Here is an 887,389-nt window from a genome sequence, read left to right on the forward strand (position 1 = left end):
TGCGCCGCAGCTCCTCGTCGTCGAGGATGGCGTCCGTCGTGGAGTCGACGACGCGCCGGTCGACGCCGATCTCGCGGGCGATGCCCGTGTTGGGGATCTCGATGCCGCCGGAGACCACCCGCCCCTCGTCGTTCACGGAGAAGCCGCGCTCGAGCAGCAGTCGGATGACCGCCTGCTGGCTCGGGGAGCCCTCGAACTTCTCCATGATCTCGTCGAACATACCTGTCCGGACCGACGACAGGCGACGCGAAAGAACTGTCGACTCGGCCTACAGCTCGCCCTTCGTGCTCGGCGTGTCGCTCCGGCGCTCGTCCACCCGCGTCGCGTCGTCCAGCGAGCGCGCCAGCGCCTTGAACAGCGCCTCGACCTCGTGGTGGGCGTTGTCGCCGTCGACCTCGCAGTGCAGCGTCAGGTCGGCGTTCATCGCCAGCGACATCGCGAAGTGCTCGGCCATGTGGCTGGTGAACTCGCCGACGCGCTCCTGCGAGAACTCGCCGTCGAACGCGAAGTAGGGGCGGCCCGAGACGTCGACGACGACGCCCGCGACCGCCTCGTCGAGCGGGACTTTCCGGTCTGCGTAGCGGACGATGCCGCGCTTGTCGCCCAGCGCCTCCGCGAACGCCTCGCCGAGGACGATGGCGACGTCCTCGACGGTGTGGTGGTCGTCGATCTCCGTGTCGCCGTCGCAGTGGACGGTCAGGTCGAACAGCCCGTGCTTGGCGAACGACGCGAGCATGTGGTCGAAGAAGCCGACGCCGGTGTCGACCTCGCTGTCGCCGTCGCCGTCGACGACGAGGGTCAGGTCGATCTCCGTCTCGGCAGTCTCCCGCGAGACGGCCGCGCTTCGGTCGCTCATACCGCAACCCAACCGTCGGGTGGCCAAAGCAGTTGCGCTCGCCGCAGGCCGACCTCCGCCCGTCGCTCGACGACGCCCGCGACGGTTGGTTGTGCGTACCACCCCGGATGGCCCGCCCTGCTGACGCTTCGAACGCCCGTGGACCCGGGGAACCGAGGAGGGATTCACGACCTCGAGTTACGACCTCAGGAGCGGTTGTAAAACGTCAAAACGCCTCTCGACGCTTCGAAAAACGTCGCCAGTCGCGATGAAACGGGTCGAAATAGCCGAAAGGCTCGGCCCGTTATATGGTGGTCCCGGTTGTAGGAGTGGATGCGAACCAGGTGTCCCCGATATGGCCCCCGCAACTCCAAACCAACTCCCTTCGATTCCGAGCCCCGTCAGCGAGCGACTGAGCGTGAGCGCGTTCGTTGCGCAGCTCCGGATGGCGTGCTTCTGGCTCGCCGTCGTGCTGCCCTTCGCGCACCTCTCGCTGCTCGTGTCGGGTATCAGTTCGCCCGCGGAGACGCAGGCGTTCCTCGTACTGCTCGGGCTGAACCTCGGGACGCTCGTCGTCGGTCACGGTCACCGCAGCGACCGGAGCGACGACTGACCGCGCATCCGTCCCGGGGCCGCCCTGAACCAACCGCCCTCCTCCCACACCAACACCACACCACGTTTCCACCGCCCGACAGCGGTGGTTCCCCGACTCCTGCGGTTCGACTACGACGACTCGACCGCGGCCATCGCCTCGCGCAACGTGAACCGGCCCTCGTACAGCGCGCTGCCGACGACGACGGCCGCCGCACCAGCGTCACGTAGCGCGCGCACGTCGCCGAGCGTGGCGACGCCGCCGCTGGCGACGACCGGGATGTCGACCGCGTCGACCAGCCGACGGACGGGTTCGGTCTGGACGCCGTCGAGTCGCCCCTCGACGTCGACGTCGGTGAACAGGATGCCGGCCGCGCCCAGCTCCTCGTACCGGCCGACGGCCTCGGCGGGGTCGAGCCCGGTGCCCTCGGTCCAGCCGGAGACGACGACCTCCCCGCCCTTCGCGTCGAGGCTCACGAGCACGCCGTCGGGGTACTGCTCGCTGATCTCGGCGACGATGTCGGGGTTCTCGACGGCCGCCGTGCCGAGGATGACCCGGTCGACGCCGCGCTCGAGCAGGGCGACTGCGTCCGCGGCGGTGCGGATGCCGCCGCCGAGCTGGACGGTCACGTCGACCGCGTCGAGGATGGCGTCGATGGCCGGCGCGTTCGCGCGCTCGCCCTCGAACGCGCCGTCGAGGTCGACCAGGTGGAGGGTGGCCGCCCCCTGGTCGACCCACCGCTCGGCCGCCTCGACGGGGTCACCGTAGGTCTTCTCGGTGCCGCGCTCGCCCTGGACCAGCTGGACCACCTCGCCGTCCTGTACGTCGACTGCGGGGACGACCTCGAACTCCGGGAACATACCTCGGACTGGGCGACCCCGGGAGGTAAGTACCGCGGTTGGCGCTCCGTCACAGCGGTTCGGGCGTCGGTCCCGAAGGAATCCGTTAAGTGGCATCGAGCCTCACAACCCTCTGTGGTCGAAACACTCCTCCTCGTTGGTCTCGTCGTCGCGGCGTTCGTCGGGTTCAACATCGGTGGCTCCTCGACCGGCGTCGCCTTCGGCCCGGCGGTCGGTAGCGGCGTCGTCTCGAAGGCCGGTGCCGCCGGCCTGATGACGGCGTTCGCCCTGCTCGGCGGGCTCACGGTCGGGCGGAACGTCGTCGACACGATGGGCGGTCGCATCGTCCCGTCGTCGGCGTTCACGCTGGAGGCGAGCATCGCCGTCCTCTTCTTCATCGGCTTCGCCCTGTTCCTCTCGAACCTCGTCGGCGTGCCGGCGTCGACGTCGATGACCGGGGTGGGAGCCATCGCCGGCCTCGGGCTGGCACAGGGCAACCTCGACTGGGACGTGATGGTGACCATCGTGGGCTACTGGGTGGTCGCCCCGGTCGCCGCGTTCTGGGTCAGCGCGGTCGTCGGTCGCTACCTCTACCCCAGTCTCGTCAAACGGTTCGCCGTCGGCCAGACCGAGGGGGCGCTCGTCGGACTCGACCGCTCGGGGTCGATCCCCCGGCCGGTCATGGGGCCCGGCACGACCCGCCGGGAGCTCGTCGGGACCCTCCTCGTCATCGTCATCGGCTGTTACATGGCGTTCTCCGCGGGCGCGTCGAACGTCGCCAACGCCATCGCGCCGCTGGTCGGGAGCGGCTACCTCGGCATGACGCCCGGTATCCTGCTCGCGGGGGCCGCCATCGGCGTCGGCGCGTTCACCATCGCCCGTCGCACCCTCGACACGATGGGCAGCGACCTCACCGACCTCCCGCTGCTGGCGGCGCTGATCGTCGAGGTCGTGAGCGCGAGCATCATCACGGCCCTGTCGGTCATCGGCATCCCCGCGAGCTTCGTCGTCGTCGCGACGATGAGCATCGTCGGTCTCGGCTGGGGCAGGGCGACACGGACCGTCCGTCTCGCGGACACCGTCGAGGGGAAGCGGCCCAAGCGGCCCCAGCGACCCAGCGTCGGCGCGCTCGCCGCCGAGGCGGAGGACGAGACCGTCCCGACGGTCTCCAACCCGCACCCGAAGGGCGTCGAGGAGGGCAAGACCGCCGACATCCCGGCGATCGGCGACGAGGATCCGGACGACCTGCCGGCCACGAGCGACCTGTTCGAGCCCCGCGAGACCGCCCGCGTCATCGCCATGCAGAACCTCGTCCCGGTGCTGGCGACCGTCGCCGCGTTCCTGCTGTTCCGGTTCGTCCCGTCGCTCTGAGCCACGGGACGCTGTCGGTGTCCGCCACGCCGTACCCGGTGTGTTCCATCGTCGACCCACCGACGCCGGACTGTCAGGATTATTCTACACCGTCGGAGAAACCCAGAACAGCAAGTTCTTAGGGTAGGGGGAACCAACCCTCGGGTGATGCCCACGGTAGAATACCTCAACTACGAAGTGCTGGACGACAACGGCTGGGACATGGACGACGACGACCTCTTCGAGAAGGCGGCCGACGCCGGCCTCGGCGACGAGGACTACGGCTCCCTCGAGGTCAACCAGGGCGAGTACATCCTCGAGGCCGCAGAGGCCCAGGGCTACGACTGGCCCTTCTCCTGCCGCGCTGGCGCGTGTGCGAACTGCGCCGCCATCGTCATGGAGGGCGACATCGAGATGGACATGCAGCAGATCCTCTCCGACGAGGAGGTCGAGGAGAAGAACGTCCGCCTGACATGCATCGGTTCCCCGACCGCCGACGAGGTCAAGATCGTCTACAACGCGAAGCACCTCGACTACCTCCAGAACCGCGTCATCTGAGGTCGAAACCGACGTTCGACCGTCGATTCGTTCTCGAGCGTCGTCCCGGCCGCTTCTCTCTCCTCGACTGCTCGAACCCCGGCCCGTCACGGGACGGACCGCGTTAGACCGTTCGAACCCCCGAGCGGTAGCTATACGGTCCGTGCCGCTCGACCACAGCGCAATGAGTGCCGAACCGGAGCCGCTCCGGGTGACGCTGTCGGTCTGGCACCCGGACTGCTGGACCATCGAGACGACGGAACGGACCGACGTCGGCGTCCTCGGGCGCGTCGTCGCGACGACGACCGGTGACCGGACCACGTCGCTCGTCACGCTCTACGCCGACCGCCGGCGCGAGCTCGACGACGGCGAGGAGACGATACGGTCGTTCCCCCAGGTCGACAGCGTGCTGCCGGTCCCCGCCACGACGCTCGGGTCGGCGGCACGGACCGCGGAGCCGGGGAACGCGACCCGCGACCTGCTCATCGACCACGACGCGAGCGCCCAGATCAGCGGTGCGTTCCTCTCCCGGGAGTTCGTCACCGCGCGCCCGGTCGACACGCACGACGGTCGGGAGCGCTGGACGCTCCTGACGACGCGGGACCGCGAGGCGGTCCACGACGCGCTGGCGCGCATCGCCGACGAACAGGACGCCGACATCAGCGTCGAGGGGCTCACGCGCACGAGCGACGCGGCGGGCGAGGCACCGTTCTCGCTCACGTCGCTCTCGGCCCGCCAGCGGGAGGTGTTCGAGCTCGCCCGCGCCAGGGGCTACTACGAGTGGCCGAAGGCGGTCACCGGCACGGAACTCGCCGAGGAGCTCGGGATCGCGACCGCGACGCTCCACGAGCACCTCCACAAGGCCGAGGCGAAGCTACTGGGACGCTGAGTCGCCGTCGCCGTGGCCGACTGTCAGAAGCTCGCGCGCCGCCCGTTCGAGCACCGCCAGTCCCGTCTCGGCCTCCTCGAGGTCGATGTACTCGTCGACGCTGTGGGCCTGGTCCAGGCTCCCGGGACCCCAGGTGATGGCCGGCACGTCGAACCGTTCGACGAACTCGCGGACGTCCGTCGAGGCGCGGATACCCCACGGCTCAGTCGGAGCGTCGGCGAGCGCGGCGGTGTGGTCGCGCACTACCTCCGCCAGCTCGTGGTCGACGGGAATCTCGGCGGAGGCGTACGTCTCGTGGCGTTCCCACGTCGCCTCGATGCCGTGGTCGCGTTCGAGTTCGGCGACCAGCGCGTCGACCTCTCCATCGACGTCCTCGATTTGCTCGTCGGGGAGGATGCGGCGGTCGAGCGTCACGAACGCGCGCTCGGGCAGCACCGCCTTGTTCGAGTCTGCCCCCGAGACGACCTGTGTGACGGTGCCGTACGCCCGGCCACAGAGGGGGTCGGTCCGTCCGCGGAGTTCGGCGTCGTAGTCGGCCAGCGCGGCGAGCACCGTCGGAACGTGTTCGTTCGGGTTCACCCCGTTGTCGGGACGGCTCGCGTGCGTGGGCTCGCCCGGCCAGGAGAGTTCGTACCAGGCCATCCCCTTCTCGCTCGTCGCGACGCGCAGTTCGGTCGGTTCGAGGACGATGCCGTAGTCGCCGGTGAAGCCGGCTTCGAGGAGGGCACGAGTGCCGGGCTCGGCGGTCTCCTCGCCCATCGCGGCGTGGACGACGACCGCGCCGTCGAGTGTCCCGTCCACGATGTCGGGTCGCAGCCGGAGCGCGGTGAGCATCGCGACGGCGACGCCCGTCTTCATGTCGACGCTGCCGCGACCGTAGAGCCGGCCGTCCTCGACGGTGCCCTCGTAGGGTGGGTGCGTCCACTCGTCGTGGTCGCCGGCGGGGACGACGTCGAGGTGGCCGTTCAGCACGAGGGTGGGGCCGCTGCCGTCGTCACTGTCGTCACTGCCGCCGCCACCGACGCGAGCACCGACCTGTGGACGCTCCGGGTCCGGTTCGTCGAGGAGCGTCGCGTCGATATCGTGGTGGGCGAACCAGTCGTGGACGTACTCGGCGCAGGCCCGTTCGTTCCCCGGCGGGTTCTCGGACTCGATGCCGACCAGCACGGCCGCGAGCTCGGCGAGCTCGGTCGGGTACTGGTCTGAGCCGTCCTCGAAGGGACTCATGCGCCCCGCCCCGTGAGCGAGGACTCGTCTCCGTCACCGTCGTCGCTCGCGCCGTAGAGCGCGGCCACGTCGTCCAGCGACGGCGCGACCTCGGTCACGTCGCCGATGGCCTGCTTCGCGCCCTGGGTGTCCTTCAGCCCGAAGCCGGTGACGACCGCGACGACCGACTCGTCGGGTTCGATGATGCCCTGTTCGCGCGCCTTCCGGATGCCGGCGACGGGGGCCGCGCCCGACGGCTCGGCGTAGATGCCCTCGGTCCGGCCGAGCAGCGTCTCGGCGTCGAGGATGGCATCGTCGGTGACGGTGACGGCGGTGCCGCCGCTCTCCTCGAGCGCGCGGCAGGCCTTCACCGTGTTCCGGGGCCGTCCCACGGCGACCGCGTCGGCGAGCGTCTCCGCGACCATCTCGTGGTCCTCCGCGCCGTGGAACGCGTCGTGGATCGCGCTCGCGCCCTCGGGCTGCACCCCGAGCATCTTCGGCGTGTCGTCCACGTAGCCCAGCTCGGCGAACTCGCGGAGGCCCTTCCAGCAGCCCGCGATGGTGCAGCCGTCTCCCATCGAGAACACGACCCAGTCCGGGATCTCGTCGCGGGTCTGCTCGGCGAGCTCGTGGCCGACGGTGCGCTTGCCCTCGATCTGGAACGGGTTGATGGCGGCGTTCCGGTTGTACCAGCCGTAGGCGTCGGTCACCTCCAGGCTCAGGTCGTACGCCTCGTCGTAGCTGCCGTCGACGGCGAGCACGTCCGCGCCGTACACCCGGGGCTGGACGAGTTTGCCCTCCGGAGCAGCGGCCGGCACGAAGATGCGGCAGTCCAGGCCGGCACGCGCCGCGTAGCCCGCGAGCGAGGCCGCCGCGTTGCCCGTCGACGCGCAGGTGACGACGTCCTGTCCCGCGAACCGTGCCTTCGTCGCGGCGATGCTCGTCGCGCGGTCCTTGAAGCAGCCGGTCGGGTTCAGCCCGTCGTTCTTCACCCGGAGGTCGACGCCGAGTTCGTCGCCGAGGCGCGGGGCGTCGAGCAGGTCGGTGCCGCCCTCGTCGAGCGTTACCGCCTCGGCGTCCGTGTCGACCGGCAGGAACGCGCGGTACTTCCACTGGTTCGGGATGTGTCCGTCGAGGTCGGCGTCGAACCGCTCCTCGATGACGTCGTAGTCGTAGACGACCTCAAGGATGCCCGCCACTCCCTCGTGGTTCGGGCAGGTGTAGACGACCTGTTCGGGGTCGTACGTCGCGCCGCAGAGCGTGCATTCGAGCGTCTCGACGTGGTCGAGGGTCATGCTTCGACGGTGGACGTGCTGGGTCAAGGTGGTGCCCCCGGCTATTGTCGGGGGTGGGCGCAAATCGGCCTCGAAAGTTCACCATATCTGTAAACCTCCGGCGACGACGAGAGCAACTCAGCCGGGTGGCGCGCGGCTGGCGAGACCGCGGCCGAAGGGAGCGTGTCGAGCCATCCGCGCGAGGGACGAGAAGCGCAGGGAGCTTGCGACCGAGCATCGCAGGAGGCTGGGGAGGTGTGAGGTGCGGTGCGGTTGCGGGCGGGGATGAAAGGGGCGAGTCGCTGGAGGAAGGCGGCCGACGCAAGGACCGCAGGAACGAGGACCGCAGCGAGGCCCCCGACACCAGCGACTCGGGGCTTTCTGGCCGTTCGTAGCCCCTCTATCGTCTACCAAGACGCGTTGGTTACCCCGCGCCGCTTTCCTCACCGGAACCTCTAATTGCCTCGGCGCGGGGTAGCAATCTGTGGTAGACGTTGGCCCCATCTCCGGGACGCTGCCCGACCTGTTGCGACTGGCGACGGTGCCCGTCTTCGGCGTCCTCGCGTATCGGGACATCCGGACGCGACGTATCGACAGCATCACCTGGGTCCCGTTGACCCTGCTCGGCGTGCTCCTGCTCGGCGTCGAGTGGCAGCGCGCGGCCGCCGCCGGGGGCACGGACCTCCGCGTGTTCGTCCTCACCACCGCCATCAGCGTGGGCTTCGTCGTGTCGCTGGCGTACGTGTTCCACTTCCTCGGGGCGTTCGGCGGGGCGGACGCCCGGGCGCTGATGACCATCGCGGTGCTGTACCCGAGCTATCCGGGCTACGTGGGCGGCGAGGTGCTGTCGGTCGCGGGCGTGACCATCCCCGTCGGCGACCCCGCGCCGGTCGCGGTGCTCTCCTTCACCATCCTGACCAACGCGGTCGCCTGGGGCATCGCGTACCCGCTGTTGCTGGCGGCGCGCAACGGGGCGATGGGCCACGTCTCGAAGCGGATGTTCGTCGGGGTTCCGGTGCGCTGGGATGCGGTGCCGGAGACCCACGGCAAGCTCCTCGACTCGGGGAGCAGGGGCATCGGCGAGCGGCTCCGGGCGCTCGTCTATCCGCGCGGGACGGGACTCGACCTCGACGCGGTCAGGATGTACCTGCGCTGGCGGGGGGCGACGCTCGCCGAACTCCGGGACGACCCCGATCGGTTCCGGGACCCCGACTCGCTCCCGGACGAACCGAACGACCCGACCGACGGCGCGGTCGACCTCGACGTGGCGACCGACGGCGGGGAGCCGGTGGACGACGTGGACGGTGTCGAGGAGGCGGTCGCCGCCGAGCCTGCAGCCGCCGATACCGACCACGACGAGTCCGACATCGACCCCTGGGGTGCGGCGGCGTTCCTCGACGACATCGAGGGTGACGCCTACGGCACGTCGCCGGCACGCCTCCGGGAGGGGCTGGACCGGCTGACGACCGAAGAATGGCTGTGGGTCACGCCGGGCATCCCGTTCCTCGTGCCGGTGTTCCTCGGACTGGTCGCCGCGTTCGTCTACGGCGACCTGCTCGTCGGGCTGCTCCGGGTGCTCGGGCTGGTCTAGGCGATGAACTCGTCGTAGAGCGGGTAGCAGACGTTCCAGAGGACGGTGACGGCGACGCCGACGGCGATGACGGCGAGCCACAGCGGTCGCGTCCCGTCGGTGTAGCCGAGCGCGAGCAGCGCCATCGTCCCGAAGAAGAGGCCGACGCAGGCGACGAGGCTGCCGAGCGAGAGCGAGACGAGGACGGGGGCCGCCCTGAACTGGTCGGCGAGACTGGCCATGTGCGGTGGTCCGTCGCCGCCGATATAACCGTGTCGCCGGTGACTGGGCCGCCGACACCGCCCGCTAAATCGCCCGCGGGCCACAACGTTCATCACTAACCTTTCAATCGGCCGAAACTACCTTTAGTCGACGAGTCATTCCACCAACAACGACAGGGGGTGGGGCCTCTGTGACCGACCATGACCGACCGAGACACCATCGGGGACACCGGGAACGTCCTCGTGACCACCGCGGCGACGGACCACGGCCACTGCAGCGACCTGCTGGAGACGGGCGACCCGAACACACGAGCCGAACTGACCGTCTCGCTGCCGGAGGCACAGTCCGAACAGACCGGATTCGGGAGCGCCTCGAGCACGCAGCCGGCGCGCAAGGGGCTCATCTCGGTCGGCGACGTGCTCCGGTCGGCGGCGGAAGGTGGGCCGGACTTCGGTGCACCGGTCGTGATGGACGCCGTAGAGGAACCCACCGACCTCCAGGGCATCGGCACCGCCATCAGCCGCTACTGCCAGCGCTGGGACGAAGAGGACTACGACATCGTCGTCTGCTTCGACTCGCTGACCGAGCTGCTCGACCACGCCAGCCCGGAGGTCGTCTTCCAGTTCTGCCACGTCCTCACGAGCCGCCTCTCCTCCGTCGACGCGCTCGCACACTTCCACCTCGACCCCGAGGCGCACAGCGACGAGACGGTCGCCACCTTCCAGTCCATCTTCGACGAGACCGTCGGCGAGACGACCGAGGCCGACGCCATCGAGGCGTTCGCGGAGGCGACCGACGACGACATCGCGGCGCTCACCGAGAGCTGGAGCGCCGAGGCGAACTACTCCATCGTCGGCGACGACGACTACGCCCGCCCCGACGAGGTCAGCGAGGCCTCCGACGACGACATCGCCGACTCCCTGCCGGTTGAGTAACCCGAAGTGATTTACGTGGTGGTCCGATAACATGTTCACGATTCCGGGGGTTTGGGGTGGATTCGCATGAGTGAACACGGCACGGACGGCAACCCGAGAACAGTCCTCCTCCTCGACGAGATGGCCGAGGACGAGGTCGGCGAGCACTGCGACGGCCTGATGGGGGGACCGCCCGCGGACCGGCGCGCCGAACTCGTCGTCTCGTTCCCGGAGGACGTCACCGACAGGCTCGACTTCGGCTCGCTCTCCGGCGGGCGACAGCCGACGAAACGGGGTATCGTCACCGTCGGCGAGACGATGCAGGCCGCCGGTGCCGGACGACCGGACTTCAGCGAGCCCATCGTCGAACAGACCGTCGCGGACCCGACCGACCTCCAGCGACTCGGCGAGGTAATCAGCCAGTTCTGTGGCGTCTGGGACGACGCCGGCTACGACATCGTCGTCTGCTTCGACTCGCTGACCGAGCTGCTCGACGCGAACGACCCCGAGGTCGTCTTCCAGTTCTGTCACGTGCTCTCGGGCCGGCTCGAATCGGTCGGCGCGGTCGCGCACTTCCACCTCGACCCGAACGCACACAGCCAGCAGCTCCAGCTCACCTTCGAGCAGATACTCGACGAGACGCTCGTCGAGGAGATCGATGTCGAACACCTCGTCCCCGGCGGGAGCAGCCGGGCCAGCGACGCCGACGTCGCCCGCGAGACCGAGACCGTCGACCTCGACGACCCGAACGAGGTCGCGGCCGCGAACGAGTCGCCGTCCGAGTCGTCCGTGCCCGCCGGCCGCTCCGGCGAAGCGTCCGACGACGATATCGCCGACGCACTGCCGGACTGAGACGGCACCTCCACCGCCGGGGTGCTGTCCGCAGTCCGTAGCCTTTTCTTCCGGGCTGCCGTCTTGCGACGCTGTGGCCGCGCTCACACCCGAGATACTGCTGGTCTTCGCGCTCGTCACCGTCGTGCTCGTCCTGTTCGCGACGGAGCCGGTGCCCGTCGACATCACCGCACTCGGCCTGATGGTCGCGCTCATGGTCGGCGGACCGCTCTCCCAGCAGCTCGCGGCGGCCGGGCTCATCGGCGGACCGGTGGAACTCCTGCCGGACTATCCGTCCGACGGGCTCGCGGGCTTCGCGTCGACGGCGACCATCACCGTGCTGGCGATGTTCATCCTCTCCGACGGCGTCCAGCGCACGGGCATCGTCCAGATACTCGGCCGGAAGCTCGCCGCGCTCACCGGCGACTCGGAGACGCGGCAGCTCGGGGCGACGATGGGGGTCGTCGCCCCGCTCTCGGGCTTCATCAACAACACCGCGGCCGTCGCCATCCTGCTGCCGATGGTCACCGACATCGCCCACGAGGGCAACACCTCGCCATCGAAGCTGCTCATCCCGCTGTCGTACGCCTCGATGTTCGGCGGGACGCTCACGCTCATCGGCACGTCGACGAACATCCTCGCGAGCGAGGTCGCCGCCGACATCGCCAGCGACGTGGCCGACCCCAGCCCGGCCGTCGTCGAGTTGCAGGACGGCTTCTCGATGTTCGAGTTCACCGCGCTCGGTGCCATCGTCACGGTCGTCGGCTTCGCGTACTTCCTGGTCGTCGGGCGTTACCTGCTGCCGTCCCGCATCGAACCCGAGGACGACCTCGCCGCCGAGTTCCGTCTTTCGGAGTACCTCACCGAGGTCGTCGTCCGCGAGGACTCGCCGCTCGTCGGCCAGACCGTCCGCGACGCCCTCGTCGAGACCGAGTTCGACGTCGACCTCGTCCAGCTGCACCGCGGCGACCGGGTGTTCCTCGAACCGCTCGGCCCCAAGACGATCCAGGCCGGCGACCTGTTCACCGTCCGCACCGACCGCGAGACGCTCGTCTCCCTGCTCGACGCGGAGGGGCTGGAGGTCGTCCCCGGGATGCAGGTGTCCGACGAGGAACTCGAACGGGCCGAGGCCGTCGAGAACCTCGTCGAGGTCGTCGTCGCCCCCGGCTCGCACGTCGTCGGCGAGTCGCTCTCCTCCGTGAACTTCCGGCAGCGCTACGACGCGACCGTGCTCGCGCTCCGACGCGGCGGCGAACTCATCAGAAAACGCATGGACGACATCCGTCTCCGCGTCGGGGACACCCTGCTCGTCCAGGCGACCGCCGACAGCATCCAGCGCCTCGATACCAACCGCGACTTCATCGTCGCCCAGGAGATCGAGCGCCACGACTACCGCGAGGAGCGGATCCCCGTCGCCATCGGCATCATCCTCGCCGTCGTCGGCCTCGCCGCCGTCGACCTCCTCCCCATCGTCGTCTCCGCACTCGGCGGGGCCGTCGCCATGGTCCTCACGGGCTGTCTCAAACCCGGCGAGGTGTACGACGCCGTCCAGTGGGACGTCATCATCCTCCTCGCGGGCGTCATCCCCCTCGGCACCGCGATGCAGCACACCGGCGCGGCGCTCTACCTCGCCGACCTGCTCGTCCAGACCGAAACGTACCTGCCGGTCGTCGCCGTCCTCGGGCTGTTCTACGTGCTGACGGCGGCACTGACGAACGTCGTCTCCAACAACGCCAGCGTCGTGCTCATGATCCCCGTCGCGTTCGACACCGCCGCACGGCTCGGCGCATCGCCGTACGCGTTCGTCCTCGCGGTCACCTTCGCCGCCTCGACCGCGTTCATGACCCCCGTCGGCTACCAGACCAACCTGTTCGTCTACGGCCCCGGCGGCTACAAGTTCACGGACTACGCCGTGGTGGGGACGCCGCTCCAGCTCATCTTCGCCGTGGTGACGACGCTCGGTATCGCGATGCTGTGGCCACTGTGAATCGGGCGGGGTGGAACGAAACGTTTTACCCGTAATGGGACTGATTTATATGCGCGGGCCGGTGGGGTAGCTTGGTAACCTTCAGCGTTTGGGACGCTGTACCCCCGGTTCAAATCCGGGCCGGCCCATATCCTTCGCGTTCGAAAGCCAGAGCCTCTTCTGAGTTCGTGACTCCCTTCCCCGGACCCAGTCTCACCGCTGTCGCCCACGCCGTGAGGACTCTCGGCGGGGATGTCGGCATCTAAACCGCATCGGGAACCAGAGAAGGTGATGGAGCCACATCGGAAGGGTGACCTGACGGAAGCGGTCGTTCTGGCAGCGCTGCAACGACGAGGAATCGCGGTCTGCCGGCCGTTCGGTGACAACGAGCGATACGACCTCGTCGCGGAACGCCGGGACGGTTCGCTCGTCACGGTTCAGGTCAAGACGGGATGGGTCGCGGACGGTCGTATCCAGTTCAGCACCCAGTCCACCCACACGAACTCGAAGGGAAACGTTCGGAAGCGCTACGATGGCGACGTCGACGTGTTCGTCGTCTACTGCTACGAGACGGAGACGATGTACCTCGTCGGCGAGCAGGAGTTCGACAGGAGCATCTCACTGCGAGTCGAGGAACCCGAAATCCGCCACACGAACATCAACTGGGCCGACGAGTTCGAATTCGATGAGCGCTGGCCACTCGATACTGACACCGACGAACACTCGCTCGGGACGACCGACCCAACTACGGTCGCGTGTGTCGATGCACTCGAAGCAGTCGGCCTGCCGGTGTGGCGGCCGGTTCGGGGCCAGAGCGAGCGAAACGTCGTCGCCGAGATAGAGGGGAGGCTGTACCGTGTCCGGGTCGAAACCGGGTTTCTCCGGAACGGACGGATAAAGGTCAATCCAGACGAGACGGAGACCGACTGCTATCTCGTCTACTGTGACGACCTCGACACCGTCTATGCAGTCGATGCAAACGGGGTCGCAGACTCGTTCTCTCTCAGAGTGAGCGACCCGGAACGAGTACGGCCGAACACGAAATTCGCAACCGACTACGAGATAGAGCGCAACTGGCCACCGGTCTGATTCGCACACCCCACCGACTCGCCCTCGGTACAGAGCCACTCCACCAGCGCCGCGACCACCCGTTCGTGCGCGGTCGCCGTCGAGATGGTCGCCTCGTCGTCGCCGTCCTGTGCTCCGTAGTCCCCGAACTGGGCGTGGTTCATGCCCTCGACCGAGACGAACGTCGCGTCCGCGGGGAGGAACCGGCGGTTGGACTCGAAGCGGTCGCGGTTCAGCACGCCGTCGCGGGTGCCGGTGATGGCGACGGTCGCCAGTCCCGACCCGCTGACGTCCACGTCGCAGTACGACGCCGCCAGCACCAGCCCGTCGACCCGTCCGGCGTTTCCGTTCGCGTACCGGCAGGCCATCGCGCCGCCCAGCGAGTGGCCGCCGACGTACCACGAGTCGATACCGTCCTCGTTCGAGATGACGGGACTGGCGGCGTCGTTGTCCAGTACGGCGAGGTTGAGCGGGACGCCGGGGACGACGACGGTGACGCCGCGTTCGGCCAGTGGCGCGAGCGTGTGGACGTACGCGCCGGGCTCGACGCGGCCGCCGGGGTAGAACACGAGACCGACGCGCCCGGCGACCGCCGGCTGGTCGTCGGGGCGGACGACGTAGCCGCCGTAGCCCGACTCGACGGTCACGTCGTACTCGGATTCCACGGCAGCGGGTGACTCGTTCGGCCCGTAGGCGAGGTAGTCGAAGTACACCCACGCGCCCACGCCGACCAGGAGGACCACGAGGACGACCAGCCCGACGGCGTAGGGGGTGAGTCGGCGGGCCCAGTCCCGGTATCGTTCGTCGTCGGCCGGCGTGAGCCAGCGCAGGCGGTCGCGCATACCGACACCTCCGGCGGGGGGCGAGTAACACTTTCGCCTCGCTTTGCCAAGCTACTTACCCGATGGTGGCCTTAGTCCGTGCCGATGGACGCAGGGGACAACGCCGAGCTCGTCGACGCCTTTCTGGAGTTCTACAGGAACTACTACCGCGACGAGATCGGGAGGCTCGCACAGGAGTACCCCAGCGAACGCAAGTCGCTGTACGTCGACTGGGACGACCTGTTCACGTTCGACCGCGACCTGGCCGACGACTACCGCAACCAGCCCGAACAGCTCCAGGAGTACGCCGAGGAGGCGCTCCGCCTGTACGACCTGCCCGTCGACGTCAGCCTCGGGCAGGCCCACGTCCGCATCGAGCCGCTCCCCGATGCGACCGAGATCCGGGCGATCCGCTCCCGACACGTCAACACGCTCGTCACCGTGCGGGGCATCGTCCGCAAGGCGACCGACGTCAAGTCGAAGATGCAGGTCGCCGCCTTCGAGTGCCAGCGCTGTGGCACGCTCACGCGCATCCCGCAGTCGACCGGCACCTTCCAGGAGCCCCACGAGTGCCAGGGCTGTGAGCGACAGGGTCCCTTCGTGCTGAACCACGACCAGAGCGAGTTCGTCGACGCCCAGAAGATCCGCGTGCAGGAGTCGCCCGAGGGGCTTCGCGGCGGCGAGACGCCACAGGCCATCGACATCCACATCGAGGACGACATCACCGGCGAGGTGACCCCGGGCGACCACGTCGCCGCCACCGGCATCCTCCGGCTCGAACAGCAGGGCAACCAGCAGGAGAAGTCGCCGCTGTTCGACCACTACCTCGAGGGCGTCTCGGTGCGCATCGACCAGGAGCAGTTCGAGGACATGGAGATCTCCGAGGCCGACAAGGAGGAGATCGTCGCGCTCTCGAACGAGCCCGACATCTACGAGCAGATGGTCGGCTCCATCGCGCCCTCCATCTTCGGCTACGACCAGGAGAAGCTCGCGATGATCCTCCAGCTGTTCTCCGGCGTCACGAAGTTCCTCCCCGACGAGTCACGGATCCGTGGCGACCTGCACATGCTGCTGATCGGGGACCCGGGTACGGGTAAGTGCGTAAGAGGAGACACCAGAGTCACGCTGGGCGACGGCACGGAAGTGGAGATTCGCGAACTCGTCGAGTCGAATCTTGGCGACCCGAAAGAGATCGACGACGGCTGGTGGGACGAGGTCAGTATCGGGGTTCCCTCCCTGCAACCCGACGGGAAGATAGGGACGGAGCAGGCGACGAAGGTTTGGAAGCGCGAAGCCCCCGAGACGATGTACCGGATTCGGACGGATACCGGGAAGGAAATCGAGGTGACACCGTCGCACCCGCTGTTCGTTCCCGCTGGCGCAGGGTTCCGTGCGGTCGAGTCACGGGAGCTGAGCGAGGGTGATTTCGTCGGGGCTCCGTCCAGTCTCGACCACGACTACGACGACACGCTCGCTGTCGACCACCGCCGAGCAATCTCACACAACGCGATTCCGCTCGACCTTCCCGAGGAGTGGACGCCGTCGCTGGCCCGATTGGTCGGTTACATCGTCGCCGAGGGATACGTCGAGCAGCGTTCGGACAACACCGGGTTCGTCAGCATCACGAACGACGACCGCGAGATTCTAGAAGATAGCATCGACGCGCTGGAGGCACTCGGGCTGAACTGGACCGAGCGGGGAGCACACGAGGGGAAATCTGCACGCGAAATCATGTGCTCCGCCGGTGAGTTCGTTAGCTTCCTCGAATCCCTTGAACCGGCGATGCTCGGACGGTCGGCCGAGCAGCGCGTCCCTGAACCGATATTCCGTAGCTCGCCGGAGATTCAGCGTGCGTTCCTGAAGGCGTACATCGACGGGGAATGCCACATCTCCACATCGCAGCGCGAAATCTCGGTTGCCTCGATGAGCCGCGAGTTGCTCGACGGTGTTCGAAGTCTGCTGCTCTCGTTCGGTATCACGGCACAACTCCGGGAGAAGGCTGGCGGGAGCTACAGACTCAGAATCAGCGGTGATGCCTTCGCGAGCTACGTCGAGCGGATTGGATTCGTGACCGGGCGGAAAGCAGCGTCGGCAGCAAAACACGAGGGAGTGAACTCCAACACCAACACGGATGTTGTCCCTGCTGTCGGCGACTCGCTGCGTCGGATTCGTGAGTCTCTCGGGCTGACGCAGTCCGACTGTGGTCTTCCCCGGTCGACGTACCAACACTACGAACGAGGTGACCGTAACCCGAGTCGGGAGAGCCTCGATGCGGTCGTGCGGACGTTCGAGGACAGTCTGCCGGCCAACGAGTACCACGATGCGTCCGAAGTCGTCGCCGACGGTGGGTCGATAGCACACGAAGTCGCTGCACTCCGGCGTCTCTGCGATAGTGACCTACAGTGGGAACGCATCGAATCCATCGAGCCCGTCACGCCCGACTACGACTGGGTGTACGACCTCGAAGTCGCGGGAACCCACAACTACCTCTCGAACAATCTGGTCTCGCACAACTCCCAGATGCTCAGCTACATCCGTCACATAGCACCACGCTCCGTCTACACCTCCGGGAAGGGCAGCTCCAGCGCAGGGCTCACGGCAGCCGCGGTCCGCGACGACTTCGGCGACGGCCAGCAGTGGACGCTCGAGGCCGGCGCGCTCGTGCTGGCGGACCAGGGCATCGCGGCCGTCGACGAGCTCGACAAGATGGCCGCGGACGACCGCTCTGCGATGCACCAGGCGCTCGAACAGCAGGAGATTTCGGTGTCGAAGGCGGGCATCAACGCGACGCTGAAGTCGCGCTGTTCGCTGCTGGGCGCGGCGAACCCGAAGTACGGTCGGTTCGACCAGTACGAGCCGATCAGCGAGCAGATCGACCTGGAGCCGGCGCTCATCTCGCGGTTCGACCTCATCTTCACGGTGACGGACCAGCCGGACGAGGAGCACGACCGCGACCTCGCCCAGCACATCCTGACGACGAACTACGCGGGGGAGCTGAACACGCAGAAGACAGAGCTGACGAACGTCGGCGTCGACCAGGCAGAGATCGACGAGATGACGGAGACGGTGGACCCGGTCATCGACCCGGAGCTGATGCGGAAGTACATCGCGTACTCGAAGCAGAACTGCTATCCCCGGATGACCGAGGACGCGCGGGACGCCATCGAGCAGTTCTACGTGGACCTGCGCTCGAAGGGGATGGAGGAGGACGCGCCGGTGCCGGTGACGGCACGCCAGCTGGAGGCGCTGGTGCGGCTGGCGGAGGCGTCCGCGCGGGTGCGGCTCTCCGACACGGTCGAGGAGTCCGACGCGGACCGCGCCATCACCATCGTGCGTGACTGCCTGAAGGACATCGGCGTGGACCCGGAGACGGGCGAGTTCGACGCCGACGTGGTCGAGACGGGGACGTCGAAGACCCAGCGCGACCGCATCAAGAACCTGAAACAGCTCATCGGCGACATCGAGGAGGACTACGACGAGGGTGCGCCGGTCGACGTGGTGCTCGACCGGGCCGACGAGATCGGGATGGACCCCTCGAAGGCCGAGCACGAGATCGAGAAGCTCAAACAGAAGGGCGAGGTGTACGAGCCCCGCACCGACCACCTGCGGACGACCTGATGGACCGAATCTCAGCACTCAGAAACGTCGAGGACGCCCTGGCGTCGTTCGAGGACGGCGACTGCGACCTGGCGGAGCTCGAACGGCGCGTCCAGGCGGTCCTGCGGACGTACGTCAGCGAGTTCGACGTGGGGGAGTCGCTCGCGGTGTACCGGGTCGCGCCGGCGGGCGGCGGCGGCGGCGACGAAATCTCGGCCGACGGCACCAGCGGACTCGTTCTCGTCGCGTCGGGGCCGACCGAGGCCCGGGCGCAGGCCCGCGAGCTCGCTGCCGACCTCCCGGAGTCGCTGTCGGTCGAGCGCGTCTCGGACTGACCGGTGACTTTTTTACACACAGATTCGAACGAAACCGCGTGTTCCTCGTCATCACGTACTCGACGGCGGCGCGGGAGACGCTCCGGAACGTCTGTCGGACGCACGAGGACGTGGTCGTGCGGCGGTTCGGGCGGGCGGCGCTGTTCGACCGGACCGAGTTCGGCGCGTTCTGTGCGCTGCGACTCCGGGCGAAACACGGCGGCGACGTGCAGGTCGAGCGGACCCGCCCCCTGAACGAGTTCGAGCCGGCGTTCGAGCGGGTGCGGGCGGCGGTCGAGGCGTACGAGGCGCGGGACTCGCCGTACACGCCGTACGAGCGGTTCGCGACCGGGACCGACCATCCATCGCCGGGCGAGATGCGGGCGCGGGAGCTGTGAAGGTCGTCTACGGCGCGTGGTCGGCGACGGGGGCGGCGGTCGACCTCCGGAAGCGTGGCCTCACCGCCGAGACGGTGCTGCGTGCGGTCCGGTGCGACGGCGCTGTCGGGACCGGGAGCAGCACGCAGGACGGAGGGCCGACGCTCCGGGTCGACTGTCCGGCACCGGGGCCGGTCCACGAGGCTATCGGCGTCGTCGGGACGGACCGTTCGGTCCCCACGCGACGGGTGCTGGCCGCCGTGGCGCGCCAGCGAGGACTCACATCGCCGCAGGCGGACCGCATCGAGCAGCTGGAGCGGGAGCTGTCGGCAGCCGGGACGGCCGACGGGGACGCGACCGCACGCCGACGGGCACGCAGGCGTCTGTCGGAGGCGGGAGCCAGAGAGACCGAACTGAGAGAGCGCGTCGCGGCGCTCCGGGGGGCGCTGCGCGAGCGCCGGCGGCTCGACGAGCCGACCGAGGAGCTGGCTGCCGAGCTGCGCGAGGCGGCACGCGAGCTGACCGACGTGGAGACCGACCGCATGGCGGCGGAGGAGGCGCTGGCGACGGCACGCCGTGGAGCCAGGGACGCCCGAGACGCGCGGGAGCGACGGCTCGCCGTCGAGGACGACCTGGCGAACGCCCGGCGGGCGGCGCGTGCGTGGCTCGTGGAGCGGGTCGCGGACGAGTTCGCGGACGCACTGGCGGCGATGCCGGGGACGGCGGGGCCGGGCGAGACGGCGGGGACGTACGAGGGTGACGACGTGACGGCGGCACTGGCGGTCGTCAGGGTCGCCGACGTGACCGCGCCGGTCGTCCTGTCGTGCGACCGGTTCGCGTCGGCGGGCTCCGCTGCGACGGCGCTCGACGCCCCCGTTCTCACGGTTTAAGCCCGAACACGCGGCCAGAGGGGGTATGGTCGAACTCGACGTGGAGACGGAACGACGCGACTGCGTGACGTTCGTCGCGGCGACGGTCCAGAACGCGAGCGACGTGGCGCGACGCGTGACGCTCCGGACGGACTGTCGACCGCTGTGGCCGCCGCGGCGACAGGGCGTGCCGGCGGCGGGCTGGGACGAGGGCGGGGTCACCCTGACGGTGCCAGCGGGTCGGACGACGGGGGTCGGCTTCGCGACGCCCGTTGCACCCGACGAGCCGGTGCTGGCGGTCCAGGAGACGGTGCCGGTGGCCGGTGAGGAGGCGCACACGGAGCCGACGCCCGAGCACGTCGTCCGTGCGCTCGGCGACCCGACGCCGCCGGCCGATGCGGTGCCGGTCGCGGCCGAGAACGAGACGGCGACGGCCGAGGGGGGGCGGCGATGAGGGTCGCGGTGACGGGCGGGAAGGGCGGGGTCGGCAAGTCGACCGTCGCGTACAACCTCGGCGCGGTGGCCGACGCGGTCGTCGTCGACGGCGACCTCGGGATGGCGGACCTCCCCGGCGGCACGGGTCCGGACCTCCACGACGTGCTCGCGGGGCGGGCGAACGCCGTCGAGGCCGTCCGGGAGGGCGGTCCGGTCGATCTGCTCCCGTGTGGGCGGTCGCTCGCCGGTGCGCGGGCGGCCGACGTGCGGGGGCTCGTCGACGCGGTGCGGGCGGTCGAGCGCGCCTACGGCGACGTGGTCGTGGACTGCCCGGCCGGTCTCGCTGCCGATGCGGGGATGCCGCTGCTCGCCGCCGACCGGACGGTGCTGGTCGCGCTGCCGGACGCGTTCGCGTTGCCGGACGCGCTGCGGACGCGGGCGCTGGCCAGGGAGCTCGACGCGGGGCTGGCACAGGTCGTGCTGAACCGGACTGGGACGAACCCGCCCCGGGCGGCCGTCGAGCGGGCGCTCGGTGCGCCGGTGACGACGGTTCCGGAATCGGCGGCGCTCGCCCGGGCCACCGCGGCGGGCCAGCCGGTGACGGCGACGATGCCCGATTCGGCCGCTGCCGAGTCGTTCCACGCGCTCGCGGCCGCCATCACGCCGCCCCGTCGCGGAGCGCGTAGAACCCGGCGCGGACGGTGACCGAGGACACGTCGGCGACGTCGGCAGCATCGGCCTGCGTGAGGTCGCGGTCGTGTTCCCGTGCGGCGAGGTAGAGACACGCCGCGGCGAAGCCGCCCGGATTGCGCCCCGACGCGGTGCCGTCCTCGACCGCCTCGCCGGCCAGCTCGCGGGCACGGGACTCGACCGCCGTCGGGAGCCCGAGCTCGGTCGCGTAGCGCGCGAGGTACTCGCGGGGGTCGATCGGCCCGGTCGGCAGGCCGAGTTCGCGGTTGAGCGCGTCGTAGGCGGCCTTCAACTCGTTCGTGGTCGCGCGGGCGGGTTCGACGACCTCCTCGATGGTTCGCGAGATGTTCTGCACCCGGCAGACGGCGTACACCGTCGCGGCGGCGAACCCCTCCAGCGACCGGCCCTGGAGGAGGTCCTCGTTCTGGGCTGACTCGAACAGTGCACACGCCTGCTCGCGGACGTGCGCCGGGAGCGACAGCGCGCCGACGACCCGGCGGACCTCGGTGAAGGCGTACACCTTGTTGCGCTCGCGCTTTGAGCCGGTGCGGGCGCGGTTGTGCTGCCGGCGCATCCGGGCGACCGAGCGGCGCTTTCGCCCCGTGAGCCGTGTCGTCTCGCCGCGCCCGTAGCCGATCTCGGTCGAGAGCCCGCGGTCGTGCCGGGAGCGCGTGAGCGGCGCGCCGGTCCGCTTGCCCGAGGCCTCGCCGTCGGTGCTCGAACGCCACTCCGGCCCGCGGTCGATGCGGTCGGCACCGACGACCAGGCCGCACTCGTTACAGACCGTCTCGTCGCGCTCGCGCTGGAGGTGACCGCTGCATTCGGGACAGCTCGTCTGAGCCTTGCTCATACCTGAAGGTTCGTCCCGACAGGTTATTTAAACGGGTGTGGTCGGTGGATGGAACCGGACGAGACGGGGGCTCGAACCCACCGGTGACCGGTAGGTACCGGCACGCACCGGCGGTTCCCGACGGCGGTCGACCCGCACCCTTTTATTCAGGCACGCACGAACCGATAGCTATGGGGCTGGCGGACATCGCCGATGGACTGTGCGTGACGACCGAGCAGCGCGACCGCGGCGTCGCCGTCGCCGACGACACCGGGAGCGATCTGCCCGGGCGGCTGGCCGAATACGCCGACGACCTGCCGTGCTCGGTCGAGGCTGCCGCGGCCGTCGTCGACGCCTACGTCGGCGGCAGCGCGGTCGACACGGCCGGCCACGAGGCGGGTGTCGCGCCGACGACGGCCGCGAAGGTGCTCCACCTGCTCGGGCTCGAGGGCGTCTCGCCCGTCTCGCCGCAGGGTCGCGCGCTGGTGCGCGACTGGCTTTCGGGCGAGCTCTCGCGCACCGACGCCCGGGCGCTCAGCGGCGCGAGCGAGCGCGAGTTCGCACTGGCGGCGTTCGTCGAGAGCCACGAGCCGCTCCCGGGTGCAGAGGACGTGGTCGCGGACGTTTTTTCGCGGTCGGACGACGCGTCGGTCGCGAAACGGGACGTGCTCGCGGAGACGATGAGCGGCGCGGACGACTTCCTCTGAGTCAGGTCGTCACCGGTGTCTCGACGCGCTCGTCCTCGAACACCCGGTACATCACCGCCTGCGAGCTGTAGTTGAGCGCGGTGAACAGCCCGCCGACGACGGAGTAGCCGAGCAGGAACTCGGGGCTCGGGATGGTCGCCGAGACGGTCGAGGAGCCGACGGCGGTGTACCGGAGCACCATCGCGGACTGTGAGACCAGCTCCCGGCTCTCGGCCGAGGAGCCGAACACGCTCCCGGTCTCGACGGTGCCGGGGAACGGGATGCCGAAGGCGTACGCGATGAGGAGCGCGCCGACCGCCGAGAGGAGGCCGGTGACGATCTGCACACCGAGCACCGTCACGACGTTGCCCCCGGCCCGCTCCCAGCTCTGGCGCACCGCGTCGGTGGCGGTCTCACCGTCGATGAACGCGGCGGGGAGCGCGAGGTGGAGGCGCAGCGCGACGTACAGCACCGGGAGGATGACGCCGACGATGCCGACGAGGACTGCGAGCACCAGCAACGGCGGGAAGACGAAGCCGACGAGCGCGACGACTCCGACGACCATGAAGCCGGCGAGGACGACCGAGACGGCGATGATGGCGATGATGACGGTCGCGCCGATGGCCGAGAGGGTGCGCCGGAGGTAGCTCCGGTCCGTCACGGGCGTGTCGACGAGTGCCTGGTGGGTCAACACCACCGCGAGCCCGCCGACGACAGGGGTGGTGACGTTCGAGACGTAGGGGACGAACCCCAGCGCCACCACTGCGACGCCGGCGAGGAGGATGCGGGGGTCGGCCGAGAGGGCGTCGGCCGCACGGGAGAGCACGCCGACGGTCCCGACGTCGGACGTGCGGGCGGATTCTACTGCCATACGGGAACAGATATGTAACTTCCCGTAAAATTTTTTCGTCTCTCAGAAGCGTGATGAGAGGCGCGTGCGCAGCCCGCCCTTCGGGAACGTCACGTCGAGTTGCGTATCGAACACCGCCTCCGCCGTGGTCGCGAGCTGGCGGGCGAACGGACCGGTCGCGCCGTCGACACAGACCGGCGCGCCCGCGACCTCGCGCACCTCGCTCTCGGGGACGGCCACGTCGGCGGACTCGACGGGGGTCGATCCGGGGTCGGTCGGCCCGGCTGTGCGGTTGACGACGACCCGATGCGGTTCGACACCGACGTCGGCCAGCCGGTCCCGGACGCGGGCGAGTGTGTCCACGCCCCGCTTCGACGACGGGACGACGCACGCGACGTTGTCGGTCGCGTTGACCGCCGCGATGGAGGGGTTGTCCGCCACCGGCGGTGTGTCCACGAGCACGTGGTCGTAGGCGACCGTCGCGTCGCGGATCTCCTGGCCGAACCGCTCGGCCGCCTCCCCGGACTTCGCGCGGGCGATGCGCTCGAACGGCGCGTAGGTCGGGCAGACGCTCACGTCGCCCGGCGTGTCCACGCGCAGGTCGACCATCGCCCCCTCCGGCGTCACGTCCTCGTCGGTGAGCAGTCGCGTCAGATCCGCGTCGATGCGCCCGTGGACGTACTGACTCAGCCCCTGTGTGGCGAACGCGGCGTCGAACACCGCCACGTCGCGCCCGTCGCGCGCCAGCGTCGTCGCCAGCTCGACCGTCAGTCGCGTCGCGCCCGCGCCGCCGGCGACGCCCACCACGGCTGCCGACCGGTCCTGTTCGAACATACAAATTACTCGGCCGTTACCTCTTAAAAAATGTCCGGGTCGCTCCGGTCAGTCGAGTACCGTCCCGATGTCCTCGGCGATGTCGTCGAGTTCGTCGTCGCTCACGTCCGTCGGCCCGTCGAACAGCGCGTGGATGGGGCCGTAGCCGTCGCCCTCGTACCGCGGCACGACGTGGTAGTGGACGTGGGGCACCTCCTGACCCGCCGCCTCGCCGTTGTTGCACGCCACCGTCGTCGCGTCCGCGTCCATCGCCGCCTCGACCGCCGGCGCGACCTCGTGGACCGCCGCCGCCAGCGCCGCGCTCTCCTCGTCGGGCAGGTCGCCCAGCGTCTCGTGGTGTGCCTTCGGGATGACCAGCGTGTGCCCCGGCGCGAGCGGGTTCACGTCGAGGAACGCGAACGCGTGCTCGTCCTCGTAGACGGTGCGGCTCGGGATGTCGCCCGCAACGATCTGACAGAAGATGCAGTCCTCCATACCTGTGGAGTCCGCTGGATTCGTGAAGAACTTTTCCCGGGAGTCAGCTCTGTGCGGGGTGGGGGGGACTGAAAGGGGCTTTCTGGCTGTTGTGAGTCGCCGAAAGTCCCACGGCAACCGAGTCACCATCAGGGTCTCCGAACCAATCCCGAACGACCCACAGGAAAAGACCCATATCCGCGACGGCCGAGGCTCCGACAATGACAGACGCGCTGTCCGAACTCGACTTCGGCGACGACGGCCTGGTCCCGGTCGTCGCGCAGGACGTCGATTCCGAGGAGGTGTTGATGCTCGCGTACGCGAACGACGAGGCGGTCGAGCGGACCGTCGAGACGGGGCGAGCGCACTACTACTCGCGGTCGCGCGACGAGCTGTGGGAGAAGGGCGCGACGAGCGGGCACACGCAGGCCGTCGAGTCGGTCCGGATGGACTGCGACGGCGACGCGCTCCTGTATCGTGTCCGGCAGACGGGCGGCGCGTGCCACACGGGGTATCGGTCGTGCTTCTACCGGACCGTCGAGGGGGAGACGGTCGGCGAGCAGGTGTTCGACCCCGACGACGTGTATGAGTGAGGCAGTCGAGCGCCTGCAGCGGGCGCGCGAGGCGGTCGAGTCGGCGGAGGCGGCGGTCGAGCGCCACGGTCGGGACGAGCTGGAGACGGTCGAATCGGCGTACGATTCGGCGACGAAGCTGCTCGATCGGTACGAGGACACCGCGACGGGGACGGGCGACTTCCAGTCGTTCGTGCGGTTCCAGGACGAGTTCGCGACGACGGTCGAGGAGCTGGACGACGACCTGCCACGCCGGGCGGCGTTCGAGGAGGCACTCGACGCGGTGGATCAGCGCCGGCTCTCCGAGTCGGACTTCGCGGCGGCTCGGGAGGCGCTCGAGCCGGCGCGGGAGCTGGTCGAGATCCGCCAGCAGGAGCGTGATGCCCGCACGGAGCTGCGGGAGGCCGAGCGTGGGGCCAAGCGCCGGCTACAGGAACTGGCCGATGCCATCGCGGAGCACGAACGACTGCTCGAACTCGGCGAGGCGGACCTCGACGCGCCGGTCGAGCGGTTGCGCGGGCCCGTCGAGGAGTACGACGAGGCGGTCGTCGCGGCCTTCACCGACTACCGGACCGACGTGTCCGCGCGCGAGCTGCTGGAGTTCGCGGCGAGTGCGGCGCACTACCCGCTCGTGGGCGTGCAGGAGCCGCCGGCGGACCTCGTGGAGTACGTCGAGTCCCACGAGGCCGGCACCGAGACGGTGCCGCGGCTGCTCGAGCTGGCGGACTACTCGCCGTCGAAGCTGGACCACTACGTCGACGACTCGACCGCGCTGAAGCGGGCGGTCGCGACCCGGCAGACGTACCTCGACCGGCTCGACGGCTCGGCGCTCCAGCTCGACTGGCCGCCCGGCCCCGCCGCCGAACTGCGCCGGCGCTGCGAGGAGCGGATCACGCTGGTCTCCCGGGTCGCCGACGAGGACGTCGTCGCGACGCTGCGGACGGTACGCGAGCTGACCTGGGACGACGAGTACGACCGACTGCGGACGGCGGCGGTCGCGCTCGACGAGCTCGACGCCGAGGGACGCGAGCGACTGGCCTCGGGCTCGGTCGCGGACGAGCTGGCGGCGCTGCGCGGCGAGCGGGAGACGCTGCAGGACGCGCTCGACGACCGGTAGTGCCGGGGCACGACCCCGTCTCCGGCCCGTCCATTCCTGGGCCTTGACTGGTAATAATCGTCTCATATCGGTCCCGCGTAGCCCCGACTATGCGACGCAGAACAGCACTCGAAATCGTCGGTGCGGCCGGTGCGCTCGGGCTCGGCGCGGGAACCGTCACGGGAGACCGACGGAACCGGAACACGGACGAGCAACGACTCGTCATCGAGAACCGCACCGACGAGGTGTGTCGGACCGAGGTTCGGGTCGACGGCGACGTGAGCCTCGACGACGGCCGGAGCTACGCCGGACGGGACTCGGCCGTCGACGGGCGCATCGTCAGCATCACGGACCCACACGGGAGCGACAAGTTCCGCATCGACGGGGAGATCCGACGCATCCGGTGGGACTGCGACGAGCCACCGCGCATCACGATCGACGGCCGGCGTATCGACCCGCGGGACTACGACGGGGACGACGACGACGATGACGACGATGACGACGACCGCGACGACCACCGCCCCAGCCGACTCGTCATGACCTCTCGCGACGACGACGCCCGCTTCCGGGTGCGGTTCACCGGCCGGAGCATCGGCCGGCGTGGCGCGCGGACGGAGACGTACGGGCCGGGCGAGACCATCAGAACGAGGGTGCTGGACCGGACCGAGTTCCGCTACGCGGGGCGACTCGCGCTGCTGGAGCTCCAGGGTGCGGTCGACGTGGACGTCCGACAGCGAACCGGCGACGAGGACGACTGGTGGGAGGACTGGTGGGACTGAGGGGACTCAGGCGGTCTCCTTCGCCGTGACGAGGGCCTCGGACATCCCGTCGGCGAGGTCGCTCGCACGGGCGGCGTCGCGCGCCTCGGCGTAGACGCGCACGAGCGGTTCCGTGCCCGAGGGACGTGCGAGCACCCACGCGTCGCCGTAGTCGAGTCTGAAGCCGTCCTTCGTGTCGAGCTCCGCGTCGGCGGCCTCGGCACGCTCCTCGGCGGCGGCGAGCATCGCGGTGCGTTCTGTCTCGCGGTCGTACTCGACGTTCCGGCGGACGTTGTGGTAGCCGCCGTAGGGGTCGACGACCTCGCTGACGGTCGCGTCGGCGAGCAGTTCGAGGAAGCGTGCGGCGGTGTAGGCACCGTCGCGGGCGATGTGGTAGTCCGGGAAGAAGATGCCCCCGTTGCCCTCGCCCGCCAGCGGGACGTGCTCGCCCTCGGCGAGCAGCTCGCGGACGCGGGTGATGATGTTCGTCGAGCCGATGGGTGTGAGTTCGAGGCGCGCGCCGGTCTCCTCGACCACGTCGACGAGCCGCTGGGAGACGTTCACGGCGGAGACGGTCACGTCCGAGGGGTCGAGTTCCGCGGCGGCGAGCGCGGCGAGCGTGGCGTCGCCCTCGACGTACTCGCCGTGCTCGTCGTAGAAGATGGCGCGGTCGGCGTCGCCGTCGTGTGCGATGCCCACGTCGGCGTCGGTCGCGCGGACGAGGTCGCCGAGGTCGCCGAGGTTCTCCGGGACGGGCTCGGGGTCGCGGCCCGGGAAGTGGCCGTCGGGCTGTGCGTTGACCGTGACGACGCGACAGCCGAGCCGGCGGAAGAACTCGGGCGAGGTGAGCGCGCCCGCGCCGTGGCCGGGGTCGAGCGCGACCGTCAGGTCGGCGTCGGCGATGGTCTCGCGGTCCACCGCGGCGAGCACGCGGTCGACGTAGCGGTCGGCGGCGTCCTCGACGCGGGTGCTCCGGCCCACCTCGTCCCAGGTCGCGTGCTCGAACGTCTCGCCGAGGAAGATGTCCTCGACGCGTTCGAGGTCGGGGACGGCGAGCTCGACGCCGTCGTCGCCGACGAGCTTGACGCCGTTGTACTCCGCCGGGTTGTGGCTGGCCGTTATCATCATCGCCGGGACGCCCTCGCGCTCGGCGTAGGCCTGCGCGCCCGGCGTCGGCACGCGGCCGAGCCGGTCCACGTCGACCCCGACGCTGGTGAGCCCGGCCGCGGCCGCGTCGGCGAGCATCTCGCCGGTCACCCGTGTGTCCCGCGCGATGGCGACCCGGTCGGCACCCCACGCCGTCCCGGCCGCCTTGGCCACGCGGAGGACGAACGTCGGCGTCAGCGCCTCGTTGGCGACGCCGCGTGTCCCGCTGGATCCGAATACCTTCATTCAGGTGCGTCTGAGTGCGGTGGCGTCAAATGGATTCCGAAGCACGACCGGACGAACCGGAACTTTATTTCATATCGAGAACAATAGTTCCGATGAGATGACAGTGCTCTCCACTGCGGACGAAGGCAAGTACCTCATGGACATCGAGGGCGAACAGATCGGCATCGTCACCGAGGTCGACCCGAAGGAACAGGTCGCCTACGTCGAGCCCGAGCCGGGTATCTCGGAGGCGCTCATCCAGGGGTTCGGCTTCGGCGACGCGGACGAGGACGATATCGAGGTCCACGCGGACGCCGTCGAGACCGTCACCGACACCGAACTGCGCGTCGCGACCGACCTCTGACGGTCGACCACCGCCTCCGTTCGCGACGCGCCGACCGCATCGTTTTCGACCCCGGCCCACCCACCTTCAGCTATGAGCGCCGAGAAGGACATCAGCCTCGACGAGAAGCGGGTCTACGACGGCGACGAGCGCAAGGCGACGCTGTACGTGGCCGCCGGTGTCGGCTGCGTCGCGGTCGACGTGGTGGACGAGCGCGTCGGCGGCTTCGAGCTCGCGGCGCGCGGGACGGCACGGGACGTGGCGGCCGGTGACGACGTGGTGGCGGTAGCGACGGACGAGGGCGTGCTGGTCGGCAGGGTCGGCGCGGGCGGGGAGGACACCCACGTCGACGCCTTTGAGGGGACGGGCCACGGCGCGGCGGTCGCCGTCTCGGTGGTCGACGGACCCGAGATTCTCGCGGCGAGCCCCGGCGGCGACCTCTCGCGGCTCGCTGTCGACGGGGACGGCGACTGGACCGACTGCGGCTCCGTCGAGGGCGAGGTCCGCGCGCTCTCGGGCGACCTCTGTGCCGCCGCCGACGGCGTCTACCGGCTCGACGGCGAGCCCACCCACGTCGGCCTCGACGACGCCCGGGACGTGAGCGCGACCGGCACCCCGCGAGCCGCCACCGCCGACGGGCTCTACCGCCTCGGCAACGGCTGGCTGGACGAGCTGGCCGGCGACGCGACGGTGGTGGCCAGCGACGGCGGCGACACCGGTACCGAGGACGCCGACGAGCCCGAACGTGCCCACGCCGTCGTCGACGACGAACTGGCCGCACTCTCGGCCGGCGAGTGGGTCGCCTACCCCGATCAGCCCGAGGGAGGGGTCGTCGGAGTCGCCTACGACCGGACGACGTACCTCGTGACCGAGGAAGGACGGGTGTTCGCGGCGGCCGGCGATGGCTGGCGCTCGCAGTCCCTCGGCGTGCCGGACGTGGCAGGTGTCGCGGCTGTCGGGCCGAACTGACGCCATCGGGCGGGAAACATCCCGGAACCGGGACGCGACCCACTCGGCATAACGAAAGTGGAATTAGGCAGGCCGGCGAGCACTCCCACATGATACTCCCAGGCTCGGCCTCCCAGTCGCTGGCGGCCGAACTCGCGGCCGAACTCGGCGAGCCCATCGCGCCCGTCGAGTACGAGCGGTTCCCCGACGGGGAGCTGCTCGTCCGCATCGGCGACGTGTCGCCCGAGCGTGCAATCGTGGTCGCCTCGACGGCCACGAGCGACGCGTTCGTCGAACTGCTCCAGCTCCAGGACGCCGCCCGCGAAGCCGGCGCGAGCGAGGTCGTCACCGTGCTGCCGTACATGGGCTACGCGCGCCAGGACGAGGCGTTCACCCCCGGCGAACCGGTCTCCTCGCGGGCCGTCGCACGGGCCATCTCGTCCGGCGCGGACCGGGTGCTGACGGTCAACCCGCACGAGGAGGGGGTCTGTGCGTTCTTCGACCCGCCCGCGGTCGCGCTCGACGCCGCGCCGCGGCTGGCCGAACCGCTGCCCGACGACCTGACGGAGCCGCTGTTCCTCGCGCCGGACGAGGGGGCCTGCGACCTCGCCGGGTCGGTCCGGGACGCCTACGGCCGCGGCGAGACGGACTACTTCGAGAAGGTCCGCCGGTCGGGCACCGATGTCGAGGTCACGCCCAGCGACGCCGGCGTGGCCGGCCGTGACGTGGTCGTCGTCGACGACATCGTCGCCACCGGGTCGACGATGAGCGAGTCCATCGGCGTGCTGAACGAGCGCGATGCGGCCCGGGTGTACGTCACGACGGTCCACCCGCTGCTCGCGCGGAACGCCCCGACGAAGCTCGCCCGCGCCGGCGTCGCGGCCGTCTACGGCACCGACACGCTCGAACGCCCGGTCAGCGCGGTCTCCGTGGCACCGGTTGTCGCGACCGAACTATCGGAATAAAAACACGGATTCTTTATAACTCGTCTCGTTCGTAGGGTACGTAACCTCCCTACGCGGGGCGGTGGTGTGGCCATGCACGGGATACTACACAAATCACTGAAGGGGTACGTCGGGGAGCACGTGCCGGGAACGACCTGGGACGAGGTACTGGAGGCGGCGGGCATCGAGCCGAAGCTCTACCTCCCGGTGTCGCGGTACCCGGACGAGGAGTTCACCGACGCGATCACGGTCGTCGCCGAGCAGACGGGCACCTCGGAGGCGGTCGTCCAGCGCAACGTGGGCGTCTACCTCGCGCCGGAGCTGCTCAACACGTTCAAGGCACACGTCAAGCGTGGCTGGGGCACGGCGGAGGTCATCGCCAACCTCGAGGCCATCTACCGGCAGATCGAGACCGGCGACGACGAGGCCGCACTCCCGTCCGTCTCGACCGACCGCATCAGCGAGGACACGTACATCGTCCAGTACCAGTCCGAGCGGCGGCTCTGTGACCTCGCGAAGGGCATCATCGAGGGTATCGCCGACGACTTCGACGACGAGGTCACCATCTCCGAGGACGCCTGCATGCACGACGGCGACGGGCACTGCGAGCTGACCGTCGAGTTCGCGTAGGCGACCGGGACCGACGTTCCGCTCACTGTCGCCGGTGCAGTCCGATTCCCGCCAGGAGACCGACCAGCGCCGCCACCGCTCCGGTGACACCGAAGCCCGGCATCGGCAACTCGCCGCTCCCTCCACCGCCGTCACCGGTCGCGCCGTCCTCCGCGTCGCCGTCACCGGCCGTCCCGGCCGTCGTCGCCGGCTCGACGGCGGTGACTGTCACCTGCTCGCCGCCGATGCGGACGACGTGCTCGCCGGCCTCGCTGATGGTCACCCTCCCGGTGTACGTGAGCCGGCTCCGGGGCGGGAGCCGGACGGTGTCGGTGTGGCTCTCCTCGCCGTCGAGCGACAGCGAGACGTCGCCCGCGGCCGGCCAGGCCGCCTCGTTGTCGACGGTCGCCCGGACGGTGAACGCCTCGCCGACGGTCACCGACTCGGGAGCCTCGATGCTCGTCACCCGCGGCGTCGCCGGCTCGCGCACGGTCACGGTCAGCTCGCGGTTGGCGACGCGCACGTCGTAGGTGCCCGCCTCGTCGAACGTCCGTTCGAACGCGAGCGTCTCGGTCTCGCCGGGGCCGAGCTCGCCTGACTCCGTCGCCTCGACAGAGCCGTCGACGACGAGCTGCGTCTCGTAGGTCCCGTCGCCGTCGCCGACGTTCTCCACGGTGGCACCGATCTCGAGCGTCTCCCCGACCGCCAGCGTCGGCGACATGTTGACCGTCGTGTTCCGGTACGGACCCGCGACCGTCGGCGAGCCGTCGGCCAGCATGTACGCGAACGAGGCGGGCACCGGCCCGAACAGCTCCGCGTGGGTCTCGCGCGACCATGGCTCGGGTGCCTCGGACCCGGTCGTGTACCGGTCGGCGTACGAGCGCACGTCCGACCCCGACACCGCCTCGACCGCGGCCAGGATGTCGCTGTTGTCGACGTTGCTCTCCTGGTCATTCAGCCGGCGCAGCACCCGCTGGAACGTCGCTTCGCCGTCGGTCGCCGTCCGGAGTTCGCGGTCGATGCCCCCGGTGACGAGCGCGCCCTTGAGGTAGTTCGCGCTGTTGCTCCAGGTCGCCGGCTCGGCGAGTACCGCCGTCGACTGCGGATCCGCCGTCCCGCGTTCGAGCTTCTCGCGGAACGCGTCGAAGCCGATGTGGCCCTGCTCGTAGGCCAGCAGCGCCGCGTAGTAGTCCGCCGACGCCTCGGTCAGCCAGCGGCCCGACCGGTCCGTGCGGAACTCCTGTCTCGTGTGGACGTACTCGTGCAGCCAGACGTTGTTCGCCCGGTCGAGCCGTGCGTCCGCGACGACCCACGCGTCCGTGTCGCCGTACTGGAGCCCGGCCGAGGACCAGTCGACGGTCCGCGGTGCGGCGATGACGAGCGCCGTCTCGTCGCGCTGGCCCACCCGGAGCCGTTCGCTCGCGTTCGCGAGGCTGGCCAGCACGGCCTCGGGCGATTCGCGCATCTCCGCCGCGTCGGGCACGGCGAGCGTGATCTCCTGGCCGTCGGCGGTCTCGCTGTAGGTCGTCATCGGGCCGAGGTAGGCCATGTAGCCGCCGGTCGTCCCCTCACCGGCGACCGTCACTTCCCGTTCGAATCGGAGGGAACCTTCCCAGTACCCACTGGCATCCACACCCATGCTGGGTGCTCGCACGAGTGCCCAGTCGCCCGTATCGGCGAAGGCGTACTCCGCCACCTGCGCGTCGGCGCTCGTGGCACCCAGTCCCTCGGCGAGTGCCGCCCGCCCGCCCATGTCGCTCGTCTCGTTCGCGTCGTAGGTGAACGTCACCGAGCCGCCGGACCCGTCGCCCGTCCAGACGTACCGGCCGCCGTCGCGCTCGAAGTTCTCGGTCGACTGCACGTCGGCGTTGGACTGCAACTGCACGCCGAGCTCGGTCACCTCCTCGGGGATGTCGAAGCTGACCACCGTCCGTATCTCGCCGGGCCGGTCCGGCGTCAGGTGGAGCGTGAGCGTCCGCGATATCGTCGGGCCGGCCGTCTCCGCCGCCGCGTGGACGGTTTCGTTCGACGCGATCGCGTCCGATGCCGACCTGGAGGGGTCGAGCGTCGCCGCGTCGGACGTCTCCGACACCGGCGTCGCGGCGGGCGCGGCGACGAGCGAGACGAGCAGGACGGTGAGCAGCGCGACCCGACGGTCCATCGTGTCCAACTGACGGTCGGCGAGAGGATGTGTCTTGTGCCCGGGTGTCAGTCGTCCGCGGTCGCCTCGGCGACGGGTTCGACGGCGAGCGTCATCGTGACGCCCTCGACCGCCCACTCCTTGCGGTGGCCGTCGTCGACGCTTCCGAACTCGGCACGGGTCTCCTCGGCGATGAGGCCCTCGTGGCGGCGCACGAGGTCGGCGACGCGCTCGTCTTCGACGTCGACCTCGAGGCGGATCTCGGCGTCGATGTCGAGTTCGAGGTCCTTGCGCATCTCCTGGACGCGGCGGACGACCTCGCGGGCGTAGCCCTCGCTCTCGATGTCCTCGGTGAGCGTCGCGTCGACGTAGACGACGCCGCGCTCGTCGCCGGCCACGTCGAACCGGCTGCCGGTGACGCCCTCGGGCGTCTCGCTGACGAACTCGACCATCGACTCCTCCAGGTCGGGTTCGCCGACGGCTTCCCGGAGCGCGTCGAGGTCAGGCGCGTCGATGCGGGCCTCGTTGAGCGCGTTCATGACCTCGGGTGCGCGGTCGCCGAAGGCCGGGCCGAGCTCGCCCATGTCGGCGCGGGCGGCGTAGGCGAGTTCGGCCCACTCCGTCTCGGGCGCGACGAGCTCGATCTCGCGCGAGTTCAGTCGGTCGGCGAGCAGGTCCCGGTGACGCTCGACGGCCTCGTAGGCGCGCTCGTCGTCGGGGACGACCACGACGCGCTGGACGGGCCAGCGGAGCTTCCGGTCGGCCTGCTGGCGGGCGTTCGAGCCGGCCTCCTCGACCGCGCGGAGCAGCTCCACGTCGGTCTCGAGCTGCTCGTCGGCCCAGAACTCGTCGGGCTCGGGCCAGTCGCACATGTGGACGGTGTCGTGGCCGTCGTCGCCGGTCAGCGCGTTGTAGATGCGGTCGCTGACGAACGGCGCGTACGGCGCGAGCAGCTTCACGACGTCGTTGAGGACGGCGTAGAAGGTGGCGTACGCGGCCGTCTTCGACGCGCTGTCCTCCTCGTCCCACATCCGCTCGCGGACGACCTGGATGTAGAACCGGGAGACGTCCTCGACGACGAACGAGAGCAGCGCGTCGAGCGCGCGGTCGGGGCGGCGGTGCTCCAGCCACTGCTCGCTCATCTCCGCCTTGACGGACTGGAGCCGGGCGAGCACCCACTCGTCGACGAGCTCGGTGTCGGCGTCGGTGACGTCGACGTCGTCGGGGGAGAACCCGTCCATGCGCATGTACGGGAGCGGGAACCGGAACACGTTCCAGAGGATGTTCAGGTCCCGGGTCATGTTCTCCATCTCGTCCCACGAGAAGCGCATGTCCTCCTCCTGGGGGTTGCGCGAGAGGAGGAACAGGCGCATCGGGTCGACGCCGTACTCGTCGATGACCTCCTTCGGGTCGACGAGGATGCCCTTGGACTTGGACATCGTGCGGCCGTCGGGCATGAGCGCCCAGCCGTGCATCAGCACCTCCTCGTAGGGGATCTCGCCGAGGGCGGCGCTGCCCATGCCGAGCTGGGACCAGAACCAGCCGCGGGTCTGGTCGTGTGCCTCCATGATGAGGTCGGCGGGCCACAGCTCCTCGAAGTCGTCCGTCTCGCTCGGGTAGTCGAGGGTGCCCCACGACGCGACCGAGGAGTCGAGCCACACGTCGAACACGTCGGGGACGCGGGTGGCCTCGGCACCGCAGCCGCCGCAGTCCATCGTGAGGTCGTCGACCGTCGGCTTGTGCAGGTCGACCTCGTTCGGGTCGACGTCCTGATGGACGCGGTCGGCGAGCTCCTCGCGCGTGCCGACGACGTTCAGGTGGTCGCACCCGTCGTCGTCGCAGGTCCAGATGGGGATGGGGATACCCCAGTAGCGCTGTCGGGAGACGTTCCAGTCCGGCGAGCCCTCGACGAAGTCGCGGAACCGGTTGTCCCGGGCGTCGGGCGGGTGCCACTCGCTGTCCTCGATGTTCTCGAGGAGTTCGTCCTTGATGTCCGAGACGGTGATGAACCACTGGTCGGTGACGAGGCGGACGATGTCGGTGTCACAGCGCCAGCACTTCCCCTCGCCCTCGACCAGGTAGTCCGGGTCGTGGGCGAGCAGGAGCCCCTTCTCGTCGAGGTCCGCGATGACGTTCTCGTTGGCGTCGCGGACGAACTGCCCGGCGTACGTCCCGCCAAGCTCGGTGTAGCGGCCGTCGCTGCCGACCGGGCAGAATATCTCCAGGCCGAGCTCGCTGCCGCGCTCGAAGTCCTCCTCACCGTGGCCGGGCGCGGAGTGCACCATCCCGGACTTGTCGTCGGCGTCGGCGTACTCGGCGGTGTACACCTGCCCCGTGCCCTCGCCCTGTGGGTGCTCGGGCACCTCCTCGGGCAGCGGGTACTCGTACTCCATGCCGACGAGGTCGTCGCTGTCGAGCTCGTCGAGGACCTCGTAGTCGTCGTAGCGCCCGGCCTTCAGGACGGTCTCGACCTGACTGGCGGAGACGTACAGCACGTCCGTCTCGCCGTCGCGTTCCGCGCGGACCTTCGCGTACTCGGCACCGTCCTCGACGGCGACGAACGTGTTCGCGGGGATGGTCCACGGGGTCGTCGTCCAGATGACGAGGCTGCCCTCCTCACCGACCAGTGGGAACTGCACGTAGATGGCGGGCTTGGTCACGTCGTGGCGCTCGACCTCGTTGTTCGCGATGGCGGTCTCGCAGCGCGGGCACTGGTTGATGGAGCGCTGTCCCTGCTCGACGAGGCCGCGGTCGTGGGCCTGGTCGAAGCCCCACCAGGCGGCCTCCATGTACTCCGGGGTGACCGTCCTGTACGGGTTCTCCCAGTCCATCCAGACGCCGAAGGACTGGAAGTCGGACTGCAGGCCCTCGAGCTGCTCGTTCGCGAACTCCTTGCACGCCTCGATGAAGGCGTCCTCGCCGTACTCCTCGATGTCCTTCTTGTTCTCGAAGCCGAGTTGCTCCTCGACCTTCGTCTCGATGGGCAGCCCGTGCATGTCGTAGCCGGGCCGGTCGGTCACGTCGTAGCCCTGCATCCGGTAGAAGCGGATGAAGGCGTCCTTGAGGGACTTGTTCCACGTCGTCCCCATGTGCGCCGCACCGGAGGTGTACGGCGGGCCGTCCACGAAGAAGAATCGCTCACCGTCGGCCCGGTGCTCCTTCGTCTGCTCGTAGGCGTCGACGTCGTCCCAGTACGAGAACATCCCGTCCTCGACCGCGTCCGGGTCGTACTGGTCCGACACCTCCCCGAATCGTTCCATGTCGGAGGTGTCTCGCTCCGACATTAAAGGACAATCGGTCCTGCAGACGACGGCGCGTCGTCCGATGTCGGCGTCGACGGGAGCGACCGCTCCGCCAGTCCCTCAGCCGTCGTCGGTGAGTCGGTAGGACCGGCCGCCGTCGATGACGACCATCTCCCGCTCGGCCTCCCGGAAGATGCTCTCGGGATACTCGTGTGTCCGTTCCCCCTGGTCGGTGGAGAAGATGCTCTCCTGACCCCCTTCCCGCATGGTCGGAACTTTGCGGTACGTTGACATCAGTCTGGTGGCCGCCCGCCAGTGGTTTGCTTTCGTCGTCAGGGTCGAGACGGCCGCCCCAGGAGGCCGATCACTCGGCGACGACGCGACGCACGCGCGGCAGGAGCTGCTCGTAGCCGACGAGGTAGACCGCCGCGTAGAGGATGGCGGCACCCATGAACGCGTACCAGAGCGTCATCACGGAGAGGCCCTCCGTGAGGAAGGTGTGCCAGCTCTCCAGTTCGGCACCGACACCGAGCACGGTCAGCAGGCCTGCGACGACCGAGTAGCCGGCGATGGGAAGCAGTTCCGGCAGCAGTTCCAGCAGTGTCCACGACATGGCTGTTCGGAGCCCCCTGACGTTCATCTATCTTTCGGGGCCGCTACGTGGCGCGCGAAAAAGCTTTGAGGACCCTCCGAGGACACGAGTTCATGCGACAGCGAAACTCGCTGGACTACGCTCGCCTGACGAAAGTCGGCTTCCTGCTCGGCCTCGGTCTGTTCGTCGCCGGTGCCGGCGGCGAGTTCGTCGGCCACGCCATCTGGGGGACCCTGCCCGCGTGGGAGGAGACCCTGCTGACCGACTCCGTCGGCCTCGGCATCGTCGTCGGCTTCGTCTCCGTGTTCGGCTTCGGCATCGCGATGCCGCTGCTGGAGTGACCCGGTTCCCCCAGCCCGACGACCGGCTCGTCGTCGAGCCCGGCTGCGAACGCTGCCCCGCACTCGTCGACTGCCGGGAGCGCATCGCGTGGGGCAACGGCCCGACGGACGCCGACGTGGTCGTCGTCGGTGAGGCCCCCGCGAGCGGCGAGCCCGACGCCGACAGCTGGCGGGGCGGCAACTGGACCGGGATGGCCTACACCTCCCGGCACTCCGGTCGCCGGGTGCGGGGGCTGCTCGCAGACGCGGGGTTCCCCGGCGCCTTCTACACGAACGCGGTGAACTGCTTCCCCTGCGACGGCGACGGGAGCAACCGCGAGCCCACCGCGGAGGAGCTGGCGAACTGCCGGGACCATCTCGGAACCGAGCTCGAAGCCGTCGACCCGTCGGTTGTCGTCCCGACCGGCAAGCACGCCACCGAGACGGTGTTCGCGTTCGACGACCGGGCCCTCGACGGCTTCCTCGACGCGGTGCTCTCGCCCGTCGAATCCGGGGTGCTCGGCTGTGCCGTCCTGCCGATTCTGCATCCGTCGTACCAGGACGTGTGGGTGTCCCGGCTGGGCTACGAGCCCGACGAGTACGTCGCCGCGGTCGGGGACGAACTCGCGTCGCTCGTCGGGTGAGGTCGTCGCAGTGAGGACCGCCGAACGGAACTGATTCAGCCGGCGGTAGCGCCGTTGAACGGCCCGCCCACGGTGGGAGATACCGGATTCCACTTTCACTTTCACCGAGCCTCGCTCACCTCTTTTACGCGTCCGTTCGTGATTGCTACTGGCGTCGGACGCGTCCCCGACGCCCCGACGCACGCTGCACTGCGTCGGAGACCGACGACAGCGGCGGAGGTGATCGCACTCAGCACACAGCTCCGCGTGGCACTCGCGACCGGTGGCGTCACCCTGGTGAGCCAGGGGATGGCGTCCGGCTGGCTCCTGCTGGTCGTCGCGGTGTTCGCGCCAAGAACAGACGACTCCGAGGCACAGTCCGACTGAGAGACGCCGTCTCGACCGGCGACGACAACTGACGCGCTTTTGTACGTCGACTCCCGAGTTCGGGACAATGACGAGTTCGCCGACGGTACTGGCCGTCTCCGGCAGTCTCCGCGACACGAGCTACACGCACAGCGCGCTGGCGCACGTCCTGCGGGCGGCCGAGGCCGAGGGTGCCGACACCGACGTGCTGGACCTCCGGACCGCCGACGTTCCGATGTTCGACCCCGACGAGGACGACCAGGGCGTCGAGCGCTACACGCGACAGGTCCGGGTGGCCGACGCGGTCGTGCTCGGGACGCCGGTGTACCACGGTTCGTACTCGGGCGTGCTGAAGAACTTCCACGACTACTGCGGCTTCGACGACTACGAGGACACGCCGGTCGCGCTGGTCGCGACGGCGGGCGGGGGCTCCTACGGCAGCACGCTCGAGCACCTGCGGAGCACGGTCCGCGGGGTGCACGGCCACGTCATCCCCGGGCAGGTCGGTATCCGGAACGCGTCCTCGAAGTTCGCGCCGGACCCCGACGAGGCGGACGGGCGGGCGGTCACCGACGCCGACATCGCGGACCGGCTGGAGACGCTCGGCGAGGATATCGTCGCGGCAGCACGGCGCTTCGAGTAGTCAGTCGTCGACGAGCCGCTCTTTCCGGTGCCGCGAGAGCTGTTTGATCTCGTACTCGCGGGACATCGCGGTGCCGCGGTCGTCGTAGGACTCGACGTGGACGAGTTCGACCGGTGTGCGGCCGCGGGTGTACTTCGCGCCCTCGCCGGCGTCGTGCTCGGCGACGCGGCGCTCGACGTCGGTGGTGTAGCCGGTGTACAGCGTGTCGTCGGCACAGCGGAGGACGTAGACGTGGTGGCTACTCACGGCTGGTCGGTTCGAGGTGGGAGTACTGAAAGGCTTCGCGTACCGGGCGACCGTGTCCTTTCAGGGCTGCTGTGCGCGTCGCTTCGCCTCTTCGGCGATTCCCGCGTTCGCCGAGCAGTTGACGCACGCGAGTATCTCTCCGTGTTCGTCGGCGAACACGCGGGCGAACTGTTCCGAAACATGGGAACCGCAGTTGTCACACGATGGCATGGTGGGGTTCCGTCGGACGGGCGTCCGGTACCCGTCGCTACGATTCGGACCACCAAATACCTGTTCCAGATTCTCACCCAAATTCGTACAGGGACAAACTAAATTGCTGAATAGCAAGCTCTGGTTTGCAACCACCACTGGTGATTGTGGTGAACAGAATAAAACTTGCCCGAGATGGAAACTGTGGGCGCGATTCGCCCGACACCGATGCGGGACGTGTACCGACGGTATCTGGTCGGGAAAACGCAAGCAAGCGTCGACCTCTCTCCGGTGTCCGGTGGTTTCGACGACGGTCACATCCGGCAACGGACGTGTCCGTTTCGGTTCGTGTTACGCCTACACGACCGTCTCAGGGCCTATGGCCGGACTATTTGGCAAGTATTATAAAGGGTGCGCGGGAATCACCGCTCGTATGGCAGACCTCATCGTCAAGGCAGCCGTCAAGGAAGCGCTTCAGGACAAGAACGTCGCATCGGACTTCTACGACGCACTCGACGAGGAAGTCGAGGAGCTCCTCGAGGACGCCGCCCGACGCGCGGAGGCGAACGACCGGAAGACGGTCCAGCCGCGCGACCTGTAAGCGCGTCTCCTCACTTCTAATCGTTTCTCCACCCGGTAGCGACGGCCGTGTCGCCCGGGCGGGACTCACCCGTGCCCAGCGACAGCGATGGCGCTCGGTCCGCAGTCCACCGTGCCCGGCGACGGCCCGTCAGCGACCCAGCACGTCGACGCCGTCCCCGTGGCCGACGTGGACCTCGTCGGCGAGGTCGACGAACAACCCCTGCTCGAGGACGCCCGGGAGCGCGGACAGCTCGGTCGCGAGCGTCGCCGGGTCGTCGATGGGGCCGAAGTCACAGTCGAACACGAGGTTCCCGTTCTCGGTGACGACGGGACCGTCCTTGCGCCTCGCCATCCGGAGGTCCGGCTCGCCGCCGAGGTCGCGGACCGCGGCGGCGACGGTCGGCCGGGCGTTGGGCAACAGCTCGACCGGAACCGGGTAGTCGAGCGGGTCGACCAGCTTCGAGGGGTCGGCGACGACGACGAACCGGTCGGCTGCCGCGTCGACGATCTTCTCGCGGGCGTGGGCCGCCCCGCCGCCCTTCACGAGGTCGAAGCCACCACCCGGCCGCTCGGCGACCTGGTCCGCCCCGTCGATGGCGACGTCGACGCCGTCGACCGCGTCGAGGCTCGTCAGCGGGATGTCGGCGTCGAGCGCGAGCTGCCGGGACTGGAACGAGGTGGGGATGCCCCGCACGTCCAGCCCCGCGTCGACCGCGTGGCCCAGCCCACGGATGGCGTGGGCCGTCGTGGAGCCGGTGCCCAGGCCCACGACCTCGCCGTCCTCGACGAGACCCGCGGCGTGCTCGCCGGCGCGTCGCTTCGCCTCCGAACTACCCTCGGTGTTCTTCATGCGTACACGTGCGCCGGGCTGGCCCTAATGCGTTCCCGTGCGTGGCGTTCCGCCGGGAACGTCGGCGACAGACCCTGTCCTCACAGGGTGCTCGGACGGACACCAGACCAGTCCGGAACGATGCGCTATCGGGGCGCTACACGGTCGCACTCGTTGGGACGCACCTTTTTGCCCGCGACGACCCTGCAGATGTGTATGAGTTCGACAGGGGAGAGTGCGGCCGTCTCGCTCTCGGCGGTCAGGAAGACGTACATGGTCGGGGAGCCGGTGCACGCGCTGGACGGCGTCGACCTGGAGATCCCCCGGGGCTCCTACGTCGCCGTCATGGGGCCGAGCGGCTCCGGCAAGTCGACGCTGATGAACGTCGTCGGCTGTCTCGACACGCCGACGGAGGGGACGGTGTACCTCGACGGGCAGGAGGTCACCGCGATGTCGGACCGCGAGCGCACCCGCATCCGCGGCGAGGAGGTGGGCTTCGTGTTCCAGACGTTCAACCTCATGCCGCGGCTCACCGCCGTCGAGAACGTCGCGCTCCCGCTCGTGTTCCGCGGTGTGCCGGCGGACGAGCGCCGCGAACGGGCGACCGAGCTGCTGGAGCGCGTCGGGCTCGGTGACCGGCTCGACCACGTCCCGAACATGCTCTCGGGCGGCCAGCGCCAGCGCGTCGCCATCGCCCGCGCCCTCGTCAACGACCCGGCGCTCATCCTCGCCGACGAACCGACGGGCAACCTCGACACGGAGACGGGCGAGAACATCATGGCACTGTTCGAGGAGCTGCACGCCGAGGGCAACACCGTCGTGATGGTCACCCACGAGCGGCCCATCGCCGAGCACGCCGAGCGCGTCGTCCACCTGCTCGACGGCCACATCGAACGCATCGAGGAGCTGGGCTCGGTGGGGAAGGCGGGGGTGGAGCCGTGAAACCGCTGACGAACCTCCGGATGTCGTGGCGGGCCATCCGGAGCCACAAGCTCCGGTCGACGCTGACGACGCTCGGCGTGGTCATCGGCGTCGCCGCCGTCATCACGTTCGTCACGCTCGGGGCGAGCCTGCAGGCGGGCATCATCGGCGACATCAGCCCGGACGACCGACAGAACATCTACGGCTGGGCCGCCCCCGAGGAGTCCGGGAACCAGGGCCCGCTCGCCGGCGCACAACCCGTGTTCACGCAGGCGGACGTGGAGAACCTCTCCGAACAGCCCGGCGTGCGGACCGCCTACGGCTACACGCCGATCCCGTCACAGAGCGTCGACTTCGGGGGTGAGCGCATCCCCAGACAGGATGCGGTGGTCGCAACCGGGGTGGAGTACGTCGACGCCGACGAGATAGCGACGGGGCAACAGTTCCGCATGGGCGAACGCGAGGCCGTCCTCAACCCCGCGATGGCGAACGCCTTCGAGCGGAACGTCACCGTCGGCGACACCATCACCGTCACCACCTTCGGCGGCCGGCAGGTGAACGCGACCGTCGTCGGCATCACCGCGGACTCGGAGGCCCGCTCGCCGTTCGAGGGCTTCGGCCCCGGGCCCCGGGTGTACCTGCCGCTCGACCCGTACTACACCGAGTTCGTCTCCGGCGCACAGGAGACGCCCCGGTTCGCTGCCATCGTCGTCGAGGCCGACAGCCTCGACGCGGTCGACCGCGCGAAGGAGTCCACCCGGACCTACCTCGAGACCGAGTCCGACGCCGAGGCACAGGCGGGCGACGAGCTCACCTACCAGCTCCAGACCAGCGTCGAACTCCTGGGACAGCTGCAGGCCGTCCTCGACCAGCTGCAGGCCTTCGTCGTCGGCATCGCCGCGCTCAGCCTCGTCGTCGGGAGCATCGGCATCGCCAACATCATGCTGGTCTCCGTCACCGAGCGCACCCGCGAGATCGGCATCATGAAGGCCGTCGGCGCGCAGAAACGCGACATCCTGACGCTGTTCGTCACGGAGGCGGTCATCGTCGGCATCATCGGCTCGGTCCTGGGGACCCTGCTCGGCCTCGCGGCGGGCTGGGCCGGTGCCCAGTACATCGACATCCCGCTCACGTACCCCATCGAGTGGTTCGGTATCGCCGTCGCCGTCGGCATCCTCGTCGGGGTCGGCGCGGGCCTCTACCCGGCCTGGCGCGGGGCCAGAACCGACCCCATCGACGCGCTCCGGTACGAGTGACCCCGCACGCGCGCCGGTCCGGTCGCCGACCCGCGACCCGGGGTGAGCCGCGATGACGGCCACCCACGCCCAGCCGACGCCGCAGTCCGTCCCGCGACGCCGCGCGATGTTCGCCGTCGTCCTCGTCGTCTTCCTCGACCTGGTCGGCTTCGGCATCGTCATCCCCATCCTGCCGTTCTACGTCCGGAGCTTCGCCGTCTCGGACGTCTACATCGGCCTGCTCGCCGCCTCGTACTCGGTCATGCAGTTCGTGTTCGCGCCCCTGCTCGGTCGCCTCTCCGACTCCCGAGGCCGTCGTCCCGTCCTCGTGCTCTCGCTGCTCGGGAGCGTCGTCGCCTGGACGGTCTTCGGGCTCGCCGGCGCGCTCTGGGTGCTGTTCGTCGCCCGGATGCTCGCCGGCGCGATGGGCGGCAACATCGCCACCGCGCAGGCGTACGTCGCCGACATCACGCCGCCGGCGGAGCGGGCCGCCGCACTCGGCATCCTCGGCGCGTCGTTCGCGCTCGGGTTCATCTTCGGCCCCGCCATCGGCGGCGTGCTCGCCAGCGACGCCGTCGTCTCGGCCGCCCGCGACGTGCTCCCCGGATTCGTGCCAGCGACGCGCTTCTCCCTGCCGAGCTTCGCCGCCGCCGGCATGTCCGTGCTCGCCATCGTCGTCGCCCTCCTGTTCCTCCCCGAGCCCGAGCGCCGTCGGTCGGCCAGCGAGCGCGAGACGCTCCTCGGGAGCTTCCGGACCGCACTCGCCGACGCGAACCTCCGCGGACTCGTCGCCGCCTTCTTCCTCGTCTCGCTCGCGTTCTCCGGCGTGCAGGTCGCGTTCATCCCGTGGCTCGCCGACACCTTCGGCTACGGCGAGCCCGAGGCCGCGCTCTTCCTGACCTACATCGGCGTCCTCGGCGTCGTCGTCCAGGGCGGGCTGGTCGGCCGGGTGTCCCGGCGCATCGGCGACCCTCGGATGGCCATCGTCGGTGCGACCGCGCTGACGGTCGCGCTCGCCGTCATCCCGTTCGCCCCGACGCTCGGCCGGGTGCTGCCTCCCGTGGCGTCGCTCCCGCCCTCGGCGTTCGCACTCGTGCTGTTACTGCCGTTGCTCTCGTTCGGGAACGGGCTGTTGAACGCCGCGCTGGGTGCGCTGGTGTCCACGTCGGCGAGCGCGGACCGGCAGGGGAGCGCGTTCGGCGTCACGCAGGGTGCCGGGAGCCTCGGGCGGACCGTCGGCCCGCCAGCGATGGCCGGGCTGTACGCCTTCGCGGCGCACTGGACGCCGTTCGTGGTGGGTGGGCTACTGGTGGTTCCGGTGGTCGCGATTCTGGTTTCGCGTTTGAGATGAGTCTCCCCTATCCGTCCGGGTTCGTGGGTCACTGTCGGTCGTGCAGTCCCGCCGGAGCGAGAGCAAGCTCTCAGTGCCACCGGAATCGCTCCGGGATTCCGAGACAGCCGCGCGCCGGGCGGTGGGTCGTGGAATCCAGCATCGCGGTGCGGTCGGCGGGGTTTTATCGCGCCGGCCGTGGATTGGTCGCGTATGGACGCGATTTCGTTCGGCACCGACGGCTGGCGTGCGACACTCGACGAGTTCACCGCTCCCCGGGTCCGGATGGTCGGGCAGGGGGTCGCCACCTACCTGCGCGACGAGGGCCACGAGGGCGGGACCGTCGCCGTCGGCTACGACGCCCGGGAGTCCTCGCCGGGGTTCGCCGAGGAGCTGGCGCGCGTGCTCTGTGCCAACGGCTTCGACGTGGTGATGCCCGAGGGTCGCGACCGCCCGACGCCGCTGACCGCGTGGCAGTCACAGGAGCGCGACCTCGCCGGCGCGCTGATGATCACCGCGAGCCACAACCCGCCGGAGTACAACGGCGTGAAGTTCATCATGGGCGACGGCTCGCCGGCGCTGCCGGGGGCCACCGACGCCATCGCCGAGCGGCTGGCGGAGCCCGACCCGCTGCCCGAGTCCCAGCACGGCACCATCTCCGAGGTCGACGAGGTGACCCCCCACGCCGAGCACGCGATGGAGCTGGTCGGGCGGGACCTCGACGGCCTGCACGTGGTGTACGACGCGATGCACGGCTCGGGCCGTGACACGACCGACGCACTGCTGGCGTCGGCGGGCGCGACGGTCGACCGCATCCGCTGCGAGCGCGACCCGGAGTTCGGCGGCTCCTCGCCGGAACCCAGCGAGGAGAACCTCCAGGAACTCATCGAGACGGTTCGCGAGCGCGACGCCGACCTCGGTATCGCCAACGACGGGGACGCCGACCGCATCGCAATCGTGACGCCCGGGCGCGGTTTCCTCGACGAGAACCTGTTCTTCGCGGCGACGTACGACTACCTGCTCGAGTCGGATTCGGGGCCGGTCGTCCGCACCGTCTCGACGACGTTCCTGCTCGACCGCATCGCCGAGGCCCACGGCGAGGAGGTCATCGAGACCCCCGTCGGCTTCAAGTGGGTCGCGCAGGCGATGGGCGAGCACGACGCGCTGATGGTCGGCGAGGAGTCCGGCGGCTTCGCGGTGCGGGGCCACATCCGCGAGAAGGACGGCGTGCTGATGGCGCTGCTCGCCGCCGCCGTCGAGGCCGAGCGGTCCTACGACGAGCGCGTCGACGCCCTCCTCGACGAGTTCGGCGAGATCCACCAGCACAAGCTCAGCGTCGACTGCCCCGATTCCGAGAAGGCCCGCGTCGTCGACGACCTCGGCGAGGACATCCCCGAGGAGGTCGCCGGCGTCGCCGTCGCCGACGTGGTGACGAAGGACGGCTTCAAGCTGCTCCTCGAGGACGGCTCCTGGCTGCTCGTCCGCCCGAGCGGCACCGAGCCGAAGATGCGCGTCTACGGCGAGGCCGGGAGCACGGAGCGCGTCGAGGCTATCCTCGCCGACGGAAGGGAACTCGTCGAGGCGCACGTCTGAGCCGGCGACAGGAAATCTAAGCATCTCGATAGGATTTTACGACGCGAGCAGGAACCGTCCGGTATGGACGAGAACACCCTGAACGCCGTCCTGCTCTCCATCGGTGCCGTCGCCGTCGTCTACTCGTTCCTCACCGCATCGATCCTGCTCGGCATCCTCATCGTCCTGTTCCTGCTCGCGGTGTCGCTCTTCTACCGGCTCGTCACCGCCGTCGAGCGCATCGCGGACAGCACCGAACGGCTGGCTGCGACGACGACCGGCGGCGGCCGAACCGGCTCGCGTCGTAGAAGCAGCGACGGCCGCGCGACCGATGCCGACCGAGACACCGAGGAGCGTCCGTCCGTCGAGGAACGCAGCACCGACGAGCTGTTCGAGTAGGCTCCGTCATCGCACCCCGAACAACCGGTCGCCACGCTCCCTGATCTCGAACCCCAGCGACTCGTAGAACGGTCGCACGTCGGCGTCGAATACGGCCGTCAGGTGCCCGTCGGGGCCGCATCGGTCCAGCGCGGCCACGACCAGTGCGCCTCCGATCCCCTGCCCGCGTCGGTTCGGGCGGACCGCGACGGCGTCGACGTGTGGGCCGTCGGTTCCCGCCTCGCCGTCCGGTACGAGCACCAGCGCGCCCAGCACCCGCCCCTCGGTGACCGCGACCAGCACGTCCCCCCGGTCGAGTGCTGGCCCGAGTTCGTCGGTCCGGAGCATCGCGGCGTCGAGCACCGCCGCAACCGCGCCGCGCTCGTCGGGTCGGCCCTCGCGGACGTGGACGTCCGTGGGTGGCCCGTCAGGCATCCTCGGTCGCGGTCGGTTCGGCCTCCCGCAGTCGGTCGAGTTCGTCCAGAAGGTCGTCTATCTCGGGCCGGTCGAACGTCGACTCGCCGGCGTAGGACCACACCACGGTCGGCTCGTCACCGCGGGCGTCGACGATGACCGCCTCCGGCATCCGGCCGAGGAAGTCGCTGAACCGCCCGAGGATACCGAACTTCACGGGCTGGTCGTAGGCGTCGCTGGCGATCGCCTCGGGGTCCGCCAGCAAGGGATACGGCAGGTCGTAGCTGTCCTGCCACTCCGCGGCGCGCTCGCGGTCCTCCGGCAGCACCGAGGCGACGATGGCGTCGCGTTCGGTGAACTCGTCGTAGCGCTCCGTGACGTCCTGCACCTGCTTGCGGCAGTTCGTGCAGTAGAAGTCGCGCTGGAACAGCAGCACGACGAACTCGTGGTCGGCCGCGAGGGCCCGCAGCGAACACGGGTCCGGCCCGGGGCCGACGTTCGCCAGCTCGAAGTCGGGTGCGAGTTCGGTCATCCGCCCTTGATGAGCCGCAGGACGGTTACCTCGCTCGATTCGACCGGCTGGTCCTCGGGCACGGGGCGACCGTCGACGAGCACGCTCACCTCGTGGGGGCTCAGGTCGACCGCCGCCAGGAGGTCCGCGTACGTCGGCTCCGGGAGGTCGACCTCGTGGGTGGTCTCGCCCTTCACGTCGACCGTCACCTGCATAGGTCGAGGTTGGCGGTCCGTCCGCGTAAGGGTGTCGTCGTACGACCAGCGAGGATGGGACCCCGCGCCCTCGTCTCGGGGGCTTTATGCACGGACGACTCCTCCAACCGGATATGAGCGAGGCCGACGCGACCGGCGACGAATCAGGGGGTCGCAAGCAGGTCTGGATCGAGAAGTACCGCCCCGACGGGCTCGACGAGGTGGTGGGCCACGAGGACATCATCGGGCGCATCCGGAGCTACGTCGAGCAAGATGACATTCCCCACCTCATGTTCGCAGGGCCGGCAGGCGTCGGGAAGTGTGTGACGGGCGAGACGCCCGTTCTCACGACCCGAGGAGTGGAGCGTATCGAGGATGTCGTCGGTGATGTGGACGGGTTCGGCGAGCCCGACGATGGTCTGGAGGTTCTCACGTTCGGAGACGACGGCACGTTCGAGTACGTCGCACCGTCGAAGGTGTTCGGCAAGGAGGCGGACGAGCTCGTCACCGTGAGTACTCGCGACGGGAACGAGTTCAGCGTAACACCCGAGCACCGGCTCCTGACGCTCTCGACCGACGGACTGGCGTGGCGGCAGGCCGAAAACCTGCGGGGCGGCGACAGAGTCGTCCGGCCACGTGAAACACCGATTATCGACGGTGAGCCGACGCTCGACTGGGCGAGCGCAGTCGATTCTGACCGAATCTACGCCTACATTTCATCTGACCTCGCCGACGAGCACGGCCTGACCGGGGCGGAGGAGTACGTCGGCGCGAAGCGGCAGGTGTTCCGGGCGTACGCGAACGGTGAGTCGCGAGAGGCAGTGGCCGAGACGACGAACCTCGACCCGGATACCGTCGTGAAGTACTGGCAGGAAGCGGCCGAATCGCTCGACGAAGGGGCGCCAACGCGCGTCTCACTCGCGACCCTATTCGAGCGCGGTGTGGCGGCGGCCGAGGTACGACAGGCGGTCGACAGAATCGAGTACGTCAACGCGAACAACTACCGGTCGGACCCGATCTCGGTCCCAGACGAGGTGACGCCGGACGTCGCGAAACTCGTCGGACTTACTGTTGCAGAAGCGCGAATCGACAACGGCCGGATCCGATTCTACAACACCGACGAGGATCTGCTCGACGAGTTCGAGCGTATCCTCGTCGAGACGTTTGACCTCGAACCGACGCGTGGCGAACAGGGCGGAACGCCGTTCGTCCGTGTCATCTCCGAGACGCTCACGCACTTCCTCCGGTCTTGCTTCGACGTGTTCGAGAGCGCTGCCGGCGGCGGTGGTATCGGTTCGGCCATCGTCACCGCCCCGGAGGACGCGAGGACGACGTTCCTTCGAGCGATGTTCGACGCTGAGGGGTACGTCGCGAAGAACGGTGCAATCGAACTCACACAGAAGAACGCCGACCACATCACGCTCGTCTCGTACCTCCTTGCGGGCATTGGAATCCCGAGCAGGCGAAAGACGGAGCGCAAGGCCGCCACGAACGGTTCCGGCGAGGAGTCGACGTACCACACGCTCTCCGTCTCCGGGGCTCCTGCTCTCCGTCGGTTCGAGGAGAAGGTCGGGTTCTCGCTCGGGTACAAGGCCGAACGGCTGGCCGAACACGCAACGAAGGAGTCGAACCCGAACTACGATACGATGCCGACCCAGGCCGCGGTCGATACGGTCTGTGAGCAATTGCACATCGACAGGAACTCCGCAGTCCCCGAGAGCCTGAACCCCGAATCGCCCGGACGAGAGAACTACGAAGCCGCGATGGAGCAGGTGCTGTCGACGGCGACGGCCCGGCTCGATGCCGCACAGGCCGCGACCGAACGCGTCGCGGCACTTCGTCGGGACATTCAGGAGGTCACGAAGACACCTGCGACGTGGGTCGGCTCGCGAGAGCAACTCGAACCGCTTCCGACGCGAAAAACGGTCTCGGCCGAGACGGATGTCCGAACCGATAGGCTCCTCGAATACGCCGACGGACGTCGGGCACCGACCGCGAGACGGACCGAGGAGATACTCGTTCATCTCGGTGACACCGACTCCGTCCCGCCAGTCGGGCGCGTCCAGACGGAACTGGTCGAACTCGTCGACGAGCTCGGGGTCTCGTTCGAACGACTCGCAGCAGAGACGGGACTCCGGGGCAACGACGTTTCGAACCTGTTGCGGAACGACGACCACGACCTCGGTTCGCTCCCGCGCTTCGAAGCCGTCGCCGACGCGGTCGAGAGCGTCGCCAACGAGATGTGCTCGATGGAGGTTGTCGAGGCACTCACGACGCTCGACACTCTCGTCGGAGGCGACCTCTACTACGACGAGGTGGAGTCCGTCGAGCGAGTCGAAGCGGACCAGCGTGTGTACGACCTCACCGTTCCGGAGAGCCACAACTACGTCGCCGGGGAGGTCCCGACGGTGATGCACAACACCGCCACCGCCGTCTCCATCGCCAAGGAGGTCTATGGCGACGACGACTGGCGCGAGAACTTCCTCGAACTCAACGCCTCGGACCAGCGCGGCATCGACGTGGTCAGGGACCGCATCAAGAACTTCGCGCGCTCCTCCTTCGGCGGCTACGACTACCGCATCATCTTCCTCGACGAGGCCGACGCGCTCACCTCGGACGCGCAGTCGGCGCTGCGCCGGACGATGGAGCAGTTCTCGAACAACACGCGCTTCATCCTCTCGTGTAACTACTCGAGCAAGATCATCGACCCCATCCAGTCCCGCTGTGCGGTGTTCCGGTTCTCGCCGCTGTCGGACGAGGCGGTCGCGAAGCAGGTGCGGTACATCGCCGGCGAGGAGGGCATCGAGTACACCGAGGACGGGGTCGACGCGCTCGTGTACGCGGCCGACGGCGACATGCGCAAGGCCATCAACGCGCTGCAGGCGGCGTCGGTGATGGGCGACGCGGTCGACGAGGAGACGGTGTACGCTATCACGTCGACCGCCCGGCCGGAGGAGGTCGAGGCGATGGTGAGCGACGCGCTCTCCGGTGACTTCGTGGCGGCGCGGGCGAAGCTCGACGAGCTCATCACCGAGCGCGGGCTGGCCGGCGGCGACATCATCGACCAGATCCACCGGTCGGCGTGGGAGTTCGAGCTGGAGGAGCAGGCTGCGGTCCACCTGCTCGACCGGCTCGGCGAGGCCGACTACCGAATCACGACCGGCGCGAACGAGCGGGTGCAGCTGGAGGCGCTGCTCGCCTCGCTCGCGCTGGAGTAGTCGCCTGCCGGAGCCGGAACTCGATAATTCGAGGCTCGAGGGCGCAAATATCAACTTCTCGGACGGTGTGCGGGCCGAGACATTTATACCGACCAACAGCATCGTCCGTACACGAACCACGGAGTACCATGACAGAACGTCGGACCGACGTCCTCGTCGTCGAGGACAACAGAGAGTTGGCGAGCCTCTACTCGTCCTGGCTGGGTGCCGAGTGGTCGGTCACGACCGTCGCAGACGGCGACGAGGCCGTCGAGGCGGTGACACCGGAGACGGAGATTATCGTGCTCGACCGTCGGTTGCCAGGTCGCTCCGGCGACGAGGTGCTCGAACGTGTTCGCGAGGACGGCAACGACTGTCAGGTCGTCATCGTCACCGCCGTCGAGCCCGACTTCGACATCATCGAGATGGGCTTCGACGACTACCTCGTCAAGCCCGTCGACCGCGAGACGCTGAACCGCTGTCTCGAGCGGCTCCGGTGCCGGAGCGAGTACGACGCTGAGCTCCGCGAGTACTACGCGCAGGTCTCGAAGAAGGCCGTGCTGGAGGCCAGAAAGCCCGAGCACGCGCTCCGTGACTCCGAGGAGTACCTCGAACTCGAGGAGCGCGTCGAGACACAGGCCGACCGTGCGGACAGCCTCCTCGACGAGCTCATCGAGAGCGGCGGCGACACCCAGCTGTTCCACGGGCTGCTCGGCGGACACGCCGACACCGCGAACTGAGCCCGGCCGCCCCTATCGTGTTCCGTTCTGTCCGACGACGAACTCGAAGCGGAGCCCGTCGTCGTCGACGACGTCGACCGACCAGCCGTGGGCTTCGGCGATCTCGCGCACGATGGTCAGTCCGAAGCCGGTGCCGACCTCGCTCGTCGTGAAGCCGGATTCGAGGATCCTGTCGGGGTCGTCGCCGTCGTAGCCGATGCCGTCGTCGGCGACGTAGAACCCCTGGTGGTCCGGGAGCGAGCCGACGCTGACGTGCAGTGGCTCGCCGTCCGGCCGGCGGCCCGAGGGGCCCTCGGTGTCCGCCGGGTCGTCCTCCTCGTCGGTGCCGTGGGTGACGGCGTTCCGGAACAGGTTCTCGAGCAGCTCCACGAGTCGGTCGCGGTCGGCCGCGACGGTGACGGCGTCGGCGACCGACAGCGTGGCGTCGCCGGTCCGGACGCTGGCCCATGCCTGCGTCGTGACGGAGTCGAGGTCGACCGGCTCGGCCTCCCCGACCACGTCGCCCTGTCTGGCCAGCGTGAGCAGGTCGTCGACGAGCGTGTTCATCCGGCCGTGTGCGCGGCGGATCTCGTCGAAGTGCTCGGGCTCGCCGGTCTCCTCGGCGAGGTCGACGTAGCCCTGCGCGATGGAGAGCGGGTTGCGGAGGTCGTGGCTGACGATGCTCGCGAAGGCGTCGAGGCGCTCGTTCTGCCGTTCGAGCTCGCGCTGGCGCTGTTTCTCCTCGGTGATGTCGGTGTAGATGGCGAAGCCCTGGAGGCTGCGCTCGCCGCGTTCGAACGGGACGACGTGCAGCAGGAAGTCGCGGACGTCGTCCTCGGTCTTGCGCCGGGAGACGACCTGGAGGCTCTCGCCGGCGAGGAGCTTCTCGTTCAGCGACGCGGCCTCGTCCTCGAACCCGTCGGGGACGATGTACTCGTCGATGTCCTCGCCGACGACCTCCGCGCTCGCCCAGCCGAAGGTCGACTCGAACGCGGGGTTGACCTCCTGGACCTGGAGCTCGCCGTCGACGAGCGCGAACCGGACCGCCGGGTCGGGGACGTTCTCGAACAGCGCGGAGAGGCGGTCGTGCTCCCGTCGGAGGCGCGTCTCGGCACGGAGCCGTTCGACGGTCTCGGCGACGTGGGTCATCAGCAGTTCGACCAGCTCCCGGTCGCGGTCGTCGAACGCGTGGGGGTCGGGGGAGCCGGCCTGCAGGACCCCGAAGTCGCCGACCGGAACCGAGAGGATGGAGCGGTACTCGGGGTCGTCCCCGTCGAGGGCGAGGTCGTCGCGGTCGAGGTCGAGTACGTCGTCGACGACGATGGACGTGCCGGTCTGGTAGGTCTCGCCCGCGATGCCCTCGTCGACCGCGATCTGGCCCGCGCCCGCGTAGCCCTTCTCCTCCATGTCGCCGGACACCGCGACCGGCACGAAGTAGCCGTTCTCGGCGACGTCGATGCCGACGAGGTCGAGTTCGAGGATCCCCTCGGCGGCGCGGACGGCGGCCTCGTACACCGCTGTCTCGCTCTCACAGCCGACGAGCTCCGTCGCGACGCGATGGAGGCGGGTCACCGTGGTGGCGCGCTCCCTGAGTGCGGTCGGGTAGTCGTCGCCGGCGACCTGCCAGGCGACCTCGTCCGCGAGCCGGTCCGCCGCTCCGTCCGTGCCGTCGTCGCGGACGAAGCCGTCGAAGGCCGCGAGACGTCTGACGGCGGCCGGGTCGGCGTCGGCGAACACGACCACCGGGGCGTCGACGGTGGCGGCCGCAGTCAGGAGATCTGCGTCGGTCGTCGGGTCCGTGGCGACGACGAGACAGGCGGGGTCGTCGCCGAGCTCGTCGCGGGCGGACCGGGCCACGGCCGTCCACTCGTCTTCGAGGGCGGCCGTGACCGTCGCGGCGCGCTCCTCGCCGGGCGCGAGTACCGCGACCTGCACGGAGACCTGGTTGAGCTCCGTTTCGGCGTTGCTCACTGTCAGACCGATACCGCCGCGTGGGGTTTAACTCTGCGGCCGGTGCGTTCGGGGCCGGCGGTCAGTTCAGCGCCCAGATGGCGTAGTTCAGCACGGTGGCGAAGCTCACCCACGCCAGATAGGGGACGAGCAGTGCGGCGGCGGGTCGGTCGACGCGGTCGAACGCCGCGATGGTGCCGGCGACGAGCACCCAGAGGACGGCGATGATGCCGAGCGCGAGGCCCGGACGCTGGAGCGTGAAGAACGTCGGCGTCCACGCCACGTTGAACAGCATCTGGAGGGCGAACGCGCCGAGGGCGACCCGGACCGCGCGGTGCCCGGTCCCCGCGCGCCAGACCCGGTAGAGCGCGACGCCCATGAGGGAGAAGAGGATGGTCCAGGCGACGCCGAACGCCCAGCCCGGCGGGTAGAACCACGGCTTCTCGAGCGACTGGAACCACGCGCTGTCCGGGCCGCCGAGGATCGCCGGGGTCGCGCCGACGACGTTCACCAGCACGACGAAGCCGAGGACGCGGAGCAGCTCGCCGCCGTCCGGGAGTCGCGAGGTGACGGTCGAACCGTCGTTCGTGGAAGGCATACCGGTAGATTGGGCGTCTCGCAACTTAACGAGGGTCGGTACCATGTCGTGCCCTGGCGACGGCGTCTCGTGCTCCACGGCGGACCGCACCCCAGCCCCGCCAGCGTCGCGAAATTTGCAGGAAGGGCGGTTGCGGAACTGTTTTACCGACCGAAGGGCCACTGTGGGACAACTATGAGCGAACTCGAGGAGGAGTACCGTCTCGACTATTTCGAGACGGAGGGGTTCGTGCGCCGGGAGTGTCCCAGCTGTGGCGCTCACTTCTGGACGCGCGACCACGACCGGGAGCTGTGCGGTGAGCCACCCTGCGAGGACTACAGCTTCATCGACAACCCCGGCTTCGACGAGGAGTACACGCTCGAGGAGATGCGGGAGGCGTTCCTCTCGTTCTTCGAGGACCACGACCACGAGCGCATCGAGCCCTACCCGGTGGCGGCGAACCGCTGGCGGGACGACGTGCTGCTGACCCAGGCATCTATCTACGACTTCCAGCCGCTCGTCACCTCCGGGCAGACCCCGCCGCCGGCGAACCCGCTGACCATCAGCCAGCCCTGCATCCGGATGCAGGACATCGACAACGTGGGCAAGACGGGCCGGCACACGATGGCGTTCGAGATGATGGCCCACCACGCGTTCAACACGCAGGAGGAGGTCCCCGAAGACGAGTACGCCTACCACGGCGAGGTGTACTGGAAGGACGAGACGGTGCAGTACTGCGACGAGCTGTTCGAGTCGCTCGGCGCGAACCTGGAGGAGATCGTCTACATCGAGGACCCGTGGGTCGGCGGCGGCAACGCCGGGCCCGCCATCGAGGTCATCTACCGCGGTGCCGAGCTGGCCACCCTCGTCTTCATGTGCATGGAGCAGGACCCCGAGGGCGAGTACGAGATGAAGGACGGCAACCGCTACTCCTTCATGGACACGTACATCGTCGACACCGGCTACGGGCTGGAGCGGTGGACCTGGATGTCCCAGGGGACGCCGACGGTGTACGAGGCCGTCTACCCCGACATGATCGCGTTCCTCAAGGAGAACGCCGGCATCGACCTCGCCGAGGACGAGGCCGAACTCGTCAACCGCGCCGCGAAGCTCGCCGGCCGGATGGACATCGACGAGGCCGAGGACATGGAGACGGCCCGTGGCGACATCGCGGAGCGTCTCGACGTCGACGTCGACCGGCTGGAGGCGCTGATGGAGCCGCTGGAGGACATCTACGCCATCGCCGACCACTGCCGCACGCTCGCGTACATGTTCGGCGACGGCATCGTCCCGTCGAACGTCTCGACGGGCTACCTCGCCCGGATGGTCCTGCGCCGCACCAAGCGCCTCTGTGACAACGTCGGCGTCGACGCGCCGCTCGACGAGCTCGTCGACATGCAGGCCGACCGCCTGGGCTACGAGAACCGCGACACGGTCCGCGACATCGTCCGCACCGAGGTCGAGAAGTACCGCGAGACGCTCGACCGCGGCAGCCGCCGGGTCGAACAGCTCGCAGAGGAGTACGCCCGCAAGTCCGAACCCATCCCGACGAGCGAGCTCATCGAGCTGTACGACAGCCACGGCATCCAGCCGGACATGGTCGAGGCCATCGCCGACGAGGCCGGTGCGCGGGTCAACGTGCCCGACGACTTCTACTCGCTCGTCGCCGAGCGCCACGACAGCGCCGCCGCCTTCGAGGAGGAGGACGAGGGCGAGGCCGAACGGCTCGACGACCTGCCCGAGACGGAACGGCTCTACTACGAGGACCAGCAGCGCACCGAGTTCGAGGCGGTCGTCCTCGACGTGTTCGAGCGCGAGGACGGCTACGACGTGGTGCTCGACCAGACGATGTTCTACCCGGAGGGCGGTGGCCAGCCCGCCGACACCGGCAGCCTCTCGACCGACGACGTGACCGTCGAGGTGACCGACGTACAACGGCGCGACGGCGTCGTCCTCCACCGCACCGACGAGAGCCCCGGCAAGGGCGAGTTCGTCCGCGGCCAGATCGACACGTACCGGCGCAAGCAGCTGATGCGCAACCACACCGCCACGCACGTCGTCATCCACGCCGCCCGGCAGGTGCTCGGCGAGCACATCCGCCAGGCCGGCGCACAGAAGGGCGTCGACGCCTCGCGCATCGACGTCCACCACTACGAGCGCATCACCCGCGAGGAGGAGAAGGAGATCGAGCGCTACGCCAACGAGCTGGTGATGGAGAACACGCCGGTGAAACAGGAGTGGCCCCACCGGAACGAGGCCGAGGAGAAACACGGCTTCGACCTCTACCAGGGCGGCATCCCGCCGGGCACGAACATCCGGCTCATCCACGTCGCCGAGGACGTGCAGGCCTGCGGTGGCACCCACGTCGCCCGCACCGGCGACATCGGTGCCATCAAGATCCGCACGACCGAGCGCGTCCAGGACGGCGTCGAGCGCATCAGCTTCGCCGCGGGCGACGCCGCCATCCAGGCGACCCAGCGCACCGAGGACGCGCTGTACGAGGCCGCCGACGTCCTCGACGTGACCCCCGAGGAGGTGCCCGAGACGGCCGAGCGGTTCTTCGAGGAGTGGAAGGCCCGGGGCAAGACCATCGAGGACCTCACGGAGCAGCTCGCCGAGGTCAGAGCGTCGGGCGCGGACGGCGCGGAGGAGGTCGACGTCGGCGGGACGCCCGCGGTCGTCCAGCGCGTCGACGCCGACATGGACGAGCTGCGTGCGACGGCCAACGCGCTCGTCGAGGAGGGCAAGATTGCGGTGCTTGGCTCCGGGCTCGACGGCGCGCAGTTCGTCGTCGCCGTGCCCGACGGCAGCGAGGTCAACGCCGGCGCGGTCGTGAGCCAGCTCGCGTCGAAGGTCGGCGGCGGCGGCGGCGGCCCACCGGACTTCGCACAGGGCGGCGGTCCCGACACCGACGAACTGGACGACGCGCTCGACGACGCGCCCGACGTGCTCCGGGCCGTCCTCGACCACTGACCGACGGAACGTTTTTCCTGCCGACACGTCTCGGTCGAACTATGTGTCGACAGCGGTGCGACCGTCAGCGGGAGGTGGCCCCGTGAGCCGCGACGACGAGTCCAGGGCGACGTGGGACGCCACCGCCGGCCCGCCGCCACGGGACGACGGGGTCGCTCCCGAGCGCCGTCGGGAGACGGGGGCTGACGGGTCGGACCGCTGGGTCGACCGGCTCGGCGACCCGCGGTACGAGCGGCGGGCCGCCGAACCCCGGGACGAGGCGGGGATGGACCCGGGCATCTTCGACGCCGGCGTGGTGACGTTCAGCCTCCGGTACCCGTTCTCCGAGGGTGGGTCGGCCGCGCTGCTCACCGGGGTCCTCGGCATCCTCTCCTTCCTCGTCGTGCCGGGCGTGGTGGCGGCGGGCTACGTCACCCGTCTCGCCGGCGCGGCCGCGCGAGCCGAGGAGCCGCCCGGGTACGACGACATCTGGGGCATCGCGAAGTGCGGCCTCGCCGTCACCGTGCTCTGGTGGGGTGCCGTCGGTGGACTGGGAACGCTGGTGTACCTGAGTGCGGGCGAGAGCGTGCTGCTGGCCAGCGTACTCGCCCTCGGCGGCTCGTACCTGCTGCCCGGGCTGTTCACGACGTACGCGGCGACCGAGGACCTCCGGGCGGCCGCCGTCCGCACGCCCGAGTTCGCGTTCACCCGGAAGTACGCGCTCCACTTCTTCGCCGACAGCGTGCTCCTGGTCGGACTCCTGGTGGTGGGCGTGTTCGTCCTGTTCCTGTTCACCTTCGCGACCCTGCTCGTGCCGCTCGCGGCGATGGTCCCGGCCGCGTACTGGGGCTACCTCTACGGCGAGGCCATCGAGGAGGGGCTGGTCGAACCGCTGCCGCCAGCCGACGCGTAGCGCCCGCTCGCCTGCCGGAAGGTTTTTTCCGCCCACCTGCGAACGTGTCAAATAGATGGCGGGCTACAGCGTCCGGCAGGTGACGGTGCCGTGACCCGTGACGGGGACGACCCGGCGGACGAACGCGCACCCGACCGCGAGCGAGGTGACGACGGCGACGACGAGCCCGAGTACCCGAACTACACGTGGGAGGGCGACGAGGCCGAGTGGCGCGCCGACAGCGAGCCGACCGACCGGCAGGAGCGCCCCGACGACCACCGGAGCCCCGGGGACGAGCGAGCGGTGGACGGCGACCGCCGAGATGCGCGACAGCCCGGGGAGGCCGACGACCGACGGCGTGCCGCACGCCCGCCACGCGAGGACCGTCACCGGTCGGACGACCGACGCCACGATGCGCGACGCCACGATGCGCGACGCGCCCCGGAACCGGCGGGCGGCGACCCCACCGAGACCCGCGACGGCGTCGGCTGGAACTTCGACACCCCACACCAGCACCACGGCGCACGCCGGGACGACTACGACCGCCGCAGTCGGACGGCCCACGGCAGGACGGCCCACGGCCGGTCTCGCCGCCGCGACGGCACCGACGACGTGAAGCCCATCGACTGGCGGCGAAAGGGCGCGTTCGACTTCGCGTTCTCCTACCCCATCCAGCGCGGCTGGGGGCCGCTGCTGAAGGCCGGTGCGGTCGTGTTGTTCAGCCCGCTGCTCGTCTTCCTCCCGCTCGTGTTCCTGTTCGGCTACGTGTTCCGGCTCACCCGCTACGCCGCACAGGGCCGCCCCCAGCCCGCGTTCGAGGACTTCGGCGACATGCTCACCGACGGCGTGGGCTACGTCCTCGTGTTCACGCTCGCGTGTGTCGTCTGGCTGGGTGCCGTCGTCGGTGGCGCGATGCTCCACGACGCCGTCGCCTGGATCTTCGGGCTCGTCGGCTTCTACCTGTTCCCGGCCGCCCTGACCGTCTACCCGGTCACCGGGAGCGTCACGAAGACGTTCTCGTCCAGTCTCACCTTCGACCTCGCGTTCAGCAGGCACTACGTCAAGTACTCCCTGCTCTACGTCGTGCTGTTCGTCGTCCTCCGCATCATCGCCTCGTTCAGCATCCTCCTGCTCGTCGTCGGCGTCGCCTGGGGCTCGGCCTTCATGTACCTCGCGAGCGGCGCGTACTGGGGCATCGTCTACCACAAGGCCGCGAGTGCTGGCGTCCTGCCGACGGCGGAGTCGGTCGACCAGCGAGACGGCTACTGAGCGGTTGGACTCCGAACACACCCCGAGAGACGATACCCGCACCAGCCACACGGCCAAGACACCCCGCGCCGGCAGGCGCGTGGGTGTCGAGGGGGAGGGCTGGCGCGGTGCGGTCGCGGTAGGGTTGGAACGAAAGGAGCGACGAGCACGTCGGGACTTCCTGGCTGCTGTCGTCGTCACGAGTCCTGCCGGGTCCAGCCACTGGTCGACTGACGCCTCGGCCGGGGTCCACACAGAAGCAGCTACCGACGGTCGGTTCCACGCCACCAAAAGGATATGATAGTGGCGTATCCCAGTCCCCACTCGGTCCCGGCCGAGCAGGGCATCGATCAGGAGGCAACGACTGATCCGATCTGGGGGGTCGTAACCCCGTGTACGATTCCGATACGCACCACCGTAAACGTATTGGCTAAACGAAGGCTTCCCGGTCGCCGGAGGGGCGGGTTCCCGAGGCGGGCAGGTCGAGCGCTTCGAGGGCCGCGTCGCGGACTGGCTCGACGTACTCCTCGGGGGTGTAGACGCCGAGCCGCCACTGGACGGTGTTGGCGGCCTGGAGGCCCTGGACCAGCGGCGAGGCGTCCTGCAGTCGGCGGACCTCGCCGTTGACGACGACGCGGGTGGAGGACTCTGGCATGGCGGGGCGGCCCGGCACGTCCACCAGGACGGCGCGCTCGGGGACGCCGGCCGCCTCGGCGATGGCCCGCTCGGTCTCCCGCTCGTCCTCGTGGCTCGAATCGACGATGCGGTCCGGCACGTCGTCGAGTTCGGCCCAGACGGCGCGCTTGTAGAGGTCGCGCTCGGCCAGGCGGGCGGCGGCCTCGGCGGTTGGCTCGTGGTCGCGCAGCGCGGCGACCAGCTCGTCGTCGGTCATCCGGGCGAAGCGCTCGGCGTCGAGGCCGGTGCCGTCGAGCAGGCGCTCGCAGGCGCTCTCGAGCATCTCGCCGGCGATGCGGGGGACGTGGTGGCGGTAGACGGTCGCGTTCATCAGCGCCCGGGCGACGAGCATCGACTCGGCGGTCGCGAGGTTCCCCTCGGCGAGCGCGAGGTCGCCGTCGATGAAGGTGAGCGAACGGAGGAGGCGCGCCTGGTCGATGGTGCCGTAGGGCACGCCGGAGTGGTGGGCGTCGCGGACGAGGTAGTCCATGCGGTCGACGTCGAGCTCGCCGGAGACCAGCTGGCCGAGTTCGCCCTGCCCGTCGATGAGGTCGGCGACGACCGTCGTCGAGAGACCGTGCGACTCGAGCACGTCGGCGAGCTCGCTGCCGGCGAGCAGCTCGTGCACCTCGTCGTGGTGGCGGCCGAGGCGGCGCTCGATGATGCCCTCGGTCTGGTGACCGTACGGGCCGTGGCCCACGTCGTGGAGGACGGCGGCGGCCTGGACCGCCTCGGCTCGCCCGCCGTCGACGTCGAGGTGGCGGCAGGCGCGCCGGGCGAGGTGGTAGACGCCCAGCGAGTGCTCGAACCGGGTGTGGTTCGCGGAGGGGTAGACGAGCCGCACCGTGGAGAGCTGCTTGATGTGGCGGAGTCGCTGCATCGCCGCCGTGTCGAGCAGGTCGGCGACGACGCCCGACACCTCGATGTAGTCGTGGACGCTGTCCTTGATCGCGTGCATTGTCGATACCTCGCAGTGGCGTGGCAAAAGAAGCCCGGAACGGTCAGGCGGGGGGTATCGCCAGGGGGCCCGCGGGTGGGTCAGCCCGAGGGCGTCGTGGTCGGAGCAGCCGTCGTTCCGTTGGTCGTGGTGTCGCCCCCGTCCTCGCCCTCCGTCGTCGTGTGGTAGGGCTCCGTGGTCGGGACGTCGTGGTTGAGGGCGTCGACGGTCGAGAGGTACGTCGTCCCCTCGTAGCGAAGGACGTAGGACAGCTCCCCGACCGACCTGTCGACGTGGTCGTTGGAATGGATGCGTTCGATCAGCGCCGCGAAGGCGTCAGATGCCTCCCCCTCCTCGACATACCTCTCCTCGTCGATGGCCGTCGCGACCATCTCGCGCTGCTCCTCTGAGAGGTCGGTCCGGTCGAGCGTGAAGACGTGCTCGTCGACGACGCGGTCGGCGTACGTCTCGATATCGGGTGCGACCGGTTCGAGTTCGTAGCGGAAGCGGCCGTTATCGTCGACGTACCGTCCGTTGTACTCGACCCGGAACGTCCGGCCCTCGTACCTGACGGCGTCGTACTCCTGCTCCGGGACGAAGACCGACTCGGCGTCGTCCGGGTAGACGAGGCGTGGGTACGAACTCTCGGCGCTCCCGGCCCTGGACAGGTGCTCGGGGTGGGCGTCGTCGAACATCTCCCGGTCGGCCGGCGGGAGGTCGCCGTACGAGACGACCCTCGCGTCCTCGTCGAGCTCGACGGTCGTGTTGTCCCCACGACCGATGTATGTCACCTCGAACGTCTGCAGCGTTCGGGACTCGACGGCGACGCGGACGGTCCGGACAGCGAAGACCTGGCCGTCGTACCGTACGGCCTCCCCGTCGTCGAGCAGGGGTCTGGACTCGTCCGTAGCGGTCTCCACGTACGAACCGTTCTCGTGGGCGAGTCGGACGGCGGACGATTCCTGACTGTCGAGGTCGTCGGCGGTGGTCACGAGCAGTTCGCCGAGGTCGGCCTCGCGGAGGGGCGTCAGCTGGAGTTCGACCCGTGGCGGACCGTGACAACCTGCGAGGGCGACGGGGAGGGCGGCACCGGCCGCGGCGAGGAACTGACGACGTCGCATCACGTCGTATCGTCGTCACCATCCGTGAATACTTTCCGGTGGCGACCGCTCCGCACAGCTATGCCGACGACGACGCGCGACGGGACGACGCTGCAGTACCGGACCGACGGCGAGGGGGAGACGGTGGCGTTCGTCCCCGACATCGGCGTCGGGCCGTGGTTCTGGGGCTGGCAGCACGCCGGTCTCGCCGGGCCGTTCGAGACGCTGACGTGGGCGATGCGCGGGACCGACGGTTCGGACCCGCCGGCCGGTCCACTCTCGGTGGCGACACTGGCGAACGACCTCGACGCCGTGCTCGCCGACCACGGGGCCGACTCGGTCCACCTCGTCGGCAGCGGCCTCGGGGCGATGGTCGCGCTGCAGTACGCCCGCAACTCGGGCCGGGTGCGGAAGCTCGCCCTGCTCGCCGGCGCGGCCACCGGCGACGCCTACGACCCGGGCCCGCTGTTCGCCGACCCGGACGACCCCGCCGCCTGCCGGGAGACGCTCTCGACGGCGCTCTCGGCCGAGTTCCGGGCCGCACAGCCCGACGTGCTCGACGGTATCGCGGAGTGGCGCACGGGCGAGGACGCGGACCGGGAGCCGTGGGAGCACCAGCGCGCCGCACTCGACGGCTTCGACGCCGGGCCGCTGTACGAGATAGACCACCCCACGCTAGTCGTCGTACCCGGCGTGGACGAACTGCTCGCCCCCGGGGCGGGCCGACGACTCGCCGAGGAGCTCCCGCGCGGGGAGGCGGTCGCGTACCCCGACGCCGGCCACTTCGTCGGCATCGAGCGGTCGCGGCCGGTCAACGACGCGCTGCTCGGGTTCTTCGAGCGGGTGGACTGACGGGCGACTGGTCGGGACAAGCGGCCGCGAACGGTGGATGGCGGGAGGAGGAGGGCGGGGTGTGGCAGGGTCGGCGGGGGATCGGCACGGGGGGTGCCCGGACAGCGGTGGAATCCCCGGGGCACGGTGGCTGGCCCGGGAGCGGCGTGTCGTGACAGGTATGGGTGGGGTGCGTTGGGGGTGCGGTTGGTGGACTGTCGTGCGGTGTGGTGGGTGCGGTCTGCGAGCGGTGCGGTCGTGGAGTTCGACGCGTCGCGGGCGACGGCACGGTCCGTCCGTCGTCCCTTGGGGGGTGTTCCGACGCGTCAACCGCAACTGTTGTTTCGGTGTGGCCGCCAGTAGAGGTTCGTCCTACAGAGTTAGGCATCGCGGTGCATCGCCGTCGTCGGCAGGATTCGCCGGGGCACAACGTCCTTTAGGGGTGGTGCCCTGCGTTTCGAGCATGACCCGACTCCGCATCGCGCTGTTGAACGCCGCCCACGACGGGGCGGACACCCGCCGGAACTTCCGGCGAGAGCTGGACACCGACGTGGCCGAGTTCTCCGTCACCGACGGCGAGCTACCCGAGACCTTCGAGTACGACGCCGTGGTCGTCACGGGCTCGCGCTCGTCGGTCTACTGGGACGAACCGTGGATCCGGGCCGCACGCGAGTACGCCCGCGAGGCCGCCGGTCGCGGCCTGCCCTGTCTGGGGGTCTGCTGGGGCCACCAGCTGCTCGCCGAGGCACTCGGCGGCGAGGTCGACGACATGGGCGAGTACGAGATCGGCTACCGCGAGGTCGAGCGCAGCGGCGAGGACCCGCTGCTCGACGGGCTCCCGGACCGCTTCACCGTGTTCACCACGCACTCCGACGCGGTCGTCGACCTTCCCGAGGGGGCTCGGGAGATCGCCACGAACGAGTACGGCACCCACGGCTTCCGGAAGGGCAACGTCTTCGGCGTGCAGTTCCACCCCGAGTACGACCCCGAGACCGCCCGCACCGTCACCGAGGGCAAGGACGAGCTGAGCGACGAGCGCAAGGACCGCGTCGTCGCCGGTATCACCGACGAGAACTACGCGAAGGCGTGCGAGGCGAAGACGCTGTTCGACAACTTCCTGCAGTACGCCACCGCGGTTCGCGAGGAGCGGCCCGCCACGGCGAGCGACTGAGCTCGGCTGGCGCTCGTTCGCCCGCCTGCCGGCAGATATCCGGGAAACGAATATAACCATCGGAGCCGTTCCTGCAAGCAAGTATGAACGTCATCTCCCGCGTCCGAGAGCCGGAGTACACCGGCGAGAACCGGTGCTGGCCCTGTACGACCGTGAACGTCCTCATCGCACTCGTGCTGGCGGGCGTCGTCGACGTCGCCCTCCTGACCGTCGCGAACGCGAGCACCAGCGTCGCCGGCGGGGCCGCCCTCGCCGTCCTCGTCGTCTCCGCGGCGAGCATCTGGCTCCGGGGCTACCTGGTGCCGGGTACGCCGACGCTCACGAAGCGGTACATGCCCGAGTCCGTCCTCAGACTGTTCGGCAAGGAGCCCGAACATCCGATGCCGACGGCCGGCGACACCCGCGAGGTCGACCCCGAGACGTACCTCTCCGACGCCGGTGCCATCGAGCCCTGCGACGACATCGACGACGTCTGCCTCACCGAAGCCTTCGCCGAGCGCTGGGACGACGCACTCGCCGCCATCGAGGAGCCCGGCCCCGAGGACGTCCGGGCCGTCTTCGGCCTCGGCGACGGCGACTACGACCTCGACTTCCGCGCGGAGGCCGTCATCCTCGAACGCGACGGCCAGCGCGCCGGCGAGTGGCCCTCCCGGACCGCGCTCCGGGTCGACATCGCCGGCGGCCACGCCCTCGCAGACTCCGACCGCGACGCCTGGGCCGACCTCGACCCCATCGCCCGGGGCCGCGTGCTCAACGGCCTCCGGGTGTTCCTCGAGGACTGCCCCGACGGCGGCCCCGTCGAGATGAAGGAGGAGACCGTCGAGTCGTGCTGTAACGCCTACGAGGTCGTGGCGTTGACGTGTGCCGACAGCGGCGAGCGCGTGCTCGAACAGCGCGTGACGTGACTGCGAGTTTTTGGTTGTAAGATAGTTGGTTCTGCTGTGGCTTCGGAAGCTCAGTCAGTCGTGACCGGAACAGTCAGACAGGTCTCAGACAACATTTAGGAGTATTTTTCAGCACGTGGCCCCGACCAACTGTATGCTCGACTTCGTCGGCCTCGAATCCGACCTCGACGACGAGGAGCGGCTCATCCGCGACACCGCCCGCGAGTTCGTCGAGGAGCGCGTCAGACCCGACATCGGCGACCACTACGAGGCGGGGACGTTCCCCACCGAGCTCATCACGGAGATGGGCGAGATGGGGTTCTACGCCCCGAACCTGGACGGCTACGACCTGCCGAACGTCTCCGAGACGGCGTACGGCCTCCTCATGCAGGAGCTGGAGGCGTGTGACTCCGGCCTGCGCTCGATGGCCAGCGTGCAGGGCGCGCTCGTCATGTACCCCATCCACGCCTTCGGCAGCGACGAACAGAAGGACGAGTGGCTCCCGCCCATGGGTCGCGGCGAGAAGATCGGCTGCTTCGGCCTCACCGAGCCCGAACACGGCTCGAACCCCTCGGGGATGGAGACCCGCGCCGAGGAAGCCGAGGGCGGCTACGTCCTCAACGGCTCGAAGACCTGGATCACGAACGCGCCCATCGCCGACGTGGCGGTCGTGTGGGCGCGGGACAGGTCCAGCGACGGCAACCCGGTGCGCGGCTTCCTCGTGGAGACCGACCGCGACGGCTTCTCGGTCAACAAGATCACGGAGAAGCTCTCGCTCCGGGCCTCCATCACCGGCGAGTTCGGCCTGAACGACGTGTTCGTGCCCGAGGAGAACGTCCTCCCCGGCGTCGAGGGCATGAAGGGCCCGCTCTCGTGTCTCACGCAGGCCCGCTACGGCATCGCCTGGGGCGCAGTCGGCGCGGCACGCGACTGCTTCGAGGTCGCCCGCGAGTACGCCACCGACCGCGAGCAGTTCGACAAGCCCATCGCGAGCTTCCAGCTCCAGCAGGGGAAGCTCGCCGAGATGGCGACCCAGATCACGACGAGCCAGCTGCTCGCACACCGCCTCGCCGAGCTCAAAGAGCGCGGCGACCTCCGCCCGCAGCACGTCTCGATGGCCAAGCGCAACAACGTCCGGATGGCCCGCGACCAGGCCCGCGTCGCCCGCGAGATGCTCGGCGGCAACGGCATCACGTCGGACTACTCACCGATGCGCCACATGGCCAACATGGAGACGGTGTACACCTACGAGGGAACCCACGACATCCACACGCTCATCCTCGGGCAGGATTTGACGGGTATCGCCGCCTTCGAGTAGGGAGGTTCTGAGTGGAGCGAAGAACCTTCGAATCGCGAACGGCGAGCGCCAGCGAGGAACCGCCGAAGTACGAGCGGGGTGCGCTAGCGACCCGCGAGCAACTGACGGCCCTCGGCACCAAACCTACCTGTCCGGCCCGCGAAGCACGACCATGGCCTCGACACTCGGCTGGTCGCTGCTGAGCTCCGGGATCGTGACCCTCGTGCTCGCCGCGCTTCCCGGCGACGACGTGCTCTGGGGTGTCCTGCTCGTGGTCCTCGGACTCGTCGTGATGGGTCGGCGGCTGTGAGGGCGGGACCGAAACGCTGAATTCGGCGCGCCGACGAGTCGGTATCGTTCTCAGCAGGCAACAGCCGTGGCTGGGCCACGCTGTCGCCGGCCGCCGCACGTCACGCGGCGGAGCAACGATGACAGGCGAAATCCGAGACGACGGAGCCGAATCGACAGCAACGGGACCGACGAACGACATCGACGCGGTGCTGTTCGACCTCGACGACACGCTGACGACGTACGAGCAGGACGGGGGCGAGATTCTGCCCGAGGCGTTCGACCGGGCGGGCGTCGAGCCGTTCTGCACCTACGCCGACCTCGAGGCGGTCGCGAGCGAGCAGGCGTTCCCACCGGACCGGACCCACACCGACTTCTGGACTTCCGCGTTCGAGCGCGCCGCGGACCGGAACGGCGGCGACCCCCGCGACGCCCGGGCGCTGTACGAGGCGTTCGGCGCGGTGCTCGCCCGCGACCGGGTCGAGTTCCGCCCCGGTGCGGAGACGGCACTTCGGGTGGCTCGGGCGGACTACCGCATCGGGCTCGTCACGAACGGCGAACGGGAGCTGCAGACGGCCAAGCTCGAAAACCTGGGCATCGCGGACGCCTTCGAGAGCGAAGTCTACGTCGACGAGGTGAGCGAACCGAAGCCCGCCACCGAACCGTTCGAGACGGCCCTCACGGCCCTCGGCGTCGACCCGGACCGGGCGCTCCACGTCGGGGACTCCTTCCACCACGACGTTCGCGGGGCGGCGCGGGCGGGGCTCCAGGTCGCGTGGTGCCCGACCGACGGGACGACGCCGAGTGAGGTCCGGGAGACGGCTCCGGACGGCGGCCGCGTCGAGCCGGACCGGGTGCTGGAGAGCCTGCACGGACTCGCCGACCTGCTCGGCTGAGCCGGACAAAGCACTTACCGACGGACCCGAAACCGGCGGGCGATGCCCTCCCGCAGAGCCCTCCTCCGGACCGGTGCGCTCGGACTGACGGCCGCCCTCGGCGGCTGTCTGTTCGGCGGTGACGCCGACGACGGCGACGACGAGACACCGACCCAAACCCCGACAACCGCCCCGACGACACAGCTCACCGCAGAGCCAGATCCGGTGCAGCGACTCCAGCGCGTCGACCCTCCGGCGGTGCCCGACGATGCGACCGCTGTCCTCGCCAACGAACGCGTGCGGACCCTCGTCAGCGACGCCGCCGCAACCGACGGACGCGTCGACTACCTGCCCGAGGACGGCCCAGTCGAGGAGGACGACCGGCTGGTGTTCGACGCGTTCGACCGCATCCGGTTTCGGGGTGAGACGTACAACCCCACGTCGAGCTACGCCGGGTTCGCACAGGAGGCGACGTACGTGGTCGAGGCGACCGAGACGACGGAGCGCGAGGCGAGCGGCGAGGTCCTCGACTCCGCGAACCTGACCGACGCCGAGCGCGAGATCGCGGACCGGCTGCTGGCAGCGGGGAGCTACACCGCCGGCGGGCACGAGGAGGTCCCCGACGCGTTCCACACGTTCGAGACCGCCGACTACCTCCGGACCGACGACACGGTGTACCGGCTCCAGGGCCTCGTCGGCGACAACATCGGTCACCACATGCTCACGCTCCGAGACGCCGACGCGGGGCCGGACGTGACGGTCGTGACCGTCGCGGACCGCGTGGTTCCGTCCGACCTCCGCGAGCAGGTGCAGGCCGCCGTCTCGACGGGGAACGCCGAGCCGTCCGACGACGAGCTGGAGGGCTTCCGCGCGGTGCTCGGCGACGCCCGGTTCGTCTGCACGGCCCACGCCGTCGTCGAGCTCGTCTCTGGTGCGCCGCGGGACTCACGGCGACATGATAACCGGGGGTCTACCGGCAACTGGTTGCAGTAGCGAAACTGGTCTTCCTACGTCCGTACGTGACTCTCGATGCGTCGACTTTCCCGCTTCCATCTCACCCGCTCCGAGCCGGTGGCTCGCAGCGCCGGAGCCTCCCCAGGTGGTCCCGGTTGTCCGCCAGCGACCGGTACATCGGTTCGCGGATTGCCTCCCGGACGGTTCCGGGGAGGAGCTGGAACGCGGCCATCGGGAGGCGCTCCCAGGAGTCCATCCGGGCGACGACCTCCTCGGCGGCCGCGCCACAGGAGTACGTCTCGTCGCCGACGAACAGGTGCGCACAGGACTCGTAGTCGGCTGGGAGCCGCGCCAGCTGCTCGTCGGTGAGCTCGGAGAACCCGACGAGGGCGAACGGGCCGCGGGCCGCGGCGTACCGGGCGCTCCACGTGCAGAAGCCGCAGTCGTCGTCGTAGACGATGGTCGGCCAGGCGTTCATGCGTGGACGTTGGTGCCGCGCCGACATGAAGGGGGGTCCTCAGGTGAACCGGCCGGTTTCCGCCCCGCAGTCGTCGCAGGTGGTGACGAGCGCGTCGCGGGCGTCCGTGAGCGAGATGGTCTGCTCGGTGCGCTCGCCGCAGTCGTCGCAGTGGCGGACCATGGTGTAGTCGCCGGAGACGCGTGGCGTGCCCATCGCGAGCACGACGGCACGCTCGTCGCCCTCGTTGGTGCCGAGCTGCCACTCGCCGGGAGCGAAGCGGACGACCTCGTTCGATTCGACGGGGACGTCGCCGTCCTCGGTCTCGAACGTGACGCTGCCGGACTGGACGTAGAACACCTCCTCCTGTTCGTCGTGGCTGTGGTAGCCGAAGCCGAGGCTGTCACCGGGGGCGAGCTCGTAGTAGTTCAGCGCGAGGTCGGTCGCCCCGAGCGCGTCGGCCAGGGGCCGTTTCACGTCGGCGGGGCCCATGCGCGAGTCCGCGTCCGCGATGGTCACCTTCTCCATGACCGAGGCGACGGGGGCCGACGGCAAATAGCTGCAGGCTGCGGGAGCTTTAGGTGCTGGCAGTTCGACGGGACGGCCATGAGTGGCCCGTTCGACGTGCGCGTCCGTGTCGCCGAGGTGGTCGACGCCGAGCCGTTCCCCGAGGCGCGAAAGCCCGAGCTCGTGAAGCTCACGCTCGACGTGGGCGACGAGGAGCTGCAGTCGGCCGCCCAGCTCGGCTACCATCACGACGTCGACGACCTTCCCGGCCGGCAGGTGCTCTGTGCGACGAACCTCGGCACGGTGAACATCGCGGGCTACGTCTCCGAGGCGCTGACGGTCGGCGTCCCGGGCGACGACGGCAACCCCGTACTGGTCACGCCCGACGAGGACGTACCGCTTGGCGGGGATCTGTACTGATCTCGACGCCGAGTCGGGTGGCTTTTCCCGTTCGCCCACCGACCGACAGCCATGGCCATCGACCCGAACTTCGACGAGAACCGCGACGTCGTCGACGAGCACGAGGGGCACGCCGTCTGGGGCCCCGTCGACGAGCCGGAGACGCTGGGCATCCACGGCACGCACGTCGCCGTCGACTTCGACATCTGTCTCGCCGACGGCGCGTGTCTGGAGGACTGTCCGGTCGACGTGTTCGAGTGGGTGGATACGCCCGGGCACCCGGAGTCGGAGATCAAGGCCGACCCCGCCAGCGAGGCCCAGTGCATCGACTGCATGCTCTGTGTCGACGTCTGCCCGGTCGACGCGATCGACGTGGACGCGAGCCGGTCGGCCTGACGGCTCGACGCGGCTGAGGGCGGACCGAGAAACAGCTACGTTCGGTCGACGTCGACTTCCTCTTTGAGCTGCTGGAGTTCGTCCGCCTCCGCGAGGTCGTCGAGACGGTCGCGGAAGTGCTCCTCGCACAGCCCGACCTTGATGCCCTTGGATTCGACCGCGAACGCGGCATCCAGGTCGCAGTAGTGGCACTTCATGATGCCTCCTTGGTGGCGCACCCGTTTGAACGCTACGCTCGCGGGCGATACCGGTACGGAACCACACACGGCCGCCCCACGGTCGAGTCAGGCGATACGGGCGGCGATGCGCTCGTACTCCGCCTCGGACAGCCCGGTGATCCCGAGGTCGTCGTCGTGGGCGTCGCTCCCGCCGGTGACGAGCAGGTCGTACTCGTCGACCGCACGCTCGACGAGCGCCGTGTCGACGGCGTGGCCGTAGTCGTAGTACCGCTCGACGGCGGGGAGGTCGGCGCACAGTTCGAGCGCGGCCCCGGGATCTGGGTAGCGGAACGGGTGTGCGAGCGAGACGAGCCCGCAGGCCTCGGTCAGCACCGCGTGACCCTCCTCGAAGGAGGGCACGTCCCGCGGGACGTAGCAGGGACCGTCGTCGCCGATGAGGTGCTCGAACACCTCGCCGTACTCGTACTCCGTGTCGGGGTGGTCGGCGACGGCACGGGCGATGTGCGGGCGGCCGAGCCCGGGGCGGCTCTCCAGCCCGAGGTCGACGTCCAGGCGGTCCTCCACGTTTGCGATGATGGCTGCACCGCGCTGCTCGCGGTCGGTCTGGAGGTGGTCGACGAGCGCGGCCAGGTCGCTGCCCCCGTCCTCGACGCCGTAGCCGAGCAGGTCGACGCGCTGGTCGCCGGCCTCGACGCGGAGCTCGATGCCGTGGACGACCGTGACGCCGTCGCGCTGGACCACCGGCGCGTCGAGGTCCGGGTGGGTCCGGTCGTGGTCCGTGACCGCGACGACGTTGACCCCGGCGCGCTTCGCCGCCGCCGGCACCTCGTCGATGGTCATCGTCCCGTCGGAGTTCGTCGTGTGGACGTGGAGGTCCGCGTACACCATACCCGGCGTTCGACCGCCCGGGGGAAACCCGTTCCGACACGTCGGCTCCCGAACCTTAAGGTGTCCTAGGGACCTGGGTCGGTCGAAGGTCGTTTATGGACAATGTTTATAATTATCTTTCACGGAGGACGTGGTATGTTCCGCAACGGAACGGACGAGCGAATCGAGAACCAGACCTACCCACTGACAGCCGACGAACTCGCCGCGGAGCTCGGCGACGCGGAGCTCGACCTGACCCACGGGTCACAGACTGTCGCGGAGGTTCTCGAGCAGATTCGCTGCGACGAGACGTTCCAGGCCCCGGAGGACGTCCGGTTCACCCTCGTCGGTGGCGTCTCGGAGGACGCCGTCGGCCGGAAGGGCTACTCGGACCGCGACCCGACGCCGCCGGGCAGCCCGGAGGCCCCCGAGACGGTCTCGTTCTGAGTCACGGCAGCTTCCCTGTATCACCGTTCTCACACCAGGTAGCCGTCGCTACAGCAGTGTCATCGCGCTGTCGAGGTACAGCGGTAGGTCGCCCTTCGTGTAGCCCTCCGCGGAGCCGTCCGGCCGGACCCGGTAGACGACGGCGGGCTTGTGGCGGACGTCGGGCTGTTCGCCCTTCACGGTGGCCCACTGCTCGTCGGTGAACCCCGAGCAGTCGACGAACAGGACGACGCCACCGCCGTGGTTCGCGAGCTGGCCGGTCGTCTTCACCTCCGCCGTATCGCGGACCGCCACGACCGGGCTGTTCGTACTCCGGCGGTTCGGCGGCCGGGGTCGCGTGACCTCGACCAGGTAGCTCGTGCCGTCGGGCTCGGTCGCCCGGTAGTCGAGGAAGTGCCCCGTCGTCACCTCGATCTCGGGCGTGATGTCGTAGCCGGCGTCGGTCAGCAGCTTGGCGGCGACGAACTCCGAGATGGCCGCGCACATCCGCCAGTAGTCCAGCGTCTCGCTCGTGCCGAGCTTGCCCGCCATCTCCTCGCGGTAGTCGTCGAGGTAGCCCGGTCTGAGCACGGATTCGAGGTACGACAGGGCCTCGTCGGGGTCGGAATCGGGGAAGCCACACGCCCGCTCGTGGAGGAACTCCCTGGTCGTCTCGCGGCCGTCCTTCGACATCAGCACGGTGAGGAAGTACCAGCGGACGTGCGGGTAGTCGTCGAGCCACGGTGCCTCGACCGCGAGGTCCGCGATCAGCTCGCGCTGGGCCCACCGGGTGACGGGGTAGGGAACGTCGTCCCACTCGTACTTGTCCGTCCGCCAGAGCGTACTCGGGGTCTCGGTGTTGCCGAGCCAGTACGCCACGTCGCCGTCGTAGCAGAACAGCGCCATGTCGCCGTTGTCCATCTCGAAGCGCCACGCCTGCCAGCCGTTCGGCGGTTTGTAGTGCGGCGATACGAGCTCTGCACCGAGGTTCGCGTCGAGGTCCGCCAGCAGGTCCCGGCGAACGCGGTCGTCGTCCCAGCGTTCGTGCGAGCGCCGGAAGCGGAGGGGTCGTGCCACACTGGAGGTTGGTCGGCTTGATTTAAACGGGTTCGGGTAGCGTCGGTCGGGGTCCTGGCCCGTCCACGGTCAGCTGCCCCGGCTCGACACCCCCCCCGTTTCGACTCGACCCCGCTCTCCGCGACCGTTTTCGGCGATAGTTTGATATAGTGTAGCAACCAATCATGGTTCGTATTGCCATGTCAATGGGTGCCTACGACGATGACGAGCACGAGCGGCGCGAGCAGCAGGCGAGTCGGGTCGACACCGACTTCGACGACGAGCGGACGGTGTACCACGGGAAGGTCGAGTACGATTCGGGCGACTCGACCGAGGACCTGCTCGAACAGTTCGAGCAGATAAAGTCCGATTAGGAGTCGTTCTGCCGACGGACGCTCAGCCCCACCGAGAGCGACGTGGCCAGCGTCACGGCGCAGACGTGGGCGACGATGACGGCCGACAGCACCGGCCGGCCGAGCACGAACGGCACGAGCAGCAGCTGTGCGACGGCGAACCAGAGGTTCAGCAGGTCGGTCCGGGCGAACGCCCACGAGGTCTCGTGGTCGAACTCGTAGACGTACGCCCGCCAGATGGCGACGACGCCGGCCCACCAGCCGGTGCCGATGCGGTAGGCCACGTCCCAGAGGATAAGCAGCATCAGGTACACGGCGAGCACCGGCGGCTCCTCGCCGAACAGGCTGGTTATCAGGGGGTCAGACGAGCGCGCCGGGTCGACGACGAACAGGTGCGTGACGACCGCGATGAACGCGAGGACACCGAGGACGACCTCGACGCTCGACCCGAACAGGAGCCGCTGGTAGTCGTCGGGCGTCGGGAGCCGCCGGATGGAGTCGCCGAGGCGGAGCATCAGCGCGCTCCCGACCGCGGCGACGGCGACCGCCGCGGTCCCCGCCGGCACCGCCGACCAGAGGCCGTAGTACCACGCCAGCACGAGCAAGGCCGCCTCGAAGCCGAGCAGCTGGATGGTGACCGCCGCGCGCTCCGATAGCTCGATGCCGGGGAGCGCGCCGACGATGCTCTCGTACACCCAGGTCTCGCCGAACTGCTCCTCGGACTCGCGGGCTGGCCGCCCTGGCGTGTCGCCCGCGTCGTCGCTCGCCGCCGTGGACGTGCCCGACGCGGGGTCGCTCATGCTGGCTCCTCCACGGTGACGGGCGTCGGTGCTGCCGGGTCCGCGGCGAGCGCCTCGCGGACGGCCGTCTCGAACGGCGTCAGCTCGACGTCGACGTGGTCGGTGATGCTGTCGTCGGTGACGACCACCGGGTTCCGGAGGCCGGCGATGAGCGGCCGCGCGACGCCCTTGGGTACGTCGGTCACGAGGCCGACCCAGTACGCCGACAGCTCCGGCGAGAGGACCGGGACCGGGACCACACGGAGCCGCTGGCCGGTGACCCGCGCCGTCGTCTCCAGCATCCCGCGGTAGGTGAGTACGTCCGGACCGCCGATCTCGAACGTCCGGCCCGCCGTCTCCGGGGCGTCCAGCACGCCGACGAGGTACGCGACCACGTCGTCGATGGCGATGGGCTGGCACGGCGTCGACACCCACTTCGGCGTCACCATCACCGGCAGGCGCTTGACGAGCTGGTGGACCATCCGGAAGCTGGCGCTGCCCGCGCCGACGATGATTGCGGCCCGGAGCGTCGTCAGCTCGAACGCGCCCTCCTCGAGGAGGCGTTCGACCTCGCGGCGCGAGCGCAGGTGCTCCGAGAGCCGGTCGCGCTCCTCGCCGAGGCCGCCGAGGTAGACGACGCGGGAGACGCCGACCGCGTCCGCCGCGTCGACGAAGTTCCGTGCGGCGCGACGGTCGCGGTCCTCGAAGTCCTCGCCGGACTGCATGGAGTGGACGAGGTAGTACGCCGCGTCGACGCCATCGAACGCGGGTGGGAGCGTCTCGGGGTCGAGCAGGTCGCCGGTGACGACGGTCACGTCGTCGGGAGCGTCGTACCGGGCGGGGTCGCGGACGAGCGCGACCACGTCGTGGCCCGCGTCGCACAGTGCGGGGACGAGGTTGCCCCCGACGAACCCGGTCGCACCGGTGACGAGCACGCGCATACACTCACGAAGGGGTGGCTGCTGCTTAAAGCGTCACCCCGACTCGTTGCTCTCACTCCACCGCGTCCCAGCCGGGCGTCCCCGGCGCGCCGGCCTCGTCCTCGACGCGCCCGGCGACCTCGGCGTCGGGTGCCGTCTCGCCCTCGCCGGACGCGCAGGCGGTCCAGGCCTCGTGCGCGCTCGTGACCCAGGAGTCGGCGGACAGCACGGCGTCGCGGTACTGCTCGTGGTGGCGCTCGCTGTGTTCGGTCGTCCCCGGGGCCGACGCGGCCGCCCAGCCGACGAACCCGGCGCGGTCCGCGCGGGTGAGCGTCCCCGCGGCGGCCCGGCTCACGACACCGGTCAGGTCGTCCGGTTCCGGGTGGAGGAACACCTTCTCGCCGAGCGCCTGCGGGCCGAGCAGCAGGCCCCCGACGGACTCGGGTGGCTCGTCGTCGAGCAGCCGGTCGCCACCGAACCCGGCCTCGACGCGTTCGCACTCCGTCTCGCGCTCCAGGAGGAGGTTGTGCCCCGGATAGTCGGCACACTCCGACGGGTAGAGCTCGTCGTCGTGGATGCGACACTGGAGCGTCGTCGGGTCGAGGAACACGCAGCTCCGGAGCCACCGCTCGTCGTCGGTCCCGACGGGTGCGACCGGCTTCGGGGTCTTCCGCAGGCCGACGAAGAACGCCGGCTGTCCACCGAGGGCGGCGAGCCGGTGGCCGTCGACGACGACCGCGTCGTCCACCGACGGCGGCACCGTCCAGAGCCGGGGGACGAGTGCGTCGCCGTAGCCGGCGTCGCAGAAGCGCCGCAGCTCCGTCCGGGTCAGCGGCACGAGGTTGTAGACGTCGTCGAGCGGCTCGTGCGGGCCGCGGCGCTCGTGGTCGCTCGAGTGGTCCGTGAGGGGTCGCCAGTCCACACAGCAGCCGGCACAGCCCTCGCAGTCGACCTCCATACGTCGTGGTTCGTGCGCCAGCGGCAAATCGGTGCCTCCGACGCCGACTGGTCCCTATCTCTCTCTATTCTGCACCCAAACCTATTCCACACATGAGTGTGAAGGCCGTTCACATGGTGATTGGCAGGAGCGGTGGTGTCAGCACGGTGGCGAACCGCGAGGTGGTCGCGAGCTTCGCCCTGCTGGCGTCGCTGGTCGCACTCGGTCGGCTCACGACGCTCGGGCCGCTCGGGACACCGGGCACACTGCTGGTCGAGGGCTACGAACTGGTGGAGGCGTTCCTGACGGACGTCGTGGCGGTCTCCGCACCGACCGTCGTGCTGTTCCTCGCGTACCTCTACGTCCTCGCCGTCGGCGTCGCCTGGTTCGTCCGCAACACGGGAAAGAGCTAACGCCGTCCAGCCCCGAGGCTGGAGCGTGAGCACGGACCCCTGCGACGGCTGCGGTAGCCCGGTGAAGATACGCGGCGGCATCGGCGACTTCTGGTCGTTCGGCCGCGGCGGAAGCGACAACGAGGGGATGCTGTTGACGTTCGACAGCGACGGCTCCGAGCACCTGCTCTGCTACGACTGCATCGAGAAACTCCCGGACGAGCCGACCGCGGCCGACGTCGAGTCCCTGTAGTCAGCTCTCGTCGCGCGGCTCGACCGGCCTGCCATCCTCGGTCGGCGGCGCGACGTGGTCGACGAACGCCTCGACGGACGGCTCGTTCACCCGCATCCGGACGTGGATGTCGCCCAGCTCGTCGGGGTTGCCCACCGAGAAGTTCACGACACCCTGGAACGCCGCCTGCTTCTTCAGGTCGAACTCCACGACGTTCCCGTCGCGGTGCTCGAAGAACTGGCCGCGGGCCGTATCGAGGATGGCCCGCTCGTGCAGCAGCTCCGAGAAGTGGTCGACCTGGTGGGTCGTCGCGAGCAGCTCGCCGGGCTGTTCCTCGACCGTGGCCTCGGGGAAGATGTTCCGGATGGCGTCCGCGACCCGGTCCGTGACCTCCGTGTCCGTCACCGGCGCGGTGATCTGCACGTCGACGCTGTAGATCATCGCTGCACCCCCGAGACGGCCTCGGGACCTTCGGCGAGCAGCGCCTCGACCTGCTCGCGGAACGCCGCCAGCGTGTCCGTGTTGTCGATGACGAGGTCGGCCCGGTCCATCGCGTCGTCCATCCCGAAGCCGCGCTCGCGTTCGTCGCGCTCGCGCAGGCTCTCGCCGTCCTCGTCCGTTCTATCGCGGCCGCGCTCGGCCAGCCGGTCCTTGCGGATCTCGAACGGAGCCTCGATGCTCACGAGCACGAAGTCGTCACCGAACGCGGCCTCGAACGTGTCGAGTTCGACGCCCGAACGCAGGCCGTCGACGAGCACGGTGTCGTGGTCCGCGAGGTGGTCGCGGATCATGGGCAGCGACCGCTGGGCGATGGCGTCGGGGCCGTTCTCCTCGCGCAGCGCCTGTGCGATGCGGCCGTGGTGTTCGGCCGGGTCGAGCCCGCGGTCGCGACACTCCTGTCGGATGACGTCGCCCATCGTCACGACGGGGATGTCGTGCTCGCGGGCGACGTTCGCCGCCTCGCCCTTGCCGCTCCCGGGCAGGCCGACTGTTCCGATGACGGTCATCGCTCGGGAATTGTCGTGACGGCGGCTTAACCCCACCGCTCTCCCGCCGACGGCACCGTGCCCCGCTGCCAACGCTTTTCGCCGGTGAGCACGTCATGGTCACGTATGGCCCGTTCCCTCCTCGTCCGTGCGGTGTGGTTCCTCCTCGTCGGCTGGTGGCTCACGTTCGTCGCCATCAACGTCGCGTGGCTCCTGAACGTCACCATCCTCGGCATCCCGCTCGGGGTCGCCATCATCAACCGCGTGCCGACGCTGCTGACGCTGAAGGAGCGCCGCCAGCCGATCGACCCCGACGCAGGTCGGAGCCAGCACTCGCTGCTCGTCCGGGCGGTGTACTTCCTCCTCGTCGGCTGGTGGCTCAGCCTGCTCTGGGCGAACGTCGCCTGGGTCTTCGCGGCCTCCATCGTCGGCCTCCCCGTCGCCATCGTGATGTTCAACTACCTGCCGTACCTGACCTCCCTCTACCGGTTCGACGGCTGAGCGACGACCACGCCATCGGTCTCGAAAGCATCGGCGGGCACGCCGAGCTGGTCCGTCCAGTACGTTTCGAGCGCCCGCTCCGTCGCCGGCTGCATGGTCGTCCCGACGCATGCACCCGTGGAAACACCTGGACCGGCGTGCGAGCACGTCGCACCAGCCGCGTCGGTCGAATCCCGACCGTTTTTCTACGATGGCGACATAGCCGGAATCGAGGGCACGTAGCTCAGCCTGGATAGAGCGTCGGACTTCTAATCCGATGGTCGTGGGTTCAAATCCCATCGTGCTCGTCTGTCGTCACGAACTCGTGAGTGACGACGACGAGCAGCCGTGGGATTTGAAGCAGGGAGCGGAACGGAGTGGAGCGACCGAGGTTCAAATCCCATCGTGCTCGTTCGCTGCGCTCACTCGCACGATGTAGTCCCCCTCGCTCGCGACGCTCGCTCGCGGGACTCCCATCGTGCTCGTTCGCTGCGCTCACTCGCCCGATGTAGTCCCCCTCGCTCGCGACGCTCGCTCGCGGGACTCCCATCGTGCTCGTTCGTCCGTGACTCTACTGCATCGTCTCTGGATACCTGATAGATAATGGTGTGTCCCTCGTCGAGGGGTGGACGCTAGAACACTAGCCTGCGTACTGATACCTGACAACGCAGTACAGAGACGTGCGTCGTCGGAACGGGGGGTAGTCCCGGCGGGCCGGCAGGCTCTCCGGCCAGCACCGTCGGTCCCCACCGGGGGGACGGGACCGGCGTGTGGGACGGGCCGCCGTGGAGTACGAACCGACGATGCAGGGAGGGGGGTCCAGTACCGCAACGACGCGGTCGACCCGTGCGGCGGACGGACCCGACGGCCTCACCCGGCGGTCGCGGTCGTCCGTTTGCTCCTGACGTACCTGATGTAGCCGTACATCACACAGCACATCGACGCGAGCAGGAGGACGACGTGGACGACGGGGTGGACGTCGAGCGGTGGGAGGAGTCCGAAGGCACGCTCGAACGTGAGCATCGTGAGGACGAACAGGGCGCTGCCTGACTGGAGGACGACGAGCGCCCGTCGACGCTCTGCGGACACGCCACGGCGACGGCGGACCCACTCGGAACGGGCGACGACGAGGGCGAACACGACGGCGAGCGCGGCAACGAGTAGCCACGTGGCGGGCGTGGTCATCAGGGGACAGTAGGCCTCCCCGCCGCAAAAGTATTCGGTCGCTGACTATCGCGGTGACCGATATGCAGGTTTTAGTCGGAACCGGCCCACCCGGTGGTATGGAGTACTTCGAAGATATCGAGGTCGGCGACACCCGGGAGTACGGCAGCTACACCGTCGAGGCGGCGGAGATCATGGAGTTCGCCGGGCAGTACGACCCGCAACCGTTCCACACCGACGAGGAGGCCGCCGCGGAGAGCTTCTTCGGCGGGCTGGTCGCGAGCGGTTGGCACACCAGCGCCATCACGATGCGCCTGCTCGTCACGGGCATCTTCCCCGACACCTCGGCGATGGGCGCGGTCGGGGTCGACGAGTTGCGCTGGCCGAACCCGGTGCGGCCGGGCGACGAGCTCCACGTCGAGACGGAGGTGCTGCAGACGGAGGCGGACTACCGGCCCGGTGTCGGCCTCGTCCGGAGCCGCGTGGAGACGTTCGATGCCGACGGCGAACTGAAACAGCACTTCGTGAGTCGGGCGCTGTACGGGCAGCGCTGACGCCCGGCCGAGAGATATGTGAGGGAGGCGACTGTTCTGTCCGTCCAGTCCGTCGCTTCGCGACCCGATACATCTAGTGTCCGGCAGGTGGCCGACCCGCCGGTACCGTCCGGTCGATCGGCGGGTTTCGGGAGTTGAACTTTCTACGACCGTGGAAACGGGTCGTGGCCGGTCAGAGCCGAGGACGGTATCCTCTTCATACCGGGGACCATCGGGGGTGGCTGCCGGACATAACTATCGGCTATATTTATATCTGCCAGTTGAGAACAACCCGGTTGGGGAGCGCACTTCCCCACACTGGAGGAGAGACACATGACAGACGTAACGACAATCGCGACGGGAATCGACGCCGCCATCGGCTGTGACTACCGACGGACCGAACGCGCACTGTACTTCGTCGAGTACGGCGGCAGCATCGCACGCTACGACCTCGTCAGGGACGCGGTCGGCACGGTCTCCACCGGGACGGACACCATCATGGGGACCTACCAGTACGACCTCGACACCGGCCAGCAGGGGGCGGCCGGCGACGACGACGTGTGGTGGGAGATCATCACAGACGGCGAGCGCAAACTCGTCTCGCTGGAGGACGCCGCCATCGCGTACCTCGGGGACGTCGACTACGACGGCATCTCGTCGGCCGAGGTGCAGGACCTCGACTACGACCGGACGCGGGACCTGAGCGGCAGCGACGACGACAACGAGCTGTTCGAGGGCGCGGTGTTCGCGGTCCGGACCAACGACGGCAACTACGCGAAGGTCGAGGTGCTCGACCACGGCGACGACCTGCAGGTCCGGTACCACACGTACGAGCTGCAGGACGCGTATCAGGAGCTCGGGACGGGCTACAACCGCCCGGAGGATATCGTACTCGGCAGCGACGGCGGTCACGCGTACGTCACCGAGCGTGGCGGCGACGTCCTCCGTGTCGATCTGGACGACGCCGACCGGAGCCAGGCGACCGTACTCGCGAGCGGGCTCACGAGCCCCCACCAGCTCGCGCTCGACGACGACCACAACCAGGCCTACGTCGTGGAGTTCGACGATGCTGGCCGGCTGCTCCGGATCGACCTCACCTCCGGTGCCGTCGACGAACGCTACAGCGGACTCCACGGTGCCGTCGGGCTCCTCGTCGATGCGGAGCGACAGTTCGCCTACGTCACCGAACAGCGCGGCGGCGGCGCGAACGGCGTCCTCACCCGCATCGACCTCGCGACCGGCGCGAACGAGGAGCTGGTCGAGGATCTGACCGCCCCGTTCATGCTCTCGTGGGGGAGCCCGACCGAGGACCGCGTCGTGTTCACCGAGCGCGACCCCGAGAACGCCGTCTCGGTGGTCGACCTCACGACGCTCGACGTGGACACGCTCGTCGACGACGTGCCGTTCCGGCCGTCGAGCGTCGCGCTCGTCAGCGAGGACGACCTCCTCGTCTGCAGCGACGAGGTGCTCGCGGCCGTCGACCTCGCTGCCGACCTCTACCCGGCTGACGCGCCGCTGTTCATGGGCATCGGCCACGTTCCCGTCACCGATATCTCGCCGGACGGCTACGCCACCACCCAGGGCCCGGGCTACCCGCTCCAGACGGATAACGCACCGTTCGGCGGCCGGCTCCCGATCATGCTCAACCACGAGCGGGCCTACCACGACGAGGGGGCGCGCTACTACCGCCTCCTCGTCGACGGGGACGAGCCACGTCAGAGCTGGCGGCAGCTCAAGTGGACGACCAGCACGAACCGCTTCGAGCCGGCGGCCGTCTCCGCGTCCAGCGGCGGCTACTACCCGGTGCACGAGCCCGGCGAGATATGGTACAACAGCCGGCTGGGCTACAAGCTCGGGACCGGCTGGCTCACCAACGGCGAACACACCATCACGGTGAAGTTCTACAGCGACCGGGACCGCAGCACCCTCGTCGACCAGGAGCACGTCGATGTGCGCATCGACAACCAGCACCCCCGCGCCGAGATCGGGACCATCTACCACGAGCTCCCGTCCGGCGCTCCCACCCCGGAGGAGGAGATCGGGGCCTGCGGCATCGTCGACGGCGGAACCGACGAGTTCCAGGTGGCGGTCACCGCCCACGACCCGGAAGGCCACCTTCGGAGCTGGTCCCTGCGGACGCTCTGGGGCGACAACGAGAGCGCCCACGTCGCGAGCGACAGCTACGACAACCACGACTCCTCGATCAGCTGGGCCGGCATCCAGGACAGCCGCGAACCGCCGGGCTGGTGGTCGGTGTACGCCCTCGAGTCCGAGTCGGCGCGCCAGTGCGCCCACACGTTCTACCTCGACGTCTGGGGACGGACGGTGAACGGCTACCATCACGTCCACCACTCGCGCTACCACAAGTCCATCACGATGCTGCTGCCCGACCCGAGTCCCTGATGCGGATCGCCGCCTGCCCGCTTCCGAGCCCCGCCCTTCGGTCGTGACGACTCCGGTCGAAATGCGCGAACAGGCGGGGTGCGGCAATCGCTGTCGGGCTACCTATCCGACACGGGTCACGTTAGCACAACGCCCATCAGAACCATACCTCTTGGCGGCCTGTCACGCCCATGGTCGATGCCGCACCGCTGCTTCCGGGGCTGATGCTGCTGTCCGCGGCGGCGAGTGCGACCATCGCTGCGTACCTGCTGGTCTGGCTCCGTCAGGACAGGCCGGCACCTGGGATCCGATCGTTCCTCCTGGTCGCGACCGCCGCTGGCGTCTGGTGTCTCGGTGTGGCCCTGGTGCTCTGGGAACCGACGCTCGCGGGGATGGCGGCGTTCTCGGCGATCTCCTGGCTCGGGATGACCGCCCTCGCAGTCGCATGGCCGGCGTTCGTACTGGAGTACACCCGGTCGGTCGATGTGTTCCGTCCCCGGATACTGGGTGCGCTCTCGGTCGTCCCCGGAGCGACGTTGGTCGGTCTCTTCGTCTGGCCCGACCTGCTGGTAGCCGGGGTACACGTCGATAGCGTCGGCAGCCTCTCGACGCTCGACGGGACGCCCGGCCCCCTGCTCGTCGTGTTCGTCCTCTACACCTACGTCGTGAACACGGGGGCCCTGGTACTGCTGGCCCAGCACTACCGCGAAGCCGGCGACCAGGTCCGCCCGCAGACGGGGGCGTTGCTCGTCGCCGGCGCGCTCCCCTTCACGGCCAGCATCGCCAGCCTGCTCGGAGTGACCCCGTTCCAGCCGGTCGATCTGACCCCGTTCGTGTTCGCCGTCACGAACGTCCTCGTCCTCCTCGCACTGTTCCGGTACGAGCTGTTCCGTCTCGTTCCGGTCGCCCGGACGACCCTGGTGGAGGAGCTGACCGACGGCGTGCTCGTGGTGGCACCCGGCGGCGGCATCATCGACGCCAATCTGGCAGCCGAGACGCTCCTCGGGATCGACGGACTGGCCGGGAGCCACATCGACGATGTCCCGTACGACCTCGGCCTCGACGACGTGGACGCCACCGACCGACCGACGTTCACCACCGACGGCGGGAGCCGTCACGTCGAGGTCGATGTCTCGACCATCCGGACGCCGAACGAGGGTGCCAGCGGCTCTCTCGTCGTCCTCCACGACGTGACCGAGCAGCGCGAGCGCGAGGCACTCCTCGAGGAGACGAACGAGCGCCTCGAGGAGTTTGCGAGCGTCGTCAGCCACGACCTCCGCAACCCGCTGGCCATCTCGCAGGGCTACGTCGAACTCCTCCAGGACCGCCACGACGACCCCGAACTGGAGGAGATAGCCGACGCGAACGACCGGATGCAGGAGATCATCGACGACACGCTGTCGCTCGCTCGCATGGAGACCAACTCCCTCGACGAGGAGTGGGTGCCGCTGCGGGAGGCGGCCACCGATGCCTGGCACGTCGTCGATACCGGTGGGGCCAGGCTCGCGATCGAAGCTGACGGCTCGGTGTACGCGGACCCCGGTCGGCTCCAAACCCTGTTCGAGAACTGTTTCCGGAACAGCGTGGAACACGGGGCAACGAGCGGTCGGACGACGTCCGACGACCCGCACGAGCACGGTGCTCCGGGCGACACCACCGAGCTCTCCGTCAGCGTCGGCACGCTCGCCGACGGGTTCTACGTCGCCGACGACGGGGTCGGCATCCCCGAGTCAATCCGCGACGACATCTTCGAGACGGGTGTCTCCGCCGACGAGGACGGCACCGGCTTCGGGCTCGCTATCGTCGAGCGCGTCGCCAGCGATCACGGGTGGACCGTCGAACTCGGCGACGCGTCCGAGGGTGCCCGGTTCGATGTACGGGGCGTCGACGTGCGTGAACGGGAGAACTGAGGTGTCTCCTCGCGCCGACCCGTCTGTTTCTCGCGGACAGCCGGTCGCGGTCAGAACCCGTCCTCGAACCTGAACGTCCCGTCGCGCTGGACGACCTCGCCGTCGACCTCGATGACGCTGTCCTCGCTCATGTCGACGATCATGTCGACGTGGACGGCGGACTCGTTCTGCTCGTTGCCCTCGCCGACGTTCGCCTCGTAGGCGCGGCCGACCGCCATGTGGACGGTGTCGCCCATCTTCTCGTCGAACAGCATGTTGTAGGTGAACCGGTCGATGTCGCGGTTCATGCCGATACCGAGCTCGCCGAGTCTGCGCGCACCCTCGTCGGCGTTCAGCACCTCCGTCAGGATCTCCTCGTTCTTCTCGGCGCTGTGCTCGACGACCTCGCCGTCCGCGAAGGTGAGGTGGACGCCCGTGACCTCGCGACCCTGGTGGTAGAGCGGCTTGTCGAACAGCACCTCGCCCTCGACGCTGTCGGGGACGGGCGCGGTGAACACCTCGCCGCCGGGCAGGTTGTGCTTGCCCGTGTCGTTGATGGTCGTGTTGCCCGCGATGGACATCGTCACGTCCGTCGTGTCGCCGCTCACGATGCGGACCTCGTCGGCCGGGTCGAGGATCTCGACCATCTGTGCCTGGAACTCGCCCTGCTCGTCCCAGTCCTTGTTGACGGCGTCCCAGACGAAGTTCTCGTAGCCCTCGGTGCTCATCTCCGCGAGCTGGGCGTTCGCGCCCGCCGGATACTGCGTCAGTACCCACCGCTTCGAGAGCCGCTCGTCGAGCAGCGGCTTGCGCGCCGTCTCGTACTCGCGGGTCGTCGTCGGCTCCACGTCGGCGGTCTCGGTCACGTTCGCGTCGCCGCGGATGGCGATGTAGACGTCCATCTCCTCGAACAGCGCCATCTCGTGGCTCGGCAGCTCGAACCCGCCGTCGTGGTTGCGCAGGTAGGCACGTCGGAAGCGTGTCCCCGTTCGCTGGCTGATCGCCAGCGGGTTCGCGCCGACGTCAGCACACGTCTCGAACAGCGCCGCGACGAGGTCCTCGGCGACGGGATGGGCGTCGATGACCACGTTGTCGCCGGCCTGGAGGGCGGCGGAGTGCTCGGCGACGATGCGTGCGTGCTCGCGAACTCGTGGGTCCATACCGGTAGTCGCGCCGGTGCTCGGTTATCGGTTTCGGTGCGAAACCCGACGGAGGGAGAATCAGAGCTCGGGCTTCCAGTCGTCGATGCGCTCGGCGTACGGGACGAACTTCTCGTGGGAGTCGTGCTTGAACACGCCCAGGATGGTCCCGTCGAGCTTCTGGACGTACGTGTAGAACTCGCCCGCGTCCTCGGCGTCGTGGACCATGCCGGGGGCGTGGCGCAGCTCGTACTGCGCGGCGACGAACACCGCCGTCTCCGTCTCCGGGTCGCGGTACTCCACGACGAGGAACACGTTCCCGTCGACCTCGCGACGGAACACCTCGTACTCGGGGAACTCCTTGTCGCCGAACACCTCGGTGAACTCCTCGCCGTGGTTCTTGGGGACCACGAACACCAGCCCGAAGCGGTCGTCGTCGCCCGCCTCGCGGTGCTGGGTCCCGGTGCTGCCGGCCATCATCGTGACCGTCTCCCAGCCCTCGTCCTCGCGCTCGTCCGCCAGCGCCTCCATGTCCTCGAGTGCGCCCTGCCAGGCTGACTTGAGGACCTCGGCGTTGTTCGTGATTCGGTCGACGTACTCGTCGTCGTGTTCACTGTCGGGGACGTCCGGCATATCTGCACCCACGAAACGAAGCCGGATAAGCGTGTCTGACCGGCTCAGACAGCCGGGAACCGTCAGACCGTCCCGGGAGAGGTGATGCCGAAGACGAACTCCATCGCGATGGAGGTCGCGAGCATCAGGACGGCCGCCAGGAACTGCTTGGTGTGCGTCGAGAACCGGTCGTTCTCGTTCACGTCGACCCACCGCATCGGTGGGAGCCAGGCCGCGAGGCGCTCGAGCCGGGTCGACGACCGCGCGCCCACCGAGCCCGACGCCTTCTTCTGCCTGTCGTCGCCGCTGGTGACGAACTCCCCCTTCGACTCCATCTTCGACGGCGAGTCCGGGCGCAACTGGAACGACGCGTACGCGAGCAGCGCGAACCCGACCCAGAACAGCACGTACTTCGTCCGGAACAGCGTCCCCTCCCCCGAGAGCTCGAAGAACGCCGACGCACCCGCGACTGCGGCGGCCAGCAGGACCGCGTACGCCAGGGCGTCCAGCGTCTTCCGACCGAGTCGGATCGCTCCGACCACCTCCGGGGGTCGGTCGCTCATCGCTTCTGTTTGAGCTTCTCGAACTCCGGCGCGGGGTCCTCGTACCGGTCGACGTGTCGGTGACAGAAGCTCGTCCGACCGTCGTCGCTGACCGTGTAGTGCTTCGGCCGGTCGGTGTCGCAGATGCTGCCGAACTGGTCGAACAGGTACTTCCGGGCCTTGTTGTCGTGGCCCTTCTCCACGAAGCTCGCCGCCTCGCGGACGTGCTCTGCGACCTCCGAGGGGACGTCCACGTCGCCGAACAGCTCGTCCGTAATCTCCGTCACGTCGGAGAAGCGCGTCGACCGACCGAGCAGCTCCCGGGCGTGGTCAGTGAGCGACCGGTCCGCACGGGTCCGCTCGCGGATGACCTCCCGGAAGACCTCGACGCGCTGCCAGATGTCGTCGTCGATGTGCTGGTACTCGTCGGGACGGATCTTCACCGGACAGCGCGTGCTGAACGGACAGCCGATGGGCGGGTCGCGCGGGCTCGGCGGCGTCCCGCGCAGGGTGATCCGGTCCTTCGACGCGGACGGGTCCGGCTCCGGGATCGCCGACAGCAGCGAGTGTGTGTACGGATTCCCGGGGTTCTCGAACAGCCCGTCCGTCGGGCCGATCTCCATCAGGTTGCCGAGGTACATCACCGCGACCCGGTCACAGATGTGCCGGACGACGCTCAGGTCGTGCGCGATGAACAGGTACGTGAGCCCGAACTCCTCCTGGAGGTCCTCCAGCAGGTTCAGGATCTTCGCCTGCACGGAGACGTCGAGCGCCGACACCGGCTCGTCGAGCACCAGGAAGTCCGGTTCGAGCGCGAGCGAGCGGGCGATACCCACGCGCTGGCGCTGCCCGCCGGAGAACTGGTGCGGGTAGCGGTAGTAGTGCTCCGGGCGGAGCCCGACGGTCTCCAGCAGTTCGCGGACGCGCTCGCGGCGCTCCCGGGGTGTCCCCCAGTTGTGGACGTCGAGCGGCTCGCGGACGATCTCGCCGACCGTCATCCGGTCGTTGAGGCTCGACTCGGGGTCCTGGAAGACGATACCGAGCTGGCGGCCGCGCAGCCGCTTCAGCGCGCGCGGCGGTGCAGTGGTCACGTCGATGTAGCCGCGGTCGACGTCGTAGACGCCGTTCTCGATGCGGCCCTCCTCGACGAAGACGAAGTCCTTCTCGCCGAACAGGCCGAGCTTCGGGCCGAAGCCCTGGTCGATGACGTCCGAGACGTCCAGACCGGTCTGCTGGACGAACTCCGCGGCGTCGATTTCGTCCGCGCTGACGTCCTCCCAGCCGCGGTCGGGCGCGACCGCCTTCGGCTCGACGCCGTCGGCGAACAGCTTCGTCACCAGCTCCGTCGGTTCGTTGTCGGCGTACACCTCGCGGAGGTCGACCGTTCGACGCCCGTAGGTGTTGGCCATCTCCTCGACGACGTCGGGCTTCTGGAATCGGCTCGTCCCGGCGGTCGCGTCCTCGAGCTGGACGAGCGTGCGCCCGAGCGTCGACTTGCCACAGCCGGACTCGCCGACGAGACCGAGCGTCTCGCCCTTCTTGATGTCGAAGCTCACGCCGTCGACCGCCTTCACCGGCTCGTCGGCGATGAGCCCGCCACCGGGGTAGTACGTCTTCAGGTTCCGCACCTGGATCATCGGCTCTGCCTGGACCGTCGACTGCGACTCGGACATCGCTTGCTTGCTCATTCAGCACCACCTCCTTTTCCGCCTTTGGCTCTGTGGATCTCCAGTGCCTCGGCCTGCGGGACGTCCTCGGGGTAGAGCAGACACGACGCCGTGTGGGTGGTGTCGCTCTGCCCGACGGAGACGGATTCGGGGTGTATCGCCTGGCACTCGTCGAACGCCTCGGGACAGCGCGGCGCGAAGCGGCAGTACGTCGCCTCCTCGTTCGGCGTCGGCACGTCACCCTCGATGGTGACCAGCCGTTCCCCCTCCTGTCGCCCGGGGATCGAGGAGAGCAGCCCCTGCGTGTAGGGGTGCTTCGGTCGGTCGAACAGCGACTCCGCGTCGGCGGTCTCGACGATCTCACCGGCGTACATCACGTTCACGCGGTCGGAGATGTCGGCGATGACACCCATGTCGTGCGTGATGAACATGATGGAGAGGCCGCGCTCCTCCTGGATCTCCTCCAGCAGCTCCAGGATCTGCGCCTGGATGGTCACGTCGAGCGCCGTCGTCGGCTCGTCGCAGATGAGCAGCTCGGGTTCGCAGGCGAGCGCCATCGCGATGACCGCACGCTGGCGCATCCCACCCGAGAACTGGTGGGGGTACTCGCGGACCCGACGCCGGGCGTCGGGGATACCGACCGCTTCGAGCAGGTTGACGGCCTCGCGGGTCGCCTCCTGGCCCTGCAGTCCGCGGTGGAGGCTCAGCGCCTCCTCGATCTGGTTCCCGACGGTGTACACCGGGTTCAGCGACGACAGCGGGTCCTGGAACACCATCGCGATGTTCCCGCCGCGGAGCCGTCGGAGCTCGCGCTCGCCCGCACGCGTGATGTCGACGTAGCCCCGGTCGACGCGGACGCCGTCGCCCGAGGTCCGTCCCTCCTCCACGAAGATGAAGTCGTCCGCGTCGACGAGGTTGAGCTCGTCGGCGTAGCCGGCGGCGATGACGTCGTCCCAGCCGACCGCGTCGTCGGCGACCATCTGGCGTGCGTTCACCTGCTCCGGCGGCAGGTCGGCGTACTTCTCGTGGTCGGTGAGCTCGTGGGGCTGTGCGCCGTGCTGGTCCATCGCGTCCTGGACCACGTTGGCGAGGTCGGACTGCTCCTCGAGCGTCCCGATGTCGACCGTCTTCCGCGTGTACGTGTTCGCGAAGCGCTCGACGGTCTCCGGGTCGCGGAACTGGATGGAGCTCCCGCGGAGCGTCCGCCCGGGGCTCTCGACGAGGCCCATGATCGAGCGGGCCGTCACCGACTTGCCCGAGCCGGACTCGCCGACGATACCGACGGTCTCGCCGTGGTCGATGTCGAAGCTGACGCCGTCGACCGCGCGGATGACCTCCTTGTCCGTGAAGAAGGAGGTCTGGAGGTTCTTGATGCGGAGGATGGGCTCCTCCTTGTGGGTCTGCATCGACATCACCCACCACCCCCTGCGGCGGCGGTCTCACCAGCACCACTGCCCTCGGACTGCGGGTCGATGGCGTCACGGATACCGTCGCCCAGCGCGTTGAAGCCGGTGACGACGAAGACGACCATCAGGCCCGGGATGGTGGCGATGTGCCACGAGACGGTGGTGACGTAGGGCCGACCGATGTTGACCGCACGGCCCCACTCGGGCGTCGGTGCCTGCACCCCGAGGCCGAGGAACGACAGTGCCGCGACGCTGATGATGATCCCCCCGATGGTGAGCGACCCGTAGATGAGCAGGTAGCCCGCCACGTAGGGGAGCATGTGCTTTCGCATCGTGGCCGACGGTCGCTGACCGTAGGACTTGGCTGCGTCGATCCACTCCTCCTCGGACACCTGGAACGCGGGCCCACGGATGGCACGCCACAGTCCCGGCCAGCCGGTGGCCGCGAAGATGAGTGCCAACAGGAACCCACCGCTGTAGATGTTCGAGATGGGGTGGTTCGCGAACACGACCGAGAGCAGGATGTAGATCAACAGCCCCGGTAGTGCCTGTATCGAGTCACTGGTGACGACGACGATGAGGTCGGCGAGCCCCTTGTAGTACGCCGTCACCATCGCGAGCGCGGTCGCGATGAAGCCGCCCAGGGCGATGGACAGCAAGCCGATGAACAGCGAGACGCGCGCGCCGTCGGCCATGAACGTGAACAAGTCCTTGCCGTTGGCGCGTTCAGAGAGTGTCCCGATGGGGTGGAACCGACCGTAGTCGTCGTAGCTCATCACACCGTAGTTCGAGTCGGGCGTCCCCTGGGAGGCGGACTGGAGGTTCGCCGTCCCGTGGGTCGACGTCTGCACCTGACCGTTCTCGACGTACTGGAACTCGTGTCCGTACGGGTTGTAGATGTTCTGTGCGGTGGTCGTCGGTCCCAGCGCGGGGGCGAACATCGCCATCACGAGGAACAGGAACACGACCACGAAGCCGAACTGGCCCCAGCGGTGGGTGCGCAGCCGGTCGATCATGTCGTCACGCGGCGTCCAGTCGGCGAAGCGGTAGTGGCGACGGAACGTCTTGTAGCCCTTCCAGGCCCAGACGAGCCAGACGAAGGCGTACAGGTAGATCGCGAACACACGGACCGCCCAGGCGTAGGCGGGTGCGAGCCCGAGGAACGTGCCGTGGAAGTCGCCGATGGCGATGCGGGTGCCGAAGATCTCGCTCCCGGGCGGGTACTCGCCCTCGGCACCGGCGGGCGGGTTGAAGCCCTGGTTCGGGATCAGGTCCCGGGAGAGCAGCGTCGGGACGTTGGCGACGATCCAGTCCGCCGCCTTGGCCGTCGTCTGTGCGAAGCCGTGGATCAGCTGTGCGAGCGTCGGTTCGCCGATGAGCGGGAGTGCGGGCAGGAACGCGAGCGGCTCGTACAGCAGGACGAGCCACAGCACCGCGAGGAACGCCCCGATGATGAACCGTTCGAGGAAGTCCGCCGAGATCGGCAGGTCCTCCAGTCCGAACGTCTCGACGACACTGAACGGGATGAACGCCGCCTTGACGAAGACGGAGAACAACGCGAGCACGATGAGCGCGCCCAGTGCGGACATCACGGTCCCGCCGGCGAACCCGAGGGTGTCGTACATCGTGTCGACGTACCAGCCGCCGACGTCCTTGCTGCCGCCGACGAGCGGGTTGATCTGTTCACCGAACAGGATCAGCGCGTCGACGAAGGCGCTGAACTCCACGGCGAGAAGCAGCAGTGCTCCGCCGAGCCAGACGAGCGCCGGTGTCGGGTTCGCCGCGATTCGACCGAAGACCGATTTGTTCTGAGTTACCTCGCTCATGTTATTCGTACCCCACTCGTGGGTCGATGATCGTGTAGAGGAAGTCCTGGAAGATGTTCATGAAGACGATGATGAGGATGAAGATGTACATCAGGGAGCCGACCAGCGGCATGTCGCCCTGGATGGCCGCCTGGAAGAACAGGTAGCCGATCCCGTTGATGGCGAAGATCTGCTCCAGGATGACCGAGCCACCGATGAGCAGGAACGCCTCGTTCAGGATGATCGGCACCAGCGGGATGAGCGCGTTCCGGAACACGTGCTTCCAGACGATCTTCTGTCGGGAGAGCCCCTTCGCGCGGGCGGTCTCGACGTACTTCGAGTTGATCGTCTCGAGCACCGCGGTCCGGCCCAGGCGCATCTCGTTACCCATGGACGCGGAGCCGAGGACGATGGCCGGCGGGAGGACCATCTTCACCGCACGCACGAACACCTCCCAGTCGAAGCTGAACAGGGAGATCGTGGTCCCGCCGATGGTGAACAGCTCGGTGCCGTTCGAGTTGTAGAAGTTCAGCGGCGGTGGCGTCCCGATGTTGTTGGTGACGAGCCAGGCGTCCCACTGGAACTGGACGACGCCGAACGTCAGTATCTCCGAGTAGTGGACTGACTGACTCAGCACCGAGTAGAGGATGACGCCGAGCCAGAAGTTCGGCATGGCACGCCAGATGATGCCGCCGAACGAGGCGAAGTAGTCACCCATCGTGTTCGGGTTGAGCCCGGCGTAGAAGCCGAGCGGGATGCCGATGAACAGCGGAATGAGTACCGACCAGAAGCCCAGCCAGAGCGTGCGCGGGGCGTGGTCGACGATGAGCGTCATCGCCTTGGTGTTCTCCTGGATGACGTAGGAGTTGCCCAGGTCGAACGTGAGCAGCCCGACCATGAACTCGATGTACTGTTCCCACAGCGGCCGGTTCAGTCCGAGTTGTTGTTCCACCCGGGCGTACTGCGACGGTGGAGTGTTCGGACCGAGGATGGCCGCAACCGGGTCGAGTGGACCCAGTCGAAGGATCATGAACGTGATTGTCACGCCGAACAGCACCACAGGGACTGCCAGGAGGAGTCTGCGGGCGAAGTACCCCCAGCGACTCATGGCACGGCCCTCCGGTGAGCCACTTCCATCACCATTGTTCTACTGGGAGTATATTTCGCACCCATGGTTATGTCTTGCGTTCCTCAGCGGCCGTATTTCGGGACGTACCCGGGGCTACGCGCCCGAAAAATGAAAAAGCCGAAACGGGACCGAAACCCGAGTTAGCTGCGGTCGTTCAGGTAGACGTTGTTGAGCTTCTGGCGGCTGCCGCCACCGGCACCGACGCGCGGCATGTCGACCCAGTCGTACGCGAAGCGCTCGTTGGCCAGGTGGTAGGTGGGCAGCAGGATCATGTCGTCCCACAGCGCCTCCTCCATCTCGACGTAGGCCTCGTTACGGATCTGCTGGGCCTCCTCGGTCGGGGCCGGGTTGTTGCTGATGCGGTCCCAGGCGTCGGATGCGCGCTGCGGCGCGTCCGTGTCGGAGTCGTCCCAGTCGAGGTAGAAGCCCTGTGCACCGCCCTCCTGGTCGGTGTTCGTGAGCTCCGGAACGACCTGCCCGAGGAAGTTGTCCGGGGCGGGCCAGTCCATGATCCACCCGAGCGAGTAGGCGGCGAGGTTCCCGTTGCGGCCGCGGTTGAGCAGCGTCGAGAACGGTGCCTCCTCGAGCTGGAGGTTGACGTGGGCGTTCGCGAGCTTGTCGCGGAGGATGGTGCCCAGTCCCTGCCAGGTGTCGGACTCGTAGGTGGTCAGCGTGACCTCGTACTGGTTGTTCGGTCCGTAGCCAGCGTCCTCCATGACCTGGCGTGCGGACTCGATGTCGGTCGTGTTGTAGCCGTAGGGGTAGTTCTCCTCGGCGTGTGCGTCGTACTCCGGACCCTGACCGGGGTAGATGCCCGGCGGGGTGAGGTGGTACGCGGCCTTGCCGCGGCCCTTGAAGACCTCCTCGACACCCTCCTGCTGGTCGTTGACGTACGCCATCGCCTTCCGGGCGGCGGGCTCGATGTTCTTGGCGTTCAGGCCGATGTAGTACGTGTTGATGGTCGCGTACTTGAGGTACTGTGCGGTCTCACCGTTCCGCATCGGACCGTAGGTACCGATCTCGCGACCTTTGGAGTCCTCCTGCTCGACGGAGACCAGGCTCGGGTCGTACTGCGACGTCGGCATGGAGACCAGGTCGGAGTTCTTGTTCTGGCCGTAGTTGTACGCAGCGTCGGTGTCCGTGATGACCTGCCAGTGGACGCCGGCGACGTGCGGGACCGGGCCGTGGTAGTCCTCGTTGCGGACGATGTCACACGAGGTGTTGGTCTCCCAGCTCTCGAACACGAACGGCCCTGCGCCGATCGGGTTGTTGCGTGCGAAGTCCTCGTACTCCATCTCGCCGTCGTAGTCCCCGTGGTCGCCGACGATGCCTTCCGGCACGGCGGAGAACGAGGTGTAGGCGAGCATCTCCAGCGTCGAGGCGAACGGCGACTGGAGGCTGAGCTCGAAGGTCTTGTCGTCGACGGCGGTCGCGCCGAGCGAACCCCACACGTAGTTGCCCTCGTCGTCGGCCTCCTGCTCGATGCCCATCGCGTAGTTGGTCGTGAAGTACTGACGACGGCTGTTCGAGGAGCCCGCGAGGCGCTCGAACGAGTAGACGAAGTCCTGTGCGGTGACCTCGTCACCGTTGTGGAACTGGACGTCCTCCTTGATCTCGAACGTGTACGTCGTGAAGTCGTCGGAGATCTCGTAGTCGGCGGCGATGAGTGGTTCGACCTCGATCTCGCCGTTCGGGTAGTTCATCAGCGCGTCGAAGACGTTCTGAATGACCGTCCCGGACGCGGTGTCCGTCGCGGCCACCGGGTCCAGGGTGCTCATCGTCGAATTGATGAGCTGGAACGTCTTGTCGAGGAGTTCGCGGTCCTCACCCGTGTCTCGGGTGGTCTCGTCGGCCGCGGTCTCCTGTGCTTCGGTCTCGGTGTCCTCGGGTTCGGTCTCGGTGTCGTCTCCTTCACCGCCACCGCCGAGACATCCCGCGACTGCGACTGCAGAAGCTGTGCCACCGGTCGCCTTCAGGAAGCGACGGCGGTCAATGCTGGTATTGTCTGTCATCCCAGGCAGCCATTTTGAGACGATATGGTTAAAATTACCGTTATGGTCTGTGGCTGTTTTACATACCCTAACATTTAAATTGGGGCTCCCCCGTCACCCGGTTTTCTCCCTCATTCATGCCAACGAGTAACACGGTAATGTTGCTGGTAGGGAAGCATTGAAGCACGATCCGCACCGGCTTGATATATAATGCAACCCTTTCCCGACCAGCTCGGTGGTGTTCCGTCGCACGCGAGGCGCGTGCGTGAAACAGTAAACTGAATTGTCGATTCGACGCGTTTATCAGTGCCCATGAGAGACTGACTCATATGGCAGCATCCGAGCCAGGTTCGTCGGAGTTCCCTGACGAGCACGACGTCGTAGCGTCTGTCGATGGTGAAGGCTCCGCACAGGAGTACGTCATCGCAGACATCACAGCGGATGGAGCCTGGCTCTCCATGCAGGCGGAGGACGCACCGGACCTCCCGGCCTGGCGATAACGCCCGCCGGCTTCTCCCGCGACGCAGCACCGACCAGCCGCGGCTCCGGTCGCGGCCGATGACACTACCTTTTTGCCGTCGACCCCCCTTCACGGGGATATGCACTACCGGGAGGTCGCCACCGAGCGGGAGTTCTGCTGTCGGCTGGAGACCGGCGGCGACTGGCGCGCACAGCTCGAGGAGCTGGCCGCCGACGAGGAGATCGAGGCCGCCTGGTTCACCGGACTCGGCGCGGTCCAGGACGCCGAGGTGTGGTTCTACGACCAGGAGACCTGCGAGTACGACGCCGTCACCTTCGACGAGCCGCTGGAGGTCGCCGCCTGCGTCGGTAACGTCGCCGACCTCGACGGTGAGCCGTTCGCGCACACCCACGCCGTGCTCTCGCGGCCGAGCGGCGGCGCGCTCGCCGGGCACCTGGACGCCGCGACGGTCTGGGCCGGCGAGCTGTACGTCCGAGTGTTCGAGGAACCGCTCGTCCGCGAGCACGACGAGACCACCGACCTGGACCTCTGGCTATAATGCGGGAGGCAGACGAGCGCTACTTCGAACGGATCGAATCGCGCCTCGGCGAGGCGTTCGACCTCGCAGAGCGCGCGAAGGCGACCGGCGGCGACCCCGAACCGGAGGTCGAGATCCCGACCGCCCGGGACATGGCCGACCGCGTCGAGAACATCCTCGGCATCGACGGCGTCGCCGAACGGGTCCGCGAACTCGAGGGCGAGATGAGCCGCGAGGAGGCCGCCCTCGAACTCGTCGAGGACTTCGTCGAGGGCAGTGTCGGCGACTACGAGTCCCGCGAGGGGAAGGTCGAGGGTGCGGTCCGGACCGCCGTCGCCCTGCTCACCGAGGGCGTCGTCGCGGCCCCCATCGAGGGTATCGACCGCGTCGAACTGCTGGAGAACGACGACGGCACCGAGTTCATCAACGTCTACTACGCCGGCCCCATCCGCTCCGCCGGCGGGACGGCACAGGCGCTCTCCGTGCTCGTCGCGGACTACGCCCGCGCACTGCTGGACATCGACCAGTTCAAAGCTCGCGGTGACGAGGTCGAACGATACGCCGAGGAGATCGCGCTGTACGACAAGGAGACCGGCCTCCAGTACTCGCCGAAGGACGAGGAGACGAAGTTCATCGCCGAGCACATGCCCATCATGCTCGACGGCGAGGCGACCGGCGACGAGGAGGTGTCGGGCTTCCGCGACCTCGAACGCGTCGACACCAACTCCGCCCGCGGCGGGATGTGCCTCGTCCTCGCGGAGGGGATCGCGCTGAAGGCCCCGAAGATCCAGCGCTACACGAAGAACCTGGACGAGGTGGACTGGCCGTGGCTCCAGGACCTCATCGACGGCACGTACTACGACAAAGGTGGGGGCGACGACGACGGCGAGAGCGACGCGGACGACGACGGCGAAGAGACCGCGTCCGAGGACAGCGACGACGGCGAGAGCGACGCGGACGACGGCCCGACCGGCCCGCCACGCGTCGAGAAGAGCCAGAAGTTCCTGCGGGACCTCATCGCCGGCCGCCCCGTCTTCAGCCACCCCTGCGAGTCCGGCGGCTTCCGGCTGCGCTACGGCCGGGCGCGCAACCACGGCTTCGCGACGGCGGGCGTCCACCCCGCCACGATGCACCTCGTCGACGACTTCCTCGCGACCGGGACCCAGATAAAGACCGAACGTCCCGGCAAGGCCGCCGGCGTCGTCCCCGTCGACTCCATCGAGGGACCGACGGTCCGACTCGCCAACGGCGACGTGCGCCGCGTCGACGACCCCGAGGAGGCACTCGAGATACGCAACGGCGTCGAGCGCATCCTCGACCTCGGCGAGTACCTCGTCAACTACGGCGAGTTCGTCGAGAACAACCACCCGCTCGCGCCCGCCTCCTACACCGTCGAGTGGTGGCGCGGCGAGCTGGACGAGGCGGGCGCGGACGTCCAGGCACTCAGGGACTCCCCGCACGTCGACCTCGAGGACCCCAGCGCCGAGGAGGCGCTGGAGTGGGTCGCGGAGTACGACGCGCCGCTGCACCCCGCGTACACCTACGTCTGGCACGACGTCTCCGTCGCCGCCTTCGACGAACTCGCCGAGGCCGTCGCCGACGGCTACGTCGAGGACGGCGTCCTGCACGTCCCGCGCCGGGGCGAGGTCCGCGAGACCGTCGAGACGCTGCTGAAACCGCACTACCAGACCGACGACGAACTGCTGATACGGGACTACGCCCCCTTCCTCAGGTGCCTCGGCGTCGACGCGGACCTCGAACGCACCTGGACGCTCGACGACCTCTCCGAGCGCGCGCTGACCTGGGGCACCAGCGACGACACGGTCGACGCCGGGCAGGTCGCCGACCCTGCCGACCCCGACGACGACCACCCGCCCGGCACCAACGCCATCGAGGCCGTCAACGAGGTCGCGCCGTTCACCGTCCGCGAGCGTGCCCCGACCCGCATCGGGAACCGGATGGGCCGGCCCGAGAAGTCGGAGTCACGCGACCTCTCACCTGCGGTCCACACCCTGTTCCCCGTCGGCGAGGCCGGCGGCAGCCAGCGCTCCGTCGCCGAAGGGGCGAAACACGCCCCCGACATGCGCTCGACCCCCGGCCGCATCGAGGCCCAGGTCGGCACCCGCGAGTGCACCGGTTGCGGCGAGAAAACGTTCGAGACGCGCTGTCCCGACTGCGGCGAGCGCACCGAACCGTACTACTTCTGCCCCGACTGCGAGCAGGCGCTCGAACCCGACGACGCGGGCCGGGTGTACTGCGACCACTGCGAGGTCGACGGGACCAGCGTCGAGTTCCACGAGATCGACCTCAAGGAGCAGTACTGGAGCGCCATGGACGAGGTCGGCGAGCGCGAGAACGCCTTCGAGATCCTGAAAGGCGTCAAGGGGCTCTCCTCGACGAACAAGACGCCCGAACCCATGGCCAAGGGCGTCCTCCGCGCGAAACACGGCGTCACCGCGTTCAAGGACGGCACCGTCCGCTACGACATGACCGACCTCCCCGTGACCGCCGTCCGCGCAACCGAGCTCGACGTCACCGCCGACCAGCTCCGCGCGCTCGGCTACGAGACCGACGTCCACGGCGACGAACTCCGCCACGACGACCAGCTCGTCGAGCTCAAGGTGCAGGACATCGTCCTCTCCGACGGCGCGGCCGAGCACATGCTCAAGACCGCCGACTTCGTCGACGACCTCCTCGAATCCTACTACGGCCTCGAACCGTTCTACGAGATGGACGAGCGCGAGGAGCTCGTCGGCGAGCTCGTCTTCGGGATGGCACCCCACACCTCCGCCGCGACCGTGGGGCGGGTCGTGGGCTTTACGAGTGCTGCGGTCGGGTACGCGCATCCGTACTTCCACGCGGCGAAGCGCCGGAACTGCTTCCACCCCGAGACGAAGATCTGGTTCGAGGACGAGGACGGCGAGACCCACTACGACGAGATTCGCTCGTTCGTGGAGGAGCGGTTGGACCCGGACTCAGCTGAGGAGGACGATTTCGGGACGCTCGTGCAGGCACTCGATGGGGAAGTATCGGTTCCGTCGCTCGCTGACGACGGCACGCTCGTTCGAAAGCCCGTAGAGGCGGTGTCGAAACACCGCTCGACGGATCATCTCATCGATATCGAGACCGACGACGGACGGTCGATCACGGTCACACCCGAGCACTCCATGGTCGTCTGGGACGACGGGCCACGGCACGTCGATGCACGTGAACTGGCGGTCGGTGATGAGATTCCGGTCGCTACGGTCGGGGCGAGCGTCACCGGCTCCGTCGACTCGGCTCTGACCGCAGACGGCGGTTCTCCGGAGGTTCACGTAGTAGAACGGGTTCAGATTCGGCAGTCGGACGTCGAACACACGTACTCCCTCACGGTCGCAGACACGCACCGGCTCGTGGCGAACGGGATGCATGTGAAGCAGTGTGACGGCGACGAGGACTGCGTCATGCTCCTGCTCGACGGCCTGTTGAACTTCTCGCGAGCCTACCTGCCGGACGCTCGGGGCGGCCGGATGGACGCGCCGCTCGTCATGTCCAGCCGCATCGACCCCTCGGAGATCGACGACGAGGCGCACAACATGGACATCATGTGGGAGTACCCGACCGAGTTCTACGAGGCGACCCGGGAGATGGCCGACCCCGAGGAAGTGGAGGACATCATGACGATAGCCGAGGAGACCCTCGGCACGGAGCGGGAGTACACCGACTTCGCCCACACGCACGACACGACGGACATCCACATGGGGCCGGCGCTGTCGGCGTACAAGACGCTGGGGTCGATGCAGGACAAGATGGACGCCCAGCTGCACCTCTCGCGGAAGCTCCGGGCGGTCGACGAGACGGACGTGGCCGAGCGCATCATCGAGTACCACTTCCTGCCGGACCTCATCGGGAACCTGCGGGCGTTCAGCCGGCAGGAGACGCGCTGTCTGGACTGCGGCGAGAAGTACCGTCGGATGCCGCTGACCGGCGACTGCCGGGAGTGCGGCGGGCGGGTGAACCTCACGGTCCACCAGGGCTCGGTGAACAAGTACATGGGGACGGCGCTGATGGTGGCCGAGGAGTTCGGCTGCCGTGACTACACCGTCCAGCGCCTGGAGAAGCTGGAGAAGGCGCTCTCGTCGGTGTTCGAGGACGACACGAACCGCCAGACGGGCATCGCGGACTTCATGTAAATTGCCTCGGGGTCAAGCCCCGAGTCTTTCGCGTGAACTCCCGTTCTACCCACCAACAGTGGGAGGCGAATATTCGCCGTTCACGTTCAACGTCCCGCGATTCAAGCACACATCTACGGGTGCGCCTCCGTCGTTTGCGTTTTGCCGACGACGGAGATACTGCAAACCGATATTCTTGGAAGCATTGTAGTCCGCGTGATTCTCGTACCCACACTTCTGACAACAGAACGCTTCACCAGACCGATTGTCGCCGTGGGTAAACCCACACGTCGAACACCGCTTTGACGTGTTTCGAGGGTCAACCTGTACGACTTCTACGCCGTACTCCGCTGCTTTGTACTTGACGTACTCGTAGAGCTGTCGGAACGCCCAGATGTGTTGCCACGTCGCCTTCGAGATGTTTTCGCGAATATGGGTCAAGTCCTCGAACACGATGTGTAAGCAGTCGTGTTCGACAGCCTCCTCAATGAGTTCGTTCGCAACAGAGTGCAGGTATATCTCGAATCGCCCTGTCTCTTTGCGACCGACACACTCGATGTTCTCGTGAGCGTGACGCGAGCCGCACTGTTGGAGCGACCCACGGCGTTTCTCGTATTCTCTGCGCCAGTGGTTGAACTCATCAGCCGACCAGAAGCGCCCTGTGGAGGCGACGGCGAGGTTGTTGACGCCCAAATCCACACCAAGGACTGTTCTGTGCTCGGACTCGGATTCAGACGATTCGTTGTCTGCTTCGACCTTCCGCATCGACGCATGCAAGTACCAGTCACCGTCGCGGTGCTGTAAGTGCGCCATCCGAAACTCGAAGTCCTCGTCAGATATGTACTTCGTCGGTGGTTTCTCCGAGTCTTCGGGAAGGATGTAGTCGCACTCGATTCGTCCATCAACGGTGGAGAGGGAAACGTGGTCGCGGTGGAACGTCGCACTTCGCTTGTCGTACACCGTACTATCCGCTGAGAAGTAGGGTCGCGACGTGTTCTCTCCACGTTTGAGGCGTTCGACGCCGCTTTTGACGGCTTCGACAGCCCGCCTGATGCCTTTCTGGACGAGGTTGGCGGTGAGGTCGGTTTCGTCGCGGAGTTGGTCGTAGAGTGCTTGTTCGGCTTTGGCTTTGGAGATGACGTGGTATCCGTCGTCGCCATGCCAGCACCACTCTGATGCAGTGTTGGCGCAGTGTTTGAATTGCTCGACAGTCTCTCGGAGGAGTGGGTTGGCTCCTTCAGGGGTGTCGAGTTTGATCACGGCGGTTCGACGGAATTCCACTGTGTTTCACATATTAGCTTATAGTTACTTAAAGTCAGGGAGGTGGGCTGCCTTTGTAGCGTGGTTTGTGTAATGTTTGTAGACTTCCTTCCCGAGGTCAAGCCCTGGGGCATCCGGCTTGACTTTTCTGTGAGTGGGGCTGCGGTACTGTGACATGGTTCTGTGGAACACACCCTGTGTGAGTACCCAACGAAGAAACAGGGCCTTTAAGCGGCTTTTGCACGTATCCGGCGGGTATGAAAGTTGCCGACGCGATGACGCCGCGCTCAGAGTTGGTCACCGTCGAGCTGCCGGGCACCCGCGACGACGTGCTCGAGTACCTCCAGGAGTACGGCTTCTCTTCGGTTCCAGTCGTGAAAGAGACGGACGGCGTCGAGGCGTACCGCGGGCTGGTCTCGCGGGACCTGCTCATCGAGCGCCCCGACGAGGACCAGCTGGCGCTGCTGATGGACGAGGACGTGCCGACGACGACCCAGGAGACGGACCTCACCGAGGTCGCGCGCCTGATGGTCGAGGCGGGCGCGCGCCGGGTCCCGGTGGTCGACGGCGAGCTCGAGGGCATCGTCACCATCACCGACGTGATCCGCGCCATCGCCCGCGAGAAGGTCGAGACTGACGCGGTCGCCGGCGACGTGGCGACCCGCGACGTGAACACCACCTACAGCGGCACGCCGCTGCCGGTCGTCGAGCGCGAGCTCTACTACGCGAACGTTCCCTACGCGGTGGTGCTCGACGACGACACCGACCCAGCGGGCATGATCACCGAGGTCGACATCGTCGCGGTCGCCCGCATCGTCGAGGGCGAGGAGGACACCGGCGACTCCATCGCGAACCAGGACGACGAGTGGGCATGGGAGGGCATCAAGGCCGTCGGCGGCCGCTACCTGCCGACCCGGAACGTCGAGGTCCCCGCGACGGCGGTCTCCGAGTTCATGACGGAGGACCTCGTTACGGTCTCCGCGAAGAAGACGGTCGTCGAGGCCGCCCAGCTGATGATCCGGCACGACATCGAGCAGGTCCCGATGTTCTCCGGCGAGCCGCTCGTCGGCATCGTCCGGGACATCGACCTGCTGGAGGCGCTGTATGACTGAGACGGCGGACGTCGTCGAGCTCGCGAAGCGACGGGGTTACTTCTTCCAGGCCAGCGGCGCGTACGGCGGCGTCTCCGGCTTCTACACGTTCGGCCCGCAGGGCGCGGCGCTCAAGCGCAACATCGAGGACGCCTGGCGCGACCGCTTCACCATCCAGGAGGGCAACCTGGAGGTCGACGCGCCGACGGTCGCCCCCGAGCCGGTGTTCGAGGCGTCGGGCCACCTCGACGGCTTCGACGACATGCTCGTCGAGTGTCCGGAGTGCGGCGAGAGCCACCGCGCGGACCACATCATCGAGGACAACACGGACATCGAGGAGGCCGAGAGCTACCCGATCCCCGAGGTCGAGGAGCTCATCGCGGAGTACGAGCTGGTCTGCCCGTCCTGTGGTGCCGGCCTCGCGGGCCAGACGGTGACGGCGTTCAACCTGATGTTCGAGACGAACATCGGCCCCGGCTCCTCCCAGCCGGGCTACCTGCGGCCGGAGACGGCACAGGGCATCTTCGTGGAGTTCCCGCAGCTGAAGGAGTACGCCCGGAACCAGCTCCCCTTCGGCGTCACCCAGATCGGCCGCGCGTACCGCAACGAGATCTCGCCCCGGCGGTCGCTGCTCCGGGTCCGGGAGTTCACGCAGGCCGAGCTCGAGCTGTTCGTCGACCCCGAGGAGGACGAGCCGGACCTCGACGCGGTGCGCGACGTGACCGCGCCGCTGTACTCGGCGGCGATGCAGGAGGACCCCGACGCCGCGGCGGCCGAGTGGACCATCGGCGAGGCGGTCGACGAGGGCGTCATCGGCGACGAGTGGGTCGCGTACTACCTCGGCGTCGCGAAGGAGTGGTACGACCGCGTCGGCGTCGACATGGAGCGGTTCCGGTTCCGCCAGCACCTCTCCGGCGAGCTGGCGCACTACGCGGCGGACTGCTGGGACGCCGAGGCGGAGGTCGACGGCGACTGGATCGAGCTCGCGGGCTTCGCCTACCGCGGCGACTACGACCTCTCGAAGCACGCCGAGCACTCCGACGACGACTTCACGCTGTTCAAGCAGTACGACGAGCCCAGGACGGTCGAGCGTGCGACGGTCGACCCGGACATGAGCTACCTCGGTCCCGAGTTCGGCGGCGCAGCCGCCGGCATCGCCGAGGCGCTCCAGACGCTCGCCGAGCGCGACCGGACGGCGTTCGACGGTGACAGTGTGTCGGTCGAGGTCGACGGCGATGCCTACGACATCCCGTCCGAGCACGTGAACTTCAGCGTCGACGAGGTGACCGAGTCCGGCGAGCACATCACGCCCCACGTCGTCGAGCCGTCGTTCGGCGTCGACCGCGCGCTCTACACGGTCGTCCACCACGCCTTCAGCGAGGACGAGGTCGAGGGCGAGCACCGCAACTACCTCGCGCTCGAGCCCGAGGTCGCCCCGACGTTCGTCGGCGTCTTCCCGCTCACCGACCAGGACGGCCTCCCGGAGCGCGCACGCGAGGTGGCACAGGAGCTGCGCGACGCGGGCCTGTCGGTCACCTACGACGACTCCGGCTCCATCGGTCGGCGCTACCGCCGGCAGGACGAGGTCGGCACGCCGTTCTGTGTCACGCTCGACGGCGACCCGCAGGGTACCGCGACGGTCCGCGAGCGCGACTCGACCGACCAGATTCGGGTCGACCTCGCACACCTCGTCGACACCCTGACCGCCCTCCGAACCGGCGAGGCGACCTTCGACGACTACTGAGATGGACGACGAGGTCGCCAGACGGCTGGTCCACGCGAGCGGGGCGATACTGCCGACCACGTGGGTCGTCGGCCAGCTGGACGCCGTCCCGGAGCTCCCCTGGCAGGTGGTCCGGTACGTGCTCGTTCTGGCGACCATCCTCGCACTGGGGCTGGAGGTCATCCGGCTGTTCGTCGGCCTCGACTGGGCCATCTTCGAGAAGCTCACCCGCGAGTACGAGCAGGAGAACCTCGCGGGCTACGCGCTCTACATCATCGGCGGGACGTTCGCGGGCCTCCTGTTCGTCCCCGAGGTCGCCGTCCCAGCGATGTACATGCTGACCATCGGCGACCCCATCAGTGGCCTGCTCGGGTCGGGCGAGCTGCGGACGGTCAAGCGCCCGCGCGTGCTCGGGACGATGTTCGTCGTCTCGCTCGCGTTCGCCCTGCCGTTCCTGCCGGTCGTCGCGGCCGTCGGCGCGGCGGTCGCGTCCACGCTGGCCGACGGCGTCAAGCCGGTGGTCGCGACGTACGTCATCGACGACAACCTCACCATCCCCATCCTCGCGTCGATGGCCGCGGCCGCGGTGCTCGTCGCCACCGGCGAGCCGGTCGAGGCGGTCGTCACCGCGATGGCCTGACCGGACCGGCGACTGGACCTCGGAACGCCCCGTCCCATCGCCTCGACGACCCTACACACGTAGGCCCAACCTACAGCAACGAGGCAGGGGCACGTTCCGGTGGATCATGACGACACTCGAGCTCATCATCGCGGCCGCGGTCGTCCTGCTCGTGCTCGCCGTCGTCGTCGCCGTCGTCGGCGACGAGGAGCTGCTGATCGAGCTCGTCGGCGAGCTCATCGACTGACGGGCCGACGATCCGTCCCACCCCGTCGTTTCACTTCCACCCCGGTCGGCGAACCCTTAACCGGGACGACGCCCAATCCCGCGGTAGATGGCGACGACGGACAGCGACGGGGAGTCCATCGAGCACCCCCTGCTCACCCCTGGATTCCTCGAACGACGGCTCTACCAGCTCAGACTGGCCGGTACCGCGACCGAGGACCACACCCTCGTCTGTCTGCCGACCGGTCTCGGGAAGACGACGGTCAGCCTGCTGGTGACCGCCCGGCGGCTCGACGAGGTCGGCGGGAAGTCGCTGCTGCTCGCGCCGACGAAGCCGCTCGTCCAGCAGCACGCCGAGTTCTACCGCGAGGCCCTGACGATCCCCGACGACGAGATAGTGGTGTTCACGGGCGACGTGAGCCCGGACGACCGCGCGGCGCTCTGGGAGGACGCCACCATCGTCATCGCGACGCCGCAGGTCGTCGAGAACGACCTCGTCGGCGGGCGGGTCTCGCTGCGCGACGTGACTCACATCACGTTCGACGAGTGCCACCGCGCGACCGGGGACTACGCCTACAACTTCATCGCCGAGCGCTACCACGGCGACGCGGCCGACCCGCTCGTCACCGGGATGAGCGCCTCGCCCGGCGGCGACGCCGAGGAGATAGCGGAGGTCTGTGAGAACCTCGGCATCCGCGCGGTCGAGGTGATGACCGAGGAGGACGCCGACGTCGACGAGTACACCCACGACACCGAGGTCGAGTGGGAGAAGATACAGCTCCCCGAGGAGGTCATCGAGATACGCGACGCGCTCAACGATGTCATCTCGGACCGGCTGGGCAAGCTCAAGGAGCTCGGGGTCACCCGGAAGACCTCGCCGGACCTCTCCGAGCGCGAGATACACGAGATACAGGCCCAGCTCCGACAGATGATGGACAACGACCAGTCCGCGGGCTACGAGGGGATGAGCTTCCTCGCGGAGATACGCAAGCTCCGGACCGCCGTCACCTACGTCGAGACGCAGTCGGTCGAGGCGACCTGCCGCTACTTCGAGCGCCAGCAGAACGCCGCCCGGTCGTCGGGCGCGTCCAAGGCCAGCCAGCGCATGGTGTCGGAGCCGAAGGTCGAGGAGGCCATCCGTCGCGCCCACTCGTTCGACGACATCCACCCGAAGTACCGGAAGGCGCGCATCCTGCTCGCGGAGACGCTCGGCATCAAGGACGGCGAGCGCGTCATCGTCTTCACCGAGTCCCGCGACACCGCCGAGGCGCTCACCGACTTCCTCTCGAACCACTTCGAGACGCGCCGGTTCGTCGGGCAGGGCGACAAGGAGGGCTCCGACGGGATGACCCAGAAGGAACAGCAGGCGGTCCTCTCGGCGTTCAAAGCGGGCGAGTTCGAGGTGCTCGTCTCCACCAGCGTCGCCGAGGAGGGCCTCGACGTACCCGAGGTCGACCTCGTGCTGTTCTACGAGCCGGTGCCGACGGCCATCCGGTCCATCCAGCGCAAGGGCCGAACCGGCCGACAGACCGAGGGCCGCGTCGTCGTCCTGATGGCCGAGGACACCCGCGACGAGGCGTACTTCTGGATCTCTCGCAGGAAGGAGAAGCAGATGGAGTCCGAGCTGCGCGAGCTGAAGGGCGTCGCCGACGAGGTCGCCGCGGACCTCGACGACGGCCAGACCAGCCTCGGCGAGTTCGACGACGGCGAGGCGGAGTCGGAGATGCAGCCCGGGCTGCAGGAGTTCGGGGGCGAGGACGACGGGTCCGACCCCGACGAGGCGGAGACAGACGACGATTCAACCGACGAAGGAGAGGAGGAGTCCACGACCGAAACCGCCGAGACGGCCGTCAGCGACGGCGTCGTCGCCACACCCGATTCCGACCCCGACGAGGACCTCGCCGAGATCGTCGTCGACCAGCGCGAGATGGACTCGGCGATTCCGCGGGAGCTCTCGACGCGCGACGACGTCACCACCCGGCTGGAGACGCTCGAAGTGGGCGACTACGTGCTCTCGGACCGCGTCGCAGTCGAGCGCAAGTCGGTCTCGGACTTCCTCGACACGCTCACCGGCAGCGACCGTTCGCTGTTCGAACAGCTACGGGACCTCTCGGGGCACTACGCCCGGCCCGTGCTCATCATCGAAGGGACGGACAGCCTCGTGGGCACGCGGGACATCCACCCGAACGCGGTCCGGGGCGCGCTGGCGTCGCTCGCGGTCGACTTCGGCGTGAGCGTCCTCCGCACCGAGAGCGAGGCCGACACCCGTGACCTCCTCGCGGTCATCGCGGGCCGTGAGCAGACGACGAACGACCGCGAGGTGTCCGTCCACGGCGAGAAGGCCAAGAAGACGCTCACCGAGCAGCAGGAGTACGTCGTCGGGGCCATCGCGGACATCGGCCCGGTGACGGCGCGGTCGCTGCTCGCGCACTTCGGCACCGTCGAGGACGCGCTGTCGGCCACGGAGGAGGACCTGCTCGAGGTCGACGGCGTCGGGTCGGTCACCGCAGAACGGATCCGCGAGGTCGTCGGGAGCCAGTACGAGCCCGGGCGGTAGGCGGAAGAGACGGTGTTCTTCGCGGGTTTCAGCGGCCCTGTAGCGCCGCCAGTGTCTCCGTCGCCTCGCGGACGGTCCGCAGGTACTCACGTGCGCGTTCCGGGTCGTCGGTGTTCGCGGCGGCCTCGCTGAACCGTCGGATGGTCGCCTCGATGGCCGCGGCCGCGTCGTCGAACTCGGCGGCGTCCGCCGGCGTCACCGGTGTTCGGTCGTCGGCGCGCCGCGTTCGTCCGACGTGCTCGCGGGCCGGGGCTCGCGTTCGCTCCGGCGTCTCGGCCGCCCCCGCCGGCGTGGTACCACGGGTGCGTGCCGGCTGTTCCGGGGTCGGCTCGGCCTCCGACGCCCCGTCTCGTCCGGGTGCCGGCTCCGTCTCGGGTTCGTCGGTGGACTGTTGCTGCTGTGCCTGCTGCTCTGCGGCCGGCTGGCCCCCACCCTGACAGGACGGACAGAACTCCTGGCCGTTCTGACGGAAGATCGGGTCGCCACAGCGGTCGCAGTGCCTGTTCGTCATCGTCGCGCCCTTCAGCAGGAGCTCGCTCATCCGACGTGTCTGCTCGCGCTCTTGCTCCTCGGTGGCGAACTGCTCGCGCAGCTTCTCTCGTTCGGCCTCCTTGTCGAACTCCTCGCTCATGGGTGGTGGAACGTGTGCGAGGTCGAAAAGGGTACTGCCATCGACTCGTCTGCCCGTCGCCCCGGCCGCGACCGACGGTGCCCTCCCACCGCGTAACGCTCGCAGACCGACGCCGGCCTTCTTTCGCCCCCGGCGACCTGCACGTTTATTCCGTTCCGGGCGAAAGCAGACGCAACGATGTCATCGGAACGTCATGCGTCGGGGCTCGTCGTGCTGGTGGCCCTGGCGACGGTCTGCGGGCTGCTCGCACCGGGCGTCGTCGCGGCCGAGCAGTCCGAGGCAACGATCACGGTCGGCGACGCGAGCGCCGCACCGGGTGAGACGGTGACCGTGGCGGTCGCCGTCGAGGGGGAGAACATCGCGGGCTACCAGGCGAACCTCACGTGGGACCCCACGGTCCTGCAGTTCGAGTCCGTCGAGGGGGCCGACTTCTCCGCACCGGTGCAGAACGCGAACGAGGGCTGGGTGTTCATGACCCAGTCGCAGTCGAGCGGGACGCAGTCGCCGACGGTCGCACGCGTCACGTTCACGGTCGTCGGGGACGGGGGCGACGAGACCGACCTCGCGTTCGTCGAGGCGGACACCTCCACGAACGACGAGTCGAGCCAGCTGGTGACCGCCGTCGAGGGCGGCACCGTCACCGTCGCCGGCGGCAGCGCGCAGGCCGACGCCGACGGTGGCGACGACGACGCCGCGGGGGACGACGGCGGGACGGCGGCCGGGACGAGCAGCGGTGGCGACGACGCCGCCAGCGACGGCAGCACCAGCACGGCCGAGTCGAGGGACGGCGGCGACAGCGGGCTCTCGCCGACGCTCGTCGCGGGCGGCATCGGCGGTGCGGTCGTCGTGCTCGGTGCGGGCTACGTGCTCGGCCAGCGCAGCGGTGGCGGGTGACCGGTGCGGCGGGACGGTCGCCAGCAATGCCGACTTCGACACGTTTAACCGAGAATCGAGAGCAGTTTCGAGTGTTATGGCGAAAGTTAGCGTAGTCGGCGCGGCCGGCACCGTCGGTGCCGCCGCAGGCTACAACCTCGCGCTTCGTGACGTGGTCGACGAGCTCGTCTTCGTGGACATCCCGGACCAGGAGGACGTGACGGTCGGACAGGCCGCGGACACCAACCACGGTATCGCATACGACTCGAACACGTCGGTCCGCCAGGGCACGTACGCCGACACGGCCGGCTCGGACGTCGTCGTCATCACGGCGGGCATCCCGCGCCAGCCCGGCCAGACCCGCATCGACCTCGCGGGCGACAACGCGCCCATCATGGAGGACATCGGTTCCTCGCTGGCCGAGCACAACGACGACTTCATCACCGTGACGACGTCGAACCCGGTCGACCTGCTCAACCGTCACCTGTACGAGGTCGGCGACCGCGACCGGAACCAGGTCATCGGCTTCGGTGGCCGACTCGACTCCGCGCGCTTCCGCTACGTGCTCTCCGAGCGCTTCGATACGCAGGTCCAGAACGTCGAGGCGACCATCCTGGGCGAGCACGGCGACGCGCAGGTCCCCGTGTTCTCGAAGGTCCGCGTCGACGGTGCGGACCCCGAGTTCAGCGACGACGAGAAGGAGGAGATCCTCGGCGACCTGAAGGAGTCCGCGATGAACGTCATCGAGCGCAAGGGCGCGACCGAGTGGGGCCCGGCGACGGGCGTCGCCCACATGGTCGAGGCCATCCTGCACGACACCGGCGAGGTGCTGCCGGCGTCGGTCAAGCTCCAGGGCGAGTTCGGCCACGACGACGTGGGTCTCGGCGTCCCCGTCAAGCTCGGCAGTGACGGCGTCGAGGAGATCGTCGAGTGGGACCTCTCCGAGTTCGAGCGCGACCAGCTCGGTGAGGCCGCCGACAAGCTCTCCGAACAGTACGAGAAGATCGCGTAACTCGGTTCCTACGTCGGTTCGTCGCCGTCACGCTGCGACGGCGGTCCGGCGACCTCGACGCGTGCGGAACGTGCCTGTGCCTCCGATACCCGAACGTCGAGCAGTTCCGCCCACTCGCGGAGACGAGCGGTGTAGTCGTCGGTCGACATGGTTATGAGATGCATCGACACGAAATCTCATAACTGTTGTCCCGGGACTGTCCGGCCGGCCGCGGGCCGTGCTCAGGGTCGGTCGAAGAACTCGCCGACCAGCTTGCGCTCGGCCGCCCGGAGGTGCTGGTGGTACGTCGAGCGGGCGATACCCATCGACTCGGCGAGGTCGTCCCCGCTCGTCGGACGGGGCCACTCGAAGAAGTCCCCGAAGTAGGCCCGCTGGAGCGCGGTGAGCTGGCGGTCGGTCAGCTCCTCCTCCAGCGCGGCGATGAACTCCTGTTTCGTCGTCGCGGCCCGCTGGCGCTCGCGGTACGCCCCGAGACTGACGCCGTCGAACGCCTGCTCGACGTTGTCGACGACTGTCCGGGCGTTGGCCTCCCGGGGGAGTTCCACCTCGACGGTCGTCGTCTCCGGCGACGCCTCGATGTCGGTCACGTCGCCACCGTACTCCGCGAGCGTCGACAGCAGCCCGGAGCTGCCGATACTGAACTCGACGAGCGAGACGCCCTCGTTCCGGGTGATGACCTTCGCCGCGGCCACGTCGTCGTGTCCCTCGGCGATCTCGACGACATCGTCGGGGTCCTCGGACTCGACGGTGAAGAACATCCCGAGCGTGTCGTCGTCGCGGTACACCGAGCCCGCGTACGACAGCGTCGCGTCCGCACGCTGGGCAACGTCGACGAAGAACACCGACGGGTCGTCGACGTGGAACGAGAGCTCCACGATGTCGTCGGCCGTCAGCGTGCGGCGCGTCTCCGCCGCCGACACCGCCGTCGCGACCATCCGGCCGAGCGCGGCGAGGATGGCGGCCTCGCGCTCGTCCAGCGCCGCCGCGTCGGAGGTGTACACCGTCAGCACGCCGTAGCGGGCGTCCCGGTACACCAGCGGGATGACCGCCAGGCTCTCGAACGGCTCGTCCGTCCGTGCCTCGTGCCAGTCCACCGTCGGCAGCTCGTCGACGGAGGCGACCTGCACCTCGCCGGTCTCGATGGCGCGGGCGACTGGACCGTCGCTCCGACTGAGTTCCAGCGGTTCGCCCTCCTCGCTCCCGCCGACGATGACGGTCGGGCGGATGCTGTCGTCGGCCAGGTCCGGCTCGCCGACCCACGCGCAGGTGTACGGGTCGGTGTCCGCGAGCAGCTCGGTGACGTTCCGCTCGATGCTCGCCCGGGTCGTCGACTCGACCAGCGCCCGCGTCGTCTCCTGGACGACGCCGTTCACCCGGTCGAGCAGGTGCTCGAGCCCCGCACGCTCGGTGTCGAGCATCGCGGCGCGGTGCTCGGCCGTGCGCTCGGCCTCCACGCGGTCGGTCACGTCGGTCTGGAACCCCACGAAGTGTGTCACCTCGCCCGCCTCGTCCCCGACCGGCGCGATGTCCACCCGGTTCCAGAACCGCTCGCCCTCGTCCGTGTAGTTCACCAGCTCGACCGACTCGGGCTCCTCGTTCTCGATCGCCTCGCGCATCGCCCGGACGGCCTCGGGGTCGGAGTCCTCGCCCTGGAGGAACCGGCAGTTCCGGCCGATGGCTTCCCCGCGCTCGTAGCCCGTGAGCCGGACGAACGACTCGTTGACGTAGATGAGCGGCGTGTCCGGTGCGGTCGCGTCCGCGATGGTGATGCCGACCGGGGCCTCGTCGAGTGCCCGCTCCTTCAGCCGGTCGGTACCCGTCCCCGCGTCGATGCACGCGCTGACGCGCTCGCGCAGTCGGTCCTCCCAGTTCCCGGTCCCTCGTCGTACGTAGCCGTCGACCCCCGCCGCGACTGCCTGCTCGGCCACCCGCTCGCTGCCGACCGCCGTACACAGCACGACCGGCACCCGGCCGTGGACCGCCCGGATGGTCTCCAGCAGCTCCAGCCCGGTCGCCTCGCCGAGGTCGTGCTCGCTCACGACACAGTCCGGCACCGCGCGCCCGATGGCCGAGAGTGCCTCGCCGTCGCTCTCGGCGACCTCGACCTGCACGTCGTCCCCAAGCGCCGTCAGTACAGCCGCCGTCTCCGCGGCCCGGTCCTCGTCGCCGTCGACGACGAGGATCCGGGGCATCGCACTCATGTATACCCGTATCGGGCTCCCACCCTAAAGTACTTGTCAGTCTTTCGCACGCTACGGGATCAGCTGTTCGCCGTCGTCGTCGTACACGACGATGGCGTCGACCGGACACGACCGCGCCGCGAACTTCGCGTCCAGCTCCTCGCCCTCGGGTACCTCGACGGCGAACACGTCCTCGGCGATCTCCTCGCCCCCGACGAGGTCCGCCTTCCCGTCGTCCGTGTCCTTCTCGAAGCCCTCGCCCCACTCCGCCACGCACTGGAACATCCCGATGCAGGTGTCCCGGTCGAACTCGACTCGCATGGTCCGGGTTTCGTCCGAGCCGGGTATATGGTTGACGGGGCTGGGTTCCGGTCCGAGGACGGGCCGGCTCACTTCTCGACGACGAGCAGCGAGACGCGCTCGCGGACCAGCTCGGAGAGCGAGGCGTCGGTCGCGGCGCGCTCTGCGTCCGAGATTCCGAAGAACTCGCAGACGCGGGCCTCGTCGGTGGCTGATTCGAGCACCTCGTCGTCGGTCCAGCCGGCGGCGAGCGCGTCCGCGGCGGCGGCCTCGCGGTCGTCGCTCGCGAACGGGTCGTCGGGGAACGCGCCCACGACGACGGCGACGACCGGCACGTCGTCGCCCTCGCTGACCCCGAGTTCGAGTGCGCGGGAGATCTGCCGGCGGCCGGCGGCGTACAGCAGTACCTCGACGCCGGGGTCGCGGGCGATGGCGTCGTCGCGCCGCCAGGCCCGCGCCGCGCGGTCGACCGCGGCCCGGAGGTGGGCCTCGTCGACGACGTACCGCGGATCGAACGCCTGGACGACGCAGTCGTGCTCGGCGGCGACCGAATCGAGGACCGCGAGGAACTCGTCCACGTCGGCGACCGTCGTCCGGCCCTGGACCACCCGCATCAGAAGTCACCCAGGCTGGTCTGGCTCTGCGGTTCGTCGTCCGCCTCGTCCTCGTCGCCGTCGTCGCCGTCCGCGACCAGCTCGCTCGCCGGGTCGACACCCTCGACGGAGGGGACCTCCCGGCCGGCGTTCCCCATGATGGTCTCGGCGGTCTTCGGCCGGTCGCCCAGCGCGGCGAGCACGACCGACTTCTCGACGGTGCGCAGGTCCTCCCGGTCCTCGATGCCCGCGTCGTAGAGCCGGCGGGCGCGTTTCCGGCCGACCTCGCGCACCGAGACGAGCTCGAGCAGCTCCTCGCGGACGCCGTCCTGCACGCGTTTCTTCGCCTCGCGCACCCCGACCGTCACCGGGCCGGGGAGGTCGAGCTCGCCCGCGATGCGCTCGGTCGCGCCGAGCAGCCACTCCGCCGTCTCGACCTTCCCGCGGAGGTCGCCCGGCCCCACGTCGTAGCGTTCGGTGATGCGGTCCTCGTCCACCTCGTCGGCCCAGTCCTCCAGCATCCGGGCGGTCTTGAGCGCGGAGAGCCAGTCCTCGAAGCGGTCCTCCTCGTACTCCGTCGGCGCGGGCCCGAGCAGCTCTTCCTCGCGCTCGTAGAACACCTCCGTGTACTCCTCGCGGTCGCCCGACTTCAGGTAGAGCTCGTACATGTCCGGCGTGCGCGAGAGCAGCTGGTAGAGCCCGAGCGGCGTGGGCTTCTCGACGCCGTCGCCGGTGTCGGGTTCGTCGACGGTGGACTCCTCTTTCTCCCCGTCGTCGGCCCGGCTGAACGTCTGGAAGCCCGCCGTCGTCTCCTCGGCTTCGAACTCGGTCGTCGGCTCGGTCGTGCCCGCGATGGACTCCAGTCCGTCGATGATGGTCGCCGCGCTCATCGGGTCGAGGTAGAGCATCGAGACGGTGTAGCCGACGTTCGTCGCCGCGAGTTCGTCGCCGTCGCGCTCGACGAAGCCGTTCTGGACGAGGTAGTCGACGACGCTGTCGGCGACGCGCTCCAGCCGTCCTTCTTCGGTGGACTGGCTGGCGTAGAGCGTCCGTTCGAGGAACGAAAGCAGTCCCTTGCGGGTGCGGGCGAAGCCGGACGCGATGGTCGCGAGCACGTGGGTCCGCATCGCCGGCTCGACCGCGAGCTTCGACCGGACGTCCTCGGGCTCGGCGTCGATGTACCGCTCCTCCAGCTCCTCGATGTCCTCGTGGCTGTTCGCGAGGAGCACCGCCTCGCCGTAGGGGTCCCGGCCGGGCCGGCCCGCCCGCCCCATCATCTGGTGGACCTCGAGCACCGACAGGGGCTGCATCCCGGTGCCGTCGTAGCGACGCCAGTCCCGCACGACGACGCGCCGGCTCGGCGTGTTCACGCCCGCCGCGAGCGTCGGCGTGGCCGAGACGACCTTCAGCTTGCGCTCGCGGAACGCGTCCTCGACGAGCGACCGGTGTTCCCGTGCGAGCCCGGCGTGGTGGAACGCCGCGCCCTTCGCCACGGTGTCGGCGAGGTCGTCGCTCGTCTCCGCGTCGCTCACGTCCCGGATCTCCTCGGCGAGCTCGGCGAGCGCCTCCTTCGTCTCGCTGTCGAGGAACGGCTCGACCACGTCGCCCAGCCGGCGGGCAGACGCCTCCGCGTTCCGGCGGGAGTTGACGAACACCAGCGAGGAACCGCCCTCCGAGAGCGTATCGCGTACGAGGCCGGCTGTCTGCTTCTCGCCGTTCCGGACCGGCACCTCCCGTTTCGTGTCGTCCTCGAAGTGCAGCGCCTGCCCGTAGTGGACGCCCTTCCGGAGCTCGATGGGTCGCCAGTCGGAGTCGACGAGTTCCGCGTCGAGCCACTCGGCGATGTCCTCGGCGTTGCCGACCGTCGCCGAGAGCGCGACGACCTGCAGCCCGGGGTTGGTCTGCCGGAGCTTCGCGAGGGTGACCTCCAGCGTCGGCCCCCGGTTCCGGTCGTCGATGAGGTGCACCTCGTCGGCGACGACGCAGGTCAAATCCTCCAGCCACGGCGCGCCGTTGCGCACCAGCGAGTCGACCTTCTCGCTGGTCGCGACGACGATGTCCTTCTCGGCGAGCCAGCCGCCGTCGGACTCGTAGTTGCCCGTCGTGACGCCGACGCTCACGCCGAACGCCTCGAACGCCTCGAACTCGGCCTTCTTCTCGGAGGCCAGCGCCCGCAGCGGAACGATGTAGAGCGCCTTCCCGCCGCGCTGGACCGCCGACAGCATCGCCAGCTGGGCGACGAGCGTCTTCCCCGACGCGGTGGGGACGGAGGCGACGAGGCTCTGCCCGTCGGTGACGCCGGCCTCGACCGCCTCGGCCTGTGGCGGGTACAGCTCGTCGATGCCCTGCTCGTGGAGCTGGTCGACGAAGGCCGACGGGACTCCCGGCACGTCCGCTGTCTTCATCTACCCCCCATTGGCTCCTGTCGTGGTTTAAACTGTCGTGTCGTGATGGCTCGCTCGTCACCTGTCGGGTGTGTGGTTGCGTGACATACCGTCCCCAGTTCTTTATACCACACCGTCCACGGTCCACTCGAACCGTTCCATGACTCGCCGGCATCTCGGCCGTCCGGTGTTCGACCCCCGCTCGCCGCCTGCTTCCATCGCGGCCCGATAGCCGCAGCACTCGGGTTCGCCTCGCTACATTCCGTAGCCGCAGTGTCCCACTCGAACACAGACACAGATGCCGACATCAACCGAGTCCCCGGCGTCGAGCCGGGGCTCACGCGACGCCGAATCGTCGACGACCCACGGACCGCCCACCGACGACCAGCCCACGGACCGCGGATCGCCCACCGGCGAAGAACCGTCCGCCGACCGACAGCCGTCGCTCTGGCGCAACCGCGACTTCCGGCGCTTCTTCGCGGGGCAGTTCGTCACCAACGCCGGCGACAGCCTCTACACCGTCGCCGTCCTCTGGCTCGTCTTCGAGCTGAGCGGCTCGACGGTGCTGACCGGTATCGCGAACTCGATGCTGCTGCTCCCGTGGCTCCTGCAGATCCTCGCCGGCCCCATCGTCGACCGCCTCCCGCTCAAGCCCGTCCTCGTGGGCTCGCAGGTCGTCCAGGGAGTCGTCGTCCTCGCGCTGCCGCTCGCGGCCGCGACGGGGAACCTCAGTGTCGGGGTCATCCTCGCGGTCGTCCCGCTGCTGGTGCTGTCGACGCTGGTGATGGCACCGATGCAGACGACGCTGCTGCCCCGCATCGTCCCCGAGAACCGGCTCTCGAACGCCAACTCCGCGCTCGCGACCGTCACGCTCGGGCTGGACATGGTGTTCGACGCGCTCGGCGGCGCGTTCATCGCCGTCTTCGGCGCGACGACGCTGTTCCTGTTCGACTCGGTGACCTTCGCGCTCGCCGCGCTGCTGTTCGCCGGCATCGCCATCGGTGGCGACGACGGCGACGACGGCGAGGACGAGCAGCCGAGCGAGGAAGCGGACGAGGACGACACCGACGAGTCAGTCCTCGACGCGTACTTCGACGACCTCCGGGCGGGCATCGACACCCTCCGTGGGACCGTCTTCGTCGAGCTGATACTGATGACGGCGGTCGCGAACTTCGCCATCGGCGTGACGCTCGCCATCCTGCCGTCGTTCGGCGCGGGCCTCGGCGGCCCCGCCGTCTACGGCCTGCTGCTCGGCGCGCTCGGCATCGGCCGGCTCGTCGGCTCGGTCGTCGCGCCCCGGCTCGAAGGGGTCCGGTACGGCCGCCTGCTGCTCGTCGGCCACTCGCTGGGCGCGTGCTGCTGGGTGGCCGCGGTCTACGCGCCGACGCCCGCGCTCACCGTCGTCCTGTTCGGCCTCTCGTGGGTGCCCGCCGGCGCGAGCGGCGTGCTCACGGCGACGCTGAACCAGACGGTGTTCCCGAAGGACCTGCTCGGCCGCGTCTCCTCGGTGAAGGGGACCGCATCCGGGGCGACGCTCCCGCTCGGCTCGCTCGTCGGCGGTGTCGTCGCCGCGGTGCTGGGAACGACGACGACCATGGGCCTCGCCGCCGTCGGCTTCGGGTTCACCGGGCTGTACACGCTCTTGCGTCCGCGGGTTCGACGGCTGCCCTCGGTCGCCGACGCCGACCCCGCCGCGTTCGACGTGGCAGTGGCAGGTGACGGCGACGGGGAGTAGTCCCGTCCGAACCACCCCACGAGTTTTCCTCGCTCGCACCCGAACCTCCACCCATGCCGACGCTCGACGACCCGGTGGAGGTCGGGTCGCTGACCCTCCCGAACCGGCTCTACCGGGCCCCGCTGCTGGAGTGTGCGGGGAACGGCGACGGCGCGGTCGACACGCTCATCCAGGATTTAGAGCCGGGAGCGGCGACGGGCGCGGGACTGCTCTGTCAGGGCGCGACCATCGTCCGCGGTGAGGGTGGCTGTGCCGCGCCGGGGATGACGAGGGTGCACGACCCCGAGTTCGTCGCCGAACTCGAACGGCTCACCGACCGGATTCACGAGCACGGGAGCCACGTCTTCTGCCAGCTGGAACACGGTGGCCTGCGGAGCATGGAGACGTGGCACGCCGAGTATCGCGCCGAGCATCCCCACCTCGAACAGCTCGCGGTCTCGCGGCCGCCGTGGCAGCTCCGGCTGCTCGACCGGCTGGGATTCCTCGAGTTCTCGCCGCGCGTGCTCTCCACCCAGGAAGTGCGGGAGCTGGCCCGGGATTTCGCGAGGGCGGGAGCGCGGGCCATCGACGCGGGCTACGACGGCGTCCACGTCGCGGGAGCGAACATGGGCATCGTCCAGCAGTTCCTCAGCCCGTTCTACAACCGGCGCGACGACGAGTTCGCCGACGGCGTGCGCTTCCTCGAACTGCTGCACGACGAGTTCCGCGACCGGGCGGGGGACGCGCCGCTGGTGACGAAGATTCCAGTTGAGACGCCGTCACCCCAGGTCGTCCGTCGGCGCATCGACGCGGACGACGCGGTCGTCATCGCGGAGCGGCTGGCCGAGACCGGCTACGACGCGCTCGCGCCGGTCGAGACCTCGGTGGTGTGGGACATGAGCATCGTCCGGGGGGAGTACCCCGCCCGGGCGTGGGGCGAGTCGTCGCTCCAGCCGGCGTACAACGCGGCGTTCGGCGGCCGGCTCCGCACCGAGGCGGTGAAGCTCGGCAACAGGGTCGAGTCGCTGTTCTACGGCTTCGAGCCCGCGTGGAACGCCGACGTGGCCCGGCGCATCCGCGACGCCGTCGACGTGCCCATCATGCTGGAGGGGGGCATCAGGGAGCGCGGCCGCATCGACCGCCTGCTCGGGGAGTCGTGCGACCTCGTCGGGATGGCCCGGCCGTTCTACGCCGAACCGAAGCTCCCGGCGCGGCTGCTCGGCGAAGTACCGGAGTCGACGAGCGCGCTCTGTGCGAACTGCAACAACTGCACGGTGCCGCAGGTGACCGCGGAACCGGGCCGGTGTCGCACGCCGAGTGTCGTCCGCGAGCGCGCCCGACGCGAGCGCGCCGGCGAGTACGAGACCGGTCGCTGAGGCGTGCAGCCCCGGAATATTCCGGGTGTGGCCGCACGTTCGGCTACAAACCTTATGATTGTGCAGTCCGCAACACCGTGTACATCACTCACATGGGGTCGACGGTCGACCACGGGTGACACACACGGGGGTCCGACAAGCAATGGCACAGTGTAACGTCTGCATGGAGGACATCGACGAGGAGGAAGAGACACACATCGAGGTCGTCAAACCGATGGAGTACAAGGGCTCGACCCAGCAGATACGCCACTACTACTGCAGCATCTCCTGCCTGCTCGACCAGGCTCAGGAGTAGCGCGGCCCCGGCTCAGGGACCGGTGACGAGTCCATCGGCGAGTCTCCCGAGCGGTGCCTCGACGGTGTACGACGGCGTCGAGAGCGTCAGTACCGACTCTTCGGTGATGTCCGCGAAGCGCACGTGGACGGTGTAGGAACCGTCGGCCGCGATGGGGGCGGCCTCGTCCTGATCGGACGCGAGGTCGCGGACCCAGGCCATCTCGTCGGCGTCGTCCGGGTCGGTCTCGCCGCTGATCTCGTAGAAGGCGGTGCTCGACTGCCCGGTGACCGGGTAGCCGCGGTCGACCCACTCGAAGTAGCCCTCGTCGATGACGTGGACGTCGGAGTAGCCGTTCTTCTGGAGGTGGGCGGCACGGAGCGACGAGAGGTGGTGCGGACAGCCGCAGTAGCAGACGATGCGGGTGTCGGTGTCCCAGTCCATCACCGGGTCCCCCGGCCCGCCCGGGTTGGCGGCCGGGCTGCTCACCGCGCCGACGATGTGTGACTGGTCGTACTGGCCGGGGCCGCGTGCGTCGACGAATCTGGCGGACTCCGCCTGGTGCCAGTCGTAGGTCTTGTCGACGGCCTGGAGGCTGATGGTCTCGCCCTCGACCACGGTGACGTTCGCGTCGCTTCCCCCTGCGAGACAGCCCGCGAGTCCGGCCGCACCCAGGGCGGCCGAACTCGCGAGGAACGTGCGGCGGCGCATGTCGGGCGCTAGGTACTCGACGTGGATAGCGATGTTGGTCGACTGCAGCCCCCTCTGTTTCCACTGGAGAAGGAGGTGCTGGAGTGCGGAAACGGTCCAGTCGAAGCATCTGAAGAGTCCGTCGTGGTCGGTCTCCGATGGCCGCGTGGGGTTCGGACATCGACGGCGGCCTCGGCAGGCCATGCTGCTCGTGAGCAGTCCGCACGACAGCTTGATACGGCGGCCGCGGGAATCGGTGTGGCGTGTCCACGACCGACGCGACCGGCGGTGGAGAGACGCCCGACGACACGGCCGGTCCGGGGGACGGCCCGGCCGTCGCCAGCGAGCGCGCCCGCTGGGGGCTGCTCCTCGGCGCGAGCATCATGTCCGTCTCGCTCGGGGCGTACGAGCTCGCGCCGGCGAGCGTGACGACGCTCATCCGGCAGTCGCTCGACATCGGTCCCTCGGCGGCCGGGCTCGTCGTCAGCGTGATGTTCGGCACCGCCGTCGTCGCGAGCCTCCCGGTCGGGGTCGTCCTCGACCGGACGAACTCCCGGCACGCCTGTGCCGTCGCCGTCGGCTTCCTGCTCACCGCCGGCGTCTGGGGCTGGTACGCCGCGAGCGTCGGGTCCTACGCGATGGTGCTCGCCTCGCGCGTCCTCGGCGGGCTCGCCTACGTCGTCGTCTGGAACGCCGGCATCGACGTGGTCGGGCGCTCGTTCCCGACCGAGCGGCAGGCGACCGCCGTCGCCACGTTCACCGCCAGCGGTCCGGTCGGCTTCGCCGTCGGCCAGGCCGCCGCCCCACTGGTCGCCGAGACGTTCGGCTGGCCCGCCGTCTTCCCCGCGTTCACCGCGCTCTCGGTCGTCGGCCTCGCGCTGTTCTGGCCGACCAGCCGGGGGAGCGGCCGCGCGAGCGATACGCCGACGCCCACGTTCGCGGACCTCTCGCGGGTCGTCACCGACCGGCGCGTCTGGCTCGTCGGCATCCTCGGCTTCCTCGGCTACTCGCTGTACCTGTTCGTCAACAGCTGGGCCCCCTCCTACCTGACCGACGAGCTCCGGCTCTCGCTCGTCGTCAGCGGCGCGCTCTCGGCGCTGTTCCCGGCGGTCGGGGTGCTCTCGCGCATCAGCGGTGGCGTGCTCTCGGACCGGCTGTTCGGGGGGCGTCGTCGCCCCGTCGTGCTGGCCTCGTTCGTGGTCGCGACGCCGGTCGTCGCCGCGTTCACCTTCCTGCCGTCCGTGGCCCTCGTCGTCGCGGCGTTGCTGGTCGCCGGCTTCGCCATCCAGCTCTGTCTCGGCCTCGTGTTCGCCTACGTCCGCGAGCTCGTCGAGCCCGCGGTCGCCGCCACGGCCGTCGCGTTCCTGACGAGCGTCGGCCTCGCGGGGGCGTTCGCCGCCCCCATCGTCGGCGGCGCGCTCATCGACGCGACGAGCTACGACGTCGCGTTCCTCGTCGCGGGGCTGCTCGGCCTCGTCGGCGTCGCGGTGGCGTGGCGCGCCCCGGAGCCGTGACCGACGGAGGTACCGCCACCCCGACCGACGCACGTACCGCCAAGCTATTTCCCGGCGCGCGGTGACCACGCGCCCATGCAACAGCTCTACATCGCCGGCGGCGCGGCCGCCGTCGTGCTCCTCGTCGCCGTCGCGGCCGTGCTCCGGCGACGCGGCAGCAGCGACGCCCGGGCCTCGAAGCGCGCCCACGAACAGGCACAGGAGCGCGAGCCACCGGTCGACGTCGGCGACACCGTCGAGTTCGGCATCACCGAGTTCACCGACCACCACTCCGGCGAGCGCGTCGCCGTCGGCAAGGTCGAGGGCTTCGTCGTCTTCGCCGAGGACGTGCCGTCGGGGTCCGAAGTCGGGGACGTGGTCCGCGTGAAGATCACGTCGTTCAACCGCGGCGGCACCTCGGCGGACGGAACGGTCGTCGGGTAGCGCGACGGACGAAACCGATTTCCTGTCGTCTTGTGAACATCAGGGTATGTCCACGAACCGCGCCGAGGGCGTCCTCCTCGGGTTGGCCTGTGGCGACGCGCTCGGTCGACCCGTCGAGTTCCGGAGCGCCGGCCAGATCGCCAGCGCACACGGCACACTCACCGAGATGGTCGGCCACGGCACGTGGAACCAGCCGGCCGGCACCATCACGGACGACACCGACCAGGCGCGCTGCATCGCCCGGAGCCTCGTCGAGTGTGGGCGGTTCGACCCCGCCGACGTGGCCGACCGGTTCGTCGCGTGGTACGAGTCAGGACCGTTCGACATCGGTGGCATGACCCGGCGGTCCATCGAGCGGCTCCAGGGGGGCGAGCCCTGGGACGAGGCGGGGCAGACCGTCTGGGAGGACAGCCACGAGGGCGCGAACGCCGGCAACGGGAGCGTGATGCGCTGTCCGCCGCTCGCCGTCGCGTTCGCCGACGACCCGGAGACGCTCGACCGGACGAGCCGCGACTCCTCGCGCATCACCCACGCCGACCCACGCTGCACCGCCGGTTGTGTCGTCCTGAACCGCACGATAGCGGGCCTCCTGCGGGACGACGAGGAGTCCCTCGCGGCCGCACTCGACGCGACCGAGATCCCCGAGGAACTCGCCGCCGCGCTCCACCCGGTCGCCCGCGGTGACACCGTCGACGACCTCTCGACCTCGGGCTACGTCGTCCACTCGCTCCAGACCGCACTCCACGACGGCCTCCGGGGCGAGAGCGCGGAGGACGCCATCGTCACCGCGGTCAACCGCGGCGGCGACACGGACACGGTCGGTGCCATCGCGGGGGCCGTGGCGGGGGCCCGGTTCGGGGCGGACGCGCTGCCGTCGCGCTGGCTCGCCGAGATCGACGAGGAACCGGAGCTCCGGCGGCTCGCGGGCGCGCTCGACGGCTGGGACGGCGCGGACTGAGGGCCCCCTACCGCCGGCCACCGGCCAGCTTCGAGGCGGCGGCCGACCCGCGGAGCCGGAGCATCGACAGCGTGCCGACGAGGGGCCCGAGCGCGAGCGGTGCGAACGCCCATCGCCAGCCGACCACGCCGACGAGTACGGGTACCAGCTGGATGGAGACGGTGGTCAGCAGGAAGCCGATGGCGGTCTGGAGCGTCAGCGCCGTCCCGACGTAGGACTCCTCGGCGAGCTCCGAGACGGCCGCCGAGAACTGCGCCGAGTCGGCGACGATGGCGACGCCCCAGACGAGTACGAACGGGACCAGCAGGACGAGCGACGAGCCGAACACCAGGCCAGCACCGAGGCAGGCGACCCCGCTGACGACCATGCTCGCGCTGGTGACCGAGGTGCGACCCAGCCTGTCGGCGGCCGACCCGGCGAGGACGGCACCCAGCCCGCCGACGCCGATGGTCCCGAACGCGAGCAGCGAGGCTCGCGACGAGGTAGGCCGGGATCCACGTCCAGACGGCGTACAGCTCCCACATGTGGCCGAAGTAGCCGCCGTTGGCCAGCATCGTCTCGCGGTCCCGGAGGATGCGGCCGATGGCCCCCGGGTCGAAGGGGGCCGCCGGGGCCTGGTACGGCCCCGGTTCGACCAGCAGCACGAGGAGGCCACCGACCGTCGCGAGCGCGGCTGCACCGTAGAGGACGACCCGTGGCTCCCCGACGCCGCCGAGGGAACGGAGGAGGTGGGGAAGTGCCGAGCCGACGGTCAGTGCTCCCACCATGGTACCGATGGCGAACCCACGACCCTCCCTGAACCAGCCGGCGAGCAGCTTCATCCCCGGCGGGTAGACGCCGGCGAGTGCGACACCGGTCAGAAATCGCAGGACGATGGCCGGTACCGCGCTGGTGACGACGCCCGCGATGAGGGCCGTACAGGCCGCGCCGCCGACGGCCGAGCCGGCGATGAGGTACCGCGGCCGGACGACGTCGGAGAGCGTGAGGATGGCGGACAGCAGCGCGCCGACGACGAACCCCAGCTTGGACCGCGATGGTGAGCCACGCCGTCTCGGTCGCCGTGAGCCCCCACTCGGCGGCCAGTTCGGGGGCGGCGGCGCTCGCACTGAACCACAGCGACATGACCAGGAGCTCTCCCGCTGCCACCACCAGCAGGACGCGGCGTCTGCGAGACAGCATTCAGTTCGGTACGTTGGACCCGCCGGACTAAAGCCTCCACTCACCCGGGGGTGAGTGCCCCACCGCTCGTCGCCCCCGTGACGGGGCGGTCGCGACCTGTGGCGATGTGTCACCGGGATGCCAGTCGGCAAGAAGCGTTAAGCACACACATATCAGTCTACGGTCATGGCTTTCTCGCGACGGGAGCTGCTCCGGGCCGGCGTCCCCCTCACGATGGTCGGTCTCGCGGGCTGTAGCTCGAACGGCAACGGCGGGTCGGGCGGCGGGTCGACGACGGCACCGCCGACGCAGGCATCGACCACGCGACGACAGACGACGCAGTCGACGACACAGCAGTCGACCACGCAACAGCAACAGCAGACGGACACCTCGGACTCGGCCTGCGAGTCGCCGGTCGAGGTGTCGGGCACCATCACCGAGGACACGACCTGGGACTGCGACCGGTACCACATGACCGGCGACGTGACCGTCGCGAACGGCGCGACGCTGACGGTCGACAGTACGGTCGTCGATACGGCGGCGGACACGCTGCTGTCGGTCGGTGACGGGGCGACGCTCGTCAGTACCGGCACGGCGGAGTTACCCACCGTGTTCCGCAGCGAGACCCACCAGCCGGGGAGCTGGAAGGGCATCGAGGTGACCGCCGGCAGCGTCGAGGCGTCGTTCGACAACACCATCATCCGCTTCGGGGGTGCCGGTGGCTGGGCGAACGTCTACCTCCAGAACGGCGCGACGGCGGCGTTCCACAGGTGCATGTTCGACCGCTCGTCGACGTACGGCGTCCACGCCGAGGCGAACACCGGCTTCACGTCGTTCTCGGACTGCTCGTTCCTCGACAACCAGTCGGGCTCGATGCGGATCCCGGCAACGGCCATCCCCGACCTCGAACTCTCCACGACGTACACCAATAACAACCTCCCGGGCAAGGTCGTCGTCGACAACGAGACCGTCACGCAGGACGCGACCTGGCCGGCCATCGACAGGCCGTACGTCTTCCCGGACGGGGCGACCATCGCGGCCGGGGTGGCGGTCGAGGCGGGCACGCTCTGCTGGTTCGGGCAGGGGTCGTTGCTGTCGGTCGAACGGGGCGGTGTTCTCGACGCTCGCGGGGAGGCAGCGTCGCCGGTCAGGTTCGTCGGCGAGCAGACGGGGACCCCCGGGTTCTGGCGGGGCATCGAGATCGTCTCGAACGACCGGAACAGCCTCTCCAACACCCTGGTCGCCGGCGGCGGTGCCGACGGCTGGGCGAACGTCTACGTCCAGAACGGGGGGCGGGTGTCCATCGACAACACCAGCCTCGTCGGCTCGGCCACCTACGGACTCCACGCGGAGGCGAACACGACCCTGTCCACGTTCGAGGGGGTCGGTTTCACGCGCAACCAGCAGGGCTCGATGCGGATTCCGCTGCCCAGCCTCGGTCGGGTCGGCCCGGACACGGTCTTCGTCGACGGGGGCGGGGAGAACCACATCGAGGTCACCGACGAGACAGTCACCCAGCCCGCCAGATGGAACCTGCCCGACGTACCGGTTCACTTCCCGGGGAACGGCCGCATCCGGGCCGACGTCACCGTCGACCCCGGCGCGACGTTCACGTTCGCGCAGGGCTCGCTGCTCTCCGTCGAGCAGGGCGGGAGCCTCCACGCGGTCGGTGGTTCGGCGGCGGACGAGACGATCACCTTCCGCGGTGACGCCGACGTCCCCGGCTTCTGGCGGGGCATCGAGTTCGTCTCGCTCTCCCCCGACAACGTGCTCGATAGCTGTGAGATTGCCAACGGCGGGAACGGCGGCTGGGCGAACGTCTACGTCCAGAGCTCCGGGATGGCGACGGTGCAGAACTCCACGCTCCGGGACAGCTCGACGGCGGGCATCATCGCGGAGGACGGCGCCAGCCTGACCGAGTCCGGCAACACGTTCTCCGGGAACGCCGACGGCCCCATCGCCTGAGACAGTCGATCCCCGCCGCGTCGGGCTACCGACGGCCCCGTCACTCGTCCCTGAGTGCGGCCGCGACGGCCTCGAGCTCCGCCTTCCGGAACGCACCCGTCGTCTGCTCGGGGTCGTCCTCGCCCAGCTCGCCGATCTTCCAGAGGATGCCGGCCCGCATCTGTGCCTTCGACGGGAGCGAGCCCGCCCCGATGTCGTAGCCCACGGCCTCGCAGATGGCGGCGAGCGCCTCCTTGGTGAACGCCGTCGATTCGACCCGCTCGTACCGTCCGACCGCCTCCCTGATCTCGTTCCGGAGGTCGTCGACAGTCTTCGCCATACGTCCCCCGCGTGGCGGAACGTGCTGTAGATTCCGGTCGGCAGGGATCGGTCGTGGGTGTCGGGGGAGACTACCACCGTGTCCGCTTCGCGAGCGCGAACGGGTACACCGTGTCGCTGTCGGCGTCCCTGAGCGTCATCCCCGCCTCGGTGAGCGTCCAGCGCGTGTCGACCAGCTCGTCGACCAGCAGGACGGGGCCGTCCGGGAGCTCGTCGCACACCTCGAAGGCGCCCTCGACGTCCCAGCGCTTCTGGTACGAGTTCTTCAGCTCCGCGGGGGGTGCGGTTTCCGCGACCTTCCGGAGGGCGGGCACGTACGGCACGCCCAGCCGCGCCGCGATGCGGGCGGCGAGGTCCTCGACCCGGCCCTCGCCCGAGCGCGACGGCACCGCGGTCACCCAGGCGGGCTCGGGGTCGGGTACCCACTCGTCCCGGACGTGGGAGGCGGCCGCGTTCACCACGTCGTCGCCGTAGTTCCCCTCGCGTTCGTACTGCTCGCGGACCCGCTCGCCGAGGCCCGGGTCGCCGTAGCTGCAGAGGGCGCGGCCGTCGTCGGGTTTGCGCGCCTCCTCGATCTTCGTCCGCCCCCCCTCGCGCCGGGGCATGTAGTAGCGCGGGGAGAGCTCGCTCCACGACTCGGCCTCGTAGTGCTCGACCGCGGCCTCGACGAGCGCCTCGTCCTGTACCGCTCGGGGGAAGAAGTCGCCGGCGCAGTTGGCGCACTGCCCGCAGGGCTCCGCGAGCGAGCCGTCGAGCACGTCGTCGACGAACCGGGTCAGGCAGTCGTCCGTCGCGACGAAATCCTGTATCTGTCGGAGCTCGCGGTAGCGCTGGGCCGTGATGGACTCGATGCGCTCGTGGTCGTACGACCAGCGCTTGGTCGTGCGCTCGAAGCCGTCGTCCACCCGGAGCACCGCGTTCTCGACCCGCAGGATGTTCAGGCACTTCGAGGCGACCTTCCACGAGACGTTCGCCCGCTGGAGTATCTCGTACTTGTACAGCGGCGCGTCCGCGTCCTCGATGGTCTCGAGCACGAGGTCGAACTCGGCGGGCGTGGGGAACGCGGACTCGATGAAGTACTCGGCGATGTCGTCGTCCTCCTCGCCCGAGAGCAGGACGGCGAACGCCTCGTCGAGCCCGCGGCCCGCGCGGCCGATCTCCTGGTAGTACCGGATGAGGTTCGGCGGGCGCTGGTAGTGGACGACCCAGCCGAGGTCGGGCTTGTTGAACCCCATGCCGAGCGCGTTCGTCGCGACCAGCGCGTCGACCTCGTTGGCCAGGAGTTCGTCCTCGAGCTCGCTCCGCCGGTCGCCGTCCATCCCGCCGTGGTACGGCTCCACGTCGAACCCCTGTCTGTTCAGCCACGCCGCCACCAGCTCCACCTCGTCGGTCGTCAGGCAGTAGACGATGCCCGACGACGGGAGCCCGTCGATGTTCTCCGCCAGCCACGCGAGCCGCTCCGCTCTGGACCCGATCTCGACGGTCTGGATGCGCAGCGACTCGCGCACGAGGTCGCCCCGGACCACTTCCAGGTCCGGCACCTGTCTGGTCACGTCGTCGACGACCCGGTCGTTCGCCGTCGCGGTCGTCGCCGCGACGGGGATGTGCTCGGGTAGCTCCTGCAGGATGCGCCTGATGCGCCGGTAGTCCGGCCGGAAGTCGTGGCCCCAGTCCGAGATGCAGTGGGCCTCGTCGACGACGAGCAGCCCGAACTCCTCGCGCATCTCGGCGAGCACCGCCGCCTGGAACTCCTGGTTCGCGAGGCGTTCCGGCGAGATGAGCAGGATGTCGCAGTCGCCGTCGACGACGCGTCGCTTCGCCTCGTCCCACTCGTCGGTGTTGTTCGAGTGGATGGTGTACGCGTCGAGGTCGAGCTGTGCGCTCGCGTCCTGGATCTGGTTGCGCATCAGGGCCAGCAGCGGGCTGACGATGAGCGTCGGCCCCGCGCCGCGCTCCCTGCGCAGCTTCGTGGCGATGAAGTACACCGTGCTCTTGCCCCAGCCGGTCCGCTGGACGAGCAGGAGGCGCTGCTGGTCGTTGACCAGCCCGTCGATGGCCTCCCACTGCTGCGGGCGGAACTGCGCGTCGGGACCGATGCTCCGTTCGAGCAGCTGCTGGGCCTCCGCCCTGGAGACCTGTTCGGAGGGGGTGTTCACATCTGCTCTCTGCTCGGCTTCGGTGATAACCCTTCGGTGGGGCAGCCGGTTCGGGCCGTCGTCGGGCCCTCGGCCGTCCGCCGTCGCCTGGACTCAGTCGTCCGCGGCCTGCGGCTCGGGCGTCGGGGTCCGCGCTGCGGCCGCCGGCTCCGACATCGGCGTCCACTCCAGCTCGCCGTCGTACTCGAACGCGCGGTGCTCCTGCGTGGGGTCGACGACCGTCAGCGAGAGCCAGCCGTTGTCGAGCAGGCCCGCCACGGTCGGGTTGTCGGCGAGCACGTCCGTGACGCGCTCGACGGGCGCGTGCACGACCGTCGAGAGCCGGAGCGGCTGGTGGTACGGCTCGTCGTCCGCGGCGTACAGCGACTGCAGCGGGAGGCCGGCCATGAGGTCGCCGCCGTTGCCCTGGTAGACGCCGACGTTCCCGACCGGGTTCTGGGTCACCTTCGAGCCGCTGCCGTAGGCCGCGTTGTCGACCGTCGAGAAGTAGTACTGCGTGTTGATCCACTGCGTGACGACCAGCGGTCCGGCCACGATGGCCGCGAGGGCGTCGCCGTCGGGGTCGGTCGACCAGTCGTAGGAGTGGAGGAACGAGCGGCCGTCGAGGTCGAGGTCGTCGGTGAGCTCGCGCGGGCCGACGACGAAGCCGGCGTTGCCGGCCAGCCCCCACTCGGGGCGGGTCTCCGCCCAGTCGGCGGCGCGGCGCTGGGTCTCGCGGACGCCAGACTCGCCCGCCACGCCCATGTCCTCTGCGCGCTCGGCTGCGGCGTCCGCCCGGGCGGTCCCGAGGTCCGCGCGGAGCTGCTCGAGGTCGGCCGCGTGGCTCTCGGGAACGTGGCCGTCGTACAGCTCGACCTCGTCGGTCGTGGTGGTGTGCTCGCCCGCGACGAAGACGGTGTCCGCCGGAACCTCGATGCCGCGCTCGCGGAGGTCGGCCCTGACGTCCTCGTCGTTGCAGATGGCGGCGAGGACGCGGGCGTTCGGGCCGCCGGCGTTGCCGGCGCAGGCCCCGCAGTCGAGGCTCGAGTCGAACGGGTTGTTCGCCGTCTCGCTGGCGTGGCCGGTGAAGACGACGAGCCGGGCGAAGCGCTCCCAGCCCAGCAGCTCGAACGCGGTCGCGGCGTACTCGACCTTCTCCGCGTGGGTGAGGCCCTCCCGCAGCGGGTTGACCGAGTCCGGGTTGTAGTCGACCGACGGCTCGCAGAACTCGTGCTCGTCGGGCACCCGCCGGTCGACCGCGTCGAGCAGGTCGTGGACGCGTCCCGGCAGGAGCGTCCGGGCGGCCAGTGCGGCACCGTAGCCCGCGCCGGCGCTCTCGACGAAGCTGAACGCGGTCGCGGCGTTGGACCGCATGCGCTCGACCGCGCGCCGTCCGGCCGTCACGGCGGCGTGCCAGCGGTCGTGGGCGGCCTGCTCGCCGTCCCCGCCGCCCGTGGGGTGGGCCGCGATGCGGTGCTGTGCGTCGAGGATCGGCGGGCAGGCGTCGACGGTCGCGTCGGCGTCGTAGCCGGCGTACCGCATCGGCACGCCGAAGAAGCCGGCGTAGCCGTGGGTCTCGTAGTCGCCGGCGGCCTCGACGTGGCGGCGGAGCACCTCGGAGCGGGTGTCGATGCAGAACACCAGCTGGGCGTCGGGGCGTCCCGCGTCGTCGCGCTCGGCGGCCGCCCCGCTCGCGTCGGCGACCGCGTCGACCAGCTCGCCGCGGTAGCTCGCCTCCCACGCGCGCAGCCAGACCTCGGGGAGGGGGACGTCGGCACCGGGCGTCTCGGTCCCACCGTCCGGGCCGTCGGGCGTCTCGTCGGGGCCGACGGGCGCGTCGAACAGGTCGGCGAGCGTCAGCCGGACCGCCAGGTAGCCCGCGAGCGTGATGGGGTACTCGGTCTGCCAGTCGTCGCCGGCGTCGGCGCGCTGCTTGAGGAACCCCGTCCAGCCCGGGAGCGCGGTCAGCTGGAACTCGAGGACGTCGCGCCACTCGCCGACGGGGTAGTCGGTCAGGACCTCCCGGACGGCGTCGACCGGTTCGTCCGGCTGGTCGGCGAAGGCCTCCCCGCCGGGGATGTCGTCGTCGTGGGGGGCCAGTCGCCGGACCGCCGCGTAGAACCCCCGCTCGCGGTTCGGCATCCGCCACTTCGCCCGGCCCTGGTCGAGGAAGGCCGCCAGCCACTTCGTCAGGACCGCGTCGACCCGGTCGGTGGCGGTCTCCACGTCCGACCCCGGCGTCCCGACGGACCCGGCGGCGGCCAGCCGGTCGAGCGACGCCGCGGGGTCGTCGTCGTAGCCGTGGGCGGCCAGTTCGCTCCGCAGCACGTCGGGGTCGATGTCGCCGCGCTCCCACGCCGCCCGGAACACGTCGGCGCTCGGGTAGCCGGTGCCGCCGAGGGTCTGCTCGGCGTCGGCGACGGCCTCGTGGAACGGCTGGTCCTCGAAGCCGGCGAGCGGGTTGGCGGTCACGAACGAGTGCAGCGGCCAGACGGAGCCGACCGCGTCGGCGGCCGCGTCGATGCGCTCCTCGATAGCGGGTTCAGTACTCATTGTAGTCCTCCGTGTCGGTCAGCAGGGTCTCGCGGGCGGGCTGGCCCGCATTCAACAGCCGCACGTAGAGGCGTTCGCTACGGCGGTAGACGCCGGTCTCGACGGCGAGGTACGTCAGGAAGAACGCCGCCGCGACGAGGGCGTGGACCGGCGTCAGGGCCGCGGGTTCGCCGACCGCCGGGAGGCCGTGGAGCAGCCCCTCGACGACGCCGTACACCGCCGCGTAGACGGCGATGGCCGGCAGCGCGACCAGCGGGACGGCTCCGTAGCGGACCGCCGCGGTGACTCCCGACTGCCGGACGACCTCGCGGGCGGCGTGGACGACCGTCAGGACGACGAGCCCGGCGAGCAGGAGCCCGCTGTCGAGCGCGGTTCCCTTGCCGGTGAGGGCGGCGAAGAGCCCACCGCCGGCGAGGGCGGTGAGGGCGATCACCGCGACGCCGACGGCCCCGGTCGAGCCGTCGTCGCTCGTCCCGTTCGGGGCCGTGTGCTCGACGCGGCTCCCCGACGCGAGGAACTGGTAGGCCTTGTAGAAGCCGTGCAGTATCAGGTGGGTGATGGCGGCCCCGAAGAAGCCCAGGCCGGCCTGCAGCAGCATGAACCCCATCTGCCCGACGGTCGAGCAGCCGAGCGTGCCCTTGACGTCCGTCTGGACGGTCTTCAGGAGCTTCCCGCCCAGCGCGCTGGCCGCCCCGACGAGCACGACCCCGAGCATGACCGCGGGTTCGACGGTGACGACCGGCGCGAACCGCACCAGCAGGATGCCGCCCGCGTTGACGAAGCCGGCGTGCATCAGCGCCGAGGCCGGGGTGGGGGCCGTCATCGACGAGAGCAGCCACGTGTGGAACGGGACGAGCGCGGACTGGACCATCGCCGCCACCACGAGCCCCCCGGCGGCGAGCAGGACCGGCGTCGATGAGGTGGCCCCGGCCAGCCCCGAGACGGTGGTCGCGCCCGTCTCCCACCACAGCGTCGCGAGTGCGACGCCCAGCAACGCGCTGCTCGCGAGGAAGTACCGCTGTGCGAGTGCCCCCGCAGCCCGGGCCTGTGCCCACCCCTCGACGTGCCCGATCAGGTCGGCCATCACGAGCCCCATCGCGAGCCACGCGAGCCAGAACAGCACGAGGCTGTCGGCGGCGACCAGCACCAGGACGACCAGCGTGAACGCGAACACGCGGCCGAAGAAGCGGTCGATGGTCCGGCTCCCGGCCATGTAGCGCCGGGCGTAGCTGTGGACGATGCCGCCGAAGAAGGTGACCGCCGTCCAGAGCACGACGGTCAGTCCGTCGACGGCCACGAGACCGGGCAGTTCCCAGCCCTCGCCGCGCCACCACCGGGCGGCGAGTGCGACGAGGCTCGCACCCCACAGGAGCCACACGGCTCGGGTCAGCGTCGCCGGCAGCCGTGCGCGTTCGCGGTCCGGAGTCGGAAGCTGTCCCACCGTCGTCGGCTGTTCGTCTCCTGTCATCGGTTGCTCCGTCGGTGACCGACGCCGCCTGCGACGGGGATGGCCGTCGCCGTCGTCGCCGGTCGTTCCTACCCAGTGTACGAACGAATTGGTTATTAAAGATTTCTAATCGACCAAATTGTTCAACAATATTTGCCAAGACGAACGTAACGGTCGTTCACGCTGGTTCGCTGTTCGCCGTCGACGGGCTGTCTCCCGCTGGATATCGGCGCTGGGTGAGAACGTCACGCACTGTCGCCACCGGCGAACAGATGCGTCGAACATACTCGCCTGATTCCCGAACTGTTCGTCCACGGACGATGGCAAACCATATCGGTACCCGCCACCCGGGTTCGCGTATGGAGGCACTGACCGGGACCATCCTGGCGGGCGAGTCGTTCGAGCCGATACGGGGACGCGTCGTCGTCGAGGAGGGTCGCATCGCCGCCGTCGAGGAGGAGCCGGTCGAGAGCGAGGACATCGTGCTGCCGGCGTTCGTCAACGCCCACACGCACCTGGGCGACTCCGTGGCGAAGGACGCCGCCGTCGGCCTCTCGCTCGAGGAGGCGGTCGTCCCGCCGGACAGCCTGAAGCACCGCCGGCTCGCGGCCGCCAGCCACGAGGAGCTCGTGACCGCGATGCGTCGGACGCTCCGACACGTGGGACGGACGGGGACGCTCTCCTGTCTGGACTTCCGCGAGTTCGGGGTCGAGGGGGCCCGCGCGCTCCGCGAGGCGGCCGCACCGCTCGACGTCGAGCCGTTCATCTTCGGGAGCGACGACCCGGCGGTGCTCGAGGTCGCCGACGGCTACGGTGCGAGCGGCGCGAACGACGACGACTTCACCGCCGAGCGCGCCGCCGCCGGAGCGCGCGGCGTCCCCTTCGCCATCCACGCCGGCGAGCCCGACGCGACCGACATCCACCCCGCGCTCGACCTCGACCCGGACCTGCTGATCCACATGGTCCACGCCGAGGCGGAGCACCTCGAGCGCGTCGCCGACCAGTCGGTTCCGGTCGTGGCCTGCCCGCGGACGAACGCCGTACTCGACGTCGGCACGCCGCCGATACGGGCGCTGCTCGACCACACGACCGTCGCGCTCGGTACGGACAACGTCATGCTGAACCCGCCGTCGATGTTCCGCGAGATGGCGTACACGGAGCGCCACTTCGACGTGACCGTCCGGGAGGTGCTGCGGATGGCGACGACCGCCGGCGCTGAGATCGCCGGCCTGGACTGCGGTGTCATCGAGCCCGGCAGGCGGGCGGCGCTCACCGTGCTCGACGGCGACTCGGACAACCTGGCCGGTTCGGCCGACCCGGTGGCGGCGGTCGTGCGCCGGGCGACCGAGCGCGACGTGGACCGCGTGGTGCGCTAGTCGTCCGTCCCGGCCTGCTCGGGGTCGAACTTGCCGAACGGCTTCGTCTCGTGGCTGCGGACGAGCACCTCGTCGGCGACCGTCACACCCAGGTCGAGCAGCGCCTGTGCGACCGGCGTGATGTCGTCGTCGGACTCGCCGACCGCGGTCACGAGGAGGTTCTGCTCGCCGGTGACGAGCTCCTGGACGGAGACGACGCCCTCTATCTGCATGATCTCGGGGATGAGCTCGCCACGTTCGGGGATCGACGCGGTACAGAAGAGCAGCATCCGGAGCGGGTAGCCCGACCGCTGGTAGTCAACGTCGGCGCTGTAGCCCTTGACGATGCCCTCGGACTCGAGCCGCTGGATTCGCTTGCGGACGGTGCTGTCGGAGGTGCCGGTTCGCTCCGCGATGTCGCCCGACGACATGTTCCGGGCGTCCTCCTGGAGCGCGTACAGGATGGCGCTGTCCACGTCGTCGATGTCCTCGTCGCTCATACCCCGTACATCGGCCACATGGCTACTTTACCTTTGTACGTTGTCCGGCCCCGAACGGTCGGGTGTGCGGCCGCGAGGAGCGGCCACGGCCGGGTGGTCAGTAGCCGCTGAGGTTGAACTCCGCCAGCTGGGTGAACGTCGTGATGCCCGAGCTGTGGGGGACCTCGTCGGTCCGGCCCTCCATCAGGAGCCAGAAGAGGACCGACTCGCCCTGGATGGGTTCGTCGTCGACGTACTGTGCGGGGTGGTAGAAGCCGAGTTCGGCCTGGGCGTTGAGCACGCGCAGGGCCTCGCCGATCTCGTCCTCGTGCGGGCGGACGACGACGGCCTCCTGCGTGTCGTCGAGCGGCACGTCGATGGTCTCCGAGCCGTCCGGGTTGGTGAAGCGGACGACGCTCTCCTCGTCGCCGACGAGGTAGAACTCGGAGTCGGGCGTCGTCCAGTCGTCGCCGTCGAACACCTGCGTCGTGACGCCGTCGGTCGTCCCGGGCGTCGGGACGGTGAGCCAGTTCTCCAGGTAGTACTGGGCGGGGCCGGACTGCTCCCGGTCGCGGTAGGAGTAGAACTCGGTGACGTAGCCCGGCCCCTGGCGCATCCACACCGGCATGAACACGCCGTCCTCGTAGAACTGGTAGTTGATGTAGTAGTTGTACGGCGCGAAGCGGTGCCCGGAGTGGAAGTCCCGCGCGTTCTCCACCGCCCCGGTGTGGTAGTGCGTGCGGATGTTGAACCCGCTCGGTCGGCCGTCCTCGGCGGGGTACTCCGTCGAGCCGAGGATGCCCGGGCCGCCGAGGCTGAGGCTGTGGATGTCCCAGAACAGCAGTTCGCCGCTGAACACCGGCTCGTCGGTCGGGAACATGAACTCACGCGTGTTCCGCCCGTTCCGCTCGGGGAGGTCGTAGCCGGTGGACGTGCTGAACGGCGCGGTGAGCGAGAACACCGGCGAGCCGTTGTAGCTCGCGCTCACCTCGGCACCGACGGTCCGCGGGCCGGACCACTCGACGGTCCAGCCGTCCTGCTCGATGGTGCTCGGCGGCTCCTCGATGCGGTGGTAGCCGTTCGGAGCCGTGATCTGCGGGCGTTGCATCATCGGCGGGACCGGCACCTCGCCGAGCACGGACTCCCCCGGCGGGTTCGTGTTCGCCGCCATCTCCATCACCGGGTGCTCGGTGAAGTCCTCGACGACGTGGAGGTCGAGCAGCTCGAGCTCCTCGCCGGCGACGTAGATGAAGCCGCTGACGACGAACAGCTCGTCGCCGTCGTACACGTAGTAGATGACGTTCGAGACCTCGCCGTGGGGGTAGTCCTCGTAGGCGGTGATGATCTCCGCCGCCTTCACCATCGGGTACCACTCGTTCCCCTCGAGATGCTGCCAGACCTCGTCCATGTCGAGGACGAAGTCGTGGCGCGCCCGCTGGGTCTCGTTCCAGCCCCCGCGTGGCCACGTCACGTCGGTGGGGTCGGTGATGTGGAGCCCGAGCAGCTCGTCGGTCCGCCGGTCGACGAGGCCGTACGCCACCTGCCGGTCGGTCGCGGTCACCTCGAACTCCCCCGACTCGCGGCCGCCCTCGACGGTCATGCCGGTCGTGCCCTGGACGCTGACGGCGTCGAGCCGGTTCGTCAGCGGGTCGTACGCCTCGAACGAGGCGACCCAGTCGCTGGCGAGGTCGTTGACCGCCGGGTCCGCGACCAGCGCCTCGACCGCCTGGCGCTTCCGGTAGGTCCACAGCTCCCGGAAGCCGAACTCGCTGACGTCCCGCGGCCCGATGCGACGCGCCGAGGTGATCCGCTCGCCCGGCTCCGGCGGGTCCTCGGGTTCCTGGGTCTCCGTCTCGGTCTGGTCGGTGGTGGTCGATGGGGGGCTCGTCGTCTGCGTGTTCCCCGGCGTGTCCGTGCCGTCGCCCCCGTTCGCGTTACACCCCGCGAGCGAGGCGGCCGCCGCGGCGCTCATCGCCGCGACGAACCGCCGTCTGCTCGTCGCCCTGATCCGGCCGCGGTGGCCATTGCGTGTCATTGTCTACCGTACTAAAGAGTGGGAGCGGCATCATAAAACTGAGGAAACGTTGTGCCACTGAAAGGAGACGGCCGTCCCGTGCCGGCCGCGACGACGGTCCCGACCGTCGTCCGCCGACCACGCGACCACCGCCGTTCGTCGACCCCCGGACGTGCCCCGTCATGACTTACCAAACGTATATTACCGTGCTCCCACTCGGCAACAACCATGAGCCGACCTCGCACACGCCGCACGGTCGTCCGGGCGGTCTGTGGCAGCCTCGCCGTCGGTGTCGCCGGCTGTCTCGGCGGCGATTCGACCGACGGCGGTACGGACGAACCCGCGACGACCACCGACGCCCCGGCGACGACGACGCAGGCGACGACCGCCGACCAGGGGACCGAGACCGCCGACCAGCCGACGGTCGAGTCGTTCCTCGCGGACACGAGCAACTTCGACGGCGTCGTCGACCGGACCGGGACCGACGCGGTCGAGGTCGAGGTCGGCGTCGAGGCCAACGGCGCGTTCTTCGGCTTCGGCCCGGCGGCCGTCCGCGTCGACCAGGGGACGACGGTCACCTGGACGTGGACCGGCCAGGGCAGCACCCACAACGTCGTCGCCAGACACGGTGCCGAGTTCGCGAGCGAACAGACCAGCGAGGCCGGCTTCACCTTCGAGCACGTCTTCGACCAGCCGGGGACCGTGCTGTACGTCTGCGAACCGCACGAGGGCGTCGGCATGAAGGGTGCGGTCGTCGTCGAGTGACCCGGCCGCCGCGCGGCACTCCCGATACTAGGTGTATTATCGGCTGACGGGGTGGTAATAGACAGCACTTTTGGGTGTCTGCCGCCGTCTCCTCCATCGTACCGATGATGGAGACGCGGCACCACTCGCTGCAGCAACGCGGACGGAACCGCCCATGACGGAGCTCTCGACCGACGCGTTCCCGCCCTCCGAGGAGGTGGCCGACGTCCTCGCACGACCACCCGTGCGGACCGAGACGGTGCTGGTCCCCGTCGGTCCGGCCGACGGCCACCGAGCCGAGGCGCTCGCGGAGACGGCCGCCGAGGCCGCCGGACTGCTGCAGACGACGGTCCGGATCCTGCACGTGTTCACGGAGTCGCGGTTCGAGCGGGTCCGCGAGACGCTCTCGTCGGAGACGGACACGCCGCTCTCGCCCGACGAGGCGGCCACCCACGTCGAGCCGGTGCGGGCGGTCGCGAGGGCGCTCTGCACGCCGCTACGGCAGTACGGCACGACGATGGACGTCACCGGCCGCGTCGGCGACGACGTGAGTCGGGAGATCGTCGCCGCTGCCGAGGCGCTCGACGCGAAGCGGGTCTTCGTCGGTGGCCGCAAGCGGAGCCCCGTCGGGAAGGTCCGGAACGGGAGCACCGCACAGCAGGTGCTGCTCGACGCGCCCTGTCCGGTGACGTTCGTCCGCGATTTCGAGTCGTCGACCCAGGGCTGATGCCGGTCCTCCGGTCCGCGAGTCACCCTCCCGCTGCGACCGACGGGTGAACTCGTGGCGCTCCTGCCCGACGAGCGTCGCGCTGGGCTACTGTCTCCCGCGCGCCGCGTTGCGTCTGTCTCGTCGTCGCGGCCGACCCGACGACACCGCCGGATAGTCGGAGAACCCCGGACGGGCCGTCAGTCCTCGAACTCCTCGTCGTACTGTTCGTAGGTGACGGTCAGTCGCCCCGGGCTGCGACGCTTCGCCGCCTCTCGAAGGGTCCGGAACGCCTGCAGGCGTTCGTCGGCGTCGTCGCCCCCGTCTCGACTGTTCCGCGTTTCCTCTCGGACCGCGTCGTACACCTGTTCGAGGATGCGTAGCGCGGCGTACGAATCGGTTCTCGAGTCGATGTCGAACGACGCCTCGTACGTTGCCATACCCGTGGTTGGGGTCCCACGCCCTTGCCACCTCCGCCGTCCAGGGCGCGGGTTCGGAGCGACGACCCACGCGATCTCGTCCCGGGTCCAGTTCCGCTCCGTGGCGGGCGGCTAAGTACCCCCGCGACGTACGGCTGCTGACGACGAACCCCACGAGCCCATACACGTCTCCATCTTCGGACGCACCATCGAGATCGACGAGTCGGCTATCGCCGAACCGCCCGACACCGTCCGCGAGTACGCACGGGGCGAGCGCGAGACGTTCGACCTGGCGGTCACCACCCCGAGGGCCTGACCGCCGACGTGATGGCCGACATCCCCTTCGGCGAGACACGCACGTATGGGGAGCTCGCGGCCGCAGCCGCGCTCGTCGCCGCTGGCGTCCTCGTCACCGGCGGCCGGCACGCCTACGGACTGGCCCGATGCGTCGTGCACTGCAGGTGGATCACGTTCCTGTATGCGGAAGTCGCTCGGACGGGAGTGGGACGGACCGGGGCGACGACGCCGGGACCCGTCCGACGTGGTCAGCGGACGATGGTGACCGGGACGGGGACCCGCTCGGAGACACGTTCCGCGATGCTGCCGAGGAAGAACCGCTCGAAGCGGTCGTGGCTGTGGCTCCCCAGGACGACGTGGTCGACGTCGTGGTCCGCGACGTAGTCGAGGATCTCGTCGACCGGCCGACCGTGTTCGATCGCCGTCGTCAGCTCCACGTCGTACGTCTCGGCGAGCGTCTCGGCCTCCTCCAGGAGCGCCGCTCCCTCCGACTCGCGCTGCTCGTAGATCTCGCCGAGCTTCACGCCGACGTACTTCTCGGGCTGGTGGGTGACGGTCGTGTCGACGACGAACAGCGCCGTGATATCGGCCTCCGGGAACCGCTCGCAGGCGAACTCCACCGCCTGCTGTGCGAGCGCCGAGCCGTCGAACGGGACCAGAACGCTGGTCATGCAGCCCCATTCGGTCCCTAGTGTGTTAAACTATCACATACGTTCGCCGTCGCCGTGGGAATTTAAGTCCGAATTTGTCGTATGGTAACGTATGTCAGGGTTCGGTGCGCTCTCGCTCGTCCCGCCGCTGCTCGCGATCGTGCTGGCGATCGTCACCCGAAAGGCGGTCCTGTCCCTGTTCGTGGGCATCTGGGCGGGCGGCGTCATCTTGACGGGCGGGATCGGGTTGGGACAGACCTTCGACTGGATTGCGGCGGCGATCGGCGACAGCGTCTTCCACGCACAGATCATCATCTTCACGCTGCTGTTGGGGTCGGCGGTCGCGATGATCTGGCGGCTCGGCGGCTCCCACGCCGTCCGCGACTGGGCGATCGAACGTATCGACACCAAACGCAAGGCCGGCGTGGCGGCGTGGATACTCGGCCTGGTGCTGTTCTTCGACGACTACGCCAACACGGCCGTCGTCGGGAGCACCATGAAGGATGTCTCCGACCACCTGGAGGTCTCCCGGGAGAAGCTCTCCTACCTGGTCGACTCGACGGCCGCACCGGTGGCGACGCTGGCCATCTCCTCGTGGGTCGCCTTCCAGCTGTCGATGATCGAGGCGGGCTACGAGGCGACCGACCTGGCCGAGAGCGATATCCCCGGCTCCTTCTCGGTGTTCCTGGAGTCGATCCCCTACAACATGTACTCCATCCTGGCCATCGTGATGGTCGGCATCGTCGTCCTCTCACAGCGCGACTACGGCGAGATGCTCACCGCCGAACACCGCGCCGCCGAGACGGGACGGGTCACCCGCGAGGACGCCCGGCCGATGCAGGACGTCGAGTCCGAACTCGGCGAGCCGAACGTCGACGACCCGCGCCTGACGTCGTTCTTCCTGCCCATCGTCGTGCTGATCGCGGTCACCATCGGCTCGGCGCTGTGGACCGGCTACACGCCCGGTGCAACGCTGTACGACATGGTCACCGAGGCCGACTACGCCGTGGCGCTGATCTTCGGCTCCTTCGCGATGGTCGTCTCGACGTACGCACTGGGCTACGCCTACGGCCTGCTGTCGCTGGGCGAGAGCGTCGACACGACCATCGACGGCTTCGGCATCATGCTGACCGCGGTGACCATCCTCGTGCTCGCGTGGGGTATCGGCAACGTCGTCGCCCCCGTCGAGGACGGCGGCCTCGGCACGGGCGCGTACGTCGGCGACTTCGTCGAGCAGTTCGTCTCGCCGGAGCTCCTGCCCGTCATCGTGCTGTTCACCGCCGCCTTCATCGCCTTCTCGACGGGGAGCTCCTGGGGCACGATGGGCATCGTGACGCCCATCGCCGTCCCCGTCGCCTGGAGCCTGACCAGCAGTCACACCATGGTCGCTGTCATGGTCGGCATGGTGTTCTCCGGTGCCATCTTCGGCGACCACTCCTCGCCGATCTCCGACACCACGGTGCTGTCCTCGACGTTCACCGGCGCGGACCTCGTCGACCACGTCCGCACGCAGTTCTACTACGCGGCCACCGTCGTCCTCGTCGTCGCCGTCCTGATGCTGGTGTGGGGCTACACCCGGATCACGCCGTTCGTCCTGCTCCCCATCGGCATCCTCGCGCTCGTCGGCCTCGTCTACGGGCTCTCCGAACTCGACGCCGGCCGCCGGGGCATCGACCCCAAATCCGCCGGCCGGCCGTCGCGCGCCCCGGCCGACGACGACTGAGGCCGACCGGGCGACCGCCCCGCCGTCCCGCGTCCCGCGCCGATACGAGGTGTCTTTTCGGATTCGAGCGTGGTCTCGGGATCCCTTTTTGCCGTGCCCACCGTCCCGTCCGCCGTACGATGACGCGAGATCGCGACGACCGACGGCATCGACGACGGACGGCTCTCGCATGACCGAGCTCACGACGGACGGGTTCCCACCCTCCGCGGAGCTGGCCGACGTCCTCGAACGTCCGCCGGTCCGGGCAGAGATGGTGTTGCTTCCCGTCGGCCCAACCGACGAGCATCGCGTCGAGGCGCTCGCAGCCACGGCAGCCGAGGCCGCTGGGATGCTGCAGACGACGTGCGCGTCCTGCACGTGTTCACGCAGGCGCGCCTCGAACGGGTCCGCGACGAGTTGGCGGGCGACGCCGACACGGCGCTCTCGCCCGACGAGGCGGCGACGCACGTCGAACCGGTTCGAGCGGTCGCGAGCGAACTCTGCACCCCGCTCCGGCAGTGCGGGACGACGATGGACGTCACGGGGTGCGTCGGCGAGGACGTGAGCCGGGAGTTCGGCGCGAAGCCCGTCTTCGTCGGCGGTCGCCGGCGGAGCCCGGTCGGGAAGGGCAGGAAAGGCAGCACCGCACAGCGTGTGCTGCTCGACGCACCCTGTCCGGTGACGTTCGTCCGGGACCCGGCGTAGCTCGTCGGCTGCCGACCAGTTCCGGTCCGGGGCGCACCCTGATGTCCCCGCGTGGCGTACCACCGACGACCGACTCCACCTCCCATGCACGTCCCCATCTTCGGCACCACCATCGAGATCGACGAGAGCCACATCGCCGAACCGCCCGCGGTCGTTCGCGAGCAGGTCCGCGAGTACGCACGGGGCGAGCGCGAGACGTTCGACCTGACGGTCACCACACCCGAGGGCCTGACCGGCGACGTGATGGCCGCCATGGCAGACATCCCCTACGGCGAGACACGCACGTACGGGGAGCTCGCGGCCGACCTCGACACCGCTCCCGTCGCCGTCGGCCAGGCGTGCGGGCGGAACCCCGTCCCGGTACTCGTCCCCTGCCACCGCGTCGTCGGCAGCGACGGCGGGCTTAGGGGCTACTCCGGCGGCGACGGCGTCGCCACCAAGCGGCGGCTCCTCGAGTTCGAGCAGGGGACGACGCAGACGCGGCTCTCGGGGGAGTCGTAGGCACGCTCCGGGACGTCTCCACCCGTTCGACGCCCGATTCTCCGCCGTAGAACGCTCTCCGGTCCGTTCCGTAGCGACCAGCACGCGACCCCAACCATTATATTAGTAGACTCTAATATTAGCATGTGCTAAAATGAGTGAACGGTCGACCACCACCCCACCGACGGACGCACAGACCGAGCAGGGGACCGGCTGCTGTTCGGGGGCCCACTCGCACTCCCTGCCGGAATCGGCGGTCGCCACCGACGTCGAGCTCCTCGCGACGCTCGGGAACGACACCCGCTACGAGGCGCTCCGGGTCATCGCCGAGGCAGACGACGACGTCTGCGTCTGCGAGATCGAGCCCGCACTCGGCGTGAGCCAGGGCGCGGTCAGCCAGGCGCTCTCCCGGCTGTTCAGCGCCGGCCTCGTCGAGCGACGGAAGGAGGGTCGCTGGCGGTACTACTCGCCGACGCCCCGGGCGGAACGACTGCTCGCCGCACTCGACGAGACGAGAGGCGACGACCGTGACTGACAGACAGTCCACCACCGACACGGCTGCCGGCCTCGACGCGGCGACCCAGCGGGCCGCCGTACGTGAACGCTACGGACGCATCGCCGAGGAGTCCGGCTCGTGTTGCGACGACAGCGCCTCCTGCTGCGCCGAGACGGCTGACGGCGACGGCCGGAACGAGGTTTCGAAGCAGCACGGCTACTCGGCCGCCGACCTCGCCGCCGTCGACGGCGACGCGAACCTGAACCTCGGCTGTGGCAACCCGACCGCCATCGCCAGCCTCGACGCGGGCGACACCGTCCTCGACCTCGGCTCCGGCGGCGGCTTCGACTGCTTCCTGGCCGCCCGCGAGGTCGGCCCCGACGGCCACGTCGTCGGCGTCGACATGACGCCCGAGATGGTCGAGACGGCCCGCGACAACGTCGCGGCGAACGACACCACGAACGTCGAGTTCCGCCTCGGCGAGATCGAACACCTCCCGGTCGCCGACGCGTCCGTCGACGTCGTCATCTCGAACTGCGTCGTCAACCTCTCGCCCGACAAGCCGCAGGTCCTCCGTGAGGCCTACCGCGTCCTCCGCCCCGGCGGTCGCGTCGCCATCTCCGACGTCGTCCTGACCGCCGACCTCCCGGGCGACCTGCGGGTCGACCCGGAATCGGTCGCGGGCTGTGTCGGCGGCGCGGCGTCGATCCCCGAACTCGAGTCGATGCTGACCGAGGCCGGCTTCGTCGACGTCGCCATCGAGCCGAAGGACGACAGCGACGAGTTCATCCGCGAGTGGGACGACGCGCTCGACCTGAGCGAGTACATCGTCGCCGCGGCCATCGAGGCCGAGCGGCCGGACCCGGAGGTGTCCTCGTAGCACGTGGCCGCCGCCCGCCCCCAGCGACGCAGGCGGAACGACAGTCCCGGCTTCCAGCCACCCTCGCCCACGAACCCATCCCGATGTCACGACCACCATTCGACCCCCGACTCCGCCAGTTCGCCGACCAGCCCACGTGGCGACGCATCGCCGCGAGCTACCTGCTGCTCGCCGCGATACCGTTCGCGCTGTGGGCCGTGAGCAACCCGCTCGTGGCCACGACGGCGCTCGTCGGCGTCGCCACACTCGTCACCGGCGGCCGGCACGCGTACCGATTCGCACGGTGCCTCCGGCACTGCAAGCGCATCACGGTCGACCTGTTCGGTAGCGCCCAGGTCACCGTCACCCGCCCCTCCGCGGATGACGTCTGCTGTTGAGCACCGCGACGCCATGACCGACATCACCCTGCGGCGAGCGGACGAGTCCGACTACGGCCGCATCGAGTCCCTGCTGGCGGCGAACGACCTCCCACACCAGGACGTGCGGGACGGCGTGGGCGAGTTCTTCATCGCCGAGACGGACGACGAGTGTGTCGGTATCGGGGGCCTCGAGACCGACGGCTCGGACGGCCTGCTCCGCTCGCTCGTCGTCGCCGAACAGTCCCGGGGAGAGGGCTACGGCACGGCGCTCTGTGACGCCCTCGAGACGTCCGCCCGGGAGAACGGCGTCGAGACCCTGTACCTGCTGACGACGACCGCCGCGCCGTTCTTCCGCCGGCGTGGGTACGAACGCGTCGAGCGCGAGAACGTCCCGGACCGGGTTCGGGACACGACCGAGTTCGCCGACCTCTGTCCGGCGTCGGCGACCTGTATGAGGAAGGGACTCGCCGAAGTGAGCGAGGAGGAGGCCGAACGAGCAGCGGACCGGTGAACCAGCCGGCTCGGTGCATCGTACCGTTCCGACGCGAGATGTGGACAGATACTCTTCCGGCGTTCACGTCGGTTTTCAGTCCTCTCGTGGCTGTCCCATACAAGTCAGCTAGCGGATAATGTTATGTGGTAGCAGTGGACAATACTCGGCAGCGATATGAGCGACGGTGAGCCCGCAGTGACCACGGGGGAACCGAACGGGGGGACGACACCTCCACGGAGGCCGGTCAGCAGCGCCTGCGACGGCGGACGTTGCTCCGGCTGGGGGCAGTTTCGGGTGCGATGACCGGACTGGCCGGCTGTCTGGGGGGCGACGAGGACACGGACGCGGTCTCGGACGCGCCGGCGACGGACGGGCAACCGACGGCGACGGCGACGGCGACCGCCACGTCCATCTCCACTGCGCGCACCCCGGACTGTGACTCCGGCGAGTCACTGAGTCAGTCGGACATCAACGGCGGTGTGACGGAACCCGTCGCCTGACCGCCTCGTCGACGTCCCGCACGGGCACGCCTGATGCGGCTCACTCGAGTATCCGAGTACCCTCTCGAGCGTACCCGTACTGGACAGGTGCCACCACGCTCCCGCCGACAGCGAGCAGTTCAGGCTGGCCGGGGGGTAGCGCCCCGTCGTGAATCCGGCTTCGAGACGGAAAGCGACCTGCCCGAGCGGGAATCTCTGAACAGCGACGAGGAACGCATCGGTCAGTCGGCGTCCGTCCCCGCGGCACCTGCTCGGTCGGGGCTGTCCTGCGGGAGCACGTTCAACGTATCGACGATGGTGTTCGCGGCGACGAGCCCGACGAGCTGGACGACGTCGGCGTCGTCTCTCCCCGCCCGGGAGACAATCTACAGAGGAAACAAGGCGAGTGCCTCGGGGCTTGACCCCCGGGGTGGTTCACCGTGTGACCCTTCGCGACCCCGCCACCTTGCTCAAGGATCTTTGAGTTGCCGAACCGACAAAATGTAATATTAACGACAAACTATTTCAGCGAGGTTGCCCCAGGTCCGGGCATGGGAACCGTCGACGAACGACCCCCACATTCGGAGCCGGAGAGTGGGGCTGCATAGGATGCCTGGGCCGACGCAACACACCGGTCTCAGGTCGTGGATCGAGCGGCATCAGCTGGCGGTGTTCATCGGCTTCGCGTACGCGTTCACGTGGGTGATCCAGGGCGTGGTCGCGTACCAGGGGCTGGAAGCCTCGTGGACACAGTCGATCCTCATCGGCTTCGGCGGGTTCGGCCCACCCGTCGGCGCGGCAGTCGTCATCTGGGCGAGCGGTGGGAGCCTCCGGAAGTGGGTCTCCCAGATGTTCAAGTGGCGGATCGGGGCGAGATGGTGGCTTCTCGCGTTCGGGCTCCCCTTCGTCGTCCTCGCACTGGGGAGCGGCCTGTTCGTCCTCCTGGGCGGCCCGGTCGATCTCAGCTCCGTCGAGTCCCCGCTGATCTACCTGTTCGTGTTGGCCTGGGGGACCGTCTGGGGCGGCGGCCAGGAGGACCTCGGCTGGCGAGGCTTCATGCTCCCGGTGCTGCAGGAGAAGTACAGTGCGCTCGTCTCCAGCCTCCTCGTCGGGGTCACGTGGGCGGGCTGGCATCTGCCGCTGTTCCTGAATGCGACGACCACACACGGGGGATGGCCCCTCTCACAGCAACTGCTGTGGCTCGTGTCGATCCTCGCCGGGTCCGTCCTCTGGACGTGGATGTACAACAGTACGGGCGGGAGCGTGCTGGCGGTCGCGGTGTTCCACGCGGGCATCAACGGGATGGGGCTGTACCACCCTGCTGATACGGAAGCGATGGCACCGGACGGCGTGCCGGACCAGGCGCTGAATCTCCTGGCGGAGGCCACGGGTGCAGTCCCGATGGTCGCGATCGCCCTGCTGCTGGTCGCCGTGTACGGGGCCGACCGTCTCTCCGACCGGGCGGTCCCCGGCCGTGAGGCCGCCGGACTCGAGCCAGGCGAGCGAGGACTGTGAGCCGCTCGTGGCTCCCGGGTCGTGCTCTCGCGTTATTTTTGCGGTCCTCCAGGAGGGAACAGCTTCAGCAGCGATGCGACTGGCCACGTCTCTCCGTGACCGCAGCTGGCCGACCGTCTTCGGCTAGCTGCCGATCGTCGCCCTGATGCTGCCGCCACCACCCCTCGTCGGCAGTCGTGAGCCGACGACTCGTCGGAAACGGTGGTGAGTGACCCGGTCCGTCGAGACGCTCCATCGAGAACCGATGCTCAGAGCACCGAGTGGTACGCGTCCAGGATTCCCTCGCGCATCCGTTCGAGCGAGAACTCGTCGGCGTAGGCGCGCCCGTCGGATCGCTCGCCGCGGCGAAGCACCGCCGTCAGCGCCTCGGCAAGACCGGCATCCGTGTCGGCGACGAACGAGTTCGAGACCGGCCCGAGGCGGTCCGCAACGTCCCCGACGTCCGTGGAGACGACCGGCACGTTACACGCCATCGCCTCCTTCACCGAGTTCGGCGACCCCTCGCGTTTCGACGTGAGGACGAGCGCGTCGGCAGCGTTGTAGTAGAACGGCATCCGGTCGTGATCGACGTCGGTGACCGTCCGCAGGCTCACTGCCTCTCCGAGGCGTTCCTCGACGGCCTCGACGACGCGAGCAGCCCGCGGGTAGTCCTTCACGGCCCGCTGTTCGGAGTACGGAAAGAGGGCCTGATGGCCGTCGGTCGGCCAGCCGACCGCCTCGCGTGCTCGCCGCCGTTCGAGCGGGCGGAACCGATCGGTGTCCACGCCGTGTGGCAGGACGCGGGAGTCACAGTCGAGGTCGGCGGCCATCCCGTCGGACATGACGATGACCTCGTCGGCTCGCCGCGCGAAGAGCCTCGTGATCCGCCCGTACGGCCCCATCATGTCGGTCCCCCACAGCGAAACCACGACCGGGAGGTTGGGCTGTGCGAGGGCCGCAGGAGCCGTCATCCCGCTGTTCGCATGGACGAGGTCGTACTCGTCGAAGGAGCGTCGGACCGTTCGCGGGACGTATCGAAGGTACTCGAACACCGACCGCTGACTGTCCGGGCCGGGGTGGGCCGACACCGGCAGGGTCGTCTCCGCGATCCCGGTTTCGGAAAGCGTCCGTCTCTGTTGTTGGAAGAACGCCTCGTCTTCGGTCGTCACGAGGTTCAGTACGCGCAGTCCCTCACCTCGTCCCCGACCGCCAGACCGGTTGTCTGGCGACTCCTGCACCTGAGAGTGGTGGTCGATCCGATTCTGTCCGGTAGCCATGCGGGGGTACGGTAACTCCCGGGTGAATCACCCATTGTTACCACGTCTTTACCCATCGATAACCGGTCGATAGAGACTTGCTACGGTGATGGGGCCCGTTCGGGTCTGCCCCCCGAGTGGCGCGTCGACCACCGCCGTGCGCGGACGATTCGGAACCGGGACGGGGAACCGTCGGTGTGCCCGAGGGTGCTCTCGATGCCAGGGTCTCTCAGGAAGCACGACGAGGCTATGGCGTGGGTGTAACGACGGCGCCCCATTCCAGGACCCCAATTGCTCGATACCGGCTCGAGCGCGCGACTCGAACTCGCGCCCCAGGTCGATCCACCACTGTTCGAGGCTGGAGCGTTCCTCCGATGGTCTGACGACGTCCCCCCCCATGCCGGGCAGAAGGATCATACGACACCCGCGTGACCACCCCGTATGCAGGGAGCACGCCTCCGCAGCATCGTCCCCATGTTCGGCGGGGCGACCCGGTACGTCGAGACGCTCGACGCCATCCTGGCGTTCGTCGACGCCCATAACCCGTCGACCGACGAGCTCGTCGGCTGGCACCGCGGCCAGTTCGCGAACGTGTCGAGCGCCGACTCCATCATGCGCCGTGTCCGGTACCTCCGGAAGGTCGGCTTCCTCGCCGAGACGGACGACGGCTGGACCCTCGGGCCGAACGGTGAGCAGTACACCGACGGCCACGACACGGCGACGCTGCTTCGCATCATGTGCGACCGCAACGTCGGCCTCCGCAGCCTGCTCTACGCCCTCGCCGTCGGCCCAATGACCGTCGAAGAAATCGGTAGCCAGCAGCTCGACACCCACCCCGAACTCGGCTGGGACCCCGAGGAGACGGACATGCCGAAACAGCGCGCGAACTGGCTCCGCAGCATGGGTTTGGTGGAGAAACGTGGCGACGAGTACGCCCTGACCGACGAGGGACGCGCGTTCGTCGAGGGTGCCGTCGAAGACTGGGCAGGCAGCGACTGGGCGGTCGAGGGTGAAGCGAGTGATTCGATGACCGCTGGAACGTACGAGACCACCGTCCAGGCCCGGTCGGTCGACCCCGAGTTCCGCGCGACCGCGCTGTCCCGGTACGAACGGACGTGTCCCGTCTCCGGTGTGGACCACGCCCAACTACTCGACGTGGCGCACGTGCTCCCCTGGAGTGACTACCCCGAGCACCGGGCGGACCCCTCGAACGTCCTCGTCCTCGACAAGACCCACCACGCCGCCTTCGACCGGAACCTGTTCACGCTCGACGAGGAGCTCCGACTCGTCGTCCAGCCTGACTTCGAGACCGGCAGTGAGGTGCTGGAGCGGACGATCCTGAATCGAGACGGGGAGCGCGTCGAGGTACCCGACGGTGCCGTGGATTCGGCGTATCTGCGGGCGCACAACGACGAACTGGCATGGGTGTGACCGAGGCCGAAGCTCCAGATCGTCACGGCAGGGCTCTTTTTGAACTGCTCGCTCGGTCTAGGGAGCACGTTCAGTGCCCCTCCGAGCGCCCGAACGTATTTATTGGCTGATAGAATACTGTGCCACCATGAACCACGCGTTCCGGGTCGGACAACAATACCGCGACACCGGGAGTTTCCGAAACTCGGACGACCAGTTCCTCCGGTGGATTCGTGGCCCGCTCGACACTGGTATCAAGAACACCGGTGGAATTCGCGACCTCAGTGCAGACCGATCTGCTGTGCCTGCCGCGCTCGTGCTCGTCTCGAACGACAGCGGCATCTCTCAGCACGACGACCCGTGGGAGGACACGCTCGCCGTCAACGCGGGGTACATCAGCTACTGGGGCGACGCGAAAGCCGACAACCCGTACGACGAATCCCCGAAGAACCGGAAGATTAAGACCGCGTTCGAACGGGCCGCGGCTGGTCGCCGCGAGGAGGTCCCACCAGTCCTCGTGTTTCGCAAACCGAAATCCGGAGTCGTCGAGTTCTGCGGCCTCTGCGTCCCGGACCACTTCGAGGTTCGGTCCTATCCGGATGCGTCCGAGACGCAGATTCCGAACTATCTCTTCCACTTCTCGATCCTCAACACGCAGTCCATCCCGGTGCCGTGGCTCCATGATCGTGCCCGAATGAACGACAACGAGCGCGCACCGGACGTGTGGAACCGTTGGGTCGAAACGGGAGATATCGCCCAGTGGCCGACCGGCGAGACGCTCGACCAGAGCGGCCGAATCCGTCGCTACGAGACCGCAGAAACTGTCGTCAGCGACGCCTTCAGAACGGACACATTCGACCGCTACGACCACGCCTGTACGATGACCGGCATTCGAGAGGACGACCTGCTGGACCTCGCCCACATTCTTCCGCGAAGTCAACATCCCGAACTCGCCGAGCACCCGGAGAACGTCCTCGTGCTGAACTCCCTCCACCACCGCGCGTTCGATGCCGCCCTGTTCACCATCGACAGCGACTACCGCATCCGGACAGGCCCCTCGTTCGACCCGGCGCACCCCTTCCTCCGCGAAACGATTCTCGACCGTGACGGTGAACAGCTCTCGTTCCCGCCAGACACACAGGTACGACCAGCGTTTCTCGAAGAACTCAACACTGGCCTCTCCTGGCTGTAGTCTGGTGTCGCGTTCGATCGATGGTCACTCCGTGCTCCGCTCGCCACGACTGGTGTCAGTGCAGCCGCTGCATCATGTCTGGGTGTAATCGTAACAGGTTATGGAGTATATGTGTCAAAACCCCTCCCTCCAAGCGGGAATTGACAGAATCTGATACAAACTCTGGAAAATACCAAAACAACGGCTAAGGGCTTGAAACGGTTGGAAGTAGTCCCACCAGGATTCGAACCTGGGTCTCGGCCCCCAGAAGGCAGAAGGATTGGCCACTACCCCATGGGACTGACATGTTCCCCGTCCGTCGCTTCGGTCGGGAATACACTACTACGTAGCGCACTCGAATATTTGAGTGTTGCGAAAGTGCGTGCCCGCGTGAGTGGGTGACGTAGGCGGGGTTAGTCGTCGGCGGTTGCGTCGTATCCCTCGGGTACAGCCTCCAGCGGGTCGACGAAGTGCTCTTTGCGGTGGCAGTTGGCACAGAGGACGTCGCATTTCGCAATCTCTGCTTGGAGTTCGTCCATGCCGTAGCCGTTGGTCACCATCTGGCTGACGTTCATCTCTTTGTCGACGCCGTCGCGGTGATGATAGTCCAGACAGGCGGTCTCGGTCTCACCACACCGACGACACCCGGCATCGGCTTTGAGTTCGTTGACCCAGCTTCGGAGCCGGGCTCTCCGGGTGAGCGTCCGGTTGCGGTTGTGGACGGAGTTGCGGTAGTGCCAGCGTTGGTCGACCGACAGTGACGCCCAGGCGTCGTCGACGTCGGCAGGTAGATCATCCGGCTTGGGTCCGACACGAGTTCCCGAAGAGGGGTTGGTTTCGAGTCCTGCGGCTTCTTTGGCGTCGTTCCACCCGCCCATGGTGCGGATGATGGTCGCGGAGGCGGGTCGGAGGCCGAGATCTTCGTAGGCGGCTTTGGTCGGGGATTCATCGAGGCGTTGCGCAGCCGTTTGGAGGGCTTCGATGCATGCTGATTCGGTCGTCATCACCCGTTCGTGACCGGACAAACTGGCTGGCGTATGTCTGTGTAAAGCCGCTGTCCGCTGTCTCTAACGGGACACATACACACTTCGCCCGACCGCACCGGAGCGTGACTGGACGCTCGTCGAACTGGAGTTCACACAGATCACGTATCGACAGGAGACCGTAATATCGTGCACCTTGCAGTGCCGAAGCGTCCTAAAGAACCCGCGTTATGTGCCGACTCTCAGTACTGATGTTCGAACTCGAGCGCCGAGGAGGCGAAGGAGTACACGCTGACACCGTTCTCGTCACAGAACGAGGAGAGCTCGTTCGGTTGGTGGTAGAAGTCGGCGTCGACCACGTCTTCGAGCTGATGGTGGAACGCGACGCTGATGTCCTGTTTGTTGTCTTCGTTCGTTTCGACGACGACCGCCAGGTCGGGGTCGTCGTAATCCGGTTTGATGACGTAATCGCCGGGAGTGAACGGTTGTTCGGCGTGTTCGAGGTTCGTGTGCTTGTAGGTGTAGAGCCTGATGTTCTGGTCGTCGCAGTAGGAGGCGAGTTTCGCAGGTGGGATCGTCCGCCAGTCACCGGGGCCGTCGTCGAGCATCTCGGGGAATGCAACGTTGACGGCTTCGCCGTCCATCGTCTGTCCGAACGCGGTCGTGTTCTTCTCCGGGGGGAGGACTTCGACGACGACCGCGACGGATGCGTCGTCGTCGCCGGCTTTGGTGACTCTGTCGCCGGGCGAGAACGGGTTCTCTGGCTTCTGGTTCAGGTGGGCGGTGTTCGGCCCGAGATCGTGCAGCTCGTTCATGGGTCTCGCGGAGAGGTGTGCGAGCTTCTCGGGCTCCTCGCCTGAGTATTCGTCTTGGGTCGCGACCTTCGATTTCAGGGTCTCGGTTCGCTCCCACCCGAGGAGGATGAGCCCGTCCTCGTTGTCTCGGTGCCAGACCATGACGACGATGTCGTCGTCCGGGTCGTTCTCGAGCATGTTCGCCGGTCGGAACGCGGAGACGTCCCGCGAGGTCTTCACGTCGATCTCGTAGCCGAACACCTCGAAGTCGTAGCCCGAGAAGCTCTCGGGGTTGCAGCGACGGAGGGCTTCCTCGTTCTTCCACTCCCACATCTCGACCGGGAGGTACTCGCGGCAGAACTGCTCGAACGCCAGCTCTCCGAGGTTGCCGATGCGCTTGACGTCGACGTCCTCAGAACCCTGGATGACCGCCTGGTGGTGTGCGCGCTCCCGGTCTATCTGATCCGATGTGTAGAGATACACAGCATGTGTTCCGGCGAAGGGTGGTGATATATCTCTACTGCTGCCATATTCATGGCTACTGTCGTTTGGTGAGCTTCGATACACCACTATTCGGCCGCCTCATCGGTTAATGACGGATGAACTAATATGGACGTCCGAACTGGAAGCGGCGCTAGGGCTCCACGTAGTGCTCTTTGCGATGGCAGTTGGCACAGAGCACTTCACACCGTTCGATCTCCTCCAGAATTGACTCTCGACTGTAGCCGTACACGACCATCTTCGCGATGCCCATCTCTTTCTCGCCGGTGTGGTGGAAGTCGAGGCAGGCCGGGTCGCCTTCGCCACAGCGTAGACACGCACACTCCGTTTGCTTGTACTCGTGGAGCCAGGACCGCAGTTCTGCGCGGCGTCTGTCTTTCTTCTCGATCTCCTGCTGGCGGTTCTTGTGGTACCATCGCTGGTAGCCCGACAGCTCCTCCCACGTCACGTCCTCGGGGAGTTCGACGTCGTCTGGTTTGGGTGCGACGTCGGTGCCGCCGAACTGTCCCGGGTAGTACGTCTCCAGCCCGGCCGCCTCTTTCGCGTCGTTCCACCCGCCCATCGTGCGAATGATGGTGGCCGAGGCGGGACGCAGGCCGAGTTCCTCGTACGCCGCTTTGGTCGGAGATTCACCAAGCTCGACAGCAGCGTCACGCAGTGCGTCGATGCACTCTTTTTCGGTCGTCATCAGTCGGTCGTGCAGACGAATAAACGGGCTGCTGGTGCGCTCGGGAATCGAGCGGGCAGGACGTGTGTGATGCGACCGTACTAGAACTATTGAGATCCTCTCAGACCGAGACGCTCACCGCTGAAACGACGGTTCGGTGTAGATGCGTATCGGTCATAGAGGGCTCATCAGAGAAACGCGTTGCCGCGCTCGTAGAACAGGCGTCGCTCCTCTGGGCCCGGAAGCCCGTGGTAGTCTGCCGGGGTCGTCTCGTTGAGCCGCTCGGCTGGCAATTCTGGATAGGCGGCAAGCAACTCGACAACGAGCGAGGCGCCCACCTTGGCGAGTTTGCGGTATACCGTATCGACGGTGTCGGCGTTGTCGAGGGGGAACGCCCGTTGGGCGAGAATCGGGCCTGCGTCGAAGCGCTCGGTCATCCGATGTGCTGTGACACCCGTTCGGTCGTCGCCGTAGAACAGCGGCCAGAAGGCGGTCGCCCGGCCGCGGTACTTCGGCAGTAGTGACCCGTGAAGGTTCACCGCGTCGTTGGCGCTCTCCAGGACCGGCCCGGGAAGTCGCTGGCCCGCCACGATCGAGAGCAGAAGGTCCGGTGCGAGGTCTTCCATACGCTCGACGAACGTCGGGTCACTCACGTCGGGGATGCGCTCGACGGGGACGCCATGGGCTCTCGCGACCGCCGGAACCGAGTGATACCGGCCGGTGACGCGCCGGGCGACCTGCCCGGGCAACGCGTCAAGCCCTCGACTCCGTCCGTAGCGGAGCGCCATCCGGATACCCGCGCGGGCACCGTACATGCCTGCCTGCGAGCGTAGTTGCTCAGCCGGGGGTGCGTCGAAGGGGACGATGAACACCTGGTTGATAGTGTCTGCGTGACCCTCGAAGATCGGCTGGAGGTATCGGGGGAGATAGAGCGGTTCCGCACTCGTACACAGGACGACGCGCACAACCGAGGGGGAGAACCTGAGGCGCATATATCTTCTGCCGGCTCTGTTGAAATCCTCAGACCTTGATAGGAATGTCGTGCTGAATACAGGGAGCATAGTCAGCACGCACCCCGAGTGATCGGAGAACAGGAGTGATAGCTCAGTGCAGACTATCTACCGAGCAAGTGCCTTGGACTTCTCTGGCGGTCAATTGGGGGGAAAGGACTACGCAATACAGGGGATGACTGTGGTATCGTCGTGTCACTCCTTGCTGTGTTCCTCTGACCAGTAATATATCAGGGGTGTTCCCACGATTGTCGGCCATAACCACGCCAGAATACCCAACACGGGAGTGAGATTGACTGCGGACACAGCACTGATCGTCGCAATAAACGCAGCAATCATCCGTTGAAGATGACTAACTAGCCACTCACCGGACGTCTCTCCCTTGAAGGCTCGAATATCAATCGTTCCGAATGTTACTCCAATTCCGCCGAAGACGAGCATCACGAGCCCGAATGAGTTACCGGTGACGACCCAAACAATCCCCCAGACTCCCAATCCGAGACACGCCAAAACCACGCTCCCGGTTGCGATCCAATCCAGACGCTGAGGGGTGGCAGCCGGTCGCTTCCGGGAAAGCACGCGATATCCGGAGAACGCAAGATACCCACTGAAGACGGCGACCAACGTGAGAATGATCCGAAATGAGGTCGGATTGAGAGCGAGGAGCACGAACACCGTCCCAACGACGACGCCCATTGAGACGAGGAAGAGTTTGCCAGCTTGTCGGTGTCGGTGTCCACCTTTCTTCGTCACGAGCGCACCTGTCCCGGCGAGCACGGCCACCATGCCTGCAGCGATATGCACCCACAGTGACCACGCCTCGATGGTTGGCATATCCCCTCTTGATATGTAGCCATAATAAACATTCCCTGTTCTCGGAAGGTCTTACGTTCCAACTCTCAATTTCCCCGTGCAAAATTCGCACTCCTACGGAACAGGAGTTCCAGCTCGTCGTCTATGAATAGAACCTGTTCATAGTACTGAAGGCAGCCTCTGTATTCAGCACGGCCTCAGCAAACTATCCGCGACTGGGGAATTCAACAGAGCCCTTCTGCCCGGTCGACACAAAGCCTATTCCATCCTCTGTTGATGCGCAACCATGTCCCCACCCTCCAAGGGCAACGCCCTCCGCGCGGTGTTCGGAGACGTCTGTCGGGCTACCGGTGTCCTCCTCGCCGGTGGCCTCGCCATCGCTGTGCTATCGCTATGGCACCGGGCCATCTCGTCGATCCAGGCAGCTAGACAGAGACCCGGAGTTGAAGAGCACGACAACCCCACACTCGTCGAGTACGAATTGGACTGGTACCGATACATCAAGGCCTTCGACGCCCACCATGGCCCCGGCGGGGGACCCGATCGAGCTATCGCTTCAGGGGCGTTCGTCCGCGGGCTACGCGTGTGGCTGGAAACGCGTTGTCTCCGGGGCTACACGCTCGAAAACGAGGTGTACGTGTGCCCGGGGGCGCCGCGGGTGCTGCGCGTCCACCAGGCAGGTCACGCGCCCGCGTTCGGGAAGGAGTGTGAGACGCTGGTCCAGCCACGCCGCGAGAACGGCGGTCTCGACGACGAACCGCTCTCCACTCTCGACGTGATGCTTCCAGGCGACTTCCCACACACATTGCTCCGTCTGCGCGACTCACGCGGACTCACGGACCGATACGAGACGTGGCTACGAGACGGCAAGATCGGGCGAGTTCGAGCCTGAGGGCAATTGCGGTCGTCACCTCTCTACCGAACTGGCTCTCGAAATTTTGCGCGGCGATTCTGATTAGCTGGAGCGCGGACTAATCGGAGAAGTGGGTTCGTCTTTCTGCCCGCCGACTACAATGAGCAGAACCGCGATACCAACGATGAAGTACACTACTAAATCGTTCTGAATGCCCTGTTGAGTGATGGTCTGGATACCAAATACAGTAGCCATCACTCCGAATCCAGTAGCTGTCCAGCGAGCCTTGTATGCAAGTCCGACAACGGTTCCCCACGTAAGGAACGTCGTCGTAGTCGCGCCAACGACTGTTGAACCCGGGACACCAGCTACCGCTGACGGGGAGAAGATTTGAAGAATAGCAAGAACCCCGATAGCAGGGAACCCGACGGCAGCGAGTGGACGATACAGCGCAGATGTCATTAACGAATCATTGAACTCCACCCGATGTTAAGATTGTGTGGCGGTGACTCCATTGTTGAAATCACGCTCAATGAGTCGTCTATGCCGAACGGTTCGGGTAGTCTCGTTCCGGAGTGGTGAAGAAAGCGACAGCTAGGACCACGACAACGGAGAGGATGTATATCCAGAGCACGGCCTGCCAGAAGCCCAGTAGGAGCAACCCACCTGCCCCGACACTTGCGAGGCGCCCTCGCTGGTAGATCACTCCGCCTGCGCCCGTCACAGCCAGCCCACCGAGAACCGCGAACAGCGCCGCCCGCGTCCACGTATATCCCGGCTGAACCAGATAATAGCCCAATACGACGAGGAACGCGACGACAACCACGGCAGTCAGTCCCTGCACGAGAGAACGTCGCGTGGCGGTCATCATACCAGAGATACGATGTCTCGTTCAGTAGGTGTTTCCCCTGTACTCACCGAGCTACCAACCACGACGAAGCGGGTCCTCACCAGCTAATACGGAGTGAAGAGCCCCTCAGAAAGTATGTGGAAAGACAAGCAGCTACTGGGCGATTCTGTCTCGAAGCCAGTACTCGCCACCTGCGAGGAGGGCGTACGCAGCGAGGTAGAACGGTGCGAAGAAGAACACGAAGTTGAACGCGGGTGAATCACCGGTCCCGCTCCCGAATGGCGGGAATGCGACGAGAACGTGCCAGAACACCAGAATGCACCCAAACAGCGAGATCGGTCCACGGAGGCCGTATCGTGCCCAGAGCAGGACGGGGACGCCAATAGTTCCGAGCGCTAGCAGCGAGTACCATCCTACGACCTCCCAAAGTGGGCCGTGAATAGAAATTGAGGTAGACGAGTGAGCGCTGTAGCCGAGTATAACTCCAGTGTAGACGAGGCTGGCTCCGACACTGATGAGGAATCCGTCGGCCCTCTTTCTAGGGGACAGGGACCACCGCTGGCGGGTCAGTATATATGAATCAACATTGGTAGATCTGATAAATTTACTCCTCGAGGTGTCGGTTGCTGGCCTGCACGCGTGTCCATCAGCGGGTGTTTGTACTCCGCTTGAATCTCCAGAATCGGTTTTAGTCGCGTGGTTTCGGTGGTTCAGACAGTCCTGTTCTATTCCATCTCGACCCGATTTCGACGACGACGAAACACGCCGGAGAGTCGGTATTCGCCACGAATACAGATACCACCCCCGACGACCACCCGCTGTGCGGGCTGCCACACCGCGTTGAATTCATACTCGGCCCGACCACCTCTCACTGATCGAGACATACCGAGAGACGCGCTCGAGGAACCTCTACCGATACAGGATCGGGGAGAGCATCCGGTAGTCGCTGTACGTGGCCCGGGTGGACACCGATTAGGACTGGTTTCGGGGGGAGTCGGCCATGCAGAGCGACACACCAGATCGACTCGACTCGGACCGCCCGAATTCGCGCACTTCGACGCTGAAAAGTCTCGAACGCTATCTCCGCCCTTCGATGGCGTACAATCCGATTATGGATCCACTGCCCGCGGCCGAACCCAGTACCAGCCCCGCTGGACGTCGGGGTCTCGACCAGTCCGCGCGAGTATTGGCCGGGTTTCGTGATGGATCTGCAACTGGGTTTCCACACTCGGTGAGACCCAATCTGACCGTACGAGCGCGCTCCTCGACATCGCTAGCGCGCGCTGTGCCGTTTCACTGGGAGTGGTGATCTACTTGGATTTCTTCGAGGGTGTCGAGTCCATGTGATTCCGAGTGCCGGTGGCACCGGGAACGTGGTTGAACGCTTATCACTGCGGGGCGTGTTGTCTCGGTAGATGTCGGTGATTCCAACGGAGTGGGGTGAGCCGGATTCTCGGCTAGGCCTCTACTACGAACTCCTCTGGATAGGGCTGGCGGTTGTCGTATTCGGCGCGCTCGCGTACTGGGAGCCGTTCTCGATCACCGTCTCGATCACGCCACAACGACTTGCCGGCGCGACAATCCTCGGTGTGGTCCTCGGCATTGCTGTTACGTACGGCACGTTCGTGAGTGACCGGTTCCAAGGACTCTGGGCAGATTTCCGCATCCGGTTCGCCGGCCTCTTCGTACTCATCATGGGCGTCCAACTCGGACTTGCTGTCGCGCCCACGTGGACGGTGCTCACGATGCTAGCGACATTTCTCACACTCGTTCCACTTCGCATCGCCATCTACCTTCGGACACGGTAAGTACTACAGCACACCGACCGCTGCTCGTACTATCGACTATCGATACTGTTGATATAGCCCGAGGAATCGAAGACGCGTATCTCGACCGAGACTAGATTCGGAGCAGAATCCTCTGATCGGTCAGTACGAGACTCGGAATGGGTCACTCCTGGGTAAAGGAACACCTTCTGACGTACCCGTCGTTGTCACAGGCTTCTCGAAGCAAGATGGAAAGGCGCTTCCCGTCGAGGAAACCCGAGGTGGCATTGTAGTTTTCGTATTCGGCGTCCGCAACCACGCACTTAGCTCCTCTTTCTGCCGCGAACGCACCGACTGATTCCTCGATCTCTTCCTCTCCGTCCCTACGGACACGAACAGAGTAATCACCGGCAGTTTCCCCCCACGTGCACTCAGCGACGGCACCATTCAATGCCACGCCGGGGTCAAAGTATTCTGCTGCATCGACTTCGTGCGATGATTCGTGAACGACTTTTCCATCTCTCTCAACAATAAGCGTGAAGGTATGGCCGGATTCTGGATCGGCATTGTGGACGCCGAACCAGCCGAGCTGGACCATCTGGCGGTTGGAACCGCGTATCGATGCGAGACAACCCGCGCTACCTACGGTCACTCCAACAGCGGCCGAGAGGAGGGCACGACGGCGCATGACGACCACTGTTCATCGAGCGACCAAAGTCATTTTGTTCAAGTACCGTCTCTGAACGGCTCGTTCTGCGGCTAAGCAACCCGTCCGGCGCAGTTGGGCATACCGGTCGGCGAATACTCCTTCTGGATCGGGAACACTGTTTGTGTGACCGTTGCCAGTAATACCGAGTATCATTGTGCTGACTACACGGCCTACATCTCTCGTCGCAGTTTCCAGGTTCGGTACCCTGATCTGCAAGCTCAACAGGGGGCTATCTCGTCCCCGGAGAGACGTGTGGTCCCGTTCTCGGTCACTCGGTAGCGAGCTGTCGAGGACGAGTCCGCCTCTGAGGTATCCGTGGAGTACGAATACGGGTGCTGGACGGTCACGATGATCCGCTCGGCGCTTCGGTTCACCACGGTCGCGACTGTTGATGACGTGGTCGGATAGGTCCCCCAGGTTTCGAGGCAACTCGCGTTCCGGAGGTGCATGGAGAGGTAGGTCTCCTCGGCCTGAAGCGCGATTTCTCCGGCTTCGCTCTCGGATAGCTCCGACAGATCGGACACCGGTTGCGGTGTGGGCGGGAGTGGAGCTGTTGTCGTTGGTTCGGCAGTCGTCGCCTGTCCAGGGAGGTTCAGACACCCTGTGAGGAGCAGGGCACTCACCACGACCGCGAGGACCGGGGGCGTTCCAGGGCGCATGGTAATATGTCTCTGACAGGTGAAGAAGTGCTTTTCTTCGTTTCAGGGTGCTCGTCGACGCAGGCTCGTAGCGAACTCGTCGAGGAAGTCTGAAGGGGGTGGAACGGTGGCTACGTGGCATGGTGGATCGGCACCCTTCTCGTTGGTGCCCATCTCGGTAGGCGAGCCGGGTCGGATAGCAGCGGGTGAAGGCACCCACTTTTCGACGCTGCCGGCGGGAAGGAATCGTCGAAGCCGTTCACTCTATGACGCGGAACCAGAATCTACACGGCGCTCTCGCTCCACGCGTCGGTATGGCAAAGACCGTCGACGACCTCAGGAACGAGATCAGGGTATCCACGGGGCGATTCGAGCGGGAGCTCTCGGCGACGTTCACGAAAGAGGACCTCGCCGCCATCTGTGAAGCCGTCGACTACGAGATCGATACCGGTTCGCTGCCCCCGAAACACCAGATGCGAGCCGGCATCCTCGAGGTGATCGGTGACGGTGGCAACGATGAGACGGACGGCATCGACCGACCGTTCCGGAAGGGCGAACTCGAAGCAATCTCCACCGCCCTCGAGTTTTCATAATCGGGTTCAGTCGGGGGGTTTCGGTGGTCCAGACAGTCCCACTCCGGCTCACCACAGAACCGCCTCGAACACGTGAGAAACACACCGAAGGGCACGCCGCCGCCACGAAGACGGACACCACCCCCTGGTGAACACCCGCTGTGCGGGCTGTCACGCCCCGTCGAGTTCATGACCGTCACGGCCGCCACTCACTGGTCGAAGCACGTCGAGAGGCGCGCTCGATGGATCTCCTCCGGTTCAGAACCGGGCAAACCGTCCGGTGTTGACATCCTCCCTGCCCTGAAGTCGAGGACCCCCGACCGCCGTTGGGATATCGTGGTTTACGACGTGGCCTGTTCTCGAGGTGCGAATGCACCGGTTTCCTTCTCAAACAAGAACGTCGATGGCTGTGCCAACCAGCCGTTCTCCTGTCTCCCCATCAGAGGCGAGACTCGGAGGTACTCCCTGTCGGATATTCTCAGCACCGTTCACGTCTGCAGTCGCTACCCTCCCGCAGTCATCGCAGACGTACAGTCCACGTTCGACACGGTTCGAGTCGCGCTCTCTTCCACAACACGAACACGACTTCGACGTATCCCGTTCGGACACCTGCGCGACCGTGATACCGTCCATTTCGGCCGTGTCGGTGAGCAGGTCGGTGAAGCGGTCGAACACCCACGAGGCAGATCACGGTTCCCGTGCGTTCCCCGGTTCTTCGACTCGCCGTTCTCCTCGCCCTCGCGGATACCGGAGAGGTCGCCCACCACAATCGTTCCAGCTCCCTCTTCTACACACCGCTGAACCCGCTCGTCAGCTCGAAGCGCTGAAGTCATGGACCAACCGTTCGCCGGTGGCCGCGGTGAGGGTCCGGGCCTCGACGAAGATCGACCCGAGGATGCCCGTGAACCGGTCGTCGTCCGGGTCGCGCAGCCTGTCCATCGCGTCCGCCGAGGCGACCGGCCAGCGGTGGGTGCCGGCGGCGACGACCACGTCGGTCCCGTCGTCGTGCTCGCGCTCGACGCGGGCCACGTGGACGCCCACGCCCCACGGGCCGTCCTCGCCGCTGACCACCCCCAGGAAACTCCTCAGGTCGGCCTCCCGGTCGAGGACGGTCGTGCCGTCGGGCGAGTCTGCGTCGAACGCTGTCCCGTCCGGGACGTCCGAGACCGGGATCGGGCCAGCGAGCCACTCGATCTCCGAAGCGGTGGGTGCGTCGGACCACATGGTGGGTGCGTCGGACCACATCACGCTCCCGTGTTCGCCGGTGAGCAGTTCCGCGACGCCCATGGTGGCCACCGGGTTGGCGGACTGGCCCCCCACCTCGGCCACCGGCGTCGACAACACCCCGACCCCGTACGTCGCACCGTTCGAGGGAGCCGGATTGCTCACCTCGAGGAGCTCCTCTGGAGTGAACGGGTTGTTCCCGGTCGCCCTGAACACGCTACCGGGGCCCGCCACCAGGAATGGGTTGTTGCCCGTGAACGAGTCCCCCTCCTCGATCCGCTCCCCCGGCAGCTCCTCGGCGGGGATGCCGAAGACCTCCTCCGGCGTGTTGTCGCCCAGCGCGAGCACCACCGGGCTGTCCGGGGAGAGTTCCTCCGCGATACGGTCCTCGGTGGGGGGAAGCCACCGCCCCGCGTTCCCGGTAGCCCAGTCACCGTCCATGCTCCACGTGCCCCCCGGGAAGAAGTCACCTGCGTCGACGACGAACCCGCTGGGAAGGACCATCTCCTGCGTCAACTCCGGAGCGGATTCGGGAGGATACATCAGGAGCAGGATATCGTCGAACGGTGTCGCCAGTTCGCCCTCGTCGTCCCCGCGCACCCCTGCTGGGACGACCATGCTGACCCCGTCGCTGCTGACCGTCGGCTCGCCCTCGACGAACGTGAGCGTCAGCTCGTCGATACCGAGGCGACTGGCGGTGGTGACGCCGGCGCTGTCGCTGATTCGACCGCCGTTCACGTGCTCGATGAACCGACCTAGCGGTGTCCCCAGCGGACCGGTCCCGTCGAGAACCCCGTCCTCCCAGGCGGCGGCCCGACCGTACGCCGCCGTGTGGCTGGTGATGGTGGCTTCGACCGTATCAGCGGTCCCCTCGATATCGACCTCCTCGAGTTCGCGGGTCGTGGTCTCGGAGTCGCGGGCAGTCTCCGCCAGCACCAACTCCTCGCGGGCCTCCTCCGTCAGCCCGACTGTCCCGGCCTCGAACTCGCGGGACACCACCTCCGTGCAGCCGGCTGCGGCGCCGGCGGTCACCCCGGCCAGCGCCGCGAGCAGCTGCCGTCTGTTGATCGTTCCCCAGTGACCTTCCGAAGGGCGTCCTCTGTCGTACGACATGACCTCTTGGAGGGATGTTCCCCGTAAAAACCGGAGCGCTAGATACTGAGCGTCGACCCGCCGGCGGTCCGTTCGGGATCGGGGGACCGTCGTGGGGACCATCGACTCCCCTGACGGCCCATCGAGGCAGCGAGGTCGATGCCTCCCCCTGGTGGCCACCCTTCCGGTCCACTCCTGGTCGAAGAGCCGGTTCGACGAACGGACCTCCCTCCATGTTGCTGATTCCTTCGCCGACGACGAACTGCCGGCTGCGGATGTCTACGTCCTCGTCCACATCCTCAACGATCGGGGACTCGACGACAAGCGGGCGGTTCTCGCGAAGGTGTCGGAGGCCGTCGATCCCGGCTGAGCCGTCGTCGTCTTCGGGACCATGATCGACGAGGACCGACGGTATCGCCGACAGGGGCTACTCGTCGGTGACGTCTCGCATGGCCCCGACCAGTTTCTCGACGGTCCCATCGTCGACGACGGGAGTGAGCTTCGTCTCCCACTGTCTGGACTCGCCATCGACGGGGATGTCTTCGAGGTACTGGATCGTCTCCCGGCGCCGGACGCACTCACGGTACCGTTCCTCGATGGCCGCGCCGGTCTCGTCGCCGACGATCTCTCTGGGACGTTTACCGACGATCTCCTCGTTCGAGAGGCCGGTCACCGTCTCGTAGACCTGGTTGACGCGCTCGACGACGAAGTCATCGCCAGCGCGTACGTCGATGAGGAACAGCGCGTCCTGGGTGTTCTCGAAGACGGTCTCGGCGAGTTCCAGCCGTTGCGCACGGTCGGAGAGGACTTTGGCGACGGCCATCACGCCGGTGACCGTGCCGTCGGCGTCCAGCAGCGGGGCCGTCGAGAGCCGGAGGCGAACCCGGTCGCCGTCGCTGGTCGTCCGTTCGACGTCGAACGCGTCGAGTTGCTCGCCCGCCAGCACCCGCTGGAGCCGAGCGACGACCTCAGATTGTCGGGAGCCGCGGTGGAGTCCGACCTCCACGAGTGACTCGCCGACCACGTCCTCGGCGGGGTAGCCGAACACCGCCTCCGCCGCCTCGTTCCACAACTGGACGACCCCCGCTGCATCCACGGTGAGGATCGGCTCGGGGGAGGCCTCGACGACTGCCTCCAGACGGCTGGTCGTCTCCTGTAGCTCCCGTTCACGCTCGATGCGGTCGGTGACGTCCTGCTGGAAGCCGACCCAGTTGACGATCTCGCCGTGCTCGTCCTCGACGGGGGCGACCGTCACCTGGTTCCAGAACATCGTGCCGTCGGCCCGGTAGTTCCGCAGCACCTCCGAGACCGGCTCGCCACCGTCGATCGCCGACCGTATCCGCTCGACCGCGTCGGGGTTGGTCTCCTCGCCCTGCATGAACCGGCAGTTCCGGCCCAGGATCGCCGACTCGTCGTAGCCGGTGAGCTCACAGAACTGCTCGTTGACGTACACCATCGGGTTGTCCTCCTGTCCCGGGTCCGAGATGGCGACCCCGATCGGGGCGTCGTCGATCGCCCGCGTTCGAGTCCGGAGGGAACGCTCGCGCTCCTTGCGCTCGGTGATGTCGGTGACGATGCCGAGGAACCGCCGGTGGCCGGCGTCGTCGCCCTCGAACAGTTCGCCGCGGGCGTCCACCCAGAGCTGCTCGCCGTCGTCGCGCAGGACCCGGTACTCCGTCTGGAACTGCTCGCCGGTCTCGATCGCCCGTTCGATGGCCGCCTCCACCGCCGGGAGGTCCTCGGGGTGGACCCGGTCGGCGAACGCCTCGAACGTCCCCTCGAACGTGCCGGGGGTGACCCCGAACAGGCGCTCCATCGATTCGGTCCAGGTCACCTCGTCGGTCTCCAGGTCCCACTCCCAGATGCCCGTGTCAGTCCCTTCGAGCGCGAGGGTGAGTCGCTGGTTCATCCGTTCACGCTCGCGTTCGCGCTCGATGCGGTCGGTGACGTCCCGGCCGACGATCAGATGCTGGCCGGGCAGGACGTCCGCCGTCGCGGAGTACTCGGCGACGAGTTCGGGCCCGTCCGGGCGGTGGACCGGGAGCCGACCTTCCTGCTGACCCTCGGCCTGCAGGGCCGTCCAGAGGGCGTCGACGTCGGATGTCTGGGCCACGAACTCGTCGATGGACCGACCGAGGAGCGCCGATTTCGAGAGGTCGAGCAGGTCGGCGGCGTGGTCGTTGGCGTCGATCACCCGGCGGTCGTCGTCGAGGATGAGCATCGCGTCGAACGACTCCTCGAAGACGGCCTCGAAGCGGTCGAGGCCCCGCTGGAGGGCGGCGACCTCGCCGGTGGCCCGGCTCGTCTCGCTCGTGACGCGGGGGACCGAGATGGTGACGGTGGTACCCTCGTCGGTGACGGTGGCGCTGATGGTGCCGTCGTGGGTGGTGACGACCCAGTACGCCATCCACAGGCCCAGACCGCTGCCGTGGACAAGCGGCGTCTCGACGCCCTCCGAGAGGACGGCCTGCTCCTGTTCGGGGAGGCCGGGGCCGTCGTCGCTCACCTGCAGGGTCACGCCGCCGTCGGTTGCCTCGGCGTGGATGGCGACGCGGGCGTCGGGACCGCTGTGGTCGGCGGCGTTCTCGACGAGTTCGGTGACGGCGAGTTCGAAACTCGGTTTCAGGTCCGCCGAGAGCCCCTCGGGGACGTCCGTGGTGATGGTGGCGTCGGGGTAATCGAGGCCGACCGCGGTCCGGATGCGGTCGAGGATCGGTTCGAGGGCGACGAGTTCGCGGTCGTAGTCGGTGAAGACGACGGTCTCGAGCTTGCGGGCCTTGTCGCTGAGGTCGATGATGCGGTCGATGCTGTCGAACAGGTCGGTCGAGGGGTAGCTATCGTCGTCGAGCTGGTCGGCGAGCTCGCCGATGCGGCCACGGACGACGGTCATCTCGTTGCGGAGGTTGTGTCGCAGCACCCGGCTGAGGATGGTGATGGAGTTCGAGCGCCGGGTGGTCTCGACCTCGTGGCGCTGGCGTTGGAGCTCGTGTTCCAGCAGCCGGGCGACCAGCTCGGCGAACAGGGTCTCCTCGTCGGTGAAGGGAGCGTCGCGCGGTGACTCGGAGACGAAACAGACCGTACCGTACGGCTCGCCATCGACCTGGATGGGGGTGCCGTGATAGCAGTGCAGACCGTGCTCCTCGAAAGCGGGGCCGGCGGTCCACCCCTGGGAGGGCACGTCGTGCAGGGCGACGGAGTCCCCACCGTCGAGGACGTGCCGGCAGTAGGTGGTGTTGTAGTCCAGCACCAGCCCGGTCGGGAACTCGCCGTCGGACGGGTCGGTGCTGGCGATGGCCTCCCAGTACTCCGCCTCGGGATGGATGCGCGTGAGGTGGGCGTTGTCCACCCGGAGATAGCGCTTCCCGAGGTCGAGTGCCCCCCGAGCTTTGGCTTCGAAGTCGGCCTCGGTCTGCATGATCTCGTAGAGGTCCCGGCGGGCCTGGTCGGCCGTGAGCCCCGGTCCAGTCATCGAACGATTCCCCCCACGAGCAAGAGACATGTGAGTCCCAACCACATGGTTACCAGTTGAGACACTGGCCAATTATCCGTTGTGGCTACCGCAATCGAATCGCCGTTCCGATGGTGGTTCGACGGGCTTCTCTCGGGAGGATTCGGGCGGGGCATTCGCCGAGTCCGAGGCTGAGAAAGCTCGTCCACGGGGCTCTCTCGGGCAGTTCGCCGGGAGGACGGGGCGATTGTAGTCCCCACGATCCCGACGCTCGGGAACCCCGTCCCTCGAGGGGTGGAGGATGGCAACGAGAACGCGGCGGCAGAAGCGGGCCGTACCGGACTCGGATAGCGACGCCCCTACGTCTGTTCTTCGGGCCGTGCGAAGCCCATACCGCCGGCGATGATGGCAGTCCCAGCGAGTATCGTCGCTCCGAGGACGACGAAGCCGTCGGCTGGGTCCAACCTGGCGATCGACGCGGCGATGTCCACGACGAACACCGTGACGAACAGACTCAGGATAGCGAACGCGAGCATGACGATCCCGGCGAGTAGCGCACTGGCCAGGGAGCCGAACGCATCGAGGATTCTCATACGAACCGAACTGGTTTGCTGGTCATGAGTATGTGGCCATCGCGTGCTAGCTGTGGGGTGGTCGTGCAGTCCCAGCGCGCGGGTCAGTCGCTGGCGCGTCGTCACGACCTGGGCACCCTGTCACCGACCGCCGGTGTGTCACCAGTTAGCTACCTACCGTTCGAACTCGTATCGACCGGACTGGAGGTACCCGAACCACCATGACACAAGCACACAGGCTGGACTGTGAGGCGGCGGCGGCCGACTGCCGGTTCATCGTCCAGTCGGAGGACGAATCCGAGGCGGTCGAACTGGCGAAGAACCACATGCACGACGTCCACGGGAAGGACTACACGGAGGACGAACTCCGGAGCGAGCACCTGCAGACCGTCTCGTGACAGCCATGGCAACAGAGCCCCAGGCGGAGGCGGACTCGATCGACGAACGGAAACTGAACGAACTCGTGGAGACGTCGCTCATCGACCTCGGTGCGACGGTCCACGCCGCCCTGGCCATCATCGGCGACGAGCTCGGGCTCTACGCGGCGATGGACGAGGCCGGGCCACTCACCGCCGCCGAGTTGGCCGCGGAGACGGACACCGCGGAACGCTACGTCCTCGAGTGGCTCCGCGCGCAGGCCGCCGGCGGGTACGTGACCTACGACCCCGGGACGGAGCGCTACGGGCTCTCGCCCGAGCAGGCGTACGTCCTGGCCGACGAGGAGAGCCCGGTGTTCATGCCGGGCGCGTTCCAGCTGGTCGCGTCGGTGGCGAAGATCGAGCCCGACCTCCGCGAGGCGTTCCGCACGGGGGAGGGCATCGGCTGGCACGAGCACGACGAGGACGTGTTCCACGGCACCGAGCGCTTCTTCGGCCCGTCCTACGGGGCGAACCTGCTCGACTGGATCGAGGCGCTCGACGGGGTGGACGAGGCGCTGACTGCGGGCGGACGCATCGTCGACGTGGGATGTGGCCACGGCGCACCGACGATCCGCATGGCCGAGGCGTACCCCGACTCGACGGTCGTCGGCATCGACTACCACGCATCGTCAGTCGCCGTGGCCCGCGAACGGGCGGAGACTGCGGGCGTCGCCGACCGGGTCGACTTCGAGGTCGCGACGGCCAGGGAGTACGGCGGCACCGACTACGACCTCGTGACGATGTTCAACTGCTTCCACGACATGGGCGACCCCGTCGGTGTGGCGGCGCACGTCCGGGAGACCCTCGCCGACGACGGCTCGTGGATGATCGTCGAACCCTACGCGGAGGACCGCGTCGCGGACAACCTCACTCCGTTCGGCCGCCTCGCGTACTCGATCTCGACGGTGGCCTGCACGCCGAACTCGCTCAGCCAGGAGGTCGGCTACGGGCTCGGTGCCCAGGCGGGCGAGGAACGGACCCGCGAGGTCGTCACCGAGGGCGGGTTCGACGAGTTCCGGCGGGTGGCCGAGACCCCGACGACGCTGGTCTTCGAGGCGACGCCCTGAGAAGCGTCCGGCGGAGAACAGTGCTGTTCGCGGGGGTCGAGAACCGGCCGGTGACGGTCTAGTCCGTCGTCCCGTCCGCGTCCTCGTCCTGCTCGCGCTCGCCTTCCGCGTCCACGCTTCGGATCCGGACCGTCGAGATGCGTGCGCCGTCGACACCGGTCACCTCGAGGACGTACTCGCCGGCGTCGACGGTGTCGCCGACCTCGGGGATGCGGTCGAGGCGCTCCAGCACGAAGCCACCGAGCGTCTCGAACCCGTCGCTCTCGAACTCGGTGCCGAGTTCCTCGTTGACGTCGGAGAGGGAGACCGAGCCGTCGGCGTCGTAGGTGCCGTCGTCGTGCGGGCGGACGGAGTGCTCGCGGATCTCGGCGTCGAACTCGTCGCGCAGGTCGCCGACGATGGCCTCGACGACGTCCTCGACGGTCGCGATGCCCTCGAGGACGCCCCACTCGTCGATGACGGCGGCCATCTGGCGGTGCTCCTCGCGGAACTGCAGGAGGAGGTCGCTGACGGACGTCGTCTCGGGGACGACGACGACGTCGCGGGCGAGGTCGCCGGCCGTCGCCGACGCGAGGTCGGACTCGGTGGCGCGGAGGAGGTCCTTCACGTCGACGTAGCCGACCACCTGGTCCGGGTCGTCCGCGTCGACGACGGGGTAGCGTGTGTGCTCGGCGTCGAGGACGGTCGCGCGGAGGTCGGACAACGACATGTCGGCCGGGATGCTCACCACGTCGGGTCGTGGCACCATCACCTCGCGAACTGTGGTGTCGTCGAGGTCGAAGACGCGCTCGATCATGTCGACCTCGGCCGTCTCGACGTGGCCCGCCTCCCGCGAGCGCATCAGCACGCGACGGATCTCGCGCTCCTCGAGCGTCTCGTCGGTCTCCGAGGCCGGCGGCACCCCGAGGAGGCTCGTGAAGTAGTTGGCGGCACCGTTGAACACGACGATGCCGGGCTTGAACAGGTAGTACGAGAACTTCATCGGCGGCGCGAGCAGCAGGGAGACGCGCTCGGCGTCGGCGATGGCGATGGTCTTCGGGGCGAGCTCGCCGAAGACGACGTGGAGGAACGTGATGATGCTGAACCCGATCGCGAACGCCACCAGGTGGATGATTCCCGAGGGGAGCACCGGTGCCAGCACCGGTTCGATGAGCGCGGCGACGGCGGGCTCGCCGATCCAGCCGAGGCCGAGCGAGGCGAGCGTGATACCGAGTTGCGTCGCGGCGAGGTAGTCGTCGAGGTTCGCCATCACGTCCTGGAGAGCCGCGGAGCCGGCCAGGCCCTCCTCGGCGAGCTGCTCGACCGAGGTGGAGCGGACCCTGACGAAGGCGAACTCCGAGGCGACGTAGAACCCGTTCAGGACGACGAGGAACAGTGCGGCGAGGACACGCGCCGTGGAGAAGATGGGGTCTACCATCGCTCCCCTCGGCTGCGGTGTCCGTTCGAGTGTCGTGTGTCCATGGATGGAACTCGAGGGTGGCGCTATTAAAACGGGGGCACTGACGGCCACGCCGCGGCCACCGCTCGACGGGCGGGGCGTCCCCGGTCAGCGCCCCCCGGCGAACGCGACCGACGCCGCGACCGGGTCGAGCTCGACGTGCCCGCCGATGGGGACCGGGAGCTGGGGGTCGGTGTGGCCGAAGTCGAGGTCGAACAGGATGGGCACGTCGGGCTGGTACGTCCGGCAGGTCTCCGTGATGGCCGCGCGCTGTGTCTCGCGGTACTCCCGCCGCGCCGCGTCGCTCCGGGCCTCCCGGTGTCTGGTCTTCGGGCGGCCGACCACCACCCCGGCGGCCCGCTCCAGGAACCCACGTTCGCCGAGACAGCGCAGCACGGACTGCACGGTGTAGGGGTCGGGCAGGAGCTCGGAGGTCTCCAGCGCGAGGACGAACCCCTCGGTGGGCTCGGGGACGAACCGGTCGACGGCCAGGAAGTGCTCCAGCACGACCACGCAGCCACCCCAGAGCGGACCCGAGACCGGCTCGTCGGACGGGAACGCCCACGTCCAGCCGGGGTTCGGCTCCCACTCCCGGGGCGCGTCGGTGTCGAAGTCGAAGTAGTCGTCCGTCCACTCGTCGGCTGGTTCGACCGCGCCGAGCGTCTCGTCGAACAGCGCGCGACGGAGGTACCGGTCGGTGTATCCGGGAAGTTCCGTATCCAGCGCGAGGCCGGGGACGAACTGGCAGCCGTAGTACGAGACGACGCCGGCGGCCGAGAGCGCGAGGTGGAGGATGGTGTTGTCGCTGATGCCGAAGAACCGGGTCGGGTTCGCCCGCAGGCGGTCGGGGTCGAGGTGGCGGAGCAGCCGCAGCTGGTCCTCGCCGCCGGTCACCGCGAAGCCGGCACTCGCGTCGGACTCGAACGCCTCGTGGACCTCGGCGGCGCGCTCCGCGGGCGACAGCTGCGCGTCGGCGAGGACGCTCGGGTACAGGCGCGGCGACATGTCGAACGTGCGGAGGCGCTCGACGCCACGGTCGACGACCGAGGCGGGCAGTCGTCGCGACGGGGCCAGCACCGCGACCTCGTCGCCGGGCTCGACGGCGGGTGGGACGATACCGTGCATTCGGGTCGTGAGAGACGCCGGGGTCGTATCAAACTAACTCGGGCTCGACACGGCGTGACAGCGGTGCGGGGATCGGATGCCGTGACGGTGCAGAGGCTGCAGAACTGCAGCGGTGCCGATGGCCGTGTCGACTCAGGCGGTCAGCTCGACGTCGTCCTCGAGCTCGATCTCGTGCTCCTCGTCGACGTCCTCTCGGCCGCGGCCACGGACGCGCCGGGCGACCGCGCCGACGGCGACGACGGCACCGACGACCGCACCGAGGACGGCCACGCGGCGGACGCGGCCGGCGATGGTGCGTCGGGCGCTCTCGTCGGACTCCATCGTCATCGAGCCGTGGTCCATCTCGTCGTCGCCATCGGCGGGGGTTTCGCCGCCGATGTGGGCGTCTTCGACACGCAGCTCTACGAGGGTGATTTTTTCGAATACCATACCTATACGGACGCTGATATCCGTCTTAACCGTTGTGTGAGCCGTGCTACGCCGGGTGTCCACTCGCGAAAATCACAGCTCACTCGGCTGTAGTCGCTCGACGAGACCGTCGAAATCGTCGTCGAACGAGAGGACGTGGTCGATATTACGACGCTCCACTACCGCAACCGTGTTGGCGTCCGTGAAACTCAGCGACTGGTCTTCGTACCGGTCGAACAGTTCGACCGTGGCCTCGAACTCAGCTTCGGTGACGTGGAGTAGCTCGACCAGTTTCGGGAACTCACCGGTGCCACGGATACGCTCGCCCAGCGTCCGCGCTGCGCTGTGGTTTCCGGACCGTTGTCTCGTTAGCGTAACCGACTCGTCGTAGACGTAGTCGCTGGTGAAGATGCGACCGAACTCGCCGGACGCGAGCCGCCGCATTGCGTCGACAGCGGGTTCGTGGCGGTTCGCGTCGCTGTCGTGCTGGGCGTAAAAGACGCCCGTGTCGACGAAGACGCTCATCCGTACAGGATTTCGTCGATATCGTTCTCGTCTGTCTCCTTCCCCGAGGATATCGTTCCCGAGAGCCACCGTTCGGTTTCAGCTTCCGAGAGTCCGTCCCAATCGTCCCGGAAGGAGTCGACGAGTTCGTCGCGGGACTCGAATCCGTGCTCGGTGATGCGGCGCAACAGTTCCTGCTGTGTCACCCGTTCGCCAGTCTCCAGTCGGATCTCCGCCTGGAGACGTTCCAGCAGGTCTTTCGTCCGGTCATCGACCTTGACGGATGTCGCCATACTACGGAGTAGCGACCGCTAACTGATACCGTTTTCTACTGTCTCCACTCGTCCTCCAGCAGCCCGTAGTACCGGGTGCCGACGTACTCGCCGTCGTAATACTGGTTCTCGCGGAGGGTGCCCTCGAGGGTGAACCCGAGCTTCTCCCAGATGCCCGCGGAGGCGTCGTTGGGCTCGATGACGCGGGCCTGGAGCCGGTGGAGGTTGCGCTCGGAGAACGCGTAGTCGACGAGGAGTTCGCTCGCCTCGGTGGCGTAGCCGTTGCCCCAGTGCTCGGGCGCGATGCTGATGGCGATCTCGCCCCAGCGGGTGCGCTGCTGGATCTTGAACAGTGCGATGTCACCGACGGGTTCGGGGCCGTCGTCGCCCTCGACGCAGATGAGCAGGTTCACGCCGTCGTCGTCGGAGACGACGTTCTCGAAGAACTGGCGGGTCTGCTCGCTGTTGGAGGGGTCGGCGCTGGTGAGCGGCCGTCGGACGCGGGGGTCGTTGATGTTCCGGTTGAGCAGGTCGAGGTCCTCCTCCTCGATGGTCCGGAGGGTGACGCGCTCGCCGGAGAGGAAGGCGGCTCCTGGCATGGCCGAACGTCGTGTGCCCCACGGAAAAGCCGTTTCGACGGTGTGTGGGTGGGTCTCAGCCGTCGCCGTCGAGCCACTCGTCTTCGAGCAGGCCGTAGTAGTGCATGTCGACGTACTCGCCGCCGTCGAACTCCTGCTCGCGGAGGGTGCCCTCGTGGGTGAACCCGAGCTTCTCCCAGACCCGGGCGGAGGACTCGTTCGTCGCCAGCGGGCGGGCCAGGAGGCGGTGAAGGTTGCGCTCCGTGAACGAGTAGTCGATGACGAGCTCGGCCGCGGCCGTCGCGTAGCCTTCGCCCCACTGCTCCGGGACGACCCAGACGCCGAGGTCGCCCCAGCGCGTGCGTTCGTCCTCGACCGAGACGGAGACGAAGCCGACGGGCTCGTCGTCGTCGCAGATCAGCAGGTGGACCGAGTCGTCGTCGCAGATGACGTTCTCGAAGTACTCGGTCATCTCCGCCTCGTTGGCGGGGTAGGGCCAGGCGAACGGGCGGCGGACCCGCTCGCGGTTCCGGTGCTCGGTGATGAACGCGCAGTCGTCGCGCTCGACGGTCCGGAGGGTGACGCGGTCGTCGGCGAGGAAGGCGGCTCCTGGCATGGGGTGACGTGCTGCCGGCTGTGAAAAAGTGGTTGCGGGGGTGTGAGGCGGTGTGACGGGGACGGGCTGCTGGAACGGGCTCAGTCGTCGCCGTCGAACCACTCGTCGGCGAGGAGTCCGTAGTCGTGGACGTCGACGTACTCGCCGCGGACGAACTTCGCGTCGCGGGAGACGCCCTCCTCGCGGAAGCCGAGCGACTCGAGCAGGCCACGCGAGGCCTCGTTCGTCGACAGTGCGCGGGCCTCCATCCGGTGGAGGCGGCGGCTGCCGAACGCGTAGTCGAGCACGAGCGAGACGGCCTCCGTCGAGTAGCCCTCGCCGTGGGCCGCCGGGGAGAGCCAGTACGCGACCTCGCCGTTGCCGGCGCGCTCGTTCACGTGGAAGAACATCACGAAGCCGATGGGCTCGACGCCGTCCTCGACGAATCGCTCGTCGTAGCCGGTGTCGTCGCCCTCGACGCAGACGAGGAACTGCGCGCCGTCGCCGTCACTGCCGATGTGCTCGCGCTGCTCGTCGAGGTTCGTCGGACCGACGAGCGTCATCGGGTTGCGGATGCGCGGGTCGTTCGAGTGTGTGGCGAGGAACTCCGCATCCTCGTCCTCGGTGGTTCGGAGGGTGACGCGTTCGCCAGTCTCGAAGATGGGACCGGGCATGCGTGGTGGCTCTCGTGGCCGTCACTAAGCCGTTCCGGGAGGCTGTGTCCCTATCGCACGCTCAGAACAGGCCGAACAGGTTCAGCTCGACAGCCAGTATCGCCGCGGCCGCGAGCCACGACTCGAACACCAGCGTGCCCAGCGCGGACAGCGCCGCGAACTCGCGGACGTCCATCTCCGAGACCCCGGCGGGTACCGTCAGCATCCCCCGCGTGAACAGCAACGCGTTGCTCACCGGGACCGCCGGCCGGCCGTAGCGGTGGAACCAGCCGTCGAACCGGTCGAGGCGGTCCTCGCTCACGCGGAACCACGGCTTCTCGAGCAGCCACTCCCGGCCGCCGCGCTGGGCGAGCAGGAAGAGGAGGGTCTGTCCGACGGTCGCCCCCGCGACCGCGATGGCGAGGACGAGTACGACCATCCCCAGGTCCGCGCCGCCGCTCGCGAGCACGCCGATGCTCACCGGCACCAGCGCCTCGCTCGGCGCGAAGTAGAGCAGCATCGCCCCCTCCAGCACGAAGATGGCGAAGAGCGCGGCCAGCCCGTAGCGGTCGATGAGCGACCGGGCCAGCGCCTCGTCGCCCCAGACGAACAGCGCGATGCCCGCGATTCCGGCCAGGAAGAACGTGCCCGCGACGACCAGCAGGCCGTAGTCCTCCGCGAAGGTGCGGAGCCTGCTTCTCTCGTCCGCGTCGGTGGTGTTCTCCGACTCGTAGCCACCGTCCGCGCGCTCGTCTCCCATTGCTTCTCGTGTGGTCGGCGGGCGGGTAAATCGTTTCCGCACCGGCACGGCGACGGGTGGACCGGTCGACGAGGTGACCAGCGCTACGGACGGTGGATTCATGCCGCCGGTGGCGGTACTGTCGGGGGACGATGGAACCGAGACGGTGCTACGTAGTCGGCCTCGGACTGTGTCTGGTCGGCGGGCTCGCGACCGTCGCGAGTCTCGTGCTCGCCGGGGCGTTCGGGGTCGGCGTCCTCGCGTTCGCGGCGACGGGCACCTTCGTCCTCGCGCTCTCGAACGTCCCCGACCGGGAGCCGTTCGACATCGAGCCGACGCTGGCCCACCGCGTCGCGACCTGGGGTGGGGCCGTCTTCGCGCTCGCGCTCGGGGTCCTCATGCTCGGTGTCGGGGTCGTCTCGCTCGTCACGTTCGGGTGACCGCCGGCCCCCACGGCGGTGTGGCTCAGGCTCCGGGGCCGACGGCTGGCGGACGGTGCGGTTTTTACGCTCGCCGACAGAGGCCCGGGTATGGACCTCACGAACCGACCGCGGCGGCTGCGCGGCGACGGCGTGCGCGGGCTGGTCAGCGAGACGAGCATCGCCCCGGCGGACCTCCTCGCGCCGGTGTTCGTCGACGCGACGACCGACGAGCGGGTACCCATCGGGTCGATGCCGGGCCACGAGCGCGTGCCGGTCGACGAGGCGGTCGCCCGCGTCGAGGAGGTACTGGAGACGGGCGTGGAGGCGGTGATGCTGTTCGGCATCCCGACCGAGAAGGACGCCGATGGGTCGCGCGCCTGGGCGGACGACGGCGTCGTCCAGGAGGCGACCCGGCGCATCAAATCGGAGACGGACGCCTACGTCGTCACGGACGTCTGCATGTGCGAGTACACCGCGCACGGCCACTGTGGGCTGCTCGCGGAGGACGCACGCGAGGGCGACGGCCTGACCGTGGACAACGACGCGACGCTGCCCGCACTGGAGCGCATCGCCGTCTCGCACGCCCGCGCGGGAGCGGACATGGTCGCGCCCTCGGGTATGATGGACGGGATGGTCGGGGCCATCCGCGAGTCGCTGGACGAGGACGGCCACAGCGAGGTGCCCATCATGAGCTACGCGGCGAAGTACGAGTCGGCGTTCTACGGCCCGTTTCGCGATGCTGCGGACGGGGCACCGTCGTTCGGCGACCGCAGACACTACCAGATGGACCCCGCGAACCGTCGCGAGGCGGTGCGCGAGGTCCAGCTGGACGTCGAGCAGGGCGCGGACGTGCTGATGGTCAAGCCCGCGCTGCCGTACCTCGATATCGTCGCGGACGTGCGTCGTGAGTTCGACCACCCGGTCGCCGCCTACAACGTCTCCGGCGAGTACGCGATGTTGCACGCGGCCGCGGAGAAGGGCTGGCTCGACCTCGAGGCGGTCGCCCACGAGTCGCTGCTCTCGATCAAGCGCGCCGGTGCGGACCTGATCCTCACCTACTTCGCGGAGGACGTGGCGCGCTCGCTCCCGTAGGCGCGGCGTCCGTCCTGACCGTCGGAAATCCGTCAGCGGTCGCTCCAGTGATAGTTCGTGCCGTCCACGACTGTCCGGTTCTGGCCCACGAACGCCCACGGAACCGCGCGATAAACAACCTTGTATGGATTATATTTGCTATTAAGATGGACGAACGCACATTAGGGCGAGATATTATGGACGGACGTCAACGCTAACCATTATATTGTTCTCTCTCATGAGCTGTGACCGTACTACATGAGCACGAGTATGGCAGTATTGGTGGAAAACGTGGACGAACGTGCAGAAAGTGGCAACATTTGCGCGAGTTCGGTGGTGGGAGGATGCTAGAGTTCTTCCCCCTGCAGTCGGAGGCACAGGCCATCGCGGACAGCATCAACTACGTGTGGGTGCTGGTCGTCTGCTTCCTCATCTTCTTCATGCAGCCCGGGTTCGCGCTGCTGGAGGCCGGGCAGGTCCGGGCGAAGAACGTCGGCAACGTGCTGACGAAGAACATGACCGACTGGGCGCTCGGCGTCCTGACGTACTTCGTCGTCGGGGCCGGCCTGGCGAGCATCGTCGGGATGCTCACGTCGGGGTCGGCCTTCGACCTGATGGCCGCGTTCTCCTACATCGGCGCACCCGGCGCGACCGGCTGGATCAACTGGGTGTTCGGGGCCGTCTTCGCGATGACGGCGGCGACCATCGTCTCCGGCGCGGTCGCCGAGCGTATGAACTTCGGGGCGTACGTCGGCTTCGTGGTCGTGCTGACGGCGCTCATCTACCCCACCGTCCAGGGGCTCACCTGGGCCGGCGGCCTGCTCTCGGGCCCGACGCCCGGGGGAACCGGCGGCTTCATCGGTGAGGCCCTCGGCGTCGGCTACCTCGACTTCGCGGGCGCGACCGTCGTCCACATGGTCGGCGGCCTCGCCGGCCTCGTGGCGGCCAAGATGGTCGGCCCGCGCACGGGCCGCTTCGACGAGAACGGCGACAGCCAGCCCATCCCGGGGCACTCGATGCTGCTGGCGGTCCTGGGGACGCTCATCCTGGCGTTCGGCTGGTACGGCTTCAACGTCGGCACGCAGGCGACCGTCCTCGCCGTGGCCGAGGACGGCTCGCTGACGTTCATGGGCGCGGTGCTCGGTCGCGTCGTCCTCGTGACGACGCTCGGCATGGGTGCCGGCGCGGTCGCCGCGATGGCCGTCTCGACGTACTGGCAGGGCAAGCCCGACCCGCTCTGGATGGCGAACGGTCTGCTGGCCGGTCTCGTGGCGGTCACGGGCGCGGTCCCGCACGTCACCTGGTGGGGCGGCCTCCTCATCGGTGCCATCGGCGGCGCGCTGGTGCTGCCCGCCTACCGCTTTACCGTCGACACGCTGCAGATCGACGACGTCTGTGGCGTCTTCGCGGTCCACGGTGCGGCCGGCGCGGTCGGCACCATCCTCATCCCGGTGTTCGCCGCGTCCGAGGGTGGCACCGCAATCCTGGGCGACAGCTGGGCGTTCCTCGGCGTCGACCAGCTCGCCATGCAGGTGGTCGGTGTCCTCGTCATCGGCACCTGGACGGTGCTCGCGACCGGGGCGACCGGCAAGCTGCTCGACGCGACGGTCGGCCTCCGCGTCTCCGAGGCGGAGGAGGAGGCCGGCCTCGACGCGGGCGAGCACGGCATCTCGACGTACCCCGAGTTCGTCGGCGACAGCAGCCCCGAGGCGTCCCGTCGCACGATGAGCGCGGACGGCGGCAGCGTCCAGACCGACGGCGGCGTCGACGATGCGACCGCCCCGGCCGACGGGGGTGAGAGCGATGACTGACAGCGACATCGAGATGGTCGTGGCCATCATCCGGCCCGACCGTCTCACCGACGTGAAGCGCGCGCTGGCGACGGTCGGCGCACCCTCGCTGACCGTGACCGACGTGTCGGGACGCGGCTCACAGCCCGCGAAGAAGAGCCAGTGGCGCGGCGAGGAGTACGTCGTCGACCTCCACCAGAAGGTGAAGGTGGAGTGCGTCGTCGCCGACATCCCCGCCGAGGACGTCGTCGAGGCCATCGCGGACGCCGCCCACACCGGCGAGAAGGGCGACGGCAAGATCTTCGTCCTGCCGGTGTCCGAGGCGTACCAGGTCCGCACCGGCAAGACCGGCGTCGACGCCGTCTGAACTCGGTTCGATTTTTTGCGTTTCTTTCGGCAGGGAACAGGTGTTGAGGCTCTGCCTCGTATGTCAATGAGGCAGGGTCAAACCTCTCGAAAGCCCCCCGTCGTCTCGGCTCCCGGGACCACAACTGCGTCCCCGGAAATCTCCGATTTCCGGTGGGCTCACGAAACGCACGCGTTTCGTGACCGATGCTCGCTGGCGCTGTCGCCCGAAAATCGGAGATCTTCGGGATGTGGCCAGAAATCGCAGATTTCTGGCTGCCTGCCGGACCTAGTCCGGCACTGACGAGAGAGCTTGCTCTCTCGAACCACGCTTCTCGTCCCTCGCACGAGCGCGGCGAGCGACCTCGCTTCGCTCGGCACGCTCGCCAGCCGCGTGCCACCTGATTAGTTCGATAGAACCACCGCTAGGGTTTACATTATTTGTAAACTTCAGAACCAGGCCAGCCGTTCCACGAATCCACTAACTCGCAACGGCCGCCCGCAGCGCCTCCCGCTTCACGAGCACGAAGCCGACGCAGATGACGAGGAAGCCGGCGACGGTGTTGGTGGAGACGACCTCGCCGAGCCAGTACCAGCCGACGAGCGTCGCGAACACGGGGGCGACGTAGCTGACGAGGTTGATCTCGACGGGGCCGAGCCGGTCGAGCAGCCCGAAGTACAGGAGGTAGCCGACGGCACCGGCGGCGAGGACGAGGTAGCCGAAGGCGAGGGCGACGCGTGGCGAGAGGGCGACCGTCTGTGGCTCCCCGGCGACGAGACTCCCGAGGTGGAGTAGCGGTCCCCCGACGAGCATCATCCAGCCCTGCCGGGCGGCGACGCCGAGGGCGGGCGTCTCCCGGCGGAGACCGACGGCGGCGAGCGCGAACGCCGCCGCGCTCGCGAAGAGGAGGGCGATGCCGAGCGGGTCGGGTGCGTCGACCGCCATCGGGCCGGGGACGGCGAGGATGGCGGTGCCGACGAGACCGAGACAGACGCCGGCGACACGGGACGGCGTGGGGCGGGCGCTGTCGAGGAACGCGGCGGCGAAGCCGACGCTCCAGATGGGTACCGTCGCGAGCACGACCGACCCGATGGCACCCGTGACCCGCGCCTGCCCGACGAAGAGCAGGCCGTTGTGGACGGCGACGATGCCGACGCCGCCGACGAGCACGGCCCGGAGGTCGGCCCGCTCCGGGACGATGGGCTGTCCACGGACGAGCGCGTACACCAGCACGACGACGCCGATGGCGTCGAACCGGAGCGCGGCCATGAGCAGCGGATCGACGCCGGCCTTCGCGGCGCGGATCGCCGGGTACGACGCACCCCAGAGGGCGGCGAGTGCGACGAACCCGACCAGGTTCTCGTGACGTCTCACAGTTCGGCCGAGGAGAGGCCCGACAATAGCACTTGTGTGGTGGCAACGCTCAACACGATCCACCGACTCCGTCCCCGAACACCCGACTCGAGGCGGCAGTCAGACAATCCTTTTACGCCCCCCTCCGAACGCCCGGATATGAACGAGGAGAACTCGCGGAACCTGTACGACCGGGCGCTCTCCGTCATGCCCGGTGGGGTGAACTCGTCGGTGCGGGCGGCCATCGAGCCGTACCCCTTCTTCGTCGAGCGCGGCGACGGCGGCCACGTCATCGACGCCGACGGCAACCGGTACATCGACTGGGTGATGGGGCTCGGCCCGCTCCTGCTCGGGCACGACCTCCCCCAGCCCGTCGAGTCGGCGGTCCAGAAGCACGCGAGCAACGGGCCGATGTTCGGCGCGCCGACGCCCATCGAGGTCGAACACGCCGAGTTCGTCACCCGGCACGTCCCGAGCGTGGAGATGATACGGTTCGTGAACTCCGGCACGGAGGCGACCGTCTCGGCGGTCCGGCTCGCCCGCGCCTACACCGGCCGCGACACGGTCGTCGTCATGCAGGGCAGCTATCACGGCGCGAACGACTCCACGCTCGTCGAGGGCGAGGGCGAACACGTCAGCCCGTCCAGTCCGGGCATCCCGGACGACTTCGCCGAGCACACGGTCGCGGTGCCGTTCAACGACCACGAGGCCGCGGCGAACGTCTTCGAGGAGCACGGCGACGACATCGCCTGCGTCCTCGTCGAACCGGTGCTCGCCAACTACGGCATCGTCACGCCGGCCGACGAGTACCACGAGACGCTCGCCGACCTCTGTGAGGACCACGGCTCGCTGCTGGTGTTCGACGAGGTCATCACCGGCTTCCGCGTGGGCGGTCTCCAGTGCGCCCAGGGGAAGTTCGACATCGACCCCGACCTCACCACCTTCGGGAAGATCATCGGCGGTGGCTTCCCCGTCGGTGCCATCGGCGGCAAGGCGAAGATCATGCGGAACTTCACGCCCTCGGGCGACGTGTTCCAGGCCGGCACGTTCTCCGGCCACCCCGTCACGATGGCCGCCGGGCTGGAGACCCTCACGTTCGCCGCCGAGAACGACGTGTACGACCACGTGAACTCCCTCGGCGAGAAACTCCGGCGCGGCCTCACCGATATCTGCGCCGACCAGGCCCCCGAGTACACCGTCGCCGGCCTCGACTCCATGTTCAAGGTCCTCTTCACCCGCGAGGGCCCGGACGACCTCGACGGCCAGTGCGAGGCCGGCTGTCGCCAGCGACCGTCCTGCCCGCGCTACGACTACTGCCCGAAGAACGGCGGCGACGTCGCGTCGGGCGAGACCGACCGCTGGCGGCGCGTCTTCTGGCCGCAGATGAAAGAGCAGGGTATCTTCCTCAGCCAGAACCAGTTCGAGTCCCAGTTCGTCTCCTACGGCCACACCGAGGAGGACGTCGAGGAGACGCTGGAAGCGTACAAACACGCACTCTAGGCGGTTCGCTCCCACTCCTCTGCGCTCGGCGCGGCCTCTTTCTCGCTCCGGCACCAACCACCGACGATGCCCGACGACCCGGTCCTCTCCGACGCGGACCGCAGCAAGCTCGACACCGGCCCCGACGACGACTTCTACGACCAGCCGCGGTTCGTCCAGCACGTCGACGAAGGGTTTCGCGACCGGCTCACCGACCTCTACCGCGAACACCTCGCCGACGGCGACCGCGTGCTCGACGCGATGTCGAGCTGGGTGTCGCATCTCCCCGACGACCGTGAGTTCGCCCGCGTCATCGGCCACGGGCTGAACGCGGCCGAACTCGGCGATAACCCACGGCTCGACGAGTACGTCGTCCAGAACCTCAACGAAGATCAGCAGCTCCCGTTCGACGATGCGAGCTTCGACGCGGTGCTGTGTGCCGTCTCGGTGCAGTACCTCCAGTATCCGACCGCGGTCTTCCGCGAGTTCCACCGCGTCCTCGCTCTGGATGGCGTCCTGGTCGTCTCCTTCTCGAACCGGACGTTCCACACGAAGGCCGTTCGTGCGTGGCGCGAGCGGTCGATGGACGAGCGCGCTGCCCTCGTGCGAAAATACTGCGAGGTTGCCGGCTTCGGCAGGGTCGAGACGGTTCGGGAACCCCGACGCTCCGTCCTGCCCGGCCTCGGCGGCGACCCGTTCTACGCGGTCGTGGCCCACCGGACATAATTCTATATCGCAGTATAGGATTTATAGCCGTTCTGCCCCGCGCCTGCCTCGATGGCACCAAGAAAGCCGACATCGTTCGAAAACAGTAGATTCGACGGTCGAATCGGCCGTTCCCACCGCGACGCACTCGCCGACTGCAAACTGGTGGGCTTTTCACCGTCGGTCACCGACTCCCTCGCATGAGAACACGTGGGACCATCCGGCTGGCGACGCGAGGCTCCGACCTCGCCATCCGGCAGGCGACGACGGTACGCGACGCGCTGGCGGAGCGGCGATACGAGGTGGAGCTCGTGGAGGTCGAGACCGAGGGCGACAAGGTGCGCGACGAGCTGATCGCGGACCTCGGCAAGACCGGCGCTTTCGTGCGATCACTCGACGAGAAAGTGCTCGACGGCGACGTCGACGCCGCCGTCCACTCGATGAAGGACATGCCGACGGAGATGCCCGACGACCTCGTCGTCGCGGGCATCCCCGAGCGCGCCCCGGCCGGCGACGTGCTCGTGACGCCCGACGGCAGCACGCTCGATGAGCTCGAATCGGGTGCCGTCGTCGGGACCGCCTCGATGCGTCGGCAGGCACAGCTCCGGAACGAGCGCGACGACCTGACCGTCGAGCCCATCCGCGGGAACGTCGACACGCGGGTCGAGAAGGTGCTCGCGCCATCGCTCCAGGCCGAACACGAGCGCCGGACGGAGGCCGAGAAGGAGAGGAAGGGCAACGTCGGCGACGACGACTTCGAACCCGAGTTCGACCGGACCGTCGAGGAGTGGTTCGACGACAGAAGCGAGATCGAACGCCGCGCGCTCGGCCGCGAGGTCGAGACGGCCTACGACGCCATCGTCCTCGCCGAGGCCGGGCTCCAGCGCTCCGGGCTGGCCCACCACGTCGAGTACCAGCGGCTCTCGAACGAGACGTTCGTCCCGGCCGCCGGCCAGGGTGCACTCGCCGTCACGGCACGCGACGACGAGACCGCCGAGGAGCTCCACGAGGTGCTCGACTTCCCGCGAACGCGCGTCGAGACCACCGTCGAGCGGACCGTCCTCGCCGGGCTGAACGGCGGCTGCATCGCGCCCATCGGCGTCCACGCCGTCCTCCAGGGCGAGTACGTCCACACGAGCGCGCAGGTGCTCCACCCCGACGGCGACGACGTCGTCCAGCAGCGCCGGGACATCCCCGTCGAGACGCACGTCGCGGCGGCGAAGGAGTTCGCCCAGAACCTGCAGGATGCCGGCGCGGACGAACACGTCGCGGCCGCTCGCGAGCGATGACCGGCTTCGTCTACCTCGTCGGGAGCGGCCCCGGCGACCCCGACCTCATGACGGTGAAGGCCCGCCGACTGCTCGATGAGGCCGACGTGGTGCTCCACGACAAGCTCCCCGGCCCCGAGATCCTCGGCACCATCGACGAGGAGCGCCGCGAGGACGTCGGCAAGCGAGCGGGCGGCGAGTGGACCCCACAGGAGTACACCAACAGACGGTTGGTCGAACTCGCCGAGGCTGGCAAGACCGTCGTCCGGCTCAAGGGGGGCGACCCGTTCGTCTTCGGTCGCGGCGGCGAGGAGGCCGAACACCTCGCCGCACACGGCATCCCGTTCGAGTACGTCCCCGGCGTCACCTCCGCCATCGCCGGGCCGGGCGTCGCCGGCATCCCCGTCACGCACCGCGACCACGCCTCCTCCGTCTCCTTCGTCACGGGTCACGAGGACCCCACGAAGGCGGAGTCGGCGGTCGACTGGGACGCGCTCGCGGCCACGGACGGCACGCTCGTCGTCCTGATGGGCGTCGGGAAGCTCCCCGACTACACCGCTGCGCTCCGGGAGGCGGGCATGGACCCGGAGACGCCCGTCGCACTGGTCGAGCGCGCCACCTGGCCCGACATGCAGGTCGCGACGGGGACGCTCGACAGCATCGTCGACGTGCGCGACGAGGCGGGAATCGAACCGCCCGCGATCACCGTCGTCGGCGACGTCGCCGGGACGAGAGACCGCGTCGTCGAGTTCCTCAGGACCCGAACATGACCACGAGAGACACCACCGTTGCCGTGTTCCGTCCGGACGATGAGCGGCTGCGCGACGCCGTCGAACTGATCGAGTCCCTCGGCGCGACGCCGGTTCCGGACCCGATGCTCGAAGTGCGGGAGACGGGCGCGTCGCCCCGAACCGACGCCGACTACACCATCCTGACGAGCAAGACCGGGGCCGAACTCGCCCGCGAGACCGGCTGGGAGCCCGGTACGACGACGGTCTGTGCCATCGGTTCGGCGACGGCCGACGCGCTGCGCGGCGAGGGCTACGAGGTCGACGTGGTCCCCGAGGAGTTCACCTCGTCCGGACTGGTCGAGACGCTCGCCGACCGCGTCGACGGTGCGCGCGTCGAGGTCGCCCGGAGCGACCACGGCAGCGAGGTGCTGCTGGACGGACTGGAGGCGGCCGGCGCGTACGTCCACGAGACGGTGCTGTACCAGCTCGTCCGTCCCGAGGGCGCGGGCGAGTCGGCCGAACTGGCGGCCGCGGGCGAGCTCGACGCCGCGTGTTTCACCTCGTCGCTGACCGTCGAGAACTTCCTCGCGGCCGCCGAGGCCCGTGGCGTCCGCGCCGAGGCTGTCGACGGTCTGGCCGACGCGGTCGTCGGCGTCATCGGCGAGCCGACCCGCGAGACAGCCGAGGACGAGGGTGTCGCGGTCGACGTGGTTCCCGAAAACGCGGAGTTCGACGAGCTTGCCTGTGGGGTCGTCGAGCGGGCCGCGCCGACGTACCACGACTGATCGGAACTGTTGTTTTCGGACGGTGTCGGCTTTCTCCGAGCCGTTGGCTCGTCGTGGGTGGCGAGCGAGGCGACCCATAAATAAACCTCATTCTACGATACGAAATGCGGGCCGGGACGTAAACGGTGGGCGTCGCCGGGGCCGTCGGTTCGGCGTGCGCGGTCGTCCCGCGGCCGACCCGACGGTTTAAACCGGACGACGACCCATCCTCCGACGAATGTCCCCCAGCGCTCCCGTCCCGGAACTCGCCGACCGCGCCGCCGCGTGCGCCGAGCGCCTGCGCTCGGCCGAGGCGGTGCTGCTCGCCTCGCACATCGACGCCGACGGGCTCACCAGCGCGGGCGTCGCCTCGACCGCGCTCGAACGCGCCGACATCCCCCACGAGGTCGTCTTCGAGAAGCAGCTCGACGCCGAGCGCATCGCGGCCATCGCCGAGACCGACTACGACACCGTGCTGTTCACCGACTTCGGCAGCGGCCAGATCGACGATATCGTCCCCCACGAGGAGCGCGGGGCGTTCACGCCGGTCATCGCGGACCACCACCAGCCCGGCGACGCCGACACCGAGTTCCACCTGAACCCCCTGCTGGAGGGCATCGACGGTGGCTCAGAGCTCTCCGGCGCGGGCGCGGCGTACGTGCTGGCGCGGGCGCTCGAGGGTGACGGCGACAACCGCGACCTCGCACGGCTGGCCATCGTCGGCGCGGTCGGCGACATGCAGGACAAGGACGGCGAGCTCCACGGCGCGAACGCGGCCATCGTCGACGACGGCGTCGCGGCAGGCGTCGTCGAGCACGGCACCGACCTCGCGGTGTACGGCAAGCAGACGCGGCCGCTCCCGAAGCTGCTGGAGTACGCGAGCGACGTGCGGATCCCGGGCGTGACCAACGACCACAACGGTGCGGTCGCGTTCCTCGACGAGCTCGACGTCGACTGCCGGGCCGACGGCGAGTGGCGGCGCTGGGTCGACCTCACCGCCGACGAGCGCCAGACCGTCGCGAGCGCGCTGGTGAAACGTGCGGTGTCCTCCGGCGTACCGGCCGACCGGATCGACGACCTCGTCGGGACGACGTACACGTTGACGGCCGAGCCCGAGGGAACCGAGCTCCGGGACGCCAGCGAGTTCTCCACGCTGCTGAACGCCACCGCGCGGTACGAGCGCGCCGACGTCGGGCTGGCGGTCTGTCTCGGTGACCGTGAGGAGGCGCTGACGGCGGCCCGGACGCTCCTGCGCAACCACCGGCGGAACCTCTCGGAGGGACTGGAGTTCGTGAAGAACGAGGGCACGACGACCGAGGAGCACGTCCAGTGGTTCCACGCCGACGACCGCATCCGCGAGACCATCGTCGGCATCGTCGCCGGGATGGCCCTCGGCGCGGGCGGCATCGACCGCCGCAAGCCCATCCTCGCGTTCGCGAACGAGAGCGACACCGAGGTCAAGGTCTCCGCACGGGGCAGCGGCGCGCTCGTGCGCAAGGGTCTGGACCTCTCGGTCGTGATGCGAGAGGCATCGCAGGCGGTCGGTGGCGACGGCGGTGGCCACGTCGTCGCGGCGGGCGCGACGATTCCCCGTGGCGAGGTCGAGGCGTTCGTCGCGGAGGCGGACCGACTCGTGGGAGAACAGCTCGCCTGAACCGCGAGGCGACGACGCGCCGCGTCACTCGAAGAAGCGCGCCGGCACGTGCTGTGCGACCGGCTCGGGTAGTGCCCGGGCGAGTGTGCTCCACACCACCGCGAGCCGCTTCCGGAGCGCGACGTACACCGCGCCGACCGTCAGCAGCGCGAGTGCGAACGCGGGGACAGGTTCGGGGAGCGTCATCGTCGGGACCGCCAGCACGACGGCCGTCCCGAGGTCGCGGGGCGAACCGTCGTAGGGAACGAGGCGCTTCGGGGCGAGCCAGCGGCCGTGGTAGTGGCTGTAGACGGCGCGCTCGGACCGCCCCTCCCACGGACGGAGCTCGAGGCCGCCGCCGTAGATGTCCATTACCGGATGCAGCGCCACGGCGACGAGGAACGTCGCAAGCGCGACGGTCGTGCTCGACGGTACCGCGGCGGCGAGCGCGACGGCGAGCCCTGCCGGGACCCAGCCGTACACCGGGTAGTGCAGGCTCTTCCGGTGGCCGGCGTAGATGTCGAGGTCGGGGAACAGGCTCCCGGCGAGTCCGGCGGCTGCGACTGTCACCGGATCCCCACCGACTCCGACCGCGAGCGCGGCGAGGACGAGCCCCGCCAGCGCGTGGGTCATGGCCATCATCACGCCCCCGTACGAGATGGGGCCTTACTAATCTGTCCCCTGTGCGAGGTCAGTGGGTGGGTTTTTCACGCTGCCACGGTTACCGACCGGTATGGACCGCCTTCGGCTGCTGAATCGTGCCCTCCAGGTCGGTCTCCTCGGTATCTTCGCCTTCGGCGTTCTCGCGCGCAACGTCAGCGTCGTGGTGAACGCGCTGGCCGGCTTCGGCGTGACGCTGGTCCCCGCGATGCTCGCGCGCGACCGGGACCTCCTGCTCGACCCGCGGTTCACGCTCGTCGTCAGTGTCGCTGTCTTCCTGCACTCAATCGGGATGGTCGGGCTGTACGACCGCATCTGGTGGTGGGACCACCTGACCCACACGTTCTCCGCGACCATCGTCGCGGTCGTCGCCTACACCGTCGTCTGGGCCGTCGACGTCCACCGCGATGACATCCACCTCCCGCCACCGTTCACCGGCCTGTTCGTCCTCACCTTCGTACTCGCGATGGGTGTGCTCTGGGAGGTCGCGGAGTTCCTCGCGCGCGAGGCCGCCATCCTGCTCGGCCAGGAGCCGGTCCTCGTCCTCTACGGTCTCGGCGACACCATGTTCGACCTGCTGTTCAACCTCCTCGGCGCAGTGACGGTGACGGTGTTCGCGACGACCCGGTTGCGTCGCTGGGGCGAACAGCTCGCCGGCTGGCTCGACCGCCGGCTGGAGGCAAGCTAGAAACCCCTCGGGTGCGACACACCGACCGTGACACACACGCGCTTCCTCGCCGAGGACACCGACCCCCGGCAGGTCGCTGTCGGCCTGGCCATCCTCGTGCTCTTGCTCGTCGTCGGTGGACTGCTCACGAGCCAGCTCCTCTGGCTGTTCGAGGAGCCCGCCGCCCTCCGCGAGGCCGTCACCGCCTTCGGGCCGTTCGCGCCGCTGGCGTTCGTCCTCATGCAGGCGGCGCAGGTCGTCGTCGCACCCATCCCGAGCCACGTGCTCTCGTTCGCCGCCGGCTACCTGTTCGGCCCGTTCTGGGGGTTGGTCTACAGCATGACCGGCGCAGTCGCCGGCACGTTCGTCGCGCTCGTCCTCGCACGGCGGTACGGGCGGCCCGTCGTCGAGCGGTTCGTCGCACCCGAGGCACTCGACCGGTTCGACGTCTACCTCGGCGAGTACGGGTTGGCGGGCGTGTTCGTGGTGTTCCTGTTACCCGGCTTCCCAGACGACGTGGTCTGTCTCGTCGCCGGTGTCTCCGACCTCGACATCAGGAAGGTACTGATCGTGGCCACGGTCGGCCGGCTTCCGGGCTACCTCGTGCTCGTGCTCTCCGGTGCAGGGGTCGCCGAGGGACAGCTCTACGAGTCGGTGTCGCTACTGCTCGCGGCCGCAGCCATCGGCGGGCTCCTGTTCTGGCGGCGGGCACGACTGCTGGCGTGGCTCCGGCGGCAGCCGTCCGGCGACAACGGTCGCCATCAGCCCGGTTCCTGAGCCCGGTTCGGCCGCATTCGGTCGGCCTTCCGCACGAACGGCCCCGTTCTCGCAGTCGGTGGGTCGCCGACCACGGACAGTTCTATATCGCTGTATGCGATTTATGATGCGTGGTGCTGCGGGCGTTCTCGCCACTGGAAGAACGCCTGAAGCGACCGAAAATAGCTGGTACAGTGCCCAAATTCGATGTACGCCGGTGTATCACACCCGACCCGGCCGGTCGAGTCGGCGCGTCGTCACCGACGCGTCGGCCAGCCGTTCGAGCACCGAGAGCTCCCGTGAGAGGCCCTCGTCGCCGATCTCGGCCATCTCGTCCTCGAAGTACTCGGCGAACGACGCGAAGCGGTCGGCGTACTCGGGCGAGACGGTCAGCTCGGTCGACTGGCGCTCCCAGCGACCGAGGTCGTCGTAGTCGACGGGGTCGATACCGTCCCCGGGTGGTTCGCCGTCGTCCTCGCGCATGGCGACCGCCCAGTTCCGACAGAGGTCGGCGTAGCGGGTCAGCAGGACGGCCTTGCGGACGCCCGTGTTCGCGAACTGCTCCGGGCCGCCGTCGGGGAAGTCGACGGCCGCGGTCGTCTCGCTCGTCTCGCCCGACCGGTTCTCCCAGCTCGCACGGAGCTGGAACGAGCCGTCATCGCCCGTTTTGCGGAGCTTCGCAAGTACGACGCCGCCCTTGGTCTCCCCGCCCTCGCGGTCCGAGGCGAACAGCGTGTTGACGTGCATGACCTCGCCGGTGGCCTCATCGGCCGCGGAGGAGCCGTACACCGTCTCTATCTCGTATCCCTCGGCGTCGAGTTCCAGCGAGAGGTCGAAGACGAGCGGGGTGACCATGTACTGGAACCCGTCGGTGAGACGCTCCTCGAACTCGCTCGCCGAGTGGACCGAGTAGTGGTTCGCGCCGCGGACGCTCGTGATGGCGTCGATTATCTCGGTGTTGAAGTCGACGCCGACGCCGACGAACGTCGCGTGGACGTCGCGCTCGGCCTCGTCGGCGAGTCGGCCGCGGAGACCGCCCTCGCTGGTGTCGCCGAGGTTCGGCATCGCATCCGTGAGCACGACCATGCGGTTCTCGTAGACGGCCGGGTCGGCGTCCGCGACCGCGTCGAACTGGCTGCTCGCCTCGTCCAGCCCGGCCGAGAGGTCCGTGCCCCCGCCGGCCTCGATGTCCGCCTCGATGTGGCCGCGGATCGCCTCCATATCGGTCGTCTCGACGGGGTTCAGCGGTTTCGCCACCGTCGCCTGGTCGTTGTAGAGGACGACCCCGAAGCGGTCGCCGGGGCGGAGCTGCTCGGTCAGCGAGGCGAGTGCGTCCCGTGCGACCTCGATCTTCGGGCGTGCGTCGTCAGTCTCCGCGCGGTCGTCCTGGTCGTAGTGGTACTCGTCGAACGGCGAACCCATCGAGCCGGAGACGTCGAGGACGACGACGAAGTTGAGCCGTTTCCGCTCGAAGTCGTCGGCGTCGAGCCCGGAGTTCAGGCCGACGGAGAGGTACCGTTCCGTCTCGCCCGACAGCGGGTCGGCCGAGACGGCGGGCGCGTAGCGGGGACAGAACAGCGAGTCGCACTCTCCCGCGCTTCCCGTGTCGAAGTAGTAGTCGTAGAACAGCCCCTCGTAGGGCATGTCGCTCGGCAACGGGAGGAAGCCCTCCTCGACGTTCTGCCGGAAGTTGTTGACGTCCTTCGCGCCGCCAGCGGCGAGGCCGATGGAGCCGGCGTTGGCCGAGTCGGCCTGTACGGTGTAGCTGACGTTCGTGCTTCCGCCGGAACCGCCCGAGCTGCTACCACTGTCGCCCTGGCCGATGTCGGCCGGGTCGAACTGCCAGTCGTCGACGAGGCCACCCGGCGGGGCCGTCGTCGGTAGGTTGGTCGGCGGTTCGGTCTCCGGGTTGCCCGGGTTCGAGCCGGTGCTACAGCCGGCCAGCGAGGCGGCCGTCGCCGTCGCCAGCGCGAGGAACGAGCGTCTACGTCGCGGGGACATGGTCGTCCCTTTCTTCGCGACACCTATAACGTGAGTCCAAGCTGAAACCTCGATTTCAGCCAGCTCGCTGCCTGAGGCGGGGTCTCTGTATCCGTCGGCTGCTCACCGGCCCACGGGCAGTGAATCGAATACCACTATACAAAATCGCGTCGGGCGTCTCAGGTGCCGCCGGCCGCGAGCGACGACGTGTTCGGTGGCCCCGGGTGGCGAATCGGGAACCGCCACGGCTGTGGGTATGATTTTTGTCGCTCCGGCAGGACAGTCGTCGCACGTACGAAGGCTCCCGGGTGAGAGGGACGCCTCGTCCAGACCCATGGAAGACGAGAGGCGAACGTCGGGTGAGATAGACCCGTTCGAGCTGCTCGGGAACGAACAGCGCGCCGCGATCGTCGAGACGCTCGGTGACGCCCGCGTCGAGGCAGGGGTCCGACCGACGGTTTCGTTCTCGGAGCTGCGCGCGCGGACCGACCTCGACATCCCGAGTAGCCAGTTCAACTATCATCTGCAGCGCCTGCTCGGGACGTTCGTCGAGAAGACCCCGGACGGCTACCGGATGCGCGTGGAGGGCCGTCTCGTCTATCAGGCGCTCCGGGCCGGCACGTTCGACAGGGCCGGGCCGACGTCGACCCACGACCTCCACGTCGACTGCTACTACTGTGATGGGACGCTCAAGGCGACGTTCGAGGACGCGGTCGCCACGGTCGCGTGCGGGGACTGCGAGCACCTGTACGAGATACTGGGAGTGCCGCCAGCGGTGTTGGCCGCCGACACTGACGACGCAGTCGAGCGGTTCGTCGGCCACTGCCTGCAGAAACGATTCGCGTTCGCGAACGGCGACTGCCCGACCTGCAGTGCAGCGGTCGGGACCGAGCTCCACCGGGCACCCGGGCTGCCGTTCGACGACGACGAGACGGCGGTCGTGAGGATCTACCGCCTCTGCGAGAACTGTGGCGACCAGTTCTACCTCTCGCTCGGGGAGGCGCTGCTCTACGACCCGGCGGTCGTCTCGTTCTGTCTCGAGCGAGGACTCGACGTCGTCACGGCCCCGTCGTGGGAGATACCCTTCGCCGCGACCGACCGCTCGGTCGCACTGCCGTCCGAGGAGCCCCTCCGCCTCTCGCTGACGGTCGAGCTGGCCGGCGACGAACTCGAGCTGGTCGTCGACGAGTCGCTCTCGGTCGTCGAGCGGAACCGGCGCTGACGGTGGCGTCCCGGGCACGGCCGACAACCGGACCTCGGAAACGCCTCACTTTTGACCGCCCTGTCCCTTCGTCCACACATGACCGAGTTCGACCCCGAGCGCTTCGAGGACGAGAAGTACGTCGACTACTTCCCGCAGCTCCAGCGAGCCTACAAGAACGCGTTCGAGACGATGAACGAGGAGTTCGACTCGACGCTCGTCCACGGCATCGACCAGCAGGTGCTCAACGAGTCCGAGCCGTTCTACGACGAGGACGACGGGTTCACGGTCGAGCTGCCCGACGACCCCCACGACCGGCTCACCGGGGTCGTCGTCGACGAGGAGAAGTTCGACGCGGTGATGGGCCGCTACCGAGCGGAGATCCGGAGCGAGCTCCGGCGCGTCTTCGGACTGTAGTCGGTCAGGGCTCGTCGAGGTACGTCATCGCCTCCTCGTCGGAGACCTGCGCGAACGACTCGTAGAACTGGCCGACGGCGTGGAACTGCGGCGGCGTCAGCAGGCAGACCACCTCGTCGGCCTCCGCCCGGAGCCGTTCGACGGTGTCCGGTGGGCCGACCGGCACGGCGAGGACCACGCGCTCGGCTCCGGCCTCGCGAGCGCCGCGGATGCAGGCGATGGTCGTCGCTCCGGTCGCGACGCCGTCGTCGACGACGATGGCCGTCAACCCGTCGAGGTCGAGCGGAGGTCGCCCCTCGCGGTACGTCTCGGCCTTCTCCGCGGCGACGGCGTGCTGGCGGCCGGTCTCCTCGTCGAGGTACTCCTCACTGACACCGAGGTCGTCGACGAGGTCCTCGTTCACCCACACCGCACCGTCGCTCGCGACCGCGCCGACCGCGAGCTCCGGGTTCCAGGGCGCGCCGAGCTTCTTCGCGGCGACGACGTCGAGCGGGACGTCGAGCCTGTCGGCGACCGCCCGCCCGACGGGCAGGCCGCCGCGCGGGACGGCGAGGACGATGTCGCCCGAGACGTGCTGTTCGACGAGCAGCTCCCCGAGCCGCCGACCGGCCTCCGTTCGGTCCGCGAACATGCCACACACTACGGGGTGCTGTCCCTTCCGTATTTATCGACCTGTCAGCGGACTATCCGGGAGTCGGAGCTCGCGCCCGGTCTCCTGTTCGGCGACCTCCTCGACGCCCTCCGAGATGGCCTCCGTCGCACCGTCGTCTCGGACCCACTCTCTCGTATCCAGAATCACTTGCCCGGGGCGTGGCGGTGCGGGGGACCGGTCGAAACACCGGGCACGCCGTACGAACGCGTGGTGCGCAAGGTTTAGGGACACTCGTCCCGAACCTCGGCACATGAGCACCGAGACACAGGGCGGCGACGACCTGGAGGAGCGCGTCACGAACTTCCTCCGTCGCAACTTCCCGCAGATCCAGATGCACGGCGGCAGCGCGGCCATCCAGGACCTCGACCGGGAGACCGGCGAGGTCACCATCCTGCTCGGCGGTGCCTGCTCCGGCTGCGGTATCTCCCCGATGACCATCCAGGCCATCAAGAGCCGCATGGTCAAGGAGATCCCCGAGATCGAGCAGGTCCACGCCGACACCGGTATGGACGGCGGCGGCCACGGCGGCGGTGGCGACATGTCCCCCTCGTTCCCCGGCGAGACCGTCGACGACGACGGCGAGGAGGACGAGGGTCCGCAGGCCCCGTTCTGAGCCCGTCGAACCAGCGCCTCGGTCGGATATCTCGTGACGGAAAACAACAGTTCTTAATCCTTCGTCCCCTGCGAGCCGAGTATGGACCTCACAGACGGGCGGAACGTCCTCTTCGTCGTGATGGACACGGTCCGGAAGGACCACCTGTCCGTCTACGGGTACGACCGCCCGACGACGCCCGGGCTGGAGGCGTTCGCGTCGGAGGCGGCCGTCTACGAGGGAGCCGTCGCCCAGGCACCGTGGACGTTGCCGGTCCACGCATCGCTGTTCACGGGGCTGTACCCCAGCCAGCACGGGGCCAGCCAGGAGAACCCGTATCTGGAGCGGGCGACGACGCTCGCGGAGACGCTCTCCGACACCCACCGTACGGCGTGTTACTCCTCGAACGCGTGGATAACGCCGTACACCCACCTCACGGACGGCTTCGACGACCAGGACAACTTCTTCGAGGTGATGCCCGGCGAGTTCCTCTCCGGGCCCATCGCCCGTGCGTGGAAGGCGATGAACGACAGCCCGACGCTCCGTCGGGTCGCCGACTGGATGGTCTCGGTCGGCAACAGGATCCACGAGTACACCGCCTCGGGCGAGGGTGCGGACTCGAAGACGCCGCAGGTCGTCGACCGGAGCCAGGAGTTCATCGCCGACGCCGAAGCCGACGGCGAGAACTGGTTCCAGTTCGTCAACCTGATGGACGCCCACCTGCCGTACCACCCGCCCGACGAGTACCGCGACGAGTTCGCCCCCGGCGTCGACTCGACGGCCGTGTGCCAGAACTCGAAGGAGTACAACTCCGGCGCACGCGACATCGACGACGACGAGTGGGACGACATCCGGGGCCTGTACGACGCGGAGATCCGCCACATCGACAGCGAGCTCACCCGGCTGTTCGACTGGCTGAAGGCCGAGGGCCACTGGGAGGACACGCTCGTCGTCGTCTGTGCGGACCACGGCGAGCTGTTCGGCGAGCACGGCCTCTACGGCCACGAGTTCTGCATCTACGACCCGCTCGTGAACGTCCCCTGCATGGTCAAACACCCCGACCTCGAGCCGGGTCGGTACGGCGAGCAGTTCGAGCTGCTCGACCTCTACCACACCGTGCTCGACCACGCGGGCGTCGACCCCAGCGACGGGGACGGCGTCGGCCTCGACCCCACCCGGTCCCTCCTCGATGAGTCCCACGGCGACCGCGAGCAGGGCGAGTACGCCTTCGTCGAGTACTCCCGCCCCGTCGTCGAGCTGAAACAGCTGGAGGGGAAGGCCGCCGACGCCGGCATCACGCTCGAGGCGGACTCGCGGTTCTACTCCCGGATGCGTGCCGCCCGTCGCGAGGACGGGAAGTACATCCGCAACGAGCGCATCCCCGACGAGTTCTACCGGGTCGACGAGGACCCCGACGAGACCGACGACCGCCGCGGCGAGGGCGACCCCGTCGAGGACGAGGTCGAGGCCGCCCTGGCCGACTTCGAGGACCGCGTCGCCGCCGACTGGGACGGCGACTGGTCGACCGACGGGGACGACGGCGAACTCGACGAGATGAGCGACACCGCGAAGGAACGACTGCAGGACCTCGGGTACATGGAGTAGCGTGAGTGGAGCATCCGGCGGGGCGTTCGGCGGCCTGTTCGACAGCCGGACGCTCGCGAAGATGGGCGTTGGTTTCGCCATCTCGCTGCTGCTCGTCTACCTCCTCGGTACCGCGGTCGGCTGGGAGCGCACGCTCGACCAGCTCGCAGCGGCCGACCCACTGTGGATTGCAGCCGGCTGTCTGTCGACGTTCCTGTGTCTGGCGTCGTGGGGCCGCGCGTGGCAGATCGTCCTCGCCGTCGGCGGCGTCGAGGTGCCGTATCGAAAGCTCGTCGTCACCTACTTCGCCGCGACGTTCGCGAACTACGTCACCCCGTTCGGGCAGGCCGGTGGCGAGCCGTTCATCGCCTACGTGCTCGCCCGCGACACCGAGGCCGACTACGAGCAGAGCCTCGCGAGCGTCGTCACCGCGGACCTGCTCAACCTGCTCCCGTTCTTCAACTTCGCCGCGGTCGGCACTGCTTACCTCGTCGTCCAGACCTCGCTCGGCGACACGGAGACCGTCGGCAACCTCGTGCTCGTGCTGGGACTGCTCGCGGTGAGTATCCCCCTCCTCGTCTGGTTCGGCTGGCGGCACCGCTGGGCGGTCGAAGAGGTCGTGGTCTGGCTCGTCCGTCCCGTCGCCCGCTTCACCGGCCGGGTGAGTGTCGACGGCACCAGAGGGCGCATCGAGCGGTTCTACGCCTCCCTCGAGGACATCGCGAGCGAGCCCCGGGAACTCGCCCGGGCGCTCGGGTACTCCTACGTCGGCTGGCTGTTCTTCACGTTGCCGCTGGTCGCCGCGCTCCGGGCGGTCGACGCGACGATGCGGACGCTGCTCGTCTTCTTCATCGTCCCCGCGAGCACCATCGCCGGGCTGGTGCCGACGCCGGGCGGGCTGGGTGCCGTGGAGGGCGCGCTCACCGGCCTGCTCGTCGAGATCGGGGAACTCCCAGCCGATACGGCCTTCGCGGTGACGACGCTCTACCGCGTCGAGAGCTTCGTGTTCGCGCTGGTGGTGGGCGGGATCGCGGCGCTGTGGGTGACGGCGCGGGTGTGATCGCTGTCGGTGCCGTCGAACCGGGCACCGCTGCCGACTGCGCGGCGTCGAAGCCGGTCCGTCGGTTCAGTTCCCTCGTTTCCGTCGAATCGATTCCCCGATACAGGCGACCCCGGCCAACGCACTCGCTATCGCCCCGACCCCGAACGGCGACTTCGGCTCGACGTGCGTCCGTCGCTCGAACCCGTGCCACTCGTTCTGATATCTGATCGCGATGTCTCCTCGTCCGGGACCGGGCAGTGCGCCCTCTTCCTCGAAGACGAACCGTTCGCCCTCCATCGCTCGCTGCACGACCCGTTTGTCCTCGGCCGTGAGGTCCTCGTAGTCGAACCGCCAGCGCACCTCCTCGGCTCCGTCGACCGTCCCGGTGTAGCTGAACTCGTACCGTACCGCACCGATGCCGAGCGCGGTCGTGACGACCAGGAGTAGCACCACCCCCACGAAGAAGAGCACGAAGACGGGTGAGGGGACCAGTCCAGAGTCGCGCAGCTCCATACCCCCTGATTAACAGTTTCGTTAGATAATATCTTCGACAACCCGGTTCACCGCAGCCCCCGCGCCGCCTCCCACGCCCTGAGCAGCCGCGTCGCCGTCTCGCACACGGGCACGTCGACGTCGGCGTCCCGGATCTCCCCGGCACGGTCGACGACGTGGCCGGTGATGGCGTCGACCTCGGTGCGCCGGCCGGCCTCGATATCCTGCAGCATCGAGGAGGTGTTCGCGGCGGTGGCCTCGGCAACCTCCTCGACCGCGGCGACGGCCTCACGGTTCGACAGGCGCACGTCGTGGCCGCGGGCGACGCGGGCGGTCTCGCGGGCGGCATCGCGGGCGAGCCCGTTGGCGGTGCCGTCGAGCAGCACGCCGTTCTCGCTCCGGGTGAGCGCGGTGACGGTGTTGATTCCGGCGTTGACTGCGAGCTTCTCCCAGAGGCGGCGTGGCATGTCTTCGGCGACCTCGGCGACGAGCCCGCCGCCGACGAGCGCGCGTTCGAGCAGGTTGTCCGCGGGACCGCCCCCGCCCTCGTGGAAGCCGACGACGACCCCGCCGACGCCGGTGCACTCGACGCGGCCGGGCTCGTGGAGGATGGCCCCGTAGGTGACCGTGCCGGCGTACACCGGGCAGTCGACGTGTCCGGCGAGGATGGCCTCGTTGCCCATCCCGTTCTGGAGCGAGCAGACCGCGTCGAAGCTCCCGGTGGCGAGGTCGCGGGCGGCGGTCTCGGTGTCGAACGCCTTCACCGTCACGAGCGCCAGGTCGGCGTCGAGGCCGGTCCCGTCGGTCGTCGCCTCCGGGTGTACCAGCTCGTCCCCGTCGGGTGTCTCGACGCGAAGGCCGTCGGCCCGGACGGTGGCGACGTGGGGGTCTCGGCCCACGAGGGTCACGTCGTGGCCGTCGACCTGGAGGAGCCCGCCGAGGAGGCTGCCGAGGCTGCCCGCGCCGTAGACGACGATTCGCATGGCTCACCGTGCGTGGCCAGCGGGGAAAAAGCGTGCCGGTCAGTCCTCGGTCCAGTAGTAGATGTCCTCCTTCTCTGTGCCACAGCTCGGGCACTCGTCGGGGATGTCGGCGTCGAGCTTGCCCATCTCGCCGCACCCCCAGCAACGCCACATCAGCTCGCCCTCGCCGAACTCGTGGCCGGCGCGGTGGTGCTCGATGCTCAGTCCCTCGATGCCCTCCTCCGCGGTCACGTGGAAGCCGTGCTCGTCGAAGCCGCGGACGTGTCCGACCTTCGTGCCGTCCTCCGTGAAGATGCCCGTGCCGAAGCTGATGCGTGGCTTCTCGTCTTGCTGGCTCATGTACGAAGAGACGACGCCCAGAATCTTAAGTTGTATGTCAACACTTCACATGGTCGGGTGGGCGGACCCGGACCGCTCGCACGTCGGGACCGCGAGCTATTTCCACCCGTCCACACAACCCAAACACGATGATCGACCTACGCAGCGACACGGTCACGAAGCCGGACGAGGCGATGCGGGAGGCGGCCGCCACGGCACCGGTCGGCGACGACGTGTACGAGGAGGACCCGACGGTGAACGAACTGGAGGCCGAAGCGGCGGACCTCGTGGGCATGGCGGACGCGCTGTTCGTGCCGACGGGGACGATGGGCAACCAGGTGGCGGTGCGGACGCACACCGAGCGCGGCCAGGAGGTGCTGTCCGAGCGCGAGAGCCACGTCGTGAAGTGGGAGCTCGGCGGGATGGCACAGCTCGCCTCGCTGCAGGTGCGGACGTTCGACGGGGGCGAGCGCGGGGTTCCCACACCCGAGCAGGTGCGCGAGGGCTACGTCGCGGAGGACCTGCACCGGCCCGGAACGGGGCTGCTGACGCTGGAGAACTCGCACAACTCGAAGGGCGGGGTGGCCATCACGCCCGAGGAGATCGCGGCGGCCGCGGCGGCGGCGCACGACCTCGACGTGCCGGTGCACCTGGACGGCGCGCGGCTGTTCAACGCGGCGGTGTCGCTGGACGTGCCGGCGACCGACATCACCGAGCACGTGGACTCGGTGATGTTCTGTCTCTCGAAGGGGCTGGGCGCGCCGGTCGGCTCCATCCTCGCGGGTTCGGCGGAGTTCATCGAGCGTGCGCGCCGCAACCGGAAGCTGTTCGGCGGCGGGATGCGCCAGGCGGGCGTCATCGCGGGGCCGGGGCTGCAGGCGCTCGGGAACGTCGAGCGGCTGGCCGAGGACCACGCGAACGCACGGGCGCTCGCGGTGGGGTTGGACGCGGTCGAGGGCCTGTCGGCGGCCGAGCCGGACACGAACATCGTGCTCGTGGACACGTCGGCGTCGGGGCTGACCGCGGACGAGTTCCTCGACCGGTGTGCGGCCGAGGACGTGCTGGGTTCGGCGTTCGGCGAGTACGTCGTCCGGTTCTGTACGCACTGGGACGTCGACGAAACCGACATCGAGACGGCCGTGGAGCGGATCGAGGGCGTGCTCTAGTTCTTCCCGGAGCCCTTCTCCATGCCCTCCCTGAAGCCAAGCATGGTGCGTCGGAGCAGCAGGTAGAAGAAGAAGATGAGCGCGAGCAGCACGACGACGACGAACAGCGTGAACGGGTCGTCGAAGAAGCCGTCGACCTGTGCCGGGACGGGTGTCTGCATGGTTTGCCGTTTCGCGGCTCGAGACAAATGCGTTTCGACGTTTGGGACGCTCGCTGACGGGGGTCGCGACGGGCTAGCGTGACGTTACCATTATCACCGGAAATCACTGGTAGAACTGGTACGTTACCTACTGTCAATGGCGGCGCTCTCTTGCGGTTCTGGAAACACAAAGAGTTGTCGAAGATATACAAACGTTCATGTTTGGCGATGCCCATCCCTACGGTATGGCGGACCTGTTGCCCTCCTCTCCGGATACGTCGGCCGCCGACGACGCGGAGCCCCGCGTCATCGGCCTCGACAGCGACGACGCCGACGACCTCATCGGGGCACTCTCCTCGTCGACGGCGCGTGAGGTGCTGACCGCACTCCACGACGAACCGGCGACACCCTCTCAGCTCGCCGACGCCGTCGACACCTCCCTCCAGAACACGCAGTACCACCTGGAGAAGCTCGAGGACGCGGAGATCATCGAGGTGGTGGATACGGCGTACTCCGCGAAGGGCCGGGAGATGAAGGTGTACGCGCCGGCCGACCAGCCGCTCGTCGTCTTCGCCGGCGGCTCGGAGCAGTCGACGGGGCTGAAGGCGGCCATCTCCCGACTGCTCGGTGCGTTCGGCCTGCTCGGGGCGGGGTCGTTGCTCGTCCAGCAGACGTTCGGTGGCGGACTCGGCTCGTTCTTCGACTTCGGCGCGAGCCCCCCCAGTGGGGAGCCGCTCCCCCCGCCGGCGACCGAGACGGTCGCGAGCAACCCGAACGACACGGCGACGACCACGGCCGTCGAGACGACGACGGAGGCCACACGCGTCGCCGCAGACACGGCGGGTGCGTCGGTCTCGCCCGGGCTGGCGTTCCTGCTCGGCGGGACGGTCATCCTCGCCGCCGGCTTCGCCTACTGGTACACGGCGAACCGGTAGGTGAAACGTCGGTTTGAGCTACCAGTAGTCCTTTTGATACGTAGTCCGTCGGTAGATGTGGACCCCGGGGCTTCGGCCCTCCAACTGTCATGACACACGGCCCTGGGGCACGTCGGCCCACGACCGACGCAGCGGCACCCGTCCCCGCTTCTACCTGCATCCCCCGGACCGCCTCAGTCCTGACCGTCGCGACCGCCCGCGGACACCGAGAACCCCGCGACGAGCGTGCCGTCGGGCTGGACGATGCGCCCCGAGAGCCCGTCGTCGGTCGGTTCGAGCTCGGCGTGGCCTGGGCGGTTCCCGCGTGGCTGGGCGTGACTGCCGGGGTTCAGCAGGGTCACGTCGCCGGTCTCGACGACGGTCGGGCGGTGCGTGTGCCCGGAGACGACCAGGTCCGCGCCCTTCCCGCGACCGAACATCCGCAGGCCGGTCGCGCCGCCGTCGCGTCGGTGTGTCACCGCGATGCGGACGCCCTCGTAGTCGACGACGCGCGCCGTGGGGAGCCGTTCGGTGACCGCGGGCGTGTCGGCGTTGCCGTGGACGGCCCGGAGCTCCGGGGCGACCTCGTAGAACGCGTCGAGCGCGTCGGGGGAGACGAAGTCGCCCGCGTGGACCACGAGGTCGGCGGTCGCGACGGCCTCGCGGGTCCGGCCGGTCAGGGCGTGCCCGGTGTGGGAGTGTGTGTCGGAGCAGACGACGAGCATGGCGACCCGTAGGCACGCGGGGGTGACGTGCGTTTCGCTCGACAGAAACCACTTTGGTGCCGCCGATGCAACGGTGACGCATGCCACAGGAGCCCGAGCGTCACGGGGACGAGGAGACGCCCGGTGAGGCCCCGCCCCGCGCGGTCGTCCTCGCGACGTTCGACTCGCTCGCCCCGCGGACGGCCGAGGACATCGCCGGGGAGCTGGACGTGGCCCGGGACCACGCGGCCGCCACGCTGTCCGAACTCGTCGACGCTGGCGAGCTCGAAGCGGCCGAACTGGCCGACGGCGACGACGAGCTCACGGCGTACTACCTCTCCCCGGACGTGCATCCGGGCGGCGGCATCGACCCCGAGACGGCCCGCCGCGCGGCCGTCCAGCGCACCATCGCCGAGCTCGACGTGCCGGGCGTGAGCGAGATGATGCAGGACTGGCGACGCGACGCGCTCGAGCGCGCCTGGGAGTTCCTCGCCGAGGCGGGAACGGTCAGCGACCGGGATTTCAAACGGGAGGTGTACCCCGGACACAAGGCCGGCTACGACACGGCCGAGGCGTGGTGGGCGTTCCTCCGCCCGCGACTCGCCCGCCTGCCCGGCGTCGAGGGGCCCTCCGACGACGGCTCCACCTGGACGTACGACGGTCCGTGAGTCGTCCGGACACCGGGTGCTGTGTGCGAAACGGCTCCGGAACGGTTTTTTCCCTCCATGTCAGTCGAGTAGTCAATGGCCTCGAGCAAGTCGGTCGTCATCGCCGCACTCATCGCCAACGGGGCGATCGCGATCATGAAGTTCGTCGGGTACCTCCTGACCGGGAGCCCGGCGATGCTCTCCGAGACGTACCACTCCATCTCCGACACGGGCAACCAGGTGTTCCTGCTGGTCGGCATCCGCTACTCCGGCAAGGAGGCGAGCCGCAGCCACCCGTTCGGCTACGGGAAGGCGCAGTTCTTCTACTCCTTCCTCGTCAGCGTGCTGCTCTTTGCCATCGCGGGCTGGGAGTCCGCGAAGCACGGCTACAACGCCATCGTGCACCCACACGAGCCGACGGTGAGGGACCCGACGGTCTTCGGGGTCACGTTCCCCGCCGAGTGGGTCAACTACAGCGTCCTCATGGGAGCCATCGTCTTCGAGGCCTGGGCGCTCTGGAAGGCGAACAAGGCGCTGAAGCTGCAGATGGAGAAGCACGGCTGGTCGACCTACCGCGAGGCCTTCCGGAAGACCAGCGACGTGACCACCCTCACCGCGTTCACCGAGGACACCATCGCGATGGCCGGCGCGGGTATCGCGCTGTTCGGGGTCTACCTCACGAACGTGACGGGGAACCAGCTCTACGACGCCGTCTCCGCGCTCATCATCGGGCTGTTGCTCATGTTCTTCGCGGTCGCACTCGCCTGGGAGAACAAGCGCCTGCTGCTCGGCGAGTCGCTCGCGAAGGACGAGGAGTCGGAGCTCCGGAAGGCCGTCCGCGCGGGCGAGGGCGTCGTCTCCGTCAACGACTTCCGGACGGTGTACTTCGGCCCCGGTCGCCTCATCGTCACCGCGGACGTCTCGTTCGAGGACGAACTCGACACCGCCGAGATCGACGCCACGATCAGCGCCATCGAGGCGGAGCTCAAGGAACTCGACGACTCGGTGAAGACGGTGTACATCGAGCCCGAGACCAGGAACGGCGACGCCTCGGCGGCCTGACTCAGCTCGCTTCCATCTCGAGCAGCTGGCTGATCTCCTCCGGTTCGAGCACGTCCGTGAGCCCCTCCCCGTCCTCCAGGCGGGCCAGTTCCTCGTCGTCCAGCATGTCGTGCAGCGCCTTCTGTGCGAGCCGTTCACGGAGCGATTCGTCCAGGTCGTCGAGGTCGTAGCCTGGGACTGGCATATGGTACCGTATGTCTTGGCCGGGCTTAGGCTTGTGGGAACCGGTGTCAAGCGTGTTCGGCTGTCGGAGCCGGCCGTGACTCCACCGTGAGTCTCCGGCGGTCCTGTCGAGACCGTTTCGAGAGAGCCCACGAACAGCCAGCGAGCCCGGGACCCTCGACGACCCCGGCCCGAAGCTCGCACTGCCTGTCACCTTCCACGGGATGCCCGAACGGGGCCGGTGCCGGACCTGCAGGCACGAACCATTTTATCCGAAGCCGGCCAAGGGCGGGTGTGGCCGACACCGACGCGTACATGCGGTTCTTCCCGTACGACTCGCCCTACGACAACCAGGGCGACGCGATGCAGCGCATCCACACGTCGCTCGGACGCGGGCAGGACGTGCTGTTCGAGGGTGCCTGCGGGACGGGAAAGACGCTCTCGGCGCTGGTTCCGGCGCTTCAGTACGCACGCGACGCGGACAAGACGGTCGTCATCACGACCGACGTCCATCAGCAGATGCGCCAGTTCGTCGAGGAGGCCCGGGCCATCACCCGGAAGGAGCCGATCCGCGCGGTCGTCTTCCGCGGGAAGGCCTCGATGTGCCACATCGACGTGGGCTACGAGGAGTGCCAGGTGCTGCGGGACAACACCCGGGAGCTCGTCGACGCACGACGCGAGGCCGCGGAACTGCGCGAACGCGAGCGCGAACTGCTCGCACAGGCCCAGACGGGCGAGGAAGCCGCGATGGAGGCGCGGCAGGCGGTCGTCGACGAACTTGAGGGCGTGGAGGAGCGCGCGACCGCCATCTCCGACGAGAAGAACGTCTGCGACAACTACCGGAACAACCTCACCGGCGACGTGGAGGGCTTCCGTTCGTGGCTGTTCGACGACGTGCGAACGCCGGACGACGTCTACGACTACGCGGGCGAGCGGACGATGTGCGGCTACGAGCTGCTGAAGGAGTCGATGGACGGCGTCGACCTCGTCGTCTGCAACTACCACCACCTGCTCGACCCGAACATCCGCGAGCAGTTCTTCCGCTGGCTCGGGCGGGAGCCGGCGGACGTCATCACCGTCTTCGACGAGGCGCACAACGTCGAGGGCGCGGCCCGGGACCACGCGACGCGCACGCTGACCGAGCAGACGCTCGACGCCGCGCTCGACGAACTCGAGGAGAGCGACGACGCCCGCGCCGAGCGTGCCGAGAACGTCCTCCGGGCGTTCCGCAACGCGCTCGTCGAGACGTACGAGGACTCCTTCGGTTTCGGCGAGCGCGAGCGCGTCGGCGACGACTGGGTGGACGTGGCCGTCGCCAACGAGGACAAACGGGACGACCTCACGCTCCGGTTCCTCCAGCTCTACAGCGGCCCGGGCTACAAGACGGACCTCGAGGCCGCGGTCACGCTCGGCTCGGACCTCGACGACGCCTACGAGGAGGCGTACAAGAACGGCGAGGCGACGACCAGACAGGAGTGCCAGACCCTGCAGGCCGCGGGCTTCGTCGGCGCGTGGATGCGGGAGGGCACCGACGAGGGGCTGTACCCGGTCGCCTCGGTCAGGCGGGACGGGGGCACCGACGAGGTGTACGGGCGAGCGGAGCTGTACACCTGCATCCCGCAGGACGTGACCCGCGAGCTGTTCGAGGAGGTCCACGCCACGGTGCTGATGAGCGCGACCCTGCGACCCTTCAACGTCACCGCCGACGTGCTCGGGCTCACGGAGCCGGTGACGATGGCGTACGGGCTCCAGTTCCCACCGGAGCACCGGCGCACCTACGCCGTCTCCACCCCTGCGCTGTTCGCCAGCGCCCGGAACGACGCGGAGGTGCAGGAGACCGTCGGCTCGACGCTCGCCGACGCCGTCAAATTCACCCCCGGGAACACGCTCGTGTTCACGCCGAACTACGCCGAGGCAGAACGGTACGCGAGCCGCCTGCGCGGCGAGACCGATGCCACGGTGTACCTCGACGAGCCCGGGGTCCGCGCGGAGGACCTCCGCCAGCGGTTCACCGACGACGACGACGGCGTCCTCCTCACCTCGCTCTGGGGAACCCTCGCGGAGGGTGTCAGCTTCGACGGCGACGACGCCCGGAGCGTCGTCGTGCTCGGCGTCCCCTACCCCCACCTCGACGACCGCGCCGAGGCGGTGCAGGAGGCCTACGGCGAGGCGTTCGGCCGGAAAGGCGAGACGGATGCCGGCTGGCGCTACGCCGTCGAGATCCCGACCGTCCGGAAGACCAGACAGGCCATCGGCCGGGTCATCCGGTCGCCCGAGGACTTCGGCGTCCGTATCCTCCTCGACGAGCGCTACACCGCGAAGAGCAAGGGCGAGATGGGCAAGTACAGCGTCCGCGACACGTTCCCGGTGGAGGAGCGCGACGAGATGCTGGACCTCAGTCCGGAGAAGCTGAAGTTCGCGATGCTGAACTTCTACCAGGACATGGACGGGTACGACGGGGAGCCGCCGCGACCGTGATAAAATCGGTCACCTGACAAAGATGATTTGTCATCACCGGAACTGTTACTCTGGTATGTGCCCTCCGACCCGGCGGAAGTTACTCACATCGACCATCGGGCTGACCGTCGCAACGACAGGTTGTCTATCCACCAGTGATGCCCAGAACGGTCCAGAGTCGACAACGAGACAGCAGACAACTACCCAGAGCGTAACCGTCGCCGAAACACCGACGACCGCAGAGACTGTCACGGCCACTCCGGTAACCGATGGGAGTGCTGGCATGGCCGTCTCCTGTCGGGATGGATACCAGTCCATCGAGCCGTATTGGGTGGTAGAACGCTACGGACGCCTCGCCGGGTATCGGCTTGAAATCGAGGATCAGTCGATCTCGGTGGGAGAGACACTCGTCGCGACGCTGGAGAACGTTTCCGGCGAGACCAACACATCCGGGAACAAGGGCAAGTTCGACATCCAGTACCGGGACACGGACCGGTGGCGGACCATCTTCGGCCGGGAGGACGTGTTCGCGGGCTGGTCGGACGAGGGCGTGATGCACGACCCCGGGGACGGGTTCCGGTGGGAGCTGACGTTCACGCAAGACGGTGCGTCGGATGCGGTTCGCCACTCGCCGACCTACCACGTCTGTGCGCCGCTCAGTAGTGGGGAGTATCGATTCGTGTACTGGGGCGTCACGTCCGAGAAGGAAGTCGAGAACGACTACGAAACGGACTACGGGGTCGCTGCCCGGTTCTCCGTTCGCTCGTAACTCCCGCAGAACGAATCGACGACGCCGGCAACGAAACACACGTCGTTACTTCCGGTACTCCGCGCCGAAGAACGCCCGCTCGTCGACCGTCCATGTCACCGACATCGACAGTCGGCGACGTGGAGCGCGGCCGCTCGCGAGTGTGAGGGTTGTAGAACGAAATTATCGACCGGTCGCGGGATGCGACGGACGAAACTCGTAGTTAGTTACGGACGACGTTCGTCGCGCGGGGGCCCTTGGGGGCGTCCTCGATGTCGAACTCGATCTCCTGTCCCTCTTCGAGGTCCGGACCGCCAACGTCCTCCATGTGGAAGAAAACGTCCTCGTCCGCGTCCTCAGTCTCGATGAAACCGTAGCCGCCTGTGTCGTTGAAGAAGTCAACGTTACCGTTTGCCATTACAACAATATATTCAGGCGGCTGAGGGATAAGGGTTCCGAGGGTCGCGGTACCACGACGGGGGATGCGGGTTCACACGGACCGGGAACGTCTCAGGCGGGCAACGAGATCCGCCCGGCGACCTCCCGGTACTTCGAGTCGAAGAACTCCAGTTCGGTGACGGTCCACGAGACGGGCTCGACGTCGTACTCGGCGGCACGCTCGGCGCTCGCCATATCGCCGTCGCGGGCGAGCGTCACGTGGGGCGTGTAGTCCTCGCCCTCCAGTCCGTCGATGGCCCCGAACTCCTCGACCAGCGATTCGTGTAGCTCCAGCAGGCCGGGGCTCTCGACGGCGAGGTAGACGACGGGCGCGGTGCCGACGGTCGGCTGGGCGAAGTAGTCGACGCCCGTAACCTGGACCTCGAAGGTGGGCTGGCCGCGGAGGGCGCGGCGGACCTCGTGGGTGCGGGCGTCGAAGTGGTCCGGGTCGCCGATGCGCTTGGCGAGCAGGGTGTGGTCGTCGCGGACGCGGTCGAAGCCGAACAGCGCCGGCTGGAGCTCGTCGGCGAGCCGCGAGACCGAGCCGGGGACCGGGACGTTCAGGCTGAACACGGTCGTACTCCGCGGTCGCGGGAAAAGAGCGTGACGGTCAGATGCGGTCGACCAGCCAGAGGACGATGATGACGACGATGGCCAGCCCGAGCACGGGCTTGAACGGGCCGAGCAGCCAGCCGAGGATGCCGAGCAGTTCGCCGACGACCTCCAGTGCGATCCAGACCACGACGAGGGCGAGGATGACCAGCAGCAACGATTCGGCCTCGATGTCGGCTCTGTCGTCGATTTTATCGAGCATGGACACCAGTTACCTGGGAGGCTGTAAAAAACCAGGGCCAATCCGTGTGGAGTGTTCGCACGAACCGCGAAACCGCCTGACGTGCAAGCGTTGCCTGCCCGCAAGGTTTTAATAGCGACCTCGTTGTAACTGTGTGTACGATGAGGCAGCACCGCGACCTACGCGCTCGCACTCCTTCCGCGAGCGGTGTTGCCGTCCGACGACCGCGACCACGACCGGCCCGTTAGGGCCACACTCATTCATCCCCAGCGCTGGGCACAGTTTGCAACTAACTCCGGCGGACGTCAGTCCGCCAGTCTTCACGACACTCAATGACACACACGACATCTGACGGCGACACGGACACACACGAAACGGGCGGCAAAGTAGCACTCGCGTTCTCGGGCGGGCTGGACACCACGGTCTGTGTCCCACTGCTCGAGGAGGAGTACGGCTACGACGAGGTCATCGGCGTCACGGTCGACGTCGGCCAGCCGGCGGCCGAGTTCGACGAGGCCGAGGAGACGGCCGAGGCGCTCGGACTCGAGCACTACGTCGTCGACGCGAAGGACGAGTTCGCCGCGCTCTGTCTCGACTCGGTGACCGCGAACGCGACGTACCAGGGCTACCCGCTCGGGACCGCGATGGCCCGCCCGGTCATCGCGAAAGCCATCCTCGAGGTCGCCATCGAGCAGGGCTGTACCGGCATCGCCCACGGCTGCACGGGCAAGGGCAACGACCAGCTCCGCTTCGAGGCGGTCTGGCGCGACTCCGACCTCGAGGTCATCGCGCCGGTGCGCGAACTCGGGCTCACCCGCGAGTGGGAACAGGAGTACGCCGCCGAGAAGGAGCTGCCCGTCGAGGGCGGTAACGAGGGCGACTGGTCCATCGACACGAACCTCTGGAGCCGCTCGGTCGAGGGCAAGGACCTCGAGGACCCGAGCTACCAGCCGCCGGAGGACATCTACGAGTGGACGACCGCGCCGGGTGCCGAGACGACGACCATCACCATCGAGTTCGAGGAGGGCTACCCCGTCTCCGTGACCACCGCGGACGGCGAAGGTGGCGAGTTCGAACCGGTCGAGCTCATCGAGTTCCTCAACGAGTACGCCGGCGCGTACGGCGTCGGTCGCACGGACATGATGGAGGACCGCATGCTCGGCCTGAAGGTGCGCGAGAACTACGAGCACCCGGCCGCGACGGTCCTCATCACCGCCCACGAGGCGCTCGAACAGCTCGTGTTCACGAAGGACGAGCGCGACTTCAAGCCGCAGGTCGAGAACCAGTGGGCACAGAAGGCCTACGAGGGCCTCATCGACGCGCCCATCATGAAGTCGCTGAACGCCTACGTCGCGGCGAGCCAGGAGACGGTGACCGGGACGGTGACGGTCAAGCTCCAGGGCGGGACGGTCCGCCCGGTCGGCCGCGAGAGCGAGCACGCGGTCTACTCCGAGTCGGCGGCGTCGTTCGACACGGAGACCGTCGACGGCATCGCACAGGAGGACGCGACGGGCGTCGCCAAGTACCACGGCTTCCAGGCTCGCCTCGCCAACGCTGGAAACACAGCACAGGAAGAGGAGACAGATGTCGAACTCACCGCGGACGACTGAGATGGCCGGCTTCGGCGGCGACGACGGGGAGTTCGGCCTCGGCGGGAGCGACGCCGACGACCTCCCCGACGCTGACGCCGACGGCTTCGGCGGGAGCGACGGGACCGCGGTCCGCGGCGACCGCTTCAGCGGCGGCCCGGCCCGTGGGTTCCTCTCGTCGCTCGCCGACGACGAGCGCATCTTCGCGGCCGACGTGGCCGTCGACCGCGCACACGTCGTCATGCTGGCCGAACAGGGCATCATCGACGACGACACCGCATCGAAGATACTCACGGCGCTGAACGTCGTCGAGGTCGAGGGCCACGCCGCGCTGCCGGAGGGCGAGGACGTCCACGAGGCCATCGAGACGGCGGTCGTCGAGCAGGTCGGGCCCGACGGCGGGAAGATGCACACCGCCCGCTCGCGCAACGACGAGGTGGCGACCTGTATCCGCTACCGGCTGCGCGGGGACCTGCTCGCGGCGGCCGCGACGGTCTGTGACCTCCGCGCCGTGCTGGTCGAGGCCGCCGACGAACACGCGGAGACGACGATGCCCGGCTTCACGCACCTGCAGCACGCCCAGCCGACGACGGTCGGGCACTACCTGCTGTCGTACGAGTCGGCGCTCGCGCGCGACACCGAGCGTCTCCTCGATGCCTTCGAGCGCGTGAACCGCTCGCCGCTCGGCGCGGCCGCGTTCGCGGGGACGCCGTTCGACGTGGACCGCGAGCGCACCGCCGAGCTGCTCGGCTTCGACGAGACCATCACGAACGCGACCGACGCGGTCGCCGCCCGCGACTTCCTCGTGGAGTCGGCGGCCGCGCTGGCCGCGCTCGCGACGACCCTGTCGGGGCTCGCGGAGGACGTGATCATCTTCGCGAACCAGGGCTATCTGGAGCTCTCGGACGACTACTCGTCGACCTCCTCGATCATGCCCCAGAAGAAGAACCCGGACACGTTCGAGCTCGTCCGCTCTGTCGCGGGCGACGCCTCGGGCAGTCTGACGGGGCTGCTGACGACGCTGAAGGGGCTCCCCCGCGCGTACAACCGCGACCTGCAGAACGCGACGCCGCACGTCTGGGCGACGGTCGACGCCGTCACCGAGGCGACCGAGGTCGCGGCGGGCGGCGTCGCCACCGCGACGTGGAACGAGGAGACGCTGGCCGCCGAGGCCGGCTCGAACTTCTCGACGGCGACGGGCGTCGCCGACCTGCTCGCGATGGCGGGCCTGCCGTTCCGCACGGCCCACGAGGTCGTCGCGACGGCCGGCCAGCTCGCGAGCGCGGCCGGCACGGAGCCCGACTACGCCATCATCGACGAGGCCACCCAGCAGACCATCGACGAGTCCATCGCGGCGTACGTCGAGCGCGAGGCGGTCGAGACGGCGCTCGACCCGGCCGCGAGCGTGACGATGCGCGACTCGCCCGGCGGCCCCGCGCCCGACGCCGTCGCCGATGCACTGAACGAGGCCGAGCGCTGCCTCACCAGCGACCAGGCGGTCGTCGAGGGTATCAGCGAGGGGCTGGACGACGCCCACGACGAACTCACCGCGGAGGTGACCGACTATGTCTGAGCACGACGTGGCGGTGGCCCCACGCCCACCACTGCCACCAGTCCCCCGACGGGGACGAAATATTTAGAATCCGAAATCAGAATCCGGATTCACTCGATTTGGACGCACAGAAACCAGTTAGAGGCCTCACTACTTGTATAATTTATTTGGTAGGTTCGCAATCTTTAAGTGATGTCGGCGTCGATGGACAGGTGATGACAGAATGCGTCGAATGCGGGGCAGAACTGTCCCTGCACACGGACCTCGAAGCCGGAGAGATCGTCGACTGTACCACCTGCGGCGCGGAGCTCGAAGTGATCGAGGACGACCCCGTCACACTGGACGTGGCACCCGAGCTGGCCGAGGACTGGGGTGAGTAGGATGACGGGGCTGGCACAGGCACTCCCGACGCGAGACCGCGAGGCGGGGTGGGCGGCGTGAAGGTCGGACTGCTCTACTCGCGCATCCGCCGGGACGAGAAGCTCCTGCTCGCGGAACTGCGCGAACGCGACCACGAGGTCGTCAAGATCGACGTGCGGAAACAGCAGTTCGACCTCCACGACGCGCCCGAGTCGTTCGACGGGCTCGACGTGGTGCTCGACCGCTGCATGGCGACCTCGCGGAGCCTCTACGCGACGCAGTTCTGCGAGGCCTACGGCATCCCGGTCGTCAACGCGGCCGAGACCGCCGAGGTCTGCGCGGACAAGGCGAAGACGAGCCTCGCGCTCGCGAACGCGGGCGTCCCCACGCCCGAGACGAAGGTCGCGTTCACCACGGACGCCGCGCTCTCCGCCATCGAGTCGTTCGGCTACCCCTGCGTCCTCAAGCCGGTCGTCGGCTCGTGGGGTCGGCTGCTGGCGAAGGTCGAGTCGCGCTCGGCCGCCGAGGCCATCCTCGAGCACAAGGCGACGCTCGGCCACTACGAGCACTCGGTGTTCTACGTCCAGGAGTTCGTCGGCAAGCCGGACCGCGACCTGCGCGTGCTCGCCACCGACGGCGAGCCCGTCGCGGCGATGGCGCGCTCGTCGGACCACTGGCTCACGAACGCCGCCAAGGGCGCGGAGACGGCGGAGTTCGACCTCGACGACGAGGTCCGCGAGCTCGTCCAGCGCGCCAGCGACGCGGTCGGCGGCGGCCTGCTCGGCGTCGACCTCATGGAGACCGACGAGGGCGGCTACACCGTCCACGAGGTCAACCACACGGTCGAGTTCAAGTCGCTCAACGACGCGACCGCCGTCGACGTGCCGGCGAAGGTCGTCGACTGGCTCGAGTCGGTCGTCGAGCCCGGACTGGAGGCCGCGGAGGTGACGGCGTAGTGGGGACCACCGCTGCGACCGACGCCGACACGGACGCGGAGACGAAGACCGCCGGCGTCGTCGGCGGCTCCGGCTTCGCCGGCGGGGAGCTCCTGCGCCTGCTCGACGGCCACCCGAACTTCGAGCTCGTGCAGGCGACGAGCCGCGAGTATGCCGGCAAGTCCATCGGCGGCGTCCACCCGAACCTCCGGGGGCGCGAACTCCGCTTCTCGGAGCCCTCGGACCTCGAATCGGTCGACGTGCTGTTCACGGCGACGCCCCACGGCGTCACGATGGAGTACGTCGACGACTACCTCGACGCCGCGGACCTGCTCGTCGACCTCTCGGCGGACTTCCGCCTCGCCACCGAGGGACAGTACGACGAGTGGTACGACGGCCACACATCCCCCGAGTACCTTGACGTGGCCGAGTACGCGCTGCCCGAACTGAACCGCGAGAACCTGCAGGATGCGGACATCATCGCCTCCGGCGGCTGCAACGCGACGGCGACGCTGCTCGGGCTGAAACCGCTCGCCGACGCGGGCGTTCTGGACGACGCACACGTCGTCGTGGACGTGAAGGTCGGCAGCAGCGAGGGCGGCGCGGGCGGCGGCGCGGCCTCCAGCCACGCCGAGCGCTCGGGCGTCGTCCGCCCGTACGCGCCGACGGGACACCGTCACGAGGCCGAGATCGAGGAGTGGCTCGGGCTCTCCGTCTCGTTCACCTGCCACGCCGTCGACATGGTGCGTGGCGCGAGCGCGACCTGCCACGTGTTCCCCGACGGCCCCGTCTCGAAGAAGGACCTCTGGACGGCCTACCGCGGCGCGTACGAGGCGGAGCCGTTCGTCCGCCTCGTCGCCGGCGGCTCGGGTTCGTACCGCTACCCCGAACCGAAGGCCGTCGCCGGCACGAACTACGCCGACGTGGGGTTCGAACTCGACCCCGGGAACAAGCGGGTCGTGGTGTTCTCGGCCATCGACAACGTGATGAAGGGCTCGGCCGGGCAGGCGGTCCACGCCGCCAACGTCGCGCTCGGCTTCGACGAGACGGCGGGACTCGAGTTCGCGGGGCTGCACCCCGTGGGGAGTCCGTAGATGGCGGTTGTCGTCAAGGTCGGCGGCGCACGCGCGGTCGACCCCCAGGGTGCACTGGCCGACGTGGCCGACCTCGTCGAGTCGGGCGAGCAGGTCGTCGTCGTCCACGGCGGCTCCACCGCGGTCGACGAGACGCTCGAATCGCTCGGCATGGAGCCCGAGTACGTCGAGACGCCCGGCGGCGTCGTCGGGCGGTTCACCGACGAAGAGACCATCGAGGTGTTCCAGATGGTCATGCCCGGGAAGCTCAACACCGGGCTCGTCGAGTCGCTCCAGAGCGAGGGCGTGAACGCGGTCGGGCTCTCCGGTGTCGACGGCGGCCTGCTCGAAGGGCCGCGCAAGTCCGCCGTCCGCGTCCTCGAAGACGGGAAGAAGAAGATCCGCCGCGGCGACCACTCCGGCACCATCGAGTCGGTGAACGTCGACCTCCTCGACACCCTGCTTTCCGGGGGGTACACGCCCGTCGTGACCGTCCCGATGCTCGGCGCGGAGGGCGACGGCACCTACACCGCGGTCAACGCCGACGCCGACCGCGCCGCCGCCGCCGTCGCTGGCGCACTCGGCGCGGACCTCGTCGTCCTCACCGACGTCTCCGGCGTCTACGCGGACCCCGAGGACGAGTCGACGCGCATCGACAGCGTCGAGACGGCAGCCGACTGGGACGCGCTCGAAACCGCGGCGGAGGGATTCATGACCCGGAAGGTGCTCGCGGCCGAGGAGGCGCTCTCCGGCGGCGCGTCGTCGGTCGTCGTCGCCACCGCGAACGCCGACGCACCCATCCAGTCCGCGCTTTCGGGCGACGGGACGACGCTGCTGCCGAGCGCGCTGGATGACGAGAAGAAGGAGGTGAGCCGGTAGATGCCCGCCGACTTCGTCTTCTCGCGCAAGCCCATCACCATCGAGCGCGGCGAGGACGTGTACCTCTACGACGACTCGGGGACCGAGTACCTGGACATGGGCGCGAGCTACGCCTGCGTCCCCGCCGGCCACGGTCACCCGGACATCGTCGAGGCCGCACAGTCACAGCTCGCCGACCTGACGTTCGTGCAGGGTTCGTACCCGACGAGCGCCCGCGACGAGCTGTACGAGAAGCTGTCGTCGGTCGCGCCGCCGGGGCTGGACAACGTCTGGCTCTGCAACTCCGGCACCGAGGCCAACGAGGCGGCGCTGAAGTTCGCCCGGAGCGCGACGGAGGGTACAAAATTCGTCGCGACGAAGCGCGGCTTCCACGGCCGGACGATGGGCGCGCTGTCGACGACGTGGAAGCCGAAGTACCGGAAACCGTTCGAGCCGCTACTGGACGACGTCGAGTTCGTGGACTACGGCGACGGCGAGGCCATCGCCGAGGCGGTCGACGACGACACCGCGGCGGTCATCCTCGAACCCGTCCAGGGCGAGGGCGGCGTCAACCCGAGCACGACGGCGTTCCTGCAGGCCGCCCGCGAGGCGACCGATGACCACGGCGCGGCGCTCGTCTTCGACGAGGTCCAGACCGGCCTCGGCAGGACGGGGACGTTCTGGGCCTGCGAGGCCGCCGGCGTCACGCCCGACGTGGTGACGACGGCGAAGGGGCTCGCCAACGGCCTGCCGATGGGCGCGACGCTCTGTGCCGACTGGGTCGCCGAGGAATCGGGCCCGCACGGCTCGACGTTCTCGGGTGGCCCCGCCGTCTCCGCGGCGGCGGCGGCGACGCTCGACACCATCGTCGACGACGACCTGCCCGGCAACGCCGCGGCGGTGGGCGACTCCCTCGTCGACCAGCTCTCGGACCTGCCGGTGCGTGACGTGCGCGGCGAGGGGCTGCTCGTCGGTATCGAGGTCGGACGCGGCGCGAACCGCGTCCTGCGCGACCTCGCCATCGAGCACGGGATCCTCGCGCTCCCGGCGGGCCGGACCGTCGTGCGTCTGCTCCCGCCGCTGACGATGACCCGGGAGCACGCCGACCAGGTCGTCGCGGCGCTCGAGGCCACGCTGGAGGTGACGGAGGCGTGAGCGACGCGGCCGTGGCCGACGGCGGGACGGTCTCCGACGCCGCCGCGCGGGACCTGCTCGAATCCATGGTCGCCATCCCCTCGCCGTCGGGCGAGGAGCACGCGGCCGCCGAGCACCTGCGCGACTTCCTGCTGGACCACGGCCGCAGGGCGTGGCTGGACGACGTGGGCAACGTCCGGGCACCCGGCGACGATTCGGTGCTGCTGACCTCGCACGTCGACACCGTTCCGGGAGACGTGCCCGTCGGTATCGAGACCCCCAGCGCCGGCGACACCGAGGACCCTATCCCGTGGGGAGGCGGCGACGAGGCACCCCAGAATGCCGCCGTCCTCCGGGGTCGGGGCAGCGTCGACGCGACCGGCCCGCTCTGTGCGATGGCCGTCGCGGCGGTGCGGACCGGCGTCTCCTTCGCCGGCGTCGTCGGCGAGGAGACCGACTCCCGCGGCGCGCGCCACCTGGTCGCCGACCGCGAGGCACCCGACGCGGTCGTCAACGGTGAGCCCTCGGGCTGGGACGCCGTGACGCTCGGCTACCGCGGCTTCCTCGCCGGGACCTACCGCGCCGAGACCGAGGCGGGCCACAGCTCGCGCCCGGAAGCGAACGCCATCCAGCACGCGATGTCGTGGTGGAACCGGGTCGAACGCGCGTTCGAGTCAGGCGACGACGCCGTCTTCGAGTCGGTGACGGCCAAGCCGGTCGACGTCTCCGGCGGCGTCGCCGACGACGGGCTGTCCGTCGCAGCGGAGATGTCGGTGCAGTTCCGCATCCCGCCGGGCAGCAGCGCGGCCGGGATACGCGAGACGGTCGAGGCAGAACTCGCCGACGGCGCGGGTACAATCGAGTGGCGCGACGCCATCCCGCCCGTGCTCGACAGCCCGCGCAGCGAGGTCGGGCGCGCGTTCCGCGTCGGCATCCGAGAGCGAGGGGGCTCCCCTCGCCTCCTCAAGAAGACCGGAACGGCCGACGTGAACCTGTTCGCCGGCGCGTGGGACTGCCCGATGGCCACCTACGGCCCGGGTGACTCCGCACTCGACCACGCCCCGGACGAACGCCTCGCACTGCCCGAGTACGACCGCGCCATCGCGGTCCTCGAGACCGTCTGCGACGACCTGCAATGAGCACACACACCGACGTGACATCCACGAACCCAGCACAGCCACCGAAGCACTTCCTCACCGTCGACGACCTGTCGGCGGCCGAGCTCCAGTCCGTCCTCGATCTCGCGGCCGAGTACAAGGCCGCCGTCGAGAACGGCGAGTCACACGGCGACCTCGGGGGCAAGACGCTCGCGATGCTGTTCGAGAAGCCCTCGACGCGCACCCGCGTCTCCTTCGAGACGGGGATGACCCAGCTCGGCGGCCACGCCGTCTTCCTCGGTCCGGAGGACACACAGCTCGACCGGGGCGAGCCGGTGAAGGACACCGCCCGCGCGCTCTCTGGCTACGTCGACGCCATCATGGCCCGCGTGTTCGACCACGACGACCTGACCGAGCTCGCGGCGTACGCCGAGGTGCCCGTCGTCAACGGCCTGACCGACGACGCGCACCCGTGCCAGACGCTCGCCGACCTGCTGACCATCCAGGAGCTGTTCGGCGGCTTCGAGGACGTGACGGCTGCCTGGGTCGGCGACGGCAACAACGTCGCCAGCTCGTTCGCCGTCGGCTGTGCGATGGTCGGCATCGACCTCACCGTCGCCTGTCCCGACGGCCACGGGCTGGACGACGAGGTGCTCGACGCGGCGGCCGAGGCGGGGTCGGCACCGACGGTGACGACCGACCCGGAGGCCGCGGTCGCCGACGCCGACGTGGTCTACACCGACGTCTGGGTGAGCATGGGCGAGGACGACGCGAAGGTCGACGACTTCGACGGCTTCACCCTCGATTCGGCGCTGCTCGCGGGCACCGACGCGAAGGTGATGCACTGTCTCCCGGCGGTCCGCGGCCAGGAGATAACCGACGACACCATCGAGAGCGAGCGCTCGGTCGTCTGGCAGCAGGCGGAGAACCGGATGCACGCCCAGAAGGCGCTGCTCGCGACGCTCGTCGGGTAGCTACGGCGCGTCGACCGCACCCTCGCCGGCGAGGCGGGCGAACGCCGCCAGGAACAGCCCGAGCAGCAGGCCGTAGACGACGTGGCCCACCAGCGGCATCCTCGCGAGGTTCGGGAGCGGGAGGTCGGCCCCGAAACCGACGCCGTTGAGCCACAGCGGCCAGAGGAAGACGATGTTCACCGCCCAGAGCGCCACCGCGTAGGCGAGGGCGAGGCCGACACCGCCGTGGTACTTCCAGACGTGCTGTCGGAGCGGTGGCCGGTCGACGAGGAGGCCGAACAGTGCGCCGAAGACGACGCTGTGGAGGATGTGTGCGACCCACCCGACGGTCAGGCTCGGATCGCCGAGCGTGTACATCGCTCCGATGGCGGTCATGCGCTGCAGCCGGAACTGGATGAGCAGTCCGAAGGCGACGCCGGCGAGCAGTCCGGCGGCTCCCGCCCGGAGGAGGAGGCTGTCGGTCCTGTCGACATCGTCGCTCACGTCGGTCGTAGTCGACATGGCTCACAGTTCACTTCGGCAACAAAAGTTCTCGCCCGGTCGTGTGCCGGGGACGCACCGCCGTCAGTCCGCGAACGTGACGAACGGGTACACCAGTCCGAGCACGCCGCCGTAGACGAGGTGCCCGACGAGGCTCTGGACGTTCACGTTCGGGAGCGCCGGTGCCCCGGCGAAGCCGACGGCCCCGAGCCACACCGGCATCACCAGCACCGCCAGCACGGCCCACAGGACGACACCGTAGGCGAGCCCGACACCGACGCTCGGCACGAGCGAGTCGAGCTCGACCTGCTGTGCCACGGCGGCGAAGCCGACGCCGAGGATGGCCGCGTGGACCATGTGGATCACCCAGCCGGCCGCACCGCCGGAGAGACCGTACATCGCGGGGATGGCGTTCTCGATGACGGGCGTCATCTGCATCGTGAGCATGACGCCCATGGCCGCACCGCCGACGAGCCCGCCGACGACGCCGCCCTGCCACGGTTCCATTCGTGTGTTCCGTCCGACTATCGTCTCGGTGGTTGTCTCGGATGCCATACCGGAGAGGATGCCGTTTGGTAGCATAGCCGTATCTCGGACTGGCGCGACGACCGCATTCGGCCACAATGTTGAAGTAGGGGAAAAGAGCGAAGGGGCCGAAGCGAGCAGATGTAGACGATGACAGAGCCGCTCCGCGTCCGGGCCGGTGAGCTCGAAGCCGACGAGATACTCACCGCCCTCCGCGAGGGACGCCGCGTCCGCATCGTCACCGAACTGCTCGGGTCGGACCACGAGGTGACTCTCAGACACGACGGGACCATCTTCTACTGCGACACCCCGACGACGCTGCACAAACACGAGACGGAGGACGAGATGCGCCAGTGCATCGAGAACCAGGGGTACGCGCCGACGCGGGAGGAGTAGCCGCGTCGGGGATGCCGCGGTGGGTAGCCTTTAGGTCACACCCGCCGTGCGTTCGCCCATGAGCGACGCCTCCCCCGACGACCTCGGCGACCTGCTCGAACAGCCCGAGCCGGGGTTCCGGCAGGTGATGAGCTGTGTCTTCGGTATCCACGAACACGAGACGCGGACGTACCTGACGCTGCTCGACCAGCCCGGCAGCACCGTCGAGGAGCTCGCGAACCAGCTCGAGCGCGACCGCAGCAACGTCAACCGGTCGCTCTCGACGCTGCTCGAACGCGGGCTCGTCGAGCGGGAGCGTCGACTGCTCGACTCCGGCGGCTACGTCTACCAGTACACCGGTGTCGAACTACCCGAGGCCAAGGGGATGCTCCACACCGCGCTCGACGAGTGGACCGAGCACGTCCACGGCGTCATCGAGACGTTCGACGGCGAGGCCTGAGGCCGCGACGTCGGCATCACTTCGCACGAACCTGCGTCTTTTTCCCCGCGCAGCGCCACCCCCCGACAATGAGTTCGCTCTCGCTCTCGGCCGAGACGCCCGCGGCTCCGACGGCCGCCGTCGACGGCGTCTGGCTCGAATGCATCGACTGTGGTGACGCCTACGCGCCGTTCGAGTCCGTCCGGTACACCTGCGACTGCGGGTCGCTGCTGGAGGTCCGGTACGACGACCTGCCCACCTGGGACGAGTTCTCCGGCCGCGGCGTCTGGCGCTACTCGGCCGCGCTCCCCTTCGAGGAGGGCGTCTCCCTCCCCGAGGGCGACACCCAGTTCCACCGCGTCCCCCGGCTGGAGGACGAGGTCGGCGTCGAGAGCCTCCGGGTGAAGCACGAGGGGATGAACCCGACCGGCTCGTTCAAGGACCGCGGGATGACCGTCGGCGTGCGGACCGCCGAGGAGCTGGGGGTCGGTCGCCTCGCCTGCGCCTCGACGGGCAACACCTCCGCCGCGCTCGCGGCCTACGGCGCACGCGCCGGGCTGGAGACGCTCGTCCTGCTGCCCGCGGGCAAGGTCGCCGCCGGGAAGGTCGCACAGGCCAGCCTCCACGGCGCGCGCATCCTCGAGGTGGACGGCAACTTCGACACCTGCCTCGACATCGTGCAGGACCTCGCGGAGCGGGGCGAGGCGTACCTGCTCAACTCGCTGAACCCCTTCAGACTCGAGGGACAGAAGACCATCGGGCTGGAGATCCTCGAGGCCCACCGCGAGGACTACGGCGAGTACCCCGACCGCATCGTCCTGCCCGTCGGCAACGCCGGCAACACCGCGGCGCTGTACAAGTGCTTCCGCGAGCTCGTGCAGGCCGGCGCGATGGCCCGCGACGAGGTGCCGAAGCTGACCGGCGTGCAGGCCGCCGGCGCGGCCCCGATGGTCGAGGCCATCGAGGAGGGGAACGACGAGACGCGCCGCTGGGACGAGGTCGAGACCGTCGCGACCGCCATCCGGATCGGCAACCCGGTCAACGCGCCGAAGGCCCTGCCCGGCATCCGCGAGACCGGCGGGACCGCCGTCGCCGTCGAGGACGACGCCATCACGCAGGCCCAGCGCGACCTCGCGGGCGAGGGCGTCGGCGTCGAACCCGCCTCCGCCGCGAGCCTCGCCGGGCTCCGCAAGCTCCGCGAGCGCGGCGACGTGAGCGACGACGAGCGCGTCGTCTGCCTCACCACCGGTCACCTGCTGAAGGACCCCGATGCGGCCGCCGCGGCCGGTGCCGCCCCCGAGCCAGTTCCGGGCGACACGGCGGGCGTGCTCGAACACCTCGGGCGCTGAACGCGACCACTTCCACCGGCCAGTCAGACGGCCGTCGTTCGGGAGTCTGCCGCCGATTTTTGTAGTGTGTCGCCGTAGCATACGGTCCGTGTCCCGAAACGCCCAACCCGACCTGACGACGACCCAGCTGGGGGAGGAACCGAGCGACGCAAGCGACGGCACCCGGACAGACCCCGCCGCGTTGCGTGCGAGCGTGGCGCTGCTCGAACGGGACCTCGCGGCTCGCGAGGCACAGGTGAGCGCGATGCGGGAGCAGTACGAGACCGCGCTCGCGGCCCACGACGCCGACGAGGACCGCGAGCTCCGGACCGACGGCGGGTGGACGCTCGTCGGCCGGCTCAGGCACGTCCTGTCGCTGTAGCCTTCGAGCCGCAACGAACGGTGTCCCGTCCGGGGCCGTGGTTCCCGTCCCTCTCACTCCCGCCGCCACGTACCGAGTGCGACGAACGCGAGCAGCGCGGCCGCCAGCCCGAGGGCGGGCAGGGCCGGGAGCCCGCTCCCACCGTCTGCGGGTGCCTCGTCGGTCGGTGCGGTCGTGTCCGCGACGGTCGTCGGTGGCGTCGTCTGCACGGCGGTGGTCGGCGGCTGCGTGGTCGACTCCTGCTCGACGACCAGCGCCCCGACGGGCTCGCCGTCGACGACGACCTCGTGGGTGCCGGCCTCCGACGGGGCGAGTTCGACCGTCAGCGTCGTCGCGGAGCGTGCGTCCACGTCGACCGTCCGGGTCGCGACGCGGTCGCCGTCGACCGTGATCGGCACGGTGACCGTCCCGGCGGCGTTCCCGATGTTCTCCACCGCGACCGAGAGCGTCACCGGTTCGCCGACGGTCGTCGTCCCGGTGTCGAGTTCGGCGCTCGACACCTCGAACACCGGTTCGGCGACGCCGATGGCGAACCGCGAGAGGCCGGGCGAGTCGGCCTCGAACCGGTAGTGGCTCTCCGTCTCGCCGACGACCGTCGTCGGGAGCTGGTTCCAGCGGGTCGTCTCGTCGCGGTAGAGCGCCAGCGAGTTGCTGTCGACGCCGCGGTCGTCGAGGTACCGCTTCGACACCTCGAAGGTGAAGCCGACGTCGTCGACGTCGTCGTCACTGATGGTGTGCTCGACGGTGACGTAGCCGACCGGCCGTGCGCCCGTCGACTCGACGAACCGGCGGTCGCCGTCGGCCAGGCGCTCCGGCTCGTGGACCGACCCCCTGTCGTCGATGGACGGGGCGGCCGCGGGTGGCAGCTCCACGGTGGTGACGTTCAGGGTGAAGTCGCCGTCGCGGGTGACGTTCATCCCGAGACCCGTCACGGAGACGTTGGGCTGCTCGGCACCGATTTCGGACTGCCCGTCGTCGTCGCCGTCGTCGACGAGTTCGATGCCGACGGTCTCGTTCGCCCTGGCGTTCCGGACGGTCACGTTCAGGCGGTCGTTCCCCCCGGTCGTGGTCGGCTCGTCGGTCTCGCCCCCGCCGTCGACGGTGACGATGGTGTCGCCGTCGTCGGCGGTGTCGTCCGTGTTGTCGTCCCCCTCGTCGACCGTCGCCCTGCCACCGCCACTCCTGCTCGCACGCTCGACGGTGACGTTCACGGTGGCGGTGTCCGTCGCACCGCCGCCGTCGGTGACGGTGAGCGTCGCGGTGTATGTCCCGGGCGCGCCGTAGGTGTGCTGGACCGTCTCGCCGGTCGCGTTCGTGCCGTCGCCGAACGCCCACTCGTGGCTGGCGACGTGGACGTTGTCGGTCGAGCCGGAGCCGTCGAAGCTCACGGCGGTCCCCTCCTCGACGGTCACGTTGGAGCCGGCCACCGCGGTCGGCGCGGTCGTGTCGACCGTAATGGCGGCGTCGGCCGCGGAGTAGTGGATGCCGAAGTCGACGCGGACGCCACCGCCCTGAACGGCGGTGACCGTCGTGTTCCGGCTGACTCCGTTGAGCTCACCGGCGAGCTCGGTCGCGTTGACGCCCCAGTCGTCGAGGAGCGCCTGCGGGAGGTACGCCTCGAAGAAGCCGGTGTTGTTCGTCCCGTCCTCGGCGAAGTGCGGTCCCTTCACGTGGAGCCCGATCCGGTCGTTCGGCCCGGAGTCGTCGTACCGCGGACTGCCGAACTCCTGGGCGTCGGTGGTCATGATCGAGCCGTTGAGCCGCTCGCGGTGGGTCGTGGACATCGTCGAGAGGTCGTCGACCGCGAACGTCCAGGCGGCGTCCTGTGACTCGTTGGCCCGGATGGTCCCCGGCCAGCTGCTCGGGCTGGAGCCGTCGGCCTCGAAGTAGGAGTCGACCGCGGCGGGGCTGCCCTCGATGACGACGGTCCACGTACCGTTGCCGTTGTTCGTCCGGGTCCACGTCGCGTCGTGCGCGCTCCCGATGAGCACCCGCGGCGTGGTGTTCTGGACCGTGACCGTCGCCCGGATGACGGTCGTCTCGTCCGCTCCGAGGCCGGCGAGCTCGTAGTCCGGCCCGGTGTCGAAGTCGCCGAAGTCGGCGGTGGCGTTCTTCGCCTGCACCTGCAGCAGCCCGCCGGCGAACCACGAGTCGAGCGTGACGTTCGCCATGTCGGGCTCGGTACCAGCGACGTGCTCGACTGACGAGGAGACGACGGCGGTGCCGACTGGCACGCTCGCGGACTGGCCCCTCGCGCCGTCGTTGCCGGCGGCGTCGGTCGCGCTGTAGACGGTCGCCCCGTAGTTGCCGTCGCTTCCGCCCTCGTACGTCGCGGTGTAGGTGTACGGCCCGCTGCCGCTCTCGGTGAAGTTGGCCAGGGAGAGGCTGGCGAACTCCGCGCCGTCGATGCCGACCAGCATCGTCCCGAGCTGCTCGTTCGACTGGAACGACACCGTCACGTTCTGGGCGTCGGGATTCGTCACGGTGATGTTCGAGATGGTGGGTGCGACGGTGTCGACGGTGACGCTGGCGGACTCGCCGCCCGCGCCGTCGAGGCCGACGGAGTCGTTCGCGTGGTCGAGCGTCACCGTGTAGCTCCCGTCGCTGCCGCCGGCGTAGGTGGTGGTGTACTCGTAGGTACCGTCGCCGTTGTCGGTCTCGGTGAAGTCGCCCGTCGAGAGCGAGGCGGATTCGGTGCCGGAGACCGTCCCGTCGACCGTCACGAGCTGCTCGCTCGCGTCGAAGCTGACCTGCACGTCCGACCCGGACGGGTTCGACACCAGGTAGTCCGAGATGGTCGGCGCGGTCGTGTCCACGTCGACGCTGGCGGACTCGCCGCCCGCGCCGTCGTTGCCGCTGGTGTCCTCGGCGGTGTCGAGTCCGACGGTGTACTCGCCGTCGCTGCTGCCCGCGTACGTCGCGGTGTAGGTGTAGCTGCCGCCGTTGTCCGTCTCGGTGAAGTCGCCGAGGGTGAGCGTGGCGGACTCCGCGCCGGAGACGGTGGCTTCGACGGTCCCGAGCTGTTCGCTTGCGTTGAACGAGACGGTCACGTCCTGTCCGGCGGGGTTCGAGACCGTGTACCCGGAGACCGTCGGCGCGGTCGTGTCGACGGTGACGCTGTCCGATTCGCCGTCGCCGCCGTCCTTCGCGTCCGAGTCCTCGGCGGTGTCGACGGTCGCGGTGTACGTGCCGTCGCTGCCGCCCGCGTACGTCGCGGTGTACGTGTAGCTCCCCACACTCCCGGTCTCAGTGAAGTCGCTCCCGGTCAGCGTCGCACTCCCCGCGCCCGAGATGGACACCGAGATGTTCACCAGCTGGCTGTCCGAGTCGAACGCGACCTGTACGTCCTGTCCCGACGGGTTCGTGACGGCCACGTTCGTGATGGCCGGTGCGGGCTGTTCGAGCGCGTAGAAGTGGCTTCCGGAGCCGTAGTAGAGGAAGCCGTTCCAGGCGAGCACCGTCGGGTAGGTGTACCCCGTCGGCGAGTCGTACTGCCAGAGCTCGGTGCCGTCGGTCGCGTCGAACGCGTGAACGGTCTGGTTGCCGAAGTCCGAGATGTACAGGACGTCACCCGCGACGACCGGCGCGCCACGGAAGTCGGAGCCGGTGACGTTCCAGATCCGCTGTCCGGTCGTCGCGTCCAGCGCGACGAGGTCGCCGCCGCGGCTGCCCGCGTAGACGACGCCGTCGGCGTACACCTGACCGGCATCCACGTCGCCGCTCACGTTGTAGTGCCAGCGTTCGGTTCCGTCGGTGGCGTTCAGCGCGTGGACGGCACCGACGCCCGACGTCTCACCCATCGTACTGTCGCTCCCGATGTACACCGTGTCCTGGGCGACCGTCGGGTCGGACTGGCTCTCGTCGCGGAGGGTGTACCGCCAGCGTACCTGCCCGGTCTCCGCGTCCAGCGCGGTGACGTTGGCGTCGTAGGCACCGACGTAGACGACGCCGTCGACGACCGCGGGGTTCGACTCGACGAGGACGGGCTGGTACATGGTGTAGTACCACAGCTCCTCGCCGGTCGTCGCGTTCACCGCCGTCACGTTGCCGTCGTTGCTCCCGAAGTAGACGACACCATCGACGACCGCCGGCGCGGACCGGACGTTCGTCTGCGTCGAGTAGTTCCACAGCTCATCGCCGGTGTCGGCGTCGATGGCGTGGAGCTTGTAGTCGTTGCTGCCGAGGTAGAGAACGCCATTCGCGTAGGCGGGCGTCGTCCACGTCGAGCCCGAGCCACCTCCGGGCGTGGCGTTCCAGTGCTCCTCGCCGGTCTCGGGGTCGAGTGCGTACAGCTTCCCGCCGTCGTGGAACGCCGTGTAGAGCGTCCCGTCCACGATGGTCGGCTGCATCACATGGGGCGTGCCGTCCGAGACGCTCCACGCTTCCACGGGTTCGCTGGTCGGGCCGTACTGGTCCGGGTAGTGCCCGAGGTTCTCCGGGCCGCCGTGGTACGTCGGGTTCGCCGCCCGCACCGTCACCGTCTCGGTCGCGCTCGCGCCCCCGCCCGCGACGGTGACCGTCCGGTCGCCGGTCTCCCAGAGCGTCTCGGTGACGGTCACCGTCCGGGTGACGCCGGCACCGATGGTACCGTTCGTCCACTGCTCGACCGTGCCGTCGACGGAGACGGAGACGTTGTAGACGCCCACACTGTCGCCGGTGTTGCTGACGACGACGCTCGCGTTCACCGCGCTACCCGCGTCGAGTGTCGTCGGTGTGACGGACGCACTGCCGTAGGAGACCGACGGCGGTGTCGCGGCTGTCCCCGTACCGGCTCCTGCGCCGACGGAGCCGAGGACGAGGAGGCAGAGGAACAGCGTCGAGAGCCGTCTGCGGGCCCCGGTCGGCACGTCACGGCCTCCGTGTGGTCGCCGGAGTGGTGTTACGGGTCGGGTCGTCGTCGTCGCCGTCGGACGGCAGCGTCGCCACTACCGGGATGTCTGAGAGAGCCATGTCTGCTCGCCTTATAGCAACCCTGACAGTCCATGGTGGGTTAACCGTAACGGCCGCCTGTGTGGTCGGACCCCTGACGGATCAGTCGTCGTCGAGGACGATCTGGCGCACCTCGATGATGCGCCCGTCGGCGAGCAGCTTCTCCATGGCTTCCTCGGGCACCTCGCCGTCGACGTTGTAGACGGTCAGCGCCTCGCCGCCGATGGTCTCGCGGGCGTTGAACATCCCGGCGATGTTCACGCCGTAGTCGCCCATGACGCTCCCGATGAGGCCGATGACGCCGGGCTCGTCGGCGTTGCGTGCCACGACCATGCGCCCGTGCGGGATGGCGTCGACGCGGTAGCCGTCGACGCGGACGATGCGCGGGTCGTCGCCCGCGAACAGGGTGCCACAGACCGAGACCTCGCGGTCGCCGTCGGCGACCTTCACGGTGACGAGGCTCTGGAAGTCCTCGGCCGAACGGGTCTTCGACTCGGTGACGTCGACGCCGCGCTCCTCGGCGATCCGGGGGGCGTTGACGGCGTTGACCTGCCACTCCAGCGGTTCGAAGACGCCCTTGAGCGCGCTGGCGGTGACGAAGTCGACGTCCTCCTCGGCGATCTCGCCCTGGTAGACGACCTCGACGTTCGAGATGCGGTCGTCGAGCAGCTGTGCGGCGACCTTGCCGGCGGTCTCGGCGAGTTCGACGTAGGGCTGGACGCGCGGGAACGCCGTCTCGTCGATGGAGGGCGCGTTCAGCGCGTTCATCACGGGTTCGCCGGCGAACGCGGCGACGACCTGCTCGGCCGTCGAGGTCGCGACGTTCTCCTGTGCGGCCTCCGTGCTCGCCCCGAGGTGGGGCGTGACGACCACGTCCTCGACGGCGAGCAGCGGGTTGTCCTGGCTCACGGGCTCCTCGGCGAACACGTCGACGGCCGCGCCGGCGAGCACGCCGTCCTCGACCGCCTCGGCCAGCGCCGTCTCGTCGACGACGCCGCCGCGGGCGCAGTTGACGACGTAGCCGCCCTCGAGTTGGGCGAGCTCGCGCTCGCCGATCATGCCCGCCGTCTCGTCGGTCAGCGGGACGTGGACCGTGAGGAAGTCGGCGCGGTCGAGACAGCCGTCGAGGTCGACGAGCTCGGCCCCGAGCTGGTCGGCGCGCTCCTCGGAGATGTACGGGTCGAACGCGACGATGTCCATGCCGAGCGAGGCGCACTTCTTGGCGACCTCCTGGCCGACGCGGCCGAGGCCGACGACGCCGAGTGTCTTGCCGTTGACCTCGGTGCCGAGGTAGTCGCCCTTCGCCCAGTCGCCGCCCTTCAGCCGGATGTGCGCCTGCGGGATGGAGCGCGCCGTGGCGAACGCCATCGCGACCGTGTGCTCGGCGGCCGCGCGGACGTTGCCCTCGGGTGCGTTCGCGACGATGACGCCGTGGTCGGTCGCGGCGTCGATGTCGATGTTGTCGACGCCGATGCCGGCCCGCCCGACGATGACGAGCTCGGGGGCCGCCTCGAAGACGGCCTCGGTGACCTCCGTTCCGGAGCGGACGACGAGTGCGTTCGCATCACTCACTGCCTCCAGCAGGTCGTCGCCGGAGACCTCGTACGCCGTCTCGACCTCGTGCCCCGCGTCGCGGAGCACGTCCAGACCCGCGTCCGCGATGGGGTCCGTTACGAGAACCTTCATGGCGGACGGAACCACTTCGGCGGGGTTAACGTTTCCCCTAGCGGCCCGCGTTGCGTGGCTGTGCGGGATGTTCGCGCGGGGCACGGGCGTCCTAGCCGACCGGCGGTCGGGTAAGCCGATGCTACCTGTGGTGGTTGGCCGTCCATGGTCGGGACGACGAGAAGCGTCGGCCTACCCGAGCCGCAGCAACTGCGCGTGCAGCGTGTCCTCGATGGCCAGCACGTTCGCCTCCTCGACGATGCCGGCGTCGATGGCCACCGTCACGGCGCGCTCGCCGACGATGTTGGCGACGCTGGCCCGGCGCAGGCTGTCGACGACGGCGTCCTCGTCGACCTCGTCGCCCGCGTAGAACTCCTCGGTCACCGTCAGCGAGAGGTCGCCGTCCTCGAACGTCTCGCCGAGCACGTCCGGGTCGCAGACGGAGACGAGCAGTCCCTCCTCGGTTCGTCGCTCGTTGAGTATCATCCGTCGACGAGTTCCTGCTCCTGCTGCCGCCGGATGGCCTCGGCCTCCTCGGCGACCTCCTCGGCCTCCTGGTGTCTGTCCAGCTCCTCCAGCGCGCGCGCCTTCTCCTCGAGTACGTCGGCGTTACGCATGCCGAGGCGGATGGCGTTGTCGAGCGCGTTCAGCGCGTCCTCGGCGAGCCCGCGCTCGAGCAGGAAGAACCCGCGGTTGTACCACGCCTGGGCGAACCGCGAGTCGAGCTCGACGGCCCGCTCGGCGTGTTCGAGCGCCATCGAGACGTCGCCGGACTCCCAGAGCGCGTAGGCGAGGTTCGTCTCGGCGGAGGCGGCGTGCTCGGAGTCGTCGTCGATGTGCAGCGCCTCGCGGTACGCGCCGATGGCGGCGTCCCACTCCTCCATCTCGGCGTGGGCGACGCCCTTGTTCACCCAGCCCTCCTGTGCGACGAGCTCGTCGTCGGCGAAACGGGCGGCACGCTCGAACGCGTCGGCGGCCTGCTCGTGGCGGTTGATGCCCATGTAGTTCAGGCCGATGTCGATGAGCGCGTCGGCGTCGACGTTGCCGCTGTCGAGGTTCTCCCGGTCGAGCATGTCGGTGACGACGCGGGAGTCGACGGGGTCGACCTTGCTCGGGTCGACGCCCAGCTCTGGGGGGTCGAGGTCGAAGCCCTCGTACGGGTCGGAGAAGCCCTGACCCTCGGAGAACTCGTGCTTTCGCTCCTCGTCGGTCATACACCGCGGTTGGCGGTCCGGACGGGTAAGGGTTGCGACGTGCAGACCGGGGCTGAACCCGCCTTCTGCTTGCGATTGAACGGAAGATAGTTTCAAGTCGCAGTCGGGCATCTGGTGGGCCATGCGACTGTTCGTCAGTGTCGACCTCCCCCCGGACCTCGCCGACGACGTGGCGTCGGTGCAGGAGCGGTTCGCCGACACCAGCGGACTGGACCGGACGGACCCTGGCAGCGTCCACGTCACGCTCAAGTTCCTCGGGGAGGTGAGCGAGGCACGCCTCGGCCGGGTCGAGGACGCCGTCGCCGCGGGGGTCGACCGGGCAGCAGTCGGGCCGTTCGAGGCGACGTTCGGCGGGCTCGGCGTCTTCCCCTCGCTCGACTACATCAACGTCGTCTGGCTCGGGCTCCGCGACGGCGCGGCGGAACTCACCACGCTCCACGAGGGCATCGAGGCCGAGACGACGGCCATCGGCTTCTCGCCGGAGGACCACGCGTTCACGCCGCACGTCACCCTCGGGCGGATGCGCCACGCGGGCGGCAAGGAGCGGGTGCAGGAGCTGGTCCGCGAGACCGACCCGTCGGCCGGCTCGATGCGCGTCGACGAGGTCCACCTGACCGAGAGCACGCTGACCGACGACGGGCCGGAGTACGGGACGGTCGCGCGGTTCCCGCTCTAGCCCGTCCGCCCCGCCGCTCCGGCGGACGCCCCGACCGGTTCGGCCCCGCGTGGCGGCTCGAAAAGAACAACACTATAAACGCGGACGGGGTATCTGCGGGCACTATGGGTAAGAAGTCGAAGGCGAAGAAAAAGCGCCTCGCCAAGCTCGAGCGACAGAACAGCCGGGTGCCCGCGTGGGTCATGCTGAAGACCGACATGGAGACCCAGCGCAACTACAAGCGCCGGAACTGGCGGCGTAACGACACCGACGAATAATGAGCGCGAACGACTTCGAGGAGCGCGTCATGACCGTGCCGCTCCGCGACGTGAACGCGGAGGCGAAGCACAAGCGCGCCGACAAGGCGATGTCCCTCATCCGGGACCACCTCGCACAGCACTTCAGCGTCGACGGCGACGCCGTGCGCCTCGACCCCTCCATCAACGAGGCGGTCTGGTCGCGCGGTCGGAAGAAGCCCCCGAGCAAGCTCCGCGTTCGCGCCGCCCGCTTCGACGAGGACGGCGAGTCGATCGTGGAAGCCGAACACGCGGAGTAACGAAGCCGTGCTACGGACCGCGTTCGCCGGGTCTCCCTACGTCGGCGTGTTCGCGCGGGCCACCGACACCTGTCTGCTGTGTCGTCCCGACCTCGACGAGTCCCAACAGTCGGAGCTCGCCGACGAGCTCGAGGTGCCGGCCATCCCCACGAACGTCGCCGGCTCCTCGACCGTCGGTGCGCTCGCGGCCGGTAACTCCAACGGTCTGGTCGTGACGAGTCGCATCCGCGACAACGAGCGCGAGCGGATCGCGGACGCCATCGACGGCACGCTCGGCGAGCTCCCCGGTCGGCACAACGCCGCCGGCAACATCATCCTCGCCAACGACACCGGCGCGTACGTCCACCCGGACCTCTCGGACGAGGCCGTCGCCGTCGTCGAGGACACCCTCGAGGTGCCCGTCGAGCGCGGCGACCTCGCGGGCGTCCGCACCGTCGGCACCGCCGCCGTCGCGACGAACAGGGGCGTGCTCTGTCACCCCAAGTCGACCGACGCGGAGCTCGACGCGCTCGAGGAGCTGCTCGGCGTCCCGGCCGACGTCGGCACCGTCAACTACGGCGCGCCGCTCGTCGGCTCCGGCCTCGTCGTCAACGACTACGGCTACGTCGCCGGCGAGGACACCACCGGCCCCGAGCTCGGGCGCATCGAGGACGCGCTCGGCCTCGTGGACTGACTCTCCGCGCTTCTGCCGTCGATCTTCGACTTGGTCGTGTTCGGTGAGTCCGGACGAAGGCCGAGCGGCGGCTGCGATGTTCGAAACCGGTGGTCCAGCACGGTGGCGTCGAACACCGCGTTCCGGCGACCGCGCCGGCGTTGCGTCTCCGGACACTGCCGGACGGTTCGGCCGCTATCGCAGTGGGCCGACACGAGCGCTCTTACGCTTCGGGTCCCAACGCGCAGGTATGCGGCGTCTCCCGTTCGAACCGTCGCCCCGGGTGGTCGACGCGGGCATCCTCGCGTCGGTGCTCGTGGCGGGCGCGACGGGGCTGTTGAGCCTGACCGCGCGACCCGACGACGGCTGGGTGTTCGTCGTCCACGGCGTCGTCGGGGTGACGCTGGTCGTCCTGCTGGGGTTCAAGTTCCGGCGTGTCTGGCGGCGCGTCGTGGGCAGGTGGAGCCGGACCGTCGCGGTGAGCGTGTTGCTCTCGGTGCTCGCCGTGGCCGCGCTCGTGACGGGTGTGGCGTGGACGCTGGGCGCGGACTCGCCGGTCCCTGGGGTGACGCTGCTCGTTCTCCACGGCTACCTCGGGGCGCTCGTCCTGCCCGTCCTCCTCGTCCACCTCGCGGCCCGGTTCCGGCTGCCCGACCGCGAGACCGTGACCGAGCGACGGCAGGCGCTGCGGGTCGGCGGGCTGCTCGTCGGCGGCGCGGCGGCCTGGCGGCTGAAGCAGTCCGTGGCTGGTGACCTCGTCCCGGGCCGTCGGTTCACGGGCTCGCGCGAGGAAGGCAGCGACGAGGGCAACGCGTTCCCGGTCACCTCGTGGGTCGCGGACGACCCGGAGCCGGTGGACGCGGGTTCGTGGAGACTCGACGTACGCGGTGCGGTGGCGGAGGAGTTGTCGCTCCCCGAGGCCGCCCTGCTCGAACCCGAACGCGACGGCGACGCCCCGGCCGCCAGCGCCGACGAGCGCGCACTGCTCGACTGCACGAGCGGCTGGTACTCAGCGCACGACTGGCGCGGGGTCCGCGTTGGCGACCTGCTCGACGCCGCCGGGGCCGATCCCGACGCGGGCTACGTCAGGCTCCGGTCGGTGACGGGCTACCGGTGGAGCCTCCCCGTCGCGGAGGCCCGCGACGCGCTGCTCGCGACGCACGTCGACGGCGAGCGGCTGAGCCACGGCCACGGCTTCCCGTGCAGACTCGTCGCGCCGGGCCGTCGCGGCTTCCAGTGGGTGAAGTGGGTCGAGACCGTCGAGGTGCGCCACGACCCCGACCCGGCGCAGTGGGTGGCGACGCTCGTCTCGGGCTTCGACGGCGACGGCAGCGGTGGTTGACGAACTTCCAGTTCTAGAGAAACCGCGACAGGTACAAGCCCGCTCGCCCGAACACGTTCGCATGAGCGAGACGGCCACCCACGCGACACTGGCCGACACCGACCTCGTCCGCCTGTTCGACCAGGAGCGCCTGCACGACCGCCTCGCGGCGGGGGCGCTCCCCGACTGGGCGCGCGAGCACTACGAGACCTTCCGCGCCGACATGCTCGGCGAGCGCGACGGCACGCCCTTCCCCTGCTTCTTCGGCGTCGACTCCGAGAAGGAGGGCTGGGCGCTGTACACGTTCGTCCCGGGCTTCGACGACGAGTCGCTGGCGCGGTTCGCCGACGTGACCCGGGCGTACCTCCGGACGCAGGAGCACCACTCGCCGCGCACGTCCCTCGTCGCGTTCTTCCGGAACGAGGACGGTGAGCAGCCGGAGCAGCACTGGCACGACCGCTACTGGGAGGTGCTCCAGTTCCTCCACGACCACGACCCCGAGCCGTGGCCCGAGGAGTTCCCGACCGACCCCGACCACCACCAGTTCGAGTTCTGCTACGCCGGCGAGCCGATCTTCCCGACGGCCCGCACGCCCGCCCACGACCGGCGGCACAGCCGGCACAACCCCCACGGCCTGGAGGTAACGGTCCAGCCCCGGAGCGTCTTCGCCGGCGTCACGGGCGACACCGTGGCCGGCCAGCGCGCCCGCGAGGTCATCCACGACCGGCTGGAGGGCTACGACGACGTCTGCCCGCACGCCCACCTCGGCGACTGGGAGGACGACGAGAGCCACGAGTGGAAGCAGTACGTGCTCCCGAACGACGAGCGCGACCTCGAGGACTGCCCGCTGGAGGTCCGGGCGTGAGCGACGTACTCCTCGTCGTCGACGCCCAGCGGGCGTTCGAGGACCCCGCACGCGGCGACCGGAACAACCCCGACGCCGGGGACAACATCGCCGCCCTCCTCGCCGCCTGGCGCGAGCGCGGCTGGCCGGTCGCCCACGCGAGACACGACTCGACGGAGCCCGATTCCACGTTGCGGCCCGAACAGCCCGGCAACGCCTACATCGAAGGGCTGGAACCCCGCGACGGCGAGCCGGTGTTCGCCAAGTCGGTCAACGGTGCGTTCCTCGACACCGACCTCGAACCCTGGCTGCGCGAGACCTCCCACGACCGAATCGTCCTCTGCGGGTTCACCACCGACCACTGCGTCTCGACGACCACGCGGATGGCCGAGAACCGCGGCTTCTCGCCCGTCGTCGTGTCGGACGCGACGGCGACGTACGCCCGGGACGTGCCCGGTGGTGGAACGATCTCGGCGGAAGCCAACCACCGGGCCGCGCTGGCGCAGCTGTCGGGCGAGTTCGCCGAGGTCGTGGAGGCCGCGTCGTTGGTCGATTGAACGAACCACCTGGCGCGCGGCTGGCGAGCGTGCCGAACGGAGCGAGGTCCCCGCGAACGCAGTGAGCGGAGGGCAGCGAGACGGCGGAGGAGTCTCGCGAGTCCCCCGAGTCGAGACGCTCGGGGCTTTCTGACGGGGTAGCACCGGTGAAATCCTTCGTCAGGGGAGCTCTCTGACTGTTCGTTGAGCTGTACAGGACCGACACCGAACGGCAAAAAATCGATTGGCTGTTTACAGCCAATCTACGTTCCCTGGACACGGTTGGGAGTGTGGGGGGTGGGAGATCGGTGAGTAATCTGCTCACCGCTGGTTGTGGGGGTCATATCTCCCGTCTCGAAGATGGGTGGGAAAACGTATCAACCCCTACACTCACCCGTTTAATTGTTCGTTATGAGGCCAGTGACAGAGCACCCAGTCAACCGGAGTCCGTAGACGCGGAGAATCGGGACGGACACAGGGTTACTTATCGGAAACACTCCCGACGAACCAGCATCAGCATCTACGACTCGTTTCGCACGCTTTTTCCCGCTCCGGACCGACTCACAGTACAACGAATGATCTCGAAGGGCTGTGAACAGTGCGCCGAGGGGGGCAAGATGGTCATGTTCGTCTACGGCTACTGCGACCAGCGCGACTGTTTCTACTGCCCGCTCGGCGAGAACCGGAAGAACGTCACGGACGTCTACGCCAACGAGCGCCTCGTCGAGTCCGACGAGGACGTCATCATCGAGGCGAAGCGGATGGACGCACTCGGCACCTCCATCACGGGCGGCGAGCCCCAGGAGGCGATGGACCGGACGTGTCACTACCTCTCGCTGCTGAAAGACGAGTTCGGCGAGGACCACCACACGCACCTCTACACCGGCATCCCGGGCGGCCGGGAGAACATGCGCCGCCTCTCGGAGGCGGGCCTCGACGAGATCCGCTTCCACCCGCCCCTCGAACTCTGGGGCGACATGCACGGCACGGAGTGGGAGGAGATCCTCTACATCGCCCGCGAGGAGGGGCTGACCCCGGCGTTCGAGATCCCGGGTATCCGCCCCGAGGAGGAGTTCCTGGAGTTCCTCGACGAGGGCGCGGCGGAGTTCTGCAACGTCAACGAGTTCGAGATGAGCGACGGGAACTACCGCCGGATGCAGGAGGAGGGCTTCGAGCTGAAGGAGGACCACATGAGCGCGGTCGACGGTTCCCGGGAAGCCATCCTCGACGTGATGGGCGACCACGACCGGGTGTACTTCTGCACCTCGGTGTTCAAGGACGCCGCCCAGCACCGTCGCCGCCTCAAACGGATGGCCCGGAACGTCCGCCGCGAGTTCGACGACGTGACCGACGACGGGACCCTGGTGTACGGAAAGACCTACGCCGACCCCGCGGAGTTCGAGGCGCTCGGCGTCCCCGAGGAGTTCTACACCGTCAAGTCGAACCACGTCGAGATAGCCTGGTGGCTGCTCGAGGAGATGATACAGGACGGCGACGTGGACGACGGCGAGATCGTCGAGCAGTACCCGACGTACGACGGGCAGGTCGTCGAGCGGACGCCGCTGGCCTGAACGGGAGCGGAGCGACCCCGACCAGGAGGGCAACTTCTTCGCACAGCCGCCGACAGGCAGCAGACATATACACAATCGTGCAGAAACCTCGTACGATGAACAGGTCCCTCCTCTACCACGGTTCGCTCGTCGTCTGCGGGTTCGTCCTCGCCGCCGTGAGCGTGCCCTCGCTCGTCGCCGGCAAGTTCAGCGTCAGCGGCGTACTGATGGCGGTCGGTGGCGTCGGGATGGTCGTCGCGTCGACGTACGAGCAGCTGACGAACGACGACCCGGCCGTCCCCGAGACGCCGGGGCTGGTGGTCGTCACCGGCTTCGCCGCCGTCGCGCTGCTCGCGTGGGGTATCAGCCTGCTGTAGCACGCCCGTCACCAGCGCGACGGTCGCGAGAGGAACCGCGCCCCCACAGCGCCGCCGAAGCCGACCGTGAGCGCGGTCGCCAGCGTGACCGACGGCGACCGACCGAGCGCGACGCTCGCACCGACGAGCGCGGCGGCGACGAGTGCGCTCGCGCCGAACACGAGCGTCGCGGAGAGCAGCGGCGCGCCGGCGCGGTCGTGGACGGCGACGCCGCCGAGGAAGGCGGCGAGGGCGACGGGTGCGGCGAGGTACGGCTGTCCCGCGAGCAGTCCGGCGGTCAGCACGCCGACCCCGACGACCGTCCCGGCCGCGAGCGTCGCCCGAGCCGGGGGGAGCGAGTCGCCGTACGTGAGCGCGTACACCGCCGGCGGGAGGGCGACCGTGGTGGCGACGAGCAGGCCGAACAGCGCCCGACCGCCGAGCGCACCGGCCAGCACGGGGACGAGTGCGAGCAGCCCCGCGACCGCGGCGACCGGTCCCGGCGGGAACGTACCCGCGGGGTCGTCGTCGAAGTACACCGCCCAGGCGGCGAAGGGGTAGCAGAGGGCGGCGGCGACGAGCACGACCGGGAGGATGGCGGCGGGCTCGCTGAGCAGCCGGTCACCCTCGACGAGGACGACGAACGCGAGCCAGCCGGCGGCGAACAGCACGCCGACGACGATGGCCATCTCGGGGACGCGCCGTGACATACCTCCGGCTCGGGGTGGGACGGGGGAAACGGTTGCGCTCGCGGACGCCTCTCGCCGCGACTACTCGACCACGGCGAGCAGGCCGAGCGCGACGCTCACGAACGCCGCGAGCAGTGCGAGCGCCCCCGCGACGGGTCGCTGGACGCCCAGTGCGGCGACAGTCGTCGTCTCGGCGGGCGAGGCTGCTGCCGGGTCCACGGCGTCGATGTCGGCCTCCATCGCGTCGGCGTCGAGCGACGTCGGCGGGTCGTCCGGGATCGTGTCCAGCCCGGGAGCGCCCCCGGGGACAGCCGGAGCAGCGTCCGTCCGGACGTAGCGGTCGAGCCAGCCCTCCATCTCGCCCCCGGCGACGGCCTCGACCACCGCCACGAAGTCGGCGTAGCTGACGGTGCCGTCGTGGGCGTTCAGCAGCCGCCAGACGTCGACGATGCTGCGCTCGCCGCCGGTCGCCAGCCGTATCTCGGCGTCGAGCGCGGCGACGACCCGCTCGCCCTTGTCGTAGGGCACGTTCGGCGAGGACCACGTCGAGCGGTCGGCGAGGGTCGCGTCGACGTGTGCGTCGGTGGTGACGCGCTCGCGGAACCGGTCCTCGGCTAGCCGACCGGCGCGCAGTTCGACGACGGCGGCCTGGTACTCGGCCATGCCCTCCAGCAGCCAGTGCATCGACGGGCCGTCGCTGCCGTCGGCGAGCGTGAACGACTGCCGGACGTGGGCGAGCTCGTGGGCGAACACCGCGGTCGAGCCGTGCGCCCAGAGCTCGCGGTCGGGACCACGACGGACCGTCGCCAGCCCGCCCGAGCGGATGGCCGCGGGCGGCAGGACCACCGTCGTGGTGTCGCCGCGGTCGCCGACCGGGAAGGAGGCGTCGGCGCTGGCGAGCAGGTCGAACACCTCGTCGGTCGGTCGTGCGCCGTCGGCGCGGTCCGACCTGACGACCCGGTAGGTGTGCCCGCCACGGGTCTCCTCGGTGACGGTGACCGGGCCGACCACGGCAACGTCGTCGCCGGCCCAGCCCTCGACCCCGTCGGCGAGCGCGAGGGTGCGGCTGCTCCCCGGCTGTTCGCCGTAGTACCACCAGTCGATGGTCGCGAGGTCGACGGCGTCCTCGTAGAGGAACGACCACTCCTGCGTCGAGATGGACTCCAGCCCGCCGTTGGCGAAGCGCGTGGCGTCGACGACGTAGGTTATCGAGGCGTCGCCGTGCTGGTCCCACCGGTAGTCGTAGCCGTCGCCGGCGGCGTCGAACCCTTCGGTGGACTCGACGCTCGCGCCGTCCGGGACGGCGATTGCGGCCCGCGAGACCGACTCCGAGAGCCGGAACTGGGCACGCACGCGAACACGTCCGTCGGCCGCGTCGACCGGTGCCAGCTCGTACTGGACCGACAACCCGGTGTCGGACGTTCCCCCAACCCCCGACCGTTGCTGGGTCGGCGATACGTCGTCAAGCCGCGGCGTGGCCGCGGCCCCGCCGAACGCCGTGGCCCCCACCAGCGGCGTCGCGACGAGCAACAGGACGAGCACCGCCGCCAGTGACCGTGTTGGGCGGGTGGTTGTCATCTGGTGTCCGTACTCAGTCTGTATCCGGTCCGAAGCGGTCACCACTGTTAACGATTCGGGCCGTACAGGCCCTCTCACGCTCGTTTTATTGCAAACCGGTTGCGGCGATATCAAGCGCCGGTCTGTGGGGTGTCGCCCCCCGACCAGTCCACCGGTTGCGAGTCCGGTGTGGGTGGTGCTGCCTGGGCCGCCGTCACGGCCAGCCACAGGCGGCTCCTGCCGGCCCGTCCCCCGATGCGCAAGCGTTTAGACGCCCGCCCCGCTACACGAGTCCATGCCGGACTGTCCACTCGCAGACGACTGCCCCAGTTTTCAGGAGCGAATCTCGGGGATGGGTTGCAACCACTACGGTGATCGTGGCGGCATGGAGTGGTGCGGTCACTACGACCAGCCCATCTCCGACCTCAAGACCCAGCCCGTCAAGCGTGGCGAGGAGATCGTCGTCGACGTCACCGACATCCACGAGTCCGGTGCCGGTGTCGGCCGCACCGAGGACGGCTTCATCGTCATGGTCGACGGCGTCCTCCCCGAGGCCCGTGCGAAGGTCAAGATCACGAAGGTCCACAACAACCACGCCCGCGCCGACGAGGTCGAACGCCTCCCCATGGAGGGCGAGGACGACGACGGTGAGGAGAGCGAGGCCGACGACGGTGCGGGCGAGGACGAGGAGGAGAGCGACCGGCCAGCCAAGCGCGAACGCCTCGGAAGCCGCGATAACTTCTGGGGCAACTGACGGCCGAACGAACCCGCGTCGGGGCATCTGGACAGTCCACCGACCGGCCTATCCTGTATTTGAGTTCACAACCTGCGTGGCAGAGCCGTTCCTGTTGTACAGAGATGCAGCGTCGCAGAGGCGACCTCGAAGGGTCCAGCTCCTCGTCTTGGGAGTGGCTCACCTGACTCGAACAGCCAGAGATCCCCGGCGGGCCACGCTCCCGGGAGCCGTACGAGACTCCTCCGTCGTCTCGCTGCTTCCCGCTCGGTCGCACGCTCCCTCGCACGAGTGCGGCTCGCGGGCTTCGCCACGCTCGCCAGCGTGAGAGCGAGCTCTCACTGGCCATCGGAATCGCGGAGCGATTCCGAGACAGCTGCGCGCCACCCGGCCAGTCGAAGTACCGACGCGGACGGAACCCCGGTTACCGCCGTCCCCAACGCTTAGTCCTCGGGCCACGTCGTCACGTCCATGGACCTGCATCTCGACGGCGATACGGCACTGGTCACGGCGAGTTCGGCCGGGCTCGGCCTCGCCAGCGCGAAGGCACTCGCCCGCGAGGGCGCGAACGTCACCATCTGCGGCCGGGACGCCGACCGGCTCGCCGAGGCCGAGGCGGCGTTCGAGGGCCTCGACGGCGACGTGCTCGCACGACAGGCGGACATCACCGACCCCGACGACATCACGGACCTCGTCGACACCACGGTCGAGGCCTTCGGCGGACTGGACCACGTCGTCACCTCCGCCGGTGGTCCACGTTCGGGCCCGTTCCTCGACATGACGGAGCGGGACTTCTACGAGGCGTACGACCTGCTCGTGATGAGCGCCGTCTGGACGCTCCAGGAGGCGTCCCCCCACCTCGCCGACGGCGGCGGAACCTGGACGGCCGTCACCTCGACCAGCGTGCAGGAGGCCATCGACGGGCTGGTGCTCTCGAACGGCGTGCGCCGGGCCGTCGTCGGCGTCGCGAAGACCGTCGCCCGGGAGTGGGCTCCGGACGTGCGGGCGAACGTCGTCCTGCCCGCCGCCCACGAGACGAGCCGCATCGAGGAGCTGGTCGAACAGGGCCTGGAGCGCGGGGAGTACAGCACCTACGAGGAGGGCCTCGAGGACTGGGCCGACGGCATCCCGATGGGCCGCATCGGCGACCCCGACGAGTTCGGGGACGTCGTCGCGTTCCTCGCGTCGGACCGGGCGAGCTTCGTCACCGGCGCGTCGGTGCCGGTGGACGGCGGGCGGCTGCGGAGCTGAGTCAGAACAGGTTCTCCTCCCGCAGTGCGCTCACGACCTCCCGAACCCGCTGGGCCTCGTCTTTCGGCACGACCAGCACCCGGTCGTCGAAGGCGGCGACGACGAGGTCGTCCACGCCGACGAGCGAGACGTGCTTTTCGTCGCTGGCGACGACGTTGCCCGATGCATCGACGGTGAGCCCGTCGCCGAGTACGGCGTTCCCGTCCCGGTCCTCGACGCCGAGACCCGCGTCGGTCAGCCGCTCCAGCGCGTCCCACGCGCCGAGGTCGTCCCAGTCGAAGGCGGCGGGGACGACGTACGCGTCGTCGGTGCGTTCGAGCACGGCGTAGTCGACGCTGAGTGCTTCCGCACGGGCGAAGCCCTCGGCGGGGTCGTCCGCCGTGGCGACCGGTTCGAGCGGCGTCCCGCGGCACTCCCGGAGGAAGGCGTCGGGTGTCCACGCGAAGATGCCGGCGTTCCAGAGACAGCCAGCGTCGACCAGCTCGTGAGCCGTCACCTCGTCGGGTTTCTCGCGGAATGACGCGACGGGTGCGACGCCGTCGGCGGGATCGCCGCCGCCGTCCTCGAAGCTCCCGGCGGGCTCGATGTAGCCGTAGCCGGTCGCCGCCCTGGTCGGCTCGACGCCCATCGTCACCAGCCCGCCCGTCTCGACGGCGACCTCGCAGGCGTGCCCGGCGACGGTCGCGAAGTCGCCGTCGACGTGGTGGTCGCTGGGCACGCAGACGAGGACGGCGTCGTCGACCTGCTCGCGGATTCTGCGGGCGGCGTAGGCGAGTGCCGGTCCCGTATCCTTCCCCGTGGGTTCGACCAGCACGCCGGCACGGGGCGCGTGCTCCCGCACTGCCTCGGCGTAGCGGTCGCCGGTGAGCACGTACGTCTCGTCGGCGAAGGCGACGCGGTCGACGGTGCGGGCGAGCAGCGAACCCTCGCCGCCGAAGTCGAGGAACTGCTTCGGGCGGTCGGCCCTGCTGGCGGGATAGAGCCGGGTGCCGGTGCCGCCGGCGAGCACCAGCGCGACGGTCGTCACCACGTCTCGATGACCCCCTCGCGGATGTCCTCCAGACAGCCCTGACAGTCGCGGTTCTCGGCCTCGAAACAGGGTGGGACGCCGTCCTCGGAGAGCATGACGGCGCGCCGGTCGGCGTGACGGCGGCAGACGATCTTCGCGCGGCCGTGCTCGTCGGCCGGCAGCCGGTTCACGGTGCGCCCGGTGGTGAACTGCTCGCGGGACTGCTCGTACTGCCGGCCGGCCGAGCGGATGGCGCGGCGGATGTAGCCGCCGATGCCGCGCTCGGGGTCGTCGCTCACCGGGACCACCGCCCGGCGGCGGGCGTTCGGGCACGGAGTCGGCGCAGGCCCGTTGACATGGACGACCGTAGCGGGGCGGGCCACAAAGTCGCGTCGGTCGTCCACCTCCGCTCACCTCCAACCGACGGATACTGCCGTTCTGGGGCCGGAAGACCTCGTTTCGCGTCCAGACGCCGATTTCACTTTCACCGCGCTTGGCACAGTTTAAATACCATCGCGCCCCAACGTCGATACGTCTCCCACTGAACACACGCGGAGACAGAGCCAACCATGACCGATGTGCGACAGCACGCCGAAGACCTACACGAACAGTTCTCCGGACACGCGGACGTGTCCGTCGACGAGATCGAGGAACGACTGGAACGACTGGTCGACGAGTTCAAGGTACCGATGGACGAGGCAACGCGCAGCGTCCGGAGCCACTACGTCGACGAGACCGGTGTCGACCGCGACGAGCTCGCGGGCGGCTCCAGCCAGGAAGTCGAACTGGGCGACATCGACCAGGACGAGCAGTGGGTCGACCTGACGGTGAAGGTCACCCAGCTCTGGGAGCCGCGCTCCGATTCCATCGCCCAGGTCGGGCTGGTCGGCGACGAGTCCGGCACCAAGAAGTTCGTCTCGTTCACCACCTCCGAGCTCCCCGAACTCGAGGAGGGGAAGGTGTACCGCCTCTCGAACGTCGTCACCGACGAGTACGAGGGCCAGTACTCCGTGAAGCTCAACCGGACCACGACCATCGAGGAGCTCGACGAGGAGATCGAGGTCGGCGACGACGACGTCACCATCGAGGGCGCGCTCGTCGACATCCAGTCCGGCTCGGGCCTCATCAAGCGCTGTCCGGAGGAGGACTGCACGCGCGTCCTGCAGAACGGGCGCTGTGCGGAACACGGCGAGGTCGAGGGCACCTTCGACCTGCGCATCAAGGCGGTCGTCGACGACGGCGTCGACGCCCACGAGGTCATCTTCAACGAGGCCGCGACGGAGGACGTCGCGGACATCTCGCTGGAGGAGGCCAAGGACATGGCCATGGACGCACTCGACACGACCGTCGTCGCCGACGAGATCCGCGACGAGGTCATGGGAGTGTACTACCGCGTGACGGGCCCGACGTTCGGCCGCTACGTGCTGGCCGACGACGTCGAGGAACTGACCGAGCGTCCGGACACCGAGGCGACGCTCATCCGAGCGAGGTCGATGTGACATGAGCCAGGCACCCACCCGCGAGGTCGCAAAGCGCGTCTTCGCACGCGAGTTCAACGACGCGACGTACACGTTCAAGGAGTCCGACGAGGAGCGCGCCCCGAACTTCGCGCTCCTGCCGACGGGCGACCGCGCGAACCGCGTGTTCGTCGTCGGCACGCTCACCGAGACCGAGGACATCGGCGAGGACTCCGAGTACTGGCGCGGCCGCGTGGTCGACCCCACGGGGACGTTCTTCATCTACGCCGGGCAGTACCAGCCCGAGGCGGCGGCGTTCCTCCGCGACACGGAGCCGCCGGCGTACGTCTCGGTCGTCGGCAAGCCCCGGACGTTCGAGACCGACGACGGCAGCATCAACGTCTCGCTGCGGCCCGAGTCCATCACCGCCGTCGACGAGGCGACCCGTGACCGCTGGGTCGTCGAGACGGCGGAGCGGACCCTCGACCGCATCGAGGCGTTCGACGACGACACCAACGAGTACGCCGCGATGGCGACCGAGCGCTACGACGCGAGCCTGCTCGACAGCTACCGCGAGGAGGTCCTGACCGCGCTGGAGAGCCTCGACGGCGTCGACGTCGACGCGGAGCCGGAAGCGACGGCCTGAAGGGCCACTCGGCGATATTTTTCGTCTCGGAAGCGCCCGCGAGCCGCGAGCTACCGCTCCGTCCCGCGTTCTGTCTCGCGGAGCAGTTCGAGTCGCCGTTCGTACTCCTCGTCGGAGACCCCGCCCTCGGCGTACCGCTGTCTGAGGAGTTCGATGGCGGTCGGGTCGCCGTTCGCCCCCGTGGGCCGGTCGACCGTGAACGTCACGCTCGACACGTCGTCCTCGAACACGCGGGGACCTCCAGCGGCCGTGGTGTCGGGACCGAGGAGCCCCTCGAGCTCTTCCGGTCTGACCGCCGGTTCGGCCGCGTCGAGACGCTCGATGCCGGCGGCGAGTTCGTCCCGGTCGATTTCGCCGCGTGCGTAGCGGATCGCCAGCTGCTCGACCCGTGGATGCGCGTCGAACTCGCCGTCGAGCTCGAAGAGCCGTTCCAGCCGGTGTTCGTACTCCTCGAGGTCTATCCCCCCGTCCGTGTACCGGGCTTCGAGGACGTCCAGGGGGTCCGCCGCCGCGTGCTCGTCGTCGCCCGCCTGCGCCGACGAGCCGCGGGCCGACAGCCAGACGGCGAGACCGACGACCCCGACGACGAGGAACGGCACGAGGAACGGGAGGTACCAGAGCAGGGTCCCGAGGGAACCGCCGCCGAACCCGAACACGAAAAAGAGCGGGAGCAGGGTGGTGGCGAGCACGACGAGGACGCTCAGGAGGATGGCACCGACCAGCACTGGTGTCGTACGGGTCCCCGACGGTCCGACGCGTGGCCCATCGGTACCATTCATACCCAACACTCGCTGAAACGAACAATGAAGATTGTGGTTGGGCCGACGCAGCCGGCCGGATTCGGAGCGGACGGTGTCGGTCCGACGAACCGACCGGGCGTTGCTGCCCCGTCCGGCGGCCAACGGCACCACCGCACCGAGCGTCTGACGAACGTTCAAGTGCCTGTGTGACAGTTACGGGTAGCATGGGCAACAAGAACAAGACGGTCTCGTTCCGCGTCAACGAGGACGCGTTCGAGACGCTGCAGGAGATCGCCGAGGAGCGCGACCTCTCGCTGTCTGCGGTGTTCCGCGACTACGTCGACATGCTCGTCGCCCACGACGGGCAGGTCGCGGTGATGCCCGAGCACGAGGCACCGGCGGAGACGCCGGTGGACGAGGCGTGGCCGCCGAAGGTAGAGGTGCCGAAGAGCTTCGTCCGCGAGCACGAACGCCTCGAACTCGAGACCGACCACCTGCGCGAGCAGCTCGACGAGTACAAGCAGTACGTCACCTACCTCCGCGAGCGCGTCGACGACGAGGACGAGGAGGACGTCATCCATCTCGAGGACCTCGACGCGGGCGAGGACGGGGACGACGAACCGTACCAGCTGGGCTAGCCCGAGAGCGTCTCCTTCTCGCGTTTCGCTGCCTTCCGGGCATCCTCGTTGCCCTCGACCCGCGCCAGCTCTTCCATCGCCTCCAGCGTTCGGACCGAGTTGTCGAGGAACGAGAGCACGTCGCCCTCGTAGGCGTACACCATGTAGTCGTCGCCCATCACGTCGACGATGGCCGACGGGCGAAGGCCCTGGGCGCGGAGTTCGAGGAGGTAGCGCACGAACTTCTCCTCGGGGTGGCCACAGTACGGGCTGTTGTCACAGCCACAGTCCATGAAGTCCTTCGAGAAGTCGAGGATGCGCTCGCGCGTCGTCTCGTCGAGCTTCTCCAGCGCCTCACCACCGTTGAACAGCATGTCCAGTGTCGCCCCCTTGAACACGCCCTTGGGGATGTTCGTGTCGAGCTGGGAGCTCAACTGCCGGTGGTTCTTGACGTAGATCTTGTCCGTGATGGCCACGCTTGCCCCACGATAGCGTCGTGACGGGCAAAAACGTCGCGGTTCCGACCGTGACACCGCATGACGGAGCCCCCACCGAGTCGTAACGTATTTGAGTTCGACCCGGGTACGTTCTGGTGCGTGTCCGGGTTAGGGTAGTGGACTATCCTTCAGCCTTGTGGAGGCTGAGACGCGGGTTCGATTCTCGCACCCGGACCTTCTTCTGCGAACAACGTGACCAGACGACGGTCCGTCGAAGCGAATCGAAGCAGGGAGGACACGCGCAGCGGAGCGAGCAAGTCCGACCGAGGTTCGATTCTCGCACCCAGTCCTTTTCTCTCACCGGTGAGCGTGTGCGCTGGCAGACGTCCAGTGGAACCCATCGCGCCGCTCGACCGCTACGACGACGTCGCCGCCGCTAGCACGGTTCTCGCGGCGGTGTTGTCCGTCTCGACGGCGGTGCGTACCGGCCGTACGTACTCCTCCGTCTCGGTCTCGCCCTCGTCACGGTTGTCGTCGCCATATCCCGGCCCTCGCCAACGGACCGGGGTGCCGGGCTGGAGGACCACCGCCATAACCGACGCCAGAAGAAGCTGAAGATGGAGAGCGGTGGCTACGGCGGGTCGTCAGTCGTCGTCCTCCTCCGGGGTCGCGGTCGGGTCGTCGTCCCCGGCTCGCGTCGGGTCGGGTGCCTCCGCTCCGGCGTCGGCTTCGGTGCTTCCGTCGTCCGGTTCCTCGCTCCAGATTCCGCCCTCGGGCAGCACCGTTCCCTCTGAATCCGGGAACTCGAAGGTGCTCTCGTCGTCGCCCCCTCGTGTCCCCCCGGGAACCGCGAGCACGTCGTCGTGCGCGCCGGGTTCCGTTGGTGGTTCGTACACGTAGCAGAGCTCGCCGTCCGGGACGTAGAACCGGCCGTCGTCGTTCGACTCGATGACGCGGGAGTCGGTGTCGATGGCGACGTCCACGAGCCCCGTGAGCGAGTCCATCTCGACGGCCGTCCGTGACCGTATCGACTCGGGGACCGTTCCCGTGGAGATCCACTCCGCGAACTCCTCGCGCTCGGTCTCGAACTGCGAGCGGGCCAGCTCGGTATCGGTGGGAGCGATGCGCACGTCGCGGTATCGGGCCGCGACGCCCACGATCACGAGACCGAACGTGAGCAGCCAGAGGATGACCGAGCCAACGAGGGACACCGCGACGACAGGCCCGTTCGGCGGTTCGGTGACGGTCCGTCGTTCGGTGGCGGTCACCGGGGGCGCGTCGAGGCCCGACGGCTCGACACGGACGGCGGTGTCGTCACCGGTGAAGCGGATGCGGAGCCCGTCGGACTGATCGACGGCCCGCCCGGACACCTGTCCCCGTCTGTGGACCGTGGCCCGGAGGAACACCTGTGTCTCGCCGGCGCTGCTGTCGAGCGCGCGCTGGATGGCGTCCACGCGGTCGAACAGCGCGGTGGCATCGACGGCGTACGGAACGTGAAGCTGCTCGCCGCCCTCGAGCGTCTCGCTGGTGGTGTTCCGCGCGAACGTCCGCTCCCAGTAGACGGTCGTCTCGGTGTCCTGTTCGCTGGTGCTGTCCGACCCACCGCCACTGGCGACCGCTCGGATGACCACCGCCGTCTCGACGGTCGTGTTCAGCGTCGCGTCGCCCTGATGTCCGACGGTGACGTTGCCCGAGATGACCGGCGAGACGTTCGCGAAGTAGACCGGCCGGTTCTCGAGTCGCTCGCGGTCGTAGACGGGTGTCTCGGTGACGACGTCCGCACCGTGGCTGACCGACGCGGTCGGTTCGTACAGCGTCCGCTGTTCCGAGACCGTTCTCGACTGCGCCTGTACCGCGTCGGCGACGACGACACCGGCGACTGCGCTCGCGACGAGACAGACGACCAGCAGCGCCCGGTAGTTGTCTGCAATCAGTGCTCGGACACGCGTCCCTCCTCGAGTCACTCGGCGTCACCCCCCAGTTAGCGTGCCTCTCTGCTAACAATAAGCGTATACGTTGGTATGTCACGCACCCACCGGAGCCATTAGATATCGCCGAAAGACTCGGTGACTGGTTATCTCGGTCTACGTCTCCCGGACGGGCGCACGTCGACTCGGCTCGACCGAGCCGGTCTCCTGGACCACGTCGAAGGCGGTCATGAGGTCCGAGCGCGAGATGAGGCCGACGAGGTCGCCACCACGGACGACGAGCAGACGCCCGACGCTCTCGGACTGCATCGTCTGGAGCGCCTCCATCGCGTCGGCGTGTGGATCGATGGTGTGGAGCTCCCGCGTCATAATCTCCGTGACGGTGTAGGCGTCGCGCTCGACGGGTTTGATGTCACGTGCGTCCTCCAGCGTGACGAGCCCGACGAGGTTCCCACCGTCGTCCATCACCGGGTAGCCGGTGTGGCGCTCGGAGAACATCCGCGACATCAGCTCGGAGACGCTGGTGTCGGGCGTGACGGTGTGCAGCTCCGGTCCGGGCGTCATCACGTCACGGACCGTCACGCCCTCGAAGGCGGCCTTCATGACGACCTGCTGGGCCTCGGAGGACGCGCCGATGTAGATGAAGAAGGCGATACCGATGAGCAGCCACTGAAGGTTGAGCAGGCCGAACAGGCCCAGCAGGAGCGCGAACACCTTGCCGACCTCGGCGGCCATCTGCGTCGCCTTCGCGTACGGTCGGGTGCGAGCGAGCAGCGCGCGCAGGACCCGACCGCCGTCCATCGGGAAGCCCGGGAGCATGTTGAACAGCGCGAGCGCGACGTTCATCACGGCGAGGTAGCCGAGTACGAACCGCGCCGACGGGAGACCCTCGGGGACGGCGAGGAACGCGGCGTAGGAGACGGCCCCGACGGCGATGGAGACGACCGGGCCGGCGATGGCGATCTGGAGCTCTTGCTTCCAGTCCTCGGGCATCTCCGAGAGGGAGGCGATGCCGCCGAAGATCCAGAGCGTGATGGAGTCGATGGGGAACCCGTACCGCATCGCGACGACCGAGTGCCCGAGCTCGTGCAGTACGACGCCGACGAACAGGCCGATGGCGACCGAGAACCCGAGCACCCAGGGCATCCAGCCGGCCAGCAGCGGATCGACCGGCAGGTTGGCTCCCATCGTCTCGTTGAGGAGGTCCGTCACGGGTCCGACCTGCTGCTGGATGAGGAACGCAAAGAGCGGCAGCACCAGCAGGAACGTCAGGTCCAGCTTGATGGGGATGCCGAACACCGACCCGATCCTGAAGCTTCGCATGGTAGCGAGTAGCCGCCGGCCACTCTTAAATTGGGGGACGATGTCCGTCGGTCGGCGGGTCGAAACCCGTTAAGTGCCCCACGCACCTACCATCGTGCATGTCCGACCCGAAGCCGGTCATCCGCCGCAGCGACGACGTATCCTACGAGCCGGTCGACGCCGCCGACGGGCTGTCGAAGGGCGTGCTCATCGACGCCGACGACGGCGCACCGAACTTCGCCATCCGGCGGTTCACACTCGACGCCGGAGCCGAGGTGCCCAAGCACACGAACGCCGTCGAGCACGAGCAGTACGTGCTGGAAGGTGAGTACGTCGTCGGCATCGGCGACGAGGAGCACGTCGTCTCCGCCGGCGACTCCCTGCTGATTCCTGCGGGCGTCGTCCACTGGTACCGCAACGAGGGCGACACACAGGGCGCGTTCCTCTGTGCGGTGCCCAACGGCGACGACGAGATCCAGCTGCAGGAGTGACCGACCCCGCCGAGGTGCCCGAAGAAGTTCCGAACCCCTGAAATACCTCCCTCGCATACCGACTCGCGTGTCACGACAGGTCCAGCGCGTCGACACCCTGTTCCTCCACGAGGCCGGCAGGAGCTACCTCGCGGTCGTCGAGCGCGACGGCGAGCGCGTCTTCCGTGGGAAGCTCGAGCTCAAGGAGACGAACGCCGGCCCCCGGCCCGGGAAGTTCCGGCTCGTCCGCGATTCCAGCGAGGAGCCACGCAGCCCCGAGGAGTTCGTCGAGATCGCACGCCGCGCCGAGCGCATCCGCATCTCCGAGCAGACCACCCAGCGTGCACGGGAGGAGCTCCAGGCGATGCTCGACGGCTACCAGCTCGACGCGAAGGTCGTCCGGACCTGTCGCTACTGCGCCTCCGCCGGTCGGTACTCCCCGGTCACGACCGACACCGCGGTCAAGTCCGGCGACGACTGGATCTGCACCGACTGCGCCCGCCGCGAGCTCGAACAGGAGCTCGCGTTCCACGGCGAGTTCACGAGCGCCGCGAAGGAGCGCCTCGAGGAGCTGCTGCTCGACGTGCAGGACATCGAACGCATCAAGAACCTGCTCAAGGGCCAGCTCGACCCCGACCTGACGAAGTTCGACGAGATATCCGCGACGACGGACGACATCGACCTCGTCCCCGTCGACGACCTCGACCTGCACCCGGAGCTGCAGGGGCTGCTCGAACAGCGGTTCGACACCCTGCTGCCCGTCCAGAGCCTCGCCGTCGAGAACGGCCTGTTCGGCGAGCGAAGCGGCGACGCCCCCCGGGGGATGGGCGACGACCAGCTCGTCGTCAGCGCGACGGCGACCGGGAAGACGCTCATCGGCGAGCTCGCCGGGCTCCAGAACGTCCTCGACGGGAAGGGGAAGATGCTCTTCCTCGTCCCGCTGGTCGCCCTCGCGAACCAGAAGCACGAGGACTTCGCGGACGAGTACGGCGACCTCGTCGACGTCACCATCCGGGTCGGGGCGAGCCGCGTCAACGACTCCGGCTCCCGGTTCGACCCCGGCGCGGACGTCATCGTCGGCACCTACGAGGGCATCGACCACGCGCTGCGGACCGGCAAGGACCTCGGCGACATCGGGACCGTCGTCATCGACGAGGTCCACACGCTCAAGGAGGAGGGCCGGGGGCACCGCCTCGACGGGCTCATCTCCCGGCTGAAGCACTACAGCCAGCAGCGCCAGAAACAACGGTCGAGCTACGACGGCGCGCAGTGGGTCTACCTCTCCGCGACCGTCGGCAACCCCGCCGAACTGGGTCGTGCGCTCGAGGCGAAGCTCATCGAGTTCGAGGAGCGCCCGGTGCCCATCGAGCGCCACGTCACCTTCGCCGACGGGCGCGAGAAGCCCAGGATCATCAACCGGCTCGTCAAGCGCGAGTTCGACCGCGAGTCCTCCAAGGGCTACCGCGGGCAGACCATCGTCTTCACCAACTCGCGGCGGCGCTGTCACGAGATCTCCCGCAAGCTGGAGTACAGCGCCGCCCCCTACCACGCCGGGCTGGACTACGGCCGCCGGAAGAAGGTCGAACGGATGTTCGGCGACCAGGAGATCTCGGCGGTCGTCACCACGGCCGCGCTGGCGGCGGGCGTCGACTTCCCCGCCTCGCAGGTCATCTTCGACTCGCTCGCCATGGGAATCGAGTGGCTCTCCGTCCAGGAGTTCAGCCAGATGCTCGGGCGGGCGGGTCGCCCGGACTACCACGACCGCGGGAAGGTGTACATGCTCGTCGAGCCCGAGTGCACCTACCACAACTCCATGGAGATGTCCGAGGACGAGGTCGCGTTCAAGCTGCTGAAGGGCGAGATGGAGCCGGTCATCACCCGGTACGACGAGGACGCCGCCGTCGAGGAGACCCTGGCGAACGTCGCCGTCGCGGGTAAGTCCGCGAAGGCGCTCAACGACCGGATGCTCGGCGACATCCCCACGAAACACGCCGTCGGCAAGCTGCTCGAGTACGGCTTCATCGACGGCTTCGAGCCGACGCCGCTCGGGCGGGTGGTGTGCCAGCACTTCCTGACCCCGGGTGACGCGTTCGCGATCATCGACGGCATCCGGAAGGAGAAGCACCCGTATCAGGTGGTTGCTGACCTGGAGCTGCGCGAGACCGAGTTGTGAAGCTGTGTTTCTGATTTCTGGTGGAACTCCTGGCCTGGCGCCGCGGGTTCGGGGTGAGGTGTGGCGACATCGCTTCCGCAGCCGGGTGGCGCGCGGCTGGTGAACGTGCCGAGCCCCGCGAGGCCGTGAGCCATCCGCGCGAGGGATGAGAAGCGCAGCGGAGCGAGCATCGCAATCGGCTGGGGAGGCGTGAGGTGCGGTCGCGGCGGGTGTCCCCGTGAGCGAGCCTGCGAGCGAACGGGGGCTCGTCGGACCGCAGGTCCGACGGTGGGACTGAAAGGGGCGAGTCGCTGGAGGAAGGCGGCCGACGCAAGGACCGCAGGAACGAGGACCGGTCACGAGACGCTCGCGTCTCGTGAGCACACCAGAAATCTTCGATTTCTGGGGACGCAGCGAGGCCCCCGACTCCAGCGACTCGGAGCTTTCTGGCTGTTCGCGGTTCCAACGAGTCCTGCGACGCACCTGTTCCTCCAGACCATTCGCAGACGTAACCCCCATGCCGTCGCGCCACCTAATCCAATCAGAACCGATGGACGCGCAGACGGTCCGGGAGCACGCGAGCGACCTGCCCACTGAGCCGGGGGTCTACCAGTTCCTCGAGGGCGACACGGTGCTGTACGTCGGGAAGGCCGTGGACCTGCGCTCTCGCGTCCGGTCGTACGCGGACCCGCGCTCGGCGCGCATCGCGGGGATGGTCGAGCGCGCGGACGACCTCGACGTGGCCGTCACCGACACGGAGACGCAGGCGCTGCTGCTGGAGGCGAACCTCATCAAGCGCCATCAGCCGCGGTACAACGTGCGGCTGAAGGACGACAAGTCGTATCCCCTGGTGCAGCTGACCGACCACGAGTTCCCCCGCATCGAGGTGACGCGGGACCCGAACGAGGGCGCGACCGTCTTCGGCCCGTACACGAGCATGGGCACCGTCGAGACGGTCGTGAAGGCGCTGCGGGAGACGTTCGGCGTGCGGGGCTGTTCGGACCACAAGTTCGCGGGACGGGCGCGCCCCTGTCTGGACTACGAGATGGGGCTCTGCACCGCGCCCTGCACCGACGAGATAGCGAGAGAGGACTATATCGCCGACGTCGACTCGGTGACGCAGTTCTTCGCCGGCGAGACGGGCGTGCTGGCCGACCCGCTGTCCCGGGAGATGGAGCAGGCGGCGGCGAGCCAGTCGTTCGAGCGCGCGGCGAACCTGCGCGACCGGCTGGAGGTCGTCGAGTCGTTCCACGGGGGCGGCGGCGAGGCCGTCAGCGGCCGGGAAGAGTACGAGCGCTCGGTCGACGTGCTCGGGGTGGCGCTCCGGGGCGACGACGCGACCGTGGCGCGGCTCCACGCGGAGGGCGGCCAGCTCGTCGAGCGGGACCGGCACGCCGTCGCCGCGCCGGCGGGAACCGACCAGGAGGCGAGCGACGCCGTCCCGGCCGTGCTTGCGGCGTTCCTCGTGCAGTACTACGCGGAGCGGTCGCTGCCCGACGCCATCCTGCTCCCCGAGCACCACGGCGACGAGGAGGTGGCGGCGTGGCTCGACGCCGCGGACGTGGCGGTCCGGGTGCCGGGCGCGGGTCGGGAGGCGAAGCTGGTCGAGCTGGCGCTGAAGAACGCCCGCCGGAACGTCGGCCGCCGGGACGAGTCCGCCGCGCTCGCGGACGAACTCTGCCTCTCGCGGGTCTCTAGAATCGAGGGCTTCGACGTGAGCCACGCGCAGGGGAGAGCGGTCGTCGGCTCGAACGTCTGCTTCGTCGACGGCTCCGCCGAGAAGTCGGACTACCGGCGGAAGAAGCTCGACGAGACGAACGACGACTACGCGAACATGGCCGCCCTCGTGCGCTGGCGGGCCGAGCGCGCGCTCGAGGGCCGCGACGACCGGCCCGACCCGGACCTCCTCCTGATAGACGGCGGCGAGGGCCAGCTCTCGGCGGCAATGGATGCGCTCGAAGCGACGGGCTGGGACGTGCCCGCGGTCGCGCTCGCGAAGGCCGAGGAGCTGGTCATCACGCCCGACCGCACCCACGACTGGGACGACGACGCGCCGCAGCTCCACCTGCTCCAGCGCGTCCGCGACGAGGCCCACCGCTTCGCCGTGCAGTACCACCAGTCGGTTCGGGACGACGTGTCGACGGTGCTCGACGACGTGTCCGGCATCGGCCCGGCGACACGCCGGCGGCTGCTCGGACGGTTCGGCAGCGTCGAGAACGTGCGTGCGGCCAGCGTCGACGAGCTACTGGCCGTCGAGGGCGTCGGCGAGAAGACCGCGGAACGGCTGCGTCGGCGGCTCTAGTAGGCGTCGCCGGCCCGTGGGTCGCTGGTGCCTGGCGCAGCGCTCCCCGTCGTCGCGATGTCGCGGGCGACGGTGCCGAGGTAGTGGAAGATACCGGCCTGCAGGATGAACGCGAGCGGGAAGCCGACGAGCAGGAGCATCAGCGGGAGGATGACGAGGAACGCGAGGAAGTTCACGATGGCCGCGACGACCAGCGCGACGAAGTAGTCGACCGTGAACGCGATCTCGCGGATGGAGTCGAAGTCGAACGCAGCACTGAACTCCTCCTCGGTCGCGAGGCCGACGAGCGCGGCCGGCATCACGTAGTACGCGAGCAGCAACAGCAGGAGGGCGATGCCGCCGAGGACGAGCATGACGATGAGGCCGATGCCGCCACCCGCGGCCGCCCCACCCTCGCCGGCGGCGCTGCCGGCTGCCGCGCCGAAGGAGAACACGAAGAAGCCGAGGAAGAACAGCCCGAACAGGAGCATCATCGGTATCAGCGTGTACACGAGCGTGACGCCGAACATCAGTGCGCCGTCTTTCAGCAGGCTCTCCCAGTCCTCGAACTCGGGTGGGTTCGGGTCGTTCCGAGCGCCGGCACGCATCGACTGGAGGCTGTACCCGTTCACGATGAGCTGTGGAAGCAGCGGGATGATGGCCGAGGCGAGCAGCAGGCCACCACCGATGATGGCCCGCAGTAGCCCGTCCTCACCCTTCGTCGGGAACTTCAGTGAATCGACTACCATGGGTCGACGTCCAGCGGCCGGCTAAAAAATGTTCGGACATCGAAACGACGAAGCGAAATCACGGGGCAGGCTCAACCGAGCTCCGACCGGCGGAACGAGAGGTAGCCGACGGCGAGCGAGACGGCCGACCACGCGAGCATCACCAGGACGGCGAACCACGTCTGGTCGTGGAGCCTGTCGCTCTCGGGCTGGAAGTTCAGCTGGAACGCCTGGTACTGGTCGAACACCCCCGCGTACACCGGTTCGGTCGACTGGAGGTACGCCGTCGCGGGCGACATGATGGCGACGTAGCTCCGGGTGTTCTCGGAGATGGTCACCCCGAGCAGGCTCCCGACCGTGTCGAGGATGGTCCCGAGGTTGATGACCGGGAAGAAGCCGAACCAGAACACCACGAACACGAAGTACGCGCCGAGCGCGCCGAACATCGCACGCGACCGCGAGGAGGCGGCGGCGGAGATGGCGACGAAGATACTGACGAACGACACTGTGTAGACGAGCGAGACGCCGGTAAAGATGGCGAAGCGCTCGACGCTCGGGGCCTGCACGTACGTCGCGAACGCGACGACGAGTCCCACGAGCATTCCGAGGACGACGGCGGCGGCCGCGACGCTCAGCCGGGAGAGGAACTTCCCGAAGAAGTACTCGGCGCGGCTGTTCGGCAGCCCCATGACGTACTTGATGGTCCCATCCATCCGGTCGCCCGCGATGGAGAGGTACGCAAGCGGCGCGAGAAAGAGCGGGAAGACGAACGAGACGAACGCCGAGACGTCGAACAGCGTCCGGTAGGGCTCGTCGTAGATGCCGTACTCCGAGGCGAAGATCATCGCGACGAGCAGCGTGAACACGCCGATGACCGCCAGCACGATGGAGGAGCGCCTGGCGTTCGTGAAGTCGTCGCGGGCGATGGTGGCGAGGCGCATCAGTCCTCGCCTCCGGTGACGGCGGTGGCGTCTTCGGCGGTGGTCGCCTCGGCGGCCGTCGCATCCCGCCCGTGTTCACCGTTCGTGTACTGCTCGAACAGCGATTCGAGCGACGTGGTGTCGATACCGATGTCCGAGACGGTCGCGGCGTCGTCGATGCGTCGGAGCGCCGGCATCTTCGCCGCCGGCTCGGCGCAGGTCACGCGGACCACGTCGTCCTCCGCGGTCACGTCACGGACGCCCTCGACGGCCCGGACGGGGCCGAGGTCCGGCACCGCGTCGACCGTCGCCTCGACGACACCGCCGACGCCGAGCTGCTCGCGCAGGTTCCCCAGCGTGTCGAGCGCGACGAGCTCGCCCTTCGCCATGATGCCGACGCGGTCGCAGACCTTCTCGACCTGGTCGAGGATGTGGCTGGAGAAGAACACCGTCGCGCCGCGGTCGGTCTCCTCGCGGACGATGTCCCGGAGGAGCTTGATGCCCTTCGGGTCCAGTCCGGAGGAGGGTTCGTCGAGGACGAGCAGGTCCGGGTCGCCGACGAGCGCGATGGCCAGCCCGAGGCGCTGTTGCATCCCCTTCGAGTAGCCACCGGCGGCCCGCCGTGCGTCGCCGGCGTCGAGGCCGACCCGGTCGAGCAACTCGTCGGGGTCGTCGGCCGAACCCTTCGTCTCGATGGCCGAGACGAGGTGCTCGCGCCCGGTCAGGTTCTCGTAGAGGCCGTACCCCTCCGGGAGCAGGCCGATGCGCTCGCGGACGGACCGCGAGTGCGTCGTCACGTCCGCACCGAGCACCTCGGCTCCGCCGCTGGAGGGCTCGATGAAGCCGAGGAGCACGTTGATGGTCGTCGACTTCCCGGCCCCGTTCGGGCCGAGGAAGCCGAACACCTCCCCCTCCTCGACGGTCAGGTCGAGACCGTCGACCGCGACGACGTCACCGAACCGTCTGGTGAGGTCGTCTGTTCGTATCGCTGCCATGTACCTCGACGTACTCCCGTCCGTTCCTTATAAATGCCCGACGAGTTTCACGGCGAGCAACTGCCGCTCAGAACTCGGGGTCGGCCTCGGGCTCGATGGTGCCGTCGTCGGGGTCGTCGAGCGCCTCGAACTCCTGGCGCAGGTCGCGGATTCGGTCGCGGATGTCCGCGGCGAGCTCGAACTCGAGGTTGTTCGCGGCCTCCTGCATGCGGTCCTCGAGCCGCTGGATTCTGGCGGCGGCGGCCTCTGCGTCCTCCGGTGCGCCCTCGCTCGCCAGTCCGCCGGTGTCGGTCTCCGCGCCGGGGAGGCTCGTCTCGCCGACGTCCTTCTCGATGGTCGTCGGCGTGAAGCCGTGCTCCGCGTTGTACTGCTGCTGGATGCGCCGGCGGCGCTGGGTCTCCTCGATGGCGGCGTTCATCGCGTCGCTGCGGTCGTCGGCGTACAGCACCACCTCGCCGTTGACGTTCCGGGCCGCACGGCCCATCGTCTGCACGAGCATCGTCTCCGACCGCAGGAAGCCCTCCTGGTCGGCGTCGAGGATGGCGACGAGGCTCACCTCGGGGATGTCCAGCCCCTCCCGGAGCAGGTTGATGCCGACGAGCACGTCGATGTCGCCGAGTCGGAGCGCCCGGACCAGCTCGTGACGCTCCAGCGTGTCCGTCTCGTCGTGCATGTACGCCACGTCGACGCCCGACTCCTCGAGGAACTCCGTGAGGTCCTCGGCCATGCGCTTCGTGAGGGTGGTCACGAGCACGCGCTCGTCCTGCTCGACGCGCTCGTCGATGCGGTCCATCAGGTCGTCGACCTGCCCCGTCGCCGGCGCGACCTCGACGGCCGGGTCGACGAGGTGGGTCGGGCGGACGATCTGCTCCGCGACGTTGTCGCTGTGCTCGCGCTCGTAGTCGCCGGGCGTCGCCGAGACGTACAGCCGCTTGTCGGTCTTCTCCATGAACTCCTCGAACGTGAGCGGGCGGTTGTCGTACGCCGTCGGCAGCCGGAAGCCGTTCTCGACCAGCGAGTCCTTCCGGGACTTGTCGCCGGCGAACTGCCCCTTGACCTGCGGGAGGGTCTGGTGGGACTCGTCGATGACACAGAGGAAGTCGTCGGGGAAGTAGTCGAGCAGGGTGTACGGTGCCTCCCCGGACTCGCGGTCGGAGAGGTAGAGCGAGTAGTTCTCGATGCCCGAGCAGTAGCCCGTCTCCTGCATCATCTCCAGGTCGAACGTCGTGCGCTCCTCGATGCGCTGGGCCGCGACGGCGTCGCCCTTGCGCTCGAAGTAGCGCACCCGGTCGGCCATGTCCTCCTCGATCTGCTCCATCGCCCGTTCGAGGCGCTCCTCCGGGATGGAGTAGTGCTCCGCCGGGTGGACGAGCACGGCGGGCTCCTCGCTCACGACCTCGCCCTGCATCGGGTCCATCTTCACCATGCGGTCTATCTCGTCGCCCCACAGTTCGACGCGGACGGCGTACCGGCCGTACATCGGGTAGATCTCGACGGTGTCGCCGCGCACCCGGAACGTGCCCTGCGTGAAGTCCACGTCGTTGCGCTCGTAGTTCAGGTCGACCAGTCGGGCGAGCAGTTCGTCGCGACCCACCTGCTCGCCCACCTCCAGCCGCAGCGACATGTCCACGTAGTTCGCCGGGTCGCCGAGCCCGTAGATTGCCGACACGCTGGCGACGACGATGACGTCGTCCCGCGTCAGCAGCGAGCGCGTGGCCGAGTGCCGGAGCCGGTCGATCTCGTCGTTGATGGAGGCGTCCTTGTCGATGAAGGTGTCCGTCTGCTCGACGTACGCCTCCGGCTGGTAGTAGTCGTAGTAGCTGACGAAGTACTCGACCGCGTTGTCCGGGTACAGCTCGCGGAACTCCTCGTAGAGCTGTGCCGCCAGCGTCTTGTTGTGGGCGATGACCAGCGTCGGCTCCTGGAGCTCCTCGACGGTCCACGACACCGTGTTGGTCTTGCCCGACCCCGTCACCCCGAGCAGCGTCTGCTCGGTCGCACCGGACTCGAAGCCCGCGACCAGCGACTCGATGGCCTCGGGCTGGTCGCCTGCCGGCTCGAACGGTGCGTCCACCCGGAACGGTTTCTGGGCGTCCGGTCTGTCCGGAGAGAGAGGGCCGGAGTTGGCGTCGCTCATCTTGCCCGTCGTATGCGAGCCAGGGCAAAGAGTCGTGCGTTCGCGGGTGACGGTGGTCACAGCCGCCACCCCGCCCACCCGCTCCGCCCCACCGGAACACCGAGGGCGGTTGACACGCTCCAACACACATCCGATACGGTTTTCCCGACCCCACAGCAACCACCTTGCAAATGCTCGACCGCCGATACCTCCGGGAGAACCCCGAGGAAGTCCGCGAGAGCCTCGACGACCGGGGCTACGACGTGGACCTCGACGAGATCCTGGAACTGGACGCGGAGTGGCGCGAACTGAAAGCCGAAGGCGACGACCTCCGCCACGAGCGCAACGAGGTCAGCAGCAAGATCGGCCAGCTCAAGCAGGAGGGCGACGAGGAGGCGGCCCAGGAGGCCATCGAGCGGTCCAGCGAGCTGAAGGAGAGACTCCAGCGGGTCGAGGAACGCACCGACGAGCTGGAGGACGAACTCGACGAGGCGATGCTCGAACTGCCGCAGGTCCCCGACGACAGCGTCCCCGTCGGCGACGACGAGGCCGACAACGTCGAGGTCGAGCGCTGGGGGTTCGACGACCTGCGCGACCTGCCGGACGAGGTCACGCCGCACTACGACCTCGGCGAGGACCTCGACATCATCGACGAGGCCCGCGGCGCGAAGACGACGGGTGCCGGCTTCTACTTCCTCAAGGGCGACGGCGCGCGCCTCGAGCACGCACTCATCCAGTTCATGCTGGACGTCCACCGCGAGCAGGAGTACGTCGACGTGTTCCCGCCGGTCCCCGTGAAGTCGACCTCGATGCGCGGCACCGGCCAGCTCCCGAAGTTCAACGAGGACGCCTACCGCATCGGCGGCGACGAGTTCGACGCGTACGACGACGACGACCTCTGGCTCTGCCCCACCGCGGAGGTGCCGGTCACGAACATGTACCGCGACGACATCCTCCTCCGCGAGGACCTGCCCCTCAAGCATCAGGCGTACACGCCGAACTTCCGGCGCGAGGCGGGCGAGCACGGCACCGAGACCCGGGGCATCGTCCGCGTCCACCAGTTCAACAAGGTCGAACTCGTCAACTTCGTCGAGCCCGAGGAGAGCTACGACCGCCTCGACGCGCTCGTCGAGGAGGCCGCCGAGGTGCTCGAACGCCTCGGACTCCCGTATCGGGTGCTCGACCTCTGCACGGGCGACCTCACGTTCGCCTCCGCGAAGACGTACGACCTCGAGGTCTGGGCCCCCGGCACCGACAGCGAAGACGCCCCCGAGGGCATGGGCGGCCGCTGGCTGGAGGTCTCCAGCGCCTCGAACTTCGAGGCGTTCCAGGCGCGCCGGGCGGGCATCCGCTACCGTCCCGAACATCACGAGAGCGCGGAGTACCTGCACACGCTCAACGCCTCCGGCACCGCCGTCGGCCGCGTGATGGTCGCCATCCTCGAGTACTACCAGAACGAGGACGGCACCGTCGACGTGCCCGAACCCCTCCAGCCGTACATGGGCGGCACCGAGGTCATCGAGGGCCACGAGAAGGTCGGCGAGAGCGCGCTCGGCACCGACGAGTAACGCCCGACCCCGCCGCCGCGAAACGCTTTTTCGACGCGACGACGTTGCTATCGTATGTTCCCGCCCGCGTTCTTCGGCAGCGTCGGTGCTCCCGAGATCGTCATCATCCTGTTCGTCTTCTCCCTCCCGGTCGCGCTGGTGCTCCTCGCCGGCGTCATCCACGCCGCGCGTTCACAGCAGTCCAGCACGGACCGCGCACTCGAGGAGCTGCGCATCGCCTACGCCCGCGGCGAGATGGACGACGACGAGTTCGAACGCCGGAAACGGACGCTCGAGGGCGAGGACTGAGCCACCCTCACCGGGTGTACGTCTCGACGCGCTCGATCAGTCCGTCGGCGAGCGCGAACGCGTCGACGAACCGGAGCAGCACCTCGCCGTCCTCGCACACCCGACCACGGACGAGAACCGTGGGTCCGTCGCCGTCCTCGCCGTCGCCACCAGCACCGTCCAGCCGGAACCGACCCTCGAGCTCGTGGCTCGTCTCCGGGGACGGCCGGCCGTCGCGCATGAACCGGACGAACGACTCGCGGTCCTCGAACGTGCGGTCCGGTCGGTGCTGGACGAACGACGGCGAGAGGACCGCACGGAGCGTCTCGTAGTCGTGCTCGTCGAGCGCGCGGTAGTACGTCGCGACCGGGTCGTCGGTGGCCATACGACGGCTTCGGTCGCCGGCACCAGAAACCCGGCGGTCGGCGGCTGGTCGCCAACAGCCGACGCCGACGGCTACTCCTCCGGGAACAGCGACGACGGCGTCGGGAGCGCGTCGCCGGTGCTCGCTGCCTCGTGTGGCCCCTCCGCGTCGGCGCGGTACTCGTCGCCCAGCGGTTCGTCGTCGGCGGCGTAGTGCTCTGCCGACCGGGCGTACCAGCGGGCCGCCTGCCGGTAGTCGTCGGCACGGTCGCCGGCCTCCTGACACGCCACCTCGACGCGCTCGGACTCGGCGAACCGTTCGGCCGAGCGGAGGCTCTCGCTCGCCGCGTCGAAGTACGCAACCGCCTCGTCGAAGTGCTCGACCGCGCCACGCCACGCGCCGACCTCGTACTCGCTCCAGGCGGTCTCGAAGCGGTCCCGACCGGCTCCGAGGTGTTCGTACCCGCGGGCGTACCGCTGGACGGCGGTCCGGTCGTCGCGCACGTCGTCGATGGCCGCGCGGACCTCGCCCACGTCCGGGAGGACGGTCTGATCGTCGGCCGACCAGGCGTACCGTACCCGCTGGCGTTCGTCGACGACGAACACCGACCGTTTCGGGACGTTCCGGTGGCCGCGCCAGTCCGGCATGCAGACGCCGTACTCCGCAGCGACCTCGCCCATGCTGTCGGCCAGCAGCGGGTAGGTGATGTCGTACTCCTCGGCGAAGCGCCGGTGGCTGTACATCGAGTCGCCCGAGATACCGAACAGTGTCACGTCGGCATCCAGATTCAGCAGGTCCATATCCTGGAGCGTACAGAGCTCCTCGGTGCAGGTCGGGCTGAAGTCGGCCGGATAGAACGCGATGACGACGAGGTCCTCGCGGAGCGCCTCGACCAGCGAGTACTCGTCGAACTCGCCGTTCTCGACGCCGGGGAGGGAGAAGTTCGGGGCTTCGGAGCCGACGGAAAGCATGCACCAGTGTATCGACCCCGGCGACTTAACCGTGGTTGCTCACCAGACGGGGACCACGTCCCGACACCGCCGCCAGCCAACGGTTTTCACGCTTGCACGCCAAGATGACCCATGGCAACTACCGACGAGGAGTTCGTGCGGGTCAGTACGCTCGCCCAGCTCCGCGACGAAGGGCGCGCACTCGTCACCGAAGGTGGGCACGCCATCGCCCTGTTCCACCACGAGGACGAGGTCCGGGCGGTGGACAACCGGTGCCCGCACATGGGTTTTCCACTCGTCGAGGGCACCGTCGACGAGGGCGTCCTCACCTGTCACTGGCACCACGCACGGTTCGAACTCGGTTGCGGCGACACGTTCGACCCCTGGGCCGACGACGTGGCGACGTACCCCGTCGAGGTACGTGACGGCGACGTGTTCGTCCGCCCACGGCCACGACGGGACGCCCCGCCGGCCGAACACTGGTCGAACCGCCTCCAGACCGGACTCGAGGAGAACCTGCGGCTCGTCGTCGCCAAGGCGGTCGTCGGGCTGGACGACGCCGGCGTGGACCGGACCGACGTGCTCGACCGCGGCGTCAGGTTCGGCACGAAGTACCGCGAGGACGGCTGGTCCTCCGGGCTGACCATCCTCGCAGCGATGGCGAACGTCGCACCGGAGCTCGATACCGACGACCGGAAGCGGGCGATGTACACCGGGCTCAGACACGTCGCCTCGGACTGTGCGGGCGAGCCGCCACGGTTCGCACAGCCGCCGTTCGAGCGCGAGGACGTCGACCCCGACCGGCTCGCGTCGTGGTTCCGCGAGAACGTCGAGGTCCGCGACGGGGACGGCGCGGAGCGCGTGCTCCGGACCGCCGTCGCCGCCTGCGACCGCGAGGGCGTGGAACGGATGCTCTACGCGGCCGCCACCGACCACCGGTACCTCGACACCGGGCACACGTTCGACTTCGTCAACAAGGCCATCGAGACGCTCGACCACGTCGGCTGGGACCACGCCGACGACACGCTCGCCAGTCTGGTTCCTTCGCTGACCGACGCCGAACGGAGCGAGGAGCTCTCCTCGTGGCGACAGCCGGTCGACCTCGCCGGACTGGTCGAGGATGTCACCGCGGAGCTGGACGACCTCGCGGCTCGCGGTGCGGACGACTCGTGGACCGAACCCGACGAGTTCCGGGCGCTGCTACTCTCGGACGACCCGCACGCCATCGTCGACGGGCTCCGCGACGCCATCGCCGACGGGGCGACGCCGGAGCAACTCGCGAGTACGGTCGCAGCGGCCGCCGCGACCCGTGTCGCGCAGTTCGGCACGAGCAACGAGTTCTCGGACTGGAACACGGTCCATCACACGTTCACCTACGCGAACGCGGTCCACCAGGCGACCCGACGGGTCGACGCGCCCGTACTCTACCGGGGGGTGCTCGACGGCGCGGTGAACGTCTACCTCGACCGGTTCCTCAACACGCCGCCCGCGCCGATACCAGAGCCGGCCGAGACGGATCGTAACCCGGAAGCCATCCTCGACGACCTCGACGGGACGTTCGACGCCGAAGGTCGGGTCAACGAGGCCGGCCGGCTCGTCGGCGAGTTCCTCGACGCGGGTGGCGACCCCGCCGACCTGCGGCGGCGACTCGGCCACGCACTGCTTCGGGAGGACGCGGGGTTCCACACGCTGCAGGCGCTCGAAGCCGGCTTCCGGCAGTTCGACTGCGCGAGCGACGAGCGCGACCAGCGGGTGGCCATGGTCGCCGTCGCGCGCTACCTCGCGGCGCACTTCCCGACGCGCCGGGAGGCCGAGCAGACGTTCACCATCGCGTCGCGGCTACTTCGTGGTGAGGCGGTTCACGAGGAGAGCGAGGCCGACGACTGAGCGAAGCGAAGGAGTCGGCCTCGTCCTCGCGAGCGGGGAGCGAAGCGACCCGCGAGCCGCCGAGCGAAGGGGTCGGCCTCGTCCTCGTGAGCGGAGGAGTCGGCCTCGTCGTCGCGACCGCTCTCGGAGCCTTTTACCCGATCCGGAACTACCTCTCGACCATGGTACGGTTTCGACTCGACGGCGTCCACGGCGGCTGGGAGGCCGCGGTCACCGGTCCCTCCGACCACGTGGAGTTCGCCGTCGAGACCGACGACGACACTGTGTACCAGGGATACGGCTCGATCCACTCCCTGCTCCGGCTCTACGACCTCGCGCGATTCGAACGAGCGGTCCACCCGTTGTTCCTCGGGTACGACGTGGCCGAGCGCGGCGGGACGGTCCTCGTCGACCTGCAGATGGGCCACGTCGAGACGAGCTACGACGAGCTACGGGACGCCATGGAGCCGTTCCTCGCCGAGCTGTTCGAGTCGATGGACGGGCAGACGGTCGGCGACCGCGCCGACCACATCGCCACGATGCAGGACCGAGAGCTGACGCTGGTCGACGTCGACGACCTGTACGACCGGCTGGTGTAGCGTGGCGCTTTTGCCCGCTGCCGGGCAACCACTGGTGTGAAGCTCCACGTCCGGTACGAGGGCGACGACGACCCCGACAAGTGCACCGCCCGGAAGCTCGCGAAGTTCGACCTCGCCGAGCTGCACCGCTCGAACCGGGCGACGCCGTACGGCCTGGTTCTGGACCCGCACGCGGAGCAGGCGCTCTCGCCGGCCGACGACCCCGACGCGCTCGTCGCGCTCGACTGCTCGTGGGAGAGCGCGGACGTGGACGCGTTCGACCTCCGCGGCGAGCACCGGGCGCTCCCGTTCCTCGTCGCCGCCAACCCGGTGAACTTCGGGAAGCCGTTCGCGCTCACGACCGTCGAGGCGCTGGCCGCGGCGCTCTGTATCCTCGGCGAGCGCGACCACGCCGAGCGGATCCTCGCGAAGTTCACGTGGGGCGAGACGTTCCTCGAACTCAACGACGAGCCGCTGCGGCGCTACGCGGACTGTGCCGACTCCACCGAGGTCGTCGCGGTCCAGGACGACTACCTCGCCGACGAGTCGGTGTAGCGAACAGACGGCGCGCTCACGGGTCGCGAGCTCCCCGTTCGCACTCGCGGAGCTGGCGAGACTCCTCCGTCGTCTTGCTGCGTTCCGCTCTCTCCGTTCGCGGAACCCTCGCTGGCGCTCGGCCCGCGCACTCCGCGCGAGGGTGTGCCGTGCTCCCGCCTCGGCCCCCGCGCGACCGTACTCAGGTCACGGTGGCTCTGGCTCCGGCTTCGTATTTGAAGGGTGCCCCGGCGATGGTCGCCGAGCGCCTCGGGGCTTTCTGGCCGTTGTCGACAGCAGAGACTCCAACGACAGACCGGAGTTTCCGGCTGTTCGAATCGGTCCCCTCTCCAAGTTCGAAACAGACTACAGCCCGCGGACGCACTCGGAAACGCTTTTACCCGCAGCACGGTGTAGGGAGGAGTATGGCACGATTCGAGGCTGCGGAGAAGCGGTCGCTCGAGAAGATGATCTGCATGCGCTGCAACGCGCGGAACCCGAAGCGGGCGGAGAAGTGCCGCAAGTGCGGCTACAAGAAGCTCCGTCCGAAGGCGAAGGAAGCGCGCGCGGCGTAGTCGCAGTCGTCTTTCTCGTCTCACCCGTACGGTGAGTAGCGACGCTGGCGCGTACGCTATCGGGGCCAGCTACTCGTCGGGGTACTTCGGCTCGCGTTTCTCTGCGCGGACGAGTGCGGTCTCGACCACGTCGCGGACGTCACCGTGGAAGGTGGAGCCGTGACCGGCGTACATGTACTCGACGGTGTCGGGCATCCTGTCGAGCAGGGTGCTGATGCTCTCGATGAGGCGTTCGCGGGACTGCCCGGCCATATCGGTGCGGCCGAAGCTGCCGTAGTCGAACGCGCCGTCGTCGTGGACGACGACGTCGCCGCTGAACAGGGTGGTGTCGCTGACCAGCGAGACGTGGTCCGCGGCGTGGCCGGGGGTGTAGACGACCTCGAAGCGCTCGTCGCCGATGACGACGTCGTCGCCGTCGGTGAGGGCGTGGGTGCGACGGGGGTGGTCGCCGTAGGCGTAGCAGTCGGGGTCGTCGAACGCCTCGAGCACCGCGTCGAGCTGGGCGACGTGGTCGCCGTGCTGGTGGGTGAGCACGACCGCGTCGAGGTGGTCGGTGTGCTCGCGGACGACGTCGACGACGCCGTCCATCGCCCCCGCGTCGACGAGTACCGTCCGGTCACCGACGGTGAGGTAGGCGTTGCAGGTGAACGTCTCCGCGTCGGCAGTGACGTTGTGGACTTCCATACACCGGCGTACGGCTGGTGGACTTAAGTGCTGACTGGAGCCTGCAACGAACTCAAGACACACTCCGATGGCCATTTCCGAACGTAATAAAAGCGGCGCGGCCGCCGTGGTTTTTTTGAGTCCGCCACGATTATTGTACAGTGTATGGGTTTCGGGAGCTACGACGAATCGGAACAGGACAATCAGAGCATCGACACAGAGCTCGACGAAGAGTCGGTCGATTCGCGCGAGACCGACCACCAGGGCCGAATCGAGTTCGAGAACGGGGCGAGCAACGACGAACTCATCGACCGACTGAAGGACATCAAAGACGACGGCTGACGCGATGAAAGCCGGCGTGCGGGCGGTCGGCATCGCCGAGTCCACGCAGGGGAACGTGAGCACGCTCGCCGGCGTCGTCGTCAGAGCGGATCGCACCGTCGATGGACTCTCTTTTGCGACGTGCACGGTCGGCGGGAGCGACGCGACCGACGCTGTCGTCGAGACGTACGAACGCCTCGGCCGCGAGGACGTCCGATACGTCGTCCTCGCCGGTCTCGCGCTGGCGTGGTACAACGTCGTCGACCTCCACGCCGTCCGCGAGGCGGTCGCCCGACCCGTGCTCTCGGTCACGTTCGAGGCGAGTCCGGGGCTCGAACCCGCCATCGAGGAGGCGTTCGACGGTCGGGCGCGTGAACGACGGCTCGAGGTGTACCGCCGCCAGCCGTCGCGAACGCCCGTCGCGGTCAACGACGAGACGGTGTACGTCCGTGCCGTCGGCGTCGACGACAGCGAGGCACGCGACGTTGTCCGCGCGTTCACCCCCGAAGGCGGCCGGCCGGAGCCGCTCCGTGTCGCCCGGTTCGCGGCGCGGGCCGGCGACGCGCTCCGCCGGGAGTGACGTGGAGCCGCCGGTGCCAGAGCGTAGCGGTTAGGTGGCCCGCCCACGCGTGGAGGCGTATGGAGACCATGGACGGGCTGGAGGTCCACGACTGCGAGCGCTGCCCGGCGCTCTGTGACTCCCGCAGCCGGATCGTCAACGGCGTCGGTCCCGCCGACGCCGACGTGCTGTTCGTCGGCGAGGCACCCGGCGCGAACGAGGACGAGCAGGGCGAGCCGTTCGTCGGCCGCTCCGGCGACGTGCTCACCGACACGCTCCGCGAGGTCGGCCTCGACCGCGAGACGGTCCGCATCACCAACTGCGTGCGCTGTCGTCCACCGGACAACCGCGACCCGCACGCCGACGAGCTCGAGAACTGCCGCCCCTACCTCGAGAGCGAGATCGACCTGGTCGACCCCGAGGTGCTCGTCACGCTCGGGAAGGTGCCCGCCGAACACCTGCTCGGGCGCTCCGTGGCGGTGACGAAGGAGGCCGGGGACCTCTCCGACGTTCGTATCGAGGGGGAGCCACGACGGCTGCTCGTCTGTGTCCACCCCGCCGCGACGCTGTACGACCCGAGCCAGAAGGAGACGTTCCTCTCGGCGCTCGAAACTGCCGCGGAACTGGTCGGCGGCCGCGAGAACGGGAGCGACGGGCAGTCCCGTCTCGGCGAGTTCTGAGCTACTTCCCGAGCGACTCCGTCATCCGCTGGGGGAACTCCTTCAGCAGCGTGAGGAAGCTCTTCGTCTCGGTGTCGCTTCGGAGGTGTGCGCGGGTCCGCTGGGAGACCATCTCGACGGAGATGACCAGGATGAGGATGACGAGGATGGTCGCCATCATGTTCGTGTAGTGGAACAGCTTGCGCTGGGTCTGGAGGACGTACCCGATACCGCCGCCACCGATGAGGCCCATCGTGACGGCGATGCGCGTGTTGATCTCGAAGATGTAGAGCGTCCACGCGATAAAGGGCGTGAACACCTGCGAGAGCATCCCGAAGACGACCGTCTGTGGTTTGTCCGCGCCGGTCGACCGGATCCCCTCGATGGGGCCCTCCTCGATCTCCTCCAGTTCGTCGGTGAACAGGCGACCGAGGTTCCCCATCGTGTCAGTCCCGATGGCCAGCGTCGCGGTGAACGGCGAGACACCGCCGAGCGGGATGTAGATGAGCGCCCACACCAGCGCCGGGATGGCGCGGATGGTGGACATGATGCCACGGAAGATGAAGTTGAGCGGGAACGGGAGCACCCGCTCCGAGCCCAGGATGCCCATGATGAGCGCGCCGGGGAAGCCGAGGACGGTCCCCGCAAAGCCCATCGCCAGGGTGACGATAGCCTGCTCCAGGAGACTCGCCTCCTGGATGAAGTCGAAGTACGCCCCGACGTCGATGAACGGGATGCCGACGACTGGCGCGAGCGGGAAGAACTGGCCGAGGGCCTCGAAGAACTCGCCACGGTATCGGTACAGCTCACCGATGGTGAAGCCGACCTCGCCGAGTGCGAGATAGAAGAGGAACCCGAAGACGACCGCGCCGACGAGCATCAGCAGCCGTCGGATGGTCTTGGCGCGCTTCAGCTCGATGAGCCGCTGTTCGACTGCTGTGTCGCCGGTGACGCCGAATCCGAAGCGGGCGAGGGTACCGCGCTCGGAGCCGTCGTCGGTACTCATACTGCGGCCTCCTCGCTCTCCGCACCGGAGTTCCGTGCGGCGTTGGTCTCCTGGCCGTAGATGCGGTCGACGGCCTCGATGGTGAGGTCGTCGAGCCCACCGTCGAACACCTTGTTCCCGTCTTTGAGGCCGATGAACCGGCTCCCGAACTCGCGAGCGATGTTCACCTGGTGGAGGCTGGCGACCGTCGTGATGTCGCGTTCCTCGGCGGCCGTCCGGAGGTAGCTCATCACGGTCTCCGCGCTCGCGGGGTCGAGGCTCGCGACCGGCTCGTCGGCGAGCAGCGTGGTCGGGTCCTGGACGAGCGCACGCGCGATGCCGACGCGCTGTTGCTGGCCCCCGCTCATGCTCCCCGCCCGTTGGTCGGCCTCCGCGAGGAGCCCGACGGTGTCGAGCGCTTCGAGTGCCTCAAGCTTGTCGTCGTGCGAGTACATGCTCAGCATGCTCTTGAGGAACTGTGTCCGGTTGAGCGCCCCCGTCAGGGCGTTCGTGTAGGCGGAGGCCTCGGTGAGGACGTTGTGCTGCTGGAACACCATGGCGATGTCGTCACGGGGACCGACGACCTCGTTCCCGTCGATGCTGACGGTTCCCTCGGTCGGCGTCGTGAGACCGTTGAGACACCTGAGAAGCGTCGACTTCCCTGCTCCCGACGTGCCGAGGAGAATCGCGAACTCACCGGACTCGATGGTGAACGAGATATCTGATAGCGCTTGCACGTCCCCGTATGATTTGCTTAGATTTTCGACTTGTATGCGGCCCATTGTTGGTTCTGTGTCCGTGGCGAAATATGAAAGGTGTGAATTGTTCGAAGCGGGCGGTACGTGACTGCTACCGGTTACTGACCCAGTTCGACGCCGAGTGCGTCGATGACGTTCTGGACGGGCTGGTAGTCTTCGACCGAACCCTCCGCGAGGCCGGTGAACCAGAGTTCCGCCTCCGCGTCCTCGTCGATCAGGTCGGACTCCTCGGCCGCCAGCAGGGCGTCGACACAGCGGCTCTTGACGTCGTCGTCGAGGCCCGAACGGATGAGGATGGGTGCACGGGGGATCGGGTCGGAGCAGCTGAGCAGCCGCAGCTCCTGCTCGTCGGTCGCGCTCCCGGCGTTGTCCCACTCCGCGGAGACCTCCTCGAACTGGGAGGGGAACTGGTCCTTGGGGACGTGGGCCGCGGTGGAGAACGCTCCGGTCCCGGCGGCGGCGACCTCGGACCGGTTGATGAGCGTCTCGCGAGCGGTGGAGTGGTCGGACCACTGGCCGGTGAAGTCCTCGGGCTCACCCTCGGGCGCACCGCCGGTGTCGAGACCGGCATCGTTCAGCATGTACAGCGGGAACAGCGAGCCGCTGGTCGACAGCGAGTCGGCGAAGGCGATCGTCTCGCCCTCGAGGTCGGTGAGCTCCTCGATGTCGCTATCCGGCAGGGTCGTGATGAGCGAGAAGTACCGGGATGCACCGTAAGCGATGCGGATACCGGCGACCTCGGCGATGTCCTGCTCGCCGGCCTGGAGCGCGATGGCCGGTGCCGCGTCCGCGATGTCCGACTGGTCGCTGTCGAGTGCCTGTAGGACCGCCGCGTAGTCCGCGGCGACGGTGGACTCGATGGTCACGTCGGCCTCGGACTCGAGGTAGTCGAACATCGGCTGATACTGCGTCTGAATGTCCACGTCGGACTCCGCCGGAGTCAGCGTGAACGTGATCGTATTAGAACTGCCACCACCGAAGCTCCCGATGCATCCCGAGAGCCCGGCGATTCCGGCTGTTCCCACTGCACCAGTTGCTTTGAGGAAGCTGCGTCGACTTTCCATTGCGAATCAATTCAAAGTTCTTGATATCGCTATTAAAAGTTCCTAATCTATCTACGTAGAACTACGTAGACCACAGGATCAACGGGTCTACACGCGCTGTTACGGGTTGGATGCCCGCAGTCAGTCGATTCCTGTTATTGGATGAGCGACACAAACTCGATAGACGGGAGCGGCCTGTTTCGAGCAGCCGGCTGTTCGGAAGCAACTCCTCGTGTCTATGTAGACCGACGTTCCTAATCACCGTCACCCCGCGCCGGAAAATCAGCATCGGGCCGGACAGAATCGAACGGCGGTGTGGCGAGCGTGACCGCAACGGAAACGCACTTGCGCGCCGGGGCAGTACCCGTTCACATGAGCACGCAGTCGCACTCACGCGAGCAGGAGACGCTCGCCGACGTCGTCGTCGTCGATTACGGGCTTGGGAACCTCCGGAGCGTCTCGCGCGGGATCGAACGCGCCGGCGCGTCGGTCAGTATCGACAGCGACCCCGAAGCGTTCGCCGAGGCGGACGGCGTCGTCCTCCCGGGCGTCGGCGCGTTCGGCGAGGGGATGGAGAACGCCGAGTCGGTGCGGGACGCGCTCGTCGAGGTGGCCGAGTCCGACACGCCGCTCTTTGGCATCTGTCTCGGAATGCAGATGCTCCTGACGGAGAGCGAGGAGGCGGAGCGCGAGGGCCAGGGCGACGTGAAGGGCCTGGACCTGATCCCGGGCCGCAACGTCCGGTTCGAGGCGGGCCAGACGGTCCCCCACATGGGCTGGAACGACCTCTCGGTGCAGCGCGAGCACCCCCTCGTCGAGGGCATCGACGGCCGCTACGCGTACTTCGTCCACTCCTACTACGCCGTCCCCGACGACGAGGGCGCGGTCGTCGCGACGACGGACTACGGCGTCGAGTTCCCCGCCATCGTCGCCAACGACGACGGCACCGTCTTCGGCACGCAGTTCCACCCCGAGAAGTCCGGCGAGACCGGGCTGACGATACTGCGGAACTTCGTCGAGCTCTGTGCGGAGTAACCGGCACTGGACGTGGGTCGACTGACCTGCCAGCCACTGGCATTCCACATGTAGCTACGCCGAAATGGCTCGCGCCGTGAATGACGACTGATGTCCTCCGGTTTCGGCGTATGTACTCCCGTCACCCCACGTCTGTCGGCCGTAGCGGTCCCGAACGGGCGCTTCTCGGAGTCGACGTTTCCGGATTACGGGTACCCATCGACCAAAAGAATAATCACATGGAAACGTTCATCTCTGGACAATGTCTCTCGAAGATGAACGACGGCGGTCGATACTGTTGGCCGGTGCAACGGCGCTGACCGGCGGGCTCGCCGGGTGTACGGGGCTCCTCGAAGAAGCAGCCCCCGAGGACGGGACCGAGAACGGGACTGCGACGTCGACACCGACGGCTGCTCCGACGACGACTGCGGAACCCATCGACCTCCCCGTCGAGGGCGAGGCGACGCGCATCGAGTACGGTGCGACCGTCTCGGGTGAGCTCACGGCCGACACACCCTCGGACCCCCAGTTCGAGGGCCACTACGAGCCCTACACGTTCGTGGGCTCGGCCGGCGACATCGTGCACATCTCGATGAACTCCCCGGGCGGCGACACCTACCTCTACCTGCTCGACGAGCAGGGGAACGTCCTCGAGGAGAACGACGACGATGCAACCAGCCTCAACTCCGCTATCACCGGGTTCGAGCTCCCGTCCGACGGCGGCTACGTCATCCTCGCGGCGAGCTTCAGCGACACCATCGACTTCGCGTACGAACTCTCGCTCACACAGGTGCGGAGCGACCTGCGCTCCATCGCCGTCGGGGAGACCCGGACGGGGGTCATCGACAGCAGCGACCCACAGAGCAGTCAGTTCAACGGCTACTACGAACCGGTCACGCTCGAGGTCGGGAGCGAGATGTCGGTGAACGTCTCGATGTCCTCCGTGGACGGCGATACCTACCTCTACATCCTCGACCCGGACGACAACGTCATCGGGGAGAACGACGACTTCAGCGGCCTCGACTCGTTACTCCTCAACTTCACCCTCCCCGAGGCAGGGGAGTACACCATCGTCGCGGCGAGCTTCGAGCCTGAAGGGACGTTCACCTACGAGCTCTCCGTCACCGACGCGACCGCGACGCAGTCCATCTCCGTCGGCGAGACCATCGAGGGCGAGCTCAGCAGCGACGACGGCCAGCTCCCGGCGCTCAACGGCTACCACGACTTCATCGACCTCGACGTCGACAGCGACGTCACGGTCGACATCGAGATGAGCTCCTCGGGTGGCGACACCCTCCTCGCGGTCCTCGATGCGAGCGGAACCGTCGTCGCGGCCAGCAACAGCCGCAACGCCGGTATCCCGCAGCTCTCGGTCCCTGCGAACAGCGACTACACCATCGTCGCAACCAGCTTCGATCCGACCGCGACGTTCGCGTACGAGCTGTCGGTCACCGAGAGTGAGTCGCTGCCGGACCTGCGTTCCATCTCCGTCGGGGAGACGCGCACCGGCGGTATCGACACGAGCGACCCCCGCGAGAGTCGGTTCAACGGCTACTACGAGCCCGTCACGCTCGACGCACCCACCGGCACCACGGTGGACATCTCGATGAGCTCCGCGAACGGCGACACCTACCTCTACGTCCTCGACCCGAGCGGAACTGTCGTCGCTCAGAACGACGACCACGACGGTCTCGACTCCCGTGTCTCACGGCTCACGCTCTCCGAGAGCGGCGACTACACCATCATCGCCACCAGTTTCTCCGAGGAGGGGACTTTCGAGTACGAGCTCTCCGTCACGGAGGGGTCGGACCTGACGCCCACGCAGTCGATCGCGCCCGGCGAGACGCTGACCAGCGAACTGGACCCGAACGATCCTCAGAGCGACCGGTTCAACGGCTACTACGAGCCCATCGCGCTCGACGCGCCGACCGGCAGCACGGTGAACATCTCGATGAGCTCCGACGACGACACCTACCTCTACCTGCTCGGCCCCGACGGGCAGGTCGTCGCCCAGAACGACGACTACAACGGCCTCGACTCGCGGATATCGTCGTTCACGCTCTCGGAGACCGGCGAGTACACCATCATCGCCACCAGCTTCGACTCGGGTGCGACGTTCGAGTACGAGCTCTCCGTCGCCGAACTGGACGGCGACCTCCGGTCCATCTCCGTCGGCGAGACCCGTACCGGTGTCCTCGATACGAGCGACCCTCGTGAATCCCGGTTCAACGGCTACTACGAGCCCGTCACGCTCACCATCGACAGCGCGACGACCGTCGACATCGAGATGACCTCGGCCGACGACACGTACCTCTACCTGCTCGGCCCGAACGACCAGATCATCGCGGAGAACGACGACTACAGCGGTCTCGACTCCGCCATCGTCGACATCCCGCTCGACCCCGGCGAGTACACCATCATCGCGACGAGCTTCTCGGCCAGCGCGACGTTCGAGTACCAGCTCTCGGTCAGGCAGGCCTAGAGGAACTCCCTGACCTCGGAGTACCACATGTCGTGGTGGTCGACCGCGCCGACCCGCTCGGCGATGGGCACCGCCAGGGCGTGCCAGCACAGCTCGGTCGGGTCGGTCGGGTCCAGGTTGTACTCGGCGTCCTTGCACGTGCAGCCGCCGTCCTCGACGATGTACTCGTCCTCGTAGCCGACGACGACCGTGAAGTCCCGGTAGCGCTTCACACGCCCCTCCGAGACGGCCTCGATGGCGTGCTTGCCGCGGTCGCCGTGGACGTTCATTATCTGCTCGACCGCCTCTGGCGTCAGCTCGCCCGCCTCGTCGAGCATCCCCTTCCACGCCGCCACGGCACGCTCGCGCTCCTCGTCGGTCACGCGACCCACCCGGCGGCGATGCCCTCAATCACTGTCGCGTCGTTCGGTCGGGGGTGTGAAAACAGTTCGGACGCCCCGGCGACCGTCGTCCCACCACATCGCATCCCTTTTCGCCCACCGCCACCCACGGACCCGCATGGACGTCACGGAGGGCAACGTCACGGTCTCGGTGCCCGAGCAGGACGGCGAGGGCACCCACGAGTCGGTCTTCTTCAACCCGGTCCAGGAGTTCAACCGCGACCTGACCGTCGCGGTCCTCCGGGCGTACCGCGAGCGCGAGGACCGCGCCGACACCTACCTCGACGCGATGACGGCCTCCGGAGTCAGGGGGGCTCGCGCCGCCGCCGAGGGCTGGGAGGTGACCTGCTGTGACATCGACGAGGAGGCGGTCGAACTCGCCCGGGAGAACCTCGCCCGGAACGACCTCGACGGCGCGGTCGTCCACCGGAACGTCAACGCGCTCATGCACGACGACTACTTCGACGTTGTCGACCTGGACCCGTTCGGCACGCCGATGCCCTTCGCCGACGCCGCCTTCGCCAACACGCGGGACCTGCTCTGTGTCACCGCCACCGACACCGCGCCGCTCTGTGGCGCGCACTTCGACTCCGGCGTGCGCTCGTACGCCGCCGTCCCGCGCAACACCGACTACCACGCCGAGATGGGCGTGCGAATCCTGCTCGGCGCGCTCGCCCGGGCCGGCGCGCGCTGGGACACCGGCATCACGCCGTTGCTCACCCACGCGACCAGCCACTACGTCCGCACCTACCTCGACCTCTCCGGGCGGGCCACCGACGCCAACGCCAGCATGGACGAGCTGGGCTTCCTCCACCACTGCGAGGACTGCCTCCGGCGCGAGGCCGAGCAGGGCCTCATCCCGCACCCGCCCGAGACGTGCCCGCGCTGCGACGGCAACCGGGTGCTCACCGCCGGGCCGCTCTGGCTCGGCTCCTACCGCGACCCCGAGTTCGTCGCCGACGTGCGCGACCGGGTCACCGACGACATGGGCACCGCCGACCGCGCACGCGACCTCTGTGACACGCTCGAAGCGGAGCTCGACGAGCCCAGCCACTACGACCAGCACCGCCTCTGCAAGCTCTGGGGCCGCGGCGCGAGCGGGATGGACGAGTTCCTCGACGCGCTCCGGAACGCCGGGTTCTCGGCCTCGCGGGCGCACTACGGCGGCACGACGTTCAAGAGCGACGCGACGATTCCGGAGATGCGCGCGGCGACAGCGGATATCTGACCCCGGGTTCTCGTCGGGACGGATGCGTGTCGGCCGTGGACGACCCCGGCGTCTCCAGTGGCCCGCATCCGCACCGTCTTCGACGACGGGCTTTTTGGGCGAGTCGTCGTAGTCGGAGGTGTGTCACTCCCGTCAGCGGTCAAGCGCGTCGTCTCGCTCGTCGTGGCGGTCGTCGCCATCGCGCGCGACGAACAGCTGACGTTCCTCGCGGCGGCCATCGCCTACTACGCGTTCGTCTCGCTGTTCCCGCTCGCGCTGCTGGTCGTCGCGGTGGCGACCGCGGTCGGCGGCGAGCAGCTGGCGAACGACGTGGTCGCGATGGGCGGGGAGACCCTCACGCCGGCGAGCCAGGAGGTGCTGCGGAACGCGCTCGTCGGCGGCCAGGGCCGTGGCGGCGCGACCATCGTCGGGCTCGTGGTGCTGGTCTGGAGCTCGCTGAAGGTGTTCCGTGCCATCGACCGGTCGTTCTCGGCGGTGTACGGCCACGGGCTGGAGCAACCACTCGGCGACCAGCTCGTCGACGCGGGCATCGGCCTCGCGGCGGTCGGCCTCGCCGGCGGGGTCGCGGCCGTGGTCACCATCGCGGTGAACCTGCTGAACCTGCCGTACGGGGGCGTCGTCGGCGGGGTGGTCACCGTGGTCGCGCTCGGGCTGGTGTTCTTCCCGCTGTACTACATCTTCCCGCACGCCGACGTGACCGTTCGCGAGGCCCTGCCCGGCTCGGCGTTCGCGGCGCTGAGCTGGACCGTCCTGAGCGTCGTCTTCTCCGTCTACGCGACGGAGTACGCGACGGGCTACGCGGTGTACGGCGTCGTCGGCGGTATCCTGCTGCTGGTGACGTGGCTCTACCTCGGCGCGCTCGTCCTGCTCGTCGGGGCGGCGCTGAACGCCGTGCTGGCCGGTCGCAACCTCGCGACGGAGGAGCTGGACGCGACTCTCGACCGGCACCTTCAAAGCGCGGGCCTGCGACAAGACGAAGCGACAAGGAACAGCGACGATGCCTGAGGACGAGACGGACGACCCCACCGAGCAGGGCACCGACGCGACCGAAGACGACGCACCAGCGAGCGAGGAGGACGCGGGCGAGGAACCGCCCGCGGACGACGGACCGGACGATGGCGATACCTCCGGCGACGCTGGCGGCACGGGTGGCGACGAACCCGGCGATGGGGGTCCAGACGGCGACGGCGGCACCGGCAGCGGCGGCTCCGAGGACGACGACCGGACCGACCGCGAACGCGAGATCGACCGGCTGTACGAGCGGCTGGCCGACCTCGAGGACGAGGTCGAGGGCAGCCGCGCCAGCAAGGACTCCGTCGCCGACCTCCGCGAGGAGCTCGCCGAGTTCGAGGACGACGTGCAGTCCCGCACCGTCAACCGCGACGAGATGCGGGGCGAGCTCAAGCGCTACGTCCGTCGGAAGCTCCGGCGCGGCCACGCCCGCGGCTGGGGTCCGTACGTCGTGCTGCTCTACGGCACCGTGATGACGCTCGGGCTGCTGTACACGCCCCGACTCCAGGGCGACGGCTGGGTCGTCCTCGCCATGATCATCATCTGGCTGTCGACGCTCGGGCTGTACGTCCTGTTCGTGCTGTTCGGACTGACGTTCTCCGTGCTCGGTATCCCGGGCCGGCTCCGGGACCGCGTGCAGGAGTGGCGGTCGAGCTAGACCGGGTCTGAACGGGGTATCGACGCGGCGAAAATACGATTCGGGTTCTAGAACTTCTCGAGGTACCGGTCGAGCTCCCACTCGGAGACGTCGACGAGGTAGTCCTTGAACTCGGCACGCTTGGCCTCGGTGAACTTCTCGTAGACGTGGTCGCCGAGCGCGTCGGCGACGACCTCGTCCTCCTCGAGGGCGTCGACGGCCTCGCCGAGGTTCGTCGGGAGCGTCTCGATACCGTACTCCTCGCGCTTCTGTTCGTCGAACTCGTAGATGTTCTCGCGGACCGGGTCGGGGCACTCGAGGCCCTGCTCGATGCCGTCGAGGCCGGCGTGGATGAGCGCGGCGAACGCGAGGTACGGGTTGCACGACGGGTCGGGGAAGCGCGCCTCGATGCGGCTCGCCGCCGGGACGCGGGCGGCGGGCTTGCGGATGAGCGCGGAGCGGTTGCGGTCGGACCACGCGACGTACACCGGGGCCTCGTAGCCGGGGACGAGGCGCTTGTAGGAGTTCACGGTCGGGTTCGTGACGGCGGTGATGGCCGGCGCGTGTTCGAGGACGCCGGCGGTGAACTGCTTGGCCGTCTCGCTCAGGTTGAACTCGTCGTCGTCGTCGTGGAACGCGTTCTCGCCGTCCTCGAACAGCGAGATGTGGGTGTGCATGCCGGAGCCGTTGATGCGCGGGATGGGCTTGGGCATGAACGTCGCGTGCAGCTCGTGCTCGGCCGCGATGGCGCGGACGACGGACCGGAACGTCGCGACGTTGTCGGCCGTCGAGAGGGCGTCGTCGTACGTGAAGTTGATCTCGTGCTGGCCCTCGGCGACCTCGTGGTGCGAGGCTTCGATGTCGAAGCCCATCGACTCGAGGCCGTAGATGATGTCACGACGGACGTCGCTGGCGAGGTCCTTCGGCGCGAGGTCGAAGTAGCCGCCGGCGTCGTTGGTCTTGGTGGTCGCGCGGCCGTCCTCGTCCTCCTCGAACAGGAAGAACTCGGGTTCGGGCGCGGCGTTGATGTCGTACCCGAGCTCCTCGGCACGCTCGATGGCACGCTTCAGGACGCCACGCGGGTCGCCGGAGAACGGCTCGCCGGTCGAGGTGTCCATCACGTCACAGATGAGGCGTGCCGCCGCACTGTCCTCGGTCTGCCGCCACGGGAGGATGGCGAAGGTGCTCGGGTCGGGCTCGAGCCGCATGTCCGACTCCTGGATGCGGACGAAGCCGTCGATGGACGACCCGTCGAAGTAGATACCCTCCTCGAACGCCTTCTCGGCCTGGCTCGCCGGCACGGAGACGTTCTTGACGGTGCCGAGGATGTCGGTGAACTGGAGCCGCAGGAAGTCCACGTTCTGTTCCTCGATCTGTTCGAGCACCGCCTCCTCGTCCGCGCTGAAGTTTCCGCTTGTCATCTTTCTGGTCGCCTAATCCAACTATTGCCAGTACTAAAACCCTACTGTTACGCGCAAATCTCTACCTCTCCAGACGAAACTGGATGTTCGTAAACTTCTAATGGCTGGGGACGTACCGTGGATACAATGACGTACGAAAATCTCGACGCGAAGTTGGTGAATGCACTTCTGAACAACGGCGACGCGAGCCTGCGGAGCCTCGCCGAGCAGCTCGACGTCTCCGTGACGACGGTCTCGAACCACGTCTCCGCCCTCGAAGAGGATGGCGTCATCCGGGGTTACACCCCGAAGGTCGACTACGACCTGCTCGGCTACGACGTGACCGCCGTCCTCCAGCTCAAGGTCGAGGGGAACGCACTGCCCGACATCACCGAGCGGCTCCGCGCGGAGAAGCAGATGGTCTCGGTCTACGAGGTCACCGGCGACTACGACGTCATCGCCATCGGGAAGTTCACCGACACGGACGGGATGAACGACCAGATCAAGCGCCTGCTCACCGACCCCGACATCAAGGAGTCGAACACCAGCGTCGTGCTGAACTCCGTCTGCGAGAACGAGCAGTTCGCGCTCGAAGTGGACGACTGAACGGAACTCCTTCTCCGGCGGTCACACGCTCGGGAGTGGCGACGCTCGCGGTTCGCGGCGTCCGAAAAAACGGATCGGTTTCGCGTCGATGCGGCGTGGTGGGACGTGTGGCCTGGTGGCCGATGGAAGTCGGTCGTGGCCGAACTTACATCGCGCCGCCCATGCCGCCCATACCGCCCATGCCACCCATGCCGCCGGGTGCGCCGCCCTCGTCGCCGCCCTTGTCGGTGCTCAGGTCGCCGGCGGCGATGATGTCGTCGATCTTGAGGACGAGGTTCGCGGCCTCCGTGGCGGAGGACAGGGCCTGCTCCTTGGAGTGCGCGGGCTCGACGATGCCGGCCTCGAAGGTGTCCTCGACGTCGCCGCTGAAGACGTTCAGCCCGGCGCGCTTCTCGCCGCTCTCGTGGGCTGCGCGCAGGTCGACGAGCGTGTCGATGGAGTCCAGCCCGGCGTTCTCGGCGAGCACGCGCGGGACGAGCTCCAGGGAGTCCGCGAACGCCTCGACGGCGAGCTGCTCGCGGCCCTCGACGCTGTCGGCGAAGTTGCGGAGGCGGTCCGCGACCTCGACCTCGATCGCGCCGCCGCCGGCGACGACGCGGCCGTCGGAGACGGTCTGTGCGACGACGTCGAGCGCGTCGGTGACGCCGCGCTCCAGCTCGTCGACGACGTGGTCGGTGGAGCCACGCAGGAGGAGCGTCACGCCGTGGGCGTTCTCCGCGCCCTTCACGTAGAACAGCTCGTCCTCCTCGTCGCGGCTGACGGTGCCGAAGCCGAGGTCCTCGGGACCGAAGTCGTCGAGGTCCGAGACGATGTTCGCGCCGAGGATCTCACGCAGGAAGCGCACGTCGGCCTTCTTGACGCGGCGCACGGCGAGGATGCCCTCCTTCGCGAGGTAGTGCTGGGCGAGGTCGTCGATGCCCTTCTGGCAGAAGACGACGTCCGCGCCGGAGTCGACGATCTGCTGGACCTTCTGCTTGAGCTGCTTCTCCTCCTGGTCGAGGAACTGCTGGAGCTGGCTCGGGTCCGTGACGTTGACCTCGGTGTCGACGTCGGTCTCCTCGATCTCGACGGCCTCGTTGAGGAGGAGGATGTTGGCGTCAGTCGCCTCGGTGGGCATGTTGTCGTGGACGGGGTCCTTGTCGATGACCGCGCCCTTCAGGAGCTCTGAGTTGGAGGCCGACTGACCCGTCTGGGTCTCGATGTTGAGGTACTCCATGTCGACCTGCTCCTCGACGGTGACCGACTGGATGGCCTCGACGATGATCTCGGCGAGGTGCTCCTTGTCGAGCTCGGCACCCTTGCCGGTCATCGAGGTCTCGGCGACCTTCCGGAGGAGGTCCTCGTCGTCGGCGTCGACGTCCTCGGAGATGTCGTCGATCTCCTCGCGGGCCTGCTGGCTGGCGAGGTGGAAGCCCTTGATGATGGCGGTCGGGTGGATGTCCTGCTCGAGGAGGTCCTCGGCGTTCTTCAGGAGCTCGCCCGCGACCGCGACGGCCGTCGTGGTGCCGTCGCCGGCCTCGTCCTCCTGCGTCTCGGCGACCTCGATGATCATCTCGGCCGTCGGGTTGTCGATGTCCATCTCCTTGAGGATGGTGACGCCGTCGTTCGTGATGGTGACGTCGCCCATCGAGTCGACGAGCATCTTGTCCATCCCTTTCGGGCCGAGTGTGGAGCGTACGGCCTCGGCGACCGCGCGCGCGGCCTGGATGTTGTAGTCCTGCGCGTCGCGGTCCTTGACGCGCTGGGAGTCCTCGCTCATCACGATCATCGGCTGTCCCTGCTGCATTCGCTGGCTCATGGTCACCCGAAGCTATGAATGTGATTCTATATAAAAGTTGGTGTTCGGGTTCGATGGGGAGCCCGTCGTCGGACAGCCAGTGAACGGAGAAAACGCAACACGGTGGCCGATTCGCCGACCGACTTTGACAACAACTAACACGAACCAGACGGATGAGCGGTGCTCCACGCCCGGGCTTTTATATACTTTCGATGGTCCGGGAGGCTACCTCGCCGCGTCGACCGGCTCGACCACGACCGGGCTGTCGTTCGACGGGTCGTTCACCGCCGTCGACACCGGGTACGCCCGCATCGCGTCGGCGGGGTAGGGGTCGAGTAGCGTCTCGGCCTCGTCGGCGTCGCCGTGGAGCCACGTCTCGTACTCGTCGGGCGCGAGCAGCACCGCCATCCGGTGATGGAGCTCCGAGACGAGTCCGTTCGGCTCCGTCGTCAGTACGGTGAAGGAGACGTGGCGTTTCCTCTCGGGCTCGGCCGACCCGCCCCCGAAGGCGTCGAGCCCCGGCTGGCGCTCGACGCCCTCCCAGACCGCGAACAGCCCCGCCATCGCGAACGGGGCGTCGTCCCGCATCGCCACCCGGTAGGGCTGCTTGCGGTCGCCGCCCGTCTCGACCCACTCGTAGAAGCCGTCGGCGGGGACGAGACAGCGGCCGGCCGCGAGCTCGTCACCCCCGCTTTCTGTCCCGGATTCGAACGCCGCCCGGAACGTCGGCTTCTCGCGTACCGTCTCCGACCGCGCGTTGATGGGCTTGCTCGCGTCGGCCGGGTCGTCGGCCCACGACGGGACGAGCCCCCAGTTCGCGTACGAGAGCTCGTCGTCGCCGTCGCTCCGAATCACTGGCAGGTCCTGCGACGGCGCGGCGTTGTACCGCGGCTCGAACCGCTCGGGCACCCGGACGCCGAACGCCGAGGCCAGCTCGTCGGGTTCGACGAACAGACTGTACCGTCCACACATGGCCGCACGTACGTGCGGGAACTACTTACGACCGTGCATCGCGGTCGTCGTCATCGTCGTCGTCGTCCGCCCGACGGTCGCGCCGCCGTCGGCTCCGGTCACGCCCCCCTCGACGTCGTTCGCTGTCACGGCGGTAGCGACGCTCGTCCGAACCACGACGCTCACGACGCTCGTCCGAACCACGACGCTCGCCGCGGCTGCGTCCGGTGTCGCGGTCCTCCCGGTCGCTCCGCCCGCGGCGCTCTCGACGGTTCTCGCGGTCGCGCCGGCGTCGATTCCGGCCCTCGCTTCGGTCGCGCCCGCCCCGCCGGTCAGCCCGCTCGCGGCGCTGGTCCGGCTCACGTCGGCTCGTCGGTGCCTCGTCAGGCTTCGCTGCCGCGGACTCGATGTCGGGGTCGTAGCTCCCGTCGCTGCCGCCGGAGCCGCTCCCGCGCCGGTCGGCCACCGCCGCCGCCGTCTTCGATTTCACCGTCCCGCCCGCGTCGACGCTCTTCTTCGCGGTCCCCTTCGCGGCGAGCCACGTCGTGTGCAGCGACTCGAACGTGTAGAAGCCCGCGAGGATGCAGCCGACGAACAGGAACAGCACGGCGTCGACCTGGCCGCCGAGCATCGGCACCGTCACGTTGTACTCGACGCCGATCAGGCTCAGCGCGAGCGTCGCCGCCCCGCCGACGCCGAACCCCGCGTACCGGCTCACCTTCTCGGCGGCGGTCAGCAGCGTCCACACCAGCCCCGCCAGTGCCGCGATAGAGGCCACCGCATCGAACAGCTGTGCGGCGTACTCCTCACCGACGAGCAACCCGATGGTCCGGCGAGCCAGCCGCCGTCCGACCACCTTCGCGGTGACGACGAGCAGGCTCCCGGTGCCGAACACGAACAGCCCGGTGACCAGCGTGTTGCCCTCGGCCAGTCCGAGGACGGTGTCCGCCACCGCCAGGACGAACCCCAGCGCGAGGCAGTACGCGGTCCCGGCGACTGCGTACCGTTTCCGCTCCGCCGTCGCGAGCAGCATCGGCACGATGGCCGCCGTCATCCCGAACAGGAGCGGGATCGCTGGGGCAGTCGGTAGCAACGCGAGCGTGACCAGTGTCACGACGACCCCTATCGCCGTCGCGTGTCGGAAGTCGAGGTCCTCCTTCATGTCCCTCGCCAACACGCCTCTGTGCGATAAAATTACTGCCCACTGTCAGGAACGGCTCGGGGGATCGGGAGCCGCTGGAGTCGCTATGGAACCGGGAGTCACTTGCGTGGCCTCGCCCTGCTCGCGGGTTACTACGTTCCCCGCTCGCTGTTCCGAGGCCGACTCCTCCACTTCGTTCAGTCGTCGGCCTCGCCCTGCTCCACGGCTCCCTGACGGTCGCCGTTCCGCTACGAGGCTTCGCTCCCTGCGGTCACTCAGCCTCGCCCGTCTCTATCGGCGCGCCGACCAGGTTGCCCCACTCGGTCCAGGAGCCATCGTAGTTGATGGCGTCCTCGTAGCCGAGCAGTTCGTGGAGCGCGAACCAGGCGACCGACGAGCGCTCGCCGATGCGGCAGTACGCGACGGTCGTCGAGTCGCCGTCGATGCCCTTGTCGGCGTAGAGCTCGCGGATCTCCTCGGCGGTCTTGAACGTGCCGTCGTCGTTCGTCACGGCCGCCCACGAGATGTTCTGTGCGCCGGGGATGTGGCCGCCGCGCTGGGCGGTCTCCTGCAGTCCCGGGGGTGCGAGAATCTCGCCGGTGAACTCCTCGGGCGAGCGCACGTCGACGAGCGGGACGCCGCGCTCGATGGCGTTCTCGACGTCCTCGCGGTACGCGCGGATGCTCTCGCGCGGGCCGCTGGCGGTGTACTCGACGGCGTCGAACTCCGGCACGTCCGTCGTGAGCGGGTAGTCGTGTTCGAGCCAGTAGTCGCGGCCGCCGTCCATGAGCTTCACGTCGTCGTGGCCGTAGTACTTGAACTGCCAGTACGTGTACGCCGCGAACCAGTTCGAGTTGTCGCCGTAGAGGACGACCGTGGAGTCCTCGGTGATGCCGTGGCTGCCGAGGAGGTCCTCGAAGTCGTCCTTCGTGAGGATGTCACGGGTGGTCTGGTCCTGGAGCTGTGTCTCCCAGTTGAAGCCGATGGCCCCGGGCGCGTGGCCCTCGTCGTAGGCCTCGGTGTCCACGTCGACCTCGACGAGTCGGTGTGCGGGGTCGTCGCTCTGGAACTTCTCGAGGTTGCTCTCCACCCAGTCGGCGGAGACGAGTACGTCTTTGGCGTATTCCGTCATACACACCCTACTTATCTCCACAGGGGTATATTCCTGTGGCACCCCGGCATGACCCGCCGGTCATCGGCCGAACCGGAGAGAATCGCCGCGAGTTCGGGCTCGCGGTCGTGGGAGCGCGACCCACGCCCCGTCCCGTTGGCACAGCGACCCCCGACCTGTCCACGACTGGATACGTGTTCGCGACCCAACAAACGGTAACATCTGCCGGGCTCTACGAGACGGGGCGTTCCGCCGGCATCGTGGGTGCTTAACCGGGCCGAGCCGTAGCGCCACCCATGACAGACGTGCCACGGGTGGTCCCCCGGGAGTGGCTCGCCGACGAACTGGAGGCGGTGCGGGTCGTCGACGTACGCGACGCCTGGGAGTACGAGGGCATCGGCCACATACCCGGCGCGGTCTCGGTGCCGTTCGACTCGTACCGCGACGAGGAGAGCGACGCCCCCGGCACCCTGCCCGACGCCGACGCCTGGAACGCGCTGCTCTCGGCGGCCGGCATCGCGAACGACGACACGCTCGTCGTCTACGACGACACCCACGGCGTGTTCGCCGCGCGGTTCGTCGTCACCGCGCTCGCGTACGGCCACGACGACGTCCACCTGCTCGACGGCGACTTCTCGGCGTGGCGGCTCGACTATGCGACCGAGAGCGGCAGTCCCGAGGTCGCGCCGACGGAGTACGAGGGCCGGTTCGACGAGGGCTGGCCGCTGGTCGACGCCGAGGACGTGCTCGCCGCGCTCGACACCGACGCCGTCCTCGTCGACACCCGCGAGGACTGGGAGTACGCGGAGGGCCACATCCCCGGCGCGCAGCTGCTCGACTGGCGCGAGTTCGTCGACGAGGCGAGCCGCGGCCTCAAGCCCGAAGCCGAACTCAGGGAACTGCTCGAAGTACGCGGCATCACGCCCGACAGGCGGGTGATCCTCTACTGCAACACCGCCCGGCGCATCAGCCACACCTACGTCGTCCTCGACCACCTCGGCTACGACGATGTCTCGTTCTTCGAGGGGAGCCTCACCGAGTGGGAGACCGTCGACGGCCCGCTGGAGACGGCCTAGGCGTCGTCCGCAGTCGGGTCGTCGCCCGGAGTTCCCTCGCGGGCGTCGTCCACATCCGCCCCGCCGTCGGTGTTCGCACCGTCGGTGCCCGGCGGCGGCTCCTCGGCGCTGTCGGTCCAGTCGCCGTCGACGCCCTCGTCCGACGTCGCCTCGTCTGCCAGCGTCTGCTCGTCCTGCACGGGGACCTCTGCTACCTCTTTGGAGAGCTGCGTGACGCTCTCCGTGAACAGTGCGACTGCCAGCGGCCCCATGATGACCCCGACCGGGCCGACTGTGAGCAGGCCACCGATGAAGCCGACGAAGTAGAGACTGCCCGGCATGTCGGCGGTCATCGCCGCCAGCCGCGGCCGGATGATGGCGTCGGGCAGGTACGCGATGACGACGCCCCCGGCGATGACCATGAGGATCGCCGCGTTCACGTCGCCGACGCTCAGATGGTAGAGCGCGACCGCTCCGATGAGCAGGCTCGGCCCGATGACCGGGAGGAACTGGAGGATGCCCGCGATGACCGCCATCGTGACGGGGTAGTCGTAGCCCAGCGCCCAGAACGTCGGCAGCGCCATCGCGAACGTTCCGACGGCCGTGGCGATCTGGAGCAGGTAGATGGCCTGCAGCGTGTCCTTCGTACGTTCGTGGAGCGCGAGTGCGGCGTCCCGGTACCCGACGGGGACCACACCGAGGGCGGTCTTATACGCGCGGTCCTGCCCGACGAGGAAGCCGAAGAGCACCATCACGAACACGAGTATCTTCAGACTGAGGTCCGGCGCGGCGCGTGCCGCGTCCTCCAGTAGCACCGTCAAGAAGTCCAGGGCCATCGATTGGGCCTCCTCCAACGAGAGCTCGTACGCGGTCCCCAGGACGACCAGTGAGAACGACTCCGGCAGCGTCTCGACGAGACTGAACAGCTGCTCCCGGCGGAGGTACACGACCACGAACAGCGGCGAGAACACCACTACCCCGCCGACGAAGGTGGTGATGGTCGTGGCGACCGCCGCCCAGTACTTGGGGATGCCGCGGGCTTCGATCCGCTTCTGGAGGGGGAGCACGACGCTCGCGACCGTCAGCGCGAAGAACACCGTCCCGAACACCTCGGAGATGACCCACCAGGTGAGTAGGCCCACGACGACGACGACCAGCGCGAGTCCGAGTCGACGGTCTAACTCCATCTGTTGACTACGTCACCGCGAGGATAGAAAAATACACCGCCGTATCGAGACCGCTCGCAGTCTGCCGGAAATCACCGAGGACGACGACGTGACGGTCCGCCCCACAACATCACGCCCCTTTTGTACCACCGAGTGCAATCACCCACTAATGAGACGCAGAGCGTTCCTGAGTGGTGCAGGGTCGGTCGGCGCACTCTCGCTCGCCGGCTGCCTGACCCAGGTCGGTGGTGGGGGCGAGCCGAGCGGCACGCTGACGGTCGCGACGTACGAGTCCTTCGTCGACTCGCCGTCGTCCAGCCCCGGTGCGTGGATCAAGGACAACTTCGAGGCCGAGTACGACGACGTGACCGTCGAGTACGTCACGCCCGAGAACGGCGTCACGAACTACGTGCAGCGGAGACAGCAGGGCGCGTCGGTCGACGCCGACGTCTACGTCGGGCTGAACGTGGACGACCTCGTGACCATCGACGCCACGCTCGGCGACGACACGCGGCTGTTCCGCGAGATCGACCGCGACTTCGTGCCGAACGCCGAGCACCTCCGCCCCGAGCTGGAGTTCGGCGACCCCCGGAGCCGCGTCCTCCCGTACGACACCGGCTACATCAGCCTCGTGTACGACGAGGGCGAGGTCGACGAGCCGACGACGTTCGCGGACCTGACGGACCCGGCCTACGAGGACGCCCTGCTGGCCCAGAACGCCCAGAGCGCCGACTCCGGGCAGGCGTTCCTGCTCTGGACCATCAACGAGTTCGGCACGGACGGCTACCTCGACTACTGGCGCGACCTCCAGGCCAACGGCGTGCGCATCCTCGGCAGCTGGTGGGAGGCCTACAGCGCGTACCTCGAGTCCCAGCGCCCGATGGTCGTCTCCTACTCGACCGACCAGGTGTTCGCCAACGTCGACGACCTCCCGATGAGCCGCCACCAGATCGGCTTCCTCGAGGACCAGGGCTACGCAAACCCCGAGGGGATGGCGGTGGTCGAGGGCACCGACAACGTCGACCTCGCCACGGACTTCTTCGACTTCATGCTCCGCGGCGAGACGCAGGCCGAGATCGCGGTCCGGAACGTCCAGTTCCCCGCCGTCACCGACGACCAGGTCGACCTCGAGGACTCGTTCGCACAGTACGCCTTCCGCCCGCCCGAGCCCGTCTCCTTCGGCTACGAGGAGCTCGAGGGGAACCTCTCGGGGTGGGTCGAGGAGTGGGCCCGCACCATCGCGAGCAACTGATGCGATGAGCCGGGGCGAGCGGGGCGACGGCACCGGAGGCGGGCCGTCGGCCGACGACGGGAAGCGCGCGGTGTCGACCGACCGCGCGCTCCGTGGGCTGGCCGTCGCCGCGACGGTCGTCACCGCGTTCGTCCTGCTGCTCGTCCTGTACTTCCCGGTCGGGCTGGTGTTCGCCGAGGCGTTCGGCGGGGCCCGCCCGTTCGACTCGTTCGTGACCACCCTCACGGACCCGTTCTACACCGGCGTGCTCGCCGAGGTGTTCGCCCGGCCGCTCGCCGTCGGCTACCACGTCGACAACGTGCTCTCGTGGTTCGGCGGGGTCTCCGTCGGGCTCGACGGAATCGACACCCCGCCGCTCCGGAAGGGGCTGTTCGGCTTCACCGCGTACCAGGCCGCGCTGTCGACGGTCGCAAGCGTCGCCATCGGCCTGCCCGGCGCGTACGTCCTCGCGAACTTCGAGTTCCGGGGGCGGCGCACGCTCCGCTCGCTGACCATCGTCCCGTTCGTCCTCCCGGGCATCATGGTCGCGAGCGGCTTCTACGCCGCGTTCGGGCCGACCGGGCTGTTGAACGACACGCTCGCGCTCGTCGGCGTCGGGCCACAGCAGCTCATCGAGACGAACCCGCTGTTCGTCGTGATCCTCGCCCACGCGTTCTACAACGCGCCGCTGGTCACCCGGGTCGCGACGGCGGCGTGGGAGTCCGTCGACTACCGGGCCGTCGAGACCGCCCGGAGCCTCGGCGCGAGCCGCCGGCGTGCGTTCCGCGACGTGGTGCTCCCGCAGCTACGGCCCGCTATCGCGACCGGGGCGCTGTTGACGTTCCTCTTCACGTTCCTCACGTTCCCCATCGTCCTCGCCATCGGCGGCCTCGAGCTGGCGACGGTCGAGGTCTGGGTCTACCACCGGCTCACCGAGACCCTCGCGTTCGAGGAGGCCGCGACGCTCGCGGTGCTGGAGACGGTCATCTCGCTCGGGGTGACCTACGCCTACCTGCGCTACGAGTCCGCCCAGCGCGCCGCGAGCCCCGGCGACGGGCCGCCGCGCGAGCCGCTGTTCGGCCGCGCGAGCGACGTCGCCGGCTCTCCCGCGGTCGGCTCCCGCCTGGCCGGCCTCCTCGACGGCCGGCGGCTCGCTATCGCGGGCTACGCCGTCGTCGTCTTCGTCCTGTTCGTCGGCCCGCTCGCGGCCATGGTGCTGGAGGGATTCACCGACGGGAGCGGGTTCACGCTCCGGCACTACGAGTTCCTCCTCCAGCGGCAGGCCACGGGCGCGAGCTTCCAGACGAAGCCGCTACCGGCCATCCGGAACTCGCTGCTGTTCGCCGTCGCGACGGTCGCCGTCGCGGTCCCGATGGGGCTCGTCGTCTCCGTGGCGAGCACCGGCGAGGGCCGCTGGCGGTCGCTGCTCGAGACGGCGACCATGCTCCCGTTCGCCGTCTCCGGCATCGTCTTCGGCATCGGCCTGCTCCGTGGACTCGTCTTCGGCGTCTCGCTGGCCGGTGGCTGGCGGTTCGTCATCACGGGTGGGGTCGCCATCGTCGCCGCCCACGCCGTCGCCGCCTACCCGTTCGTCGTCCGCAACGTCGCGCCACAGCTCGCGGGCATCGACCACCGGCTCGTCGAGTCCGCCCGGAGCCTCGGCGCGAGCCGGGTGCGGGCGTTCCTCGACGTCGAACTCCGGCTGGCTGCGACCGGCCTCGTCGCCGGGGCGGCGTTCGCCTTCGCCATCAGCATCGGCGAGTTCGATTCGACGGTGATTTTGGCCAGCGACGCGGGGAGCTACACGATGCCCGTCGCCGTCGAGCGCTACCTCGGTCGCCGGTTCGGCCCCGCGATGGCGATGGGGACCGTGCTGCTCGTCGTCACCGCCGCCAGCTTCGTCGTGGTCGACCGCCTCGGCGGGAGGGTCGAGCGTGGCTGAGCTCTCGCTCGACGGCGTCTCCGTCAGCTACGCGGGGACCGTTGCGCTCTCGGACGTGAGCCTCGACGTGGGCGACGGCGAGTTCTTCACGCTCGTCGGCCCCTCCGGCTGCGGGAAGACGACGACCCTCCGTACTATCGCCGGGTTCGAGCGCCCCGACGCCGGGGAGGTGCGCTTCGGCGGCCGCGAGATGACCGGCGTCCCGCCCGAGGAGCGCGACGTGGGCGTCGTGTTCCAGAACTACGCGCTGTTCCCGCACATGACCGTCGCCGAGAACGTCGGCTACGGCCTGCGATTCCACGACGTCGGCGACCCCGACGAGCGCGTCGCCGAGCTGCTCGACCTCGTCGACCTGGAGGGCTTCGGGGACCGCGACCCGACCGAACTGTCGGGCGGCCAGCAACAACGTGTCTCGCTGGCCCGCGCGCTCGCCCCCGAACCCGACGTGCTCCTGCTCGACGAGCCGATGAGCGCGCTCGACGCGAGGCTCCGCGAGGAGCTCCGCCGCGAGGTGAAGCGCATCCAGACCGAACTCGGCATCACGACCGTCTACGTCACCCACGACCAGGAGGAGGCGCTGGCGGTCTCGGACCGTGTCGCCGTCATGCACGACGGCCGCGTCGAGCAGGTCGGCACGCCACGCGAGGTGTACCACGAGCCCGGGAGCCGGTTCGTCGCCTCGTTCGTCGGCGAGAACAACCTGTTCGACGGGGAGCGCGTCGACGGCGGCGTGCGGGTCGACGGCACCTCGTTCACCGTCGACGGCCTCGACGCAGCCGGCCGGAACACCGCCGGCCGCGCGACCCTCTGCGTGCGCCCGGAGCACCTCCGGCTGGACGCCACCGAGAACCGCTTTTCGGTCACCGTCGAGCAGTCGGAGTTCCTCGGCGAGGCGACCCGCGTCCACTGCGACTGGGACGGGCGCGAAGTCGTCTGGCGCACCGACGGCACGGTGCCCGAGCGTGGTGAGCGCGTCGAACTGGGCTTCGCTGCCGAGCACGGTCGTCTGCTGTAGAAGACGGTCGGGCCACAGGGGGAGACGGCCGGCGCGCACGCGAGATGGCGGGCTCTACAGTGCTGTGTCCGGTCCGTACCGTCGGGTCCGATCCGGGAGGTCCGACGGGCCCGTCAGCCCAGTCGCGCCACGAGGTCGGCCCCCTCGACGTACGGGATGCCCTCGCGGTCGGCGTACGCGCGTGCGTCGGCGGGCGTGAGCGCGCCGCCGGTCTCGTCGTCGAGCATCTCGCAGACGACGACGGCAGGGGCGACCTCGCTCTCCTCGGCGAGCGCGACGCCGAGTTCGGTGTGGCCGAGGCGGTGGTCGAGCAGGCCGGGGGCGGCCCGGAGCAGGTGGACGTGGCCGGGTGCGCGGAACTCGTCGACGAACGGGAAGCCGTCGGGGTCGGCGGCGGCCTCGGCGAGCTTCGTGATGGTGAGCGCGCGGTCGTCGTCGGGGATGCCGGTGAAGGTGTCGCGGTGGTTCACCGTCAGCGAGAACGACGAGCGCTCGTCGTAGCCGAGCTCGTGGTCGGCGGCGAGCGGGTGGTCCAGTTCCTCCTGCATGAACGGCAGGTCGAAGGCGTCGGCCACCTGGTCGGGCAGGGCGACACAGACGAGGCCGCCGGCGTCGTTGCGCATCCGCCGGACGGCGTCGGGCGTGACGCCGTGGGCCGGGTAGACGATGTCCGTCTCGCCCTCGCGGTCGGCGGCGTCGTGGATGCAGACCGGTTCGCCGGCGCGGAAGGCGGCGATGGCACGGTCGACGGCGTCGTCGGCGTCGACCGGGACGTCCGCGTCGACCTCTCCGTCGTGGTGCTGTGACCGGTTCATCTCACTGCTCCCGGACATTGACGGTCACCTCGGCGTCGTCTCCCAGATCGAGCGCGTCGCGGAGCTTCTCGGGCGCGATGACCTCCAGCTGGTCCTCGTCGTGGTGGGTGCGCTCGGGGGCGATGGTGTGTGCGTTCTCGTAGGTCGTCCCGTCGGCGGTCTCGACGGTGGCGGGGTAGCAGACGGCGGGTCCGTAGGTGCGGTCGTCGTCCTCCCAGCCGTCGATGTGGACCGGCTCGATGGCGGACATGGCGGTGCGCCGGCGGACGCTCTCGTCGTCGAGTTCGACGTTGAGCGTGCCGAGGAACGGCTCGTAGCCCAGCTTGTCCTCGAACTGCCGCATGTAGCCCGGTAGGGAGATGTAGTGGCGACCTTCGCCCATCCCGCTGGTGACGACCCCCGAGAGTTCGACGCTCGTCTCGCCCTCGAAGACGCGACGGTAGTCCTCGTACTCGGCGCGCAGGGCGCGTTCGCCCTCGTCGGTGAGCTGGACCCACTGGCCGTCGCTGACGGTCTCGCGGGTGATGTAGCCGGCGTCCTCGAGTCGCTGGAGGCGTCGGGAGGCGGTCTGGGTGGAGGCGTCGAGCCGCCCGGCGAGCCCCGAGCAGGACACCTTCAGCTCGCCGTCGATGGCTCCGTCGAGCGCGAGGAGCTTCGCGACGGCGAGTTCGTCGTGGCCGACCGCGTACGACGCTGTCTCTGACATGACTCTGGATTGGGACCCGTTCCGGATAAGCGTACCGAATCCGGTATGCATAACGTATCTGTTGAGCACCGTCACGCTGTCGTGACGACATCGGAGAAACGAGACTCGTGTGGAAAGTTGTCGTCGCACGACTAAAGCGCGTCGGTCGCGGCGGGCGGTGGTCGCCGAGCGCTCGCCGCGGGTCCGGACTGCGTCGTCTGCGAGCACCGCGCCGACGTCGACGGACTCGCGGTCCCGCGTGCAGTGCGGCGGTCGAACTCGGGCTGCACCCCGCGTAGGCCAGAAACGTTATCCCCGGTGATGGGAAACCGACTGTCGAACTATCGTGTCGGAGACAGCGACGTTGCTCCACGTCCGTCGTCCCGGTCGCCCGTCGCCGAGTCTCCCCCCGGGTTGGGCCATCGACACCGTGTCCTCCGCGGCCGACGCGAACGACCGACTCGACCCGGACGTCGACTGCGTGCTCGTCGAACACGACCTCGACGACGGGGCCGACGGGCTCGCGGTCCTCGACGCCATCGACGCCCGCTGTCCCGTCATCTATCGGACAATCGAGCCCGACGGCGAGGTCGCCTCGGCCGCCTCGGCACGGGGCGCGGTCCACTACCTCCACGGCGGCGACGACGTGGCCGAACGCATCCGGACCGTCGTCGGCGACGTGGCCACCCCCCACCGGCGCGGGCCCGATGCGGGGGCGGCCAGCGCCGCCGAATCGCCGGTGCTCGAACGCATCGACGAGGCGTACGTCTCCTTCGACGCCGACTGGCGGTTCACCGACATCAACGAGCGCGGTGCGGCGATGCTCGACACCGTCCCCGAGGCGCTCGTCGGCGAGGTCGTCTGGGACGTGTTCCCCGACGCGACCGACCTCGCCTACTACGAACAGTACGTGCACGCGGTGGAGACGGGCGAACCGGTCTCGTTCGAGGAGTACTACGAGCCGCTCGACCTCTGGACGTCCAACCGGGCGTATCCGACCGCGGACGGGCTCGTGGTGTTCTTCCAGGACATCACCGAACGGAAGCGCTACCAGGAGATGCTCCCCGGGCTGTTACAGACGACCCACGAGATGATGCAGGCCGAGGGACCCGAGGAGATCGCCGGCCAGCTGGTGGCCGCGACCGAGGAGCTGCTCTCGCTCGACCTCTCCATCGTCCGCTTCCACGAGCCCGCCACGGACCAGCTCGTCCCCGTCGAAGGGACGACCGCGCTCTCCGAGACCCTCGGTGACAGGCCGAGCTACGCCGTCGGCGAGGGTGGCCCCGGGGCGGTGTTCGAGTCCGGCGAGCCGACCTACTGCGACCCGGTCGACATCGAGGGCGTCTCGGCGGTGCTGTACCTGCCACTCGGCGACCACGGGACCCTCTCTGCCGGCGTCGCTCCCGGCGACGAGTTCGGGGCCGTCGAGCGCCAGACCGCCGAACTCCTGGCGGCGAACGCGACGACCGCGCTCGACCGGACCGAGCGGCGCGAGCGGCTCGAGCTGTTCGAGCGCGTCATCGAATCGATCGAGGACATGCTGTACGTGCTCGGTGCCGACGAACGGTTCGTCTACGTCAGCGAGCCGTTCGCGGAGTTCACGGGCTACGACCGCGACGAGCTCGTCGGCGGCACCCCCGCGATGGTCGTCGACCGGAAGACGCTCGAACGCGGGCGGGAGGTCGTCGCGGAGCTCCGACACTGCGACGAACGCTCGCGCACCATCCAGACGGAGCTCGAGACCCGCGACGGCGAGCGCCGACCCGTCGAGGTCGACGTCGCCCTGCTCCCGAACGGGGACGACGCCGAGCCCGGCACCGTCGCGGTCGTCCGCGACGTGAGCGCACTCCAGGAGACGCGACAGCGCCTCGCCATCGAGAACGAACGGTTCCGGTACCTGTTCGACCACATCCCCGATGCACTCGTCGAGTTCACCTTCGAGGGGACAGAGCCCGTCGTCGAGAGCGTCAACCCCGCCTTCGAGCGGACGTTCGGCATCAGCGCCGGCCACGCCGTCGGCGAGTCGGTCAACGATCTCATCGTACCGGAGGAGTCCCACGACCAGGCGAAACAGCTCGACGAGGCCGTCGACGAGGGGTCGGTCCAGACGGAGGAGGTCGAGCGGCTGACGAGCACGGGCCTCGGCCACTTCCTCTTCCGTGGCGTCAGCTTCGGGACGGGGACGAGCCGTCGCGGCTTCTGCATCTACACCGACATCAGCGACCAGAAGGAACGCGAGAGCCGACTCGAGGTGCTGCACACCGTCCTCCGACACAACCTCCGAACCGAGATGAACCTCATCGAGGGGTACGCAGAGCAACTGCAGCGACGGTACGACGACGACCCGGTCCTGCTCGACGCCATCCGCCGGGAGGCCAACCAGGTGGCGGACCTCAGCGACACCGCCCGGCGGGTCGAGCGCGCGCTCGACCGGGACGACGACCGTCTCGTCGCGACGGACGTGACGCGGTACGTCGAGGAGGCCGCGGAGACGGCGCGGAAACGGTTCCCCCACGCCGACCTCACGGTGTCGACGCCCGAGTCGGCGACGGCCGTCGCGGACCGCCGGCTCGTGTTCGCGCTGTCGAACGCCATCGAGAACGCGGTCGACCACAACGACGCCGAACAGCCGTCGGTCGACGTGACCGTAGAGACGACCGACGGAGGCGTCGAGATACGGGTCGCCGACGACGGGCCGGGCATCCCGAAGCAGGAGCGCGACCTCGTCACCGGCGAGCGCGACATCACCCAGCTCCAGCACGGCAGCGGGCTGGGGCTGTGGGCCATCAACTGGATCGTCGAGAGCTTCGGCGGGAGTATCTCGTTCGAGGTCCAGGAGGAGGGAAGCGTCGTCGTGCTGCGGTTCCGGGCTCAGTAGTCGACGAGCGGGTCCTCGGCCCAGAACTCGCTGTCCTTGTTCAGCTTCGGCACCCACGTGTCCGCGTCGCGAGCCAGCAGCGCGACCCGCGAGTTCGGCACGTCCTTGAGCTCGTCGTGCTCGGGCATGTGCTCGGCGACGTCCCCGGCGAACGCGAGCACGTCCTCGTGGTCGGGCATCGCCGACCGGTCGAGTCTCCCCCGCGAGTGCCCGACGTGCATGTACGCCTTCAGCTCCACGAAGTCCGGCTTCGCGCGCCGGTAGAACGCGGCGTACCAGTCCGGGTCGCGCATGTTCTCGCCATCCACCAGCGTCGTCCGCAGCACGGTGCGGGTCTCCTCCTTCTCGGCGAGCACGTCCATCGTGTCGACGAGGCGCTCCCACGCATCGTCCTCGACGGCCTTGACCACGCTGTCGAACGTGTGGCGCTCCGGCGCGTCGACCGAGACGTAGAGCTGCGTGGGGTCACAGCGCGCCAGCAGCTCCGGGTTCGTCCCGTTCGAGACCAGGAACGTCGTGATGTCGCGTGCGTGGAACTCGTCGATGAGCTCCGGCAGGTAGGGGTACAGCGTCGGCTCGCCGTCGAGACTGATGGCGACGTGGCGCGGCTCCATCGCCTGCTCGAACACCTCCCGGGGCACCTCGTCGTTCCCGCCGTAGCCCGCCAGCAGCTCGCGCTGGAGTTCGAGGGTGGCGTCGGCCACGGCGGCCGGGTCGTCCCACTCCACGTCGCCCAGTTCGTACGCGTGGCCTGCGTGGTCCCGCCAGCAGAACACGCAGCGCTCGTTGCACTTCACCACCGGCGTCATCTGCATACAGCGGTGCGACTCGATGCCGTAGAACGCGTACTTGTAGCACTTCCCGTCCCCCGTCAGCGCGTTCTTCGTCCAGCCGCAGGTCTGGGCCGCGGTGTGGTTGACGCTGTGGTAGTTCGGGTCGTCGACCTGCATGGGGCCGTCGGACTCGCTCATTGCACGAGTGGACGGGTCCCAGTCCTAAAGAATCCGTTCCTCCCGTTCGCGGTCGGTCGTCGCTTCGATCCTGCGCGCTGCTCGCCCGGAGTGAGTCGAACCTCCCCCGTAATCACCGGTTACCTATGTCGGTCTTCGTCGAACGACCCCCCATGACCCTCTACGCGCTGGAGGACGTCGACGACGCGTACCGGGCGACGCGGAACCTCCTCACGCCCATCGACCGCACCATCTGGGTGAAGCTGGCGGTCGTCGTGTTCTTCCTGGGGCTGCCTGGGGTGAGCGGCAACTCCGGCCAGTTCGGCTTCGGCGGCGACTCCGGCGGCGGGACGATGCAGCCCGGGCAGCCGTTCCAGGACCCCGGGGGCGGCTTCTGGCTGGTCGTCGGGGGCGTCGTGCTGGTGGTGCTCCTCGTCGTACTCGCGTTCGCCTTCGTCGGCGCGGTGATGGAGTTCGTCTTCGTCGAGTCGCTCCGGCGGGAGACGGTCGAGATTCGTGAGTACTGGACCGAGCACTGGCGGCGGGGGCTCCGGCTGTTCGGCTTCCGGCTGGTCCTCGGGCTGATCGTCGTCGGGAGCGTCGCCGTGCTCGCGCTGCCGTTCGTCCTCGCTGCACTCGGTCCCGGGCAGGGCGTCGGGGGGGTCGCGGTCGGCGCGTTCCTCCTGTTGCTCCCGCTGTTCATCGTACTCGCCATCGTCGTCGGCGTGGTCGACGGGTTCACCACCGTGTTCGTCGTGCCCATCATGCTGCGTGAGGAGCGCAACGTGCTCTCGGCGTGGAGACGGCTCTGGGGCTCCATCCGGCAGCACTGGACGCAGTACCTCGCCTACGCCGTCGCGGGGCTGGTGCTGTCGTTCGTCGGGGGGATGGCCGTCGCCATCGCCACCGGGGTCGTCGCGCTCGTCCTGCTGATCCCGTTCGGCCTGCTCGCCGTGCTCGGCGTCGGGCTGTTCGTGGTGTTCGAACCGGCCGGCATCGCCGTCGTCGTCGTGACCGCCGTCCTGTTCGGGCTCGCCGTCCTCGCGGCCGCCGCGCTCGTCCAGGTTCCGGTGCAGACCTATCTCAGGTACTACGCGCTGCTCGTCCTCGGCGACATCGAGCCCGGCTTGGACGTGGTACCGGACCAGCGCGCCGCGGTCCGGGAGACTGACGGCGACGACGACGACGACGAGACGGGTGGTTCCGGTGGTGACGAGGACGACGATGGCGGTGACGACGGTGACGCTCGCGGTGGCAGCGACTCCGGCCCCCCCGATGACGACACCACTGTCGGGGCCGACGAGGACGAGCACGCACGGTGGCGGGGCGACGATGACCGGGCCGCCGACGGCGGGGAGGACGACCACGCCCGCTGGCGCGGCGACGAGGAGCACGTCGGTCGCCGCTCGTCCGACGACGGCACGTCCGACCGACCGGACAGGGGGTAGCTTCTTGCGCTATCGTGGTGTACGTTAGCGTATGCTGCTCCGAACGTTCCTGGCGCTCGTCGGGCTGGCAGAACTGCTCGCACCACGTCGGTTCGTCGACTTCTGGATGCGACTCGCGACCAAGTCCGACGACGTCGAGCCCCGGCGGTGGGTGTACACGGTCGCCCGGCTCGAGGGACTGGTCATCCTGCTCTGGCTGCTGACCCGTGGCGACGACGAACCGGGCGAGGCCGTCGCCGTCACGGCCGAGACCTGATATCGCATTCAGAAACCCCTTTACAGTCGCCAGCGGTACGTGGCGGTATGTTCATCGCCGTCCGCGAGGAGGTCGCGGCCGCCATCGAGGACGCCCTCGACGCGCTCGACCTCCCGACAGACGACCTCGGCATCGAAGAGCCGCCGGAAGACGTCGACGCCGTGCTGGCGTCGAGCGTCGCCTTCCGGCTGGCCGGCGAGGTCGGCGCACCGCCGCCGAAGGTGGCCGCCGACATCGCCGACGAGATCGACCCCGACGCGTTCGAATACGTCGGCGACGTCACCACGCAGGGCCCCTACGTCAACTTCCTCCCGAGCGAGGCGTACTTCGAGGCGACGCTGTCGGCCGCACAGGACGCGGAGTACGGCCACCTTCCCGACCGCGACGAGAGCGTCGTCGTCGAGCACACCTCCGCGAACCCGACCGGCCCCGTCCACGTCGGCCGCGCCCGCAACCCCATCGTCGGCGACGCCGTCGCGAACGTGCTGGAGTTCGCCGGCTACGACGTCGAGCGGCACTACTACGTCAACGACGCCGGCCGACAGATGGCCGTCTTCACCTGGGCCTACGAGCACTTCGACGAGGACGACCTCGACTCCGACCCGGCGCGCGACCGCATCGAGTACGACCTCGTGCGCTACTACCGCAAGGGCAACGCCTTCCTCGAGGACGGTCCCGCCGACCGGGTCGAGGAGGCCGAGGCCGAGATACAGTCCATCATGCAGGGGCTGGAGGAGCACGACGAGGAGACCTACGAACGCGTCAGCGAGGTCGTCGACCAGGTGCTCTCGGGGATGCAGACGTGCCTCGCGCGCCTCCCCGCCGAGTTCGACCGCTTCGTCAAGGAGACGCAGTTCATGTTCGACGGCTCGACCGACGACCTGGTCGCACGACTGCAGGAACTCGACGAGGCGGTCTACGAGGAGGACGCCTGGCAGCTCGACCTCTCGGAGCACGGCATCGACAAGAAGCTGGTGTTCCTGCGCTCGGACGGCACCAGCCTCTACACCACGCGCGACCTCGCCCACCACGAGTGGAAGTTCGAGAACTACGACCGTGCGGTGACCGTCCTCGGCGAGGACCACAAGCTCCAGGCCGACCAGCTCCGCCAGGCGCTCTCCCTGCTCGGCGACGACGTCGACCAGCTGGAGAACGTCATCTTCTCGTGGGTCAACCTCCCCGGCGGGCTCGGGATGTCCACCCGGGAGGGCACCGGCGTCGACCTCGACGACCTGCTCGACGAGGCCATCGACCGCGCCCGCGACGAGGTCGAGACGCGCATGGAGGAGCGCATCCGCGACGACGACCTCACCGAGGACGACGTCGAGCGCATCGCCCACCAGGTCGGCATCGGCGCGGTCCGCTACGACATCGTCTCCAAGCAGCCGACGAAGGCGATCACGTTCGAGTGGGACCAGGCGCTCGACTTCGAGGCCCAGTCCGCGCCGTACGTCCAGTACGTCCACGCGCGCTGCTGTGGCATCCTCGACGAGGTCGACTCGGTGCCCGAGTCGGTCGACGCCGGCGTCCTCGAACGCGAGGAGTCCCGCGACCTGCTCCGGGTCATCGCGCGGTTCCCCGGCGTCATCGACGAGGCCGCGGACGACCTCGAGCCCCACACCGTCGCGACCTACACCCGGGAGTTCGCGGAGACGTTCAACGCGTTCTACCGCGAGTGCCAGGTGCTCGGCGCGGAGGACGAGGCCGTGCGGGACGCGCGCATCGCGCTCGTGGCCGCGGCTCGGCACACGGTCGCCAACGCGCTGTCGACGCTGGGCGTGGCCGCACCCCGCTCGATGTGAGCTAGAAGGGCGGTGCGGTCCAGGCCATCAGGCTTCCGCCGGCGAACATGACGGCCGCGACGCCCGCGCCGAGTGCCAGTGCGACGAACAGCAGTACCCAGGAGAGTGGAACCGAGTTATCGTCGTTTGCCATGCTCGATACTGCGACGTGGCGACCCATAACGGTTTCCAGTCTCGGCCGTCGGCCTACGAATCGGACTCGGCGTCGGGGATGTCGATGTGGGGCTGTCCGCTGTCGGTCTCGGAGTCGGCGTCGATCTCGGAGATGGCCGCGGAGACGTCGTCCTCGCTCGCGGCGCTGGCCCCGTCGGTGCCCTCGTCGTCACCCTCGTCCCCACGGTTCGGCTGTGCCTGTGAGCGAGACTGTGTCGGCTCCCCGAACGTCGGTCTGTCCTCGGGGTCGGCCTCGCCGACGAGCCGCGCCGCGAGGTAGCGGTACGCTCTGGACGCGGGGCTCTTGGGCTCGTGGACGACCAGCGGCGTCCCCGCGTAGACGCTCTCGCGCACCGTGGGGTCCTCCGGGATGGTCACGAGGAGGGGAACGTCGAGCTTCTCCGCGATGCCCTCGTGGTCGATATCGCCCGACGGCCGCGTGCGTGTGAGGACGACTCCGGCGATGGTCCCGCCGGCCCGGTCGGCCAGGTCACGGGTCTTCTGTGCGTCCTGCACCGACGCCGGCTCGGGCGTCGAGACGAGCACGACGGCGTCGGCCAGCCCGAGTGGGAGGACCGTCTCGTGGCTGACGCCGGCACCGACGTCCAGGAGGACGTAGTCGAACTGCTCGCGGAGCTCCGCCACGACCTCGCGGAGGTTCTCCGTCTTGACGGACGCGTAGCTGTCGAGCTCGATGCCGCTCGGGACCGCCCAGATCCCGTCCGCGAGCTCGTACGTCGCGTCCGTCACGTCGGCCTCCCCGGCGAGGACCTGATGGAGCGTCGTATCCTCCGGCGAGAGACTCACGAATCCGGCCAGGTTCGCCATGCCCAGGTCGACGTCGACGATCACGACGCGGTTGCCCGCCCCCGCGAGGGCGGTGCCCAGGTTCACCGTCGTCGTGGTCTTGCCGACGCCGCCTTTCCCGCTGGCGATGGCGTACACCGTCTCCTGCGTGTTCATGTACCTGGACAGAGTCACGGACGACTAATAAAACCTGAAGCCACGGCTCCGGAGTGGCGAGCAGGCGGCACGCACCACGCGCCCCGGGGGGTGCCGCACACCCGCCTCGCCCGCCGGGGCGGCCGTCGTCAGGTCACGCCGGTCCTGGCCGCCCGCTGGGCTATAAACCACGGGACGAGGTCCCCCCGAGAATCACCCGCATGCGAGGGTCTGCCGGGCAAGGAACAGTTACTTACCGCCAGCGGGGCCTAGAACCTCCAATGAGTCAGCAGGAGGGCGAGGAGTCCGACCGCAAGAAGTACGAGTTCCGGAAGGTGATCGAGGAACTCGACGACTACGAGGGGTCGGGCACGCAGCTCGTCACCATCTACGTCCCCGAGGACCGGCAGATCAGCGACGTGGTCGCCCACGTCACACAGGAGCACAGCGAGGCGTCGAACATCAAGTCGAAGCAGACCCGGACGAACGTCCAGGACGCCCTCACCAGCATCAAGGACCGGCTGCGCTACTACAAGAACCCACCCGAGAACGGCATGGTGCTGTTCTCGGGCGCGGTCGACTCCGGCGGCGGCCAGACCGACATGGTCACCAAGGTGCTGGAGGGGCCGCCCCAGCCCGTCGAGTCGTTCCGCTACCACTGCGACTCGGCGTTCCTCACCGAGCCGCTGGAGCACATGCTCGCGGACAAGGGCCTCTACGGCCTCGTCGTGCTCGACCGGCGCGAGGCCAACGTCGGCTGGCTCCGGGGCAAGCGCGTCGAGCCCGTCAAGTCCGCCTCCTCGCTGGTCCCGGGCAAGCAGCGCAAGGGTGGCCAGTCAGCACAGCGGTTCGCCCGGCTGCGCCTCGAGGCCATCGACAACTTCTACCAGGAGGTCGCCGAGATGGCCAACGACCTGTTCGTCCCCGAGCGCCACGACCTCCAGGGCGTGCTCGTCGGTGGCCCCTCCCCGACGAAGGACGAGTTCCTCGACGGCGACTACCTCCACCACGAGCTCCAGGACAAGGTGCTCGGCAAGTTCGACGTGGCCTACACCGACGAGTCCGGCCTCTACGACCTCGTCGACGCCGCCGAGGACGTGCTCGCCGACGCCGAGATCATGGAGGACAAGGAGCTCATGCAGGACTTCTTCAAGCAGCTCCACGACGGCAACAAGGCCACCTACGGCTTCGAGCCGACCCGCGAGAACCTCGTCATGGGCTCGGTCGAGACGCTGCTCATCTCCGAGGACCTCCGCAAGGACGTCGTCACCTACGACTGCGGCGGGACCGACGAGTACGAGCTCATCGACTCCCGGAAGAACACGCCCACCCACACCTGCGACGACGGCACCGAGGTCGAGGCGGAGGGGCGCGAGGACGCCATCGAGTTCCTCATCAACATCGCCGAACAGCGCGGCACCGAGACGAAGTTCATCTCTACCGACTTCGAGAAGGGCGACCAGCTCTACAACGCCTTCGGCGGCATCGCCGGTCTGCTGCGGTACTCTACGGGAGTCTAAATCTCTGCAGAAGACATTTACGGGGAGTGGCCATCGTCGGTGACATGAACCGACGCTCGGTGGTTGCTGCTGGTTTTTCTTCACTGTCAGCTGTTGGACTATCCGGGTGTTTGTGGAACACCGGAGGCACTTCGAAGATTCGGCTCGAATCCGAGCGGATGACCCAGTCTGACGTCTGCTCGTGGCCGTTGAAAGCGGTCGAGAACGTCGATAGGAGGCATATCGACCCTGTTGAAGAAGCAATCGAGACTGGGAACGCGACCGGCGACTACGCCTTCGAAGAGGCACTGTTCGTCAGCAGCGAGACGAACTACTTCTACATCGACATTACGATTACCGGTGACGACGAAGCGGAGTACAGTGTCGAACACGCTTTCGACACGCAGGAGCGGTTCTGCGAATTCACCCTCGACCGGCTCGTCCACTCCGTGGACCCGGTATCGGTCGATATCGAGGTTCTTGAGACGCTACGGACGACGATTCGAGACGGCACGTTCGAGTCCGAGCCACCGAGCGACGCTGCCGAGGCGACCGTCGAATACCTCCGCAACACCGTCGGGACGCTGTTTGAGGACGAGTTCTTCGTCGAACTCGACGACCAGTACTACCACATCCACTACCACTGGGAATCGGGCGAGTGACTACCCATCAACGGTAAGTCGGTCCACACCAACGAGTTTGACGAATGGTCGACGACCTGGCACGGACGCTGCACCGGCGGAGCGACCTGCTCGCGTTGCTGGTCACGGAACCGCTGGACAAACGCGCTCTCGAGGAGCGCGTCGAGTCCTCGCGCTCCACCATCGACCGGGGCATCCGCGACCTCGAAGCGGCCGGGCTGGTCGAGCGGACGAACGGCGGCTACGCGGCGACCGTCTCGGGGCGACTCGCCGCCGAATCGCGCGCGGCCCACGTCGCCGAACTCGACGGCCTGGACCGCGCCGGTCCGCTGATCGACCTGCTGGACGACGACGGCGAACTCGGCCGGGAGATGCTGGCCGGCGTCGAGGTCGAGCGGGCCGAACCGCCGTCGCCGGCCGCGCCGCTTGACCGGCTGAAGGAGACCATCCGCCGGTCCGACCGCTACCTGGGGATGTCGGCGATGGACACCGGCACCGGGTTCGGCCAGTTCTTCCACGACCAGGTGGTCGAGGAGGGACTCGACCTCTCGTTCGTGTTCACCCACGAGATGGCCGACCACCTGGAGTCGAACCTCGGCGAAAAACTCCCCCCGATGCGGGAGGAGCGCTTCGAGATGCGTGCTGTCGACGACCTCCCCTTCGGTCTCGGCGTGGGCTTCGCCGACGACTGGGCCGTGGCGGCCGTCCTCGTCTACGGCCCCTCGTCCCGACTCGCCGGCATCCTGTTCAACGAGAACCTGGTCGCCGTCGAGTGGGCGACCGGGGTGTTCGACAGGTACAGCGCGCGTGCCGAGACTGTTCCCCCGTAGTCCGTCGACGACCTGCCCTGTCTGCCGCCGCATCGCACGGCGCTGGTTGCTATGACGAGTGCCGAAGTAGCGTTACCTCCCGACCGGACCACTCACCGGCCGAGTTCTGGTACAAAAAGGTTCGTCAACCCATGAGCTGCTCTAGTTGACTGCGGCGGCGGCCGATGGCGACGGAGGGTTTCAGGCTCGCGTCGGCTTCCAGCTCTTCGAGGACGAGCATCGGATCGACGCCGTGATCCTCGACGCGTTCGAGCAGGAGCTCGATCTTCGAACGGTTCAGCGCGAGCGAGGAGAGCAGCCCGACGACCAGTGCCATCTCGACGGCGGCCTCGCCGTCCACGTCGAACGCCTCGCTGACCTCGGTGAGGTCCGCGTCGTCGTCGGCCGACTCCACGGCGTAGACGCGTAGACAGGACGTACAGATGGCCGCCGCGGAGCCGTTGCCGGGTGCGAACTCCGAGACGTCGTCGGGGACGGTGAACTTCACCGTCTCAGAGCGACAGTTCGAACATTGCATACGCCCCACAAGGCAGGGCCACCTCTAAAATCTAGGCCGGAATCAGTCCGCGCTGACGGCCTCTCGCTCGCGCTCCGCCTCGGCCTCGAGCTCGGCCTCCTCGGCCTCCTTCTTGTCCTTGATCTTCTTCATCCGGAAGATCTCCTCGCGCTCTTGCTCCTCGAGCTTCTGCTCGATGAACTCCTGGTTCCCCTTGAGCTCGGGCAGGAGCTTGAACTCCAGTGCGTTGACGCGGCGCTTCGTCGTCTCGATCTCGGTGAGCATCTTCTTCATCGCCGTCTCGACCTCCGCGGCGAGGATGATGCTCTCCAGCAGTTCCTCGTAGGCCTCGGCGGCCTCGTCGATGCGGGCCGAGGTGCCCAGCACGCCGTAGCCGCGCTCGCCGAGGGACTTCTTCACCTTCGAGGACTCGATCTGCGGGACGACCACGCCCATGATGTTGTTCGACTCGGTGGTGATCTCGGGGTGTTCCTTCAGTGCCGCTGCAGCCCCACGGACCGCGACGTCGCCCTCCATGGCACGGGCCATGTTGATCTTCTTCTGGGCGGTGTCGTAGTCCGACTCCAGGTTCGAACGGACGTCCTGTGCCTCGTCGAGGATGTCCATGAACTCCATGATGAGGCCGTCGCGCTTCTGCTCCAGCGTGTCGTGGCCCCGCTCGGACAACTCGATGCGGTCCTCTATCGCCATCAAGTTCTTGCGAGTGGGCTTGACGTCCTTGGCCATTAGGGGAGGCTTGCGCGGCCAGCCTGTTAACCCTTTACGATTGTCCCCGCGTACGAACGCGAGAGAGCGGTCCTATCCGAGGAACAGGTCGGCCAGGTCGCCGTCGGAGGTCCCCTTGTACAGCTCGGCGTAGCCGCAGTTCACGCAGGAGATGACCTTGAACCGGCGGTTCTGGATGTCGAACATCTTCGAGAGGCCGGAGCCGGTGGTCGATATCTCGTCGATCTCCGTCTCGCGGTGGCCGCACTTCGGACAGCCGTCGTCGTAGCCGTCGGTGGGTGGAGGGCTCATACGGGGTCGTACGGCACCGTCCCCTGAATATTTTGTCACCGCGTGGAGAACTGGCGAGCGGGTGACCATGTCCGGACTGTTCGTCCTCCTGATACTCGTGTTCGTCGTCGTCGGCCCGCTGGTGCTCTTCGCGCTCATCCAGTCCGAGACGAGCGGCACCGAGGTACTGGACCGTGGCGACGCGGAACGGCAGGTCAGAAACGACACGGACGACGGCGACCGCCGGGAGTGACCGGTCGCGCCGCTGGTCGGCCGTCGAAACGGAGAGAGTAGAATCCCGAGTTCAGGCCTCGACGGCCTCGGCCTCGGTGTCTTCCTGGTAGTACTTCTCGATGAGCTCCTCGTCGACACGGTTGAGCTCCGTCTTCGGGAGCGTCGAGAGGAGGTCCCAGCCGATGTTCAGCGTCTCGTCGATGTCGCGGTTCGTATCGAAGCCCTGGTCGATGAAGTCGGACTCGAACTGGTCCGCGAAGTCGAGGTACTTGTTGTCGCGCTCGGACAGTGCCTCGCGACCGACGATGTTCACGAGGTCGCGCAGGTCCTGGCCCTCCGCGTACGCGGCGTAGAGCTGGTCGGAGACGCCACCGTGGTCCGCACGGGTGAGCCCCTCGCCGATACCGTCGTCCATCAGCCGGGAGAGGCTGGGCAGGACGTTGATCGGCGGCTTCAGGCCCTGGCTCTCCAGGTCGCGGTCCATCATGATCTGGCCCTCGGTGATGTAGCCGGTCAGGTCCGGGATCGGGTGCGTGTCGTCGTCACCCGGCATCGTGAGGATGGGGATCTGCGTGATGGAGCCCTCGACGCCCTTCAGGCGGCCGGCGCGCTCGTACAGCTGGGCGAGGTCGGTGTACATGTAGCCGGGGTAGCCACGGCGACCCGGCACCTCCTCGCGTGCGGCACCGATCTCGCGCAGCGCCTCACAGTAGTTGGTCATGTCCGTCAGGATGACGAGCACGTGGTACCCCTTGTCGAAGGCGAGGTACTCCGCGGTCGTCAGGGCGAGACGCGGCGTGACCGTCCGCTCGACTGCGGGGTCGTCCGCGAGGTTCATGAAGACGACCGAACGCTCGAGTGCACCGGTGCGCTCGAAGTCGGCCATGAACTCGTTCGCCTCCTCGGCGGTGATACCCATCGCGCCGAAGACGACTGCGAACTCGGAGCCGCCCTCGTCCTCCTCGCCCTCGTCCTCCTCCGGCACGGTCGCCTGCCGGGCGATCTGGAGTGCGAGGTCGTTGTGCGGCAGGCCGGACGCCGAGAAGATCGGCAGCTTCTGGCCGCGCACCAGCGTGTTCATACCGTCGATCCCCGAGATACCCGTCTGGATGAACTCCTCGGGGTACTCCCGTGCGTACGGGTTGATAGCTGCACCGACGATGTCCCGACGCTCGTCGGGGACGATGTCCGGGCCGCCGTCGATGGGGTTGCCGGAGCCGTCGAGCACCCGCCCGAGGAGGTCCTCGGTGACGGGCATCTTCATCGTCTCGCCCAGGAAGCGGACGGACGAGTTCGTGTCGATACCCTCGGTCCCCTCGAACACCTGGATGGCCACGAGGCCGCTGCTGGATTCGAGGATCTGACCGCGCTTGATGTCGCCGTTCGGGGTCTCGATCTCGACGATCTCGTCGTAGCCGATATCCTCGTCGACCTCGGCGAACACCAGCGGACCGCTGATCTCCGTGATTGTCTGATACTCCTTCATTGTTAGTACAGCTCCCGGAGCTGTTCGGTGATGTCGGCCTCGAGTTCGTCGATGAACTCCTCGGCCTCGTCGTCTTCGGTCGTCGCGATGCGGTTCAGCTTCGGTGCCGCGTCGATGTTCTGGATCTCCTCGACGGGGACGCCGGCGTCGAGCGCCTCGAACGCCTCGTCGTTGAAGTGCTTGATCGCCGTGAGGATGCCGTAGGTCTTCTCCGGCGGGCAGTACTGGTCGACCTCGATGAACGCGTTCTGCTGGAGCCACGCCTCGCGCAGGTAGCGCGCGACCTCGAGCGTGAGCTGCTGGTCCGGCGGCAGCGCGTCCTTGCCGACGAGCTGGACGATCTCCTGGAGCTCGCCCTCCTCGTCGAGCGTGTCGACCGCCCACTGGCGCACCTCGGGGTAGTCCTCGGCGACGTTGTCGCGGTACCAGGGGTCGAGCTGGTCCTGGTACAGCGAGTACGACTCGTTCCAGTTGATCGCGGGGAAGTGACGCCGTTCCGCGAGGTCGGCGTCCAGCGCCCAGAACGTCTTCACGATGCGCAGCGTGTTCTGGGTGACCGGCTCGGAGAAGTCACCGCCCGGCGGCGAGACAGCCCCGATGACCGAGATCGATCCTTCCGTACCGTTGATGTTCTCGAAGTAGCCGGCCCGCTCGTAGAACTGCGAGAGGCGCGCGGCGAGGTACGCGGGGTAGCCCTCCTCGCCGGGCATCTCCTCCAGCCGGGAGGAGATCTCGCGCATGGCCTCCGCCCACCGGGAGGTGGAGTCAGCCATCAGTGCGACGTCGTAGCCCATGTCGCGGTAGAACTCGGCGATGGTGATGCCCGTGTACACACAGGACTCACGTGCCGCCACCGGCATGTTGGACGTGTTCGCGATGAGGCAGGTCCGGGCCATCAGCGCGTTCCCCGTCTGGGGGTCCGGAAGCTCGGGGAAGTCGTCGATGACCTCCGTCATCTCGTTGCCGCGCTCGCCACAGCCGATGTAGACGACGATGTCCGCGTCCGAGAACTTCGCGAGGCTCTGCTGGGTGACCGTCTTCCCGGAGCCGAACGGCCCGGGAATCGCGGCCGTCCCACCCTTCGCGAGCGGGAACAGGCCGTCGAGGATGCGCTGACCCGAGATCAGCGGCGTCGTCGGCGTCTGCTTGTCCTCGCTCGGGCGCGGGGACCGGACGGGCCACTCCTGGCGCATCTGGATCTCCTCGCCGTTGTCCAGCTCGGCGACCGTCTCCTCGACGGTGAAGTTGCCGGCCTCGATCGCGGTGACCTCGCCACCTTCGTAGCCCGGCGGCACCATGACCTTGTGGTCGATGGTGACGGTCTCCTCGACGATGCCGACCACGTCGCCGGGTGCGACCTCGTCGCCCTCCTCGACGGTGGGCTCGAACTCCCAGGTCTTCTCCAGGTCGATGCCCGGCGCGTCGACACCGCGGTCGAGGAACGCCGAGTCCATCTTCTCCTGCAGGACGTCGAGCGGGCGCTGGACGCCGTCGTAGATGGTGTCCAGCATGCCCGGCCCGAGGTCCACGGAGAGCGGCTCGCCCGTGTTCTCGACGGGTTCGCCCGGCGCGACCGCCGAGGTCTCCTCGTACACCTGAATCGTGGACAGGTTCCCTTCGATCTCGATGACCTCGCCCATCAGGCCCTCGTCACCGACGTAGACGACGTCGTTCATCTTGGCCCCGAGGTCCGTGGCGGTCACGACCGGACCGCTCACGCTCTCGATGACACCGTCCTCGCGAACGGCCTCCGAATCTGTTGCTTGGCTCATGTGTTAGTCTTCCTCCATCAGGTCGATACCGATGGCTCGCTTGATCTGTTCGCGCAGTCCGCTGCTGCCGGCCTCACCGCCGACGGTCACGAACGTCGGCTCGACGCTCGTGTCGACGATGCTACGGGGTTCGCGCGAGAGGTAGTCGAGGTCCTCCGCGTGCATCACGACGATGCCGACCTCCTGGTCCCGTGCGACCGACCGGACGGCGTCGTCCAGCTCGTTCGACTTCTCCTCCGGCGTGACGTTCTCGAACTTCCGAACGCCGGCCAGCCGGAAGCCGGTGGTGAACTCCGGACTGCCGATGACGGCTATCTCCTGGCTCATATCGTGACCAGCTCCGCTTCGATCTCCTCCTCGCTCAGTCCCGCTTCCTTGCCGCGTGCGATGGCGCGGATGTTGTCGGTCTCCCGCTCCTTCGTGATGATGTACGCGAGGACCGGGGTGATCGATATCGGGAACGAGTTCGAGAATTGGTCCGCGTACTCGGTCAGTGCCGCGTCGAGCGCGTTCTCGAACCCGATGAGGCTCTCGGCCCCCTCGAGCTCGTTGAGCGCAGCCGACAGGTCGTCGCCGTACGTGCTGTCGCGGATGCGTGCGACCAGCTCGTCGGTGTTGGTGACCAGCTGGGTCAGCTCGTCGGCGTCGAACAGCCGACCGCCCTCGATGAAGTACTCCGCGGGGTCGATGTCGGCCCCGCTGCGCGAGAGCCGGAGCGCGTTCCGGACGTTCCGGAAGTCGATCTCCGCCTGGAGGAACTCCAGGTAGAGTGCGGCCGGGCTGTCGACGTCGTTCACCGTCCCGACCTCGTCGAGCAGGTGCTCGTAGAACGCACGGTCGACGGCGTTCTCGAGCGGGACGAGGATGTCCAGCTCCAGATACTGGTCCAGCGCCTCGTCGAGCCCGGGGCCGAAGATGGTCCCCGAGCACGCTTCGACGATGGCCTCGATGTCCTGCACCTCGAGGAGCTGGCCGAGGAACTCGTCGTCGAACTCCCCGGCCTGGATGAGGTCGGCCTCGATCTCCTCGCGTTTCGAGCCGGCGTACACGCCCCGAAGGATCGTCTTCAGGTTCCACGCGTCGAACTTGCGCAGGTACGCCGCGAGCTGGTCGTACAGCTGGCCGCCCGACCAGTCGAGGATGTCCTCGAAGTGCTTCGCGAGGTTGCGGTTCAGGGCGTACTCGATGAGGTCGACGCCACTGTAGCGGGCTCCGAGTGCGTTCATCTCGGTCTCGTACTCGGACTCCTCCATGTAGCGGGCGATCTCACCGGTCCCCATGCGGACGAGCTTGCGGTAGTCCTCGTCGTCGTAGAGCTTCGCACGACGCGCTCTGACCCGGGCGTTGACGTACTCCGGATTGGAACCGCTGTCGCTCTTGTTCATTGCTCGTCGAACAGTCGGGTGCTGATTTCCTTGAGTTCGTCCTCCCAGACGTCCTCGACAACCGAGTCGAACGTGTTGTTGACCCGGAGGCGGCTCTTCTCGCTCTCGACGACCACGCCGCCGAGGCAGTCGTACTCGCCGGCCCACTCGTAGCCGTCGTAGTCGGCGAGGATCTCCTCGACGAGCTCCTGGTCGTCGGCGCGACCGTGGACGAGGACGCTGGCCGCGTCGTCGAACTCGTCGGCCGCGTCGTCGAGCAGCGCGCGGGTCAGCTCCTCGCGGTCCTCGCCGTCGAGGTCGACGATGGCCTCCTCGACGGCGTCGCGGACCGACTCGAGCACGTCCCGGCGCGCCTCGAGACGCATCTGCTTGGCCTCGAGTTTCGCGCTGGACAGCTCGCGTTCGCGTTCCTGTGCCACGTTCCGTTCCGCCCGGCGCTTTGCCTCCTCCAGGGTCTCCTCGGCGTCCGCCTCCGCCGCCTCGACGAGCGACTCGGCCTCCGCCTCGCCCTCTTCGCGGATTTCCTCCGCACGCGCGCGGGCTTCCTCTCGTATGTCCTCAACGACTGTTTCCAAGGTCATTGTAAGAAGGGGGAACGGTTTAGACGAAGAGCGCGACGAGCGCGAAGATCGCCAGGGTCTCCGGCAGGACCGTCAGGAAGACGGCGATACCTGTGCTGATGGAGTCCTCGGCGAGTGCGCCGACGGCGGCTGCGCCGATACCACGCTCGGCGTAGCCCGCGCCGATGGCTGCGAGCCCGATACCGAGTGCTGCACCGGAGCCCTCCGGAATGGCCGGTGCGTTGCCCTGCATGTACGTGGACGCGAAGTCGGTTACGCTGTTCAGTGCTGTCGTGCCGATGTCAAGAGCTTCGAACATATGTGTGTACCTCTAACCGGACATGCGGTATTCCCCGTAGTGGCTTCATAAAACTTCCCAAAATAACCGGCTGTCAAGCCGTCTAAACGCTATATGGCGGGTTGAAGGGGGTTTATACTTTCGATTATATTGCGGCAATCCACGCCGAACGACAGGAAGAATCGTGAAGGAATGCCGAGGTCAGTCCTCAGTCGTGAACTCCCGTTCGTAGCCGAAGGGGTCGAACGCGCGCCCCTCGCCGTCGTAGAACTTGTCGAAGAACTCGACGTACTCGAGACGGACCCCCTGCAGGCCGGCGCTGGTGATGCCGAGCAGGAGCACGGCGATGTGGCCGACGACGAACACGAGGATGCCGACGAGCGCCATCGCGATACCACCGTGGAGCAGGCCGCCGAACATGATCTCGGTGACCTCGTAGTGGTGGTACTCGATGCCGGTCCCGCTCGGCATGCCGCCGGTCCCGAAGTGCCAGCCGCCCTTCGCATCGACCCACGCCCCGAAGAAGAGCAGGTTGACGACGAACGCCATCCCCGCCTTCGCCAGCAGCACGGCCGCGAGCCGGAAGTACGAGAGCACGTTGACGAGGACGTTCACGCTCTCGAGCGGGCCGACCACGAGGCCGGGTGCGCCCATGTGCTGGAACTCGCCGTAGGTCATCACGACGAGACCGAGGGCGAACATCCCGAGGCCGGCGAACGCAGCGACCTCCGGCATGCCGGTGTAGCCGAGATCGTAGGCCGCGTTCGGGCCGCCGAGCGTGGTGAACATGAAGTCGGGCTTGATCCCGCGACCCGCCGTGCTGAGGATGGCGAGCCAGAGCCCGAGCATCATCACGAGCCACGAGAGGTCGTCGTAGAGGACCTCCTCGATGCCGTGGCTGATGTGGTTGACGACGCCGAAGAAGTACCCCAGCGTCATGTGGGCGAGCCCGGCCAGCACGCTGACGAACAGCCACGTCTGGGCGTACTGGGCATACGCGGGCTGGAGCCCCTTGTGCATCGGCGGGTTGCCGTTGAACAGCACGTCGCCGAGGACGTGCAGTCCGAATAACTCACCGTACAGGACACCGAACAGCATCGTGAAGCCACCGGCCCACATGCCGATACCGCCGAGGGCGCGGATGGCGTCGCTGTCGAACCGGCTGTACATGTAGAAGCCGGCAACGGTGTAGAGGATACCGTAGCCGAGGTCACCGATCATGAACCCGAAGAACGCCGGGAACGTGAGCATGATGAAGAACGTCGGGTCGAGCTCGTCGTAGCTCGGCAGTCCGACCATCTTCGTCAGGAGCTCGAACGGCTCGGCGGGCTCCGAGTTGTCCATCATCGTCGGCGGCGCGTCGTTCATCGTGACGACGCCACCGTCGGTCGCGGCCGCCTTCCCGGAGCCCTCGCCCTCGGGGGAGACGTGCTCGGTGTCGGTCGCGTGGCCCTCGCGGTACTTCGCGCGCTCGATCTCGTCGACGTCGACGCGGTTCCCGACCGCGTCGGAGAGCTCGGCCTTCAGGTGGTCGACCTGGTCGGTCGGGATCCAGCCCTCGGCGACGAACGCGCTCTCGGTCGTCGCGAACTGGAGCGGTGCCTCGGACTTCTGGACGTCGATGGTCAGTCGCTCCTCGGCGGCCAGCAGGAAGCCGGCGGCGTCGAGACGCAGGTCGCCGATCTCGTCCTCGATGGTCGAGAGCTTCGACTCGAGCTGCTGCCTGCGGTGCCGGAGCTCGTCGATGTACTCCGCGGCGTCGCCCTCGGCGTCCGGGACGTCCGTCCGCGTGAAGCTCGCCTGCACGAGCAGGTCGTCGAGGATGCTCTCGCGTGCGTTGGACTCGGGGTAGGCGAAGACGGCGACGAGTTCGTCACCGGTCTCGATGTCGAACGAGCGGATCGCCTTCGAGTCGTCGAGAACGCGCTGCACGGCGGCCTGATCGCCCTGGCCGACGGCGACGTGCAGGGTGTCGTAGCCCGAGAGCAGGTCGAGCGGGACGCCGAGCGTGGTGAACGGCTCGACCTCGTCGATCTCCTCTTCGACCTCGCGGAGCTCCGATTCGATCTCGTTGCGGCGGTCGTCGAGCTCGTTGGCCTCGGTGCGGATCTCCTCGAGCTCCTCGTCGAGCGCCTCGTCGGTGACGATGCGGCTCGGGCCGGCGTCGTCCCCGTCGACGTCGAGGATGCTCTCGAGCGAGCGGACCGTCACGAGCTTCTCGGACGCGTCGTCGGCGTCCGAACGGGGCGTCCCGTTGTCGAACCCCTCCCAGGAGCCGTCGTAGTCGCTCAGGTGGACCCGGTTGAGGTCGTGTACCGTCTCGATGACCGGGTCCATGACCGCCTTGGACCCCGTCACCGAGACCTTGCTCATCTGCTCAGGTCTGAGCATGTACCTCCTCCTGGAAGGTCTCGAGGACGTACGCGACGACGTCGTCGACGCGACCGTCGGCACGGTCGCGAAGCTCCTCGCGCTCGGCTTCACCCTCCTCGAGGATCTGCTCGCGTTCCGCCTCGATCTCCTCTCTGGCCGATTCGAGCCGCTGCTCTTCGAGCTCGCGTGCCTCCTCTTCCGCCTCCTGACGGATCTCGTCGGCGCGCTGTCGAGCCTCGGCGATACGTTCGTCGCGGTCGGCCTCCGCCTCGGCGACGATCTCGTCGGCCGCTGTCTCGGCCTCCTTTATCTGTTCGAGAACCTCTGGCCTCGGCATAGATTGAACAGTCGAGAGTTTACACAGCGCCTATAAGGTAGTTGCGAAAGGTGTCGGCCCCCTCGACGGCCGATTCGCGTCGTCACGACAGAACTTTGTGCCGACGTTCCCAACCCCCGACCAATGGGTATCCTCGAAAACAAGGCGCGGGCGCGCCTGTTCTACAAGTATCTCTCGAAGGTGTACGACACCATCAACCCGTTCATCTGGAACGAGGAGATGCGCACCGAGGCCATCGGGATGCTGGACATCCAGCCGGGCGACCGTATCCTCGACGTCGGCTGTGGCACCGGCTTCGCGACGGAGGGGCTGCTCGCCCACGAGAACGTCGAGGAGGTCTGGGCGCTCGACCAGTCGCCACACCAGCTCGGGAAGGCGTACGCGAAGTTCGGCCGCACCGGCCCCGTCCACTTCCACATGGGGGACGCCGAACGGCTCCCGTTCGCGACCGACAGCTTCGACATCATCTGGTCCTCGGGCTCCATCGAGTACTGGCCGAACCCGGTCCGCGCACTCCGGGAGTTCCGACGCGTCGTCAAGCCCGGCGGGCAGATCCTCGTCGTCGGGCCCAACTACCCGAAGACGACGGTCATGCAGAAGATCGCCGACGCCATCATGCTGTTCTACGACGAGGAGGAGGCGGACGAGATGTTCCACGCGGCCGGGCTCGAGGACATCAGGCATCGACTGATGGGGCCGAGCTACGACCCGGACGTCGCGATCACGACGATTGCACGCGTGCCGGGTGACCCGGAGACCGACGGCACCAGCCCTGCCGAGGAGACCGAACCCGACATGGCGGGTGACCGGGACGGCGGCAGCGAGAGCGTCGAACCCGACGACGAAGTCACGCCCGACATGGCGGGTGACCGGGACAGCGGCAGCGAGAGCATCGAACCCGACGAGGCCGCCGACTGACCGGACCTGTCCTCCCGCAGGGCCGCCGACCGCTGTCCGGTCCGACCCGCCGCGACCGACCGAACGCTCGCGACGATGTTTCCTTCGACGACGAGCGTGACGACGACGACGGCCCCGTGAGAGACGACCGGACCGTTCGTCCCCGCGATCGCGAAGCTCGCCGACTCGCCCGCCGTCCAGCGCTGGTCGGCCGCCACGTTGAACGGCCCGGTCGGCCCGGAGACGAACCCGCGCGCGGAGAAGAACGGCACGGGTGGCTGCCGGCGCAGTTCCTCGCCGTCGACCGTGACGACGAGCTCCAGCTCGTCCACGTCGATGGCCTCGCCGCCGCGGTGCGTGATGGTGACCCGGCCCGTCGACGCGTCCGCCGTCGCGTCGAACGTCGCCTGCGGTGGTGCCGTCTGCTCGGTCGCGAGGTCGAGCGCGCCGACGGCGACGACGCTCGACGTGACCACTGTGAGCGCGAGGAGGAGTGCGATCCCGACGACCGGACTGACGGCACGAGCGGCGAGCACGCCCGGTCTGGGTGCGGCATCCGACAAGAAGGTCAGGCCGAGACGCTGGCGTTGGTCGTCGTCTCGGGGGGGTCGATGGGAACGGTGACCGTCCCGTCGGGAGTCCGGACCGTGATGGTGTACGCCGCGGACGGCTGGAGTATCCAGAGGCTGCCGCCGGACCTGGTCTGCCCGACACGTTTGCCGTCGACCACGACCTCCGCGGAGACGGTGTTGCCGGTGAGGGCGTTCGTCGCGACGACCCTCGCGGGGCCGCCGTTCGGCGTCAGCTGGACCGACACCGTGGTCCCGTTCTCCGTCTCGGTGAGGCGGCTGCTGCGCGGGAGGTCACTCAGCCGGAGCGACTGGTACTCCCGGTAGACGCCCTCGGTGCGGCCGTCGTTGTAGAGCCGGATGTCTCCCTGGTCGTGTGAGTTGACGTAGACGTTCGTGCCGTCGGTCGTCTCGTCGAGGTCGGCGTCGTAGGTCGTGACGTACGGGTACCGGTCGTTGAGCATGTCGAGGAACGCGTTCAGGCTGAACGTGTTCGGCCCCTCGTCGTAGTTGTCGAACCGGATCGCTTCGCGATAGTGGTCGCGGCTGAAGCGCGACTCCGACAGCGCCTGTAGCACGACTCCCTGCGTCGACCCACGGACGTGGACCCGGAACGACGTGTCCGCCTGTCCGGTGAACGCGTCACGGATCTGCGCCCGGATCGGTGTCTGGAGTTCGCCCGCCCGACGCCGGAGGTCGTCCGCGTTGAAGTCGGCTCCGTCTTCCTCGAGCCGTGTCGCTGCTGCCTGGATGGTCGCGGCGCGCGAGTGGACCACGGCGAGGCGGTGCAGCAGTTCGCGCTCCCCGATCTCGCCGTTCCCGTACGCCAGGAGGACCTCCCACTCCCGGTCTCGCAGTTCGTCGATGGCCCGATTGAGCCGTTCGACCTCCGCGTCCGCGATGGCCCGCCGCTGTGCCGCGGAGCCGACATGTTCGACGCGGACCGAGAGGTACTCGAAGCGGAGGCCCTGGTCGAGCTCCTGTCCGGTCACCGCGGCGGTGCTCGCGAGGTCAAGTCCGGGGGAGGAGTACGTCGCGCGGTCGACCGTCGGGAGGTCGAGCCGTCGTGTGGTGTTGTTCGCCTGTATCGTGACGACGGTCCCGGGCGACTCGGCGGTCGCCGCGGGCGCGTCGTCGGCGTCGTCGGGTGGGAGTGGGGGTGCGCCGCCGCCCACGCCGGCCACCGATGCGACCGGTGCGATGGCGAGGAGGGTGAGGAGGAGGGCGAGCGTGAGACGCGTCATCGCCGGCACGTACACAGTCGGGATACAAAAAGTGGTCGACCTGGATGCTTAGGGACACTCGGCCGACAACGAGACGGGAGAACCCATGAGACGTTTCATAACGCCGTCTGACGTTTTATCAGGATGGAAAGCGTTTTTTCCTATGAGCCTCCACGTGCAGTCGTATGCGGTCACTCTCCGCGTTCGCTGTCGCCCTCCTCGCCCTCTCGCTCGTCGTCGCCCCCGCCGTCGGCGCGTCGAGCACCGGTTCCGCGCCGACCGAACTGTCAACGTACCAGGACTCGGATCGGACACCGTTCGCCGAGGCGAGTCCGCACGTCGTCTACGAGGTGAACGTGACGGCCTCGGGCGACGCCCGCTGGTCCGTGACCTACCGCTACATCCTGAACTCCTCGAACGAGACGGAGGCGTTCCAGCGGTTCGGTGACGACGTGGCGGCCGGGACGGGCGACGTCCAGCTCTCGCGTGCGACGTTCCAGCGGTTCGCGGACCAGGCCCAGTCGTGGACGGACCGCGAGATGACCATCGAGGCCGCCGGCTGGGAGGACGTCAGCATCGAGGAGCGGGAGATGCCCGAAGCGAGGACGACGACGCGGACGACGCGGTCGACGAACGAGACCGGGAACGAGACGACGACCTACGTCGGCGAGCTGACGTACTCCTTCGTCTGGACGAACTTCGCGGCGGTGCAGGGGAACACTGTCAGCGTCGGTGACGCCTTCGGGACGGAGAACGAGACGTGGTTCAACCAGCTGTACGACGACCAGCGCCTCGTCCTGAACAGCCCGACGAACTACGGCATCCGCAACTCGCCCGACGACAAGGGCCCGGACAACGGGACGCTCGTGTGGGACGGCCCGGTGACGTTCGAGCCGGGCTACCTGGAGGCGACGTACTTCGAGCTCGCGCCCCCGAACACGAGCACGCCGACGGACCCCGGCCCGAACCCCAACGAGGAGGGGCTGTCCCCGTTCGTGCTCGTCGGGCTCGTCGGCGTGCTCGTCGCCGGCGCGGCCGGCGGCGCGTACATGTTCGCGAAGCGCCAGTCCGACCGGCCCGACGACGGCGACTCCGTGGCGACGCCCAACGGCGGTCACGGCCCGACCAGCGACGGGGGTGCGACCGGCGCGATGGCCGCGTCGGAGGACGAACCCACCGACGGAGCGGACGACGCCGACGAAGCGGCTGCCGCGGCAGCTGGGACCGACGAGCCCGACGAGATCGACGAGGAGCTGCTCTCCGACGAGGAGCGCGTGCTCCGCCTGCTCGACGACAACGGCGGCCGGATGAAGCAGGCGAACATCGTCAAGGAGACGGGCTGGTCGAACGCGAAGGTGTCACAGCTGCTGTCGGGGATGGCCGACGACGAGGAGATACGGAAGCTCCGCATCGGCCGCGAGAACCTCATCACGCTCCCCGGGGAGAGCCTCGGCGAGTTCGACGACGAGGTCTGAGCGCACGCGGCCGGAAACGGTTCTCCGCGGACGGGCGGTTTCGTAACCATTTACGTAGGGGGCAGCGTTAGCTCCTGACGATGAAAGTTCTCGTTACCGTCAAGGAGGTGGCCGCCGTCGAGGACGAGTTCCAGATCGCGGGCACGTCCATCGACGAGACGTACCTCGAATACGACCTCAACGAGTGGGACGACTACGCCGTCGAGGAGGCCGTCCAGCTCCAGGAGGCCGGCATCGCGGACGAAGTCGTCGCCGTGACCATCGGTCCGGAGCGGGCCGAGGAGACCATCCGGATGGCGCTCGCGAAGGGGGCGGACCGCGCGGTCCGCGTCTGGGACGACGCGCTGGAGGGTGCGGACCTGCTCGACGTCGGTGCGAAGACCGCCATCCTCGAGAAGGTCGTCGAGGAGGAGGACCCCGACCTCGTCCTCTCCGGTGTCCAGGCCGACGACGACGGCTTCGGCGCGACCGGCGTCTCGCTGGCCGACGCGCTCGGCTTCGAGTGGGCCGCGGTCGTGAACCACCTCGACCAGGACTCCGTCGAGTCCGGCACCGCGTCGGTCCGCCGCGAGCTGGAGGGTGGCGTCGAGGAGCTCACCGACGTCGAGCTTCCGGCGGTCCTGACCATCCAGACGGGTATCAACGAGCCGCGCTACGCCAGCCTCCGGGGTATCCGGCAGGCACAGCGCAAGGAGATCGCGCCGAAGACGCTCGGCGACCTCGGCCTCGACGCCGCGGCCGTCGAGAACGAACTCACACTCACCGACATGTACGAACCCGAGACGGAGAGCGACGCGACCTACTTCGAGGGCGGTCCCGAAGAGGAGGCGGCACAGCTCGCTGACCTGCTCCGCGAGAAGGGGGTGGGTGCACAATGATTTCCGTTGCACGCTTCGCGCGCAACGACGTCATCGCTCTCACCGGAGGTGAGAGCCGATGACCGACGTCCTGGCCATCGCCGACCACCGGCGCGGCGAGCTCCGCGACATCTCGTTCGAACTCGTCACGGCGGGCCGCGAGCTGGCCGCCGAGACCGGTGGCGACCTCCACGTCGCCGTCATCTCCGGCGACACGGAGCGCTTCGGCGAGCAGCTCCAGCTCGACGGCGTCGACACGGTCCACACCGTCGAGGACGGCGAGGAGTTCAACCACGACGTGTACGCACAGGTCGTCACGCAGCTGTTCGACGCCGTGGAACCGCAGTTCCTGCTCATGCCCAACTCGGTCAACGGTCTGGACTACGCGCCGGCCGTCGCGAACCGGCTCGGCCTCGCGTACGTCAGCGACGTCGTCGACATCGGGGTCGACGGGTCGACGCTGACGGCGACCCGCGAGATGTACGGCGGCAAGGTCGAGACGACGACCGCGGTCGAGGCCGACCAGGTCGCCGTCTCCATCCGCGGTGCCGAGTGGCCCGTGACCGACGACACCGGCGACGCCGACATCGAGGCGTTCGAGGCCGATGTCGACGAGTCCGCCGTGCGCTCGACGGTCACCGGCTTCGAGGAGGTCGGCGGCGGCGACGTCGACATCAGCGAGGCGGACGTGCTCGTCTCCATCGGCCGCGGCATCGAGGAGGAGGAGAACCTCGACCTCGTGCGTGACCTCGCGGACGCGCTCGACGCGACGCTGTCGTCCTCGCGTCCCATCGTCGACGCCGGCTGGCTGCCGAAGAACCGCCAGGTCGGACAGAGCGGGAAGGTCGTCACGCCCGACGTCTACATCGCCATCGGCATCTCCGGGGCGGTCCAGCACGTCGCCGGCATGAAGGGCAGCGACACCATCGTCGCCATCAACACGGACCCGAACGCGCCCATCTACGACATCGCGGACTACGGCATCGTCGACGACCTGTTCGACGTCGTCCCCGCGCTCATCGAGGAGTTCGAGTGACCACCGGACCGGGCGCTTCGAGCGCCTGAGGGCTGGAACCCGCCGCTTCGCGGCAATGATTGCTGGTTGGCGTGTTCCGTCACCTACTTTTCGCGGCGTTCCCAACGCTCTCGCGATGGAGTTCCTGAAGCGTCGGCGCGAGCTGGTCGACGACCGGCTCGTCGAGGTGTTGGACGCCGTCGAGCCGTCGGAGCTCGCCGACGAGCTGCGACACGTCTCGCTCTCGGGGGGCAAACGGGTGCGGCCGACGGTGACGGTGCTGGCCTGCGAGACCGCGGGCGGCTGTCCGGAGGACGCCGTGGACTTCGGGGTCGGTATCGAGCTGGTCCACAACGCGTCGCTCGTCGTCGACGACATCATCGACCGTTCCGAGGTCCGTCGCGGCACGTCGGCGGCGTGGGCCGAGTACGGCTACGGCCCGGCGATCATCGCCTCGGACGGCCTGCTCGGCGAGGCGTTCGCGCTGTTCTCGTCGGACCCGCAGGCGATGCAGATCGTCTCCGAGGCGATGGTCGAACTCGGCGAGGGCGAGGCGACCGAGCTCGCCGCCCAGCCGACGAACGAGCGGGAGTACATGGAGCTGGCGCGCCGGAAGACGGGCGCGCTGTTCCGTGCCGCCGCGGAACTCGGTGCGGTCGCGGCCGACGCCGACGCGTACACGGTCGAGGCGCTCGGCGAGTACGCCGAACGGGTCGGCGTCGCGTTCCAGATCCGCGACGACGTGCTCGACGCGACGGCCGACGCCGACGACCTCGGCAAGCCCACCGGACAGGACGCCGAGATGGACCGCCCCTCGGTGGTGCAGGTGACGGACCTCACGCCCGAGGCGGCGAACGAGCGCGCGAAGGCCGAGGCGAACGCGGCGCTCGACGCGCTGTCGACGGTCGAATCGGGCAACACCGACGCCAGGGAGTACCTGGAGGACCTCGCGCGGTTCGTCGTCGTCCGCGAGCGGTAGGGGGGCGGTCGTCGCGCGCGACTGCAGGAGATTTACAACGGCCTCGGGTGAACCGCGGGACGATGCCAGGCTCTCCGCAGCCCGTGCTCGGGTCCGACCTCGCGACGCTCGCGGCCGCGGTCGGTGTGGCCGCGGTCGCCGTCGCGGTCGTCGCCGTGCTCGGCAGTCGCGAGTCGCGGCCGCCCGTTGTCGCAGCAGTCGTCGGCGTCGCGTACAGCCTCCTCGCGCTCGGGGTGTACTTCGCCGCGCGGACAGGAGCACAGACGTTCCTCGACATGTCCCCGCCCGAGACGGCGGTGGCGTTCGCAGCCCTCGGCGTCGTTGTCGTCCTCCTGCAGGCCGCGGTCCCAGCGTACGGGTTCATCGAACAGGGGTCGCCGGCGTGGCTCCTCGGGATGTTCGCCTCGACGACGTTCCTGTTCGCTCTCCTGCTCCGGGTCGGCGGCGAGAGCGACGTGCTCGTGCTCTACCCGTTCTTCGGTTCGATGGCGCTCGTCGCGACCGTCGTCCCGGTCGCCGTCGAGCAGATGCTCGGCGCGCTGGGCGTGGTCGAGGAGTCGTCGTAGTCAGCCGGCCTCGACGCGCTCCGAGAAGTGCGTCTCCGCGATGGCGAAGGCGAGCGTGCTCGCCAGCCCAAGCAGCGTCCCGCCGGTGAGCACCGCTGCCATTCCCGTCAGCACCATGAACTGGAGGAAGTAGGCGGCGACGGCGTGCAGGACAGCGCCCATGGCGACGACGTAGAACGGCGCGTTCAGGTAGCGCCACTCCAGCGTGCCGGCGATGTACTCGTCGGTGATCTGTCCGAGGCTGGTCGTGACGCCTGCCGCGGCGAACCAGCGCACGGCCCCGAACGTGAGCGCCGCGAGCACCTCCGTCGCGGTGAGGTCGGTCGCGCTCGTGGCCTGGACCGCCTCCAGCTGTTCGACGCCTGAGACGCCGCCGACGACGAGCAGCGCCGCGGCGACGACGTAGGAGATGAGCGTCATGCGGCCCGCGTACAGCCCGCGCCGGGCACGGTCGACGGCCCCGTCGAGGCGCTCGCCGAGGCCGAGCCCCCGCGAGATGAGGTAGAGGCCGAGCAGCGCCGAGGAGAGCCCCAGCATCGAGCCCGGCAGGTTCAGCAGGTCGCCCAGCAGCGCGAGCGGGTAGATGAGCACGAGGATGCCGAGGGGGACGAGGATGGTACCCCGGGTCTCGGGGTCGTTCAGCACCTGCTTGATGGTGTAGTACATCGACTCCAGGTCCTGGGCCTGCCGGACGACCACCCGGCGCACGCCGTCGACCTTCACCCGGGAGCGGATGACCGGGATGACGGACTCGTCCTGCGCGCCGTCGGTGACGATGAGCGCGGTGACCTCCTCGCTGGTCGACAGCCCGGCGAGCACCTCGTCGACCTCCTCGCCGACCTGTCTGTTCGCGCTCACGTCGCCGCGCTCGTTGCCCGCGACGGCGGCGACCTCGACGGACTCGGCGGCCAGCTCGTCGACGAGGTGGACCCCCTGGAACAGGACGTTGACGTCGCTGTCCTCGGGGTCCGCGGTGGCGAGCTTCACCGCCGCCTCTTCGACGGCGTCACGGCCGACGACCGGCGTGCGGACGTCGGTCTTGCGGCCCACGTCGTCGTCGAGGTCGACGCACAGCACGAGCAGCATTCACCTCTCCGTTGGCCGGTACCGGTCAAGTGCTTTTGGTTCCGTGTCAGTCTGTCGAGGTTCACGAGGAGGCCGTCTTTTGGCTGTGTATTGAAATAGGGTCCCGCCGTAGCCGTAACGGACAATGGAAGCGACGGTCGGGTCGGCCCTCGACACGATTCCGGCGGGAACGAACGTGCTGGTCGCGGGGCCGCCGTTGACGGGCAAGCGGGAACTGCTGTACGAACTGCTGGGCGGCGATACGACCGACGGGACGGTGTTCGTCTCGACGCGCAAGCGGGCGTCGATCGTCGAGCGGGAGTACCGACAGCGGGCACCGGAGCCGGCACTGCGGGTCGTCGACTGCGTGAGCGGGCAGTTCGGACGCCCCCAGCAGACGGGCCATCACCGGTTCGTCTCGAGCCCCGGTGACCTCACCGGTATCGGCATCCGCGCCTCCGAGTTCATGCGTCAGCTGCAGGAGACCTGCGACACGGTCGGGCTGGGGATGCACACGCTGTCGACGTCGTTGATGTACGTGGACCTCCGGCAGGTCTACCAGTTCCTGCACGTGCTGACGGGGCGGGTCCAGCACGCGGGGTTCCGGGGTGGGTTCGTCCTCGAGGACGTGGGCGACCTGCGGTCGAACTCGGTGCTCGGGCAGCCGTTCGACGGGCTGGTCGAGGTGCGCGAGGGCGAGACCGGCCGCGAGGTGCGGGTCCGCGGGCTGGACATCGGCCCGCGGGCGTGGACGTCGCTGTAGCCGGGACTACAGCTCGTCGTTCTCCAGGCTCTCGAGCGTCTGCTCGACGGTCTCGCTGTCGGCCCGGTCGGCGACGACGACCACACCGGACCAGTCCTCGTCGGGGAAGAAGGCGACGACGACGGCGTCGTAGAAGCGCAGCGTCGCGTCGAGTTCGCCGAAGTCGAACAGTGAACCGTCGCTCGGCGGGTCGCCCAGGCCCTTCATCATGAGCGTCTGTATCCGTCGCTCGAACTCCTCGTCGGTGAACCGTGCGCGCACGTCGTCGCGGACCTGCAGCAGGTCGTACGACTCGCCCTCGTAGCGGAAGGCGACGCGCACGTCGTCGCCGTGGAGGTCCACCGTCGAGAGGTGCTCGCGCAACACGGGGTCAGCAACGCCGTCGAAGTCGTCGTCGGTCATGGCCGACAGTTCGGCGGGTCGACACATAAAGGGTGTGCGCAACGGAGTCGGCCGCGCGTGTCGGCGGTCGTCAGCTGGGCCAGCCATGCGGGAACCTGAACCCCTTTAGGGGGGGATGGCGAACGGGGAGGCAATGACGCTGGTCGCGTTCGACTTCGACGGGACGCTCTCGGACTCGGAGATGACGGTGCTGCTCGGCCGCCGCTACGGCGTGGCCGACCGGATGGAGGAGATCACCGAGCGGGCGATGAACGACGAGATCGGCTACGCCGAGAGCCTGCGCCAGCGCGCGGCGCTGCTCGAGGGGCTGCCGAACGAGGACGCACAGGCCGCCTTCGACGAGGTCCGCCTGCGTCCCGGCGCGGCCGACCTCGTCCGCGCGCTGAACGAGGCCGGCGTGACGACGGCCATCTTCACGGGCGGGTTCCAGCGTGGCGTCGAGGCCGCACTCGAACGCGAGGGCGTCACCGTCGACGCCATCGTCTCGAACCGGCTCCCGGTCGCCGACGGCGAGCTGACCGGCGATGTGGAGGGTCCGCTCATCGAGGGGACGAAGGACGACGCACTGGAGTCCCACGCCGCCGAACTGGACATCGACATGGCTGACACGGTCGCGGTCGGCGACGGTGCGAACGACCTGCCGATGCTCGAAGTGGCCGGGCTGGCCGTCGGCTTCGACCCGAAGCCGGCCGTCGCGCCCGCCTGCGACGAGACGGTGACGACGATGGCCGAGCTGCAGGACCTGCTGGAAGCGCGCGGCGTGCTCTGAGCCTGCGAACAGAGCGGCGCGAACCGCGAACTGCGACTGCAGACCGCGAAAACGAGTGCTCCTCAGTTCGTCGCCTGCGCGATGGCCTGGTCGAGGTCCGCGACGATGTCGCCGACGTCCTCGACGCCGACCGACAGCCGGACCATGTCGGGCGTGACGCCCGCGGCGAGCTGTTCCTCCTCGGTGAGCTGCTGGTGCGTCGTACTCGCGGGGTGGATGACGAGCGTCTTCGCGTCGCCGACGTTCGCGAGCAGGCTCGCCAGCTCGGTCGACTCGACGGTCGTCCGGGCGGCGTCGTAGCCCTGCGCCAGCCCGAACGTTATCATGCCGCCGTAGCCGCCGTCCAGATACTCGCTGGCGGCGTCGTGCGTCTCGTGGTCATCGAGCCCGGGGTAGTTCACCCACGACACCTCGGGGTGGTCGGCGAGGTGCTCGGCGACGACCTGTGCGTTCTCGCAGTGGCGGTCCATCCGCATCGGGAGCGACTCGAGCCCCTGGATCGTCTGCCAGGCGTCGAACGGCGACTGCTGGTTGCCGAGGTCGCGCAGCCCGCGGGCGATGGCGGCGTAGGTGAACGCGGCCTCGCCGAACCGCTCGGAGAAGTTGACGCCGTGGTACGCCGGGTTCTCCTGTGCAATCTCGGGATAGTCGTCGGCGTACTCGTCCCACGGGAACGAGCCACCGTCGACGAGGACGCCGCCGACCGTGGTGCCCGAGCCGTGGAGCCACTTCGTCGTCGACTCCCAGACGAGGTCCGCGCCGTGGTCGAGGGGCCGGCAGAGGTACGGCGTCGCGAACGTGTTGTCCACGAACAGCGGGACGCCGTGGTCGTGTGCGATGTCGGCGATGCGCTCGATGTCCGGCGTCACGAGCGCGGGGTTCCCGATGGTCTCGAAGTGGACGTACGCGGTGTCGTCGTCGATGGCCTCCGCGTAGGCGTCGTAGTCCAGCGTGTCCACGAATCGGGCCTCCACACCGTTGCGCGGCGCGGTGTGTGTGAAGTACGTGTACGTCCCGCCGTAGAGCGAGGAGGCGGTGACGATGTTGTCGCCCGCGTCCGCCAGCAGGAACGTCGCGAGGTTGAGCGCGCCCATCCCGGACGCCGTCGCGACCGCGCCGACGCCGCCCTCCAGCGCCGCCATGCGCTCCTGCAGGGTGGAGACGGTCGGGTTCATCAGCCGCGAGTAGATGTGCCCCGGCTTCTCCAGGGCGAACTGGGCGGCGGCGTCCTCGGCGTCGTCGAACACGTAGGACGTCGTCTGGTAGATCGGCGGTGCCCGCGCGCCGGTCGTCGGGTCGGGTTCCTGTCCGGCGTGCAGCGAGTCCGTGGCGAACTGTCGCTCGTCGGAGTCCTCGTCTGTCATGGGCGCTCGTACGGGCGGCGGGGGTAGTAACGCGGTGGTAGCGGCCGGATTTGACGCTATGAGTGACGCCAGCGGGCGGGTACGAGCGTGTTGGGTGGTACCGCTGGTCTTGATACTCCTGCTGGCCGAAGGTGGCCCATGGCATCCGACCTTCCGGACGCTGTCACGGCACGGCGCGTCGAGACCGAGCGACTGGCGACGAACGTACTCGTCTCGGGCGACCCGGACGGCACGCCCGTCTGCCTGGTGCACGGGAACGTCTCCTCGGCCCGATTCTGGGCGGAGCTGATGGCCGACCTGCCCGACGACTACCGGGTCGTCGCGCCCGACCTCCGCGGGTTCGGCGGCTCGGAGACGAAGCCCGTGGACGCGACCCGCGGGGTCCGCGACTTCACGGAGGACCTGACCGCGCTGTTCGACGAACTGGGCCTCGAGCGGCTGGCGCTCGTCGGCTGGTCCATCGGGGGCGGCGTCGCGATGCAGTACGCCATCGACCACCCCGAGCGGCTCAGCGACGTTGTCCTCGTCAGCACGATGTCGCCGTACGGCTTCGGTGGGACGACCCGCGACGGGACACCCTGCCGGCCGGACCACGCCGGCACCGGTGGGGGCCTCGCGAACGACGAGTTCGTCGAGCGCCTCGCCGCGGGCGACACGAGCGCCGAGGACGACGCGTCGCCGCGTACGGTGATGCACGCCTTCTACGTCGGCCCGGCCCACGAGTTCGACCCCGAGACCGCCGACGCCTACGTCGAGGCGATGTGCGATACGGCCGTCGGCGACGGGAACTACCCCGGCGACGCGGTCGCGTCGGAGCACTGGCCGGGGGTCGCACCGGGCGAGCACGGCGTGCTCAACGCGGTGTCGCCGAAGTACTACGATACGTCGGGACTGGTCGACATCGACCCGAAGCCACCGGTGCTGTGGGTGCGTGGCGACGCCGACATGATCGTCTCCGACACCTCCTTCTTCGACGCCGGCTACCTCGGGCAGGCCGGGGAGCTGCCCGACTGGCCCGGCGAGGACGTCTTCCCGCCGCAGCCGATGAACGAGCAGACCCGGGACGTGCTCGAGGCGTACGCCACCGAGGGCGGCAGCTACACCGAGGAGGTGTTCGCCGACGTCGGGCACTCCCCGCACATCGAACGCCCGGGACGGTTCCGCGAGCTGTTGACCGGCTTCCTCGCGGACTGACGCCGCGACGGCCGGTCAGTCCCCGAACAGGCTCGTGTGGACGGGGGCGAACTCGTCGCCGTCGTCGGTGGACTCGGCGGTGTCGGTGACGGCCTGCCCGGCGACGCCGTCGGCGATGAAGTCCGACAGCGGCGGGCCGACGCGCTCGGGTTCGACGAGGAAGGCGTCGTGGCCGTGGTCGGAGTCGACGACGTGGTGGGCGACGGGCACGTCGGCCTCGCGGGCGGCCTCGGCGAGCCCCTCCGACTGGGCGACGGTGAAGTGCCAGTCGCCGGTGAACGAGAGGCAGAGGAGTTCGCCGTCGAACGCGCCGAGGGCGGCGGCGTCGGACTCGTAGCCGGCGGCGGCGTCGTACTCGTCCATCGCCCGGATGAGGTAGAGGTACGCGTTGGCGTCGAACCGCTCGACGAAGCGCTCGGCGTTGTAGTCGAGGTAGGACTCAACGTCCCGGTACGGGAAGAACGAGGCGGCGGGGTCGGGGACCTCGCGGGAGTGCCCCCGGCCGGCCGAGCGGCGGCCGAACTTGCCGTCCATGGAGGCCTTCGAGAGGTACATGATGTGGCCGATGCGGCGGGCCTGTGCGAGCCCGTCGTCGGGGTCGGGACGGTCGTCGCCGTAGTAGTCGCCGCCGTTCCAGTCCGGGTCGGTGGTGATGGCGCGGCGCGCGACCGTATCGAGCCCGAGGCACTGTGCGTCGAGGCGCGGTGCGGCGGCGACGACGGCGACGTGGTCCACGTCGTCGGGGTACCGCACCGCCCAGTCGAGCGCGTTCATCCCGCCGACGCTGCCGCCGACGACCGCCCGGAGTCGACCGACGCCGAGGTGGTCGAGCAGCCGGCGCTGGGCGCGGGTCCAGTCCGCGACGGTGACCGGCGGGAAGTCGGTGCCCCACGGCTCGCCGTCCGGACCCTCGGTCGGCGGGCCGGAGGAGCCGTAGCAGGAGCCGGGGACGTTCGCGCAGACGACGAACTGCTCGGTGGTGTCGATGGCCTTGCCGGGGCCGACCACGTCGCCCCACCAGGCACGGGCCTGGCCGGCGGTGTCGGTGCCGTCGCCCGCGTCGTCGCCGTCCACGCCCCGGTCCGGTCGCCGGGCGACGTGCTGGCTGCCGGTGAGCGCGTGGCAGACGAGCACCGCGTTGCCGGCGTGCCGGTCGCCGTCGGCGGGTTCGTACTCGCCGTAGGTCTCGTAGGCGATCTGCAGGTTCTCGATGGACTCGCCGCACTCGAACGTGAACTCGCCGAGGTCGGCGACGCCGCGCTCGTTCATCGGGAGCCCTCCGGGCCGGTGTCGCCCCCGACTGGCCCGTCGTCGTCACCCGTCGCCGCCGCGATGGCCTGCGCCACGTCGGCCAGCAGGTCCGTCGGGTCCTCGATGCCGACGGAGAACCGGAGCAGGTCGGGCGTGACGCCGGCGTCGCGCTGCTCGGCCTCGGTCAGCTGTGCGTGGGTGGTGCTCGCCGGGTGGATGACGAGCGACTTCGCGTCGCCGACGTTGGCGAGGAACGAGACCAGTTCGACGTTCTCGCAGAAGCGCTTCCCGCCGGCGTAGCCGTTCTCCAGGCCGAACGTGAGCATCCCGCCGTAGTCGGCGAGGTACTCGCTGGCGTTCCCGTGGGTCGGGTGTGAGTCGAGGCCGGGGTGTGAGACCCACGCCACGTCGTCGTGGTCGTCGAGGTACTCCGCGAGGACGAGCGCGTTCTCGCAGTGGCGGTCCATCCGCAGCGGGAGCGTCTCGATGCCCTGCAGGGTCTGCCAGGCGTCGAACGGCGACTGCTGGCTGCCGAGCGCGCGCAGCGACCGGTACTGCACGGCCTTCGCCAGCGGCGCGTCGAACCGTTCGGAGAAGTCGACGCCGTCGTAGCCCGGGCTCTCGCCGGCGAGCTCGTCGTAGCCACCGGCCGCCCAGTCGAAGTCGCCGCCGTCGACGACGACGCCACCGACGGTCGTGCCCGAGCCGTGGAGCCACTTCGTCGTCGACTCCCAGACGACGTCGGCCCCGTGTTCCAGCGGGCGACAGAGGTGCGGCGTCGCGAACGTGTTGTCGACGACGAGCGGGACGTCGTGGGCGTGGGCGAGCTCGGCGACGCGTTCGAAGTCCGGCGTCACCAGCGACGGGTTGCCGACCGTCTCGACGTGGACGAAGGCGGTGTCCTCGTCGATGGCCTCGGCGTAGGCGTCGTAGGAAAGGGTCTCGACGAACGTCGCCTCGATGCCGCGTCGGGGTGCGATGTTCGAGAGGTACGAGGTCGTCCCGCCGTAGGTGTCCGTCGAGCAGACGACGGTGTCGCCGGCCTCGGCGAGCACGAGCGTCAGCGCGTCGAGTGCGGCCATCCCGCTGGCGGTGGCGGTCGCGCCGGGCGCGTCGTGGAGCGCGGCGAGCCGTTCCTCGAGGCGGTCGACCGTCGGGTTGGAGATGCGCGAGTAGACGTGGTCGTCGCGGTCGAGCGCGTAGCGGGCGGCGGCGTCGTCTGCGTCCGGGAACGTGTACGAGGTGGTCTGGTAGATGGGGGGCGCGCGGGCCCCTGTCGCCGGGTCCGGCTCCCCGCCCGCGTGGAGCGTGCGGGTGTCGAAGCTGGCGTCGTCGTTCATGTACGTGGTGCATATTACTACAAACGTGTATAACTCTCAGTTACGGCAATATTGGGTGGAACCGCCGGTGTGTCGACGTATCGCACGCGGATGCGGACCCGAAGCCGGGGCTGGCCGTCGGGACGTACTCGGCCGAAGAGTGGCACGGGAAAGATAGAGAGAGTCGAATGGTGGTGGATTCAGCAGGCAGCCCCGGGTCGGTCGGGAGTCCGACCCGGATGGGTGCAGGGGCCGAGCCGGTCCGGTCCAACGAACATGCAGATAGGCGCGGATGTCTCGGCCCGCTCTGTAGCTTCGCCGGCGGAGTAAAAAGAGGGGGTCGCCGATTCCGAGCGACTGGGAATCGGCGGGGGTCCTTCTACCGAAGCCCCCGTGACCACCGGTCTCAGTACAGGTTGACGTTGACGTTCTTGACCTGCGTGTACTCCTTGATGGCCTCCTCGCCCTGCTCGCGACCGTAGCCCGACTCCTTGTAGCCGCCGAAGGGCGTCTGCGGGAACGTGACCGGGTACTCGTTGATGGAGACCATGCCGTACTCCAGGCGCTCGGCGACGCGATGTGCGCGCTTGATGTCGTTCGTCCAGATGCCGGACATCAGACCGTACGGCGAGTCGTTGGCGACCTCGATGGCCTCCGCCTCGTCGCTCACCTCGATGACCGACAGCACCGGCCCGAAGATCTCCTCGCGGGCGACGGTCATGTCGTTGGTCACGTCGGTCAGGACGGTCGGCTCGACGAAGTGGCCGACGTCCTTGTCGTCGGGGACGCCACCGCCGGCGGCGACGGTCGCACCCTCCTCGACGCCCTGCTCGATGTACGAGAGGACCTCGTCCTGCTGGCTGGCCGATACCTGCGGGCCCATCCGGCCGTCGTCGTCGATGCCGGAGCCGAGCGGCATCGCCTCGGCCATCTCGCAGACCATCTCGACGAGCTCGTCGTGGACGTCCTCGTGGACGACCAGGCGCGAGCCCGCCCAGCACATCTGCCCGCAGTTCATGAAGATGCCGTTGCGGACACCCTTCGACGTGGCGTCGAGGTCCGCGTCGGGGAAGACGACGTGCGGGCCCTTGCCGCCGAGCTCGAGCGTGACGCCGGTGACGTGCTCGCTCGCGGTCTCCATGACGTGCTTGCCGATCTCGGTCGAGCCGGTGAACGCGACGTGCTCGACGCCCTCGTGGCTGGCCAGCGCGTCACCCGCCGTGCTCCCGCGGCCGGGCAGCACGTTGAAGACGCCGTCGGGCAGGCCGGCCTCCTCGGCGGCCTTCGCGTAGTACAGCGCCGACAGCGGCGTCTCGCTGGAGGGCTTCAGGATGGCCGTGTTGCCGGCGGCCAGTGCGGGCGCGAGCGAGCGACCGGCGAGCTGGAACGGGTAGTTCCACGGGCTGATGTGGGCGGTGACGCCCAGCGGCTCGCGACGGGTGTAGTTCAGGCGCGGGCCGTCGACCGGGATGGTGTCGCCCTGGATCTTGTCCGTCCAGCCGGCGTAGTACCGGAACGTGTCGACGACCATGCCGACGTCGATGGACGCCTCGAACGGCGTCTTGCCGTTGTCGTGGGACTCGACGAGGCCGATCTCCTCGTCCATCGCCTCGATGGCGTCGGCCATCGCGTGCAGGTGCTGACCGCGCTCGCCCGGCCCCATGCGGCTCCACTCGCTGTCGTGTGCCGACGCGGCCTCGGCCGCCTCGACCGCGCGGTCCACGTCCTCGGGGCCCGCCGCCGATACCTCGGCGTACAGCTCCTCGGTCGCCGGATCGTAGGTTTCGAGCGTCTCGCCGGACGCTGCATCTGTCCATTCGCCGTCGATGTACAGCTGTGTCGGGCCGTCGTATGCCATAGACGGTGGTTCGGTTTGCGGCGGATTAGTAGTACCGGAGCGTGGCAAGGCGCGCCGGGTCTCCCCGGTCTCCGGAGTCGACCGGAACGGGGCCGCCCACGAGACAGGCTTTTCACCCGGCGGCACGCGCCACCACGTATGACAGCAGGCGACGTGAACGAAGTCACGACGGGCGAGTGCTCGGACCTGTACTACGTCGACACCGGCATGTACGGCACGGCGGAGTACGGCGCGGTGTACGTCCTCGACGCCGCGGAGGTCGCGCTCGTGGACACCGGCATCGGGACGCATCACGACCGCGTCCTCGACGCGCTGGACGAGCTCGACATCGCGCCCGAGGCGGTCGACCACCTCGTGGTGACGCACGTCCACCTCGACCACGCGGGCGGGGCGGGCTTCCTCGCCGACGCGTGCGAGAACGCGACGGTCTGGGTCCACGAGCGCGGCGCGCGCCACCTCGCGGACCCGTCGCGGCTCTGGGAGGGGACGAAGGCCGCGGTCGGCGACCAGATAGACTGGTACACCGAACCGCAGCCGGTGCCCGAGGAGCGCATCGAGACCCTGGCCGACGGCGACACCATCGACCTCGGCGACCGCGAACTGCACGCAGCGCACGCGCCGGGGCACGCACCGCACCAGCACGTGTTCCACGACCCGGCGAACGACGCCGTGTTCACGGCCGACGCGGCGGGCATCTACGTCCCGAGCCTGGACCTGGTACGGGAGACGAGCCCGCCGCCGCAGTTCGACCTCGAACAGGCGCTCGCCGACGTGGAGACCATCCGGTCGTTCGAGCCGTCGACGCTCCTGTACCCGCACTTCGGGCCCGCGGCGACCGACGACCGGCTCACCGAGTACGAGGCCAGACTGGAGTCGTGGGTCGCGGAGGTGGCGGCAAAGCGCGACGAACTCGGCGACGACGAGGCCGTCGTCGAGCACTTCGCGGAGACGACCGAGATGGCCGAGGTCTGGGGCGAGCGCAAGGCCAGCGGCGAGACGGCGATGAACGTCCGGGGCGTGCTCCGGTACCTCGACAGCCGGGACGACTGAGCCGGTCGCGCAGTCGGGGAGAAACTGACCGAAAGTTCAGGTGTTTTTATCCCCCCTGCAGTACAGGGGTGTGGTATGAACTGGCAGGAGGCGGAGCGAGAGTACACCGACGAGGTGACAGGTGAGACGAACCTCGCCCGGATGTTCGAGGACAGCGCCGAGCGACACGCCGACCGTCCGGCACAGATGTTCAAGGGTGGGGTCTACGACCGTTCGCTGACCGAGTCGGTGGTCCCGGCGGCCCCGGACGGCGAGTACCGCGCCATCAGCTACGACGACATGCGGACCGTCGTCCGCCACCTGGCCGCCGGCTTCCGCGACCTCGGCGTCGGCGCGGGCGACCGCGTGGGTATCTTCTCGAACACGCGGATGGAGTGGGCACAGTGCGACTTCGGCCTGCTCTCGGCCGGCGCGGTCGTGACGACCGTGTACTCGGGCTCGTCGGCCCGGCAGGTGCGCTACCTGCTCGACGACCCGAACGCGACGGCCGTCGTCGTCGAGAACGAGGACGCACTCTCCCGCGTGCTGGAGGTGGAGGACGACCTCGACCTCGAGTTCATCGTCTCCATCGACCGGCTCGACGGCCACGACGACCGCGACGACATCCACACGCTCGCCGAGGTCCACGACCGGGGCGCGGAGCTCTTCGACCGCGACGAGTACGAGTCCTGGGTCGACTCGCGCGAGTGGGACGACCTCGCGAGCCTCATCTACACCTCGGGCACGACCGGCCAGCCGAAGGGCGTCCAGCTCACCCACGGCAACTTCCGGTCGAACGTCAACCAGATCCGCAAGCGCTACGGCCCGCGTCCCGACAAGGGCGACCTCCCGGTCATCGACGCGGACACCCGGACCGTCTCGTTCCTGCCGCTGGCGCACGTCTTCGAGCGGACGGCCGGCCACTTCGAGATGTTCGCCGCGGGGGCCTGCGTCGGCTACGCCGAGAGCCCCGACACCCTGCGTGACGACTTCAACGCGGTGAAGCCGAACGCCGCGACGAGCGTCCCGCGGGTGTACGAGAAGATCTACGACGCCATCCGCGAGCAGGCCGAGACCTCGAACCTGCGCTCGCGCATCTTCGAGTGGGCGACCGACGTGGGCGTCGAGTACTACGAGGCCGAGAACCCGGGCGTCGCGCTCCGGGCGAAGGCCAGACTCGCCGACAAGCTGGTGTTCCAGAAGGTGCGCGAGGCGCTCGGCGGCAACGTCGACTTCCTCATCAGCGGCGGCGGCTCGCTCTCGCCGGAGCTCTGTGCGCTGTACCACGCGATGGGCCTGCCCATCATGGAGGGCTACGGGCTCACCGAGACCGCACCCGTCGTGTCGGTGAACCCGCCGGAGGAGCCGAAGATCGGCACCATCGGGCCGCCGGTCGTCGACGAGGAGATCCACATCGACGAGGACGTGGTCGAGCAGGCGACGTTCGCCGACGACCCCGGACAGGTCGGCGAACTGCTCGTCCACGGGCCGAACGTCACCGAGGGCTACTGGGAGAAGCCCGGCGAGACGACCGAGGCGTTCACCGAGCTGGACGGCGAGCGCTGGTTCCGCACCGGCGACATCGTCCACCTGCGGCCCGACGGCTACATCGAGTTCCGCGAGCGCTCGAAGCAGATCCTCGTGCTCTCGACCGGGAAGAACGTCGCGCCCGCCCCCATCGAGGACGCCTTCGCCGCCTCGCCGGTCGTCGAGCAGTGCATGGTCGTCGGCGACGGCGAGAAGTTCGTCGGCGCGCTCATGGTACCGAACCTCGAACGGCTCCGCGACGAGGCGGCGGAGGACGGCACCGAACTGCCCGACGACGACGAGGCGGCCGTCGAACACGAGTACGTCCGCGAGCGGGTCCAGGCGGAGGTCGACCGCATCAACCCGCAGTTCGAGACCTACGAGCAGATCAAGCGGTTCCGGCTGGTCACCGAGGAGTTCACGGAGGAGAACGACCTGCTGACGCCGACGATGAAGAAGAAGCGCCGGAACATCATCGACGTGCACGACGGGCTCATCGACGATATCTACGCGGAGTAGCACCGGACGGCTCGACGCCCCTCACACCGGCAGAACGGGGCGAAGGCCGCGCTTGAACTGCGGGAAACGGGCAAAACTGCCATAACTTTTTATCATGGTCCGGTCCTGATAACGCCCAGTCATGGATTGGCGGGAGGCAGAACAACAGTTCTCGGACGACGTGACGGGCATGAACACCCTGGCACGGATGTTCAACGACAGCGCGGACCGACACCCGGACCGGCCGGCACAGAAGTACAAAGGCGATGTGTACGACCGGAGTCTGGCCACGGTGGGGGCGGTGGACGAGGCACCGGCTGACGGCTACGCGACGCTCAGCTACGCCGAGATGCAGGACATCGTCCAGAGCCTCGCGGCGGGGTTCCGGGCGCTCGGCGTCGGGGCTGGCGACAGGGTGGGGCTGTTCTCCGACACGCGGATGGAGTGGGCCCAGTGCGACTTCGGCCTGCTCTCCGCGGGCGCGGTCGTGACGACGGTGTACGAGTCGTCCTCGCCGGCACAGGTGCGCTACCTGCTCGACGACCCCGGCGCGACGGGTGTCGTCGTCGAGAACCAGGAGCTGCTCGACCGCGTACTCGAGGTCTCGGACTCCCTGTCCATCCGTTTCATCGTCTGCATGGACGACCTCCCGGCTGAGTACGGCGACGAGGACGGCGTCTACACGCTCGGCGAGGTGTACGAGCAGGGGCGGAAGCGCTTCGACGGCGACACCTTCGAGACGTGGCTCGACGAGACCGACGTCGAGGACCTCGCGAGCCTCGTCTACACGTCCGGAACGACCGGCCAGCCGAAGGGGGTGCGCCTGACCCACCGCAACTTCCGGTCGAACGTCAACCAGATGTACCGCCGGTACGGCCCGCGCCCGGAGAAGTCCAGTTCGTTCCCGACCATCGACGAGAACACCCGGACGGTGTCGTACCTGCCGCTGGCGCACGTCTTCGAGCGCGCCGCCGGGCACTTCCTCATCTTCGCGGCCGGCGGCTGCGTCGGCTACGCCGAGAGCGTCGACACGCTGAAGGAGGACTTCCAGACCGTCGAACCGAACACCGCGACGAGCGTCCCGCGGGTGTACGAGAAGATCTACGACGCCATCCGCGAGCAGGCCGCAGAGAGCGGCTTCAAGGAGCGGGTCTTCAACTGGGCGACCGGCGTCAGCCGCGAGTACTACCGCTCCGACCGGCCCGGGGCGCTGCTGAGGGCTCGCTACTGGCTCGCGGACAAGCTCGTCTTCAGCGACGTGCGCGAGGCGCTCGGCGGCAACGTCGACTACCTCATCAGCGGCGGTGGCACGCTCTCGGACGAGCTCTGTACCCTCTACCACGGGATGGGGCTGCCCATCTACGAGGGCTACGGGCTCACCGAGGCGTCGCCAGTCGTGACGAGCAACCCGCCCGAGGAGGTCAAGATCGGCACCATCGGCCCGGCGTACCACGACATCGACGTCCGCATCGACACCTCGGTCGTCCCCGAGGGCGAGGCGACGGACACGATGGGCAAGCTCGGCGAGCTGCTCATCCGCGGGCCGAACGTGACCGACGGCTACTGGAACAAGCCCGAGGAGACCGAGGCCGCGTTCACCGAGGACGGCTTCTTCAAGACCGGCGACATCGTCCACGAGCGACCGGACGACTACCTCGTGTTCCGCGAGCGCTCGAAACAGATCCTGGTGCTGTCGACGGGGAAGAACGTCGCGCCCGCCCCCATCGAGGACGCGTTCGTCTCCAGCCGTCTCGTCGAGCAGGTGATGGTGATGGGCGACGGGGAGAAGTTCGTCTCCGCGCTCGTCGTCCCGAACTTCGAGGCGCTGCGCGAGCGGGCCGCGGAGGAGGGCGTCGACGTGCCCGACGACGACTACGCGCTCTGTGACGACGACTGGGCGTACGAGACCATCGAGGCGGAGGTCGAGGCGGTGAACGAGCGCTTCGAGAAGCACGAACAGATCAAGGAGTTCCGGCTGGCCGAGGAGGAGTTCACCGAGGACAACGACATGATGACGCCGACGATGAAGAAGAAGCGCCGGAACATCAAGGACCGCTACGACCGTCTGGTCGAGGAGATCTACGGCGAGGACGACCGCGCGGAACCGGCGGAAGCCGAGGACTGAGCTGCCGGACCGCCGTCGTCGAGACGCCGCGCTCGCCTCCTGCGACGGCCCCCGATGCGATGTCGTCGGGCCACCCACGGACCGCGCACCCTTTTATTCCGGTCCGCCCCGAAGCTCGGGCCGTCATGTCCGCGACGGCACTCTACACGCTGAACACCGCGCACTGGACGTTCGACTTCTCGGCGGCCGTGCAGATGCAGAACCCCGGCGAACCGTACCGCGGTACCTGTCCGGCCTACCTGATCGAGCATCCCGAGGGCACGGTGCTCGTCGACACCGGCGTCAGCCCGGAGCTGGTGGCGGACCCGGCGTCGTACGGCCCCACCGGGGCGGCACACATGGCCCCGCTGCTGGAGACGCTGGAGCAGGCCGAGGACCAGCACCTCGAACGACTGCTCGACGCGGTCGGCTACGAGCCGGCCGACGTCGACGTGGTCGTCATGAGCCACCTGCACACCGACCACGCGGGCAACCTCGATCTGTTCCCCGACGCCGAGTTCGTCGTCCAGAAGGCGGAGCTGCGCTACGCGTTCTACCCCGACGGCGTCCAGCGCCTGTTCTACGTCACCGGCGACTTCCACCACCTGCGACGGATGGACTACGACGTGACCGCGGTCCGCGGCGAGTACGACGTGTTCGGCGACGGGAGCGTCGTCGCGTTCCCGACGCCGGGGCACTCGCCGGGCCACCAGTCCGTGCAGGTCGAACTGCCCGACGCGGGGACGGTCATCCTCGCCATCGACGCCGCCAACCATCGCGAGGGCTACGAGGGCGAGCTCGCGGCGTCGTTCGCACACTCGCTGGAGGACTCCGTGGAGTCCATCCAGGCCGTCAAGCGTCGGGCCGAGCTGGCCGACGCGGACGTGTACGTCCACCACGACCCCGACGACATCGGCTCGCTGCCCGAGCCGCCGGCGGCGCTGAAGTAGTTGGTTCGCCAACAACGTTATCTCACAGACCCCCGAAGCGTCTGACGCACGTCCGACGCGACGGGGGAGACTCGTCGTCGGGTGCGTGATACGCGATGAACTCGGCAGTCATCTCGACGTTGCCCGACGACCACCACCAGCGCGTGCTCGACATCTGGGACGACCTGGAGGCCGAGTTCGGCATCGACCCGGCGTCCGAACTCCCGCCGCCGCACGTCTCCTACCACGTCGCGGAGACCTACGACGCCTCGACCGTCGAGTCGCGGCTCCACTCGGTCCGGCCGGAGGTCGAGCCGTTCACCGTCCGCACCGGCGGGCTGGGCGTGTTCACCGCCGCGCCGGTGGTGTACCTGCCCGTCGCACGGTCACCGGAGCTGGCCGAACTCCACGACAGCCTCTGGTCGCGACTCACCGACTTCGCCGACCGCGCCGACGACTACTACCACCCGGAGCGGTGGTTCCCGCACGTCACGCTGGCGTACCACAGCCTCGACGACGAGCTTGCGGGCGACGTGGTGACCTTTCTGTCCGACTACGAGTTCGACTGGGAGATGGAGATCCGGGACCTCGCGCACCTGGAGTCCAACGGCACCGAGACGCGCATCTGCTCGCGCGTGGAGCTGTGACCGAGTTCCGCTGACGACGAACCCTACTCCGCCGGCGACTCCGCCGCCGCCTCCCCGACCTCCGTCGTCACCGCGAGGAACGCATCCTCCAGACTGGTCGCTTCGCCCGTCTCCGCCCGGCGTTTCAACTCCTCGGGCGCGCCCTGAGCCACCAGCCGGCCGTCGTGGAGCACGCCGATACGGTCCGCGAGCTCGTCGACGACGGGCAGGATGTGCGTCGAGAGGAACACCGTCATCTCCCGGTCCGCGAGGTCCGCGATGGTGTCGCGCATCGTCCGCGCCGCCCGCGGGTCCAGCCCCGAGGTGGGCTCGTCGAGGAACGCGACCTCGGGCTCGTGCAGCACCGCCTGGATGACGCCCGTCTTCTGTCGCATCCCCTTCGAGTAGGCGTCGATGCGCTTGTCCGCGTCGTCGAGCAGGTCGAAGCGTTCGAGCAGGGACTCGATGCGCTCGGCCGCCTCGTCGTCCGGGATGTCACGCAGGCCCGCGACGTACTCCAGCTGCTCGCGCCCCGTCAGCTCCTCGTACAGCGGTGGCTCCTCCGGCAGGTAGCCGATGTGGGGGGTCACCGACTCGCGGTCGGTGATGGGCTGGCCGGCGACGTGCGCGGTGCCCGCACTCGGGCGCGTCAGCGTCGTCAGCATCCGCATCGTCGTCGTCTTCCCCGCGCCGTTCGGCCCGAGGAAGCCGAACACCTCGCCGCTCTCGATGCGCAGGTCGAGGTCGCCGACTGCCGTCTCCCCGTCGTACTCCTTCGTCAAGCCGTCCGTGACGATGGCCGCGTCGGTCATTGTCGGAGTCGTTCGTGGGCTGGCGGTATGAAGGCACCGTGGCTGTTTCCGGGTGTGAAAAGTCGGCTAGTGATGTTCGAGGAGCGTGCTTCGGGCGGTTGTCTGGGTAGGGGGAACAGCTGGGTCCCTCGGTCAGTCGTGGGACTCGCCAGAACCGTCAACAGCCAGAAAGCCCCGGCAGGCTACGCTTCCGGGACTCGCTGCGGTCCTCGTTCCTGCGGTCCTTGCGTCGTCCAGGTTCGCGTAGCCTGCCGCCCCTTTCAGCCCCACCCGACCCCGACTGCACCGCACCTCACGCCTCCCCAGCCTCCTGCGGTGCTCGCTGCGCTGCGCTCCTCGTCCCTCGCACGAGTGGGGCTCGACACGCTCGCTTCGCTCGCGGTCTCGCCAGCCGCGCGCCACCCGGCTGGTCGGGAAGCATCGCCACTGGCGGAGCGACGAAAACGAAAAACTCCAGAAATTCGATTACTCCCCGTTGACTTCGAACTCGATGGCTGCGCCCTGGCACGACCACCTTTTGTCTCCCTCGCTTCGCTCGGTCGCAAAAGCTGGGCCAAAAAGTGGGAGTGAAGGCGTCTACTCTCCGTTGACTTCGAACTCGATGGCTGCGCCCTGACCGAAGCCGACGCAGAGCGTCGCCAGGCCGAGGCCGCCTCCGCGCTTGCGGAGCTCGTGGATGAGCGTCACTGGCAGCCGGGCACCGGAGGCACCGAGCGGGTGGCCGATGGCGATTGCGCCGCCGTTGACGTTGAAGATGTCCTCGTCGATGCCGAGCTCCTCGCGGGCGTACACCGTCTGGGAGGCGAACGCCTCGTTGAGCTCGACGAGGTCGTACTCCTCGATGTCGCGGCCGTTACGTTCGAGCAGGCCGCGCGTGGCCGGGACCGGACCGATGCCCATGACGGTGGGGTCGACGCCGGCGACGTTGTTCATGCCGACCTCGGCGAGGATCTCGAGGTCGTGCTCCTCGGCGAACTCCTTCGAGGTGACGAGCGTGGCCGCTGCACCGTCGGAGATCTGGCTGGAGTTGCCGGCCGTGATGTCCTTCATGAACGCGGGCGGGAGGCTCTGGAGCGTCTCGAAGTCGGTGTCGGGCCGGATGCCCTCGTCCTCGGTGATGGTGCGGACCTCGGTCTCGACGGGCTCGCCCTCGTCGTCCTCCTCGACGGTGACCTCGGCCTCGATGGGGATGATCTCGTCCTCGAAGCGGCCCTCCTCGGTGGCGGCGGCGGCGCGCTGGTGGCTCTGGACGGCGTAGCGGTCCTGGGCCTCGCGCGAGATGTCGAACTCGTCGGCGACCTTCTCGGCGGTCATGCCCATCTGGAGCTCGACCATGTTGTACAGCTCCTGGAACGCCGGGTGGAAGTTCCGGCTCTCCATCCCGCCGCCCATCGGCACGCGGGTCATGTGCTCGAAGCCGCCCGCGATGATGCAGTCGCGGTTGCCCGCCGCGATGGCATCAGAGGCGGAGATGACCGCCTGCATCGAGGAGGCACACCAGCGGTTGATGGTCGTCGCGGGCACACTCTCGCCGAGTTCGGACATCAGGGCGATGATGCGGGCGACGTTGTTGTCCTGCTCGCCGCGCTGCTGGGCGCAGCCCCACATCAGGTCGTCGACGTCCGCGCCGGAGAGGTCGTTCTCGGCGAGGATCTCGTCGATGAGGGGGACGGAGAGGTCCTCGCCGCGGGTGTTCTCGTAGACGCCACCCTGGCGACCCTGGGGTGTCCGGTACGCTGCCGCGATGACGGGCGTGTGTCCTGGCATACCTGTAGCGTGGGCAGGCACCACCTTAAATCACGGCTGAACGGGCAGTAATCGTGCCGGGAGTTTATTCGACCCGTCAACGAGCGGCCGGAATCGTTCCAGCCACCCGACACCGAGTCGGAATCCGACGGTCCTCCCGGTGAACGGAACCCAAAAAGGGTTTAGGCACGCTCTCGCTGGAAGCGAGTAATGACCGACGACCCCACGCCGCCCTCCAGCCGTCCGGCGGACGCGGTCCGCACCGACGGCGGGTCGTCGTCCCCCTCGACGGACGACCGGGACGAGGCCGACGGCCGCGACGGGCCAGCGGAACACGACGAGGTCGACGAGCCCACAGGAGAGGACGAGACACCGGGTGAGAGCGCCGACGAGCGGACGGACGACGACGAGTGGGACGAGTGGACCGCCGGGACGGTGAGCGAGGACACGCCCACCGACGAGCCCGACGACGAGCAGCCGACGGGCGACGACGCAGCGACCGACGACCCCGAACCGGACGAGCTCGCGGGCAACGACGACTACCCGTGGTCGTCGAGCAACCGCACGCTCGGCGCGCTCGTGCTCGTCGCCGTGGCCGGCCTCGCCGCGCGGCTGGTGTGGCTCGGCGAGCGGCTCGTCCACCAGGACGAGGGTCGGGTCGCCTACTGGGTGGTCCGCTATCTCGAGACCGGCGCGTACGAGTACCGCCCCATCGTCCACGGCCCGTTCCTCTTCCACGTCGACAGGTACGTCTTCCAGCTGCTCGGGCCGTCGGACTTCAGCGCGCGGCTTCCGGTCGCCATCCTCGGTGCCATCCTGCCGCTCGCGGCGTGGCTCTACCGGAAGCACCTGCGGGACACCGAGGTCGTCGCACTCGGGCTGTTCCTCGCGTTCAACCCGGTCCTGCTGTACTACTCGCGGTTCATGCGCTCGGACATCCCGCTGGTCGTGTTCGTCGCGTTCACCGTCGGGTTCTTCCTGCGGTACTACGACGAGCGCCAGCGTCGGTACCTCGCCGCCGGGGTGGCGACGCTCGCGCTCGCGATGACGACGAAGGAGAACGCGCTGCTCTACCCGGTCTGCTGGCTCGGGGCGGCCGCGCTCCTGCTCGACCACCGGCTGTTTCGTGCGCCGGTGACCGACGACCTGACGGTCTGGGGCGTCCTCGTCGACTACCTCGACTGGGTGCTGCCGTTCGACCTTCGCGGGTCGTGGAACACGCTCACGGCGGGGAACGTGAACGGGCTCGTCGACCGCCACATCGACTGGTGGCGGACGGGCTGGACCGCCGTCGCGGTCGCGGTCGGCCTCGTCGTCGAGTTCTTCGCCATCATCGTGCTGTTCTACGCGCCCCGCGGCGGCGGCTACACGAAGCAACACGCCGCAGGTTGGCCCGGTCCGGAACAGGCCGGCCAGAACATCGGGCTGTGGAACTCGCTCGGCCAGCTCGCCGGCGGCGACCCCGACATGTTCGTCGCGGTCGTCCGGGAGGCCATCGTCGGCTCGTGGGAGGAGTTCACCGGCCAGTGGGCGAGCGACCACGGCAACTCCTACCTCTCGTTCTTCGAGCACTACGTGAACGTGCTCGAAGCGGCGGCGCTCGTGCTCTGTGCGTTCGCCGTCATCGGGTTCGTCGTCGACCGCTACAGCAGCGACGGCCCCCGCGACCTCGTCGCACTCGCGTCGTACTGGGGCTTCGTCAGCGTGCTCGGCTACCCCATCGCGACGGACATCCGCGCGGGCTGGGCGACGACCCACGCCATCATCGCGCTCGCCATCCCGGCGGCGGTCGGCCTCGCCATCGTCTTCCGCTGGGGCATCGAGTCGTTCACCGACGACGACCCCGTCGGCGTCGCGCTGACGGTCGTCGTCCTCCTGCTCGTCTCCGGGCAGGTCGCCACGACGGCGGTCGGGCTGGTGTACGTGAACGACCAGGACCCCGACAACATGCTCGTGCAGTACGCCCAGTCCTCCAGCACGGACCTGAAGGACAGCCTGCAGGAGGTCGAGCGCATCGGCCGCGAGCAGGGTGGCCCCGACGACGTGGACGTGCTGTTCTACGGCAACGAGTACTACACGTCGAACCTGAGCGACGACTTCCAGCCACCGGCCTCCAGTGGCTACTACGAACGCCGGACGCTGATGTGGTACATGGAGATGTACCAGTACCGCGCGAACCAGACCGACGGGGAGAGTTTCGTCTACGACACGGCCATCACGCTCCGGCAGGTCAACCGGACGAACGCACCGGTCGTCGTCGCCATCGGGAACGGCTCCAACGGCGATGACGCGGAGGACATCCACCGGTGGCTCATCGAGGAGGGGTACGAGCCACGCGAGTTCCAGCGCTTCGCGACGGTCAACCGGACGGACGAGGGGCTCGGACCGGGGACGCCGTTCATGATCTACGTCAACGAGTCGGCGCTGTCCGAACCGGCAGACGTGCCGGCACCCGAGCAGTCGAACGCGGTGGGACCCGTCTCGACGGCACCCACCGACCGGCTGCAGACGGCGGCCCGGACCGTCGCCGTGGACGACTGGCTCCGACGCGCGGCGCGACCGGCCCGAGCGCGCGGGTCGCCTGTTCTCGGCGCGTAATCGGTGCTCCGACGGCCTTAAGCGGCCGTGGCGTCAACCTCTGGAAGAATGAGTAACGCGGCGCTATCGGTCGTCGAGTTCCTGTTGACCGCCGACGTCTACACCGAGAACCGCGAGCTGGACGAGAACGACCTCCCGCCGCGGTTCCGACGCGTGTTCTACGCCGACGGCGAGGTCGAGCGACCGCTCACGGTGACGAACAAGACGGCCCGGGCGGCGACGAGTATCGACCACCCCTGGGACGCGGTCTCCGAACTCCTCTTCACCGACCGCGACGAGTTCTCCGGGAAACTGACGCTCACCCAGCCCGAGATGGCCGAGAACTGGTTCCTCGAACGGGTGGACGCCGGGGTGATACGCCGGAACCCCACCCTCGCCTGGGAGTTCGCCGACGAGTTCGACGGGGTCACCTACGAGGAGGCCCGGGAGGCCAACCGCCCCATCCAGGCCGACCGCGTCTGGATCGACTCGCTGCTCGACGAGATGTTCGAGGACGAGGAGGACGAGGAGATGCTCGACCTCGTCGACATCCGCGCGCCCGAGGAGATCGACCAGACGCTCGACGACATCGTGCTCACCGAGGAGCAGGAGGGCGAGATTCAGAAGGTCGTCAAGGCCATCGAGCACCGCGAGTACCTCGCCGAGATCGGCCTGCGCGAGATCGGCAAGCTGCTGTTCGTCGGCCCGCCGGGCACCGGGAAGACCTCCGCCGCGAAGGGGCTGGCGTACAAGCTCGACCTGCCGTTCGTCGAGGTGAAGCTCTCGATGATCACGAGCCAGTACCTCGGCGAGACGGCCAAGAACGTCGAGAAGACGTTCGAGGTGGCAAAGCGGCTCTCGCCGTGTATCCTGTTCATGGACGAGTTCGACTTCGTCGCCAAGACCCGCGGTGGCGACGAACACAACGCCATCAAGCGCGCCGTCAACACCCTGCTGAAGAGCATCGACGACATCTCGCTCATCCAGGACGACGTGCTGCTCATCGGTGCGACGAACCACCCCGACCAGCTCGACGCCGCGGCCTGGCGGCGCTTCGACGAGATCGTCAACTTCCCCAAACCCGACCACGGGATGCGTTCGGACATCCTCCGCATCATCACCCGCGCGATGGACATCGAGGAGTTCGACCCCGACGCCATCGCCGACATCACCGAGGGCCTCACCGGGAGCGACCTCCGGCTGGTCATGCGCGAGGCCGTCCTCGACGCGCTCACCGAGGAGCGCACGACGCTGACCCAGCAGGACCTCGAGGCCGCCGTCGCCGACTTCGAGGAGCGGGACAATCTCAAGAACATGGACATGATCGAGGGCGACCACGACGCCCTGGTCGCGGGCGGCGACATCGCGGGCGACGGGTCGGGGCACGACAGCGACGAACACGATCACGATCACGGTCACGACGACTGAGACGACGACCCCCAACCCGCGCCTTTTTCGCCCCCCAACCCAAAGCCGGAGACGATGCTGGTCACGCTGCTCGGAACGGGCGACACGACGGGGACGCCGACGCCCGGCTGTGACTGCGACACCTGCCAGGCGGCCGTCGAACGCGGCGTCGAGCGCACCCGGTTCTCGGTCCACGTCCACAACGAGCGCACCGGGGAGTCCCTGCTCGTCGACTGCAGCCCCGACTTCCGCTACCAGTTCCTCAAGAACGACGCACCCCTGCCGGACGCCGCCGTCGTCACCCACATCCACTTCGACCACCTCGACGGCCTCGGCAACGCCTACCGGCTGCTCGACGGCCTGCAGGTGCACGCGGCGAACGAGACCGACCCGGAGACGGGCGAGAGCGTCGCCGACACCGTCGACCGGAAGTACGACTACCTCGACGCGGTGACGGTGAACCACCAGACGCCGTTCGAACCCTTCAGCACCTGCGGCTTCGAGGTGACGCTCGTCCCCGTGGCCCACCCGCCGCTGGTCTGCTACGGGCTGGCCATCGAGGACCCCGAGACGGGCGCGAAGCTCTCCATCTCGGGTGACACGAGCTACGCGCTGGGAGAGGACTCACGGGACGTGCTTCGGGATGCCGACCTGCTGCTCGCCGACGGTATCGTGCCGGCCAGCCTCTGCAGGCACCACCCCCTCGGTGGCGACCACGCCGACGCGGACGGGGTCTTCCGCACGTTCGGCACGAAGCACATGACCTACGAGGGGGCGCTCGCGCTGGGTGAGGACGTCGACGCCGACGTGACGCGGGTCGTCCACGCGGCGCACTTCTACCCGGTCGAGGCGGCGTTCGACGACGCCATCGCGGTCGACGGCGAGACGTACGAGCTGTAGAAGGAGACGACCGGGTGTGGGATGACGGACGCCGGTCATGGGATGGAGGCTGCTTGCGCCGCCCGTTCAGAGTGTCTCGCCGACGAGGTGGACGAGCGCGAACGGACTCGCGACGACGCCGACCAGCAGCGCGGCGTAGACCGCGAGGCCGACGGCGAGCGCAAGCCCGGGGACGAGCGTCAGCGCGACGGTCGCCAGCGCGAGGACGGCGACGACGGCGAGCAGGACGCGGCCGAGTCCCTGCGGGACGGTGGTGGTCTTGGGTCGGTTCTTCCGCCCGAGCGTGGTGTTGGTGGTGGTGGTGGTGCTCATCTGTTCTCATCTGTTCGTAGCACTGCCGACCCAATAAGTATAATCTGAAAAACATTTCTGTAACCTGCTGTACTGAAATTCCCTTCACCAACCGCTCCCGGGGTGGGGCGAGGGACGAGAAGACCGGACAGCGACCGCAGTCAGTCGTCGGCGGGAACCGGTGCCGTGCGCTCGACCTCGGACACCGCGAGGTCGTCGTCGATGGTGACCGTGAGGGACTCCCCGTCGAGCTCGATGGTCACGGTGACCGAGAAGGGGTCCGTCGAGTGAACGGTCGTCCCGTGGTCGGAGACGCACCACGGGAGCTCCCAGTACGGCGTCCCGTTGAGGTCGACGTCGTGCTCGCGGTGGAAGTGGACCACGTCGGACTGGTCGAGCAGCACGAGGCCGATGGCCGAGCAGAGCGAGTGCCCGCACTGCTGGCAGACGTGCTCGACCCGGACGTCCGAGCCGATGCAGCAGTCGCCCTCGCGCTCGACGTGGCTCGCCATCCTGCCGCTGCACTCGGGGCAGACGCCGTCGGCGGCGAGACAGTGGAGGTGACGGACGCGCTGGTCGAACGCCTGCATGACCTCGTCCCGGTCACGGTCGGTCAGCCCGCCCGGCGGGAACGGGTACTCGCCGTGGGGGTGGCCGCAGTCAGCGCACTCGATGGTGATGTTCTCGTCCTCGTAGGCGGCGACGAGCGAGCCACCGCAGGCGACGCAGTCGGCGTCGAGGCCGTGGGGCCCCCAGCGCGGGTTCTGGTTGAACTCGCCGGCGATGACCGCCCGGACGACCTTCTTGCCGGCGTAGCGCAGGTCGTAGCCGTCGTCGGTGTTCACGACGAACTGGTCGGTGAGCTGCTGGAGGTGATAGTTGAACTGGGCGCTGTCGCGCATCTCGACGGTCTCGCGGAGGTCCGAGAACCGGACCGGTCGCTCGTCGGCCCGCCAGAGCGCCTCGAGGATGGACAGCCGCGTCTCGTTGCCCACCACCGAGAACGCCTCCGCGGGCGCGACGCACGCCTCGCACTCGTTGATGTCCGGTTTGCTGTCCGGTCTGCTCATAGACGGTAGTTCACGAGCATCCAAGTAAAGCGTTCCCTGTAGTCCGTTTTGGTACAGAAAATGACATTATCCGGACCGAGGGTTCACAAAGGATGACGGGACCAGCCCCGGCGTGCTCTGACGAGTCGCCGCGGGCCGACCAGCGGTCGTACGGCACACCGGTCCGCGCCCACCCACTGTGCCGTCTGTTCGCCCCACGGTAGCGGTGGCCTCCCTCAGCCGAACCGGTCCAGCCCCGCCTGCCTGCTCGCCAGTCCGTCCGGGTCCGCCACCCAGCCGGTCCGCCCGTCCCGCTCGCCCGCCGCGTCGACCGAGGGCGGCTCACCAGCCTCGAACCCCGGACAGTCCGGGCCGCACTCGTTGCCGGGATCGACGACGCGGCCCTTCCACTCGCAGTGCGGGACGCCGCCACCGCCAGCGACGGCTTCGTCCCGGACCCACGCACAGCCCGGGAACTCGGCCACCCGCCAGCCCTTGCCGTAGGCACGCTCGGCCAGCCGGCGGCGTGCCCGGACCTTGGCCTCGGCGGTCGCGACCCGCACCTCCGTCCAGCCCGCGTGCTCCTCGACGATCTCGGTGCCGTGCTCGTCGACCGGGAGTGGCGACGCTTCCCGGACGACGGTGCGGTCCAGCGTCTCGGGGTCGAACCGCCAGACGCCGACCGCCTCGGGGATGCGGTTCAGGTGCGCCCGGGTGACGTGACTCGCCGTCGCGAGCACCACCTCGTCGACGAGCGCCAGCCGGACGTCCTTCAGGAGCTGCGTCTCCAGGTCGCCGGGTGCGCCGAGGTCGGGCTTGTTCTCGACGGCGACGAGCCGGTCGAACCAGCCGTCCGGGTACCGACACGCCCGGCGGACGTGCTCGGCACCGGCGGTCGGGTCGCGCTCGAAGAAGCCCACGTCGACGGCCCGTTCGACGATGCCGCGGGCACGTTCGCCTGGGAGGTCGAACGCGCCGCGCCAGTCCCGCGAGCGACCGCGGCCCACGCCGCTCTCGATGGCCCGGTGGGGGATGCTCCGCTCGGTGATGGCGGCGCGGTCGTCGAACGTCGGGCCTGGTTCGACCACGACCACGTCGAGCACCCGCCGGGCGCTGTGGACGCCGCCGCCGAGCTGTCGCGCGAGCACCCCGTCGACGTCGCGCTCCAGGCTGGCACAGAGCCGCTGTTCGAACGCGAATTCGCGCACAGGTGGCGTTGGCCTCGCGGGGCTAAAAGTCCGTCTCCGAGCGACGTCGACTCGCCACGGACCGGCGTCGTTGGGGTAGCTATTTCTGGGCGACGGGAGAACGACGGGCAATGGCCGTCCCAGAACCGACGACGGCGATGCTCGTGGTGTTCGCCATCACGGGTGTGGCGTTGCTCGCGTTCGTGACGGAAGTGGTCTCGCCGGACGTGACCGCCCTCGCGGTCCTCGTCTCGCTGGTCGTCCTCGAACCGTGGACCACGGTCGACCCCGCGACGGCCCTCTCGGGCTTCGCCAGCGCCGCGACGATCACCATCATGGCGATGTACATGCTGAGCGAGGGGGTCCAGCGGACCGGTGCGGTCCAGCGCCTCGGCGCGTTCCTCGGCCGCGTCACGGGTGGCGACGAGCGCCGCGTCCTCGCCGCGACGGTCGGCACGACCGGACCGCTCGCCGGCATCGTCAACAACACCCCCGTCGTCGCCGTCTTCATCCCGATGATCGGCGACCTCGCCGAGGAGAGCCACCTCTCGCCCTCGAAGTTCCTCATCCCGCTGTCGTACGCCGCGATGCTCGGGGGGACGTTGACGCTCATCGGGACGGCGACGAACATCATCGCCTCCGACCTCGTCGCGACGGACCTGGTGCCCGACCACGGCCCCATCGGGATGTTCGAACTCACGCCGCTCGGTATCGTGATCCTGCTCGTCGGGAGCCTGTACCTGCTGACGGTCGCACCGCGGCTCCTGCCCGAGCGTGTGCCGCCGACGCTCGACGTGACGGACACGTACGAGGTCAGCGACTACCTCGCACAGGTCCAGGTCCGCGAATCGTCGGGACTGGTCGGCCAGCGTGTCGAGGACGCGTTCACCTCGATGGAGCTCGACGTGGACGTGCTCCAGCTCGTCCGCGACGACGAGGTGTTCATCGCGCCGGGGAGCGACCGCGACGTCATGGCGGGCGACGTGCTCACCGTCCGGGCGAACCTGCAGGACGTGAACCGGTTCGCGGAGGCGTACGACCTCCGGCAACTCCCCCGCGAGGAGGTCACCGGCGACAGCCTCAGCGCGCCGTGGATACGCGGCGAACTCATCGAACTCGCCATCCCGCCGGAGTCCGAGTTCGTGGGCGACACTCTCGCGGAGCTGCGGTTCCGGGAACGGTACGGCGGGACGGTCATGGCGATCCGGCGCGGGAGCCAGGTCACCCACGAACGACTCGACGCGTTCGAGCTCTCGGGCGGTGACTCGCTGCTCGTCTACGCGACGTCGACGGCGGCGGAGCTCCTCGCGGACGAGGACGAGGTGCTGGTGACGCGGGGTCCGCGTGACGGGACGGAGAAGCCCCCGCTCTCGCCGAAGACGCCCGTCGCCATCGGCATCCTCCTCACCGTCATCGGGCTCGCGGCGTTCACGCACTTCCCCATCGTCGTCACCGCACTCGGCGGCGTCGTCGCGATGGTCCTCACGGGCTGTCTCGACATCGACGACGCCTACGACGCGGTGTCGTGGAACGTCATCTTCCTGCTGGCGGGTATCCTCCCGCTGTCGGCGGCGCTGCAGGCCTCCGGCGGCGCGGGCTACCTCGCCGACCTGTTGGTGCTGGCGGCCGAGGGAGCCGACCCGCTGCTCGTCGTCGGCGCGTTCTACGTGCTGACGGGGCTGCTCGCGAACGTCATCACGCCGGTCGCGAGCGTCGCCCTGCTGGTACCGGTGGCGGCTCGCTCCGCGAGCGAGCTGGCCGCGGACCCGTTCTCGTTCGTGCTCGCGGTCACCTTCGCCGGCTCGACGGCGTTCATGACCCCCATCGGCTACCAGACGAACCTGATGGTGTACGGTCCCGGCGGCTACCGGTTCACGGACTACCTGCGCGTCGGCGCGCCGCTCCAGCTGCTGCTCGCGGTCGTGACGACGCTGGGTATCGGTGTGCTGTGGCCACCGGGGTGACGCGTCAGTCCCCGTACCCGTCGATTCCGCGCCGCGCTCGTCCCGGAGCGTGGCGTCTGAGAACGGTGGGTTTATCAGTCGCTCGGGGGTAGTCGTAGCCAAGATTACTCTCGATATGGCAGGAAACCATCAACAACCGGAGGTGAACATCGGACTCGTCGGCCACGTCGACCACGGGAAGACGACACTCGTACAGGCGCTCAGTGGCGAGTGGACCGACCAGCACTCCGAGGAGATGAAGCGTGGCATCTCCATCCGCCTCGGCTACGCCGACGCCACGTTCCGCCGCTGCCCCGAGTGCGAGGGTGCCGACGCGTACACCGTCGCCGACCACTGCGAGGAACACGACGTCGACACCGAGGTCGTCCGCACGGTCTCGTTCGTCGACGCACCCGGTCACGAGACGCTGATGGCGACGATGCTCTCCGGCGCGGCCATCATGGACGGCGCGGTCCTCGTCGTGAGCGCGACCGAGGACGTGCCCCAGGCCCAGACCGAGGAGCACCTGATGGCGCTGGACATCATCGGCATCGAGAACATCGTCATCGCCCAGAACAAGGTCGACCTCGTCGACGCCGACCGCGCCCGCGAGAACTACGAGCAGATCACGGAGTTCGTCTCGGGTACCGTCGCCGAGGACGCCCCCATCATCCCGGTCAGCGCGGGACAGAACGTCAACATGGACGTCCTCATCGACGCCATCGAGACGCGCATCCCGACCCCCGACCGCGACCCCGACGCCGACGCACGGATGCACGTCGCACGGTCGTTCGACATCAACCGCCCGGGCACCACATGGGACCAGCTCAAAGGCGGCGTCATCGGCGGCTCGCTCGTCAGCGGCCGACTCCACACCGACGACGACGTCGAGGTCCGTCCGGGCCGTGAGGTCGAGGAGGGCGGCCAGACCGAGTACCGGCCCATCGAGACGACCGTCCGGTCGCTCCAGGCCGGCGGCCAGACAGTCGACGAGGCGTCGCCGGGCGGCCTGCTCGGCGTCGGCACCGGGCTCGACCCGTCCTACACGAAGGGCGACGCGCTCGCGGGACAGATCGCCGGCCCGCCGGGGACGCTCCCGCCGACGTGGGAGTCGTTCACCATGTCCGTCGACCTGCTCGACCGCGTCGTCGGCGACGACATGGGCGAGGTCGAGGACGTCAACACCGGCGAGCCGCTGATGCTCACGGTCGGCACCGCCACCACGGTCGGTGCGGTCACCTCCGCCCGCGACGGCGAGTGCGAGGTCAACCTGAAGCGGCCGGTGTGTGCTTCCGACGGCGCGAAGATCGCCATCAATCGTCGGGTCGGTGCACGCTGGCGGCTCATCGGGGTCGGCACGCTCCAGGGATAGCCGATGTCGACACGGGTCGTCCTCGATACGAGCGCGCTCATGATGCCCGTCGAGCTGGACGTGCGGCTGTTCGACGAGCTGGACCGCCTCGTGGAGGGCGTCGACCCGGTCGCGCCGCAGGCGGTCGTCGAGGAGCTCCGTCGCCTCTCCGAGAAGGGCGGCGAGGAGGGCACCGCCGCGAACGTCGGTCACGACCTCGTCACCGAACGCTGTCTCGTCGTCGACACGGAGGAATCGTACGCGGACGACGCCATCGTCGAACTCGCCCGCGAGGGCCACGCCGCGTACGTCGTCACGAACGACCTGCCCCTGCGCGACCGCGTGCTGGACGCGGGCGTTCCGGTAATAGCTTTACGGGGCAAGAACAAACTCGCAGTAACTCAACCATAAACAGATGTACAAACGCGTCAGGCTCAAGGACACGGTCGAGGTGCCGCCGGAGGAGCTCGGGGACGTCAGCCCGGACCTCGTGAAGAAACTGCTGCAGGACAAGCTCGAAGGTCGCATGGACGAGGACGTCGGGAGCGTCGTCACCGTGACGAAGGTCCACGACATCGGCGAGGGCACCGTCCTCCCGAACCGTCCGGGCGTCTACTACGAGGCGGACTTCGACGCGGTCACGTTCGACCCGCAGATGCAGGAGGTCGTCGACGGGACCGTCGTCGAGGTCGTCGAGTTCGGTGCCTTCGTCGGCATCGGCCCGGTCGACGGGCTGCTCCACGTCTCCCAGATCTCGGACGAGTACCTCGCGTTCGACCACGAGAACCAGCAGCTCGCCTCCAGCGAGTCCAACCGCACGCTCGGCGTCGACGACGCCGTCCGGGCGCGCATCGTCACGAAGAGCATCGACGAGCGCAACCCGCGGGACTCCAAGATCGGGCTGACGGCGAAACAGCCCGGGCTCGGCAAGCACGGCTGGCTCGAGGAGGACAGACAGAAGCGCGAAGCGCAGGCGGGTGATTAGATGGCGCAAGACAGAGTCGTCTGCCGCGAGTGCCACCGGGTGAACGAGCCGAACAACGCGACGTGTGACTCCTGTGGCTCCAGTTCGCTGACGGAGGACTGGGCGGGCTACGTCATCATCGCCCATCCCGAGACGTCCGCCATCGCCACCGAGATGGAGGTCACGGAGCCCGGCAAGTACGCGCTGAAGGTCCGCTGACGTGAGCGGGGACAGCGACGGCACGGTCGTGCTTACGCTGCCCGAGTCGCTCCGCAGCGCGTTCAAGGAGCCGCTGGGCCCGGTCGAGACCGACGCGAAGGTGCTGCTGCAGGATGTCTCCGGCCCGCTCGTCGCCGTCGGCGACATCGTCACCTACCACTTCGTGAGCGCCGGGCGACAGCCGGACGTGGCGCTGGTCGACGAGCGCACGAAGCGTGCGCCGGTCGACGAGGCCGTCCGCGAGGCGGTCGTCGACGCCGACGTGACCGTGCCGAATCCGGCCGGAACTATCACCGAGGAGCTGCTCGTCGCGCTCCGCGGGGCGCTCGAAGACGGCGAGACGACGACCATCTTCGTCGACGGCGAGGAGGACCTCGCGACGCTGCCCGCGGTACTGCTGGCACCGGAGGGCGCGAGCGTCGTCTACGGCCAGCCCGACGAGGGGATGGTCCACGTCGAGGTCACGTCGGAGAACAAACGGAAGATGCAGTCGTTGCTCGACCGGATGAACGGCGACCACGAGCGGGTCGCCGAGCTGCTCTAGTTCTCGTCCGGCGCGTCGCCGAACTCGAACTCCACGTCGTCGGAGACCGATTCTTCTCCGCTCGCGTCTGCGTTGCCGCCTGCGTCGACGTCCGCAACCGCGTCCGCGTCGAGCACCTGCTCGTCGAGCGTGTCGGAAAGCGTCAGTTCCTCGCCGAGCAGGCCCTCCGCGCCGTCGCCCGCATCGGTCGTGAAGCGGTCGAGTGCCTCGCTCAGGCGCGACGCCTGCTGGCTGAGCGAGCCGGCGCTGTTGGACACCTCGGTGAGCGCGGTGGTCTGCTCCTCGGCGGCGGCGGCGACGTTCTCGGCCTCGCTGGTGGTCTCCTCGGAGATGGTCGCCGCGTCGTCGACCATCGCCACGACCTCCTGGGTGGAGGCAGCCTGCTCCTCGGTCGCTGCCGAGATCTCCTGGACGCCGGTGTTGGTCTCCCCGGCGTACTCGGCGATCTCGTCTAAGGCGTCGACCGCACGTTCGACCGACTCGACGTTCTCGGAGACGCGTTCGGCCGTGTTCTGGACCTCGGTCGCGGTCTCGTCGGTCTGCTCCTGGATGCGTTCGAGGCGCTCCTCGATGTCCTCGGCGGCTGCCTTCGTGTCCTCTGCGAGCTCCTTGACCTGCTGGGCGACGACCGCGAACCCTTCGCCTTCGCCGTCGGCGTTCCCGGCTGCACCGCGTGAGGCCTCGATGTTCGCGTTCAGCGCGAGCATGTTCGTCTCCTTCGCGAGGTCGGTGATGAACTCGGTCAGCTCGTCGATCTGCTGCATCTCGTCCTCGAGCTCGGCGATGGCGTCGACGGCCGCCTCGGAGTCCGTCTCGATCTCGCGCATCCCCTCGATGGCGTCCTCGGCCGCGTCGCGACCGGTGCGGCCGGTCTCGGCGGTCCGCTCTGCGATGTCGGCGACCTCGTTCGAGGAGGCCGCGATCTCCTCCGTGGTCGTCGAGAGGCTCTCCATCTCGCCGCTGACGTTCTGGAGGCTCTGGTTCTGCCGTTCCGCGCCGTCCGAGATCTCCTGGATGGATTCGGTCACCTGCTCGGACGCCGACCGGACCTCCTCGCTGGAGGCGGTCACCTGCTCCGAGGCGGTCGCGACCTCGCTCGCGAAGCGCTTGAGCCGCTCGACGGTCGTCTCGATCTCGCCGATCATCTCGTTGAACTCCGTCGCGATCTCGCTCATCGCGTCGGACTCGGACTCGGCGTTCATGCGGGCGGTGAAGTCGCCGTCCCCGCAGGACTGCATCACCCGGGCGTACTGGTCGGCCTTCTGCTCCAGGTGCCGGTTCATCTCCTCGGCCTCGGCCTGGGCGAGCTCGGCGGCCTCGCGTGCCTCGTTGGCGTTCTGGATCTGCTCGCGCAGGGCGTCACGCATCGAGGCGAAGCCCGCGTACAGCTGCCCGATGTTGTCGACCCGGCCGGTCTCGAAGTCGACGTTCAGGTCGCCCTCCTCCATCTGTTCGGCCTTCCCGCGGAGGCGGTCAATGGAGGTCGCGGTGTTCCGGCCGAGCACCGCACCGACGAGACCGATGAGCAGGACGATGCCGCCGGTGACGTACAGCCCGTACTCGGAGATGTCGGAGACGACGCCGTACGCATCGTCCTGGGGCTTGTGGACGGCGACGACCCAGTCGGTGCCCTCGACCGGTGCGTAGCCGGCCACGTAGGCGTCCCTGAGGCCGTAGGAGCTGCTGTCGAGGACGCTGTCGGGCGAGCTCGCCGTGAGCGCCGCGCTGTCGTTGCTGCTGCCGCCGGCGACGCCCGTGATCTCCCCGGCACGGTTCGCGTCGTAGCTCTCGCCGAAGAACACCGAGGAGAACTGGTCGTCGAAGACGATGGTCCCGTCGCCGTCCATGACGACGGTCGCACCGGAGTCGCCGACGGTCCCGCGCAAGTTCAGCGAGTAGGCGTCGGCGCTCATCGTCAGCAGGACGGCGTGGCCGTCACCGGTCGCCGCGGCGTAGGTGACCGCCTGGAGCTGGCCGTTCTGGTAGACGTCGACCAGCCGGGGGTTCTCTGTGCCTGCGATGTCGTCGAGCGCGCTGGTCGACGACATCCCGAGGCTGTCGATACCCTCGCCCTCGAACCCGCGCGTGCTCGCCTCGATGGTCTGGTCGTCGAGGCTGACGTACTCGATGGCCTCGACGTCCTCGAGGGTACTCCGCTGTGACAACATGTTCGAGATCCGGGTCGTATCCCCGCTCTCGACCGTCTCCGACGTGCTCAGGATACGGGTCAGCTGCTTGTTCCGTTCGTTCCACTTCGCGAGCTCGTTCGCCTCCTGGTTGGCGAGGATCTCGTACTCGTCGTTGGTCCCCTGCTTGACCTCCTGTTCGACCTGTGCTGTCGCGGCGAGCCCCACCGCCCCGACCACGATACCGAGGAGAACGAGTGCGATAGCGAACTTCAGTGCGTACCGTCTCCGAATCGCGTTCGGAACGAGCATCCGGACAAGTTGGAACATACGCTTGAATTTAGTGGCTTATTCATAAAGCTCTCGGCAGATATTGTCACTCGAATCTCACTCCGCTATCGCGCCCCGTGACGAAGACGGGCCCGTGACGGACCCGTGTGACGTTGCGGCACTCGCTCGCCGAACACCCGTCGCCTCAGCGGTCGAACCTCCCACTTCGAAATCCTTTTACCCGCTTCGCGGGGTAGATTAGGTAACTGGATACCATGGACATCGAGATACTCTCGGAGGAGGAGAACCCCATGTTGCACCGAACGGACGTCAAGTTCGAGATGGTCCACGAGGAAGCGACCCCGTCTCGTCTCTCGGTTCGCGACAGCCTGGCGGCCATGCTGAACAAGGACGCGGACGAAGTCGTCGTCCGCAAACTCGACACGAAGTTCGGGATGCGCAAGACCGTCGGGCACGCGAAGGTGTACGACACCGCAGAGCGCGCCCAGGACGTCGAACAGGACCACATGCTCGACCGCAACAAGATCGTCGCCGACGAGGCCGGCGAGGAAGCCGAGGAGGCCTAAGATGGCACGCTACGAGTACTACAACGACGACGGCGAGGCGGAGCGAGAGCTGTGCCCCCGCTGTGGCGACACGTTCCTCGGCGACTACGGGGACCGAAAGCACTGCGGGAAGTGCTCCTACACCGAGTGGGAGTAGATGCGCGTCCTCGGCGTCGAGGGCACGGCCTGGTGCGCCAGTGCCGCCTGCTACGACGCTGAGGCCGACAGCGTTCTCATCGAATCCGACGCGTACGAACCGGAGAGCGGCGGCATCCATCCGCGCGAGGCCGCCGAGCACATGCAGGAGGCCCTGCCCGCGGTCGTCGAGCGGGTCCTCGAACGGGTCGACGGCCCCGTCGACGCCGTCGCGTTCTCGCGTGGCCCCGGCCTCGGCCCCTGTCTCCGCATCGTCGGCACCACCGCACGGGCGCTCGCCGGCTCGCTCGACGTGCCGCTCGTCGGCGTCAACCACATGGTCGCCCACCTCGAGATCGGCCGCCACCGTTCTGGCTTCGAATCGCCGGTCTGTCTGAACGCCAGCGGCGCGAACGCCCACCTGCTCGGCTACCGGGACGGCCGCTACCGCGTGCTCGGCGAGACGATGGACACGGGCGTCGGCAACGCCATCGACAAGTTCACGCGTCACGTCGGCTGGTCGCACCCGGGCGGCCCGAAGGTCGAGGCCCACGCCGCAGACGGGGAGTTCGTCGACCTGCCCTACGTCGTCAAGGGGATGGACTTCTCCTTCTCGGGCATCATGTCGGCGGCGAAGGGGGCCTACGACGACGGTGTCCCGGTCGCGGACGTCTGCTTCTCGCTGCAGGAGCACATCTTCGGGATGCTGACGGAGGTGTCGGAGCGGGCCCTCTCGCTCACCGGCAGCGACGAGCTCGTCCTCGGGGGCGGCGTCGGCCAGAACGCCCGCCTCAGGGAGATGCTGGAGACGATGTGCGAACAGCGCGGGGCCGAGTTCTTCGCGCCCGAGCCCCGGTTCCTTCGGGACAACGCCGGCATGATAGCGGTGCTCGGCGCGAAGATGCACGCCGCGGGCGACACCCTCGCCATCCCCGACTCGGGCGTCGACCCGAACTTCCGGCCCGACGAGGTGCCCGTCACGTGGCGGGACGACGACGAGGACGTCGCCATCGCCCCCGAGTCGGGGCCGGTCCGGGGTGCCGAGGCCGTCGTCGAGTTCGACGGCGACACGGTTCGAAAACGGCGCGTCCCCAAGCGCTACCGCCACCCCGACCTCGACGCGACGCTGCGACGCGAACGGACGACACAGGAGGCCCGGCTGACGAGCCTCGCCAGACGGGTCGGCGTTCCGACGCCGGTCGTCCGCGACGTCGACGTCGGGTCGGCGACCATCGAGTTCGAGTACGTCGGTGCGTCGGACCTGCGAGACGCCCTCTCCGCGCCACGGGTCCGCGACGTGGGACGGCACCTCGCCACCATCCACGCGGCCGGGTTCGTCCACGGGGACCCCACCACCCGGAACGTCCGGGTCGGCGGCGACGACGACCGTACGTACCTCGTCGACTTCGGGCTCGGCTACCACACCGACCACGTCGAGGACTACGCGATGGACCTGCACGTGTTCGACCAGAGCCTCGTCGGGACCGCCGACGCCCCCGACGAGCTGCGGGACGTGGTCCGCGACGGCTACCGCGAGGTCGGCGACGAGCAGGTGCTCACGCGGCTGCAGGACGTCGAAGGTCGCGGTCGGTACCGGTGAGAATCAGGCGGGGCGCTCTTCCACGTCGGCGCGCTCGCGGATCAGCTCGCGCAGCTCCTCGGCGTCGCGCATTTTCTCGACCTCCTCGCGCTCGACGATGGCGGTGCCGTCGACGGACTCGCGCTTCGAGCGGTCGACGAAGTACACCGACCGCGTCCGGGTCACGTCGCCGATGGAGGCCATGATGCGGGCGCGCTTCTCGGCGGCCTGGGTGAACGCGGAGTGACCGGTGAGGATGGTGTCCTCGCGGACCTCCCACGCGTCGGCGTCGTCGCTGGCCTCGTGGTCCTCGCTGACGGCCTTGAACGGCGCGCGCGTCGTCGGGTGGACGTCGAAGCCGACGCGGGTCATCACCGTGACCATGGGCTCGTCGTCCGGGTCCGCGTCGGGGTCCTCCGGCGTCGGTTCGGCGTCGCGGACCTCGTCGGCACCGTCCTCAAGCACGTCGACGGGGGCGGTGAGCGGTGCGTCGAACAGCTTCTCGAGTCGCATCGCGACCTCGACGGAGGCGTTCATGCCGTCCTCGTACTTGGAGACGGTGCGTCTGGAGACGCCGAGTTCGCTGGCGAGCTGGCCGAGGCTCATGTCCTGCTCCTCGCGCTCGTCGGCGAGCAGGTCGCCGTCGATGTTGACGTAGAGGCCGCCGGGGGCGGCGTAGACGAGCGGCGGGACGCCCTCGACGAACAGCCCCATGGCCGTGTCGGGGGCGAAGACGGGGACGCCGTGGCGGAAGTACACCACGTCGGATTCGAGGTCCTCGTCGCGGGTCCGGAGGCCGATGACCATCGGGGTCGCGTTGAGGTACGCGCCGAGGCGGCGCATCTCCGCGCCGGTCGCGGCGTCGAACGCGTCGATGTTCGAGAGCACCTTCAGCAGGACGAGGTCCTCGCCGCGCCGCGCCGCGAGGTCGAAGCTCTTGGGCCGGATGGCACACCGGTCGCTCACGGCGAAGCCCGCATCCTGGAGCATTGCTGTGAGGTTGCCGACCAGTGCATCCCGGGACATACCCGTACGTAATCGATTCTTCGCATATATGTGTTGTGCCGGTCGCAAACGCCCGATGTCCGGCGATTCTCGACGAATCGAGGGGAAGGTACAAATACGAGGTCCGCCGCGCCCGCGGGCCCGCGACCCGGACCCGAAAGCGATTACCCGCCACCGCCGCTACGAACCCCCGATGACGGTCATCGGGCTGGACGACACCGACTCCCGCGAGTTCGGGATGTGCACGACGTACGTCGCCAGCGGCGTCGCCGACCGGGTCGAAGCAGCTGGCGGCCACGTCGACCGCGTGCTGCTCGTCCGGCTGAACCCCGCCGTCGAGCACAAGACCCGCGGCAACGCCGCCCTCGCGGTCCACTGCGACCTCGCACCCGAGACTGCCGAGTCCATCGCCCGCGAGGAGCTCGCCGCCGCCGAGACGGACGACCCGAACACGAACCCCGGCTTCGTCGTCGCACCCGGCGCTCCGGACGCCGTGCCGGACGCCGTCGCCGCCTTCGCCCGCGATGCCCTCCGCGAGATCCACGCCATCGACGACGCCCGCGTCCTCGCCGACGAGTCCGGCTACCGCCACGGCGGCCACGGCAACGCCCGCGGCACCGTCGGTGCGCTCGCTGCGGTCGGCGCGTGGGCCGCCCTCGACGACTGGACGTACGAGCACATCAGCTACCGCGAGTCCGACCGCTGGGGCACCGAGCGCGACGTGGACTCCGACTCCCTGTTCGCCGCCGCGGACCGCCACTACCCCGACGTCTGGGACACCGTCGACCGCGTCGAGGGTGAGGCCGTCTGCGTGCCCCACACGCCCTGTCCCATCCTCTACGGCATCCGGGGCGACGACCCCGGTTCGGTGCGCGCACTCGCCGACGAGATTCGAAGCGAACCCGTCCACGACTCGCGGCTGTTCGTCACCAACCAGGGCACCGACGCCCACCTCGCCGACGGCGAACTCGGCGCGCTCGACCCGAAGCGGGGGTGGCGCGTCGGCGGCACGGTGCTCGGTGAGCCCGAGACGCGCGAGGGCGGTCACGTCTTCGTCGGATTCGGCGACCCCGACGGCCCTCGCATCGAGTGTGCCGCCTTCGAACCAACCAAACGGTTCCGCGACCGGGTGCGGGCGCTCCGCCCGGGCGACCGCCTCACCGTCTGCGGCGAGGTCAGCGACGGCACGCTCAAGCTGGAGAAGTTCGCCGTGCGCGAGCTGGACCGGACCCGGCTCGTGACGCCGACGTGCCCCGACTGCGGCCGGACGATGAAGTCCGCTGGCCGGAACCAGGGCTACCGCTGCCGGGACTGCGGCACCCACGCCGACGGCAAGGTCGAGACCACCGTCGAGCGCGACCTCGAACCCGGCTGGTACGAGGTGCCCCCGTGTGCCCGCCGGCATGTCGCCAAACCGCTCGTCAGGGGCGGGTTCGACGCCGAGACGCACCCGGAGCGGTGAGGGAAACCGATTCTATGTGGGGGCGCGCGGCTGTCCCGGAATCGCGGCGCGGTTCCGATGGCCAGTGGGAGCTTGCTCTCACGCTGGCGAGCGAAGCGAAGGCCGCTCGCCGCGCGCGTGTGAGTGATGAGAAGCGCGGCCGATACTCACAGTAGAAGCGACGGATACTCCCGGGCACCGACACCGACAAACCCCTCCCACCCGAAGCCCGGTTCAATGACCGACACCGTGCAGTGCTGGCTCGTGGAGCGCTCGTTCGGCGACCGGAACCTCGTCACCGTCGTCTACGCGACCGAGGACGGGGAGCTGTACCGCCAGCAGGAGCGCTCGGAGCACGCCGTGCGTCGCTCGCCCGTCACCGCGGGCGCGGAGTTCCCGGCCGGGGAACTGGAGGAGACGCCCGACGAGGAGACGCGTGAGCGGTACGCGGCGGAGGCACGGCGCACCGCCGAGTCGTACGAGCCCGACGAGGAGATCTGATACCGAGACGCGGACGGGAACCGGGTAAAGATACGAGAACCAACACTAGGGTCCGTTTTCTCCGTTTTGTAGCGTTTTGAGCCCTCGAAACGCCGTGCTACTACCCATCAGAGTATCTATAAATAGCCGGAAGACGTATATCCCTTATGGATTCTGTAATCGAACTTACCGACGTGACGAAGCAGTTCGGTGACGTGACCGCACTGCGAGACGTCGACCTCGCCGTCGAGGAGGGGGAGGTGTTCGGATTTTTGGGCCCGAACGGGGCCGGCAAGTCCACCACCATCGACATGCTGCTCGACTTCGTCCGCCCGACAGCGGGCGAGATCCGCGTGCTCGGGCTGGATCCCCAGGCCGAGAGCGTCGCGCTCCGCAAGCACGTCGGCATCCTCCCGGACGGCTACCACGTCTACGACCGACTGACCGGCCGCCAGCACGTCCAGTTCGCCATCGACTCGAAGGGTGGTGACGACGACCCCATCGAGCTACTGGAGCGCGTCGGCATCGCGGAGGCCGCCGACCGAAAGGCGGGCGGCTACTCCAAGGGGATGACCCAGCGGCTCGTGCTGGCGATGGCGCTGGCCGGCGAGCCCGACCTCCTCGTCCTCGACGAGCCCACCACCGGCCTCGACCCGGCCGGTGCCCGGGAGATGCGCGAGATCATCCGCGAGGAGGTGGCTCGGGGCGCGACCGTCTTCTTCTCGTCGCACATCCTCGAGCAGGTCGAGGCGGTCTGTGACCGCGTCGCCATCCTCAACCGGGGCGAGCTCGTCGCCGTCGACACCATCGACAACCTGCGCGCGAGCATGGGCGACGGCGCGACGCTCACCGTCACCGTCGACGCCGAGCCGACCATGGAGACGCTCGACGCCATCGAGGCGCTCCCGGGCATCACCTCCGTCGGCGCGGCCGGCACCACCATCACGGTCCACTGCGCGTCGAGCGCCAAGACCGCCGTGCTCGACGCCATCGAGGCGTCCGGGCTCACCGTGTCGGACTTCGCGACCGAGCGCACCTCGCTGGAGGACCTGTTCCTCCGGTACACCGGGGACGGCGACGGACCGACCGTCGGGGCAGACGACACGACCGACGACCCGGCCGCCGACGCGGCGATGGAGGTGGAGCGATGAGCTGGACCGTCGTCGCCCGGAAGGACTTCCAGGACGCCCGGCTCTCGCGGTCGCTCTGGCTGCTGACCGGGCTGTTCGTCCTGTTCGCGGCCGGCATGGCGTGGGTGTACACCGAGATCAGCAGCCTCGGCGCGGACGACCCGCAGCTCACCGCGCTCGGGCTGTACGACTTCCTCGCCTCGTCGGCGACGCTGTTCGTCTCCATCGCGGCGCTGGTGCTGGCGTACAAGGCAATCGCTGGCGAGCGCGACACCGGCAGCGTGAAGCTCCTGCTCGGCCTGCCCCACTCCCGTCTGGACGTGGTGCTCGGCAAGGTCGTCGGACGCACCGCGACGCTCGCGGTGTCCATCGTCCTCGGGTTCGTCGTCGCCCTCGGGGTCATCGTGGCCCTGTACGACACGTACTCGCTGGTCGACTACGCGCTGTTCGTCGGCGTGACCCTGCTGTTCGCGCTGGTGTACGTGAGCCTCATGGTCGGCATCTCGGCCAGCGTCTCCACCAGCGGCAAGGCCGCCGCCCTCGCGTTCGGCACGTTCGTCGTCGTCGAGCTGCTCTGGGGTGCGGTCGCCACCGCCGCGGTGTACGTCGCCAACGGCTTCGCGCTCCCGGCCGGCATCGCACAGTACCCGACCTGGTACTTCGGCATCGTGAGCCTCTCGCCCAGTGCGGCCTACCAGTCCGCCCTCGCGACCGTCCTCGACGGCGCGAGCACCACCGGCGAGATCGTCGGCGGGTCCGCCGAGGCGGTCTACCTCGAGCCCTGGTTCGGCTTCGTCTGGCTGACGCTCTGGCTGGTCGTCCCGCTCGCCATCGGCGCGTTCCGGTTCAGCCGCGCCGACCTCTGAGCGGCCCAGTATCGGCAGCCGTTTTTCCGGGTCGGTAAATCGCCGACCCCTTTTATGGCGTGCGTGTTCGTAGCGTGGCACACACATGGCCGCCATCGAACTCGACCGCGTCACGAAACGGTTCGACGAGGTCACCGCACTCGACGAGCTCACCATGACCGTCGAGGAGGGGGAGGTGTTCGGATTTCTCGGTCCGAACGGGGCCGGCAAGTCCACCACCATCGACATCCTGCTCGACTTCGTCCGGCCGACCAGTGGCTCCTGTCGCGTGCTCGGGATGAACCCGCAGCAGCAGCCCGAGGCCGTCCGGAACCGCGTCGGCATCCTGCCGGACGGCTACCACGTCTACGACCGGCTGACGGGTCGCCAGCACGTCCAGTTCGCCATCGACTCGAAGGGCGGCGACGACGACCCGATGCGCCTCCTCGACCGGGTCGGCATCGCCGACGCCGCCGACCGGAAGGCCGGGGGCTACTCCAAGGGGATGACCCAGCGGCTCGTGCTGGCGATGGCGCTGGCCGGCGAGCCCGACCTTCTCGTCCTCGACGAGCCGACGACGGGGCTCGACCCGGCCGGTGCACGGGAGATGCGTCGGATCATCGAGACCGAGGTCGACCGTGGTGCGACCGTCTTCTTCTCCAGCCACATCCTCGAACAGGTCGAGGCCGTCGCCGACCGCGTCGGCATCCTCAGCGAGGGCGAGCTCGTCGCCATCGACACCATCGACAACCTCCGCGACGCCACCGCCGCGGGCGAGACGCTGACCGTGACGCTCTCGACCCCGCCGACCGACGCCGCCGTCGCCGCCGCCGAGAGCGTCGCCGGCGTCCAGAGCATCACCGTCGACGGGGCGACGCTCACCATCTCCTGTCGGGGGAACGTGAAGATGGACGTCCTCGACGCGCTGGAGTCCGCCGGGCACGAGGTCGTCGACTTCTCCACCGACCAGACCTCGCTCGAGGACCTGTTCATGCAGTACACGGGGGTCAGCGCATGAGTGCGACGCTCGTCGCGAGGAAGGACTTCCAGGACGCCAGCCGCTCGAAGGTGCTCTGGATCCTCTCGGCGCTGTACGTCCTGTTCATCTCGGCGATGGTCTGGGCGTTCTCCGAGTTCGAGAGCCTGCTCGCCGGGGGCGACGCGGCCGCCGCCGCCCAGCAGGGCGTGAGCTTCAACCTCTACCTGTTCATGGCCGGCGCGACCACGCTGTTCATCTCCGCGACCGCGCTCGTCGTGAGCTACAAGTCCATCGCCGGCGAGCGCGAGTCCGGCCAGCTGAAGCTCCTGCTCGGCCTGCCGCACTCCCGACGGGACGTGCTGCTCGGGAAGGTCGTCGGCCGGACCGGCGTCCTCGCCGTCCCCGTCCTGCTCGGCTTCGCCGTCGCACTCCTCGTCGCGTTCGTCATCGGCGTCGACGTCGTCGTCACCGAGTACGTCGTCTTCGCGCTGCTCACCGTCCTCTACGCGCTGGTGTACGTCAGCATCGTCGTCGGCGTCTCCGCGATGGCCAACACCACCACGCAGGCGACCGCCGGAGCCATCTCCATCTTCGTCGTCCTCGAGGTGCTCTGGGACCTCGTCCCGACGGTGGCGGTGTTCGGCTACTACTACCTCACCGACCAACCCATCCCGGTGTCTGCGGCGGAGTACCCCGAGTGGTTCTACGTCGTCACCCGGCTCGCACCCACGACGGCGTACAACACCGCACGCAACGCCGTGTTGCCGAAGTCCGCGTCCGTCAGCATCGACAGCAGCTCGTTCCTGCTCCAGGACTGGCTCGGCTTCGTCGTCCTCGGGGTCTGGTTGGTCGTGCCGCTGGTCGTCGGCTACTGGCGGTTCGACGCTGCCGACCTGTGAACGGCCCCCACGCCACCTGAACCCTTTTTCGGCCCGACGCCGTCCGTCGGAACGTGTTCGACACCGAGCCGTTCACCGACGAGCAGGTCGGCCGGGCGGTCGCACTGGCCTGCGACGCCACCGTTCGGTCGTACAGCCACGCCGAGGAAGGCAGCGACCGCATCGCCGTCGCGACGCTGACCGACGACCGCCGGGTGGTGCTGAAGGCACCGGAGCTCGTCGACCCGGAGCGGTTCCGGCCGGAGCCACGCCTCGCCGCGCTGGTCGACCGCGAGACCGACGTGCCCGTCCCGACGGTCCACCACATCGGCGAGGACGGCCCGATCGACGGCCCGTGGTTCGTCATGGCCCACGTCGACGGCGAGAACTGGGAGAACCGTGTGGCCGAGTTCCCCGACGACCAGCACGAGCGACTCGTCCGCGAGGCGGGCCGCAACCTCGCCCGGCTCCACGGCATCCGCCAGTTCGAGGGCTTCGGTCGGGTCGGTGTCGACGGCTCGGGCGCGCTCCGTGTCGACGAACCGCGGCCGGACTGGTGCGAGTGGTTCCGCGAGCTCGCCCACGGGAAGCTCGACCGCATGGCCGACGGCCCGTTCGACGACCTGCTCCCGGCCTGTCGGCGCGAACTCGACCGGCTCGCCGACGCGGTCCCCCGGGACGTCCGTCCCGCACCGGCCCACACCGACTACCGGCTCGGCAACCTGCTCGTCGACCCCGACGCGCCGCCCGCGGAGCCGGTTACGCGGGCCGTCATCGACTGGGGGAACACGTACACCGCCCACGGCGAGTTCGACCTCGCGAAGACCGCGGACTTCCTCTTCGGCTGGGAGGACGTCCCCGCCGACCGACGGGCGACGCTCCGGGAGACGCTCTACGAGGCGTACGCGGCCGAGACAGGAGTGGAACGCGACGCGGCGTTCCGGGAACGCCAGCGCGCCTACCGGCTGGTCACCAGGCTCGCCGGCATGGAGGGCGTCCCGTTCTGGTTCGCGGACGGCTCGGATGCACAGGCAGCAGCCGAGACGCGACACCGCACGTTCCTCCGGGACCGGTACGACATCGCGTAGGAGTCACTCACCGATCCACTCGTCGACGCCGTGCGCCTCGAGCACCGCCCGGAACTCCTCCTCGTCGATGGTCGGCACGTCGTTCGCGTCGGCGTCGTCCTGCTTCGACTGCCCCGGGTTCTCGCCGACGACGAGGTAGTCCGTGTTGCCCGACACCGACGACGTGGCCGAACCGCCGTGGCGCTCGACGAGGTCCTGGAACTCGCCTCTGGACTCCGAGAGCGCGCCGGTGAAGACGAACGTCAGCCCGTCGAGCTCCTCGGCACCGTCGACCTCGTAGGGGTGGGGCTCGACGCCGGCGTCGGCGAGGCGGTCGAGGACGCGCCGGTTCGCCTCGCTCCCGAAGAAGTCGACGATGGTCTCGGCGACGATGGGGCCGACGTCCTCGACCGACCGGAGGCGCTCCTCGCCGCCGTCCTCGGCCGTCTCGCGCAGCGCGTCGAGGCTGCCGAACTCGGCGGCGAGCGCGCGGGCGGTCTCCGGGCCGACCTTCTGGATGCCCAGGGCGGCGAGGAAGTCGGGGAGCGTCGGCTCCTTCGAGGCGTCGAGCTCGGCGAGCAGGTTCTCCGCGCTCGTCTCGCCCCAGCCCTCGAGTTCGAGCAGGTCCGCGCGCTCGATGTCGTAGAGGTCGGCGACGCCGTCGGTGACGAGGCCGGCCTCCACGAACTGCTCGACGGTCTCCGCGCCGAGGCCCTCGATGTCCAGTCCGGTGTCGCTGCCCCAGTGCTCGACGGAGCGCTTGAGCTGTGCCGGACAGCCAAGCCCGCCAGAGCAGAACGCGAGCGGCCCCTCGCGCTCGACCCGGCTGTCGCAGACCGGGCAGGTGTCGGGCAGCTCGAAGTGCCCCTCGGACCGCTTCTCGACGACCTCGGCCACGTACGGGATGACGTCGCCGGCGCGCTCGACGCGCACCACGTCCCCGACGTTGACGTTCAGGCTCTCGATCTCGTCGGGGTTGTGGAGGCTCGCCCGCGAGACGGTGACGCCGCCGACGTCCACGGGGTCGAGCAGCGCCACGGGCGTCAACCGCCCGGTCCGGCCGACCTGCACCGCCACGTCGGCGAGACGGGTCTCCTCGTTCCGGGCGGGGAACTTGTAGGCGAACGCCCAGCGGTACGAGCGGGCGGTCGAACCGAGCTCCTCGCGCGCGGCGCGGTCGTCGACCTTCACGACGACGCCGTCGATCTCGTAGTCGAGGTCGTCGCGCTCGGCGAGCAGCCGGTCGCGGTAGTCGATGGCGTCGTCGACGTCGCAGCCGGTCTCGACGCGGTCGTTCAGCGGCAGGCCGAACTCCGGGAACGCGGCGAGCGCGTCGCTGTGTGTCTCCCACCCCTGGCTCGAGTCGAGCACGTCGAAGAAGAACACCGAGAGCGGGCGCTCGGCGACGACGCTCGGGTCCTGCTGGCGGAGCGTCCCCGCGGTCGCGTTGCGCGGGTTGGCGAAGGGTTCCCCGCCCGCCTCGACGCGTTCCTTGTTGTGCGCGGTGAAGTCGTCCTTCGGCATGTACACCTCGCCGCGGACCGCGAGGTAGTCCGGATAGTCCCCCCGCAGTCGCTGGGGCACAGACGGAATCGTCCGGACGTTCTCGGTCACGTCGTCGCCCTCGTGGCCGTCGCCGCGGGTCGCCGCGCGCTCGTAGCGGCCGTCGCGGTAGACGACCTCGATGCTGACGCCGTCGAACTTCGGCTCGCAGACGTACTCGACGTCGCCGACGGCCTCCCGGACGCGGCGGTCGAACTCGCGGACGTCGTCGGCCTCGCCGGACTGGTCGATGGAGAGCAGCGGCGCGACGTGCTCGACAGTCTCGAACGCGTCGACGGGCTGGCCGCCGACCCGGCGGGTGGGCGAGTCCTCGGTCTGCAGGTCGAACGCCGCCTCCAGCTCCTGTAGCCGCGAGAACAGCGCGTCGTACGTGCGGTCGCCGATGACCGGGTCGTGGTCGACGTAGTAGCGGTAGTCGTGGTAGCGAACGGCCGCCCGGAGCAGCGCGGCCTGCTCGCGGGCCGCCTCCTCGGTCAGCTCGTCGACCGGCTCGAACGTCGTCTCAGGCTCCGCGACGTACGGGTTATCGTCGGCGAGGTCGGCCTCACTCATCGGTTCCGGCTTGGAAGCGGTCCGGGTTAGGTCTTGCTCGATTCCCTCAGCACTCGTCGACGCGCTGGAGGTCGGCCTCGGCCTCGTCCCGCTGTCCACGTGCGGTCGCGAGGTCGTCGTTCCGACCGGCCTCCAGCGCCCGCTGCAGGTGCTCGGTCGCCGCGACGAGGTGCTCGCTCTGACAGCGCGAGCGTTCGAGGTGCGTGGCGATGCTCGACGGCGCGTCCTCGATGCTCGCGAACGCCTCGTCCGCCGCGGCGAACCGCTCCTCGGCGTCGGACAGCGCGGCCTCGGCCGCGTCGTACTCCCGGTCGTCGAGTGCGGTCTCGGCCGTCACCAGGTCCTCGCGCCCGAGCAGGATTGCCTCGTACCCCTCGGTCATCGCGAGCATCGCGTCGACCAGCCGGCTCGCCGCGGTCAGCGACGGCTCCAGCTCGTCGTAGCTGACCGCGTCGACCGCGGCCAGCCGGTCCGGCTCTATCTCGGCGGCCGCCTCCTCCGCGTCCGTCACGTGGCCGTCGGCCTCCTCAGCGAGTCCCTTCGCCTCGCGGACCCGCGCGAGCGCCTCGTCGAAGTTGCCGCTCTCGACGGCGGTCCGGACCTCGCCCAGTCGGCCGTCGATGTCGACCGTGCCGAGCAGGGCGACCAGTCGCGTCATCGACGCGAGCACCGTCGCCAGCGCCCGGAGCGTCTCGATGGTCGCCTGCTGGTCGGCGCTCGCGCCCTCGGCCGCCGCGTCGAGGTCCGACCGGGCGCTGTCGATCGCCGCGAGCGTCTCCTCGGTGTCTATCTCGACCGCGGTCGGGTCCTCCTCCAGCTGGGACTGGCGCTCGGAGAGCCGGTAGCCGACGCGGTTGAGCATCCCGACCGCCGCGCGGATCTGCGCGTCGGTCTCGTCGCTCGACCCGCCACCGTCGCCCGAGTCACCGTCGTCCGACGCGTCGCTGCCGCCGTCGCCGCCGTCGCCACCGCCACCGGACACCCCGTCGTCGTCGTCCGAGCCACCACCGCCGTCAGTGTCGCCGTCGTCACCGCCGGCCCCACCGCCCGGTGTCTCCGAGCAGCCGGCGACCGCCGTCGCGCCAGCGACCGCGAGTGCCCTGATGAAGACGCGTCTGTCCATGTCTGCCTGTGCTACCGGACCCCCCGAACTTGACGCTTCTGGCCTACAGCAGCAGAATCACGGCGGCGAACAGGACCAGCACGCCGAGCACGTCGCAGGTGTTCGTCACGACCGGGATGACCACGTCGTCCGGGTCGAGCCCGAGCCGGTAGGCGGCGTACGTCGTCACCAGCGTCACCGCGATCGCGAGCACCGCCAGCACGGCCCCCGAGAACGCCGCCACGAGGACGACCTGCGCCGGGGCGAGCGTCGCCCCCACGGTCAGCTCGGTCAGCGCCCACGCGCCGAGACCGACGACCGGGAACACCGAGACGGCGAGCCCTGCCGTCGCGAGCGCGTTCCCGACGAGCGTGTCGTCCTCCGGCGAGAACGAGACGGTGCCGAGGTGGACCGCCGTCGAGAGCCGCGCCGCCAGGATGGAGCCGAGGTTCCCCGCCGTCCCGATGGTCACCGGCACGAGCACCAAAAGCGACGGCCGCCGCAACAGCTCCTCCTCGAAGCTCCCGAGCACCAGCCCCGAGCCGAGCTCGACGAGCGAGAGCACGAGGAGCAGCGGGAGCATCGCCCGCGAGATCGACCGGACCGACCAGTGCTCGGGCACTCAGATACCCCCGACCGAGAGCACGATGCGCGCCGCGAGCAGGAGGAAGGTCATCCCGAACACGTCCCCCGTGGTCGTGACGATGGGGCCGACGAGCGTGTCCGGGTTCTGCCCGCGACGGAAGCCGACGAAGACGACCGAGACGACCGCGACCGTGAGCGTGATACCCGAGAGCAGCCCCGCGAGCAGCGACACCGCCACCAGCGTCGCAAGCGGCGCGGCCGCCTGCCCGAGCAGCCCGAGCAGGACGTACGCCGCCACCGCCGCGAACGCGCTTACGAACAGCCCGTTCGTGATGGCCGCCGCGATGGCCCCCCGGAGCCGCTCGTTCCCCAGGTCGAAGCGTGGTTCGAGCAACCCCTGGTGGAGCCCGGTCGCGAGCCGCGCACCCAGCGAGCCGTAGACGTTCCCGCGCGTCGCCAGCAGCGCCGGGACGAGCACCAGTAATCCAGGAACCTGCTGGAGCTCCGAGCGCATCCCGCCCAGAACGAGGCCCGCGAACAGCCCCCCGACGACGCTCGCCCCCAGCGCGGGCAGCGCCTCGCGGTAGGCCTCGCGTGCGACGGCGCGGATGCTCATGTGGCAGGCGACACGCTCGGACGGGATAAATTCACGGCGTGACGGTGGCACTCGTCGCTGTTCTCAGGGCGTGGAACGCCGTCCGGCTACGGCTCCGTCCACCGGATCTCGTACTCCAGCTCGTACCGCTGCTCGCCCGTCTCGGAGTCCGTGAGCCGCTCGAGTTCGACCTCGAAGCGTGGGTTCTCCGGGACCGACACCTGCTGTTCGTCCGTCCCGCTCTCGAGGTGGACCGACCCCGCCCCGATCTCCTCGGCGGCGGCGACGAGTGCCTCGGCGATCTCCGCCCGCGAACGGTGCTCCTCCGTCTTGAACAGCTGTTCTTCGGGCATCGTTCGAACGTTCGCCGGCCAGCGGAATAAACTCCGTCACTGGTTCTCATGGCCCGGGGACGAGCCCCGTAGCCGGCCGGCTCCGGTCTCCTGGCACCTCCTGTCCGACTCCGGGAAGACTTACGGCATCCGGCGCGAAGCTCCGACCAACGTGACCGACATCCTCCTGACGAACGACGACGGCATCGACGGCGACGGGCTGGCCGCCCTCCGCGAGGAACTCCTCGACATCGGCGACGTGACGGTGGTCGCGCCCGCCGACAACCAGTCCGGCGTGGGGCGGAAACGCTCGCGGTACACGACCCGCGAGTCCCACGACTGGGGCTACGCCATCGCGGGCACGCCCGCCGACTGCGTAGCCTACGCCCTCCGGGGGCTGGACCGCGAGTTCGACCTCGTGGTCTCCGGCTGCAACCACGGGCCGAACATGGGCTCGTACGTGCTCGGGCGCTCGGGCACCGTCGGCGCGGCGGTCGAGGCGGCCTACCTCGGGACGCCTGCCATCGCCGTCTCCGCGTACCACAACGTCGAGTTCTTCACCCACCCCGCCGAGGAGTTCGACTTCTCCGAGCCGACCCGTGTCGCGGGCGAGCTCACCAGGGCCGCGCTCGACGCGGACGTGTTCGACGCGGTCGACATCCTGAACGTGAACGCGCCGTGTGACGCCACGGACCCGCGGCTCCGGGTGACCCATCCGCACGACGACTTCGACGTGCGCGTCGAGCACCGCAGCGTCGAGGAGGCCGAGGTCGAGGACCTGCCGGTGGACGTCGAGCCGGACGACGAGCTCGTCGCACTCAACGACAAGTTCTGGCCGCACGTCGAGAACTGGGAGAACCCGCTGACCGACGCCGACGAGGTGCGGGACCGCTACCCCGTCGGGAGCGACCGCCGCGCCGTCGTCGACGGCGAGGTGAGCGTCTCGCCGCTGACCGCGCCGCACGAGGCCGCACACCACGAGAAGCTCGACGCGATCGTCGAACAGCTGAACCTGGCCTGACAGGTCATGGGCCGCCCGGCCGGGTGAGGAGGTGGTGATGGCCGTTGAGAGGGCGGAAAGTGATAGCCGTCGGGGAGAAACCCGAGTAAACTATTTTAATGATGCGTGTTACCTACGCTCATGGTTGGAAACAGCGATAGGGTCGTCGACCGGAGAACGTTCCTCAAGATCAGTGGTGCGGGTAGCATCGCAGCGACCGCCGGGTGCCTGGGGCTCGGGGGTGGCGGTGGTGGTGGCGCGATCACCATCGGCCAGCCGGCGGCACAGACCGGTCAGTGGGACTTCCTGCAGCCAGGCGTCTCGAAGGCGACCGACGTGGCGCTGCAGGGTATCAACGACGCCGGCGGACCGCTCGACCGCGAACTCACCCTCGAACGGTCGGACACCTCGGTGAACCCACAGCAGGCACGCACCGTCGTCACGCAGCTCACGGAGAACGAGGACGCCGTCGCGGTGCTCGGGCTGTTCTCCAGCGAGCTCGAACCGATGTACGATTTCCTGCAGGAGCAACAGGTCCCGGTGGTCACGCCGTGGCCGGGGTCGAACTTCCTCGACACCCGTGGCGGCGACCACGGCACGCCCGAGGACGTGAGCGACGACGAGTGGATCTGGCGGACCGTCATCAGCGACACCGTCCACACCGCCGGGGCGGCACTGCGGTCGCTCGACCAGGGCCACGACACCATGGGCATCATCAACGGCACCACCTCCGGGGCACGTAGCTGGGTGGGCGGGTTCCGGAGCGCCTACGAGGCCAACGGCGGCACCGTCGCCGAACAGGTCGAGGTGGCCCAGGGCGAGTCGAACTACCAGTCAGCGCTCGAACGGCTGTTCCAGGCCGACTTCAGTGCGTTCGCGGTGAGCCTCCCGCTGGAGGACGCCATCACGCTCCTGAGCGACTGGGCCGACGGCGGCTATGGCCGTCAGCCCGTGCTCTCGGACCCGCTCTCGCAGAACGAGCTCGCCAACCAGGTCGGCAGCGACCTGAACGGTGCGTGGGCGGCCAGCCCCGGCGAGTCCGGCCCGAACTACGGCACCTTCGAGAGCGCGTACAGCAGCGGCGAGGGCGACGCCGAGATCAACGCCTGGACGCCGCCCGCGTGGGACGCGATCCAGGTCACCGCCCTCGCCATCGAACGCGCCGGCGAGGCGACGCCCGAGGCCATCGAGCAGAACCTCGGCCCCGTCTCGCGCGGCTCCGGCACCGAGGTCGCGGACTTCGCCGAGGGGAAGGAGGCGCTGGCCAACGGCGACGAGATCAAGTACATGGGTGCCGCCACGCCCGTGACGTTCACCCAGTTCGGCAACGTCGTCGGCTCGGTCGTCATCAACGAGGTCCAGGACGGGGCGTTCGGGCAGGTCGAGACCATCCCGGCGGAGGACCTCCGCGAGTTCGTGCCGGAGGGCGAGTACTGATAGATGGGGCTCGCACAGAACCTCATCTTCGGGCTCGTCACGGGCTCGTACATCGCCATCGCGGCCATCGGGTTCACGCTCATCTACGGCATCGTGAACATGATCAACTTCGCGTACGGCGAGTACCTCACCATCGGGGCGTTCATCGGCCTCCTCTCGGCCGGCGCACTCCCCCTGCCGCTGCCCGTGTCGGTGGTCGTCGCGATGGTCGGCGGCGGCATCGCCAGCATCCTGCTCGCGAAGCTGTTCTTCACGCCCATCAACCACACCGGCCCCATCCCGATGCTGCTGACGTCCATCGGGCTCGGCCTCGTGCTCCGCAACGCCATCCGGCTCGTCGCGGGCCGCAGCGCCCGGTACTACGACACCGAGACGACGACCTGGCAGTTCCGGAACGTGCCCGACCTCTCGGTCGGCCCCGTCGACCTGCTCGGGGGCTTCTTCGTGACCTCCCAGCAGCTCATCGTCGTCGGCTGTGCGCTCGGCGTGTTCCTCGTCCTGCACACCGTCCTGACCCGGACCGACGTGGGCATCGCGATGCGTGCGATGAGCGACGACGAGGCACTGGCACGCGTCAGGGGCATCGATACCCAGCTCATCAGGAACAGCGTCTGGGTGCTCGCAGGGATGCTCGCCGGACTCTCGGGCGTGCTGCTGGGCATCCAGACGAACGTCAGCGTCACGACGGGGTTCAGTCAGATCCTCCAGATCCTGTCGGCCGCCATCCTCGGCGGCGCGGGGAGTCCCTACGGGGCGATCGCCGGCGCGTACATCATCGGCGTCGCGCTCGCGCTCTCGACTGCGTTCCTGCCCTCGTCGATGACGGGCATCTCCTCGGCCATCGCCTTCGCCATCCTCGTCGTCGTCCTGCTCGTCAAGCCCAGCGGCATCGCCGGCGCGGAGGTGCGTGAGGCGTGAGCGTCCGCGACTCCCTGCCGGCCCACGACTCCGACACCGCGCTGGTGCTCAGCGTCGTGGCCGTCGTCCTCGGACTCGCCATCGCGTTCACGCCCGTCACGGCGACGATCCCGGGCGACCTCTACGTGTTCTTCGAGGTCGGCATCCTGTTCGTCGTCTACGGCATCCTCGTGCTGGGGCTCGACCTCCAGTACGGCCACACCGGCCTCGTCAACTTCGGCCACGTCGTGTTCTTCGCGGCCGGCGCGTACACGATGGCGATGCTCTCGGCGGTCGACTCGTTCGAGGGCATCGCGCTCGGCTACCCGTGGCCGCTCGGGGTCGTCGCCGCCGTGCTCGTCGCCGGACTGCTCGGCGCGTTCGTCGGAGCCACGTCGCTGCGGCTGCGCGGGGACTTCCTCGCCATCGCGACGCTCGCCACCGCCGAGATCTTCCACACGCTGTTCATCAACTTCACCGACGTCTTCGGCGGGACGACCGGCATCTTCGGCATCCCGACGCCGCTGGGCGACGTCGCTGGCACCCGCGACGCGACGCTCGTGGCGACGCTGCTGGTGTTCGGCGGCCTCACCGCGTTGACGTTCGCCATCGTCGCACGGCTCACCGAGGCACCCTACGGTCGGGTGTTGCGCGCCATCCGCGCCGACGAGCTGGTGACCCGGGCCGTCGGCAAGTCGACGTTCCGGTACAAGATGGAGTCGTTCGTCTACGGTGCCGCACTCGCGGGCTTCGCGGGTGCCATCTTCGCGATGTACAACGGTGCCATCTCGCCGGACTTCTTCGAACTGCAGGTGACGGTGACCATCTGGATCGGGATGCTGCTCGGCGGCGCGTCGAACCACCGCGCGGTGCTCGGCGGCCTCGGCATCATCATGGGCCTGCGGCTGTTCTCGCGGTTCGCCCAGGGCTCTGCGCCCGTCACCGCCGGCGAGTTCGCGTCCATCCGGCTCATCGTGGTCGGGCTCATCCTCATCCTCGTCATCAGGTACCGGCCGGCCGGCATCTGGGGCGACGAACGCGAGCTGGAGGTGGACTCGTGAGCCTGCTCGACGTCGACGGCCTCGTCAAGGAGTTCGGCGGCCTCGTGGCCATCGACGACCTCTCGCTCTCGGTCGACGAGGGCGAGCTCGTCGGCGTCATGGGACCCAACGGCGCGGGCAAGTCGACGTTCTTCAACTGCGTGAGCGGCGTCGTCCAGCCCGACGGCGGCACCGTCCGCTTCGACGGTCGCGACGTCACCGGGGCGGAAACCGAGGTGCTCGCCCGCGACGGGCTGGTCCGGACGTTCCAGCACACCCGCCAGCTCGACACGATGACGGTGCGGGAGAACGTCCGCCTGGCCGCGCCCGGCCAGCCCGGCGAGCAGCCGGTCGCCGCGCTGCTTCGCACCAGCGCCATGCAGGATATCGAGGCCAGGGTGGCCGAGCGCGCCGACGAGCTCATCGAGACGTTCGAGCTCACGCGGCTCGCCGACGAGTACGCGAGCAGCCTCTCGGGCGGCCAGCGAAAGCTGCTCGAGCTCGCCCGCGTGCTGATGCTGGAGCCCGACCTGCTCCTGCTCGACGAGCCGTTCGCCGGCGTGAACCCCACGCTCACGAACGAGATCGCCGACCACATCCGCGGTCTGAACGACGACGGGATGACCGTCGTCGTCATCGAGCACGAACTGGAGACGCTGACCGACCTCGTCGACCGACTGGTCGTGCTCCAGCAGGGCCGCCTGCTGGTCGAGGGCGAGCCCGAGGCCGTACTGAACGACGAACGCGTCATCGACGCCTACCTTGGATCATGAACGACGCAACGACGCTCGACGACGACACGCCGGACGACACCCGTAGCACGCGGGGCGACCACCTGCTCGACGTGACCGACCTCGACGCGGGCTACGGCGACCTGCAGGTGCTCACCGACGTGGACATGCACGTCGACGAGGGTGAGTACGTCGCCATCGTCGGCCCGAACGGAGCCGGGAAATCGACCCTGATGAAGTCCGTGTTCGGCCTCGCGGACCGCATGGGCGGACGGATAACGTTCGACGGCATCGACATCACCGACTTCCCCCCGGAGGAGGTCATCGAGGTCGGGATGAGCTACGTCCCCCAGAGCGAGAACGTGTTCCCGTCGCTCACCGTCGCGGAGAACCTCCGCATCGGCGCGTACATCCTCGACGAGGTGCCCGAGGAACGCAGGCAGGCGGTGTTCGACCGCTTCCCCGTCCTCGAGGAGCGCGGCGACCAGAACGCCGGCACGCTCTCGGGCGGCCAGCAGCAGATGCTCGCCATGGGCGCGGCGCTCATGCTCGACCCCGAACTGCTCCTGCTCGACGAGCCCTCCGCCGGGCTCGCACCCGACCTCGTCGAGGAGATGTTCGACCGCATCGACGAGGTGAACGCCGCCGGCACGTCGGTGCTGATGGTGGAGCAGAACGCGAAGGAGGCGCTCCGGCGCTGCGACCGCGGCTACGTGCTCGCACAGGGCGAGAACCGCTACGAGGGCCCCGGCGACGACCTGCTGGACGACGACGAGGTCAGACGGCAGTTCCTCGGCGGGTGAGGCGGACCCGACCGTCGAACGCCGGGCCGGTCCGCGGACCGTCGCGTTGTCCCACCAATTTTTACCCAGACCAGTCGTACGTCGGACAGATGCCCTCCACACGACGACGACTCCTCGCGACCGTCGGGAGTGCCCTCCTCGGCGGCTGTGTGGGGTTCGACGGCTTCGGGTCCGGTCGCGGAGACCCACCCGTGCCGGCCCTGACGGAACCCGATGACTGGGCGATGCCCGACTACGACGCCGGGAACACGCGTTCGCCGCCGGGGTACGCCGCGCCCGACGATCTCGATACAGCCGCCGACTGGACGGTCGAGTTCACCGAGATCGAACCGGACGACGTCGCCGGCCCCGTGGTCGCCGACGGGGTCGCGTACGTCGCACTGGCGGGCCGCCGGCGAGGACGGGAGGCGGAACGGCTCGTCGCGCTCGACGCCCGGACCGGCGACGAACGCTGGCGGGTTTCGGGACCGGGCGGCAGGGACGCGTCTCCGCCGGTCGTCTCGGGGGAGACCGTCTTCTGGCTCACGTCTGCCGGGGAGCTACGCGCGCTGCATCCCACCGACGGGTCTACCCGGTGGACACGCGACGTGCGGAACCACAGTCGCCAGGTCCCGGCGCACGGACTCGTCCTGACGGTGCGGGGGAGCCACTCGAACCCCCGCCTGGCAGCCATCGACCCACGGTCCGGGACGCCGTACTGGACCAGGAGCGAGGGGGAACGGGGCTGGGACGTCCTCGCGGCCGACGACGACGCGTTCTACGTCAGACTCGGAGCCGCCACCGACGACCAGCCCGTCGAGTTCCACGCCCTGGACCCGCTGACCGGGGAGAGCCGCTGGTCGACCTCGCGTGTGGAATCGAGGGGTGCGACCGTCCACGCTGGAACCGTCTACTGCTCGAGCGGTCGACCCGACGCACGGGAGCTGCTCGCGTTCGATACCGGGCGGCGGGACGCCGAGTGGTCGGAGATACACGACCTCCAGCGGACCGACGACGGCGTCACCACCAACGGTGCACAGAACGTCGCGGCCGTCACCGACGACCTGCTCCTGCTCCACTACGACTTCCACGGCGCGACACACGACCGCATCGAGGCCCGTGACCCCGACACCGGCGACGCGCTGTGGACTGTCGCGGGGACCGGCGACGACCCGGTGTTGTACGCCCCGCCCGTCGTCGCCGGGAACCGGGTGTACCTCGTCCAGTGGCGCTACGACGACGCGGGAGACACCGACAGCACGCTTCGCGTCCTCGACCGGGACGGCGGTGACGAACTGACGCGCCTCGACCTGCCCGAACCGACCGTCACGGCCCCCGTCGTCGCGGACGGTCGGCTGTTCCTCCGGACGGAGCCGACTGCTCGCAGTGCCGGGATCAGCGTGCTGTAGCTGTCGCCTCAGAACGACTGCTCGATCCCGATTCCCTCCTCGGTCGCCGACTCGTACACCGCCGCAGCCGCCGCCGCGTCGAGCACCGCGGTCCCGACGCTCTCGACCACCAGAATCTCCTCGTCTGACTCCCGCCCCGCCTCGCCCTCGAACACCGCCGAGAGCGGGATGAGGTCGTCGACGGTCAGGTCAGTCGCGAGCAGGTCGCCGATTTCGGCGACCTCCTCGGGTACGTCCGCGAAGACGCGGGCGGCGCGGTCGAACACCGCCGGTTCGAGCTCCTGCATCTCGCCGGTGTACGCGCCGACGGCGACGACGAGCGTGCCCGGCGCGAGCGCGTCGGCGGGGAACACCGGTTCCGGGCTGGTCGTCGCAGTCACGACCACGTTCGAATCCTCGACCGCTGCCTCCGCGGAGTCGACGGCTTCGGCCGGGATGTCGTGCCCGCGGAGGTCGGCCGCACAGTCGTGCCGGGAGTCGCTCGGCGAGTAGACTTTGACCGAGTCGACCGCACAGAGCGCCGCGATAGCGCGGGTCTGCCAGCGCGCCTGCGTGCCCGCCCCGAGCACGCCCACGCGGAGCGGTTCCGACGCCGCCAGCTCGCGTGCCGCCAGCCCGCCGATACAGCCCGTCCGGGCGTTCGTGATGCGCCCGCCGTTCATGAACGAGACTGGCTCGCCGGTCCGGGCGTCGGCGAGCACGACCTGCGCGTGGATGGTCGGCAGCCCGCGCTCGGCGTTGCCCTCGTGAACCCCCACGAGCTTCGTCGCGAAGTAGGGCCCGCCGTGGACGTACGCCGGCATCGCCAGACCCATCCCCAGCGGCTCCGCCCCGTCGAGGCCGGTCCCCACGTCGTAGTGCGGGCGTTCGGGACGTTCGACCTCGCCTCGGCCCTGCTTCACGAGCGCGTCCTCCACGACGGGCGCGAGCGACCGGAGGTCGACCAGCGACGTGACCTCGTCGTCCGAGAGTACGAGTACCATGTCGGGGAGTGGCCGGGTGTCGTGTTAACTGTTTGTGGCGGGCCCGACGGTGATCGACCGACCGGTTGCATTGCTCCCCGAGAAACCGGCAGGGCGCGCGGTTGGCGAGACCGCGAGCGCAGCGAGCGTGTCTCGCCGACACTCGCGCGAGGTCTTCGGGAGCGTGCGACCGAAGGCTTGCGAGAGCTTGCTCTCGCAGTGGACGAGGAGCGCAGCTTGCGAGCATCGGTCACGAAACGCTTGCGTTTCGTGAGCACGCCGGAAATCTCTGATTTCCGGAGATGCAGGAGGCTGGGGAGGTTCGAGGGCGGTCGCGGTGCGGGGTGGGACTGAAAGGGGCGAGCTTCTCGGCGAACCCGGAGCCCGCAAGCACCGCAGGCACGAGGAGCACAGCGCGGCTCCCGGGAGCCGAGAAGCTCGGGGCTTTCTGGCTGTTAGCGACTCCATCGAGCCTACAACCAGTACTCGAACACCATCTAGCTCACTTCGCCAGCCGGGCGTTGTAGTACACCTCGTGGTGGTGTTCGACCTCGACAACAGACCACGGCGTCCCGACGCAGATGCCCCGCAGCCGGTCGGGCGAAAAGAGCAGGAAGTGCAGCGCGCGACCGAGAATCCGGTCGCCGTCGCGCGGCTCGTACTCGAAGTGGAAGGTGCGGTGGGCGAAGCCGTCGCGGGGGTCGGGCCGGTAGCCGAACAGGTCGTCGTCGACCAGGTTGGGGTCGTAGTTGTCCACCTGCGCGGTGGCCTCGTCGTCGGTGATATGCGCGAGGTCAGAGAGCAGCGAGCGCACGCCAGCCACCGAGTGTGCCAGCCCGACCTGGGTGCCGTTCAGCAGCACCGACCGGAACCGGTCGCGCTCGAACGGCAGGTCGAACATGTCGGCGACGGCGACGTTCTCGACGCCCCGCTCGCGGGCCGCCTGCACCGCGCCGGGGCTCACGTCGACGCCGAGTACCTCGGTTCCCCGGTCCTCGAAGAAGCGGACGTGCTGGCCCGCGCCACAGCCGAGGTCGAGAACCGGGCCGTCGAGGCCGGCCAGGCGTGCGCGCTGCTCGTCGTCCCAGTCCTCGTGGCTGCCGAAGTAGTTCTCCGCGATGTGGCCGTCCATCCGGTCCTCGCCGTCGACGTACCGACAGTCGCCGAGTTCACCGCGCTGGAAGTCCCGCATCGCCGTGCCGAGTGCGTCTGCTGCCATACAGATGAGCTAACACACCGCAATTGTAATAAAACTGTAATGAAAGGTGGTACCAATCCACAGTTGTGAACGTTTAGCGTCCACGGGGAGCAGCGTCGCCGGTCGGGAGAAAACACTTGACCGACCGTAGAGAACCCCGCGACGTGCATCGTCGTCAACTCCTCCACGCACTCACCGCCACCACCGTCACCACGCTCGCCGGCTGTTCGTTCGGCGGCGAGTACCACGACTTCGAGGCCGACAACCGGCGCGACGACGCCGAAACGGTCAGTGTGGCATGGGACGACACCGAGGAGCAGTTCTCGCTCGCCCCCGGGGAGTCCGTCTCGCGACGCGACCTCCTGCCCGACGATGGCACAACCACCGTCGATGTCGAGGCGAGGCTGCCGACGTCCACGAGCGCATCGAGTGGACCGGAAGCGGCACGCTCCGGGTCAGTATCGATACCCTCGACGTCTCCATCGGCAGAACCTACGACGACTGAAAATCGAACACTCGATTACCCGAACGGCCCGCCACCGCCGCCCATCCCGCCCATGCCGCCACCGCCGCCGCCCTGCTGTTGCATCTTCTTCATCATGCGCTGCATGTCGCCGTCCATACCGCCCTGGAACTGCTTCAGGGTCTGCTCCATCATCTTGTGCTGCTGGAGCAGCTCGCGGATCTTCTCCTCGGGCTGGCCGGAGCCCCGCGAGATGCGTTCGACCTGTGACTGGCCGACCGAGCGCGGGTTCTCCATCTCGTCGTCGGTCATCGAGTCCATGATGACCTCGAAGCTGCGCATGCGCTCCTGGGTGACGTCCATCGCGTCGTCGGGGAGCTGGTCCTTCAGCCCGCCGCCGCCGAAGCCCGGGATCATGTCCATCACCTGGTCGAGCGGGCCCATGCGGTTCATCGCGTCCATCTGCTTTTTCATGTCCTTCAGGGTGAACTTGCCCTGGAGCATGTCCTCCGGGTCCCAGTCCTCTTCCTCCTCCTGGGTCTCCTCCATCGCGCGCTCGACGCGCTCGACGAGCGAGCCCAGGTCGCCCATGCCGAGCAGGCGGGAGATGAACCCCTCCGGCTCGAAGCGCTCGATGTCCTGGACCTCCTCGCCGGTCCCGAGGAAGGCGATGGAGGAGTCCGTCTCGTTGACGGCGGTCAGCGCGCCGCCACCCTTCGCGGTGCCGTCGAGCTTCGTGATGACGACGCCGCCGATGCCGACGGACTCGTCGAACTGCTGGGCCTGCTCCTTCGCGCCCTGCCCGATTGCGGCGTCGAGCACCAGCAGCGAGATGTCCGGGTCGACGGTCGCCTCGATCTCCTCGATCTCCTCGATGAGGTCGTCCTCCAGCGCGTGCCGGCCGGCCGTGTCGACGATGTGGACGTCGGCGTCCTCGGTCGCCTCCAGCCCCTTCCGGGCGATGTCGACCGGGTCGTCGTTGTCGGGGTCGCCGTAGAACTCCACCTCGGCGCGCTCGGCCATCTGCTTGGCCTGGTCGTACGCACCCGGACGGAACGTGTCCGTCTGGATGACCGCCGGGCGGAGCCCCTTCTTCGAGAACCACCACGCCATCTTCGCCGCGGAGGTCGTCTTCCCCGACCCCTGCAGGCCGGCGAGCATGATGGTCTGCTCCTCCAGCGGGAGCTCCGTCGAGTCACCGATGAGGTCGACCAGCTCCTCGTAGACGATGCGGAGGACGAAGTCACGCGCCGGTGTGCCCGACGGCGGCTCCTCCTCCAGCGCGCGCTGTTTGATGTTGTCCGACAGCTCCATCACGAGGGAGACGTCGACGTCCGCCTGCAGTAGCGACCGCTGGATCTCCTTGACGACCTCCTCGACGTCCTCCTCGGAGATGCGTGACTTCCCGCGGAGTTTGTCGAGGGTGCCTCGGAGAGAGCTCCCCAAGTCGTCGAGTACCATTATCGGGTACTCGTACGTGGCTCCCGCCTAAAGGCCTTTTCTCGTCGACTCCGGAAGGACGACTCCGTCCGTGCGGCCACGAATCGCAACCAACCCCTCGATTTGACTACCGAAACTGGCTTCTGGGACCGCTTTTATGCCCGGTCGTCGTAGCACCCCGTGCAGCCTGTCGCCAGCTGTCATCCCCACCCACTTCCATCATCCCGATGGCATCCTGGCGATGCATCTCTCTTTCGCGTGAATCGACCGCAGAAGCGGGCCGCTCCTACTCCTCGCCGCCGAGCAGGCGTTCCACGACGACCTCGGGGTCGAACCGCTCGAGGTGGTCGTATCCCTGCCCGACGCCCAGAAAGAGGATGGGCTTGCCCGTGACGTGGGCGACGGAGATGGCCGCACCGCCGTTGGAGTCGGCGTCGGCCTTCGTCAGGATGGAGCCGTCGATAGTGACGGCCTCGTCGAACTGCTCGGCGCGCCGGACCGCGTCCTGCCCGGCGACGGCCTCGTCGACGAACAGCGTCATGTCGGGGCCGACCACGCGGCCGATCTTCTCGAGCTGGTCCATCAGCCCCTCGTTCGTGTGCAGGCGACCCGCCGTGTCACCGAGCACCACGTCCACCTCGTTCGCCTCGGCGTACTCCACGGCGTCGTAGATGACCGCCGCCGGGTCACCGCCCTGCTGGTGCGAGATGAGCTTCCGGTCGAGCGCTGCCGCGTGCTCGCCGATCTGCTCGTTCGCGCCGGCACGGTAGGTGTCCCCGTTCGCGAGCACCGACGAGTAGCCCCGCTCCTCGAGGTACCGCGACATCTTCGCGATGCTCGTCGTCTTCCCGACGCCGTTGACGCCGGTGAAGATGATGACCAGCGGCTTGTCTGCATCCGCGATGCGCTGGTCGAAGTCGAACTGGCCGACCGAGATGACGTCCAGGAGCGCCTCGCGCAGCGCGTCCTCGACGATGCTCCCGGTCGACTCGGTGAACTTCCGGCGCTCGCCGACGAGCTCCTCCTCGACGCGGTCGAGGATCTCCTCGGCGACGCTCATCTCGACGTCGGACTCGAGCAGCGCCATCTTGAGGTCCCAGAGCGGCTCCTCCAGGTCCTCCTCCTCGATGACGAACTTTCCCGTCGCCGCGGCCTTCACCTTCGCGCCGAAGCCCGTGGAGGTCTCGCCCGCCTCGGGGTCGTCGGCCTCGTCGTCGTCGGCCTCGTCGCCCGACGTGTCCGCAGCCTCGGGGTCGGCGGCCGTCGTCTCCGTGACCGACTCGGCGGCGGACTCGGCAGCCGGCTCGGCGGCGTCGGCCTCTCCGACCGGTTCCGCCGCCGCGGCCTCCGCAGTCTCGCCCTCGGGAGCGTCGGTCGCGGCCTCCTCCTCGGCGGCCTTCTCCTCGGCGGTCTCCTCGACGTCCTCGCGGAAACTGCCGAGCTTCTCCTTCAGGCTGTCGAACATCGCTTACTCGTCGTCGGCCTCTTCCTGCTGCTGGGCCTGCTGCATCTGCTGCTGGAGCTGCTGCTGCTGGGCCTGCTGGGCCTGCTGCTGGAGCTGCTCGTTCTCGCTCTCCAGCTCGGCGATCTCGCCCTGGACGTCCTCGATGCGGTCGTCGAGCGTGTCCTGCTTCGTCTCGAGCGTGTCGATCGCGCCCTCCTGGTCGCGCTCCGCGGCGTAGCCGCCGCCGAGACCGACGACGATCTCGTCGATGTCCTCGACCGTCGCGCGGATGTACGCGTCGCCACCGAGCGGCACCTGCACGACCGAGTCCGTCTCGAGCGTCTCGAGTGCCTCGATGGCCTCGTTCATCTCCGTCTTCTCGTTGCGGAGGTCCTCGACCTCGCCCTCGAGCTCCTCGATCTCCTGCTGGATGGCCTGCATCTCCTGCTGGAGCTGCTGCATCTGACCGCCGCCACCACCGCCCATCATTGTGCCTCGACCTCCGTGACGTCCATCTGCGCACGCTTCAGGTTGTGCTGGCTGCCGAACGTCGCGAACGTGCGCTCACGCGCGACGTTCTCGTTCGGGGCCTCGACTGTCGTCTCGAAGGGGCGGTCCCCCTCGCGTGCCTGGAACGTCCCGCGAACAGTAAACTGACTCATGGGCGCTACTCGGTCGGGCAGATGGAAGAATGTTCCCTTCTGTCCGTGCGCGTGTCGCCCCGAGGTGCTGTTCTCGGGTCGGTGGCGGTTCGCGTCCGCAGGGCGGTCGAGCGTCTCGAGGGCCCCGCTATCGTCGGGAACGGCTCGTTCGATACGCCCGCGACTGCCGGTGTGTTCCGACTGCCGGTCGAACCAGTCGGTACCGGGAGGCGCTCACTCCACGTCGAGGGAGCCGTCGCCGGCCAGCGCCGCCAGTCGCTCCGCACCCGCCCGGGTCCCCTTCGCGATGAGTACGTCGCCGGGGTGGAGCAGGGTCGTGGGGCCGGGCGAGATCTCCCAGTCGTCGCCGTCGGCGTCGGTGTGGCGGACCGCGATGACGCGCATCCCGGTCTCGGTGCGGACCATCTGCTCGCCGAGGGTGGTGTCCGCCAGCTCGGAGCCGGGGGCGACGTCCAGTCGCACGACGACCTCGTCGGACTCGAAGACGGCCTCGGCGACGACGGGGTGGGTGCCCATGCCGCGGAGGACGCCCTCGGCGATCTCGAGCGCGGCGTCGGAGATGACCTCCGTTGCCTCGGCGATGTGCATCAGCCCGCGCAGCGAGACGGGGTCGTCGACCCGGCTGGCGGCCCGGAGGACCCACGCCTCGAACCGGGATTCGAGCGCATCCATCTCTGCCTCGAGTTCGGCGACCTCAGCGGCGAGTGCCTCGCTGTCGTACAGCACCGAGCCGTAGGCGACGTCGACGCCGAGCTCGCTCATGTTCTTCATCAGGACGATGGAGTCGACGGCGCGTTCGAGGTCCTCGATGCCGGGCTCGACGGGGTCGGGGGTGACGTACTCGCCCCCGGTCACGTCGGCGTAGACGCTCGCGAGGTTCTCCTCGACGCCGCGCAGGAGGAGCACGTCGCCGGCCCGGATGTAGTCGTCGCGGTCGGGGTTGAGCCGCCAGTCGCCGCCGCGCCGCATGGCGATGACGCGCACGCCGGTCTCGGTCTCGAGGTTCAGCTCCTCCAGCGTGTGGCCGGCGAGCGGCGAGTCGTCGGCGACGAGCGCGCGGGCGACGGTCTCGATGGCCTCCGGGAGCGCGGTCCGGAGCGCGTCGGGCAGGCCGATCTCCTCGATGACGACCTTCGCCACGTCGCCGGTCGCGTCGCTGATCTTCTCGGTCGCCCCGACGACGCCCAGCACGGGCGCGAGCGCCTCGGCGTCCTCGGGCGACCGGGCGGCCATCATGAGGCTCATCCGGGCGCGCATCTGGAGCACGTCCATGCGTTCCTCCAGCTCGAGCACCTCCTCGGCGACCTCCCGGCTCCCGAGCAGCACCGCCGAGAACGACATGTCGATCATCAACTCGGCGGTGTCTTTCATCTCCGCGAGCACGGCCTTGACGCTCACGGGCTCGTACTCCACGTCACCGACGTCCATACGTCGGGGTTCTCCGGGACGGGAGAAAAGCGTTCGGCCGCCCGTTCCGGGCGACAACCGGCAATTTAGCACGGTAGGGTAGCGAGTAAAGGACAATGTTTTTCGGTGAAGGTTCTAAAGCTCAGCGTATGTCTGACGACCTCAAGAAAGGGCTGGAGGGTGTCCTCGTTGCCGAGTCCGAACTGAGCTTCATCGACGGCGACGAGGGCCGCCTCGTCTACCGCGGGTACGACATCGAGGACCTCGCCCGGGACGCCAGCTACGAGGAGGTGCTCTACCTCCTCTGGCACGGTCGCCTCCCGAATCGGGACGAGCTCGACGAGTTCGCCGCGTCGATGGCCGCCGAACGGGAGATCGACGACGGCGTCATGGCGACGGTGCGCGAGCTCGCCGCCGCCGACGAGGAGCCGATGGCCGCGCTCCGCACCACGGTGTCGCAGCTCTCGGCGTACGACGACGACGCGGCGGCGGACCCGACCGACGAGGACGCGAACCTCCGGAAGGGGCGGCGCATCACGGCGAAGATCCCGACCATCCTCGCCGCGTTCGTCCGCGTCCGCAACGGCGACGAACCCGTCGCGCCCCGCGAGGACCTCGACCACGCGACGAACTTCCTCTACATGCTCAACGGCGAGGTACCGGACGACGTGCTCGCCGAGACGTTCGACATGGCGCTCGTGCTCCACGCCGACCACGGGCTGAACGCCTCGACGTTCACCTCGATGGTCGTCTCCTCGACGCTCGCCGACCTGCACTCCGCGATACCGGGGGGCATCGGCGCGCTCTCGGGCAGCCTGCACGGCGGCGCGAACCAGGACGTGATGGAGGCGCTGCTCGAGCTCGAGGAGTCCGGCAAGGACCCCGTCCAGTGGGTCGAGGACCGGCTCGACGCGGGCGAGCGCGTCCCCGGCTTCGGCCACCGCGTCTACAACGTCAAGGACCCCCGGGCGAAGATCCTCTCCGAGAAGAGCGAGGCGCTGGGCGAGGCCGCGGGCACGCCCCACTGGCACGACTACTCCGTCGCTATCGAGGAGTACCTCACCGAGGAGAAGGGCCTCGCGCCCAACGTCGACTTCTACTCCGCGTCGACGTACTACCAGATGGGTATCCCCATCGACATCTACACGCCCATCTTCGTCATGAGCCGCGTCGGCGGCTGGGTCGCCCACGTGCTCGAACAGTACGACGACAACCGCCTCATCCGGCCGCGGGCCCGCTACGTCGGGCCGATGGACGAGGAGTTCGTGCCGGTCGACGAGCGGTAGAACGCGAGCGAGAACTGCGAGGGCGAACGGGGCGCCTGCGACCCGGAGCGTCTTTTTGGCCCAGCTTTTTCGAGGAGTGGTTCCCGGAGCGAGCGTAGCGAGCGGGGGAACCCGACGATGAAAAAGGTGGTCGTACGACCGCCTCATCCGGCCGCGGGCCCGCTACGTCGGGCCGATGGACGAGGAGTTCGTGCCGGTCGACGAGCGGTAATCGACCCGAGCACACGTCCTCCGTCGGTCGTCAGCGTTCCACGCCGCGGAGCCGCTGCTTCGCGGTAGCGTAGGCGGAGTGGAGGCGGTGCGGTAGCGGAGGCGGAGCGGAGGCGGTGCGGTAGCGGAGGCGGAGTGGAGGCGGCGCGGTCGGTCGTACGGCGGCCGAAGGCCGCCGTTTCACCGCGGCGAACGGAGTGAGCCGCGGCCTTTTTGGCCCAGCTTTTTCGAGGAGCGGTGCGCCGGAGGCGCACCCGACGACGAAAAAGGTGGTCGTTAGTCGGCTCCGGCGTGTTCGCGCCAGCCGCAACCGGGGCACAGGAGCGAGCCGCCGGTCTTCCGGGCGGATGTCGCACAGCGTGGGCAGGTCATGTAGGTCACCTCTGAGGAGGACGGACGCTAGCGGAGGGCTTGACCGTTGCGAGTGTGTGCGACACAGTGTCGTGGCTGGTGGCGTCCGACCGCGGGCCGGTCAGCGGGTCAGCTCCCTGGTGACCTGCACGATACCGATGAGCGTCAGGCACAGCAGCACGAGCGAGACGGTGCTGCGGACGACGGACCGGTACTCCGGCCCCACCCAGTCCGTGATGGCCTGCATGGTGCTCCCGTAGAACTGGAACAGCAGGACGACGCTGAACAGGGCGAGGACGGCGAGTGCGACCCAGAGGACGGACCGGCGGACGCGGTCGCCCGACCCGTCGTCGGACTCGGGTGGCTCGCCGTCGCCACCGTCGCGTCCGGGTTCGGCCTCCGTGACGGCCGGTTCGCTGTCGTCGGTTGACTGGCCGTCGGCATCGGGGGCCGGTCCGTCGGCGTCGTCGGGGACCGACCCGCCGTCGTCGAGCGTGGACCCCGCGTCGTCGGCGTCCGGGGCGGTCGTGCGCGGTTCGTCGTCGGTGTCGTGGGTGGTGTCGTCGGTCATCGTCGGAGCCTCCGTGCGAGCAGGGCGGTCGCGAGCAGTGCAGCGAGAGCGACGGGGACGCCGAAGCCGGGCTGGCCGCCGCCGTCGGCAGCGTCCTCCCGCTCGGTCCGGGCGGGCGGCTGGTCGTCCTCGTCCGCGAAGTCGCCGCTCTCGAAGCCGCCGGTATCGTTCTCCTCGTCGACGCTGAGTCCGGCACCGGGGCCGAGGTTGGCGACCGAGCGCTCGGTGTCGACGACGGTGTCGCCCCGCCAGAGGATGGCGTCGAGGTAGTAGTCGTAGCCGTCGGGGACGGTCAGCTCGGCGCTCGGTGTGACCGTCTCGCCTGGGTCGACGCGCCCGACGTCGACGGTCGTCCGGTCGGCGACGACGTTCGAGCCGTTCTGTCTGGCCTTCAGGACGAAGCGGAGGTCGTCGGCGGGCTCGTCGCCGGTGTTCGAGAGGTACGTCGTCACGTCGAGCGTCGCCTCGTCGCCGGACACCGACGCGATGCTGTACTCGATCACCGGGAGGTCGGCACCCTCGAACTCGTGGAAGGCGACGGGTGTGCGCTCGTACTCGGGGACGAGGTGTTCGACGCCCGAGACGGTCCGGCTCCCGGCGTCGAGCCGACGGTCGTCGCGGTAGAGGACGGCCTCGATGCGGTAGCCGCCCTCGCGGGGGACCGCGAGCGTGCCGGTGACGTTGACCTCGCGACCGCCGGACAGTTCGCCGAGCGAGAGCGTCCGTGTGGCGGCGACGGTGCCGCTCTCGTCGTCGGTGGCCCGGAGGAGGACGGTGACGTTCGGGGCGGTGTTGCCGCGGTGTTCGACGTACGGCGTCACGGCGAAGGTGGCCGTGCCGCCGGAGACGTTCTCGACGGCGATGGTCAGGTCTTCGACGGAGCCACCGCCGGGGTCCGTCGGTTCGGGAGGCACGGGGGACTGGAGGGCGTCGGGCACGGCGACGAGGACACCGGCCGTCGCGACGACGGCGATGACGGCGAGCGCCGCCAGAACCGATTCGATACGCATACCGACATGTCTGCATGCGTTTGTAAATGCTTTGTGTGGGCCGACGTGTCAGCGCTGGCCACAACCCCTTTTATCGCTACACTCGTCTACCGACCGTACTTGGGGCCGCTATCCACTGGAATGACCGACACTGACCGCCCGTCCGTCCTCTGTGTCGTGGCGTCCGACGAGCGGCGTTCCCGCCTCGTCGACGCGTTCGACGGGAGCGTCCGTGTCGAGACGATGGCGTCCGTCGACGACGCGGTGGCGCTGCTCGAGACATCCGTCGGCACCCACTGCGTGCTGCTGGCCGACGACGTCCGGGACGGCGACCTCGTCGAGGCCATCGAGCAGTTCGACGGGTTGATCCTCGACCTGCCGGTCGTCGCCGTCGCCCAGGACCGCCGCGACGTGGCATCGGCCGCGCTCGACGCGGGCGCGGTCGACGTGGTCGACGACGGCAGCGAGGTGGCACGCCGGCTGGCGGCCGAGCGGGCGACCCGTGCCGCCGAGCGCTGGATCCGGGAGATGGAGTCGCGTTCGATGTCGAAGGTGCAGACGTTGTTCGAGAACACGAGCGATGGCGTCGTCGAGGCGAAGCTGTCCGGCGAGACGGCCATCATCCAGCAGGCGAACCACGCCTTCGCGCAGACGTTCGGCGCGGAGCCGGGCACGCTCGTCGGCCGGGACCTCGACGACGTCGTGCTTCCGCCGTCGCGGCGGACCGAGGGGCGGGAGCTCAACCGCCGCGTCGCGGACGGCGAGCGGGTCGAGACCGAGGTGCGCCGGCTCGCCGCCGACGAGGTCCGGACGTTCCTGCTCCGCAGCGTCGCCGTCACGCCGGGGAGCGACCGGGCGTACTTCGTCTACACCGACGTGACCGAGCAGCGCGAACGCGAACGCGAGCTCCAGCGCCAGAACGAGCGCCTCGACGAGTTCGCGGGCATCGTCAGCCACGACCTCCGGAACCCGCTGACGGTCGCCTGCGGCCACCACGAGCTGCTCGACGACGAGTACGAGCACGAGAGCCTCGACGAGCTGGGCTGGGCGCTCGAACGCATGAAGTCGCTCATCGCCGACGTGCTCCAGCTCGCCCGGACGGGCAAGACCGTCGACGACCCCCAGCCGGTGTCGCTCCAGCACGTCGCGCGCGAGGCGTGGTCGTACTGCGACACCGGCGAGGCGAGCCTGCGCGTCGTCGAGCACGACGGCTCGCTGCTGGCCGACCCGGAGCGCCTGAGCGCGCTGTTCGAGAACCTCTACCGGAACTCGGTCGCCCACGTCGGCGGGGACGTGGCGGTCGTCGTCGAACGGACGGTACACGGCTTCGGGGTCGCCGACGACGGCCCGGGACTGCCCGTCACGGACGCCAGTCGGGCGTTCGAGCAGGGTTTCACGACGGCCGAGGACGGCACCGGCTTCGGGCTGGCCATCGTCGAGGACATCGCCGAGGCCCACGGCTGGACGGTCCGGGTCGACCCGGCCCACGACGGCGCGCGCTTCGTCTTCGAGAACGTCGAGTGGGTCGAGGACGACCAGCCCGGGCCCGGTGGGCACTCCGGCGACCCGGCGAGGTAGGCGACGTCGACGCATAGGCGGTCGTCGGTCCGGGCCGGTCAGTCCACCACGCTCCCGCGTTCTGCCATCATCCGTGCCGCCCGGTTCGCCCAGTCGCCGTAGCGGAACCCGAGCGCGACGACGACCGCGGCGAGCCCGTAGTAGCCGACGATGCCGCCGTACGCACCGACGACGCCGTAGTCCAGGACGACGCCGACGACGTAGCTGAAGCCGAGGAAGAAGAGACCGAGCCCGAGGATACGGGCGACGAACGGCGTGCGCGTCTCGCTGCCGCCCTGCAGGCTGCCGGAGAAGACGACGAACGTCACGAGCGCCGGGGCCGCGAGCCCGTAGACCCGGGCGAAGTCGACGGCGTAGTCCACGGTCGCGGGGTCCCGGGTGAAGATGCGCACGAACAGCGGCGCGGTCACGACCAGCACGAGGCCGATGCTCCCGACGGTGACGAGTCCGAGCAGCGCGGTCGCGTAGCCGTTCTCGCGGGCGGCCTCGGGGTCGCCCTCGCCGAGTGCCTGCCCGACCACGACGCTGGCGGCGACACTGTAGCCGCGCGAGAGCGGGCCCGTAACCTGCTGGTACAGCCGGCGACCGACCTGGAACGCGGCGTTGACCTCGGTGCCGAAGCCGAGCAGCAGCGCGTTGAACGGGAACTCCGCGAACGTCTCCACGAACCCCTCGACGACACGGGGGGCGGAGACGACGACGAGCTGGCGGGCGATGACGGGGTTGGTCGGCATGGCGAAGCTCGCGCTGGTCCGCCCCGCGAACATCACCGCACAGAGCACGACGGCGGTGAACACGTTGCTGAAGGCGGTCGCGGCTCCGACGCCGACGATCTCGTAGCGCGGCACGCCGAACAGGCCGAGTCCGAGGGTGACGCTCCCGACGATGTTCAGGCCGTTCGAGACGACGTTGACGTACATCGGCGTGCGCGTGTCGCCGGTGCCCTGCAACGACCGGGCGGCGATGAGCGACACCTGGCGGGCCGGCGCGGTCGCGAAGATGATGGCGAGGTAGGTGCCGCCGAGGCTGGCGACGGTGTCGTTCGCGCCGAGGATGGCCAGCGCCTCGTAGCCGAACGTCAGCCCGAACAGGACGAACGGGATACCGGTGACGAGCCCGAGGACGATGGCCTGCGTGACGGCTTCGTCGCGGTTCGCAGCCGCGGCGGCCCCCGTGTCCTGGCTCGACAGCGCGATGGCCCCACCGCCGAGTCCGAGGCCGATCCTGAGGGGGAAGCGCGAGTAGAGGTCGGCCAGCCCGATGGCCGCGATGGCCGCCGGCGAGAACAGCCCCGTGACGATGATGTCGGTGGTGCGCATCGCCGTGCGCACCGTCTGCTCGACCATCACCGGCCACGAGAGCCCGAGGACCCGCCGCCAGACGGCGAACAGCCGACCCCTGTCCATGGTCTGCTTGTGTCCCTCGGTGCCTTCGTGTTGACGGAAGCGGAAGCGTCAGGGACCCGGCGGCCGTCCGCGAGACCGATGGACGTCTTCGTCTACGGCACGCTCACCGACCCCGACCGCGTCGCCGAACTGCTCGACGACTGGTCGTTCGGCCCGGACGCCGTCCTCCGGGGGGCCCACCGCGTCGACGGTCGGTACCCGACGCTCGCGCCCGGCGGGGAGACGGCGGGGCGGATCCTCCACACGACCGAGATTGCGGCACTGGACCGCTACGAGGGCGTCGAGAGCGGGCTGTACCGACGGGTCACGGTCCCGCGGGAGGCCGACGCTGGCGACGGCGAACCGGTCCAGATGTACGTCGGCGACCCGGCCGAACTCGCGGTCGTGGACGCCGCCGCGGACTGGCCCGACGGCCCGCCGACGCTCGACGCACTGGCCGAACTGGTTTCGGCCGAAGGTGTCGTGGTACCAACGCTCGAATGACACCCGGCAGACGACCGTCTGACGGCCACTGAAGGTCGACGCAGTACTGCGATTACACTTTCACTCCGGATGGCTGGCGTTTATATACATCCGGGCCGACGACTCAGTTGCACGTCACACGCGTGCTACCCCGTATTTCCCTTTGGACGACCGCGGCGGGCTCCCCGTACCCGCGACGGGCGTCTCTTTCGGCGTATCCCGGTGAGCGACGGGCTCGCCGGTCGCTGGATGGAGATCGGATCCGGACCGATGCTCGCGCCGTCCCCGACATCGGCGACGGGCACCCATGACGGCAATATTAACCGGGCGGCGGTCCAACCCCGCGATTATGCTCGAACTCGACGACGTTCTCGCCGCGGAGCCGCGAGTCAGGGAGACATCGCGGCACACACCCATCGAGTACACGCACACGTTCTCGGACATGACGGGCGCGGAGGTCCACCTGAAGATGGAGAACTTCCAGCGCACCGGCTCGTTCAAGATCCGGGGGGCGACCAACCGCATCGCGACGCTGTCCGAGGAGGAGAAGGCGGCCGGTGTCGTCACCGCGAGCGCGGGCAACCACGCACAGGGGGTGGCGCTGGCGGCGACGCGCTCGGGCGTCGACGCGAAGATCGTCATGCCGGAGTACGCACCCATCTCGAAGATCAAGGCGACCCAGAGCTACGGCGCGGCGGTCGTCCTCCACGGCGCGGACTACGACGAGGCAGCCGAGAAGGCCCACGAGCTCGAAGCCGAGGAGGGCCGGACGTACGTCCACGCGTTCGACGACGAGAAGGTGATGGCGGGCCAGGGCACCATCGGGCTGGAGGTCCTGGAGGACCTGCCCGAGGTCGAGACGGTCGTCGTCCCCATCGGGGGCGGCGGGCTCATCTCCGGCATCGCGACCGCGATCAAGGCGAAGAGCCCGGAGACGCGGGTCATCGGCGTGCAGGCCGAGGGCGCATCGAGCGTCGCCCAGTCGCTCACCAAGGGCCACCGCGTCGAGCTCGACCGCGTCGACACCATCGCCGACGGCATCGCGGTCCGAGGCCCCGGCACGCTCACCTACGAGGTCATCACGGAGCGCGTCGACGAGGTCGTCACGGTCTCCGACCCCGAGATCGCGATGGCGCTGACGTACGTGCTCGAACGCGGGAAGACGCTCGTCGAGGGTGCCGGCGCGGCCCCGCTCGCCGCCCTGCTGTTCGACAAGTTCGACTACGAGGAGGACGAGGTCGTCGTCCCGGCGATGTGCGGGGGGAACATCGACCTGAACATGCTGACGACGGTCATCATGCGCGGCCTCGTCGCGACGGGTCGGTACGTGAAGATCCGGACCGTGCTCCGTGACCGCCCCGGCTCGCTCGAGGACCTGCTCCACGTCATCAGCGAGAAGAAGGCGAACATCTACGCCATCCAGCACGACCGCACCTCCCGACAGATCGGCATGGCCGACACCGAGGTCGAGGTCGACCTCGAAACCCGGGGGAGAGACCACATCGACGAGCTGCTGGAGGCAATCCGCGACGCCGGCTACGAGGTCGAGGTGCTGGTCTGACCGGCGTACCTGACCGTCAGGAACTGCCGCCCGCACAGCCACATCTCGTGGGTGGCGACGACGGCGGCCCCCTCCGTTCTCCGCACGTCCGTCGGCGCGCCCGGCGCGTCCGCAGGCCACACCCGGAACCGCTGTACCATCGGCAGGGCGAACGCGCCCGCTGGCGTCACCAGGTAGAGGCCGGGATCACCCGGTGCCTCGGTCGTCAGCTCGACCGCGTCGTCGTCCAGATTCCGGAGCGAGAGCACCGTCGAGAGGTTGCACCCTGGGAGGGGGACCGCGATGTTGACGTACCGTTCGCCGTCGGCGGCGACGTGCGAGCCGTAGGCCGCGACGAACACCCCCTCACCGGTGTCGGCGTCGGTGCGGACCCACATCCGCGCGCCGTCCCGCGGGTCCAGTGCCGGGTCGATGCGCTCGAACCGGCTTTCGAGCCGGACCGTGCGACCGTCGCCCGGCGCTGGGAGGTTCAGCTGTTCGAGCCGGCTCGTCAGGTGACTCGCCAGCCACGCACCGCTCCGGAAGGGGCGGTGCCACTCGGCGGTCAGCGAGAGCTCGTACTCGCCGGTGCGCTCGTAGAAGGCCCGCACCTCGGGATCGACCAGCCCGGGGTCGAAGCCGTCGTGAGCGAAGGCGGCCATGTCGTCCATCTCGCCGACGGGGTGGTCGCCGGTGCCGACGCCGGTGCGCGCGACCCAGTCGCCACCGATCCGGGTGCGTGCAGTCAGCGGGCTGAGCGGCACGTCCGTCACTCGCGTACCGGCGAGACGACGGGCAGCGTAGCCGACCCCGGCGAGGGCGGCGGCTCCGGCGACGGCTCGACCGGCGGTTCGGCGAGGCGCGTCCATCGTCCCGATACGTTCGGGCGGTGGGTCAAGGAACGTCCGGTTCCAGACGACCGGCACCCCTGCTCGGGAAGTCGTCAGTATTTAAGACGGAGGGCGTCGTCGCCCAGCACATGAAGCGAACCATCAGCACCTCCGACGCCCCCGCGGCAGTCGGCGCGTACAGCCAGGCGACGACCAACGGCGACGTCATCTTCACGGCCGGCCAGATCCCGATGACGCCCGACGGCGAGCTGCTCGACGACGAGTCCATCACCGTCCAGACGCGCCAGTCCCTGGAGAACATCGAGGCCATCCTCGACGAGGAGGGCGCGAACATGACGGACGTGCTCAAGGTGACCGTCTTCATGGACGACATCGAGGACTTCGACGAGATGAACGACGCCTACAAGGAGTACTTCGTCGACAACCCGCCGGCCCGCTCGGCCGTCGAGGTCGCGAACCTCCCGAAGGGCGTCGGCGTCGAGATCGAGGCCATCGCCGACGCGGAGTGAACGAACGCACGAAATCGGCCCTGCTGTGGGGTGCAGTCGGCGTCTTCGCCTTCCTCGCCCTCCACCAGGGCTACGTGTTCGTGGGCGGCGAGAGCATCGGCATCCTCCCCGCCATCGGCGTGGCCGTCGTCGTCGGGGCAGTCGCCGCGGTGGCGGCGTACGCCGGCGAGGTCCGGCTGCTGCGGCGCGGTCGGTGACCGAAGAAACGTAGCCGTTAAATGCAGCACCCGATTATCGACGAACGAGCCAGGATGGCCGAACGGTAAGGCGCACGCCTGGAAAGCGTGTTCCCTTTCGGGATTCAGGGTTCAAATCCCTGTCCTGGCGTTTTCGCGACGCAGTAGGACCAGCCACGCGTCTCGAACCCCGGCAGGACGTGCGCCTGGCGGTGGTTACAAGCGGTCGCGGGTCGAACCGTCGGCCATGGATACAGCGGGGTTCGTCGAGGCGGTCGAGGACGGGAACCGGACGGAGCTGTCGCGGCTCGGCTCCTCGAAGTCACTGTACGCGCTGACGGGCGGGGAGCTGGACGCGGACCACGTCTACGCCGTCGTCGAGACGCTCGCGAATGCACAGGCCGACCGGTACGAACCGTGGGCCGACGAGGCCGACGGCGAGCTGGCCGACGTGCTGACTGCCGCGGCCGACGCCGAGCGCGAACGGGCGGCCGACGCCGCCGGGGAGACGGACGAATCCGTCGAGGGTGGACTGTTCGACGGGCTGGACGACTGCGAGGGAACGGCCGAGTGGGCGGCTGGGCTCGTGGCGGCGACGATCGTGACGAAGAAGCTGCAGGAGCAGCTCGTCGGCTTCTTCGTCGGGCAGGCCGACCCGACGACGGCGTCGACGTTCCGGAGCTACGGCGACGAGCTGGGCGAGCGACGCGAGGCGGCGCTGGCGGCGCTCGAGACGGTCTGTGCGGACGAGTCGGAGTGGGAGACCGCGGTCGATGCGGCTGGCGGCGTGGTCACCGCGGCGTACGACGTGTACGTCGACCGGCTGGAGGCGATGGGCGTGAACCCGAAGCCGGTCTGCTGACTCAGACGCCGGGGAGGGTCTCGCGGTAGGCGTGGACGTGGTCGAGTGCGGCGTCGACCTCCTCGCGGACCTCGCCGCCCTCCGCGGTGGCGACGTCGTCGAGGATGCGCTCGTGGCGGGCGAGGCGGCCGTGGTCCGGGCCGCGCTCGGCCTCGGCGTGGCGCTCGAACTCCTCGGCCTGCCGGTACAGTCGTTCGCGGGCGTCGGCGTCGCTGGCTGCCTGTGCGGCGGCGCGGACGTGCTCGCCGGCGGTCTCGAGCTGCTCGCGTGTCATACGTGGACGTACGACGGCTCGGGGGTTGTCGTTTGTGGTGCTGGCGAGGTCTGCGCGGACTGACGACGCGGGGTCGTGGCGACGACTGGGTCTGCGGCCGGCGTGTCGGCGGTTAGCGAGCCCGTCGTCGTCGTGGCGACCGCAGGTGAGGCGTCGGGGGCCGCGGTGGCGCTCGCCGCCGACTGGTTCGTCCTGAGGACGACGGTCTCCCGGTCGAGGGACACGTCGAGTGCGTCGAGCAGGCTAGCGTCGCCGACCGTGACGACGACCGTGGTGTCGTCGGGTCGGTCGGTCGCCGCTCGCACGTCGCCCTCGAGCCGCCAGCGGGCACCCGCCCGCTCGCCGTCGGCGTCGAAGGTGGCGTTCATGGCGTCGCGGAACTCGGTCGCGTCGGCGGCGGTGTCCCAGCGGGTCACCCAGACGAAGCTGGCGTTCGCGGTGGGGTCGTCGCGGTAGGTGACGAGCCGGTCGTTCCCCCAGCCGGCCGCGGCGTCGACCGCCTCGGGGACGGCGACGCCGTTCTCCAGGACGACGCGGGTGTACGCCTCGCCGAGCGTGTCGCTGGCGGAGCCGCGCCAGGTCGCCCCCTCGGCGATGGTCCGGACGGAGAGCGTGGCGGGTGGCTCGCTGCCCGGGTCGAGCCCGTGGAGCACCTGTTCGCTGGTCGTGGGTGGGCTCTCGTAGAGGGTGTCGACCGCGTCGAGCCCCGTCGACTGGTTGCGGACGTACTCGTATCCGAACAGGTACGCGGCCTGGCCGTGCCGGAACGGCGTGCCGGGGGTCGCCTCGGTGTACAGCGTCGTCGTCCGCTCGCCGCCGGTCGGTGCCTCCAGCCCGTAGGTCTCGACGTACCGGGTCTCGGTCCAGACGGCGACGCCCTCGACGATGCTCCGGGCGGTCCAGCGGGCGTCCGTGCTCGTCCCGCCGACGTTCCCGCGCACCGCCGACACCTGGTTGCGCTGGAACTGGACGACGTGGACGAACTCGTGGGCGAGGACGACCTCCAGCGCGGCCGGCGAGCCGTCGCCGGGGTAGACGCTGACGCCGCCGAAGGGGCTGGTCGCGCCGTTTGGCGTCCCCCGGAGGTCGGCGTCGCTGTCGTCGAGTTCGACGCCGACCAGCGCGCCGAAACGGCCGGTCCCGGTCGGTTGTCGTCGGTCGGTCGTGTTCGGTCCGAACCACGTCGAGGCGTTCTCGACGGCCACCTGGTCCGGCGGGCTGGCGGTCACGTCGAGCAGCGACTCCACGCGGTCGAACACCGGGGCGGCCGGGACGGAGAGACTGCCGCCACGGTAGCGGATGCGGGTCGAGTCGGTGTCGGCGGCGTCGGTGGGCTGGGAGGTGGGTCGTTCGGTCGTCGGGGGTGATTCGGCGGTCGCGGTGGCCGTCTCCGGGCGGTCGACCTCCTGTGCGCCACAGCCCGCGAGGAGGACGAGCAGGGTGCAGGCGAGGACGCCCAGCCGACGGCCGCGGCGCATTCAGGCGGTCACCTGCCGTGCGTGGACGACGCTCCGGTTCCCGCCGACCGGCACCGCGTCGTCGGCCTCGGGCGGGAGCGCCACGGTCACGTTCCGGTCGTAGGCGACGAAGTCGCGACGGACGTCGACGACCTGCTGGAGCGCCTGCCCGCTGACGGAGACGGTCTCGTTCACGTGAATGTCCGAGCGGACCACGAGACTCGTCTCGGTGGAGACGTAGAACGTGGCGTCGAACGCGTGGACCTCCCCGCCGCCGAAGTTGACGCCGCTCAGCTCGGCCAGCTCGGCGTCGCTGGGGCGGAGTGAGAGCACGTACGTCTCCTCGCCGCGGACCGTCTCGGTGCCGGTGACCGTGAGGTTCTCGGTGACGTTCAGGAGGTCAGTGTGCAACCGGAGTGCGCTCCGGTTCCGCCACAGTTGGTCGTAGCGTTCGGAGACGTTCTGGGTCACCCACTGGGAGCCGTACTGGCGCTCCAGCGCCGGGCTCCGGATGTAGAGGGAGTCGTTCAGCAGGTACGTCGACTGGTTCACCGTCCGCCCCTGGGACTGGACGGTCTGGTCGACGACGAGCCGACGCTGTGCGGCGTCGATGGTGATGTCGAACGTCGAACTGGTGGACTGGCTGGCGGTCGCCGTCGAGACGGTCTGGTCGAGCACGCCCTCGAGCTGGACGTCCGAGACGCCCCGGAGTGCGGTCAGCGCCGACTGCCGGATCTCGCGCTCCTCGGCGTCGGAGAACGCGGACTCGCCGTCGTCGGTCGGGGCCGTGGTGACGTCGTCTGTCGATGCCTCGGTCGACGTTCCGTCCGCCGGTGCGGTCGTCGCCGGGCGGCCGTCGCCCTGGTCCGCACAGCCGGCGAGCACCGGCGTCGCGAGCAGGACGACGACCAGGAGGAGGGCCTTCGTTCGTTGCATCGTCTACACACGGCTTGGGACTGGGTACGTATAATCCCTCGAGCGACTTTTCGCGGTCGGAAAACACGGACTCCGTCGGCGTGTCGGACTCAGCTCCCGTCGTCGAGCAGGCTGTCGACCTCGTCGGCCGACCAGTTCGCGGGCGTCGGCGACCCCCGGAGCGCGACCCCGAGGGCGGCCCAGGCGAGGGCGGTGGGGACGGCCGCGACCGCGCCGGAGACGGCGACGACGTCGGCGAGCGCGACTGCGACGGTCAGCGCGCCCAGCGCCGAGAGGGCGACGGCCGCGTCCGCGAGGATGCCGAGTTCGTCGCGCGCGGCTGTCGCGAGCAGTGCGGTGCCGACGGCGAGCGTGCCGACGCTCGCGACGAACGGCGTGAGTGCGGGTTCGACGGTCGCGCCGAGGAACGGCTCCGGTGTGAGGATGGCGGCGACGTGGACGGCGGCGACGCCGGCGGTCGCGAGGACGGTGCCGACGCGGTCGAGCGGGCTCCCGAGGCGCTTGATGCGCGTGTGGGCTGCCCAGACCCCGCCCACGACGAGGAGCACCGGCACCGAGATCCACGGCCGGACGGCGTCGGCGGCGGGCGCGAACCCGGCGAGGGTGCCGGCCGTCCAGAGCAGTCCCCCGGCCGCCCCGAGCCCGCCGCCGCGACGGACCCACTTCGGCGGCGAGGCGACGGCCTGCGCGAGCGTGCGAACCGTCAGCGCGGTCGTGACGAACAGCGCGGTGGCGACGGCGACGACGAACCCGAGGACGACGTACAGGAGCGGCGACTCGGGGCGGCCGCGGACGCCGGGTGCGACGGTGGGCACCGCGACGAAGAAGCCGTACAGCGCGACCGCGAGGACGATGCCGGCGACGACACCGACCCGGGCGTGGTGGCGGAAGCCGAGCGCCTCGAAGAACCGGAGCAGTGGCGGTCGGCCCGGCCGATGGTCGTCGGACGCTTTGGCGTCGGGCTCGGCCGCCACGCTGCCGTCGGCCCCGGCTGCCGGGTCGCCGTCGACCGGGTCGGCGGGCTCGGTGGCGTCTGTCACGGTCGACGGTTGGGACGAGAGCGACAAATCGGCGTCGGTCTGGTGCCGGGCGGGGCGGCTCAGGCGTACGCCGCGAACTCCTCGCCACGCAGGAGGAAGTACACGGTGCCCAGCAGGCCGACGACGGTGGCGAGGCCGAACGCGACCGCCGGCCCGGAGTAGCCGAGGTAACCGGCGGAGCCGTACAGCAGCCCGCCGAACGCGGCGCTCGGGATGGTGAGCGTGTTCCGGACGAGGTAGTACGATCCGGTCACGCGCCCGCCGGCGTTCTCCTCGGCGGGGCCGACGATGAGCGCCTTGTGCGCCGGGAGCCCGGCGAACCGGAGCCCGGAGAAGGCCCAGACAGCGCCGACGACGACCGCCTCGGAGAGCGCGACGGTGCCGAGGACGGGCAGTCCCGCGAGCGTGACGCCGCCGTCGGGCGCGGCGACGAGCAGCACCGGGAAGACGGCGTAGACGAAGAAGCCGACGCCGACGACGGGCTTCAGGCCGACCCGGCGCGCGAGGTTCGCGACGGGCACCATCGTCACCAGCGCGACGGCCATCTCGACGGCGAGGAAGACGCCGAACAGCGCCTCCGGGGAGAGGTAGAACCCGAAGAGCGTCGCGTCGGTCTCCAGGTAGCGCGTGACGACGAGGACGGCGAAGCCGTACACCATCCCGTTGGCGAACCGGACGAGCGTGTCGCCGACGAGCAGCGGCCGGAGCGGGTCGGGTAGGTTCGCGAGGTCGTCCCGAATCTGCGAGAGCCCTTCGAACTCCGTACCCAGCGAGTCCTCCTCGGCCTCGTACAGCACGTGCTGGGCGAGCGTCCCGACCAGTGCGAAGCCGACCGCCACGGCGAGCACGTACTGGAACCCGGGGTCGAAGCCGTAGGCGGCGAGCAGGCCGGCGGCGACGAGCGGCCCCACCAGGAAGGCGGTCCGGCGGAACGTCTCCGTGCTGGCGAAGCCCGTCGCCAGCCGGTCGTTCGGGACGCTCTGTTTGACGACGGCGAACGTCGCGCCCAGCCCGAACGACTTCCACGCCTGCGCGAGCACCAGCCCGACGAACACCCACGCCCACGCCGGAATTCCGGCGATAGCCAGCGCCGGCGCGAACACCCAGACCGCGAAGCCGAGCGCGGAGGCCAGCCCGAACAGCGTGAGCGCGGTCCGGGAGCCGATGCGGTCCGAGATGGCACCGCCCGGATACGGGTACGCCGCGCCGATGAGGTTCCCGAAGCTACCGTAGAGTCCGACCAGGAGCTCTGTACCGCCGAGGAAGAGGATGTACTCGCCCATGTACCGGCCCGTCATCTGGAAGCCGAGGCTGAACGCGAACATGGCGACCGAGAGCACGAACACGTCCCGCTCCAGCGCGAAGAACTGGCGGAAGTAGGTGAACGCCCCGGGTGTGTCGGCGTCCGCCATAGATGGCTGGAGGTGCGTTCGGTTCGGGTATAGAAGGTTCGGTCGCGGAGTACGGAGAGGAACGTAGTCGTATTGAGGCGAACTGTCGTCTGGTCGTTCTGAAACGGAGAGCTACCTCGGCTTCTCCTCTCGAACTGCTCGAATCGACGCCTGGACCGCGTTCATGTTTCTGGGATAGGACTCCTCAAGGTGCGGGTGGGTCTGAAGCCACTCTTCTCCCCAAGAACCACTTGTTCCTCGACTGAGCCACCCGTAGCTCCAGTGTGGGGAAGTAACAACAGGTGGGTCTGTGTCGAACACTCTCCCGCACTCCTTCGCCGTTGAAATCCGGCTTCTGTCGACACCGAGTGCGGATAGAGTACGTAAACAGGCGTTCTTCCCCAGCGCGACGATTACGTCCGGGTTTACCTGGTCGATCTCCTCTTGGAGGTAGGTCTGGCAATGAGCGAACTCGGTGTTCCGAGTCTGGTCGTCGATTCCACCCTCTGGTGGACATTTGATCGCGTCCGCCATCCAGACCGAGTCCATGTTCAGGCCATCGATAGGCTCCAACAACTCTTTGAGAACTGGTCCGCCAGTCCACTCCTCCAGAAACTTTTTCGAAATATCCCGATTGTACTCGTCCCATCCATCGTACTCATCCCAGTCGAACCGATGGCTCGGCTCGATTGTGACGAACATGAGCTCTCCCTCGGGATTGAATAATCCTGGATTCACTCGACACGAACGGCCATCATCGTAGGCCGGACAGCCCGAACACGCCGCCTCACCATTGAGTGCGTTGTCCCGAATGCGCTCTATCCACGTCGTTCCCATGCGCCATACTCTATCTCTGTTGACAAAAGTGTGGTTGCAGGTCACACACTTCTTCGAAGTGTGGGACAGGCTCGAAAATACCGCCATCCCACCGCAGACAGAACACCTAAAGGCAGACCGACCTTTGGCTACCTCAATGACGACTCTGGGAACGGCCAGCGCGGACCCCGGCGAGCTCGACACCGGTCGGCTCACCGTCGGGGAGACCCGCGACGGCAGTCCCGTCGGCCTGCCCGTCGCCGTCGTGAACGGCGAGCGCGAGGGCAAGACGCTCTACATGCAGGCGGCGAGCGACGGGAACGAGTTGAACGGCGTCGGCGTGATACGCGAGGTGTTCCCGAGGCTGGACCCCGCCGAGCTCGCCGGCGAGATCCGCATCGTGGGAATCGTGAACTTCCACGGCTTCCAGATCGACTCCCACCGGAACCCCATCGACGACACGAAGCTGAACCGGACCTACCCCGGCGATTCGGAGGGCACGTCCTCGGAGCGCATCGCGGCGGCGACGTTCGACGCGGCGCGGGACGCGGACCTCATCCTCGACCTGCACCAGGGCTCGGACAGCCGGATGATACACGAGACGCGGGTGCGCTGTGGCCGTCGGCACCGGCTGCACCAGCAGTGCCTCGAGTTCGCGAAGGTGTTCGGCGCGGGGCACATCCTCGACCAGAAGGGCCCGGACGGCCAGCTCGCCCGCGCCGGCCCGGACGAGGGCATCCCGACCATCGACCCGGAGCTCGGCGGCACCGTCGGCTTCGACGCCGAGAGCGTCGCCATCGGCGTGGAGGGCGTGTTCAACGTGCTCCGGCACTACGAGTTCATCGACGGCGACACGGACCTGACGCCACAGACCCGCGCGGCGGGCTTCGACCAGTACGGCGCGCCGGCCGGCGGGCTCGTCGACTTCGCGGTCGACCTCGGCGACCGGGTCAAGCGCGGCGACACGCTGTTCCGCGTCACCGACCCGTTCGGCCAGCTGAAGGCCGAGGTGACCGCGGACTCGAACGGCCTGTTCTGGCGGACGCGCCGGCTGCCGCAGGTCGCGACCGGCGAGTACGTCTGTTCGGTGGGGACCGACCTCGACAGCTACTGACGACGGGCCGCCCGGCAAACCTATCTGCCAGCCCTTCGACCACCCAGTCAGACCCCCACAACAGTCACCCACCTTCGACATCAGCCACATCCCTTCCATGACACTACAGAACCTCTACTGCCAGGCCTGCGGTGCGGAGTACGACGCCGGTCCGGACGAGCCGTGGCGCTGTTCCTGCGGCCACGCGCTGGACCTCGAGACACCACCGCTCCCCGACGGCGACCCGCTGCCGGTGAGCCAGCTCGACACCCGACGCGGGCTGTGGACGTTCCACGAGTTCCTCCCGGTCGACCGCGCGGTCACGCTGGGCGAGGGATTCACGCCGGTCGTCGAATCCGACCGCTGGGACGCCGAGTTCAAGCTCGAGTACGTCTCCCCGAGCGGCTCGTTCAAGGACCGCGGCGCGACGACGACGCTCTCGCGGGCGGCCACGCTGGGCGTCGAGAAGGTCATCGAGGACTCCTCGGGCAACGCCGGCGCGGCCATCGCGACGTACGCCGCCCGGGCGGGCATCGAGGCCGACGTGTACGTACCGGCCGACGTGAAGCAGTCGAAGCTGATGGCCATCCAGCGCGCCGGTGCCCGGCCCGTCAGGGTCGAGGGCAGCCGCGAGGACGTGACCGACGCGGCCATCGACGCCGTCGAGTCCGGCGAGGGCTGGTACGCCAGTCACTCCTGGAACCCCGCGTTCTACGCGGGCACGATGACGTTCGCCATCGAGCTCGCCGCCCAGCGCGACTGGACGGTGCCCGACTCGGTCGTCCTCCCGGTCGGCCACGGGACGCTCGCGCTCGGCGCGTACCGCGGCTTCGACCTGCTCGAACGCGCCGGCATCGTCGACCGCGTCCCCCGGCTGCTCGTCGGGCAGGCCGCGGGCTACGCGCCCCTCGCCGCGGAGTTCCGGGGACTCGTCGCCGAGGACGAGGACGACACCGAGAACGAGATGGCCGACGGCATCCAGATCGCCGAGCCGGCGCGTCACGACCAGCTCCGGGCGGCCATCGAGGACTCCGGCGGCGACGCCATCGCGCTCGGCGAGCACGTCGTCGAGAACACGCTCGACGCGCTCCACCGCGACGGCTTCTACGTCGAGCCGACCTGCGCCGTCGCCCCCGCCGCGCTCACGAAGTACCGCGAGCTCGGCGTGATTGACGACGACGAGGACGTTGTCGTCCCGCTCACCGGCAGCGGCCTGAAGACGATGTAGATGACGACCTACCCCGCCAGCTTCTGTCCCGACTGCGGCACCGAACTCGTCGACCGCCACGTCGACGGCCGCGAGCGGCGTTTCTGCGGGTCCTGCTCGCAGGTCGTCTGGCACAACCCTGCGCCCTGTGCCGGCGTCGGCGTCGTCGGCGAGGATGGGGTGCTGCTCGCCCAGCGCGACGTGCCCCCGGGGCGCGGCGAGTGGAGCATCCCCGGCGGGCACATGGAGGCCGACGAACCGGCACCCGTCGCGGCGGCGCGCGAGTTGGCGGAGGAGACCGGACTCCGGGTCGACCCCGCCGACCTCGAACTCGTCGACTGCTTCCACACCAGCAACGGGGACGGCAAGTACGTCGTCTCCGTCGGATACGTGGTACGGGCGGCGGACTGCGCGGGGACGGCGACGGCCCGCGACGAGGTGCAGGCCGTCGGCTGGTTCACGCCCGAGACGTTCGCGGCGCACGACGGCGTCCTCCACGGGGACCACACGGGGCGGTTCCGTGCCGCCTGGGACTGGTTCGGTTCGCGGGCCTGAGCGGCGCCCTCGCCTGTTCTCGCGACGATGGTGACCGTCGAGAGCAAATCGCCCACACCTATATGGGACGCAAGCGTTGCCACGAGCATGAGCTTCGCCGAAATGGACGTGGACACGATCTGGATGGACGGGGAGTACGTCGACTGGGAGGACGCACAGATTCACGTGCTCACCCACGGACTCCACTACGGAACCGGCGTCTTCGAGGGCGCGCGCTGTTACGACACCGAGAAGGGCCCGGCCATCTTCCGCTGGGACGACCACGTCGAGCGGCTCTACCAGTCCTGCAAGCCGTACGAGATGGAGATCGACCACGAGCCCGCGGAGATAACCGAGGCCACGAAGACGCTCATCGCCGAGCAGGAGCTCGCGTCCTGCTACATCCGACCCATCGTCTTCTACGGCTACAAGAGCCTCGGCGTCTCGCCCGGTGACTGCCCGACGCGGACCGCCATCGCGTGCTGGCCGTGGGGCACCTACCTCGGCGAGGACGCGCTGGAGAACGGCATCAAGGTGAAGGTGTCGTCGTGGCGAAAGCACTCCTCCAGCCAGATCCCGACGAACGCGAAGACGACCGGCCTCTACGTCAACAGCCTGCTCGCCGGCGAGGAGGCCCGCCGCAACGGCTACCGCGAGGCCATCGTCCTGAACAAGGAGGGCAACGTCGCCGAGGGCCCCGGCGAGAACATCTTCCTCGTCCGCGACGGCGAGATCTACACGCCCGGGCTCTCCGAGAGCATCCTCGACGGCATCACCCGCGACACCGTCATCACGCTCGCCGAGGAGCTGGGCTACGAGGTCCACGACAACGTCTCCATCTCGCGTGGCGAGCTCAACACCGCCGACGAGCTCTTCTTCACCGGCTCGGCCGCCGAGGTCACGCCCATCCGGCAGGTCGACAACGTCGAGATCGGCGACGGCTCGCGCGGTCCGGTCACCGAGGAGATACAGCAGCGGTTCTTCGACGTGGTCAACCGGCGCACCGACGACCACGACGAGTGGTTCGACTACGTCGACGCCTGAACTGGCTCAGTCCCCTTCTTCGTCGTCCTCGACCTCGACCAGATCCTCGACCGTCGAGTTGCCCATCCGCTCGGAGTCGCCGAAGCCCGCCGAGAGGATGCGGGTGAGGGCGTCTTCGACGCGTTCGTCGGTCTCCTCGAGCTCCTCGGGCGGGATCTCGATGACGAACCCGGTGGTGATGTTCGGCGCGGTCGGCATGAACACCACCTCGCGGCCGTCCTCGGTCGTCTTCCCGGTCTTGAACGCGGTGAGACGCATCCCCGGCAGCGGCTCGACGCGGACGGGTTTCTGCAGCGAGTCGGTGCCGCCGAGTGCGGTCTCCGCAGCCATCTTCGAGGCGTTGTAGACGACGCGCAGGCCGGGGACGCGGTTGGCCATGTTGTCGATGAGTCCCTCGGCCAGGTTGCCGACTGCGGTCCGCATCAGGTAGCCGACGGAGAAGACGAACACGACGAAGACGGCGAGGACGACGAGCACGCGGAGCGGTTCGACGAGGGCGTCCGCAACCGCGCTCGACAGGCCGAGGTCGGTGAGCAGGTCGACCCTGATGACGCGCTGTGGCGTGATGGCGGAGACGACGCCGTACAGCCAGGCGATGACGTAGGCGCTGACGAGCACGGGCAGGACGACGATGAGACCCGACGCGAAGTCCCGTTTCCACGACGACATACACGCGACCAATCAGACTGCGGGGTTATGTCTCTGTTCCTATCGGCCGAGGACCGCCCGCAGCGCGAACGTGACGTTTTCTTTCCGTTCGCGCACCCGCCGGTAGAAGTACGAGAGCCACTTCCCACCGTAGGGGGCGTACTGCCACACCTCGACACCCTCGCTGGCGAGGTCGAACTGCGCGTCCTCGCGCACGCCCATGAGCATCTGGATCTCGTAGGGCGTCCCGTGCTCGGCGTGGAGGTCCCGCGCCATCGCGATCATCTCGGGGTCGTGGCTGCCGACGGCGATGCCGTCGTCGAACTCCTCGAACATCTGTCGGAGGAGGTCGCGGTACTGCTGGTCCACCCGCGACTTCTCCTTGTACGCGACGGACTTCGGCTCGTCGTACGCGCCCTTCACCAGCCGGACCTTCCCCGGCACGTCCGCGAGGCGTTCGAGGTCCTCGGGCGTGCGCTTGAGGTTCGCCTGGATGCAGACGCCGACGTTGCCGTCGGTCTCGCGGGCGTACTTCTCGAAGGCGTCGAGCGTCGCGTCGGTCGTGTGGCGGTCCTCCATGTCCACCCAGACGAACGTGCCGGCCTCGTCGGCCACGTCGACGATCTCGCCGAGCAGCTCGTCGAACACGTCGTCGCCGACGTCGAGGCCGATCTGCGATGGTTTGATCGAGATGCAGGCGTCGACCTCGGTGTCGCCGATGTCCGCGACCAGCTGCTTGTACGTCTCGGCGTCGTCCTCGGCCGGCCCCCGCTCGTCGTAGTGCTCGCCGAGCAGGTTCAGGATGACCTTCACGTCGCCCTCGTTCAGCTCCCGGGCGTGTTCCAGTGCCTCCGCTGGTGTCTCCCCGGCGACGAACCGGCTCGCGATGGGTGGAATCATGCCAGAGAGTGGGGGCCGGTGGTACAAGAGGGTTGATGTCCCGGGCTGGGTGGTGTGGGCAGTGATTCCACGTGGGTCGGACACCGAGCGGGGACCGAATCCACGTGCGATGTACACTCCGGTGCCGGGCGGCGGCCCGCGAGCTGTCAGCAGCTGTCCCGAAACGACGTCGGGTCGAACCGGGAACCGGGTACCGCTACCACGGTTCCTGCTTCAGGTCAAGCACGTACGCCACGCCGTTCGTCCCGATGTGCAGCAGCGGCGTCAGGACGACGACGACCGCGAGCACCGGCCACGTGAACCACTCGCCGAACCACGCCGGGTCCACGACGGCGGTGAGCGCGAGCGCGCCGACGACGAAGTCGAGCTGGTCGAGCCCGGGGAACGCGGCCCCGCGTTCCCGGCCGGTCCGGCGCTTGAGGAACGACGCGCCGATGTCCCCGAGCATCGCGCCGAGGGCCAGGGCGAACGCGACCGGCAGCGGGAACGTCGGGAGCGTCACGTTCGCGGCGTCCCCGACGGTCGGGGCGAGTTCGGAGAGGCCGAGGGCGAGTGCGACGCCCACGGCGGTCCCGACGATGGTCCCGCGCCAGGTCTTCCCGTCGCCCAGCACCCGTCGCTCGCCGAGGGTGCGACCGCCGTCGATGGGGCGCCCACCGCCGAGGAGCACCGCCGCGTTGTTCGGCACGTACGCGGGGAGCATCGCCCAGAAGGCGACCACCAGCGTCGAGACGACGTCCATGGTCGTGGGATGTCGACCGTCCGACTTAAGACGTCTGGGTTGCCGTCGGCCCGGTGGTGCTCGACACGAACCGGCGTCAGAGGGACGGTGGCGGCCAGAACGTCCCTGCACGACCGACTCCCGCGGCTGGCCACGCCGTCGGACTCTCGCTGCGCTCCGCTCGCGGATTCCACTCGCGCTCCCCGGCGGGGGCACCCGGCCGGTCCGGACCCACCCCATCGGCGGCAGCGCCGGAGCCGCCGAGGACCAACCGCGGCACGCCCGCGGACGAATCCACGGGCCTTATTGCCGCCGGGTGCGGCTCTCAGTGCAATGACGGACGACGAGCTCATCTCGGCACTGGTGGCGGCCGACGCGGTCCGCTTCGGCGAGTTCGAACTGAGCCACGGCGGCACGAGCGAGTACTACGTGGACAAGTACCTGTTCGAGACGGACGTCGACTGCCTGCGCCAGATCGGCGACGCGTTCGCGGAGCGCGTCGAAGACACGAAGCTGGCGGGCGTCGCACTCGGCGGGGTCCCGCTCGTGGTGGCGACCGCGCTCGCGGCGGACCTGCCGTACGTCATCGCCCGCAAGCAGCAGAAGGAGTACGGCACCGCGAACCTCGTCGAGGGGCGGCTGGACGAGGGGGAGGAGGTCGTCGTCGTGGAGGACATCGCCACGACCGGCCAGTCCGCCGTCGACGCAGTCGAGGCGCTCCGTGACGCCGGCGCGGTGGTGAACCGGGCGCTCATCGTCGTCGACCGCGAGGAGGGTGGCCGCGAGAACCTCGCCGACGCCGGCGTCGAGATGGAGGCACTGGTCACCGCGAGCGACCTGCTCAGTCATGCCGACGACGCGTAGAATCGTGCGATAACGTACCACAGCGCGCATCGCAACCCTTTTCTTGCAGTCTCGGCTATTGAGATGTACGATGGTAGGTGTCTGCTTTACAGGCCGGGCGGCAGCCCACTTCTAACAACATCAACGTCCACCTACCGTTCTCCGCGCTCGCAGACATCAACCAGAGACATCAACAACAGCCATGTCCCAGTCAGAATCCGAATCACAGATAGCGGTCGTACTACCGGACGGATCGGAACTCTCCGTCCCCGAAGGAGCCAGCGTCGAGGACGTCGCCTACGAGATCGGCCCCGGTCTCGGACGTGACACCGTCGCGGGCAAGATCGACGGCGACCTCGTCGCCAAGGAGGCCGTCGTCCACGACGGCGCGGCCATCGAGATCGTCACCGACGGCTCCGACGAGTACCTCGACGTGATGCGACACACGGCCGCCCACGTCCTCGCACAGGCGGTGAAACGACTGTACCCCGACGCGAAACTCGCCATCGGCCCACCGACGGACGAGGGCTTCTACTACGACTTCGACGACATCGACGTCGACGCCGACGACCTCGCCGCCCTCGAGGACGAGATGGCCGACATCGTCGAGGCGGACCTCGAACTCGAGCGCGAGGCGGTCTCCTACGAGGAGGCGAAGGAGCGCCTCGCCGACGAGCCGTACAAGCTCGAACTGCTCGACGAGCTCCACGAGGCGGGCGCGGAGATCACCTTCTACTCCCAGGGCGACTTCGAGGACCTCTGTGCCGGCCCGCACGTCGAGTCGACGGGCGAGATCGGCGCGTTCGACCTGCTCGAGATCGCCGGCGCGTACTGGCGCGGCGACGAGGACAACGAGATGCAGACGCGCATCTACGGCACGGCGTTCGAGAGCGAGACGGACCTCGAACAGTTCCTCGACCGGAAGGAGGAGGCCGAGCGACGCGACCACCGCAAGATCGGCAACCAGATGGACCTGTTCTCCATCCAGGACGTGACGGGGCCGGGGCTACCGCTGTACCACCCCAACGGGAAGACGGTGCTGCGCGAGCTGGAGCGGTTCATCGAGGACCTCAACCTCGATTCGGGCTACGAGTACGTCGAGACGCCCCACCTGTTCAAGACGGACCTGTGGAAGCGCTCGGGCCACTACGACAACTACGAGGACGACATGTTCCTCTTCGAGGTCGACGACGACGAGTTCGGGCTGAAGCCGATGAACTGCCCGGGACACGCCGCCATCTTCCAGGACCAGTCCTGGAGCTATCGCGACCTGCCTGTTCGCTACGCGGAGGACGGGAAGGTGTACCGCAAGGAGCAGTCCGGCGAGCTGTCCGGGCTCTCCCGTGTCTGGGCCTTTACCATCGACGACGGCCACCTGTTCGTCCGTCCCGACCAGATCGAGGCCGAGGTCGAGCAGATCCTCGACGCCATCGACACGGTGCTCGACACGTTCGAGCTCGACTACGAGGTCGCACTCGCGACGCGCCCCGAGAAGTCCGTCGGCAGCGACGAGATCTGGGAGCGGGCCGAGTCCATCCTCGAGCGGGTCATCGAGGAGCACGAGGACGAATACGTCGTCGAGGAGGGTGACGGCGCGTTCTACGGGCCGAAGATCGACTTCGCGTTCGAGGACGCCCTGGGGCGCAAGTGGGACGGCCCGACGGTCCAGCTCGACTTCAACATGCCCGAGCGCTTCGACCTCTCCTACGTCGGCGAGGACAACGAGCACCACCGCCCGGTGATGATCCACCGCGGGGTCTACGGCTCCTACGAGCGCTTCTTCATGGTGCTCATCGAGCACTTCGAGGGCAAGTTCCCGTTCTGGCTCGCCCCCGAGCAGGTCCGTATCCTGCCCATCTCGGACGACAACCTCGACTACGCCCACGAGGTCGCCGACGAGTTCTCGGAGTTCCGCGTCGAGGTCAACGACCGCGACGCCACCATCGAGCGCAAGATCCGCGGCGCGCACAACGACCGCGTGCCGTACATGATCATCGTCGGCGGCAACGAGGAGGAGGCCGGCAACATCTCGGTGCGCGACCGCAAGGAGAACCAGGAGTACGACGTCGAGGTCGACGAGTTCCGCGACCACCTCCGGCGCGAGCGCGACGAGAAGCACGTCGAGCCGGACTTCCTGCTGGACTGAGCGGTCTCGGGGGCCGGCTCCTCCCGGGACGGTTGTTACACGACCGTGTGTACCCACTCGACATTTCGTTTCGACGTATTCATGGTTGCGTAGTCGTGTATAGTGGTCATGAACCGCGCAGAGAAGGCGGCACTCCAGCTTCGCGCCGTCGACGTGCTCCAGATGCTGAAGGAGACGCGCACCTACGACGAACTCGCCGAGGTCACCGGCCTCCCGGCGGGCGATTTGAACCGCTACGTGAACGGCCACGTCCTCCCGAGCGCCGAGCGCGCCCACGAGGTCGTCTCCGGCGTCGGCCACGGGGCACTCGCCGACGAACTCGAAGCCAGGATCGAGGTGGACGACGAGGGCTACGTCGACAACTCAATCGCCGTCTTCGACCAGTCGTTCCTCGACCTCGTCGCACCGGTCGCCGCCGACGCCTACGGGTTCGAGCGGCCGGACGCCGTGCTGACCGCGGCGACGGACGGTATCACGCTCGCGGCGGCGATGGCGAGCTACTTCGGCGCGCGCTGTGTCTACGCGAAGAAGAGCAAGGAGACCGCCGTCGAGGAGTTCGTCGAGGCCCGCCAGCGCCTCCAGTCCGGCATCGAGCTCACCTACTACCTGCCGGCGTCCGCGCTCTCGCCGGGCGACACCGTCCTCGTCGTCGACGACCTCATCCGCTCGGGCGAGACCCAGGAGCTGCTGCTCGACATCGCGGACCACGCCGGTGCGGCGGTCGGCGGCGTCTTCGCCCTCATCGCGGTCGGCGACGAGGGCACCGAGCGTGCAGCCGCGCTCACCGACGCCCCGGTCGGCGCGCTGGTCGACGTCGAACCCTGAGTCGTTCCCGCAGCCCCCCGTTCGTTCTCACGCCTCCCGCTCGACCAGCGCCTCGCGCGTCTCGCGGATGACCCGGGCGACGCGTTCGACCTCGCCGCCCTCGTCGGCGATGTAGCCCGCGATGGACTCCGTCGCCGCGAGCAGCCACGCCGCCCGTTCGGCGATGCGTCCAACGTCGCCCGGCCCGACGCCGTACTGCTCGGCGAGCTCGTCGAGCGCGACCCCGTCGGCCCAGTCCGCGAGCATCAGCGCGGTCTTGAACACGTCGAGCCAGCGCTGGAAGTCGCCGTCGAAGCTCATCACCGACTTCGTGAGCTCGCTCTCGCGTCGGGTCGCCGCATCCGTCACCCGGCCGGCCTCGTCGTTGCGGGTGTACAGCGTCGGCATGTCGCTCGTGTCGCAGACGAGCTCGAGGACGGTCAGCGGCGTCACCCGCGGCAGGTCGGCCGCCTGCTCGATGGCGTCGACGACGGACGCGCCGGTGACGGGGTCGACGTAGACCCGGGAGACGAGCGTGCCGAGCCGGGTGGCGGCGAGCCCGTCGCGCCGGTCGAGCATCCCCGCCGCCGCGAGGTAGTCGAGCACGTCACCGACGACCGAACCCAGCTCGTCGGCGGCGCGCTGGTGGCCGTAGAACGTCTCGTCCAGCAGGTCGAGCACCTCGGTCCGGGAGTCGGCGAAGCCCGACGCGACCGTCGAGAGCACGTGGGTGCGCAGGGCGCGCTCGCTGTCGAGCTTCGAGGTGACGCGCTCGGGCTCGGCCCCGACGTAGCGGTCGCGCAGGTCGTCGGCCGCCTCGGCGTCGCCGGCGACGAGCAGCGCCTCGCCGTAGGGGTCGAGGTGGGGGCGGCCGGCCCGTCCGAACATCTGGTGGACCTCGAGCACCGGCAGCGGGGTCATCGCGTCGCCGTCGTAGCGCTCGTGGTCCCGGACGACGACCCGGCGGGCCGGGACGTTGACGCCGGCGGCGAGCGTCGGCGTCGCGACGATGACCGTCAGCTCCCGGTTCCGGAAGGCGTCCTCGACGACCCGGCGCTGGTCCGCCGAGAGTCCGGCGTGGTGGAACGCCACCGCGTTGGCGGCCGAGCGCGCGAGGTCGGTGCCCGTGCCGGTCGTCGCCAGGAGGCGCAGCTCCTCCGCCACCTCGGCGGCATCGGCGAGGAACTCGTCGGCGAGGTCGCCAGCGAGCGCCTGCGCGGACCGGCGCGAGGAGACGAACACGAGGCACTGGCCGCCGTCGGCCACGGCGTCGCGGGCGAGTGCGATTGCGGGCTGGTCGCCGCCGGTCGGGATGTCGCGCTCCTCGCCGTCCTCGAACACCGCGGTCCCCTCGGCGTAGACGCCCGTCTTCAGGTCGACGGGTCGCCAGTCGCTCGCGACGAGTTCGGCGTCCAGCCAGTCGGCGATCTCGGCGGCGTTGCCGACCGTCGCGGAGAGCCCGACGAGCTGGATCTCCGGGGTGAGCCGGCGGAGCTTCGCGACGGTCACCTCCAGCGTCGGTCCGCGCCCGTCCTGGTCGAGCAGGTGTATCTCGTCGACGACCGCGCAGTCGACGGCTTCGATCCACTCGGCCCCGTTCCGGATCGCCGAGTCGACCTTCTCGCTGGTGGCGACGACGATGTCGTGCCTGGCGAGGTCCTCGTCGGTCGCGTCGAAGTCGCCCGTCGCGATGCCGACGCTCACGTCCGGCAGCTCTGCGAACTCGTCGTACTTCTCCGTCGCGAGCGCCCGCAGCGGGACGACGTACACCGCCGGTCCGTCGCTGGTGAGCATCGCGAGCTGGGCGACGAACGTCTTGCCCGAGGCGGTGGGGACGGCCGCGAGGACGCGTTCCCCCTCGCAGACTCCGGCCTCGACCGCCGCCTGCTGTGGCGGGTAGAGCTCCTCGACGCCCTGGGCCGCGAAGTGCTCGACGAAGCGCTCGGCCAGCGGCAGGTCCGCGACGTGCATCTACCACGGTGTTCGGCGGGATGGTATAAAAAGTGGAGCCGGAGCACGGACCGCACGGGCGGGCCGCCACCCCCGGCGTTCGGTACCTCCGGGACCGGTTTCTCGACGCATCTTCGTGCAATTATACATGTACATGTGTATTATTCGGGCTTGTTTCCGGAACAGTTTTATAGTGCAGATTTGTGGTTGGTCGTACGTGCATTATGGGTTCCAGTGACAGTGCGGCGGAGCAGTCGGGCTCTGGTGGTGGGTCCGGTCTGTTCGGCTTCGACGAGCACGGTACAGACCTCAGAACCGAGCTACTGGCGGGGCTGACGACGTTCCTGACGATGAGCTACATCATCGTCGTCAACCCGGCTATCCTCAGCATCGTCATCACCCCGGAGGAACTCGGGGTCGCGCCGGGGATGGAGTTCCAGCTGCTCGCCGTGACCACCATCATCTCCTCGGTCGCGGCGATGCTGGTGATGGCGTTCTACGCGAACCGACCCTTCGGGCTCGCCCCCGGGATGGGGCTGAACGCCTTCTTCGTCGCCGTCGTCCTGACGATTCCGTCGGTGACGTGGCAGGTCGCCCTCGCAGCCGTCTTCGTCGAGGGCCTGCTGTTCATCGCCTTGACGCTCGTCGGCCTGCGCGAGTACGTCATCAACCTCTTCCCCGACCCCGTGAAGTACGGCGTCGGGCCCGGTATCGGGCTGTTCCTCGCGCTCATCGGGCTCCAGCAGATGCGCATCATCGCCGGCGACATCGGTATCGTCGAGGCCCCGACCGACGCCGGGAACTTCGTGACGCTGAACCCGGTGCTCGCACAGGACGCCATCGCCATCGTCTCCATCGTCGGCGTGCTCCTGACGCTCGTGCTCTACGCCCGTGGCGTCAAGGGCTCCATCGTGGCGGGCATCCTCGGGACGAGCGTCATCAGCTACGTCGTCGCGGCCCTGGGCGTGACCGCCGACATCGGGTCGCTCCCGGTCGAGGGCGAGGGAATCAAGCTCGCCGCCGCGACGTCGAGCCTCGCACCCGGGGTCGGCGACCTCAGCTACTCCGTCGCGGACTACGACATCACCCCGCTGGTCGGCGCGTTCGTCGACGGGTTCGCGAACGTCGAGGCCGTGACGTTCGCGATGGTGATGTTCACGTTCTTCTTCGTCGACTTCTTCGACACCGCCGGCACGCTCGTCGGACTGTCCAACGCCGCGGACATGACCGACGAGAACGGCGAGGTCCCCGAAATCGAGAAGCCCCTGCTCGCCGACGCGGTCGGGACGACCGTCGGCGGCATCGTCGGCACCTCGACGGTGACGACGTACATCGAGTCCTCGACGGGTATCGAGGAGGGTGGCCGCACCGGGATGACGGCACTGGTCGTCGCCGGGCTGTTCCTGCTCGCGCTGGTCGCCATCCCGCTGCTCTCGGCGATCCCTTCGTTCGCACCGTACGTCGCGTTCGTCATCGTCGCGGTGTTCATGCTGCGCAACGTCACCGACATCGACTGGCAGGACAGCGCGAGCGCGATCACCGGCGGGCTGACCATCATGCTGATGCCGCTGACGACGTCCATCGCGACCGGGATCGCCGGCGGACTGCTCGCGTACCCGCTCGTCTCGGCGGCACAGGGCGAGTTCGAGGACGTCCGCCTCGGGCACTGGGCGCTCGCGGGGCTCGTCGTCGTCTACTACGTCGTCCGGACCGTCTACATCTGACTGGTCTGGCGGCCACGGCGCACACGACCGCCGTCCCTTTTATGCCGAGGCCCCAAGCGGTGACCAGCATGTCCAACCTCGAACTGTACGACCTCCCCGGCTGTCCGTTCTGCGCGAAGGTGAAGACCAAGCTCGACGAGCTCGGCCTCGAGTACGAGACCCACGAGGTACCGCGCTCGCACAGCCAGCGCACCGAGGTGAAGGCGGTCAGCGGTCAGACCGGCGTCCCGGTGCTCGTCGACCCCGACAACGGCGTCGAGGGGATGCCCGAGTCCGACGACATCGTCGCGTACCTCGAGGAGCACTACGCGTAGCGACTCCGTCACCGTCGGGAGAACGGTCGGCGCGACGACAATCTTCTTAAATCAACCGCACGTACGGACAGGTATGCCCGAGAAACCGAGTTCCGGCGAGATTCTGGGGGTCCCGTACAACTTCGAACGGCCGAGCCTCAGCCGCATGGTCTCCTCCTACTGGGAGCCCGGCGAGGGGATGCTCGTGAAGAAGCCCTTCGGCATCGGCTACACGCTGAACCTGGCGAACTGGCGCTCGTGGGTCGTCATCGCGATCGCCGGCGGCCTGCTCTGGCAGGAGCGCAACTCCGGCTCCGAGGCCGAGGAGGAGGAGGACGACGAGGCCGTCGAGGTCATCGTCGAGGACTAGTCAGCGGTCGACTTCTCCCATGATGGTGTCGAGGCTGCCCAGCGACGCGATCAGGTCCGCGACGTACTCGCCCTCGGCGATGGGGGGCAGCGCGGAGAGGTTCGAGAAGCACGGGCTCCGGATCTTGAACCGCGCGGGCGTGCCCGTGCCGTCCGAGCGCATGTAGATGCCGAGCTCGCCCTTCGCGCCCTCGACGGCGCGGTAGACCTCGGTGTCTGCCTCCGGTTTGAGGGTGCGGGGGACGTTCGACTGGATGGTTCGGTCCTCGTCGGGCCACTCCTCGAGGACGTCGACGCACTGCTCGATGATCCTCGCGCTCTCCTCGACCTCCCGCAGACGGACGAGCACGCGGGCGAAGTTGTCGCAGCCGTCCTCGGTGACGACGTCCCAGTCGAGCTCGTCGTAGTAGCCGTACGGGTCGTCACGGCGGAGGTCGTAGTCGACCCCGGAGCCGCGGGCGACGGGGCCGGTGCAGCCGTACTCCTTGGCCGTATCGGGGTCGAGGTGGCCGGTATCGACGCAGCGCAGCTGGAATATCTCGTTGCTCGTGAGCAGGTCGTGGTACTCCTCCAGGGCGGGCGGGAACGTCGCCAGCGTCTCGCGGACGTCCTCGAAGAACGCCTCGCGGGGTTCGGGGAGGTCCCAGGCGACGCCGCCGAGGCGGAAGTAGTTGAACATCATGCGCTGGCCGGTGAGCTGTTCGAGCAGCCCGAGTGCCTTCTCGCGGTCGCGGATGCCGTACTGGAAGACGGCGGTGAACTCGCCGAACACGTCGAGCGCGTACGTCGCGACGGCGAGCATGTGCGAGGCGATGCGGCAGAGCTCCGCGCCCATCGTCCGGATGACCTGCGCGTACTCCGGCACCTCGATGTCGGCCATGTCCTCGGCGGCGCGGGCGTAGGCCCACTCGTTCAGCAGCCCCGAGGAGGCCCAGTCCCAGCGGTCCGGGTACGGCATGATCTGGTGGCGGTAGGTGCCCTGCTGGCACAGCTGCTCCTGACAGCGGTGGATGAAGCCGATGTCCGGGTCCACGCCCACCACCGTCTCGCCGTCGAGGACGGTCTCGACGTGTAACACGCCGTGGGTCGCGGGGTGGTGCGGGCCGATGTTGAGAAAGAGCGTGTCCCCCTCGCGGCCGTCGTCCTGCAGGGGGTTGGCGTGTCCCTCCAGCGTGACAATCTGTGGCTGGTCCTGGTCGTAGTCGGTCGAGAGCGGGTGGCCCTGCCAGGTGTGTGGCAGCAGGATGCGGCGCAGGTCCGGGTGGTCGCCGTAGTCGATGCCGACGAGGTCGTACGCCTCGCGTTCGTGCCAGTTCGCCGTCTCGTACACCGGGGCGGCGGACTCGCTCCACGGGTCGTCGACGCTCGTCGGGACGACGACGCTCAGCTCGTCGGTCGGGTCGTCGTACCGCTTGAGGTGGTAGATGGTCTCGTAGCGGTCCTCGTACTGCTGGGCGGTGACACAGGAGCAGTGGTCGTAGCCCGCCTCCCGCTTGAGGTGGCCGAGGACGGTCTGGACCTCGTCCGGCCGGACGACGATGCCCGGCGCGTTCAGGTGCTCCTCGCGGTCGAGGACGTACTCGCCGACCAGCCCGTCGATGTCGGGCTCGCTGGCCTCCTCCGTCCGTACCAGCGCCTCGGTCTGCCCGCCGCTCACGAATCGACACCCCCTGTCTGCCTCGTCGGTCGCGCCATATCGGCTATCGTGCTCCGGGGAGCACGGTCCTTCGGTCGCAGTCGCTAGGGGATTTAAGTCAGAAGTCCGAACCCGTGGTCGATGAAGTACCTGCAGGTCACGCTCAGGCACTCGGCGGAGACCATCCATCCGATGCACGAGTTCGTCTGCGATCACGGCGGCTACGACGAGTACCACCTGGTCAACTGGAACTTCGCCACGCCCGACGCGAACACGCTCCTCTTCCACGTCCACGGCCCGCGCGAACCGTACGAGGCGACACTGCGGGAGGTCGAGGGCGTCCAGTCGTTCGAGGTCGCCCCCCTCGGTGACGACCGCTTCTACGTCTACGTCATGGACGACCCAGACGAGACAGGACAGGGGCTCATGGCGGCGTTCTCGCGACCGAGTATCGCCGCCGTCCCACCGCTGTCCTACCGGATGGACCGCTCGGTCTCCATCGGCGTCCTCGGCGAGCCCGACCGCCTCCGGGAGGTGTTCGAGGCGACGCCCGACGACATCCGGGTGGACATCGAGCGCGTCGGCGAGTACGCCGCGGACCCGGCCGCCGCGGGCGCTCGTCTCACCGACCGCCAGCGCGAGGCCGTCCGGGTGGCACAGGCTCTGGGCTACTACGAGGTGCCCCGCGAGGCGACAGTCGCCGACGTGGCGGACGAGCTCGACTGCTCGACGGGCACCGCCGCCGAACACCTCCAGAAGGCCGCCGCGGAACTGCTCGGTGACCTCGACTGCTGACGCTCCCATCGCCGCTCGCCCGCGACCGACGGCTCTTTGACCCACACACGCCGACGCTATCGCATGACGATCCGCTTCGTGACGAGCAACGAGGGGAAGGTCCGCGAGGCACGCGAGTACCTCACCGAGCCCGTCGAGCAGGTGAACTACGACTACACCGAGATCCAGAGCGACGACCTCGGCGACATCGCCGCCCACGGCGCGCGCGAGGCGTTCGAACACCTCGGCGGCGAGGGGTCGGTGCTGGTCGACGACGCTGGCCTGTTCTGCGACGCGTTCGACGGCTTCCCCGGCCCGTACTCCGCCTACGTGCAGGACACCGTGGGCGTGCAGGGTGTGCGCGACCTCGTCGCCACCGCCCCCGACGACCGTGCACGCTTCCGGACCGTCCTCGCGTACTGCGATGGCGACGAGGTCCACACGTTCGAGGGCGCGGTCCAGGGCCGCATCGTCGACCCGCGTGGCGACGGCGGCTTCGGCTACGACCCGATCTTCGAGCACGACGGGCAGACCATGGCCGAGATGAGCACCGCCGAGAAGAACGCCATCAGCCACCGTGGCCGCGCGCTGGCGAAGTTCGCGGACTGGCTCGCCGCCGAGCCAGCCGAGCGGAAGGGGCCACGGTAGTCCCCCATCCGCTCACCCGGCAGTTCAAGTACGAAGCCGGGGGCAGGGTCGGCGTGTACTGACGACCGGCCCCTGGTCGACCGAGGCTGGAGCGCGGCGCATCGCCGGGGGCAGTGGCGCGCCGCCTGTTCGCCATCGCGGTCCGTCCGACCGAAACCCGAAGGGTTACTCTCCCGGCGTCCCCCGTTGCCGACATGACACGTGACACCGCCCTCGTCACCGGTGCGTCAGGCGGCATCGGTCGCGAGCTCGCCCGCCAGTTCGCCCGCCACGGCCACGACGTCGTCGCCGTCGCCCGCCGCGAGGACGTCCTCGCCGAGGTCGCCGACGAGATAGAATCGCGCTACGCCGTCGACGTGACGCCGCTCCCGATGGACCTCGACCGGGACGGCGCGAGCCAGGAGCTGTACGACGCGGTCCACGAGCGCGACCTCGACGTCGGCATCCTGGTGAACAACGTCGGTATCGGGACGCACGGTCCCTTCGCCGACTCGGACCTCGACGAGGAGCGCACCCAGCTGCGGCTGAACGTCGTCACGCTCGTCGAGCTCACCCGGCTGTTCCTCGACGACTTCACCGAGCGCGACCGGGGGAGGATCCTCAACGTCGGCTCAACCGCCGGGTTCCAGCCCGGCCCGTTCATGACCGGCTACTACGCCAGCAAGGCGTACGTCAACTCCTTCACCGAGGCGCTCGCCGAGGAGCTCCGGGACACCGGTGTCTCCGCGACGGTCCTCGCCCCTGGCCCGGTCGATACCAACTTCCAGTCCCGTGCCGGCATGGGCCACTCCGCGGTCGGTTCGACGTACAAACAGCCCGTCGAGCAGGTCGCCAAGGCGGGCTACACCGGGGTGATGCGAGGCAAGGCCGTCGTCGTCCCGGGGCTGCCGATGAAGGCACTCTGGCTGCTGTCGCGGGTGACCCCGCGGCCGATCCTCCGGCGGGTCTCTCGGATGGTCAACGAGGAGCGGTAATCGGAAGTTCTATCCGAGCCACGTCCCGCGGTTACGGTGATGTCCTCCGACTCGATCGTCCAGCGACTCGGCCCCCATCAGGCTGCCCTGTTCGCCGCCACCGGAAGTGCCATCATGCTCCTCCTGGCGGCCGGAGTGCTCTTCGTGTCCAACTCCTCGTTGTACTGGGTCGTCCTCGCAGTCGCACCCGTGGACTTCGCACTCGTCTACGTCCTCCTGAAGCGAACCTTCGAACGGGCCTGATCAGGCCCGCGGGTCGCGGTCCGGTCCCGGGTACTCGTCACCGACGACGGCCTCGTACAGGCTCTCGGCGTCGAACAGCCGCGCGAACGCGTCCGGTGTCCGGACGCTGACCGCCATCCGTCGGTTCAGGTTCGCCCCGGCGTCGACGCTGCCGAGTCCCTCGTCGAAGCTGAGGAGGTGGGCGGCCTGCCCGCGGTACGCCGACGCGAGCCCGGGGTGGTCCGTCGCGGGGTGGTCGACGGGCTCGCGCTCGGCCTCGATGCGCTCGCGCCAGTCCGCCGCCAGCGACGCGTCCGTCAGCTCGGCGACGACCGTCTCGGCGTCGTCGAGCAGGTGGTCGCTGGCGACGAGGGTCACCCAGTCGTGTCGCCGGACGTGGTCCATGGCCGCGCGGCTCGCGCCGCCACAGCAGACGTCGGCGGCGAGCACGTCGGCGTCGGCGACGACGCGGGCGGCCGACTCAGCGCTCATCGTCGCCTCCGTCCTCCGCCGCCTCGTCGTCGTCGTCCCCCGCGGCCCGGTGCTCCGCGAGCGTCTCGCGCACCTCCGCGACAGTCACGTCGTAGCTCGCGGCCCGGTCGAACAGCTCGCCCCAGCTCATCGTGCGGCCCGCACGAGTTCGGCGAGTTCTGTCGTGGTGGCGTCGTCGACCGGCTGGAACGGTCGCCGGACGTGGCCGGCGGGCAGCGACCGCGACCGCATCGCGGCCTTCAGTCCGGGGATGCCGTAGCGAGCGGTGACCGCACGGTTCAGCTCGACCAGCGAACGGTTCAGGTCGCGTGCGCCGTCGGTGTCGCCGTCGGTGTGGCGGTCGTAGATCTCGCTCGCGAGTTCGGGGACGACGTTCGCCAGCGCGAGCACCCCGCCGTCCGCGCCGTGGTCGAGGCCAGCGGCGTAGATGCTCCCGCTCCCGACGAGCACGGAGAAGTCGGCGTCCCCGGTGAGGGAGACGGTCCGCTGGAGCCGTTCGAGGTTCCCGCTCGAGTCCTTGATGCCGCCGACGTTCGGGTGCGTCGAGAGCGCCTCGACGGTTCGCGGGTCGAGCGGCGTCTCGGTGTACTTCGGCACGCTGTAGAGGAATATGGGGATGGGGCTCTCGTCTGCGAGCCCGCGGTAGTAGGACGCGAGCGCGGCCTGGTCGTGCCGGAAGTAGTAGGGAGTGACCACGAGTGCGGCGTCGGCACCGGCCGCGGCGGCGGCCTCGGTGTCGGCGAGCGTCTCGCGGTAGCCCGGCTGGCCGGTGCCGGCGAGGACGGGCACGTCGCTCCGGTCGGCGACGACCTCGACGACGCGCCGGCGCTCCGTCGCGGTGAGCAGTGGTGCCTCGCTGTTCGACCCGCACGGGACGACGAAGTCGACGCCGGCGTCGGTGACCCGGTCGACGAGGTCGGAGAGCGCAGGTTCGTCTATCTCGCCCGTCTCGTCGAAGGGCGTCACGAGCGGCAGTCCGGTGCCTTCCATGCTCTGAGTGAGTCGGTGGGGCGACAAAAACGAACCGCTGGCGGGTATCGTCGCCACCGTGTGACGAACGTCTGACGTAACTTTAAGGCCGACCGAGGACACCCATCGGTAGGGCGCGCACGACGGCCTCGAACTCCCATCCTACGCGTCGCGCGCCCGGTAGCTGTCTCTCCCCCCTTTCCACTGTCGCGATCAGGCAGCGGTGAGCGCCTGCCGGACCGAATCCACGCCGGTCTGCTCGACGACGACCGCGAGCCGGTCACCGGCCTCGATCGACGTCGAGGGGAGCGGAATCGTGAGCGGGCCGTCGCTCGGCCCGTGGGCGTAGACGCGTGCCTGCTCGGGCAGGTCGACCTCGACGACGCGCTTGCCGACGAGCTGTGAGTCCTCGGGGATCTCGAAGACGGAGAACTGGAGGTTCTCGGTCACGTCCGCGAGGACGTTGAAGTCGCCGCCGAGCATCGCCGTCTTCGCGCCCGCAGCGCCGAGGCGCTCGGGGTAGATGACCTCGTCGACGTCGCTGGCGTACTTCTCGTAGATGTCCTCGCGGTAGTCCTCGTCGATGCGGAGGACGGTCCGCGCGCCGTTGTGCTTCCCGATCATGCAGGCGGTGAAGTTCGCGTTCAGGTCGGGCGTGAGCGCGGCGATGGCGTCGGCGTCGGCGATGCCGGCCTCCTCCAGGACGTCCTCGTCCTCGGCGTCGCCCTCGACGACGGTGAACCCGTCGTGGCGTGCGCGCTCGACGCGGTCGGGGTCGTTGTCGACGACGACGACGTCGTGGCCCTCCTCGCCGAGGATGCGGCAGGTTCTCGTTCCGACGCGACCGTATCCCACGATAACGAACTTCATGCTGGTGGGTACGCGAGCGGGGGGTAAAAAAGATAGTCCCGGGACAGCGTGGCGTCGTTCCACGGGCGTCTCGTCGACCGGTCCCGACCGTCGGGTGTGCTCGGGGAACTTGAACCCACTGCTCTGACAGGCTGAAACTGCCGTCCCCGTCCGATTTCCACCACGTAAGTTTATCTATGACCGTTTGTTAGACGAGGTCATGAGTGGCAATCGCACTCCAGCGACGGTGGACAGGCGCACGATCCTGCGGGCGGCAGGGGCAGCGGGCATCGGCGGGCTCGCTGGCTGTCTCGGTGGCGGTGGCGGCGAGGGAGGGGCGAACGAGCTGACGGTCGGGTTCGCCACGTCGACCTCGGGCCCGTTCTCGGTGTTCGGGCAGTCGGCCATCGACGGGGCGATGCTCGCGGTCGAGGACCTCGAGTCGGAACTCGACGTCAGCATCGACGTCGAGACCGGTGACACGCAGCTCGACCCACAGACCGGTGTCAGCCAGCTCCAGCGGATGGTCACCGAGGCGGACGCGGACTTCACGATGGGTGGTGTCTCCTCGAGTGCGGCACAGGCGATGGCGTCGTGGGCGAACGAGAACGAAGTCGTCTACATGCCGACGGGTGCACACGGCGACGGGCTGACCGGGGACGCGTGCGGGCCGTACACGTTCCGCCCGACGGCGTCGAACTCGATGCTCGCGGCGACCATCGGCGCGGAGATGGCCGAGGCCGCGGACAGCTGGTACCTCCTGTACTCCGACTACGCGTGGGGACAGACGGCACAGGAGGCGGTGACCCGTATCCTCGAGGACCAGGGCATCGAGGTCGTCGGCCGGTCGGCGACGCCGTTCCCGGCGGACGACTACTCGCCCTACCTGAACGAGGCGGACAACTCCGGGGCGGACGGCATCGGGATGCTCATCGCCGGGCTGGACCTCCGGAAGGCGGCGAACCAGCTGGTCTCCCAGGGGATGCAGGGCGACTACACCCTGGCGATGCACCAGCTGGAGGACGCGGTCTTCTGGGGACTCGACCGCGACTCCGCCGGTATCCTCGACACGGCCGGACAGGTCTGGGGGCCGGCGATCGACACCGACGCGAGCGTCGACTTCTGCGAGCGGGTCGCCGAGAGCTCCGAGACCGACCCGTACGTCCGGCACTTCCTGGGCTACCTCTCGATGGACCAGGCGGTGCGGGCGGCGGTGCGGGCGGACTCGACGAACGCAGACGACATGCGCGGGGCGCTGGAGGGCCACGAGGTCAGCTCCGTCGCCGCCGACATCAAGGGCGACGGGGCGGAGATGTACTGGCGCGAGGGCGACCACCAGCTCATCCAGCCGACCTACAGCGTCGAGGCACTCCCGGTCGGGGAGATGTCCGGCGACCCCTACAAGCGGTGGTTCCAGACCGTCAACACGTTCGAGGGGGACGACGTGGCGCGCTCGGTGTCCGAAACCGGTTGCTCGATGTAATCGATGAGTACGACGGAACTCACTCGGGAAGATCTCGCGACGGTCTCGCCGGGTTGGTGGGCTGTGGCGGTCCTGACCGTGGTCCTGCTCGCGCTCGCGTTCGCCGTCGAGCCCGGGCTGTTCATCGACCAGGCCATCGGCGGGCTGGTGTACGGGATGGTGCTCGTGCTCGTCACGCTCGGGCTGTCGCTCATCCTCGGGCTGATGGGCATCGTCAACTTCGCCCACGGCGCGTTCTTCATGCTCGGGGCGTACCTCTCGTACTCGGTCGTCGTCACGCTCGGACTGCCGTTCTGGGCGGCGCTGATACTCGCGCCGCTCGTCGTCGGCGTGGTCGGCGTCGTGCTGGAGATGACCGTGCTGCGGTACCTCTACGGCTCCGACCCCATCGTCAGCCTGCTCGCGACGTTCGGGCTGACGATGATGATCGAGGAGGTCATCCGGGCGTACTGGGGGACCGCGCCGCTCGAGATCTCCCGACCGGCGGTGCTCACGCGCGGGACCGACCTCGGGGTGACGACGGTGCCGACCTACCGGCTGTTCCTGGTGGGTGTGGCGGTCGTCACCATCCTGGCGGTGTACCTGCTCATCTCCCGCACCGACTTCGGGCTCACGGTCAGGGCCGGCGTGCAGGACGGCGAGATGACCGAGTTCGTCGGCGTGAACCTCCCGGTGCGCTTCACCGCGATGTTCTTCCTGGGGGCGGCGCTGGCCGGCTTCGCGGGCGTGCTCTACTCCGCCGAGACGGGGATGCGGACGACGATGGGAGAGACGTTCGTCATCCTCGCGTTCGTGGTCGTCGTCGTCGGTGGCGTCGGGAGCCTGTTCGGGAGCGTGGTGAGCGGCATCCTCATCGGCGTCTCGGCGTACCTCACGCCGGTCGTGCTCACCGCGCTCGCGGAGGTGACGAACCAGCCGTGGCTGGCGCTCCAGATACGTGACCTCGTCCCGTACCTGGTGATGATACTCATCCTGCTGTACCGGCCACGGGGGCTGTTCGGCGAGGAGGGGTTCCTCGAATGAGCGGCGAGACGGCGACCGGCGAGGGATCGACCGAGACGCTCGACCGCGCCCGGTCGCTGCTCTGGCGCTATCGGGTCCCGGTCGGTCTCGTCCTGGTCGTCCTGCTGTTGCGTCCGGTCATCTCGCACCCGCTCCTGCTCGGCTACGAGGCCATCGCGGCGACCATCCTCATCTGGATGGTGTTCGTCGCGGCGTTCAACCTCCTGTTCGGCTACGCGGGACTGCTCTCGTTCGGGCACGCGATGTTCCTCGGCTTCGGGATGTACGCCGCCGCCATCGGGGTCTCCGGTCGGGCCGGCGCACCCGAGCTGCCGTTCCCGGTCGCCGCGGCCATCGGCATCGCGGTCGCCGCGACGGTCGGCTACCTGCTCGGACGGCTCACCGTCGAGAAGGGCGAGATCTACTTCGCATTCCTCACGCTGGCGGTCGCGCAGGCGGTCGAGTTCACCGCGAACCGGAACCCGCTGAACCTGACCGGCGGCTCGAACGGGGTCACGCAGAACGTGCTGCCGTCGTGGGTCGAGTCGACCCGCGGCCAGCTCGTCGTGGTCCTCGGCGGCCTCGAGGTCGACTGGTACTGGTTCGTCTCGGTGGTGTTCCTCGTCGCGATGCTCGCGCTCTGGCAGATCGTCCGCTCGCCGTTCGGGCGGTCGCTCGTCGCCATCCGCGAGAACGACGACCTCGCGCGGGCGATGGGTATCGACACGAAGCGGTACAAGGTGCAGGCGTTCACCGTCAGCGCCGCGTTCTCGGCGCTCGCGGGGTCGGTGCTGATGGTCGACCGGTACGGCGCGTCGCAGGAGACCCTCAGCGTCATCACCAGCGGCGACACCGTCCTGATGGCCGTCCTCGGCGGGGTCCGGTACTTCTTCGGCCCCATCGCGGGCGTGTTCGTCTGGCAGTTCGCCGAGGAGTTCCTGAACGACTTCGAGGTGCTGCACCTCGGGGTCACGAGCGTCGACCTCTCGGGAGTGCTGACGCACTGGCACTTCTTCCTCGGCGCGCTGTTCGTCGTCATCGTCGTGGTCGCCCCGCTGGAGGGCATCTGGGGCTACCTCCGTGACTGGGCACGCGGGCTGTACGCCCGCCTCAAGGGGGTGGCCGAATGAGCGACGCCACCGGGCCGGAGGCGACCAGCTCCGTCGACCCGAGGCTCGATCCGGCCGACGCCGCGTTGGCGACCGAGGGGCTCCGCCGGACGTTCGGCGAGGTCACCGCGGTCGACCGTGTCTCGCTGGGCGTCGAGCGCGGCGAGCTCCGGGCCATCATCGGTCCGAACGGTGCGGGCAAGACGACGCTGTTCAACACCGTCATGGGGACGCTCCCGCCGACCGACGGCCGGGTGTACCTCGACGGCACGGACGTGACCGACCGCGACGAGCACGAGCGGCCACATCTCGGGCTCGCACGGTCGTTCCAGTCGAACGAGCTGTTCGAGGACCAGACCGTACTGGAGAACGTCCGCGTGGTCGTCCAGACGACCCGGCGGGGCGCGTTCAGCTTCGACCTGTTCCGCGACCACCGCTCGGTGGGGCGGGACCGCGCGCTCGAACTGCTCGACACGGTGGGGCTCGACGCGCCGCCGTCGACGCTCGCGAAGAACCTCTCCCACGGCGACCAGCGCCGGCTCGGTATCGCGATGGCGCTGGGGACCGACCCAGCGGTGCTGTTGCTCGACGAGCCCACGTCCGGGATGAGCCCGGGTGCGACGACGGCGACGGCGAACCTCATCGAGGAGATACGGGACGAGCTCGGGCTGACGGTGGTCCTCATCGAGCACGACATGGACGTCGTGCTCTCCATCTCGGACCGCATCTCGGTGCTGAACCGCGGCTCGCTCATCGCGACCGGGCCACCCGACGAGATACAGGCGAACGACGCGGTACAGGACGCGTACCTCGGCGGTATGCGGGAGGAACTATGAGTTCGGAACCCGAGGCACACACGACCACGGAGACGACGGAACCGACCAGCACACTGCTCGAAGTCGACGGCCTCGAGGCCGGCTACGACACCGGACAGGTGCTGTTCGACGTGGACCTCGCCATCGACGAGGGCGAGCTCGTCTCCCTGCTCGGGCGAAACGGCGCGGGGAAGACGACGACGATGCACGCCATCATGGGCGCGGACGAGCCGGCGGTGCTCGGCGGCGACGTCCGCTACCGGGACGAGTCCATCGTCGGCTGGCCGTCCCATCGGCGCGCGAACGCCGGCATCGCCATCGTCCCGGAGAAGCGGCGCTGTTTCCCGCGGCTCTCGGTCGTCGAGAACGTCCGGCTCGCCATCAACCACGCCGAGGCCCCGCTCGGGCTGGACGAGACGCTCGAGTTCTTCCCCGAGCTCGACGACATGCGACGGAAGGAGGCCCGGAACATGAGCGGTGGCGAACAGCAGATGCTCGCCATCGCCCGCGCGCTCGCGGCGAACCCGGACCTGATGCTGCTCGACGAGCCGTTCGAGGGGCTCGCGCCCTACATCGTCCGGCGCATCGAGGACATCGTCGCCGACATCAACGCGGAGAAGGGCGTGACGGTGTTCTTCGTCGAGCAGAACGTCGCGGCCGCCCTCGCCATCGCGGACCGTCACTACGTGCTCGACGAGGGCCGCATCGTCGACGAGGTGACGAGCGACCGCATCCGCGAGGACGAGGAGTTCCGTCAGCGATACCTCGGTGTGTGACCGTGTCCTCGACAGTGACAGTCGCAGACGACTTCCTGGACGCGCTTTCGGCCCTCGACGTGTCCCACGACCGGACGACGCTCGCCGACCTCGAGGCGACACTCGCCGACGCGGTCGACGAGCCGGCGGTCGGCGTCCCGCTGCACGTCGACGCCGACCTGCCCGACGCGGTCGCCACGACGTTCACGCCGAGCGAACTGCAGGACGCTGCGACGGGGGTCACGCCCGCCCGCCTCGGCATCGCGGAGTACGGGAGCGTCCTGATCCGGTCGAGCGCGGGCGGCGACGAGCCGGTGAGTCTCTCCCCCGAGCGCCACGTCGCGGTGCTCGCCGCCGAAGACGTCGTTGCGACGGGCCGCGACGCGGTGGACTGGCTGGCCGACGAGGTCGCCGCCGGCCGGGGCTCGCACGTGCTCGCGACCGGTGCCTCCGCGACCGCCGACATGGGCGGGCTCGTCGAGGGCGTCCACGGCCCGAACGAGGTCCACGTCGTGCTCGTCGAGGACGACGAGGAGGTGGGCGACGAATGAGCTCCGAACGCAAGCAGAAGGCGGCACACATCCGCCACCTGCTCGAGACGGAGGGACCGCTCATCGGGCCGAAGGTCAGCTCGAAGAACCGCGACCGCTACGCCGCGGCGGAGCGCTTCGAGGCGTGGGATGGTACCCGCGACGAGGCCCGCGCCATCAAGGAGGCGGCCATCGCGGACCTCCCCGAGCTGATCGAGCAGCTCCGCGAGTCCGTCGAGGCGAACGGCGGCACCGTCTACGTCGCCGACGACGCGGCCGACGCCAACCGCTACGTCACCGAGCTCTGCGAGGAGCAGGGCGCGGAGACGCTGGTGAAGTCGAAGTCGATGACGACGGAGGAACTCGAGCTGAACGACGCGCTCGAGGCCGCCGACGTCGACACCTACGAGACGGACCTCGGGGAGTTCGTGATACAGCTCGCCGACGAGTCGCCGAGCCACATCGTCGGGCCGGCGCTGCACAAGTCCCGCGAGGAGATCGCCGACCTGCTGAACGCGACGTTCGAGCCCGACGAACCGCTGGAGACGGCCGAGGAGATGACCCGGTTCGCCCGGGACTACCTCGGCGAGCGGATCCGCGAGGCCGACGTCGGCGTGACGGGCGCGAACTTCGTCTTCGCGGAGTCGGGTTCGATGGCGCTCGTGACCAACGAGGGCAACGCCCGGAAGTGCGCGGTGACGCCGGATACGCACGTTGCCGTCACGGGCATCGAGAAAATCCTGCCCTCCGTCGACGAGTTCGGTCCGTTCGTGGACCTCATCTCGAAGGCGGCGACCGGACAGGACATCTCCAGATACGTCTCCCTGTTCACGCCGCCGACCGCGTCGCCGACGCTCGACTTCGAGTCGGACGAGCCCATCGACTTCGGCGACCCGACCGCCGAAACCGACGACCCCGACGGCGACCGCGCGTTCCACCTCGTCCTGGTCGACAACGGCCGCACCGAGATGCGCGAGGACGACCAGCTCCGGGAGACGCTGTACTGCATCCGATGTGGCGCGTGCTCGAACTCCTGTGCGAACTTCCAGGCCGTCGGCGGCCACGGCTTCGGCGGCGAGACGTACTCCGGGGGCATCGCCACCGGCTGGGAGGCGGGCGTCCACGGTATGGAGAGTGCAGGGGAGTTCAACGACCTCTGCACCGGCTGTTCGCGCTGCGTCGACGCCTGCCCGGTGAAGATCGACATCCCGTGGATCAACACGGTCGTCCGCGACCGGCTGAACCGCGACGCCGACCCGGACACGTTCGACCACCTGGTCGACGGCCTCTCGCCGGACGAGGAGCCGTCCGGGCTCGCGCTGGACAAGCGCCTGTTCGGGAACTTCGAGCGGCTGGCGAAGCTCGGCAGCGCGACCGCGCCCGTCTCGAACTGGCTGGCCGACGCCGGCCCGGTGCGGGCCGGGATGGAACGCTTCCTCGGCGTCGACCGGCGGCGCGACCTGCCGCGGTTCCGGCGAGAGACGCTCGTCGACTGGTTCGACGACCGGGGGCCGCGTGTCTCGTCGGACGACGCCGACCGCGAAGCCGTCCTCTACCCCGACGCGTACACGAACTACGTGCTGGTCGACCGCGGGAAGGCGGCCGTCCGGGCGCTGGAGGCGCTCGACGTTCGGGTCCACGTGCCCCGCGTCCGGTCCTCCGGGCGCGCACCGCTCTCGCAGGGGATGATCTCGACCGCGGAGGACCACGCCCACCACGTCTACGCCGGGCTGGCCGAGCACATCGACGCCCGGCGCGACGTGGTGGTCGTCGAGCCGTCCGCGCTGGCGATGTTCGAGCGGGAGTACGAGCGCCTGCTGGCCCCGAAGTCGGCCGAGCGGCTCGCCGACGCGAGCTACGAGGTCATGGAGTACGTGTACGGTATGCTGGAGAACGGCGGCTCGCCCGACGCGCTGGCGACTCCGCCCGAGGCCGTCGCCTACCACAGCCACTGCCAGGGCCGCACCCTGGACCTCGAACCGTACACCGTCGCCGTGCTCGAGGCCTGCGGTGCGACGGTCCGCACCTCCGACGTGGAGTGCTGTGGCATGGCCGGGAGCTTCGGCTACAAGGAGGCCTACTACGAGCTGAGCATGGACGTCGGCGAGGAGCTCGCCGACCAGTTCGCCGACGAGCCGGTCGTCGCCGCCAGCGGCACCTCCTGTCAGGAACAGCTCGATGCGCTGCTCGGCGGCGAGGTGCCACACGCCGTCGAGTTGATCGCGCCCTGAGCGGATGAGACATCGGCAGCCGTGAGGCGACTGTTTTCCGGGTGGATCTCCGACAGCGCCGACCGGTCGGGCCCGTTCACGATGGTCACCGTCTCGCCCGTGACGTGCACGGAGAAGGCGTCGGCGAACTGGCCGTCGGGGACGACCCAGTGCCCGCCGTCGCGCCGGTCGGCGTCGTGGTACCGGAGCAGCTCCCTGTAGGTGTCGGCGAACTCACGAGCCTCGGCGTTCGAGTCCCACTCGATGCGCCAGACGTAGCCCGTCTCGTCGCCGTTGCGGTAGGCGTACAGGCGGTCGCCGCCCCAGCCGGCGCTGGGGGCGAGATCGTAGGTGAGCTCCGGGCCCGGGCCGTCCTGGCGGAGGAACGCCTCCCGCGTGACGAGGCTCCCGTCGCGGTCGTCGTACAGTGTGTAGGCGAACATCGTCGCGAGGCTCGCCTCGCCGAGGGTCCGACCGGACCGCTCGCCGGCGGTGACGCGCTCCCAGTCGTCGCTGCTGCGGTCCGGTACCGAGACGGCTTCTGGCTCGTCCGGGTCGGGCCCCCAGTGGATGACCTGCTCGCTCGACAGCGGCGGCTCCCGGTACAGCTCGGCGACGCCGTCCCAGCCAGCACGCTCGTACACGTCGGCGACCATCGACTCCCCGGCGGCGTACGGGAAGTACGACTGGAGGTAGATGCCGAGGTTCGGGCCGGCACGGTCGGCGGCTGCGTCGTCGTCACCGCTCCCGTCGTCGGCTCCGTCGCCGCTGCTCTCGTCGGTCCAGTCGCTCCGACGCAGGCAGTCCCACTCCTCGCCGCAGCGGGCCTCGTAGCGCCGCTCGGCGAAGTTCGCGTCGCCCTCGATGAGCGCCCGGAGCGCGACGACGCCGTCCTGCGAGATGTTCTGGGGGACGCGGGTCTGACGAAGCGGTCCACGGAACTGGTAGGCGTGGACGAGCTCGTGGCCCAGCGTCAGCTCCGCGAGTCTGGGCGTGTCGGAGTCCGAGATGACGACGATCCGGTCCTGCTGCGTGTCGTAGTAGCCCTGCACCGACGCCTCGCGAGTCGCCTCCTCCGCCTCGCCCGCGTCGGTCGTCTCGCCGACGACGAACAGCGCCTCGAGCTCGGCCGCCCGTTCGATGGCTGCGGCGCGCTGGGTGGCCGTGGGCGAGCCGTCCCCACCGCCGCCGGCACTGTACTCGGAACGGTCGATGACCTCGACGTGGACGGGCTCGTCGAACTCCACGTCCCTGACGACCTCGACGCGGGCCATCGCCCGGGCGACGACGGCCTCCAGCTCGGCCTCGGTCAGGCCGTCCTCGGGGTCCACGTCCAGCGACTCGTTGTGCCAGTAGCCGCGTTCCCAGCCCTGTACGTCGGTCGTGGGGTCGCCGACGGTCGGGTCCGCGGCGAGCGAGTCGTCCCCCTCGGGCGGGTCGGCCTCCTGTGCGCCCAGTGCGGTACAGCCGGCCAGCGCGACCAGCGACAGCGTGACGACGACGAGCAGCGAGGACCTGCGCATTCACCCGACGTTCGGACCGGCCGACCAAAAGCCGTGCGCCCGCGCTACGCGACCCTCGCCAGCACCTGCACCCAGCCGTCCTGGCTCGCGACCTCCTCGGCCTCGGTCGTGTCGACGCGTGTCGGCTCGAAGCCGGCGTCGACCAGCAGCGACGTCACGGCGTCGGCCGTGTGGCGCTCGAAGAACCGGCCGCCCGGGTCGAACCCGCTCTCGTCGCCGCGCTTCAGCGAGCAGTACAGGTGCCCCCCGTCGTCGAGCACCCGCGCGAACTCCGAGCACGTCGCGGGCACGTCCTCACGTGGCACGTGCAGCAGCGAGGCACAGGCCCAGACGCCGTCGAAGCTGCCGGATTCGAAGGGGAGGTGGCGCATGTCGCCGAGTGCGAACCCGGCGTCGGGGACGTTCTCCCGGGCACTGGCGAGGAAGGAGGGCGTCACGTCCAGCCCGGTCACGTCGCAGTCGCGCTCGACGAACGTCTCCGTGTCCGCACCGGGGCCACAGCCGACGTCCAGCACGCGGTCCCCGTCGAGCGCCTCGAAGAAGGGGCCGCCGAACCGTTCCGCGATGGACTCGGAACGGTACTTCTCGACGAAGCTGTCGTTGTGTTCCTCGTAGACGGCACGGGTTCGGGCGACTTCGTCCATGTCGTCGCCGTCTCGACGTCGGCCTATCAATCTTCGGCAGGTACTCGACATCCCCTGGCGGGGACTGCGACGACCGGGTGCGCCGCGGAACACCACCGGGCCGCCTCAGAACACCAGGCGCTCGAGCAGGCGACGCAGGAACCCCGGCCGTTCGGACTCCTTCGGGTACACCGTGACGGTCGTACACCGCGGCCTCGGGAACGTCCGTCCGCGGTCGAGCAGGCCGCTCCGGAGGCGGTGGTCGGCACCGCGACGGACGACGACGTCCGGGTCGTCACCCATCCCACCGTCCGTCCGGACGGGCGTCGACTCGACCGGCACCGAGAGCATCCCCGACAGCTCCGCCTGGTACGCCTCGACGGTCTCCCGGTACTGCTCGGGGCTGTCGCGGTCGACGGGGTACCACAGCGAGATCCGACCGTGGTTCGCCTCGGCGACGGCTTCGGCGACCGAAACCGCGAGGGGGGCGTACGGTCCGTCGGCCTCCGCGAGCGCGACCTGTCGGGGGCTGTCGTACCCCAGGTTGTCGACGAGCACCACGTCGCAGGGGGCGTGCCGGACGACCCAGTCGATCGGCTCGCCGAACAGGCGCGAGCGGAGCCGGAGCGGTTCGTGCTCGGTGAGGACGGTGTCGACCCCACGCTCCCTGGCGAGGTTGACGATGGCGTGTTTCGTGTCGTGGCTGACCACCTCGTCGGCCTCGATGGTGACGCCGACGTCGTCGGCGACACGCGACAGCCGCGTCTCGAAGGAGAGGTCGGCGGGCGACTGGACGGTGACCTCCTCGGTGAGTGGGGCCTGGTCGGGAACCTCCTGGAAGCGGACGGCGAGCACCCGGCCATCGTGCGGCCTGACGAGGTCGGCCGCGAGCGAGACGAGCGCACGCTCGCGCTCCGGCCCGATGTCCTTGGTGAGCGCGACGAGCACCTCGTGTGCGGGTTCGTCCGCGGCGTCGGCGACCTCCTCGAGTGCGCCCCGGCCGACCTGACGCCGGATAGCGTCGGTCGCGGTCCCCTCGCGGCTGACGCGCGGGCGGACGTAGACGAGGTACCAGACCAGACTGGCGAGCGTGATGACGACGGCCCCGGCGAGGGGGACCGTTCCCATCTGGGTCAGCAGGCCGAACCCGGTGATGGTCCCGAATATCTGCATCCAGGGATACAGCGGGGACGTGAACTCGGGATCGTACTCGGCGGTCCCCTCGCGGAAGGCGACGACGGCCATGTTGATGAGTGCGAACACCAGTATCTGGAACGCACTCGCCAGTTTGGCGATGTCGAGGATCGGCACGAACGCGATGAGGACGAGCAACACCGCGCCGGTCAGGGTGATGGAGTTGACGGGCGTGCCGAAACGGTCGCTGATGCTCGCCATCGACGGCGGTGCCAGCTTGTCGCGGCTCATCGCGAACGGGTAGCGCGACGAGGAGAGGATACCGGCGTTCGCCGTCGAGACCAGCGCGAGGATGGCGGCGACGATGACGGCGAACACGCCGGCCGCCCCGAGGGTCGCCTCGGCCGCGACGGCGACCGGCGTGTCGGAGCCGGCGATGCTACCGGGGTCGGTGACCCCGACCATCACGGCGACGACGGCGACGTACAGGACCGTCGTGAACGCCAGCGAGCCGAGGATGCCGAGGGGGATGTTCCGGCCGGGGTCCTCGACCTCCTCGGCGATGCTCGCGACCTTCGTGACGCCGGCGTACGAGACGAACACCAGGCCGGTCACCGCGAGGAGCCCGCCGAGGCCCGCGTCGAAGAAGTTCGCGTAGTTGGCCGACTGGACCGCCGGGGCGCTCCCCGCGGTGAACCAGCCCAGCGCGGCGAGCATCACGACGACGATGACGAGCTGGAACAGCCCGGTCTGCTTCGCGCCGAGCAGGTTGATCAGGATGAGCACCGTCGCGAGGCCCAGGGCGACGGGCTTCAGCGGCAGGTCGAACAGCAACAGCAGGTAGGGGACGCCGCCGACCAGCGCGAGCGCACCCTTGAACGAGAGCGAGAACCACGTCCCGACGCCCGCGATGGTCCCGAGCAACGGCCCCATCCCGCGCTCGATGTAGATGTACGTCCCTCCCGCCTCCGGCATCGCGGTCGCCATCTCGGACTTCGAGAGCGCCGCCGGTACCACGAGCAGTCCCGCCAGCAGGTACGCGAGGATGACCAGGGGCCCGGCCCGTTCGAGCGCCAGCGCGGGCAGGATGAAGATGCCACTGCCGATCATCGCACCGATGCTGATGGCGAGGACCGAGGGTAGCCCGAGGTCTCGTTCGAGTTCCTTCACGACAGCTCACCCGGTGTGTTCGAACTGGCTCTCGCTACCACGTCGTGTGTGTCCCGGATGGAGGCCCACATTCTGTATCGCGTTATATCCCCAGTTCGGTGACGGAACAACATAAACTAGCCGATTCCGATAACAATCCGTCAAAGAATCGGCTGTAAATATCAACGAGTGTCTTTGCACTCGATACCGGACCCGGGGCCTCCCCCGCCCACCACTGCGTCTGCGAGGCCTGCCAAACGATAAGTAGCGCCATCGCAGAGGTATCGGACGGCAGATGAAACACGGGAAACTCGACTCGGTGGACAGGCAGATACTCTACTACCTCCAGCAGGACGCTCGACACACGTCCTCCAGCGACATCGCCGAGAAGATCGACATCTCACCGAGCACGGTCCGGACGCGCCTCAAAGAACTCGAGACGAGCGGCATCATCCGCGGCTACCACATCGACATCGACTACGACCTCGCGGGCTACCCGCTCTACACGAAGATAATCTGTACCGCGCCGGTACCGGAGCGCGACAGGCTCGCGAACCGTGCCCGCGAGGTCAACGGCGTGACGGCGGTCCGCGAGATCATGACCGGTCAACGGAACGTCTACGTCAACGCCATCGGGACGGACCACGACGACCTCAACCGCATCGGCCGCGACCTCGACGACCTCGGCCTCAAGATCGTCGACGAACAGCTAATCCGCGACGAGTACGTCTGTCCGTACCACGGCTTCCTCGGCGCTGACGAAGATGGACTGTCGGCCGATGGTGACGGCGAGCTGTGAGTCGGGGCTCGGTCACCGGCTGCGACCGCAGTCGTGAGACGTGGGGGTACCTGGGCCCCGAGCCCCCAGTCCTCCCCTGAGGCGGTCCGCCGCACGTAGCTCGCTGCCACACTTTGTTCCGACAACTGGAAGTTGAACATACTTCGGGTGTAGTGTCCGAATCGCCCACCTACATCCGACCGTACTCGAACCGGAATACGTACGAAGAAGCAAGCCTAGGCCGGGATTTGAACCCGGGCTCTCGTCCTTACCAAGGACGCGCTTTACCGCTAAGCTACCCAGGCACCGAAGTGCATCCTACCGTTGCTCGGTGTAGTTTTAATGGGTTTCGATTCGCCCCTACGAATCCGTCGCCGACTGGCGGACGTGGTCGTCGACCCCGCCTGCGGTCTCCTTCGCCGTCGCGCCGACGTTGAGGTCGGTCGCGGCGGGCAGCGCGTCGACCGCGGGGAGGGGTTCGCTCCCGTCGGTGGGCACGAGGCCGGTGAGCTGGGCGAACAGCTCGGTGGTGGGGGTGGCACCGACGGCGGTGGTGCCGGCCACGGCGGCGAGTTCGAACACGTCGCGTTCGAGGCTGGCGTCGAGGGCGGTCGTGTCGGCGTCGGGGTGGCGACGGTCGGTCTGGTCGCGCCCGAAGTCGCGGACGGTGTCGACGGCCTTGGCGGCGGCGTCGGTCCGTGCGAGGAGGTAGAAGCCGCGGGAGACGAGCACCGTGGCGGCCAGCGAGTCGAGGTTGGCCTGCGTGTGGTCGTCGGTTTCGGTCCAGGGCTCGTCGTGGGCGAGCGTGCGGGTGAGCCGGAGGCCGTCGTAGACGAGCTGGACGCCGGCGGCCCGGTCGACGACCGTCTCGACGTCGACATCCTCGTCGCAGGCGCGGGCGCAGCGGAGCGCCACCACGCCGGGGGCCATCGACGCGGCTGCCAGGCGGGTCGCGATGTCGTCGCGGAGCCGGTCGGGGTAGATGTCGGCGAGCGCCTCCTGGGCGGCGCGCCTGCACGTTGCGGCCTCGTCCATTGCCGTCGACTAGCGGGGGGAAAGGCAAAGACCTTTGGAAAGCGAAGACTCGCCAACGTATGATCGAGACGGCAGTCGACGGCGGGGTGACCCGGGTGACGCTCTCCCGGCCGGCCCGCCGCAACGCGTTCACGGAGGCCGGGCTGCGTGCGTTGCGGTCCGCGGTGACCGGGGCGGAGACGCCGGTGGTGTCCCTCTCGGGTGCGGGTGAGGCGTTCTCCGCGGGGGCGGACCTGACGGTGGTCAAGGAACTCGACCGCGAGGAGGCACGGGCGTTCGCACAGCTGGGCCAGTCAGTCGCGACGGCCATCGCGGAGTCCGAGGCGGTCGTCGTCGCAGGCATCGACGGGCCGGCCCGAGGTGGCGGGGTGGAGCTGGCGCTGGCCTGTGACGTCCGGGTCGCCACGCCGGAGGCGACGTTCGCGGAGACGGGCGTCTCGCTCGGACTGTTCGGTGCGTGGGGCGGGACGGCGAGGCTCCCGCGTATCGTCGGTGGGGGCGAGGCGATGGACCTCGCGCTCTCGGGGCGGACCGTCGACGCCGAGGAGGCGCTGCGGATGGGGCTGGTCTCCCGTGTCGTCGACCACCCGGCGACTGTGGCCGCGGAGATCGCCGAGAACAATCCGGCCGCACTGTCGGCAGTGAAACGGCGGATGCGCGACGACGCGGATCGGGCGGTCCAGCACGCCCGCGAGGCCGAGGCGTTCGCGGACCTCGTCGAGCGGAACGCGGCCGACCTCTCGTGGTGACGGCCGGAACTGACACTCCAGCTACCAAACCGCGCTTCAGCGAACGCTTTTGCGCCCGTCGTCACTGGCTGTTCTCATGACAGGAACTGCGGTCATCGCGGGCGTCGGACCGAAGATCGGCGAGGCAGTCGCACGCGAGCTCCACGACGCGGGCTACGACGTGGGGCTGTTCGCCCGCTCGGAGGCGTTCATCGCGGAACTGGCCGCGTACCTCGGGGAGGGTACACTCGCCGTTCCGACGGACGTGACCGACGAGGAGTCGGTCGAGGCCGGGATGGCGACGGTTCGGGAGGAGTTCGGCCCCGTCTCGGTACTCGTCCTGAACGCGACCGGTGGCGGCGGGCGGCCCGTCGGGCAGGCGAACGCGGAACGGCTCCGGGGGATCTTCGACGTGCGGGTCGCCGGGTCGCTGACCTGCGTCAACGCCGCGCTGGCTGACCTTCGGGAGACGGAGGGAACCGTCATCTTCAGCGGGACGACGTACGCCGACTCGCTCGTCCCGGAGCAGATCGAGTGGGGGGCGGTCGGCCCGGCGGCGCGGGGTCTCTCGGCGTCCCTGGCGACAGCGCTCGACGACGTACAGGTCACCTACGTCCGCATCGGGAGCCGGGTCGCCCCGGCCGGGCAGGTCGACGACGACGCCCTGAGCGCGGCCGAGGTCGCGGCGACGTACCGCGAGCTGGTCGAGCGCGACGTGGCGGTCACGCGGGAGCTGGACCTGCGCCAGCGGTAGTGCGTTTCGCGAGCGACGACACGGAAAATATGAGTACTCCCAGCCCGTGGTGGTGGGTGTGCACGAGTGCGACCACTGTTCGGAATCGTTCGAGGCGGAGGAGCCGTACCTCGAACACCTGCGAGACGAGCACGGCGACGACCTCGGCCCCATCGAGCAGCGCCGGGTCGATGCGCTGGACGACGGCGACGGGGGGCTCCCGACGTTCGTCTACGCCGCGGCAGCCGTGGTCGGCCTGGTCCTGCTCGGCGGGGTCGCCGTCGGGCTGCTCGGCGGGGGCGGCGGCGGTGCCGGGAGCGGGGTACTGAACGACAGCGCACCCCGGGAACCCATCGGCGTGGGAACGGTCCACGAGCACGGCGGGATGACCGTCACCATCGGCGGGCAGACGCTGGACTTCAGTCAGCAGCAGTACCAGCTGCAGGCCGACGCCTTCCACTACGAGAACGGCGACGGTTCGCGGTGGCACGTCCATGCCGACGGGGTCACCCTGGAGTACGGGCTGGAGTCGCTCGGTATCGAGGCCGCCCCCGACGCGCTCGCGTTCGACGGCGAGGTGTACCGGACGAGCGAGGGCGACACGGTCCGCTACGTGGTGAACGGGCAGTCCGTCGACCCGACGACGTACGAGCTACAGGAGGGCGACCAGGTCGAGGTCGTTGCAGAGAGCGGATAGCCCTACAGATCAGCAGGCTCCGGTGCGGGCGGCATCGACCGCTTGTGGGCGCTGTTCTCGTACAGCTCGCGGACCGTCTCGACGACACCCTCCTCGACACCGAGTTCGCGCGCGGTCGCCACCGTGGAGGCCCCGCCCTCGATGTGGAGCGCGATGACCGCGTCGACGACGTCGTAGCCGACGCCCATCTCGTCCGCGTCGGTCTGGTCCGCCCAGAGTTCGGCGGTGGCGGGCTTCTCGGCGAGTTCCTCCGGCGCGCCGAGGTGCCGTGCGAGCTGGCGGACCTGCTGCTTGTACAGGTTGCCGATGGGGTTGCAGTCGACCGCCTGGTCGCCGTACTTCGTGAAGTAGCCCGTCAGCGCCTCCGCCTTGTTCCCGGTGCCCAGCACCACGCGGTTCTCCTCGTTGGCGACGTAGTAGTTGAGGACCCCGCGGACGCGAGCGGCGGTGTTGCCCACGGCGACGGTGTCCTCCGCTGCGGCGGGGATCGAATCGACGATCTCGTCGACGATGCCGCCGATCTCGATCACGTCGTAGTCGATGCCGAGGTCCGCGGCGACGCGCTCTGCGTCGCTCATGTTCGCCTCGCTGGAGACGCGCGATGGCAGGACGAGCCCGTAGACGTCCTCCTGGCCGAGGGCTTCGACGGCCAGGTAGGCGGTCGTGGTGCTGTCGACGCCACCCGAGAGTCCGAGGACCGCCCCGTCGGCCCCCGCGTCCTCGACGACGCCCTGGATGAAGCTCACGATGTGGTCGCGCTGTGCGGTCAGTTCCTCGTCTCCGAACCGGAGGTCTATCATCGTCCGCCGGTAGGGCGTACAGGACCAATAACGTTCCTCGGGCGTCGCTGGAACTGGACGACCGTCCAGTCCGGTGAAGCGCTACGTTCAAGTGCCATCGGGAGGAAGGAAGTGATGGAATCACTGCGAGCGAGCGCCGTTGGTCCCGCGAACGGGATGGGGCCCGGTGCGAGCGAACGCGGTAGGCGAGCGCCGTTGGTCCCGCGAACGGAGTGAGTGGGACCTCGGCGCGAGCGAACGCAGTGAGCGAGCGCCGTTGGTCCAGTGGTAGGACAGTGGCTTCCCAAGCCACTAGCCCGGGTTCAATTCCCGGACGGCGCATGATCGTCTCGAACACAGTGAGAGACGTCATCGCCAGCGGGGATCGAACCGGGGAGGATACGCGTCGCGGCGCGAGCGGGGACTGTCTCGCCACCCTGCGGTCGGGTTCTCGAACAGCTCGTTCGTTCCGACTCGCTCAAGCCCTGATTGAACGCGAGAAATCCACGGTTGCGTGCCCGTGGCGAACGGTCATCCGGATCGGTTCGAAATCACCCCGTAACATCTTCTTGCGGTCCGGAACCACGTGACGGGACGGGGAATTGAAAGCGGCATTATCTGCGACCGGTCGCTTACACACCGTGTCGGGGTGAGGTAATCGGTGGTTAGCTATGTCATCCGGTATCAATGTTATGGCCGGGGAGTTGGAAGGCCGTGAGTCAGAACGTACAATCCGATACTGGGGGTATCGATCCACCTGCGGCGGGTGAGACGCAGCCGACGGGGGAGTCACTCGTGTTCGACGTGCTCTCCGATTCGACCGTGACGGACCGGTGGCCACAGCTCGCACGTGGCTACGCCGGGAACGACTTCGCGACGATCCGTGCCACCGTCGCGGTCGAGTGGGACGACATCGAGCACGAGGATCTCGACGTGGAGCCGGCGGACCTGCTCGACTGTGCGGAGGGTGACTGAGATGCGCTTCCCGACCATGGTCCGACTGGTGGTCGGCCTGACACTGTTCGCGCTGGCCGCGCTCGGCCTGGCGTGGTCGTTCGAGGGAACGATGTACGCGCTGGGGTCGGTCGGTATGCTCGCGGTCTGTCTGTTCACGGTCGCACTCGCGCTCGAACCGGAGCTCCGGGGTACGTACTGAGCCCGCACCGGCGTGGCGTCGTCGCACTGACGCCGTCGGTTTCTTCGTCCCGTCGGGGAGCGGCGGCTCGGGGGCACGAGCGAAGTGAGAACGGCGACCGGCTAGCCTACCGCGAGGGTGACGACCGATGGTCCGTCTGTTCGGTGATGGCGACGGTGGTGTCGGACTCGATCCAGGCGTCCAGGTTCTCGCGGTCGTAGATGATGAGTCCGTTGACCGTCTCGCGTCCGACGTACCGTTCGGAATCCGTATCTTCCATTCGAGTCGATACTGGATTCCGCCGCGCTGGGCTTATGTTTGCTGGCCGGGATGGCCACAACAGCTAAGCCCCGGACAGCGATTTCGCGCAGTTTCGGCAGTAGCGGTAGCGCGAGTCGGGCTCGTTCGACGCGCCGCAGTGCGGACAGCGTCGACCCCCGGTCTCGTCGGTGTCGCGGACCGACGTGTTCGCCACGACGCGGTCGACGCTCGCCGGGTCACCGCCGGCCGGGTCGGGCGTCGGGTCGTCGTCGACCTGCCGGCGGTAGTAGACGTACACGGCGAGCTGGAGTGCGGCGAACACGACGAGGTACCCGAGGGTCCAGTCCCAGACGTTCGCCATGCTGTGACATTGTGTGGCACGGAACTTATAGCGTTCGACGGCGGCGGGCGCGTCACGGCGGGCGAACGCGGTAGATCTCGTCGTCGGTCGGGTCGGGGTCGCCCCGGCCGTCCTGGTTGCTCGTCGTGAAGTAGAGGTGGTCGTCGGGACCGGTGAACGTCGTCCGGATCCGGCCGAGATCGCTGTACAACGTTCGCTGCTCGGGGTCGCCGTCGCCGAAGGTGACCTGTCGGAGATGCGTCCCCGTGAGCGCGCCGACGAAGAAGCTGTCCCGCCAGCGGTCGATGGGACCGGTGTAGTGGGTGATGCTCCCGGGGCCGATGAGTGGGTCCTGCCACGAGAGCACGGGGTCGACGAACCGGTCGTCGTCGGCAGCCCCGGCGACCTCGGGCCAGCCGTAGTTGCCGCCGCGTTCCAGACGGTTGAGCTCGTCGACCCGGTCGGGTGTGTTCTCGACGACGTAGACCGCGTCGTCGGCGAACGTGAGCCCACGCGGGTTACGGTGGCCGTATGTGTACACCAGGGAGTCGAACGGGTTGTCGGGATGGGCCTCGCCGTCCCGGGTGACCCGGAGCACCTTCCCGGCCAGCGAGACCCGAGACTGGGCGTTCTGGGGCTCGCCGGCGTCGCCCGTCGTGACCCAGAGCGCGCCCTCGGGACCGAACGCGATCCGGCCCCCGTTGCTCACGGTGTTGCCCGGTATCCCGTCGAGGACGACCGAATCCACCGCGAACTGCCGGCTGGCGTCGAGCCGGAGCACCCGGTTCCGTAGGCCGTTCTCGCCGTCGTACGTCTGGTAGACGTAGAGGTCCGTCGGTTCGGTGGGGTCGAACGCCAGCCCGAGCAGGCCGGCCTGCCCGTAGGCGGCCGTGTCTCCAGTCAGGTCCCCGACCGGCCCGAGGTCGTTCCCGGTCGCCCTGACCACTCGGCCGGGGCGCTCCGTGACGAAGAGGCTCCCGGTTTCGGGGTGGAACGACGCACCCCACGGCGTCTGGAGCCGCATCCGCACGCGTTCGAGGCGCAGGGGAGCGTCCTCGTCGATCGGCGTCTGCTCGCCGTCACCGGGCGGATCGAGACAGCCGGCGACGCCGCTGGCGAGGCCAACGCCGACCGTGGTGAGGAGGCGACGACGCTTCATCGTCCCGACCTTTCACACGACGGAGTAAAAACCTGTTACTTCGGTGGCGACAGGTCGCGGCCGAACTCGTCGAAGCTGTCGAGGTCGTCGGGCAGCCCGGTCGCGAGCTCGCGTTCGTCGCGTCGGTCGACGTTGGCGTCCTCGAGCGGGTCGGCGACGTCCTCCCAGCCCGGTTTGACGCGGACGCTCCTCGCGGGCTGGCCGACGGCGACGTGGTGGTCGGGCACGTCGCTGCCGACGATGCTCTTCGCGCCGACGACGGCGTTCTCGCCGACGCGACAGCCCGCCCGGACCATCGAGTCGTAGGTGACGCGGGCGTCGTCGTCGACGATGGTGTGGTAGTTCGACACCGCGGTCTGGTCGACGATGTCGTGGTCGTGGCTGTAGATGTGGGCGTCGTCGGAGATGGAGACGCGGTCGCCGATGGTCAGCTTCCCGCGGTCGTCGAGGTGGACGTCGTCGTGGACGACCCCGTTGTCGCCGACGCTGATGTTGTGCCCGTAGGTGAACGTGATACCCTTGAAGAACCGGCAGTTCTCCCCGCAGTCCTCGAACAGGTGCTCGGCGAGCATCGCCCGGAAGCGCAGTGCGAACGCGACGTTGTCGGCCATCGGCGTGGCGTCGAACTGCCGCCAGAGCCACTGGAGGTGCTTCGAACGCTCGAACACGTCCTCGTCCTTCTCGGCGTAGTACTCCGACTCGAGCGTCGTGTTGCATGGGTCGTAGCCCTGGAGCCGGACGCGCTCGGCCGGCGAGACCTCGGCGTCGTTCTGCCAGCGCTCGTAGGCATCGCGGTCCCCGTGCAGGTCGACCAGCGTCTCCTCGACGACCGTGCAGGTGTCCTCGTCGGACGAGAGGCGCTCGTCGACCTCGTCGATGAACGCGCGAACACCAGCCTCCGCGTCGGCCGGGAGCGAGACGTGCCGTTTCGTCATGGCTCCCCGTTCGGCGGGCAGCCGTATGGACCTTCGGTTGTCCGAACCCTGTACATCACCGGGACGGCGTGTGGTTCGGCGGGTCGCTCGCCGCCCGGTTGCGACCAGGTGCCGACGGCTGGAGACCGGTTGCAGCCGTCGGAGGTGTCCGCCGTCCGTTCGGTGCTCGACGAGCACGGGGTCGACTACCTGCTGTTCGAGGAGGACAGCGGCCGCGACGACGCGGTCGTCGTCGAGTTCCCGCTGCCGACGCAGGCCGTCGAGACCGTCCTCGACGACCTCCGGGAGACGACGGCGGTCGACGAGACCTACACGGTCGTCGCCAGCGCGGAGACGGTCTTCTCCGAGCACGACGACGAACTGGAGGAACGGTTCATCACGGGGGACGAGGAGGACGACAGCATCGCGACCGAGGAGATCCGTTCGACCGCGCTCGACCTCACACCCAGCCCGGCGACGTACTCCGCGATGACGGTGCTGAGCGTACTCGTCGCGACTGCGGGGCTGTTGCTCGACTCGCCCGCCATCGTGGTCGGCTCGATGGTCATCGCCCCGCTGGTCGGCTCGGCGCTCACCGCCAGCGTCGGGACGGTGCTGCTCGACCGGGAGATGATGATCGAGGGCTTCCGGACCCAGTTGCTGGGCCTCCTGCTCGCGGTGGTCGGTGCGACGCTGTTCAGTCTCGGCCTGAAGTCGGCCGCGTTCCTCCCGCCAGCGCTCGACGTGACGACGACCCAGCAGATCTCCCAGCGCATCTCGCCCGGGCTGCTCTCGGTCACGGTCGGCCTCTGTGCGGGCGCGGCCGGCGCGTTCGGGCTCGCGACCGGCGTCTCGGTGACGCTCGTCGGCGTGATGGTCGCGGCGGCGCTCATCCCGGCCGCGGCAGCCGTCGGCGTGGGCATCGCGTGGGGCGTCCCGGCGGTCGCCCTCGGCGCGTTCGTCCTGCTCGTGCTGAACGTCGTCTCCATCCACGTCTCGGGGGTCGCTGTCCTCTGGTACCTGGGCTACCGGCCCGGTGACGGCCGGACGCGGGCCAGCGACTCGGGAACGCGCGACGTGCTCGCCGACGGTGCACCGTCGATGAGCCGCGACCGGGTCCTCCCGGTGGTCGTTGTCGCGGTCGCCCTGCTCGCCGTCGTCGCCGTCTGTGGTGTGGTCGTCGCCGCACACGCCGGCTTCGAGCAGTCGGTCAACCAGGCGGTCGGCGAGACGCTCGAGGAGCCGCGCTACGAGGAGCTCGGGCTCGTCGTCGTACGTGCCCAGTTCGACGGGCGGCCGGTCGTCAGCGTCGTCGACGAGCAGCAGGTGACCGTCGTCGTCACACGGGACGCCGACGGGCAGTATCCGGCGTTGCACCGCACACTCGAGGCGCGTATCGAGGAACGGACCGGCAGAGAGGTCGCCGTCGTCGTCCAGTTCGTCGAGCGACAGACGGCGAGCGACCGGCGCGCTGGACACCCTCTCCCCGGTGGGGCATCCCCGACCCACGACAAGAGCTATCGGTCCGGCGGTTCGACCGTGGCGTATGTCGGACACCCTGTCCTCCCTCCGCGAGGCTGACGCCACCGCTGGCCGTGCAGCCATCGGCGCTGTCGCCGGTCGGTCGGCGCGACCGTCGCGTTCGGCACCGTCTCCGGCCCCCTCGCGATTGCCGGGGTTACGGCCGTCCTAACGCTCGTCCTCACCGCCGTCCTCGCACTCGTGCTCGAGGTCGACCTGACGGAGCCTGCGCCGAAGCTGCATTCCCGCGACCCGGGAACGAAACACACCCGCTAAGTGGGACCGTTCCCTAGCCGGAGGTATGCAGTACCGCGAACTCGGTGACTCGGACGTCGAGGTGTCGGAAATCGGCTTCGGCGCGTGGGTTGTCGGCACGGACTGGTGGGGCGACCGCACGGAGGAACAGGCGGTCGAGATGCTGCAGTACGCCCACGACCAGGGCATCACCTACTTCGACACCGGTGACGTGTACGGCCACGGCCGCAGCGAGGAGCTCGTCGGCGAGGCCCTCGGCGACCGACGCGACGAGGTGACCGTCGCCACGAAGGTCGGCTACGACTTCTACAACAACCCGCAGGCCGGCCACGGCGAACTCCCGAAAGAGATCACACCGGAGTGGATCCGCACCGCCACCGAGCGCAGTCTCGACCGCCTCGGCTTCGACCACGTCGACGTGCTCCAGCTCCACAACGCGAACGTCGACGAGGTCGACGCGGACGTGCTCGAGGTCCTCGACGAGCTCCGCGAGGAGGGCCTCGTCGACGCCGTCGGCTGGGCACTCGGCCCCTCTATCGGCTGGCTCGCCGAGGGCGACATGGCCATCGAGCAGGAGTTCGACTCGCTCCAGCTCGTCTGGAACGTGCTCGAACAGGAGGTCGGCGACCACTTCCTCGACACCATCGAGCGCACCGGTTCGTCGACGAGCCTCATCCCCCGCGTCCCGCACTCCTCCGGCCTGCTGAACGAGCAGGTCACGCCGGACACCGAGCTCGACGACGACGACCACCGCTCCTACCGGCCGGACGAGTGGTACGAGACGGGCTGGGAGAAGGTCGAGGCGCTGCGGTTCCTGGAGCGCGCCGACGAGGGAACCTCGTCGAGCTCCCGGACGTCGTCCGGGAACGCCGGCGAGCGCACGATGTCCCAGGCCAGTATCCGGTGGCTCCTCTCGCACGACCAGGTCGCGACGGTCACGCCGACGTTCCGCACGAAGGCGGACATCGACGAGTGGGCCGCCGCGAGCGAGGTCCCGCCCCTCTCCGAGGCGGAGGTCGCGCGCGTCGCCGAGCTGTACGCCGACGACTTCGGCATCGACCGCGACGACGGGATGGACGTGCTCCGCTCGTCGGTCGGGGGCGAGGACATCGACGCGGCGAACATCGACAAGCAGGCGACGTAGCTACCGCTCGCTAATCGGTCCATTCTCCTCGAAAACGGGCGATTACCTTTCTGTGTCGGGGTGCACGCTACTCCTGCTCTCGGTTTCGACGGCCGGACACCGTCGAGCGAGAGCGTGACCGATTCGGGTCCGCACGAACCCCCTGCCGCGCAGACTCCCCCCTCTGGCGCGGGCGGGGGGTGGTCGTCGTGTTCACCGCGAACACGAAACCGATACCCCTTTCTTTCCGATGGAGTGCCCCCGCCTGCGGGCGAATCCCCCCGCAGGATTTCACTTCCACTCCGCAGTCCCGACGAGGGGTGGCTGGCCGGTCAGGCCAGGAAGACGTGGCGCGGACGGTCCGCCAGCACGTCACGGCCCCAGTCGACGGTGTCCGAGAACGCGTCCGACCGGAAGAAGGCCATGGCGTCGTCCCGGGACTCCCAGCGCGAGGCGATGAACATGTCGTTCTCGTCCTCGCGGTTGGCGAGCAGGTCGGTGGTGATGTGGCCGTCCATGTCCGCGAGGAGGTCGCCGACGGTCTCGAACTTCTCGACGAAGTCCACGCGCTTCTCCGGCTTCGTGGTGTAGAACATCCCCATCGTCCCCCAGGTGTCGGCGTCGGCGTCGTCGCCGGCCTGCCGGACGATGCCGGGCAGGTCGGAGAGGAAGCCGCTTGCGGTGTCGGCGGCGGACTGGGTCTGCCAGATGCTCGCGACCGCCGCCGGGGCGTCGCCGTCGGACCCGTACACCGCGGTCTTCACGTGGGAGTCGTAGTGCTCGAAGTTCGAGCGCAGGCCCGCGACCTCGTCGAACAGCTCGTCGGGGTCGGCCTCGGAGTAGAGCACGACCGCGTAGACGTCCTCGCCGTGGGGCTGGCCGCCGTAGACGCCCTCCTCCTCGAGTGCGGAGCGCACGTCCGCGCCGTGGTCGGTGGCCGGACGCTCCTCCTCGTCGTGGTGGCCCCCTTCGCCGTGTGCGTCGCCGTGGTGGTGGCCGTCCTCGCCGTGACCGTGCGCGTCGCCGTGATGGTGAGCGCCCTCGTCGTGGTGGCCGCCCTCCGCGGCGGGGACGGTCTCGCCGGCCATGAACGCCGGGAGGTCGCTGGCCTCGAACCGGCGGCCGGTGTAGAACTGTCCGAACTCGGCGAACCGGGAGGTCGACGGGTCGAAGCGCATCTCGTACAGCAGGTCCTTCACGTCGGTCATGTCGTCGGCCCAGAGGGTGACGCCCCACTCGTGGTCGTCGAGGCCGACGCTGCCCGTGATCATCTGCTGGACCTTGCCGCCGTAGTCCCGGCCGATGTCGCCGTGGCTCGCCATGTGCTCGGCGCGCTCGTCGAACGGCATGTCGTACCAGTTGTCCTCGCCCGTCCGGCGCTTGGACATCGGGTAGAAGGAGAGGTAGTCCATCTCCGGTATCTCCGGGTGGAGTCGCGACTGGATGTACTTCGCCAGCCCGGAGTCGTCGTCGACCTCGCCCTCGAAGTACTCCCGGGCGCGCTCGGTGTAGCCCGAGGCCTCCGTGACCGAGACGTACGAGCCCGTCTGCTCGGTGAAGCCCGCGAACTCCGTCGACTCGAAGCCGCGTTCGAGCTGGTCCAGCTCGTCGAGCGTCGGACGCAGGTGCAGTACCATGAGGTCGGCCTTGTGGCCGAGGATGGTGTACACCGCCGTCCCGCCCGTCTCGGGGTCGCTGTGGGCGTCGAGGAATGCGATTCCCTCCCCGACGGCACGCTCGCGTGTCCGCTCCGGGGCGTCGCGCCACGCGTCCCAGTCCACGGTCCGGAAGTCGTGCAGTGCGTACCAGCCTTCCTCGGTCACCGGAGGTTCGCGTCGCTGCATGGCCGAGGCTTCGGAGCGGCCGGGTAAGGACGTGTTGATTCGTCCGAGGGAGGGGGCCGATGGCGGGACGCGACCGAGAAGCTGGCAAGCCATCCTCAGTATCGAAACCCTTTCACGTCCACCGCGGGTACCACGCGATAATGCGGAAAAGCGGTCCACCGAAGGGACTCATCGCCTATCTCGTGCTCGAGTTGCTCGCGGAGAAACCGCGGTACGGGTACGAGATCCTCAAGGAGATACGGGAGCTCAGCGGTGGCCACTGGGAACCATCCTACGGCTCGGTCTACCCCATCCTCTACAAGTTCGAGGACGAGGGCTGGGCCGAGCGCATCGAGCGGGAGGACGAACCGGACCGCAAGTACTTCGAACTGACCGACACGGGCTACGACGAACTCGACAGCCGCCGCGAGGACTCCGCGATGAAGGCCAAGGAGTTCGCCGACGTCATCCTCGGGTTCTACCACGTCTACGTCGCCTTCTCCTGCGACGACCGGTTCGAGGTCCCCGCCGTCGACGGCGAGTGGCGGTTCGACGACACGTTCTCGGCGTGGATCGTCGAGCAGATGATCCGCCACCACGAGCACTACTACAGCGACGAGTTCGACCGCATCGACGCCACGCCCGAGGAGTTCTACGAGGCCCACGGAATCGACAACGACGAGGAGTAGCTGGCCGTCGAATTTTACCTCTATTGGGCCTTGTTTAGACGCTGAGCAATAGCTCAGTTATTTCGCCAAAGATACCTTGGATCAGTTGCTCAGTTGAAGTTCCTATACCGCAACTGCGACAGCATTAAAGAGAACGAATAGGAGACCGGAACCAAGTAGGGCGCTCACGACCGTTCGTCGGGGGTGTTCATGACGGAACTTCCCAGCGAGACCATAGGGGACGCTGAGCCCAAGCGTTACCGCCAGAAACATACCGATATTTTGGATAAGCTCGACCCCGGCACCCGGATAGCCGCCGGGCGTCCCCATCGTCGCCAGAAATCCGACAAAGGTTGTAAGGGCGATACTAAGCGCCCCCCAGACGCCTAATAGGGTAACCTCCCACCAGACAACTGGTTCAGCGAATCGAACATACGCAACCAGCGAGATCACTAGCGGGAGCGCAAAGATAGCAAATAACTCGAGGTTCCCGCTCCGAAGCGGGGAACTCGGTATATTTGCGACTAAGAGAGCAATTCCGAGAACGACTAGTCCGATGAGTATACCCGATAATGTTCGGGTGTCAGGCGTTCGTGTGGAGGTAGCCATATTGAAAAAATTACTCTAAGATGATAAATATTTTGTGTAGGATGACCGACGTTAGAGAGTCGGTTCAAGATTTCTCACAGTTGCTTTCAGAACAAGTTCTCGAAACTGTTCGCAGCATGTTCGTGCCCGGAGAGTATCACCGTACTGCTGCTTGAGCCCGAAGAATACGTCCTCAATGATTGATCGCTGGTGATAGATGTCCTCGTCCTGTCAACCGTTGTGCACCATATCAAGCGGAGAGAACTCTGGGTGTTTGATCACTGGTCGAACGTCGGCCTCCCGAAGTTGTTCACGTAGGTCATCCCAGTCATATCCTTTGTCAGCGGTAACGCTCTCTAATCGGTTGAGGTTCCGCGTGAGTACTTGCCGCCCGACTTGGGTGTCGTGAGGTTGCTTCATCGAACAGTGAATATCTAAGACAGTACTGGTTTCGCAGTCTACCAACGCTGTTGCCTTGACTGATCGGAATGTGTAGTTTGTCCCGTTTGCGTAGTGGCGGCTAGCCGAATGGCGGTCGAAGCCAGTTGCGTCGATAGCCTGCACACCTCCAACGTCGTGAAGATCAGCAGAGAGTCGAAGAAGGGTTCGCCAGACCGCTATCTTGAGCTGCTGCTTTCGTGCGCAGACAGTCGTGAAGTCCGGCAACTCGTTCGGTTTAAGATTCAGTTTTGCGACTATTCCGTGCATCTCGTGGAGAGCATCGAGGAGCCGTCGATAGGGGAGATCGAGGTATCTGCGGAGACCGTGAATCACAACGATTACCCAGTCAGCGTAGCCACCGTCACCTTTCTTGACCGCTGGTGTAGGGTCGCCAGAGACAGCGCGTTTCGCCAGTGTTACGAGGCGATCTGTGAAGCGTGAGAGACGAGAGGGCACACTCCTCAAATCTGACGCAAAGGTCAGTTAGTTCACCGGTGTGAAGCCTCCCTCCAGCGTCTAAACAAGACCCCTCTATTGTAAACCGCCCGCCTGCGACATCGACCGATCAGCCGACAGGCGCGCGGCCCGCGAGCGTGTCGAGCGGAGGGCAGCGAGACGACGGAGGAGTCTCGCCAGGCCGCGGGTCGCACTCGTGCGAGTGGTCCACGACGGAGGGGTCGAACGTGCTGTCTACGGGACCAATCTGAGCGTCCAGAAACGATCAGCCGGCCAAAAACTGCGGTCCGACCACCAGCACGACGAAGCTGAGGAACATCGTCACGCCGATGGTCGTCGTCACCGCGCTCACGCGCCGGCGGGTCACCTCGAACGGGAGCCGCGAGAGGACGGCTTCGGTCGAGGTCCGGAGCAGATGGCCGCCGTCGAGCGGGAACGCGGGGATGCAGTTGAACGCGCCGAGCTGGACGTTGATCCAGCCGGTCCAGAACAGCGCGTTCGCGACCGCGAACAGCACGCCAGCACCGAGGAACTCGAGCGGCCCGGTGGCGACGAAGAAGTTCGATATCTCGCCGATGAAGCCCGCGAAGTTGTACGGGAAGTCGCCGCCGGGCATCACGGCCGCGATGGGGAGGACGAGCACGAACAGCACCTTCCCGACGAACGACTGGGCGAACGAGTTGAGCATCGACTGGTCGCCGCCGCCGAGGATGGCGAGGTACGCCTCGGCGGGGTAGTACTCCAGCCCCACGTCGTCGACGGTCACGCCGCTGGTGCCCTGGGCGAGCGGTGCGACGCCCAGGAAGCTGCTGCCGTCGTCCTGCGTGCCGAGCGTGACCTCGTGGACCGAGCGCTCCTCGCCGTCGTAGAGGACGACCTCGACGGTGTCACCCGGCGCTCTCGCATCGATGGCATCGCCGATGTCGCTGTAGGAGATGACTCGCGTGTCGCCGAACCGGGTGACGACGACGTTCTCACCGGCGGGTGCGCCCGCCTCGGCGAGCGGCTCGCCCTCGATGGGGCGGAGGTACGCCCCGGCGACGAACCGTCGCTCCTCGCCGTCTTCCGTCGTCACGGTCGTCTCGCCGGACGACACACGGATGGCGTCCTCGAACTCGGCGGCGGTCGAAACGGGCGTCCCGTTCACCGCCGTTATCGTGTCCCCGGCTTCGAGATCCGCGGGGCCGTCCTCCAGTGCGCCCGTCACGAGCACGCTCCGGTTCAGCGTCACCTGCCGGTCCTCGTTCACCGTCACCGTGAGCTGGCTGGCGTTCTGCTCGTCGACGATCTCCTGAAAGTGGCTGTTGTTCTCGACGGCCGTCCCGTCGACGGCGGTGATTCTGTCGCCGCCGTCGATGCCCGCGTCGGCCGCCGCGGAGCCGGGGAGCGCGCCGCCGACGAGCGCGCCGCTGGCGACGCCGATGGAGCCCGCGACCGGCCCGAACAGCAGCGCGAACGCCACCACGGTGATTGCGAAGTTGTTCGTCACACCCGCCGCGAACATCCGCGACTGCGCGCCGCGGTTCGCCTTCCGCCGGTCCTCCTCGTCCGGCTCGACGAAGGCCGCCACCGGCAGGATGGCGAGCAGGCCGATGCCCATCGACTCGATGTCGATGTCCTCGACCCGGCAGAGCAGGCCGTGGCCGCCCTCGTGGACGACCAGTCCGACCAGCAGCCCGAACAGGATGCCCGGGGTGGCCCGCGGCGGCAGGAAGTCGTTCACGCCCGGGATGACGAGCACGTTGCGGGGCTGATTCACCGCGCTCGGTGCCGGCGGGTTCTGGATCGTCAGGATAGCGCCCTGGAGGAGGAACAGGAACGCACCGAACATCACGACGAGCGCGATGCCGAGGCCGACGTTGGCCCAGGCTCGCCAGAACCGCTTCGGTCCAGCCAGCCAGTTCAGGAACTTCCGCCCCCGTTTCGTGTGGACCAGCAGGATCGGTCCCTGCGTCGAGACGTACGACGGGAGGAGGTTCTCCTTCTTGGCCGCCCAGACCAGCATCCAGTAGAGGACGAAGCCGGCGATACCCAGCCACAGGGTGGAGACCATTGCGAGATACTGAGGGAGGCGCGGGGAAATGCGTTTGGTTTGGCCGTATCGAACCGGCGGCGGGCAGGGGGCTCTGCTGCCACATCGATTCGGTCATCATCACGGGACCATGCAGTATCAGCCATCAGGGCTTTTGGTTCGCACTCGAACGGAATGCCATGAGAAGTGGTGACAAGACCGCGCTCCAGCGCGAGATACTGCTCACCTGGCATCGCAACCCGAACGCGACGAACAAGGAGATAGCGGAGGCGTGTGACTGCTCGGCCTCGTACGTGAGCCAGGTGAAGAACCGGTTCGATGACTACAACGAGTTCGAGGCGATGATGGACCGGCAGGACCGCGAACTCGAACGGATGTTCGGCGGTGACATCTTCGCTGGACAGGGCCAGCAGACCTCGGCGCGGTCAATGAATGCCCAACCGGCAAACTCGGCCGAGGGTGTCAACCTCGCCGAGGCGTGGGACGAGCTCCCTGACAACCCTGTGGGTCATCTTATGCGGGCGATTATCCTCATCGTTCTGCTGTACGTGTTGTACGAGGTACTCACTATCCTGGTCCTGTGAACGATGCTCTCTCGAGATTGAACTGCCGATTCCGAGAACAGTCAGAAATCTACAGATCTCGGCTCCCGCGACTGCCGGGGCTCGCTGCGTTCGAAAACCCGGCTACGGCCGTACAGAAAGGAGAATCCCGACGCGTCAGCGTTTCCGCCGCAGTCGCGCGACGACGAAGTCCCGGTCGAGCTTGCCGAGGAAGGTCCCGAGCTGCGGTCCCTGCTCCTCGTCGAAGAAGAGGCGGTAGCCGGCGGTGAACAGGCCGCCGATCTCCATGTCGTTGCGCTTGGCGGTCTCGTAGATCTCGCCCTGTATCTCCTCCCCGTCGTGGCCCTCGGCGACGAAGTCGGCGAGTTCGTCGAGCGCGTCCTCGGTGGCCGGGTCGAGGTCGACGTCGGGCATCTCGGCGCGCTTGAGCTCGTAGTTGAACTCGTTGTCGGTGCGTCGCGCCCAGTTCCGGGCGCGCTCGACGCGGGCGAGGGCGTCGTCGATGGTCTCCTGGTCGGCGTCGTCGGGGATGTGGCCCTCCTTGCGGGCGACCTGCTCGCGGAGGTCCGGGTCGTCGAACATCCCGAGAACCGCGGCGAACGTGAACGGGAGTCGGATGCGGTCGGGGTCGGTCTCGTCGACGACGAAGGGGTAGACGCGCTCGGCCCTGGCGGTCTCGTCCCCGGTGCCCTCGACCTCGCCGAAGTAGAGCTTCTCGAAGCGGTCGAACTCGTCGACGAGCTGATCGAGTCGCTCGATGGAGAAGTCCCGGGCCTTCTTCGGGTTCTTCGCGAAGAAGAACCGGACGACCTCGGGTTCGAGGAGTTCGAGCACGTCCTCGACGAGGACGACGTGGCCCTCGGAGGAGGAGAACGCCTTGCCGTCGAGCGTGAACCACTCGTACACCATCGGAACGGGCGGGGTGTTGCCGAGGACGTTCCGGGCGATGTCGTCGCCGGACGGCCAGGAGCCCTCGGCGTGGTCCTTGCCGAAGGGTTCGAAGTCGACGCCGAGGACGCGCCACTGTGCGGGCCACTCGAAGCGCCAGGGGAGCTTGCCCTCGCGCAGGGTGGCGGTTCCCTCGTGGCCACAGCCCGAGATGACGTTGTCGCCGGCCTCCATGTCGGTGCAGACGTAGTCGACCTCGCCCTCGTCGGGCCGGACCGCGGTGATGGTCTCGGTGACCTTGCCGCACTCGGCGCAGATGGGGTTGAACGGGACGTAGTCGGCGTCGACCTTGTCCTGGTACTTCGCGAGGACGGTCCGGGCGGTGTCCTGGTTCGCCAGCAGGAACCGGGTCACGTCCTCGAACTCGCCGTCCTCGTACAGTGCGGTGTTCGAGACGAGTTCGATGGGCACGCCGAGGGCGTCGGCGCTGGACTGGATGAGCGCGGAGAAGTGCGCGCCGTAGGAGTCACAGCAGCCGAAGGGGTCCGGGATGTCGGTGTAGGGCTTGCCCAGGTTCCGGCCGAGCGCGCCGGCGTTCACGTCGCCGAGGTCGACGAGTTCGCCGTCCAGGTTGGCGAGCTTCCGGGGGAGCTTCCGGAGCGGGTCGCGGTCGTCGGCGGTGAACACCTGCCGGACCTCGTGGCTGCGCTCTCGCAGGACCTCGGCGACGAAGTAGCCCCGCATCACCTCGTTCATGTTGCCGAAGTGCGGGACACCCGACGGGGAGATACCACCCTTGATGACGATGGGGTCGTCGGGCTCTCTGGCCTCGATGGCGTCGGCGATCTGGTCGGCCCAGAAGACGTGTCGGCGCTCGCCCCCGTCCTCTTCTTCGGCCTGGAGCGTGTACGGGCTGGTCGCCTCGTCGGCGCTCACCGGTCGCTCACCCCGGATTCGGTCGCGTCAGCGCGTGTCGATTGCATGGCTGTGCGTACCCGACTGGCGTGCTTAAGGGTTGTCAAGCAGAAGCAGCAGCGCCTACTCGGCCCAGTAGGTCAGTTCGTCGCCGGTGCCCTCGGGGATGACGTCGGTGCCGTCGTGGTCGCCGTAGCGGACCGCGGTGAGCACGCGTTCGGGGTCGTTGCCGTCGAGGACGATGGTGCGCATGCCCGAGCGCTGGATGACCTTCGCGGCGAGGAGGTCGACGGGTGCGGACGCACCGGCGTTCATCTCCAGCCCGGCGATGACGTCGACGAGGTCGTTCGCGGTGAGCTCCTCGTAGCGTTCCGCGCTGTCGTCCTCCTCGGGGTCGGCGGAGAAGACGCCGGGGACCGAGGTCGCGTAGACGAGCAGGTCGGCACCGACGTACTCCGCGAGAGCGGCGCTGACGGCGTCGGTGGTCTGTGCCGGGGCGACACCGCCCATGACGACCACGTCGCCGTTGCGCATCACTTCGCCGGCGGCCTCGTAGTCCTTCGCGGGCGCGGTCACCACGTTCTCGCCGAGTGCGGAGATGAGAAGCCGGGCGTTCAGCCGAGTGACGTCGATGCCGATCTGGTCGAGTTCGATCTCGTTGGCACCGAGGTCTCGCGCAGTGCCGATGTAGTCGCGGGCGACACCGCCGCCGCCGACGACGGCGGCGACCTGGCATCCGTCCGCGACGAGCTCGTTGACAACGTCCGCGTACGCGGCGACCCGGTCGGGGTCGAGTTCCGGCGCGAGGACGCTGCCGCCGACGGAGACGACTACCTTCATGCTACCGGCCAGTAGCCGATTGCGTCTCTTAAGGATTGCCAAGTGCCCGTCGGCGACACCTACAAGCGACTGCCGACTGACCACTCCGGTATGCACGTACTCGCAGTCGTCGGGGACGACGACGCCGGACGACGGGCGCTCCGCGACCGGTTCGTCGCCGCGTTCCCGGACGAGGGAACGGTCGCGACCGTCGAACGGTCGACGGAGTCGTCACCAGTCCCCGCCGACCGTCGCACCGACGGCGTCGACACCGCCGTCGCGGTCGGCTCGGGGGGCTGGCTCGCGACAGGGGACGACCGGGAGGTTCCGGGCCTCGTCGACGACCTCGCGCCGGACCACGACTACTGTGTCCTCGACGACGTCCCCGACGCGAGCGTCCCGGGCGTCGTCCTCGGCGACGCCGACTACGCGGGCGAGGTGCTCGCGAGCGGTGAGTCCGCGGACGACGTCGATGTCGAGTCGGTCGTCGCCGCGCTCCACGACCGGACCCCCCACGAGACGCTCGAATCGCTGGTCGAACGAGCCAAAAGCGCCCCCGGTGCGGAGTTCTCCGGCGCAATCGCCACGTTCACGGGCCGGGTCCGGGCGCGGGACGCCCCCGACGACGAGCGCACGACTCACCTCGAGTTCGAGACGTACGAGGGCGTCGCCGAGGAGCGTATGGCGGTCATCGAGACCGAACTCGAGGCGCGCGAGGGTGTCCACGAGGTCGTCATGCACCACCGAACGGGCGTCGTCGCCGCGGGGGAGGACATCGTGTTCGTCGTCGTCCTCGCCGGACACCGACCCGAGGCGTTCGCCACCGTCTCGGACGGAATCGACCGCCTCAAGGACGAGGTCCCTATCTTCAAGAAGGAGGCGACGACCGACGGCGAGTTCTGGGTCCACGAGCGAGAGCCCGGTGCTGAGTAAGCGCGCCTGACACGTTTCGGGTGTTGTTTTCGGGCGTCCTGGCGGGAAAACTGTTTTCTGACGTGCGTCAGACGACAACCGGCTCGAAAGAGTTAGCTACGGCTTTAAAACTTCTAACGCTCTCTGAAATACTCGATTGGCCTCTCAGAACTCGCATGAAATGTCTTCTTACCCCGATTTCACTCGAAATATATCAAAACAGCCCGAAGCAACTGCCCTTTATAACCTCTCCCGGTGGCTTGGGACGGATGAGGCGAACGCAACATGAGCGCTACACAGAACCCCTCCGCTGACAGCACGCCCGCCAACAAGGAGACGCGCCTGCAGGAGTACCTGCGGGAGAAGGCGACCGACGGCGAGATGTACTTCAAGTCGAAGTTCATCGCGGACGACGTCGGCCTCTCCCCGAAGGAGATCGGCGCGCTCATGGTCAAGCTCAAGGACTCGGCCACGGACCTCGAGATCGAGAAGTGGTCGTACACGAGCGCGACGACCTGGCGGGTCGAGCCCGTCTAGGTCGCAACGGTCCCCACACCCCGGCATCCCACACCACCACAACCAGACCGACCACACCACCCCGATCCCACCACCACCACCACTATCGCGGGCCGCACCGCGACCCTACACGGTTCCCCACAGCGTCGGCCCGTTGGTCCCCGACGCCTCACCCGCCACGCGCGACCCACCGTTCCGCCGTGGCTTTTTACGACGTGACGACTAACGCACTCCTACATGGCCGCCGACGAGCCGCCGTCACAGTCCGTCCCGGAGGCCGGTCCATCGCTCTCCGCTCTCGCCGACGAGTTCTACGTCGAAGACGTGCGACGAGACGGTGAGACGATCTACTACTACGGGACGCCGCTGCGAACCCCCGAGATGACGATGCGGAACGTCTGGGGTGCGTTCCACGAGGCCGGTTACGACGCCGAGCTGACGACCTCAGCCGGCCGATACGTCATCGTCGCGGAACCGACTACCCGCGGTCCCGACGGGATTCCCTGGACGAACGTACTGCTCTTTGTCGCGACGGTCGTCTCGACGCTGTACGTGGGAGCCCAATGGTTCTACGTCGACCCCGTCGCACACCCCGTCGAGGCGGTGCTGACGGCGTGGCCCTTTTCCGCGGCCGTCCTGTTCGTCCTCGGCACGCACGAGCTCGGTCACTACGTGATGAGCCGCTACCACGACGTCGACGCCTCCCTCCCGTACTTCCTGCCGTTCCCGACGCTCATCGGGACGATGGGTGCGGTCATCCGGATGCGCGGCCGGATGCCCGACCGGAAGGCGCTGTTCGACATCGGCGCGGCCGGCCCGCTGGCGGGACTGGTGGCGACTGTCCTCGTAACCGTCGTCGGGCTCTACCTCCCGCCGGTGGTCGCCCCGGAGAGCTTCGCTCCCGGTCCCGACGCGGTCACCATCCAGCTGCAGTTCCCGCCGCTCATCGAGGGTATCGCCTACCTGACGGGCCAGCAGCTCTCCTACGCCGACCCGACGGTGAACGCGCACCCGGTCGTCATCGGCGCGTGGGCCGGCGCGTTCGTCACCCTGCTGAACCTCATCCCGGTGGGTCAGCTCGACGGTGGCCACATCATGCGGGCGATGTTCGGCGAGTCCCACGACACCGTGGCGACGCTCGTCCCGGTCGGGCTGTTCTCGCTCGCGGGCTACCTGCACTTCGTCGAGCAGATCGCCTGGGACTCGGTGTTCATCTGGATCTTCTGGGGTGGCTTCGCCGCGTTCATCGCCGCCGCCGGCTCCGCGACGCCGGTCAGCGACGCGGAGAAACTGGGCCGCGGTCGGATGGCTCTCGGCGTGCTCACGTTCGCACTCGGCCTGCTCTGTTTCATGCCGGTGCCGGTCGCCATCGTGAGCTGACCTCGGAAGTTCACGAGTAGTGTACCCGTCGCAGCAGCATCGACGAGCAACGCTCCCGTCACACTGCCGTCCCAGCCAAACTCCCTCACGTCTCGTTCTACCACGACCCATTGCACGGATGCGAACGCTTTTGCACGCCCGCGGCCTGAGCGAGAAGTGATGTCTCCGACGACCCACGACCGGAGGTGGTACCGATGACGACAGAGCTGACCGAGATTACGGTGGTCGGAGGAGACAAGACCGGACTCATCGCACGCGTCACCTCGTTGCTGTTCGAGCGCGGCATCAACGTCGAGGACTTGGACCAGGCCGTCCGAGACGACATCTTCCGGATGACACTGCATGCCGACACCGCGGAGATGGTCTGCAAGGAGGAGACGCTGCGCGACGACCTGCACGACCTCGGCGACGAGCTGGGCGTCGACGTGCAGGTGCGGTTCCCCGCGGACCGCGAGACCCAGCAGATCGCCGTCCTCGCCACGAAGGAGAGCCACTGCCTGGAGCGGCTGTTCCAGGCGTGGGCCAGCGGCGACCTCGGCGCGGACATCTCGGTGGTCATCGCGAACCACGACGACCTCGAACCCCTCGCCGAGAAGTACGAGGTGCCGTTCCACGACGTGGGCGACGAGAAGGGGACGCCCGACGAGGGCGAGATCCTCGACCTCCTCGGGGAGTACGACGCCGACCTCATCGTCCTCGCGCGGTACATGCGTATCCTCAGCCCGGACGTCGTCTTCCGGTTCGAGGACCGCATCATCAACATCCACCCGAGCCTGCTGCCCGCCTTCCCGGGCGCGAAGGCCTACCGGCAGGCGCTGGAGGAGGGCGTCCGCATCGCCGGCGTCACCGCCCACTACGTGACGACGGACCTCGACCAGGGGCCAATCATCACCCAGCGGGCGTTCGACGTGCCCGACGACGCCGACATCGGGACGATGAAGGAGCGCGGTCAGCCCCTCGAAGCGGACGCGCTGCTCGAGGCGGTACGACTCCATCTCAACGGCGACGTGTCCGTCCACCGCGGCCGGACGAAGCTCCGGGAGCAGAGTGCGAGCTACCAGCTCGGGCTCTCCAGGGAGGCACGCGACGCGAACCCCGACCGGCCCGTGGACGGGCTCGGCGAGATCGTCGCCGGGTCGGCTGGTGAGGAGTCGGCCGACGACTGACTAGCCGTCCCAGTTCTCCAGACAGTCGTCGTCACAGAAGTGGCGATGCTCGACGTTGCCGTCCTCGACCCACGAGCGTACCCGGTGGTCGTCGCCGGTGACGGCCGCGCCGCAGACGGCACAGGCCGGGGCGTCCTCGGGGTCCACGTCGCCGATGTCGGATGTGGGGTCGACCATGGTCACCCCTCGCACGCCGAGGGGGTCAACACTCCCGACGACGGCAATTCTTCGGTCGCTGCTGTCTCGCTCCGTCACTCCACTGCCTCCGCCGGCCCGTCGCGCACGCCGATGCCCTTCGAGGCGAGGTGGCGGACCTGTCGCTTGGCGAAGCCCTCCTCGCGGGTGCCTCTCGTGGCGAGCACGTAGACCAGCGCGGTGCCCTCGGGGCGCATCGTCCGACCGGCGCGCTGTGCGCCCTGCCGGCGGGAGCCGCCGAGCCCGGAGACGACGACGGCGAGCTCGGCGTCCGGCAGGTCGATGCCCTCGTCGCCGACGCGGGAGACGACGAGCGTACGCCGGTCACCGCGCCGGAACTCCGCGAACAGCTCCCGGCGGCGCGCGTGGGGCGTCTCGCCGGAGATAAAGGGCACGTCGAGCGCCTCGGCGAGCTGCTCGCCGTGGTCCAGGTACTCGACGAAGACGAGCGCCTTCTTCTCGGGGTGCTCGGCGAGCAGGTGCTGGGTCTCGGTGACCTTCGCGGGGTTCATCGCGGCGAGCTGCCGACGGTGGTGCCCGGGTTCGGCGCTGGCGTGCTCGCTCTGTTTCTCGTCGTCTGCCCACGGCACGTAGCGGATGTGGACCTCGGGCTCCTGCACGTAGCCCGCCTCGAACAGTGCGTCCCAGTCGGTGCCGATGGGTGGACCGACGAGCGTGAAGATGTCCTCCTCGCGGTCGTCCTCGCGCACCGGCGTCGCGGTGAGCCCGAGGCGGTGCTTTGACTGCAGGTCCGCGGTCCGTCGGCGCACGTCCGAGGGGATGTGCTGGACCTCGTCGTAGACGACGAGGCCCCACTCGCGAGAGTCGAAGAGGCTCCGGTGGCGGTCCATCCCGGCGATCTGGTAGGTGGCGACCGTCACGGGGCGGATATCCTTCGTGCCGCCGTGGTACTCGCCGACCTGCTCGGGCGTGAGCGAGGTGTGGGTGAGAATCTCGTCGCGCCACTGTCCGGCGAGTTCGCGCGACGGGACGAGGATCAGCGTCTCGCCCTCGATCTCGCTCATCACGCCCATCGCGGCGACGGTCTTCCCGCTGCCCGGCGGGCCGACCATCACCCCGGACTTCGCCTCGATGAACCGGTCGACCCACGACTGCTGGTAGTCACGCAGTACGAGCCCGAGCTCCATCGGCAGCTCGTCGCCGCCCTCGAGGTCGCGTTCGTCCTGCACCGGGTAGCCCGCCTCGTACAGGTGGCGTTTCACCGTGGCTATCTGCTCCGCGGCGACCCACGCGGTCACGTCGTCGATGGGGGCCCGGATGCACTCGGCGGGCAGCTTCTCCAGCGCGACGTTTCCCATGAGGCTCTCGTTCGCGGCCTCGAGCACGACGTAGCCGTCCTCGTGTGTCCGGAGGACGAACTGGTTCGCGCGCTTCCACTGGTCCTCGACCCACGCCTCGAACTCGGGTGCGCGCTCGGGGAGCACCTGCCGCATCGTCCGTTCGAGCTTCTCGAACGTCTCGTAGGGGGCCTGCCAGATGTCCGCCTGGCGCACCTCGTAGAGGTAGCCGCCCGACCGCGTCGTGTCGATAAGGTGGGCGAACTGCGAGCACTGCGCCCGGGTGAACTGCTTCGGCTGGTCGACGACGAACTGCCGGCGCTCCGGGAAGAAGACGACCCGTTCGCGTTCGAGCATCGCGCCCCAGTCGCTCGGGTACCAGATGGTCGGCTCGATACCTGCGTCGGTGCGCTCGACCGCGCCCTGGGCCTCGAGGGCTTCGAGCCCCTGTGTCGCCGCCTCCTGTGTGCTGTCGAGGTGGCGCGCGAGCTGGTCGGCCGTGATGACCGGCCGGCCCTGCGCGTCGAGCGCGTCGTAGAACTCGTCGACGTCGATGGTGTGGTCGGCGTTCCGGGCTTCGGCTTGCTCCTCTGTCACTGTCGGTCACTAGGGTGGTCCGGGGGCAAGCGTGTTTCGAGTGCGGTCTCGGTTGGTGTGAGGAGCTGGCATACTGTCCGGACCTTTACGGGCGAGGGCCGGCGAGTCGTCGTATGGAACTCGTCGAAGCCACCGCCGCCGACCTCGATGCCCTCGTCGACCGCTGGTACGCCCTGGCGACGGCGATGGTGGGCCACGACGAACTGAACGAACTCGTCTACGCGGACGTGGAGGAGGTACCGGACGACGGCTTCCGTGCACACCTCGACGACGAGGCGGTCACCGACTACCTCGTCGTTCACGGGGACGAGACCATCGGCTTCGTCACCCTGCGCGAGGGCACCCACTCGTCCCGGGAGTACTCGCGGTACCTCCGCATCGTGAACCTCGCCATCGACGAGGCGCACCGGAACCGTGGTCACGGCGCGGCCGTCGTCGAACGTGTGAAACGACTCGCCCGCGACCGTGGCTGTGACCACCTGAAGGTCTCCTGCGAGTGGGGGAACGAGGGCGCGCGACGTTTCTACCGCGAGACGGGGTTCCGAGAGAAGCAGGTCGACTTCGCACAGCCACTGGAGTGAGCTACAGGACAGCGACCCGACTCAGAGCCGGCTGACGGCCCCGATGGCCGGGTCGAGGGGCGGCGCGTCGAACAGTTCGAGGTCGGTGTAGGCGTTCGCGCCGGCGGTGTAGAGGTCGCTGGCGACGGCGAGCACGTCGTCGTCGAGGGGTTCGGGCTGGACCTCACAGAGCGACTTCCAGTCGGCGACGTTCTCGGCCTTCGCGCGCTCCTTGGCCTCGGTGACCGACGCGACCCAGTCGGGCTGGGTGCGCTTGTGGTACTGCCGGATGACCTCCTTGGATATCTGGGTGCCCTCGTAGCTGAAGCGGTTCTCGTCGAACGTGCCGACCACGTCGGCGACGCGGATCTCGCCGTCGAAGTAGAGGCACTCGATCTTCCCGTCCTCGTGGGTCAACCCGCCGGACTCGGCCTGCTCGGTGACCACGCGGTTCACCTCGCGGGCGGTCCGTTCGAGTTCGTCGACGTCGGCGCGGCCGGCGATGTCGTCGGCCTCCGCGTGGGTGAGGTAGCGGTCGGACTCCTCGAACTTCGTGGAGAACTCGACGATTGGCTCCTCGAGGTCGACGACACCCTCGGGCCACTCGTCGCGGTCGAGGCCGTGGTCCGCGGGGTCGGTCCGGCTGCGGAGACTGGAGCCGACGGGGACGCGGTTCCGGAAGACGATCTCGAGGGGGACGAGGTAGTTCGAGCCCGCCTCGGCGTGGAAGCTCTCGTAGTCGTAGTCCCGGCCCTCGTGGGGGAGGTCGGGCACCTGCGTGAGGTCGATGGCCATCTCCCAGGGCGGCTGGTCGGCATCGCGCAGCCGCAGGGTGTCGCCGTTGCGGACGACGCCGCGGTAGTGCGTCGGGATGCCCTCGTCCTCCAGCAACTCGAAGTTGAACGCGCCCATCGAGCAGAGCGACGCGCCCTTGTTCGCGATGGTGTCGGGCATCTTCCCCCAGTCGAAGACGGAGTAGTCGTCGGTGAAGACGAACGCGCCACGGCCCAGCTCGTCGGCGGTCGCCGGCTCCTCGATGCGGAACTCCTTGACGCTCGTCACTGACGCTCCCTCCGCAGGCGAGTGCTCATACTCGAACGGGCGAAGCCGTCACTAAAGAAGGTTTCACTACGCGGTCGAGGGAGCGGGAACCGGGTGGCGACGACAGCCAATCAGCCGGCTGGCGCGCGGCTGGCGAGACCGCGAGCGCAGCGAGCGTGTCGAGCCATCCGCGCGAGGGATGAGTGAGGGAGCCTGCGACCGAGCGAATCGGTTGGGGAGGTTCGAGGTGCGGTGCTGTGCGGGGCGGGCCTTTCGAGGTGTCTGTCGCTCTCGTGACGTACCCCGTTCCGCGAAAATAGAACACGACGAACGGCCGGTTCCACTACCCTTTTGGGAGTCAAACGCGACTCCAACACAATGGCCGACTCGTCCGAGCACGCCGCGGCGGACCTGCCCACGGACGGCTTCGACTACGAGCACGTTCCCGAGACCGACCAGTCGTTCGAGAACGCACTCGCGAAGGCGCGGAACGGGGAGCGACTCACCGTCGCGGACGGCATCGAACTCATCACCACCGGCACCGACGTGGACGGCATCGACCAGTCCCGCAAGGAACTGGTACTGGAGGCTGCCGACCGTCGGCGCGCGGAGGTCGTCGGCGACGAGGTCACGTTCGTCGCCAACCTGAACAACAACGTCACGACGGCGTGCAACACCGGCTGTCTGTTCTGCAACTTCAAGGACACCGCCCACGCGTTCGAGGCGGACAGCGACGTCGAGCACGCCGGGTTCACGAAGACACCCGAGGAGTCCCGCGAGGTCGTCGAATCGATGCTCGACCGTGGCATCTACGAGGTCACCTCGGTCTCTGGCCTGCACCCGGCGTTCGCGCTGAACGAGGAGCACCACGAGGTCCTCCGGAACTCGGACTGGAAGGAGACGAACTACAAGCCGCCGGAGCAGTACAGCACGGACCCCGGCACCTACGTCGAGCAGATGGCGGCGATGTCGGTCGGCGACGTCCACCTGCACTCGATGACGCCGGAGGAGGCGTACCACGCCCGCCGCGGCACCGACTGGAGCTACGAGGAGATCTACGGCGAGCTGAAGGCGGCCGGGCTGGACTCCGTTCCGGGGACCGCCGCCGAGATTCTCGTCGACGAGGTGCGGGACGTCATCTGCCCCGGGAAGATACGGACCGACGACTGGCTGACGGCGATGGAGGCCGCCGCGAACGTCGGGCTGGGCCTCACCGCGACCATCATGTACGGCCACGTCGAGAACGAGGCCCACCGGGTGCTGCACCTCGACAGGGTCCGGGACCTGCAGGAGCGCGTCGACGGGGCCATCACGGAGTTCGTCCCGCTCTCCTTCATCCACCAGTCCACGCCGCTGTACGAGCACGGCGTCGTGGAGGGCGGTGCGAGCACCGACGAGGACGAGCTGATGATCGCCGTCTCCCGGCTCTACCTCGACAACGTCGACCACGTGCAGTCCTCGTGGGTGAAGTACGGCGACGAGCAGGGCCTGAAGATGCTCAACTGCGGCGCGGACGACTTCATGGGGACCATCCTCTCCGAGGAGATAACGAAGCGCGCGGGCGGTGAGTACGGCGAGTTCCGCTCGTTCGACCAGTACGTCGAGATGATACGGGCCATCGGCCGCACGCCGGTCGAGCGCTCGACGGACTACGAGCAGCGCCGTGTGGTCGACGGCGAGCCACCGTTCGGTCCTGAACTCGGCCCGCGTGCCGACGGGACCCCCCTGCTCCGCGAGGACGAGGGCACGCGGGCGTCGGGTGACGGACTGGCGGCCGACGACTGAACCGGACCCTTTTCGACCGCACCCGTGCTACCGCCTCGTATGAACACGCTCGCGCCGGCCGACGGCGAGGACCGCTACCGGCTGCCCCCGCATGCACACATCGTCGTCTACGAGCGCGAGGGCGGTCGCGGGCTCCTCACCGTCTACGACTGCGGCGCGGCACAGAAACCGCCCACGGCGCAGTTGCTCGGTGAACTCGGGAGCGTCCGCGCCGGTCACGAGGTGCAGTCGAACCCGACGGGCTACGTCGTGCGGATGCGCGAGGCCTCGGTCATCGAGCGCCAGGGGGATGGCCTCTGGGTCGTCAGGCCGGCGGAGTGAGTTCGCGGGCTGGTTCTCAGGGCCGGATGCGCCGCTGTCTGAGCAGCGTCCGGAGGTACCGCTCGCCGTGGGCCGTGATGCTGTACGAGCCGTCGGTCCGGGCGCGGACGTAGCCCGCGCTCTGGAGGCGATGGCAGAGGTGGTCGACGGTCGCCGGGTCGGCGTCGACCGCGCCCGTGAGCTCCGCGATGGGCATGGCGGACACGCCGTCGAGCGCGTGGAGGATAGCCAGGTCGGGCGGCTGGTTCGGCGTCGTGTCGCCGTCGGCCGTCGGCTGCTCGGTGTCGGTTGCGTGGGTCTCGTCCATCCCACCCGGTACCACGAACGGATTCGGCAAGAAGCTCACTAGGAGCCGTATCGAGCGCTCACGAGCGGTCTATAGCTCGACCGCCGCACCGTCGAGGACGCGCCGGTAGCGCCGACCAGCCGGGGTGTCACCGGCGAGTGCGTCGCGAACGGGGTCGTCGAGCCAGCCGTCGCCCGGCGCGGGCTCGCCGTCGAAGTCGTCGGAGCGGAGGTCCTCCGGGAGGTAGCGCTCGTAGACGGGGAGGCGCTCCCGGAGGGGGACGCCCGCCTCGTGGGCGATGTCCCGGAGCTCCCGCAGCGCGGGCCACTCGTAGTCGGGGTTGATGTAGTCGTCCGTCACCGGGGAGACGCCGCCGAGGTCGTCGACGCCGCAGTCCAGCAGCTCGCGGGTCGGTGAGAGGTTCGGCGGCACCTGCACCGACACCGTCTGGGGGAGCACCCAGCGCGCCATGGCGACGACCCGGCGCATCGTCTCCACGTCGGGTCGCTCGAAGCGCGAGCGCTCGTTCGGGACGACGTTCTGGACGATGACCTCCTGGACGTGACCGTATCGCTCGTGCAGGTCGCGGATGGCGAGCAGGCTCTCCGCACGGTTGCGCCAGTCCTCGCCGATGCCGACGAGGATGCCCGTCGTGAACGGCACCTGCAGCTCGCCGGCGTTCCGGATGGTGTTGAGCCGCTGGCCGGGCGACTTGACCCGGCGACCGGCGTGGGCGTCCACGTCGGCGGTCGTCTCCAGCATCACGCCCATGCTGGCGTTGTACGGTGCGACCATCGCCATCTGCTCGCGTGTCTGGTCGCCGGGGTTCGAGTGCGGGAGGATGCCCCGGTCGAGGGTGTGCCGGCAGACTGCCCGAAGGTAGTCGTGGACGTCGTCGTACCCCCAGCGGTCGAGCTGGGCGTGGACCCCCTCGTAGCGGTCGTCGGGGTCGTCGCCGAAGGTGAACAGGGCCTCCGTGCAGCCCGCGTCGATGCCCATGTCGAGCGTCTCGTTCACGTCCGCGTCGTCCATCAGCGTCGCCTCACCCGGCGGGTCGAAGAACGTGCAGTACGTGCAGGTGTACCGGCAGGCCGTCGTCAGCGGCAGGAACACGTTCCGGGCGAAGGTGAGCTCCTCGGCCGGCCCCACGTCGTCGGGGGTGACCGAGAGTGCGCGCTCGACCTCGCGCTCGTCGAACGACAGCGAGATGTCGTACTTCTCGGCCCCCGGAATCATGCTCGGGGATGCGTGGTCGACGGGCAAAAGGGTGTCCTCATGGGGCAGTACTGTCCGGAGGCACGACTCCGGGAACGTCTCCCCCCGCGGGACGGCGAGCGACGGCTCTGCCGGTGTTCCGAGAAAGCCAGAAGGGTGGTGGATTCGCGCGCAGAGGCCTCGCGCATTCTCACAGTCGAGGCGTCCCCATATAGTGCCACGTACCGCCTCAGTCGTCGACTCGTGCCGCGTTCACCCGGCCGTTTCCACGCTCGATTCGAACCCCGTGGTTCGCGAGCCAGGTCGCGGCCCGGCCGTCGCCGTGGACGAGCACCTCGACGAGGTCGGCGCGCTCGTCGACGTCTGTCGCCAGCCGGTGGGAGTCCACGACGGTCGTCTCCACCCCGGCCGCGCTCGCGGCCTCGCGATGGTCGAGATAGGATGCGCCGTGGAAGTCCGTCCGGAACCCGTCGTGACGCACGACGAGGGCGTTGGTCCCGGCACCGCGTCCGGGGGCGATGACGACGCCGCCGTCGGCGTCGAACAGCCGCTCCAGCACGGCGGGCGTGGCGAGGGGCAGGTCCGCCATCACGATGGCGACGGTCTCGTCGGTCTCCTCGAGCACTGCGTTCACGGCGGTCGTCAGCGACCGGTCGTCGACGCGGACGCCGGCGTCGAGGTCGACCGGCGCGGTCGCGAGCACCGTCGGTGTCCCGCCCGCGCCGCGGACCGCGTCGAGCACGTCCGCGAGCATCGACCGCGCGAAGGCGGCGCGCTCGTCGGCGTCGAGGACGCCGGCAAGGCGGGTCTTCGGGTTCTCTGCCGCGAACGGGACGACGACACGCATGGCTGGGCGTCGCCGGTGAACCGCAAAGAACGTTCCGAACCGCTCAGCCGAGGCGGCTGTAGTCGTCCTGCTGCTGGCGGTACCAGTAGACGCCGCCGCCGATGAGGGCGATGACGACGATACCGACACCGGCGTAGAGGAGCAGCTGGTTGCGCTGCTCGGTCGACTCGGCGTTGCTCTGGGCGGTGTTGGCCTCCTCCTGTGCGCGCTCGGCGAGGTTCTGTGCGTTGCCGAAGTTCTCGCCCTCGTAGGCGGAGATGGCCGACTCGACGGAGTCCTCTGCGGTCGAGGTGTCGCCGCCGGCGGCGTCAGCCTCGTCGATGGCCTCCTCCGCCTCGCCGATGGCCTGGCGTGCGGCCTGGCTCTCCTCGGTGAAGTGGTGTGCCTCGCTGGTGGCGATCCCGTTCGAGGTGCCGCCCTCGCGGACCTGCGTCAGGTCGGCGACGACGAACGTCTCCTCGTCGGCGTAGGTGAAGTTCCCGACGCTCGGCACCGTCCCGGTCACCTCGACGGTCACCTGGTTGGCGTCGTTCGCCTCGGCGTCGATGTTCGAGTAGTTGAACGACTGCCCGTCGAACGACTGGCTGTCGACCTGGTTCCCGGTGTCCGTGTCGGTGGTCGTCACCGTCCACGTCACGTCCTCCAGTTCCGTCTCACCGCGCAGCGTCCACGACGTGTAGTCGGGGTTCTGGTACAGTTCCCCGAGCGTCATCGTCGCGCTGTAGTCCTCGCCGACCTGTCCTTCGTCCGGGACGTCCTCCTCGGTGACCTGCACGGCCACGGCTGTGCCGACCGCGGCGAACGCCAGCATGGCCACCGCAGCGAGGATCGCCCACCTAGAATAGCGGCTCGAGTTCATCCTCGTCATCTTCGACTAAGCTCTGTAAGTTATCTTCGCTTTCCTCGCGGATGGCCTCGATGTTGTCCTGTGCCTCGATGGCGACCTGCTGCAGCTCCTTGATGCGCGGGACGTTGTTCACGCCCGAGAGCAGGATACAGGACGCGACCTGGGGCTCGCGGAGCGGGTAGTCGCCACCGCGGACCTCCATGGAGCCGGTCTGCTCCTCCAGCCACTTCCGCCCGCGCTCTATTCCCTTCCGGTTCAGGTGCTCCGTGGGGCCGGCCATGACGAGCAGGGCACGCTCCGCGCCCTCGATCTCGCAGGGGAGCGTGAGCCGCCCGAGCGCGGCCTTGCGGACGAGCGAGGTGATGCGGTTGGTCGTGTGTGCGGTGTCGACCTGTTCGTCGTCGCCGCCGGTGAACCGCGAGAGGAGGCCGCCGTCGTCGGACAGCTCGACGTCCTCGGTCGCGTAGCCCACCGTCGAGATGCCGCCACCGGCGAGCGTGTTGATGATCTCCGAGGAGTCGACGACCGACTCACCGACCTCGTCGCCCTGGCCGACCTCGCCGGCCCCGAACAGGACGCCGAAGCGGCGGACGATCTCCTCGTTTATCTCCTCGTAGCCGCCCTCGACGGACTCGCCGGCCTGTCGCCAGGAGTCGTTGTCGAAGACGAGCAGGTTGTCGACCTCGCGGACGAACGTCTGGAACGACCGCGCGGCGTTCAGCGTGTAGATGCCACCCTCGTCGGACCCCGGCAGGACGCCCAGCCCGTACACCGGGATCGTGTAGATCCGCTTGAGGTGCTTGGCGAGGACGGGTGCGCCACCGCTCCCCGTGCCGCCGCCCATCCCGGCGACGACGAGGAACGCGTCGATCTCGTGTGTCGGGATCGAGTCGATGGCACCCTGTACCTCGTCGATGTCCTCCTCGGCGATCTCCGCGCCGAGCTCGTTGTCAGCGCCGACACCGTGTCCCTTGACCCGGGACTGTCCGATGAGGACGCGGTTCTCGTTCGGAATGTTCTCCAGACCCATCAGGTCGGCCTTGGCCGTGTTCACAGCGATCGCGGCACGGACGATGCCGCTCCCTGTCCGTTCGTCGTAGTCGACGAATCGGTCGACGATCTTCCCGCCGGCCTGACCGAATCCAATCATCGCCAGTTTCATTTGAAAGGGGGCTCCGTTGGTTTGTCAAGAGAGGGATGAAGGATATAAGCCTTTGGATGGCCCCACTCTCTAGCGCGTGTCATGTTCGCGAAAATAACCGTCCGATGGGCCTGCTATCGTCCGAATTGGCCGCTCGGTAATTCTCAATTATTCCGTGACATTACCCCCGTCTATTTAAACGCCGCCTACGGCGTCGGTTCCCCCGGTCACCCGGTGACCTTTGCCGGGTTCTCGACGCCGAGATACGACGCGAGCGTCGTCAGTTCATCGGGTTCGACGCCGAAGGCCGCGACGTCGTTGTCGGCGACCCGGTTGTCCTCCTTGAGCGAGCGGATCTGGTCGGGGCCGAACGGGAAGAAGGGGAGCGCACCGGCGACCGTCGCACCGACCTTCGCCAGCGACAGCGGGATGGGGACGATGGTGAGGGACTTGCCCTCGGCGGCGTAGGCCAGCCTCGCCACGTCCGCGAGGGTGAGCACCTCCGGACCGCCGATCTCGTAGGCGTGGCCGTCGTGGTCGTCGTCCTCCACGGCGTCGGCCATCATCGGGACGAACTCCTCGATCCAGATGGGCTGGAACGGCGTCTTCCCGCCCCCGGGGAAGCCGGTGACGTACGGGGTCGTCAGCTTCTTCGTGAAGGCGACGAACTCGCCGCCGTCGCCGAAGACGACCGAGGGACGGAAGATGACCGAGTCGAGCGCGGAGGACCTGACGACATCCTCGGCCTGCCCCTTCGTCCGGAGGTACGCCGTGGCGGCGTTCGGGTCCGCGCCCAGCGCCGACATCTGGACGAGCCTGTCGACGCCGTGTTCCTCGCATGCGCGGACGACGTTCTTCGTCCCCTGCAGGTGGACCGCCTCGTGACTGAGGTTCCCCTTGGGCTTGAACAGCGGCGAGAGCGCGACGAGATTGACCGCCACGTCCTGCCCCTCGAAGTGGGACTCGATGGACTCGTAGGCGCTCACGTCGCCCATCGCCGTCTCGACGGTGTTCGGGAGGGCGGCGTCGTCGGGACTCCGCGCGAGGGCGGTCACGTCGTGCCCCCGGTCGGCCAGCTCTGTGCACAGTCGGCGTCCGATGAAGCCGGTTCCGCCGGCGACGAGTACCTTCATACGTCGGATATTGGTCAGGAATCAGGATAAAGGCTCGCTTCGGAGTCACGATAACCGTCTATCCCGCGAGCGGAATATCCCCCATACGACCGGTATTATTAAATTAACTGGTATTATAACGGGTTGGATAGATGGACCGAAGACGGACGGTCGCCGCGACACTGTTTGGGTCTCTCGCGCTCCTCCCTGGCTGTCTCGATTTTGGCAGCTCCGGCGACGGGAAACACGCGATAGTCGTCGTAAACGAGTGTGACTGCCAGCGAACGGTGAGCATCGATATCGACCGGGTCGAGGGCGAAGAATCGGTCGTCGACGAGCGCGTCACGCTCGGTCCAGGAGAGCAACAGCGGTACGACCTCGACCTGTCGGGCGACTACACGGTCCGGCTCGCTACGGGAGATCTCGAACGGGAGACCGAGATTGCCCCCGTGGACGACGCGACCATCGAGTTCACCGTCGAGGAAGACGAGATAACGGTCTCGACCAGTATGCCGTAAGAGGCGTCCTTCGACGACGCACTCCGACAGACAGATACGGCACCCCGGAGAACCACCGGCCATGCTCGTCACGCTGGAGGGACTCGACGGCAGCGGCAAGACGACGGTCTGGGAGGCGCTGCACGACACCTACCCCGACGCGACGTTCACCCGCGAGCCGACCGAGTCCTGGTACGGCGAGGCCGTCGACCGGGCCATCGCCGACGACGACGCCGACCCGCTGGCCGAACTGTTCCTCTTCGTCGCCGACCACGCCGACCACCTCTCGCGGGTCGTCCGCCCCGCACTGGCCGACGGCGACCTCGTCATCTCCGACCGGTACTCCGACTCGCGCTACGCCTACCAGGGTGCGACGCTGGAGGGCGAGATCAAGCGCCCGATGGAGTACATCCGCGGCGTCCACCAGCCGTTCACACGGCCGCCGGACGTGACCCTCTTCCTCGACGTGGACCCCCGGACCGCCATGCAGCGCTCGGGCGCGACGAACAAGTTCGAGCAGTCGAAGTACCTCACGCAGGTCCGCCAGAACTACGAACAGCTGATGGAGTGGGAGCCCGAGCGGTTCGTCCGCGTCGACGCCACCCAGTCGCCGGAGGGCGTGCTCGACGACGTGGAGGACGTCTTCGAGCGGATTCTCGACGAGAACTGACTACTCCCGCATCGTGTCCGGCAGCTCGATCTCGTCCGGGGAGGGCATCCAGAAGAAGTCCACGCTCACGCCGAGCACCAGCGGCAGGGCGATGGCGACCAGCAGCGCGAGGCTCTGGGAGCCGAGATCGGAGCCGAGGCCGAGCACGCCGGAGATGACGAGCGTCGCCGCCAGCAGCGCGACGGGCGTGACCAACACCACGTAGACGACCGACCCCCAGTCGGTGTCCAGCCGTTGGCGGAAGAACCGGGTGGAGACGGCCGCGATAGCGGTGTTGACCGTGACGAGGACCAGCAGGCCGATAGCGCCGACCAGTGAGACCATATCCACCCTAGGCACGGCAGGACCTTTGACGTATCGGAACGGCTTTGACCCGGGCAGAGTTTGAACCCACCATGCATCGAGTCATCGGAGAACGGGACGTCGAGGAGACCCCGTTCTCGCCCGAACAGGCCCGGACGCTCTACCGAGACATGGTCCGGGCGCGCCGGTTCGACGAGCGCGCGCTGGCGCTCCAGCGACGTGGCTGGATGAGCGGCTACCCGCCGTTCAAGGGTCAGGAGGCGTCGCAGGTCGGTGCGGCACACGCCATGGCGGAGTCGGACTGGCTGTTCCCGACGTATCGCTCGAACGCGATGCAGATCGCCCGGGGAGTCCCGATGAGCGACCTGTTGCTGTTCCGCCGCGGTCGGGCCGAGTTCGACTCCGGCCACACGCTCCCGGTGTTCCCGCAGGCGGTGCCCATCGCGACGCAGATCCCCCACGCGACCGGCGCGGGGATGGCGATGAACTACCGCGACGACGACGGCGCGGTCGTCTGCTACTTCGGCGACGGCGCGACGAGCGAGGGCGACTTCCACGAGGGGCTGAACTTCGCCGGCGTCTTCGAGACCCCGACGGTGTTCTTCTGCGAGAACAACAACTGGGCGATCTCGCTCCCGCGTGACCGACAGACCGCCGCAGCCTCCATCGCCGACCGGGCCGAGGCGTACGGCTTCTCCGGCGGGCAGGTCGACGGGAACGACCCGCTCGCAGTGCTGGAGTTCGTCGGCAGCGCGCTGGAGAGCGCCCGCGACGGCGAGCCCGTACTCGTCGAGAGCATGACCTACCGGCAGGGCGCACACACCACCAGCGACGACCCCTCGCGCTACCGCGAGGAGGAGTCGGACCTGCCCGAGTGGCGGACCCGCGACCCCCTCGACCGGTACGAGGAGTACCTCCGCGAACAGGGACTCGTCAACGACGAGTACGTCGAGACCATCCGCGAGGAGGCCGACGAGGAACTGGCCGACGCCGTCGACCGCGCCGAGGCGAAGGAGCCCGCCGAGCCCGGCGAGGTGTTCGACTCGGTCTACGCCGAGCTGCCGCCGCGGCTCCGCAAACAGCGCGCGGAGGCGCTCTCGTTCGCCGAGGAGCACGACGTACAGGAACTGGAGCACTAGCGCCAGGGCGGCGCAGTCCGTTACTGCAGCGAGATGTAGGTCTTCGTGTCGGCGACGCCGCCGAGCTTCTGCATCTCTCCGGTCACCGTGTGCAGCACGTCGTACACCTCGTCGGCGTCGACCTCGGTGATGATGTCGTAGTTGCCGGCGACGATGTGCGCCTCACTCACCGCGTCGAGCGCGCGGATCGAATCGAGGAGTTCCTCGGACTTTCCGGCTGCGGTCTTCACCATGATGAACGCGTGAACCATTCGTGCTGTGGTACTATGTCACATGGCAAAAACCTTCCCCCGGCACGGGGACCGCTGTCGGGGTAAGTTATTCAAGGTGGGTGAGCGTATGCTGTGATATGCGGTTCGTTATCATTGGCGCTGGTCGAGTTGGACTGCGCACGGCACGCGTGCTCAGAGACGAGGGACACGACGTCACGCTCGTCGAGCGCGACGACCGGAAGATCAAGCGCGCACGCGAACAGGGGTTCACAGTCGTCGAGGGCGACGGCTCCCGGGAGGACAAACTGGAGGAGGCTGGCATCGCCGAGGCCGACGCCGTCGGTGCGCTGACGGGGGACCTGAACACGAACTTCGCGGCCTGCATGATCGCCGACCACAACGGTGCCCGCACCGTCATGCGCATCGACGAGGACTACCGCGAGGACATCTACCGGAAGTACGCCGACGCCGTCGACGAGATCGTCTACCCCGAGCGGCTCGGTGCCATCGGTGCGAAGAACGCACTGCTCGGCGGCGACATCCACGCCATCGCCGACATCGCACAGAACCTCCAGATCGTCGAGCTCACCGCGACCGAGGAGTCCCCGATGCGGGGCTACTCGCTCTCGGAGGTCGAACTTCCGGCGAGTGCGACGATGGTCGCCTTCGGGAAGGCCGACGGCCCGCTCATGATTCCGGACCCCGACGAGTCGCTCGAACTGGGTGACCGCGTGGTCGTCCTCGCGGACTTCGACGTCCTCGCCGACGTGCGCCAGCTCGTCGTCGGTGACGCCAGCCGGGCCGCAGCCGCAGGAGGTGTCTGACCGTGGTCACAGCGTACATCATGATCAAGGCGAACACGGGCGAGGCGGACAGACTGAAGGAGAGCATCGAGGCCAGCGAGGGCGTCGATCACGCCTACATCGTCGCCGGTGACGTCGACGTCATCGCGAAGGTGACCGTCGACTCCCCGGGTGCGGTCAAGGACATCGCGGCGTCGAAGATACAGGGGATCCGCGGCGTCGAGGACACACAGACCTACATCGCGATGGACTAGCTCAGCGGCCAGCGCCGTTCGTCGCGGTCGCGAGCAGGTCGCCGGCCGGTTCTTCGTAGTCGTAGCCCGGAATCAGTCCCTGCACGTACGTCCCTTCCACGAACTCCGCGAGTACCTTCGCGTCCTCGACGCCGGTCTTCGCCCGCCCGGAGCGGTAGCCGAACGTCACGACGACCGTCCCCACGCGACGCTCCACCGTCGGTTCGTCGGCGTCGACGGTCTTCGTCGGGTCGAACGAGTCCTCCAGCCGGAGCGCCAGCGTGTCGAACCAGCCGTCCTCGACGACCGGCGGGACCGTCTCGTCGGCGACGACGGCGTCGAGCGTCGGCAGCCGCACGGTCACCTCGAAGGCGGTCCGGTCGTCCTCGGTGTCCGTCGCGGTCGCCCGCACGTCGAACGGGGTTGTCGTCAGGTCGTAGCCGTCGTCCGCGGGCGTGAACGCGTCGTGGCGCTCGAACGCACGCTCGGCCGACTCGGGCAGCTGTGTCATGTCCCCCGGTAGGCCGTCGAAAAGGATGGAAGTTGCGTTCCAGGTGCTCCGCCGACTCAGCCGAGCAGGTAGCGCATCCACGGGTAGCGCTCGACCAGTGGCTGACCGCCGACCTCGTACTGTTCGACCCGGGCGTCGAGGCCGAGGATGCGTCCCGCCCCGAAGGCCGCGACGGAGAGGAACACGAGCATGTACGCGAAGTCGCCGTTGATGTAGCCGTGCGTGACGTCCCAGTTGCCGAGGTAGAACATGAGCATCATGAACGCCCCCCAGAACGCGGCCAGTCGTGTGAGAAAGCCCACGATGAGTCCGAGCCCGATGAGGATCTCGCCCCACGGGACCGCGACGTCCACGAAGCTCACGAACCAGGCCGTCTCGCCCATCGTCACGAACAGGTCCGCGACCGGACTCCCGTTCGCGGGTGGCGAGTTCTGCAGGTAGCCGGCCGCGCCGAAGCTCCCAGAGAGCACCTTGTCGACGCCGCTCTGGAAGAACGCGATGCCCATCATCAGTCTGAGTGCCAGGATGAACCAGACACTCAACGAGTGCAGTTTGCCGGTCGCGGTGTATCCGCCGATCGTGCTCCGAAGTCTGACTTCTTGTGCTGTCATGTTACGATGGGACTTACCACCGGGTTACCAATAAAAGGCAACCGTGATTTGACCGGCTACTCCTGGGCCGGGGCCTCGTCCTCCCCCGCGTTCAGTACGCCCCGGACCGCCATCTCGACCTCGTCGAAGTTCGACAGCGTCAGCCCGTCGGTCGTGACGAACACCCCCTCCGTCTCCGTCGTCACCCGCACCAGGAAGCCGTTCTCGAACACCCGGATGGTGTACTCGTACTCCCCCAGTTCGGACTGCTGGTACGCCGCCTGCGTCGTCTTGAACCCGCGCCACTCGTGGCCCACGAACGTCGTCAGGTCCGCGTCACGCTCCAGGTCGCTCCGGAGGTACAGCTGCTCGAAGTCGTCGCGGGTGAAGTACGTCACCGACCGCAGACTGTCGCCGATCGTCGTCCTGCACGCCGACACGATGCGGTCCGCCTGCCGCTCGGTCACCAGGCTTGTCATGGTCGTTGTCGTCCATCCACGGACATAAGACCGCCGTTGTGCACAGGTCGCCGTGCGCAGCACCGATATCACTGCCCGATGATGTGTCATCCACCGACATGTTTACGGGTGCCAGTGCTGTAGTTCGGACTGGTTCCCGAGCGTTCGGGGCCCGGCCGGCGAGACATCTGTCATGACCACAGGTCGCGTTGGTCGCGGCGGCTACCACTGCCATGCCCGGTAGCCGCTTTCTGCGAGCCGATGCCGCCACCGGCGACTGGCGTGACTCCTCGCTTCGCGTTCGCGGACACGTCTCTCACTGGCGTTCTGTCGTTTGCGACAGCATTGTCCGGGGCAGGATTCGAACTTCACTCGCTCCGCTTCGGCTAGCGCCTCGCGTCGCTCGTGCGTTCGAATCCTCGCTCACGTCTCGCTGGCGCTCGCCGTTCGTTTTCCGAGGCGGCAAGCCGCGCCGCCTCGCGTTTCTCGCAGACACGTCTCTCACTGGCGTTCGAGACGGTATGCGAGGGGCAGGATTCGAACCCGCGAACTCCTACGAGAGCGGATCTTAAGTCCGCCGCCTTTGGCCTGGCTCAGCCACCCTCGCGCGGTCGGGGGTTCACCCGGCGGCTTCAATACGGTTTCGCTTACCAGTCCACGCTGAGTGTCCCGTCGCCGTGCGGGTCCGGGGCGATCTCCTCGTCGGTGCGGCGGTCGACGACGTGGATGATGCCCCGGTCCTTCTTCGCGGGGCAGACCTCGGCGGCGCGGACGTTGTGCTCGAGCTCGTCCTCGCCGAAGAAGTAGGTCTTCGGGCGGGCGAGCCCGGTGTCGATGTCGAGGTCCCAGTTCGCGGACACCTCGGCGCACTTGCCCGCGCCGAAGCACTTGTTGGCCTCGAAGATGATCTTGAAGGGCTTCTCGTCGACCGGTGGGGCGTCGGACTCGCCGATCTCGCTTGGCGTGTGTGCGTCCTCGGCGTCGCTCATGTCGCGTTCTCGGGGGCGGGCGAACTTTCGTGTGTCGGTTCGGGTGACGGGTCGAGGTCAGTACGACCACACGGCCGCGAGGATGCCCGCCGTCTGACCGACGCCGACGAGCGCGAAGCCGAGCAGCGCCACGGGTTCCGCCCCCGAGAGCTCGGGCGAGAGCAGGTACGCGCCGGCCCCGATGGCGCTCAGGGCGGCCCCGATCTGGTAGACGCGGGGCGCGCGGTCGATGTTCTCGCCGGTGTAGACGTACGCGGCCGCGGGAACGAGCATCCAGCCGGCGACGGTCACCCTCGCGAGCATCGTGTTCACGGGGTCGGCGAAGACCGCAACGGTGCCGACGGCGTTCAGCACGATGCCGACGAGGAGGACGACCTTCCAGGCGAGCAGCACGCCCTCCCGCATGTCTCGCCACGAGAGGACGGTGAACGCGACGAGCAGCACGTCCATCACGACCATGCCGATCCTGACGGCCTCGACCCCCGCGAGTTCGACGTGGGCGGCGGCGGCGAACGTCCACGCGAGCGGGACCAGCAGTCCGGGGCCTGTCTCCCGGAGTCGTCGGAGCATGGTGGCACATCGAGGGGGAGCGAAAAGAGCGTACCCCCTCACTGAGGGGATCGACGGAAGAATCGTGGCCGGCGTGGCGGGCTACTCGTGGACGTCGACGCCCTCGATGACGGCCTCTTCCTGGGGCTGGTCGCGGGGGCCGGTCGGGAGCGAGCCGATGGTCTCGACGACGTCCATGCCGTCGGTCACCTTGCCGAAGACGGCGTGCTTGCCGTCGAGGTGGGGCTGGGCGTCGAGCGTGATGAAGAACTGGCTGCCGTTCGTGTTCGGGCCGGAGTTCGCCATCGAGAGCACGCCGGGGCCGTCGTGGCCGAGTTCGTCGTCGAACTCGTCTTCGAACTGGTAGCCGGGGCCGCCGCGGCCGGTGCCGGTCGGGTCGCCGCCCTGGATCATGAAGTCGGCGATGACGCGGTGGAACGGCACGCCGGCGTACAGCGAGTCGCCGCGTGTCTCGCCGGATTCGGGGTCCTCCCACGTCGTCGTGCTCGGGGACGGGTCGTCGTTCGCCGCGGGGTCGTGCTCGGCGAGGTTGACGAAGTTCTCGACGGTCGTCGGGACGCGGTCGTCGTACAGCTCGACTTCGATGTCACCGTGGTTCGTGCGGATGGTCGCGGTCTTGCTCATACTCCCACCCAGGAGCGCGCTCGGGAAAACGTTGTGGATACGCCGACGGCGGGTTGCTGTGGCGTCGTCGTCGCGGTCCTGTCGGCGACTCGTCACCCCAATGGATTCAATAGCGAGGGCGTCGAAATCTTCGAACGAATGACCCGCTCGGCGCGTCACCGACGCGAGCGCGTGACACTCGCCAGACTCCCGTCCGGCGTCGAGGTCACGACCACGGTTCACAGCTACGAGGGACCGGAGGACGGACCGACAGTGTACGTGCAGGCGGCCCAGCACGGCCGCGAGATAAACGGCACCGAGGTCCTCCGCCGGCTGCACGACGAGCTCCCGACGACGGACCTCGCCGGGAAACTGGTCGCGGTGCCGGTCGCGAACCCGCTCACGTTCGACCGCGTCTCCTACACCACGCCGGAGGTGCTCGACTCGGTCAACCCGAACATGAACCGCGTCTGGCCCGGCGACGCCGAGGGGAGCCTCCACCAGCGCATGGCGGCGACGCTCTGGGAGTACGCCGGCGACGCCGACGTCATCGTCGACCTCCATACGGGCAGTCCGTCGATGCTCACCCACACCGTGTTCACGCAGGGCGACGACCGTTCGCGGGAGCTCGCCGAGGCGTTCGGGACGGGCCTGCTGCTCGCCGAACCGTCGGGCGAGGATGCCCCGGAGGCCTGGCATCGCCGCGGGTTCGACGGCAAGCTCCGCGTCGCCGCCAGCGCCGCGGGTATCCCGGCCATCACACCCGAGCTCGCCCACAACAAGCAGATCGTCGAGGACGCGGTCGCGACCGGCGTCCGGGGCGTGCTGAACGTCCTCCGCCGCCTCGGCGTGCTCGACGGACAGGTCATCGCCGGCGACGCGCCCCGGGTCGCCCGGAACCACCTCGGGCGCGTCGACGCCGAGGAGTCGGGGCTGTTCCGGCCGACCCCGTCGCTCGAACTCGGGCAGCTCGTCGAGTCGGGCGACCACCTGGGGCAGGTGTACCATCCGTCGACGTACGAGGTGCTCCAGCGGGTCGAGAGCACGCGCGACGGCATCTGCTACGCCATCACCCGCGAGGCGACGGTGAAGGGCGGTGACCGGCTCGCGAGCGTCGCGATCCCGGTCGAGGAGTGACTACGTCCGCGCCGGCAGCAGCTCCGAGAGTGCGGCCTTCCGCAGCTCGCCCTCGATCCTGACGAGCACGTCGAGCGACGGGTCGTAGTCGTACAGCAGCTCCCGGCAGACGCCGCATGCCGAGATGACGACGGGCTCGTTCGCGGGGTCGTCGTCGCGGAAGCGCACCGCGACCGAGCAGTCGAACGAGTCGTGGCCGTCGGCGAGCGCGTTCTCCAGGGTGACGGGCTCGCAGTGCACCGTCGCCTGGTCGACGCTGGACTGCAGGTTCACGGCGGTGTAGACGGTGCCGTCCTCGGTCCGGAGCGCGGAGGCGACGCGGTGGCGGTCCGGGTCGAACCTCGATTCCAGCGTCTCGACTGCGGCGTCGACGAGCTCGTGGTCGGCGGCGTACGGTGGTCGTGAGTCCATACCGGCGCTTCGACCGCCGGGGAGAAAAGCTCCCGTCAGACGGCGAGGAACCGCAACGCTGAATCCATCCCGGCGGTACGGTCCGAGTCCATGTCTGACGACGATCCCGCGAGCTGGTGGGACGAGGCGTACGAGCGCGACGCGGCCCCGTGGGACACCGGCGAGCCGCAGCCGGCACTCGCGAGCGTCGCCGACCGCACGGAGCACTGGCGCGTCCTCGACCCCGGCTGCGGCACCGGCACGCACACCGTCCACTTCGCGAGCCACGGCCACGACGTGGTCGGCGTCGACGTCTCCGAGAACGCCGTCGAGCGAGCCCGGGCGAAGGCCGACGAGCACGGCGTCGAGGCGACGTTCCACGTCGACGACGTGCGCGAGCTCGACGCCGTCGACGGGCCGTTCGACGCGGTCGTCGACAGCGGGATGTTCCACGTGTACGCCGGTGAGGACCGCGAGCGGTACGTCGACGCGCTGGGCGACGTGGTCGCCGACGGTGGCCGGGTCTTCCTCGTCGCGTTCGGGGCCGATGCGCCGGCCGACGACGGGCCGACGCCGGTCTCCCACGACGATGTCCGGGCGGCCTTCGCCGCCGGCTGGACGGTCAGGGAAGTGTGCGATGCCGGGTTCGAGACGCGACACGGCACCGTCCCCGGGACCTACGCGGTCGTCGAACGGACGGAGAGATAAGGGACGAGAAACCGCGGTCAGAACTCCCGCAGGTCCTCGAGCACCGCGGCGGCGTCGCCGGATCCGATGGTCTCCCGGGCGAGTTCGAGCCCGTCGTCCAGCGAATCCACGTCGTCGCGAGCGTACATGCGGAACGCGGCGTTGAGCGCGATGGCGTCGGCGAACTGGTCGTCGCGCTCGCCGGCGAGGACGGCCTCGGTGATGGTCGCGGAGTCCGCGGCCACGTCGTCGACGGCGAGGTCCTCGCTCTCGAAGTCCATGCCGAACTCGGCGGTCTCGATCTCGTAGTCGTCGACCCCGCCGTCCTCGTCGGCTCTCCACTCGGCGACCTTCGTGTAGCCGGGGCGGATGTCGTCGTAGCCCTCCATCCCCTGGAACATGACGACCTTGCCGACGTCGAGTTCCTCGCTCGCGGCGAACGTGTTGCAGGTCTTCTTCGCGAACGCGAGGTGGTAGAACGAGCCGAGGTGGACGTCCGCGTTGGCGGGGTTCGCGAACGTCTCGATGGTGTTGACGAACGTCCGGACGCCCATCTGGTCGCGGCGGTCGAACAGCTCGTCGATGCCGGGGTTGAACGCGGGCTGGTAGTAGAAGCCGAAGCCGACCTCGTCGACCATGTCCGCGCTCTCCTCGGGCGACAGTTCGGTCCGGACGCCGAGCTCGTCGAGCACGTGCTTGTAGGCGTCCTGCTTCTGCGTGGGGACGCGGTCGCCGCTGTGGGCCACGACCGGCGTACCCGCGGCGGCGGCGACGATGCCCGCCCCGACGCCCAGGATGGCCGACCGACCCTTGCCGTCGTAGTTCGCGCCGCAGTCGACGGGGTCGCAGTCCGGCTCGGCGGTGACGACGCTCTCCTCGCGCATCACGTCGGTGTACGCCGCCAGCTCCTCGGGGTTGTTGCGCTTCCAGCGGTTCGCCAGCCAGAACGCCCCCAGTGTGGTGGGGTCGGGCTCGCCGCCGAGGATGCGCTGGAACGCCTCGCGGGCCTGCGTGCGGTCCATGTCCTCTGCGGACTTGTGGCCGGAGCCGACGACCGCCGTCATCAGCCGCTTCAGGGGCCACTCGCCGTACTCGCGGGTCGCTTGTGCCATATCGCCCCGTTGGGACGGTCCGAGGAAAAGTCGCCCGGTCCGTTCCCAGCGGGTGGGAGTCGCCCCGGACCATCGTCCTTCGAAACACGTACCTTGCACAGGTCCCTAGCGCCGACGATGAACACGCAGTCGGGCGACTGGCGCGAGGAGATCGACGAGGTCGACGCCCGCCTCATCGACGGCTACCAGTCGGGCTTCCCGGTGGTGGAGCGCCCGTTCCGCGTCGTCGGGGAGGCACTCGGCGTCTCGGAGTCGGAGGCGTTCGAGCGCGTCCAGCGACTCCGCGACGAGGGGGTGTTCCGGCGGTTCGGTGCCGTCCTCAACCCGCCGGTCATCGGCTCCTCGACGCTCGCGGCGGTGCAGGCCCCCGCGGACCGCTTCGACGAGGTCGCCGAGGTCGTCAACGGCTACCGGCAGGTGAACCACAACTACCGGCGCGAGCACGACTGGAACATGTGGTTCGTCGTCACCGCCGGGTCCAGAGAGACACGGGACCGCATCCTCGACGAGATCGAGGAGCGGACCGGCTGCGAGGTGCTGAACCTCCCGATGCTCACCGACTACTACATCGACCTGGAGTTCCCGGTCGTCAACGCCGACCGGTTCGCCCGGGAGTCGGTCGAGTCCACCGAGGTCTCCGCGACGCGCATCTCGGAGGACGCGACGGGCGACCTCTCGCGGTTCGACGCCGAGCTCCTGCTCGCCATCCAGTCGGGCTTCCCGCTCTCCGTGACGCCGTACCGCGACATCGCGGCCGGGATCGACCCGAAACTCGACGCGGCTGTCACCGTCGAGATGGTGCTCGACGGCGTCGAGCGCCTCCGCGAAGACGGCTGCATCAAGCGCGTCGGCTGCATCGTCAACCACGTCGTCACCGGCTTCTCGAACAACTGCATGGTCGTCTGGGACGTGCCCGACGACGAGCTCGACGAGCGGGGGCTTGCGGTGGGCGAACTCCCGTACGTCACCCTCTGCTACCATCGGCCCCGTCGCCCCGGGCAGGACTGGCCGTACAACCTGTTCACGATGATCCACGGCCGCGACGCCGACGCCGTCGACGAGAAGGTCGACGAACTCGCCACGGAGTACCTCCCGGTCGACCACGAGTGCCTCTACTCCACCGAGACGCTCAAACAGACCGGTGCGCAGTACGAGGAGCTGGTCGGGGAGTAGTGCGCTGGCGGCGGCTGTCGACGTCCGGCCGCGGGCGGCCCGACGACGGAGACGGCGACCTGAGGGCCGACGATTATGAACCTTCCGCACTCGGGCGCTCTCCCCAACCCAAAGGCTATTTTACGCCCATCGCATACGACCGATAACTCATGTCCCGGAGTCCTTCGCTGCCCGACCGTCCGCGGTTAGACCTCGACCCGGACATGTCGGAGGAAGAGCGGCTCTCGGCGCTCCGTGAGCACTTCGAAGACGTGTCCGAAGTACACGGCAAGCTCTCCAGCCAGCTGGAGGCCGCCCACGAGCGCCGCGACGAGCTGAAAGAGGAGGTCGACCAGACGGAGCGCGAGAACGAGGCGCTGAAGACGTCCTCGCTCTACATCGCGACCGTCGAGGAGATCGCCGAGGAGAAACAGGAGGCCGTCGTCAAACAGCACGGTAACAACCAGGAGGTGCTCACCGACGTCTCCCGTCGGATGAGCGAGGAGCTGCAGGCGGGCGACCGCGTCGCCGTCAACGACTCGTTCTCGGTCCAGACCGTCCTCGCGAACGAGACCGACGCCCGCGCACAGGCGATGGAGGTCGACGCGAGCCCCGAGGTCGAGTACCAGGATATCGGTGGCATCGACGAGCAGGTCCGCGAGGTCCGCGAGGCCGTCGAGGAGCCGCTGATCAACCCCGAGAAGTTCGACACGGTCGGCATCGACCCGCCGTCCGGCGTGCTGCTGTACGGCCCGCCGGGCACCGGGAAGACGATGCTGGCGAAGGCCGTCGCGAACGAGACCGACGCGACGTTCATCAAGATGGCCGGCTCCGAGCTGGTCCGCAAGTTCATCGGCGAGGGCTCCCGGCTGGTGCGTGACCTGTTCGAGCTCGCCTCCGAGCGCGAACCCGCCATCATCTTCATCGACGAGATCGACGCCATCGCGGCCAAGCGCACCGAGTCCAAGACCTCCGGCGACGCCGAGGTCCAGCGGACGATGATGCAGCTGCTCTCCGAGATGGACGGCTTCGAGGCCCGCGGCAACATCCGCATCATCGCCGCCACGAACCGCTTCGACATGCTCGACCGCGCCATCCTCCGCCCCGGCCGGTTCGACCGCCTCATCGAGGTGCCCGAACCCGACTCGGAGGGCCGCGAGCGCATCTTCGAGATCCACACCGAGCAGATGAACATCGCCGACGACGTGACCTTCGCCGACCTCGCCGCGGAGACGGCGGGCTACTCCGGCGCGGAGATCGCCAGCGTCGCCACCGAGGCCGGCATGTTCGCAATCCGCGACGGCCGCACCGAGGTCCGCAAGACCGACTTCGTCGAGGCCCTGGAGAAGATCGAGGCCGACGACGGCGGCGAGTTCGTCCCCTCCGCCGGCCACGCGACGTACCACTACTGAACACTGGGTCGACGCCGACCCACGGACTCCGGGACCGCGAACCGCAACTTCCTTTCTCCCGCACCGACTCGCTCGACCATGGAGCCCATCCGAATCGTCTGGGGCCACGCCACCGGCCCGACCGAGATGGCCGCCTACGACGCGGCCCTCGCCGACGCCGGCGTCGAGAACTACAACCTCGTCGGCGTCTCCTCCGTCATCCCGGCCGACGCCACCGTCGAACTCGCCGGCACCGCACCCGACCTCGGCCCCGTCGGGAACCGCCTCACGGTGGTCCAGGCGTGTGCGACTGCGACCGACCCCGGCCACGTCTCCGCCGGCCTGGCGTGGGCGACGTCGCCCGCCGGCGGGCTGTTCTACGAGGCCGCCGGGCCGACCGACGAGGCGGACATCTCAGAGCGAGTGCGGACCGGGCTGTCGGCCGGTCAGTCGCTCCGGGACTGGGAGTTCGGCGACCCCCACGTTCGGGTCGAGAGCGCGTCGGTGGAGCCCGGGACGTACACGACCGCCGTGGTACTGGCGGTGTACGGCCAGTCCGAGCCGATTCTGTGACTGAACTGGGTGTCTATGGCTCTCGTTTCGAGTTCCAGTATCACGTGAGCCGGTTCCGACAGTAGCCGAAAAGTCCCACCCTGCGACCGCACCGCACCTCACGCCTCCCCAGCCGATTCGCTCACCGCCGCAGTGCTCCGGTTCGCTCATCCACTGCGAGAGCACGCTCTCGCAAGCCTTCGGTCGCTTCGTCTCCGGCGCTCCGCGCCGGCTTCCAGCGGGACCTCCGGTCCCGCCCGGCTCCCGAAGACCTCGCGCGGATGGCTCGACACCCTCGCTTCGCTCGGCGTCTCGCCAGCCGCACGCCGTGCCGGCTGGTCGTTGTATCGTTGCAGTCAGCCGAGCACGACAGCGATGAGAACGCCTTTCACCCGAACCGTCGACGCCACAGGTATGAACGTGGACATCGGCAACGCGCTGACGGTGGAGGCGTCGCCGGGCATCTCCCGTGAGAACCTGGAACGCCTCGACGAGAAGGTCGCGGCGGCACACGAGCGCATCGAGCGGGGCATCGCGGACCGCGAACACGGCTACGCGGCGCTCGCGCTCCCCGAGACGGTCGACACCGACGCCATCGAGGCTGCGGTCGAACCGTTTTCCGACAGCGAGGCGGTCCTGACGGTCGGTATCGGCGGGAGTGCGCTCGGAGCGGCGACCATCGCGGACGCGCTGGAGTCCGACGTGGAGGCGCACTTCCTCGACAACGTCGACCCGGAGCACGTCGCGGGACTGCTCGCCGACCTCCCGCTCGAGTCGACGACGGTGAACGTGGTCTCGCGCTCGGGGACGACGGCGGAGACGCTGGCGAACTTCCTCGTCGTGCGCGATGCGATGGAGTCGGCGGACGTCGACTGGACCGAGCGGACGTTCGTCACGACCGGCGAGTCCGGGCCGCTGCGGGAGCTCGCGAACCGCCACGACCTGCCGTCGCTCCCCGTTCCGGACGGTGTCCCTGGCCGGTTCTCGGCGCTCTCGACTGTCGGGCTGGCGTGTGCGGCCATCCGGGGGCACGATCTCGACGCGCTCGTGGCGGGGGCGGCCGCACAGCGGGAGCAGCTCTCGGACTCGCTGTTCGACTCGCCGGCCTACGCCTACGGTGCCATCTGCTACGCGCTGGATATCCGGGGGGCATCGGTGAACGCGATGCTGCCGTACGCGGAGTCGCTGGAGACGTTCGCGGAGTGGTTCGCCCAGCTCTGGGCCGAGAGTCTGGGCAAGGACGGGCTCGGGCAGACGCCGGCGCGGGCGCTCGGTGCGACCGACCAGCACTCACAGCTCCAGCTCTACCGGGCCGGGCCGCGGGACAAGATGGTGACGTTCGTGCGGCCGCGCGAGCGCGAGGACCGCGCCATCCCGGAGACGGAGTTCGAGGCGCTGTCGTACCTCGGCGGGACGGGGCTGGGCGACCTGCTCGACGCGGAGTTCGAGGCGACGGAGGCGAGCCTCGCGGCGGCGGGCCGGCCGAACGTCCGGGTCGAGATCGACCGCGTGGACGAGTACGGGCTCGGCGAGTTGCTGTACGCGATGGAGGCGGCCTGCGTGCTCGCGGGCGAGCTCTACGGCGTCGACACGTTCGTCCAGCCCGCCGTGGAATGGGGGAAGAACGCGGCCCGTGGCCTGCTCGGCGGCGGCGAGTTCCCCGAGGCCGACGCGGTCGAGGCGAAGCGCACCCTCCGGGTGGAGTAGCAGAGGGCCTATATCGCTCGCGCCGATATCGGTGGATATGGACGAGAGCTACGTCGACAGCCACGGGGGCTCGCCACCGCGGGACGGAGCCTCGCCGGTCGATCTGTTCAAGACGTTCGTCCGGTTCCTCCTGCTCGGGTTCGGGAGCCTCGCCCTGTTGTTCGTCATCCAGCTCGTGCTGGTCAGCGTCTCCGGCATCCCCGTTCCGGTCCCCGAGAACAACGCCCGGGCGCAGTTCATCGCGCAGCTCATCTCCTTCCTGAGCCTCGGCCTCGGGACGCTCGTCGTCGCTGCGGCGTACCTGCAGAACTCCGGCCGCGACTGGTCGTTCATCGACGTCGAGCTCCCGTCGCTGCGTGACGTCGCCTGGACGCTCGGTGGGTTCGTCATCCTCATCCTGGGCTTCCTCGCGGTCGTCTCGCTGTTCGACCTGCTCGGGCTCTCGCCCGCCGAACACAGCAGCACGGACTCCATCATCAACGCCACGCCGCAGGTGATACTGCTGGTGCTCGTCGCCCAGCTGCTCGTCGTCGGCCCCGGTGAGGAGCTGCTCTACCGCAACGTCATCCAGAAGTCGCTGTACGACTCCGTCGGGAAGCCGGCGGCGGTGGTGCTCGCCAGCGTCATCTTCTCGCTGGTGCACATCCCGGCGTACTCCGCCGGTGGGGCGAGCCTCGGTGGCGTCGCGACCACGCTCGCGGCCATCTTCGTGCTCTCGCTCGTCCTCGGCGGGGTGTACGCCCGGACCGAGAACGTCGTCGTCCCCGCGGTCATCCACGGCAGCTACAACGTGCTCTCGTTCTACTCGACGTACGCGACCGGGGGCGGTGGCGGCACCGAGGCGCTCGTCTGGCTGTTCTGACGTGTCGTACAGCCGTCTGACGAAGGTTTTTCGAGTTACAGAACGTAGCAGTGGGGGATGGCAAAGCGCTACGCGGTCGTCTGCGGTGACGACGTGAGCGAGCGCATCGAGCGACTCGCCCGCGAGTACGACCTCACCGAGCAGGCCGTCCTCAGGCAGCTGATCGAGCGGGGCCTCGAACAGACCGAAGACTAGGAGTTCGAGGGGTTCTTGCGGGAGAGCGGGCTCCCGCAGATGGGGCATCGGTCCTTCTGTTCGTCGAACTCGCGACCACAGCCCTGGCACTGGAACAGCCAGTCACGGCGCTCGTCGATGCCCTCGCGGGCGATGACCTCGACGGCGACGTTGAGCTTCTCGGCGACGTTCTGCATCGCGTAGTCGTCGGTGACGAGCGTGCCGTCGAGCTCGAACGTGGCGGCGACGAGGCGCACGTCGGTGTCCGAGAGGACGGAGAGGTCGCCCGTCTCGCGGGCGGCGCGGCGGATGCGCTCGGTCGTCTCGGAGTCGGGGATGTGGATGTGCATCCCCGCGCCCTCCATGGCGTCGTAGCGGTAGACGCTCTCGCCCTCCAACTCGTCCCGGACCATCGGGATGGTGGCGATGTCGTTGGACGTGTGGTACTCGTTGATGAATGCGGAGGAATCGAGAACGTACATCTAGCGTTCGACGACGATGTAATCCTTCACCGCCTGGACGTGTCCGACGGGGATTCGGAAGCGACCGCCCTCGTCTCGGTCGTAGGAGACGCTGCGCGTCGGCGTGTCCTCGTGCGGGTCGACGAGGAGGTCGTGGAGTTCGCCGCTCTTCAGGTCCATCGTGATGTTGTACACGATGCCGAGTTCGGTGCCGTCGGAACCCATCACGTTCTTGTCCGACAGGTTCTCCGCGAGTACGTCTGGCATACTATGGCCTTTCCCCATGACAGGTAATAAACGCCACGGGGACGGTCCGACGGGCGGCTGACGCTCCGGAATCACGGGCCGGCTGTCACAGGAAGCGACGGAACTGCCAGTACAGACCGGAGAGGGCGTTGCGGACGCCAGCGAGGGGCTTGAAGCCGGCATCCGGGTCCGTCGCGGCCTCGAACTCGGCGTCGAGGCGGTCGGCGGCGACGTGGCGTAGCTCCCCGGTGCTCCTGCGCCGGCCGGCGTCGTCGGTGACCCGGAGCAGGGCCACCTCGTCGACGGTGCCGACGACGCGGTAGACGGGGGCGTCCTCGCCGGCCGGTCGGTAGTGGTCGCCGAGACTGGGCATACCCGACGCTGGTCGCCCGGGGCAATGAAACATCCGTGTGAACCGTTCCTCCGGTCGCGGCGTAACGGTGGAGTTATACGCCGTCCTGCGAAGGTTTAGACGACACTTCTTCAGGGTGGCACTCATGTCGGACTCGGATACAACCCCCACGGACACATCGGCGGACGCACTTCGAACCCCCATCGTCGCGGTCCTCGGCCACGTCGACCACGGCAAGACGAGCCTGCTCGACAAGATCCGCGGCTCGGCGGTCATCGAGGGCGAGGCGGGGGCCATCACCCAGCACATCGGCGCGACCGCGGTCCCGCTCGACGTCGTCTCCGACATGGCGGGCGAACTGGTCGACCCCGACGACTTCGACCTGCCCGGCCTGCTGTTCATCGACACCCCCGGCCACCACTCCTTCACCACCCTGCGCTCCCGCGGCGGTGCCCTCGCCGACATCGCCGTCCTCGTCGTCGACGTCAACGACGGCTTCCAGCCACAGACGCTGGAGGCCATCAACATCCTGCAGAACACCCAGACGCCCTTTATCGTCGCCGCCAACAAGGTCGACACGGTGCCGGGCTGGAACCCCAACGAGGACAGCCCCATCAAGCCGTCCTACGACGCGCAGTCCGACCGCGTCCGCGGCGACCTCGACGAGCGCCTCTACTCCATCATCGGCGAGCTCTCCGACCACGGCTTCTCCGCCGACATGTACTGGCGGGTGCAGGACTTCCAGAACAACATCGGCGTCGTCCCCGTCTCCGCGATGACCGGCGAGGGCGTCCCGGACCTGCTCGCGGTCATGATGGGGCTCTCCCAGCGGTACATGAAGGAGGAGATGGAGATCGACGTGGAGGGCCCCGGCGTCGGCACCGTCCTCGAGGTCAAGGAGGAGCGCGGCTTCGGCACCACCGTCGACATCGTGCTCTACGACGGCACCATCCGCGAGGACGACACCATCGTCGTCGGGGGCGAGAACCAGCCGATCGTCACCGACGTGCGGGCACTCCTCCAGCCACGCCCGCTCGCCGAGATCCGCACCGAGAGCCGGTTCGAACAGGTCGACAGCGTCGGTGCCGCGGCCGGTATCAAGGTCGCCGCACCCGACCTCGACGAGGCGATGGCCGGCGCACCCATCCGCGTCGTCGGCGACCGCGACCTCGACGAGGTCATCGCGGAGGTCCGCGCCGAGCTCGCCGAGGTCGCCGTCGACACCGAGGAGGAGGGCGTCGTCGTCAAGGCCGACACGCTCGGCTCGCTCGAGGCGATGGCCGACGCGCTCTCGGAGGCCGAGATCCCCATCGTCCGCGCCGAGGTCGGCGACATCGCCCCGCGCGACGTGGCCGTCGCCTCCACCGCGGACGACGACCTCCACCGCGCCATCCTCGGCTTCAACGTCGACGTGCTCGGCGACGCCGAAGACCGCGCCGACGTCGAGGGCGTGAAGATCTACACCGACGACGTCATCTACCAGCTCGTCGAGGAGTACGACACGTTCGTCGAGGACCAGCGCCAGTCCCAGCAGGACACCGTGCTGGAGAACATCGCCCGCCCCGCCCGCTTCCAGATCCTCGACGACCACACGTTCCGACAGAACGACCCCGCCGTCGTCGGCGTCGAGATCCTCTCGGGCACCATCAAGAAGAACCAGCACGTCGTGAAGTTCGACGGCAACGACCCCGTCCGCGTCGGCGAGCTCAAGGGCATCCAGGAGCAGGGCGAGGACGTCGACGAGGCCCGCGCCGGCAACCGCGTCTCGGTCGCCATCGACGGCCCGACCGTCGGCCGGCAGATCGAGGAGGGCGACGAGCTCTGGATCGAGCTCCCCGAGAAGCACGCGAAGATACTGGAGCAGGAGCTCAAGGAGGAGATTCCGATGGACGAGCGCGAGGCGCTGTCGATGTACCTGGAGAAGCAGCGTAAGCGGGACCCGTTCTGGGGCAAGTAAGCGCTTTGTGTAGTCGAATGTTTACACACAACTGAGGGCCGCCTGACCCCCCCTGCAGTCTATCGATTTTTCTCCTCCTATGAGGGCTGGGAGGGCATACACACATCTATCAGAATTCGTTTGCCAGAGAAGTCACTATGCCACTGTCTTGCGATTCGCCCCTCAGCGGTATCAGACCCCACCCTGACAAAATTAGGTCTTGTCGGAGGCGATGTGCGTGGGGATATGGTCATCAGACTGTGCCAGGTATCCAGCGGTGTTTGCACAGTCAGTCTCACCACCTTTCAGCGGGTGAGGCTTCCATCAGCAGCCATGCAAGAAAAAAGAGAGACACACCGAAAAGTGGAGCAGGCACAAGCAGTATTCCCCCGAAGAAAGCAACTACAAAGGAAGCGATAGCGAGTCGCCCGCCGCTGTCCCACATCAAAAAGAATCCATACACCAATCCCAGGGCCGTTTCGACAGCGACAAGCACCTCAATCCAGGCAGGGAATTCCGTTGGAACAACCACAAAGAGTTGCGACAGATCCAACGCCAGCGACTTGAACGGAGAAATTCCGAGTGCAAGAAGAAGACCGCTGGTACCAGCGATACCCGTCACTGAACGCTGCTGGTTCCGCTTCTCAAATGTCTCAATGATGTTCGATATGACGAAGAATAGGAGGGCTGCTGCCACGCCTCCGCCTATCCAGTTGGCTGCAATTTGGGGGTCAACCAGTGGCTCGGTGAGAGTACCGTTCATGGGCTCACCGTGGGTCGTTGCCGAGTATCACGTAGTAGACGAACGCAACAATTAGCGTGAGAACTACAGCAGCGACGAAGACCGAGATGAATGTGTCAGTTGATACCATTCTGTAGCTCTTATTATGTTTCCAATTCTAAATGCTTTTCTCGACTCTACCCTCTGCTTAGTCGACTGCACGCACCTGCTTGAAGACCGCTCCACTCACCCACTCCTTTGATATGGATGCACAGGTACCGCGTGGTATGGTCTGGGAGGTACTTGCCGCTGCTGCACTCGGTGGACTGGTTGGTTCGTCCGTTCAGGCAGTAGTGAACCGACGAAACGTACGGGACCAGATCGAGGCACAGACCACTCACGTACAGAAACAAATCGAGGCACAGGATAACCGCCAAAGTGCCGAGACTGCCACGGAGAAGAAAGTAGATGAATTGATGGAAATGTCCATGGCGATGAGTCAGGCTCGTAGCGTATTGCTGGGTGCTATATCAAAAGTACAGGATGGCGGGGAGGTAGATGTTGACAGAGTGGCGGAGGCAACTATCCAGTACGGCAACCAATTGTATATCGTCCAAATGTTTCTCAAAGACAATATGATGGCCGATATAAACGACTTCTATACAGAGTTGATAAATGCGGAGGCGTATTTGATGATGGAGCTTGGTCAAGAGTTACACCGTTTCAACGAACGGATGGCCACTATCGAGGATGATGCAAAATTCGATATGGAAGAACACGCTTCCGACTTTGACGTTGAGGAATTTGAAGAAGCTCACCGCCGGGCACTCCAGAGTCTTCGGATGGAAGTGGCGGGACCGATTGAAAGCCTCAAATCCCAGTGAGACGACCGTAGACCCCGCCGTTGCAACTCTGCTATTCTTCAGAAAGAGCCTCAACCGTCGGATTGAGCCTGATAATTGGCAATCTCGTTTTCGAATCTGCGGGACGTGTGTCTTAGTTCGACGAGATCGTGATAATCTATGGCAGTGTCTTTCTCGTACTCGTAGACGGGACTGTGGTCGAACGACCGATAAACCACTGCGCACTCGTGGGCTGACGCGGAGGTTTCCCGCTACACCACCTTCCAGAGAGCTTCCACCATGTCCACCCGATAGAGCGATTCACAGGATAGAGGTGCAGGCCGTTCAAGCACCTCCACAGACTCACTGTTCTCTGCGGAAGTAGGGCGGCCCGCAGACTGCTTCTGCCGGCTCAGGGCTCGGCGACGTGTCCCGCCCCGACCCCGTCGCCGTCGAGCAGGGTGACCAGCCCCTCCGGATACAGCGGTTCCGAACGCTCCTCGACGGCGTCGAGGTCGAACCAGCCCGCATCGTACTCGACGGTCCCGCCGCCGTCGATTCCCGAGAACGCCTCGCGCTCGTACAGCGACTCGTCCGCGAACTCGGCGGCGCGGAGCACGACGAGCTCGTGGTCGGGCTCGCCGTCCCACGTGAACCGGTTCTCGATGGTGCCGAGCGTCGGCCCTGCCGTGATTTCGACGTCCAACTCCTCGCGGAACTCGCGCTCCAGCGCGTCGCCGCTCTCCTCGCCGAACTCGATGCCACCGCCGATGGGTCGGAGGAACGAGCCGTCGCCGGGGTCCGTGAGACGCTGGAGCAGGTACTCGCCGTCGCGTTCGAGGATGCCGAGGACCGTCGTCTGGATGCGAGGCATGGACCGCCGAGGAGGTAGCCGCCCGGAGTAAGACTGCTGGTTCTCCGTCGCTATCGCGCCGTCGGCGTCACCGACTCGGAGATGGCGTTCTTCACCTGGAGCGCGGCCGAGGCCGCCAGCCCGCGGGCGACCTCCGCCTGGTCCTCGGGGTCGATGAGGTCGTCGTCGTCGAACTCGTCGACGTCCGGCGAAAAGCCCGCGCTGATGGGGTTGCCGACGGGCGGCTGGACGGCGACCCTCGCCTGCGGGCCGCCGACGCCGTTGGAGATGTCGCCGTCGACGACGTACTCGTCGGGGAGGAACTCCCGGGTCAGGGCGGCGATGCGGGAGACGTCCGCGCGGAGCCGACGCTTCTGTTCCGCCGTGAGCTCGGGCACGTCGGCGGACGCACGCTTGCCCGCCTGCGTGCTGCCCGGAAGACCAGCGTACGGAGTGTTTCCATTCATAAAACTCGCTACTCCGGCTATGGCCGGCCGGGCTAAAAGTCGTTCGGCTACGGAACTCGGGCCGCGGGTGGACTCTGGGGGTTTCGGACCCACGCAGCCCATCGCCCCAACTACAGACCGACGAAAAGGCTCTTGTCCGAACACCCGATACATCCACCCATGGCAGACGGCTCGGAGGAGAAGACCGTCGACAAGTCGACGGACGAGATCCTCGCAGAGACGGACGACCTCCTCTCGGACCTCGACGGCGGCGGTGGCGACACCGCGGACCCTCGCCGGTCCGAGCAGTCCACCCGGAGCGAGCCCACGACCGACGACGACGGCGGCGGATTCGACCTCGGCTTCGGCTCGGACTCGTCGACTCAGGCCGGGGAGGTTCAGGGGTCGGAGACGGAGGGTGAGGGCTGGCGGGGCTACTTCAACCCGAAGTCGTTCCTGCTGGCGACGCTGCTGCTGACCGGCGGCTACGTTGCGGGTGGGTTCGTCCCCGTCCTCGGCGGGCTGGCGAGCTGGGCGGGCCTGGTCGGCGCGGCGTTCGTCTACGGGCTGGGAACGTCGAAGGGTCGGTACCCGGAGACCGTGCTGGCGGGGGCGGGCGTCGGGCTGGTGACGACGGTGCTTTCGAGCCTGCGGTTCATCGCGTTCGCCAACGGCCAGTTGCTGCTCGCTTTCGGAGCGGGCCTCGGGCTGGTCGGCGCGCTCGTCGGCTACTACTTCGGCTCCGACCTGCGGAAGGGGCTCACGAGCGACCCCGACGAGTTCGAGGACGACCTGAGCTGGTAGTCTGTCGGTGAGCCGGCGGCGGCGGTGTGCCGGCGGTCAGTCGGCGAGCTGCCAGCCGTCGGAGCCGTACCGCACGAGCCCGTTGTCCTGGAGGTCCGCGAGCACGTCCTCGACCATCCCCGGCGGTGCGTCGACGCTGTTCCCGATTTCGACGGCGGACTTCGGTTCCGAGCGCACCGCGAGCAGCACGTCCGCGTAGAGCCGGCTGTCGCTGCCCGCGCCGACGGACTCGGTGATGCGGTCGAGCACGTCGGTCATGCGGCCCTGCACCCAGCGCTGGGCCATCGAGAGCTCGTTCTCCAGTTCCTCCAGCCGGGAGAGGTCGGCGACGAGGTCGTTCGTGTCCTCGCCGTCCTCGGAGTACTGCACGTCGAGCTTGAGGTGGCGACACGTCGTCATGTCGAGGCTCTTCGAGGCGGGGTAGGCGCTCTTGGTCGCGAAGGCGTAGGGCGAGACGTTGACCTCGAGCCGGAGGTTGCGCGCGATGTGGAAGTACTTGCGGCGCTGGTCGTCGGTGTGGCTCTCGATGAGCCCGGCGTCCTCGAGCTTCCGGAGGTGTTCGATGACGGCCTTGGGGCTGACGCCCAGGTACTCGCTGATTTCGGTCACGTAGCACGGTTTCCGAGCGAGCAGGCGCAGGATGCGCCGTCTGTTCTCGTTCCCGAGCAGGTCGAGCAACGCCGCTGAGTCCATCTAGCTGTGCCTTGGCGATTAGCGCGTAAAAGCGTCACCCCTCCGGCCAGCCGTCTCAGACCGCGAGCTGTCGAACCGGCTCGAGGAGGACGGTGTCGGCCGAGGAGATGGTGGCGTCGCCGCCAGTGCCGTCGTCAGGGCCGCCGTTGCCGCCGTTGCCACCGGTTCCTGCACCGGGGCCGCCGCCGTCGGAGCCGTTGTCGCCGCCGGCGCCGTCGTCAGGACCGCCAGGCCCGTTTCCCGGGCCGTCGGAGACGTTCCCGCGGTTCTCCGCGTCCTGACCGGGGTTGTCATCGGGGGCACCCTCGCCGTTGCCGCCGGTCTCGTTCCCGCAGTTCGGCCGGTTCTCCGGGCAGTCGTCCCGGTCGAGACCGGGGACGTCCTCGGGCGGGCCACCCGAACCGAGTTCGCGGGCCATCTCGGCGACCTCGGGGCCGGTGAGCTCGCTCGCGTTCTGCCGGATGCGGTCGAGCTGGGTCGTGTTCACGCCGGCCTCGCGGGCGGCGTCCTCGGTCTGGTTCAGCGCGGAGCCGAGGGCGGCGAGCCGGCTCGTCAGCGTCGCGAGCTGTGCGCGGTAGGCCACGCTGTTCATCTGGTCACGGCGTTCCTGCAGCCGCTGTCGCTGCTCCGTGAGGGCGTCGAGTCGCGCTTCGAGGGCGTTCGTCCGACCCTCGACGAGCTGTGCTCGCGTCGCGTTGTCCCCGGACCCGTTGAACGCGGCGGCCCACATGCCGCTGTCGACCTCGCCGTCGGCGTCGGCGGCGGCCGACTGGGTGAACGTGGAGAAGGCACCGCCCATCGACCGGTTCGAGGAGTTGTTGTCGACGGATGGCGTCCGGACCGGGTCGTCCCCGGCGGATGCGTCGCCCGCCGTCGGGGGGACGGGACGGTCGGCGACCGCCACGGGGAGGGCTGCGACGGTGAGCACGACGCAGGCAAGTACGGCGAGTGTGCTCTTCATCATCGGGTCCTAACACTGTCTACCCTAAAAACCTCCACCACCGTTCGGACGGTTCACCCGTGCGTGCCGGACCGTTCAGAACCGTTTTCACGATTGCAGTCGGTCGATTTGCGGTCCGATATAAACACTGCCCGGTAGCCTTTTGCGTGTCAATGTCTTCCATACTGATGCACAGTATGTTCGAAGCGTTCTCGAGTAGCTACTACTTCGGGCGGTTGTACGTCACGCCGTCCGAGGGCGAAGAGCCCGTGATGCAGCGCGAGCAGCACGAACGCGTCGCCGAACAACTCTACCACGACGGGACCGGCATCACCCGGGTCGACAGCCCGCTGGTGATGAAACTGGATACGGCCCATCTGGCCGTGCGCGGCGAGGACGGGGTCCCCGCGGACACACTCGCCGTCCCGGAGTCGCTCCTCGAGCGGACCGGGATCAGCAACCCACCTGAGCTCACCGAGGTGTTCCTCGCGAAAGCGGACCGCGCCTCGCAGCTGCTCCAGTTCACGGGCTACGGCGATGCCGACTCGGCGGACCCCTCGCCCCGGTTCGACGGTGGCCCGAACGCCGGCACCTGAACCGCTCCGGCTGTTCCTCCGGACGGGGCGTCGACTGCGCAACCTAGAAGTGCGCGGCTCTCCCCGCTTGGAACGATGCTCGACGAGTTGCTCGGCCGCGCGGAGCTGAAGGACCGCATCGGGGAGCTGGAGGAGGAGACCGAGCACCTGGAGGCGCAACTCGAGGCCGAATCGGAGCGCCGGGCCGACGCCGTCAGCGCCAGACAGGACGCCGAGGAGCGCGTCAACCGGCTGGAGGACCGCATCGCCCAGCTGGAGGGCGAACTGGAGCGTCGCCGCGACGACGGTGAGGGCGACGGCGACAACCTCGCGTTCCGGAGCCGGACCGATATCCGGGGCGAACGACTCGACGAGGTTCTCGCCCGGCTGGAGTCCGTCGAAACCGGGCCCGAGAGCGTCCTCTCGGCCGCGGTCGCGGACGGTGCCGCCGCGCCCGACGCCGTCGACGACCTGCTCGGGGACCGCGCCCGACTGGTCGAACGGGCCGCGCCCTGTCTCGTCTACGCCGACGACGCGGGCCTCGTCTCCGCCGTCCTCGAACCACCCGTCCAGCCCGACCCGTTCTGCGAGTGGGACGACGCCACCCGGATCGACCGCGCATGGTGCCAGCCGACCGGCCGGTTCGCCCTCGCGCTCGTCCGCGCCGACGTGTTCGCCATCGGCGAGTACGACGGCCGCGAACGGCGGTCGATGCGCTCGTTCGAGAGCGACGTGAAGGGCGACCACTCCAAGGGCGGCTTCTCGCAGGGTCGGTTCGAGCGCATCCGCGACGAGCAGATCGAGGCGCATCTGGGCGACTGTCGCGAAGCGATCTCGGACCGGGACGCGGAGCGGCTGTTCGTCGTCGGTGACCAGCGGCTGGTCGGGGAGTTCGACGAGGAGGCTGTGGCGACGGCTGCCGTCGACGCGACTGGAAACGGCGAGGCTGTGCTGGACGATGCACTGCGCGAGTTCTTCACGACTCGACTGTCGACGTTCTAGGGGACCGCCTTGCCGTCCCGAGAACGTTTTTCCCGCCGCCGGGCGAACCTGGAGTCATGCGAATCGCCATCCTCGCCCACGAGAAGTTCCCCGACCGCGCGAAGACAGCGCTCGGGCTGTTGCGGTACAGCGACGACGAGGTGGTCGCGGTGCTCGACCGTGACAACGCCGGCAGCCGTGTCAGCGACTTCGTCGGCGACGTGCAGGACGCGCCGGTCGTCGCCTCGATGGCCGACGCACCCGACTGTGACGCGCTGGTCGTCGGCATCGCCCCCATCGGCGGCGGCTTCGAGGACTCCTGGCGCGACGACGTGCGGACGGCACTGCGGGACGGCTGCGACATCGTCTCCGGGCTGCACTACTTCCTCGCGGACGACGACGAGTTCAGCGACCTCGCCGCCGAGTACGGCTGCGACATCTGGGACGTTCGCAAGCCCCCCGAGGACCTGACCGTCGCCGATGGTGTCGCGGGCGAGGTCGACGCCGAGATCGTGCTCACCGTCGGGACGGACTGCTCGGTCGGGAAGATGACGGCGACGATGGAGCTATGCGAGGCCGCCCGCGAGGCGGGGCACGACGCCGCCGTCGTCCCGACGGGGCAGACCGGCATCATGATCGAGAACTGGGGCGTGCCCGTCGACCGGGTGGTCAGCGATTTCACCGCGGGCGCGGTCGAGTCGATGATACTGGAGAAGGGTGACGAGCACGACTACCTGTTCGTCGAGGGGCAGGGCTCCATCGTCCACCCGGCGTACTCCGCCGTCACCTGCGGCATCCTCCACGGCGCACAGCCGGACTCGCTGGTGCTCTGCCACGAGGCCGGGCGCGAGGCGGTCCACGGCTACGAGTCGTTCCCGCTCCAGCCGGTCGAGACGTACGTCGACCTCTACGAGGAGCTGGCCGCCCCGGTCCGCGAGACGAGCGTCGTCGCCGGCGCGCTGAACACCGTCGGCGTGGAGGACGATGCGGCCGCCCGCGACGCAGTCGACGAGTTCGCGGGGGCGCTGGGCACGCCCGCGACCGACCTCGTGCGCTTCGGGGCCGACGACGTCCTGGAGGCGATACTGTGAAGCTCTCCGTCGAGCGCGTCTCCCTCGAACTTGCGGAGACGTTCACCATCTCGCGGGGCTCCACCGACAAGACGGACAACGTCGTCGTCAGACTCGCAGACGGCGAGCACGCGGGCGTCGGCGCGGCGGCTCCCTCGACCCACTACGGCGAGACCGCCGGCACCGTCGAGGCCGCCATCGAGCGCCTCCGGCCCACCATCGAGGCCATCGACGACCTGTTTCAGGTGGAGCGCATCGAACGCGAACTCGGCCACGAACTCGGCCGCAACCCGGCCGCGCGCTGTGCCGTCTCCATCGCGCTGCACGACCTCGTCGGCAAGCGCGTCGACCTCCCGCTGTGGCGCTACTGGGGGCTCGACCCCGACGCCGCACCCGACACGTCCTACACCGTCGGCATCGGCGACCCGGAGACGATGGCCGACGGTGCCCGCCGCGCCGCCGACGCCGGCTACACCACGCTGAAGGTGAAGGTCGGCACCGACGACGACCGCGCCAGGGTCGACGCCGTCGCCGAGGCCGCGCCCGACGTGACCCTGCGGCTCGACGCCAACGAGGCCTGGACGCCGAAGGAGGCCGTCGCCAACGCGGAGTGGCTCTCCGACTACGACGTCGAGTTCCTCGAACAGCCCGTGCCCGCCGCCGACCCCGAGGGCCTGCGCTACGTCTACGAGCACTCCCCGCTCCCCGTCGCCGTCGACGAGTCCTGCGTCACCCTGCCGGACGTGCCGGCCGTCGCCGACCGCGCCGACGTGGCCGTCCTGAAGCTGATGAAGTGCGGGGGGCTCGTCGAGGCCCGCCGGATGGTCCACGCCGCCCGCGCCCACGGGCTGGAGGTCATGCTCGGCTGCATGATCGAGACGGACGCCGCCATCTCCGCCGGCGCACAGCTCGCGCCGCTCTGTGACTACGTCGACCTCGACGGCTCGCTCCTGCTCGCCGACGACTCGGACCCGTACGACGGGCCAGTGCGGGCTGGCGGCTCCATCGACCTCGACGACACGCCCGGAATCGGACTGCGGTAGCGACGATTCCCCGATTTTCCACGTGGCGCGCGGCTGGCGAGCGTGCCGAACGAAGTGAGGCCGCGAGCCATCCGCGCGAGGGACGAGAAGCGCAGCGAAGCGAGCATCGCAGTCGGCTGGGGAGGCGTGAGGTGCGGTGCTGTTCGGTTGGGTGGGGATGAAAGGGGCTGCCTGCTCGGCGAACCCGGACCCGACAAGCACCGCAGGCACGAGGAGCACAGCGCGGCTCCCGGGAGCCGAGCAGGCAGGGGCTTTCTGGTTGTTCTCGATGCAAGCGTGTCCCACGACCGCCGAGCGTTTCTGGCTGTTCGCGGAGCAGTCTGTTCCCACGGCTAACTTCAGGAACACGAATCCACCCACGACAAGCGATGATGGAAGCTTTCAAGCGCGCGCTGGCCGAATCCCGCTCCATGTACGAGGGACTCAAAGGGTTCCGTGACGTCTACCCCGCGGAGATGGCGGCCTACCGGGCCGTCATCGACACGGTCGAGGACACGGCACGGAGCTACGGCTTCCGCGAGATTTCGACACCGGCGCTCGAACGAACGGAGATGTACGTCGACAAGTCGGGCGAGGAGATCGTCGAGGAGCTGTACGCGTTCGAGGACAAGGGCGGCAGGGACGTCTCGCTCACGCCGGAGCTGACGCCGACGGTCGCGCGGATGGTCGTCGCGAAACAGCAGGAGCTCTCCAAACCGATCAAGTGGTTCTCGACGCGGCCGTTCTGGCGCTACGAGCAGGTCCAGCAGGGGCGGTTCCGCGAGTTCTACCAGACGAACGTCGACATCTTCGGGTCGGCGGCACCGGAGGCGGACGCCGAGGTGCTCTCGTTCGCGGCGGACATGCTGACGAACTTCGGGCTCACGGCGGACGAGTTCGAGTTCCGCGTCTCGCACCGGGACATCCTCGGGGGGCTGCTCCGGGAGTTCGACGCGGACGTGGACACGACGAACGCCATCCGCGCGGTGGACAAGCGCGCGAAGGTGCAGGAGAACGAGTACCTCGACCTGCTGTACGATGCGGGGCTCACGTACGACCAGGCCCGCGAGTTCGACGACCTACTGCTCGCCGGCGACGACGACCTCGACGCGCTCACGGAGTGGTCCGAGAGCGATCCGGTCCACGACGCCGTCAGCAACCTGCAGGACGTGCTCGCCGCCGCCGAGGACTTCGGCGTGCGCGAGTTCTGCGACGTGTCGCTGACGACGGCGCGCGGGCTGGACTACTACACGGGCGTCGTCTTCGAGTGCTTCGACTCGACGGGCGAGGTCTCCCGCGCGGTGTTCGGCGGCGGGCGCTACGACGACCTCATCGAGTCCTTCGGCGGCCAGCCGACGCCCGCGGTCGGCGTCGCCCCGGGCGTGATGAACTCCACGCTGCCCCTGCTGCTCCAGCGCGCCGGCGTCTGGCCGGAGGAGGCCGTCTCGACGGACTACTACGTGCTCTCCGTCGGTGACACGCGCCCCGTGGCGGCCCGGGTCGCACGCGACCTGCGCGAGCGCGGCCACGTCGTCGAGACGGACGTCTCGTCCCGGAGCTTCGGCGCGCAGCTCGGCTACGCCGACTCCATCAACGCCGAGACGGTCGTCGTCGTCGGCGAGCACGACCTGGAGAACGACGAGGTGACGGTGAAGGACATGGAATCCGGCGACGAGACCACCGCGCCGGTCGAGGCGTTCCCGGGCGAGCACGACCGCCCGACGTACGACACGTTCGCGGAGTAACGGTTCAGGTCGACTCTATCTCCCGTCGCGTCCGGTCGATGATGGCCGTCTGGACCATCGCGCCCGGCGTCTCGAAGTCCGTCGACCGGTCGAGGAACGTGCTGTTCGCCGCCGCCGGGTTCTCGCCCTCGGGCGTCTCCCCGGCGAACGCGGCCGCGATCTCGCTCTCGGTCCACGGACTCGACTCGAGGAACGCCTCGAAGTCGTCGAACTCCGTGTGCGCGGCCATGAAGCCGGGCGTAAAGAGCGTCGCGAGGTCCGCCTCGCCGTCGGCCACGGACTCCGCGAGTCGGGCGCTCTCACCCAGCACGTCCGTGATTCGCGCCACCTCGTCGGCCGTGTACTCGCCCTCGTCGACGCCGAGCTGTGCCGCCAGGTCCGCGCCGACGACCTCGGCGACCTCCTCGCCGGTGAACGTCTCCATGGTCGTAGGTGCGTGCGGGGGGTCCTAACGCTGTTGGCGGCGGTCCGCGCCGCGGTGACGAGGGGATTATACTCGACCGCCACGAACCGCCGGGCGTGCCACGGCGCGCCTTCCGAGTCGCGTACGACGGCCGGCCGTTCCACGGCTTCCAGCGCCAGCCGTCGCTCCCCACCGTCGAGGACGCGCTGTTCGACGCGCTCCGTGACCTCGGTGTGCTCGCCGACGACGCGGACAAGCCACCGGGCTACGCGGCGGCGGGCCGCACCGACGCGGGCGTGTTCGGGCTCGGCCAGACCGTCGCGTTCGACGCGCCCGACTGGCTCACCCCGCGGGCGTTCGACGGCGAGCTGCCAGCGGCGGTGCGGGCGTGGGCCCACGCCGACGCCCCGACCGACTTCCACGCGACCCACGACGCGGCGAGCCGGGCGTACGAGTACCACCTGTTCGCGCCCGACGCCGACCTCGAACTGGCCCGGAAGGCGGCCGAACGCCTCGTCGGTACCCACGACTTCCGGGACCTCTCGGCGGTGTCGTCGGGGAACACGACCCGGACCCTGACGACGGCGACGGTCTTGCGCGACGGCGAGTTCCTGGTCCTCCGGGTCCGCGGCGACGGCTTCCTCCACGAGCTCGTCCGCCGGCTCGTCTCGCTGGTGCGGGCGGTGGCGACGGGCGAGGTCCAACCAGCGCGCGTCGACAGCGCGCTCACGCCGGGGACGCTCCCCGACCACGAGATCCCGCCACCGGCACCGCCCGGCGGGCTGGTGTTCGTCGAGGCCGCCTATCCGGAGCTCTCCTTCGAGCCCGACGGCCGCGGCGTCGAGAGCGTCCGCGAGGTGTTCGACGACCGGGCGGCACGGGCGACGACCCGGGGGCGGCTCTGTCGGCGGGTCGCCGGGGGGGTCGCCGTCGACGAGGACGACTCGGGCTGACTCAGGACTCCGGCCAGACCCCGGCGGCGCGCATCCCGGGCTCGTACTCCTGCTCGCGGAGCGCGACGAGCAGGTCCGCTCGCGACACCCGGTCGGGCTCCGTCTCGGTCAGCCGCTGGACCAGCAGACCCGCGAGCATCGCGTGACTCCGGAGGTTCCGCGGGTCGGCCTTGTCGAGCGTGTCGGCCCGTGTGTGGGTGACGCCGCGGCCGCGCTCGCCGCTGTCGGAGTGGAGCTGGAGGGCGGGGACGCCGACGGTGAGGAACGGCCAGTGGTCGCTCCAGGGATGCGGGTCGGGGCGGACCTGCACCGGGTGGTCGGTGTCCGCGGCGAGCCCCTCGGCGACCCCGGCGAGGTCGTCGCTGCCGTGGGTGAACGCGACGAGGTCGCGGTGGCGGCCCGCGCCGTCGACGTTCACGACCGCCCGGACGGAGTCGGTGTCCAGTTCGTCCGCGAGTCCGTGGCTCCCGACGAGGCCGACCTCCTCGCCGCCGACGGCGGCGACCCGGACCCGGCAGCCGAGGTCGAGGTCGGCGAGCGCGCGGGCGACGCCGACGACCACGGCGACGCCACAGCCGTTGTCGAGCGCACCCTCGCCGACGTCGTGCGCGTCGAGGTGTGCGAGCACGAGGACCTCCTCGTCGGTGTCCGGGCCCAGAACGCCGTGGACGACGGGCGTCTCGGCATCGTCGGTGGTCGCGTCGACCGACACCCGGACCACGCCGTCGCGCTCGGCGTACCGGCGGAGCCACTCGCCCGTCTCGTGGGAGACGCCGATACCGGGAACCGCGCCGCCCTCGTCGAACCGGAGCGAGCCCGTCGGCGGGAGCTGGCCGGGGACGTGGTTCGCGAAGACGAACGCCTCCGCGCCGGCGTCGACCGCGTGGCCGTACTTCTCCATGCGGTGGACGATGCGGCGGTCCGGCGGGGTGTCCGTGCTGGCGACGACGACCGCGCCGTCGACGTCGGCCTCGTCGATCTCCTCTGGCGTGCCGTAGCCCACGTCGACGATGGGTGCGCGCACCTCGCCCGCTGGAGAGTACGGCAGCGCGATGGCCTCGAAGCTCCGGGGGGTCGGCTCGACGACGCCGAACTCGGTCCGGCCGCGGGTCCAGCGCGTCAGCGGCACGGCGAACTCCGTGACGTTCCGCACGCCGGCGGTCTCGAACGCGCCCGCGACGAGGTCGGCCGCGCGTGCCTCACCGTGGTGACCCGCGAGCCTGTCGTCGAGCTCGCAGAGCGAGCTGAGCACGTCCCACGGTTCGTCGTCGCGCCAGAGCCGCCCGAGGACCGCGTCTGCGTCGGTCATGGTCGGTGGTGCGGGCGGAGACGGGAAACGTGTTGTGTCGGTGGTCGGGTCGACGAGCGTGGTCGCGACATGACGCCGACCCGGATGTGACAAGGCTTACGAACACCTGGTTCCGAATCGAAACACATGAGTTCGGTTCCCGAACGGAGCGAGGTCGACACCGAGTACAAGTGGGACCTCGAATCCATCTACGCGACGGACGAGGAGTGGGAGGAGGCGTTCGAGGACGTGGAGGCACGCCTCGAGGACCTCGAACACTACGAGGGCGAGGTCACCGATGACGGCGAGACGCTGCTCGCCGCCCTCGAGCTCCGCGACGAGGTGATGCGCGAGGTGTCGATGGTCGCCGCGTACGCCCGGATGCGGAAGGACGAGGACACCACGAACCAGACGTACCAGGGCTACAGCACGCGGGCGCAGTCGCTCTCCGCGGACGCCTCCAGCGCCGCGTCGTTCATCGAGCCGGAGATCCAGTCCGCGACGCGCGAGGAGATCGAGGCGATGGTCGCGTCGACGGACGGGCTCGCCGAGTACGAGCACTACCTCGACGACGTGCTGCGGATGAAACCGCACACCCGCTCGGCGGAGGTCGAGGAGCTGCTCGCCGACCTCTCGGAGGTCACCGGCGGCACCGGCGAGGTGTACACGATGCTCTCGAACGCGGACATGGAGTTCCCGACCGTCGAGAAGCCGGACGGCGACGCGGTCGAGATCACCCAGAGCAACCTCACGACCCTGCTGAAGGAACCGGACCGCGAGTTCCGCCAGGAGGTGTACGAGGGCTACTTCGAGGAGTGGGGCGAGGTGCGGAACACGGTCGCGACGGCGTACGAGAGCTCCGTGAAGGCCGACGTGAAGCTGGCGCGGGCGCGGAACTACGACACCGCCCGCGAGGCGTCGCTCGACGGTCCGAACGTCCCGGTCGAGGTCTACGACAACCTGCTCGAGACGGTCCACGACAACCTCGACACGCTCCACCGCCACGCGGAGCTGAAGGCCGAGGCGCTCGGCGTCGACGAGCTGGCGATGTGGGACGTCTACATGCCGATGACCGAGACGGAGAGCCCGGACGTCGAGTACGAGCAGGCCACGGAGTACATCGTCGAGGCGCTCGGCGCGCTCGGCGAGGAGTACCAGCAGCGGGTCGCGGACGGGCTGGAGTCGCGCTGGGTCGACGTCTACGAGAACCAGGGCAAGCGCTCGGGGGCGTACTCCGGCGGCACGTACGACACGCAGCCGTTCATCCTGATGAACTACCAGGACGACATCACCTCGATGTTCACGCTGGCGCACGAGCTGGGCCACTCGATGCACAGCCAGTACACGAAGCAGGAACAGCCCTACATCTACTCCAACTACGAGATCTTCGTGGCGGAGGTCGCCTCGACGGTCAACGAGACGCTGCTCACCCAGCACCTGCTCGACACCGTCGACGACGAGGAGTTCCGCCGGCACGTGCTCAACGAGTACCTCGAACGGGTGCGCTCGACGCTGTACCGCCAGACGATGTTCGCAGCCTTCGAGCACCGTACCCACCGGATGGTCGAGGAGGGCCAGCCGCTCACGCCCGACGCGCTCGACGAGACCTACGGCGACCTCAAGCGGGAGTTCTACGAGCCCGCCGACGTGGACGAGCACATCACCCGCGAGTGGATGCGCATCCCGCACTTCTACTACTCGTTCTACGTCTACCAGTACGCGACGGGCATCTCGGCCGCGGTCGCACTCGCCGGGAAGATCCTCGACGACGACCAGCCCGACGCGGCGGCGGACTACCGCGAGTTCCTCGCGAAGGGCTCGCGCGAGTACCCGCTCGAACTGCTGCAGGGTGCCGGCGTCGACATGAGCTCGCCCGAACCCATCCAGGCGGCGCTCGACACGTACGGGGCGTACCTCGACGAGATGGAGGCGCTGCTGTAGGGGACACGGGTTTCGGCGGCGGAGAACGGGACGGAGACCGGCGCGTCGTTACTGTTTCGCCATGATGACGAGCATCGGGCCCACGATGAGCAGGCCGAGCCCGAGGAAGCGGTACTGGACCGGGGCGAGGCTCGACGGCGTCACCACGAAGATGGCACCGAAGGTGACGATGACGAGTCCGACCGTCTTCAGGGACTTGAGCGGCAGCGTCCCGAGGACGGACAGCACGAACACGAGGAGGAGCGCTTGCCCGACGTTGTAGTTGAGCAGGAAGTTGTCGACGACCTGCAGTGCGAGCCCGTTCATTTCTAGTATCGTCTCCCGGCGGTGCAGTCTTAACGCTAACGAAAGGACGCTATTCCGGGCCGGTCAGGTCGATGGGGCGGATGAAGGCGTACCAGAACGCGAGCGCGAAGCCGCCGTACCCGAGCGCCCAGGCCATCGTCCCGAGGAACGAAAAGCCCGCGCTCGTCAGCAGGTACTTGAGCACCCCGGGGATGATGACGGCGAAGGCGACGGTCAACCCGGCGAGCACCGTCCGGCTCCGGTCGAGGTTTCTCGTCTCTGCCATGGCCGCGGCTTCGGACTGCAGAAGCGTCAATGCCCCGGTTCGCACCGACGGGAACGGTGCGGGGTCCGGGGCGTACGGGGTGGACGCACGCGAACGGGTGAACCATGGAGCGTGCGAGTGCGTCCACGATGGACTACGGATTCGAGCGCCAAAAAGCTCTCTCCGCCCGCAAGACGTGCTATATCTGTAGTGTAACCAACCGCTATCGCTGTTCGAGTGCTCGGGCCAGGAGCTCGACCGGCGTCGGAGGCTCGGTCGCGTCCGCCCCTCCGTCGAGCACGTCGCGGTCGGCGAGCTGGGTGCGACAGGACGCGCCGGGCGCGACGACGCGGTCGCCGGCGCTCTCGTCGACCTGGTCGTAGAGGATGCGCGCGATGGCGGCGCTCATGCCACGGTGTTCGGCCTCGTAGCCGAAGCTCCCGGCCATCCCACAGCAGGTGGAGTCGAGCGGGTCCACGTCGTAGCCCGCGCGCCGGAGCACGCCGACCGCGTGGTGGTCCTTCGCGGTCGCCTTCTGGTGGCAGTGGCCGTGGTAGGTGAGCGACTCGTCGGGCGCGGCGAAGTCGATGGCGTCGTCCAGCCGGAACGTGTCGAGGTACTCGCAGACCCCGTAGGTGGCGTCGGCGAGCTCGTGGACTGAGTCGCCGCCGAGCAGGTCCGGGTAGTCGGACTGGAGCATCACCGCGTTCGATGGCTCGACCAGCACCACGTCCCAGCCCTCGCGCACGCGGGGTGCGAGCCGGGCGACGTTCTCGCGGGCCGTCTCCCGTGCCGCGTCGAGCAGCCCCTTCGAGTACGCCGGCCGGCCGGTGTCGCCGACGCCGTCGGGGAGCTGCACGTGGACACCAGCGGCTTCGAGCACCGCGACGGCGGCCATCCCCGAATCGGGATCGGTGTAGTTCGTGTGCGTGTCCGGATAGAGCAGCGCCTTCCGGTCGGCGTCGTGCTCCGGCACCGCCGGCCCGCCGCGGGCCACGAACCGCTTCCGGAACGTCTCGCGGTGGAACGTCGGCAGGGAGCGGTCGGCGTCGATGCCGATCAGCCGTTCGCCGACGGCTCGCGCCGGGCCGAGGTCGGCCAGCCAGTTCGAGACGGGCGCGAGCGCGCTGCCGACCCGCGAGAGGTCGTGGACGCGGCCGAACAGCCGGTCGCGGAGGGGAACGCCCTCGCGCTCGTGGTGCTCGTGGACGACCTCCGCCTTGAGCTTCGCCATGTCGACCTCGCTCGGGCAGTCGTGGGCACAGCCCTTGCAGCCGATGCAGAGGTCCATGACCTCGTCGACGAACTCGTCGTCGGTCGCGTCGCCCGGTAGATCGCCGGCCATCGCCGACCGGAGCATGTTCGCCCGCCCCCGGGTCGAGGTGATCTCCTCGCGGCTCGCCCGGTAGGTCGGACACATCACGCCGCCGGTGGTGTGCTGGTCGCCGCGACAGCCGCCACAGCCGTGACAGAGCTCGACCATCCCCTGGAAGCCGTTCTCGTTGTTCCACTCCAGTTCGGGCTCGAAGCCCGCGTCGAACGCGTAGTCGGAGCCGTGGCGCAGGTTCTCGGTCATCCGGACGTCGCCGCAGACCTGCCCCGGGTTCAGGAGCCAGTCCGGGTCGAAGGCGCTCTTGAGCTGGCGGAACGTCTCCCAGAGCCCGTCGCCGTACAGCTTCCGGTTCCACTGGGTGCGTGCGCGGCCGTCGCCGTGCTCGCCCGACACGGAGCCGCCCAGCTCCACCACGAGGTCGGTGACGGCGTCGGCGATGGACTCCATCGACTCGACGCCTGCCGTCGTCTTCGCGTCCACCAGCGGGCGGACGTGGAGCACGCCCGGCCCGGCGTGGGCGTAGAAGCTCGCGAACGTGTCGTGGTCGTCGAGGATCTCGCGGAAGCCCTCGACGAACTCGGGCAGCGACTCGGGCGGGACGGCGGTGTCCTCGATGAACGAGACGTGCTTCGCGTCGCTGGTGCGCGAGAGCAGGATGGGGAGCCCGGACTTGCGGAGCTTCCAGATCTTCGCCCGCTCGGCGTCGTCGTGGGCTTCGAGCGCGTCGAAGGCGCGGGCCGGGTCGTTGCTTCTCCCGGACCCGTGGACACCCTCGACCGCCGCGGGCACACGGTCAGCGAGCAGGTCCGCGACCGCGCGCTCGCCCGCGGCGTCGTCCTCGGCGTAGAACTCGACGAGCAGGGTCGCCCGCGTGCCTGCCGGCAGACTGCCGGCCACGTCGGCGAACTCGGCGGTGTCCCGGGCGAGGTCGAGCAGCACCTCGTCGACGAGCTCGACGGCGGCGGGCTCGTGGTCGAGGATGGCCGGCACGTCCGCCATCGCGGTCACGAGGTCGTCGTAGCAGAGCAGCGCGAGCGACTTCGTCTCGGGGACGGGTTCCAGCGAGACGGTGGCCTCGGTGACGACGGCGAGGGTGCCCTCGCTCCCGCAGAGCAGCTTCGCGAGGTTGACCGTCCCGCCGTCGGTGTCGGGCTCGCCGACACCGCGGCTCGCGCCCTCGGCGTCCTCGACGAGCCAGTCGAGGTTGTAGCCCGAGACGTTCCGCTTCAGGTCGGGGTAGCGCTCGCGTATCTCGTCGGCCTCCTCGTCGAGGATACGGGCGACCTCGGCGTGGATTCGGGCTTCGAGGTCGCCGTCGGGGTCGGCACGCTCCCGGAGTTCGTCCACGGATATCTCGCCGAACTCGGTGACGGTGCCGTCGGCGAGGACGACCTCGCAGGATTCGACGTAGGCGTCGGTCTTGCCGTAGCGCAGCGAGTGCGCGCCCGTCGAGTTGTTGCCGATGGCTCCGCCGAGGGCGCTCTTGTCGCCCCACGCCGGGTCGGGCGCGAACTTCAGGCCGTGGTCGGCGAGCCGGTCGTTCAGGTCGCCGAGGCGGACGCCGGGCTGGGCGCGGACCCGGCGCTCGTCGGGTCCGACCGACTCGACGGCGTCCATGTAGCGCGTGAAATCGAGCACGACGGCCTCGTTGACGGTCTGCCCGGCCAGCGAGGTGCCGCCGCCGCGCGGGAGGACGGGGATGCCCTCGTCCGCGCAGTAGGCCACGACGGCGGCCACGTCGTCGGTCGACCGGGGGAAGACGACGCCGACGGGTAACTGCTCGTAGATGCTCGCGTCCGTCGCGTAGAGCTGACGGGAGTAGGAGTCGAAGCGCACGTCGCCGTCGACCCGAGCGGCGAGCGCGTCGAGGAGGTCGGGCCGGGCCACGTCGTCGCTCCGGTAGTCGTAGGTCGCCGCCGCGTCGCGAGCGTCGACGGTGACGTCGGGGTCGGCGGCGGCGTCGGGGTCGCTGGCCATGGCGGAGACTGTGGCGGCCAGCGGTGTAAAACGTGGCGAGTGCGGCAGGTCGTGACGGGTGGACGCGCCGGTGTCGGCGTGCCGTCCGCCGGCTCAGTCGGCGTCGGCGCGGCGTGCCTCCTGGCGGTGGCGGCGGGCGAGCGCGACCAGCCGGAGCCCGGCGGACTCCAGCGCGTCGTAGTCGTCGCTGGCGGCCGCGAGCCGGGCGGCGTCGAGCGCCTCGCCGATGTCCTGGGTGGCCATGGACGGCTGTAGGACGACGGGACACATAACCGCCAGCCAAGCGTGGTGAAAGTGAAAGTGGACGGCCGCACCGGTCCGCACACCGGTGTCGAGTTGGCCGTACGTGGACCGTATCTGGGGTGGTTAGGCCGAACGATTAAAATGCTCTTGCCCCAGTCTGGGAGTAGGATGGGACCGCTGACAGCAGTCAAGCGTCGCCTGCAGGGCGTCGTTTCGACCCGGGAGACGAGGGAGGAGTACGGCTGCCAGTCCTGCGAAGCTCGCTTCGACGTCCAGTACCACACGTGTCCGGACTGTGGGAGCTACAGCGTCGAACGGTTCGACTGGTAGCCCCTCGACGGGGTCGGTCCGCTACCCGGCCGACTACCGGGTCGGTCGCGCCTCCCGGTCACGTCTCCCGCGCCCGGAGCCGTCACGTCCCACACTCAGACCGCGACCCAGTCCCTGCCCTCGAGCGCGCTCGGCGGTGTCAGCGTCACCGTCGTACGCATGTCGTTCTCCGTGACGATGGTGAGGCCGGCGTTCGTCCGCCAGGTGATACCCGCGGGGCCGTCCTCGACGCCCGCGCGGATGGCCTCGACGGCGACGAAGACGTGGAACGTGTCCGTCTCGTCGTCGAGCACCGGGGCGGAGTCGTCGGCGTCGACGGGCGCGGCGACGGTGAAGTTCGTCGCGTTCGCGGTCCGGTTGGTGAAGTTGAGTCTCGTTGTCACGTCGTCGTCGGTGTAGTGGATGGTCGCGTTCCGGAGGTCGCTCTCGTTCGTCCCCGGGCCGAGCTTCACGCTGAGGCGGACGTAGCGGACGCTCTCACCGTCGTCGTCTACGCGACCGACCTCGTTGACGACCGTCACGCCGGTCCCGATGTCGGCGATGGTCGACTCGGTCTCGTCCTGGGCCTGCAGCCGGATCGCGTTCGCCCCGCCGAGCAGTGCGCCACCCGCCATGGCGGCGACGACGACCAGCGCGACGAACATGACGAGCGTCCCGATGCCGGCCTGCCCCCGACGCTTCATACCCCCACACGTGTCGGCGACCACATAGTTCTGTCCGCCGGGGTGGCCGGGCTACGTCCGGTCGACGAACCCGACGACGTGGTCGGCGACCGCCTCGCCGGCGTCCTCCTGCAGGAAGTGGCCCGCCCCCTCGACCCACACGTCGGGCTGGTCGGCCGCGGTCGGGAGGAAGTCGCGAAGCGGGTCCCGGGTCGGCCCGGTGATGGGGTCGGAATCGGAGAACAGCACGAACGCGGGCTTCTCCCAGTCCGAGAGCCGTTCGCGCGTCGCCCGCATCACGTCTGCACCCTCGTCGTCGGGCGACAGTGGCACCATCCCCGGCCAGGTCCGCATGCTCGCCTTCACCGCCTCGGTGTGGAACGGCGCGCGGTAGGCGTCGAGCACGTCAGCCGAGAGCTCGCTCGTACAGCCCGACTCGACGAGCCGGGCGACGTCCAGCGTCTCGGCCGTCTCGACGGCCCGCCGGAACTCGTGCCACACGTCTGGCATCTCCTGTGTCCCGTCGGGAACGCCCGTGTTCATCGCGACGATGCGGTCGAACCGCTCGGGGTGGTGGGCCGCCGCTGCCAGCCCGAGGATACCGCCCCAGTCCTGACAGACGAGCGTGAGGCCGGAGAGGTCGAGTTCCTCGAGGAACGCCACGAGCCAGTCGTAGTGCGCGCCGAAGGAGTAGGCGTCCTCGTCGGTGTACTTCTCCGAGCGACCGAAGCCGACGAAGTCCGGGGCGACCACCCGGCCGCGCTCGGCGAGCGTCGGTACCATCTTCCGGTAGAGGTACGACCACGACGGCTCGCCGTGCAGACAGAGGAACGTCTCCTCGCCGTCGCCCTCGTCCACGTACGCCATCTCCGGCCCGCCGACATCGACGTACTCGGCCTCGTAGTCGTAGCCCGGCAGTCCCTCGAAGCGCGCTTCGGGTGTGCGAACGAGTTCGGCCATGGTGCACGCGACTCTCCCCGGAGGCAAAACCGTTCGGCCGCCACGCGCTGCTGGTCGGTCGTGGGTCCGCGAAAAGTGGGCCGACTCGGATTTGAACCGAGAGCCTCCACCTTATCAGAGTGGCGCTCAACCTGATTGAGCTATCGGCCCGTTGCCTGCGATTTCGAGTTGATTGGTGGGACGTTTAAACGTTTCTTTCTCGCAGTCCATCGCTACCCCGTCGCACGCTCACTCGTCGTCGTCGAACTCGATGTCGTAGGCGTCGTCGCCGAGGTCGTACACGTCGTCGCCGGTGCTGCTGCCCACGTCGCCAGAGCCAGCGTCGGGGCCGCCGAAGCCGCCGCCACCGCCACTCGCGCCGCCGACGTTCTCGAACGGGTCCTCGTCCTCGGGGAAGCCGTAGGTCCAGACGTTGCCCGAGGCCATCCCGTCGACCCGTGTGTCGATGTACGGCGTGACGACGTACTTCTTCAGGACGACGCGGATGGGAACCCGCGTGACGGGGATGGTGAGCAGGACGCCCAGCGCGTCGGTGACGAACCCGGGCGTGAGGAGGAACGCCCCGGCCGCGATGAGCAGGCCGCCGTCCATCAGCTCGTCCGTCGGGGGCTTGCCCTCGGCGAGCTTGCGCTGTATCTTCCGGATGGTCCTGCGGCCTTCGGCGCGGACGAGGAACATCCCGATGAGCCCGGTCAGGACGACCAGCGCGACCGTCTCGATTGGGCCGAGGAAGCCCCAGGCCGCGATGGCAACGAGCAGGATCGCATCGAGGAGGGGGATGAGCAGCAACAGCCCGATGTACCGGAGCGTTCGCATGGACGGGTGTTGCGGGCCACCCCTCAAAGCCCTTTTTCTATCTCCGTGGGGTGTGGCGATGCTGGATTCGGGTTCCACCCTGGCGCGCGGCTGGCGAGACTGCGCGAGCGGTGCGCGGTTCGGAGCGAGCGCTCGCGAGCGAGAACCGCGACTGCGAACGGGGAGCGTGCGACCCGTGAGCGCAGCGAACGCGTCGAGCCAGTCCGCGCGAGGGGGCTTTCTGGCTGTCACCGACAGTACCCCTGTCCGAACTGCCAACCTCCCCGCCTCCAACGAACACCGACAACACGCAACCCTTAGGCACGCACACCCGAAGCCCAAACCATGGACGACTCCGCAGTCGAGACGCGCGTCGAGTGGCGTGAGTGGGGGCAGGACGCCTTCGACGCAGCAGACGCTCTGAACAAGCCAGTCTTGCTCTCGCTCTCCGCGACGTGGTGCTCGCACTGTCACGAGATGGACCGGGAGACGTACGACGAGCCGAGGATCGCGGCGAACGTGAACGACGGGTTCGTGCCGGTCAGGGTCGACGTCGACCGCCATCCCAGGGTCCGGGACCGCTACAACATGGGTGGGTTCCCGTCGACGGTGTTCCTCACGCCCGAGGGCGAGGTCCTGACGGGCGCGGGCTACCTCGGCGTCGACGGGATGCGGCAGGTGCTCGACTCGGTGCGGGAGATGTGGGACGGGAAGCGGGCGTCCGCCGGGAGAGTCCCGCGGGCGCTCCAGGGGAACGACACGCCCGCCGGGGAGCTCACCGCCGACATCGAGTCGAACCTCGTCGGCCAGCTCATGGCTGCGTACGACGAGCAGGCGGGCGGCTGGGGCGAGGCGGAGAAGTTCCCGCTACCGCGGACGGTCGAGTTCGCGCTGAAGCGCGAGCGGGAGCAGGCGCTGCGGAGCCTGAACGCGGTGAGCGCGAACCTGCTGGACGACTACGAGGGCGGGTTCTTCCGCTTCGCGGGGAACCCGGACTGGACCGACGTCCACTACGAGAAGGTACTGGACACGAACGCGGCGCTGGTGCGGGCGTTCGCCAACGCCTACCTGCTGACGGGGAAGGAGGAGCTGCGCCAGCCGGCGGCGTCGACGGTGGACTACCTGACGACGACGCTCTGGACGGGCGAGGCGTTCGCGGGGAGCCAGGCCGCCGGCGAGGGGCGTGACTACTACGCGGCGGAGGCGAGCGACCGCGAGTCGATGCCGGCACCGCCGGTCGACGAGACGGTGTTCGCGGACTGGAACGCGCTCGCGGTCGACGCGCTGCTCACCTACCACGGCTACACCGACGACGAGGGGGCGCGCCGGTACGCCGGGCGGGCGCTCTCGCACCTCGTCGACGACCTCGTGGACGACGGCGTCGTCACGCACTACCGGACCACCGGTGCAGACGACGAGGTCGGTGCGTCGGGCCTGCTCGTCGACCACGCCCGGGTCGTCGGCGCGCTGACGCGGGCGCGACAGGTGCTCGGGCCGGACGCGCTCGACGATACGGCGGCCGACGCGGACGTTCTCGCGACGGCACGGGCGGTCGCGGATCACGCCATCGAGACGCTGCGCTCCGGCCAGTCGTTCGTCGACGGTCCCCGGGAGGGTGCGGGCCTGCTCGACCGGCCGCTCCGCCCGCTCGACGGGAACGTGGAGTTCGCGGACGCGCTGTGCGACCTCGCCGTGCTGACGGGCGAGGACCGCTACCGCGAGGTGGCCCGCGAGACGCTCGCGGCGTTCGCCGGGGCGGCCGACCGCTTCGGCGTCCGCATCGCGGCGTACGGGAGTGCGGTGTCGCGGCTGCTGAACGAGCCGCTGGTCATCGCCGTGACGGCCGAGGCGGGCAGCGACCTCCACCGCGCCGCGCTCCGGATGGCCGACCACGAGAAGGTCGTGGTGCCGGCCGCCGAGGGCTACGACGCGACCGACGCGGCGTACGTCGTCCGCGGCGACGAGACGAGCGAGCCAGCCACGACCCCGGAGGAACTCGGCCGGCGCGTCTCCGAGCTGGTGCGCTGAGTCGTCGGGAACCCGTCCGCTCTGCCGTCGATCCGCCGCAGTCGTGCGATTCCGGACGACGCCGGTCGAAACAACTACCGTTGTGTTTATGGTTCTCCACTGAGACAGGGTTTATTATGGCGAGTTTGAGGGACCTGGGTCTGTCGGAGTACGAGGCGAGAGCCTACCGAGCGCTGTTGAACACCGGTCCGACAACGGCCAAGGAGTTGTCCCGGGCGAGCGACGTGCCGATGGGCCGCATCTACGACGTGCTGAACAGCATCGAGCAGTACAACCTCGTGCGTTCCCAGACCGCGAGCCGGCCGAAGAAGTACGTCGCGGTGGAACCCTCGACCGCACTCGACCGTCTGCTGGACGACAAGAAACGCGAGCTGGAGGAGAAGGCGGAGCAGTACGAGAACATCGTCGACGAGCTGTCCGAGGAGCTCGACGCCGCCGAGCCCGTCGAGGAGCAGTTCTGGACCGCCTCCGTCGGCGAGGCGGAGACGACCGACCTGCTGCTCGAGCGGCTCACCGCCGCCGACGAGCGCATCATCATGGTCGCCTCCACGGCGTCGCCGCAGTTCGACGTGAGCGAGGTCGGCGACAAGATCGTCGAGGAACTGGAGGAGGCCATCGAGCGCGGCGTCGACGTCGACGTGCTGCTCACCCGCGAGATGGTCGCTTCGCTCTCGGAGGAGGTCGGCCGCCGCTACCGCGACCGCCTCTCCGGCGAGGAGTCGTTCCAGGTACGCACCAGCGAGGACGTGACTGGCACGTTCAACCTCATCGACGACATGGAGGTCGTCATCCAGGTGCCGAACCCGCTGGGCTCCCGGGAGACGTTCGCGATGATCGACCTCAAGGACCCCGAGTTCGCGGGCGAGGTGTACGCCGAGTTCGAGCCGACGTGGCGGGATGCGGAGCCGCTGAGTTTCTGAACCGGCGACGGCGTCTGCTGTCCGGAAAAGGTACTTACCAGTAGGGATAGATGCTCTACGGGCATGAGACGCCGTGCCCTCCTCGCGACGACCGGCGCGCTGGCCTCGTTAGCCGGGTGTTCAGTACTGTCCTCCGGGTCCGCGACTCTCGATTTGTCCGTATTCAATCACGATGACAGTCCGTACACGGTCCTCATCGAACTGGTACGTCCAGGCGAGAACCGGTCGCGAAGTGAGGCACTCGTTTACGACGCTCGCTTCGATGTCCCTGCTGACGGCGGTGAGACCCGTGAGGCGGTCGTCGAGAAGCGACCCTACATCGCACGCTACGACGCCTACGAGGACGACAACTTCCTGACCGACCAGGACCACTTCCACTACTACCCTCACGACGACGGCGACGACTTCATCGCCTTCGATATCGACGACCAGGGAACGCTGACGCACCGCTGAGCCGCCAGGCGGGTCACTCAACCTGCTGGTAGAGAGCTACCGTCACGAGCGCGAAGCCGGCCGCCAGCGCGACGGCCTGTCCCAGTCGCCGCACCGCGGGATCGAGCCCCACCAGCCCGTCCGCGACCCCGAGCGCGCCAGCGGCCGTCAGCGTGGCCAGCCCGACCGCCAGCCAGAGCAGCGGCCGCGAGGCGGTCCGCCGGTGTGCCCGGTAGGCGACGTGCGTGACGACGCCGCCGAGCGCGACCGAGACCGCGTTCGCGAGGACGGCGAACGCTGTCGTGGAGACCATCGTGGGACGGGGACCCCGGTCGGGTCACCCGAGGAGGTACTGGACCGGGCGGTTCTCCCGGACGAAGTCGCGCTCCTCGAGGTAGGCGTCCACGCCGAGGATGCGGCCGGCCCCGAACGCCCCGAGGCCGAACAGCAGCAGCGCGTAGACGATGTGGGAGTCGATGACGATGCCGTTCGCGAGCGGCAGGCTGGCCGCCCAGTAGAACACCATCATGATCGCGCCCCAGAACGCGCTGAACCGGACGAACGCCCCGAGCAGGAGCGCGAGCCCGACGAGCGTGAGCCCCCAGGCGTTCAGCGGGTCGATGAGCCAGAGGTACTCGTTGGCCATGGTCGCCCACATCCCGCCGAAGGGGTTGCCCTCCGGGATGGCGTTCGTGAGGAAGCCACCGGCCGACCAGCTCGGGTCGAGGACCTTCGTGATGCCCGCGTAGAAGAAGGTCCAGCCCATGATGAGCCGGAGCGCCAGCAGCGAGTAGCCGACCCACGTCTCCGAGTAGTTGAACCGGGCGCTACGTCCGAACAGCTCGGTCTCGAGTTCGTTGGTTGCCATGGGCCTGTCACCTCTACACGTGAACATGGTCGGGGAAACCCCTTCAACCGGGGCTCCGGTTCCCAGACGCTGAAAAGCGGGCGCGTAGCAGCGACGAGCAGGAGACCGCCGCATCCGGAACGGTTTTGCCCACGGCAGGCGGGGCAGGGAACATGACAACAGCGGCTGACCGCGTCCTCACGAACGCGGAGGTACACACGCTCGCGGACCCCGACGAGACGTACGAGGCCGTCGCCATCCGCGACGGTGAAATCGTCCGACTCGACAGCGCGTACGAGATCGACTTCCTCGTCGGCGTCGACACCGACGTCGTCGACTGCGGCGGCCGGACCGTGGTTCCGGGCTTCGTCGACGCGCACACGCACATGCAGCAGCTCGGGCAGTACCAGGTCCACGCCGACCTCTCCGACGCGGGCTCCGCCGACGAGGCCGTGGAGACGCTCGCCAGCGACGCGGCCGACGACGGCGACTGGCTGCTCGGGTTCGGCTGGGACGAGTCCGGGTGGGGCGAGCCGCGCTACCTCACGCGCGAGGATCTCGACCGCGTCAGCGACGAGCGTCCGGTCGCCGCGGTCAGAGTGGACATGCACACCGCCGCGCTGAACTCGGTCGCGCTGGAGCGGCTCCGGGACGAGATGCCGGCCGACGACGTCCGCACCGACGACGGCGAGCCGACCGGTGTCGTCGTCGAGGACGCCGTCGAGCCGGTGTGGGACGCCATCGACCCCGACCCCGCGGAGACGCACGAACTCCTGACGGCGGCGCGGGACTACGCCCACCGCCACGGCGTCACCGCCGTCCACGACATGGTTCGCCAGTCCCACGCGCCGCGGGTGTACCGCGAGCTCAACCTCGAGGACGCGCTGGACCTGCGGGTCCGCATCAACTACTGGAGCGACCACCTCGACGCCGTGCGCGAGGCGGGGCTCCGGACGAACCACGGCAGCGAGTTCGTCCGGACGGGGGCCATCAAGTCGTTCACCGACGGAAGCTTCGGCGGCCGCACCGCGAAGCTCTCCGAGCCCTACGCCGACGACCCGGAGGAGACCGGCACCTGGGTCGTCGACCCCGGCGAGCTCCGCGATATAACGACGAAGGCGGACGACGCCGGGCTCCAGTGCACCGTCCACGCCATCGGCGACGAGGCCGTCGAGGAGACGCTGTCGGCGTTCGAGGCGACGGCGGACCCGGGTGCGGCCCGCCACCGCGTGGAGCACGTCGAGCTCGCGACCGACGAGCACGTCGAGCGCTTCGCCGAGTCCGGTGTCGTCGCGTCCTGCCAGCCGAACTTCCTCCAGTGGGCCGACGAGGGCGGGCTGTACGACCAGCGCCTCGGCGAGGACCGTCGGAAGCTGTCGAACCGCTACCGCGACCTGCTCGACGCCGGCGTGCACCTCGCGTTCTCCAGCGACACCATGCCGATGGACCCACTGCTCGGCGTCGGGCTCGCGGTGAGCGCATCGAGCGAGCACCAGCGCATCTCGGTGACGGAGGCGCTGCGGGCGTACACCCTCGGCGGCGCGTACGCCGGTTTCGACGAGGACCGCATGGGGACCGTCGAGGTCGGGAAGGTGGCCGACTTCGCGGTGCTGGAGGCGTCGCCGTGGGAGGTCGACGCCGACGAGATCCGCGACATCGACGTGGCGATGACGGTCGTCGACGGCGAGGTCGTCTACGACGGACGGTAGTCGAGCGGCGCTCTCCGCTCAGACCGCCAGCAGCAGCCACAGCGCCCCCATCCCGGCCGCCAGCGTCCACGCCATGCTCTCGGTTCGCCAGGCGACGACGGTGGCGACCCCGCCGGCGGCGACCTTCGGCGTCAGGACCGCCACGGTGCCTTCGGGTGCGACCAGCGACGGGAGCACCAGCCCCGCCAGCACCGCGGCGGGGACGAGTTCGAGCGCGCGTTCGGCCAGTCGAGGCACCTCGTCGACGCGCTGGAACAGCACGATGAACGACACGCGGACGAGGTAGCTCCCGACGGCGGCCGCGACGAACGCCGCCCAGAGGATCGGGTCGGACAGCGAGGTCACGGTTCGCCCTCCGTGGTGCCGTCTGGCGTCCTGTCCGGGCGGTCCGCTGGCGGTTCGTCGTCCGCGCCGTCGGGGTCCGCCACGAGTCCGAGACCGACACCCGCGAGTGCTGCGATGACCAGCCCGAGGTCGAACGGGACGTCGAGGCCGGCGGTCGCGCCGACGCCGCCGACGGCCGCCGCGACGACCCCGCCGCGGTCCCGGACGTTCGGGACGAGCAGCGCGAGGAACAGCAGCGGGATGGCGAACTCCAGGTGCCACGCGGGCGGGAGTCCGGTCCCGAGCGACGCGCCGGCGGTGACGGAGACGGTCCACGTGACCCACAGCGGGAGCGCGGTGCCGAAGTAGTACGCCCGCCGGTCGACGGACCCCTCGGCCCGGAACTTCGCCACCGAGAGGGCGTACGTCACGTCCAGCAGGAAGAAGGAGAGCACGAGCCGCGAGCGGCGGGAGAACGACTGGAGGTAGGGGGCGATGCTCGCGCTGTACATCGCGTAGCGCAGGTTGACGACGATGGCGGTGAGGACGGCGACGGCGACCGGCGCGTCGCGGGCGAGCAGCTCCATCATGGCGAGCTGGGCGGCCCCGGCGAACAGCAGGGCGGCCGACCAGAGCGCGGTCACGGGATCGAGACCGAGGTTCGCGGCCGCGACGCCGACGACCAGTCCGAACGGGACGTTCGCCGGCAGTGCCGGGAGGACGGCGCGTGCGCCGTCGACGAACGCCGAACGCGCGGTCGAGGTCACGTCTCGCACTCGTCCAGTGGGCCCCTGTCGGTTGTGGTTCCGGCAGTCCGGTCGCCAATACCGTGCGAATATGTGTCATGAATGGCCGGTAAGAGGGGCTCCCAACCGCCAGTCCGCTCCTTTGAAGAGAAAAGTTATTCAATACCCGGGACAGAGTTGCTAGTCACCCACAGGTGGACACATCGTGCCAAGAATGGAAACTGCGGACTTCGATACGGAGCTCAGTCTCTTCAAGTACGACAACCTGGAACAGCTTCCACCGGAGTACCGCGACCTCGACGAGTCCGAACGCACCGAACGGATCGAGGCCGCCAAGACGGCACTCGGCGACGACGTCGTCATCCTCGGCCACAACTACCAGCGCCGGGAGATCGTCGAGCACGCCGACTTCATCGGCGACTCCTACCAGCTGAGCAAGGAGGCCGCCGCGGCCGACGCGCCATACGTCGTCTTCGGCGGGGTGACGTTCATGGCGGAGTCCGCCGACATCATCACCGACGACGAGCAGTCCGTCATCCTCCCGTCGATGGAGGCCTCCTGTCCCATGGCCGGGATGGCGGAGGCGCTCCAGGTCGACGCCGCCTGGGAGGAGATCACGAACGCGGCCCCCGACGCCGACATCGTCCCCATCACGTACATGAACAGCTACGCCGACCTGAAGGCGTTCTGTGCCGAGCAGGGCGGGCTGGTCTGTACGTCCTCCAACGCCCACCGCGCGTTCGAGTGGGCGTTCGAGCGCGGCGACAAGGTGCTGTTCCTGCCCGACAAGCACCTCGGCGAGAACACGGCCCACCGGCTCGGCATGGCGGACGACGTCGCCGAGTGGGACCCGTGGGACCCCGAGGGGAAGGACGCCGAGCAGGTCGCCGAATCGGACATCATCCTCTGGGACGGCTACTGCCAGGTCCACGAGCGCTTCCGGGTCGACCACATCGAGCAGGTGCGCGCGGAGCACGAGGACGCGAAGGTCATCGTCCACCCCGAGTGCCGCCGCGAGGTCGTTGAGGCCGCCGACGTGGCCGGCTCCACGGCGACCATCACGCAGACCATCGAGGACGCCGACCCCGGCGACACCTGGGCCATCGGCACCGAGATACACCTGACGAACCACCTCTCGCGCTGGCACCCCGAGGTGAACGTCCTGCCGCTGTGTGGCGACGCCTGCATGGACTGCAACGCCATGCGCCAGATCGACCCGAACTACCTCACCTGGGTGCTGGAGGAGCTGGTCGAGGGCCGCGAGCGCAACGTTATCGAGGTCGCACCCGGCGAGAAGGAGCTCGCGAAGGTCGCCCTCGACCGCATGCTGGAGGTCTGATCGATGGCACGAGAGACCGACGTACTCGTGGTCGGCACCGGCATCGCGGGCTGTGCGGCCGCGCTCGGTGCCGCGCGCGAGGGCGCGGACGTGCTCGTCGTCACGAAAGCGGAGAAGCCCGAGGACGCCTCCTCGGACTGGGCGCAGGGCGGTATCTCCACGACGGGCACCGACCCGGAGACGTTCAGGCAGGACATCCTCGACGCCAGCGCCGGCACCGCGGACGAGGCCGCCGTCGATGTACTCGTCGAGAACGCAGACGACGCCGTGCAGGACGTGCTCGTGGACACCCTCGACGTGGACTTCGACGTCGACGCGGACACCGACGAGTTCGACTACACGCGCGAGGCCGCCCACTCCGAGGAGCGCATCCTCCACGTGGACGCCTCGACCGGCCGGCACATCCTCCGGCCGTTCCTCAACCACCTCGCGAAGCACGACGACGTCGAGATCCTGGAGGACACCGCCGCGCTCGAACTGATCACCCACGAGGGGCGGGTCCACGGTGCGATGCTCGACACCGAGACGACCGGCGAGCCCGTCTACGCCGGCACCACCGTCCTCGCGACGGGCGGCATCGGCGACCTGTTCGGGCGCAGCACGAACCCCACGGGTTCGACCGGCGACGGCATCGCGATGGCCGCCCTGGCGGGAGCCGACGTCGCGGACATGGAGTTCGTGCAGTTCCACCCGACCGCCTACGCCGGCGACGACCCGTTCCTGCTCTCGGAGGCCATCCGGGGCGAGGGCGGGCTCCTGCGGAACGGCGACGGCGAGCGGTTCATGCCCGGCTATCACGACGACGCCGAACTCGCGCCCCGCGACGTGGTCGCCCGCGCCGTGCAGGACGAGATCGGAGACACGGGCGAGGTCACGCTGGACGTGTCGACGCTCGGCGAGCCGTTCGACGAGGCGTTCCCGGGGCTCGCCGCCAAGTGCGCGGAGCGCGACGTCGACTGGGAGTCCGGCATCCCGGTCGCCCCCTGCGAGCACTTCCTCTGTGGCGGCGTCGACGTCGACCACGAGGGCAGCGCGAGCCTCGACCGCCTGTACGCCGTCGGCGAGTGCGCCCGGACCGGCGTCCACGGTGCGAACCGCCTCGCCAGCACGAGCCTGCTGGAAGGGCTGGTCTGGGGCCTGCGCGCCGGTGAGGACGCTGTCGGCGTGGAACCCGAGGTCGTCGAGGCCCCGGAGCTGCTCGACCGCGACCCGGACCTACCAGAGCGGTTCGCCGCCGAGAAATTCCACCGGCTCCGCCGGACCATGGACGAGTACGTCGGCCTGCGCCGGACCCCGACGGACCTCGGCCGCGCACAGGCCGTCCTCCGGCGGCTGAAGGGCGAGGTCGACGCCTATGTCCGCACCCGGACCGCGCGGGACCTCTACGAGCTCCGGAACGCGAGCGTCACCGCGCTGCTCGTCGCGCGGGCCGCCAGCGAGAACGACGAGAGCGTCGGCTGTCACTTCGTCGAGCAGCCGGCGGCGGCCGGCCAGCACTGATGCTGCACGACAGCCAGGTCGAGGCGTGGCTCCGCGAGGACCTCGGCCACCACGACGTGACCAACGAGGTGCCCGGCGAGACGACCGGGCGACTGGTCGCCAGGGAGGGCGGCGTCGCCGCGGGACTCGACGCCGCCGAGCGCGTCTTCGACTACCTCGACGTCGACGTGACCGAGCGCGTCGGCGAGGGGAGACAGATAGATTCGGGCGACACCGTGCTCCGCGTCGCCGGCCCCGCGAAGGCCGTCCTCCGGGGCGAGCGCGTCGCGGTCAACGTCGCCGGCCACGCCTCCGGCGTCGCCACCCGGACCCGGCGCGCGGTCGACGCAGCCCGCGAGGTGGACGACGACGTACGTATCGCCGCCACCCGGAAGACGACGCCCGGGCTCCGCGAGCTGGAGAAGCGGGCGGTCGTGGCGGGCGGCGGCGACACCCACCGGCTCGACCTCTCGCACATGGTGATGGTGAAGGACAACCACATCGAGGAGCTGGGGCTGGAGGACGCCGTCGCGCACTTCCGCGAGCGCGTCTCCTTCGCCACGAAGGTCGAGGTGGAGGTCGAGTCGCCGGAGGACGCCCCGCGTGCTGCCGAGGCCGGCGCGGACGTGGTGCTCCTCGACAACATGAGCCCCGAGCGCACGACCGAGGCGGTCGACCTGCTGCCCGACGGGGTGCTCGCGGAGGCCTCGGGCGGCATCACCGTCGAGACGGTGGCGGACTACGCGACCACCGGCGTCGACGTCATCTCGATGGGCTCGCTGACCCACTCGGCGGCGAGTCTGGACTACTCCTTCCGCACCGGCGAGTGAGGGTGTCGCAGCCGGTCCCCCCCACGACACCCCAGGCACTACACACGTAGCGTCCCCGTTCTTCGACCAGCGCTATGTTAGCAACGGACATGGGTACCGGACGGACGGGACTGGAGACGGTCCGCGGACTCGGGGGTGAGTCGACGGATGGTTCGTAAACACACCTACTACCGGGCGGTGTCGGTGCTCTGGTTCTTCGGGTCGATGGTGGGCTTCATCGCGGTGGGGCTCGGGATGCTCGAGCCGACCGTCCCGGCGTCGCTGGTCCCCAGCCGGGCCGTCGCCTTCGGTGGCGGTGTCGGCGTGGGGCTCGCCGGCCTGGCGGTCATCCAGTTGTTCCAGGCGAGAGCCTGGGTCCGGGCGGGCCGGCGTGCGGACCTCTCGCCCCAGGGTCTCGCGCTGCCCCTCCGGACGCCCGACATGGTGGGCGAGGTCGACGGCCGGCCCGTCCGAGCGTTCACGGTCAGTCGGTCGACCGGTGGCGGGGAGTCGAGCGGCAAGTCGATGTTCACCCGCATCGAGGCCGACCTGGACGAACCGGCCGGGACGGGCTGTCTCCTCTACCCCCACGGCGACGCGAGCGCCGGCGACGAGGCCCTGCGTGACCTCCAGCTGCCGAGCGCCACCGTCGACGGCGTGCTCGCCATGGGGCCCTCGGAGGAGTTCGCACGGGCTGTCCTCACGCCGACCGTCGTCGACACCCTCGAGGAGGCCGATTCCGTCGATGCCGTGTACGTGGGCGACGCCGGCGGACTGGTGGCGGAGATGGTGTCCGCCAACGACAGCTCGTTCCTCGGCGGGCTGGCCAAGCGGGCCATGAAGTCGCTCCCGGGTGGCGAGTCGTCGGCCGGCATCGAGACGAAGGGGGCGGTCCTCGAAGCCGACATGCTGGCCGAACAGACGCGGGCCGTCGCCGCCGTCGCAGAGGGGTTCGAGCAGGCCGACAGCACTGCTCCGACAGCGTGAGGAACGCTGGCGACCGCCCACCCGCGACCGCCTATCCCTCGCCCTCGGACTGGAACGGCTCGCCGACGGAGCGCCGCGGGAGCAGGCTCATCACCTCGCTCCTGAGCTCGTCGGCCGAGGCGAAGGTGTCGGCGTCCGATCCCCGGACCGTCTCGCCGAGGTTCGCCTCGCCGTCCGCGAGCTGGAGGGTCACGTCCTCGCATTCGGTCGCCACCGCGTCCCTGCTGACGGGATAGTCGTACTCCGCGAGGAGCCCGTCGAGTTCGTTGAGTTTGTACTCGTGTGCCATCGTGTCGTGGTTCGGCGGCCGGGCCGATAGCCGTGGTTACCGGTTCCGTACCGTATCGTTGCTCTCGACGGTGCTACGACACCTGCACGTCGACCACGTCGGCCCCCTCGACGCTGGCGACCAGCTCCCCCTCCTCCCCCGGCACCCGGACGGTCACCCGCCACGGCTCGCGCGACTCGATGGTCGTGTACCGGTCGCTCACGCAGAGCGCCAGCTCCCAGAACGGCGGCTCGCGCAGATCCTCGCCCCGGTTCCGGTGGAACGCCACCACGTCGGGGTGGTCGAGCAGCAGCATGCCGAAGGAGGGTAGCACCGAGAAGTCACAGCGCACGCAGTCGAACGCCGGCAGCGCCTCGTAGCCCCACGTCGTCGGGATGTCGGTGGTCACGTGACCCTCCATCTTCGCGGTGCACTCCGGGCAGACCCCGTCCACCGCGAAGGAGACGCGGTGGCGGACCAGCCGGTCGAACGCGTGCAGCACGTCCGCCAGTGAGCGTTCCTCGAAGCCGCCCGGCGGGAAGTCGTTGCTCGTCAGGCCCGTCTCGCAGGCTCCACAGCGAACGTGGAGCTTCTCGTCGGTGTAGGAGACTCGGAGGTCGGCGTCGCCGCACTGCGGGCACGTCCCGTCGATGGGCTCGTCGGCGAGCGCGGCGCGTTCGGTGAACGTGCCGGCCCTGATGGCGCGGACGACCTTCCGGGCCGGGTAGCGTGCGCGGTAGCCGTCCTCGGTCTGCTCGACGAACTGGTCGCGAAGCTCCTGCAGGTGGTAGTTGAAGTGCGCCGAGTCGTCGGTCTCGACCTGCGCGTGGAGTGCCGAGAACGACACCGGCTCGCTCCCGTAGCCGCTCTCGTCGGTGAGCTCGACGAGCCCCTGGAGCGTCTGCAGGCGCGTCCCGTCGCTCAGGAGTCTGAACGCCTCCGTCGGCGGGAGCGTGGCGTTTTCGTCGGTTTCGGTGTCGTCTTCCTCGGTCGGCATCGTCTCTTTCGTCTTCCGTGTTGGTGTGTGGTCGATAAAGGCGTCCGGGTGGGTTCGGGAGCTGGAACTGGAATCACCAACAGTCAGAAAGCCCCGACGTGCTCGTCGGCTGCGACTCGCTGTCGTTCGAAAGACGCCGGAGGCGTCTTTCGTGATGACGAGAGGGCTTCGCTCTCTCGAACCACGGTCCTCGTTCCTGCGGTCCTTGCGTCGTCTCGCTCGACGAGCACGTCGCCCCTTTCAATCCTACCCGCCCGCACAGCACCGCACCTCACACCTCCCCAGCCGACTGCGATGCTCGCTGCGCTTCTCGTCCCTCGCACGAGCGTCGGCGAGACACGCTCGCTGCGCTCGCGGTCTCGCCAGCCGCGCGCCACCCGGCTGTTCGGGTTCGTATCACTCTCAGTACAAAATCGCGCTTCAGGGAACGCCTATGGGGTGCGTGCGTCGAAAGTAGTGTGTGAGCCGCCCAGTCCTCCTCTCCGCTTCGGCCCTCCCCTCCGGCCCCGTGGCGAAGTACTACCTGTACAAGCTGACGGCGACGGCCGGGCTCACGGTCCCCGTCTGGGTGCTGTTCCTGCGTGCCCAGCACCTGACCTACACGGAGATCATGCTGCTGGACGCCATCTGGTGGGTCGGCCTGACCGCGGGCGAGATCCCGACGGGCTACGTCGGTGACCGGATCGGCTGGCGGAACAGCCTCGTAGCCGGGAACGTGCTGCGTGCGGCCGCCGTCGTGGTGATGGGCCTGGTCTCGACGTTCGCGGCGTTCGCCGCCGTCTACCTGCTCTGGGCGCTGGGCTCGACGCTCATGTCCGGGAGCACGGACGCCTGGCTGTACGAGACGCTGGACCGGCGAGGCGACGTCGACACGTTCGCGCACTGCCGGGGACGCGGGCAGTCGCTGACGCTGGGGATGGGCGCGCTGGCTGCCGTCGTGGGCGGCTACCTCGGCACGGTGAGCTTCCGGCTCCCGTTCCTGCTGACGGGCGTGCTGTGGGCCGTCGGCGCGGTCGTGCTGGCGACGATGCCCGTCGTGGAGGTGGAGGACGACGACCGGCTGACCGTACTCGAGGCGATGCCGGTGCTGCGCGAGCGCCTGCTCTCGGTCGAACTCCGCGGTGTCGTGCTCTGGGTCGCGGTCGTGCTCGCGGTCGTGAGCGCGACGGGGCGGCTCACCCAGCCCGTCGCGGTCGACCTCGGCGTGCCGGCGGCGTGGCTCGGCTGGCTCTACGCCGGCTTCACCGTGTTCGCGGCGGTCGCGAGCGACGGGTCCGCGTGGCTCCGGGACCGCTTCGGCTTCGACGGCTGGCTCGTCCTCGCGCCGGCCGTCCTCGGCGGGTTGCTCGCGCTGGTCTGGCTGGCTCCCGTCGTCGCGCTCCCCGCGTTCGTGCTGCTCCGGGTGGTCCGGTCGCCGACGGAGACGCTCGCCAACGAGTACGTCAACGACCGCGTGGCGACGGCCGGCCGAGCGACGACGCTCTCGGGCGTCTCGATGGTCAACGCGGTCGTCGCGATCCCGTTCGGTGTCGCGCTCGGCGCGGTGGCGGACCTGTCGCCGTACCTCGCGCTGGCGGGTATCGGCACGCTGCTGCTCGTGCTCGTGGGCGTGGTCGGCCTCGGCGGGCTCCTCGCCACAGCCGAGACGGAGCCGCACCCGGCGGACTGAGGGTGCACCGCTCTGGACACGGGCGACCGTCACGCTCGCGGGTTGTTTCGAGCCCGTCAACGGGGAGGGCGACGACCGGGCCGTGCAGCCGGCCCCGCAGGTGGGGCACGTAGCTGACCGGGAACGCCCCGCGGTTCTAACAGTACACTGACATCTTTGTGGCGCGATTTATGCGTCCGGACGCCGATATCTCACGTATGGACGACAACAGCCCCGTGACGATGTCCGCGGAGGACCGGGACGCGTTCCTCGGTACCGGCGGGACCGGCGTGCTATCGCTCTCGACGGACGAGTCCGACGCACCGCACGCGATCCCCGTCTCCTACGGCTACGACCCCGTCGAGTCCACGTTCTACTTCCGGCTGGCCGTCGGGAAGGACCGCGAGAAGGGCGAGGTGGACGGCCGCGCCGCGACGTTCGTCGTGCACGGACACGACGGCGAGGACGGCGAGGGCGACTGGCAGAGCGTCGTCGCGAGGGGGACCCTGACGGACATCGGGCGCGACGAGGTCGCGACCGAGAGCCTGGCGGCGCTCGACCGCGTCGACATCCCGCTCGTCGACATCTTCGGCGCGCCGACGAGCGACGTGTCCTTCCAGTTCGTCCGTCTGGTCCCCGACGACCTGTCCGCCCGCGTGGAGAGTCCGACACCCCGCTGAGCAGCCGGTCGCGGCGACTCAGGCGTCGTCCAGCAGCGTTCGGCCGGTCATCGCGGCCGGCTGCTCGACCCCGGCCAGTGCGAGCAGCGTGGGTGCGACGTCACAGAGCGAGCCGCCCTCGTGGACCCGCTTCCCGCCGTCGTCGCCGTCGGGCGAGAGGTAGACGAACGGGACGTCGTTGTAGGTGTGGGCGGTGTGTGGATCTTCTTCGGTGCCCATGTCGTCCGCGTTGCCGTGGTCGGCGGTCACGACCGCGTGCCCACCCGCGGCCTCGATCACCGACAGGAGTCTGCCGAGCTGGGTGTCGACCGTCTCGACGGCCTCGACGGCCGCCCGGTAGTCGCCCGTGTGGCCGACCATATCCGGGTTCGCGTAGTTGAGCACGAGCACGTCCGGGTCGTCGCGCTCGATGTACCGGATGGCCGTGTCGGTGACCGCTTTCGCGCTCATCCCGGGCGACTCGTCGTACGTCGGCACGTCCGGGCTCTCGATTATCTCGCGGGACTCGCCGGGGAACTCCACCTCGCGCCCGCCGTTGAGGAAGTAGGTGACGTGGGCGTACTTCTCCGATTCGGCGATGCGGAGCTGCGTGAGCCCGGCGTTGGAGACGACCTCGCCCAGCGTGTCCGCGGGCTGGCGCGGGGCGAACGCGACGGGCAGGTCGAACGTCTTGTCGTACTCCGTCATCGTCACGACTCGTGTCTCGGGTGGCTCCGGCCAGTTTTCGACGGGCTCGTCCTCGGGTTCGATGTCCGCGAGCATGCGGGTCAGCTGGCGCGCGCGGTCGGACCGGAAGTTGAAGAACAGCACGGCGTCGCCGTCGGCGAGGCCCGCGTGCTCGCCGACCGTCGTCGCCGCGACGAACTCGTCGGTGTCCCCGCGCTCGTAGCTCGCCTCGACGGCAGCCACCGCCGTCTCGGCGTGGTGCTCGGCCTCGCGGTCGACGATGGCGTCGTACGCCGCCCGGGTGCGCTCCCAGTTCCGGTCGCGGTCCATCGCGTAGTACCGGCCCGTGACGCTGGTGACGTGGCCCGTCCCGTACTCCTCGATTACGGATTCGAGGTCTGCGAGGGAGCCCGCGCCCGACCTCGGCGGCGTGTCCCGCCCGTCGGTGAACGCGTGGGTGACCGCCGGTGTCCCGCGCTCCGCGGCCAACTCGATGAGCGCGTGGAGGTGTTTCTGTGCCGAGTGGACGCCGCCGTCGCTCACGAGCCCCATCAGGTGCACCCGGCCGTCGTGGGCGTCCGCGTGGTCGAACGCCGACGTGATGGCCGCGTTCTCGTCGAACGCGCCGTCGGCCTCGTCCTCGGGCGCGTCCGGCTCCCCGCGCCAGCGTGCGATGGCGTCCTCGATGCGGGTGTACTCCTGCATCACCACCCGGCCCGCGCCGATGTTCAGGTGCCCGACCTCCGAGTTGCCCATCTGCCCGTCTGGGAGGCCGACGCGCCGGCCCGTCACCGAGAGCCGCCCGTACGCCCCGTCTCGGCTGATCCGGTCGAACACCGGCGTGTGGGCCGCCGCGACGGCGTCCCTGTGGTCGCCCGGGTCGTCGTTCAGCCCCCAGCCGTCGAGGATCACGAGTGCCGTCTTCATGTCTGTGGGGTCGTGGGACGGGTCAATGAATCGTTCGTTCGCCAGGTGTGCCCGCTGGAATCGGTGCCGCTGGGATGGTAGTCCCCACAACAGGAACATCCTGGACTGCGAACGGCAGAAAGCCCCCGTCATCAGTACGAACTCTCGCACCACGAACAGCCAGAAAGCCCCCGACTGCTCGACTACTGCGGCTCGCTGCGCTCCTCGTGCCTGCGGTGCTTGCTTCGCCTCGAACGTCGAGCAGTCGGCCCCCTTCAGTCCCACCCCACACAGCTCCGCACCTCGACCCTCCCCAGCCGACTGCGTCCCCGGAAATCGGAGATTTCCGGTGGGCTCACGAGACGCGAGCGTCTCGTGACCGCTCCTCACTGCGTTGCGGTGCCTGAGCGCTACGCGCTCAGACTCGCGGGAGCTTCGCTCCCGCGTCGCTCGCCCCTCGCGCGCTGAGAGGCTCGCGGCCTTCGGCACGCTCGCCAGCGCGCGCGCCAGCGTCGAAAGTTTACAACTTTTGTAAACTTTGGATGGTTCGACGACGCCGCCACCGGCCACACGGCCAAGACACCCCGCGCCGGCAGGCGCGTGGGTGTCGAGGGGGAGGGCTGGCGCGGTGCGGTCGCGGTGCTGTGCGGGGTGTCCCCGTGAGCGAGCCTGCGAGCGAACGGGGGCTCGTCGGAGCTTGCTCCGACGGTGGGACTGAAAGCGGTGACGTGCCCGTCGAGCGAGCCGACGTAGGCACCGGGACGGAGCGGGGAGTGCAACGGGCCACAGCCGACAATCACGTCGAACCTCGTGCCTGTCCGCGGCTCCCGCACGTCCCACGACTGTCGGGTCGTCCACCCACCCACACGCCGAGCAACCCACACTCCCGCCCGACCCAGGCGGTGGCTTCAAGCATCCGACGGCCGACCTGTCACTATGGCTGGAGACTGGGACTACCGCGCCATCGTGGCCGGCTTCGTGGGTGCGCTGGTCGTCCTCGCCGTCGTGCTCTGGGTCGTCGGCGTCGGGGAGATCCTCGCCCAGCTCGCAACCGTCGACCTGCGCTTTGCGGCGGTCCTGCCGGTGTTCGCACTCGGCTGGCTGTTCTGCTGGGGGCTCGCGCTCCGGTCCGTGCTGGGGACACTCGGTATCCAGCTGTCGGTGGCGAAGGCGTTCCTCGTCTTCCTGGCGGCGACGTTCGTCAACAACATCACGCCGTTCGGACAGGCGGGCGGCGAGCCGTTCACCGCGCTCCTCATCGCCCGCGTCTCCGAGAGCGAGTACGAGACGGGGCTGGCGGCCATCGCGAGCGTCGACGCCGTCAACTTCGTCCCCTCCATCGCCATCGCGTTCGTCGCGGTGAGCTACTACGCGGTGACCGTGGCGGTGACCGACCGGCTGGTCGACGTGGCGCTGGTGATGGTCGGGCTGACGCTCGTCGTGGCCGTCACGGCGGCGCTGGCGTGGCGCTACCGGTACGGGCTCGAGTCGCGTGCGGTCCGCGTGGTCTCACCGGTGGTCCGCCGAATCGGACACGCCGTCCCCCGGGTGACCCCGCCGAAGCCGCGGGCCATCCGTCGGCGCATCGAGAACTTCTTCGCGACCATCGAGCGCGTCGCAGGGGACCGGCGCGCGATGGCGACGACGCTCGCCTTCTCGACCGCCGGCTGGCTCATGCTCGTCACCTGTCTCTGGCTCTCCTTTTTCGCACTCGGGCTCCGGGACCCGAACCTGCTCGCGGCCGCGATGCTCGGGGTGCCACTCGGCGCGCTCGCCAGCGTCACCCCGTTGCCGGGCGGGCTCGGCGGCATCGAGGCCGTGCTGCTGATGGTGCTCCCGACGGTCACCGGCGTCGGCGCGGCGACCGTCGGCGCGGTCATCCTCGTCCACCGGGTCGCCTCGTACTGGATCCCGATGCTCGTCGGCGGCGGTGCCACGGCCGCCCTCGGCACGGCCCAACAGGGTTGAGAGCCCCCGACGACGCCCGTCTCCGGGACCGCCGGGCCGGCAGGAAGACGATGCCCTTTTAACCTGCGCGAGGGAACCAAGATGCAATGACGACGATGTACGACGTTCCGGCCGACGACCTCATCGAGGCCGTCGCCGCCGAACTCGAGGATCGACTCGACGAGCCCGACTGGCTCGAATTCAGCAAGACAGGCGTCGACCGCGAGCTCCCGCCGGAGCAGGAGAACTTCTGGGCCATCCGTTCGGCCTCGCTCCTCCGCAAGGTCGCCGACACCGGCCCCGTCGGTGTCGACCGTCTCTCCACCGAGTACGGTGGCTCGAAGAACGGTTCGACGCGCTACCGCGTCGCCACCGCCCACCGCACCAACGGCTCGAAGAAGGTCATCCGCGTCGCCCTCCAGCAGCTGGAGGAGGAGGACCTCGTCGAGACCGCCGACGGCGAGGGACGTCGTATCACCGCCGAGGGACGCAGCTTCCTCGACAACATCGCCGCCGACGTGATGGAAGAGCTCGACCGGCCGGAGCTCGAGCGCTACGCCTGACGGCCGCGAACAGTCGAAACGATTTTCCTCCGCAATCGACAAACGGGTAGTATGAGCGGCAGTCCCGACGACGACGAACTCGAGGAACTTCGCGAGAAGAAGATGGAACAGCTGCGCGAACAGCAGGGCGGCGGCACCGACACCGAAGCCCAGGACGCCATGCGCGAGCAGGCCGAGGCACAGAAGCAGGCGCTCCTCCGGCAGTACCTCACCGACGGTGCCCGCAAGCGACTCAACTCCGTCAAGATGTCCAAACCCGACTTCGCCGAGCAGGTCGAACAGCAGGTCGTCGCCCTCGCACGGTCTGGCCGTATCCAGGGCCAGATCGACGAGGAGAAGATGAAGGACCTGCTCCGCGAACTCAAGCCCGACTCCCAGAGCTTCGACATCCGCCGGCGCTGATGCGACTGGGGCTGCTCTACAGCGGTGGCAAGGACTCCACGCTCGCCGCGCTGCTCTGTGACGAGTTCTACGACGTCACCCTCGTCACCGGCCACTTCGGCGTGACCGACGACTGGGAACACGCCCGCGACGCCGCCGAGGCGGTCGGCTTCCCGTTCGAGCGTCTCGAGCTCGACCGCGAGGTCGCCGAGGACGCCATCAGCCGGATGCGTGCCGACGGCTTCCCCCGCAACGGCATCCAGCAGGTCCACGAGCACGCGCTGGAGCGGCTCGCGGCGCAGGAGTTCGATACCATCGCCGACGGAACCCGCCGTGACGACCGCGTGCCGACGATCTCCCGCGCGCAGGCCCAGAGCCTGGAGGACCGCCACGACGTCGACTACGTCGCACCGCTCTCCGGCTTCGGCCGCAACGCCGTCGACAGGATCGTCGAGTCGAAGCTCTCCGTGACGGTCGGGCCGAGCGAGGAGATCCGCCGCGCGGACTACGAGGCAGAGCTCCGGCCGCTGCTCGCCGAGCTCGACGGGCCGGACGCCGTCAGCGAGGTGTTCCCGGACCACGACCAGACGTACGTCACCGGGACGGACTGAGGCGCGCCGTGGTCGTCCGGTGCCACCTTGATTCGGGAACTCTACAGATAATTTTTGATACTACGAAGAGTTCGTCCCCGGTTTAGACACTCTTAACTGGGTAAAGCAACAATTTCTCTACGATGAGTAAGACCAACCAGGAATGGTGGCCGGAGATGCTCAACGTGGACATCCTCGACCAGAACGCCCGCGACCTCGGGCCGGAGGACGAGGAGTTCGACTACGCGGAGGCGTTCGAATCGCTCGACCTCGACGAGGTGAAAGCCGACATCGAGGACGTGATGACCGACTCCAGGGACTGGTGGCCCGCCGACTACGGACACTACGGACCACTGATGATCCGGATGGCCTGGCACAGCGCCGGGACGTACCGAACCGTCGACGGCCGCGGCGGCGCGGGCGGCGGCCGACAGCGCTTCCCGCCGCTCGACAGCTGGCCGGACAACGCCAACCTCGACAAGGCGCGGCGACTGCTCTGGCCGGTCAAGCAGAAGTACGGCCGGAAGCTCTCGTGGGCCGACCTGCTCGTGCTCTCGGGCAACGTCGCCCTGGAGTCCATGGGCTTCGAGACGTTCGGCTTCGGCGGCGGCCGCGAGGACGCCTGGAAGTCCGACGACGCCATCGACTGGGGTCCCGAGGAGGAGATGGAGACCTGGGACCGCTTCGACGAGGAGGACTTCCTGCAGGAGCCCCTCGGTGCGTCGGTCATGGGCCTCATCTACGTCAACCCCGAGGGCCCCGAGGGCGAGCCCGACCCCGAGTGGTCCGCTGACCGCATCCGCCAGACGTTCAGCCGGATGGCGATGAACGACGAGGAGACCGCCGCCCTCATCGCCGGCGGCCACACCTTCGGGAAGGTCCACGGTGCCGAGGACCCCGCGGACAAGCACGGGTCCCCGCCCGCGGACGCCCCCATCGAGCAGCAGGGACTCGGCTGGCAGGTCGAGGGTGCCGACGGTCCCGTCAAGGGGAGCGAGATGATCACCAGCGGCATCGAGGGCCCCTGGACGCAGAGCCCCATCTCCTGGGACATGGGCTACCTCGACAACCTCCTCGACTACGAGTGGGAGCCCCACAAGGGCCCCGGTGGTGCGTGGCAGTGGAAGCCGGTGGACGAGGAACTGGTGGACACCGTCCCGTCCGCCCACGACCCGTCGGAGACGGACACGCCGATGATGCTGACGACGGACGTCGCCCTCAAGCGGGACCCGGAGTACCTGGAGATCATCGAGCGCTTCCAGGAGAACCCCGACGAGTTCCAGGAGGCGTTCGCGAAGGCCTGGTACAAGCTCATCCACCGCGACATGGGCCCGCCGGGACGGCTGCTCGGCCCGGAGGTCCCGGACGAGGAGATGCTGTGGCAGGACCCAATCCCGGACGCCGACTACGAACCCGTCGGTGACGAGGAGGTCGCAAAGCTCACGGAGGAGCTCCTCGACTCGGACCTCTCCACCTCGCAGCTGGTCAAGACCGCCTGGGCGGCGGCGTCGACGTACCGCGACAGCGACAAGCGCGGCGGCGCGAACGGCGCGCGCATCCGCCTCGAACCCCAGCGGAGCTGGGAGGTCAACGAGCCCGAGGAGCTCGAGACCGTGCTGGGGACCCTCGAGGAGATCCGGACGGAGTTCAACGAGTCGCGCTCGGACGGGACGCGCGTCTCGCTGGCCGACCTCGTCGTGCTCGGTGGCAACGTCGCGGTCGAGCAGGCGGCGGCCGACGCCGGCTACGACGTCGAGGTGCCGTTCGAGCCGGGCCGCGTGGACGCCAGCCAGGAGCAGACCGACGTCGAGTCGTTCGAGGCGCTCAAGCCGGAGGCCGACGGCTTCCGGAACTACGTCGCCGACGAGGCCGAGCGCGACCCGGAGGACATCCTGGTCGACCGGTCCGAGCTGCTGAACCTGACGGTGCCCGAGATGACGGTGCTCGTCGGCGGCATGCGCTCGCTCGGCGCGAACTACGGCGACACCGACCTCGGCGTGTTCACCGACGAGCCGGGGACGCTGACCAACGACTTCTTCGTCACCCTGCTGGGCGAGGACACGGATTGGGAGCCCGTCTCCGATGAGCGCCGGGAGTTCGAGGGCTACGACCGCGAGACGGGCGAGCTGGCGTACGAGGCCAGCCGCGTGGACCTCGTCTTCGGGTCGAACGCCCGGCTCCGGGCCGTCTCGGAGTTCTACGGTGCCGACGATGCCGAGGAGCAGTTCGTCGAGGACTTCGTCGAGGCGTGGAGCAAGGTCATGCAGCTCGACCGCTTCGACCTCGAGTGAGGCCCCGATAGCTGCGGACTGCGGCTCCGTGCCGTCTCGTCACGTCGTGACCGTTCCTGCTTGTCTCGAAAGACGACCACCGGCGGGTCCGCTCAGCTCACGAGCGTCGTCGTCACGGACGCCACGTCGGCCGCGGGTGCGTCCCGGAACTCGGGGCGGGCGAGCGCGAACCGGTCGGCCGCGAGGACGCCGGCGGCGGCGAGCTCGTCGCGGTGGTTCGCGACCGTCGCGGGGCTCGCGATGCCGTTGGTCGCGGCCCAGTACTCGACGGTGGCGACGTCCATGTCGGCGCGGGCGGCGGCGACGAGGGCGACCGTGACCACGTCGGGGCCGGGCCCGTCGCCGCGGGTGGTCGCCATCGCGGCGTAGAGGGCCTCGAACTCCTCGGCGGTCGGGTCGCCGAGGCTCTCCGCGATGGAGGCGGTGAGGGCGTCGAGAGTCGCCTGGTCGTCGACGGCGGCCCGACCGGGCACCGGCAGTCCGAGGCGGACGTAGGCCGCGCGGGCGATGAGCATCGCCGCGACGCCGTAGGTGGCGGCGAAGAGGAGCTTCAGTGCCGGCGAGAGCGCGGTCTCGACCAGGAGGTAGCCGACCAGCACGGCGGCCAGCCCGAGGGCGATGAGTTCGAGCGCGACGATGGCGAGGTTGGCCGCGGCGTCGCGCCCGACCGGCTCGTCGGGCGTCCGGAACCGGGCGTCGGACAGGAGCTGGTCCCGTCCGTCGCTGGCCGTGAGTCGGCCGCGCCAGAGCTGGACGAGGCCGACGCCGAGCAGCCCGCAGAGGCCCACCGCGATGACCGGAACCCACATCACGGCTGTTGGGTCGCACCACACCGACTATACGCTTGTGGCCGTCGCCACCGGTGATACCGGCCGCTCAGGCGCCCTCGTAGTCGAACGAGCGGTCGGTGTCCCGCAGGATGAACGGGCCGATGGAGAGGGTGCGCTTGGCGACCGTCGCGATGCGGAGCACGTACGCGAGCAGGATGGCGAACGGGACGACGGCGACGGTGTTGGCGACCGCAAACACCAGCAGCACGTCCGCGACACCGAGGGTCGAGCCGGCCAGCCACGGCGCGGTCGGGTCGAAGAAGGCGAGTACGGTCGTCGTGACGAGCAGCGCGGGCACGGCGGCGTAGCTCATGACCCGCGAGAGATCGACGAGCTCCCACTGGAAGTACAGCGTCTTGATGTGCTCGCGGGCGGGGCCGAACAGCGAGAGCAGGTCGACGAGGTCGTCGAGCGCCTCCTGTGCCTCGTCGGAGAGCGCATCGCCGTGTTGCGCGCGGAGGCGCTTCGCGGCGTAGAGCTTCCACGAGTAGTTGAAGTCGAGTGCGGCGGACACCACCTCGAAGTCACCGAACTCGGTGCCCCGAAGCGAGTCGCTGGTGGTGACGGCGTTCGACCGGACGGCGTCGGTGAGCTCGGTGACGTGATCGGCGACCTCGCCGTCGTCGGGCGCGGCGTCCGCGAGTGCCTCGGCGCGCTCGTCGGCGGCGTCGAGCATCGCCGCCAGGAACTCGGCGGGGTCGGCGGGCGCGATGGCGAGGCCGATCGCGTCGGCGACGTCCTCCCGGAACGTCGTCGCGCCCTCCATGCGCTCGCGCTGGTCGCCCGCCGCCCCGAGCTCCTGGGAGAGCACGAGCTGGTTGAGCGTCAGGACCAGCGTGACGCCGGTGACGATGGCGGTGACGTGCGCCTGGAACAGCGTCTCGACGGGGTCGCCCGCGGTCAGCTGTGCCGGGCCGGCGGCGGCCAGGCCGACCACGACGGTGCCGACGAACACGAACGCCGCGATGCCGGCCGCGAGGACGCGTCGGTTCATCTCGAGGAGCACGTGCAGCTTCCGGCTCGACGCCGGTGCACGACTGCGCATGCTGTCGTCGCTCCCGCCGTCGGCTTCGTCCATACCGGTGGCGACGGTGATGACGGTGAAAAGCGTGTGGTCGAACTCCGTAGGGTTGCCCGTGCGGGCAGGGAGGGGTGGCGGCTCGGGGACGGCGGCGGGATGGGAACTGTCGGCGGGCGGCTACGCGTCCGAGTTCTCCTCGTCTTCGAGCTCCTCGAGGTCGGCCTCGACGGCCTCGTCGCCGGAGCCACCGGATTCGGCGGCGTCCATCTCGGCCTCGAGCTCCTCGAGGTCCGCGGAGACCTCGTCGTCGCTGCTCCCGGCGTCGGCGGACTCGGCGTCCGCGGAGCCGCCGCCCTTGCCCATGTCGGCCTTGAGCGTGTCGAGTTCGGCCTCGACGTCGCTCGACGAGCTGAGCTGCTCGAGCTCGCGGTCGATGGAGTCCTTGTCGGAGAGCTGGTCGTCGAACGCGCCCTCGTCGTACAGCTCGTCCATGGCGGCCGCGCGGGCCTCCATGTCCTGCGTGCGCTCCTCGGCGCGCTCGATGGCCATCCCGACGTCGTCCATCTCGTCGCCGACGCCGGTCATGGCCTCGGAGACGCGGTTGCTCGCCTCGGCGGCCTCGTAGCGGGCCTTCATCGACTCCTTCTTCGTGCGGAACTCCTCGATGCGCTGCTGGAGCGTCTCCTTCTTCTCGACGAGCTGGTCCTGCGTGCCCTGCAGGCGTTCGATCTGGCCGTCGAGCTCCTCCATCTGGCGCATCTTCGTCTTCTTCTTCTCGAGCGCACGGCGGGCGAGGTCCTCGCGGTCCTGCCGGACGGCCTCGCGGGCCTGCCGGTTGTGCTTCTCGACGTCCTCCTCGAGGCGTCGCTTCTGCATCTCCAGGCGCTTCTTCTGTGTCGTCAGGTCGGCGATGCCGCGCTTGACCTTCTGGAGCTGGTCGCGCATCTGCTCGTAGGAGTAGTCGAGCGTCTCCGTCGGGTCCTCGGCCCGGTTCAACAACGAGTTGATCTTCGACTTGAGGACGTACGACGTCCGCGATAGTATTCCCATGTTGGTTTATTTCACTCCGTGAACTTAAAAACGTCACTCTCCGAAGGTGTAGGTGTGACAGCCGAAACAGTTCTCGTACCCGGGGCCAGGGAGGTCCGTGCGAGCCTCGACGAATCGGTAGCCGACGCCGACGCCTGCGTCGTCGCGTGCCCGCCGCACCCACAGCACCGCGGCCACCGCGGCGACAAGCGACTGGTCGCCGTCGCCGACGCGGTGACAGCGGGTGGCGTCGACTGCCTGCGCATCGACTACGGCGACTGGGACGAGGGCTACGGCGAACGCGAGGACGTGCGCAACGCCGTGCGCTGGGCGGCCGACCGCTACGACCGCGTCGGACTGTTCGGGTTCAGCTTCGGCGGCTGTCTCTCCATCCTCGCCGCCGCGAGCGTCGACGTCCCCGTCACCGCGGTCAGCGCGCTCGCCCCCGCCGACCGCCTCGCCGACGACCTCGACGCGGTCGCCGCGCTTACGGACATCGACTGCCCGGTGCAGATCTGCTACGGCGAGCGCGACGACGTCGTCGACTGGGAGCGCATCGTCGAGCGTGCGGAGGAGCTCGGCATCGAGACAGTGCGCTTCGGCGCGGACCACTTCTTCGTCGGCCAGCACGGGAAGGTCGCGGACGCGGTGTCGGAGTTCCTGCTGCGGGAGCTCTGAGTCACTCCCCCGCCGGCACGCCCGACGGCTCCGCCACCGGGAACAGCTCGTCGACCCGGGCGAGCGTCGCCTCGAGGTCGCCGGAGTTGTCGACGACGACGTGGTCGCACTCGACGGGGTCGAACAGCTCGCGGAACCGCGAGTGCAGCTCCGGGTCGGCGTCGCTCTCGTCGTCGGTGCGCTCGCGGATGCGCCGACGTGCGACGGCCTCGTCGCACTCGACCTTCACGAGCCGGAAGTCGACGCCGAGGTCGGCCGCGAGGTCGACGACGTCCTCACGGAAGCGGGCCTCCTTGAACGTGCCGTCGAGCACCGCCGTCTCGCCGTCCTCGACGGCCTCGCGGCCGCGGGCGAGGAGTTCGGCGTACACCGCCAGCTTCTCGGCCTCCGTGTACTCGGGGTCGGGGAAGAGGTCCTTGCGCACCACGTCGGTGCGGACGAGCCGGCCGTCGACGCGGTCGGCCACCGCCTCCGCGATGGTCGTCTTGCCCGCACCGGGCAGGCCACAGACGACTAGCAACATCGGCCACCGTCGCATCCTGTGTGGGGTGTGGTCGTCCGCGAGCGCGCGGTGGTTCGTCGGTCCGCCCATCCGTGTCCGGCAGTGTCCCCGTGCCCGGCCGTCATTGGGAGACAGACGACGCCGAGCGCACATGAAACTGTGGTATCCGGTTCGCGACGCGGGCGGGACTGACCGGGCCGCAGTGCCCTCACGTCCCGATGTCACCCGGAGCCTGGTAGATATCCGCGTACGCGTCGGCGAAGATCTTGAACGTGACCGTCATCACGTACTTGATCTTCAACGGCGTCAGGACCACGGTGATGAGCTGGACGACCGGAATGATTGCGATGACCACCGAGATCGTCCCCGCGATGGACGTGACGACCCACACCTTCAGCCACGCGATGAACCAGGTCCCGCTGACGAGGACCTTGGCCAGTTTCGGCGAGAAGCCCGACAGCATCGAACCGGTGTCGGCGAACCTGGCGAGCCCGGCGAAGCCCGCGTAGCTGAACAGCGCCGTCAGCCCGAGCCAGATGAGGACCCCGGTCAGCAGGCTCCCGAGCCCCTGCTGGAAGTTGCCGTTCAGGATCGCCGTGATGCTCCCCAGCACGAACACGACGAACGCGACGATCGGGATGACGCTGTACATGCCGGCGATGATGGTACCCTTGAGGCCGTCGACCAGGAGCTCGCCCGGGTCCGAGAACGACGGCGGCTCCGGGTCCCCGGCGAGGCGCTGTCGTATCACGCGGACGTAGTACCCCAGCAGCAGCAAGGCCGGGAGGAGGAAGATACTCAGGTACTCCAGGACGGTCCCGATGGCGATGGTCTTCCACCAGCCCTCCTCGTTCATCGGGTACTTCATGTCGGTGCCGAGGCTGTCCGTCCCCCGGGTGTTGGGCTCGTGGCCCGCCGGACGGTCCACGTCCTCGGTGGCTGCCCGGACCTGTGCCCCGCCGCCACCGCCTGTGGCCTTCCGGGGCGGCTCGCCGTCGTGCCGCCGCTGCTCCGTCCCGGACGCCTGCTCCCGGGGCGGTGACCGCTCCTCGTGGTCGACGGGCTCCGTCCGCGTCGTCGTCCCACTGCCGGTTGTCCCGTCGTCGACGGGCTCCTCGCGTGGCCGCCGGTTGTCGGTCTCCGGTCGGCCGCTCGAGGCCGGTGGACTGTCGGTGCGCTGGTCCCGACGGTCGTCACGGCGCGCCGGCTCGTCGCGCCGGTCGCGGTCCCGATGTCTCGGCTCCGGGTCCGTGTCGTGACGGGGCGGCTCGGGTTCGTCGTCCCGCCGTCGACCGTCCGACCCGTGCGCCCGACGCTCGTCGTCGTGCGGTCGGCCGCGGTCGGTGGACCGCTCACGGCGGTCGCGGGCCTCGCGACGGTCGTCGCGACGGTTCGCGTCGCTCTCCCGGCGTCGACGGGTGTCGCCACGGGGCTGGCCGTGGTCGTCGCTGCGTCGACCGTCCCGACCCTGGTCCGCGCTCCGCCCGTCCGTCCGGCCCGTCCGTCCGCCCTGCCGCCCGCCCCGTTCGTTCGCCCGACTGTCGTCGTTGCGCCGGTCGCCACGTCGTCCCGACCGGTCCCTGTTCGACTCCCGTCTGTCCGTGCTGGCGGACGCCGACTGGCCCCCGTCCCGGTCACGCCGACCCCGGTTCGAGTCCGGCGACGTCTTCCCGGTCTGGTCGACCCCACAGCGGGGACAGACGTCGGTCGACGGGTCGAGACTCACACCGCAGTTGCGGCAGTCGCGCTGACCGCTCCCGCCGCCGTCGTCCCGCGACCGACCGTCGCCCCTCGAACCGTCGTCGCTCCGCCGACGGGTCGAGCGAGCCGCCCTGTCCCGACCGCCGCCGCTCCCGCGGCGTCCAGATCCCGACCCGCGGTCGGACGACCCTCGACGCCGGGCGTCTGCCTGTTCCGCCCCACAGCGGGGACAGACGTCGGTCGACGGGTCGAGACCCACACCGCAGTTCGTACACTCCCGACGCCCCCCGTCTGTCCGCCGGCCATCTCCATCGTAATCCCTCGGTGACATTCGCAACTGGTACCCACTGCGCGAAGCTGTCACTTGGGCGTACTGGCCGCGGCAGCCCTCAGGGCTCGGGTGCGACCGCACCCTGGGTATGCTTCCGCTCGTCGAACGTCGCCAGGTCCACACCGATATTCGCCGCCATCGCGAGCAGCGTCCAGTCGTTGTTCGTCAGGTCCTCACCGCGGTCGGTGCCGTCGCGCATCGCCTTCGCCAGCCCGAAGTCGTCCATGTCCGCCTCGTACACGTCTATCTCGTCCACGATGTCCGCACAGGCCTCCTTGACCGCCGCCTCGTCCATACCCGCACCGTCGACGAGGATCGACTGCAGCTCGAGCATCGTCAGCGTCGACGTGGCGATGTCGTCGGTCCCCTCGAGGAACCCCCGAGCCGTCTCCCCGTGCTCGTCGTCGGCGACCAGCGCGGCGAGGAAGACATCGGTGTCCACGAGGGTCATCATAGCCGTTCCTCCCTGACCGCCTCGACCGGGTCGACGTCGGCGTCGGCGAAGCGACCGAACAGGCTGTCGCCGAGTGACTCGTCTGACGTGGCGTCGTCGTCGGCTGACTCGTCCATGGCTGGGGATGGGTGGGCGGTAGAGGAAAAGGGTTCGGCCCTGGAACGTGTGGGACGTCGTAGACGTGACGCACGGCTCGTCGGTGCAGAATGCGGGAAAAGTGGGCCGGCGCGAATTTGAATCGCGGTTACGGCCACCCGAAGGCCGAAGGATACCAAGCTACCCCACCGGCCCGCATTCGAGATAGACGGGTGGGCGACTTTTAACGCTTCCGAAACGCCGGACGACTAGCGGTCGACGCGGAGTTCGTCGAGGTGGCCCTCGAACCGGAGGTCGTGGCCGTGGACGGTGGTCACGCGCACCGCATCGGAGGAGAAGCTGGATTCGACGCGGTACTCCTCGCCGTCGTCGCCGGCGACGTAGATGGTGGAGCCGCCGATGTAGCTGGTGTCGGCGCTGGTGACGTCGCCGGAGACGGTCTCGGTGGGGGCGGAGCCGTCGCCGGTGTCGCGCTGGAGATCGAAGTGGACGCGGTCGTTCTCCTCGACGTCGTCGAGGCCGGAGTCGAGGACGGTGCCGAGGTCTGTCGGGTCGGAGTCGTCGGCTGGCATCGTCCGACCGTCTCTCCCGCGAGTACTTAATTTCGACCCTCAGAACGTCGTATAGCCGTCGGTGTCGAGGTAGTGGTGTGCGACCGTGACGGCGTGGTCGGCGTGCAGCAGCGTCGGCCCCAGCCGGAGCCGCTCCTCCGCAGTCTCGCCGAGCAGCTCCGCCTCCGCGTCGGTGAAGTCGCGGTGGTCCGAGAGCACGAACGTCGGGTTCTCCGGTGGTTCGGCCTCGTTGGCGGGCTCGCCGTCCTCGTGGAGCTGGACGACGGTCCCGTCGCGAGCGCACTCCTCGAGCACGACATCGAGCCCCACCCGCCGGATACTGATGCCCGGGGACGACTCGGCGGGCTGGTGGCCGATGGCATCCTCGCGGTGCTCCAGCGCGGTGCGAATCAGTGCCGCCGTCGACCGCTCGTCCGGGTGCAGGTTCCGTACCGACCCGCCGTCGACGGTCACCGTGAATTCGTCCTGCAGCACGAGGTGGACCCGGACCGCCTCGCGCAGGCCGTGACTCGTGAGGAACGCCGCGTTCAGACACCGACAGAGCAGGTCCAGCCGGCCCGCATCGCTCGCCAGCGCGTCCAGCGAGAAGTCGGGGGTCGTGGGCACCTCGTGACCGCAGATGACGAACTGTCGCATAGCATCGAGTGTGGCCGGTGTGGGTTTAGTCGCGTCGAACCCGCTCTCGAAGTGTGGCGTGTAGCCTGTCCCTGCTCGTGATGCTGCGGGGTCAGTTCCGGCAGCGTGAGAACACGCTCGAACCGCGCATATCCAGGAAGCCCCGCGACGCTCGACTCGGGGGGCTCGCTCTGGTCCTCGTTCCTGCGGTCCGACGAGCCCCCGTTCGTTCGCAGGCTCGCTCACGGGGACACCCACCGCGACGGCACCGCGCCAGCCCTCCCCCTCGACACCCACGCGCCTGCCGGCGCGGGGTGTCTTGGCCGTGTGGCTGGTGACCGCGTCGCCGAACCAGCCAGCACCGACGACGAACGGGACACGGGAGATAGCAAGGCACTAACGCACAGCGCCGCACGCACAGGTATGGACGACTTCGACGACGCGGTCCGGGCCATCCTGGCGACCGGGCCGGTCTGTGACGCCTGTCTGGGGCGGCCGTTCGCGGACCGCAGCTTCGGGCTGACGAACGCCGAACGGGGGAAGGGGCTGCGCGTCTCGCTCGCGCTCGCCGAGGACGAGCCGTACGAGCCCGTCGACGCCGACGGGTGCTGGGTCTGCGAGGGACTCTGCGACCGCTTCGACGAGTACGCGGAGCTGGTCGCCGACGGCCTCGCTGACATCGAGTTCGAGACGTACCAGGTCGGGACGCGCGCGCCGCCGCTGGTGGAGGAGAACGACCGCCTGCTGCGGGAGGACGCCGGACTCGAACCCGACGCGGGCGAGCTGTTCAAGAGCGAGTTCAACCGCGAGGTCGGCAAGCGCGTCGGTCGCCTGACCGACACCGAGGTCGACTTCGAACGTCCGGACGTGCTCGCGCTGGTGAACCTCGACGCGGCCGCCGAGGAACCCTCCAGCCACGCCGTCGAGGTGCAGGTCAACCCGGCGTTCGTCTACGGGCGCTACCGCAAGCTCGAACGCGACATCCCCCAGACCGAGTGGCCCTGCCGCGAGTGCGGCGGCTCCGGCGTCCAGCTCGGCGACGACGGCGAGGAGCCCTGCGACCACTGCGGCGGCTCGGGCTACCTCTACGACATGAGCGTCGAGGAGCACGTCACGCCGCACGTGCTGGAGGCCATGGACGGCGACGAGGCGCTGTTCCACGGCGCGGGCCGGGAGGACGTCGACGCGCTCATGCTCGGGACGGGCCGGCCCTTCGTCGCCGAGGTCAAGCACCCCCGGAGCCGCGAGCCCGACGTCGAGGCGCTGGAGGAGCGAATCAACGAGGACGCCGCAGGCGCAATCGAGGTCGAGGGACTCCGGCTGGCCACCCACGAGATGGTCGAGCGCGTGAAGGAGCTCGACGCCTCGAAGACCTACCGTGCCGCCGTCGAGTTCGACGAGCCCGTGGACGAGGACGCGCTCGCCGACGCCATCGCCACGCTCGACGGAGCCACCGTCCGCCAGCACACCCCTCACAGGGTCGACCACCGGCGCGCCAAGCTGGACCGCGAACGCACCGTCTACGAGATCTCGGCCGAACTCGACGACGACGACCGCCACGCCACCGTCGACGTCCACGGCGAGGGCGGCCTCTACATCAAGGAGCTCATCAGCGGCGACGAGGGCCGCACCGAGCCCTCGCTCGCCGGTCTGCTGGGCGTCGGCGCGACGGTCACCGCGCTCGACGTGCTCGCCGTCGAGGGCGAGGACGAGCCGTTCGACGACCCCGAGTTCCTGCGATAGCTCCCAAACTGTTTTCGTCGTGGGGTTCGTTGACACGGCACGAGGGGTCACCCAATGTGCCACCATGATATCGAGATAGAACACACCGCCATCGAGGACATCGAGGACGACAGCTCCGACGAGGACGCCGACAACGAACTGGCGGAGATGCCCACCGCCGCCGACGACTGAGTACACCTGCACTTCTTTCGAGACGCGAACTGACGGTGAGCGATTGCTATCTGACCAGCCGGGTGGCGCGCGGCTGTCTCGGAATCGCGGAGCGATTCCGATGGCCAGTGAGAGCTTGCTCTCACGCTGGCGAGCGTGCCGAGCGCAGCGAGTTCTCCGCGAACGCAGTGAGTGGAGGGCAGCGAGACGACGGAGGAGTCTCGCCAGTCTCCCGAGTCGAGACGGCCGGGGCTTTCTGGCTGTTCCCGTCACCAGTCCACGACGAAACACAGCAACAAGCAACGAAAACGACCAAGAGACCACACACGGAAACCCAGTACAGATGCGATTCGGTGTCGACGAGGCCGGCAAGGGACCGGTGTTCGGCTCGATGTGGGCGGCGGCGGTGGTCGTCCCGCGAGCCGCCGTGCTCCCGGACGGTGTGGACGACTCGAAGCGGCTCGCACCGGCGCGACGCGAGGAACTCGCCACCGAGATCCGCGAGGACGACCGGATCCGTGTCGGCATCGCGGAACTCACCCCCGAACGGATCGACGACCCGGAAACGGACATGAACTCGCTGACGGTCGCGGTGCAGGCGGAGGCGCTGGACGACGCGGGCGTGGACGGGGCTCGCGGCGTCGTGGACGCGGGCGACACCGACGCCGCGAGGTTCGGCCGGCGGGTCGCGGACGCGGCCGGGGGTGACCTCCACGTCGTCCCGGCCCATCGCGCCGACGAATCGGACGCCGTCGTCGCCGCGGCGAGCATCGTCGCGAAGGTCGCCCGCGACGCTCAGATGGCCGCACTGGCCGACGAGTACGGCCCTGTGGGCTCCGGATACCCGAGCGACAACACCACCCGCGAGTTCCTGGCGGACTACGTCGAGGAGACGGGCGAGCTACCGCCGTTCGCCCGCGAGTCGTGGTCCACCTGCGCCGACGCCCTGGCCGCCGCCGAGCAGGCCGCGCTGGACGAGTTCTGAGCGACCCCTCTGACGCTGGCGAGGCAGCGTCGGGCCAGGTACGTCGCCATCCTCCCGACCGACGGCAGCGAGCCCAGCATGGAAGCGTTCGAGTACGCCGTCGACCTGGCGAAGTGGTACGGTGCGACACTGCGTACGTCGCCGACACGAACCGCGACAGCGTCACGACCGTCGTCGATGCCGGTGCTGGCGGTCAACAGCGGCGAGTAGGAAAACGAGCGTTCTCAGTCCTCGACGGACAGCCAGCGCAGGATGTCACCGTAGGCGGGCCGGGTGACGAGCACCCCGATGAGCACGCCCAGGATGGTGACGATGGCGAACCCGCGCAGGTCGCCGAGGCTCAGCACAGCCAGCGGCGACATCGCGATGATGGTCGTCGCCGCCGCCGCGCCGATCACCCAGAACGCCTTACGGAAGCGCGACTGGAACACCCGCGTCGAGTTCACCTCGCCCTCCGCCATCACCTCGTCGGCGATGATGATGAGGTCGTCCACCCCCGTCCCGATGACGGCGATGAAGCCGGCCATGTGCGAGAGGTCGAGGGGGAGTCGCACCCCGGCGACGAACGCGAGCAGGAGCACGACCTCCGCCAGCGCGGTCAGCACCATCGGGACCGCGACGCGGGGCTTCCCGTAGCGCAGGTAGACCACGCCGCTGACCGCGAGCACCGCGACGATACCGGTGATGAGCGAGTTCAGCTTGAATCGGTCCGCGAGCGCGGGCTCCAGCGTGTAGACCTGCCGGCCTTCGGTGTCGAGCGGGGCTCGCAGTGCGCCGGCGCGCAGGCTGACCGCGATGGTCTGTGCCTCGCTACGGTTCTGTGCGCCCATCACGAACCGGGGGTCCTCCTGGAACTGCCCCGAGCGGATGGAGTCCGCGAGACTCGCGCCGAGCGAGTGCGAGGACGCCACCTCGCCGTCGACGACGGTCAGCAGACAGTACCCCTGGTCGTTCTTCTGTGCCCCGCCGCAGGTGCGGGACTCGACGCCCGTGGTCGTGAAGTCGTTCTGGTTCAGCACCCGGGCGAACTGGTTCGCCGCGTCCTGCTTGAGCACGACCGGTACCTCGTAGGGACTGCTCTGGCCGGCCTCGGGGCTGTCGACGTTGTCGATCCCGTCCTCGGTCACCAGCGTCGTCTCCTCCATCGTCCCGTTGTCGCCGGGGTAGCGGGCGACGAGCTGGACGGAGCCACGCTGGCTCACCAGCTGCTCGAGCTCCTCGGCACCCTGGTTCGGGGCCTCGATGACGATGTAGTTCTGCCCCTGGGGGGTCGTCGCGACGCGTGCCGACCCCGCCGTGAGGCCGGATTCGGCCAGCTTCCGGTCGAGCGTGTCGACGATCTGCTGGCGGGTGGCATCGGTCACGCCGTCGCGGATGTCGTTCTCGGTGAACTGCTCGCCGTCGGCGGTCCGGAAGCCGACCCCGTTCAGGGCGCTCGCGAACTCGGACTCGCTGACGGACTTGTTGAACACCTCGACGGTGCCCTGCTCGGGCTGGAAGTAGACGTCCTGCGTCGGGACGCCCAGGTCCGTGGCCATGCCCTGCCGTCGCTGGCTCTCTTCCACACCGTCCATCCCGGCGAAGCTCACGTCCTCCGCGGTCATCCCGACGACCGGGGCGCGAAGCCGCGTCCCGCCGTCGAGCTCGATGCCGTACTGGAGGTTCGTCATCCCCTGCGAGGCGGTGTCGCCGTCACCGCCACCGCCGCCGACGACGCCCGGCACGAACAGGATGACGCCGCTGGCGACGAGCATCACGGCGAGCAGGAGCACCCGCCAGTTCTCGCGGACGTTCATTCCGGCGTCACCTCCCCGAGCTTGTACCAGCGAAGCAGACTCAGGTTCAGCATGTAGGTGTTCATGAGGTCGGCCGTCAGCCCGAGCACCAGCACCAGTCCGATGGAGGCCATCAGGTCGATGCCGAACAGCGTCGCCGTGAGGGCCATGACAGCCATCGCGGATATCGACGTGAGCGTCATCGTCACGCCGGTGTCCATCGCCCGCTTCGTGCTCTCGTAGAACCCACCCGACCGCCGGAGGATGTGGTTGTTCAGCAGGATGTCGGAGTCGACGGAGTAGCCGACGAGCATCAACAGCGCGGCGACGGTCCCCAGCGAGAGCTCGATGCCCAGCAGGTTCATCACCGCGAGCGGGATGACGATGTCGGAGAACGCGGAGATGACGATGGCCGCGGACGGGACGAACGTCCGGAACAGCCCGAACGCGAGCAGGCTCATCCCGGTGAACGCGACGACGAGGCCGAGGAGGGCCGTGCTCTGTGCACCGGACGCGAACGCGGGCGACACGGTCTGTCTGGAGAGGACGATCTCACACTCCTCGGGGTTCGAACACGCTGGCTCCAGATTGTCCGTCGCCTGCTGGTCGAGCGCCGAGCCGTCGGCCTCCGGCCCGAACGTGACGACGTAGGTCGGGTTGTTCGAGGTCGGGTCGCGGACCTGCTGTGTCGACAGCACCTCGGCGTCGAACGCCTGCTCGATCTCGCCTCTCGGCGTGTCTGTCTGTACCGTGAGTTCGGTCCCGCCGGTGAAGTCCGTTCCCAGCGACACCGGCGTTCCGAACATGACGTACCACCCGGCGATAACCACCAGCGCGACGGCGAGGACGGCGAGGGGCACCGCCGCGAGCTGGCGATTCGAGTACCGGGTGTAGTCGACTTCCGGTACCTCGAACTTGCTCATGAAGCCCGCTCGGACATCAGCCCACCTAAGCCTTCTTATCTTTGCCGGGTCCGTTTGTCGAAAAGACCCCGTTACGGCGGGCGTAACCCCACATCGTCGGGTCGCCCGCGGGTGGACGCCCGCCGTACCGACCCGGGTCACGCTTTTGGGCGGCTGGCACCTGTGTTCGAGTATGAGCACGCACGCCACCCGCGTCGTCCTCTCGTACCCCACGAACCTCTCGGACTGGAGCCGCCAGCAGGTCGACACCGGTCACTACCACGCCTGGCTCCGGCGCACCCACGACGAGATCCACGTCGGCGACGTCTGGGAGGAGTTCGTCGACGTCGGCTGCTGTGGCAGTACCTACGACGTCCCCCTCCGCGTCGAGGAGGTCGAGGGGGGCTCCACGATGGGTCCCGACACCGAGATCGAGTACACCGTCCGCGAGGCCTGCGAGATCGGCGGCGGCTGGAAGGTCCAGAGCGCCGCCGGCCCCGCCGGCGAGTAGGAGAGCTAGTCCGGCAGGTACCGCACGTTCAACACGCCCGCGTCGGCGTCGCTGCGCACCTCGACCCGCACGGCCCCCACGCGGGCCGCCCGCGCGACCGTCTCCTCGTCCTCCAGCACGTCCTCGACGGCGTCGGGAACCTGTTCCGGCGGCACCGAGAGCACGTGGATCTCGCCCGTCCCGGCGCGCTCGACCCGCTCGAGCTCGCCGACCGCCTGCTCCTCGGCGATCTCCATCGCCTGCTGGGTCGGCGAGAGGTCGCTGTCGACCAGCTCGACGGTCCGGCGGTACGACTCCTCGACGACCGTCCAGACGACCTCCATCGGCGGCTCCGCTTCGAGTGTCGCGCCGACGACCTCCCGCTGCTCGTAGCCGTCGTGCTCGGCGAGCGTGTGAATCTGGCCCGTCTCCACGTCCCGCAGGATGGCCGACTCGTCGTCGGCCTCCGTCACGAGGAACGTCCCCGTCTTCTCGGTCATACCTCCCGCTAGTCGGTCGAGGCATTTCCGGATTTCGTCACGGGCCAGCCACCGGAGCGGCGACGCCGGTCACCGCGCCAGCCGCTCCACCGCGACGATACCGGCCACGCCGACCACCGGCGGCACGAACGCGTAGACGGGGTCCAGCGCGTAGCAGAACTCCACGAACGCACCGAGCAGCGGCACGTCCGGTGCCGGGTCGCGGTACTCCGACGGGGCCGACACTAGAAGCGTCACGTACAGCGACGCGAGGAACGCGAACCCGGAGAGCCCGAGGAGGAAGTCGGTCCGGCGGCTGCTGCCCCCGCGCCCGGCGCGCCGGGCCGCGTAGAACGGTGGCGCGAGCAGCGGCCCGACCAGCAGCATCCCCAGCCACGGCAGCATCGCCCGCGAGAACGTGTTCAGCTCCCCCTGCCCGAGCGTCCACGACACCCACTGTGGGATGGCCAGCACGAGGAGGAGCGCGATGAACGCCGACGCGAGCGTCCCGAGCACCGTGTAGGCGCGCAGGAGGTACGACTCGCTCCTGACACCCGTCGCGACCGAGCGTCTGACGACGCTGTACCTGCCGGTCGACTGCTCGCTCATTGGTGGGGGTTTGGGTCCCGCCGAGATAAGCCCCGCGACAAGTATCGCAGACAGGACGGGCCCTAGTAGACACCCATCTTCATCAGTGATTACTGTAAGCAATAAACGAGAGACACCAAATAATTTAAATCCGCGTTCGGACTACCGGAGAACGAAATGTGGGGGCTAAGTGCTGAATGCAGACAACACCTGGAGGAAGCGTTACAGAACGAGGACCCATCGGAGAAGGACTTCCACGTCCGACAGGTACTGCAGGCGTATGCCGAGGACGACCGTCCGAACGACCGAACGAGCTGAAGTAGAGCACCCGGTTCCTCATCTGGTCGCTCTGTAGGTGGCGAACCGAGCGTCCGCTGCATCACGGCTACCGAACTCCGCTCCGCGTCGAGAGCGGTCGAGCCGGAACGGATGGCTTTACGTCCGACCGAGGCGAACCCGGAGCCATGAACCCAGGCGACCGCGTCCGCGTCGAGCGGGCGGACAGAGAGTACGAGGGCGTGTTGCTCCCGTCGTCGACGGCCGACCAGCTCGTCGTGAAGCTCGACGGCGGCTACAACGTCGGTATCGAGCGCGAGGGGGCCGAGACCGAGGTGCTGGAATCGGACGTGTACCAGATCGATGCGGCAGGGGACGAGACGGCGTCGTCGGCGGTGGAGTTCGACGAGGACCTGCCCACCGTCGCGCTCATCTCGACGGGTGGCACCATCGCGTCGACGGTGGACTACCGCACCGGCGCGGTGACCGCACGCTTCGACGCCGAGGACGTGCTGCGTGCCGTGCCGGACCTGGCGGGCCGGGCGAACTACCGGGGTCGGGTCGTCGCGAACATCCTCTCCGAGAACATGGAGGTACCCATCTGGCGGGACCTCGCCGAGGCCGTCCACGAGGAGATCGAGAACGGGGCCGACGGCGTGGTCGTGATGCACGGCACCGACACGATGCAGTTCTCGGCGTCGGCGCTCTCCTTTATGCTCGACACGCCGGTCCCCATCGTCTTCACCGGCAGCCAGCGCTCGGCCGACCGGCCGTCCTCGGACAACGTGATGAACGCGGTCTGTGCCGTCGAGGCGGCGAAGGCCGACGCCGCGGAGGTCATGGTCTGCATGCACGCCACAGAGAGCGACGACGTCTGTGCGCTCCACCGCGGGACCCGCGTCCGGAAGAACCACACCTCGCGCCGGGACGCCTTCGAGACCGTCGGCGCGGAGCCGCTCGGAACCGTGGACTACGACACCGAGACGGTCGCGTTCCACGGCGAGTACGAGGAGCGCGGCGCGACCGACCTCGACATCCAGCCGGACCTCGCCGAGGACGTCGAGCTGGTGAAGTTCACGCCCGGGATGGACCCCGCGTTCTTCGAGGCCTGCGAGGGCAAATCCGGCCTCGTCATCGAGGGCACCGGGCTCGGACACGTCCACAGCGACCGCATCGAGCAGCTGGAGTCGCTGGTCGACGACGGCACGACCGTCGTGATGACCAGCCAGTGCATCGAGGGCCGGGTCTGCGACCGCGTGTACGACACCGGCCGCGACCTGCTCGACGCGGGCGTCGTGGAGGGCGAGGACATGCTCCCCGGCACCGCGAAGGTGAAGCTGATGTGGGCGCTCGCGAACGCCGACGACGTGGCGAAGACGATGCGGACGCCGCTGGCCGGCGAGATAACCGAGCAGTCGCGGCCGTGGCAGGCGTGACGATGGACATCGACCGCCGCGCGGACGTCACCTACCGCCGCGCCACGCCCGAGGACCACGACGACGTCGTCGCGTTCACCAGCGACACCTGGGCCGACCGCGACGGGAGCGACTACATCCCGCGCATCTACCACGACTGGATCGAGACCGAGGACGAGTACGACGAGCAGTTCACCTGCGTCGCCGCGGTCGACGGAACGGTCGTCTCCATCGCCCAGACCGTCCTCCTCTCCGAGCGCGAGGCCTGGTGCCAGGGGATGCGCACCCACCCCGACTACCGCGGCGTCGGCATCGGCCTGGAACTGACCCACGAGATGTGGGACTGGGCGCGCGAGCAGGGCGCGACCGTCGCCCGGAACATGGTGTTCTCGTGGAACGTCATGGGGCTGGGCCACTCCCGCGGCGTCGGCTTCGCCCCCGAGACCGAGTTCCGCTGGCTCGAACCCGAGCCCGACGCCGACGCCGAGGGACCCCTCGGGGTCACCGACGACCCGAACGCCGCCTGGAGCTACTGGACCGACTGCGGCGCGCGCGACCACCTCGCGGGACTCGGCCTCGCGATGGACGAGTCGTGGTCCGTCGTCGAGCTCACCCCCCAGCTCTTCGAGCGCGCCGCCGACGAGACGGCCCTGGCCGCCGTCACCTCCGGGGACGGCACCCGCGGCGTCACCTACCGCGTCCGCGACTACGAGCGCGAGGACGACGACGGCGAGAGCTACCACATGGCCGAGTACGGCGTCGCCGCCTGGGACGACATCGACGCGGCGAGAACGCTGGTCGCCGCCATCCGGCGCGACGCCGCCGACATCGGTGCCGACCGGATTCGCGTCCTCATCCCGGAGACCGTCGACTACGTCAGCGACGGCTCCCTGCTCCGCTCGGGCATCTCTGACGAACCCGATTTCGTGATGGCCGCGGACCTGACCGCCGACTACCGCGAGAACCACGGCTAGTCGCTGGATCTCGTTTTCTCATCAGCCGGCAGGCGCGCGGCTGTGCTGCGTGTCGAGCACCGCGAGACCGCAGCACGAACTCGTGCGAGGTCTTCGGGAGTGCGAGCGACCGAAGGCTTGTGAGAGCTTGCTCTCACAGTGGATGAGCGAGGGAGCCTGCGACCGAGCGAAGAGGCTGGGGAGCCGTGAGGTGCGGAACGGTTGCGGTCGGGGGTCCCCGTGAGCGAGCCTGCGAGCGAACGGGGGCTCGTCGGACCGCAGGTCCGACGGTGGGACTGAAAGGGGCGGCCGTCTCGACGGAGGCGGCCGAAGCAAGCACCGCAGGCACGAGGAGCGGTCACGAGACGCTCGCGTCTCGTGAGCCCACCGGAAATCTCCGATTTCCGGGGACGCAGCGAGGCCCCCGAGTCGAGACGGCGGGGGCTTTCGAGATGGTTCCAGTCCTCAGTCAGTCGTCTACCGAGTCGCATCTCGAACTACCAGAACCCTCTGAATCTAGCCGCCACTCACGGGCGGAAACAGCGCCAGCTCCGCACCCCCACCGAGTTCGGTCGCCAGTCCATCGGCCGTCGTGAACACGTCCACGCCATCCAGGAGGACGTTCACGTCCGGCGCAATGCCGTCGCGGGACGCCGACCCGACTTCGTCGTCTGCCAGCACGCGCTCGCGGAGTTCGGGGTGGGCCTCGAAGAGGGCGTCGAGCGCGTCGCCGACGGTCGGGTCGTCGCTCGGGACCCGGACGACGACCTCGTCGGTGCCGGCGCGCTCCGCGATGTCCGCGAACAGCTTCCACTGCATGAGAGTACCGTACGACGCCGTCAGGAAAGCGGTTTCGCCTCCTCCCCGCGGGCGCGGGCCTCGAAGCGCCGGAGCGCCTCGGGGCGTTCGACGACGTACAGCGTCGAGCCCGCGAGGAGTTCGGTGCCCCGGGGTGGCGTCGCGGTGACCCCGCCGTCGGGGCCGCGGATGGCCGCCAGCGTCACGTCCAGGTCGCCGACGCGCCTGCCGACGAGCTCGCTCCCCTCTGCGAGTTCGACCGCGCCCATCGTCTCGTCGGCGGCGCGCAGCAGCGACGCGAACTCCCGGTCGGCGGCGGGCTCGGTCGGGAGCGTGACGAGCCGGTACGTCGTCGCGTCGTCGAGCGTTTCGGCGTCGGTCTCGTCGACGGCGAGCGTGACCACGTCCTTCTCGGTCGTCGCCCGGAGCTCGCCGGTCGCGCGCCGGACCAGCCCCTCCTCGGCGGTGCGCTCCCAGAGCTGCACGACGTCGCCGGGACTGGCTGCGTTGGCGGGGTCGGCGGTCACGGCGACGGCGACGGTGCCGGGCGCGAGCGTCGGGCCGAGCCCGGCCGCGCGGGACCCCACCGCGAGGTAGTCGACGCTGCCGTCGGCCTCCAGCTCCACGTCGACGTGGCCGACACCGTAGTCGTCCTTCAGCCGGGTGACGACCCGGTCGTGCAGGTCAGCGACGGTGATGCGCCGCGGGAAGACAAACGTCGTGCCCGCGAGCTCCTCCTTCACCTCGGGTTCGACCGGGTCGTAGCCGTCGATGTCGTCGATGTCGTCGGGGAGCGTGACGGTGACGACCCGCCCGACCGCACGCACGAGCTGGGAGACCTCGCGGTCGAGTTTCGCCGTCCCGGTCACGGCGAAGGCGTTCGACGCGAAACTGTCGCCGATACGACGACCGAGTCCGGTGCCGAACGCGGCGGCGACGAACGTCGCGACGGTGACGAGAGCGGTCGTCTCGGCCGGCAGACCGTCCCGACCGGGCTGCATGACGAGCTTGAGCGTCTCCTCCGTGTTGAGCACGAGGGCGACGGCGCTGACCCCGAGCAGGATGGAGACCCCCTCCGGGACCCGCTCGCGGGTGTACCAGCGGTAGACGACGGCGGCGACGAGCGAGATCGCCGTCGCCAGTCCCGTGAGTGCGGCGATGCGTGCGGTCTCGGCGACGGGGTCGAACGAGCCGAGATCGACCTGCGCGACGACGAACGTCTCGACCGTCACGCGACCACCTCCGTGAACGCCGCGAGCGCGGCCTGCCGGCCGACGACGAACAGCTCGTCGCCGGCGGACAGTTCGGCGTCGCCGCGCGGCGAGAACGACCAGCGACGGTCGCCACTGGTCTCGTCGGGTGGGTGCCGGAGCGCGAGGACGGTCACGTCGTAGCTGTCGCGGATTGTCGCCGCCCCGATGGTCGTCCCGTCGAGCGGGCCGTCCGCGCGCACGGACACCTTCTGGAACCGCCGCCCGGAGCGACGCAGGAGCGAGACGAGCTCGAACTCGCGGCGGGTCCCACGGGAGGTGACCGCGACCTGTGCCCGGTCGACGTCGAGCAACGTCCGGGCCTGCTCGCGGGTGACCGCGGCCGTGAGGCGGCCCTCGCCGCCGGTCGTCGTCGGTGCGGTCGTCGGGGGGATCGGTACCTCCTCGGTCCCGCCGTCGGTCGCCACGCCGCCTCCATCGCCGGGCGGGTCCGGCTTCGGCGGCGCTGGTGGCTTCGACCCGTCGCTCTTCGCGCTCAGGAGCATGCCCGCGACCCGCGTCTCGTCCGTCCGGATGACGACGGAGTCACCCCGCGCCGCACCGGTCGGCAGCAGTGCGGACACCGATACCGCGCGCTTGCCCGGTGGAACCCGTCGGGAGAGCCCGCTCGCGGGTGGGGCGGCCGCGATGGTCGCCCGGCCCTGCGTGTCGAGTGTCACCGCCGCGTCCGCGAGGTCGTATTCGGTCTTGAGCCGGTCGACGAGCCGGCTCTCCAGTTCGGCCAGCGGGAGGTCCGCCGGGAGCGCCCACGAGCCCTCGCTGATCGTCCGTCGGAGTTCCGTGGGCAGCGGCGGGTACCCCTCCATGTCCCGGACGGGGCCGACCGGCCGTAGCGTCACCTTGCCGACGCCGCCGACGATGTCGACCACGTCCGCGGAGATGTTGCGCCGGCGGAGCGACGCGAGCGTCACCCGCTTGGGCATCGACACGCCGAGCCTGTCGCCCTGGCTGTGCGCCCACAGCGAGAGCATCATGATGACGACGACCGCGACGAGCAGCCGGGGCGAACTCGACACCGTCGGGTCGAGCAGCCCCATCAGTCCGCCGTTGACCCCCGCGATGGCGACTGACAGCACCACCACCCCGAGCCCGGGGAGGGTGACGCCCGTGACGTACTTGAACAGGAACCCGAGCGTGCCCGAGACGAGTGCGGGGATGATTCCCGTGAGCAGCCCGAGGTAGATGCCGTAGAGAACTTCGACGGGAAGCGATGCCATGTCCCTGCCCTCGGAGGCCGACGGTAAATCGGTGTCGCCGACGGAGGTGCCTGCCCGGACACTCCGACACCGCGAGCCTTTTCAGCCATCCCGTCCACTCCCGGCGTATGGGACTGCTGGGTCGGTGGACGGGCGCACGCCTCACGGTGACGCTCACCGGTGTCTCGGCGGTGCTCTCCATCGCGACGGGCATCGCGAACATCGGGGCCGGTCGGACCGGGCCGCTCTCGCCGTACGTTCCCGAGGCAGTCCAGCAGACCGCCGGGTTCACCGGGACGATGACCGGCTTCCTGCTGCTGTTGAGCGCCTACGCACTCCGACGGCGACGACGCGGCGCGCTGTACTCGGCACTGCTGTTGCTCCCCCTGACCGCCATCCAGGGCGTCATCCAGTCGAGCCTGTACTCCTACCCGCTGGTGGTCGTGTCGGTGGTCGCGCTCCCGGGGTTGCTGCTCAACCGCAAGCGGTTCGACCGGAAGTTCTCGCTGTCCACCTCGCAGCTCGCCGCCGGGCTCATCCTCGCCAGCGTGCAGGTCTACGGCACCGTCGGTGCGTACGCACTCCGCGACGAGTTCCCCGCCATCCGGGAGGGCTCCGCGGGACTGGTCGACGCGTTCTACTACACCATCGTCACCGCGAGCACGGTCGGCTACGGAGACGTGACGCCCGGTCCGACCTCGACCCAGGGGAAGCTGTTCGGCCTCTCGGTCGTCGTCCTCGGCGTCGTGAGCTTCACGGTCGCGCTGGGGACGCTGCTCGCACCGCTGCTCGAAGCCCGGTTCCAACGCGCACTTGGGAGAATGACAGAGACACAGCTCGACCTGCTCGAGGACCACGTCATCGTCCTCGGCTACGGGGACCTGACAGAACCGATCCTGAACGAACTCACCGACGTCGGCGTCCCGTTCGTCGTCATCGTGCCCGACCAGGCGCGTGCCGCCGAGCTCTCGGACCGCGGGATGAACGTTATCACCGCCGACCCGAGCGACGAGGACCCGCTCCGGCGGGCCCAGCTGGCCGACGCCACCGCCGTCGTCACCGCGACGAACAACGACGCCGAGGACGCGCTGGCGGTGCTGACCGCCCGCCAGCTCCGTCCGGACGTCCGCATCGTCGCGGCGGCGACCGACCGCGAGAACGTCAAGAAGCTCAAGCGCGCCGGCGCGGACACCGTCATCAGCCCGGCGGCCATCGGCGGCCACCTGCTCGTCGAATCGGCGCTCGGCCGGGCCGACACCGAGGACGTGGCCGGGAAGATACTGGGGGACGAGGGCACGGAGGACGGGGAGCGGTAGCGACGACACCGCACTCGCCTCACCCGCCCCGGTGGACGATCGCCACGTCGCAGTCCACGTCACGTATCTTCTCGAACGTCGGCGGTGCGAGGAAGCGCGAGGCGGCGGTCCGGTCGGTGCTCGCGCCGACGACGACGAGGTCGTGCGACGGCGCGTTCGCGCTGAGGAACCTCTGGATGGAGTCCCGCGAGACGCGCGTCTCGAACGTGCCGTCGAACGGCTCGACGAGGTTCAACAGCATGGACTCCGCGCGTCGGCGGTGGCTCTCGGTGTCGATGCAGGTGCAGACGCTCACGGTCCCCGCCGCACGCGAGACCCGCTGGGCGAAGTCGAGCATCGCGTGGGCGTTGTCGCCGGGGCGGGCCACCGCGACGAGCACCCGCCGCCAGCGGGTCCGCCCCGACACCGACCGGAACGCGACCACGTCGATGGGGTCGTCGAACAGCGATTTGACGAACGGCGAGAGGCTGCCGTGGCGCTCCTCGTACGGCGTCACGACGAGGTCGCAGTTCGCCTCCGTCGCGGTCTGGAGCACCACGCTGGCGGGGCTGCCGGACTCGCTCGCGACGACGACCTCGCAGGGGACGCCGACCCTGGTCTGGATACGGCCGGCGAGGCGCTCCAGCCGCATCGCGGCCTGTCCGGCGACCTGTTCCTGTGCCTCGGTCGCCGGATCCTTCCCGACAGTCTCGTCGACGGCGGTCTCGTCTTCGTCCCGGCGGATGCCCGCCTCGGCCTCGACGATCTCGCTCTCGGCCACCAGGTCGAGCAGGACGACCTTCCCCGCGTCGTGGGCGGCCGCGATGCGGGCGGCGAACATCGCCGTCTCGTCGGCGGTCTCGCCACGGACCGGGACGAGCACGTGGTCGTCGCCCTGCGTCGTCCGGTAGAGGTACTCGGCGCGCCGGTCGTAGAACAGCTCGCGCCAGGCGTAGAACGCCGTGGCGACGAACGCCGTCGAGAGCACGACGCTCAGGACGTACTCGCCGCGTGCACCGCCCGTGAGCAGGGTCAACAGCGCGGTCGAGAACGCCGTCGGCTCCTCCAGGTCGAGCGCCCACGTCACCGCACCGGTGAGGAAGATGCTCACCCCGGCGTCGAGCGCGCTCACCTGCACGCCCGCGCTCGTCGCCCCGCCGACGCCAGCGAGGCCGGTCAGCTCGATGGCGAGGAAGCCACACACCGCGCCGGCGGTCATCCCGCCGACGAACTTCGACGGAGAGGCGTACTTCCCCTCCGGGTCCGAGAACAGGGTGTACGTCCCCGAGGCCAGCGGCGGGAACAGCAGGAACGACAGCAGCGTCGACGCGTTCGAGATGTACGTCACGAGCGTGATGAGCAGCGGGACGAACAGCAGCACCGAGAGGTGCAGCAGGTTGTTGGTGTGCTCGACCCAGCGCCGGAACTCCCGTAGCTCGCGGCGTTCGACGCGACGGATGCGAGCGGGGAGCCGGTCGAGGCGTGCCCGCAGATCCGAGAGCATGGGACGGCGTTCCCCCGCCAGCGAGAAAACCGTTCTGTCGTCCGGGGACCGCGTCCCCCGGTAGCCGACCGCTTTTGCCGCCGTCGACCCAACGCTCCGCCATGGCCGCCGTCGACCACGACGACCCCGTCGCCCTCGCCGCCGCCTTCCTCCGCGCGGTGAGGACGGGTGGAGCGACGCGGGAGCTCCGCCGGACGCTCGCCGACTTCGACGACGTGGTGCTCGCCCGGCGGCTCGGCAGCGACGCCCTCCGGACCGCCTTCTGGCTGGACGTGTACAACGGCTACGCGCAGTACCTCCTCGAATCGGACCCCGACCTGTGGCAGAAGCGCCGGCTCCCGCCGACCCGGCCCATCTTCACCGACGAGCTGTTCACCGTCGCCGGACACGAACTGAGTCTCGACGACGTGGAACACGGCATCCTCCGTGGCTCGCGGTCCGGCGTCGGGCTGGGCTACCTGCCCCGGGTCCGGGTCGACGGCTTCGAGCGCCGGCACCGCGTCGACGAGCCGGACCCACGCATCCACTTCGCGCTGAACTGCGGTGCCGCCTCGTGCCCGCCCGTCGCGGTGTACACCCGCGACGGCGTCGACGACGAGCTCGATTCCGCGACGGCATCGTACCTGGGGACGGAGTGCAGCTACGACGCTGGCGCGACCGTCGTGTGCGTCCCGAAGCTGTTCTCGTGGTACCGCGGCGACTTCGGCGGGAAGTCGGGTGTGGTGCGGTTCCTGAAGCGGTACGGCGTGGTTCCCGAGGACGCGTCGCCGTCGCTGGCGTACGCCGACTACGACTGGTCGATGAAGCTCGGCGAGTTCGTCGAGCTGGAGGCGTAGCCCCCGAGAACGAAGGTGTGAGACGCCCTACTCCTGCAGCGAGCGTACCGCTTCCAGCGAGATGTCGATCGCGCGGCCGACGTTGTTCTTCGCCTTCTCGGGCAGCTCCTCGTCCTCGGTGTCGGTGCCCTTCTGGGTGCCCTTCACGAGGTTCCCGTCGACGGTGCAGATCGCCCCGGCGGCGAGACCCTTCCGGCGGGCGAGCGTGAACACGGTCGCGGCCTCCATCTCGACGCTCAGGATGCCCGCCTCCTCCCAGTCCTCGACGTACTCGTCGGTCTCGGCGTAGTAGGCGTCGTCGCTGGCGATGGGGCCGACGTGGACGTCCTCGTCGTTCGCCTCCGCGCCGTGGACGAGCGCGGTCATCACGTCGAAATCGGGCACGGCGGGGTACTCGACGGCCTCGTACCGTTTGCTCGTGCCCTCGTTCTTCGCCGCGCCGGTGGCGACGATCATGTCGCCGATCTCCACGTCGTGCTGGAGCGCGCCGGTCGTGCCGACCCGGATGAACGTCTCGACGCCGACGTTGCTCAGCTCCTCGACGGCGATGGCGGCGGAGGGGCAGCCGATACCGGTCGAGCAGATGGTGAGGTCGACGCCCCCGTAGGTCGCGTTGACGAGCTTGTACTCGCGGTTCTCGGCGACGACCTCGCTGTCGTCGCAGTGGCCCGCGATGCGGTCCACGCGGCCCGGGTCGCCCGGGATGAGCGCGATGTCGTGTACGTCTCCCTCCTCGACGAGCAGGTGCGGCTGTGTCATACCCACGGCTTCGCCGGAGCGCGAGAAAAAACGTTCGTCACGCGCCGAGCCCGAACAACGCGACCGTCGTCAGCACGACCCCGTAGACGACCGCCGAGAACGTCCACTGGAGGAACGTCGTCTCCCGCCGGTCCTCGTCGAAACCCGCCGTGGGGAGGACGACGAAGCCGAAGAGGTTCATGACGAACACCGTCAGCACCGTCGCCGGGAGCACCACCGCCGCCCACGTCCCGAGCCGCGGTTCGAGCGCGACGACGGCGACCCCGAGCCCGAGCCCGCCGACCAGCCCGGTCGCGTGGTGGACGACCTGCGCCGCGAGCGTCGACACCTCCTCGACCGGGCGACGCTGGAGCTTCGACGCCGCGACGGACGCGGGCGTGAACCCCTCCGACAGGAGCGCCATCGGCACGTCCATCACCAGTGCGCCGGCGAGCCCGGCGGCGGCGCACACGACGAGCGTCTCGGCGACTGCCATGGGCGGGGCGACGGGCGGGGTGGTCTAAAGTCTCGGGGAGTCAGTCGTCGAGCGGAAACCCGGGGTTCCAGGCGACCTCCCAGAGGAAGCCGTCCGGGTCCGCGAAGTAGCCGGAGTAGCCGCCCCAGAACACCTCCCCAGCTGGTTTGACGATCTCGCCACCGGCCGCTTCGGCCTCCGCGAGCACGGCGTCGACGCGTTCCTCGGATTCGACGTTCTGCGCCAGCGTGAAGCCGCGAAAGCCCGAGCCTTCGGCCGGGACGGTCGCGTCGTCGGCCAGCGCCTCGCGGGGGTACAGCGCGAGCCAGGTGCTCGCCGTCTCGAAGAACGCGATGTCGCCCTCGGGTTCGCACTCGGGCAGACCGAGGCCGTCGCGGTAGAACTCGGTCGCGCGGTCGAGGTCCGCGACGCCCAGCGTCACCATGCTGATTCGTGGGTCCATGTCGGAGGGACGGTCGACACCAGCGTAGGCGTTACGCCAGGATGCGGACGGCTCAGAACTGCTCGTCGAGGAACGTCGCCAGCTCCGCCGCAGTCGGCGCGGCGCGGGCACCTTCCTCGGCGGCGGCGAGCGCCCCGCAGGCGTTGCCTCGCTCGACGGCCCGCTCGTAGTCCTCGGACTCGAGCAGCGCCGCGACGAAGCCGGCGGCGAAGGCGTCGCCCGCACCGGTCGTGTCGACGGGGTCGACGCCGAAGCCCGGATGTTCGTATGTCGCCTCGGGCGTGTGGACGACCGCGCCGGCGCTGCCGCGCTTGACGACGAGCACCCGGTCGGCGAACGCGGAGCCGGGGTACTCGGACTCGAGCACGCTCTCGGCCTCGCGGTCGTTCAGGAACAGGACGTCCGCGGCGTCGAGCGCGGCCGAGAAGTCGCGGTCGGCGAGCCGTCGTCCGGGGTCGAAGCTGACACGGACGCCCGCGTCGGCAGCGGTCTCAGCGATGTACGCCGCGGTGTCGGGGCGCTGGCTCGTCAGGTGGATGTGGTCGGCCGCGCGGACGTAGTCGGGCTCCACGTCCTGCGGCGTGACGGCCTCGTTCGCGCCGTCGTTGCCGAGGACCGCCACCTCGCCCTGCTCGTCGACCAGCAGGTACTTCACGGCGGTCTGGCCGTCAGGCACCGTCAGCAGGCCGTCGAGGTCGACGCCCGCGTCGTCGAGCTCGCGCCGCGCGAGCAGCCCGTTCTCGTCGTCGCCGACGCTCCCGACGAGCCCGGTGTCGACGCCCAGCCCGGAGAGCGCGACGGCGACGTTTGCCGCGCTCCCGCCACCGGAGGAGCGCAGCGAGCTGATGCGTGACTCGCCGTCGGGTTCGGGGAGCCGGTCGACCCGGAGGGTCACGTCCCAGTTGACGTGGCCCGCGGTGAGCACCCGCGGCACTCAGGCCACCCCCGCGGCGTGTGCGACGGCGAGCGGTACGTCGGCGGCCGTCACGTCGCCCGAGACCATGAACAGCAGCAGGTTGTGCAGGCCGGGGCCGAGCCCGACCGCGGCGACGAACGCCAGCGCGAGCCGGCCGTAGCGGGGCTGTTCGTCGATGTACTCCTTGAACGCCGCGACGACGACGAGCGCCAGCAGTACCTTCACGAGGACGAACAGCCAGCCAGCGCCGATGGCGTCGTACGTCGGGAGCTGCTCGCCGGCCTGCAGGATGTACTTCGAGAGGACGACGCGCTCGCCGCCGCCGAGGAAGTCGTAGCCGATGGCGGTCGTGATGCCGTCGAGCGTGTGCGCGAAGACGACGACCGCGCCGGTCCGGCCGGCCTTGGCGGCGACCTCGGTGTAGCGCAGGCTCAACAGCACCCAGGCGACGGCCGCGACGGCGGCCGCGACGACGGCACCGATGACCGACCAGAACGGGGTGAACGTCCCGTTCTCGACCGACGTGAGGATGGCGAACATGACGAACGTCACGCCGAAGCCGGTGCCGACGGTCCCCAGTCCGCGGTCGGCGTCGAAGTGCTGGCGGACCGCCGCGAGGAACGTCACCAGTATCCAGGCGAGGCCCGCGGCCGTCGCCGTCGTGATGTAGACGGTGAGCGTACCGAACAGGGGTGCGATCCACTCGGGGTACACATCGAGCACGTGGAGGACGTGGAGTATCGCCCCCGTGAGCATCCACGGGACGAACGCGACCGCCGTCCAGTCCGTGACGGGCGGGTGGACCGCCCAGAGCAACGCCACCACCCCGAGGAAGGCGAGCACGAGCGGCACCGCGTACAGCAGCGGTGGGAGCTCTGCCCCTGCGAGTACCATGCTCGCATATCGTGAGAGCAACACGAAAGAAGGTTCCGGTCGGCTGCGGGCGGAAAGTTAACAGCAGGTTCGCTCGCGGCGGCTCAGGCCTCCCACGGGCGGTCGGTGTCACGGCCGAACAGTTCGCGCATGAGCACGACGATGCTCTCGGGCGGGAACTGTCCGCGCTCGGTGACGATGGCGTCGACGTATCGCGGCGGTGTCACGTCGAACGCCGGGTTCTCGACGGTGAAGCCGTCGGGGTCGCCCTGGATGCGCTCGCGTTCGGCCTCGCCGATGACCTCCGACTCGTCGCGCATCTCGATCTCGACGGTGTGTCCCGTCAGCGTGTCCGGGTGGAGCTTGATGGTCTGTGCGCCGACCATGATGGGCACACCGCGGTCCCGTGCGTTGACGGCCAGTCCGGAGGTGCCGATCTTGTTGATGACGCTCCCGTCCGCGGCGATGGAGTCCGCACCGACGACGACGTGGTCGACCCGGTCGAGGTAGCGCCGTGCGGCGCTGTCGACGATCAGGGTGACCGGGACGCCCCAGTCGCGCAGCTGTTCGGCGGTGATGTGGCCCTGCTTGCGTGGCCGGGTCTCCTTCACGATGGCCTCTATGTGCTTGCCCTGGTCGAGCGCGGCCTTCACGCACGACAGCGCGTCGGTCGAGTGGCAGTGGGTCATCACCACGTCGCCGTCCCGGAGGCGGTTCGCGCCGACCTCGCCGAGGCGCTCCTGTGCCTGGTCGAGCTCGCGCTGGAACGCCTCGGCGCTGGCGACGGCGGACTCGCGTAGCTCCGCGACGGTGTCGCCCGTCACGTCGGCCATGACGAACCGGAGCGCGTTCGGCAGGCTCACCGCCGTCGGGCGCGTCTCGTACAGCGTCTTCGCCGCCTTCCGGAGGTCCTCGTGGAACGCCGCGGGCGACTCCGCATCGGACTCCCGCGCCGCCGTCGCGAGCGCCCCGGCGGCCGCGTCGGCGATGGTCGCCGCACCGCGGATCTCCATCGTCGCGATGTCGTCGGCGGTGTCGGCGACGGCCGGATGTACGTCGGTCATATCCTCCACCTCGACCGCGACGACACAAAAATGGCGCGGCGCGAGGCGGCGTCTCGGGAGAGCTACGGAGGCGTGTGGACGGCCACGAACCGGTCCGAGGCCCGGCCCTGGTGACCCGACTGCCGCCGACCGGCGACTACTATACCCCTGGCCCACAACGGGGAGCCATGAACCGCGCAGACCTCGCCGCGAGCATCGACCACACCGTGCTCGGCCCGGAGACGACGCTCGACGATGTCGAGCGCGTCCTCGACGAGGCCGCCGAGTACGGGATGAACGCCTGCATCCCGCCCTGTTTCGTCGAGGAGGCGAAAGAGTACGCACCCGACGTGACCGTCGCGACGGTCATCGGCTTCCCGCACGGGAACAACACCTCCGAGGTGAAGCGCGACGAGGGCGTCGACGCCTGGGACACCGGCGCGGACGAGCTCGACGTCGTCATCAACGTCGGACGGCTGAAGGCGGGCGATTCGGGTGCGGTCCACGACGAGCTGGAGGAGCTGGTCGCCGCGGTGCCGGTGCCGGTGAAGGTCATCATCGAGACGGCGCTGCTCACCGACGAGGAGAAGCACGCCGCCTGCAAGGCCGCCGCGGACGCCGACGCCGACATGGTGAAGACCTCGACGGGCTTCGCCGACGGCGGCGCGGTGGTCGAGGACGTCGAACTGATGAGCGAGTACCTGCCGGTGAAAGCGAGCGGCGGCGTCGGCTCGTGGGCCGACGCGAAGGCGATGTTCGACGCCGGCGCGGTGCGCATCGGCGCGTCCAGCGGCGTCGCTATCGTCGAGGACTTCGAAGAAAGCGAGTAGACGGAGAGCGGTTCTTCCTTATTCGGCGCGCCGGCGGCCGAACAGCGCGAGCGCGACGAGCGCGACGAGCGCGACGGCCGGGCCGAAGCCGGGCATGCCGCCGAGCAGGCCACCGCCGTCGTCGTCGACGTTCAGGTAGTTACGGGCCTCCTGGGTGTCCATCTCGGGGAACTCCTTCTCGTCGGGGTCCCAGTCGCCGGGCATGTAGACGTCGGTCTCGGCACCGACGACCGCGAGCTCGCGAACGTCGGACTCGCCGGCGTCGCCGGAGACGGCACCGGAGAGCCGGACGTAGGTGACGCTCTCGTCACCGGAGAGCTCGCCGTAGGCGCTGGCGACGCTCAGGTTCCCGCCGTACTCCTCCGCCATCACGTCACGGAAGGCGGAGACGTTGTCGAAGCTCGCACCGGCCTCGAAGGTGACGGTGCGGTCCTCCATCGAGACGTCCATCTTGGCCGTCTCGAACTCGGAGCGCTGGAACGCCTCGAGCATCGCGCGGGACTGGTCGCTCCCCGCGCCCTCGCTCGACTGGAGCATGCTGTCGATGGCTCCGCTCACGAGCTCGTCCTGGCTGAACGTGGCGGACATATCGGCGGTCAGCTCGCCGCCCTCGGTCTGTGCGTTGGCCGAGAACTCGGTGCTGCCGGACCACTCGACGTCCCGGCTCTCGAGCTCGTCGACGTAGGTCGCCCAGTTCTCGGTCGCGTAGTCCGCCGAGAACTCGACCTCGGCGGTGTCCTGGTCGGGCGAGGAGAGCGAGCCGCTCCAGGTGAACTCCTGCTGGAGGTCGGCGGCGGTCTGTGCCTCGATGCGCGCGCGGCTCTCCTCGAGGTTCAGCTGCTCGCTGCTCATCTCGGAGGACTCCATGATGTCGAGCATCGCCAGCGAGGCCTCGTCGTAGTCGTCGATCTGGACCGACCAGCTCGCGCTGGCCTCCTCGCTCGTCACGTCGACGGACGCGGAGAGCTCGGTCAGCTCGACGGACTGGAGCCGCTCGGCGAGATCTGCGGCCTCGCTCTCGGAGAGGTCCATCTGCTGGGAGGAGGCGAGGGCGTTCGTCAGCTGCTCGGAGACGGCCTCGTCGACGCCGGTGAACTCGACCGTGTAGCTCACGTCGACGCGGTTGGTGTCGCTGTCGAACGAGTGCGAGTCGACCGTGACGCTCACGTCACCGTCGAGCTGGCGGGCGACGGCCCCGAACTGCGATTCGAGACTCCGACGGGCGCTCTCGCGGGTGTTCCACGAGTCGGCGCTGTAGGAGCCGACGACGTAGTCCTGCTCGCCGGAGAGGACGTAGCTGTCCTCGCGCTCCTCGAGCGTGAACGCGAAGTGCATCTCGTCGACGCCGGGGTCCTCACCGAACGTCGCGCTGACGGAGCCCTCGGTGGCGAACGAGCTGCCGGTCGTCGTCATCGAGCCCTCGGTCGAGAGGGACTCGAGCATCGAGGTGCCGGTCTCGGTCGTGCTCGACTCGCCGGTGAACGTCCCGTCGAACGAGACGGAGCCCTGGGCGTTCTCGCGGGTCTGCTCGCCCGAGGCCTCGAACGAGAGGTCCTCGATGGAGTCCGGCGTGTCCATGGCGAACGAACCGTCGCCCGTCATCGACTCGGGCGTGAGTTCGAACGAGGCGTCGCCGGAGAAGTTGTCCTCGGGGGCCTCGTCCATCGTGTCGTTGAGGAACACGTGGAACAGCCCCTCGGAGAGGTCGGCTCCGTAGTGGCCGGTGCCGGTTTCGCTCGTGTCGTCGCGGTAGACGAGGACGGCGTCACCGTCGTCCTCGACGTAGATTTCGTCTGCCGATTCGAGGTTGTCTTGCTCCTGCGTGCCGTTCAGGGCGGACAGCGAGGAGCTCCCCACTGCGACCGCGCCGACGCTGCTCATGACGAGCAGAGCGGCGAACGCGACCGCGAGGAGTGCGCGGGTCTGTGTTCGCATCACAAATCATGTGTTGAAACTGAGAGGATATAACCCCATCGCCTTGGTTTCAGAGTGTGAAACTACGGCAAGAAGGACACCGGACGGGACCGCACGAGAACCCCACGCACACCGACGTGCGGGGCCTATCGTCGCGCTTTTGAACGCGCACCGGCAACAGGGGATAGGAATGGCCCGATACCACATCGAGACGTACGGCTGCACCTCCAACAGGGGCGAGAGCCGACAGATCGAGTCGGCGCTCCGTGACGCGGGTCACTACCGCGTCGACGGCCCCGAGGCGGCCGACGTCGCGATACTGAACACCTGTACGGTGGTCGAGAAGACGGAGCGGAACATGCTCCGTCGGGCCAAAGAGCTCGAATCGGAGACCGCGGACCTCATCGTCACGGGCTGCATGGCGCTGGCCCAGGGCGAGGAGTTCCGCGACGAGGCCGTCGACGCACAGATACTCCACTGGGACGACGTCCCCACGGCGGTGACGAACGGCGAGTGCCCGACGCCCGGTCCCGGTGTGGAGCCGGTGCTCGACGGCGTCGTCGGCATCCTCCCCATCGCACGCGGCTGCATGAGCGACTGCTCGTACTGCATCACGAAGCAGGCGACGGGCAAGATCGACTCGCCGTCGGTCGAGGAAAACCTCGAGAAGGCCCGCGCGCTCGTCCACGCCGGCGCGAGGGAGCTCCGCATCACCGGCCAGGACACGGGTGTCTACGGCTGGGACACGGGCGAGCGGAAGCTGCACACGCTGCTCGACCGCATCTGCACCGAGATAGACGGCGAGTTCCGGGTCCGTGTGGGCATGGCGAACCCGAAGGGCGTCCACGGCATCCGCGAGGAGCTGGCCGAGGTGTTCGCCGCACACGACGAGCTGTACGACTTCCTGCACGCGCCGGTGCAGTCCGGCAGCGACGACGTGCTCGGCGACATGCGCCGCCAGCACCAGGTCTCCGAGTATCTCGAGGTCGTCGAGGCGTTCGACGACGCGCTCGACTACTGGACCCTCAGCACGGACTTCATCGTCGGCTTCCCGACGGAGACCGACGAGGACCACGCACAGAGCATGGCGCTGCTGCGCGAGACCCGGCCCGAGAAGATCAACGTCACGCGCTTCTCGAAGCGTCCGGGCACCGACGCCGCCGAGATGAAGGGCCTCGGCGGGCAGACGAAGAAGGACCGCTCGAAGGCGATGTCCGAGCTGAAGATGGACGTCGTCGGCGACGCCTACGCCGCGATGGTCGGCGAGACGAAGCCGGACTGCCTCGTCGTCGAGCACGGCACCGGCGACTCGGTGAAGTGCCGCGACTCGGCGTACCGGCAGATCATCGTCCGGAACGCCACGGAGCACGACCTCGAACCGGGCGACTTCGTCGACCTCGAGGTGACCGGGCAGAACACCGTCTACGCGTTCGGGACGCCGGTCTGATGTGGGGTCCAGCCTGATGGGAGGCCCAGTCTGATGCAGGTCGCCATCCTGACCGTCGGCGACGAGGTGCTCGCCGGCGAGACGACGAACACGAACGCCTCGTGGCTCGCCACCCAGTTGACCGAGCGGGGCGTCACCGTCGCACGAATCCTCACCGTGCCCGACGACGAGGCGGTCATCGCCGAGTGGGTCCGCGCGTTCTCGGAGGCGTTCGACGCCGTCGTCGTTACCGGCGGCATCGGCGGCACCCCGGACGACGTGACAGTCGAGGCCGTCGCGCGAGCCTTCGACCGCGAGATGATCGTCCGCGCGGACCAGCGCGAGCGGCTGGTACAGCGCGCCGAGGCCTTCAGGGAGGCGAACCCCGACCTCGCCGACGACTACGAGTTCGACGTGGACTTCGACGCGGTGGCGTCGCTTCCGGAGGGAGCCCGCACGCTGGTGACCGACGAGAGCTGGGCCCCCGGCTGCGTCGTCGCGAACGTCTACGTACTGCCGGGTATCCCGGACGAGATGGAGGCGATGTTCGCCGTCGTCGCCGACGAGTTCGCCGGCGACCGGACCAGCGAGACCGTCTACACGCCGACGCCGGAGGGCGCACTCGGCGGCGCGCTCGCCGAGGTCCGCGAGCGGTTCGACGTGGCCGTCGGGAGCTACCCCGCGCCGGTGGACGAACCCGGACGGATTCGGGTATCGGGGTCGGACCCCGACGCGGTCGCTGGAGCGGTGGCGTGGCTCCGCGAGCGCGTCGAGACGTGCGAACGGTCGGAGTGATGGAGGTCACTGCTCCGAGACGACGGTCGAGTCCGGGTTGGGCTCCAGCGACTCGAGGACGTGGCGCATAGCGGCCGCCAGGTCCTCTCCGCAGTCGTCTGCGACCGATTCCATCACTCCAACCCCCACGTTGAGCACGAACCCGGTCCTGAAGTAGCGGGTCTCTCCCTCCACCTCGTAGGGGAGGTCCGTAAACGTCCGGAGACTGCTGTCCGACTCCAACATCGCGTTCCTCCCGACCGCCACCGTCTCGCCGCCGAACTGCACGGTCGCGAACTCCTCGGCTTCGGACCCCAGCCCCTCCGGAGACCGGCTCCCGCGAAGCTCCTGCGTGACGACGAGGGTCAACTCGGTGTCGCCGTCGTCGGCGACCGCCGTGACCACGACCTCGGTGCGGTCGCTCTCGTAGGTCGATTCGCCGAGGACAGATGGGCGCTCCCATCGCGAGACGAGCGGGCGACCGGCCGTGTCGACCGCCGTGTAGTCCCCGGCGAGGTCGGCGCACGCGAAGTCGCCGCTCGAACCACCGCTCTCCGTGGCCTCGGCATCTCCGTCCCCGGCATCGGTCGTCCCCCTGTCGGTCCCCGCCATACTGTCGTCGGTGTCGGCGGGCCCACCGTCCGTCGGGGTCGGGCCGTCGGTCGCATCACCGCCGTCACCGCCGAGACAGCCGGCGAGCCCGGCGATGGTCGTGCTCCCGATAGCCGCGAGTATTTGTCGTCGCTCCACGCGCCGTGCTCCCATTCGTCGGTCAGGCATGGACGGGACTGCAGGGCGATGGAGCAAAAGCCACGTGTCTAGACACGACAGGTCGTGGACAGACCAACCCCAGGACCGGCGTTCGACGGCGTCGGCGTGCCCGGGCCTCAGTCGAGCAGCGTGTCGAGCACGCGCCGCTGGGCCTCGCGAAGGTGGAGGTGGAACGTCGAGGAGGCGATTCCGAGCTCCGGCGCGGTCTCCTCGGCACTGTTCCGGCGGGGCCACTCGAAGTAGCCCGCCCGGTACGCCGTCTCGAGGGTCTCCCGCTGGCGGTCAGTCAGTCCGTCGAGTACACCCGTCGCCGCGGTCGGCTCCGCAGCCTGCCGGTCGAGCTCCCGGCACGAGAGGAAGTCGAGATCGGGGAACGGAACCCGGAGCGACGCCACGACCTCCCTGCTGTCGGCCGACCGGGGGAGCTCGAGGGTCACCCGGCAGGCCCCGTGGTCCGCGACCGCCGAGCGGACTGTCGCCCCGACTGCGACCGTCCGGTTCAGCACCGGGAGCGTGGTTGCTTCGATCTCGACCCGTCCCCCGGTGCTCCGCTCGACGATGCTCCGGCTGTCGGCGACTGCCGGGTCCGCGGTCACGCAGTCGGCGAACTCCCCCAGCTCGGTTCCGGCCACATCGCAGTAGAGCCGCCAGTCGCCCTCCGCCGCGGCGTACCCCTCGAGGGAGATGCGGCAGTCGTGTGCTGCCGAGGCGCGCACGAGCGGCGAGTCGTCGTCCGTGACCCGGAGCTCGAGCTCGACGACGCCGTCGGCGAAGAACAGCTCCCGACCTCTGATGGCATCGACGGTCAGCCCGAGCGTCGTCCCGAGCGCCTCGAGGCCAGTCCGTTCGAGCTCGCCGAATGCGTTCCGGCGGCGGGTGTGGACGGCGAACACACTGTCGACGGTGTCGGCCGACCCGACGGGAACCGCTGCGACCAGCCCCTCGTCGGGGGCGTGCTCGGGGACCGGCCACCCCTCCGCGGTGATCGACCCGGCGTCGGCGACCGCCGTCTCCCCGGACCGGAGCGCACTGACCGCTGGGTGCGTAGCGTCCGGTGGCGTGACCGCGGCGGAGAGCCCGTCCGTTCGTCCGCTCTCGCCGCCGTCCCCGGCGCTGGTCCGGGCCGCGAGCCCGCCGCCGTCGAGCGAGCGGACGCCGACCCAGACGGACTCGTAGAGCCCCGAGTCGACGAGCCCGCGACAGAGCGTGCGCTCGGCATCGTCGCGGCAGCCGCAGTCGCCGACTCCGCGGCCGAGGCCCACGAGCAGTCGGTTGATGCCCCGTGCGGTGCCCGGCGTCTCGTCGGGATGGGGTCTCCGGTGGCTCGCTCCTTCCGACTCCACGGAGTCGTCGGTATCCACGCCAGCCACCGCCCGGACGTGCGCGTCGGTCGGTCCGGTGCTGACAGGCTCGGTATCGTCGGTCATCGGCCCCGCCCCCCTGCATCGGTCGTCCGCCGTAGTTCTGTGCGTTCCATGCCTCTACTCCGAGGTGAGAGGGGCAATATGCCACCGACTGGCACGTTGCGTCAGTCGGTGGAAGGGTGGGGTGGTTGATCGGGTTCATCGGTCGTTTTATAGAAATTTGGACTGATGACTACGACGAGAGCCAATGGACGAGTTCCCCCGCGACCAACGGACCCTCGACGTACTCACGAAGCGACTCGGTGTACTCCGTCGCCTCTGTGAGGGTGCGGCGTACAAGCGGGACCTGGTCGGCGAGCTCGACCAGTCCCGGTCGACCATCAACAGGGCCATCGACGACCTGGCGTCGGTCGACCTCGTCGAGCGCACGGACGACGGGTTCACCGCGACCCTCGCCGGGCGGCTGGCGCTGGAGCGGCTCGGGGCGTTCCAGATCGACCTCGACGACATCGTCGCCGCCGAGGCGGTCGTGGACCCGCTCCCGTTCGACGCGCCGCTCGACACCGCGGCCGTCGCCGGCAGCAGAGCGGTCCCCGCGACCGACCCCGCCCCGTACCGCCCGCTGGAGGGGTTCCACGACGACCTGGCGACCGCCACTCGCTACCGGGCGCTGCTGCCGTCGCTTGACGACCCCAGACACGTGCGGTTGCTGTACGAGCACGTCGCCACCGACGGGCGACCGGCCGAGCTGGTCGTCGCCCCCGAGGTGCTCGACACCCTCCGGTCGGAGTTCCCCCGGCGGATGGCGGCGATGGCCGAGGCTGACGGGTTCCGGTTGTTCGTCGGCGACGTCCCACCGTTCGCCCTCGCGCTTGTCGAGGACGAAGCCCCGACCGACGACGGAGCGCCGGTAGGTGGGTATCCCACCGACCCGGAGACGACCGTCCACGTCGTGGTGTTCGCCGAACGTGGCGGCGTCCACGGGACGCTGGCGAACGAGACCCACGAAGCGGTTCGGTGGGCGACGGAGCGGTACGATGCGGTCAGGGCCGATGCAGATGACCGGACGGACGCGTTCCTCGCGGCCGACGCGACGACGCCTGTGGTCGACGCCGACGGCGGGGCAGTCGAGGGAGCGCCCGACACCGGTCTCCGCAATCAGCTGTCCGTCGCGCTCGAACGGGAAGGGTTCGTCCAGCTCGACGTCTCCTACTTCCGACACGAACCGGTCGCCGATCCACCGACCGCATGGCGGGCCGGACTCACACTCCCCGAGGTCCACACCGGCTACGCCGTCGCACGGACGCTACCCGACGGCGACGCCGACATGACCGAGCGGTTGCTCGGGGACCTGACCGCGGGGACGGACGTCGTGGTCGTCGGGCCGCCTGGGTCGGGCAAGAGCACCGTCTGCAAACACGTCGCCTGCGAGTGGTACGAGCGCGACCGCGGATCCGTCCTCTACCGTGAAGGGGGACGGGGCCGTCCGTTCGAATCCGTCGACGACCTCGCCGTGACCGCCGACATCGCCGACGGCCACACGCTCGTCGTCGTCGAGGACGCGGTGCGGTCGGACGCAGACGCGGTCTTCGACGCCCTCGAGCGGTTCGCCGACCGCGACGATGTGAGCGTCCTGCTCGACGCCCGCACGGCCGAGTGGCGGGACCCGCCCGGCGACGTCCGCGACCCGACCGGGCTGTCGGTTCACCACATGCCGACGCTGGGGGAAGCCGACGTCGAGCGGTTCGTCGAGGGATTCGAGCGGACAACCGACGAGGGGGTCGGCGCGTCGGTGGACGAACTACGGGCGGAGATCGCGGACGCGCCGGCCGACGACGCGGGCGCGCCCGGCGAGGTGCTCTTGCTGTTGCACCGGCTGGCGACCTTCGCCGACCCGCTCGCCGAGGGGCCGACGTCGCTGGAGGCCGCCGTCGCCTCGGTACACGAGTCGCTCGCGGGTGACGACCTCGCGCTGGACGTCTGCACCCTCGTGAACGTGCTGAACGCGGCGGGAATCGGGGTACCGCCGCACGCGCTGTACGCTGTCGCCGACCCCGAGGAGTTCGACGGCGTCGACGCGGCCATCGAGCGCCTGGAGGGCCGTGTACTGTTCCCCCGCGACGACGGCAGCTACCGGACGGTCCACGAGTCGTGGTCGGTGACGTTCCTGGCCTACCTGCTCGACGCCGAGGGCGAGGCCCTCGCCGCCGAGCGGTTCGGCGACTGCCTCACCGCGCTCCTCTCGCTGGCGGACCACCCAGGCAGGCGCGACCGGATCGCCCGCCACCACGACGAGGCACTCGCCCTCCCCGGACTCGTCGACGACCCCGGCGACTGGGCCGACGAGACGGCGGCGGCGCTCTACGCGCTCGGCCGGGAGCACCCAAAGCTCGCGCCGCTGTACGGCGGCGAGCGCGACAGCGTCGCCCTCCCGACCGCGTGCTCGGAGGACGTCGCCGAGGACCGCCCGATCTGGGTCGGTCGGATGTTCCTCGACGCGGGTCGCTTCGACGACGCCGAACGCGCGTTCGAGCGCCTCCCCGCCGACGAGACCCGACACGCGTTCGAGCGGGCGTTCGGTCTCTCCCGGGTCGCCGACGGGCGCGGGAGGTACGACGCGGCCGTCGCCCACGCCGAGGAATGCCTCTCGCTGGCCGAGGAGCTGGGTGACCGCGAACTCGGGGGACGAGCGGAGCGACGACTCGGCCGCGCGCTGGCCAACCGCGAGGAGTACGAGGCGGCGGACCCGCACCTCCGTCGGGCGCTCGAATCCTTCGACTCGCTCGGGGACCGTCGCCGGGCGGCGACGACGCTCGACTACCTCGGCTCGGTCGCCCAGAGTCGCTCCGAGTACGGGACTGCCCGGGAGTATCACCGGCGGAGCCTGGAGCTCTCGCGCGAGCTCGGCGACCGCCACGGCGAGGCCCGCAGCCTGGCGAACCTGGGGTCGGTCGCCCTGGGCCACACCGAGTTCGAGACCGCCCGAAAGCAGTACGAACGGAGCCTCGACATCCACCGCCGCCTCGGCAACCGCGACGCGGTCGCATCCGTACTCGAGAACATCGGGCTGGTCGCGCGTCACCAGGGCGAGTACGCCACCGCCGAGGAGTACCACGAGCGGAGCCTGGCAGTGAGCGAGGAGCTCGGTGACGCCCACGGGGAGGCTCGGAGCCTCGGGAACCTCGGGCTGCTCGCGAAGAAGCGCGACGAGTACGACGACGCGGTCGACTACTACGAGCGCACCCTCGAGATCCATCGGGAACTCGGGCTGCGCCACGGCGAGGCGAAGGCCTGCTGCAACCTGGCCGAGGCCGCGGTCCAGCAGGGCGACGCCGAGACGGCCCGGGAGTACGTCGAGCGCGCGAACGACGTCATGGAGGAGCTGGGCGACCGGAAGGGGCTGGCGATAACCGCGAACGTCCTCGGGGCGGCCCACCGCGAGGACGGCGCGTACGACGACGCCTGCGAGGAGTTCCGCCGGAGCATCGAGCTGTTCAGGTCGGTCGAGATTCCGCAGGGGCGGGCGGTCGCGCGCCGGAATCTCGGCGAGACACTGGCTGCGACCGGCGAGGTAGACGCGGCACGCGACCACTGGCGGACAGCCCTCGAGACGTTCGAGGCGGTCGCCGTCCCACAGGACGCTCTGGAGACGCTGGAACTGCTCGTCTGGACCTGTCGTGTCGAGGACGACGACGAGACGGCCCTGCAGTGGTGCGAGCGCTCCCGGGAGCTCCTCGCAGATGCCTCCGACGCCGTCGTCGAGCGCCACCGGGGCTGGGTCGACCGGCAGCTCGACGACCTCGACGGAGACTGACTGCCAGATCTGTCGCTGGGTCTCGGCCGACACCTCGGATGACCCCACCGGCCCCTCGGCTCTAGAGGTCTAGAACTGCCAACTATCCGTCTCCCGTCACCCTCCTCCGGCATGACGATGGATCGGGATCGAACCACGGCACCGGATTCTGACGACGGCGGAGATGCTCCGACGGGACCGACGACGGGTCGCCGACGGCTGCTCGACCTGCTCGGAACCGCCGGAATCGCGGGACTCGCCGGCTGCAGCGCGCTCGGCGGTGGCGACTCCATCCCGGGTGGCGGAGCCACAGGCGGTGGCAGCGGAACCACGGCCAGTGACGGGGGGAGCGGTAGCGACGGTGGCTCCGTGAACGTCACTGCGAAGGCCCTCTCGGCCCTCCCGGCGGGTCCCTGCGAACAGTCGAGCAGGGGCGACCAGCGACACCTCGACACCGTTCGGGTCGAGTCGGACACCACGCTCGGGGTGGACGCGAACGTCGTCGTCGTGCGCCGAGGACTCCAGGTGACCGGTGGGACGACGCTCACCGTCGAGCCGGGGACGACGCTCGTCTTCGGCGAGAGCGGGAGCCTGTCGGTCGCGGGGACGCTGTCGGCCGCGGGCACCTGTTCGGCACCCATCGCATTCGTCGGCGAGGCGGGCTCCTGGCGCGGCGTCACCTTCGAGTCGAACGGTGGTGGAACGCTCGACCACGTACTCCTCGAGGGCGCGGGCGGCGAGCGGACCGCCGCGGTGACGGTGCGATCGGACGGTGCGGTCGACCTGACGAACACCGAGGTCCGCGGCGGTCCGGGCGACGCCGTCGCCGTAGCGGACGGCGGCTCGTTCGGGACGTTCGACCGCAACGCGCTCGCTGGGTCCGACGGGCCGGCGGTCCGGGGTCCAGTCGGTGCGCTGGACGCGCTGGACGCCGGGACGAGCTACGGGTCGGCGGGCGAGTCGCCGGTCGTCGTCGAGTCGTCGACCGTCGGGGAGGGAGAGACCGTCGAACTGGAGGCCCTCGGCGTCCCGTACGACGTCGCGCCAGCGGGTCGTGGGGGCATCGCCGTCGCGGGGAGCCTCACGGTCGCTCCGGGGGCCACGCTGCGGTTCGGACAGAACGGGCAGCTGGTCGTCGAGGGCCGCGGGGAACTCGTCGCCGACGCTGGCGGCGGCGACCCGATCCGGTTCGTCGGCGGACAGGACGTGCGCGGGGCCTGGGCTGGTCTCCGGTTCCGGGATGCGACCTCGACCGAGAACGTACTCCGGAACGTCGTGGTCGCAGCCGCCGGTGCCGGCGACGGGGGACAGGGCCTCCTGCTGGCGGGAGAGAGCCGCGTCAGCGTCGCCGACAGCGAGTTCCGCGGCAACGAGAACTACGCCGTCCGCCTCCAGCAGAACGCGACCATGGAGAGTTTCGACGGCAACCGGTTCGTCGACAACGACGCGACGGTGTGGACCTCCGCACGGACCGCGCGGTTCGTCGGTCCGGCCAACGAGTTCGAGGACAACGACGACGACCGTGTCGTCGTCTACGCCGGGGAGTTCGACGGTCACGTCGTCCCGGAGGGCGAGGACCACACCTGGTCGAACCCCGGCGTGCCGCTGTTCGTAGAGCCCGCACGGGGCGGTTCGTTCGGTGTCTACGGCTCACTGACGCTCTCGGAAGGGCTGACCCTCCAGTTCGGGCAGGACAACGGCATCTACGTCACTGGTTCGCTGGCGACTGACGTGGACGCCGAGGGGCTCCCGGAGGAGATCGACGCCACGGACCCCCCGGGGGCGTACGTCACGTTCGAAGGCGACCAGGCCACCGCCGGCTTCTGGAAGGGGATCGCGTACGATGGCACCCGGAGCACCGACAACGTCCTGGAGTTCGTGGAGATTCGCCATGCCGGCGGTGGGCGCGCACCGGCGTCGACCGGGCAGCGCGACGCCGCAGTGAAGGTCCTCCAGGGTGCACGGCTCCGGTTCCAGGCCGCACTCGTCGAGGAGACCGCCGGCTACGGCCTGTTCGCCCAGCGTGAGAACGCGCTCGACACGGTCGCTGGGGTCCACTTCCGGAACAACGAGGCACCGATGTTCCTCTACGCCGACTCGGTGAGCCAGGTCGGTGCCGGGCTGGGATTCGAAGGCAACGAGACGGAGATGGTGTTCGTCCGGCCGCCCGTCGAAGCTGTCACCGACGACATCTCGTGGGCAGCCATCGACGTCCCGTATCGCGTGCTTCCGAGCCAGGTTGGCCCCCAGCTCACCATCGGGTCCAACGCGGTGATCCAGGACGGGACCGAGATCCGGTTCGAGCAGGACGTGGGTGTGCTCGTCGAGGGCGACGGGAGCCTCAGGTGCGTCGGACTCGGCGAGGAGCCGACAGATCCCAACACGATCCTCCGCGGCGTTGAGGCGGTCCCCGGCCACTGGGACGGGGTCCGGTACACAGAAACCACGTCACCGGAGAACCGCATCGACGGCACCGGCATCTACCACACGGGCGCGGCGTCATGGCCCCGTCTCCCGGGGGAGGATGCGACGGCTGCCGTCGCCGCGACCAAGGGGGCGGAGGCGACCGTCGCCGGCAGCCACGTCGCAGAGTTCGACGGCGTCGCCTTCGCCGCCGAGTCCAGAGACAACCCGAACAGGCAGGAGGACAACGCGACGCTGAACCTGCAGGGCAACGTCGTGGAGTGACCGCGCTCGCTACGGCTCTCCCCCGGCCAGATGGCCGGAACAGTGGCGACCAGGACGCTCTCCGCAGACCTTCGGGAGTTGCACTGTCTCGGCTTCATCGACCGTGCTGTCCACGCCACGACGCCGCCGACCACGACGTACCGGCTCACCGACCACGGCGCGCGGCTGGCGACCATCCTCGACGACGTAGCCAACCTCGTCCTGCTGAGGATTCGGGCTCGTCCCGCCCATCTACGACACTTCCTCCAGTACCGATGCGCCACGGCCCGGCTTCGACTCCCACTCCCACTCGTCCTCCACGCGGACGCGCCCGTCGTCGAGCAGGGCCACGTCGCCGACGGAGTGACCCGTCGCCGTCTCGCCGTCCTCGTTGAGCTGGACGTAGCGGATGTCCCACCGGCCGTCCGTGAGGGTGCCGACGAGGTGCCCCTCGACGATGCTGCCGCCCGCGTAGTGGGCGTGGATGCGGTCGCCGTCCTGTTCGAACTCGAACCGGGTGTCGCCGCTGACCTCGCCCGATTCGTCGTTCGCGACGCCGACGAGCGTCCGCCCGTCGAGCGAGAGCTGTTCGCTCATACGTCCAGCGCGTCGCACGAGCACCTAACTGTTCGCTCCCGGCGAAACCGGAGACGGTCGCGTCGCTACGCGGGGTCCGTGGCTTCGGCGTCCGTCGACTCGTCCTCCGACGCCGGGTCGAGTCGGAGCGGTTCCGCGTCCCACGTGGTGTCGAGGCGGCCCCGTGTGACGTACGGTGCGAGCGTGCCGCGGGTGACGACGCCGTGGTACTCCCCGTCACCGTCGACGACGGGAAGGACACCGATGCCGGCCTTCCGCATCCGGTCGGCCGCCAGTCCGACCGGCATCGTCGGCCGGACCGTCACGACGGGAGTGGACATGACCTCGCCCACCGGGAGGGTGAAGCCCTCCTCGGCGACGGCGGCGACGAGGTCCGATTCGGTGACGATACCCGCCACGCCGTCGGGTCCGTCCCGGACGACCAGCGCCGGGACGTCGGGGTCGCGGAGGTACCCCGCGGCCTCGGGGAGCGAACAGTCCGGCCGGGCCACCACCGCGCCGTCGGTCAGCGCCCCGTGAACTGGGATCTCTATCATCGTCCGTGACAACAGCTCGCACGACTTAGCAGTACCGTACAAAGGGATGGATATTCCTAGAATGCTTCCCACACCGAAACGAGGTTCGAGAGGCGTTCCGGGCACGTCCCCGGCGGTTCTTGAGACGTTCGTCCAGAGCCTCACTCCCCGGAGTTGCCGACCAGCCGCTCGGCCTCCTCGTCCGCCTTCCACTCGCCGAGTTCCTTCGGGTCGACGTGGACGAACACGTCGTCGACCTCCGGTAGCTCGCGGATGGCCTGGACGACGTCGCTCTCGATGTCGTGGGCCTCGAACAGCGTGTGGTCGCCCTCGACCTCGATGTGGAGGCTCACGTCGATCTCCGGGCCGACGTAGTGGGCGACGACGTCGTGGACGCCCTCGACCTCGGGGTGGGCGGTGGCGCGCTCGACGATCTCCGCCCGGAGGTCGTCCGGCGGTGCCCCGCCGACGAGGTAGTTGACGTTGTCGCGGACGATCTCGACACCGGTCCAGAGGATGCCGAGCGAGACGACCGCGGCGGCCAGCGGGTCGAGCACCGGGTAGCCCGCGGTCGCACCGAGGACGCCGACGAGCGCCGCCAGCGCGGTGAGCACGTCGTTGCGGTTGTCGAGCGCCGTCGCGACCAGTGCGGGGGAGTTCGCGTCCGAGCCCCGTGTCAGACAGTAGCGGTAGAGCCCGAGCTTGATTACGGCCGAGCCCGCGAGCACGCCGATACCGGCCGGTGTCGCGTTGACGGCGATGTCGCCGGCCAGCAACGTCGTGCTCGACTGCCAGAAGACGAGCACACCCGCGGCGAAGATGCCGGCGGCCACGAACAGCGAGACGAACGGCTCGATGCGCTCGTGGCCGTGGGGGTGCTCGAAGTCCGGCGGCTGGGTCGTCAGGTAGAGCCCGACGAGCACGACGAGGCTGTAGACGGAGTCGGAGAGGCTGTTGACCGCCTCGGAGCCGACGGCGAGGCTCCCGCTCTCGACGTACACCGCGCCCTTCGCCAGCGCCAGCGCGACGTTGGCGAGCAGGACGACGGCTCCGACCCGACGGACGGTTCGACGGCGGTCGTCCATTCCTGTCGGGTAGTCGGTCGGCCGGTACTTAGAAGGACGGTTTCGCGTGAGGGCAGGCGGGCGAGAGCCGAACCGGGGGTCACTCGGGCCCGTCGTCTGGGAACCGCACCGCCGTGTCGTCGCCCTCGACGACCGCGCCGTCCTGTGCGGCGAACGCCTCGTACAGTCGCCCGTACGTCTCCGAGACCGCCTCGACGATGACCTTCGTGTCGCCGACGACCGGCATGAAGTTGGTGTCGCCGTTCCAGCGCGGGACGACGTGGGTGTGGAGGTGGTCGTCGATGGAGCCGCCGGCCGCGCCGCCACCGAGGTTCAGCCCGGCGTTGTAGCCGTCCGGCCCCATCGCCTCGTCGAGCGCGTCGAACGTCCGTTGTTTGAGGTGGGCGTGTGCGAGCAGCGTCCCGTCGTCGAGCTCCCGGAAGTCGCCGGTGTGGCTGTGGGGGATCACCATCGCGTGGCCCGGGTTGTACGGGTAGTTGTTCAGGATGACGAACGCGCCCGCGTTCCGGGCGACGATGCGGTACTCGCGGTCGGCGTCCCGGGCGGGCAGCTCGCAGAAGGGGCAGCCGTCGATGTCGTCGTTCCCGTCGCGTTCCACCCAGTCGATGCGCCACGGTGCGAACACCTGTTCCATGGTCCGAGTGTGGCCGGGGAGGCATTGAATCCCACGAAGCCCGGCACCGCTCTGCCCACCTGACATGAAAGGGACGCAATACCGGGTTCAAGACCCGGTTTCGAGGCTACAAGCAGCGACAGTTCACGGGGGAAACGACTCGTTACGGCAGAATTAGGAACCGACTACTCAGACACCAATAATAATCAGTTTCGGTAAATTTTCGGCGCTGAACGGTCGGCTCTTTTTATACCTCTTGGTAACCATCCGGTAATTGGATGGCGACGACTGACAACTCAATCGACGGGCGGACCGAACACTGTGAGAGCTGCGACACCGACACCATCCACCAGGTGTCCGTCCAGCTCGTCACGGAGAGCACGAAGAAAGAGAACTCCCAGTTCTCCCGGGAACCCTACCGCGTCACGGAGTGCCAGCAGTGCGGGACCCGCGAGAGCCAGCGGATGAACAACGCCTGACGGTGACACGACCGCGGCCAGCGGTATCCGGCGACGGCGTCACTCCGACGCCGTCGTCACTTCGCATCCATCCTCGGTGACGATTATCGTGTGCTCCCGCTGACTGACCAGCGTGCCGTCGTCCTCCTTGAGCACCGGGTAGCCGTGGACGACGTTCTGCGATTTGAGCCGCCGCAGCGCCATGTTCGGCCGGGGGACGTCGAGCCAGCGCGTCGCGAAGGGCAGCGTCTGGAACTCCTCGGTGATCTGTTCGAGCGCCTTGCGTGCGTTGCGGTCGCGGACCGACGCCTCGCGCTCCAGCGAGTAGATCTCCTCCTGCTGCCCCTCGGAGACCTTGCCCGAGCCGTCGGTCGCGAACGGCTCGATGGCGACGACGTCGCCGACCTCCAGCGTCGTCCCCTGCTTCACCGCCCGGTTCGGGATGTTCGGACTGACGTGTTGCTCCCAGTGGCCGAGCCCGTGGCCGGTGAGGTTCACGACGGGGTTGTAGCCGTAGCCGTCGATGACCTCCTCGATGGCCGCCCCGATGGTGCCGGTCTCGACGCCCGGTTCGACCGTCTCGAGCGCGGCGTCGAGCGCCTCCTCGGCGGCCTCGACGAGCTCCGGGTTGCCGCTGAAGTCGACGGTGACCGCCGTGTCCGCCAGCCAGCCGTCGATGTGGACGCCGATGTCGAGTTTCACCATCTCCTCGCCGACGGTTCGTTCGTCGCCCGGGCCCGCCGCACCGTGGGCCGCCTCCTCGTCGACGCTGACGTTGACCGGGAACGCGGGTGTGCCACCGAGCTCGCGGATGCGGTCCTCCGCCCACTCGGAGATCTCGAGGTAGCCCGTCCCAACCTCGAGGCGGTCGGCTGCCTCGTCGCGTACCTGCGCGAGAATCTGCCCTGCCTCGCGGTGCTTCTCGTACTTCTCGGCGTCAAGATCGACCTCGGGCTCGCTCATACGCGTCCTTCGCGTACGCCGGAAAAAGAGGTTGCGCATCCGCGGCCCGTGTCGTGAATCAGCCCGCCGTGGCTACCGGTCGACCCAGGCACACCGCGGGCAGGCGTCGACGCCCTGGACGTTCACCGTGGCTGTCTCGCACTCCGGACACTGCCGTGTGCGGCCGTGTTGTACCTGTTCGAGCATGGGAGTTGAGTCTACTTCGACGAACATAAATCTACGCTACGACAGTCGTCGAAGAACCGGCAGCTACTGGCGGTAACGTGCGTATGCGTCACCGGGAGACCGCCAGCGGGCGTCGGTGTCGGCAGGCGTCGAACCCGCTACTCCCGGACGACCGCGGTTTGCATCCCCTTACTGTTGTACGCCGCGCCCGCCCCCTCGTGGTCGGCGACGATAACCCCGGCGGATGCGCCCGTCAGCTCGCCGAACTCGTCGATGGCGCGATCCGCCGCCGCCTGTGCGTCCATCCCCTCCTCGAGGTAGCGGACCGCGCGCCGCGAGAGGGTGACACGGGCGATGTCCTCGCCCGCACCGGTCGCGCTCGCGCCGCCCGCCGGTGAGCAGTAGAAGCCGCTGCCGACCTGTGGCACGTCGCCGACGCGGCCCGCGAGCGCGAGCCAGCGCCCGCCCGTCGACGTCGCCGCGGCGAACTGCTCACCGTCGCGCGCCACGGCACCGACCGTGTCGTGGTCCTTGCCCGCGGGCGCACCCGAATCCTCCTGCTCGGCGTCGGGGTCGGCCGTCGACCCGCCGAACGTCTCCTGTACCCAGCGGGCCTGCGCCGCCATGTCGCCCTCCGGTACGTCCGCGTCGGCGAACCGCTCGCGCGTGCTGTCGGTCCAGAGGTCGACCTCGCAGTCGATCCCCTGCGCCGCGGCGAAGTCGACCGCGTGGACGCCAGAGAGCAGGATGTGCGGCGTCTCCTCGAGGACGGCACGGGCGACGCTGACCGCGGCCTCCACGCCCGGCATCGAGGCCGCCGCACCCACCGACCGGTCGTCGGTCATGACGCCCGCGTCGGTTCGGAGGATGCCGTCGGACTGCGCACAGGAGCCGACGCCCGCGTTGAACCGGGGCGACGATTCGAGGACGCGCACCGCGCTCTCGACCGCGTCGAGCGGTGATGCCGCCGTCGAACCGCTCTCGGCCGCCTCGTCGAGCACTGCCTGTCGCGGGTCCGGGTCGTCGGGCACCCCGCCCGCACCGCCGTGTACGATGACCTGCATGGACTGGCGTTCCGCGGGGTACCTCAAAAGTGCGGGTGGTCGAGCGCGGTCGACGTCGGTCACTGGGGGACACACGGACCCACCCGACCGCCGGTCGGGCCGCGATACTTGCCGCCCAGCGGCAAATGATAGCCCTTTTACCCGCACTGTTCGTCGCTTCAGGTGACAATGAGCTCCGACTACGAGCATATCGAGAAACCCGACAGCGGCGAGAAGATCACGGCCGACGGCGACACGCTCTCCGTTCCGGACGAGCCCATCATCCCGATCATCCACGGCGACGGCATCGGGAAGGACGTCGGTCCCGCCGCACAGAAGGTCCTCGACGCCGCCGCGGAGGCGACCGGACGCAAGGTCCACTGGATGGAGGTGTACGCCGGCGAGTCCGCACGCGAGATCTACGGCGAGGACGTCAACCTCCCCGACGAGACCGTCGACGCCATCCGCGAGCACCGTGTCGCCATCAAGGGCCCACTCACGACGCCCGTCGGCGCTGGCTTCCGCAGCCTGAACGTCGCGCTCCGCCAGACGCTCGACCTCTACGCGAACGTCCGCCCGACGTACTACCTCGACGGCGTCCCGTCCCCCATGAAGGCACCCGAGGAGATGGACATGGTGACCTTCCGTGAGAACACCGAGGACGTCTACGCCGGTATCGAGTGGGAGCAGGGCACCGACGAGGTCCAGCAGGTCAAGGAGTTCGTCGAGGACGAGATGGGCATGGACGGCATCATGCACGACGGGCCCATCGGCATCGGCATCAAGCCCATCTCCGAGAAGGGCAGCAAGCGCCTCGTCCGCGAGGCCATCGACTACGCCATCGAGAACGACCGCGACACGGTCACCCTCGTCCACAAGGGCAACATCATGAAGTTCACCGAGGGCCAGTTCGGCACCTGGGGGATGGAGGTCGCCGAGGAGGAGTACCCCGACGACGAGGTCTTCGCCGCACCCGACTCGCTCTGGGAGGAGCAGGACGAGGTCGACATCCCGGAGGACGCCGTCATGGTCGAGGAGCGCCTCGCCGACGCGATGCTCCAGTGGATGCAGCTCCGCACCGACGAGTTCGACGTGCTCGCCATGCCGAACCTCAACGGCGACTACCTCTCCGACGCCGCGGGCGCACAGATCGGCGGTCTCGGCATCGCGCCCGGCGCGAACTTCGGCGAGGGTCGCTGTCTCGCAGAGCCCGTCCACGGTAGCGCACCGAAGCGCGCCGGCCAGGACAAGGCCAACCCGACCGCACTCATCCTCTCCGGCCGCCTGATGTTCGAGTACCTGGGCTGGGAGGACACCGGGAAGCTCATCCGCGACGCCGTCGAGCAGACCATCTCCAACGGCAAGGTCACCTACGACCTCGAGCGCCAGATCGAGGGCGGCGAGAAGCTCTCGACCACGGAGTACGCCGAGGAGATCATCGCGAACATCGAGCAGCTTTCGTAGAGCGCTCCTCGAACCCCGACTGCCGGGAGCATCGAGTGGCTCTCGTCGACGGCGCGGCACGACCGCTCCACGGGACCGTTCTTCTGTCGCCCGCACGGCCCGCATCGAGACCGTCAGACGTTGGTCCGGAGCCCGACAGTTGTTGCTGTTCCAACAACAAACCGACCGCACCGCCCTCGTTCTCGCACCGTCTGCGGCCCGTCTCAGGACCATCCGGCTGCAGTCATCCGGATTCGCGGAACGCCACAGAAACTGTCGGAAACCCGTGTAATAACTAGAACTTATTTCTATTAGTGACCACATACGTGTGACATGGCATCTCCCCCCATGCCACCCGAGCAGGTGCCCGACTTCGTCGTCGAGCACTTCGAGGAGCACGACCCAGAGACGTTGCGCGACATCGTGGCGTACGAGGCACAGCGCGCGCGCTCGACGGAGGTCCCGAAGTACATCACGGAGGTGTTCGTGATGCAGAGCGACGAGACGAAACGCGCCATCGCGACGTACGCCCGGGACCTCGCCGCACACAAGGAAGAACGCGCCGCGGAACTCGCCGAGCAGCAGCGAGCCGAGGCGGAGGCGGCCGCCGACGGCGGCGAACCACGGACGACCGAACCGGAGCAGTCGACGACCGACTCGGACGACGACGACGACGGCCCATCGTTCGCGACCGGGCCGATGTTCGGGTGACCGTCGGCGTCAGGCACCGCCGTCGCAGTCGATCTCGAACCGCGCTCCACTCCCGTCCTGCGGGACAGCAGCGACCGACCAGCCGTGGGCCTCCGCGACCGTCGCGACGATGGCCAGCCCGAAGCCCGTCCCGTCGTCGTCGGTGGTGATACCCTGCTCGAACAGCGAGTCCGCGACCGCCGGATCGATACCCCGTCCGTCGTCGACCACCGCGAACCCGTCGTCGGTCGCCTCGACGCGGACCGTCGTCGCGTCCGGCGCGTGGTCGACAACGTTCCGGAACAGGTTCTCGAACAGCGTCTGGAGCCGCTCCGGGTCCGCCTGGACCGTCCCGGGCCCGTCACCGAGTACAACGTCGAGGTCCCCCGTCTCCCCCGTCGTCCAGGCGCGCGAAGCGACCGTCTCCAGGGCCACCGGCTCCTTCTCCGCCCGCGAACGTCCCTCGCGTGCGAGCGTCAGCACGTCCTCGATGAGCCGCTCCATCCGGTCGAGTGCGTCTGCGGCCGCGCCGACCTGCTCGTCCTCGATGCCGTCGAGGTAGCCCTGGGCGACCGAGAGCGGGCCACGGAGGTCGTGACTGACGAGCTCGGCGAACTCGTCGAGTCGCCCGTTACGGTCGCGCAGGCGCTCCTCGAGCTCGACCCGCTCGGTCACGTCCTTCTGGAACCCGAAGTAGTGCGTGACCGTCCCCGAACCGTCCTCGACCGGCGTGATCTCCAGCTGGTTCCAGAACGGCGTCCCGTCCTTCCGGTAGTTCCTGATGACCGTGGAGATGGAGTTTTCGGCATCGAGGGCCGCCCGTATCTCCGCGACCGTCTCCTCGTCGGTGTCCTCGCCCTGCAGGAAGCGACAGTTGTCGCCGAGCACCTCGTCGGCGTCGTAGCCGGTCAGTCGCTCGAACCCGTCGTTGACGAACACGAGCGACTCGTCGGCGTTCGCCACGGTGATGCCGACCGTCGCCTGGTCGAGCGCCCGCTCGCGCAGCTCGAGCGCCTGTCGCAGGGACTGCTCCGACGTCAGCCGCCGGATCTGCGAGAGCAGCCGCGCCACGGCATCCGTCCCACGCCGTGGGACGTACGCTGTCCCGGACTGCATCAGCACATCGTCCACGGTCGTCACGTCGGGGTCTCGCGCGTAGAGGACGAACGGGGTCGCGCTCACGTCCCGGACGGCTCGGAGGGTCTCGGGCACCGCCGGCACTCCCGACCCGGGAGCGTGGACCACGCAGTCGACGACCCGGTCGGCCAGCGCCGTCGACACCGCATCGAGGCTATCGACCCCCACGACGTCGAGTCCGTCGGTCCGCGTGAGCGTGGAGACGTCCTCGTCGTCGTCCACGGCGACGACGAGCACCGACGACTCGTCGACCACGTCCGGCTTCGGTGTCCAGGACGGGTCACGCGCGGAGAACGACGGGCTGTTCATACGGCGTCCACGAACGCGGACCCCTTGAGCCCTGTGCCCGACGAGACGAAGGTTCAAACCGGACGAGGCCCCAGTGCCTGCTATGTACCACGTGGTCGGGTGTAGCGACTGCGGCGCGTTGCGGATCGTCGAGGGACGGCCCGAGACCACCCGCTGTGGCACCTGCGGCACCCGCAAGCAGTTCTCAAAGGTCCGGTCGTTCGTCGAGACGGACGACCTCGACCACGCCCGCGAGGTGCGTGCGTCGATGCTGGCGAACCGGCAGGGCGAGGGCGACGCGTTCGCCGCGGTCGACTCCTTCGCCGAACTCGAAGACGACGTGGCCGACGGCGTCCTCGACGACGAGGAGTTCCTCGCGGCGTCGGGCCTCGACGTCGAGCAGGTCACCGAGGCGGGCGAGAGCGCGACCGAGACCCGCGGCTCGACCAGCCGCAAGGAGACGGTGAAGAACGCCCTCCGCGAGCTCGACGCGCCGACCGAGGAGGAGGTCGTCGCCTACGCCGGCGAGCGCGGCGTCCCCGCCGACTACGTCGAGCGCGCGCTGACGAAGCTCGTCCGCCGTGGCGAGGTCACCGAGAGCCGGGGGCAGTACCGCCTGCTCTGAGGGGCCCACCAGTTTCTTGCTCGTCGACGGCGTGGTCCGTCCATGAACGACCGGACGGTCGGCCTCGCCGTCGTCGGCGCGCAGTTCGTCGCGACGCTGTTCGCCCTCGTCATCGTCGGTCGCGGCAGCGAGGAGTCCGTGCTCGTCGCCGGCACCGGCGTCGAGGTCCCCCTCCTCGCCGGCGTGTGCTGCCTCGCCGCCTTCGGCCTCGGCGCAGTTCGAACCGTCAGGAAACGTGACGGCCGCCGCGGGCTCGCGGAGTTCGCAGTCGGCGTCGGCGTGACGGCCCCCCTCTTTCTCGGCATCTCGCCCGCCGTCCTCGCCGGCGCGGCGGTCGTCGTCGTCGCCGCACTCGTCGGCCGGGTCGACCCGCGGAGGACCCTGGAGCGGGGCTGACCCCGGCGCGCCGGCTGCCGCAGCTTACCGGCCCAGCTCCTCGTGGGCGGACGCGAGGTGGTCCGACGCGAGCGCCGCCAGCAGCGACAGCTCGCCGGCGAGCGCGCCGGCCGCGACGACCTCCGCCAGCGCGTCCGCGTTCGCCCCCGCCGGCTCGCCGCCACCGGCGAGCCCCAGCACGTCGAGCGCCTCGGACTGCGTCGGCAGCTTCGTCCCCCCACCGACGGTGCCGACCTCCAGCGAGGCGAGCGACACCGAGAGGTAGAGCCCGTCCTCGCGCTCCTCGGCCGTCGTGATAGCGTTCGACCCCTCGACGACCTGGGCGGGGTCCTGCCCGGTGGCGATGAACGCCGCCGCGACGATGTTCGCCGCCTGCGCGTTGAAGCCGAGCGACCCCGCCTTCGCGCTCCCGACGAGGTTCTTCCGGGTGTTCGCCTCGGCGATGGCCGCCGCCGTCGTGTGCAGGCGCTCCTCGACGACCTCGTCGGGGATCACGACGTCCGCGGTGACCGACCGACCGCGACCCTCGACGGCGTTGACCGCCGCGGGCTTCTTGTCCGTACAGAGGTTGCCCGAGAGCGCGACGAGTTCGGCCGGTGTCTCCGCCGCGACGACCTCACAGGCCGCCTCCGTCGCGATGGTCGCCATGTTCATCCCCATCGCGTCCTTCGTGTCGTAGCGGAACCGCAGGTACACCGCGTCGCCGACGACGTACGGCGTCACGTCGAGCAACTCGCCGTGGCTCGTCGTCGACTCCGCCGCCTCGGCGAGTTCGGCCTCGTGCTCGCGGACCCACTCGACGACCTCGGCCGACTCGACGACACCCGCAGTGCGGAACACCGGCGCACGCGTCATACCCGACTTCGTCACCCGGGCGTTCGCTCCGCCCGCCGACTCGATGACCGACAGCCCGCGGTTCACCGACGCGACGAGCGCCCCCTCGGCCGTCGCCAGCGGCAGGTAGTACTCGCCGTCAGCCGACCCGCCGTCGACGGTCACCGGCCCGGCGACGCCGAACGGCACCTGGGTCGCCCCCGCCATGTTCTCGATGGCCGAGTCCGCGACCTCGGCGTCGAACGCGTAGCTGCCGGTCGTCGAGAGGTCGGCGTCGGTCTCGGCCTCGAGAACGAGTCTGCGCGCCTCCGCGGCGGTGTCGTGGTCGGCGTGCGCTTCGAGTTCGTGGAGCCGCAGTTCGCCCGCCCGAACGCGGTCGGCGAGCGTCGCCGGGTCTGTCATACCGGCACTCGCACCCGATACCGCTTAACGGTTGTCGGTTCAGGTCGCGCGCTCGCGCGCCGGTGCGTGGACCGCCAGTGTCGACTGCGTGGGTGCATCGACCGACAGCAGTGCGTCGGCGTCGACGCTGGCCACCGGCGGCCCGGCGACGACACGGGTGCTGTTCTCGCTCGTGGAGACCACGCTCACGTCCACGCCGACGAGGTAGCTCATCTCGACGTCCTCCGAACAGCGCCCGACGTCGGCGAGGAACACCATGTTGTTCGCGTCGCTCTGGGTCCCGTTGTCCGTCGCCTCCACGAGGACGATCGCCTGGTTGTCACAGGGGAGGTCGGTGTAGAGCTCGCCGCTCGGCGTCTCCCGGTAGTACTGACCGTCGGGCGTGTCGAGCATCTCCCTGACCGACTCCTGCCACGCGAGGCTGGAGTCGGCGAGGATCTGCGTGTCGTTGCCGTAGACGTGGACCTCCGTCTCCCCGTCGCTCAGCATCGTGCCCCCGGCGGCCGTACAGTAGGTCTGCTGGTACTCCGTCCCGCCGATCGTGGCCGTGCCGCCGGTCGTCTCGTTCGCGACACACTCACGGAACGTCGGCTGGAAGCTCGTCTCCGCACCGTCGGCGAGCACGAACTCCTCGCTCGCGAACGAGTCGAGGGTGACGCCGTCGGCGGTCCAGTTGTTCAGGTTCCGCCCGTCCCAGAGCGTCGTCGCACTCCCGCCCGTCTCGACGGCGAGCGTCGCCTGCGGATGGAGCAGGTAGCGTTCGTACGTCGTATCGGTGTCCAGGTGACGGCTCTCGAGGGTCACCGTGTCGTTCACCGCACCGGTGACGGTCTCATCGTAGGAGAACTCCACGGTACGGGAGACCGTCGTCGTGTACGTCGAGTTCGACGCCTCGTCGAACCGCTGGACGGTGAACTCCATGGAGACGGTCTCCTCCTCGTCGATGCTGGACGAGCCGGTGCCGTTCACCCGGACGGTGTCGCCGACCGAGAGGTTCTCGGCTTCTGTCTCGGTGAGCGCGCGGGTCGTCGAGAGGTTCACGTCGAACTGGCTGGTGTTGGACACCGAGACCGTCTCGGTGGTCTCCTCGACGCCGACCAGGACCGTCTCGTTGTAGCTCTCGTTGTGGTGGATGGTCCGGGTACTGACGTTCTCGGCGATCTCCGCGAACGTCTCGCTGAGGTCTTCGGAGTCCGAGACCGGGTAGTACTCGCCGTCGGTGGTCGCATCGGCGGTCGCCTCGAGTATCACGTCGTCCGGGTCACCGAAACCGACGCTGTGCAGGGTCACGCCCGTCGGGACCTCCTGTGCGGCTGCCTCGTCGGGCCAGCGGACGTAGCCGTTCGGGTCGTCGTCGACGTTGTGCCGACCGTCGGTCAGCAGCACGATGAACTGTTCGTTCGAGCTGTTGCCCTCGGTCTGGAGGACGTCGGCTGCCTCCTCGATGGACTGACTGATTGGCGTGTTGCCCTGCGGTTCGAGCCCGTCGATAGCGTCGTGGGCTCCCTGCTCGTCGGTGTTCAGGGGGTGGTGCTGGGTGATGTCCGCCGGCGTGTCGGCCTCACAGACCCACCTGTATCGACCCCGATGGTAGTCCCGGTACCGGTCCGACCAGGAGCAGTGTTCGTTCGACGTGTAGCCGACGACACTGTAGCGCGGCTCGGTCCCGTTGACGGTGGACTCGACGGTCTGGATGAACTCGTGGGCCGCGTCCTGCGCCTCGTCCATCTTCGAGCCGTCGGCCATCGAGCCGGACTCGTCCATCACGAAGACGATCTCGAGGGTCTCGTTCGTGGGGACCTCCTCGGTCCAGTTGTTCCACTGCTGTTGCTGCTCGTAGATCGGTTCCTCGTGGGTCAGCTCGACGGTCGAACTGTCGTCGAGAGACACCGTGGAGTTGTTCCAGCCGACGAGGGGGTCACCGGGGGTGTTCTCCTCGACCGGCTGGGCGGTCGCGTTCGCGTTGGCGGAGCCGAGCAGGGTGAGCGAGCTCCGGTAGGTGTTCCCCTCGCCCTTGTCTATGGCGAGCACGTCGTCGTCGCCGCTCGCGACGCCGGCCGCCGCCAGGCTGCCCTCGGAGACTATCTGTCCGGTCACGAGCCGCCCGTCGTCGAAGTCGACGACGGTGTTGCGGCGGTTGTCGTACTCCGGCGGGAGCATCGATCGCGGGATTTCGACTTCGACCGTCTCGGGACCGGTCCGGCTGACCTGGCTCGCGCCGAACTCGCCCTCGAGGTGGCGCTGCCACGCCTCGTGGTACGCGCTCGTCACCGAGAGGGAGAGGTTGCGGAAGCTGTCGGGGTCGCCACAGGCACCGGAGAAGAGCTGGGACCGGACCGCCTCGGACATCGCCGCGGAGCGCGAGCTGTTCTTCTGGACGTCGATGGTCGAGTCGTCGACGGTGCCGGAGAGGTTGACGAGGTCGAGCTGGAGGGTCTGCTCCTGGTAGCGCACGCCCGGGGCGCTGAGCTGGGAGACACCGCCGGTCTCGTCGGCACGCCAGACCGCACCGGACTCGTAGACGATGGTCGTCCCGCTCTCGTGGTGGTACTCGAGCGCCGTCAGGGGGACCGTCGCCGCGCAGGCGCTCCTGTCGTTCACGCTGACCCGTATCCGGCCGGTCCGGTTGATGACGGCGTCGTTGGCCGACATGCTCCCGAGGTCCAGCTCACGCCCGGTGCCCGAGCCGGACATCGAGAGCGAGCCGAGCTCGCTGTCGACGTTCGACATCGCGATCTCGGCCGACCTGACCTCGTTGTTGTCCTGGATGCTCTCCGTCACCGCCGTCCCGGAGACGAACAGGATCGCTGCCCCGGCGATGACGATACCGAACAACAGGACCACACCTGTAACTTCGGATACACCACGTGCCCGCTCCGTCGATATGCCTTGTCCCCTCATGTGCGGCCTCGTTCCGAGACATTATCCTCGAAGACATATTAAATCTATTGTCTAGTGTGTAAAAAATACGCTATACGGCTAGAAACCAGCTCGTCGGGAGCCCTGGTCTATCACAGAAAGCTCGGGAAATTAACGGGCGACACCCGGACGAGAACCGGTCGATTGCGTCGGTCGGTGGGTACCCGACCCCCACCGGGACGGGCCCGTTCGATTCCTCGTCGGGCGGCAGCAGTGCGAGACAGGAGCGGGAGCGTTCAGTTCCTCCCGTCGACCTCGCCCCGCAGCGTCCCCATCTCGACGACCCGCTCGGCGTGGGCGTTGTGCTGGTGGATGGACTCGTCGTTCGACTGCTTCATCGTCACGACGGCGCTGTCGGGGAGGTCGGGGAACTCCGTCACCACGTCCTCGGCCATCGAGCGCACGCAGTCCTCGACGAACTTCGCGTTGGCGTGGGAGTGGTAGGTCATGTAGTCCTCGTCGGGGCGCTTCGCGAGGTTGTAGATGCGGGCGGACATCGCGTCCCGGGCCACGTCGACGAGGTTCATCAGGTCGACCTCGGGGGCGTCCTCGCTCTCGACGGTCAGCGTGGCGTGGCCGCGCTGGGAGTGCCCCGGCTGGGGCACCTCGTCGAGGAACGCCTCGGCGGTCTCGTCGTCGACGCCGAGGTCGTCGAGCACGCGGCGGGCGCGGGCGGCTGACATCCCCTGCGAGCAGGGACAGACGGTCATGCCGACGACCCGGGCACCGATCTCCTCGCGGGTGCCCTCCCCGGTCGCGGTCGCGGAGGCGATGACGTCGATGGTGGACTGGGTCTCCTTGTCGGATTCGGGAGTCCGCTCCCGGGTCATCAGTTCGGCCTCCATGCGGACCTCGGCCTTGCTCGTGTAGTCGTGCTTCTCGAGCAGGCGCTCGGCGGCGTCGCCACAGACGTCCTCGACGCGGTAGGCCTCCTCGCGGGTCGCAGCCTCCAGCGTCTCGTCGATGACCTCCATGTTCCGGGACATGTCCGCGCCCTTGCGCCACGACGGGAGGTCGACGAACACCTCGAACTCCGCTGTCAGCACGATGGGACGCTTCTCGGGACGGGCCAGCTTGACGAGCTTCTCGACGCCCGTCACGCCGACCTGGCTCAGCCCGACGGTCACGTCGGGGCTCGACGCCTGCACGTCGGGGAGTTGCTCACTCATTGCCCCCGGGTAGGGTCGTGAGTTGATTAGTGCTTTCGAAAGTCGGGGGGCTTGCCCGTACCGTACACCCTCAGTCGAGCTTGTCGAGTGCCTTGAAGAACTCGCTGGGGGGCCCGGCCAGCCGGACCGGTTCGCTGGCGCGCTCGACGGTGATGGTGGTCGGCGGTTCGAGCTCCTGCTGGGCGCGCCCGTCGCTGATGACGTAGCCCATCTCCGCGTCGTCGATGCGTACGGTGACGGTGCTGTCGGCGGCGGAGACCAGCGACGGCATCGGCTCGCCGGCACACATCTCGGTGACGACAACGGCGTCGACCTCCGGGCGGACGAGCGGCCCGCCCTCGCTCATGTTGTAGGCGGTGCTGCCCGCCGGGGTAGCGACGAGCACGCCGTCGGCCGCGGAGCAGCTGTACAGCTCGCCGTCGACACGCAGCTCGAACTCGCCGCCGTTGCCGTGGCCGCGCTGGGCCCCCTGGACGACGATCTCGTTGACCGCCGGGTCGAGGTCCCAGCCGTCGCCCCTGGCGCGGAGGCGGCTCATCTCCCGGGTGCGGACGGTGCCCGTGGACCTGAAGCGCTCGACCTCCTCGTGCACCACGTCGACGGCGTCGCCGGGCGAGACGGCGTTCAGGAACCCGACCTCGCCGAGGTTGACGCCGACGATGGGGACCGTCCCGACGCCGCGGGCGGTGAAGAGGAACGTCCCGTCGCCGCCGATGCTCACCGCGAGGTCGGCGTCGTCCATCGCCGACGGCTCGACACCGGGCACGTCGAGCGCCGCTGCGGTGGCGGTGTCGACGACGACCGTCACGTCCTGCTCGCGGAGCATCCCGCGGAGCTGTCCCGCGAGGCGGGCCGCACGAGCGTTCTCCTTCTGGGCGACCAGGCCGACCTTCATACCCGACGGTAGCGGGGACGGGGGATAAAAGCCTCCGGATGGCAACAAGGTTAATTTATACGTAGGGCTTTGCTTGCGCTGTACGAACCGTCCGGCGGCAGCGTGCCGACCGGCCGGATGCACACCCAGATGTTCCCCCTCGACGACCACGTCGACGGCGATGACTCACCGCGCACGACACCGGCCGAGACGGGCCGTGGAACCGGAGCTGATGCGCGATGAGTGACGACGACGAGCTCGACTGGTTCGAGAGAGCGGTTCGAGAGCGCCGTGACGACCGGGAGGAGGACGAGCGAACGGGCGACGACAGGACGTCGTCGGACGCGGGCGACACCGAGGCCGCGGGCGACGACGCACCGGCGTCCGACCCGTGGGAACAGCTCGAATCCGCTGACGTCGACGCCGGCGAAGGCGGGGACCCGGACGGGAAACCCGACAGCACCCTCGAGGACCACGCAGAGCCCGACGACGATGACGACGACGGCGGGCTGTTCGACGACGACTTCGGCGCGGCGATGGGCGACATCCAGCTCCCCGACACCGGCGGCGGCTCCGACGGGGGTGGGATGGGCGGCGGAACGGGCCCCGACATCGGCGAGATGGACGGCACCGTCGGCGAGTTCGACCCCGGCGAGTTCGACATGGGCGACGGCGGCGGCCAGTTCGGCATGGGCGGCGGTGGCAGCCTCGGCGGCTCCAGCTTCGACGACGACGAGTTCGACTCCGACCTGCCCCGCATCGACCTCGGCATCAAGGGCCTCGACGAGATGATACAGGGCGGCGTGCCCGAGCGCTCGCTGATGGTCACCATCGGCTCCGCCGGGACCGGGAAGACGACCTTCGGGCTGCAGTTCCTGAACGAGGCGCTGGCGAACGGCGAGCGCGCCATCTTCATCACGCTGGAGGAGAGCAGCGAGCGCGTCGTCAACTCCGCCGTCGAGAAGGGGATGCCGTTCGACGAGTACGTCGAGGACGACCGGCTCGCCGTCGTCGATATCGACCCCATCGAGATGGCCAACGGCCTCGCCTCCATCCGCTCGGACCTGCCCCGGCTCATCGAGCAGTTCGGCGCGACCAGACTCGTCCTCGACTCCGTCTCGCTGCTGGAGATGATGTACGACTCGCGGGCCAAGCGCCGGACCGAGGTGTACGACTTCACGCAGAGCCTGAAGAACTCCGGCATCACGACGATGCTGACCAGCGAGGCCAGCGAGGACTCCCCGTTCGTCTCCCGCCACGGCATCGTCGAGTACCTCACCGACGCCGTGTTCATCCTCCAGTACGTCCGCCCCTCCGACTTCAGGGAGACGCGCCTCGCCGTGGAGATACAGAAGATACGCGACGCGAACCACTCCCGCGAGACGAAGCCCTACGAGATCACCGACAAGGGCATCTCGGTCCACCGGCAGGCGAACATCTTCTGAGCGACCGTCAGCGGACGACCGTCACCGGCACCGGCGACCGCCTGACGACCGTCTCGGCGACGCTCCCGAGCAGGATGCGGGAGACGCCCGAGCGACCGTGGCTCCCGGTGACGATGTGGTCGCAGTCGTGCTCCCTGGCGTACTCGACGATGGTCTTCGACGGCCGCCCGACGACCAGTTCGGTCTCGACCTCGACGCCCGCCGCGGTGGCCAGTTCGGTCGCCTCGCCCAGCCGGGCCTCGGCGTCCTCGCGGGCCTCCTCGTACCACTCGCTGGCGAACGTCGGCATCGAGAACGCGCGCCGCGAGTTCGCCTCCCCCGGGTCGACGATGGTGAGCACGACCAGCGTCGCGTCCCCGAACTCCCGGAGTGCGAACTCCAGCGCCTCCGTGGACTGCTCGGAATCGTCGTAGGCGACGAGCACCCGGCGTTCCATGCCAGGTAGTAGCACGAGAAGGGTAGTAAAGCTTCCACCCGTCCGCGGGCCGTCGGCTATCGCCCGTGCTCGGTCACACACGTCGACAGCCCGATGCACTCGACCGGTTCGGAGTTGTCGGGCGAGTAGACGACCATCTGTCCCTTCTCCATGTAGGGCACCTTGCTCTCCAGGTTCGGTGGGATGTTGACGGACTTGATGGCGTCCTCGTCGCCGAGGTTGAGCACGACCTTCGTGTTGACCTGCTTGAACACCGGGTCGGCGATGTCCTGGGGGTCCTGCGTGATGAGGAACAGCCCCAGCCGCTCCTTCCGGCCCTGCTTGGCGGCGTCGGTGAACTTCGAGATGACCTTCCGGGCCTGCACGTTGTCGGCGTCGGTGAGGAAGTTGTGCGCCTCGTCCATGCCGAGGACGAGCGGCGTCTCCTTGATGCGGTCGTGGGTCGGGTCGTTCGAGAGCTTCTCGTCGACGAGCAGGCTGGCGAGCGCGAGCACGACCGTCGTCGTCGCCCGGGTGTCGTTGACGTGGTAGGTCGGGACGACCGAGATACCGCCGGGGCGGACGAACTCGTGGACGAGCTCGGTGATGGGCCGGGCGGCCTGGTCGAACACGTCGCCGAAGCCGTACGTTCGGCGCTTGACGGCGTCGAACGTGGCCTCGTGAACCCTTCCAGATTCATCCAGTTCCTCCTTCAGCGCGGGGTCGTCGAGGAACCGGCGGAACTCCTCGTAGGTCCCCCCGTTCCCGTGCTGGTCGAAGAACCGTTTGAGGAGGTACTTCAGCGCCGGGTACTGGTTGTCGTTCAGGCCCGCGCTGGCGACGAGCCAGGGACGCGAGCGCACCATCGAGAACGGCACCGTGAACTCGACCTGCTCGGCGCGGTGGTGGTCGGCGGCGTAGGTCGCCTGCCCGACCTTCGGGACGAACGCCGTCGTGTCCGAGACGCCGCCGTGGGCGATGCCCTCGCGTTCGAGCCGGCGGGCGAACGCGTCGGTCATCCCCGGGTTGTCGTCGTGCATCTGGGCGTACTCGTCCTGCGGGTCGAACATGACCAGCGCCGGGGTGACGGAGCGGCCGTCCTCCATGGGGTAGGTACGCTCGTCGGCGACGTACTGCCGGAGGATGTTCTTCGCGCCGTGGGTCTTCCCCGAGCCGGTGCCGCCGGCGACGAGGGTGTGCCGGAAGACGAGCGGGTCACCGGAGTCGTAGTCGTCCTTCAGCCGGTAGTCGATGGTCGGCGGCTCGGCATTGGTCGTGACCTTCTCGCCGCCGACGGAGAGGTGTCCGATGAAGACGCCCTCCTCGGGCATCTTCAGCCCCGTCTTGATCTCGGTGGTGTCGTCGGCCTCGCGGACGACGGTCTCGGGCTTGGGGACGCGGTCGACCATCCGGCGGGTGAGCTCGCCGTCCTGCTCGAACAGCACCGCCATCGGCTCCAGCGTCGCCATGAACTTGTAGTCGGCCTCGTCGATGCCGTCGCGGCGCATCGCCCGCCGGGCGTGGATCTCGGTGGCGTCGTCGGCGTGGAACGCCTGTGCGTACTCCAGCCCGGTGATGCGACAGAACAGCCGCTCGCCGTCGGGGTAGGGGACGAGCAGGTAGGAGCCAATGCGGACGTTCGGCCGGTTGCCCGTCGTGACGTACGCCCGGAGCTGGGTGTCCTCCTCGCGCTCGCAGATCTGCAGGCCCTCGGAGACCGCGATGGTGCCGATGCCGCGGTCGCTCCCCCGGGGAGAGACGTCGAGCGGCTCGAACTCGTCTTCTCGGGCGGATCCACCGCCGTCCCCGGCGGAGTCGTCTGCCGCCGGTGGCGCGTCGTCGCCACCGTCCGTCCCGCCCGACGACACGGGCCCGTCGTCGCCGCCGTCGAAGTCGCCGAAATCGCCGAGGTCGGTCATGTCAGGCCCAATGACGTCCGGGGTCAAACCCGTTTCCCATCCAGTGACCCGGTGTACCGACTCCGGAACCCGCGGCCCGCCTTTTTGATCCCGTGGACACGAGCGTGGAACGACGATGCGAAAAGCCCTGCTACAGCTCCTCCTGTTCGCCGGCTACGTGGTCGTCACCTTCGGTTGGTTCCTCACGTCGGCCGGGAGCGCGGTGACCCTCGTCGTCGGTGTCAATCTCGGTGTCGGACTCACCGGCGCAGCTCTGTCGGCCCTCAAGCTGTATCGTCCCGACAGGTACCAGTTCGTATACGAGGCCGAGAAGACGTGACCGGCCCCCAGACCTGTAGCCCGCGTCCTTATCCGGCCCCGGCACATAGGAGCGGGCCATGTTGCTCGTACGCGGAAGTGCGGCCGGCACCGACCTGACGGGGACCATCTACGAACGCGGCGAGGAGGCCCCGCAGTTCCGGGGTGCCCCCGACGAGGACGCGCCGTACGTCTGGGTCTGCGACGAGTTCTACGCGGTCGAGAGTGGCGGGACCGCACAGCAGGTCGACGGCGAGACGGTCAACGTGGCCTTCGAGTCGCCGATGCCGCGCGGCTTCGAGACGAAGGAGCAGGCCGTCGCGGCGGCCGAGGAGCACGTCCGCACGCAGTTCGCCCGCATCGGCGTCGACCCCGCCGACGTCGAGGTGACGACGACGAAGGCCGAACCGGCCTGAGCGCAGTCGAGACGGTTATTCTCAGCCGCCCCAGCGCACGTCGTCGTAGTTCCGGGCGCGCCGGGCGTCGAAGCTCTCCTCCAGCGTCTCCCGGAGCGCGCGCTTCTCGTCGCGGCTGATGCGCGCGAGCTCGTCGGCCTTCGAGACCGCGCGGGGTGGGCCCGACTCGGCGGCGACCTCCTGCATCGCAAAGAGTCGTAGGTCCTCACGCAGGTCCGCGTCCTTCGTGAACGCGTGGGGCGCTTCGAGCCGGTAGACGACGTCCTCGCGGGGGTCGTACACCATGCAGAACGTGACCTCGTAGTCGGCGTCGTCGAGCCGCCGCTCCACGCCGAGGGCATCGCCGTCGGTCGAGAGCGGACGGTCGACGCCGCCCCGCGACCGGAACCAGTTCGTGCAGGTGAGCCGGCCCGTGTCGCGCTCGTACTCGCCGGTGTCGTCGGGCTCGCGGCGTTCGAGCACCCGCGAGAAGAACGCGGCGTCGTCGACCCAGGGGGCCTGCCCGCCCTGCTGCCGGACGACCTGCGTGACGACCTTCGAGGCGGGGTTCTTCACGAAGCCGACGAGCGGCACGTCGCGGTCGACGAACGTCTCCACGAGTTCGACGTAGTTCGCGACGACCTCGCGGGGCTGGTCCTCCTCGGCCAGCAGGGTCGCCAGCTCCGGGTGGCGGTCTGCCCACTTCAGCAGCCCCTTCGGGTAGAGCGGCCCGTCGAGCACGAGCAGGTCGTCCACCTCGGCCGCGTGTTCGAGCGCGTGGCTCGACTCCGCGAGGTAGAGCGCCAGCGCGTGGACGACGCCCTCCTCGAACCGGTTGACGTGTGGCGCGTGGCGGATCTGCGACCGGATGAACCCCTCGTCTCCCTCCTCCCAGTCGGCCTCGTCCACGTCGACCGTCGCGTCGTTCGTGTGGACGGTCATCACGAGCGTGCGCGCCCGGTGCAGGTCGAGCTCCGACGGCGTCGACGACATCGCGGCCTGCGCGATGTCGAGCACCAGCCCGTTCGTGAACGTCGTCGGGTTGATGGTGCCGGAGTCGAGCCCGTGGACCGTCTCGAACGCCGTCCCGGTCAGCGCCACGTCCTCCACCGGTGCGGTGTGTCGCGCCAGCCCGTCGAGCGGTTCGAGCACCGTCCGGCCGTCGTGGACCAGCGGGTCCAGGAACCCGTTCCAGACCGTCTCGGCGAACTCCCGGTGGTCCGACTCGTCGACGTCGTACCGGATGCGGCGGGCAAGCTCCGCGATGCCGTCGAAGTGCACCGGGTCGAGCGTCATACCACGGCGGTTCGCCCGCAGCGGGTAAAAACCGACGGTTAACTCGGTTCCGTGTTCAAATTTATCAACGGTCTTATGTTTCGTGCTGTCGGAGCTAGTCGTAATGGCAGACCTGGGTGCAGACCCCGTCCAGACCGAAGCCGACGCGGAGTACGACTGGCGGCGGACCGACGACGGCGTCCGCATCTTCGACCCCGACAACCCCGACGCGTGGGTCGAGATGTCGTTCGAGGCCGGCGTCGACCCCGAACACCGCCTGTTCATGGTCTGTGACGACTGCGGGGCCGTCTTCGCACAACGGACGCGCCCGGGGAACGGCTCCCGGTGTGGCGACTGCGGTGCCGAGTTCGTGTCCGAGTAACTCATTTTCGTTCTGTTTCCCCGTCCTTCGTGACGTGAGTGCGATTGTTACGTGAGTTGGGGCCCGACTGGCGACACGAACAGCCAGAAAGCCCCGCCAGCCGTGGGAACAGACTCGGCCGCAAACAGCCAGAAAGCCCCGAGTTCTCGGCTCCCGGGAGCCGCGCTGTCGTTCGAGAGAGCGAAGCTCTCTCGTGATGACGAAAGACGCCGGAGGCGTCTTTCGAACCACGCTCATCGTCCCTGCGGTGCTTGCGGGCTCCGGGTTCGCCGAGAACCTCGCCCCTTTCAGTCCCACCGTCGGAGCAAGCTCCGACGAGCCCCCGTTCGCTCGCAGGCTCGCTCACGGGGACACCCCGCACAGCACCGCGACCGCACCGCGCCAGCCCTCCCCCTCGACACCCACGCGCCTGCCGGCGCGGGGTGTCTTGGCCGTGTGGCCGGTGGCGGCGTCGCCGGACTTCCCGGCAGGGCGCGCGCTGGCGAGGGATGAGAAGTGCAACGGAGCGAGCATCGGTCACGAAACGCGTGCGTTTCGTGAGCCCGCCGGAGATCTCTGACCTCCGGAGATGCGAGAGGCCGGGGAGACCCGAGGTGCGGTGCTGTGCGGTCAGGTGGGAGTGAACGGGGTCGAGCGGGCGGGGACGTTCTGGCCGTTCGAGTTCACTGCTGGTCCTCCCGTGACCACTCTCGACCATGTGTTCGGACCGCGTTCCTTTTGCCGACCGCCACGAAACACACGGCCGACATGAACGAACGGGCGGCGCTCTCGCTCGTCGGCGGCCTCGTCGACCACGCGGGGGACGACGCGGCGGTCGTCGACGGGACGGTCGTGACGACGGACATGCTCCACGACCGGACGGACTTCCCGGCGGGGACGACGCGGTACACGGCGGGCTGGCGGGCGGTCGGCGCGTCGCTGTCGGACGTGGCGGCGACGGGGGCGGCGGCGACGGCGGCGGTGGCGGTGTACGCGGCACCGGCGTTCACGGAGCCCGAACTCCGCGACTTCCTGCGGGGTGCGACGGACGTCTGCGAGGCGGTCGACGCGGAGTACGTCGGCGGCGACCTCGACACGCACCAGGAGTTCACGGTGGCGACGACGGCGCTCGGGCGGACGGACGACCCGGTGGGTCGGGACGGCGCGGAACCGGGCGACCGGCTCTGCGTGACCGGGACGCTGGGGCGGAGCGGTGCGGCGCTGCGGCTGTTCGAGGCGGGCGAGACGGAGCGCGCGAACGAGCTGTTCCGGTTCGAGCCGCGCGTGGCGGCGGGGCTGGCGCTGGCCGAGCACGCGACGGCGATGATGGACTCGAGCGACGGGCTGGCACGCTCCTGTCACCAGCTCGCGGAGGCGAGCGGCTGCGGGTTGGCGCTCGACGGCGAGGCGGTGCCGGTCGACGACGTGGTGCGCGAGGTCGCCGGGAGCGAGGAGACGGTCCGCGAACTGGGCTGGTTCTTCGGCGAGGACTTCGAGCTGGTCTGTACCGTCCCAGAGGAGCGGGTCGGGGACGCCCGTGACGACTGCCCGATTCCACTGTCGGTCGTCGGCGAGGTCACCGCGGGCGACGACGGCGACGTGTTCGTCACCGTCGACGGGGAGCGGCTGCCGGACCGCGGGTTCACCCACGGCGAGTGAGTCCGGCGGCCCCGCACGGAATACTATCCACGAACGTGCATCACCGACGCGAGTCACAAGAGTTTTTGAACACGAACGCGCCTGTCCAGGTGATGAGCGCCTACACCGCCACGGTGACCGTCCGACTCAAGCAGGGAGTCCTCGACCCCGAGGCCGAGACGACCAAGCGCGCGCTGGAGCGTCTCGGCTTCGAGCTCTCGGGGCTGCGCTCGGCCGACCGCTTCGAGGTCGACCTCGACGCCACAGACGAGGATGCGGCCCGCGAGCGCGCCGCCGAGATGGCAGAGCGCCTGCTCGCGAACCCGACCATCCACGACTACGACGTGGAGGTCGCCCCGCGCGAATGACGGTCTCGGTCGTCCGCTTCGGCGGCTCGAACTGCGACCGCGACGCCCTGCGTGCCCTCACCGACCTCGGTATCGACGCCGAGATCGTCTGGCACGAGGACGGCCTCCCCGCGGACACGACGGGCGTGATGCTCCCCGGCGGCTTCTCCTACGGGGACTACCTCCGCGCCGGCGCGATGGCCGCCCGCTCGCCCGTCATGGACGAGGTGCGCGAGCTGGCGAGCGAGGGCGTCCCCGTCCTCGGCGTCTGCAACGGCGCACAGGTCGGCTGCGAGTCCGGCCTCACGGAGGGGGCGTTCACCACGAACGCGAGCGCCCGCTTCCAGTGCGAGCACGTCCACGTCCGCGTCGAGCGCGCCGACACGCCCTGGACCGCCGGCTACGAGCAGGGCGAGGTCATCGAGCTCCCTATCGCTCACGGCGAAGGCCGCTACGAGATCAGCGAGGACCGCCTCACGCAGCTCGAGACCCAGGACCGGGTGCTGTTCCGCTACTGCGACGCCGACGGGAGCCTCACCGACGAGGCGAACCCGAACGGCTCGAAGCACAACGTCGCCGGCGTCGTCGGCGAGCGCGACTCCGTGGCCGTGCTGATGCCCCACCCGGAGCGCGCCGCGCTCGCCGACGTCGGCGACACGGACGGTCGGCCGCTCCTGCGTGGATTCGCCGCCGAGTAGGGTGGTTCGACGCGGGAGTTCGGTCCCGAGTCGAGGCTCGTAACGGCTAAAGCATTCAAGGGGGTGGCTGTCATCGGACGACATAACTGGTGGCGCGCGTGCCGCCGAGAGTCGCATGACCGGACGTACGATACGCGTCCTGCTCGTCGCTCCCCCCGGCGACGTGCGGACGGAGACGGTGGAGTCGCTTCCATGGACGGTGAGCACAGCGCCCGACCCCGGGTCGGCCCTCGACGCGCTCGACGATGACGTCGACTGCGTCGTGGTGACGGACGCCATCGAGGGCGACGCGCTCGACCTGCTCGAGTCGGTCCGCGAGCGGTGGCCGGCGCTGCCCGTCTTCCTCCTCCCCGAGGACGGCGACGAGACGCTGGCGAGCGAGGCGGTCGCGGCCGGCGTCGACGGCTACGTTCCCGCCTCGGCTGGGCCCGACGTCCTCCGCGAGCGCATCGCCGACGTCGTCGGGTGCGAGGACAGCCTGCCCGTCGAAAGCGAGCTCGACCGGCTCCGGCTCGTCTACGAGCAGGCACCACTCGCCGTCGTCGAGGTCGACGCCGACGGGCGCATCACCGCCTGGAACGCCGGCGCGGTCGACCTGTTCGGCTACGAGGCGACCGAGGCCATCGGCGAGCAGGTCGTCGAGCTGCTCGTCCCGCCCGACGAACGGGGGGCCGTCCGCTCGGTCTCCGACGCCGCGCTCTCGGCCGACGGCGAGGTGCCGTCGGTCAACGTGAACCGGAACGTCACCGCCGACGGCGAGGCGCTGACCTGCGAGTGGTACAACACGACGCTGACCGACGACGACGGGGCGGTCCTCGGCGCGCTCTCGTTCGTGCAGGACGTGAGCGACCGCGTGAACCGCCGCGAGACCGTCGAGTCGCTCCAGGCGATGACGAGCGAGCTCGTCGGTGTCGAGGAGCCGACCCGCGTCGCCGACTTCGCGGTCGAGGCCGCACGGAGCGTCCTCGATCAACCCTACGCCGGCGTGTTCTTCTACGACGACACAAGCGAGATGCTCGTGCCGGTCTCGGTCACCGAAGCGGTCGCCAGCCACTTCGACGAGCCGACCATGGTCGGCCGGGACGACGGCCTCACGTGGGACGCGTTCGAAGACCGTGAGACGGTCGTCGTCAACGAGTCGGCGACCTCCCAGACCGGGATGCCGGGCTCGCTGGCGCTCGAGAGCGCCATCATCGTTCCGCTCGGCGACCACGGCGTCCTCGCCTTCGGTTCCCGGACGCGCAACGCCTTCGACCGGACCGACGTGCACATGGCGACGATCCTCGCATCGACGACGCAGGCCGCCCTCGACCGGAGCACCCGCGAGCGCGACCTCAAACGGCACGAAGCCATCGTCGAGGCGGCCGGCGATGGCGTGTTCGCACTCGACGAGTCCGGGCAGTTCCGCGCTGTCAACGACGTGATGGTCGAGATCACCGGCTACGAGCGCGGCGACCTCCTCGGCCGCCACGTCGACGAGGTCCTGCCCCGCGAGCACGTCGAGCGCGGCCGCGAGGAGATCGCGGCGCTGACGGACGGCGAGCCCGACGAGGAGACGCGCACGTTCGAGATCGAGTTCGGCGACGAGGAGATCGTCGAGTACGAGGCGACAATCGCCGCGCTCCCACGGGACACGAGCTTCGAGGGCACTGCCGTCGTGGTGCGCGACATCTCCGAACGCAAGCGCATGGAGGCCGAGCTCGTCGAGCAGAAGCGCAAGATAGAGGCGCTGCACGCCATCGCCTCCGACCTGGACGACTGCGAGACCCGCGAGGAGGTCTGGACGCTGACCGTCGAGGCGGCAGAGCGCGTCCTCGACTTCGACATCTGCTGTGTCGACGAGGTCGTCGGCGAGTTCCTCCGCTCTCGGGCGCTCTCCTCGGAGATCGAGCCGGAGGGCTACAGCGACCGCGCCCCGATAACCCAGGGGCTCGCGGGGAAGACCTACCGCACCGGCGAGTCGTTCCTCATCGACGACGTGACCGCCGACAACGCGGCCGAGCCGGAGGACCGGACGTACCGCTCGCTGCTCTCCGTGCCCGTCGGCGACGAGGGGGTCTTCCAGGCCGTCTCCGACGAGGTCGACGCCTTCGACGCGGCCGACCTCGAGCTCACGGAGCTGCTGCTGACCCACGTCGCGGACGCGCTCGAACGGCTCTCGTTCGAGGAGGAGCTCAAGGACGAGCGCGACCGCTTCGCCGCGCTGTTCCAGAACGTCCCCGACCCCGTCGTCTACGCGGTCCACGAGGACGGTCACCCGAAGGTCGTCGAGGTCAACGACGCGTTCGAGCAGGTGTTCGGCTACGACGCCGGGGAGATCGTCGGCGGCAACCTCGACGAGTTCATCGTGCCACCGGACCGGCACGACGAGAGCGACCACTTCAACGACCAGGCGTACCGGGGCGAGCTCGTCGAGCGCGAGGTGAAACGACGGACGACGGACGGCCTGCGCGACTTCCTGATGACCGTCGTCCCGGTCGACCTCGACGAGTCGTCCCCGCGCACCTTCGGCGTCTACACCGACATCACGGAGCGCAAGGAGCGCCAGAAGCGCGTCGAGATCCTCAACCGCGTGCTCCGACACGACCTGCGCAACGGGATGAACATCATCAAGGGCTCGGCGGAGATGCTCGGCGACGTCGTCGACGGCACCGCCGCGGTCGGCTACTCGGAGACCATCATCGACCGCGCGGACGACCTCATCAGCCTCGCGGAGAAGACCCGGGCCGTCGAGCGCACGCTCGACCGCGACCGCGCGGCGACCGGCCCGGTGAACGTCCACGAGAGCGTCAGCACCTCCATCGTACGGGTCGCCGAGGAGTATCCGGAGGCGGAGTTCACGACCGACCTGCCGGAGACGGCGCAGGTCCGCGCCGACGACCTGCTCCGGACCGCCATCTTCCACGTCATCGAGAACGCCGTCGAGCATAACGACACCGACACGCCGAACGTCCACGTGAGCGCCCGCCGTGGCGAGACGGACCCCGACGTGCTGCGGGTGTCGGTCGCCGACGACGGCCCCGGCATCCCGTCCTCGGAGCGCGCGCTCATCTCGGAGGAGCAGGAGATCACCCAGCTCAGGCACGCCAGCGGGCTCGGCCTCTGGCTGGTCAACTGGGTCGTCACGCAGTCGGGTGGCTGGCTCAGCTTCGAGGACAACGAGCCCCGTGGCACCGTCGTCACGCTGCACGTGCCGCTGGCGATGTCGTCTGCGTCGGAGGGGACGGACGGGGTGACCGAGAACGAGACGACGCCCGCGGAGTGACTACCGCGCGAGCGGCATGTTGTAGCTGGTCTCGCGCTCCACGACGGCCTCCCACGTCAGCTCGCAGTCGCAGGACACCTGCTCGAACACCGACGGGTCCTGTCGCACGTCGAAGTCCTTGATGGCGGTCTGGACGCGGTCGTCGCAGTCGCCGCAGTTGTGTGCGCCCCTGTCGGAGCCGTGGCCGACGGGGTCCGAGACGACGATGGCGTCGCAGTCGGCGGTCGACTCCAGCACGTCGGCGACCGACCAGAGCCACGGCGGGCGGTAGCCGCCGCGGAAGAACAGCTCGTCGACCATCGTGTAGCGCTGGACGTTGCAGGGGTTCATCGAGACGGTGTGGCAGCCGTCGACCTCGCTGCAGCGACGCACGGAGGACTTCATATCCTCGAGCGCCTCCGGCTCCGAGAGGAACGGCGGCTTCATCAGCAGGTACGCCTTCACGCCGGCGTCGCCCTCGTCGTCGGCGCTCCCCTCGTCGGCCGCGACGGCCTCCGCGCAGGCGTCCTCGAAGTCGGCGAAGTCGAAGTACTTGTTCACGCAGTCGTGGCGCACGCGGTCGGTCACCGTCTCCAGCCCGATGGCGACGTCGGTGTCCAGCCCGTGGCCGGTGAACTCCTCGATCTTCTCCCTGTCGACGAAGTCGGGCAGCGACTCGACGACCATGCGCTCGCGGTCCGCGAAGGTGTCGGCGATAGCGCGACGAGTCTCGCCCGGGACCTCGCGCTCGTCGAGGAAGCTCCCGGAGGTGTATATCTTCACGAGGCCGCTCTTCTCGTCGGCGTTCTCTTTCTCGTGGTCGAGACAGACCTGTATCTGGTCCAGCAGCGCCTCGTGGCTCACCGAGCCGCCCTCGACCGACTCGGCGACGTAGCCACACATCGTACAGCCGCCGGCGCGGGCCCACCGGCAGCCGCCGGTGTTCAGGATGATTGTCAGGCTCTGGAAGACGCCGCCGGGCGTGTTGTCCTCGTCTATCCACACCCGCGTCGGCTCGTGGGGGTCGTACGTCTCCTCCTTCTCCGCTCGGATGCGACGCATCACCTGGTTGTGCGCGTCCATCCCCTTCCCCTGCTCGTAGACCTCGGGGCTGGGCTTGCTCATTGGCGGAGAGAAACGGTCGTGGGCGTAAATCCGCTTCGGGTCGGTCGCCGGGCCGAGGAACCGATCAGTCCGCGTACAGCGAGTAGAGGATGACGCCGAAGCCGGCGGTGGTCAGCAGGCTCTCGATGGCCAGTGCGACGGAGCGGTCGTCGGGGCCCATGATGAACTGGTCGGCCGCGCCGGCCAGCATGGCACCGACGGTGACGAAGCCGAAGCCGACCGCCAGCGCGCGCAGCGCGGACGAGCCGGTCCGGCGGTACGCCTTCGCCGCGAAGTAGGTGATGAGGCCGCCGAAGACGAGCGCGAGCGTCTTGAACGCGATGACGAGTGCGGAGAGGTGACTCATGTCTCCTTGCGCACCTCCTCCCACATCGAAGCGAGGCGTTCGTCCGGCGTCTCGGGGGGGCGAGCGATACGTAGTTCGAGCGAGTTGTCCTCGGCGAGCATGATTGTGACGTCCTCGAAGTTGACCCGGTACTGCGACGTGTGACGGCCGTCCGGACGGAGCTGGGTCTCCTCGACGAGCAGCGACGACTCGGTGAGCCGTTCGAGCTTCCGGTAGGTCGTCGAGAGCGGGATCTCGCACTCGTCGGAGAGTTCACTGGCGGTCATCGGCTCGTCGAGCGCCTCGATGATCGCGTGACAGTCCTCGTCGTCGAGGGCGTCGACGACCGCCTGGAACTCCGGTTCGTCCGTCGCGGACGGGTCGTACATCCGTACCGGGCAACTCCGAACGGGGGCACTATTACAGTTCGGTTTTTGATGCGACCGCCGTCGGTCAGTTCCGCTCGCCCGGCTCGTCGTCCGGCCTGCCGTCCGAGCCGAGCGCCATCGCGATCCCGACGAGCGCCGGGAACAGCAGCAGCGAGCCGAACCCACCGACGAAGGCGAGCTCGAGGGGCTCGATACTGGATTCGCCGACGGGACGGGGCTGAGCGGTGGGCTCGCTCCAGCCCTCGTCCGCGCTCTCGTCGGTGCCGCCGTCGCCGGTCACGACGACGGCACCCTTCATCCCCATCCCACGGTGGGGTTCGCAGTAGTACTTGTGGATGCCGGGCTCCTCGAAGGTCCGGGAGTAGGTGTGGCCCGCTTCGTCGACGAGCTCGGAGCCCCAGCTACCGTCGTCGGGAAGGACGTTGTGGACGCCGCCGTCGCCGGTCCACTCCCAGACGACCTCGGTGCCGGGGTCGACCCGGATGGCGGGCGGCGAGAAGCCGAACGCGCCGCCGTTGGCCTGGCTCCCGACCTGCACCGTCACGCCCTCGCTGCCGGTCTCGTTCGCGGTCGACTCGTAGTTGTCGACGTCGTCGAACCAGCCGCCGTAGTCCGGCTCCTCGAAGCTCTGCTGGCCGCCGCCACCGCCGTCTCCGCCGGACGGGCCGGCATCGCCGACCACGACGACGCCCTTCATGCCCATGCCCTCGTGGGGTTCGCAGTAGTACTTCACGACCTGGGCCTCCTCGAAGGTCCGGGAGTAGGTGTGGCCGGCCTGGTCGACGAGCTCGGAGCCCCAGCTACCGTCGTCGGGAAGGACGTTGTGGACGCCGCCGTCGCCGGTCCACTCCCAGACGACCTCGGTGCCGGGGTCGACCCGGATGGCGGGCGGCGAGAAGCCGAACGCGCCGCCGTTGGCCTGGCTCCCGACCTGCACCGTCACGCTGTCCGCGCCGGTCTCGTCCACGACGCCGTCGTAGTTACCGACGTTCTCCAGCCACCCGTCGAACGTCGGCTGCTCCTGTGCGGTCGCGGTCGCGCCGGTCGCCGCGAGCCCGGCCCCGACGCCGAGTGCCCGGAGTGCGGTCCGCCGCGTACAGGTACCCTGTCGGCTCATACGGGATACTCGTCGGGCCGGAGGAAAGCCGGTTACGAGCGTTCCCAGGGCCTGGGAGACCTTTTCGCCGCGATTCGCCAGCCGGCGACGCCGACGACCGCGCCGACGGCGTTCGCCGCCCCGTCGCCGAGCGAGGCCGTCCGCCACGGGACGAACGACTGGCACAGCTCCACGCCGAAGCCGACGGCGACGGCGAGTGCGACCGCGAGCAGTGCCGCCTGCAGCGTCGTCCGCTCCAGCGCCCTCGCGACCAGTCCACCCAGCACCGCGTAGGCGAGCCCGTGTTGCCACTTGTCGGCCGGTAGGACGCCGAACGGCCGGGTCGACGCCGTCGCCGCACCCGGCGGGTCGACGAGCGAGGCGACGAGCACGACGGCCGCCCAGGCGACCGCCGGCCCCCAGCGCCACGCGCGTCGGCGGTCGAGTCGAGTCACGTCCCCGACTCAGAGTCGGCGACACAAAAGCCGGTCGCGTCGCCGTGGACCGGCGGCTTCTTGCGGTCGGCTCGACCACGTCCAGCCATGGCCGGCGGAACCTACACACTGCTCGTCGAACTCGACCACCCCGTCACGGTCGACGTCGGTGCCCTCGGCGAAGTGGCGCTGGAGTCGGGCTGGTACGGCTACACCGGGAGCGCGCTCGGCAGCGGCGGGTTCTCGCGACTCGACCGGCACCGCGAGGTCGCGGCGGGCGAGCGCGACGTGCGCCACTGGCACGTCGACTACCTGCTCGGTCACGATGCGGCGACGGTCCGGGGCGACGTCCGTACCCCCGAGGACGTGGAGTGCGCCGTCGCCCGTCGGCTCTCCGACGCCGTCGCTGGCTTCGGTTGCACGGACTGCGACTGCACCAGCCACCTGACCCGCGCCGACGACGGGGCGACGCTCCGTGCCGCCGTCGCGGACGCACATCGTGCCGCCAGCGATGGGGTTTGACTACCGCATCTCGCGGCCGGTCACGTCCCCGCCGTCGGTCGCGGCCTGTGGTGTGTCCTTCCCGATGACGACGCAGTCGCGCACCTCCAGCGCCGTCGCCAACTCCTGTACCCGGTCGGACTCCCGCGCGAGTCGCCGCAGGTGCTCGACGTGGGCACATTCGACCGCCCGGGAGTCGGTCGAATCGAAGCCGAGGCGCTCGGCGATGGTCGTCCAGTGGCCCCCCTCGACGAGGAAGACGAACGCGTCGCTCGTCTCGTGGACGCATTCGTAGCGGTGCCGGTAGTCGTCGACCCGGAGCCCGAGATCGGCCTGCACGACCGCCACGAGCTCGGGGACCCGCCTGTGCGGGAGGCCGGCTGCCGCTGCCGCGAGCAGCACCGCCTCGTCCCGTATCGGGTAGTTCTCCATCCTCGTCACCCCGGAGTATCGCCGGTTCCTGAATCGGCGGAGTCGCATCGCTCCGGTCCGTCGCACCCGCGCCCACCCTGTCCCGTCGCGCGCGACTCCAGGCTCATCGAATACACACAGCAACTCGGCGCGTATAAACTCGGCAGGCAACCAGTTGGTAGTCGACCGGGTCACGTCTCCGCTATCGATGACGGACTTCAGATCCGGACGACGCTCTCCGGACGCGAGTCAGGTGACGCGGTCCACATCGAGGCCGACCTGATCGCGAAGTACGTCGCGAGACGGAGGACAGTCGCCAGCGGCCCGTCGACCTGACTACTTCTCCGCGACGTGACGGACCGAGGCCGCCTCGCCGCGCGTGCTCTCGATCATCGCCGCGCCGTGCATCTGCGCCCGGCCGACGGCGTACGCTGCCGGGCCCTCGATGACGACCTCGTCGCCGACGCGGATCTCCTCGTCTGCGTCGACGACGCCCGGCGCGAGGACGCTCCCATGCGGGACGAAGCCGTCGATCTCGACGCGCTTCGTCGGCGCGTCGCTCGCGTCCCAGCGGCGGGCCCCCTCGAGGGTGAAGGACAGCGTGCCGTAGCGGGGGACCTGCGCCGCGAGCTGGGTGCCGTCGTCGTCCCGGACCTGCAGCTTCGGGTATCGGCTCGTCGTTCGGAACTCCTCGAACAGGTCGTCACCCGCGCCGTCGCCGAGCTGGACGTCCGCGAGCGCCCGTACCGTGTTGTGCTCCCGTTCACGTTTGCTGTAGGCGAGTTCGCCGTCGAGCGCGTCGCGCAGGTTCCCCAGGCTCTCGCTCGTGGTCGGGTGATCCGCGACGGTGTACTCGACGGGGACGTCGACGTCGTCCTCGACGCGCTCGACGATGGGGCGATACTCCTCGGGAACGTGGGCGATGACGCGGGGATAGTCGCTCCGGGCGAGATACCGGCGGAGTACCTCGCTCACGAACTCGACCTCGTCGGCACTCCAGCGACCCGTCACCACGGCGTCGTAGTGCTGGGCCGGGTACGTCGTCTCCAGCTCCTGGGGCACGACGCCGATGGGCGAGGTCATCGAGACGATGTGGCCCCGGAACCCGATGGCGTCCATGTACTGCCGGTGGCTCTGTGACTCGCTGTACGGCTTCGCCGCCGAGCACGGCACGAGCACGAGCGGGTGGTCGTCGAACCGGCTCCGGTACCGGGTCGTCACGCGCTCGGCGAAGCGCTGGATCTCGACCCGGCGGAGGGTGTCCTCCGTCGCCGCGTCGAGGTCCGCGCCGCGGTAGACGGGCGTCCGCGCCTCCAGGTAGCCGTACTGCTGGTCCAGCTCCCGGAAGAGCGCGGTGAGCCACTGGTCCTGCCGGGCCTGTCCCTCGATGTAGTCGCGCAGGCGGCCGTCGCGGATGCGCCGCCGGACCCGCCGCAACTCGGTTTCGAGTGCGTTGACGTTGTGCTCGGCGCAGTCCTCGTGGTCGAACTCCTCGCGCGGTTTCGCGCAGGCCGAGCAGGGACAGGGGAGTTCGTCGAGGTCCTCGAGGAAGTACGCGTCGTCGGTCGTCAGGTAGCGTCCCTCGGTGCCGCGGACGTACGCCCGGTGGGCGTCGAACAGGTCGACGCCGGCGTACGCGAGGACGGCGACGTTCCGCGGCGTGGCGACGCCGGAGAGGTAGAGTCCGGTGTCGTCCGGGATGGCATCGCGGACAGCCAGCACGAGCTCTTTCATCCCCGCGCCGTGGCCGAGCGAGCCGCCGGCATCGGAGACGATGTACGCGTCAGCGCCGTGGTCGGCGGCCGTCTCGGCGGAGACGACCGCGGCGTTCGGGTAGTCGACGTCCGGATAGTCGACGGCGAAAGAGTCGGCGACCTCGTCGGCGGTGCCCGCCGGGAGCCCCCGGTGCGGGAGGACGGTCAGCCGGGACTCGTCGCCATCGGGGAGCTCGCGCTCGCCCGTCCAGAGGCTCCCGGCGTCGTCGACGTAGTCGTCCACGAGCGCCGGCGTGGTCACGGGGTCGGCCAGCCGGAGCTCGGCCAGCCGGGCCGCGCCGTCGCGCTCGAGGACCTCGAAGTAGTCGGTCATGGCACGGTGTCGGGGGCCGATGGACTACTATCTTGCTTTGTGCGATGACGGTGGTCGTGGCCCCATGTACCGCCCTCAGCGGTCGCCGTGCCAGAGGCTCTCGACTGTGACCGACTCCGGAACCAGCGCGAGTGCGCTCTCCGGCCAGTCCTCGTGAGCGAGTGTGAACGAGACCTCGGGGTTCCCCTCGGCGAGCCGGGCCACGCCGCGGGCGGCGGCCTCGTAGGCGTCGCGGTCCAGTCGACTCGGGGTCTCCGCCGTCAGCGGGTACGTGTTCCGCAGCGCCTTCGGGAACGGGCCGAAGGGCGGGACGACCGGCCACGACTCGTCGAACTCCGACGAGTGGTCGCCCTCGGTCAGGAACACGTCGCCCGACGGCGAGAGCCGGTCCAGCCGCTCGTGGTGCCGGACGACCTCCGGACGTTTCGCGCTCTCGTTGGAGAGGTAGAAGAACGAGCCCTTCGAGGCGGGGTCGGTCTCCTCCAGCTGGGCGGCGTGGTCGGTGAGCGCGCGGTAGCCGTCGAGCATCGCCGGGTGGGCGCGGGCGCGCCGCTCGACGAGCTCCACGAGGTCGCCGTCGCGGATGGCCTGCTTGATGGTGCGCATCTCCGCGAAGGTGACGTGGAGGTTGTGTGCGGCGAGTGCCTCCTCGCGGTCGCTGTCGTCCATCCCGCGGAGCGATTCCGGCGTCTCCGCGACACAGACCGGACACGAGCAGGGCATGTAGTCGAGCTCCTCGACGTGTTCCGTGCCGTCGACCGTGAGGTAGCGACCGTCCCGGGCGTACAGCGCGTACGCCGCCGAGTCGAACAGGTCACAGCCCATGGCGACGGCGAGCGCGAACATCATCGGGTGGCCCGCACCGAACAGGTGGACCGGGCAGTCGCGCGAGAGCCCGCGCTTCGACGCGGCGACCACGTCGACCATGTCGTCGTAGCGGTAGTCGTTCAGCAGCGGGACGACCGCACCGACGGGGAACACGTCGAGGTCCGTCTCGGCGGCGTGTGCGCCGGCCTCCTCGCGGAGGTCGAGGTGGGTCGAGCCCTGCACCGGTGCGTTGACGAGCATGTCGCCGACGTCGATGGTCTCGGCGAGCTCGAGCCGTTCCTGGGTCGTGCGGAGCTCGGACTCGGCGCGCTCGTGGGAGACGTCCGGTGGGGTGGGGATGTCGACCGGGGTGCCGATGTCGCTGCCGATCTCGTGCTGGAACTGGAGGATCTCCTCGGTGTTCGTGTCGATCTCTCCGTACTCGGCGAGCTGGAAGCTGCCGGAGTCGGTGACGATTGCGCCGTCGAAGTCGAGCAGGTCGTGCAGGCCCTGCTCGCGGGCGTCGGCCTCCAGCCCGTCGGTCGTCTTGATGATGTAGGAGTTCGTGATGACGATCTCCGCGCCGAACTCGTCGGCCATCCGCGCGGGCTCGATGGTGACGATGTTCGGGTTGACGACCGGCATCAGCGCGGGGGTCTCGACGGTGACGCCGGCACGGGGGACGGTCAGCTCCCCGATGCGACCACCGGCGTCGCTGTCGCGGACCTCGAACTGCTCTCTCATTGGCGTCGGCTACCCGGGCACCGGCGGTAAGGGTGTCGTTTGGTGGTGAGGAAGAGCGCTCGGGGGAGTCAGCGGTGGCTCGCTGGAACCGCGTCGGGGCGACGTGCCTCCAGATACACCGACGCGGCGGCGAGCAGCGCGAACGGGAGGCCGGCCCCGATGGCGAAGCCGTAGCTGAGGAGGACGACCAGCCCGACGAACCGCACCGCGAGCGTCGTGCGGTGCGAGAGGAACCGGCGCTGCACACGCTCACTACGCGTCCCGCAGACAAAACGGCTGTGGTGGGGGTTGACATGGCTCCTCGGATGGCGGTGGGGGCGGACAGGCGACACGCGGGGCTGCACGCGACGGTGCGTCGCACACCGGCCTCGGCCGTCGCGTGGCTGGGCTCAGGTCACGCCACGTCTGGCCGCGGTTTCGTACTTGAACCCCCGGCCGCTCAGCCGAACAGTTCGTGGTAGCAGAGCGCGGTGACGGCCCGGCCGTCGCGGAGGTCGCCGTCGCGGGCGGCGGCGAGCAGGTCACCGTAGGGGCGGGTGTCGACGCGGATGCTCTCGTCGTGGTCGAGCTCCTGGTCGGCCGAGGGCTCGCAGTCGCGGGCCACGAAGTGGTGGTGGACGGAGTTGCCGATGCCGTTGGAGGGCTCGACCGTGGTGAGACGCTCGACGCCCCCTGCCTCGTAGCCGGTCTCCTCGCGGAGTTCGCGCCGGGCGGCGACCGCGAGGTCGTCGTCGCCAGGTTCGACGCTGCCGGCGGGGAGGCCGTGGTTGACGCGGCCGACCGCCTGCCGCCATTCGTCGATGACGACCACGTCGCCGTCGGGGGTGAACGGGAGGACGACCACCGCCGGCGGCTCGGCCACGTAGTCGTAGTCGGTGCGGGTGCCGTCGGGCAGCGTGACCTCGTCGTGGACGACGTCGAAGCCGGGGCACTCGTAGGCGACGTGGGAGGAGTCGACGGTCCACGCCAGTTCTGCGTCGTCTGTCATGCCCGGGGCTCGGTGGTGGAGGGGCAAAAGGGTGCGTCTCCCAGCTCAGTGCTCGTCGAAGAACTCGAGCATGGCGTCGGTCACCGCGTCTGGTTCGTCGAGGTGGAGCCAGTGGCTCGCGTCGGGGTACCGGACGACCCGGAGATCGGACACCCACTCGCCGAGGCCCTCGGTGAGCGCGGGCGAGAGTGCGTCGTCGTCCATCCCCCAGAGGAGCTGCGTCGGCACGTCGACGGCGAGCGGCGGGCCGTCGCCGCCGACGAACGGGAGCATCGAGAGGCCGAGCGTGCGGAACAGCGCCCGGTAGTAGTTGATGGCGGAGATGGGGGTGCCGGGGAGCGTGAACGCGTACTCGAACCGGTGGACGTCCTCGGGGGAGCAGGCGTCCTCGCTGTTGGTGCCCTCGGCGAACAGCTCGGGGAATATACGGCCGCTCGCGGCAGAGAACAGCCGTTCGGGGAGCCACGGCACCTGGAACCAGAGGGCGTACCACGAGCGACGGAGCTGCCCCGGGTTCCGGAGGAGCTCGCGCTGGAAGGCACCGAGGTGGGGTGCGTTCAGCACGGTGAGCGACTCGACGACCTCGGGGTGGCGCGCGCCGACGTCCCAGGCGACGACACCGCCCCAGTCGTGCCCGACGACGTGGGCGGTCTCGCCGAACTTCCGGACGAGTCCGTCGACGTCTCGCGAGAGCCGACCGAGCGTGTAGGCGTCCTTCCCGTACGGTTTCTCGGAGGTGTTGTAGCCGCGCATGTCCGGTGCGACGACGTGGTAGCCGGCGTCGGCGATGGCGGGGAGCTGCCGGTGCCAGGTGTACCAGTACTCGGGGAAGCCGTGGAGGAGGACCACCGTCTCGTCGGCAGGGTCGCCGGCTTCGACGTAGTGGAGGCGCACGTCGTTGACGATGGTCTGGTCGTGCTCGACGTCCGACATACGACACGCTTCACGGTCCGGGGTGAAAGGCGCTCGCCTGCCACGGAGTCGACCGTGCCCGGCTACTCCTCGAACCCCGGCGGCAGGCCGGTCTGCTTGATGCCGGACCAGTCCGCGACGACGAACCGGTAGAGCGCGACCTCGACCTCGGCCATCGCCCGCTCGAACAGGTCGGGCCGCCAGGCGTTCTCCAGCGCGTCGCGGGCGGTATTGCGCTCGCCGTCGGGCACCGGCTCGATGCGCCCGGTGAGCCGGACGCTCTGCCAGGTGAACGGGGTGTCAGCGCGGTAGACGAGGAACGAGGCCGCCTCGGCGCGCTCGCTCAGCTCCCGTTTCTCGCTGCCGGAACCGACGACGAAGGTGAAGTACAGCGTCTCGTCGCCGTCGTAGCCGAACGACAGCGGCAGGAGCGCGGGCGCGCCGTCGGTCGGCAGTCCGAGCACCCCCGTCCCCTGGGTGGTCAGGAACGAACGGACCGCGTCGTCGTCCATGTGCTCGACGCCGTACGCCGCGAGGTCTTCGAGGGTCATACGTGAACGTACGGCATGGATGGGTTCAAAGCTGTTCGTGACTCCAGCGCGGTGAGAATCGGCGACGGTGGGAACGGAACGTCCGCGGACTACTCGGTCAGCCCGTAGCCCCGTGCGACGAGCGTCACGTCGACGGCGAAGACGACCGCGGTCGCCACGAGCAGGATGCCGAGCGAGAGCGCGGGGTCGCGTTCGGCGTAGCCGAGGAAGCCGTAGCGCACCGCGTCGACCATGTGGACCATCGGATTCGCGAGCGAGACGGTGTACCAGAGACCGTCGAGCGCCGACAGCGGGTAGAAGACGCCGCCGAAGAACACCAGCGGACGGATGAGGAACTGGTTGAGGACGGTGAGGTAGTCGAAGTCGCGCGCCCAGAGCCCGCCGACGATGCCGAAGCAGGCGAACAGCGCGGAGACCGAGACCAGCGAGACGCCGAGGTAGACCGGGTGGGCGACGCCGACGACGTCGTAGCCCGGATGGGCGAACGTGAACACCACGCCGATGACCGAGATGATGACGCCGACGAGCACGCCCCGGAGCGCGCTGGCGGCGACGTAGGCGAAGGAGAGCTGGCGGTACGACAGCGGCGACGTGAGCACCTCGTGGATGTACTCGTTCCAGCGCCCGTGGAAGATGGAGAAGGAGGCGTTCTCGAAGCCGTTCGACACCGCGCCGAGGACGACGAGGCCGGGCAGGACGAACGCGATGTAGGGGATGCCGTCGCCGTAGCTGCCGATGCGGCTGCCGAGGATGACCCCGAACACCGCGAAGTAGAGCACGTTGTTGATGAACGGCGGGAGGAACGTGTTGCTGGGACGGCGCACGTACCGCAGTATCTCGCGCTTCAGCAGCGCGCGGGTACCGGTCGCGAGCAGTCTCATCTGCCCTCACCCGTCATGTCGACGAAGATCTCCTCCAGGCTGGTGCGCGAGATGTCCAGGTCGACGACGACGTGGCCCATCGCCTCCAGTTCGTTCAGCAGGTCCGGCGTCACCGCGCCGCCGTTGCGGGCGCGGACGACCAGCCGGTCGCCGTCCAGTTCGACCGACTCGACGCGGTCGAGCGTGTCCCCCAGGGGCGGTGTCCCCCCGGGCGCGTCCCGCAGTGTCACGGTGACGGTGTCGGTCCCGCGGTCCATCAGCTCGTCCGGCGTCGCCACCTCGACCTTCCGGCCGTCGTCGACGACGGCGACGCGGTCGCAGAGGCGTTCGGCCTCCTCGATGTAGTGCGTGGTCAACAGCACCGTCGTCCCGTTCTCGTTCAGTTCCCGGACGACCTCCCAGAGGTCGTGGCGGAGCTGGACGTCGACGCCCGCCGTCGGCTCGTCGAGGATGAGCAGCTCCGGGTCGGTGACGAGCGCGCGAGCGAGCAGCAGGCGGCGCTTCATCCCGCCGGAGAGCCAGTCGAAGCGCTCCTCGCGCTTGTCGTAGATGCCGACGCGCTTCAGCGCCTCGTGCGCCCGGTCCAGCGCCTCGTCCTCGGGGACGCCGTGGTAGCCGGCCTTGTGGACGAGCACCTCCTCGATGGGGAAGAAGCGGTCGACGTTGAACTCCTGTGGTGCGAGCCCGATGGCGTTTCTGGCCTCGCGGTACTCGTCGACGACGTCGTGGCCGAACACCTCGGCGTGACCGTCGGACTTGCGGACCAGCCCGACGAGCACGTTGATGAACGTCGTCTTGCCCGCGCCGTTGGGGCCGAGCAGCCCGAAGAACTCGCCCTCCTCAACCCGGAGCGAGAGCCCGTCGAGCGCCTGGACCTCGCCGTAGGACTTTCTGAGGTCCCTGACTTCGATGGCAGCAGTCATCGGCGCAGGGTCGGCGGCGTTCGGGTGTAAGGCTGTTGAAAGCGGGCCGTGGGACTGCAGCATCTCCGGACGCACCACCTGGAACCCACCTGGTAACTAGCCCACAGGTATCCTGAAAATAGCTTCATGGCGTGCCTTCGAGTAACACTCGCCTACCGAACGATGACCGAGCCATGATTCAGGACGAAACGAGGTCGGAGGACACGGGGAGACTGTATCGGATTGCCGGCGTCACCGGGCTCGGCTGGACCGTCTCGCTGCTGGCGTATCTGACGACGTTACTCGGGTACGGGAACGCCGTCGTCGCGCGGCTCGTCGGCAGTCCCCGGGCGCTGCTCTACCTCGGCGGGGGCCTGTTCGTGGCGACGCTGGGGCTCGACAGACTCCGCGGCGACGGGGCGGACGACGAGTCCGGCGACGGGTCGAAACTGCAGGAGGCCGTCGTCGACGAGCAGCCGGAGTGACAACACATTTGACCGACGCCCGAGAACCGTCGCCCGATGAGTACGTCGACCGCGCGTCGCTGGCTGCCGGAACTCGGGATGTCGCTCGCCCTCGTCGGTGGCGTCGTCGCCTTCTACGCCCTCTTCGCGCCGGGGATGGGCTGTCGCGACCACGCGCTCTCGACGTGGGGCGTCTCGGTCGCGCTCGACGGCACGATGCTGCAGGTCGCCGACTGCGGTAGCTACGCGGTCACCGTCGACCTCCGGCTCGCGGCCGGCGGCCTCGGCTGCCTGCTCGTGGGCTGGGCGATCGCCAGATACAGCACCTGAACGTGTCGACCAGTCGACGTGCCGTAACGCAACGATTAGGAGCCGCGGCCACGGAATTTTCCCCATGACAGGTGACATCGACGACGCGGTGGACGAGCTCGCGGACGTGCAGGCTGGGTCGGATCTCGACTCCGTCCCCATCGTCGACGTGACGGAGACGGACGCGACGGTGGCGGTGACGCTCGGGCTGCCGTCCGGCAACGAGTTCGTCGACGAGTTCACGAAGCCACCGGTGTGGGGCGCGAACTGTGAACTGCAGTCGTTCCTCGACGCGATGGGCGTGGGGCCGAACGAGCTGGACGAGCTGGTCGGGATGACCGTCGCGGCCGAGCGCGAGGTCGGGACCAGCGGCCTGGAGTTCAGCATCGACCGCGAGGCGGTCTTCGGCGGGACGTAGCCGCCTGAGCGTCTGGTACGGACCGAACGGAGCTACTCGTCGTCGGGGACCGTCGAGAGCGGGCCCAGAAGCTGGGCGGCGAAGCCGACGCTCTCGTCGTAGCCGTCGGTCGACATCAGCACCGGGTAGAACGGCTCGTCGCGGGTCCGTGTCTCCTCACCCCGGCGGGCGAACGGCTCGCCCGCGGGAACCACGACGAAGTTCTCGCCGAGGAACTCGTAGCCCGCGCCGTCGACCCGCTCGGTCACCTCGAAGACGGTCGGGTCGCTGATAGCGGCCTCGCCCACGACGACGTCGTAGGCCGCGAGCACGTTCCTGACGACCCGTTCGGCGTTGTCGACTGCGGCCTCGCTGCCCTTGAAGCCGCACTCGATGGCCACGCCGTCGACGTACTGGGTCAGGCCGCCCGGCTCGGTGCGGATGTCGACGGCGCGGTCGAGGCCGGTGGATTCGAGGAGTTCGCGCGACCGCGGCGTGAGTCGCTGGTAGAGCGCGAACGGCTCGTCCGTCGAGACCGTCGAGTGGAGGTCGAGCACTACCAGGTCGTCGACGGTCTCGAGGAGCTCGCTGGCGAGTCGGGCCTCGTGCGACGCCGCCTCGGGATCGCCGGGATAGGCGCGGTTGAGGTCCTCGTCGACGAACCGCTGCTCGAGCTCGGCGGCGCGCTCGTTCCCCACGACGAACGTGACCGCGCCGGTGAGTTCGAGGTCCTCGTCGGCCAGGAGGCGCTCCATGGCACGCTCGCCGCAGGGTTCGTCGCCGTGCTGTCCGACGACGACGACGAGTGCCGGCTCGCCGTCCCCGAGTGTGTGTACCCGCATCGATGAGAAACTCGGCGTACGTCGGTACTTAACTGCTTCTGTCGGGGAAGCCATCGCCGGCGGTGACTGGGCACCGGTCGGATAGCGTACGGGTGCTTTCACGTTTCGAGATAACCGTTCGCAAGGGTGGATTTATAAGGTGGTATTTGGTAGTAGGATGCATGCCAGAGAATGGTACTGACCGACGTGGCTTTCTGAAGTACGCAGGCGGAGCAGCGGTCACAGCATCCCTCGCAGGCTGTCTCGGCGGCGGAGACGGCGGTGACGGGACCGACACTCCGGCAGACACCGAGGCGGAGGAGACGGAAGATGGTGGGGGTGGCGAAGAGACCGACACCGGTGACGGTGGGGAGGAGCTACCGGACTTCCCGGTCACCATCACGCAGGGCAACATGCCCTCCGGGCTCGACCCCCACGACCACCGCGAGACGCCGACCGACGTGGTGATGCTCCACGCCTACGAGGGGCTCATCACCCGCGACGCGGCCGGTGCGGCACAGCCCGCGCTCGCGACCGACTGGTCGCGCGTCGACGGCGAGGACGCGGCGGAGTTCCAGACGCGGAGCGACGTGACGTTCCACAACGGCGATACGTTCGTCGCGGGCGACGCCGCCTACAGCATCAACCGCATCGTCGACCCCGACACCGGGTTCGCGAGCCCACAGAGCGACCAGCTCGCCGGCGTCTCCGGCGCGAGCGCGCCCGACGATTCGACGGTGCGGGTGACGCTCGACGGGCTCAACCCCATCGTGTTCTCCGAGTTCGCGACCTACTGCGACATCATGCAGCAGTCGTGGGTCGAGGAGCGCTCGAAGTCCGAGATCGGCCAGCAGATGAACGGCACCGGCGCGTTCCAGCTCGACAGCTACACGCAGGACGAGCAGGTCGTCATGACCCGGTACGAGGAGTACTGGGACGACCCGGCCGAGGTGTCCGAGCTCACGTTCACCGCGGCGAGCGAGTCGAGCACCCGCGTCAACCAGCTGCTCCAGGGCGAGACCGACATCATCGTCAACGTCCCGCCGCAGGAGGTCAACCGCGTCAACAACAGCGACGCCGGAAGCGTGTCCGCCGCGCCGAGTACGCGCATCCTCTACAACGGGATGCGCTACGACGTCGAGCCGTTCTCCTCGCAGGAGTTCCGGCAGGCACTGAACTACGCCATCGACCTGGAGAGCATCGTCTCGAACGTGCTCGGCGGGTTCGGTGCCCAGACCGGCCAGCCCACGCTGCCCGAGTTCGTCGGCCACAACCCGGACGTGGACCCGTACCCGTACGACCCCGACGAGGCCGAGCGGCTCATCGACGAGTCCGGCCACGCGGGCGTCGAGATCGAGCTCAACACGCCCGTCGGGCGCTACCTGAAGGACCTCGAGATCGCCCAGGCGGTCGCGGGCTACATCGACGAGCTGCCGAACGTCTCCGCGTCGGTCAACCAGCGGGACTTCGGCTCGCTCACCGACGAGCTGCTGACCGGCAACATCGAGGACAAGCCCCCGTGGTTCCTCATCGGCTGGGGTGAGGCCACCTTCGAGGGCGCGCTGGTCATGACCGCGCTGCTCTCGACCGACGGCGCGCTGTCGACCTGGAGCAACGAGGAGTTCGACTCGCTGCTCGAGACCGCCGGCAACAGCACCGGCGACGAGCGTGTCTCGGCGCTCCAGGAGGCGAACGCACTCGCCAACGAGCAGGCACCGTGGATCTTCCTCAACCAGCAGTTCAGCGTCTACGGCGTCAGCAACCGCGTCTCGTGGGAGCCCCGCTCGGACGAGCGCATCGACGCGTACGCGATGAGCCAGGCGTAAGCTCTCATGTCCCTCGCTCGGTTTTTGATAAAGCGACTACTGCAGGGCGTGTTCGTCGTCTGGGGAGTCGTGACCATCGTGTTCGGGCTGCGCGTCATCGCGCCCGGCGACCCGGCGAACGTCCTGTTGCCACCCGACGTCGCCCCGGAGGTGAGAGAGCAGGTCATCGCGGACCTCGGGCTGGACGAGCCGCTGTACGTCCAGTACTGGGATTTCATCACCGGTATCGCCGCCGGTGTGCCCGAGGGGCTGTTCAACATCCTGACCGGGGAGCCGGCCGGTCCCATGGGGCTCGGCACGTCGCTGACGACGGGTACGTCCGTCGCGTCCCGAGTGGGCCGCAGCCTCCCGGCGACGCTCGAACTGGCCATCGCGGCGACCATCGTCGCCGTCGTCATCGCCATCCCGCTCGGCGTCATCAGCGCGACGCGACGCCATCAGCCGGCGGACTACGGCGCGACGCTGTTCTCGCTGGCGGGCATCAGCACGCCGAACTTCTGGCTCGGCGTGATGCTCATCATCGTCCTGTCGGTGCAGCTGAACCTGTTCCCGACGAGCCAGCGCGCCATCGGCATCCCCGGCGTCTTCGACCTGCTCGTCTCCGGGCAGATCGTGGCTGCCGCCGAGGGCCTCCGCACGTGGCTGTGGTACATCACGCTCCCGGCGATCACGCTCGGGACGTACTTCACGGCGCTCATCACGCGACTGACCCGGAGCGGGATGCTCGACGAGCTCGGCAAGACGTACGTCCGAGCCTCGCGGGCGAAGGGGCTGCCGGAAACGCTCGTGCGCTACAAGCACGTGCTCCGGAACACGCTCATCCCCATCATCACGGTCGTCGGCCTGCAGCTCGGGACGCTCATCGGTGGCGCGGTCATCACCGAGTTCGTCTTCGACTGGCCGGGACTGGGACAGGTGCTCATCAACAGCATCAACTCCCGTGACTGGCCGATGGTGCAGGGCTCGCTCATCGTCATCGCCGTCGGCTTCGTCGTCGTGAACATCGTCGTCGACACGCTGTACACGCTCGTGAACCCGCGGGTGGGATTCGACTGATGATCGCTCCACGTACCATTCGAAGTCTGAAGCGCGGACTGAATAAGGACGCCCTCGCCAAGGTCGGCATCGCAATCGTGGTCGTCGTGCTGCTGGTGGCGATATTCGCACCGTTCATCGCACCCGACCGGCCGGGGACCCAGAACCTGAACGAGTCCCGAACCCCGCCGGTGGGCTTCACCAAGGCGACGACCGAGGAGGTGCCCGTCCAGGAGAACGGCAGCGTCGTCTTCGAGGACGGCCAGATCGTCACCGAGAACCGTACCGTCTACGAGAACGCGACGTGGGACCACCCGCTCGGGACCGACGGGAACGGTCGCGACATCCTCTCCCGGCTGATATACGGGGCGCGGGTGTCGCTGCTCGTCGGCTTCCTCGGTACCGGGTTGGCGATGCTCGTCGGCGTCAGCGTCGGGCTCGTCGCCGGCTACTACCGGGGGAAGGTCGACGACGTGCTAATGCGAAGCGCCGACGTGATGCTCGCGTTCCCGTCCATCGTGCTCGCCATCGCGCTCATCGGCGTGCTGGACGACGCGCTCGAACAGCAAATCCCCGACCCGTTCGTCCAGAGCGGGCTCTCGGAGCTGTTCCGGTCAGCCGTCGGCTTGCCGACGGGGATGCCGGAGAGCACGGTACTCCCCGGGACGATCATCGTGGTCGTCGCACTCGTCAACTGGGTGTGGTTCGCCCGTGTCGCCCGCGGCGAGGCGCTGAGCCTCCGCGAACAGTCCTACGTGAAGGCGGCGCGCGCCCTCGGGGCGAGCGACGCCTCCATCATGCTCCGGCACGTGCTCCCGAACGCTATCACGCCGATACTCGTGCTCGGGACGATCCAGATCGCGGCCATCATCCTGCTGGAGAGCGCACTGTCGTTCCTCGGGTTCTCCTCGGCGAACATCTCCTGGGGCTTCGACATCGCGCTCGGCAGGCAGTACCAGTCGACGGCGTGGTGGGTCTCCACCATGCCGGGGCTGGCCATCGTCATCACCGTCATCGGGTTGAACCTCGTCGGTGACTGGCTCAGGGACGCCCTCGACCCCGGTATCGAGGGGGAGGGTGGCGTATGAGCGGCTCCACCCACAGCCGCGACGACCTGCTCCGCGTGGAGGACCTCACGACGCGGTTCTACACGGAGGAGGGGCAGGTCAACGCCGTCGAGTCGGTCTCGTTCGACGTGCGTGACAACGAGATACTCGGCATCGTCGGCGAGTCCGGCTCCGGCAAGTCCGTCACGGCGCTGTCGGCCATCGACCTCGTCGAGTCGCCCGGGCAGATCACCGGCGGCGAGGTGTGGCTCCGCGACGGAGAGCTCGCCGAGGAGTTCCGCGAGGACAGCCCGGACGCGGTCGACGGCGACTTCGTCGACCTCAGACAGCTCCCGAAGGGTGTCCGCCGGTCGCTCCGCGGGCCGAAGTTCAGCATGATCTTCCAGGACCCGATGAGCAGCTTCAACCCGTCGCTGACCGTCGGCGAGCAGATCGCCGAGGCGGTCGAGGTGCAGCGCCGCGCCTCGGCCAACCCGCGGCGCACCCGCTCGCGGACGCAGGGCTACGGGCTCGGTCGGCTGCTCGTCGACAGCGTCGTCCCCGGCCGGGAGTACACCAGCGACGAGAGCCACGACCGCGCCATCGAACTGCTGGACCAGGTCGGCATCCCCGACCCGGTCGAGCGCGCCGACGAGTACCCCCACCAGTTCTCCGGTGGGATGCTCCAGCGCGCGATGGTCGCACAGGCGCTCGCCGGCGAGCCGGACGTGCTGTTCGCCGACGAGCCGACGACCGCACTCGACGTGACCATCCAGGCGCAGATCCTCGACCTGCTGCGGGACATCCAGACCGAACGCGGGATGAGCATCGTGCTCATCACGCACGACCTCGGCGTCATCGCCCGGATGTGCGACCGCGTCGGCGTCATGTACGCCGGCGAGGTGGTCGAACGCGGCACGCTCGAGGCGGTGTTCGACGACCCGGCCCACCCCTACACGGAGGGGCTGCTCGGGTCCATCCCGGACGTCGACGACCCGGCACCGCGGCTCGAACCCATCGAGGGGAACGTGCCGAACCTCGTCGACAGCGAGATGCCGGACCGGTGTTACTTCGCCGACCGGTGTCCGAAGGCGATGGAGGCGTGTCTGGAGCATCCGGACGAACGACCGGTCGAGGGGGACCCGGGACACACGGCCCGCTGTGTGCTCGCCGACGGCGAGTACGACCCCGAGACCGCACTCGACGAGTCGTACTTCGAGGGAGGTGAGGACGCATGAGCAGTGAGCACTTCGACGAGACGACCGACGAACCCATCGTCAAGGTCGACGACCTGGAGAAGTACTACTTCGAGAACGACACGCTGTTCGACCGCGCGCTCGGCCGGGAGCCGACCGCGGTCCGTGCGGTGGACGGCGTCTCCTTCGAGGTCGAACAGGGTGAGACGCTCGGGCTCGTCGGCGAGTCCGGTTGCGGGAAGTCGACGACCAGCGAGACGCTCCTGGGCCTGCGCGAGGCGACCGGCGGCTCGGTCCGCTTCGACGGAAAGGACGTGTTCGAGATGACCGCGTCCGAACGCAAGGTGTTCCGGCAGGACGCCCAGATCGTCTTCCAGGACCCGTTCTCCAGCCTCGACCCGCGCATGACCGTCGGCGAGATCGTCACCGAGGGGCTCCGCATCCACGGGCTGGCCGGGAGCGAGGAGCGTACCGAGCGCGCGAAGGAGCTGCTCGAACGCGTGGGGCTGTCGGCGCGACACGTCGACCGCTACCCACACGAGTTCTCCGGCGGCCAGCGCCAGCGCATCGGCATCGCCCGGGCGCTCGCGCTCGACCCCGAGTTCGTCGTGCTCGACGAGCCGGTGTCGGCGCTCGACGTGAGCGTGCAGGCGCAGGTGCTCAACCTGCTGGAGGACCTGCAGGAGGAGTTCGGCCTCACCTACCTGTTCGTCGCACACGACCTGAGTGTCGTCCGGCACATCTCCGACCGCGTGGCGGTGATGTACCTCGGGAAGATCGTCGAGACCGGCCCGGTCGACCAGATCTTCGAGAACCCGCAGCACCCCTACACGCAGGCGCTGCTGGACAGCGTCCCCCGGGCGTCCGTCGAGGAGCAAGGCCGCCGCGGCGGCACGCTGGAGGGCGACGTTCCCTCGCCGCGGAACCCGCCGCCGGGCTGTCGGTTCCACACGCGCTGTCCGCACGCCAGGGACGCGTGTACGAAGGAGCTCCCGCCGGACTACGACGCCGGTGAGCGCCACGAGGCCGCCTGCTTCCGTGTCGACGAGAGCCACGAGTACTGGGAGAGCGAACCGCTCCCGCACGCGAGCGAGACCGGCGAGGGGCAGTCGGTCGGTGGCGGTATCGCCGACTCCAGCGACTGAACGACCCTCGGTCACCGCCGTCCCGCCTTCTCCACCTCGAGCGCGTCAGCGACGGTCTCGAACGCGTCCGCGACGTCCGCGTACCGGTTCGGCGAGTCGAACTCGAACCGCTCGGGCCGGTTCGGGCCCAGGAGTTCACCGGCGGTCGCGAGCAGCCCGTCACCGGTGGCCCACGTCAGCCGGACGGTGCGGGCCGCGTCGTCGAACGCGACCCGGTCGAGCGCGCCGAGGCCGAAGCAGGTCGCGCCGTCGACACAGAGCGACGGGGGTGCCAGCTCGTACCGGGTGCCGTCCGCGTACCAGTCCGCGAGCACCGCCGTCGGGAGCAGGCCCGCGGGCTCGTCGGCGACGGCGCGCGAGACGGCGTCGACGACACCTTCGGCCGCCGTGGCGTCCACCTCGAACGTCGTGTGGTCCGGGACGTAGTGGAGGAGCCGTCGGCCGTCGCGGGACGCGTCCAGCCGTTCGAGCGTGACGAACCGGTGGACGTCGGTCAGGTCGAGGAGGGCGGCGAGGGGTTCGCGGACGCGGTCGACGGAGGCACGGAGGACGCCATCGTCGACCTGTTCGGCCGCGGCCCGGAGCTGTTCGGCGAGTTCGGGGTGGTCCGACGCGAGCGCCCCGGGGTCGAGATGCAGCGTGACGGCGTCGGCGTGGTCCAGCACCGCCCCGACCGCGGCCGCCGTCGCACTCGCCTCGGCGGTTGCGTCGCCACTCGTCGTGAGGACGAGGGTGTGCGTCGGGTCGAACGGACGGTCCTGGGTGGTCATCTCGTTTCAGACGAGTGGGACGCCGGTCGGCGGTGCGAGGGTGCTCGCAGCCAGGTAGTATGCCAGTGCGGTGACGACGATGGCGGGCACGGCGATGCCGGCCGCGTCGGCCGCCTGGTTGATGGCCTCCTCGAACGCGTCACGGAGGTCGGCGAGGCTCGGAAGCCCGCCGTTGGGGCCACAGACCCGCGTACACCAGTTGGAGGCGTGTTCCTCGCCGACCCAGATACAGTTACCGTTCTTGCCGATCCAGATGTTGATTCCGCCACGGTAGTTCCCCTCCGGGAAGATGGCGAAGTGACCGTGGGGCATCGGCGGCGGGTTCGACCCGGCACACTCCGGCGAGTGACCGCTGTCGTTGCCGGTCACCCGTACGCACCAGTCGTTGACGAAGGGTACGTCCGTACAGCAGACGTTGCCACCGCTCTTGCAGTCGATGGGGTACGGGATGTCGACGGCCGTGCTCGGGCCGCTGGTCGCACGGACCGGGAGCGGCTGTTCGCTGACGGTCGTCGTTGCCCGGGTCGTCGTGACGACACCGCCCCGCCGGGTCTCGAACGCGAGCGACCGCTCGATGGTCGAGCCATCACGGGAGTACCGGAGGGTCCTGGCGTCCGTCCAGTGGATCCCGTGCACGCCGACGGTCGCTCGACTGAGCTGCTCGAGGTCCCGTCGAGTGTGCACGACGTCGGTCCGGGCGTCGACGTCGGCGACGAGGTAGACCTGATACCCGTCCCCGAGTCCGAGGGTCGTTATCGCCGCCAGGTCGCGCTCGGGGTGGAACGCGATCTCGACGGCGAGTTCCCTGAGCGACAGCCGCGGGTCGACGTTGCGACGGTCGCGCTCGTCACGTGTCTTGGCGGCGACGAGCGGGGAGCCGGCGATCGCTCCCGTCGCGGCGAGTCCTCGGAGCACGGTGCGTCTGTCGGTCGGAGTCGAATCTCCGGACATGGCAATTGCCTATGGGAATCACCATATATAATTTCTTTCGAATTCTCTCGGACGCAACCGCCTTCGGGTACCCCTCTGCCTCCCCGGGCTGGCAGTTAGTGCATCCGGTCGTCGGAACGACCCCGCCCACCGGAGCGGACGTCGGGATGGTCGCGGTCGCGTTCGAGCGCCGGGGAGGTCACAGTCGCCCCAGTGGTCGGGGTGGACGTAGATACGGTACAGGTGGGCCACGTTCTCGGCCTCGTTGTCCGGAACGCCCTCGACGTAGCCGACGACCGCGCCGTCGGCCGTGGCCCCGTGCAGGGAGAGCGAATCCGTCATGGGTCGTCGATCAGATGCGGGATGGGAACGGTTTGGTGCGGGGTGACACACCGTCCCACCGACACCCGTTCGCAAGCGTGGCCGCCCTCCGAAATCGTTTTCATCCGGCCCCGCGCACCATCGGTATGCCGACCGATTCCGAAACGGGGTACGACCCCACACTCGGGAACAAATTCATCTTCGTTACAGGCGGCGTGATGTCCGGACTGGGCAAGGGTATCACGGCCGCGAGCACAGGCAGACTACTGAAGAACGCCGGGTTCGACGTGACGGCGGTCAAGATCGACCCGTACCTGAACGTCGACGCCGGGACCATGAACCCGTACCAGCACGGCGAGGTGTACGTCCTCAAAGACGGTGGCGAGGTCGACCTCGACCTGGGGAACTACGAGCGGTTCCTCGACGAGGACATGACGTTCGACCACAACGTGACGACGGGCAAGACGTACAAGCACGTCATCGAGAAGGAACGCGCCGGGGACTACCTCGGCAAGACCGTCCAGATCATTCCACACATCACGGACGACATCAAGCGCCGGGTGCGCGAGGCGGCCGAGGGCACGGACGTCTGCATCGTCGAGGTCGGGGGCACCGTCGGCGACATCGAGGGCATGCCGTACCTGGAGGCGCTGCGGCAGTTCGCGCACGAGGAGGACGAGGAGGACTTCCTGCTCACCCACGTCACGCTCGTCCCGTACTCGAAGAACGGCGAGCAGAAGACGAAGCCGACCCAGCACTCGGTGAAGGAGCTCCGGAGCATCGGTCTCCAGCCGGACGTACTGGTCGGGCGCTGCGGCGAGCGACTCGACCCCGAGACGAAGGAGAAGATCGCGCTGTTCTGCGACGTACCGACCGACGCCGTGTTCTCGAACCCGGACGTCGAGGATATCTACCAGGTCCCGCTGGTCGTCGAGGAGGAGGGCCTCGACGGCTACGTGATGGACCGGCTGAACCTCGACGCGAAGGCGCTGCCCGAGGAGAAACGCGACAACACCTGGCGCAAGCTCGTCACCCGCGAGCGCGAGGGCGAGGTCGACATCGCGCTGGTCGGGAAGTACGACCTCGAGGACGCCTACATGAGCGTGAACGAGGCGCTCAAGCACGCCGGCCTCGCGAAGGGCGTCGACGTGAACGTCGTCTGGGTCGACTCCGACGAGATGGTCAACGCCGACGCCGACGGCACCCACCGCGAGCGGCTCGAGTCCGCCGACGGCATCGTCGTCCCCGGCGGCTTCGGCTCCCGCGGCACCGAGGGGAAGATCCACGCCATCCAGTACGCCCGCGAGAACGACGTGCCGTTCCTCGGGCTCTGTCTCGGCTTCCAGATGGCCGTCGTCGAGGTCGCACGGAACGCCCTCGGCTACGAGGACGCCCACAGCGCCGAGATGGACCCCGACACGTCGAACCCGGTCATCGACATCCTGCCCGAGCAGTACGAGGTGTCGGACATGGGTGGGACGATGCGGCTGGGCGCACACCAGACCGACATCACCCCCGGCACGCTCGCCGAGGCGGTGTACGACGCGACGGCCTGCACGGAGCGCCACCGCCACCGCTACGAGGTCAACCCCGAGTACTTCGAGGACTTCGCGGAGACCCCGCTCGTGTTCTCCGGCCGCGCGGGCAACCGCATGGAGATCCTGGAGTACGAGGACCACCCGTACTTCCTCGGGACGCAGTTCCACCCGGAGTTCCGCTCCCGGCCCGGCCGGGCGTCGCCCCCGTTCGTCGGCCTGCTGGAGACCGTCATGGAACTGGCCGGCGTCGACGGAGCTGACAACGGCGTCGACAGGGAGGTGACCGCCTGATGGTGAACGTCGACGAGTTCATCGACGAGAAGGTCGCCGAGATATCCGAGGCGGTCGGCGACGCCAACGCCGTCATCGCGCTGTCGGGCGGCGTCGACTCCTCGACCGCGGCAGCGCTCGCCTACGAGGCCATCGGCGACCAGCTGACCCCGGTCTACGTCGACACCGGGCTGATGCGCAAGGGCGAGACCGAGGAGATCCGCGAGACGTTCGACTACATGGAGTCGCTGCGCATCGTCGACGCCCGCGAGCGCTTCCTCGACGCGCTGGCCGGCGTCACGGACCCCGAGGCGAAGCGCCACGTCATCGGCGAGGGGTTCATCCGCGAGTTCGAGACGGTCGCCAACGAGGTCGACGCCGACTACCTCGTCCAGGGCACCATCTACCCCGACCGCATCGAGAGCGAGGGCACCATCAAGTCCCACCACAACGTCGGCGGGCTCCCCGACGTCGTCGACTTCGAGGGCATCGTCGAACCCATGCGCGACCTCTACAAGGACGAGGTCCGCGAGGTCGCCCGCGCGCTCGACCTCGACGAACTGGTCTCCGAGCGCATGCCGTTCCCCGGTCCCGGGCTCGCCGTGCGCATCATCGGCGAGGTCACCGAGGAGAAACTCGACGTGGCCCGGATGGCCAACCACGTCGTCGAGGAGGAGCTGGCGGAGCACGAGCCCTGGCAGGCGCTCGCGGCCGTCCTCGGCAAGGCGACCGGCGTCAAGGGCGACAACCGCGTCCACGGCTGGGTCGTCGCCGTCCGGTCCGTCGAGTCACGCGACGGCATGACCGCCCGCGCCCAGGAGGTCGACTGGGACACCCTCCAGCGCATCCAGTCCCGTATCACGGCGGGTCACGACAACGTCTCCCGGGTGGTGTACGACGTGACCCACAAGCCGCCCGCGACCATCGAGTACGAGTAAGCTCGTCTGGTCTGCGTACTTCCGCTGTCTCTGGTTGTTTTACTCCTCCCCGATGCGGACGAACATCCCGCGCGAGTCGGGCGCGGTGGGTTCGAACCCCCAGTGCTCGTAGAACCCCTCGACGTCGGCCATGAGGTTCACGTAGGCCGATTCGGGCGCGGTCTCGCGGAGGTGGGTGACGAGCGCGTCGGTGATCTCGGTGCCGAGGCCCTGTCCCTGATGGTCCGGATGGACGACGATGTCGGTGAGCTGGAAGACGGTGCCGCCGTCGCCGACGATTCGACCCATGCCGACGACGGTCGCTTCGCCGTCCTCGCGTGCGACGACCGTGACCGCGTAGTGGCTGTTCGGCACCCCGGCCCGGGCCGCCTCGACGGTCCGGTGGGACATGCCGGCCGCATCCCGGAGCGCGACGAACCGCTCCGGTGTCGGGGATTCCTCGCGGAGCTCGTACGTCGGTGTGTCCATGTTTCTGCTCCACAGTGCCGGGCGAAAACGCTGTCGAACAGCAGGGTTATAACCTAGTAGTATTACCTAGTAGTCGATGACGCAGCTACGAGAAGCGCGGAACGGAGTCGTCACCCCGGCGATGGAGCGCGTGGCCGAGCGAGAGGGCGTCGACCCGGAGTTCGTGCGCCAGCAGGTCGCCGAGGGGCAGGCGGTGATTCCGGCGAACGTCCACCACGACTCGCTGGACCCGATGATAATCGGCCGCGAGTTCGCGACGAAGGTGAACGCGAACATCGGCAACAGCGACACCACGAGCAGCATCGAGGCGGAGCGCCGGAAGCTCCACGTCGCGGTGAGCCACGGCGCGGACACGGTGATGGACCTCTCGACCGGCGAGGACCTCGACCGCATCCGCGAGGACAACGTCGAGCGCTCGCCGGTGCCCATCGGGACCGTGCCGCTGTACGAGGCGCTGAAGCGGGCCGGCTCGCCGGCGGACATCACGCCCGACATCCTCCTCTCTGTCATCGAGAAGCAGGCGGAGCAGGGCGTGGACTACATGACCATCCACGCCGGCATCCTCGCCGAGCACCTGCCCCTGACCGACGGGCGCGTCACGGGCATCGTCTCCCGGGGCGGCTCGATCATGGCGTCGTGGATGGAGGCCAACGGCGCGCAGAACCCCCTCTTCACGCACTTCGAGGAGATCTGCGAGATATTCGCCGAGCACGACGTGACGTTCAGCCTCGGGGACAGCCTCCGCCCCGGCTCCGTCGCCGACGCCTGCGACGAGGCGCAGTACGCCGAGCTCGACACGCTGGGCGAGCTGACCCGGACCGCCTGGCGGCACGACGTGCAGGTGATGGTCGAGGGGCCGGGCCACGTGCCGATGCACAGGGTCGCCGAGAACGTCGAGCGCCAGCAGGACGTCTGCGACGGCGCACCGTTCTACGTGCTGGGGCCGCTCGTCACCGACATCGCGCCGGGCTACGACCACATCACGAGTGCCATCGGGGCCGCGATGGCCGCCGAGGCCGGGGCTGCGATGCTCTGCTACGTCACCCCGAAGGAGCACCTCGGCCTGCCCGAGGAGGAGGACGTGAAGGACGGACTCGCCGCCTACCGTATCGCCGCCCACGCCGCCGACGTGGCGAACCGGAGACCGGGGGCACGGGACTGGGACGACGCGCTCTCGTCGGCGCGCTACGAGTTCGACTGGCGCGAGCAGTTCGACCTCGCGCTCGACCCCGAGCGCGCCCGGGAGTTCCACGACCAGACACTGCCCGGTGACAACTACAAGGACGCCCGCTTCTGCTCGATGTGCGGCGCGGAGTTCTGCTCGATGCGCATCGACCAGGATGCCCGCGACGGGAGCGAGCGCGAGCGCAGCGTCGAGAGACCGGACCTCGAGGAGAGCCCGGCTGCGGAGGTGAACCGGCCGCCCGTGGGAACGCACGACGCGAGCAAGGTCGCAGACCGCATCGTCGAGCGCGCGACCTCCGACGACTAACTGTCAGATTCCTTCTCGAAGATCCCTTCGCCACAGACTTTTGTTCGCACCGGAGAAGTCGGAAGCATGAACACGCCCACCCGCCGTCGCCTGCTGGCCGCGCTCTCGGCCACGGCGGCGACCGCCCTCTCCGGCTGTTCGAGCGACGACGGTACCGCCAGCGAGACACCGACCGGAACCCCGACGGGGACGCCGACCGATACAGCGACCCCGACGGCGACCGAGGAGCCTGCCACCGACGAGGGGACGACCACGGCGGAGCCGGTCGACCCGGCCGCACTCCGGACCGAGGCCCGCGAGCTGACCGTCGCGCTCGCCGACGGCGAGTACGAGCGCGTCTCCGACGCGTTCACGGACGAGGCCGCCGAGGTGCTCACGCCCGAGCGCCTCGAGGGTGCCTGGAACCAGACGACCGGCGACCGTGGCCCGTTCCGTGCCATCGCGAACGCGACGTACAGCGAGACCACCGACGGCACCCACGTCGTCGTGGTCGAGGTCACGTTCGAGGGGGGCGTCCTGAACGTCAGGTGGACGTTCGACGCGAACGGCGAGCCGGTCGGGCTGTTCATCCGGCCGCCACAGGGCGAGTACAGCCCGCCGGAGTACGTCGACGAGTCCGCATTCGAGGAGACCGAACTGACCCTCCCGTCGCCCGCCTGCGACCTCGGCGCGGCGCTCTCGATGCCCACCGGTGACGGCCCCGTGCCGGGCGTCGTCCTCGTCCACGGCTCCGGCCCGAACGACCGCGACCTGACCGTCGGCCCGAACAAGATCTTCCGCGACCTCGCCCACGGCCTCGCCACCCGGGGCTACGCGGTCCTGCGGTACGACAAGCGAACCTACGCCTGCGACGTGAGCGCCACCGACGACGTGACCATCGACGACGTGACCGTCGACGACGCCGTCACCGCCGTCGAGCGCCTCCGCGAGGAGGAGCGCGTCTCCGCCGTCTACGTCGCCGGCCACAGCCAGGGCGGACTCGCCGCCCCGCGCATCGCCCGGCGGTCCGACGCCGACGGGATGGCCCTGCTCGCCGCGCCCGCCGGCGACCTCTGGGAGCTCCTGCCGATGCAGAACCGCCACATCTTCGGGCTCGACGGCGAGATCAGCGACGCCGAGCAGCGCCGCATCGACGAGATCACGGCCCAGGTCGAGGCCATCTCGAACGGGGAGTTCTCCGAGGACGAGGACCTCCTCGGCTTCGACGGGAGCTTCTGGGCCAGCCTCCGCGCGTACGACCAGACCGCCGTCGCCGCCGACCTCGACATCCCCGCCATCGTCCAGCAGGGCGGACGCGACTTCCAGGTCCCCCCGTCGGATATCGAGGACTGGCGGGCCGCAGTCGGCGACGACCGCGGCACCTACCACAGCTACCCCTCGCTCGACCACCTGCTGTTCGCCGGCTCCGGCACGTCCAGCCTCGCGAAGTACTACGAACCGAACAACGTCGACGTCGACGTCGTGGCGGACCTCGACGCGTGGCTGGCCGCGCGGTGAGCACGGCACGACGTGAGCTGCCGGTTCGGGTCTGCGACAATCGTGAGATAGCCACCGTGGCGCGCGGCTGGTGAGCGTGCCGAGCGGAGTCGGTCCCGGGGGGTCGAGCGAGCAGGAGCTCTCCGGCTGTTCGGGGCGCAAGCGGCTCGCCCGACTGGTGCCGTTCACTATCTGGTATCGGTGCGTCCTCCGCCGACGATACGACGACTGAATGCGGTTCATGGACGCCAGTTTCATACCGTTCCCGTCCGTCGAAACCGCCATGGATACCTATCGCGCGTTGCAGGTGGACGCGTTCACCGACGAGCCGCTCTCGGGCAACCCGGCCGGCGTCATCCCGGACGCCGACGGGCTGGAGGCGGAGCGGATGCAGGCGGTCGCGGCGGAGCTGGCGGTCTCGGAGACGGCGTTCGTCCACCCGAGCGGGAGCGCGGACTACCGGCTGCGCTACTTCACGCCGACGACGGAGGTGGACCTCTGCGGGCACGCCACGGTGGCGACGTTCGGCCACCTGTACGAGGACGGCGTGGTCGACGCGGACACCTACGCCGTCGAGACGAACGTGGGCGTGCTCGACGTCACCGTCGAGGAGGACGGGACGGTGTGGCTGGACCAGGACACGCCGACGGTCGTCGAGGTCGACCTCGACTACGACCGGGTGGCCGACGCGCTCGGCATCGACCCGGCGACGCTGCAGGACGTGGGCGCGGACCTCCCGCTCGCGGTCGCCGGCGGCGGCGTTCCCTACCTCGTCGTGCCGGTGAACTTCCTCGAACACCTCGGGAACGTCGACCCCGATATGGCCGCCATCGAGGCGCTGAACGAGGCGGTCGACGCGACCGGGCTGTACGCGTTCACGTTCGACGCCATCGACGCCGACGCACAGCTCCACGCGCGGATGTTCGCACCCGGCTACGGCATCCCGGAGGACCCGGTCTGTGGCACCGGCGCGGGCGCTGTGACGGCGTACCTGGACCACTACGGCGCGTTCGCCGACGAGTTCCCGGACGAGGTCGTGATAGAACAGGGGCACTTCGTCGACCGCCCGGGGCGGGTGCGTACCCGCACCGCGCCGCTACGTGTGGGTGGGCGGAGCGTCACCGCGCTCGACGGCTCGCTGGTCGTCCCCGAGGCCGACGAGGACGAGATCCTGGAGGCCTAGGGTAGCGGGTCGTCGTCGTCGTCGGACTCCGTCTTCCGTCGGGACCGCTCCTCGTCGCCGGAGACGGCGTCGGTCGCGCGCTCGCTGCGGTCGCCGTCACCCGACCCGCCGTCGTCGCTGCCGGCGTCGGACTGGGACGAACCGCCCTCGCCGGTGCTGCCGGACTGTGAGCGCCCCGACCGGCTGGATCGCTCGCTCCCGGACCGGCTGGACGACCGGCGGCTCCCCGACTGATCGCCGGCAGACCTCGAACTCCCGCCCGTTCCAGACGACCGCGCCGAGCTCCCCTTCGACCCGGTGCTCGAGCGGCCGGTGGCACCGGTCGCCCCGGTGCTCGCGGAGACGCCCGTCCCGGTCGAGGGGGAATCGTCGGCCGACACCGCGTCCCGTTCGACCTTCCGGATCTCGGAGCGGAGGTCCTTCTCGACGCTCGAGAGCTGGTCGTTGACCACGTCGAGCACCTCGCTCTTGAGCTGTTCGTCGTCGGAGCCGTCCGACTCCGCGGCGATGGCGCGAGCCATCGTCCGGGTCAGTGCGATGGACTTGCCGATCTGCCAGACGACGACGCCGACGACCGACAGCGCGACGGTGATGACGGGGCTCGCCGCGGCGACGGCGGCGTCGAACTCCGCGGGGAAGCTCTCGAGCATGATGGTGATGGTCTCGCCGAGGCCCAGGTAGATGCCCAGGCCCACGAGCGCCATCCCGACGCCGAACGACAGCCACGAGAGTAGTCGGTAGTAGCCGACCAGTTTGAACGTCTGCTTGGTATCCATGGGCAATCCGTCACCACGACGGACCATAACGCCTGCGGCTGTCAGCCCCGGTGGTGGCGGCCGATTAGCCCCACGATTCAAACCACTTGACTGCGTGGGTCCGGACATGACGACACAGGTGGACCGACTCGGCGACGAACTCCGCGGCCGCGGGGAGACGCTCGCGGTTGCGGAGTCGTGTACTGGCGGCCTGCTCGGGGCGCGAATCACGTCGGTTCCGGGCGCGTCGGACTACTTCGACCGGGGGCTCGTGACCTACGCCTACGGCGCGAAGGAACAGCTCCTCGGCGTCGACCGCGAATCGCTGGACGAACACGGCGCGGTCTCCGAATCGGTCGCCGGACAGATGGCCCGCGGCGTTCGCGACACCGCGGACGTGACCTGGGGCGTCTCCACCACGGGGATCGCCGGCCCCACCGGTGGGAGCGAGGAGACGCCCGTCGGGACGGTGTACATCGGCGTCGCCTACGCCGGACCGTGGGGGAGCGGGTCCTCCTACGCGACCGTCGAGCGCTACGAGTTCGACGGCGACCGCGACGCCGTGCGCGAGCGGACCGTCGACCGGGCGCTCGCGGACCTGCTGGCGGAGGTGGAGCGATGAACAAGAAAGGGCACGTGATGAACGGCGTCCTGCTCTCCATCGGTATCGGCTACATCCTCGAGCCCGCCGGCACCGAGGCGACGTTCGTCAAGATCCTGGAGGTCGGCCTGCCCATCACGCTCGGCGCGCTCTTCCCGGACGTCGACACCGAGTTCGGCAAGCACCGGAAGACGCTGCACAACCTGCCCGTCCTCGGGCTGTTCGTCGCGTTCCCCTACGTGTTCGGCAACCTCGAGTTCGTCTGGATCGGTGTCCTCACCCACTACGTGCTCGACGTGATGGGGAGCAAACGGGGTATCGCGCTGTTCTATCCCTACTCGAAGGAGTTCGGCCTGCCCGTCGGCGTCGCGGTCAAGAGCGACCACGCGGACCTGATGACGGTCGTCATCACGGGCATCGAACTTGCCGTCGTCGCCGCTATCGTGTTCTACACGCCGTGGGACACGCTCCAGTTCGGGGACAGCATCCAGCAGGGCATCCAGGCCCTCGGGGTGTAGGACTCAGTACACCGCGATGTCGTCGAACCGGCCCTCGTAGGCGATGTGTCCCGGGTGGGTCGGCTCGGTGCCCTGGAGGAACAGCCGGTCGATCTTCGACCACGAGTTCTCGTAGCCGAGGTGGGCGAACTCCGCAAGACAGCGGAGCTGGTGCCGGATGCCGGTCCGTCGCCCGACGGTCCGCGGTGCGCCGTCGCGGAGTGCGTCGACGAGGTCGTCGGGTCGGTCCAGCTCCCGTTCGAAACGGGTCCACACCTCGCCGACGCTCGATTTCAGGTGCGCATACGACGAGCCGAACGGCGGCCAGCCGCCCTCGTCGACGATGCGGCGCGCCCGCCGGCCGGCGCGGGAGAGCAGCTTCGGGTTGTACGCCTCGACGCCGTGGATGCGGTCGCCGTAGGCCGCGAGGTCGGCCCCGGTCAGACTGACGTTCAGGAAGCCGGGATGCGGCGCGAGGACGACCGCGTCCTGTCGCTGGAGCTCGCCCATCGCGCCCTCGAGCGTGATGAAGTCGGGGATGGGCTCGTCGAGACCGAGTGCGAGCAGGTGCTTGCGGGCGTGCCAGCTCCCCGTGAACAGCTCGCGCGCCGGCACGACCAGCAGCTCGTCGTCGCTGAAGGCGGCCGCCCGCTCGCGGATCTCGGGGAGCCTGACGAAGTGCGGTGCGTACACGAGTGCGTCCAGCCCGGCCGCTTTCGCCCGCTCGACGACCGCCTCGTCGAGCACCTTCACGTGCATGTCGACGCGGAAGCCCTCGCTGTCGCTCACGACGGCACGTTCCCCCACGCCGAATTTATCCGTTGCGCTTTCCCAGTGCCGGGGTCCTTCGGGGTCGTGATCCCCGCCGCCGGCTGGATTCCCTCGGTGAGCCCAACTGGTTTTGCACGGCACCTATTTTTATACACGTCTTGTACTCCGATACGAGTAGCCCTCGCAGCCCTCACACACCGGACACTACCATGAAGAAGGACCAGGTCAAGGCAGGCAAGACGATTCAGCAGCAGACGGGGCGAACGTTCCACCTGGCGACGCGGCTCCTCCCGAAACGCATCAGACACGCGACGTACGTGCTGTACGGGTTCTTCCGCATCGCCGACGAGATCGTCGACGACCCCGACGGCCCCGCCCCCGAGGAACAGGCCGAACAGCTCGCGGACCTCCGTGCCGAGGCGCTCGGCCGGCAGCCGACCGACGAGCCGGTCCTCGCCGCCTTCGTGGACCTCTGTGCCGAGCACGACATCGACGACGAGTGGGTGGTCGAGTTCCTCGACGCGATGGAGAGCGACATCGACACCGACCGCTACGAGACCTACGGGGACCTCGAGGAGTACATGCGGGGCTCCGCCGCCGCCGTCGGCGTCATGATGACCGACATCATGGAGCTCGACGAGGAGGAGTACGAGCGGGCGCTCCCCCACGCCATCAAGCTCGGCGAGGCGTTCCAGCTGACCAACTTCGTCCGCGACGTACGCGAGGACGTCGTCGACCGCGACCGCGTCTACCTGCCCATCGAGACGCTCGAACGCCACGGCGTCGACCGCGAGGAGGTGATCCGGCTGGAGACGAGCGAGGCGTACCGTGCCGCCGTCGAGGAGGAGCTCAAACGCACCGAGGAGCTGTACCGGGAGGGCGTCGCCGGCATCCGGTTCCTGCCCGAGGACTGCCAGTTCGCCGTGCTACTCGCGGCCGTCCTGTACGCCGAACACCACCGCGAGATCCGTGCGGTCGACTACGACACCATCACCCACGAGCCCGACCTCTCGACCGCCCGGAAGCTCTTCCTCGTGGCGAAGACGCGCTGGCACTGGCTCTGGAACAAAGACCCAGAGGCCGTCTTCCACCGCGTGAGCGCGGTGCCCGCCGGCGAGGCCACGCACCACGAGCACGGCCGCGGCTGGATGCGCTGGCTGCCGACGCGGTGAAAGGGGAGACAGGATTTATGGCTCACCACGTCGTGTGATACCATATGGCGCACAGGCGCGGGAGCGGGTCGACCCCGCTCGACCGACTGACATCGCACTACGACGACGTGGACCTCCGGTGTCCGAGCTGTGGCTACGAGGACGCCGAGGGCCACTGGAAGGCCGAGACGAACGGGACCACCGTGCTGTATCGGCACATCTGCCCGAGCTGCGGCTCGATCCGCAGGCGGACGCTGAAGCTGCGCTCGTAGTCACCGTCGCGGGGTGCGGTGCGGGAGTACAACCCTTTTGAGCACGTCGGGCGAAGGGCCGGACATGCAGACCCACATCGTCCCGGTCGGCTTCGACTACGACCGGCTCATCGCGCCCCTGGTCCGCGACCAGTTCGACGTGGACCGGGTCATCCTCCTGGAGGGTGCGGTGGGGAGCGAGGCCAACGTCGAGTACTCCCGGCACCTCTCCCAGAAGCTGGAGACGGACTTCCAGAACCTGCTGGGCGCGGAGACCGAGCGGCTGGTCGTCGCGGACGTCTACGACTACGACGCCGCGTTCGAGCAGGCGTACGACCTCATCGTCGAGGAGCTCGACCGCGGGAACGAGGTCTGGGTGAACATCGCCGCGATGCCCCGCACCGTCTCCTTCGCCTTTGCGACCGCCGCCCACTCCCTGATGGTCGAGCGCGAGGAGGACCGCGAGTCAATCCACACCTATTACACCGCCCCCGAGAAGTACCTGGAGACCGAGCTCGCCGAGGAGCTGCGCAAGCAGCAGGAGCTGTTGGGTGACCTCGCCGACGCCGGCCTCGCCGACGACCTCCGCGAGCGCGTCGTCGCCCGGCTCGACGCCGCCGACGGGCTCCTGAAGGAGTTCGACGAACGCGGCACCACGATCGGCGCGAAGGAGATCGGTGGCAGCCACGTCATCGAGCTCCCCGTCGCCTCCTTCTCCAACGTCAAGCCGTTCGAGGAGGTCATCCTGTTCGAGCTCGGCGAGGAGGGCGAGTTCGAGTCCGTCTCCGAGCTGGCGGAGGCGCTCTCGCGCGAGCTGAACGAGGAGTACACGGACTCCTTCCGCTCGAAGGTCATCTACAACGTCGACCGGCTGGGTCCGGGCGGGAAGGGCTACATCGAGCAGGAGGAGGTCGGGAAGTCCTACCGGACCCGGCTGTCGCGCATCGGGGAGCTGTGGGTCCGCGCGCACTCCGACCGGGGAGCGTAGTCGCCCCGCCCGCACCTCGACGGCACGGAACCTCCCTCGCTCAAAATATATACGGTTCGACAACCAATGTACGGACACGATGAGTAAACTCAAGAAAGGCGTCGCGGCCGCGGGTGGCCTCGCAGTCGGACTCCTGACACTGCGGGCGATCCGCAAGCGGCGCTCGGACGACGAGACGGAACCGGACGCGGCAGCCCGGACGGAGGCAGAGGCGGCAGAACCCGACGAGACGGAGACCGAGGCGGAGGTCGAGGCGGCCGAGTCGGAGCTCGAGGCGGCAGGTGCGGACGTAGAGGAGGGCCTGGAGACGGCAGCCGAACACGCGACCGCCGCGGTCGAACACGCGGGTGCCGCGGTGAAGATGGCGCTCGAGGCCAGACGCGAGAAGGCCGAGTAGGGAGCGGGCGACCCGACACGAGGCCCGCGACCACCTGCCACGGCACCGCTGGCTTTTTATCCGAGCGCGAACCTCCTTCGAGCATGGAGCACGCCCCTGTCGCCGTAGTACGTCCGTAGGGCCAGACAGCGGTGTGCGTCGTTCTCTCGAACTCGCACCCGGGGAGCGGCGGCACCGTCGACGCGGAACTGCATCGATTGTATTAAACGGCGATTGGACCACTGACAGCACAACGAGCACATGCCAGACGGAGACTACGACCCCCAGGCGACGGAGGAGGAGTGGCAGGACCGCTGGGTCGACGAGGAGACGTACGCGTACGACCCCGAACACGAGGAGACGGACCCGAACACGGTGTACAGCATCGACACGCCGCCGCCGACGGTCTCGGGCAGCCTGCACATGGGCCACCTGTACGGCCACACGCTGCAGGACTTCGCGGCGCGGTTCCACCGGATGGACGACGGCGCGGTGATGTTCCCGTTCGGCTACGACGACAACGGCATCGCCTCGGAGCGACTCACGGAGAGCGAACTGGGCATCCGCCACCAGGACTTCGAGCGCCGCGAGTTCCAGCGGAAGTGCCGCGAGGTCTGTGCGGAGTACGAGGCCGAGTTCACCGAGAAGATGCAGGACCTCGGGATGAGCATCGACTGGTCTCGCACGTACAAGACCATCGAGCCGCGGGTCCAGCGTGTCTCCCAGCTCTCCTTCATCGACCTCTACGAGCAGGGCCGGGAGTACCGGAAGAAGGCACCCGCGATCTGGTGTCCCGAGTGCGAGACGGCCATCTCGCAGGTCGAACAGGAGGACGCCGAGCGCCACACGCACTTCAACGACATCCGGTTCGACCTGACCGAGCCGACCGAATCCGGGCGCGACAGCTTCGTCATCGGGACGACCCGCCCCGAACTGCTGCCCGCCTGTGTCAGCGTCTTCGTCCACCCGGACGACGACGAGAACGCCGAGCTGGTCGGCGAGACCGCCGAGATCCCCATCTTCGGCCACGAGGTCCCCATCATCGAGGACGACCGCGTCGACATGGAGACGGGCACCGGCGTCGTCATGTGCTGTACGTTCGGCGACCAGAACGACATCGAGTGGTACCAGGCCCACGACCTCCCGCTGCGCGTCGCCATCGACGAGTCCGCGACGATGACCGACCTCGCGGGCGAGTACGAGGGCCTGAGCACGCACGAGGCCCGCGAGGCAATCGTCGAGGACCTCGACGATGCGGGCTACCTGGAGGACCGCGAGGAGCTGACCCACACGGTGCAGGTCCACGAGCGCTGCGAGACGGACGTCGAGTTCCGCGTCTCCAAGCAGTGGTACGTCGAGATCCTCGACCACAAGGACGAGTACCTGGCGGCCGGCCGCGAGATGGACTGGTACCCCGAGAAGATGTTCACCCGCTATAAGCACTGGATCGAGGGGCTGGAGTGGGACTGGCTCATCTCGCGCCAGCGCGACTCCGGCATCCCGTTCCCGGTCTGGTACTGCGCGGACTGCGGCGAGGAGGTCATCGCGGAGAAGGCGGACCTGCCGGTCGACCCGCTCAGCGACGAACCGCCGGTCGACGCCTGCCCGGAGTGTGGCCACGACGAGTTCGAGCCCGAGGACGACGTGTTCGACACGTGGGCGACCTCCAGCCTGACCCCGCTGGTCAACGCCGGCTGGGACTGGGATGCGGAGGACGGCTTCACGATGGACGACCCCGAGCTCTACCCGTTCGACCTGCGCCCGCAGGGCCACGACATCATCAGCTTCTGGCTGTTCCACACGGTCATCAAGTGCTACGAGCACACCGGCGAGGTGCCCTTCGACGCGACGATGATCAACGGGCACGTCCTCGACGAGAACCGCGAGAAGATGTCCAAGTCGCGCGGCAACGTCGTCGACCCCGCCGAGGTCGTCGCGGACTACCCAATCGACGCAATCCGGTACTGGGCCGCGAGCACCGCGGTCGGCGACGACTTCCCGTTCAAGGAGAAGGACATCGTCGCCGGCGAGAAGCTGCTCCGCAAGCTCTGGAACGCCTCGAAGCTCGTCGAGCACCTCGCGGCCGAGCCGGTCGACGAGCCCGAGGAACTCGCGCCGCTCGACGAGTGGATACTGGCCGAGCTCGACGCCATCGTCGAAGAGACCACCGAGCAGTTCCGGGAGTACGAGTTCGCGAAGGCCCGGGACCGCCTCCGGACGTTCTTCTGGAACACGTTCTGCGACGACTACCTGGAGATCGCAAAGCAGCAGGTCCAGGACGCCGAGGACCCGCGCTCGACGCAGTACGCGCTCCGGACCGCCCACCGGACGTTCCTGCAGCTGTTCGCGCCGCTGATGCCCCACATCACGGAGGAGCTGTGGCACGACATGTACGTCGACGGCGACGCGACCGACAGCATCCACACCGGTGACTGGCCCGCACCGAAGGGCTACGAGGCCGACCTCGAAGGAGGGGAGGCGGCGATGGCCGTCATCGGCGCGCTCCGCCGGTACAAATCCGAGAACCAGCTGCCGCTGAACGAGCCGCTCGACCACGTCGCGGTGTACGGGAACGTCGACGGCTTCACCGACGCCATCGCGGGCGTCATGCACGTCGAGTCGTTCGAACTGCTCGATTCGGCACCCGAGATCACGACCGAGGTCTCGGACATCAGCCTCGACTACTCCACGCTCGGTCCGAAGTACGGCGGGAAGGTCGGCGAGTTCGACGCCGCCATCGAGGCCGGCGAGTACGAGCTCGACGGCGACACGCTCTCGCTCGCCGGCGAGACGCTCGAAGCCGACGAGTTCGAGGTCCGCGAGGAGCGCACCTACTCCGGCGAGGGCGAGATGCTTTCGGCCGACGACGCCGTCGTCATCGTGAACTGAGACGGGGTGCTCCTGCGGAATCGCTCCTGTTTTCGCTGTCGTGCATCACACCCCCACAGCCGCATCGCGGTTAATACGTCACCGAGAGTTACGAGCAGTAGGTAGATTACAGATGGTAACCGTAACGCTCGTCTCCGGACTCGCCGGTGGACTCGTCGCGACGATCGTCATGACCGTCCTCATGATGGCGCTCGGGGACGGCTCCCCGCCGCCGACGGCCGCGCTGTGGGCGAAGTTCGTCGGCGACGACGGCCCCGAATCGTACGTCCCGCAGGGGATGGTCCTGCACGTGCTGTACGGCGTCGGAGCCGGGGTCGCGTTCGCGCTGGCGCTCCCGATGGTCGTCGCCGAGGTGACGCTCGCGAACGCGGTCGGGCTGGCGGTCGCGTACGCCGTCGTCCTCACGGTCGTCGGAGCGATGGTGTGGATGAAGGGCGTGCTCGGGATGGACCCCGACCGCGCGACCGCCATGCAGTTCGGGTTCTTCCACCTCGTCTACGGGCTGGTGCTCGGCGGGTTCGTCGGTGCCGGGCTGGTCTGAGCTCGGTCAGTCCTCCGCGCCGTCGCCGCCGATTCGCCCCTCCAGCTTCTTCACGCGGGTCGACAGCGCGAGGAACGTCGCGAGCAGCGTCAGCGCGATGGCCCCGGCGGCTGCGACGCGGTGGGGCCCGGGCGTGTGGACGATGGCCCCGTCGACCAGGTCCTCCGCCGGGATGAACGTGTGGTGGGGCGTCCCGACGATGGGGACGAAGTAGTCCACCACGTCGTTGAAGCCGTACCAGGCAAGCGCGACGGCGACGGCCCTGACCGGGAAGTCGCTGATTCGGTGGAGGACAAAGCCCTGCAGTACCATCGCGAGGTGGCTCCAGAACAGGAAGTTGTACATCGCCCAGTGGAGGTACGCGAAGTCGCCCTTGAACGCCAGCAGCACGAACGGCGTCCACGCGCCCAGTTTGAGACAGCCGAAGAACGCGAGCGCCGAGAGGTACTCGTTCGGCCGGTCGAGCAGCCACGCCGCGAAGGCCAGCGCGATGAACAGCGTCGCCACCGGGCTGTCCGGCACGACCGGCCACGCGACCAGCGGCTCGATGGCGAACTGGCTGTTCCGGGCGACGAACCCGTCGGCCAGCGGGTCGATACCGTAGTAGTAGAAGCCGAACGCGGTGCCCAGGACGTTCGTGAGGACGACCAGCCACGCGAACGTCAGCCCGAGGTCCTCTATCGCCTCGGGGACCGGGGCGACGTACCACGGCAGGTCCTCGCGCGCCGGCGGGTCGGCGAATGGCCACTGCATCGTTCGCCGTGTCGGACGGTCCGCTGATAGCCGTGACGATTCTGGTCGTGAGTGACTGTGGCTGTTACGTAGGGAACGGCGGACTCACTGGTGTCGAGAACTACCAGAAAGCCCCAACAGCCGTGGGAATCGCTAACGACGCGAACAGCCAGAAAGCCCCGGCGGGCTACGCTCCCACGGCTCGCTGCGTCCCCGGAAATCGGAGATTTCCGGTGGGCTCACGAGACGCTCGCGTCTCGTGACCGCTCCCTCCGGTGCTCGTCCCTCGCACGAGTGTCGACGAGACACGCTCGCTGCGCTCGCGGTCTCGCCAGCCGCGCGCCACCTGGACTGTGGAATCACGCATCGTTGGAGGAACGTCCAACTCGCCGCGAGGGCGGAACGACACCGGTTAAGTGTGACCGAACCCAAGCCGCCGACATGACCGAGGAGACAGACCTCGAGGAACTCAAGCGAGGGACCGAACTCGTCAAGCGCGGGTTCGCCCGCATGCAGAAGGGCGGCGTCATCATGGACGTCGTGGACGAGGAGCAGGCCAGGATCGCCGAGGAGTGCGGCGCGGTGGCGGTCATGGCGCTCGAAGCCGTCCCGGCGGACATCCGGAAGCGCGGCGGCGTCGCGCGGATGGCCGACCCGGCGGACGTGGCCGACATCGTCGACAGCGTCTCCATCCCGGTGATGGGCAAGTCCCGCATCGGCCACCGGAAGGAGGCCGAGATCCTCGAAGCGGTCGGCGTCGACATGATCGACGAGAGCGAGGTGCTCACGCCCGCCGACGACGCGTACCACATCGACAAGCGCGAGTTCACCGCGCCGTTCGTCTGCGGTGCCCGGAACCTCGGTGAGGCCCTGCGCCGCATCGACGAGGGCGCGGCGATGATCCGGACGAAGGGCGAGGCCGGCACGGGCGACGTGAACCAGGCCGTCCACCACCAGCGCACCATCAAGGGCGCGATTCGCCAGCTCGAGGGCATGAACCACGAGGAGCGCGAGAAATGGGCCCGCGAGCACGAGGCTCCCGCGGAGCTCGTCCACGAGACCGCCGAGATGGGTCGGCTCCCGGTCGTGAACTTCGCGGCGGGCGGCATCGCGACGCCGGCCGACGCGGCGCTGATGATGCACCACGAGTGCGACGGCATCTTCGTCGGCTCCGGCATCTTCGGCGCGGAGAACCCCCGCGAGATGGGCACGGCAATCGTGCAGGCGGTGAACAACTGGGACGACCCGGAGACGCTCGCCGAGATCGCCGCCAACCTGGGCAAGAGCATGAAGGGCGACGCCAACGTCGACCTGCCCGAGGACGAGAAGATGCAGGGCCGCGGCGTCTGAACGCCGGAGCCACGTTTCCTAGCGTCGGAGCCGTGCGACCAGCCTGTCGAACGGTGGGCCGCCGAGCAGCAGGACGGTTCCGGCCACCGCGAGATACCCGCCCAGCCCGCCCCATAGCACGGCGAACACGAGCGACGAGGCGACGAACGCACCGACGATCGCGACGAGCACGACGGCGGTGACGGCGAGCGGTCTGACGTTCGGGCGCTCCCACACCCTCCGGACCCACGCCGCTCTGGGCGACAGGAGCAGTTCGATGGCGACCACGCCGACGGCCGCGGCGAGCAACGCCGGCGTGTACACGTCGACCTGGATCGCGAAGCCGATGCCGACGACGATGGCGAGTGCGACCGCTGCGAGGACCGCGTCGTCCGCCAGTCGTTTTCGTCTGGCTGTCCCGTCGACCGTCCCCTCCTCCGTCATCGGTTCACTCGAGGAACCCGGTCAGGATAAAACCCAGTCCGAGGAACCAGCTCCCGACGACGACCCCGAGCAGTCCGTAGTGACAGACGGCGGCGAGCGTCGGGAGCGTCGCGGGGTCCGCCGCGGCGATAGTGACCAGCCGGTCCAGCGACGCGCCGACCGGGCCAGCAGCGAGCCCGAGGGCCGCACCGCTGGTCACCGCGACGAGCAACGACGCGACGGCGAGCCCTCCGCCGAGACGCTGGACGAGGCGGCCGTACCACTCGACGGTGCTCGGCTCGCCGGCGACTGGTCGCCGTGGTCGGCTGGTTGCCACACCACACCATGACACGCCTTGACAATATAAATCCACGCGTCAGCGGAACAGCTCCGCGCCACCACCGACCGCGGTCTGGTACGCGCGCGCCTCGACGCCCGCCTCGTCGAAGCCGGAGAGCATCGCCGCGGCGACCCGTCGACGGTCCCCGGGCCGGCGACAGACCGCCAGCACGCCCGGGCCGGCCCCGCTGATGGTCACCCCGGTCGCCCCCGCGTCGAGGGCGGCTCGCTTCGCCTCGTCGTAGCCCGTCACGAGCTCGGCGCGGGCGGGTGTGACCACGGACTCCCGGAGCCCGCGACCGACCAGTTCGGGGTCGTTCCGGTGCATCCCCGTCGTGAGCGTCGCCGCGCTCCCGACCGTCTCGACCACGTCGTCCATCGCCACCGTCTCGGGGACGACCTCCCTGGCGTCACGGGTCGAGACGACGATGTCCGGCAGGCAGACCACCAGCGGCAGCTCGGTGTCGACCGACGTGACGCCGTCGTCCCGCGCGATGGTGAACCCACCGACGATTGCCGGCGCGACGTTGTCGGCGTGGGCCGCCCCCGAGACGACCGCCTCGCCCTCGGCCGCCGCACGAACGAGCTCCTCGTCGGAGTAGCCCCGGTCGTACAGCGCGTTCAGCGCGACCGCAGCACCCGCCGCACTGGCGGCAGAGGACCCGAGGCCGGAGGCGGGGCGAACGCCCTTGTCGATCTCGATGCGCGCAGGCGCGTCGAGCTCCTGCGCGACCACGCCCGCCGTGTTCTTCGCCGGGTCGGTCGGGATGTACTGGCTGCCCGCGCCGGTCACCTCGATGGTGATCTCGGGGGCCTTCTCCACGCGGACCACGTCCGCGGGGGCCGACAGCGCCAGCCCGAACACGTCGAAGCCGCTGCCGAGGTTGGCGCTCGTGGCCGGCGCGCGGACTGTGAGCATGAACTCCCCTTTCGATAGTGCGGCCAAAAACCTAGCGGACGGAGCCGATTCTGCGTTCGTGAGGACACTGGCTGGATGATGTGTCGAGTGGGTCTGAAACATCGAACAATCAGAAAGCCCCGCCAGTCGTCGAACTCCAACCCACCACCAACAATCAGAAAGCCCCGGTGGGCTACGCTCCCGCGGCTCGCTGCGGTCCTCGCTCCGCTGCGGTCCTTACGTCGCCGGGAATCGCGTAGCCCGCCGCCCCTTTCATCCCCGCCCGCAACCGCACCGCACCTCACGCCTCCCCAGCCGATTCGCTCGCGCGAATGGCTCGCGGCCTACGGCACGCTCGCCAGCGTGAGAGCACGCTCTCACTGGCCATCGGAATCGCAAGCGATTCCGAGACAGCCGCACGCCATGCCGGTTGGTGAGGGATGCGATGCACGGAGTAGTTTACAACTCTTGTAAACTCCAGAGTCAGACACGAACACACCGACGGGCATCCAAAAGACCCTTCGCCCCCGGTGTCCGACCACGAACCATGACAGTCGGCATCGTCGGCGGTGGCATCGCCGGGCTCGCCGCCGCGTACCGCCTCCAGCGCCACGGCCACGACGTGCGCGTCTTCGAGGCGAGCGACGACCTCGGCGGGTTGGCCGCGGTGTACGAGACGGCGGGCGACCCCATCGAGAAGTTCTATCACCACCTCTCGAAGTCCGAGGAGACCATCGTCGAGCTGGCCGAGGACCTCGGCGTCGGCGACCGGGTCGAGTGGATCTACGGCAACGACGGCTACTACGTCGACGGTGTCGTCCACCCGCTGAACACCATCTGGGAGATCGCCGCCTACCCGCACATGAGCCTCTACGACAAGTTCCGGCTCGGGATGCTCACGATGGAGATAGACGTCCGCGGCGGGATTCCGAGCTTCGACACGTACGACGACCTCGAAGCGTACGAGGACGTTCCCATCCGCGAGTTCCTGGTCGAGCACACGACCACGGGCGTCTACGAGAACTTCTTCGAGCCGCTGCTGGACGCGAAGTTCGGCGACCGGAAGGACGACGTGTCGGCAGCGTGGCTCCTCGGACGCATCAAGTTCCGGGGCGAGCGCGACCTGCTGAAGGGCGAGCAGCTGGGCTACTTCGACGGCAGCTTCGCGGTGCTCATCGACGCGCTCATCGACGGGGTCGGGCGCGAGAACGTCCGGACCGGCGCGCGCGTCGTCGACCTCCAGACCACCGGAGACGGAGCCGCGACGGCCGACGGCGGGGCGGTGGCGGCCGAAACCGGGGTCGCCGGAACCGCCACAGTCGAGTCCGTCACCGTCGAGACCGACGACGGCCGCGAGACCCACGACGTGGACGCGCTCGTCGTCGCGGCGATGCCGAACGTACTGGAGGAGCTCACCGGCTTCGAGTGCGACATCGACTTCCAGGGCGCGGTCTGTGCGGTCGTCACGATGGCCGAGTCGCTCATGGACGAGACGTACTGGCTGAACGTCGCCCACGACGCGCCCTTCGGCGCGCTCATCGAGCACACGAACTTCGTCCCGCCGGAGCGGTACGGCGGCGACCACCTGCTGTACGTCGCGAGCTACGTCCAGTCGCCCGAGGAGTGGCTCTGGCAGGCCGACGACGACGAGGTCGAGACGCGCTGGCTGGAGCACATCGGGGAGATGTTCCCCGACTTCGACGAGGCGCGGGTCGAGGACGTGCGCATCTCCAGAAATCCCCGCGCCGCCCCGGTCTACGAGCGCGGCTACCTCGACATGGTCGTGCCCTACGACCTCGCGGACGAGGTGGCTGAGGGCGTCTACTACGCCGGGATGGCGAGCCGCGCGCAGTACCCCGAGCGGTCGCTCAACGGCGGCATCCTCGCGGGGTTCGAGTGCGCGGACCGCATCGACGAGAAGACCTGATTCGCCCGGTGTTCACGTCACGCCCGAGTCGACGTCGTCCTCACTCGCTCAGCCCTCGACCTCGTCCGGGTCCACGCCGGGCGCATCCTCCGGCGAGACGTCCTCGGGCTCCTCCTGCCCGCCGATGACGACCTCGCCGTCGGCCGTCTCGACGTACACGTCGTCGGCGAAGCCGCCCTCCGCGTGGGGGTGGTCCGGGTCGTCGAGCTTCTCCGGCGTCGAGGGGGCCTCGGCCACGCCGTCCGCGGGCGTGAACTCGCCGAGCGGGTCGTCGATGGTGATGGCGTGGTCCGCGAAGAACTCGCGGTAGCGCTCGTAGTGGGCCTCCAGCTCGTCGGCGGGGAACTCCATCATCTCGGTCCAGCCGTGGTTGTAGAAGTCGAAGTTCGCCTGGACGTGGGTTATCTCGCGGGCCTCCGCCTCGGGCATGTAGTCGAGCGCGGCGAGGTACGTGTCCATCGTCGCGTCGAAGAACTCGTCGAGGTGTTCGCGGCGCTCCTCGCGGTGGGCCTCGTCGGCCCGGTCGAGGAAGATGCCGGTGTGCATGTCGACCAGCCTGTCGTTGGCCATCTCGCCCACGACTGGCGCTGTCAACGCCGCCTTGAACGCGAAGTGCTTGACGTTCTGGCGTATCTTCATGTGCGGCGCTTGGGGGTGGACCATCAAGAACGTCTCGCCGCGGCCCTCGGCGACAACGATTCGAACGTTTGCGAAGATAGCAATCCACTTTAACCCCCGCACCAAACCCTCGGGACATGACCGAGTCGTACGTCATCATCGGCGATGGTATCGCCGGTGGGTCCGCGGCGAAGACACTTCGGGAGGAGTCGCCCGACGCCGACATCACCGTCATCACAGACGAGGGTGAGCCCCTCTACAATCGCATTCTGATCAAGGAGTACGCGAAGGGGAAGATCCCGATGGAGGACCCCCTGTTCCTCCACGACGAGGAGTGGTACGAGGAGCGCGACATCGCCCTCGAACTGAACACCCACGTCACCCGCATCGACTCGGACGGCCACGTCGTCCACACGCACGAGGGTGACGAGTACGAGTACGACGGCCTGCTCGTCGCGACCGGTGGCACCCCGCGACAGCTCCCGGTCGACAACTCCGACGCCGAGGGCGTCCATCACTTCTGGACGTTCCAGGACGCTCGCGGCATCGCCGACCACGCCGAGGAGTCCGAGTCCGGCATCGTCGTCGGTGCGGGCCTGCTCGGCATCGACTTCGCCGCCATCTGTGGCGCGCGGGGCATCGAGGCGAACTACCTCATGCGGGGCGACTGCTGGTGGCGTTACGCGCTCAGCGAGGACGGCGCGGGCATCATCCACGACGCGCTCCGCGAGCTGGACGTCGAGCCCGTCTTCCAGTCCGGCGTCGACCACTTCACCGTCGACGACGACGGCCACGTCACGGGCGCGGTCGACCCCAACGGCGAGGAGTTCGAGGGCGAGTTCGTCGGCGTCTCCATCGGCCTCGACTTCAACACCGAGTTCCTGCGCGGCAGCGGCATCGAGACGGACGGCGGCATCGTCGTCGACGAGTACATGGAGACCAACGTCGACGACATCTACGCCGCGGGTGACATCACCCGGTTCTACGACGTCATCCTCGAGGAGCACGCCCAGAACGGCTCCTGGGACTCCGCGAAGAAACAGGGCGCGGTCGCCGCGAAGAACATGACCAACGACGAGCCCGAGGAGTTCCGCCACGTCTCCTCGTACTCCATCTCGCACTTCAAGGACCTCCCGTTCGTCTCCTTCGGCCACCCGACCATCGGCGACGACGACCGCGAGCGCAAGTACTCGGACACGGAGTGGCGGCGGCTCACCTTCATGAACGACAAGCTCATCGGCGGCGTCCTCATCGGCGACCTCAAGCTCCAGTCCGCCTTCAAGCGCATCATCCGCGAGGAGCGCGACCTCAGCGGCCAGAAGGACCTCCTGCTCGATGAGGACTTCGAGATGGAGATGCTCGACGCGGCGGCACAGGAGCAGTAACGCAGCGGACGGTCTGTTTTGACGAACCGGACGTTTGGTGTCGATCTCCGTCACCGGGACGCGAAGGTTTAAGCCGTACTATGTCATATGTTGCCGTGGCCCATGGCAGTTGGTACCACTTCAGGACGGCACGTACACCTCGCCGCACGCGAGGTCGAGACGGTTCCTGCGGACGCGAGGCTGCGCCACGTCGACCAGCTCGACGACGAGGCGTTCGACCAATTCCTCCGCCTCGTCGACGGGGACACGGTGGACGTCCAGCGCGCCGCGGAGGCACCCTTCGAAGACGGCGAGATCGTCGTCCACACCGCCTACTACCGGGTCACGATTCAGTAGCGCAGTACCCCTACTCCCGCCAATCGACATCGTTTTCAGCGCGCCGAGGCGAGGTTCTCGCATGAACGGCGACGGCACGATGACGCTGGCGCTCGAACTCTCCGCGCTCGAGCGTCTCGCGAATCCGGAGTTGGTGTTCGACGACGCACGGCGCTGGAGCAAGTACGTCGGCGTCGTCTCCGACAAACCCACCTACGTCGTGACGAACTTCACCCGGAAGAACCGCATCCGGCAGGACTTCTTCTCGGGGCCACGCGGCAAGGGTGAGAGCCTGGAGAGCGTCGGCGAACAGTTCGACACCGACCGGCACGTCTTCGTCGGCACGACCGAGGAGGACGCCGAACTCGCCGACGAGGTCGGCTGGGAGTACCTCCCCATCGAGGATGCCGCCGACGCCGCGGGCTGGGAGATGGGCGAGCCCGCGGACGACGAGGAGCCGGAGGAACAGGTCCGCGACGACTGGCCCTGACAGCCGGGAGCGTCTGCTTTTATTACGTCTGCCGATGTCGGTCGATGTATGGGAGACGACATCTCCGTAGACGTCGAGGTAGAGGTGGAGGTCGACTCGGACGAACTCGAGATCGAGGTCGGGGACTCACGCACCGCCGAGGCCGAACTCGAGGCCGACGGCATCGAGATCGAGGTCGAGGTCGAAGTCGAGGTCGAAGGGGAAGAAGCGGACGACGAGGAGGACGAAGCCGAAGAGGAAGCGGACGGAGAGGACGAGGCGGAGGAAGCGGAGGAAGCGGACGACGAGGAGTAACCGCGGAGCGCGCCACTTTTCCTTTCGGAACGCCGAGAGGCCCGTATGACCGAGCCACGCGTCCCCGGTGGGTCCGGGACGGAGCTGTCGCTGCCGGACGGTCCGACGGTCGACGTCGGCGAGATCGACCTCGGGATGCGGGAGTACGTGCGTGACGGCGAACGCTACGCGGTCGTGATGGACGTCCACCCGCCGTCGCGGTTCTTCCCGGAGTCGCTGGTCGAGGTGCTCCGTGCGACCATCGAGCCGGCCGACGAGTTCGACGAGTTCGGGACGGTCCACATCATGGGCATCGTGATGGAGGAGTTCCCGGAGAAGGTCGCCAGCGCGGACGTGTCCGACGACGGTACCGTGGGCTGCTCGATGATCTGGCTGGCCGATTTCACGGACCGGCGACTCCACGAGATCGTCGTCGAGCTGGTCGTCGAGCTGATGGAGCACGCCGTCAGCCACAGCGACGACGACACCGCCATGTCCGAGTTCGAGCGCCAGATGCTGGAGTTCGACGTGGGCGAGTTCGTCGAGGCGTACCGCGAGCAGCGCGACTTCGAGAGCGAGCACGACCGCGCGCTCTGAGCCGAGACGGCGCGTGTGATTGTCTAACGCCCGTCTGACGCCGTTTTATGCCGTTGGGGCACGTGTACAGCATACATGCATACCCGCCAGGGCGAGTTCGAACGGATACGCACCGTTCTCGCGGAGGCGGACGCCGACGAACCGCTGTCTGCCCGAGAGATCGTCAGGCTCCTCGAGGAGCACGACATCGAGATCGATAGCCCGCACCGGGTCGCGACGGTACTCGGTCGGCACGCCGAGACGGGTGACGTGGAGGTCATCCGGTCCCAGCCGTACCGCTATCGGGTCCAGACGTCGGACGCGTCGGGGTAGATTCGCGCCGTCAGGACGGGTACGTTCGTATGACAGGCCACGGGTAGCGACGGCAGTCTCCGGCACGTTTGTCTGACGCCGACCGAGGAGCGACGCGTCTGCGCCACGTCACCACGACACGGGTTCGAATTTCGAAACGGCGTTACGTTTCTCGTAGTGTATCGTGGCGCTTATTACGATGTGCGAACTGGGTACCGACAGACAACCATGACCGGCGGGACAGCGGACGACACCGGCGACGGACGCACGATACTTCTCATCGGCAGCGGTCCCATCCAGATCGGACAGGCCGCCGAGTTCGACTACTCCGGCGCGCAGGCGTGCCGGGCGCTCCAGGAGGAGGGCGCACGAGTCGTGCTGGTCAACTCGAACCCGGCGACCATCATGACGGACCCGGAGATGGCCGACAAGGTGTACGTCGAGCCCATCACCACCGACGCCATCGCGGAGATCATCCGGAGGGAGAACCCGGACGGCGTCATCGCGGGCCTCGGCGGCCAGACCGGCCTCAACGTCACCGCGGCGCTCTCCGAGGAGGGCATCCTGGCGGAGCACGACGTGGAGATCATGGGCACGCCGCTGGACACCATCTACGCGACGGAGGACCGCGACCTCTTCCGCCAGCGCATGGAGAAGATCGGCCAGCCCGTCCCAGCATCGACGACGATCTCGCTCGACGAGGACGAGTCCGTGGGCGCACTCACCGAGGACGACCTCGTCGGGCGCGTCGAGGACGCCGTCGACGCGGTCGGCGGTCTGCCGGTCATCGCACGCACGACGTACACGCTGGGCGGCTCCGGCTCGGGCGTCGTCCACGAGATGGACGAACTCGTCAGCCGCGTCCGCAAGGGTCTGCGCCTCTCGCGCAACGACGAGGTGCTCATCACCGAGTCCATCGCGGGCTGGGTCGAACTGGAGTACGAGGTCATGCGCGACGCCGACGACTCCTGCATCATCATCTGCAACATGGAGAACCTCGACCCGATGGGCATCCACACGGGCGAGTCCACCGTCGTCACCCCCTCGCAGGTCATCCCCGACGACGGCCACCAGGAGATGCGCGACGCCGCACTCGAGGTCATCCGCGAGCTCGGCATCCAGGGCGGCTGTAACATCCAGTTCGCCTGGCACGACGACGGCACCCCAGGCGGCGAGTACAGGGTGGTGGAGGTGAACCCACGTGTCTCCCGGTCCTCCGCGCTCGCCTCGAAGGCGACGGGCTACCCCATCGCCCGCGTGACGGCGAAGGTCGCACTCGGCAAGCGCCTCCACGAGATCGACAACCAGATCACCGGCGAGACGACCGCCGCCTTCGAGCCCGCCATCGACTACGTGGTGACGAAGGTGCCACGCTGGCCCATCGACAAGTTCGAGGACACCGACTTCACGCTCTCGACGGCGATGAAGTCCACCGGCGAGGCGATGGCCATCGGCCGCACGTTCGAGGAGAGCCTGCTCAAGTCGCTCCGCAGCTCCGAGTACGACCCCGCCGAGGACTTCGGCGAGCTGGAGGACGACGAGCTGACCGAGCAGTACCTCGAACGCCCGAGCCCGGACCGCCCGTACGCGATGTTCGAGGCGTTCGAGCGCGGCTTCGACGTCGAGACGGTCGTCGAGGCGACCGGCATCTACGAGTGGTACGTCGAGCGTTTCCAGCGTATCGTCGAGGCCAGCAAGGAGGTCGTCGACGGCGAGTTCACGCCCGCCGCGACGGCCGGCTTCACGAACGCCGAGATATCCGCGCTCGCGGGCAACGTCTTCGAGGACAGCAGCCTCACCTGGCTCCCGGAGACGCGCGGTGCCTGGCGCGAGGCCACCGAGGTCGTGGCAGGGGCCGACGGCGAGACCGAGGAGCTCCCCGTCTCGGCGGCCCGGGCCGGCGTCGGTCAGGTCGAGGCCGACGTACCCGGCAGGACGTACAAGCAGGTCGACACCTGTGCCGGCGAGTTCGAGGCGTCGACGCCGTACTACTACTCCTCGCGCAAGCCCGAGTGGTTCTCCGGGCCCTACGAGGGAGCCGAGGCCGCGGCGGGCGAACTCCAGGTCGACCGCGACGCAGAGAGCGTCGTCGTGGTCGGCGGCGGCCCCATCCGCATCGGGCAGGGCGTCGAGTTCGACTACTGCTCGGTCCACGCGGTGCAGGCCCTCGAAGAGCTGGATATCGACGCCCACGTCGTGAACAACAACCCCGAAACCGTCTCGACGGACTACGACACCTCCGACGGGCTGTTCTTCGAGCCGATCACCGCCGAGGAGGTCGCCGACGTCATCGAGGTGACCGACGCCGACGGCGTGATGATCCAGTTCGGCGGCCAGACCTCCGTCGACATCGGCGAGCCGCTCGCCGACGAGCTCGAACGCCGCGGCGTCGAGTGCGACATCATGGGCACCTCGGTCGAGGCGATGGACCTCGCGGAGGACCGCGACCGCTTCAACCGGCTGATGGACGAACGCGGCATCGCCCAGCCGAAGGGCGGAAGCGCCACGAGTGAGGAGGAGGCCCTCGAACTCGCACGCGACCTCGGGTATCCGGTGCTCGTCCGCCCGAGCTACGTCCTGGGCGGCCGCGCGATGCGCATCGTCCACGACGACGCGGAGCTCGAGGAGTACATCGAGGAGGCGGTGCGCGTCTCGCCGGACAAGCCCATCCTCGTCGACGAGTTCCTCGAGGACGCCATCGAACTGGACGTCGACGCCGTCAGCGACGGTGAGGACGTGCTGCTCGGCGGCATCATGGAGCACATCGAGTCCGCCGGCGTGCACTCCGGCGACTCCGCCTGCGTCATCCCGCCGCGTTCGCTCGACGACGCGACGGCGGCCCGGGTCCGCGAGGTCGTCGAGGAGATCGCCGACGCGCTCGACACGGTCGGCCTCATGAACGTCCAGCTCGCCGTCAAAGATGGCGAGGTGTACGTGCTGGAGGCGAACCCGCGCTCCTCGCGCACGGTCCCGTACGTCTCGAAGGCGACGGGCGTCCCCATCGCCAAGCTCGCGGCGAAGGTGATGGCCGGCGAGACGCTCGCCGACCTCGACGTGGCAGAGCAGGTGCCGACCCACTACTCGGTGAAGGAGGTCGTCCTGCCGTTCGACCGGCTGCCGAACTCGGACCCGCGCCTCGGCCCGGAGATGAAGTCCACCGGCGAGGTCATGGGCACGGCGAGCACGTTCGGGATGGCGTACTGGAAGGCCCAGGATGCCGCGGGCAACGCCATCGAACCCGGCGGTGTCGCCGTCGTCGACCTCGACGTCGACGGCTACGACGAGTACTTCGACGTCACCGCGTTCGACGACGTGGAGGCCGCCATCATCGAGGCGACGGTCGACCTGGTCGTCAGCGACGACGTCGACGCGCTGAAGACCGCCGTCGAGGAGGAGGTCGCCTACCTCTCCACCGAGGCCTCCGCGAGGGCGTTCCTCGAGGGGCTGGCCGCGAAGGAGGGCGACCTCGAGGTGCTGCCGGTGCAGGAGCGTCCGCGGACCCAGCAGCGCTGGGGCTGAGGCGGTCACGACACCGGTTCGTTCTTCCCGTCGCGCCCGACCGGTAGCGGTGGCTCTGCAGCCGAGCGGGACGGTGGATTCGACCGTTGGCACTGCTATTTTGGCCCAATTTGGGACGGAACTGGGAAAATTCACTTTAACTAATACGTTCAGGTGCGTCCATGGTAACTGGAGTACTTCGCGGGGTGACCCGGCGGCTCCGTCGGGTGGTCGACCCACGGGCGTCGCTGACGGGGAAGTTCGTGGCCGCCGCGGCCGCGTCCACGCTCGTCGCGTTCGCCGTGGTGACGGTCGCGGTGTGGCAGGCGACCGTCCACCTCGCGACGACGTACGGGGAGGCACAGGCGATCTACCGCGGCGGCATCCTGGCGCTTGCCGTCGTGGTCTCGGGCAACGTCGTCGCGCTCGCGCTCGTCGAGCGGTCTGTGGTGCGCGGGGTCAGGAGCCTCGACCGCGAGACGCGCCGGGTGTCCGAGACGGGGCGCTTCGAGACGTCGTTCGAGCCGACGCGACGCGACGAGGTCGGCCAGCTTGCCTGGAGCGTCGCCGAACTCCGCGACCAGCTCGCCTCGCAGGTCGACACCGTGGAGTCACTGAACCGCGAGCTGGCGACGACCGCGACCGCCCAGACCCGGACGCTCTCGGCGGCCCGTCGCGGCGACCTCACCGGCCGGATGGACGAGGAGACCGGCGTCCCGCAGTTCGACGCGCTCGCGACGAGCTTCAACGGGATGATGGACCAGATGGAGACGATGGTCGCCGAGGTCCGGTCGTTCTCGCAGTCCGTCGCGGACGCCGCCCGCGAGGCCGACGGGAACGCGACCACGGCCCGGGAGGGCACCGTCGAGGTGACCAGGGCGACGCGGTCCATCAGCGAGGGCGTCGACAGCCAGCACGCTCAGCTCGCGGACACCGCACAGGCGATGGCGGATCTCGTCGACCGCGTCGAGGCCGTCGCCGACCGTGCGGAGACCGTCGCCGAGAAATCGGAGGCTGCCGCCGCGGCGACCGACGAGGGTGCGGCCGCCGCGACGGACGCATTGGACGCCGTCGGGGCCATCGAGCGACGGACGGCCTCGTCCGTCGACGAGATCGAGTCGCTCTCGCGGACGGTCGCCGACGTCTCCGACCTCGCCGACCGGGTGCGCGACCTCACCGAGCAGACCGAGCACCTCGCGATGAACACCGAACTGGAGGCGAAGAAGTCGAACGACGACGGCAGCATGAGCCACCTCGGCAGGCAGATACGGACGCTCTCGAACGACACCGAGGCCGCAGCCGCCGAGATCGAGGATGCGCTCGAGTCGGTCGAGGCCGACACCGAGTCGGCGCTCGCCGAGATCGAGCGCACGCAGGCCGCGGTCGAGCGCGGCACCGACACCATCGAGTCGGCGCTGGGGGCGTTCGACGCCGTCGAGGAGGTGGTCGACGAGACCGCCACCGACGCCTCGCGTATCGACGCCGCGACCGACGCCCAGACGGAACGGGTCGCCGAGATGCGCGCGAACGTCGAGACGGTCCGCGAGATCGGTGCGGAGACCGCGATGGAGGCCTCGCAGGTGGCGACGACCGCCGGCGAGCAGGAGACGGTCATCGGGTCCATCGAGCAGCGCGTCGACTGGCTCGCCGAGAGCGCCGGCAAGCTCGAGCGGGCACTGGAGCAGTTCACGGTGCGCTCGCCGGACTCGAAGCCCGGCACCGCGGTGGAGGGGAGTCGATGAGCGGTGACCCGGATGCCGTGACGTTGGCGGCCTCGACCGTCGGCCCGTCGCCCGACCTCGGCCCCGCCGATGCGGTCCGGGCACAGCTCGACGTGCTGGTCGCGACCGACGTCGACGTCGCGACGGCACGTGCCGACGGGGCGGTGCCCGCGAGCGTCCGGACGCTGTTCGACTTCTCGGCACCGGACTTCCGGACAGCCCACGGCTCGCTCGACGGGTTCGCGACGACGCTGCTCGGCCCCATCTACGACCGGCTCGTCGGCGCGGACGCGGTCGAGCGCGGGCCGACCGACCGTGAGGGCGGGACGTTCACGCAGGCCGTCCTGTCCCGCCATCCCGACGGCGACCGCACCTACGAGTTCACCGTGGCCCGGCAGTCCGACGGCAAGTACGACGGCTGCTGGATGACGACGGCCATCGACCTCGTCTACGACGGCCGGAGCCCGACGTTCCGGCGCACCCCGACGGTCCGGTTCGAGGGCCGCGAGGTCACCTGCGAGGTGGGCGATCAGCTTCGCTCCGTCCTCCTGGCCGCCGAGGGACACTCGCCGCACAACGACGTGACGCAGGTCGCCAACTGCGGCGGCAACGGGCTCTGTGGCACCTGTGCCGTCGCGGTCGACGGCGAGGTGAGCGAGCCCGGGTCCCGCGAACGACGCCGGCTGGATCTCCCGCCGCACGACGAGGAGAGCGGGCTCCGGCTCGCGTGTCAGACCCACGTCGAGGGCGACGTGACCGTCGAGAAGCACCGGGGGCTCTGGGGGCAGCACGTCGAGGACGTGGCCACGGGCGACGCCGACGAGGGGACGGACGACGAACCGCCCGAACCGGTAACCGTCACCGACGCGGAGTACGCTGGCACCTACGACTACGCCGGGACCGACGGGGGTGACGCGAGATGATGGACACCGACGCGGCACAGACCGACGAGACGATGCGGGACGGGCTCGGCATCGACAGCCTGCTCGGGCTGGGTGGCGTGCTCGGGCTGCTCGGCTGGGCGCTCACCCAGTTCCTCGCGAACCGCCCCGGGCTCGCGCTCGATGCGGTCGGCGTCGAGGGGACCGTCGTCGTGGTCGGCTTCTGGGCGGCCGCGACGGTCGCGATGGTCGGCGTCGGCGTGCTTGCCGGCGCACGAACGGTGCGGTACAGCCCGCTGCTGTGGCTGTGGGTCGCGCTCGTCGGGGGCGCGCTCGCGCTCGACGCGGCGGTCGTCTACGGCCTGGTGTCGTCGCCGGAGCTGGCGCGAACGCTGCTGTGGACGCCGTGGCCGGTCGTGCTGGCGGTCGGCTATCTCGTCACCGGCGTGGTCGCCACCCACCGGACCCGTGCGGCGTACCTGACCGGCAGCCTCGCCGCCGGGCTCGTGCTGCTCGCGGCCGTGCTGTTCCCGGCGACGGTACCGGACTGGGCGTTCGTCGCGACCGGTGTCGTCCACGCCGCCCCGCTGCTGGTCGACGCGCGCCTCGGCGGTGCGAGCGACGAGCAGCCGGTCGGGACCGGGTACGAGTTCCGTGACGTGCCCGCAGCGGGTGCGGAGGAGGAATCATGAGGCCCGACGACGGGAGGGAGCCGGGACGGAAGCGGTGTCGGCGCGAACTGTTGCGAACGGGTGGCGCTACCCTCGCGGCCGCCGTCGCCGCCGCCGGCTGTCTCTCGAACCCGTGGGGGCCGGAGCGACGGGCCACGGACGACGGAGCCAGCGTCGATGGGACGAACGCGACGACGTCGACGCCCCGGACGACGGCGGGGACCGAGCGCTCAGGGACCACGGACGGGACGGACCCGACGACCACGTCCGGTACCGAGACCGCCGCCCCCACGACGACCGGCGTGCCGCCCCAGGAGCGCGAGCCTGACCTCGTCGTCGACGTCGCGGCCGACGGCTTCAGCTTCGCGCCGGAGTCGTTCTCCGTCGCGGCCGGCGACACCGTCCACTGGGTGTGGCGGAGCGCGGGCCACAACATCCGGGTCCGGGAGAAGCCCGATGGCTCCGACTGGACGGGGACCCCGGGAACGGCCTCGGACACCTACGGCGAGGGCTACCTGCACGCACACACCTTCCGGACGAGCGGCCGGTACGAGTACTTCTGTGCGCCCCACCAGACGCTCGGGCTGGAGGGCTCGTTCGACGTGGAGTAGAACCGCGAGCCGGCACAGCTACCACCTGCGTACCGGCCCTGGACAGGCTACGTACGTTGGGTGTACCTACTCGAAACCCGCCCACGTAGGCCCGTTGACAGATGACCGACTCGGGCGACGGCGACACGGCGGTCGCCACGGACGGCGGGTACGAGGTGACGGGCTGGGAACCACGGACGTCTCTCGACCGGTTCGCCGTGTTCGTCTACGGCGGCATCGTCCGGAGCGCACACTGGGCGGTGGTCCTGCTCGCGCTGGCGACCTTTACCGCCCAGCTCGGGCTGGTCGTCTACGGCATCAGCGTCCGGCCGACGCTCGGGATACTGACGGTGGCCTCCATCCTCCCCGCGCTCGTCATCGTCGGGGCCATCTGGCGGACGAACCCGACTGGCGGGGACCCGCTGGGCCCGCTCGCGGTGACGTTCCTGCTGTCGGTGCTGTTCGCGAGCTTCGCCGCCGTGGCGAACTCCGCGTTGCGGTCGGTCATCGCGGCCCTGCTGCCGAGCACGCCGCTGTTTCCCATCACGCTCGTCGTGTTCTTCTTCCTCGTCGTCGGTCCCGTCGAGGAGACCGTGAAGTGGCTCGCGGTCCGCGTCTACGCCTACAACGGCGACCAGTTCGGCGCGGTCATCGACGGCGCGGTGTACGGCGCGGTCGCGGGACTGGGCTTTGCCACCATCGAGAACGCGCTCTACATCACCCAGGCCGTCATCCAGGCACGGTCTCTCTCGACGAGCGCGAGCCTCGCGGGCGCGGTCGACACGGCGACCGCCCGCTCGTTCGTCGGCCCGGGCCACGTGCTCTACTCCGCCATCGCGGGCTACTACCTCGGGCTCGCGAAGTTCAGCGACGACCACTGGGGCCCCATCGTGGTGAAGGGCCTGCTCATCGCCGCCGCCATCCACGCGACGTACAACACGCTCGTCACCGTCGTCGACTTCGGCGCGGCCCCGTTCGTCGGCGGCAGCATCGGCTTCATCGCGTTCGTGTTCGCCTTCGAGGGCGTCGTCGGCTACGTCCTCTACCGGAAGCTCTCGAAGTACAACCGGCACTACCGGGCCGGCGCGACCCACGCGAATGGATAGTACGACTCTGTAGCACCATCTTCTCGGTGGCATCGCTCCGCCTATTACTCCGGAGGATGCCAGTTGCTGATTCTCGTGGATTCCTTCGGGGACCCTCGATATTATTTCTGAATCATATCCGAACCTACCGAAGATACTGGATGTGAATTCCCTGGCGGTTCCCCCGTGGTTTCGAGCCAAAATTTTACTACCGAAGAACGACCTCTGTTGACACGGGTGGTCACGATGAGACGGACGGAAACCGACCTCGTGGACGTGGCATCGCTCGTCCGACCATCGACGGTGCTTCGTGCGGTCTCGCGCTACGACCTCGTGCTCGGCGTGATTCCGCTCACGTGGCTCGCGGCGGCCGTCGGTGCATCCGTCACCCGACTCCCGGTGCACCTGCTCGTCGCCGCTGCCGGCCTCGTCTGTTCACTGGTGCTCGTGGACGCACTCTACGTCCACCCGCCGACGGAGACGCGTCCCAACCACCAGCAGGAACGCCGGTCACCTCGCGACGAGATCGGTGACCGGTCCCGGCGATAACAAGCCGACCAACTGGTTGCGCGGAACGCTTTACTCACCACGGCACGTAGGTTGTCACCGTGTCGCACGAATCGTACCGCGTGCTGGTCGCCGACGCCTCGACACCGGTCGGTCGGGCACTCGTGGACTACCTTTCGGACACCGACTACGTGGTGCGCGCGCTCGTCCCCGGCCGTGGCGAGGAATCGCTCGCGCGGCAGGCCGGCGCGACCGAGGTCTGCATCGGGGACCTCACCACGGGTCAGGGACTCGACGGCGCGGTCAGGGACGTCGACGCCATCTGCTGTAGCGTCAGGGACGGCGGCCTCTCCCACGTCCTCGGGCGGCTCGACGTCGGCGTCGGCGTCCGGAACCTGGTCGACGCCGCGAGCGACGCCGGCCGGCCGTATGTGGTCCTCCACTCGAAGATCGGTGTCGGCGACTCCGAGAGCGGCATGGTGCTGCCGGTCAGGCTGTGCAAGCACAGGATCCTCGGCGCGCTCGACGCCACCGAGCGGTACCTCCGTGACTCCGGGGTCCCGCACACCATCGTACGCACCGGTCGGACGACGAACGGCGAGGGGACGGAGTCGGTCGCGACGAGCGAGGGCGAGGACACCGTCGCCGGACGCATCCCCCGACCGGACCTGGCGTGGGTGATGGTCGCCGCGCTCACCACACCCGAGGCGCGCAACCGGACGTTCGAGGTCGCCGAGGTCGCCCCGCCGACGCACGAGGGCGTCGAGTTCGAGTGGCGTGGCCCCGAGGCGGGTCTCGTCGCCCGACGGTCCGGCTACTCCATCCCGTCCTGACGGGGGCGACCGAGCCACGGGCTGTATCGCTCGCGAGAACCGGGAGGACGCCTACGTCCCGCTCAGTCGGCGACGATGGTTCGCGTCGAGGCGGTCATCCCGAGCACGTCGTCGAAGAACGAGAGCGAGTCGTGCGGGCCGGGGTTGGCCTCGGGGTGGTACTGGCGCGTGATGATGTCGAGGTCGGTGCTGTCGAGGCCCTCCGGGGTGCCGTCGTTGACGTTGACCTGCGACACCTCGAGTGCCTCGGGCGCGTCGGCGACGGTGTAGCCGTGGTTCTGCGTGGTCATGACGACCTTCCCGGTGTCGTGGTCGCGGACGGGCTGGTTGACGCCGCGGTGGCCGAAGTCCATCTTCTCGGTCGTCCCGCCGAGCGCGCGGGCGACGATCTGCTGGCCGAGGCAGATGCCCGCGATGGGCACCTCCCCGACGAAGGTGTCGACGAGCTCGACGGCCGCGTCGAAGTTCTCCGGGTCGCCCGGGCCGTTCGAGATGAACAGGAGCTCCGGGTCGATCGCGGCCACGGCGTCCTCGGTGGCATCGTACGGGAGCACGTGGACCGTCGCGCCGCGCTCGACCAGCGAGTCGACGATGGAGCGCTTCGCGCCGCAGTCGACGAGCGCGACCGTCGCGCCGTCGCCGTCGGCGTTGTGGACGACGGGCTCGTCGACGGACACCTGTGCGCCGATATCGGTGTGGTCGCTCATCGGCACGCAGTCCTCGAGCTCGGCGAGCGCGTCCTCGGGCGTCACGTCGTCGCCGACGGCGATGCCACAGGCCATCGCACCCTCCTCGCGGATGTCGGTGACGAGGTCGCGGGTGTCGATGTGGTCGACCGCCGGGACGCCCTCCTCGGCGAGCCACTCGGCCACGTCGTCGGTCAGCTCGCGGGTGACCGCGGCGCGCGGGTGGACCCGGTCGGACTCGAAGCGCTCCTCGCGTACCCCATAGTTCCCGATGAGCGGGTACGCGAAGGTGAGTATCTGTTCCTCGTACGACGGGTCGGTGAGGCTCTCCTCGTATCCCGTGTACGCCGTCGTGAAAACCAGTTCGCCGTTTGCTGTGCCTGGAGCACGACCACGGGCCTCGACCACGTGGCCACCCTCCAGTGCTACGTAGGCGTCCATCGTTACGAAGTACGTACGTTGCCACGTCAATAAACCTTGCTTTCGAAGCGTCGTTACGAATTTCGTAATCGTCAAGTGGGAAGGGGTGGTAGACGACAACCTCCATGGACGAACTCGACCGCGAGATACTGAACATCCTCCGACGGGACGCCCGGACGCCCTACACCGAGATCGCCGAGGAGGTCGGCACCAGCGAGGGGACGGTCCGCAACCGGGTCGAACGGATGACCGAGGACGACGTCATCGAACGGTTCACCGTCGCCACGCGCACGGGGAACGTCAAGGCGATGATCGAGATCGGCGTCGCGATGGACGTCGAGACCACCCGGATCTCCGAACGCATGGCCGACTGGACCGAGGTGGACTTCGTCTGGCAGGTCTCCGGCGAGGAGGACGTGGTGCTCGTGGTCGACTGTGCCGACACCCAGGGCGTGAACGACCTCATCACGCAGGCCCGCGAGATGGAGGAGGTCGTCTCCACGAAGACCCGGCTCATCCTCGACGAGCGGCTCGGCTGACGGTAGTAACGCCTCGTTGCCACGCGGTATGGAACCATTACACCACGGCGCAGTCCGGCGATTCCACCGACACCAGTGGCCACAAACACTTTATACAGCGGTGCTTCTGGTAGGTAACCAACAGATAACTATATCCGGTAACCAACGGTAGCGGTAACTGGTACATACATGGCCACCCCCAGCAAGCGGTTCGGTGAGGACGACGTCAAACTGGAGGCGAGCGTCGATACGGGCGCGGCGTTCGTGATGATGATGCTCGCCCAGATGGTGCTGCTGTTCACGTTCTGGATCACGCTGTGGCCGACGGCCTTCGGCATCCCGCAGGACGTCCGGCTCGTGACCGCCATCGGTGGCTTCTTCAGCGGTGCTGCCGTGCTCGGGCTGTACGGCGGCATCAAGTCGCTGATGGCACAGACGGTCGAAGCAGAGGCGTGAGCAGTACGAGATAGGGGTTGGGTGGTCATCACCGGGGAGCGGACTGCGGTGCCGGCGTTGGGTCGGGCAGGTCGCGGTTCCGGCCAGCGACGCGGTCGGGTCGCCACGGGTTGCCGGTGGTGGCGTGACGAGTCGAAGTCCATTTTAGCAGGGTACGCGATTGTTGAGCCATGAGTACGTCTGACCCGTCCGACGGCGCGGCCGAGGACCTTCACAAGAACGCCGGGCAGGAGGTCATCGCGGTCGACCCGGACGACAACGAACAGGGACTCGTCAACCGGCTGGACGCCCACACCGGCGAGGGCATCCGCCACCGGGCGTTCACCTCGCTGGTGTTCGACGAGGACGAGAACATCCTCCTCGCCCAGCGGGCCGCGGACAAGCGCCTCTGGGGCACCTGGTGGGACGGCACGGTCGCCTCCCACCCCGTCGAGGGCCAGAGCCAAGAGGCGGCGACCCGCGAGCGCCTCGAGGAGGAACTCGGCATCACGCCCGACCAGTACGACAACCTCCAGCTCACGGACCGCTTCGAGTACAAGCGCTACTTCGAGAACGCCGGTATCGAGCACGAGGTCTGTGCCGTGCTGAAGCTCACGCTCACCGACACCACGCTCGACCCCGACCCCGAGGAGGTCGAGGGCCTGATGTGGGTCCCCTACGAGCACCTCCACGACAACCCCGAGTTCTACCGGCAGCTCCGCCTCTGTCCCTGGTTCGAGATCGCGATGCGCCGCGACTTCGACTGAGGGACCCGTGGAGAGTATGTGTTAACACGTCGCAAGGATTTATAGCGGGGTGGGTCGTATCGTCGCATGGAGGCGGTCATCCACAGATGTCGTCAGTACGAAACCCACCGAAATCGACCGACGTGACGCTCTCCCGTGGCGAACTGTGGCTCGTCCACCACGTGATGGTCGAACGACTGACCGGGCACGACGAGAGCGAGCCACAGCCCTGGTGGGCGCTCAACATCGCCCGGAAACTCGAGGCCGGCGAGCCGACACTGACGACGTTCGAGGCGTGGCGGCTGCGGCGTGACCTGCTCGACTACGCGGCTCGGGACGGGACGCCGTCGTCGGACGTGGCCCGAGCTCGGGCCATCGTCGACCAGTTGGAGGCGACGTTCGGTCGGGTCCCCCTGAGCTAGGGCCGCGTCGTCCCCCAGACCGCGACGAGTCCGAGCAGCAGCGCGGGCAGCATCGGGAACGCGAGCAGCGCGACCCAGTACGGCAGCGACGGCGGCCGGTAGAGGATGACCACGGGCACCACGAGAAACGAGAAGAGGACGACCGCGACGACCACCCAGCCGCGCCAGTCCCACTCACGGTCGACGGCCTCCGGGTGGACGCCGTCGGCCGGGCGGTGGACGTAGCCATCGCTGTCGTCGTCGGCCGTCGTGGCGCTCCCGTCGATGGTGGGCGCGCCCCGGTCGTCGACCGGCTGTTCCTCCGGTTCGGCGTCAGAGCTCACTGTCTGGAATTACGACCACCTTGCCAAAGCCCTCACGGTTCTCCAGTAGTTCGTGGGCTCGCGCCGTCTCGCTCATCGGCAGCGTCTCGCGGATGCGCGGCTCGAACGTGCCGTCCCAGACCAGTTCGAGAACGGTCTCGGCCTCGCCGGGCGTCGCCATCGTCGAGCCGATTATCTCGAGCTGGCTCCAGAACACCCGGTTGATGTTCGTCTCGGCGTGCGGGCCGGTCGTCGCCCCGCAGGTGAGCAGTCGCCCCCCCTTCGTGAGGCACTTCAGCGAGTCCTCCCAGGTCTCCTCGCCGACGTGGTCGACGACCACGTCCACGCCGCGGCCGTCCGTCTCCTCGCGGATCCACGTCGCGAAGCGCTCCTCCTCGTAGTTGCAGACGTGGTCCGCGCCGCACTCGCGGGCGTACTCCAGCTTCCCCTCGCTGCTCGCGGTCGCGTACACCTCCGCCCCCGCGTAGTCGGCAATCTGGACGGCGGCGTGGCCGACGCCGCCGGAGGCCCCGAGCACCAGGACGGACTCACCGGCGGTCACGTCGCCCCGCGAGATGAGCATCCGCCACGCGGTGCCGAAGACCAGCGGGGCGGCCGCCGCGGTCTCCCAGGAGACGTCGTCGGGAACCGGGACGAGGTTCTCGGCGGGGAGGGCGGCGTACTCGCTGTGGACGCCGGGGAGGTGCTCGCCGATGACCTTGAAGCTCCGCGAGAGCGTCGGGTCGCCCTTCCGGGTGAACTCGTCGTCGTCGGTCGCGGTGCCGGACCAGACCGCGACGTGGTCGCCGGGCTCGAAGCGTGTCACGTCCGCACCGACCGCCTCGACGACGCCCGCGGCGTCGCTGCCGGGGACGTGCGGCATCTCGAGGTCGAGGCCCGGCAACCCGCGTCGGGTCCACACGTCGAGGTGGTTGAGCGCGCCCGCCTTCACGTCGACCAGCACCTCGTCGGCGTCCGGCTCCGGGGTCGGATACTCGTCGTACTCGATGACGTCCGCGTCGCCGTGCGCTGCGAACTGGACGGCCTTCATGCGCGTGGCGACTCGTGGCGCGGGCAAAAGCGTGCCGACGCGGGCAAGCCCGACAAGAGCTATGTCGCCGCCGCCGGAACCCGCCGGACATGAGCGACGACGAGCAGTCCGACGAGCACGGCCACGACCACGCAGATGGCGGAGGGCACGAGCACGCCGACGACGACGGGCATGACCACCAGCATCACCAGCACGACGCACACCACCTCGGCGTCGCGGTCGTCACGGTGTCGAGCTCGCGTACGTTCGACGACGATCCTTCGGGCGACCGCATCGCGAGCATCCTCTCCGACGAGGGGCACGAGGTCGTCGTCCGCGAACTCATCGCCGACGAGTACGACAGCGTGCAGGGCACGGTCGACCGGCTCACCGAGCGCGACGACGTGGACCTCGTCGTCACGACCGGTGGGACCGGGGTCACGCCCGACGACGTGACCGTCGAGGCCGTCGAGCCGCTGCTCGACAGGGAGCTGCCCGGCTTCGGCGAGCTGTTCCGGCGGCTCTCGTACGAGGAGATCGGTAGCCGGAGCATCGCCACGCGAACGATGGCCGGCATCGTCGAGGGCGTACTCGTCTGCTGTCTCCCGGGGAGCGAGGCGGCGGTGCGCCTCGGCGTCGCGGAGATCATCGTGCCCGAGGCACCGCATCTGGTCGGGCTGTCACGTCGCGAGGACTGAGCCGACGACTGGCGGGCGCTCGGTAGCGTCGAAAGGGAAGGGGGAGTGATGCTGGATGGATATCCAGTACCGGGAGACCACGCCTGTCAGGGAACGAGGGTGTGGCCCTCTGACACCGACCTATCTGTGTCCTCGTGGTCTCCATCCGAGGGGAGTGCCCGTATCTACTTCAACGACTGCTACCGTACAGACTGTTTACGTCGCTCTGAACGGTCTTGAACAGTCCTGGGCCGGTCTCGTCGGCGTGAACCGTGCGGGGGGACGACACACCCCGCGATGCGTGACGACCCGCGGAATACACCGGTTTAAACCGCCTCTAACCGCCGAATCCGTCCCACTCCGGCGCGTGTCGCTCTGGCACCGCGTGTGGTGTGTCACCTAGTTGCAAGAAATGTCGAGCGCGCGGCGGCTCCGCGTCGACGCCCCCCGCCCGTCGTGGCCGGTAGTCCGACCGCTCTCGAGTCGGTCCGACCGGGTCGCACGTCGGTCAGTTACCTGCCAGCTCCTCGGCGACCGTCGCCGAATCGAGCAGCGCCGGGTCCACCGCCAGGTCGGCCTGGCCGCTGACGAACTCCGGCAGCGAGTCGTCGGAGTAGACGACGACCCGGACGTCCGGATTCAGGTCCTTCGCGACCGGGATGCCCGTCGCCTGCCCCACGTCGGTCAGGACGAACAGGTCCGCGTCGACAATTCCAGCCTCCTCCAGCCCGGGGCGGTTCGCGACGCCGTCGACGACGTGGACCGTGAACCCGACTGCCTCCAGCTCGCGTACCAACTCGTGCTCGTCGTGGCCAGCGAAAATCGCGTGCATCACCCTCACGAACGGGGGGGAAGGCTTTGTGCCTTTCCCGTCCGGGCCGGGGCCCGTGGGTCAGTGCTCGCCGGCCGTGTAGAGCCCGGTTCACGCAGGTCCGTGACCCGAACGGCCGGCCGCTGGCTGAACCTGAAAACGGTTAAGTGCCGACACACGCGACTGGCGGGTATGAGCGACCTCCCGGAGGATTTCAACTGCACCATCACGAACTGGGAGTACATCTACGGCCTCTGTCGGGACGTCAGCACCGACGTCAAGGAGGACTCCTTCGAGCCGGACGTCATCGTCGCACTCGCCCGGGGTGGTTGGTTCGCGGGGCGGTGCATCTGTGACTTCCTCGGGATGGACGACCTGACGAGCCTGAAGATGGAGCACTACGTCGGCACCGCCCAGAAGGCCGACGAGCCCCAGGTCCGGTACCCGATGCCCGAGGGCAGCGTCGAGGGCAAGGACGTGCTCATCATCGACGACATCGCGGACACCGGCGGCAGCATCCGGCGAGCCGAGGAGTACGTCGAGGAGCGCAACGCGGGCACGGTGAAGACGGCGACGCTCCAGCTGCTCCAGACCAGCGAGTTCGAGCCGGACTACGTCGGCGAACGCCTGTCGGAGTGGGCGTGGATGGTGTACCCGTGGAACTTCATCGAGGACATGATCGACATCATCTCCGGGACGATGGAGCGTCACGAGCAGTCGTCGTTCCAGAAGGCCGACATCAGGCACTACCTCGCGGAGGACCACGACCTCCAGCGCATCGAGATGGAGATCGCCCAGCCGAACCGGATGGACGAGGTGCTCACCGAGATGGAGCGTCGTGACGTCGTCGCGGCGACGGACGACGGCGGCTGGACGCTGGTCTGAGGCTGCGAGACGGGCGGGGCGTCCCGCCTCGAAGGAATCTTTCGGGGGGAACCTCTCCGTACGAAGATATTTGTGGTGTGGTTACGAACCCCGTGGATATGATAGCAGCCCTGACAGGCGCGCTCGAAGACGCTGCACCGCTCACAGTGACCAGTCCGAGCTTCGAGGATGGCGACCGGCTCCCCGACTGGACCGGATTCGTGAACGAGAACGAGCGCCCCGGACTCCGGATCGGGGGCGTCCCCGACGCGGCCGAGTCGCTGCTGGTGACGATGGTCCATCCCGAGGCGGCCGAGGTCGTCGACCACGGATGGGTCCACTGGCAGGCCTGGGGTGTCGACCCCGGGACGACGGTCCTCCCGCGAGGCGAACCGCTCGAGGGTGCGACCGAGGGGTACAACGACTTCCTCCGACAGGGGTGGGGCGGCCCGTCACCGCCGCCCGAGCAGGTCGAGACCTACCGGTTCAGGGTGTACGCGCTCGACATCGACCTCGACCTCCCGGCGGCGGCGCGACGTGCCCGCGTCGCGTCCACCATCGGGCTGGAGGGTTCGGTGCTGGCCGCCGGGGAACTGACGGGCGAGTACGGGGCGGAGCAGGGGACCGTGTTCGTGACGGAGGGACCGAGCGGGCTGCGGCCCTGACCGGGCACGACCCGTCGCCTGCGCGCTCAGTCCGTGCCGTGCTCCGTCCCGCCGTCGGTCACGACGGGCTCGCCCTCCCGGCCACGGTCGACGACGGTGTGCTTCCATGCCCCCCGGGTGAACCACGCCATCGCGGCGAGCGCGCCGACCACGTCGCCGAGCGCGACGGCCGCGAACACGCCGGTGGCGTCCCAGCCGAGGACGAACACGAGCACGTACGTCGTCGGGACGCGCACGAGCCAGAGCGCGACCACCGAGAACACCAGCGCGGTCTTCGTGTCGCCGGAGCCACGGAACGCGCCGAGGAACACGGGGAACAGCCCCATGAACACGAACGCGGGGGCGGCGATGCGGAGGTACTCCGCGCCGTAGACCAGCGTCTCCGCAGCCTGGACGGTGTCGGCGGTCAGCAGGGGCCGGAGCACCAGCGTCGGCACGGCGAAGATGACGACCGCGACGACGAACAGGCTCGCGGCGGCGAACTTCGCGGCGAGCCAGGTCGCCCGCTCGGCGCGCTCGGGCTTCTCGGCCCCGAGGTTCTGCCCGACGACGGTGTTCGTCGCCTGTCCCAGCCCCATCGCGGGGAGGAACACGAGCGAGATGACCCGGTTGCCCAGCCCGTAGGCGGTGACGACCGCGGGCGGGAACGTCGCGACCATCCCGGTCAGCGCGATGAGCGCGAGCGAGGTCATCGACTGCTCGGCCGCGGAGGGGACGCCGATGCGGACGATGTCCCGGATGGTGTCGAGGTCGGGCACGAGGTCCGACGCGCCGACGTCCGGCCCGGCGCTGGTCCAGAACAGCAGGTAGAGGCCGAGCAGCGTGGCGACGCCGCGGGAGAACACGGTCGCCAGCGCCGCGCCCTCGATGCCGAGTTCGGGGAACGGGCCGACGCCGAAGATGACCAGCGGGTCGAGCACGACGTTCAGCCCGACGGAGACGAGCATGATGCGAAGCGGCGTGCGGGTGTTGCCGTAGCCCCGGAGCAGCGAGACGAAGACGAAGAAGCCGAACAGAAAGGGCATCCCGAGGAAGAAGATGCGCATGTAGTCCGCGGCGAGCGGGACGATGACGCGCTGGGTCTCGGGGTCCGCCGGCAGCACGGCGAGCATCGGGTCCGTCAGGACGTAGCCGACGGCACCGATGACGACCGAGAGCGCGCCGACGAAGCCGACGGTCTGCCCGGCGACCAGGCTCGCCGAGCCGTCGCTGTCGGCCCCGGTGTACTGCGCGACGAGGATGGCACCGGCGGCCGTGAACCCGCCCCCGACGGAGATGAGGAAGAAGATGAGCGGGAACGCGAGGCTCAGCGCCCCGACGGCGTTCGAGGAGTACGCGCCCAGCCACGCCGTGTCGGCGAGGTTGTAGGTGACCTGCAGCAGCTGGATGGCCACCAGTGGCCACGCCAGCCGGAGCATCGGCCGGGCGAGCTCCCCCTCGGTGAGCTTCGTGTTCGTGTGCGATTCGACCATTACGAATCGAAACGGTCCGGAGTCATATCAATACGAGTAGTGGTGGATAGCACGTGGCACGGAGCCGTGGCGAGTCCAGAAAATACTTGATTCCGGATATGTTGCCCACGAACGACAGATGCCCTCCGAACGGCTCTCCCGCCGGAGTCTGTTAACGGCCGGCGTCGGCGCACTGGCCGGCGGACAGCTCCTGCGGCCCACCGCCTTCCGCGACCCCTTCGACGCCGACCAGTCGGTGTCGACGGACGAGTGGCTGGTGCCCGGCCGGACGCCGACGCGGCGGAGCCACGTGCCGGTCTCCGGTGGCACCGACCTCGCCGAGCACTGGACCGTCGAGTTCGACAGCGAGACGGGGTACAGCCTCGTCGTCGCGGGCGGCACGGTCGTCTGTCCCGTCGAGGACGACGGGCTCTACGGTTTCTCGGCGGCGGGCGGCGACCGGCGGTGGCACTATCGCCCATCGACCGAGATCGAGGGTGGAATCGCCGCGGCCGGTGGTCACCTCTGCTATCCCACCGGGAACGACTTCCACGTCCTCGGGCTGGACGGGGGCAGCCGCTGGCGACTACCGGAGTACGGACGACGGTCGGTCGTCGGCCTGTTCGACGCCAGCTACCTCCCCGTCGGGTCGACGCTGTTCGGCCTCGGCGAGCGGGGGCTGGAGGCACGAGACCTGTCGAGCGGGCTCCGGCACTGGTTCACCGAGCGGGTCGACGGCGAGGCCGTCTACCCGTACCCCTCGGCGTACGCCGACGGGACGCTCTACTGCAGCGAGGGTAGCCTCCGGAACACTCGGCTCAGCGCCTTCGACGCGAGCGACGGCTCCCGGCTCTGGCAGACGGACGAGGGCGAGTACCTGCATCGGCGGAGCGCGGTCGACGGCGACACGCTCCTCTCGGTCGCCGGCGGTAACGACAGCGGAAGTCTCCGGGCGTTCGCGACCGAGGACGGGTCGCTACGCTGGAAACGAGGTGGTGCGGGGACCTTCTACGAGGTCGCCGTCGCCGACGGGATCGTCGTCTGTGCGTCGTTCGAGGGTGACCTGTACGCCTTCGACGCCGAATCCGGTGAGCGTCGCTGGCGGAGCCACGAACCAGTCGACCTCGGCGGCGTGGTCCGCACCGACGACTACCTCTACGTCCACCGCAGCACCGGCGTCGAGGTGCGCGACCCCGCGACGGGCGAGCGACTGGCAGGCCACGAGCTCGACGGCGGCGCGGCTCGCGCGCTGGCCTACGCCGACGACCGGCTGTTCGCACTCCAGGAGCACGCACTCGCCGTGCTGGAGGTGCGCGGTGCCTGAAGCATCGCAGGAGGGCGCGGTGCCGGAACTCGGCGAGGACCCGTCGCTCGCCGAGCGGTTCGTGATGTCGATTCCGATGCTGCTGCCCGCGTGGCTCGTGACGTACCCGCTGCGCTGGCTGCTCGACCGGCAGACGATGGTGCCCGACCCCGTCGCGCTCCCGCTCTGGGTCGGCCTCGGGCTCGCATTCGCCTTCGGCGCGACGCACGCGGACCGTGACGAGTTCGCCGCGGTCGTGTTCGCGGTGGCCGTCGCAGCCGTCTTCTTCGTCGCGCAGGCCGTGCTCGCGCCGCCGTTCCCGGCGGTTCGGGGACAGCCGCTGTACCTCGCTGGCCCGATACTGAACGCCGTCGGCGCGGGACTCCTCGGCTACCTCGTGGCGTACCGCGGGGGGCTGGAGACCGTCGCCGGGCTGTTCACGGACGACGAGCCGAGTCCGGACGGTCCGCACGACGACTCGTAGCCGTTTTACGCCCGCCGCGAGTTCGTAGAAGCATGACTATCGGCGTCATCGGCGGCAGCGGCATCTACGAGGCCCTGCCCCTGGAGAACGTGGAGCAGCGCAGCGTGGACACGCCCTTCGGCGAGCCCTCGGACGACATCACGCTCGGCGAACTCGCCGGGAAGGAGGTCGCGTTCCTCCCGCGACACGGTCCGGACCACCAGCACACCCCGACGAACGCGCCGTACAAGGCGAACATCTACGCGCTGAAGTCGGTCGGCGTCGACCGCGTCATCGCGACGAACGCGGTCGGCAGCCTGCGCGAGGACCTCCCGCCCCGCACGCTGCTCGTCCCGACGCAGATCTTCGACCGGACGAGCCAGCGCGAGCACACCTTCTTCGGCGACGGCATGGTCGTCCACATGGGCTTCGCCGATCCGTACGACCCACCGATGGTGGCACACCTCGCCGACGCGGCCGAGCGCGCCGACACCGACGCCGACGTCGAGGAGGGCGGCACCTACGTCTGCATCGAGGGGCCGCAGTACTCCACCCGGTCCGAGAGCGAGTTCTACCGCGAGCAGGGCTGGGACGTCGTCGGCATGACCGCCATCCCGGAGGCGAAGCTCGCCCGCGAGGCCGAGCTGAGCTACGCGACGGTCACCGGCGTCACGGACTACGACGTCTGGAAGGCGGACAGCGAGGTCACCCTCGACGAGGTGCTCGAGAACGCCGCCGCGAACCAGGAGTCCATCAACGCGGTCGTCGAGGAGGCCGTGCGCTCGATGCCCGAGGACTTCGAGAGCGACGCCTGGTCCGCCCTGGAGGGGACCATCAACACGCCGAGCGAGGCCATCCCCGACGACACCCGCGAGCGCGTCGACCTGCTCGCCGGCCAGTACCTCGACTGAGCGCCACCCGTCGCACCGACCGATTTTTGCCGCCCGGCCACGTCCGACACACGCATGGAGGCAGACGACGAGCTCGTCGAGCGGGTCGCGGCACAGCTCGACGGCGACGAGGAGACCGCGCGCGGGTTCCTCGACGATATCGACGCCGCGGTCGGCTCCATCTGTCCGCTGTGTCGCGAGGGCTACGTCGTCGAGACCGACGACGAGCGATTCTTCCCCTCGCGCGGACGGCAGGCGCGCTCGCTCGACCTCGGCGTGATGGAGCTATCGCTGTCGAGGTCCCGTGAACTGCGCGAGACGAACGAGGAACAGGTCGTCGCGCCGTACACCTGCACGTCGGCGAACCCGTCGGACGTGTGCGCCCTCGCGGGGCAGTTCCACGAACAGGTCGCCGTCGAGACGGTCCGCGGCGTCGCCGAGACCGACCGCGCGGTCGCCCGACGGCGGTCCTACGTCACGGATCGACTCCATCGCGCCAGCGAGCGCTTCTGACGGTCGCGCGGTCACTCGTCCGACTCGAGCAGCTGCTCGACGGGCGCGTCGATGTCGTCGGCGAGCCACCAGAGGCGCTGGTGGAGGTCCTCGCCGATGGTCACGGAGCCCGAGTACTCGGTCGCGACGGTGACGAACGCGGTCGCCGCGGCACGGCTCACCCGGTCGTCGTCGTCCCCGATGGCGGCCGTGAGCGCGTCGAGTGCCTCGGGTATCCGGTCCGGATGTGCGACCCCGACACGGCCGATGGCGTACGCCGTAGCCAGCCGCTGACTGGTCGGTGCGTCGAGAACGAGTTCGGCGAACAGCTCGTCGACCTCGGGGACCGTCTCGGGATCGTTCACGGCGACGGCGGCGAGCAGGTCGACGGCGGCGGTCTGGAGGGCCGGCACGGGCTCGCGGGCGTTCGCCACCGTGTCGTCCACGACGGGGAGCACCTCCTCGGGGTAGCGCGTCGCAACGTCCGCCAGCGCGCCGGTGGCGTACGTCCGGACGTCCCACTCCTCGTCGTCCGTCGTCGCGTCGCGGAGCCCCTCGACTGCGTCGAGGACCGTGCTGGGCCCCGAGGCGGCGAGCCGTGCGAACACGGACGCGACCGCCGCCCGCACGTACGGGTCCGCCGTCGAGAGAGCGGGTGCCAGCGACTCGACCCACGCGCTGAACGTTCGCGGTGCGCCCGCCGCGATGGCCGCGAGCGCGTCGGCGGCGCGACGGCGGGCGCTCGCGTCGTCGTCGTCGAGTCGTGTGATGAGTGCGTCGACGCAGTCCGCGAGCGCCGTCGGTTCGGTGCCCGCGATGTGGTACAGTGCGTCCGCGGCGGTCGTCCGGGTCGTCGCGTCCCCGGCCGCGAGCAGGTCGCGTAGCTCGTCGACGTGCCCGACAGCGCCCGCCGGGTCGTCGCGCGCCAGTTCGCACAGCTCCTCTGCACGTTCGGTGTCGTCGGACCCACTCAGCAGTCCCATCTACCAGTACGTCGTCGTCGGAGACCAAGAATCCCTGTCATCGGTGAGAGAAAACGCCCGCGGTGGGCTGGCGAACGCGGATGCGGTGACGCCTGACGGATGTGATGGGCTTCGACTGACGGTGGATGCGGTGGGGGTCCGACAGCCCTGCGAGCGTTCTGGCGTCGCAGACCGCCTGACATCGGCGACCTCGCGCGCCAGACCGCCGCCCTCTTTCCCCCTCTCTGTGACCGGGACGACGGTCACCCGTACATATTTCTTATGGCCACTTGATACCGATGCTTGCTATCTCAACTGGTTTATATCTGCGGCCGAGACGGCGACCCGGCCTGCTATGTCACTGGATTGTCTGGTTTCTGGTCGAGCGCGTCCTGGAGGACGGACTCGGTCGCGCGGCGCAGTCGCTCGGATGCGGCCTGGTTCGAGATATCGAACTCGGCGGCGATGTCGTCGAGCGTCGACTGTCGCGGGATGGCGAAGTAGCCGCTCTCGACGGCGAACAGCAGTGCCTCCCGCTGCTCCGGTGTCAGGCCGTAGGCCCCCTCTGCTTCGACCGGGTCGTCGTCTGATCGACCCAGCCGGTGCAGGTCGAGCTCGTAGCCGTGCTCCCTGGTCCGTTCGTGGAAGCGCGTGACGCTCGTATCGTCCGGGAACCGGACCCGGAAGAACCACCGGTCGGTCGCCCGTGCCTCGAGCACTGCCGCGTCCGTGTCCACGAAGATGGACAGCAACGCGGTCGGCTCCGTGTGCCACCGGAGCCGGTAGAGCACGCGGCCATCGTGCCTGTCCAGCACACTGTAGCCGACATCCGTCGCCGACTCGTCGATCGTACGCTCGAACCAGTCGGTGTCGCCGGTCACCCAGGCGTACGGCGTCACGTCCCCCGACGTGGGTACGACCGGTTCGAACTGTATCTGGACCTCTCCCCCACCGACCGACGGCGGACCGAACGCGTCCGCCTCGACCGAGAACTCCGCAATTACCCCCATACAGAACCTACAGGATATTTGAACATATCTATCTTCGGGTCCGAATCAGCGACATCGACCGGTCGAAAGAAGAGAACGTGCGGATGCGTCGGCGATCAGTCGGCGACGGCCTCGTCAGAGACGGTGGTCGCGGCCGGGTCCTGCACCCAGAGGTCGCCGAACAGTTCGTCCTGCTGGAGCGTGACCTGCCCGCGGTGGGCGAGAAAGAGCAGCGCGAGGAACGTCAGGACACGCGTGCCGCCGCTGTCCTTGATCTCCGCGAACAGCACCTCCGCACGTCCCGCGTCGTAGTGCTCGCGGAGCGCCACCCGCACGTCGTCGATGACCTCCTCGATCTCCTCCTCGTGGGTCGTCCCGGTCACGTCGTCCTCGGTCGGCTCGTCGTCGACGCGTCGGTCGTCGCCCGCGTGGTAGTCGAGCGTCTGGGTGCCGCGGCGGAACCCCTTCGGCGAGTCGCTCGTGTCGTACTCCCGTCCCTCCTTCCACCAGGAGCCGCGCTCTGCCTCGCGCAGGTCACGGACCAGCTCGTCGAGCGTCTCCGGTGTCCCGCGGGCGTGTTTGCGTTCGAGCCGGCGCTCCATCTCCGCCTCCAGCCCGGCGACGGGGTCGAAGTCGGGGTCGGCCGGCGGTGACTCCGACTCGTCCCCGAACGGCTGCTCCCATGGCGCGGGCTCCGCCTCGTCCTCGTCGTCGCTTCCGTGGATGAGCTCGTCGCCCTTCATCCGCAGGAGGACGCTCGCGTAGAACAGCGCCCGCCCCGACGTGCGCAGGTCGACCGACTCCAGCGCGTCGAGGAACCGGTCGGTCACCCGCATGACGTCGATGTCCCACGGGTCGATCTCGCCCTTCTTCGCGAGCTGGACCAGTAGTTCGACCGGCTCGACCTCGTCGTCGTCGGTGTCCTCGATGGCGTCGTCGTCCGGGAGCACCGGGTCGAGCGCGTCGTCGTCTGCCGCCGTATCGTCGTCTGCCGTCGTCGCCTCGTCGTCCTCGTCCGGGAGCACGTCGTCGACGCTTCCCTCGCCGTAGAAATCCTCGGGGTCGGCTGGTCCGTCCGGGTCGGCTGATTCCTCGCTGTCGTCTTCGCCGTCGAGGAACCCCGGTTCCTCGCCCGGTTTCTCGCGGTCTTCGTGTCCCGCGATGGTGAGCATATCCTCGGGGCTGTCGCTCGAACCGCCATCTCGCGCGTCGCTTCGCTCCCCGCTCGAATCTTCCGAGGAGCCTCCGCTTCGCTCCGTCTCCTCGCCATCTCGCGCGTCGCTTCGCTCCCCGCTCGAATCTTCCGAGGAGCCTCCGCTTCGCTCCGTCTCCTCGCCATCTCGCGCGTCGCTTCGCTCCCCGCTCGAATCTTCCGAGGAGCCTCCGCTTCGCTCCGTCTCCTCGCCATCTCGCGCGTCGCTTCGCTCCCCGCTCGAATCTTCCGAGGAGCCTCCGCTTCGCTCCGTCTCCTCGCCATCTCGCGCGTCGCTTCGCTCCCCGCTCGAATCTTCCGAGGAGCCTCCGCTTCGCTCCGTCTCCTCGCCATCTCGCGCGTCGCTTCGCTCCCCGCTCGAATCTTCCGAGGAGCCTCCGCTTCGCTCCGTCTCCTCGCCATCTCGCGCGTCGCTTCGCTCCCCGCTCGACTTCTTCGGGGCCGCCTCGCTCTGCTCGGCGTCCCCGCTAGTCATCGGCCGACACCTCCACATCAGCAGCATCGCCGTCGGACAGGTCGATACCCGTCACCGCCGAGACGTTGTCGGACTGCATCGTCACGCCGATGGCGCGCTCGGACCGGTCGAGCATCGCGGTCCGGTGGCTGACGACGACGAACTGCGCCTGTCCGGCGAGCTCGTCGACCATCTGGCCGACGCGCTCGGCGTTGACCGCGTCGAGGAACGCGTCGATCTCGTCCAGCGCGTAGAACGGAGCCGGGTTGTGGCGCTGGATGGCGAAGATGAAGGCGAGCGCGGTCAGGGACTTCTCCCCGCCGGACATCGCGTCCAGACGCTGGATGGGCTTGTCCGCCGGCTGGGCCTTCATCGTCAGGCCGCCGTCGAACGGGTCCTCCTCGTCCTCCAGATGGAGGCGACCGGAGCCGTTCGAGAGCCGCGTGAAGATGTCCTGGAACTGCTCGTCGATGTCGTCGAAGGCGTCCATGAACGTCTCCTTCTTCTGGGCCTCGTAGGAGTCGATGCGCTCGCGGATGGCGTCGCCCTCCTCGACGAGCGTGTCCCGGCCCTCCTCCAGTTCGTCGAGGTCGGCGCGCACGTCGTCGTACTCGTCGATGGCGAGCATGTTCACCGGCTCCATCGCCTCCATGTCGGCCTGGAGACAGTCGACCATCTCGACGACGACGTCGTGTTCCGGCACGTCCTCGGGGTCGTACTCGCCGACCTCCTCGGCCAGCGACTCGATCTCCCAGTCGAGCTGGTCGCGTTTCTCCGTGTAGCCGTCGAGCTTCGACTGCACCGCGTCGACCTGCTGCTGGACCGAGTCGCGCTCGTCCTCGGCGCTCTGGAGCTCCTCGCGCAGCTCCTCGCGCTCGTCCTTCAGCTCGGAGAGCTCGTTCTCCAGTTCGAGCACCTCGCGGCGCTTCGACTCGAGCGTCCCCTCCTTCTCTTCGACCTGCTCCTCCAGCTCCTCGATGCGCTCCTCGTGCTTCGCCTTCTCGTTCTGGGCCGCCTCGATCTCGTCGTGGAGGTCCTCGATGGCCTCCTCGGCGTACTGCTTCTCCAGCTGGAGCTCGTTCAGCTCGGCGTCGAGCTCGTCCATCCGGTCCTCGAGGTCGTCGATCTCCTCCTGGATGGCCTCCTTCTCGCGGGTGAGCTCCGGGATGCGCGAGTCGGCGAGCTCGGACTCGATCTCCTCGACTGCCGCGTCGAGCTCTGTGATCTCGGCCTGTTTCGCCTCGATGTCGGCCTCGATCTCCTGCATCTCCTCGTCGACGGACTCACGTTCGCCCTCTATCTCTTCGCGGCGGTCCTGAAGGTCGGCGATGCGCTTCTCCCGCTCGGCTATCTTGCGCTCCGTGCTCTCGATATCGCTCTCGATGCCGCGCACCTCGTCGACCGCGTCGGACTTGCGGTCGCGGGCGTCGTCGAGGCGCGATTCCACGGACTGGATGTCCTCGCGGAGCGACTGGCGCTCCTCCTCGAGCTCGGAGATGCGCTCGGCGACGCGCTTGAGCTGGCCCTCGCCGGAGGAGTCGAACGAGTAGCGCGAGCCCGACGACGAGCCGCCGGTCATCGCGCCCGACTTCTCGACGAGGTCGCCGTCGAGCGTGACGAGCCGGAACTCGCCCTGCATGTCCCGCGCCGTGTCGAGGTCCTCGACGACGAGCGTGTCGCCGACGACGTGGCTGAAGATGCCCGCGTACTCGTCGTCGAAGTCGATGAGGTTGTACGCGAAGTCGACGACGCCGGGCACGTCCGGCGCGCTCGGCAGCGAGCGGTCCCGCATCTTGTTCATCGGGAGCATCGTCGCCCGACCCGCGTTCCGGGATTTGAGGTGCTCGATGCACTGCTGGCCGACCACGTCGTCGCGCACGACGACGTTGGCCATCCGGCCGCCCGCTGCGGTCTCACACGCCGTCGCGTAGTCGGGGGCGACGCTTCCCAGCTGGGCGACCGCGCCGCGTACCCCGTCGATGCCCGAGTTGAGCACCGTCGTCACGGAGCGACCGAACGACGAGTCGCCGGACTCGCCGGCTTTCGCCTCGAGTTCGGCGTACTTCTGCTGTTCGGCCTGCAGGTCGTCCTCGACCGTCGCGAGGTCCTCCTGGTACGACTCCTTCTCGGCCTTGAGGTCGTCGACGACCGACGCGATGGAGTCGACGTTCTGCTGGGCCTTCTCCAGCTCGTCCTCGAGGTCGGACTGCTCGGCCTCGAGGTCCGGGATCTCCGCGCGCTGTTCCTCTATCTCCTCGTCTATCTCGCCGGCCTCGTTCGAGCGACGCCGACGCTCGTCGACGAGGCGGTCCTTCTCGCGCTGGAGCTCGTTGACCGCGTCGCGCTCGGCCTCGAGCTCCGCCTTCTTCTCCTGGAGGTCGGTCTTCAGCTCGTCGTACTCCGTGTCGATGGCGTCGATCTCGGCCTGGACCTCCTCCAGTTCGCCCTCCTTCGAGGCCACGTCGGCCTTCAGCGAGGACTTCGCGACCTTCGTCTCGCGGATGTCCGCCTCGACGTCGTCGACCTCCTCCTGCTTGCGGTCGATCTTCACGAACGACTCGCGCCGTTTCGTCTCGGCGGCCTCGATGCTCTCCTCGCTCGCCGCTATCTTGTCCTCCAGCCGGGAGATGTCGCCCTTGATGCCCTCGATCTCGCGCTTGATGGCGAGCTGTTCGTCCTCGCCCTTGCGCTCGATCTCGGCGTTGAGGTCCTCCAGGTCCTCCTCCAGCCGGACGACGGTCCCCTGCTTCTGGTCGAGGTCGCGCTGGAGCCCCTCGAGTTCGTCCTGCTTCTTCTCGATGCGGGCCTCGACGGACGCGCGCTCCTCGCGCTTGTCCTCGAGCTCCGCGGCTTTGAGGTAGCCCTCGTACTGCTCCTTCTCGCGGCGGAGCCGACGGTAGCGCATCGCCGTCTGGCGCTCGTCCTCGAGCTGGTCGAGGCGGGCCTGCTTCTCCTCGATGCGGAGCTCTGCCTCGTTGATGCGCTCCTGTACCGTCTCGAGCTCGGCGAGCGCGTCCTCCTTCTTCGCGTCGAACTCCGCGACCCCGGCGATCTCGTCGATGATCTCGCGCCGGGAGTGCGGGGTCATGTTGATGATCTCGGTCACGTCGCCCTGCATGACGACGTTGTAGCCCTCCGGGGCGACCCCGGCCTGTGCGAGCAGGTCCTGGATGTCCGAGAGGTTGACCGAGCGGCCGTTGAGGTAGTAGTACGAGTAGTAGTTGTCCTCGGTCTCCTTCACCCGTCGCTTCACCCGGATCTCGTCCACGTCGCCGACGTCGTCGCTGCCGGCGGCGTTGACGACCTGGGAGCGCGAGAGGGTTCGGTCCTCGTTGTCGAGGACGACCTCGACGATGGCCTCGCGTGGGCCGCCCGAGCGCTCGCCGTCGTCGTGGCCGGGGTTGTAGATGAGGTCGGTGAGCTTCTCGGCGCGGATGCCCCGCGTGCGGGCGAGCCCGAGCGCGAACAGCACCGCGTCGATGATGTTGGACTTGCCCGAGCCGTTCGGCCCCGTAACCACGGTGAAGTCCTCGTAGAACGGGATTCGCGTCTTGCGGCCGAAGCTCTTGAAGTTGTCCAGAACGAGTTCTTTGATGTGCATGGTGGTCAGGCGTCGGGGGCCGCAGTGGGGGGATTACGCGACGATGATGTCGTCGCCGAGTTCGGACTCCTCGCTGTCGTCCCCGCCTTCCCCCTCGTGGTCCTTAGCGCCTTCGCTCCGGGCGCGTGCGGCCGCCTGCTCGACGTCCTCCTGTTCCGCCTCGGAGCGGTCGACGCCGCCTTCGTCGCCCGGTTCGGGGGTGAGCATCTCGTCGACCGACTCGACGCCCGAGTCGGCTGTCCGTTCCTCCTCGAGCTCGGATTCGAGGATGCGAACGCGTTCTTTCGTTTCGACCAGTTCCTCCGTCAGCCCGCGAACGGTCGCTTCGAGCTCGTCCACGGTGGCCTCGAGGTCTTCCACCCGGTTCTTCGGCATGTTACATACCCCGTGCGCGGGAGACCATAAACCTGCGTCAGACACGTCACGCGAATCTGACAGTTGTTGGGAGACGAACAGGTCAGATGTCGAGTTCGTGCCAGCCCGTCATCTCGCCGTCGTACCCGACCCGCGCCCGGGCAACGACCGTCTCCGGGAGCTGCCCGCCGCCCGATATGTCGCTGAACAGTAACTGCACGGAGACGTACTTCCGCTCGCCCGACAGCCGGACCGAGCGCGCCGCACGCGCCGTCTGCTCCCCGACGGTCACCTCGCCCTCCGCCTCCAGGTCCGTCGGTACCGTCCGGTCGACGTAGAGGTCCAGCCCGAGGCTCACGTTCTCGCCGGACGGGGCCGCGGAGACCCCCGTCACCAGCAGGTCCTCGGGCCCGCCGCCGGACTGCGGCGCGTCCCCGAACTCGGCACAGCCCGCCAGCGCCACACAGCTCCCGACGCCGGCGGCTCGTCGCAGGAATCGACGACGGTCCATTCGTCGTGTGGTTCCGCGCTCGCGTGGAAAAAGGCTGCCGTCGGCTCGCGGTTCGACTCGAACCGTGACCTGGAAATTTCGGATTCGCGAGAGATGTCGGTTCGCGTGTCAAGGGCAGTTCCGACACCAGCAACGGCCAGAAAGCCCCGGTCTCCAACCGACACTTCTTGCGGCGAAGCGTTTTTACAGACCCACGGGCAACCAGCTATCAGTGACGCAGCCGACCCATCGCGTCCCGACGAACCGCCGTATGCGCCCCGCGTGAGCCGTGCGTCGGGGTGGACGGCCGGGGACCGGGTCGGTCATACGATTTCTCTCCCCGCGGTCGGAACCCTCGACGACGAGGACGGGCACCGTAATCAGACCGGAATCAGCGGGTTTTAGGCCCGCACGAGAGTTCACACGACCATGAGCCACGACGAGTTCCCGACGGAACAGCCAGCGGTGGTGACGTGTGGGTTGCCGTACGCGAACGGCGACCTGCACGTCGGCCACCTGAGATCGTACACAGCGGGCGACGTGCTGAGCCGCAGCCTGAAGAAACTGGGTCAGCAGACCGCGTTCGTCTCTGGGTCGGACATGCACGGGACGCCCATCGCGGTGAACGCGGACGAGGCCGGCGTCTCGCCGGCGGAGTTCGCGATGGAGTACCACGAGCAGTACGAGGAGACGTTCCCGAAGTTCAACGTCGAGTTCGACAACTACGGGCACACGCACGACGAGACGAACGCGGAGATAACCCAGGACATCGTCCGGACGCTGGAGGCGGAGGGCTACGTCTACGAGAAGGAGATCAAGGTCGCCTGGGACCCCATCGAGGACCAGCCGCTGCCGGACCGCTACGTCGAGGGCACGTGTCCGTACTGCGGGGCCCACGCCCGCGGCGACGAGTGCGACGAGGGCTGTGGTCGCCACCTCGAACCCGGCGAGATCGAGGACCCCGTCTCGACGCGGACGGGTAATCCGGCCGAGTACCGCGAGCGGCCGCACCGGTTCTTCGCGGTGTCCGAACTCGCGGACTACCTGAGCGGCTTCCTCGACCGGCTGGAGGGCACGTCGAACGCGCAGAACCAGCCCCGGGAGTGGATCGAGTCCGGGCTGGAGGACTGGTGTATCACCCGCGACCTCGACTGGGGCATCGACTACCCGGGCGAGGAGGACCTCGTGCTCTACGTCTGGGTCGACGCCCCCATCGAGTACATCTCGTCGACGAAGCAGTACAGCGAGCGCGTCGGTGCCGACGAGTACGACTGGGAGCAGGTCTGGCGGGAGGACGACGCCGGCGACGCTGGCGGCGAGGTCGTCCACGTCATCGGCCGGGACATCATCCAGCACCACACCATCTTCTGGCCGGCGATGCTCGAGGTGGCGGGCTACTCGGAGCCCCGGGCGGTCTGTGCGACCGGCTTCGTCACCATCAACGGGAAGGGCCTCTCGACGAGCCGGAACCGCGCCATCTGGGCACAGGAGTACCTCGACGAGGGGTTCCACCCGGACCTGCTGCGGTACTACCTGACGACGATGGGCGGCTTCCAGCAGGACCTCGACTTCTCCTGGGACCGGTTCCAGGAGCGCGTCAACGGCGAACTCGTCGGAACGGTCGGGAACTTCCTGTACCGGAGCCTGCTGTTCGCCTACCGGAACTTCGGCGGGACGCCCGAGGCGGAGCTCTCCGCGGAGGTCGAAGAGCGCATCGAGCAGGCGGTCGACGACTTCACCGCCGCGGTCAACGAGTACGAGGTCCGGAAGGCCGGCGACGCCGCGGTGAAGCTCGCCCAGTTCGGCAACGAGTACATCCAGCGCAACGAGCCCTGGAAGCTCGACGACGACGAGGCCGCGCCGGTCATCCGCGACTGCGTGCAGCTCGCGAAGGCCGTCACCGTCCTCATCGAGCCCGTCGCACCGGGGAAGGCCGAGGCGGCGTGGGCCCAGGTCGGCGGCGAGGCGGACGTCCACGACGTGACGCTTGACGCCGCGCTCGAACCGCCGGCGACCGAGTTCGACGAGCCCGCGGAGCTGTTCGAGCAGGTCGAGGACGAGCGCGTCGACGAGCTGAACGAGAAGCTCGCCGACCGCGTCGCCGAGGCCGCGAGCGACGACGACGCCGAGGACGAAACCGAAAGCGAGGAGGCCGAGGGCGACGACGCATCCGACGTGAGCGACGAACTCGAACCCCTGCTGGACGAGCGCATCGGCTTCGAGGACTTCGAGGCACTCGACATCCGCGTCGGCCGTATCGAGAGCGCCGAACCCGTCGAGGGCGCGGACAAGCTGGCGAAGCTCGCGGTCGACATCGGCTTCGAGACGCGACAGGTCGTCGCCGGCATCAAGCAGCTCCACGACCTCGACGAGCTGCCGGGGACGAAGGTCGTCCTGCTGGCGAACATGGAGAAGGCGGAGCTGTTCGGTGTCGAGTCAAACGGCATGGTGCTCGCCGCGGGCGAGCAGGCGGACCTGCTGACGACCCACGACGACGCCGAACCTGGCACGAAGGTTCGCTGAGGGCGTCGAGGCGGGCGGTGCTGCCTCGGCGACGGTTCAGATGTCGGTGACGAGGTCCGCGAAGTCCTCGGTCGGGATGGCCTCCATCGTCTGCATGTCGAGGCCGTGGCGCTCCATCGCGAGGGCGACCCGGAACGCCTCGTCGCGGCCGGCGGCGTCGAAGACGACGACGAAATCGTAGTCGCCGAGGATGGCGTACGTGTCCTCGAGCGTCGCGTCGAACTCCTCGGTCTCGACCTTGAGCTCGCCCCAGACGGTGGCGAGCTCCTGGACGTTGTTGATGTTCCGGTCACGGAGGCGGACCAGCGAGATGTACGTGGCCATACTCTCCAGCACTCGCCGGGGGCTTGTGAGTCTGTTGCCGACGGTGATAAGGGGGCCGCCGCGAGCGGATGAGCGACATGACTACTCGAAATCGAGTTAATCATGGGTATTTTTGACCCGGTCGGCCGTATCGGGGGCCATGAGAAACGCGAAGATCGTCTGCACGCTCGGTCCGGCGACCGAGTCGGTGAGCCAGATCCGGGAGCTCGCCGAGGCCGGGATGTCCGTCGGACGGATCAACTCGAGCCACGGCACCCTGGCGTCGCGGGCCGAACTCGTCGAACACCTCCGGCAGGTCGACGAGGAGACGGCAGACCCGGTGGCGACGATGGTCGACCTCCAGGGGCCGGAGGTCCGGACCGCACCGCTCGACGAGCCCATCGTCGTCGAGACGGGGTCGACCGTCCGGTTCGTGGAAGGCGACGCTGCGACGCCGACCGAGATCGGCCTCTCCTACGACATCCGCGCGGTCGAACCCGGCGACAGCGTCCTGCTGGACGACGGCCGCATCGAGACGACCGTCGAGCGTGTCGAGGACGACGCGGTCGTCGCACACGTCGACGCCGGCGGCGAGCTCGGCGGGCGCAAGGGCGTCAACACGCCGGGCGTCGACCTGAACCTCGACGTGGTCACCGAGAAGGACCGACGGGACCTCGAGCTGGCCGCCGAACACGAGGTCGACTTCGTGGCGGCGAGCTTCGTCCGGAGCGCGGCCGACGTGGTCGAGGTGTCGGAGGTGCTCGAGGAGTTCGGTGCGGACATCCCGGTCGTCGCGAAGATCGAGCGCGCCGGCGCGGTCGACAACCTCGACGAGATCATCGACACCGCCTACGGTGTGATGGTCGCCCGCGGCGACCTCGGCGTCGAGTGCCCGATGGAGGACGTGCCGATGATACAGAAGCGCATCATCCGCAAGTGCCGCGGGACGGGGACGCCGGTCATCACGGCGACGGAGATGCTCGACTCGATGGTCGAGCAGCGCCGGCCGACCCGGGCGGAGGCCTCGGACGTCGCCAACGCCGTCCTCGACGGCACCGACGCGGTGATGCTCTCGGCGGAGACGGCGGTCGGCAAGCATCCCGTCGCCGTCGTCGAGGCGATGGACCGCATCGTCCGGCAGGTCGAGCGCAGCGAGGAGTACGAGGAGCTGAACGAGCAGCGGGTGCCACCCGCCGGTGACTCGCGGACCGACGCGCTCGCCCGGTCAGCCCGCTACCTCGCCCGCGACGTGGGAGCGAGCGCGGTCGTCGCCGCGTCCGAGTCCGGCTACACCGCGCTGAAGACCGCGAAGTACCGACCCGGCGTGCCCGTCGTCGCGACGACGCCGACTGACCGGGTGCGTCGCCAGCTCTCGCTCACCTGGGGCGTCGCCGCCCAGTACGCCCCGTTCGACGCGGACGGCATCGACGCCGTCATCGAGAGCGCGGTGCAGGCCGCACTGGAGTCCGGCGTCGCCGACAGCGGCGATACGGTGGTCGTCCTCTCCGGCATGATGACCGAGCTCGAGGGCACACAGACGACGAACACGCTGAAGGTCCACGTCGCGGCGGAGACGCTCGCGACCGGCCGGTCGGTCGTCTCCGGCTACGTCACCGGCCCGGTGGTGCGTGCACCGGACGGCGACCTCTCGAGCGTCCCCGACGGGGCCGTCCTCGCGCTCGGCCCCGGCTTCGAGGGCGAGTTCGAGGGCGACGTGACCCGCATCGGCGGTATCGTCGACGCCCGGCCCGGCATGACCGGCTACCCCGCGATGGTCGCTCGGGAGGTCGACGTGCCGATGGTCAGCGGCGCGGACCTCGGTGACGTCGCCGACGGCACGACCGTCACCGTCGACGCCGACCGGGGCGTCGTCTACGAGGGAGAGATACGGCGACGGGAGGATGCCGGCGTGCGACCCACCGGGGTTTAGTAGCCACATCACCTAGCACGAGCCATGGAGGACGAATCGACGCGTCCCGGCCGCGAGGACGAGTCCGGCACGTCGCATCCCGGCGGGTCCACGACTGCGGACGACACGGCCGACGGACCCGCCGAGGCCGACGACGAGTTCGAATGGGTCGACGACGGCGACTGGGACCCGCCGAACGTCGAGCGGCGCGCGAGCGACGACGCGGAGGCCGTCCCGGTCGGCTACGTCGACATGGACGAGGTCATCGAACCGGGAGACGTGACCCTCGAGAACGCGATGTTCGTCGCCATCGGCGTGCTCGGGACCATCGGCCTGCTGCTCTACATCGTCCAGCTCGCGGGATGAGTCGGACCGACCGGCCTGCGAAATGTTAATCGGTCGCGGGTCCTAACTCCGACCATGGCACCGCTACTCGACGTCGACCTGCTCCCGTTCCTCCTGTTTCTCGCGGGAACGGGGCTGATGATACTGGAGGCGCTCGCTCCCGGCGCGCACTTCATCGTCATCGGCATCGCCCTCTTCGTGGCGGGTCTCATCGGTATGCTGTTCTCCCCGCTGGGAACCGCGCCGGCGATGGCGATAATGGTCCTCGGCATCGGCCTCGCGACGCTGTGGGTCTACCGCGAGTTCGACTTCTACGGCGGGAAGGGGACCGGGAAGACGAGCAGCTCCGACGACCTCCACGGTGCGCGGGCGACGGTGACCCAAGCGGTCACGGCGACGGAGGGGCAGGTCAGGGTCATCGAGGGCGGCGGCTTCAACCCGAACTACAGCGCCCGGACCGAGTTCGGCGAGATACCGGAGGGTACGGAGGTCATCGTCACCGACCCCGGCGGTGGCAACGTGTTGAACGTCGCGCCGACCGACCGGGAGGACGACATCGACCGCGAGCTCAGGCGCGACCGCGAACGCCGGGACCGCGACTCCTCGGTGGAGCCCGAGGGCGACAACGAGGACGTCGAGCCGGCCTGATCCGCCCGCCGCGGACGTGTCGGCCGTGTTACAAAGAGGAAGGTTTTTGTCAACTTCGCCGTGAAGTATAGCTATGGAACCGACCCCGCTACAGACGCTCCCGGCGCTCGGGTTCGTATTCGCGATTATCGGAATACTGATAATCGTCGCCCTGGCGTCGGCGGTGAAGATCGTCCAGCCGACGGAGAAGCGAACGCTCACCGTCCTCGGTGAGTACCGCGGGCTGCTCGAACCGGGCATCCACTTCGTCCCGCCGTTCGTGTCGAGCACGGTGAGCTTCGACATGCGGACGCAGACGCTCGACGTCCCGCCACAGGAGGCCATCACCCGGGACAACTCACCGGTCGTCGCGGACGCCGTGGTCTACATCCGCGTCATGGACGCGGGCAAGGCGTTCCTCGAGGTCGAGGACTACAAGAACGCCGTCGAGAACCTCGCCCAGACCACCCTCCGGGCGGTCATCGGCGACATGGAGCTCGACGACACGCTGAACAAGCGCCAGGAGATCAACGCCCGCATCCGCGAGGAGCTCGACGAGCCAACCGACGAGTGGGGTGTCCGGGTCGAGAGCGTGGAGGTCCGCGAGGTCAACCCCTCGAAGGACGTCCAGCAGGCGATGGAGCAGCAGACCTCCGCCGAGCGCCGTCGCCGCGCCATGATCCTCGAGGCGCAGGGTGAACGCCGCAGCGCGGTCGAGAAGGCGGAGGGTGACAAGCAGAGCGAGATCATCCGCGCACAGGGCCAGAAGCAGAGCCAGATCCTCGAGGCGCAGGGTGACGCCATCTCGACGGTGCTGCGTGCGAAGTCCGCCGAGTCGATGGGCGAGCGCGCGGTCATCGACAAGGGGCTGGAGGCGCTCGAACACATCGGGACCAGCGAGTCCACGACGTTCGTGCTGCCCCAGGAGCTGTCGTCGATGCTCGGCCGGTACGGCAAGCACCTCACCGGCAGTGACATCAAGCAGAGCGAGGCCGACCTCGACAGCCGGGACTTCGACGAGGAGACCCGGGAGATGCTCGGGCTCGACGACATCGAGGAGATCCTCGGCCAGATCGACCAGGAGGCCGAGATGGACGTCGAGAAGATGGAGCAGCAGGCGGAGGCCGTCAAGCAGGGCCAGGACCCCCGGAAGATAAAGAGCTCCGACGAGGTCATCGACGAGGCCGACGACGAGTTCAGCGGCGGCGACTACGACGTCGAACAGGAGATGAGCGACGATGAAGAGCTGACCGAGACGGAGTAGTCGACTCGGTCGGGCTCTCCAAGCGAAGCGGTTTTATCGCTGGGGAAAGTATCGAATATTAGTACATGGGGGAACAGAGCGACGTCGACGAGCGAAAACGGGCCACGCTCAAGCGGTTCGCCGCGGTCGGAGCGGCCAGCCCGTTCGCCCGGTTCGCGGACGTCGATTCGGCCGACGCCGGCGAGAGCGAGGTCCGTGACGCCATCACCGGCTACCTCACGGCCACTCCCGGCGCGCACTTCTCGAAGCTCCGCGACGACCTCAAGCTGGGCACCGGCGAGACCCAGCACCACCTTCGCCGCCTCGCCGACGACGGGAGCGTCGAGGTGTACCGCGACGGCGACTACAAACGGCTCTACCCGGCGGGTCGCTTCTCCGACTTCGAGAAGCGCGCGCTCGGCTACCTCCGCCGCGAGACGCCGCGTGGGATGCTCGTTGAACTGCTCCGGACGCCGGAGGCGGCGGGGAGCCATCTCGCGGACGCGCTCGACGTCTCGCGGCCGACGGTGAGCAAGTACGCGGGCGAGCTCGACGACGCCGGCCTGCTCTCCCGCGAGGACGGCTACCGCGTCGAACGGCCCGAGACGGTGCTGATGCTCGTCGTCAGGTACGCGGATTCGTTCGACGAGAGTGCAGCGGGACTGGCCGCGGAGGCGGACTCGCTGGTCCGCTTCGACGGCTGATCACGCGACGGACGGTGCCGGCAGCTCCTCCTCGCCGACGAGGTCGACATCCTCGTCGAGTGACGACAGGTACGACAGCACGGTGACGTGGTCCTCCTCGCCGCGACAGCACGGCAGCACGGCGACGATGTCGCCGTCGCGGCGGACGACCGTACAGACCAGCGGCGTCACGAGCATCTCGTTGTGTTCGCCCGTGATGGCGTTGTCCTCGACCCGGTGGGAGAATGCGGGTTCGAGCGTGACCCCCGCACGTTCGGCCCACTCCGCGAACTCCCGGTACTGGCTGGTCACCTCGCTCGGCACGGTCAGGTCGACCGCGCTCGGCCAGCTGTGGACCTCGTAGTCCGCGACGATTCCCCGCTCGACGAGTTCCTCGACAGTCTCGATGGCGTGTTCTCTCGGTCCGACGATCGGTGTGTGTGCCCGAAGGTGCACGTCGACTGTGAGCGATTCGGTGTCCATGACTCCCAGCCAATTATAACACCATCGTTCATTATAAACCTGTGTGCTCCCGGTCCGACCGGCGAGAGTGTCCGGCCCGTGGAGGGGGTCGCGGCGCGACCGGGTGGCCGCGTCGCTGCCGAACGTTGCGTGTCGCGGACCCGTCAGGGGCCCGCGAGGAATGATGACAGACGATCGAGTGTGTGAGCCGAGTCAGACCGTGACCTTCCAGGTCGTCGAGGAGGAGTAGCCCCACTTCTCGACGGCCACGTCGAACTCGCCGCGCTGGATGGCGGTCATGTTCGTGCCGACCTCCTTCGCGGTCATGTCGAGGTCGTCACCGATGAGCCTGGACTTGAAGTAGGTCTTCGTCTGGCCCTTCTCCCGGAGGTACTCCAGGATCCGGTGCTGCTTGGTCGAGAGGTCGGTCGTCGCGGCCGTGCTCGTGCTCATACATCCTCGTATGCGAACCTTCGTCTTAGGGGGTTTGGTACAGCCGGTTAATCGGCTCGTGTCTTGCGGTTTTCCTCCGCACAGTGTCCGGGAGGAACCGTGCTCGACTGCCGGTTGGTACGGGTGGTTAACGGGTCAGTCTGGAGACGGTTCAGAAAGTTCTTACCGACGGCTCGCCGAGGAATCCTCAATGAGCGAGGAGTCGGTCTCGGTGAGCGTCGTCCTCCCGGCCTACAACGAGGCCGCGACTATCGAGACGACCGTCGAGACCACGCTGTCGACGCTCGCCGCCTTCCTCCCCGCGGACTCGTACGAGGTCATCGTCGCGGAGGACGGCTGCGAGGACCGGACACCCGAGATCGCCGACGAGTTGGCCGCCGCGGACGACCGGGTGCGGCACTTCCACTCCGACCAGCGGCTCGGCCGCGGCGGTGCGCTCGAACGCGCGTTCCGTGCGAGCCATGGGGACACGCTGGTCTACTTCGACACCGACCTCGCGACGGACATGCGCCACCTCGAGGAGCTCGTCGAGAGCGTCCGCACCGACGGCTACGACGTCGTCACCGGCTCGCGCTGGATGGCCGGGAACGTCGCGGACCGACCCGCGAAGCGGGGCGTGCCGAGCCGCGTCTACAACGGACTGACGCGGCTGTTCCTCCGGTCCGACCTCCGCGACCACCAGTGCGGCTTCAAGGCGTTCGACCGCGAGGCGCTCTTGGCCCTGCTCGACGACGTCGAGGACCAGCACTGGTTCTGGGACACCGAGGTGCTCGTCAAGGCACAGCGACGCGGCTTCCGGGTGAAGGAGTTCGCGGTCGACTGGGAGCCGAAGGGCGACACGAAGGTCGACCTCGTCCGCGACGTGTTCGGGATGGGCAGCCAGATACTCCGGACGTGGTGGCAGCTGTCGGTCTCGCCGCGCGTGAACCGCCGTGTCGGCATCGTCGCCGGCACGCTGCTCACCTTCGTCGCCGTCTTCCTCATGGCGGTCCTCTACCTCGAACCGGACAAGGTCTGGTCGAACCTGCAGGCGGCCGACCTGACGCTCGTCGCCGTCGCCGCGGCCATCTACGTCCTCTCGTGGCCGCTACGCGGGCTGCGCTACCGGGACATCCTCGAGGAGATCGGCTTCCGGTCGAAGGTCGGCTTTCTGACCGGAGCCATCTTCATCAGCCAGACCGGGAACCTCGTGTTCCCCGCACGGCTCGGCGACGGCGTCCGGGCGTACGTGATGAAGGCACGCCGCGACGTGCCGTACTCCTCGGGCTTCGCGTCGCTGGCGGTCGAACGCGTCTTCGACCTGCTCACCATCACGGTGCTCGCGGGCTCGGTGATGCTCGCGCTCGTCGCCAGCGGGGACGCGGGCTCGGTCGCCAGCGCCCTCGCCGGCGAGACCGTCGGGCCGCGCTACGAGTCCGCCGCCCGGTACGCGAGCTACGTCGCAGCGTTCGTCGGGACCGCGGCGGTGGTCGCCGTCGTCGCCATCGTCGTCTCGGCGCGCTCGGACCGGAACCTCGTGCGACCGCTGGTGGACCGGCTCAGCGACGACTCCTACGCGATGGAGGTCGTCGCCGTCGTCGAGCGCTTCGTCGGGGACGTCCAGACGGTCGCGGGCTCGCGGCGCTCCTTCGCGGTCGTCGGCGGGTCGAGCCTGCTCGTCTGGACGCTCGACGTCTTCACCGGTATCGTCGTCATGCTCGCGGTCGGCATCGAGCTACCCGTGGCGACGCTCGTCGCGGTCGGTTTCTTCGCGGTCAGCGTCGGCAACCTCGCGAAGGTGCTCCCGCTGTCGCCCGGCGGGGTCGGCCTGTACGAGGGCGCGTTCACCGCGCTCGTCGTCGGGCTCGCGCCGGGCGTCACCGTAGAGCTCGCGGTGACGGCGGCCATCGTCGACCACGCGGTGAAGAACGTCGTCACCGTCATCGGCGGGCTCGGCTCGATGCTGGCGTTGAACGTCTCGCTCACCGAAGCTGTCGAGGAGAGCACGGAGGCCCGGGAGGCCGGCGAGGCGGTAACCGGGGAGTAGGTGACGGCAGCGGTTCCCCGTGCGGTCCGGCTCTACACCCCAAGATACTCAGGTGAAGGGCCGTGCGGCTTTCGTGTGAAACGACAGCTCCTTGCGGTCGGACTGGTCGCGATGGTCGCACTGGCCGGCTGTTCGGCGCTCCCGGGTGACGACGCCCCGGCCACCGAGGACGATCTCGAGGTAGCGGACGACGACCCCGGGGCGACGAACGTCACGCAGTCGCTCGTCTTCGATGTCGACGAGTCGGCAGCGGGGACCGAGCTGACCGAGGTTGCGGCGGTCTACCCCCGTGAGGCGTTCGACGTGGACGCGGCGGGCCACGAGGAGATCCGCATCGCGGTCGACACGGACGACGACGGCGAGGCCGAGGAGCGGTTCGACGAGAGCCACGTGAGCGGCGTCAACACCAACGAGTACTCCTACACCGTCACGCTCGACACCGGCTACACGCTCGACGCCGGCGACACCGTTCTGCTCGAGTACCCCGCCGTCGACAACCCCGACGAGCCGGGCAACTACACGGTCGAGCTGACGCTGAACGAGGAGCACGTGGAGAACGGGACCGTCACGGTGGCGTGACTGTCGGCCCCGGACGTGCCGTCGGGCCTCAGTCGTAGCTCGCGGTGACGAACGGACCGAGCGCGCCCGCGACGGCGGACCGGAGTGCGTCCTCCCGGTCGACCGTCCCGCCGGTGAAGATGCCGATAGCGCCCTCGCTCCGCGCGACGCCCTCGCGGTCGAACTCGTCGTCCATCACCGGGCCGAGCTCCTCGCCCGCCTGGATGCGTTCGGTCACGCTGTCGGGCAGGCGCACGCTCGGGCCGGCGGCGAGCTCGACGCGCTCGCCGTCGGTGACCGCGGCCCACATCACGAGGTACACGTCGTCGGTACCGAGGGGGGCGACGCCGCCCTCGATGCCGACGCCGAGGGTGTAGCCGCCGGTCTCGTACGCCCGCCGAGCACGGTTCCGTGCGCCGGTTCTGGTCTCGTCCAGTCCGGTCGGCTGTTCGGCGACGCCGGAGTCGACCGCCACCGCGTCGACGGTCGCCCCGGGGAGGTCGCCGATGGCCGCCTCGGTCGCCGCGACTTTCACCGGATTCTCGCTGCCGACTGCGACTCGCATACCCGTTCATGGCCGTCCGAACGGGATGTGTGTTGTCCTCCGCCCGCCGAAACGACAATATATGAATGTTATGATTTTTATCTACGAACCGCCGTTTCGGACCACGAATCCCGAGGATACGAAAAGAGTTCCAAAATCTTTATACGCCATCACTGCGACTCGTGTCTACAGCATCAGCGCTTCCGGTTTCTCCAGGTTGAACCCCTGGCCGGTAGCCCCCGCCTTCGCACCTATGACGAACGCACGAACCCGAGCACGACCACGAAACGAGGAACAGACGGACGAACAGACCAAAGACAGCGGCCTCAGCTGCCCCGAATGCGGCGGTCACGTCGTCAGTGAGGGGTCCGAGACCGTCTGTGGCGACTGCGGTCTCGTCGTCGAGGAGGACCAGGTCGACCGCGGCCCCGAGTGGCGCGCGTTCGACGCCCAGGAGAAGAACGAGAAGTCCCGCGTCGGCGCGCCGACGACGAACACGATGCACGACAAGGGCCTCTCGACGAACATCGACTGGCGGAACAAGGACGCCTACGGCAACTCCCTGGGCTCGCGCCAGCGCGAGAAGATGCAGCGCCTCCGGAAGTGGAACGAGCGCTTCCGCACCCGCGACTCGAAGGAGCGCAACCTCAAGCAGGCCCTCGGCGAGATCGACCGCATGGCGAGCGCGCTCGGCCTCCCGGACAACGTCCGCGAGACCGCCTCCGTCATCTACCGCCGCGCGCTGAACGAGGACCTGCTCCCGGGCCGCTCCATCGAGGGCGTCGCGACGAGCTCCGTCTACGCCGCCGCGCGCCAGGCCGGCGTCCCGCGCAGCCTCGACGAGATCAGCGACGTCTCCCGCGTCGAGAAGAACGAGGTCGCCCGCACGTACCGCTACGTCGTCCGCGAACTCGGTCTGGAGGTCCGCCCGGCCGACCCCGAGAGCTACGTCCCGCGCTTCGCCTCGGGTCTCGAACTCTCCGACGAGGCCGAGCACCGCGCCCGCGCACTGCTCCAGAACGCCAAGGAGAAGGGCGTCCACTCCGGCAAGTCGCCCGTCGGCCTCGCCGCCGCCGCCGTCTACGCTGCCTCGCTGCTCACGAACGAGAAGACGACGCAGGCCGCCGTCAGCGACGTCGCCGACATCTCCGAGGTCACCATCCGGAACCGCTACCACGAGCTGCTCGAAGCCGAGGACAACCTCGGCCTCGTCTGAACGGCCGGCACCAGCGACACGACATCGCGTCGCGACCCGACGCCCGTTCTCAAACGCGGACCACACACCGGTAGCGGTGCCGCCATCGCGCACGTTTTTGCCGGTCCGCGCAGTAGCCCGTCCATGGACTTCGACTCGTTCGTCCTCTGTGCGAGCACGGCGGACCTCGCCGCCGAACCGGCGGCCCGCGAGCACGCCGACGCCGTCGAGTTCCGGATGGACCTCGCGAGCGACCCGCTGGCCGCGCTCGCGGACTACGACGGCGAGCTGCCGGTGCTGGCGACGAACCGGGCGCGCTGGGAGGGCGGCGGGGCCGGGGACGACACCGACCGGCTGGACGCGCTGGCGACTGCGGCGACGACGCACGCCGTCGAGGCCATCGACGTCGAGCTGGCGTCGATACGGGGCGACGACGGCGAGCGGGTCGTCGAGCGAGCTCGCGAGGTGGGCGCGAGCGTCGTCGTCTCGACGCACGACTTCGAGGGCGCGGGCGACGCGGAGACGATGGCGACGGCGCTCGACGCCGGGCTCGCATACGGCGACGTGGCGAAGCTCGCCGTCACGGCGACCGACCGGCAGGACGTCCTCTCGCTGCTCGCACTCACCGACGAGTACGACCGGGCGGGCGACCCGGTGGCGACCATCGCGATGGGCGAGGCCGGCCGACACTCCCGCGTCGTCGCCCCGCTGTACGGCTCCCGCATCGGCTACGCGCCGGTCGACCCCGCCGACGCGACCGCGCCCGGGCAGTTCGACCTCGCGACCACGGCCCAACTCGTCGACGAGCTCTCCCGCCGGTGACGGCGACGGCACCGCGACGTTCGCCACCGGCCTGTGGCCGACTGGACCGCGAGCGCACCGACCTCGACCGGACGAGACCGACGGCCGGTGCCAGAACCCGAACCGTATTCACACCCGAAGACACACGTCGGAGTATGGGACGGATTCGGCGGCTCGTCGCGGTCATCCTCTCGTTCCTGTTCCCGGGGCTCGGTCACGTCTACGTCCGCCGGTTCCAGCGCGGACTCGGCTTCGCGGCGATGGCGGTGGGCGTCGTCCTCCTGCTCGGGCCGCCGCTCCCGACCAGCGGTCCGGTCGTCGAGTCGGCCCTCGAAGCCTGGGAGGCATCGTCGTTCGAGGCGAACGTCGCGCTGAGCGCCGTGGAGTTCGCGGCGATGCTCGACGTGTACCTGCTGGAGCGCTCGACGGCCGACCCCGAAACCGCGGCGAGCTGTCCGAACTGCGGTCGCGAACTGGACGAGTCGCTCTCGTTCTGTCCCTGGTGTGCCCACGAACTCCGGGCCGAGTAGCTAGCGGTTCACGACATCTATATGACAGTGTTCGTCTCGAGATAGTCGGGCGCACACCTGCCGACAGCTCTCCGCAGTAGAACACCGTTTTCAGCACGTCTAAACGGTAGTAACGTCTGGTTATTGGTGGTGTCTGATTGCAAAAACAGCCGCAGTAGTGTTAGAAAACAAAAACTAACTTGATATCACAGTACGAGTATCTTGTGGCTAGAGACAGGCATATGGATAGCGCACCCTCGGAGACCCAGGACAGGGGGGTCTCGGAGCTGTTGGGGCTCGTCTTGCTGTTCGGCATGGTCGCTGTGGGCATCGCGGCCATCCTGCTCGCAGGGTCGGTAGCGGTCGACAGTATCCAGGAGGAGGCATCGGTCAGTTCGGCGCAGATGGGGATGCACGAACTCGACTCACGCGTCGGCGATACGACCGGCGGGCCGGTCGGCATCGACCTCGAGAGTCGCGACGGCGTCTACCGCGTCGTCAGGAACGGCTCGGTCAGCTTCACGGTGAACGGGCAGGCGAACTGTTCGACCACGACCCCGCTTGGGAGCGTCCAGTACCACGACCGGCGGGGCAACCGGCTCGCCTACGAGGCCGGTGGTATCTGGCGGCTCGACAGCGACGGCGGCATCTCGATGGTGTCCGCGCCCCAAATCGACCACGACGACGGCCAGCTGACGATGGACCTCACGAACATCTCGGGCGAGTTCGACGGCGGGCAGGCAGTGATGCGGTCCGCCGAGACGAGCGCCGACGACGACATCGTCGAGGAGCTCTACCGGGGCGGCGATGGCTGCTTCCCTCCCGAGACCATCACGATCACCGTTGAGAGCCAGTTCTACGAGGCGTGGGGCCGGTACTTCGAGGGCACGCTGAACGAGTCGACGACCGTCGTCGACGACGACGCACGCACCGCGAGCGTCGAGCTCCCCATCGACTCGACGTTCTCGGTGAACAGCTCGAACGACTCCGTCACCTCGAGCACGCAGTTCAACGCGACCGTCGAGCTGCTCGGGACGGAGCTGTCGGGGCTCTCGGGCGACCGGGCGATTTACGGGCCGACGACGTTCCGCGTCGTCGCTGGCGGTGACGAGTACACGCCTTGGCCGGACGGCGACCCGGACGACGCCATCGCGGACGACCCCGCGGAGGACGACGTGAACGACCCGACCGAGGGCGAGTACCAGCATTACGAGCTGAACGACTACCCCGCCGGCACGTCCATCACCGTCAGAGCGACCTCGTGGTCGTGTGGGTGGTGGTACGATGGCGAAGACACCGGACAGGACATCACCGTCGGCGGTGATTCCTACGACCAGTGGCGCTGCACCGACCTCGACGAGGACGACGAGCGCATCTCGCTGAACTCCACCGGCGAGAGCTCGAACCTCGTCGTGCTGCAGGACGGCGAGGAGGTGCCGAGCTTCGGGGCGGCAGGACCCGAGCAGCGTGGGCTCGACGAGATCCTCGGCTCGCGCATCGACGACACGGGGACGCTCCAGCTCGCACCCAACGAGGTCGTCTTCCTCTACGAGCTCTCGGAGCCCGACGCGGACCCCGAAGACGCCGACGGCTCCGGCGACCCGGACTACAACGACGCGGTCGTGCTCGTGACCATCGAGCAGTCGTGGAACAGCACGAGCGACTTCTCCATCCGCATCGAGAAGGACCAGATAATCGTCGAGGAGGACGACGAGGAGAACAGCGTGGTGGCGAGCCTGTCCCCGTCAGCCTGAGCGGTGCGGGTGCGCTCGCGTCGGCCGGCTACTTCTCGACGATGCTCTCCTCGATGGCCTCACCGAAGTGCCGGGCGGTGTCCTCGTAGTAGACCAGCAGCTCGTCACCCTCCGCGAGGTCGGTGATGGCCGTCCGGCCGTCGCGCGTGTGGACCTTGATGGTCTCGGCGTTCTGCAGCAGCGTCTCGAACCGGTCGCCGTCGCGCTCCAGTTCGACGCGGAACATCGGGCGCTGCTCGATCTTCGCGCGGCCGACGATGGCCTCGCGGGTGTGGCCCTCGGTGTCGACGACCTGCACCTCGTCGCCGGAACCGACCTCGCTCAGGTACTTCGTCCCGCCGCCGGGCGTGCGGACGTACGCGTGGACCGCCCCGGCGTTCACGCGGAACGGCCGCGAGGCGACGTAGGGCGACTCCGCGGTCTCGGCGTGGACGAACACCAGTCCGCGGCTCATCGAGCCGACGAGCATCCCCTCGTCGTGGTCGAGCAGCGAACCGGTATCGACGCAGACCCGGTCGGCGCTCCCGGTCTGTTCGACGGTGCGGACCGTCGCCCACGAGAGGTCCAGCTTCTCGCGCTCTGTCTCGTCCCGGACCTCCACCGTGCGCCGGATCTCGTCCGGGTCGTCGCTGTCGAGCAGCACGGCGTCCGCGCCTGACTCCAGCGTCTCGAACGCCGTCCGGGCGTCCTCCGCGTTCGAGACACCCGCCACGAGGCTCGTCTCGTCGCCGATGCGCGCGATGAGGTTCTCAAGCGGGATGATGGTCCAGTCCTCGCCGACGACGATGGTGTAGTCCGCTGTCTCTGCCGCCGCCTCGGCGAAGCGCTCGTACTCCTGGCCCATGATACGCACGTACGCCCCGTCGGCGTTGCCCCGCCGCAGCGTCGAGAGGTCCGCAGAGCCCGAGAGGTCCGCCGGGAAGTCGACCGTGCCGTCGCCCTCGCCCTCCTTCCCGACGACGTACGCGTCCGGCTCGGCCGGCTCCTCGAGCTCCTCGGCCTCGCCCTCCGCGTCGTCGATGACGTCCACGTCGCCGCCGCTCCGGAACGCCGCCACGTTCACCGCACCGAGCTCGCGCACCCGCTCGACGTCCCAGTCGTCGACGAGCACCCAGTCCACGCCGGCCTCCAGGCCGGCGGTGATGCGGCGCTTCCGCGCCTCCCAGTCGCCGACGGCGTCGTCGGCCTTCAGCCAGACTTCGCGTGTCATAATCCAACGGTCGAAGGGCGGTGGCTTGAACGTGGCGTTCGTGACGAGTACAGCAGGTGATGGTGAGATCGGTAGCAGACTGCGGAGACGGTCCCGGTAGCGTCGACAACAGCCAGGAACCCCCGGCGAGCTACGCTCCCGCGGCTCCCTCTCGGCGCTTCTCGTCCCTCGCGCAGTCTCGTCAGCGCGCGCCGCCCGGCTGGTCAACTGTCGATGCGGGCCAGAAGTTTACACTAGCTGTAAACCTTCTGGGTCCGCGTTACGACTGCGGCCCCAGATACCCCCACGCCTGCAGGCGGTCGCCCTCGCCGTCGATCCAGCGTTCGCCGATGTCGTCGCGGTAGTACATGTTCGGCATGACGATGTCGCCGATGCGGCCGTAGGCCTGTTCGCGGGCCTCGGCCATCGTCTCGCCCTTCCCGGTGACGACGATTGGCATGCCGTTGTCGCCGGCGGCGCGCCACTGGCCGTCGACGTTCTTCGCGTCCTCGAGGTGGATGCCCTTCCGGCTCTCGGTCTCGAAGACGACGGCGGCGTTGCGGGAGTTCTCGTCGTAGGTCTTCGGGTCGTCGAACGGGAACGGTGGGAGGACGACCCGGACGCCGATCTGGTAGCCCCGGTGGACCGCGAGGTCGGGGTCGTTCCCGTGGGCGAGGTCGTAGAAGAACTCCCCCGTGTTGGACTCGAAGGACTCCTCCTGGAGGGCGATGGTCGGGTAGCCGAAGCGCGGCGTGAACTCCAGCGGGTAGATGCCGGTCTCGTTGACGATGCAGTTGATGTCGATGCTGCCGACGTAGCCCTCGTCGGCGAGCCAGCCCTCCAGTTTGCCCAGCGTCTCCTCGAACAGGCGGTTGCGCCCGGCCCAGAACATCGAGGTGCCCATCTCGCCGGTGGAGGGGCCGATGTTGCCCGGGAAGAGCTTCTTGTGCTCGAAGTTGAAGTTCACCTCGTCGACGAAGGAGTTCCCGTCGAAGAAGCCACAGACGGCGATCTCCACACCGTCGACCTTGCGCTGGAGCTGGAACCCCTTCATCCGGTGGCCCCAGGCCTTCTCGTAGGCACGGAGCACGTCGACGACGTCGCTGCCGTCGTCCTCGCTGCCGACGTACAGCAGGCGCTTGACGTTCTGGACCTCGCCCAGGGGTTTGATGACGTACGGGGCGGGGTGCTCCCTGACGTGCTGGATGGCCGCGTCGAAGTCGTGGAACACGTGGTGCTCGATGGTGTTCACGCCGTGGTCCTCGAGCACGTCCATCGCGTACCCGCGGTCCTCCTCGAGACGGTCCGTGTTCGGGGTGCCGCCCACGACCGCGGTCCCCGCCTCGCGGAGCTCCCGGGCGAGCGCACCGGTGCCGACGTCGTCGCCGACCCAGATGTCGTCGAAGACGACGACGTCGGCCCAGTCGACCTCGGCCTCCCAGTCGTCCGTCTTCGGGACGAAGCCATCGCCGATCTCCCGGTCGCCCGGGGCGTCGATGTAGTACTTCACGTCGTGGCCCTCGCGGTGGACCTGCCAGGCGAGGTCGGTGATCAGTGCGGCGTCGGCGGAGACGAACAGGAAGCGTCTTGTGTCCATGGTTGGGGTGATGTGTCGTCGAGGACGCTCGTCGGGACGTCCACGTGGCACCGACGACCGCCACGGTGAAAAACGGGTCCGTTATGTGCCCGGCGTGTGGCCGACGGACGCGGCGGTTTCGTCGGTTCGACAGGAATTACAGGACGCGATACTGGAGAAATTTAAGTGAGTACGCGTTCCACTCTGGGTCAACATGCGACTGATCGTGGCACTCGTCGGTCTCGCGGTGCTCGTCTCCCCCCTGACCGTGGCCGCCACCCCGGCGGCATCGGCGAGCACGGCCGAGGCCGACGTGACACTCCGTGTGACCGTGGTGAACGCGCAGGGTGACCCCCTGGGCAACGCCGAGGTGACGGTATCGTACGACGGCGAGGAAGTGACCAGCGGGACGTTCTCGAACGGCGAGGCGCTGTTCGACGTGCCCGAGGGCGCGACCGTCGAGATCATGCCGAGCCACCCGATGCTCGTCAAGAACAACCCGATGACGGTCGAGAACGTCACGGACGGCACCGAGGTCTCGGTGACGATGCACCCGGCCGCGACCGGGCAGGTATCCGTCGTCGACGGCAGCGGCAACGGCGTCACCGATGCGAGCGTCCAGCTCCGCAAGGAGGGGCGGACGGTGCTCGCCGCGACCGGGAGGACCGGCAGCGACGGGACGTACACGACGCCGGAGCTCGAGCGGGGCAACTACACCGTCGAGATCACGAAGCCGGGCTACTACGAGGTACAGACCACGGTGGCGCTCTCGGGCGACACCGACGTGCCCGTCGAGGTCGAGCAGGGCAGTGTCACGGTCGACTTCAGCGTCGTCGACCCGCACTTCGACCCCGCCGAGCCCATCCGGGCGAACATCGAGATCGAGGACGCGGGCGGGACCATCGGAACGTTCCAGACCGACAGCAGCGGGAGCCGGAGCGTCAGCCTCGACGTGAACACGCGCTACAGCGTCACCGTCGACAAGGAGGGATACGAGCCGGCCAGCTCCACGTTCCGTCTCGGCGAGAGGGACCGGAGCCAGACGTTCGAGATCCAGCGCACGCCCCAGCTGACGGTCGAGCCGATGAACACGCAGGTCGTCGTCGGACAGACCGTCCGCGTCGACGTCACCGACGAGTACGACGAGCCGGCCGTCGGTGCCGACATCCGGATCGACGGCGAGACCGTCGGGACGACCGACGACGCCGGTCAGGCGACCGTGACGGTCGAGCAGGCCGGCGAGGTCGAGCTCACCGCGGTCAACGGCTCGGTCGAGTCGGCCGGCGTCGTCATCGAGGCCTTCGAGCCGCGGACCGATGCGCCGACCACGACCGCGACGCAGAACGCGACCCCGACGCCGACGGCGGCCCCGACCTCGCAGGCACCGGCGACCACCGAGGCGTCGGGCGATGGCGGGACGCCCGGCTTCGGCGTGGCCGTCGCGCTCGTCGCGCTGGTCATCGCCGCGTTGCTCGCGCGCATCCGGGACTGAGCGAGGCGGTCGCCCACCCGCCTGCTACTCGAACAGCTCCTCGTGACGGGACGCGAGGTCGGTGTAGGCACCCGACGAGTAGGCGGTCGCTATCTCCTCCGGGTCGACGCTCGTCTCCGACAGCGGCAGGACCGTCGCGGGGACGCCGCGCGCGAACGACTCCGGCGGCACCGCGAAGCCGTCGGGGAGCACGGTGCCGGCTGCGACGACGCTCCGTTCGCCGACGGTCGCCCCCGAGTTCAGCGTCGCGTTGATCCCCACCAGCGACCCGGTCTCGACGATGGCGTCGTTCAGCACCGCACCGTGGCCGACCATGACTCGTTCGCCGACCTCGCTGGCGTGGAAGACGGCGGTATCGCCGACGTGTGACTCCGCACCCACGCGGACGGTACCGACGTCGCCACGGAGGACGACGCCCGGCCAGACGCTCGCATCCTGCTCGACGTGGACGTCGCCGACGAGCGTCGCGTCGCGGGCGACGAACGCGTCTTCGTGGACGGTCGGCGTGGTCGACTCGAACGCGTAGTTCCGACGGTCTACCATGTGGTTCGGTATCGTGACACAGTACCAAAACGGTTCGCGTCGGGACGCTCTCCTGTCCCGATTCTCTCGATTTTCGGCGGTACGTGGCACTCAAACGTGTTTTATAGACAACCTTTACGTCCTTGTACGGCGTATACTGGTCGGTTAGTATGGGGTACGATGAGTCAACCGAGCAGTCAGAGGACCACGAGACCGACACGGGGGAGTCGGTCGACGTCGTGGACGAGGGGACCGACACCGCCATCTGGGGAGATGGCCCGCGCACCGATGGGGACGGGACGACCGCCGAGGCGTCCGCCGACGAATCCACCGAGCGACCGGTCTCGAACATCTTCGAGGACCCGGACGACGACCTGGTCGTCCGGCCCGACGAGGCCGACGGCGAGACCGCCGACTGGGAGATACTCGACGAGCGGCTCGTCGAGGACCTCGTGGTCCGGCCCGACGACGGGGACCCGACCGGGAGCGAGGACGACGGGCTCTCGGAGCTCGTGCTCTGGGTCGAGGAGCAGGAGCCGCCCGAGCCCGAGGACGTCCGCGAGACCGTCCTCGCCGAGGTGAAGGCGTACTTCGACGCCGCCGACCTCGACACCGGGTTCGCCGAGCGGCCGACCGACGAGTTCATCGACACGCACTGGTTCGACTTCTCGTACCTCGACGAGCGCGTCCAGGTCGAGCGCTACTGGGTGAACGAGCCCTACGCGTACGTCTCGGTGCTGTTCCACCCCGGGACGAAGGCGTTCAGCTACGAGGTCACCGAGGTCGTCCTCGACGGCTTCGAGCGGTACGTCCGCGAGGACCTTACGCGCATCCTGCGCAACAGCCTCATGTACCACGACGTCGGTGACGACGTCGAGCGCGAGTCCGTCTTCGAGTCGAAGGCGAAGGAGATCATCGCTGAGCACGCGGCGACGGTGGACGACGGCTCCATCTACAAGCTGCTGTACTACCTGCTGCGGGACTTCCTCGACTACGGGAAGATCGACCCGCTGATGCGCGACGGCAACCTCGAGGACATCTCGTGTGACGGGGTCGACGTCCCGGTGTTCGTCTACCACGGTGGCTACCGCGACCTGCGGACCAACGTCAGCTTCGACAAGGACCGCCTGAACTCCTTCACCGTCCGGCTCGCACAGCGCGCGGGCAAGCACATCTCGGTGTCCAACCCGCTCGTCGACGCGAGCCTGCCGGACGGTTCGCGCATCCAGCTCACGCTGGGCAGCGACATCGCGACCCGGGGTGCGAACTTCACCATCCGGAAGTTCGCCGACGTGCCGTACACGCCGGTCGACCTCATCAAGTGGAACACGTTCGACGTCGAGCAGATGGCGTACTTCTGGCTCGTCATCGAGAACAACCGCTCGCTCGTGTTCGCCGGCGGGACCGGCTCGGGGAAGACGACCAGCATGAACGCGGTCGGCTTCTTCATCCCGCCGAACGCGAAGGTCGTCACCATCGAGGACACCCGGGAGATCACCCTCCCGCACGACAACTGGATCCAGTCCGTCTCGCGCCCGCCGGTCACCGAGGGTGGTCGCGGTGAGGTCTCGATGTACCAGCTGCTCCAGGCGAGCCTGCGCCAGCGCCCCGAGTACCTGCTCGTCGGCGAGATACGCACCGAGCAGCGCGTCGCGCTGACGTTCTTCAACGCCATCGCGACCGGCCACACGTCGTACACGACCATCCACGCCGACTCCGTCGACGGTGCGCTCGCTCGCCTGCAGAACGCGCCGCTGTCGGTGCCGAGCCAGATGATCCAGGACCTCGACGTCATCGCCATCCAGAAGCAGATCTTCGACGACGACACCCGCGTCCGTCGGAACGACGTCGTCGCCGAGATCCGCCCGTCGGACGACCTCTCGGATATCGAGGCGAACGAGGTGTTCCGCTGGGACCCGTCGGACGACGAGTACGACCACGTCGGTGACTCCGAACTCCTCGCCGAGATCGCGGCAGAACGCGGCTGGACCGCCGAGGAACTCGCGGACGAGCTCGCGGTCCGCGCCGAGGTGCTCCAGTACCTCGTCGACGAGGACATCACCGACTACGACACGGTCACCGGGGCCATCCATCGGTTCGACCGCGACCGCGACGACGTGCTCGCCGAGGTCCGTGCGGGCGAACTGACCGCCCCCGTCGAGGCGGAGGCGCGATGAGCACCGAGGGCGGCATCCAGACACCGCTCAGCGAGGGACAGACGCCGCTTCCCGAGTACGAGGTCAGCCAGTACTTCCCGCGCTCGCGGGAGATGACGGCCGAGGAGATGGGCGCGCTGCGCGAGCAGTACGGCTCCATCCGTGCGTACTTCAAGGCCCATCCGGGCCGGTACCGCGACACCCAGCGCTGGCTCAACCAGGCGCGCATCGGCACCACGTACGACGTGTACCTCACGCGGAGCGTCCACCTCGCCCTCCTCACGGGCGGCGTGGGGGCGCTCCTCGGCGGGACGCTCGCCTGGTTGCTGGCCGACGCTGGCGTCCTCGCGACACTCGACTCGCCGCTCACCGTCGGGGGGAGCGTCGGGTCGTTCCTCGCGGCCAACCGCGTGCTGTTGGCGGGACTCCTCCTCACGCTCGTCGTAGGTGGGACCGCCGCCGGCTCCACCTGGCTGTTCCGCTACTACCACCCGCAGAACGTCGTCGCGAACCGCGAACGGGCGATCAACGTGATGCTGCCCCACGCGCTCACCTACATGTACGCGCTGAGCCACGGCGGGATGAACCTCATCTCGGTCTTCGAGTCGCTCGCGGACTCCGAGGACACCTACGGCGAGGTCGCCGCGGAGTTCGACATGGTCGTCCGCGACATGCAACTGTTCGGCAACGACATGCTCACCGCGCTGCGCAACGCGCGCAACCTCACGCCGAGCGACGAGCTGGAGCAGTTCCTCGACGACTTCATCGGGCTCCTCGAGACCGGCGGTGACGTGACCGCCTTCCTCGAGGACCAGGCCGACAACTACACCGAGGCCGCAAAGGAGGAACAGGAGGGGTTCCTGGAGACGCTCTCGGTCCTCTCCGAGGTGTTCATCGTCGCGTTCGTGGCGGCACCGCTGTTCCTCGTCGTGACGCTGATGGTCATCAGCTTCCTCGGCGGGTCGACGCTCGCCCAGATGGCCGCGCTCATCTACGTCGGGCTCCCGCTCGGGATGCTCGGCTTCCTGCTGCTGATCGACCTGCTCTCGGCTCCGTACGTCCAGCCCGGCGGCGTCCATCTGGAGGAGACGCGCGAACGGCCCATCGACACCGACGACGTACTGGACGACGAGCGCTTCCTCGCCTACGAACGGGGGAAGCGCAACGAGCGCTTCGTCGCGTTCGCACGTGACCCACTCGCCGCGCTCCGGTCGAGCCCGCCGCTGACGCTCGTGTTCACGGCACCGGCCGCCGCCGCGTTCGTCGCCGGGATGGTGCTCCGCGGAACGGTGACGCCCTCGGTCGACGCGCTGCTGGCCGACCCGGTCACCGTGACGACGCTGCTGTTCGTCCTGCCGGCACTCATCGTCGCGATGCCGCTGTCGTACTACCACGAACGCAAGCGCCGCCGCGAGAACCTGCTCGCCGCGCGCTTCCCGGACACGCTGAACGTCCTCTCCAGTGCGAACCACATGGGCATCCCGCTCGTCGACGCACTGGACATGGTCGCGCGGTGGTCCAAGGGGAGCCTCGCGGACGAGATCCGCGTCGTGCGCAACGACGTTCGCTGGAACCACGACCTCACCGACGCGCTGCTGGGGCTCGGCAACCGGCTGCAGGTGCCCCACATCAGCCGCACCATCAAGCTGGTCGCCGAGGGCGGCCGGTCGTCGGGGGACATGTCCCGGATCCTCGCCATCGCGGCCGAGGACACCAGGGCACGGCATCGCATCGAGCGGGCCCGCCACCGGGCGATGTCCTCGTACCTGGCCATCGTCATGATCGGGTTCCTGGTCTACCTGCTCGTCATCGTGCTCATCGACGCGAGCTTCCTCGGCGCGATCGCCGAGGCGACCGCGACGACGCCGGACGACGCGCCCACCGGGGTCGGCGTCGTCGGCTTCACGAACGTCCCGCTCGACACGTACCGCGCGCTGTTCTTCCACTCGGTCGTCGTCATGGCGGTCGGGGCAGGACTGCTCGCCGGCAAACTCGCGTCGAACGACACGCTGTCCGGTCTCAAGTACAGCATCGGCCTGACGTTGGTCGCACTCGCGACCTTCGTCCTGGTCTGAAACAAGGGGGGAAATCAATGAACTACAGACACAACACCAACACACTCAGGGGGAACGACCGTGGCGTCTCGCCGGTCCTCGGAGGCATCCTCGTCTTCGGGCTGGTGCTCGCCCTGCTCGTGCTCGCGCAGGTCAGCCTCGTACCGGCGCTGAACCAACAGACCGAGTTCGAACACAACCAGCGGCTCGTCGACGACGCGACCGAGTTCCAGGGGAGCGCGTACCGCGTCGCCACCAGCGGCGGCACCGAGTCCGTCGAGGTCGGCACCGGCGTCCGCTACCAGCCCATGGCCTTCCTCGTGACGCCCGCGGCCGCCAACGGCCGGGTGTACACCGAAACGGGAGAGATCGTCGTGAGCGGCGCGACCGGCGTCGACCGTGAGACCCAAGATTACTGGGATGGTAGCGACTGGACCACGTCCACTCGCACCATCGTCTTCGATCCGGCCTACCGTGAGTACACGACCGCACCGCAGACCCGCTACGAGGGGACCATGGTCGTCAACGATTTCGGTGACACCACCCTGCTCGTCGACGAGGGTCGGCTCGTCGACGGCCGGCGGATCACGCTCCTGACCGTCGACGGCGAGGTCTACGAGGAGAGTACTCGGTCCGTCGTTCTGTCGCTCCGTGCAGTGAGCAGATCGACGCAGACTGTCGAGCTATACAATGAGACGGACCCGATATCCATCACTGTACCCAGCTCGCTCTCACCCGAGCAGTGGGAGAGCGACGTGCTTGCCGACCAGATATCGGGCGGTAGCTCTGACGACCGCCACGTCATTGGCGTCACCGCCGGGCCGACGAATGGCACCGTCACCATCGAGCTCGAGGGCAACGTAACCTACGAGTTCGCGATGGCGAGTCTGGGCGTCGGGACTGGCTACGACACGGCACCCGACCCAGCCTACATGACGGTTGTCGAGCAGGGTGATGCGACGCTCCGCCCGGGCGAGCGGACGACCGTCACGTTCGAGGTTCGTGATGTGTTCAATAACCCCGTCGGTGGCGTCCCTGTCTCGACGACCGCGTCCGGAGTCGGACTCGAACTGGACGAGGCCAGCACCGTCACGACCGGTGCGGACGGCCGTGCCACGTTCGTCTACCGGGCGAACCGTGACGGGCAGACCACCGTGAGCGCCGGCTTCGGCTCCGGTCCTGCTGAAACCGCCTCTAAGAGCGTCTTGGTCGTCGACCCCGACGCTCGCGGCGACCCCGACGACAGCGTCGGTGGCGTCATCAACCCCGATACGCAGTTCGGGAGCTTCTCGCTCCGCGACGCGGAGCGGTTCGGGAGCGGCCACACTGTCGAGTTGACGTTCGACAACGACGGCGTCGACCGGACGCTCACCCACGCCCGCGTGAACCTCTACATGCAGGGTCGGCCCGGGAACAACAACCCGCGGCCTGTGACCGCGACGCTGCTCGAAGACAGTGGCTCGACCACTCTCGCCGACCTCGACGTCGGTGGGCAGTTCGTCAACCTGCCGTCGTCCGTCCAGCCGACCTTCGACGCGGACTCGACTGTGACGCTTCGCATGGAGTTCTTCACGGACGCGGGCCGGACGACGTCGTACTCGGGCGCGAACTCGGACGACTTCTTCGTCCTCGCGCTCACGTTCGACGACGGTTCGACCACGGTGTACTTCGTGCCGTCGTACACGTGAGCCGGGTTCACTGACCCGTTCGTCGATAGTCGCTCGACTCGAACCGTGATTCGACCCTCGATTCTCTCCTGACGGTTAATGGCCTCGCTCACGTTGCTGTAGACGTGCTTGGACGGCGAACGACGACGCAGTCGGTGCCAGTCGCGGGTGGGGCCGCGCTGGCCGAGGCGAGAACAGCAGCACGAATCCTGTCATAGTCCGGCGGGGCACGACCCGCCACTGTTCCTGCCGACCGCGAGCAACGGCGTTACTCCTGCCCGGCCACCCTCCTGCCGACGGTCCGTCCGTTCTCGAAGGCGACGTGGACACGGCCCTCGCCGGCGACCCAGTCGCCCGCGACGTAGAGCCCGGCGTCCTCGGCACAGCGGGCGTCGGCGGCGTCGATGCTCGATTCCGGGAGCGCGTAGCGCCAGCCCTGGTCGTCGACCCAGTCCGGCTCCGTCAGTCGGACGTCGTCGAGAAGCGTCGCGACGAGCGACGCCACCGCGTCGGCGGCCGAGTCCAGCGGCTCGTCGTAGTGTTCGACGGACCAGTCCGGGGCCATCTGGACGACGAGCAGGCTCTCACCGTCGGGGACGTGCTCGGGCTTGCACTCCTCGCGCGAGAGCCAGCCGACGGGGTGCTCGCGGTCGGGGTTCACGAGCGCGTACCACGGTCGGTCGAGCTCGAACGGGTAGTGCAGGAGCACCGCCCGGATGGTCCGGAACCCCACGGCGTCGACGGCGGCGTGGAGGCGGTCCAGCCGCTCGTCGCTCCACTCGGTGGCCGCGAGCAGGTCGGCGGTCTGCGGGGCGGGCGGCGTCAGCACCACGGCGTCGAACGGGCCGTGGGACTCACCGTCGGTGTCGGTCAGCGTCCAGCCGTCGCTCTCGCGGGCGAAGGATTCGATTCTCGTTTCGGTGTGGACGGTCGCCGCTGCCCGCGTCCTGACCCGCTTCGCGAACTGCGTGATCCCCCGCGCGTAGGTCCACTTCGGTCCCCCGTCGCCGCGCCCCTCGGCGATTCCACCGTCGGCGTCGTGTGTCCACACCGGCAGCTCGATGTCGACGAGGCCGTCGCTCCCGAGGTCGTCGAGGAACCCGTCCACCCAGGCGTCGCCGCCGGGGTTGATGTAGTTCGCGCCGTGGTCGTACCGACAGCCGTTCTTTCGGCGGGTCGCGGCACGCCCGGAGATGCCGCTGGCCTTGTCGAACAGCGTCACCTCGGTCGGTGTGTCGCGGCAGGCATCCGCCACGCCGACACCGGCGGCGCCGGCCCCGACGACGGCGATGTGTCTGGTCATCATCCGAGGCTGGGGACCACGCCCCCATAGTCCCCGCGCCGGATTCGTTGGGTGACGGCGGCTCAGCTGGGGTGTTCTGCTGGCGAACAGGCGACGCGGCAGCTATGGCGTCACGCGACGGTGCGTCGCACACCGGCCTCGGCCGTCGCGCGTCCGGTCGTCAGAACACGCCGGTGCTGGCCGCGGCTTCGTACAAGAAGGGTGGGTCAGTTCGTCGTGACGAGCTCGACGACCTCGCGGTGTTCGAGTTCGGTGTCGCCCCCCATCTGCCGCTTGGTCCGGCAGTTGAGGCCGTGGAGCAGGCCGTCGCCGATGTCGGAGTGGAGGTGGTACGCGAAGTCGCTGGTCGTCGAGCCGCCGGGGAGGAGGAAGCAGTCGCGCATCACGCGGCCCTGCTCGTCGCCCATGGCCTCCGCGCCGCCGGGGAAGACGGCGATGACGCCGAGTTCGTCGAACAGCGCGGCCTCGATTGCCTGCTGGACGCCCGTCCCGCCGTACTCGGTGACGAACTCGCGGATCTGTTCGAGCCCCTGCTCCTGCTCGTCGGAGACGTCGGCGACGATTTCGAAGTCGTCGTCGCCGGCGTGGTAGTCAACAACGCCCTGCTCTGCCGCGTTCTTCAGTGCCTTCTCGGCGTGGGCGCTGACGGGGACGAACTGGAGGTGGTCGTAGTCGGGGTCGTCGGTGATCTCGTCCCAGTTCTCCTGCGCCGCTGGGGTGTCCATCTTGTTCGCGGCGACGACCATCGGCTTCGTGCGCTTTCGGATCTCGCGGGCGAGCGCGTCGCGGTCGGCTTCGTCCCACGTGTCGGGGTCGAGTTCGAGGTCGAGTGCGAGGATTATCTGCTTGATCTCGTCCTTGTTCGTGCCGAAGGCGGACATCTGGTCGGCGAGCTCGATCTCGATGGAGTGGTCGTCCTCCGCCTGATAGCGGTTCTGGAACTTCTCGATGCCCGTCTCGAGGATGCCGACGTACCACTGGTCGAGCTCGTTCTCCAGGAAGTCGATGTCCTCGCGGGGATCGTGGTCCTCGGTGGGCTCGCCCTCGAGGTCGGTCTCGCCGGAGAAGTCGACGACGTGGACGAGCACGTCCGTCTCGTTCAGGTCGGTGAGGAACTGGTTGCCCAGCCCGCGACCCTCGTGCGCGCCGGGGACGAGGCCGGCCACGTCGACGAGTTTGGTGGGGACGTACCGTGTCCCCTCGCGGCAGTAGCCCGTGTCCGGTGTGCAGTGCTCGTCGAACTCCGGGGCGGCGCAGTCCACCCGGACGTACGCCTCGCCGATGGAGGGGTCGATGGTCGTGAAGGGGTACGCACCCTCGGGAACGTCGTTCATCGTTGCCGCGTTGAAGAACGTCGACTTGCCCACCGAGGGCTTGCCGACGAGACCGATGTTGTAGCTCATTGACCTATCGAACGTCACCGGTCGGCATAAGGCTTGAAATACGCGTTCGCGGTGGTTGTGAGTGTCTCGCACGGCTACTGGTGGAGTCAGTACCCTGCGGGAACGCCGGAGGGGAGTTTACAATAACCGTAAACTTCGACGACCATGGCACCTTTGCCGGTCCCACACCTACACTCATCCATGAGCGACAGTCCACAGGAACCGAAGACGGACGTCCCAGAGTCCGACGCGGAGTGGCGCGAGCGCCTCGACGACGAGGAGTACGAGATCCTCCGGAACCAGGGTACCGAGGCGCGCTTCTCCGGGGAGTACGTCGACCACTTCGAGGACGGCACGTACCGTTGCAAGGGCTGCGGCGAGGTGCTGTTCGACGCCGACACGAAGTTCGACCACGGCTGCGGCTGGCCGTCCTTCTACGCCGCGGAGAACGGCAAAATCGAGCAGCGCGAGGACCTGAGCCACGGGATGCGTCGCATCGAGGTCGTCTGTGCGAACTGCGAGAGCCACCTCGGGCACGTGTTCGACGACGGCCCTGCGCCGACCGGCGAGCGGTTCTGCATCAACTCGGTGGCGCTGGAGTTCGACGGCGAGGAGTAGTTCGTTCAGTTTTCGCCGTCTCGGAGCACGTCGAGTACCTGCTGGCGCTCGGGCACCGCTGTCTGCACACCCTCCATCGTGGTCGAGAGTGCGGCGGCGATCGTCGCCAGTTGGACCGCCCGGCGAAGCCCGGAGCCCTCGCCGAGTTCCGCCGCGAGGTAGCCCGCGAACACGTCACCCGCACCGGTCGTATCGACGGGGTCGACGGCCGGCGAGTCGACGCGGAACTCGTCGTCGCCGTCCTCGACGACGACACCGTTCTCGCCGAGCGTCCGGACGACCGTGCCGTCGAAGGCGTCGAGTGCGTCGGAAAGGGCGGCCGCCTCGCCCTCGTTCGGGGTCACCACGTCGACGGCGTCGTGCGAGAGGACGGCGCCGGCACCGTCGGCAGGCGCGGGGTCGTAGACGACCGTCGGCCGCCGCCCGGTACCCGACACCTCGTCCAGCGCCGCGAGTGTCGCCTCGGCCCGTAGTTCGTTCTGGAGGAGCAGGCAGTCCGCGTCTCGCAGGTGATCCCCGTGCCGACGGGCGTACGCTGGCGTCACCCTCCCGTTCGCGCCGGCGACGATGGCGATGTGGTTCTCGCCCGTCTCGTCGACGACGATGGCGGCGTAGCCCGTCGGTCCGTCCACGCGTTCGAGGCCGTCGACCGCCACGCCGCGCTCGGCGAGCGTCTCCACGACCGCGTGCTCGTCCTCGTCGTCGCCGACGCAGCCGAGGAGGCTCGCGTCCGCCTCGGCCGCTGCCGCGGCGACGGCCTGGTTCGCGCCCTTCCCGCCGAGGAACGTCTCCGTGAGGTCGTCGCGGACAGCGGCGGGCACCGCGTCGACGCGCACCGTCTCGCCCGCGTCGGGGAACCAGCCGTGGGCGTCGGCGAGGGCTGCGATTCGGTCGCGCGAGATGTAGCCGACGTGGTCGACGTTGATGCTCCCGAAGCTGACGACCCTGGACATGGTCGCATCGAGGCACGGGTGGGCAAAGACGGTTCGGCCCCGTCCGTCCACGTTGCCACGTCCGGACGAACTAAGCCCCGGCGCGGCAGACACCCGCCCATGACCCGTCGCATCATCGTGGACACGGACACCGCGGGAGACGACACACAGGCCATCCTGCTGGGCGCGCTCTCCGACGCCGTCGAGCTGGAGCTGCTGACCATCGTCGCCGGCAACGTCGAGTTCGACTACCAGGTCGAGAACGCGAAGTACACGCTCGAACTGGCGGGCGTCGCCGACGAGGTGCCGGTGTACGAGGGCGCGCGCCGGCCGCTGGTCAAGGAGTTCGAGCACGTCGACCACGTCCACGGCGCGGGCGGCCTCGGCGGCGACCTGTTCCCTGACACCGGCATCGAATCGGCCGACGGCTACGGGCCGGACGCCATCGTCGAGGCGGTCCGGGAGTCGCCGGGCGAGCTGACGCTGGTCTGCATCGGCCCGCTGACGAACATCGCGCTCGCGCTCCGCCGCGAACCCCGCCTTGGCGAGCTCGTGGAGGAGGTCGTCGTGATGGGTGGCGCGGTGAACACGCTCGGGAACGACACGCCCTCCGCGGAGTTCAACTTCTGGGTCGACCCCGACGCCGCGAAGGTCGTACTGCGCGAGCTGGACGTGACGCTCCTCGACTGGGGACTGACGATGCGCCAGGCGACCCTCGAGTCCGACGAACTCGCGCCGATCGAGGACGCCGACACGCCCTACGCCGACTTCTTCACCGAGATCACGGCCCACCTCCGCGAGTTCAGCGAGGAGCGGTTCGGCTCGGACGCGACCACGCAGCCGGATTCGCTCGCGATGGCGACGGTCATCGAACCCGACCTCGTCGAAGAGGCACCACGGTACCACGTCGACGTGGACGAGCGCGAGGGACTCACCCGTGGCTACAGCATGGTCGACGAGCTCGGCATCACCGAGGGCGAGGCCCGCACCCGGGTCGTCGAGACCATCGACGAGGCGCGCTTCAAGACCATCTTCACCGATATGCTGCTGCACGGCGACCCCGACCGGTCGCGGTGAGCGGTCGGGTGCCGACCGGCCGAGCCGACGTCAGCGTGGTCGCAACCGCAGGCTGATCCCGTCGGGGTCGGCCACCTCGATGCCGTCGCCCTCGTCGGGCTGGTGGACCGCCACGTCGGCGTCGCGCAGCGCGGCCTCGGCGGCGTCGAGCGCAGCTCCGTCCGGGAGGAGGAGTTCGAACCAGCGCAGCCCACGGCCCTCCGGCGGCTCACGCCGGCTGTTCCACGTGTTCAGCCCGATGTGGTGGTGGTAGTCGCCGGCGGCGAGGAACAGCGCGGCGTCGGCGTACCGCTGTCTGACGTTCAGTCCGAGCGTGTCGACGTAGAACCCCTCGGCTGCAGGAAGGTCGCTCACCTCCAGGTGGACGTGCCCGACCGTGGTCTCGTCGTGGGTGCCCGCCCTCCCGCACGCGAGGCCGGCGATGGAGTCGACGTCGAGCGGGTCGACGCCCATCTGGACGCCGCCGTCGTCGGTCACCGGCCAGTCCGCCCGCGGCCGGTCCCGGTACAGCTCGACGCCGTTCCCCTCGGGATCTGTCAGGTACAGCGCCTCGCTCACGCCGTGGTCCGAGGCCCCGGTGAGCCGCCAGCGTTCGCGGACCCGGCGGAGCACGTCGCCGAGCGCGCCGCGCGAGGGGAACAGGAAGGCGACGTGGTACAGCCCGGTCTCGGTCGGTGCACGTTCGGGTGCGTCGGGCTCCGCCCGGAGCTCCAGTAGCGCCTCACGTGGCGTGCCGAGGGTCGCCCGGTCGGCGTCGCTGGCGGTGACGTCGAGGCCGACCACGTCCCGGTAGAAGTCGACCTGTCGGTCGAGGTCGGTCACGCCGAGCGCGACGCGACCCGGGGTGGTGTCGGGCGGGAGACGGGTGTCGGCGTCGCTCATCCGCACACGATGGTCGGCCAGGAACAAAAGGACTCCTGCCGGTCGGTGGACAGGTGGTGTTCGCAGGCTGGCCGGGGGACCGGTCGTAGCTGGCCGACCGATTAAAAAACGGCGTCCGCCGATGCCCCGCCACGGGGTCGGGGCGGGTTGTCCGACTACAGCGCGTCGACGATGTTCAGGTAGCCGCTCCCGTAGTACTCCTTCCCGTAGCCGTCGGGCACGTCTGCGGCTTGCTTGAGCGCGGCCTCGACCTGGTTGGCGTTGTAGTTCGGGTTCGCGCTCTTGACCAGCGCGGCCGCCCCGGCGACGTTCGGCGCGGCCATCGAGGTGCCGGCCTTCCAGCCGTAGCCGGGGACCTGCGTGTCGGGCTCGCCGTCACCGTCGGTGTCCTCGTAGGTGAACACTGTGTTGAACACGAGGTCGTACGCATACGCCGGAACGCCATCGACCGGGTCGGTGAGGGAGGTGTCGGCGTCGCCACCTGGCGCGCCGAGCGTGATTGCATTCGTCCCGTAGTTGGTGTAGAACGCAGGGCTCTCGGGCGGACTCTCCGTCACATCGGGGTCGAACGAGAGCCCGTACCCGATTGGACCGGTGGCCGACACCGAGAGCGCCTGCGCGCCCTCGTTCGGCAGGCTGATGAAGTTCTTGTCGTGCTGGAGGTCGGCGCTGTCGTTGCCGGCCGCGATGACGAGCAGGGTCCCCTCCCTGTTCGCGTACGTCATCGCGCTGTTGAGGACCTTGCCGTAGAACTGGCCGTTCGCCTGCCGTGGAACCGGGTACGCACCCAGCGAGAGGTTCGCCACGTCCGCACCGACGTTCGCACTGTAGACCACGGCGGCGAGGATGTCGGCGAACGATGCCCCGCCCTCAGCGGAGAACACGCGGCAGTCCACGAGGTCGGTCTTCGGTGCGGTGCCGTTGACGCCGAGACCGCCGCCGTTGTCCGCCGCGACGATGCCCGCGACGTGGGTGCCGTGGTCGCCACCCCCGACCGGGTTGTGGTCGCCCCCGTCGTCGGTGAAGTTCCGCGAGAGGTCGAGGTTCAGCGGCCCCGCCAGGTCCGGGTGCGTCTCCAGCACGCCGGAGTCGATGACGGCGACCCGCGTGCCCTCGCCCTCGGTCGTCTCGTGTGCCTCGGGAACGTTCAGGTCGGCCTTGTCCCACTGCAGGGAGTCACCAGGCTGTCCCTCGTAGTCCGAGGCGTCGAACGTCGGGACCTCCGCGTTCGGCTCCGGCTCGTTCAGTTCGAGCTCGATGTCAGGTGCGAACTCCTTGACGCCGTTCGACGACCGCAGCGCCCCCTCGTCGCCGGTGACGACGGCGAGCTTGATCCCCGGCATCTCGTGGACCACCTCGACGCCGTTCGGTAGCCCTCGACCCTTCGTTCGGACGATGAACCGGTCCGTCGATGTCGCCGCCGTGACCGTGGTTCCGACCGCGATTCCCCCGAGCAGTGCCCCGCTTACCTTGATAACGTCTCTTCTGGTACTGTGTACCATGTTACTACCTGGCGAGTAATCGGCCATAAAACTTATCTAATGAAACGAACGCCGACGCTTTTTCACTCCGGAGTCCCGGTAATCGCCAGCCGTCTCGCTTTTCGAATCGGTCCTGGCGGCGTTCGGGTCGGCGGTCACCCGAAAGCCGGTGCTCTCGCCGCTCACCGGTCCGAGGCAATTGACTGGGCTCCGCTCGGATCGCTCGGTGGACCGGGCGGCCGGTCGCTCATCACCGGCAGCGTCGGTACTCGCTGGGGCTCGTGGCGATTCGATGCCACGGTCCTCGAGGGCGGCCAGCGTGTGCTCGGTCACGTCCCTCGCCGGATGGTCAGTATGGAGCTCGGCCTCGACGATGTGCCGGTCGCCGCCACGTCCCCGTCGCTTGCGATGTAGAAATCCGCCACGATAGGCATTTCTCCGGTCCCAGGCAGGCCGAAGCACCCGAGCTGCTCGCCGGAACGTATGGGTGGGAGAATATCGCCCGTTTCGGTGGGCGGTTCAGACGCCGCCGTGCATCGACTCGTTCTCGTCGTCGGCGAGGTTCCTGCAGCGACTGGTGTCGGTGCTGCTGAACTGCCGCTGACACTGGGCGATCCAGGAGACGTCGGTGGGCGGCGACTCGCGGTCGGGGCCGGTCTCCGGTTCGGGGTTGGGGACGTCGGTCGATTCCTCGATGCGCGGACTCGTGCTGGCGGCGTCGGGCGTGGCGTCGGTGCGTGTGCTCATGTGGTGCGTCGTCTGGGTGGTGTGGTGCTCGTCTGCTGTCGATTCGGTGTCGGGCGGCCCGCGCGTGCTGCGAGTACGTGACTCATCGTATCCCTACCTCTGCACCAATCTATCATAAATGTTCATGTTGGTGTCGTGCTTGCCTGGAGTGGTGTTCCGACCCGGTGGGCCCCACGGGATGAGCGACGCGCAAGGCAATTATACTCAGCCAACTTATGCTTCTTGAAGCGAATCATGTCGACGAACAACGGGACTGACGATGGGGGACGGGACGACGAGGGCGGGGACGAAGAGATGGAGAGCGTGGAAGTCGACGACGAGCGACGACGACTCCTCACGTACGCGGCCCTCGCAGCGGTCGGCGGAGGCGGCGTGGCCAGCGCGTGGGCGCTCTCACAGCGGGACGACGGAGCAGACGCCGACCCGACACCGTCCGCGTCGCCGACCACGCACGAGCCGGGGGAACCGGTCGACGAGGACACGACGGGAGACGTCCCTCCGCTGGTGCGCCGGTACGCCCCCGACCTCTACTTCGGTGTGCTCGAGAAGTGGTTCCCGACCGACCCACGGCCGTACGTCGTCGAGACCGACGACGGCCGGGTCGTCGACGGGTTCGCGGCGCTCGACGGCTACGCCGCCGCGTACGCCGAGACGGGGACACCCCCCGACCCGGTGGCGTTCTACAACGTCGTCGAAGCCGCCGAGGGGATCGACGCGCTCCAGTACTGGTTCTACTCCACGTTCGACCAGTTCACCGTCAACTTCCACTGGCACGACTGGGAGCTCCTCCAGGTGTTCGTCGACCGCGAGACGGGGACGCCGCTGTTGCTGTCCGCGAGCGCCCACGCCAGGGCCGTCCCGAACAACGAGTTCCTGGACCCAGAGCTCGGCGATGGCCGCCGACCGGGGATCCTCTCCGAGGTCGGCTCGCACTCCAGCGCCAGCGAGGTGAACGACCGACTCCCGAGCTTCGAGCGCCTCCCGGGCGACGACTGGGCACCCGACGTCACGAACGAGCTGCTTGGCATCGATCTTCCTCTCGGTGCACCCTTCGCCTACGGACTGCCACGCGACGAGGGCGCACGACTCCCGTTCGTCATGCCCGAACTCGACGGCCACCGGCTCGACGAGCACCCCGAGCTGTCTGTGGGCCGGGACGACTTCGTCGACGAGCGCGTGACCGTCAGCTCCTGGCGGGACCTGGCACGACCACCGACGGACCTCCCGCTCCGCGAGCCCGGGCTCACCTTCGCCCACGCGGACAGCCCGACGGCCGCCGACGTGCGGTACAGCCTCGAGCCCCTGACGAACGTCCGGGCCGCCGTCGACGGCTTCGTCGGTCCGCAGCTGAGCTTCGAGTTCGCGGTCCCAGGATTCATCGAGGACAGGTTCGCCAGCCACATCACGTCCGTCGGGATCCCCTGGGAGCAGCCCCGTTTCTCGGACCCGCTCGACGACGTCACGGACCCGGCCCACCGTCGGCGGATCGACGGAACCGAGCCGTCGGGGCTGCTGAACCGCGTCGTCGGCCGCGTCCGGTACCTCGGGAGCGGTGCGGCCGGCGCACTCGACCGGGTCGCCGACGAGGCACGCGACGCCCTCGGTGACGTCGCCACCGTCTCGCTGTTCGGCCTGCCGACCGAGGTCGCGGTCCGCCTCGCCAGCGAGGGTCCCGTGGCGACGGTCACGCGCGACGGCGTGTTCGGCTACCTCCACGTCGACCCCGGCGAGCACCTCCTCGTGGTCAACGGCCCCGGGTTCGCGCCGCTCGCCCAGCGGTTCGTCCACGACGGCGGGCTGTTCCGCGCCGGAGCCGACGGCGAGCTGACGCTGATCGCGAACGAGGACGCGGGCCGGATTCGGGGCGACGGCCGGGACGCGAACGGGATCGCCCACGTCCGCGTCGTCGAGGACTACGCTGGCGTCGTCTACGAGGGAGCGCCGGTCGAGCCCGACCGGTTCGCCGTCGCGGTCCACCGCGACGGCCACTACACCGTCGAGGTCGTCGACGCCGACGGTCGGCCCGGTGCGTACCGGGTCGAACCTGCCGATTTCGACGAGGACGGCGACGCACTCCGCGAGGGCGTCGAGACGGGCAAGGCCTCGCTCGTAACGACGCTCCGTGACGACCTCGACGCCCTGCTCGGTCTCGCACGCTCGCTCGCCGACGCCGACGACGAAGGGGGCGAAGTACGCGAGCGCCTCGCTCAGGCGCTGGAGGCCGCAGAAGGAGCAGCCGGTGCGGCACGACGGGGGGATGCCCGAACGACGGACAGGCAGCTCTCGACCGTCGTCTCGTTCCTGTCCGAGGTGCTCGATCTCCTGGCCAGTGGGAATGGCGGCGGCTACGATGAGAGTGCCGTCGCGGCGCTCGATCCGCGGGTCCGGGCGGCCATCGCCCGGGCCGAAGCAGCGAGAGACATCGAGCTCACGTAACGGTCGTCGGCCCGCTGTTCCCGCGCAGCGAAAGTCGGCCTCGGCACTCACGACTCACAATCTATCCATAGTGAATGTGTTTACAGCGTCTATCGAGTCCGCTCGTCTCGTTATTGTTCATCCAGCATCTGGATGCCCCGCTCCACAACCGCCTCGGTCACGAAGAGACTCGTCTCACGCTGGAGTGCTCGCATCCGCGATGCCGCTTCGTCCCTGTCGAGCAATCCGCGGCCGTAATTGAGAGCGATGACGCCGATAGAACCGCGTACCTCGACACCCGCGTCGGATGCTACCTCTCGGGCGGCGAGGTCGTCCGTCAGAAGAACGCCCTCGTGCTCTCTCGCGACTGCTAGCGCGGCGCGTTCTCCTGGGTCCAACTCGTCAGTCCCGACTCGACTTTCGTCGGCTTCGGCGAGTTCGTATGAGACCCCGGCTAATCCATCTGGAACACCACCGGCGCTGACTTCCTCGTAAACCGTCTCCGGAACCAGGAGTGTGTCGAACGTCGCGAGGAGTTCGAGCGAGTCGATTTCGGCGAGGTGAATGAGCGGTCCTGCGTCCGAGACAGCCGCAAGCGTCACGCGTTCAAACCCCAGTCGACGTCTTCCTCGACGACATCCCGCTCTCGTTCCGCTCGCTCGACTTTCGTCCGACCGACACGTTCGATCGCCTCCTCGCGGTCGAGTTCGCCGTCGAGGTACCGCGAGAGAACGAGGTTCTCCCATAGGTCTTCGAGCCCGCGTTCGAGTGCCCGCTCGAATACTTCGGACTCCGGAAGGCCACGGGCTTCAGCGATTTCTCGAACCCGGTCGGAGATTTCGGCGGCCATACCGTTCGATTGCTCGGCAACGTTCTTAAATCCGTGTCTGCCTACTCGGCGGGAACCTGACCGGGGCCTATGTCTACCGCGGCCAAAACCAGATACCCTCAGAGAGGCTTTCTACCGTCAAAAATGGCGGCCTCTGCACTCACGGAGGCTCCGGCCAGCACCAATTATAAAAATGTTGATGAGTGCGTTGTTGATGTGGAGATGCGAGGAGGTGTCGTTAGATGACTGGCTGGAAAGAGAATATGGGTATGTCGCAAGATACCGGACTGGTGAAGATCTACGTACCGATGAGCCACAAGGAGACGTGGCAGGAAGAAGCGGACGAGAAAAATTATAAGAGTACTAGTAAGTACCTGCACGAACTGATTCAAGAAGCCCGGGCGATTAGGGATGAAGGCTTCCTCGCGCCCCAGGGCAGCGACCAGGAAGTCCAGCGACTCAAGAAGAAAATCGAGGAGTTGGAAGACCGACTGTCGGAGGCGAAACAGCAGAGCAGGGATTCGGTGATGATAGACGATTCGGCGTTCCTGAAGCAGTTCCTCACCGAGGAGTACCAGACGTTCGACGAAGTGCTACAGCGGGTCGTCGAGAGTGACACCGTGGATGAACTGCTTCGAGAACCAATCGAGGACGAACTGTACTTCTTGGCTGCTCGTGAGGAGGTTGAGTTCGAGCACGGGCACGGATGGCGACTCGCCGACGGGGGTGAGGAGTGATGGCCGACGACTGGTACGAGACGGTCTACGAGAACAAGCACGATGCGATCAACGACTTCATCAAGCAGAAACAGACGACCGGCCGCAGTCCACGAACGTTGAACGAGTACAGCCGGGTGCTCAAACGGTACTACCACGAGCATTTCCCCGACCTCACACCGGAGGCGACGGAGGTTCGGCACATCGAGGAGTACCTGCGTATCCTGGACGACCGTGGCGTGAGTCAGAACACGAAGCGCCGCTACCTGGAGTCGTTGTCGGCGTTCTTCAGCTACGCGATGAAACGCCCCAGGTTCGAGGAGATAACGGGGAATCCGGCTGGTGTGGTGTTGGAGGAGATTCCAAAGCAGATCCGGGAGCGACCGGACTGTGCGACGTGGGAGAACGCGAAGAAAATTGTGAAGGCGATCCCGAATCCGCGGAATAAGGCTGTCGTCGTTTTATTGGCGAAGACCGGATGTCGGTTGGGGGAAGCACTGGAGATCAAGATGGACGACTTGATGCTCGACGACGGATTCGTTCGGTTGCGTGAGCGGAAGGGTGGAAAGCAGACGGTCGTGCCGATTGACCGCGAGACGATCCGGACGATCAAGCGGTTCAAACTGATCCGGCGGGATACGGATTTGGACTATCTGTTCGTAAGTATCCGTGACGACCGGCTAACGAAGACCGTGATTCAGCGAGCAGTGCGGGATGCGGCGGTCAGCGAAGGAATCATGCAGAACGAGGAAGATCGGTTCCACAAGAAATTCACGCCACACACCTTTCGGACGGTGTTCACGACGCTGATGCGGAACCAGGGCATGAAACAGCATGTTCTTCAGTATATTCGGGGGGACGCGAACAGCGAGACAATGGACATCTACACACGGGTCGACAGGGAGGAAGCGCGGGAGGAATACCTGAACTGTATCAAGCCACTTGGTCTGTAGCTATACAGGTCCAACCAAGGCGGCGAGCCAGCCCACCCACTTCGCAAGCGAACCAGATTCAGTCGTAACTGTTGTCATATCGAGTTGGTTGCTGATGTGGTCGGTCGCGATCTTCCCGATCAGGTCGACATCGGGAAGCCCCTCAACCATCACCGGCACACTCCAGTCGATGGTTTCATCCCGTTGGTTATGTCGACTATACAGAGTATACTGTAGACTGTTTCACAAAATATCTCACGCTGTCCGATCCATCGCCTCCTCTTGGTTCTGACGATACAGTTCTCCGTTTATGCCCTGTATCTCGCTGTAGCAGCGCATATATGATACCATTCTTATAACAAGATTTATTACGAACCGCGAACATAGATCAGAGTGGAATCAGGGTGATCAGCAATGGCCCTGCCGAACAGACCGACTAGTTCGTGGCTACAGAACTCCGGATTCCCGAGCCGACTGTTCGAAACCGATAGCAACGACTACGAACTGTACGAGGAGGACGACGAGTTCGTCCTGAGCGTCGAGATGCCGGGCTTCGATCCCGAAGAAATCGACGTTTCCTGGGACGAGGGTGTCCTCAACATCGCCGCCGAACACGAGGACGAGACGCGAGGTCAGCGCAAAACCTACCACCGTCGGTTCCGCTTCCCGAAGAACGTCGAGGACGAGGACATCACGGCGCAGTACAATAACGGGATTCTCGAAGTCCGGTTGCCGGTGATAACGGGAGCCACCACCCGTGGCAAGCAGATCGAGGTTCAGGCCTAACAGCGGCTCCATACCTCGTCACCGGGGTGTCGATCGATAGCCGTTTTTTCCGTGAACAGTCGAGGTGAGAACCATGCGACTCACGGTCAAACAGCTCAAAAACCGCGATCCAGGAAGCGGCATGGCAGTCATCGATCGTGAAGCGCTTCAAGAACTCGGCGTCAGCAGTGGTGACTTCGTCGCAATCGAGGGTCGTGACGGTGGACGAACAGTCGCCCGCGTCTGGCCTAGTAACACGAGCGACGCGGGGCACGGTATCATCCGTATCGACGGGCAGCTCCGACAGGCAGCGAACGTGAGCATCGACGATCGTGTTGAGGTCGAAAAAACGGAGGTCGAGCCAGCGGACCGCGTTACCGTCGCCCTACCACAGAATCTCCGGATCAGGGGCGATCTCAGCTCGCACCTCCGCGAACACCTCACCGATCAGGCAGTGACCGCGGGACAGACGGTAGCGTTCCCGATCGGGTTCGGTATGTTCTCCGGACGATCCGGCCGCCGCATCCCCTTGACGGTGGTCGATACACAGCCGAGCGGGACGGTCGTCATTCAGAATACTACCGACATCGAAACCGCCGACCAGAGCACACAAGAGGTTTCCGTCGAATCGGGTGACCCCGACGATTCGCCCACTCCTGGCGTCACATACGAGGACATCGGCGGGTTAGACGACGAACTCGAACAGGTCCGAGAGATGATCGAGTTGCCGATGCGCCATCCCGAGCTGTTCGGGACACTCGGTATCGAGCCACCTAAAGGGGTGCTGCTCCACGGCCCGCCGGGCACGGGGAAGACGCTGATCGCGAAGGCCGTCGCCAACGAGATAGACGCTCATTTCCAGACGATCAGCGGCCCGGAGATCATGTCGAAGTACTACGGGGAGAGCGAAGAGCAGCTCCGCGAGGTGTTCGAGGAGGCCGAGGAGAACGCTCCCGCGATCGTCTTCATCGACGAACTCGACTCGATCGCCCCAAAGCGAGAGGAGGTCAGCGGTGACGTCGAGCGACGAGTCGTCGCCCAGCTCCTCTCGCTGATGGACGGCCTCGAGGAACGCGGCCAAATCACGGTCATCGGCACGACCAACCGCGTCGATGCCATAGATCCGGCGCTCCGCCGTCCCGGCCGGTTCGACCGCGAGATCGAGATCGGCGTCCCCGACCGCGACGGACGTGAGGAGGTTCTCCGAATCCACACTCGTGGGATGCCGCTCGGCGATGGCGTCGATCTCGAACGCTACGCCGAGTCCACCCAGGGGTTCGTCGGCGCTGACTTGGAGAATCTTGCCAAAGAGAGCGCGATGCACGCGCTCCGACGGATTCGGCCGGAGCTGGATCTCGAAGAGGAAGAGATCCCTGCGAAAGTCCTCGATTCGATCGAGGTGACCGAGAACGACTTCAAAGAGGCACTGAAAGGCATAGAACCGTCGGCGCTCCGCGAAGTGTTCGTCGAGGTTCCCGATGTCACCTGGGACGACGTCGGCGGCCTCGATGACGCGAAAGAACGTCTGCAGGAGACCGTCCAGTGGCCCCTGGAATATGCCGACGCCTACGAGCGAGTCGCACTTGATCCGGCGAAGGGCGTCCTGTTGCACGGGCCGCCCGGCACCGGCAAGACCCTGCTGGCGAAGGCCGTCGCCAACGAGGCCAACTCGAATTTCATCTCGATCAAGGGGCCGGAGCTGTTCAACAAGTACGTCGGGGAATCCGAAAAAGGCGTTCGTGAAGTGTTCTCGAAGGCCCGCGAGAACGCACCCACGGTGATCTTCTTCGACGAGATCGACGCGATCGCATCAGAGCGTGGTCGGGGCGTCGGCGACTCGAACGTTGGCGAGCGTGTGGTCTCCCAGCTCCTGACCGAACTCGACGGCCTCGAGGAGCTCGAGGATGTCGTGGTGATCGCCACGACCAATCGCCCGGATCTCATCGACGATGCTTTACTCCGGCCTGGACGGCTTGATCGTCACGTTGAGGTAGATGAACCGGACGAAGCGGCCCGGCGTGAAATCTTCGAGATCCATGCCAGAGGCAGACCCTTGGCCGACGACGTCGACCTCGACGAACTCGTCGAGCGGACCGACGGCTTCGTCGGTGCCGACATCGAAGCAGTCTGCCGCGAGGCCGCGACTATCGCAGTCCGCGAGTACGTTCGCGCGACTGCGAGTGGCGAATCGGCCAACGTCGACGAGATCGAGCTGACGATGAACCATTTCGACCAGGCACTCGAGGAGGTCGACTCAAACGTCGGGTCCGGAACGCGGGAGTTCGAGGGGACACCTGAAGCGGTGTAGAACTCGCGGCCGTCTCCTACGTAGTTGAATCGTCGGCTCGATCTCCTCGGGGGCCATCGGCTTCTTCGATTTGTTCGGTCACACGCTCGTCGATCTGTTCGTCTATATCTCCAACCTCGGCTTCGACTTGTTCTTCGACCTCCGCTTCGAGGCGTTCGGAAACCTCTTCACCAACCTGCTGTTCGATCTCATCACTGACCTGTTCCTCGACCCGGATTCCCACTTGTTCCTCGACCTCGGTTTCTACCTCGTCGCCGACCTGGTTTTCCACCTCGGCCTCAACCTGTTGTTCGGCCTCCCGTGAAATCGTTTCCTCGAGGATCCGCTCGTAGATCGACATCTTCTCCCAAACTCTCAATAGGTAACCGATGACAAGGCCTCCCTCGAACGCGGCCACCCGGGGGTCGATACGGAATACGAGATACCCGAAGCCGGCGATGAAGAGCAAGCCGTACACCAGTTCGACGTGAAACTGCGTCTGTCTCCCTTGGAAGCGACCACTGAGCGTGCTCAGTGACATCGTTATCTGATATCTTCGTGTTTCGTGTCCAAAAGCCTAACTTGGAAACTTAGAGAGGTAGCCACCCGATTTCTGGTTCGATATCACTCCGGCGTAGGCAACTCATACGAGAAGGTGGAATCGCTCCGCCGCCTCGAACGTGATGAAGGCGATAACACCAGCGACGGTTGGGGTGGCAATCCATGTCGTCACGATTCGTTTCGTAGTAGAGGGGTCGAACAGATCAAGCTGGTCAGCTGCCCAGTCCGAACGTTCCGCATTTGAGAGCCCTTCTGGTCGGACGATCGCGTGAAGGGGAACCCGACGGCTCGCCCGCCCCCATCCGAGCCCGATGACACACGCGGTGAGCACGACGGCGAGACTCGCCGGGATGCCGGCCCAGCTCAGGCCGGTGAGGATCGAGGCCGCGATCGTTTCGGCGATCAGCGACGCTTCCAGCGATAGGTCCGTGATGTCCTCGCCAACGGTCTCCATCGTCCGGGGACCGATGGTGAAGGCACCGATCCCGATCGCCACGCCCGCGATCGCGACCCCCGGTATCATCTCGATCTGCCCGGAGCCGACGAGTGGTGCTACAGCGTTGGCGACGTTAGAGGCCCCGGCCGAGAACGCCATATAACAGCCGATCCCGATCACGACGAGTTCCGCGAATCGGCCCGCGTCGTCGGATTCGAAATCAAGAACGTCCACGACCGCGTCGTAGAAGTACCGCCCGACGAACGCACAGATCCAGAAGGCGAGGATCGTCGAGAGAACCCACCACATACCGACGACGCCGACGGTCCGCCAGTCAAGAACGCCGAGTGCTGCCCCCATCCCGACGACAGCGGCGACCGCTGTCTGGCTGGTACTGGTCGATACCTTGAGAACATTTCCGAGTAGGATGCCAAGTCCGATGAACAGGAGGACGCCGATCGACGCTCCGAGCGTGAAGTACTCTGCAGGGACGAAGTCCGTCCCCAAGGTATCGACGACGTTCGTGCCGATAGTGAACCCGCCGATCAGTACGAACACGGCCATCAACCCAGAGGCCTGTCGCATCGATAGCACGCCGCTTCCGGTCGCCGGCCCGAAAGCCACGCCGGTAGATGATCCTCCGATGTTCACGCCGACGAAGATGGCCGTTGCTATGCCGATGAGGAACACCACCGATAGCGCCATACGATCGGATATAGGGCATAATTCTGCAAAAGAATATTGATTTCGTGAGGGCGAGTAATTCCTAAGTGGATCCAGACAATATTTTCTGTTGGTATGACCCTCCAGCCGTGGCTGTATACGCTCTTCGTAGTCGTCGGAGGGTTCCACGTGCTCGCTGTCCTCTATGCGTATTGGTCCAAGCAGGTTTCCGACGATGGCGTGGAACCTGCGGACAGCACTGAACAGTCAGTACAATTAAGAGAAGTCGATTGCCCAGAGTGTGGGACTACTAACGAACGAGGATACAGGTACTGTGCGAACTGCGTGTCAGAACTCCCTGGAAGAAGCAATGTCGACGGAATGCCTATCGCACCTGTCGGGCGGCAAATTTTCTGATTATTCGATCCGGTCACCGGCAAATGAAAGAGTCAGCTCTTCGGCCTCGTAGATATTGATGAGTTCATTGATGATTTCGTCATAGGATTCGTCGTCGATTCGTAGATTGTCGAGTCGGTTGACCGTCTCCTCATTAAGGTCGATCTTCGGCATATGCGGATTATGGGGTTCCTCGTTCGTAAGACTCACGAAACGGTTGATGGAGGAAGGACTGGGGAGCGTTCCAACCGATCTTCTGATTACCACTAGACGTCGCTTTCGTAAACATTCATAGACATTTCCCAGTTGACCAACTGATCCATCGTGAATGCGAGTTCTGTGATCCCGTCTTTGATGACTTCACCGGCGAAATCGAAGGTCTGGTACCCTATCGAACTTCGACTTTATCGTTGGACGCTCATCCGTAGCAGTGAGTACCTCCTTGTGAGTAGAGTTCATATGTGGTCTCAAAATAGTCAGCAGAGAAAGCGCGAACGAGGTCTATCTGCCTGACGGAGACGATCGTCTGGAGTATCTCCGTGATCAGGCCACTGTAAAATTGCACGGATATGATGCCGGTTTGGTAGAGTACTGGTAGAACAGTTGAACGGATCAGAAACTTTCAGGTAGAGTGGTTCCACTCACCTCAGCGTGATTGTGCAAACATGCAAAAAACACCAATTAAAAGCCCTCTGATTCACGCTTTGGCAGTTATAAGCTAAATTGCGGTCCTATAGTCGAAGGCCTCGGCACTCATAGGGCTCGTCACCGCCGGGAGCCACCCCGGCTCGGAGCGGGTGCATCGTCATCGGCCACCCAGGGCTACACCACCGGCGGAAAAGAGCGTTCTCACTCGTCTCGGCGGCGGGCGATGTACACGTCGTACTGCGGGGTGTCGGCGACGGGCGAGCCGACGCTGCTCAGGGGATTCGTCACGCGCCCGGCGTTCTCGCTGCCGACGAAGACGACGCTGGCGTCGACCTCGGCGGCGACCTCGCGCACCCGGCGGGCCACGTCGGTCGTCTCGCTTGCGACGGGTTCGACGTTCTCGATGAGCTCGCAGCGGAACTCGGCCTCGGGCGCGAGGTCGCGCACACGCTGGCGGAGCTTGCGCTCGATGACGCCCACGTCGAAGGTGTCCTCGGGGTCGAGCCAGCCGCGCTCGCGTGCGTACTCGGAATCGTCGGGGACGACGGTGAGGACGACCAGCTGTTCGCCACGGAAGGTCGCGAACTCGGTTGCGCGCTCGAGTGCGGTGGCCGAGAGCGCGGAGCCATCGAACGGGACGAGAAGGGTCATGAGCGATGCTATCGCCCCCGGCGACAATACGCTTTCCCCCGGTTCAGAGTCCGGTCGGCACGTCGAAGAACGCCGTTTCGATCTCCGCGTCCCACGTCTCGACCCAGTCCTGCAGGTTCCGGACGCCGAAGGTCTCCGTGGCGTAGTGGCCGGCGAGGAAGACGTTCAGCCCGGCCTCGCGGGCCTCGTGGTAGGTCTTCTGCTTCCCCTCGCCCATCACGAGTGCGTCGACGCCCTTCGCGCCGGCCTCGGGGACGTAGTCGGAGCCGTCGCCGGTGGCGATGGCCACGTCGCCGATCTCGTCCGGGCCGAAGTCGATGGTCCGGACGGGCTGGCCGCCGGTCGAGAGCTCGCCGGCGAGCGTCTCGCGCAGCTCGTCGACGGTGAACGTGTCGCTGGTGCGGCCCCGCTGGCCGACGTGCTCCGGGCCGACCTCGCCGAAGGGCTCGCGCGCTTCGAGGCCGAGCAGATCCGCGAGTCCGGCGGCGTTGCCGAGCTCCGGATGGGAGTCGAGCGGCAGGTGCGAGACGTACAGCGCCACGTCGTGCTCGACGAGCGGTGCGACGCGGCCGTACGTCCGCCCGGTGATGCGCTCGATGCCGCCCCAGGAGATGCCGTGGTGGACGACGAGCGCGTCCGCTCCCCAGTCGGCCGCCCGCTCGAACGTCTGTTTCACGCCATCCGTGCAGAAGGCGACGCGCTCGACGGCTCCCCGTTCGGGCCCGACCTGGAGCCCGTTCGCGCTGGCGTCGAGGTCGGCGAAGTCCGCCGTCCTGAGCTCGTCGTCGAGTCGCCCGCAGAACTCGGTGAGTCGCATGCCCGGACCGACGACCGCCGCCGAGAAAGACCCTGCGCTCCCGGGATAGTTACGGCTCCCGCGCTGGCGAGCAGGCACCACTCCCCTCCCGACGGCGACGTGGTACACACCCGCTGCCCGCCGTCGGACTGACATCAGGTCACGCGGGGTCTGGCCGCGGGATGTGGTTTAAACGATTGCACAACCGCCGTGGCGCGCGGCAGGCGAGACTGCGCGAGCGGTGCGCGGTTTGGAGTGAGCGCGAGCGAGCGAGAACCGCGACTGCGAACGGGGAGCCTGCGACCCGTGAGCGAAGCGAGCGTGTCGAGCCATCCGTGCGAGGGACGAGAAGCGTGGTTCGAGAGAGCGGAGCGAGCATCGGTCACGAAACGCGTGCGTTTCGTGAGCCCGCCGGAACTCTCTGATTTCCGGAGATGCAGGAGGGTGGTGGGGTGTGAGGTGCGGTGCGGTCGCGGTGGGTGGGGATTTCTGGCTGTTCGCGGTACCAGAGGTTGCCACGACTGCCGTACACGAACCGACTGTCACAGCACATCCAACCACTGGCCGCCGTAACGGTTACCTACGCACCGACCGACTTCCGGGGTATGGAACGGTTGCCGACGGGGATCTCCCGGCTGGACTCGATGATCGGCGGTGGCGCGCCACCTGGGAGCGTCGTGTTGCTCGCGGGCGAGGTGGGTGCCGGTGCGCGGGAGTTCGTCTACACGAGCGTCGCGATGAACGGACTGAAGGAGTCGGACCAGGAGCTGTTCGATTTGTACTACGGGAACGCACACGACGACGCGCGATTCCCGGAGGAGGTGCACTACATCTCCTTTACGGCCGACAGCAACGCACTGCTGGAGGAGATGCGCTACGTGATGGACGACGAGCTGGTCGACGCCGGGACGGAGCACGTCGAGTTCGCCGACCTGTCGAGCCAGTACTTCCAGCTGTCGCAGGTGCCCCGCGAGTGGTACTCGAACGCGACGCCGGACATCGGCTCGCTGGGCGACCGGGACCGCCGGGGGACGCTCAACGCCGTCGGGGAGTACCTGAACGAGCACGGGGCGGGCAACCTCGTCGTGATCGACTCGGTGACGGACCTGCTGAGTGCGGCCGAGGAGCAGATGGACTGGAACCAGATCACCCTGCTGATGAAGGGGTTGAAGAAGGCCTCGTACCGGTGGGGCGGGCTGGTACTCCTGCTGGTGAACACGGAGGCGCTGTCGGACCAGCACCTCGGGCGACTGATGGACGCGACGGACGGGACGCTGCTGTTCGAGTGGGAGTCCGGTGGCTCCGAGCGGGCACGCACCCTCGTCGTCAAGCAGTTCCGGGGGGTGCTCTCGCGACTGGAGGACGAGGACATCATCCAGTTCGAGACGGAGATTCACGACGGTGGGTTCGACATCAGCGACGTGCGCAAAATCCGTTGAGGGCCGCCGCTTCGTCTGCAACAAGCCTTAAGCGTTTCCCAGCCGAACTCCGCACGAATGGCGAGCGAGGAGCACGTCGACCTATCCGTGCAGCTACCGCCGGAACTGGGGGAGTGGCTGCACGAGCAGGCGAGCGAGCAGGACGTCCCGCCGGAGGCGTTGCTGGAGCAGCTCCTGTCCGCGTACCGGACGGTCTCGTCGGCGAACGAGGTCGATGCGTACGATCTCTCGTCGCTGCTCGAGGACCGGAGTGGGGAGCTGGACGAACGCCTCGAGCAGCAACGCGAGGAGTACACCGACCTGATCCAGGACGTCCGGGAGCGCGTCATCCAGGTAAAACACGAGACAGACGGGAAGGCTCCGGCGGAGCACAGCCACGAGGAGCTCCTCGCTCGACTCGACGAGCTGGCGACGACGGTCGAGCGACTCGGCGGGGTCCGGAGCGACCTCGACGACCTCGACGACGCGGTCGCGGAGCTCTCCGCGGAGCTCGACGCCGGCTTCGAGAACTACGAGACCATCCTGCGGTACCTGAGCGACACCACCGACGACCTCGACACGAAGCTGACGAAGCTCGCGCGCCTGACCGTCGACCTCCGCGAGGAGACGCTCCGGCTGGCCGCCGCCGAGGCACGGCGGTCGTCGGTCGACACGCTGCGGCTCGCGGCCAACCGCGAGGGCATCGAGCGCGCGAAGTGCGAGGAGTGCGCCGCGACGGTCCGAATCGCGCTGCTGACCGAGCCTGCGTGCCCCCACTGTGCGAGCTCGTTCACCGACGTACAGGCCGACGACTCGTTCGGGCCGTTCGGGTCGAACCGGCTGCTCACGGGTGACGCGCCGGCGCTGCCCGAGAGCGCCGAGCCCGACCTCGACGAGGAGCTAGACGAGACGTTCTTCGAGGACGACGACCGGTCTGCCCCGGACATCGAGGAGAGAGAATGACAGAGGACGACCACGACCCGCTCGACGACCTCGTCGACGAGATGGTGGACACGGAGTCCGTGCCACCGAGCGACGACGCCGACGGGGACGACGCCGAGACGGACGACGAGGCGACGAGCGAGACCGACGACGCGCCGAGCGTCGGGGACGCGACCCCCGAGATCACCGGGCCGGACGGGGAGTCCCCGCCGGAGCTGGAGGGTGAGACGGCCGGCCCGCTCGGCGAGATGGCCGACGAGTTCGAGCGCCGCCGCGAGGAGACCGAGCCCGACCCGAACGACGACCTGTTCGAGTCCGTCGACGTCGGTGACGTGGACAGCGAGGCGCTCTGGGAGCAGGTGTCGACGGAGGGGCCGACGGCCGAGCCGGAACCCGACGCGCCGGAGGTCCGGACGGTCTCGAAGAGCAAGTACTGCCAGCGCTGCGAGTTCTTCACCGACCCGCCCGAGGTCGGCTGTACGCACGAGGGCACGACCATCCGGAGCGAGGCGAGCATGGACGAGTTCGAGGTGGTCGACTGTCCGAAGATACTCGAGGACGAACGACTCGAACGCACTCGGTAACGAACACACACGATACGATGCAATTCTGCGACGACTGCGGTTCGATGATGAAGGCACAGGGCGACGAGTGGGTCTGTTCGAGTTGCGGGGCCAGCGAGGCCCGCGGCGGCGACGAGAGCGCGTTCGTCAGCACCGAGTCACAGACCGACAGCGAGGTCATCGAGACCGAGGAGAACGCGGAGTTCGAGGGCAAGCCCACGGCGACCGACGTGCGCTGTGACGCCTGTGGGAACGAGGAGGCGTGGTACTACATCCAGCAGACCGCCTCGGCCGACGAGCCGCCGACGCGCTTCTTCAAGTGCACCGAGTGCGGGAAGAAGTGGCGGGGGTACAACTGAGGCACGAAATTCTTTACTCGTAACCGAGTGGCAATTTTCTCCACCGTCTGGGGCCGTTATACGGGTCGCTACCGTACCCCGTGCCATGAGCTTGCACGACAGGGACGTTCGGCAGGACGTCCGGGAGCTCGGCGCACTCCTGGGCGACGTGCTCGAAGCGCAGTCCTCCACGGGGGCGTTCGACACGGTCGAGTCGGTCCGCGAGGCGGCCATCGACTACCGGCGCGGGGAACGGACGGACCGGGACGAACTCGCGGCCGAGCTCGAGGGGCTGACGCCCGAGCTGTCGAGCGTCGTCGCACGGGCCTTCACGACCTACTTCGAACTCATCAACCTCGCCGAGGAGCGCGAGCGGGTCCGGGCGGTCCGGCGGGGCGAGCAGGCCGGCACGCTCTCGGACGGCGTCCGCGAGGCCGTCGAGCACCTCGCCGAGGACGACCCCGAGCTCGTCCAGCAGGTGCTCGACGACGTGATCGTCGAACCGACGTTCACCGCGCACCCGACCGAGGCGCGCCGGAAGACGGTGAAGGCGAAGCTGCGCTCGGTGGCCGGCCACCTGGAGACGCTCGACGAGCAGCGGCTCACCGACGACGAGGTCGCGGGGCTCGAACGCGAGCTCGAGGCCGAGGTGACGAGCCTCTGGCAGACGCCACAGGTCCGGGACCGCCAGCCGCAGCCGACCGACGAGGCGCGCAACGTCCAGTGGTACCTCGAGAACACGCTGTTCGACGTGACAGCCGACGTGTACGCCGACCTGGAGGACGCGCTCGGCGAGTCGTTCGCCGACCTCGACGTCGGCAAGCTGTTCGAGTTCCGCTCGTGGGCCGGCAGCGACCGCGACGGCAACCCCTTCGTCACGCCCGAGGTGACGACGGAGACGCTCGCGCGCCAGCGGCGGGTCGTCCTCGAGCGCTACCGCGACCGACTGAAGGCGCTGTCGGGCATCCTGAGCCAGGACGTCGACCGGCTCGACGTGGGCTCGCGGTTCGAGGCGTCGCTGGCCGCGGACCGCGAACGCCTCCCCGGTGTCGTCGACGAGGCGGAGTCGCGCTACCCGAGCGAGCCGTACCGGCAGAAGCTGAAGCTGATGCGCGAGCGCCTGGACCGGGTCGACGACGTGCGCCCCGGCGGCTACGAGGACGCGTCCGGGCTCGCCGACGACCTCGACGTGGTCGCGGGGAGCCTTCGTGCCAACGGTGGCGAGGCCATCGTCGACGCGCACGTCGAGCCGACGCGCCGGCAGGTCGAGACGTTCGGCTTCTCGCTGGCCAGCCTCGACCTGCGCGACCACCAGGAGAACCACACCGCGACGGTCGCCGCGGCGCTCGCCCGCGAGGGCATCGACTACGCATCCCTCGACGAGGACGAGCGCGTCGAGACGCTCACCGAAGCAATCCTGCAGGACCAGCCGGTCGTCGACGTGACCGACACCGAGGGCCTCGACGACACGCCGACCCGTGTCCTCCGGCGGTTCGACCATCTCGCGGACTGGCAGGCCGAGTACGGCGTGGACGCCATCGACACCTACGCCATCTCGATGACCGAGGAGCCGAGCCACGTGCTCGAGGTGCTGTTCCTCGCTGACCAGGCGGGCGTCGTCGAACTCCCCGGCTACAGCGGGCTCGACGTCGTCCCGCTGCTGGAGACCGAGAGCGCACTCTCCGGGGCGCGCCGCATCATGGGCACGCTGTTCGAGAACGAGGCGTACGCGGGCGCGCTCGAATCCCGGGGAGGGACCCAGGAGATCATGCTCGGCTACTCCGACTCGAACAAGGAGAACGGCTTCCTCGCGGCGAACTGGTCGCTGTACGAGAACCAGCGCCGCCTCGCCGACGTCTGTGCGGAGTTCGACGTGACGCTGCGGCTGTTCCACGGCCGCGGTGGCTCCATCTCCCGCGGCGGCGGGCCGATGCACGAGGCGCTGCTCGCCCTGCCGAACCGCACCGTCACCGGTCAGGTGAAGTTCACCGAGCAGGGCGAGGCCATCGCCGAGAAGTACGCCAACCCGCGCGTCGCCGAGCGCGAGATCTCCCAGATGCTGAACGCCCAGCTCCGCGCGCGGCGCAACGCCATCGAGACGCCCGAGGAGTCGGTCGCTGCCACCTGGGTCGCCGCGATGGAGACGATGGCCGACGCCGCCCGCGACGAGTACCGCGACCTCCTCGAGACGGAGGGGTTCGTCGAGTACTTCGAGCAGGCGACGCCCATCACCGTCATCGAGGACCTGAACCTCGGCTCGCGCCCGGCCTCGCGGTCGGGCGAGCGCAGCGTCGAGGACCTGCGGGCCATCCCGTGGGTGTTCTCGTGGACGCAGTCGCGCTGCATCCTCCCGGGCTGGTACGCACTGGCGACCGGTATCGACGCGTACCTCGACGACGGCGGCGATGTCGAGACGCTGCAGGAGATGTACGACTCGTGGCCGTTCTTCCGGTCGACGCTCGACAACGCCGCGCTCTCGCTCGCCCGGACGGACCTCGAGATCACGACCCACTACGCCGAGCTCGCGGACGAGGACCTCCGCGAACGGTTCTTCCCCCGCGTCAGCGCCGAGTACGAGCGGGCGACCGACCTCGTGACGACCATCGCCGACCGCGAGACGCTGTACGCCCGCGACTGGTTCGGCGAGAGCCTCCGCCGGCGCAACCCCTACGTCGACCCGCTGAACCTGCTCCAGACCCGACTGCTCGCCCGGAGCCACCGCACCGACGCCGAGGAGCGCACCCTCCGGCTCACTGTCAAGGGGATCGCGGCGGGGATGCAGAACACCGGCTGAAACCCCTATCCATGTAGGCTCGCGGCGGTGTCCCAGAGTGGCTTGGTCGCACCCTTAGGTGGGTCCGTGTCGTAGCCGTGGCCGGAAGGGACGATGACCTCAGCAGAGCCAGAGCCGGTTTCGTCGAGCGAGGATACCGAGGCGACGTGTGCCACCTGTGGTGCCCCCGTCGAGACCGACGAGTGGCACCCCGCCGCGACCACGACGACCGACGACGGTGCCGTCCAGCTCCTCTCGTTCTGCGACCGGAGCTGCCGGGACCGCTGGCAGGAACGAGCGGAGTGACCCTCGGGGCACGCCGAGGGCCTGTTCGGGACCGTCCGTGGTCAGGAGCGTTCGCCCGCCGGGACGTCCCGTTCGGGCCCGGTCGGCGACACGTCGAACAGGTCGGTGAACAGCTTCTGCTGTGCGGCCCGGAGATGCTCGTGGAACGTCGGCGAGGAGATGTCGAGCGTCGCCGCGATCTCCTCGGCGTCGCTCTCGCGTGGCCACTCGAAGTAGCCGTCGCGCAGGGCGGCCTCGAGTGCCTCGCGCTGGCGGGCGGTGAGCTGCTCCTCGAGCGTCGACCGGAACTCCGAGACCCGTCGTTCCGGGCGCTTCCGTTCGCGCTTCGCCCGGAGGTCGACGGTCTCGAACATCCCCTCGAGGGAGTCGACCAGGGACCGGACCGACCCCGACTTCGGGAGCTCAGCGACGAGTTCCGCCGAGCCGTCCTCGACCACTATCTCGCGGACCGTGCCGCCGTGCTCGGCGAGCAGCGTCGAGATGGGCGGGTCCACCACCGTCAGCGTCACGAGCGTCTCCTCGGCCCCCTGGTTGAGGACGGTGAGCCCCTCGACGCGGTCGAACGACCGGACGGTGTCGAAGAACGCCTGCTCGGGCTCACCGGTGACGGTGAAGTACTCGACGAAGGTGTGGTCGTCGACTGCCGTCGCCCCGTCGAGCTCGACGACCAGGTCGTGCTCCGCAACCGCCCGGAACAGTGGGTTGGACGCGTCACGGAGCGTCAGCTCCACCTGGATGGTGCCGTCGGCGATGAGAGCGGCACGACGCTCGGTCGCGTTGATGGCGAGCCCGACGACGCTCTGGAGCTGCGAGAGCGCCTCCACCACGCCCTCGCTGAACGCGCCGGGCTTCGTCGCGAACACGGTGACGACCCCGTACTGGGAGCCCTTGTACGAGACCGGCACGGCGGCGACCGACGAGAAGCCCTGCTCGCGTGCCGCCTCGACCCACGGGTCGCCCCCATCGAGCGCCGCCAGATCGTCGACCAGTTCGACCGACTGGGACGCGACCGCCCGCCCCGCCGGATGGGTGACCGCCTCGGTGACGGCCACCGTCGGCTCGGGTTCGAACTCGCTGTGGCCGGCGCTCGTCGCCAGTTCGACCGCGTCGCGGCGGGAGTCGACCCGGCCGAGCCAGGCGGCCGCGAACAGCGACGACTCTACGAGCTGCTCGGAGACGGTCCGCTCGACCACCGTCCGGTTCGCGGCGGTGACCAGCGTCTCGTTGACGTGCTGGAGGACGCGGTTGAGCTGGGCCAGCCCCTCCAGCTCGTCGCGCTGGCGTTCGAGGGCCTGCTCGCGTGCCTTGCGCTCGGTCACGTCACGGAAGTACACCGACAGCCCCGTCTCCGACGGGTAGGCGCGGACCGAGAACCACGTCGACAGGGGCGGGAAGTACTCCTCGAAGGAGACCGACTCCTGTGTCTCCATGGCGTGCTCGTACTGCTCCTGGAACCGGCTGCCGACGGCGGCGGGGAACCGGTCCCAGACCAGGTCGCCGACGACCGCGTCGGGGTCGACGTCGATGAGTTCGGCGGCGCGCCCGTTGACGTAGCGGAAGCGGAAGTCGGTATCGAGCGCGAAGAACGCGTCGGTCACCCGCTCGAGGTGGGACTCGAGTTCGGTCTCGAGGCGCTCCCGCTGGGAGACGTCGCGGACGACGCCGGTGTAGTGGGTCCCCGAGGCCGTCTCGAACCGGCCGAACGTCACGAGGACGGGCACCTCGTCGCCGTCGGCGTCGGCCGCGGTGAACCGCACCGGCTGCCACTGGATCGCGGTGTCGTCGTCGGCAAAGGGCGGGAGGAGCGTCCGGTCGCCGCCGTCCTCGGGGAGCAGTCTCGAGAGGTGCTCGCCGACCAGCTCGCCGTCCTCGAAGCCGAAGATGTCCGCTACCGCGGGGTTGGTCTCGGTGACGCGTCCGTCGGCGTCGGTGGTCACGACGCCGTCCTGTGCGTGGTGTGCGAACACCGCGAAGCGGTTCGCGGCGTCGGTGAACTCGACGCTCGTCGAGACGTAGGCGGCGAGCTCGCGGAACGGCACGGGCTGGTCGTCGGAGAGTGTGTGGAGCACACCGTCGCCGACCACCGCGTCCGCGTCGAGCGTCGGGTCCGTCGTGACGTGGACGAACGGCACCGTCTCGGCGTGGGTATCGTGTACCTCGGCGAGCCCGTCGTCGCCGGCGTCACGGTCCTCGCAGACGACCACGCAGTCCGCGCCGTCCGCGGCGAGCCGTCGGTCGAGCTCGTCGACGGTCCCGACCGTCTCGACGGCGAGCCCCGAGCCGGGGCCGTCCGGAAGCTCCGGTTCCGGAGTCGGGTCGGAGGTGAGATAGAGAACCCTGAACTCCTCGCTCATTGCGTCTCCGTTTTCGAGGGCTCGACCGGTAAATGCGTTGTGTTCGGCCGCACACGACTCACTCCACACCGGAGTCGCATAACTCCCCGTTCCCGACGACCGGGCTCGGAGACAACCCATTTGAGTCTCGGGACCCGACTGTTCGCCGATGGCAGCGTCAAGACGCGTCGAGGTCCACCCCGGTCGCGAGGTCGTCGTCGACTTCGACCCGTCGCTCACCTTCGAGTGCGTCGACGACTGCACCTGGTGCTGTCACCACGGCGTGTTGCTGTACGAGCCGGACTTCTTCGAGCTGGCCGGGCACGCCGACCTCGCCGACGCGACGACCGACTTCCGCGGGCAGGACTTCGTCCGGAAGGAGGACAAGGAGCGCGAGGAGCACGTCGGCGAGGACGGGGAGGCCTGCTACTTCCTGCGGGACGACGGCCTCTGTACCCTCCACCTCGAGCACGACTGGAAGCCGGCGCGCTGTTCGGTGTTCCCCCTCGCGGTCACGGTCGAGGACGGCGACATCCACGTCGACATCCGCGACAGCGCGCACGAACACTGCGACGGTCTGGACGTCTCCGAACGGAAGGTCATCGACAACCTCGACGCGTTCCTGCCCGAGGTGCTGTGGGAGCTGGACGACCCCGAGAGCGACCGGGAGCTGTGAGGAGCTGCCGGCCCGCCACTGACTGAAACCCGTCTTTCACCCAGGCGAGGACACTTCGTCCGGGCCACCGTCGGTCCTCACGTGCAACGACGCGCCCTCCTCACCGCGTTCGCTACCGGCGCAGCGGGCCTCGCCGGCTGTCTCCAGGGTCCGCTGGACATCGCGGGCGGGTCGTCGGACGCGCCGACCGACGGCTGGAGTGCGGAGCGGCCGTGCCCGACGTTCGACGCGGCGGCCGACCGGACGGTCTGCACCGGCGGTGGTCACCCCGCGCCGAGCGGTGTCCCCGTGGCGGTCCATCCGCCCGCGGCCACCCCACTCCGGGCCGGGACGTCGTTCGCTCTCACCCTCCGTCCGCAGGGCGACGTGCCGCTGACGTTCGCCCCCGGAGACTGGACGGTCCGTCGACGCGGCGAGGACGGCTGGATCGACGTGGCGTCGGGGGCGGCCGCGGACGGGTTCGCGACGGTCTACCCCGGCGAGCGGTACGAGTGGCTGGTCGGTGGAGCCGAACCCGTGGCGACGGCCGACGGGGCGGCCCGCATCGGGGCATCGTTCGACCCCGGCCGGTACGCCTTCTCGCTCACCGCGAGCGTCGGCCGCGGCTGGACACGTGGAGAACGGTTCGGGTGCGTCGCCCTGTTCGCGGTGCGTCGACCGTGATCGGCATCACCCGACGAGCAGCCAGGCGACGAACACGACCGTGCCGCCGAGGAACGTGCTCCCGACCGCGTGGACGCGGAGCCGGTCGAGCAGGTGGTGGGCGTCGTCGGAGACCTGCGCGACCTCGTACACCTCGCCGCCGATCTCACAGCGCGGCAGGAAGTCCATCGCGACGTGGAGGAACACGCCCGCGGCGAAGCCGAAGACGGCGGCGGTGACGAGCGGTTCGCCGGAGAGGTCGAGGAAGCTCGCCGGGATGGCGGTCAGCCCGACGCCGGTCGCGGGCAGCAGGATGACCGAGGGCGACTTCCCGTTGCTCGCGAGGCGACGGGCGGCGGCGTAGCCGGCCGGTCCCTTGTGCGAGACGATGGCCAGTCCGAGGCCGACGCCGAGTTCGGGCATCGTGCCGTAGACGATGCCGATGATGACGCCGGCGGCGAGCGCGTGGGCCGAGAGCTCGACGGCGGTGTGGTCGAAGCCGATGTCGACGTGGGCGAAGCGGTGCCCGAGCGTGTGGCTCCCGAAGCCGGCGAGCAGGCCGGCCGCGACGCCGGCACCGGCGTACTTCATCCCCGTCGCGGGGTTGGCTGCACCCTGTGCCAGCCCGAACGCCTGCGGCAGGAGGAAGAGGGCGGCGCTGACGATCATCGCGCCCGAGGCGAGCCCGTAGCCCCAGACGAGTGCCCGTGCGTGCTGGTCGCGCGCCCTGACACCGACTGGAATGGCGAGCGCCATGGCGAAGAACGCGACCCACGCGATGCCGACGGGCTTCATCGCGTCGGTGCTCGGCGCGGAGACGACGGCGGCGGCACTCAACACGAGTAACGACGCGACGGCGGCGAGGCCGACGAGCGAGAGGTCGCCGGGGTCCCGCCAGCCGAACGTTTCCGTGGAACCCATTGTTACTAATCACTCGATTCGAGTTAATAAGAGGTTCGATTGCGGGGGACCCACCACCGTCCCCGTCCGGACCACCCGCGTTCGCCTCGTTCCTATCGGGTCGCCTGCTTCCACTCGCGCAGTCCGACCACACCGCCGTCGAGCTCCTCGGCGGGGCAGTCCGTCGCCGCCCAGGCGAACAGCGGACCGACCTCGCTCGGGTCGCGCCCGCCCGCTCCCGAGAGGTCGGTCTCGACCTGCCCGGGGTCGACACAGCCCGCGACGAACGGCGTGTCGACGGCGAAGGCGCGGGCGACCGCCTCGGCAGCCGCCTTCGAGACCGCGTAGGAGCCGATGCCCGGCTTGGCGTCGCTCGCGACGGAGCCGGTGGGGACGAGCAGCCGGGCCTCCTCGTTCAGGTGCGGGACCGCCTCGCGGAACGTGGCGAAGACACCGCGGGCGTTCGTCCGCAGGTGGTCGTCGAACGCCGAGTACGGCTCGTCCTGCACCGGTGTGTCGCCCGGGTCGCCGTGGTAGACGCCCGCGTTGGCGACGACGAGGTCGATGCCGCCGTAGCCGCCGGCCCGCGAGGCCGCCTCCACGAGCCGTTCGACGTCGAACTCGTCGCGCACGTCCGCCCTGACGGGCGTGACGGCGTCGTCGTGCCGCTCGACCAGCCCGTCGAGGTCGCCGGGGTCGCGGGCACAGGCGACCACGTGCGCCCCAGCCGCGACCAGCTCGTCCACGACCGCTTCGCCGATTCCACGACTTGCACCGGTGACGACCGCCGTCAGTCCGTCCATACGCCCCGTTCGCCCTCGGTCCGCAGGAAAGCATCGGTCGCGGCTACCCCAACCAGGTTTGCGGCGACTTTATGCGGGTCTCGTTACAATACTCGGGCATGAATTCCCTCGCAGGAGAGTCGGTCGTCGTCGTCGGGAGCGGGTTCGGTGGGCTCGCGACGGCCTGCTACCTCGCCGACGCCGGTGCCGAGGTGACGGTCATCGAGAAGAACGAACAGCTCGGTGGTCGCGCCTCGGTGCTCGAACGCGACGGCTTCCGGTTCGACATGGGGCCCTCCTGGTACCTGATGCCCGACGTGTTCGAGCGCTTCTTCGGCCACTTCGACCGCGAACCGACGGAGTACTACGGGCTGGAGCATCTCGACCCGCACTACCGCATCTTCTTCAAGGACGGCGACAAGGTCGACGTCACCCGCGACCTCGAACGCACGAAGCAGGTGTTCGAGTCGTACGAGACCGGGGCCGGCGCGGCGCTCGAACGGTACCTCGACAAGTCGGCGGAGAACTACGAGGTCGGCATGGAGCACTTCGTCTACGAGGACCGCGCCTCCCTCCGGGAGTTCGTGGACATCGACGTGGCCCGGCAGGCCCGCGGGCTCTCGCTGCTCGGGTCGATGCAGGACCACGTCGAGGACTACTTCGACCACCCGAAGCTCCAGCAGATCATGCAGTACACGCTCGTGTTCCTCGGCGGGTCGCCGAAGAACACGCCCGCGCTCTACAACCTGATGAGCCACGTCGACTTCAACCTCGGCGTCTGGTACCCCGAGGGCGGCATGGGCGGCGTCGTCGACGGCATCGTCGAGATGGGCGAGGAGCTGGGCGCGGAGTTCCTCGTCGACGAGCCGGTCACGGAGATCAAGGGTCGCTACGGCGGCTTCCTCGTCGAGACCGAGCGCGACAAGCTCCTCGCCGACATCGTCGTCAGCGACGCCGACTACGCCCACACCGAGCAGGCGCTGCTCCCGCCCGAGAAACGCCAGTACAGCGCCGACTACTGGGAGTCACGCACCTACGCCCCCTCCGCGTTCCTCATGTACATGGGCGTCGAGGGCGACGTGCCCGAGCTGGAACACCACACGCTGGTGCTGCCGACGGACTGGGAGCAGCACTTCGACCAGATATTCGAGGAGCCCGCGTGGCCGGAGAACCCCGCGTACTACCTCTGTGTCCCCTCGAAGACCGACGACACGGTCGCGCCGGCGGGCTACAGCAACCTGTTCGTCCTCGTCCCCATCGCGCCCGGGCTGGACGACGACGAGGAGACACGCGAGTGGTACCGCGGGCTCATCCTCGACGACATCGCCGAGTTCACCGACACCGACCTGCGCGACCGCATGGTCGTCGAGGAGACGTTCTCGGTCTCGGAGTTCGCGGACCGCTACAACTCGATGCGGGGGACCGCCCTCGGGATGGCCCACACGCTGCGCCAGACCGCGATGTTCCGGCCACCGCACCGTTCGGAGGCAGTCGACGGGCTCTACTTCACGGGGTCGTACACGACGCCCGGCATCGGCGTCCCCATGTGTCTCATCAGCGGCGACATCACCGCCGACGCCGTGCTGGAGGACTACGGCGCGTAGGATGAGCGCGAAACGATGACCGGTGTCGTCTCCAGCCTCGCGTCGAACCTCGCCCGGATCGTCCCCTCGGAGGACCGGCTGTCGGGCTACCTGCTCCGGCTCTCCCGGCCGAGATTCTGGTTCTACCTCGCCGGGCCGGTCGTCGTCGGGGCGGCATACGCCGCGAACGGCACCGCCGAACTGCTGACGCCCCTGACGTTCGCGCTGTTCGCGTACTTCCTCGTCCCGGCGAACGTGTTCCTCTACGGCGTCAACGACGCGTTCGACCGCGACATCGACGAGCACAACCCCAAGAAGGACGAGAAGGAGGTCCGGTACCGCGGTGGGACGGCCGTCCGGGTCGTCGTCGCCCTCGCCGGATTGCTCGCGGTGCCCCTCCTGGTCGTCCTCCCGACCGTCGGTACGCTGGCGTTCGCGCTCTACCTGTTCCTCGCCGTCGAGTACAGCGCGCCGCCGCTGCGGTTCAAGACGACGCCGCTGCTCGACTCGCTGTCGAACGGGCTGTACGCGCTGCCCGGCGTCATCGCGTTCGTCGCGGTCGCCGACGCGCTCCCGCCGACGGCGGCCATCGCGGGGGCGTGGCTCTGGACGATGGCGATGCACACGTTCTCCGCCATCCCCGACATCGAGCCGGACCGCGAGGCGGGCATCAGCACGACGGCGACGTTCCTCGGTGAGGGGCCGACCTACGCCTACTGTGGCGTGGTCTGGCTCGCCGCCGCCGCCGCCTTCGCGCTGGTCGACTACCGGCTCGGGCTGCTGCTCTCCGTCTATCCCCTGTTCGTCACCGGCGTCGCGCTCTCGGACGTGGCCGTCGACCGGGCGTACTGGTGGTTCCCGTTCCTGAACACGGTCGTCGGCGCAGTCATGACGATGGGCAAGCTCTGGGTGATGCTGTATGCCTGACGCGAGTGGGAAGCTCGACCGCCGCCGGCTCGAATCCCGTCTCGACGAACTCGTCCGCGAGCACCGATTCACCATCGCCGTCGTGTTCCCGCTCGTCGGTGCGGTGACGCTCGTCGCCAGCGCGGAGGGCTGGCTCCCCGACCCACTCGCGTACAACCCGCTGTTCGTGCTGTTCGGCGTGCTCGTCATGCGGCTCCCGCTCGTCGCGGGTGTGCTGCCGCTCGTCGGCAGGCGGGCCGCGGCCAGCCTCGGGCTGCTGACGCTGTACGCCTACGGCATCGAGCTCGTCGGCGTCCGGACCGGCTGGCCGTACGGCTACTTCGAGTACGAGGTCCCCCTGGGGCCGATGCTGTTCGGGGAGGTGCCGGTCGCGCTGCCGGTCTTCTTCTTCCCGCTCGTCCTCAACGCCTACCTGCTGATGCTGCTGCTGCTCGGGAGTCGGGCGCGTTCACGGGCGATTCGACTGCTCGTCACCGTCGCCGCCGTCGTCGCCATCGACCTCGTGCTCGACCCCGGCGCGGTCGCCGTGGACTTCTGGGAGTACGCCGCCCACCCCGACGGCGTCGGCGGCTACTACGGCGTCCCCGCCTCGAACTACGTCGGCTGGGTGCTCTCGGCGACGGTCGCCGTCGTCGCCTTCGACGTGGCGTTCGCCCGCGATGGGCTACTCGCGCGTCTCGGGGACTGCGAGTTCATGCTCGACGACATGGTGAGCTTCGTGCTGCTCTGGGGGAGCATCAACGCGCTCTACGGCAACTGGATTCCCGTCGTCCTCGCGGCCGGCTTCGGCGTCGGCCTGCTCGCCACGGACCGGTTCGACTTCTCCGTCGGCGACAGCGCGCTCGTCCGGGCGGTGCAGCGGTAGGGTTCACTCGACCCGCCGCATCGCCTCGAACACCCGGTCCCGGTCGCTCTCCGGGTCGGGGTTCACCTGCACGTCGACGGCCAGCCGCGCGCCCGAGGCCTGCCGGCGAATCGCGTCGGCGAACTCCTCGGTCGGATACATCCCGCCGGCCATGGCGTACGCACCCCGCGTCGGCCAGATGCAGGCCCAGAGCGTCGACGGGAGGGTGAACTGGCCGTCGACGACGTCCTGCTCGATGACGTCGTCGGAGAGCGGGTAGGAGACGTCGTAGCAGAACACCCGCGCCGGGCGGCCGTCGCCCCGGTCGAAGTCGCGCTCCTCGACGGTCTCGACCGCGGTGAGCCCGTCGGCCTCGATGCTCTCCTTGAACTCGCGCTCGGCGTAGCGGGTGGCGATGCCGAACACCGAGGCGGGGTCGACGCCGAAGGAGTCGAGCGACGGGTCGAACACGAGGTCGGTGGTGAAGAAGGCGCGGCCGGCGAGGTCGACCCTGGGGTCCGCGATGGCGTCGTAGGCATCGGCGCTCGACGACTCGACGTAGATCGCGTTGAACGCCTCGATGGAGAAGAAGGGGAGTTCCAGCGCGAGTTCGGACTCGGTCCGGGCCAGCTCCCAGCCGAACTCGGCGAGCAGGGTGTCGGGCAGGCGCGGGGCACTCATCGGCGCTCGATACGCCCCCGAGGGCCTTCGGCGTGCCGGTCGCCAACCCCGGATTTCCCACCTCAATCGCCGTTTCACCTTGGTTTATATCGAGAATGCGTCACTCGGTTTCGGATCGGGGGGACGGACGGAACCGCAAGACACGAACGACATGGATAGCTCAAAACTGGTTTTCAGCTTGCACAATTGGTTTATCTGTCGCTGTTGTAGGGTGGAGTAGCATGTCGCGGCTCCTGCCGTTCCGCTCCGACGAGACGACCCCCACCCCAGAACAGCCACCGCGGGTGGTCGACCTCGACAGCGACGACGCCGACCAGGTGTTCGGTGCGCTCTCCTCGGACACCGCGAGGCGTATCTACACCTGCCTGCACGAGGAGCCGCGGACCCCGAGCGACATCGCCGACGAGATCGATTCCTCCATCCAGAACGTCCGGTACCACCTCGAGAAACTGGAGGATGCCGGGCTCATCGACGTCGTCGACGTCTGGTACTCCTCGCGGGGCAACGAGATGAACGTCTACGCACCGCAGTCCGGGCCGCTCATCGTCTCCGGCGACGAGCAGCGCTCCTCGCGGCTCCGGTCGGCGCTCAGCAGGTTCGTCGGGGGTGTCGGCGTGCTCGCCGCCGCGAGCCTGTTCGTCCAGTACGGCCTACCGAGCCTGCTCGGTCGGACCGGCTGGGGGGCGACCGACGGCGACTCCGGCGACTCCGGCGACGCGGTCCAGCCGACCGGCGGTGGCGGTGACGATGCCAAGGTCGCCCGGAACGCGAGCGAGACGACCGCGCCCCAGACGACGAGCGAGGGCGACGTGAGCATCGCCGTGGAGGGGACGAGCACCCCGGAGGCGACGGCGACCGACGGCGGCGAGGTCACGTTCAACCAGGAGGGCGGGAACGTGACGACCGAGCAGTACGAGATGGTCGACGCCTCCGCCACTGAGACGGCACAGGCCACCACCGACGGCGCGTCGGCAGGTGCCGACGCGCTCCTCTCGACGATCGAACCGGGCCTGCTCTTCTTCGCCGGCGGGCTGCTCGTGCTCACCCTCGTCCTCGGCTACTGGTACTGGTCCGGCGACCGGTACTGACTCGCCCGCCAGCCCGCGGGGATACGTTCAGTCCACTTCTCCCGATAACAACAGGTATGAACCGGGAGCACGTAGCTCCCGTGTCCATGAACCAGTTCATGGCAGCATCACCATCACACGCCTCCCACAGGGGGCAGATCATCAATGGAGGATACATCCAAATATCTCATTCATGCGACGGTAACGGCCGACGGGGTGGTCGAGCGAAGTGACGTCGTCGGGGCCATCTTCGGCCAGACCGAGGGGCTCCTCGGCGACGAGCTCGACCTCAGGGAGCTACAGCAGTCCTCGAAGGTCGGACGCATCGACGTCGAGATCGAGAGCGACGCGGGCCGCTCGCACGGGAGCGTCACCATCGCCACGAGCCTCGACAAGGTAGCGACGGCGACGCTCGCGGCCGCGCTGGAGTCGCTGACCCGCGTCGGCCCGTGCAAGGCGACGCTGGAGGTCGAGGACATCGAGGACGTCCGGGCGGCCAAGCGCCGCCGGGTCGTCGAGCGCGCGAAGGAGCTGCTCGCGACCGCCTTCGACGACTCGATGATGAGCTCCGAGGAGATACTCCGGGAGGTCCGCGAACACGCTCGCGTCGCCGACATCTCCGAGTACGAGGGCCTGCCCGCGGGCCCCCGGGTCGAGGAGAGCGACGCCATCGTCGTCGTCGAGGGGCGCGCCGACGTGCTCCAGCTGCTGAAGTACGGCATCAAGAACGTCATCGCCGTCGAGGGGACGGACGTGCCCGACGCGGTCGCGACGCTCACGCAGGACAAGACCGTCACCGCGTTCCTCGACGGGGACCGGGGCGGTGACCTCATCCTGAAGGAACTCTCGCAGGTCGGCGAGGTGGACTACGTCGCCTTCGCGCCCGAGGGCAAGTCCGTCGAGGACCTGCTCCACCACGAGGTGTTCGAGGCGCTGCGCGAGAAGGTGCCGTTCTCGGTCGTCTCCGAGACCAGCGCACCCCACGAGGCGGTCGGGACCCGCGAGGCGGTCTCGCTGTCGACCGCGGAGAGCGACGGCGGCGCGACCGACCGGTCCGAGCCGGCCACCGCCGGCGGCGCTGCCGGGGCGGCCGCCGAGTCGACACCGGCGGGGGCCGAGTCGGCGGTCGTCGAGGCCGCGGCCGATGCCATCGAGTCGACGCCCGACCCGGCGGCCACGGACTCCGCCGACCCGGAGGGTACGGCATCGCCCGACTCGCCCGCGGAGGCGGCAGCGTACGAGACCGAGCCGGCGGAGTCGGAGCCGGCCGACGGGCCCGCACAACCAGACACCCTCCGGGGGCACGTCGAGGCGGTCGTCGCCACCGGTACCGGACAGGTCAGGCTGCTCGACGACGAGTTCGCGGCCATCGCCGAAGGACCGGCGAGCGAGGGGTTCGACCTCGTCCGCGAGGCCGAGACAGTCCCGCACGCGGTCGTGCTCGACGGCGAGCTGAGCCAGCGCGTGCTCGACGTGGCGGCCCAGCGCGGCGTCGACCACGTCGTCGCCGCGTCGCTCGGCGAGTTCGTGAAGCGGCCGACCGGCACCAGGATCCGGACCGCGGAGCGGCTCCTCGGCGGCAGCTAGAGCTGCAGCCGGTATCGGACGGCGTCGCCGGCCTCTTCCTCGCTCCCGTAGTAGCCCACGAGCCTCTCGCCTGCCTCGAAGCCGAGCTCCTCGTACAGCGCCCGCGCCGACGTGTTCTCGGCCGCGACGACCAGCTCCGCGGCCCGACAGTCCTCGCGTCGCAGCCGGGCGAGCACGGCGAGGAGCAGCCGACGGCCGCGTCCCTCGCGCCGATGCGCCGGGGCGACGACCAGCTCGGCGACGTGGGCGACGTCGCCGGTGAACGAGTGGCTGTAGCCGACTGGGACGCCGTCGGCCGTCGAGACGAGCGTCACGCCGGGCGGGAGGTCCTCGAACAGCTCCGGTACCGGCGCGTCGAGGAGGCCCTGGAGCGCCCGGAGCGCCGGCAGGTCCGCCCGTGTCGCCTCGCGGACCGCCATCGTCACGGGAACGCCGCGCCGCCGGCCACGAACGCGACGAGCACCGCGACGAGGGCCCCGGCGAGGGTCGCGAAGAAGTTCACGCCCTGGTTGCCGAGGAAGTCGCCCTCCAGCGTGGCTCCGAGCAGGCTGTCGACGGTCATGCCGCCGACGCCGGCGACGAACACGACGCCCGCGCCGGTCGTGGTGACCGTCGCCGAGGCGTCGACGGCCGGGAAGACGAGGAACGCGATGGTGGCGACGACGGCCGCGCCGACGAAGCCGGCGAGCTCGCCCTGCCAGGTCACCGCGCCGTCGGTGCCGGGCTCGACGGGCTGGAGCGTCGTGATGAGTCGCGGCGAGTCGAACACCGCGCCGATCTCGCTGGAGAGGGTGTCGCTGAGTGCGGTGGCGATGGAGCCCGTGAACGCGAACAGGAAGATGGTGCCGTCGACGCGCAGCAGCGCCACGCCTGGTTCGGCGGCGGCGAAGCCCAGCACGGCGACGATGGCGACGGCGGCGTTGCCGAGGACGTTCCCGGTGCCCCGCGCCCCCTCGTTGTCCTCGGCGATGCCACGGGCTTCCTTCGTGTCGTAGCGGTACTTCGTCGAGAGTGCGCCGATGGCGAAGAAGGAGATGAGGACCGCGAACCAGCCGACGCCGCCGAGGACGATGGTGAGGATGGAGAGCAGGACGCCCGTCAGCATCCCCTCGACGGAGGCGGTCTGGAGCGCGAAGGAGAGGTAGCCGAGGACGAGTGTGACGCCGACCGCGGCCGCGATCTCCTCCGTGTGGACCGCCGGTGCGAGCTCGAACAGCAGCCAGAGCAGCAGGCCGACGGAGAACAGCACCAGCGGGTCGTCGCGCTCGAACAGTGCGGCGCGCAGCAGTGCACCGAGGAACGCGCCGCTGACGGCCAGGAACACGACCTTCGGGAGCGTCCCCGCGATGGGCTGGTCGAGCAGCGTGCGGGCCACCAGCTGGCCCGTGATGCCCGCCGCGACACCGCCGGCGACGAAGCCGGTGCTGACGTGGAACGGGTACGGGTAGCGGGTCTTGACCAGTTCGGAGACGAGGTTCCCGTAGACGAGCAGGAGGACGGAGCCGACGAACACGTCGACCTGGAGCGGCGGAATCCGACCGGTTCCGACGAGGTCGGTCACCGTCAGCAGTCCGAGGCCGACGACCGCGAGCCCGAAGCCGATGAGGCCGAACAGGCGGCGTTCCTTGCGGTCGCCGGGGCGGGCGAACAGTTCGAAGAGGGGGCCGTCCGTCACGACGGCGGCACCGACGAGCACGGCTGCGGCGACCGTCATCGCCGCCTCCGGCCCGACCGCTGGGAGGAGCAGCACCAGCGAGCCGACCGCCGCGAATGCACCCGCACGTCGAACTGGGGAAGTCACGCGGGCGCTTCTTTTCCCGGGGGTTACTTACCGTTTCCGAACGCCCGCCTTGTGACCTGCTCCGATGAACCGCCACAGACTCTATACCGCTCGAACGTCTCCTCCGAAGGGGATGGTCTCTCCGCCGGACACGTCCGTGCTCCTCGACTACACGCAGGCGAAACTCGCCATCGTCGACGAGGAGGGGACGATAACGTACGTCAACGCCGCCGCAGAGCGGATCATGGGGTGCGAGCCGGAGGCGCTCGTCGGGACCAACGCGTTCGCCTACGTCCACCCCGAGGACCGCGAGCGTGTGACGGCTGCGTTCGCGGCCGTCGTCGCGGACGACCCCGACGCGGCGTCGGTCATCGAGTACCGGTACCGGACGGCGGACGACGACTGGGTCTGGCTGCAGAGCCGCCTCACCGAGATCGCGGAGGCCGACGTGGACGGCTACGTCGTCAGCTCCTACGACGTGACCGACCGGGTGGCCGCACAGCGGGAGCGGGAGACGACGGAGACCCGTCTGCAGGAGATCGCCGCCAAGACGAGCGACGTGCTGTGGATGTTCAGCGCGGACTGGTCGGAGTGCCTCTTCGTCAACCCCGCCTACGAGGAGGTCTACGGCCCGTCCATCGAGGCGCTGTACGACGATCCACGGAGCTTCCTCGACGCGGTCCATCCGGACGACACCGCGGTCGTCGAAGCGGAGATGCGCCGGCTCTCGAACGGGGAGCCCGCGGACATGGAGTACCGGGTGAATCCCGACACCGAGTACCGCCGCTGGGTGTGGGTGCAGGCCGAGCCGATCGTCGTCGATGGCGAGGTCGAACGCATCGTCGGCTTCAGTCGCGACGTGACGGACCGACGCCGGCGCGAACAGCAGCTCGTGGTGATGGACAAGCTCCTCCGGCACAACATCCGGAACGACATGAACGTCGTCATCGGTGAGGCCGAGCACATCGAGGCGGACGGTCCGCCCGAGATGGCCGGCCGGACGCGGGTGATCCGCGACACCGCCGCACAGCTCATCATGACCGCGGAGAAGCAGCGGGAGATCATCGAGCTCCTCACGAGCCCCGGAACCCCGGAGGCGGTCGACCTCTCGAGTGCCGTCACGCGGGTCGGTCGAGCGATGCGGGAGCGGTATCCGGGGGCCGACATCGAGGTCGATGTCCCCGAGACGGCATCGGCGTTCGCACTCACCAACATCGAGAGCGCCATCGGCGAACTCGCCGAGAACGCCATCGTCCACGCGAGCGAGGAGACGCCGATGCTCCGGCTCGTCTGTCGGACGACCGCGGAGACCGTCACCGTCGAGGTCGTCGACGACTGCGAGCCGATCCCGGAGTACGAGTACCGCGTCATCACGGGCGACCACGAGATGGACGACCTCTACCACAGCAGCGGGGTCGGGCTCTGGCTCGTCTACTGGCTCGTCGAGCTCTCCGACGGCGACATCGAGTTCGAGACGCCGCCGTCGGCGGGCAACCGCGTCAGGCTCACGTTCGACCGCGCGGCCGACTGAGCCGCCACGACGAGTCGACAGCTTCAGGCCCCGCCGTGTGAAACGGGGTGGCGTGGGACTGTACGACCGCTACCTCGCGTACCGCATCCGTCGGGACGAGGCGGAGCCGCCGGCACACGTCGCGCTGGTCATCACCGAGCGCGACCTGCTGGAACAGGGTGCGTACGGGACGCTCTCGCGGTTCTTCGAGCTCGCCTTCGAGGTGGGGGCCGACCGCATCACGGTCTACGTCAGCGTCCTCGACGAGGCGGCCGCGCCGACGCTCGCCCGGCAGTTCGACGACCTCGACGCGCCCCGCCCGGTCGCGGTTCGAGGCCCGGACGACGACGAGCGAGCCGACGCCCCCATCCAGGTGAGCATCGGCCTCGGCGGGAAACACGAGTTCACCGCGGCCGTCCAGGGCGTCGCGAAGGAGGTCTCGCGCGGCGAGCTCGAGCCCGACGCGGTCGACGAGGACGAGATCGAGCGCCGGCTCGTGTTCCCCGCCGAGCCCGACCTGGTCATCAAGACCGGGGCCGAACGGCTCTCGGACTTCATGATCTGGCAGTCCGTCTACTCGGAGCTCTACTTCACGGACCTCAACTGGCGGGACTTCCGCGACCGGGACTTCTACCGGGCCATCCGGGAGTACCAGAACCGCCAGCGCAGGTTCGGACGGTAGCCGGGAGTCACCCCGAACCGCCGTCGCCCGGCGACGGGGACCGTCGAGCCACCGGATGTTCAGAGTCGGAAAACGAGAGTGTGTTTTAGGGCGGTCCGCCTCCTCGGGTCGACCGTGACGCGATTCGCCCTCCAGACGGTCGCGATAGCGCTGCTGGTCACCGTCGCGCTGGGGGTGGCCGCCGGCTCGCTGGGCGGGCTCTCGGCCGACCTCGCTCCCGACGGGGACGGGGTCAGGACGCCCGAGGACCCGGAGAACGGGAGCTCGGCACCCTCGAGCGCGGCGACCGGCGGGGAGACCATCGGGCAGGAGACGTACCTCCGACTGCTCGCCGCGCTGCTCGCGACCGCGCTGGTCTGCTGCTACGTGCTGTTCCCCGGCTACCGAAGGGTGGTCGTCCTCACGGCAGGTGCGGCTGTCGTCGGGACGGCCGGCTACCTGCTGTACCGACCGAGTGCGACCGTCTCGGTGCCCGCGTTCGCGACGAGCGACACGCTCGGGGTCGCGGGCGTCGGCCTGCTGCTCGGACTGTTCCTCGCCGGTGCAGGGGTGCTCTGGCGGTTCGACGTGCTGGCCTCCGCGCCCGAGCCATCGGGCGACGGGGCGGCGGGACGCCCTGATGACGACCACGACCGCATGACGGCACGCCATCCGGCCAGCGTCCCCGCCACCGACCCGGTCCGACGTGCCTGGCAGCGGATGGTCGCCGACCTGCAGCCGCCGTCACCGGGCGCCCGAACGCCGGACGAGTTCGCCGAGAGGGCGAAGGCCGACGGTCGCGACCCGGACGCCGTCGACCGGCTGACGCGGCTGTTCCAGGCGGTGCGCTACGGCCGCCGCCGGTCCGACGAGCACGCCGACGAGGCCCGACGGCTCGCCGACCGGGTCGCAGGTGCAGACGCTCCGGACCCGCCCGACGCTCGCGACGCTCCCGACGAGGTGGACCGATGAGTCGGCTTCCGGACCCACGACGACTCCTGCTCGCGGTCGGGCTCGCGCTCGTCGGCGCGGGACTGCTCGGGACCGTCGTGCCCGGTCTGGTCGTCGACGACGCCGTCGCCCTGGTCGTCCTCGTCGCGGGGAGCCTCGTGGCGGTCGCGCTGGCGGTCGTCTACAGCCGGCAGGACGCGGCACGGTCGGTCGACCGGCCGACCGCCCCGGACCGGACCGGGCCACGCGTCCCCGGACGGGACGCCGACGACCTGCTCGCCGGCGTGACCGCGGCGGGCCGCGTCCGCGGTGACGACGACCGGGGGGCCGTGTACGAGCGACTCACCGCCGTCGCGGTCGACACCCTCGTCGCCCGCTACGACTGCACACCGGACGAGGCACGCCGACGGCTGGCGGCCGGCTCGTGGACCGAGGACCCCGTCGCCGCCGCGCTGTTCGTCGAGGGCGTCGACCCCGAGTGGACGGCACGGGACCGGCTCCGGACGCTCTGGACCGGCGAGCCGCCGCTGCGTCGGCGCGCCCGGCACGCGCTCGCCGAGCTCGCGGCGCTCGCGGGAGGTGAGCGATGAGCTGGCACCGGACGGCGACGGACCGCTGGCGCTGGCTCGTCCCCGTCGCGCTGGTGCTCGCACCCGTCGGCGTCGTCTCGTCGAACCCGGCGGTCGTGCTCTGTGCGGTCGTCTGCGTCGGCGTCGCGGCGTTCGCTCGCGCATCGCCGGGGCCGCTCCCGACCCTCGCCTGCGAGCGTCGGTTCGAGGAGCGCGACGACGGCACCGTCGCGGTCTCGCTCCGGGTCGCGAACGACGGCGACGCACCCCTTTCGGACGTGCGCGTCGTCGACGGGGTCCCGGCGGACTGCACCGTGGTCGACGGGACGCCGGAGCTGGCGTGCTCGCTGCCGGCCGGGGGCTCCCGGACGCTGCGCTACCGGGTCGAGTTGCCCGAATCAACCCGCCGGTTCGAGAAGCCGTTCGTCGTGCTGGCGGACCGGGCCGGTCGCGTCGAACTCGATTCGCGGGTCGACGCCGGTGCGGACCGACTCGGGAGCTCGCGGCCCCTGCCGGACGCTGAACCCGTGGCGCTCCGGCCGCCGAGGGGTGGTCCACCGGGGCCGCTGACCAGCACCGAGTCCGGCGAGGGCCTCGCGTTCCACTCGGTCCGCGAGTACCGCCGCGGCGACCCGCTCGCCCGGGTCGACTGGTCGCGCCTCGCCCGGACCGGCGACCTCTCGACGGTGACGTTCCGGGCGGAGCGCGCCCCGACCGTGGTGCTGGTCGTCGACGCCCGGTCGGACGCGTACGTGGCGCGAGCGGCCGACGCGACACCGGCACGGGACCACGCGGTCGACGCCGCCCGGACGCTCGTCACCGGACTGGCGGACGCGCAGGTCGGGCTCGCGGTGCTCGGGTCGGGCGTGTCGTGGACGCCGCCGGGGTCCGGACGGAGCCATCGCGCGAAGCTCCGGCGCGAACTCGACACCGACCCCGCACTGGTCGCGCCGCCGGAGGATCCGGACCCCGACCTCGGATCGGTGGCGTCGACGCTCCGGACGCGCGCACCGGCCGACGCGCAGGTCTGCCTGCTGACGCCGCTCTGTGACGACGAGGTGGCGACGCTGGCCCGGCGGCTCGACGCGGGCGGGACGCCCGTCTCCGTCGTGAGCCCGGACCCGACGACGACGGACGGCCCCGGCAACCAGCTCGCCCACCTGGAGCGCGTCGCACGGGTCCGCGAGCTGCGGCGGGCCGGGATTCCCGTGCTCGACTGGACCGAGGGCGACGCCCGCGAGGCGTTCGCACGGACGGGGTGGTCGCGATGACGGAGCGAGAATGGACCGTGCTCGCCTCCGGGGGGACGCCCGCGGTCCTCGTCGCACTCCTCGCCGCCCTCGCCGCGACGTTCGTCGCCGCCGTGACGGTCCCCGGCACCGTCGTCGCGGTCGCCGGGACCGCCGCACTCGGGGCCGGCACCGTCCACGACGGCCGCCGGACGCGGCTCGCCGGGGCCGCGCTGCTGGTCGGTGCGGTCGCATACGGCGCGTACGGCGGTCTCCCGATTCCGGCCGTCCTCGGCGGCACCGTCGCCGCGCTGGTCGCCGCCGACGGCGCGGAACGGGCGGTCGCCCTCGACGCGCAGGTGTCCGATGCCGCGACGGCGGGGCTGGTCCTCCGGCGGACGGGCACCACGCTCCTCGCCGGGGCGGTCGTAGCGGGACTCGGCTACGGTGCCTACCGCGTCGGCTCCGGGGAGGCTCCGGCGGCCGCGGCCGCGTTGCTGCTCGTCGGGGCACTGCTGTCGGCGGCCGCACTCAGGTAGTCAGTCCGCCGTCGTCGTCTCCTCGGCGACCCGGGAGGCCTCGTCGTGCTCGCTGCCCGAGAGCGAGTCGCGGAACTTCCGGACGACGCTGGTCGCCTCGGCGAGCTCCGTGGTGCCGAACGCCTTCACGAGCGCGAGCGCCCGGCGGGCACGGGTGCGCCGCCAGGACTGCTCGCGGTTCTCGTAGGTCCGGATGGCCCGGAGGAAGTCCACCTTCGAGAACTCCGGCCAGTACGGCGCACAGAAGAAGACGGCGGCCTCGTTCCCGTTGGCGTGCCACGGCAGGAAGTTCGAGGTGCGCTCGGCCCCGCCGGTCCGGATGATGAGGTCCACGTCCCGAACCGACTGGCCGTAGAGCCGGTCCTCGACGGTCCCGACGTCGACGTCCTCGGCGGCGAGTTCGCCCTCGTCCACGGCACGGGCGATCTCCCGGGCGGCGGTGAGCAGTTCGTTCCGGCCGCCGTAGGCCAGCGCGATGTTGAGCACGAACTCGTCGTAGCCCCGGGTCTGCTCCTCGGCGTGGCGGACGGCCGACCGGACCCGCTCTGGGAGCATCTCGGCGTCACCGATGACGCGGATGGCGACCTCGTGCTCGTGGATCTGGTCGTGGTCCGCGAAGTCCCGCAGCTTCTCCGCCATCAGGTCGAACAGCGGGTCGAGCTCCTCCTGTGGCCGCTCGAAGTTCTCCGTCGAGAACGTGTACAGCGTCAGCTCCTCGACGCCCACGTCGCGGCACCACTGCAGGATCTCCTCGCTGGTCTTCGCGCCCGCCTTGTGCCCGTCGGGGGCGTCGTCGCCGCGCTGTCGGGCGTACCGGCGGTTCCCGTCCTGGATGACGGCGACGTGGGTCGGCGAGCCCGATATCTCCCGCTTCAACAGCTGCTCGTACGTCGACCGCCACCGCTGCCGGACCCACGCTCGCATCACCGGTTCTTCGACGGAGCGGCTAATGGGTCTTGTGTTGTCGAACTGGTGGATCGTCCGCGTGCCGAGCGAGCACGCCACACACCTTTTTATTCGATGCCGTCGTGATTCCACGTGGAATGGCAACAGGTACTGTCGATTTCTTCAAGGAATCGGGTGGTTACGGCTTCATCGCGACGGAGGACCACGACGAGGACGTGTTCTTCCACATGGAGGACGTCGGCGGCGACGACCTGGAGGAGGGCCAGGAGGTCGAGTTCGAGATCGTCGACACCGACGACGGGCCGCGGGCGCAGAACCTCACGCGACTGTAGGCCGTCACTCCCACAGGCGAGCGGCTTCCGGGCGGACGGCGTGCCGTCTTTCCCGTGTCACACCCATATTTTCCGCACGGCCAGCGGCGCGGCCGGACCGTGAGCGATTTGAGTGGGCGGGACGACGGGTCGAGCAATGAGCGACACCGTCGACGACGATCTCGTGAAACGGACGAAGGCGCTGCTCGAACCCGGCGACATCGACCTCAACGGCGTCATCGTCCACACGGACTACTCGGGCCAGGAGGACCTCGAGATGATGCAGGCGACGCTCGACGCGGGCGACATCATCGCCGAGCACGCGGGCCACGACCCGAAGGACGTCTACGTCCACTCCGGCAACGACGACCCCGACTTCTCCTCGAACCAGCATCAGGGGCTCACCATCGACGGCGAGGAGTTCGTCTGGGAGTGCCAGCAGCTCCTCCGACAGGGGAGCTTCGACGTTGTCATCTACTACGAGGCGGCCGCCGACCACGAGGCCATCGTCGCGGGCATCGAGGACCTCGGCTACGACGTGACGGGCGTCCGCGGCGACTGACGAGACGGCCGGGACGGACGGCTGGTCGTCTGTTCCAGCGGGGCGCCGGCCCCCACGTATTTGTCTCGTGACAGCGAGATGCCATTCATGCCGAAACGCACGGGGGCATCACACGCGGTCGCCGCGTTCGTGATGATGGTCGGTGGAACGTACCTGAAGGACTTCCTGAAGCGCTACGTCGACGCGGGCGACCTCGCAACGGTGGTCGCGGACGCGGCGGGGACCGTCGCCGCCCATCCGGACATCGACGCGACGGCCGAGACGGTGACGCTGGTCCTGTCGGCGGCCGTCGTCGCCGGCCTCGCGTTCGTCTGGGGCTACGCGTACCACCGGACGGTGCTGTGAGGAGCGCGGCCACGCAGTCGTCGCGGGAGTCTCAGTCGCGGTCGAGTCTCTTCCTGAATATCGTGTTCGCCGCGAAGCCGCCGAGTCGGTCGCGAGCGTCGACCCGGACCGACGGCCGGTACTCGTCGAAGCCGACGTAGCAGAACCGGGTGCCGTCCTCGCTCCGCTCGTCGACGAGGTCGACGCGGCTGGCGTGGTCGGCGGGCAACTCGTCCCCGGCGACCTGCACCAGAATCAGCGACGGCTCGTAGCCGCAGGCGCGGTAGAACCCCTCGACGTTGTCGGCCGAGGCGACGCTGACCACGTCGGCGTGCACCCGTGCTCCCTCCTCGAACGCGCTCAGCAGTTCCCGCCCGAGGCCGTTCCCCTCGTGGCCGTTCCTGACGCCGATGGCCGCGAGGACGGCGGCGTCGTCGTCGACCTCCGGGCCGTTCGCGTAGCCCGATGCGGCCCCGAGGAGGGTGCCGTCACCGGAGCCGGCCCGCCCGCCGTCGGCCTCGGCGAGCACGAACAGTTCCGGGACGCGCTCGAACCGCTCGCGGAACGTCTCCCGGGACACGTCGTGGCCGACGAACTCGCGCTCGAAGGTGCGCATCGCGTCGAGGTCGGCCACGGTCGCGGTTCTGATGGTCGCCATCGTCCTCGTCTCTCGGGAGGCCGGCAAGTGCGTTGTGGTGGTGTGTGAGCCGGTCCGGGGACGCGAACGCGGAGAGCGCGTCGTTTTTACGCCCACGAACCCCAGACGGGGTATGGGACGGGCCGTGGAGTACGAGCTGGACAGAACCGACCGCGCCGTCGTCAACGCCTTCCAGGGAGGGTTCCCGGTGGTCCGCCGACCGTTCGAACCGGCGGCGGCCGCACTCCGGGACCGAGGCGTCCAGGTGAGCGCCGACGAGCTGGTCGAGCGCGTCCGGACGCTCGACGACGAGGGGGTCCTGAGCCGGTTCGGGCCGCTCGTCAACGCACAGGAGATCGGCGGTACCGCGACGCTCGTCGCGATGCACGCCCCCGAGGACCGGTTCGACGAGGTCGCCGAGCAGGTCAACGCGCACCGCGAGGTCGCACACAACTACGAGCGAGAGCATCCCCACCTCAACATGTGGTTCGTGCTCTCGGTCGCCGACGGCGAGGACGAGACCGCTGCGGAGCGCGTCGAGTCCGTCCTCGCGGAGATCGAGGCGGAGACGGGACAGGAGACGTACAACCTGCCGAAACAGCAGGAGTTCCGCGTCGAGGCGAAGTTCTACCTCGACGGCCCCGTCGCGGACGGCGACCTCGACCTCACCGGGCTCGGGCCGAGCGTCGAGCCCTCCGGTCGGAAGACGCTGACGCCCCGCGAGCGCGACCTCGTCCTCGAGATACAGGACGGGTTCCCCGTGACGGCGACGCCGTACCTCGATGTCGCGGAGACGCTCGACGAGGACGTGGACTGGGTCGTCGAGACGGTCCGCCGGTTCGAGCGCGAGGGAAAGATACGGCGCATCGGCGTCATCCCGAACCACTACGCGCTCGGCTACACGGAGAACGGGATGACCGTCTGGAACGTGCCCGACGACGTGGTCGACGAGGTCGGCCCCGTCGTCGCCGGTCTCGACTTCGTCACGCACTGCTACGAGCGCCCCCGCCACGATGGGGTCTGGCCGTACAACTTCTTCGCGATGACCCACGGCCGCTCGGAGGCGGAGAGCCAGCAGCGCATCGAGCAGGTCCGCGAGAAGATGGCGGAGTACTGGGACGTCGACGACGAGGACTGGGATTCGCTGTTCTCGACGCGCATCCTGAAGAAAACGGGTATCCGGCTCGCGGAGCGGGCGGACGCGAACACGGACGTCGAAGTGGAGGCCCAGTGACGGCTACTGCGGCAACGACCGCCGTGGGTCCCCACCCGGTGGGACCCTCCAGTGAGTTTTTGTCCGTCGCTTCCCTCGCACCGGTAGAGCCGATGCCACCACACCGGAGGCGACCTCGATGATCCCGTTGCTCCACGACTTCACCGACACGACGGTCCTCGTCGTCGGCGGCGGACGCGTCGGCGCGCGCAAGGCCCGGCGGTTCGCCCGCGAGGCCCGCGTCGTCGTCGTCAGCCCCGCGTTCGCCGACGAGGGCGAGGACGCCCCGGCCGTCGACTTCGGCGGTGCCGAGAAGGTCCGCGCGGCGCTCGAACCCGACGATGTCGGGGACTGGCTTGACCGGCTGGACCCGGTACTCGTCGTCGCCGCGACCGACGACGGCGAGCTGAACGCGGCCGTCGAGCGCGCCGCGAAGGCCCGTACCGTGCTCGTGAACCGGACCGACACGCACGGTGGCCGCGACCCCGGCAGCGTGGTCGTGCCCGCGACCGTGCGTGACGACCCCGTCGTCGTCGCCATCTCGACGGGTGGGGCGTCACCGGCGCTGTCGAAGCACCTCCGCGAGACGCTCGAGGAGGATATCGAGGGTTCGGGTGCGATGGCCGAGCTGACCGGGCTCGTCCGCGAGGAGCTGCAGGCCCGGGAGATCCAACCCGAGCGACGGCGCACCGTGGTACGGGACGTGGTTCGGTCCCCCGACGTTTGGACAGCTTTACGTACAGGAAACCCCAACCTCCGGCAGATAGCGCGCGAGGTCGTTGCCGACCGCGCACTCGACGAAGCATGATAGGTGCCTCTGGCGTCATCTCAGGCGTTCGCGTCTCGCACTCGGTCGCCAGTGTCGACGACATCGCGGCGGCCAGCGGAGCCACCCAGCGCGAGGTCGTCACCGACCTGACCGCACGCGACGGCGTCCACGAGGCGTTCTGTCTGCACACCTGCAACCGTGCGGAGGCGTACGTCGTCACCGACGACCCGGCGACCGGTCGGGCGGCGCTTGCGTCCTACACCGAGCGCGTGGACGACGACGTGGTCGTCCGGATGGACCACGAGGAGAGCCTGCGACACCTGCTCCGTGTCGCGGCCGGCCTCGAGTCCATCGTCCTCGGCGAGGACCAGATCCTTGGCCAGATCCGCTCCGCCTACGAGGACGCCCGTGGTGTCGACGGGCTCGGGGCGATGCTCGACGACGCCGTGTTGAAGTCGATCCACGTCGGCGAACGCGTCCGCGACGAGACCGACATCAACGAGGGTGTCGTCTCGCTGGGGTCGGCCGCCGCGAACCTCGTCGCCGCCGAGCGCGACCTCCCCGAGTCGACGGCGCTCGTCGTCGGTGCGGGCGAGATGGCGACGCTCGCGGCACGGGCGCTCGCCGACCGCGGCGTCGCCGAGCTCGTCGTCGCGAACCGGACACTCCCGCACGCCGAACACCTCGTGGGCGAGGTCGAGGTCGACGCCGAGGCGGTCACGTTGGCCGCCGTCGACAGCGTGACGCGGGACGCCGACGTGGTCGTCACGGCGACGGGCAGCGACGAACCGGTCATCGCGCGGGCCGACCTCGACGACGGCCGCGAACGGACCGTCTTCGACCTCGCACAGCCCCGTGACGTCGAGGCGGCCGCCCGCGAGCTGGACGCCGTCGACGTGTACGACCTCGACGACCTCGAGGACGTCACCGACGAGACGCGGGAGAAGCGCCGTGAAGCAGCCGGCGAGGTCGAGACGATGGTCGAGACGGAGTTCGACCTCCTGCTCGAACAGTACAAGCGAAAGCGCGCCGACGAGGTCATCGCGGCGATGTACGAGTCCGCGGAGCGCGTGAAGGCCCGGGAGGTCGAGACCGCCCTCTCGAAGCTCGACCTCGACGACGAGGAGCGCGAGGTCGTCGAGTCGATGGCGGACGCGCTGGTCGGCCAGCTGCTCGCGCCACCGACGAGGAGCCTGCGCGACGCCGCCGCCGAGGACGACTGGGCGACCATCAACACGGCGCTCCAGCTGTTCGACCCCGAGTTCGGCGGTTCGCCGCCCGCCTTCGTCGGTGCGGTCGCGGGCGACGACGACGCCGACATGCCGACCGGTGTCGTCACCGACGACGACTGACGGCGGCCGACCGTCGCGACCCGGGGTTCTCAGCGGAGGTACCCGTCCACGTAGCGGGTCGTCGCCCGGAGCGTCGCGTCGCTCAGCTGCCACGTGTGCGTCCAGTGCCGGGGTTCGAGCTCGCGCCCGTCGTGGGTCGAGAACGACCCGTGGTCGTAACAGCCCGAGCCGTGCCACCGCGTCTCCCCGCCGACGAGCGTGGTGTCGGCGTAGGAGGTCGCGAGCGGGGTCACGACGACCGTCTCGAGGTCACGACGGGCGACCGCGCCGAGGTCGTGCTCGCACCGACTCCCGTTGACCGCGGCGGCGACGTCGGGCCGGAGGACGGTGTGGAGCCACTCGTGGACCGCCATGTTCTCGGAGACCGCACGGTCGTCCCAGAACTCGGTCGCGCCGAGGTTCGCGAACGCGACGGCCCCGCCGCTTGCCACGTCGCGGTTCGCGGCCCCGTAGCCGAGCGCCTGGTCGAACGGGAGTCGCGGGAGGTAGAGGTGGCAGGTCCCGTCGTCGTACGCGTCCCGGTCGCGGAGCCAGCGCTCGACGCTGTCGAAGAGCGCGGGCTGGTCGGTCGTCGAGACGTCGTCCGGCGGCACCGGCTCACCCTCGGTGACGGCCGTCTCGACCGTCACGTCGAGGGTCCGTTCCGCACGGGCGGCGACCTGTTCGACGCCGACGCGGACCGCGTCGCGGACGGACCGGGTGGTCCCGTTCCAGCCGAACCGGGCGTCGGGGTGGACGGCGACGGCGAGCCGTGGCGTCGGCTGTCGCGTCGGTCGGCCCGACGCGAGCCCGCCGATGGCGGCGGTGCCGACGGCCGCGAGGAGCCGTCGTCTGGAGAGCGACTGCACGTGCGGACCGTCGACGGTTCGAGCCGTAATCTTTGGGGCGGTGTCGACTGGCGAATGGGTGGATACAACGTCCCGTCAGGTCGACGGCGGGGCGTCCCCTTCCCCCCAACGATTATCCCGACGCCCGCCAATGGCTCGGGTATGGCAGACGTGCTGTCCGACGACGAGGTCGACGAGCAGCTCCCCGAGGGCTGGGACCGGGACGGCGACGAGATCGTCCGGGTGTTCGAGTTCGACGACTACATGAAAGGCGTCAACTTCGCGCAGCTGACGGGCGAGATCGCCGAGGCACAGTTCCACCATCCGGAGCTGATAATCCGGTACGAGGAGGTCGAGGTCCGCTTCACCAGCCACGAGGCGGGTGGTATCACCGAACAGGACATCGAGATGGCCGATATCCTCAACGCGGAAGTGTAGCGGTGCAGGCGGCGTACGTCGTCCGGGTGCGCTTCCGACTCGCCCCGACCGAGGGACGGGTGTCGGTCGACCCGTCGACGTTCGAGACCACCGTTCGCTGGTCGGCACCCGAGCCCGGCAGCGACGGCTGGCTGTTCTTCCGCGACCACTGCTGGCACGGCGAGTTCAACGACCCGGCCCACGCGAGGGAGCTCGTCGCCGACGCACTCGGCGTGCCGGTCGAGGACGCCTCCTTCAGCGAACTGCGGACCGACGGGGCGTACCTCGACGCACTGAAGGCCGAGGTCGGTGCCGACCTGACGCTGTTCAACGCCGAGTCGACGAGCGAGGCGCTCTCGAAGTACCTCGGGAGCTCCATCCACGTCGTCGACGAGCTGTGAGCACCGCCCTCTCCTGTCTCAGTCCCGGAGGCGGGCGATGCGCGCCGACCCCGACGTGGCGTCGATGTGGACCTGGACCGTGCGGTCGCCGGCCTTCGCGGGAACGATCCACGAGCCGGTGGTCCGGTACGGCTCCTCGGTGACCGTCGGGTCGTCGTAGCCGTGGGCGCTCAGCTCCGCTATCGCGAGTTCCTCGGCCTCGTCGGCGTCGTGGATGGTCGGCTCGTCGGTCATCCGGATGGTGACGACGGGCACGTCGGCGGTGCGGACGACGCGCTCGGTGACGCTCCCGATGATGGCCCGGTCGACGCCGGTGCGGCCGTGGGTCCCCATGACGATCATGTCGGCGGCGGCCTCGTCGGCGTAGTCGAGGACGGCCTCGTGGGGGACGCCCTGCCGGACGGCGGTCGTCACGTCGACGCCGTCCTCCCGGGCGGCGTTCGCGACGGTCTCGACGGTCCGCTCGGCCTCCTCGCTCGCCCGCTCCGCCGCGGTCTCGTCGCGGTAGGGGTCCTCGGTGACGACGGAGAGCACGTGCAGGGTCGCGTCGTACTGTCTCGCGAGGTCGATGGCGTGGCGTCGCGCCCGGTTCGTCGCGTCACTCCCGTCGGTGGGAAACAGCACCGTGTCGTACATACGTGACCCTTCAGCGTCGTGTGACTTAAACGCGGGCGACGGTTCCCGTCAGCTGGTGTCCCGGAGCGTCTCGATGCGCTCCGCAGTCGGTGGGTGCGAGTCGGGCAGTCGGTTCTTCACCTCGATGAACCGGCGGCGGACCGTCCAGCCGTAGGGTTCGCGGTCGCCGTCGGGACCGAGCAGCACGGGTGGGTCGGGGTTCTCGGGTGGCGGCGGGACGATGGAGAAGGCCTCGACACCGTCGGCCGCACGGAGGTCGGTCACCGGCGAGCCGTCGAACCGGCCGTCGAGCGCCGTCAGCGCACTGGCGAGTGCGGCGGGGTCCCCGGTCAGCGCGACGGCGGCACGGTCGGCGGCGCGCTCGCGCTGGCGGGTGAACAGCACGAGCAGCCCCCTCCCGACCGCGAGGAAGGCACCACCGACGGCGAGACTGAACAGCAACGCGACGGCGCTGAGGGGGTGTGCAGCCGTTCCGGGCTCGTCCCCGAGCGTCGAGAGCCCCCAGCCGAACAGGTCGTCCGCGACGAACACCGGCACCGCGCAGGCGCTCGTCACCGCCACGTCGCGGTTGGCGACGTGGGCGAGTTCGTGGGCGACGACGGCGCGGAGCTCGTCGTCGTCGAGCGCGTCGAGCGTTCCCGTCGAGACGACGAGCGTCGTCGACGACGGTCGGAGCCCCGTCACCAGCGCGACCGGCGCATCGGTGTCGAGCAGGCGGACTGCCGGCGTCGGCACGGCGAGCTGCGAGCTGGTACGGGACACGAGCGCGTCGACCTCCGGTGGCGAGTCGGTGACGGGCGCGTCGAACGTCGACAGCGGCGACGACCGGAGTTCGGTGCCGACGGCGTACGCCGCCGGGGCGAGCACGAGGATGGCCGCGAGCGTGCCGGACGCGACGGGCGCGACGCCGACCAGCCGGAGGACGGCGAAGACGGCCGCGAACAGCGTCGCACAGAGCGCGAGCGTCGTGACCGCGAGCCCGGTCGCCGCGACGACCATCCGGAGGCGGAGCTGGAGGGACACGCCCGAACCTGTCGGGTCCTGGAGCAAAATCGTTGTGGAACGCGGCCGGCCGGCCCGGGTCGACGGTCGTCGGTCCCGACACACCGTCACACATCCCCGGAAGACACTTACGGCGAACCGTCCTAGTTCTGAGTCCGATGCCGCCCGAGTACGACTACTGGCTGCTGGACCTCGACGGGACCCTCGTCGACGTGGACTGGTCCTACACCCGCGAGGTGTTCGACCGCGTCGGCGACCGTCTCGGCCGCCGGTTCACCGACCAGGAGGCCCATACCCTCTGGCACGGCCTCACCGGCAAGCGCGACGACCAGCTCCGCGCGTGGGGCGTCGACCCCGCCGAGTTCTGGCCCGCCTTCCACGCCGTCGAGGACCCCCAGGTCCGCGCCGAGAACACATTCCTCCACCCCGACGCAGCGTTCGTTGGCGACCTCGACTGTCCAGTCGGGCTCGTCACGCACTGCCAGCAGTTCCTCGCCGACCCCGTCATCGACCACGTCGGCATCCGCGACTGGTTCGATTCCATCGTCTGCTGCACCGACGACACCGGCTGGAAGCCCGACCCGACACCCGTCTACCACGCGCTCCGGGACATGGGCGTCGCGAGGCCGCCGGTCGCCACCGACGGTGGCGTCGCGACCGGGGGCAGGGGCGTCCTCGCCGGCGACGGCAGCGGCGACGTCGGCGCGGCCTGGAACGCCGGCCTCGACGCCATCCACGTCGAGCGCCACGGCCACGAGTTCCGCGGCCACTGCGTGATGGGCGACCACCGCGTCGAGACGTTCGCCGAGCTGTGGACCGACGACCGGTACTGAGCGACCGCGCGCAGAATCAGTCCTCCTCCTCTTCGCCGTCCGGGAGCCGTTGCACCGCCCGCAGCCACCGCTCCTTGGCCCGCTGCCCGGGGAACGCGTACGGGTCGTCCGTGATGTCCCAGGGCGTCCCCATCACCGGGCCGACAGCCCTGCCGGTCAGGCTCAGCCAGACGCCGACTGCCACCACGGTCGCGAGCATCGAGAGGAGGACAGCGACCGCGACGCCGACGAGACCGCCGACCTGGAGCGCCGGAAGGACCACGACCAGGAAGAGCCCTCCCACGGTGACCGCGAACAGGACACGTCTGACCCAGTCGCCGGAGATGTCGAACGAGTCGGCCATCGTCCTGTCGGTGATTCGTCTCGGGAAGTGATAATGTTTTACCAGCTGTGGGTTCGGTCGTCGGACTCCCGGACACGGACCAATCGTGCCGGTCAGGCTGGTCGCGCCGGCGCACGGGACGACGTCAGTACTGATTATTATAGTTCGACACTGAACAAGGTGTATGGAGGGCGACGAAACCGTCGACCGCGAGTTCCTCCTCGAAGTCGTCAAACGAGCGCCGATGCTCGCAGCTCTCAGGGAGGGATCGATGACTCCCCGTGACCTCGAGCACCGCCTCGGGATCTCGAGATCGACGAGACACCGGAACACGACCTCACTCACTGACCGGGGGGTCCTCGAGAAGTCAGATGGCGAATACAGGCTGACCGAGTTCGGGCGGGCACTCGCGGATGTCGTCGCAACGTTCGAGACGGACATGCAGACGACCGTTCGGCTCGCCCCGGTGTTCGACGCCGTTTCCGACAGCCTACCCACGTGCCCAACCGACATCTTCGCCGACGCAACCGTCACGACGACCGACCAGGGCGACCCGTTCGGGCCGCTGGCGCGGTTCGTCTCACTGGTCCGGGAGACCGACTCGTTGCGCATGATGGATTCGTACGCAGTCGCGCCGACGTACATCGACGAGGTCCACGGGAGGATTCTCGATGGTCTGCATACGGAGGTCATCGAGCGTCCGGACGTCGCGAACGACATCATGGAACACTATCCGAGGAGGTGTGTGGAGCTCTGTGCGAGTGAGCACCTCACGATGAAGCTGTTCGACGATCTCCCGTTCGGACTCGCCATCCTCGACAACCGGGTCGGAATCGGTGTTCGGGACGATGAGACGAACGTCCCCCGTGCGTTCGTCGACACCGACGCCAGCGAAGCGCGCGACTGGGCTGAAACGCTCTTCGAGACCTACTGGGACGAGTCGGTTCCGTTGCGACGGTTCAACCCGAAGGCACTGCAGGAGGCAATCGAACGCCACGACCTGTAATCAGTGAGCTGCGTGCCGTGGGTCACCAGTCGAAAGCGCCTGTCGACGATGGCGGCCGTTCAGCTCTGCTGTGGCCCGTCGACCGGCTGGCCTCGTCGTTCGATTCGGGTTACCGGGAGCCCGGCGCAGTCCGCGTGCTCGTAGATTGCGTCCTCCGTTTCGGCCCTGAAATGACAGAGGGTGCCAGTGACTTCGTCGTCCTCGTTCGTCATTATCTCCGACCGGACCCAGTCGATGGCGGTGCCCTCGTCCCGTGCGGTCTCGACTGCCGCGACCGACCGTTCGCTCGCCCGTTCGCGTTCGGCGTGGGTGACCGGTTCGTCCAGGATGCGCAGGATGAGGAAGTCGGCCAGCTCCGGGTCGGTCATGACGCCCCTCCCTGTTCCGCTGTCGATCTCGACACGTCGCCGTCGACCGTCGTCTGGTCTCGAGGAGACATGGTACTTTTACGACGGGGGTGGAGTTGTACCTACTCGTCGGGATTCTCCCACAGACTGGAACAGTTCCACGCGGTGAGACGCGTCAGACTCATCGCCTGAACGTACGCAATCTCTCCATCCGCCGGCGAGACATCGATGTATCCGTCGAAGGCGGGAGTACGTTGCTCGGGTGCCGGTCACTAGGGCCCGTGATCGCTCCCGCTCCCGGGTTTCCCGAACAGGACGAAGAACAGGATCGACAGTCCGAATCCCGCAGCGAGGAGCGGGTTCCCCGCCGCCAACTCCCCCGCTCGCTGCACCGTGAGTTGTCCGGAGAAATGCAACGCACCGCCGATTACGCTGAACAACGCGATTACCGGGAGCATCTCCTTCGGACTGTTGACCATCTCACATCAGTACAACACAATCGATACCCGATGCGTAAATAGCTAGCTCGGCGACATCTCAGCTCCGGAGAGCCGGCTGAACGGTCCGGAACGGATACGCTACTGCGAGTACCCCGCCAACCCATCGGCCAGCCCGGCCTCCGAATCCAGTGCCGCCACGAGCGTCCGCACGCCCTGCTTCTCGACTCTGTCGGGGTTCCCGAGCAGGCGCACCCGCTCGTGCCCACAGGAGACGAACCCCATATCGAGTGTCTCCGCGGTCGCCCGGAGCCCGAGCGCCACGTCAGCGTCGCCCGACCTGACCACCCGCGCCGGGCTCTCGTGCGCCCGCCGGCCGGCGTCGAAGCCGTCGATGGACTCGACGAGGTCGTGGCGTTCGACGCCGCGCTCGTCGGCCAGTTCCGCGAGGGCGTTCGCCAGCGTCGTCCGCAGTCCCGACGCCGTGGTCCGGTTGACGAACCGGAGGTCGTGGTCGGCGAGATCGGCGAGCCCGGACACGTCGTCGGGGTTCCCGTGCGGGACGACGAGTCCCCACTCGCGCCGCCAGTCGGCGAGAAGTTCGGGGTCGTCCTCTTCGCCGTCGTGGTCGATGTCCACGGGACCGGAGACGACGGCCACGTCCGGCACGTCGGCCCGGAGCCGTCGGAGCCCCGGCCGGGTGCCGACGCCGAGGTAGCGGGCCGTCGGGACGCGGTCGAGGGCGAGCGACAGCAGCGGGTCGTCCTCGCCGACGCCGAAGACGGCCGGGGGTCGCACGTCCGGCGAGAACAGTTGCACTGTCACCGTCTCGCCCGCGTCGAGGTAGGTCACGTCGGCGGGCATCTCGACGACGCCGTCGGCCTCCGCGAGGCTGGTCGTCGCGCCGGAGCCCTTGTCGACGGGGTAGACGAGCGTCCGGCCGTCGCCCGTCTCGACGAGGCCGACGGAGACGAACCGGTGGCGACCCTCGGCGTGGCGCTCGCGTTCGGCGAGTTCGCCGGTCGTCGTCGCCGCCGCGGACTCGGGGAGCCCGGCGGCCCGGCGGATGGCCGGCGCGACGAACGTCCGGAAGATAGTGAGCGCGGAGACGGGGTAGCCCGGGAGCCCGACGTACGCGCTGTCTTCGAGCTTCCCGACGAGCATCGGCTTGCCCGGCTTGACGGCGACGCCGTGGACGAGGAGTTCGCCGCGCTCCTCGACGACCCGGTACACCACGTCGACCGCGCTCGCGCTGGTGCTGCCCGAGGAGAGCACGAGGTCGCACTCGTCCGCTGCTTCGGAGAGCACGCGCTCCATCTCGTCGTAGTCGTCGCCGGTGTGGGGGTAGAGCCGTGGCTCGCCACCCGCGTCCGCCACCCCGGCGGCGACGCTGTAGCTGTTCACGTCGTAGATCTGCCCGCGCTCGTCGTGGAGCTCCTCGCCGGGCCGGACCAGCTCCTCGCCGGTCGAGACGATGCCGACCGTCGGCCTCCCCTTCACCGGCACCCCGTCGACGCCGAGCGCCGACAGCAGGCCGACCTCGCGGGGCGTGATTCGCGTTCCAGGGCCGAGCGCGCGCTCGCCCGCCGCGACGTCGGTGCCCGCGAAGGCGACGTTCCCGCCGGGCGTGACGCTGGTCCTGACCGCCACGTGCTCGTTCCCGTCGCCGTTCTCGACCAGGTCCGTCTCCTCGACCATCACCATCGCGTCCGCGCCGTCGGGCATCACCGCGCCCGTCGATATCTCGACGCACTCGCCGACGTCGACGGTCACGTCGGGTTCGGTGCCCGCATCCACGCGGCCGACGAGGTCCAGCGTCGCGGGGTCGGTCTCGCTCGCGCCGAAGGTGTCCTTCGCCCGGAGCGCGTAGCCGTCCAGTTTCGCCCGGTCGAAGCCGGGCACGTCGCGTTCTGCGTCGATTCGCTCGGCGAGGACCCGACCGCGAGCCTCACCCAGCGGCACCGTCTCGGGTTCGGGTTCGAGGTCGAGGCTGGCGATGGCCTCGTGGGCCGCCTCGGGGGGTGCCAGCTCGCGGAACTCCTTCCTCACGGCGACCACCCCCAGCGCTGGACGGCGACGAGGTCGCCCTCCGGCAGGCCCTCGATGCCCTCGCGGATCTCGATCCAGCCGTCGGCGAGACCGACCGACGAGTGCGACAGCGGGCCGTCGGTTCTGATTGGAACCGCGACGCGCTGGCCACCCTCCGCGTCGAACCGCACCCGGACGTACGTCCTGACGCCCGGCTCGGAGGGGACCTTCCGTGCGAGCATCGCGGGCCCGGTCGGCGGCTCCTCGTACTCGCGCCCATCGGCCCACGTCGCGGCGGGCCGGAGGAACTGCATCGCACCGACGACGCACGCTGCGGGGCCGCCCGGGAGGACCACGACGGGCGTGTCGTCGACCGAGCCGAGTCCCAGCGACTCGCCGGGCGTCGCCGCGATGCCGTGGACGAACAGCGAGCCGGCACTCGCCAGGGCGTCGGGCACGCGGTCGGACTCGCCGAGCCCCGAGCCGCCGGTCGTCGCGACGATGTCCGCGTCGGTGGCTGCATCACGGAGCGCGCCGGCGATGGCCGCCGCGTCGTCGGCGACCGGCCCGTGTCGCTCGGCGACGCCGCCCCACCGTTCGACCAGCCGGATGACGGTCAGGGAGTCCGTCTCGACGCTCTCGCCGGGACCGGGCTCGTCGTCGACGAGGTCGTCCCCGACCGGGACGACCGCGACCCGTGGCCGCTCCCTGACGGTCACCGTCTCCACGCCCGCGGCACGTAGCAGTCCGAGATCCGGCGGTCGGAGCCGGCGTCCCGGCTCGTACAGCGACTGGTCGGCGGCCACGTCCGAGCCGACGGCCGCGACGCCGTCACAGACCGCGACGGGGTCGAACACCTCGACGGTGTCGTCGACCAGCGCCGCACCGCCGACCGGGACGACGGCGTCCGCGCCCGATGGGAGCGGGTCGCCGGCGTCCACACGGCGTGCGCCCCCCGTGGGTCCGCCGTCACCGACGTCGCCGTCGGCATCCAGCAGCGCGGGCGACCGGTCGCTCGCGCCGAACGTCGTGCTCGCGGCCACCGCGAACCCGTCGACCGAGGCCCGCGACTCCCCCGGAACCGCCCGGCGAGCGGTCACGGCGGCGGCCAGCGTCCGCCCGTCCGCGTCGGCCACCGGGACCGTCTCCGTCCGCTCGACCGTCGACACCCGCCCGCGGAGGCGCTCCCTCGCGTCGTCGATGCGAGTCCGCTCGCGGAACCCGGACTCGCGCCTGCGTTCGTCCATGTTCGCAGAGTCCGTGGGCGGAGGCAAAAACGTGCGGGACGGCCCCACACCGCGCCGGCCCGGAACTATCAATCCTTATACGGTACGGCGCGAACCCCCGGACGATGACGGTGACGCCGTTCCACCAGCTGTCCATCCTCGCGGGGCTCCTCGCGCTCGGCTACGGGGCGGTCGTCGGCGCGAAGGTCTACCGCATCTCCCGCGACGAACCCATCCCGACGTACCGGCTCCGCCACGGCGGGACCTGCGAGGTCGAGGGCGTCGCCGGGGTCCACGAGGAGACGGTGTCCGCGCCGTTCACCGGGACCGACTGCCTCGTCTGCCGCTGGACCGTCGAGGAGTACCAGCAGTCCGGCAAGCACAGCCACTGGAAGACGGTCGACTCCGGCGTCTGGTCGCGGCCGTTCGTCCTCGCGGACGACACCGGCCGGGTGCTCGTCGAGCCCGACGGCGCGGCGTTCTCGCTCGCGGAGGACGACACCGTCGAGGTCGACGGTGGCGACGCACCACCCCGGCGTGTCCAGCAGTTCATCGGCGCGAACGACCGCGTGGACGACGAGGACCGCGAGCTCGACCTCGGCATCGTCACGCTCTCGACGGGGAACGACCGACGCTACGTCGAGGAGCGACTCGACCCGGGCGACAGCGCGTACGTGTTCGGCTACGCACGGGCGAACCGCCGGCCCGGGAGCGGCGTCGAGGGCGTCGTCGCCGGACCGCCGGCGGACCGAGGCGGCTCCCACCTCGACCGGCTGTTCGGCCCGCTCTTTCTCGTCTCCGATACGACGGAGCGTGGCGTGCTGCGTCGGCTCCGCTGGAAGGTGTTCGTCCCGGGACTGCTCGGTGTCGCGCTGGTCGCAGTCGGGCTCTCGCCGCTCGCGCTCTGAGTCGAGTGGTCGTGCGCCGAGTCAGGCCACCCGCGAGTCGGGCGTGCGGGTCAGTGACACGCGGGGTTCCGTCTCCGCGGCCTTTTTCGTTCCAGACTCCCAAGGGACTGGCATGTCAGCGCTGCGTGACGCGTTGCGGGACCTGCCCGACGCCGTGTTCGCCGACTTCCTCGAGTCCGAGGAGGCGTACCTCCTCGTCGTCGACCTGCCGGGCGTGTCCGCCGAGACGCTCGACATCGTCGTGAGCGACGGTCGGGTCCGTCTCGAAGCGCGCCGCGAGAAGGACGTGCCCCCCGAGTTCCGCTACGAGCGCGAGGACCGGTCGATGTTCCTCGACGCCGAGTTACCCCTCCCCCCGGACGCGACCGCCGAGGGAGCCGCGGCCTCGGTCGACCGCGGCGTCCTCGAGCTCCGCCTCCCGAAGCGCCGCGCGGAGGAGACCCGTATCGAGATCAGCGACGACGAGTAAGCCGGGGTGGTCACGCTGGTCAACCTTCGCGCGTACTGGCGCTTCTTCGTCGTCGCGAGACAGTTCCTCCCGCTGCTGCTCGCCTACGCCCGTGACCGCCGCCGGTACCTGCTGTTCGGCGGCCGCCGCCAGGTCGACCGCGAGACGCAGGTCAGACGCGCCGAGCACCTGCTCTCGTCGCTGCTTACGCTCGGCCCGACGTTCATCAAGCTCGGCCAGCTGCTCTCGACCAGGCCCGACGTCCTCCCGACGGCGTACATCGAGGTGCTCTCGTCGCTGCAGGACGACGTGCCGCCGGCCGACTGGGCGGACGCACGGGTGGTCCTCGAGGAGGAGCTCGGCCCCGTCGAGGAGGCGTTCGACGAGTTCGACACCGAGCCGATCAGCGGCGCGAGCCTCGGCCAGGTGTACCGCGCGAGCGTCCGGGGACAGGACGTCGCGGTGAAGGTGCGTCGCCCCGGCGTCGAGTCGCTCGTCGAGGCCGACCTCCGGGTCATCAAGTGGTCGCTGCCCGTCCTGATGCGCTTCGTCGGGGAGGCACGAGCGTTCTCGCTGGAGAACCTCGCCGACGAGTTCGCGAAGACCATCCGCGAGGAGATGGACTACGACCGCGAGGCGCGGATGCTCACCGAGATCCGCGCGAACTTCGCCGACTTCGACGGAGTCCGCATCCCGGCGGTCATCGAGGAGTACTCAGACTCGCGCGTGCTCACCATGGAGTACGTCGCGGGGACGAAGATCAACGACGTCGACCGCCTCGACGAGCTCGGCATCGACCGCAGCCAGGTCGCCGAGACGCTCCAGGAGACGTACCTCCAGATGATAATCGAGGACGGCGTCTTCCACGCCGACCCCCACCCGGGCAACCTCGCCGTGACCGACGACGGCACCATCGTCTTCTACGACTTCGGCATGTCCGGCCGGGTCGACGAGTACATCCAGGACCGCATCGTCGAGTTCTACATCGCCGTCGCGAACCAGGACATCGACGGCATCCTCGACTCGCTCATCGCCATCGGCACGCTCTCGCCGGAGGCCGACCGCGACGTGATGGGCGACGTGATGGAGCTCGCCATCGCGGACGCCCGCGGCGACGACATCGAGCAGTACCGCGTGAACCAGATCATCAGCCAGATCGAGGACTCCATCTACGAGTTCCCGTTCCGGCTCCCCGAGAACCTCGCACTCGTGCTCCGCGTCGCGACCGTCGTCGAGGGGGTCTGTGTGACGCTCGACGAGGACTTCGACTTCATCGAGACCGCGACCACGTACCTCACCGCACAGGGCTACCGCGAGGAGTCCATCAAGCAGTACGTCGAGGAGACCGGCGAGCAGGCCTGGGAGTCCGCCCAGTCGATGCTCCGCGTGCCGCCGAAGCTGGAGAACACGCTCGACCGCGCCCAGCGCGGCAACCTCACCGTGCAGGTCGAGCTGAACGACGGGAAGGGCGTCATCGACCGGCTCGCCAAGCGCATCGTCTACGGGCTGGTGTTCTCCTTCTCCATCCTCGCGACCGCGTACCTCTACCAGGGTGCGTCGCTGTACGCCGCCGCGGTTTCCGGCGCAATCGGCGTCATCGGCGGCGTGCTGCTGTGGCTCTCCTTCCGCGAGAAGAAGGGCATCCGCGCCCAGCCGCAGTTCACCCGCCAGAACATGCGGAAACGGCGCGACGACTGACTCCCGGACCGCCGGTGCCGGTACACGTTTCTCGTCTCCGAACGCACGTCGGGTATGGACATCGCCGAGTTCGGACTGGAGCGGTGGTTCGGTGAGTACGAACACGGGGCCGACATCATGCTCGCGGAGTCGGGCATCCGGCCACTGGACTCCGCACGATTCGACACCGACCCGGGCGAACTGAACTACGTCATCCCGACCGACGGCGACCCCGAGTTCCGGGCCGAGGTCGGCGAGCGATACGACCGCGGGGCCGACGAGGTGTGTTTCACCTGCGGGACACAGGAGGCGAACTTGCTCGTGTTCTGCTCGCTGCTCGACGCCGAGGACCACGCGGTCGTCGTGACGCCCACGTACCAGGCGTTGCAGGCGGTTCCGGAGGCCATCTGCGACGTGACGACGGTCGACCTCCAGGAGCCGGCGTGGACGCTCGACGTGGACGCCGTCGCGGACGCGATGCGTCCGGAGACGAAGCTGGTCGTGCTGAACAACCCGAACAACCCGACCGGGCGCTACCACGACGAGGCCGTCGTCGGCGAGCTGTACGACGTGGCCGCCGCCAACGACGCCTACCTGCTCTGTGACGAGGTGTACCGGCTGCTCGACGACGAACCCATCCCGCCGGTGGCGAGCATGGGTGACCACGGTATCTCCACGACCAGCCTCACGAAGGCGTACGGACTGGCCGGCCTGCGCTTCGGCTGGATCGCCGGGCCGGAGGACGTGGTGGGGGACGCGGTGCGCTGGAAGGACTACACGACCATCTCGCCGCCCATCTTCGGCCAGCACGTCGCCCGGCAGGCGCTCGGCGAGCAGGAGGACGACATCCTGCGGGAGAACCGCGAGCTGGCCGCCACCAATCGAGGAATCGTCCGCGAGTTCGTCCACGAGCACGGGCTCGACTGGTACGACCCCGTCGGCGTCAACGGCTTCGTCACCGTCCCCGACGGGTTCGACGACGCCCGCGAGTTCTGCGTGCGGGTCGTCGAGGAGGAGAGCGTCGTCCTCGCGCCCGGCGACCTCTTTGGCTTCCCAGACTACTGGCGGCTCGGCTTCGGCCTCCCGACCGACGAGCTGGAGGCGGGACTCGACCGCGTCTCGCGTGTCATCGAGGGCGTCTGAGGCCCCTCGCGGTGGCCTGACCGATGCTTCGGCATGGCGCGTGCCGCTGCTCGTGTCGCTACGCCCATAGACCACCTCGTTGACGCCGTTCCAAGAGGTTTATACACTCCCGGGCAGAATCCCGCCACATGGCTAAACAGCAGAAGGAAGTGCGTGACCTTCAGGAGGGTAGCTACGTGATGATCGACGACGTCGCCTGCAAGATCAACGGCTACTCCACCGCGAAACCGGGCAAGCACGGCAGCGCGAAGGCTCGCGTCGAGGCCGTCGGCGTCTTCGACGGCAAGAAGCGCTCCATGTCACAGCCCGTCGACGCGAAGTGCTGGGTCCCCATCATCGAGCGGAAGGGCGGGCAGGTCGTCTCCGTCGAGTCCGCCACCGTCGCACAGGTCATGGACCTCGACACCTACGAGACGTTCTCGATGTCCATCCCGGAGGACATGGACCTCGAGCCCGACGACGAGATAGAGTACCTCGAGCTCGACGAACAGCGAAAGATCGTCTGACGCCGATGTTCCCCGGAGCCATCGCCGACCGCGACGACGCAGACTACGTGGTCGTCGGGGCTCCGCTCGACGTCTCGACGACCTTCCAGCCGGGCACGCGGTTCGGTCCCGACCGTGTCCGGCGCTTCTCCGAAACATTCGACGACTACGACCACCAGACCCGGAGTCACTTCTCCGACCTCGGCGTCGCGGACCACGGCGACGTGCGCGCCTGGGACGACGCCGCCGAGTACCTCGACTACCTCGAGGGCGTCTGCACCGACGTGGTGTGGGACGACGCGGTCCCGCTGGTCCTCGGCGGCGAGCACACCGTCACGCTGGCGAACGTCCGCGCGACCGACCCCGACGTGTTCGTCTGCCTCGACGCCCACCTCGATCTGCGAGCCGAGTACGACGGCAACGAGCTCAGCCACGCGACCGTCACCCGGCACGTGCTCGACGTGGCGGACGAAGCGGTGATACTCGGCGCGAGAACCGGCAACGAGGCCGAGTGGGACCGGGCGAGCGAGGCCGACGTGACCGTCGTGCCCCCCGAGGACGTCGCGGACTGGGAGCCCGACTTCGGCGACCGAGACGTCTACTGCTCGGTGGATATCGACGGGGCCGACCCCGGGTTCGCCCCCGGCACCGGAACAATGGAGCCGTTCGGACTGACGCCCCGCGAGATGCGCGACGTGGTTCGGGCTGTTGGAGCGACGGGCGACGTCGTGGGCTTCGACGTCGTCGAGGTGAACGACCGCGACGACGGGCAATCCGCTTCGTTGGCCGGGAAACTGCTCCGTGAGTTCGTGTTTGCTGATTCGGCCTGAAACTCGTCGGTTCCGGGCGTCGTTTTCTGAATTCTGGTTGTTCGCGTTGCAGTCGTGGGAATTGCAGGAGTCGACAACAACCAGAAAGCCCCGAAGTTCTCGACTCGGGAGGTTCGCTGCGCTCCTCACTCCGTTCCGGTGCTTGCATCGCCTGCCTTCGTCGAGAACTTCGCCCCTTTCAGTCCCACCCGCCCGCCACCGCACCGCACCTCACGCCTCCCCAGCCTCCTGCATCTCCGGAAATCAGAGATTTCCGGTGGGCTCACGAAACGCAAGCGTTTCGTGACCGATGCTCGCTGCGCTGTCGCCCGAAAATCGCAGATTTCTGGCTGCCTGCCGGACGTAGTCCGGTACTGACGAGAGAGCTTGCTCTTTCGAACCACGCTTCTCGTCCCTCGCGCGGAATGGCTCGACACGCTCGCTGTCGCTCACGGGTCGCACGCTCCCCGTTCGCAGTCGCGGTTCTCACTCGCTAGCGCTCGCTCCGAACCGCGCACCGCTCGCGCAGTCTCGCCAGCCGCGCGCCACGTGGAAAATCCGGTCGTCGGAGCAAGTCAGAGCGAACCAGTCGCTACGCGAGTCTGGAGAGAGACGGAAAGAGAGAACTGCTTACTCGTCGACGGCGACGGCGTTGACCTGTCCGGTCTGGCCGGGACGGGAGGTGACGCGGGCGGTGCCGGCGTCGGTCTCGATGAGCGCGCCCTTCGTGATGATGTTCCGGCGCACGTAGTTCGGGTTGGCGTCGTTCTCGACGACGTCCTCGATGGTGGCCTCGACGGTCTCGCCGCCCTTGTTCACGTTGGCGACGTCGGTCGCGAGCGCACGGGTCTTCGTCGTGTTGCCGCGCGTGTCGACGACACGGAAGCGGGGCTCACCGACCTGGGTCTCCGTGGGGAGACGGCCGAGCTGGTGCTTCTTTCGGTTGCGGATCGGGCGCAGTCGCCCACCGGTGCGCTTGCGAATGGAGCGTCCCTGGTCTTGCATACCCGGCAAGAGTCCCAGGAGCTACTTGAATCGCTCGACTTGGCACGGGGCGAATCGCAGGGTTTAGGCCGTCCTCGGCCGACCGGCGAGACATGAGTCTTCGCGTCGCCGTGGCCGCGCCGTTCCGCCAGCGCGGCAAGGACGAACTCGCCGAGAACGAGTTCGTGGTCGCGCTGTCGCTCGACCGCGACTGGTTCTCGCCGGACCAGGCGAAGCGACTGGTCGACGTGGCGACGGGCGAGGGGCTGTTAGAGCGCGACGACACCGGGCTACGGCCGACGTTCGACCCCGGCGGGGTCACGGTGCCGGAGGGGTTCGTCCCGGACGAGCATATCCTCCGCTCCCGCTCGGCGTTCGAGCAGGTGCTCGACGACCTCGTCGCCGACGGACACGAGAAGCACGAGGCCGTCGGCGAGATCAACCAGCTGCAGGGCGAGCTGGACGTGACCATCGAGGCCGCCGCGGTGGTCTACGCTCGCCGGAACGGGCTGGACGTGAGCGGCGTGCGCGAGAAGGCCGTCGCCGAGCTGGCTGGAGACGACGGGGAGGCGAGGTAGGATGGTCGAGGACCGCGTCACCGACGGCGTCCGCATCGCCCAGCTGCTCTCCTCGGAGCTCGACGGCCGCGAGGACGGCACGTTCGACCGCTTCGCCGTGGTCGATGCCGACCGGGACGTGGAGCCGACGGTCGACGGCGCGCTCGCGTACCGGGTGACCTGCGACGACGAGCGCGTCGCGGAGGTGTTCGTCCAGCCGGACCGCGCCCGTGTCGAACTCCGGGCCGGGCTCGACGTGGCGGTCGAGCGGGCCGAGGAGCTGGCGACGGCGGCCGACGGGACCGTCGACCTGCGGGTCCGTCCGAAGGCGGTCGAGCCGCCCCGCGTCGTGCTGTTCGTCGAGTCCGGCGCGGCGGTGAAACGGGCGGCCGACGTGCTCGCTGCGGCGGTCGAGTCCGGCTCCTGACCGTGCCGTCTCAGGTGGACTCCGTGGTCCGTTCCTCCAGGTACCGTTCCAGCCGTGGCGCTGCCTTCATCAACGTCGTCCCGAGCACGCTCATCGCGAGCACGTAGCCGACGGCGAACGCGGGGATGACGTCGGCGAGTGCACCCGTGCCGACGTCCAGCGCGAGCGCGGCGAGCACCAGGGAGAACTCCCCGCGGGCGACCAGTGCGATGCCGGCGCGGCGGGCACGGCGCTCGCTCAGCCCGTAGCGCAGGCCGCTCCAGTAGCCGCTGGCGAGCTTGCTGGCGGACGTGAGGACGACCGCGACGGCGAGCAGCGCCAGCGCCGTGCCGGAGAGCGCGCCGAGGTCGGTCTGGAACCCGATGGCGAGGAAGAAGATGGCGGCGAACAGGTCCCGGGCGGGCGAGAGCAGCTTCTCGACGCGGTGGACCTCGTCGGTCGCGCTGACGGCCGTCCCGACGAAGAACGCAGCGACGGCCTCGCTGACGCCGAGCTGGAGGGCCAGTCCGCCGACGAGCGCGACGACACCCAGCGTCGTGAGCACGAACAGCTCGTCGGAATCGACCGAGAGCACGCGCTGGACGACGGGTGTGCCGACGCGGGCGACGACGACGAGCACGGCGATGAACCCCAGCGCGACGGCGACGGCCGAGAGCGCCGCACCGCCGCCACCGCCGAGGACGAGCGCAGAGAGCACCGCGAGGTAGACCGCGATGACGAGGTCCTCGACGACGAGCGTGCCGAGGACGACCTCGGCCTCGGGGTCGGCCACCCAGCCGAGGTCGATGAGCGACTTCGTGACGATGGCGCTCGAGGAGATGTAGACGATGCCGGTCAGGAACGCAACCTCGACCGGGCTGAACCCGAACGCCAGCCCGATGGCGACGCCGACCGCGGCGTTGACGACGAGGTCGATGCCGCCGATCACCGCGAGCCGGTCGCGGTTCGCGAGCAGCTGGTCGATGCTGAACTCCACGCCGATGAAGAAGAGCAGGAGCACGACGCCGAGTTCGGCGAGCAGGTCGACGAACTCGTGGCGCTCCAGTACCGCGAAGGAGATTCCCGCAACCTCCGGGGCGTTCGGTCCGACGAACAGCCCGATGACGATGTACGCCGGGATGACCGACTGGCCCAGCCGGTACGCGAGCGTCCCGGCGACAGCGAGCACGGTGATGGCGAGCCCGGCCTCCAGCAGCAGTCCCGAGGCCATCCTAGCGCTCGACGAACTCCTGGAGCGCCTGCTGTTCCTCCCTGGTCCCGAGGACGACGAGGATGTCGCCCGCCGCGATGGTCTCGTCGGGGTCCGGGTTCGGGAGCGTCTCGTCCCCCCGCTGGATCGCGACGACGGAGACGCCGGTCTGGTTGCGCACGTCACAGCCCGAGAGGGTCTGGCCCACGACGGCCGCCCCCTCGTCGATATCGACCCACTCCAGGATGGCCTCGCCGAGTGGCACCTGCGTCCGGTCGAGCTCGATCGGCTGGAAGTACGCCCCGGTCAGGATGGCCCCGAGCTGGCGTGCGGTCTCGCCGTCCATGTCGGCGATGCGCTGGCTGTCGGCGTCGGGGTCCGGCCGGTGGAACAGCTCCCGGCGGCCGTCGTGGTGCATGAGCACGACCAGCCGTGCGCCGTCGTCGACCTCGAGCTCGAACTTCCGGCCGACGCCCGGCACGTCGGTCTCGTAGACGGTCATGTCCGACGTGATGACCGCCTATGACTTAAAGAACGATGACGGCGAGTACGGCGGTTCTCACGATTCGGGCACCCGCTCACACCACGGACGCTCACAAGCCTTAATCACACCACGATACCACATCAGGACGATGGCAGACGAGCGGGTCGAACTCGGCGTGGAACTCCTCTCGAAGCTCGAGGACGACGAACTCGCGCTCGCCGAGGCCATGGACCGCATCGAGACGGTGACACGGGACCCGGCCACGGTCAGGGAGATCCTCGATACGGCGGTGATGCGCGGGGTCATCGAGCGCGAGGACGGCGTCGTCCAGACGACGGGCAGCGGCGGCTTCGTCAGCCAGACCGCGGACGTGGTCCGACGGGAGGGCGACTTCGAGTGCCGTCGCTGTGGCGCGTCGATCTCCACGGGGCACTTCGTCCAGCTCGAGTCGGGCGAACTCGGTCCGTTCGGTCCGGAGTGCGTGCGGAAGGTGACCGGCCGGGACTGAGTCCCGACCGACTACCGACCGCGGCTGAGCTCGTCGACGAGCTGCTGGAGGAGGTCGTGCTGGCGCTGGAGGAGCTCGTTCTGGTGTTCGACCTTCGACTCGAGCGCCTCGATGCGTTCGCGTAGCTCCTCGTCGCCGGCGGCGGTCGCGGGCTGGAAGCCGGCTTCGGCGAACTTCGAGTCCGAGAGCGACTCGTCGTCCTCGTCCGTGTCCGGCTCCTCGTCCGTCGCGTCGTCCTCGGCCGCTGTCTCGTCGGTCTGGGTCGCCCCGGTCTGCTGTGTCGTCGACTCCGCACTCCCCGCGGCATCCTGTCCGTCACCGACCGTCTCCTCGACCATCGATGCGAGCTCCTCCTGCGAGGTTTCGTCGACGGTTTCGGTCACCTCGTCGACGTCGTCGCGCTGCTGTCCGGTCTGCTCCTCGTGGGACGGCTCGGTCCGCTGTGGCGGCTGGGACCGTCGTGTCGATTGTGCCTGCCCCGGTTGCTCGACCGGCTCCTCGGTCTGGTCGACCGCCGGCTGGTCTGCCCGCGTCTGCGTCTGTCCCGCCGGTGGCTGGACGGGCTCGTTCCCCTGTGCCGTCCCGGCGTCGGCGGGCTGGTCCTCGACGGGCTGTTCGGCCGGCGGGCCCGGCTCGACCGGCTCCTCGCCCTCGTCGGGCTGGACGGTGTTCCCGGCGTCCAGCGGGTCCACACCCTCGCCGAAGTCGACGGCGGCGGGCTCGTCGGCCTCCTCGTCCTCCTCGGGGGCGACGGCCTCGTTCAGTGCGTCCAGCGAGTTCACGCCGTAGTACGAGAACAGCGAGCGCTGGAGGTACTCCTTCACCTCGGCGGCACGGTCGTTCGAGACCTTCATCCGCTCGGGCCGGCCGTCGACCGTCAGCACGAGCTGGGTGGCGACGCTGCCGTCCTCGAAGTCGAGGCCGGTCACGTCCGCGAAGTGGTACTCCTCGTAGTCCTCGTCCCAGACTGCGCTGCCGACGTGCTTGACGAGCCGTGCGGAGGTGATGACGAGGGTCAGCTCGTCGAGGCGGAACGTGCGCGTGACGGTCTCGTCGGCGTCGGTGACGCCGCTGGCGTTCAACACGCCGGCCAGCACGGGGTGTAGCACGTCGTCGGTGGCGTTCGAGGGGACGGTGAACTCCTCGGTGCCGTCCAGCGAGTACTCGAGGCTGATGCGGGTCTTGCGGCGGCCCTCCTTGACGGTCATCCGCTGTGCGTCGTGGGGATACTCGTCGACTGACTCGTCGCTGAGGAACCCCTCGGACTGGTAGATGAGTGTTCGGGTCGGCGTCACGTAGAGGGCGTTCTCGCCGCCCAGCGAGACCTCGGCGGCGATCTCCTCGCCCGAGAGCGCCGATTCCACGATACCCGGGACGTCCATGCCCTCTGATTTACCACCCCGCGGTATAAATCCGTGGGGCTGTGTAACCACGCGCTATCGGGCATGCGACCGCAGGACAGCCCGGGGAACAGTTGAGAAGGCTTAAGTCGTCCACCCGGTAACGAGGGAGTGAGGCCGGGTGGCTTAGCTGGACATAGCGCCGCACTCATAGGGTTTCAGAGATTCGGTGCGGTACCACAGCCTTGGAAGGCTTACGCGTGACCTCGGGGCCCGCCGAGCCTCGAACCTGGGTCATGCGGAGATCGCGGGTTCGGAGCCCGCCCCGGCCACTTGCGTTTTCGACGAGTCACGAACGCCAGTGAGTGACGAGTCCGAACGCAAGTGGCCGGGCTGGGCGGAGAACCCGTGGACGGTTCCCGCGAGCAGTGCGCGGTTCGGAGCGAGTCCTGCGAGCGAGAACCGCGACGCGAGCTGGAGGTCGAGAGACGAGCGAAGCGAGTCTTTCGGTAGTTCGGAGCCCGCCCCGGCCATGGTTTCACACGGGTCGCGAGACGACCGTCCCGTGACTGGAGGAACCGGAGGACAGAGCGCGGGCGGCTACTCCGTCGGGTCGACGAGCTGCGAGCCTTCCTGTGCGACGAGCCCCTTGTCGATGGCGGCGTCGATGACCGCACGGCACTCCTCGACGTCGACGTCGTAGGCACCCACCGCAACGTCCTCGATCTCGCCCCGCTCGATCGGGAAGTCGCGGTTCTGGAGCAGTCGCACGACCTTGTTGTACGTCTGGGGCGAGGGGTTCGCCGTGCGCTGCTGGCCGCCGGCGGGTTTCGATGCGGAGTCGTCCGCGCCGGAGGTACCTGCGGTGCGACAGTCGACCGCGTCACCGAGCGGACGGCCGTCCTCCGCGGTCTTGGCGTCGCCGGGCTGGCCGGCGTTCGAGTCTGGCTCCTCGAACCTGACGGCGTCGTCCGGCGTCGAGAAGACGGAGTCGGTCCCCGCGGCCTCGTCCGGATCGCCGAACACCGACGTCCGGTCGTCCGCCTCGTCGCCGTCCTCGCCGGGCTTCCGGAACGTGATCTCGTCCGCACCGTCGACGGCCTGTTCCGCTGTGGGCTCGTCGGCCGTCTCGGCGTCGTCTATCGGGGGTGACGGCGTGTCGTCCGCCGGTGCGGTGATCGCCGTGGGGTCGGTGAAACCGGCATCCACGGCCGTCTGCTCGTCGGCATCGTCGGTCGTCGCCGACTCGTCGGCCTCGGCTTTCGACTCGTACTCCAGTTCGAGCCGGACCGACGTGATCTGGGAGAACTCGACGGGGGCCGCCTCGAGCATCGCGCGGAGGTTCTCGTAGGCGTCCTCGGGGTCGTCCACCTCGATTGTCAGCGAGCTCATAGAATATCACCCGCCAGCGCGGGACACCATCCACGACCGCATGTCAGGTCCGTCATCGGGATAAATCACGACATCACCCTATCTAAAACTTAGGCTATCCAGCTGACACACCCGTTTATTGTCGGCACCACGTGGGAAAAAATAATATGGTTCGGTTGCGTGGGAGGACGTATGAGCCAGAACGAACGCGGGACCGCTGGTGGGGCATCGGTCCAGCCCACACCGGAGCGTGTGCTTGCGGCGTTCGATGGGCACGCACCCGAGACGACGGGGTCGCTCGCCGAGGAGCTGAACGTCGCGGCCGAGCGCGTCGGCGAGACCTGTCGCACCCTGTGCGACCGGGACGCCCTCGGCAGGCGGGAGCTGAACTGCGGGCACGGCACCGTGACGGCGTGGTACCGACCGGCCGACGCCGAGGCAGACCTCGAGGAACGGGCCGAACAGGCGCTCGCGACGCTGTCGGTCCCGGGCACCAGCGAGATGATGCGCGACTGGCGGCGCGACGCCGTCCGTGCGGCGTTCGAGTTCGTCGTCGAGGAGGGGCCGGTCGTCGAACCGGAGTTCACCGACCACGTCTTTCCCACCCAGAACGCGGGCTACGACGACCCCGAGCGGTGGTGGGAGATGGTGGCACCGCGGCTGGCGGAGGTTCCGGGTGTCTCGCCGCCCGCCGAAGGAGAGGTGTGGACCAGCGACGTGAGCCGCTGAGTCAGTAGATCAGTTCGTCGTCGTTCTCGACCATGTACAACGTCCGCGCGGCGATGTTGACCGCGTGGTCGCCGATACGTTCGAGGTCACGAACGGTGAGCAGCAGCCGCGAGACGTCCTCGAGCACGGTCTCGACCTCGGTGCCGTCGTCGAGCTCGCTCTCGATGAGGTCGCGGACGACGGACTGGCTGGCGTGCTCGCACATCGCGTCGAGCTCGTCGTCGCTCTCGTTGATCTCGAAGCAGGCCTCGGTGTCCTGATCGGCGTAGGCCTGCATCGCCTTCTCGACCATCGCGACGGTCTGGTCGCCGATGGCCTGCACGTCGACCTCCGGGAAGACGTCCTGTCGGGCGTCGAGCGTGTACTCGCCGAGGTTCGTCGCGAGGTCGCCGATGCGCTCCAGGTCGGTGATGATCTTGAACGACGCGGCGATGAAGCGGAGGTCGCCCGCGACGGGCTGCTGGAGGGCCAGCAGGTCGACGCACTGCTGTTCGATGTCGAGGTAGAGCGAGTTGACCTCGCTGTCGCCGTCGATGACCTCCCACGCCGCGTCGTCGTCCTTGTTCTCGAGGGCGGTGAGCGCGGTTCGCAGTCGGTCGACGACGACCTCGCTCATGTAGAGGATGTCCTCTTCGAGACTATCCAGTTTCTCCTGGTAGTTTTCTCTGGCCATTGTGGATCAGAAAGTGGTGTTGGTGATGTGCGTTCCGTTGCTCATCCGAACTTGCCGGTGATGTAGTCCTCGACGCGTTCGTTGTCGGGGTTCTCGAATATCTTCTTCGTGTCGTCGAACTCGACGAGCTCGCCACCGGTGAGGAAGACGGCGGTCTTGTCGGAGATGCGCGCCGCCTGCTGCATGTTGTGGGTGACGATGATGACGGTGTAGTCCTCGGCGAGCTCGTCGATGAGGTCCTCGATCTTCGAGGTCGCCACGGGGTCGAGCGCGCTCGCGGGCTCGTCCATCAGGATGACCTCCGGGTCTGGCGCGATTGCCCGGGCGATACAGAGCCGCTGCTGCTGTCCGCCGGAGAGGTCGAGGCCGGACTCGTGGAGCTGGTCCTTCACCTCGTCCCAGAGCGCGGCGCGCTTCAGCGACTCCTCGACGATGGCGTCGTGGTCGCCGCCGATGTCCTGGATCTTCAGCCCGTAGGCGACGTTGTCGTAGATGCTCTTGGGGAACGGGTTGGGCTTCTGGAACACCATGCCGACCCGGCGGCGCAGCGCGACGGGGTCGACGTCGGCGTCGTAGACGTTCTTCTCGCCGAGGTAGAGCTCGCCCTCGACGCGGGCGGCGTCTATCATGTCGTTCATCCGGTTGATGCAGCGCAGGAACGTCGACTTCCCACAGCCCGAGGGGCCGATCATCGCGGTGACCTTGTTCTCGGGGACGGACATGGTGATGTCCCGGAGCGCCTGATCGTCGTTGTACCAGACGTTGACGTTCTTGGCCTCGACGATGGTCCGCTCGTGTGTCGTCCGCGGGCCCTGACTGCCCTCTTCGAGCCCGGACGTCACGTCGGTCTCGAGGAGCATGTCGTCGTCCGTCGGGTCCTCTGTCGCCGATTCCACCTTGTCGTTACTCATGTTCTCTTGGGTCATTGGTCACGTTTCTCGCTCATACCTGTTGCGCAAGACGATCGCGATGGAGTTCATCGCCAGCAGGACGGTGACGAGCACGACGACACCGGCCGGCACGGCCTGCTGGTAGAAGTCCGACGTCGCGAAGTAGCTCGCCCAGCTGTACACCTGCAGCGGCATCGCGCTCACCTTCGAGGAGAGCTCGGAAGGGAACGAGAACAGCACGTTCGGCGCGCCGATCATGATGAGCGGTGCGGTCTCGCCGATGGCACGCCCGAGCGCGAGGATGGTCCCGGTCAGGATACCGGGGAACGCACGCGGCAGGATAACGTTCTTCATCGTCTGCCAGCGCGTCGCACCCATCCCGTAGGACGCCTGGCGCATCTCCTCGGGCACGCTCCGGATGGCCTCCCGCGCCGAGATGATGACGATGGGGAGGATGAGCAGCGCGAGCGTCGCACCGCCGACGAGGATGGTCCCCGTGGGCTGTCCGAGGCGGGTCACGAACAGACCGAGTCCGAGCAGGCCGTAGACGACCGACGGCACACCCGCGAGGTTCGAGATGTTCACGTCGATGAACCGGGTGTAGCGGTTGTCGGGGGCGTACTCCTCCAGGTACAGCGCCGCGCCGACCCCGATGGGGAACGAGAGCGCGGCGACGGTCAGCATCAGGAGGATGGAGCCCGCGATGGCCGGGTAGAGACCCGCGTTGGCAGCGGTCCCGCTGTGGTCGCTGGTGAGGAACTGCCAGTCGACCCACGACTGCGGGCCCGCGTAGCCGAGCGTGTCGACGAGCACCTCCCCCGCCAGCGCGCCGACGACGATGACCGCCGGCAGGGCGAGTCCGATCCGTGCCTGCTCGCGGGTGACGGCCGCGCCACCGACGTAGGCCGCCGTCGGGACGACCGCGACCGACGCCAGGATGACCGAGGGAATCGGTCCGATCCCGAAGACGGCCGGCCCGACGACCGCCGCGGCGGCGACCGTGCCGACTGCGAGGGCACCCATCGCGAGTCCGGCCCGTCGGTCGCTGATGTTGGACGCGTAGAGGGCGACGGGCGTCGCGGCGAACACGCCGACCGTCAGCGTGAGCTGTATCCAGTCGAGCGGGACGATGGGCGCGAACAGGATGAGGCTGGCGACGCTCGGGACGAGCTGGGGCAGTCCGACGTAGCCCCCGATGATACCCGGGAACCCGAACAGCGAGAGGTAGAACGCGAACATGGCGATGGCGAACCGGGGCAGGAACGGGATCTGTCGGCTCCGTTGCTGGAGAGCGACCGTGACCAGGACGGCGATGGCGAACGCGATCACGTACGCGAACCAGACCAGCGGTGCAAGCACCTCGATGAAGATGATGGCGACGCCGCCACTGAACAGCAGGCCGACGACGAACAGCCCGAGCGTCGTCGCGCCGAGCTTGAGCGCGTCGACGTTGGACCACGCGAGGTAGCCGCCGGTCGCGAGCGTCGGGAGCACGAGCGTCAGGAAGAACGTCAGGTGCCAGCCGGCGTCGGCGGTGAGCGGCTGGATGGCGTCGTTCGCGACGTACACCAGCAGTATCGACAGCACGACGAGGCCGAACAGCGTCGAGGCGAGCAGCAGGTACCGGAAGATGGTCCCGACGGTCCGGCTGACCTGTCCGAACCCTTCTGCGTAGCTGGAGCGGTCCTGTGTCGCCATCTCAGTACTCCTCCCTGTACCGCTGTGCGACCCATTCACTGATGACGTTCATGGCGAAGGTGATGACGAAGAGGGTGAGTCCGATGGCGAACAGGCTGCGGTAGGCGAGCCCGCCGCCGGTGATGTCGCCGGTCAACAGGTTGACCATCGTCGCGGTCATCGGCGAGCCGCCGTCCAGATAGGCCGCCGGATTGAGCGGGTTGTGGAACTTCGCCTGTGCGCCCGCGGCGACGGTGACGGCCATCGTCTCACCGATGGCCCGCGAGAGCGCGAGGATGAACGACGAGAGGATGCCCGAGAGCGCGGCCGGGACGACGATGCCGGTCGACACCTCGAACTTCGTCGCGCCCATCCCGTAGCCGGCCTGCCGGAGGTCGTCCGGCACGGCCGACATCGCGTCTTCGCTGATCGACGCGACCATCGGGATGATCATGATGCCGACGACGATGCTCGCCGACAGCAGGTTGAACGTGCCGATGCTCGGGAAGACGACGCGCAAGGCGGGCGTGATGTAGATGAGCGCGAAGAAGCCGTAGACGACGGTCGGGATGCCCGCGAGGATCTCGAGTGCGGGCTTCAGCACCGCCCGAATCTGCGGGTCGGCGTACTCGCTGAGGTAGATGGCGGTGGCGACGCCCAGCGGGAGCGCGATGATGGCCGAGCCGAGCGTCACCATGATGGTCGAGGTGACGAGTGCGAGGACGCCGAACTTGCCCTCGTTGATTATCCACTCTGTACCGGTGAGGAACTCGACGACCGACGCGGTCTCCCCTTCGATTCCCACGAGGGGTGCGGTGACTGTGAAGAACTTCGCCGCCTCCGTCACGAGCAGCACGATGATCGCGAGCGTCGTGAAGATGGAGAGGACGGCACAGAGGAAGAAGAAGGAGCGCGTCAGGAGCTCCGGGGGCGCGTTGGCCGTGTTCCGTGTGAGGTCTTCGGTGAGGTCGTCCGTGCTCATTGAGTGTCGTTCGTGTTTTCGTGGGTGGTGATAAAGCGATCCGTTCGCCGCTCAGCGGTCGATTACCCGGTGTTTGCCTCCAGTATCGCCGCCTCCAGCGTCGCCAGCTGTTCGGCCTGCTGTTCGGCGTCGAGCGGGACGTAGCCGACCTCGTCGGCGACTATCTCCCGGTTCGTCGCGTTCGCGAGCCAGAAGCGCGCGAACGACGCGACGTGTTCCTTCGCGAGCGACCCCTTCGCCGGGTAGGTGAACAGCGGTCGCGAGAGCGGACTGTACTCGCCGGACTTGGCGGTCTCCAGCGACGGTTCGACCGGGCCGTCGCCGTCGTCGACGGGGAGTGCCGTCACGCGCTCGGTGTTCTCGCTGTAGTAGGCGTAGCCCATGTAGCCTATCGCGAACTCGGAGCCCTCGACACCCTGGATGATGGTGCGGTCCTGTTCGGTCGCGGAGTAGTCCTGGCGGTGAGTCAGTTCGCTCTCGCCGCCGTGGAGGATGGCCTCGATGAAGTAGTCGTACGTTCCCGAGGCGTCGGAGGGACCGTACAGTTCGATGGGCTCGTCGGGCCAGTCGGCGTTCACGTCGGACCACCGCTGGGGCTGCTCCTCGCCGGACCAGATGGTCGCGAGCTCCTCGACGGTCACCGACTCGATCCAGTCGGCGTCGTTGTTGACGATGACGGTCAGCGCGTCGGTCGCGACGGTCAGCTCGACCGGTTCGACGCCGTTCGACGTGCAGGTCTCCTGCTCCTGTGACTTGATGGGACGCGAAGCGTTGTTGAAGTCGGTCCGTCCCGGGCAGAAGTGGTTCGCGAAGCCGCCACCGGAGCCGGTGGACTGGAGGTTGAAATCGACGCCGTCGTGGGTTAGCTTGAACCGCTCGGACATCGCCGTCGCGAGGGGGAAGACGGTCGAGGAGCCGGCGATGTCGATGGTGCCGGCGAGTCCGCCGCCTCCACCCGCGCGGACACGGTCGTTCTCGACGCAACCGGCGAGGCCGAGTGCACCGAGCGTGCTCCCCGCGGCCGCCACGAACTCCCGTCGGTTGATTCGGTCCTCTGCCATTACCGGGAAGAGGGCGACATCCGGATAAATACCCTGCTATGATAATTATATAGATGTATGTAGCACAATGGAGTCCTGTGTAATTCGGCGGGCGAGGGGCGGTGTAGCTGGACGAGTTGACGCCGGATACAGGGGACCAGTACAGCTGACACCGCAATACGGGGCCGACTCGGGCCGTCTGGAAGTCTGAGGGGCTGTTGACCGTTCCATCCGTGTAGTGTCACGGTACCAGCGTATAGGTGCCCCATAGCACTCGGGTCTAGCACCGCCTACCGAGGCCGGATATATAGGAACAGGCAGTTTTATTTTGCACCCCCACCGACGACTCCACATGGAGACCCGCAAGGTCCAGGTGACGGGGGGTTCGACGTTCACCGTCTCGCTACCGAAGTCGTGGGCGACGGACAACGGGGTCTCGGCCGGGACGACGGTCGAGTTCTACCCCGAGGACGACTCGCTGCTGCTGACGCCCCAGAGCGAGGTCCAGCGGACGAAGGGCCACCTCGACGTGTCCGACCTCGACGGCGACCGACTCACGCGCGCGGTGATGACGATGTACGTCTCCGGCTTCGACATCATCTCGCTGGAGGCCAGCCGCATCACCACCGACCAACGGCGCGCCATCCGCGAGGCCACGCAGAGCCTCGTCGGCGTCGAGGTGCTGGAGGAGACCGGCGACAAGGTCGTCATCCAGGACCTGCTCGACTCCTCCGAGCTGAGCATCCACAACGCGGTCACCCGGATGCGCCTCATCGCCGAGTCGATGCTCCACGACGCCGTCGTCGCCCTCGTCGAGGACGACGACGACATGGCCCGCGACGTGCGCGAACGCGACGACGACGTGGACCGCCTCTGGTTCGTCGTCTCCCGCATCTTCCGGGCCACCCTGCGCTCGCCGCGTGCCGCCGAGGAACTGGGCCTGCCCCGCGAGACCTGCTTCGACTACCACTCCAGCGCCCGCCAGCTCGAACGCATCGGCGACCACGCCGCCAAGATCGCCTCCCACGCGCTCAACATGGACGAGATCGACGGCGAACTCGGCGAGGCCCTCCTCGCACTCCACGACGACTCCGCGGAGGTGCTCGAACACGCGATGGACGCCCTGTTCGCCGACGAGAGCGACGAGGCGACCCGGCTCGCCAACACCGCTCGCGAGAGCATCCTCGACATCGACGAGCACACCCGGGGTATCGACGAACTCCTCCGCGAGCGCGACCCCCACACCGCCCAGTCCATCGGGCTCGTCGTCGACTCGCTGTCGCGCTCCGCGGACTACGCCGGCAACATCGCCGAGACCGCACTCCAGAAGGCCGCGCCGCGTCCCTGAGAAGCCGACGTATCCGTTCCACCGAACGCATCGACTGATAGGACCGAAACAGGGTAGGCCGTGGAAAGCCGACGGGGACACGATGCGAGTGGAGTTCGGCCGGCGAGCGCTGGCGGGCGCGGTCGTCGCCTGTGTCGTCGCTGCGAGCCTCCTCACCTCGCCGGATGCGGCGATGGGCTACGTCGCCACGATAGCGAACGACCCGGTCGCCTTCGCGGCCGTCCTCGTTGGCCTCTACGCCGTGCGGCCGTTCCTCGCGTGGCCGGCGACGTTGCTCGCGGTCGTGGTGGGCTACGGCTACGGCGTGGTCATCGGGGTGCCGGTCGCGCTGGCGTTCGTGGTCGGCACCTCCCTGATCCCGTTCTACGCGACGCGGTGGTTCGACGGGGGGACGCTGGAGCCGACCGATACGCCTGACGAGCCGGACGGCCGTCTCCGGGGTCACGTCGAGAGCTACTTCGGCGCGACGGGCGACGTGCGCGGGGTGATGGCGGCGAGACTCGTGCCCATCCCGGCCGACATCGTCTCCTGTACGGCGGCGGTCAGCGGCGTCTCGACGTCGGCGTTCGTCGCGGGGACGCTGCTCGGCGAGCTGCCGTGGACCGTCGCGGCGGTCGTCGTCGGCAGTTCGGCGAAGGAGCTCTCGACCGGGGGCCTGGGCTCGGTGGGGCTGCCGCTCGGCACGGTGACAGTCGCTGCCGCGCTCGCGTTGCTCGCGGGCCCGGCGTATCGGAGCTACGCCCAGTCCTCGGAGTAGTGCGTCAGAAGGTGAAGGGGTCCGAGCAGTCGACGACGACGCCGTGTTGCGGACAGACGTACTTGCAGTGACGCTTGAACAGCCGCTCGTCGCACATCGGACAGGTCCGGTCGGCGCGGGCGTCGTCGGCCGTCACGTCCACAGGTTGGTGTGACCGGATGCTAAAACTGTCGTCCGACCCTCAGCACTCCGACCAGCCGCAGGACTCGCAGGTCTTGCAGCCCTCGGAGTAGTACAGCGTCATCGACCCGCAGTCGGGGCACTCGGGGCTCTCCCCGGCGTCGATGAGCGACTGCGTGTCGTCGCTGGTGTCGTCCGTGCCGGCGTCGGCGACGGCCGCGCCGCCGTCGGTCTCGCGGGACTCCGCGGCCGCTGCCTCGCGCTCGGCCTCCTCGGCGGCGGTCTCGTCGAGCGTGGCCTGCTGCGGGTAGTGGGCCTTCTCGATGTCGCCGTCGAGGTAGCGCCGCATCGCGGTGCCGATGGCGTCCGGGATGGACTGGATCTGCTCGCCCTTGTCCCAGGCGACCTTCGGGCTGCGGATGCCCTCCAGCTCGTTGGCGATCTCCTCGGGGTCGACGCCCGAGCGGAGCGCCGTCGAGATGGTCTTCGCCAGCGCCTCGGTGAAGGAGGCGGTGAAGCCACCGGAGTTGCCGATGTTGGCGAACAGCTCGAACGGCCGGCCCTGCTCGTCCTCGTTGATGTTGACGTAGAGCTTGCCGTAGCCGGTGTCGATGCGCTGGGTCACGCCGTGGAGTACGTCCGGGCGTGGGCGCTTGTCGGCGTAGGCGACGCCCTCGTCGGCGGCTTCGAGCAGTCCTGCGACCTCGCGGTCGAGTGCGGCCTGCACGTCGTCGTTGTCGAGGAAGCCCTCGATGCCGCCGAAGATCTCCTCGATCTGGGCGACGAGCTGCTCCGCGGCCTCGTCCTCGTCGGCGAAGTCGGCGTTGTCCGCACGCGTGGTGAGGACCTGCTTCGAGCGGGTGCCGTCGCGGTAGACGGTGACGCCCTTGCCGCCGTTGCGGTAGATGTAGCGGTACACCTCGTCCATGTCCTCGACGGAGGCGTCGTTCGGGAAGTTGCAGGTCTTCGAGATGGCGGAGTCGACGCCCTCCTGGCAGGCACACTGCACGGCGGCGTGCTCCTTGCCGGCGAGGTCCTGCGTGGTGACGAACAGCTCCGTGATGGCGTTCGGCACGGCTTCGAGGCCCTCGACGCCGTCGAACTCGTTCTCGGCCATCTGCTCCTCGGCCTCTGCCTTGACGGCGTCGACGTCGATGTCGTTGGCCTCCAGCACGCGGAGGAAGTAGTCGTCGAACTCGACGAGCATCTCGTCGCCCTGCACGTCGTCGGAGACGTTCTTGTAGTAGGCGACGTTGTAGATGGGCTCACAGCCACCGGTCGTGTTGCCGACCATCGAGGTCGTCCCGGTCGGTGCGATGGTCGTCGTGTTGTGGTTCCGGATGGGGAAGCCGTCGGCCCACTCCTCGGCGTCGAGGCCGGTGTGGTGCTCGAACCAGTCGGCGTACTCCGTGGGGTTCGCGTACTTCGAGTCGCCCCAGTCGTCGAAGGAACCGCGCTCCTCGGCGAGTTCGTGCGAGGCCCACTTCGAGCCGTGGTTGATGTGGCGCATGAGCTGGCGGGCGACCTCGTTGCCGGGCTCGGAGCCGTACTCGATGCCGAGCTGGACGTAGAGCTGTGCCAGCCCCATCACGCCGAGGCCGATCTTGCGCATCGCGCGGACCTTCTCCTCGATCTTCTTTACGGGGAAGTCCGACATCGTGACGACGTTCTCCAAAAAGCGCGTCCCCATCTCGATGCGGCGGTCGAACTCCTCGACGTCGATGGCCTCCTCGAGGAAGGCGTCGATGGCCGCCGCCATGTCGTCGTACTCGTCGGCGTGCTGTTCGGACCAGACGCGCCAGTCGGGTGCGTCGAGGTCCGCCAGCGTCGAGAGGTTGATGTGCCCGAGGTTGCAGGCCTCGTACTCCTCGAGGGGCTGCTCGCCGCAGGGGTTCGTCGCGAGGATGCGGTGGTCCGGGTGCTCCTCGACGTCGAAGCTGTGCATCTTGTTGACGCGCTCTAAGTAGATGACGCCGGGCTCGCCGTTCTCGTGTGCGCCCTCGACGATGTCCTCCCAGATGACCTCGGCGGGCATCGAGAGGACCTCGCCGACCTCGACGTACTCGCCGAGGCCGAACATCTCGTAGAGCTCCTTGGTCTCGGGCGTCGCGACGTGGGGTTCCTCGGTGCGCGGGTTGGTGAACGTGAACTCCTCGCCCGCTTCGAGGGCCTCCATGAAGTCGTCGGTGACGCCGACGGAGATGTTGAAGTTCGAGAGGTGGCCCTCGACGGCGTTGCGGAGGTGCTTCGGGACGCGGCCCTCGTCGTCGATGAGCTCGCGGGCCTCCTCCAGTGCGTCCGCGAAGGAGGTGTGCGTGTAGTCGTCGGGGTCGTTCAGACGGAGGGTCTGGGCGAGCGAGACGTCCTTGTTCTTCGAGTGGATGAACTGGATGACGTCGGGGTGCGAGATGCGCATCACGCCCATCTGTGCGCCGCGTCGTGCGCCGCCCTGCGCGATGGTCTCGCACATCTGGTCGAACGTCCGCATGAAGGTGATCGGGCCGGAGGCGATACCGCCGGTCGAACCGACCGCGTCACCGTAGGGGCGGAGCCGCCAGAAGGCATAGCCCATGCCACCGCCGGACTGGAACACCTGGGCCGCCTCCTTGGCGGTCTGGTGGATGTCGTCGATGTCGTCGTCGGGCGAGTCGACGAAGCAGGCCGAGAGCTGCTGGAGCTCGTCGCCCGCGTTCATGAGCGTCGGCGAGTTCGGCATGAAGTCGAGCTTCGACATCATCTCCTGGAACTCCTCGGAGACGTCCTCGACGTGCGTGCGGACGTCCGCGGGCAGCTCCGGGACGACGGTGTCGTAGGCGAACTTGTTGACGTTGTAGACGCTGAGCTCGGTCTCCGCCTCGTCCTCGGCAGTGACTCCCGTGCCGAAGACCTCGGCGGCCAGCTCGTCCCGTCGCGGGTGGTCCGGCTTGAGCTGGTCCGGCGTCACCGTGATGGTCTCGTCCTGCTTCTCGGCCTCGTAGACGGCCTCCGCGAGCGCGATGTTCTTCCCGACACGCTCGAAGAGGTCCTCCTGCTGCTCGATGAGCTCGCCGTCGGCGTCCTTCCGGAGGTAGCGTGCCGGCAGGATGTTCTGGTACGCGTTGTCGGTCAGGCGCTCCGCGAGGGTGTCGCCCGCGGTGCGCTTGACCGGCAGCTCGAGTTCGTCGGCGGACAGCTCCGACCGACTCATTCGTGTCCCTCCCCACCGGCAGCAGTCCGCTGCCGACCGTTTCCGTGTGTCGCGTTTGATATCGTTTGCATCGTTCGTAGACGAAGTTTCGTTACCGTTCGACCCATCATAAATGGACAGGTTACGGTTCGTTTGTCCTATTGCAAGCTCGGTTGTGTTCGGAGCGTCGCCACTGTGCCAGGATGCTCCGATGGCCCGAGCCACGGCTGTCTGTGGCTACCGAGAGTTATGTAGGGGCCCATCAATAACCTCACGGAAACCGGAGTGAAAGTGAAAACGCGACGGAACGACGAGGGGTGTTGGTTGCAGACCAATTAGTTTCGCCCGCATCCTTATGCCCCCTCGTGGTGTCGGTCGGTGTATGGTAGACCTACCCGTCCTCCTTCCGTTGCAGACGACGGTGGAACTCGTCGGTGCGGCCGTGTTGCTAGTCGCCGCGCTCGCGATCATCCTCAAGGTCATCCGCGTGGCCTACAGCATCGCGGTGAAGATAATCGTCATCGCCATCGCGGCGCTCATCGTGCTCTACGCGCTCGCGGTGGTCGGCGTCAATCCGCTCGGGCTGCCGGCGTCGGTCGCACCCGCGCTCGTCGGGTTCTGACGCGGAGTGTGGACCGACGACCTCACGCGGTCCGGGCGCGGGGGAGCGAGCCGAGGAAGTTGTCGACCACGTCGTGCCCTCGCCCCGTGAGCACCGACTCCGGGTGGAACTGCACGCACTCGATGGGGTGCTCGCGGTGGCGCACGCCCATGACGAGCTGTTCGGTGCCGTCCGCGCCGGCGTGGTCGGCCGTCGCGGTCACCGCAAAGCAGTCCGGCACGGACTCGGCGACCAGCGAGTGGTAGCGGCCCGCCGAGAAGCCCTGCTCGATGCCGGCGAACACGCCCGACCCGTCGTGGTCGATGGGCCAGGCCTTCCCGTGGACCGGCTCGGGTGCGCGCCCGACGGTCCCGCCGTAGGCGTAGACGGCGGCCTCGAGGCCGAGGCAGACGCCGAAGGTCGGCACGTCGGGACTCACCTCGCGGAACACCTCGGGGGTGACGCCCACGTCGCGCTCGTTCTCCGGGTGGCCGGGGCCGGGCGAGACGACGATGGCGTCGGGGTCGAACTCGCGGACCTCGTCGAGCGTCGCCGTGTTCCGCAGGACGAGCGTCTCCGGTGCCACGCCCGAGTCGAGCAGCGACGACTCGACGTACTCCACGAGGTTGTAGGTGAACGAGTCGAAGTTGTCGACGAACAGCACACGGGTCATCGCGGCACCTCCGGGACGGGTTCCTCGGGTTCGCGCTCGATGCGCCGGAGCGCCGTCAGCACGCCGTCCATCTTCGACTCGGTCTCCTCGAACTCCGCCGTGGGGTCGCTGTCGGCGACGATGCCAGCGCCCGCACGGACGCGAACGCGGTCCCGCGCCTCGCCGTCCTGCCCGTCGGCTGCCGCGCCGCGCTCGACCGTCGCCGTGCGGATGACGATGGCCACGTCGGCGTCGCCGGTCCACGAGTAGTAGCCGACGCCGCCGCCGTAGAGGCCGCGCGGCTCGTCCTCCAGTTCGTCGAGGATCTCCATCGCGCGGACCTTCGGTGCGCCGGTGAGCGTCCCGGCGGGGAAGGCGGCGCGCGTCGCGTCGAAGGCATCACTGTTCCCGGACAGCGCGCCCGTCACGGTGGACTCGATGTGCTGGACGTGGCTGTACTTCAGGACGTTCATGAACTCCTCGACGCGGACCGTCCCTGGCTCGGAGACCCGGCGGACGTCGTTGCGCGCCAGGTCGACCAGCATCGTGTGCTCGGCGCGCTCCTTGTCGTCGGCGAGCATCTCGCCCGCCAGCCGGCGGTCCTCGACGGGGCTGTCCCCGCGCCGGCAGGTGCCAGCGATGGGGTTCGAGGTGACCCGTCCCCCACCGACGGAGACGAGCGTCTCGGGGCTCGCGCCGACGACGTGGCGGTCGCCGTGGGCGAGCAGGTACATGTACGGCGACGGGTTCACGTCCCGGAGCGCGGCGTACAGCCCGAGCGGGTCGCAGTCGCCGACGAGTTCCCGGGTCCGCGAGACCACGCCCTGGTAGATGTCGCCGTCGAGGACGTGCTCCTTCGCGTGCCCGACCGCGCGCTCGTACGCCTCGCGCGACCCGGCCGTCTCGCCGGTCCGGACGAAGCCACCGGGGTCCGGGTCGGCAGCGGCCGCGAGCACGCCCGCGACGTACTCCGCTTCCGAGACGAGCGAGTCGTAGACCGAACCGGTATCCTCGTCGTCGCGGACGACCGGCGTGACGACCAGCGACACCTCGTCGGCGTGGTGGTCGAAGACGAGCGTCTTCGTCGTCAGCACGAACTCGGCGTCGGGCACGTCCGACGCCGGTCTGTCGAGGCCCACCTCGTCCAGGAACAGGTCGTAGACCGATTCGTACCCCAGAAACCCGACGAGACCCCCACCGAGCTGCTGGCGTGCCGTGTCGGGGAAGCCGACGGGTTCGGCGTCGGGCATCGCCGACCGGAGGGTGTCGAGCGTGTCGTCGCCGTCGGGCGCGACGAGCCCGTCGTAGCGCTCGTCACAGATGTCGACAGTCGCCTCGTTGTCCGTGACGGTGACGACCGCAGCGGGGTCGTAGCCGACGAACGAGTAGCGCGCGTGTCGGTCGCCGTCGTCGGGTCGGAACGCGCCGTCCGGGTCGCTGGAGGCGGTCTTCTCCGCGCTCTCCAGCAGGAACGAGTGCTCGGCCTCGCCGGACAGGGCGGCGTACGCCCCGAGCGGCGAGCTGTCCACGTCGAGCGTCGTCTCCGCGCGTACGACCGCCGGCCGGTCGGCGGTGGCGGTCGCGTCGACGAGGTCGCAGAAGGTGTCGCGGTCCGGTACCAGGCTAAAACCGGCGTCGTTCATGGCTCCACCGTCGGCCGCTCCGCGGCCGCTCCGCGGTCGGTCGTCGCCTCCCGTGCGGCGGCGACGAACGCGGCGAGTGCGTCGTGGTCCTTCACGCCGCCGCGCGCCTCGACACCGCTTGCCACGTCGACCGCGAACGGATCGACCGTCGCGACGGCCTCCCCGACGTTCTCCGGCGTGAGCCCACCCGCCAGGATGACCGGCACGTCGAGGTCGGCGGTCGCCGCACGGGTGCGCGTCCAGTCGTGCGTCTCGCCGGTGCCGCCGCCACCGTCCTCGCCGATGGAGTCCACGAGGAGCGCGTCGACCACGTCCACGTAGCGCGTCGCGGTCTCGGGCGCGGCCGCGTCGACGTGCTTGACGACCTGTGCATCGACTCTGGACCGGAGGTACGCCACGTCGCCCGGCGGGAGGTCGCTGTGTATCTGGACCGCGTCGGGTTCGACCTGTTCGGTGAGGGCGACAGTGCGCTCCGGGGCGTCGGGCATCGTCACGAGCACGGTCGTCACGAACGGCGGGGCGTGGGCGACGAGCTCGGCGGCGCGCTCGGCCGGGATCTCGCGGGGGGAGTCCACCGGGATGTCGACGACGAAGCCGAGAGCGTCCGCGCCGGCGTCGACCGCGGCGTCCACGTCTTCCTCGCGGGTGAGCCCGCAGACCTTCACGCGGGTCATCGCGCCACGGCCGACTGGAGGTCCGCCAGTCGGTCGGCGGCGTCGCCCGACTCGATGGCCTCGCGTGCCCGGTCGATGCCCGCCTCGATGGTGTCGACCTCGCCCGCGACGTAGATCGCCGCGCCCGCGTTGGCGAGGATGATGTCGCGCTTCGGACCGGTCACGTCGCCCCGGAGGATTCCCTTGAGGTCGGCGGCGTTCTCCTCGGGCGAGCCGCCGGCGACCGCGGCGACGGGTGCACGGTCGATCCCGAGGTATTCGGGAGCGACCGTGTACTCCGCGACCTCGCTGCCGGTGACCTCGGCGACGACCGTCTCGTCGTGGATGGCGATCTCGTCCATGCCGGAGCCGTGGACGACCAGCGCGCGCTCGACGTCCATCCGGGCGAGCGCGCGGCCGAGCACGGGGACGAGGTCGGGGTCGTAGACGCCGACGACCTGCGCCTCCGCGCCGGCGGGGTTCGTCAGCGGGCCGAGCACGTTGAACACCGTCCGCATCCCGAGCTCCTGACGCGGGCCGATGACGGCCTTCATCGCGGGGTGGAACACCGTCGCGAGCATGAAGCCGATACCGTCGTCCTCGATCTGGGCCTCGACGGCGGCGGGCTCTGCGGCCACGTCGACGCCCGCGACCTCGAGCACGTCCGCGCTCCCCGACGACGAGGAGACGGAGTAGTTGCCGTGCTTGGCGACGGGAACGCCCGCGCCGCTGGCGACGAGCGCGCTCGTCGTGGAGACGTTGATGGTGTCGTAGTCGTCACCGCCGGTGCCGCAGGTGTCGACCATCGGCGTCCGGTTCGGCGAGATGGTCCGCGCCGCCGCGCGCATCCCCTCGGCGAAGCCGGCGATCTCGGCCTCCGTCTCGCCCTTCGCACGGAGTGCCGACAGCATCGCCCCGATCTGGGCGTCGGTCGCGTCCTCGAAGACGTGGCCCGCGACCTCGCGGGCCTCGGTCTGTGTCAGGTCCTCCCCCTCGGCCACACGTTCGATGTAGTCCTGCATTGAAAGTCACCAATGTATGGTTTCGTCTTACGATGTACAAAATCGTACATCCTCTTAAACGTGTCGTCACGGGCGAGGGTTCGAGTACGGGAACGGGGGCACTCCGGGGTACGATGTCGCCAGACCACAGCCGACGACACGTGCTGCAGACGGCCACCAGTGCCCTCGCCACGGGTGGTCTCGCCAGTGCCGTCCTCGCCGCGGCGACCGCTACCGTACCACCGTCGGGTGCGAGGTCCGGTTCGCACTCGCCGGGGTGACGACGATGGTCGTCCGGCCGGGCGGCCCGCGCGTCAGCGAGTGCACCTGGACCGCCGACGGCGCGACGGCGTAGACGGGGCTGTTCGTCTACGCCGAGCGCCCCGACCGCTGACCCGCCGCCGTCGCCCTGTCTCGGACCACCACACGCCGCCCCAATCGAAACCCTTTTTTATACCAGCGGTGAACGATTGAGTGCACACAGCGGAGAACCAGTGCGCCACCGGGTTGGTGGTCTAGTCTGGTTATGACACCTCCTTGACATGGAGGAGGCCGGCAGTTCAAATCTGCCCCAACCCACTTTTGACGACGCCACGACGAGGAGTGTAGCGACGAGTCTGCGTCGTCCAAGTGGACGGCAGATTTGAACCAGGGAGCGGAACGGAGTGGAGCGACCGTGGTTCAACATCTGCCCCAACCCACTTTTCTGCGACTCACGCGACGAGCGAAGCGAGCACCGCCGGGTATCGCTCGAACCTGCCTCACCGCTCTGACGCCCACCACGACTGTGCCATCATCCCTACGTATCTCGACAAGAACCCTTTTGCCGGCTGGTGTCCACCATCGAGTGAACGAATGTGCCCGGCCACCGGCCCAGAACAACCGACCACGCTGGCGGTCTACGGTGACGACGACGGCGTGTTCGACGGGCGACTGGCCGGATTCACCGACGCGACGGTCGTGGAGGTGGCCACGGTGGCGGCGCTGCTCGACCGCGTTGACGAGGGTCTCGACTGCGTGCTCTGCACCGGTTCGGACGCGACTGCCGTGCTCGACGGCGTCCGCGCCGAGCATCGGACACCGGTTGTGGTGGTCGACGGGGCGGGTGACGTCACGCGTGCGAGTCGCGTCTCCGAGCACAGGCACACGCTGTACGTGCCGACCGAGCGGCTCGACGACACCGACTACGACCTGGAGGCAGTGACTCGCGAGCTGGTCGCCGACTGGTGGGCGGTGACCGACAGCCGACGGCGGCTCGCCGCGCTGGAGTCCGCCCGGGAAGGTATCGGTATCCTCGACGCGAACGGGGAGTACGTGTACGCGAACCGGGCCTACGCGGCGAAGTACGGCTACGAGACGGCGGACCTCCTCGGCGAACACTGGCGGGGACTCTACCCGAGCGAGGAGGTGAGCCGGTTCGAGGAGGAGATTCTGCCGACGCTGGAACGCGAGGGCACGTGGACGGGGACGGCCATCGGTCGCCGGGTCGACGGCGAGGAGTTCCCCGAGGAGCTCTCGCTCGCGATGCTCGACGACGGGGGGCACGTCTGCGTGCTCCGGGATATCACGGACCGACAGCAGCGCGAGGAGCGACTGCAGGTGCTCGACCGGGTCCTCCGGCACAACCTCCGCAACAAGATGTCCATCATCCAGGGCTACGTCGGCGACGCGCTGGAAGAGACGACGGACCCGGCGGTGCGCGAACCGCTCGAGACCGCACGGCTGGAGGGTGCCGAGCTGCTGGGGCTCGCCCGGAAGGCACGGACGTTCCACCGGCTGCTCGACCGCGCGGCGCTCGACCCCGCGCCGGTCGACCTGAACCAGTTCATGGCGGACGCCGTCGCGTCGATAGCGGCGAGCGGCGTCCCCACCGAGTTCCAGGAGGGTCCCGACGCCGTCGCGGTCGAGGCTGACCCGGCGCTGCTCGACAGCGTCCTCGCCGAGGTCGTCGAGGTGCTCGTCGAGGCGGCCGACGCCGAAACGACGGTCACGGTGACCGTCGCGGCCGACGACGCGAGCGTCGATATCTGGGTGGTCGCCGACGACGCGTCGCTCCCGTCGTACGAGTTCGCCGTCGTCGACCGTGGGGAGGAGACGCCGCTGTACCACGGCGAGGGGATCGGCCTCTGGTTCGTCCGCTGGGCGACCGTGCTGATGGGTGGCCGTGTCGACCTCGATACGGACGAGGACGGCGTATGCCTCTCGTTCCCGCGTGTCGACACCACGGACGACGGGACCGTCCTTCACGAAGCCTGACGCCGACGACCGCTACAGCCCGTCCTCGTCGATGTACGGCTCCTCGATCGCGCCCTCGCCCCCGATGGCGGCGCTGAGACGACGCGTCGCCAGGTCGAAGACGACGACGAGCGGCAGCAACAGCAGCTCGACCGCACGGAGCGGCCGCGCCACCCGGAGCGCCCACGCAAGCGCGTTCCCCAGCCCGTAGGATTTCGGGACGATCTCGCCGAACACGAGCACGGTGGCGCTCGCGACGACGGTCGCCAGGACCACCGCGACCCCCGTCGAGAACGACTCCACGAGTAGCGCGGTCGTGATGCTCGATATCGCGACGTTCACCACGTTGTTGCCGACGAGCAGCGTGACGAGCAGCCGGTGCGGGTCCTCCCGGAGCTCGGCGAGCTGGGCGGCCCGGCCGTCGCCCGACGCGGCGTGCTCGGTCAGCTGTTCGACCGGGAGCGAGAAGATGGCGGTCTCGCTGGAGGAGAAGAACGCACTCAGACAGACCAGTACGAGCACCGCGGCGACACCGAGCGGGACGAGGGGAAGCGCGACCATACCACCCTGTCCCGCCACACCGGGAAGAAACCCCGGTCGCCTGGGGTCGTCGACTCGCCCGTGTTCAGTCCACGATGTCGACGCCGTCGTCGCTCACGCGCACGTCGAGCAGGCTCTTGACCTCGTGGGCCATCGGCACCGGCTCGGACTCCACCCGCCGGATGACAGTCACCACGTCGACGACGTTCGCGCCGACCTCCGAAAGTGCCTCCGTGATGGCCGCGACGAACGCCCCCGTGTTCGTCAGGTCGTCGAGCACCAGCACGTCGTCGCCCGCCTCCACGTCGTTCAGGTAGAGCCGGTCGTCGCCCGCGTCGAAGCCGTACTCGCCGTCGAAGCCGTACTGCCGGTCGCGGATGACCACCAGCGGGATGTCCGAGACGAGCGACACCGCCGTCGAGACGTGCACGCCCATCGTCACCGGCGTCGCGATAACGTCAGCGTCGGCGAGGTCCGCCACCTGGCAGATGCCGTTGACGACCTCGCGGACGAGCTGCGGGTCGAGCGTCGGGATGCCGTTGCTGATGGGGTGGACCAGGTACGGGCGTCCGTCCTGTTCGATGACCGGGGCCTCGTGGACCGAGCGTTCGAGGGCGTCCATGTTGGTGGGTTGTCTGTCGGTAGCGGGTAAAACTGCGTGGATTTCCGTTCGTGGCTGTGCTCGTTGGTAGCTGAATGGAACACGTCGCACACCGTCACGCCCGTCGTTCGTCCCGCAGCCGCAGGTTCTCGTGGATGCCGAGGACGAAGGCGGGGACGACGACGATGAAGATGTGCTCTTCGAGGGGAATCCAGAGCAGTTCGACGCCGGTGCGCATGGGGATGGAGAAGACGCCGACCTCGAGGGTGTACCAGTCCCAGACGTACGCGACCGGGTAGAGCACCGCGATGGTCCGGCCGGCACGGGCGAGGGCGTCCGCACGGAACAGGAGGAGGAACGCGGCGGTGCCGAAGACGACCTCGGTCGCGAGGTAGGTCCACGGGCCGAGGACGGTGATATCCGGGAGCATGACAGGGGCTTGGGGCCGGAACGACATGGTTCCCATGGCGGTCGTAGCGGGTGTTCGGGACCGGGGGGCTGCGCACGAACCGGTGAGAATTGGCGGTATCTTCAAGACCGGTCGGGCGGAAATTACAGATGTACTATGGATATTTCTGATATTGCGACCGAGGAGTACATCGAAGTCGACGTGAAGACCCGGCTGGGGAAGGTCCGCTCCCTGTTCGAGCGGGAGAACCCGAAGGGCATCATCGTCACCCGGGATGGCGAGTACGACGCGGTTCTCACCGAGCGAGAGATAATCCAGTCCCACGTCGAGGACGACGCCAAGGTCGCGGCGCTGGTCAAGCCGAGCCGGAACGCACCGGCACCGAAGGTCGACCGCTACGAGGACATTCGGGAGACGGCACGTGTCCTCGTCGAGGGTGGTGTGAAGGTCGCGCCCGTGTTCGAGGGCGACAACCTCTGGGGTATCGTCACCGCGGACGCGATCCTCGAGGCGGTGCTCGACAACCTCGACGCGCTGGACGTCGAGCAGATCTACTCGGACGACCCCGTCACCATTCGGGAGGACGACGGGCTCGGGAAGGTCGTCAACCTCCTGCGCGAGCACGGCATCTCGCGACTGCCGGTGCTCGACGACACTGGCGGTCTGGCCGGCGTCGTCACGACCCACGACGTCGCCGATGTCGTCATCCGCGGAATGACCAAGTCGACCCGGGGCGAGCGCGCCGGCGACACCGACCGGATGCTCGACATCCCGGTCTACGACATCATGACCAGTCCGGTCCAGACGACGACGCTCGGCGAGTCCGTCGAGGATGCCGTCTCGCGGATGCTCGAGGACGACCTCGGTGGGCTGGTCGTCGTCGACGCCGAGTCCGACGACCGGGTCGTCGGCGTCGTCACCAAGACCGACGTGCTGCGCGCGCTGACGTTCACCGAGGAGGAGCACATGGACGTCCAGATCACCAACATCTCGCTGCTGGACACGCTCTCCCGCGAGGAGATCCGCGACTCGCTGACGGACGTGCTCGACAAGTACCAGAAGATGCAGGTGATGCACGTCCACGTCCGCTTCCAGCAGCACAAGGAGAAGCTCCGTGGCACGCCGCTGATCTACTCCCAGATCCGGGTGCGCACGAGCAACGGTCAGGTCGCCGGCTCCGGCGAGGGCTACGGTGCCGAGAGCGCGTTCCGCGTCGCACTCGACAAGCTCGAGCGTAACGTACTGGAGATGAAGAACTACCGGTCCGACGAGGAGTACCGCGGCCAGCTCGCCCGGAAGCTCAACGAGCTGTAGGGCGGCCCGTGCGGGGCTGACCGCCCCACTTCGACAGTTACAGCTCGGTCGCCGCGATCCCGGAATCCGTTATCTCGAACTGTATCGACTCACCGGCGGGTTTGGCTCGATGTTTCTCGAGCGTCGCACGTCGGTTCCCGCCGCGGAACCGGTCGATGCGGACGACGGTCCCCATCCAGTGCTCGAGCGTGTTGCCGCCCAGCGCGCGCGTTCGGTCGCTGTCGGGGTCGCTGAACACCTGGTTCGTCAGGAGCACGGCGAACTCGTGCCGGCGCGCGAGCGACAGCAGGTGGGTCACCTGCCGGCCGACCTTCCGGAGCGCGTCGCCGGCCTCGCCGTCCTCGCCGCGCTTGAGTCGGTAGAAGCCGGTCGCGGAGTCCACCACCACGAGGTCGGCGCGTTCGGCGAACCCATCCACGTCGCGGACGGCCTCCTCCTGCTCCTCGAAGTCGAGCGCCTCCTCGACGACGATGCGGTCCGTGATGTCTCCGAGTTCCTCGTCGGAGCGCTCGGCGCGGGCGCTCGCGACCTGCTCGAACCGGTCGAGCGACAGCCCCTCGGTGTCGACGTAGACGACGGTGCCGCCCCGTGCGGCCGTCTCGACGGCGGTCACCAGCGCGACGTTGGTCTTGCCGGCCGCGGGCGGGCCGTACACCTGCGAGACGGTGCCGCGCTCGAAGCCGCCCCCGAGGAGTTCGTCGAGCGGCTCGTACCCGGTGGTGATGCTCTCGGTCACGTCTCCCCCTGGGTCGGCTCCGGATAAAAGTCCACGGAAGGGATTAAGCCCGCCCGCACGGAAGTTCGGACAGTGATAGTGGTCGCGACGGCGGACTTCGAGCTGTACCACGAGGTCGTCACGGAACTGCGGGACCGCGGGGTGACGTTCACGACCGTCGAGCCGGGCGACCCGCTCCCCGAGGGGACCGACGTGGTCCTCGTCGGCGACGACGAGGAGTTCGAGGTGGCTGCCACAGCGGCCGACGAGCCCGTCCCGAGCGTGCACGTCGTCCACGCCTCGCCCGACGAGCCGCGACGCGCGGTCGACGCAGCACTCGCGTACCTGCGGGGCGGCGAGGGACGGACCGTCGTCGGCGTCGACCCCGGACGCAAGCCAGGTATCGCGGTGCTGGCCGGCGACACGGTCGTCGCGGCGTTCCAGGTGCCACGCGACGACGCGGTGGCGGTCGTCGAGGCCGAGGTGGCCGACGCGGCGGACCCCGTCGTCCGGGTCGGCGACGGCGCGCGGCTCGACGGCGCGGCCATCGTGAACGAGCTGGAGGACGTGCGCGTCGAACTCGTCGACGAGACGGGAACGACGCCGTACCTCGGGACCGGTGCGCGCGGGATGGGTGACGTGCTCGCGGCGGTGAACATCGCCCGGATGGAGGGGGAGGTCGTCGAGGAACGGGCGGTCGAGCCGACGGCCGGCGAGCTGCAGGTCATCAAGGACCGCTCGCGCGAGCAGTCCGCGGAGAACCGGGCCATCGACGAGGTGCTCGCGCGCCGGGTCGCCGCTGGCGAGTTGAGCATCGCGGAGGCGCTGGAACGGCACGGCGAGTCGGACGAGGAGTGAGAGCGGTCGTCGGAGCAGGTAGCAGGAGGGCCGGTCCTCGTGGAGCCCCCCAGCTCCACGGTGCCGGCGGTCGTTTCGCGGCGTGGTGGAACTCGTTACCGGGCGGTCCAGTCGCAGTCCGAGCAGGCCGGCACGCCCTGGACGTTGACGAGGTCGCCGGTGCAGGACGGGCAGTCGGTGGTCACGGCGACGCCGCCGTCGGCGACGGCGGTCGGCGTCCCGTCGGTCGTCTCGGGCGTGTCCTCGACGGGCTCTGCGTCCCGCCACATGCCGAAGTTGAACGGGTGGTGGTCGTAGATTGTCTCCCTCTCCCCGGTGGTGTCGTTCTCGGTGGGCATGGTCTCGTGCCTATCAGGAAAACGTGCGCGCATCCCATATAAGGTTAGCTGACTCAATGTATATACGGCTAAAGAGTATTAATACAGGATAAGGCTCGAGACGATATGCCTATGTGTGCCACATATTTTCACGGGAGGGAGGTCGACGGCGCGGAGCCCCGGGAGGTCGGGAGGGTTTAGGGGCAAGTGGCACGAATCCAGACGTGCTAGCATGGAACATGTCGTGTCGCCGACGGGCGCACAGCCCCCGGTAGCAAAAGACATATCGGGCCACGAACCGGAGTGGTCACCATCCCCGTAGCCTGAATCATGAACGAAGTTCAACTGGAGGTTGCCAAGGCGTACCCGAACGACTCGGGGCGCGGTATCGCCAGGCTCGACCCGGATACGCTGTTACATCTGAAGTTGAGCCCCGGCGACATCATCGAGATCGAGGGTGCAGACACCACCGCGGCCAAGGTGTGGCGTGCGGACCGGCAGGACTGGAACACCGACACGGTGCGCATCGACGGGTTCACCCGTCAGAACGCTGACGTTGGAATCGGCGAACGGGTGACGATCCGGAAGGCGGAGGCGACGAAGGCGGAGACGCTCGTGCTCGCCCCGCCCGAGGAGGCGTCGGTGCAGTTCGGCTCCGACGCGGCCGGCATGGTCAAGCGGCAGATACTGAAGCGGCCGGTCGTCGAGCGCGACATCGTCCCGGTGATGTCGAGCACGAACCACCCCTTCATGCGCTCGCCCGGACAGGCCATCCCGCTCATCGCCGTCGAGACGGAGCCCGAGGGCGTCGTCCTCATCACCGAGGACACCGAGGTCGAGCTGCGCGAGGAGCCCATCTCGGGCTTCGAGAAGACCGGCGGCGGCATCACGTACGAGGACATCGGCGGACTCCAGGGCGAGATACAGCGGGTCCGCGAGATGGTCGAGCTGCCGATGAAGCACCCCCAGATCTTCAAGAAGCTCGGCATCGAGCCGCCCCAGGGGGTGCTGCTCCACGGGCCGCCCGGCACGGGCAAGACGCTGCTCGCGAAGGCGGTCGCCAACGAGACCTCCGCCAGCTTCTTCTCCATCGCCGGCCCGGAGATCATCTCGAAGTACTACGGCGAGTCCGAGCAACAGCTCCGCGAGATATTCGAGGACGCGAGCGAGGAGTCGCCCTCCATCATCTTCATCGACGAGCTCGACTCCATCGCGCCCAAGCGCGAGGACGTGACCGGCGAGGTCGAGCGCCGCGTCGTCGCCCAGCTGCTGACGATGATGGACGGCCTCGAGGCCCGCGGACAGGTCATCGTCATCGCGGCGACGAACCGCGTCGACTCCGTCGACCCCGCCCTCCGTCGCCCCGGCCGGTTCGACCGCGAGATAGAGATCGGCGTCCCCGACGAGGTGGGCCGCGAGGAGATCCTCCAGATCCACACGCGCGGCATGCCGCTGTCGGACGACGTGAACCTCTCCCACCTCGCCGACGAGACCCACGGCTTCGTCGGTGCGGACATCGAGAGCCTGACGAAGGAGGCCGCGATGAAGGCCCTGCGCCGGTACCTCCCCGAGATCGACCTCGACGAGGAGGACATCCCGCCGAGCCTCATCGACCGGATGATAGTCAAGCGCCAGGACTTCCGCGGCGCGCTCAACGAGGTCGAGCCGAGCGCGATGCGCGAGGTGCTCGTCGAGCTCCCGAAGATCACCTGGGACGACGTCGGCGGCCTGCAGGACGCCAAGGACAACATCGAGGAGTCCATCGAGTGGCCGCTGAACCAGGCCGAGAAGTTCCAGCGGATGGGCATCGACCCGCCGAAGGGCGTCCTGCTGTACGGCCCGCCCGGCACCGGGAAGACGCTGATGGCGAAGGCGGTCGCCAACGAGACGAACGCGAACTTCATCAGCGTCCGTGGCCCGCAGCTGCTCTCGAAGTGGGTCGGCGAGTCCGAGAAGGCCATCCGGCAGACGTTCCGGAAGGCCCGGCAGGTCGCCCCGACGGTCATCTTCTTCGACGAGCTCGACTCGCTCGCGCCCGGCCGGGGCGGCGAGATGGGGTCGAACGTCTCCGAGCGCGTCGTCAACCAGCTCCTGACCGAGCTCGACGGGCTGGAGGAGATGGGTGACGTGATGGTCATCGGCGCGACCAACCGCCCGGACATGATCGACCCGGCGCTCATCCGCTCGGGCCGGTTCGACCGCCTCGTGATGGTGGGCCAGCCCGACGTGGAGGGTCGCGAGCAGATCCTCAAGATCCACACGGAGGACACGCCGCTCGCGACCGACGTGAGCCTGCGCGAGCTCGCCGAGCTCACCGACGGCTACGTCGGCTCCGACCTGGAGTCCATCGCCCGCGAGGCCGCCATCGAGGCGCTGCGCGAGGACGAGGACGCCGAGGCCGTCGACATGCGCCACTTCCGCTCGGCCATGGAGAACGTCCGCCCGACCATCACCGAGGACATCCTCGACTACTACGAGCAGATGGAGGACGAGTTCAAGGGCGGCACCGCCGACGTCGGCCAGGACCGCCGCGGCGGCCGCATCGGCTTCCAGTAGTCCCGGTCCGGGTTTCCATCTCGTCCTTTGGTGTGTCCCCGTCAGTGACACGGGTGTCGACACTCGGAAGCCCTGGATCTCTCGGTTCCCGGTCCTCGTTCCTGCGGTCCCTGGCTCCCAACCGCGGTCGTCCCGCGTTCCCGTTCGCATCGCGGCTCTCACTCGCTAGCGCGCGTCGAGCCAGGCGGCGGACCACATCGCCGAGCGAACAGTCACAGATACGCCGACAGCGCGGCGTCCCGCCGCTCTCCGAGGTACCGGTCGACACGGTCGTGGTCCCAGCCGAGCGGGGAGACGACGCTGACGGCGGCCCGGGTCGCGAGGTCGGCGTAGAAGTCGGCGTCGTAGCTCTCGGGCGACTCGAGCGCGAGGCGAACGCGCTCTGTGGTCCGGCCGGCGTCGTCGTCGACCACGACGAACCTGACGGGCTGGCCGGGGTGGCGGTCGACGCCGTGCTGTTCGTACCGCCGGAGCGCGCCGACGGTGCGGGTCTCCTGGGTGTACTCGCCGGGGCGCTTGCCCACCCGTTTCGTGACGACGAGGTCGGCGGGGGCGACCCGGTCCGCGTGGAGGTCGAGCAGGTGCGTCCGCAGGCGGTCGACGACCGGTTCGGGCGCGCGCTCGGTGTCGAGGACCTCGAGCAGGTCGCGCTGGCAGTCGGCGACCCACTCGGGCGTCGACCGCTGGCGGGCCTCGATGCCCCGCAGTTTGAACGAGCCGTCGTCGGCCCGGCCGACGTAGCGGGTGAGCGCGCCGGCCTGGGTCCCCCGGCGGGGGACGAACGCCACCCAGTCGTAGTGGGCCTCGTGTTCGAGCCGGATGCCGGCGTCGTCGGTGATCCGCGCGGCCACCGTGTCCAGCGGTTCCTGCTCGGCACCCTCCCGTGGGGTCACCCACAGCGAGTCGACGATGGCGTGGGCGACGTGCCAGCCAGCCCGCTCCAGTTCGGCCTTGGCGTCGAGCAGCACCTCGCGTGCGAACGCGTTGATGGTCTCGTGGCACTCGATGCGGCCGAACTTGGCGTTCCGGTAGCCCTGGTAGCCGAAGCAGGAGACGAGCACCCACTTGATGGCGGCCGACCTGGCGGCGAGCCCGTCGTCGTCCACGTCGCCGGCGTCGTCACCGACGGACAGGGCGGCGAGCCGTTCCTTGAAATCGGCCCGGTCGTCGAGCAGCGGCGCGAGCACGTCCGGGAGGAACCCCGGCTCGTCGCAGACGGCGTAGCCGAGACCGGGCACGTCGTCGCGGTCGCCGTGGCAGTCGCAGCCGACCGTCTCGGGGCTGACGTTGTGCTCGCGGATGACGTTCGGGTACAGCGACGCGAAGTCCAGCTCGTGGACGTCCTCGTGGAGCCCCACCTCGGGCGAGAGGGTGACGCCGCCGCGGTCGGCGGCATGGAGCGTCCGCGCGGGCTTGAACGACTCGGGCTCCCACTTGTTCCAGGGGACGAGTACCCCGCGTGCCAGGGCCTCCCGGCTCTGCATCGCGGTGAGGACGGTGCCGATGCTCGCCCACGCGGTCTCCTGCAGCGGTCGCCACGAGCGCTCGACCATGTAGCGCAGGCCCGCGAGGCTGGACTCGTTCCAGAGGAAGCTGGAGCCGGTGACGACGATGGCCCGTCCGGGGACCGCGTACCGGGCGGGCGAGTGCCCGACCCGCCCGTAGCTCTCGTAGGTGTTCTCGCCCGCCAGCCGGGTCCAGCCCGGTCGCCGTCCGAGCTCGAGGTCGACGCCGTGCTCGTCGGCGGCCGCAGCCAGCGTCGGGACGAGGTCGGCGTGCGAGAGGAGGAGTACGTCGGGGTCGACGTGGGCGAGCCGGCGGGCGAGCGTCCGCAGGGCTGCACCGGGCGTTCCGCCCGCCGGCTCGCCGTCGACACGGATCTCCGCCACGCGGCCGTGGGCCAGCGCCGCCTCGTCGATGTCGATGCGGAGTGTTCGAAGGGGGTCGGTCGGCACCGGCGAGGTGTCCGTCTCGACGCAGTACCGGAACCCGGGCGCGAAGTCCACGTCGAACAGCCGGAACGTCCCCGGCGCGTGGCTGCCGCGCTCGTGGTGGTGGCGGATCTCGTTCGCGAGCGTGCGGACCTCGGAGACGCGCTCGCAGTCCACCCGGAGCACCGGCTCGGGCGCGTCGGCGTGGAGGTCGAGCCGCCACTCCGCCGTCGCCGTCCCGACGACCTTCGGGTCGGCTTCGAGGGCGGCCGCCAGGTCTGCCCGGGCGTCATCGGGACCGGCGACGTACAGCGTCGGGTGGTAGTCGGTGTTCTCGACGGCCACCACCCCGTCGCCGTCGCGGTGCCACTCGACGACGCGGTCCGCCTGGAAGTCGAGCGCGAACATCAGTCGTCCGCCCCGTTGCAGTCGTCGGTTTCCTCGGCAGCGGCGGCGGCAGTCTCCTCGGCGGCGTCGCCGTCGTCCGGGTCGTCGGACACGGCGACCACCTCGTGGCCCTCCGCGGCCGCCAGCCGCTCGTTTAGCTCCCGGATCTCGGCCTCGTGGGCGAGCAGCATCGACAGCAGCGTCGCGACCGCGGGGTCGGTCGCGTTCCGGTAGCTGGCGGCGTGGGCGGTGGCGTCGGCGCGCTCGAACAGCCGGTCGAAGTCGAGCTGGTGCTCGTACCGGAGCGCCCGCCGGAACGGGTGGTACCGCTGCTCGAAGTCGCGGAGCTGGTCGCGGTAGGTGGGGTTCGTCCGCCCCATCTCAGACACCCCCGAAGGCGGCGAGGGTCGCGTCCGGGGCGACCACGTCGGTGAGTTCGACGGCCGGCCTGTCGGCGACCGCGCCGCAGCGGTCGACCCAGTACGGCACCGTGGTCTGCCAGCCACCGTCGACGGGGTACACGGTCGTCTCGAACGACTCGCCCTCGTAGCGCAGTCCGAAGTCGGTCCGGGTGCAGTCGAGCTCGCGGTCGGCCACGGCGGCGACCGCGTCGCGGGCCTCGCCGCGGGCGGTCACGAGCACCGGTACGTCGCCGGCGCCGGCGAGGTCGGCCAGCACGGCCACCGTCGCGGCGCGCAGGTCCGCTGCCTCCTGCTCGGGCACGTCGCCGTCGCGGTAGAGCGAGCCGAGGTTCGGGCAGACGACGAGGCCGGTCCGGCCGTCGACGCGCCCGACCAGCTCGCGGACGAGCTCGTGGTGCTGGTAGGCGGTGAACGCGCGGGCGACGTGCACCCGGTCGAGAAGCCGGTCGGTCCGTGCGACCTCGGCGAGCGCGTACGTCGTCGCCGTGTTCCGGGCGTCGACCCAGTACGCGGGCCGGCCGTCCGTGAGCGTGCGTGCGACGAGGTGATGCAGCGCGGTCGAGCGAGTGTCGGGCGTTGCGAGCAGCGTCAGTCCGGGGTCGAGCGTCGGTTCGTGCGCCATACGAGAGGGGACGGACACGTGTTACTAAAGAGACAGAGTGGTCGTTCCGGAAGTTCCGGGAATCGACTATTCCGCCGATTTCGGCGGCCTCGGACTTTATACGGGAGTTCCGGGAGCGTTCCGGAAACGTTCCGGAAGTCGTGCGCGGGCCGTCAGCGCAGCCGCAGTCGCCAGTTCGAGCCGTCCAGCAGGTCGACCCCCTCGGCGTCGTGGACGCGGGCCACGGTGTCGTCGAGCGGGAGGGTAAACGCGGTGTCGTCGGGGGGCGTCACCCGGGATAGCGGTGGGCGGCCGTCCGACCGGAAGCCGAAGCGCGACAGCAGGTCGGCCGGGAGCAGCCGCTCGCGGTGGACGAGTCCGTACGTCGAGACGTTCGCCGCGTCACGGTTGTCCGCGAGGACGGCGCGAAGCAGCGTCGCGAACGCCGGCCGCGTCGACGGCGTGCACGCCGGGACCGCGTCGGCGAGGACCACCGTCGAGTCGTCGCCCGGGCGGCGCTTGACCAGGAGTGCGGCGACCGACCGTGGGCCGTCCCAGGCGACGTACGTCTCGTACGTCCAGCCGGGGTTGTCGGCGAGCCAGCGGTAGAACGTCGGTTCGCGCCGCGTGTGGAGGCCGTCCGGCGGGTCGCGCTCGTAGAGCCTCGCCAGCAGCCCGGGGGCGAGGCGGTCGCGACGGTCGACCCCCAGTCCCGAAGCGGCCACCAGTGCAGGCAGGTCGACCGCGAGCCCGTCCCTGACCGCCCGGTAGCCCCGTCCCATCCCGTTCGCCACCGCGTGGGCGACCTCGTCGGCCGGGGCCGGGAGATGGCTGTCGACGAACCGGCCGGGCCGCTGGACGCGAACGTGCTTCCCCGGGCCGGTTCCGAGGCGTTCGGCCCCGAGCTGCCGGTAGCCGGGGGCCGACAGCTCGTTGCTGTAGTTGAAACAGAGCGAGACCCCGGCGTCGGCGAAGTGCTCGAACCCGTGGGCCATCATCCGGGTGAACAGCCCGCGTCGGCGGTGCTCGGGGTGGACCATGACACTCACGAGGAACAGCCCGGCCAGGTCGGTGTCGCCGACCCGCATCGGCACCGGGACCGCCGGGCGGGCACCGACGACGGTGTCGTCGGTCTCGGCGACCAGCATCGACGTGCCGTCGAAGTACGGGTTCTTCACGTACTTGTAGGCGAGCCAGTCGGCGTCGTGCTCGCTCCCCCAGACGGTCCGGTAGAGGTCGAGGACGTCGGCCGCGTCGTCCCGCTCGTACGGCCGGACCGTGTACCGGTCGTTGCCCTGGTCCTCCGTCCGCTCCGTGGTCCGAACCGACGACGACTGCGCCATCGACCATGAAACCACCGGCTACGGGTATTGTTATCCGATTGCTGCGGCGGCGTAGCGGGCCGCTACCGACCGACGGCACACCCCCCGGGACGCGGTCAGGGCGCGGGTGCGGGCTCGACGAGACGGTACGTCCGCCCCCGGCCATCGCCGGTCTTCTCCAGCAGGTCGTACTCGCAGAGCTTGTTCAGGTGCTTCCGGCGGGTGCGCCTGACGTGTGGGTCGTCCACCCGGACCTCGTAGCGCTCGTGTAGCGTCGCCGAGCCGAGTTCGCCGGCGTCCCGGACGACCTCGTACAGCACGCGCTGGTGGGCGGTGAGCTTCGAGAGGGTCTTCCGACGCACGTCGTGCTCGGCCTCGGGGATGGCCGCGGTGACGTGCTCGGGCTCGAGGCGTCCCGAACCGGCGTCCTCGGCGTTCCGGGCGGCGGCACGGAGCACGTTGATGGCGAGGCGTGCGTCGCCGGCGGCGGCGTCGGCGATGCGCTCGAGCTGGGCGTCGTCGACGGTGCCGGGCTCGAACCCCATGCGCACCCGGTCGACGAGGATGGCGGCCAGCTGGTCGGTCGTGTACGGCTGCATCCGGATGGAGGCGCAGGTCCGCAGCCGGCTCTGGAGGCGCGGGTCGAGCTCCGCGAGGAACGTCTCCTCCTGGTTGGCGACGAGGACGACCGCGACGTGGGGGATCTGGTAGAGGTCGTACAGCACGGCGGTGTCCTGGAGCACGTCGACCTCGTCGAGGATGGCGATGTACGGCTCGCGGTGGTCGCGCAGTCGGCGGACCAGCTCGTCGACGGGCGTCGACGACCGGTGGACGTCCGCTCCCGCGTCGACGTTCACGAGCAGCCGTTCGAGCACGGCAAAGCGTGTCGAGTCCGTCCAGCAGTTGACGTACTCGTGGGCCACGTCGCGCACCTCGCGGCAGAACTGCGAGACGATGTACTGCGCACAGCAGGTCTTGCCCGTGCCCGGCGGCCCGTGGAGGAAGACGTTGCCCGGCCGGTCGTCGTCGGCGACGGGCGCGAGTGCGGTCGAGAGCTGGTTGCACTCGGCGTTCCGGTGGCGCACCTCGGAGGGGACCCACTCGTCGCGCAGCACCCGGGGGTCCGTGATCATCGCCCGGTGGTTCGTCGGCGAGGACCGTAAGTCGACGGAGACCGGAGTGGAAGTGGTCCGGGACCCCGACGACCGACAACGATAAGTCACTGAGCCGCCGTCTTTCGGTAGCTTCGACGGGTAGTCATGACGCAGACGTACCGCTTCGAGGAGGTCCTCACCGACGCCGTGCTCTCGCGCCACCGGGACCTGCTGGTCGCGGGCCCGAGCCGCGAGACGGTCCGGCCGGTCCCGACGCGCATCCTCGCGAGGGCGGCCGGCCCCGCCGACGGCGCGGCGCTGGTGACGACCCGCGACGCCGCCCGCACACTCCTCGACCGGGTCACCCGCGAGGTGCCCGACTTCGAGCGCGGCCGACTCGGCGTCGTCGACTGCACGCCCACCCACGACGTGGTCCGTGCGAACCCGAGTGAACGGCACTGGAGCGTGCCCTCGCCGACGGACCTCACCGGCGCGAGCATGGCCATCGACGAGTGTCTGGAGACGCTCCGGGAACTCGGGACCGACCGCCAGCATCTCCTGTTCGACTCGCTGTCGACGCTGCTGCTCTCGACCGACGCCGAGACGGTGTTCCGGTACGCCCACCAGGTGCTCCTGTCCGGCGGCGCGACCGGGCTGTCGCTCTTTCCGGTGTACACGAACGTCACCGACGGGACGGACTTCGAGCGCCTGAAGCACCTGTTCGACGGGATGGTGCGGGTGCGCCGCCGCGGGGGCGGCCGCGAGGTCCGGTTCGTCGGGATGGCGGGGACGCCGGCGGGCTGGGTCCGACTCGAACCGGACGCGACATCGACCGACACCGGCGACAGGTGAGCCCCCTCCGTCGGCAGCGGCCGGACCAGCACGTCCGGTAACACACAGGTACTATTGTGTGTCCGGTTCGACGGCACGTTCGAATGTCCATCGAGCCGGTCCAGTGCCCGCTCTGTGACGCGATGCTGGACGAATCGGACGACCTCGACACGCACCTCGTCGAGGCGCACTCGAAGACGGAGCTCGCGGAGTTCGTCGTCGAAGCGTGGGAACAGGAACAGGGGCCCAGCCTGACGTAGGCCCGACTACTCCCGCTTCGCGCCGGGGTTCGACACCGCGCCGTTGGCGGCCGAGCCGAAGTCGCGCCCGTACTTGGCGAGCACGCCCGAGGTGTACGCCGGCTCGGGCTCCTCGCGCGCGTCGAGCCGGGACTCGACCTCCGCGTCGCTCAGGTCGACCGACAGCTCCCGGTTCGGGATGTCGACGGTGACGACGTCGCCGTCCTCCAGCGCACCGATGGGGCCGCCGACGTAGGACTCGGGGGCGACGTGACCGACCATCGGCCCCCGCGTCGCGCCCGAGAACCGGCCGTCCGTGAGCAGTGCGACGTCGTCCTCGTGGCCCGCGCCGACGACCGCGGCGGTGACGCCGAGCATCTCGCGCATCCCCGGGCCGCCGCACGGCCCCTCGTTCCGGATGGCGAGCACGTCGCCGCTCTCGATGCGGTCCTCCTGGACGTACTTCATCGCGGCCTCCTCGCTCTCGAAGACGCGGACGGGGCCCTCGTGGTGGAAGTTGTCCTCGCCGGTGACCTTGAGAACCGCGCCGTCGGGCGCGAGATTCCCCGTCAGGATCTTGATGGCCCCCTCCTCGTGGAGCGGCTCGTCGGTCGTGTAGAGGAAGTCCGCGTCGACCTCGTCGTCCGGGGGCAGCTCGCCCTCGCGCTCGAGGTGGGCCAGCTCCTCGGCCATCGTCCGGCCCGTGATGGTCGCGGCGTCGCCGTGGAGGTAGCCGCCGTCGAGCAGCCGCCGGAGGACGACGGGCACGCCGCCGAGCTCGTGCAGGTCGTTCATCACCCGGGTACCGCCGGGCTGGAGGTCGGCGATCTTGGGCGTCCGGTGGCTGATCTCGTCGAACTCCTCGATAGCGAGGTCGATGCCCGCCTCGGCGGCCAGTGCGAGCAGGTGCAGCACCGCGTTCGTGGAGCCGCCGATGGCGACCTGCAGGGCGATGGCGTTCTCGAAGCTCTCCTTCGAGAGGATGTCCGACGGCTTGCGGTCCGCCTCGACGGCCTCCAGCGCGAGCTCGCCCGCGCGGTGGGCGACCTCGTAGCGGGAGTCCTCCTCCGCGGGCGGGCTTGCGCTGCCCAGCGGTGCCATCCCGAGCGCCTCGGAGATGGACGCCATCGTGTTCGCGGTGAACATCCCACCGCAGGAGCCCGCGCCGGGGCAGGCGTGGCGCTCCAGGTCGTCCAGTTCGTCCTCGGTCATGTCGCCCGAGGCGACCGCGCCGACACCCTCGAACACGTTCTGGACGGTGACCTCGCGGCCGTCGTGCTCGCCGGGCATGATGGACCCGCCGTAGAGGAAGACGCTCGGGAGGTCTGTGCGGATGGACGCCATCAGCATCCCGGGGAGGTTCTTGTCACAGCCCGCGACCGTGACGAGCGCGTCGACGCGCTCGCCGAACGCCACGAGTTCGACGCTGTCCGCGATGACCTCGCGCGAGATGAGCGAGGCACGCATCCCCTCGGTCCCCATCGAGATGGCGTCCGAGATGGTGATGGTGCCGAACTCGATGGGCATCCCCTCGGCGGCCTCGACGCCCTCGATGGCCGACGCGGCCACGTCGTCGAGGTGGACGTTGCAGGGCGTCACGTCCGCCGCCGGGTTCGCGACCCCGACCATCGGGGAGGAGAGGTCGGCGTCGTCGTAGCCCATCGCGCGGAACATCGCCCGGTGTGGTGCCCGTTCCGGCCCTTCGGTGACCTCGCGGCTGCGCAGGCCCTCGGGCTTCTGGTCGTGCATGGTCGGTGGTAGCGGTGCCGGGGCTTAAGTCCCGTCGCTGGGACAGATGTTGCTGCCGGATTCACACGACCCGAACTCAGTCCGAGACGCCGGTGTCGGCAGCCGCACGCCGTGGCTTCCGGGCGACGTAGTACGGCCGGGGGTCGAGCAGTGTCGGGCGACGGTCGTCGGCACTCGGGACCATCCCGACCAGCTCGAACCCGACGTCCGTCAGCTGGCGACGCTGTGCCGGCGGGACGATGGCGTACGTCCGGTCGATGCCGTTCGCGTACTCGACGAAGGCGTAGCGGGACCGGAGCGTCCCGGCCCGGAGGTTCCGGGCGAGGAAGCGTGCGGTGTCCGCCACGGCCGAGCGGTCGGTCGGATCGACGACGAACCGGCTGAGCTGGTTGTTCGCGTCGAAGGCGAACAGGCCACCCGGCTTCAGGACCCGCCACGACTCGAGGATCGCCCGCATCCGGCTGGCGGCCGGCCGGACGTCGTCGATGCCACGGTCCGCGAACAGCACGTAGTCGAACGACCCGTCCGGGAAGGAGAGCGCGGTGGCGTCGCCGACACGGAACTCGACGTCGGGGTGGAGCTCCCGCGCGACCTGGACCATCGTCTCGCTCACGTTGACGCCGACCACGTCGAAGCCGCGTTCGGCGAGCGGGGCCGTGACCCGACCGGAGCCACAGCCGAGGTCGAGGACGCGGCCGTCGGGGTCCGTGACGTACTCGTCGAGCAGGACGCGTTCGTTGGGACGCAGGCCCGCCCGCCCGACCGCGGCGTACTTCTCGACGACTTCGTCGGCCTCGTAGTACTCCAGCCGGTCCATAGAACAGACAGCGACCCCGGGCCGTTTGTATTGGGCCAGTTACCCCTCGACGCACGAATGCGGCCGTCTCGGGCCCCGTACGCAGGGTAACGTCGGCTTTGGGGAGTACGACCGCCATACCTCGTCACGGGCGAAGCGTGGCCCTTTCAAAAGCTTCTTGCGCGGACGCGGCAGACGGGACGACATGGAGCCCGAGGTCGCCGTCGCCCACTATCCGGAAGGTGCCGGCCACGCGACGCGGATGCTCGCCGTGGCGAAGGCGCTCGAAGACCGCGGCGCGACCGTCCGCCTCGCCGGCGGCGGCCCGGGGAAGCGGTTCGTCGAACTCAACGGCTACGAGGAGTACGTCCCAGCGGTCGTCGACTACATCGGCGACTACCAGGACGGCGGGAACCTCCTCCGGGTCATCACCCACAGCGTCCCGATGAGCGGCAAGCGCGTCTACGACTACGTGCAGTGGCTCGGCCGGACCGAGCCCGACGCGCTCGTCACCGACGACATGTTCGCCGCGATGGCGGCCACGCTGACCGGGACGCCGCTGCACGTGCTCACGCACAACTCGCCGTACTTCTACGACGCCGTCGTCGAGGAGGTGTTCACCTGGCTGCTGACGAAGCAGCAGCTCCACGCCTGCGAGCAGTTCCTCTACCCCACGGTCTGGCCGCCCTGCGACGACGACCCCGGGGGAATCACCCGGGTCCCGCCCGTCGCGCTGGCGTGCGACGAGGACCGCACGGTCGAGCCGTTCGACGTGCTCGTCGTCCCGAGTCACTACTCCGACTCCTTCGACGAACTCGTCGCCGCGCTCCGCGAGGACGGCCACAGCGTCACCCAGGTCGGGGGCGACGACTGGGAGCCGGTCCCGGCGATGCTCCCCCACCTGGAGGCCGCCGACGTGGTCGTCTGCTCGGGCTACTCGACCGTGATGGAGGCCGCCGTCGCCGGCACCCCGTGTGTCATCTGGCCGTTCACCGACGAGCAACACGGCGTCGCCAGCGTCATCGAGCGGGGCGGCGTCACCGGCTTCCAGGTCGAGCACTCCATCCCGCACCTCCGTCGTGCGGTCCGCAAGCCGCCGGAGCCCCCCGAGTTCGAGAACGGGGCCGGGGTGGCAGCCGACGCCATCGTCGACGCGCTGTAGGTCGGTCGAACAGGTAGCCGGTGGCGACTGCTCCCCGACCCAACCGACTGGCGTGCGGCTGGCGAGACTTTCTGGCTGTTTGAAACGGTTCCGTTGATCGCCGGAACGGGACACGCTGCTCCTCCGTTCGACACCGGATACGGTTGCCACCGCCGTAACCGGTTCCCAAGCACGACACCATGAGCCGGTAATGGCAACGGTCGGCGTCGGCGCGCGCCTCCACTTCGGCTTCCAGAACCTCTCGCTGGCGCACGCCAGGCTCTACGGCGGGCTCGGGGTTGCGCTCGCGGAGCCGCGGGTCCGGGTCACCGCCGAGCGGGCCGATGGCGTGGACTGCCCCGACGGGACCGTCCGCGGGTACGTCGAGCGCGCGACCGAGCTGCTCGACGTGCCCGGCGCGACCGTCTCGGTCGAGGAGACGCTCCCCAGACACGTCGGGCTCGGGAGCGGCACCCAGCTCGCGCTGGCGACGCTCGTCGCGGTCGCACACGCCCACGACCGGGAACCGCGGCTCCGCGAGCACGCCCCCGACCTCGGCCGGGGCGGCCGCTCGGGCGTCGGCGTCGCGGCGTTCGAGGACGGTGGCTTCGTCGTCGACGGCGGACATCCGACCGCGCGGTTCACCACGGAGCCGCCCGCGGAGGGCGAGTGGACCGTCCCGCCGGTGGTCGCCCGGCACGACCTGCCCGCAGAGTGGCGGTTCGTGCTCGCGATTCCGGACACCGCGCGGGGGCGCAACGGCGACCGCGAGGAGGCGAGCATGCGCGCGGTCGTCGAGCGCGCCGAGCCCGGTATCGCCGACGAGGTCGCGGGCGTCGTGAACCGCAGACTGCTCCCCGCGGCAGCGGAGGGTCGTCTGGACGACTTCGGCGACGCCGTCGCCGAAGTCGGCCGGCTCAACGGCGCGTGGTACGTCGACGAGCAGGGCGGGGTGTTCCGCCCGCCGGTCGGGACCGTCGTCGACGAGCTCGCCGGCGACCCCGCGGTCACCGGCGTCGGGCAGTCCTCCTGGGGCCCGACGGTGTACGGGCTGACCGACGTGGACCGGCAGGAAGCCGCGGTCGCGGCCGCCGAGGACGCACTCCGGGCCGCCGACGTGGACGGCGAGGTGCTCGTCGTCGGAGCCGCGAGCCGTGGTGCGCTGGTCGAGTGAGGCGGGTGCCGAAGCGCGGCGTCGCGACGACCGGCGTGGCTTCGACAGGTCCAAGACGACCCCCCGCACACACCGATGCAATGCGCTTCTTCGACCGACTCGCGGCCCGCATCGACGACCGGGACACGGTCGTCTCCGTCGGGCTGGACCCCGACCCGGACCGAATCCCCGACTTCCTCGCGGACTACGACCTGCCGCGCTGGGCGTTCAACCGCCGCATCATCGACGCGACCCACGAGCACGCCGCCTGCTTCAAGCCCAACGCGGCGTTCTACGAGGACGCGGACGGCTGGCGTGCCCTGCGGGAGACGGTCGCCTACGCCCACGGGAAGGACGTGCCGGTGCTGCTGGACGCCAAGCGCGCCGACATCGGGAACACGACGCGACAGTACGCGAAGCTGCTCGACGTGGTCGACGGCATCACCGTGAACCCGTACCTGGGCCGTGACTCGCTCGCCCCGTTCCTCGCCCGCGAGGAGTCGGGTGTCTTCGTCCTCGCCCGCACCTCGAACCCCGGCGGCTCGGACTTCCAGGACCTCGAACTCGCCACGGGGGAGCCGCTGTACGAGCGCGTCGCGACCCGCGCCTCGGAGTGGAACGAACACGGCAACGTCGCGCTGGTCGTCGGTGCGACCACGCCGGACGAACTTGCGGACGTCCGCGAGCGCGTCCCCCACCTCCCGTTCCTCGTCCCGGGCGTCGGCGCACAGGGCGGCGACGCCGAGGCCGCCGTCGAGCACGGTCTCACCGAGCTCCCCGAGGGGACCGAGTCCGCGGCCCGCGGCGTCGAGGTCGGGCTCGTGAACTCCTCGCGGGGTATCATCTTCGCCGGCGAGAACGCCCGCGGCGAGGGCGAGTTCTTCGCCGCCGCTGGCGACGCCGCCCGGCGGCTCAAGCGCCGGCTGAACCAGTATCGCTGACTCAGTACTGGTACGTGTCGCCGTCGGTGTCGGTCGGACCAGCACGCGACGAACAGTCGAGGCACAGCCCGTGCTCGCGCTCGTAGTGCCGGTCGCAGACCATCGCGCCACAGTGGTTGCACTGCTGGGTCGCACGGGCGTCCTCGCAGAGCTGGCAGAGGGTCTCGACGCTCATGCGAGAGCATAGCACGCCACGGGCCTTGAGTGTGTGCCAGCGCCGACGTCGAACCGGAACACCCGCGACCAACAACGGGTCCACCGAGAGATATTAGGCCGGGTAGTCCCTACCCCCGATTCGTGCGAGACTCACCGCTGTTGTTCGGTCTGGCGGCGGTGTTCGCGGGGCTGACGACGGTGCTGTTCGTCGTCGCCATCGTCACCCGCGAGCTGTTCGTCCTCGGGATCGCGGCCCCGTTAGCCCTGACCACGTACCTGTTCTGGTTCCAGGCGAGCGGGAAGCTGCGCGAACGGGTCGACGCGGGGACGTACCGCGACGCGTTCGGGCAGCGGCGACGGGCGGCCGAGCAGAAGGCGGCGGAGGGGCCACGCGGTCCCCGGAGCCGGTTCGGGCGGGAGGCGCGCCGGGCGGCCGAGGAGCGCCGCCGTCGTGCCCGGACGCGTGCAACGGCGGCGGGCGCGGGGGCGGGCGGTCGCAGGCAGCGGAGCCAGGGCGAGCGTCGACGGCGCGCCCCACGCACCACCGAGGGACCCACCCGGGGGGAGGCGCTGGACCGGCTGGACCTCGACGCCGGCGCGGACCCGGCCGACGTGCGGGAGGCGTACCGCGAGAAGGTCAAGGAGGTCCACCCGGACACGGCGGGCGGCGACGAGGAGGCGTTCAAGCGGGTGACCGCGGCGTACGACCGGCTGTCCGAGGAGTAGCGGCGGTCCCGACCAGCCGCGTCCTGTCGCCGGGGTGTGCGCTTTTGGGGCCGGGTGTCGATTGGGCAGGTATGGTCCCCGAGACGGTCGACCGGCGGCGGAGTCGGACCGCCGTGGTGCTGGCCATCGTACTCACCGGCATCGTCTACCTCGAGTTCTGGGACGGGACGGTGCCGCCGCTACCCGGGGCGGGGACGCTCGTCCTGGCGATCGGCGTCGGTATCGCGGCGGCGGTGCTCCAGCTGGCGTTCGAGGATGCACTGGACCCGCCGACGGTGCTCGACAACACGCTGGCGTTCCTGCTGCTGCTGGGGGCGGCGCTCGTCGTCGGGCTCTGGCTGTTCCCGCGGGGGTTGCCGGTCGCCGTCGAGTTCGGGATGCTCGCCTGGTTCTGGGCGACGGCCGTCGGCCGGCTCGTGCTGTACTACGGGAAGCGGGACTGAGCCGGTCTCTCGAGGGCTCCCGTGTGAACAGTACCCAAAAACACGGGAAGGCTTTTCCGTACTGTATGCTAACGCGAACCTATGAGCCCCGACAGGGCCGTGCTGGAACGGGCCCTCGAACGCGGCGAGCAGGAAGGCGGGAACGTCGAATTCAAGGAACGGCTCAGCAAGGACGTCCACCTCGCGGACGGCCGGCGCGAGAGTCTGGCGGCGCAGCTCCGTCACCGCGTGCTCTCCGGCGACGGGGAGGCGCTGTACGTGGTCGGCGTCACGGACGACGGCGGCCTCGCGGGTATCGAGCCCGGCACCTTCTCCGAGTCCATGGACGTGCTGAGCCTGCTGGCCGAGGAGGCCGGCGCACACCTCGATGACGTCCAGACGTGGGGCGTCGGCGAGGACGACGAGCGCGGCATCGTCGGCGTCGCGGTGGTACGCGAGGGGGCCGTATTGGAGACGGACGACACGCACATCGTCGTCGGCACGGCGGGGCACGTCGACCACGGCAAGTCCACGCTCGTCGGCTCGCTCGTCACCGGGCAGGCGGACGACGGCGACGGCTCCACGCGGGGCTACCTCGACGTGAAGCCACACGAGGTCGAGCGCGGGCTCTCCGCGGACCTCTCCTACGCCGTCTACGGCTTCGACGACGAGACGGGGCCGGTCCACATGGACAACCCGCACCGCAAACAGGACCGCGCCCGGGTCGTCGAGGAGGCCGACCGCCTCGTCTCGTTCGTCGACACGGTCGGCCACGAGCCGTGGCTCCGCACGACGATTCGCGGGCTCGTGGGACAGAAGCTCGACTACGGCCTGCTGACGGTCGCGGCCGACGACGGCCCGACGAAGACCACCCGCGAGCACCTCGGCGTGCTGCTCGCGACCGAGCTCCCGACGATGGTCGCCATCACGAAGGCCGACCTCGTCGACGAGGAGCGCCTGCGCGAGGTCGAACGCGAGGTCGAGCGCCTGCTCCGCGAGGTCGACAAGACGCCGCTGCGGGTCGAGCGCCACGGCGTCGACGCCGCCGTCGAGGAGATCGGCGAGACGGTCGTCCCCATCGTCACGACCAGCGCGGTGACGATGGACGGGCTCGGCACGCTCGACGAGCTGTTCGAGCGCCTGCCCAAGACCGCCGGCGACGACGGCGACTTCCGGATGTACGTCGACCGGACCTACTCCGTCACCGGCGTCGGCGCGGTCGCCTCCGGCACCATCATGGCCGGCGAGGTCGAGGCCGGCGACGAGCTCCTGCTCGGCCCGATGCCCGGCGGCGACTGGCGCGAGGTCGAGGTGCGCTCCATCGAGATGCACTACCACCGGGTCGACGAGGCACGGGCGGGTCGTATCGTCGGCATCGCGCTCAAGGGCGTCAGCGAGTCCGAGATCTCCCGCGGGATGGCGCTCGTCCCCCGCGGGAGCGGCCCCGCGACGGTGCGGGAGTTCGAGGCGGAAGTGATGGTACTCAACCACCCGACGCGCATCGACGACGGCTACGAGCCCGTCGTCCACCTCGAGACCATCAGCGAGGCCGCCGTCTTCCACCCGGACGACGGCCAGTTGCTCCCCGGCGACACCGGCCACGCGACGGTCCGGTTCAAGTTCCAGCCCTACCTCGTCGAGGAGGGCCAGCGGTTCGTCTTCCGCGAGGGCCAGTCCAAGGGCGTCGGCACCGTCACCGGAGTCCACCGGGAGTAGACACGACACCCGTTCTCGCGACCGCCCTGACCACGCAGGCCCCGTTCCCCGATAACGGTTTCAGACCCCCCGTCGTACCCCTACCTCCGATGGATCCGGACGCCCTGGCCACCCGTCTCCTCACCGCCGCCACCGGGCTGGTCCTCCTCGTGCTGTACCTGCTGCTCGGTGCCCTGTTCGCCGGCGTGTTCGCCGTCCTCTGGGCGGGCACCCCCGACCCCGTCTGGCTCGCCGTCGCGTTGCTCGCCTCCGCGCTGCTGTTCGGCTACGCGAGCTACCGTGGCGGCACCGCCCGCATCCTCTCCTCGCTCGAGGCGACGGAGCTCCCCCGGGACCGCGCCCCGGAGCTCCACGCCCGCGTCGAGCGCCTCGCCGACCGGATGGACGTCGGGTCGCCGACGCTGCTCGTCGGCCGGATGCCCATGCCCAACGCGCTCGCCATCGGCGGGCGCGCCGACGGCAGCGTTGTCGTCCTCGACGCCGGGCTGTTCCGCCTGCTCACGCTGGACGAGCTGGAGACCATCGTCGCCCACGAGCTCGCCCACATCGAGAGCCGCGACAGCCTCGTCCAGACGCTCGGCTACAGCGTCCTCGAGACGTTCAGCGGCTTGCTGTTCCTCCTGCTGTTGCCCGTGGGCCTCCTCGTCGTCGGGGTGCGACGTGCGGTCCGACTCCTGCTCGGCCGTCCCGTCGAGCCGCTCGTCAAGCACGTCGAGCGTGCGTACGTCGTCGTCGCCGGTGTCGTCGTCGCCTCGACCGTCGTCGCGACGCTGCTGCTGCGGGCGCACTCCCGTCGGCGCGAGCTCTTCGCCGACGACCGTGCCGCCGACGTGACCGGTCGCCCCGCCGACCTCGCCCGCGCGCTGACCCGCATCGAGCGCGCGTCGACCCCCGACCGTGGCCTGCTCTCCTCGCTGTACATCCACGGCGAGGACGAGGGCGGCCTCACGCGACTGTTCGCGACGCACCCGCCGATGCGCGAGCGCGTCGAGCGCCTGCTCGACCGCGCGGACGAGGCCTGGACACCCATCGAGGTCCAGTAGCCGGCGCGTCGGGGGACCGTCGAGCGGGCGACGCTACCGCCAGGGCGGCTCGACCAGCTCGTCCAGTCGCTCGACCGCGTACGTCGGCGTCGGCTCCGGCGTCGACCCGTCGCCGAGCCACACCGAGCGCAGGCCGGCCGCGTGGGCCCCCTGCACGTCGGAGGTGAGCGAGTTCCCCACGTGGACCGCGCGGTCCGCGTCGGCGTCGAGCAGGTCCAGCACGTGGTGGAACGGCTCCGGAGCCGGTTTCGCCGCGGTGTCGTAGCCCGCGTGGACGACGTGCTCGAACCGGTCCGTGAACGGGAGCGCGCCCAGCTTCGCGGTCTGCATCGCCGGTGCGCCGTTCGTGACGATGGCGAGCCGGTGGTCGGCGGCGAGGGCGTCGACGGCCGCAGCCGCGCCCGGCAGCGGGTCGACCGCCGTCTGGTCCCGTGTCTCGGTGTAGGCGTCGGCGACCGCGTGGCCGTCCTCGGGGTCGAGCCCGCGGTCGCTGGCGAGATCGGCGAAGCAGAGCCGACGGAGGTGGCCGATGTCGTCGGCTTCCTCGGCGTAGTCGTCGTAGACCCCCACGTAGTCGCTGGCGTCGAACACCGGCTCGACGCCCGCGGCCTCGAACGACAGCGAGAGCACCTCGCCGACGCTCCGCCGGTACCGACAGAGCGTGTCGTCGAGGTCGAACAGCACCGTGTCGACTGGGTCGGTCATCGTGTCGGAGTGGGACCCGATGGCCCTTAAACTGGTGGACCGGACTTATGCCGACGCGCACGGACCCGGACGTATGGACGACCCACTCGTCTTCTCCCTCCCGGACAGCGTCTTCGTCGCGTTCGACGACGAGCCGACCGTCGCGGACCGGCGGGGCGCGCGCCACGCCATCGACGCCGACGACTTCGCGGCGTTCTTCCGTCGCTACGGCGTCGACATCCGCGAGGCCGACGGCGAGGACGTGCGCTCCCTCGGCGACCTGCTCTCGACGCTCTCGTGGGAGGACGCCGAGGCGACGACGGTGCCACATCCGGCCGACGCCGACGAGCTCGCCGCCCTCACGCGGTTGTTCCTCGCCTACGGCGCGGCGGGCGCGAGCCTCGACCCCGCCGACGGCACGACGACGTACCTCGACGACGACGGGCTGCGGGCGACCGCGCGACGGACGGCGGACGGCTGTGACGGCTGTACGGCCGCCGCGGTCGACCAGATCGGCGCGACGTACTACGAGATCTGCGACCCGCACCGCAGAGCACTGTACCGGCGGGCGGTCGAAGCCGCGGCCGACGACGAGCCCGACCTCGACGCCATCGACGTCGCCGACTGCGTGGACAGGCTCGAGAGCGACGACGACCCGACCGCCGCGGCGGCCGCACTCGCCAGGGTCGCCCGCGAGGAACCCGGGCGCGTCCGGCCCGCAAGCGATGCGCTGTTCGACGTGCTCGACCGGCTGCGGGCGGACCCGTTCGCCGACGAGGGGCCGGCGACGGCCGCGGTCACCGCGCTGGCCGGACTGGCGACGGTCGACGCCGAGACGCGGACGCGGCTCGTCGAGCTCCTGGACGACGACCACGCCGGCGTCCGACGCTGTGCCGCGACCGCCGTCGGCGTCGCCGCGGAGGACCCACCGACTGCGGCCGCCCTCGTCGCGAGCGAGGACGACGACGGCCTGCTCGACCGTGTCGTCGGCGGGGCGGGGTCGTCGCCGACCATCGAACGCCTGCGGGCGATGCTCGACGAGGAGTCGCCCGGGAACCGCGCCCGGGCGCTGTTCGCGCTGACCGAGCTCGCCCGGGACGAGCCTGCCGCCGTCGCACCGGTCGCCGAGGCGATCCGGGCCCACCTCGGCGACGACGACCCGGACGCGCGGTTCCGGGCGATCATCGCTCTCGGGGTCCTCGCCCGCCACGACTCCGACCTCGTGGGCGACGCCCTCGGGCGACTCCGGGGGTTCGCCGGCGGCGAAGGCCCGGACGCCGACGCGGCGACGGTCGCGCTCGCGTACTGCCTCGCGGGCGGACTGGACGTGGGCACGGACCGGGGCGACCTCCGCCGGGGGATGCGCGACCTCGCGGACCCCTCCCGACAGCCAGTCCGGACCGTCCGGGAGGCCGCGCTGGCGCTCGGCGCGGTCGGCAGCGACTCGGACCGGGACTACCTCTCGTGGGTCCGGGACTGCGCGGGCTCGCCCCGCGTGGCGAACGCGGCCGAGCGGGCGGCGCGGGACCTCCGCGAGCGGGTCTGAGGACGCCCCTACCGTCGTGTGCGAACGGGTCACATCCCTGGCGAACCGTTTTTAGCTGGCTGGACGATGCAGGCCCATGGACCTGTTCCCCGCCGCGTTCGAGACCGAGCGACTGCGGTACGAGCGACTCGACGAGTCGATGGGGGCGTTCGAGCTGTACGAGCACACGAGCAGCGACGAGTTCGCCGAGATCGGCCGGTTCATCTCGAAGGGCCAGCACCACACGCCGAAGGAGGCCGCGGACTACCTGGCCGAATCGGCGGAGCGCTGGACCGAGGGCAGCCGCGCGAACTGGGCGATGTACCCGAAAGCCGGCGAGGACGGTGCCGGCGAGTTCGCCGGCGTCGCGAGCTGCATCCCGCTGTGGGACCGCCGGACCGCACGGCTCGGCGTCTGGCTCCGGAAGCCGTTCTGGGGTCGGGGCTACTCCGGCGAGCGCGCGGACGCCCTTATCTCGCTGGCGTTCGACCGACTCGACCTCGAACTCGTCGGCGCGGGCTGTGTGGCCGGGAACGAGAACTCGAAGCGCGCCATCGAGAAGTACGTCGACCGCTGGGGCGGGACGTACGAGGGCCTGCTGCGGAACTGGCTCACCCTCGACGACGAACCCCGGGACCTCCACCGCTTCAGCATCAGCCGCGCGGAGTACGAGGCGAGCGACGTCGCGCCGGAGCTGGCCGTCGATGAGTGAGCTGTTCCCCGACCGCATCGAGAGCGAGCGGCTCGTCCTCGAACACGAGTCGCCCGCCGACGCGGACCTCTTCGAGCGGTACCGGCACCTGTCGACGGACGCGGTCGACCCGGCGGCGTTCGAGTACATCCCGGTCTCGCCCCACGAGCATCCCCAGGACACCGCGGAGATGCTGAGCCATCGACACGAGCGCTGGGCGGACGGCGTCGGTGCGACCTACGTCGTCCGGCCGAAAGCGGGCGAGGACGGAGCAGGCCTCCCGGCCGGTGAGGCCGAACTGCTCGCCGACTGGGAGAAGCGGAGCGCGTACTTCGCGTTCGGCCTCCGGAAGCGGTTCTGGGGGCGGGGCTACTCCGGCGAGCGCGCCGCCGCGCTCGTCTCGCTGGCGTTCGACCGGCTCGACCTCGAGGTCGTGACCGTCACCCACCTCGATGCCAACGAGAACTCGCGTCGGGCCGTCGAGAAGTACGTCGAGCGCTTCGGCGGCCGGCGCGAGGGCACCATCAGGAACCAGCTCACGCTCGACGACGAGCCCGTCGATACCGTCCGCTACAGCATCAGTCGCGCCGAGTACGGGGCCAGCGACCCGGAGCGCGAGCACACGTTCCACGACACGATGACTGACCGCCACACACGACCGACGACCACCACAGACGACGAGACCCAGCCATGAACGTCGAACTCACCGACTGGGAGGGGCTGCTCCCCCGACGCATCGACACCGACCGCCTGACGCTGCTCCCGTCCACTCCGGAGGTGCTGGATCCGCTCGCGTTCTACCGGGTCTGCTCGGGCGACCCGGCCATCGACGAGGTGACCGAACACCTCACCTGGGAGCCCCACGCGACCCCGAAGGAGACGCTGGAGTTCCTCGAGATGACCAGGGAGGGACTCGACGCCGGCGAGGACGCCAGCTACCAGCTGTACGTCGAGCCGGCCGACGCGCCCGGAGACATCGACGGCCCGTCGCCCCGCGGGCCGTACGCCGACACCGACCTCGTGCTCGCCGGCGGTGCGGGCATGGGTATCGACTGGGACCGACGGACCGGGACGCTCGGGACGTGGCTCCGCAAGCCGTTCTGGGGGCGGGGCTACTCCGGCGAGCGTGCCGCCGCGTTCGTCGCACTGGCGTTCGAGTGCCTCGACCTCGAGGTCGTCGCCGTCGAGCACGTCGCCGGGAACGAGAACTCCCGACGGGCAATCGGGAAGTACGTCGAGCGCTTCGGCGGCCGGAAGGAGGGCGCGCTCCGGAACTGGGCGCTGAAAGACGGCGAGCCGGTCACCCAGCACCGCTACAGCATCACCCGCGAGGAGTACGAGGCGAGCGACGCCGGGCTCGACGTGGTCGGCGCGCCGTGAGCGAGCCGCGGCCGGTCGCGGCTCCCGTGACGGCCGGCCGGCCGACGAGTCCGCGACCAACGCCCGGTTCGATTCGCGAGGTGGGTACTTGAAAGCGACCCCTACAATATTTGATTGAAATGTGATATAGTCAACGGAACGGAGGCAACGAACCGGGAGTTTGCCGAAGATATTTACCGAATGCGGCAGAACTGGTTCCTGTCATGTCATCGAACACGAGCCTCGAGAACTCGCGGCTGAACGGGACCGGTGTCGACGTGCGCTCGGCCGCCATCAGCGCGGGTGCCGGCGCGGTCGCCTTCGTGGCGAGCTACCTGGTGACGTTCCTGCTGTGGACCCAGACCGCACTCCCGGACCCGGAGACGTTCGACCAGGCCATCGACCAGGCGTTCGTCCAGTCGGTCCGCGACACCGTGCCGTCGTGGAAGGCCGCGGGGATGACGCTGTACAACGCCCACTTCGTCGACCTCACCTACAGCACGCCGTCCGGCTCCAGCGCGGTGAACCTCATCGACGCGGCCGGTGGCGGCCTCGTCACCTTCGCGCTGGCCGTGCCGCCGCTGTTCCTGCTGCTCGCGGGGTTCGTGGCGGTGTCCGTCGGCGACGTGACGACCGACCTGCCGAACGCGGTGGCCGCGGGCGCGCTCGTCCTCGTCGGCTACCTGCTGTTCGCGCTCGTCGGGACCGTCCTGTTCGGCCACACCGAGACCGTCGAGTTCTTCGGCTTCTCGGGCCAGTACACCCTCAGCGTCCCGCTCGTCTCGACCGTCGTCTTCCTCGGCGTCGTCTACCCGGTCGTGTTCGGCGGTCTCGGCGGCGTCGGCGCGTACCTCCTGCAGAACTAGAGCTCGCGGGCGACCATCTCGCCCCAGTGCGCGAAGCCGTGTCGCTCGTAGAACGCCCGCGCCCGCTCGTTCTCCCGGTCCACGTCGAGCACCAGCCGGTCGAGCGGCAGGTCCTGTGACCGCGCGAACGCGACCGCCTCGTCCATGAGGTCGTCGGCGACGCCCGTGCCGCGGTGGGCGGGGGCGACCCACAGTTCGTTCAGCACCGCCGCGTCCCAGACGTGCGCGAGCCGTTCGGGCAGCACGAACACGTAGCCCGCCAGTGCGTCGACCGGGTCGTCGCCGTCGTCCGGTCCCTCGTCACCTTCGGGCTCGACGAGGATGCAGCGCTCGTCGTCGGTGACACAGCGGTCGACCCACGCGAACCAGGATTCACGGTAGTCGTCGGTGAGTTTGCCCTCGTACTTCGCCCGCTTGTCGTCACCACCCGTGCCCGAGCCGAGGCCGAGCTCGAACGCCCGCTTCGCCTCCCAGAGCGCCTCGGCGTCGGTGTCGGGGTCGTACGGTCTGACCATGCCCGGGCTTCGTCGTGCGGTGGCTTCAGTCGTGTGGGTCCGGTCCGGCACGGCGAGCTCAGGCCGCGTACTCGTCGTACAGCCGGCTCGTCATCACGAACGCGCCGGTGACGACGAGCAGGAGCTGCTCGCCGCTGTCCGCGAGCGGGAACACGCGCTCTTGCACCTCGGCCTCGCCCGATCGGTCCGGGTTCGTGTCCACGCCCGTGTGGTACTGGGTCTCCTGCGTGGAGCCACGAGAGACCGACTGCGCGGGCTCCTCGCTCTCGAGCTCGACGAACGTCTGCACGAACCCCTTCCGGTCCGAGAGGTACATCTCGCCGTTGAACGCGTAGAACTGGTCGTGGACCGGCCAGAACAGGTTCGCGCCGTTGGTCATCAGGTCCGGGCCGATGGCCCCGAAGAGGGCGGCGACGACCGCCACCGCGCCGACGCGGTGGGCGGTGGGACCGAACCGACCGCGGAGGAGCGAGCCGTCGCCGCGCGAGCGGTCGTACAGCAGTACGATGCCGATGGCGGCGAGGAACACCAGCGAGTGGAACGCCGCGCGGTGCGCGCCGACGAGCACGAACCCGAGGAACACGTCGAGGTCGACCAGCATCGTCAGTCCGAGTACGGCGAGCAGGGCGCGCCAGGAGAACGCGCGACCGAGGAGGGCACACGCGACCACACCGGCGAGTGCCACGTGAACGACTGTCGAGGGCATACCGGAGGCATCGTCGCTCGGAGCAAAACCCTTCGGGTTCGTCAGGTGTCGAAGGGGACTTTCGATACGCTTTTGCGCCGCGTGACCCTCCACCGGACGATGAGCGACAGCCCACGCCGACAGCTGGCGACGAAGATCGCCGGCGAGGTCACCCTCTCCGCGGACCCCGGTTCGACCCTGCGGAAGTGGCGCACCGACTTCGACATCTCCCAGACGAACCTCGCGGCCGAGCTCGACGTCTCGTCGTCGGTCATCTCGGACTACGAGAGCGGCCGCCGCGAGAACCCTGGCATCGGCGTCGTGAGCCGCATCGTCGAGGCGCTCCTGACCATCGACGAGTCACGCGGCGGCGACCACATCCGCCAGTACGCCCGCGTCCTCTCGGCGGGCTTCGAGAGCGACATCGTCCGCGACCTGCGCGAGTACCCGACGACCGTCCCGCTCTCGCGGCTGTACGACGCCATCGACGCGACCGAGGTGCAGTCCGGCCACGCGACCAGCGTCTCCGGGCACACCGTCATCGACTCCATCGCGGCCATCACGCGGCTCTCGTCCGAGGAGTTCTACCGGCTCTACGGCCAGTCCACCTCGCGGGCGCTCGTGTTCACCGAGATAACGCGCGGGGAGTCGCCGCTCGTGGCGATGCGCGTCGTCACCCCCACCCCGAACGCCGTCGTCCTGCACGGCATCGACGAGGAGGACCTCTGGGAGCACGCGCCGAAGCTCGCCCGCGCCGACGGCTTCTCGCTGGCCGTCACCGACGCCTCGACCGAGGAGATGCTGGAGTCGCTCGCGTCGCTGCCGTAGCTCCCCGGCTCAGTTCACCGGTGACACTGTTTCCGAGCCAGAAAACCTGCGGCCCGGTTTTTATGCATACGGGCCACAGGATACGATGGCGACGGCCGCCCACCCCCGCCATCCACCGTCGCCAGCCCCCGATCCACACCGGCCGGCGTCGGACCCCGCCCTGGGTCCGGGGCCGGCCGCTCCCGACCCATCGCCCGTTGCCGCCCGCACGCTCTGGTTCACCCCGCTGACGCGACCGGCCGCCCTCGCGACCGGCCGCCACCCGATTCGCGTCGCTCGTTCTACTCGACGTACGTGTACTTCCGCTCGCCCATCCGGCCCCAGCCGTCGAAGGCGAACTCGCCCTCGGGCGTCGTGAACTCCTCCAGCTCCGAGTCCGTCTCGTGGTTGTGCCGGTCGTGGACCTGCTCGTACTCCGCCCACGAGAGGTCGTACCGCTCGGCGATCTGCTCGTCGACGTCGAGCGCCGCGATCTCGTCGGCCCAGCCGTCCTGGACGACCTCGCCGTGGATCTCGGCCTGCGCACCCGAGCCGTAGGACGCGACGAGCATCGACTCGCCGGCCACGTCGCGGTCGGCCTCCAGCGCCGTCTTCAGCGCGGAGACGCGCGCGAGGTGGACCGAGCCCGTGTACCAGTTGCCAACGTCACGCGAGATGGTCAGCGTCGGGTCGACCGTCGCCGCGTACCAGTCCTGGTACTGCTCGGTCTCCTTCAGCGCGTCCATGTACTCGCGCACGGCCTCCTCGTACGCGCCGTCGTCGTCGAAGCTCTCGCGGCGCGGCTGGCGGCCGATGCCCTCCGCGAGCTCCTCCTCGACCGGCGTGTCGCGAGTGACGTGCCGGTACGCCAGCGCCGCCGCCTTCCGGACCATGCCCGGGTACGGCGTGTGGAACGGCGCGTAGATGAAATCGTCCAGGTGGACGTCGCCCGAGACACTCTCGTAGTCCTCCAGCGCCTCGCGCATCCGGGCGAGGTACACCTGCACCGAGCGCTTGCCGTCGACGCTCGGGAACTGCTGGTTCGGCTTCAGGAAGTCCGTCTCGTCCGCGCTGCCGTAGCCCTGGTCGGTCGACAGCTCGACCAGGTCCGGGTCCTCGTCGATGAGCATCGCGACCGCGCCCGCGCCCTGGGTCGCCTCGCCGGAGTCGTCACGCGCGTACAGCGCGGTGTCCGTGGCGACGACCAGCGCCGCACGACCCCGGTTCCGGCCCGCGCGGATCCAGTTGTACGCGTCGTCGATGCTCTGGGTGCCCGCGATGCAGGCGAACTTCCGCTCGCCCTTGTTCGCGTGGTGGAAGTCCCCGGCGTACACCTGCTCGAGACAGCCCGCGATGTACGTCGAGATGGGCTTGGAGTTGTCGAAGCTCGACTCCGTGGCCACGTCGATGCGGCCGATGTCGTCGGGTTCGAGCCCCTTCCGGTCCATCAGCTTCTTCGACGCGTTCGCGCCCATCGTCACGATGTCCTCGTAGGAGTCCGGCAGCGACGATGCCCGCAGGCCCAGCCCCTTCGTGAAGTACTCCGGGTCCTTGCCCTTCTCCGTCGCGAACGTCTCGGCGAGGTCGAGTTTCAGGTTGCCCGTCCAGACTTCGACCGCGTCGATACCGACTGCTGTCATGTGGGGGAATGGGTGGACTGGCTATTTGTGCGTGTCGATGGGGATTTCGACGGGTGTCGAAAGTCAGCAGGACGTGAACTCACCCAGCGCGATGGTATCCCCGTGGTCGACCGTGCCCTCCCAGCAGGTCTGCCCCCCGGGGCCAGTGGCAGTCACCTCCACCGTCATCGGATCGTACTGGTTGCTGTTCAGGCTCACCGTAATCGGCCCGTCGAGATCGGTGACGGTCGTGGAGCCGACTACCGTACCTCCGGAATTGCGGACGACCAGTTCGACGGAGTCGACGTTCGTGTCGGCGACGAAGTCGTAGTCGAACGTCACCTCGTCAGCGTAGAGCCCAAAGAACCAGTTCTCGTTCGCTGACGCAGATAGCGCGTCGAACCCGGGCTGGGCACGCGAGAGCGACACGTCGACGTTCTCCGTCGTCTGTCCGTCCTGCACAGCGAGTGGGAACGAGTTACTGGTCTCGTACGCGGTTGCCGTGGCGTTCGCGGTGTAGCTCCCGGCGGGCACAGTCGTGATCTCGTAGTCGCCGTTCGCGTCCGTCGTGGTCGTGTAGGTAGATCCGTCGAACGTGAACGTCACGTCCGTGTTGGCCAGCGGTGTCCCGGCGGTCGTGTCGGTCACCGTCCCCGAGAACGAGCCGAACTGACTTGCGGTGCTGATGGTCACCGTGTCGGTCGCGCTGTCGTTCTCCGTACTCACGGTCTGCTCGTACTGGCCCTCGGTGCTCGGTACGGTCACCTGGTACGTCAGGGTCCGGCTCTCGCCGGGGGCGAGGGTAATCTCGGTCGCGTTCGAGGGGTTCCCGGCGGTGACGGTGACGTGTTCCACTGCGCTCGCGAGCACGTTGTTCGCCTCGCTGGTGTACTGCTCGTTGGGGATGTACTGCGAACGACCCATCCCGAGAAGGACCTCGTTCGCGTCGTCGTCCGCGAGGATGGTCGGACCGTCGTAGCTACCCGAACCCTCCTCGCGGACCTGTGCGAGCGTGTCGCCGCTATAGCCGGTCGTCCACACGCGGTCGGCGTTGCTGTCGGTCGCGGAGTCGTGGATGGTGATGGTGTCACCCACGTCGCCGACGCCGTCGAAGATGGGGTGGTCCTGCGTGATGTCGAACACGATGGGTGGCGTGCCCTGGAACTCCTGTTGCACGCTCGACGGGTCGCCACGGACCTGCGAGAGCCGCCGGATACCGTCGCTGTAGTCGCTTGCCGACGGGTTGTTCGTCCACTGGTCAAGGTAGACCGCGCCCACGTCGTTCGAGTCGACCGCGCTGACGAACGACGAGGCGAGCGTCGTGTCCGTCCCGAGGCGCTGGACGACAACGGCGTCGTAGCTACCCATCTGATTGACCGCGGTCTGCGTGTCGACCACGACGACCGAGTAGTCGTCGGGCAAACGCGAGCGGAGTGTCGACGCAATGTCGGAGCCGTAGACGCCGCCGTCGTCGACGACCGCGACCGTGAGCGTGTCCGAGGCGTTGAACACGTAGTCGACGTACTGCGTGTCGGCGGTTTCACCCGTGTTCGTCACGGTCGTATTGACGGTTATGGTCTCGCCCGGTGTCGCCGTCTCGGTGGCCGAGAGGTCGGTCACCTTGAAGAACGGCGGCGTGTACTGCGTGACTGTGACCGTCCGGGTCGTCGTGTTGGTGTCGCCGTTCTCGTCGGTAATGGTGAGCGTCACGGTGTACGTTCCGCTCGTATCGTAGCTGTGGGTGGGAGTGTCCCCCGTCGCGGTGGTACCGTCGCCGAAGTCCCACTGGTAGGACCCCGAGCCGGCGACCGTGCTGCCGGTGGCGTCGAACGTCACGCTGTCGCTCGTGTCGGGGGTCGGCGGACTGTAGTCGAACGATGCGTTCGGCGCGGGATCGAAGAAGTCCGTCTCGACCACGTCGGACCAGTCGCTCGGGTCGTCCGTGTCGACGTACCAGCCGGCACCGTCGCCGTTCCGGGTCGCGACGCCGGTCGCGTTGGCGTAGGTGTAGCTCCAGCCGTCGCTCGTGGTCGCCGTGCCGTAGGCGAACTCGTCGACGACCACGCCGCTGCTCGTGTTGACGAGTTCGAGCGGTTCGCCGTCGTTGGCGAGCACGCCGATCTCGTCCCCGGGCTGGAACTCGACGAGGGTCACGTCGGCCGGGACGGACCACTGCGCCTGGAACGCGCTGGCGTTCCGGACGAACCAGAGCGTCCCGTCGCTGGTCGCCGGGAACGTCGCCAGCGTCGCGCCGGTGCCGCTCTCGTCGTCGCGGACGACCCAGTCGCTCGTGTTCAGCGGGCCGTCGACCTCGACCGCGACGAACTCCCCGTCCGTGTCGGCGAGTGCGTCGGGGTTCGGCTGGACCCCCGTCAGCAGCGCGGCCGGCCGGACAGTCACCGTCCGGGTCGCGCTGTCGGTCAGGCCGTCGTCGTCGGTGGCCGTGAGCGTCACCGTGTACGTGCCGGGCGTGCTGTAGGTGTGCGTCGCCGTCGGGCCGCTCGCGGTGGTGCCGTCGCCGAAGTCCCACTGATAGGAGCTGATGGAGCCGTCGGGGTCCGAGGAGCCGGTGCCGTCGACCGAGAGCGACTCGCGCGTGGTCGGGCTCGACGGCGAGGCGGTGAACGACGCGGTCGGCGGCGTGCCGCTCGCGTCGTAGGTCGGACAGTCGCCGGTAACCGCGACACCGTTCGCACCGTCCGGTTCGACGGTCAGCCCCGCCAGACACGGACTCTGGGACGGCGCGGTCGAGTTCAGTTCGACGACGACGCGGAACCGGTCGCTCGAGGTGCCGAAGTTCCCGTCACCGACGGCGTAGGACTCCTGGCCGCCGACGATGGATACGGGGTCGCTCCGGTTCCACGTCCCGTCGTCCTCGGGGTCGGACTCGACGTAGACCGTGAGGCTCGTCCCCGACGGCACGTCGGCGGTGACGTTCTCGAGCCGGATGGTCCGCGGGTCGACCGTGACCGAGGTCGTCTTCTCCGCGGTCGTGATGGTCCCGTTCCTGCTGGTCTCGTACAGTGCCCGTGCCTCGGCGTCGGAGAGCGCGCGGTCGTAGAGCCGCACCTCGTCGAGTCGGCCGTCGAGGTACTCCGGCGAGCCGCCGGTGTCCTCGATGACGCCGATACCGGAGAACGGGGTCGTCTTCGCGCCGGCGTCGGAGGTCGCCGTGTCCTCCAGCACGCCGTCGACGTACACCCGCGTCTCACCGGAGTCCGCGTTCCGGGTGAGCACGACGTGGTGCCACGCGCCGTCGTTGATCTCCGTAGCGCTCTGTGCGCCGGCCTCGTTGCCCGCCATCACGCCGATGTTCCCCGAGGCGTCGATCCAGCCGTAGAACACGTCGTTCGCGTCGCCGTTGCTCTCGACCCCGGTGATGCCCGGGGCCTGCCACATCGTGTCGGAGCCGCTCTGTGTGGTCTTGATCCACGCAGAGACCGTCCCGCTGGTGCCGAGCGTGTCGGAGAGGTCCGTCGGTGCCTGCACCGAGTCGTCGAGGCCGTCGAAGCGGTACGCCGAGGTGTTCAGGATACCGGGGACACCCTGGGTCGCGCCGTCGACGGTACCGTCGTTCCCGCCACTCGCGTCGTCCGCCGTAGAGCCACCGTTCTCGTCCAGCGGGTAGTACGCCACGAGCCCCGAACCACTGGTGGGGTAACCTAGCTGGACCGCGCCCGCTTCGTGGTCGCCGTGATTCGCGTGGACGACGTTCGACTCGACGGTTGCGGCGTCCCAGTCCGCTGCAGTCTGCCAGACCAGCGGCGAGAGCGCGCCGCTGACCACCTCGACGACCAGCCGGTCACCGCTCCCGCCGCTGGTGACGTACGCGAGGAAGGTGCCGTCGTTCTGCAGGTCGAACGTCGCATCGGCCGCACCCGAGCCGTTGGTCTGAGCGTCGGCGCTCGCGATGTTCGCCACGTTCGTGTTGTTGACGGAGAACTCGACCGGCTGGTTCGCCAGCCCCTCGACGATGCGGGCGGTGAACGTTCTCGACGGACTGCTCGTCCGGTCGACGGTCACCGTCGAGTTCCGGTCCCACTCGACGGTGAACGCGCCGCCCGTGGAACCCCCCGCGCCGCCACCACCGCCGCCACCGCCGCCGTCGCCGGGCGTGACCGTCGTCACTACCGTCGCGTTCAGCGGCGCGCTCGCGTCGAAGCCGCTCCGTGGGTCCCCCGAGAGGCTCACGTTCACCGTCACGTCGGTCGCTGTCGTCACCGAGTCCGGCGCGTCATAGCGCGCGGTCACCCGCCCGTCGTCGCCGACCCTGAGGCCGGTGAACGTGCGCCGACTGGTGCCGTCGACGGTCAGGTTGCCCGGGCTCCCGTCGAGGGTCAGGTTCACCGTCGCCCCCGGTACGGGGTTGTTGTACGCATCCCGGATCTCGACGGTGAACTCGCGGGACGAGCCCGCGTTGGCAACGCTGTCGTCGCCGTCGACGACCGTCACGTAGGCCGGGTCGGGCGACGCGGGGTCCGGCTCCGAGGCCGTCCCGAGGTGGACCCTCGTCGTCTGCACGGCGTACGTCTCGTTCGCGACGAACGTGATACCGACCCGGTGGAGCGTCTCGCCGCCAGCGGTCGGTACCGGCGTCTGCGTCCGGTTCACGACGTCGGTGACGTAGCCGCCGTCCTCGTCGAGTTGGCCGTCAGCGGCCAGAGTCTCGTTCCAGAACTCGGCTGGACGGTAGGAGGTCACCGTCAGCGTCACCGGCCCGGTGTCGTTCTCCACGCGGACCGTGTTCGTCGAGGTGCTCGTCGGCGTCACCTGGAGCGAGAGGTCGTCGGTGACGCCGGACCGCGTCTCGCTCACGTTCCCCGACGCGACGAGCAACGAGAGCCGCTTCCCGTCGACCAGCGACTGCGGGGAGCGCGCGATGGTGGTCGAGTCGTACCGGTCGTACAGCAGCGTGTTGTCGAGCACCGTCGTCGGCGCGTCCTCGTACTCGTGGTAGCCCGGTCGGTAGGTGACCAGCACCGTGTCGTAGCTCAGCTCCGTCCCCCAGAAGTCCGCCGTCTCGCCGTCGACCGGCGTCGCGTTGGAGACGTTCACCGTGACCGCGCCACCCCCCGAGACAGTCCGCAGCTGCCCGACCGGCGGCTGCGGGTTCCGGTAGAGCGTCCGGTCCGGGTACGTCGTCCCCAGCGGGATGTCGACGGTGCCACCGCGTCCGCCCGCACTGGCCGAGACCATCCGGCTCCGGAGCTCCTGCAACTGCTCGTGGACCTGCTGGTTGTGACCGTACTCGACCTCCTCGTTCTGGGCGGGAACGACGCCCACCTGCCACGCCGTCACCGCGAGGAGGAGGAACGCGAAGAAGATGACGAAGCCCAGGACGTAGCTCTGGGCGCGGTCGTCGCGGTCGTGATTACAGTGCTGCACGGACTGCACTCCACCTCCTCGGTGACTGCTCGGTGGGGTCGACCGCCAGCCGTGCGTCGAGTGTCATGCCCCGGGACGGGAGCACGGGCTGTAGCGACGGAGTGCCAGTCGTACAGGAATCCGCCTGCGACTTGTCCTTCGTCACCCCCGCGTTGTTGAACGTGAACGTACACTCCTCGTAGTTCCCGCTCGTGTCGTTGACCCGGATGGTCACGGTCACAGTGCGCTGGTTCATCTTCTGCTCGGGGATGTTGTACGTCGTGGTCGTGTTCGGGTTGGTGCTGGTCGTGCTCACCAGCGTCGCCCCCTGGTCGTTCACGGCAGTGAAGCTGACGTTCTGCACCGCCACGTCGTCGCTCGTGTCGTAATCGAACGTGAGTTGGTCTGCCTTCTGCCCGTTCGGGTTGTTGATGCTCACGCTGGTCATCGGCGCGAACTGTGGCGGCGTCGTGTCGCCCGTCGATCCGCCTGCCATCCCCTCGACGGAGAACGCCACCCGATCACCGCCGGCACCGCTGGTGACGTACGTCGACACCGTTCCGTTCTCGGTCATGGTCAGCGTCGTCCGGTTCTCGCCGGTGCTGTTCGTCGTCCCGTTGTTCGACGAAAAGCTCCCGACGGTCGAGTTGCTCACGGAGTAGGAGACGGTGGCACCGTCCGCGACGGGGTCGGTGAACATGACCATCGGGAGGTCGACGGAGGACTCGCCGTTGCCGTCGATGGTGCAGATGCCGCGCGGAGGGTCGTCCGTGCAGGAGACCGTCGCGGCACCGGAGGCGGTCCGGTTGTCGGGGTCGTGCCACGTCACGTTGTACGCGCCGTTCCCGCCGCCCCCGCCACCGCCGCTCGCAGTCACCGTGATGTTGAACTGGACCCGCTCCGAGGCGTTCGGGCTCGCGGAGATGTTCATCTCGACCGTCGCGGAGCCCGAACTCGACGGGGCGTCGTAGACGAAGGAGATGCGACCGTCGTCGCCGGTGCGCTGGTCGGTGTCGGAGATGGAGCCGCCGCCGCGCTGGACGCTCGCGTTGACCAAGACGCCGCTCTGCAGCGAGTTGTACCGGTCGCTGACGGCGACGGTCAGCGTCTCGCTGCCGCCCGCCGAGACGCTCCGGTCGTTCTCTCCCTCCGCGGTCAGGTAGGCATCGCTCTGAACGGGTGTGACCCCGGTTCCGACGCCTGCTTTGGCGAGCCGGAGGCGGTACTGCTCGCCCTGCTCCAGCTCGAATGTGACGAGGTAGATGGGGACCGTTCCCGAGGTGTCGAACGTGCCGTTCGCCCGTACCGCGCTGACGTACGCGTCCGGGTCGCTGTCGGACGGGTCGTACTGGCCCGACTCCTCGAGGAGGCGCTGCCACTCGCCCGCCGAGAGGGTCGTCGGGACCGTCACGGTCAGCTGCTCGTTCGTCGTGTTCTCGACCGTGACAGTCCGCGGCTCGCCGGTCACCGACCGCACCGTCAGCGACGCGGTCCCGCCTTCCCGCCGCACCTCGCCGTCGAGTGCGGTCAGCGTGATGCGGTTGCCGTCGAACACGTCCTGCTGTGTCAGCGTGATGTTCGCGGTCCGAAAGCGGTTGTACGCGAGCGAGTTCTCGTACACCGTCGTCGGCGCACTCTGGTAGACGTTGTAGCGCGGTTCGTAGACGATTGCACCGGTCGAGTACGAGCGTGCGGTCCCGTTCCAGTAGTCGGCGGTCTCGCCGTCGAGCGCGGAGGCGTTGTCGACGGTGAAGCCGACCGAGTCGTTGGTCGTCCCGACGGTGCGCAACAGCCCCGTCGGTGGTGGCGGGTTCACGAAGATGCTGCGTGCCGGGTAGCGGGTGCCCAGCGGGACGGCGACCGAGCCGCCGACGCCACGGGCGGGCACCGTCCCGACGGTGTCCCGGAGGTCCTGCATCCGCTCCTGGACCTCGCGGTTGTGGTTGACCTCGACCTCCTCGTTCTGGCTCGGAACGACCTGCACCTGGTAGGTCGAGATCGCGATGACGACGAACGCGAGCAGGATGACTGCGCCCACCTGGACGCTCACCCCTCGCTCGTCGTCGAGAAACCCCATTCTATGCGCTGATTAGCTTGGCGCGAGTAAAACCCTTATGACCAAAATACTGGGGAAGTAGGTCCCGATTACTCGGCGTCGTCGTCCTCCTCGACGACCTCGGGGTCCTCCATCGCGGACTGGAGGCTGGCGAGGCCGTTGAGCCACTGGGCGACCGGGCCGTACTCGAGCTCCTCGCCCAGCTCGGGCGAGAGCTCCTCCCCGTCGATGATGAGCGTTCCGGCCTTCACGAGGTAGCCGCGGGCGCTCTCGATGTCCTCCTCGGCCTCGGCGTCTGCGGCCGCCGACACGAACTCGGGAATCGTGGCCTCCTCGGCGGGGCCGGCGTGGATGTACTCCATCGCGGAGTGCAGGACGATGCTCAGGCTCTCCTGGACGCTGCCGACGAGGAACAGCTTGTCCTCGTCGTCGAAGTCGGGCTCGGTGAAGACGATGTCGCCGATCTCGTTGATCTTCTCGGAGGCTGCCTCCTCGTCGAGCTCGTCGTCGTCGGTCGCGGAGACGATCTTCGCGACGGCGATGGCGGCGTCGTCCTGCATGAGGTCGAACACGCGCATCGAGTCCTCGTCTTCGGCGTCGACGTCCTCGTCTTCGACTCGGTCGATCCAGTTCTGCCAGCGTTCTGCCGAGTAGTATTCGGTCGGGGGAGTGCTCATACCACAACCTACCCCGGCGTAGTGAAATGCCTTTCTCTACGGTGGGACGCTCCCGCCCGAGACAGCCGTGCGTGGGCACGAAACGGCGTGGTGGACCGGAGCACACGACGGCGGTACGGTGGTGCAGCTGTCGGCGGTCGGCAGCTACAGGTCCGCGGTCGTGTCGATGTCGTAGACGAGCGCCGGTGTCTCGACGTGCGCTCGGCGGACGGCCTCGTCGTGGCCCTCCTCCAGCAGCCAGCGGACGCGCCGTGGGACCGTCTTCGGGCCGAGCACCGCGCCGGGACGGTCGGGGTCGTCGACGAAGTCGGTCTCCATGAGGAACGGGGCGTCCGAGGCGGCTGCGACCGTGAGACGCTCCTTCTCGCTCATCACGCTCGGGACCGGGCCGGCGAGCTCGCCGCCGGCGTAGTGCTTGACGACCCGTGTCCGGTCCAGGCCCTCGTCCTCCGCCCAGTCGGCGACCTCGGTGAGGTCGTCGCTCGCCTCGGTGTGGAGCTGGACCGCACAGTCGGCCCCGGCTCCGAGCGAGAACGCGTGGCGCATCACGTCGTTCGAGGCCTCCCAGACGGCGTCTTCGACCTCGTAGTGCGGGCGGCCGGATTTGAGTGCGAGGGCGCGTCCGTCGGCGACGTACTTCGCGGCGAGGTCGAGTCCGGCCTGCATCAGGTCGCGTGCCTCCCCGGGTGTGTGGCCGTCGTCGACGAGGTGGGAGACGAGCCCCGGATGGACGCCCAGCACCGGCCACGCTCGTCCGTCGAGTCGCTCGCTCGCGGCCGCGACGGCCCCGATGGTCGCCTCGAACACGTGCCGGAAGGACTCGCGGTCGGTCGGCAGGTCGCCAAGGTGCCAGGACGGCTTGTTGACGACGAGCAGGTGGGTGCCACCCAGCCGTGCGAAGTCGTCGACAGCAGCCATGCCGCGACCGTGGTCCGGGTCGAGATGCATGTGGTTGTCGAGGACGGGGGTGTCGAGTTCCTCCATCGTGTGTACGTGCGTGCGTGAACGCGGAAGTAACATGATGTTTCGTTCCCTCGGTATCTGGACCACTATTTCCGGATGACGGGCACGCACTGACCGGTGGAAGCTGACAACTGCTCGTGTTGAACACTAGTTAATTCAGTCCCGGCTTGCCAAGATATAAATGGCTAGCGGTAATTGCTATTGGTGGGCATGGCAGATGATACCCCACGCGGTACGAACAGACGTACGTTCCTGAAGACGACCGGTGCCGCCGCGAGTGCGGCCGCCTTCGCTGGGCTCACGCAGGCCACTCCCGGACGCGAGCCGGGTGCCAAGGAGAACGAGCTCCTCGTCGGCGTCTCCTCGTCGACAAGCATGGCATCCGTCCAGCGGCAGGTCGAGCGAGACCTCCCATCGGACGCGAACGTCGTACACGAGAACGAGAACCTCAGCTACATCGCGGTCGAGGTCCGCGACGACGGTCCCTCGACGATGGACGCCGTCGCCTCGCGCATCGAGCGCAAGTCCGGGGTCCGGTACGTCGAGGAGAACACGACGCACTACGCGTTCGCGACGCCGAACGACCCGCAGTTCGGCCAGCAGTACGCACCCCAGCAGGTGGGGGCACCGTCGGCCTGGGACACCACCTTCGGCAGCGATGACGTCACGGTCGCCATCGTCGACACGGGCGTCGACTACACCCACCCCGACCTCCAGAGCCGCTTCGGCTCGAACAAGGGCTCCGACTTCGCCGGCGGTGACGACGACCCCGCCGCGCCCAGCGGCGAGAACCACGGGACGCACGTCGCCGGTATCGCGTCGGCGACCACCGACAACGGGACCGGCGTCGCGGGCATCTCGGACTCGACGCTGCTCGCCTGTCGCGCGCTCGGCGGCGGTAGCGGCTCCACGGCCGACATCGCCGACGCCGTGGAGTACGCGACGAACCAGGGCGCGGACATCATCAACATGAGCCTCGGCGGCGGCGGCTACACGCAGACGATGAAGAACGCCGTCTCCTACGCCGTCAACAACGGCGCGCTCCCCATCTGTGCGGCGGGGAACGACGGCTCGGGCTCGGTGTCGTACCCTGCCGCGTACGACGAGTGTGTGGCGGTCTCCGCGGTCGACGAGAACGAGAACCTCGCGGATTTCTCGCAGTACGGTCCGAACCTCGACGTCGCCGCACCCGGTGTCGACGTGCTCTCGACCTGGAACGACTCCCCGTACAACAGCATCTCCGGCACGTCGATGGCGTGTCCGGCGGCCTCCGGTGTCGCCGCACTGGGCAAGGCGGTCGATCCCGGCCTCACCCCGACCCAGCTCCGGAGCAAGCTGAAGAACACGGCCGTCGACATCGGCCTGTCCGAACAGGAGCAGGGCGCGGGCCGTGTCTCGGCCGTCAACATCGTCGACGGTGACGGTGGTGGTGGCGGTGGCGGCGGTGGCGGCGGCGACTGTGGAGACGAGTCCACCGGTGGCTCGGCCGACAGCTCGCTCTCGGGGTACTGGGACTCCGAGTCGTACACGTACACCACCTCGCTCGACAGCACGTGTCAGGTCACGGTCTCGCTCAGCGGTCCGAGCAGCGCCGACTTCGACCTGTACGTCACCCTGGACGGCCGGACGCCGTCGACGAGCGACTACGACAAGCGCTCCATCACCCCGGACAGCCAGGAGCAGGTCATCGCGGATGCGGTGAGCTCAGGCCAGGATATCGGTATCCTCGTCGACTCCTACTCCGGCTCGGGCAGCTACACGGTCAGCGTCGAGGAGCTCGGTCAGTAGGCTCCCGTCCTCCCCCTGCGGGGGGATTCGACGGCCGTGTCAGTTCGCGTACAATCGCTCCCGGAACCACCATCTGGTTTCCGAACGCTATATCCGTTGGTATTAAGTGTCTACAGCGCTGACGCTCTCCCGGCGTTTCAACGAGTGGCCTGTTTGCTATAGTTTCTAACCGATTCGACAAACAACTTTCTAGAAACTACCGGACAAATTGTATAACTCTCCGATAAATTTAGACCCAGATTATAAAATTATAAGTAGTGGTAACGTGACTGCCGTTGTGTGTCATGACAGGCGATAACACGCAATCGTGGGCACGACGAACCTTCCTGAAAGCGACTGGCGCGGCGGCTTCGGCCGCTGCACTCGCGGGCATCACCTCTGCGACCCCAGGACGGGACCCGCAGCCGCGTGAGAACGAACTCATCGTGGGCGTCTCGGGTGCGGCGAGCATGGCCAGCACCGAGGCGAGCGTCCAGGAGGAACTCCCCGGACCGGCGAGCGTGACGCACCGTAACGAGAACCTCAGCTACTTCACGGTGGAGCTACCGGACCAGGCCGCCGCACAGGCCGAGTCCGCCATCGCGGAGGCGATCCGGCGGAAGACCGGCGTCCGGTACGTCGAGGAGAACAAGACCGTGCACGCGTTCGCGACGCCGAACGACTCGCTGTTCGACCAGCAGTACGCACCGCAGCAGGTGCGTGCGCCGTCGGCGTGGGACACCACGCAGGGCAGCTCCGACGTGACCGTGGCGGTGGTCGACCAGGGCGTGAAGTACGACCACCCCGACCTGCAGGCGCGCTTCGGCTCCGACAAGGGACAGGACTTCGTCGACAGCGACGGCGACCCGTACCCGGACTCGATGGCGGACGAGTACCACGGCACCCACGTCGCCGGCATCGCGGCGGCGACCACGGACAACAGCACCGGCATCTCGGGTATCTCGGACTCGACGCTGCTGTCGGGCCGCGCGCTCTCCGAGGAGGGTAGCGGCTCCACGACTGACATCGCCGACGCGGTCGAGTGGGCCGCGGATCAGGGCGCGGACATCATCAACATGAGCCTCGGTGGCGGCGGCTACACGGATACCATGAAGAACGCCGTGAGCTACGCCGTCAGCAACGGCTCGCTCCCCATCTGTGCGGCGGGGAACGACGGCTCCGGCTCCGTCTCCTACCCGGCGGCGTACGACGAGTGTGTGGCCGTGAGCGCGGTCGACAGCAACGAGAACCTCGCGGATTTCTCGCAGTACGGTCCGAACCTCGACGTCGCCGCACCCGGCGTCGACATCCTGTCGACGTGGACGGAGAACGTCTCCCAGTTCGGTGGCCAGTACAACAAGATCTCCGGCACGTCGATGGCGTGCCCGGCGGCGGCCGGCGTCGCCGCGCTGGGCAAGGCGGTCGACTCCACCCTCTCACCGACCGAGCTGCGCAGCCGACTGAAGAACACGGCCGTCGACATCGGCCTCTCCGAGGAGGAGCAGGGCGCGGGTCGCGTCGACGCGCTCAACATCGTCGAGGCCGGCGGTGGCGGTGGCGGTGGCGACGACCCGCCGGAGAACGAGGCTCCGACGGTGTCCATCGACGCCTCCTCGGCGACCGTCGAGGTCGGTCAGGAGGTCACCTTCGACGGCTCCGGCTCCAGCGACTCCGACGGCTCCATCAGCGCCTACGAGTGGAGCTTCGGCGATGGTGCCTCGGCCACCGGCCAGACCGTCACCCACACGTACAGCGAGGCGGGCGACTACAGCGCCAGCCTGACCGTCACCGACGACGACGGCGCGAGCACGACCGACTCCGTCTCGATCACGGTCGAGTCCGATGGCGGTGGCGGCAGCTGCGGTGACGAGTCCTCGACGGGCTCGGCGGACGGCTACCTGTACGGCTACTACGACTCGACGTCGTACACCTACACGAACAGCCTCGCGGACCCGTGCCAGGTCACCGTCTCCCTGACCGGCCCGAGCAGCGCCGACTTCGACCTGTACGTGACGACGGACGGGCGCACGCCCAGCACGTACGACTACGACAAGCGTTCCATCTCGATGGGCAGCGACGAGCAGGTCATCATCGACAGCCCGAGCGCGGGACAGGACATCGGCATCCTCGTCGACTCCTACTCCGGCTCCGGCAGCTTCACGGTCAACGTCGAGGAGCTCGGCCAGTAAGGACAGCCGACCTCGCGGACCCCATTCCTCCCCCGTCTTCGACCCTGACAGCGACGGCTACTCCTCGATGACCACGTCGTCGTTCGCGGCGTTCCGGAGCGCGTCGGAGCGACCGTGTTCGCCCGGGGCGATGGCCAGCGTCCGGATGCCGTAGCGTCCCGCCTTCTCGAGCACCGGCTTGAAGTCGGTGTCCCGGGAGGCGATGGCCAGCGTGTCGATGGCCTCGGTCACGACGGTCTCGGTCGCGTCGACCGCGAGCTTCACGTCCACGTCGCCGCTGGTGATGACGACCTCGAAGCCGCGGGCCTCGGCGGCCTGGATGAGGCCGGGCGTCGCGTGCTCGTCGAGGTACAGCCGGTTCACGGTGAGGTCGCCCACGTCGGTCGCGGCCGTCCGGACGTCGTCGAGGTCCACGTCGAACTCGTCGCGGAGCACGTTCGGGCCGTCGACGAACAGTCCGACGCGCGCCCGCGGGTGCGGCTCCGTGCCGGGCAGGAGCCGCCTGAATCGCTCGTCCATACCTGCTCCTCTCTCGGTGCCGCTCAAAGCCGTGGCGATTCATCCGGCCCCCGGTTCACAACTGTCCGCAACTAGAATACAGTTTGTAACAGTACTAAAATTAACAATGAGGATTGCAAAAATTTAAATAGAGGACGGTGTGTCGGTGGGCATGTCTCATGACAGACGACAGCAGTCACGATTGGGGACGACGTACCTTCCTGAAGGCGACCGGTGCCGTGGGGGCGGCAGCAGCGTTCGCGGGACTCTCGTCCGCGACACCGTCGCGACAGCCGGGCCCTCGCCCGGACGAGATCCTCGTTGGCGTCACGAACACGTACTCGGTGACCGACGTCGCGTCGACGACCGCGAACGACGAACGGCTCCCGGACGGGATGGCGGTCACGCACGAGAACGACGACCTCAGCTACATGGCGCTCTCGAAGCCCGAGGTCACGACGATGTCGGACGACGACATCCTCGAGACGCTCGAGTCGCTCGAGCACGTGCGCTACGCCGAGTTCAACGAGACGCTCCACGCGCTCGCCCAGCCGAACGACCCGCGCTTCGGCGATCAGTACGCGCCACAGCTCGTCAACGCGCCCGCCGCGTGGGACACCACGCTCGGCAGCGAGGAGGTCACCATCGCCGTCATCGACCAGGGTGTGAAGTACGACCACCCGGACCTGGCGGGCCAGTTCGGCTCGAACAAGGGCTCCGACTTCGTCGACGACGACGGCGACCCGTACCCGGACTCGATGTCGAACGAGTACCACGGCACCCACGTCGCCGGCATCGCCGCGGCGACCACCGACAACGGCGACGGCATCGCCGGGATGTCGAACGCCAGCATCCTCTCGGGTCGTGCGCTCTCCGAGCAGGGCAGCGGCTCGACCAGCGACATCGCGGACGCCGTGCAGTGGGCGGCCGACCAGGGCGCGGACATCGTGAACATGAGCCTCGGGGGCGGCGGCTACACCGACACGATGAAGAACGCCGTCAGCTACGCGGCGGACAACGGCGTCACCATCGTCTGTGCGTCCGGGAACGACTCCACGGGCACGATCTCCTACCCGGCGGCGTACGACGAGTGTATCGCCGTCGGCGCTATCGACGAGAACGAGAACCTCGCGAGCTTCTCGAACTACGGCGAGAAGCAGGAGGTCGTCGCACCGGGCGTGAACATCCTCTCGACCTGGACGGACTCGCCGTACAACAGCATCTCCGGCACGTCGATGGCGTGCCCGGCGGCGGCCGGCGTCGCCGCGCTCGGGCTCGCGGCGAACCCGGGCTGGTCGAACACCGAGCTCCGCAACCAGCTGAAGAACACGGCCGTCGACATCGGCCTCCCCGAAGAGGAGCAGGGTTCGGGCCGCGTCGACGCGGCGAACCTCGTCGGCAGCACCGACGACCCGGACCCACCGGAGAACGAGGCCCCGACGGTGTCCATCGACGCCTCCTCGGCGACCGTCGAGGTCGGCCAGGAGGTCACCTTCGACGGCTCCGGCTCCAGCGACCCCGACGGCTCCATCAGCGCCTACGAGTGGAGCTTCGGCGACGGTACGACGGCGACGGGCCAGACCGTCACGCACGCCTACAGCGAGGCGGGCGACTACAGCGCCAGCCTGACCGTCACCGACGACGACGGCGCGAGCACGACCGACTCCGTCGCCATCACCGTCGAGTCGGGCGACGGCGGCAGCTGCGGTGACGAGTCCTCGACTGGCTCGGCGGACGGCTACCTGTACGGCTACTACGACTCGGACGACTACACGTGGACGAACGATCTGCAGAACCCGTGCCAGGTCACCGTCTCGCTGTCGGGCGGGGACTGGTCCGACTTCGACCTGTACGTGACGACGGACGGGCGGACGCCCAGCACGTACGACTACGACCGACGCTCCATCACCCCGGACAGCCAGGAGCAGATCACGCTCGACGACGTCGGTGCGGGCCAGCAGATCGGCATCCTCGTCGACTCCTACTCCGGCTCGGGCAGCTACACGGTCAGCGTCGAGGAGCTCGGCCAGTAGGCCCTCCTCGCTCCGGGTCGAGCCTCGCGTCGAGCCCTCGCACGGCCGGGCAACACCGTTCGCCGAGGAGAGACTGTCTCGAGCCCGACACGACGGGATGCACGAACAGTCAGCCGTTTTCTTTAACTCTTTACGTCCCGGGGTCGACCGCCCCGATATGAGCAGTCCGCACATCCTCATCCTCGGTGCACCGGGCGCAGGCAAGGGAACCCAGTCCGCGAACATCGTCGACGAGTTCGGCGTCGAGCACGTCACCACCGGCGACGCGCTCCGCTCGAACAAGGAGATGGACATCTCGGACATGGACTTCGAGTACGACACGCCGGGTGAGTACATGGACGCCGGCGACCTCGTCCCCGACGCCGTCGTCAACGCCATCGTCGAGGAGGCGCTGTCCTCGGCCGACGGCTACGTCCTCGACGGCTACCCGCGCAACCTCGAGCAGGCCGAGGAGCTCGCCGACATGACCGAGCTCGACCTCGTCCTCTACCTCGACGTCGACCGCTCCGAGCTCGTGGACCGGCTGACCGGCCGCCGCGTCTGCGAGGACTGCGGCGCGAACTTCCACGTCAAGTACAGCCAGCCCGCGGAGGAGGGCGTCTGCGACGAGTGTGGCGGGGAGCTCGTCCAGCGCGAGGACGACACCGCCGAGGCCGCCGAGAACCGCCTCGACGTGTTCGAGGAGAACACGCTCCCGGTCGTCGAGTACTACGAGGGCACCGACGAGTTCGTCGCCGTCGACGGCGAGCAGGCCCCCGACGAGGTCTGGGCCGACGTGAAGGCCGCCATCGAGGCTGTCACAGAGTAAAAGACTCTTATCCCACGACTGCCAACAGGCTCTCATATGGCCTGGACGGCGGAACAGATACAGGATTTCCTCTCGGACAACCCCGGGACCTCGGAGGCGCTGCAGGTCGTCATGGACGCCTCCAACGACGGGGACGACGAGGTCGAGTGGAAGGACGTCAAGGACGAGGACGGAATGGACAGCGGCCGCTGGGGGCGACTCATCCAGAGCGAGATCCTGCGCGAGCAGGAGGACGGCTTCGTGGTCGTCGACCCCGACGCGGTCACGGACGCACTCGACGACGACATCACCGTCGCGAGCGACCCCGTGGAGGTCGACAGCGAGGGGTCGAGCTGGACCCAGCGCGACAAGCTCGCCGCGGTCGTCTCCGTCGGGATGATGGCCGGCTACTACTTCAACCCCGTCAGGAACGCCGTCGGCGGGACCATCAACGTCATCTTCGAGCCGCTGAACGCGGTGCTCCCGTTCTACGCGGTCATCCTCGCCATCGCCCTCCTCACCGGGCTCTACTCGACGCTGCTGCAGGCGAACATGGTCGACCGGAGCAAGGTCAAGCAGATCCAGCAGAAGATGCAGAACATCACCGAGCGCGAGCAGGCCGCCAAGGAGGCCGGCGACGACGAGGCGCTCGACAGGATCCAGGACGAGAAGATGGACGCACTCGGCGACCAGGGCGAGATGATGAAGGAGAACTTCCGCCCGATGGCGTGGATCATGCTGCTCACCATCCCGGCGTTCCTCTGGATGTACTGGATGATCCTCGACGGCCACCTCGTCGCCGCCGAGCGGAGCATGGTGCTGCCCATCTTCGGCGAGCGCAACTGGATGGAGGGCGCTGTCGGCCCGATGCCCGCGTGGATCGTCTGGTACTTCCTCTGCTCGATGGGGTTCACCCAGCTCATCCGGAAGACGCTCGACCTCGACGCGACGCCGACGTAGGCGGCGCACACCCGCCCTCGACTGGCGGCGACCGCGGTATCGTCGCTCCGCCGTCCAATCACAACCCATTTTACCGACACCCGCGCAGATAGGATATGTTGCTCACCGTCTCCGGCCCGCCGGGCAGTGGCAAGAGCACCACTGCGGCCGGGCTGGCCGATGCGTTCGACCTCGACCACGTCTCCGGCGGCGACATCTTCCGCGAACTCGCCGACGAGCGTGGCTACACGCCGCTCGAGTTCAACAAGCTCGCCGAGGAGGACGAGGGGATCGACCGCGACCTCGACCGACGCCTCCGCGAGATCGCTGAAGAGCGCGACGACCTCGTGCTCGAATCACGTCTCGCCGGCTGGCTCGCCGCCGAACAGGCCGACTTCCGCTTCTGGCTCGACGCCCCCCTCGCGGTACGGGGCGAGCGTATCGCGGACCGAGAGGACAAAGACCCCCAACTCGCCCGCGAGGAGACCGCGGCGCGCGAGTCCAGCGAGGCCCAGCGCTACCACGAGTACTACGGCATCGACATCGGCGACCTCTCCATCTACGACCTGAGCGTCAACACCGCGCGCTGGAACGCAGAGCACGTCCAGCACGTCCTCGTCGAGGCCGTCGAGTCCTACGACCCCGAGACCGACGAGGGGAAGGCACCGGTCGAGCTCGACTACGAGTTCTGACCCATGTCCCTGCGCGCACCGCCCGACGAGCGCTCGCCCGCCGAACTCCTCGAGTTCGGCGTCGTCAACCTCGACAAGCCCGCCGGCCCGTCGGCCCACCAGTTCACCGGCTGGTGCCGCGACGCCGTCGCCGACGCCCTCGATCGCGCCGGCAGCGACGCCACCGTCGACGAGGCCGCCCACTCCGGCACCCTCGACCCGAAGGTCACCGGCTGCCTCCCGACGCTGTTCGGCGACGCCACCCGGCTCGCACAGGTGTTCCTCGAGGGCGCGAAGGAGTACGTCGCCGTGCTGGAACTCCACGGCCGCGCCCCGGGCGACGTCGAGGCGGTCGCCCGCGAGTTCGAGGCACCCCTCTACCAGAAACCCCCGCGGAAGAGCGCGGTCACCCGCCGCCTCCGGGTCCGCGAGGTCCACGACCTCGACGTGCTGGAGGTCGAGGAGCGCCGCGCGCTCGTCCGGGTCCGCTGTGAGTCCGGCACCTACATCCGGAAGCTCTGCCACGACCTCGGACTCGCGCTCGGCACCGGCGCGCACATGGGCCACCTCCGTCGAACCGCCACCGACCCCTTCGACGACGCGACGCTCGTCAGCTACCACGACCTCGTCGACGCACTCGCGTTCTGGATCGAGGACGGCGACGAGGAACCCCTGCGCGAGGTCGTCCAGCCCGCCGAACGCGCGCTGACGCACCTCCCGCGCGTGGAGATCGCCCCCTCCGCCGCCGAGCAGGTCGCCAACGGCGCGCCCGTCTACGCCCCCGGCGTCATCGGCGTGGACGGCGGCGCGCAGGGCGACCTCGTGGCCTGCTACCTGCCCGGCGGTACCGCGGTGTGTCTCGGCACGCTCGTCGGTGACCCCGACGCCGAATCGGGGACTGTCGTCGAACTGGAGCGGGTGCTGGTGTAGCGTGGTGCCGACGAAACGACACGCTTAAACGGCAAACGGGCATCGGTTGACGTACGGGACCGTGGGGTAGTGGTATCCTCTGCGGATGGGGTCCGTAGGACCCGAGTTCAATTCTCGGCGGTCCCACTCGAAATTATCCAACTCTCCATCAACGGAGAGTCTGCCTACCCGAGACGCTCGAAAATACAATTCTCGGGTTCGGGACCTGTTCGCTGAACTACTCATATACCACCAGCGACGGCCTTCGGGGTGGTGCGCGTGAGCGCCGACCAGCTCGGCATCACGCCCGACGAACTCGGTCGGCGCGAGTACGAGAAGCCGACGAAATCCCGCCTACACCACGACCGACCGGAAACGAGCCTAAAACCTCTCAACGAAGCGACGGACCGGGCGAAAGTGCCGCCGCTAACAGGTCAGCGCGCGAAAAATGGGGAAAGCGTACTGCAAATCCCCGAGCCGTTACGGAATCTGCGACTCGAAGATAATCTGTGAGTTATCACCAGACGACGAGGTCCACGTGATTTCCACAGCGTCTCCGGATTCGAACGTGTAGGAGTTACCGTTAGCGTCTTCCCCGAGTACAAGATCGGATCCAGCCGTAGTGCTGGTTCCCCACGTTCCATTCACAGGGCCAGTCTGGGTAGTCAGGTCGTCCGCGGTATTGCCACCGATGTTGACCGACAGCTGCGAAGCGTCGAACGAACCTCCGCCGTTATGAGCCACGATTACACGGTCAGTGTCCGAACTCGCGTCCGAGTAGTCGCTCGGGTACTCACCATTGAGGTTCGCCTGAGGTGCAGTCTCCTGATTTCCGCCGATGTTCAGGACAAACGCACCAATCACAGCCGCGAGGATAACCGTAATTGCGACCATCAGGATAACCCCGATAACCGGTGACACGGCGTCGTCTTCTGTAAATAGTGACTTAATATCCATCATGAGTTATTACGGAATCGTGGAGTCAGCGACGATCTGAGACTGATCTCCGGAGGACGAAGTCCACGTGATTTCGAGTGTGTCTCCAGAGCTGCCTCCGTGCGTGCACGGGTCCTCGTTGGAGAAGCCATTGCTGTTGTCGCCGTCGACAACCACTTCACCTGCCGAGAGTCCCGTTGCCGAACTGTTCGCCAGCTCGCAGTTGCTTCCGAAGTTCGACGACAGCGAAAGCTTCGTGGCGTCCAGACTTCCACCGCCGCCGTGCGAAACGACGACATCAGATCCGCCGCTGCTGTATGCGAAGTCGAACTGGTTCTGCGGTGCCGTTTCCTGGTTCCCGCCGATGTTCAGGACGAATGCCCCGATCACTGCGGCGAGAATGACCGTGATCGCGACCATCAGGATAACCCCGATGACCGGCGACACGGCGTCGTCTTCTGTAAAGAGCTGTTTCAGTTCCATAGTTGAGTTGAATCCCACACCGTGCGAGGCTCCACCGTCACGTCCCATGCGCGACGTCCGCCTGCCGGTGTTACCCGACCGACTACGATGACACCTCATAAACCCATCGGCCTATGACGGATTTCGGACTATAACACGTCGTTACAATCCCCGTTCAGGGGGTGCTTGGATTCCATCAAGCCCCCATTGAAATCCACACAGATAGTTCAAAACTCCAAGAAACACCAGATTACCGATTCTGATACCGACCGCACCCGATTCATGGTCACGAAACTGGCACGTCAACACGGCGGCCAACAGGGTTATGTACGATTACCAATCGCGACGGTCGCGACTGCTCGCGCGCGCTCCTCTCAGAAACTGGTCGAGTGGGCCGCTCTTCACATCGACCCACCCAGCCAGGTGTGGGATAACGAGGATGGTGGACCCCGTTAAAGCCGAACGCTGGGACGTTCGGTACTCGAGGCGAAGTCCCGGTTATAGTTAAAGGTGTCCGAGCAGATTCCCCCGCTGACAACACCTCACCCGCTATCACTTCCACACGCAGTCGAGAACACGGTTCGGACGACTCACCGCGCCCTCCCCGTCTGAAACCGCAATTCCGACGCTCTCCCGACGACTTTCACTGCACGCAGGAATTCGGACTATCACATGAACTCCTCTTCAGTCGCGGTCGTACTGGTTGCCGGCGGATGAGAAGGCGTTTCCGACGACGTTGTGGCAGGGGGTGCCCGAGGCATCGGTGTGGGCGTGGGGCAGGAAAGACACAGGTCCATCCCCGCATCACGGTTCATCTCGACGGACTCCCGTGTGCCGACCACCACCCCACAGCGTTTAGGCCGACCGAAAAATTGTAACGTTCGTGATAGGATTTATCTCCGCCGAGCAGCTACCCTCACACATGAGCCTCGTGGGCAATCTCGTCGTCGTCTTCCTGGCCGGGCTGGCCACCGCGCTCGCCACGGGTCTGGGTGCGTTGCCGTTCTTCCTCGTCGACGACGTGAGCGACCGGTGGAACGTCGCGCTGTGGGGGGTCGCCTCGGGAATCATGGTCTCGGCGTCGCTGTTCGGGCTGATGAACGAGGGGCTCGCTGCGAGCGATGGCTTCCCGACCATCCTGCTCGCGGGTGTCGTCGTCGGGGTGCTGCTGGTCATCGTCGCCGACGACGTGCTCGACCGGGTCGACGTGGGGAAGTACGCGGACGACGACCCGGAGCGGGCGACCGACGGCGGGGCCGTGGACGGCATCCACGAGCACGAGGAGGGGCACCACGACCACGCCGACGACGAGCACGACCACGATGGCGGCGGGCACGATCACGGGCACGCCGAGCTGGTCCACCCGGACATCGTCGCGGAGGGCGACCTGAAGAAGCTCGTGCTCGTGCTCGGTGTGCTCACCGTCCACTCGTTCCCGGAGGGCGTCGCCGTCGGCGTCTCCTTCGCGGACATGGGACTGGCGGGCGGTATCGGCATGCTCGGGCTCACCGTGCCGGTGCTGGCGATCATGATGACCGTCGCCATCTCCATCCACAACATCCCGGAGGGGCTGGCCATCTCCATCCCGCTGCGGGCGATGGGTGTCGGGCGCTGGCGGATGGTCGGTGCGGCGGTGTTCTCCAGCCTGCCCCAGCCCATCGGTGCGGTCATCGCGTTCGCGTTCGTCCGGAGCGCCCGCGAGTTCCTCCCGTTCGGCTTCGGGTTCGCAGCGGGGGCGATGGTGTTCCTCGTGCTGACCGAGTTCATCCCGGAGGCACTGGAGGCGGGCGAGGGGCTGGAGTCGAAGGGCTATCCCGAACTCACTGCCGGGTTGCTCGGCGGCTTCGGCGTGATGGTCCCGCTGTTGTTCGTGTGAGCGTGACACGCCTGCGGCGTGCTTTTATAACTGTCCGTCGAACTGTCACGTATGCGCCGCAGAACGGTCCTCTCGGCTGCCAGCATCGCCCTCCCCACCGCCCTCGCGGGCTGTAGCCTCCTCGACGGCGGGACGGAGGTGACCGAGACGGTCGACAGCCAGGTCGACGTCGCCGACGGGACGCCGGTCTCCGTCGTTGGCCAGAACGGCTCGATCCACGTGACGACGACGGACGCCGAGGCGGTCGAGGTCGAGGCGGTCAAACGCACCCGCGGTGGACGGGACGCGCTGGACGAGGTCGAGGTCCAACTCGACGAGTCCGGCGGTCGGCTCCGGATCCAGGCGGTGTACCCGGAGAACCGGGACCTACTCTCGCGGCCCGTCGTCGTGGACTTCGAGGTCGCGGTTCCGGCCGGCGTTCCCGTCGACCGTCTGGCGACGGGGAACGGTGCAGTGACGGCGAACGGCGTTGCCGGCGACGCCACCCTCGCCAGTTCGAACGGGTCGGTCACGGCCGAGGACGTCGACGGCTACGTGAGCCTGCGGACGACCAACGGGAGCATCGACGCCACCGGTGTCTCGGGACCCGACCGCGCGGTCACCACGAACGGAGCGGTCGACGTCGAGCTCCGGGCGCTCCGCGGCGACGTGCCCGTCGAGACGACGAACGGCGACGTGACAGTCCGCACCGCCACGGACCTCGCGGCGACGTTCGAACTCGAGACCAGCGTCGGCGACGTGTCGGTCGATGGGCTGTCGCTCGACCGCTCGACCGACGGCTCGGACCGGGTCGTCGGCGACCTGAACGGCGGCGGCGACCGCGTCACTGCCGAGACGACGAACGGTGACGTGACGCTCCGGACGCTCTGACTCCGCGGATCACCAGTCCAGCTTCCGTTCCCGGTCGTCACCCTCGTCGAACTGGCGTTCAGCCTCGGGGTCGTCGAGCAGCAGGTCGAGCCGTCGTTCGAACTCCACTTCGTCTATCTCGCCGGCGACGTACCGCTCGCGGAGCCGAGCCGCCTCGCTGGCTGTGTCCTCGACCCTGGTGTCGGCGGTGGCCTCGACCGACGCGTCCGCCTCGAACCAGTCCGACGCGCCCCCTTCGTCCTCGCCGTCGCCCCCGACGAACAGCGACAGGAGCCCGACGGCGATTGCGCCGAACAGAACGACCAGCCCCAGCACGACGACCGCGGTGAACACCGTACTGAGGACGCCAAGGACCAGCCCGACGACGGTGGTGACGACGCCGAGGATGACCAGCAGCACGAACGCCCAGACGAGGAGTTGGAGGACCGTACCGCTGAACGAGCGTCCCATGTTCGACTGTCGGACACGCGTGGGCAAAAAGCTTCGACCGACACCCGGAACAGACAGGTTTCGTACAAAAACGGGTTTCAGCGAGCGCTTTAGTTGCCACGTCCGGTATCCCGGTTCATGAGACGGAACGTACACGTGCTCGGGCTCTCCGGGAGTCTGCGCGACGACAGCGGTACGCGAACGGCGATACGACGGGCCCTCGCGGCGGCGGACGCGGCGGGTGCCACGACGGAACTGCTCGACCTCCGCGAGTACGACCTCCCGCCCCGGGACGGCGACGACGCCGACGCCGGGGATGCAGCCATCCTCCGCGAGCGGGTCGCGGCCGCCGACGCCGTGCTGCTGGGCTCGCCGGTGTACCACGGCTCGTACGCCTCGCCGCTGAAGACCGCACTCGACTACTGCGGCTCGGACGAGTTCGACGGGACCACCGTGGGCCTGCTGGCGGTCGCGGGCGGAAGCTACCCGACGCCGACGCTCGAGCACATGCGGGCGGTCGCGCGGGCGGTCGGCGCGTGGACGCTCCCCCTGCAGGTCGGTATCGGCGACGCGGGCTCGGCGTTCGCGGGCGGCGATCTCGTGGACGAGGACCTCGGCGAACGCGTGGACCGACTCGGCGAGGAGCTGGTCGCCTACGCGGGCGTGGACTCGTACCCGACGACCGTCTCCGAGCCGTTCGACCCGGTGGCGGGGGTCTGATGGACACCGACCGCTACCTCGAACGCATCGGGGTCGACCCCACGACCGTCACCCCCGGGGCCATCGACCTCGACACCGTCGCTCGCCTTCAGCACGCCCACGTCGGGGCGGTCCCGTTCGAGAACCTCGCCATCGTCGGCGACCCCTTCGACGACGCGACCGACGGCGAGGGCGTCGTGCTCGACCTCGGGCACATCCACGAGAAGGTGGTCGAGCGCCGGCTGGGCGGCTACTGCTTCGAGCTGAACGGGCTGTTCGGCTGGCTGCTCGGCGAACTCGGCGTCGACACGCACCGGGTCGCGGCGCGGGTCGTCGGTGACGACGGCACCGGTCGACCACCGGCGAACCACCACACCAACGTCGTCACGTTCGACCGGCGCTTCCTCGTCGACGTGGGGATGGGCATCCCGACGATGCGCCGGCCACTCCCCGTCGACGGCGAGGTCGTGACCGACAGCGCGGGCGTCGCCTGGCGCGTCGTCGAGAGCGACCGCCCCGACGAGACGCACCTGACCCAGTACCGCAGGCCGGGCGAAGCGGCGTGGCGGGACCGCTACCTGTTCACCGACGTCCCCCGCGAACTGTCCTACTTCGAGGCGACCTGTGACTACCTCCAGAGTGCGCCGGAGTCGCCGTTCACCGGCGAGCCCGTCGTCAGCGTCGCGACCGACACGGGTCACGTGAAGCTGAAGCGGGACACGCTCGTCCGGTACGAGGGCAACGAGCGCTCCGAGGAGCCCGTGGCAGCCGAGGACTGGCACGACGTGCTTGCACGGCGGTTCGGCCTGCAGTACCGGACGGCGTGAACGGCGTATCGCGACGACACCGTCCCCTCAATCCGAAGGCGTCGCTCCTGCGGGCTGACCGCTCCCGGAGCCCTCACCACTTCGGACCGGTCGCGTGAGGATCCAGAGGATGCTGGCGGCGACCACGAGGACCGCACCCGCACGAGGGAGGAACGCGAGCGGCCCCAGCCGCTCCGCGATGCCGCCCAGCGCGAGCTTCAACAGGCCGCTCGAGAGCGACAGGACCATCGAGACCCCCGAGAGGACCGTCGCACGCCCCACGTCCGCGAGCCGGTCGTTCAGGTACTGGTTCTGGACCGGCTGGACGACCGACCGGGCGCTCCGGTAGAGGAAGAACGTCGGGACGAGGAACACGGGGAACAGCGCCCCGAGGACGAACGCCACGGCGAACAGCGGGACGAGCAGTCCGAGCACGCCGCGCGCGCCGAGGCGCTCCTCGAACCAGCCCGCCGTCGAGGCCGCCCCGGCGGAGACGAGCTTGAACGCCGCGAAGACGACGCCGAGGCCGGCGACCGGCAGCCCGAGCGCGTCCAGCGCCGGCTGTTCTACCATCCGGGCGAGTCCGAACAGCCCGTAGAACAGCGCGACGTAGGCGACCAGCCAGCGGACGCTCTCACGGCTGGCCTGCACGCGGAGCATCTGGACCGCCTCCCGCACCGTGAACACGTCGGCGTCCTCCTCGTCGACCCGGATGGACGGGAACGTGTACAGCACCGGGACGCCGGAGACCGCGAGCGCCGCGCTGAGCAGGAACGGGAGCTCGTAGGCGACGCCGTAGAGGACCCCGCCGGCGATGGCCGCCACCGCCGAGGTGAGGAGCAACACGGTGCTGCCCCGGCCCTTGATGCGGGCGAACTCGTCGTCGTCGCAGGTGCGGGCGAGCAGCTCGTAGAGCCAGGCGTCGCCCGTGCCCGAGCGGAACGCCCAGCCCGTCGCCCAGACGACCTGCATCGCGACGAACCCGATGGGCGTGTCCACGAACGCGTAGCCCGCCATCCCCGCCGCCCGGAGCAGACTGCCGACGGCCAGACTGGCCCGCCGGCCGATTCGGTCGCCGAGGTACCCCGAGGGGATCTCGGCGGCCAGCATCGCGAGTGAGAACGTCGCCTGCACCAGCGCGACGAACGCCAGCCCGAACCCCTGGTCCAGCAGGTAGAGGACGCTGATGGGCAGGTAGAAGCCGGCAGAGTTCGTCGCGCGGAACAGGTAGTACCGCCGCACGACCGATTCGTCCGTCGCCATTACAGCTAGACGTACGGGAGATCGACTTGTAGGGTTTCCCGGAAATTCTCTTTTGTAAACAGCCTTGCTGGAATCCGTTTTGGTACGGATTCAGACAGGTCTGCCGCGGCGTGGCATGCTCACACCGCGTCGTTCGCGATGTCCCGCACCGCGTGCAGCGTCTCCACCTCGTAGGTCGGGTCGGTCGACAGCTCGACGTCCCGGCTGTGCTCGCGCCGGACGAACACCGAGTCCATCCCGGCGCGCTCGGCCGCCACCACGTCGCTCTCGCTGTCGCCGACGTACAGCGCCGACCCCCCGCCGAGGTCCGCCAGCGCCCGGTCGAGGTAGTGCGTGTTCGGCTTCTTCAGCGAGATGCTCCCGATGGTCATCGGCCGGCCGTAGTACGTCTCGAACTGCTCGCCGAAGTCGAACCGGTCGAGCACGAACTCGACCGTCGTGTGGTGGTTGTTGCTCACCAGTCCGCAGGGCTGGGCGATGTCGGCCACCGCCGTCGCATCGTCGTAGCTGTCGCGTCGGCCCGCGCGGAACGCCTCGAACTGCGACCGCTCGTCGTGGCGCTCCCGGGCGTCCCACAGCGCCTCCCGGTCCACGCCGTAGGTGCGTTCCAGCTCCGCGAGGAGTTCGGGCGTCACACCGGCCGTGAGCGCCGAGAGGTGTGCATCGTCGGGCGACTCGATGCCGAGCTCGTCGAAGGCGTCGCGGATGGCAGCCACCTGGTCCGCGTGGGCCGGCGGGTCCACCAGCACGCCGTCGTTGTCGAAGAGGATCGCGTCGTAGGTCGTCACTTGCCCGACGTTGGAACGGTCGGGAGTTGGGTGTTTTGGTCGTGTGCCGGTCCTTCCCGCGGACCCTCGTTCGTCGTCACCCCCACGGTCGCTCGTGGACAGCTTCGTCTCATTCGATAGCCATGCTCCGACGCCGTCGAGCGCAACCACTAAACGCGGGCCGCCCCTCCTGCCGGTAATGGCAGACTGGACGGAGAAGTACCGCCCATCGACGCTCTCGGAGGTGCGCGGGAACGACAAGGCCCGCGACGAGCTCCGGAAGTGGGCGGAGACGTGGGACGACCACCGCGAGGCCGCCATCGTCCACGGCTCGCCGGGGGTGGGCAAGACCTCGGCGGCGCACGCGCTGGCCAACGACATGGACTGGCCGGTGATGGAGCTGAACGCGAGCGACTCCCGGACCGCGGACGACATCGAGCGCTTCGCCGGCCGGGCGTCGAAGAACCAGACGCTCGGCGGGGCGGGCGGCCGGCAGCTGCTCGTCGTGGACGAGGCGGACAACTTCCACGGGAACAGCGACTACGGCGGCTCCCGGGAGGTGACCCGCATCGTCAAGGAGGCGAACCAGCCGATGGTGCTCATCGCGAACGAGTTCTACGACATGAGCAACAGCCTCCGGAACGCCTGCCGCGAGATCGAGTTCCGCGACGTCTCCCGGCGCTCCATCGTCCCCGTCCTGCGCGACATCTGTCGCCAGGAGGGCATCGAGTACGAGGACGACGCGCTCGACAAGATCGCCCGGGAGACCAGCGGCGACCTCCGCTCGGCGGTGAACGACCTGCAGGCGCTCGCCGAGCGGAACGAGCGGCTCACCGTCGACGACGTGGTGACGGGCGAGCGCGACCGCACGGAGGGCATCTTCGACTTCCTCGACGACGTCATCAAGCACAAGTCCGCCGAGGAGGCGCTGTACGCGTCCTACGACGTGGACGAGACGCCGGACGACCTGCTCAACTGGGTCGAGGACAACGTCCCGAAGGACTACCGCGGCGACGAGCTGGCCGACGCGTACGGCTTCCTCTCGAACGCCGACCGCTGGCTCGGGCGCGTGCGGGCCACGCAGGACTACTCGTTCTGGCGCTACGCGACGGACAACGTCGCCGCGGGGGTCGCGGCCTCGCGCCGGCACGACCACGGCGGCTGGACCCGCTACGGCCCGCCGTCGTACTGGTCGAAGCTCGGGCGCTCGAAGGCCACCCGAAACAGGCGGGACGCAATCGCCCGGAAGATCGCCGAGATGGGCGGGTTCAGCATGGCGACGGCCCGGCGCGAGGTGATGCCGTTCCTCGCGGAGATGACCCACCACTGCAAGCCCCGCGAGCTCACCGTCCGGATGACGATGGTGTACGACCTCGACGCCGCGGGGGTATCGTTCGTCACGGGGAGCGGCGAGGACACGAACAAGGTGCAGGGCATCGTCGAGGAGGCCCAGGAGCGCCGCGACGACGCCGTCGTCGAGAACGCCGGCGGCGCGTTCGCCGAGTTCGAGTCCGACGACGTGGACGGAGAGACGGACGACGATGGGGCCGCGGGCGACGAGGATGTCGGTGACGACGGACAGGCGACGCTCGGCGGGTCGGCCGACGGGGGGGACGACGAACCGGCGGCCACGGACGGAACTGACACTGAGACTGACGAAACAGATGACGGACAGTCCGGACTCGACGACTGGATGTAGGAGTCGATCCCGCTTCCGTCCCCGGAACTCGCGGAAACTTTCCCGCCGTTTCCGGTGAAACGAGACCGCAACGCCTAAGCGTACAAACTCCTGTGTTGGGAATAGTTCACACATGAAGCGCGCGCTTCTCGCCGTCGCGTTGGCCCTCATGCTCGTGGTCGCGGGGTGTAACACCACCGACCAGGGTGGGGACTCGACGACAGTCGAGACCACGGGGGAGCCGACCGACGTGCAGACGACCGCGGAACAGACCGACACGCAGACGTCCGAACCGACAGCGACCACCACGTCCGACGATGGGGGAGAGGAGCAGGAGGAGCCCTGTGAGTACCGTAGCGAGGAGGACGACCTCGTGCAGGTGCAGGGTGCCTGCCTCGGCTTCGACGCCAACCAGGTCTACCTGAACGTGATGGAGATGGCGGGCACCGACCTCGACAGGGGCCCCTCGGTGCGTGCGCTCTCGCCCGAGGACACGAACCCGTACACGTTCGACCAGTTCGAGTTCAGCAACGAGTCCTTCCAGGCCGTCATGGGAATCGCGCCGAACGGCACGCCAGACGTCTACGTCGCCGGGTACGCCCAGCCCCAGAGCGGCCCCGACGGGAGCACGGAGGTCGACGTCGTGATGCGCTACATCGACGCCGACGGCGGCGAGGGCCGCCCGCAGGGCCCCGAGGAGGCCGAGATCACGCTCGCCCACGAGTTCCTGCACGCCATCCAGTTCTACGAGGGGAGTCAGGACCGCCTGGCCGCCAACCTCACCAGCGAGGGCGTCAACCTCGGTGACGTCGAGACGTCGCTCGTCGAGGGGAGCGCGGTCTACTTCGAGAGCGAGTACCAGGAGCAGTACATGGACCGCGAGGCCGCCTCCCGCAACGTCTCCGCGTGGGCGAACTCGTCGGCGTTCTCGATGTACCAGCTCGGCCCGTACGTGATGGGCGAGCGCTACACCAAGTTCCGCGTCAACTCCACCAGCGAGTTCCAGACGCTGTACGACAACCCGCCGATCTCGATGGAGCAGATCATGCACAACCACATGCCGGACGAGGAACGGCCGCGCAACCTGACCGTCGAGCGCGGGCAGGACTCCGTCTGGAACCACTACGACACCTCGACGCGTGGCGAGCTGTTCCTGCGCTCCTCGCTTCGTGCGGGCGTGAGCGGCCCGCGCGCCGCCGCCGGTGCCGAGGGCTGGGGTGCCGATCAGGTGATGGTGTTCCGGAACCAGAGCTACAGCTCCGACGGCAACTACAAGTACGGCTACGCCTGGACGCTCCGGTTCGACAACGCCTCCGAACAGGACGAGTTCCGCGGCATCTTCGGGGACTGGCTGGAGAGCCGCGGCCCGCTGACCGACGGCGTCTACCGGATGGACGAGGACCACACCTACCGGATGGTCGAGACAAGCGACGAGACGGTCGTCGTGCTCGCCGGCCACGAGCGCTTCACGACCCAGACCGTCGCAACGGGCAACTCGAGCGACGTGACGGTCACGATGACCGACGCCGACCAGACGAACACCAGCGTGCAGTCCGACGACGACGAGGAGCGCCTCGTCACCGCACAGGCCGTGCGCGCCGCGGTCTGAAACCGGGGAGACACCGACCACCTTCTCTCGCGTGTTCGACGGCGAGTTGCGACGCCGGCTGGCGAGACGAGTACCGGCGGGCCCGGGGCGGGATACGGTCGGTAACGAGTTCGAACCGGGCGATTGTATCGACACCGTCGCGTCGCTGGACGTCGGTTACGTCCGCGTAACGGGGGTCTCCCCGTCGACGACGACGTTCACAGCAGCCCGACCGCCTCGCCGGCGGCGCGGAACGCCTCGATGCAGTGCTCGACGTCGCTTCGGGAGTGCGTCGCCATCGGTGCGACGCGGATGCGGCTCGTCCCCTCGGGCACGGTCGGCGGTCGGATGGCGCGCGCGACGATGCCGCGCTCTCTGACCGCACGTTCCAGTGCGAGCGCGTCCGCCGGGTCGCCGACGACGATGGGGAGGATCTGCGTGTCCCCACAGATCTCGTAGCCCACCGATTCGAGCCCGTTGCGAAGCTGGCCGACGTTCGACCAGAGACGGTCGCGACACTCGCCGTGTCGCGCGAGGTGGAGCGCCTCGCTGGCGGCCGCGGCGGCCGGCGGGGCCAGCCCCGTCGAGAAGACGAACGACCGCGCCTCGTTGACGAGGTGCTCTATCAGGGGCTCGCTCCCGGCGACGTAGCCCCCCTGGCTTGCCAGCGCCTTCGAGAGCGTTCCCAGCTGGACGTGGACGCGCTCTTCGAGCCCCTCGCGCTGGACGATGCCGCCGCCGTCGACGTGCAGGCCGGTCGCGTGCGCCTCGTCGACCATGAGCCACGCGCCGAACGCCTCGACGGCGTCGCAGACCTCGGCGAGCGGCGCGACGGTGCCGTCCATCGAGGACACCGAGTCGGTGACGACGAGCCACGACTCGTCCGCGGCCGCCCCGGGGTCCGAGCCGGCGCGGTCGGCCATCCGTCGCCGGAGGTCGTCGGCGTCGCGGTGGTCGAAGACGACGACGTCGGCCCCGGAGAGCCGGCAGCCGTCGACGATGCTCGCGTGGTTGTACTCGTCGGAGAACACCACGTCGGGCGAGAGCGCGGCGATGGTCCCGACGTTCGCGGCGTATCCGGAGGAGAACACCAGCGCCCGGTCGGTGCGTTTGACCTCGGCGAGGCGGCGTTCGAGGTCGCGGTGGACGAGCGTGTCGCCCGTGAGGAGCCGGCTCGCACCGGCACCCGTCCCGACGACCTCGGTGGCCTGGGCGGCGGCCTCCTGCACGCGGTCGTGCTGGGTCAGGCCGAGGTAGTTGTTCGCGGCGAAGACGAGGTGCTCCTCGCCGTCGAGGACGGGGAGGTCACGACCGGGGTCGGGCGCGAAGTAGCTGCGCTCTGCGACCCGGTCGACCGGTGCGATGTCGCGGTAGAGGTCGGCATCGTGTCGGGCGGCGACGCGGTCGGCGAGGTCGAACCCGCGCTCGGTCATCTGGTCGTAGATGTCAGTCACCGGGCCTTGAACGGTTCGATACCGTGACGGAGGCCGGCTTTCAGAATCAGGGTTGCGTTCGGTCCGCGGCGGGGGTCGACGGCGATGCCGTTTCCGGGCGAAGCGTGCGACCGGCCGGAGCCCGTCCGTGTGCTGGCCCACTTCGAGCGTTCGTCGGGCGGTTCCGCCCGTTCCGAGTCCCGCGAAATTCACGTCGTCCCTGGCTGTGTCGTATGAGCGGTGTCAGTCGTCCAGTTCCGCGTTGTCCGTCGCCGTCTCGACGGGCTCGTCGGGCTGGTGGGGGTTCTCGCCCCGGGCCTTCACGGCCGACGGGTCGAACTCGTTCGTCTCGGTGTTGGGCTCCAGCCCGGCGCGCTCGATGACCTCGATGTCGTCGCCGGGTGACTGCCCGCCGGTGGTGAGGTAGTCGCCGGTGAGGATGCCGTCGGCACCGGCCTCGAACGGGAGATGCTGCTCGTCGACCGCGAGGTTGACCTCCCGTCCGCCGGTCAGTCGGACTCGGGCCTCGGGGTGGAGCAGCCGGTACACCGCGATGGTCCGGACGATCTCCGCGGTCGAGATGTCGGCCGAGTCGCCGAGTTCGTCTCCCAGTTCGGTACCGGCGACGGGGTTGAGGATGTTCACCGGCAGCGAGGAGACGCCGACATCCTGGAGCGCGATGGCGCCCTCCACGCGGTCGGTCGGTGTCTCGCCCATCCCGAGGATGACGCCCGCACAGAGCTCCATCCCCACGTCCTTCGCGAGTTCGAGGGTCTTCACGCGGTCCTCGAAGGAGTGCGTCTCGACGATCTCGGGGAAGAACCGGGGCGAGGTCTCGATGTTGTGGTTGTAGTGGTTGATGCCCTCCGCGGCGAGTATCTCGGCCTCCTCGCGCGTGAGGATACCGAGGCTGGCGTCGACCTCAACGTCCGTCTCGTCGCGCACGAGCCGGATGGCCCGGACGACGTCCTCCCACTCGTCCGGGCGGCGTTCCTTCGAGACACCTTTCTCCGCGACGACGATGCCGAACCGCTGTGCGCCGTCGCGCTCGGCCCGCTTCGCGGCGTCGAGTATCTCCTCGGGGTCGAGGAAGCCGTGCGTCTCGATGCCGGTGTCGAAGTGGACCGACTGCGCGCAGAACCCGCAGTCCTCCGCGCAGTTGCCCGCCTTCGCGTTCACGATGGAGCAGGCGTCGACCGTGCCGTCACCCAGCGCCGACCGGACGTAGTCCGCCGCGGGCGCGAGGTCCTCGACCGGCTGTGCGATCAGTGCCAGGCCGTCCGTGCGGTCGAGGCGCTCGCCCGCGAGCACGCGCTCGACGGCGTCGTCGACCGTCGGGTTCCCCGTCTCGTAAACCACACTGGTGATAGTGGTTGACGAGATATTAGTTCTTGGGGTTCCGTCGTGAAACGTTCGCGACGACGGATCTCACGGCTGCTGGTTCATCCGACCAGTGGAGGGAGTCGGAGCGCTGTTCTCACACCCACCAACAGCGATGGCTCGGTTCGGGAGACACTGAGAGCACCTGGGCCACCCGTCGGCTGGTTTCACTACCCGAACGAGAACGACGTTCTACACGGGCGGGTCCGCGTCGTCGCCGAATCCACTCCCGTACGCCTCGATGACCTCGGTGACGATGACCTCGTACGCATCGTACCACTCCGTCCACCGCTGTTTCGCCCGCTTGTGGTCGGGGTCTGCTCCGAACGACCCGAGCGCGTCCAACGACTCCCAGTAGTACACGACGAGGACCTCCTCGCGCTCCGGGGCCTGCCACGTCCGCTTGCCCAGATACCCCTCCGTCTCCTCCGCGGCCTCCTGTATCGCATCGTTCAACTCGTGGAACTCCGCATCGTACTCCCCGGGGTCGAGACGAAACGTGACGAGATACATCACACGGCTCACTCGCTCACGGGACCAAGATGCTTCCCCTTCGGACGAGTCGCTCGGACCGAAACCGACAGTGGTAGACGCACAACCACGCACCGGCTGATCCAGCTCACTCCGTCAGCTCGAACCCGTCGAGCGTGCGTTGTCCGGCGTCGAACCGGTCGAGGTAGTACTCGATGCCGGGCTGGTGGGCCGCGCCGACGAGGAGGTGGACCGTATCGCCCGGGCCGGCGTGGTACATCCCGTAGTCGGCCATGCGCTCGTTGCGGGCGTGGGTCATCAGTTCGAGCTCGGGGTCGTGCCGCCGGAGCCACTCCCGTTCGAGGGGCTGGGGGAGGAACGTCGTCCGGTAGTAGTGCTGGAGGTGGAGGAGGTGTGACGGGTCGGTGGCGGCGCGTCGGGTGAGCTTGAACGACTCGTAGTCGTCGCCAGTGGCCAGGCCCTCGTGGCTGGTGAGGAAGTCGGAGGCGAGGTCGCCGAGGGTGCGCTCGAACGTCTCGCCGTAGACCCCGCTGCCGTCGTCGACGAGGGAGAAGACGGCCTGCTTGAACTCGCCGGTGAACGAGTCCACGTCCTCCAGCAGGCCCTCGAAGTTGCCGGGCACGTCGTCGAGGTGCGAGTCGACGTCGAGCTCGCGGCACCGCTCCATCGCCCAGCGGTAGTCGTCCATCTCGCAGGCGCGGTCGAAGTCGTCGAAGTACATCCGCCAGATGCCCTGCTCGCAGTACACCGACGCGCCCGCGTCGAGGACGTCGGCGACGTGCTCGCGGAGGAACGAACGCTCCGCGTCGGTGTCGGCGTGGGTGATGCCGTGGACGTGGAACTCGCGGTCGCCCACGGCCACGGTCGTCCCCGGGAGTCCGGGCACCGGCCTCGGGTCGAGCCGGCGCTCCTGGAGCGTGCGCCACTCGCGCTTGGCCGCGAGGTACGCCGCGTGCTCGCCGTCGGCGGCGGTCACGTCGGCCAGCTCCGAGAGGCTCCGGGCGCGTCGGAGCCGCTCGAACCGCTCGCGCTGGCCGGGGGTGAGCCTCGGGTCGCGCGTGGGGGACACGTCGGTCATCGGTTCGAAGGTCGGGGCCGAGCGTGCTAAAGGATGACGGGGGTTGGCGAACGGGTCGTCAGGCCGTCACGACCGCCCGCGGGCCTGCCCGAGACCGGGCAGGGAGACGCGGTCCTCGACGTAGCCCATCAGCCTCGTCGCGGTGATGACGATGCCGATGTACACCAGCGCGACGACCGTGAACATCGCGGTGTAGTCGAAGGTGTCGCTCGCGACGGCGTCGGCCCGCCGGAACAGTTCGGCGACCGTGATGAACGTCGCCAGCGAGGAGTACTTGATGAGGTACACCAGCTCGTTCGTCCAGCCCGGAATCGCATAGCGCAGGGTCTGCGGGAGCACGACGTGGCGGATGCCCTCGCGCTGGGTCAGGCCGACCGAGCGCGCCGCGACGAGCTGGTTCGGGTCGACGCTCTCGATGGCCGACCGGATGTACTCCGCCTGGTACGCCGCGCTGTTGATGGTGAAGCCGATGAGGGCCACCCAGAGCGCGGTGCGGAACGTGAACGGGCCGAACTCGGTGAGCCCGCGGAAGAACTGCGAGAGGTTCAGTCCGTAGTACAGCAGGTAGAGCTGTGCGATGAGCGGCGTCCCCCGGATGAGTTCGGTGAACGACAGCGAGAGGTACTTGCTCCATCGCCCGTACACGCGGGCCACCGACAGCGGCACCGCGAGCACGAGTCCGAGCAGGATAGAGAGCACCGTGATGAGCACGGTGATGTACGCCCCCTCGGCGAGCTGTGGCAACGACTGGAACGCGGTCGCGGTGCCGCCTGTCAGCCCGAGTGCCTCGGGCGAGACCAGCGGTTCGCCGGGTGTCCCGAACGGCACCCAGTTCCAGTTGATGAGCCAGCGCAGGAGCAGATAGCCCCAGAACAGCGCCCCGGCGGCGATGAGGACCCACGAGACGGCCGAGCGGCCCTCGGTCCGTCTGATCTGGCGGAGGTCCTCGGCGTAGCTCACGCGGTCTCACCACCGTGGAGCTTCGTGATGCGCTGCAGGAACTCCGCGGTGCGTGCCTGCTCGGGGTGCTCGAACAGCTGGGCGGGCGGGCCGCGCTCGACGATGTGGCCCTGGTCGAGGAACATCATGCGCGAGGCTGCCTCGCGGGCGAAGCCCATCTCGTGGGTCACCACCAGCATCGTCATGCCCTCGTCGGCGAGTTCGCGCATGACGCTCGTGACCTCGCCGACCAGCTCGGGGTCGAGCGCGCTCGTCGGCTCGTCGAACAGCATGAGCTTCGGGTCCATCGCGAGCGCGCGGGCGATGCCGACGCGCTGCTTCTGACCTCCCGAGAGTTCGGCGGGGTAGGAGTCCGCCTGGTTGGCGAGGCCGACGCGTTCGAGGTGCTCCATCGCCCGCTCGCGGGCCTCTGCCTTGCCTAGACTCTTCACCCGGCGCAGGCCGAGCGTGATGTTCTCGAGCGCGGTGAGGTGCAGGAACAGGTTGAAGTCCTGGAACACCATCCCGACCTGCCGCCGGAGCTCGTTCACGTCGGTGTCGGGGCCGCTGACGCGCTCGCCGTCGAGGTAGATGGTCCCCGAGTCCGGCTCCGTGAGCCGGTTGACACAGCGCAGCAGCGTCGACTTGCCGGAGCCGCTCGGTCCGGACAGCACCTCTACGTCGCCCGTCTCCAGCTCGAAGCTGATGCCCTCGAGGACCTTCTCGTCGCCGTAGCTCTTGTGCAGGTCCTCGACGCGGAGCAGCGGGTCGCTCATGCGTTCTCACCCGTGGGGACGCCGAAGTAGTCACCGGCGAACTCCAGTCCGCGGTTCGTCGTCACCGTCAGCACGAAGTAGACGAGGCTGATGGCGAGGATGAGCTCGAGCGCCGCGCCGGTCCGGTTCTGCTGGAGGAACAGGTCCTCGGCGGTGCCGAGCAGCTCGGTGACACCGAGGATGATGGCGATGCTCGTGTCCTTCAGCACGATGGTGAACTCGTTCTGGAATCCCGGGATGGACCGCCGCAGCGACTGCGGGACGATGACGTAGACGATGGCCTCCAGCTTGCTCATGCCGACCGAGCGGGCGGCCTCCATCTGGCCCTCGCCGACGCTCTGGATCGCGCCACGGAAGATCTGGGACTGGTACGCGCCCGAACGGAGGCCGAGCGCGAACGTCGCCGCGATGAACGGACTGCTCGACACGGAGAACACGTAGAACATGTAGATGAGGATGACCAGGATGGGAACCGCCCTGATGACGACCCCGACGGTCTCGACGGGGATGCGGAGCCATGCGGGTGCGTACACCTCCGCGACGCCCGCCGGGAGGCCGATGAGGAACCCGAGGACGATGGAGACGAACGTCAGCTGGACGGTGACGACGGTCGCGTCCAGTATCGCGTCACGGTTGCTCCAGACGTACCCCCAGTCGGGGTTGTCGAGGAAGAACCGGCTCGCGGCGTCAGCGAGTCCGCCCTGGAGCGGGGCGGCCGCCGGGGTGAGTTCCAGCACCATCGCGGATTACTCGCCGAACCACTCCGCCGTCAGGTCCTGGTAGGTGCCGTCCTCACGCACCGTCGCGAGCCCGTCGTTGAGCGCGGACTGCAGCTCGCTCTCGCCGGTCCGGATGCCGAAGCCGTACTGCTCGCCGGTCTCGTAGACGAACGCGACGCTGACGCTGCGCTCGGACGCGAACGACGCCGCGACCGGCTCGTCGAGGACGACCGCGTCGATGTTGCCGTTTTCGAGGTCGGTCACCGCCAGCACGTACGTGTCGTAGGCGTTGTAGTTCGACTCCTGGAAGTCGCCGTCCTCGATCATCCCCTGGATGACGCTCTCGCCGGTCGTCCCGGCCTGGGATCCGACCTGACGGCCCTGCAGGTCGGACAGCTCCGAGGGCTGGAAGTCCCCGCCCTCGCGCACGAGGATGGACTGGTTCGCGCTGTAGTACGGGTCGCTGAAGTCGATGTTCTCGTCGCGATCTTCGGTGATGGTCATCGCGGCGGCGATGACGTCGATGTTACCGTTGCGGAGCGACGGGATGAGCGAGTCGAACGAGTTCAGGTCCTCCCAGGCCGCGAGCTCGTAGTCGGTCTCGTCGACGACCGCCTCGAGCAGGTCGATGTCGAAGCCGACGACCTCGTCGCCTTCCTTCATCTCGAACGGCGGGAAGCCCGACGCTGTCCCCGGGATTATCGTGTTCTCGCCGCCGCCACCGCCGCCGGTGAGGGAGTCGATACACCCTGCCAGGGAGACTGTCGTCACTGCCGCACCAGTCGCCTTGAGGTAGCTACGTCTGTCCATACCGGTTGAGTATGACACCCCGATATAAAACGGTTGGTTGCTTCCGGGGAAACTTGCCGTCCCGAACGCGCTTCAGTCGGTCGATTCGCACGTCTGTCGGACGCGACCGCTCAGTCGCCGTCCGGGACCGGGTCGACGTGGTGGACCGCGTCCGGCGAGATGAGCCGACCGGTCGGGAGTTCGACCCAGCCGTTGGCGAGGACCCGGACCTCGCCCTCGTGGAGGACGTCCGTGGCGTCGCGATCGCCGTAGACGACGGCGTTGCGGTACTCCTTGATGAAGTAGTCGTCACCCCAGTCGAAGATGGAGCTGGTTCCTGCGGGGAGCATGTTCGGCGGTTCGGCCACCGGTGTGAAAAGTCGTCGGGTGGTCAGTCCGCGTCGACGGGCCGCGTCGTGCCCTCGCGCTCTGCCGTCGCGGTCGTGCCGTCCTCCCCGCTGCGCTCGAACATCCACGCCGTCGCGCCGACGAGGCCGGCGAAGATGACCATCGCCGCGCCGTGGTGCAGCGTCTGGACGCCCGCGGTGTAGGTCACGACGGTCTGCCGGCCGAGGAGCACCTGCACCGGCAGGACGACGATGGCGATGGCGACCGCGGCGTGGATACGCCGGCTGTCGAACGCCTTCCACGCGCCGTAGGCCGTCCCGAGGATGAAGAAGCCGGTGATGGACGCGACGAACCGGTGGATCCACTCGGGGTACGACGCCACGTTCGGCGGCAGCAGGCCGAACAGCGGGCCGCCACAGAGCGGCCAGCGTCCCTGACAGGTGAGTCCCGTCCCCGTCGCGGCCGTGTACACGCCGAGCAGGATGAGCAGGAACGTCAGCCCCGTCGTCACCGCACCGAGGATGGCGACGTTCCGGCGGTCGAGCCAGTTCATAATCCGTTCTCGGGGGTACGACCATATCAAGCGCACGGTCCTTCCGAGCGTGTGGGAATGCTTCGACCACCCCTCGCGACCCGCGGGGTTCGACGGCTGTCGAACAGTTTGTTCGATTAGCTTTTAGTCGTACCATGTGGTGGCATTCGTATGGGACTCGACGAGGATTCACTGGACTACCACGAGGCGGAACCACCCGGGAAACTGGAGATATCGACGACGAAGCCGACGAACACACAGCGCGACCTCTCGCTCGCGTACTCGCCGGGCGTCGCGGAGCCGTGCCGGCGCATCGCCGACGACCCCGACGACGCGTACAAGTACACGGCGAAGGGGAACCTCGTCGGCGTCGTCTCCAACGGCTCGGCCGTGCTGGGCCTCGGTGACATCGGCGCACAGGCGTCCAAACCGGTCATGGAGGGCAAGGGCGTGCTGTTCAAGCGCTTCGCCGACATCGACGTGTTCGACATCGAGCTCGACCAGGACGACCCCGAGAAGATCATCGAGGCCGTCAGCGCGATGGAGCCGACCTTCGGCGGCATCAACCTGGAGGACATCTCCGCGCCCGAGTGCTTCACCATCGAGGAGTCGCTCCGGGAGGAGATGGACATCCCCGTCTTCCACGACGACCAGCACGGCACCGCCATCATCTCCGGGGCCGCGCTGCTGAACGCCGCCGAGATCGCGGGGAAGGAGCTCGAAGACCTCGAGATCGTCTTCTCCGGCGCGGGAGCGTCCGCGCTCGCGACGGCGCGGTTCTACGTCTCCCTCGGCGCGAAGAAGGAGAACATCACGATGTGTGACTCCTCGGGCATCATCACGACCGCGCGCGCCGAGGCGGGCGACGTGAACGAGTACAAACGGGAGTTCGCCCGCGATATCGACGAGGGCGGCCTCGGCGACGCCATGGCGGGCTCGGACGTGTTCGTCGGCCTCTCCATCGGCGGGCTCGTCGACCAGGAGATGGTCCGGTCGATGGCGGACAACCCCATCGTCTTCGCGATGGCCAACCCCGACCCCGAGATCGGCTACGAGGCGGCCAAGGAGGCCCGCGACGACACCGTCATCATGGCGACCGGCCGCTCCGACTACCCGAACCAGGTGAACAACGTGCTCGGCTTCCCGTTCATCTTCCGGGGCGCGCTCGACGTACGCGCGACGGAGATCAACGAGGAGATGAAGGTCGCCGCGGCGCGCGCGCTCGCCGAGCTCTCGAAGCAGGACGTGCCCGACGCGGTCGTCAAGGCCTACGGCGACCAGCCCCTGCAGTTCGGTCCGGACTACATCATCCCGAAGCCGCTCGACCCGCGCGTGCTGTTCGAGGTCGCACCCGCCGTCGCGAAGGCCGCGATGGACTCCGGCTGTGCCCGACAGGAGCTCGACCTCGAGGCGTACGAGGAGCGCCTGGAGGCCCGCCTCGGCAAGTCACGCGAGATGATGCGCGTCGTGCTGAACAAGGCGAAGTCCGACCCCAAGCGCATCGCGCTGGCGGAGGGTGCCGACGAGAAGATGATCCGCGCGGCGTACCAGCTCGAGGAGCAGGGCATCGCCGAGCCCATCCTCATCGGCAACGACAAGCGCATCACGAAGACGACCGAGCGCCTCGGGCTCGACTTCGAGCCGACCATCGCGAACCCACGCGCCGACGACGAGCGCCACGAGGACTACGCGGAGCGGCTCTACCAGGTGCGAAAGCGGAAGGGCCTGACCAAGAGCGAGGCCGAGGACCTCATCCGGCGCGACACGAACTACTACGGCAGCGTGATGGTCGAGTGTGGCGACGCCGACGCGCTCCTGACTGGACTCACCCACCACTACCCCTCCGCGCTGCGCCCGCCGCTGCAGGTCATCGGCACCGCCGAGGACGCCGACTTCGCGGCCGGCGTCTACATGCTGACGTTCAAGAACCGCGTCATCTTCTGTGCCGACACGACGGTCAACCAGGACCCCGACGCGAAGGTGCTCGCGGAGGTCGCCGACCACACCGCAGAGCTCGCCCGCAGCTTCAACGTCGACCCGCGGGTCGCCATGCTCTCGTACTCCAACTTCGGGAGTGTCGACAACCCCGGGACGCGCAAGCCCCGCCGGGCCGCCGACATGCTCCGGAACGACGGCGACGTCGACTACCCCGTCGACGGCGAGATGCAGGCCGACACCGCCGTCGTCGAGGAGATCCTCGAGGGCACCTACGAGTTCACGGACCTCGAGGAGCCAGCCAACGTGCTCGTCTTCCCCAATCTGGAAGCCGGCAACATCGGCTACAAGCTCCTCCAGCGCCTCGGCGGCGCGGAGGCCATCGGCCCGATGCTCGTCGGCATGGACAAGCCGGTCCACGTGCTCCAGCGCGGTGACGAGGTGAAGGACATCGTGAACCTCGCCGGGGTGGCCGTGGTCGACGCCCAGCAGAACGAGTAGCCCCGCACAGTCACTCAAACAGCCGTTTGTGTTTTCTTCGGACTTTTGGGTGTTCAGGCGTACCCACCGGTATGGAGCGCCGTCAGTTCCTCGCGGTCGCCGGGTCGGTCGCCGCCGCCGGCTGTGCGAGCGTCACGCTTCGGAGCTCGTCGGGGGACGACGACGGTGACACGGACACGACACTCGGTGTCGACGACGCACCGGTGACGGACGCGACCGCCGGGGACGCGGCGTCGTCGCCGACGCCGGCGGCGGAGCTGGAGATCTTCTCGACCGCCTCGGGAACCGTCGACGCGGGGTTCCAGCTGCAGCTGTACGACAGTCTGCGGACGGTCCACGAGCGGACACGAGAACTGGAGTACGGCGAGCGGGCCTACCTCTCGGGACGGCTCGCCGAGGAGACGGACTACCTGTTCGACCTGAGCGTCGACGGGTCGCTGCTGGTCGAGCGACCGGTGTACGCCGGCGAGCGGGTCGTCCTCGAGATCACCGACCGGCACACGGTCAGGCTGGTCGAGCGACGCCTGCTCTAGTCCGAGGCGTTGCGATCCGCGCGGGACGGCGGCGGGTACTGCGGCCCGGTCGGCCGCGACGGCTCCACCGGTTCCGGGAGCACGCAGCGGTCCGGCTCCCGGTTGACGTGCGCGTAGCGCGACGGTTCGTTCGCCAGCGGGTGCGCCGGGTTCTGGTCGGAGTGGATGCGTGCGGCGCGCGCCTCGTCGAAGCCGGAGAGGCGGGCGCGGATGCCACGCCAGTGGTTCACGCTGGCGTCGGGCACGTCGAGGCGCTTCGTCGGCTCCCAGTCGGGGTGCCGGGCCGCGAGCAGCGCGTTGTTGACGTTCGCGGCGAGGTCGTCGTGGTCGAGGAGGATGCCCACGCGGGCCGTCCGCGGCGCACGGGCGGCGAGCACGTCGAGCCCGAGGTGGAGCGCGCGGTACTCCGCGACGTTGTTGTCGGGCGGCGCGTCGGACGACGCGACGCGTGCGACACGTGTGCCGTCGCGCGTCTCGATGACGGCACCCAGCCCGCCGGGACGGTCCGCTCTGTAGGAGCCGTCTGTGGCGACGTAGAAGTCCCGATGGTGCGTCTCGGGCGGGTGGGCGATGTGCGGCGTCGGCGACTCGTCGAACAGGTCCCGCAAGGCGGGTCGGCCGTGGGCGGCCATGAGTGACGTATAGACGACGGTTCGTATAAATCAACCGGCTATGTCAGATATCAACAGGCATGGATTGAGGCCGAATTACCCGGAGGGGAAAGCCCTGTTATCGTCGGTGCACTCACAGGTGACGTGTCCCGGTACCGCAACGTCGCGCTGTTCCTCCTCCTCGCAGCGGTGTGGGGGAGCGCGTTCATGGCCATCAAAGCAGGCGTCGAGTTCATCCCGCCGGTGCTGTTCGCCGCACTCCGCTACGACATCGCCGGCGTGCTGATGCTCGGTTACGTCGTCGTCGCCGTCGACGACTGGTACCCGACGACGCGGGCGGGCTGGACCGAGGTCGTCATCGGCGGCGTGTTCATGATCGCGGCCTACCACGCGCTGCTGTTCGTCGGGGAGACCGGTCCCGTCAGCAGCGCGGCCGCCGCCGTCCTCGTCGCACTCTCGCCGGTGCTGACGACCGCGTTCGCCCGCCTGCTGCTGCCGAACGAACCCGTGACCGCGTCGACCTGGCTCGGGATGTTCATCGCGCTCGTCGGCGTCGTCGTGCTGATGAACCCCGACCCGCAGCAGTTGCTGACGGACGCGGTCGTCTCGAAGTCGCTGGTCTTCGGTGCCGCGGCGGCGTTCGCGCTCGGGAGCGTCCTCACCCGGCGGGTCGACGGGGACCTGCCCATCGAGACGATGGAGGCGTGGTCGATGCTGCTCGGTGCGGCGCTGATGCACGTCGCCAGCGTCGCGATGCCGTCGGAGTCGTTCGCGATGGTCGAGTGGAACCTGACCGCCGTCCTCTCGCTGGCGTACCTCGCGGTCGCGGCGAGCGCGCTCGGCTTCCTCGTCTACTTCGACCTGCTCGACCGGCTCGGCCCCGTCGAGATCAACATGGTCTCGTACGTCGCGCCGGTGTTCGCCGCGGTGTCGGGCTGGCTGGTGCTCGACGAGGCCATCACGCTCTCCACCGTCGCCGGCTTCCTGGTCATCTTCGCGGGCTTCGTCGTGGTGAAACGACGGGCCGTCGCGCGGGAGTTCGCGCTGTTGAACTCGCGGTAGTTCAGGGCTCGTACCGTTTCCCGACGACGAGCGCGAGCGCGTTCCAGACGAGCAGCAGGAGGAACGCGACCGTCTTCGGCGTGCTGTCGAGCCCCCAGACGAGGAGTCCGAGGTTCACGATCGGGAGGGAGACGGCACTCCAGAAGCCGACCATCCGCACGGACCGGGGGACCGACCGCGCGACGGTGTCGATGGGGCGCTCGGGGAGGCGGCCGAGGAGGGACTGGGCCGACATCGTCGACCGAAGCTACCGGACGAGGCGACTTATAACCAGTAGAAGCTGTCTTCGTTCATACCGAACTCCTCCTGCTAAATACTGGCCGGGCAGCCCCGCGTCTCCAACGTCGTCGTCGGCCGGATCCGGGACTCGTTCACGGTCAGTCTGATGGAAGATTCCGCGGTGTCACGGCCCACAGAGACGGTCTGTACGTACTCGCCGGGGGGTAGGTCGGACGCCGACACGGTGAACTCGACACGGGTGGACTCGTTCGGGTCGAGGGCCACAGTCTCGGTCGCGACCACCGTCTCACCGATCCGATAGGTGGCGGTGTCGGACTCCCTGGCGTTGCCCTCGTTCGTCACCGTCGCCGCGACCGTGAACGTCTCGTTGCCCGCGGCGGTCGCCGGGGCGTCGAGTTCGGTCACCGTGTAGTCCGCCCCGACGACCGTGAGGTTCGTCCGGTCGGACAGGAACCGCTCCCGGGGCGTCTCCGGGGCGCGCGCGACCGCGGTCACCTCGCCCGGCACCTGGAACCGGATGCGGAGCTCGCCGTCCGCACCGGTCACGTACTCCGTCCCGAACAGCTCGACGGTCCCCGCCACCGGCTCGCCCGTCGTCGCCCGCGTGATGGCGAACGTCACGCGCTCGCCAGCGGGAACCTCTCTCTGACTCGCCGCGAGGTCGAGCCCGACGAGCCGCGGGCGCACCCGCAGGCTCGCCGCCCCATCGGTGAACCGCACCGCATCCGTCCGTGGTGCGGTTGCGGCCACGTCGTACGTCCCGCTGGCGTCGAGCGCGACCGGGACGGTCCCATCGGGACCGGTCCAGACGCTCCGGTTGGCGACCGTCACCGAGGCGTTCACCGGTTCGCCCGTGTCCGCCCGGGTGACCGTCGCCGTCACGGCATCGTCGACGCGCGTCCGGTTCGACGAGAGCCCCACGTCCAGTGCGACGGACCGGCGCTCGACCGAGATGGGGACCCGGACCGCGGTGAAGCGCTCCGTCTCCGTCCGCTCCTTCTCGACCCGGAGCTCGTAGCCGCCGGCGGTGTCGAACGACAGCGTCGCCACGCCCGACTCGTTCGTCCGGACGGTCCGGCCGTCGACGACGACCCGGCCGGTCACCGGCTCGCCGGTGTCGGCCCGCGTCACCGCCACCTGCAGCCCCTCCGCGGTGACCACGGTCGTCTCCGACGCCGACGCCGACAGCGAAACCGTGAACCGTCGGACACGGAGGGGCAGGCGCGCGACGGTGTTGTTGTCCGCCTCCGGTTCGACGACGCGTGCCGTGTAGTCACCCGGCGTCTCGAACCGGACCGTCGCGGTCCCGTTCCGGTCGGTCTCGACCGACTGGCCGTCGACCCGTACCGTCGCGTTGGCGACCGGTCTGTCACCCGCCACGACGGTGAACGCGATGGTCCCGCCGGGGTCGACGACGGTCCGGTCCGCCGACAGCGTGACCGCCTCGGGCTCCGGCTGCTCCTCGCCGTCGTAGTCGTAGAACGGGAACACCGGCCCGTCGGAGCTGTTGTCGTCGCCAAAGGGCGGCCCGGTCCCGAGCCCGCCGACCATCACGGCGAACGTCCCCAGCACGATGAGCACGAGGATGATGACCTGCGGGTCCCGGTGTGGCCGATAGCGTTCGTCCGTCCTGAGGGGCGACGACCCGGGGACTGAACGGGGTGCATCCGACGGCATCTGCTTCTCTGGAGATGGACGGGGGAGGGACTTAAGCCCGTCCGCCGTTCGGGGGTATGTCGAATGTGCACACGGAACGGTCGATGGGTCGGATTCTCGGCGACTGTTCGTCGTTCGCGTTCGACCGGGGTCCACTGGCTGTTCGTGGCCGAATGCGCCCCCAGAGAGGTGGAACTCTCGGGCTGGGCCTGACTGCACCCACGGCAGCTCCGACCGGACCGTCTGACGCAGATATTAAGCGCTGGCGGGCGAAACGGGGCGCATGGCTTTCGACACCGGCTGGGACCTCCCGGCGACCGTGGCCGTGGCGTTCGACCCGCCGGTCGAGGCGGCCGGGGTGGCCAGCGCGGACGCGTTCCGCGCCGCCTACGGGCCGTTCCTGCGCGGGGTCCTCGGGACGAACGTGGACCGCGAACTCGAGGAGGGCACGCTGACGGGGCTGGCGAACCGGCTCGGCGGCGTCGCCTGGCAGCCCTCCTACGCGCGGTTCGAACGGCCCGCGGACGCGGACGAACTCGCCGATCTCACACGTGTCATCCAGGCGTACGCCCGAGCGGGGGGTGCGATGCGGCCGACCCGGCGGCCCGGCTACTGGCGACACGAGGCGTCCCGCGAGCGGGCGGTCGACCTCACCGACGAGTGCGAGGCGTGCGAGGCGCGCGATCTGACCGTGACGACGGGGACGGCGACGTGCTACCGGCTCTGCGAGGAGCACCACCGCGAGGTGTATCGGGACTACGTCGTGGCGACCCGGCAGGAGCCCGACCCACCCGAGCACGAGGAGGCGTTCGACCTCGCGGACCGGCTTCGGGAGGAGGCGCTGCCGACGGACGCGGCGAGCCGGCTGGCCGAGATCGGTGCGCACGACCCCCACCGACTCCGGCCCGTCTCGGACGTGCTCGTCGACGCGTTCGAGGCCCAGCGCGGCGCACACATCGTCAGCGTAGACTTCCTGCGCGCGGTGACGACGGCACTGACGCACCTCGGGACCATCGACTCGACGGTCCGGCAGCATCTCGTCGCCGGACTGGGCGACGACGACGAGAGCATCCGCGGGGCGAGCGCGGCCGCCATCGCCGCCCTCGCGTGGGAGCGGCCCGAGGCGCTGCTCGACGTCGACGAGGAGAGCCTCGGTGGGTCGGCCGCCGAGCGCCGCCCACCAGTCGTCAGACGGCTCGGGTCGATGCTCGGCTCCGACACCGTGCGCTGTCGGACGCAGGCGCTCTCGGCGCTGCGGGAGTTCGCACGGACCGACCCGGAACAGGTCGACCCGTACGCCGGCTCCGTCCGCGCCGCCACCGAGGACGAGAACCCGCGCATCCGGTTCCTCGCGGGGGTCACGCTCGCCAACCTCGCGCTCGCGGAGCCGGAGCGCGGTGCAGACTGGATTCCGGAGTTCGCCCGGCTCGCCGACGAGGAGAGCCACGTCGCGGCCGCGGGTGTCGTCGGGCTGGGCTTCCTCGCCAAAGCAGGGCAGGACGTCGGCTACGAACTCGACGACCTCACCGCGCTCGTCCGCACCTTCGCCGACCCGACCCGGCGGCCCCACCGGGTCGTCCGCGAGGCCGTCTTCGCGCTCGGCCACCTCGGCGGTCCCGGCGATGCCGAGCACGTCGACTGGGTCGCGGACTGCGCGCGGACCGACGCGCTCCGCGATGCGTGCGAACGGGCGAAGGACGAGCTGTTCGTGACGTGAACGGCGGTGTCCGTGGCGTGCGGGCGCGTTCCCCTGCGGTTCAGTTCTCGGCAGCGACGTAGCCGCCATCGCGTTCCGCCGCGAGCCCGAGGAGGACGAGCCAGTCGAGTTCGTGTGCGACGGTCTCGGTCCAGACGTCGGTCCAGGTGTTCGGGTTCTTGTGGCGCTCCCACTCCGGGATGGTGTCGCGGACGCGCTCGAAGGTCGCGTCGACGGTGAGCGGCTCGTCGGCGTCGTGGAGCACGTCGAGGACCGCGTCGACGCCGAACACGCCGTCGCGGAACGCCTCGCGGAGGAACTCGGGGTCGGGGTCGCGCCGGACGCGGCTGTAGCCGGACTGGCCGCGCTCGACGAGGCCCAGCCCGCGGAGGAAGGTGAGCCAGGTGGCGGCCTCGTCGCGGGCGACGAGGTCGGTGCGGTCGAGGATGCGGGCACAGCAGTCGTCCTGGCTGTCGGGGACCAACGGGACCGCGCGCTGGGCCGTCTCGACGAAGGCGAGCGACTCGGGCGCGGCGGGGACGTGTTTGACCTTCACAGTCCGAACGAATCCGCGAGTATCTCCTCGTCCGTCTCGCCGTACACCGCGGTCGGGCCGCCGACCACGTCGACGGTGACCTGGGCCGGCGCGAACACGTCCTCGTCGACCTCGTAGAGGTCCCAGTCTACGTCGTCGAACACCTGCTCGAAGGGCCGGCCGTACTCCTCGCGCACCGAGGACGGGAGCTCGTCGAAGCGGTCGAACTCCTCCCGGACGGTGAGGTGGACCTGTCCGCCGTAGGCCAGCGCGTCGTTCGTCCGGGCCATCGCGGCCTCCTCCGAGCCGGCGACCGGTGCCACGGGCGCGGTGCCGGAGGCCGAGATCACGTCCCGCGGGTCGTAGCCGAGCTCGGAGAGCCGGAAGACGGCGAGTTCGGCGGCGCGGGCCGCGATACTGACGCTGCCGGCGAGGCTCGCGGTCCGGAAGCCGACGAGGAAGACGGACGATGGGTTCGTCTCGGTCATGTCGGCGACGTGCTCTGCGACGGCCTCGCCGGGGAGCGCGTCGGACTCGATCGTCAGGACGGTCAGGTCGAAGGCGTCGTGGTAGCCGATCTTCCGGAACACGTCCTCGGTGCCGACGAGGGCGCGGGCGGGGCCGCTGCCCAGGCCCTGGAAGTCCTCGACGCCGACCTCCCAGCCGGCCTTCTGCGAGCACAGCAGCGCGAGGTCCGGGTGGTCGGTCACGAGGTCGACGTACCGGTGGGGCGCACCGGCCACCTCGCCCATGCGCGTCTGCACCGTCGCCATGCCGGCGGTCTGCATCTCGGTGAGCAGCGTACCGGCCTCGATGCCGCCGTCGAAGTCGACGCCGAAGTCGAGCACCGTCGCCTCGTTCTCCAGTTCGTACGCACCGACGTCGAGTACCTCCGCGAAGTCGATGGCCTCGTCCACGAGCTCGATGGCCATCCGGTTGAGACTCTCCATGCACGGGGGTTGTGCGGCCCCGGCTAAAGGGTTTCAGTTCTCGCGACGACCGTCGTGCCGTCGGTCCTCGCCGGAGCGCGCCTCGCGTCCGAGGTGTTCCTCGACGGCGTCGACCTTCGCGTCGGCTGTCGTCTCCACGCGACGCTTGTCGTCGATCTTGAGGAACGTCGAGACGCGGTCGCCGTCGACCGCCTCGTGGGCGGCCTGCGCGGCGGCGAAGACGGTCGCGGCGTCGTCGGCCTCGATGGTCGTGCCCATCGGCGTCGTCTCGTAGGAGACGTCGAACTCCTCGAGCGCGGCGACGGCCTTCGCCACCGCCGCGGCCATGCTGTCCTCGACCACGGGCGCGACCGAGAGGAAGGCGACGGTCGTCATCGGTCGTCGGTGAGGTGGACGGTGACCATGCCGTCGAAGTTCAGCAGGAGGCGCTGGGTGAGGTCGCCGAACAGCGCCTTCCCGCTCGGGGAGCGTCGGCGACCGGAGAGGAACAGGTGGTCGCAGTCGTGCTCCTCGGCGACGTCGAGGACGGTCTCCTCCTCGTGGCCCACCGCGGCGATGACGTCGTACTCCACGTCGACGTCCGAGAGGGCGCGGCGGCCGACCTCCGCGGCGAGCCGTTTCGCCTCCGCCTCGGCCTCGTCGAGGGAGTAGCCGCCCGTCTTGCTCTCCAGCCGCGAGGACATCCGCTCGTCGTACTCCTCGTCGGGCATCACGTGCAGCAGTCGTAGCTCCGCTCCCGTGCCGGCCGCGACCACACCTGCCTCGTGGACCAGCTCTCGGGTCGTCTCTGACTTGTTCCGGATGACAACGAGTATTCGTTCCATAGCCGACCCGTTCACGAGGCAGTTTAAAAATGGTTGTCGGTGTCAGTCGACCACACCCACGTCAGTAGTACGCACACCCCTCGTCCGAGTCGAGGGACAGACGGAGGAGCCACTCCGCGCCCAACCCGACGGCCATCGCGCCGGCTACGACCGCGACGTAGTACACGACGACCGCCGCGACCACGTTCGCCGGGAGGATGAGCAGGCCCAACAGGGACGCCAGCGTCGCCAGCGCGAGCAGCGGGAACACGGGCCAGCGCAGCAGGACCGGGTCCCGCGCGAAGTTCCACGCGGACGACAGCCCGTTTCGTGTCATGGTCAATTCTGAATATATCGGACAGTAAGGATCGCCCTCAGAGCCGTCGCTCCACCACGCTGTACGTCGCCGTGAACGTCGTCGGTCCACGGACGACCTCGCCTGCCAGCTGGAACGCGTTCAGTGTCACGTCCGTCTCCGCGCCGTCGAGGACGACCGCCCAGATGCCGCCCTTCGGCTTCGTCCACTCGCCGTCGTGGGCCGACAGCAGCGCCTCGCCGAAGTAGCTCCCCAGCGCCAGCACCGTCTCCCCGTCGGGGTCGTGGGACGCCGCGAGGTCGTCGGCCGCCGCGAGCGAGTCGATGGACCCGTCGAGTTCGGGATGCTCGGCCGCCAGTGCCGCCGCCTGTTCGGCGAACGCGGCTGTCGGGTCGGGCTCGTTGTCCGTCGTCCCCTCGTCAGTCGCTTCGTCCGGTACTGCCTCGCCCGTCGTCGCCTGCGACTCCTGTGGACCCCCAGCGGGCACGTCCGTGTTCCCGGTCGGCCCCGCGTCGCCCGTTGCCGTCCCGTCCGATGTCTCCGTCCCACCCCGGTCGAGCAGTCCCGAGAGTCGTTCGATGAAACCCATCGCTTTGATTCGGCGGTTCGAGGGGTAAAAACTTGGACCACGGGGTGAATGTGTAACCAGGCGGTAGCGACGCTGTACCGCGATTCATTGGCGGATTGTGATGTCTGTAACGTGCTCGCGACTGGCCGTGACGAACCGCCGCTCGTCCCGGCACCTGAAGACCGTCACGGTCAACGACCCCACAATTAATACCACCCCCGACTTGGGCACGCACATGGACGAGGTTCTCGTGACCGGTGCGTTCGGCCGCGTCGGAACTGCGCTCATCGAGCACCTGTCGGACCGGTACTCGTTCGACTACCTCGACCGTGTCGAGAGTGCGGACCACAGTTCGATCACGGCTGATATCGCGGCGTTGAACGACATCCAGCCGGCGTTCAACGGTCAGGACGGGGTGGTCCACCTCGCAGCGGACCCCTCCACTGAGGCGAGCTGGGACTCGACGCTTCGGAACAACATCGTCGGGACCTACAACTGTCTCGAGGCCGCCAGACAGGCCGAGGTGGAGAGCGTCGTCTTCGCCTCGTCGAACCACGTCGTGGGGCAGTACGAGACCGAGTTGGCCCCGGAACTGTACCAGAAGGGCCACGGTGTCGTGCTCGACCATCGGACTCCCCCTCGGCCCGATTCGTTCTACGGGACCTCGAAACTGTTCGGCGAGGGACTAGGCCGACAGTACGTCGAGAACTTCGATTACCCGAAACGGTTCTACGTGCTGCGCATCGCGAGCGTTCGGTCTCCCGAGTACGATCACCCGTACGGCGACGCCGAACGTGGCGTCGCGGCCGGCGAGTTCGACCGTGGGAGTGCTGCCTACCGACGGGCCGTCGAACGGATGAAGGCGACCTGGCACTCCCGGAGAGACCTCGCACACCTCGTCGACTGCTGTCTGTCCGACGAGTCGGTGACGTTCGACGTGTTCTACGGCGTGAGCGACAACGCGACACGCTGGTTCGACCTGGAACACGCTCGCTCCGTCGTTGGGTATCGCCCCGAAGACCAGGCCGACGAGTGGAACGACCCCCCGTGAGTTGATTCATGTCGTCACCACCTGATATCTCCTCGGACGACGACCGTGACGCGCTCCAGGACGTCTACGAGCAGTACTGGTGGCACGCCCGCCACGTTGAGAACCAGGTCTGGTCGTACACACGGATGTGGGCACTCGTCCTCACGGGCATCTTCACCATCGTCGGGACCGACCTTCCGGACGACGCGAAGGGAGCGGCGGCCCTGTTCGGCGCGTTGCTCTCCCTGCTCGGGTTCTTCGTGGTGTACTCGCTGCGGGTCCCGTTTCTCGCGTTCGCACTCCGGACCGAAGTGCTCGCGATCAATGAGTTTGGCCTCGACCCGGGGTACCGACGGTTCTTCGAGAGCGGACTTGACTTCCGTGACGACAAGGGGATCGACATCCCGGAGATACTGATGCTGGTCTACGGGACCGTCGCCTCCGGAATGCTCTTCGTTGCCACCTACATCTGGCTGGGGTTCTGGCCCGCACTGCCCACGGCGTTCGCCGTCGTAGTGGTGCTGCTGCTGCTCTACCTGACCCGCGTGCGGCCGAAGCTCACCGAGGAGAAGCGGAAGGCGTACGACCAGTTCAAGGAGTGATACCGGCTTCATCCGTTCAGCCGACGAGAGGATTCGGCATCTTCGACAGGGCTCGCTTCGCTGTGCGGGCTGTGGCTCGTCGGGGGCCAACCCCTGCGGAGTCCTCGCTGCGCTCCTCGTCGTTGATCACGGAGAAGTGCGCTGACGGGGATTGCTACGCGAACAGCTCCTCGCTTCGCTCGTCGCGTAGTTCGTATAGAAGTGCGCTGGCTGGGATTTGAACCCAGGTTGTGACCATGGCAAGGTCACGTGATACCACTACACTACCAGCGCCCGTTCGCATTCTCAACAACTGCAGGAATAAATAAAAGGCTTCCGAATCGGTCGGCCTTCGCCACGGAGAACCACACGACGGCAGTAGGGTAAGAGTACTACTCTTTCGCCCGCACGCGTGGCCCGGCGCAATCCGTCGCGCTTCGTGTCAACGCGAAACACCCACATCCGGGCGTGTGGGGCCGTCACAACCGGAAACACAATCCGGCACCCTTTTAACCGTTTGTAGAATAACATCGGCACAGTCTAGTGACGAGGCGTCGAAGCGTCACGGCATGACAGTCAGCGTGCTCGTGCCGTCGTCCCTCGTCCGGGAAGCCGAGGACAAACGCGAGGCAACTCGCAAACTCGGTTACGTCGCCCGCGCGGCGACGGTGTTCCGGGCGGACCGACTCGTCGTCTTCGACGACGAAGACGGCGAACGGCGATGGGGCGGCGGGTTCGTAAGTACGGTACTCGCTTACGCGGCGACGCCCCCCTACCTTCGAAAGGAGGCGTGGGGGCAGCGAGGCGAACTGGAGTACGCGGGCATCCTGCCCCCGCTCCGCGCCACGTCACAGACCGGCTCCGAATCGAACGGTTCGGGGTCGTTAAGACAGGGAATCGTGACCGAGGTCGGACCTGACAGGCGCGTCCGGGTCAATTGCGGCTTGCAACACCCGATCTCCCTCGTGACGCCCCCAGAAATGGGCGAACTCACGGAGGGGGAGCGCGTGACCGTCAGGGTCTCTTCGCGACGTCCGGTCCGTGCGAGGCTGGTCGACGACCCCCTTCCGGGGCTGTCAGTCGAACGCATGGACCTGCAGGCGGCGCTCGGCCGTGAGGACGCCGGGTTCCGTATCGCGACCTCGCGCCACGGTGAACCGCTCACCGTGGGGCGACTCGCGAGCCTGGCCGGACGGGTCGAGGCTGATGGGGCGACCATCGCCTTCGGCGCGCCCGAGAGAGGGCTGCCTGCGATACTCGGATTCCCCGAGGCCGATGTACCGGCCGGCGGGGACGAGGACGCCACCGAACCCATCGGCGGGTTCGACCTTTGGCTCAACTCGATTCCGAACCAGGGCAGTGAGGTCGTTCGCACCGAAGAAGCGGTGTTCGCGACGCTCGGACTGCTCACGCTCACAGAGTGATACGATGCCACAACCAAGCAGACCACGCAAAGGTTCGCTCGGGTTCGGCCCGCGAAAGCGCGCCTCTTCGGAGGTTCCGCGCTTCTCGAGCTGGCCGGACGACGACGGACAGCCGACGCTGCAGGGATTCGCCGGCTACAAGGCCGGTATGACCCACGTGGTGATGATCAACGACGAGTCCAACTCCCCCCGCGAAGGGATGGAGGAGACCGTCCCAGTCACCATCGTGGAGACACCGCCCATGCGGGCGGTTGCCCTGCGAGCGTACGAGGACACGCCGTACGGAAAGCGTCCGCTCACGGAGGTCTGGACCGACGAGTTCCACGACGAACTCGACCGCGTCCTGGACCTGCCGGAGGACGCCGACGACAACACCGACGAGCTCCACGAGGCGCTCGAAGCCGGCGACGTCGACGAGGTCCGGGCCATCACGCACACGGTCCCCTCCGACGTCTCCGGCGTGCCGAAGAAGAAGCCCGACGTGATGGAGACCCGCATCGGCGGGGGCTCCGTCCAGGACCGGGTCGACTTCGGCCTCGAACTCGTCGAGGACGGCGGCGTCCACGAGATGAACGACACCTTCCGCGCCGGTGAGTACACCGACGTCTCCGGCGTCACGAAGGGCAAGGGCACCCAGGGCCCCGTCAAGCGCTGGGGCGTCCAGAAACGCAAGGGCAAGCACGCCCGCCAGGGATGGCGACGGCGCATCGGTAACCTCGGCCCGTGGAACCCGAGCCGCGTTCGCTCGACGGTTCCCCAGCAGGGTCAGACCGGCTACCACCAGCGCACGGAGCTCAACAAGCGCCTCATCGACATCGGCGACGCGGAGGATGTCGACGACGTGAACGTCGACGGCGGCTTCGTCAACTACGGCGAAGTCAGCGGTCCGTTCACGCTCGTGAAGGGCTCGCTCCCGGGTCCGGACCAGCGTCTGCTGCGCTTCCGCCCGGCCATCCGACCGAACGACCAGCCGCGCCTCGACCCCGAGGTACGGTTCGTCTCCACAGCATCGAACCAGGGATAACCCATGCAGGCAACCATCTACGACCTGGACGGCGAGGAGACAGGCACGCTCGACCTACCGGAGGTCTTCGAGAGCCGGTACCGACCGGACCTCATCCGACGTGCCGTCCGCGCCGCACAGGCCAACCGGAAACAGGAGTACGGTGCCGACGAGTACGCCGGCATGCGTACCTCCGCTGAATCGTTCGGCTCCGGCCGCGGCATGGCACACGTGCCGCGGTCGAACGGTCAGGGTGCCCGCGTCCCCCAGGCGGTCGGGGGTCGCAAGGCACACCCGCCGAAGGCCGAGAAGAAGCAGGGCGAGGACGTCAACACCAAGGAGCGCAAGCAGGCGTTCCGCAGTGCACTCGCCGCGACCGTCGACGCGGAGCGCGTCGCCGAGCGCGGGCACGAGTTCGACGAGGACCTCGCGCTGCCCGTCGTCGTCTCCGACGACTTCGAGGAGCTGCTGAAGACCAAGGAGGTCGTCAGCTTCCTCGAGGGGCTCGGAGCCCACGACGACGTCGAGCGCGCCGACGAGGGGCGCTCCATCCGCGCCGGCCGTGGGACCACCCGTGGCCGCAAGTACAAGCAGCCGAAGTCGCTGCTCTTCGTCACCTCCAGCGAGGCCGGCCCGTCGAAGGCCGCACGCAACCTCGCGGGTGTCGACGTGGCGACCGCGTCGAACGTCAACGTCGAGGACCTCGCGCCCGGCGCGCACCCGGGCCGACTGACCGTGTTCACCGAGTCCGCCGTCGCGGAGGTGGCCGACCGATGAGCTCGATCATCCAGTTCCCCCTCGTGACGGAGAAGGCGATGAACGACATGGACTTCGAGAACAAGCTCCAGTTCGTCGTCGACATGGACGCGACCAAGCCCGAGATCCGCGACGCCGTCGAGGAGCGCTTCGACGTCGGCGTGGAGAAGATCAACACGCAGAACACGATGAACGGCACCAAGAAGGCCGTCGTCCGCCTCTCCGAGGACGACGACGCCCAGGAAGTCGCCTCGCGAATCGGGGTGTTCTGACACATGGGACGCAGAATCCAGGGTCAGCGCCGAGGCCGCGGTGGGCCGACGTTCCGTGCCCCCAGCCACCGGTACAAGGCTGACCTCCAGCACAAACAGACGGAGGATTCGGACGTCGTCAGCGGCACCGTCGTCGACATCGAGCACGACCCCGCCCGGTCCGCACCGGTCGTGGCGGTCGAGTTCGAGGACGGCGACCGACGCCTCGTGCTCGCGCCCGAGGGCGTCGCCGTCGGCGACGAACTGCAGGTCGGCGTCTCCGCCGAGATCGCACCCGGCAACACGCTCCCGCTCGCCGAGATCCCCGAGGGGGTCCCGGTGTGCAACATCGAGCGCCAGCCCGGTGACGGCGGCAAGTTCGCCCGCGCGTCGGGCACCAGCGCCGACCTCGTCACGCACGACCGCAAAGCGACGGTCGTCCAGCTGCCCAGCGGCGAGATGAAGCGCCTCGACCCGCAGTGCCGCGCCACCATCGGCGTGGTCGCCGGCGGCGGGCGCACGGAGAAGCCGTTCGTGAAGGCAGGCAAGAAGTACCACAAGATGAAAGCGCGCGGCACCAAGTGGCCGAACGTCCGCGGCGTGGCGATGAACGCCGTCGACCACCCGTTCGGTGGCGGTGGCCGCCAGCACCCCGGCCGACCGAAGTCCGTCTCGCGGGACGCCCCGCCGGGACGCAAGGTCGGTGACATCGCCTCCCGGAAGACCGGTCGAGGTGGCAAAGAATGAGTTCCGAGTACAGAACCGGCCGCGAGGACGAGGAGTTCGCCTACCGCGGTCACACGCTCGACGAGTTGCAGGAGATGAGCATCGAGGAAGTCGCGGAACTGCTCCCCGCTCGCCAGCGGCGAAGCATCGAGCGCGGTCTCTCCGTGGAGAAGGAGAAGCTCCTCGAGAAGGCCCGCGAGAGGACCGAGGAGGAGAC

The 887,389-nt window shown here is 68.7% G+C and carries 900 protein-coding genes, 14 tRNA genes and 7 pseudogenes (2 of these 921 running past the window's edge); 490 read left to right on the top strand and 431 right to left on the bottom strand.

Annotated features, from left to right (window positions below):
- Both trpY and hisB read right to left on the bottom strand, forming a co-directional pair.
- A protein-coding gene (gene trpY / locus NO345_RS00780) for a TrpY family transcription regulator (RefSeq protein ID WP_256295824.1) crosses the window boundary here: on the bottom strand, positions 1–220 show its start. 284 nt of this gene lie to the left of the window's left edge; the window shows 220 of its 504 coding nt (coding positions 1–220); its start codon is at positions 218–220; its stop codon lies beyond the left edge, outside the window.
- A gap of 48 nt (positions 221–268) precedes the next feature.
- Positions 269–856, bottom strand: a complete 588-nt coding sequence (gene hisB / locus NO345_RS00785) for an imidazoleglycerol-phosphate dehydratase HisB (RefSeq protein WP_256295825.1) — start codon at positions 854–856, stop codon at positions 269–271.
- Positions 857–1,190: 334 nt separating this feature from the next.
- On the opposite strand from hisB, the gene NO345_RS00790 reads away from it, so the two are divergent.
- On the top strand, positions 1,191–1,448 hold the full coding sequence (locus NO345_RS00790) for a DUF8028 family protein (protein ID WP_497007327.1): 258 nt from the start codon (positions 1,191–1,193) through the stop codon (positions 1,446–1,448).
- A gap of 110 nt (positions 1,449–1,558) precedes the next feature.
- Here NO345_RS00790 and hisA read toward each other — a convergent pair whose 3' ends face one another.
- Complete coding sequence (gene hisA, locus NO345_RS00795) at positions 1,559–2,287, bottom strand: 1-(5-phosphoribosyl)-5-[(5-phosphoribosylamino)methylideneamino]imidazole-4-carboxamide isomerase (protein WP_256295827.1); 729 nt, start codon at positions 2,285–2,287, stop codon at positions 1,559–1,561.
- 114 nt (positions 2,288–2,401) lie between these two features.
- Here hisA and NO345_RS00800 point away from each other — a divergent pair, with 114 nt between their 5' ends.
- The 3 genes from NO345_RS00800 to NO345_RS00810 all read left to right on the top strand — a co-directional run bounded on the left by NO345_RS00800 (position 2,402) and on the right by NO345_RS00810 (position 5,042).
- Entirely contained in the window at positions 2,402–3,637 is a 1,236-nt protein-coding gene (locus tag NO345_RS00800; RefSeq protein WP_256295828.1) for an inorganic phosphate transporter, read from the top strand.
- Positions 3,638–3,784: 147 nt separating this feature from the next.
- Positions 3,785–4,174: a ferredoxin Fer gene (fer, locus tag NO345_RS00805; RefSeq protein WP_256295829.1), complete on the top strand. Its 390-nt coding sequence runs from the start codon at positions 3,785–3,787 to the stop codon at positions 4,172–4,174.
- 163 nt (positions 4,175–4,337) lie between these two features.
- Positions 4,338–5,042, top strand: a complete 705-nt coding sequence (locus NO345_RS00810; RefSeq protein WP_256295830.1) for a helix-turn-helix domain-containing protein — start codon at positions 4,338–4,340, stop codon at positions 5,040–5,042.
- Here the strand turns inward: NO345_RS00810 and NO345_RS00815 are convergent.
- Positions 5,028–6,269 carry a M20 family metallopeptidase gene (locus NO345_RS00815; RefSeq protein WP_256295831.1) on the bottom strand — a complete coding sequence of 414 codons (1,242 nt, stop codon included), beginning with the start codon at positions 6,267–6,269 and terminating at the stop codon, positions 5,028–5,030. The genes NO345_RS00810 and NO345_RS00815 overlap by 15 nt on opposite strands.
- On the bottom strand, positions 6,266–7,543 hold the full coding sequence (thrC, locus tag NO345_RS00820) for a threonine synthase (protein WP_256295832.1): 1,278 nt from the start codon (positions 7,541–7,543) through the stop codon (positions 6,266–6,268). Before thrC (NO345_RS00820) ends, NO345_RS00815 begins: the two co-directional genes overlap by 4 nt.
- A gap of 463 nt (positions 7,544–8,006) precedes the next feature.
- Here thrC (NO345_RS00820) and NO345_RS00825 point away from each other — a divergent pair, with 463 nt between their 5' ends.
- Complete coding sequence (locus NO345_RS00825) at positions 8,007–9,113, top strand: A24 family peptidase C-terminal domain-containing protein (RefSeq protein ID WP_256295833.1); 1,107 nt, start codon at positions 8,007–8,009, stop codon at positions 9,111–9,113.
- Here the strand turns inward: NO345_RS00825 and NO345_RS00830 are convergent.
- The gene (locus NO345_RS00830; RefSeq protein ID WP_256295834.1) at positions 9,110–9,334 is read right to left on the bottom strand and encodes a hypothetical protein; all 225 of its coding nucleotides are present in this window, start codon (positions 9,332–9,334) and stop codon (positions 9,110–9,112) included. The genes NO345_RS00825 and NO345_RS00830 overlap by 4 nt on opposite strands.
- Positions 9,335–9,514: 180 nt before the next feature.
- Here NO345_RS00830 and NO345_RS00835 point away from each other — a divergent pair, with 180 nt between their 5' ends.
- The 5 genes from NO345_RS00835 (at position 9,515) to NO345_RS00855 (ending at position 14,114) form a co-directional block, all read left to right on the top strand.
- Entirely contained in the window at positions 9,515–10,249 is a 735-nt protein-coding gene (locus tag NO345_RS00835; RefSeq protein WP_256295835.1) for a DUF7504 family protein, read from the top strand.
- A 66-nt stretch (positions 10,250–10,315) separates the two neighbouring features.
- Positions 10,316–11,080, top strand: coding sequence for a DUF7504 family protein (locus NO345_RS00840; protein ID WP_256295836.1), 765 nt, complete (start codon positions 10,316–10,318; stop codon positions 11,078–11,080).
- 73 nt (positions 11,081–11,153) lie between these two features.
- On the top strand, positions 11,154–13,046 hold the full coding sequence (locus tag NO345_RS00845) for an SLC13 family permease (RefSeq protein WP_368407831.1): 1,893 nt from the start codon (positions 11,154–11,156) through the stop codon (positions 13,044–13,046).
- A gap of 55 nt (positions 13,047–13,101) precedes the next feature.
- Positions 13,102–13,174, top strand: a tRNA-Pro gene (locus tag NO345_RS00850).
- A 142-nt stretch (positions 13,175–13,316) separates the two neighbouring features.
- Complete coding sequence (locus NO345_RS00855) at positions 13,317–14,114, top strand: group I intron-associated PD-(D/E)XK endonuclease (RefSeq protein WP_256295837.1); 798 nt, start codon at positions 13,317–13,319, stop codon at positions 14,112–14,114.
- On the opposite strand, the gene NO345_RS00860 is transcribed toward NO345_RS00855, so the two are convergent.
- Positions 14,081–14,935, bottom strand: coding sequence for an alpha/beta hydrolase (locus NO345_RS00860; RefSeq protein ID WP_256295838.1), 855 nt, complete (start codon positions 14,933–14,935; stop codon positions 14,081–14,083). The two genes, NO345_RS00855 and NO345_RS00860, sit on opposite strands and share 34 nt — an antisense overlap.
- 84 nt (positions 14,936–15,019) lie before the next feature.
- On the opposite strand from NO345_RS00860, the gene NO345_RS00865 reads away from it, so the two are divergent.
- The 6 genes from NO345_RS00865 to NO345_RS00890 are packed head-to-tail and all read left to right on the top strand — an operon-like array spanning position 15,020 to position 21,211.
- A complete protein-coding gene (locus NO345_RS00865; protein ID WP_256295839.1) occupies positions 15,020–18,532 on the top strand; it encodes an LAGLIDADG family homing endonuclease in 3,513 nt (1,170 codons plus the stop codon).
- Positions 18,532–18,846: a DUF7854 family protein gene (locus NO345_RS00870; RefSeq protein ID WP_256295840.1), complete on the top strand. Its 315-nt coding sequence runs from the start codon at positions 18,532–18,534 to the stop codon at positions 18,844–18,846. Before NO345_RS00865 ends, NO345_RS00870 begins: the two co-directional genes overlap by 1 nt.
- A gap of 38 nt (positions 18,847–18,884) precedes the next feature.
- The gene (locus NO345_RS00875; protein ID WP_256295841.1) at positions 18,885–19,223 is read left to right on the top strand and encodes a DUF7855 family protein; all 339 of its coding nucleotides are present in this window, start codon (positions 18,885–18,887) and stop codon (positions 19,221–19,223) included.
- Complete coding sequence (locus NO345_RS00880) at positions 19,220–20,092, top strand: DUF7856 family protein (RefSeq protein ID WP_256295842.1); 873 nt, start codon at positions 19,220–19,222, stop codon at positions 20,090–20,092. The genes NO345_RS00875 and NO345_RS00880 overlap by 4 nt, the downstream gene beginning before the upstream one ends.
- A gap of 25 nt (positions 20,093–20,117) precedes the next feature.
- Positions 20,118–20,525 carry a DUF7857 domain-containing protein gene (locus NO345_RS00885; protein WP_256295843.1) on the top strand — a complete coding sequence of 136 codons (408 nt, stop codon included), beginning with the start codon at positions 20,118–20,120 and terminating at the stop codon, positions 20,523–20,525.
- Positions 20,522–21,211: a nucleotide-binding protein gene (locus tag NO345_RS00890; RefSeq protein WP_256295844.1), complete on the top strand. Its 690-nt coding sequence runs from the start codon at positions 20,522–20,524 to the stop codon at positions 21,209–21,211. Before NO345_RS00885 ends, NO345_RS00890 begins: the two co-directional genes overlap by 4 nt.
- Here the strand turns inward: NO345_RS00890 and NO345_RS00895 are convergent.
- Positions 21,165–22,046: a transcription initiation factor IIB gene (locus NO345_RS00895; protein ID WP_256295845.1), complete on the bottom strand. Its 882-nt coding sequence runs from the start codon at positions 22,044–22,046 to the stop codon at positions 21,165–21,167. The genes NO345_RS00890 and NO345_RS00895 overlap by 47 nt on opposite strands.
- Positions 22,047–22,216: 170 nt before the next feature.
- Here NO345_RS00895 and NO345_RS00900 point away from each other — a divergent pair, with 170 nt between their 5' ends.
- Positions 22,217–22,732 carry a DUF7858 family protein gene (locus tag NO345_RS00900; protein WP_256295846.1) on the top strand — a complete coding sequence of 172 codons (516 nt, stop codon included), beginning with the start codon at positions 22,217–22,219 and terminating at the stop codon, positions 22,730–22,732.
- Position 22,733: 1 nt separating this feature from the next.
- On the opposite strand, the gene NO345_RS00905 is transcribed toward NO345_RS00900, so the two are convergent.
- Genes NO345_RS00905 through NO345_RS00915 form a run of 3 tightly spaced genes read right to left on the bottom strand, consistent with a single transcriptional unit; the run spans position 22,734 to position 24,869 of the window.
- A complete protein-coding gene (locus NO345_RS00905) occupies positions 22,734–23,582 on the bottom strand; it encodes a hypothetical protein (protein ID WP_256295847.1) in 849 nt (282 codons plus the stop codon).
- Between the two features lie 42 nt (positions 23,583–23,624).
- On the bottom strand, positions 23,625–24,395 hold the full coding sequence (locus tag NO345_RS00910; RefSeq protein ID WP_256295848.1) for a MinD/ParA family ATP-binding protein: 771 nt from the start codon (positions 24,393–24,395) through the stop codon (positions 23,625–23,627).
- A 48-nt stretch (positions 24,396–24,443) separates the two neighbouring features.
- Complete coding sequence (locus NO345_RS00915; RefSeq protein WP_256295849.1) at positions 24,444–24,869, bottom strand: HIT family protein; 426 nt, start codon at positions 24,867–24,869, stop codon at positions 24,444–24,446.
- Between the two features lie 200 nt (positions 24,870–25,069).
- Between NO345_RS00915 and hisI the strand changes: the two genes are divergently transcribed.
- The 3 genes from hisI to NO345_RS00930 all read left to right on the top strand — a co-directional run bounded on the left by hisI (position 25,070) and on the right by NO345_RS00930 (position 27,295).
- The gene (gene hisI / locus NO345_RS00920; RefSeq protein ID WP_256295850.1) at positions 25,070–25,441 is read left to right on the top strand and encodes a phosphoribosyl-AMP cyclohydrolase; all 372 of its coding nucleotides are present in this window, start codon (positions 25,070–25,072) and stop codon (positions 25,439–25,441) included.
- The gene (locus tag NO345_RS00925) at positions 25,434–26,537 is read left to right on the top strand and encodes a DUF7118 family protein (protein ID WP_256295851.1); all 1,104 of its coding nucleotides are present in this window, start codon (positions 25,434–25,436) and stop codon (positions 26,535–26,537) included. The genes hisI and NO345_RS00925 overlap by 8 nt, the downstream gene beginning before the upstream one ends.
- Positions 26,538–26,626: 89 nt before the next feature.
- Positions 26,627–27,295, top strand: a complete 669-nt coding sequence (locus NO345_RS00930) for a hypothetical protein (RefSeq protein ID WP_256295852.1) — start codon at positions 26,627–26,629, stop codon at positions 27,293–27,295.
- Positions 27,296–27,301: 6 nt separating this feature from the next.
- Here NO345_RS00930 and glmM read toward each other — a convergent pair whose 3' ends face one another.
- Positions 27,302–28,666 (bottom strand): phosphoglucosamine mutase, encoded by a 1,365-nt coding sequence (gene glmM, locus NO345_RS00935; protein WP_256295853.1) that lies wholly within the window; start codon positions 28,664–28,666, stop codon positions 27,302–27,304.
- Between the two features lie 97 nt (positions 28,667–28,763).
- Here glmM and NO345_RS00940 point away from each other — a divergent pair, with 97 nt between their 5' ends.
- From NO345_RS00940 to NO345_RS00955, 4 genes are all read left to right on the top strand, one after another.
- Positions 28,764–29,009: a DUF8593 domain-containing protein gene (locus NO345_RS00940; protein WP_256295854.1), complete on the top strand. Its 246-nt coding sequence runs from the start codon at positions 28,764–28,766 to the stop codon at positions 29,007–29,009.
- 72 nt (positions 29,010–29,081) lie between these two features.
- Complete coding sequence (locus tag NO345_RS00945) at positions 29,082–29,957, top strand: HVO_0234 family beta-propeller protein (RefSeq protein WP_256295855.1); 876 nt, start codon at positions 29,082–29,084, stop codon at positions 29,955–29,957.
- An 89-nt stretch (positions 29,958–30,046) separates the two neighbouring features.
- Entirely contained in the window at positions 30,047–30,901 is an 855-nt protein-coding gene (locus tag NO345_RS00950) for a ribose-phosphate diphosphokinase (protein WP_256295856.1), read from the top strand.
- 72 nt (positions 30,902–30,973) lie between these two features.
- On the top strand, positions 30,974–31,510 hold the full coding sequence (locus NO345_RS00955) for a heme NO-binding domain-containing protein (protein WP_256295857.1): 537 nt from the start codon (positions 30,974–30,976) through the stop codon (positions 31,508–31,510).
- 22 nt (positions 31,511–31,532) lie between these two features.
- Here the strand turns inward: NO345_RS00955 and NO345_RS00960 are convergent, their stop codons facing one another.
- The 4 genes from NO345_RS00960 to NO345_RS00975 form a co-directional block, all read right to left on the bottom strand.
- A complete protein-coding gene (locus NO345_RS00960) occupies positions 31,533–33,650 on the bottom strand; it encodes a CARDB domain-containing protein (RefSeq protein ID WP_256295858.1) in 2,118 nt (705 codons plus the stop codon).
- 47 nt (positions 33,651–33,697) lie between these two features.
- Positions 33,698–36,889, bottom strand: a complete 3,192-nt coding sequence (gene ileS / locus NO345_RS00965) for an isoleucine--tRNA ligase (protein ID WP_256295859.1) — start codon at positions 36,887–36,889, stop codon at positions 33,698–33,700.
- A gap of 102 nt (positions 36,890–36,991) precedes the next feature.
- A complete protein-coding gene (locus tag NO345_RS00970; protein WP_256295860.1) occupies positions 36,992–37,138 on the bottom strand; it encodes a hypothetical protein in 147 nt (48 codons plus the stop codon).
- A 97-nt stretch (positions 37,139–37,235) separates the two neighbouring features.
- The gene (locus NO345_RS00975) at positions 37,236–37,484 is read right to left on the bottom strand and encodes a DUF8151 family protein (protein WP_256295861.1); all 249 of its coding nucleotides are present in this window, start codon (positions 37,482–37,484) and stop codon (positions 37,236–37,238) included.
- A gap of 92 nt (positions 37,485–37,576) precedes the next feature.
- On the opposite strand from NO345_RS00975, the gene NO345_RS00980 reads away from it, so the two are divergent.
- The 4 genes from NO345_RS00980 (at position 37,577) to NO345_RS00995 (ending at position 39,415) form a co-directional block, all read left to right on the top strand.
- Positions 37,577–37,804, top strand: coding sequence for a DUF7860 family protein (locus NO345_RS00980; protein WP_256295862.1), 228 nt, complete (start codon positions 37,577–37,579; stop codon positions 37,802–37,804).
- Complete coding sequence (locus tag NO345_RS00985; protein WP_256295863.1) at positions 37,801–38,427, top strand: uracil-DNA glycosylase; 627 nt, start codon at positions 37,801–37,803, stop codon at positions 38,425–38,427. Before NO345_RS00980 ends, NO345_RS00985 begins: the two co-directional genes overlap by 4 nt.
- A 219-nt stretch (positions 38,428–38,646) precedes the next feature.
- On the top strand, positions 38,647–38,793 hold the full coding sequence (locus NO345_RS00990) for a hypothetical protein (RefSeq protein WP_256295864.1): 147 nt from the start codon (positions 38,647–38,649) through the stop codon (positions 38,791–38,793).
- A gap of 67 nt (positions 38,794–38,860) precedes the next feature.
- Positions 38,861–39,415 (top strand): NADPH-dependent FMN reductase, encoded by a 555-nt coding sequence (locus NO345_RS00995; protein ID WP_256295865.1) that lies wholly within the window; start codon positions 38,861–38,863, stop codon positions 39,413–39,415.
- Here NO345_RS00995 and NO345_RS01000 read toward each other — a convergent pair whose 3' ends face one another.
- Both NO345_RS01000 and NO345_RS01005 read right to left on the bottom strand, forming a co-directional pair.
- Entirely contained in the window at positions 39,416–39,661 is a 246-nt protein-coding gene (locus NO345_RS01000) for a GIY-YIG nuclease family protein (RefSeq protein WP_256295866.1), read from the bottom strand.
- Between the two features lie 60 nt (positions 39,662–39,721).
- Positions 39,722–39,871, bottom strand: coding sequence for a DUF7563 family protein (locus NO345_RS01005; protein WP_256295867.1), 150 nt, complete (start codon positions 39,869–39,871; stop codon positions 39,722–39,724).
- Positions 39,872–40,283: 412 nt separating this feature from the next.
- On the opposite strand from NO345_RS01005, the gene NO345_RS01010 reads away from it, so the two are divergent.
- Positions 40,284–40,451, top strand: coding sequence for a DUF1931 family protein (locus tag NO345_RS01010; RefSeq protein ID WP_089731142.1), 168 nt, complete (start codon positions 40,284–40,286; stop codon positions 40,449–40,451).
- Positions 40,452–40,580: 129 nt separating this feature from the next.
- On the opposite strand, the gene rpiA is transcribed toward NO345_RS01010, so the two are convergent.
- Complete coding sequence (gene rpiA, locus NO345_RS01015; protein ID WP_256295868.1) at positions 40,581–41,282, bottom strand: ribose-5-phosphate isomerase RpiA; 702 nt, start codon at positions 41,280–41,282, stop codon at positions 40,581–40,583.
- Between the two features lie 189 nt (positions 41,283–41,471).
- Between rpiA and NO345_RS01020 the strand changes: the two genes are divergently transcribed.
- From NO345_RS01020 to NO345_RS01040, 5 genes are all read left to right on the top strand, one after another.
- The gene (locus tag NO345_RS01020; RefSeq protein ID WP_368407832.1) at positions 41,472–42,203 is read left to right on the top strand and encodes an ABC transporter ATP-binding protein; all 732 of its coding nucleotides are present in this window, start codon (positions 41,472–41,474) and stop codon (positions 42,201–42,203) included.
- Positions 42,200–43,438, top strand: coding sequence for an ABC transporter permease (locus tag NO345_RS01025; RefSeq protein WP_256295870.1), 1,239 nt, complete (start codon positions 42,200–42,202; stop codon positions 43,436–43,438). Before NO345_RS01020 ends, NO345_RS01025 begins: the two co-directional genes overlap by 4 nt.
- Positions 43,439–43,490: 52 nt before the next feature.
- Positions 43,491–44,768, top strand: coding sequence for an MFS transporter (locus NO345_RS01030; RefSeq protein WP_256295871.1), 1,278 nt, complete (start codon positions 43,491–43,493; stop codon positions 44,766–44,768).
- Between the two features lie 192 nt (positions 44,769–44,960).
- Complete coding sequence (locus NO345_RS01035) at positions 44,961–46,340, top strand: phosphohexomutase domain-containing protein (RefSeq protein ID WP_256295872.1); 1,380 nt, start codon at positions 44,961–44,963, stop codon at positions 46,338–46,340.
- A 63-nt stretch (positions 46,341–46,403) separates the two neighbouring features.
- Complete coding sequence (locus NO345_RS01040; RefSeq protein ID WP_256295873.1) at positions 46,404–46,718, top strand: DUF8066 domain-containing protein; 315 nt, start codon at positions 46,404–46,406, stop codon at positions 46,716–46,718.
- A gap of 6 nt (positions 46,719–46,724) precedes the next feature.
- Here the strand turns inward: NO345_RS01040 and NO345_RS01045 are convergent, their stop codons facing one another.
- The 3 genes from NO345_RS01045 to samp2 are packed head-to-tail and all read right to left on the bottom strand — an operon-like array spanning position 46,725 to position 47,837.
- Positions 46,725–47,132: a GNAT family N-acetyltransferase gene (locus NO345_RS01045; RefSeq protein WP_256295874.1), complete on the bottom strand. Its 408-nt coding sequence runs from the start codon at positions 47,130–47,132 to the stop codon at positions 46,725–46,727.
- Entirely contained in the window at positions 47,125–47,643 is a 519-nt protein-coding gene (locus NO345_RS01050) for a redoxin domain-containing protein (RefSeq protein ID WP_256295875.1), read from the bottom strand. The genes NO345_RS01045 and NO345_RS01050 overlap by 8 nt, the downstream gene beginning before the upstream one ends.
- Complete coding sequence (gene samp2 / locus NO345_RS01055; RefSeq protein ID WP_256295876.1) at positions 47,640–47,837, bottom strand: ubiquitin-like small modifier protein SAMP2; 198 nt, start codon at positions 47,835–47,837, stop codon at positions 47,640–47,642. The genes NO345_RS01050 and samp2 overlap by 4 nt, the downstream gene beginning before the upstream one ends.
- A 113-nt stretch (positions 47,838–47,950) precedes the next feature.
- Here samp2 and NO345_RS01065 point away from each other — a divergent pair, with 113 nt between their 5' ends.
- Together NO345_RS01065 and NO345_RS01075 are read left to right on the top strand one after the other, a co-directional pair.
- Positions 47,951–51,034: a replication factor C small subunit gene (locus NO345_RS01065; RefSeq protein WP_368407833.1), complete on the top strand. Its 3,084-nt coding sequence runs from the start codon at positions 47,951–47,953 to the stop codon at positions 51,032–51,034.
- A gap of 128 nt (positions 51,035–51,162) precedes the next feature.
- Entirely contained in the window at positions 51,163–51,753 is a 591-nt protein-coding gene (locus NO345_RS01075; protein ID WP_256295877.1) for a HalX domain-containing protein, read from the top strand.
- 12 nt (positions 51,754–51,765) lie between these two features.
- Here the strand turns inward: NO345_RS01075 and NO345_RS01080 are convergent, their stop codons facing one another.
- The gene (locus NO345_RS01080; RefSeq protein ID WP_256295878.1) at positions 51,766–53,703 is read right to left on the bottom strand and encodes a PAS domain S-box protein; all 1,938 of its coding nucleotides are present in this window, start codon (positions 53,701–53,703) and stop codon (positions 51,766–51,768) included.
- A 61-nt stretch (positions 53,704–53,764) separates the two neighbouring features.
- On the bottom strand, positions 53,765–54,280 hold the full coding sequence (locus NO345_RS01085) for a TspO/MBR family protein (RefSeq protein WP_256295879.1): 516 nt from the start codon (positions 54,278–54,280) through the stop codon (positions 53,765–53,767).
- Positions 54,281–54,454: 174 nt separating this feature from the next.
- On the opposite strand from NO345_RS01085, the gene alaS reads away from it, so the two are divergent.
- From alaS to NO345_RS19725, 3 genes are all read left to right on the top strand, one after another.
- Positions 54,455–57,232 carry an alanine--tRNA ligase gene (gene alaS / locus NO345_RS01090; protein WP_256295880.1) on the top strand — a complete coding sequence of 926 codons (2,778 nt, stop codon included), beginning with the start codon at positions 54,455–54,457 and terminating at the stop codon, positions 57,230–57,232.
- Positions 57,233–57,314: 82 nt separating this feature from the next.
- Positions 57,315–58,124: a Rab5-interacting family protein gene (locus NO345_RS01095; RefSeq protein WP_256295881.1), complete on the top strand. Its 810-nt coding sequence runs from the start codon at positions 57,315–57,317 to the stop codon at positions 58,122–58,124.
- Positions 58,125–58,214: 90 nt separating this feature from the next.
- Positions 58,215–59,372: a DUF4013 domain-containing protein gene (locus NO345_RS19725; protein ID WP_256295882.1), complete on the top strand. Its 1,158-nt coding sequence runs from the start codon at positions 58,215–58,217 to the stop codon at positions 59,370–59,372.
- A gap of 409 nt (positions 59,373–59,781) precedes the next feature.
- Here the strand turns inward: NO345_RS19725 and NO345_RS01105 are convergent, their stop codons facing one another.
- A complete protein-coding gene (locus NO345_RS01105; protein ID WP_256295883.1) occupies positions 59,782–60,984 on the bottom strand; it encodes an HD domain-containing protein in 1,203 nt (400 codons plus the stop codon).
- A gap of 80 nt (positions 60,985–61,064) precedes the next feature.
- Complete coding sequence (locus NO345_RS01110) at positions 61,065–62,084, bottom strand: hypothetical protein (protein WP_256295884.1); 1,020 nt, start codon at positions 62,082–62,084, stop codon at positions 61,065–61,067.
- A 60-nt stretch (positions 62,085–62,144) separates the two neighbouring features.
- Between NO345_RS01110 and NO345_RS01115 the strand changes: the two genes are divergently transcribed.
- The 7 genes from NO345_RS01115 (at position 62,145) to NO345_RS01145 (ending at position 68,402) form a co-directional block, all read left to right on the top strand.
- Positions 62,145–62,915, top strand: coding sequence for an alpha/beta fold hydrolase (locus tag NO345_RS01115; RefSeq protein ID WP_256295885.1), 771 nt, complete (start codon positions 62,145–62,147; stop codon positions 62,913–62,915).
- A 442-nt stretch (positions 62,916–63,357) separates the two neighbouring features.
- Positions 63,358–64,065, top strand: a complete 708-nt coding sequence (locus tag NO345_RS01120) for a type 1 glutamine amidotransferase (protein ID WP_256295886.1) — start codon at positions 63,358–63,360, stop codon at positions 64,063–64,065.
- An 83-nt stretch (positions 64,066–64,148) separates the two neighbouring features.
- Complete coding sequence (locus tag NO345_RS01125) at positions 64,149–64,970, top strand: DUF8054 domain-containing protein (RefSeq protein ID WP_256295887.1); 822 nt, start codon at positions 64,149–64,151, stop codon at positions 64,968–64,970.
- A gap of 133 nt (positions 64,971–65,103) precedes the next feature.
- Positions 65,104–66,267: an acyl-CoA dehydrogenase family protein gene (locus tag NO345_RS01130; RefSeq protein ID WP_256295888.1), complete on the top strand. Its 1,164-nt coding sequence runs from the start codon at positions 65,104–65,106 to the stop codon at positions 66,265–66,267.
- A 151-nt stretch (positions 66,268–66,418) separates the two neighbouring features.
- Positions 66,419–66,556 carry a hypothetical protein gene (locus tag NO345_RS01135; protein WP_256295889.1) on the top strand — a complete coding sequence of 46 codons (138 nt, stop codon included), beginning with the start codon at positions 66,419–66,421 and terminating at the stop codon, positions 66,554–66,556.
- Positions 66,557–66,674: 118 nt separating this feature from the next.
- Positions 66,675–67,430 (top strand): HAD family hydrolase, encoded by a 756-nt coding sequence (locus tag NO345_RS01140; RefSeq protein ID WP_256295890.1) that lies wholly within the window; start codon positions 66,675–66,677, stop codon positions 67,428–67,430.
- 42 nt (positions 67,431–67,472) lie between these two features.
- Complete coding sequence (locus tag NO345_RS01145; protein ID WP_256295891.1) at positions 67,473–68,402, top strand: hypothetical protein; 930 nt, start codon at positions 67,473–67,475, stop codon at positions 68,400–68,402.
- 61 nt (positions 68,403–68,463) lie between these two features.
- Here NO345_RS01145 and NO345_RS01150 read toward each other — a convergent pair whose 3' ends face one another.
- Positions 68,464–68,841: a thiol-disulfide oxidoreductase DCC family protein gene (locus NO345_RS01150; RefSeq protein ID WP_256295892.1), complete on the bottom strand. Its 378-nt coding sequence runs from the start codon at positions 68,839–68,841 to the stop codon at positions 68,464–68,466.
- Between the two features lie 39 nt (positions 68,842–68,880).
- Entirely contained in the window at positions 68,881–69,348 is a 468-nt protein-coding gene (locus tag NO345_RS01155) for a cupin domain-containing protein (RefSeq protein WP_256295893.1), read from the bottom strand.
- A gap of 78 nt (positions 69,349–69,426) precedes the next feature.
- Here NO345_RS01155 and NO345_RS01160 point away from each other — a divergent pair, with 78 nt between their 5' ends.
- On the top strand, positions 69,427–69,747 hold the full coding sequence (locus NO345_RS01160; RefSeq protein WP_256295894.1) for a tRNA-binding protein: 321 nt from the start codon (positions 69,427–69,429) through the stop codon (positions 69,745–69,747).
- A 51-nt stretch (positions 69,748–69,798) separates the two neighbouring features.
- Positions 69,799–70,122 carry a 4Fe-4S dicluster domain-containing protein gene (locus NO345_RS01165; RefSeq protein ID WP_256295895.1) on the top strand — a complete coding sequence of 108 codons (324 nt, stop codon included), beginning with the start codon at positions 69,799–69,801 and terminating at the stop codon, positions 70,120–70,122.
- A gap of 35 nt (positions 70,123–70,157) precedes the next feature.
- Here NO345_RS01165 and NO345_RS01170 read toward each other — a convergent pair whose 3' ends face one another.
- The gene (locus NO345_RS01170; RefSeq protein WP_256295896.1) at positions 70,158–70,319 is read right to left on the bottom strand and encodes a DUF6757 family protein; all 162 of its coding nucleotides are present in this window, start codon (positions 70,317–70,319) and stop codon (positions 70,158–70,160) included.
- A gap of 87 nt (positions 70,320–70,406) precedes the next feature.
- On the bottom strand, positions 70,407–71,189 hold the full coding sequence (locus tag NO345_RS01175; protein ID WP_256295897.1) for a PHP domain-containing protein: 783 nt from the start codon (positions 71,187–71,189) through the stop codon (positions 70,407–70,409).
- A 135-nt stretch (positions 71,190–71,324) separates the two neighbouring features.
- Here NO345_RS01175 and NO345_RS01180 point away from each other — a divergent pair, with 135 nt between their 5' ends.
- Positions 71,325–71,615 (top strand): DUF5789 family protein, encoded by a 291-nt coding sequence (locus NO345_RS01180; RefSeq protein ID WP_256295898.1) that lies wholly within the window; start codon positions 71,325–71,327, stop codon positions 71,613–71,615.
- A 48-nt stretch (positions 71,616–71,663) separates the two neighbouring features.
- Here NO345_RS01180 and NO345_RS01185 read toward each other — a convergent pair whose 3' ends face one another.
- Complete coding sequence (locus tag NO345_RS01185) at positions 71,664–72,671, bottom strand: DUF5784 family protein (protein ID WP_256295899.1); 1,008 nt, start codon at positions 72,669–72,671, stop codon at positions 71,664–71,666.
- 179 nt (positions 72,672–72,850) lie between these two features.
- On the opposite strand from NO345_RS01185, the gene NO345_RS01190 reads away from it, so the two are divergent.
- A complete protein-coding gene (locus NO345_RS01190; RefSeq protein ID WP_256295900.1) occupies positions 72,851–73,024 on the top strand; it encodes a DUF5786 family protein in 174 nt (57 codons plus the stop codon).
- On the opposite strand, the gene NO345_RS01195 is transcribed toward NO345_RS01190, so the two are convergent.
- From NO345_RS01195 to NO345_RS01205, 3 genes are read right to left on the bottom strand one after another with little or no spacing between them, the layout of a single operon-like run.
- Positions 73,021–73,803, bottom strand: coding sequence for a DUF7530 family protein (locus tag NO345_RS01195; protein WP_256295901.1), 783 nt, complete (start codon positions 73,801–73,803; stop codon positions 73,021–73,023). The two genes, NO345_RS01190 and NO345_RS01195, sit on opposite strands and share 4 nt — an antisense overlap.
- Entirely contained in the window at positions 73,800–74,723 is a 924-nt protein-coding gene (locus tag NO345_RS01200; RefSeq protein WP_256295902.1) for an NAD(P)H-binding protein, read from the bottom strand. Before NO345_RS01200 ends, NO345_RS01195 begins: the two co-directional genes overlap by 4 nt.
- 52 nt (positions 74,724–74,775) lie before the next feature.
- Entirely contained in the window at positions 74,776–75,660 is an 885-nt protein-coding gene (locus NO345_RS01205; protein ID WP_256295903.1) for a YkgJ family cysteine cluster protein, read from the bottom strand.
- Positions 75,661–75,773: 113 nt separating this feature from the next.
- Between NO345_RS01205 and NO345_RS01210 the strand changes: the two genes are divergently transcribed.
- Both NO345_RS01210 and NO345_RS01215 read left to right on the top strand, forming a co-directional pair.
- Positions 75,774–76,052 (top strand): hypothetical protein, encoded by a 279-nt coding sequence (locus NO345_RS01210; RefSeq protein WP_256295904.1) that lies wholly within the window; start codon positions 75,774–75,776, stop codon positions 76,050–76,052.
- Positions 76,053–76,077: 25 nt separating this feature from the next.
- Complete coding sequence (locus tag NO345_RS01215; protein WP_256295905.1) at positions 76,078–76,284, top strand: DUF7561 family protein; 207 nt, start codon at positions 76,078–76,080, stop codon at positions 76,282–76,284.
- On the opposite strand, the gene NO345_RS01220 is transcribed toward NO345_RS01215, so the two are convergent.
- Both NO345_RS01220 and NO345_RS01225 read right to left on the bottom strand, forming a co-directional pair.
- Positions 76,285–76,704 carry an RNA-binding domain-containing protein gene (locus NO345_RS01220; RefSeq protein WP_256295906.1) on the bottom strand — a complete coding sequence of 140 codons (420 nt, stop codon included), beginning with the start codon at positions 76,702–76,704 and terminating at the stop codon, positions 76,285–76,287.
- On the bottom strand, positions 76,701–77,270 hold the full coding sequence (locus NO345_RS01225) for an AAA family ATPase (RefSeq protein ID WP_256295907.1): 570 nt from the start codon (positions 77,268–77,270) through the stop codon (positions 76,701–76,703). The genes NO345_RS01220 and NO345_RS01225 overlap by 4 nt, the downstream gene beginning before the upstream one ends.
- A gap of 105 nt (positions 77,271–77,375) precedes the next feature.
- Between NO345_RS01225 and NO345_RS01230 the strand changes: the two genes are divergently transcribed.
- Positions 77,376–77,750 carry a YccF domain-containing protein gene (locus NO345_RS01230; RefSeq protein ID WP_256295908.1) on the top strand — a complete coding sequence of 125 codons (375 nt, stop codon included), beginning with the start codon at positions 77,376–77,378 and terminating at the stop codon, positions 77,748–77,750.
- A gap of 212 nt (positions 77,751–77,962) precedes the next feature.
- Positions 77,963–78,037 (top strand) — tRNA-Arg (locus NO345_RS01235).
- On the opposite strand, the gene NO345_RS01240 is transcribed toward NO345_RS01235, so the two are convergent.
- A complete protein-coding gene (locus NO345_RS01240) occupies positions 78,019–78,279 on the bottom strand; it encodes a hypothetical protein (protein WP_256295909.1) in 261 nt (86 codons plus the stop codon). The two genes, NO345_RS01235 and NO345_RS01240, sit on opposite strands and share 19 nt — an antisense overlap.
- A 320-nt stretch (positions 78,280–78,599) precedes the next feature.
- Positions 78,600–78,914 (bottom strand): hypothetical protein, encoded by a 315-nt coding sequence (locus NO345_RS01245; RefSeq protein WP_256295910.1) that lies wholly within the window; start codon positions 78,912–78,914, stop codon positions 78,600–78,602.
- A gap of 98 nt (positions 78,915–79,012) precedes the next feature.
- Between NO345_RS01245 and NO345_RS01250 the strand changes: the two genes are divergently transcribed.
- The 3 genes from NO345_RS01250 to NO345_RS01260 all read left to right on the top strand — a co-directional run bounded on the left by NO345_RS01250 (position 79,013) and on the right by NO345_RS01260 (position 83,718).
- Positions 79,013–79,447, top strand: coding sequence for a MaoC family dehydratase (locus NO345_RS01250; protein ID WP_256295911.1), 435 nt, complete (start codon positions 79,013–79,015; stop codon positions 79,445–79,447).
- Positions 79,448–79,759: 312 nt separating this feature from the next.
- A complete protein-coding gene (locus NO345_RS01255; protein WP_256295912.1) occupies positions 79,760–81,829 on the top strand; it encodes a YncE family protein in 2,070 nt (689 codons plus the stop codon).
- Positions 81,830–81,999: 170 nt separating this feature from the next.
- Entirely contained in the window at positions 82,000–83,718 is a 1,719-nt protein-coding gene (locus NO345_RS01260; protein WP_256295913.1) for a histidine kinase N-terminal 7TM domain-containing protein, read from the top strand.
- Between the two features lie 50 nt (positions 83,719–83,768).
- Here NO345_RS01260 and NO345_RS01265 read toward each other — a convergent pair whose 3' ends face one another.
- The 8 genes from NO345_RS01265 to NO345_RS01305 all read right to left on the bottom strand — a co-directional run bounded on the left by NO345_RS01265 (position 83,769) and on the right by NO345_RS01305 (position 94,009).
- The gene (locus NO345_RS01265) at positions 83,769–84,857 is read right to left on the bottom strand and encodes an aminopeptidase (protein WP_256295914.1); all 1,089 of its coding nucleotides are present in this window, start codon (positions 84,855–84,857) and stop codon (positions 83,769–83,771) included.
- Between the two features lie 60 nt (positions 84,858–84,917).
- Complete coding sequence (locus tag NO345_RS01270; RefSeq protein ID WP_256295915.1) at positions 84,918–85,469, bottom strand: DUF7529 family protein; 552 nt, start codon at positions 85,467–85,469, stop codon at positions 84,918–84,920.
- A 62-nt stretch (positions 85,470–85,531) separates the two neighbouring features.
- Positions 85,532–86,011 carry a DUF7555 family protein gene (locus tag NO345_RS01275; protein ID WP_256295916.1) on the bottom strand — a complete coding sequence of 160 codons (480 nt, stop codon included), beginning with the start codon at positions 86,009–86,011 and terminating at the stop codon, positions 85,532–85,534.
- Positions 86,008–87,678, bottom strand: a complete 1,671-nt coding sequence (locus NO345_RS01280; protein ID WP_303646708.1) for an ABC transporter ATP-binding protein — start codon at positions 87,676–87,678, stop codon at positions 86,008–86,010. The genes NO345_RS01275 and NO345_RS01280 overlap by 4 nt, the downstream gene beginning before the upstream one ends.
- Positions 87,675–89,069 (bottom strand): ABC transporter ATP-binding protein, encoded by a 1,395-nt coding sequence (locus NO345_RS01290; RefSeq protein WP_256295917.1) that lies wholly within the window; start codon positions 89,067–89,069, stop codon positions 87,675–87,677. The genes NO345_RS01280 and NO345_RS01290 overlap by 4 nt, the downstream gene beginning before the upstream one ends.
- On the bottom strand, positions 89,069–90,889 hold the full coding sequence (locus NO345_RS01295; RefSeq protein ID WP_256295918.1) for an ABC transporter permease: 1,821 nt from the start codon (positions 90,887–90,889) through the stop codon (positions 89,069–89,071). Before NO345_RS01295 ends, NO345_RS01290 begins: the two co-directional genes overlap by 1 nt.
- Before the next feature lies 1 nt (position 90,890).
- Entirely contained in the window at positions 90,891–91,976 is a 1,086-nt protein-coding gene (locus NO345_RS01300) for an ABC transporter permease (protein WP_256295919.1), read from the bottom strand.
- Between the two features lie 161 nt (positions 91,977–92,137).
- A complete protein-coding gene (locus tag NO345_RS01305) occupies positions 92,138–94,009 on the bottom strand; it encodes an ABC transporter substrate-binding protein (RefSeq protein WP_256295920.1) in 1,872 nt (623 codons plus the stop codon).
- Positions 94,010–94,317: 308 nt separating this feature from the next.
- Between NO345_RS01305 and NO345_RS01310 the strand changes: the two genes are divergently transcribed.
- The 3 genes from NO345_RS01310 (at position 94,318) to NO345_RS01320 (ending at position 99,158) form a co-directional block, all read left to right on the top strand.
- On the top strand, positions 94,318–94,488 hold the full coding sequence (locus tag NO345_RS01310; protein ID WP_256295921.1) for a DUF7556 family protein: 171 nt from the start codon (positions 94,318–94,320) through the stop codon (positions 94,486–94,488).
- Between the two features lie 99 nt (positions 94,489–94,587).
- On the top strand, positions 94,588–95,007 hold the full coding sequence (locus NO345_RS01315; RefSeq protein ID WP_256295922.1) for a PPC domain-containing DNA-binding protein: 420 nt from the start codon (positions 94,588–94,590) through the stop codon (positions 95,005–95,007).
- On the top strand, positions 95,007–99,158 hold the full coding sequence (locus tag NO345_RS01320; protein WP_256295923.1) for a DNA-directed DNA polymerase II large subunit: 4,152 nt from the start codon (positions 95,007–95,009) through the stop codon (positions 99,156–99,158). Before NO345_RS01315 ends, NO345_RS01320 begins: the two co-directional genes overlap by 1 nt.
- A gap of 45 nt (positions 99,159–99,203) precedes the next feature.
- On the opposite strand, the gene NO345_RS01325 is transcribed toward NO345_RS01320, so the two are convergent.
- Positions 99,204–100,418 carry an RNA-guided endonuclease InsQ/TnpB family protein gene (locus tag NO345_RS01325; protein ID WP_256295924.1) on the bottom strand — a complete coding sequence of 405 codons (1,215 nt, stop codon included), beginning with the start codon at positions 100,416–100,418 and terminating at the stop codon, positions 99,204–99,206.
- Positions 100,419–100,654: 236 nt separating this feature from the next.
- Here NO345_RS01325 and NO345_RS01330 point away from each other — a divergent pair, with 236 nt between their 5' ends.
- The 4 genes from NO345_RS01330 (at position 100,655) to NO345_RS01345 (ending at position 106,612) form a co-directional block, all read left to right on the top strand.
- Entirely contained in the window at positions 100,655–101,509 is an 855-nt protein-coding gene (locus NO345_RS01330; RefSeq protein WP_256295925.1) for a CBS domain-containing protein, read from the top strand.
- Positions 101,502–103,232: a glycine--tRNA ligase gene (gene glyS, locus NO345_RS01335; protein ID WP_256295926.1), complete on the top strand. Its 1,731-nt coding sequence runs from the start codon at positions 101,502–101,504 to the stop codon at positions 103,230–103,232. Before NO345_RS01330 ends, glyS begins: the two co-directional genes overlap by 8 nt.
- A gap of 1 nt (position 103,233) precedes the next feature.
- Entirely contained in the window at positions 103,234–103,851 is a 618-nt protein-coding gene (locus NO345_RS01340) for a diacylglycerol/polyprenol kinase family protein (RefSeq protein ID WP_256295927.1), read from the top strand.
- Between the two features lie 313 nt (positions 103,852–104,164).
- Positions 104,165–106,612, top strand: coding sequence for a DEAD/DEAH box helicase (locus NO345_RS01345; RefSeq protein ID WP_256295928.1), 2,448 nt, complete (start codon positions 104,165–104,167; stop codon positions 106,610–106,612).
- A gap of 28 nt (positions 106,613–106,640) precedes the next feature.
- On the opposite strand, the gene NO345_RS01350 is transcribed toward NO345_RS01345, so the two are convergent.
- Positions 106,641–107,243 (bottom strand): Sjogren's syndrome/scleroderma autoantigen 1 family protein, encoded by a 603-nt coding sequence (locus NO345_RS01350; RefSeq protein WP_256295929.1) that lies wholly within the window; start codon positions 107,241–107,243, stop codon positions 106,641–106,643.
- A 177-nt stretch (positions 107,244–107,420) separates the two neighbouring features.
- Here NO345_RS01350 and NO345_RS01355 point away from each other — a divergent pair, with 177 nt between their 5' ends.
- Both NO345_RS01355 and mdh read left to right on the top strand, forming a co-directional pair.
- On the top strand, positions 107,421–108,137 hold the full coding sequence (locus tag NO345_RS01355; RefSeq protein ID WP_256295930.1) for a cohesin domain-containing protein: 717 nt from the start codon (positions 107,421–107,423) through the stop codon (positions 108,135–108,137).
- 76 nt (positions 108,138–108,213) lie between these two features.
- The gene (mdh, locus tag NO345_RS01360; RefSeq protein ID WP_256295931.1) at positions 108,214–109,128 is read left to right on the top strand and encodes a malate dehydrogenase; all 915 of its coding nucleotides are present in this window, start codon (positions 108,214–108,216) and stop codon (positions 109,126–109,128) included.
- An 8-nt stretch (positions 109,129–109,136) separates the two neighbouring features.
- Here mdh and NO345_RS01365 read toward each other — a convergent pair whose 3' ends face one another.
- The 5 genes from NO345_RS01365 to NO345_RS01385 form a co-directional block, all read right to left on the bottom strand.
- Complete coding sequence (locus tag NO345_RS01365) at positions 109,137–109,277, bottom strand: hypothetical protein (protein WP_256295932.1); 141 nt, start codon at positions 109,275–109,277, stop codon at positions 109,137–109,139.
- Positions 109,278–109,349: 72 nt separating this feature from the next.
- Positions 109,350–111,329, bottom strand: a complete 1,980-nt coding sequence (locus NO345_RS01370; protein WP_256295933.1) for a bacterio-opsin activator domain-containing protein — start codon at positions 111,327–111,329, stop codon at positions 109,350–109,352.
- Positions 111,330–111,380: 51 nt separating this feature from the next.
- Positions 111,381–111,629 carry a ferredoxin gene (locus NO345_RS01375; RefSeq protein ID WP_256295934.1) on the bottom strand — a complete coding sequence of 83 codons (249 nt, stop codon included), beginning with the start codon at positions 111,627–111,629 and terminating at the stop codon, positions 111,381–111,383.
- 68 nt (positions 111,630–111,697) lie between these two features.
- A complete protein-coding gene (cgi121, locus tag NO345_RS01380) occupies positions 111,698–112,222 on the bottom strand; it encodes a KEOPS complex subunit Cgi121 (protein ID WP_256295935.1) in 525 nt (174 codons plus the stop codon).
- On the bottom strand, positions 112,222–114,606 hold the full coding sequence (locus NO345_RS01385; RefSeq protein ID WP_256295936.1) for an ATP-dependent DNA helicase: 2,385 nt from the start codon (positions 114,604–114,606) through the stop codon (positions 112,222–112,224). The genes cgi121 and NO345_RS01385 overlap by 1 nt, the downstream gene beginning before the upstream one ends.
- A 277-nt stretch (positions 114,607–114,883) precedes the next feature.
- Between NO345_RS01385 and NO345_RS01390 the strand changes: the two genes are divergently transcribed.
- From NO345_RS01390 to NO345_RS01400, 3 genes are all read left to right on the top strand, one after another.
- A complete protein-coding gene (locus NO345_RS01390; RefSeq protein WP_256295937.1) occupies positions 114,884–116,320 on the top strand; it encodes an MFS transporter in 1,437 nt (478 codons plus the stop codon).
- 53 nt (positions 116,321–116,373) lie between these two features.
- Positions 116,374–117,675 carry an oxidoreductase gene (locus tag NO345_RS01395; RefSeq protein WP_256295938.1) on the top strand — a complete coding sequence of 434 codons (1,302 nt, stop codon included), beginning with the start codon at positions 116,374–116,376 and terminating at the stop codon, positions 117,673–117,675.
- Between the two features lie 142 nt (positions 117,676–117,817).
- Positions 117,818–117,970 (top strand): hypothetical protein, encoded by a 153-nt coding sequence (locus NO345_RS01400; protein WP_256295939.1) that lies wholly within the window; start codon positions 117,818–117,820, stop codon positions 117,968–117,970.
- A gap of 12 nt (positions 117,971–117,982) precedes the next feature.
- On the opposite strand, the gene NO345_RS01405 is transcribed toward NO345_RS01400, so the two are convergent.
- Positions 117,983–118,660: a rhodanese-like domain-containing protein gene (locus NO345_RS01405; RefSeq protein ID WP_256295940.1), complete on the bottom strand. Its 678-nt coding sequence runs from the start codon at positions 118,658–118,660 to the stop codon at positions 117,983–117,985.
- Between the two features lie 242 nt (positions 118,661–118,902).
- Between NO345_RS01405 and NO345_RS01410 the strand changes: the two genes are divergently transcribed.
- The 3 genes from NO345_RS01410 to NO345_RS01420 all read left to right on the top strand — a co-directional run bounded on the left by NO345_RS01410 (position 118,903) and on the right by NO345_RS01420 (position 121,534).
- The gene (locus tag NO345_RS01410; protein ID WP_438266746.1) at positions 118,903–120,153 is read left to right on the top strand and encodes an MFS transporter; all 1,251 of its coding nucleotides are present in this window, start codon (positions 118,903–118,905) and stop codon (positions 120,151–120,153) included.
- A gap of 75 nt (positions 120,154–120,228) precedes the next feature.
- Positions 120,229–120,576 (top strand): TRAM domain-containing protein, encoded by a 348-nt coding sequence (locus tag NO345_RS01415; protein WP_256295941.1) that lies wholly within the window; start codon positions 120,229–120,231, stop codon positions 120,574–120,576.
- 46 nt (positions 120,577–120,622) lie between these two features.
- Complete coding sequence (locus NO345_RS01420) at positions 120,623–121,534, top strand: ADP-ribosylglycohydrolase family protein (RefSeq protein ID WP_256295942.1); 912 nt, start codon at positions 120,623–120,625, stop codon at positions 121,532–121,534.
- Positions 121,535–121,541: 7 nt separating this feature from the next.
- Here NO345_RS01420 and NO345_RS19730 read toward each other — a convergent pair.
- A pseudogene (locus NO345_RS19730) lies at positions 121,542–122,713 on the bottom strand (MFS transporter).
- 165 nt (positions 122,714–122,878) lie between these two features.
- On the opposite strand from NO345_RS19730, the gene NO345_RS01435 reads away from it, so the two are divergent.
- Positions 122,879–124,657, top strand: coding sequence for a right-handed parallel beta-helix repeat-containing protein (locus tag NO345_RS01435; protein ID WP_256295944.1), 1,779 nt, complete (start codon positions 122,879–122,881; stop codon positions 124,655–124,657).
- Positions 124,658–124,697: 40 nt separating this feature from the next.
- On the opposite strand, the gene NO345_RS01440 is transcribed toward NO345_RS01435, so the two are convergent.
- The 4 genes from NO345_RS01440 to NO345_RS01455 all read right to left on the bottom strand — a co-directional run bounded on the left by NO345_RS01440 (position 124,698) and on the right by NO345_RS01455 (position 131,131).
- Positions 124,698–124,976: a hypothetical protein gene (locus tag NO345_RS01440; protein WP_256295945.1), complete on the bottom strand. Its 279-nt coding sequence runs from the start codon at positions 124,974–124,976 to the stop codon at positions 124,698–124,700.
- Between the two features lie 70 nt (positions 124,977–125,046).
- Positions 125,047–127,131 carry a RecQ family ATP-dependent DNA helicase gene (locus tag NO345_RS01445; protein WP_256295946.1) on the bottom strand — a complete coding sequence of 695 codons (2,085 nt, stop codon included), beginning with the start codon at positions 127,129–127,131 and terminating at the stop codon, positions 125,047–125,049.
- A gap of 93 nt (positions 127,132–127,224) precedes the next feature.
- Positions 127,225–129,663: a DUF2309 domain-containing protein gene (locus NO345_RS01450; RefSeq protein WP_256295947.1), complete on the bottom strand. Its 2,439-nt coding sequence runs from the start codon at positions 129,661–129,663 to the stop codon at positions 127,225–127,227.
- Positions 129,653–131,131 carry a proton-conducting transporter transmembrane domain-containing protein gene (locus NO345_RS01455; protein ID WP_256295948.1) on the bottom strand — a complete coding sequence of 493 codons (1,479 nt, stop codon included), beginning with the start codon at positions 131,129–131,131 and terminating at the stop codon, positions 129,653–129,655. Before NO345_RS01455 ends, NO345_RS01450 begins: the two co-directional genes overlap by 11 nt.
- A gap of 338 nt (positions 131,132–131,469) precedes the next feature.
- On the opposite strand from NO345_RS01455, the gene NO345_RS01460 reads away from it, so the two are divergent.
- Positions 131,470–132,486 (top strand): amidohydrolase family protein, encoded by a 1,017-nt coding sequence (locus tag NO345_RS01460; RefSeq protein ID WP_256295949.1) that lies wholly within the window; start codon positions 131,470–131,472, stop codon positions 132,484–132,486.
- Here NO345_RS01460 and NO345_RS01465 read toward each other — a convergent pair.
- Together NO345_RS01465 and NO345_RS01470 are read right to left on the bottom strand one after the other, a co-directional pair.
- On the bottom strand, positions 132,483–132,965 hold the full coding sequence (locus NO345_RS01465; RefSeq protein WP_256295950.1) for an Lrp/AsnC family transcriptional regulator: 483 nt from the start codon (positions 132,963–132,965) through the stop codon (positions 132,483–132,485). The two genes, NO345_RS01460 and NO345_RS01465, sit on opposite strands and share 4 nt — an antisense overlap.
- Positions 132,966–133,062: 97 nt before the next feature.
- Entirely contained in the window at positions 133,063–134,979 is a 1,917-nt protein-coding gene (locus NO345_RS01470) for a hypothetical protein (RefSeq protein ID WP_256295951.1), read from the bottom strand.
- Positions 134,980–135,186: 207 nt separating this feature from the next.
- Here NO345_RS01470 and NO345_RS01475 point away from each other — a divergent pair, with 207 nt between their 5' ends.
- Positions 135,187–135,723 carry a halocyanin domain-containing protein gene (locus tag NO345_RS01475; protein WP_256295952.1) on the top strand — a complete coding sequence of 179 codons (537 nt, stop codon included), beginning with the start codon at positions 135,187–135,189 and terminating at the stop codon, positions 135,721–135,723.
- A gap of 154 nt (positions 135,724–135,877) precedes the next feature.
- A complete protein-coding gene (locus NO345_RS01480; RefSeq protein WP_256295953.1) occupies positions 135,878–136,429 on the top strand; it encodes a universal stress protein in 552 nt (183 codons plus the stop codon).
- Between the two features lie 179 nt (positions 136,430–136,608).
- Here NO345_RS01480 and NO345_RS01485 read toward each other — a convergent pair whose 3' ends face one another.
- Together NO345_RS01485 and NO345_RS01490 are read right to left on the bottom strand one after the other, a co-directional pair.
- Positions 136,609–136,848, bottom strand: coding sequence for a hypothetical protein (locus NO345_RS01485; protein ID WP_256295954.1), 240 nt, complete (start codon positions 136,846–136,848; stop codon positions 136,609–136,611).
- A 524-nt stretch (positions 136,849–137,372) separates the two neighbouring features.
- On the bottom strand, positions 137,373–137,795 hold the full coding sequence (locus NO345_RS01490) for a universal stress protein (protein WP_256295955.1): 423 nt from the start codon (positions 137,793–137,795) through the stop codon (positions 137,373–137,375).
- A 91-nt stretch (positions 137,796–137,886) separates the two neighbouring features.
- Here NO345_RS01490 and NO345_RS01495 point away from each other — a divergent pair, with 91 nt between their 5' ends.
- The 9 genes from NO345_RS01495 to NO345_RS01535 all read left to right on the top strand — a co-directional run bounded on the left by NO345_RS01495 (position 137,887) and on the right by NO345_RS01535 (position 144,883).
- Entirely contained in the window at positions 137,887–139,497 is a 1,611-nt protein-coding gene (locus NO345_RS01495; protein ID WP_256295956.1) for a Na+/H+ antiporter NhaC family protein, read from the top strand.
- 342 nt (positions 139,498–139,839) lie between these two features.
- Positions 139,840–140,181, top strand: a complete 342-nt coding sequence (locus NO345_RS01500) for a universal stress protein (RefSeq protein ID WP_256295957.1) — start codon at positions 139,840–139,842, stop codon at positions 140,179–140,181.
- A gap of 84 nt (positions 140,182–140,265) precedes the next feature.
- Positions 140,266–140,682: a methylated-DNA--[protein]-cysteine S-methyltransferase gene (locus tag NO345_RS01505; protein ID WP_256295958.1), complete on the top strand. Its 417-nt coding sequence runs from the start codon at positions 140,266–140,268 to the stop codon at positions 140,680–140,682.
- 133 nt (positions 140,683–140,815) lie between these two features.
- The gene (locus tag NO345_RS01510; protein WP_256295959.1) at positions 140,816–141,196 is read left to right on the top strand and encodes an ArsR/SmtB family transcription factor; all 381 of its coding nucleotides are present in this window, start codon (positions 140,816–140,818) and stop codon (positions 141,194–141,196) included.
- A complete protein-coding gene (locus NO345_RS01515) occupies positions 141,189–142,037 on the top strand; it encodes an arsenite methyltransferase (protein ID WP_256295960.1) in 849 nt (282 codons plus the stop codon). Before NO345_RS01510 ends, NO345_RS01515 begins: the two co-directional genes overlap by 8 nt.
- Before the next feature lie 83 nt (positions 142,038–142,120).
- Positions 142,121–142,414, top strand: a complete 294-nt coding sequence (locus NO345_RS01520) for a hypothetical protein (RefSeq protein WP_256295961.1) — start codon at positions 142,121–142,123, stop codon at positions 142,412–142,414.
- 13 nt (positions 142,415–142,427) lie between these two features.
- Positions 142,428–142,907, top strand: coding sequence for an arsenic resistance N-acetyltransferase ArsN2 (gene arsN2 / locus NO345_RS01525; RefSeq protein ID WP_256295962.1), 480 nt, complete (start codon positions 142,428–142,430; stop codon positions 142,905–142,907).
- 281 nt (positions 142,908–143,188) lie between these two features.
- Positions 143,189–143,389, top strand: coding sequence for a hypothetical protein (locus tag NO345_RS01530; RefSeq protein WP_256295963.1), 201 nt, complete (start codon positions 143,189–143,191; stop codon positions 143,387–143,389).
- 588 nt (positions 143,390–143,977) lie between these two features.
- A complete protein-coding gene (locus NO345_RS01535; protein ID WP_256295964.1) occupies positions 143,978–144,883 on the top strand; it encodes a CPBP family intramembrane glutamic endopeptidase in 906 nt (301 codons plus the stop codon).
- Positions 144,884–145,131: 248 nt separating this feature from the next.
- Here the strand turns inward: NO345_RS01535 and NO345_RS01540 are convergent, their stop codons facing one another.
- A complete protein-coding gene (locus NO345_RS01540) occupies positions 145,132–146,139 on the bottom strand; it encodes a glycosyltransferase (RefSeq protein ID WP_256295965.1) in 1,008 nt (335 codons plus the stop codon).
- A 420-nt stretch (positions 146,140–146,559) separates the two neighbouring features.
- On the opposite strand from NO345_RS01540, the gene NO345_RS01545 reads away from it, so the two are divergent.
- Positions 146,560–147,549: an HNH endonuclease gene (locus NO345_RS01545; protein WP_256295966.1), complete on the top strand. Its 990-nt coding sequence runs from the start codon at positions 146,560–146,562 to the stop codon at positions 147,547–147,549.
- A 127-nt stretch (positions 147,550–147,676) separates the two neighbouring features.
- Positions 147,677–148,720: an HNH endonuclease gene (locus tag NO345_RS01550; RefSeq protein WP_256295967.1), complete on the top strand. Its 1,044-nt coding sequence runs from the start codon at positions 147,677–147,679 to the stop codon at positions 148,718–148,720.
- Between the two features lie 208 nt (positions 148,721–148,928).
- Here NO345_RS01550 and NO345_RS01555 read toward each other — a convergent pair.
- The 6 genes from NO345_RS01555 to NO345_RS01580 form a co-directional block, all read right to left on the bottom strand.
- Positions 148,929–149,001 (bottom strand) — tRNA-Gln (locus NO345_RS01555).
- Between the two features lie 111 nt (positions 149,002–149,112).
- Positions 149,113–149,703, bottom strand: coding sequence for a homing endonuclease associated repeat-containing protein (locus NO345_RS01560; protein WP_256295968.1), 591 nt, complete (start codon positions 149,701–149,703; stop codon positions 149,113–149,115).
- Positions 149,704–149,924: 221 nt separating this feature from the next.
- Positions 149,925–150,959 (bottom strand): DUF7961 domain-containing protein, encoded by a 1,035-nt coding sequence (locus NO345_RS01565; RefSeq protein ID WP_256295969.1) that lies wholly within the window; start codon positions 150,957–150,959, stop codon positions 149,925–149,927.
- 151 nt (positions 150,960–151,110) lie between these two features.
- Positions 151,111–151,665, bottom strand: a complete 555-nt coding sequence (locus tag NO345_RS01570; protein WP_256295970.1) for a homing endonuclease associated repeat-containing protein — start codon at positions 151,663–151,665, stop codon at positions 151,111–151,113.
- A gap of 167 nt (positions 151,666–151,832) precedes the next feature.
- Complete coding sequence (locus NO345_RS01575) at positions 151,833–152,609, bottom strand: formyltransferase family protein (RefSeq protein WP_256295971.1); 777 nt, start codon at positions 152,607–152,609, stop codon at positions 151,833–151,835.
- 240 nt (positions 152,610–152,849) lie between these two features.
- Positions 152,850–153,488 (bottom strand): DUF2306 domain-containing protein, encoded by a 639-nt coding sequence (locus tag NO345_RS01580; protein ID WP_256295972.1) that lies wholly within the window; start codon positions 153,486–153,488, stop codon positions 152,850–152,852.
- Positions 153,489–153,753: 265 nt separating this feature from the next.
- Here NO345_RS01580 and NO345_RS01585 point away from each other — a divergent pair, with 265 nt between their 5' ends.
- On the top strand, positions 153,754–154,359 hold the full coding sequence (locus NO345_RS01585; RefSeq protein WP_256295973.1) for a hypothetical protein: 606 nt from the start codon (positions 153,754–153,756) through the stop codon (positions 154,357–154,359).
- 502 nt (positions 154,360–154,861) lie between these two features.
- Here the strand turns inward: NO345_RS01585 and NO345_RS01590 are convergent.
- Positions 154,862–155,191, bottom strand: a complete 330-nt coding sequence (locus NO345_RS01590; RefSeq protein ID WP_256295974.1) for a hypothetical protein — start codon at positions 155,189–155,191, stop codon at positions 154,862–154,864.
- A gap of 132 nt (positions 155,192–155,323) precedes the next feature.
- Positions 155,324–155,482, bottom strand: coding sequence for a hypothetical protein (locus NO345_RS01595; protein ID WP_256295975.1), 159 nt, complete (start codon positions 155,480–155,482; stop codon positions 155,324–155,326).
- A gap of 1,103 nt (positions 155,483–156,585) precedes the next feature.
- Between NO345_RS01595 and NO345_RS01600 the strand changes: the two genes are divergently transcribed.
- Positions 156,586–156,978, top strand: coding sequence for a hypothetical protein (locus NO345_RS01600; RefSeq protein WP_256295976.1), 393 nt, complete (start codon positions 156,586–156,588; stop codon positions 156,976–156,978).
- Between the two features lie 142 nt (positions 156,979–157,120).
- Here NO345_RS01600 and NO345_RS01605 read toward each other — a convergent pair whose 3' ends face one another.
- On the bottom strand, positions 157,121–157,534 hold the full coding sequence (locus NO345_RS01605; RefSeq protein WP_256295977.1) for a hypothetical protein: 414 nt from the start codon (positions 157,532–157,534) through the stop codon (positions 157,121–157,123).
- 329 nt (positions 157,535–157,863) lie between these two features.
- On the bottom strand, positions 157,864–158,304 hold the full coding sequence (locus tag NO345_RS01610; RefSeq protein ID WP_256295978.1) for a hypothetical protein: 441 nt from the start codon (positions 158,302–158,304) through the stop codon (positions 157,864–157,866).
- 293 nt (positions 158,305–158,597) lie between these two features.
- On the opposite strand from NO345_RS01610, the gene NO345_RS01615 reads away from it, so the two are divergent.
- Complete coding sequence (locus tag NO345_RS01615) at positions 158,598–158,876, top strand: hypothetical protein (RefSeq protein WP_256295979.1); 279 nt, start codon at positions 158,598–158,600, stop codon at positions 158,874–158,876.
- 320 nt (positions 158,877–159,196) lie between these two features.
- Here the strand turns inward: NO345_RS01615 and NO345_RS01620 are convergent.
- Positions 159,197–159,658: pseudogene (locus NO345_RS01620) on the bottom strand (zinc ribbon domain-containing protein); the annotation flags it as partial.
- 7 nt (positions 159,659–159,665) lie between these two features.
- Positions 159,666–161,192 carry a DUF6517 family protein gene (locus tag NO345_RS01625; protein WP_256295980.1) on the bottom strand — a complete coding sequence of 509 codons (1,527 nt, stop codon included), beginning with the start codon at positions 161,190–161,192 and terminating at the stop codon, positions 159,666–159,668.
- A 151-nt stretch (positions 161,193–161,343) separates the two neighbouring features.
- Here NO345_RS01625 and NO345_RS01630 point away from each other — a divergent pair, with 151 nt between their 5' ends.
- Positions 161,344–161,541, top strand: a complete 198-nt coding sequence (locus NO345_RS01630) for a methyltransferase (protein ID WP_256295981.1) — start codon at positions 161,344–161,346, stop codon at positions 161,539–161,541.
- 57 nt (positions 161,542–161,598) lie between these two features.
- On the opposite strand, the gene NO345_RS01635 is transcribed toward NO345_RS01630, so the two are convergent.
- Both NO345_RS01635 and NO345_RS01640 read right to left on the bottom strand, forming a co-directional pair.
- Entirely contained in the window at positions 161,599–164,640 is a 3,042-nt protein-coding gene (locus NO345_RS01635) for a PAS domain S-box protein (protein ID WP_256295982.1), read from the bottom strand.
- 338 nt (positions 164,641–164,978) lie between these two features.
- Positions 164,979–165,212 carry a hypothetical protein gene (locus NO345_RS01640; protein WP_256295983.1) on the bottom strand — a complete coding sequence of 78 codons (234 nt, stop codon included), beginning with the start codon at positions 165,210–165,212 and terminating at the stop codon, positions 164,979–164,981.
- Between the two features lie 200 nt (positions 165,213–165,412).
- On the opposite strand from NO345_RS01640, the gene NO345_RS01645 reads away from it, so the two are divergent.
- Both NO345_RS01645 and NO345_RS01650 read left to right on the top strand, forming a co-directional pair.
- Entirely contained in the window at positions 165,413–165,589 is a 177-nt protein-coding gene (locus tag NO345_RS01645) for a DUF1059 domain-containing protein (protein ID WP_256295984.1), read from the top strand.
- Positions 165,590–165,594: 5 nt separating this feature from the next.
- A complete protein-coding gene (locus tag NO345_RS01650) occupies positions 165,595–166,677 on the top strand; it encodes a class I SAM-dependent methyltransferase (RefSeq protein WP_256295985.1) in 1,083 nt (360 codons plus the stop codon).
- 58 nt (positions 166,678–166,735) lie between these two features.
- Here the strand turns inward: NO345_RS01650 and NO345_RS01655 are convergent, their stop codons facing one another.
- From NO345_RS01655 to NO345_RS01695, 9 genes are all read right to left on the bottom strand, one after another.
- The gene (locus NO345_RS01655; RefSeq protein WP_256295986.1) at positions 166,736–168,094 is read right to left on the bottom strand and encodes a hemolysin family protein; all 1,359 of its coding nucleotides are present in this window, start codon (positions 168,092–168,094) and stop codon (positions 166,736–166,738) included.
- A gap of 129 nt (positions 168,095–168,223) precedes the next feature.
- Entirely contained in the window at positions 168,224–169,240 is a 1,017-nt protein-coding gene (locus NO345_RS01660) for a S66 family peptidase (RefSeq protein ID WP_256295987.1), read from the bottom strand.
- A gap of 132 nt (positions 169,241–169,372) precedes the next feature.
- On the bottom strand, positions 169,373–169,669 hold the full coding sequence (locus NO345_RS01665) for a hypothetical protein (protein ID WP_256295988.1): 297 nt from the start codon (positions 169,667–169,669) through the stop codon (positions 169,373–169,375).
- Positions 169,670–169,741: 72 nt separating this feature from the next.
- Positions 169,742–170,173 carry a type II toxin-antitoxin system VapC family toxin gene (locus tag NO345_RS01670; protein WP_256295989.1) on the bottom strand — a complete coding sequence of 144 codons (432 nt, stop codon included), beginning with the start codon at positions 170,171–170,173 and terminating at the stop codon, positions 169,742–169,744.
- A complete protein-coding gene (locus NO345_RS01675; protein WP_256295990.1) occupies positions 170,170–170,445 on the bottom strand; it encodes a hypothetical protein in 276 nt (91 codons plus the stop codon). The genes NO345_RS01670 and NO345_RS01675 overlap by 4 nt, the downstream gene beginning before the upstream one ends.
- A gap of 35 nt (positions 170,446–170,480) precedes the next feature.
- Complete coding sequence (locus NO345_RS01680; RefSeq protein WP_256295991.1) at positions 170,481–171,023, bottom strand: GNAT family N-acetyltransferase; 543 nt, start codon at positions 171,021–171,023, stop codon at positions 170,481–170,483.
- A gap of 55 nt (positions 171,024–171,078) precedes the next feature.
- On the bottom strand, positions 171,079–171,618 hold the full coding sequence (locus NO345_RS01685; RefSeq protein ID WP_256295992.1) for a GNAT family N-acetyltransferase: 540 nt from the start codon (positions 171,616–171,618) through the stop codon (positions 171,079–171,081).
- 80 nt (positions 171,619–171,698) lie between these two features.
- Positions 171,699–172,271: a GNAT family N-acetyltransferase gene (locus tag NO345_RS01690; RefSeq protein ID WP_256295993.1), complete on the bottom strand. Its 573-nt coding sequence runs from the start codon at positions 172,269–172,271 to the stop codon at positions 171,699–171,701.
- A 61-nt stretch (positions 172,272–172,332) separates the two neighbouring features.
- A complete protein-coding gene (locus NO345_RS01695) occupies positions 172,333–173,010 on the bottom strand; it encodes a DedA family protein (protein ID WP_256295994.1) in 678 nt (225 codons plus the stop codon).
- 131 nt (positions 173,011–173,141) lie between these two features.
- Here NO345_RS01695 and NO345_RS01700 point away from each other — a divergent pair, with 131 nt between their 5' ends.
- From NO345_RS01700 to glnK1, 4 genes are all read left to right on the top strand, one after another.
- Positions 173,142–173,429 carry a hypothetical protein gene (locus NO345_RS01700; protein ID WP_256295995.1) on the top strand — a complete coding sequence of 96 codons (288 nt, stop codon included), beginning with the start codon at positions 173,142–173,144 and terminating at the stop codon, positions 173,427–173,429.
- A gap of 90 nt (positions 173,430–173,519) precedes the next feature.
- Positions 173,520–174,503, top strand: a complete 984-nt coding sequence (gene hemB / locus NO345_RS01705; protein ID WP_256295996.1) for a porphobilinogen synthase — start codon at positions 173,520–173,522, stop codon at positions 174,501–174,503.
- A gap of 323 nt (positions 174,504–174,826) precedes the next feature.
- The gene (locus tag NO345_RS01710) at positions 174,827–176,293 is read left to right on the top strand and encodes an ammonium transporter (RefSeq protein WP_256295997.1); all 1,467 of its coding nucleotides are present in this window, start codon (positions 174,827–174,829) and stop codon (positions 176,291–176,293) included.
- On the top strand, positions 176,286–176,639 hold the full coding sequence (gene glnK1, locus NO345_RS01715; RefSeq protein WP_256295998.1) for a nitrogen regulatory protein GlnK1: 354 nt from the start codon (positions 176,286–176,288) through the stop codon (positions 176,637–176,639). Before NO345_RS01710 ends, glnK1 begins: the two co-directional genes overlap by 8 nt.
- 459 nt (positions 176,640–177,098) lie before the next feature.
- Here the strand turns inward: glnK1 and NO345_RS01720 are convergent, their stop codons facing one another.
- Positions 177,099–177,992 (bottom strand): DMT family transporter, encoded by an 894-nt coding sequence (locus NO345_RS01720; protein WP_256295999.1) that lies wholly within the window; start codon positions 177,990–177,992, stop codon positions 177,099–177,101.
- Between the two features lie 138 nt (positions 177,993–178,130).
- On the opposite strand from NO345_RS01720, the gene hemL reads away from it, so the two are divergent.
- The 6 genes from hemL to recJ all read left to right on the top strand — a co-directional run bounded on the left by hemL (position 178,131) and on the right by recJ (position 184,572).
- On the top strand, positions 178,131–179,471 hold the full coding sequence (gene hemL / locus NO345_RS01725) for a glutamate-1-semialdehyde 2,1-aminomutase (protein ID WP_256296000.1): 1,341 nt from the start codon (positions 178,131–178,133) through the stop codon (positions 179,469–179,471).
- A gap of 66 nt (positions 179,472–179,537) precedes the next feature.
- Complete coding sequence (locus NO345_RS01730; RefSeq protein ID WP_256296001.1) at positions 179,538–180,176, top strand: class I SAM-dependent methyltransferase; 639 nt, start codon at positions 179,538–179,540, stop codon at positions 180,174–180,176.
- 179 nt (positions 180,177–180,355) lie between these two features.
- On the top strand, positions 180,356–181,444 hold the full coding sequence (gene hemC / locus NO345_RS01735; protein WP_256296002.1) for a hydroxymethylbilane synthase: 1,089 nt from the start codon (positions 180,356–180,358) through the stop codon (positions 181,442–181,444).
- The gene (cobA, locus tag NO345_RS01740; protein WP_256296003.1) at positions 181,441–182,193 is read left to right on the top strand and encodes a uroporphyrinogen-III C-methyltransferase; all 753 of its coding nucleotides are present in this window, start codon (positions 181,441–181,443) and stop codon (positions 182,191–182,193) included. The genes hemC and cobA overlap by 4 nt, the downstream gene beginning before the upstream one ends.
- Complete coding sequence (locus NO345_RS01745) at positions 182,190–182,939, top strand: uroporphyrinogen-III synthase (protein WP_256296004.1); 750 nt, start codon at positions 182,190–182,192, stop codon at positions 182,937–182,939. The genes cobA and NO345_RS01745 overlap by 4 nt, the downstream gene beginning before the upstream one ends.
- Positions 182,940–183,156: 217 nt before the next feature.
- On the top strand, positions 183,157–184,572 hold the full coding sequence (gene recJ / locus NO345_RS01750; protein ID WP_256296005.1) for a RecJ family nuclease: 1,416 nt from the start codon (positions 183,157–183,159) through the stop codon (positions 184,570–184,572).
- A gap of 24 nt (positions 184,573–184,596) precedes the next feature.
- On the opposite strand, the gene NO345_RS01755 is transcribed toward recJ, so the two are convergent.
- Positions 184,597–185,193, bottom strand: coding sequence for a metal-dependent hydrolase (locus NO345_RS01755; protein ID WP_256296006.1), 597 nt, complete (start codon positions 185,191–185,193; stop codon positions 184,597–184,599).
- Between the two features lie 91 nt (positions 185,194–185,284).
- Here NO345_RS01755 and NO345_RS01760 point away from each other — a divergent pair, with 91 nt between their 5' ends.
- Positions 185,285–185,899: a DUF2238 domain-containing protein gene (locus NO345_RS01760; RefSeq protein ID WP_256296007.1), complete on the top strand. Its 615-nt coding sequence runs from the start codon at positions 185,285–185,287 to the stop codon at positions 185,897–185,899.
- A gap of 27 nt (positions 185,900–185,926) precedes the next feature.
- The gene (locus NO345_RS01765; RefSeq protein ID WP_256296008.1) at positions 185,927–186,655 is read left to right on the top strand and encodes a TVP38/TMEM64 family protein; all 729 of its coding nucleotides are present in this window, start codon (positions 185,927–185,929) and stop codon (positions 186,653–186,655) included.
- Between the two features lie 201 nt (positions 186,656–186,856).
- Here NO345_RS01765 and NO345_RS01770 read toward each other — a convergent pair whose 3' ends face one another.
- Positions 186,857–188,635 (bottom strand): vWA domain-containing protein, encoded by a 1,779-nt coding sequence (locus NO345_RS01770; protein ID WP_256296009.1) that lies wholly within the window; start codon positions 188,633–188,635, stop codon positions 186,857–186,859.
- A 313-nt stretch (positions 188,636–188,948) separates the two neighbouring features.
- On the opposite strand from NO345_RS01770, the gene NO345_RS01775 reads away from it, so the two are divergent.
- Together NO345_RS01775 and NO345_RS01780 are read left to right on the top strand one after the other, a co-directional pair.
- A complete protein-coding gene (locus NO345_RS01775; protein ID WP_256296010.1) occupies positions 188,949–189,836 on the top strand; it encodes a DUF7351 domain-containing protein in 888 nt (295 codons plus the stop codon).
- A 78-nt stretch (positions 189,837–189,914) separates the two neighbouring features.
- The gene (locus NO345_RS01780) at positions 189,915–190,232 is read left to right on the top strand and encodes a DUF5783 family protein (protein WP_256296011.1); all 318 of its coding nucleotides are present in this window, start codon (positions 189,915–189,917) and stop codon (positions 190,230–190,232) included.
- A 4-nt stretch (positions 190,233–190,236) separates the two neighbouring features.
- Here NO345_RS01780 and NO345_RS01785 read toward each other — a convergent pair whose 3' ends face one another.
- Complete coding sequence (locus NO345_RS01785) at positions 190,237–190,863, bottom strand: phosphoribosyltransferase (protein WP_256296012.1); 627 nt, start codon at positions 190,861–190,863, stop codon at positions 190,237–190,239.
- 271 nt (positions 190,864–191,134) lie between these two features.
- Here NO345_RS01785 and NO345_RS01790 point away from each other — a divergent pair, with 271 nt between their 5' ends.
- From NO345_RS01790 to NO345_RS01800, 3 genes are all read left to right on the top strand, one after another.
- Positions 191,135–191,497: a NifU family protein gene (locus NO345_RS01790; protein ID WP_256296013.1), complete on the top strand. Its 363-nt coding sequence runs from the start codon at positions 191,135–191,137 to the stop codon at positions 191,495–191,497.
- 81 nt (positions 191,498–191,578) lie between these two features.
- On the top strand, positions 191,579–193,081 hold the full coding sequence (locus tag NO345_RS01795; RefSeq protein WP_256296014.1) for a sulfatase: 1,503 nt from the start codon (positions 191,579–191,581) through the stop codon (positions 193,079–193,081).
- Between the two features lies 1 nt (position 193,082).
- Positions 193,083–194,120, top strand: a complete 1,038-nt coding sequence (locus tag NO345_RS01800; RefSeq protein ID WP_256296015.1) for a lysylphosphatidylglycerol synthase transmembrane domain-containing protein — start codon at positions 193,083–193,085, stop codon at positions 194,118–194,120.
- A gap of 66 nt (positions 194,121–194,186) precedes the next feature.
- Here the strand turns inward: NO345_RS01800 and NO345_RS01805 are convergent, their stop codons facing one another.
- The 3 genes from NO345_RS01805 to NO345_RS01815 are packed head-to-tail and all read right to left on the bottom strand — an operon-like array spanning position 194,187 to position 195,916.
- Entirely contained in the window at positions 194,187–194,615 is a 429-nt protein-coding gene (locus tag NO345_RS01805; protein ID WP_256296016.1) for a DUF7979 domain-containing protein, read from the bottom strand.
- Positions 194,616–194,662: 47 nt separating this feature from the next.
- Positions 194,663–195,577 carry a ketopantoate reductase family protein gene (locus tag NO345_RS01810; RefSeq protein ID WP_256296017.1) on the bottom strand — a complete coding sequence of 305 codons (915 nt, stop codon included), beginning with the start codon at positions 195,575–195,577 and terminating at the stop codon, positions 194,663–194,665.
- Positions 195,578–195,616: 39 nt separating this feature from the next.
- Positions 195,617–195,916, bottom strand: a complete 300-nt coding sequence (locus NO345_RS01815; protein WP_256296018.1) for a DUF7130 family rubredoxin-like protein — start codon at positions 195,914–195,916, stop codon at positions 195,617–195,619.
- Between the two features lie 128 nt (positions 195,917–196,044).
- Here NO345_RS01815 and NO345_RS01820 point away from each other — a divergent pair, with 128 nt between their 5' ends.
- Positions 196,045–197,061: a threonine aldolase family protein gene (locus tag NO345_RS01820; RefSeq protein WP_256296019.1), complete on the top strand. Its 1,017-nt coding sequence runs from the start codon at positions 196,045–196,047 to the stop codon at positions 197,059–197,061.
- Here NO345_RS01820 and NO345_RS01825 read toward each other — a convergent pair.
- Complete coding sequence (locus NO345_RS01825) at positions 197,058–197,222, bottom strand: DUF7859 family protein (protein WP_256296020.1); 165 nt, start codon at positions 197,220–197,222, stop codon at positions 197,058–197,060. The two genes, NO345_RS01820 and NO345_RS01825, sit on opposite strands and share 4 nt — an antisense overlap.
- A 224-nt stretch (positions 197,223–197,446) precedes the next feature.
- On the opposite strand from NO345_RS01825, the gene NO345_RS01830 reads away from it, so the two are divergent.
- On the top strand, positions 197,447–198,136 hold the full coding sequence (locus tag NO345_RS01830; protein ID WP_256296021.1) for an ArsR/SmtB family transcription factor: 690 nt from the start codon (positions 197,447–197,449) through the stop codon (positions 198,134–198,136).
- Positions 198,137–198,309: 173 nt separating this feature from the next.
- Here the strand turns inward: NO345_RS01830 and NO345_RS01835 are convergent, their stop codons facing one another.
- Positions 198,310–198,840, bottom strand: a complete 531-nt coding sequence (locus tag NO345_RS01835; RefSeq protein ID WP_256296022.1) for a metallophosphoesterase — start codon at positions 198,838–198,840, stop codon at positions 198,310–198,312.
- A gap of 80 nt (positions 198,841–198,920) precedes the next feature.
- On the opposite strand from NO345_RS01835, the gene NO345_RS01840 reads away from it, so the two are divergent.
- Together NO345_RS01840 and NO345_RS01845 are read left to right on the top strand one after the other, a co-directional pair.
- Positions 198,921–199,487, top strand: coding sequence for a hypothetical protein (locus NO345_RS01840; protein WP_256296023.1), 567 nt, complete (start codon positions 198,921–198,923; stop codon positions 199,485–199,487).
- A gap of 75 nt (positions 199,488–199,562) precedes the next feature.
- Positions 199,563–200,528 (top strand): cation diffusion facilitator family transporter, encoded by a 966-nt coding sequence (locus NO345_RS01845; RefSeq protein WP_256296024.1) that lies wholly within the window; start codon positions 199,563–199,565, stop codon positions 200,526–200,528.
- Position 200,529: 1 nt separating this feature from the next.
- Here the strand turns inward: NO345_RS01845 and NO345_RS01850 are convergent, their stop codons facing one another.
- Complete coding sequence (locus NO345_RS01850) at positions 200,530–200,712, bottom strand: DUF8027 family protein (protein ID WP_256296025.1); 183 nt, start codon at positions 200,710–200,712, stop codon at positions 200,530–200,532.
- A 293-nt stretch (positions 200,713–201,005) separates the two neighbouring features.
- On the opposite strand from NO345_RS01850, the gene NO345_RS01855 reads away from it, so the two are divergent.
- Together NO345_RS01855 and NO345_RS01860 are read left to right on the top strand one after the other, a co-directional pair.
- Positions 201,006–203,168, top strand: a complete 2,163-nt coding sequence (locus NO345_RS01855) for an ATP-dependent DNA helicase (RefSeq protein ID WP_303646736.1) — start codon at positions 201,006–201,008, stop codon at positions 203,166–203,168.
- A gap of 373 nt (positions 203,169–203,541) precedes the next feature.
- Positions 203,542–203,916, top strand: coding sequence for a hypothetical protein (locus NO345_RS01860; RefSeq protein WP_256296027.1), 375 nt, complete (start codon positions 203,542–203,544; stop codon positions 203,914–203,916).
- A 202-nt stretch (positions 203,917–204,118) separates the two neighbouring features.
- Here NO345_RS01860 and NO345_RS01865 read toward each other — a convergent pair whose 3' ends face one another.
- The 3 genes from NO345_RS01865 to NO345_RS01875 form a co-directional block, all read right to left on the bottom strand.
- Positions 204,119–204,313: a cold-shock protein gene (locus NO345_RS01865; RefSeq protein WP_256296028.1), complete on the bottom strand. Its 195-nt coding sequence runs from the start codon at positions 204,311–204,313 to the stop codon at positions 204,119–204,121.
- A 92-nt stretch (positions 204,314–204,405) separates the two neighbouring features.
- Positions 204,406–204,906, bottom strand: coding sequence for a 2'-5' RNA ligase family protein (locus NO345_RS01870; RefSeq protein ID WP_256296029.1), 501 nt, complete (start codon positions 204,904–204,906; stop codon positions 204,406–204,408).
- Between the two features lie 37 nt (positions 204,907–204,943).
- Positions 204,944–205,147, bottom strand: coding sequence for a DUF7554 family protein (locus tag NO345_RS01875; RefSeq protein WP_256296030.1), 204 nt, complete (start codon positions 205,145–205,147; stop codon positions 204,944–204,946).
- Between the two features lie 311 nt (positions 205,148–205,458).
- Between NO345_RS01875 and NO345_RS01880 the strand changes: the two genes are divergently transcribed.
- From NO345_RS01880 to argF, 9 genes are all read left to right on the top strand, one after another.
- Positions 205,459–206,736 carry an argininosuccinate synthase gene (locus NO345_RS01880; protein ID WP_256296031.1) on the top strand — a complete coding sequence of 426 codons (1,278 nt, stop codon included), beginning with the start codon at positions 205,459–205,461 and terminating at the stop codon, positions 206,734–206,736.
- On the top strand, positions 206,711–208,288 hold the full coding sequence (gene argH / locus NO345_RS01885) for an argininosuccinate lyase (RefSeq protein ID WP_256296032.1): 1,578 nt from the start codon (positions 206,711–206,713) through the stop codon (positions 208,286–208,288). Before NO345_RS01880 ends, argH begins: the two co-directional genes overlap by 26 nt.
- A 194-nt stretch (positions 208,289–208,482) precedes the next feature.
- Positions 208,483–208,647 (top strand): lysine biosynthesis protein LysW, encoded by a 165-nt coding sequence (lysW, locus tag NO345_RS01890; RefSeq protein WP_256296033.1) that lies wholly within the window; start codon positions 208,483–208,485, stop codon positions 208,645–208,647.
- A gap of 57 nt (positions 208,648–208,704) precedes the next feature.
- A complete protein-coding gene (gene lysX, locus NO345_RS01895; protein ID WP_256296034.1) occupies positions 208,705–209,583 on the top strand; it encodes a lysine biosynthesis protein LysX in 879 nt (292 codons plus the stop codon).
- A complete protein-coding gene (gene argC, locus NO345_RS01900) occupies positions 209,583–210,656 on the top strand; it encodes an N-acetyl-gamma-glutamyl-phosphate reductase (protein WP_256296035.1) in 1,074 nt (357 codons plus the stop codon). The genes lysX and argC overlap by 1 nt, the downstream gene beginning before the upstream one ends.
- Positions 210,657–211,514 (top strand): acetylglutamate/acetylaminoadipate kinase, encoded by an 858-nt coding sequence (locus tag NO345_RS01905; protein WP_256296036.1) that lies wholly within the window; start codon positions 210,657–210,659, stop codon positions 211,512–211,514.
- Positions 211,515–212,648: an aspartate aminotransferase family protein gene (locus NO345_RS01910; RefSeq protein ID WP_256296037.1), complete on the top strand. Its 1,134-nt coding sequence runs from the start codon at positions 211,515–211,517 to the stop codon at positions 212,646–212,648.
- A 65-nt stretch (positions 212,649–212,713) separates the two neighbouring features.
- Positions 212,714–213,766: a [LysW]-lysine hydrolase gene (locus tag NO345_RS01915; protein ID WP_438266754.1), complete on the top strand. Its 1,053-nt coding sequence runs from the start codon at positions 212,714–212,716 to the stop codon at positions 213,764–213,766.
- Positions 213,763–214,698, top strand: coding sequence for an ornithine carbamoyltransferase (gene argF, locus NO345_RS01920; RefSeq protein WP_256296039.1), 936 nt, complete (start codon positions 213,763–213,765; stop codon positions 214,696–214,698). The genes NO345_RS01915 and argF overlap by 4 nt, the downstream gene beginning before the upstream one ends.
- Here the strand turns inward: argF and NO345_RS01925 are convergent, their stop codons facing one another.
- Positions 214,699–215,199 (bottom strand): hypothetical protein, encoded by a 501-nt coding sequence (locus NO345_RS01925; RefSeq protein ID WP_256296040.1) that lies wholly within the window; start codon positions 215,197–215,199, stop codon positions 214,699–214,701.
- A 63-nt stretch (positions 215,200–215,262) separates the two neighbouring features.
- Positions 215,263–215,733: a histidine kinase gene (locus NO345_RS01930; protein WP_256296041.1), complete on the bottom strand. Its 471-nt coding sequence runs from the start codon at positions 215,731–215,733 to the stop codon at positions 215,263–215,265.
- Positions 215,734–215,853: 120 nt separating this feature from the next.
- On the opposite strand from NO345_RS01930, the gene NO345_RS01935 reads away from it, so the two are divergent.
- From NO345_RS01935 to NO345_RS01950, 4 genes are all read left to right on the top strand, one after another.
- Entirely contained in the window at positions 215,854–216,099 is a 246-nt protein-coding gene (locus tag NO345_RS01935; protein ID WP_256296042.1) for a DUF8001 family protein, read from the top strand.
- A 58-nt stretch (positions 216,100–216,157) separates the two neighbouring features.
- Positions 216,158–216,538, top strand: a complete 381-nt coding sequence (locus NO345_RS01940) for a helix-turn-helix domain-containing protein (protein WP_256296043.1) — start codon at positions 216,158–216,160, stop codon at positions 216,536–216,538.
- Between the two features lie 68 nt (positions 216,539–216,606).
- Complete coding sequence (gene thrC / locus NO345_RS01945; RefSeq protein ID WP_256296044.1) at positions 216,607–217,866, top strand: threonine synthase; 1,260 nt, start codon at positions 216,607–216,609, stop codon at positions 217,864–217,866.
- Between the two features lie 88 nt (positions 217,867–217,954).
- Positions 217,955–218,227, top strand: coding sequence for a hypothetical protein (locus tag NO345_RS01950; protein WP_256296045.1), 273 nt, complete (start codon positions 217,955–217,957; stop codon positions 218,225–218,227).
- Between the two features lie 53 nt (positions 218,228–218,280).
- On the opposite strand, the gene NO345_RS01955 is transcribed toward NO345_RS01950, so the two are convergent.
- From NO345_RS01955 to NO345_RS01970, 4 genes and pseudogenes are all read right to left on the bottom strand, one after another.
- Positions 218,281–223,074 carry an outer membrane protein assembly factor BamB family protein gene (locus NO345_RS01955; RefSeq protein WP_256296046.1) on the bottom strand — a complete coding sequence of 1,598 codons (4,794 nt, stop codon included), beginning with the start codon at positions 223,072–223,074 and terminating at the stop codon, positions 218,281–218,283.
- Between the two features lie 184 nt (positions 223,075–223,258).
- Positions 223,259–224,842 (bottom strand): phosphoglycerate dehydrogenase, encoded by a 1,584-nt coding sequence (serA, locus tag NO345_RS01960; RefSeq protein WP_256296047.1) that lies wholly within the window; start codon positions 224,840–224,842, stop codon positions 223,259–223,261.
- Between the two features lie 171 nt (positions 224,843–225,013).
- Positions 225,014–225,307 (bottom strand): DUF424 domain-containing protein, encoded by a 294-nt coding sequence (locus tag NO345_RS01965; RefSeq protein WP_256296048.1) that lies wholly within the window; start codon positions 225,305–225,307, stop codon positions 225,014–225,016.
- A gap of 2 nt (positions 225,308–225,309) precedes the next feature.
- Positions 225,310–226,035: pseudogene (locus tag NO345_RS01970) on the bottom strand (tetratricopeptide repeat protein); the annotation flags it as partial.
- A gap of 121 nt (positions 226,036–226,156) precedes the next feature.
- On the opposite strand from NO345_RS01970, the gene thpR reads away from it, so the two are divergent.
- From thpR to NO345_RS02015, 9 genes are all read left to right on the top strand, one after another.
- Positions 226,157–226,711, top strand: coding sequence for an RNA 2',3'-cyclic phosphodiesterase (gene thpR / locus NO345_RS01975; protein ID WP_256296050.1), 555 nt, complete (start codon positions 226,157–226,159; stop codon positions 226,709–226,711).
- A gap of 104 nt (positions 226,712–226,815) precedes the next feature.
- Positions 226,816–226,968: a 50S ribosomal protein L39e gene (locus NO345_RS01980; protein ID WP_089732352.1), complete on the top strand. Its 153-nt coding sequence runs from the start codon at positions 226,816–226,818 to the stop codon at positions 226,966–226,968.
- Positions 226,968–227,246: a 50S ribosomal protein L31e gene (locus tag NO345_RS01985; RefSeq protein WP_256296051.1), complete on the top strand. Its 279-nt coding sequence runs from the start codon at positions 226,968–226,970 to the stop codon at positions 227,244–227,246. Before NO345_RS01980 ends, NO345_RS01985 begins: the two co-directional genes overlap by 1 nt.
- Before the next feature lie 7 nt (positions 227,247–227,253).
- Entirely contained in the window at positions 227,254–227,919 is a 666-nt protein-coding gene (locus tag NO345_RS01990) for a translation initiation factor IF-6 (RefSeq protein WP_256296052.1), read from the top strand.
- A 229-nt stretch (positions 227,920–228,148) separates the two neighbouring features.
- On the top strand, positions 228,149–229,240 hold the full coding sequence (locus NO345_RS01995) for a molybdopterin-dependent oxidoreductase (RefSeq protein ID WP_256296053.1): 1,092 nt from the start codon (positions 228,149–228,151) through the stop codon (positions 229,238–229,240).
- A 61-nt stretch (positions 229,241–229,301) separates the two neighbouring features.
- A complete protein-coding gene (locus tag NO345_RS02000) occupies positions 229,302–230,084 on the top strand; it encodes a YqcI/YcgG family protein (protein ID WP_256296054.1) in 783 nt (260 codons plus the stop codon).
- Positions 230,081–230,620: a cysteine hydrolase family protein gene (locus NO345_RS02005; RefSeq protein WP_256296055.1), complete on the top strand. Its 540-nt coding sequence runs from the start codon at positions 230,081–230,083 to the stop codon at positions 230,618–230,620. The genes NO345_RS02000 and NO345_RS02005 overlap by 4 nt, the downstream gene beginning before the upstream one ends.
- Before the next feature lie 554 nt (positions 230,621–231,174).
- Positions 231,175–232,170, top strand: a complete 996-nt coding sequence (locus NO345_RS02010; RefSeq protein ID WP_256296056.1) for a radical SAM protein — start codon at positions 231,175–231,177, stop codon at positions 232,168–232,170.
- Positions 232,171–232,265: 95 nt separating this feature from the next.
- Positions 232,266–232,526, top strand: coding sequence for a hypothetical protein (locus NO345_RS02015; RefSeq protein WP_256296057.1), 261 nt, complete (start codon positions 232,266–232,268; stop codon positions 232,524–232,526).
- An 8-nt stretch (positions 232,527–232,534) separates the two neighbouring features.
- Here the strand turns inward: NO345_RS02015 and NO345_RS02020 are convergent, their stop codons facing one another.
- Together NO345_RS02020 and NO345_RS02025 are read right to left on the bottom strand one after the other, a co-directional pair.
- A complete protein-coding gene (locus NO345_RS02020) occupies positions 232,535–233,215 on the bottom strand; it encodes a hypothetical protein (RefSeq protein WP_256296058.1) in 681 nt (226 codons plus the stop codon).
- A gap of 60 nt (positions 233,216–233,275) precedes the next feature.
- On the bottom strand, positions 233,276–234,772 hold the full coding sequence (locus NO345_RS02025) for a M61 metallopeptidase family protein (RefSeq protein WP_256296059.1): 1,497 nt from the start codon (positions 234,770–234,772) through the stop codon (positions 233,276–233,278).
- A gap of 274 nt (positions 234,773–235,046) precedes the next feature.
- Between NO345_RS02025 and NO345_RS02030 the strand changes: the two genes are divergently transcribed.
- Positions 235,047–235,505, top strand: coding sequence for a TRAM domain-containing protein (locus NO345_RS02030; protein ID WP_256296060.1), 459 nt, complete (start codon positions 235,047–235,049; stop codon positions 235,503–235,505).
- Positions 235,506–235,955: 450 nt separating this feature from the next.
- Complete coding sequence (locus tag NO345_RS02035) at positions 235,956–236,735, top strand: SDR family oxidoreductase (protein ID WP_256296061.1); 780 nt, start codon at positions 235,956–235,958, stop codon at positions 236,733–236,735.
- A 1-nt stretch (position 236,736) separates the two neighbouring features.
- On the opposite strand, the gene NO345_RS02040 is transcribed toward NO345_RS02035, so the two are convergent.
- Both NO345_RS02040 and NO345_RS02045 read right to left on the bottom strand, forming a co-directional pair.
- Entirely contained in the window at positions 236,737–237,765 is a 1,029-nt protein-coding gene (locus tag NO345_RS02040; RefSeq protein WP_256296062.1) for a mannose-1-phosphate guanylyltransferase, read from the bottom strand.
- Positions 237,759–238,043, bottom strand: a complete 285-nt coding sequence (locus NO345_RS02045) for a DUF7091 family protein (protein WP_256296063.1) — start codon at positions 238,041–238,043, stop codon at positions 237,759–237,761. Before NO345_RS02045 ends, NO345_RS02040 begins: the two co-directional genes overlap by 7 nt.
- Before the next feature lie 270 nt (positions 238,044–238,313).
- Between NO345_RS02045 and NO345_RS02050 the strand changes: the two genes are divergently transcribed.
- Both NO345_RS02050 and NO345_RS02055 read left to right on the top strand, forming a co-directional pair.
- On the top strand, positions 238,314–239,243 hold the full coding sequence (locus tag NO345_RS02050) for a replication factor A (protein ID WP_256296064.1): 930 nt from the start codon (positions 238,314–238,316) through the stop codon (positions 239,241–239,243).
- Between the two features lies 1 nt (position 239,244).
- On the top strand, positions 239,245–239,847 hold the full coding sequence (locus NO345_RS02055) for an RPA family protein (RefSeq protein ID WP_256296065.1): 603 nt from the start codon (positions 239,245–239,247) through the stop codon (positions 239,845–239,847).
- Positions 239,848–239,897: 50 nt separating this feature from the next.
- On the opposite strand, the gene NO345_RS19960 is transcribed toward NO345_RS02055, so the two are convergent.
- On the bottom strand, positions 239,898–240,626 hold the full coding sequence (locus tag NO345_RS19960; RefSeq protein ID WP_256296066.1) for an SHOCT domain-containing protein: 729 nt from the start codon (positions 240,624–240,626) through the stop codon (positions 239,898–239,900).
- Between the two features lie 185 nt (positions 240,627–240,811).
- Here NO345_RS19960 and NO345_RS02065 point away from each other — a divergent pair, with 185 nt between their 5' ends.
- Entirely contained in the window at positions 240,812–241,225 is a 414-nt protein-coding gene (locus NO345_RS02065; RefSeq protein WP_256296067.1) for a DUF8146 domain-containing protein, read from the top strand.
- Here NO345_RS02065 and NO345_RS02070 read toward each other — a convergent pair.
- Positions 241,222–241,680 (bottom strand): DUF5814 domain-containing protein, encoded by a 459-nt coding sequence (locus NO345_RS02070; protein ID WP_256296068.1) that lies wholly within the window; start codon positions 241,678–241,680, stop codon positions 241,222–241,224. The two genes, NO345_RS02065 and NO345_RS02070, sit on opposite strands and share 4 nt — an antisense overlap.
- 123 nt (positions 241,681–241,803) lie before the next feature.
- Here NO345_RS02070 and NO345_RS02075 point away from each other — a divergent pair.
- Positions 241,804–241,876, top strand: a tRNA-His gene (locus NO345_RS02075).
- Positions 241,877–242,285: 409 nt separating this feature from the next.
- Here NO345_RS02075 and NO345_RS02080 read toward each other — a convergent pair.
- Positions 242,286–243,605, bottom strand: a complete 1,320-nt coding sequence (locus tag NO345_RS02080) for a DUF5305 domain-containing protein (protein ID WP_256296070.1) — start codon at positions 243,603–243,605, stop codon at positions 242,286–242,288.
- A gap of 120 nt (positions 243,606–243,725) precedes the next feature.
- The gene (locus NO345_RS02085) at positions 243,726–244,892 is read right to left on the bottom strand and encodes a CBS domain-containing protein (RefSeq protein WP_256296072.1); all 1,167 of its coding nucleotides are present in this window, start codon (positions 244,890–244,892) and stop codon (positions 243,726–243,728) included.
- 98 nt (positions 244,893–244,990) lie between these two features.
- On the opposite strand from NO345_RS02085, the gene NO345_RS02090 reads away from it, so the two are divergent.
- The 3 genes from NO345_RS02090 (at position 244,991) to NO345_RS02100 (ending at position 249,795) form a co-directional block, all read left to right on the top strand.
- Positions 244,991–245,362, top strand: a complete 372-nt coding sequence (locus NO345_RS02090) for a cupin domain-containing protein (RefSeq protein WP_256296074.1) — start codon at positions 244,991–244,993, stop codon at positions 245,360–245,362.
- Between the two features lie 67 nt (positions 245,363–245,429).
- Complete coding sequence (locus NO345_RS02095; RefSeq protein ID WP_256296075.1) at positions 245,430–247,514, top strand: DEAD/DEAH box helicase; 2,085 nt, start codon at positions 245,430–245,432, stop codon at positions 247,512–247,514.
- 529 nt (positions 247,515–248,043) lie between these two features.
- On the top strand, positions 248,044–249,795 hold the full coding sequence (locus tag NO345_RS02100; RefSeq protein ID WP_256296076.1) for an excinuclease ABC subunit C: 1,752 nt from the start codon (positions 248,044–248,046) through the stop codon (positions 249,793–249,795).
- Here the strand turns inward: NO345_RS02100 and NO345_RS02105 are convergent.
- The 4 genes from NO345_RS02105 to uvrB form a co-directional block, all read right to left on the bottom strand.
- A complete protein-coding gene (locus tag NO345_RS02105) occupies positions 249,792–250,523 on the bottom strand; it encodes a DUF4013 domain-containing protein (protein ID WP_256296077.1) in 732 nt (243 codons plus the stop codon). The genes NO345_RS02100 and NO345_RS02105 overlap by 4 nt on opposite strands.
- Positions 250,524–250,594: 71 nt before the next feature.
- Entirely contained in the window at positions 250,595–251,443 is an 849-nt protein-coding gene (locus NO345_RS02110) for an ABC transporter permease (protein ID WP_256296078.1), read from the bottom strand.
- The gene (locus NO345_RS02115; protein WP_256296079.1) at positions 251,443–252,417 is read right to left on the bottom strand and encodes an ABC transporter ATP-binding protein; all 975 of its coding nucleotides are present in this window, start codon (positions 252,415–252,417) and stop codon (positions 251,443–251,445) included. Before NO345_RS02115 ends, NO345_RS02110 begins: the two co-directional genes overlap by 1 nt.
- Before the next feature lie 67 nt (positions 252,418–252,484).
- A complete protein-coding gene (uvrB, locus tag NO345_RS02120) occupies positions 252,485–254,554 on the bottom strand; it encodes an excinuclease ABC subunit UvrB (protein ID WP_256296080.1) in 2,070 nt (689 codons plus the stop codon).
- A 170-nt stretch (positions 254,555–254,724) separates the two neighbouring features.
- Between uvrB and serS the strand changes: the two genes are divergently transcribed.
- Both serS and NO345_RS02130 read left to right on the top strand, forming a co-directional pair.
- Positions 254,725–256,101 carry a serine--tRNA ligase gene (gene serS, locus NO345_RS02125; protein WP_256296081.1) on the top strand — a complete coding sequence of 459 codons (1,377 nt, stop codon included), beginning with the start codon at positions 254,725–254,727 and terminating at the stop codon, positions 256,099–256,101.
- Between the two features lie 54 nt (positions 256,102–256,155).
- Complete coding sequence (locus tag NO345_RS02130; protein WP_256296082.1) at positions 256,156–256,389, top strand: SHOCT domain-containing protein; 234 nt, start codon at positions 256,156–256,158, stop codon at positions 256,387–256,389.
- Between the two features lie 7 nt (positions 256,390–256,396).
- On the opposite strand, the gene NO345_RS02135 is transcribed toward NO345_RS02130, so the two are convergent.
- On the bottom strand, positions 256,397–256,753 hold the full coding sequence (locus NO345_RS02135; protein WP_256296084.1) for a nuclear transport factor 2 family protein: 357 nt from the start codon (positions 256,751–256,753) through the stop codon (positions 256,397–256,399).
- Positions 256,754–256,824: 71 nt separating this feature from the next.
- The gene (locus tag NO345_RS02140; RefSeq protein ID WP_256296086.1) at positions 256,825–257,703 is read right to left on the bottom strand and encodes a redoxin domain-containing protein; all 879 of its coding nucleotides are present in this window, start codon (positions 257,701–257,703) and stop codon (positions 256,825–256,827) included.
- A 111-nt stretch (positions 257,704–257,814) separates the two neighbouring features.
- Between NO345_RS02140 and NO345_RS02145 the strand changes: the two genes are divergently transcribed.
- The 4 genes from NO345_RS02145 (at position 257,815) to NO345_RS02160 (ending at position 261,235) form a co-directional block, all read left to right on the top strand.
- Positions 257,815–259,569, top strand: a complete 1,755-nt coding sequence (locus tag NO345_RS02145; RefSeq protein ID WP_256296088.1) for a Rieske (2Fe-2S) protein — start codon at positions 257,815–257,817, stop codon at positions 259,567–259,569.
- Between the two features lie 161 nt (positions 259,570–259,730).
- Complete coding sequence (locus NO345_RS02150) at positions 259,731–260,147, top strand: hypothetical protein (RefSeq protein WP_256296089.1); 417 nt, start codon at positions 259,731–259,733, stop codon at positions 260,145–260,147.
- Positions 260,148–260,183: 36 nt separating this feature from the next.
- Positions 260,184–260,681 carry a DUF367 family protein gene (locus tag NO345_RS02155; RefSeq protein ID WP_256296091.1) on the top strand — a complete coding sequence of 166 codons (498 nt, stop codon included), beginning with the start codon at positions 260,184–260,186 and terminating at the stop codon, positions 260,679–260,681.
- A gap of 404 nt (positions 260,682–261,085) precedes the next feature.
- A complete protein-coding gene (locus tag NO345_RS02160; protein ID WP_256296093.1) occupies positions 261,086–261,235 on the top strand; it encodes a 50S ribosomal protein L40e in 150 nt (49 codons plus the stop codon).
- A gap of 69 nt (positions 261,236–261,304) precedes the next feature.
- Here NO345_RS02160 and NO345_RS02165 read toward each other — a convergent pair whose 3' ends face one another.
- Entirely contained in the window at positions 261,305–261,919 is a 615-nt protein-coding gene (locus NO345_RS02165; RefSeq protein WP_256296094.1) for an MBL fold metallo-hydrolase, read from the bottom strand.
- Between the two features lie 144 nt (positions 261,920–262,063).
- On the opposite strand from NO345_RS02165, the gene NO345_RS02170 reads away from it, so the two are divergent.
- Genes NO345_RS02170 through NO345_RS02180 form a run of 3 tightly spaced genes read left to right on the top strand, consistent with a single transcriptional unit; the run spans position 262,064 to position 263,458 of the window.
- A complete protein-coding gene (locus NO345_RS02170; RefSeq protein ID WP_256296095.1) occupies positions 262,064–262,240 on the top strand; it encodes a DUF5786 family protein in 177 nt (58 codons plus the stop codon).
- Positions 262,241–262,244: 4 nt separating this feature from the next.
- A complete protein-coding gene (locus NO345_RS02175; RefSeq protein ID WP_256296096.1) occupies positions 262,245–262,799 on the top strand; it encodes an endonuclease dU in 555 nt (184 codons plus the stop codon).
- 59 nt (positions 262,800–262,858) lie between these two features.
- Positions 262,859–263,458 (top strand): uracil-DNA glycosylase, encoded by a 600-nt coding sequence (locus tag NO345_RS02180; RefSeq protein ID WP_256296097.1) that lies wholly within the window; start codon positions 262,859–262,861, stop codon positions 263,456–263,458.
- A gap of 1 nt (position 263,459) precedes the next feature.
- On the opposite strand, the gene phnE is transcribed toward NO345_RS02180, so the two are convergent.
- The 3 genes from phnE to NO345_RS02195 all read right to left on the bottom strand — a co-directional run bounded on the left by phnE (position 263,460) and on the right by NO345_RS02195 (position 266,244).
- Complete coding sequence (gene phnE / locus NO345_RS02185; RefSeq protein ID WP_256296098.1) at positions 263,460–264,443, bottom strand: phosphonate ABC transporter, permease protein PhnE; 984 nt, start codon at positions 264,441–264,443, stop codon at positions 263,460–263,462.
- Positions 264,440–265,204: a phosphonate ABC transporter ATP-binding protein gene (phnC, locus tag NO345_RS02190; protein ID WP_368407834.1), complete on the bottom strand. Its 765-nt coding sequence runs from the start codon at positions 265,202–265,204 to the stop codon at positions 264,440–264,442. The genes phnE and phnC overlap by 4 nt, the downstream gene beginning before the upstream one ends.
- Before the next feature lie 74 nt (positions 265,205–265,278).
- On the bottom strand, positions 265,279–266,244 hold the full coding sequence (locus NO345_RS02195) for a substrate-binding domain-containing protein (RefSeq protein ID WP_256296099.1): 966 nt from the start codon (positions 266,242–266,244) through the stop codon (positions 265,279–265,281).
- Positions 266,245–266,595: 351 nt separating this feature from the next.
- On the opposite strand from NO345_RS02195, the gene hisH reads away from it, so the two are divergent.
- Both hisH and NO345_RS02205 read left to right on the top strand, forming a co-directional pair.
- Positions 266,596–267,258, top strand: coding sequence for an imidazole glycerol phosphate synthase subunit HisH (gene hisH, locus NO345_RS02200; protein ID WP_256296100.1), 663 nt, complete (start codon positions 266,596–266,598; stop codon positions 267,256–267,258).
- 241 nt (positions 267,259–267,499) lie between these two features.
- The gene (locus NO345_RS02205; protein WP_256296101.1) at positions 267,500–269,719 is read left to right on the top strand and encodes a PPC domain-containing protein; all 2,220 of its coding nucleotides are present in this window, start codon (positions 267,500–267,502) and stop codon (positions 269,717–269,719) included.
- Here the strand turns inward: NO345_RS02205 and NO345_RS02210 are convergent.
- Positions 269,716–270,036, bottom strand: coding sequence for a hypothetical protein (locus NO345_RS02210; protein WP_256297541.1), 321 nt, complete (start codon positions 270,034–270,036; stop codon positions 269,716–269,718). The two genes, NO345_RS02205 and NO345_RS02210, sit on opposite strands and share 4 nt — an antisense overlap.
- A 181-nt stretch (positions 270,037–270,217) precedes the next feature.
- Between NO345_RS02210 and NO345_RS02215 the strand changes: the two genes are divergently transcribed.
- The 3 genes from NO345_RS02215 to NO345_RS02225 all read left to right on the top strand — a co-directional run bounded on the left by NO345_RS02215 (position 270,218) and on the right by NO345_RS02225 (position 272,996).
- Positions 270,218–271,327 (top strand): tRNA (guanine(26)-N(2))-dimethyltransferase, encoded by a 1,110-nt coding sequence (locus NO345_RS02215; RefSeq protein WP_256296102.1) that lies wholly within the window; start codon positions 270,218–270,220, stop codon positions 271,325–271,327.
- A 120-nt stretch (positions 271,328–271,447) separates the two neighbouring features.
- On the top strand, positions 271,448–272,332 hold the full coding sequence (locus tag NO345_RS02220) for a YihY/virulence factor BrkB family protein (RefSeq protein WP_256296103.1): 885 nt from the start codon (positions 271,448–271,450) through the stop codon (positions 272,330–272,332).
- Positions 272,325–272,996, top strand: coding sequence for a ribonuclease BN (locus tag NO345_RS02225; RefSeq protein ID WP_256296105.1), 672 nt, complete (start codon positions 272,325–272,327; stop codon positions 272,994–272,996). The genes NO345_RS02220 and NO345_RS02225 overlap by 8 nt, the downstream gene beginning before the upstream one ends.
- Before the next feature lie 47 nt (positions 272,997–273,043).
- Here the strand turns inward: NO345_RS02225 and glnA are convergent, their stop codons facing one another.
- Complete coding sequence (gene glnA / locus NO345_RS02230; protein WP_256296107.1) at positions 273,044–274,396, bottom strand: type I glutamate--ammonia ligase; 1,353 nt, start codon at positions 274,394–274,396, stop codon at positions 273,044–273,046.
- A gap of 126 nt (positions 274,397–274,522) precedes the next feature.
- On the opposite strand from glnA, the gene lrp reads away from it, so the two are divergent.
- Positions 274,523–274,981, top strand: coding sequence for an HTH-type transcriptional regulator Lrp (lrp, locus tag NO345_RS02235; RefSeq protein WP_256296109.1), 459 nt, complete (start codon positions 274,523–274,525; stop codon positions 274,979–274,981).
- A 145-nt stretch (positions 274,982–275,126) separates the two neighbouring features.
- Here lrp and thsB read toward each other — a convergent pair whose 3' ends face one another.
- The 4 genes from thsB to NO345_RS02255 all read right to left on the bottom strand — a co-directional run bounded on the left by thsB (position 275,127) and on the right by NO345_RS02255 (position 279,982).
- On the bottom strand, positions 275,127–276,779 hold the full coding sequence (gene thsB, locus NO345_RS02240; RefSeq protein WP_368407835.1) for a thermosome subunit beta: 1,653 nt from the start codon (positions 276,777–276,779) through the stop codon (positions 275,127–275,129).
- A gap of 204 nt (positions 276,780–276,983) precedes the next feature.
- Positions 276,984–277,730, bottom strand: coding sequence for an SOS response-associated peptidase (locus NO345_RS02245; RefSeq protein ID WP_256296110.1), 747 nt, complete (start codon positions 277,728–277,730; stop codon positions 276,984–276,986).
- 25 nt (positions 277,731–277,755) lie between these two features.
- Positions 277,756–278,871, bottom strand: coding sequence for a hypothetical protein (locus NO345_RS02250; protein WP_256296112.1), 1,116 nt, complete (start codon positions 278,869–278,871; stop codon positions 277,756–277,758).
- A 250-nt stretch (positions 278,872–279,121) separates the two neighbouring features.
- Positions 279,122–279,982 carry a sulfurtransferase gene (locus tag NO345_RS02255; RefSeq protein WP_256296114.1) on the bottom strand — a complete coding sequence of 287 codons (861 nt, stop codon included), beginning with the start codon at positions 279,980–279,982 and terminating at the stop codon, positions 279,122–279,124.
- Positions 279,983–280,266: 284 nt separating this feature from the next.
- On the opposite strand from NO345_RS02255, the gene NO345_RS02260 reads away from it, so the two are divergent.
- A complete protein-coding gene (locus tag NO345_RS02260) occupies positions 280,267–281,037 on the top strand; it encodes a sulfurtransferase (RefSeq protein WP_438266755.1) in 771 nt (256 codons plus the stop codon).
- On the opposite strand, the gene NO345_RS02265 is transcribed toward NO345_RS02260, so the two are convergent.
- The gene (locus NO345_RS02265) at positions 281,034–282,203 is read right to left on the bottom strand and encodes an AI-2E family transporter (protein ID WP_256296118.1); all 1,170 of its coding nucleotides are present in this window, start codon (positions 282,201–282,203) and stop codon (positions 281,034–281,036) included. The two genes, NO345_RS02260 and NO345_RS02265, sit on opposite strands and share 4 nt — an antisense overlap.
- Positions 282,204–282,351: 148 nt before the next feature.
- On the opposite strand from NO345_RS02265, the gene NO345_RS02270 reads away from it, so the two are divergent.
- The 3 genes from NO345_RS02270 to NO345_RS02280 are packed head-to-tail and all read left to right on the top strand — an operon-like array spanning position 282,352 to position 286,370.
- Positions 282,352–283,434, top strand: a complete 1,083-nt coding sequence (locus tag NO345_RS02270; protein WP_256296120.1) for a thiamine ABC transporter substrate-binding protein — start codon at positions 282,352–282,354, stop codon at positions 283,432–283,434.
- A gap of 4 nt (positions 283,435–283,438) precedes the next feature.
- Positions 283,439–285,355: an ABC transporter permease gene (locus NO345_RS02275; protein ID WP_256296122.1), complete on the top strand. Its 1,917-nt coding sequence runs from the start codon at positions 283,439–283,441 to the stop codon at positions 285,353–285,355.
- Positions 285,348–286,370 carry an ABC transporter ATP-binding protein gene (locus tag NO345_RS02280; RefSeq protein ID WP_256296124.1) on the top strand — a complete coding sequence of 341 codons (1,023 nt, stop codon included), beginning with the start codon at positions 285,348–285,350 and terminating at the stop codon, positions 286,368–286,370. The genes NO345_RS02275 and NO345_RS02280 overlap by 8 nt, the downstream gene beginning before the upstream one ends.
- 113 nt (positions 286,371–286,483) lie before the next feature.
- On the opposite strand, the gene ribB is transcribed toward NO345_RS02280, so the two are convergent.
- Together ribB and NO345_RS02290 are read right to left on the bottom strand one after the other, a co-directional pair.
- Positions 286,484–287,185: a 3,4-dihydroxy-2-butanone-4-phosphate synthase gene (ribB, locus tag NO345_RS02285; RefSeq protein WP_256297545.1), complete on the bottom strand. Its 702-nt coding sequence runs from the start codon at positions 287,183–287,185 to the stop codon at positions 286,484–286,486.
- Position 287,186: 1 nt separating this feature from the next.
- Positions 287,187–287,891, bottom strand: coding sequence for a DUF120 domain-containing protein (locus NO345_RS02290; protein ID WP_256296126.1), 705 nt, complete (start codon positions 287,889–287,891; stop codon positions 287,187–287,189).
- A gap of 409 nt (positions 287,892–288,300) precedes the next feature.
- On the opposite strand from NO345_RS02290, the gene NO345_RS02295 reads away from it, so the two are divergent.
- Positions 288,301–290,748 carry a PAS domain S-box protein gene (locus tag NO345_RS02295; RefSeq protein WP_256296128.1) on the top strand — a complete coding sequence of 816 codons (2,448 nt, stop codon included), beginning with the start codon at positions 288,301–288,303 and terminating at the stop codon, positions 290,746–290,748.
- Here NO345_RS02295 and twy1 read toward each other — a convergent pair.
- Positions 290,742–291,719, bottom strand: a complete 978-nt coding sequence (gene twy1, locus NO345_RS02300; protein WP_256296130.1) for a 4-demethylwyosine synthase TYW1 — start codon at positions 291,717–291,719, stop codon at positions 290,742–290,744. The two genes, NO345_RS02295 and twy1, sit on opposite strands and share 7 nt — an antisense overlap.
- 152 nt (positions 291,720–291,871) lie before the next feature.
- On the opposite strand from twy1, the gene NO345_RS02305 reads away from it, so the two are divergent.
- Genes NO345_RS02305 through argS form a run of 3 tightly spaced genes read left to right on the top strand, consistent with a single transcriptional unit; the run spans position 291,872 to position 295,204 of the window.
- A complete protein-coding gene (locus NO345_RS02305) occupies positions 291,872–293,146 on the top strand; it encodes a DUF7544 domain-containing protein (RefSeq protein ID WP_256296131.1) in 1,275 nt (424 codons plus the stop codon).
- A gap of 31 nt (positions 293,147–293,177) precedes the next feature.
- Positions 293,178–293,402: a hypothetical protein gene (locus NO345_RS02310; protein WP_256296133.1), complete on the top strand. Its 225-nt coding sequence runs from the start codon at positions 293,178–293,180 to the stop codon at positions 293,400–293,402.
- Between the two features lie 47 nt (positions 293,403–293,449).
- Complete coding sequence (gene argS / locus NO345_RS02315; protein WP_256296134.1) at positions 293,450–295,204, top strand: arginine--tRNA ligase; 1,755 nt, start codon at positions 293,450–293,452, stop codon at positions 295,202–295,204.
- A 1-nt stretch (position 295,205) separates the two neighbouring features.
- Here argS and NO345_RS02320 read toward each other — a convergent pair whose 3' ends face one another.
- Both NO345_RS02320 and minD read right to left on the bottom strand, forming a co-directional pair.
- The gene (locus NO345_RS02320) at positions 295,206–295,337 is read right to left on the bottom strand and encodes a hypothetical protein (RefSeq protein WP_256296135.1); all 132 of its coding nucleotides are present in this window, start codon (positions 295,335–295,337) and stop codon (positions 295,206–295,208) included.
- Between the two features lie 53 nt (positions 295,338–295,390).
- On the bottom strand, positions 295,391–296,320 hold the full coding sequence (gene minD, locus NO345_RS02325) for a cell division ATPase MinD (RefSeq protein ID WP_256296136.1): 930 nt from the start codon (positions 296,318–296,320) through the stop codon (positions 295,391–295,393).
- A gap of 260 nt (positions 296,321–296,580) precedes the next feature.
- On the opposite strand from minD, the gene prf1 reads away from it, so the two are divergent.
- The 3 genes from prf1 to NO345_RS02340 are packed head-to-tail and all read left to right on the top strand — an operon-like array spanning position 296,581 to position 299,269.
- A complete protein-coding gene (gene prf1, locus NO345_RS02330; protein WP_256296137.1) occupies positions 296,581–297,819 on the top strand; it encodes a peptide chain release factor aRF-1 in 1,239 nt (412 codons plus the stop codon).
- 44 nt (positions 297,820–297,863) lie between these two features.
- The gene (locus NO345_RS02335; RefSeq protein WP_256296138.1) at positions 297,864–298,460 is read left to right on the top strand and encodes a hypothetical protein; all 597 of its coding nucleotides are present in this window, start codon (positions 297,864–297,866) and stop codon (positions 298,458–298,460) included.
- A gap of 44 nt (positions 298,461–298,504) precedes the next feature.
- Positions 298,505–299,269: a helix-turn-helix transcriptional regulator gene (locus NO345_RS02340; protein ID WP_256296139.1), complete on the top strand. Its 765-nt coding sequence runs from the start codon at positions 298,505–298,507 to the stop codon at positions 299,267–299,269.
- 124 nt (positions 299,270–299,393) lie between these two features.
- Here the strand turns inward: NO345_RS02340 and NO345_RS02345 are convergent, their stop codons facing one another.
- The 3 genes from NO345_RS02345 to NO345_RS02355 all read right to left on the bottom strand — a co-directional run bounded on the left by NO345_RS02345 (position 299,394) and on the right by NO345_RS02355 (position 300,803).
- Positions 299,394–299,786, bottom strand: coding sequence for a DUF6276 family protein (locus NO345_RS02345; RefSeq protein ID WP_256296140.1), 393 nt, complete (start codon positions 299,784–299,786; stop codon positions 299,394–299,396).
- A 42-nt stretch (positions 299,787–299,828) separates the two neighbouring features.
- Positions 299,829–300,512 carry a V-type ATP synthase subunit D gene (locus tag NO345_RS02350; protein WP_256296141.1) on the bottom strand — a complete coding sequence of 228 codons (684 nt, stop codon included), beginning with the start codon at positions 300,510–300,512 and terminating at the stop codon, positions 299,829–299,831.
- A gap of 72 nt (positions 300,513–300,584) precedes the next feature.
- Entirely contained in the window at positions 300,585–300,803 is a 219-nt protein-coding gene (locus NO345_RS02355; RefSeq protein ID WP_256296142.1) for a zinc ribbon domain-containing protein, read from the bottom strand.
- A gap of 67 nt (positions 300,804–300,870) precedes the next feature.
- On the opposite strand from NO345_RS02355, the gene NO345_RS02360 reads away from it, so the two are divergent.
- Positions 300,871–301,035 carry a DUF8143 family protein gene (locus NO345_RS02360; protein WP_256296143.1) on the top strand — a complete coding sequence of 55 codons (165 nt, stop codon included), beginning with the start codon at positions 300,871–300,873 and terminating at the stop codon, positions 301,033–301,035.
- A gap of 51 nt (positions 301,036–301,086) precedes the next feature.
- Here NO345_RS02360 and NO345_RS02365 read toward each other — a convergent pair whose 3' ends face one another.
- From NO345_RS02365 to ahaH, 8 genes are all read right to left on the bottom strand, one after another.
- Positions 301,087–302,502 (bottom strand): ATP synthase subunit B, encoded by a 1,416-nt coding sequence (locus NO345_RS02365; protein ID WP_256296145.1) that lies wholly within the window; start codon positions 302,500–302,502, stop codon positions 301,087–301,089.
- Positions 302,503–302,504: 2 nt separating this feature from the next.
- Positions 302,505–304,274 carry an ATP synthase subunit A gene (locus NO345_RS02370; protein WP_256296147.1) on the bottom strand — a complete coding sequence of 590 codons (1,770 nt, stop codon included), beginning with the start codon at positions 304,272–304,274 and terminating at the stop codon, positions 302,505–302,507.
- Between the two features lie 3 nt (positions 304,275–304,277).
- On the bottom strand, positions 304,278–304,601 hold the full coding sequence (locus NO345_RS02375) for a V-type ATP synthase subunit F (protein ID WP_256296149.1): 324 nt from the start codon (positions 304,599–304,601) through the stop codon (positions 304,278–304,280).
- Positions 304,598–305,659, bottom strand: a complete 1,062-nt coding sequence (locus tag NO345_RS02380) for a V-type ATP synthase subunit C (protein WP_256296151.1) — start codon at positions 305,657–305,659, stop codon at positions 304,598–304,600. Before NO345_RS02380 ends, NO345_RS02375 begins: the two co-directional genes overlap by 4 nt.
- On the bottom strand, positions 305,656–306,240 hold the full coding sequence (locus tag NO345_RS02385) for a V-type ATP synthase subunit E (RefSeq protein WP_256296153.1): 585 nt from the start codon (positions 306,238–306,240) through the stop codon (positions 305,656–305,658). The genes NO345_RS02380 and NO345_RS02385 overlap by 4 nt, the downstream gene beginning before the upstream one ends.
- Positions 306,241–306,259: 19 nt before the next feature.
- On the bottom strand, positions 306,260–306,538 hold the full coding sequence (locus NO345_RS02390) for an ATP synthase subunit C-like protein (protein ID WP_438266747.1): 279 nt from the start codon (positions 306,536–306,538) through the stop codon (positions 306,260–306,262).
- 180 nt (positions 306,539–306,718) lie between these two features.
- Positions 306,719–308,908: a V-type ATP synthase subunit I gene (locus tag NO345_RS02395; RefSeq protein ID WP_256296155.1), complete on the bottom strand. Its 2,190-nt coding sequence runs from the start codon at positions 308,906–308,908 to the stop codon at positions 306,719–306,721.
- Positions 308,895–309,227, bottom strand: a complete 333-nt coding sequence (gene ahaH, locus NO345_RS02400) for an ATP synthase archaeal subunit H (RefSeq protein WP_256296157.1) — start codon at positions 309,225–309,227, stop codon at positions 308,895–308,897. Before ahaH ends, NO345_RS02395 begins: the two co-directional genes overlap by 14 nt.
- Before the next feature lie 123 nt (positions 309,228–309,350).
- Here ahaH and NO345_RS02405 point away from each other — a divergent pair.
- A pseudogene (locus NO345_RS02405) lies at positions 309,351–309,971 on the top strand (methyltransferase domain-containing protein); the annotation flags it as partial.
- Here NO345_RS02405 and NO345_RS02410 read toward each other — a convergent pair.
- Entirely contained in the window at positions 309,929–310,660 is a 732-nt protein-coding gene (locus NO345_RS02410; RefSeq protein ID WP_256296159.1) for a type IV pilin domain-containing protein, read from the bottom strand. The pseudogene NO345_RS02405 and the gene NO345_RS02410 overlap by 43 nt on opposite strands.
- Before the next feature lie 32 nt (positions 310,661–310,692).
- Entirely contained in the window at positions 310,693–311,937 is a 1,245-nt protein-coding gene (locus tag NO345_RS02415) for a DUF7096 domain-containing protein (RefSeq protein ID WP_256296160.1), read from the bottom strand.
- Positions 311,938–312,101: 164 nt separating this feature from the next.
- Here NO345_RS02415 and NO345_RS02420 point away from each other — a divergent pair, with 164 nt between their 5' ends.
- The 5 genes from NO345_RS02420 to NO345_RS02440 all read left to right on the top strand — a co-directional run bounded on the left by NO345_RS02420 (position 312,102) and on the right by NO345_RS02440 (position 316,808).
- Complete coding sequence (locus NO345_RS02420) at positions 312,102–313,391, top strand: helix-turn-helix transcriptional regulator (protein WP_256296161.1); 1,290 nt, start codon at positions 312,102–312,104, stop codon at positions 313,389–313,391.
- Positions 313,392–313,471: 80 nt separating this feature from the next.
- A complete protein-coding gene (locus NO345_RS02425; RefSeq protein ID WP_256296162.1) occupies positions 313,472–314,269 on the top strand; it encodes an electron transfer flavoprotein subunit beta/FixA family protein in 798 nt (265 codons plus the stop codon).
- 58 nt (positions 314,270–314,327) lie between these two features.
- Positions 314,328–315,284 (top strand): electron transfer flavoprotein subunit alpha/FixB family protein, encoded by a 957-nt coding sequence (locus tag NO345_RS02430; RefSeq protein WP_256296163.1) that lies wholly within the window; start codon positions 314,328–314,330, stop codon positions 315,282–315,284.
- A 115-nt stretch (positions 315,285–315,399) separates the two neighbouring features.
- A complete protein-coding gene (locus NO345_RS02435) occupies positions 315,400–316,242 on the top strand; it encodes a polyprenyl synthetase family protein (RefSeq protein ID WP_256296166.1) in 843 nt (280 codons plus the stop codon).
- 62 nt (positions 316,243–316,304) lie between these two features.
- Positions 316,305–316,808: a hypothetical protein gene (locus NO345_RS02440; protein WP_256296167.1), complete on the top strand. Its 504-nt coding sequence runs from the start codon at positions 316,305–316,307 to the stop codon at positions 316,806–316,808.
- Here NO345_RS02440 and NO345_RS02445 read toward each other — a convergent pair whose 3' ends face one another.
- Positions 316,809–317,894: a DUF373 family protein gene (locus NO345_RS02445; protein WP_256296168.1), complete on the bottom strand. Its 1,086-nt coding sequence runs from the start codon at positions 317,892–317,894 to the stop codon at positions 316,809–316,811.
- Positions 317,895–318,018: 124 nt separating this feature from the next.
- Here NO345_RS02445 and NO345_RS02450 point away from each other — a divergent pair, with 124 nt between their 5' ends.
- Positions 318,019–318,636 (top strand): DUF7504 family protein, encoded by a 618-nt coding sequence (locus NO345_RS02450; RefSeq protein ID WP_256296170.1) that lies wholly within the window; start codon positions 318,019–318,021, stop codon positions 318,634–318,636.
- Between the two features lie 6 nt (positions 318,637–318,642).
- On the opposite strand, the gene NO345_RS02455 is transcribed toward NO345_RS02450, so the two are convergent.
- Complete coding sequence (locus NO345_RS02455; protein ID WP_256296172.1) at positions 318,643–319,038, bottom strand: DUF7522 family protein; 396 nt, start codon at positions 319,036–319,038, stop codon at positions 318,643–318,645.
- A 133-nt stretch (positions 319,039–319,171) separates the two neighbouring features.
- On the opposite strand from NO345_RS02455, the gene serB reads away from it, so the two are divergent.
- Entirely contained in the window at positions 319,172–319,807 is a 636-nt protein-coding gene (gene serB, locus NO345_RS02460) for a phosphoserine phosphatase SerB (protein WP_256296173.1), read from the top strand.
- A gap of 62 nt (positions 319,808–319,869) precedes the next feature.
- Here serB and NO345_RS02465 read toward each other — a convergent pair whose 3' ends face one another.
- A complete protein-coding gene (locus tag NO345_RS02465; RefSeq protein WP_256296175.1) occupies positions 319,870–321,171 on the bottom strand; it encodes an O-acetylhomoserine aminocarboxypropyltransferase/cysteine synthase family protein in 1,302 nt (433 codons plus the stop codon).
- Between the two features lie 138 nt (positions 321,172–321,309).
- On the opposite strand from NO345_RS02465, the gene NO345_RS02470 reads away from it, so the two are divergent.
- On the top strand, positions 321,310–322,365 hold the full coding sequence (locus NO345_RS02470; protein ID WP_256296177.1) for an alpha/beta fold hydrolase: 1,056 nt from the start codon (positions 321,310–321,312) through the stop codon (positions 322,363–322,365).
- 15 nt (positions 322,366–322,380) lie between these two features.
- Here the strand turns inward: NO345_RS02470 and metX are convergent, their stop codons facing one another.
- The 3 genes from metX to NO345_RS02485 all read right to left on the bottom strand — a co-directional run bounded on the left by metX (position 322,381) and on the right by NO345_RS02485 (position 326,793).
- A complete protein-coding gene (metX, locus tag NO345_RS02475; RefSeq protein WP_256296179.1) occupies positions 322,381–323,634 on the bottom strand; it encodes a homoserine O-acetyltransferase MetX in 1,254 nt (417 codons plus the stop codon).
- Positions 323,631–324,956: an O-acetylhomoserine aminocarboxypropyltransferase/cysteine synthase family protein gene (locus tag NO345_RS02480; protein ID WP_256296181.1), complete on the bottom strand. Its 1,326-nt coding sequence runs from the start codon at positions 324,954–324,956 to the stop codon at positions 323,631–323,633. Before NO345_RS02480 ends, metX begins: the two co-directional genes overlap by 4 nt.
- A gap of 385 nt (positions 324,957–325,341) precedes the next feature.
- A complete protein-coding gene (locus NO345_RS02485; protein ID WP_256296183.1) occupies positions 325,342–326,793 on the bottom strand; it encodes an aldehyde dehydrogenase family protein in 1,452 nt (483 codons plus the stop codon).
- 138 nt (positions 326,794–326,931) lie between these two features.
- Here NO345_RS02485 and NO345_RS02490 point away from each other — a divergent pair, with 138 nt between their 5' ends.
- The 5 genes from NO345_RS02490 (at position 326,932) to NO345_RS02510 (ending at position 333,527) form a co-directional block, all read left to right on the top strand.
- Positions 326,932–327,843 carry an MBL fold metallo-hydrolase gene (locus NO345_RS02490; RefSeq protein WP_256296185.1) on the top strand — a complete coding sequence of 304 codons (912 nt, stop codon included), beginning with the start codon at positions 326,932–326,934 and terminating at the stop codon, positions 327,841–327,843.
- Positions 327,844–327,918: 75 nt separating this feature from the next.
- Positions 327,919–329,868: an AMP-dependent synthetase/ligase gene (locus NO345_RS02495; protein WP_256296187.1), complete on the top strand. Its 1,950-nt coding sequence runs from the start codon at positions 327,919–327,921 to the stop codon at positions 329,866–329,868.
- A gap of 121 nt (positions 329,869–329,989) precedes the next feature.
- On the top strand, positions 329,990–331,972 hold the full coding sequence (locus NO345_RS02500; RefSeq protein WP_256296189.1) for an AMP-dependent synthetase/ligase: 1,983 nt from the start codon (positions 329,990–329,992) through the stop codon (positions 331,970–331,972).
- Positions 331,973–332,097: 125 nt separating this feature from the next.
- Positions 332,098–332,901 carry an N-acyl homoserine lactonase family protein gene (locus NO345_RS02505; RefSeq protein WP_256296191.1) on the top strand — a complete coding sequence of 268 codons (804 nt, stop codon included), beginning with the start codon at positions 332,098–332,100 and terminating at the stop codon, positions 332,899–332,901.
- A gap of 95 nt (positions 332,902–332,996) precedes the next feature.
- The gene (locus NO345_RS02510; RefSeq protein WP_256296193.1) at positions 332,997–333,527 is read left to right on the top strand and encodes a 2'-5' RNA ligase family protein; all 531 of its coding nucleotides are present in this window, start codon (positions 332,997–332,999) and stop codon (positions 333,525–333,527) included.
- 23 nt (positions 333,528–333,550) lie between these two features.
- Here the strand turns inward: NO345_RS02510 and NO345_RS02515 are convergent, their stop codons facing one another.
- Positions 333,551–334,318: an ABC transporter ATP-binding protein gene (locus tag NO345_RS02515; RefSeq protein WP_256296195.1), complete on the bottom strand. Its 768-nt coding sequence runs from the start codon at positions 334,316–334,318 to the stop codon at positions 333,551–333,553.
- A gap of 576 nt (positions 334,319–334,894) precedes the next feature.
- Positions 334,895–336,085: a thiolase family protein gene (locus NO345_RS02520; RefSeq protein WP_256296197.1), complete on the bottom strand. Its 1,191-nt coding sequence runs from the start codon at positions 336,083–336,085 to the stop codon at positions 334,895–334,897.
- 189 nt (positions 336,086–336,274) lie between these two features.
- Here NO345_RS02520 and NO345_RS02525 point away from each other — a divergent pair, with 189 nt between their 5' ends.
- Genes NO345_RS02525 through NO345_RS02535 form a run of 3 tightly spaced genes read left to right on the top strand, consistent with a single transcriptional unit; the run spans position 336,275 to position 340,948 of the window.
- Positions 336,275–338,662 carry a flippase activity-associated protein Agl23 gene (locus NO345_RS02525; protein ID WP_256296199.1) on the top strand — a complete coding sequence of 796 codons (2,388 nt, stop codon included), beginning with the start codon at positions 336,275–336,277 and terminating at the stop codon, positions 338,660–338,662.
- 48 nt (positions 338,663–338,710) lie between these two features.
- Positions 338,711–340,069 carry an ATP-binding protein gene (locus NO345_RS02530; protein ID WP_256296201.1) on the top strand — a complete coding sequence of 453 codons (1,359 nt, stop codon included), beginning with the start codon at positions 338,711–338,713 and terminating at the stop codon, positions 340,067–340,069.
- 54 nt (positions 340,070–340,123) lie between these two features.
- Entirely contained in the window at positions 340,124–340,948 is an 825-nt protein-coding gene (locus NO345_RS02535; RefSeq protein WP_256296203.1) for an MBL fold metallo-hydrolase, read from the top strand.
- Between the two features lie 66 nt (positions 340,949–341,014).
- Here NO345_RS02535 and NO345_RS02540 read toward each other — a convergent pair whose 3' ends face one another.
- The 3 genes from NO345_RS02540 to NO345_RS02550 all read right to left on the bottom strand — a co-directional run bounded on the left by NO345_RS02540 (position 341,015) and on the right by NO345_RS02550 (position 343,496).
- Positions 341,015–341,260 (bottom strand): hypothetical protein, encoded by a 246-nt coding sequence (locus NO345_RS02540; RefSeq protein WP_256296205.1) that lies wholly within the window; start codon positions 341,258–341,260, stop codon positions 341,015–341,017.
- Positions 341,261–341,400: 140 nt separating this feature from the next.
- Positions 341,401–342,309, bottom strand: coding sequence for a DUF7351 domain-containing protein (locus NO345_RS02545; protein WP_256296207.1), 909 nt, complete (start codon positions 342,307–342,309; stop codon positions 341,401–341,403).
- 215 nt (positions 342,310–342,524) lie between these two features.
- Entirely contained in the window at positions 342,525–343,496 is a 972-nt protein-coding gene (locus NO345_RS02550; RefSeq protein WP_256296209.1) for a DUF5787 family protein, read from the bottom strand.
- A 110-nt stretch (positions 343,497–343,606) separates the two neighbouring features.
- Between NO345_RS02550 and NO345_RS02555 the strand changes: the two genes are divergently transcribed.
- From NO345_RS02555 to NO345_RS02580, 6 genes are all read left to right on the top strand, one after another.
- Positions 343,607–345,439 (top strand): SLC13 family permease, encoded by a 1,833-nt coding sequence (locus NO345_RS02555; RefSeq protein WP_256296211.1) that lies wholly within the window; start codon positions 343,607–343,609, stop codon positions 345,437–345,439.
- A gap of 115 nt (positions 345,440–345,554) precedes the next feature.
- Positions 345,555–346,790: a translation initiation factor IF-2 subunit gamma gene (locus NO345_RS02560; RefSeq protein WP_256296213.1), complete on the top strand. Its 1,236-nt coding sequence runs from the start codon at positions 345,555–345,557 to the stop codon at positions 346,788–346,790.
- A 3-nt stretch (positions 346,791–346,793) separates the two neighbouring features.
- Positions 346,794–347,180 carry a type II toxin-antitoxin system VapC family toxin gene (locus NO345_RS02565; protein WP_256296215.1) on the top strand — a complete coding sequence of 129 codons (387 nt, stop codon included), beginning with the start codon at positions 346,794–346,796 and terminating at the stop codon, positions 347,178–347,180.
- Between the two features lie 4 nt (positions 347,181–347,184).
- On the top strand, positions 347,185–347,754 hold the full coding sequence (locus NO345_RS02570) for a DNA-directed RNA polymerase (RefSeq protein ID WP_256296217.1): 570 nt from the start codon (positions 347,185–347,187) through the stop codon (positions 347,752–347,754).
- Positions 347,755–347,952: a transcription elongation factor subunit Spt4 gene (gene spt4, locus NO345_RS02575; RefSeq protein WP_256296219.1), complete on the top strand. Its 198-nt coding sequence runs from the start codon at positions 347,755–347,757 to the stop codon at positions 347,950–347,952.
- Between the two features lies 1 nt (position 347,953).
- Entirely contained in the window at positions 347,954–348,496 is a 543-nt protein-coding gene (locus NO345_RS02580) for a GTP-dependent dephospho-CoA kinase family protein (RefSeq protein WP_256296221.1), read from the top strand.
- Here the strand turns inward: NO345_RS02580 and NO345_RS02585 are convergent.
- A complete protein-coding gene (locus tag NO345_RS02585) occupies positions 348,493–350,952 on the bottom strand; it encodes a methyl-accepting chemotaxis protein (RefSeq protein WP_256296223.1) in 2,460 nt (819 codons plus the stop codon). The genes NO345_RS02580 and NO345_RS02585 overlap by 4 nt on opposite strands.
- A 215-nt stretch (positions 350,953–351,167) precedes the next feature.
- Here NO345_RS02585 and NO345_RS02590 point away from each other — a divergent pair, with 215 nt between their 5' ends.
- Genes NO345_RS02590 through NO345_RS02600 form a run of 3 tightly spaced genes read left to right on the top strand, consistent with a single transcriptional unit; the run spans position 351,168 to position 353,193 of the window.
- Positions 351,168–351,479, top strand: coding sequence for a 30S ribosomal protein S24e (locus NO345_RS02590; protein ID WP_256296224.1), 312 nt, complete (start codon positions 351,168–351,170; stop codon positions 351,477–351,479).
- Position 351,480: 1 nt separating this feature from the next.
- Positions 351,481–351,615 (top strand): 30S ribosomal protein S27ae, encoded by a 135-nt coding sequence (locus tag NO345_RS02595; protein WP_089732329.1) that lies wholly within the window; start codon positions 351,481–351,483, stop codon positions 351,613–351,615.
- A complete protein-coding gene (locus tag NO345_RS02600; protein ID WP_256296225.1) occupies positions 351,616–353,193 on the top strand; it encodes a bifunctional N(6)-L-threonylcarbamoyladenine synthase/serine/threonine protein kinase in 1,578 nt (525 codons plus the stop codon).
- A gap of 3 nt (positions 353,194–353,196) precedes the next feature.
- Here the strand turns inward: NO345_RS02600 and NO345_RS02605 are convergent, their stop codons facing one another.
- Entirely contained in the window at positions 353,197–354,198 is a 1,002-nt protein-coding gene (locus tag NO345_RS02605; RefSeq protein WP_256296226.1) for a transcriptional regulator, read from the bottom strand.
- Between the two features lie 172 nt (positions 354,199–354,370).
- Here NO345_RS02605 and NO345_RS02610 point away from each other — a divergent pair, with 172 nt between their 5' ends.
- From NO345_RS02610 to NO345_RS02640, 7 genes are all read left to right on the top strand, one after another.
- Complete coding sequence (locus NO345_RS02610; RefSeq protein ID WP_256296227.1) at positions 354,371–355,639, top strand: tRNA(Ile)(2)-agmatinylcytidine synthase; 1,269 nt, start codon at positions 354,371–354,373, stop codon at positions 355,637–355,639.
- 216 nt (positions 355,640–355,855) lie between these two features.
- Positions 355,856–356,119, top strand: a complete 264-nt coding sequence (locus NO345_RS02615; RefSeq protein WP_256296228.1) for a DUF7967 family protein — start codon at positions 355,856–355,858, stop codon at positions 356,117–356,119.
- A gap of 146 nt (positions 356,120–356,265) precedes the next feature.
- A complete protein-coding gene (locus NO345_RS02620) occupies positions 356,266–357,249 on the top strand; it encodes an ABC transporter ATP-binding protein (protein WP_256296229.1) in 984 nt (327 codons plus the stop codon).
- Positions 357,246–358,094, top strand: coding sequence for an ABC transporter permease subunit (locus tag NO345_RS02625; protein WP_256296230.1), 849 nt, complete (start codon positions 357,246–357,248; stop codon positions 358,092–358,094). The genes NO345_RS02620 and NO345_RS02625 overlap by 4 nt, the downstream gene beginning before the upstream one ends.
- 85 nt (positions 358,095–358,179) lie before the next feature.
- Positions 358,180–359,091, top strand: a complete 912-nt coding sequence (locus tag NO345_RS02630) for an ABC transporter ATP-binding protein (protein WP_256296232.1) — start codon at positions 358,180–358,182, stop codon at positions 359,089–359,091.
- Positions 359,088–359,951, top strand: a complete 864-nt coding sequence (locus NO345_RS02635) for an ABC transporter permease (RefSeq protein WP_256296234.1) — start codon at positions 359,088–359,090, stop codon at positions 359,949–359,951. The genes NO345_RS02630 and NO345_RS02635 overlap by 4 nt, the downstream gene beginning before the upstream one ends.
- Positions 359,952–360,004: 53 nt before the next feature.
- Positions 360,005–361,018, top strand: a complete 1,014-nt coding sequence (locus tag NO345_RS02640) for a phosphotransferase family protein (RefSeq protein WP_256296236.1) — start codon at positions 360,005–360,007, stop codon at positions 361,016–361,018.
- A 3-nt stretch (positions 361,019–361,021) separates the two neighbouring features.
- Here NO345_RS02640 and ligA read toward each other — a convergent pair whose 3' ends face one another.
- The 5 genes from ligA to NO345_RS02665 all read right to left on the bottom strand — a co-directional run bounded on the left by ligA (position 361,022) and on the right by NO345_RS02665 (position 365,747).
- The gene (ligA, locus tag NO345_RS02645; RefSeq protein ID WP_256296237.1) at positions 361,022–363,112 is read right to left on the bottom strand and encodes an NAD-dependent DNA ligase LigA; all 2,091 of its coding nucleotides are present in this window, start codon (positions 363,110–363,112) and stop codon (positions 361,022–361,024) included.
- 46 nt (positions 363,113–363,158) lie between these two features.
- Positions 363,159–364,235 (bottom strand): hypothetical protein, encoded by a 1,077-nt coding sequence (locus NO345_RS02650; protein WP_256296238.1) that lies wholly within the window; start codon positions 364,233–364,235, stop codon positions 363,159–363,161.
- Between the two features lie 43 nt (positions 364,236–364,278).
- Positions 364,279–364,836: a magnesium transporter gene (locus NO345_RS02655; RefSeq protein ID WP_256296239.1), complete on the bottom strand. Its 558-nt coding sequence runs from the start codon at positions 364,834–364,836 to the stop codon at positions 364,279–364,281.
- Positions 364,837–365,415 (bottom strand): magnesium transporter, encoded by a 579-nt coding sequence (locus NO345_RS02660; protein ID WP_256296240.1) that lies wholly within the window; start codon positions 365,413–365,415, stop codon positions 364,837–364,839.
- 86 nt (positions 365,416–365,501) lie between these two features.
- Positions 365,502–365,747 (bottom strand): amphi-Trp domain-containing protein, encoded by a 246-nt coding sequence (locus tag NO345_RS02665; protein WP_256296241.1) that lies wholly within the window; start codon positions 365,745–365,747, stop codon positions 365,502–365,504.
- Positions 365,748–365,898: 151 nt separating this feature from the next.
- Here NO345_RS02665 and surE point away from each other — a divergent pair, with 151 nt between their 5' ends.
- The 7 genes from surE to NO345_RS02700 all read left to right on the top strand — a co-directional run bounded on the left by surE (position 365,899) and on the right by NO345_RS02700 (position 373,022).
- Positions 365,899–366,747: a 5'/3'-nucleotidase SurE gene (surE, locus tag NO345_RS02670; protein ID WP_256296242.1), complete on the top strand. Its 849-nt coding sequence runs from the start codon at positions 365,899–365,901 to the stop codon at positions 366,745–366,747.
- Between the two features lie 120 nt (positions 366,748–366,867).
- Positions 366,868–368,163 carry an ABC transporter substrate-binding protein gene (locus NO345_RS02675; protein ID WP_256296244.1) on the top strand — a complete coding sequence of 432 codons (1,296 nt, stop codon included), beginning with the start codon at positions 366,868–366,870 and terminating at the stop codon, positions 368,161–368,163.
- Positions 368,164–368,166: 3 nt separating this feature from the next.
- Positions 368,167–369,081: a branched-chain amino acid ABC transporter permease gene (locus NO345_RS02680; RefSeq protein ID WP_256296246.1), complete on the top strand. Its 915-nt coding sequence runs from the start codon at positions 368,167–368,169 to the stop codon at positions 369,079–369,081.
- On the top strand, positions 369,078–370,121 hold the full coding sequence (locus tag NO345_RS02685; protein WP_256296248.1) for a branched-chain amino acid ABC transporter permease: 1,044 nt from the start codon (positions 369,078–369,080) through the stop codon (positions 370,119–370,121). Before NO345_RS02680 ends, NO345_RS02685 begins: the two co-directional genes overlap by 4 nt.
- Positions 370,118–370,873 (top strand): ABC transporter ATP-binding protein, encoded by a 756-nt coding sequence (locus NO345_RS02690; protein ID WP_256296250.1) that lies wholly within the window; start codon positions 370,118–370,120, stop codon positions 370,871–370,873. The genes NO345_RS02685 and NO345_RS02690 overlap by 4 nt, the downstream gene beginning before the upstream one ends.
- A complete protein-coding gene (locus NO345_RS02695) occupies positions 370,867–371,634 on the top strand; it encodes an ABC transporter ATP-binding protein (protein ID WP_438266756.1) in 768 nt (255 codons plus the stop codon). Before NO345_RS02690 ends, NO345_RS02695 begins: the two co-directional genes overlap by 7 nt.
- Before the next feature lie 89 nt (positions 371,635–371,723).
- Positions 371,724–373,022: an outer membrane protein assembly factor BamB family protein gene (locus NO345_RS02700; protein WP_256296252.1), complete on the top strand. Its 1,299-nt coding sequence runs from the start codon at positions 371,724–371,726 to the stop codon at positions 373,020–373,022.
- A gap of 8 nt (positions 373,023–373,030) precedes the next feature.
- Here NO345_RS02700 and NO345_RS02705 read toward each other — a convergent pair whose 3' ends face one another.
- From NO345_RS02705 to NO345_RS02735, 7 genes are all read right to left on the bottom strand, one after another.
- On the bottom strand, positions 373,031–374,005 hold the full coding sequence (locus NO345_RS02705; protein WP_256296254.1) for an ornithine cyclodeaminase family protein: 975 nt from the start codon (positions 374,003–374,005) through the stop codon (positions 373,031–373,033).
- Between the two features lie 481 nt (positions 374,006–374,486).
- Positions 374,487–375,203, bottom strand: coding sequence for a class I SAM-dependent methyltransferase (locus tag NO345_RS02710; protein ID WP_256296255.1), 717 nt, complete (start codon positions 375,201–375,203; stop codon positions 374,487–374,489).
- Between the two features lie 499 nt (positions 375,204–375,702).
- Positions 375,703–377,106 (bottom strand): signal recognition particle protein Srp54, encoded by a 1,404-nt coding sequence (locus NO345_RS02715; protein ID WP_256296256.1) that lies wholly within the window; start codon positions 377,104–377,106, stop codon positions 375,703–375,705.
- A gap of 265 nt (positions 377,107–377,371) precedes the next feature.
- Positions 377,372–378,550 carry a signal recognition particle-docking protein FtsY gene (gene ftsY / locus NO345_RS02720; protein WP_256296258.1) on the bottom strand — a complete coding sequence of 393 codons (1,179 nt, stop codon included), beginning with the start codon at positions 378,548–378,550 and terminating at the stop codon, positions 377,372–377,374.
- A gap of 3 nt (positions 378,551–378,553) precedes the next feature.
- Positions 378,554–379,015, bottom strand: coding sequence for a prefoldin subunit alpha (gene pfdA, locus NO345_RS02725; protein WP_368407849.1), 462 nt, complete (start codon positions 379,013–379,015; stop codon positions 378,554–378,556).
- On the bottom strand, positions 379,015–379,191 hold the full coding sequence (gene rpl18a, locus NO345_RS02730; RefSeq protein ID WP_256296262.1) for a 50S ribosomal protein L18Ae: 177 nt from the start codon (positions 379,189–379,191) through the stop codon (positions 379,015–379,017). The genes pfdA and rpl18a overlap by 1 nt, the downstream gene beginning before the upstream one ends.
- A 213-nt stretch (positions 379,192–379,404) precedes the next feature.
- Positions 379,405–380,619 (bottom strand): potassium channel family protein, encoded by a 1,215-nt coding sequence (locus NO345_RS02735; protein ID WP_256296264.1) that lies wholly within the window; start codon positions 380,617–380,619, stop codon positions 379,405–379,407.
- Positions 380,620–380,747: 128 nt separating this feature from the next.
- On the opposite strand from NO345_RS02735, the gene citZ reads away from it, so the two are divergent.
- The gene (gene citZ / locus NO345_RS02740; protein ID WP_256296266.1) at positions 380,748–381,884 is read left to right on the top strand and encodes a citrate synthase; all 1,137 of its coding nucleotides are present in this window, start codon (positions 380,748–380,750) and stop codon (positions 381,882–381,884) included.
- A gap of 682 nt (positions 381,885–382,566) precedes the next feature.
- Here the strand turns inward: citZ and NO345_RS02745 are convergent.
- Both NO345_RS02745 and NO345_RS02750 read right to left on the bottom strand, forming a co-directional pair.
- Positions 382,567–383,016: a DUF8060 family membrane protein gene (locus tag NO345_RS02745; protein ID WP_256296268.1), complete on the bottom strand. Its 450-nt coding sequence runs from the start codon at positions 383,014–383,016 to the stop codon at positions 382,567–382,569.
- Positions 383,013–384,026, bottom strand: a complete 1,014-nt coding sequence (locus NO345_RS02750) for a DUF7490 domain-containing protein (RefSeq protein ID WP_256296270.1) — start codon at positions 384,024–384,026, stop codon at positions 383,013–383,015. The genes NO345_RS02745 and NO345_RS02750 overlap by 4 nt, the downstream gene beginning before the upstream one ends.
- Before the next feature lie 120 nt (positions 384,027–384,146).
- Between NO345_RS02750 and NO345_RS02755 the strand changes: the two genes are divergently transcribed.
- Entirely contained in the window at positions 384,147–385,583 is a 1,437-nt protein-coding gene (locus NO345_RS02755; RefSeq protein WP_256296272.1) for a receiver/sensor box histidine kinase, read from the top strand.
- 38 nt (positions 385,584–385,621) lie between these two features.
- Here the strand turns inward: NO345_RS02755 and NO345_RS02760 are convergent, their stop codons facing one another.
- Positions 385,622–386,989, bottom strand: a complete 1,368-nt coding sequence (locus tag NO345_RS02760; protein ID WP_256296274.1) for an MATE family efflux transporter — start codon at positions 386,987–386,989, stop codon at positions 385,622–385,624.
- A gap of 78 nt (positions 386,990–387,067) precedes the next feature.
- Between NO345_RS02760 and NO345_RS02765 the strand changes: the two genes are divergently transcribed.
- Positions 387,068–387,472 carry a gamma-glutamylcyclotransferase family protein gene (locus tag NO345_RS02765; RefSeq protein WP_256296276.1) on the top strand — a complete coding sequence of 135 codons (405 nt, stop codon included), beginning with the start codon at positions 387,068–387,070 and terminating at the stop codon, positions 387,470–387,472.
- A 328-nt stretch (positions 387,473–387,800) separates the two neighbouring features.
- Positions 387,801–389,012 (top strand): threonine ammonia-lyase, encoded by a 1,212-nt coding sequence (gene ilvA / locus NO345_RS02770; RefSeq protein WP_256296289.1) that lies wholly within the window; start codon positions 387,801–387,803, stop codon positions 389,010–389,012.
- On the opposite strand, the gene NO345_RS02775 is transcribed toward ilvA, so the two are convergent.
- Positions 388,988–389,860 (bottom strand): hypothetical protein, encoded by an 873-nt coding sequence (locus NO345_RS02775; protein WP_256296290.1) that lies wholly within the window; start codon positions 389,858–389,860, stop codon positions 388,988–388,990. The genes ilvA and NO345_RS02775 overlap by 25 nt on opposite strands.
- A 110-nt stretch (positions 389,861–389,970) precedes the next feature.
- On the opposite strand from NO345_RS02775, the gene NO345_RS02780 reads away from it, so the two are divergent.
- The 4 genes from NO345_RS02780 to NO345_RS02795 all read left to right on the top strand — a co-directional run bounded on the left by NO345_RS02780 (position 389,971) and on the right by NO345_RS02795 (position 391,389).
- A complete protein-coding gene (locus tag NO345_RS02780; RefSeq protein WP_256296294.1) occupies positions 389,971–390,351 on the top strand; it encodes a Rid family detoxifying hydrolase in 381 nt (126 codons plus the stop codon).
- On the top strand, positions 390,348–390,548 hold the full coding sequence (locus NO345_RS02785; protein WP_256296295.1) for a DUF7981 family protein: 201 nt from the start codon (positions 390,348–390,350) through the stop codon (positions 390,546–390,548). Before NO345_RS02780 ends, NO345_RS02785 begins: the two co-directional genes overlap by 4 nt.
- 48 nt (positions 390,549–390,596) lie before the next feature.
- Positions 390,597–390,678: transfer RNA gene (locus NO345_RS02790), tRNA-Ser, on the top strand.
- A gap of 96 nt (positions 390,679–390,774) precedes the next feature.
- Complete coding sequence (locus tag NO345_RS02795) at positions 390,775–391,389, top strand: rubrerythrin family protein (protein WP_256296296.1); 615 nt, start codon at positions 390,775–390,777, stop codon at positions 391,387–391,389.
- 1 nt (position 391,390) lies between these two features.
- Here NO345_RS02795 and NO345_RS02800 read toward each other — a convergent pair whose 3' ends face one another.
- The 6 genes from NO345_RS02800 to NO345_RS02825 all read right to left on the bottom strand — a co-directional run bounded on the left by NO345_RS02800 (position 391,391) and on the right by NO345_RS02825 (position 397,324).
- The gene (locus NO345_RS02800) at positions 391,391–391,663 is read right to left on the bottom strand and encodes a DUF7553 family protein (protein ID WP_256296298.1); all 273 of its coding nucleotides are present in this window, start codon (positions 391,661–391,663) and stop codon (positions 391,391–391,393) included.
- A complete protein-coding gene (locus NO345_RS02805; RefSeq protein WP_256296300.1) occupies positions 391,660–393,141 on the bottom strand; it encodes a hypothetical protein in 1,482 nt (493 codons plus the stop codon). Before NO345_RS02805 ends, NO345_RS02800 begins: the two co-directional genes overlap by 4 nt.
- Positions 393,142–394,056 (bottom strand): hypothetical protein, encoded by a 915-nt coding sequence (locus NO345_RS02810; RefSeq protein ID WP_256296302.1) that lies wholly within the window; start codon positions 394,054–394,056, stop codon positions 393,142–393,144. It lies immediately after the preceding gene.
- A gap of 89 nt (positions 394,057–394,145) precedes the next feature.
- Positions 394,146–395,096, bottom strand: a complete 951-nt coding sequence (locus NO345_RS02815) for a DUF7536 family protein (protein WP_256296303.1) — start codon at positions 395,094–395,096, stop codon at positions 394,146–394,148.
- A gap of 59 nt (positions 395,097–395,155) precedes the next feature.
- Entirely contained in the window at positions 395,156–396,508 is a 1,353-nt protein-coding gene (locus tag NO345_RS02820; RefSeq protein ID WP_256296305.1) for an MFS transporter, read from the bottom strand.
- A gap of 111 nt (positions 396,509–396,619) precedes the next feature.
- Positions 396,620–397,324, bottom strand: coding sequence for a uracil-DNA glycosylase family protein (locus NO345_RS02825; protein WP_256296307.1), 705 nt, complete (start codon positions 397,322–397,324; stop codon positions 396,620–396,622).
- Between the two features lie 136 nt (positions 397,325–397,460).
- Between NO345_RS02825 and NO345_RS02830 the strand changes: the two genes are divergently transcribed.
- From NO345_RS02830 to NO345_RS02845, 4 genes are all read left to right on the top strand, one after another.
- Entirely contained in the window at positions 397,461–398,417 is a 957-nt protein-coding gene (locus NO345_RS02830; RefSeq protein ID WP_256296309.1) for a succinylglutamate desuccinylase/aspartoacylase family protein, read from the top strand.
- A 97-nt stretch (positions 398,418–398,514) separates the two neighbouring features.
- On the top strand, positions 398,515–399,624 hold the full coding sequence (locus NO345_RS02835; RefSeq protein ID WP_256296311.1) for a pyridoxal-phosphate dependent enzyme: 1,110 nt from the start codon (positions 398,515–398,517) through the stop codon (positions 399,622–399,624).
- Positions 399,625–400,158 (top strand): NUDIX domain-containing protein, encoded by a 534-nt coding sequence (locus tag NO345_RS02840; protein ID WP_256296313.1) that lies wholly within the window; start codon positions 399,625–399,627, stop codon positions 400,156–400,158.
- Positions 400,159–400,245: 87 nt separating this feature from the next.
- Positions 400,246–401,181, top strand: coding sequence for a branched-chain amino acid transaminase (locus NO345_RS02845; RefSeq protein ID WP_256296315.1), 936 nt, complete (start codon positions 400,246–400,248; stop codon positions 401,179–401,181).
- Positions 401,182–401,187: 6 nt separating this feature from the next.
- Here the strand turns inward: NO345_RS02845 and NO345_RS02850 are convergent, their stop codons facing one another.
- The 3 genes from NO345_RS02850 to NO345_RS02860 all read right to left on the bottom strand — a co-directional run bounded on the left by NO345_RS02850 (position 401,188) and on the right by NO345_RS02860 (position 403,471).
- Positions 401,188–401,850 (bottom strand): DUF502 domain-containing protein, encoded by a 663-nt coding sequence (locus NO345_RS02850; protein ID WP_256296317.1) that lies wholly within the window; start codon positions 401,848–401,850, stop codon positions 401,188–401,190.
- Positions 401,851–401,889: 39 nt separating this feature from the next.
- Entirely contained in the window at positions 401,890–402,729 is an 840-nt protein-coding gene (locus tag NO345_RS02855) for a proline dehydrogenase family protein (RefSeq protein ID WP_256296319.1), read from the bottom strand.
- A gap of 196 nt (positions 402,730–402,925) precedes the next feature.
- Complete coding sequence (locus NO345_RS02860) at positions 402,926–403,471, bottom strand: CDP-2,3-bis-(O-geranylgeranyl)-sn-glycerol synthase (RefSeq protein ID WP_256296321.1); 546 nt, start codon at positions 403,469–403,471, stop codon at positions 402,926–402,928.
- 312 nt (positions 403,472–403,783) lie between these two features.
- Here NO345_RS02860 and pyrE point away from each other — a divergent pair, with 312 nt between their 5' ends.
- The 3 genes from pyrE to NO345_RS02875 all read left to right on the top strand — a co-directional run bounded on the left by pyrE (position 403,784) and on the right by NO345_RS02875 (position 407,264).
- On the top strand, positions 403,784–404,314 hold the full coding sequence (pyrE, locus tag NO345_RS02865) for an orotate phosphoribosyltransferase (RefSeq protein ID WP_256296323.1): 531 nt from the start codon (positions 403,784–403,786) through the stop codon (positions 404,312–404,314).
- Between the two features lie 181 nt (positions 404,315–404,495).
- Positions 404,496–406,439 (top strand): threonine--tRNA ligase, encoded by a 1,944-nt coding sequence (thrS, locus tag NO345_RS02870; RefSeq protein ID WP_256296325.1) that lies wholly within the window; start codon positions 404,496–404,498, stop codon positions 406,437–406,439.
- A 108-nt stretch (positions 406,440–406,547) separates the two neighbouring features.
- On the top strand, positions 406,548–407,264 hold the full coding sequence (locus NO345_RS02875; protein ID WP_256296327.1) for a phosphoribosyltransferase family protein: 717 nt from the start codon (positions 406,548–406,550) through the stop codon (positions 407,262–407,264).
- Positions 407,265–407,291: 27 nt separating this feature from the next.
- Here the strand turns inward: NO345_RS02875 and NO345_RS02880 are convergent, their stop codons facing one another.
- The gene (locus NO345_RS02880) at positions 407,292–409,214 is read right to left on the bottom strand and encodes a DEAD/DEAH box helicase (protein WP_256296329.1); all 1,923 of its coding nucleotides are present in this window, start codon (positions 409,212–409,214) and stop codon (positions 407,292–407,294) included.
- Positions 409,215–409,417: 203 nt separating this feature from the next.
- Here NO345_RS02880 and NO345_RS02885 point away from each other — a divergent pair, with 203 nt between their 5' ends.
- The 3 genes from NO345_RS02885 to NO345_RS02895 all read left to right on the top strand — a co-directional run bounded on the left by NO345_RS02885 (position 409,418) and on the right by NO345_RS02895 (position 411,580).
- On the top strand, positions 409,418–410,917 hold the full coding sequence (locus NO345_RS02885) for an NCS2 family permease (RefSeq protein ID WP_256296331.1): 1,500 nt from the start codon (positions 409,418–409,420) through the stop codon (positions 410,915–410,917).
- Positions 410,918–410,985: 68 nt separating this feature from the next.
- Entirely contained in the window at positions 410,986–411,231 is a 246-nt protein-coding gene (locus NO345_RS02890) for a glutathione S-transferase N-terminal domain-containing protein (protein WP_256296333.1), read from the top strand.
- A 73-nt stretch (positions 411,232–411,304) separates the two neighbouring features.
- The gene (locus NO345_RS02895; RefSeq protein WP_256296335.1) at positions 411,305–411,580 is read left to right on the top strand and encodes a DUF5808 domain-containing protein; all 276 of its coding nucleotides are present in this window, start codon (positions 411,305–411,307) and stop codon (positions 411,578–411,580) included.
- On the opposite strand, the gene NO345_RS02900 is transcribed toward NO345_RS02895, so the two are convergent.
- Positions 411,581–413,179, bottom strand: coding sequence for an NADH-quinone oxidoreductase subunit D (locus tag NO345_RS02900; protein WP_438266757.1), 1,599 nt, complete (start codon positions 413,177–413,179; stop codon positions 411,581–411,583).
- Between the two features lie 177 nt (positions 413,180–413,356).
- Between NO345_RS02900 and NO345_RS02905 the strand changes: the two genes are divergently transcribed.
- The 4 genes from NO345_RS02905 to NO345_RS02920 all read left to right on the top strand — a co-directional run bounded on the left by NO345_RS02905 (position 413,357) and on the right by NO345_RS02920 (position 415,854).
- Positions 413,357–414,010 (top strand): helix-turn-helix domain-containing protein, encoded by a 654-nt coding sequence (locus NO345_RS02905; RefSeq protein WP_256296336.1) that lies wholly within the window; start codon positions 413,357–413,359, stop codon positions 414,008–414,010.
- Between the two features lie 63 nt (positions 414,011–414,073).
- On the top strand, positions 414,074–414,637 hold the full coding sequence (gene rdgB, locus NO345_RS02910; RefSeq protein ID WP_256296338.1) for an RdgB/HAM1 family non-canonical purine NTP pyrophosphatase: 564 nt from the start codon (positions 414,074–414,076) through the stop codon (positions 414,635–414,637).
- Between the two features lie 194 nt (positions 414,638–414,831).
- Positions 414,832–415,611, top strand: coding sequence for an SDR family NAD(P)-dependent oxidoreductase (locus tag NO345_RS02915; protein WP_256296340.1), 780 nt, complete (start codon positions 414,832–414,834; stop codon positions 415,609–415,611).
- A gap of 39 nt (positions 415,612–415,650) precedes the next feature.
- Positions 415,651–415,854, top strand: a complete 204-nt coding sequence (locus NO345_RS02920; RefSeq protein WP_256296342.1) for a hypothetical protein — start codon at positions 415,651–415,653, stop codon at positions 415,852–415,854.
- On the opposite strand, the gene NO345_RS02925 is transcribed toward NO345_RS02920, so the two are convergent.
- The 4 genes from NO345_RS02925 to NO345_RS02940 form a co-directional block, all read right to left on the bottom strand.
- The gene (locus tag NO345_RS02925; protein ID WP_256296344.1) at positions 415,855–416,325 is read right to left on the bottom strand and encodes a DUF7384 family protein; all 471 of its coding nucleotides are present in this window, start codon (positions 416,323–416,325) and stop codon (positions 415,855–415,857) included.
- The gene (locus NO345_RS02930; RefSeq protein WP_256296345.1) at positions 416,315–416,455 is read right to left on the bottom strand and encodes a hypothetical protein; all 141 of its coding nucleotides are present in this window, start codon (positions 416,453–416,455) and stop codon (positions 416,315–416,317) included. The genes NO345_RS02925 and NO345_RS02930 overlap by 11 nt, the downstream gene beginning before the upstream one ends.
- Positions 416,452–417,315: a dihydrodipicolinate synthase family protein gene (locus tag NO345_RS02935; RefSeq protein ID WP_256296347.1), complete on the bottom strand. Its 864-nt coding sequence runs from the start codon at positions 417,313–417,315 to the stop codon at positions 416,452–416,454. Before NO345_RS02935 ends, NO345_RS02930 begins: the two co-directional genes overlap by 4 nt.
- 192 nt (positions 417,316–417,507) lie before the next feature.
- Positions 417,508–418,164 (bottom strand): potassium channel family protein, encoded by a 657-nt coding sequence (locus tag NO345_RS02940; RefSeq protein ID WP_256296349.1) that lies wholly within the window; start codon positions 418,162–418,164, stop codon positions 417,508–417,510.
- Positions 418,165–418,363: 199 nt separating this feature from the next.
- Between NO345_RS02940 and NO345_RS02945 the strand changes: the two genes are divergently transcribed.
- Genes NO345_RS02945 through NO345_RS02975 form a run of 7 tightly spaced genes read left to right on the top strand, consistent with a single transcriptional unit; the run spans position 418,364 to position 426,068 of the window.
- The gene (locus NO345_RS02945) at positions 418,364–419,626 is read left to right on the top strand and encodes an ABC transporter substrate-binding protein (RefSeq protein WP_256296359.1); all 1,263 of its coding nucleotides are present in this window, start codon (positions 418,364–418,366) and stop codon (positions 419,624–419,626) included.
- Between the two features lie 3 nt (positions 419,627–419,629).
- Positions 419,630–420,649 (top strand): branched-chain amino acid ABC transporter permease, encoded by a 1,020-nt coding sequence (locus NO345_RS02950; RefSeq protein WP_256296361.1) that lies wholly within the window; start codon positions 419,630–419,632, stop codon positions 420,647–420,649.
- Complete coding sequence (locus NO345_RS02955) at positions 420,646–421,758, top strand: branched-chain amino acid ABC transporter permease (RefSeq protein WP_256296362.1); 1,113 nt, start codon at positions 420,646–420,648, stop codon at positions 421,756–421,758. The genes NO345_RS02950 and NO345_RS02955 overlap by 4 nt, the downstream gene beginning before the upstream one ends.
- The gene (locus NO345_RS02960) at positions 421,755–422,573 is read left to right on the top strand and encodes an ABC transporter ATP-binding protein (protein WP_256296363.1); all 819 of its coding nucleotides are present in this window, start codon (positions 421,755–421,757) and stop codon (positions 422,571–422,573) included. Before NO345_RS02955 ends, NO345_RS02960 begins: the two co-directional genes overlap by 4 nt.
- A complete protein-coding gene (locus NO345_RS02965) occupies positions 422,570–423,328 on the top strand; it encodes an ABC transporter ATP-binding protein (RefSeq protein ID WP_256296364.1) in 759 nt (252 codons plus the stop codon). Before NO345_RS02960 ends, NO345_RS02965 begins: the two co-directional genes overlap by 4 nt.
- Positions 423,329–423,342: 14 nt before the next feature.
- A complete protein-coding gene (locus NO345_RS02970) occupies positions 423,343–423,858 on the top strand; it encodes an LUD domain-containing protein (protein ID WP_256296365.1) in 516 nt (171 codons plus the stop codon).
- Complete coding sequence (locus tag NO345_RS02975) at positions 423,855–426,068, top strand: LUD domain-containing protein (RefSeq protein WP_256296366.1); 2,214 nt, start codon at positions 423,855–423,857, stop codon at positions 426,066–426,068. The genes NO345_RS02970 and NO345_RS02975 overlap by 4 nt, the downstream gene beginning before the upstream one ends.
- Here NO345_RS02975 and NO345_RS02980 read toward each other — a convergent pair.
- From NO345_RS02980 to NO345_RS02990, 3 genes are all read right to left on the bottom strand, one after another.
- Complete coding sequence (locus NO345_RS02980; protein WP_256296367.1) at positions 426,002–427,570, bottom strand: Hvo_1808 family surface protein; 1,569 nt, start codon at positions 427,568–427,570, stop codon at positions 426,002–426,004. The two genes, NO345_RS02975 and NO345_RS02980, sit on opposite strands and share 67 nt — an antisense overlap.
- A gap of 44 nt (positions 427,571–427,614) precedes the next feature.
- Entirely contained in the window at positions 427,615–428,214 is a 600-nt protein-coding gene (locus NO345_RS02985) for a class I SAM-dependent methyltransferase (RefSeq protein WP_256296368.1), read from the bottom strand.
- Between the two features lie 105 nt (positions 428,215–428,319).
- Positions 428,320–430,497, bottom strand: a complete 2,178-nt coding sequence (locus NO345_RS02990) for an amino acid permease (RefSeq protein WP_256296369.1) — start codon at positions 430,495–430,497, stop codon at positions 428,320–428,322.
- A gap of 274 nt (positions 430,498–430,771) precedes the next feature.
- Here NO345_RS02990 and NO345_RS02995 point away from each other — a divergent pair, with 274 nt between their 5' ends.
- Complete coding sequence (locus NO345_RS02995) at positions 430,772–431,275, top strand: Lrp/AsnC family transcriptional regulator (protein WP_256296370.1); 504 nt, start codon at positions 430,772–430,774, stop codon at positions 431,273–431,275.
- 212 nt (positions 431,276–431,487) lie between these two features.
- Here NO345_RS02995 and NO345_RS03000 read toward each other — a convergent pair.
- Both NO345_RS03000 and NO345_RS03005 read right to left on the bottom strand, forming a co-directional pair.
- Positions 431,488–431,559 (bottom strand) — tRNA-Thr (locus NO345_RS03000).
- A gap of 55 nt (positions 431,560–431,614) precedes the next feature.
- The gene (locus tag NO345_RS03005) at positions 431,615–432,289 is read right to left on the bottom strand and encodes a DUF7114 family protein (protein WP_256296371.1); all 675 of its coding nucleotides are present in this window, start codon (positions 432,287–432,289) and stop codon (positions 431,615–431,617) included.
- Between the two features lie 59 nt (positions 432,290–432,348).
- Between NO345_RS03005 and NO345_RS03010 the strand changes: the two genes are divergently transcribed.
- The 3 genes from NO345_RS03010 to NO345_RS03020 all read left to right on the top strand — a co-directional run bounded on the left by NO345_RS03010 (position 432,349) and on the right by NO345_RS03020 (position 434,447).
- Complete coding sequence (locus NO345_RS03010) at positions 432,349–433,038, top strand: enoyl-CoA hydratase/isomerase family protein (RefSeq protein WP_256296372.1); 690 nt, start codon at positions 432,349–432,351, stop codon at positions 433,036–433,038.
- A gap of 76 nt (positions 433,039–433,114) precedes the next feature.
- Positions 433,115–433,771: an SDR family oxidoreductase gene (locus tag NO345_RS03015; protein ID WP_256296374.1), complete on the top strand. Its 657-nt coding sequence runs from the start codon at positions 433,115–433,117 to the stop codon at positions 433,769–433,771.
- 58 nt (positions 433,772–433,829) lie between these two features.
- Positions 433,830–434,447: a hypothetical protein gene (locus NO345_RS03020; RefSeq protein WP_256296376.1), complete on the top strand. Its 618-nt coding sequence runs from the start codon at positions 433,830–433,832 to the stop codon at positions 434,445–434,447.
- Positions 434,448–434,449: 2 nt separating this feature from the next.
- Here the strand turns inward: NO345_RS03020 and NO345_RS03025 are convergent, their stop codons facing one another.
- Complete coding sequence (locus NO345_RS03025; protein WP_256296378.1) at positions 434,450–435,247, bottom strand: NAD+ synthase; 798 nt, start codon at positions 435,245–435,247, stop codon at positions 434,450–434,452.
- Positions 435,248–435,497: 250 nt separating this feature from the next.
- Between NO345_RS03025 and NO345_RS03030 the strand changes: the two genes are divergently transcribed.
- The 3 genes from NO345_RS03030 to NO345_RS03040 all read left to right on the top strand — a co-directional run bounded on the left by NO345_RS03030 (position 435,498) and on the right by NO345_RS03040 (position 436,382).
- Positions 435,498–435,568 (top strand) — tRNA-Gly (locus NO345_RS03030).
- Positions 435,569–435,940: 372 nt separating this feature from the next.
- Entirely contained in the window at positions 435,941–436,201 is a 261-nt protein-coding gene (locus NO345_RS03035; RefSeq protein WP_256296380.1) for a hypothetical protein, read from the top strand.
- Between the two features lies 1 nt (position 436,202).
- On the top strand, positions 436,203–436,382 hold the full coding sequence (locus NO345_RS03040; RefSeq protein ID WP_256296381.1) for a hypothetical protein: 180 nt from the start codon (positions 436,203–436,205) through the stop codon (positions 436,380–436,382).
- A gap of 106 nt (positions 436,383–436,488) precedes the next feature.
- Here NO345_RS03040 and NO345_RS03045 read toward each other — a convergent pair whose 3' ends face one another.
- The 4 genes from NO345_RS03045 to NO345_RS03060 form a co-directional block, all read right to left on the bottom strand.
- Positions 436,489–436,641, bottom strand: a complete 153-nt coding sequence (locus NO345_RS03045; RefSeq protein WP_256296383.1) for a DUF7331 family protein — start codon at positions 436,639–436,641, stop codon at positions 436,489–436,491.
- 63 nt (positions 436,642–436,704) lie between these two features.
- Positions 436,705–436,983, bottom strand: coding sequence for a DUF7577 domain-containing protein (locus NO345_RS03050; RefSeq protein WP_256296385.1), 279 nt, complete (start codon positions 436,981–436,983; stop codon positions 436,705–436,707).
- 52 nt (positions 436,984–437,035) lie between these two features.
- Positions 437,036–438,121, bottom strand: a complete 1,086-nt coding sequence (locus NO345_RS03055) for a PQQ-dependent sugar dehydrogenase (RefSeq protein WP_256296387.1) — start codon at positions 438,119–438,121, stop codon at positions 437,036–437,038.
- 35 nt (positions 438,122–438,156) lie between these two features.
- A complete protein-coding gene (locus NO345_RS03060) occupies positions 438,157–439,056 on the bottom strand; it encodes an acyltransferase (protein WP_256296389.1) in 900 nt (299 codons plus the stop codon).
- A gap of 162 nt (positions 439,057–439,218) precedes the next feature.
- On the opposite strand from NO345_RS03060, the gene NO345_RS03065 reads away from it, so the two are divergent.
- Entirely contained in the window at positions 439,219–440,616 is a 1,398-nt protein-coding gene (locus NO345_RS03065; protein ID WP_256296390.1) for a TIGR00341 family protein, read from the top strand.
- A 241-nt stretch (positions 440,617–440,857) separates the two neighbouring features.
- On the top strand, positions 440,858–441,955 hold the full coding sequence (locus NO345_RS03070) for an aldo/keto reductase (RefSeq protein WP_256296392.1): 1,098 nt from the start codon (positions 440,858–440,860) through the stop codon (positions 441,953–441,955).
- Positions 441,956–442,266: 311 nt separating this feature from the next.
- Here the strand turns inward: NO345_RS03070 and NO345_RS03075 are convergent, their stop codons facing one another.
- Positions 442,267–443,778, bottom strand: a complete 1,512-nt coding sequence (locus NO345_RS03075) for a heme-binding protein (RefSeq protein ID WP_256296394.1) — start codon at positions 443,776–443,778, stop codon at positions 442,267–442,269.
- Between the two features lie 140 nt (positions 443,779–443,918).
- On the opposite strand from NO345_RS03075, the gene NO345_RS03080 reads away from it, so the two are divergent.
- Positions 443,919–444,446 (top strand): PadR family transcriptional regulator, encoded by a 528-nt coding sequence (locus NO345_RS03080; RefSeq protein WP_256296396.1) that lies wholly within the window; start codon positions 443,919–443,921, stop codon positions 444,444–444,446.
- Between the two features lie 102 nt (positions 444,447–444,548).
- Here NO345_RS03080 and NO345_RS03085 read toward each other — a convergent pair whose 3' ends face one another.
- The 3 genes and pseudogenes from NO345_RS03085 to NO345_RS03095 all read right to left on the bottom strand — a co-directional run bounded on the left by NO345_RS03085 (position 444,549) and on the right by NO345_RS03095 (position 447,963).
- The gene (locus tag NO345_RS03085; RefSeq protein ID WP_256296398.1) at positions 444,549–445,034 is read right to left on the bottom strand and encodes a hypothetical protein; all 486 of its coding nucleotides are present in this window, start codon (positions 445,032–445,034) and stop codon (positions 444,549–444,551) included.
- A gap of 51 nt (positions 445,035–445,085) precedes the next feature.
- Positions 445,086–445,910 (bottom strand): annotated as a pseudogene (locus NO345_RS03090) (IS5 family transposase).
- A gap of 265 nt (positions 445,911–446,175) precedes the next feature.
- The gene (locus tag NO345_RS03095; protein WP_256296400.1) at positions 446,176–447,963 is read right to left on the bottom strand and encodes a site-2 protease family protein; all 1,788 of its coding nucleotides are present in this window, start codon (positions 447,961–447,963) and stop codon (positions 446,176–446,178) included.
- Between the two features lie 158 nt (positions 447,964–448,121).
- On the opposite strand from NO345_RS03095, the gene NO345_RS03100 reads away from it, so the two are divergent.
- On the top strand, positions 448,122–448,526 hold the full coding sequence (locus NO345_RS03100; RefSeq protein WP_256296402.1) for a hypothetical protein: 405 nt from the start codon (positions 448,122–448,124) through the stop codon (positions 448,524–448,526).
- 135 nt (positions 448,527–448,661) lie between these two features.
- Here the strand turns inward: NO345_RS03100 and lysS are convergent, their stop codons facing one another.
- Together lysS and pyrH are read right to left on the bottom strand one after the other, a co-directional pair.
- Positions 448,662–450,329: a lysine--tRNA ligase gene (lysS, locus tag NO345_RS03105; protein ID WP_256296404.1), complete on the bottom strand. Its 1,668-nt coding sequence runs from the start codon at positions 450,327–450,329 to the stop codon at positions 448,662–448,664.
- Between the two features lie 102 nt (positions 450,330–450,431).
- Positions 450,432–451,148, bottom strand: coding sequence for a UMP kinase (gene pyrH / locus NO345_RS03110; RefSeq protein WP_256296406.1), 717 nt, complete (start codon positions 451,146–451,148; stop codon positions 450,432–450,434).
- A gap of 90 nt (positions 451,149–451,238) precedes the next feature.
- On the opposite strand from pyrH, the gene NO345_RS03115 reads away from it, so the two are divergent.
- From NO345_RS03115 to NO345_RS03130, 4 genes are all read left to right on the top strand, one after another.
- A complete protein-coding gene (locus NO345_RS03115; protein ID WP_256296408.1) occupies positions 451,239–452,060 on the top strand; it encodes a molybdopterin synthase in 822 nt (273 codons plus the stop codon).
- A gap of 264 nt (positions 452,061–452,324) precedes the next feature.
- Entirely contained in the window at positions 452,325–452,576 is a 252-nt protein-coding gene (locus NO345_RS03120) for a DUF7123 family protein (protein WP_256296410.1), read from the top strand.
- Positions 452,577–452,792: 216 nt separating this feature from the next.
- Entirely contained in the window at positions 452,793–453,935 is a 1,143-nt protein-coding gene (locus tag NO345_RS03125) for a site-2 protease family protein (RefSeq protein WP_256296412.1), read from the top strand.
- A gap of 194 nt (positions 453,936–454,129) precedes the next feature.
- On the top strand, positions 454,130–455,101 hold the full coding sequence (locus NO345_RS03130) for a formyltetrahydrofolate deformylase (protein ID WP_303646710.1): 972 nt from the start codon (positions 454,130–454,132) through the stop codon (positions 455,099–455,101).
- On the opposite strand, the gene NO345_RS03135 is transcribed toward NO345_RS03130, so the two are convergent.
- Together NO345_RS03135 and NO345_RS03140 are read right to left on the bottom strand one after the other, a co-directional pair.
- A complete protein-coding gene (locus NO345_RS03135; RefSeq protein ID WP_256296416.1) occupies positions 455,102–455,278 on the bottom strand; it encodes a DUF7576 family protein in 177 nt (58 codons plus the stop codon).
- Between the two features lie 74 nt (positions 455,279–455,352).
- Positions 455,353–457,191, bottom strand: coding sequence for a DEAD/DEAH box helicase (locus NO345_RS03140; protein WP_256296417.1), 1,839 nt, complete (start codon positions 457,189–457,191; stop codon positions 455,353–455,355).
- A 113-nt stretch (positions 457,192–457,304) separates the two neighbouring features.
- On the opposite strand from NO345_RS03140, the gene NO345_RS03145 reads away from it, so the two are divergent.
- Entirely contained in the window at positions 457,305–457,772 is a 468-nt protein-coding gene (locus NO345_RS03145; protein WP_256296418.1) for a GNAT family N-acetyltransferase, read from the top strand.
- 21 nt (positions 457,773–457,793) lie between these two features.
- Here NO345_RS03145 and NO345_RS03150 read toward each other — a convergent pair whose 3' ends face one another.
- The gene (locus NO345_RS03150) at positions 457,794–458,813 is read right to left on the bottom strand and encodes a phosphoribosylaminoimidazolesuccinocarboxamide synthase (protein WP_256296419.1); all 1,020 of its coding nucleotides are present in this window, start codon (positions 458,811–458,813) and stop codon (positions 457,794–457,796) included.
- A gap of 357 nt (positions 458,814–459,170) precedes the next feature.
- Here NO345_RS03150 and cofH point away from each other — a divergent pair, with 357 nt between their 5' ends.
- The gene (gene cofH, locus NO345_RS03155; RefSeq protein ID WP_256296421.1) at positions 459,171–460,577 is read left to right on the top strand and encodes a 7,8-didemethyl-8-hydroxy-5-deazariboflavin synthase subunit CofH; all 1,407 of its coding nucleotides are present in this window, start codon (positions 459,171–459,173) and stop codon (positions 460,575–460,577) included.
- Between the two features lie 39 nt (positions 460,578–460,616).
- Positions 460,617–460,898 carry a hypothetical protein gene (locus NO345_RS03160; RefSeq protein WP_256296423.1) on the top strand — a complete coding sequence of 94 codons (282 nt, stop codon included), beginning with the start codon at positions 460,617–460,619 and terminating at the stop codon, positions 460,896–460,898.
- A gap of 16 nt (positions 460,899–460,914) precedes the next feature.
- Here NO345_RS03160 and NO345_RS03165 read toward each other — a convergent pair whose 3' ends face one another.
- The 6 genes from NO345_RS03165 to NO345_RS03190 all read right to left on the bottom strand — a co-directional run bounded on the left by NO345_RS03165 (position 460,915) and on the right by NO345_RS03190 (position 466,367).
- Positions 460,915–461,205 carry a winged helix DNA-binding protein gene (locus NO345_RS03165; RefSeq protein ID WP_256296425.1) on the bottom strand — a complete coding sequence of 97 codons (291 nt, stop codon included), beginning with the start codon at positions 461,203–461,205 and terminating at the stop codon, positions 460,915–460,917.
- Positions 461,206–461,274: 69 nt separating this feature from the next.
- Positions 461,275–462,420 carry a 7,8-didemethyl-8-hydroxy-5-deazariboflavin synthase subunit CofG gene (gene cofG, locus NO345_RS03170; RefSeq protein WP_256296427.1) on the bottom strand — a complete coding sequence of 382 codons (1,146 nt, stop codon included), beginning with the start codon at positions 462,418–462,420 and terminating at the stop codon, positions 461,275–461,277.
- A gap of 208 nt (positions 462,421–462,628) precedes the next feature.
- A complete protein-coding gene (gene cofC, locus NO345_RS03175) occupies positions 462,629–463,246 on the bottom strand; it encodes a 2-phospho-L-lactate guanylyltransferase (RefSeq protein ID WP_256296429.1) in 618 nt (205 codons plus the stop codon).
- A 43-nt stretch (positions 463,247–463,289) separates the two neighbouring features.
- Complete coding sequence (locus tag NO345_RS03180; RefSeq protein WP_256296431.1) at positions 463,290–464,105, bottom strand: hypothetical protein; 816 nt, start codon at positions 464,103–464,105, stop codon at positions 463,290–463,292.
- Positions 464,083–465,255, bottom strand: a complete 1,173-nt coding sequence (locus NO345_RS03185; RefSeq protein ID WP_256296432.1) for a tubulin/FtsZ family protein — start codon at positions 465,253–465,255, stop codon at positions 464,083–464,085. Before NO345_RS03185 ends, NO345_RS03180 begins: the two co-directional genes overlap by 23 nt.
- Before the next feature lie 206 nt (positions 465,256–465,461).
- Complete coding sequence (locus NO345_RS03190) at positions 465,462–466,367, bottom strand: complex I NDUFA9 subunit family protein (RefSeq protein WP_256296434.1); 906 nt, start codon at positions 466,365–466,367, stop codon at positions 465,462–465,464.
- A 266-nt stretch (positions 466,368–466,633) separates the two neighbouring features.
- Here NO345_RS03190 and NO345_RS03195 point away from each other — a divergent pair, with 266 nt between their 5' ends.
- Entirely contained in the window at positions 466,634–466,864 is a 231-nt protein-coding gene (locus NO345_RS03195; protein WP_256296435.1) for a hypothetical protein, read from the top strand.
- A 61-nt stretch (positions 466,865–466,925) separates the two neighbouring features.
- On the top strand, positions 466,926–467,513 hold the full coding sequence (tmk, locus tag NO345_RS03200) for a dTMP kinase (protein ID WP_256296437.1): 588 nt from the start codon (positions 466,926–466,928) through the stop codon (positions 467,511–467,513).
- Here tmk and NO345_RS03205 read toward each other — a convergent pair whose 3' ends face one another.
- Positions 467,514–467,837, bottom strand: coding sequence for a DUF7991 family protein (locus NO345_RS03205; RefSeq protein ID WP_256296439.1), 324 nt, complete (start codon positions 467,835–467,837; stop codon positions 467,514–467,516).
- A 71-nt stretch (positions 467,838–467,908) separates the two neighbouring features.
- Here NO345_RS03205 and pdhA point away from each other — a divergent pair, with 71 nt between their 5' ends.
- Complete coding sequence (pdhA, locus tag NO345_RS03210; RefSeq protein ID WP_256296441.1) at positions 467,909–468,955, top strand: pyruvate dehydrogenase (acetyl-transferring) E1 component subunit alpha; 1,047 nt, start codon at positions 467,909–467,911, stop codon at positions 468,953–468,955.
- 20 nt (positions 468,956–468,975) lie between these two features.
- On the opposite strand, the gene NO345_RS03215 is transcribed toward pdhA, so the two are convergent.
- Positions 468,976–469,206, bottom strand: coding sequence for an Lrp/AsnC family transcriptional regulator (locus tag NO345_RS03215; RefSeq protein ID WP_256296442.1), 231 nt, complete (start codon positions 469,204–469,206; stop codon positions 468,976–468,978).
- 98 nt (positions 469,207–469,304) lie between these two features.
- On the opposite strand from NO345_RS03215, the gene NO345_RS03220 reads away from it, so the two are divergent.
- The gene (locus NO345_RS03220) at positions 469,305–469,991 is read left to right on the top strand and encodes a potassium channel family protein (protein ID WP_256296444.1); all 687 of its coding nucleotides are present in this window, start codon (positions 469,305–469,307) and stop codon (positions 469,989–469,991) included.
- 2 nt (positions 469,992–469,993) lie between these two features.
- Positions 469,994–470,224, top strand: a complete 231-nt coding sequence (locus NO345_RS03225; RefSeq protein WP_256296446.1) for an Lrp/AsnC family transcriptional regulator — start codon at positions 469,994–469,996, stop codon at positions 470,222–470,224.
- A 1-nt stretch (position 470,225) separates the two neighbouring features.
- On the opposite strand, the gene NO345_RS03230 is transcribed toward NO345_RS03225, so the two are convergent.
- The 7 genes from NO345_RS03230 to NO345_RS03260 all read right to left on the bottom strand — a co-directional run bounded on the left by NO345_RS03230 (position 470,226) and on the right by NO345_RS03260 (position 473,945).
- A complete protein-coding gene (locus NO345_RS03230; protein WP_256296447.1) occupies positions 470,226–470,714 on the bottom strand; it encodes a DUF5813 family protein in 489 nt (162 codons plus the stop codon).
- A gap of 56 nt (positions 470,715–470,770) precedes the next feature.
- Positions 470,771–471,325 (bottom strand): DoxX family protein, encoded by a 555-nt coding sequence (locus NO345_RS03235; protein WP_256296449.1) that lies wholly within the window; start codon positions 471,323–471,325, stop codon positions 470,771–470,773.
- Positions 471,326–471,381: 56 nt separating this feature from the next.
- A complete protein-coding gene (locus tag NO345_RS03240; RefSeq protein ID WP_256296451.1) occupies positions 471,382–471,783 on the bottom strand; it encodes a DUF7522 family protein in 402 nt (133 codons plus the stop codon).
- Positions 471,784–472,284: 501 nt separating this feature from the next.
- A tRNA-Leu gene (locus NO345_RS03245) sits at positions 472,285–472,369 on the bottom strand.
- 40 nt (positions 472,370–472,409) lie between these two features.
- Positions 472,410–472,751, bottom strand: coding sequence for a ferredoxin (locus tag NO345_RS03250; protein WP_256296453.1), 342 nt, complete (start codon positions 472,749–472,751; stop codon positions 472,410–472,412).
- Positions 472,752–472,808: 57 nt separating this feature from the next.
- On the bottom strand, positions 472,809–473,321 hold the full coding sequence (locus NO345_RS03255; RefSeq protein WP_256296455.1) for a hypothetical protein: 513 nt from the start codon (positions 473,319–473,321) through the stop codon (positions 472,809–472,811).
- A gap of 81 nt (positions 473,322–473,402) precedes the next feature.
- Positions 473,403–473,945 (bottom strand): peptidylprolyl isomerase, encoded by a 543-nt coding sequence (locus tag NO345_RS03260; protein WP_256296457.1) that lies wholly within the window; start codon positions 473,943–473,945, stop codon positions 473,403–473,405.
- Between the two features lie 138 nt (positions 473,946–474,083).
- Here NO345_RS03260 and NO345_RS03265 point away from each other — a divergent pair, with 138 nt between their 5' ends.
- Complete coding sequence (locus NO345_RS03265) at positions 474,084–475,061, top strand: succinylglutamate desuccinylase/aspartoacylase family protein (protein ID WP_303646711.1); 978 nt, start codon at positions 474,084–474,086, stop codon at positions 475,059–475,061.
- On the opposite strand, the gene NO345_RS03270 is transcribed toward NO345_RS03265, so the two are convergent.
- Positions 475,062–475,472, bottom strand: coding sequence for a cytidine/deoxycytidylate deaminase family protein (locus NO345_RS03270; RefSeq protein WP_256296460.1), 411 nt, complete (start codon positions 475,470–475,472; stop codon positions 475,062–475,064).
- Between the two features lie 90 nt (positions 475,473–475,562).
- Between NO345_RS03270 and NO345_RS03275 the strand changes: the two genes are divergently transcribed.
- A complete protein-coding gene (locus NO345_RS03275) occupies positions 475,563–476,159 on the top strand; it encodes a class I SAM-dependent methyltransferase (RefSeq protein ID WP_256296462.1) in 597 nt (198 codons plus the stop codon).
- Positions 476,160–476,176: 17 nt separating this feature from the next.
- On the opposite strand, the gene NO345_RS03280 is transcribed toward NO345_RS03275, so the two are convergent.
- Positions 476,177–477,250, bottom strand: a complete 1,074-nt coding sequence (locus NO345_RS03280; RefSeq protein ID WP_256296464.1) for an anthranilate phosphoribosyltransferase — start codon at positions 477,248–477,250, stop codon at positions 476,177–476,179.
- A gap of 117 nt (positions 477,251–477,367) precedes the next feature.
- On the opposite strand from NO345_RS03280, the gene ahbB (NO345_RS03285) reads away from it, so the two are divergent.
- The 6 genes from ahbB (NO345_RS03285) (at position 477,368) to NO345_RS03310 (ending at position 483,109) form a co-directional block, all read left to right on the top strand.
- Entirely contained in the window at positions 477,368–478,423 is a 1,056-nt protein-coding gene (gene ahbB, locus NO345_RS03285; protein ID WP_256296466.1) for a siroheme decarboxylase subunit beta, read from the top strand.
- 149 nt (positions 478,424–478,572) lie between these two features.
- Positions 478,573–479,814, top strand: a complete 1,242-nt coding sequence (gene pan2 / locus NO345_RS03290; RefSeq protein ID WP_256296468.1) for a proteasome-activating nucleotidase Pan2 — start codon at positions 478,573–478,575, stop codon at positions 479,812–479,814.
- Between the two features lie 78 nt (positions 479,815–479,892).
- Positions 479,893–480,366: a pyruvoyl-dependent arginine decarboxylase gene (locus NO345_RS03295; RefSeq protein WP_256296469.1), complete on the top strand. Its 474-nt coding sequence runs from the start codon at positions 479,893–479,895 to the stop codon at positions 480,364–480,366.
- Positions 480,367–480,759: 393 nt separating this feature from the next.
- Positions 480,760–482,052 carry a phosphoglucose isomerase-related protein gene (locus NO345_RS03300; protein WP_256296471.1) on the top strand — a complete coding sequence of 431 codons (1,293 nt, stop codon included), beginning with the start codon at positions 480,760–480,762 and terminating at the stop codon, positions 482,050–482,052.
- A gap of 37 nt (positions 482,053–482,089) precedes the next feature.
- Positions 482,090–482,914: a CPBP family intramembrane glutamic endopeptidase gene (locus NO345_RS03305; RefSeq protein WP_256296473.1), complete on the top strand. Its 825-nt coding sequence runs from the start codon at positions 482,090–482,092 to the stop codon at positions 482,912–482,914.
- A 57-nt stretch (positions 482,915–482,971) separates the two neighbouring features.
- Positions 482,972–483,109, top strand: a complete 138-nt coding sequence (locus tag NO345_RS03310) for a CopG family transcriptional regulator (RefSeq protein WP_256296475.1) — start codon at positions 482,972–482,974, stop codon at positions 483,107–483,109.
- Here NO345_RS03310 and NO345_RS03315 read toward each other — a convergent pair.
- The 3 genes from NO345_RS03315 to NO345_RS03325 all read right to left on the bottom strand — a co-directional run bounded on the left by NO345_RS03315 (position 483,106) and on the right by NO345_RS03325 (position 484,168).
- The gene (locus tag NO345_RS03315; RefSeq protein ID WP_256296477.1) at positions 483,106–483,570 is read right to left on the bottom strand and encodes an NOB1 family endonuclease; all 465 of its coding nucleotides are present in this window, start codon (positions 483,568–483,570) and stop codon (positions 483,106–483,108) included. The two genes, NO345_RS03310 and NO345_RS03315, sit on opposite strands and share 4 nt — an antisense overlap.
- Positions 483,571–483,816: a PRC-barrel domain-containing protein gene (locus NO345_RS03320; RefSeq protein ID WP_256296479.1), complete on the bottom strand. Its 246-nt coding sequence runs from the start codon at positions 483,814–483,816 to the stop codon at positions 483,571–483,573.
- Positions 483,817–483,901: 85 nt separating this feature from the next.
- Complete coding sequence (locus NO345_RS03325; protein WP_256296481.1) at positions 483,902–484,168, bottom strand: hypothetical protein; 267 nt, start codon at positions 484,166–484,168, stop codon at positions 483,902–483,904.
- Between the two features lie 124 nt (positions 484,169–484,292).
- Between NO345_RS03325 and infB the strand changes: the two genes are divergently transcribed.
- Positions 484,293–486,104, top strand: coding sequence for a translation initiation factor IF-2 (gene infB, locus NO345_RS03330; protein WP_256296483.1), 1,812 nt, complete (start codon positions 484,293–484,295; stop codon positions 486,102–486,104).
- Positions 486,105–486,378: 274 nt separating this feature from the next.
- Here infB and NO345_RS03335 read toward each other — a convergent pair whose 3' ends face one another.
- On the bottom strand, positions 486,379–486,846 hold the full coding sequence (locus NO345_RS03335) for a hypothetical protein (protein ID WP_256296485.1): 468 nt from the start codon (positions 486,844–486,846) through the stop codon (positions 486,379–486,381).
- Between the two features lie 245 nt (positions 486,847–487,091).
- Here NO345_RS03335 and NO345_RS03340 point away from each other — a divergent pair, with 245 nt between their 5' ends.
- Positions 487,092–487,688 (top strand): hypothetical protein, encoded by a 597-nt coding sequence (locus NO345_RS03340; protein WP_256296486.1) that lies wholly within the window; start codon positions 487,092–487,094, stop codon positions 487,686–487,688.
- A 370-nt stretch (positions 487,689–488,058) separates the two neighbouring features.
- On the opposite strand, the gene NO345_RS03345 is transcribed toward NO345_RS03340, so the two are convergent.
- Positions 488,059–488,520: an NUDIX hydrolase gene (locus tag NO345_RS03345; protein ID WP_256296487.1), complete on the bottom strand. Its 462-nt coding sequence runs from the start codon at positions 488,518–488,520 to the stop codon at positions 488,059–488,061.
- A 50-nt stretch (positions 488,521–488,570) separates the two neighbouring features.
- The gene (locus tag NO345_RS03350) at positions 488,571–488,966 is read right to left on the bottom strand and encodes a DUF5811 family protein (RefSeq protein ID WP_256296488.1); all 396 of its coding nucleotides are present in this window, start codon (positions 488,964–488,966) and stop codon (positions 488,571–488,573) included.
- 159 nt (positions 488,967–489,125) lie between these two features.
- Between NO345_RS03350 and NO345_RS03355 the strand changes: the two genes are divergently transcribed.
- Positions 489,126–489,749: a DUF8526 domain-containing protein gene (locus NO345_RS03355; protein WP_256296490.1), complete on the top strand. Its 624-nt coding sequence runs from the start codon at positions 489,126–489,128 to the stop codon at positions 489,747–489,749.
- A 36-nt stretch (positions 489,750–489,785) separates the two neighbouring features.
- Here NO345_RS03355 and NO345_RS03360 read toward each other — a convergent pair whose 3' ends face one another.
- Positions 489,786–490,442 (bottom strand): metalloregulator ArsR/SmtB family transcription factor, encoded by a 657-nt coding sequence (locus NO345_RS03360; protein WP_256296492.1) that lies wholly within the window; start codon positions 490,440–490,442, stop codon positions 489,786–489,788.
- 55 nt (positions 490,443–490,497) lie between these two features.
- On the bottom strand, positions 490,498–491,403 hold the full coding sequence (locus NO345_RS03365; protein ID WP_256296494.1) for a hypothetical protein: 906 nt from the start codon (positions 491,401–491,403) through the stop codon (positions 490,498–490,500).
- Positions 491,404–491,579: 176 nt separating this feature from the next.
- Here NO345_RS03365 and NO345_RS03370 point away from each other — a divergent pair, with 176 nt between their 5' ends.
- From NO345_RS03370 to hisS, 5 genes are all read left to right on the top strand, one after another.
- Positions 491,580–491,978 (top strand): DUF5802 family protein, encoded by a 399-nt coding sequence (locus tag NO345_RS03370; protein WP_256297550.1) that lies wholly within the window; start codon positions 491,580–491,582, stop codon positions 491,976–491,978.
- Between the two features lie 75 nt (positions 491,979–492,053).
- The gene (locus tag NO345_RS03375) at positions 492,054–492,959 is read left to right on the top strand and encodes a Vms1/Ankzf1 family peptidyl-tRNA hydrolase (RefSeq protein ID WP_256296495.1); all 906 of its coding nucleotides are present in this window, start codon (positions 492,054–492,056) and stop codon (positions 492,957–492,959) included.
- A 56-nt stretch (positions 492,960–493,015) separates the two neighbouring features.
- Entirely contained in the window at positions 493,016–494,029 is a 1,014-nt protein-coding gene (locus NO345_RS03380) for an N-acetyltransferase DgcN family protein (protein ID WP_256296497.1), read from the top strand.
- The gene (locus NO345_RS03385; protein ID WP_256296498.1) at positions 494,026–495,051 is read left to right on the top strand and encodes a dipeptide epimerase; all 1,026 of its coding nucleotides are present in this window, start codon (positions 494,026–494,028) and stop codon (positions 495,049–495,051) included. Before NO345_RS03380 ends, NO345_RS03385 begins: the two co-directional genes overlap by 4 nt.
- A gap of 410 nt (positions 495,052–495,461) precedes the next feature.
- Positions 495,462–496,775 (top strand): histidine--tRNA ligase, encoded by a 1,314-nt coding sequence (gene hisS, locus NO345_RS03390; RefSeq protein ID WP_256296500.1) that lies wholly within the window; start codon positions 495,462–495,464, stop codon positions 496,773–496,775.
- A 4-nt stretch (positions 496,776–496,779) separates the two neighbouring features.
- Here the strand turns inward: hisS and NO345_RS03395 are convergent, their stop codons facing one another.
- On the bottom strand, positions 496,780–497,199 hold the full coding sequence (locus NO345_RS03395) for a hypothetical protein (protein WP_256296502.1): 420 nt from the start codon (positions 497,197–497,199) through the stop codon (positions 496,780–496,782).
- A 95-nt stretch (positions 497,200–497,294) separates the two neighbouring features.
- On the opposite strand from NO345_RS03395, the gene truA reads away from it, so the two are divergent.
- Positions 497,295–498,131: a tRNA pseudouridine(38-40) synthase TruA gene (gene truA, locus NO345_RS03400; RefSeq protein WP_256296504.1), complete on the top strand. Its 837-nt coding sequence runs from the start codon at positions 497,295–497,297 to the stop codon at positions 498,129–498,131.
- Position 498,132: 1 nt separating this feature from the next.
- Here the strand turns inward: truA and NO345_RS03405 are convergent, their stop codons facing one another.
- Positions 498,133–499,440, bottom strand: coding sequence for a M28 family peptidase (locus NO345_RS03405; protein WP_256296506.1), 1,308 nt, complete (start codon positions 499,438–499,440; stop codon positions 498,133–498,135).
- 126 nt (positions 499,441–499,566) lie between these two features.
- Between NO345_RS03405 and pepF the strand changes: the two genes are divergently transcribed.
- Complete coding sequence (gene pepF / locus NO345_RS03410) at positions 499,567–501,360, top strand: oligoendopeptidase F (protein WP_256296508.1); 1,794 nt, start codon at positions 499,567–499,569, stop codon at positions 501,358–501,360.
- A gap of 48 nt (positions 501,361–501,408) precedes the next feature.
- Here the strand turns inward: pepF and NO345_RS03415 are convergent, their stop codons facing one another.
- From NO345_RS03415 to NO345_RS03430, 4 genes are all read right to left on the bottom strand, one after another.
- On the bottom strand, positions 501,409–501,666 hold the full coding sequence (locus NO345_RS03415) for a DUF8006 family protein (protein WP_256296510.1): 258 nt from the start codon (positions 501,664–501,666) through the stop codon (positions 501,409–501,411).
- A 49-nt stretch (positions 501,667–501,715) separates the two neighbouring features.
- Positions 501,716–501,931 carry a DUF7996 family protein gene (locus NO345_RS03420; RefSeq protein WP_256296512.1) on the bottom strand — a complete coding sequence of 72 codons (216 nt, stop codon included), beginning with the start codon at positions 501,929–501,931 and terminating at the stop codon, positions 501,716–501,718.
- Positions 501,932–502,133: 202 nt separating this feature from the next.
- Entirely contained in the window at positions 502,134–505,220 is a 3,087-nt protein-coding gene (locus tag NO345_RS03425) for an FAD-binding and (Fe-S)-binding domain-containing protein (RefSeq protein ID WP_256296514.1), read from the bottom strand.
- A 93-nt stretch (positions 505,221–505,313) separates the two neighbouring features.
- A complete protein-coding gene (locus NO345_RS03430) occupies positions 505,314–505,463 on the bottom strand; it encodes a hypothetical protein (RefSeq protein ID WP_175526486.1) in 150 nt (49 codons plus the stop codon).
- A 168-nt stretch (positions 505,464–505,631) separates the two neighbouring features.
- On the opposite strand from NO345_RS03430, the gene NO345_RS03435 reads away from it, so the two are divergent.
- Positions 505,632–505,793, top strand: a complete 162-nt coding sequence (locus NO345_RS03435) for an FmdB family zinc ribbon protein (RefSeq protein ID WP_256296519.1) — start codon at positions 505,632–505,634, stop codon at positions 505,791–505,793.
- A 95-nt stretch (positions 505,794–505,888) separates the two neighbouring features.
- On the opposite strand, the gene NO345_RS03440 is transcribed toward NO345_RS03435, so the two are convergent.
- The 4 genes from NO345_RS03440 to NO345_RS03455 all read right to left on the bottom strand — a co-directional run bounded on the left by NO345_RS03440 (position 505,889) and on the right by NO345_RS03455 (position 508,231).
- Positions 505,889–506,476 carry an archaellin/type IV pilin N-terminal domain-containing protein gene (locus NO345_RS03440; protein ID WP_256296521.1) on the bottom strand — a complete coding sequence of 196 codons (588 nt, stop codon included), beginning with the start codon at positions 506,474–506,476 and terminating at the stop codon, positions 505,889–505,891.
- A 51-nt stretch (positions 506,477–506,527) separates the two neighbouring features.
- Positions 506,528–507,415 (bottom strand): haloalkane dehalogenase, encoded by an 888-nt coding sequence (locus NO345_RS03445; RefSeq protein WP_256296523.1) that lies wholly within the window; start codon positions 507,413–507,415, stop codon positions 506,528–506,530.
- A gap of 76 nt (positions 507,416–507,491) precedes the next feature.
- Positions 507,492–507,565 (bottom strand) — tRNA-Ile (locus NO345_RS03450).
- Between the two features lie 78 nt (positions 507,566–507,643).
- Complete coding sequence (locus NO345_RS03455) at positions 507,644–508,231, bottom strand: FxsA family protein (RefSeq protein WP_256296524.1); 588 nt, start codon at positions 508,229–508,231, stop codon at positions 507,644–507,646.
- A gap of 324 nt (positions 508,232–508,555) precedes the next feature.
- On the opposite strand from NO345_RS03455, the gene NO345_RS03460 reads away from it, so the two are divergent.
- The 3 genes from NO345_RS03460 (at position 508,556) to NO345_RS03470 (ending at position 511,611) form a co-directional block, all read left to right on the top strand.
- Positions 508,556–510,238 (top strand): DUF255 domain-containing protein, encoded by a 1,683-nt coding sequence (locus NO345_RS03460; protein WP_256296526.1) that lies wholly within the window; start codon positions 508,556–508,558, stop codon positions 510,236–510,238.
- 116 nt (positions 510,239–510,354) lie between these two features.
- Positions 510,355–511,158 carry a TrmB family transcriptional regulator gene (locus NO345_RS03465; protein WP_256296528.1) on the top strand — a complete coding sequence of 268 codons (804 nt, stop codon included), beginning with the start codon at positions 510,355–510,357 and terminating at the stop codon, positions 511,156–511,158.
- 153 nt (positions 511,159–511,311) lie between these two features.
- Positions 511,312–511,611 (top strand): hypothetical protein, encoded by a 300-nt coding sequence (locus NO345_RS03470; protein ID WP_256296530.1) that lies wholly within the window; start codon positions 511,312–511,314, stop codon positions 511,609–511,611.
- Between the two features lie 13 nt (positions 511,612–511,624).
- On the opposite strand, the gene NO345_RS03475 is transcribed toward NO345_RS03470, so the two are convergent.
- Both NO345_RS03475 and NO345_RS03480 read right to left on the bottom strand, forming a co-directional pair.
- Positions 511,625–511,903, bottom strand: coding sequence for a DUF7521 family protein (locus NO345_RS03475; protein WP_256296532.1), 279 nt, complete (start codon positions 511,901–511,903; stop codon positions 511,625–511,627).
- Positions 511,904–511,927: 24 nt separating this feature from the next.
- A complete protein-coding gene (locus NO345_RS03480; protein WP_256296533.1) occupies positions 511,928–512,458 on the bottom strand; it encodes a DoxX family membrane protein in 531 nt (176 codons plus the stop codon).
- A 152-nt stretch (positions 512,459–512,610) separates the two neighbouring features.
- On the opposite strand from NO345_RS03480, the gene NO345_RS03485 reads away from it, so the two are divergent.
- A complete protein-coding gene (locus NO345_RS03485) occupies positions 512,611–514,146 on the top strand; it encodes an amidohydrolase (RefSeq protein WP_256296535.1) in 1,536 nt (511 codons plus the stop codon).
- Between the two features lie 18 nt (positions 514,147–514,164).
- Here NO345_RS03485 and NO345_RS03490 read toward each other — a convergent pair whose 3' ends face one another.
- A complete protein-coding gene (locus tag NO345_RS03490; RefSeq protein WP_256296537.1) occupies positions 514,165–514,491 on the bottom strand; it encodes an AzlD domain-containing protein in 327 nt (108 codons plus the stop codon).
- The gene (locus NO345_RS03495; RefSeq protein ID WP_256296538.1) at positions 514,488–515,237 is read right to left on the bottom strand and encodes an AzlC family ABC transporter permease; all 750 of its coding nucleotides are present in this window, start codon (positions 515,235–515,237) and stop codon (positions 514,488–514,490) included. The genes NO345_RS03490 and NO345_RS03495 overlap by 4 nt, the downstream gene beginning before the upstream one ends.
- A gap of 184 nt (positions 515,238–515,421) precedes the next feature.
- Here NO345_RS03495 and nadA point away from each other — a divergent pair, with 184 nt between their 5' ends.
- The 4 genes from nadA to NO345_RS03515 all read left to right on the top strand — a co-directional run bounded on the left by nadA (position 515,422) and on the right by NO345_RS03515 (position 519,830).
- Positions 515,422–516,555, top strand: a complete 1,134-nt coding sequence (nadA, locus tag NO345_RS03500) for a quinolinate synthase NadA (RefSeq protein ID WP_368407839.1) — start codon at positions 515,422–515,424, stop codon at positions 516,553–516,555.
- Positions 516,556–516,558: 3 nt separating this feature from the next.
- Positions 516,559–518,055: an L-aspartate oxidase gene (locus NO345_RS03505; RefSeq protein WP_256296539.1), complete on the top strand. Its 1,497-nt coding sequence runs from the start codon at positions 516,559–516,561 to the stop codon at positions 518,053–518,055.
- Positions 518,055–518,864, top strand: a complete 810-nt coding sequence (nadC, locus tag NO345_RS03510) for a carboxylating nicotinate-nucleotide diphosphorylase (protein WP_256296540.1) — start codon at positions 518,055–518,057, stop codon at positions 518,862–518,864. Before NO345_RS03505 ends, nadC begins: the two co-directional genes overlap by 1 nt.
- A 147-nt stretch (positions 518,865–519,011) precedes the next feature.
- Complete coding sequence (locus tag NO345_RS03515; protein ID WP_256296541.1) at positions 519,012–519,830, top strand: hypothetical protein; 819 nt, start codon at positions 519,012–519,014, stop codon at positions 519,828–519,830.
- 31 nt (positions 519,831–519,861) lie between these two features.
- Here NO345_RS03515 and NO345_RS03520 read toward each other — a convergent pair whose 3' ends face one another.
- Both NO345_RS03520 and NO345_RS03525 read right to left on the bottom strand, forming a co-directional pair.
- A complete protein-coding gene (locus NO345_RS03520) occupies positions 519,862–520,119 on the bottom strand; it encodes a DUF5789 family protein (RefSeq protein WP_256296542.1) in 258 nt (85 codons plus the stop codon).
- A gap of 73 nt (positions 520,120–520,192) precedes the next feature.
- Positions 520,193–521,095: a DUF7351 domain-containing protein gene (locus NO345_RS03525; RefSeq protein WP_256296543.1), complete on the bottom strand. Its 903-nt coding sequence runs from the start codon at positions 521,093–521,095 to the stop codon at positions 520,193–520,195.
- Positions 521,096–521,555: 460 nt separating this feature from the next.
- Between NO345_RS03525 and NO345_RS03530 the strand changes: the two genes are divergently transcribed.
- Together NO345_RS03530 and NO345_RS03535 are read left to right on the top strand one after the other, a co-directional pair.
- Positions 521,556–522,764 carry an MFS transporter gene (locus tag NO345_RS03530; protein WP_256296544.1) on the top strand — a complete coding sequence of 403 codons (1,209 nt, stop codon included), beginning with the start codon at positions 521,556–521,558 and terminating at the stop codon, positions 522,762–522,764.
- Between the two features lie 197 nt (positions 522,765–522,961).
- Positions 522,962–523,423 carry a pyridoxamine 5'-phosphate oxidase family protein gene (locus NO345_RS03535; protein WP_256296545.1) on the top strand — a complete coding sequence of 154 codons (462 nt, stop codon included), beginning with the start codon at positions 522,962–522,964 and terminating at the stop codon, positions 523,421–523,423.
- A gap of 18 nt (positions 523,424–523,441) precedes the next feature.
- On the opposite strand, the gene gpmI is transcribed toward NO345_RS03535, so the two are convergent.
- Entirely contained in the window at positions 523,442–525,016 is a 1,575-nt protein-coding gene (gene gpmI / locus NO345_RS03540) for a 2,3-bisphosphoglycerate-independent phosphoglycerate mutase (protein ID WP_256296546.1), read from the bottom strand.
- 915 nt (positions 525,017–525,931) lie between these two features.
- Between gpmI and NO345_RS03545 the strand changes: the two genes are divergently transcribed.
- From NO345_RS03545 to katG, 5 genes are all read left to right on the top strand, one after another.
- Positions 525,932–526,963, top strand: a complete 1,032-nt coding sequence (locus NO345_RS03545; RefSeq protein WP_256296548.1) for a lysylphosphatidylglycerol synthase transmembrane domain-containing protein — start codon at positions 525,932–525,934, stop codon at positions 526,961–526,963.
- A gap of 86 nt (positions 526,964–527,049) precedes the next feature.
- Entirely contained in the window at positions 527,050–527,505 is a 456-nt protein-coding gene (locus NO345_RS03550) for a 30S ribosomal protein S19e (protein WP_256296550.1), read from the top strand.
- A gap of 51 nt (positions 527,506–527,556) precedes the next feature.
- On the top strand, positions 527,557–527,907 hold the full coding sequence (locus NO345_RS03555) for a DNA-binding protein (protein WP_256296552.1): 351 nt from the start codon (positions 527,557–527,559) through the stop codon (positions 527,905–527,907).
- Complete coding sequence (locus tag NO345_RS03560) at positions 527,907–528,497, top strand: DUF7411 family protein (RefSeq protein WP_256296554.1); 591 nt, start codon at positions 527,907–527,909, stop codon at positions 528,495–528,497. The genes NO345_RS03555 and NO345_RS03560 overlap by 1 nt, the downstream gene beginning before the upstream one ends.
- A 122-nt stretch (positions 528,498–528,619) precedes the next feature.
- Complete coding sequence (gene katG, locus NO345_RS03565) at positions 528,620–530,767, top strand: catalase/peroxidase HPI (protein WP_256296556.1); 2,148 nt, start codon at positions 528,620–528,622, stop codon at positions 530,765–530,767.
- Between the two features lie 92 nt (positions 530,768–530,859).
- Here katG and NO345_RS03570 read toward each other — a convergent pair whose 3' ends face one another.
- The 3 genes from NO345_RS03570 to NO345_RS03580 form a co-directional block, all read right to left on the bottom strand.
- Positions 530,860–531,576, bottom strand: a complete 717-nt coding sequence (locus NO345_RS03570) for a transcriptional regulator TbsP domain-containing protein (RefSeq protein ID WP_256297554.1) — start codon at positions 531,574–531,576, stop codon at positions 530,860–530,862.
- A 67-nt stretch (positions 531,577–531,643) separates the two neighbouring features.
- Positions 531,644–532,675 (bottom strand): DUF7972 family membrane protein, encoded by a 1,032-nt coding sequence (locus tag NO345_RS03575; RefSeq protein ID WP_256296558.1) that lies wholly within the window; start codon positions 532,673–532,675, stop codon positions 531,644–531,646.
- 120 nt (positions 532,676–532,795) lie between these two features.
- Positions 532,796–533,668 carry a PspA/IM30 family protein gene (locus NO345_RS03580; protein WP_256296560.1) on the bottom strand — a complete coding sequence of 291 codons (873 nt, stop codon included), beginning with the start codon at positions 533,666–533,668 and terminating at the stop codon, positions 532,796–532,798.
- 54 nt (positions 533,669–533,722) lie between these two features.
- Between NO345_RS03580 and NO345_RS03585 the strand changes: the two genes are divergently transcribed.
- Entirely contained in the window at positions 533,723–534,325 is a 603-nt protein-coding gene (locus NO345_RS03585) for an alpha/beta hydrolase (RefSeq protein WP_256296562.1), read from the top strand.
- 1 nt (position 534,326) lies between these two features.
- On the opposite strand, the gene NO345_RS03590 is transcribed toward NO345_RS03585, so the two are convergent.
- From NO345_RS03590 to trmY, 6 genes are all read right to left on the bottom strand, one after another.
- On the bottom strand, positions 534,327–534,980 hold the full coding sequence (locus tag NO345_RS03590; RefSeq protein ID WP_368407840.1) for a P-loop nucleotide/nucleoside kinase family protein: 654 nt from the start codon (positions 534,978–534,980) through the stop codon (positions 534,327–534,329).
- A gap of 55 nt (positions 534,981–535,035) precedes the next feature.
- Positions 535,036–536,553 (bottom strand): DUF4013 domain-containing protein, encoded by a 1,518-nt coding sequence (locus NO345_RS03595; protein ID WP_368407841.1) that lies wholly within the window; start codon positions 536,551–536,553, stop codon positions 535,036–535,038.
- A 364-nt stretch (positions 536,554–536,917) separates the two neighbouring features.
- Positions 536,918–537,313, bottom strand: coding sequence for a type II toxin-antitoxin system VapC family toxin (locus NO345_RS03600; RefSeq protein WP_256296568.1), 396 nt, complete (start codon positions 537,311–537,313; stop codon positions 536,918–536,920).
- A 218-nt stretch (positions 537,314–537,531) separates the two neighbouring features.
- A tRNA-Pro gene (locus NO345_RS03605) sits at positions 537,532–537,604 on the bottom strand.
- A gap of 53 nt (positions 537,605–537,657) precedes the next feature.
- A complete protein-coding gene (locus tag NO345_RS03610; protein ID WP_256296571.1) occupies positions 537,658–537,981 on the bottom strand; it encodes a hypothetical protein in 324 nt (107 codons plus the stop codon).
- A 39-nt stretch (positions 537,982–538,020) separates the two neighbouring features.
- Positions 538,021–538,617: a tRNA (pseudouridine(54)-N(1))-methyltransferase TrmY gene (gene trmY, locus NO345_RS03615; protein WP_256296573.1), complete on the bottom strand. Its 597-nt coding sequence runs from the start codon at positions 538,615–538,617 to the stop codon at positions 538,021–538,023.
- Between the two features lie 402 nt (positions 538,618–539,019).
- Here trmY and NO345_RS03620 point away from each other — a divergent pair, with 402 nt between their 5' ends.
- From NO345_RS03620 to NO345_RS03630, 3 genes are all read left to right on the top strand, one after another.
- Positions 539,020–540,339, top strand: coding sequence for a tRNA pseudouridine(54/55) synthase Pus10 (locus tag NO345_RS03620; RefSeq protein WP_256296574.1), 1,320 nt, complete (start codon positions 539,020–539,022; stop codon positions 540,337–540,339).
- 493 nt (positions 540,340–540,832) lie between these two features.
- Positions 540,833–541,474 carry a ribonuclease HII gene (rnhB, locus tag NO345_RS03625; protein WP_256296575.1) on the top strand — a complete coding sequence of 214 codons (642 nt, stop codon included), beginning with the start codon at positions 540,833–540,835 and terminating at the stop codon, positions 541,472–541,474.
- 48 nt (positions 541,475–541,522) lie between these two features.
- Positions 541,523–541,684 carry a universal stress protein gene (locus NO345_RS03630; RefSeq protein WP_256297556.1) on the top strand — a complete coding sequence of 54 codons (162 nt, stop codon included), beginning with the start codon at positions 541,523–541,525 and terminating at the stop codon, positions 541,682–541,684.
- 14 nt (positions 541,685–541,698) lie between these two features.
- Here NO345_RS03630 and NO345_RS03635 read toward each other — a convergent pair whose 3' ends face one another.
- On the bottom strand, positions 541,699–543,270 hold the full coding sequence (locus NO345_RS03635) for a preprotein translocase subunit SecD (RefSeq protein ID WP_256296576.1): 1,572 nt from the start codon (positions 543,268–543,270) through the stop codon (positions 541,699–541,701).
- Complete coding sequence (gene secF, locus NO345_RS03640; RefSeq protein WP_256296577.1) at positions 543,267–544,172, bottom strand: protein translocase subunit SecF; 906 nt, start codon at positions 544,170–544,172, stop codon at positions 543,267–543,269. The genes NO345_RS03635 and secF overlap by 4 nt, the downstream gene beginning before the upstream one ends.
- Positions 544,173–544,344: 172 nt before the next feature.
- Between secF and NO345_RS03645 the strand changes: the two genes are divergently transcribed.
- Entirely contained in the window at positions 544,345–544,662 is a 318-nt protein-coding gene (locus NO345_RS03645; RefSeq protein ID WP_256296578.1) for a DUF7968 family protein, read from the top strand.
- 5 nt (positions 544,663–544,667) lie between these two features.
- On the opposite strand, the gene NO345_RS03650 is transcribed toward NO345_RS03645, so the two are convergent.
- Both NO345_RS03650 and NO345_RS03655 read right to left on the bottom strand, forming a co-directional pair.
- Complete coding sequence (locus NO345_RS03650; protein ID WP_256296579.1) at positions 544,668–545,141, bottom strand: DUF5812 family protein; 474 nt, start codon at positions 545,139–545,141, stop codon at positions 544,668–544,670.
- A 69-nt stretch (positions 545,142–545,210) separates the two neighbouring features.
- A complete protein-coding gene (locus NO345_RS03655) occupies positions 545,211–545,729 on the bottom strand; it encodes a DUF8056 family protein (protein WP_256296581.1) in 519 nt (172 codons plus the stop codon).
- A 443-nt stretch (positions 545,730–546,172) separates the two neighbouring features.
- Between NO345_RS03655 and gatD the strand changes: the two genes are divergently transcribed.
- Positions 546,173–547,420 (top strand): Glu-tRNA(Gln) amidotransferase subunit GatD, encoded by a 1,248-nt coding sequence (gene gatD, locus NO345_RS03660; protein WP_256296583.1) that lies wholly within the window; start codon positions 546,173–546,175, stop codon positions 547,418–547,420.
- Positions 547,421–547,422: 2 nt separating this feature from the next.
- A complete protein-coding gene (locus NO345_RS03665) occupies positions 547,423–548,373 on the top strand; it encodes a GNAT family N-acetyltransferase (protein ID WP_256297558.1) in 951 nt (316 codons plus the stop codon).
- Between the two features lie 495 nt (positions 548,374–548,868).
- Here NO345_RS03665 and NO345_RS03670 read toward each other — a convergent pair whose 3' ends face one another.
- Genes NO345_RS03670 through NO345_RS03680 form a run of 3 tightly spaced genes read right to left on the bottom strand, consistent with a single transcriptional unit; the run spans position 548,869 to position 551,638 of the window.
- Positions 548,869–549,171 carry a ubiquitin-like small modifier protein 1 gene (locus NO345_RS03670; protein ID WP_256296585.1) on the bottom strand — a complete coding sequence of 101 codons (303 nt, stop codon included), beginning with the start codon at positions 549,169–549,171 and terminating at the stop codon, positions 548,869–548,871.
- 20 nt (positions 549,172–549,191) lie between these two features.
- Positions 549,192–550,382: a TrkA C-terminal domain-containing protein gene (locus NO345_RS03675; RefSeq protein WP_256296587.1), complete on the bottom strand. Its 1,191-nt coding sequence runs from the start codon at positions 550,380–550,382 to the stop codon at positions 549,192–549,194.
- On the bottom strand, positions 550,379–551,638 hold the full coding sequence (locus tag NO345_RS03680) for a TrkA C-terminal domain-containing protein (protein WP_256296589.1): 1,260 nt from the start codon (positions 551,636–551,638) through the stop codon (positions 550,379–550,381). The genes NO345_RS03675 and NO345_RS03680 overlap by 4 nt, the downstream gene beginning before the upstream one ends.
- 107 nt (positions 551,639–551,745) lie before the next feature.
- On the opposite strand from NO345_RS03680, the gene NO345_RS03685 reads away from it, so the two are divergent.
- Complete coding sequence (locus tag NO345_RS03685) at positions 551,746–552,933, top strand: NAD-binding protein (RefSeq protein ID WP_256296590.1); 1,188 nt, start codon at positions 551,746–551,748, stop codon at positions 552,931–552,933.
- 19 nt (positions 552,934–552,952) lie between these two features.
- On the opposite strand, the gene NO345_RS03690 is transcribed toward NO345_RS03685, so the two are convergent.
- Entirely contained in the window at positions 552,953–554,416 is a 1,464-nt protein-coding gene (locus tag NO345_RS03690) for an HPP family protein (RefSeq protein ID WP_256296592.1), read from the bottom strand.
- A 101-nt stretch (positions 554,417–554,517) separates the two neighbouring features.
- On the opposite strand from NO345_RS03690, the gene NO345_RS03695 reads away from it, so the two are divergent.
- Entirely contained in the window at positions 554,518–555,252 is a 735-nt protein-coding gene (locus NO345_RS03695; protein ID WP_256296593.1) for a DUF547 domain-containing protein, read from the top strand.
- A 27-nt stretch (positions 555,253–555,279) separates the two neighbouring features.
- Here NO345_RS03695 and NO345_RS03700 read toward each other — a convergent pair whose 3' ends face one another.
- The 6 genes from NO345_RS03700 to NO345_RS03725 all read right to left on the bottom strand — a co-directional run bounded on the left by NO345_RS03700 (position 555,280) and on the right by NO345_RS03725 (position 559,781).
- A complete protein-coding gene (locus NO345_RS03700; RefSeq protein WP_256296595.1) occupies positions 555,280–556,011 on the bottom strand; it encodes a guanosine phosphorylase in 732 nt (243 codons plus the stop codon).
- 37 nt (positions 556,012–556,048) lie between these two features.
- Positions 556,049–556,486 carry a hypothetical protein gene (locus NO345_RS03705; RefSeq protein ID WP_256296597.1) on the bottom strand — a complete coding sequence of 146 codons (438 nt, stop codon included), beginning with the start codon at positions 556,484–556,486 and terminating at the stop codon, positions 556,049–556,051.
- Between the two features lie 40 nt (positions 556,487–556,526).
- Entirely contained in the window at positions 556,527–556,928 is a 402-nt protein-coding gene (locus NO345_RS03710) for a VOC family protein (protein WP_256296599.1), read from the bottom strand.
- 52 nt (positions 556,929–556,980) lie between these two features.
- Positions 556,981–557,862 carry an ATP-dependent ribose-1-phosphate kinase gene (locus NO345_RS03715; RefSeq protein ID WP_256296600.1) on the bottom strand — a complete coding sequence of 294 codons (882 nt, stop codon included), beginning with the start codon at positions 557,860–557,862 and terminating at the stop codon, positions 556,981–556,983.
- The gene (locus NO345_RS03720; protein WP_256296602.1) at positions 557,863–558,738 is read right to left on the bottom strand and encodes a DUF63 family protein; all 876 of its coding nucleotides are present in this window, start codon (positions 558,736–558,738) and stop codon (positions 557,863–557,865) included.
- Positions 558,739–558,821: 83 nt separating this feature from the next.
- Entirely contained in the window at positions 558,822–559,781 is a 960-nt protein-coding gene (locus NO345_RS03725) for a ribose 1,5-bisphosphate isomerase (RefSeq protein ID WP_256296604.1), read from the bottom strand.
- 167 nt (positions 559,782–559,948) lie between these two features.
- Here NO345_RS03725 and deoC point away from each other — a divergent pair, with 167 nt between their 5' ends.
- The gene (deoC, locus tag NO345_RS03730; protein WP_256296606.1) at positions 559,949–560,590 is read left to right on the top strand and encodes a deoxyribose-phosphate aldolase; all 642 of its coding nucleotides are present in this window, start codon (positions 559,949–559,951) and stop codon (positions 560,588–560,590) included.
- 18 nt (positions 560,591–560,608) lie between these two features.
- Here the strand turns inward: deoC and NO345_RS03735 are convergent, their stop codons facing one another.
- The gene (locus NO345_RS03735; protein ID WP_256296608.1) at positions 560,609–562,525 is read right to left on the bottom strand and encodes a PGF-CTERM sorting domain-containing protein; all 1,917 of its coding nucleotides are present in this window, start codon (positions 562,523–562,525) and stop codon (positions 560,609–560,611) included.
- Between the two features lie 169 nt (positions 562,526–562,694).
- Between NO345_RS03735 and NO345_RS03740 the strand changes: the two genes are divergently transcribed.
- Together NO345_RS03740 and NO345_RS03745 are read left to right on the top strand one after the other, a co-directional pair.
- A complete protein-coding gene (locus NO345_RS03740; RefSeq protein WP_256296610.1) occupies positions 562,695–563,951 on the top strand; it encodes a tRNA (N(6)-L-threonylcarbamoyladenosine(37)-C(2))-methylthiotransferase in 1,257 nt (418 codons plus the stop codon).
- 33 nt (positions 563,952–563,984) lie between these two features.
- Positions 563,985–564,725 carry a competence/damage-inducible protein A gene (locus NO345_RS03745; RefSeq protein ID WP_256296612.1) on the top strand — a complete coding sequence of 247 codons (741 nt, stop codon included), beginning with the start codon at positions 563,985–563,987 and terminating at the stop codon, positions 564,723–564,725.
- A gap of 6 nt (positions 564,726–564,731) precedes the next feature.
- On the opposite strand, the gene NO345_RS03750 is transcribed toward NO345_RS03745, so the two are convergent.
- Positions 564,732–565,484, bottom strand: coding sequence for a hypothetical protein (locus tag NO345_RS03750; RefSeq protein WP_256296614.1), 753 nt, complete (start codon positions 565,482–565,484; stop codon positions 564,732–564,734).
- 107 nt (positions 565,485–565,591) lie between these two features.
- Entirely contained in the window at positions 565,592–566,902 is a 1,311-nt protein-coding gene (locus tag NO345_RS03755) for a bacterio-opsin activator domain-containing protein (protein ID WP_256296616.1), read from the bottom strand.
- Positions 566,903–567,086: 184 nt separating this feature from the next.
- On the opposite strand from NO345_RS03755, the gene NO345_RS03760 reads away from it, so the two are divergent.
- From NO345_RS03760 to NO345_RS19750, 3 genes and pseudogenes are all read left to right on the top strand, one after another.
- Positions 567,087–570,653, top strand: a complete 3,567-nt coding sequence (locus NO345_RS03760; RefSeq protein ID WP_256296618.1) for a tetratricopeptide repeat protein — start codon at positions 567,087–567,089, stop codon at positions 570,651–570,653.
- A gap of 117 nt (positions 570,654–570,770) precedes the next feature.
- Positions 570,771–573,320 carry a hypothetical protein gene (locus NO345_RS03765; RefSeq protein ID WP_256296620.1) on the top strand — a complete coding sequence of 850 codons (2,550 nt, stop codon included), beginning with the start codon at positions 570,771–570,773 and terminating at the stop codon, positions 573,318–573,320.
- A 30-nt stretch (positions 573,321–573,350) separates the two neighbouring features.
- Positions 573,351–573,506 (top strand): annotated as a pseudogene (locus NO345_RS19750) (winged helix-turn-helix transcriptional regulator); the annotation flags it as partial.
- A 45-nt stretch (positions 573,507–573,551) separates the two neighbouring features.
- Here the strand turns inward: NO345_RS19750 and NO345_RS03770 are convergent.
- From NO345_RS03770 to NO345_RS03785, 4 genes are all read right to left on the bottom strand, one after another.
- On the bottom strand, positions 573,552–573,896 hold the full coding sequence (locus NO345_RS03770; protein WP_256296622.1) for an avidin-fold protein: 345 nt from the start codon (positions 573,894–573,896) through the stop codon (positions 573,552–573,554).
- Positions 573,897–573,961: 65 nt separating this feature from the next.
- Positions 573,962–574,432 (bottom strand): CBS domain-containing protein, encoded by a 471-nt coding sequence (locus tag NO345_RS03775; protein WP_256296623.1) that lies wholly within the window; start codon positions 574,430–574,432, stop codon positions 573,962–573,964.
- A gap of 140 nt (positions 574,433–574,572) precedes the next feature.
- A complete protein-coding gene (locus NO345_RS03780) occupies positions 574,573–575,496 on the bottom strand; it encodes a cation diffusion facilitator family transporter (RefSeq protein ID WP_256296625.1) in 924 nt (307 codons plus the stop codon).
- Positions 575,497–575,575: 79 nt separating this feature from the next.
- Positions 575,576–576,130: an HIT family protein gene (locus NO345_RS03785; RefSeq protein WP_256296626.1), complete on the bottom strand. Its 555-nt coding sequence runs from the start codon at positions 576,128–576,130 to the stop codon at positions 575,576–575,578.
- Positions 576,131–576,387: 257 nt separating this feature from the next.
- On the opposite strand from NO345_RS03785, the gene NO345_RS03790 reads away from it, so the two are divergent.
- The gene (locus tag NO345_RS03790; protein ID WP_256296628.1) at positions 576,388–576,588 is read left to right on the top strand and encodes a DUF7835 family putative zinc beta-ribbon protein; all 201 of its coding nucleotides are present in this window, start codon (positions 576,388–576,390) and stop codon (positions 576,586–576,588) included.
- Between the two features lie 39 nt (positions 576,589–576,627).
- On the opposite strand, the gene map is transcribed toward NO345_RS03790, so the two are convergent.
- Positions 576,628–577,530, bottom strand: coding sequence for a type II methionyl aminopeptidase (gene map / locus NO345_RS03795; RefSeq protein WP_256296630.1), 903 nt, complete (start codon positions 577,528–577,530; stop codon positions 576,628–576,630).
- 323 nt (positions 577,531–577,853) lie between these two features.
- Positions 577,854–578,759: an isoaspartyl peptidase/L-asparaginase gene (locus NO345_RS03800; protein WP_256296632.1), complete on the bottom strand. Its 906-nt coding sequence runs from the start codon at positions 578,757–578,759 to the stop codon at positions 577,854–577,856.
- Positions 578,760–578,927: 168 nt separating this feature from the next.
- Here NO345_RS03800 and icd point away from each other — a divergent pair, with 168 nt between their 5' ends.
- Positions 578,928–580,202 carry an isocitrate dehydrogenase (NADP(+)) gene (gene icd, locus NO345_RS03805; protein ID WP_256296634.1) on the top strand — a complete coding sequence of 425 codons (1,275 nt, stop codon included), beginning with the start codon at positions 578,928–578,930 and terminating at the stop codon, positions 580,200–580,202.
- A gap of 312 nt (positions 580,203–580,514) precedes the next feature.
- On the top strand, positions 580,515–580,892 hold the full coding sequence (locus NO345_RS03810) for a hypothetical protein (protein ID WP_256296636.1): 378 nt from the start codon (positions 580,515–580,517) through the stop codon (positions 580,890–580,892).
- A gap of 9 nt (positions 580,893–580,901) precedes the next feature.
- Here the strand turns inward: NO345_RS03810 and NO345_RS03815 are convergent, their stop codons facing one another.
- Positions 580,902–582,317, bottom strand: coding sequence for a PAS domain S-box protein (locus NO345_RS03815; protein ID WP_256296637.1), 1,416 nt, complete (start codon positions 582,315–582,317; stop codon positions 580,902–580,904).
- Between the two features lie 82 nt (positions 582,318–582,399).
- Here NO345_RS03815 and NO345_RS03820 point away from each other — a divergent pair, with 82 nt between their 5' ends.
- Both NO345_RS03820 and NO345_RS03825 read left to right on the top strand, forming a co-directional pair.
- Complete coding sequence (locus NO345_RS03820; RefSeq protein ID WP_256296639.1) at positions 582,400–582,921, top strand: DUF5817 family protein; 522 nt, start codon at positions 582,400–582,402, stop codon at positions 582,919–582,921.
- Between the two features lie 42 nt (positions 582,922–582,963).
- Positions 582,964–583,317, top strand: a complete 354-nt coding sequence (locus tag NO345_RS03825) for a hypothetical protein (RefSeq protein ID WP_256296641.1) — start codon at positions 582,964–582,966, stop codon at positions 583,315–583,317.
- Between the two features lie 24 nt (positions 583,318–583,341).
- Here NO345_RS03825 and hmgA read toward each other — a convergent pair whose 3' ends face one another.
- From hmgA to NO345_RS03845, 4 genes are all read right to left on the bottom strand, one after another.
- The gene (gene hmgA, locus NO345_RS03830; RefSeq protein WP_256296642.1) at positions 583,342–584,553 is read right to left on the bottom strand and encodes a hydroxymethylglutaryl-CoA reductase (NADPH); all 1,212 of its coding nucleotides are present in this window, start codon (positions 584,551–584,553) and stop codon (positions 583,342–583,344) included.
- Positions 584,554–584,592: 39 nt separating this feature from the next.
- The gene (locus NO345_RS03835) at positions 584,593–587,454 is read right to left on the bottom strand and encodes a vWA domain-containing protein (protein ID WP_438266750.1); all 2,862 of its coding nucleotides are present in this window, start codon (positions 587,452–587,454) and stop codon (positions 584,593–584,595) included.
- Positions 587,455–587,708: 254 nt separating this feature from the next.
- Positions 587,709–588,641, bottom strand: a complete 933-nt coding sequence (mptA, locus tag NO345_RS03840) for a GTP cyclohydrolase MptA (protein WP_256296645.1) — start codon at positions 588,639–588,641, stop codon at positions 587,709–587,711.
- A gap of 70 nt (positions 588,642–588,711) precedes the next feature.
- Positions 588,712–589,536 (bottom strand): NAD(+)/NADH kinase, encoded by an 825-nt coding sequence (locus tag NO345_RS03845; RefSeq protein WP_256296647.1) that lies wholly within the window; start codon positions 589,534–589,536, stop codon positions 588,712–588,714.
- A 218-nt stretch (positions 589,537–589,754) separates the two neighbouring features.
- Here NO345_RS03845 and NO345_RS03850 point away from each other — a divergent pair, with 218 nt between their 5' ends.
- The gene (locus tag NO345_RS03850; protein ID WP_256296649.1) at positions 589,755–590,960 is read left to right on the top strand and encodes a KaiC domain-containing protein; all 1,206 of its coding nucleotides are present in this window, start codon (positions 589,755–589,757) and stop codon (positions 590,958–590,960) included.
- Positions 590,961–590,967: 7 nt separating this feature from the next.
- Here NO345_RS03850 and NO345_RS03855 read toward each other — a convergent pair whose 3' ends face one another.
- On the bottom strand, positions 590,968–591,396 hold the full coding sequence (locus tag NO345_RS03855) for a universal stress protein (RefSeq protein ID WP_256296651.1): 429 nt from the start codon (positions 591,394–591,396) through the stop codon (positions 590,968–590,970).
- Between the two features lie 56 nt (positions 591,397–591,452).
- A complete protein-coding gene (locus tag NO345_RS03860) occupies positions 591,453–593,294 on the bottom strand; it encodes an ATP-binding protein (RefSeq protein ID WP_256296652.1) in 1,842 nt (613 codons plus the stop codon).
- 115 nt (positions 593,295–593,409) lie between these two features.
- Between NO345_RS03860 and NO345_RS03865 the strand changes: the two genes are divergently transcribed.
- Together NO345_RS03865 and NO345_RS03870 are read left to right on the top strand one after the other, a co-directional pair.
- Positions 593,410–593,613 carry a hypothetical protein gene (locus tag NO345_RS03865; protein ID WP_256296653.1) on the top strand — a complete coding sequence of 68 codons (204 nt, stop codon included), beginning with the start codon at positions 593,410–593,412 and terminating at the stop codon, positions 593,611–593,613.
- A 58-nt stretch (positions 593,614–593,671) separates the two neighbouring features.
- Positions 593,672–594,007 (top strand): DUF7113 family protein, encoded by a 336-nt coding sequence (locus NO345_RS03870; RefSeq protein WP_256296654.1) that lies wholly within the window; start codon positions 593,672–593,674, stop codon positions 594,005–594,007.
- 21 nt (positions 594,008–594,028) lie between these two features.
- Here NO345_RS03870 and NO345_RS03875 read toward each other — a convergent pair whose 3' ends face one another.
- Positions 594,029–595,282, bottom strand: a complete 1,254-nt coding sequence (locus NO345_RS03875) for a DNA double-strand break repair nuclease NurA (protein WP_256296656.1) — start codon at positions 595,280–595,282, stop codon at positions 594,029–594,031.
- A gap of 103 nt (positions 595,283–595,385) precedes the next feature.
- Here NO345_RS03875 and NO345_RS03880 point away from each other — a divergent pair, with 103 nt between their 5' ends.
- The 5 genes from NO345_RS03880 to NO345_RS03900 all read left to right on the top strand — a co-directional run bounded on the left by NO345_RS03880 (position 595,386) and on the right by NO345_RS03900 (position 601,570).
- Positions 595,386–595,643: a hypothetical protein gene (locus NO345_RS03880; RefSeq protein WP_256296658.1), complete on the top strand. Its 258-nt coding sequence runs from the start codon at positions 595,386–595,388 to the stop codon at positions 595,641–595,643.
- A 747-nt stretch (positions 595,644–596,390) separates the two neighbouring features.
- On the top strand, positions 596,391–597,281 hold the full coding sequence (gene thiL / locus NO345_RS03885; protein ID WP_256296660.1) for a thiamine-phosphate kinase: 891 nt from the start codon (positions 596,391–596,393) through the stop codon (positions 597,279–597,281).
- A 92-nt stretch (positions 597,282–597,373) separates the two neighbouring features.
- Entirely contained in the window at positions 597,374–597,628 is a 255-nt protein-coding gene (purS, locus tag NO345_RS03890; RefSeq protein ID WP_256296662.1) for a phosphoribosylformylglycinamidine synthase subunit PurS, read from the top strand.
- Positions 597,625–598,305: a phosphoribosylformylglycinamidine synthase I gene (gene purQ / locus NO345_RS03895; RefSeq protein ID WP_256296663.1), complete on the top strand. Its 681-nt coding sequence runs from the start codon at positions 597,625–597,627 to the stop codon at positions 598,303–598,305. The genes purS and purQ overlap by 4 nt, the downstream gene beginning before the upstream one ends.
- Positions 598,306–598,420: 115 nt before the next feature.
- Positions 598,421–601,570 carry a PAS domain S-box protein gene (locus NO345_RS03900; RefSeq protein WP_256296665.1) on the top strand — a complete coding sequence of 1,050 codons (3,150 nt, stop codon included), beginning with the start codon at positions 598,421–598,423 and terminating at the stop codon, positions 601,568–601,570.
- Here the strand turns inward: NO345_RS03900 and NO345_RS03905 are convergent, their stop codons facing one another.
- From NO345_RS03905 to NO345_RS19755, 5 genes are all read right to left on the bottom strand, one after another.
- On the bottom strand, positions 601,571–602,674 hold the full coding sequence (locus NO345_RS03905; protein WP_256296667.1) for an archaeosine biosynthesis radical SAM protein RaSEA: 1,104 nt from the start codon (positions 602,672–602,674) through the stop codon (positions 601,571–601,573). It lies immediately after the preceding gene.
- 64 nt (positions 602,675–602,738) lie between these two features.
- Positions 602,739–603,020: a DUF7521 family protein gene (locus NO345_RS03910; protein ID WP_256296669.1), complete on the bottom strand. Its 282-nt coding sequence runs from the start codon at positions 603,018–603,020 to the stop codon at positions 602,739–602,741.
- A complete protein-coding gene (locus tag NO345_RS03915; protein WP_256296670.1) occupies positions 603,017–603,388 on the bottom strand; it encodes a winged helix-turn-helix domain-containing protein in 372 nt (123 codons plus the stop codon). Before NO345_RS03915 ends, NO345_RS03910 begins: the two co-directional genes overlap by 4 nt.
- Positions 603,389–603,452: 64 nt before the next feature.
- Positions 603,453–604,505 carry a halocyanin domain-containing protein gene (locus NO345_RS03920; protein WP_256296672.1) on the bottom strand — a complete coding sequence of 351 codons (1,053 nt, stop codon included), beginning with the start codon at positions 604,503–604,505 and terminating at the stop codon, positions 603,453–603,455.
- Positions 604,506–604,537: 32 nt separating this feature from the next.
- Positions 604,538–604,939, bottom strand: a complete 402-nt coding sequence (locus NO345_RS19755) for a VanZ family protein (protein ID WP_256296674.1) — start codon at positions 604,937–604,939, stop codon at positions 604,538–604,540.
- 87 nt (positions 604,940–605,026) lie between these two features.
- On the opposite strand from NO345_RS19755, the gene NO345_RS03930 reads away from it, so the two are divergent.
- Positions 605,027–605,440 (top strand): GIY-YIG nuclease family protein, encoded by a 414-nt coding sequence (locus NO345_RS03930; protein WP_256296676.1) that lies wholly within the window; start codon positions 605,027–605,029, stop codon positions 605,438–605,440.
- Here NO345_RS03930 and NO345_RS03935 read toward each other — a convergent pair whose 3' ends face one another.
- From NO345_RS03935 to NO345_RS03975, 9 genes are all read right to left on the bottom strand, one after another.
- Positions 605,441–605,851 carry a DUF8048 family protein gene (locus tag NO345_RS03935; RefSeq protein WP_256296678.1) on the bottom strand — a complete coding sequence of 137 codons (411 nt, stop codon included), beginning with the start codon at positions 605,849–605,851 and terminating at the stop codon, positions 605,441–605,443. It abuts the gene before it with no gap.
- 315 nt (positions 605,852–606,166) lie between these two features.
- The gene (arcS, locus tag NO345_RS03940; RefSeq protein ID WP_256296680.1) at positions 606,167–607,918 is read right to left on the bottom strand and encodes an archaeosine synthase subunit alpha; all 1,752 of its coding nucleotides are present in this window, start codon (positions 607,916–607,918) and stop codon (positions 606,167–606,169) included.
- Positions 607,919–607,993: 75 nt separating this feature from the next.
- Positions 607,994–609,469, bottom strand: coding sequence for a tRNA guanosine(15) transglycosylase TgtA (gene tgtA, locus NO345_RS03945; RefSeq protein WP_256296682.1), 1,476 nt, complete (start codon positions 609,467–609,469; stop codon positions 607,994–607,996).
- A 68-nt stretch (positions 609,470–609,537) separates the two neighbouring features.
- The gene (locus NO345_RS03950; protein WP_256296684.1) at positions 609,538–609,714 is read right to left on the bottom strand and encodes a hypothetical protein; all 177 of its coding nucleotides are present in this window, start codon (positions 609,712–609,714) and stop codon (positions 609,538–609,540) included.
- Positions 609,715–609,908: 194 nt separating this feature from the next.
- Positions 609,909–610,457 (bottom strand): NUDIX hydrolase, encoded by a 549-nt coding sequence (locus tag NO345_RS03955; protein WP_256296686.1) that lies wholly within the window; start codon positions 610,455–610,457, stop codon positions 609,909–609,911.
- Between the two features lie 45 nt (positions 610,458–610,502).
- Positions 610,503–611,390: an alpha/beta fold hydrolase gene (locus NO345_RS03960; protein ID WP_256296688.1), complete on the bottom strand. Its 888-nt coding sequence runs from the start codon at positions 611,388–611,390 to the stop codon at positions 610,503–610,505.
- Between the two features lie 62 nt (positions 611,391–611,452).
- The gene (locus tag NO345_RS03965) at positions 611,453–611,920 is read right to left on the bottom strand and encodes a pyridoxamine 5'-phosphate oxidase family protein (protein ID WP_256296690.1); all 468 of its coding nucleotides are present in this window, start codon (positions 611,918–611,920) and stop codon (positions 611,453–611,455) included.
- 89 nt (positions 611,921–612,009) lie between these two features.
- Positions 612,010–612,801, bottom strand: a complete 792-nt coding sequence (locus NO345_RS03970; RefSeq protein ID WP_256296691.1) for an ABC transporter permease — start codon at positions 612,799–612,801, stop codon at positions 612,010–612,012.
- Positions 612,798–613,724, bottom strand: a complete 927-nt coding sequence (locus NO345_RS03975) for an ABC transporter ATP-binding protein (RefSeq protein ID WP_256296693.1) — start codon at positions 613,722–613,724, stop codon at positions 612,798–612,800. The genes NO345_RS03970 and NO345_RS03975 overlap by 4 nt, the downstream gene beginning before the upstream one ends.
- A gap of 173 nt (positions 613,725–613,897) precedes the next feature.
- Here NO345_RS03975 and NO345_RS03980 point away from each other — a divergent pair, with 173 nt between their 5' ends.
- From NO345_RS03980 to NO345_RS03990, 3 genes are all read left to right on the top strand, one after another.
- A complete protein-coding gene (locus tag NO345_RS03980; protein WP_256296695.1) occupies positions 613,898–614,188 on the top strand; it encodes a hypothetical protein in 291 nt (96 codons plus the stop codon).
- A 36-nt stretch (positions 614,189–614,224) separates the two neighbouring features.
- A complete protein-coding gene (locus NO345_RS03985) occupies positions 614,225–614,497 on the top strand; it encodes a hypothetical protein (RefSeq protein ID WP_256296697.1) in 273 nt (90 codons plus the stop codon).
- A 64-nt stretch (positions 614,498–614,561) separates the two neighbouring features.
- Positions 614,562–614,894, top strand: a complete 333-nt coding sequence (locus tag NO345_RS03990; RefSeq protein WP_256296699.1) for a hypothetical protein — start codon at positions 614,562–614,564, stop codon at positions 614,892–614,894.
- Positions 614,895–614,926: 32 nt separating this feature from the next.
- Here NO345_RS03990 and NO345_RS03995 read toward each other — a convergent pair whose 3' ends face one another.
- Complete coding sequence (locus NO345_RS03995) at positions 614,927–615,715, bottom strand: M14 family metallopeptidase (protein ID WP_256296700.1); 789 nt, start codon at positions 615,713–615,715, stop codon at positions 614,927–614,929.
- Between the two features lie 161 nt (positions 615,716–615,876).
- Between NO345_RS03995 and NO345_RS04000 the strand changes: the two genes are divergently transcribed.
- From NO345_RS04000 to NO345_RS04020, 5 genes are read left to right on the top strand one after another with little or no spacing between them, the layout of a single operon-like run.
- Complete coding sequence (locus NO345_RS04000) at positions 615,877–617,520, top strand: ABC transporter substrate-binding protein (RefSeq protein ID WP_256296701.1); 1,644 nt, start codon at positions 615,877–615,879, stop codon at positions 617,518–617,520.
- A 6-nt stretch (positions 617,521–617,526) separates the two neighbouring features.
- A complete protein-coding gene (locus NO345_RS04005) occupies positions 617,527–618,576 on the top strand; it encodes an ABC transporter permease (RefSeq protein ID WP_368407842.1) in 1,050 nt (349 codons plus the stop codon).
- Entirely contained in the window at positions 618,576–619,643 is a 1,068-nt protein-coding gene (locus tag NO345_RS04010) for an ABC transporter permease (RefSeq protein ID WP_256296703.1), read from the top strand. Before NO345_RS04005 ends, NO345_RS04010 begins: the two co-directional genes overlap by 1 nt.
- Complete coding sequence (locus NO345_RS04015; RefSeq protein ID WP_256296704.1) at positions 619,640–620,839, top strand: ABC transporter ATP-binding protein; 1,200 nt, start codon at positions 619,640–619,642, stop codon at positions 620,837–620,839. Before NO345_RS04010 ends, NO345_RS04015 begins: the two co-directional genes overlap by 4 nt.
- The gene (locus NO345_RS04020; protein ID WP_256296706.1) at positions 620,836–621,942 is read left to right on the top strand and encodes an ABC transporter ATP-binding protein; all 1,107 of its coding nucleotides are present in this window, start codon (positions 620,836–620,838) and stop codon (positions 621,940–621,942) included. Before NO345_RS04015 ends, NO345_RS04020 begins: the two co-directional genes overlap by 4 nt.
- Positions 621,943–621,953: 11 nt before the next feature.
- On the opposite strand, the gene NO345_RS04025 is transcribed toward NO345_RS04020, so the two are convergent.
- From NO345_RS04025 to NO345_RS19760, 3 genes are read right to left on the bottom strand one after another with little or no spacing between them, the layout of a single operon-like run.
- Positions 621,954–622,712, bottom strand: coding sequence for a hypothetical protein (locus NO345_RS04025; protein WP_256296708.1), 759 nt, complete (start codon positions 622,710–622,712; stop codon positions 621,954–621,956).
- A gap of 6 nt (positions 622,713–622,718) precedes the next feature.
- On the bottom strand, positions 622,719–623,663 hold the full coding sequence (locus NO345_RS04030) for a hypothetical protein (RefSeq protein WP_256296709.1): 945 nt from the start codon (positions 623,661–623,663) through the stop codon (positions 622,719–622,721).
- Positions 623,664–623,681: 18 nt separating this feature from the next.
- Entirely contained in the window at positions 623,682–624,146 is a 465-nt protein-coding gene (locus NO345_RS19760; RefSeq protein WP_368407843.1) for a GNAT family N-acetyltransferase, read from the bottom strand.
- Here NO345_RS19760 and pyrG point away from each other — a divergent pair.
- Complete coding sequence (gene pyrG, locus NO345_RS04035) at positions 624,110–625,792, top strand: CTP synthase (RefSeq protein WP_256296711.1); 1,683 nt, start codon at positions 624,110–624,112, stop codon at positions 625,790–625,792. The genes NO345_RS19760 and pyrG overlap by 37 nt on opposite strands.
- Positions 625,792–626,709, top strand: coding sequence for a glutamine-hydrolyzing GMP synthase (guaA, locus tag NO345_RS04040; RefSeq protein ID WP_256296713.1), 918 nt, complete (start codon positions 625,792–625,794; stop codon positions 626,707–626,709). The genes pyrG and guaA overlap by 1 nt, the downstream gene beginning before the upstream one ends.
- A gap of 39 nt (positions 626,710–626,748) precedes the next feature.
- Here guaA and NO345_RS04045 read toward each other — a convergent pair whose 3' ends face one another.
- Positions 626,749–627,177 carry a GNAT family N-acetyltransferase gene (locus tag NO345_RS04045; RefSeq protein WP_256296715.1) on the bottom strand — a complete coding sequence of 143 codons (429 nt, stop codon included), beginning with the start codon at positions 627,175–627,177 and terminating at the stop codon, positions 626,749–626,751.
- A gap of 76 nt (positions 627,178–627,253) precedes the next feature.
- Between NO345_RS04045 and thiC the strand changes: the two genes are divergently transcribed.
- The 3 genes from thiC (at position 627,254) to NO345_RS04060 (ending at position 631,328) form a co-directional block, all read left to right on the top strand.
- Positions 627,254–628,669, top strand: coding sequence for a phosphomethylpyrimidine synthase ThiC (thiC, locus tag NO345_RS04050; RefSeq protein WP_256296717.1), 1,416 nt, complete (start codon positions 627,254–627,256; stop codon positions 628,667–628,669).
- A gap of 66 nt (positions 628,670–628,735) precedes the next feature.
- The gene (locus NO345_RS04055; RefSeq protein WP_256296719.1) at positions 628,736–630,166 is read left to right on the top strand and encodes an alpha/beta fold hydrolase; all 1,431 of its coding nucleotides are present in this window, start codon (positions 628,736–628,738) and stop codon (positions 630,164–630,166) included.
- 262 nt (positions 630,167–630,428) lie between these two features.
- Positions 630,429–631,328 (top strand): PhzF family phenazine biosynthesis protein, encoded by a 900-nt coding sequence (locus NO345_RS04060; RefSeq protein WP_256296721.1) that lies wholly within the window; start codon positions 630,429–630,431, stop codon positions 631,326–631,328.
- Here the strand turns inward: NO345_RS04060 and NO345_RS04065 are convergent.
- On the bottom strand, positions 631,325–632,104 hold the full coding sequence (locus tag NO345_RS04065; RefSeq protein WP_256296722.1) for a hypothetical protein: 780 nt from the start codon (positions 632,102–632,104) through the stop codon (positions 631,325–631,327). The genes NO345_RS04060 and NO345_RS04065 overlap by 4 nt on opposite strands.
- Positions 632,105–632,210: 106 nt before the next feature.
- On the opposite strand from NO345_RS04065, the gene NO345_RS04070 reads away from it, so the two are divergent.
- Together NO345_RS04070 and NO345_RS04075 are read left to right on the top strand one after the other, a co-directional pair.
- On the top strand, positions 632,211–632,705 hold the full coding sequence (locus tag NO345_RS04070; protein ID WP_256296724.1) for a CinA family protein: 495 nt from the start codon (positions 632,211–632,213) through the stop codon (positions 632,703–632,705).
- Positions 632,702–633,202, top strand: coding sequence for a metal-dependent hydrolase (locus NO345_RS04075; protein ID WP_256296726.1), 501 nt, complete (start codon positions 632,702–632,704; stop codon positions 633,200–633,202). The genes NO345_RS04070 and NO345_RS04075 overlap by 4 nt, the downstream gene beginning before the upstream one ends.
- Before the next feature lie 3 nt (positions 633,203–633,205).
- Here NO345_RS04075 and NO345_RS04080 read toward each other — a convergent pair whose 3' ends face one another.
- Positions 633,206–633,940: a PHP-associated domain-containing protein gene (locus NO345_RS04080; protein ID WP_256297560.1), complete on the bottom strand. Its 735-nt coding sequence runs from the start codon at positions 633,938–633,940 to the stop codon at positions 633,206–633,208.
- A gap of 221 nt (positions 633,941–634,161) precedes the next feature.
- On the opposite strand from NO345_RS04080, the gene NO345_RS04085 reads away from it, so the two are divergent.
- The 6 genes from NO345_RS04085 to NO345_RS04110 all read left to right on the top strand — a co-directional run bounded on the left by NO345_RS04085 (position 634,162) and on the right by NO345_RS04110 (position 640,148).
- Positions 634,162–635,124 (top strand): phytoene/squalene synthase family protein, encoded by a 963-nt coding sequence (locus tag NO345_RS04085; RefSeq protein ID WP_256296728.1) that lies wholly within the window; start codon positions 634,162–634,164, stop codon positions 635,122–635,124.
- A 44-nt stretch (positions 635,125–635,168) separates the two neighbouring features.
- Positions 635,169–635,375, top strand: coding sequence for an HVO_0649 family zinc finger protein (locus NO345_RS04090; RefSeq protein ID WP_256296730.1), 207 nt, complete (start codon positions 635,169–635,171; stop codon positions 635,373–635,375).
- A gap of 64 nt (positions 635,376–635,439) precedes the next feature.
- Positions 635,440–636,342 carry an HFX_2341 family transcriptional regulator gene (locus NO345_RS04095; protein WP_256296732.1) on the top strand — a complete coding sequence of 301 codons (903 nt, stop codon included), beginning with the start codon at positions 635,440–635,442 and terminating at the stop codon, positions 636,340–636,342.
- Between the two features lie 79 nt (positions 636,343–636,421).
- Positions 636,422–636,739, top strand: a complete 318-nt coding sequence (locus tag NO345_RS04100; protein ID WP_256296734.1) for a hypothetical protein — start codon at positions 636,422–636,424, stop codon at positions 636,737–636,739.
- A 240-nt stretch (positions 636,740–636,979) separates the two neighbouring features.
- Positions 636,980–639,607: a valine--tRNA ligase gene (locus NO345_RS04105; RefSeq protein WP_256296736.1), complete on the top strand. Its 2,628-nt coding sequence runs from the start codon at positions 636,980–636,982 to the stop codon at positions 639,605–639,607.
- A gap of 112 nt (positions 639,608–639,719) precedes the next feature.
- Positions 639,720–640,148 (top strand): hypothetical protein, encoded by a 429-nt coding sequence (locus NO345_RS04110; RefSeq protein WP_256296737.1) that lies wholly within the window; start codon positions 639,720–639,722, stop codon positions 640,146–640,148.
- 6 nt (positions 640,149–640,154) lie between these two features.
- On the opposite strand, the gene NO345_RS04115 is transcribed toward NO345_RS04110, so the two are convergent.
- Positions 640,155–640,901: a DUF1405 domain-containing protein gene (locus NO345_RS04115; protein WP_256296739.1), complete on the bottom strand. Its 747-nt coding sequence runs from the start codon at positions 640,899–640,901 to the stop codon at positions 640,155–640,157.
- A gap of 420 nt (positions 640,902–641,321) precedes the next feature.
- Between NO345_RS04115 and pdxS the strand changes: the two genes are divergently transcribed.
- Complete coding sequence (gene pdxS / locus NO345_RS04120) at positions 641,322–642,230, top strand: pyridoxal 5'-phosphate synthase lyase subunit PdxS (RefSeq protein WP_256296741.1); 909 nt, start codon at positions 641,322–641,324, stop codon at positions 642,228–642,230.
- A gap of 18 nt (positions 642,231–642,248) precedes the next feature.
- On the opposite strand, the gene NO345_RS04125 is transcribed toward pdxS, so the two are convergent.
- From NO345_RS04125 to NO345_RS04135, 3 genes are read right to left on the bottom strand one after another with little or no spacing between them, the layout of a single operon-like run.
- Positions 642,249–642,653: a hypothetical protein gene (locus NO345_RS04125; RefSeq protein ID WP_256296743.1), complete on the bottom strand. Its 405-nt coding sequence runs from the start codon at positions 642,651–642,653 to the stop codon at positions 642,249–642,251.
- A 4-nt stretch (positions 642,654–642,657) separates the two neighbouring features.
- A complete protein-coding gene (locus NO345_RS04130; protein ID WP_256296745.1) occupies positions 642,658–642,969 on the bottom strand; it encodes a hypothetical protein in 312 nt (103 codons plus the stop codon).
- A gap of 39 nt (positions 642,970–643,008) precedes the next feature.
- Positions 643,009–643,890, bottom strand: coding sequence for a homoserine kinase (locus NO345_RS04135; protein WP_256296747.1), 882 nt, complete (start codon positions 643,888–643,890; stop codon positions 643,009–643,011).
- Positions 643,891–644,416: 526 nt separating this feature from the next.
- Between NO345_RS04135 and NO345_RS04140 the strand changes: the two genes are divergently transcribed.
- Positions 644,417–645,796 (top strand): NAD(P)/FAD-dependent oxidoreductase, encoded by a 1,380-nt coding sequence (locus NO345_RS04140; protein ID WP_256296749.1) that lies wholly within the window; start codon positions 644,417–644,419, stop codon positions 645,794–645,796.
- Between the two features lie 48 nt (positions 645,797–645,844).
- Here the strand turns inward: NO345_RS04140 and NO345_RS04145 are convergent, their stop codons facing one another.
- Complete coding sequence (locus tag NO345_RS04145) at positions 645,845–646,435, bottom strand: DUF6149 family protein (protein ID WP_256296751.1); 591 nt, start codon at positions 646,433–646,435, stop codon at positions 645,845–645,847.
- A 116-nt stretch (positions 646,436–646,551) separates the two neighbouring features.
- Here NO345_RS04145 and NO345_RS04150 point away from each other — a divergent pair, with 116 nt between their 5' ends.
- The 14 genes from NO345_RS04150 to NO345_RS04215 all read left to right on the top strand — a co-directional run bounded on the left by NO345_RS04150 (position 646,552) and on the right by NO345_RS04215 (position 659,551).
- Positions 646,552–647,799 (top strand): NAD(P)/FAD-dependent oxidoreductase, encoded by a 1,248-nt coding sequence (locus NO345_RS04150; protein WP_256296753.1) that lies wholly within the window; start codon positions 646,552–646,554, stop codon positions 647,797–647,799.
- A gap of 102 nt (positions 647,800–647,901) precedes the next feature.
- Complete coding sequence (locus NO345_RS04155; RefSeq protein ID WP_256296755.1) at positions 647,902–648,135, top strand: DUF7979 domain-containing protein; 234 nt, start codon at positions 647,902–647,904, stop codon at positions 648,133–648,135.
- Between the two features lie 61 nt (positions 648,136–648,196).
- Positions 648,197–648,604, top strand: a complete 408-nt coding sequence (locus NO345_RS04160; RefSeq protein WP_256296757.1) for a DUF7124 domain-containing protein — start codon at positions 648,197–648,199, stop codon at positions 648,602–648,604.
- A 48-nt stretch (positions 648,605–648,652) separates the two neighbouring features.
- Complete coding sequence (locus NO345_RS04165) at positions 648,653–648,898, top strand: hypothetical protein (RefSeq protein ID WP_256296759.1); 246 nt, start codon at positions 648,653–648,655, stop codon at positions 648,896–648,898.
- Between the two features lie 45 nt (positions 648,899–648,943).
- On the top strand, positions 648,944–649,474 hold the full coding sequence (locus tag NO345_RS04170; RefSeq protein ID WP_256296761.1) for a DUF5815 family protein: 531 nt from the start codon (positions 648,944–648,946) through the stop codon (positions 649,472–649,474).
- A 75-nt stretch (positions 649,475–649,549) separates the two neighbouring features.
- Complete coding sequence (locus NO345_RS04175; RefSeq protein WP_256296763.1) at positions 649,550–649,786, top strand: hypothetical protein; 237 nt, start codon at positions 649,550–649,552, stop codon at positions 649,784–649,786.
- A gap of 207 nt (positions 649,787–649,993) precedes the next feature.
- On the top strand, positions 649,994–653,284 hold the full coding sequence (gene carB, locus NO345_RS04180) for a carbamoyl-phosphate synthase large subunit (protein ID WP_256296764.1): 3,291 nt from the start codon (positions 649,994–649,996) through the stop codon (positions 653,282–653,284).
- 161 nt (positions 653,285–653,445) lie between these two features.
- Positions 653,446–655,005, top strand: a complete 1,560-nt coding sequence (locus NO345_RS04185) for a methyl-accepting chemotaxis protein (protein ID WP_256296766.1) — start codon at positions 653,446–653,448, stop codon at positions 655,003–655,005.
- Positions 655,002–655,907: a 2Fe-2S iron-sulfur cluster-binding protein gene (locus NO345_RS04190; RefSeq protein ID WP_256296768.1), complete on the top strand. Its 906-nt coding sequence runs from the start codon at positions 655,002–655,004 to the stop codon at positions 655,905–655,907. Before NO345_RS04185 ends, NO345_RS04190 begins: the two co-directional genes overlap by 4 nt.
- On the top strand, positions 655,904–656,557 hold the full coding sequence (locus NO345_RS04195) for a hypothetical protein (RefSeq protein WP_256296770.1): 654 nt from the start codon (positions 655,904–655,906) through the stop codon (positions 656,555–656,557). Before NO345_RS04190 ends, NO345_RS04195 begins: the two co-directional genes overlap by 4 nt.
- A complete protein-coding gene (locus tag NO345_RS04200) occupies positions 656,554–657,147 on the top strand; it encodes a plastocyanin/azurin family copper-binding protein (protein ID WP_256296772.1) in 594 nt (197 codons plus the stop codon). The genes NO345_RS04195 and NO345_RS04200 overlap by 4 nt, the downstream gene beginning before the upstream one ends.
- A gap of 101 nt (positions 657,148–657,248) precedes the next feature.
- Positions 657,249–658,232: a PrsW family intramembrane metalloprotease gene (locus tag NO345_RS04205; RefSeq protein ID WP_256296774.1), complete on the top strand. Its 984-nt coding sequence runs from the start codon at positions 657,249–657,251 to the stop codon at positions 658,230–658,232.
- A 225-nt stretch (positions 658,233–658,457) separates the two neighbouring features.
- Positions 658,458–658,760, top strand: coding sequence for a DUF8015 family protein (locus tag NO345_RS04210; RefSeq protein ID WP_256296776.1), 303 nt, complete (start codon positions 658,458–658,460; stop codon positions 658,758–658,760).
- Positions 658,761–658,819: 59 nt separating this feature from the next.
- A complete protein-coding gene (locus tag NO345_RS04215) occupies positions 658,820–659,551 on the top strand; it encodes an NAD(P)H-binding protein (RefSeq protein WP_256296778.1) in 732 nt (243 codons plus the stop codon).
- A gap of 62 nt (positions 659,552–659,613) precedes the next feature.
- Here NO345_RS04215 and carA read toward each other — a convergent pair whose 3' ends face one another.
- A complete protein-coding gene (gene carA, locus NO345_RS04220; RefSeq protein WP_256296780.1) occupies positions 659,614–660,678 on the bottom strand; it encodes a glutamine-hydrolyzing carbamoyl-phosphate synthase small subunit in 1,065 nt (354 codons plus the stop codon).
- Between the two features lie 104 nt (positions 660,679–660,782).
- Here carA and NO345_RS04225 point away from each other — a divergent pair, with 104 nt between their 5' ends.
- From NO345_RS04225 to NO345_RS04240, 4 genes are all read left to right on the top strand, one after another.
- Positions 660,783–661,196 (top strand): Lrp/AsnC family transcriptional regulator, encoded by a 414-nt coding sequence (locus NO345_RS04225; RefSeq protein ID WP_256296782.1) that lies wholly within the window; start codon positions 660,783–660,785, stop codon positions 661,194–661,196.
- Positions 661,197–661,364: 168 nt separating this feature from the next.
- On the top strand, positions 661,365–661,631 hold the full coding sequence (locus tag NO345_RS04230; protein WP_256296783.1) for a hypothetical protein: 267 nt from the start codon (positions 661,365–661,367) through the stop codon (positions 661,629–661,631).
- Between the two features lie 170 nt (positions 661,632–661,801).
- Entirely contained in the window at positions 661,802–662,377 is a 576-nt protein-coding gene (locus NO345_RS04235) for an NUDIX hydrolase (protein ID WP_256296785.1), read from the top strand.
- A gap of 86 nt (positions 662,378–662,463) precedes the next feature.
- Positions 662,464–662,778, top strand: a complete 315-nt coding sequence (locus NO345_RS04240; RefSeq protein WP_256296787.1) for a DUF7853 family protein — start codon at positions 662,464–662,466, stop codon at positions 662,776–662,778.
- On the opposite strand, the gene NO345_RS04245 is transcribed toward NO345_RS04240, so the two are convergent.
- Both NO345_RS04245 and NO345_RS04250 read right to left on the bottom strand, forming a co-directional pair.
- Positions 662,775–663,101, bottom strand: a complete 327-nt coding sequence (locus NO345_RS04245) for a DUF7977 family protein (protein ID WP_256296789.1) — start codon at positions 663,099–663,101, stop codon at positions 662,775–662,777. The genes NO345_RS04240 and NO345_RS04245 overlap by 4 nt on opposite strands.
- Complete coding sequence (locus NO345_RS04250; RefSeq protein WP_256296791.1) at positions 663,091–664,131, bottom strand: zinc-binding dehydrogenase; 1,041 nt, start codon at positions 664,129–664,131, stop codon at positions 663,091–663,093. The genes NO345_RS04245 and NO345_RS04250 overlap by 11 nt, the downstream gene beginning before the upstream one ends.
- A gap of 89 nt (positions 664,132–664,220) precedes the next feature.
- Here NO345_RS04250 and NO345_RS04255 point away from each other — a divergent pair, with 89 nt between their 5' ends.
- Positions 664,221–664,808, top strand: coding sequence for a MogA/MoaB family molybdenum cofactor biosynthesis protein (locus NO345_RS04255; protein ID WP_256296793.1), 588 nt, complete (start codon positions 664,221–664,223; stop codon positions 664,806–664,808).
- A gap of 487 nt (positions 664,809–665,295) precedes the next feature.
- Here NO345_RS04255 and NO345_RS04260 read toward each other — a convergent pair whose 3' ends face one another.
- Positions 665,296–665,619 (bottom strand): DUF7126 family protein, encoded by a 324-nt coding sequence (locus NO345_RS04260; RefSeq protein WP_256296795.1) that lies wholly within the window; start codon positions 665,617–665,619, stop codon positions 665,296–665,298.
- 171 nt (positions 665,620–665,790) lie between these two features.
- Here NO345_RS04260 and NO345_RS04265 point away from each other — a divergent pair, with 171 nt between their 5' ends.
- A complete protein-coding gene (locus NO345_RS04265; RefSeq protein WP_256296797.1) occupies positions 665,791–666,483 on the top strand; it encodes a phosphoribosyltransferase in 693 nt (230 codons plus the stop codon).
- A 98-nt stretch (positions 666,484–666,581) separates the two neighbouring features.
- Positions 666,582–667,127, top strand: coding sequence for a YbhB/YbcL family Raf kinase inhibitor-like protein (locus NO345_RS04270; RefSeq protein WP_256296799.1), 546 nt, complete (start codon positions 666,582–666,584; stop codon positions 667,125–667,127).
- A gap of 26 nt (positions 667,128–667,153) precedes the next feature.
- Here NO345_RS04270 and NO345_RS04275 read toward each other — a convergent pair whose 3' ends face one another.
- On the bottom strand, positions 667,154–668,599 hold the full coding sequence (locus NO345_RS04275; RefSeq protein ID WP_256296801.1) for an MATE family efflux transporter: 1,446 nt from the start codon (positions 668,597–668,599) through the stop codon (positions 667,154–667,156).
- A 118-nt stretch (positions 668,600–668,717) separates the two neighbouring features.
- On the opposite strand from NO345_RS04275, the gene NO345_RS04280 reads away from it, so the two are divergent.
- From NO345_RS04280 to NO345_RS04295, 4 genes are read left to right on the top strand one after another with little or no spacing between them, the layout of a single operon-like run.
- Positions 668,718–669,902 (top strand): outer membrane protein assembly factor BamB family protein, encoded by a 1,185-nt coding sequence (locus NO345_RS04280; RefSeq protein WP_256296803.1) that lies wholly within the window; start codon positions 668,718–668,720, stop codon positions 669,900–669,902.
- Positions 669,895–670,365, top strand: coding sequence for a hypothetical protein (locus NO345_RS04285; protein ID WP_256296805.1), 471 nt, complete (start codon positions 669,895–669,897; stop codon positions 670,363–670,365). Before NO345_RS04280 ends, NO345_RS04285 begins: the two co-directional genes overlap by 8 nt.
- 32 nt (positions 670,366–670,397) lie before the next feature.
- Entirely contained in the window at positions 670,398–671,255 is an 858-nt protein-coding gene (mtnP, locus tag NO345_RS04290; RefSeq protein WP_256296807.1) for an S-methyl-5'-thioadenosine phosphorylase, read from the top strand.
- Between the two features lie 54 nt (positions 671,256–671,309).
- The gene (locus tag NO345_RS04295) at positions 671,310–671,747 is read left to right on the top strand and encodes a hypothetical protein (protein ID WP_256296809.1); all 438 of its coding nucleotides are present in this window, start codon (positions 671,310–671,312) and stop codon (positions 671,745–671,747) included.
- Between the two features lie 11 nt (positions 671,748–671,758).
- Here the strand turns inward: NO345_RS04295 and NO345_RS04300 are convergent, their stop codons facing one another.
- From NO345_RS04300 to NO345_RS04325, 6 genes are all read right to left on the bottom strand, one after another.
- Entirely contained in the window at positions 671,759–672,709 is a 951-nt protein-coding gene (locus NO345_RS04300) for a HEAT repeat domain-containing protein (RefSeq protein ID WP_256296811.1), read from the bottom strand.
- A 332-nt stretch (positions 672,710–673,041) separates the two neighbouring features.
- Entirely contained in the window at positions 673,042–673,698 is a 657-nt protein-coding gene (locus tag NO345_RS04305; RefSeq protein ID WP_256296813.1) for a helix-turn-helix domain-containing protein, read from the bottom strand.
- Positions 673,699–673,793: 95 nt separating this feature from the next.
- Entirely contained in the window at positions 673,794–675,365 is a 1,572-nt protein-coding gene (locus NO345_RS04310) for a segregation/condensation protein A (protein WP_438266751.1), read from the bottom strand.
- Positions 675,358–678,945, bottom strand: a complete 3,588-nt coding sequence (gene smc, locus NO345_RS04315) for a chromosome segregation protein SMC (protein ID WP_256296815.1) — start codon at positions 678,943–678,945, stop codon at positions 675,358–675,360. The genes NO345_RS04310 and smc overlap by 8 nt, the downstream gene beginning before the upstream one ends.
- A gap of 33 nt (positions 678,946–678,978) precedes the next feature.
- The gene (locus NO345_RS04320; protein ID WP_256296817.1) at positions 678,979–679,320 is read right to left on the bottom strand and encodes a DUF7518 family protein; all 342 of its coding nucleotides are present in this window, start codon (positions 679,318–679,320) and stop codon (positions 678,979–678,981) included.
- Positions 679,321–679,402: 82 nt separating this feature from the next.
- Positions 679,403–679,810, bottom strand: coding sequence for a hypothetical protein (locus NO345_RS04325; protein ID WP_256296819.1), 408 nt, complete (start codon positions 679,808–679,810; stop codon positions 679,403–679,405).
- Between the two features lie 408 nt (positions 679,811–680,218).
- Here NO345_RS04325 and metG point away from each other — a divergent pair, with 408 nt between their 5' ends.
- Positions 680,219–682,312, top strand: coding sequence for a methionine--tRNA ligase (metG, locus tag NO345_RS04330; protein WP_256296821.1), 2,094 nt, complete (start codon positions 680,219–680,221; stop codon positions 682,310–682,312).
- A 36-nt stretch (positions 682,313–682,348) separates the two neighbouring features.
- Here the strand turns inward: metG and NO345_RS04335 are convergent, their stop codons facing one another.
- Positions 682,349–682,636 carry a GYD domain-containing protein gene (locus NO345_RS04335; RefSeq protein WP_256296823.1) on the bottom strand — a complete coding sequence of 96 codons (288 nt, stop codon included), beginning with the start codon at positions 682,634–682,636 and terminating at the stop codon, positions 682,349–682,351.
- A gap of 139 nt (positions 682,637–682,775) precedes the next feature.
- On the opposite strand from NO345_RS04335, the gene pyk reads away from it, so the two are divergent.
- From pyk to NO345_RS04360, 5 genes are all read left to right on the top strand, one after another.
- The gene (gene pyk, locus NO345_RS04340; protein WP_256296825.1) at positions 682,776–684,545 is read left to right on the top strand and encodes a pyruvate kinase; all 1,770 of its coding nucleotides are present in this window, start codon (positions 682,776–682,778) and stop codon (positions 684,543–684,545) included.
- A 24-nt stretch (positions 684,546–684,569) separates the two neighbouring features.
- Positions 684,570–684,890, top strand: coding sequence for a DUF7312 domain-containing protein (locus NO345_RS04345; RefSeq protein WP_256296827.1), 321 nt, complete (start codon positions 684,570–684,572; stop codon positions 684,888–684,890).
- Positions 684,891–684,944: 54 nt separating this feature from the next.
- Positions 684,945–685,517 (top strand): NfeD family protein, encoded by a 573-nt coding sequence (locus NO345_RS04350; RefSeq protein WP_256296829.1) that lies wholly within the window; start codon positions 684,945–684,947, stop codon positions 685,515–685,517.
- A 73-nt stretch (positions 685,518–685,590) separates the two neighbouring features.
- Positions 685,591–686,760, top strand: a complete 1,170-nt coding sequence (locus NO345_RS04355) for an SPFH domain-containing protein (RefSeq protein ID WP_256296831.1) — start codon at positions 685,591–685,593, stop codon at positions 686,758–686,760.
- A gap of 65 nt (positions 686,761–686,825) precedes the next feature.
- Entirely contained in the window at positions 686,826–687,443 is a 618-nt protein-coding gene (locus NO345_RS04360) for a winged helix-turn-helix transcriptional regulator (protein ID WP_256296833.1), read from the top strand.
- Here NO345_RS04360 and NO345_RS04365 read toward each other — a convergent pair whose 3' ends face one another.
- Both NO345_RS04365 and NO345_RS04370 read right to left on the bottom strand, forming a co-directional pair.
- Positions 687,444–687,905, bottom strand: coding sequence for an HTH domain-containing protein (locus NO345_RS04365; RefSeq protein WP_256296835.1), 462 nt, complete (start codon positions 687,903–687,905; stop codon positions 687,444–687,446).
- Between the two features lie 192 nt (positions 687,906–688,097).
- Positions 688,098–688,337 carry a DUF7123 family protein gene (locus NO345_RS04370; RefSeq protein ID WP_256296837.1) on the bottom strand — a complete coding sequence of 80 codons (240 nt, stop codon included), beginning with the start codon at positions 688,335–688,337 and terminating at the stop codon, positions 688,098–688,100.
- Positions 688,338–688,527: 190 nt separating this feature from the next.
- On the opposite strand from NO345_RS04370, the gene NO345_RS04375 reads away from it, so the two are divergent.
- Both NO345_RS04375 and NO345_RS04380 read left to right on the top strand, forming a co-directional pair.
- Entirely contained in the window at positions 688,528–690,363 is a 1,836-nt protein-coding gene (locus tag NO345_RS04375; RefSeq protein WP_256296839.1) for a flippase-like domain-containing protein, read from the top strand.
- Between the two features lie 75 nt (positions 690,364–690,438).
- On the top strand, positions 690,439–690,942 hold the full coding sequence (locus NO345_RS04380) for a hypothetical protein (protein WP_256296841.1): 504 nt from the start codon (positions 690,439–690,441) through the stop codon (positions 690,940–690,942).
- A gap of 28 nt (positions 690,943–690,970) precedes the next feature.
- Here the strand turns inward: NO345_RS04380 and yjjX are convergent, their stop codons facing one another.
- The gene (yjjX, locus tag NO345_RS04385; protein ID WP_256296843.1) at positions 690,971–691,486 is read right to left on the bottom strand and encodes an inosine/xanthosine triphosphatase; all 516 of its coding nucleotides are present in this window, start codon (positions 691,484–691,486) and stop codon (positions 690,971–690,973) included.
- A gap of 232 nt (positions 691,487–691,718) precedes the next feature.
- On the opposite strand from yjjX, the gene NO345_RS04390 reads away from it, so the two are divergent.
- The 4 genes from NO345_RS04390 to NO345_RS04405 all read left to right on the top strand — a co-directional run bounded on the left by NO345_RS04390 (position 691,719) and on the right by NO345_RS04405 (position 695,724).
- A complete protein-coding gene (locus tag NO345_RS04390) occupies positions 691,719–692,681 on the top strand; it encodes a transcription initiation factor IIB (protein ID WP_256296845.1) in 963 nt (320 codons plus the stop codon).
- Between the two features lie 123 nt (positions 692,682–692,804).
- On the top strand, positions 692,805–693,482 hold the full coding sequence (locus tag NO345_RS04395; RefSeq protein ID WP_256296847.1) for a type I 3-dehydroquinate dehydratase: 678 nt from the start codon (positions 692,805–692,807) through the stop codon (positions 693,480–693,482).
- A 134-nt stretch (positions 693,483–693,616) separates the two neighbouring features.
- A complete protein-coding gene (locus NO345_RS04400) occupies positions 693,617–693,991 on the top strand; it encodes a zinc ribbon domain-containing protein (protein ID WP_256296849.1) in 375 nt (124 codons plus the stop codon).
- Positions 693,992–694,212: 221 nt separating this feature from the next.
- Positions 694,213–695,724 (top strand): DUF7289 family protein, encoded by a 1,512-nt coding sequence (locus NO345_RS04405; protein WP_256296851.1) that lies wholly within the window; start codon positions 694,213–694,215, stop codon positions 695,722–695,724.
- A 28-nt stretch (positions 695,725–695,752) separates the two neighbouring features.
- Here NO345_RS04405 and NO345_RS04410 read toward each other — a convergent pair whose 3' ends face one another.
- The gene (locus tag NO345_RS04410; protein WP_256296853.1) at positions 695,753–696,934 is read right to left on the bottom strand and encodes a 3-dehydroquinate synthase II; all 1,182 of its coding nucleotides are present in this window, start codon (positions 696,932–696,934) and stop codon (positions 695,753–695,755) included.
- Between the two features lie 259 nt (positions 696,935–697,193).
- Positions 697,194–698,510 (bottom strand): phosphoribosylamine--glycine ligase, encoded by a 1,317-nt coding sequence (locus NO345_RS04415; RefSeq protein ID WP_256296855.1) that lies wholly within the window; start codon positions 698,508–698,510, stop codon positions 697,194–697,196.
- 193 nt (positions 698,511–698,703) lie between these two features.
- Here NO345_RS04415 and NO345_RS04420 point away from each other — a divergent pair, with 193 nt between their 5' ends.
- Positions 698,704–699,981 carry a carboxypeptidase regulatory-like domain-containing protein gene (locus tag NO345_RS04420; protein ID WP_256296857.1) on the top strand — a complete coding sequence of 426 codons (1,278 nt, stop codon included), beginning with the start codon at positions 698,704–698,706 and terminating at the stop codon, positions 699,979–699,981.
- Positions 699,982–700,005: 24 nt separating this feature from the next.
- On the opposite strand, the gene NO345_RS04425 is transcribed toward NO345_RS04420, so the two are convergent.
- A complete protein-coding gene (locus tag NO345_RS04425) occupies positions 700,006–700,524 on the bottom strand; it encodes a gamma carbonic anhydrase family protein (RefSeq protein WP_256296859.1) in 519 nt (172 codons plus the stop codon).
- 149 nt (positions 700,525–700,673) lie between these two features.
- Here NO345_RS04425 and NO345_RS04430 point away from each other — a divergent pair, with 149 nt between their 5' ends.
- The 3 genes from NO345_RS04430 to NO345_RS04440 are packed head-to-tail and all read left to right on the top strand — an operon-like array spanning position 700,674 to position 706,401.
- The gene (locus tag NO345_RS04430; protein ID WP_256296861.1) at positions 700,674–702,680 is read left to right on the top strand and encodes a type II/IV secretion system ATPase subunit; all 2,007 of its coding nucleotides are present in this window, start codon (positions 700,674–700,676) and stop codon (positions 702,678–702,680) included.
- Entirely contained in the window at positions 702,677–704,734 is a 2,058-nt protein-coding gene (locus tag NO345_RS04435; protein ID WP_256296863.1) for a type II secretion system F family protein, read from the top strand. The genes NO345_RS04430 and NO345_RS04435 overlap by 4 nt, the downstream gene beginning before the upstream one ends.
- Before the next feature lie 17 nt (positions 704,735–704,751).
- Positions 704,752–706,401 (top strand): Ig-like domain-containing protein, encoded by a 1,650-nt coding sequence (locus NO345_RS04440; RefSeq protein WP_256296864.1) that lies wholly within the window; start codon positions 704,752–704,754, stop codon positions 706,399–706,401.
- A 247-nt stretch (positions 706,402–706,648) separates the two neighbouring features.
- On the opposite strand, the gene NO345_RS04445 is transcribed toward NO345_RS04440, so the two are convergent.
- Both NO345_RS04445 and NO345_RS04450 read right to left on the bottom strand, forming a co-directional pair.
- Positions 706,649–707,683 carry an NAD(P)/FAD-dependent oxidoreductase gene (locus NO345_RS04445; RefSeq protein WP_256297564.1) on the bottom strand — a complete coding sequence of 345 codons (1,035 nt, stop codon included), beginning with the start codon at positions 707,681–707,683 and terminating at the stop codon, positions 706,649–706,651.
- Between the two features lie 206 nt (positions 707,684–707,889).
- Positions 707,890–709,086 carry a redox-regulated ATPase YchF gene (locus NO345_RS04450; protein ID WP_256296865.1) on the bottom strand — a complete coding sequence of 399 codons (1,197 nt, stop codon included), beginning with the start codon at positions 709,084–709,086 and terminating at the stop codon, positions 707,890–707,892.
- 180 nt (positions 709,087–709,266) lie between these two features.
- On the opposite strand from NO345_RS04450, the gene msrB reads away from it, so the two are divergent.
- Positions 709,267–709,683, top strand: coding sequence for a peptide-methionine (R)-S-oxide reductase MsrB (gene msrB, locus NO345_RS04455; protein WP_256296867.1), 417 nt, complete (start codon positions 709,267–709,269; stop codon positions 709,681–709,683).
- Between the two features lie 5 nt (positions 709,684–709,688).
- Here msrB and NO345_RS04460 read toward each other — a convergent pair whose 3' ends face one another.
- Positions 709,689–710,636: a PfkB family carbohydrate kinase gene (locus tag NO345_RS04460; RefSeq protein WP_256296869.1), complete on the bottom strand. Its 948-nt coding sequence runs from the start codon at positions 710,634–710,636 to the stop codon at positions 709,689–709,691.
- Positions 710,637–710,735: 99 nt separating this feature from the next.
- Between NO345_RS04460 and NO345_RS04465 the strand changes: the two genes are divergently transcribed.
- Complete coding sequence (locus NO345_RS04465) at positions 710,736–711,692, top strand: nucleoside hydrolase (protein WP_256296871.1); 957 nt, start codon at positions 710,736–710,738, stop codon at positions 711,690–711,692.
- Positions 711,693–711,722: 30 nt separating this feature from the next.
- Here the strand turns inward: NO345_RS04465 and NO345_RS04470 are convergent, their stop codons facing one another.
- The 3 genes from NO345_RS04470 to NO345_RS04480 form a co-directional block, all read right to left on the bottom strand.
- Complete coding sequence (locus tag NO345_RS04470) at positions 711,723–712,574, bottom strand: VOC family protein (protein ID WP_256296873.1); 852 nt, start codon at positions 712,572–712,574, stop codon at positions 711,723–711,725.
- 155 nt (positions 712,575–712,729) lie between these two features.
- Positions 712,730–714,076: a S8 family serine peptidase gene (locus NO345_RS04475; RefSeq protein WP_256296875.1), complete on the bottom strand. Its 1,347-nt coding sequence runs from the start codon at positions 714,074–714,076 to the stop codon at positions 712,730–712,732.
- A gap of 498 nt (positions 714,077–714,574) precedes the next feature.
- Positions 714,575–714,802 carry a hypothetical protein gene (locus tag NO345_RS04480; RefSeq protein WP_256296877.1) on the bottom strand — a complete coding sequence of 76 codons (228 nt, stop codon included), beginning with the start codon at positions 714,800–714,802 and terminating at the stop codon, positions 714,575–714,577.
- Between the two features lie 234 nt (positions 714,803–715,036).
- On the opposite strand from NO345_RS04480, the gene NO345_RS04485 reads away from it, so the two are divergent.
- A complete protein-coding gene (locus NO345_RS04485) occupies positions 715,037–717,238 on the top strand; it encodes a hypothetical protein (protein ID WP_256296879.1) in 2,202 nt (733 codons plus the stop codon).
- A gap of 110 nt (positions 717,239–717,348) precedes the next feature.
- Here NO345_RS04485 and NO345_RS04490 read toward each other — a convergent pair whose 3' ends face one another.
- Positions 717,349–717,819 carry a PIN domain-containing protein gene (locus tag NO345_RS04490; RefSeq protein WP_256296881.1) on the bottom strand — a complete coding sequence of 157 codons (471 nt, stop codon included), beginning with the start codon at positions 717,817–717,819 and terminating at the stop codon, positions 717,349–717,351.
- Positions 717,816–718,067 (bottom strand): hypothetical protein, encoded by a 252-nt coding sequence (locus NO345_RS04495; RefSeq protein ID WP_256296883.1) that lies wholly within the window; start codon positions 718,065–718,067, stop codon positions 717,816–717,818. Before NO345_RS04495 ends, NO345_RS04490 begins: the two co-directional genes overlap by 4 nt.
- 221 nt (positions 718,068–718,288) lie before the next feature.
- Between NO345_RS04495 and NO345_RS04500 the strand changes: the two genes are divergently transcribed.
- Positions 718,289–718,783 carry a hypothetical protein gene (locus NO345_RS04500; protein WP_256296886.1) on the top strand — a complete coding sequence of 165 codons (495 nt, stop codon included), beginning with the start codon at positions 718,289–718,291 and terminating at the stop codon, positions 718,781–718,783.
- Positions 718,783–719,715: a tyrosine-type recombinase/integrase gene (locus NO345_RS04505; RefSeq protein ID WP_256296888.1), complete on the top strand. Its 933-nt coding sequence runs from the start codon at positions 718,783–718,785 to the stop codon at positions 719,713–719,715. The genes NO345_RS04500 and NO345_RS04505 overlap by 1 nt, the downstream gene beginning before the upstream one ends.
- Here NO345_RS04505 and NO345_RS04510 read toward each other — a convergent pair whose 3' ends face one another.
- Positions 719,716–719,865 carry a PAC2 family protein gene (locus tag NO345_RS04510; protein WP_256296890.1) on the bottom strand — a complete coding sequence of 50 codons (150 nt, stop codon included), beginning with the start codon at positions 719,863–719,865 and terminating at the stop codon, positions 719,716–719,718. It lies immediately after the preceding gene.
- A 243-nt stretch (positions 719,866–720,108) separates the two neighbouring features.
- On the opposite strand from NO345_RS04510, the gene NO345_RS04515 reads away from it, so the two are divergent.
- Both NO345_RS04515 and NO345_RS04520 read left to right on the top strand, forming a co-directional pair.
- Positions 720,109–720,480 carry an Hsp20/alpha crystallin family protein gene (locus tag NO345_RS04515; RefSeq protein ID WP_256296892.1) on the top strand — a complete coding sequence of 124 codons (372 nt, stop codon included), beginning with the start codon at positions 720,109–720,111 and terminating at the stop codon, positions 720,478–720,480.
- Positions 720,481–720,553: 73 nt separating this feature from the next.
- The gene (locus tag NO345_RS04520) at positions 720,554–722,767 is read left to right on the top strand and encodes a CDC48 family AAA ATPase (RefSeq protein WP_256296894.1); all 2,214 of its coding nucleotides are present in this window, start codon (positions 720,554–720,556) and stop codon (positions 722,765–722,767) included.
- A gap of 16 nt (positions 722,768–722,783) precedes the next feature.
- Here the strand turns inward: NO345_RS04520 and NO345_RS04525 are convergent, their stop codons facing one another.
- Positions 722,784–723,287: a hypothetical protein gene (locus NO345_RS04525; protein ID WP_256296896.1), complete on the bottom strand. Its 504-nt coding sequence runs from the start codon at positions 723,285–723,287 to the stop codon at positions 722,784–722,786.
- Positions 723,288–723,389: 102 nt separating this feature from the next.
- A complete protein-coding gene (locus NO345_RS04530; RefSeq protein ID WP_256296898.1) occupies positions 723,390–724,448 on the bottom strand; it encodes an inorganic phosphate transporter in 1,059 nt (352 codons plus the stop codon).
- Between the two features lie 93 nt (positions 724,449–724,541).
- Here NO345_RS04530 and NO345_RS19965 point away from each other — a divergent pair, with 93 nt between their 5' ends.
- Positions 724,542–724,823 carry a DUF7577 domain-containing protein gene (locus NO345_RS19965; protein ID WP_438266752.1) on the top strand — a complete coding sequence of 94 codons (282 nt, stop codon included), beginning with the start codon at positions 724,542–724,544 and terminating at the stop codon, positions 724,821–724,823.
- Here the strand turns inward: NO345_RS19965 and NO345_RS04535 are convergent, their stop codons facing one another.
- From NO345_RS04535 to NO345_RS04545, 3 genes are all read right to left on the bottom strand, one after another.
- On the bottom strand, positions 724,824–724,976 hold the full coding sequence (locus NO345_RS04535; protein ID WP_256296900.1) for a DUF7557 family protein: 153 nt from the start codon (positions 724,974–724,976) through the stop codon (positions 724,824–724,826).
- A gap of 675 nt (positions 724,977–725,651) precedes the next feature.
- Positions 725,652–726,101 carry a universal stress protein gene (locus tag NO345_RS04540; protein ID WP_256296901.1) on the bottom strand — a complete coding sequence of 150 codons (450 nt, stop codon included), beginning with the start codon at positions 726,099–726,101 and terminating at the stop codon, positions 725,652–725,654.
- Between the two features lie 43 nt (positions 726,102–726,144).
- Positions 726,145–726,918 carry a Nif3-like dinuclear metal center hexameric protein gene (locus tag NO345_RS04545; protein WP_256296903.1) on the bottom strand — a complete coding sequence of 258 codons (774 nt, stop codon included), beginning with the start codon at positions 726,916–726,918 and terminating at the stop codon, positions 726,145–726,147.
- A 584-nt stretch (positions 726,919–727,502) separates the two neighbouring features.
- Between NO345_RS04545 and NO345_RS04550 the strand changes: the two genes are divergently transcribed.
- From NO345_RS04550 to NO345_RS04575, 6 genes are all read left to right on the top strand, one after another.
- Entirely contained in the window at positions 727,503–728,336 is an 834-nt protein-coding gene (locus tag NO345_RS04550; protein WP_256296905.1) for an RAD55 family ATPase, read from the top strand.
- Positions 728,337–728,393: 57 nt separating this feature from the next.
- A complete protein-coding gene (locus NO345_RS04555; protein ID WP_256296907.1) occupies positions 728,394–729,278 on the top strand; it encodes a hypothetical protein in 885 nt (294 codons plus the stop codon).
- Positions 729,275–729,841 (top strand): DUF8135 domain-containing protein, encoded by a 567-nt coding sequence (locus NO345_RS04560; protein ID WP_256296909.1) that lies wholly within the window; start codon positions 729,275–729,277, stop codon positions 729,839–729,841. Before NO345_RS04555 ends, NO345_RS04560 begins: the two co-directional genes overlap by 4 nt.
- A gap of 17 nt (positions 729,842–729,858) precedes the next feature.
- The gene (locus tag NO345_RS04565) at positions 729,859–730,179 is read left to right on the top strand and encodes a transcription factor S (RefSeq protein WP_256296911.1); all 321 of its coding nucleotides are present in this window, start codon (positions 729,859–729,861) and stop codon (positions 730,177–730,179) included.
- An 85-nt stretch (positions 730,180–730,264) separates the two neighbouring features.
- Entirely contained in the window at positions 730,265–732,952 is a 2,688-nt protein-coding gene (ppc, locus tag NO345_RS04570) for a phosphoenolpyruvate carboxylase (RefSeq protein ID WP_256296913.1), read from the top strand.
- A gap of 93 nt (positions 732,953–733,045) precedes the next feature.
- Positions 733,046–733,237 (top strand): DUF7576 family protein, encoded by a 192-nt coding sequence (locus tag NO345_RS04575; RefSeq protein WP_256296915.1) that lies wholly within the window; start codon positions 733,046–733,048, stop codon positions 733,235–733,237.
- Between the two features lie 41 nt (positions 733,238–733,278).
- Here the strand turns inward: NO345_RS04575 and NO345_RS04580 are convergent, their stop codons facing one another.
- The gene (locus NO345_RS04580; protein WP_256296917.1) at positions 733,279–735,591 is read right to left on the bottom strand and encodes a bacterio-opsin activator domain-containing protein; all 2,313 of its coding nucleotides are present in this window, start codon (positions 735,589–735,591) and stop codon (positions 733,279–733,281) included.
- Positions 735,592–735,739: 148 nt separating this feature from the next.
- Here NO345_RS04580 and NO345_RS04585 point away from each other — a divergent pair, with 148 nt between their 5' ends.
- Both NO345_RS04585 and NO345_RS04590 read left to right on the top strand, forming a co-directional pair.
- Positions 735,740–736,246 (top strand): YkgJ family cysteine cluster protein, encoded by a 507-nt coding sequence (locus tag NO345_RS04585; protein ID WP_256296918.1) that lies wholly within the window; start codon positions 735,740–735,742, stop codon positions 736,244–736,246.
- Positions 736,247–736,327: 81 nt separating this feature from the next.
- Entirely contained in the window at positions 736,328–736,909 is a 582-nt protein-coding gene (locus NO345_RS04590; protein ID WP_256296920.1) for a hypothetical protein, read from the top strand.
- Between the two features lie 6 nt (positions 736,910–736,915).
- On the opposite strand, the gene NO345_RS04595 is transcribed toward NO345_RS04590, so the two are convergent.
- Together NO345_RS04595 and NO345_RS04600 are read right to left on the bottom strand one after the other, a co-directional pair.
- Entirely contained in the window at positions 736,916–737,809 is an 894-nt protein-coding gene (locus NO345_RS04595; RefSeq protein WP_256296922.1) for a ZIP family metal transporter, read from the bottom strand.
- A 92-nt stretch (positions 737,810–737,901) separates the two neighbouring features.
- Positions 737,902–738,591 carry an SDR family oxidoreductase gene (locus NO345_RS04600; RefSeq protein WP_256296924.1) on the bottom strand — a complete coding sequence of 230 codons (690 nt, stop codon included), beginning with the start codon at positions 738,589–738,591 and terminating at the stop codon, positions 737,902–737,904.
- A gap of 98 nt (positions 738,592–738,689) precedes the next feature.
- Here NO345_RS04600 and crtID point away from each other — a divergent pair, with 98 nt between their 5' ends.
- The 3 genes from crtID to cruF are packed head-to-tail and all read left to right on the top strand — an operon-like array spanning position 738,690 to position 741,945.
- The gene (gene crtID, locus NO345_RS04605; RefSeq protein ID WP_256296926.1) at positions 738,690–740,174 is read left to right on the top strand and encodes a bifunctional phytoene desaturase/3,4-desaturase; all 1,485 of its coding nucleotides are present in this window, start codon (positions 738,690–738,692) and stop codon (positions 740,172–740,174) included.
- 15 nt (positions 740,175–740,189) lie between these two features.
- Complete coding sequence (locus tag NO345_RS04610; protein WP_256296928.1) at positions 740,190–741,080, top strand: prenyltransferase; 891 nt, start codon at positions 740,190–740,192, stop codon at positions 741,078–741,080.
- Positions 741,073–741,945 carry a bisanhydrobacterioruberin hydratase gene (gene cruF / locus NO345_RS04615; RefSeq protein ID WP_256296930.1) on the top strand — a complete coding sequence of 291 codons (873 nt, stop codon included), beginning with the start codon at positions 741,073–741,075 and terminating at the stop codon, positions 741,943–741,945. Before NO345_RS04610 ends, cruF begins: the two co-directional genes overlap by 8 nt.
- Before the next feature lie 3 nt (positions 741,946–741,948).
- On the opposite strand, the gene NO345_RS04620 is transcribed toward cruF, so the two are convergent.
- Positions 741,949–742,605, bottom strand: a complete 657-nt coding sequence (locus tag NO345_RS04620; protein ID WP_256296932.1) for a DUF6517 family protein — start codon at positions 742,603–742,605, stop codon at positions 741,949–741,951.
- 221 nt (positions 742,606–742,826) lie between these two features.
- Here NO345_RS04620 and NO345_RS04625 point away from each other — a divergent pair, with 221 nt between their 5' ends.
- Together NO345_RS04625 and dnaG are read left to right on the top strand one after the other, a co-directional pair.
- On the top strand, positions 742,827–743,693 hold the full coding sequence (locus NO345_RS04625) for an ArsR/SmtB family transcription factor (protein ID WP_256296934.1): 867 nt from the start codon (positions 742,827–742,829) through the stop codon (positions 743,691–743,693).
- 144 nt (positions 743,694–743,837) lie between these two features.
- The gene (gene dnaG, locus NO345_RS04630) at positions 743,838–745,259 is read left to right on the top strand and encodes a DNA primase DnaG (RefSeq protein ID WP_256296936.1); all 1,422 of its coding nucleotides are present in this window, start codon (positions 743,838–743,840) and stop codon (positions 745,257–745,259) included.
- On the opposite strand, the gene NO345_RS04635 is transcribed toward dnaG, so the two are convergent.
- Together NO345_RS04635 and NO345_RS04640 are read right to left on the bottom strand one after the other, a co-directional pair.
- Positions 745,256–745,678: a GNAT family N-acetyltransferase gene (locus NO345_RS04635; protein ID WP_256296938.1), complete on the bottom strand. Its 423-nt coding sequence runs from the start codon at positions 745,676–745,678 to the stop codon at positions 745,256–745,258. The genes dnaG and NO345_RS04635 overlap by 4 nt on opposite strands.
- 2 nt (positions 745,679–745,680) lie before the next feature.
- On the bottom strand, positions 745,681–747,060 hold the full coding sequence (locus NO345_RS04640) for a DUF92 domain-containing protein (protein WP_256296940.1): 1,380 nt from the start codon (positions 747,058–747,060) through the stop codon (positions 745,681–745,683).
- A 112-nt stretch (positions 747,061–747,172) separates the two neighbouring features.
- On the opposite strand from NO345_RS04640, the gene NO345_RS04645 reads away from it, so the two are divergent.
- From NO345_RS04645 to NO345_RS04670, 6 genes are all read left to right on the top strand, one after another.
- A complete protein-coding gene (locus NO345_RS04645; protein ID WP_256296942.1) occupies positions 747,173–748,570 on the top strand; it encodes a PAS domain-containing sensor histidine kinase in 1,398 nt (465 codons plus the stop codon).
- A 52-nt stretch (positions 748,571–748,622) separates the two neighbouring features.
- Positions 748,623–749,231: an undecaprenyl diphosphate synthase family protein gene (locus NO345_RS04650; RefSeq protein ID WP_256296943.1), complete on the top strand. Its 609-nt coding sequence runs from the start codon at positions 748,623–748,625 to the stop codon at positions 749,229–749,231.
- 114 nt (positions 749,232–749,345) lie between these two features.
- Entirely contained in the window at positions 749,346–750,182 is an 837-nt protein-coding gene (locus NO345_RS19765; protein ID WP_256296944.1) for a DUF4129 domain-containing protein, read from the top strand.
- Positions 750,179–750,751 carry a DUF7269 family protein gene (locus tag NO345_RS04660; RefSeq protein ID WP_256296945.1) on the top strand — a complete coding sequence of 191 codons (573 nt, stop codon included), beginning with the start codon at positions 750,179–750,181 and terminating at the stop codon, positions 750,749–750,751. Before NO345_RS19765 ends, NO345_RS04660 begins: the two co-directional genes overlap by 4 nt.
- The gene (locus NO345_RS04665; protein ID WP_256296946.1) at positions 750,748–752,001 is read left to right on the top strand and encodes a DUF58 domain-containing protein; all 1,254 of its coding nucleotides are present in this window, start codon (positions 750,748–750,750) and stop codon (positions 751,999–752,001) included. The genes NO345_RS04660 and NO345_RS04665 overlap by 4 nt, the downstream gene beginning before the upstream one ends.
- Positions 751,998–752,498 (top strand): DUF7519 family protein, encoded by a 501-nt coding sequence (locus NO345_RS04670; RefSeq protein ID WP_256296947.1) that lies wholly within the window; start codon positions 751,998–752,000, stop codon positions 752,496–752,498. Before NO345_RS04665 ends, NO345_RS04670 begins: the two co-directional genes overlap by 4 nt.
- Here the strand turns inward: NO345_RS04670 and uppS are convergent, their stop codons facing one another.
- On the bottom strand, positions 752,499–753,422 hold the full coding sequence (uppS, locus tag NO345_RS04675) for a polyprenyl diphosphate synthase (protein ID WP_256296948.1): 924 nt from the start codon (positions 753,420–753,422) through the stop codon (positions 752,499–752,501).
- A 119-nt stretch (positions 753,423–753,541) separates the two neighbouring features.
- Between uppS and NO345_RS04680 the strand changes: the two genes are divergently transcribed.
- From NO345_RS04680 to NO345_RS04690, 3 genes are all read left to right on the top strand, one after another.
- Positions 753,542–753,736: a cold-shock protein gene (locus NO345_RS04680; protein ID WP_256296949.1), complete on the top strand. Its 195-nt coding sequence runs from the start codon at positions 753,542–753,544 to the stop codon at positions 753,734–753,736.
- A 136-nt stretch (positions 753,737–753,872) separates the two neighbouring features.
- Positions 753,873–754,277 (top strand): DUF5778 family protein, encoded by a 405-nt coding sequence (locus NO345_RS04685; protein WP_256296950.1) that lies wholly within the window; start codon positions 753,873–753,875, stop codon positions 754,275–754,277.
- A gap of 87 nt (positions 754,278–754,364) precedes the next feature.
- The gene (locus NO345_RS04690) at positions 754,365–754,622 is read left to right on the top strand and encodes a hypothetical protein (RefSeq protein WP_256296951.1); all 258 of its coding nucleotides are present in this window, start codon (positions 754,365–754,367) and stop codon (positions 754,620–754,622) included.
- Positions 754,623–754,653: 31 nt separating this feature from the next.
- Here the strand turns inward: NO345_RS04690 and NO345_RS04695 are convergent, their stop codons facing one another.
- Positions 754,654–755,259: a GNAT family N-acetyltransferase gene (locus NO345_RS04695; protein ID WP_256296952.1), complete on the bottom strand. Its 606-nt coding sequence runs from the start codon at positions 755,257–755,259 to the stop codon at positions 754,654–754,656.
- A 112-nt stretch (positions 755,260–755,371) separates the two neighbouring features.
- Between NO345_RS04695 and ahbB (NO345_RS04700) the strand changes: the two genes are divergently transcribed.
- From ahbB (NO345_RS04700) to hemA, 3 genes are all read left to right on the top strand, one after another.
- On the top strand, positions 755,372–756,472 hold the full coding sequence (ahbB, locus tag NO345_RS04700; RefSeq protein ID WP_256296954.1) for a siroheme decarboxylase subunit beta: 1,101 nt from the start codon (positions 755,372–755,374) through the stop codon (positions 756,470–756,472).
- Positions 756,473–756,590: 118 nt separating this feature from the next.
- Complete coding sequence (locus NO345_RS04705; RefSeq protein WP_256296956.1) at positions 756,591–757,259, top strand: precorrin-2 dehydrogenase/sirohydrochlorin ferrochelatase family protein; 669 nt, start codon at positions 756,591–756,593, stop codon at positions 757,257–757,259.
- The gene (gene hemA, locus NO345_RS04710) at positions 757,256–758,572 is read left to right on the top strand and encodes a glutamyl-tRNA reductase (protein ID WP_256296958.1); all 1,317 of its coding nucleotides are present in this window, start codon (positions 757,256–757,258) and stop codon (positions 758,570–758,572) included. The genes NO345_RS04705 and hemA overlap by 4 nt, the downstream gene beginning before the upstream one ends.
- 29 nt (positions 758,573–758,601) lie before the next feature.
- Here hemA and NO345_RS04715 read toward each other — a convergent pair whose 3' ends face one another.
- Positions 758,602–759,420, bottom strand: a complete 819-nt coding sequence (locus tag NO345_RS04715; RefSeq protein WP_256296959.1) for a hypothetical protein — start codon at positions 759,418–759,420, stop codon at positions 758,602–758,604.
- Positions 759,421–759,561: 141 nt separating this feature from the next.
- Between NO345_RS04715 and NO345_RS04720 the strand changes: the two genes are divergently transcribed.
- Together NO345_RS04720 and lwrS are read left to right on the top strand one after the other, a co-directional pair.
- A complete protein-coding gene (locus tag NO345_RS04720) occupies positions 759,562–759,837 on the top strand; it encodes a 4a-hydroxytetrahydrobiopterin dehydratase (protein WP_256296961.1) in 276 nt (91 codons plus the stop codon).
- A gap of 2 nt (positions 759,838–759,839) precedes the next feature.
- Positions 759,840–760,217: an LWR-salt protein gene (lwrS, locus tag NO345_RS04725; RefSeq protein ID WP_256296963.1), complete on the top strand. Its 378-nt coding sequence runs from the start codon at positions 759,840–759,842 to the stop codon at positions 760,215–760,217.
- Between the two features lie 18 nt (positions 760,218–760,235).
- Here the strand turns inward: lwrS and NO345_RS04730 are convergent, their stop codons facing one another.
- Entirely contained in the window at positions 760,236–760,853 is a 618-nt protein-coding gene (locus NO345_RS04730; RefSeq protein ID WP_256296964.1) for a universal stress protein, read from the bottom strand.
- A gap of 48 nt (positions 760,854–760,901) precedes the next feature.
- Positions 760,902–761,876, bottom strand: a complete 975-nt coding sequence (locus NO345_RS04735; RefSeq protein ID WP_256296965.1) for a M48 family metalloprotease — start codon at positions 761,874–761,876, stop codon at positions 760,902–760,904.
- A 137-nt stretch (positions 761,877–762,013) separates the two neighbouring features.
- Between NO345_RS04735 and NO345_RS04740 the strand changes: the two genes are divergently transcribed.
- The gene (locus NO345_RS04740; protein ID WP_256296966.1) at positions 762,014–762,688 is read left to right on the top strand and encodes an HAD family hydrolase; all 675 of its coding nucleotides are present in this window, start codon (positions 762,014–762,016) and stop codon (positions 762,686–762,688) included.
- A 16-nt stretch (positions 762,689–762,704) separates the two neighbouring features.
- Here NO345_RS04740 and NO345_RS04745 read toward each other — a convergent pair whose 3' ends face one another.
- Complete coding sequence (locus NO345_RS04745; RefSeq protein ID WP_256296967.1) at positions 762,705–763,031, bottom strand: DUF8000 family membrane protein; 327 nt, start codon at positions 763,029–763,031, stop codon at positions 762,705–762,707.
- A 163-nt stretch (positions 763,032–763,194) separates the two neighbouring features.
- On the opposite strand from NO345_RS04745, the gene NO345_RS04750 reads away from it, so the two are divergent.
- Entirely contained in the window at positions 763,195–764,016 is an 822-nt protein-coding gene (locus NO345_RS04750) for a helix-turn-helix transcriptional regulator (RefSeq protein ID WP_256296968.1), read from the top strand.
- Between the two features lie 59 nt (positions 764,017–764,075).
- On the opposite strand, the gene NO345_RS04755 is transcribed toward NO345_RS04750, so the two are convergent.
- The 3 genes from NO345_RS04755 to NO345_RS04765 form a co-directional block, all read right to left on the bottom strand.
- Complete coding sequence (locus tag NO345_RS04755; protein ID WP_256296969.1) at positions 764,076–764,384, bottom strand: nickel-binding protein; 309 nt, start codon at positions 764,382–764,384, stop codon at positions 764,076–764,078.
- 557 nt (positions 764,385–764,941) lie between these two features.
- The gene (locus tag NO345_RS04760) at positions 764,942–766,849 is read right to left on the bottom strand and encodes a molybdopterin biosynthesis protein (RefSeq protein WP_368407844.1); all 1,908 of its coding nucleotides are present in this window, start codon (positions 766,847–766,849) and stop codon (positions 764,942–764,944) included.
- Entirely contained in the window at positions 766,846–768,075 is a 1,230-nt protein-coding gene (locus NO345_RS04765; protein ID WP_256296971.1) for a molybdopterin molybdotransferase MoeA, read from the bottom strand. The genes NO345_RS04760 and NO345_RS04765 overlap by 4 nt, the downstream gene beginning before the upstream one ends.
- 104 nt (positions 768,076–768,179) lie before the next feature.
- On the opposite strand from NO345_RS04765, the gene NO345_RS04770 reads away from it, so the two are divergent.
- From NO345_RS04770 to speB, 6 genes are all read left to right on the top strand, one after another.
- Positions 768,180–768,962 carry a GIDE domain-containing protein gene (locus tag NO345_RS04770; protein ID WP_256296972.1) on the top strand — a complete coding sequence of 261 codons (783 nt, stop codon included), beginning with the start codon at positions 768,180–768,182 and terminating at the stop codon, positions 768,960–768,962.
- A 112-nt stretch (positions 768,963–769,074) separates the two neighbouring features.
- Positions 769,075–769,431, top strand: coding sequence for an Hsp20/alpha crystallin family protein (locus tag NO345_RS04775; protein WP_256296974.1), 357 nt, complete (start codon positions 769,075–769,077; stop codon positions 769,429–769,431).
- Positions 769,432–769,437: 6 nt separating this feature from the next.
- The gene (locus NO345_RS04780) at positions 769,438–771,108 is read left to right on the top strand and encodes an ABC1 kinase family protein (protein WP_256296976.1); all 1,671 of its coding nucleotides are present in this window, start codon (positions 769,438–769,440) and stop codon (positions 771,106–771,108) included.
- 54 nt (positions 771,109–771,162) lie between these two features.
- Positions 771,163–772,230, top strand: coding sequence for an aminotransferase class I/II-fold pyridoxal phosphate-dependent enzyme (locus tag NO345_RS04785; RefSeq protein ID WP_256296978.1), 1,068 nt, complete (start codon positions 771,163–771,165; stop codon positions 772,228–772,230).
- Positions 772,231–772,358: 128 nt separating this feature from the next.
- Positions 772,359–772,736, top strand: a complete 378-nt coding sequence (locus tag NO345_RS04790) for a translation initiation factor IF-5A (RefSeq protein WP_256296980.1) — start codon at positions 772,359–772,361, stop codon at positions 772,734–772,736.
- 5 nt (positions 772,737–772,741) lie between these two features.
- Positions 772,742–773,545: an agmatinase gene (gene speB, locus NO345_RS04795; RefSeq protein WP_256296982.1), complete on the top strand. Its 804-nt coding sequence runs from the start codon at positions 772,742–772,744 to the stop codon at positions 773,543–773,545.
- A 609-nt stretch (positions 773,546–774,154) separates the two neighbouring features.
- On the opposite strand, the gene NO345_RS04800 is transcribed toward speB, so the two are convergent.
- Complete coding sequence (locus NO345_RS04800) at positions 774,155–774,529, bottom strand: 30S ribosomal protein S8e (RefSeq protein ID WP_256296984.1); 375 nt, start codon at positions 774,527–774,529, stop codon at positions 774,155–774,157.
- Positions 774,530–774,621: 92 nt separating this feature from the next.
- Between NO345_RS04800 and NO345_RS04805 the strand changes: the two genes are divergently transcribed.
- Positions 774,622–775,086, top strand: a complete 465-nt coding sequence (locus tag NO345_RS04805) for a DUF2240 family protein (RefSeq protein ID WP_256296986.1) — start codon at positions 774,622–774,624, stop codon at positions 775,084–775,086.
- Position 775,087: 1 nt separating this feature from the next.
- Positions 775,088–775,492 (top strand): DUF7993 family protein, encoded by a 405-nt coding sequence (locus NO345_RS04810; protein WP_256296988.1) that lies wholly within the window; start codon positions 775,088–775,090, stop codon positions 775,490–775,492.
- Positions 775,493–775,502: 10 nt separating this feature from the next.
- Here NO345_RS04810 and NO345_RS04815 read toward each other — a convergent pair whose 3' ends face one another.
- Positions 775,503–776,702 carry a cation:proton antiporter gene (locus tag NO345_RS04815; protein ID WP_256296990.1) on the bottom strand — a complete coding sequence of 400 codons (1,200 nt, stop codon included), beginning with the start codon at positions 776,700–776,702 and terminating at the stop codon, positions 775,503–775,505.
- Position 776,703: 1 nt separating this feature from the next.
- Positions 776,704–777,183, bottom strand: coding sequence for a cation:proton antiporter regulatory subunit (locus NO345_RS04820; RefSeq protein ID WP_256296992.1), 480 nt, complete (start codon positions 777,181–777,183; stop codon positions 776,704–776,706).
- 130 nt (positions 777,184–777,313) lie between these two features.
- On the opposite strand from NO345_RS04820, the gene NO345_RS04825 reads away from it, so the two are divergent.
- Entirely contained in the window at positions 777,314–777,673 is a 360-nt protein-coding gene (locus tag NO345_RS04825; RefSeq protein ID WP_256296994.1) for a DUF5830 family protein, read from the top strand.
- A gap of 11 nt (positions 777,674–777,684) precedes the next feature.
- Here the strand turns inward: NO345_RS04825 and NO345_RS04830 are convergent, their stop codons facing one another.
- Positions 777,685–779,055 (bottom strand): DUF7115 domain-containing protein, encoded by a 1,371-nt coding sequence (locus NO345_RS04830; protein ID WP_256296996.1) that lies wholly within the window; start codon positions 779,053–779,055, stop codon positions 777,685–777,687.
- Positions 779,056–779,188: 133 nt separating this feature from the next.
- Here NO345_RS04830 and NO345_RS04835 point away from each other — a divergent pair.
- Positions 779,189–779,345 (top strand) — tRNA-Met (locus tag NO345_RS04835).
- Positions 779,346–779,613: 268 nt separating this feature from the next.
- On the opposite strand, the gene NO345_RS04840 is transcribed toward NO345_RS04835, so the two are convergent.
- Entirely contained in the window at positions 779,614–780,405 is a 792-nt protein-coding gene (locus tag NO345_RS04840; RefSeq protein ID WP_256296998.1) for a hypothetical protein, read from the bottom strand.
- Between the two features lie 171 nt (positions 780,406–780,576).
- On the opposite strand from NO345_RS04840, the gene NO345_RS04845 reads away from it, so the two are divergent.
- A complete protein-coding gene (locus NO345_RS04845; RefSeq protein WP_256297000.1) occupies positions 780,577–781,113 on the top strand; it encodes a hypothetical protein in 537 nt (178 codons plus the stop codon).
- A 1-nt stretch (position 781,114) separates the two neighbouring features.
- On the opposite strand, the gene phoU is transcribed toward NO345_RS04845, so the two are convergent.
- From phoU to NO345_RS04870, 5 genes are all read right to left on the bottom strand, one after another.
- The gene (gene phoU, locus NO345_RS04850) at positions 781,115–781,786 is read right to left on the bottom strand and encodes a phosphate signaling complex protein PhoU (protein WP_256297002.1); all 672 of its coding nucleotides are present in this window, start codon (positions 781,784–781,786) and stop codon (positions 781,115–781,117) included.
- Between the two features lie 41 nt (positions 781,787–781,827).
- Positions 781,828–782,697: a phosphate ABC transporter ATP-binding protein PstB gene (gene pstB / locus NO345_RS04855; protein WP_256297004.1), complete on the bottom strand. Its 870-nt coding sequence runs from the start codon at positions 782,695–782,697 to the stop codon at positions 781,828–781,830.
- Positions 782,698–782,715: 18 nt separating this feature from the next.
- The gene (gene pstA / locus NO345_RS04860) at positions 782,716–784,374 is read right to left on the bottom strand and encodes a phosphate ABC transporter permease PstA (RefSeq protein ID WP_256297006.1); all 1,659 of its coding nucleotides are present in this window, start codon (positions 784,372–784,374) and stop codon (positions 782,716–782,718) included.
- A 1-nt stretch (position 784,375) separates the two neighbouring features.
- Positions 784,376–785,335 carry a phosphate ABC transporter permease subunit PstC gene (gene pstC, locus NO345_RS04865; RefSeq protein ID WP_256297008.1) on the bottom strand — a complete coding sequence of 320 codons (960 nt, stop codon included), beginning with the start codon at positions 785,333–785,335 and terminating at the stop codon, positions 784,376–784,378.
- A gap of 62 nt (positions 785,336–785,397) precedes the next feature.
- Positions 785,398–786,396, bottom strand: coding sequence for a PstS family phosphate ABC transporter substrate-binding protein (locus NO345_RS04870; protein ID WP_256297010.1), 999 nt, complete (start codon positions 786,394–786,396; stop codon positions 785,398–785,400).
- Positions 786,397–786,727: 331 nt separating this feature from the next.
- Between NO345_RS04870 and NO345_RS04875 the strand changes: the two genes are divergently transcribed.
- Both NO345_RS04875 and NO345_RS04880 read left to right on the top strand, forming a co-directional pair.
- Entirely contained in the window at positions 786,728–787,723 is a 996-nt protein-coding gene (locus tag NO345_RS04875) for a phosphate signaling complex PhoU family protein (RefSeq protein WP_256297012.1), read from the top strand.
- Between the two features lie 82 nt (positions 787,724–787,805).
- On the top strand, positions 787,806–788,480 hold the full coding sequence (locus NO345_RS04880; protein WP_256297014.1) for a TVP38/TMEM64 family protein: 675 nt from the start codon (positions 787,806–787,808) through the stop codon (positions 788,478–788,480).
- Positions 788,481–788,484: 4 nt separating this feature from the next.
- Here the strand turns inward: NO345_RS04880 and NO345_RS04885 are convergent, their stop codons facing one another.
- Together NO345_RS04885 and NO345_RS04890 are read right to left on the bottom strand one after the other, a co-directional pair.
- The gene (locus NO345_RS04885; RefSeq protein ID WP_368407846.1) at positions 788,485–788,622 is read right to left on the bottom strand and encodes an HVO_2523 family zinc finger protein; all 138 of its coding nucleotides are present in this window, start codon (positions 788,620–788,622) and stop codon (positions 788,485–788,487) included.
- Between the two features lie 39 nt (positions 788,623–788,661).
- Positions 788,662–791,787, bottom strand: a complete 3,126-nt coding sequence (locus tag NO345_RS04890) for an adenosylcobalamin-dependent ribonucleoside-diphosphate reductase (RefSeq protein ID WP_256297016.1) — start codon at positions 791,785–791,787, stop codon at positions 788,662–788,664.
- 361 nt (positions 791,788–792,148) lie between these two features.
- Here NO345_RS04890 and NO345_RS04895 point away from each other — a divergent pair, with 361 nt between their 5' ends.
- Positions 792,149–792,388, top strand: coding sequence for a hypothetical protein (locus NO345_RS04895; protein ID WP_256297018.1), 240 nt, complete (start codon positions 792,149–792,151; stop codon positions 792,386–792,388).
- A gap of 22 nt (positions 792,389–792,410) precedes the next feature.
- On the opposite strand, the gene trpG is transcribed toward NO345_RS04895, so the two are convergent.
- The 4 genes from trpG to trpD are packed head-to-tail and all read right to left on the bottom strand — an operon-like array spanning position 792,411 to position 796,337.
- A complete protein-coding gene (gene trpG / locus NO345_RS04900) occupies positions 792,411–793,040 on the bottom strand; it encodes an anthranilate synthase component II (RefSeq protein ID WP_256297020.1) in 630 nt (209 codons plus the stop codon).
- The gene (trpE, locus tag NO345_RS04905) at positions 793,037–794,662 is read right to left on the bottom strand and encodes an anthranilate synthase component I (RefSeq protein ID WP_256297021.1); all 1,626 of its coding nucleotides are present in this window, start codon (positions 794,660–794,662) and stop codon (positions 793,037–793,039) included. Before trpE ends, trpG begins: the two co-directional genes overlap by 4 nt.
- Positions 794,659–795,336 carry a phosphoribosylanthranilate isomerase gene (locus NO345_RS04910; protein ID WP_256297022.1) on the bottom strand — a complete coding sequence of 226 codons (678 nt, stop codon included), beginning with the start codon at positions 795,334–795,336 and terminating at the stop codon, positions 794,659–794,661. Before NO345_RS04910 ends, trpE begins: the two co-directional genes overlap by 4 nt.
- Positions 795,333–796,337: an anthranilate phosphoribosyltransferase gene (gene trpD / locus NO345_RS04915; protein WP_256297023.1), complete on the bottom strand. Its 1,005-nt coding sequence runs from the start codon at positions 796,335–796,337 to the stop codon at positions 795,333–795,335. The genes NO345_RS04910 and trpD overlap by 4 nt, the downstream gene beginning before the upstream one ends.
- Positions 796,338–796,820: 483 nt before the next feature.
- Here trpD and NO345_RS04920 point away from each other — a divergent pair.
- A tRNA-Val gene (locus NO345_RS04920) sits at positions 796,821–796,895 on the top strand.
- Between the two features lie 276 nt (positions 796,896–797,171).
- Positions 797,172–798,572: a PAS domain S-box protein gene (locus NO345_RS04925; protein WP_256297024.1), complete on the top strand. Its 1,401-nt coding sequence runs from the start codon at positions 797,172–797,174 to the stop codon at positions 798,570–798,572.
- A 12-nt stretch (positions 798,573–798,584) separates the two neighbouring features.
- On the opposite strand, the gene NO345_RS04930 is transcribed toward NO345_RS04925, so the two are convergent.
- The 3 genes from NO345_RS04930 to NO345_RS04940 form a co-directional block, all read right to left on the bottom strand.
- Positions 798,585–799,112 (bottom strand): CNNM domain-containing protein, encoded by a 528-nt coding sequence (locus NO345_RS04930; protein ID WP_256297025.1) that lies wholly within the window; start codon positions 799,110–799,112, stop codon positions 798,585–798,587.
- A 64-nt stretch (positions 799,113–799,176) separates the two neighbouring features.
- Entirely contained in the window at positions 799,177–799,713 is a 537-nt protein-coding gene (locus NO345_RS04935; RefSeq protein WP_256297027.1) for an adenine phosphoribosyltransferase, read from the bottom strand.
- Between the two features lie 94 nt (positions 799,714–799,807).
- Complete coding sequence (locus NO345_RS04940; RefSeq protein ID WP_256297028.1) at positions 799,808–800,122, bottom strand: lycopene cyclase domain-containing protein; 315 nt, start codon at positions 800,120–800,122, stop codon at positions 799,808–799,810.
- A gap of 135 nt (positions 800,123–800,257) precedes the next feature.
- Between NO345_RS04940 and NO345_RS04945 the strand changes: the two genes are divergently transcribed.
- The gene (locus tag NO345_RS04945; protein WP_256297030.1) at positions 800,258–801,415 is read left to right on the top strand and encodes a CBS domain-containing protein; all 1,158 of its coding nucleotides are present in this window, start codon (positions 800,258–800,260) and stop codon (positions 801,413–801,415) included.
- Between the two features lie 37 nt (positions 801,416–801,452).
- Here NO345_RS04945 and radB read toward each other — a convergent pair whose 3' ends face one another.
- Positions 801,453–802,151, bottom strand: coding sequence for a DNA repair and recombination protein RadB (radB, locus tag NO345_RS04950; protein WP_256297031.1), 699 nt, complete (start codon positions 802,149–802,151; stop codon positions 801,453–801,455).
- Positions 802,152–802,223: 72 nt separating this feature from the next.
- Between radB and NO345_RS04955 the strand changes: the two genes are divergently transcribed.
- Positions 802,224–802,988: a coiled-coil domain-containing protein gene (locus NO345_RS04955; RefSeq protein WP_256297032.1), complete on the top strand. Its 765-nt coding sequence runs from the start codon at positions 802,224–802,226 to the stop codon at positions 802,986–802,988.
- Between the two features lie 95 nt (positions 802,989–803,083).
- On the opposite strand, the gene NO345_RS04960 is transcribed toward NO345_RS04955, so the two are convergent.
- Positions 803,084–803,326, bottom strand: a complete 243-nt coding sequence (locus NO345_RS04960; RefSeq protein ID WP_256297034.1) for a hypothetical protein — start codon at positions 803,324–803,326, stop codon at positions 803,084–803,086.
- A gap of 309 nt (positions 803,327–803,635) precedes the next feature.
- Between NO345_RS04960 and NO345_RS04965 the strand changes: the two genes are divergently transcribed.
- Positions 803,636–805,861, top strand: a complete 2,226-nt coding sequence (locus NO345_RS04965; protein ID WP_256297035.1) for a CDC48 family AAA ATPase — start codon at positions 803,636–803,638, stop codon at positions 805,859–805,861.
- A 212-nt stretch (positions 805,862–806,073) separates the two neighbouring features.
- Here the strand turns inward: NO345_RS04965 and NO345_RS04970 are convergent, their stop codons facing one another.
- The 5 genes from NO345_RS04970 to NO345_RS04990 all read right to left on the bottom strand — a co-directional run bounded on the left by NO345_RS04970 (position 806,074) and on the right by NO345_RS04990 (position 811,657).
- Positions 806,074–808,200, bottom strand: a complete 2,127-nt coding sequence (locus NO345_RS04970) for a type B DNA-directed DNA polymerase (RefSeq protein WP_256297036.1) — start codon at positions 808,198–808,200, stop codon at positions 806,074–806,076.
- A complete protein-coding gene (locus NO345_RS04975; protein ID WP_256297037.1) occupies positions 808,200–808,559 on the bottom strand; it encodes a DUF8156 family protein in 360 nt (119 codons plus the stop codon). Before NO345_RS04975 ends, NO345_RS04970 begins: the two co-directional genes overlap by 1 nt.
- Position 808,560: 1 nt before the next feature.
- Entirely contained in the window at positions 808,561–809,223 is a 663-nt protein-coding gene (locus tag NO345_RS04980) for a hypothetical protein (RefSeq protein ID WP_256297038.1), read from the bottom strand.
- 152 nt (positions 809,224–809,375) lie between these two features.
- Positions 809,376–810,545: a GNAT family N-acetyltransferase gene (locus NO345_RS04985; protein WP_256297039.1), complete on the bottom strand. Its 1,170-nt coding sequence runs from the start codon at positions 810,543–810,545 to the stop codon at positions 809,376–809,378.
- Between the two features lie 95 nt (positions 810,546–810,640).
- Positions 810,641–811,657: a Cdc6/Cdc18 family protein gene (locus tag NO345_RS04990; protein ID WP_256297040.1), complete on the bottom strand. Its 1,017-nt coding sequence runs from the start codon at positions 811,655–811,657 to the stop codon at positions 810,641–810,643.
- Between the two features lie 126 nt (positions 811,658–811,783).
- Here NO345_RS04990 and NO345_RS04995 point away from each other — a divergent pair, with 126 nt between their 5' ends.
- Positions 811,784–812,470 (top strand): DUF7504 family protein, encoded by a 687-nt coding sequence (locus tag NO345_RS04995; protein ID WP_256297042.1) that lies wholly within the window; start codon positions 811,784–811,786, stop codon positions 812,468–812,470.
- Positions 812,471–812,553: 83 nt separating this feature from the next.
- The gene (locus NO345_RS05000; RefSeq protein ID WP_256297043.1) at positions 812,554–812,709 is read left to right on the top strand and encodes a hypothetical protein; all 156 of its coding nucleotides are present in this window, start codon (positions 812,554–812,556) and stop codon (positions 812,707–812,709) included.
- A gap of 6 nt (positions 812,710–812,715) precedes the next feature.
- Here the strand turns inward: NO345_RS05000 and ilvD are convergent, their stop codons facing one another.
- The gene (gene ilvD / locus NO345_RS05005) at positions 812,716–814,437 is read right to left on the bottom strand and encodes a dihydroxy-acid dehydratase (RefSeq protein WP_256297044.1); all 1,722 of its coding nucleotides are present in this window, start codon (positions 814,435–814,437) and stop codon (positions 812,716–812,718) included.
- A 76-nt stretch (positions 814,438–814,513) separates the two neighbouring features.
- Complete coding sequence (locus NO345_RS05010; RefSeq protein WP_256297045.1) at positions 814,514–815,254, bottom strand: class I SAM-dependent methyltransferase; 741 nt, start codon at positions 815,252–815,254, stop codon at positions 814,514–814,516.
- A gap of 184 nt (positions 815,255–815,438) precedes the next feature.
- On the opposite strand from NO345_RS05010, the gene NO345_RS05015 reads away from it, so the two are divergent.
- From NO345_RS05015 to pyrF, 3 genes are all read left to right on the top strand, one after another.
- A complete protein-coding gene (locus NO345_RS05015) occupies positions 815,439–816,395 on the top strand; it encodes a glycosyltransferase (RefSeq protein ID WP_256297047.1) in 957 nt (318 codons plus the stop codon).
- Positions 816,396–816,585: 190 nt separating this feature from the next.
- On the top strand, positions 816,586–817,548 hold the full coding sequence (locus tag NO345_RS05020; RefSeq protein ID WP_256297048.1) for a beta-ribofuranosylaminobenzene 5'-phosphate synthase family protein: 963 nt from the start codon (positions 816,586–816,588) through the stop codon (positions 817,546–817,548).
- Between the two features lie 80 nt (positions 817,549–817,628).
- Complete coding sequence (gene pyrF / locus NO345_RS05025; protein WP_256297049.1) at positions 817,629–818,468, top strand: orotidine-5'-phosphate decarboxylase; 840 nt, start codon at positions 817,629–817,631, stop codon at positions 818,466–818,468.
- A 1-nt stretch (position 818,469) separates the two neighbouring features.
- Here the strand turns inward: pyrF and NO345_RS05030 are convergent, their stop codons facing one another.
- On the bottom strand, positions 818,470–818,643 hold the full coding sequence (locus NO345_RS05030) for a hypothetical protein (RefSeq protein ID WP_256297051.1): 174 nt from the start codon (positions 818,641–818,643) through the stop codon (positions 818,470–818,472).
- Between the two features lie 122 nt (positions 818,644–818,765).
- On the opposite strand from NO345_RS05030, the gene NO345_RS05035 reads away from it, so the two are divergent.
- The 4 genes from NO345_RS05035 (at position 818,766) to NO345_RS05050 (ending at position 822,531) form a co-directional block, all read left to right on the top strand.
- A complete protein-coding gene (locus tag NO345_RS05035) occupies positions 818,766–819,350 on the top strand; it encodes a J domain-containing protein (protein WP_256297052.1) in 585 nt (194 codons plus the stop codon).
- A 71-nt stretch (positions 819,351–819,421) separates the two neighbouring features.
- Positions 819,422–819,793, top strand: a complete 372-nt coding sequence (locus NO345_RS05040; protein ID WP_256297054.1) for a hypothetical protein — start codon at positions 819,422–819,424, stop codon at positions 819,791–819,793.
- An 81-nt stretch (positions 819,794–819,874) separates the two neighbouring features.
- Complete coding sequence (locus NO345_RS05045; protein ID WP_256297056.1) at positions 819,875–821,488, top strand: GTPBP1 family GTP-binding protein; 1,614 nt, start codon at positions 819,875–819,877, stop codon at positions 821,486–821,488.
- A gap of 89 nt (positions 821,489–821,577) precedes the next feature.
- Positions 821,578–822,531 (top strand): M48 family metallopeptidase, encoded by a 954-nt coding sequence (locus tag NO345_RS05050; protein ID WP_256297058.1) that lies wholly within the window; start codon positions 821,578–821,580, stop codon positions 822,529–822,531.
- Positions 822,532–822,564: 33 nt separating this feature from the next.
- Here the strand turns inward: NO345_RS05050 and NO345_RS05055 are convergent, their stop codons facing one another.
- A complete protein-coding gene (locus NO345_RS05055) occupies positions 822,565–823,236 on the bottom strand; it encodes an HAD family hydrolase (protein ID WP_256297060.1) in 672 nt (223 codons plus the stop codon).
- Between the two features lie 73 nt (positions 823,237–823,309).
- Here NO345_RS05055 and NO345_RS05060 point away from each other — a divergent pair, with 73 nt between their 5' ends.
- The 5 genes from NO345_RS05060 (at position 823,310) to NO345_RS05080 (ending at position 827,656) form a co-directional block, all read left to right on the top strand.
- Positions 823,310–824,761: a hypothetical protein gene (locus tag NO345_RS05060; protein WP_256297062.1), complete on the top strand. Its 1,452-nt coding sequence runs from the start codon at positions 823,310–823,312 to the stop codon at positions 824,759–824,761.
- 76 nt (positions 824,762–824,837) lie between these two features.
- A complete protein-coding gene (locus NO345_RS05065; RefSeq protein ID WP_256297064.1) occupies positions 824,838–825,452 on the top strand; it encodes a GNAT family N-acetyltransferase in 615 nt (204 codons plus the stop codon).
- 1 nt (position 825,453) lies between these two features.
- Positions 825,454–826,125: a GNAT family N-acetyltransferase gene (locus NO345_RS05070; protein ID WP_438266758.1), complete on the top strand. Its 672-nt coding sequence runs from the start codon at positions 825,454–825,456 to the stop codon at positions 826,123–826,125.
- Positions 826,122–826,811 carry a GNAT family N-acetyltransferase gene (locus tag NO345_RS05075; RefSeq protein ID WP_256297068.1) on the top strand — a complete coding sequence of 230 codons (690 nt, stop codon included), beginning with the start codon at positions 826,122–826,124 and terminating at the stop codon, positions 826,809–826,811. Before NO345_RS05070 ends, NO345_RS05075 begins: the two co-directional genes overlap by 4 nt.
- Positions 826,812–827,014: 203 nt before the next feature.
- Positions 827,015–827,656, top strand: a complete 642-nt coding sequence (locus NO345_RS05080) for a DUF7978 family protein (RefSeq protein WP_256297070.1) — start codon at positions 827,015–827,017, stop codon at positions 827,654–827,656.
- Here NO345_RS05080 and NO345_RS05085 read toward each other — a convergent pair.
- Together NO345_RS05085 and NO345_RS05090 are read right to left on the bottom strand one after the other, a co-directional pair.
- Positions 827,653–828,171 carry a GNAT family N-acetyltransferase gene (locus NO345_RS05085; protein ID WP_256297072.1) on the bottom strand — a complete coding sequence of 173 codons (519 nt, stop codon included), beginning with the start codon at positions 828,169–828,171 and terminating at the stop codon, positions 827,653–827,655. The genes NO345_RS05080 and NO345_RS05085 overlap by 4 nt on opposite strands.
- A 58-nt stretch (positions 828,172–828,229) precedes the next feature.
- The gene (locus NO345_RS05090; RefSeq protein WP_256297074.1) at positions 828,230–828,877 is read right to left on the bottom strand and encodes a metal-dependent hydrolase; all 648 of its coding nucleotides are present in this window, start codon (positions 828,875–828,877) and stop codon (positions 828,230–828,232) included.
- A gap of 99 nt (positions 828,878–828,976) precedes the next feature.
- On the opposite strand from NO345_RS05090, the gene NO345_RS05095 reads away from it, so the two are divergent.
- Complete coding sequence (locus NO345_RS05095; protein WP_256297076.1) at positions 828,977–829,684, top strand: helix-turn-helix domain-containing protein; 708 nt, start codon at positions 828,977–828,979, stop codon at positions 829,682–829,684.
- 281 nt (positions 829,685–829,965) lie between these two features.
- Here the strand turns inward: NO345_RS05095 and hmgB are convergent, their stop codons facing one another.
- The 5 genes from hmgB to NO345_RS05120 all read right to left on the bottom strand — a co-directional run bounded on the left by hmgB (position 829,966) and on the right by NO345_RS05120 (position 840,363).
- Positions 829,966–831,303 carry a hydroxymethylglutaryl-CoA synthase gene (hmgB, locus tag NO345_RS05100; RefSeq protein ID WP_256297077.1) on the bottom strand — a complete coding sequence of 446 codons (1,338 nt, stop codon included), beginning with the start codon at positions 831,301–831,303 and terminating at the stop codon, positions 829,966–829,968.
- 63 nt (positions 831,304–831,366) lie between these two features.
- Positions 831,367–836,667 carry a PKD domain-containing protein gene (locus NO345_RS05105; RefSeq protein WP_256297078.1) on the bottom strand — a complete coding sequence of 1,767 codons (5,301 nt, stop codon included), beginning with the start codon at positions 836,665–836,667 and terminating at the stop codon, positions 831,367–831,369.
- Positions 836,654–838,723: a hypothetical protein gene (locus NO345_RS05110; RefSeq protein ID WP_256297079.1), complete on the bottom strand. Its 2,070-nt coding sequence runs from the start codon at positions 838,721–838,723 to the stop codon at positions 836,654–836,656. The genes NO345_RS05105 and NO345_RS05110 overlap by 14 nt, the downstream gene beginning before the upstream one ends.
- A 68-nt stretch (positions 838,724–838,791) precedes the next feature.
- Positions 838,792–839,379 (bottom strand): DUF2150 family protein, encoded by a 588-nt coding sequence (locus NO345_RS05115; protein ID WP_256297080.1) that lies wholly within the window; start codon positions 839,377–839,379, stop codon positions 838,792–838,794.
- Between the two features lie 144 nt (positions 839,380–839,523).
- Entirely contained in the window at positions 839,524–840,363 is an 840-nt protein-coding gene (locus NO345_RS05120; protein WP_256297081.1) for a TatD family hydrolase, read from the bottom strand.
- 189 nt (positions 840,364–840,552) lie between these two features.
- Here NO345_RS05120 and NO345_RS05125 point away from each other — a divergent pair, with 189 nt between their 5' ends.
- Both NO345_RS05125 and NO345_RS05130 read left to right on the top strand, forming a co-directional pair.
- Positions 840,553–842,130: a S8 family peptidase gene (locus tag NO345_RS05125; RefSeq protein ID WP_256297083.1), complete on the top strand. Its 1,578-nt coding sequence runs from the start codon at positions 840,553–840,555 to the stop codon at positions 842,128–842,130.
- Positions 842,131–842,414: 284 nt separating this feature from the next.
- The gene (locus NO345_RS05130; RefSeq protein WP_303646712.1) at positions 842,415–844,298 is read left to right on the top strand and encodes a S8 family serine peptidase; all 1,884 of its coding nucleotides are present in this window, start codon (positions 842,415–842,417) and stop codon (positions 844,296–844,298) included.
- 57 nt (positions 844,299–844,355) lie between these two features.
- Here NO345_RS05130 and NO345_RS05135 read toward each other — a convergent pair whose 3' ends face one another.
- Positions 844,356–844,817, bottom strand: a complete 462-nt coding sequence (locus NO345_RS05135) for an NYN domain-containing protein (protein ID WP_256297085.1) — start codon at positions 844,815–844,817, stop codon at positions 844,356–844,358.
- A 158-nt stretch (positions 844,818–844,975) separates the two neighbouring features.
- Here NO345_RS05135 and NO345_RS05140 point away from each other — a divergent pair, with 158 nt between their 5' ends.
- The 6 genes from NO345_RS05140 (at position 844,976) to NO345_RS05165 (ending at position 850,282) form a co-directional block, all read left to right on the top strand.
- The gene (locus tag NO345_RS05140; RefSeq protein ID WP_256297087.1) at positions 844,976–846,829 is read left to right on the top strand and encodes a S8 family serine peptidase; all 1,854 of its coding nucleotides are present in this window, start codon (positions 844,976–844,978) and stop codon (positions 846,827–846,829) included.
- 157 nt (positions 846,830–846,986) lie between these two features.
- Complete coding sequence (locus NO345_RS05145; RefSeq protein WP_256297088.1) at positions 846,987–847,637, top strand: adenylate kinase; 651 nt, start codon at positions 846,987–846,989, stop codon at positions 847,635–847,637.
- 36 nt (positions 847,638–847,673) lie between these two features.
- Positions 847,674–848,576 carry a DUF106 domain-containing protein gene (locus NO345_RS05150; RefSeq protein WP_256297090.1) on the top strand — a complete coding sequence of 301 codons (903 nt, stop codon included), beginning with the start codon at positions 847,674–847,676 and terminating at the stop codon, positions 848,574–848,576.
- 95 nt (positions 848,577–848,671) lie between these two features.
- On the top strand, positions 848,672–849,247 hold the full coding sequence (gene cmk, locus NO345_RS05155) for a (d)CMP kinase (protein ID WP_256297092.1): 576 nt from the start codon (positions 848,672–848,674) through the stop codon (positions 849,245–849,247).
- Between the two features lie 3 nt (positions 849,248–849,250).
- The gene (locus tag NO345_RS05160; RefSeq protein ID WP_256297094.1) at positions 849,251–850,156 is read left to right on the top strand and encodes an RNA-guided pseudouridylation complex pseudouridine synthase subunit Cbf5; all 906 of its coding nucleotides are present in this window, start codon (positions 849,251–849,253) and stop codon (positions 850,154–850,156) included.
- A gap of 55 nt (positions 850,157–850,211) precedes the next feature.
- A tRNA-Pro gene (locus NO345_RS05165) sits at positions 850,212–850,282 on the top strand.
- A 333-nt stretch (positions 850,283–850,615) separates the two neighbouring features.
- Here the strand turns inward: NO345_RS05165 and NO345_RS05170 are convergent.
- Both NO345_RS05170 and NO345_RS05175 read right to left on the bottom strand, forming a co-directional pair.
- Positions 850,616–851,095 (bottom strand): type IV pilin domain-containing protein, encoded by a 480-nt coding sequence (locus NO345_RS05170; protein WP_256297096.1) that lies wholly within the window; start codon positions 851,093–851,095, stop codon positions 850,616–850,618.
- A gap of 6 nt (positions 851,096–851,101) precedes the next feature.
- Complete coding sequence (locus tag NO345_RS05175) at positions 851,102–851,554, bottom strand: type IV pilin domain-containing protein (protein ID WP_256297098.1); 453 nt, start codon at positions 851,552–851,554, stop codon at positions 851,102–851,104.
- Positions 851,555–852,455: 901 nt separating this feature from the next.
- Here NO345_RS05175 and NO345_RS05180 point away from each other — a divergent pair.
- Positions 852,456–853,409, top strand: coding sequence for a ZIP family metal transporter (locus NO345_RS05180; RefSeq protein ID WP_256297100.1), 954 nt, complete (start codon positions 852,456–852,458; stop codon positions 853,407–853,409).
- Positions 853,410–853,460: 51 nt separating this feature from the next.
- Entirely contained in the window at positions 853,461–854,279 is an 819-nt protein-coding gene (locus tag NO345_RS05185) for a DUF4097 family beta strand repeat-containing protein (RefSeq protein ID WP_256297102.1), read from the top strand.
- A gap of 9 nt (positions 854,280–854,288) precedes the next feature.
- Here the strand turns inward: NO345_RS05185 and NO345_RS05190 are convergent, their stop codons facing one another.
- Positions 854,289–854,729 (bottom strand): SHOCT domain-containing protein, encoded by a 441-nt coding sequence (locus tag NO345_RS05190; RefSeq protein WP_256297103.1) that lies wholly within the window; start codon positions 854,727–854,729, stop codon positions 854,289–854,291.
- Between the two features lie 117 nt (positions 854,730–854,846).
- Between NO345_RS05190 and NO345_RS05195 the strand changes: the two genes are divergently transcribed.
- Positions 854,847–855,428 carry an NADPH-dependent FMN reductase gene (locus NO345_RS05195; protein WP_256297105.1) on the top strand — a complete coding sequence of 194 codons (582 nt, stop codon included), beginning with the start codon at positions 854,847–854,849 and terminating at the stop codon, positions 855,426–855,428.
- Positions 855,428–856,234, top strand: coding sequence for an arylamine N-acetyltransferase family protein (locus NO345_RS05200; protein ID WP_256297107.1), 807 nt, complete (start codon positions 855,428–855,430; stop codon positions 856,232–856,234). Before NO345_RS05195 ends, NO345_RS05200 begins: the two co-directional genes overlap by 1 nt.
- Positions 856,235–856,261: 27 nt before the next feature.
- Here NO345_RS05200 and NO345_RS05205 read toward each other — a convergent pair whose 3' ends face one another.
- A complete protein-coding gene (locus tag NO345_RS05205; RefSeq protein ID WP_256297109.1) occupies positions 856,262–857,476 on the bottom strand; it encodes an MFS transporter in 1,215 nt (404 codons plus the stop codon).
- A gap of 119 nt (positions 857,477–857,595) precedes the next feature.
- The gene (locus NO345_RS05210) at positions 857,596–858,264 is read right to left on the bottom strand and encodes an HAD family hydrolase (RefSeq protein ID WP_256297111.1); all 669 of its coding nucleotides are present in this window, start codon (positions 858,262–858,264) and stop codon (positions 857,596–857,598) included.
- Between the two features lie 178 nt (positions 858,265–858,442).
- On the opposite strand from NO345_RS05210, the gene NO345_RS05215 reads away from it, so the two are divergent.
- Both NO345_RS05215 and NO345_RS05220 read left to right on the top strand, forming a co-directional pair.
- On the top strand, positions 858,443–859,942 hold the full coding sequence (locus NO345_RS05215) for a replication factor C large subunit (RefSeq protein WP_256297112.1): 1,500 nt from the start codon (positions 858,443–858,445) through the stop codon (positions 859,940–859,942).
- A 112-nt stretch (positions 859,943–860,054) separates the two neighbouring features.
- Positions 860,055–861,530, top strand: coding sequence for a hypothetical protein (locus NO345_RS05220; protein ID WP_256297113.1), 1,476 nt, complete (start codon positions 860,055–860,057; stop codon positions 861,528–861,530).
- Between the two features lie 197 nt (positions 861,531–861,727).
- On the opposite strand, the gene NO345_RS05225 is transcribed toward NO345_RS05220, so the two are convergent.
- The 11 genes and pseudogenes from NO345_RS05225 to NO345_RS05275 form a co-directional block, all read right to left on the bottom strand.
- Positions 861,728–862,942 (bottom strand): aminotransferase class I/II-fold pyridoxal phosphate-dependent enzyme, encoded by a 1,215-nt coding sequence (locus tag NO345_RS05225; protein ID WP_256297568.1) that lies wholly within the window; start codon positions 862,940–862,942, stop codon positions 861,728–861,730.
- Positions 862,943–863,037: 95 nt separating this feature from the next.
- A pseudogene (locus NO345_RS19970) lies at positions 863,038–863,155 on the bottom strand (transcriptional regulator); the annotation flags it as partial.
- 30 nt (positions 863,156–863,185) lie between these two features.
- Positions 863,186–864,301: a biotin synthase BioB gene (gene bioB / locus NO345_RS05235; RefSeq protein WP_256297114.1), complete on the bottom strand. Its 1,116-nt coding sequence runs from the start codon at positions 864,299–864,301 to the stop codon at positions 863,186–863,188.
- A 213-nt stretch (positions 864,302–864,514) separates the two neighbouring features.
- Positions 864,515–864,835 carry an antibiotic biosynthesis monooxygenase family protein gene (locus tag NO345_RS05240; RefSeq protein WP_256297115.1) on the bottom strand — a complete coding sequence of 107 codons (321 nt, stop codon included), beginning with the start codon at positions 864,833–864,835 and terminating at the stop codon, positions 864,515–864,517.
- A gap of 106 nt (positions 864,836–864,941) precedes the next feature.
- Positions 864,942–865,892 carry a hypothetical protein gene (locus NO345_RS05245; RefSeq protein ID WP_256297116.1) on the bottom strand — a complete coding sequence of 317 codons (951 nt, stop codon included), beginning with the start codon at positions 865,890–865,892 and terminating at the stop codon, positions 864,942–864,944.
- A 66-nt stretch (positions 865,893–865,958) separates the two neighbouring features.
- A complete protein-coding gene (locus NO345_RS05250; protein ID WP_256297117.1) occupies positions 865,959–866,852 on the bottom strand; it encodes an amino acid ABC transporter permease in 894 nt (297 codons plus the stop codon).
- On the bottom strand, positions 866,849–867,607 hold the full coding sequence (locus tag NO345_RS05255) for an amino acid ABC transporter ATP-binding protein (protein ID WP_256297119.1): 759 nt from the start codon (positions 867,605–867,607) through the stop codon (positions 866,849–866,851). The genes NO345_RS05250 and NO345_RS05255 overlap by 4 nt, the downstream gene beginning before the upstream one ends.
- The gene (locus tag NO345_RS05260; RefSeq protein ID WP_256297121.1) at positions 867,604–868,347 is read right to left on the bottom strand and encodes an amino acid ABC transporter permease; all 744 of its coding nucleotides are present in this window, start codon (positions 868,345–868,347) and stop codon (positions 867,604–867,606) included. Before NO345_RS05260 ends, NO345_RS05255 begins: the two co-directional genes overlap by 4 nt.
- Positions 868,348–868,353: 6 nt before the next feature.
- On the bottom strand, positions 868,354–869,136 hold the full coding sequence (locus NO345_RS05265) for a transporter substrate-binding domain-containing protein (RefSeq protein WP_256297122.1): 783 nt from the start codon (positions 869,134–869,136) through the stop codon (positions 868,354–868,356).
- Between the two features lie 110 nt (positions 869,137–869,246).
- Positions 869,247–869,465, bottom strand: a complete 219-nt coding sequence (locus NO345_RS05270; protein WP_256297123.1) for a hypothetical protein — start codon at positions 869,463–869,465, stop codon at positions 869,247–869,249.
- A 41-nt stretch (positions 869,466–869,506) separates the two neighbouring features.
- The gene (locus NO345_RS05275) at positions 869,507–870,016 is read right to left on the bottom strand and encodes a COX15/CtaA family protein (protein WP_256297124.1); all 510 of its coding nucleotides are present in this window, start codon (positions 870,014–870,016) and stop codon (positions 869,507–869,509) included.
- Positions 870,017–870,166: 150 nt separating this feature from the next.
- Here NO345_RS05275 and NO345_RS05280 point away from each other — a divergent pair, with 150 nt between their 5' ends.
- A complete protein-coding gene (locus tag NO345_RS05280; protein WP_256297126.1) occupies positions 870,167–872,431 on the top strand; it encodes an NADP-dependent malic enzyme in 2,265 nt (754 codons plus the stop codon).
- Between the two features lie 71 nt (positions 872,432–872,502).
- Positions 872,503–872,964: a hypothetical protein gene (locus NO345_RS05285; RefSeq protein ID WP_256297127.1), complete on the top strand. Its 462-nt coding sequence runs from the start codon at positions 872,503–872,505 to the stop codon at positions 872,962–872,964.
- Here NO345_RS05285 and NO345_RS05290 read toward each other — a convergent pair.
- The gene (locus NO345_RS05290; RefSeq protein WP_256297128.1) at positions 872,961–873,596 is read right to left on the bottom strand and encodes a ribonuclease H family protein; all 636 of its coding nucleotides are present in this window, start codon (positions 873,594–873,596) and stop codon (positions 872,961–872,963) included. The two genes, NO345_RS05285 and NO345_RS05290, sit on opposite strands and share 4 nt — an antisense overlap.
- Before the next feature lie 123 nt (positions 873,597–873,719).
- On the opposite strand from NO345_RS05290, the gene NO345_RS05295 reads away from it, so the two are divergent.
- Complete coding sequence (locus NO345_RS05295) at positions 873,720–874,637, top strand: DMT family transporter (protein ID WP_256297129.1); 918 nt, start codon at positions 873,720–873,722, stop codon at positions 874,635–874,637.
- Between the two features lies 1 nt (position 874,638).
- On the opposite strand, the gene NO345_RS05300 is transcribed toward NO345_RS05295, so the two are convergent.
- Together NO345_RS05300 and NO345_RS05305 are read right to left on the bottom strand one after the other, a co-directional pair.
- Positions 874,639–874,872 (bottom strand): DUF8028 family protein, encoded by a 234-nt coding sequence (locus NO345_RS05300; protein ID WP_256297131.1) that lies wholly within the window; start codon positions 874,870–874,872, stop codon positions 874,639–874,641.
- A gap of 74 nt (positions 874,873–874,946) precedes the next feature.
- The gene (locus tag NO345_RS05305) at positions 874,947–876,554 is read right to left on the bottom strand and encodes a CARDB domain-containing protein (RefSeq protein ID WP_256297133.1); all 1,608 of its coding nucleotides are present in this window, start codon (positions 876,552–876,554) and stop codon (positions 874,947–874,949) included.
- A 262-nt stretch (positions 876,555–876,816) separates the two neighbouring features.
- On the opposite strand from NO345_RS05305, the gene NO345_RS05310 reads away from it, so the two are divergent.
- A complete protein-coding gene (locus tag NO345_RS05310; RefSeq protein WP_256297135.1) occupies positions 876,817–878,250 on the top strand; it encodes a hypothetical protein in 1,434 nt (477 codons plus the stop codon).
- Positions 878,251–878,290: 40 nt separating this feature from the next.
- On the opposite strand, the gene NO345_RS05315 is transcribed toward NO345_RS05310, so the two are convergent.
- The 6 genes from NO345_RS05315 to NO345_RS05340 form a co-directional block, all read right to left on the bottom strand.
- Positions 878,291–878,785, bottom strand: a complete 495-nt coding sequence (locus NO345_RS05315) for a double winged helix-containing putative transcriptional regulator (protein ID WP_256297137.1) — start codon at positions 878,783–878,785, stop codon at positions 878,291–878,293.
- Positions 878,782–879,714: a methenyltetrahydromethanopterin cyclohydrolase gene (gene mch, locus NO345_RS05320; RefSeq protein ID WP_256297139.1), complete on the bottom strand. Its 933-nt coding sequence runs from the start codon at positions 879,712–879,714 to the stop codon at positions 878,782–878,784. The genes NO345_RS05315 and mch overlap by 4 nt, the downstream gene beginning before the upstream one ends.
- Positions 879,715–879,747: 33 nt before the next feature.
- Positions 879,748–880,089 (bottom strand): MTH1187 family thiamine-binding protein, encoded by a 342-nt coding sequence (locus NO345_RS05325; RefSeq protein WP_256297141.1) that lies wholly within the window; start codon positions 880,087–880,089, stop codon positions 879,748–879,750.
- Positions 880,086–880,538 carry a universal stress protein gene (locus NO345_RS05330; protein WP_256297143.1) on the bottom strand — a complete coding sequence of 151 codons (453 nt, stop codon included), beginning with the start codon at positions 880,536–880,538 and terminating at the stop codon, positions 880,086–880,088. Before NO345_RS05330 ends, NO345_RS05325 begins: the two co-directional genes overlap by 4 nt.
- A 61-nt stretch (positions 880,539–880,599) precedes the next feature.
- A complete protein-coding gene (locus NO345_RS05335) occupies positions 880,600–880,854 on the bottom strand; it encodes a hypothetical protein (RefSeq protein WP_256297145.1) in 255 nt (84 codons plus the stop codon).
- A 37-nt stretch (positions 880,855–880,891) separates the two neighbouring features.
- Complete coding sequence (locus tag NO345_RS05340; protein WP_256297148.1) at positions 880,892–881,422, bottom strand: hypothetical protein; 531 nt, start codon at positions 881,420–881,422, stop codon at positions 880,892–880,894.
- A gap of 214 nt (positions 881,423–881,636) precedes the next feature.
- On the opposite strand from NO345_RS05340, the gene NO345_RS05345 reads away from it, so the two are divergent.
- Positions 881,637–882,452 carry an NAD-dependent epimerase/dehydratase family protein gene (locus NO345_RS05345; RefSeq protein ID WP_256297149.1) on the top strand — a complete coding sequence of 272 codons (816 nt, stop codon included), beginning with the start codon at positions 881,637–881,639 and terminating at the stop codon, positions 882,450–882,452.
- An 8-nt stretch (positions 882,453–882,460) separates the two neighbouring features.
- Positions 882,461–883,033, top strand: coding sequence for a hypothetical protein (locus NO345_RS05350; RefSeq protein ID WP_256297151.1), 573 nt, complete (start codon positions 882,461–882,463; stop codon positions 883,031–883,033).
- Positions 883,034–883,235: 202 nt separating this feature from the next.
- Here NO345_RS05350 and NO345_RS05355 read toward each other — a convergent pair.
- Positions 883,236–883,306 (bottom strand) — tRNA-Gly (locus tag NO345_RS05355).
- A 275-nt stretch (positions 883,307–883,581) separates the two neighbouring features.
- Between NO345_RS05355 and NO345_RS05360 the strand changes: the two genes are divergently transcribed.
- The 6 genes in view from NO345_RS05360 to NO345_RS05385 are tightly spaced (at most 4 nt apart) and all read left to right on the top strand, a layout consistent with a single transcriptional unit that may run on beyond the window.
- Positions 883,582–884,436 carry a putative RNA uridine N3 methyltransferase gene (locus NO345_RS05360; RefSeq protein WP_256297152.1) on the top strand — a complete coding sequence of 285 codons (855 nt, stop codon included), beginning with the start codon at positions 883,582–883,584 and terminating at the stop codon, positions 884,434–884,436.
- Between the two features lie 4 nt (positions 884,437–884,440).
- The gene (locus NO345_RS05365; protein WP_256297154.1) at positions 884,441–885,460 is read left to right on the top strand and encodes a 50S ribosomal protein L3; all 1,020 of its coding nucleotides are present in this window, start codon (positions 884,441–884,443) and stop codon (positions 885,458–885,460) included.
- Between the two features lie 3 nt (positions 885,461–885,463).
- A complete protein-coding gene (rpl4p, locus tag NO345_RS05370) occupies positions 885,464–886,216 on the top strand; it encodes a 50S ribosomal protein L4 (protein ID WP_256297156.1) in 753 nt (250 codons plus the stop codon).
- A complete protein-coding gene (locus tag NO345_RS05375) occupies positions 886,213–886,467 on the top strand; it encodes a 50S ribosomal protein L23 (protein WP_256297158.1) in 255 nt (84 codons plus the stop codon). Before rpl4p ends, NO345_RS05375 begins: the two co-directional genes overlap by 4 nt.
- A 3-nt stretch (positions 886,468–886,470) precedes the next feature.
- A complete protein-coding gene (locus NO345_RS05380; protein ID WP_256297160.1) occupies positions 886,471–887,193 on the top strand; it encodes a 50S ribosomal protein L2 in 723 nt (240 codons plus the stop codon).
- A protein-coding gene (locus NO345_RS05385; protein ID WP_256297162.1) for a 30S ribosomal protein S19 crosses the window boundary here: on the top strand, positions 887,190–887,389 show its beginning. It continues 226 nt past the right edge of the window; 200 of the gene's 426 nt are visible here — the first part of the coding sequence; the start codon lies at positions 887,190–887,192; its stop codon lies off the right edge, out of view. The genes NO345_RS05380 and NO345_RS05385 overlap by 4 nt, the downstream gene beginning before the upstream one ends.

Source organism: Haloarchaeobius salinus, assembly GCF_024464185.1.
In the GTDB taxonomy this organism is placed as follows: domain Archaea; phylum Halobacteriota; class Halobacteria; order Halobacteriales; family Natrialbaceae; genus Haloarchaeobius; species Haloarchaeobius salinus.

Excerpts from the sequence above, each read along its gene's own strand:
- NO345_RS03425 (WP_256296514.1), bottom strand. The coding sequence starts at position 505,220 with ATGGCCAGCGACCCCGACGCCGCCGCCGACCCCGACGTCACCGTCGAC.
- NO345_RS04100 (WP_256296734.1), top strand. The coding sequence starts at position 636,422 with ATGAGTAAACTCAAGAAAGGCGTCGCGGCCGCGGGTGGCCTCGCAGTC.
- mch (WP_256297139.1), bottom strand. The coding sequence starts at position 879,714 with ATGGAGAGTCTCAACCGGATGGCCATCGAGCTCGTGGACGAGGCCATC.
- NO345_RS01305 (WP_256295920.1), bottom strand. The coding sequence starts at position 94,009 with ATGACAGACAATACCAGCATTGACCGCCGTCGCTTCCTGAAGGCGACC.
- NO345_RS04740 (WP_256296966.1), top strand. The coding sequence starts at position 762,014 with ATGCCGCCCGAGTACGACTACTGGCTGCTGGACCTCGACGGGACCCTC.
- pyrH (WP_256296406.1), bottom strand. The coding sequence starts at position 451,148 with ATGAAGGTAGTCGTCTCCGTCGGCGGCAGCGTCCTCGCGCCGGAACTC.
- NO345_RS04555 (WP_256296907.1), top strand. The coding sequence starts at position 728,394 with ATGGCGAGCGAGGAGCACGTCGACCTATCCGTGCAGCTACCGCCGGAA.
- NO345_RS05095 (WP_256297076.1), top strand. The coding sequence starts at position 828,977 with ATGAGCGACAGCCCACGCCGACAGCTGGCGACGAAGATCGCCGGCGAG.
- thiC (WP_256296717.1), top strand. The coding sequence starts at position 627,254 with ATGACGCAGCTACGAGAAGCGCGGAACGGAGTCGTCACCCCGGCGATG.
- NO345_RS04830 (WP_256296996.1), bottom strand. The coding sequence starts at position 779,055 with ATGGACGTCCCGGGTATCGTGGAATCGGCGCTCTCGGGCGAGGAGATC.
- NO345_RS04985 (WP_256297039.1), bottom strand. The coding sequence starts at position 810,545 with ATGGCGCAGTCGTCGTCGGTTCGGACCACGGAGCGGACGGAGGACCAG.
- NO345_RS02890 (WP_256296333.1), top strand. The coding sequence starts at position 410,986 with ATGTCCAACCTCGAACTGTACGACCTCCCCGGCTGTCCGTTCTGCGCG.
- NO345_RS04925 (WP_256297024.1), top strand. The coding sequence starts at position 797,172 with ATGTGCCCGGCCACCGGCCCAGAACAACCGACCACGCTGGCGGTCTAC.
- NO345_RS01345 (WP_256295928.1), top strand. The coding sequence starts at position 104,165 with ATGGCGACGACGGACAGCGACGGGGAGTCCATCGAGCACCCCCTGCTC.
- NO345_RS01905 (WP_256296036.1), top strand. The coding sequence starts at position 210,657 with ATGGCGGTTGTCGTCAAGGTCGGCGGCGCACGCGCGGTCGACCCCCAG.
- tmk (WP_256296437.1), top strand. The coding sequence starts at position 466,926 with ATGCTCGTCACGCTGGAGGGACTCGACGGCAGCGGCAAGACGACGGTC.
- NO345_RS01590 (WP_256295974.1), bottom strand. The coding sequence starts at position 155,191 with ATGATGACCGCCACGCGACGTTCTCTCGTGCAGGGACTGACTGCCGTG.
- NO345_RS03220 (WP_256296444.1), top strand. The coding sequence starts at position 469,305 with ATGCGGTTCGTTATCATTGGCGCTGGTCGAGTTGGACTGCGCACGGCA.
- NO345_RS02935 (WP_256296347.1), bottom strand. The coding sequence starts at position 417,315 with ATGGAAGGCACCGGACTGCCGCTCGTGACGCCCTTCGACGAGACGGGC.
- NO345_RS05010 (WP_256297045.1), bottom strand. The coding sequence starts at position 815,254 with ATGGACCGGCTGGAGTACTACGAGGCCGACGAAGTCGTCGAGAAGTAC.
- NO345_RS02765 (WP_256296276.1), top strand. The coding sequence starts at position 387,068 with ATGGACGTCTTCGTCTACGGCACGCTCACCGACCCCGACCGCGTCGCC.
- NO345_RS04090 (WP_256296730.1), top strand. The coding sequence starts at position 635,169 with ATGGCGCACAGGCGCGGGAGCGGGTCGACCCCGCTCGACCGACTGACA.
- NO345_RS02715 (WP_256296256.1), bottom strand. The coding sequence starts at position 377,106 with ATGGTACTCGACGACTTGGGGAGCTCTCTCCGAGGCACCCTCGACAAA.
- NO345_RS03910 (WP_256296669.1), bottom strand. The coding sequence starts at position 603,020 with ATGAGTCACCTCTCCGCACTCGTCATCGCGTTCAAGACGCTCGCGCTC.
- map (WP_256296630.1), bottom strand. The coding sequence starts at position 577,530 with ATGAGCGAGCCCGAGGTCGATCTTGACGCCGAGAAGTACGAGAAGCAC.
- NO345_RS02010 (WP_256296056.1), top strand. The coding sequence starts at position 231,175 with ATGATCTCGAAGGGCTGTGAACAGTGCGCCGAGGGGGGCAAGATGGTC.
- NO345_RS02950 (WP_256296361.1), top strand. The coding sequence starts at position 419,630 with ATGAGTACGACGGAACTCACTCGGGAAGATCTCGCGACGGTCTCGCCG.
- NO345_RS01670 (WP_256295989.1), bottom strand. The coding sequence starts at position 170,173 with ATGAGCGTCTTCGTCGACACGGGCGTCTTTTACGCCCAGCACGACAGC.
- NO345_RS02030 (WP_256296060.1), top strand. The coding sequence starts at position 235,047 with ATGCCGGACTGTCCACTCGCAGACGACTGCCCCAGTTTTCAGGAGCGA.
- NO345_RS02245 (WP_256296110.1), bottom strand. The coding sequence starts at position 277,730 with ATGTGTGGACGGTACAGTCTGTTCGTCGAACCCGACGAGCTGGCCTCG.
- purQ (WP_256296663.1), top strand. The coding sequence starts at position 597,625 with ATGACGGTCTCGGTCGTCCGCTTCGGCGGCTCGAACTGCGACCGCGAC.
- ilvA (WP_256296289.1), top strand. The coding sequence starts at position 387,801 with ATGCTCGAACTCGACGACGTTCTCGCCGCGGAGCCGCGAGTCAGGGAG.
- NO345_RS03415 (WP_256296510.1), bottom strand. The coding sequence starts at position 501,666 with ATGAACGGGCTCGCACTGCAGGTCGTCGACAACTTCCTGCTCAACTAC.
- NO345_RS03790 (WP_256296628.1), top strand. The coding sequence starts at position 576,388 with ATGGCGACGACTGACAACTCAATCGACGGGCGGACCGAACACTGTGAG.
- glyS (WP_256295926.1), top strand. The coding sequence starts at position 101,502 with ATGACTGAGACGGCGGACGTCGTCGAGCTCGCGAAGCGACGGGGTTAC.
- yjjX (WP_256296843.1), bottom strand. The coding sequence starts at position 691,486 with ATGCGAGTCGCAGTCGGCAGCGAGAATCCGGTGAAAGTCGCGGCGACC.
- NO345_RS04645 (WP_256296942.1), top strand. The coding sequence starts at position 747,173 with ATGGTCTCTCCGCCGGACACGTCCGTGCTCCTCGACTACACGCAGGCG.
- NO345_RS05375 (WP_256297158.1), top strand. The coding sequence starts at position 886,213 with ATGAGCTCGATCATCCAGTTCCCCCTCGTGACGGAGAAGGCGATGAAC.
- hisH (WP_256296100.1), top strand. The coding sequence starts at position 266,596 with ATGAGCACGCAGTCGCACTCACGCGAGCAGGAGACGCTCGCCGACGTC.
- NO345_RS02000 (WP_256296054.1), top strand. The coding sequence starts at position 229,302 with ATGAGCGAGACGGCCACCCACGCGACACTGGCCGACACCGACCTCGTC.
- NO345_RS03740 (WP_256296610.1), top strand. The coding sequence starts at position 562,695 with ATGGCCCGATACCACATCGAGACGTACGGCTGCACCTCCAACAGGGGC.
- NO345_RS02495 (WP_256296187.1), top strand. The coding sequence starts at position 327,919 with ATGAACTGGCAGGAGGCGGAGCGAGAGTACACCGACGAGGTGACAGGT.
- NO345_RS04465 (WP_256296871.1), top strand. The coding sequence starts at position 710,736 with ATGACCCGTCGCATCATCGTGGACACGGACACCGCGGGAGACGACACA.
- NO345_RS04895 (WP_256297018.1), top strand. The coding sequence starts at position 792,149 with ATGGTAGACCTACCCGTCCTCCTTCCGTTGCAGACGACGGTGGAACTC.
- NO345_RS04660 (WP_256296945.1), top strand. The coding sequence starts at position 750,179 with ATGAGTCGGCTTCCGGACCCACGACGACTCCTGCTCGCGGTCGGGCTC.
- NO345_RS03610 (WP_256296571.1), bottom strand. The coding sequence starts at position 537,981 with ATGCCAGCCGACGACTCCGACCCGACAGACCTCGGCACCGTCCTCGAC.
- NO345_RS03440 (WP_256296521.1), bottom strand. The coding sequence starts at position 506,476 with ATGAAGCGTCGGGGGCAGGCCGGCATCGGGACGCTCGTCATGTTCGTC.
- NO345_RS04185 (WP_256296766.1), top strand. The coding sequence starts at position 653,446 with ATGGTAACTGGAGTACTTCGCGGGGTGACCCGGCGGCTCCGTCGGGTG.
- NO345_RS04480 (WP_256296877.1), bottom strand. The coding sequence starts at position 714,802 with ATGAGCACACGCACCGACGCCACGCCCGACGCCGCCAGCACGAGTCCG.
- NO345_RS04930 (WP_256297025.1), bottom strand. The coding sequence starts at position 799,112 with ATGGTCGCGCTTCCCCTCGTCCCGCTCGGTGTCGCCGCGGTGCTCGTA.
- NO345_RS03075 (WP_256296394.1), bottom strand. The coding sequence starts at position 443,778 with ATGCAGCGACGCGAACCTCCGGTGACCGAGGAAGGCTGGTACGCACTG.
- NO345_RS04610 (WP_256296928.1), top strand. The coding sequence starts at position 740,190 with ATGACCGGTGTCGTCTCCAGCCTCGCGTCGAACCTCGCCCGGATCGTC.
- spt4 (WP_256296219.1), top strand. The coding sequence starts at position 347,755 with ATGGCGCAAGACAGAGTCGTCTGCCGCGAGTGCCACCGGGTGAACGAG.
- NO345_RS03365 (WP_256296494.1), bottom strand. The coding sequence starts at position 491,403 with ATGAAGAGCACACTCGCCGTACTTGCCTGCGTCGTGCTCACCGTCGCA.
- NO345_RS02700 (WP_256296252.1), top strand. The coding sequence starts at position 371,724 with ATGCCCTCCACACGACGACGACTCCTCGCGACCGTCGGGAGTGCCCTC.
- NO345_RS01370 (WP_256295933.1), bottom strand. The coding sequence starts at position 111,329 with ATGAGTGCGATGCCCCGGATCCTCGTCGTCGACGGCGACGAGGACCGG.
- ppc (WP_256296913.1), top strand. The coding sequence starts at position 730,265 with ATGAGCTTGCACGACAGGGACGTTCGGCAGGACGTCCGGGAGCTCGGC.
- lysW (WP_256296033.1), top strand. The coding sequence starts at position 208,483 with ATGACAGAATGCGTCGAATGCGGGGCAGAACTGTCCCTGCACACGGAC.
- NO345_RS05190 (WP_256297103.1), bottom strand. The coding sequence starts at position 854,729 with ATGGGACGCTCGTTCAGCGGTACGGTCCTCCAACTCCTCGTCTGGGCG.
- NO345_RS00865 (WP_256295839.1), top strand. The coding sequence starts at position 15,020 with ATGGACGCAGGGGACAACGCCGAGCTCGTCGACGCCTTTCTGGAGTTC.
- NO345_RS01085 (WP_256295879.1), bottom strand. The coding sequence starts at position 54,280 with ATGCCTTCCACGAACGACGGTTCGACCGTCACCTCGCGACTCCCGGAC.
- NO345_RS00790 (WP_497007327.1), top strand. The coding sequence starts at position 1,191 with ATGGCCCCCGCAACTCCAAACCAACTCCCTTCGATTCCGAGCCCCGTC.
- rnhB (WP_256296575.1), top strand. The coding sequence starts at position 540,833 with ATGCGATTCGGTGTCGACGAGGCCGGCAAGGGACCGGTGTTCGGCTCG.
- NO345_RS04820 (WP_256296992.1), bottom strand. The coding sequence starts at position 777,183 with ATGACCGTCTACGAGACCGACGTGCCGGGCGTCGGCCGGAAGTTCGAG.
- NO345_RS04350 (WP_256296829.1), top strand. The coding sequence starts at position 684,945 with ATGGCACCGCTACTCGACGTCGACCTGCTCCCGTTCCTCCTGTTTCTC.
- NO345_RS02675 (WP_256296244.1), top strand. The coding sequence starts at position 366,868 with ATGGTTGGAAACAGCGATAGGGTCGTCGACCGGAGAACGTTCCTCAAG.
- NO345_RS00835 (WP_256295835.1), top strand. The coding sequence starts at position 9,515 with ATGACCGACCGAGACACCATCGGGGACACCGGGAACGTCCTCGTGACC.
- NO345_RS03045 (WP_256296383.1), bottom strand. The coding sequence starts at position 436,641 with ATGGAAGATACGGATTCCGAACGGTACGTCGGACGCGAGACGGTCAAC.
- NO345_RS02565 (WP_256296215.1), top strand. The coding sequence starts at position 346,794 with ATGTCGACACGGGTCGTCCTCGATACGAGCGCGCTCATGATGCCCGTC.
- NO345_RS02035 (WP_256296061.1), top strand. The coding sequence starts at position 235,956 with ATGGACCTGCATCTCGACGGCGATACGGCACTGGTCACGGCGAGTTCG.
- NO345_RS01780 (WP_256296011.1), top strand. The coding sequence starts at position 189,915 with ATGACCGAGTTCGACCCCGAGCGCTTCGAGGACGAGAAGTACGTCGAC.
- NO345_RS01315 (WP_256295922.1), top strand. The coding sequence starts at position 94,588 with ATGCACTACCGGGAGGTCGCCACCGAGCGGGAGTTCTGCTGTCGGCTG.
- NO345_RS04765 (WP_256296971.1), bottom strand. The coding sequence starts at position 768,075 with ATGGACGAACGCAGGCGCGAGTCCGGGTTCCGCGAGCGGACTCGCATC.
- NO345_RS02265 (WP_256296118.1), bottom strand. The coding sequence starts at position 282,203 with ATGGAGTTAGACCGTCGACTCGGACTCGCGCTGGTCGTCGTCGTCGTG.
- NO345_RS02140 (WP_256296086.1), bottom strand. The coding sequence starts at position 257,703 with ATGCTTTCCGTCGGCTCCGAAGCCCCGAACTTCTCCCTCCCCGGCGTC.
- NO345_RS04525 (WP_256296896.1), bottom strand. The coding sequence starts at position 723,287 with ATGTCACTGAGCACGCTCAGTGGTCGCTTCCAAGGGAGACAGACGCAG.
- NO345_RS03455 (WP_256296524.1), bottom strand. The coding sequence starts at position 508,231 with ATGCGAACGCTCCGGTACATCGGGCTGTTGCTGCTCATCCCCCTCCTC.
- NO345_RS03535 (WP_256296545.1), top strand. The coding sequence starts at position 522,962 with ATGGACGACAACAGCCCCGTGACGATGTCCGCGGAGGACCGGGACGCG.
- NO345_RS01375 (WP_256295934.1), bottom strand. The coding sequence starts at position 111,629 with ATGCGAGTCGAGTTCGACCGGGACACCTGCATCGGGATGTTCCAGTGC.
- pstC (WP_256297008.1), bottom strand. The coding sequence starts at position 785,335 with ATGAGCACGGACGACCTCACCGAAGACCTCACACGGAACACGGCCAAC.
- NO345_RS01820 (WP_256296019.1), top strand. The coding sequence starts at position 196,045 with ATGATCGACCTACGCAGCGACACGGTCACGAAGCCGGACGAGGCGATG.
- nadC (WP_256296540.1), top strand. The coding sequence starts at position 518,055 with ATGCTGCACGACAGCCAGGTCGAGGCGTGGCTCCGCGAGGACCTCGGC.
- NO345_RS03350 (WP_256296488.1), bottom strand. The coding sequence starts at position 488,966 with ATGAATGGAAACACTCCGTACGCTGGTCTTCCGGGCAGCACGCAGGCG.
- NO345_RS03235 (WP_256296449.1), bottom strand. The coding sequence starts at position 471,325 with ATGACAGCACAAGAAGTCAGACTTCGGAGCACGATCGGCGGATACACC.
- NO345_RS02560 (WP_256296213.1), top strand. The coding sequence starts at position 345,555 with ATGGCAGGAAACCATCAACAACCGGAGGTGAACATCGGACTCGTCGGC.
- argF (WP_256296039.1), top strand. The coding sequence starts at position 213,763 with ATGAGCACACACACCGACGTGACATCCACGAACCCAGCACAGCCACCG.
- NO345_RS03695 (WP_256296593.1), top strand. The coding sequence starts at position 554,518 with ATGGCCGCCGTCGACCACGACGACCCCGTCGCCCTCGCCGCCGCCTTC.
- NO345_RS03395 (WP_256296502.1), bottom strand. The coding sequence starts at position 497,199 with ATGGAGACGTTCACCGGCGAGGAGGTCGCCGAGGTCGTCGGCGCGGAC.
- NO345_RS04785 (WP_256296978.1), top strand. The coding sequence starts at position 771,163 with ATGGACATCGCCGAGTTCGGACTGGAGCGGTGGTTCGGTGAGTACGAA.
- glmM (WP_256295853.1), bottom strand. The coding sequence starts at position 28,666 with ATGAAGGTATTCGGATCCAGCGGGACACGCGGCGTCGCCAACGAGGCG.
- NO345_RS01155 (WP_256295893.1), bottom strand. The coding sequence starts at position 69,348 with ATGGAGAAGGTGACCATCGCGGACGCGGACTCGCGCATGGGCCCCGCC.
- mptA (WP_256296645.1), bottom strand. The coding sequence starts at position 588,641 with ATGAGTGAGCAACTCCCCGACGTGCAGGCGTCGAGCCCCGACGTGACC.
- NO345_RS03485 (WP_256296535.1), top strand. The coding sequence starts at position 512,611 with ATGACAACAGCGGCTGACCGCGTCCTCACGAACGCGGAGGTACACACG.
- NO345_RS01690 (WP_256295993.1), bottom strand. The coding sequence starts at position 172,271 with ATGCCCGGTCCCATCTTCGAGACTGGCGAACGCGTCACCCTCCGAACC.
- NO345_RS00960 (WP_256295858.1), bottom strand. The coding sequence starts at position 33,650 with ATGGACCGTCGGGTCGCGCTGCTCACCGTCCTGCTCGTCTCGCTCGTC.
- NO345_RS04155 (WP_256296755.1), top strand. The coding sequence starts at position 647,902 with ATGGCAGTTGGTACCACTTCAGGACGGCACGTACACCTCGCCGCACGC.
- NO345_RS03820 (WP_256296639.1), top strand. The coding sequence starts at position 582,400 with ATGTACCACGTGGTCGGGTGTAGCGACTGCGGCGCGTTGCGGATCGTC.
- NO345_RS02930 (WP_256296345.1), bottom strand. The coding sequence starts at position 416,455 with ATGAGCTGGGGCGAGCTGTTCGACCGGGCCGCGAGCTACGACGTGACT.
- NO345_RS01050 (WP_256295875.1), bottom strand. The coding sequence starts at position 47,643 with ATGACCGAACTCGCACCCGACTTCGAGCTGGCGAACGTCGGCCCCGGG.
- NO345_RS01255 (WP_256295912.1), top strand. The coding sequence starts at position 79,760 with ATGACAGACGTAACGACAATCGCGACGGGAATCGACGCCGCCATCGGC.
- trpD (WP_256297023.1), bottom strand. The coding sequence starts at position 796,337 with ATGCAGGACTACATCGAACGTGTGGCCGAGGGGGAGGACCTGACACAG.
- NO345_RS01195 (WP_256295901.1), bottom strand. The coding sequence starts at position 73,803 with ATGAGCGACCCCGCGTCGGGCACGTCCACGGCGGCGAGCGACGACGCG.
- NO345_RS02065 (WP_256296067.1), top strand. The coding sequence starts at position 240,812 with ATGGGCAACAAGAACAAGACGGTCTCGTTCCGCGTCAACGAGGACGCG.
- NO345_RS04910 (WP_256297022.1), bottom strand. The coding sequence starts at position 795,336 with ATGACCCGCGTGAAGGTCTGCGGGCTCACCCGCGAGGAAGACGTGGAC.
- hmgA (WP_256296642.1), bottom strand. The coding sequence starts at position 584,553 with ATGACAGACCCGGCGACGCTCGCCGACCGCGTTCGGGCGGGCGAACTG.
- NO345_RS04775 (WP_256296974.1), top strand. The coding sequence starts at position 769,075 with ATGTCAGCGCTGCGTGACGCGTTGCGGGACCTGCCCGACGCCGTGTTC.
- NO345_RS02105 (WP_256296077.1), bottom strand. The coding sequence starts at position 250,523 with ATGGTAGTCGATTCACTGAAGTTCCCGACGAAGGGTGAGGACGGGCTA.
- NO345_RS04105 (WP_256296736.1), top strand. The coding sequence starts at position 636,980 with ATGCCAGACGGAGACTACGACCCCCAGGCGACGGAGGAGGAGTGGCAG.
- NO345_RS01755 (WP_256296006.1), bottom strand. The coding sequence starts at position 185,193 with ATGATGGCCATGACCCACGCGCTGGCGGGGCTCGTCCTCGCCGCGCTC.
- NO345_RS03240 (WP_256296451.1), bottom strand. The coding sequence starts at position 471,783 with ATGACAAGCCTGGTGACCGAGCGGCAGGCGGACCGCATCGTGTCGGCG.
- NO345_RS00980 (WP_256295862.1), top strand. The coding sequence starts at position 37,577 with ATGCGACAGCGAAACTCGCTGGACTACGCTCGCCTGACGAAAGTCGGC.
- NO345_RS01340 (WP_256295927.1), top strand. The coding sequence starts at position 103,234 with ATGGACGACGAGGTCGCCAGACGGCTGGTCCACGCGAGCGGGGCGATA.
- NO345_RS02755 (WP_256296272.1), top strand. The coding sequence starts at position 384,147 with ATGACCGACACTGACCGCCCGTCCGTCCTCTGTGTCGTGGCGTCCGAC.
- NO345_RS04515 (WP_256296892.1), top strand. The coding sequence starts at position 720,109 with ATGGCCCTGCCGAACAGACCGACTAGTTCGTGGCTACAGAACTCCGGA.
- NO345_RS05310 (WP_256297135.1), top strand. The coding sequence starts at position 876,817 with ATGGCTTTCGACACCGGCTGGGACCTCCCGGCGACCGTGGCCGTGGCG.
- NO345_RS01005 (WP_256295867.1), bottom strand. The coding sequence starts at position 39,871 with ATGCCATCGTGTGACAACTGCGGTTCCCATGTTTCGGAACAGTTCGCC.
- rpl18a (WP_256296262.1), bottom strand. The coding sequence starts at position 379,191 with ATGAGTCAGTTTACTGTTCGCGGGACGTTCCAGGCACGCGAGGGGGAC.
- NO345_RS02215 (WP_256296102.1), top strand. The coding sequence starts at position 270,218 with ATGGACGTCACGGAGGGCAACGTCACGGTCTCGGTGCCCGAGCAGGAC.
- NO345_RS01355 (WP_256295930.1), top strand. The coding sequence starts at position 107,421 with ATGTCATCGGAACGTCATGCGTCGGGGCTCGTCGTGCTGGTGGCCCTG.
- NO345_RS02015 (WP_256296057.1), top strand. The coding sequence starts at position 232,266 with ATGAACAGGTCCCTCCTCTACCACGGTTCGCTCGTCGTCTGCGGGTTC.
- NO345_RS02520 (WP_256296197.1), bottom strand. The coding sequence starts at position 336,085 with ATGCCAGGACACACGCCCGTCATCGCGGCAGCGTACCGGACACCCCAG.
- NO345_RS01310 (WP_256295921.1), top strand. The coding sequence starts at position 94,318 with ATGGCAGCATCCGAGCCAGGTTCGTCGGAGTTCCCTGACGAGCACGAC.
- NO345_RS00855 (WP_256295837.1), top strand. The coding sequence starts at position 13,317 with ATGGAGCCACATCGGAAGGGTGACCTGACGGAAGCGGTCGTTCTGGCA.
- pyrG (WP_256296711.1), top strand. The coding sequence starts at position 624,110 with ATGCCGACCGATTCCGAAACGGGGTACGACCCCACACTCGGGAACAAA.
- NO345_RS03165 (WP_256296425.1), bottom strand. The coding sequence starts at position 461,205 with ATGGACGAGACCCACGCAACCGACACCGAGCAGCCGACGGCCGACGGC.
- NO345_RS02195 (WP_256296099.1), bottom strand. The coding sequence starts at position 266,244 with ATGGAAAGTCGACGCAGCTTCCTCAAAGCAACTGGTGCAGTGGGAACA.
- deoC (WP_256296606.1), top strand. The coding sequence starts at position 559,949 with ATGAACCGCGCAGACCTCGCCGCGAGCATCGACCACACCGTGCTCGGC.
- NO345_RS02385 (WP_256296153.1), bottom strand. The coding sequence starts at position 306,240 with ATGACCTTGGAAACAGTCGTTGAGGACATACGAGAGGAAGCCCGCGCG.
- NO345_RS04280 (WP_256296803.1), top strand. The coding sequence starts at position 668,718 with ATGCCCTCCGAACGGCTCTCCCGCCGGAGTCTGTTAACGGCCGGCGTC.
- crtID (WP_256296926.1), top strand. The coding sequence starts at position 738,690 with ATGAATTCCCTCGCAGGAGAGTCGGTCGTCGTCGTCGGGAGCGGGTTC.
- thsB (WP_368407835.1), bottom strand. The coding sequence starts at position 276,779 with ATGAGCCAGCGAATGCAGCAGGGACAGCCGATGATCGTGATGAGCGAG.
- ligA (WP_256296237.1), bottom strand. The coding sequence starts at position 363,112 with ATGAGTGAGGCCGACCTCGCCGACGATAACCCGTACGTCGCGGAGCCT.
- NO345_RS01045 (WP_256295874.1), bottom strand. The coding sequence starts at position 47,132 with ATGCCTGACGGGCCACCCACGGACGTCCACGTCCGCGAGGGCCGACCC.
- NO345_RS01580 (WP_256295972.1), bottom strand. The coding sequence starts at position 153,488 with ATGCCAACCATCGAGGCGTGGTCACTGTGGGTGCATATCGCTGCAGGC.
- NO345_RS05380 (WP_256297160.1), top strand. The coding sequence starts at position 886,471 with ATGGGACGCAGAATCCAGGGTCAGCGCCGAGGCCGCGGTGGGCCGACG.
- NO345_RS04345 (WP_256296827.1), top strand. The coding sequence starts at position 684,570 with ATGGAGGACGAATCGACGCGTCCCGGCCGCGAGGACGAGTCCGGCACG.
- NO345_RS03755 (WP_256296616.1), bottom strand. The coding sequence starts at position 566,902 with ATGACCGACGATACCGAGCCTGTCAGCACCGGACCGACCGACGCGCAC.
- NO345_RS01830 (WP_256296021.1), top strand. The coding sequence starts at position 197,447 with ATGGCGGACCTGTTGCCCTCCTCTCCGGATACGTCGGCCGCCGACGAC.
- NO345_RS01640 (WP_256295983.1), bottom strand. The coding sequence starts at position 165,212 with ATGAGAATCCTCGATGCGTTCGGCTCCCTGGCCAGTGCGCTACTCGCC.
- NO345_RS01280 (WP_303646708.1), bottom strand. The coding sequence starts at position 87,678 with ATGAGCAAGCAAGCGATGTCCGAGTCGCAGTCGACGGTCCAGGCAGAG.
- NO345_RS01165 (WP_256295895.1), top strand. The coding sequence starts at position 69,799 with ATGGCCATCGACCCGAACTTCGACGAGAACCGCGACGTCGTCGACGAG.
- cgi121 (WP_256295935.1), bottom strand. The coding sequence starts at position 112,222 with ATGCGGGTGGTCCAGGGCCGGACGACGGTCGCCGACGTGGACGAGTTC.
- NO345_RS04300 (WP_256296811.1), bottom strand. The coding sequence starts at position 672,709 with ATGGGACTGCTGAGTGGGTCCGACGACACCGAACGTGCAGAGGAGCTG.
- NO345_RS03340 (WP_256296486.1), top strand. The coding sequence starts at position 487,092 with ATGGTCTGGGAGGTACTTGCCGCTGCTGCACTCGGTGGACTGGTTGGT.
- NO345_RS01840 (WP_256296023.1), top strand. The coding sequence starts at position 198,921 with ATGCCACAGGAGCCCGAGCGTCACGGGGACGAGGAGACGCCCGGTGAG.
- NO345_RS05300 (WP_256297131.1), bottom strand. The coding sequence starts at position 874,872 with ATGTCGGCCCAGTCCCTCCTCGGCCGCCTCCCCGAGCGCCCCATCGAC.
- NO345_RS01645 (WP_256295984.1), top strand. The coding sequence starts at position 165,413 with ATGACACAAGCACACAGGCTGGACTGTGAGGCGGCGGCGGCCGACTGC.
- NO345_RS04635 (WP_256296938.1), bottom strand. The coding sequence starts at position 745,678 with ATGGCGGTCCGCGAGGCGACACGGGCGGACCTGCCGGCGCTCCGGGCG.
- mdh (WP_256295931.1), top strand. The coding sequence starts at position 108,214 with ATGGCGAAAGTTAGCGTAGTCGGCGCGGCCGGCACCGTCGGTGCCGCC.
- NO345_RS02850 (WP_256296317.1), bottom strand. The coding sequence starts at position 401,850 with ATGTCGTCGTGGAAACGGGACTTCGCGTCGGGTCTCATCGTCGTCCTG.
- NO345_RS01220 (WP_256295906.1), bottom strand. The coding sequence starts at position 76,704 with ATGATCTACAGCGTCGACGTGCAGATCACCGCGCCGGTGACGGACACG.
- NO345_RS03620 (WP_256296574.1), top strand. The coding sequence starts at position 539,020 with ATGGACGACTTCGACGACGCGGTCCGGGCCATCCTGGCGACCGGGCCG.
- NO345_RS01995 (WP_256296053.1), top strand. The coding sequence starts at position 228,149 with ATGCGGCGTCTCCCGTTCGAACCGTCGCCCCGGGTGGTCGACGCGGGC.
- smc (WP_256296815.1), bottom strand. The coding sequence starts at position 678,945 with ATGCACATCAAAGAACTCGTTCTGGACAACTTCAAGAGCTTCGGCCGC.
- NO345_RS01685 (WP_256295992.1), bottom strand. The coding sequence starts at position 171,618 with ATGCCAGGAGCCGCCTTCCTCGCCGACGACCGCGTCACCCTCCGGACC.
- NO345_RS04015 (WP_256296704.1), top strand. The coding sequence starts at position 619,640 with ATGAGCGGCTCCACCCACAGCCGCGACGACCTGCTCCGCGTGGAGGAC.
- NO345_RS03120 (WP_256296410.1), top strand. The coding sequence starts at position 452,325 with ATGAGCGCTACACAGAACCCCTCCGCTGACAGCACGCCCGCCAACAAG.
- NO345_RS03505 (WP_256296539.1), top strand. The coding sequence starts at position 516,559 with ATGGCACGAGAGACCGACGTACTCGTGGTCGGCACCGGCATCGCGGGC.
- NO345_RS02430 (WP_256296163.1), top strand. The coding sequence starts at position 314,328 with ATGACCGACGTCCTGGCCATCGCCGACCACCGGCGCGGCGAGCTCCGC.
- NO345_RS03815 (WP_256296637.1), bottom strand. The coding sequence starts at position 582,317 with ATGAACAGCCCGTCGTTCTCCGCGCGTGACCCGTCCTGGACACCGAAG.
- NO345_RS01240 (WP_256295909.1), bottom strand. The coding sequence starts at position 78,279 with ATGGGAGTCCCGCGAGCGAGCGTCGCGAGCGAGGGGGACTACATCGGG.
- NO345_RS03685 (WP_256296590.1), top strand. The coding sequence starts at position 551,746 with ATGGGACTGCTGGGTCGGTGGACGGGCGCACGCCTCACGGTGACGCTC.
- NO345_RS02800 (WP_256296298.1), bottom strand. The coding sequence starts at position 391,663 with ATGACACGCGAGCAGCTCGAGACCGCCGGCGAGCACGTCCGCGCCGCC.
- alaS (WP_256295880.1), top strand. The coding sequence starts at position 54,455 with ATGAGCGAACTCGAGGAGGAGTACCGTCTCGACTATTTCGAGACGGAG.
- NO345_RS03845 (WP_256296647.1), bottom strand. The coding sequence starts at position 589,536 with ATGAAGGTCGGCCTGGTCGCCCAGAAGGAGAACGCTCGTGCGGCCCGC.
- NO345_RS02305 (WP_256296131.1), top strand. The coding sequence starts at position 291,872 with ATGACCCTCTACGCGCTGGAGGACGTCGACGACGCGTACCGGGCGACG.
- NO345_RS04420 (WP_256296857.1), top strand. The coding sequence starts at position 698,704 with ATGCGACTGATCGTGGCACTCGTCGGTCTCGCGGTGCTCGTCTCCCCC.
- NO345_RS00870 (WP_256295840.1), top strand. The coding sequence starts at position 18,532 with ATGGACCGAATCTCAGCACTCAGAAACGTCGAGGACGCCCTGGCGTCG.
- NO345_RS02365 (WP_256296145.1), bottom strand. The coding sequence starts at position 302,502 with ATGAAGGAGTATCAGACAATCACGGAGATCAGCGGTCCGCTGGTGTTC.
- NO345_RS04535 (WP_256296900.1), bottom strand. The coding sequence starts at position 724,976 with ATGCCGAAGATCGACCTTAATGAGGAGACGGTCAACCGACTCGACAAT.
- NO345_RS01150 (WP_256295892.1), bottom strand. The coding sequence starts at position 68,841 with ATGAACGCCTGGCCGACCATCGTCTACGACGACGACTGCGGCTTCTGC.
- NO345_RS04150 (WP_256296753.1), top strand. The coding sequence starts at position 646,552 with ATGACCGAGTCGTACGTCATCATCGGCGATGGTATCGCCGGTGGGTCC.
- uvrB (WP_256296080.1), bottom strand. The coding sequence starts at position 254,554 with ATGAGCGACGCCAACTCCGGCCCTCTCTCTCCGGACAGACCGGACGCC.
- cofC (WP_256296429.1), bottom strand. The coding sequence starts at position 463,246 with ATGCGTGTCGTCGTCCCGTTCGCGGCAGAGAACCCGAAGACCCGCCTT.
- NO345_RS01965 (WP_256296048.1), bottom strand. The coding sequence starts at position 225,307 with ATGATACTCAACGAGCGACGAACCGAGGAGGGACTGCTCGTCTCCGTC.
- NO345_RS02205 (WP_256296101.1), top strand. The coding sequence starts at position 267,500 with ATGTCTCTCGAAGATGAACGACGGCGGTCGATACTGTTGGCCGGTGCA.
- NO345_RS00970 (WP_256295860.1), bottom strand. The coding sequence starts at position 37,138 with ATGCGGGAAGGGGGTCAGGAGAGCATCTTCTCCACCGACCAGGGGGAA.
- hmgB (WP_256297077.1), bottom strand. The coding sequence starts at position 831,303 with ATGACAGCAGTCGGTATCGACGCGGTCGAAGTCTGGACGGGCAACCTG.
- NO345_RS02885 (WP_256296331.1), top strand. The coding sequence starts at position 409,418 with ATGGGTTCCAGTGACAGTGCGGCGGAGCAGTCGGGCTCTGGTGGTGGG.
- NO345_RS04845 (WP_256297000.1), top strand. The coding sequence starts at position 780,577 with ATGAGCCAGAACGAACGCGGGACCGCTGGTGGGGCATCGGTCCAGCCC.
- NO345_RS02225 (WP_256296105.1), top strand. The coding sequence starts at position 272,325 with ATGCCTGAGGACGAGACGGACGACCCCACCGAGCAGGGCACCGACGCG.
- rpl4p (WP_256297156.1), top strand. The coding sequence starts at position 885,464 with ATGCAGGCAACCATCTACGACCTGGACGGCGAGGAGACAGGCACGCTC.
- NO345_RS03800 (WP_256296632.1), bottom strand. The coding sequence starts at position 578,759 with ATGCAGGTCATCGTACACGGCGGTGCGGGCGGGGTGCCCGACGACCCG.
- NO345_RS01395 (WP_256295938.1), top strand. The coding sequence starts at position 116,374 with ATGCCGACGCTCGACGACCCGGTGGAGGTCGGGTCGCTGACCCTCCCG.
- NO345_RS02450 (WP_256296170.1), top strand. The coding sequence starts at position 318,019 with ATGGAAGCGACGGTCGGGTCGGCCCTCGACACGATTCCGGCGGGAACG.
- NO345_RS02830 (WP_256296309.1), top strand. The coding sequence starts at position 397,461 with ATGACGACTCTGGGAACGGCCAGCGCGGACCCCGGCGAGCTCGACACC.
- NO345_RS02855 (WP_256296319.1), bottom strand. The coding sequence starts at position 402,729 with ATGATTCCACCCATCGCGAGCCGGTTCGTCGCCGGGGAGACACCAGCG.
- NO345_RS01290 (WP_256295917.1), bottom strand. The coding sequence starts at position 89,069 with ATGTCGATGCAGACCCACAAGGAGGAGCCCATCCTCCGCATCAAGAAC.
- NO345_RS04320 (WP_256296817.1), bottom strand. The coding sequence starts at position 679,320 with ATGCCGAAGAACCGGGTGGAAGACCTCGAGGCCACCGTGGACGAGCTC.
- NO345_RS04595 (WP_256296922.1), bottom strand. The coding sequence starts at position 737,809 with ATGGGTTCCACGGAAACGTTCGGCTGGCGGGACCCCGGCGACCTCTCG.
- NO345_RS03915 (WP_256296670.1), bottom strand. The coding sequence starts at position 603,388 with ATGTACGACCCGTCCGCGACGGACGAACCGGAGTTCCAGGCGGTCGTC.
- NO345_RS01400 (WP_256295939.1), top strand. The coding sequence starts at position 117,818 with ATGGCACAGTGTAACGTCTGCATGGAGGACATCGACGAGGAGGAAGAG.
- NO345_RS01770 (WP_256296009.1), bottom strand. The coding sequence starts at position 188,635 with ATGTCCCCGCGACGTAGACGCTCGTTCCTCGCGCTGGCGACGGCGACG.
- NO345_RS00925 (WP_256295851.1), top strand. The coding sequence starts at position 25,434 with ATGAGTGAGGCAGTCGAGCGCCTGCAGCGGGCGCGCGAGGCGGTCGAG.
- NO345_RS04080 (WP_256297560.1), bottom strand. The coding sequence starts at position 633,940 with ATGCACGTGAAGGTGCTCGACGAGGCGGTCGTCGAGCGGGCGAAAGCG.
- cmk (WP_256297092.1), top strand. The coding sequence starts at position 848,672 with ATGTTGCTCACCGTCTCCGGCCCGCCGGGCAGTGGCAAGAGCACCACT.
- NO345_RS02395 (WP_256296155.1), bottom strand. The coding sequence starts at position 308,908 with ATGCTCAGACCTGAGCAGATGAGCAAGGTCTCGGTGACGGGGTCCAAG.
- NO345_RS04945 (WP_256297030.1), top strand. The coding sequence starts at position 800,258 with ATGGATATTTCTGATATTGCGACCGAGGAGTACATCGAAGTCGACGTG.
- NO345_RS03005 (WP_256296371.1), bottom strand. The coding sequence starts at position 432,289 with ATGGACGAGGCCGCAACGTGCAGGCGCGCCGCCCAGGAGGCGCTCGCC.
- NO345_RS03295 (WP_256296469.1), top strand. The coding sequence starts at position 479,893 with ATGGAGCCCATCCGAATCGTCTGGGGCCACGCCACCGGCCCGACCGAG.
- NO345_RS03370 (WP_256297550.1), top strand. The coding sequence starts at position 491,580 with ATGTTCGAAGCGTTCTCGAGTAGCTACTACTTCGGGCGGTTGTACGTC.
- NO345_RS03935 (WP_256296678.1), bottom strand. The coding sequence starts at position 605,851 with ATGGAGAACTACCCGATACGGGACGAGGCGGTGCTGCTCGCGGCAGCG.
- NO345_RS04685 (WP_256296950.1), top strand. The coding sequence starts at position 753,873 with ATGAGCGACACCGTCGACGACGATCTCGTGAAACGGACGAAGGCGCTG.
- NO345_RS04255 (WP_256296793.1), top strand. The coding sequence starts at position 664,221 with ATGAGCGACGACGAGCAGTCCGACGAGCACGGCCACGACCACGCAGAT.
- NO345_RS01265 (WP_256295914.1), bottom strand. The coding sequence starts at position 84,857 with ATGGACCCACGAGTTCGCGAGCACGCACGCATCGTCGCCGAGCACTCC.
- NO345_RS05365 (WP_256297154.1), top strand. The coding sequence starts at position 884,441 with ATGCCACAACCAAGCAGACCACGCAAAGGTTCGCTCGGGTTCGGCCCG.
- NO345_RS19965 (WP_438266752.1), top strand. The coding sequence starts at position 724,542 with ATGACCCTCCAGCCGTGGCTGTATACGCTCTTCGTAGTCGTCGGAGGG.
- NO345_RS03515 (WP_256296541.1), top strand. The coding sequence starts at position 519,012 with ATGGTTCGTAAACACACCTACTACCGGGCGGTGTCGGTGCTCTGGTTC.
- NO345_RS03700 (WP_256296595.1), bottom strand. The coding sequence starts at position 556,011 with ATGACACAGCCGCACCTGCTCGTCGAGGAGGGAGACGTACACGACATC.
- NO345_RS04390 (WP_256296845.1), top strand. The coding sequence starts at position 691,719 with ATGACGAACGCACGAACCCGAGCACGACCACGAAACGAGGAACAGACG.
- NO345_RS01635 (WP_256295982.1), bottom strand. The coding sequence starts at position 164,640 with ATGACTGGACCGGGGCTCACGGCCGACCAGGCCCGCCGGGACCTCTAC.
- NO345_RS01570 (WP_256295970.1), bottom strand. The coding sequence starts at position 151,665 with ATGACGACCGAAAAAGAGTGCATCGACGCACTGCGTGACGCTGCTGTC.
- NO345_RS01615 (WP_256295979.1), top strand. The coding sequence starts at position 158,598 with ATGGCAAAGACCGTCGACGACCTCAGGAACGAGATCAGGGTATCCACG.
- NO345_RS02665 (WP_256296241.1), bottom strand. The coding sequence starts at position 365,747 with ATGCCCGAAGAACAGCTGTTCAAGACGGAGGAGCACCGTTCGCGGGCG.
- NO345_RS02175 (WP_256296096.1), top strand. The coding sequence starts at position 262,245 with ATGAAAGCCGGCGTGCGGGCGGTCGGCATCGCCGAGTCCACGCAGGGG.
- NO345_RS05270 (WP_256297123.1), bottom strand. The coding sequence starts at position 869,465 with ATGCTCCCCGCAGGAACCAGCTCCATCTTCGACTGGGGTGACGACTAC.
- NO345_RS00975 (WP_256295861.1), bottom strand. The coding sequence starts at position 37,484 with ATGTCGTGGACACTGCTGGAACTGCTGCCGGAACTGCTTCCCATCGCC.
- NO345_RS05240 (WP_256297115.1), bottom strand. The coding sequence starts at position 864,835 with ATGTATCTCGTCACGTTTCGTCTCGACCCCGGGGAGTACGATGCGGAG.
- NO345_RS03680 (WP_256296589.1), bottom strand. The coding sequence starts at position 551,638 with ATGGCATCGCTTCCCGTCGAAGTTCTCTACGGCATCTACCTCGGGCTG.
- NO345_RS04055 (WP_256296719.1), top strand. The coding sequence starts at position 628,736 with ATGAACACGCCCACCCGCCGTCGCCTGCTGGCCGCGCTCTCGGCCACG.
- thrS (WP_256296325.1), top strand. The coding sequence starts at position 404,496 with ATGTCCCAGTCAGAATCCGAATCACAGATAGCGGTCGTACTACCGGAC.
- NO345_RS04880 (WP_256297014.1), top strand. The coding sequence starts at position 787,806 with ATGCGAGTGGAGTTCGGCCGGCGAGCGCTGGCGGGCGCGGTCGTCGCC.
- glnA (WP_256296107.1), bottom strand. The coding sequence starts at position 274,396 with ATGACAAGCGGAAACTTCAGCGCGGACGAGGAGGCGGTGCTCGAACAG.
- NO345_RS04965 (WP_256297035.1), top strand. The coding sequence starts at position 803,636 with ATGAACGAAGTTCAACTGGAGGTTGCCAAGGCGTACCCGAACGACTCG.
- NO345_RS04005 (WP_368407842.1), top strand. The coding sequence starts at position 617,527 with ATGTCCCTCGCTCGGTTTTTGATAAAGCGACTACTGCAGGGCGTGTTC.
- NO345_RS02760 (WP_256296274.1), bottom strand. The coding sequence starts at position 386,989 with ATGGACAGGGGTCGGCTGTTCGCCGTCTGGCGGCGGGTCCTCGGGCTC.
- NO345_RS03960 (WP_256296688.1), bottom strand. The coding sequence starts at position 611,390 with ATGTCGGACGTCGAGCACGACCAGACCATCGTCAACGACGTGCGCCTC.
- NO345_RS01120 (WP_256295886.1), top strand. The coding sequence starts at position 63,358 with ATGACCCGACTCCGCATCGCGCTGTTGAACGCCGCCCACGACGGGGCG.
- hisI (WP_256295850.1), top strand. The coding sequence starts at position 25,070 with ATGACAGACGCGCTGTCCGAACTCGACTTCGGCGACGACGGCCTGGTC.
- NO345_RS01550 (WP_256295967.1), top strand. The coding sequence starts at position 147,677 with ATGAACCACGCGTTCCGGGTCGGACAACAATACCGCGACACCGGGAGT.
- NO345_RS02420 (WP_256296161.1), top strand. The coding sequence starts at position 312,102 with ATGCGGTCACTCTCCGCGTTCGCTGTCGCCCTCCTCGCCCTCTCGCTC.
- NO345_RS00945 (WP_256295855.1), top strand. The coding sequence starts at position 29,082 with ATGAGCGCCGAGAAGGACATCAGCCTCGACGAGAAGCGGGTCTACGAC.
- NO345_RS03560 (WP_256296554.1), top strand. The coding sequence starts at position 527,907 with ATGCGACTGGGGCTGCTCTACAGCGGTGGCAAGGACTCCACGCTCGCC.
- NO345_RS01930 (WP_256296041.1), bottom strand. The coding sequence starts at position 215,733 with ATGGCATCCGAGACAACCACCGAGACGATAGTCGGACGGAACACACGA.
- NO345_RS04395 (WP_256296847.1), top strand. The coding sequence starts at position 692,805 with ATGGACTTCGACTCGTTCGTCCTCTGTGCGAGCACGGCGGACCTCGCC.
- NO345_RS02660 (WP_256296240.1), bottom strand. The coding sequence starts at position 365,415 with ATGAGCATCCGCGCCGTCGCACGCGAGGCCTACCGCGAGGCGCTGCCC.
- NO345_RS01200 (WP_256295902.1), bottom strand. The coding sequence starts at position 74,723 with ATGCGCGTGCTCGTCACCGGTGCGACCGGGTTCGTCGGGGGCAACCTC.
- thiL (WP_256296660.1), top strand. The coding sequence starts at position 596,391 with ATGAACGAACGGGCGGCGCTCTCGCTCGTCGGCGGCCTCGTCGACCAC.
- NO345_RS05065 (WP_256297064.1), top strand. The coding sequence starts at position 824,838 with ATGGACCTGTTCCCCGCCGCGTTCGAGACCGAGCGACTGCGGTACGAG.
- NO345_RS01295 (WP_256295918.1), bottom strand. The coding sequence starts at position 90,889 with ATGAGCGAGGTAACTCAGAACAAATCGGTCTTCGGTCGAATCGCGGCG.
- NO345_RS03750 (WP_256296614.1), bottom strand. The coding sequence starts at position 565,484 with ATGCCTGACCGACGAATGGGAGCACGGCGCGTGGAGCGACGACAAATA.
- NO345_RS03085 (WP_256296398.1), bottom strand. The coding sequence starts at position 445,034 with ATGGCTACCTCCACACGAACGCCTGACACCCGAACATTATCGGGTATA.
- NO345_RS05060 (WP_256297062.1), top strand. The coding sequence starts at position 823,310 with ATGGACGACCCACTCGTCTTCTCCCTCCCGGACAGCGTCTTCGTCGCG.
- NO345_RS03325 (WP_256296481.1), bottom strand. The coding sequence starts at position 484,168 with ATGCCCAGTCTCGGCGACCACTACCGACCGGCCGGCGAGGACGCCCCC.
- NO345_RS04875 (WP_256297012.1), top strand. The coding sequence starts at position 786,728 with ATGGAGACCCGCAAGGTCCAGGTGACGGGGGGTTCGACGTTCACCGTC.
- NO345_RS02680 (WP_256296246.1), top strand. The coding sequence starts at position 368,167 with ATGGGGCTCGCACAGAACCTCATCTTCGGGCTCGTCACGGGCTCGTAC.
- NO345_RS04670 (WP_256296947.1), top strand. The coding sequence starts at position 751,998 with ATGACGGAGCGAGAATGGACCGTGCTCGCCTCCGGGGGGACGCCCGCG.
- NO345_RS02735 (WP_256296264.1), bottom strand. The coding sequence starts at position 380,619 with ATGGACGTCGGTGACGTGGAGTACGAGCCCGTGAGCGTCAAGGCCGTG.
- NO345_RS02825 (WP_256296307.1), bottom strand. The coding sequence starts at position 397,324 with ATGGGAACGACGTGGATAGAGCGCATTCGGGACAACGCACTCAATGGT.
- NO345_RS02425 (WP_256296162.1), top strand. The coding sequence starts at position 313,472 with ATGAAAGTTCTCGTTACCGTCAAGGAGGTGGCCGCCGTCGAGGACGAG.
- NO345_RS04975 (WP_256297037.1), bottom strand. The coding sequence starts at position 808,559 with ATGGGGCGGACGAACCCCACCTACCGCGACCAGCTCCGCGACTTCGAG.
- NO345_RS00895 (WP_256295845.1), bottom strand. The coding sequence starts at position 22,046 with ATGAGCAAGGCTCAGACGAGCTGTCCCGAATGCAGCGGTCACCTCCAG.
- NO345_RS03555 (WP_256296552.1), top strand. The coding sequence starts at position 527,557 with ATGAGCGGCAGTCCCGACGACGACGAACTCGAGGAACTTCGCGAGAAG.
- NO345_RS02440 (WP_256296167.1), top strand. The coding sequence starts at position 316,305 with ATGCCAGGCTCTCCGCAGCCCGTGCTCGGGTCCGACCTCGCGACGCTC.
- NO345_RS04495 (WP_256296883.1), bottom strand. The coding sequence starts at position 718,067 with ATGGCCGCCGAAATCTCCGACCGGGTTCGAGAAATCGCTGAAGCCCGT.
- NO345_RS02920 (WP_256296342.1), top strand. The coding sequence starts at position 415,651 with ATGTCCTCCGACTCGATCGTCCAGCGACTCGGCCCCCATCAGGCTGCC.
- NO345_RS02595 (WP_089732329.1), top strand. The coding sequence starts at position 351,481 with ATGGCACGCTACGAGTACTACAACGACGACGGCGAGGCGGAGCGAGAG.
- NO345_RS02350 (WP_256296141.1), bottom strand. The coding sequence starts at position 300,512 with ATGGCCAAGGACGTCAAGCCCACTCGCAAGAACTTGATGGCGATAGAG.
- gatD (WP_256296583.1), top strand. The coding sequence starts at position 546,173 with ATGAACCCAGGCGACCGCGTCCGCGTCGAGCGGGCGGACAGAGAGTAC.
- NO345_RS04805 (WP_256296986.1), top strand. The coding sequence starts at position 774,622 with ATGAGTCTTCGCGTCGCCGTGGCCGCGCCGTTCCGCCAGCGCGGCAAG.
- NO345_RS02490 (WP_256296185.1), top strand. The coding sequence starts at position 326,932 with ATGACAGCAGGCGACGTGAACGAAGTCACGACGGGCGAGTGCTCGGAC.
- cofG (WP_256296427.1), bottom strand. The coding sequence starts at position 462,420 with ATGATTCCGGGGGCCGAGAAGTACGACATCTCGCTGTCGTTCGACGAG.
- NO345_RS01915 (WP_438266754.1), top strand. The coding sequence starts at position 212,714 with ATGGTCGCCATCCCCTCGCCGTCGGGCGAGGAGCACGCGGCCGCCGAG.
- NO345_RS01520 (WP_256295961.1), top strand. The coding sequence starts at position 142,121 with ATGTCACGACCACCATTCGACCCCCGACTCCGCCAGTTCGCCGACCAG.
- NO345_RS04240 (WP_256296787.1), top strand. The coding sequence starts at position 662,464 with ATGTCGTCAGTACGAAACCCACCGAAATCGACCGACGTGACGCTCTCC.
- NO345_RS02255 (WP_256296114.1), bottom strand. The coding sequence starts at position 279,982 with ATGACGGAATACGCCAAAGACGTACTCGTCTCCGCCGACTGGGTGGAG.
- NO345_RS03665 (WP_256297558.1), top strand. The coding sequence starts at position 547,423 with ATGGACATCGACCGCCGCGCGGACGTCACCTACCGCCGCGCCACGCCC.
- NO345_RS02055 (WP_256296065.1), top strand. The coding sequence starts at position 239,245 with ATGAGCCAGGCACCCACCCGCGAGGTCGCAAAGCGCGTCTTCGCACGC.
- NO345_RS05325 (WP_256297141.1), bottom strand. The coding sequence starts at position 880,089 with ATGACGACCGTCGCCTTCCTCTCGGTCGCGCCCGTGGTCGAGGACAGC.
- NO345_RS05225 (WP_256297568.1), bottom strand. The coding sequence starts at position 862,942 with ATGACCGAGCGCGGGTTCGACCTCGCCGACCGCGTCGCCGCCCGACAC.
- NO345_RS02635 (WP_256296234.1), top strand. The coding sequence starts at position 359,088 with ATGAGTGCGACGCTCGTCGCGAGGAAGGACTTCCAGGACGCCAGCCGC.
- NO345_RS02480 (WP_256296181.1), bottom strand. The coding sequence starts at position 324,956 with ATGAACGACGACGCCAGCTTCGACACCCGCACGCTCCACGCGGGCGGG.
- NO345_RS04295 (WP_256296809.1), top strand. The coding sequence starts at position 671,310 with ATGGAGGCAGACGACGAGCTCGTCGAGCGGGTCGCGGCACAGCTCGAC.
- hemL (WP_256296000.1), top strand. The coding sequence starts at position 178,131 with ATGAACGAGGAGAACTCGCGGAACCTGTACGACCGGGCGCTCTCCGTC.
- NO345_RS05280 (WP_256297126.1), top strand. The coding sequence starts at position 870,167 with ATGGGACTCGACGAGGATTCACTGGACTACCACGAGGCGGAACCACCC.
- NO345_RS04750 (WP_256296968.1), top strand. The coding sequence starts at position 763,195 with ATGGAGGGCGACGAAACCGTCGACCGCGAGTTCCTCCTCGAAGTCGTC.
- pstA (WP_256297006.1), bottom strand. The coding sequence starts at position 784,374 with ATGGCGACACAGGACCGCTCCAGCTACGCAGAAGGGTTCGGACAGGTC.
- NO345_RS02940 (WP_256296349.1), bottom strand. The coding sequence starts at position 418,164 with ATGAAGTTCGTTATCGTGGGATACGGTCGCGTCGGAACGAGAACCTGC.
- NO345_RS05200 (WP_256297107.1), top strand. The coding sequence starts at position 855,428 with ATGGACACCGACCGCTACCTCGAACGCATCGGGGTCGACCCCACGACC.
- NO345_RS03920 (WP_256296672.1), bottom strand. The coding sequence starts at position 604,505 with ATGAGCCGACAGGGTACCTGTACGCGGCGGACCGCACTCCGGGCACTC.
- NO345_RS01110 (WP_256295884.1), bottom strand. The coding sequence starts at position 62,084 with ATGCGACGTCGTCAGTTCCTCGCCGCGGCCGGTGCCGCCCTCCCCGTC.
- NO345_RS04190 (WP_256296768.1), top strand. The coding sequence starts at position 655,002 with ATGAGCGGTGACCCGGATGCCGTGACGTTGGCGGCCTCGACCGTCGGC.
- NO345_RS03580 (WP_256296560.1), bottom strand. The coding sequence starts at position 533,668 with ATGGGAATACTATCGCGGACGTCGTACGTCCTCAAGTCGAAGATCAAC.
- NO345_RS02625 (WP_256296230.1), top strand. The coding sequence starts at position 357,246 with ATGAGCTGGACCGTCGTCGCCCGGAAGGACTTCCAGGACGCCCGGCTC.
- NO345_RS03520 (WP_256296542.1), bottom strand. The coding sequence starts at position 520,119 with ATGGCACACGAGTACAAACTCAACGAACTCGACGGGCTCCTCGCGGAG.
- infB (WP_256296483.1), top strand. The coding sequence starts at position 484,293 with ATGTCGGACTCGGATACAACCCCCACGGACACATCGGCGGACGCACTT.
- NO345_RS05120 (WP_256297081.1), bottom strand. The coding sequence starts at position 840,363 with ATGGAGGAACTCGACACCCCCGTCCTCGACAACCACATGCATCTCGAC.
- NO345_RS02620 (WP_256296229.1), top strand. The coding sequence starts at position 356,266 with ATGGATTCTGTAATCGAACTTACCGACGTGACGAAGCAGTTCGGTGAC.
- NO345_RS03445 (WP_256296523.1), bottom strand. The coding sequence starts at position 507,415 with ATGGCCGAACTCGTTCGCACACCCGAAGCGCGCTTCGAGGGACTGCCG.
- NO345_RS02275 (WP_256296122.1), top strand. The coding sequence starts at position 283,439 with ATGAGCCGGGGCGAGCGGGGCGACGGCACCGGAGGCGGGCCGTCGGCC.
- NO345_RS01010 (WP_089731142.1), top strand. The coding sequence starts at position 40,284 with ATGGCAGACCTCATCGTCAAGGCAGCCGTCAAGGAAGCGCTTCAGGAC.
- NO345_RS03010 (WP_256296372.1), top strand. The coding sequence starts at position 432,349 with ATGATCGAGACGGCAGTCGACGGCGGGGTGACCCGGGTGACGCTCTCC.
- NO345_RS01585 (WP_256295973.1), top strand. The coding sequence starts at position 153,754 with ATGTCCCCACCCTCCAAGGGCAACGCCCTCCGCGCGGTGTTCGGAGAC.
- NO345_RS04450 (WP_256296865.1), bottom strand. The coding sequence starts at position 709,086 with ATGAGCTACAACATCGGTCTCGTCGGCAAGCCCTCGGTGGGCAAGTCG.
- NO345_RS00815 (WP_256295831.1), bottom strand. The coding sequence starts at position 6,269 with ATGAGTCCCTTCGAGGACGGCTCAGACCAGTACCCGACCGAGCTCGCC.
- phnC (WP_368407834.1), bottom strand. The coding sequence starts at position 265,204 with ATGGGCCGCATACAAGTCGAAAATCTAAGCAAATCATACGGGGACGTG.
- NO345_RS04890 (WP_256297016.1), bottom strand. The coding sequence starts at position 791,787 with ATGAGTCGGTCGGAGCTGTCCGCCGACGAACTCGAGCTGCCGGTCAAG.
- NO345_RS01260 (WP_256295913.1), top strand. The coding sequence starts at position 82,000 with ATGGTCGATGCCGCACCGCTGCTTCCGGGGCTGATGCTGCTGTCCGCG.
- NO345_RS03040 (WP_256296381.1), top strand. The coding sequence starts at position 436,203 with ATGCGCTTCCCGACCATGGTCCGACTGGTGGTCGGCCTGACACTGTTC.
- NO345_RS00840 (WP_256295836.1), top strand. The coding sequence starts at position 10,316 with ATGAGTGAACACGGCACGGACGGCAACCCGAGAACAGTCCTCCTCCTC.
- NO345_RS04085 (WP_256296728.1), top strand. The coding sequence starts at position 634,162 with ATGAAGAAGGACCAGGTCAAGGCAGGCAAGACGATTCAGCAGCAGACG.
- NO345_RS02090 (WP_256296074.1), top strand. The coding sequence starts at position 244,991 with ATGTCCGACCCGAAGCCGGTCATCCGCCGCAGCGACGACGTATCCTAC.
- NO345_RS05030 (WP_256297051.1), bottom strand. The coding sequence starts at position 818,643 with ATGAGCGTCGAGACCCTCTGCCAGCTCTGCGAGGACGCCCGTGCGACC.
- citZ (WP_256296266.1), top strand. The coding sequence starts at position 380,748 with ATGTCTGACGACCTCAAGAAAGGGCTGGAGGGTGTCCTCGTTGCCGAG.
- NO345_RS01475 (WP_256295952.1), top strand. The coding sequence starts at position 135,187 with ATGAGCCGACCTCGCACACGCCGCACGGTCGTCCGGGCGGTCTGTGGC.
- NO345_RS02945 (WP_256296359.1), top strand. The coding sequence starts at position 418,364 with ATGAGTGGCAATCGCACTCCAGCGACGGTGGACAGGCGCACGATCCTG.
- NO345_RS04210 (WP_256296776.1), top strand. The coding sequence starts at position 658,458 with ATGAGACGGACGGAAACCGACCTCGTGGACGTGGCATCGCTCGTCCGA.
- NO345_RS03160 (WP_256296423.1), top strand. The coding sequence starts at position 460,617 with ATGAACACGCTCGCGCCGGCCGACGGCGAGGACCGCTACCGGCTGCCC.
- NO345_RS01270 (WP_256295915.1), bottom strand. The coding sequence starts at position 85,469 with ATGCCGGACGTCCCCGACAGTGAACACGACGACGAGTACGTCGACCGA.
- NO345_RS02860 (WP_256296321.1), bottom strand. The coding sequence starts at position 403,471 with ATGGACGTCGTCTCGACGCTGGTGGTCGCCTTCTGGGCGATGCTCCCC.
- NO345_RS00995 (WP_256295865.1), top strand. The coding sequence starts at position 38,861 with ATGACGAGTTCGCCGACGGTACTGGCCGTCTCCGGCAGTCTCCGCGAC.
- NO345_RS04990 (WP_256297040.1), bottom strand. The coding sequence starts at position 811,657 with ATGATCACGGACCCCCGGGTGCTGCGCGACGAGTGGGTCCCCTCCGAG.
- NO345_RS03190 (WP_256296434.1), bottom strand. The coding sequence starts at position 466,367 with ATGAAGGTACTCGTCGCCGGCGGAACCGGCTTCATCGGACGCCGACTG.
- NO345_RS02750 (WP_256296270.1), bottom strand. The coding sequence starts at position 384,026 with ATGCGTATCGAATCGGTTCTGGCGGCGCTCGCCGTCATCGCCGTCGTC.
- NO345_RS02165 (WP_256296094.1), bottom strand. The coding sequence starts at position 261,919 with ATGGAAGTCCACAACGTCACTGCCGACGCGGAGACGTTCACCTGCAAC.
- NO345_RS04460 (WP_256296869.1), bottom strand. The coding sequence starts at position 710,636 with ATGTCCAGGGTCGTCAGCTTCGGGAGCATCAACGTCGACCACGTCGGC.
- NO345_RS03655 (WP_256296581.1), bottom strand. The coding sequence starts at position 545,729 with ATGAGCGAGCAGTCGACCGGCAGGTACAGCGTCGTCAGACGCTCGGTC.
- NO345_RS04520 (WP_256296894.1), top strand. The coding sequence starts at position 720,554 with ATGCGACTCACGGTCAAACAGCTCAAAAACCGCGATCCAGGAAGCGGC.
- NO345_RS03115 (WP_256296408.1), top strand. The coding sequence starts at position 451,239 with ATGCACGTACTCGCAGTCGTCGGGGACGACGACGCCGGACGACGGGCG.
- NO345_RS02995 (WP_256296370.1), top strand. The coding sequence starts at position 430,772 with ATGAAACACGGGAAACTCGACTCGGTGGACAGGCAGATACTCTACTAC.
- NO345_RS01030 (WP_256295871.1), top strand. The coding sequence starts at position 43,491 with ATGACGGCCACCCACGCCCAGCCGACGCCGCAGTCCGTCCCGCGACGC.
- NO345_RS00950 (WP_256295856.1), top strand. The coding sequence starts at position 30,047 with ATGATACTCCCAGGCTCGGCCTCCCAGTCGCTGGCGGCCGAACTCGCG.
- NO345_RS05020 (WP_256297048.1), top strand. The coding sequence starts at position 816,586 with ATGGCAACGGTCGGCGTCGGCGCGCGCCTCCACTTCGGCTTCCAGAAC.
- hisA (WP_256295827.1), bottom strand. The coding sequence starts at position 2,287 with ATGTTCCCGGAGTTCGAGGTCGTCCCCGCAGTCGACGTACAGGACGGC.
- pyk (WP_256296825.1), top strand. The coding sequence starts at position 682,776 with ATGAGAAACGCGAAGATCGTCTGCACGCTCGGTCCGGCGACCGAGTCG.
- NO345_RS03550 (WP_256296550.1), top strand. The coding sequence starts at position 527,050 with ATGACGACGATGTACGACGTTCCGGCCGACGACCTCATCGAGGCCGTC.
- NO345_RS03990 (WP_256296699.1), top strand. The coding sequence starts at position 614,562 with ATGACAGGTGACATCGACGACGCGGTGGACGAGCTCGCGGACGTGCAG.
- NO345_RS04720 (WP_256296961.1), top strand. The coding sequence starts at position 759,562 with ATGGCAGACGTGCTGTCCGACGACGAGGTCGACGAGCAGCTCCCCGAG.
- NO345_RS04095 (WP_256296732.1), top strand. The coding sequence starts at position 635,440 with ATGCAGACCCACATCGTCCCGGTCGGCTTCGACTACGACCGGCTCATC.
- NO345_RS01495 (WP_256295956.1), top strand. The coding sequence starts at position 137,887 with ATGTCAGGGTTCGGTGCGCTCTCGCTCGTCCCGCCGCTGCTCGCGATC.
- NO345_RS01925 (WP_256296040.1), bottom strand. The coding sequence starts at position 215,199 with ATGTCGACTACGACCGACGTGAGCGACGATGTCGACAGGACCGACAGC.
- NO345_RS04840 (WP_256296998.1), bottom strand. The coding sequence starts at position 780,405 with ATGAGCTCGCTGACAATCGAGGTGGACGACCCCGAGGACGCCTACGAG.
- NO345_RS05045 (WP_256297056.1), top strand. The coding sequence starts at position 819,875 with ATGAGCCCCGACAGGGCCGTGCTGGAACGGGCCCTCGAACGCGGCGAG.
- NO345_RS03860 (WP_256296652.1), bottom strand. The coding sequence starts at position 593,294 with ATGACCGACCTCGGCGATTTCGGCGACTTCGACGGCGGCGACGACGGG.
- NO345_RS01910 (WP_256296037.1), top strand. The coding sequence starts at position 211,515 with ATGCCCGCCGACTTCGTCTTCTCGCGCAAGCCCATCACCATCGAGCGC.
- NO345_RS04510 (WP_256296890.1), bottom strand. The coding sequence starts at position 719,865 with ATGGTTGAGGGGCTTCCCGATGTCGACCTGATCGGGAAGATCGCGACC.
- NO345_RS02775 (WP_256296290.1), bottom strand. The coding sequence starts at position 389,860 with ATGGACGCGCCTCGCCGAACCGCCGGTCGAGCCGTCGCCGGAGCCGCC.
- NO345_RS03870 (WP_256296654.1), top strand. The coding sequence starts at position 593,672 with ATGTTGCTCGTACGCGGAAGTGCGGCCGGCACCGACCTGACGGGGACC.
- NO345_RS05345 (WP_256297149.1), top strand. The coding sequence starts at position 881,637 with ATGGACGAGGTTCTCGTGACCGGTGCGTTCGGCCGCGTCGGAACTGCG.
- NO345_RS04115 (WP_256296739.1), bottom strand. The coding sequence starts at position 640,901 with ATGCAGTGGCCATTCGCCGACCCGCCGGCGCGCGAGGACCTGCCGTGG.
- NO345_RS03130 (WP_303646710.1), top strand. The coding sequence starts at position 454,130 with ATGACGACAGAGCTGACCGAGATTACGGTGGTCGGAGGAGACAAGACC.
- NO345_RS02380 (WP_256296151.1), bottom strand. The coding sequence starts at position 305,659 with ATGAACAAGAGCGACAGCGGTTCCAATCCGGAGTACGTCAACGCCCGG.
- NO345_RS05335 (WP_256297145.1), bottom strand. The coding sequence starts at position 880,854 with ATGACACGAAACGGGCTGTCGTCCGCGTGGAACTTCGCGCGGGACCCG.
- pan2 (WP_256296468.1), top strand. The coding sequence starts at position 478,573 with ATGTCCCGGAGTCCTTCGCTGCCCGACCGTCCGCGGTTAGACCTCGAC.
- NO345_RS04745 (WP_256296967.1), bottom strand. The coding sequence starts at position 763,031 with ATGGCCGACTCGTTCGACATCTCCGGCGACTGGGTCAGACGTGTCCTG.
- glnK1 (WP_256295998.1), top strand. The coding sequence starts at position 176,286 with ATGACTGACAGCGACATCGAGATGGTCGTGGCCATCATCCGGCCCGAC.
- NO345_RS01365 (WP_256295932.1), bottom strand. The coding sequence starts at position 109,277 with ATGTCGACCGACGACTACACCGCTCGTCTCCGCGAGTGGGCGGAACTG.
- NO345_RS04260 (WP_256296795.1), bottom strand. The coding sequence starts at position 665,619 with ATGCACGCGATTTTCGCTGGCCACGACGAGCACGAGTTGGTACGCGAG.
- NO345_RS03205 (WP_256296439.1), bottom strand. The coding sequence starts at position 467,837 with ATGGTCTCACTGGTCGGCGCTATCGGCCTGCTGGTCCTCGTCACGGTC.
- NO345_RS01020 (WP_368407832.1), top strand. The coding sequence starts at position 41,472 with ATGTGTATGAGTTCGACAGGGGAGAGTGCGGCCGTCTCGCTCTCGGCG.
- NO345_RS03690 (WP_256296592.1), bottom strand. The coding sequence starts at position 554,416 with ATGCTCTCGGATCTGCGGGCACGCCTCGACCGGCTCCCCGCTCGCATC.
- NO345_RS03405 (WP_256296506.1), bottom strand. The coding sequence starts at position 499,440 with ATGACCGACGCAGACGCGGTCCTCGGGCGGCTCTGGCGCGACGACGAA.
- NO345_RS03260 (WP_256296457.1), bottom strand. The coding sequence starts at position 473,945 with ATGAGCAAGACCGCGACCATCCGCACGAACCACGGTGACATCGAAGTC.
- NO345_RS03480 (WP_256296533.1), bottom strand. The coding sequence starts at position 512,458 with ATGGCAACCAACGAACTCGAGACCGAGCTGTTCGGACGTAGCGCCCGG.
- NO345_RS03545 (WP_256296548.1), top strand. The coding sequence starts at position 525,932 with ATGGCTGGAGACTGGGACTACCGCGCCATCGTGGCCGGCTTCGTGGGT.
- fer (WP_256295829.1), top strand. The coding sequence starts at position 3,785 with ATGCCCACGGTAGAATACCTCAACTACGAAGTGCTGGACGACAACGGC.
- NO345_RS03720 (WP_256296602.1), bottom strand. The coding sequence starts at position 558,738 with ATGGTACTCGCAGGGGCAGAGCTCCCACCGCTGCTGTACGCGGTGCCG.
- hemC (WP_256296002.1), top strand. The coding sequence starts at position 180,356 with ATGAGAACACGTGGGACCATCCGGCTGGCGACGCGAGGCTCCGACCTC.
- ahbB (WP_256296466.1), top strand. The coding sequence starts at position 477,368 with ATGAACACGCAGTCGGGCGACTGGCGCGAGGAGATCGACGAGGTCGAC.
- NO345_RS04790 (WP_256296980.1), top strand. The coding sequence starts at position 772,359 with ATGGCTAAACAGCAGAAGGAAGTGCGTGACCTTCAGGAGGGTAGCTAC.
- NO345_RS02170 (WP_256296095.1), top strand. The coding sequence starts at position 262,064 with ATGGGTTTCGGGAGCTACGACGAATCGGAACAGGACAATCAGAGCATC.
- NO345_RS03355 (WP_256296490.1), top strand. The coding sequence starts at position 489,126 with ATGGCAGACGGCTCGGAGGAGAAGACCGTCGACAAGTCGACGGACGAG.
- NO345_RS01875 (WP_256296030.1), bottom strand. The coding sequence starts at position 205,147 with ATGCTCGATAAAATCGACGACAGAGCCGACATCGAGGCCGAATCGTTG.
- NO345_RS01250 (WP_256295911.1), top strand. The coding sequence starts at position 79,013 with ATGGAGTACTTCGAAGATATCGAGGTCGGCGACACCCGGGAGTACGGC.
- NO345_RS02905 (WP_256296336.1), top strand. The coding sequence starts at position 413,357 with ATGAAGTACCTGCAGGTCACGCTCAGGCACTCGGCGGAGACCATCCAT.
- NO345_RS03380 (WP_256296497.1), top strand. The coding sequence starts at position 493,016 with ATGCGAATCGCCATCCTCGCCCACGAGAAGTTCCCCGACCGCGCGAAG.
- NO345_RS00810 (WP_256295830.1), top strand. The coding sequence starts at position 4,338 with ATGAGTGCCGAACCGGAGCCGCTCCGGGTGACGCTGTCGGTCTGGCAC.
- NO345_RS04500 (WP_256296886.1), top strand. The coding sequence starts at position 718,289 with ATGACTGGCTGGAAAGAGAATATGGGTATGTCGCAAGATACCGGACTG.
- NO345_RS01125 (WP_256295887.1), top strand. The coding sequence starts at position 64,149 with ATGAACGTCATCTCCCGCGTCCGAGAGCCGGAGTACACCGGCGAGAAC.
- NO345_RS02845 (WP_256296315.1), top strand. The coding sequence starts at position 400,246 with ATGAGCTTCGCCGAAATGGACGTGGACACGATCTGGATGGACGGGGAG.
- NO345_RS04585 (WP_256296918.1), top strand. The coding sequence starts at position 735,740 with ATGGCAGCGTCAAGACGCGTCGAGGTCCACCCCGGTCGCGAGGTCGTC.
- NO345_RS01350 (WP_256295929.1), bottom strand. The coding sequence starts at position 107,243 with ATGAGCGAGGAGTTCGACAAGGAGGCCGAACGAGAGAAGCTGCGCGAG.
- arsN2 (WP_256295962.1), top strand. The coding sequence starts at position 142,428 with ATGACCGACATCACCCTGCGGCGAGCGGACGAGTCCGACTACGGCCGC.
- NO345_RS04010 (WP_256296703.1), top strand. The coding sequence starts at position 618,576 with ATGATCGCTCCACGTACCATTCGAAGTCTGAAGCGCGGACTGAATAAG.
- NO345_RS02500 (WP_256296189.1), top strand. The coding sequence starts at position 329,990 with ATGGATTGGCGGGAGGCAGAACAACAGTTCTCGGACGACGTGACGGGC.
- thrC (WP_256295832.1), bottom strand. The coding sequence starts at position 7,543 with ATGACCCTCGACCACGTCGAGACGCTCGAATGCACGCTCTGCGGCGCG.
- metG (WP_256296821.1), top strand. The coding sequence starts at position 680,219 with ATGAGCCACGACGAGTTCCCGACGGAACAGCCAGCGGTGGTGACGTGT.
- NO345_RS02965 (WP_256296364.1), top strand. The coding sequence starts at position 422,570 with ATGAGTTCGGAACCCGAGGCACACACGACCACGGAGACGACGGAACCG.
- NO345_RS03645 (WP_256296578.1), top strand. The coding sequence starts at position 544,345 with ATGAGCACGCACGCCACCCGCGTCGTCCTCTCGTACCCCACGAACCTC.
- NO345_RS01175 (WP_256295897.1), bottom strand. The coding sequence starts at position 71,189 with ATGGTGTACGCGGACCTCCACGTCCACACGACGAACTCCGACGGGACG.
- NO345_RS02610 (WP_256296227.1), top strand. The coding sequence starts at position 354,371 with ATGACGGTCATCGGGCTGGACGACACCGACTCCCGCGAGTTCGGGATG.
- NO345_RS04580 (WP_256296917.1), bottom strand. The coding sequence starts at position 735,591 with ATGAGCGAGGAGTTCAGGGTTCTCTATCTCACCTCCGACCCGACTCCG.
- NO345_RS03785 (WP_256296626.1), bottom strand. The coding sequence starts at position 576,130 with ATGGAACAGGTGTTCGCACCGTGGCGCATCGACTGGGTGGAACGCGAC.
- minD (WP_256296136.1), bottom strand. The coding sequence starts at position 296,320 with ATGAACACGCAGGAGACGGTGTACGCCATCGCCAGCGGGAAAGGCGGC.
- NO345_RS04195 (WP_256296770.1), top strand. The coding sequence starts at position 655,904 with ATGATGGACACCGACGCGGCACAGACCGACGAGACGATGCGGGACGGG.
- NO345_RS05110 (WP_256297079.1), bottom strand. The coding sequence starts at position 838,723 with ATGGGGTTTCTCGACGACGAGCGAGGGGTGAGCGTCCAGGTGGGCGCA.
- NO345_RS03460 (WP_256296526.1), top strand. The coding sequence starts at position 508,556 with ATGGACGACTCCGCAGTCGAGACGCGCGTCGAGTGGCGTGAGTGGGGG.
- NO345_RS01825 (WP_256296020.1), bottom strand. The coding sequence starts at position 197,222 with ATGCAGACACCCGTCCCGGCACAGGTCGACGGCTTCTTCGACGACCCG.
- NO345_RS03335 (WP_256296485.1), bottom strand. The coding sequence starts at position 486,846 with ATGAACGGTACTCTCACCGAGCCACTGGTTGACCCCCAAATTGCAGCC.
- NO345_RS04230 (WP_256296783.1), top strand. The coding sequence starts at position 661,365 with ATGGCCACCCCCAGCAAGCGGTTCGGTGAGGACGACGTCAAACTGGAG.
- NO345_RS01455 (WP_256295948.1), bottom strand. The coding sequence starts at position 131,131 with ATGACAGGAGACGAACAGCCGACGACGGTGGGACAGCTTCCGACTCCG.
- ilvD (WP_256297044.1), bottom strand. The coding sequence starts at position 814,437 with ATGCACGACCAGAAGCCCGAGGGCCTGCGCAGCCGCGAGGTCACCGAA.
- NO345_RS02820 (WP_256296305.1), bottom strand. The coding sequence starts at position 396,508 with ATGGCGGACGCCGACACACCCGGGGCGTTCACCTACTTCCGCCAGTTC.
- NO345_RS02485 (WP_256296183.1), bottom strand. The coding sequence starts at position 326,793 with ATGGCATACGACGGCCCGACACAGCTGTACATCGACGGCGAATGGACA.
- NO345_RS03215 (WP_256296442.1), bottom strand. The coding sequence starts at position 469,206 with ATGGTTCACGCGTTCATCATGGTGAAGACCGCAGCCGGAAAGTCCGAG.
- metX (WP_256296179.1), bottom strand. The coding sequence starts at position 323,634 with ATGAACGAGCGCGGCGTCGCCGACCTCGGCGAGTTCACGTTCGAGTGC.
- hemB (WP_256295996.1), top strand. The coding sequence starts at position 173,520 with ATGGACCTCACGAACCGACCGCGGCGGCTGCGCGGCGACGGCGTGCGC.
- NO345_RS04365 (WP_256296835.1), bottom strand. The coding sequence starts at position 687,905 with ATGGACACCGAATCGCTCACAGTCGACGTGCACCTTCGGGCACACACA.
- NO345_RS04730 (WP_256296964.1), bottom strand. The coding sequence starts at position 760,853 with ATGTACGACACGGTGCTGTTTCCCACCGACGGGAGTGACGCGACGAAC.
- NO345_RS02745 (WP_256296268.1), bottom strand. The coding sequence starts at position 383,016 with ATGACCGACGACACCACCCACGACACCGACGACGAACCGCGCACGACC.
- NO345_RS03475 (WP_256296532.1), bottom strand. The coding sequence starts at position 511,903 with ATGGTCTCCACGACAGCGTTCGCCGTCCTCGCGAACGCGGTCTCGGTC.
- NO345_RS04070 (WP_256296724.1), top strand. The coding sequence starts at position 632,211 with ATGACGACACAGGTGGACCGACTCGGCGACGAACTCCGCGGCCGCGGG.
- NO345_RS04355 (WP_256296831.1), top strand. The coding sequence starts at position 685,591 with ATGGAACCGACCCCGCTACAGACGCTCCCGGCGCTCGGGTTCGTATTC.
- NO345_RS01160 (WP_256295894.1), top strand. The coding sequence starts at position 69,427 with ATGAGTGGCCCGTTCGACGTGCGCGTCCGTGTCGCCGAGGTGGTCGAC.
- rdgB (WP_256296338.1), top strand. The coding sequence starts at position 414,074 with ATGACGATCCGCTTCGTGACGAGCAACGAGGGGAAGGTCCGCGAGGCA.
- NO345_RS05085 (WP_256297072.1), bottom strand. The coding sequence starts at position 828,171 with ATGGTCAGACCGTACGACCCCGACACCGACGCCGAGGCGCTCTGGGAG.
- NO345_RS03230 (WP_256296447.1), bottom strand. The coding sequence starts at position 470,714 with ATGACACAGCTGCCCGAGTCGGCCGAGCGTGCGTTCGAGCGCCACGAC.
- NO345_RS01140 (WP_256295890.1), top strand. The coding sequence starts at position 66,675 with ATGACAGGCGAAATCCGAGACGACGGAGCCGAATCGACAGCAACGGGA.
- NO345_RS04970 (WP_256297036.1), bottom strand. The coding sequence starts at position 808,200 with ATGTTCGCGCTCGACTTCCAGGCGGACCGCGTCGTCGAGTGGCACCGC.
- NO345_RS01490 (WP_256295955.1), bottom strand. The coding sequence starts at position 137,795 with ATGACCAGCGTTCTGGTCCCGTTCGACGGCTCGGCGCTCGCACAGCAG.
- NO345_RS03435 (WP_256296519.1), top strand. The coding sequence starts at position 505,632 with ATGGGACCGCTGACAGCAGTCAAGCGTCGCCTGCAGGGCGTCGTTTCG.
- NO345_RS01775 (WP_256296010.1), top strand. The coding sequence starts at position 188,949 with ATGGAAGACGAGAGGCGAACGTCGGGTGAGATAGACCCGTTCGAGCTG.
- NO345_RS03015 (WP_256296374.1), top strand. The coding sequence starts at position 433,115 with ATGACAGGAACTGCGGTCATCGCGGGCGTCGGACCGAAGATCGGCGAG.
- NO345_RS00930 (WP_256295852.1), top strand. The coding sequence starts at position 26,627 with ATGCGACGCAGAACAGCACTCGAAATCGTCGGTGCGGCCGGTGCGCTC.
- NO345_RS03865 (WP_256296653.1), top strand. The coding sequence starts at position 593,410 with ATGCGAAAAGCCCTGCTACAGCTCCTCCTGTTCGCCGGCTACGTGGTC.
- katG (WP_256296556.1), top strand. The coding sequence starts at position 528,620 with ATGAGTAAGACCAACCAGGAATGGTGGCCGGAGATGCTCAACGTGGAC.
- NO345_RS01660 (WP_256295987.1), bottom strand. The coding sequence starts at position 169,240 with ATGCACGGTATCGTCCCACCCGCCGTCGAGCCCGGCGACGAGGTCGCG.
- serA (WP_256296047.1), bottom strand. The coding sequence starts at position 224,842 with ATGAAGGTTCTCGTAACGGACCCCATCGCGGACGCGGGTCTGGACGTG.
- NO345_RS00885 (WP_256295843.1), top strand. The coding sequence starts at position 20,118 with ATGGTCGAACTCGACGTGGAGACGGAACGACGCGACTGCGTGACGTTC.
- icd (WP_256296634.1), top strand. The coding sequence starts at position 578,928 with ATGAGCTCCGACTACGAGCATATCGAGAAACCCGACAGCGGCGAGAAG.
- uppS (WP_256296948.1), bottom strand. The coding sequence starts at position 753,422 with ATGCGAGCGTGGGTCCGGCAGCGGTGGCGGTCGACGTACGAGCAGCTG.
- guaA (WP_256296713.1), top strand. The coding sequence starts at position 625,792 with ATGGTGAACGTCGACGAGTTCATCGACGAGAAGGTCGCCGAGATATCC.
- NO345_RS03765 (WP_256296620.1), top strand. The coding sequence starts at position 570,771 with ATGGATCGGGATCGAACCACGGCACCGGATTCTGACGACGGCGGAGAT.
- NO345_RS01245 (WP_256295910.1), bottom strand. The coding sequence starts at position 78,914 with ATGACCACGCCCGCCACGTGGCTACTCGTTGCCGCGCTCGCCGTCGTG.
- NO345_RS04265 (WP_256296797.1), top strand. The coding sequence starts at position 665,791 with ATGAGCGACCTCCCGGAGGATTTCAACTGCACCATCACGAACTGGGAG.
- NO345_RS03420 (WP_256296512.1), bottom strand. The coding sequence starts at position 501,931 with ATGGCAGAGACGAGAAACCTCGACCGGAGCCGGACGGTGCTCGCCGGG.
- NO345_RS04135 (WP_256296747.1), bottom strand. The coding sequence starts at position 643,890 with ATGCTCACAGTCCGCGCGCCGGCCACGAGCGCCAACCTCGGCAGCGGC.
- NO345_RS03710 (WP_256296599.1), bottom strand. The coding sequence starts at position 556,928 with ATGGACCCACGAATCAGCATGGTGACGCTGGGCGTCGCGGACCTCGAC.
- NO345_RS04470 (WP_256296873.1), bottom strand. The coding sequence starts at position 712,574 with ATGAGCGACGCCGACACCCGTCTCCCGCCCGACACCACCCCGGGTCGC.
- speB (WP_256296982.1), top strand. The coding sequence starts at position 772,742 with ATGTTCCCCGGAGCCATCGCCGACCGCGACGACGCAGACTACGTGGTC.
- NO345_RS01745 (WP_256296004.1), top strand. The coding sequence starts at position 182,190 with ATGACCACGAGAGACACCACCGTTGCCGTGTTCCGTCCGGACGATGAG.
- NO345_RS01130 (WP_256295888.1), top strand. The coding sequence starts at position 65,104 with ATGCTCGACTTCGTCGGCCTCGAATCCGACCTCGACGACGAGGAGCGG.
- NO345_RS00915 (WP_256295849.1), bottom strand. The coding sequence starts at position 24,869 with ATGGAGGACTGCATCTTCTGTCAGATCGTTGCGGGCGACATCCCGAGC.
- hemA (WP_256296958.1), top strand. The coding sequence starts at position 757,256 with ATGATAGGTGCCTCTGGCGTCATCTCAGGCGTTCGCGTCTCGCACTCG.
- NO345_RS02250 (WP_256296112.1), bottom strand. The coding sequence starts at position 278,871 with ATGAAGGAGGACCTCGACTTCCGACACGCGACGGCGATAGGGGTCGTC.
- NO345_RS00905 (WP_256295847.1), bottom strand. The coding sequence starts at position 23,582 with ATGGCAGTAGAATCCGCCCGCACGTCCGACGTCGGGACCGTCGGCGTG.
- NO345_RS02980 (WP_256296367.1), bottom strand. The coding sequence starts at position 427,570 with ATGCGCAGGTCCTCGCTGCTCGTCGTCGTCACGCTGTCGCTGGTCGCG.
- NO345_RS01795 (WP_256296014.1), top strand. The coding sequence starts at position 191,579 with ATGGACCTCACAGACGGGCGGAACGTCCTCTTCGTCGTGATGGACACG.
- NO345_RS02915 (WP_256296340.1), top strand. The coding sequence starts at position 414,832 with ATGACACGTGACACCGCCCTCGTCACCGGTGCGTCAGGCGGCATCGGT.
- NO345_RS03745 (WP_256296612.1), top strand. The coding sequence starts at position 563,985 with ATGCAGGTCGCCATCCTGACCGTCGGCGACGAGGTGCTCGCCGGCGAG.
- NO345_RS04335 (WP_256296823.1), bottom strand. The coding sequence starts at position 682,636 with ATGGCCACGTACATCTCGCTGGTCCGCCTCCGTGACCGGAACATCAAC.
- NO345_RS02455 (WP_256296172.1), bottom strand. The coding sequence starts at position 319,038 with ATGACCGACGACGACTTCGACGGCGTTGCTGACCCCGTGTTGCGCGAG.
- NO345_RS03850 (WP_256296649.1), top strand. The coding sequence starts at position 589,755 with ATGAGTGACGACGACGAGCTCGACTGGTTCGAGAGAGCGGTTCGAGAG.
- NO345_RS01805 (WP_256296016.1), bottom strand. The coding sequence starts at position 194,615 with ATGGAGCTGCGCGACTCTGGACTGGTCCCCTCACCCGTCTTCGTGCTC.
- NO345_RS01210 (WP_256295904.1), top strand. The coding sequence starts at position 75,774 with ATGGTGATTGGCAGGAGCGGTGGTGTCAGCACGGTGGCGAACCGCGAG.
- NO345_RS04045 (WP_256296715.1), bottom strand. The coding sequence starts at position 627,177 with ATGGACACACCGACGTACGAGCTCCGCGAGGAATCCCCGACACCGGAG.
- NO345_RS01695 (WP_256295994.1), bottom strand. The coding sequence starts at position 173,010 with ATGGGAGACGAGCGCGCGGACGGTGGCTACGAGTCGGAGAACACCACC.
- tgtA (WP_256296682.1), bottom strand. The coding sequence starts at position 609,469 with ATGAGAGAGCAGTTCGAGGTCCGCGACAGCGACGCCGGTGGTCGCATC.
- NO345_RS04540 (WP_256296901.1), bottom strand. The coding sequence starts at position 726,101 with ATGACCCTTCTCGTCCCGTTCGATGGCTCCGCGCTCTCGGCCACCGCA.
- NO345_RS01760 (WP_256296007.1), top strand. The coding sequence starts at position 185,285 with ATGGACCGCCTTCGGCTGCTGAATCGTGCCCTCCAGGTCGGTCTCCTC.
- NO345_RS01845 (WP_256296024.1), top strand. The coding sequence starts at position 199,563 with ATGGCCTCGAGCAAGTCGGTCGTCATCGCCGCACTCATCGCCAACGGG.
- NO345_RS01855 (WP_303646736.1), top strand. The coding sequence starts at position 201,006 with ATGCGGTTCTTCCCGTACGACTCGCCCTACGACAACCAGGGCGACGCG.
- NO345_RS01880 (WP_256296031.1), top strand. The coding sequence starts at position 205,459 with ATGACACACACGACATCTGACGGCGACACGGACACACACGAAACGGGC.
- NO345_RS04065 (WP_256296722.1), bottom strand. The coding sequence starts at position 632,104 with ATGGATACCAAGCAGACGTTCAAACTGGTCGGCTACTACCGACTACTC.
- NO345_RS03650 (WP_256296579.1), bottom strand. The coding sequence starts at position 545,141 with ATGACCGAGAAGACGGGGACGTTCCTCGTGACGGAGGCCGACGACGAG.
- NO345_RS01205 (WP_256295903.1), bottom strand. The coding sequence starts at position 75,660 with ATGGAGGTCGACTGCGAGGGCTGTGCCGGCTGCTGTGTGGACTGGCGA.
- NO345_RS02415 (WP_256296160.1), bottom strand. The coding sequence starts at position 311,937 with ATGACGCGTCTCACGCTCGCCCTCCTCCTCACCCTCCTCGCCATCGCA.
- NO345_RS02540 (WP_256296205.1), bottom strand. The coding sequence starts at position 341,260 with ATGAGCACCACCACCACCACCAACACCACGCTCGGGCGGAAGAACCGA.
- mtnP (WP_256296807.1), top strand. The coding sequence starts at position 670,398 with ATGACTATCGGCGTCATCGGCGGCAGCGGCATCTACGAGGCCCTGCCC.
- NO345_RS02160 (WP_256296093.1), top strand. The coding sequence starts at position 261,086 with ATGGCACGATTCGAGGCTGCGGAGAAGCGGTCGCTCGAGAAGATGATC.
- NO345_RS02805 (WP_256296300.1), bottom strand. The coding sequence starts at position 393,141 with ATGCGCCGCGGCCGTCGGCTGGGCGTCCTCGCCTGCACCCTGCTCGTC.
- thpR (WP_256296050.1), top strand. The coding sequence starts at position 226,157 with ATGCGACTGTTCGTCAGTGTCGACCTCCCCCCGGACCTCGCCGACGAC.
- pepF (WP_256296508.1), top strand. The coding sequence starts at position 499,567 with ATGAGTTCGGTTCCCGAACGGAGCGAGGTCGACACCGAGTACAAGTGG.
- NO345_RS04310 (WP_438266751.1), bottom strand. The coding sequence starts at position 675,365 with ATGACTAGCGGGGACGCCGAGCAGAGCGAGGCGGCCCCGAAGAAGTCG.
- NO345_RS04250 (WP_256296791.1), bottom strand. The coding sequence starts at position 664,131 with ATGAAGGCCGTCCAGTTCGCAGCGCACGGCGACGCGGACGTCATCGAG.
- NO345_RS02100 (WP_256296076.1), top strand. The coding sequence starts at position 248,044 with ATGGACGCGCAGACGGTCCGGGAGCACGCGAGCGACCTGCCCACTGAG.
- NO345_RS04425 (WP_256296859.1), bottom strand. The coding sequence starts at position 700,524 with ATGGTAGACCGTCGGAACTACGCGTTCGAGTCGACCACGCCGACCGTC.
- NO345_RS03280 (WP_256296464.1), bottom strand. The coding sequence starts at position 477,250 with ATGGCACAAGCGACCCGCGAGTACGGCGAGTGGCCCCTGAAGCGGCTG.
- pfdA (WP_368407849.1), bottom strand. The coding sequence starts at position 379,015 with ATGGGCGGTGGTGGCGGCGGTCAGATGCAGCAGCTCCAGCAGGAGATG.
- NO345_RS01145 (WP_256295891.1), top strand. The coding sequence starts at position 67,473 with ATGCCCTCCCGCAGAGCCCTCCTCCGGACCGGTGCGCTCGGACTGACG.
- NO345_RS04800 (WP_256296984.1), bottom strand. The coding sequence starts at position 774,529 with ATGCAAGACCAGGGACGCTCCATTCGCAAGCGCACCGGTGGGCGACTG.
- NO345_RS03080 (WP_256296396.1), top strand. The coding sequence starts at position 443,919 with ATGCGGAAAAGCGGTCCACCGAAGGGACTCATCGCCTATCTCGTGCTC.
- NO345_RS01665 (WP_256295988.1), bottom strand. The coding sequence starts at position 169,669 with ATGGTATTCGAAAAAATCACCCTCGTAGAGCTGCGTGTCGAAGACGCC.
- NO345_RS02025 (WP_256296059.1), bottom strand. The coding sequence starts at position 234,772 with ATGACAACCACCCGCCCAACACGGTCACTGGCGGCGGTGCTCGTCCTG.
- NO345_RS05180 (WP_256297100.1), top strand. The coding sequence starts at position 852,456 with ATGAGCCTCGTGGGCAATCTCGTCGTCGTCTTCCTGGCCGGGCTGGCC.
- NO345_RS05340 (WP_256297148.1), bottom strand. The coding sequence starts at position 881,422 with ATGGGTTTCATCGAACGACTCTCGGGACTGCTCGACCGGGGTGGGACG.
- NO345_RS02530 (WP_256296201.1), top strand. The coding sequence starts at position 338,711 with ATGAGTAACGCGGCGCTATCGGTCGTCGAGTTCCTGTTGACCGCCGAC.
- trmY (WP_256296573.1), bottom strand. The coding sequence starts at position 538,617 with ATGCGACAGTTCGTCATCTGCGGTCACGAGGTGCCCACGACCCCCGAC.
- NO345_RS04125 (WP_256296743.1), bottom strand. The coding sequence starts at position 642,653 with ATGACGGAGGAGGGGACGGTCGACGGGACAGCCAGACGAAAACGACTG.
- NO345_RS03145 (WP_256296418.1), top strand. The coding sequence starts at position 457,305 with ATGGAACTCGTCGAAGCCACCGCCGCCGACCTCGATGCCCTCGTCGAC.
- phoU (WP_256297002.1), bottom strand. The coding sequence starts at position 781,786 with ATGGCCAGAGAAAACTACCAGGAGAAACTGGATAGTCTCGAAGAGGAC.
- NO345_RS01545 (WP_256295966.1), top strand. The coding sequence starts at position 146,560 with ATGCAGGGAGCACGCCTCCGCAGCATCGTCCCCATGTTCGGCGGGGCG.
- argS (WP_256296134.1), top strand. The coding sequence starts at position 293,450 with ATGTTCATCGCCGTCCGCGAGGAGGTCGCGGCCGCCATCGAGGACGCC.
- NO345_RS04060 (WP_256296721.1), top strand. The coding sequence starts at position 630,429 with ATGGATACCTATCGCGCGTTGCAGGTGGACGCGTTCACCGACGAGCCG.
- NO345_RS03310 (WP_256296475.1), top strand. The coding sequence starts at position 482,972 with ATGGCAAAGCGCTACGCGGTCGTCTGCGGTGACGACGTGAGCGAGCGC.
- NO345_RS05145 (WP_256297088.1), top strand. The coding sequence starts at position 846,987 with ATGAGCAGTCCGCACATCCTCATCCTCGGTGCACCGGGCGCAGGCAAG.
- NO345_RS01710 (WP_256295997.1), top strand. The coding sequence starts at position 174,827 with ATGCTAGAGTTCTTCCCCCTGCAGTCGGAGGCACAGGCCATCGCGGAC.
- NO345_RS00910 (WP_256295848.1), bottom strand. The coding sequence starts at position 24,395 with ATGTTCGAACAGGACCGGTCGGCAGCCGTGGTGGGCGTCGCCGGCGGC.
- pdxS (WP_256296741.1), top strand. The coding sequence starts at position 641,322 with ATGACCGAGGAGACAGACCTCGAGGAACTCAAGCGAGGGACCGAACTC.
- prf1 (WP_256296137.1), top strand. The coding sequence starts at position 296,581 with ATGAGTCAGCAGGAGGGCGAGGAGTCCGACCGCAAGAAGTACGAGTTC.
- NO345_RS02310 (WP_256296133.1), top strand. The coding sequence starts at position 293,178 with ATGCTGCTCCGAACGTTCCTGGCGCTCGTCGGGCTGGCAGAACTGCTC.
- NO345_RS03100 (WP_256296402.1), top strand. The coding sequence starts at position 448,122 with ATGAGAAGTGGTGACAAGACCGCGCTCCAGCGCGAGATACTGCTCACC.
- NO345_RS05150 (WP_256297090.1), top strand. The coding sequence starts at position 847,674 with ATGGCCTGGACGGCGGAACAGATACAGGATTTCCTCTCGGACAACCCC.
- NO345_RS04825 (WP_256296994.1), top strand. The coding sequence starts at position 777,314 with ATGGCAGACGAGCGGGTCGAACTCGGCGTGGAACTCCTCTCGAAGCTC.
- NO345_RS05090 (WP_256297074.1), bottom strand. The coding sequence starts at position 828,877 with ATGCCCTCGACAGTCGTTCACGTGGCACTCGCCGGTGTGGTCGCGTGT.
- NO345_RS05285 (WP_256297127.1), top strand. The coding sequence starts at position 872,503 with ATGGAGCGCCGTCAGTTCCTCGCGGTCGCCGGGTCGGTCGCCGCCGCC.
- cruF (WP_256296930.1), top strand. The coding sequence starts at position 741,073 with ATGCCTGACGCGAGTGGGAAGCTCGACCGCCGCCGGCTCGAATCCCGT.
- NO345_RS01785 (WP_256296012.1), bottom strand. The coding sequence starts at position 190,863 with ATGTTCGCGGACCGAACGGAGGCCGGTCGGCGGCTCGGGGAGCTGCTC.
- NO345_RS03275 (WP_256296462.1), top strand. The coding sequence starts at position 475,563 with ATGTCTGACGACGATCCCGCGAGCTGGTGGGACGAGGCGTACGAGCGC.
- NO345_RS01790 (WP_256296013.1), top strand. The coding sequence starts at position 191,135 with ATGAGCACCGAGACACAGGGCGGCGACGACCTGGAGGAGCGCGTCACG.
- recJ (WP_256296005.1), top strand. The coding sequence starts at position 183,157 with ATGTCCCCCAGCGCTCCCGTCCCGGAACTCGCCGACCGCGCCGCCGCG.
- NO345_RS01225 (WP_256295907.1), bottom strand. The coding sequence starts at position 77,270 with ATGACCGTCATCGGAACAGTCGGCCTGCCCGGGAGCGGCAAGGGCGAG.
- NO345_RS02505 (WP_256296191.1), top strand. The coding sequence starts at position 332,098 with ATGTCCGCGACGGCACTCTACACGCTGAACACCGCGCACTGGACGTTC.
- purS (WP_256296662.1), top strand. The coding sequence starts at position 597,374 with ATGAGCGCCTACACCGCCACGGTGACCGTCCGACTCAAGCAGGGAGTC.
- NO345_RS02145 (WP_256296088.1), top strand. The coding sequence starts at position 257,815 with ATGGCAACTACCGACGAGGAGTTCGTGCGGGTCAGTACGCTCGCCCAG.
- NO345_RS01040 (WP_256295873.1), top strand. The coding sequence starts at position 46,404 with ATGGACGAGAACACCCTGAACGCCGTCCTGCTCTCCATCGGTGCCGTC.
- NO345_RS03955 (WP_256296686.1), bottom strand. The coding sequence starts at position 610,457 with ATGACAGACGACGCAGAACTGGCGTGGACCGTCGACTCCTCCCACGTC.
- NO345_RS03965 (WP_256296690.1), bottom strand. The coding sequence starts at position 611,920 with ATGACCCTCGAAGACCTCGCGGCGTACGGCGTCGAGCACATGGACGAC.
- serS (WP_256296081.1), top strand. The coding sequence starts at position 254,725 with ATGCTCGACCGCCGATACCTCCGGGAGAACCCCGAGGAAGTCCGCGAG.
- NO345_RS03305 (WP_256296473.1), top strand. The coding sequence starts at position 482,090 with ATGGACGAGAGCTACGTCGACAGCCACGGGGGCTCGCCACCGCGGGAC.
- ribB (WP_256297545.1), bottom strand. The coding sequence starts at position 287,185 with ATGAACCGGTCACAGCACCACGACGGAGAGGTCGACGCGGACGTCCCG.
- NO345_RS04370 (WP_256296837.1), bottom strand. The coding sequence starts at position 688,337 with ATGAGCACGAGCACGGCCGCGACGACCGACCTCTCGACCAAGCAGCAC.
- NO345_RS01420 (WP_256295942.1), top strand. The coding sequence starts at position 120,623 with ATGTCCACGAACCGCGCCGAGGGCGTCCTCCTCGGGTTGGCCTGTGGC.
- NO345_RS05075 (WP_256297068.1), top strand. The coding sequence starts at position 826,122 with ATGAACGTCGAACTCACCGACTGGGAGGGGCTGCTCCCCCGACGCATC.
- dnaG (WP_256296936.1), top strand. The coding sequence starts at position 743,838 with ATGGAGGATACATCCAAATATCTCATTCATGCGACGGTAACGGCCGAC.
- twy1 (WP_256296130.1), bottom strand. The coding sequence starts at position 291,719 with ATGAGCGAGTCCGACGGCCCCATGCAGGTCGACGACCCGAACTACCAC.
- NO345_RS03095 (WP_256296400.1), bottom strand. The coding sequence starts at position 447,963 with ATGGTCTCCACCCTGTGGCTGGGTATCGCCGGCTTCGTCCTCTACTGG.
- NO345_RS03980 (WP_256296695.1), top strand. The coding sequence starts at position 613,898 with ATGATTCAGGACGAAACGAGGTCGGAGGACACGGGGAGACTGTATCGG.
- ahaH (WP_256296157.1), bottom strand. The coding sequence starts at position 309,227 with ATGCCGAGGCCAGAGGTTCTCGAACAGATAAAGGAGGCCGAGACAGCG.
- NO345_RS02590 (WP_256296224.1), top strand. The coding sequence starts at position 351,168 with ATGGACATCGAGATACTCTCGGAGGAGGAGAACCCCATGTTGCACCGA.
- NO345_RS00955 (WP_256295857.1), top strand. The coding sequence starts at position 30,974 with ATGCACGGGATACTACACAAATCACTGAAGGGGTACGTCGGGGAGCAC.
- NO345_RS03725 (WP_256296604.1), bottom strand. The coding sequence starts at position 559,781 with ATGACCGACGTACATCCGGCCGTCGCCGACACCGCCGACGACATCGCG.
- NO345_RS02135 (WP_256296084.1), bottom strand. The coding sequence starts at position 256,753 with ATGGCCACCGACGACCCGGTCGCGACGTACTACCGCGCGCTCGACGAG.
- NO345_RS02555 (WP_256296211.1), top strand. The coding sequence starts at position 343,607 with ATGGCCGTCCCAGAACCGACGACGGCGATGCTCGTGGTGTTCGCCATC.
- NO345_RS05260 (WP_256297121.1), bottom strand. The coding sequence starts at position 868,347 with ATGGTGCTGGAACTCACCCCGGCGGCCGCCCCGCTCCAGGGCGGACTC.
- rpiA (WP_256295868.1), bottom strand. The coding sequence starts at position 41,282 with ATGAAGAACACCGAGGGTAGTTCGGAGGCGAAGCGACGCGCCGGCGAG.
- NO345_RS03525 (WP_256296543.1), bottom strand. The coding sequence starts at position 521,095 with ATGCCGACCGAGGAAGACGACACCGAAACCGACGAAAACGCCACGCTC.
- msrB (WP_256296867.1), top strand. The coding sequence starts at position 709,267 with ATGAGCGACAGTCCACAGGAACCGAAGACGGACGTCCCAGAGTCCGAC.
- NO345_RS03855 (WP_256296651.1), bottom strand. The coding sequence starts at position 591,396 with ATGGAACGCCGGGTGCTCGTCGCCTACGACGATTCCGAGCAGTCCACG.
- NO345_RS02465 (WP_256296175.1), bottom strand. The coding sequence starts at position 321,171 with ATGACAGACGAGGACTCCGACGAGCGACAGTTCGCCACGGACTCGCTG.
- NO345_RS04020 (WP_256296706.1), top strand. The coding sequence starts at position 620,836 with ATGAGCAGTGAGCACTTCGACGAGACGACCGACGAACCCATCGTCAAG.
- NO345_RS02340 (WP_256296139.1), top strand. The coding sequence starts at position 298,505 with ATGGTCGACGACCTGGCACGGACGCTGCACCGGCGGAGCGACCTGCTC.
- NO345_RS01115 (WP_256295885.1), top strand. The coding sequence starts at position 62,145 with ATGCCGACGACGACGCGCGACGGGACGACGCTGCAGTACCGGACCGAC.
- NO345_RS05215 (WP_256297112.1), top strand. The coding sequence starts at position 858,443 with ATGGCAGACTGGACGGAGAAGTACCGCCCATCGACGCTCTCGGAGGTG.
- NO345_RS01470 (WP_256295951.1), bottom strand. The coding sequence starts at position 134,979 with ATGACACGCAATGGCCACCGCGGCCGGATCAGGGCGACGAGCAGACGG.
- NO345_RS04200 (WP_256296772.1), top strand. The coding sequence starts at position 656,554 with ATGAGGCCCGACGACGGGAGGGAGCCGGGACGGAAGCGGTGTCGGCGC.
- NO345_RS01330 (WP_256295925.1), top strand. The coding sequence starts at position 100,655 with ATGAAAGTTGCCGACGCGATGACGCCGCGCTCAGAGTTGGTCACCGTC.
- NO345_RS19960 (WP_256296066.1), bottom strand. The coding sequence starts at position 240,626 with ATGAATGGTACCGATGGGCCACGCGTCGGACCGTCGGGGACCCGTACG.
- NO345_RS03320 (WP_256296479.1), bottom strand. The coding sequence starts at position 483,816 with ATGCCAGACGTACTCGCGGAGAACCTGTCGGACAAGAACGTGATGGGT.
- NO345_RS02085 (WP_256296072.1), bottom strand. The coding sequence starts at position 244,892 with ATGCGAAGCTTCAGGATCGGGTCGGTGTTCGGCATCCCCATCAAGCTG.
- NO345_RS02570 (WP_256296217.1), top strand. The coding sequence starts at position 347,185 with ATGTACAAACGCGTCAGGCTCAAGGACACGGTCGAGGTGCCGCCGGAG.
- NO345_RS01485 (WP_256295954.1), bottom strand. The coding sequence starts at position 136,848 with ATGGCAACGTACGAGGCGTCGTTCGACATCGACTCGAGAACCGATTCG.
- phnE (WP_256296098.1), bottom strand. The coding sequence starts at position 264,443 with ATGAGTACCGACGACGGCTCCGAGCGCGGTACCCTCGCCCGCTTCGGA.
- NO345_RS05220 (WP_256297113.1), top strand. The coding sequence starts at position 860,055 with ATGAAGCGCGCGCTTCTCGCCGTCGCGTTGGCCCTCATGCTCGTGGTC.
- NO345_RS02210 (WP_256297541.1), bottom strand. The coding sequence starts at position 270,036 with ATGCTCGACGAGGCGGGCGAGCTGACGCCAGAGGCGGTCGAGCAGATA.
- NO345_RS04600 (WP_256296924.1), bottom strand. The coding sequence starts at position 738,591 with ATGGACGGACTGACGGCGGTCGTCACCGGTGCAAGTCGTGGAATCGGC.
- NO345_RS01035 (WP_256295872.1), top strand. The coding sequence starts at position 44,961 with ATGGACGCGATTTCGTTCGGCACCGACGGCTGGCGTGCGACACTCGAC.
- NO345_RS03025 (WP_256296378.1), bottom strand. The coding sequence starts at position 435,247 with ATGATAGACCTCCGGTTCGGAGACGAGGAACTGACCGCACAGCGCGAC.
- NO345_RS02445 (WP_256296168.1), bottom strand. The coding sequence starts at position 317,894 with ATGCTGCTCGTGCTGTGCGTCGACCTCGACGACGACGTGGGCCGCAAG.
- NO345_RS04165 (WP_256296759.1), top strand. The coding sequence starts at position 648,653 with ATGGGAGACGACATCTCCGTAGACGTCGAGGTAGAGGTGGAGGTCGAC.
- NO345_RS01680 (WP_256295991.1), bottom strand. The coding sequence starts at position 171,023 with ATGCCAGGAGCCGCCTTCCTCTCCGGCGAGCGCGTCACCCTCCGGACC.
- ileS (WP_256295859.1), bottom strand. The coding sequence starts at position 36,889 with ATGGAACGATTCGGGGAGGTGTCGGACCAGTACGACCCGGACGCGGTC.
- NO345_RS02355 (WP_256296142.1), bottom strand. The coding sequence starts at position 300,803 with ATGAGCCCTCCACCCACCGACGGCTACGACGACGGCTGTCCGAAGTGC.
- NO345_RS05135 (WP_256297085.1), bottom strand. The coding sequence starts at position 844,817 with ATGGACGAGCGATTCAGGCGGCTCCTGCCCGGCACGGAGCCGCACCCG.
- NO345_RS03060 (WP_256296389.1), bottom strand. The coding sequence starts at position 439,056 with ATGACGAAACGGCACGTCTCGCTCCCGGCCGACGCGGAGGCTGGTGTT.
- NO345_RS03185 (WP_256296432.1), bottom strand. The coding sequence starts at position 465,255 with ATGAAACTGGCGATGATTGGATTCGGTCAGGCCGGCGGGAAGATCGTC.
- NO345_RS04625 (WP_256296934.1), top strand. The coding sequence starts at position 742,827 with ATGTCGCGGCTCCTGCCGTTCCGCTCCGACGAGACGACCCCCACCCCA.
- NO345_RS04440 (WP_256296864.1), top strand. The coding sequence starts at position 704,752 with ATGAACTACAGACACAACACCAACACACTCAGGGGGAACGACCGTGGC.
- ftsY (WP_256296258.1), bottom strand. The coding sequence starts at position 378,550 with ATGTTCGACAGCCTGAAGGAGAAGCTCGGCAGTTTCCGCGAGGACGTC.
- NO345_RS05050 (WP_256297058.1), top strand. The coding sequence starts at position 821,578 with ATGGATCCGGACGCCCTGGCCACCCGTCTCCTCACCGCCGCCACCGGG.
- NO345_RS02050 (WP_256296064.1), top strand. The coding sequence starts at position 238,314 with ATGACCGATGTGCGACAGCACGCCGAAGACCTACACGAACAGTTCTCC.
- NO345_RS02020 (WP_256296058.1), bottom strand. The coding sequence starts at position 233,215 with ATGTCACGGCGCGTCCCCGAGATGGCCATCGTCGTCGGCGTGCTGTTC.
- NO345_RS05360 (WP_256297152.1), top strand. The coding sequence starts at position 883,582 with ATGACAGTCAGCGTGCTCGTGCCGTCGTCCCTCGTCCGGGAAGCCGAG.
- NO345_RS02345 (WP_256296140.1), bottom strand. The coding sequence starts at position 299,786 with ATGCAATGTTCGAACTGTCGCTCTGAGACGGTGAAGTTCACCGTCCCC.
- NO345_RS04980 (WP_256297038.1), bottom strand. The coding sequence starts at position 809,223 with ATGGCGCACGAACCGACGCTCGACCCCGGACTGACGCTGCTCGCAACG.
- NO345_RS04445 (WP_256297564.1), bottom strand. The coding sequence starts at position 707,683 with ATGACCAGACACATCGCCGTCGTCGGGGCCGGCGCCGCCGGTGTCGGC.
- NO345_RS03735 (WP_256296608.1), bottom strand. The coding sequence starts at position 562,525 with ATGCGAACACAGACCCGCGCACTCCTCGCGGTCGCGTTCGCCGCTCTG.
- NO345_RS04935 (WP_256297027.1), bottom strand. The coding sequence starts at position 799,713 with ATGGACGCCCTCGAACGCTCGGTCCACGAGGCCCCGGTCATCGAACAG.
- NO345_RS04695 (WP_256296952.1), bottom strand. The coding sequence starts at position 755,259 with ATGGCGACCATCAGAACCGCGACCGTGGCCGACCTCGACGCGATGCGC.
- NO345_RS01625 (WP_256295980.1), bottom strand. The coding sequence starts at position 161,192 with ATGTCGTACGACAGAGGACGCCCTTCGGAAGGTCACTGGGGAACGATC.
- NO345_RS03465 (WP_256296528.1), top strand. The coding sequence starts at position 510,355 with ATGGCGAGTTTGAGGGACCTGGGTCTGTCGGAGTACGAGGCGAGAGCC.
- NO345_RS04475 (WP_256296875.1), bottom strand. The coding sequence starts at position 714,076 with ATGGTACACAGTACCAGAAGAGACGTTATCAAGGTAAGCGGGGCACTG.
- NO345_RS04430 (WP_256296861.1), top strand. The coding sequence starts at position 700,674 with ATGGGGTACGATGAGTCAACCGAGCAGTCAGAGGACCACGAGACCGAC.
- NO345_RS04205 (WP_256296774.1), top strand. The coding sequence starts at position 657,249 with ATGACCGACTCGGGCGACGGCGACACGGCGGTCGCCACGGACGGCGGG.
- NO345_RS05115 (WP_256297080.1), bottom strand. The coding sequence starts at position 839,379 with ATGAGCACTCCCCCGACCGAATACTACTCGGCAGAACGCTGGCAGAAC.
- NO345_RS02895 (WP_256296335.1), top strand. The coding sequence starts at position 411,305 with ATGCCCGAGAAACCGAGTTCCGGCGAGATTCTGGGGGTCCCGTACAAC.
- NO345_RS04030 (WP_256296709.1), bottom strand. The coding sequence starts at position 623,663 with ATGTCCGGAGATTCGACTCCGACCGACAGACGCACCGTGCTCCGAGGA.
- NO345_RS02270 (WP_256296120.1), top strand. The coding sequence starts at position 282,352 with ATGAGACGCAGAGCGTTCCTGAGTGGTGCAGGGTCGGTCGGCGCACTC.
- NO345_RS04235 (WP_256296785.1), top strand. The coding sequence starts at position 661,802 with ATGAGTACGTCTGACCCGTCCGACGGCGCGGCCGAGGACCTTCACAAG.
- NO345_RS01075 (WP_256295877.1), top strand. The coding sequence starts at position 51,163 with ATGACAGAACGTCGGACCGACGTCCTCGTCGTCGAGGACAACAGAGAG.
- NO345_RS01540 (WP_256295965.1), bottom strand. The coding sequence starts at position 146,139 with ATGGCTACCGGACAGAATCGGATCGACCACCACTCTCAGGTGCAGGAG.
- hisS (WP_256296500.1), top strand. The coding sequence starts at position 495,462 with ATGTACGAGGGACTCAAAGGGTTCCGTGACGTCTACCCCGCGGAGATG.
- NO345_RS05330 (WP_256297143.1), bottom strand. The coding sequence starts at position 880,538 with ATGGAACGAATACTCGTTGTCATCCGGAACAAGTCAGAGACGACCCGA.
- NO345_RS03875 (WP_256296656.1), bottom strand. The coding sequence starts at position 595,282 with ATGACGCTCGACCCGGTGCACTTCGACGGCATCGCGGAGCTTGCCCGC.
- NO345_RS02110 (WP_256296078.1), bottom strand. The coding sequence starts at position 251,443 with ATGCGCCTCGCCACCATCGCCCGCGACGACTTCACGAACGCCAGGCGC.
- NO345_RS04275 (WP_256296801.1), bottom strand. The coding sequence starts at position 668,599 with ATGGTCGAATCGCACACGAACACGAAGCTCACCGAGGGGGAGCTCGCC.
- NO345_RS03705 (WP_256296597.1), bottom strand. The coding sequence starts at position 556,486 with ATGGCAGTCGCCGAGACGCTCGTCGTGTGCGCCGCCGCCGGGCTCGCC.
- NO345_RS03930 (WP_256296676.1), top strand. The coding sequence starts at position 605,027 with ATGGCCGGCGGAACCTACACACTGCTCGTCGAACTCGACCACCCCGTC.
- NO345_RS02630 (WP_256296232.1), top strand. The coding sequence starts at position 358,180 with ATGGCCGCCATCGAACTCGACCGCGTCACGAAACGGTTCGACGAGGTC.
- NO345_RS03250 (WP_256296453.1), bottom strand. The coding sequence starts at position 472,751 with ATGAGCGACGCCGAGGACGCACACACGCCAAGCGAGATCGGCGAGTCC.
- NO345_RS03375 (WP_256296495.1), top strand. The coding sequence starts at position 492,054 with ATGCTCGACGAGTTGCTCGGCCGCGCGGAGCTGAAGGACCGCATCGGG.
- NO345_RS02370 (WP_256296147.1), bottom strand. The coding sequence starts at position 304,274 with ATGAGCCAAGCAACAGATTCGGAGGCCGTTCGCGAGGACGGTGTCATC.
- NO345_RS03600 (WP_256296568.1), bottom strand. The coding sequence starts at position 537,313 with ATGATGACCCTCGTGGACACCGATGTCTTCCTCGCCGCGCTGGTCGCC.
- NO345_RS01675 (WP_256295990.1), bottom strand. The coding sequence starts at position 170,445 with ATGGCGACATCCGTCAAGGTCGATGACCGGACGAAAGACCTGCTGGAA.
- NO345_RS01560 (WP_256295968.1), bottom strand. The coding sequence starts at position 149,703 with ATGACGACCGAATCAGCATGCATCGAAGCCCTCCAAACGGCTGCGCAA.
- NO345_RS00890 (WP_256295844.1), top strand. The coding sequence starts at position 20,522 with ATGAGGGTCGCGGTGACGGGCGGGAAGGGCGGGGTCGGCAAGTCGACC.
- NO345_RS03265 (WP_303646711.1), top strand. The coding sequence starts at position 474,084 with ATGACCCGCTCGGCGCGTCACCGACGCGAGCGCGTGACACTCGCCAGA.
- NO345_RS04145 (WP_256296751.1), bottom strand. The coding sequence starts at position 646,435 with ATGAAGATACGCCAGAACGTCAAGCACTTCGCGTTCAAGGCGGCGTTG.
- NO345_RS01505 (WP_256295958.1), top strand. The coding sequence starts at position 140,266 with ATGCACGTCCCCATCTTCGGCACCACCATCGAGATCGACGAGAGCCAC.
- NO345_RS01605 (WP_256295977.1), bottom strand. The coding sequence starts at position 157,534 with ATGGTCCAGCTCGGCTGGTTCGGCGTCCACAATGCCGATCCAGAATCC.
- cofH (WP_256296421.1), top strand. The coding sequence starts at position 459,171 with ATGGCCGACTCGTCCGAGCACGCCGCGGCGGACCTGCCCACGGACGGC.
- NO345_RS01180 (WP_256295898.1), top strand. The coding sequence starts at position 71,325 with ATGTTCCGCAACGGAACGGACGAGCGAATCGAGAACCAGACCTACCCA.
- NO345_RS04560 (WP_256296909.1), top strand. The coding sequence starts at position 729,275 with ATGACAGAGGACGACCACGACCCGCTCGACGACCTCGTCGACGAGATG.
- NO345_RS04870 (WP_256297010.1), bottom strand. The coding sequence starts at position 786,396 with ATGGCAGAGGACCGAATCAACCGACGGGAGTTCGTGGCGGCCGCGGGG.
- NO345_RS04755 (WP_256296969.1), bottom strand. The coding sequence starts at position 764,384 with ATGACCGACCCGGAGCTGGCCGACTTCCTCATCCTGCGCATCCTGGAC.
- NO345_RS02875 (WP_256296327.1), top strand. The coding sequence starts at position 406,548 with ATGAACCGCGCAGAGAAGGCGGCACTCCAGCTTCGCGCCGTCGACGTG.
- NO345_RS01510 (WP_256295959.1), top strand. The coding sequence starts at position 140,816 with ATGAGTGAACGGTCGACCACCACCCCACCGACGGACGCACAGACCGAG.
- NO345_RS01390 (WP_256295937.1), top strand. The coding sequence starts at position 114,884 with ATGCCGACATCAACCGAGTCCCCGGCGTCGAGCCGGGGCTCACGCGAC.
- NO345_RS04400 (WP_256296849.1), top strand. The coding sequence starts at position 693,617 with ATGGGACGGATTCGGCGGCTCGTCGCGGTCATCCTCTCGTTCCTGTTC.
- NO345_RS04435 (WP_256296863.1), top strand. The coding sequence starts at position 702,677 with ATGAGCACCGAGGGCGGCATCCAGACACCGCTCAGCGAGGGACAGACG.
- NO345_RS01320 (WP_256295923.1), top strand. The coding sequence starts at position 95,007 with ATGCGGGAGGCAGACGAGCGCTACTTCGAACGGATCGAATCGCGCCTC.
- NO345_RS05015 (WP_256297047.1), top strand. The coding sequence starts at position 815,439 with ATGGAGCCCGAGGTCGCCGTCGCCCACTATCCGGAAGGTGCCGGCCAC.
- NO345_RS03985 (WP_256296697.1), top strand. The coding sequence starts at position 614,225 with ATGAGTACGTCGACCGCGCGTCGCTGGCTGCCGGAACTCGGGATGTCG.
- NO345_RS05265 (WP_256297122.1), bottom strand. The coding sequence starts at position 869,136 with ATGGACAGACGTAGCTACCTCAAGGCGACTGGTGCGGCAGTGACGACA.
- NO345_RS04485 (WP_256296879.1), top strand. The coding sequence starts at position 715,037 with ATGTCGACGAACAACGGGACTGACGATGGGGGACGGGACGACGAGGGC.
- NO345_RS01530 (WP_256295963.1), top strand. The coding sequence starts at position 143,189 with ATGACCGGACTGGCCGGCTGTCTGGGGGGCGACGAGGACACGGACGCG.
- NO345_RS05125 (WP_256297083.1), top strand. The coding sequence starts at position 840,553 with ATGGCAGATGATACCCCACGCGGTACGAACAGACGTACGTTCCTGAAG.
- NO345_RS04375 (WP_256296839.1), top strand. The coding sequence starts at position 688,528 with ATGAGCGAGGAGTCGGTCTCGGTGAGCGTCGTCCTCCCGGCCTACAAC.
- NO345_RS03780 (WP_256296625.1), bottom strand. The coding sequence starts at position 575,496 with ATGGACGACCGCCGTCGAACCGTCCGTCGGGTCGGAGCCGTCGTCCTG.
- NO345_RS05080 (WP_256297070.1), top strand. The coding sequence starts at position 827,015 with ATGTCATCGAACACGAGCCTCGAGAACTCGCGGCTGAACGGGACCGGT.
- pyrE (WP_256296323.1), top strand. The coding sequence starts at position 403,784 with ATGACGGACGACGAGCTCATCTCGGCACTGGTGGCGGCCGACGCGGTC.
- NO345_RS04575 (WP_256296915.1), top strand. The coding sequence starts at position 733,046 with ATGACCTCAGCAGAGCCAGAGCCGGTTTCGTCGAGCGAGGATACCGAG.
- argH (WP_256296032.1), top strand. The coding sequence starts at position 206,711 with ATGTCGAACTCACCGCGGACGACTGAGATGGCCGGCTTCGGCGGCGAC.
- NO345_RS03995 (WP_256296700.1), bottom strand. The coding sequence starts at position 615,715 with ATGCGGGTACACACACTCGGGGACGGCGAGCCGGCACTCGTCGTCGTC.
- NO345_RS04000 (WP_256296701.1), top strand. The coding sequence starts at position 615,877 with ATGCCAGAGAATGGTACTGACCGACGTGGCTTTCTGAAGTACGCAGGC.
- NO345_RS02985 (WP_256296368.1), bottom strand. The coding sequence starts at position 428,214 with ATGGACGAAGTCGCCCGAACCCGTGCCGTCTACGAGGAACACAACGAC.
- NO345_RS01105 (WP_256295883.1), bottom strand. The coding sequence starts at position 60,984 with ATGCACGCGATCAAGGACAGCGTCCACGACTACATCGAGGTGTCGGGC.
- NO345_RS01135 (WP_256295889.1), top strand. The coding sequence starts at position 66,419 with ATGGCCTCGACACTCGGCTGGTCGCTGCTGAGCTCCGGGATCGTGACC.
- NO345_RS02650 (WP_256296238.1), bottom strand. The coding sequence starts at position 364,235 with ATGGACAGACGCGTCTTCATCAGGGCACTCGCGGTCGCTGGCGCGACG.
- NO345_RS05130 (WP_303646712.1), top strand. The coding sequence starts at position 842,415 with ATGACAGGCGATAACACGCAATCGTGGGCACGACGAACCTTCCTGAAA.
- NO345_RS01300 (WP_256295919.1), bottom strand. The coding sequence starts at position 91,976 with ATGAGTCGCTGGGGGTACTTCGCCCGCAGACTCCTCCTGGCAGTCCCT.
- NO345_RS02710 (WP_256296255.1), bottom strand. The coding sequence starts at position 375,203 with ATGGCAGCAGACGCACTCGGCACGGCGATGCGGGACTTCCAGCGCGGT.
- NO345_RS01415 (WP_256295941.1), top strand. The coding sequence starts at position 120,229 with ATGCAACAGCTCTACATCGCCGGCGGCGCGGCCGCCGTCGTGCTCCTC.
- NO345_RS01700 (WP_256295995.1), top strand. The coding sequence starts at position 173,142 with ATGGAACCGAGACGGTGCTACGTAGTCGGCCTCGGACTGTGTCTGGTC.
- NO345_RS05160 (WP_256297094.1), top strand. The coding sequence starts at position 849,251 with ATGTCCCTGCGCGCACCGCCCGACGAGCGCTCGCCCGCCGAACTCCTC.
- NO345_RS01655 (WP_256295986.1), bottom strand. The coding sequence starts at position 168,094 with ATGGTAGACCCCATCTTCTCCACGGCGCGTGTCCTCGCCGCACTGTTC.
- NO345_RS03810 (WP_256296636.1), top strand. The coding sequence starts at position 580,515 with ATGGCATCTCCCCCCATGCCACCCGAGCAGGTGCCCGACTTCGTCGTC.
- NO345_RS02795 (WP_256296296.1), top strand. The coding sequence starts at position 390,775 with ATGGATACAGCGGGGTTCGTCGAGGCGGTCGAGGACGGGAACCGGACG.
- NO345_RS03570 (WP_256297554.1), bottom strand. The coding sequence starts at position 531,576 with ATGTGGGTTCCGGTCATCGCGGTGGGCCTCTGCGGGCTGCTCGGCGTC.
- NO345_RS01835 (WP_256296022.1), bottom strand. The coding sequence starts at position 198,840 with ATGCTCGTCGTCTGCTCCGACACACACTCCCACACCGGGCACGCCCTG.
- NO345_RS05245 (WP_256297116.1), bottom strand. The coding sequence starts at position 865,892 with ATGACCGACGTGTCCCCCACGCGCGACCCGAGGCTCACCCCCGGCCAG.
- NO345_RS02390 (WP_438266747.1), bottom strand. The coding sequence starts at position 306,538 with ATGTTCGAAGCTCTTGACATCGGCACGACAGCACTGAACAGCGTAACC.
- NO345_RS04325 (WP_256296819.1), bottom strand. The coding sequence starts at position 679,810 with ATGGACCGTCGTCGATTCCTGCGACGAGCCGCCGGCGTCGGGAGCTGT.
- NO345_RS04565 (WP_256296911.1), top strand. The coding sequence starts at position 729,859 with ATGCAATTCTGCGACGACTGCGGTTCGATGATGAAGGCACAGGGCGAC.
- NO345_RS04025 (WP_256296708.1), bottom strand. The coding sequence starts at position 622,712 with ATGACCACCCAGGACCGTCCGTTCGACCCGACGCACACCCTCGTCCTC.
- NO345_RS01385 (WP_256295936.1), bottom strand. The coding sequence starts at position 114,606 with ATGAAGACAGCGGACGTGCCGGGAGTCCCGTCGGCCTTCGTCGACCAG.
- NO345_RS03670 (WP_256296585.1), bottom strand. The coding sequence starts at position 549,171 with ATGCAGTGGAAGCTGTTCGCGGACATCGCGGAGCGCGCCGGCACCGAC.
- NO345_RS04160 (WP_256296757.1), top strand. The coding sequence starts at position 648,197 with ATGAACGGCGACGGCACGATGACGCTGGCGCTCGAACTCTCCGCGCTC.
- NO345_RS01460 (WP_256295949.1), top strand. The coding sequence starts at position 131,470 with ATGGAGGCACTGACCGGGACCATCCTGGCGGGCGAGTCGTTCGAGCCG.
- NO345_RS04545 (WP_256296903.1), bottom strand. The coding sequence starts at position 726,918 with ATGCGACTCACCGAGTTCTGCGGGCGACTCGACGACGAGCTCAGGACG.
- NO345_RS01480 (WP_256295953.1), top strand. The coding sequence starts at position 135,878 with ATGACGGAGCTCTCGACCGACGCGTTCCCGCCCTCCGAGGAGGTGGCC.
- NO345_RS02600 (WP_256296225.1), top strand. The coding sequence starts at position 351,616 with ATGCGCGTCCTCGGCGTCGAGGGCACGGCCTGGTGCGCCAGTGCCGCC.
- NO345_RS04680 (WP_256296949.1), top strand. The coding sequence starts at position 753,542 with ATGGCAACAGGTACTGTCGATTTCTTCAAGGAATCGGGTGGTTACGGC.
- NO345_RS02180 (WP_256296097.1), top strand. The coding sequence starts at position 262,859 with ATGGAGACCATGGACGGGCTGGAGGTCCACGACTGCGAGCGCTGCCCG.
- NO345_RS01810 (WP_256296017.1), bottom strand. The coding sequence starts at position 195,577 with ATGCGAATCGTCGTCTACGGCGCGGGCAGCCTCGGCAGCCTCCTCGGC.
- NO345_RS02880 (WP_256296329.1), bottom strand. The coding sequence starts at position 409,214 with ATGCACGTCGCGGACCTGCCGCTGGCCGAGCGCTTCGTCGAGCACTTC.
- samp2 (WP_256295876.1), bottom strand. The coding sequence starts at position 47,837 with ATGCAGGTGACGGTCGACGTGAAGGGCGAGACCACCCACGAGGTCGAC.
- NO345_RS05350 (WP_256297151.1), top strand. The coding sequence starts at position 882,461 with ATGTCGTCACCACCTGATATCTCCTCGGACGACGACCGTGACGCGCTC.
- NO345_RS05195 (WP_256297105.1), top strand. The coding sequence starts at position 854,847 with ATGAGACGGAACGTACACGTGCTCGGGCTCTCCGGGAGTCTGCGCGAC.
- NO345_RS01600 (WP_256295976.1), top strand. The coding sequence starts at position 156,586 with ATGTCGGTGATTCCAACGGAGTGGGGTGAGCCGGATTCTCGGCTAGGC.
- NO345_RS04810 (WP_256296988.1), top strand. The coding sequence starts at position 775,088 with ATGGTCGAGGACCGCGTCACCGACGGCGTCCGCATCGCCCAGCTGCTC.
- NO345_RS04705 (WP_256296956.1), top strand. The coding sequence starts at position 756,591 with ATGATCCCGTTGCTCCACGACTTCACCGACACGACGGTCCTCGTCGTC.
- lrp (WP_256296109.1), top strand. The coding sequence starts at position 274,523 with ATGACGTACGAAAATCTCGACGCGAAGTTGGTGAATGCACTTCTGAAC.
- cobA (WP_256296003.1), top strand. The coding sequence starts at position 181,441 with ATGACCGGCTTCGTCTACCTCGTCGGGAGCGGCCCCGGCGACCCCGAC.
- NO345_RS03775 (WP_256296623.1), bottom strand. The coding sequence starts at position 574,432 with ATGATAGAGATCCCAGTTCACGGGGCGCTGACCGACGGCGCGGTGGTG.
- NO345_RS05185 (WP_256297102.1), top strand. The coding sequence starts at position 853,461 with ATGCGCCGCAGAACGGTCCTCTCGGCTGCCAGCATCGCCCTCCCCACC.
- pstB (WP_256297004.1), bottom strand. The coding sequence starts at position 782,697 with ATGAGTAACGACAAGGTGGAATCGGCGACAGAGGACCCGACGGACGAC.
- NO345_RS02525 (WP_256296199.1), top strand. The coding sequence starts at position 336,275 with ATGACCGACGACCCCACGCCGCCCTCCAGCCGTCCGGCGGACGCGGTC.
- NO345_RS03970 (WP_256296691.1), bottom strand. The coding sequence starts at position 612,801 with ATGAGACTGCTCGCGACCGGTACCCGCGCGCTGCTGAAGCGCGAGATA.
- NO345_RS03635 (WP_256296576.1), bottom strand. The coding sequence starts at position 543,270 with ATGAACGTCCGCGAGAACTGGCGGGTGCTCCTGCTCGCCGTGATGCTC.
- NO345_RS04075 (WP_256296726.1), top strand. The coding sequence starts at position 632,702 with ATGAACAAGAAAGGGCACGTGATGAACGGCGTCCTGCTCTCCATCGGT.
- NO345_RS02960 (WP_256296363.1), top strand. The coding sequence starts at position 421,755 with ATGAGCGACGCCACCGGGCCGGAGGCGACCAGCTCCGTCGACCCGAGG.
- NO345_RS05055 (WP_256297060.1), bottom strand. The coding sequence starts at position 823,236 with ATGACCGACCCAGTCGACACGGTGCTGTTCGACCTCGACGACACGCTC.
- NO345_RS05175 (WP_256297098.1), bottom strand. The coding sequence starts at position 851,554 with ATGGAACTGAAACAGCTCTTTACAGAAGACGACGCCGTGTCGCCGGTC.
- NO345_RS00860 (WP_256295838.1), bottom strand. The coding sequence starts at position 14,935 with ATGCGCGACCGCCTGCGCTGGCTCACGCCGGCCGACGACGAACGATAC.
- NO345_RS01935 (WP_256296042.1), top strand. The coding sequence starts at position 215,854 with ATGACAGAGCCGCTCCGCGTCCGGGCCGGTGAGCTCGAAGCCGACGAG.
- NO345_RS04410 (WP_256296853.1), bottom strand. The coding sequence starts at position 696,934 with ATGACACGCGAAGTCTGGCTGAAGGCCGACGACGCCGTCGGCGACTGG.
- NO345_RS02435 (WP_256296166.1), top strand. The coding sequence starts at position 315,400 with ATGGAGTTCCTGAAGCGTCGGCGCGAGCTGGTCGACGACCGGCTCGTC.
- NO345_RS03055 (WP_256296387.1), bottom strand. The coding sequence starts at position 438,121 with ATGAAGCGTCGTCGCCTCCTCACCACGGTCGGCGTTGGCCTCGCCAGC.
- NO345_RS02510 (WP_256296193.1), top strand. The coding sequence starts at position 332,997 with ATGAACTCGGCAGTCATCTCGACGTTGCCCGACGACCACCACCAGCGC.
- carB (WP_256296764.1), top strand. The coding sequence starts at position 649,994 with ATGACCGGCGGGACAGCGGACGACACCGGCGACGGACGCACGATACTT.
- NO345_RS04940 (WP_256297028.1), bottom strand. The coding sequence starts at position 800,122 with ATGCTCCCGGATATCACCGTCCTCGGCCCGTGGACCTACCTCGCGACC.
- NO345_RS04360 (WP_256296833.1), top strand. The coding sequence starts at position 686,826 with ATGGGGGAACAGAGCGACGTCGACGAGCGAAAACGGGCCACGCTCAAG.
- NO345_RS03835 (WP_438266750.1), bottom strand. The coding sequence starts at position 587,454 with ATGAGGGGACAAGGCATATCGACGGAGCGGGCACGTGGTGTATCCGAA.
- NO345_RS02780 (WP_256296294.1), top strand. The coding sequence starts at position 389,971 with ATGAAGCGAACCATCAGCACCTCCGACGCCCCCGCGGCAGTCGGCGCG.
- NO345_RS03760 (WP_256296618.1), top strand. The coding sequence starts at position 567,087 with ATGGACGAGTTCCCCCGCGACCAACGGACCCTCGACGTACTCACGAAG.
- NO345_RS04140 (WP_256296749.1), top strand. The coding sequence starts at position 644,417 with ATGACAGTCGGCATCGTCGGCGGTGGCATCGCCGGGCTCGCCGCCGCG.
- NO345_RS01405 (WP_256295940.1), bottom strand. The coding sequence starts at position 118,660 with ATGCGCCGCCGCACGTTCCTCGCGAGTTCGGCCGCCCTGGGTGCGGCC.
- NO345_RS03345 (WP_256296487.1), bottom strand. The coding sequence starts at position 488,520 with ATGCCTCGCATCCAGACGACGGTCCTCGGCATCCTCGAACGCGACGGC.
- NO345_RS03360 (WP_256296492.1), bottom strand. The coding sequence starts at position 490,442 with ATGGACTCAGCGGCGTTGCTCGACCTGCTCGGGAACGAGAACAGACGG.
- NO345_RS00830 (WP_256295834.1), bottom strand. The coding sequence starts at position 9,334 with ATGGCCAGTCTCGCCGACCAGTTCAGGGCGGCCCCCGTCCTCGTCTCG.
- NO345_RS02810 (WP_256296302.1), bottom strand. The coding sequence starts at position 394,056 with ATGCAACGAACGAAGGCCCTCCTCCTGGTCGTCGTCCTGCTCGCGACG.
- NO345_RS04530 (WP_256296898.1), bottom strand. The coding sequence starts at position 724,448 with ATGGCGCTATCGGTGGTGTTCCTCATCGGCATAGCAACGGCCATCTTC.
- NO345_RS01730 (WP_256296001.1), top strand. The coding sequence starts at position 179,538 with ATGCCCGACGACCCGGTCCTCTCCGACGCGGACCGCAGCAAGCTCGAC.
- serB (WP_256296173.1), top strand. The coding sequence starts at position 319,172 with ATGACGCTGGTCGCGTTCGACTTCGACGGGACGCTCTCGGACTCGGAG.
- NO345_RS03070 (WP_256296392.1), top strand. The coding sequence starts at position 440,858 with ATGCAGTACCGCGAACTCGGTGACTCGGACGTCGAGGTGTCGGAAATC.
- NO345_RS05140 (WP_256297087.1), top strand. The coding sequence starts at position 844,976 with ATGACAGACGACAGCAGTCACGATTGGGGACGACGTACCTTCCTGAAG.
- NO345_RS05170 (WP_256297096.1), bottom strand. The coding sequence starts at position 851,095 with ATGATGGATATTAAGTCACTATTTACAGAAGACGACGCCGTGTCACCG.
- NO345_RS04225 (WP_256296782.1), top strand. The coding sequence starts at position 660,783 with ATGGACGAACTCGACCGCGAGATACTGAACATCCTCCGACGGGACGCC.
- NO345_RS02115 (WP_256296079.1), bottom strand. The coding sequence starts at position 252,417 with ATGGCAGCGATACGAACAGACGACCTCACCAGACGGTTCGGTGACGTC.
- NO345_RS03135 (WP_256296416.1), bottom strand. The coding sequence starts at position 455,278 with ATGGTCGACCCCACATCCGACATCGGCGACGTGGACCCCGAGGACGCC.
- NO345_RS01815 (WP_256296018.1), bottom strand. The coding sequence starts at position 195,916 with ATGAGCCAGCAAGACGAGAAGCCACGCATCAGCTTCGGCACGGGCATC.
- NO345_RS02975 (WP_256296366.1), top strand. The coding sequence starts at position 423,855 with ATGAGCTCCGAACGCAAGCAGAAGGCGGCACACATCCGCCACCTGCTC.
- NO345_RS02320 (WP_256296135.1), bottom strand. The coding sequence starts at position 295,337 with ATGGCAAACGACGATAACTCGGTTCCACTCTCCTGGGTACTGCTGTTC.
- NO345_RS05275 (WP_256297124.1), bottom strand. The coding sequence starts at position 870,016 with ATGAACTGGCTCGACCGCCGGAACGTCGCCATCCTCGGTGCGGTGACG.
- thrC (WP_256296044.1), top strand. The coding sequence starts at position 216,607 with ATGAGTTCGCTCTCGCTCTCGGCCGAGACGCCCGCGGCTCCGACGGCC.
- NO345_RS02130 (WP_256296082.1), top strand. The coding sequence starts at position 256,156 with ATGTTCCCGCCCGCGTTCTTCGGCAGCGTCGGTGCTCCCGAGATCGTC.
- carA (WP_256296780.1), bottom strand. The coding sequence starts at position 660,678 with ATGGACGCCTACGTAGCACTGGAGGGTGGCCACGTGGTCGAGGCCCGT.
- trpG (WP_256297020.1), bottom strand. The coding sequence starts at position 793,040 with ATGACCCGTGTGCTGTTCGTCGACAACTTCGACTCGTTCACCTACAAC.
- NO345_RS01650 (WP_256295985.1), top strand. The coding sequence starts at position 165,595 with ATGGCAACAGAGCCCCAGGCGGAGGCGGACTCGATCGACGAACGGAAA.
- NO345_RS04175 (WP_256296763.1), top strand. The coding sequence starts at position 649,550 with ATGCATACCCGCCAGGGCGAGTTCGAACGGATACGCACCGTTCTCGCG.
- NO345_RS01190 (WP_256295900.1), top strand. The coding sequence starts at position 72,851 with ATGTCAATGGGTGCCTACGACGATGACGAGCACGAGCGGCGCGAGCAG.
- arcS (WP_256296680.1), bottom strand. The coding sequence starts at position 607,918 with ATGACCGACTACTTCGAGGTCCTCGAGCGCGACGGCGCGGCCCGGCTG.
- NO345_RS04690 (WP_256296951.1), top strand. The coding sequence starts at position 754,365 with ATGCCGAAACGCACGGGGGCATCACACGCGGTCGCCGCGTTCGTGATG.
- trpE (WP_256297021.1), bottom strand. The coding sequence starts at position 794,662 with ATGAACGACGCCGGTTTTAGCCTGGTACCGGACCGCGACACCTTCTGC.
- NO345_RS04305 (WP_256296813.1), bottom strand. The coding sequence starts at position 673,698 with ATGGGGGTAATTGCGGAGTTCTCGGTCGAGGCGGACGCGTTCGGTCCG.
- NO345_RS02515 (WP_256296195.1), bottom strand. The coding sequence starts at position 334,318 with ATGACCGACGCGGCCATCGTCACGGACGGCTTGACGAAGGAGTACGAC.
- NO345_RS01065 (WP_368407833.1), top strand. The coding sequence starts at position 47,951 with ATGAGCGAGGCCGACGCGACCGGCGACGAATCAGGGGGTCGCAAGCAG.
- NO345_RS03050 (WP_256296385.1), bottom strand. The coding sequence starts at position 436,983 with ATGGCGAACGTCTGGGACTGGACCCTCGGGTACCTCGTCGTGTTCGCC.
- NO345_RS05205 (WP_256297109.1), bottom strand. The coding sequence starts at position 857,476 with ATGGCGACGGACGAATCGGTCGTGCGGCGGTACTACCTGTTCCGCGCG.
- NO345_RS01170 (WP_256295896.1), bottom strand. The coding sequence starts at position 70,319 with ATGAAGTGCCACTACTGCGACCTGGATGCCGCGTTCGCGGTCGAATCC.
- NO345_RS05290 (WP_256297128.1), bottom strand. The coding sequence starts at position 873,596 with ATGGCCGCCCACGGCCGACCCGCCTTGCGGGACCTGTTCGACGAGTCG.
- NO345_RS04110 (WP_256296737.1), top strand. The coding sequence starts at position 639,720 with ATGGTAACCGTAACGCTCGTCTCCGGACTCGCCGGTGGACTCGTCGCG.
- NO345_RS01275 (WP_256295916.1), bottom strand. The coding sequence starts at position 86,011 with ATGAGCGACCGACCCCCGGAGGTGGTCGGAGCGATCCGACTCGGTCGG.
- NO345_RS01985 (WP_256296051.1), top strand. The coding sequence starts at position 226,968 with ATGAGCGCGAACGACTTCGAGGAGCGCGTCATGACCGTGCCGCTCCGC.
- NO345_RS03430 (WP_175526486.1), bottom strand. The coding sequence starts at position 505,463 with ATGGCCACCCAGGACATCGGCGAGGCGCTCGACGCCGCCCGGCTCGCG.
- NO345_RS03315 (WP_256296477.1), bottom strand. The coding sequence starts at position 483,570 with ATGTACGTTCTCGATTCCTCCGCATTCATCAACGAGTACCACACGTCC.
- NO345_RS04415 (WP_256296855.1), bottom strand. The coding sequence starts at position 698,510 with ATGGACACAAGACGCTTCCTGTTCGTCTCCGCCGACGCCGCACTGATC.
- NO345_RS05305 (WP_256297133.1), bottom strand. The coding sequence starts at position 876,554 with ATGCCGTCGGATGCACCCCGTTCAGTCCCCGGGTCGTCGCCCCTCAGG.
- secF (WP_256296577.1), bottom strand. The coding sequence starts at position 544,172 with ATGAGCAAGTTCGAGGTACCGGAAGTCGACTACACCCGGTACTCGAAT.
- NO345_RS01440 (WP_256295945.1), bottom strand. The coding sequence starts at position 124,976 with ATGGCGAAGACTGTCGACGACCTCCGGAACGAGATCAGGGAGGCGGTC.
- NO345_RS02840 (WP_256296313.1), top strand. The coding sequence starts at position 399,625 with ATGACGACCTACCCCGCCAGCTTCTGTCCCGACTGCGGCACCGAACTC.
- NO345_RS01865 (WP_256296028.1), bottom strand. The coding sequence starts at position 204,313 with ATGGCAAACGGTAACGTTGACTTCTTCAACGACACAGGCGGCTACGGT.
- hisB (WP_256295825.1), bottom strand. The coding sequence starts at position 856 with ATGAGCGACCGAAGCGCGGCCGTCTCGCGGGAGACTGCCGAGACGGAG.
- NO345_RS04270 (WP_256296799.1), top strand. The coding sequence starts at position 666,582 with ATGATAGCAGCCCTGACAGGCGCGCTCGAAGACGCTGCACCGCTCACA.
- NO345_RS04665 (WP_256296946.1), top strand. The coding sequence starts at position 750,748 with ATGAGCTGGCACCGGACGGCGACGGACCGCTGGCGCTGGCTCGTCCCC.
- gpmI (WP_256296546.1), bottom strand. The coding sequence starts at position 525,016 with ATGAAGACGGCACTCGTGATCCTCGACGGCTGGGGGCTGAACGACGAC.
- NO345_RS04550 (WP_256296905.1), top strand. The coding sequence starts at position 727,503 with ATGGAACGGTTGCCGACGGGGATCTCCCGGCTGGACTCGATGATCGGC.
- NO345_RS03125 (WP_256296412.1), top strand. The coding sequence starts at position 452,793 with ATGGCCGCCGACGAGCCGCCGTCACAGTCCGTCCCGGAGGCCGGTCCA.
- NO345_RS05000 (WP_256297043.1), top strand. The coding sequence starts at position 812,554 with ATGTCCATCGAGCCGGTCCAGTGCCCGCTCTGTGACGCGATGCTGGAC.
- NO345_RS02290 (WP_256296126.1), bottom strand. The coding sequence starts at position 287,891 with ATGTCAGAGACAGCGTCGTACGCGGTCGGCCACGACGAACTCGCCGTC.
- NO345_RS02335 (WP_256296138.1), top strand. The coding sequence starts at position 297,864 with ATGAACCGACGCTCGGTGGTTGCTGCTGGTTTTTCTTCACTGTCAGCT.
- NO345_RS04815 (WP_256296990.1), bottom strand. The coding sequence starts at position 776,702 with ATGGCCTCGGGACTGCTGCTGGAGGCCGGGCTCGCCATCACCGTGCTC.
- NO345_RS03770 (WP_256296622.1), bottom strand. The coding sequence starts at position 573,896 with ATGAGCGAACAGCTCTCGCTCGACGGGCGGACGCTCGTCGGCGTCGCG.
- NO345_RS02360 (WP_256296143.1), top strand. The coding sequence starts at position 300,871 with ATGTCCGGACTGTTCGTCCTCCTGATACTCGTGTTCGTCGTCGTCGGC.
- NO345_RS02615 (WP_256296228.1), top strand. The coding sequence starts at position 355,856 with ATGACCGACACCGTGCAGTGCTGGCTCGTGGAGCGCTCGTTCGGCGAC.
- NO345_RS04770 (WP_256296972.1), top strand. The coding sequence starts at position 768,180 with ATGACGGTGACGCCGTTCCACCAGCTGTCCATCCTCGCGGGGCTCCTC.
- NO345_RS05255 (WP_256297119.1), bottom strand. The coding sequence starts at position 867,607 with ATGAGCGACCCGCTGCTCCGCGTCGAGGACCTGCACAAGAGCTACGGC.
- NO345_RS00900 (WP_256295846.1), top strand. The coding sequence starts at position 22,217 with ATGGGGCTGGCGGACATCGCCGATGGACTGTGCGTGACGACCGAGCAG.
- NO345_RS01435 (WP_256295944.1), top strand. The coding sequence starts at position 122,879 with ATGGCTTTCTCGCGACGGGAGCTGCTCCGGGCCGGCGTCCCCCTCACG.
- NO345_RS03975 (WP_256296693.1), bottom strand. The coding sequence starts at position 613,724 with ATGACTGCTGCCATCGAAGTCAGGGACCTCAGAAAGTCCTACGGCGAG.
- ahbB (WP_256296954.1), top strand. The coding sequence starts at position 755,372 with ATGGGACGGGCCGTGGAGTACGAGCTGGACAGAACCGACCGCGCCGTC.
- pdhA (WP_256296441.1), top strand. The coding sequence starts at position 467,909 with ATGCATCGAGTCATCGGAGAACGGGACGTCGAGGAGACCCCGTTCTCG.
- NO345_RS01465 (WP_256295950.1), bottom strand. The coding sequence starts at position 132,965 with ATGAGCGACGAGGACATCGACGACGTGGACAGCGCCATCCTGTACGCG.
- NO345_RS03590 (WP_368407840.1), bottom strand. The coding sequence starts at position 534,980 with ATGTGCGCTCGGCGTCGTCTGTCTCCCAATGACGGCCGGGCACGGGGA.
- NO345_RS02470 (WP_256296177.1), top strand. The coding sequence starts at position 321,310 with ATGGCATCCGACCTTCCGGACGCTGTCACGGCACGGCGCGTCGAGACC.
- NO345_RS01980 (WP_089732352.1), top strand. The coding sequence starts at position 226,816 with ATGGGTAAGAAGTCGAAGGCGAAGAAAAAGCGCCTCGCCAAGCTCGAG.
- NO345_RS03825 (WP_256296641.1), top strand. The coding sequence starts at position 582,964 with ATGAACGACCGGACGGTCGGCCTCGCCGTCGTCGGCGCGCAGTTCGTC.
- NO345_RS02535 (WP_256296203.1), top strand. The coding sequence starts at position 340,124 with ATGCTGGTCACGCTGCTCGGAACGGGCGACACGACGGGGACGCCGACG.
- NO345_RS05040 (WP_256297054.1), top strand. The coding sequence starts at position 819,422 with ATGGTCCCCGAGACGGTCGACCGGCGGCGGAGTCGGACCGCCGTGGTG.
- NO345_RS04170 (WP_256296761.1), top strand. The coding sequence starts at position 648,944 with ATGACCGAGCCACGCGTCCCCGGTGGGTCCGGGACGGAGCTGTCGCTG.
- NO345_RS02955 (WP_256296362.1), top strand. The coding sequence starts at position 420,646 with ATGAGCGGCGAGACGGCGACCGGCGAGGGATCGACCGAGACGCTCGAC.
- NO345_RS02705 (WP_256296254.1), bottom strand. The coding sequence starts at position 374,005 with ATGGTACTCGTACTCTCGGACGACGAGGTCACGTCGCTGGTCGACCTC.
- NO345_RS01940 (WP_256296043.1), top strand. The coding sequence starts at position 216,158 with ATGAGCGACGCCTCCCCCGACGACCTCGGCGACCTGCTCGAACAGCCC.
- NO345_RS02835 (WP_256296311.1), top strand. The coding sequence starts at position 398,515 with ATGACACTACAGAACCTCTACTGCCAGGCCTGCGGTGCGGAGTACGAC.
- NO345_RS03905 (WP_256296667.1), bottom strand. The coding sequence starts at position 602,674 with ATGAGCAAGCCCAGCCCCGAGGTCTACGAGCAGGGGAAGGGGATGGAC.
- NO345_RS02605 (WP_256296226.1), bottom strand. The coding sequence starts at position 354,198 with ATGTCCCGGGATGCACTGGTCGGCAACCTCACAGCAATGCTCCAGGAT.
- NO345_RS02375 (WP_256296149.1), bottom strand. The coding sequence starts at position 304,601 with ATGAGCCAGGAGATAGCCGTCATCGGCAGTCCGGAGTTCACCACCGGC.
- NO345_RS03575 (WP_256296558.1), bottom strand. The coding sequence starts at position 532,675 with ATGGACGAAGCCGACGGCGGGAGCGACGACAGCATGCGCAGTCGTGCA.
- NO345_RS04620 (WP_256296932.1), bottom strand. The coding sequence starts at position 742,605 with ATGAGTGCCCCGCGCCTGCCCGACACCCTGCTCGCCGAGTTCGGCTGG.
- NO345_RS03255 (WP_256296455.1), bottom strand. The coding sequence starts at position 473,321 with ATGCTCCGACGACTCCGGGAGACAGGCCCCGGACTGCTGGTCCCGCTC.
- NO345_RS02545 (WP_256296207.1), bottom strand. The coding sequence starts at position 342,309 with ATGAGCAGACCGGACAGCAAACCGGACATCAACGAGTGCGAGGCGTGC.
- NO345_RS03270 (WP_256296460.1), bottom strand. The coding sequence starts at position 475,472 with ATGGACTCACGACCACCGTACGCCGCCGACCACGAGCTCGTCGACGCC.
- NO345_RS04960 (WP_256297034.1), bottom strand. The coding sequence starts at position 803,326 with ATGCCCACCGAGAACGACACCACCGGGGAGAGGGAGACAATCTACGAC.
- NO345_RS03880 (WP_256296658.1), top strand. The coding sequence starts at position 595,386 with ATGGCAGACCTGGGTGCAGACCCCGTCCAGACCGAAGCCGACGCGGAG.
- NO345_RS02585 (WP_256296223.1), bottom strand. The coding sequence starts at position 350,952 with ATGTTCCAACTTGTCCGGATGCTCGTTCCGAACGCGATTCGGAGACGG.
- NO345_RS03300 (WP_256296471.1), top strand. The coding sequence starts at position 480,760 with ATGAACGTGGACATCGGCAACGCGCTGACGGTGGAGGCGTCGCCGGGC.
- NO345_RS01230 (WP_256295908.1), top strand. The coding sequence starts at position 77,376 with ATGGCCCGTTCCCTCCTCGTCCGTGCGGTGTGGTTCCTCCTCGTCGGC.
- NO345_RS04505 (WP_256296888.1), top strand. The coding sequence starts at position 718,783 with ATGGCCGACGACTGGTACGAGACGGTCTACGAGAACAAGCACGATGCG.
- NO345_RS01450 (WP_256295947.1), bottom strand. The coding sequence starts at position 129,663 with ATGAGTACTGAACCCGCTATCGAGGAGCGCATCGACGCGGCCGCCGAC.
- NO345_RS04405 (WP_256296851.1), top strand. The coding sequence starts at position 694,213 with ATGGATAGCGCACCCTCGGAGACCCAGGACAGGGGGGTCTCGGAGCTG.
- NO345_RS02150 (WP_256296089.1), top strand. The coding sequence starts at position 259,731 with ATGGTACGGTTTCGACTCGACGGCGTCCACGGCGGCTGGGAGGCCGCG.
- NO345_RS01535 (WP_256295964.1), top strand. The coding sequence starts at position 143,978 with ATGCCTGGGCCGACGCAACACACCGGTCTCAGGTCGTGGATCGAGCGG.
- NO345_RS03180 (WP_256296431.1), bottom strand. The coding sequence starts at position 464,105 with ATGAACTCGAGCCGCTATTCTAGGTGGGCGATCCTCGCTGCGGTGGCC.
- NO345_RS01610 (WP_256295978.1), bottom strand. The coding sequence starts at position 158,304 with ATGCGCCCTGGAACGCCCCCGGTCCTCGCGGTCGTGGTGAGTGCCCTG.
- NO345_RS03900 (WP_256296665.1), top strand. The coding sequence starts at position 598,421 with ATGACCGGACGTACGATACGCGTCCTGCTCGTCGCTCCCCCCGGCGAC.
- pyrF (WP_256297049.1), top strand. The coding sequence starts at position 817,629 with ATGCGCTTCTTCGACCGACTCGCGGCCCGCATCGACGACCGGGACACG.
- NO345_RS00940 (WP_256295854.1), top strand. The coding sequence starts at position 28,764 with ATGACAGTGCTCTCCACTGCGGACGAAGGCAAGTACCTCATGGACATC.
- NO345_RS04995 (WP_256297042.1), top strand. The coding sequence starts at position 811,784 with ATGACGCAGACGTACCGCTTCGAGGAGGTCCTCACCGACGCCGTGCTC.
- NO345_RS02925 (WP_256296344.1), bottom strand. The coding sequence starts at position 416,325 with ATGAGCGCTGAGTCGGCCGCCCGCGTCGTCGCCGACGCCGACGTGCTC.
- NO345_RS01850 (WP_256296025.1), bottom strand. The coding sequence starts at position 200,712 with ATGCCAGTCCCAGGCTACGACCTCGACGACCTGGACGAATCGCTCCGT.